The organism is Pseudarthrobacter sp. LT1 (genome assembly GCF_035621795.1).
Taxonomy (GTDB): Bacteria; Actinomycetota; Actinomycetes; order Actinomycetales; family Micrococcaceae; genus Arthrobacter.
In genome coordinates, this window is the sequence record NZ_CP141830.1 from 3,581,525 (window position 1) to 4,495,512 (window position 913,988).

The window sequence follows — 913,988 nt, forward strand, 5'->3', positions numbered from 1 at the left end:
GACAACCTCAGCAATTCCCAGGTGGAGTCGCTGCTGCGCGTCCAGAAACTCTCCGGACGCAGCCTGGCGTTCCACGAGGCCGACATCACGGACCCCGCGGCGCTGGACCAGGTGTTCGCGGCCGCCGGGGTGGAGGCGGTGATCCACTTCGCGGGCTTGAAAGCCGTGGGCGAATCGGTGTCCCAGCCCCTGCGCTACTACCGCAACAACGTCACGGGGACGCTGAACCTGCTGGAGGCCATGGACGCCCACGATGTGCGGACCCTCGTTTTCAGCTCCTCCGCCACCGTGTACGGGAGCAACCCGCAGATGCCGCTCAAGGAGGACAGCAGCCTGGGGGCCACCAACCCCTACGGCCGGACCAAGCAGCAGATCGAAGAGATCCTCACGGACGTGCAGGCCTCCGACGGCCGGTGGCGGCTGGCCCTCCTGCGCTACTTCAACCCGGTGGGCGCCCACCCGTCCGGCCAGATCGGCGAGGATCCGCAGGGGCCCCCGAACAACCTCTTCCCGTACGTCACCCAGGTGGCGGTGGGCCGCAGGGACATGCTGAACGTCTTCGGCGGCGACTACCCAACATCCGACGGCACCGGGGTCCGCGACTACATCCACGTGATGGACCTCGCCGCCGGCCACCTGGCGGCACTGGACTACCTTGCCGCCCACGAGGGGGTCCACACCTGGAACCTGGGCAGCGGCAGCGGCCACTCCGTCCTGGAAATCATCCGCGCCTTCGAAAAGGCGGCGCAGACTGCAGTCCCCTACAGCCTGGCGGAGCGGCGCCCGGGAGACGCCCCGGTCAGCCTGGCGGATCCGACGGCGGCCTTCCGCGACCTGGGGTGGAAGGCGGCGGAAACGCTGGAGAACATGTGCGCCGATGCCTGGCGTTGGCAGCAGAACAACCCGAACGGTTACCGCATGGAGGCCGCAGCCAGTTGAAAGCCGGCTGTCGCGGCGTGGCTGTGGCCGGCGGTCAGGATGCGGGGAAGTAGTTGCGTCCCAGGGTCAGCCACCCGGGCAGCGTCTGGTCCTGGGCGGCGTTGGCAAAGCGCAGCGGGACACCATTGGCCAGCGGGTTCACCGGCCGCAGCACCAGCGTGTAGTAGCCGGCGGCGAGGCCGCTGGTGCTGAGGGGCGTGGCCAGGGTGGGTGCCATGCCGGGTTTGATCGTGGTCAGCTTCCAGGAGGTGGTCCAGGTCCTGGCGATCTTCCCGTCGCCGCCCACGGCAGCCACCTGCACCGGCCAGTCGTAGTAGAACGGCGCCGCCCCGGTGTTGCGGATGGTGACGCTGAGGTCGCTCTGTCCCTTCACGGTTCCGGGCGCCAGGGAAAAGCCGGTGGCTTGGAACCGGTAGCCCAGCGATTGGGACGCTGCGGCAGCAGTGCTTTGGGCAGTCCCTGCGTACGTTGGGCTGAAGGCGTACTGGTTGAGCAGCCACGAAGCGTGGGTGGCTGCCACGCTCCCCGGGAAGTCCTTCTGGGCCGGATCGGCCACCCAGGGGCAGGGGACGGCGTCGAAAAGGCAGGGCTGCAGCTCGGGGCGGAGTTCGCCGCCCACCGGCTGGGTGAGCCACTTGCTGGTTGCGCCGGCCTGCTGCAGTTTGTCCACGAAACTCCAGCCGCTCCCGGGCAGGGTTTCGGCGGCGAACGAGTCGTCGTGGTAGCCCACATTAAGGCTGCTGTTGGCGGTGGTGGGGTACCGCACCTGGAGCTTGGTCCTGGTGAAGGCGGCTGTGTAGGCCTGCAGGACAAGTTGTTGCTCCGTGGCCGAGGCCGACCAGTTTTCCGGCGAGGCCCACCCGTCGTGGGGGTAGGTATGCCATTCGCCCCAGAAGCCCAGCAGGCCCGCCTGGATGAAGCCGATGCGCCGGTCGCCGTCGTACCGTGAGCCAAAGGCCGCGATGAAGCTGTCCAGCGCCTGGGCCATGCGCGGGTCGTTGTAGTCGGGGGAAACGCTGATGCCCTGGTTGCCGTAGTCGGTGTAGGAGTGGGTGGCCAGGCCGGCGTCCAACAGGTATTTGGGAACGCCGGTTGGCTTGCCGGGGTAGTCGAGGTAGAACCTGAAGACGGCCTGGTGTCCGCGGGCGGCAATGGCGTTCAGCTGGGATTCCAGGGCGGACCAGTCGTAGGTGCCGGGCCCCGTGACCACGGCGTTCACCGGTATGTAAAACCATTCCATGGAATAGGGCAGGGAACCGTACTTCCCGGCGTATGGGACAAAGCCCTGCAGCGGGTTGCTGGCCGGCGCCGGACCGGCCGCCAGGGAAACCCACTCCCCCGGCTTGATGTCTGCAGCCGTCGCCCTGGGTACCGTGCCGGCGGAAGGGATGGTGAGGGATAGCAGCCCCGCCAACAAGGACAATGCCGCGGCAGCGTTGGCTATCCCTTTTGTCTTTCCGCGCGGGCGGACAATATTCGGAAACAGAACAGCACCCAGCCTGTGCAACGCTTTCACTGAAGCTTCTTCCTAAAGGCGGTGCCAGGCACCTGCGAGACCAAGAATTACACGAAAGTCGCCCAGTGCGACGGCGCTAATTCAAACTGAAAACGCAGGGCTCCACAAGTGGCCATTGGGTTTCCATCATTTCGCAACACGCCCCGGTCCCAATAAGATGTGCCTTCCGGCCCACCGATGGATCCTTCCTGGCTGGGCCATGGCCCGTGTATTCAATCGGTCCGTGGTCCAGCAGCAGTACTGATGCAGGGACGCTGCCCGGACCTGTAGGCAGAGGCTATGACCGGTTCGAGTTCGTCCATCACCGTATGGTTCCCGGGGAGCACCACATGGGCCAGAAATTCGGATTCGAGTGTTGCAACACCGGCTGCCGCCGCTGCGAGTTTGGCATCTGTCGACAGGGCGAAGGCGTGCCAGAATCGACGGGCATCGAGTTCGAGCACTTTTGCGGTAACTTCCCTGCCGGGTACGTCGGACAGTCCACCCGGAACCGTAGGGCTTCCCTCGTTCTGCGGCAAAGAGAGGACGATCCGAAATTGCCTTCCGCAGGCTCTGAACGAGATGGCATTGAGATGGCCACGTTGGCTGAAAAGCACGTCGGTTGCCCCAAAGTCCAGAAGCGAGCGTTCGATGTGTTCCCGGGAAGCTCCAACACTGAAGGAATCACCGCGTGTGTAAAAACTCCGGGAATCGTAGGTTGCCATACTCCAACTATGCCCCGCCTCGCCCCCTTTCCGGCAAAGGGGGCGCATCTGGGACGCGCACTGAACCAGCGGGCAAGGGATCACGCTTCAGGTTTTCGTGTGTCCCCTGTTAAGGTAGGGGCATTCTTGGATGACTCGTAGTATCTGCCGCCCGTTCTCCAGGGGCCCGGGATTTAGGGCTGTACAGAGTCGAAGAACCGGTAGGTCGGCGGTGCCGGGGACGGTTCTTCCTGGTGTGTTTTGGACCGGATGAACTCGATGTTTTCCTGTGACAGGACAGTCTCGCCGTGATTATCAGAATCAGCGTCCTCTCCGGATTCGGCATTTATTTCCGCCGAAATGGTGCGGGGCAGAATTACACAGCCAGGATTGTCGATGAGCCACTGCTTGCTGGCCGGGGACAGCCGGTGCCAGTACTTCTCAAGGTGCATGGAAGTCATTTGTTTCCTTTGCGGGTTTGGGTACGGCTGGTTACGGGTGTTAGTCGAAGTGGATTTCGGCCGCGGATTGACGGATAGCTTCGAGTCGTTGTTCCTCAAGCATCCCCAAGGCATCCAGTTCTTCAGACCTGTGGGCGCGCTCAGCTTCGGCCTGCACGGAAATGTCCCTCAGAATCATGCCGATAAGGTGGGCAAGCCCTGACTTGAGGTCCTGCAGATTGGTGTTGGTGATCAGGAGGCGGCGGTCAGAGACCCGCAGTTCGACGTCGCTGTATCCTTCCTCCGCCAAGCGCCGGGTGACGCTCTTGGCATGCAGCAAATCGAGTTCCCGGGGCTGGGGCCTGCGGGAGAACACGGCCGGGACGGTGTAACGAGAGGCGCCCGTGGCCGTACCGAGGTCGTGAGGCAGGGCGGAGGCCAGGACGCCGCTGAGCGCAAGGCGCCCCTCGACGTGGACAGGCTGTTCTTGGGTGGTGGTCATGGCACTGCGCCAACGTTTCTTGAAGATGCACTGTCAGAACCGCAGAGACGGGCGGATCGACTGTGACTGGGGTCAAGGGACCCGAAACCGGGCCCCTTATAAGGGGAGGGCATCGGCCGGAGGGGCCGGCCTGCGGAGCAGAACGGCCAGGGCCGCCCTCGTTGTCCCAACTGATCACCACGTGTTCATTGCCGTGACGGGATGCCACAGTCGCCGATGTGCCGGCGGCGGACGCGGAGTTGGTTTCATTGCTCAGGAAACCGGATGTCCAGTCACAGCGTCCCGATACCCTGACTGTACGCCCTCGTGGGCCACGACCGGTGAAAACCCACCAATTAGTTCTGTACGCTTCCAAACCCCGGCCTGCCCCTGGCTACGTCCCATTCCCACAATCCACAGACACAGCAAGGGTGCCCAGGGTCAGATAACAGCCAGGGCGCCCTTCGCGCTCTCCACCAGCACATGCGTGGCGGCTGGAAGATGAACGACTTCGCCGTCGATCTGGCAAGGAACAGCATCCCGCGTTGTGAAGGAATAGCTGCTGACGCTGGGCTGGTGCCCTAGTCCCAGCGTCACAGCCCGCAGGGTCATCAGCGCCATCTTCCAACGCCCGGCATGCGGGAGCGTCACGACCTCGAACAGGCCATCGTCGGGGCTGCCCATCTCGCTGACCGTCCCGTACTTGGCCATACGCGAAATGTTGGCGAGGATCAGGCTGTCGAAGCGCGCGGTGGCCCCGTCTGCACGGACGAGTTCAAAGGGCCTCAACGGAGAGAGTGTGCGGGCGACGGACAGGAGTTCGAGGATTTTCCCCTTGCCGCCCCTCTCGATGCCGATCGCCATCAACGGTGTGAGCCCGAAACCTACATACGAGTGGGCGTACTGAATCCGCTCGCGGTGTTTCCCGCCGTACGTGATGCGCAACAGGTCGATGTGGCGGACCCGGCCTTCGCGGACGGCCTCCGGCAACGGCGGCGCGGGCATGCTGCGGTGATGGTCATTGGCGTTGCCTGCCGCAACAACAGTGCACACCGCCCTGCTGCCGGGAACGTCCATTACCCCGTTGACCACCTCGTGGTATCCGCCATCACCACTGACGGAAACAATGAGAGGGGTTCCCTTCGCCGCCACGGAGCGTGCAAGATCACGGGCGTGCCCGGCAAACTCCGTTGGCAGCAACTCAATCGGCAGCTCCGGCAATCCGGCAGTCAGACCCTGTTGTAATTCGTCGATCCTGGCAACCATGCCGGGCTTACCCGGATTGAAGACCAGGACTACCCGATCAAAACGGTCCACAGGCGCCTGCGCACTCGACATAGCCGCCCTTCCAAACCGCTGGCACCCAGATTCTGCTCCGGCAGTGGAGTGCCAGTGGGAAACTGTCCGGCCCCTTAGTACTGGCCCCGCTCGGGAGCGTTGTCAGTGCCGCGCGGGGTTGGCCTTGGGGTGGTGGTCTCAGGGCCATGCACTCTCGTCCGTCGTTCCTGCAAGAGTCTAACGGCGTGAGGCCGGGCGCGGGTAGCCGCCAGGGAATCAGCAAGTCGCATGGCGTTCAATAAGAGCATTCTGTTGGACGGCGGAACACTGCCCGCCTCACTGGTGCAGATAACGAGCGCCGCGGTGACTTCCGCGATCAGGTCTGTGTCACGGCTGCGCCGGTACTCCTGTGCGAGGTTCCCTGTGTGCTCAAGTTCCCCGGAGACGAACACCGCGACCTCGGTTCTGCGCGACATGTCGAGTTTCATCAGCACCGATGAGACCATGTTTTTCACGGTCTTTTCGGCCAAAAACATTTCCTGGCCGATCTGGCCGTTGGTCAACCCCCGGGCAACCCCCCCGCCACCTTCATCTCCTGTTCTGAAAGCATTCCCAACCGGCCGTCGGGCCCGTTCGTTCCGTCAGCCTGGATCGGAGCCAGGATGCCGGTCTGGAAACGACGGCTGTAGGCTGTGTACCCCTGGATGGCCCGCCGGATCAGCCTGAGCTGCTCCTCATTGTCATCCTGTTGTGACAGACACCCCCACGCGCCGGCCAGGATAGCCCCAATAAGCACCGCCTCGTCAGTTTCACCCGTCATCAGCACACACCGAATGGTTCCATCAGCCGCCACGAGAGATTGGCAAAGCCCGGCACCGGAACCATCGGGAAGATCATCGTCGATGATGGCCAGATCCGGGCGTACCGCAGGGATCCGGCGCGCCGCCTGGCGGACAGACCCCGACTCACCGGCAACGCTGAACCCGTTAACCTCCAGCAACCTCCGCAAACCCCGTCGGACGAGCTCTTCGCCAGTCACGACATACACGCGCCCACAGGAAGCCGCTGAACCGGGCTTTTGGCCAGTGGCCATATTCGTCCGTTCATTCGCCCTTCGAAACCCCAAAGGCGCTTGTTAGTCTCCTGCTGCCACTCTGGCCCACCACGAAAAGGAGAACAGTCACCTGCCGCACAGGTATCTGTTGGAAAAGCGAACGAACTTGCCGACTCATTTACAGGCTAGCCCTATAAGCAGAGTCCCAGCACCCCGTCCGGAACGTTATTTAGTTCTCCTGGTCCATGGGTGCCGCCAGTCGGTAGCCAAATCCGTGAACCGTCTCGATCCAGCGAGGCTTTGCTGCACTATCGCCCAGTTTCCTCCGCAAATTGGCGATGTGCACCTGGATCACCTGTTCATCCGGCGCACGGTCCAGGGCGTCGTCCGCGCTTTGCCCCCCACGCATCGACTGGGCAAGGTCTTCCTTGCTCAGAACCACCCGTCCGTTGATGAGGACGGTGTACAGCAGCTCAAACTCGGAGGCGGTAAGTCCGCGGACTTCCACCCCGTCCACACTGACCGTCCTGGTGGAGACATGCAGGTGCAGGCCGTTGTGGGCCAGGGACTCAGGGCCGTCCAGAACATCAGTTGGCGCGTCCGGGGCCTTTGGGGGTGCCGGCTGCAGGGACGAGGCCGTCAGGTGTGGAGTGTCGGTGCGGAGCCGGGGCCGGCGCAGCAGTGCCTCCACCCGGTACCTCAGCTCGCGGGCGCGGAAGGGTTTGGTGAGGTAGTCATCGGCGCCTGCCTCCAGGGCCAGAATGGTGTCCAGTTCCTGGCTGCTCGCGGTCAGGATCAGCACGTAGGCATTGCTGAAGGTCCGGATGCGCCGGGTCACTTCGAATCCGTCGATGTCCGGCAGTCCGAGATCAACCACCACCACTTCGGGGCTGTGTTTATTCACGGCGTCAACCCCGGCCTGCCCATGGTCGAATGCATGGATGCCGAATCCTGCCTCACGCAGGATCCCGGACACCACAACACTGATGTCCGGATCGTCCTCGACAACCACTACCGTCCCGCGCTCCAACAATTCCCCCGATCAAATCCTTGGCCAAACCCGGCTGATTTCCGCAGACAACAAATTCCAAAACTTAATGTGCCCGCGTCCAAGGTCTTTTTGGCCCTTTTATACGGTAGTAGGCATTCGAAGCCGTTCATGTGGCGGATGGGTCCAAAGTTATGCAACTCACGCAATTCGCCATTTCCGCCCATCCCCTCTCCTGCACTGGCGCGCGCCGGACCTCCATCGAATTGCAGACTAGGGGCATTTGCCGGGGACGGCCCCCGTAGTGGCTACCTGTCTTCCGGGAGGGGACTACTTGCCCCCGCGCGCACTCGCACCACGAAGCCGCAGGTCAACCGGCAGTTTACCAATGGTAAGCAGGGTTACTACTCAAGGAAAGTAGATGACGGGGAGGACGGGGAAGATGGCGCCTACCTGCCCTGGCCCCATCCCGACAGGGCCCTCCGCGCCCACGTTCCGGTTGCTGGGTAATTGCTGGGAGCCGTTGCAGGAGGGGGTAAGGAATGGCCAATTTGAATACTTGTGCATTTTGAGAATTGCCGTGGTTCAATGGCCACAGTGTCCCACGACACAATGAGGCCCAACGAGCACCAGGAGGACAGACAGTATGGCTGGAATCAACGCGAAGTTCGACAAGGAATATCTCGACAAGGGCATTGATGATCTGGCCAAGGCGCCGGTCGAGGCCCTGAAGGGTCTGTCCGAGAGCGACGCACAGAAGCTCAAGGAGGCCCTGAATATCAAGACCGTCAAGGATCTGGGCACCAACAAGTTCTTCATCTGGGCGCACTCGGTCGCCAAGCTCGCGGAGTAGCGCACCCCCTCGCAGTTCGAAGCAAAGCCCCTGGCCTCCACCAGGGGCTTTGCTGTTTCACCCCCCAGCCGGCGTTCCGACCTCCTCCACATCCCGAAGTTGATTACCTGCCCATGGGGGTGGTTCCTTACAGTGGAGGGTGGCAACTGTAAAGGGAAGGGTGGCGACTGGCATGAGCGCTCCGTTCCGCGTCCCCCGGGCCATAGCCTTCACCGCCTCCATGCTGATCCTTGCCGCAGGGGCTCACGTTATTGCAGGGGGCCTGTTGCCGCAGCCGGCCATCGTCGCAGGAATCGTGGCGCTGGTCCTGGCGCCGGTTACGATCCTGTCAAAGACCAAGATCAGCATGCCCGCGATGATCGGCCTCCTGGGCTCCAGCCAACTGGTCCTGCACTGGGCTTTCGACGCGTTCTCGGTGTCCGCATCGTTCACTCCCACCGCCGGCGGCCACATCCATGACGCCTCAGCGGTGTCCCCTGCGGCCGCGGCCCTGATGCCGGAACATGCCGCCGTACCAGGTGCCCTGATGCTGGCCCTGCACGTCGCGGCAACCCTGGCCACGGCGTTGGTCCTGGCCAAGGGCGAAGCAGCCGCCTGGGCCTTGGCCGCCTGGCTGCGGCCACTTGTCCGGATCCTGTCCGCCGCCGCCATTCCTGAATGGCCGCACCTTCCCGCGCCGGCCGCCGTCGTTATTCCTTTCCGGTGGCGGAACCTGCGCCTGCCTGCGCTGCGCGGGCCGCCGGCCTTCCACGCCGCGATCTAAAGCGGCTCCCGACTTTCCGCGCCGTCCCCACCTGCCCCCTGGCAGGCGTGGGCGGGCCGCGTTGTCCCTGTATTTCTGCGCCGCCGCCGTACGCGGTCCTTTTTGGCGCACCCCTTGGAAGGCTTGCTTTGAACACCTCATTCCGCCGTACCCTCAAGACCCTCACCGCCGCCGCTGCCGCCGCGGGAATCATCGCCGCAGGCGCCAGCGCCGCGTCCGCCCACGTGAGCGTTGACCCGGACGACACCGCCGCGAACGGCTACTCCCACCTGACGTTCAACGTCCCCAACGAGTCCCCCACCGCGAAGACCACCAAGCTCGAGGTCACGCTGCCCACCGATACGCCGTTCACCTCCGTCTCCGTCAAGCCTGTGGAAGGCTGGACCGCGCAGGTTGTCACGGGCGACCTGCCCAAGCCGGTCACGGTGGCCGGTGCCACTGTCACCAAGGCGCCGGTCTCGGTGGTCTGGACCGCGGACGAAGCCCACCAGCTGGGCCAGAACCAGTACCAGTCCTTCTCGTTGTCGGTGGGCCGGTTGCCCGCCGAGGGCACCAAGGTCACCCTGAAGGCGGCCCAGAGCTACACCGACGGCAGCGTGGTGAAGTGGGACGAAGAGAGCGCTGAAGGGCAGCCGGAACCCAAGCATCCGGCCCCGTCCTTTGTGACAACGGCCGACGACGACGCTGCCGCCGGCACTGCGTCGGCGGCGCCCAGCTCCGAGGCAGTGACCCGGACGGCCCAGGATTCAAGTGATGCCACGTCCGCGTGGGGGGTGGTCCTGGGTGCGGCAGGCTTGGTGCTCGGCGCAACAGCACTGGGGCTGGTCCTGGCCGGCCGCCGTACCCGCGCCGCCGGCAAGTAGATTGGGGAACATTGTGAAGACGACGCCTACCCACACTCCGGCGGCCTGGCTGGCCAGGATGCTGCTGCCGTTGGCCACCGCCACGTTCCTGCTGGTTTCTTCAGCACCGGCCCAGGCGCACGACGCCCTCGAATCCAGTAACCCGGCCAACGGGTCCACCGTCAGCGCGATGCCGGCGAAGATCGAACTGACCTTCGACCACACCCCCATCGCCATCAACTCAATCGTGCGCGTGGAGGATGCCAGCGGTACCGACCAGGCGGACGGGCCGGTGCAGATCGTGGACAACCAGGTCAGCCAGGCGGTCAAGCCAGGCGCTCCACAGGGAAAGTACAAGGTGGTGTGGCGGGTGGTGTCCTCGGATGGCCACCCCATCGAGGGGACTTTCACCTTCACCGCCGGCGGCCCGAATGCGGCGCCGGCGGCGGCACCGACGGCCAACGCCACGGCCGCCGACACGGGGCTTCCCGCGCAACTGGTTGTAGTGGGGGTAGTCGCCGCCGTCCTGGTCTTCGGCCTGGTTGTGGCCGGGATCCTGATCCGGCGCAAGCTGCGGAATCCGGCAGACGAGGGCTGAGCTTGCCCGGCGCCGCCTGGACGCCTTGAACCACGCTCCGGACCAACATATGCTGTGGGTCAACCTATGTTCCCCTGCATGGAAAACTGCCGGGGTTCGGCCATTCACAAGGAGTTGGACTCACGTATGGGTACGCAAGGTGCGCCTGGACACGATGAAGCGTTGGAACGGACCCTCACCGCGTCCAGGGCCCTGCTTGGACTGGTCGCCCGCTCCCTGGCAGGAGTAGCGGACGCCGTCACGCTTCCACAGTTCCGTGTCCTGGTGCTGCTGGCTTCCAGGGGGCCCGCCCGCATGGGTGATCTGGCACAGCTCCTCGGTGTCCACCAGTCAAGCTTCAGCAGGACCGCGGACAGGCTGGAAACGGCGGGGCTGCTGGTGCGGGAACAGAGCCCCGGCAGCCGGCGTGAAGTCATGGTCTCCGCCACCGCACAGGGGCTACGGATCGTGGAGGACGTGACACAGGCCCGGCGCCGGGAGATCGCCCAGGTGCTTACCGGCCTGTCGCCGGAGGAACAGGCAAAGGTTGCCGCCGGTTTTGAACTGTTCGCCCTGGCCGCCGGGGAGCCGTCCGCCGCCGAGAGCCTTTTGCTGGGAATCTAGGCCCAGTACAGGTTCCCGGCGGCCCGCATAGGAAGAGGCACGCCATGTGGGAGGAACTGACACTCACGCCGCAGCAGGCCCTCGAAGTGGTGCTGTCCACTGTCGGGATGTACCTTGCGCTGGTGGTCCTGGTCCGCATGCTGGGGCAGCGGGTGCTGGCACGCGTGGCAAGTTCAGACCTCGCCACCATCGTGGCGCTGGGCGCCGTCATTGGCCGGGCGGCCCTTGGCTACACACCTACGCTTGGGGCCGGCCTCCTGGCCCTGCTGAGCCTCTTCGGGATGCAGGCCGTCACGGGACACCTGAAACTATGGCGGGTGGCTGAGCGCTTTCTGCTAAACCGCCCGGTACTGCTCATGTCGGGCGGCACCATCATCCACCAAAACCTGCACAAGGTGCACCTGACCGAAGCTGACCTCTGGCCCACTCTCCGCCTGGCGGGAGTAAGGAACCTGGACGAGGTGGCCTGCGTTGTCCTCGAAACCACCGGGGAAATCAGCGTACTCAGGCTGGGCGTGGACCTTGACCCGCGCATCCTGGCTGACGTTCCCTGGACGGACAGCCAGCCAATTCCGAAAGGGCCACAGAAACGAGCCCGCGGGACGGAGCACGCAGGGCCTTCTGCGACGATGGTGGCCAGGGCCGGCCACGGGGGCGTCCACCACTTGTTCTCCGTTCACCACCGGCACGTATCCGCCCGCGTGCGGCGCGGCTACTACATCGCAGCCGGGGCGCTGGTCCTGGCGGGCGCGGCGTTCTTCGCCCTCACCCTGTGGGGTGTCCTCCACAGTGATGGGCTGAGTGCCTTGGACCAACCCGTCCGGCAGTGGCTTCTTTCGCACCGGTCGGATGTGCTGACCGCGGCCATGAGGCCGGTGGCGCGGGTGTTTGGGCCGGTGGCCATGCCCATCATTGTCCTGGTGGTCGCCGTCGCCTGGACCTTCGCGGAAAGGCATGCGTGGCGGCCCCTGCTTTTCGTCGGAGCAATGGTGGCCGGCGTCATCATTTCACAGATCATCCTGCCCATGGTCCACCGGTCCCGGCCGCCCGTGGATGCCATGCTCCTGGAACCCGACCCCAGCTTCTCGTTTCCCTCGGGCCATGTATTGGGCGCATGCGACTTCCTGCTGGTCCTGGCATACCTCGTCACATCACGGCGCCAGGACAAGCGCCTTGCGGGGGCCCTGTGGTCCGTGGCCGCGGTGCTCGGCATCGGGCTGGTGACCTTGAGCCGACTGTACCTGGGGTATCACTGGCTGACCGATGCGTTTGCCTCCATGTTCCTGTCCCTGGCGATTATTGGCGCGGTCATCGCGTTGGACACCTGGCGCACTGTCCGGGTTGCCGGGGAAGCACGTTCATCCCCCGGTTCCGCTGCCGGCACCGATTCGGAGTCTTCCCCTGGCAGGAGAAGGCACGAGCCTATTCGGCTTTTTCATCGAAGCTGAAGCCACAGGGTGCCGCCTGGACTGATCCGGTCACCGCTTGGTGACAGACTTCGATCTGGGACAGAACCTGGTCAACCCTTGCGTGCCTGGACCTCGGCGGCGCAGGCTTCCGCGTTGTCGAGCAGACGCCGCCGATCCGAAACCGCGTAGTTGGCCGTGGCTATTGCGCTGCGCATGCGGTCCAGGTGGTCCATTACCAGGTCCCGGTAGCGGCCCGTCCGGTCACAGAACGCGACCTCCCGCAGGAGGTCCAGCAAACGCCCTGCCACGTCCGGATCCCCGGCGCCGTAGTACCTGGCCTGGTTTACGGCCAGGTCCATCAGTGCCGGCAGCCCGGGGAGCGACAGCACAACCCGTACCCGGCCGTCGTCATCGCGGACCTGCTCCGGCCCGGGGTTCCGGTCCACGAGCCGGCACAGCAGGGCCGAGAGGTGGCCAAGGACGTGGACCGCCGTGGTGGGATCGTTGATTCCTGGTGACAAGGCACGCACGGCCACATCCACAAGCTGGCGGAACCCGTACCCGGCGTCCTGGACACTTGTGCGTTCAAAACCTGTGGCGACTGCCGCATTGATCTCGCGGCACAGCTCTTCCCGGGCGTCCGGGCCATGGCCGGCTCCCATTTCCAGCGGCCAGGCCGTGGCGAAAGGAACCCCTTCCACCAGGGAGCTCCCTGGATCCCGGTCAATCCGGACCACGGCTCCGAAGTTCACTGCGGCCGCCAGGAGCCGGTCCTTGTCCAGTGAGGTGAGGAACCCGGAGGATACTGCCGGTATGAGGAAACTGCCCGGCTGCGGGGCGGGCACGGCGTCTGCAACCCGCCGGTTCTTCGGGAACACGCGGTCGATGGTGTCCCGGGTTTCCCGGTCCACCCGGCGCATTATCGTCTCCACCCGTATCTCCCGGGCAAGGTGCGCCAGGAACAGCACCAGGCCCACCACGCTGGCAATGGCAAGCACAAATGCCACCGTCACCGAAATTTCGGGGACAAAGGCCGTGCTTCCGCTGACCTCGTCACGGACGCTGCGAAGGACCGCCAGGGCGAACGCGAAGGCCGCCAGGAACAGCGCCAAGGTGGCGTGGACAAAGCGGTCAGCGGTAAAAGTCCTTAAGAGGCGGGGCGAAAACTGGCTGCTGGCCAGTTGCAGCGTGACCACCGTCAGGGAGAAGGTTAGGGACGTCACTGTGATCAGGGACCCCGCGATAGCCTGCAGGACCGCCCGCGCCGCTTCCGTTCCCCCGCTGAACAGCACAACCCTGGCGCTGTCCGGCAGCTGTCCGTCGATGCCCGCATCCAGGGCCGGCAATGCAACCCCGAGTGCCACTGCGGCGGCCACCGCCAACACCGGCAAGGGCCACAACTGTGTCCGCAGCGCATCCAGCCAATGGGCCGCGCGTCCTTTCAACAAGAGCCTGAATTCAACAGCGCCGCCTGGACCATGGACTTACTTCTCCCCCGCCTGTTGCCGGACTGGGGTTTCAGTGCCGGGCAGGTACTTGCCGGCGCCGCTCGATGCCCCTCAGAGTTATTCAGCCTAGTGGCAATAACTCATCCGGGCCCGGGCCTCGCGACAGCTGTTGCCCAGTCGTGATGACGCTCCGGCAATCTTGACAGCCTTGTTACGGCCGGAGCATCAAAACGGACCTACGGTTTAAAAGAAGTTGAAAGAAGCGTCGTTTACCCGGGTACGCGCCACAAAGCAGATTGCCCGGACATTAACCAGGCACTGCGGCGCACGCACCAGAACGTATAGGACCAGCCAACGGCCGGCCCCGGATCCCTCTTTTCCATGCCCGGATCCCAGCTCTCGAAGCTCTGGTCATCCGACGGACCTGCGCCTTCCCGCGCACCAAGCGGCAGGGCCTGCCAATCTCCGCGAAAATTGTCCAGGAAGGAATCCTCCATGTCATCCAGCCGAATCATCCGTTTCCTGCTCTGCCTCCTTTTGGCGTTTGGCACTGCTTTAGGCGTCAGCGGGTGCTACAACTCCGGAGTGCAGAACTATAAGTCCGTTGCCCCTGGCGCCAACCTCGATCTGGCGGGACTCGAACTCCGGAGCATTTCCGTGGTCGCCGCCGCCAAGGAGCAGCCGGGCCGCCTCCTGGGCATGATCTTCAACCCTACGAGTGAAGACATCCGCCTGGTCATCAGGGACCGGGACAACCGTATGGACTTGATAGTCCCGGCCAACGGACAGATCGGCTTCGACACGTCCGAACACATCCTCCAGAGCACCGAAAACCCGCCGGGCGCACGCACAGACCTAACCCTCCAAGCCAAGGGCAAGAGCGAAGTCATGGATGTTCCGGTGCTTGATGGCACCTTGGCCCAGTACGCGCCCTATGTGCCCAAGTAGCCGCGTGCCGACGTAGCCCCTTAGCCCGGCACCCGATTCCGCCCAGGCGTCGAAATCCGAATCAGCTCGGGCAGCACCCCAGCCCCGCGTAGCGGGCCTTGAAGGTCGACCCAAAAGGCCTGCCGGCCGCACGCTTCGCCTCATCGGACCCGGAGGTCGGTTCTATGACGGTGGTCATCGTAAGCCCCTTTGGCTGGGGGAAACGGTCACCGCCGGCATTGTTTCCGGCCTCCACCGCAACATGCCGCCGTCCAAGGAATCACCCCTCGAAGCCTGGCTCGGTCAAACACGCAGCCCTCGGTATTGTCCCGACTGACATCACACCCCAACTTGCCCAACGGTTCTCACTGCCCACCACGGCAGGAGCCCTGGAAATCAGCGTGTCACAGGGCAGCCCGGCTGAACAGGCAGGCATGAAGGCGGGCGACATCAGCACGCCGTTCGCCCGTATAAAAGTCGGAAACGTCACGGATCTGCTCGCGGGCCTCAGAACGCAGGATCCGGGCCGGCCGGTGGCTGTCAACGTGCAGCGGGGCACGGGGCAACAGACCCTTCATGTTCCCCTTGTCAGCCTCGCCGGCAAGCCCTGACTGAATCACGTGCGGTAGCGGTCAGCCCTCGCACTCGGTGCAGTACAGGTGGCCGTCCTTTTCCTTGGCGATCTGGGAACGGTGCCGGACCAGGAAGCAGGAGTGGCACGTGAACTCATCCTCGGCGGCGGGCACCACCACTACCGTGAGTTCCTCGGCAACGATTTCGCCGCCGGGGACGCCAAGCGCGTCGGCATCATCGGGGGCATCCAACTCCCGGACCACGCTGCGTGCATCCGGGGCGTTGGCGGATTTGAGGTCCTCGAGCGAACGGTCCTGTGTTTCCTTGACGTCGGTCCGCAGTTCGTCGTAATCAGCAGCCATGGTTATCCTCGTTTCCTTTGCAGTTCCGTGTGCAACGAACCCACCGCCGTTGTTGTTCCCGCCGGCGCCGGCCAGCTACCGCAGCATGGATGCCGGCGGCGCGGGAATGGACGTTCCCCGGTACCCGGCGGCGGCAGCGTCCATGAGGTGGCCCCACTGGGTGCCTGCGATGTCTGACCCGTTCACGCCGGCATAGTACTTCCCGTTGATCCTGATGTCCTGGTTGGCCCACTGGGGCCCGAAGCCTTTGTAGCTCCCGAACCACGAGGCGGTGGCGATTCCCGTGGTGGCCCCCACGGTCCAGGTCTGGGTGTTGCCGTCCGTGGTTCCGGTCTTGGCGAAAATGTCATGGTCCCGGTTGACGGGGATCTTGTAGCCGGAGCCCTTGACCAGGACGCGTTTGAGGGCGTAGGCCACCCCGGCGGCCACCTTCGGATCAATGGACTGGGTGCAGTTGCCTGAAGGAACAGGGTAGTCGTGGCCCTGGGCGTCCTTGACGGATTCCAGCGCGACCGGATCGCAGTGGACTCCGCCTGCCGCGAAGGTTGCATAGGCGTTGGCCATGTCCAGCGGCGCCACGTCCTGGGTGCCGATGAGGCTCGCAATGCTGGACAGGTCGTAGGGCTGGTTCGTGTGGCCATTCTTGACGCCCGCCGCCGTCGCCATCTTCTGGATGTTGCAGAAGTTCAGCCGCGTGGCGGTCTGGAAGGTGATGGTGTTGATCGACTGGTAGAGGCCCTGCAGGACGCTCATCCGGTAGTAGTGGTACGGATCGTCGTTGGGCAGCGGGGCTTGCCCAAGCGCTGGGTCATAGGAGCCGGAGGTGGTGCCGCAGCTGTTCCTCCACGGGAAGCCTGCCTTGTAGACGCGGACCGACCCGTCCAGGACCGTGGCCATGGACCGGCCGGACCGGAGCCATTCGGCGAAGACGAACGGCTTCATGGTGGAACCGATCTGGAAGCCGCCCGCACCGTCCAGGGGGTCGCCGTTGGCGTCCTTCTCGGGCAGGGACAGGTTGCCGGTGTAGTTCCCCGGCGCTGCCGCCGGGTTGTAGTTGGTGTTTTGCGCCATGGCCAGCACCTTTCCGGTTCCGGGCTGGACGCTGACCAGGGCCGAGCCGCGCTGCAGCGGGTCGGTTGCCGGCAGGGCGGCGTTGACCTCCTTCTGGGCGACCTGCTGGAGGCCGGGGTCCAGGGTGGTGCGGATGGTGAGGCCGCCCTGGTCCAAGAGCTTTTGCCGGGCATCCTCGTCCGGGCCGAAGGCGGGGCTGTTGAGGATCAGCCGCTTGATGTAGTCGCAGAAGTAGGGGGCGGAGGCCGCGGCCGCGCAGCCCTGGACGCTGAGGTGGACATCCAGATTTAGGGGTGCGGCCACGGCCTGGTCATGCTGGGCGGCGGTGATGCGCCCCTGTTCGAGCATCTTGTCCAGGACCACGTTCCTGCGCGCCCCCACGTGGTCGGGATGGGTAAGGGGGTCGTAGTAGACCGGGCTGTTGACGACCGCGGCCAGGGCCGCCGACTGCGGCAGGGTCAGCTTGGCGGCCGGGATACCGAAGTACTCCTGGGCCGCGGTCTGGATGCCGTAGGCGCCGTTGCCGAAATAGACGATGTTGAGGTAGCCGGCAAGGATCTGGTCCTTGGAGTACTTCTTCTCCAGGGCGATGGCCAGCTTCATCTCGCGGAGCTTGTCGCCGATGGTTTTCGACGCCCCTGTGGTCACCTCGTCCGCGTTGCCGTTGGCGACCAGTGATTCGATGATGATGTTGTTGACGTACTGCTGGGTGATGGTTGACGCACCCTGGCGGCCGCCCTGGACCGTCACGGCAAGGGCCCGGAGGATGCCGGTGGGATCAATGCCCCCATGCTCGTAGAACCGGGCATCCTCGATGGAAATGATGGCGTCCCGCATGAACGGTGACATCTTATCCAGGCTGACGGGGACGCGGTTCTGTGAATAGAACGTGGCGATGACGGACCCGTCCTTCGCCAGCACCCTCGAATTCCGTGCCGGCGGATTCAGTTCCAGCTCGGCCGGGAGCTGGTCGAAGAAGCTGATGGAGCGGCCCGCAACCGTTGCCCCCACCGCGGTGGCGGGAACGAAAAGACCCGCCGCCAGGATGCCGCAGGCTACGCAGACCGTGATGAAGGCCAGCAGTTTCGCTACCAGCGCCTTTTTCACGTGCATGCACATGTTTCCTTTGCTCGTTGGCTGCGCAAACGGAATCACACAAGTGGTTCGCGCGTGCTCCAGTGAGCCTGCCCGGGCTTCTTGCCAGCGCAGCGTCCCCCTGCTTACATGTAGTAGTGCATATGTTATTTGCCAGCATACGTCCAGTCCCCCACCCCGATGCAAATGGCAGCAGCTCAGCGCAGGCACCGGAATGAAGGCCATCGTGGTCGGTGCCGGCATCGCCGGACTCGTCGCGGCCCGCCAACTGGGCTTGGCCGGCTGGGACGTTGAGGTGCTGGAAAAGTCCCAGGCGCCGCGGCCCGACGGCTACATGATGGACTTCTTCGGCCCCGGGGTGGAGGCGTCGGAGCGGATCGGCCTGTACCCCCGGCTGGCAGAGGCGGCCTACCACATCCAGTCCGCCGACTACGTGGACACCGAAGGCCGCACCACCTGCAGCATCGACTACCTCCGGTTCTCCAAGCTGGCCGGCGGGAAAGTCCTGAGCCTGCTGCGCCCGGACATCGAGGCAGCGGCCCTGGCGGCGCTGGCTGACGTCCCGGCCGGCAGGGTGCGGGTGCGTTACGGGGCACGGGTGGTCAAGGCGCGCACAGACGGCGATGGCGTACACGTCCTCGTCGAAGATGGCCTCCGGCAGGAGACGGGCGCCGATGTGCTGATCGGTGCAGACGGCATCCACTCAGGGGTGCGCGCCGGCGTCTTCGGCCCCGAAAGGGACTACCTCCGGCCCCTGGGCATGCGGGCCGCGGCGTTCATCGTCACCGAGCCGGCCCTGAATGCGCGCTTCCGGGGCCGGTTCATCCTCACCGACACGCTCAACCGCATGGCCGGGCTGTACGGCATCCGGCAGGACGAGGTGGCCGCCTTCCTGGTCTACCGGGACGCCGTGTCACCGGGGAAAGAGGCAGCAACCGCCCGCCAGCGGCTCCGCAGCGAGTTCGCCGGCCTGGGCGATGCGGTGGAGAGGCTCCTTGACCTGTGCCCCGGGCACCCCTATGACGACACCGTGGCGCAGGTGGTCATGCCCCGCTGGCACACGGAGCGCACAGTCCTGGTGGGTGACGCCTGCGGCGCCGTGTCGCTGCTGGCCGGCCAGGGCGGCTCGCTGGCCATCGCCGGGGCCGCGCTGCTCGGTGACATCCTGGGACCGGTGACCCGGACCAGGGGCATCGGCGGGGCGCTGGCGCGGTTCGAGCAGCAGTGGCGCCCCGTGGTGGAGGTGGCGCAAAAGTCGGGACGGCGGACCGCAGCGACGTTCCTTCCCAGGAACAACACCCAGCGCCTGCTGCGCAGGTGGGTCATCCGCGCAACCCGCCTGCCCGGCGTCGATCAGTTGGTTGCACACCAAATCCTGCGCAGCATCGCCAAGTAGGGCGCGCCCAAGGGCGGTCAGCCCGTGCCGGACGTGGGCTGGGGCGTCGCGCCGGCGCCGGGGTCCACGGTGGGTTCCGTTGTGGGGTGATCAACGGACGACGTCGGCTGCCCGCCTTCCCCATTCTGCCCGGCCGGCGCCGTGGCCACCCCAGTCGCGGCAGGGTCCGGAGCGAAAGTTTCTGCCGGCGCCCCTGCCGGAGCGGACTGGCCGCCCGAGGCAGCCGAGGAGCTGGGGGTGGGTCCGCCACTGGGGCCCGCCGTCGCAGGAGACGTTGCCCCGGAAGAACCCCCGGCAACCGATGACCCCTTGACGATGGCCGTGATCTGTTCCTTGTATCCGTTGAGTGTGGTCTGGATGTCGGAGAGCGGCACGTCCTGGAGGTGGCGGCCGTACTCGGCGATTTGCGCCCACAGCGCCTCGAGCTGCTGTTTACTGTCCCCGTCCAGCGGCCCGTCGAGCGTCAGCACCAGCTGGCTGGCCAGGGCGTACGCGAGGCAGTCCAGGCAGTTGTAGTTGGCCGCCTGGGAGAGGTTCTCGGGGACAATCACGTCCGTCTGGCCCACCACCAGCACCACCTGGAACCCCACAGCCACCGCCCCGCAGCCCGAACAGTTGGCGAAGGCATAGGCCTCATTGGTGGTGGTGACGGGCTGTCCATCCTCGGCCCACACCAGGGCGAAGGCCACGCTGTACTGGACGGAACCGTCGGTGGTGTTCACGGCGAGCGCCTGGTTTCCGTCTCCCTCGGGAGCAGCCGGCCGGTCGAACGGGAACACCCAGGAGGGCGCCGGAGCGGAGGAACCGCCGGCTGACGGCGTCCCGGACGGAGCCGCATCCGCCGGCACCAGCACCATGCTCAGCTGGGGGTTGTCCCGGGTCGGTTTGGCCGTGCCGGCAGGCCACAGCGCAACGGTCCGTCCGGACGCTCCCTGTCGCAGCGCCCCGCCGTCGCGTGCCGGAAGGATCGCCCGGGTGGCGTCACTGAGCGTCCCGCGTTCGTAGGCCTGCACCGGGCGGTACGTCCCGCCGTCGGGCCACCACGCCCAGGCGAGTCCCGCCAGCAGGACCCCAACGGCGCCCATGGCCACGATCCGCTGGGCAACCTTGCCGCGGGTCTTCTGCCACAAGCCGGTGACTAGCTGCCGCAGGAGCCGCACCACGATGTACACCACGCCCAGTACGGGCACAGCGACCACGATGATGGCCAGCGCGCGCACCGTCACGCCCAGGACGTCGCCCGCAGACAGGCTCGCAGCCAGCGCCTCCTGCTGTTTGCCCACGCTGGCCCACCCTGTGGCCAGCAGCCGCGGCAGGGACAGGACCATCATCACCATGCTGAACAGCAGCACCGGCACCGTGACCAGGACCCAGATGGTGACCACGGCCCGGGCCCACGGTTTCAACGCCTTGCTTTCCGGGTTTCCCCACCGCCACGGAAGGATCCCCAGAAGGGTCGGCTTGATCCGCTGGAACAGGTCAGGCACCCCGGTGGCGTCGGCCAGGATGTGGTAGCCGTCGTATTTCACCAGCGGGATCAGTTGCCGGACCATCTGCAGGATCTGCGTGACCACTACAAGCAGGAGCGCGTCGAAGCCGGTGGCCCACCACAGGCCCATGATGGCCACGGCCACGATGGCGTTGAAGTACAGTCCGCCCAGGTCGGTGCGGATCCTGCCGCCGCGGCCCAGCCGGTAGGAGTCCGTGACGTCCGTGAAGAACGCGGGCCACAGCAGGTACAGCCCGGCGCCCATGGCCCCGGGGGTGGCCCCGCCCTTGCGGGTGGCGGCGGCATGGCCGAATTCGTGGAACCCTGCGGAGAGGATGGTGACCGCGAGAATCAGCAGCAGGAGGGCAGGCTGCTCGAAGGCCTCATGCGTGGCCGAGCCCAGGCCCTTGACCATGAGCACCCACCAGCATGCGGCAAGGAACGCGGCCGTCACGGCCACCACGATCAGCGGGTGGAACAGCACGGCGAACGGTGCCGTGATCCTGCGCGTGCGGTCGGGATCGGAAACGACGTAGCGGAACCGCAGGCCCAGCAGAGGGTTCGCCTTCTTGACCTCCGGCTGGCTGCCGTCGGCACGCCGGAGCAACCCCATCGGCAGCAGCTGGGAGTCCATCAACGTACGGACGTTGTCCGCGCTGACCAGCCGCCCGGAGCCCTCGCTGACATGCCGGGCGATGGCCTCCAGGTCCCGCGTGCCGTCGGCGCCCTCCAGCACCAGGTACAGAAGCCGGGTCAGCTGCAGGGTCTGGCCGTCGGCACGGCGCACCAGGGCCGGCGGCTCCCGGTAGCCGGAACCCTCCGCCGTGCCGAGCAGCTGCACACCGTCGGCCAAGGCAGGAAGGTGGGCGGCCGCCGTCGTGATGGCCTGGCCCGGCGGCTCCTGGGCAGGGGCAGCGGGTGACGACGGCGGGCCCGCCTGGGGAGGCGTCCCGCCGTGGGTGTGGGTCATCTGCGCTTACTGCTGCAGGTCGGACTGCTGGCCGGCAGCAGCGTTGGCCTCGCCGTCGATGTGCTGCGAGATGGTGGCGCTCTGGTCCGAGATGGCGTACGCCTGGCTGTCGATGGAGCCGATGTTGGCGGCCACGGCCGCGTCGATGGGGGCCGCAACGTTGGCGTTTGCCGCAACGGCACCATTGATGGGAGCGGCGATGGCGGCGTCGGCGTCAAGGTTGACGTCAACGTTGAGCAGGTTGCCGTTCAGCGCGCCCGCTGTATCGGTCAGCCCACCGGTGCTGGTGGGTTCGGAGGCGGTTCCCGTGGAATCCGTGGTTCCGCCGTCGGTGGTGCCGGTGTCAGCGCTGCCGTCGCCCTGGCCGATCACGCTGTCCTGGGTGGAATCAGCGCTCGCGTCGGCCGTGATGCCCTGGTCAATCGCTGCGTCCTGGCTGGACAAAGCCTGCGCGTCGGAACCGTAGGACAGGATGTTGGCTGAAGCGGCGGCATCGATGGGCGCGGCCACGTTGGCGTTGGCGGCCACAGCCAGGTCGATCGGGGCCGCAGCGTTGATGCCCAGGTCCAGGTCAGCGTTCAAGTCCAGGACGGAAGCGACTTCCTTGTCCGGCAAGGCTGTGGCCTGCTCGGACATCAGTTCTTCATCAGTCAGGGGACGCATTTCGTTGTCCATTATGTGAGACCTCCGGTGCCGCGCGGGTGCTCTGCCCCCAGCGGGCAGCCCGCGCCCCACAATGGTAAGCATGATTAGTAGTTTTGCGAAGATCATTCGGGGCAGCGCAGGCGGGCGTTAAGGTTTGTGGCATAAGTTGAGCCCATGCACCTCTTCATCCTGGCCGCCTCCGCCTCCACGGTCCATCCAGTAACCGGCCTGCTGCCTGGATGGATGGATCCGAACGAGTTCCTCCGGGACCCGGCCCTGGCCCCGTGGCTGGTCCTGATCGTTTGCGCGTTCCTTTTCGTGGAGACGGGCCTGCTGGTGGGGTTCTTCCTGCCCGGGGACTCCCTGTTGTTCATGTCCGGTCTGCTGGCGGCAACGGGAACCATCCAGGTCCCCGTCGCGGTTTTGGCGGGCTCCGCATTTCTTGCCGCGCTCGGCGGGGACCAAACCGGGTACTTCATCGGCAGGAAGGCGGGGCCGGCTGTCTTCAACCGGCCCGGGTCCAGGCTCCTGCGCGGCGAATACGCTGACAAGGCCCACAACTTCTTCCTCAAATACGGGCGCCGGTCCGTGGTCCTGGCCCGCTTCGTGCCGATTGTGCGGACCTTCCTTCCCGTTACTGCAGGCGTGGGAAAGATGAGCTACCGGGCCTTCCTTGCGTACAACGCCGTGGGCGCCCTGCTGTGGGGCGTCGGCGTCACCCTCCTGGGTTTCTGGCTTGGCCGGTACGACTGGATCGGGGCCAACATCGACCTGATATTCGTCGGGATCGTCCTGGCCTCCTTCATCCCGGTGGGCATCGAGCTGCTCAAAAACCGGCGGCGGAAACGCAGCCAGTAATTCGGAACCGCGGCAGGGTGATCATCCGGGGCGCGGGGTGGGTAAGGTCTGATCATGATCCAGGCCGCGGCCGTGTCCGCACTGACGTCCTACCATTGGCTGGGGATTCCCATCGCCGCCGCCGGGGCCGTCCTGCTTGCACTGGGTACCCTGTTCCAGCACCGCGCCGTGGGAGACCAGCCGGCGGCATCCGGGCGTGCGGCGGGCAGCATGGGCGGCGGACGCCTCCAGGCACTGGTCCGAAAACCCGCATGGCTGGCCGGGACGGCGATGCTGGGCGCCGCGATCCTGCTCCAGCTCACCAGCCTCCGGTTCTCGCCCCTGATCGTGGTGCAGCCCATCGGTGCCGTGGCCCTGGTGGTGACCACGCTGGCCACCGCCCGGATGACCCGCAGGTCCCCCGGGCGCCGGGCGCTCACCGCCGTCGCCCTCTGCGTTGGCGGGGTGGGGATCTTCGTTGCCGTGGCGGCGCTGTCCGCTGAGGACGTGGAGATCAGCGACCGGCACCTGGTGACCATCCTGATCGTCCTCGCCGTGGTCCTGGTGTGCGTCGCCGTGGCCTATCTCTTGTGGCGCCACAGCTCGCACGCGGTGGTTTTCACCGCTGGCGCCGGCATCCTGTTCGGTTTCGTCGCGGCACTGGCCAAGACCGTGATCGCCCGGCTGTTCCAGGGCGACTTCGAATGGCTGTCCCTGACCTGCCTGGCGGGGCTGGTGATTGCCGGGCTGGCCGGCAGCTTCCTGGTCCAGAACGCCCACACCCGGGGATCGCCCGAGCTCGTGGTTGCCGGGCTGACCGTCATCGACCCGCTCGTCGCCGTCGCCATCGGCATCACCATCCTGGGTGAAGCGGACGCAGCACCGCCGCTGGCCATTGTCCTGTTCCTCCTGTCGGGGGCCATCGCCGTCGCCGGAGTCCTGCTGCTGGCCACTGTCAAGAAACCGGCCGCGGTGGAGTCCGGGCACACTCCAGGCTGATTCCGGCGGCGCTGGCAAGCAGGCCGGAGCCCAGGACCTATTCGTGCCCGCGGACGTACTCTTCGGGGCTGACGTCCTGGGCCTGAATCCCGTCCGCATGTTGTGACTCGAAAATACTGAAGGCGAGGCCAAGGCGGTGCCGCAGCTCCAAGGATGCGTGCTGCCGAAAATCGGTCAAACCTTCACGCTCCTCCTCTGCCATGTGGTCGCCGTTGGCTTCATTGGCCTTCGCCACCGCCGCCCACCACTCCGGTGTACCCGTCGGGTGCTTGGAAACGTCAGCGATGGCGTCCCGGATTTCGTTGTGGTCGTGGATGGCATCGGTGGTTTCGTCCTCGGCGGAGTCTTTTCCGCCGGCACCCTTCCCCAGTTCCAGCAGCTCCGGGTAAAAAAGTTCCTCTTCTGCCTTGGCATGGACTTCCAGCAGGATGCGCATCCGCTTCCACACCGCGTCCAGGCTGGATGTTTCGCTGGCATGCATTTCATCGAGCAGGGCGAACAGGCGCCGCTGCTCGTGGTGGTCGTTCAAAATCACTTCAACGATGTCCATGGGGGTCCTCTCGGCGGGCTGGTAGCTACGCAGTAATCCTTACCCTCACCAGTCCTTCTTCCACCAGCGCACCCTGCAAGGGACGGATTCCCAGCGCATTCCCAGCCAGCAACTACGGATGCGGGCCGCCCGGTGGGTACGTCTTCGCTAAGACGCTGACAAGAACCACGCAGGGAGGACGAGACATGGAAGCACTGCCCCTGGCAGTCCTGCTCCTGATTTTCGCCGGTGCCGCGGCGGTGATCTGGGTGGCCGGCATCCAGCTGTCGAAACAGACGGACGTCCTTGATGACCGGCTCCACCTTGGTTCGGCGCTGGGCGGCCTGATCCTGCTGGCCATCGCCACCAACCTGCCGGAGATCGCCATCACCGTCAGCGCAGCCCTGTCCAACAACATCGGAGTGGCGGTGGGAAACATCCTGGGCGGCATCGCCATCCAGACTGTGGTGCTGGTGATCCTGGACGTTTTTGGCACCAAAGGCACCGATCCCCTCAGTTACAAGGCAGCATCCCTGACCCTGGTGATCGAAGCCGTCACGGTCATCGCGGTGCTGGGAGTGGTGATCGCCGGCAGCCAAATGCCGGGCTCGCTGGTGGCGTTGCACCTGACCCCTGCCGCGGTGCTGATCGCCGTGATCTGGGTCCTGGGGCTGGTCCTGGTCCAGCGCTCCCAAAAGGGGCTGCCCTGGCACCAGCAGGGCGACGCCCCCGGCGGGCAGGACCAGCCCAAAGGCCACTCCAAGAAGAAGGCCGCAGATAAGAACCGGCACATCAGCACGGCTAAGTCAGCCCTGATCTTCACCGTGGCGGCCCTGGCAACCCTGGGCGCCGGCGTCGTCCTGGAGCGCAGCGGTGACGCCATCGCCGGGCATATCGGCCTGTCCGGCGTCCTGTTCGGCGCCACTTTCCTGGCGCTGGCCACCTCCCTGCCCGAGATCTCCACCGGCCTGGCGTCCGTGAAGCAGGGCGACTTCAAGCTGGCCTTCAGCGACATTTTCGGCGGCAACGCGTTCCTCCCGGTCCTGTTCCTGGTGGCGGTCCTGATCACCGGCAAACCTGTCCTGCCCCAGGCCCAGGCGACGGACATCTACCTCACCGCCCTGGCGATCCTGCTGACCCTGACCTACCTGCTGGGCCTGCTGTTCCGTCCGAAAAAGAAGCACCTGGGCATGGGCATGGACTCACTGGTGGTCCTGGTCCTGTACCTCGTGGGAGTCGCCGGACTGTTCGCCGTCGCCACCATGTCCTGACCGCCGCAGGCCCGCCCCGTCAGGACGATTGCGACGCCGCCGCGGACGGATCCAGGTCGGCTAGCGTGAGCGGGTGGGCAGGTTGGTCCGGGAACGGGAAGGTGCAGGTCACCGCCAGGTCCGGACCAACGTGCACCAGCTCCCCCGGAGCCAGGGGACGCCAACCGGGATTGTGGTCCATGGGTTCGGTGGCAAAGAGCACTGAAGGTGAATTGGACAGTTCGGTGCTTCGCGAGTGGATCCGGTGGCTCCGGGCATCCAGCGGTGCCGCCGGGGCCGGCTCCGCCGACGGGTCGCGTTCCAGGATGAACAGCGGGTGGGTTGCCGGGTAGCGGAGCGCCCAGAGATCGGTGGCCGTGGTGACGATCAGGTTCAGGGCCAGGACGGGAAGCTCCGCGGCGATCCACCCCACAGCGCGCGCAATGCCTTCCGCCAAGTCCCCGCCGGCCCGGCGGCTCTCCTCCGTGATCAGGGCGAAGAGCCGTTCGCTGTCGGTCTGGCCCTGCACCAGCCCCGCCACCCCCAAATCAGCCAACCGGGCGTCGAGCCGGTCCAGCCCGTGGAAGGCGCCATTGTGGGCGAACAGCCGCCCGTCCTGCTCGAACGGGTGCGTGTTCACCAGGGTATGCGCGCCCGTGCTGGCGTACCGGACGTGGGCCAGGAAGGTGGTGCTCACCAACTGCCGGGCCTCCCGGGCAAAGGCGTGGTCCTCCCATGCGGCGAGCGGCCGTTTGCTGACCCGCGCGCCGCCGTCGGCCTCAAACGTGCCGATCCCCGCGCCGTCGGGCTCCCTCCTGCTCTGCTCGGACAGACTGTCCGGGGCGTCCAGCAGCCAGAAGGTAGCGCGGACGGGCCGGGACCCTGCGTGCAGCCCGAACAACCGGCACATGGCCGCTCCTCACAAGCTAGTGGTGGAATGCTTCCTTCTGCTGCTCCGTGGGCATGGGCGCCGTCAGCGCATCCAGGTAGGCCACTTCCTTCTGGAGGTCGTCCAGGAAGCTGGCTGCAAGGTCGCGGGTGAAGCCGTTGCGGACCACGATCCGCTGCACCGTGATGCTGCTGAGCCCGTCCGGCAGCGGGTAGGCCGGGACCAGCCAGCCGTTCATGCGCAGGCGCTCAGAGAGGTGGTGCAGGTTCCAGTTGCGGGTGTGGCCGTCGGTGAGCTGCCAGGCGAAGACGGGGATGTCGGACCCGTCGCTCCAGAGGGTGAAGGCGTCCATGGTGCCGATCTCGTGGGACAGGTACCGGGCCACGTCGCGGCAGCTGGCCTGCACGGACCGGTAGCCGGCAAAGCCCAGCCGGAGGAAAAGGTAGTACTGCAGCAGCACCTGGGCGCCGGGCCGGGAGAAGTTCAGGGCGAAGGTGGGCATGTCGCCGCCCAGGTAGCTGACGTGGAACACCAGGTCTTCGGGGAGCGCCTGTTCGTCCCGCCACACGATCCAGCCGAGGCCCGGGTACACCAGCCCGTACTTGTGGCCGGAGGTGTTGATGGAGGCAACCCTGGGGAGCCGGAAGTCCCACACCAGTTCCGGCTGCAGGAACGGCGCCACCATGGCCCCCGATGCGCCGTCCACATGGATGGGGATGTCCAGGCCGGTGCTGGCCTGGATGGCGTCGAGCGCGGCGGAGATCCGTTCCACGGGTTCGTAGGCGCCGGTGTAGGTGACACCCATGATGGCCACCACGCCGATGGTGTTTTCGTCGACGTACCGTTCCAGGTGGTGGCCGTCCAGCGTGGGGTGGTCGGCGGACACGGGCACGTAGCGGGCTTCGACCTCGAAGTAGTTGCAGAATTTCTCCCAGCACACCTGCACGGCGGAGCTGAGGACGATGTTGGGTGAGTCGGTGCGCTGTTTGGCGGCACGACGGCGGTGTTGCCACCGGCGTTTGAGCGCCAGGCCACCGAGCATGCACGCCTCGGAGGAACCCACTGTTGAGGTGCCGATGGCGGCGGCCGGGTCCGGGGCGTTCCACAGGTCCGCGAGCATCCGCCAGCAGCGGGTTTCGATCAGCGCCGTCTGCGGGTATTCGTCCTTGTCGATCATGTTCTTGTCGAACGTTTCCGCGTAGAGCTGGGAGGCTTCCCGCTCCATCCAGGTGCCCACGAACGTGGCCAGGTTCAGGCGGGAGTTGCCGTCCAGCATCACCTCGTCGTGGACCACCTGGTACGCGGTCCCCGGCAGCGACTCCCCGTCCGGAATGGTGAAGCGCGGGAAGATGGTGGACTCCCCCGGCCGGCTGAAAAGGGGGTTCAGCTCAACGCTCGCCCCGGGCTCATGCCGTGCGCTCCGGTGTGACCTGGCCATGTCTGCTTCCTTTGCCCGTCGTCGTCGCAGGCTTGCGCCTGCCGTTGCAGATCCGCTGTTCCCAGCACTCCGTATTATTCATGCACCCGGGGAGAACGGCAGCAGGCACGGCGGTGATATCCATCCTGAATGCACCGTTCTGGGTTTGAAATCTTTTGCTTGTTTTTCCCACCCAAATGGGCTTGATAGCATCACTAGGCTCCAGTATCACAATTTTCCGCGAAAGTAGACCCATGCCGCGACTCCCGCAGTCCACGTCGGCCGTGCTGAACCCAGCCCGGCCGAGGCTTCTCCTCCTCGACTGCCTGCGTCTTACGGCGGCCATGGGTGTGGTTCTCTATCACTACACAGCTTTCTCCGGGTCGGAATTCTGGGGTGTTCCTGCCAAGGAAGTCTTTCCGCGCCTGTCAGGGATCACTGCTTATGGCGCGTTGGGGGTCCAGCTATTCTTCATCATCAGTGGATTCGTGATCCTCATGTCTGCTTACGGGCGGTCAGTGGGGCAATTCGCTGCTTCCCGCATCTCCAGGCTCTTCCCGGCCTATTGGACTGCCGTGATCTTGGCGGCAGTTCTGCTTCTCGTAATCAGCCCCGGAAATCTGAATACAGTGTCTTGGGCTGATGCCGCGCTCAACCTCACCATGCTGCAGCAGGCCGTCAATGTCCCGTCCTTGGACGGGGTTTATTGGACCCTCTGGGTCGAGTTGCTGTTCTACGTGACCATTGCGCTCTTTCTCTGGCGCGGAATGACGGAGCGGAAACTGCTCGCATTCATTTTTCTCTGGCCACTACTTGGGATGCTCTCCATACAAGCGGACGCCGAAATGGTTCAGGCACTCCTCATACCGGTTTATTCACCGCTTTTTGCCGTCGGCATGGGTATCTACCTGATCCATGCTTATGGGCATAACCTGGTTCGTTGGCTGGCCGTCGCCGTCAACGTCCTCCTCTCCTGCCACCAGACATCGGTGGGTTTCCTCCCTGCCATGTCTCACAGCACAGGCCAGGACCTTTCGCTTGGTGTGATGTGGCTGGCGATCCTGGCCTTCGTCGCTATTGTGGCTCTGATCACTACCACCCCGCTGCGCCACCGCGGTTGGAAATGGATGAGCGTGGCCGGAGCTCTGACGTACCCCTTGTACCTGGTCCACGAGATGTGGGGCTGGTGGATCATTAGGACCGTGCATAGCGCCGTCGGGCCTTGGCCTTCCGTTGCCCTCGCCGCGGCCTTCGCCGTCACGCTGGCGTGGCTAATCCATAGACTGATCGAGCGGCGCTTCGCGTCACCGTTCAAGAAGGCCCTCAGCCGGGGACTTTCACCGTCGCCAGCTCATCCCGATCGATCCCTGAGCGACGCAAACGCAACGTCTGTCATGAGCTCTTCCTTAAGCTAAAGGCCATGAACCATCGCGCTGCGTTTCCCTTGGCGGTTGATGCGAGCTCCACGGAAGAGACCGGCGACTGACCGGTCCGGCGGAAAGTAAAACGTGCCGCCGCCTCAACTTGGGGGGTTATGAGGCAGCGGCACTGCATCCACGGTACTCCCGGGCACACCCGATCAGCCGGGATCCGGCCGTCACGGCCGAAACCTTGACGAATTTTTTACGCCGGGGTTCCACGTCCGGCACTCCGCACTATTAGCGCGCTGGGACGGGCGGCAGCATGCACAGCGCCTGCACATGGCCGCCCTAAACCGGTGACAGGCAGGGCCCCGAGGCTTGGTGTATTCCCTCCAGCGGGAGGGCCAACACCAAAGGAGCCCCCATGAAGAACAGCCTGAAGTCAACGCTGGCCGGCCTGGCCCTCGCAGCAGCGATCGGCGGCGGCGCCCTGGCAACCACGGCCTTGCCGGCGAATGCCGCCGCCACCGACTCCAGCCAGGCGGGCTCGAGCCAGTCCACCTCGCAGGCCCAGCCGCGCGATAAGTCGAAGGGCGGGCACCAGGCCAACGGGATCACGGAGACGCTGCTGACCGGCGACACGGCAACGAAGGTCACCGACGCCGCGCTGGCCGCCAACCCCGGCGCCACCATCCAGCGGGTGGAGAACGACGCCGAAGGTGCCGTGTACGAGGCCCACATCATCACGGCGGACGGCACGCGCGCCACCGTCTACCTGGACGCCTCCTTCACCGTGACCTCCACGGAAACCGGGGGCCCTGGCGGTGGCATGAAGGGCTGATCCCTCCTGCCGGCACAGTCCCGCCAACAGCGCGCCTGGTGATCCCCGGGCGCGCTGCCGCGTCTGCCCGCTGGGCTCGCTATACGCGTGCGGAGCGCCGGATGATAATGATCCGGACGGCAACTCCCGCGATAACCATGAAGACTCCCACGGCCATGAGGGTCCAGACGGGGACGGAATCGGCGTCGATGTTCTTGTAGCAGACGGCCGCCGCCCCGATGCCGGCCTTCTGCAGGCCTATCAGTTCAGCCGCATGGCTCTCCCGCAGCAGCGGGCTGCCGCAGAGGGGGCCCGATGGCTGGAGTCCGATGACGAAACCGAGGATGTACACGTCCAATCCGGCAGCAACAATCCACATCCACATCCGCCGCCGCCACAGCCCTTGGTTCCCGGCGGCAGCCGGCTTCGCGGGAGAATCGTGCATTGCCATGGTTCGAGCATAATCGGCCCTTCAGACGGGCGGGTAAGGGCCGGGTGAAAGTCAGGGCCTGCATTCAGCTTTTCCCCAGCCTGCGCTCTTACAGTGAACCCGTGCCGGTCCATGCAGTCGGGCCTAGGCGCACGCGCAATTTGTGGAAGGACACACCGTGGTGAAGCCATCAATCCCGTCAATGAAGACCCGCATCGGAGTCGGAGCGGCAGCTCTCCTGGCCGCCGGCGCCATGGCCGCGGCGGGAGTGGGTGCCGCGTCCGCATCACCCAGCACAACAACGCCGGTCTCAACCGCTTCCCCCTCCCCTGCTGCTACCAGCGGGGCAAAGGCGGAAAGGGGCGCCGGAGGACTTCAGGCGTTCCTTAGCCTGAACGCGGACAGCCCGCAGGCAGCCGGGGACCGCGCGGCGAAGGCAGCCGCAGCCCTGGTCAACCACCCGCAGCTGTTCGCCAAGCTGCCCGCCGCCCTGCAGGCGGACGTGACTGCGCTCAAGGACGCCGCCCCGGCGGACCGGGTGAAGGACGCCTACAAGATCAAGACCACCGCCCTCTCCGGCGGGTACGGCGCCGAGATCCAGAAGCGTGCCGAGTCGCTCGAGAAGACTGCCACCGGCCTGGCTGGCCTGTGCCAGGAGCTGCGGACCGCGTTCAGCTCGGACAACCCGGGTGCCGGGCTGCGGCAGGTGGCCGACCAGCTCATCAACCACCCGAAGCTGTTCGCCAAGCTCCCCGCGAATCTTCAGGCTGACCTGACCGCACTTAAGAATGCCGCCCCGGCCGACCTGGATTCCCAGGCGAACAAGATCAAGGACACCGCGCTGAACGGCGGCTACGGTGCCAAGGTGCAGAAGATGGCAGAAGCACTGCAGAAGAAGGCTGCGACGCCCAACACGTAGGGAGGCGGCGCAAGGAAAGTACGACGGCGGGTCCCCGGCTGAGGCCGGGGACCACCACAAGTCGTCGCATCACTGCGGGGCAGCGGGAACCGTCCAGTCGTAGTCGCACGGACGGAGATCACGGTCGTCGGGTTCAAGCCCGACCACCCTGAAAGTTCCTGCCTCTGATTCCACCACGCCGTCTATCAGGCGCATGCCGGACCACACGCCGATCCGGCACTGCCCGGGGTGCCGACGGGCATGGTCCACCTCATTGCGGGTCAGGATGACTGAACGGCCTGCACTTTGGGTGCCCTGCGCGGATTCGCCCTCCCAAGCGGCAGTGAACGCGCAAAACCAAACTGGATATAGTTTCTGCTCGTAATTGAGGAGGTTTCAGGATTCGAGAGTGGAATTCCCAGGGGCAGGGCAAAGCGTTGTTTTTGGCCGTGCCTGCCATAGCTCTCCAACTTCTCCGGTTTTGCGCAAGTCGGTTGCGAGAAAATAAGCGGCCCTTATAGTTGAGCACCCCACGTGCCGCTGGCATCCGGCTTGCGACGAGCAAGTAGGCGGCCGCTGAGATCCCGGAGCTCCAGACTTAGTGCCTAGTCCGGGGCGTCGTTGACCGCCAGTCCGTCAATGTCTCGATAGCGGGGAACGTTGAGCCCTTGGGGAAAGTGCTCCCGCCGATATTGCCAGCTCTCCAAACAGGCTCGAGAACAAAATACGGGAGGGGGGGTACGCCTGAGCGCTACTCCGCAAAATCGGCACTGGGGGCCAAGCCCCACCATTCGAATCAGGGTCCGCAACATTCATGCAGGCTATTTGCCCCCTCGGAAACTTTGATCCGTAGGAAGTACTTGTCTTTGCTGACCCCTAGTACTTGCCACCAGCATGAAGGGGCCGAGGCATCAGCCCCCGTTGTCCCACCCGCCGCGATCGGTCAGCGCGTCCAACGCTACCGGTACCCGTCCACAATTGCTGCGGCGATTTCCTTGTACGCACGCCGCGTGTCGGGCTTTAACACGTCGAGGGTCACCAGATCGCCGTCGGCAACGCCACGGTCATGTGGTACTGCGATGAGTTCACGGCAGATTCCCGCCAAGTGCTCCTCGATGGCGTCCTTATCTACTCGAGAGGACACCTCGTCCTTGTCTGTGATCACCACAATCGCGTTGCGGGCTAGGTCCTCATACCCGTGGCTTGCCAGCCAGTGCAGGGTACTGCGCGCCCGTTTTGCGCCCGACACCGCGTAGCCGGCGGCTATCACCAAGTTGTCGGCCGACTGCAGGATCCCTCTCATTGCGTTGTGGGTCACGCCTGTGCCGCAGTCTGTCAGCGCCACCGAGTAATAGCTGGAAATGAGTTTGCGGATCCGCAGGTACTCCTCCGCCGTCAGGGAGTCCGAGACCTCCGGGTCCTGCTCCCCTGCTATGAGGTGCAACCGGCCGGCGTGATGCATGTACCGAGCCAATGCCGTCAGGGAATCGATGGACTCAATATTCTCCAGCAGGTCCGTAATAGTCCGCGGGCTGGCCTGCTGGTAGATGCCCTCGCCCAGGGCACGCTCCACCAGGTCTCCGGAATCAGGATTAGCGTCAATGGCGCAAGGAGCATCACCCCGGTATTCGGCAAGGGTCAAGCCCACGCCCACTGTGGTGGAGGTCTTGCCGATCCCGCCCTTGAGGCTGAGTATCGCGGTGTTGTAGCTGCCTTGGAGTTGGCGCGAGATCCGGCGGCCCAACTCATCCTCCTGACGCTGTTTGGGGCCCGGCCCAAGGTTCCAGGCGCCACCGGTCAGGTTGTAAAGGGCGCCACGTATGCCGCCTTTGGGGCGCGGCTTCTGCTCCTTGACGAACAGGCCGGGCGAGCTGATGAAGTCCGGCATGGGGCTATCAGCGATCGCGTCCGCCGCAGTTGGCCGGCTGCGGCGGAAGGCAGGTGCGTCGGACAGCGGCGAAGCGGCTTCTGTAGCAATCTCACCCGAGCGGTCAGTGGGAACCGCCGCGGGCACGGATGCAATAGGGGCGGGTGCAGCGACTGGAGGACTAGCAGCCCCGTGTGCGGACGGCGGGGGCGATGGTGAACGGGACGGCCTAACAGCGTCAGCTGCGGCAGCCGCTTCCGCCCAAGAGGAGCGACGCGTCGCCAGCTTCCCGGCTTCGTTCGAACTGGACATATCGGGGGTAATGTCTGGCATGGTTCCTGTCCAAGCATCCGTAGCTGAGCTGTCAGCACGACGAACGTCGCGGCGTCGGCGCAGCTGCGGCTGCCTTGCATCCTCTGCTTGGGCGCCTGCATTTTGATCCGCCGGATGTGGCATGTCTGTTCCCCCCGGACGTTTCGGCAAACGGTTCTGCGGCACTGGTTCAATAAGCAAGTCTACGGGTTCAGCACTAACCTGGCCGCGTCTTTGCACGTCAGTGGTGGATGAGTGCCGCAGAAACCACGCCTGCTGTGAGTATCAGGAGAAGTGCAAGGATGGAGTAGCCTACCCACTTGGGGCGACCTTTGTGGGGGTTGATATCGACGTACGGCATAGTCAGCGTTTGGTACCTCTGGGTGTGGGGCGCACGGGGATACGAAGTGCGCGGCGTTTGAGCCTCAGGATCTGGTAGAGAACGACAAAGGGGACGAGCCAGGTAGCCAACAGTGCGCATAGCGCTAGGGCGTAGTCAGAAAAGGCCACAATAATCTCCATCGGTCATAAGCTTGCTTACTGCTCATGACCTAAGCACGAGCCAATCAATTTGACAAGTCATGTCAAGTATTTGCCGCGTAGTGAAGATCTGCGGTACCGGAATTTTCATCCCTCCGGGACTTACTCGTGTCCAAGAGGGCGTATAGCGAACGCCTGCACTTAGAGCGCTTCCTGTGGGTTCCATTTGGTCTCCTGAAGCCGCTTGATGAACCACCGCGATTGCTCAGGGCCGTAGGGCAAGACAGGTATTGCCTTTGTAGCGTCGTTGGGGGTATCGCGGATGGACTGGAGGGCCTGGCGGACGGCTGTCGTCATTGTGGTGGCCATGGTCTTGACGAACTGATCGCTGCACGGCGTTCCGTGACCGGGGATAAGGAACTCGTAGCGGTGGCGCAGCGCGGAAATGTGCCTGAGAACGTCAGCCCATTCCTCAGGGTAGGCGTCTTCGAAGGAGGGGTGCGCGCCCTGCTCCACGAGGTCGCCGACGTATAGAGTGGTTGGAGTGCCAACCAGAAGGTCACCGTCGGTGTGGCCGCGGCCGAGATAAAACAGTGTTGCTGTCAAGTTGCCAAGGTCAACCAAGACAGGCTGGTCCCTCACGATGGCGTTCGGCACCACGAGTTCAACGTTCTCCCCTTCACCGGCGGACATCTCCGGTTCAAGTGTTCCCACATGCCGCCGCTGGAGGTCCCCGCGCTGATCAATAGCTATGGCGCATTTTTGGTGGGCCCAAAATTCAGTGACGCCCGCGTCGGCAAAAACAGCGTTGCCGAAAAAGTGGTCGTAGTGCGCGTGGGTGTTGGCAACCACGAGCGGCAGGTCAGTCTTTGTTCTAACCGCATCAAGGATCTCGCGTCCTTGACGGGGACCACATCCGGTGTCAATGATCATGGCGCGCTCAGAGCCGACGATAAGACCCGTGTTAAGAAGGGATCCCTCAGTGACCAGCACATAGTTGTCTGTGCCGACTTCGAGCCATTCCAACATTGTTTCTCCGTATCTTTCCGACGAGCAGATTGTTCGTAATGGCCCCGATTCTACTCACGAAGCCGCTGCTTCCGGGATCGGAGGTTCTTGAGCGGATGACGCGGAGAGGCCTAAACGGACTCCTGAGTCGCGCCGAAGCAGTTGCCGTGCCGCGATAGCCACAGTCGGCGATTGGTTGTCCTGCGGTGTGCCGGTTATTCGACGGTGACGCTCTTGGCGAGGTTGCGGGGCTGGTCCACGTCGTAGCCCTTGGCTGCGGCGAGTTCCGCGGCGAAGATCTGCAGCGGAACGGTGGTCAGCAGGGGCATCAGCAGGGTGGGGGTCTCGGGGACGTAGAAGACGAACTCGGCGTAGGCCTTCACGGCTTCGTCGCCTTCCTCGGCGATGACCAGGGTGCGGGCGCCGCGGGCACGGACTTCCTGGATGTTGGAGACCACCTTGGCGTGCAGCGAGTCACGCCCGCGCGGGGACGGGACCACCACGAACACGGGCTGGCCTTCATCGATCAGGGCGATGGGGCCGTGCTTGAGCTCACCGGCGGCGAAGCCTTCGGCGTGGATGTACGCGATTTCCTTGAGCTTCAAAGCGCCCTCGAGGGCCACTGGGTAGCCCACGTGCCGGCCCAGGAACAGCACGGACTTCTCGTTGGCCATGGACCGGGCCAGCTCGCGCAGCGGGCCGGCGTTGTCCAGGATGGTCTGGATCTTCGCGGGGATCTTGTTCAGGTCCGCCAGGACGTCCTTGATCTGGCCCGAGAAGATGTTCCCGCGCAGCTGCGCCAGGTACAGGCCCAGCAGGTACGCGGCGGTGATCTGGGCCAGGAACGCCTTGGTCGAGGCCACCGCGATCTCCGGACCGGCGTGCGTGTAAAGCACGGCATCGGATTCACGCGGGATGGTGGAGCCGTTGGTGTTACAGATCGAGATGGTCTTCGCACCCTGCTCCCGGGCGTACCGGACAGCCATCAGCGTGTCCATGGTCTCCCCGGACTGGGAGATGGAGACCACCAGGGTCTTCTCGTCCAGGATCGGGTCCCGGTAACGGAACTCGTGCGCGAGCTCCACCTCGGTGGGGATCCGGCACCAGTTCTCGATCGCGTACTTCGCCACCATGCCCGCATACGCGGCGGTACCGCAGGCCAGCACGATGATCTTGTTGACCTGCTTCAAAAGCTCCGGGTCGATCCGCAGCTCATCCAGGGTCAGCTTGCCGTCCAGATCCGACCGGCCCAGCAGGGTCTGGGCGACGGCGTCGGGCTGGTCATGGATTTCCTTCTCCATGAACGAGGAGAACCCACCCTTTTCGGCCGAAGCCGGGTCCCAGTCCACGTGGTATTCCTTGCCCTGGGCCGGGTTGCCGAAGAAATCGGTGATCGTGACGGTGTCGGCGGTGATCGTGACGATCTGGTCCTGGCCCAGCTCCACCGCGCGGCGGGTGTAATCGATGAACCCGGACACATCCGAACCCAGGAAGTTCTCCCCCTCGCCCAGGCCCACCACCAGCGGTGAGTTACGGCGGGCGGCCACGACGACGTCGGGCTGGTCCGCGTGCACGGCCAGCAGCGTGAAAGCACCCTCAAGGCGCTGGCACGCCAGCTCCATGGCCCGGGTCAGGCCACCGTTGGCGGTGTCCCCGCCCAGCTGGTTGCGCAGGATGTCGGCCAGCAGCGCGGCAGCGACCTCCGTGTCCGTCTCGGACAGGAACGTCACACCCTTCTCCAGCAGCTCGAGCTTGAGCTCGGCGAAGTTTTCAATGATGCCGTTGTGGATCACGGCGAGCTTGCCGCCATCAGCCAGGTGCGGGTGCGCGTTGCGGTCCGTCGGACCACCGTGCGTCGCCCACCGCGTGTGGCCAATACCGGTCAGGGTCTCCGGCAACGGCCGGGCCTCCAGCTCACCAATCAGGTTGCTCAGCTTCCCGGACTTCTTCCGCGACTCGATAACCCCCTGGGACACCACAGCCACACCGGCAGAGTCATAACCGCGGTACTCCAGGCGCCGCAGCCCCTCCAGGACAACATCCAACGCACTGTGACCATTAATTGCACCGTCAACCGAACGGCCTACGTAACCCACGATTCCACACATAAAGGCCCCCAATCGGTTCTGTGCGTTCACATTTCTGCTCAGAATGGACTGGCAAGCTTGAGAGCGAACGTCTAACTTTGTAGTTTGGCTTCCTGGCAAGACTCACGGAATGCCTCTATACGAAGGGTGTTCGCCTGACACGTCGGGCAAAGACCTACAAATTGGTGGGGACAGTCCAAAGGAATGTCGCCTTCCCCCCAGGGCAGCAAAACTCTCACAGGGCCATTTATACCACCCAGACGAGGGAGGCAGTGTTCCGAAGCGTGTCACAGTTCCAGAAGTTGCATGCTTGGGCAACAAACCGCACCCTTGCCGCATTCGAGGGGCGTCTTCGAGTGACTAAAATCTGGCAGCGACACCCTTTGACCACCTTAGATGACAGCGTCCTTGGCACCTCAGTTGGAAGGGCTTTACTGGCGGCGGAGCGAACTGATCAACGCTGTTTTATTATGTTGGGACGAGCAGTATCCAGACACTTGGAACCACTTGTGAAGTTGGGAGGCGCCCAGGGCCGGTACCATATACAGCCCCGTCCGGCGAACTAGATTCCACGAAAAGGGTATACCCCTCTAAGCTGAAGTCCATGAAGGTATTGGTCACCGGCGGCGCCGGATATATCGGGTCCCACACCACGCTTTGTCTATTGGAAGAAGGACACGAGGTAGTTGTCTTCGATAATCTTGTGAATTCCAGTCTCGAATCTATGCGGCGTGTGCAGGATCTAGCAGGCAGGACCGTCGAATTTGTTGAAGGGGATTTGCTGGATGCCTCTGCAGTTGCATCAGTCTTTTCGGGTGCCTCCTTTGACGCGGTAATTCATTTTGCCGGGCTGAAAGCAGTGGGAGAATCTGTAGCAGACCCTCTAAGGTACTACCGAACGAATGTCGTCGGCACACTCAACCTTTTGGACGGTATGAACGCCGCGGGCGTGAGGCGGCTGGTTTTCAGCTCATCGGCAACCGTATACGGAGCTTCAGAAGATGTACCTTTGCCTGAAAGTTTGCCGCTAAACGCCACCAATCCGTATGGGCGAACGAAAGAGCAAATTGAAGATATTCTGACAGACATTAGTTCTGCCGATGAGCGCTGGAGTATAGGTTTACTCAGGTACTTTAACCCTGCAGGAGCTCACTCGTCCGGCCGCATAGGCGAAGATCCGCGAGGAATACCCAATAACCTCGTGCCATTCGTGGCCCAAGTTGCCGTAGGCCGCCACAAAGCCGTGATGGTGTTCGGCAATGACTACCCCACTCCTGACGGAACCGGAATCAGAGATTACATCCACGTCATGGACTTGGCAGAAGGACACCTCGCCGCTCTTCACTTCCTCAAGGATCGAACAGGTGCGTTTCAGTGGAATCTGGGAACTGGGCAAGGGTCTTCTGTGTTGGAAGTCATTGAAGCTTTCAGCACCGTAGCCGGCAAAAAAATCCCATACGAGTTTGCACCCCGCAGAAAAGGGGACGCTGCCCTTAGCTACGCTGATGCTTCTTCCGCCCGAAATCAACTACGGTGGACCGCAAAGCGGGATCTCGCTCGCATGTGCGCGGACCATTGGAATTGGCAGCGATCTAATCCGCGCGGATATGATTCTTCCCTATAACTGCGATCGGTATAGTTTGAAACGTTCCCCACCCAAGACTTTCCCCATAAGCGGCTATGGTCGAGCATGGAAAGAGTCGCTCAAGCAATATTTGATATCTGAAGTACCGATCGGTAAACCGCATCAATCGCCGGCAACCATTTTTCCTCACTATATTTTGAATCGTAGATTGAACGGCAATGTGAGCGAAGAGTTGGGAACAAATCGCCTGCAACCCTCACCAGGTCTTCCATATCTTCGCTCCCCCCCACGAGCCCGGTTCCCTCGGCCCTAACCAAGGTCGAAACAACGTTCGGCGCCCAAGTCAGAATGGGGGTTCCTGCAGACAATGCCTCTGGATAAATAAGAGGAAATCCCTCGAAACACCTAGACGGAAATACAACGCCGGTTGCATCTCTCATCAGGGCCATGAGACGTGTCCTATCTACAGGGCCCAAAATACTCACGTTTTCGTTGGCCAACGCTCTAACTTGCGGTTCAAGCTCGCCGGACCCTACCAGTACAAGTTTTGACTCAGCGGGCCAGCGGCGCAACAGCTCGAGAATCCCCTTCTCCTCTGAAAGGCGGCCGGCGTAAAGCCAAAAACGACCTTCCCCGGCTCCTACTCCGCTATCTAGGCTTTTCGGAAGAAAATTGGGTATCGTGTGCATCTTGCCCCATGGCAAACCTGATTGAGCATACATAGCGCGCATCTGATCGGATAGCACAATAACCGCGTCCGAGTGGCGTAACCCCGCATCTGCTCCAAATCGCTGACCAATCGCCACTGGAACAGTCTGGGCACGGCCTCTGTAGCAGCCATGCATTAGAGCAGGAACGCTGGATCCCCCGTCCGAACAATCAGTACAGACTCGCCCATCCCTGTAGAACGTCCCGGCGGCACATAACGGTCGATAATTGTGGATTGACGTCACAACTGGCACCGGCGAGGACTGAATCCAAGACTTCCCGTAGTTAGGAAAGAGATTGTGGATATGAATGAGGTCGGGTTCAAACTCGCGCATATCTGGCTTCGGTCCGCGTCCCGTGGCTACCGTGAGAGCGGCCTCGAGGGGGTAGAGTCTGCTTAGTTCGCGTTCATCTGTGCGCTGGCCAAATACCTCGACTATGTAACCAGCACGGCGCATGGCCTCCGCCTGCTGCATGACAGCTGAGTTCTCTCCGCTTGGGTTCCGGGATGAGTAAAAGCTGTGCACCAGGGCAATTCGAAGTGGCGGGCGCATGGGGCGTTCATGTTCGGGATTATTCATACTGTAAGTCTATCCGCGCCCATGGAACCGCGTGTTTCTGCCCTGGACTAGAAGTCCCAAATGATGATCCGCAGGCCATAAGTGGTCGAATAGCGGAAAGCGTATGACAGGTCTACCAAACCATGAGTATTGATACAAAGATAGCGGTCATGGTCGCCTGTCAACGACCGAAGTCGAGCCCGGATTTATTCAGGTTACAGCATCGAGACAACAGCGCCTCCGGACGCATCTTCTAAGCCCGGGGCAATCGAATACACTACTGGCAGCCACGGCCCTTCAGGTTTTATTTATGTAGACATAGATACAAAAGGGACGTGCGGTCTATGGTCGATAGGTATAAGCCACGCGACTCATCGAACTCTTTTGGATAGCGATAGGGCTCTCTTTTGCGCATCCACCCGCGTCTAACTCGAATCGCGTTGAGGAATCCCTTCCTTTTGGCTCGATTAGAGTCACCACCGAACTAGCAACAAATCTCTTTCAAAAATTTGGTCTAATTAAAGCATGTGTCAAACTGAGGGCACACTCAATTAGTGGCAATGGCCGATACAGATGCTTTCTCAACGCAGACCAATTTCGTGTTCCATGCCATACATCTGGGCTAGAACGGATTGGGTAGACGAGCTCCTTTGCCAGCCGTGGGCAGCACCGGCAGAGTCTGACCTCCATCACTTCTTCCGTGCAGAAGCCTGAGTACGCAATAAGGGGTCGTAGATGTTCGGGAGTCGGACCACAGGCGTGGGTGGCTTGGCCGTTGCCTGCACGTGAGGCTGGTTACTCGCCGCAGCCACAAGAACTGTAACCACTACCAGTAGCGCACCGTTGAGGGACGCTGTAGATATGTTGAGCGGTGTTTCGACGGCGAACCGAGCGATAAACACAGCCAACACAGCCAACAAACCCGCCCGGGTGGGGTTTTTCACCTGCATTGCCGAGCGCGTCAGCACAACCAGAAATACCATAAGCACCACGAGCCCGAGAGCACCGCGCTCCACTAGCGTTTGAACGAACTGATTGTGTGCGTTTGAGGAACTAATCAGGTCGCCCAACCCGAGTACTTTGGACCGGTATTCGAGGTCGAAAGAACGTGGGCCCGTCCCAAAGACTGGGCTATGTCGGACGGCTTCAAGGGCATTAGTCCAAATGGTGGTACGCCCATTCAGCGTTGAGATGTCGCCTCCAGCGCTCCAATGCGAAATAGCGTCAAATACGTTCTCAAGGAGCGTCGATGCGGCCAGAAGCAAAAGCATAATGACTGGCACGGCAATGGTGACCCACCGCACCCCCGTTCGGAAACCCAGGTAGACGAGCACCCCAACAAGGGCGCTTAGCCACGCACCGCGCGACTGTGTAGCAAGCAAAGCGATAATCGCTGCCAACAAGTGCCATACCTTAGGACGTTTCAGAGCTTCGACGCGGATGAGTTCGACGATCACGGCAAGAGCAGCGACGGTCCCCATGCCGTTAGGATGTGTAGTGACGCCGGCGAGCTGCGATAGGCCGAACCAGGTCCGGCCCTGTCCGTCCCAAAAAGCAAGGTGGGGGGCGGCGACTGCAAGGAATAAACTCAGCCAGACGTATACGCGCAACGTTACCCTGGTCAGACGCAAGGCATGCGAGAGCGAAACGCTCGTGGCAGTCAGGATACTCGTCACAGCTAAAGCCGCGTAGAACAGGTCAATGCTCACTCGTTGGTCATTGACCAACGACGATACCCATCCTGCCCCTGCATACGCCACCATTCCTAATGCCGGGGCGGGAAAGATTAAGCCTCTATCTATCTGCGTCAGGACAAGTAGCGCGGCACAGGCCAAAAATATATAACCAACGCCATGGATGATCAGGGACACGGCAGGGCCTTGCGGCGCCTCGCTGAACTCGCTGAACCCGTCGCCTGTACCGCTGCGCGGCGACAGCAGAGTAACAGCAATGGGCGACAGCGTGGCAACCAGGAACAGACCCGAGGCAACCCATTTACGCCGCTGGTGCGGCTTGACCGCTCCGAACCTCAGCCCATAGAAACCCACCACGAGAATGGCGAGCACGCCGCCCGCTGCAATCAAGATTTCAGTCATTCCCAGCCTTCCCCAGATCACATAATCTTACCCGCTGACAAAAGCCAGCATGTTTGCCAGCCCCTCGCTGCTGGAGGCTGGCATGTAGGTGCCCCCCGTAGATCTCTTACTGCGGTGCAGCCAGACTCGAGTAATCCACACTCCAGATAAGTAGTCCCTTCGCAGTAAACCGGGTAACTTACACGGTGGTTGTTCGATTTCTGGCGCCATAGCTTCTGCATATGGGAAAAGACATCGGCGATTGTGAAGAACCCGGCGCTGGCCATGATTACAGCGTCAAGCGGCGAGGACTTCTACGATTTGGGACGCTCGTGACCGCCCTTTCTGGCGCTTCCGTGATATCGGTCGTGGCTGCCAACAGCGCTCAAGCCACAAGTGATCCGGCCGCTACCAGCTCCTATATTCCAGCGTCCGAAAAGGGCGCGCCCTTGGGCGTTGCGACGCTGGACGAAAACGCTAAGATCCCGATCGCACAACTTCCTGATCTCACAGCAACTGTGGCAACCGCGGGTATCAACAGAACAGGCGTTGAACTGCGTATTACGGATCTGAATAGGTTCAGGCTAGGCCCTACCACTCCGACCACATGGACGACCCCTGATGGGACGGGAGTTGCCGTGCATCCTTCCGTTCGGTTTTTTCCCAATGGTTTTAACGGTTACCAGTGGTGGGCAGCGTCCACCCCGTATTTCAACTCCAACAACCAAGTGGAAAACCCGTGCATATATGTCTCTGAGGACGGGACTAACTGGGTTACCCCGCCAGGCGTGGCTAACCCCCTGGTACAGACACCACCCAATGGGTATAACTCGGACACTCATCTGATCCAGTCCCCAGACGGGAAGCTTTTGCTTTTCTACCGCGACTACTCATCTACCGGGACGGCAGCGGAAAAAATTGCCTTGATGGAATCCGTAGACGGCATTACATGGACCACGCCAAAGGAAGTTATGGGCTATCCTGACAGCGTTAAGCGCATTATGTCTCCGGCTGTCTGGTGGGACGGTTCCAATAAAAACTGGGTGATGGTGGGAGTAGAAATTCTCAACCAACCTCGTATTATCCAGCGTTTCACGGCATCCAGTCCATACGGCCCATGGACCTACGACCGGGACGTGACATTCGACCTTGCGTGGGGTTCCGGTAGGTCACCATGGCATATTGACGCCATGATGATTGGCACACAGGTGCTAATGGTTATCCAGGATGCAACGCTGAACAGCGGGGGCGGCGACGTGTACCTCGCCTTGTCGGAGGACGGTGGTAAAACTTTCAAGCGTGCGACCAACGCGATAGCAACCCAGAACCGCTACCGCTCATGCGTCCTGCCCAAACTTACTGAAGCCGGACTAGCGCTGGATCTTTGGCTCGGCACTGTTGGAGGGACCTGGACAATCAATCGCGGAACAGCCACGGTGGTTCCTACCGTCGCCGCCGCGACGCAGTCTGTTACAACCCAGTCCCTAGCTGGCGTTGGACCCACAACATTCCCACCACAGCCTGTGGTGACGCCACTAACAACTTTCCAAAACGGAAACGGTTGGGGCGTTGCGTCGACGGCAGGCGGGACCAACTTCGCAGCTGATACTGCGGACTTCCTGATTGGCACGCAGTCAGTTAGAGCCGTAACCAGTGGTAGCGGAGGCACGGTTGAAGTAATATCACCCACCTTGCCGCAACTGAACCTAACCGGCAAGGGCCTCGCCTTCCAATTAAAAGTCGATAACCCGGACAGGCTTGCTAATATCATCCTCTACTGGGGACAAAACAATTACGCATCCTTCAACACGTCGATTCAAGCGCAATCACAGGGCGATGGCGTGTCTGCAGTCCTATTACCCAACGACTGGACTTGGTTCTATGTGCCGGCAAATGACATATCTAACGCAACTGGGACAGTGAATCTGTCTGCAATTACCAACGTAAAAATCAGGGTCACGGATAAGAACTCAGGACCACTTACTGTCAACGTCCAGCAGATCGGTACGTACACGCCGAAGAACGCATACCCCTCCGGCGTCATCTCCGTAACCTGCGATGACTCTTTACTCAGCCAGTACACCTATCTGCCCCAAATTCTTGGGAAATACGGTGCAGCAGCCACGATGCTACTCATCACTGATCAAATGCCAGGTTCGCCGGTCTTCGGTTCCAACCCGGCAACCTATGTGCAGGGTTTCAGCGTTGACCAAGCCCACGAACTAGAAGACAAGCAAGGGTACGAGATGGGCGGCCACGCCTATCTCACTGCCAATCACAACCGAGGGATGGCAAACCTCACTGCCCAAGAGTTGGCCGATGAACTGGGCGGCCTAAAATCCTGGCTGCGAACTGAAGGTTTTAAGGGCGCGGATTACTTCGCCTGGCCCATTGGATCTAACAACGTCGCTGCAACAAAGATATGTCGGAAGTTCTTCTCCTGGGCACGTCATACCGGCGGGTTCTATGCTCCAGCCCAGTTCCCAACACAGCCTATGCGGCATCAGGCGGTAACGGTGACTTCCGATATTCCTGTGGCTACGTTTCAGGGCTACATCGACTTCGCTAAGGCCCACGGCCGCCACTTGACACTCATGGTGCACCAAATCGTGGTTTCCGGTGCTTCCGGCCCAACTAATGTCAACAAGGCAGACCTAGCGGCAATTCTGGATTATGCGAACTCAGTGGGTATGCCCATACGAACAATCGGGCAGGTCATGCGCGGCGAGTGACACTGGATGTCGGCCCTTGGTCCGGTTCTGCAGTTCGGAGGCTTAGTCATGAACCTACTCGAAAGCGAATCCAGCCCTGTCCCCCCGTAGCGAATTCAGCCCCGTCCTACCGTCGCATTGAACCAGGAAGAATCTACATGTGCGAGATCCACGGGAATAAAACATCAAATCAACAATCAGCAGGCGCGCCTTGCCTCTTGTCAACCACCACTGCGCCAGATACCTGATAACGGTGAGAACGCGCTTGCTCCGGCTGCAAACTGAACCCTCAACAACTGTGACAGGCTATGTCTTGACGGCAGAAATGCTGGCAAGATGAAGGGCGGCTGGCGGTAAACGAACCACACGAACTGTTGTCGCCCGATTGGGCAAGATATAGCTCGCATTTCACCAGATTGCGCCGTGGGCAGCCTGATCCCTCACTCCTGAATTGATAGCGGAACGTCTCATCTGGCTCATCTTGCTTCTTGAAGCTTCTCCTCAAGTACCGTTTGATGTACGCTCCAGCCGGTTCCGGCCAGAACGACCATATGACCGGAACCCGCCGGGAAGAGGCGACCCCTGCATAAATAGCGCCGGAGCCTATACTTGCCGCACAGTTATGCGACTTGTCAGAGCTTGATGCTGTTTTTCGACGTCGCACCTCTAGTATCAAAGAACAAGGAGCTATTTTCGGCCAGGGCGTCGATATCGTACACACGGTGCTTCTGCAGTAAGACAACCGCGTGAGATTCTGCGATTGAGCGGTCCAAATCATCTACCCGCTCAGTGACTAAACCGTCTCGGGACCACTGGTCCACATAGGGGTCATGAAATTCCACGATTGAGCCCTTATCCCGCAGCATCTGGTCGACGGCAACCGCAGGCGACTCGCGTTGGTCAGAGATATCAGCCTTGTAAGTGACTCCCAGAAGCAGTATCCGAGTCCCTTTCAGAGGGAGTCCTTTGTCATTGAGCGCGTCAGCAAGGCGGCTAACTATGTAACGCGGCATTGAATTATTGATCTCTTGCGCGAGCTCAACGAAACGGAATGGATACCCAAGGCTACGCTCCACCTCGTAGCTCAAATACTTGGGATCGATAGGTATGCAATGACCACCGACGCCCGGCCCAGGAAAGAACGCCTGAAAACCGAAGGGCTTTGTCTTGGCAGCTCGGATCACTTCCCACAAGTCGATATCAAGTTCGTGACAGAACTTTGCCATCTCATTAACCAGAGCAATATTGACATGCCGATAGGTATTTTCTAGTAGCTTGGCAGTCTCAGCCTCCTTGGCGCTCCTAACGGGGACGACACACTCAACGACGCTATCGTAGAAATCCACAGCACGTCGTGTCGATTCAGGAGATACGCCGCCGACCACCTTAGGCGTGTTTCGCAAATTGTAAGTCTCGTTACCTGGATCGATTCTCTCAGGGGAGAATGCAAGGAAGAAGTCTTTGTCCAGTTCATGACCGAAGGACTCCAGGAGCGGCATAACTAAGTTGTCCGTGGTCCCAGGATAGGTTGTGGATTCCAGCACAACCAATGCCCCCGAACTCAAGAACCGTCCCACTGACTTTACTGCACCCTCTACAGCCTTGAGGTCCGGTCCACCGCCCTCTCCTAGTGGAGTTGGGACGCAAATGACGATCACGTCGGCACCAGCAATAACAGACTCACTTGACGAGGCGAAGTAGCCCGAAGCGATCATGGAAGAAATAGCGCTATCCGATAGATCGTCAACATGCGAACGACCGCGATTCAAGTCTTCCACAATAGCGTTATTGAGATCGAGACCGACTGTCACGAAACCGGCCTTAGCCAACTCCTGGGCAAGCGGTAAGCCCACATATCCTTGACCAATTACTACTACTTTGCGTGCCACTTATTACCTATCACTTTCTGTAAGATTTCTAGAGAACAACCTATCCTGCCGGCTTTGAGAAGAGTGCTCTTGCGTACCCCCTGAGCCGCCCTCGGGCCACCTCGAGTTGAACCTTCGATTTCGGGCTTTTTATAAAGCAGTGGCCAATGCTGGCCGCAATCAATGACAGCGCAACTCTCGTCGTTGAAAGCGCTAGACGTATTTCCGAACCACCAGTGCTACGGACAACGCGGACCCATGTTTCACCGCTAGTCTCGGCGCGCCGACTCAGCCATTCGACCGACATCCGATCCGGGGTTACGTACTCCACCGCACTGGCAGCGGCGACATGGCGGATGATGAAGCCGGCGGCGGTAACGCGCGACGTGATCAAAGTATCTTCCCCGGGCCCATGAAGGAAGTCACTTGGAACGCGGCAGAGACCCGACTGTAGAACTTTCTCCGGTACAAGAATGTTGCCGAATCCGGCGTACTGCTGAATCGCGCCATCAGGAAGTTGACGACGTCCCCACATTCCAGCGTCAAGTGCCCATGCGGGCACTTCGTCCGGAAGGACCGGCACTACTGGTCCGACAAGAACTTCATTCGGAGACTGCATGTGTTTTGATAACATCTCAGCAAGCCAGTTGGGTGCGGGTTCCTGGTCATCGTCAAAAAGCACTAGTACCTCGCCTTCAACGACCACGTCAAAGATTGCGTTACGCGCATTACCCACGCCAGGCGCGGGCTCCGTCACATACTCCAGTTGCCCCCGGTTGAACGCCCCCGAGTACTGTGCCACCGCTGCCTCTGCTGACTTGGAGCTGTCGTTGTCAACCACGACAATTCGAACGTGCCAGTCGTCCATGGCGAGGACTTGTGGCCTCAGAAGCTGCAATAACCTTACGAGCTTGTCAGATCGTTTATAAGTGCATATTCCAATTACGACGCGACGACATCCCCTGGAAACGTCGTTCATAAACGCTTCCATCCGTCCATCATGAGCCGGCTAGAGTCGTTTTTTTCACCGGCAAACCATTTTGCGGGCCCGACCACATTGACATTTCTCCGAGAGGCGAGGTAGGCCGCCCACCAGCTGAAGGAACTATTCGACATGACGAGGGCCGCCGAGGACGCGAGTCCTAGGAAGTCGTCGCGGAACCCACCCGGGGGTGCAAGCCGAACATCGCTCCCAATGAGGTGCTTGGACGCCCACTGCCTGTCGTCCGTGTAGACCACGAAATCGTCAAAGCCCTGCTCTCGCATGCGGTCCATAGCGAGCTCATAGTAATGCAAGGGTTGGGCACCCATTACAGCTGCCGCGCCAGCGTCTGAAACATAGTCACCTCTTCTGACATGGACAGCGCAGTGCGACTGCATCGGGATATCGTTCCAACCCACCCACTCGGCAAGTCTGCCGTGGATCTCGTCGGAAGTCTCCTCGAAATAGTCGTGCGACTGCCAGTAACCCCAGTGAAGAGCTAAACTGCCGCCAGTGTCGCACAAACGCGGCGGCCGTGATTCGTCCTCGACCACAGTGGTAACCCAGGGTAAGGCCTTCCAGAAAGTTGAAGTAGATCCCACTGATCGCCATAGCTTATTCGGCAGCTTACAGGTCTCTTTACGATCGATCAGGCCGTCGAGAGCAAATCCTCTCCCAAGTTGACCGCCCGTGTCGTAAATTACACGATCACCGTGAGCCTTCAGCCCTAAGCCGTATGCCCAGCAAAAAAGCTGATTCCCGAAGCCGCCGCGCAGGGGAACAATCGAGCTGCGTTTGAACATTTCTGCGCTGCCTAACTTTCTGACTTCTTCTGCGGGAGATATTTTGAACACGCCACTAGTGCTATGCCAAAAGCAATGCTCACGAAGTTTATTGGACTCATACCGATGCGGGATAGGATCGCCAAGACGACGGCCACCACGACCACCACCAACAGACCGCGAGTCCGGACAGCGATGCCCGCCCGCTTTACGATGACCATGGTGAAAATAGCGGAAAATATATTGCCAGCCAAGAGTCCGCTTACCAAACCTATCGGCCCCCAGTTATATCCTGCAAAGATCGAGGTTACGAGCTGAATTGCAACCGTGACTACACCATTGACCAGCCAAGACCCCCTCAGTCCTTGGGGCAATAAACAAGATCCGAGAGTCCAGGCATAAGCACGGGTCACCTCTCCCGCGAGGGCTAAAGTGACCAGCGGCAGTGCCGCTTTCACCAAATCGGGGCTATAAAAAATGACAATGAGCAACGGTGCTGTACCGGAAAGCACAGCTAACATTCCCCCGATAAATGGAACGAGTCGCACGGTGAGCTCATCCAACTTCTCCGCAAGGTGTACACGATCGGTGATCTTTGCAGTTTCAATTAGAGATGACGTCGCGAGTGCGCTTAGTAACATCCCTACAAGCTGAGTGACCAAGAGCACTACGGGCTGGTACGCCGCCAAGGCTTCGAGACCGAAGCGTTGAACAACCACACTGCGGCCGGCAAGTTCGGCAGCAGCGGCGAAGATCCCCAGAAGTGCCGACGACCATGCAAGAGAAAGCACCTCTCGTAGACTTTCCCGGGGTAACCGAGGGCGCTCCCTAAAAGAAAGCCGCGCCTCTGAGCAAACGGCAGAGATAACGATGGCTTGTGCCGCCGGGGCAACAAGGAAACTAAGGCTGGCCCAAAACTCATCGTGCAACAGGAGCAGCCCTGCCACTGAGAGTCCTCCGACTAGCGCGGACATAATGGCAGCGGCCACCAATCGCGATCGATTTGAGCGCACCTGTGCTATTGCCAGGGATATTTGTCCGAAAACTGCTGGAGGGATACCTGCAGCAGCTGCAATTACAAGAGGGTAGTACCGCTCCGATCCTAGGACGAGCGAGGCAATGGGTGCACTGAAGATAGCAACCACGAAGCCGAAGAACACTGCAGCTCCAGTTGGGACCAGCAGCAACCAATTCTGAGCCGCCTGGAGCCGCCCCTCGGGAATGTTTCTTCTTGCCAGAATCACCCTGGTTGCGGTAACAATCCCCGCTGCGCCCAATGAAATGAGCACGGTCTGCACTTGGGATAGCTGCCCCACGAAGGCAACACCATGCGCCCCAAATACAAGGCTTGCAAGTTTGGTGCGCACGATTCCAGGTAGCATAAAGCCCACGGAGACAAAAGCCAGAGCAACGGTGCCGCCGAAGACCTTTACACTAATGCTCTTGCTGACCTGTCGTTTATCTTCGTCAATTTTCAATGGTTCACATATCCCCGTAAAGCGCCAACAACGAACTTGAGTCGCTGCCGGACAAATCCCCTGAGCGGTTCGGCCAACCAAGTAAATCGGTGTCCAGTCATCGATTTACCGCCTGAGCTGGCGAGAACTTGGCGGCGCCAAAAGGCTGAACGTACAAGATAACTGAGGCCGTCAATTTGGGACCTTCGATATTCACTCACGCTAGCACTGCTATTGCGTATTTCGACATCCGGAAAGGACCGCTTTATACGCAGCAACAGATCAAGGTCCTCACCCACCGGATACCTGTGATTGTATCCGCCCACGGAACGCATCAGTGCAGTCGGAAGGACCATAGTAGGATGCGCCAAGGGCATGCGGCCTTGCGAAAGCAACTTTGCGGTTTGGTCAGCGTGAGTTGGCCAATATCCTCCTTGGTATGAACCTCTTACGGGATCCGTCCACTCGACCTGCCCACCTGCAATTGACCGATCTTTGTCCCGCATAAGAGGAACAGTGAGAGTCAATCGATGCGGACGCGAAATGTCGTCAGCATCTTGAATGGCTACCAGATCCGTCCGAACGTGGGCAAGGGCGGCATTCCGCGAAAGCGACCGCCCTAACTGCTTTTCATTGACGAGTAGAAAAACACCGGGGTACTCAGAGACAATACAGCGCGTGGAATCCGTAGAGGCATCATCAACAACAATTAGTTGCACTTCGCCATCGTAATCTTGGGCGAGAATAGAGTCAATAGAAGCCTTGATTGTTGAGGCCGCATCACGTGCCGCCATGATAAATGTTACCGACGGACTAGGCAATTATCATCAACTCCCCCGGGCCGATTATTCACAAAAGATTGAAAAGACTGTTCCTGCCGCTCGCTAAACTGGAGAAATACTAACTTGCTAGAAAAAGCGTAGCGGCGCGCTGTAAGGTCTTTCAAGCTCTTCGCCCTCCCGCGCTAAGGAATTCACGTATTCCACCTAAAAAGTTGTCAGCCATGTGTTCAATGGAATAACCACGACTAGCAGCGATGCACGAATCCCTCATGGCTTCCAGTCGAGCGCGGTCATTCATTACCGATATGACTGCAGTTGCATAAGCAGCGGTGTTGCAGGCCGATACTTCTACAGTCTTCCCAGGATCGAGGTAGGCAAACTCGGGGCCATGGCGGTTATCATCAGTTGTTACTATTGGCACTCCGGCAATCAGTGAGTCTACGGCGACGAGCCCTATACTTCCGGGTATGGTAAGAATTGCAGCAGAACTAAGTATTAGAGCTTTTTCTTCGCCTGTAACGGCGCCCGCATAGAGAAGCCAGGGATACCGCGCTGCGGCTTCTTGCACGGCAGTCTTGGAAGAGCCGTCCCCTGCAATTATGAGCTTGAACTCGGGAACGTGCTTCACAATCTCGGCCCCCGCTTCGATTAGCATGTTAATTCTCTTGCCTGCGTCAAGGCCGCCAACATACACAGCTGTCTTGTCCCCAAGCGAATGAAGCCGGCGGTATGCAGCTCGTTTGGAGCCATTGACCGCTTCCAAGTCCTTCAGCAACTGAGTGGTGTCTGTAGAATTCTTTAGCTCCGTTGCCCTTTTCGCATCGACTCCCTGTCGGAGAACGGACCTAATCCCCTCGGACGTGTATGCAAAAAACCAGTCAGATTCGCGCGTGAGGATCCTGCGAAGGAATTCATCCAGACTCCCAACGCTTCCGGCGTAGTCCCCGCCGTGCCCCCAAAGCGCGATGTTCGTCCTACGCAGCCGCTTTGGAACTAGGAGGCGGTAGATGTCCAGATTTCGCCTTGCCTGTTCCAGGACGACTAGGTCGGCATGGCGAGCAATTCTTGGCCACAGCCTCAGAGCGACTCTTCTGCCAAAGGCTTTCAGCTCCTTTTGCTTGACCGGAACCACGAAGGGAGGTTGCACAGAATCCTTGCGATGAGCCATATTGCCGGAAGGTTCACCCGCCGCAACGACGATGTCGATGCCAACGCTGTGAGCCTTTGCGATCAGTTCTTCAAAGAATTTGACGCGATAGCTCGGAATATAGGCCTGCAGAATAACGATTAGCGGACGCTTGACTTTCACAAAATTGACCAATTGTGATTTAACCCTTGAATGGAGACCAACGAACCTTGACCAGCCATGAGTCAGATTCCTCTTCGTACGGCCGAGTAGAGAAAAACAAAATTCCCAATAAGGTACCTGCGCCATAACCGCTTTGGCTCTGATGCAAGACGAAAGATCCACTCCACGCCGATCTTGCTCATCCACTCCGGAGCACACTTCTTTGTACCCGCCGCGAAGTCAAAAGCCGCCCCCACAGCCACGGCAACGAAACCACCATCGACAGCGAGACGTCGAGCCTCGAAATCTTGTTTAGGCGTACCAAGACCCACCCAAACGATGTCAGGCTCCGCGGCAGATATAGCTTTATCTTGTTGATCGTATTCGGCCTTTGAAAGGGTCCGGAACGGAGGACTCATGAAGCCTACGATCTCAACGCCTGGATATCTAGCTTCGAGTGAGGCCCTAAGGAGTTCAAGGGTTCGAGGCGTAGAGCCAAGAAGGTAGTGCCGTAAGTTGTGTTGCCTCCCCTCATCCATGACCCGTTCGAACAAACTTGGGCCCCGAACCTGATACAAGGGGCGCGTGGTCAGCTTGGACAGCACCGAAATCGGTTTACCGTCCGGGAAGTTGCAGGAAGCCGCAAGAATACATTCTCGGAATGAGGCGTCTGTCTCTGCCAGAGCCACGCTGTAGGCGTTCAGCAGGTGTATGTCTGCCCCGCCAACACGCATCAGCGAGCGGGAACATAACCATTGGGTCGCTTCGCTAAGACTTGCAGTGGCGAATGGAATACCTGCAAGTTCTCGGTCCGACAGGGGTGCTATCATGCGCGTCCGATTCTGTGAGAGGGGCCAATCCGGGTGATGTAAACGGGACTCCGGAAAAGCATGCAGCCCCCTTCCCCCCGCGGCCAGATCGTACATTACCAGCGAATACCGCTTCCGTTGTCATGGTCCAGGTGAACACGACAGTCAGCCCGCAGGCTCCGTTTCTGGTGTGCCTTTGATCAGATTTCGCATCTTGAAAAATGTGTGTGTGACCGGCGAAAGAGTCTGATTACCTAGTTTCATTGCCGTGGAGCTCACCGGCTATAGTCTGTACTGGCTAGCAGCGGAACGGCTGCCTGGCGGTTACGCCGGCAGCACAACATAACGCGATCTAAGACTTTCATTTTCAGCAGGGGGCACTGCGTTGACAAAGCGCGCATTCATCACTGGCATCACCGGGCAAGACGGTTCGTATCTCGCGGAACTTCTACTGAGAAAAGGCTATGAGGTTCACGGCCTTATCAGACGAGCGTCGACGTTCAACACAACTCGGGTCGACCATCTTTACGTCGATCCTCACGAGTCAAATGCAAAACTCTTCCTCCACTATGGCGACCTGAGCGACGGGGCACGCCTCGTGACTCTCATGGCCCAAATCAACCCAGACGAGGTCTACAACCTTGCCGCACAATCCCACGTACGGGTGTCTTTTGAAGAACCTGAGCACACCGGCGACACGACTGGCATGGGATCGATCCGACTTCTTGAAGCTGTTCGCATGGCTGGGATAGACACACGGTTCTATCAAGCTTCATCGTCAGAAATGTTCGGCGCCACTCCTCCGCCTCAGGACGAGGACACTCCCTTTTACCCTCGTTCACCGTACGGTGCTGCAAAGGTGTACAGCTACTGGGTAACCAAGAACTACCGTGAGGCCTACGGGATGTTCGCTGTTAATGGAATTCTCTTCAATCACGAATCTCCTCGACGAGGTGAGACGTTCGTAACACGCAAGATCACCCGCGCTGTTGCGGCGATTGCGGCTGGTAAACAGGACTTCCTGTATATGGGGAATCTCGATGCCATTCGCGACTGGGGCTATGCTGCCGAGTATGTCGAGGGTATGTGGCGGATGCTGCAAACTGATGAGCCGGACGATTACGTACTTGCCACCGGTGTCGGATACTCGGTACGCGACTTCCTGGAGGTCTCGTTCGACCATGTGGGCCTTAATTGGGAAAATTACGTGAAGTTCGATGAACGATACCTTCGGCCCACAGAAGTTGACGCGCTGATTGGCGACGCATCAAAAGCCCACGCGAAACTGGGATGGAAGGCCACGGTGGAAACGCCCGAGCTCGCCCGAATCATGGTTGAAGCTGACGTGGAAGCCCTAAAACACTCAGGTAACCCCTGGATCGACACGGTTCGACTGGCAAGCTGGGGAGCCTAGTATGTCAGTGCGGAACCCGAGCGCTGTTGGCGCTGGCGATGATGTCGCCTTCTCGCCACTACCGCTAAATCCAACAACTCGAATCTACATCGCTGGTCACAGAGGGCTTGTAGGCTCGGCAATATTACGTGCGCTGGAAAAAAGGAATTTCACTAACATTATTAGTGCCACTTCCAGCGAGTTGGACTTGAGGAACCGAACCGCTGTATTTGATTTTTTTGAGCAAACAAGGCCCGAATATGTAGTTCTTGCCGCCGCCAAAGTAGGTGGAATTCTGGCAAATAATACGTATCCCGCTGATTTCTTATCTCAAAATCTTCAAATCCAGCTGAACGTAATGGATGCTGCCCTTAACAGCCAAGTCGATCGACTCCTCTTCCTAGGGTCTTCATGCATTTACCCAAAGTTTGCTGCCCAACCCATCAAAGAGGCTGAACTGCTGACGGGACATCTTGAGCCGACCAATGACGCCTATGCGATTGCGAAGATCGCAGGAATCATGCAAGTCCAAGCAATTCGACGACAGCACGGGCTGCCATGGATATCGGCAATGCCCACAAACTTGTACGGACCCAACGACAACTTCTCTGCCGCCGGTTCACATGTCCTCCCGGCAATGATTCGCCGATACGAGGAAGCACGCCTCAATGGCTCTACTGTCGTAACGAACTGGGGAACCGGGGCCCCAAGGCGCGAGTTCCTCCATGTCGATGACATGGCAGAGGCTTGCATTCATCTCCTGGAGACCTATGACGGCCCCGATCAGGTCAACGTAGGCACCGGGATTGACGTGAGCATTAAGGAGCTCGCTTCTCTAATCGCTGATGCCGTTGGCTACCGGGGTGCCATGGAATGGGATGAGACAAAACCAGATGGCACTCCACAGAAACTATTGGACGTTTCGAAGCTAGCGGGCACCGGGTGGACCGCACAAATTCCGCTAGAGGATGGGGTTGCCGACACCGTAGAGTGGTTCCGTGACCACATCAGTGTTGCGAGGCGCTAGTCTCTTACCCTGCGGTACTCCTGATCTCTCATGTTGAGTAACGCAAGCAGGCACTGTCCGTTTGTCATATTTCGCTTGGATGTATGTCATCAAACAAGGTTTGCTCCTACTCAATGTGCCAAGCATTCATACCCACGTTCCGTGTTGCAGGAAGACAGTGAGAGAGTTTCACTTCGATTGGGAACGCTTTCAGAAAGGTCTATATTTTGGAGCTAAGCGATTATCTGCGCATGGCACGACGGAGCTGGATCACTATCGTCGCGTGCACGATCCTCGGCTTACTCGTTGCTGCGGCCATCTCTCTCTCGATTAAGCCGTCCTACACGGCTCAAACCCGGTTATTCGTGGCTATACAAGGCTCCGGTTCTGTGTCAGAACTCCAACAGGGAAATACGTTCAGCCAGGCGCGTGTTCAGTCATACGCTGAGACTGCGACGACTCCGGCGGTGCTCCAGCCGGCCATAGACAGCTTGGGACTTCAGCTGACCCCCGCGCAATTAGCGGACAAAATCACGGCGAAGACTGACGCGAATACCGTTCTCATCTCCATAGAGGCCGTCGACCCCTCGCCCGTGCAGGCAGCAGCTATTGCCCAGGCGGTCGGTAACAGCCTCATTGCTGTGGTCGAGAACCTGGAAAGCCCCACCCCAGGAGGAAGATCACCGGTAAAACTGTCTGTGGTCACACCTGCAACGGCACCCTCGTCTCCCTCCGGACCCAACACTCGGGTCAACTTGGCCCTTGGGTTGCTTGGTGGATTTGCCCTAGGACTTGCTCTGACCGTCCTCCGGACAACTTTGGATACGAAGGTCCGGGGAGAGTCGGATGTAACTCGACTTTTGAGTGCACCAATACTCGGAGGCATTGTGTTCGATGCTGAGGCTACAAAGAAACCATTACTCACTCAAGCTCGCGCTCAGAGTCCGCGCGCGGAATCTTTCAGACAGATCCGTACAAATCTGCAATTCGCTCACGTAAGCCACGCGTCGAAAGCCGTACTCGTGACCTCCTCGCTCCCAGGTGAAGGGAAGACCACGACCGCAACAAACCTAGCTATTTCCCTCGCTCAAGCGGGTCAGACTGTAGTCCTAGTCGATGCAGACCTTCGTCGCCCCCGCGTCGACGATTACTTGGGCCTTGAGAGGAACGCTGGTCTGACTACGGCACTCGTGGGCAGCGCGGATGTCAACGACCTGCTACAGCACTGGGGTGAAGACGATCTCTATGTATTGACCTCAGGCGTTATTCCTCCCAACCCCAGCGAGCTCTTGGGCTCGGCTGCAATGAAAGATCTCATCACACGGTTGGAACAGGCTTTTGACGCTGTCATTATCGACGCCCCACCGCTACTTCCCGTGACCGACGCAGCGGTTCTAGCCCAACAGGTCGGAGGAGTAGTCCTGGTTGTCGGTTCAAGCAGGGTCAAATCCCCCGATCTAGCAAAGTCCGTGGCTGCCTTGGACATGGTCGAGGCCGATCTCCTCGGAGTTGTTGTGAACCTCTTGCCGGCCAAAGGACCCGATGCTTACTCCTACACCTATTACAGCAACGAGAGCATCCCGAAACGACCGGCAAAGACGTTCTCAAGTGTGAGCAGATCCGTTGACCTCTAAGAAGATTTGCGCAGCAGCTCACGTCGAAGTCGAGCATCTCCGCCGTGGGCAGCATTAGCCGCGTTCACTCATGCCCCGGTTGCTGCTCAATGCCGGCGCTGCATTAGAGGTTGCTGTCAAACACACCTATCCGATTTCTGGAAACTGCAGTCCTCTTTCCGATTGTCTCTATTGCGCCGGTTAGGCTTGGAATATATATCTCTGGACATGAAAGGCAATCAAATTGGGGGTAACCGATGATTGGCGCGCCCGGACCTCTCTCATTTTGAGGTTATCTGACGCTCTTGTGATTGTTTGGGCAGTCATAGGAGCTTATGTTGTGAGGTTCGGCTTGGAACCGGACTTTACAATGATGGGCAGCGAGGCAGCATACGGAATCCTATCTCTAGTTCTCATTCTCGCATGGTGGATCATGCTCGGCGCTTGGAACAGCCGTCAAAGCCAGATCCTTGGTTCCGGCGCGGAGGAATACAAACGCGTCGTGGCAGCCTCTCTTTGGCTTTTCGGCCTGTTAGCGATATTTTCCTATGTCTTGCGTATTGATACGGCTCGAGGATTTGTCGGTTTTGCCCTGCCAGTGGGGCTTCTGGGTCTATTGCTTTCCAGGTGGTTATTTCGTCAACACCTCAACCTCCGGCGCCTCGTTGGTAAAAGTATGTCAAGACTTCTGATAATTGGTGGACCTAGCGCTGTGGCTCATTTGGCGAGCTCCTTGGAGCGTTCAAAAGGCTCCGGCTATCTCCCTGTGGCGGCATATACGCCAGGCCTGCACCCCCTGAGCACCAGTGAACCCGACTCCGGGCTTCCAATACTTGGAAATGACCCGACTTCGGCCTCCATTCTGAACGCCATAGATGAATGCCAAGCGGATGCTGTTGCAGTTTCCGCCGGAGTCCAGCTGCATCCGCAAACACTGAGACATCTCGGTTGGGAGCTGGCGTCTCGAAACCTCGGACTCATCATGGCGCCTGCCTTGACCGATGTGGCCGGGCCAAGAATCCACACGCAGCAAATCGCCGGACTTCCACTTATTCATGTAACGACACCAGCCCTCGAAGGTGGGCAGGGTGTAGCCAAACGTCTATTTGATGTCTTGGCGTCGAGTCTCTTGATAATCATGCTGTCACCACTTTTGGTCCTCATCGCCGTAATCGTCCGCCTCGGCAGCCCCGGACCGATCTTCTTCAAGCAAGAAAGAGTGGGTCTAGGCGGACTTCCTTTCCGCATGATCAAGTTCCGGTCAATGGTTGTCGACGCCGAGGCTTACCTCGACGAACTGAAGCACCAGAATGAAGGGAATGGGGTACTTTTCAAGATCAGGGATGATCCCCGAGTAACGCGCGTCGGACGAATACTGCGCAAGTACAGCCTCGACGAGCTGCCTCAGCTTTTCAATGTGCTCGCTGGATCGATGAGCCTCGTTGGACCCCGTCCTCCTTTACCGCAAGAGGTCGAGGCGTATGAGCATGACGTACGACGCAGGTTACTGGTAAAGCCCGGCCTTACAGGCTTGTGGCAGGTTAGCGGTAGATCTACCCTCTCTTGGCAGGACTCGGTGCGCCTCGATCTCTACTATGTCGAGAACTGGTCACTCGCTGGGGACCTAATCATAATTCTCCGGACCGTCAGGGCCGTTCTCCGTGGGACGGGTGCGTATTGACGGCTGCCGTGACTAATAAGTCTTCCTGAAAGGACGCTGCTCGTATGCCCAATTCCAACAAGGACGCGCGACGCGACCGCCCTCTTCCCTCGGCAAAAAAGTCCCTGCTATTCCGACGGACAATATTGTGGTCAATCCCTGCAGTTGTGCTAGTGATTGCCGCATCCTTGTGGCTCGGGGCCAAAGCACTGACGCTTAGCGAAAACCTATCGACAGCTTCGGCACTTGCCCCCAAGCTGAAGGGCGCCATTCTCGCTAACGATCAGCGCACTGCTGCCGCTACTGTTGGAGATATCGGTGCTCGCACACATGCTGCCCGGGAAGTAGCGGATGACCCCCTTTGGGTAATGGCGACCGCGCTTCCTTGGGTAGGGCCAAATCTTCGTGCTGCCAGCGAGGCCGCCACATCTGCGGACGATGTTGTTCGCTTGGGTGCCGCTCCCATGGTCGATGTTTTGCAAACGCTGGATTGGAGCGCGCTGGCTCCTAATAAGAACGGTGTAGACCTAGTCCCGTTGGCTGACGCCAACCCGAAGATAGCAGCAGCCGCCGAAGCAGTCCGGCAGTCGGCTGACCGCATTGATGGTATAGACGTAGACAAGCTCCTACCCGAGATCAAGAAGCCCTTAGAAGAGGCTCGGACAGAACTAAGGTCTCTCCGACGTGTTGTCGGGGTCGCGGCAGATGCAGCAGCGCTCGCTCCCGACATGATGGGGGCGCAAGCACCACGCAACTACCTGCTAATTATTCAGAACAACGCGGAAGCCAGAGCCTCAGGGGGTATCCCGGGCGCACTTGCCGTCTTGACGCTCGACAAAGGTCGGCTGACGCTCGGTTCACAAAGCAGCGCTGGCGAACTTGGAATAATGTCTCCTCCTTTTCCCGTTGATGCACAGCAGCAGCACATATATTCCACCCGGTTGGGAAAATACATGCAGGACGTAAATCTGACTCCTGATTTCCCCACCGCGGCCGCGACCGCCCAGGCAATGTGGGAGAAGAAAACCGCTCTTCATGTGAATGGTGTGATCTCTATCGATCCGGTGGTACTGAGCTACATCCTTCAAACCACGGGACCGGTGGCAATCAAGGGCCCGGAACTGGATGCTGTCCGAGCTGCCGGCCTGCCTACCGAACTAGACGGCAGCAATGTCGTTTCGACTCTACTTTCTGAGGTCTACGCGAAAATTCCTCAGCCGCAGATGCAGGATTCCTATTTTGCCGGTGTAGCCAAGGAGGTCTTTGCTGCCCTTTCCGATGGAAAGGGCGAAGCGAAGGGACTGATCACAGGAATCACGCGAGGGGCCGAAGAAGGCCGGGTACTGCTCTGGTCTGATGAGCACGCAGAGCAGGAAGTGATTACACGATATTCGATCAGTGGTTCGGTCGCCGGCCCTAGTATTTCCCCTGCTCAATTTGGCGTGTACTTCAATGACGGCACAGGTGCCAAAATGGACTACTACATCAAGCACACTGTCCAGCTAGTGAAAGAATGCCCGCTGAACGGCTACGAACAAACGACCGTGCGAATCACCAGCACGAACACTGCGCCTCCGGAGGCCGGCAAGGCTCTGCCCTCCTACGTCACAGGCGGGGGGGCATACGGCGTTCCCCCTGGTTCCGTCCAAACAAACGTCATCGCCTACGGGCCAGTTCAGGCAAATGTCGAATCTGCAAAGCTAGATGGTCAGCGAACGGAATTTGCGCCCTACATCCACGCAGGTCGCCCCGTCGGCGTCCTCGGGCAACGACTTGCACCAGGCGAAAGCAAGACCATCGAATTCACATTCGACAAAATCGTTCAGCACACAGAACCTAACTTGTTTGTAACCCCCTCCGTGCAGTCGGTCAAGGACGTGACACTGCCCACCGAAAACGCAACTTGCGGGTAGACCGGTAGCCCGGTGCATTAACACTATGTAAACCGATTGGATTGCGATTGCTCACAACCAACGGCAGATGGTAGCGTCTCTTTCGGGATATCTATCCGTAGTTCTGCACAGGGTCTCGTGCAGAGGGGACAATTCCTCACATCGGGTATCAGAAACTAAAACGTCTCCGGGGGGACACACATGAAAAAAACAGTCGCTGCACTCGCACTTGCAGGATCCATAGCACTTATCGGTACCGCGCCCGCGATGGCGGCAACCTACCCGGCACTCCCGCCGCAGGCAGCTGTTTCCGACGGTACCGTCGGGCCGGGTGAAACCTTTATCTTCCGTGGCCAGGGCTTCCTTGCTGGCGAATCACTGACCATCCGGGTCACGCCTGGCCAAGCACCCGCTTCCAATGGGGCCAACATCGCGGGTAGCCGCTCGGTAGCAGGACGTATCAACGTTGTGGCTGAGGCTCAGACCCTAAAGGCGACTGCTGATGCGCAGGGAACGGTATCGCTGCCGATCGCCATCAATGAACCTGGCACTTACAGCGTGACCGCGACTGGAGACACGTCCGGTGTAACGGTTGGTCCTGTCGTGGTCAAGGTCACGCCAGCAGCGCTCGTGGCCAACGGTAATTCCGCGCTTTCTAACAGCGGCTCCAATCTGGCGAACACTGGCGCCGACTCCGGCCTGATCCTCTGGAGCGTCGTCGGCGTTGGCGCGCTGGCAGCAGGTGCAACCTCGGTAATGGTAGTTCGCCGCCGTGCCAAGGCAGAGGCAGCTGCATAACCGCAACATCATATAGCTACTCAAAATGGGTGCTTTTCCGTGAACGGAAAAGCACCCATTTTTTGTGGTATCTATAGGAGCTATGGGGAGACATTGGCGCAAGACACCACGAAAGTTCGACTTGGCGTTTCCATTGCCTCAGCAGCCACAGGCGCTCCGCTACGTCCTTCTCCTGCTGCTTACCGGGTCCGCCACGGTTACCGCCTTTCTCGCCCTCCTACGGACCGTCTAAGGGTGTTCTTGAGGTATCCGCGAAGCCAGCGCGTCAGCCAGATTACTCTCGCAGCCATCATGGTACCGCTTGCTTTCATTGCCTTTTGGCCGACACCTGTCGATCAGCCCGTATCAGGGCAGGTCTCGCAATTACTGAATTTTCTCCGGGACCACGGCATCCCGAGATGGGTTGACTATGACTTCCTGGAAGCCTTAGCGAACGTGGCTCTGTTCCTCCCCATCGGATTCACGGCCGCGCTTGCCTTTCCGGAAAAACGCTGGTGGCAATCAGGCGCTCTCGGGCTGGCAATTTCTGGCTGTATCGAGTTAGGACAGCTGCTTTTTCTGAGGGACCGCTTTGCGAGCCCGTCAGATGTTGTGACAAACACGTCAGGTGCCATCATCGGAGCCTTACTAAGCGCCCTGGCGCTGAAAAAGAGGGGAGGCCCGCTGCCCTACAGGCGCAGACCTCCCCGAAGGCGTTAGCGCCGTAAATTAGCCAACGAAGCTCTTCATCCAAGTCTTGAGGTCCTCGCCGAACTCCACGCGCTCTGAAGCAAGGGTAATCACGGCCTTAAGGTAACTCAGCTTGTCGCCAGTGTCGTAGCGGCGGCCCTTGAACACCACGCCGTACACGCCGGAGCCTTCGCCCTCGCTTGCGGCCAGCGTCTGCAGGGCGTCGGTCAGCTGAATCTCGTTGCCGCGGCCTGGCGCCGTGTTTTCCAAGACACCGAACACGTTGTGGTGCAGCACGTAGCGGCCGATAACAGCGAGGTTGGACGGTGCGTCAGCGACAGCAGGCTTCTCTACAAGGCTGTTGACGCGGACATAGTCCTCGCCTTCAACTACCGAAATATCAGCGCAGCCGTAGGCACTGATCTGCGACGGATCGACCTCGATCAGGGCGATCACAGACCCCCCGGTCTTCTGTTGCACCGCCATCATCGTGCTGAGCAGGTCCTCGGCCTCGTCGATGAGGTCGTCACCCAGGAGCACGGCAAAAGGTTCGTCGCCCACGTGCTGCTGTGCACACAGCACCGCGTGGCCGAGGCCCTTGGCTTCGCCCTGGCGGACATAGTGGATGGGACCCAGATTGGAGGCGTACTCCACCAGGCCGAGCTTGTCTTTATCACCCTTGGCTTCCAGGGCAGCTTCCAAGCCCGGTTCGCGGTCGAAGTGGTCCTCGAGCGCGCGCTTGTTGCGGCCAGTAATCATCAGCAAGTCCGTGAGACCTGCGTCAATCGCTTCCTCCACCACGTACTGGATGGCCGGACGGTCAACCACCGGCAACATTTCCTTCGGCATCGCCTTGGTGGCGGGCAGGAAGCGTGTTCCCAATCCGGCAGCAGGAATGACGGCTTTGGTAATAGCTTTCCCCGTAGTCATAGCTGAACCTTAACAAATTTGGCGGGTTAAACGGCAATTGAAAGCAAAGTCATCTAAGGCCACGAAGGTTGCGCACGAGTCGCGGAAATCCCCGTAGAAAGCGCTTCCACCGGTCACTATGAAGCCTCAGCCTTCCTGTCAAGGACATGTCCGCGTAGATGTTGCCGCTCAAAAAGACCTCTGAACGGGGAAAGAGCGCTCGCCAGAGCAATCGGGCCTTGTCTCGCCAAGGAGCCTGCATGATGGCTATGAACCGTGCACTCCCTGGTTCCTGGGCCCTACCTCGATTGCGCCACTCCAGGGACGGGTCTGGCCACTCTGGCGGAATGTGCTCAGAGAGGAGATCTTCCAGAAAAGGGCGCACAGCAGCGAGGGATCCTGTTGCCATGGCAATTTTCAAGACGGCATCGGCGTACAAGTGCCGGCTCGTGAATCTACTCAAGAACTCAAGCTCCTGCCGACAAGTGGGGTGTCGCGGGGTTCGCAAAGCATGCAACGCTACGACCAGTATTCCGAGCGGTATTGAGGGGACCCGTACCTCCTGCCCAGCGATTTTTATATCCACAGTGTTCGCCCACATCGTCTCAAAGGAGCGTGCCGCCGGTCTATCCATCCCGGGAAAGCGAAAGTGGACGTCTATGCAACAAGGCCAACGAGGATGGCCAATAGTCACGGAGTGTTTGGGGAAGCTCCCGCTCTCAGGTTCGGACGGCCGTTGTTGCCAACCCCTGCCCTCAAGGGCAAGCAGGATGAGTTCGACGTCTGAAGGTGCCACAAAGACATCAACGTCCCCAGAAATCCTCGGTTCACGCAGCCCTTGCAGCACACTCACCGGCCCCTTGATGAAGAAGGCCCGAATACCCAAAGCGTCCACCACGCGCTGGACCATTGCATGGCCGAGGAGCACAGCCTCTGGAAGACTGAGCATCGTTTCATTGGAGTCTTCCGCCATAGCCTCTGCCTAGACCCTAGTCCTGCGGCCACCTGGCAATGGTTCGAGGGCACCGCCAGAAGCTTTTGGTGCCTCGAGGCGATTAAATCTTGTCGCTGAACCGGGTTCAAGCGTGGACGTATAGGTTCCGTAGTAGGAGTAGGCGTCAGTGCCCTTGATGGGAACGTAGTTGAGAACCGCTCCCAGGACCCGACCCTTGACCTTGTCAAGGTTACCCAAGGACTGGTCCAGCTGCTCCTGGGTGGTCCTGCCGGTTCGAATCACGAGGATGGCACCGTCTGCTGCCCGGGAAAGGACGGCAGCATCCGTAACGGGAAGAAGCGGCGGCGCGTCGATCAGGACCACAGCATCCTTGGCCAAGGCATCGAGCATATTCTTCATAGCCCGGGAGCCGAGCAGCTCGCTGGGGTTTGGTGGGATGCGCCCAGATCCCAGGACTGAAAGGTTAGGCAGCGCGCCCCAGGGCTGGAGGACATCAGCAAGCTCGGCGGCCCCAGTAAGCACGTCGGTGACTCCTGCTCCAGGAACAAGGTTGAAGACGTCCACCAGCGTGGGCCGGCGGAGGTCGCCGTCGACCACCACCACGTTTTCACCCGCTGCCGCCATGGTGACTGCCAGGTTGGCCGTGACAGTGGATTTTCCCTCTGCCTGCAGTGAGCTGGTGACGACGATGATCCGCGGCGGCTGGTCCACGTCAAGGAAGCTGAGGTTGGTGCGCAGCTCGCGGAGAGCTTCAGCCATGGCACCGCCGGCATCATGAAGTTGTGCTGCCGTCCCAGCGTCCACAATGGTGCTCCTACCATCCAACCGGTGGTCCACTGGCAAGGTGCCAATCACGGGAACGCCGAACCTTCGCTCGATGTCCGCAGCCTTCCGGATCCGCCGGTCCAAGTGCCGCCGGACCAATGCATAAGCCACACCCAAGGCCAGCCCGACAAGGGCGCCGAGCGCCAGATTGAGCTTGGTGTTGGGCGATGTGGGGGTGGTGGGTAGGACGGCCTTACCCAGGGGGAGGACACGGACAGCCGTTGCTGCACTCTCTGAGGCCCCGGCCTGAGAGAGTGCAGCAACACCTGACGCTGGCTCTGTGGGAGGCGCCGTCTCGATCGCCTCCACCTGGGCGGAGAGGCCGTTGACCCAGGCATCGGCCACCCGCTGGGCAGTTGCAGGATCCTTGGATTGTGCGGTCACCCTGATCTCGGCCGTGTCAACAGGCACCTTGACGCTGATGCTGCCCAGCAGGGCATCGGCAGTCGTCTTCAGGTCCAGGGCTTGAATGACCCGGTCCGCGACAAGCCGGGATTTGGCCACCGACTCATAGTTCTTGACTTTGGCCTTAGCCAGGCTGTCACCGGCCAGGGCCAGGCTCACGTTGTCCGACCCCGGCGTGACAACAATTCCGCTGGAATCGGAGGAGTAGATCTTGGGCTGGAGAACAGTCCATCCGGCGGCCGCCAGGGTGGCCAGCAGGGTGAAGGCGACAATGGCCTTCCAGTAGACCCGGAGGACGTTCAAATAGTCGGCGAGATCCAGGCCCGGAGATGTCTCCGCAGGGGCTGCTGTTGTGCTCAAAGTGCTTCCTTAGACTCAAGTTCTTTCGGGCGGTATGCGGGCCGTTCAGTTGCGGCCGCGGACCAAAATCGACTTTGCGAGGAGCTGCTCCACCGCTCCGGCGACGGCGACGCGGTAACCATCGGGTTGGCCGTGCATCCTACCGACGTGTTTCGTGATCTGCTGCAAATTTGCCGGGCCAGCGCAGGCTTCCCAGATCGCTGGGCCAATGCCGCTCAGGCGCACAACTTCGTCGTCCAACATGGCCAGCAGGTCATCCCCGATGGCCACCGCGTCCCTTAGGGCCCTGCGCTGGACACTGCCGGCTGGAAGGTGCCCTGGTTGAACAGCTTCTCTTACGGCCGGTTCCCACTCTGTCCCTGACGCCGGCTGCAGCCGGAACAAGGGCGCCAGGGCCGCAGGAAGATCGGCGGCCTCCGAATAGGTCACCTGCCACACTCCCCCAACACTTTCGATAAGGCGGCAGAGCGACTGCAGCGGATCCACGACTTCTGCCTGCGAGGACGAGTCTGCGATAAGTGCGAGCACGGCATCGGCCAGCGGTACCTTTTCCAGTACGGGAGCGGTTGCACGTTTCGTCTGGACCCGGTTCAGGAGCACGATGGACTGGATGAAGGGCATAGCCGGGGCGGGCTGAAGTCCGAACTCGTCCGGCCCGACCTGGCGCTTGGGTGAGCCCGCACCCTGCTTTACAGACAGCGGCTTGGGGTAGGGAATCACGGAGCCATCCCAAGCTATGGCGACAGTCTCGTCCGTGACGTAGCCATAGCTTCTGGCGAGCACGGAGGCTGCGGTGGTTTTTCCCGTTCCCGACTTGGCCACCAGCGCCACCGTCGCCCCCGTAGCGGGATCCGCCACCCCGCAGGCGTGGAGCATGGTTAGTTCACCGGCATTGGCCAGGATGGCGGCAACCGTTAGACGGGACGTCAGGGTCTCAGCCAATTCCTCGAACGAGGCTGCCGCAAGCTGGAACCTGCCGTCATCGTGATTAGTGGACGTGCAAGTGACCGACACGGTGAACGGCTCGGCTGACGTGGGTTCGGCCGGCGCCGGCGGCAGAAGCGGCTCGTGGTCGCTGATACAGCGCGCCCAGGCGGAGCTCGTGGCGACCCTCTGCTGCCATGTGACCGCACGGCCCCAGCGGACCACGTAGCGTTGCCCGAGAACATCCAGGCACAGCAGATCACTGCCTCTGGCCAGTTCCTCAAGCAGACGCTGCTGCCACGCCGACCCTGCCATCCCCTCAAGCCCCGTGGACGTCATCCGTTAAAGCCCAGCGCCGGGGTATGCCTCAATCAGGCGCTGCGCTTCGAGGCTGGCCAGGAAGTCTTCCACCTGGGCCTGCATCTGTCCTGACTGATCCTCGAAAGTGGCCTCAAGCTCGGCCAAAATGTCCTGTTCGCTCCGCTGACCGTCGATCAGGTCCCAGATAACCGCAGCAGGCCCCTCCAAAACCACGGGCTGGGTTGCATCAAGGTGCAGCAGGGCGACGCGCGCCCGGGGCTCTGTACAGACTTCTGCGACCAATCCGCCGCGTTTCCAGACCATATTTAGAACTGGATGGTCGGGTTGGGACTGGCGGTGGGCGTCAAGGAGAGTGAACCGCCAGCGTTCGCCGTCAAAACTACCGAGGTAGTCATGACGAAGGAATACGTGACGGCGCTCGGCTTCGGATTCACAGTTTCGTAGTTGTAGAGAATTGTGAAATTTTGAGTCTGCCCGGCAGCAATCGTCCCGGTGTACGAAAAGGACGTTGTAGACGCGTGCTGAGTGAAGGAAACGGCCGCCGAAGTAGTGGCCGGGGACAGCGATTCAACACCGATCCCGACGAGCACGGTACCCACCGGGGTTAATTTGATGGTGACGCTGACAGTGCCGGTAAAAGACGACGTCCCAGTGTTTTTGAGGCTAATAGTTGCGGGAGCGGTCCCCCCATATTTGGTGCCGCCGCCGCCAATCTTGGAGTACTGCGGGGCGGCGCCGTTCACCAAAGCAGCAGTTGCACTGATGGGCGGTGGTGACGCAGCAGCAGCAGGAGCCGCAATGGCGGTGGCGATAACCGGCAGCGACCAGGCCACACCTGCGACGACGCGACGGCGACTAAAGCCGCCTTCTTCTTCTACATCAACCCCAGCGTTTGAAACTTCAGACAATTGTGCCCCCAGAATAGGTTTCCAGCTGCGGCTGCCTTTTGAGACCGGCAGCGCGCTATGGCCGGTGTTGCCCGGCTTCGCCTACTCTCGCGAACACAAATAAAGATTTCTGCAAACGCGTTGCAATTTTTTGTCAAGAATCCTTCAAGGAATCTTGAACTAGCCCTCTACCGGGAGGAACCGGTGAACTTCGGCTCGCGCTTCTCCTGGAACGCCCGGAAACCTTCCGCGTAGTCCTCGGTCTTGCAGAGGCGGGCCTGTTCCTCGTTTTCCTCCTGCATGGCCTGCCACAGGCCCAGGCGCTGGTCACGGATGTGCGCCACCAACTCCTTTGAGGCAACGAAAGCGCCCGTGGCACCGGCAGCCACCCGCGAGACAATCTCCCGCGTCGAGTCCAGCAAAGAATCAGCAGGCATCGCCCGGCTGAACATCCCCTGGGCCACCGCCTCCGCTCCCGAGATCAGGTCCGCGGTGTAGATCAGGTCCAGCGTCCGGTGCATGCCCAGCCGCTCCGTGAAGTACCAGTGCCCGCCCGAGTCCAGCGTGGCCCCCAGCTTGGCGAACGGCGAGCCGAACTTGGCGTTCTCCGCCACGTACACCACGTCCGTGGCCAGCAGCAGCCCCAGCCCCACCCCCAGGCACGCACCCTGTGCCGCCGCGAACGTCGGCGCCGGGAACGCCGCCATCTTCTTCAGCAAAGGTTCCACCAGCCCGCCCAGGTACGCCGCTGCGTCGTCATTCTCCGGGGTGACCCCCGCAATGTCCCGACCCGCGCAGAAGGCCCGGCCCTCTCCCCTCAGCAGCAGCGCCCGCACCTCACCGCGCGAGGCGGCGGCAGCAGCGTCGTCGTACGCCTGTGCTAAATCCCGCAGCGCCTGCTCATCCAGGGAGTTCAGCTTGTGCGGCGCGTCCAGGACGACCTCGGCGATGCCGTTGCTGATGGAAAGCGAAATCATGGGGCTCCTTCTAGTGAACACGGTTTAGACGTCGAAGTCGACCGTGACTTCCTTGCTGGTGGGGTGGCTCTGGCAGGTCAGGACGTAGCCCTTGTCCAGCTCATCCTGCTCCAGCGCGTAGTTCTCGTCCATGGTCACGCTGCCGGTGACCACCTTGGCCCGGCAGGTGCCGCACACTCCCCCGGCGCACGCGAACGGCACGTCCGGGCGCACCCGCAGCGCGGCGTTCAGGATCGACTCGCGGGCGTGGGTGGGGCTGGCCACCTCGCCCTGCAGGCCGTCCAGCTTGAACGTGATCTTGTACGTCTCCTTGGACTCGTCCACCACCACGGGACGGCCGGCCTGACCCTCCGGGCGGTCCGGCTTGCCCGACGTGAACAGCTCGAACCGGACATTCTCCGGCTTCACCCCGCGCTCAGCCAGGGTGTCCCGGCACAGCTGCACCAGCTCGAACGGCCCGCACAGGAACCACTCGTCCACATCGTCAGCGTGCAGGGCGGTGCCCAGCAGCTGCTGGAGCTTCTCGGCGTCGATCCGGCCGGACAGCAGCGGCGCGATCCGCTGCTCGCGGGAGAGCACGTGGTGGATGGCCAGCCGCTGCGGGTACTTGTCCTTCAGGTCCGCCAGTTCCTCCAGGAACATCACGTCCATGGCGGCCTTGTTGGCGTAAATCAGGTCGAACCGGGTGTCCGGGTTGGCGGCCAGCAGGGTCCGGGCGATGGCGATCACCGGGGTGATGCCGGATCCCGCCGCGATGGCCACGAAGTTCCCGGCCTCCCCCGCCAGGTCCTCCGGGTGGTTCATGGAGTTCATGACGTTCTGGTCCACGGCCACACCGTCGCGGCCGTGCTTGGACACGAACGCACCCATGGGGCTCATCACGTCCAGGGTGTCCCCCGCCTTCAACTCGGCGTTGGCCCACGTGGAGAACAGCCCGCCCAGGTCCTTCTTGATGGCCACGCGGATCTCGCTGGTGCCGTCCGCGAAGCTGCGCGGCTCGGCGCAGATGGAGTAGCTGCGGCGGATCTCCTTCGGCTCGCCGCCCTCATCCGGCAGCGTGGTGCGCAGGGCCACGTACTGCCCGGGCAGGTAGTCGAACTTGCCGGCGAGTTCGGCCGGCACATGGAAGCTGACCTCAATGGCATCGTCGGTGAGCCGGCGCACCTCCTTCACCTCAAGGGTGTGGAAGGACGGACGACGGCGGCCGGTCACCTCAGCCTCTTCGGCGGCGGTCTGGCGGACAACAGGCATGGGGGCTTCCTTACAGGACTTTGAAGTAGTCGAACGGTTCCTTGCAGTCCTGGCACACATACAGCGCCTTGCAGGACGTGGAACCGAAGCGGGTGAGTTCCTTGGTGTTGAGGCTGTTGCACTGCGGGCACTTCACGGCCAGGCTCAGCCGGATGGGGCCGGAGTGGCCGCCGGCCCGGGAGTTGCCGCTGGGCGGGGCGATGCCGTACTCCTGCAGCTTCTGCTTGCCGGCCTCGGTCATCCAGTCCGTGGTCCACGCCGGGGCCAGGACCAGGTCCACGTGCACATCCTCGTAGCCTTCCTTCTTAAAGGCGGTGTAGAGATCGTCACGGATGGCGTCCATGGCCGGGCAGCCCGAGTACGTGGGGGTGATGGTAACGGTGACCTCGCTGCCCGCCACGTCCACCTTCCGCAGGATGCCCAGGTCCGCGATGCTCAGCACCGGGATCTCCGGGTCCACCACGGTGGCGGCGATGTCCCAGGCCTTCTGCTCCGGGGTGCGGGTCCGGGATTCGAAATCCGAGATGTACATGGCAGTCACCAGCTGGCCCCAGGATACTCACGGGCCAGCACCTGCATCTCCGCGAGGATGTAGCCCAGGTGCTCCGAGTGCTTGCCGTACCGGCCGCCGCCCGGGGCTGCGGGCACGTCCGGGACCTCCAGCTCAGCTTCGGCCAGGACATCCGCCACCAGGCGGTCAAAGTCTTCCCGCAGACTGGAAGGCGCGACGGCGGCACCCGCCTCAGCGAGGCGCTGCGTCAGGTCATCGTCCTGGAAAAGTTCGTTGACGTACGGCCACATGGTCCGCAGGCCGTGGATCATCCGCTGGCGGGATTCGTCCGTGCCGCCGGCGAGGCGCAAGACCCACTGGGTGCTGTGGTCGCGGTGGTAGTCCACTTCCTTCACGGCCTTCGCTGCGATGGCGGCCAGGGTGGCGTCCGTGGACTCGGTGAGGCGGCGGTAGAGCTCGTACTGGTAGTAGCTCACCACGAACTGGCGGGCGATGGTGGCCGCGAAGTCCCCGTTGGGCTGCTCGAACAGCTGGACACTGCGGAACTCGTGCTCGCGGCGGAAGTAGGCCAGGTCATCCTCGGACTTGGCCGTGCCATCCTCGGTGGGCATGCCGGCGCCGGCGTAGGTGAGGAAGCTGCGGGCGTGGCCCAGCTGGTCCAGGGCGATGTTGCCCAGGGCGATGTCCTCCTCCAGCTCGGGTGCACGGGAGATCCAGTGGCCCAGGCGCTGTGCAAGGATCAGGGCGTCATCGCCCAGGCGGAGGGCGTACTCCGCGACGTCTTCGCTGGGCTTGGCGAGGCCGGTCTTGACCTCGAGCGCGATGTCCTCCGGGCGGAGGGCGTTGCCGGGGGTGATCCGGGTGGCGGAGGCGTTGCTGTCTCCGCCGGCCACGCCGGTGGAGATGTCGCCGTGGCCCGTGGTGGGCGCGTCGGGGGAGCTCACAGGTGCTTCACCCCTTCGCTCTTGGTGTAGTACGTGGCGTGCCGGTAGTCCTTGCCCTGGGGGGACTCGAAGAAGGAGCCCTTGGAGTCGGGGTCGCTGGCGGCGATGGCGTCCGCCGGGACCACCCAGATGGAGACGCCCTCGTTGCGGCGGGTGTAGAGGTCCCGTGCATTCCGGAGGGCCATGGCGGCGTCCGGGGCGTGCAGGGAGCCGGCGTGAACGTGGCTCAGGCCGCGGCTGGACCGGACGAAGACCTCCCAGAGGCCCCACGTGGAGCGGTCGTGGTGGTCCGGTGCCGGGCTGGCCTTGGGGGCTTCGCGGTTGATCTCGGTGGCCGAGCTGGCCGGGGTTTCCGGGTTGCCGTGCGGGCTCATGCTGCGTATTCCTTCGTCTTCTTTGACTGTTTTGCTGCGTAGGCGGCTGCTGCCTCGCGGACCCAGGCGCCGTCGTCGTGCGCTGCCCGCCGGCGCTCAAGGCGCTGGGCGTTGCAGGGACCGCGGCCGGCCAGGACTTCGTGGAACTCGTCCCAGTCCAGGGGCCCGTGCTCCCACTTCCTGGTGTCCTCGTTGAAGCGGATCTGGTCATCGGGGAGGGTGAGGCCCAGGACCTTGACCTGCTCCACCATCATGCCCACGAACCGGCTGCGGAGCTCGTCATTGCTGAACCGCTTGATGTTCCAGGCCATGGACTGCTTGGAGTTGGGGGAATCGTCATCCGGCGGCCCGAACATCATCAGGGCCGGGGCGTACCAGCGGTTCACCGCGTCCTGGGCCATCTGCTTCTGCTCGGGGGTGCCGTTGGAAAGTTCCAGGAGGATCTCGAAGCCCTGGCGCTGGTGGAAGGACTCTTCCTTGCAGACGCGCACCATGGCGCGGCCGTAGGGGCCGTACGAGGCGCGGCACAGCGGGACCTGGTTGCAGATGGCTGCGCCGTCCACCAGCCAGCCGATGGCGCCCATGTCAGCCCAGGTGCGGGCCGGGTAGTTGAAGATGCTGGAGTAGCGGGCCTTGCCGGCGATGAGGTCGTCCATCATCTTGTCCCGGGACTGGCCCAGGGTTTCGGCTGCTGAGTAGAGGTAGAGACCGTGGCCGGCCTCGTCCTGGACCTTGGCCATGAGGATGGCCTTGCGCTTCAGGCTGGGGGCGCGGGAGATCCAGTTGGCCTCGGGCTGCATGCCGATGATCTCGGAGTGCGCGTGCTGGGAGACCTGGCGCAGGAGCGTCTTGCGGTACGCCGCCGGCATCCAGTCGCGGGGCTCGATGCGCGAGTCCTCGGCGATGATCCGGTCGAAGTGGGCCTTGCCTGCGGCGTCCTCTTCCGGGGTTAGCTCAGCCGGCACTGACTGCAAGTTCTGCGCTGCCATGGTTGCTCCTATGCAAAGACCTGTCGGGCGTCTCGGAATTATTTACCGACCGTTCGTTCAGGATATGCGGGAGCGTGCGGAGGCGTCAAGCGTGGCGCCCCCATTTTCTACGCCCCATCACTTCCTGCCCCTTTCTCCCAACGCCCCATCACGTTGCGCACGAAAGGCGCGGACCGACGTCGTACGTTCCCCCACTTCACCCGCAGCCCCCTGCACTGTCGACGCGGATACTCGCCCGCGCCGGCAAATATCGGGTGCGCAAATGAGTCTGCGCAGCGGAAAGATGCTGTGCCTTCGGGGAGTCAGTTTCCCAGGAAGGATGAGCCGGGCCGGGCCCTCAAGCGCCAGACTGCGCGAAAGCCCGGAGCTCCGGGATTATTTCTTCCAGGCCCGCCCCGGGGTCTTGGACAACGTGGCGGCCACAGCCAGGGCACCGGCCACCTGCGCCACACCAAGCACCCGGGTCAGGCCCGGGCGTTCCTTGAACCAGCGCATCAGCGGAGCCCAGGGACCGAACTCCCACCGTGCGCAATGCTCTACCGGGTACAGGGCGGTCAGCACGCCGTCCCCGATCTCCGCCATGACCAGCGACTCCACGACCCGAACGTCCATCAGAATTCCTCCCGAGCCTGGTCCGACCCCGACTGATCGGGCCCTTGGAAACAGTGTGCGGCGGGCAGCCACGGCAGCTTAGGGCTGAAAGCCCCGAATCGGATCAGCCTCGCCGCACTTTCGACGCGGATACTCACCACCGAGGCGGGTATTCCCCTGCGCGGCCCACATATGCGGGGCGAAAAGGAATCTGCGCAGCGGAAATGAGTTTGCGCGTCGCCGGCTCGCACCACGCCCCCACACGTCGGCACACCGCGCGCGAAAGGCGCGGACCGCCGTCGTACGCCCCTGCCCACAGCCAGGAACCCGCACTTCTTAAGGCTTTCTTAAAACCCACCGGGGAGAGTGGAAGTACGGGCCGGACAGCGCCCCACGCCACGCCTCCCCAAGGAAGAAATGCACCGATCAGCCCACGATGACCGCCCGAACCAGTACACCGCGCCCACGGCACCCCCGGCCGTCGGCACCCAGTTCAGGGCACTCCCCCAGCCCCGGCACTGGCTGCCGGTGGGCGTACTGCTGTGCGCCGCCGTCGTGGCGCTGGGCCTTGCCGTGCAACTGGTCCCCGGCGACACAACCGCAGAACTGGGCGTTGACCAAAACCTCAGCCTGCACCACGTTGCCGTGCTGACCGCGGTGGCGATGGGGATCAACCTGCTGTTCGGCCCGGTGGCGGGCCTGCTCCTGATAGCGGCCGCAGCCCTGGCCATCTGGCTGTTCCGGCGCGACCTGGTGACCGCCGTCGCGTTCGGGCTCACCGCGTGCTCGGGCTGGGTGGCGAGCGAGGCCTTCAAGCTCCTGTTCGCCCGGCAGCGGCCCAACCCGGCGCTGCTGTTCGACCCGTTGGCACCGGAAACGGGATCCAACAGCTTCCCCAGCGGGCACGTCAGCTTTGCGGTGGCGCTGGCCTTCGCCCTGTACTTCCTGGCCCGCAGGACCCGGTGGGCAAAGCCGGTTGCCGTGGCCGGGGCCGCCGTGGCGCTGATCGTCGCCTGGTCCAGGCTGTACGTGGGGGTGCATTACCCCACCGACGTCGCGGCCTCCTTCTTCGCCGCGGGCGCCGCCGCCGTCCTGCTCGCCGGGCTCTGGAACCGCTTTGCCCCCGCCCTGCTGGAACGCGTTCCCGCCAGGATCCTCCACCCCTCCCGCCGGGCGTAAGGAGCAATCATGCACAGCCTCCTGACATCCCTGGCAGCGGCTCCGGGCCCGCCGTCGCTGCTTGACCCCGCCGGCCTGCTGGAGGGCTTTGGCCCGGCCGCGCTGGGTGTCATCGCCGCGATGGTGTTCATCGAGTCGGGCGTCCTGTTCCCCTTCCTGCCCGGCGACTCCCTCCTCTTCACCGCCGGACTCCTGCACCAGCAGCTGAACCTGGCACTCCCCTTGCTGATCGGCGTGATCACCGCGGCCGCGATCGGCGGCGACCAGGTGGGGTACCTGCTGGGGCGCAAATTTGGCCGCCGCTGGTTCAAGGACGATGCCCGCATCCTCAAAACCTCCCACCTGACTGTCACAGAAGAGTTCTTCCGCCGCCATGGAGGCGCCGCCGTCATCCTGGCCCGTTTTGTGCCCATGGTGCGGACCTTCGCGCCGGTCACCGCCGGCATTGCCCGCTACGAATACAAGGCGTTCACCGTCTGGAACATGGTGGGTGCCCTGGCCTGGGCGACGTCCGTGACGCTCCTGGGCACGTGGCTGGGACACTACGAAATCATCGCCAAGAACATTGACGTCATCGCCGTGGTGATGGTCCTGGTCTCCGTGGTGCCGTGGATCGTGGAGTATCTGAAGCGCCGGCGGAAGAAGCGGCTGGCCGCCGCGGAACAGCCCGTTGACGAAGGTGTTGAGGCGGCTGCGGAAGAATAGGCGGCATGACAACTGGTGAGGGGCTGGCCCTGCTGCTGGTGGAGGACGATCCCGTCCTGGGTCCGCTGATTGCCGAGCTGCTGGAGCCGGACTTCACCGTCCGGCTCGCGGCGAACGGCCAGGAGGGCCTGCATCTGGGGCTGACGCAGCCGTGGGACGCGATGGTGATCGACCGCGGCCTGCCCGTCATGGACGGGATCAGCCTCATCACCGCCCTGCGGGCCAAGGGCATCGGCACACCCATCCTGATCCTCACCGCACTGGGCGACACCGACGAAAAAGTCCGCGGCCTGGACGCCGGCGCCAACGACTACCTGACAAAACCGTTCGACGGCGGCGAGCTGGCTGCACGCCTGCGCGCACTTACGCGCAGCTACGGTCCGCCCGCGGGACATGGCCCGGCCGCCGGGCAGGTGAGCCTCGGCACCTGGGAATTCCACCCGGCGTCGCGCGCTGTCCGTTCCCTGTACGGCGACACCGTCTCGCTGACCGCAAAGGAAGCCGAGGTGCTGGCCGCGCTGGCGGCCGAGCCGGACCGGGTGTTCACCCGGGACGAACTGCTCGCCGCACACTTCCACGGGACAGACCAGCCCGGTGTGATCGATACCTACGTCCACCACCTGCGCCGCAAGATCGACAGGACCGTGATCCGCACCGTCCACGGCGTCGGCTACCAGATCGGCAACCCCTCATGACTACTTCCGGCACTTCCGGGCCGGGCACCCCGCCTGCTGCCGCCGGCGACCCGGACCGGGACATCCTGCGCCGCGCGTCGCTGAAGGTGGCACTGCGGATCAGCGCCGGGGTTGCCGCGCTGGTGCTCATCCTCCTGGCCGCCGCCACCGCGTTCCTGATGTACAAGCTGGCCCATCCGGTCCTGCCCGCTTCTGAACCCGGGAAACCGTACACCTACCTCGATTCCAGGGACCTGATCGAGGGGATGATCCTTGCCGGCCTTGGAGGCGTGGTGCTGGCCGGTGTGGTGGGGTGGCTCAGTGCGCGCAGCGCCATCCGGCCGCTGGGGGAAGCGCTGGCCCGGCAGCGGCGGTTCGTCCAGGACGCCAGCCACGAACTGCGGACCCCCCTGGCCATCCTTGACACCCGCATCCAGCTGGCCCAGCGCAAAGCCGAACCCGGATCCGAACCGGCGCAGGCCCTGGCGAAGATCCGGGAGGATGCGTCCACGCTGACCGGGATCGTGAACGAGCTGCTCCTGGCGGCGACCGCGGCAGCGCCCGTTCCGGACATGGAGCCGGTGGACGTCGCCCTGGCTGCCGGGTCCGTGGCCGGCAGCCTTCAGGATCTTGCCCGCCAACAGGGCGTCCGGATAACGTTCGACGGCGGCGGGCCGGCTTTGGTGCGGATCGACCCCAGTTCGTTCCGGCGGGCCGTGCTGGCCCTGGCGGACAACGCGCTGGGGCACACGCCAGCGGGCGGAAGCATCACCATCTCCGCCGCGGTTGAGGGTTCCCGTGCGCTGGTCCGGGTTTCCGACACCGGATCCGGGATCAGCGGCGTGGACCCGGACCGGATCTTCGACCGCTTTGTCCGCGCCGGCCGGACCGGCGACGGGCAGGGCCGGCGGAGCTTCGGGATCGGTCTGGCCCTGGTCCGCGAAATTGCCTCCGCGGCAGGCGGCACCGTGAAGGTGGTCCGCACCGGGCCGGACGGAACCACCATGCAGCTGACGCTTCCCCTGGCCCGGGACTGAGCGTCTCCATGCGGCGGCCTGACCCGCTTTTCCGCCATCCTGGCGCGAAAACCCTTGACTCGGCACGCTTGACCCGAGAAGCTGAGCTGCCCCCCTGGCCCGGCACTGAATGGAGCACTGCGATGACGAAGACCCAGGAAACAGGCACCGTGTCCACCGTGCCGTCGCCCGACGGCACCTCCCTCAGCGTCGAGCGGATGGGTACCGGACCCAGCCTGGTCCTGGTGGACGGCGCCTTCTGCGGCCGGAACTTCGGGCCCTCACGTGCGCTGGCGAATGCACTGAAGGATTCCTTCACCGTCTACTTTTACGACCGGCGGGGACGCGGGGACAGCGGCGAGACCATGCCCTACGCCGTCGAACGCGAGATCGAGGACCTCCAGGCGGTACTGGCCGAGGCAGGCGGCAACCCCTACGTGTACGGGATTTCCTCAGGCGCTGCCCTGGCCCTCGAAGCGGCAGCAGCGGGAGTCCCGATGCGCGGGCTGGCCACCTACGAGGCGCCCTACACCGGCGTGCAGGGGCCGGACGGGTCGCCCGGGAGCCACCGCGAGCACCTGGAGGCGCTGCTCAGGGACGGCAAACGCGGCAGCGCCGTGTCCTACTTCCTGGTCAAAATGGTCGGCGCACCGGCCTTCCTCCCCTACGTCCTGCGCCTCATGCCCGGAGTGTGGAAGAAACAGACAGCGGCCGCGAATACCCTGCCCTACGAAACACGGGTGACCAACAACTTCACGGCGCCGGTGGAGAGGCTCCGCACCATAACCGTGCCCACCCTGGTCATGGTGGGCGGGAAGGCCGCCGGCCCCATGGCCCAGGGGCAGAAGACCATCGCCGGCGCCATCCCCGGCAGCGAACACCGCGTCCTCGAGGGCCAAACCCACCAGGTCTCCGCTGCTGCCATCGCCACCCAGCTCAAGGGTTTCTTCGACGGCGGCAAGTAGCCCGCTGGGGCTGTATTGGCTGTGGCGCGGCGGGAACCAACGCCCCATCACTTCCCAAACCTGCGGGCCGGCGTCGTGCGCTGTCGGCCAAAGGCGAGGGCCGGCGTCGTGAACTGCTGTGGACTTCCGACGCGGACCTTCCCGGTGACTCCGGTGTGCACTGACGACGCGCAAATCCGCTGACGACGCGGGCGCACGCCCCGGAATCACGCAGAAATCTGCCTACCGCCGTGGGAGGCCACGGGGCTAGCCTGAACCATGGCCACCGAAGGGCCCGGTCCCGGCCTGCAGCTGCAGGCGGGGCTGCAACCCGAGCTGCGCGCGCTGCCCGGCCTGCTGAGGGCCCTGGGCATGCTGACCATGACGCACGCGGAAGTGCAGCTCGCCACCGAACGGGCCCTTGCCGACAACCCTGTCCTGGAGCGCGCCGAGGGCCATCCGTGCCCCGGGTGCGGCCGGCATGTGGCGTCCGGAACCTGCTTCCGCTGCCGGAGCCAGTCGGATGCTTCGCAGTTTCGCGACGGCCCCGAGCCGGCCGTCAATCCGTTCGCCTCGCTGGAAGCAGACGCAGGCGTTGAAGTCCGGCCGGACTGCCGGCACGCACTGGAACTCGTGCTGGCGCACCTGACCTCCCGCGGACTCCTGGACTGCGAACCGGAGCAGATCGCCCGGCAGCACGGCCTGCGCCCCGACCAGGTGCACGAGGCCCTCCGTGCCGTCCGGGCCGTGGGCCCAGCAGGCATCGCGTCCACCAGCGTGGTGGAACTCCTCGCCATCCAGGCGGAGGCGCTGGTGGATGCCGGCGAGGCTCCGGACTGGCTCCCCCACCTGGTCCGCGCGCACCTGGCGGACCTCGCCGCGGGAAGCACCGCCGTCGTCGTCCGTGCCCTGGGGCTTTCCGAGGAGCAGGTCCTTGCCGGACTGGCCATGGTCAGGGAGCGGCTGCGGCCCTTTGTGGCAGTGGACACCGGCACCGCTGCAGCCGGCGTTCCTACGGCGGACGTCTTCCTGTACCGCCGACCGGACGGGTCCCTGGAAGTGGAGGTTCCCGCGAGCGCCTGGTTTGGCCTCCAGGTAGCGGACCTCTCCGCCGGCCTCCCCGCGGCGTCCGGGGCGAAGCAATGGCTGACGGACCACGAAATCGCTGCCAGGCGCCTCCTATACCAGATCGACCGACGCGCCGGCGCCCTCCTCCGCATCACCGAATGCGCCGTCGCGCACCAGAAGGACTTCCTGGACCACGGCGACGCCGGACGCCACCATCCCCTGACGCGGACCGCCGTCGCCCAGGAAATCGGGCTGCATCCCTCCACGGTGAGCAGGGCCGTGAGCGGCAAGCGGCTGCGGCTGCCCTCCGGAACCGTCACCGACCTGGCATGCCTCTTCGGCAAGGGCCTGGCCGCACGGGCCGCGCTGCAGGAGTACATGACGACGGCGGCGGGCGGCGCTGCCTCCGACGAACAGCTCCGCGCCGAACTGGCCCGCAGCGGGTTCGTCATTGCCCGCCGGACCGTGAACAAGTACCGGCGCTCGCTCCAGCTGGACCCGTAGGCAGGCACCACCCGCAGGCACCGCAGGCAACGGCGAATCCTTTTTCGCGCCGGCGAAATCCGGTTCGGGCCAGGGCTGCCGGCCGCCGCCGTTTCTCCCCCGCTTCCGCCCGTGCCTGAGCCCGCCGGGGTTGGCACGAATTGTGCAGTAAGTGGGTATGCGGTGTTCCGCGGTGGTGCCTCCCAAGGCACCTGCAACTCCGGAAAGGAAATACTCATGCACGACATCGATAGGGCACTGTTCGAAGGCCAGGACGAGGGCACCTGGGGCGAGGTGATGGATGAGGGCCCCGGCTACTCCTACGAGGACGAACAGTCACCCTTCCAGGGCGAAGACGCCAGCGAAGCCGGGGGGCTCTGGGGCGAGACCGACAGCCAGGAAACCGACGAGCTTGCCCTCGCCGCCGAACTGCTCGAAGTCACCGACGAGGACGAGCTTGACCAGTTCCTGGGCGACCTGGCACGGAAGGCAGTCTCGGCCGCCAAGGACTTCGCCGGGAGCGCGGCAGGACAGGCCGTGGGCAAGGTCCTCAAGTCCGCCGCCCGGAAGGCCCTCCCGCAGCTGGGCCAGGCCGTAGGCAACTACTTCGTTCCGGGTGCGGGCGGGCAGGCCGGACGCCAGGTGGGCAAGTGGCTCGGCAGCAAGTTCGAATCCGGACTCCAGCTGGAAGGCCTGTCGCCGGAGGACCGCGACCTGGAAACCGCCCGCGCCTTTGTCCGGTTCGCCACCTCCACCGCCCAGCGCGCCGCGGCCACGCCCAGGAGCGTCCCCGCTGCCCAGGCAGCACAGCAGGCGGCCACCGCCGCAGCCCGGCAGCACCTCCCCGGCCTGCTCGGCCGTCCCGGCCAGAACGGCTCCGGCCAGTCCGGCCGGCCCGCTGCCAGCGGCCGCTGGATCCGCCGCGGCCGCAACATCGTGATCCTCAACGCACGCTAACCCATCCGGCACCACCAACCCGAAGGACATTTGCCATGAGCACCAACTACTACGAGACCGAGTCCGCTGCGCCCTGGGCGCAGGAGGACGAAGACGAAGGAAACTTCAGCGGCTACGAGGGCGGATCCGACCGAGAGGAAAACCTCGAAACCGAGCTGGCCATGGAACTCCTCAGCATCAACTCCGAGGAAGAACTGGACCAGTTCCTGGGCAGCCTGGCCCGCAGCGTGGTGAAGAACGCCTCCCGGTTCATCAAGTCGCCCATCGGCAAGGCCCTGGGCGGCGCCCTCAAATCCGTTGCCAAGACGGCGCTGCCCATTGTGGGAGGTGCCATCGGCTCCTTCGTGGCTCCCGGCGTCGGGACCGCCATTGGCAGCAAGCTTGGCTCCATGGCAGGCGGCCTGCTCGAGGCCGAGGAAGCCGAAGCCATGGACGAATCAGAGGCCGAGGAAGAGGCCGCCCGCCGCTACGTCCGGTTCGCCCGGGCCGCCTACCGCAACGCCGCACGGACCCCCGTGTCCGTCCCGCCCAACGCTGCCGCCCGCGCCGCGGCCACCGCCGCCGCCCGCCGTTACGCCCCGTCCCTGCTCCGCGCCCGCCAGGCAGCCCGGCGCGGGACCCGCAACTACCGCGGCGGCGGCACCCGGATCTACAACACCCAGTACTCCGGTGCCGTGTGGGGCGCCCCGGACGAAGGCTGGGACAGCCAGCAGGACGGCAACGGCAACGGCAATTCCGGGAGCGGCGCCGACGAAGGCCGCTGGATCCGCCGCGACGGCCGCGTCATCCTCCTGGGGATATAACCTGCCGGCGGCTGACGGCAGGCGATCGGGATGGAAACGAACACCATCAGCACCGCGCTCATCGAGAGCGAGGCGGACGGCCTGGTGTCCCGGCTGGACCAGATCAAGCCGTTCGTCATGCAGGAAACCATGGTCCTGGCCGCCGCACTGCCCCGGGACGCCCAGCTGCTGATCGAACGCTTCCTCCACGCCGGACGCCACGAGCTGCGGGTCCAGGTTGCCGAGTTCCTTGACTGGCTGCACGGCGACGGCAGGACCGCCAGTCCCGCCGAACAACAGCGCCGGTTCGTCCTGATCCGCCTCCAGTTCAATGTGGTGCTGGCCCAGTTCGACCTGTTCACCGAGGTGGTCACCCAGCGCAGCGAGCACTCCACGGGGGTCTGGCTGTCCGGGCTGGACATCCTGGCCCAGGACGCCTTGCGGTTGGAAGGAAACCACGACGACGGCGACGCCCGGCTGGTGGTCTACCTCGCCAGGGGTGCGGGTGCTGCCATCCGGCGGGCCAAGACCCGGCTGCCCGGCGGCAAACCGAACCCCGTGGGGATCATCCGGCTGCCCCGGGAGCGGATGGTGGGCAGCGGAATCGCCTCCTCCCTGGCCCACGAGGTGGGACACCAGGGAGCGGCGCAGCTGGACCTGGTGGCGTCCCTCCGCGCGGAACTCGACCGGCGTGCACAGCAGGACCCGGACGGCGGCTGGGGCGTGTGGTCCCTGTGGATCAGCGAGATCGTGGCGGACATGTGGTCCGTTGCCACCGTGGGCATCACCTCCACCGTGGGCCTGCTCGCGGTGGTCAGCCTCCCCCGCTACTTCGTCTTCCGGCCCGGCGGCACCGATCCCCACCCGATGCCCTACCTCCGGGTGCTGATCTCCGCGGCGCTGGGCGACGCGCTCTACCCGCACCCCCAGTGGCGGGGCCTGGCATCCGTGTGGCGGGCCATGTACCCGCCTACCGGGCTGCCGGCGGAACACCTCGCCTGGATCGGCAAGTGCGAGGCCCACATCGGCGACCTGGTCTCCCTGCTCATGAACCACCCCGTCCCGGCGGCAGGCGGCCGGAAACTGGGCACCATCTGGCCCACCCGCGAGCGGCGGCCCGAGCGGCTGCTCCGCCTGCACCAGGCCTGGGGCGGCGACTTCGGCGTCATGGCCCGGCAACGGCCCGCACTGGTGTTCGCGGTCCTGGGCCAGGCCAAAGCCGCCGGCCGCATCACCGCCGAGGAGGAAAGCTCGCAGCTGTCCTCGCTGCTCACCGCATGGGCGGTCCGCAGCAGCCTGGACGACATGGGAGCCCCCGCACCCCTGAGCGGCAGCCCGGCACAACACCTCACCACACCAGCACTAACAACAAGGAGATAGCCATGGATTTCAATCGACGGCCGGTTGCACCGGTGTATGCCGGACAGGATGTGGGAATCCGTTTCCAGCTGGAAAGCTCGGACCCCCTGGGCGACTACAACTTCCAGGTCCTGGACGAACGGGGCAGGAGCATCCCCATCGGCGGGAACAAGGGCGGCATTTTCACCAAGACCATGAGCCGGGGCAAAGCGCTGGAACTGAAGGTACGGCTCCCCGACCCGCTGGAATACCGGGTGCGGTTCCGCCCCAACATGCGCGGCATCGTGGGGAACTGGACCATCATCGACCGGATCGACGTCCAGGCACCCGACTCCGAACCGGTCATCAAGGTGGCCCTGGAGCCCAACGCTGCCCCCAACAGCGGACACGCCCAGCTATGGGACTTCATCTCCGGGGTGGCCGGGAACCTGACGTACACCAATTTTGCTGCCTTCGCGAAGACCAAGGCCAAGACGTTCGGCTCGCTCCCGCCCTTCAGCGGCCTCACGTACCAGAACCTGCACGCGCTGTCCGTGGAATTCATCTCGAAGGGCGCCCTGGGGAACAAGTTCGATCCGCTCCGCAAGAAGGGGTCCGGCTGGGGGCCCGCCAACCACAGCGCCCAGGCGATCCCCCTGTCCTACGTCAGTGACCAGGACAACGACCTCGCCCGGCCCTTCCCGGACGGCATCCCGAACGGCCAGTACCCGCTGGAACAGGTGCCGTTCGTCGAACTGATTTACGTCTACTGGCTGGAGGAAGGCATGCTCTTCCAGTCCCTGAACAGGATCCTGGCCCGCTTCCAGAACCGGCGGTCACAGCCGGACGGGGACCCGCTCTCGCGGCTCGCCGTCAGCCCGCTGCTGCCGCTGCGCGGACTCCTGTGGGGACTGGCCGAGGCCGAGAAGGACCGGCTCTCGCTGCGCCGCCGCGCCGCAGAGTACGAGTACCAGTACGGCCTGCAGCTGATCGGCCGCGCGATTCCCCCGGCGGAGCTGCTGGTGGAGCGGCGGACCCAGTTCCTGGATGCGTTCCACAGCCTGCTCAATGCCTGCCACCGTTACTACAAGGAGTTCAGCGACAAGACCGTGGACGCGGACGCGTTCCCGCTGCTGAGCAACCTGCAGGAACTGCACCTGGTGCTGGCCGCCGGCGCGAACAACCAGTTCGTAGACGTCTCGCTGTCCGCCCGGATCGAGACCCTGGACGTGCAGTGGATGCTGGCCCAGCCGGAAATGCGCGAGTTCCTGGGCGGCCGCACCATGGTCCCCTACCAGGAAGAGTGGATGGGCCGGGTGGACACCATGAAGCTGATGCAGGAATGGTCCGACGCCAGCGTGACCCACTTTTACGACCTGGCCGTCCACGGGGAGCAGCTGCTGCTGTCCGTACGGCATGGCCGGTGGAACGAGTCCGGCATGACCAGCGATGACGCCAAGAACTGGGCCCTCAAATGGAAGCCGTCCGTGCAGCGTTACATCCACGCCTACCGGGCTGTCACCGGGGTGGACCTCAGCGAGCGCGTGGACACCACCATGCCGTCCGCACTGCTGCAGCGCCGGCTGGCCCGGAAGCTGGTCCGGTACTAGGACATGGCCAGGTCAGGAAAGGGCTAGGTACAGGAGATGGCCAGGTCAGCGGGCGGGACGGATTTCACGTCCGCCCTGTTCCTGGGCCAGCACCACCCCAGCGCCGCGCTGGCCCCGTGGGCGGAGTTCACCACCGGGGTGCCCGCCCCGCTGCGGGAGCTTCCGGCGGCCGCGGAGCTGGCATCCCTGGTTGCCGCGCAGCAGCATGCCGACGGCAGCCTGGTGGCAAGGTCTGCGCTGCACGGAATGATGGATGTACTGCAGTCACTCCCCCGCCCCGGGGATGTGCTCCTGGTGGATGAGGACGCCTACCCGCTGGCCCAGTGGGCGTGCCGGGCATCCCTCCCCCGGGGTGTGCGGGTGGTGACGTACCCACACTTCCGGCCAGCCGCCGTCGTACCTCCCAACAGGTCGGTGCCTCCCAACAGGACGGTACCTTCCGCCAGGACGGTACCTTCCGCCAGGACGTGGGTGGTGACCGACGGCTGGTGCCAGGGATGCGGGCGCCCCGCACCCCTGGCTGAGCTGCAGGCCATCGCCGCGAAGACCGGCGGCCAGGTGATCGTTGATGACTCCCTGGCGTTCGGTGTCCTGGGCCGGACATCCGGTCCCGGCGGCTTCGGTGACGGTACCGGCACGGCACGCTGGCTGGGCTTGTCCCACGACCGGCTGCTGTGGCTCGGTTCGCTGGCCAAGGCCTACGGCACACCCGTCACGGTGATCACGGGTGACAGCACCACGGTGGGGGTGGTTGCCCGCAACGGCGGGAACCGGATGCACAGCAGCCCGCCGTCGGCGGCAGACCTTGCCGCCGGGCTCGGGGCCCTCCGCAGCGGCGGCCTCCCCCGGTTGCGGCGGCGGCTGTGGCGGCTGACCCTCTGGCTGCGGACGGCGTTCGCTGATCTTGGCCTTCCGCCGATGGGGCTTCCCTTTCCAATTGTCGGAACCCGGCTGGGTTCACTGCCGCTGGCACGCCGGTGGCGGACCGCGCTCGCTGCCCGGGGCGTGCAGGCGCTGGTGCAGCTGCCCCGCTGCCGGCCCGGCGCCGTGTTGTCCGCCGTGGTGCGGGCGGACCACAGCCAGGCCGACCTGGACCGGCTGGTGCGGGGACTGGCCGCGGTGACGCGGGACAGGCGGGCGGCCTGATGATCGTGGATTCGCACGTCCATGTGGGGACCGCCGGCGTCCCGCTGGGCCCGGCCGGCCCCGCCGCATCCTTTGCACTGTGGCGGAAGCGGGCGGCCGCCGTCGGAATTTTCCGTGGGGTGCTGATGGCCGCGCCGGGTGGCACCTACGCGGCCGCCAACCGGGCCGTGGCCCAGCTTGCCCTGAGGGAGCCCGGCGGGTGGCTTTGGTATGTGTTCGTAAACTCCGTGGCCGACCGCGGGCGGGTGGGCGCCATGGTGACGGCCGCCCACGCATGCGGCGCCTGCGGGATCAAGGTGCACTGGTCCGACGGACCCGCAACGGATGAGGTGGCGCTGGCCGCGGAACGCCATCAGATGCCGGTGCTTTTTGACCCGGGCGGGGACGTGCAGCTGGTCTGCCACCTGGCCGGGCGGCATCCGGGGGTTGCCTGGATAGTTCCGCATTTGTCGTCCTTCAACGACGACTGGCGCGCCCAGAAACGGCTGACCGATGCGCTGGTCCAGCTGCCCAACATCTTCACGGACAGCTCAGGAGTGCGGTACTTCGACCTGCTGGAGGAGGCCGTGGCCCGGGCCGGATCGCGGAAGGTGCTGTTCGGCAGCGACGGGCCGTACCTGCACCCCGCGCCCGAGCTCGCCAAAATATTCGCGCTGGAGCTGCCGTCGGCTGACCGCGACCTCATCCTGGGCGGCAACGTCCTGAGGCTGACGGGACCGGCCCGGAGCGGGCGCTGCTGCACCGATGCAGGACAGGACAGGAGGAAGAAGGCATGGCTGTAAATGTGCCGGCCGCGGGTCCGGAGCCGATCAGGGCGCCGGGGATGGCCGAGATAAAACCGGACAACGGGCCGGCGATCAGGGGCGGCCTCAACCAGCTGCGCGCCTACCTCCGGCAGAGCGAGGCCGCCCGCCGGGCGGGGCCTGGCAGCAGGACGGCACGGCCCGCATGGATGGCGGGCAACGAGCCCCGGCGGGAATCCGTGTGGTTGATTACCTACCGGCCCTGGCCGCCCGGGCCATCGCCCAGCCAGGTGCGCATCTTCGCCCACGAAATCGCCGGGGACCGGCTGGTGGCCAGGACCAGCAGGGATGACCGGCTGCCGGCCACGAAGGACCTGGTGAAGTCCCGCCGCGAACTGCCGCCCGTCCAGCTGGCAAAATTCATTCCGTTTCCGTCACCGGACAAGCAGCCGGACATGTTCGGGCTCGCCGTGGAGGACCTGGTCCGCCAGCAGTTCGGCAGGATCTATAAACGTGCCAACTACCGGGGCCGGCTCCCCGGACGGAAGGGGCCGGACGTGCTCTGGCGGGAGCTTGGGGACCTGTTCCGGGAACTCGCCGAGGAGACCGGCGACGGGTACTGGCACGAGGTGGCGGAGGAGCTGGACCGCGGGGCCTAGCCGGAGCTAGGCACCGCCGGTGTCCGTCCTGCGGGCCTGCCGCTGCTGGACGGCACGGTCCGTGAGCCCCAGCATGGTGGCGGCCGAATGGACGTTCCCGCCGCTCCGCTCAACCGCCACAGCCACGGCCGCCTCCGCCGCGCGTTCCTTGATGTCCCGCAGCCCAAGGCCGGCGTCAACTGCCCAGGCCACCGCCCTGGCGAGCGGATCGACGGCGAGCGGATCGACGGCGCCGGCCGGGCCGCCGTCGTACGCGTTCTGGCCCTGATCCGCTCCCAGGTGCCCTGCCTGCGGCCTGTCCTCGCGGGGAAGGTCGCCCGGGGTGATGGCCCCCGGGCCGACGTGCCGCGCCGCGATGCGGAAGGCCAGCTGCCGGAGGTCGCGCAGGTTGCCCGGGTAGCTGCGGCGGAGCAGGACATCCTGGACCGCCGGATCCACGTCCGGGTCGGTCCGGGCGCCGGTGGCCTCGCGGCAAAAGCGGGCGAAGAGGCAGAGGATGTCCTCCAGCCGGTCCCGCAGCGGCGGCATGGTGACCACCGAGGCCGCTATGCGGTGGTAGAGGTCGGTGCGGAAACTACCGGCGGACACTTCACGGGCGAGGTCGCGGTTGGTGGCGCAGATCAGCCGGAACTTGCTGTGCAGCCACCTGTCGCCGCCCACGCGTTTGTAGGTGCCTTCCTGCACCACGCGGAGCAGCTCGGGCTGGAGTTCCAGGGGGAGTTCGCCTACCTCGTCGAGGAACAGGGAGCCCTGGTCGGCACCGGAGCAGGCGCCGGTCCGCACGCTCACCGCGCCCGTGAAGGCACCGCGTTCGTGGCCGAACAATTCGCTGCCCATCAGCGTGGGGACGATGGTGGTGCAGTCCACCACCACCAGGTTGCCCCGCTGGCTGCTGACCGCGTGGGCCACCCGGGCCGCCAGCTCCTTGCCGGTCCCCGTCTCCCCCTGTATCAGGATCGGTGCGTTCCCGAACTTCGCGGCCACCACCAGGTCCCGGAGCGCGGACCGCAGCGCCGGGCTTTGCCCCGCCAGCTTGTCCCGGACGGCAACAGAGTCGATCACCGTTTCCACGTCCTCGATCCGCTGCAGCCACGCCGCCACCGGCTCCACCTGGCCGTGCCAGGCCATGCATTCCGCCGCACCCGCCTCAAGCACCGGCCAGGGTTTCAGCCTTCCGTCCGGCGGCCCGAAAACCAGCACCCTGCACCTGCCGTATTCCGCCATCCCCAGGGCCGAGACCAGGTCCTGCGACTGCGCCGCGGCAAAGATGATGCCTGCGGTGGCGGCAGTTTCTGGAGCATCCGCCAGCTGGAGGGGGACGTGTGCGGCACGGAGGGTTTCGATGGCCTCACTGGCCCAGGCCTGCCGGCCACTGAGGTCCATTACCCACGGCATAGAGCCCCTCGCAGATCCGCTGCCGGCACTTCGCCTGCGCAACGAAGCTGACCATGCCCGGCGTTACAGCCCCGTTACTGCTGCTGCCAGGGCCCCTGCGCCAGAGGATCTTGCGCCAATCTTTCAGGAAAAACCGCGGGTTGCTGATGGTTTTTCGCGCATGATCAGGGTCAACGGATGAGGAGTCAGATAACACCATGACCGACCACAGCGTCCCTGACGGGCCCGGGGTCCCCCGCAGCGGCGGCACCTTGGTGATCCGCACGTGGACCGAGCCCGACGGCGAACACGGCTTCCGCGCGCGGGTCACCTACAGCGTGGGGCCTGCTGGGCACGGCAGCCTCGCCACGGTGGACCGGGAGGAAGTCCTCCACGCTGTCCGTCAGTGGCTGGCTGCCCAGGACGGATGAATACCCCGGCGGTGAATAGCCCAGCTGCACGGCGTCGATGAGTTTGGTGAGCGCTTCGGACGGCATGACGCCCATGTCCCTGCGCAGGGCTGCTGCGTAGTTCCCGTAGGCGTGCAGTGCGGAAACGGTGTTCCCCATTTCCAGTTCTGCGGTGACCAGCGCCCGCACTGCGCTCTCGTAAAGGGGCTCAATTTCCAGGGCAGCGTCCGCCGCTTCCGCAGCGCCCCCGCAGTCCCCCGCCTGCAGCAATGAACGTGCCAGGAGTGTCAGGGCGCGCAGCCGGTCCTGGTGCAGCCGGCTTTGCTCGAACAGCACCCAGTCCTCGTACCAGCCGGGCAGCAGCTCGGCGTCCCGCAGGTCCAGCAGGGCCTTGGTGGCTGCCCCGTCCCCTGCCGGGCTGTCCTGGAGACGGGCCCGCACCCGGTACAGATCCACCTGCACCGACGGATCCAGGGCCAGCACCGGTCCGTCCTTCGCCAGCATCCCGGGTACCTGGCGCGTGACCAGGTGCACGCTGACCCTGAGGCTCTCCAAGGCCCGGGACTCGGGGCAGTCCGGCCAGAGGAGCCCGGCAACGTAGTTCCGCACCCTGGGGCCGCGGATGGCAAGCGCGGCGATCAGGCGCTGCTGGCGGACCGCAACGTGGACAATTTCTCCGTCGCGGCGCAGTTGCCAACACCGGAGCAGATCCAATTCCATATGTCCACAGCCACCACCGCCCACGGGACACCTCAGCCGGGTTGAAGTACCTGAACTACGTAAAAATGAGGATCCTCAGCTTGAAAATGAATGTCAATGTAGCGGGGCCCCTAATCGGGTTGGGAGGGCGCGCTCTCGAAAGCTGCCAAGGGATGCGAAAGGCGCGGGCCGCCGTCGCACTTTCCTGCTGGGGTGCCCGCGCCTGACCCCTGTACCTACGCAGCCCGCCTCTTCGGCACGGTGTGCGTCTTCGGCACGGCCTCAGCCTCAGTGGCCGGAGGCGTTTCGCCGCCGGCGCGGCCCGGAGGCGTGGATTCCTGCAGCCGGGCCCGGGCATCGAGGACGTCGCCGATGAACCAGTCGTAGATCAACACGCCGATCACACCACCGACCACCGGGCCCACGATGGGAACCCAGAAGTACCAGCTGAAGGCGCCGTCCACTGTGCCAGGCAGCGCCGTTTGGCCCCATCCGGCCAGCCATGCGAAGAGCCGCGGTCCGAAGTCGCGGGCAGGGTTGATGGCGTAGCCGGCGTTGGCGCCGAGGGAGATGCCGATGGCGGCGACCGCGAGCCCGATCATGAACGGGCCCAGGTTCGCCTGGACGGCGGTGTTGCGCATGTCGATGATGGCCACGACGAAGATGACCAGGAACGCCGTGCCGACGATTTGGTCGATCAGCGGGCCCGTGGGGTTGCCGTTGAAGTAGGGCGCCGGGAACGTGGCGAAGATGGAGTAGCTGGCCAGCCCCTTCGCGTCGCCGCGGCCGGTGCCGACGGCCTTGTTGTAGGCGTCGATGGCGTTGTAGTACAGCAGATAGACCATCGCGGCGCCGGCGAAGGCGCCCACCACTTGGGCCACGATGTACGGCCCCACCTTGCGCCAGGGGAACTTGCGGCGGACGGCGAACGCAATGGTCACGGCCGGGTTGATGTGGGCGCCACTGACGCCGCCGGCCACGTAGACGGCCAGCGCCACGGCCAGGGCCCATCCCCAGGCAATGAGCAGCCAGTCGCCCGCGGCCATGAAGATGGTGGTTGACGTGGCGGCGCGGCCGGATCCGGGCAACGCGGCGACCGCCATGGCCACCACGCCGTCGCCGAACGAGATCAGCACAAAGGTGCCCAGGAACTCCGCGAGGAGCTCGCCCCAGGTTCCACCCAGTTGTTTGAGTCCGCTGCCATTGCGGACGGCATGTCGTAGCGGACTGATATCACTCATCGCGCGTACCTTCTTTGCGATTTTGGTTTTGTCCTTGGCTTCATCCGGACGGATTGACAATCCGGGTACTTTTATGCTACGCCGAAAGTGTCCCTAGGCAACAGTCTGAAGAAACGGAAGCCCCCGCAGGCGCAGGACCGCACCCTGGAGACGTGGAGTTCGTTCGAAAGGCAAGATCATGAACGACAACGGCAGCACCGACAAAACCCTGGTCCCGGACGAGACACCCGGGGAGCGCGACCTGCGCGGACGGTACGTCGAAGGCAACTTTGGCAAAGCCGGTGCCCAACGCGGCCGCCATGCTGAAGACGAAGAGGGCCAGTACATCGAAGGGGACTACGGTCCGGCAGGCAGCGAAGGCGGGCTGCCCGAACCGCTGGGCGACAGGACCGTGGGAGCCGGGCGCTACGTCAAGGCCGACTACGGCCAGGCCGGTCCGGTCCCCGGCCGGACCGCCGCTTCGGAAACCGGCCGGTACCCGGAAGGGACTACGGCAAGGGCGGCACCGTGGATCCCACGCGCAAGCCGGGCGCCCCTGACGCGCAGGCGGAACCGTAGCACCTGACGCTGGGCCACGGCCTGCCCGCCTGCACAAGGCGGGCAGGCCGCTTTGGTGTGGGCCGGCGTCGTGCCTTGCTGCCCTGATCTCGTCAGCCTGCACTCCATTACGTCCATTTGAGTTAGGTTAGCCTCACCTTCTACAGTGCTCCGGTGACGTTAGAGACAAAGCTTGCCGGAGTCCCCTTCGCGGCCAGCCTGGCAAGATTCGGGGAGCGCGCCGCCATCATCACCGGCACCGAGGCGTTGAGCTACCGGGAACTGGCCCGCCGTGTGGAGGAAGTGGCCGCATCCTTCGGGCACGGCCGGCGGCTCGTCGCGCTGGAGGCCGACAACACGCTGCCGGCCTTGGTTGCCTACCTGGCCGCGCTGTCGTCCGGAAATCCCCTGCTGGTCCTGCCGAACCACCCCGCAGCCGCGGAAACGCTCATGGATGCCTATGATCCGGACGTCGTGGTCCGCACGGGAGACGGCCAGGCAGTACTGGACGCGCGCCGGGACGAAACGCGCCACGAACTGCACCCCGACCTCGCGCTGCTGTTCAACACCTCCGGGTCCACCGGTTCACCGAAGCTGGTCCGCCTGTCCGCCGACGGCATCCAGGCCAATGCCGCCGCGATCGCGGAGTACCTGCAACTGCGCCCCACTGACAAGGCCGCCACCACGCTCCCCCTCTCCTACTGCTACGGGATGAGCGTGGTGAACAGCCACCTCCTGGCGGGGGCGTCACTGGCCCTGACCGATCTCTCCGTGGTGGACCCCTGCTTCTGGGACCTGGTCCGGGCGGAGAGTGTCACGTCCTTCGCCGCGGTGCCCTACACCTTCGATCTCCTGGACCGCGTGGGCTTCAAGGACATGGACGTGCCCAGCCTGCGCTACATCACCCAGGCCGGCGGACGGCTGGCCCCGGAGCGGGTGCGTTCCTACGCGGAGCTGGGCCGGCAGCAGGGGTGGGACCTCTACGTGATGTACGGGCAGACGGAGGCCACCGCGCGCATGGCCTACCTGCCGCCGGACCAGGCATTCGATAACCCCCAGGCCATCGGCGTGCCGGTGCCGGGCGGCTCCTTCCGGCTGGAGCCCGTTCCCGGACTGGACGCCTCCGAACTCGTCTACAGCGGCCCGAACGTCATGCTGGGGTACGCCGAACGGCCGCAGGACCTCAGCCTGGGCCGCGTTGTTGACGAGCTCCACACCGGCGACCTTGCCCGGCGCGGCCCGGACGGCCTCTACGAGATTGTGGGCCGGCGAAGCCGCTTCGTGAAGATCGTGGGACTCCGGGTGGATCTGGGGCAGGTGGAGCGGCTGCTGGCTGACCTCGGCGTCAACGCAGCCGCCGCAGGGTCCGACGACGCCGTGGTGGCTGCCGTCGAAGGCGACCACCACCCGGGCCTCATTGCCAAAACCCTGGCGCAGGACCTTGGCCTGCCGCGCACCGCCGTCGAACTTCACCGCGTGGAGGCCATTCCCCGCCTGGGCAACGGCAAACCGGACTACCCTGCGATCGCCGCACTCGCCGGTGCAGGGGCCGCGGCCGGTGAAGGCGGAGGGGACGACGACGGCCCGACGGCCCCGGACGCGGGCTCCATGGACGTTGGACGCATCTTCGCCGAGGTGCTTGAAGTGGACAGCGTGTCCGGCACGGACACGTTTGTGTCCCTGGGCGGCGATTCGCTGTCCTACGTGGCGGCGTCCATCCGGCTGGAGGATGCCCTCGGGTACCTCCCCGAAGGCTGGCACCTGATGCCGGTCTGCGAACTGTCGTCCGCGCAGCACGGAGTGCCTAATGCCGCTGCGTCTCCCGGGGGCCGCACCGGAACCAAGAGAACCCGCCGGCGGCTTTTCGCGCCCACGGAAACCGGGATCGTGCTGCGCGCGGTGGCGATCGTTGCCATCGTTTCAACGCACATCGGGTTCTTCCACTGGCAAGGCACCGCGCACGTGCTCATGGCTGTGGCCGGCTACAACTTTGCGCGCTTCCAGCTGTCCGGCAGCCGCAGGGAACGGTTCCGGCGGCACCTGCGGAGCATCGCGCGGATTGTGGTGCCCAGCGTGGCGGTGATCGGGCTCGCGTTCGCCGTCACGGACAAGTACGCGTGGCACAACGTGTTCCTGCTCAATACGCTCCTGGGGCCTCCGGGGTGGAGCGACTACTCCCGCTTCTGGTTCGTGGAAATCCTGGTCCACGTCCTGATCGGGCTGGCTTTCCTGCTCGCGGTCCCGGCGGTTGACCGCGTGGTGCGGCGATGGCCGTGGGCGTTCGGCGTGGCCCTGGTTGTTGTGGACATGCCGCTGCTCTTCGGTCTTGTTGACAGCCGCTACCCGGGCCAAGGGCCGGTCCTGTGGCTGTTTGGCCTTGGCTGGGCGGCCGCCGCCTCCCGCACGGTGTGGCAGAGGTCGGCCGTGGCGGCGCTCGCCTTCCTGACCGTTCCCGCGTCCTTCGACAATCCGTACCGCAGCGCCACCATCCTGGCGGGCTGCCTGCTTCTGCTCTGGCTGCCTGCCCTTCGGGTGCCGCGCGGGCTGCACCGGATCACGGCGCTGCTGGCCAGTACGTCGCTGTACATTTACGTCACCCACTGGCTGGTGTACCCGCTGTTTGAGTCCGTGGACGTTGAGGAGCCACTTGCCAAGGGGATTGCCGTGCTGGCGTCGGTGGTGTGCGGGATCCTCTACTGGGCGGTGGCCACTAGGGCAATGGCTGCGGTGGAGCGGCATCTAAAGGGCCGGCGTGCGTTGCGGCCCCGTATTGCCCTGGGCCGTGAAGCACCAGCAGAGTAGTAAGCATGGATGACGTCATCGGCACCATCGAGCTCTCCGGGGAACTGCTGCACCTCAAGTGGGGGCACGGGGACGTGGTCACCGAACGCGACGCGGTGGCGCTGATGAAGCGCGCGCGGGAACTCAGCGGCGGCCGCACCCTGCCGCTGCTGGTCGAGATGACGGGTGTGGCGTGGATTGACCAGGGCGCCCTGAAAGCTTTCGCCGGCACTTGGCCCCTGACGCGCGCTGCCGTGGTGGGCACCTCCCCCGTGGACCAGACCATCGCCGACTTCTACACCGGGCGGCACAAACCAGTGCACCCCACCCGGTTCTTCACGTCCATGGACGAGGCAATGGCGTGGCTCGCTGAGGATTCGGTTATGCCATAGCGCACGCGACGCGCGACTTCATTTCCGATGCGGAGCTTCCTTTGCGCAACCCATATGTCGGGCGCGCTGTGGAATATGCGCGTCGAAACTGATGCAGCGCGTCGCCAGGTCTTCTCCACATAGCGGCACAGGCCCCTCCTGCCCGGGGACGCACGCCGGCAACGTGGATACATGACCGAACTTCCACCGCTCTTGTTGTCCCGCGACCGCGTGCTGCACGGACTGCTTCCGAATGAAGTCGCCAAACGTGTGAGGGCAGGTGCGTTGGTTCGCGTTCGACACGGCGTTTATGTCGACGGACCGACGTGGAAAGCCCTGAAGCCCTGGGAGCAATACCGGGTCCGCGTCCAGGGGGCCGGGGAAACCTTTGAGAAACCCACAATCTTCGCCCGGCAGTCCTCCGCCAGCGTGTGGGGAATCCCGTTCATCGGGCGCCACCCGGTCCGGGCACTCACATTGAAGAACGACGGCGGGAGGTCCCGCGCCGGAGTCAGCCGGCACTTTGCTGCCCGGGCCGGATTGAAGGTGGTACGGGTGGATGGGCTCCTCGTTACCGATCGCGTCCGGACCGTCTTGGACCTGGCGGCGTTCAGCCCGTTCATCGAGGCAATAGTGCCGCTGGACCACGTCCTGCGGCCGGACCCGAACCGGCGACTGCCCGCCCTCACCAAAGCCGAGCTTGAGGCCGGAATCGGTGACATCTACTCGGCTGCTGCTGCACGGCGGATCCGGGCCGCAATCGCCTTCGCCGACCCCGGTTCGGGTTCAGCCGGGGAATCCTGGAGCCGGGCGCTGATCCATGTGGCCGGGTTCGAACCTCCAATTCTCCAGCAGCGGTTTTCCGATGCGGCGGGATTGGTGGGGTACACCGACTTCTATTGGAAAGAGCCCAAGGTTGTAGGCGAATTCGATGGCGAGGAAAAGTACATGAAAGCTGAATTCTTAAAAAGCCGCACCGCTTCCCAGGCCGTTGTGGCGGAAAAGCAGCGTGAGAACCGCATCCGCGCCCTGGGAATCAACGTGGTGCGGTGGGACTGGGCCGACCTGAAGGCGGGCAGGCTGGAAGGCAGGCTCGCAGCGGCTGGCGTGGCCCGCCGTCGTACGCGCTCTGCCGTAATCGACGCGCAAAGTCGTCCATGACACGCATATTCCTTTTCGCGCCCGGAATATGGGGTGCGCCAAGGAACATGCGTGTCGAAAAGGAATATGCGCAGCGGGGTCGCGGCTCAGGTGCTCTCCTCCACCGGCACCACTGAGGTACTGCGCTGGGTCGCCACCCAGCTGGCCAGGACCTTCAGTGCGTCCTCGGAGGGCGTGCCGGGCTCGGCCGTGTAGATGTTGATCCGCAGGCCCGGGTCCGCGGGAAGCTCCATCGCCTCATAGGTCAGGTCCAGGTCCCCCACCACCGAGTGGTGCAGCCGTTTGCGGCCGGTGCGGTGGTACTTCACGTCGTGCCGGGCCCAGCGGACGCGGAACTCCTCGCTGCGGGTTGAAAGCTCGCCGATCAGGTCGGACAGGTCCTTGTCGAACGGGTTCCTGCCAGCCGTGGAGCGCAGCACGGCCACGATGTCGTCAGCGGCGCGCTCCCAGTCCACGAAGAACTCCCGTGCCTTCGGATTCAGGAAGGTGAACCGGGCGCTGTTGGGCGGGGTGCCGGCGTCGGTCATCATCTCCAGGTACAGGGCCCGGCCCAGCTCATTGGAGGCCAGGACATCGCCGCGGTCGTTGCGGACCCAGGCGGGCGCCGTCGTAATCGCATCGATGACCCGCTGCACGCTGGGCCGCACCGTCTGGGGACTCCGCTTCCGCCGCACCCGCGGGGCCGCCGTGGACGCGCGGGCCAGGTCGAAAAGGTGGGCGGTCTCGGCGTCGTCCAACTGGAGGGCGCGGGCCAGTGCCTCCAGGACGCTGTCCGAGGCGCCGGAAAGGTTCCCCCGCTCCAGCCGGATGTAGTAGTCGATGCTCATCCCGGCGAGCATGGCCACTTCCTCGCGCCGGAGCCCCGCAACGCGCCGGTTGCCGCCGTACGCGGGCAGCCCGGCATCCTCGGGCGTGAGCCGGGCACGGCGGGAGGTCAGGAACTTCCGCACGTCATCGCTGTTGGTCATGGCCTCCACGCTACGCCGATGCCGGGCAGCGAAGGAGGGACTGGCAAGCCCTCCCACAAACCTCCACACCCGCATAGCGTGAAGGGCATGGTTATGGAACTCACGCTCAACAACGGAATCACAATGCCCGCGCTCGGCCTGGGCGTCTTCCAAAGTCCCCCGGAAGAGACGACGGCGGCCGTCCAGTCAGCGCTCGAGGTGGGCTACCGGCACATCGACACCGCCGCCGCGTACGGCAACGAGCGCGAGGTGGGCGAAGGCATCCGCCGCTCTGGTCTGGACCGCGCCGACGTGTTCATCGAGACGAAGGTGTGGGTCAGCGACTACGGCTACGACGAGGCACTGCATGCGTGGGACAAGGCGGCCGGCAAGCTGGGCGTGGACCAGCTGGACCTGTTCATCCTGCACCAGCCCGCACCGGACCGGTTCGACAAGACCATCGCCGCGTACAAGGCCCTGGAAACCCTGCTGGCGGACGGCCGGGTGCGGGCCATTGGCGTCAGCAACTTTATGCCGCACCACCTGCAGCAGCTCCTCGAGGAAACCGATGTGGTCCCGGCCGTGAACCAGATCGAACTGCACCCGTATTTCGCGCAGCCGGCCGTACAGGCGGCGGATGCGGAACACGGCATCCTGACCCAGGCGTGGTCACCCATCGGCGGCATCACGTTCTACCCCGGCTGGGGCGAGAACCGGAAGAACGTCATGCGGGACCCGGCGATTGCCGCCGTTGCAAAGGCCCACGGCAAGACCCCCGCCCAGGTGATGCTGCGCTGGCACCTGCAGCAGGGCCGCTCGGCCATTCCCAAGTCCACCAACCCGGCGCGCATCGCGGAGAACTTCGACGTGTTCGGCTTCGAGCTCACTGCTGCTGAGCTGGCCGCCATCGACGCGCTGGACACCGGCGTCCGCAGCGGCCCCGACCCGGACGTGGCACGCCCCGAGCGATTCGCCATGGTCATCCCGGAAGCCTAAGGAGAAGAAATGGAATACCGCCCGCTTGGCCGCACCGGTGTGCAGGTCAGCCCCCTCTGCCTCGGCGCGATGATGTTCGGCCCCTGGGGCAATGACGACCGCGCCGACGCCACCCGCATCATCCACCGCGCCCTGGACGCCGGCATCAACTTCATCGACACCGCGGACGTCTACTCCGGCGGCGCCTCGGAGGAGATCGTCGGAGCCGCAATTGCAGGAAAACGCGACGACGTCTTCCTGGCCACCAAATTCTTCATGCCCATGGATGAAAAAGACCCCAACCAGCGCGGCGGCTCCCGCCGCTGGATCATGCGCGCGGTGGAGAACTCGCTGCGGCGGCTGAACACCGACCACATCGACCTCTACCAGGTGCACCGCCCCAGCCCGGACACTGACGTGGAGGAGACCCTGGGCGCCCTCACCGACCTGGTCCGGCAGGGCAAGGTCCGCTACATCGGTTCGTCGTCCTACTCCGGCTCGCAGATCGTGGAGGCGCAGTGGGCGTCCCGCGAGCGCAACCTGGAGCGATTCGTCACGGAGCAGCCGCCGTACTCCATCCTGGCCCGCGGCATCGAAGAGGACGTCCTGCCCACTGTGCAGCGCCACGGGATGGGCACGCTCACCTACAGCCCGCTGGCCGGCGGCTGGCTTTCCGGCCGGTGGCGGAAGGACTCGCCGTCCCGGCCCACCTCCAGCCGCCGCCCCAGCGCCCGGTTCGACATGAGCCAGCCGGCCAACCAGCGCAAGCTGGACATCGTGGAGGAGCTCGCCCAGGTGGCCGAATGGGCAGGCGTGACGATGATCGAGCTGGCCATCGCGTTCGTGATCAACCACCCGGGCGTCACCTCCGCCATCGTGGGACCGCGCACCATGGAGCAGCTGGAGTCCTACCTCCCGGCCGCGGACACCAAACTGGCCCCCGAGGTGCTGGACCGCATCGACGAACTGGTGGCCCCCGGCGTCACCGTCAACCCCGACGACAACAGCTACGGCACCCATGAACTGACCGCACAGGCACGACGCCGGCAGCGGCCTTAAGTGCCGCTTCCCGCCTTACTACCCACTCCCCTATGAAAGGAAAACCCATGGCAACGTGGCTCATCACAGGCTGCTCCACCGGACTTGGCCGGGCACTCGCGGAAACCGTGCTCGCGTCCGGGCACAACGCCGTCGTCACCGCCCGGAAGGTGGAAACGCTGCAGGACATCACGGCCGGCTTCCCGGACACCGCGCTGGCCCTCCCCCTGGACGTCACCGACAAGGCGCAGATCAGCGCGGCCGTGAAGGCAGCCGGGGAGAAGTTCGGCAGCATCGATGTGCTGGTGAACAACGCCGGCTACGGCTACCGCGCCGCCGTGGAGGAAGCGGACGACGCCGACATCCGCCGCCTGTTCGACACCAACTTCTTCGGCGCCGTGGACATGATCAAGGCAGTGGTCCCCGGCATGCGGGCCAACAAGTCCGGGACCATCCTGAACATCTCCTCCATCGGCGCCCGGATCACCCCGGCCGGCTCCGGCTACTACGCGGCCACCAAGGCAGCGCTGGAAGGCATGTCCGGGTCGCTGCGCAACGAGCTGAAGCCGCTGGGCATCAACGTCACGGCCATAGAGCCCGGAGGCTTCCGGACGGATTTCGCGGGCCGCTCGCTGACACAGTCCGCGACGGCAATCGAAGACTATGCGGACACGGCCGGCAAGCGCCGCAAGGAACACGACACCGCGCACGGCAACCAGCCCGGGGACCCGGACAAGGCAGCCAAGGCGATCCTCGCCGTCGTCGATTCCCCCAACCCGCCGGGCCTGCTGGTCCTGGGCACGGACGCCTTCGGTGCATTCGGCAAGGTGGCCGAGGCCCAGCGCGCCGAGCTGGACCAGTGGCAGGAGCTGAGCACCAGCACCGACATCGATTAGGCGCAAGGTCGGGTGGGGACCTCGGACTCTACCCCTGTCCCCGCAGGCTAACGAGAATCGGAGCACACCTGAGGGAAAGGGCTCCCGTGATGATGTGGGGTTATGGGCAGGGTCCGGGATGGTGGATCTGGGCGGTTCTCCTGCTCCTGGGCATCGCACTGCTGGTCTGGCTGGCGGTGCGGGCGTTTGGCGGCGGAATCGGTGGCAGCGGCACTGGCGCACGCCGGAGCCAGGCCGGGCCACCCGGCACACTGTCCTCCACTGCGCGCCAAATCCTGGATGAACGCTTTGCGCGGGGCGAACTCACCGCCGACCAGTACCGGGAACAGCTCAGGGTGCTTGGCGAGGGCAGGTAGTGCGCCCCATCAGCCGGCGGCAGGCGCTGCTCCTGGGTGGTCTGGGAACTGCGGCGGCCGCGGCCGGCGGCACGGGCCTGGTTTGGTCACTGTCCTCCCGGCCCGGCCCAACCACTGGAAGCAGCCTGGGCCAGCCGCAGGAACTGCGCAGCGACGCCGGTAAGCTCCAGGTCCGGCTCGAAGCCGCAGCCGCCCAGGTCCAGCTGGGCGGCCGGCAGGCCACGGCGCTCGGCTACAACGGCAGCGTCCCCGGGCCAACGTTGCGGGTCCGCGCCGGGGACGTCCTGAAGATCACGCTCGCCAACAGCCTCTCCCAGCCCACCAACCTGCACGTGCACGGCCTCCACGTCTCCCCGGAAAACAACGGGGACAACGTGTTCATCGCCGTCGGTCCGGGCAGTTCCTTTGACTACGAATACCAGCTGCCGGGAAACCACCCGCCCGGCGTGTACTGGTACCACCCGCACCACCACGGCATGGTGGCGGACCAAATTTTCGCCGGGCTGTTCGGCGCGATCATCGTGGAGGACCCGGACCCCATCCAGGCCAGCGCGGAGCGTTTACTCGTGGTCTCAGACACCACGCTGGACCCGGCGGGGAAGATTAGCGCCGTCTCCTCGATGGACCGGATGACGGGCAGGGAAGGGGACCTGCTCCTGGTCAACGGCCAAGGCAACCCCCTGATCAGCGCGGTCCCGGCGCAGCGGGAAAGGTGGAGGATCGTCAACGCCTGCGTGGCCCGCTACCTGCGGCTGCGGCTGGACGGGCAGAAACTGGAACTGCTGGGCCGGGATTCGGGCCGCTTCGAGAAACCGCAGGAGGTGGAGGAGCTGCTGCTCACCCCCGGGAACCGGGCGGACCTCCTGGTCACCACGGCCGCGGGCGAATCAGTGCTGCGCACGTTCCGGTACAACCGAGGAAGCATGGCCGGGATGATGGGGGCCGGCCCTGCCCCGGGCGGTGCCACCGATGGAACCGAGGGCGCCGTGCTGGCCACCTTCCGGGTCACAGGGGAATCCGCCGCTCCCCCGCCCGCCGTCCCCGCGCAGCCTGCCCACGCCGACCTCCGGCAGTCCACCGTGGCGGCCCGCCGGCAGATCATCCTGTCCACCGGCATGGGCATGGGCGGAGGTGGCATGATGCGTTTCACCATCAACGGCAGGGAATTCGACGCGGGCAGGACGGACACGACGGCGGCGGCGGGCACCGTCGAGGAATGGACCCTGGTCAACACCAGCCCCATGGACCACCCGTTCCACCTGCATGTCTGGCCGATGCAGGTGCTGGGGGACAACGCCCCGGCAGGCTCCTCCCCCGATTGGCGCGACGTGGTGAACATCCCGGCGAACGGACAGGTCAAGGTCCGGATCGCTTTTGCCGACTTCCGCGGGCGCTCGGCGTACCACTGCCACATCCTGGACCACGAGGACCTGGGCATGATGGGCGCCATCGAAGTGCGCTGAGGACGCCCGGCCGGCCAGGGTACGGCGAAGGCGCCAAAATCGAGTAGCCACTACTCATGACAGGGCGCACGCCCGGTGCGAGAGTGGATTCCTAACGTTCCACCACTGCGCAAGAGGAACCAGCATGGCAGCCAAACGACGCCGCCCGGCCGGCAAGGGCGCCGGCGCTATCGGGTGCACCCCCTTCTTCGTCCTCATCGTTGTAGCCCTGATCATCCAGTACTGGTGGGTCCTGCTGATTGCTGCAGGTGTGGTTGGGCTGACTGTGGCGCTGGTCCGCTCGACAAGTGGACCGGCCCGGCCGGCCAAGTTGCCCCCATCCAGTCCGCAACCCGTGGCTGCCCCGCCCCGCGTGGTCCCCAGCGGCGAGGATCTCACGGCCCAACTGCGGGCCCACAAACGGATAAGCCGCGTGCGGGACATGCAGGAATGGGACTACGAGTGGATCCGGTTGGCCCACCCGGGGAAGAGCCTCCGCGACGTCAACGACATCGCGAACGCCCATTTCGCCCGCGGCCGCTCCATCGGCGTCAACTGGGGTGACCCGTCCTCTTCCTAACGTCCAGGTCGCTGGTCCGCGCCGCCGTCGAGCGTTCCTGGAAGCGTGGTCAGGCTCAACTGGGCACGGTGGTGGCGGTAGTGCTTGGGCGCCCACTCCAGGATGTCCCGGCGGCTCATCCACGGAAGGAAGTAGGGATCCCAGCGCACGGGCATGGTCATGCCGCGGTCCAGGGCCTTGCTGCCCGCGCGGCTGTACCAGTGGACGATGATCCCGGTGGTCCGGTCCATCATCCGGGCCATGGCCTGCGGCGCCAGGACCTGCCCTGCTGCTGCGCTTCCGGCCCAGTTCACCCAGTTGTATGGACCGGAACAGGAGTCCAGTAGCCGGCTCCAGCGGCGGGAGGCCCCGGGAGGCAGGTGCGAGAACAGCCCCAGGAGGGGGATCCCTGCAAGGGCGATGTTCTGTCCCAGAGCCATGTGGAACAGCAGTTGCCGGTTGGTCCATCGCGTTCCGTGGGAGGACAGGTCCAGCTCATCCGCCGAGGCGCCCAGGACGATGCTCCGGAAGTCGGCCGCGATCCACAGCAGTTCCTGCCGCACCGGATCCTCGTCAGGCATGATGGCGCTCCCGCTAGACAGCCGCTCCGGACCTGCCGTGCTGCAGCCCGGTAGCGAACCCGATCGTCACCGGTACCGGCGCCGGGGCGGAGCAGCAGCCCTCCGCGGCAGCTTCTCCGGCGTCGTCCGGGATGGACGTGGAACACACGCCGGTTTCCGGAAGTTCAAGTTCGACGGCGTCCGCGGCCTCAGTGTCCCCGGCCAGGGCGGCGGCGATGGAGCGGACTTGCTCGTACCCTGTGGCCATGAGGAACGTGGGTGCGCGGCCGTAGGACTTCATGCCCGCCAGGTAGAAGTCCTTTTCCGGCTGCTCGAGGATCCGGGCGCCGTGGGCAGGAACGGTCCCGCAGCTGTGGAAGTCCGGGTCGATGAGCGGGCCAAGGGCCTTGGGGGCCTCGACGGCGGGGTCCAGGTCCAGCCGCAGCTCGGACAGCATGGCCAGGTCCGGGCGGAAACCCGTGGCGGGAATGACCCGGTCCACCGGTACGGACCGGCCGTCCGCCGCGTGGACGGTCACCGCGTCACCCTGCACGTCGATGAAAGCAGTATGGAAGTTGGTCAGGAGCTGGACGGCCCCGGTGTCGACGGCGGTGCGGAGCCGGGCACCGAGCTGGCCGCGGGCGGGCAGCTGGTCGGCGTCGCCGCCGCCGTAGGCCCGGGCCGGGGTGGCGGCGCGGATGGCCCACAGGACCTCGGTGCCGGGGTTGGCGCGGGCCACGCGGGCCAGGTCCAGCACCATGTTGGCGGCCGAATGCCCGGAGCCGATGACCAGCGTGCGGCGGCCGGCGAAACCACCAGCGGAAACGTCCGGCAGGGGGCCTGTGACCAGCCCGGCTGCACGCGCCTCGGCCTCACCCGGAACGGCAAGCCCGGACGAACCCAGCGGCGCCGGGCTGCTCCAGGTACCGGACGTATCGATTACGGCGCGGGCCAGCACCTCGGTGACCTGGCCGCCGTCGTGCCCTATGCGCAGGAGGAACGGGGCACTGTCCCGGCCCTGGCTGCGGCCCTTGTCCATACCCTGCCGGGTGACCGCCACAACCCGGGACCCGGTCCGGATCCGGTCCTTGAGCTCCGGCGTCGCGGCCAGCGGCTCAAGGTATTCGGAGACGATCTGCGCCCCGTACGGCAGCGCGGTGGGACGTGGAGCTTCCCAGCCGTGGCGCTCCAGCAGCCGCACCGAGGCGGGGTCCAGGTTGTACTTCCAGGTGGAGAACACGCGGACGTGCCCCCATTGCCGGATGGCGGCTCCAACAGTGGGGCCGGCCTCGAAGACTAGCGGTTCCAGCCCGCGTTCCAGCAGGTTCGCGGCGGCGGCCAGGCCCACGGGTCCGGCGCCGATCACGGCTACGGGCAGGGACTCCTTGGATGTCATGGCGTCAACCTTTCAGGCGGAAGCGGGGATAAGGGAGGCGATCAGGGCTTCGACGCGGCCCTTGATCTCATCGCGGATGGGCCGGACCGAGTCCACGCCCTTGCCGGCGGGGTCCTCCAGGACCCAGTCCTCGTAGCGCTTGCCCGGGAAGTAGGGGCACTCGTCGCCGCAGCCCATGGTGATCACTACGTCGGATTCCTTCACGGCCTCGGTGGTGAGGACCTTGGGGATCTCGGCAGACATGTCGATGCCCACCTCGGCCATCGCCTCGACGGCGGCCGGGTTGACCTTCTCCGCCGGCTGCGATCCGGCCGAGCGGACCTCGATGGCCCCCTTGGAGAGGGTGGTGAGGAAGGCGGCGGCCATCTGGGACCGGCCGGCGTTGTGGACGCAGACGAACAGGACGGAGGGCTTGTGGCTCATGAGAGCACCTTTCGGTCAGCCGTGACGACGGCGGGGGTTGCGGGGGGTGGGTAAAGGAACCGGACCAGGACGTATCCGGCGGCGCCGCCCACCAGCTGGGCGAGGATGAAGGCAGGGGCCGACGACGGTGCGATGCCGGCGAAGGTGTCCGTGACCGTCCGGGCGATGGTCACCGCGGGGTTGGCGAAGCTGGTGGAGCTGGTGAACCAGTACGCGGCCGTGATGTAGCCGCCCACGGCGAACGCCACCCTGTCCACCCGGCCGGAGCGGACGCTGCCGAAGATGACCACCAGCAGCCCTACGGTGGCGATGACCTCCCCCAGCCAGAGCGCGGGTCCGGTGCGGACGTGCGCGGACAATGTGACCGCGTCCAGCCCGAACATGAGGTTCGCCGCCACGGTGCCGGCCAGGCCGCCCAGAATTTGCGCGGCCACTAAAGCCGCGGCGGTCCCGGTATCAATCAGGCCCAGGGCCCGTTCCACCAGGGTCACCACGGGATTGAACGACGCCGAGACGGGCTGGAGTGCCACGATCAGGGCCACCAGCGCGGCACCCGTGGCGAGGCTGTTCTGCAGCAGCTGCAGCCCGGCGTCGTCCGGTGAAAGCCGCGAGGCCATGACGCCCGAGCCCACCACCGCCATGACCAGGAACGCGGTGCCCACGAACTCCGCGGCAGCTTTGCGGCCCAGGACGTTCACGCTGCCTGCCCGCCAATCAGGGCGGCCAGGTTCTGCAACGCTTCGGTCCGGGCGCGGTAGTAGACCCAGACGCCGCGCTTCTCCCGGTCCAGCAGCCCGGCCTCGTGCAGGATCTTCAGGTGGTGGCTGATGGTGGGCTGGGACAGCTCGAAGGCATCGTTGAGGTCGCAGACGCAGGCCTCCCCGCCCTCATGCGAGGCGACCAGGGACATCAGCCGCAGCCGGACAGGATCGGCCAGCGCCTTCAGCAGCGGGACGACTCCTTCCGCCTCAGGCTCGGACAACGGCTCCCGTGCCAGCGGGGAACAGCACGCCACGGCTTCCACAGGGGTCAGCTTCAAAGACATAGACACACGTAAATATTTACATTCATCTATGTCTTTGGCAATCCCCATATTTTCCCGCTGATTACGCTCCTCCCTTGCGGTACACGGAGAAGGGGCAAATAGGATGGCCCGTAGATTTACCGGCCGGAGATGAAGGGCGCCACCATGATCGAGATCCTGAACCCCGCTGAAGTGGCCCGCGCCCGGGAGACCGGCGCCCTGGTGGCGGACATCCTGCAGGCCATGAAGAGCCGCGCCACGGTGGGCACCAACCTCCTGGACATCGACCAGTGGACCAAGGAGATGATCACCGAGGCCGGGGCCGAGTCCTGCTACGTGGACTACGCCCCGTCGTTTGGCCGGGGCCCGTTCGGGCACTACATCTGCACCGGCGTCAACGATGCCGTGCTGCACGGACTCCCCCATAACTACGACCTGGCCGACGGCGACCTGCTGACCCTGGACCTCGCCGTCGTCAGGAACGGGATGGCCGCTGACGCCGCCATCAGCTTCATCGTGGGCGAATCCCGGCCGGCGGAGAGCGTGGCCATGATCGAGGCCACCGAGCGGGCGCTGGCCGCCGGAATCGCCGCCGCCGGGCCGGCCGCCAAGATCGGCGACATCTCCTACGCCATCGGCCGGGTCCTCAGCGATGCGGGATATCCGGTCAATACCCAGTTCGGCGGCCACGGGATCGGCTCCACCATGCACCAGGACCCGCACGTCCCCAACACGGGGCGGCCCGGCCGCGGCTTCAAGCTGCGGCCCGGGCTGCTGCTGGCCCTGGAGCCGTGGATCATGGCGGACACGGCGGAGCTGGTAACGGACGACGACGGCTGGACCCTCAGGAGCGCCACCGGCTGCCGGACGGCGCACACCGAGCACACCATAGCCATCACCGAGGACGGCGCCGAGATCCTGACCCTGCCCTCGCGGTAGGAGCTATTCCGTCCCCACCACGCCGCTGCGGCGCTCCAGCAGCAGCGTGTCCTGCCAGTGCCCGGCCTTGGGGCCATGGCTGATCTGCGCAATCCGCTCCCGGGTCCCCACCACCCGGAAGCCCAGCTTTTGGTGCAGCGCCAGGCTGGCGGCGTTCTCGGGAAAGATGCTGGACTGGATGGTCCAGATGCCCGCAGCCTCCGTGGAGTCGATCAGGGCGGCCAGCAGGAGCCGGCCCACGCCCCGGCCCTGGGCCTGCGGGTCAACATAAATGGAGTGCTCCACCAGGCCCCGGTACACCTCGCGTGAGGAAACCCGGGACACGGCGGCCCAGCCCAGGACCCGCCCCGCATCCCCGGCGACGATCCGGTGCTCAGGCAACCGCACGCCGTCGAACGCTTCCCAGGTAGGCGGCTCGCTCTCGAAGGTGGCCTCCCCCGTGGCGATGCCGGCGGCGTAAATTGCGTGGACGGCGTCCCAGTCATCGGGGCACATGGGGCGGATGGTTACGGGGCTGTCCATGGGTCCCATTATGGTGTGGCGCCCGCGGGCCGCCGCCGAGGCAGGCGGCGGCGTAAAAAATTCGTCAATAAAACAGCCCGGCCACCCCGATTCCGCCCCTGCGGTCCTTTGATGGAGGCATGAAGCCAGGGAGGGCAGATGCGGTGGGATGAAGAAGCCGCGGACCGCGGCAGGGTCAAGTTCGCCGCGTCCGCCGACGCCGTGGAGGGCTACGGCGGACGCGGGCTGAACGGCCGAGCCCTTCATCCTGTGGCCGGCTACACCTTCCCGGACCAGGACGGGGACCCGTGGTGGGTCATCTTCCAGCCCTGGCCCTCAGCCGGCCCGCATCCGCACCGGGTTCCCGGCGACATCCTGGCCTGCAACGATTCCTACGGGGACATGGTGCACGTTGTGGTGCTCGCCGCGGGCGTATGGGAGGACGACGCCGAGGCAGCCTTCAGCGCGAACGCCCCTTCCAGCCTGGCTGACGCCGCCCGGGTTGCGGCCGCGGTGGAGCCGATCAGCCCACGTGGACCCAGGGCCGCTGGGTGACGTCCGGAACGGCCTCGCGCAGCACCTCACGGGTCACCGGCGCGATCTCACCCTCGCCCAGGAACAGGAACCGGACCAGGTTGGTGATGGGGTTGCCCTCCGTCCAGCGGAAGTAGATGTGCGGCATCAGCCCGGTGACATCCCTGATGTGCAGCAGCACGGAGGCGATGGTGTTCGGTACCACCGGGCCGTGGACTTCCAGGATGTGGTACCCGTGCCGGTTCACGCCGCGGACGTGCAGCTCGGTCTCGAAATCCGAGGAGTCGTCCACGATGACCTCCAGGAACAGGGCGTCCCCTGCCAGCGGGAGGTGGCTGACCTCGATGGCCGACTCGAGTTTGTCCCGGTAGGCCTCCGCGGACATCCGCAGCGGCTCGTGGGCGATGATGGCGATGGGCCCGTCCAGGGCGCTGGACATGAACTCCAGGGCCTGCTGGTCCAGATGCACCCGGGTTGCGTGCAGCTCGAAGGAACGGCGGACCCGGGACAGCAGCGAGATGACGATGATGCCGAGGATGAAGATGGCGGCGATCCGGATGCCCTCAGGCCGTTCGAAGATGTTGGCCACCGTGGTGTACGCGAACACGACCGAAATGACGCCGAAGCCCACCGTAAGGTTCCGCTGCCTGCGCCGGCGCGCCGACAGCGTGACGGCCACCGCGGCGGAGGTCATCAGCACCAGGACGCCGGTGGCGTACGCGCCGCCCTGGGCGTCGACGTCGGCGTTGAAGATGAAGGTGATCAGGAAGCCGATCAGGGTGAAGACGAGGACCAGGGGCCGCACAGCCTTGGCCCAGGCCGGAGCCATGCCGTAGCGCGGGAGGTACCGCGGCACCAGGTTCAGCAGCCCTGCCATGGCCGAAGCGCCGGCGAACCAGAGGATGCCGATGGTGCTGATGTCATAGACGCTGCCGAAGCCCACACCGAGGTATTCGTGCGCCAGGAAGGCCAGGGCACGGCCGTTGGCCTGGCCGCCGGGCTGGAATTCCTGTTCCGGGATCAGGACCACGGTGATGAAGCTGGTGGTCAACAGGAAAACGCTCATGATCACAGCGGCGGTGGTGAGCATGCGCCGGGCACCCCGGATGCGGCCTGCAGGGTTCTCCTCCGTGTCATCCGCAGCGCCCCGCACCTGCGGCATCACGGCCACGCCGGTTTCGAAGCCTGAGAGGCCCAGGGCCAGCTTGGGGAACACCAGCAGCGCGATGGCCACGGCCATTACCGGGTTTCCGTGCGACACCCACAGGTTGGTCCACCAGTCCCCCATGGCGGCCGGGTGCGTAAGCACCTGCGCCAGGGTGGCGACCACCACCACGGCGTTCAGGCCCAGGTAGAGGACCACCAGGACGACGGCGACGCCGATGGCTTCCTTGAATCCCCGCAGGAACACCGCTGCCAGCAGGGCCAGGAGGAAGAGCGTGACGGGGACGTTCTGGTTCTGGAGCCAGCCCGGCGCCACCGGATTACCCAGCAGGTGCGCGGTGGCGTCGGCGGCCGAGAGGGTCATGGTGATCATGAAGTCAGTGGCGGCGAACCCCAGGAGGACCAGCACCAGGAGCTTGCCGCCCCACCGGGGCAGCAGCCGCTCGAGCATGGCGATGGAGCCTTCACCGCGGGGGCTTTCACCGGCGACCCTGCGGTAGACCGGCAGGGCGCCCAGCAGGGTCACGGCCACCAGCACCAGGGTGGCCAGCGGGGAGATGACCCCTGCGGCCAGCGCGGCGATGGCCGGCTGGTAGCCCAGGGTGGAAAAGTAGTCCACGCCCGTCAGGCACATGACCTGCCACCACGAATGCTTCTTCTCGTGCTGCGTCGGCACGCCGCCGGGCCCGGGGTGGGCGCCCTTGCTGTCCTGCAGCCCGAACAGCAGCCAGTCCTGGAGCGCCTTCCTGCCGTGGGCGTGGGGCGCGGACGGATCCGCCGGGGGCCTGCTCAACGTGGTCATGTCTGCCTTTCCGCGCTGCCCTTTGCATCGCGACCCTTGCGAAGCTAGCACCGGCCAAAAGGGCGGGAGCGCCGAAAAGGCATTTCTTAATGATTCCTTGACGCGTGATTTACGACGCAGTGCGGTCAGTAAGCTGGCGGCATGCCCACCTTCGCCGCACCGCTGCCTACCCTGGTGGCCATTGCCATCCTGGCGGCACTCACGGTGGGCATCCTCTGGGGCGCGCGGACGCCGTCGTACCTCTCCCCCGCCCTGGCCATCCTCCGCGGCGCGGCCCAACTGGCGGTCATCAGCCTGGTGCTGGGCGGCGTCATCACCAACCCGGTGTGGGTGGGGGCGGCCCTGCTGGTGATGTTCACGGTGGCGTCCGTGACGGCGACGCGGCGGCTCACGTGGTCCTGGCGCCGCCTTGCGCTGGTGGCGGCAACCATGGCCGCCGGGATCCTGGTGACGGTGGCCATCGTCTTCGGAACGGGCGCCATCGAGTTCTCCCCGCGGTACGCGCTGGCGGTGGGCGGGATCGTGATCGGCAACTCCATGACCATCGCCACCCTGGCCGGCCGCCGCTTCTTCGAGGCAGTGGTGGAGCAGTGGGACCAGGTGGAGGGCTGGCTGGCGCTGGGTGCCACGCCGCGGCAGGCCACCCTCCTCCAGGCCCGGCATGCGGTCCATTCGGCGTTGATCCCGTCCACGGACCAGACCAAGACGACCGGCCTGGTCACGCTGCCGGGAGCGTTCGTGGGCGCCATCTTCGGCGGCGCCTCACCCCTGGAGGCGGGCCGGTTCCAGGTGGTGGTGCTGGCCTCGATCATGGCTGCCGGGTCCATCACCGCGGTGGCGCTGGTACGTTCGCTGGGCAACGTGAAAGTACGGCCCGCGGCGCCCTAGCAGACGGGCGCCGCGGAACTGCTGCGTCAGCCCTGCTTGACCAGGGCCGCTTCCAGGCTGATCTTCACCTTGTCGCTGACCAGCAGGCCGCCGGCCTCCAGTGCCGCGTTCCAGGTGAGCCCGAATTCCTTGCGGCTGATCTCGGTCTCGGCGGAGAATCCGGCCCGCGTGGCGCCGAACGGGTCAACGGCAACGCCGGTGAACTCGACTTCCAGCTCGATGGGCCGGGTGACGCCCTTGATGGTGAGGTCCCCGGTCAGGGTGTATTCCTCGCCGTCCCCTTCGATGGAGGTGCCGCGGAAGGTCATCTCGGGGTACTTCCCGACGTCGAAGAAATCTTCACCGCGTACGTGGGCGTCGCGGTTGGCGTCGCCGGAGTTGAAGCTGGCGGTGGATACCGTGGCGTGCACCGAGGAGTCCGCCAGGGACTGGCCCACCCGTGCCTCGGCCTGGGCTTCGGTGAAGCGGCCCCGGACCTTGCTGATCCCGGCATGGCGGACGCTGAAGCCGATCTCGCTGTGGGACATGTCCAGGGTCCAGGTTCCAGGCGTAAGTTCCTTGGGAAGGGTCATGGCAGTTCTCCTTACTCGTAGGGCCGCAGGCTCAGCCGCCCGCTACAGGCGCAAGACTGCGGATGCCCCTAAATATTCCCCCTGAAACCCACAGGAAGGACAGGGCCGTATGAACCGGAAGGGAACTTCCGGCGTATACATAAGCGTGGCTCTACGATTACTGACCGCCCTGGCGCTGTTCATTGATGCCGGCGTCCATCTTTTCCTGGCCCCGGGCTACCAGGACGCGCAACCGGGCACTGTCAGCCAAGGCACCCTGTTCCTGCTCGAAGCCGCCGCGGCGCTGGTGGCCGGCGTCTATGTCCTGGTCCGCGGCAGCAGGGCTGCCTACGCTGTGGCCCTGGTGGTTGCCCTCAGCGCGTTCGCCGCCGTCGTGCTGTACAGGTACGTGGACATCCCGGCCATCGGACCGATCCCGGCCATGTACGACCCCGTCTGGTTTTTCTCGAAGACCCTCAGCGCTGTTGCCGAGGGAGCCGGCGCGGTGCTGGCCTTCGCCGGCCTGGTCCGTGGCGGCCGCAGGAGAACGTCCGACGACGGCGCCAGGCTTCGGGCCCGGCGCCGCCGCCCGTGACCATCACCCCCGCCGTTGTTAGCATGCAAGGGGAGGTGGCACATGGGCGCGGCTGAACGGGCAGTGCCGGATGCGTTCGGCGCCGTTTCCATTTATGTGCTGTCGGCCCTCTGGCTGACGTCTCTGTCCCCGTCCATGCCGGTCCTCCAGCTGGCCGGGCTGTGCGCGGGCGCCCTGGTGGCCGTGGCCGCCGCCGGCTCCGTCCTGCGCCGGATCCCCCGGTTCTCCACGCCGGCAGACCGGGTCACCCTGCTGCGGGCCATCCTCGTGGCCCTGTCCGCGGTGCTGGCCGTTCCGCAATTGTTCACCGGCCGCCACACGGACCTGCTCCTCCCCATCCTGGGCGGCGCCGCGTTCCTCCTGGACGGGCTGGACGGTGTGGTGGCGCGGCGCACCGGAACCTCGTCACCGGCCGGGGCGCGGTTCGATTCCGCCACCGACGCCGCCCTGGTGCTTGTACTGTCCGTCGCTGCCGCTCCCGTGGCCGGCCCCTGGACCCTGGGCATCGGGGCCATGTACTACGCGTTCGTGGCCGCGGGGCGCATCCGGCCGCACCTTCGCGTGGCGCTGCCGCCCAGAGCAGCCCGCAAAGCCATCGGCGCGTTCCAGCCGTTCGCGCTGCTGTTCGCACTCCTCCCCGGGGTCCCCGCGGCTGCCGCGGCGTCAGTCCCTTCACTGGCCCTGGCCCTGCTCGCGTTGTCCTTTACGCGCGATGTGGTCCAGCTGGAGCAGCTGCACCGCGCCGGGCTCCAGGAAGTTCCAGCCGCGGTTGCCTAGTTGGTTTGGGTACGCTGCCGCCCGGTCCCGTTACAGCAGCCCCGCAACGGCGAAGCCTCCGGCAGCAGCGGCCACGGCGGCCGCTGCGGTGCCCACGGCATTGAGGAGGGCCAGGCCAGTGCGGCCGGACTGGACCAGGCGGACGGTTTCGAAGCTCGCGGTGCTGAAGGTGGTGTAGCCGCCCAGGAATCCGGTGCCGGCAATGGCCTGCAGCTCCGGGGGCGCCGCATGCACAATCACGGCACCCGCCACCAGGCCCAGCAGGAACGATCCTGTGACGTTGATGGCGATGGTGCCTACCGGCAGGGCGCTCCTGATGTTGGCGCGCACCAGGCCGTCGACCACGAAGCGGGTGGCAGCTCCGAGGCCGCCGGCGAGTCCCAGCAGGATGATGGTCAGGGGGCTCACCGGGTTCCCTCCTTCTGGGGGCCGGCTGTGCCCGGCGGGGAGCTGGTCCGGGCATGCTGGGCTGCTGCCAGCCGGATGCCGGCCACGGTGGCCACGGCTCCGACCAGCACGGAGGCTGCCACGTAGATGAAGGCGTCGGCGCTGCGGCCGGCACTGAACAGGGTGGTGGTTTCCACGGCCAGGGTGCTGTAGGTGGTGAAGGCGCCCAGGAACCCGGTGCCCACCAGCAGCCGGACCAGCCGCAGCCGCCCCGCGTCAGGGCCCCGGCGGACCAGGGCCTCAAGCAGGGCACCCAGCAGGAACGCCCCCGCCAGGTTGATGACCAGGGTGGGGACCGGCCAGCCGCCCGGCGCGGGCAGGACGCTGCCCAGCCCATAACGGGCCAGGGCGCCGAAGGTGCCGCCCACGATGACCACCAGGACGAATCCCGGGTGCAGGTGGACCGGCCGGTGGAGGCGTGCCTCGCCCAGCGTCCCTTGGTCTGTGTCGCCGGCCGCCGTGGTCCTGGGGACGGGCTGCTCCATCAGTGGTCCGCTTTCGGCTGGTGCCTGGGGTGCGGGGCCAGCGGGACCACCAGGACGGGCCGGTGCTGGCGGTGGGTGAGATGGACTGCCACGGATCCCACGAGCAGTTCCTCCAGCCGCGCCCCGAGTCCGCGTTCCCGGGTGCCCACCACAATGACCGACGCGTCAGTGGTTTCCGCCAGCCGTCCCAGCGCCCTGGCAGGGTCCCCGGCCAGCGTCACGAAGGACCAGTCGATCCCGGTCCCGTCCAGGGCTTCGCGGAGATGGCCGGCGATGGAGGCGCTGATGCCTTCAATGTCGTCGTCAACCCCGTCGGGGTCGATGGGGCGGGCTTCCATCCTGCCGTCGGGCTCTTCAGCCAGGTAGGTGGTGACGTCCACGTAGGCGCAGACCAGCTTCACGCCCAGGCTGTATGCCAGCTCGGCGGCACGGTGGGCGACGGCCAAGGGCTGGCCCGGCACCACTCCCATGAGTACCGGCCCGCTGATTTTCCGCGGCGCATAGGGAACGCCGCCGGTGGAGGGGGCTGGTCTCTCGGGCTCAGTCATGTGCTCTCCTGTTCGGCGGGGCAGGAAGACTGAACCGGGTGCGGGCACGGGTCACCTGCCTTCGTGTCAAAGGCAGGAACCATCAGCCATGTGGCGGTTCGAAGACCGCGCACCTGCGCAGGCCTTCCGGCGGGATCCATCACCGTGAACAGAGACTACAGGTATTCCCGCAGCATCCGCCACCACGGCTGCGGCCCGGGCACCAGCCTAGGAGGCGAGGGCCGGGGGCAGCTCAGTCAGTGCCGCGACGACGATGTCAGGGGCCCGGAAATACGAGGGGTAGCGGGCGCCGGTCCTGTTGATCCAGGCGGTCCGCAGGCCGGCCCTGGCTGCCCCGTGGATGTCCCAGGGGTGCACGGCAACCAGCAGCATGCCGGACGGATCCGCTCCGGCCGAGGCGCCCGCATACAGGTACGCGGCCTTGGCCGGCTTCCAGGCAGGGGCATCCTCCACCGAGAGGAGCAGCTCGAATTTGTCCCGGATGCCGCCGGCTGCCAGCAGCCTGTCCGTATTGGCGGCCGCGCCGTTGGTCAGGGTGGCCAGCCGGTGCCCGGCAGCTGCCAAGGTGCGGACCCCGCCAGGGACATCCGCGTGAAGGGAAAGGTTCTGCATGGCTGCCATGACGCGTTCGACGGCGGTATCCAGGTTCCCGGAGACCCCTTCGGCTTCCAGCAGGGCGCGGAGGGCATCCTTGCCGATGGCGGCGAAGGCCTCGTTGTCACCGCTGGCGGTAAGGGCGAAGCCGTCCCGCAGGAGCGTGGCGAACCAAAGTTTTGCCAGCCCGCGGGGCGCGCCGATCTGCGCAAACACTTCGCCGAGCGGCGCCATGTCCGAGAGCGTTTCGTTGACGTCAAAGACGATGAGCAGTGGTTCTGCCATGGTCTCCCCTTCTCATTCCAGCCGGCCGGTCAGGCCCCGCCGGCGGCTGCAGGCACGGCCAGGCTAGTCAGCAGTAGACCACACGGGAACTGCGGGGACTACCCTTCCGTTTGGCCCAGGCTGGCGAGGGCCTTACGCAGGCGCGTGCCGGCGTCGTCCGCCACTTCCTTGACGGAAGGGGCGCTGCTGAGCTGAACCATGGTCTGCGGATCGATGGCTTCCACCGTGGTGGAGTCCGCGGCGCTGTTCCGGCGCACCACCACGTTGCAGGGCAACAAGGCACCCATTTCGGGTTCGGCAGCCAGGGCGCGGCTGGCAAGGGCGGGGTTGCAGGCACCCAGGATGACGTAATCCCCGACGGCGTCCGCGGCCTCGGCGCCAAGCTTGGCTTCGAAGGTGGACCGGACGTTGATTTCGGTCAGGATCCCGAATCCCTGCGCGGCGAGGGCTTCGCGGGTGCGCTCCAGCGCCTCCGCCCAGGGAAGGGAAACAGTGGTGGCCAGGGTGTAGGTCATGATGCTCCTTGAAGTTACCGGGCGGTGCGGGTGTAGGGGGTGCTGAGGCTCAGGGCGCGCTGCGGCCCGCCGGTCAGGCGAGGGAGAGGAAGAGCTTCTCCAGGTCCTTCCGGTCCATGGTTTCGTCCTTCTGAACGATGCACTGCTCAAGCCCGGTGGCGATGATGGCGAAGCCGGCACGGTCAAGGGCCTTGGACACGGCCGCCAGTTGGGTGACGACGTCCTTGCAGTCCCGGCCCTCCTCAAGCATCCGGGTCACAGCGGCGAGCTGGCCCTGCGCGCGCTTAAGGCGGTTGATCACGGGCGTGAGTTCGGTTGGGTTCAGTTCCATAAAGGGGTCTCCATCGATGGTGGGCTTGCCCTCAACTATATACCCCCACGGGTGTTTTGACTACCCCCTGGGGTATCTGTAATACTCGGTGGGGTATCCACCCGACCCCTTCCGAGAGGCCACCCATGGCATCCCCTTCCAAAGCAACAGCCGTTAGCGCACTCGCCCCTGAGGCCCTCCAGTCCTGGATCAAGGAACACCAGGATCTCGTGGTGATCGACGTGCGCTCTGCCGCTGAATTCGAAACCATGCACATCCGCGGCTCCTACAACGTGCCGCTTCCGCTGCTCTCCGAGCACACCGACGAGCTCGCCGCCCGCCTGGGCTCCCGCGTTGTCCTGGTCTGCCAGTCCGGCGTCCGCGCCGAACAAGCCCGCCAGCGCATGGCCACTGTTGGACTTGATACCGCCTACGTGCTCACCGGCGGGGTTCCCGGCTTCGCCGCCGCCGGCGGCGACGTGGTCAAGGGCAAGGACCGCTGGGACCTGGAACGCCAGGTCCGCCTGGCCGCAGGCTCCCTGGTGATGCTGGGCCTGGCCGGGGGCAAGTTCGTCTCCCCCAAGGTCCGCATGCTGGCCGGCGCCATCGGCACCGGGCTGACGTTCTCGGCCGCGACCAACACCTGCGCCATGGGCAAGGCCCTGTCTGCCATGCCGTGGAACAAGGCCGCCAAGGAGCCCACCCGCGAAAGCGCCATCCTGCAGCTTCCCGTGCAGCAGGCTGAAGAGGGCGCGGCAGCATGATCCCGGCCCTGGGTCTGGGGCTCGTCGTCGGCGTCGTACTGGGCGTAGTGGGCGGCGGCGGGTCCATCATCGCTGTTCCCGCCCTGGTGTACGGCGTGGGCATGAACCCCGCCCAGGCCATTCCCACCTCACTGCTGGTGGTGGGAATCTCATCGCTGGCAGCGCTGCTCCCCAGGTTGCGGGAAGGCCTGAACTGGCCCGTGATCGCCCTGGTGGGGGGTGCCGGCATCCCGGCAGCCTGGGCCGGTGCGGCCGTGGGCAAACTGTTGGACCCGAACATCCTGATGCTGGCCTTCGCCGTGATTATGGTGGCCGCGGGCATCCGGATGCTCAGCAAGCCCCGTGAAAGCGAGGGGTCCTGCAGCACCGGGCCGAACCGGGCATTCCGGTCCTGCGCCCCCAAGGCCGTGGGAGTGGGCCTGCTGGTCGGGTTCCTCACTGGCCTGCTGGGCGTGGGCGGCGGCTTCCTCATCACCCCCGCGCTGACCGTCTTCCTGGGCCTGCGCATGAAGCAGGCCGTGGGGACGTCCCTGGCCATCATCGTGGTCAACTCGGCTGCCGGGTCCAGCGCCCACGCCGCCGGCTACACCATCGACTGGGCCACCACCCTGGCGTTCGCCATCCCGGCGATCGTGGGATCGGTGGTTGCCGCCCGGTTTGCCCGGCGCCTGCACGACAAACACATCCGCATCTCGTTCGCGGTACTCATCTTCGCCGTCGCGGCGTGGGTCACCGCCGGCACGGTCACCGCCTGACCCATCCATAGAGGAGAACACCATGGGACTGATCGATTCCCTCAAGAAGGCTTTCAGCAAGCCCTACAAAACGATTTCCGTGGCCCAGGCAAAGGAACTCCTGGGTTCCGGGGCCATACTCATCGACGTCAGGTCGGCCCAGGAATGGCGGACCGGCCGGGCGGCGCAGGCCAAGCACGTTCCCCTGGACCGGCTGCAGGCCAGCACTGCAGGCATCCAGAAGACCCGTCCGGTGATCTCCGTCTGCGCCTCCGGCGTCCGCTCCGCCTCCGCAGCCCGGCTCCTCGCCGCCAAGGGGTACGACGCCTATTCGGTGCGGGGCGGCATGGCCGCCTGGCGCCAGGCCGGCGAACCCGTCCGCTAGCAACACCACCACCAGCTCCAGCCACAAACCACTTCGAAGGAGAACCACCATGGCTGAAATCACCATCACCGAAGCCGAACAGCGCCGCTCCACCGCCCGGATCCTCGACGTCCGCGAGGACTTCGAAGTCGCCGAGGGCATGATCCCCGGCGCCCTGCACATCCCCATGGGCCAGCTGCAGGCCCGCCTGGGCGAGCTTGACCCGGCCGTGCCCGTCATCGCCGTATGCCGCAGCGGCAACCGCAGCGCCGCCGTCGCCGATGCCCTCAACGGCGTTGGCTACAAAGCGGACACCATGGCCGGCGGCATGACCGCCTGGACCCGCGCCGGACTCCCCACCACCTAGGTCCTGCCCCCGCGGCACGGAACAACCACAAACTTCGCCCGAAAGGACACGACAGATCATGGCAACCATCGACATCACCCAGCAATCCTTCGCCCAGACCCTGGAGGACAACGGCATCGTCTTCGTTGACTTCTGGGCAGCCTGGTGCGGTCCCTGCCGCATGTTCGCCCCCACCTACGGCGCCGCCGCCGAACGCCACCCGGACATCACGTTCGCCAAGGTGGACACCGAAGCCGAACAGGCACTCGCCGCGGCCGCAAACATCACCTCCATCCCCACCCTGATGGCGTTCAAGGACAAGACCCTGGTCTTCTCCCAGCCTGGCGCCCTCAACGCCACGGGACTGGAGGAAGTCATCCAGGCCGTGAAGAACCTGGACATGGACAAGCTCCGCGCCGAGGCCGGACACCAGCACGCCTGACCCCACACCAGCCACAAACCGCGCAGCAACAGGCCTCCTCCACCTGCTGCAAAGGCTATTCCGCAGAGAAACGCATAGGCCGCAGTGCACTTGCGGGATACCCCCGGGGGTATCTATACTGGACTCAGAAAAACTTCCCAATCCCCTTTCAATGAAGGAGAGCACCAGATGCTTATCGAGCGCATTTACGACGAAGACCTCGCACAAGCCAGCTACGTCATCGGCTGCCAGGCCAAGGGCGAAGCGATCGTGGTGGACGGCCGCCGCGACATCGCCGTGTACCAGGAGCTCGCCGCCAGGAACGGCATGAAGATCGTGGCCGTCACCGAGACCCACATCCATGCCGACTACCTCTCCGGCACCCGCGATCTTGCCGCCGCCACCGGCGCCAAGATCTACGTTTCCGGCGAGGGCGGACCGGACTGGCAGTACCAGTTCGAGGGCGAGCGGCTCTACGACGGCGACACCATCACCCTGGGCAACATCAACATCAAGGCAGTCCACACTCCCGGGCACACCCCGGAGCACCTGTCCTTCCTGGTCACCGACGGCGCGTTCAGCGACAAGCCCGGCTACCTGCTCTCCGGTGACTTCGTGTTCTCCGGCGACCTGGGCCGGCCGGACCTGCTGGACGAGGCAGCCGGCGGCGTGGACACCCGTTTCGAGGGCGCCAAGCAGCTCTTCGCCAGCCTCCGCGACAAGTTCCTCACCCTGCCCGACTACGTCCAGGTCCACCCAGCCCACGGCGCCGGCAGCGCCTGCGGCAAGGCCCTGGGTGCCATCCCGTCCTCCACGGTGGGCTACGAACGCCTCTACGCCTGGTGGGGCCCTTACCTGGCCGCCAACGACGAGCAGGGCTTCATCGACGAACTCCTCGATGGCCAGCCCGACGCCCACGCCTACTTCGGCCGCATGAAGCGCGAGAACCGTGAAGGCCCGGCCGTCATGGGCGAGCGTGCCCCGCTGCAGGAGCTGGACACCGCCGTCGTGGCCCAGGGCCTGGCGGAGGACACCCTGACGTTCATCGACACCCGCTCCAACGGCGAAGTCCACCAGGGCACCGTGGTCCGGTCCCTGAACGTTCCGGCCGGCAAGTCCGTGGCCAGCTACGGCGCCTGGGTGGTCAACCCGGAAACGGACAAGAATCCGCTGGTGCTCCTGGCCAAGGACCAGGAGCAGGCCCAGGACATGTGGGACCACCTGGTCCGCGTGGGCATCGACAACGTGGCCGGCTACCTGACCGGCATCGAGGGGCTGCCCACCTTCACCCCCAAGCTGATCCAGCCTGAGGAACTCGACGGGTTCGACGCCGCCATGGTCCTGGACGTCCGCAACAAGACCGAGCACAAGGCCGGGCACGTCCCGGGTTCGTACCAGCTCAGCGGTGGCCGCGTCATGTGGCACCTGGACGAGCTGCCCATCGGTGGAACCATCGTGTCCTACTGCCAGTCCGGCGTTCGGAACTCCGTAGCCGCCAGCGCCCTGCGCCGTGCCGGGTACGACGTCGTCGAACTCGACGGCAGCTACGCCGCGTGGAACGCCTGGCGGAACAGCGTCCCCGCGGTCTAACCGGACCTGCCACCCCAAGACCGCCCGGGCAGGACCCCCCTCCTGCCCGGGCTACCGGCCCGGGCGTGCCCCCACACGCCCGGGCCATCTTTATGTCCCCCTATCCACGGTCAGGAACGGAGCCACCAATGCCGGGCAGAACACTTCCCCATGCCGCCGGTCCAGCCGGTCCCATGCTGGGCCTGCGGCAGAACCTGGCGCAGTTCATGCTGCTGGTTGCCGTCAATGCACTCGTGGGCGGCACCCTGGGCCAGGAACGCACCGTCCTGCCCCTGCTGGCCACCCGGGAATTCCACCTGGACCTGTACACCGGCGCGCTGACGTACATCCTGGCCTTTGGCCTGTCCAAGGCCGTGATGAATTACTTCGCCGGCACACTCTCAGACCGGTATGGCCGGAAACCGGTCCTCGTTGCAGGATGGCTGGCCGCGGTTCCGGTCCCGCTCATGCTCATCTTCGGCCCGTCCTGGGGTTGGATCGTCGCTGCCAACGTGCTGCTGGGCGTCAGCCAGGGCCTCACCTGGTCCACCGCCGTCATCATGAAAATGGACCTGGTGGGCTCCAGGCAGCGGGGGCTGGCCATGGGCTTCAACGAGGCCGCGGGCTATCTGGGCGTGGCCGTTACCGCGCTGGCCACCGGCTACCTGGCAACGTCCTTCGGACTCCGGCCCGCCCCTTTCCTGCTCGGAGCCGCCTACATCGCCCTCGGCCTGGGACTGACGGTCCTCGCCGTCCGGGAAACCCACCAGCACGCCAAAACGGAGGCCACCCAGCACGCCGCCGCCTCCAGCAGTGCACATGCCGGCCTCACCACCGGCCAGGTATTCACCCTCACCAGTTTCAAGGACCACTCCCTCTCGGCAGCCAGCCAGGCGGGCCTGGTCAACAACCTCAACGACGGCCTTGCCTGGGGCCTCTTTCCCGTCCTGTTCGCCGGCGCCGGGCTGAGCCTTGGCCAGATCGGCATCCTGGCCGCCGCCTACCCCGCGGCCTGGGGTGCTGCCCAGCTGGTCACCGGTGCCGCCTCCGACCGCTGGGGCCGCAAATGGTTCATCACGGCCGGCATGCTGGTCCAGGCCGTGGCGCTGGGCGTCACCGCCACCGCCCACAGCTTCGGGCCCTGGCTCGCCGCCGTCGTGCTGGGCCTCGGCACCGCCCTGGTTTACCCCACCCTGCTGGCCGCCATCGGCGACGTCGCTCACCCGGCCTGGCGGGCACGCTCCGTTGGCGTGTACCGGTTGTGGCGCGACGGCGGATTCGCCGTGGGTGCCCTCCTCTCCGGTGTCCTGGCCGACCTGTACGGCATCCCCGCCGCCGTTGCCGCCGTCGCGGTCCTCACCGCGGCTTCCGGTGCCGTAGTAGCGGTCCGGATGCGCGGCAACGACCACGCGGCGGGATAACGCACGTCAGCCGGCCGGGGCCACGAACTGCCGGATCTCCGCCGCCATCCGTGCGGACTGCGTCCAGTGCAGGTAGTGGCCGCCCTCAAGCGGCAGGACCCGGTGCCTCGTGACGTTCTTGAGAAGGTCCTCCGCGGCGGCGGCTTTCGTGGCTGCCCGGCCGTCCTTTTCGTCCGCGATGAACGCCAGGACGGGCAGGTCCGCGGGATAGGCCACTCCGCGGAGGGCTGCCGCGTTGTTGGCGATGCGGGCTGTTTCATCGGCCACCGCGGCATTGCCCACATTCCAGAGCATCATGGTGCGCATCCGCTTCAGGTCTTCGTCCGAATAGGCGTTGCCGTCCGGATCGAAGACGCCCGGAGCCACTGCGGCCACGTCCCGGATCAGCCCGGTGGCGGCCACCAGCCTCACCAGGTTGATGCCGGCCTGCGGTTCCTCCACCGGGTGGTCCCCCGGTTTGGGAATGGTTGCGTCGATGCCCACCACCGCTGAAACTTCCGGGCGGTACCGGTTGGCGTAGTCCAGCAGGTAGAACCCGGCGATGGAGTGGCCGGCCAGGATGTAGGGCTGCCGGACCTGGAGCTTTGACAGGACCTCGTGGAGTTCGTTGCTGATGTGCTCGTTGGTGCGGGCGCTGGCCTCCATGTCGCTGTAGCCATAGCCGAACCCCTCCACCACGATCACGTCGAAGTCGCTGAGTTCGCGGATCAGCGGGGCGAAGTCCAGGCCGGGTGCGGCGGTTCCCAGTCCGCTGAGCAGGATGATCGGCGGACCCTGGTTCGCGTTACCGTTCCGGACCACGTTCAGCGAGCCCCCTGTCACCGCGACCCGCTCTCCGTAAGCCGGGGTGGTGGCCTTCTCCTGCGCCTCCAGGGCCGCGTTGGCCACCGCCGAGGCCAGGACCAGCCCCAGGACAACCAGCGCCGCGATCCCCAGCCGGCGGAGCCAGCGCCGCTTCCGCCGCGGTGTCATCCGTGCCCGGCCACGTACGTGACCAGCCCGTCCACGGTGGCCACGGCCGGGTAGTCCGCCTCAGGGATGTCCACCCCCGTGGATTCCGCGATGACCTCCACCAGGCGGAGGAAGTCCAGCGAGTCCAGTTCCAGGTCCTGGCGCAGGCGGGCGCCGCCGTTTAGGTCGCCAGGCTCGACGTCGGGCGCTACTTTGCCCAGCGCTGCCTCCACTGCCTGGCGCGCGTCCTGTTCGTTCACGGCTCCTCCTCGCTCGTATTTTCTGCGGACCCGGGTTTCACAGTTCGCCGGGCTTTTGCAGCAGTTCGTCGATGCGGGCCAGGAAACGCCCGCCGCGCAGCCCGTCGCTCACCCGGTGGTCCGCGGACAGCGTGGCGATGGCCGCGTGCCGGATGCCAAGCATCCCGTTGTGCGCCCAGGGCTGCTCCAAAACCTTGCCGAAGCCCACCATGGCCACCTGTGGCGGGTAGATCACCCCGTACACGCTTTCGACGCCGAGATCGCCCAGATTGGTCACGGTGAGGGTGGGGTCGGCCATCTCCGCGCGCTGCAGCCGGCCCGCCCTGGCCCGGCCCACCAGGTCGCGCAGCTGGTCCATGAGCTCATCGAGCGTCAGGGTGTCGGCGTCGTGCAGGGCCGGGGCCACCAGGCCGCCGTGCCGCAATGCCACCGCCACGCCCAGATGCACCGCGGCGCTGGGCTGGAAGGCGCCCTTGGTGAAGAACCCGTTCATGTCCGGTACCTCCTTGGCCGCGAGCGCGGTGGCCTTCAGCAGCAGGGCGGATGGCACCAGCCGGGACGAGACCGGCCGCTGCTGGTTGGCGCCCTGCATCCACGCCATCGCCGCCGCCAGGTCCAGGGTGGTGGACAGGTAGTAGTGCGGGATCTCCTTCTTGGACCGGGACATCAGCGAGCCGATTGCCTGCCGCAGGGTTTCCGCCTTGCTGCCGGTGTCCTTCCTGCCGCGCCGTGGCGCTTCCTCCGCGGCTTTGTGCGGCGGTTCGGCAACTGGAGCTTCCGACGGCGGTGCTTCCGCCGGTTCCTCCGCCGCACGTTCGCCGGGTGCCCGCTCGCTGGGCGCTTCTTCCTTGGGCGCCCGTTCCCGGGGAGGCACTGCGGCGAGCACGTCTTCCTCCGTCACGGCACCGCCGGGACCGGTGCCCGCGATGGCCTGCAGGTCGACGCCCAGCTCCGCGGCCAGCCGGCGGGCCAGCGGCGAGGACCGCACCCGGTGGGCTGCGCTTTCCACCGGCACGTCCCTCTCCGCGGCCGGAGCAGCCCTGGCGGAGGTGCCGGACGCAGCGGCGGCCCGTTCGACGTCGGCCCGGGTCACTTCGCCGCCGGGACCGCTCCCGCTGATGCGTCCGACGTCGACCCCCAGGGTGTGCGCCAGGTGCCGCACCGGTGGCGGGGCCTTGGTGCCCGGCTCCGGCTCCGGTGGCGGGATTTTCGCCGGCGGCGGGATTTCGGCCGGGGTGGCGGTGATCCTGGCGATGGGGGTGCCCACGTCCACGGTGTCGCCAATGTCCACCAGGAACTCGGCCACCACGCCTTCCTGGAACGACTCGATGTCCATCACGGTCTTGTCCGTGTCCACGGCCGCCACGAGGTCGCCCTTGTGGACGTAGTCCCCGGGTTTGACCAGCCACTCCACCACCTTGCCGTGCTCCATGTCCGCGCCCAGGGACGGCATCCGGAACTCATCCACCGGCGCCCACGGCCCTTCGTGCGGCGGCCATGACCCGCTCCACCGACGGCAGCGCCGCCTGCTCCAGGTGCTTGGCGTAGGGGACGGGGACCTCCAGGCTGCACACCCGCTCCACGGGGGCGTCCAGGTCGAAGAAGGCCTGTTCACAGATCCGGGCCGCGATCTCGGCAGAGATGCTGCCGCTGCGCCAGCCCTCGTCCACCACCACGGCCCGGTGCGTCCTGGCCACGCTGTCCATGATGGTGCGGGCGTCCAGCGGCCGCAGGGTGCGCAGGTCGATGACGTCGGCGTCGATGCCCTCCCCGTCCAGCTGCTCCGCGGCCTCCAGCACCAGGGGCAGGGTGCCGCCGTAGGTGATGAGCGTAATGGCGTCCCCTTCGCGCAGGAGCGTTGCCTTGTCGATGTCCACGGCGCCGGCATCGTCGTCGAGCTCCCCCGCGACGTTGTACAGCGAGCCGTGCTCGAAGATCAGCACCGGGTCCGGGTCCTGCAGCGCGGTCCACAGCATCCCGCGGGCGTCCGCCAGCGTGGCCGGGGCCAGGATGCGCAGCCCCGGGATGTGCGCGTACCAGCCTTCCAGGCTGTGCGAGTGCTGCGCCCCCAGCTGGCGGCCGGCGCCGGTGGTCATCCGGATGACGATGGGCACGTTGAACTGGCCACCTGACATGTGCAGGAGCGTGGCGGCGTTGTTGATGATCTGGTCCAGCGCCAGCAGGCTGAAGTTGACGGTCATGATTTCGACGACGGGCCGCATCCCGCCCAGCGCCGCGCCGATCCCCGCGCCCACGAACCCGGACTCGGAGAGGGGCGTGTCGCGGATCCGGTCAGGCCCGAATTCCTCCAGCAGGCCCAGGCTCACGGCGAAGCTGCCGCCGTACCGGCCCACGTCCTCACCCATGAGGAACACCCGCTCGTCGCGCTTCATGGCATCGCGGAGGGCCGCGCGCATGGCTTCCCGGTACGTGGTTTTCATCCTGCAGCCCCGCCTTTCCCTGCTGTCGTGCCCCGTTCCTCCGGACCCCCGCCGCCGGCGCTGCCGTCGTCCGGCCGGTCGCTGTAGACGAACCGGCTGAGCTCGGACACCGGCTCCGGCGTCCCGTTTTCGGCAAACCCGACGGCGGTGCTGATCTCAGCGTCCACGTCCGCCTGCAGCGCGGCCCAGTCCTTCTCCGGCAGCTGGCCCGCCGCCTGCATGGCGGCCCGCAACAGGCTGATGGGGTCCCGTTCCATCCACCGGGTCACCTCGGATTTCTCCCGGTACAGCTCGGGATCGAACATGGAGTGGGCGCGGAACCGGTACGTGCGGAGCTCCAGGAAGTGCGGGCCGCCGCCGGACCGCACGGCGTCCACGGCGCGCCGGGCGGCCTCCTCAACGGCGAGCACGTCCATGCCGTCCACCGCCCACGCCGAGATCTCGTAGCCGGCCGCCTTGAGCGCGATGTCCGTCTGGGATTCGGAGCGGCCCAGCGCGGTGCCCATGGCGTAGAGGTTGTTTTCGCAGCAGAACAGCACCGGCAGCTGCCACAGCGCGGCCAGGTTCATGCTTTCGTGGAATTCGCCTTCGGCCACAGCGCCTTCGCCGAAGAAGCAGACGGTCACCCGTTGGCGCCCGGCCATCCGGTCCGCGAGGGCCAGCCCGACGGCGAGTGGCAGCCCGCCGGCCACGATGGCGTTTCCGCCGTAGAAGCGGGTGGCGGCGTCAAAGAGGTGCATGGAGCCGCCCCGGCCCCGGCAGCAGCCCTCCGCGTGGCCGTACATTTCGGCGAGGATGGCCCCGGCGGAGACGCCGCGCAGCAAGGCGTGCCCGTGTTCGCGGTAGGTGGCCACCACGGCGTCCTCCGGCTCCAGGGCTTCCATCACCCCTGCCGCCACGGCCTCCTCGCCGATGTAGACGTGCAGGAAGCCGCGGATCTTGGCGGCACTGTAGAGCTCGATGCATTTCTCCTCGAGCCTGCGCACCCGCAGCATTTGCCGCAGCAGGTGCACGGCGTGCTCCGCGTCCGGGATGCCCTGGCTCCTCAGCGTGGTCATGGCTGGTCCTTCAGCGGCACGGCAGGCCCTGCCGGGGACTCAAGCGTTGAGGTATCGCCTTCCGGCAGCCCCAGCTCGCGGGACTTCAGGAGCCGGCGCAGGATCTTGCCGCTGCGCGTCTTGGGCAGGGTGGTGGTGAAGTCCAGCAGCCTGGGGGCAACGGCGGCGCCCAGCCGTTTCCGCGCGAAGCCGATGATGTCCAGCTGGAGCTCCTCCGTGGGCTCGTTGCCGGGTTTGAGTTCCACGAAGGCCTTGACCACCTCGCCGGCCACAGGGTCCGGGACGCCGATCACGCCGGCCTCGGCCACGGCCGGGTGCTCCATGAGACAGCTTTCCACCTCAAAGGGGCCGATCAGGTGGCCGGATGACTTGATCACGTCGTCGCCGCGGCCCACGAACCAGAAGTAGCCGTCGCCGTCGCGCTTTGCCAGGTCGCCCGTGAGGTACCAGCCGCCGGCGAAACACCGCCGGTAGCGCTCCTCCTCATTGAGGTAGCCGCGGAACATGGACGGCCACCCGGGGCGCAGCGCCAGCTCGCCCATGGTGTCCGGCCCGGTGACCAGGACTGCCTGGCCGTCTTTGACGATGGGTTTGCCGTCGGCGTCGCGGGCCACCAGGGCCGCGTCGATGCCGGGCAGCGGCCGGCCCATGGAGCCGGGCCGGATGTCCATGGCCGGATAGTTGGCGATCATGATCCCGCCGGTTTCGGTCTGCCACCAGTTGTCGTGCACGGGCAGGCCCAGGACGTCCTGGCCCCACACCACGGCCTCCGGGTTCAGCGGCTCCCCCACGCTGGCGATGAAGCGCAGCGCGGACAGGTCATGGCCCGCAGCGCGCCCGGCGCCGGCCTTCATGAGCATCCGCAGCGCCGTGGGCGCGGTGTACCAGACGGTGACGTGCTGCTCCGCGAGGATCCGGTACCAGCGGTCGGCGTCCAGTTCCTCCTCGTCCACGATGGCGGTGACCCCGTGCACCAGCGGGGCGATGATGCCATAGGACGTGCCGGTCACCCAGCCCGGATCGGCGGTGCACCAGTAGATGTCGTCCGGGTGCAGGTCCAGCGCGAAGCGGCCGGTGGCGTAATGCGCGGCGACGGCGTCGTGGACATGGATGGCGCCCTTGGGCGTGCCGGTGGTGCCGCTGGTGAAGTGCAGCAGGGCCATGTCCTCGGGCTGGGTGTCAGCGATCTCCCCGATGGGGTCAACCTGGGCCAGGAGTGCGGCCAGGTCCAGGGTTTCCGGTTCGGGACTGCCGTCGGCGTCCACCAGCAGGACGTGGCGGAGGCCGGGCAGGGAGTCCCGGACCGGCGCCACCTTCCTGCGGTACAGCGCCCTGGTGGTCAGCAGTACCCGGCCGGCTCCGAGGTGCAGCCGCTGCCGCACCGGCTCGGGACCGAAGGCTGAGAAGAGCGGGCAGAAGACGCTGCCGTTCTTGAAGGTGCCCAGCACGGCGGTGTACAGCGCGGGGCTGCGGCCCAGGAGCGAAAAGACCCGTTCGCCGCGCCCCACCCCCAGGCTCTGCAGCACGGCCGCGAACCTGCCGGACCCGTCCGCAAGGCCGCCGTAGGTCAGGGAGCGGGTGCCGCCGTCGGCCATCACGAACCTCAGCGCCTCCTTGCCGCCGCGCCCTTCCGCCACGTGCCGGTCCACGGCCTCGTAGGCGATGTTCAGGCCCCGGCCTCCGGGCAGCCCGGCCAGCGCCTGCCGTGCCTGGTCCCAGCTGAAGTCCCGCCGGGCGGCATCGTAATCCAGCAGGTTGGGCTGGACCGGGAAGGCGCCCACGTCCTTGGTGATGGCAGGCCAGCGCGTGGAACCCCCAACTCCGGCGGTCATGGTGCTCCTCTGGTCCATCATGTTCCTTTGATTGGGGGCTAGAACCCCGTGGGCTCGGTCTCAAACTCGGGTTCGCCGGGCTGGTATTCATGGTGCAGCGGCCGCAGCGCCTCGGTCCGCGGATGCCAGAACAGGGCGTCGTAGCGGTCCCCCATCCGGGTGGGCACGTAGTTGCCCCTCTCCCGGTGCGGGTTGTACACCACCCCGATGGCCCGGTGTCCGCGCCAGGACTTGAGCCACGGGCCCGTCCGGTCCGCCCCGAACACCAGCACGGAGGGGTCCCCCAGCGCCTCGTTGAGGAGGTCCTCATGGCTGCCGTGCACCGCCGCCGGAACCTTCATGACCCATTCCGGGGAGCCCCATGATTCGGCCGCCGTGACGGACCCGGCGAAGGACGCGAACCCGGCCAGCACCACTTCGCCGGGATGGCGCTGGCGGACCAACTGCCCGATGTTGACCATCCCGTCGTGGGCCATGTCCGTGGCACGGGCATCGCCCACATGCGTGTTGTGGGCCCACACCAGCCCCTTGGAGCCGGGCCCGTGGTGGCGGGAGATGCGGTCGATGGTGTCGCTCATGTGGTGGTCACGGATGTTCCAGGACTGCTGGTCGCCGCGGACCATGGTCCGGTAGTAGCGTTCGGCGTTGGTGGCCACAATGGCGTTCTGCACGGCATCAAAAGCCGCCGGATCGTCCTGCATCCGGCCCAGCGCCTGCCGCCGGACGGCCGCGAGCAGGGCCACCACGTCCGCTTCGCAGGACTGCGGGACCAGGCGGCTGCTCAGCGCATACCGCTGCGGATCCTCGCGGAACGGGATGAAGCAGTGCCAGGCATGCAGTGCCGCCGGGAGGGCCTCACTGGCGTTGGCCTCCAGCCAGGCGAAGATTTCCCGCAGCGAGTCCCACAGTGAGTAGACGTCCAGGCCGTAGAAGCCCGTCCGCTGGTGCTCCGGAAGGCGCAGGTTCCATGCGCGCAGCCAGGTGAGGAATTCCGCCACCTCGTGGTTGGCCCACATCCACGTGGGCCACCGCTCAAAGCCGGCCAGCAGCCGGCGGGCGTCCATGTCCTGCCCGGCCTCGCCCCGGACCCAGCGGTTGATGCGCCAGCAGTCGGGCCAGTCGCCCTCCACGCCGATCCAGGTGAAGCCGTATTCCTCGATCAGGCGGCGGCTGAGCAGCGCCCGCCAATGGTAGTACTCCTGGGTGCCGTGGGATGCCTCGCCCAGGCACACGAAGCGGGCCGGTGCGGCGAGGCGGACCAGCGGTTCGAGGTCGTCGGCCGTGGCCAGGGGGTGGGCCAGGCTGCGGATCTGGGCGGCTTCCGCGGCACGTTCCGCCCCCCGTTCCTCCCAGCGGCCGGTGCCGGTGTTGCCGGCCGAAGTGTTCATTCCCTGGCCTCCGGCGCGTGCCGCCCCACCGGGGAGGGCAGGAGGTAGTGCCGGAACCAGTCCGCGGCAAGGGTGGCCGCCATGGCAAGGGTGCCGGGTTCCTCGAAGAGGTGCGTGGCTCCCGGGACGATCTCCAGCCGGGTGGGCGCCTGCATGCGCGCCATGGCCTGCCGGTTAAGGGCCAGCACCTGGGTGTCGGCACCACCAACAATCAGGAGGGTGGGGGCTTTTACGGCAGCGAGGCGGGGACCGGCCAGGTCCGGCCTGCCGCCGCGGGAGACGACGGCGGCAACCTGGGCGCCGGGTTCGGCCGCCGCCCACAGTGCAGCGGCCGCGCCGGTGCTGGCCCCGAAGTAGCCGATCCGCCCGGCGGAGCCATCGTGCCGCGCCTCCAGCCAGTGGGTGGCGGAGGAAAGGCGGCGGGCCAGCAGGCCGATATCGAACACGTTGGCCCGGTTGACCTCCTCCTCGGGCGTGAGCAGGTCAAGGAGCAGCGTGCCCAGGCCGGCACCGTGCAGCACCGAGGCGACGAAGCGGTTGCGGGGGCTGTGCCTGCTGCTGCCGCTGCCGTGGGCAAAGAGGACCGTGCCGTCGCACCGCGCCGGCAGGTAGAGGCTGCCGCGCAGGACCGCCTTTCCATCGGGAATTTCGACGTCGTCCTCCAGGCTGCCGTCTCCCCGGTACCCGTCGTTGTGGTGCGCCGGGGCGGCAGCGGCGTCCAGCAGCTGCACCACCTCGCTGTCCTCGGTGGGTGAGAAGTCCCGGTAGTAGTAGCCCACGGCCTGGAAGTCCTGGGGCGAAAGGAGGCAGACGACGTCGTCCGGTTCCTTGAGCTCCACAATGGCGCGGGCGGGGGCAACGGGAACGGCAAGGATGACCCTGGCAGCGCCGAGATGGCGGGCCACCTGGCAGGCCGCGCGGGCGGTGGATCCGGTGGCAATGCCGTCGTCGACAATGACCACCGTGCGCCCGGTCAGGTCGATCCGCCGGCGCCCCTGCCGGAACCTGGCCACCCTGCTTTCCAGCAAGGCGCGTTCCTGCCGCTCCACCTGCTGCAGGTCTTCCTGGGAGACCCGGGCCATCGAGATGGTGCGCGGGTCAAGGACGCGGACGTTGCCCTCCCCGATCGCCCCCATGGCCACCTCGGGCTGGAACGGAACCCCCAGTTTCCGCACCACGATCACGTCCAGCGGCGCTTCGAGGGCTTTGGCTACCTCGAACGCCACGGGGACGCCGCCCCGTGGCAGGCCCAGCACCACGACATCCTGGCCGCGCAGGCCGGCCAACCGCTTGCCCAGCCGCCGCCCGGCGTCGGACCTGTCATGAAACGAAGCCATCGCCGTCACCCGTTGTGTGTGATGTCTTCCCCGGGCAGCGCTGCCACCGCGGGGTTCCAGGTCATCCGGAGGACGAAGTGGGCATCGGAACTGCTCTTGGCAATCACCGCCCCTGCGTCCCCCGCGAGCTTCACGCCGAACTCGATCTGGATCTGTTCGGGGGTGAGTTCCGCCATGGCCTCCAGTGCTGCGCGGGCAGCGGGGCGGACGCTGGCAAGTGCATCTTCCAGGCGCCTGCCCGTGTCCAGGATCCCCTGTTCGTTGCGCGCGGGATGATCCACGCCGTAGCTGTTGTCCGCAGCCTCAACGAGCACGGTTCCGGATCCCACTTCGTAGCGCAGCACTTCGGTCATGGCGGATTCCTCCTGCTAATGCGAGACGCGGTAGGTGTGGCGGAGGTCGGTGCTGGGCTTAATGGCCACTGCTGTTACCACCAGTGCCACCGCCCCTGCGATCCATGACGTCCAGGCTGCGCCCGTTGCGCCCGTGTATGTCCCAAGCCATGGCGAGAGGACCAGTCCTGCGGCGAGGATGGCCTGCACGTATTCCATGGCCGGAGTTCCCGGCATGGCCAGGTTGATGATGCCGCTGACCACCAGGAGCCCGCCGAAGACGAGCATCAGGGTGGTGGACATGTTTTGCTGCCGCGTGAACAGGACCGCCACCGCGGTGAAGAGTCCGGCGGCGACCGCTACATAGTCCTGCCACCGATACCACTTTTTCACTGAACTTTCCTTTCTGATGTGGGCAGGACGCGTTGTGCGTTTCCAGCCCGCGGGCCTCAGCTTCCCGCGATTTAAGTCAACGCCTGCCGGTCATCCCCTTGTAGGGCAGAAAGACCTAGGGCGGCCCCGCACCTGCCGTCACCCCGATTCCCTGCCAACTCACAGCAATTGCCCCTGCAAAACGCGGTTACGGTGTGCAAGAGTGGCGGCAGCGCTGGGGCGCAGGTGAAGAACAGACCGCGGAGGCCGCCCGTGAACCGAAGATCAGTCCGTCCCTCCGCTGCCATGCGGCTTCCTTCCCCCGCGCTGGCGCCCGTGCTGGCGCTGCTCCTGACCGCGCTGGTGGCGTGCCAGGCGCCGACGCCCGCACCGGCGCCGCAGACTGCCACACCGTCCGGCGATGCCATCCCGTCATCGAGCGCGCCGGCAACACCCACGGCAGGCGCAAAACCCACGGCAGGCACAAGCTCCACGGCGAAGCCGGGGGACGCGGGAAAACCGGCCGGAACACCGCAGCACATCTTCGTGATCAACCTGGAGAACAAGGGGTACAGCAGTGTTTGGGGTGACAATTCCCCCGCTCCGTACCTCTCCGGAACCCTCCGGAAGAAGGGCGTGCTGCTGAAGAACTACTACGGGATCGCCCACAACTCGCTGCCCAACTACCTGGCCCAAGTCTCCGGCCAGCGGCCCAACGACAGCACGGAACTGGACTGCCACACGTACACCGAGTTCAACGCCACGGGCACTGATCCGGACGGAACGCTGCAGGGCGATGGCTGCGTTTACCCGGAGGACACCCAAACCGTGGCCGGGCAGCTGGCGGCGCAGGGCAAGACGTGGAAGGGCTACATGGAGGATATGCAGCAGCCGTGCGAGCACCCGGTCCTGGGTGAGGCGGACAACCACATCAGGGCCACGCCGGAGGAGCAGTACTCCACGCACCACAACCCCTTCATGTACTTCCGCTCCATCACGTCGTCCCCGGACTGCGCCCGTAACGTGGTCAACTTCTCCGCGCTCAAGGACGACCTGAAATCCGTGGACACCACCCCCAACCTGGCCTACATCACGCCCAACCTGTGCCATGACGGGCATGACGGCACGTGCGCCGACGGCTCTGACGGCGGCCTGGGGACAGCGGACGACTGGCTCAAGAAGCAGGTGCCGGCCATCCTGTCGTCACCGGCGTACAAGCAGGACGGCATGCTGGTGATCACCTTCGACGAGGCCGAGGGCGACACAACCGGCCCCTCCGAGGGCGACCCTGGAGTCCCGGCCGGGGGGACGGCCGGAGGAAGGGTGGGTGCCCTGGTTCTTTCCCCGTTCGCGGTTTCGGGCACTTCCTCGGACCGGCCCTACAACCACTACAGCCTGCTGGCCACCATCGAGGACCTCTTCCACCTCCCGCGCCTGGGGCTGGCCGGTGATCCCGGCGTCAGGACGTTCGGGGACGACGTCTACCGGAAGGAATCCTAAGGTGGCGCTTTCAGGAAACGGACGACGCCGGGCCGTGCTGGCAGGTGCCGCGGCGGCGGCTTTGGTGATCCTCGCCGTCGTCCTTTCCCTGGCGTTACGCGGCGGCCGACCTGCCGCAGACCCGCCGGCGTCGAACGCGCCCGCAACAGCAGCGCCCGCTGCCGCCGACCCTGCCACGGCGGCCGCCGCCGGCCCCGCAGCAGCTGCCGCCAACCCCAACGGGATCGGCAAGATCAAGCACGTGGTGATCATCACCCAGGAAAACAGATCCTTTGACAGCTACTTCGGGACGTACCCCGGGGTCGACGGGATTCCCATGAAGGACGGCAAGCCCACGGTGTGCGTTCCGGACCCTGCCGAGGGTGGCTGCGTCAGGCCCTTCTACAACTCGGCGGACAGCAACGCCGGCGGCCCGCACAGCCATGCCGATGCCACCGCTGACATCAACGGCGGGGCCATGGACGGGTTTGTGGCGCAGGCGGAGAAAGGGCTGTCAGGTTGCGGCGCCACCAGCACCAAATGCCAGTACAGCACCACCATGCCCACCGATGTGATGGGCTACCACGACGGGCGGGACCTGCCCAACTACTGGGCCTATGCGCAGAACTTCACCCTCCAGGACCATCTGTTCGCCTCCGCCGCCTCCTGGAGCCTGCCGGCGCACCTGTACCTGGTCTCGGAATGGTCGGCCAAATGCACCAAGGCCGGGGACCCGTCGTCGTGCGTGAACGCCCTGCAGGACCCGGACCCCGAACCGGAGCCGCAGATCATCAAGGACACGCTGATCGGCAAGTGCCAGGCCGGGATGGACCTGGACCCCTGCCGGGAGGCGCTGGAAGCTGCGGGCATCGACCCGGGCCTCGCCGCCCAGATTGACCAGCTCATCGGCACCAGCTGCAAGCCCACCGATTCGTACGCCATCTGCCAGGCGGCGGTGGATGCCGCCCCCGTGTCCGACGACCTGAAGAAGAAGCTCACCGAGGCCGCCAAGAAACTGGAACTGCCGGACTACGCCTGGACCGACCTGACGTTCCTGCTGCACAAGCACAAAATCCGGTGGGCCTACTACGTGTTCAACGGCACCGAACCGGACTGCCGCAATGACGCCGCCACCTGCGATCCGGTGAAGCAGGACGCCAAGACCCCCGGACTGTGGAATCCGCTGCTGTACTTCGACACGGTCAAGGAGGACGGCGAGCAGGGCAACATCAAGCCGCTGAGCGGTTTCTATGACGCCGCCAAAAACGGGACCCTGCCGGCGGTCACCTGGGTGGCGCCGACGGACAAAGTCAGCGAACACGCGCCCGCGAAGATCAGCACCGGGCAGGCCTACGTGGCCGGGCTCATCAACGCCGTGATGAGCGGGCCGGACTGGGACAGCACCGCCATTTTCCTCAGCTGGGACGACTGGGGCGGCTTCTATGACCACGAAAACCCGCCGGTGGTGGACAACAACGGCTACGGGCTGCGCGTCCCGGGCCTGGTGATCAGCCCCTACGCGAAGAAGGGGTTCATCGACCACCAGGTCATCAGCCAGGACGCCTACTTCAAGTTCATCGAGGACGATTTCCTGGGCGGCGAGCGCATCGACCCCGCCACTGACGGCAGGCCCGACGCCCGCCCTGATGTCCGCGAGAACAACCCGCAGCTGGGCGACCTGGCACAGTCCTTCGACTTCACCCAGGCACCGCTGCCGCCGCTCATCCTGCCCAACGCCACCACCTACTGACACCGGGCCCTCCGCCCGGACGCGTCCAGGTCAGGTGGCAGCCCCCTCTGCAGGATTTGCCGTGCGCGGCGCAGTGTCGGATTGCGGCGCCACGTCAGGTTGCCTCGTTTCCTCCGGCACTGCTTCAGCCAGGAGCACGGCCGGAGGCTCTGCCGGAACGGCAGCGGCCGCTGTGCCGGCGGGGGCGGGCTTGATGTTCTGGTTGACATGGAAGAAGTTGTCGGGGTCGTACTTTGCCTTGAGGTCTGCAAGCCGCGCGTAGTTCGACCCGAGGGTGTCCTCGATCCTGGCCTGGTCATCTGCGTCCTGGAAGTTAAGGTAGCCACCGGGCTCCGAGAATTCGTGGAGCGCGGTCCAGTACTCCCGGACCCACGCGATGTTCCTGTCGTTCTCGGACGGATCGGGCCACTGCGCCGCGATAACAGGCGCAAAGTCCACGTTACGGTAGGCGAAGGCGGTGGCCTCGGGAGCTACGCGCCCCACGGCGCCGTCGATCGGATAGAAGTGGTTGGCGGAGTGGACGCTGGGAATGCCCGGAGCGTATGCGACGGCGGTGCGGAGCGCATCATCGCTGAGGGTGCGGAGGAAATCGGCCTTCCAGTAGCCCTGCAGCCCCGGGATGCCGCTCAGGCCGTCGAACATGATGTTCAGTGCCGGGTACGGCATCGGGGCAAAGAAGCTGCCCAGCACCTGCCCGGCGTCAAGCATTGCCTGCCAGTGCGCGGGGCCGGCGTCAAGGTCACCGGTCCACATTCCCGCGATCACGGCCACGGGCTTCCCATGCCATTCCTCGGGAAGGAACGGAACCGGAGGACCTTGGTGGAATCCCAGGAAGGCCCCCATTTCTTCGGGTTCGGCAGCAATCCACTCGCGGTAGGCCGCACCAACTTCGGCTCCGGTCGCGGCATCGAAGAACATGATCCCCACATGGACCATGTCCACGGGGTGCACGCGGAATTCCATCGACGTGACCACTCCGAAGTTGCCGCTGCCCCCGCGGAGCGCCCAGAACAGGTCGACGTTTTCGGCTTCGCTGGCAGTGACAAAGGTCCCGTCAGCGAGGACGACATCGGCAGCAACGAGGTTGTCGCAGGACAACCCGTACTTGCGGGACAGGTACCCGATACCGCCGCCGAGGGTCAGGCCGGCGACGCCGGTTGAGCCGATGATGCCCCCTGTGCTTGCCAGCCCGAATGCATGCGTGGCGTGGTTGTAGTCTGCCCATGTTGCGCCGGGCTCCACCCTGGCCAGCCTTGCCGCAGGATCCACGCGCACTCCCCGGCGGGCCGAGAAGTCAAGGACCAGGCCGCCGTCGACCGTTCCAAATCCTGGCGCGCTGTGCCCGCCGCCGCGCACGGCAACTTCAATCCCCAGGCCCCGGGCGAAGCGTACGGCCGCCAGGACGTCCGCGACCTGCGACACCCGGAGGACCGCTGCGGGACGACGGTCGATCATCCCGTTGTACACAAGGCGCGCGGCCTCGTACTCGGCGTCGCCTTCTTCGATAACCTGCCCGCGGACCTGTTCGCGGAGCACGTCGAAACGATCGCTACCCATCACAACTCCATTTTTTGCGTCGGAGACCAAGGGCAGCCGGCTCCATCCGAGGCCCAGCGGGCGCCGGCATGATGATTCTTTCGGTATACGCCCGGGCCTGAAGAGGGTCAAGAGCGCTCCGGCGCACCCGGCTGCGGAGACGGCCGGGGCGCTATGGGGTGGCGAGCGTGCAGTCCGCCGCGTCCTCCACCACCCGCTCCAGGTCCCCGGTGCGGTGCAGCACCTCCATCTGCCGCACGGCGCCGGTGCCGTCGGCCAGCAGCCTGTCCACCAGCTCCTCCACCCGCTTCAGGTCACCCATGTCCTCCAGCGCGCCCCGGACGTGGTGCAGCAGTGAATTCACGACGGCGAGCGCGGGCGCGGGGCGGTGCGTTTGGGGATCCAGCAGCTCACCCCGCAGGCCCCACCGGCTCGCCTTCCAGCCCGCCAGCCTGAGCAGCGCCGACGGGACGGACACGGGGTCGATCCCCTCCCGCCATTCCCTGGCAGCGGTTTCCACCAGTCCCCGGGCGATTCCCGCCAGCAGCACCGTGTTTTCCGGCCGCAGGCATACGTCTGCCACACGGATCTCCACCGTGGGATAGTGCCGGGAGAGCCGGGCATCGAAGTAGACCATGCCCTCGTCCATGGCCACGCCGGTGCTCACCATGTCATGCACCAGCTGGTGGTAGGAGTCCGGGGTGCCCAGGAGTTCCAGCGGTCCGGCGGACGGCCAGCGGTTCCAGACCTGGGAGCGGTAGCTGGCGTAGCCGCTGTCCTGGCCGTGCCAGAACGGGGAATTGGCGCTCAGCGCGACGAGCACCGGCAGCCAGTTCCGCATCCGGTCCAGCACGGCCACGGCCTCCTCCGGCGACTCCACCGAGACGTGGATGTGGCAGCCGCACGTGAGCTGTTCCCTGGCGGTCAGCCCGTACTCCTCCATCATGGCCCGGAACCTGCGCAGCTGCACCGGATGGGGATCGGCAGGAAGCGGGGAGGTTCCCAGCGCGGCCACCCTGACGCCCACGTCCTCGGCCGCCTGGTGGGCAATGGCGCGACCGGCCACGATGTCCTGCTCGAGTTTTGCCAAGGTGGCGTGCGGCGGGCTGACCACCTCGATCATTTCCTGCTGGAACTCGGCCGTCAGGACTGGCCCGGACGCGGCCTCCAGCGGACGGACGTAAAGGTCAAGGAGGGCGCCTGCCATCGGGACTGCTTCCCCGGTTCCGGGGTCCACCAGGAGCAACTCCTCTTCGATGCCGAACGTCCGCCTGCCTGCGCCCGCGCCGCCGGTGCCGTCATTGCCGTAGGTGTCCATCGTCGTCGTCCCCTATCCCCTGCACCGTTGCAAGTTCCTTCCAGAAGCACCCCAGCGTGACCGCACGGTCCACCTGGACGTCCATGCCCTTCACACCCCGTCGGAAGAAGATAATAATAAGCACCCTTATCAATGGGTGGGAAGGGGTGCCGCCCGACGCGCCTCCGCTGTACTTCAGACCTACCCGCAGGTAAATTTGTACTGTGACGGGCGCCATACCCGTCCTCCCGGGCCCTTCTGCAAAGGCCCAGCGGGAGCAGCTGCTGTAGCCCAACGGCAGCGCCTTATGCAAGAGCGAAAGAGCCAAGCATGTCGGCCTCGCATTTCCAGCAATTCCTTGATGAAGCAACCACGCCCGATCCCTCCGGTGATTCCCCCCTTGGCCCCGATTGCCTTTACGGCCTTTATGTCAGCTGGGCGGCGCTGCACGGCCTGAGCCCCAAGCCGGACCAGGCCTTCCGCGCCGGGATGCTGCGCTGCGGCGTGGACGTCCGGAACTCCCGGCTCAGGATGACCGGCCCTGCGGCGGCCGACTACATCCTCAGCAGCTACCCGGCCGTCGCGTGATGGGCGGGTACTCCGGAAGCCGGCGCAAGGACGTGTGCGACGCGCTGGTCCACGACGGTCACTACGTCCACTGTGGGCAGGTGATGACGGCCAGCGGAGCCGAAATGCGCAGCATCCACGGCACCTACGGACAGGTCCCGGAAGTCCTGGGCGTCTACCTGGCCACCAGGGTGCTGCGCTGCGCCTGCGGCTTCCAGATCGAGATCCCGGACCAGGAAAGCCCCGTCCCGGACTGATGGCCTCCCCGACTGGCCGGCCTTGGCCGGGTCAGGGCGATCTCCGCAGTGCCCGGACAAAGGGCGCTTTGCCCAGGGGTGTGCGTTCGAGCCGGTCCACCGCCTGCACATCCACGGAAAGGCCGGCCACGCCTGCTGCCTCCAGTGCTGCCGCCACTTCCGTGCGCACTCCCTCAAGGGAGGCTCCGGGGACCAGGCCTGTGACCAGGACGCGCAGTCCGTAGGCTTCCTGGAGCACCTGCCATCCAGAGGCTGCCACGTCGTCGAGCACCAGGTGGAAGACGTTGGGGTGGATACTGACGATGCCTTTCCTGCCCGCGAGCTGGAGGACGTCCTCGAGGCGTCCTTCAACGTCCTCGAGCAGCTGGAAGGACCGGCCGCAGGGGCAGCCGCGCCCGTCCAGCCTGATGGTGTCCGACATTTCGTAGCGGATCAGCGGCAACGTGCGGGAGAACAGCACGGTCACCAGCAGCTTCGCCCCGGTGGTTCCCGGCGGAACCAGGTTGCCTGCGGGGTCCACCGGTTCCACGATGACCAGGTCCTCGTACACATGCCGGTTCCGGTAGGCGCAGGGGGAAGCGATCCCGGCTGTTTCAGTGGCGGCATAGACGTCGAACGGGGCGGTTCCCCAGGCCGCCTGCATCTCGGCCGCAGCCTGGGCGGTAAGCACTTCGGAAGCAGACATGATGCCTTGGGGTGCAATATGCAGCCGCCCCTCCCGCTGCTCGGCCGCCAGCGGCCCCAAGGCTGAGGCGTATCCCACCAGCACCCTGGGCTGGAACCGGTTGAGCGCTGCCACCGTCTCCTCCATGGGTGCTGTGACGTCCAGGCGGAGCGTGGGGACCAGCCGGGACCGGACAGAGGCACCCACGACGGCGGACTGGTGGCTGGGCGCCCGGGAGCTCACCAGCGCCGTCTTCAGTGGGCGGCGCGGGTTGGGTGCGATTCCGGCCCAGTCGTTGGCCCGGGCGTAGGATGCCAGGACCGAGGCCCACTCGGAGCGGTTCCAGGCAAATATCCCCCGCCCGCCAGTGGTCCCGGCCGTCGCGGCAACCCACCATCGCCCCCTGAACGGCCGGCCGGGATCACCACCGATTGCCGTGAGGGCACGCAGGTGGTCTTCAAGAGCGGCGCGGCTCAGGTCCGGCGTGGTTATCGCTTCATCAAAGTGCTCCATAAGGTCCGCTTTGGTGACGGACGGCAATTCCTGCAACGGTGCGTCGTGCAGACCGGCGTGCCGGTGCCGGTAGAACTCCGAGCCGGCATAGGTTGCCGCGCGCAGCCGGTGCAGCGCCTGTTCCTGGTGGGCGGCGATCCGGGCTGGATCCCACCCGTCCCTGCGGCGCCATGCCGCCCGAAGGGACAGCACCTGCGAGAGGAGACGGACGTTCATGGCAGGCTGCCGCATCGAAGCACGGCCGGCCCGGCGTTGCATTCGCCCTCGTCTAACTCCCCGTGGCCCGTGTCGTGGTCCCAATACATCATGGCACTGCCCCTTCCGGCCTTGAAGTCGCAACACTCCCAGTGTTGATCTTCCGCGGCCCGCCCCAGCAGCGTCAGGGTCATAGGTCCCCGCGCATCGGCGGGCCCGGGACGCACCTCCGACGTGCCTCTTCAAGCCTTTCGGGTAAGGGGATGCAAACCTTCGTGGCGCAGGGCGCGTGGCAGTGTTTTACTGCCAGCATGTCTGAAACCCTCAAGCTCAACCGCAATGAGCCCCACGACAGCAGCGTGGCCGCACGCCTGAACTGGCTGCGGGCCGGTGTACTGGGCGCGAACGACGGCATCGTCTCCGTCGCGGCAACCGTGGTGGGCGTCGCGGGCGTGACCAACGACCTGGCGCCCATCCTGGTGGCGGGCACCGCCGCTGTAGTGGGCGGTGCCGTGTCCATGGCCCTGGGCGAATACGTTTCCGTGAGCAGCCAGAGTGACAGCCAGCGTGCGCTGATTGAGAAGGAGCGCCAGGAGCTCCGGGACGATCCGGAAGGCGAACTGGACGAACTTGCCCACATCTACCAGGCGAAGGGCCTCAGCGAAGCCACCGCACGAACTGTTGCCGAAGAGTTGACGGCAAAGGACGCACTGAAGGCGCACCTGTCCGCCGAGCTGAACATCGACGAAGAAGAAGTGGTCAGCCCCTGGCACGCCGCCTTCGCCTCTGCGATCGCATTCACGGTCGGCGCCATCCTGCCCATGCTGGCCATCATTTTCCCGCCGGAGGAAGCCCGGATCCCAGTCACATTTGTTGCGGTCATCCTGGCGTTGGCCCTCACCGGGACCGTCAGCGCCAAGATCGGCGGAAGCTCCAAGCGCAAGGCCACCATCAGGCTGGTGGTGGGCGGGGCATTGGCGATGGCGTTCACCTTCGCGGTGGGCAGCCTGCTGGGCACCACCGGCATCGCCTAGCAGCCCGTCACTCCGCCTGTCCCACTGTCAGTCCGTACGGCCGCAAAACCCCTTCACATCAGCAACCTCCGCGCGTAGGGTGAACCACACAGCCGCTGGTCCTTCCGGGCCCGCGGTGGGCTCATGCAGTTGGGCTTCGGGAGCATGCCGGAGGGACCACAGGTGGGTAAGAGACCATTGAAGAACCGCGTGCGGCGCTTCGCGGCACTGGCCGCGGGCCTGATGGCCCTGCCCGCGCTGACCTCCTGCTCCGACCTGGTGTCCCGTGGCTTCCTTCCCGGTGCCCGTGACACCACCAACAACACCGAGCTGATCACGGACCTGTGGGTCAACTCCTGGATCGCTGCACTGGTGGTTGGCATCATCACCTGGGGGCTGATGATCTGGGTCATCGTGGCTTACCGGCGCAGGAAGAACACCGTGGGATTTCCGCCGCAACTGAGCTACAACCTCCCCCTGGAAGTCTTCTACCTGGCCATCCCGCTGATCGTCATCGGGGTCCTGTTCGTCTTCACGGACCGGGAGCAGCGGGCCATCGACGAGCGCTACCCCAACCCGGACGTTGTGATCGACGTCTTCGGCAAACAGTGGTCCTGGGATTTCAACTACGTCAAGGAGCAGGTCCACGAGGACGCCGGACAGCAGGCCCACCTGACCGGTGACTATGGCGCGCCGGACCGGCTGCCCACGCTCTACCTTCCCGTCGGCAAGAAAGTGGAGCTGCATCTCCAGTCCCGCGACGTGCAGCATTCGTTCTGGGTGGTGGATTTCCTGCAGAAGCGCGACCTCTACCCGGGCCACGAACAGTACAACCCGTACATCAGCATCACCCCCAACCGCATCGGCGAATACATGGGCAAGTGCGCCGAACTATGCGGCGAGTACCACTCCGAGATGCTTTTCAAGGTCCGGGTGGTCAGCCAGCAGGACTATGACAGCCACATCGCCGACCTGAAGGCGAAGGGAAACACCGGCAACCTGGGCACGGACTTCGACAGGGCGCCGATATCAGCCCCTGCACCGCAGGCCATGGAACCAGCACAGTAAAGGACGGCACTGTAATGACCACCACAGGCCAGAGAATGGGCGGAACTGCGGCCACGGCTGCGCCGGCAGTGGTCCGGCGCCCCAAGGGCGCTCTTGTGGTCAACTGGATCACCTCCACTGACCACAAGACCATCGGCTACATGTACCTGATCTCGTCCTTCGTGTTCTTCTGCGCGGGCGGGGTCATGGCGCTGCTCATCCGCGCGGAACTGTTCGAGCCCGGCATGCAGATCCTGCAGACCAAGGAGCAGTACAACCAACTGTTCACCATGCACGGCACCATCATGCTGCTGATGTTCGCCACCCCGCTGTTCGCCGGCTTCGCCAACGTGATCATGCCGCTGCAGATCGGCGCGCCCGACGTGGCGTTCCCCCGCCTGAACGCGCTGGCGTTCTGGTTCTTCCTCTTCGGCTCCACCATCGCCGTGTCCGGCTTCATCACCCCGCAGGGCGCTGCATCCTTCGGCTGGTTCGCCTACGCACCCTTGTCCAACACCACCTTCACCCCGGGCATCGGCGGTGACCTGTGGGTCTTCGGCCTGGCGCTGTCAGGGTTCGGCACCATCCTGGGCTCGGTCAATTTCATCACCACCATCATCTGCATGCGCGCCCCCGGCCTCACCATGTGGCGGATGCCGATCTTCACCTGGAACACGCTGGTCACGGCCATCCTGGTGCTGATGGCGTTCCCGCCGCTGGCCGCCGCCCTGTTCGCCCTCGGCGCGGACCGCAAGTTCGGTGCGCACATCTTCGATCCCTCCAACGGCGGCGCCATCCTTTGGCAGCACCTGTTCTGGTTCTTCGGCCATCCGGAGGTGTACATCATCGCGCTGCCGTTCTTCGGCATCGTCTCCGAGATCTTCCCGGTGTTCAGCCGCAAGCCCCTGTTCGGCTACAAAGGCATCGTGTACGCCACCATCGCCATCGCGGCCCTCTCGGTGACGGTATGGGCCCACCACATGTATGTAACGGGCGCGGTGTTCCTGCCGTTCTTCGCGTTCATGACCATGCTCATCGCGGTGCCCACCGGCGTGAAGTTCTTCAACTGGATCGGCACCATGTGGGGCGGCTCCCTGACCTTCGAGACGCCCATGCTGTGGAGCATGGGGTTCCTGGCCACGTTCCTCTTCGGCGGCCTCACGGGCATCATCCTGGCCTCGCCGCCCATGGACTTCCACGTCTCGGATACTTACTTCGTGGTGGCGCACTTCCACTATGTGGTGTTCGGCACCGTGGTGTTCGCCATGTTCGCCGGGTTCTATTTCTGGTGGCCCAAGTTCACCGGCACCATGCTCAACGAGCGCCTGGGCAAGATCCACTTCTGGATGCTGTTCCTGGGCTTCCACGCCACGTTCCTGATCCAGCACTGGCTGGGCGTCCTGGGCATGCCGCGGCGGTACGCGGACTACATGCCGGAGGACAACTTCACCTTCATGAACCAGTTCTCCACCATTGGCTCCTACCTGCTGGGCGCGTCCCTGATCCCGTTCTTCTGGAACGTCTTCATCACCTGGCGGGCCGGGAAGAAGGTCACTGTGGACGATCCCTGGGGCTTTGGCGCATCCCTTGAGTGGGCCACGTCCTGCCCGCCGCCACGGCACAACTTCACCTCCCTGCCCCGCATCCGGTCCGAGCGCCCCGCTCTGGATCTGCACCATCCCGAGCTGAGCATCCGGCTCCATCCCTCCGAGGACGCACCAGGGGAAAGCATCCTGGGGGCGGCGGACATCGGGGAACGCGACGTCCACGACCCCAACCCGAACAAGTAGCGGGCCTGGCTGTCGAGGCACCCCCCTTCGCGGCCAGTCCCCCTATCCGGCGTCCCGCATCCCAAGCCGCCCACGTACCCTTGACCTCGTTCCCCGCGGATGGAAGCCTGTGAAGATCGCGGTGGGCCTCAAGCAACGGGGTTTGTTCCTCCCAGGGGCATTCCCACTGTCGGCCAAGCACAGAGGCGGCACGAATGCGCGCAATGGTGTACCGCGGCCCTTACAAGATCCGGGTCGAAGAAAAAGACATTCCCAAGATCGAGCACCCCAATGACGCGATCATCCGGGTGACCACCGGGGCTATCTGCGGCTCCGACCTTCACCTCTACCACGGCATGATGCCGGACACGCGGGTGGGCAGCACGTTCGGCCATGAATTCGTGGGGGTGGTGCACCAGGTGGGCTCCTCGGTGCAGAACCTGATCCCCGGTGACCGCGTCATGGTGCCGTTCAACGTCTACTGCGGCTCCTGCTGGTTCTGTTCCCGCGGCCTCTACTCGAACTGCCACAACGTCAACCCCAATGCGACGGCCGTGGGCGGCATCTACGGCTACTCCCACACCTGCGGAGGGTACGACGGCGGCCAGGCAGAGTTCGTGCGGGTACCGTTCGCAGACGTGGGGCCCGGCAGGATCCCGGACTGGATGGATGAGGAGGACGCCGTGCTGCTCACCGACGCCCTTCCCACCGGCTACTTCGGGGCGCAGCTGGGCGACATCGTGGAAGGCGACACCGTGGTGGTGTTTGGCGCGGGACCCGTGGGGCTGTTCGCGGCCAAGTCCGCCTGGCTGATGGGCGCCGGCCGCGTCATCGTCATCGACCACCTGGACTACCGCCTGGAGAAGGCCCGGGACTTCGCCCACGCCGAGACGTTCAACTTTGCAGAGTACGACGACATCGTGGTGCACCTGAAGAAGGAAACCGACTACCTGGGCGCCGACGTCGTGATTGATGCCGTGGGGGCCGAGGCGGACGGAAACTTCCTGCAGCACGTCACGGCATCAAAGCTGAAGCTGCAGGGCGGCTCGCCGGTGGCGTTGAACTGGGCCATCGACTCGGTCCGGAAAGGCGGAACAGTCTCCGTGGTGGGCGCCTACGGACCCATCTTCAGCGCCGTGAAATTCGGGGACGCCGTGAACAAGGGCCTGACGCTGCGGATGAACCAGTGCCCGGTGAAACGGCAGTGGCCGCGACTGTTCGAGCACATCCGGAACGGATACCTGAAGCCCAGCGACCTGGTGACGCACCGGATCCCGCTGGAGCACATAGCCGAGGGGTACCACCTCTTCTCGGCCAAGCTGGACAACATCGTCAAGCCGCTCATCATCTCCGCCACAGCCTAAAGGGAGTGCACCATGACTGAACCGACAACCCCATACATGGCCGGCAGGTCCGCCACCCCCGAGGCCTCGGTGGCGCTGCGCGCCCGCATCCCGGGCTGGGGCGTTGATCTGGACCCAAAGGACCGGCCGTCGTTCCCCCGGGAACAGCCGGGCATCGCGACCGGAGCGCACTGGAAATTCCCGGACCGGCAGCCTGAGGACCAACCGCGTGAACGGTCCATCGAGCACGCCATGCTGACACCCGCTTTTGGCACGTCGGTCCCCCTCAAGGGGGCCTCCGGCGCCATCCGGCGGTACGCCTACGGGAGGTACAGCGAAGGCCGGGCGGCGCACTGGCTGTTGCTGATCGCCGCGGACCGCGTGGACGCCTGGGAAAACCACCTGGCGTCCTTCGCCTCGCTGCGCCCTGACAACCCTGTGACCGAAACGGGGATCGGCAGCGAGTTCTCCGGCCACGGGTTGGCGTCCCGGGCCGGACAACGGGTGGATGCGAACCACTCCTGGATGGACCCGGTGATCGTTGCCGGGCCGTGGGTACTGGCCGGGCTGGCCGGTGCCGCAGTGCTGCGGGCCGTCCGCCGCGGCCACTAACAAGAGCCCATAATTACGTCACGTCGTGGTTTCGTAATTGATGTGAACCTCGTCACTTAAAGCGCTTTCCGGCTTGGTGCTTAGGTTTGCCTACCCTACAGTTTCCTGACATAGGCAACATTCGTGTTGCCTAATAGGACTTAGGTTCAAGCAGACTTTTTTCCCCACCGAAAGCAGCCTCAATGAAGATCCGCAACAGCGCGCTGGCCGGCATCGCACTCGCCGCCACAGCAGCTCTCGGCCTGACCGCCTGCGGCGGCGGCACTCCTGCCGGCGGCACCTCGTCGTCCGCCTCCAACGGCGCCGCCTCCGGCGGGATCACGGTGTACAACGCCCAGCACGAAAGCCTCACCAAGGAATGGGTGGACGCCTTCACGGCGGAAACCGGCATCAAGGTGACCATGCGCCAGGGCTCGGACACTGAGCTCTCCAACCAGATCATCCAGGAAGGCCAGGCCTCCCCTGCGGACGTGTTCCTCACGGAAAACTCCCCCGCGATGACGCAGGTTGAGAACGCCGGCCTGTTCGCGGACGTCAACAAGGACACCCTGGCCCAGGTTCCCGCCGAGTTCGCACCGTCCACCGGCAAGTGGACGGGCATCGCCGCCCGCTCCACCGTCCTGGTGTACAACAAGACCAAGCTCACCGAGGACCAGCTCCCCAAGTCCATGCTTGACCTGGCCAAGCCTGAATGGAAGGGCAAGTGGGCCGCATCCCCCACGGGCGCAGACTTCCAGGCCATCGTTTCAGCGCTGCTGGAACTGAAGGGCGAGTCCGCCACCGAGGAGTGGCTGAAGGGCATGAAGGAAAACTCCAAGGCCTACAAGGGCAACAGCACGGCCATGAAGGCCGTCAACGCCGGTGAAGTGGACGCCGCCCTGATCTACCACTACTACTACTACGGCGACCAGGCCAAGACAGGCGAGAACTCCAACAACGTCACCCCGTACTACTTCAAGAACCAGGACCCCGGCGCGTTCCTGTCCGTCTCCGGCGGCGGCGTGCTCAAGTCCTCCAAGAACGCTGCCGCTGCGCAGGAGTTCCTGAAGTTCATCACGGGCAAGAAGGGCCAGGAAGTCCTCAAGAACGGTACGTCCTTCGAGTACGCCATCGGCTCCGACGTCCCCGCCAACGACAAGCTGGTTCCGATCAAGGACCTGCAGGCTCCCAAGGTTGACGCCGCCAAGCTTAACTCCGAAAAGGTCACCGATCTGATGACCCAGGCCGGACTACTCTAATTCCGTGACCTCCGATCTATCGGCTCCCCCCAGGGCGGGCACGACGACGGCGGGCCGGGGCAGCAGCCCCCGCCCGCCTTTCGGCGTTTCCGCGGTGTCCGTCCTGGCGGTGCTGATCGCCCTCTTCTCCCTCGTCCCGCTGGGGTACGTGGCCTACATGACGGTGGCAACCGGGTGGGATACCGCCGTCGGCCTCATCCTGCGGCCCCGCGTGGGGGAACTGCTGCTGAATACCCTGCTCCTGATGGCCGCCACCATCCCGCTATGCCTGCTGCTTGGCGTGGCGGGAGCCTGGCTGGTGGAACGGACCAGGCTGCGCGGCCACCGGGTGTGGGCCGTGCTGCTGGCCGCCCCGCTGGCCGTCCCGGCGTTCGTCAATAGCTATGCCTGGGTCTCGGCCATCCCGTCGCTGGGCGGGCTGGGGTCGGGGATCCTGATCTCCACGCTGTCCTATTTCCCGCTGGTGTACATCCCGGCCGCAGCCACTTTGAGCCGGCTGGACCCCGCCATTGAGCAGTCCGCCGCAGCGCTGGGGCTCGGTGCCTGGCGGACCTTCTTCCGGGTGGTCCTTCCCCAGCTCAGGATTGCGCTGACCGGCGGGGCGCTGCTGGTGGGGCTGCACCTGCTGGCCGAATACGGCGCGTTCGCCATGATCCGGTTCGATACCTTCACCACCGCGATCATGACCCAGTACCAGTCCACCTTCAACGGCGCGGCGGGAAACATGCTGGCCAGCGTCCTGGTGTTCTTCTGCCTGCTCCTGCTGCTCGCGGAAGTCCGCAGCCGCGGCTCCGCGCGCTACGCCCGGATCGGCTCAGGCGTTCAGGCCAAGGCACTGCGCCTGCCCCTGCACGCGTACCAGATCCCCGCCCAGATCTTCCTGCTGGCGCTGACCGCCCTGGCCTTCGGCCTCCCGCTGTACTTCGTGCTGCGCTGGATCCTGGCCGGCGGGGCGGACGTCTGGACAGCATCCGAATTCCTCCCGGCGCTCGTCACCACGTTCAGCTACGGGCTCGCCGGCGCCGCTGCCACCACCGTGGTGGCCTTCCCCATGGCCTACCTCGCCGTGCGCCACCCCGGCTGGTTCAGCAAGTCCCTGGAACTGTCCAACTACGTCACCAGCTCCATGCCCGGCATTGTGGTGGCGCTGGCGTTCGTTACCGTCAGCATCCGCATGGTGCCCGGGATGTACCAGACCGCGGGGCTGCTGGTTGCGGCGTACGTGCTCCTGTTCCTCCCCCGGGCCCTGGTGAACCTGCGGGCCGGACTCGCACAGGCCCCCAAGGAACTGGACGAGGCCGCCCAGGCGCTCGGAAAGCCGCCGCTGCTGGCCTTCATCCGCGTGACCCTGCGGCTCACTGCCCCTGCAGCAGCCGGCGGGGCAGCCCTGGTGTTCCTGGCCATCGCCAACGAGCTCACCGCCACCTTGCTCCTGTCCCCCAACGGCACCAGGACACTGGCCACCGAGTTCTGGAGCAAGAGCAGCGAGATCGACTACGCCGGCGCCGCGCCCTACGCGCTGCTGATGATCGTGCTTTCCGCCCCCATGACCTACCTCCTCTTCCAACAGTCCAAGAAAGTAGCCGGACAGTGACAGCACCCTCAACCCGCAGGCTGCCCGAGCCTCGGGTGGCACCCTCCGTGGCCGCAACCACCAACAGCCACCTGCAGATCACGGACGTCACCAAGAACTTCGGATCACAGGCGGTCCTGAGGGGCGTCAACCTGTCGGTGGCCAAGGGCGGAACCACCGCCATCGTGGGCCCCTCCGGTTCGGGCAAGACCACCCTCCTGCGCCTGATCGCCGGGTTCGAACACCCGGACACCGGGACCATTTCGCTCAACGGCACCACCGTGGCCGGTGACGGTGCCTGGCTTCCGGCGCACAAGCGGCAGATCGGGTACGTGGCCCAGGACGGCGCCCTGTTCCCGCACCTTACCGTGGGCCAGAACGTTGCCTTCGGCCTCAACGCAGCCAGGCTCGAGGGCGGCCGCCGCGCCGTCACCGCCCGCGTGGCGGAGCTGCTGGAAATGGTGTCGCTGGATGCTTCCATGGCCAAGCGCCGGCCGCACCAGCTCTCCGGCGGCCAGCAGCAGCGGGTTGCCCTGGCCCGGGCGCTGGCCCGTGAACCGGAGCTGATGCTCCTTGACGAGCCGTTCTCCGCCCTGGACGCGGGGCTGCGCGTGGCCACCCGCCGCGCCGTGGCCAAGGTCCTGGCCGAGGCCGGCGTCACCACCATCCTGGTCACCCACGACCAGGCCGAGGCACTCTCCTTCGCGGACCAGGTGGCCGTGATGCGCGGCGGCAAGCTGGCCCAGATCGGCAATCCCTTTGTGGTGTACACCCGCCCTGCGGACCGGGCCACCGCCGAGTTCCTGGGCGACGCTGTCATCCTGGACGCGTGGCTGGAAGGAACGCTGGCTACCTGCTCGCTGGGCGCGATCCCCGTGCGCCGGCCCCCGGCCCAAGGACGCGTGCAGCTGATGCTGCGGCCCGAGCAGATCCGCATCGCCGAGGACGGCCCCATCCGCGGCGTGGTGGTGGACACGGACTACTTCGGCCCCGAAACCACCGTGCGGCTGAAGCTGAACGTGCCAAAGGAAGTGGCGGAGCACGCCGACCACCGCTACCCGGGCGGCGGCGAAGTGATCACCATCCGGCACTGGAACGCCTCGATCGCCCGTCCGGGCATGGAGCTGTGCCTGCGGGTGGTGGGCGAAGCCGTCGCGTTCCCCATGGACGAGTAGTCCTCCCGAGCCACACGTGTCACAGAAAAAACACCGGGCGGAAACACTGCGGCAACCTGTCCACGGCAAGCTGGGCTTACGGGGATACAACAGCAGGAGGCAGCCCATTATGGAGGCACAAGGACTTGGCACCGCCCAGCTCCGCATCGGGGACCAGATCGAGGCGTGGCACCGGGGCAGGCTTTTCCACAAAGGCCGGGTGACCGGCGTCGTCCCGGCCCTGGAACTCTTCTGGATCCTGGACGCCCGGACCGGCACGCGCAAGCTGCTGGACCCGGAGGCCCTGGAGATCCGCCACGTGGACCCTCCGGTCACGCTGGAGGTTTCAGCCAAACCCCAGCCTCCGGCCAAGCCCCTCGCCACCGCCTAGCGCGGGAGCGTCAGGTGCGCTCCTGGTAGACGTCCGGGACGCCGTCGTGGTCAGAGTCCACCTGCTCCAACTCTTCAGCGATCCGGTACTGGCGGTTGCGGGTGCGCAGGACAGCCGTTGCCAGCAGCGCGGCGATCAGTGAGGCGGCCAGGATACCCACCTTGGCATGGTCGTCGTGGAGGCTGCCGTGGCCGAAGCTGAGCTCTGCCACCAGCAGGGAGACGGTGAATCCGATCCCGGCCAGCAGCGCAACGCCGAACACGTCGATCCACTTGAAGGAGCTGTCCAGGCTTGCCCTGGTGGCTTTGGTCAGGATCCAGGTGGTGCCCATGATGCCGATCGGCTTGCCCAGGACCAGGCCCAGGATGATGCCCAGCGCCACGGGATCGGACAGTGCTGACCCCAGGCCCTCCCAGCCGCCCACGGCCACGCCGGCGGAAAAGAACGCGAAGATGGGAACGGCCACGCCGGCGGAGATGGGCCGGAACCGGTGCTCGAAAATCTCGGCAAGCCCGGGGCCGGCTTCGGGGCCGCCGGAGGCCTGCGACCGGATCACGGGAACGGCGAAGCCCAGGAGTACGCCGGCAACGGTGGCGTGGATGCCCGACGCGTGCACCAGGGCCCAGGTCACGCCACCCAGCGGCAGCAGGATCAGCCAGGCAGCGGCTGCGTGGCGGCCGAAGAACCGGCGGTACTTCTGGGCCAGGAAGGCGTAGATGGCCAGCGGGATGAGCGCCAGGAGCAGCGGGGTGGCCTGGATATCGCTGGAGTAGAAGAACGCGATGATGGTGATGGCGATGAGGTCATCCACTACGGCCAGCGTCAGCAGGAAGATCCGCAGGGCGCTGGGCAGGTGCGAGCCGATGATGGCCAGGACGGCAACGGCAAAAGCAATGTCCGTTGCCGTGGGAATGGCCCAGCCGCGGAGCGTTTCCGGACTGGAAAGATTGACGACGGCGTAGATCGCCGCCGGGACGGCCACGCCTCCCACGGCGGCCGCCACCGGAACTATCGACTTGCTGATTTGGCGCAGGTCACCGGCCACGAATTCGCGCTTGAGCTCCAACCCCACCAGGAAGAAGAAGATGGCCAAGAGGCCGTCCGCCGCCCACGCCCCGAGGCTCAGTTCCAGGTGCCATGGTGCGTAGCCCACTTTCAAGTCCCGGAGGGCAAAGTAGCTGTCCGACGCCGGGGAGTTGGCCCAGATGAGCGCAATAACGGCAGCAGCCACCAGGAGGGCGCCGCCCACCGTCTCCTTGCGGAGGATCTCACCGATCCGCAGTGCTTCGGCGTAACTGCCGCGGGAAAAGACGGTGGAGCCAAAGAACGTCTTCCGGCGCGGGGTGGGCGGGGTCGTGTTCATGCGGGCGTCCTTAAATCCGGGTTCGACAAATCCATGCCGACCAGACTTCCCGGCGCACCTTTCGTCCATTCTACGGGGCGTGGCAGCTGGCCCCTAAATAGCGACTCCGGCAGAAATATCAGGTTTTTGTGGGGCAGTTCACAGAAAGACCCATCCTCGAACACCTGTGGCACCGAACCATTAATGTCCCTCATCCGGGGCAAACCGTCACACGCATGAGGAGAATGCTTTCCGATGAACAAGACACTTCGATTCCTCGCAGTTCCCACCCTGGCCCTGGGCGCCCTTGCCCTCGCCGGTGGCCCCGCCTCCGCAGCTGACCACACCTACCAGTCCACCTTGTCCCAGATCAACGGCAGCTCGGCCTCAGGCACCATCACCGTGGATGTCACCGGCAACCAGGCCCACGCCGTCCTTAAGGTCTCCGGGCTGGCCCCGACCTTCAACAACGCCCCTTACCCGCACGTGCAGCACATCCACGGCGGCGCCCAGGGTACGTGCCCTGCACCGTCGGCCGACAAGGACGGCGACGGGGTCGTCTCCACCACCGAAGGCGCGCCGGGCTACGGCGGGATCGTGACCACCCTCTCCACCAGCGGCGACACCAGCCCCGCCGCGGGCCTTGACCTAAAGCTCGCCGGCCAGGGAGCCAGCTACACCGTTGACCGCACGTTCGACCTCAACGCCGAGACCAAGGCCGCGCTGGAAGCCGGCACCGCGGTGGTGGTTGTCCACGGGCTGGATCCCGCCACCCTCAGCCCCGCCGGGCAGGCCGCCAAGTCCGACCTCGTTCCGAGCCTCCCACTCGCCGCCACCTCTCCCGCCCTGTGCGGCACCCTGAAGGCCGGCCAGATGAAGATGCCGGCGGGCGGCGCCGATACGGGTGTAGCCCAGCAGGCGGGCGGCGTTGATGCCGGCACCCTCGCCCTGGGCGGCGGCCTGGTCCTGGCAGCGGCTGCCGGCGGGGCCTACGTAGTCCGCCGCCGCGGTTCCGGTTCAGCAGCCTAAGTCCGGCCGGCTGGACCACGCTGTGTTCTTCCTGAATTCCGGCAGCCGCGGGAGCCTCCGGGCTCCCGCGGCTGCCGGGCTTCTCTTCCTGCTCACCTTGGCAGGCTGCGGCACCGTGCCCGGAACGTCCGACGCCGGCCCTGCCCCTTCGGCGCCCACCCCGCCCTCCAGCGTCACGGCTCCGTCCGTGTCCGGCGCTTCGCCGCCGTCGTCTGCACCCGGCGGCCCGCCGGGAGAGGCCGCACCTGCCGCCGTCGGACATTCCCTGCCGCGGTCCGAACCCGTGGTCCTGGACATTCCGTCGATTGGCCTCCGCACCGATTTGCTCAGCCTGGGCCTGCGCACAAACGGGTCTCTGGAGGTACCGGAGGACACTGGCAATGGTGCCCCCGCCGGCTGGTACAACGGCTCGCCAACTCCGGGAGAGGGCGGCCCGTCGGTGATTCTCGGTCACGTCAATGCCCTGGGCGGCCACAAGGGTGTCTTCGCCGACCTCCGCAAACTCGCGCCGGGATCCGACGTCAATGTCGCGCGGGCCGATGGCAGTACGGCCACCTTCACAGTGGAACGCGGCGCCCTCTACAGCAAGGACAGTTTCCCCACGGTAGAGGTTTATGGAAATACGGCAGGCCCGGAACTGAGGCTCATCACGTGCGACGGCTATGACCCCGCCACCGGCCTCTTCGATGACAACTACGTTATTTTCGCCAAGCTCAAAGCCTGAACGGACAGCTCACAACCGGCCGCCACAACAGGACGGCAAGGATGGATAAGTCATGAAGAACCGCATTCCCCTGCTGGTGCCACTGGCGCTGTCCCTGCTGCTTTCGGGTTGTGCCGCAGCGGCGGGATCAACAGAGCCGTCGGCGCCGGCTGAGTCTCCTGCCTCAGCGGGACCGGCCTCGGGCGGGCATGCCGGCCACCACGGCAGCGCCACTGCCTCCCCTCCAGCAAGCACCGCAGGTCCCAGCGAAGCCGCCAAGATGGTGTGTGGCGACCAGCCGATGGACAGGCTCACCACCATCCTGTCGCTTAGCCAGAATCCGCATACCGTCAGCAGCTGGGCCAACAGCACCTTCACGTGCACCTATCACCTGCCTGAGGGCGCCCTGACAATTTCGGTGCAGGAAGCTCCTGACCAGGCGAAGGCACGGACATATTTTGATGCCATGCAGGCACTCGCCACTGATGCCACCCCCATTGAGGGGCTGGCCAACCTGGGTTTCCCCGCTTATGAGACCGCAGGATCCGCGGTCTTCCAAAAGGACAATTTTGTGCTGCAGGTGGACGCGTCCGCGCTTCCGGCCGCAGTGGGCCCACATGCCATTAGCCCCAACGAGTTGGCCTATCAGCTGTCCACCACCATCCTGGCGTGTTGGGTGGAGCACCACTAACCGGCCCGGCGGCCTCCGGCATGGGCCGGCCGGCTGTGCAGCTGGATGGCCCGCACGGCACGGTCCAGGTAGGTACGCGCCTCCGGGGAATTGGCAAGCTTCACCAGTTCCGCCGCCACCACCACCAGTTTGACGTTCCGGTGGCTGCTGGTGCTCACCAGCATCTGGAACGCGTCATCGGAGCCAAGCTTCAGCTGGCCCATAAGGATCCCCCGGGCCTGGTCAATCACTGTGCGGGTTGCCGTGGCGCCCGCCACCGCCTCCTTCGCTGTTTCTTCGGTTTCGCGCTGCAGCGTCCGGCTGAGGTCCACCGTCACGCCTTCGAGCGCCACCACCGTCCCGTCCGGGCCGAGGAAAGCCTCACCGGAGGTCAGCACGCGACGGGTCCTGCCGTGCGCGTCGACCAGCCGGTGGTACATGCAGAAGAACCCGCCGGTGGTGGACACCTGCGTCACAATTTCCTCGCACCGCCCCCGGTCATCGGGATGCTTATGGGCGAAGAGCAGTTCCATCGTGGGCACGACCTCGCCACGGCGGTAACCGTGCAGCCGGTACATCCCGTCCGACCAGTGGAAGGTTGGGCCTGCCGGTCCGATGTCCACCCTGAAGGTGCCGGCGTCACTTTCGCTGTCCCCGAGGGCACTCGAATACGTGTACAGGTCACTGAGCTCCGTCACAGGTCCACCTCCCGCGGATACGCCAACCCCCAGCGGGCCGGCTCTGTCCTCGCTCCTTCCAGTATGGTCGCCCGCGACAACAGAAGGTAGTGCGGGAGGTCCTATGGAAGTCCCGGTGAAAATACGCTATGGCGCTTGACTCGCATACCCCAGGGGGGTATATTGGCGGTGTTGTCAGTGAAGTGGTATGTGCCGGCCGGTGCCTGCACCGGCCTTTCACAGCCGTTCAACCCCAGCGCCCCTTGATTCCCTCAACGGATTGGAACTGACATGAACACCGGGAACCGTCCCCAGCTCCCCCTCGCATCCTCCGGCTGCAGCTGCTGCGCCCCCGCCGGCGCTGCGCAGCCGTCCAGCACCCTGCCCGCATCTGCCGCGAATGACTCCCCGGCCGGCGTCGTCAATGCCCCCGCCGATTCGTCCGCCCAACGGAACTACGCGGTGGCGGGCATGACCTGCGGGCACTGCGTCCGGTCCGTCGAAACCGCAGTGTCTGCCCTTCCGGGCGTGACCTCGGCCTCGGTGGACCTGGTGCCCGGCGGCAGCTCGCGGCTGGCCGTCACCGGCTCGGCGCATGCCGCCGACATCCGGCAGGCCGTAACTGACGCCGGTTACACCCTGGCCTGAGACAGCCCGCGCTTTGGGCGCGGCCCCTACATTTTCCGCAGCCCGGGTATTGACGGGCAGCGACTGCCTCCGAAGGAGGAGTAATGCACGACCATCACGACATGCATAATGAGGGCGTTCCGGACGACCACCAGCCGCCCAGCGGCACGCTTACCGAGCCGCCGGCCCACGGTGCCGCATATCCACAACACGCCGGACACGCAGAGCACGGCATCCACGGCGACGACGACCACACCGTCTACACCCACGGCCAGCACGCCGGGCACAGCACTGCCATGTTCAAGAACAGGTTCTGGCTGACCCTGGCCTTGGCCGTTCCGGTGGTCTACTTCAGCCCCATGATGGGCCACCTCCTGGGCTACATGCCGCCGGAGTTCACCGGTTCCGCCTGGATTCCGCCTGTCCTGGGCACCGTCATCTTCTTCTACGGCGGCCAGCCGTTCCTCAAGGGCGGCCTGCAGGAGCTGAAAGACCGCACGCCGGGAATGATGCTGCTGATCGCCATGGCCATCACCGTGGCGTTCGCCGCGTCCTGGGTCACCAGCCTGGGGATCGGCGGCTTCGACCTGGACTTCTGGTGGGAGCTGGCGCTGCTGGTGGCCATCATGCTGCTGGGCCACTGGATTGAGATGCGTGCGCTCGGGACCGCGCAGGGTGCGCTCGATGCCCTGGCCGCGCTGCTGCCGGACGAGGCTGAACGCATCACGGACAACGGCACCGAAACCGTTCCCGTGTCTGAACTCAGCCCCGGGGACCTGGTCCTGGTCCGCCCCGGCGCCCGCATGCCGGCCGACGGCAGCGTGGTGGAGGGGCAGGCCGAATTCGACGAGTCCATGATCACCGGCGAATCCAAGACCGTGGCCCGCGGCGCAGGGGACACGGTGGTGGCAGGAACGGTGGCCACGGACAGCAGCGTCCGCGTCCGGGTCACCGCCGTTGGGGACCAGACCGCACTGGCCGGGATCCAGCGCCTGGTGGAGGAAGCACAGGCTTCGTCCTCACGCGCCCAGGCCCTGGCAGACCGCGCCGCCGCCTTCCTCTTCTACTTTGCCGCCGGCGCCGGCGTCCTGACCTTCATCGCCTGGACGCTGCTGGGAAGCGTCCCCGACGCCGTCACCCGCACCGTCACCGTGCTGGTGATCGCCTGCCCGCACGCCCTTGGGCTGGCCATCCCACTGGTGATCGCCATTTCCACGGAACAGGCCGCCCGTGCCGGGGTGCTGATCAAGAACCGGATGGCCCTGGAGCGCATGCGCACCATCGACGTGGTCCTGTTCGACAAGACCGGCACGCTGACCACCGGCGAACCGGAACTGAAGGACGTTGCCGTAGCTGACGGAGCGGACGCCGACGCCGTACTCGCACTCGCCGCCGCGGTGGAGTCCGACAGCGAGCACCCTGTCGCCAGGGCCATCGTGCGGGCCGCCAGGGCACGGAACCTGGCACTGCCTGAAGCCACCGGCTTCGCGTCGCTGACGGGCCGCGGCGTGCGGGCCAGCGTGGACGGCCGTACGGTGCACGTGGGCGGGCCGGCGCTCCTGCGCGAACTCGGCGTCGTCGAACCCGACGCGCTGGCGCGCAGCACCCGGGCATGGATGGACCGCGGCGCCGCCGTGCTGCACGTGGTCGACGGCGGCACTGTCCTGGGTGCCGTGAGCATGGAGGATGCGGTGCGGCCGGAGTCACGGCAGGCCGTCTCGGCCCTGCAGCGGCGCGGCATCAAGGTGGCCATGGTCACCGGGGACGCGCACCAGGTGGCGCAGGCCGTGGCCGCGGACCTGGACATCGATGAGGTGTTCGCCGAGGTCCTGCCCGCCGACAAGGACAAGAAGGTGGCGGAGCTGCAGTCCCGCGGGCTGAAGGTGGCCATGGTGGGCGACGGCGTCAACGACTCCCCTGCCCTGGCAAGGGCCGAGGTGGGCATCGCCATCGGCGCCGGAACCGACGTCGCGGTGGAATCCGCCGGTGTGGTGCTGGCCGGAAACGATCCGCGTGCCGTCCTGTCCATGCTGGACCTGTCCCGCGCCAGCTACCGGAAGATGTGGCAGAACCTGGTGTGGGCCACCGGCTACAACGTCCTGTCCGTGCCACTGGCCGCCGGCGTGCTTGCCTTCGCCGGGGTGGTCCTCTCCCCCGCGGCCGGTGCGGTGCTGATGTCCGCCTCCACCGTGGTGGTGGCCCTGAACGCCCAGCTGCTCCGCCGCCTGAAACTGAACCCGTCCGAGGCACGTTGAGCACTGCAGACCGATTGGAAGGAGGGACCGCCATGACCACCCGAGCCGTGGCGTCCCTCCTCCGCCGAGCCTGGCTGTTCGCCGCCGCCCTTGCCGTCATCGCAGGGCTGCTGGGCATGCACGTGCTGACTTCCGGGCACGCCTCGCACGGGGCAGTATCGCAGGGCGAAAGGGCCCCGGGCCCGATGCCGCATTCGGCAGCTGCCGGGCATACCGTCGTCGCGCATTCTGCCGGTCCTGATCATGCCGGCCACACGCCGGCCGCCTCCGCCGCGGACATGCAGGAGCTTGCCTCTTCGGCCTGCGGTGGTTCCTGCCCGGGGGCACAGGAATCGGGGGCGCCCTGCGTCCCATCGGCGCCCAGCGGCCCTGTCACCCTTTCCCCGCCACAGGCAACCCTGGCCGTCCTGCCGCTGCTGCCGTCAGCCAGCAGGCCCGGCGCGGCTTACGACTACCTGCCGCCCAGCCCCACGCCCTGCGACCTGTCCATCAGCCGGACGTAAAGCGGACTGCGCCTCCCATCACGGCCCAGTTCCACTACATCCCTGAAGGACAACCATGAACACCACTTTCAAGACCCTTTCCATTGCTGCTGCCCTGGCAGCTTCTCTCGGCCTCGCCGGGTGCGCCGCCAACGCCGGCTCCGGCAGCAGCATGCCCATGGACCACGGCAGCTCCGGCGCCATGTCCAGCAGCATGCCCAGCGCCGGCAACCTGCCCAGCGCAGGTGACGACCATAACCAGGCGGACATCATGTTTGCCCAGATGATGATCCCCCACCACTCGCAGGCGGTGGAGATGAGCGACATCGTCCTGGCCAAGTCCGATGTGCCGGCGGAGGTGACCGCGCTGGCCACCAGGATCAAGGGGGCACAGGCACCGGAGATCAAGCAGATGACCGGCTGGCTGTCGGGCTGGGGCGCGCCCACCGCCATGAGTGACCACTCCGGTCACGGCATGACCGGGATGGTGGACGATGCCGGCATCGACAAGCTCAAGTCAGCCAGCGGGACCGAGGCCGCGAAGCTGTTCCTGGAGCAGATGATCGGCCACCACGAGGGCGCCATCAACATGGCACAGCAGGAGATCAGTGCCGGCAAGTCCCCGGAAGCGGTGAAGCTGGGCCATGGCATCGTGGACGCCCAGCAGGCGGAGATCACCCAGATGAAGCAGCTGCTGGCTGCGCTGTAGCCGCACGTCCGCGGACCAGCGGATATGGACGGCGCGGCGGCGGTCCCCGGGAGACCGCCGCCGCGCCGTTGCGTGTTAAGTTGAAAGGCACGGGCCCGAGCGGGTCCGGCACCAGCTGGGAAAAGAGAACATCTCCTTGGACACTTCCGCGCCAGTACGAATCCTGACTGTCTGTACCGGGAACATCTGCCGGTCGCCCGTGGCCGAGAGGCTGCTGCAGGCGGGGCTGGACCAGGTGGTACCGGGTGGTTTCCAGGTGGCCAGTGCAGGAACCCGGGCGCTGGTGGGCGAGCCCATGCAGCCCATTTCGGCGGACATCGTGCGGACCTTTGGCGGGGACCCGGAAGGGTTCGCGGCGCGGCAGCTCACGCCGAAGATCCTGCGTGGCGTGGACCTGGTGCTCACCATGACCTCAGGGCACCGCGGAGAGGTCCTCCAGCTGGACGCTTCCCTGCTTAAGCGGACGTTCACCATCCGCGAGTTTGCCCGCATGGTCGACGTCCTCGACCAGCGGGCGGCTGCCGGGGACAGCCAGCGGGCGGCTGCTGCAGGCAGCCAGCCCGCCGCCGTCGTATCCTCCGCCGACGCGTCTTCCCGGGACGCCGCGTCCGGCACGCAAGGGTCCGACGCCGATGGTGGGCTCGCTGCCAACGCCGCCTTGTGGCGGGGGTTGCCGGCGCGGGCCGCCGGGGTGCGTCACCTCTCGCTCCCGGCGGACGCGTCGGATAACGACATCGTGGACCCGTACCGCCGTGCGCCGGAGGTCTACCGGGAGATGGAAGACCAGCTGGCCCCCGCGATCATCTCCATCCTGCGCCACGCCCGCCTCAACTTCCCGGCCGGCGGGCAATAATCCCTGCAGCGGAAGGGCCTTACCGCAACTCCATGGCGACCAGGGGAGGCCTTTCCCAGGTGACAGTTTGGATACTCCTGTAGCCAATTGGGGCCTGGGGGACGGACACTGATCCCACCAGTCACAATGAGGTGGAGGCGTCATGAGCATCCCAGGCGGTTCTGATCCATCCGGGCCCGGCGGCGCCGGAAACCCCAACCCCCGGCAGCCGGGCCCAGCCGGTACCCACCGTCCTGCCTGGATCGTTGCCCTTGGCCGGCGCCGCTGGATCGCAGCCCTGCTGGCGCTGGTGCTGGTGGTGGCCGCCGGCATCGCGGTCTTCAGCCTGAACCGGGCCGGCCAGGAAGCGCAGCCTGCAGCCACCCAGACCCAGTCGCCCAGCGCGACCCCCACGCCGACGCCGACTCCCACGGCGTCCGAAACTCCCCCGCCGGCGCCTGCTCCACCGCCGCCACCTGCGCCGATCCCGGACCTGCCCGCGGCCCCAATGAACATCCTGGTCATCGGCAGCGACACCCGCGATGTCCCGGCCCGCGAGGCCGCAGCCCATACGGCAGCCACCGGTGAACCCCAGGACCAGCGGGCGGACACGCTCATGGTGGTCCACGTTCCTGCCGACCGGCGGAGCCTCTACCTCATCTCCATCAACCGCGACAACTGGGTGGACATCCCCGGGTTCGGCAGCGCCAAGATCAACGCCGCGCTGCAGTACGGCGGCATTGACATGCAGACGGCCACGGTCCAGCAGCTGCTGGGAATCACCATCGACCACACGCTGATGCTCGATTTTGGCGGGTTCAAGATCCTGGTGGACGGTCTGGGCGGGATCGACGTCAATGTCCCGATCGCCTTCCAGTCCACCATCGACACCCAGCATGTCTTCAGCGCCGGCGTGAACCACCTCGATGGCCAGGCTGCGCTGGAGTTCTCCCGCGAGCGCCATGCCTTCACAGACGGCGACTTCCAGCGTGTCCGTGACCAGCAGATCATGCTCCGCGCCATCCTGGGCCGCCTCACCGCGGGCGGTGCCCTCAATGACGTGAATGCGGTGCGGTCGCTGGTCGATTTTGCCTCCTGCTGCCTCACGGTGGACAGGGGCTTCGATCCCATTCAGGCCGCAATGCTGGCCTACAGCCTGCGGAACCTCGATGTGAACGCCATCGGCACCATGACGCTTCCGACGACGGGCTCCGGCTTCGTGGCCGGGCAGTCCGTGCTGTTCCCGGACTACGGGGGCATCGCGGCGGTGGGCGCGGCCCTGCGGGAGGGCCGGATCGCGGACTTCGCGAAGCCGTAGCCGGGCGGGGCGCCCATATAAGATTTCGCGGCGCAAATTGCTTTCCGCGGCCCACATGTCAGGGGCCGCAGGGAACGTGCGGGGCGCGGGTATATTTGCGCGTCGTACACCCCGGGTTCACCCGGCCGCCGGAATTTGTGTGCCGGCCCGGGAAAGCCTGAGGACATGACTGAGTCCTCCCAGGCAGGGGTTTCCCGCCGCACCATCGTCAAGAGTTCCTTCCTCGCCGCCGCGCTGGCATCCGTGCCTGCCGCCAACGCTTCGGCAGCGACCCAATCTCCCGCCGGCGTCGCGCTGGTCCGCAACCGGCTTACCCTGCCCAGCGGCATCGCCACCGGCGACGTCACCTCCGATTCCGCCGTCCTCTGGTCCCGTGCCTCGGGCGCCGGGCGGATGACGGCGGTCCTCCGGGCAGTGGACGACGCCGGCCAGGTCCTGCGCGGTCGCGGCGCCTTTGAGCGGGTCCTCCGCGGGCCCCGGGCCACGCAGGCCTCCGACTTCACCGCCAAGATCCACGCCGGGAACCTGCCCTCCAACACCCGCTTCGCGCTGGAAATCGGCTTCGAGGACGACGGCGGCGTGGCCGGCGAGACGGTCAGCGGCAGCTTCCGCACGGCACCTGACGCCGGGACAGTCAACGGCAGGGGCCGCACCGGCGGGACGAGCAACGGAGGCGAGGTCCCGGCGTCGTTCGCGCAAAGCTTTGTGTGGACCGGTGACACCGCCGGCCAGGGGTGGGGCATCAACGAGGAGATTGGCGGCATGCGCGGCTACCGGGCCATGCACCAGACGCGCCCGGACTTCTTCATCCACTCCGGCGACACCATCTACGCCGACGGCCCCATCGCCGAAACCGTGGTGGAAAAGGACGGGCAGGTGTGGCGGAACCTGGTCACGGAAGAGGTGTCCAAGGTTGCCGAGACGCTCACCGAGTTCCGCGGCCGGCACCGCTACAACTCCCTGGACGCCAACATGCGGGCCCTGTTCGCGGACGTGCCGGTGATCGCGCAGTGGGATGACCACGAGACGCACAACAACTGGTACCCCGGCCAGATCCTGGATGACTCCCGCTACACGGTGCGGGACGTTAACACCCTCGCCGCCCGCGGCCGGCAGGCCTGGCAGGAGAACATGCCCATCGCGGACAGTTCGGCCATTTGGCGTCCGGGAACATTCGACGACGCCGGCACGTACCAGCCGGCCCGCATCTTCCGGAAGATCTCCCGCGGCCCGCAGCTGGACATCTTCTGCCTGGACATGCGCACATACAAGTCCCCCAACACCGACGGCAAAGAACCCTACGCCACCGCCATCCTGGGCCAGGAGCAGGTGGACTGGCTGGTCAGCGAGGTCAGCAAGTCCAAGGCCACCTGGAAGGTGATCGCCAACGACCTCCCGCTGGGCGTCGTGGTGCCGGACGGCCCGGTGAACGAGGAGAGCCTGTCCAACCGCGACGCCGGCGCCCCCTTGGGCCGTGAGCTGGAGCTCGCCGGGGTGCTGAGTGCCTTCAAGCGCAACGGCGTGAAGAACACGGTGTGGCTCACTGCTGACGTGCACTACTGCGCCGCCCACCACTACTCCCCCGAACGGGCTGCCTTCACGGACTTCGACCCGTTCTGGGAGTTCGTGGCCGGTCCCATCGCGGCGGGATCGTTCGGCCCCAATGCGATGGACGGCACGTTCGGCCCCGAGGTGGTGTTCTCCAAGACCGGGCGCTTCGCCGGCGAGTCCCCCCGCGACGGCGGGAACCAGTTCTTCGGGCACGTCCAGCTGGGTGAGGACAACAGCTTCACGGTGAGCCTCCGCAACGCCAACGGCGGCACGGTGTTCACCAAGGTCCTGACGCCCGAGCACTGACTTCGGTTCCATCCCCTGCTGTTGCGATGGCGGCGGCGGCCCGCGCACCCACGGTGCCCTGCCGCCGTCGTCCGTTATTTTCTGCCGCCCCCTGGGTACGCCGTTGGTAGTGTTCCTGCATTCGGCACGGCATGTGGCGGTGTTATTTGCTCGGCGAGGACGGGGTGGTTTTGTGAACGGCGGATCTTCGAACGACGACGGCCTGACGGAGGCGGTCCAGGAGGCCGGGGCGGTGGAGCTGCTGCTGATCCGGCATGGCGAGAGCGAAGGCAACGTTGCGGCCACCGAGGCGCGTGAGGCCGGCGTGGAGGTCATCCAGGTTCCCGCCCGGGACGCGGACGTGGACCTCTCCGGAACGGGCAGGGACCAGGCCAAGGCGCTGGGCACCGCGCTGGCGCGGATTGCCGGGGAGTTCCGCCCGGACGCAGTGGTTTCCTCCCCCTATGCGCGCGCCCGGCAGACGGCTGAGATTGCGGTGGAAACCGCCGGCTGGCCGCTGGAGGTGCGCATTGATGAGCGGCTCCGCGACCGCGAGCTCGGCATCCTGGACCGGCTCACCCGGCTGGGCGTCGAGAACCGCTACCCCGAGGAATCCGAGCGCCGGGAATGGCTGGGCAAGCTGTACTACCGGCCGCCGGGAGGGGAATCCTGGGCCGACGTGGCGCTGCGGCTGCGGTCGGTGCTGGCGGAACTGAATAACCTGGGCACCGGCCACCGGGTGATGCTGGTGTGCCACGACGCCGTGATCATGCTGTTCCGGTACGTGCTCGAAGGACTCAGCGAAGAGGAACTCCTGGACCTCGCGGCCACAGAAGCCATCCTTAACGCCTCGATCACCCGGTTCGTCCGGCCCTCCGGAGTGGGGCCGTGGACGCTGGAAAGCTTCAATGTGGCCGACCACCTGGCGGAGCAGGGCGTCGCTGTCACCGAGCACGCGGGAGACACCAGTGTCCGGCCGCGGTGACCCCTCCGGCGCCACCCTGGTAGCGCCGTCACTCCTGCGCGAATGGCCGCTGCCGGCGCCGGGCGCGGACAAGTATTCACGCGGGTCGGTGCTGGTGGTGGGCGGGGCCCGGGCCACTCCCGGCGCTGCACTGCTGGCCGGGGTTTCGGCCCTGCGCGCGGGGGCCGGGAAGCTCACACTGGCGGTGGCGGAATCGGTGGCCGTGCAGCTGGGGGTTGCTTTGCCGGAGTGCGGCGCCATTGGCCTGCCGGAAACCCCGGGGGGATCCGTCAAGCCGGAGCTGGCGCCAATAGCCTCCTACCTGGACCGGGCGGATGCCGTGCTGGTGGGGCCCGGACTGGATGATCCGGACCTGGCCGGCGAACTGCTCGAGGCGCTGCTGGAACACGAGGCAAGCCGTGACGGCAGCTCCGATCCTGACGGCACTGAAGGACCCGCCGTCGTCCTCGATGCCTACGCACTGGCCGCCCTGGTGCAGCTCAAGGACCAGCTGGACCCCTGGCGCGGCCGGCTGATCCTTACCCCGAACCCCACGGAAGCGGGGATCCTGCTGGGACGGGATGTGGAGGACCTCGAAAAAGACCTCCCGGAGATCTCCGCGAAGTTCGGCGCCGTGGTCAGCTGCCAGGGGCTCATCACCCAGCCGCCCGGGCTGGAGCCGGACGAGCCCGAACTGTGGAAAATCACCACGGGGTACGGCGGCCTGGGCACCTCCGGCAGCGGCGACGTCCTGGCCGGAGCGATTGCCGGGCTCCGGGCCCGCGGAACCACCGGCGCCCAGGCGGCCTGCTGGGGCACCCACCTGCACGCGGCGGCGGCTGACCGGCTGGCGAGCAGGCTGGGGCCGCTGGGATTCCTGGCCCGCGAACTCGCCGATGAACTGCCCGCCCTGATGCTGGAACTCAGCGTCTGACGCAAGGCCCCGGCGGCGGGACCCGGACGCGTGGATGGCCCCCGGCCGAAGCCGGGGGCCACCGTGGCGGGAGGTTAAGGCCTACGCTGCCGATGCGCTGTCTGGCGCTGTGGCGTGCACAGAATGGCGATTCGCCCCGAAAAGGCAGCCAACAGATGTGCCCGTCTCCCGGTCCTGTGTGAAACTAAGCGGCGATTTCCTGCTTTGCCCCCTTCGTTTCGATCTCGATCTTGCGCGGCTTGGCCTTTTCGGCGACCGGAATGCGCAGCGTCAGGACTCCTGCGTCGTAGCTGGCCTTGACATGTTCGGTGTCCAGGGTGTCGCCAAGGATCAGCTGGCGGCTGAAGACGCCGCGCGGCCGTTCAGAGGCGATCAGTTCGGTGTCCTTGCCCGCCGGGTCCGGGCGTTCGGCCCGCACCGTCAGGACATTCCGTTCAACGTCCAGGTCCACCGAGTCCACCGAAACGCCGGGCAAATCGAAGGCCACGACGAATTCCTGGTCCTCACGCCATGCATCCATCGGCATCGCCGCCGGGCGTGCAGCCGTGCCGAGGACCTGCTGGGCCAGCCTGTCCAGCTCGCGGAACGGATCGGTTCGCATCAACATGGCTCTCCCTCCTCGTAAGAGATGGTCCAACACAGTTTCCGTATCAGCCGATCTGTAGTGGCTGATATAGATTTTTTAGCACTGCAGCAGCAAGTCTGCAAGGGTTTGCGGCAGCGGATTCCGGTGGATTTCCTGCCCCTGCCCGGGCACGGAAAAAGGGCCTTCCACCTGCGCATGCGCAGCCGGCAGAAGGCCCCTTTTAAAGTTCGCGGTCAGTCCCTGGTGGGGTCCGGACGGAGCGGAGCAGGGCCCGGATCCGGGACGGGCAACGGGCCCGGGGGCGCCGGCGCGGGGAACGGATTCGGGGACGGCGGGCCGGGCGGCCGCGGCTGGGTGGGGTCCGGGGACGTGGGCTCCGGGCCGGGGTCCGGTGGAAACGGCTCAGGTTCGTGCACTGGCGGGATGGTCATCCAGACCAGACTACGCTTGCCGTCCGCCCGCAACCACCCTCCCTCCCCCCCGGGTTGCTCCATCAGGTTTGGTCCCTAAACGCCGGTTTTAGGAGCCATAAGTGATGGAGCATTCCGACGGCGGGACGATACCAAGGTGGGCCGCGCTCAGTCGGGTGCGGCACCGACCAGCCGAAGCCAGGCACGCAGCTGGACCGGGTCCGCCTCGCCGCAGCGGAAGCCCACGTACCCGTCGGGGCGGACCGCAACCACACCCTGCCCGGGGTGGCTGGTGAGCCGGTGGACGTGGAGCCGCGGGCCCTGCCCCTCTGCCGGCAGGAGGGTGCGGAGGGCAGCCGAAGCGACCGGTTCGGCGTCGCGCTCCAGTAAAAGGTGGATACCCGGCACGGAGGTCAGTTCGTGAAGGCGGACCAGCCGGCCGTCGACCGAAACCGACGCATCCGGCAACCGTGCTCCCGGCCTCGGCCACGCTTTGGCCGGAGGCGTGCCGTCACGGGAAATGACGCTGTTCCGGTAGTGCACGAACGGCTGAGCCAGCAGCCTGATGCCCTTGGACGTGAGCCACCGCTGCCGGAGCAACATCGGCAGGGCCGGAGCAAGGAGGGGAAGGACGTTCCGGGCAAGGCGGGCGGCGGGATGCGGTGAGGCTTCTCCAAAAAAGATGACATGCGTCAGTGCCAGCACCCGCCGGGCGGCAAGCCGCCGCTCCTGCCCATAGGTTTCCAGCAGTTCCGGGAGCGGCCTGCCTGCCGTCGAGGCGAAACCGAGCTTCCAGCCCAGATTAAGGGCGTCGAGGATGCCGTTGTTCATGCCCTGGCCGCCTGCCGGGGAATGGGCGTGCGCGGCATCACCGGCCAGGAAGATGGGACCGTTGCCGAACGTACTGGCAATCCGGTGCTGCAGCGGGATTTGCGCCGACCAGCGGACCTCACGGACTGCGGCGCCGAGCCCCGACTCCCGGACCAGGCGCGCCACGTCCTCCGCCGGGACGGGCGGGCCCAGCTGGCCGAAGCGCGCATCGGGTGGGGGCACTGCCGGGCGGGTGGCCAGCATCCGCCAGGTGGCCCCCTCACCCAGGGCGAAGAGGAAGACCAGCCCCGCCTGCCCCACGGCGACGTGCAGCAGCCCGGAGTCCAGGGAACCATCCAGTTCCAGGTCGGCCATCACCGCTTCCACCCCGTACGTGCCGCCGCGCCACTGTGCGCCGAGGAGGCCCCTGACCGTACTCGACTGCCCGTCGCAGCCCGCGAGAAACCGGCTGCGGTGCACTCCGCGGCCGCCGTGAACGTCCTGCAGATCGGCGTGTACGGGTCCTTCCGGAAGCACCGGCACTCCGCCGCTTTCCGCTGTGAGGCCGTGGACGAGTCCGCGGAATTCGACGCCCCAGTCCACAGGCACGCCCCTGGCGTGGAGGGCCTTCCAGAGAACGTCCTCGACGTCGGCCTGGCGGACCAGGGTCAGGTGCGGGAAGGCGGTGTCCGGGAGGTCGGCGTGGCCGAGCCGTGCCTCGACTGTACGGCGGCCCAGGTAAATGCGTGCTTCGGGGGTGGTGTCCGCGCGGTTCAGCAGTTCCTCGGTCACCCCGAGCGGGCGCAGGCCCTCAAGGGCCCGGGCATGCAGCATCATGGCCCGGGACGGGCGGACCCGGTGTTCGCGCCGGTCCACCACCCGGACGGTGGCGCCGTGCGCATGGGCCTGAAGGGCCGTGGCGAGCCCCGCGGGCCCCGCGCCCACCACTAGAACGTCGGTGTCCGCCGTCGGACTTTTCCAGCCCGCCATGCCCGCGCCCTCATCATTCCTGCCCGTCATGCCTCGGCAAGGAGCCGCCACCAGGCGTGGTCGGACGACGATGCCGCCAGCATCCGGGCGGGGTCAGCGAGCACCTCGTCCCGGCGCAGCCCGGGAAGGACCTTGTAGCTGATGGAGCCGGGAACACTGACCAGTTCCAGGATCCGCCAGAGGGCCGCAGCATACTTGCGGGCCTGCTCGGCGCCGTCCCACTCGTACAGCCCGCGGTAGGCGCCGAATGTGTCGTGGGCGCACCAGAGCTTGGAGACAAAGCCCGGGAACCCCACGAACAACGGTGTATTCAGCAGGCTTTCCACCTCGAAAAGGCGGTGCGCCCGGCCCCGCACCCACCTGAGCGTGAACGCCACCACCAGCACGCAGGGCTCGCTGGGCTGGCGGTCGACGGCGGTCTCCCGGTAGACGCGCGATGTGCTTCCGTCCGCGAAGCGCAACACCTGGCCCACATGGTCCTTGGGAAGATGCACCCGCCGCCGGGCGAGCATAATGCATGACGTTCCCACACCGCGGGCAACCGCAACCCATGCGGTGGGCCGGGGAGCAGGTCCGGTTTCGGGGGTCATCGTGTTCTCCTCTCCCTGCGCACCTCAGCGCCCTTCCAGCCTGCCCGGCACTGCTGAGGGGTCCCAGAGTCTTTCGCCCTCCTTTCCGCTCGCCGCCTCTCCCCCGTCAGCGAACGTCCTGCCGACTTGCCGGAGGGGTCTATATATTGAATCCATGACCTCCACTTCCCTGCAGGATTCCACCGGTACTGCGATCCCGGCGCCCCCGGTTGCCAAGAAGATCCCCACCGAGCGCACCCACCACGGGGAGACGTTCGTGGACAACTACGAGTGGCTGCGGGACAAGGAGTCGCCGGAGGTGGTGGAGCACCTCCGGGCCGAAAACACCTACCAGGAAGCCGTCACGGCGCACCAGGAACCGCTCCGCGAGGCGATCTTCCAGGAGATCAAGGGCCGCACCCAGGAAACCGACCTTTCCGTCCCGCACCGCAAGGACGGCTGGTGGTACTTCAGCCGCTCCGCGGAGGGCAAGGAATACGGCATCCACTGCCGGGTGAAGGCACAGGACACCGGGGACAAGGTGGCCGACTGGACTCCGCCGGCAGTGGAGGCGGGGGTAGGGATTCCCGGCGAAGAGATCCTCCTCGATGGGAACGTGGAGGCCGAGGGCAAGCCGTTCTTCTCGGTGGGCGGCACCGCCGTCACCGTTGACGGAAACCTGTACGCCTACGCGGTGGACAACGCCGGCGACGAACGGTTCACGCTGCGGATCAAGGACCTGCGCACCGGCGAACTCCTGCCGGATGTCATCGAGAACATCTTCTACGGGGTTGCCTTCTCCCCGGACGGCACCCGCCTGTTTTACACCGTGGTGGACGAGTCCTGGCGCCCCTACCAGGTGAAGGCGCACGTCCTGGGCACCCCGGTGTCCGAGGACGTGGTGGTGTACCAGGAGGACGACGCCGCCATGTGGCTGGGCTTCGAGCTGTCCGCGGACCGGCGCTACCTGGTGCTGGGGATCGGATGCTCGGAGTACAGCGAAACCAGGCTGCTGCGTTTCGACGACCCCACCGCCACCGTCACCACCGTGATTTCCCGCAACGAGCGCGTCCTGTACGAGGCCGAGCCTTTCCTGCTCGACGGGCAGGAACGGATCCTGCTCACGCACAACCGCGGCGCCATCAACTCCATGGTCTCCCTGGCCGACCCGGCCGAGCTGGAAAAGCCGCTGGCCGAACAGGCCTGGCAGACCGTCGTCGGGCATTCCGACGACGTCCGCGTCAACGGCGCGGGCGTCACCGCCACGCACCTGATCGTGTCCATCCGCAAGGACACCATCGAACGCGTCCAGGTGATGGGGCTGACCGGACTGGGCACGGCCGCCCAGCAGGACCCCGTGGAACCGGCCTTCGACGAGGAGTTGTACACCGCCGGCGTGGGCGGCTCAGACTACGAGGCGCCCGTGATCCGGCTGGGCTACACGTCCTACTTCACGCCGTCGCGCATCTACGACTTCGTGCTGCCCACCCCGGAGCAGCCCGCCGGCGAGCTGCTGCTCCGCAAGGAAAGCCCGGTGCTGGGCGGCTACGACGGCAGCGACTATGTGGCAACGCGTGAGTGGGCGACGGCGGGGGACGGCACGCGCATCCCGCTGTCCGTCCTGCGGCACAAGTCCGTCAAGCAGGATTCGACGGCGGCGGGCTTGGTGTACGGGTACGGCTCCTACGAGATGAGCATGGATCCCGGCTTCGGCATCGCACGGCTGTCACTGCTGGACCGCGGCGTGGTGTTCGTGATCGCCCACATCCGCGGCGGCGGGGAACTGGGCCGGCACTGGTACGAGGACGGGAAGAAACTCACCAAGAAGAACACCTTCACCGACTTCGTGGACGCCACCGACTGGCTGGCAAACTCCGGCTGGGTGGACCCTGCCCGGATCGCGGCACTCGGCGGCTCGGCGGGCGGCCTGCTGATGGGCGCCGTCGCCAACATGGCACCTGAGAAGTATGCGGCCATCGTGGCGCAGGTGCCGTTCGTGGATCCGCTCACCAGCATCCTGGATCCAGACCTGCCGCTGTCCGCGCTGGAGTGGGAGGAATGGGGCAACCCCATTACGGATCCGCAAGCCTATGCCTACATGAAGTCCTACTCGCCCTACGAGAACGTGCGGGAGGTGGCCTATCCCAGGATCGCCGCGGTGACGTCCTTCAACGACACCCGCGTCCTTTACGTGGAGCCGGCCAAATGGGTGCAGGAGCTGCGGAACAAGACCACGGGGTCCGAGCCGGTTGTCATGAAGATCGAGATGGACGGCGGCCACGGCGGTGCGTCCGGCCGGTACGTGCAGTGGCGTGAACGTGCCTGGGACTACGCGTTCATCGCCGATGCCCTGGGCGCCACCGACCTCCTTCCCGGCGCCGGCCCCAGGTAGGCCCGGGCTGCGCCAGGCGGAGGCTTCCAGCCGCCGTCGAACGTTGACCGCTGCCGGGTGATCAGGGCTGCGGGTGTTCGGCCATCCATTCCGCCAGGGTTTCGAGGTTGGCCCGGACAGTCCGGCCTTGGGCCCTCTCCACCAGCGGGTCGGCCAGCTTGCCGAAGATGCCCCCGAGGCCGGACGCAGCATCGATCCGCTGGGTGACGCGCGTCCCGCCGTCGGCAGGCTCCAGGGTGAACGTCACGGTGAAGTCCAGCTTCCCTTCCACCGATTTGGACACCATGCGCCGGGGCGGATCAAACTCCTTGACCTCGACGGTCCAGTCGAAGTGCCGCCCCATGACTTTGCTGGTTCCGCGGCCGTGGGTGCCCATTCCCACGGGCCCTTCGCCGACCCGTTCCGACGAGGTCACCGAGGAATCGTAGACAGCGACATTGTCGAAGTTCGACAGGAAATCGAAGACCTCCTGCGGTGGCCGGGCAATGACGACGCTTTCTTCTACAACAGGCACAGCATTCTCCTTTGAGGGCACCTGATGCCGGCCGGGCGCGGCCGGCAGGGACAGCATGGCCCTGGACGCGGCCGGTGTCAATGTCCGCCATCCCGTGCTGCAGGCAGCCGGGCCCAGGGTTCAGACACGTAGCTGCCAAAACAACGTAATCATGCTTACGATTGGCTCCGGGGACGCCCGCCCGGGCGGCAGCCGGGCCGCAGAGCGGCACAGACCCACCGCATCACCCAGCCAAGGAGTGCAGATGTCGCTGAGCAAGGGAACGCACGTGGAGTGGAACACTTCACAGGGCAAGACGCACGGCAAAATTGTCGAAAAGAAAACCAGCGACTTCGAGCTCGACGGCAACACGCACCGCGCCAGCGAGGATGAGCCGCAGTACGTAGTCGAATCGGACAAGACGGGCGCCCGGGCAGCGCACAAGGCATCTGCGCTGACCGAGAAGAAGTAGTCCCGTGGCTGACCAGCACGAGGTAGTGATCATTGGCGGCGGCAACGCCGGCATTTCCCTGGCGGCCCGCCTGCAGCGCTACGGCGTCAAGGACGTGGCCGTGATCGAACCCCGGGACCACCACCTCTACCAGCCGCTGTTCTCGCACATCGCCGGCGGCCGGGCGCGGGCCCAGGAGGCCATCCGGCCGCAGCAATCCGTCATCCCCCAGGGCGTCACCTGGATCCGGGATGCCGCCGTGGGGGTAGACGCGCGGGCCAACACCGTCAGCCTGGAATCAGGCGCCCTGGTGGCTTACGGGCAACTGGTGGTGTGCCCGGGGCTGCAGTACGACTGGGACGCGGTGCCGGGACTGGCCGAGGCCGTGCATTCACCGTACGGCGCATCCCATTACGAGTTCGATCTGGCCCCCAAAGCCTGGACGCTGCTCAGCGCCATGACCTCCGGGACGGCTGTCTTCACCATGCCGGCCGGACCCATCAAATGCGGCGGCGCCGCCCAGAAACCCATGTACCTGGCCTGCGACTACTGGCGGGAACAGGGGGTCCTGGACAAGATCAGGGTGGTGATGGTGCAGCCCTATCCCACCGTGTTCGGGGTGCCGGAGGTGGACCGGGAACTGGACCGCAAGATCGCCGAGTACGGAATCGAACTGCGAACCAACAGTGAGCTGGTGGCGGTAAGCCCTGCCGGCCGCCGCGCCACCATCCGGGACCATGCCGCGCACACCACGGAGGACCTGACGTACGACGTCCTCAACGCCGTCCCGCCGCAGTCGGCCCCGGGCTGGCTCAAGGCCACGGACCTGCCGGCTCCCGGGGACGCGGGCGGCTTCGTGGAGGTGGACCGGCAGACGCTGCGGCACCTCCGGTACCCCAATGTGTGGTCCCTGGGCGACGCCGCGGGTACCACCAATTCCAAGTCCGGCGGGGCGCTGCGCAAGCAGACCAAGGTGGTGGCGAAGAACCTGGTGGCGGCCCGCAAGGGCAAACCGCTGCGTGCCAAGTACAACGGTTATTCGGTATGCCCGTTCACGGTGTCGCGGGACACCGTGGTGTTCGCCGAATTCGATGACCGCTACCGGCCCATGCCCACCATCCCGCGCGTGCCCACCTGGAACGAAAGCAGGCTGTCCTGGGTGGTGGACCGGGACCTGTTCCCGAAGATCTACTGGAACCTGATCCTCAAGGGCCGCGCGTAGGGGCTAGCTGCGGGAACCGGTCCGCCACTCGTCGGCAAGGATGGCGTAGACCAGCTCGGTGGCCCACTGTCCCTTGTAGTGCCATTTGTCGATGTGCCGCGCCTCCAGCCGCATGCCCAGCCTGTCGCACAGCGACGCGGACGCGCCGTTGAGCTCGTCGAGCCGGGCCTCGATCCGGTGCAGGCCCAGTTCCTCGAAGCCCAGCCGCAGCACGGCGTTGGCCGCCTCGGTGCCGTAGCCCCTGCCGCGCGCCGCCGGGGCAAGCGTCCATCCCACCTCGCCCTGTCCACGTCCCGGGAGCCATTTGAGCACCACCTCGCCCAGCAGGCCCGGCTCGTCAGCTGCCTGGATGGCGAGGGCCACCCAGTCGCCTTCCTTTTCGAAGGCAAAGTTGGCGTACCGGCCCACCCGCTCCATCGATTGGGTGTATGTTTTGGCCGGGCCGGGCAGGAACCGGGCGGTCTCCGGCAGCGAGTGGTAGGCATGGAAGGCGTCCAGGTCGCCGCCATCGAACCGGCGCAGGACCAGGCGCCCGGTGCGGATCGGCAGGGAAATCGCGGGCATGGGCGTCAGCGGCTGGAAGAGACGACGGCGGCAGTGGCCTCCGCGATGGCGCGCTCCTCGTCAGTGGGAACCACCAGGACGGGAATGGCGGAGGACGGCGTGGAAATGACGCGCGGTTCCTTTGAACGCTGGGCGTTCAGGCCGCCGTCGAGCTCTATACCCAGGGCGCCCAGGTGGTCAGCCACGAGCGCGCGGAACTGCTGGGAGTTCTCGCCGATTCCGGCGGTGAACACCAGCGCCTTGGCCCCGCCGACGGCCACGTGGTAGCCGCCGATGTACTTGGCCAGCCGGTAGGACGCGACAGCGAGCGCCATCGAGGCGCGTTCATCGCCGGCCTCCGAGGCCTCCACCACGGAGCGCATGTCGTTGTTCCCGGCCAGGCCCTTCAGCCCCGATTCCCGGTTCAGCATGGTGTCGATGTCCTCCGGCGTCCACCCTGCCCGGCCCAGGAACACCAGGATGGAGGGGTCCAGGTCGCCGGAGCGGGTGCCCATCACCAGGCCCTCGAGCGGGGTGAAGCCCATGGAGGTGTCCACGGAGTGTCCGCCGCGGATGGCGGTGACGGAGGCGCCGTTGCCCAGGTGGGCGATGACGGCGTCGAACTCTTCGATGGGGAGGTCCAGCAGCGCCGCTGACCGTCGCGCCACGTACTCGTGCGAGGTGCCGTGGAAACCGTACCGGCGGATGCCGTGGTTGGTGTAGAGCTCGTCCGGAACGGCGTAGCGCCAGGCGTGCTCGGGCAGGGTGCGGTGGAAGGCGGTGTCGAAGACGGCCACCTGCGGCATCTTGGGCCACTTTTTGGTGATGGCGCGGATGCCCAGGACGTTGGCGGGGTTGTGCAGCGGCGCCAGGGGGTTGAGCCGTTCAATGGCGCGGGTGATTTCGTTGTCCACCAGCACGGGCTCGGAAAAGCGTTCTCCGCCGTGGACCACCCGGTGCCCCACCGCGCCGAGCTCCAGGTCGCCCAGTTCCTGGTGGATGGCCGCATCAACCTGCTCCAGGGCCTCGGCATGGTCCCGCGGGCCTTCGATCTGGCCGTCGCCGCCCCCGCCGTTGCCCATGCCGATCTTCTCGATCAGTCCCTCGGTGAGCACCGTCCCGGCGGCCACGTCCCGGACCTGGTACTTCAGCGACGACGAACCGGAGTTGATGACGAGCACGAGCATGCGGGGCCTCCTCAGCCTGGCGTCTGCAGTTCAACCCCCACTATAGGTGGCCTGGCTAACGGCCAGTCAGCAGCAGCGTGTTGCCGTCCTCGGTGACAGGTACGCCATTGGAATCCATACCACCCACGCGCAGCGCGACGGCAAGCCCCATGGAACAGCGTGAAATCCTCGTCTTCACCATCTCCGGCGGGAAGATCAGGGAAGCCTTGGAACTTGCTGAGGACAGCACTGAGCTGGCGCACTTTTGGTCCTGACCTGCGGTGCTGATAACGCTTTCGTCACAGGGTTTGGGGCGGCTTGCCAAAAATATCATCAGCATGCTTACTATAGATGCAGTCGATCGGAAACGGCTGCGAACGGAAATCGAGAAGGGTGCGCTCAGCGAACGGGGCGCACCTTTTTCGTGACTGTGGGGTTCCTTGCGGAGAGGCGCAGCCTGTGCATAGAGTCGGCAAACAAGGCTGGACCACGCCGAGAGGACAATTCCATGACGAACGAGCCCAATTCGATCGACGAGAACGACCCCACCAACACGGGATCCAGCAGCACCGCCCCGCTCGACGCGCAACCCGACTCGGGCAGCAAGAATGATCCCACGGGCGTGGAGGGCGCCAACCCGGCCCTGGACGATACCGGCCACCTCAAGGCCGGCGAAACCGGGGAAGCCCCTGAGGCTCCCGAAGACCGGGAAGGACTGGACCTCACGCCGCAGGGCCTTTCGGACGAGCCTGCCAAGCAGGAAGACCCGGACAGCCTGGCCAAGCCGGACAACAGCTGACAGAGAGCCACACGCAAAAGGACGACGCCGGCACCCACCAGGGTGCCGGCGTCGTCCTTTGCCACTAACGGGCCAGGCGGGCGCCCTGCCCCTGCCCCAGCTCCTGACCCTGGCGCGCCAGGTAGTCGAAAAGCTGGCGGAGGCCGAACGTCCAGGCTGGGAGTTCCTCGCACGGACCCACCCGGTTGACCAGGGCACCGAGGTGGCGGCTGCGGATGGTGACGGTGTCGCCGTGCTTGTGTGTGAATCCCTGGCCCGGTTCGTCCCGGTCCTGCGTGGGCGCAAAGAGGGTCCCCGTGAACAGCGCGAAGCCGTCCGGATAATGGTGGTGCTTTCCGTAGGTGGCGGCCACGAGTTCCTCGAAGGGCCTGCTGATCCGGGACACACTGTTCCGGCCCTCCAGCAGGTAGCCGTCCGCACCGTCCACGCGGAGCAGGATCTCCTCATCTCGCAGCGTGTCCAGGGTGAAGGTACCGTCGAACAGCCTGATGAACGGCCCCAGCGCGCTGGAGGCGTTGTTGTCCTTGGCCTTGCCCAGCAGCAGGGCGCTCCTGCCTTCCACGTCGCGCAGGTTGACGTCGTTGCCCAGCGTCGCGCCCATCACGCGGCCGCCGGACGTGGCGATCAGCACCAGCTCCGGCTCCGGGTTGTTCCAGGACGAAAAGGCAGGAATGCCGATGTCCGCGCCCAGGCCCACCGATGACAGGACGGGCGCTTTGGTGAAGACCTCCGGGTCCGGCCCGATCCCCACCTCCAGGTACTGCGACCACAGCCCTTCGGCGATGAGGACCCGCTTGGCTTCGGCCGCCTCCGCCGATCCGGGCCTCAGGTCGGCGAGGCTTCCGCCCAGGGCACGGCCCACCAGTTCCCGTACTTCCGCAGCCCGTGCGGCGTCGCCCCCGCAGCGCTCCTCGATGACCCGTTCGATCATGCTGTCCACAAACGTGACGCCGCAGGCCTTGATGACCTGGAGGTCAATGGGTGCCAGGAGCCTGGTTTCGGTGGCGTCCACCGTCCTGCCGTCCCCGGCCAGGGAGGCATTGACGACGTCGGCCGTCGCCCAGCGGGGCTCGGCCAGGTCGGGATCCAGCAGGGCCGCGCGGACGGCTGCGGGCGGGTCCGGCAGTTCCAGCAAGCCGGAGACCGTGGCGGCCAGGCGGTGCAGGTCGAAGATGGTGCCCCCGCTGACGGCCACCACGCGCGGGCCGCCCATTTCACCATCCCAGACCCGGCCAATGAGCAGCGCGTCGTCGGCATCCTCGGGAAGGACAGAACGTACAGCCCCGGGCGTCGTACTCACTGCTGCACCCCCGTCCCGGCCCCGTCACGGGAAGCGTCCGACTCAGGGTGCCGCCAGACGCCGTCGACCCTTTGCGAGACCCGCCACGGATTGCTGTCCTGCAGGGGTTCGGGCAGCCGCGTTGCGGGGAACGACTGGTATGCCACCGGGCGGAGGAAGCGCCGGATGGCCGCCGTCCCCACGGACGTGGTGTTCGAGGTGGTGGCCGGGTAGGGGCCGCCGTGGTGCTGGGCGTAACTGACCGTTACACCGGTGGGCCAGCCGTTCCAGAGCACCCGCCCGCTGATGTCCGCCAGCCGGGCAGCGAGTTCGGAGACGTCGTCGTCCTCCTCTGCCTGCAGCGTAGTGGTCAGCTGCCCTTCGAGCAGCGCCGCCAGCTCCGGCAGCTCCGCCTGGTCCTGGTACTCCACCACCAGGCTGGCGGGGCCGAACATTTCCTGCCGCAGCAGGCCGGGGTTCTTTCGGACCTCCTCCGCCCTGGTGCGCAGGACGGTGGGCGCGGGTTCGTCCGCAAAGTCCCCTTCCAGCAGGAGTTCCACTCCCCCGCTGTCCCGGAGCGTGGTGACGGCGTCGGTGTAGCCGGCATGCAGGCGATCGCTGAGGAGCCGGGCGGGAGCGAACCCTGCCAGCGCATCAAGCAGCTGGCTGCGGAGTACCTCCGTGTCCCCAGCGGGGACGAACAGCAGCCCCGGCTTGGTGCAGAACTGGCCCATGCCCAGGGTGAAGGAACCGGCATAGCCCTTGATGATCTCTGCCTGCCGGGCTGACCACGCGCCGGGCGCCACGAAGACGGCGTTGATGCCGCCCAGTTCGCCGAAGAAGGGGATGGGTTCGGGGCGTGCCGCAATCCGGGTGAGCAGGGCACGGCCGCCGGCAGTAGAGCCGGTGAAGCCGATGGCCTTGACCAGGGGATGGTCAACAAGGGCCTCCCCCGCCTGGCGGCCGGTCACCATTGAGAAGAGGCCGTGCGGCGCTCCGGCGTCCTCCAGGGCATCGATTACTACCTGTGCGGTGCGGGCGGCAAGTTCGCGGTGGGCGTCATGGGCCTTGTGCACCACGGAGCAGCCCGCCGCCAGGGCCGAGGCACTGTCACCGCCCATCACGCTGAACGCAAAGGGGAAATTGGAGGCACCAAAAACCCCCACGACGCCGAGGGGCACGTTGTACCGCCGGAGGTCCGGCCGCGGCCCCATGCCCCAGGCCGGGTCGTCGTGGTCGATGGTGGCGTCGAAGTGCTCGCCGCGGCGGATCTCGTCCGCGAACAGCCGCAGCTGGAAGACGGTGCGCTTGAGCTCCCCCTCCAGTCGCGGGGTACCCAAGTGGGTTTCACGGACGGCCGTTTCCACCAGCCCGGATGCGTCCTGCTCCAGGCCGGCGGCGATGGCTTCGAGCCAGCCGGCCCGGGTGTTGGGGTCTACGATCCGGCCCTTTTCAAAGGCGGACGCTGCGGCCTGGACGGCGGCGTTTACTCCTGCGGTCATCGGCCGGCTCCGGCAGGGGCCAGGGCTGCGCCGGTGACGGCGGCGCGGTTGCCCACTTCCTGCCATCCGGCGCCGTTGGGGAATTCCCACCGGGTGCGGGAGGCACTGAGCATCTCAGCGCCGGTGCCGGGTAGTTCCGGTGCAGCATAACGGCCGTTCGTGATCCTGACCGGCTCGGCGAAGTGCTCGTGCAGGTGGTCAACGAACTCGACCATGCGGTTTTCCTGGCTGCGGCCCACCACGGCGTAGTCGAAGAAGGAGAAGTGCTGGACCAGCTCGCACAGCCCCACGCCGCCGGCGTGCGGGCAGACGGGCACCCCGAATTTGGCTGCCAGCAGCAGGATGGCGATGTTCTCATTGACGCCGGCCACCCGGGTTGAATCGAGTTGCAGCACGTCGATGGCGCCGGCCTGGAGCAGCTGCTTGAAGACGATGCGGCTCTGCACTGCTTCACCGGTGGCCACCCGGACCGGGGCAACGCCCCTGCGGATTTCGGCGTGGCCCAGGACGTCGTCGGTGCTGGTGGGTTCCTCGATCCAGTAGGGGCTGAATTCTGACAGCTGGTTGACCCACCCGATCGCCTCGGACACCTCCCACCGCTGGTTGGCATCAATGGCAATGGGGAGGTCGCCCACGGCCTCGCGGGCCAGGGCCATGCGCCGGCGGTCGTCGTTGATGTCCCCGCCCACCTTGAGCTTGATCATGGAGAACCCGTCGGCCGCGGCCTCCTTGCTGAGCCGGACCAGTTTCTCGTCGCTGTAGCCCAGCCACCCCGGGGAGGTGGTGTAGGCGGGGAAGCCGTCAGCCTTGAGTTCGGCGATGCGTTGCTCCTTGCCGTCCTGGCCGGCACGGAGGATCTCAAGTGCCTCCTCCGGGCTGAGGGCATCGCGGATATGGGTGAAGTCCACCACGCTGACCAGTTCCTCGGGTGTCATCTCGCTGAGGAGGAGCCAGAGGGGCTTGTTTTCCCGGCGGGCACGGATGTCCCACAGTGCGCTGACCAGGGCGCCGCAGGCCATTTGCGTCACGCCTTTTTCGGGGCCCAGCCAGCGGAGCTGGGAGTCGTGGATGAGGAGCCTGGAGGCCGCGCCCAGGTCACCGATGAGTTCGTCGATGTCGCGGCCCAACAGCAGGCGGGCATAGGCGTCGATGGCTGCAGTGAGGATTTCGTTGCCGCGGCCGCAGCTGAAAATGAAGCCGTGGCCCTCGTCGCCCGCATCTGTGCGGATGACCACATAGGCGGCCGAGTAATCAGGGTCTACGTTGACCGCGTCTGAACCGTCGAGCTCAAGGGACGTGGGGAAGCGGACGTCCTGGGTGTTGATGGACGTGATGGAAGGCATGGATCTCAACTTTCGGAGCGGAACTGGAGAAGGGAAAGATTCGATTCCTATACGAATTTCTAAAATCATATAGGAGACGTGACGTACGTCAACCCATGACCGGCCAGCATGCCCCACCAAACGCAGCAGCCCCGGCCGTCCAGGGCCGGGGCTGTTCGTCGAGAGCTAGGTGATGATGTGCTTGCGCGGCGGTCCACTGTCCTCCAGCGGGGCAAGTTCCACCTCAAAGGCCTGCGCAAAGCGGTCAAACGAATTACGGATATGCGTCGTCATGGCCGCCTCCGCCCCCTCCGGATCACAGGCCTCGATAGCCTCCCTGACCGCAGTATGCTCAGCCACCGTAATGGCCCCGTCCACATCCGCCGGGTAGAGCCGGAAGGTGTGCAGGTGGCAGTGGGTCTGGGCAAAGGCATGCCGGACCACGGGGTTTCCCGAGGCGGCAAGGATGGTGTCATGGAAACGGGTGTCATGGGCCACCAGATCCTGCCGCAGGTCCTTGCTCCGCTTCATGGCGCTCCGGAAGCTGCCCAGTTCCTTCTCCAGCGCGCCGGCCGGATTGGCGAGGCGGTCAACAGCGGCCGCGCGGGCCGCCCAGGGTTCCACGAGGAGCCGGAATTCAAACAGCGAGCGCAGTTCCGGCAGGTCCAGCAGCGGGGTGGTGCTGTATCCCCGGCCGGGGTTGTAGACCACCAGGTTGTCGCCTTCGAGCCGTTGAAGGACCTCGCGGACGGGCGTCTGCGACACTCCGAGGCTGCGGGCGACCGCGTCAATGTTGATCCGGGTGCCGGGCGCTATCTCGCCCTCCAGGATTGAGGCACGCATCGACGAATAGACATCGGGCACGGCGGCCTTGCCGCGGGAGGTTTCGGATGGTTGACGTGGGGGCACGCGGTTACCTCTTGCACTGGGTTGGACTTGCTGCGGAGCTTGGACATGGCCTTTTCAGCCGGGAGTCGCTTGGGGGAATCATAAGCCACACCCCGCCACAGCCCTCATGGAAGGGCTTTTTTGGAGAGGCACTTGATCCCGATCACATTATCTATATGATTAACCCAATTCCTATATGATTTGGCGCTGACACCTTCCGCGTCTTCCCCTCCCGCCCGTGCGCCCCGCACCCGAAGCCATGTATATGTCGAAGGAGACCGCATGACTACGCTCGGAAGTAAGACCTCCATTGCCAATTCATCCCCCCAGCCCCGCCTCATGACCCGCAAGCGCTGGGTGATCATCTGGCTTGCCTTCATCGGCCTCAGCATCAACTACCTTGATCGGTCCAGCCTCAGCGTCGCCCTGCCCTTCATGGGCAAGGACTTTGAACTCAGCGCAACCCAGCAGGGGCTCATTTTTGCCGCCTTCTTCTGGGCCTACGACTTCTTCCAACTCGCTGCCGGCTGGTACGTGGACAAGGTAGGCCCCCGCCGTTCGTTCTCCCTGGCCGCCATCTGGTGGTCCGTCTTCACCATGGTGACGGCGGCAGCCTCCAGCTTCTGGTCCCTGTTCGCCGCCCGCTTCCTCCTGGGCGTCGGCGAAAGCCCTGCCCCCAGCACCGCCGCCAAGGTGGTGGCCACCTGGTTCCCCGTCCGGGAACGCGCCTTCGCCACCAGCATCTGGGACTCCGGCTCCCGCGTCGGAGCGGTGATCGCGCTGCCCATCGTCACCCTGGTGGTCGCCTTCACCTCCTGGCACGCCGTCTTCATCATCATCGGTGTCCTTGGAATCATCTGGGCCGCCGTCTGGTGGAAGTACTACCGCAACCCGGAGGAGCACGCCGGCGCGAACGCCGCAGAAGTCAGCTACATCCAGGAGGGCGGCGCCCGCGGCGCGGCAAGCGATGACGAAGGCGCAGCCAAACTCCCCTGGCGTTCCCTCTTCAAGTACCGCACCATCCTCAGCATGATGTTCGGCTTCTTCTGCCTGAACAGCGCCATCTACTTCTTCATCACGTTCTTCCCCAGCTACCTGGTCAAGGAACGGGGCTTCGACCTCCTGAAGCTCGGCTTCTTCGGCGCCATCCCCGGCATCTGCGCCGTCCTGTTCGGCTGGCTCGGCGGCTACCTGGCCGACCGCGCCGTCCGCGCAGGATCCCCGGTCAGCAAAGTCCGCAAGACGGCCATCGCCGGCGGCCTGGCCGGCGGCTCGGTCATCATGTTCGCCGCACTGGTTCCGGAAGCCTGGATGGCCCTGGCTCTGCTGTCCGTCGCCTACTCCAGCCTCACCGTGGCCGCCACGGGCATCTGGTCGCTGCCGGCCGACGTCGCCCCGAGCTCACGCCACGTGGGCTCCATCGGCGGCCTGCAGAACTTTGCCTCCAACCTGGCCGGCATCTTCACGCCCATCCTGATCGGCGTCCTGGTGGACCAGACCGGATCCTTCGTGGCGCCGCTCGCCGTCATCGGCGCGATCTCGCTCATCGGAGCGGCCAACTACCTGTTCGTCATCGGCAAGATCGAGCCGCTGAAGGTCAAGGCAGCCGCCTAGACCCTTCAGCACCCAGACAAAAAGTACGACGCCGGCACTTTGCATAGTGCCGGCGTCGTACTTTTCTGCATGGTCCCCTACGAGGCCGGTGCCTGCGCCGGGACCTTCGCCTGCGATGGAGGCTCTGTTTGCGCTGGTGTCTGCGCCTGGGTCGCCGTAATGGCCACCGTGTTCACAATGTCCTCCACGGTGCAGCCGCGGGAAAGGTCATTGACCGGCTTCCGCAACCCCTGCAGGACCGGTCCCACCGCCACCGCCCCGGAGCTCTGCTGCACTGCCTTGTAGGTGTTGTTGCCCGTATTCAGGTCCGGGAAGATGAACACCGTGGCCTGCCCGGCCACGGAGGAACCGGGCATCTTGGATGCGGCGATCGAGGCATCCACGGCGGCGTCGTACTGGATGGGGCCTTCCACGGCGAGGTCCGGGCGGCGCTCGCGGACCAGTTCGGTGGCCTGCCGCACCTCGTCCACCGCCTCGCCCGCGCCGGAGCCGCCCGTGGAGTAGGACAGCATGGCCACCCGCGGTTCCACCCCGAACTGCGCGGCGGTCTCGGCCGAGGCCAGGGCGATATCTGCCAGCTGCTCCACATTGGGATCCGGGTTCACCGCGCAGTCGCCGTACACGAGCACCCGGTCCGGCATCAGCATCAGGAACACCGAGGACACGATCTTCACGCCCTCGCGGGTCTTCACGAACTCCAGCGCCGGCCGGATGGTGTGCGCGGTGGTGTGGGCGGCACCGGACACCATCCCGTCCACCACACCCAGCTGGACCATCATGGTGCCGAAGTAGCTCACGTCCTGCATGATCTCCAGGGCCTTGGGCAGGTCCACGCCCTTGTGTGCCCTCAGCTCCGCGTACTTCTCGGCGAACTTCAGCCGCAGGTCCGAGGTGGCGGGGTCGATGACATTAATGCCGGACAGGTCGATGCCGTTGGCCGCGGCCAGCTCCCGGACGTCGGACTCCGGGCCCAGGAGCGTCAGGTCGCAGACGTCGCGGCGGTGCAGGATCTCGGCGGCCCGCAGGATCCTCACGTCGGTCCCCTCGGGGAGCACCACGTGGCGGCGCTGCGCCCGGGCCCGCTCGATCAGGTCGTGGAGGAACCGCAGCGGCGTCATCCGTTCCGCCCGCGGCAAATGCAGCCGCTCCACCAGCTCGGCCTCGTCCACCCGGCGGGACCAGAGGCCCAGCGCGGAGGCCACCTTGCGCCGGTGCCCCGACCAGATTTCGCTGCGCACCTCGGACACCCGGCGGGCCGTCTGGTACGTGTCCTCGTCCGCGGCAAAGACGGGGAACGGCGCCTGCGCCAGGAGCGGGTAGATGTTGGCATCCGGGGCCAGGCCACCGGTGAGGATGAGCGCCGACGCCACCGGAAATTCGGGCGAGAAGGACGAGGCCAGGCAGGCCACCATCACGTCGGCCCGGTCCCCCGGCACGATCACCAGGGCGCCCTCGTCCAGCACGTTCAGGAAATTGCCCACGTTCATCGCGGCAACCTTGATGTCCCTGACGTCACGTTCCATGTCCGGGGTTCCCGCGATCTGGCGGACGCCCAGCGCCGCAGCCACTTCCCCGGTGGTGGGGCGGGCGATCTCCTCCAGCTCCGGCAGGATGTACACCGGGCGGCCGGAAGCGCCAGGCTTCAGGGCAGCTGCGATGGCGTCCAGGTCGCCGGCGCTGGCCCTGTTGACCATGATGGCAAGCAGCGCACACCGTTCGGCGGCGAGCTCCTTGCGGGCAACTTCGACGGCGGCAGCGGTCTCCGGGACGGTGCGCCCCTTGGCGCCCACCACGGCCACCACGGGCGTGGCGAGGTTGTTGGCCAGCCGGGCGTTCAGGTCGAACTCGACGGCGGAATCCTGGCCCACCAGGTCAGTGCCCTCCACGATCACCACGTCGCAATGGCGCGCGATGTCGGCAAAAATCTCCACGCACCGGGCATCAATTTCCGCCCGGTTTCCCTCCGCGAGCAGGGTGCGGACCTCGTCGTAGGTCAGGCCGCCGCGGCAGCGCTCGTCATCCAGGGCGAACCGGGCCTTCATCAGCGCCACCATCGGGTCGTCGGCTGCCGAGGGGCCATGGACCACCGGCTTGAAGAAGCCGATCCTGTCCGCGTGCCGGTGCAGGGTGTCCGCCAGGCCGAGTGCCACAAGGGACTTGCCCGAGCCGGGGGTGGTTGCGCTGACGTAGATGCCTTTGGCCATGGTCCGCCCTTTGCTGTTCTTGCTGGTGCCGGTCCCCCCATCCTTGCACTTCGCGGCCGCGCGCGGGGCGCCTGACCCAGCGTCGACTGCTCCGTAACTGCCGTTTTCGGCGCTGAAAACGGCAGTTACGCAGCAATCGGTGACGGGGCGCCCAGCCGCGCAAGGTGTGTCCCGGCGTCGTGCCTTATCCCGCCTCCCCTTGACACCGGACCCCCTCATGGGATTACCTAATGAACATTCGGTAAATAAAGCTGGAGGCAATGACGCATGGCTGAAACTGCACTTTCCGGGGCCACCCACCCCATCCTGGAAAACGACTACGCCTCCGAATGGATGGGAATTGAGGTCCTGGCCCTCAGCGACGGCCACGCCACCATCCGGATGACGCTCCGGCAGGAAATGCTCAACGGCTTCGGCATGGCCCACGGCGGAATGATCTTCGCCTTCGGCGACACCGCCTTCGCCCTGGCGTGCAACCCCATCCACCCTGCACCCGGCGAGGAAGGCACCATCACCGTCGCTTCCGGCGTCGACATCAACTTCCTCAAGCCCGCCTTCCGGGGCCAGGTGCTCACCGCAGTGGCCGACCGCCGCTCCAGCGCCGGCCGCAGCGGACTCTACGACATCCAGATCTTCGCCGCCGACGCCGCTGCGCCGGCTGCCGAAGGCCAGCCCAGTTCCAGCACCCCGGGCGAGCTCATCGCCGAGTTCCGCGGACGCAGCCGCACCATCCCCAAGAAGTAGGAAAATCATGACCCTGCATGCCCCCGAAACCCCCGCCGCTGCCGGCATCGACCCTGGCCTGGACCGCGAGGAGACCATCTCCCGCGACGAGCTCGAAGCCCTCCAGCTCAGCCGGCTGCAACACACCGTTGCCTACGCCTACGAGCGGGTCCCGCTGTACAAGCGCAAGTTCGACGAGGCCGGCATCCACCCCACCGACCTGCGCGAACTCGAGGACCTGGGCAACTTCCCCTTCACCACCAAGGAGGACCTGCGCCAGGAGTACCCGTTCGGCATGTTCGCGGTGCCGCAAAGAGAAGTGGCCCGGATCCACGCCAGCTCCGGCACCACTGGCCGGCCCACCGTCGTCGGCTACACCAAGCAGGACCTGGCCGACTGGGCCAAGCTGGTGGCCCGCAGCTTCCGCGCCTCCGGCATCCGCCCCGGCATGAAGGTCCACAACGCCTACGGCTACGGCCTGTTCACCGGCGGCCTGGGCGCGCACGCCGGCGCCGAGGCCCTGGGCTGCACCGTGATCCCCATGTCCGGCGGCCAGACCGAACGCCAGATCCAGCTGATCCAGGACTTCAAGCCGGACGCCATCCTCGCCACGCCCACCTACCTGCTCACCATCGCCGACGCCATGGCGCACATGGGCATCGACCCCGCCTCCACCTCGCTGAAGTTCGCCGTGCTGGGCGCCGAGCCGTGGACCCAGGAGATGCGGCACGAGCTCGAGGTCATGATGAACATCAAAGCGTGCGACATCTACGGCCTGTCCGAGGTCATGGGCCCGGGCGTCGCCGGCGAGGCCGTGGAGACCCAGGACGGCAGCCACATCTGGGAGGACCACTTCCGCCCCGAAATCATCGACGCCTTCAACCCGGCCCCGGGCAAGGAGAACGTCCTGCGCGACGGCGAACACGGCGAGCTGGTCTTCACGTCCCTGACCAAGGAAGCGCTGCCGATCATCCGCTACCGCACCAAGGACCTCACCCGCCTGCTGCCCGGCAGCGCCCGCCCGGCGCACCGCCGGATGGGGCGCATCACCGGCCGCAGCGACGACATGATCATCCTGCGCGGCGTGAACCTGTTCCCGTCCCAGATCGAGGAAATCGCCCTCCGCATCCCCGAGCTGAGCCCGCACTTCCAGCTCGAACTGACCCGGCCGGAAGGCCAGCGGATGGACCAGCTGACCGTCCGGATCGAGCGCCGGGACGCGGTCACCGTTGAGCAGAGCACGACGGCGGCACGCACCTTGAAGGAGCAGATCAAGATCCATGTGGGTTCTTCGTGCACCGTGAACGTGGTGGAGCCGGGCTCGCTGGAGCGGTCCAACGGCAAACTGCGCCGCATCTACGACATGCGGCCGAAGGCGTAACGGAAGATGCTGCCGGGCACAGCCGATGCCGGCCGGGTTGCTGCCCGGCCGGCGCCGGCTCCCGGACCGACCGACCGTTCGTGAGAAACTAGCCACTATGCCCAGCACCACCGAAACATCCAGCCCCACCGGCCCAGCAAACGGAACAGCAAAGCGCGGCCGCCCCGGCTACGACCAGCAGTCCGTGCTGCGCATCGCCGTCGACGTCTTCAACCGCCATGGCTACGACGCCACCTCGATGGGGATCCTGGCGGACAACCTGGGCATCTCCAAATCCGCCATCTACCACCACGTGCCGTCCAAGGGCGACCTCCTCAAACTTGCCCTTGACCACGCCCTGGGCGGCCTCGAGGCCATCCTTGAACGGCCGGAGGCCACTTCCGGGGCTGCCGATGCCCGGCTGGAGTTCGTGCTCCGGCAGACGGTGGCCGTGCTGGTGGACCGTCTGCCGTTCGTCACCCTGCTGCTGCGGCTGCGGGGCAACACGGAAATTGAGCGGGATGCGCTGGAACGCCGCCGGACCTTCGACCACAAGGTGGCTGTGCTGATTTCGGCTGCCCGCGACGAGGGCTCGCTCCGCCAGGACATCGATCCCCGAACCGTCAGCCGCCTCCTGTTCGGCATGATCAACTCGATCGTGGAGTGGTACAAGCCGGGCGGCTCCCTCTCCCCGCAGCGGCTTGCCGACGACGTCATCACCATGGCGTTCGACGGCCTCCATGCGGACGTGTAGGCCGCGCATCCACTGGTCCACGGGCAACTAATAAGCGTGCTTGGTATTTAGCGGGCTCCCCGGCTACGGTGGTAGAAAGCCATCGTCCGCAGGGAGGTCCTGAATGAGCCAGGCCAATGATCCACGGCGTTCATGCCGGCCCCGGACAGTACTCGCGGGCGGACTCCTGACCGCAGCCCTGGCACTTAGCGGCTGCACCGGTTCGCCTGCTCCCCCGGCCCCTGGCACCTCCTCCCCAGGCCAGGCATCGCCGTCGGCCCCGGCCTCAGGGGCTTCCGCTTCGGCAGCGCCAACCACCGGCGCAGGCCCGAACTCCGGAACCGCGGCCGGCAACCTGCCGCAGCTCGTGGAAAACCTCTCCCCATCCGTGGTCACCATCTTCACCCAGGGCGGCCTGGGCAGCGGCGTGGTCTACTCCGCCGACGGACTGATCCTCACCAACGACCATGTGATCCGGGGCGCAACCACCGTGGAGGTCGGATTTGCCGACGGGCAGCGCGTCGAAGGGACAGTCAAGGCAAGCGACGCCGTGACGGACCTGGCCCTGGTGCAGGCCAAGCGCACCGGCCTGCCGAAACCCACGTACCAGAGCACCTTGCCCAAGGTAGGCGAAGGCGCACTGGTCCTGGGTTCACCGCTCGGATTCGAGAACACGGCCACCGCAGGCATCATTTCCGGGCTTCACCGCTCCATTCCAGGGTCCGCATCCAACAGCCTCTCCCTGGTGGACCTCATCCAGACAGATGCACCTATCAGCCCCGGCAACTCCGGCGGTGCCGTGATCAACATGCGCGGCGAGGTAATCGGCATCAGCGAGGCGTACATCCCGCCGTCAACCGGTGCGGTCTCCCTTGGTTTCGCCATCCCGGCCGCCACGGCAGTGGACGTGGCGGAGGAGCTGCTGGCCAGCGGCACCGCCAAGCACGCCTACCTGGGCCTTACCCCGGGCGAACTGACCGCCCAGATCGCCGCCCAGCTGGGCATCCAGGGAGGATCCGGAGTAGTGGTCCTCGCCGCGGACACGGACGGCCCGGCAGGGAAGGCAGGAATCCGCCCCGGGGACGTCCTGCAGTCCATGGAGGGCGTTGAGCTCACCACGCCCGAAAAGCTCCTGGCGGAATTGCGCAAGCGCAACCCCGGCGACACCGTAGGCTTCAAGGTCAAGCGGGGGGACCAAAGCCTGGACATCAAGGTGGACCTCACCGACCGTCCCGCCACTACAACCACCCGATAGGAAGGAAGAAACATGAGCCACCCCAAGGAAGAACCTGACGCAGGATTCATCGTCCCGGACCCGTCCAAGCTCCGTGAGGACATTCCCGGCGACGCCGGCGACGAGGCCAACGTGATCCGCTTCAGCGAGGAGCAGGCCCTGATCGAGGAACAGTCGCACGGCATCCGCCCCGACACCTACAGCGTTCCGGCAGGCGGCCCGACCATGGACGAGGCCCGCGGAAACATGGACCTCTCGGACCGCAGCGAAGAAGGCCGCGGCACCGGACGCGAGGATGACAGCAGCGACGACGGCCTGCACGGCGGTGCCGAAAGCTGACGCCGGCACAACACTGAAGCAGCAGGGGCACCCCCTCCGGGGTGCCCCTGCTGCTTTGTTTAACGGCGGAGCCGCGTTTGTCGGCAGGCCTAGACCTCGTACTCGAGCTTGCCGCCCAGGTTTTGGTGGACGCACAGGATGTTGTGCTCGGTGTCCATGAACCACGCGCACTTTTCCGAGCCGGTAGTGCAGATATGGTTCTCCGTCTTGAGGTTGGGCAGGTCGTAGTCCTGGAAAACGACTCCCCTTGCCTCCATGTCACGGACGGTTGCCTCGATATCGGCGACCTCAAAGCTCAGCGCGGTATGGTAGGAGTGCCTGCCGTCCGAGACCGGCATCAGCTGCAGCAGCGGGCCGCCGTCGGCGCCGAGCAGTTCGCTTCCGTCCTCCGTTTTTCCACGGTGCGGGAGTCCCAGCTTTTCCGTGTAAAAACTGCGGGCGCGGGCTGCATCATCAACCGGCAGGATGGTTGTGGCTGCGTTCATTCTCAGGGTCATTGGGCCACCTCCTACGGGCAGAATCTTACGCCCGGCAGGCCCAAAAAGGACCGCCCCCAAACGCCCCATCACTTCCCGCCCACCACACCCAAACGCCCCATCACTTTCCTGAAAGAAGTGATGGGGCGTTTGGGAAAACCGGCAGTAAGTGATGGGGCGTTGGGTTACTTTTCGACCAGGGTGAGGACGTCGTAGGTGGCCACGATCTCGTCGTTCTGGTTGGTGAGCACAGCGTCCCAGGCCACCTCACCGTATTCGTCGGTTTCACGTGGGGTGATCTTCTTGGCGGTGAGGGTCACCCGGATGGAATCGCCGGCGGCCACGGGGGTGAGGAAGCGTGCGTTCTCCAGGCCGTAGTTGGCCAGGACTGGGCCCGGCGCAGGCTCCACGAAGAGTCCGGCAGCCCAGCTCAGCAGCAGGTAGCCGTGCGCCACGATGCCCGGGAAGAACGGGTTGGCTTCCGCCGCTTCCTGGTTGGTGTGGGCGTAGAACGTGTCCCCGGTGGAGTGGGCGAACGCGCTGATGTCCTCCAGTGTGACCTGCCGCAGGTCCGAGCGGACGGCGTCGCCGATCCGCAGGGTGGACAGGTTCTTCCGGAACGGATGCGCGCCCTCGGTCTCCACCGTGAAGTTGCGGTCAGCCCCGGTGTGCCACACGCCGGTAACCGCGGTCAGCATGTTGGGCGAGCCCTGGATGGCGGTCCGCTGCATGTGGTGCAGCACGGACCGGATGCCGCCCAGTTCCTCGCCGCCGCCCGCGCGTCCCGGACCGCCGTGGACCAGGTGGGGAACGGGTGAGCCGTGGCCGGTGGAGGACCGGGCGTCCTCGCGGTTCAGCATCAGGACGCGGCCATGGTGGGCCGCGATGCCGGTGACCAGCTCGCGGGCCGCCTCGGGATCGTTGGTGCACACGGAGGCCACCAGCGAGCCGCCGCCGCGGGCGGCGAGGCGTACGGCGTCCGCCAGGTCCTTGTAGCCGATGACGGAGGATACCGGCCCGAAGGCTTCGAGCGAGTGGATGGCTTCAGCTTCGGGGTTGTCCCAGTTCAGGACCACGGGAGCCATGAAGGCCCCACCGTCCACTACCCCGGTGGTTCCGTCGGCGGAGGTGACCGACGGCGAATCGAGCGTTCCGTACGCAAGCTCGCCGCCGGCGCCGAGCATTGACTGCACGGCAGCGCGGACGTCCTCCAGCTGCTCCACCGACGCAAGGGCGCCCATGGTGACGCCTTCCCCGCGGGGGTCACCCAGGACCACGCGCTCGGCGATCCGCTTGCCAATGGCTGCCGACACGGCGGGCACCAGCTCCTGCGGCACGATGGCCCGGCGGATGGCGGTGCATTTCTGGCCGGCCTTGACGGTCATCTCGGTGACCACGGACTTGACGAAAGCATCGAATTCCGGGGTGCCCTCTACGGCATCCGGACCAAGGATGGCGGCATTCAGGGAGTCCGTCTCGGACGTGAACCGGACGCCGCCCTCCACCACATTCGGGTGGGCCTTCAGGGACCTGGCGGTGGAGGCGGACCCGGTGAACGCCACCAGGTCGCGGTAGTCCAGCACGTCCAGCAGCCCGCGGACCGAGCCGGAGATGAGCTGCAGCGACCCCTTGGGCAGGATGTTCGATTCCACGATGGCCTTGACCACTGCGGCCGCAACATAGCCCGTGGGAGTGGCCGGCTTGACGATGGTGGGGACGCCGGCCAGGAAGGCGGGAGCGAACTTCTCGAGCATCCCCCAGACCGGGAAGTTGAAGGCGTTGATCTGCACGGCGACGCCGGGGATGCGGGTGTAGATGTGTTCGCCGGCGAAGGATCCGTCCTTGGACAGCACCTCCATGGGACCGTCCACCACCACCTGGGAGTTGGGCAGCTCACGCCGGCCCTTGGAACCGAAGGTGAAGAGGACGCCGATGCCGCCGTCGATGTCCACCATGGAATCGATCTTGGTGGCGCCGGTCTGGTAGGAGAAGCCATAGAAGTGGTCGCGGCGGGCGTTGAGGTACTGCGCCAGCTCCTTGAGCTTGAGGGCGCGCTGGTGGAAGGTCAGCTGGCCCAGCCCGGCCTGGCCGGTGGTGCGGCCGTACTCCACGACGGCGGCGAGGTCCAGCCCCTCCGTGCTCACCTTGGCCAGGACCTCCCCGGTGCTCGCATCCCTGACGGGGACCGCGGAAGCCGAGGAACCGGCGTCGGGCGTCCACCATGCGTCCATGACGAAGCTGGGCACTGTCTCCACGGTGTCGACCGTGGCCTGGGGAGCTGTGGCTGTGGTGGTCATCGTTGACGGTCCTTCCAACAAGGGGGCAGGCAAACAGGCCGGCCATTACTGACCGTCCGTTCGGTAATATATTCACCATACATGAAGTGCCGTGCTGCACACTAGAAGGCCAGGACCGAATTGGCCACCCAAAGGAGAACGCATGAACGCCCCGTCACCCCAGGATGCTTCCGACAGCCAGCACCAGCTCTGGAAAATCACCCTCGGCGAGCTGGACGAGAAAATGGGCGTGAAAATCCTGGAGGAGTCCGTGGAGCGCGTGGTGGCCACCATGCCCGTGGAAGGCAACCGGCAGTCGTTCGGGCTGCTGCACGGCGGCGCCTCGCTGGCCGTGGGCGAGGCGGTAGGGTCCTGGGCGGCCGTCATCCACGCGAGCACCATGGGCAAGACGGCGGTAGGCGTTGACGTTTCCGCCACGCACCACCGTTCCGCACGCGAGGGCCAGGTGACCATTACCGCTACGCCCATCCACCTGGGCGGGACGCTGACCACGCACGAGGTGCTCATCACCAATGAAGCCGGCCAGCGGCTGTGCACCCTGCGCATCACCAACCTCCTGATGAAGCGAAAAAACTGAAGAAATTTCGCGGGCAGTGCATCCATGGGCGGCGTTCGGAAGGTAATAAGCGTGTCAGCATCACCAGCCCGGCTACCGGGCATCCCCCAAGGAGTTCGAAATGCGCAAAATAACCTATGCCGCTGGAGCACTTTCCCTTGCTGCTTCACTGGCCTTCGCCGCTCCCGCCCAGGCCGGCAACTGGCACCACGATGACGACCCCGCCCTACTGTCCGTCCTGCACGGGGTACCCGGCCTGACCGTGGATGTCTGGGTGAACGGCGAGCTCACCCTTGATGACTTCACGCCCGGCACCCTGGCCGGACCGCTGGAACTGGCCGCCGGCGATTACCAGATCGCCATCACCGCTTCGGACGCCACCAGCGCCGAAAACCCGGTGATCGGCCCGGTCGATGTGCAGCTCGACGAGGGCCGCAATTACACGGCAGTGGCGCACCTTGACGCCGGCGGAGCCCCCACGGCGACCCTGTTCACCAACGACACCAAGGCCCCCGGCAATGACACGAAGGGCAAGCTGACAGTCCGGCACGTGGCCGCAGCGCCCGCGGTGGACGTGCTGGCCGGCGGAACGGCCGTGATTGAAGGCCTCAGCAACCCTGATGAGGCGACCCTGAAGCTGAAGGCCGGCACGGTTTCGGCCTCGGTGGCAGCGGCAGGGACCACCGACCCCGTGATCGGTCCAGCCGACATCACCGTCGAAGCCGGCAAGAACACCATCGTCTACGCCTGGGGAAGCCTGGCGGACGGCACGCTGGACGTTGCGGTCCAGGTGGTTGACGGCAAGGAGAGGTGCGGCGGACGCCACTGAGGCTAACGCAACCGGGAGGCGCTAAGCGCCGTTCCCCCGGGATCGCTACGGACCGGACTCTGTATGTGTGGGCCGGTCCGTAGCGGCTACCGCGAAGGCCGCCGGTTCCGCCGGCGTACAAGCACCGTCAGCAGAATCCCGACGGCGAGGACGCCCGCGGCAGCAGCCGCTGCGGGGATGAGTCCGGCTGATCCCGTGTAGGCCAGCCCGCCGCCGGCGCGATCACCGTTTCCGCCCGTGTTGGCAAGGTTCGCAGGAGCGCTGGGAGCCGGGCTGGATGCCGGCGGACGTACGACGGCGGGAGTCGCCGAAGGCGGGGCAGGCGACGGGTCCGCGGGGGCCGGGACGGTCGCGGCCGGGGTGATCGGCGCAGGAGTGGCCGGGGCGGCGTTGCCAGGTGCCGCGCTTACCGGTGGCTCAGTCGGTGCGGGGCTTGCCGGTGGCTCAGTCGGTGCCGGGCTTGCCGGCGGGGCGGGCGATGCCGCTCCGGCGGACGCAAACTCAAAGCTGTTGGCACCCGACCGGCTGTACCCGTTCACGGTTTCTGCCGTGAAGCGCAGCGTGCCCGTACCCTGCGGAGCCGTGAAACTCCATGTCCCGTCGTTGTGCACGGGCACCTCTAACGGATCCTTTCCTTGGAACGTGACCCGGACCGTGGATCCGGCGACCGCAGATGCAGGAGCCGCGGGAACCTGGCCGCTGATCACCTGCCCCGGCTGGTAGGCCTTCCCGGTTGCGGGGGCTGTGACGGCAGGCTTGTTGAGGAACAGTTCCAGTTGGTAGCCGGGCAGCACGGCAAGGGCATCCTCCAGGGTGGCTGCAATGGCCCGTGTCTGGACGCCGTTCTGGCTTTCGGCGCCGGTGTGCGTACCCACGGCAAAGTTTCCGCTGATCCACGGGCCGCCGGAGTCGCCGCCCGCCGACGTGACCGTCGATGAATCAAAGGCGCGGACCGGCCGGAGGTCGTTGTCGTAGTTGGGCGGAACACTCTTTTCGCCCGGCATCATCCAGATGCCCACCGCATCGACCGTGCCGCATTTCCAGCCGGACGTCCGTCCCGACCTGCAGACGTCCTGGCCCTGGAAGGGCGCTACGGTTCCCACGATCCTGACAGGATCCGGCGTCCTGGAGGTGCCCCAGGTACTGGTGGCAGGCTTAGGGTTCACTGAAGGCGCGATGTCCTGGATGACGGCAATGTCAGTCCCTGCTACGGATCCGTCCGCCGCTGCCGAGTTCCCGGGGCCGCCGAACTGGCTGAACCCGAAGCTGCCCAGGGGTGACAGCGGAGGCAACGGCTGAGGCGTCAGGGCGCCGGGTCCGCTTGCGGGCGCCCACCCGGGAGGTTCCACTGACGCCTGCCGTGCCAATCCATCCCTGGCACAGTGCCCGGCGGTGAGGACGAGCGGCAGCCCGGCCGGACTGAACGCGCTGAAACCGGCTGAACAGATGGCCGTGCTGTCCACGTAATATCCCTGCCCGCCGAGGAGGTCCCCCTCGGTCTTGAGGGAAGCACCCTGCTCCAGTTTCACGTTGGCGTACCGCGCAATGAACTGTGCCGGCGTCATTTTGCCGGTTCCCGACGGTTGGCCGCCGGCAGGAACCGGGTCCGGCTGGTTCCCCTGGGTCCCGGATTCTGCGGTGTTGACGGCCCCGGTCCTGATGACGAAATGACCGTCCGTGTAGGTAACCGCCTGGAGGCCTTGGGTGCCAACGTCACGGACATAGTCCTTGTACAGCTGGTCGAGGTCTGCTGCGACGAGCCCGTTCGCCGGCGGAGGTGTTTCCTGCACCGCCGGGGAGGCAGTGGGGGCAGCCGGCGTGGGCGGGATTGTGACCGTCGGGGGAACCAGCACAAAGGCGGCTGGGCCGGAGCGGTTCAATTCATCCACCGCGGCCCGAAGCTCCGGACCGTCGCCTTCCACCCTGATGGTGCCGGCTTTCAGGCTGATGCCAACGAAGCCAGGCAAGGCCCGAAGGGTGGGCGCGGCGCCGGCGGCCCGCCGGCCGAGCTCACCGGCAGCATTGAATTCGGCCACGCCGATGCCAAGATCCCGGTGGAGCGCTTCAGCAAGGCCTGTCTCGGAGGGCCCAGCCGCGTTGACGGGAGCAGCCGGGGCGCCGGAAACCGCCTCATCGCCAGTACCCGTACCGGCGGTGCCGGAACCCTTGGGCGCAGGCGCCACCGTGGGGCTGCTTAAGGTGGCTGGGGCCGGAACAGCCACTGCGGGGGCGGCAGCCAGCCCGAACGACAGCACCACTCCGGCTATGGCTCCTGTGGCGGAGATTCTCTTCATGGGGGTTCGCCGTTCCACTCATCCACGCCTGGGTGCAGGCGCCCTGCGACTGCGGCCGCCGAGGTAAGTATCAGCAGCCACATCAGTAACTTAAGTCACAAGGGTATCTTTCGGGATGCCAAGGCGGAAACAGAATCCAACTCCGCCTCCCGCAACCCGTGGGCCAGGAGATAGTCGCGGGTTCGAAGGTCACGGACAAATAAAACCACCGCGAGCCCGCGCCGCTCCAGCAGGGGCTCGAGCTCCGGCCCGGTCAGGTACCGCTCCCGGCTGTGGGGCGGACCGTGGGTGCGGTACCGCTCGTTGATCCCGCGGGCCGCCCGCCGGTAGCCCTCGGCAATGGCCTCGTCGGAGTCACCCGCCAGGTCCTGGACCATGGCCGCGATCAAACCGCTCCGGTCACGGCCGGCGGCGCAGTGCAGCACCACATCCCCTTTGGGCGCGGCGAGGGCAATGGCCCGGAAGACGCCCACCAGTTTTTCCGGGAAAAGGCGCGCGTTCTCGAGGTAGTGGGCGGGATCGTTCAGGTAGGGGCCGGTGACGGCGGTAAACCGCGGATCCTCCGGTTCCTCCGTGGGTGCCTGCACCACGTCGATGCCCGCCCAGGCCGCGGCCGGCACATCGGGGTCACTGCTCCGGCGCCGCGCCTCAACTGCGTTGCGAAGATCGACTACGGTGCGGACGCCGTCGTCGAACGCCTCTTTCCACCCTGCTGCGGTCAGCCACTCGCGGCGCCCCATCCGGTAAATGCCGCCGGAAACGCGCCATGCGTTTACAGCGCCATCCCAGTCCACGGACGTGCCCTTCTTGCTCATCCGCACAGCTAACCACACGCCCCTGAATGCCGCACTGCACAGCAGCGAACATTTGATCAGGGCACAAAGGCCTGCTGACCTGAGCGCAGGGTGGCAATACTGTGGCACCTACGTACCTGCTCGCGGTGTCCAATGAGGTAATTGTTCAAAGAGGTAATTGTTCAAAGGGGAAATTCATGGCAAGTCCAGCACTACAGCGGCGCCGTCCGGCTTTCGCAGCCGCCCTCGCAACCCTGGCAATCACCGCCGGCATGGCCGCGGCCCCGGCCCAGGCCGTGGACAAAATCAAATACATAGCCCTCGGAGATTCCTATGCCGCCGGACAAGGGGCCGGCCCCTATCTGGACACCTGCTATCGCAGCGACAACGCCTATTCCGAGCTTGCAGACGTGGACAAAACCGTCCAGCTGGTGGTCAACGCTGCGTGCAGCGGGAAGACCACCTGGGATGTGGTGAACACCCAGCTTCGCCAGCTGAACAAGAGCACGGAACTGGTGACCATCACCGCGGGCGGTAACAACATCGGCTTCGGGGACATCATCAACTATTGCGGAGTCGTCCTGGCGCAACTCCCACCGGCTTCTGAATGTGGCAGTGCCCTCGGCCGAGCGCAAATACAGCTTCAGAGTGGCCAGCTAAAAAGTGACCTGCTTGCGATGATCCAGAGCGTGCGGGCCGCAGCGCCAAACGCCAAGATTGTGGTGACCGGCTATCCCTACCTCCTGGACCCAATCCCGGCAGGGATGACCGACCCGGCCGCGCAGTTCATCTACACGGCCACCGACTTGGCGAACCGGCTGGACGAGACGATCGACGCCGCGGCGAAGGATGCCGATGGCGCCGCTGCCGGGGACCCTAAAGTGCAATACGTCGATGTGCGGGCCGCCTTCCTCGGCCACGGCGCTTTGTCGCCAGACCCGTGGATCAACCTTGGCCCCGCGCCCGATGGCTTCCACCCGAACGCCGCGGGCTACCAGGCCTACTTCGCTGCGCTGAGCAGTTCGGGCGTCTACTCCGCTCCCTGAGCAGCACGGTCAGCGCCCAGGGTGCGCTCCGCACCTTGGGCGCGGCGGGCCAGCCGGTATTCCAGCCCGGCACGGACGGCCGGCCATTCATGCTGCAGGATGGAGAACACCACCGTGTCCCGGAGGTTTCCATCGCTGGTCCGTGAATGGCTGCGGAGCACGCCGTCCTGCTTGGCGCCCAACCGTGCTATGGCTTCCCGCGACTGGTGGTTCAGCCAGTGCGTGCGGAACTCCACGGCGGGACAGCCCAGCACCTCGAAGGCATGCCGGAGCAGCAGGAGCTTGGAGTCGGGGTTGGTCCCTGTCCCCTGCACCGAGGCCGCATTCCAGGTGGAACCGATTTCCACGCGGGGCGTGATGGCGTCGATGTTCATGTACGTGGTCATGCCGATGATGCGGCCCGGGCCACCTGTGCGTGGATCAATCAGCCGGGTGGTGAAGGGCAGCATGGATCCCTGTTCCTGCAGGGCGAGGCGGCGCCTGATCTCCGCGGCCATGGCGTCCGGCGCGGGCACCGAGGTGTACCAGAGCTTCCAGAGTTCGCCGTCCCTGGCCGCGGCCAGCAGCCCGTCGTGGTGTTCTTCCGCGAGCGGCTCCAGGATTACACGGCGGCCGGTCAGGGTAAGGGGTTCAAGGAAAGTCACTGCACCAGCCTAGGCCCGCCGGCCGCGCGGGTTACGCTGGGGCAAGCACCAGGACGTCGAGCGAGGGAGTTATTGTGTCAGGAACCAACCCGGATCCCGAGGACGACAAGATCACCGGACTGGAGCCTGGCGGCGGGGTTCCACCGGGCGAAACCCCGCCGGGGGAAGCCTCCACCGCCGGTCCGCAGGGCCACGAGGAGCACGGCACCAGGAGGGGCACCCAGTTCCTGTGGATCGGCATCATCGGCGTGGTGGTCCTGCTGTGCCTGTTGTACTTCATCGGCTACATCGTCGGCTTCTTCGACTAGGCCCGCTTCCGGCCGGCGGGCAGCCTAGCTGGGCCAGTCGAAGAATCCCTTGCCGGTTTTGCGTCCGAGTTCCCCCCGGGCCACCTTGTCCCTGAGGATCTGCGGGGGCGCGAACCGCTCGCCAAGGGTGGAGTGGAGGTACTCGGCGATTCCCAGGCGGACGTCGAGGCCCACGATGTCCGTGGTTTTGAGCGGCCCGGTGGGGTGTTTGTAGCCCAGTACCATCGCGTTGTCGATGTCCCCGGCGGAGGCGACGCCTTCCTCGACCATCCGCATGGCCTCCAGCGCGATGGCCACGCCCAGGCGTGAGGACGCGAAACCCGGGGCATCATTGACGACGACGGCGGTCTTGCCGAGTGCCTCCACCCAGGTTTTCGCCGCGGCAGCAAGTTCGGGAGACGTGCGCTCCCCCAGCACCACCTCGATGAGCGTGGATGCCGGCACAGGGTTGAAGAAGTGCAGGCCCAGGAAGTTCTCCGGCCGCTTTAGTTCGCGGGCCAGGCCGTTGACGGACAGCGATGACGTGTTGGACGCCATGAAGGCCTCCTCTGCAAGCCGTTCCTCAATGCCCCGCAACGCGGTGACTTTCAGGTCCCAGTCTTCGGGGACTGCTTCCACCACCAGCTGGCGGTCCTTGAACGCGTCGTAGTCGGTGCTGACGGTCAGCCGGGTCACCAGTTCTTCGAAGTTGGCATCCACGGCCCCGCGTTCAATGCTTTTCAAGGCTGCGGATTCCACCCGTTCCTGGGCAGCTTCGGCGGAGACGTCGTCGCGTTCCACCACCAGCACGTTGGCGCCCTTGATCAGGAAGGCGTGCGCGATGCCGGCGCCCATGCGGCCGCCGCCCAGCACGCCCACGTAAGGGGGAAGGCCGGGGGCTACTGATGAATTACTCATGGTCTACTTTCCGTCGGCGGGGTGGGCGGAGGCGGCGTTTGCCTTCTTCGCTGCATTGCGGTCCAAAAAGGCCTGCATCCGGTCGAATTTGGCCTGCGATTCGAAGAGGATGCCCTGGGCCAGCTGGTCGATCAGCGGGTGCGCTTCCGCGGGGGCGTGGAATACGGATTTGGTGATGCGGACGGCCAATGGGTCCTGCCGCCCGATCCTGTTGGCCAGGCTGTGGGCAGCGTCCAGGAGTTCTGCCGGATCGTGGATTTCCGTGATGAGGTTGGCCGCTTTGGCTTCATCGGCGCCAAGGACCAGCCCGGCCAGCAGGATCTGCTTGGCCAGCGGCTCGCCGACGAGTTCCCTGAGCCGCCAGCTTGCACCGGCCGCCGCCAGGATTCCCAGCCCTGTTTCCGGGTTGCCGATCCGTACGTTGGGGGTGCCGATGCGGAAGTCCGCGGCGTAGGCGAGTTCCGCGCCGCCGCCCAGGCAGTAGCCGTCCAGGGCGGCGATGACCGGCATGGGCAGCCTGGCGATCCGGACGAAGATGGTGGAGTTGATGCCCTGCAGGGCGTCATCGCGCCGGCGTTCGCGCAGCTGGGCAATATCGGCACCGGAGGCGAAGACCCCGTCCACGCCGGCGATGATCAGTACCTTGGGGTTCTGTTCCAGGGCTGCGCAGACAGTGTGGAGTTCATCCACCATCTGCTGGTCGATCGCATTCTTCACCTGGGGCCGGTTGAGCAGCACCACCACCCGGTCCTCGCGCTCCTCCACCAGGAGCGCGGAGAAGCTTTCCGCCGCGAGGTCCACCGCGGACGTCATCAGATTTTCTCCAGCAGCATCGCGGTGCCCTGGCCGACGCCAACGCACATGGTGGCCAGGCCGAATTTTGCGTCTTCGCGTTCCATGCGTCCCAGCAGGGTGATGGCGAGCCGTGACCCGCTGGAACCGAGCGGGTGCCCCAGGGCGATGGCGCCGCCGTCGCGGTTCACGATCTCCGGTTCCAGTCCGAGCCGGCGGATGCAGGCCAGGGACTGCGTGGCAAAGGCTTCATTAAGCTCGACGGCGGACAGGTCGCCAACGCTCAGGCCGCTCCGCTTGAGCACCTTCTGGGTGGCGGGGACCGGGCCGATGCCCATGATTTCGGGCTCGCAGCCGGCAGAAGCGCCGTCGATGATGCGGGCACGGGGGATCAGTCCCAGCCGCTCAATGGCTGCTTCCGACGCGACGATAATGGCGGAGGCGCCGTCGTTCAGGGATGACGAGTTCCCGGCCGTCACCACGGACCCGCCGTGCGCCACGGGCTTGAGCCTGGCGAGAACGTCCATGCTGGTACCGGCGCGCGGGCCCTCGTCGGTGTCCACCACGGTCTCTGACTTGCGGGTCTTGACTGTGACGGGCACGATTTCGTCCTTGAACCGGCCGGCCTCGATGGCGTCCAGGGCGAGCTGGTGGGAACGGACGGCGAATGCATCAGCGTCTTGACGGGAGATGCCGTCCACCCGGGCCACTTCCTCCGCCGTTTCCGGCATGGAGTAGGTCATCTTGCCGTCCCGGGACAGGCCGCCGTGCTGGAAGTGGGGATTGGTGAAACGCCAGCCAATGGAGGTGTCGAAGATCTGGCCGGGCTTGGCGAACGCGCTGGTTGGCTTTTCCTGGACCCAGGGGGCGCGGCTCATGGACTCCACGCCGCCGGCGATGACGATGTCCGCGGCTCCGGCCTTGATCATGTGGCTGGCCTGGATGATGGCGCTGAGGCCGGAAGCGCAGAGCCGGTTCACCGTGATTCCCGGAATATGCAGCGGCAGCCCGGCCAGCAGGGTGGCCATCCGGGCCACGTTCCGGTTTTCCTCCCCCGCGCCGTTCGCGTTGCCCAGGATGACTTCGTCGATGCTCTCGGGATCCAGGCCTGCGCGTGCCACGGCTTCGCGGACCACCAGGGCCGCAAGATCATCCGGCCGGACGGAGGACAGGGCGCCCCCGTACCTGCCTACGGGCGTTCGGACCCCGCCAACAAGGAAAGCCTGTGGACCTGCGGTTGCAGCCATGGAAACACCCTTCACGCGATAAACAGCACTGTCATCGGCGGCCGGCGCAGCAGAATCCTCCACTTACCGACCGTTCGTTCTGTAAATGGTACACGGGCGGCCCCGGCCGCGCATCCGGTTACAGGACCCGCACCCCCAGGTGTGCGGCGATCAGCGGCGCCAGGAGGCCCAACTGATACTCATCGATCACAAGCCCGGACATGCTGCCAAGGCCGCTGATCCTGCGGAAGTCCGTGCCCCTGAGGTCGAAGTCCTTCAGCCTGGCGCCCGTCAGATCCAGTGATCCAACGGTGCAGTTTTCCAGCCGCACGCGGGTTGCGCCGGCACCGCCCAGGTCCAGTTCGTTGATGATGCAGCCGCTGATAAGCACGTCCGCGAGTTTGGCGCCGCGGAGGTTGAGGTAGTCCAGCTTGCCGCCGTCGATCCGGACGGACTGCCAGCCGCTTTCATACAATTCGGCGGAGCCCAGGCGCGGGTTGTGAAGCTCCACGTCCCGCCAGGTACTGCGGGCACCCTGGAAGACCGGCGCGTAGGCCTCCGCCAGGATGCAGTCGCGGAACGAGGTGCCGCGGAGCTGCGCCTCGTTGAAAGATGGAGCATCGAACCGGCACTCGGCAAATACGGCTTCACCCAGGTCAAGGCCATCCAGGGCGGCGCGGTTTAACCGCAGGTTTTCGTACCGGTCCCCGCGGCGGAACACCGGCTCCGGCAGTTCTTCAAGATCCTGCAGTTCCACCGCGGAAAGCCGGGGCGGGGCCACCTTGGCCCCCGCCGTGCCACGTCCTTTATCCATAGGCCGAGCCTAACGCTGGGCAGCCGGCAGGCAGCAACTGCAGCCCGGTACTTGAAATAGTAAGCAAGCTTTGTTTATGGTGAAAGGGCACGGTTGATCGACGGAAACGAAAGGAGGCCGGAACCATGGGCCTCGGAGACAAGATCAGTAACGCGGCAGAGGACCTTGGCGGCAAGGCCAAGGAAGCTGCAGGCAACGCGACCGACAACGACCGCCTGAAGGCAGAAGGCCAGGCCGATCAGGTCAAGGCAGACGCCAAGAAGGTGGGCGAAAGCGTGAAGGACGAGTTCAAGCGCAGCTAGTCCTTGCTGGTGCAGCCGCAGCGAACGGCGTGCTGCAACAGCCCAAAACGGCGGCGGATCCAATGGATCGGCCGCCGTTTCGCTGTCCACCCACCATCGAATGCTGAGTATATGCCGTTTTGAAGCCTCAAAACGGCAGTTACTCAGCAATCGATGGGATTACCAGCCGCTGCGGGTTGGCGTGTGCCCCTTTCGGGAATCTTCGGGCATGGTCATCTCGGCCCGGACACCCAGCAGCCGGACAGCGTTGCCGGGTTCGATCTTTGAGACCAGGCCAAGCACCTCTGCCAGGACCACGGCGGGATCGGACGTCTCGGGGATTTTCCGCGCGTAAGTCCTGGTGGTGAACGGGGCGTAGCGGACCTTCAACGTCAGGCCGACCACCGGCCTGCCTTCACCGGTGACATCGTCCATGACGTGCGCGGCCAGCTCCCGGACGGCGTCCTCAATCTGTGCCCGGTCGGTCAGGTCCCGCTGGAAAGTGGTCTCACGGCTGTGCCCGCGCGCCACCCACGGGGTGTCATCGACGGTCCGGGAACCGTCGCCCCGCCCCAGTTGCGCGTACCAGGGCCCCATTTTCGGACCGAATTCGGGAACCAGGTCATCGGGGTTCGCCGCTGCCAGTTCGGCAACGGTCGTGATCCCCAGGGTGGCGAGCCGGCGGGACACCGCCTTTCCCACGCCCCACAGGTCGATGGTGGGCCGCTCCCCCATGACCTCAAGCCAATTCCCTTGCGTGAGGCGGAAAACGCCCGCGGGTTTGCCGAACGTCGTCGCGACCTTGGCCCGGACCAGGGTGTCCCCGACGCCGACGCTGCAGTGCAGCTGGGTTTCCGCCAGGACTGCCTCCTGCAGCCGGCGGGCGAAGGCTTCGGGATCGGCCGTCTCAAGGCCGACGAATGCCTCGTCCCAGCCGAGCACCTGGACGGTGGTTCCGGGCTGGGCGCGCAGGACCGCCATCACCTTTTCGGATGCTTCAAGGTATGCCTCGTGGTCCACCGGCAGGATGACCGCATCGGGCACTTTCCGCGCGGCGATCCGCAGCGGCATTCCGGACCCCACGCCGTAGGCCCGTGCTTCGTAGGACGCCGTGGACACCACTGCCCGCTCCGTGGGGTCGCCGCGGCCGCCCACGATGACCGGCCTGCCTGCAAGTTCGGGACGGCGCAGTACCTCGACGGCGGCGATGAATTGGTCCAGGTCCACATGCAGCACCCACTGTTCGCTCACAAGCCCCAGTCTGCCCCGGCCATGCAGCGCGCACCACCCCGCCTCCCGCGGGCGAATACCGCGGGCGCGAAACGCGCGACATCCCATAGGCTCCCGGTTAGCCTTGGCCCATGACGAACGTTGATCTCAGCGCTGCGGGCACGGCTGCCGGCGGATCCCCTTCCCTGCACGGTTACCTTGCCGTACCTGTTGGACAGGGGCCGTTTCCCGGCGTCGTGATGATCCATGAAGCGTTCGGCCTGGACGACCAGACCCGGCGGCACGCGGACCGGCTGGCCCGGGCCGGTTACCTCACTCTGGCCGTGGACCTGTACAGCGACGGCGGCCCGCGGCGTTGCCTGGTGGGAACCATGCGGGCCATGGCGGCCCGCACGGGGCGTCCCTTCACCGACATCGCCACGGCCCGTACCTGGCTCGCGGAGTCTGAACTGTGCAACGGCAAAACCGGGGTGATCGGCTTCTGTATGGGCGGCGGGTTCGCGCTGCTGGTGGCGCGGGACGGGTTCGACGCCGCTTCCGTCAACTACGGCCGACTCCCGGGCAAGCAGCAGGAACTGGAAGACGCACTGCGCGGCTCCTGCCCCATCGTGGCCAACTACGGTGGCGCGGACAGGTCCCTGAAGGGGGCCGCGTCGCGGCTCGAATCAGCACTGGACCACTTGGGCATCGAGCACAGCGTCAAAGAATTTCCCGGTGCCGGCCACTCCTTCCTCAATGATAAAGAAATGGGGCCGGTTCTCCTCAGGCCGCTGATGCGGGTCATGGGCGTGGGGCCGGACCCGGACTCCGCCCCCGAGGCCTGGCAGCGCATCCAGGACCACTTCGCCAGGTACCTGAAGGACTAAACAGCAGCTGATGGGCTGGGCCTGTCCCGGCACCCCGTGAAAACGCCGACGGCGGGCCACCCACTGAAGGGGCGGCCCGCCGTCGAACGTTGTCCGGAAAGCGCTAGCTGAAGAGCTCGCTCTTGGGCTGGTTGTTCTTGACCTTCTGCCAGCCAAGCCACAGGACCACGGCAAAGAACGGGATGGTGGCCAGCGTCCACAGGCCCAGGTAGAACACTTCGCCGTCCTTGCTGGTCATGGTGTCAAAACCGATGAGCACGGTGATGGCGAGCAGGGCGATGAGGCCGGCCCAGCTGGTCCAGGGTGAGCCCGGCATGGGCAGGCTGGAGACGTTGCCCTTCTTCTTCCGCAGCGCGATCTGGCTGGCGAAGATGGAGCCCCATGTGAAGATCACGCCAATGGAGGCGGTGTTCAGTGCGAGGTCGAAGGCGTGTGAGCCGCCCAGCCAGATGTTGAGGAGGATGCCCACCAAGTAGACGGCGCCGATGGCGAGGATCGCCGCGTAAGGCACGTGGCGGGTGGACATGCGGGTCAGCCACTGCGGCGCGTGGCCGTTGTTGGCCATGGTGCGGAAGATTCGGCCAATCGAGTAGAGGCCCGAATTGCAGGAGGACAAAGCGGCGGTGATCACGATCATGTTCATGACGTCGCCCATCCAGCCCAGGCCCATCTGGCCGAAGACCGTGACGAACGGGGAGGTGCCGGCTTTGTACTGGTCCGAGGGCAGCAGCATGGCGAGCAGGGTCACGGAGCCAACGTAGAACACGACGATACGGACCACGACGGCGCGGATCGCCTTGGGAACTTCGCGTTCCGGGTTCTGCATCTCGCCGGCGGTGATGCCCACCAGTTCGATGGCGTTGTAGGCGAAGATCACGGCGTTCAGCACCAGGATCATGACCAGGGCGCCCTTGGGGAACATGCCGCCGTCGGCCGCGAAGAGGTTGTTGACCGATGCGTGGCCGTCGCCCACCTTGGCGTTGGTGACCACCATGAAGGTGCCCACGGCCAGGAAGATGACGATGGCGGAGACCTTCAGGACGGAAGCCCAGAATTCGAATTCACCGAATGCCTTGACGCTGAACAGGTTCACGGCCACCAGGAGCACCAGGGCTGCGATGGCGGACAGTTCCACGGGGACGTTGGGGAAGAAGAACTGGAAGTACAGGCCGATCGCGATGAGCTCCGCGATGCCGGTCATGGCCCAGTTGATGAAGTACATCCACCCGGAGAGGAAAGCGCCCTTCTTGCCGAACATCTCGCCGGCGTAGCTGACGAACGAGCCGGAGGTCTGGCGGTACATGATGAGCTCGCCCAGGGCCCGCATGAGCAGGTAGGCGATGACGCCGGCGATGGCGTAGGAGAAGATCAGGGCGGGACCGGTGGAGGCGAGGCGGCCGCCGGCACCCATGAAGAGGCCGACGCCGATGGCGCCGCCCATGGCGATCATGGTGACGTGGCGTCGGCCCAGCGTCTTTTTGTAGCCCTCGGCGCTGAGGGAAGGGTCGACGGCGGAGGATGGCGCCGTGCTGTTCTTTAGGTCTGTGGGGGTACTTTGAGGCACAACTGTTCCTTGTGGGTTGGGGGTTGGCCGCATCCGGTCTTCGTATGATCAAGCTCACAAAATTCGGCCTTTAGGCCTGAGGACCAACAGATGTGAGGGTGGATCGGTCGAACTGCCGAAGCTTCACGCGACCTGTACATCTTACAAGACCGTCCGGAGTGGTACGTGACGCGCACTACACCCCGCCGCCCGGCGATAGGCTGGGACCATGGCAACAGCCCACCGCTTACCGCCCGCTCCGCAGCCCCAGCTCTACCGTTTCTCCCCCCTGGACCTGGCGACGCTGTGCCTCTACGTTGCCATTGCGGGGTTCTTCGCGGTGGCCGGAAATGTGCTGGCCCCGCTGCTCCGGCTGGTGGCCCCGTCCCCCGCAGCAGCCTCCTATGCCGTGAACCTGCTGTTCTATGCCTCGGTGGGAATACTCGCCCTCCTGGCCGCCCGCCGGGTGGTGGCGCGGGATCTCAAAGTGCTGGCGACCCGGCCCTGGTTCACCCTGCTGATGGTGCCGGCAGCCGTGATCGCGATGATGATCCTGACCGCCGTCGTGGTGGCCGCGAACGGGCAGGTTGAAACCTCCGCCAACCAGGCCGGACTGCAGGCGCTGATGCAGCAGGTCCCGGCGTGGCTCATGGTGCCTTTGCTGGTGGTGGTGGGTCCGTTCGTGGAGGAGTACATCTTCCGCCACCTGCTCATCGGCAAGATGTCCAGGCGCGTGAACGTCTGGATCTGCTGCGCCCTGTCCGTGGTGCTGTTCGCCGCGCTGCACATCGTGGGGCAGGAGGCGCTGACCCTGACTGCCCTGCTCCCCTACCTGGCCATGGGTGCCACCCTGGTGTCCGTCTACATGTGGACCGGGAAGAACCTCATGTTTTCCTACTTCGTGCACGCCGCCAAGAACCTGCTGGCCGTGATCCTTGTTTACGCCATCCCGCCGGAACTGTTTGACCAGATGCAGAACGTCCAGGCCTAGGCGCGCGCACAGGACCTTCCGCAACGCCCCGGCCGCCCTTACCGTGGACGGATGGGACTGAACATCCAGATTGTTGTCGATTCCGCCCGCCCGCATGAGCTTGCCGATTGGTGGGCCGAAACCCTCCAGTGGGCGGTCGAACCCCAGGACGCCGGGTTCATCCGCTCCATGATCGAGCAGGGCTATGCCACCGAAAACCAGTCCATGACCCACCGCGGCAACCTGGTGTGGAAGGACGGCGCCGCCATCCGCCCGCCGGAGGAGATTGGCTCGCCGGATCCCGAACGGCGCATCCTGTTCCAGACGGCGCCCGAGGGAAAAACGGTGAAGAACCGGGTGCACTGGGACGTCCGGCTGGACGGCAGGGACAAGGATGAGGTGCGGCGCGAACTAGAGGCACGCGGGGCTTCCTTCCTCTGGTCCGCTCGGCAGGGACCGCATTCCTGGCACACCATGGCGGACCCCGAGGGCAACGAGTTCTGCATCAGCTAAGCACGATTACTAGACTTGGACGGTGAGCAACCAGATCCCCGCCCCGGTGTCCGACGTCTTCGATCCCACGCGCTGGCGGGTGGTCTCCGGCTTCGAGGACTTCCAGGACATGACCTACCACCGGCAGGTGGAGCGGGATTCCAGTGGCGTGTGGGTACGTGACCTGCCCACGGTCCGGATCGCGTTCAACCGCCCGGAGGTCCGCAACGCGTTCCGGCCCGGCACCGTGGACGAGCTCTACCGCGCCATGGACCACGCCCGGATGACGCCAGACGTCGCCACCGTCCTGCTGACCGGCAACGGTCCCTCCCCCAAGGACGGCGGTCACTCTTTCTGCTCCGGCGGCGACCAGCGGATCCGGGGACGGGACGGTTACCGGTACGCCGACGGCGAGACCCAGGAAACCATCGACCCCGCCCGGGCCGGCAGGCTGCACATCCTGGAAGTCCAGCGCCTCATGCGCACCATGCCCAAGGTGGTCATCGCCGTCGTCAACGGCTGGGCGGCCGGCGGCGGACACTCGCTGCACGTGGTCTCAGACCTCACCATCGCGTCCCGGCAGCACGGAAAGTTCAAGCAGACGGACGCCACGGTGGGAAGCTTCGACGCCGGCTACGGCTCGGCGCTCCTGGCCCGGCAGGTGGGCCAAAAGACCGCCCGCGAGATTTTCTTCCTGGCCCGCGAATATTCCGCAGAAGACATGGTTCGCATGGGCGCGGTCAACGAGGCCGTGGACCACGAACGCCTGGAGGAGGTGGCGCTCAAGTACGCCGCCGACATCGCCCGGCAGTCCCCGCAGGCCATCCGCATGCTGAAGTTCGCGTTCAACCTGGCCGACGACGGCCTGGCCGGCCAGCAGGTGTTCGCCGGTGAAGCCACCCGGCTGGCCTACATGACGGATGAGGCTGTGGAGGGCAAGGAGGCCTTCCTGCAAAAACGCGACCCCGACTGGTCACGCTTCCCGCACTACTTCTAAGGCAGGACGGCAATGAACAGCGAAGCCTCACCCAGCACTGCCCACGGCGGCCCGCTCAACATCGAACCGGCCCTGAAGGCCCTTGCGGCCGCCCTCCACGGCGAGGGTCCCGCCGTCGAACTGTCCGTTGGACCGGACGGCGGACTGGTGGTGGGCCACGTGGAGACCCCCGGCTGCGACGACGCCGTGGCCGTGGTCCGCACCTCCGGTTCCACTGGCACGCCCAAGGCGACCCTGCTGACCGTGGAGTCCCTGGCGGCGTCCTCGATGGCCACCGCACTGCGGCTCAAGGGCGAGGGCCAGTGGCTGCTGGCGCTGCCCGTGCAGTTCGTGGCCGGCATCCAGGTGCTGGTGCGGTCCCTCTTTGCCGGCACCCGGCCGTGGGTCATGGACATGTCCGGCGGCTTCACCCCGGAGGCCTTCACGTCGGCCGCGCTGGAACTCACGGACAAGATCCGCTTCACTTCCCTGGTTCCCACGCAGCTCCAGCGGCTCCTGGACGATCCTTCGCCGGACACGCTCGCCGTGCTCCGCCGTTTCAACGCCATCCTGCTGGGCGGCGCCCCTGCGTCCCCGGCCCTGCTGGATGCCGCCCGCGACGCAGGAGTACGGGTGGTCACCACGTACGGTTCCGCGGAAACCTCCGGCGGCTGCGTGTACGACGGCTACCCCCTGGAGGGCGTCTCGGTCCGGGTGGGGGAGGACGGCCGGATCCTGCTGGGCGGGGACACCGTGGCTGCCGGGTACATCGAGGCCCCGGATGAGGAAACCGGAACATTCTTCGAGGAGGACGGGGTTCGCTGGTACCGCACCAGCGACCTCGGCACGATTGACGACGACGGCCGGCTCACCGTGCTGGGCCGGGCGGACGACGTCATCATCACCGGCGGCGTCAAGGTCTCGGCCGGCCACGTGCAGGAGCAGCTGGAAAAGTCCGACGCCGTCGCAGCGGCTTTCGTGGCCGGCGTCCCTTCCGCGGAATGGGGCCAGGCCGTGGCGGCCTACGTGGCGCTGGCACCTGAAGGTGCCGCCGGCAACAGTACGGCCGTTGAAGGCGGGCCCGGGCAGGAAGCCGGTGACCCCGGCGTCGTGCTTCAACAGCACTGGCAGCGGCAATTGGGCGTGCTGGCACCCAAAACGGTCCTCACCGCACCTGCCCTGCGGATGCTGCCCAACGGAAAACCGGACCGGCTCGCCATGGCCGCCGAACTCAGCACCCGGCACGGGGGAAAGTAGAGTGGACCTGCACCACCGCGGCCGGTGCACACGTTCCATCCAGCCGTCTTACCGAAACAACACGAGGTACTAACCGTGGCAACAGCCGCCCAATGGATCCAAGGCGCCCGACTCCGGACGCTGCCGGCAGCGATCGCGCCGGTGCTGATCGGCACTGCCGCCGCCTACGAAATGGACTCGTTCCTCCTGCCCAATGCGATCCTCGCGGCGCTGGTGGCGCTCCTGCTCCAGGTGGGCGTGAACTTCGCCAACGACTACTCGGACGGCATCCGCGGGACGGACGATGACCGGGTGGGTCCGCTGCGGCTGGTGGGCTCCGGTGCCGCCAAGCCAGAACACGTCAAATGGGCGGCGTTCGGCGCCTTCGCCCTGGCCATGGTGTTCGGCCTGGTCCTGGTGGTCCTCACCCAGGCATGGTGGCTGATCCTGGTGGGCCTGGGCTGCGTCATGGCCGCGTGGGGTTATACCGGCGGCAAGAACCCCTACGGCTACATGGGCCTGGGCGACCTGTTCGTGTTCGTCTTCTTCGGCCTGGTGGCCACCCTGGGCACCACCTACACGCAGGCCGGACACATCAGCCTGTCCTCTGTCATCGGCGCCATCGGCACCGGGCTGATCGCCACCGCGCTGCTCATGGCCAACAACGTCCGGGATATTCCCACCGACATGCAGGCCGGCAAGAAAACCCTGGCCGTGCGGCTTGGTGACAAGCATGCGCGCGAAAGCTACGTCCTGATGCTTGCCGTGGCCATCCTGCTGGTGGTGATCCTGGCGCCGGGACGGCCGTGGATCCTGATCGTGCTGCTGCTCATTCCGGCCTGCCTGATGCCGGCCTGGCTGATGATCAACGGCCGCAAGCGCAAGAGCCTGATCCCGGTCCTGAAGCAGACCGGCCTGATCAACCTCGGCTACAGCGTGCTGTTCTCACTGGGGCTGGTCCTCAGCCACGGGTTCTAGCTCTTCTTGCCGCTGCCCTTGGCGTTGTTGATGGTGATGTCCGGGTTGGCGTCCAGCAGGGCGTCCTCGGCGTTGGCGTCCTGGACCTCACCGGCCGAACGCATCGGCTTGGCCTTCCCGGAGAAGCGGTGCTGCAGGGCTGCCGAAGCGGCGTCGCGTTGCTTCTGGAAGAACAGGTAGCTGATGGCAAACGCAATGAGTGCGGCGCAGATAACCGCCATCAGCGCCCCGACCTGCAGGAGCGCGAACAGGACAAACAGGGGCACGAAGATTGCCAGGCGGATCAGGGAATATTTCAAAAAGGCCACTATTCAAGTTTAGCCGCCCCGGCCAGCGGCCCCTGCGCGTCCTGACGATAGACTTAATGGCATGCTCTTCCGTGTGGCTTTGGCCGTCGCAGTCCTCGTCATCTTTGTGTATGGCCTGGTGGACGTGATCCGCACTGAAGGCCGCCTGACCCGGGGCATTTCGAAACCCGCGTGGATCATCGTGCAGATCGTCCTCCCCGTCCTCGGCGCCGTCCTGTGGCTGCTGATCGGCCGGCCGCGCGGCACTGCGCAGCCGCGGCCCAGCTACCCGCACCCCACCGCCCCGGATGACGACCCGGACTTCCTCCGCAACCTGGAGGCGCGCCGCCGCAGCCAGGCCGAGGCCGAGCGGCTCAAGAAGCTGCGTGACGAGCTGGAGTCCAAGGCCAAGGAGGACGGCGGGAAGCACCCGCGCGGCACGGACGAACACGATACAGACGGACTGAAATAAGGCCCATGGCGTCCCCGTCCGGAGGAGAAGAGCGGCGGCTGTCCGCTCCCCCACCGAGGCCCGGCCTGTCCTACTCAGCGCCACCGCCCATCCCAGTCACTCCCCCTGCGCCGCGGACCGTCCGCACTGCCCGCTCGCTGTGGCTGTTCAGCTTCGCCGCCGGGCTGGCAGTCCTGCTGGGCTCCTTCGTGGCCCGTGACTCCAATCTGCAGCGGCTTCGCGGGGTGGTGGCGGACATGGCCTCGGGAAGCGATGCGGGATCGGTGGGAACCGCAGCGAACATCGTGTTCTGGGGCAGCATCGGCGCCCTGCTCCTGGTCACCGTGCTGGAGGCCGCTGTACTGGCCGCAGTCATGGGCCGCCGGACCTGGGGCCGCTGGGCCCTGGTGCTGCTGCTGGCCGGCCATCTGCCCATCATGGTCCTTGCGTCCGCGTTCCTGGTCCCCAGTGGCGCCGCGGGCAGTTACGTGGTGATGCTGTGGGGCGCCGAACTTCTCCTGGCCTTCGCCGGGCTGGTGCTCCTGTTCCTGCCGCCCGCGGGAGCCTGGCTGAAGCGTCAGCGTCCGCGGATCTGAGCCGCGCGCGTCCTGACCTTGCCGGCCGCACTATGCCGATTGCGGCTGCCGCGTCCTGCCCGTGCAATCGGCCAGCACGCCCTCGCAGCTGCGGATCACCACCCGGCAGGCTTCCACGGCTGACCGTGCAGTCAGCGGGCTTTCAGCGACCCCGCGCCAGCGGCCCAGCACCTGGCGGGCCTGGGCCGCCAGCACCTCGGGAGCCGAACCGGCCGCCACCCCCAGCCGCTGGGATGCCGTGGCGCCCTGGCCGCCGATGAGCCGTTCAGCTTCGGCCGCCAGTTCCGGGGTCAGTTCCACCCCCGTGGTCCGCAACGCCGCCAGCAGCCGGAGCTCACGGAATTCGTGCGCGCCGGCCTGCAGCCGCTCCAGGGATGCCGCCACCTGCTCCGTTCCCGGCCGGGGCCGGCTGGCCAGGAGGTCTTCCACCGCGGCCAGCGCGGTCCTGGCCTTCAGCGCCCCGGCCCTCGCCTGGAACTGGCGGTCCAGCAGCTCCAGCAGTGGGTCCAGGCCGCTGCGCCGGGCGAGTTCATGGGCCAGGGCTGTGGGCTCCCCGAATCCGTTGCGGACCAGGACCATGGCGAGCCGGATGCCGAAGAGCCCGTAGCGCTCCAGCAGTGATGCCCGGGCCTCTTCCGTCAGTCCCTCCGGTTCGGCGGAGCGGCGGAACCTGTCGGCCGACAGCAGCATCCGTTCGCGTGCGGCGCGGTCCAGGGTGGCAAGCAGCTGGAGGGCCTCGAAGTCCGCCTGGCGCAGGGTGCGGGCGCTTTGGGCCAGGAGCCCTGCCACCGGAACAACGCCCAGCGCCAGCTTCCGAAGGTTGGGGTCCCGGCTGTACCGTTCCGCGATGGTGCCGGCGGACAGCAGGGAATCGATGCGGCCGGCTCCCACCTCGTCGGCCCGGGACAGCACGGCGATGGCGTTGACGGTGCCCGAGCGTCCCGCCCCGATGTCACGGAAGGACTCCAGGAACCGGATATCGGATTCGTGCAGGTGCCGCATCAGGTAGATCACGGCATCAGCCTCCGACGGCGTATCCTCCGGGGTCAGGAACCGGAGGGACCGTGCCGACACATCTTGGGAAAGGGAAGCGATGCCGGGGGTGTCGATCAGCGTCATGGCCTTCAGCGCCGGCGACGGCCATTCGACGTCGAGGCGCTCCACGTCCTCCGCCCGCACGCCGTCCAGGACGAAGACCAGGCGCCCGTCCACGCGCTTCAGCGGGAGGTTCCGGGGCACGCCGTCCGTGGGGTGGACGGTAATGCGGGGTGTGCGTCCGTGCCGGTACCAGGTCACAATCCGGGTGCATTCGCCGGTGTCCGTGGGCGCGATCTCCTCGCCGATGATGGCGTTCAGGAGGGTGGATTTCCCTGCTTTCACCATGCCGGCAACGGCAATCCTCAGGGGCTCGGCCAACCGCTGCGCGTAGCCCTGCAGCGCCTGGACGGCATCCGGGTCATCCGCATAGGCCTCCAGCGCTTCGCGGATCAGTGCCGCGGCTCCGGCTGTGGTGGACGCCGTCATTCCACCCCTGCCGCGGTACGGGTCCCGGCCGCGGCAACCTCCGCTGCCACCGCTTCCGCCGCGCGGTGCAGCGCGTCCACCCGCTTGAGCTCGGCCCTGATGTCCCGGATGCGGCCTTCCTTCTCCTGGGCATACGAGTTGGCTGCCTCTTGGGCTGCTGCCACCGAGTCCGACAACGACCGGTGGTATTCATCGGCGATATCGGTGAAGTGGTCCCTGATGGTCCGCTGAACCAGGCGCAGCCTGTCCTTCAGCTGCTTGCCCACCTGGAAGGTGACATCGTCCAGCTGGCGCCTGACCAGCGCTTTCGCTTCGCCCTGGCGGCGCTTCAGCCGTGTTTCCTTGTCCTCCCGGTAGGCCTTGCGTCCCAGCAGCAGCCCTGCACCCACGGAGAGCGGATTGATCAGGGCCATCCCGAAAATCCCCGTCAGGAGTCCAAACATCAGGACGCCGCCATAGGATCCCCGCATGCCGATGAGGACTTTTTGGATCGGGTTCACGCGGCCGGGATCCAGCCCGGGCATCTGGTCCACCGGGTCCAGGGCGTCCCCGGAGTCGGACACGTGCAGGACGGGCAGTGACACCTCCTCTGCGGCGAAGTGCTCAGCCACCTGCGCGGCCAGCCATTGCGACCGCTCGCTGGTCCAGACAAAGGTGTCCGAGACCGCCGCGGCGACACACTCTTCGAGCCACGCGGAAAATTGCGTCCAGACAGGACCGGGATCGCCCTGGTCGATGGCGTTCTCGGCTTCCCGTTGAATTCGGCGCAGGCGGTCGCGGAGGTCGTATTCCATGTCGGCGATGAGATCGTTGATGCCGTCGCTAAGCGTCAGCTGCCAGCGCGCGGACCGCTTTCGCAGCTCGTCCGCCTCCGTTTTGGCCTGCTCCAGGGCTGCGAGCATCTGCGGCGTGCCGTCGGGGTTTTCCAACGCGTCCAGCTCGGACTGCAGGGACAGGCGCAGGTTTTCGGTGACGGAGAGGAGGTCCTGGCTGACGGAGCGACGCTGGATGCGCTGCGCCTTGCCCACGATGTCGTTTCGCAGGTGTGACACCAGGGCTGGGAAGCCGGATTCGGCGTTCAGCTCGGCGTCCTGGAGGCGTGAGGCCTCGAGGCGGAGGTCTGCGGACAACGGGAACAACGGGATGTCCGGTGCCACCTGGTCCAGGTGGTTCCTGTCCAGCTCTTCAACCCGGCGCCAGTCCGGGTACAGGTCCGTCTTGGAGAGGACGGCGGCAACGCTGGGGGTAATCCGCATGGCCTGGCGCAGGAACCGCAGTTCCGGTTCCGTGTATTCCTGGGAGGCATCCGAGACCAGCAGCATGGCGTCCGCGGTGGGAAGGGCGGTGAGGGTGGTCAGCGTGTGGGTGGAGCCCATGCCGCCCACCCCCGGGGAGTCGATGATGGTCAGTCCCCCGGTGAGGACGCGGCGGGGCAGGCAAACTTCCGCGGCCGCGAGCTTCCGGCTGTTTCCAGGGTTGCCCTGCTCGGAGACGAGTGCCGGCAGCTCTGACAGCTCGATGGGCCGGCGCTCGATGCTGCCGTCCCCGCCGTCGCCCGCAGAGTCGGCCGCCTGGTTGCCGGACTGGTTGTCCGCCGTGGGGACCAGGACGGCCGCCGAGGCCGGTTCGCCGTAGCGGACGATGGTGGGCAGCGAGGTGGCAATATCGTCATCCACCGGGCATACCGGGGCGTTCACCAGGGCGTTGATGAGCTTGCTCTTCCCCTGTTTGAACTCCCCCACCACAATGACCCTGATGCTGGGGTCCTGCAGCCGGACCATGGCCTGGCCCAGCCTCCTGCGCAGGTCCTCGCGGTCCCCGGCACCCACCAGCTGCAGGCCCTGCTCCACGAGCTTGGCCAGCTGTCCGGCCGTCATGGGCCCCGCCGGCCGTGCCGGTCCTGCATCTGCCACAGCCTGTCCCCCTGCCCCAGTGCCAAAAAGATCTGTTCCCGTGAGGCGGATCCGGGTGGTTCGCCTCACGGGAATAGCGTGTTACAGCACGGTGGAGTCGTCAACCACCGAATCGTCGATGGTGGTGTGGTTGTCCAGGTCAACATCCGTGTGCGTGGAGTTGTCCTCCGTGAAATCGAGCTGGTTGTCCGCCACCACCAGGTTGTCTTCAACGATGCTGGTGGCTGGGTTTTCCTGGAACGAGTCGTCCACGTGGACATCCACCGCGGCAGTGGTGGAGCTGTCCTGGTTGAAGGAATCCTCAACCAGGGTGGAGCTGTCCTGGTTGTAGGAGTCGTCAACCGCCACGGAGTTGTGGGTGGAGTTGTCGGAATTGTCGTTGAATGAGTCCCGGACCTCCACGTCCACGTCGGTGCTGGTGGAATGGTCCGAGTAATCCGCGTGGTGGGAATTGTCGGAGTTGTCGTTAAAGGAATCGTCCACGTCCAGGCCGAGATCGGTGTTGAAGGAGTCGGAGATGTCCGTCTGCTCGTTGCCGATGCTGACGTCACTGCCGGCATGGATGGAGTTGTCCGTGGAGTTATCGGTCGAATGGTCGGTGTTGTAGGAGTCCCTGACGTTGTTGGAGTCCCGGACGGCGGCGTCGTCACCTGCGGCCACGGCCTGGTCGCCGGAGGCCACCACGGCATCGTTGTCGAACCACTGCTCCACGTCCCCGTGCGCCCAGATGTTTTGGTTGACGGACTGGTCGGTAATGGTGACGCGGTCATCCAGCATGGTGGTGTTGGTGGTGTAGGAGAAGTGGTTCACCACGTGGTGGAGCTGCTGGACCGCATGGGCGTGGTCGTCCTGGTCGTAGCCGGCGCCCCCCTGCCCGGCAACGGCCCCTCCGCCATGGAGGGCGGAGGGGCCCGCGCCGTGACCGCCCAGCGTCCCTGTCTGTCCGGCCCACACACTGTTGCCGCCGGTTGTGTGCTCCCGGGCGAAGGAGGTGGCATTGACGGTGATGGGAGCGTAGTCGAGGACCACCGGCATGGCGGCGTCAACGTCAGCCGAGCACACGTTGGCCAGGCCGTGTTCCTGCAGTGCCCGCTCGGGGTCATCCAGGAACTCCTGAATCGCCTCCCGGTTGCCGAAGAGCTGCATCAGGAACTGAACAAGGTCGTTTGCGAGTGTTGGCATATGCGTGGTCCTCACATCTTCGTGGAGTTGTGGATCATCCGGTGTACGTATCCGGTTGCTTCAAACCTAAATTCGCCGCCGGGGACGGTGCATCGGGCGCTTTCCCCCTACCCCCGGACGCTGTTCCGGGGCACTGGCACCCCCGTGTCTAGGGGGATTAGGGGTTATTCCTGCTGCGGATTCAGCGGCTGGGAATGTTCCACGCCAAGGGCCAGGCGCAGACGGGCCAGCAGGTCGGAACGGTTTTCCGCTCCCAGCCGGCGCCGGATCCTGGCAATGTGGTGCTCGGCGGTCCTGGGCGAAATGTAGATTGCTTCGCCGATCTCCCGGTAGGTCTTGCCCTCAAGCACCAGCCTGGCCACTTCCTTTTCGCGCTCGCTCAAGCCGGAGGCGTCGGGCTGCCCCGCCTTGCCGGCGTCAGTACCGGTTCCTGCCTGTACCTCCGCCGCCCCTGATGCTCCGGCGGCAGGACTGCCTTGGGGGTGTAGGTCCCGTGCACAGGAGAGCAGGCGCATCATGTCCCGGCGCTCGTCGGCCCGGGCGGCGGCGTGCCCGGCCAGCCGTGCACCCTCCCAGGGCATTCCCACCGCACCCAGGAGCCGGGCAGCACTCTCCACATCGGCGGTTCGGAACCGGCCGGCGAGCACCGAGACCCAGGCTTTGCCCGCCGTGGCGAGCACTGCGGCAAGCTGGCTGTGGGTGGAGGCCCGCGCCAGCGCCGTTGCGTGGGGAGCAAGATCGGCAGGGCTTTCATTCAGCAGCGCAGCCTGGACGGCCGACCAGTGCAGGGGAACGGACCACAGCGCAGGACCACCCAGGCGGCCCAGCAGCTTCCAGGCGTCCTCCAGGTATTGCGCCACCCGGCGCGTCTCGCGCAGCCGGGCCGCGGCGATCAGCAGTTCGCCCCACGGCAGCAGGTTGTAGAGGTCCACCGAGGTGTGGAGCATGGCTTCGCGTGCCCGTTCCCATGCCCGGAGCAGCTCCGGTACGTCGCCGTTCCGGCGTGCAAGCCCCACCTCCAGGGCAGCGCACATGAACTCGTCGCGCGGGACCAGAGGCCAATGGTTGGCTTTGGCCGCTTCCGTGGCTGCCAGGCGGGCGTCCTCGAGTTTGTCCTGCATCATCGCCGCCCAGGCCTGGAGCAGCAGGAGCCTTGGCTGGGCGGCATTGCCTCCCTGTCCGGCTGCGGCTGCCGCCTTGCAGACCGTCTCCGCCAGGTGCGGCTCACCGCTGTGCAGGGCCAGCAGGGCTGCCAGCGCGGCCGGTGTTTCCGGCAGCGGAAGGGCCGTGCCCGCGGAGTTCAGCATGTCCGAGGCATGGATCAGGATGGAGATGCCCTGTTGCGGCTTGTCCCCCAGGGAGGCCAGGATTCCCTGGCCGGTCTGGACCAGGGCGGCCGCAAGCAGCGTTGGGGAGGCCGCCGGAGCATCGGGCCGGAAGAAGGCCTCCGCGGCCGCCCGGTCACCGGCGCCGATCATGGCTACCGCGGCGAGGGGCGCGGAGGGGCCCACCCGTCCGGGACCAAGCCAGCTGTACACGTCGGCTCCCCGGGCCAGCATTCCCCGCTGCGCCCAGACGGAGGCGGCGACATCGGCTCCGCGGCGTACGTCCGGCGGGTCCGGGCTGACCAGGAGCGCGTCGATGATGCGGGCCGCGGCGTCCAGTTCCCCGTCACCGGCTGCGGCCTGGGCGCGCCTGGCTGCGGTGGCCAGCGGGTCGGCGCCGGCCAGGAGCGCTTCCTCGTAGAGTTGGGACGCCAGCCTGGGGTCGTTCTCCAGCACGGCGTTCGCAGCCTGCTCCAGTTCCGCGGCCACCCGTGGATCGGCAAGGCCTCCCCTGGCCAGCTCGCGGGCGAGGTTCCCCAGCGGCTGTCCTGCGGAGGCGAAGACCGTCACGAGCTCACGCTGGAGCGCGTGCACCTTGGCCGTGGGGGTGGCGGTCAGCAGGGCGTGTTGGGCTGTGCCCACCACCGTTCCGTCCGGCCGCAGCAGGCCTGCGGCTTCGGCACGGTCCACCAGGGCATCAAGGTCCTCCACCGTTCCGCTGACGAACTTGTTCTGGAGGTCCGCCGGAAGCGGTCCCGGCAGGGCGAAGCCCACCGAAAGTGCCAGCAGCAGCTCCCGGACGGCAGCGTTTGCACCCTTCAACTGCTTGGCCATCAGCTCCGCGGCGTGGGGCGGATGGCCCTGGTGGTCGGGTGCGGTGAGCAGGGGTACGGGCCGTTCCGCCCGCTGGATGTGTCCGTCCATGTCAGGCCCCCGGAGAGGTGGTCGTGGCCGTTGCGACGGCGGTGTCCGTTGGAGTCACGGTGGACTCCTCCGGCGTGGGTGAAGGTGCAACGGTGGGGGTGGGGGTTAGGTCGGTCGTGGGGGACACGAGCGGGGCACCCGTGGGGGCCGGAGCCGCCATGGTGGTGGGCAGGATGGTGGGGGTCGCTCCCCCGGTGGTGGGGGAAGACGTCCCGGGGTCAGCGGGAGCGGTTCCGGAGCCAAGCGTCGGGTCAATCGTCGTGCCGGGCGACGACGTGCCCGGCGGCGTGGGTGTTGGCGGGGCAGTGGTCGTTGGCGGGGCAGTGGTCGTTGGTGGGGCGGTTGTTGGGGCCGGGGTGCCGGTGGGGGCAGGCCCGGTGGGGACCGGCTGCGTGGTGGCCGTTGGCGTTGCGGGGCCCAGGGTGGCTGAATCGGGAACGATGGCTGTCCCCGGCGTGTTGCCCCCCGTTACTGAGGGCGGATTCGCTGCAGGGGCTTCGCCGGCGGCTACAGGGGCACCCGCAGTGGGGCCGCCGGCCGGGGATTGGCTGCCGGTGGGTGAGGCGGACGCATCGAGTCCGGGCTGCTGGGCGTTTGGCTTCTTGGCGCTGGCCTCGACGCCCGCGAGGGGCTGGGGCGCCGCAACGGCTGCTGCTCCCCCTCCACCTGGTGCTTCCGCCCCGCCGGCGCCTGCGGATCCGCCGCCGGTGCTCGCTCCGGCCTGCGGCACGAACATGGCTGTCAGGCTTCCGAAACCGTCGGGACTCTGGGCGGCAGTGGCGGTGAGGACCGTCAGGAGGGCTGCGGCAGCGGCAACAGCCGTGACGCGGACCGTGGGTTTCGGGGCGTGTGCTCCCCTTTCCCCCCGCCGTGCCGTCTGGACGGTGCCGTGCCCCGCGCCGGCTCCAGCCGTCGTCGTATATTTGCGTGACCAGCTGGGCAGGCCTGGTCCGGAGGGTGCGGGTGGCACCGCGGAGGGCACGACGGCGGGCGGTGCCCCAGCGGCGGACGTTTCAATTCCTGCCGCTTCAGTTTCGAGCGCTGCCGTTTCTGCGTGGGCTGCAGCGTGGGCGAGGAGCGCGGCCACGGCCGCGCCGAGGCAAATGGAGGACTTGGGATCCGCGTCCACGGCAATGGGCCGGTCCAGCTCTTCCGACACCACCTGCGCTACCAGGGGGATCCGGGACGAGCCGCCGATCAGCAGCACCGCGGACAGGTCTGCCGGTTCCAGGTGGAGCTGGGCCAGGGAGCGCTCCAGCGCGTCCACCGTCTCCCGCACGGGCTCTTCAATCAGGGCCTCGAACTCGGAGCGGACCAGGCGGATTTGCTGCTGGACACCGGGCAGGAGCACGGGAATGCTCGCCTCACTGTCCGAGGACAGGGCTTCCTTGGCCTCCACGCATTCGCGCCGGAGGCGGGCCAGCGCCCCGATGGCCGCGGGGTCGGTGGGGTCGAGGTCTGCCAGGGCGCTGCCGGCGTGCCCGGCAACATAGCTGAACACAGCTGCGTCGAAGTCGGCCCCGCCCAGGTCTTCGATGCCCTCCGGACGGCCCAGCAGTTCGAAGCGGCTGCTGCCGGACTTCCGCAGGACCGCGGTATCAAAGGTGCCGCCGCCGAGGTCGTACACCGCGATGGTGCTGCCCTCCTCCACCCGCACCTGCGAGGCGTAGTGCAGTGCCGCGGCTTCGGGTTCGGGAAGGAGGGTGACGTTTTCCAAACCGTGGGCGGCGAGGGCGGCGCGGATGACGGACAGGCGGTGGATGCCCCACGCAGCGGGGTGGGTGAGGTAGACGGCAGACGGCGGGCCCCCCTCGCGTTCGGCCGCGCGGTCTGCCACCCAACGGGCCATGGTGGCGAAGACGTCCTCCGGCTGCAGCGCCAGGGTGCCCAGGATGATGGGAACGTCGTCGCCGATGCGGCGTTTGAATTCCCGCACCACGCGTTCCGGCGAGTCCAGACCGCGGCGTTCCGCGACCTCGCCCACCAGGACAGTGCCTTCCTCCGGGAAGTACACCACGGAGGGAACCGATGCTCCACGCGCGCCCAAAGGCAGGCACTCAGGCACAGCGGAGGGACCATGGTGAAAACGAACAACGGCGGCTGCCGTGAAACTGGTCCCGACGTCTACGGCGAGAGCGTAGCTCATGGTTACCTCGGAAGGCTGGCGGTCCACATGCAAGCTTCATCACAGTGAACGTCACCAACGTAGCATTTCCGACGGACCATCGGACAGCCCTGTTGCTACATCGAATGGTTATTCAGCGGCCAGTTGCCGCGTTGCGGGTGGATTCCCCGCCCAAGACCCGAACGGACCCTTTCTAGAGGCCGGAGTAGGAGTGGAGCCCGTTGAAGAACTGGTTCACGATGGTGAAGTTGAAGATCACGCACAGGTAGCCCACGATCGACAGCCACGCGGCGCGTGTCCCGGTCCAGCCGCGGGTGGCACGGGCGTGCAGGTATCCGGCGTAGACAACCCAGATCACGAACGTCCACACCTCTTTGGTGTCCCAGCCCCAGAACCGGCCCCATGCTTTTTCCGCCCAGATGGCACCGAACATGAGGGTGAAGGTCCAGCCGATGAAGGCGATGGCGTTGATCCGGTAGGAGAGGTTCTCCAGGCTCAGCGCGGAGGGCACCAGGCGCATGAAACCGAGCTTGTCGGCGCCGCCGGCTGCAACGGTCTTCTGCCGGTGGGACTGCACCAGCTGCAGGGCGGACATCGCGAACGTCAGGGTGAACAGGGCCGAGGAAAGCACGGCAATGGATACGTGGATGACCAGCCAGTAGCTCTGGAGGGCGGGGACCAGGTGGCCCACGGGGGTCCAGAAGGCCACGGAGGCAGCCACCAGCATGATGATTACCAGGCCCACCACGAAGGTGCCCAGGAAGCGCAGGTCGCGCCGGATCAGGGAGAGCAGGAAGACGGCCGCCACCAGGAACGCGCCGGTGGTGAGGAACTCGTACATGTTGCCCCACGGCACGCGGCCCGCGCCCAAGGCTCTGGTGACCACGCCAGCGCCGTGGATGAGGACGGCGAGGGTGGTCAGGGCCACGGCGACCCGCGCCGGAACCCGGCGCTCCGTGGCGTACTTCATGTCGCCGTCGGCCGTGACGACACCGCCGGCCCCTGCGCCGCCGGCCTTGGCAGCGGACGACGACGGACGCTCGGCCCGGTCAGCGGGCCCGTCCAGGCGCGCCCCTGCGGAGGCGGCGCCGACACCGGCCGCAACCGGAACCTTGGTGGCAGCCCCGGCCTGCGCGGCCTTGAGGTCAACTGCGCGCAGGGCCTTGCTGCTCTTGGCCAGGTCCCAGGCGAAGGCAATGAAGGCCACTGTGTAGGTGCCCGCCGCCAGCAGCATGAAGAGTTCGCTGTACTGGCCCATGGTTTCGTTGATTCCAAATGGCATTACTGGTCCTTTTCGGGCCCTGTGGGGCCTGCTGGGGTGGTGACGGAGCCTTCGGCCTTTTCGGCGGAGCCTGCGACATTATCGCCTGTCCGGCTGGGAGTTTGCTGGGACGGGGCAGTATTTTCGGGGGCAGCAGCTTCAGGCGCAGCCTCGTCGGGCAGCTGCCACTCGGCGGCGAACAGTTTCCGCAGCGCGGCCGCCTCACCCGCCAGCCGGTGGTCCTCGCCGCGGGCGAGCAGCCCGTATTCCACCATGGTGCGGCCGTCGTCAGCGGTGCCGGTGCGTACCCAGACGCGCCGGCGGTTGACGTAGAGCGAAAGGATCAGGCCGGCCACGGCCAGCAAGGCGAAGATCAGGGCGTACAGCTGCCCGGGGTTGTGGTGGATGTCCACGCCGATGTACCGCTTCACGCCGTCGAAGCTGATGCTGCCCTTGCCGTCCGGCAGGGTGTAGGTGGAGCCGGGTGCCAGCGTGATGCCCCCGGCCGCCAGGTTCCTGGCGTTGAGCGGGGTCAGGTTCTTGACGTCCAGTTCGAAGACGTTCTGCGGAGCACCCTTGTTCAGGCCCAGGTCGCCGTAGTAGGAGTTCAGGGTCAGCTGCGGGTTGAACAGCTCAGGGTCGGCGCTGAACGAGACGTTCTTGTCCGTCACAAACGCGGTGGGGAGGAAGAAGCCCACGAAGCCCAGCTGGTCCGGCTGGGCGTCGGGGACCTTGATCACCACGGAGGAGTAGTAGTTCTCGCCCTGCAGCTTGGCCACCACCGGGCCCTGCATGGCCACGTTGCCCGCCCCGTCCCGGATTGTCACCACCGGCGCGTAGCCGTTGCCGGTGAGGTAGATGCTGGTGCCGCCCAGGCTCACGGGGTCGTTGACCTTCAGGATCTCCTGCTTGGGCGGAGCGTCCGGGTTTTCCTTGGTGGTCACAGTGGCGGCGAAATCGATGGGCTGGCCGAACTTGCCCCGGGATTCGCGGTCGAAGGTGATGTTGAACTTGTCCAGCTGGAGCGAGTACGGCTGGAGCTGGCTGGACTGGAAGTTGGTGCCCGGGTTGAACTGGTCATAGCCCACCAGGGTGTTCACAAATGTGTCGCCTTCCACCAGGATGCGCTGGCCGCTGTATCCGAACAGGCCACCGGCAGCCACGGACACCAGCACGCCGATAAGCGACGTGTGGAAGACCAGGTTGCCCACTTCCTTCATGAAGCCGCGTTCGGCACCCAGGGACGGAAGGGCGCCGTCGGCATCCCTGACCTCCACCCGGTAGCCGCGCTTCCGCAGCAGTCCGGCCGCACCGTTGATGGCGTCCGACGCCGGGACGGCGCCACTGGCGGGGATCACCAGGGTGCCGTATTCGGGCAGCCGGGACAGACGCTGCGGGGTCCGTGGCGGCTGTGAGCGCATGGCCTTGTAATGGGCGATGGCGCGCGGCACCACGCAACCGATCAGGGAGATGAACAGCAGAAGGTAGATCGCCGAGAACCACGCCGAGGAGTAGACGTCGTAGAGCTGCAGGGAGTCCAGCAGCTTGCCGTAGTCCGGGTGGTCCTTGATGTACTGGGTCACCACGGCCGGGTTGGCGGGCCGCTGCGGGAACAGTGATCCGGGGACGGCGGCGACGGCGAGGAGCAGCAGCAGGAACAGCGCGGTGCGCATGCTGGTCAGCTGGGTCCAGGCCCACCGGAGCATGCCCTTGGGGCCCAGGGCCGGGAGGGCGGCCTGCGCCTTCGCCTCTGCGACAGGGGCGGATTGCTTCTTCTTTACGTTCACACGCTCGCTCATCAGATCGGCAACTTCACATCGGTTTGGAACCAGTACTGCAGCCCGGTCACCCAGGCACCCCACACGCCGGTGGCCATCAGCAGCCCGAGCACCACCAGGATCCCGCCGCCGGTCCGCTGGATGGCCAGGCGGTGTTTGCGGAAGAACGCCATGACGCCCATGCCCCGGCGCAGGGCCAGCGCGATCAGCAGGAACGGGATGCCCAGTCCCAGGCTGTACACAAAGGCAAGGAAGGCGCCCTTGGCGGCCGAGGATCCGCCGGAAAGGCTTAACAGCTGCACGGCGGAGTACGTGGGGCCGATGCACGGGGCCCAGCCCAGGCCGAAGGTCAGGCCCAGCAGGGGCGCTCCCCAGAGCCCGGCGGGCGGCTTGGCATGGATCTTCGCGTCGCGCTGCAGCCAGCTGAAGCCGCCCATGAAGACGACGCCCATGATGATGACCAGGATCCCCAGGAGCTGGGTGATCCAGGCGTTCTGGCTGCCCGTGATCAGGGTACCCAGCTGGCCGAACGCGCCGCCCAGCAGGACGAAGATCACGGAAAAGCCCAGGACGAACAGCCCGATGCCTGCCAGCATCCGGCCGCGTTTCTGCTTTTGCAGGTCCACGCCGCTCAGGCCGGTGACATATCCCAGGTAACCGGGCACCAGGGGAAGGACACAGGGGGAAAGGAAGGACACCAGTCCGGCGAGCAGGGCCACCGGAATGGCCAGTAGGAGGGAGCCACTGAGGATGGCTTCGGCGAAGGGGCTGTTCACGGTCCCGGCCTGTCCCTATTCCGCCACGGCGGCGGTGATGAGGGCTTTCAGGGTGCCCTCCTCGATTTCGCCGAGGACGCGGGAGGCCACCCGCCCCTGCTTGTCCAGCACCAGGGTGGTGGGCACGGCACCGGGCGGCACCAGGCCGGACACGGACAGCAGGACGCCGCCGTCCTTGTCGTCGAAGCTGGGGTAGGTCAGGTTGAAGGTTTTCTCGAAAGCCTCTGCCGTGGGCTTCTCGTCCCGGAGGTTGACGCCGAAGAACTGCACGCCCTGGTCCTTGAACTCCTGGTGCAGTTCCTCAAGGAGCGGCGCTTCCACGCGGCAGGGGGCGCAGGCGGCAAACCAGAAGTTCAGGACGCTGACCTTGCCCTGGAAGTCGGCCGGGGTGACGGCGGCGCCGCTGAAGAGCGCACCCTGGATCTGTACGGCTTCCTTGCGGTCCCCGGCGGCGAACTCGGTCACGGAGCCGTCGCCGGCAACGTAGTTCTTGTTGTCTCCCGCCTTGGCCTGCTTGGCCAGCGCATCCTCCTGGGCACAACCGGAGAGGCCAAGGGTCAGCGCGGTCAAGGCCATGCCGCCTGCTGCAAGCATGCTGCGGCGCGAGGGAAGGTTGTTGTTGCTCACTGCTAGGCTCCAGGGGTGCTGGCGGCACCGGGAAGAAGGGACGCCGCAGGTTCGCTGTACTCGACCCGCACCAGCGAGCCGTCGTCGTCGAACACCAGGGACGTGACGGATGTCAGGGTGCACTCGCGCTTGCGCGGGTCATGCCACAGCGGCCGGCCCTCCGCGCTCAGCCGTGCCGCCCAGATGGGCAGCTGGTGGCTGACCAGGATGGCCTCGGGGCCTGCGGCGCCGAAGTCGCCGGCAGCCAGTTCGATGGCCTTCAGCCGGGCGTCCTGGACGGCCGCCGCCACCCTCGCGGCCTGCTGCTTGTACGGCTCGCCCCATGACGGGCGCAGCGGGTTGACCAAGCGGGGCCAGTGCCGCGGCCGGCGAAGTTCGGCTTTGGTGACCTTCATGCCCTCGAAGTAGTTTTCCGCTTCGATGATGCGCCCGTCGGTGTGGATCTGCAGGTGCAGCGCTTCCGACGTCGGCCGCGCGGTTTCCTGCGCACGGTCCAGCGGCGAGGCGGCCAGGTAGGTGATCCGGGCGCCGCGCTCGGCGCGCTCGCGGAAGTGTTCGGCAAGCATCCGGGCCATCTCCTGCCCCAGTTCGGAGAGGTGGAATTCCGGGAGCCGTCCGTAGAGAACGCCGTCAGGATTGTGGACCTCGCCGTGGCGGAGCAGATGGACAGTGGCTTGGGGCATGTTTACCAGTTTCTCAAAGATGGCGTGCGATCCGAAATCTTCCGGCCGCGCTTTCTACAAAGAGTAGAACTCAAGTTTCTGAAGAAATGTTCCGAAACCGGGAACAAAAGATGCAAACGCATGTTTATACTGGATGCAGCAAGTTAGTTGAGACTTCAACCGATGAAGTTTCAACCTCACGACCACAGCAGCATTCACCCCAAGGAGCAACATCATGGCACTTCCCGCAGACGTCACCACCGGCACCTGGACCCTGGACAACTCCCACAGCGAGATCGGCTTCACCGTCCGCCACGCGGGCATCAGCAAGGTCCGCGGCCAGTTCAAGGAAGCCGAGGCCACCCTCGACCTCGCCGAAAACGTGGCCGACTCCAAGGTCAACGCCACCATCAAGACCGCCAGCTTTGACTCCGGTGACGTCAACCGCGACGGCCACGTCCGCGGCGAAGACTTCTTCGACGTCGAGAAGTTCCCGGAAATCTCCTTCGTTTCCAACGCGATCGTCCCCAAGGGCGACGCCTACGAGCTCCAGGGCGACCTCACCATCAAGGGCGTCACCCGTCCCGTGGCCCTCGAGACCGAGCTCCACGGTGTGGCCGTCGATCCGTTCGGCAACACCCGCGCCGGCCTCACCGCCGAGACCACCATCAGCCGCAAGGACTTCGGCCTGACCTGGAACGCCGTCCTCGAGGCCGGCGGCGTGCTGGTCAGCGACAAGGTTGCCATCAACCTGGAACTGGCCTTCATCGCCCCCGCAGCATAAGTTTCGCGTTTCACGGCACCCCGGTACCAGGCCATCCCGGCCCGGCGCCGGGGTGCCGTATTTAACAACGGCCCTTGCCCACGGGTTCACCCGCCGGCCGCGGGCGTGGATCCCACCTGAATCACCCACAACGCCACCCGCCGGGGGTACGGTGGACTTAAGCCACGCTGGGGGGAAGGCTGAGGACCGATTCCCGGCAGCCTACCTGGATCCCGACCTGCAGAAGGAACGCCATGAGTACTCCTCCCGTCCCGCCTCCCGCGCCCCAAGACCCCCACTCCGGCAATGGCCAGCCAGGGAACGGCCAGTCCGGCAGCCAGCAGCCCGGACCGCAGCAGCCCCGCTACGGCCAGAACGCTCCGCAGTATGGCCAGAACGCTCCCCAGTACGGGCAGAACCAGCCCCAGTACGGTTCCCAGCCGCCGGCAGCGCCGCAGTACGGGCAGAACGCGCCGCAGTACGGTTCCCCGTACGGGCAGAATGCTCCGCAGTCCCCGGGCTACGGCCAGAATGCACCCCAGTACGGCCAGTCGCCGTATGGCCAGTCCCCTTACGGCCAGTATCCCTCTGAGCAGCCGCAGCCGGCCGGAAGCAACGGCATCCCCCAGCTGGTGAACATCGCGTTCTGGCTGCTGATCGCGGCCACCGCGATCTATGTCATCTCCATCCTCATCAACCTCACCCAGCTGGACGCCCCGCAGTTCCGGCAGGAGTTTGAACAGCAGGTCCGGGCCAGCGGGGCGGGCATCACCTACGACGACATCAAGCCCTTCATCGCCGGCTCCCTGGTGGTCTTCGGCATCATCGGTGCCGCCCTCTACCTGCTGGTGGCCTTCTTCATCCGCAAGGGCAAGAACTGGGCACGCATCCTCGGAACCGTGTTCGCAGCGCTGTCCGTCCTTGGCCTGTTCGGAATCCCCTCCCTCGCAACGATCGGGACCGTCCTGGGAATCGCCGCCATCGTCCTGCTCTACCTCCCTGCCGCTGCCCCCTACTTCCGGAAGCAGCAGCCCTTCGCCAACCCGTATTCGGGCGGCTTCGGCAACCCTTACGGGCGCTGACCTCCAACACAGAACGCAGCGGCGGCCCGGGATGTCCAGCATCCCGGGCCGCCGCCTTTAAACCGTGCCCCTAGGCTGTCTGCCCCGGCGCCTGCGCCCGCTGGGCGTGGTAGGCCAGGATTTGCAGCTCCGTGGCCATGTCCACCTTGCGGAGGTTGACCCCTTCCGGAACCTGGAGCATCACCGGTGCGAAGCTGAGCACGCTGTGCACGCCCGCCGCAACGACCCGGTCGCAGATGCCCTGCGCCACCGCCGCAGGAAGCGCCAGTACCACCATGTTGGCCCCGGTGCGGTGTAGGACGGTCTCAAGGTCCGCCACGTCGCTGACCCGCAGCCATCCCACCTCGTTGCCCACCACCATCTGGTCCGCGTCGAAGATGGCCACCACATCGAAGCCTCGCGATTCGAAGCCGCCGTAGCGCGCCAGCGCCTTGCCCAGGTTTCCGGCTCCGACGATCGCAACTTTCCAGTCATGCGTCAGCCCCAGTGCCGCGGCAATGTGGCGGCTGAGGTACTGGACCTCGTACCCCACTCCCCTGGTGCCGTAGGACCCCACGTGGGACAGGTCCTTGCGCAGCGTTGAGGAACTGACGCCGGAGGCTTCCGCCAAAGAGTCGGAGGAGACGCGCTCAACACCCTCGGCCAGCAGGGTGTTCAGGGCCCGGAGGTACAGGGTCAACCGCGCCACGGCAGCAGGGGGAATCTGCTTTGCCGGTGCACCCGCGGCATCAGGGATGCCCGGGACAGGCTGGGACGTTGAATCCAAGGACGTCACTCGCATCCCCCTAATTGGCCATGGCGCGCTGCAGGACGCGTTCCAGCCGGGCTTCGTCGATCTTCCAGAAGTCGCGCTGCACCCCGTCAACCAGGACCACGGGGATCTCTTCGGCGTAACGCTCCCGCAGTTCGGGCTGGTTGTCCACCAGCTCTTCGCTCCAGCTGAGGCCCAACGAGGCAGTGACCCGGCCGACGGCGTCGCGCGCCTCCTCGCAAAGGTGGCAGTCAGCTTTGGTGACCAGGACGACGCGGGGGGTAGCCATGGCTTAACGGTATCGCCGTTCGCGCCGTGCGGGTGACGCCGACGTCGCCCAGCGAGTGGATTGACTAGACTCAAGTCCATGCCCCAGGAGAAATACGTCGCCGTCGTCACGCGGCCGGTTGCTGCGCCGCAGCCCGGTGAAGCGGCGTTTTTCGATGTGGACAATACCCTGATGCGCGGGGCCAGCCTCTTCCACGTTGCGCGGAAGATGCACCAGCGCGGCGCGTTCACCCTTGTGCAGGCGGCCGGATTCGCGTGGAAGCAGTTCAAGTTCGTGGCGCGCGGTGAGAATATCGACGACGTCCATGCGGTACGTGATTCGGCCCTGACGCTCGCCGCCGGCATCACGGTTGACGACATCAAGGCCCTCGGCGAAGAAGTCTACGACGAGATGATCGCGTCCCGGATCTGGCCGGGCGCCAAGGCCTTGGCGGAACAGCACCTCCGGGTGGGCCGGCGCGTCTGGCTGGTGACGGCAACCCCTATTGAAGTGGCAACAGTCATCTCCACCCGCCTGGGGCTGACCGGAGCGCTCGGGACAGTGGGTGAGGTGTCGGACGGGATGTACACCGGCCGCCTGGTGGGGGACATCCTGCACGGCTCGGCCAAAGCCGTAGCGGTCCAGGGCATCGCGGACCAGGAGGGCCTGGACCTCAAGCGCTGCTGGGCGTACAGCGACTCCTACAACGACGTGCCGCTGCTGTCACTGGTGGGACACCCCGTGGCCATCAACCCGGACGCCAAGCTCCGCCGGCACGCCCGTGACCGGAACTGGCCCGTTTATGATTTCCGCGCGGGCCGCCGCGCCGCCACCCTGGGCCTGAAGGCGGCAACCTTCGGCGGCGCTGTCTACGGCCTCTGGAAGGGCTTCGCCCGCATCCGCGGCCCCCGGGCATAACCCACCCCACCGCAGGCAGGCAAAAGCCTCCAGCCACTAACCTGAGACAAAAAAATGCCCGCCGCCTTGGAAGGCGGCGGGCATTTCCACGCTGTTCGAAGTATCTCTACTTCTTGTTGCGGCGCTGGTGACGGGTCTTGCGAAGCAACTTGCGGTGCTTCTTCTTGGCCATACGCTTGCGACGCTTCTTGATAACTGAACCCACGAAAGTTCCTTACAAACTAGATGCAGTACCTGCCTGATGGGGAATGTCCGCGGACAAAGCTACGAACTGAACAACTGACAGATTCTTACAATGACGTAAAACGTTCCTTAACAGGGTACCGCTTATCGGGAGCGGCTCAGGACAGGCCCCTTAGGCGGTCTCGGTGTGGCCGTCCACAACAGCACCCTTGAGGTACTGTTCGACGGCGTTTTCGGGGACCCGGTAGGAGCGGCCGAAGCGCACCGCGGGCATTTCGCCGGAGTGAACCAGGCGGTAAACAGTCATTTTGGAGACGCGCATGACCTCAGCTACTTCAGCCACGGTCAGGAACTTCGCGTTGGAGAAGTTCTGTTCTGCCGACATTTCCCTATTTTCCTTTGCTGACGGATGGACAACAGTGACCCCAGGTACGTGCCAATGCGGTGTTCCGATGCTGAGCCATCCACCAACCACCTTAAATAGATACTGTAGATGTTCATGTGGCAGATGTGAAAGTAGTGGCCTCCCCTATTTCACCCCTAATTCTGCTGCCGCCGCTTCCGCCCTGATGCCGCCAGTTGCTCCAGGACAGAAGCGGAGACATCCCAGTCCATGCAGGCGTCGGTGACGCTCTGGCCGTAGACCAGTTCCGCCCGTCCCGCGGCGTACTCATCAACGTCAAGGTTCTGGGCGCCGCCCACCAGGAAGCTTTCCAGCATCACACCGGCCACGGCCCGGGCCGCCGCGCCGCCTTCCTCAAGCTGGGCACCGATTTCCAGCGCCACCTCAGCCTGCCGGTGATGGCTCTTGCCACTGTTGGCGTGGCTCGCGTCAACGATCAGGCGGGGGTTGAGCCCCTTGCCCGCCAGTTCGGTGGAGGCGCGTTCAACGTCGGCCGCTGAGTAGTTGGGTCCCTTCCGGCCGCCCCGGAGGATCACGTGGGTGTCGGGGTTTCCGGCCGTTGCCACCAGCGCGGCCCGGCCTTCGCCGTCGATCCCCAGGAAGGCCTGGGCTGCCGCGGCGGCACCGCAGGCATCGATGGCAACCTGCAGGCCGCCGTCGGTCCCGTTCTTGAAGCCAATGGGCATGGAGAGCCCGGAAGCCAGCTGGCGGTGGATCTGGCTCTCGGTGGTGCGGGCACCGATGGCTCCCCAGGAGATCAGGTCCGCCATGTACTGGGGGCTGATCGGCTCCAGGAATTCAGTGGCGGTGGGCAGGCCCAGCGCGGTGACCTGCTGCAGGAACTGCCTTGCGGTGCGCAGGCCGGTGACCATGTCGTGGCTGCCGTCCAGCCGGGGATCGTTGATCAGGCCCTTCCAGCCCACCGTGGTGCGCGGCTTCTCGAAGTAGGTCCGCATGACGATCAGCAGGTCTTCCTTGTGCTTCTCGGCCTGGCTGACCAGCCGGCGGGCGTACTCCAGCCCTGCCTTGGGGTCGTGGATGGAGCAGGGTCCCACGATGACCAGCAGGCGGTCGTCCACCCCGTCCATGATGGCGCGCACCTCGTCGCGTCCGCGTTCGACGACGGCGGCCTCCCGGTCGCCGAGCGGCAGTTTGGTGAGAAGCGCCGAAGGTGCCGGCAGCGCAGTGAATTCGCTGACGCGCAGGTTGGATGTGGACTTGGTGGCGGGGGCGGCTGCTGTTGCGGTGCTCATGTTCAGGGTCCTGTTCCAGATGGGAAGCGGGCCCGGATTTCAGAACCCGCCGGAGAAACGGCGAAGGGCAGAGAATGATCTCTGCCCTGTTGGCTCTGAAGGAAGTTGGATGCGTGTCAGTTAGACGCGGGCCCCTCCAGAGCCAACGAAAAATACGCATACCAACGGTTAGTCATGGAAGAGACCATAAACCCGGCATATGGCGGCCGCAAAATCGGTTGCGTCACATTCCGTCCCAGGCCTGTTCGCGGCTCCGAACGCACAAGGCAAGGATCCGCGAACAACCCTGGGTTTGCCGCCGCCTACCCCAGGAGCTTGCGCAGGAACTGCAGCTGGCGGATCCAGTGGTGTTCCTGGCCGCCCTCATGGTTGTTGAACCGGTACACCTCAATGTCCTTCACGGCACCGGTGGCCGATGAGGCGTCGGTGCCAGTCGCGTAGGCGTTGTAGCTGGCGAACACCGTGGACGGCGGGCAGATGTCGTCCATTTGCGCAGCCGAGTACAGCGCCGGCACCGTGGCCCAGCGGGCCAGGTTGACGCCGTCGAAATAGTTCAGGACGCCAAGTGCGGCGTCGTAGCGGTCCCGGTGCCGCGCCAGGAACTGGGCGATCTCCGGGTAGGGCCCGCGCGGAGTGATGTCGATGGCGCGGGGAAAGTCCTGCAGGAAGGGGACGTCGGGCAGCGCGGCGATGACGCCGTCGAGCCGTCCCGCAGTGAGCCCCGCCGTGGCCACCACCAGGCCGCCGCCCTGGCTGACACCGGCCAGCACCACTTTGGCAGGATCGACGGCGGGGTGGGCCTGCGCGGCCTCCACCGCGCGGAAGGCGTCCACATAGACGCGGCGGTAGTAGTAGTCCTCCCGGCTGGTGATGCCCCTGGTCATGAGGCCTGCGTTCGCCACATCCCCGGCGGACGGGTGGGGATCCGCGGTGTCCCCCAGCGTGCCGCCGTACCCCTGGCCCCGGGTGTCCATGATGAAGTGTGCGTACCCGGCCTGCGCCCACCGGGTGTCCTGGTTGGCCAGGCCGCGGCCGCCGGAATAGCCAATGTAGTTCACCACCACCGGCAGCCGGACGCCTGCCTCCCGGTTGGCGGGAAGGTGCAGCCAACCTTTGACGGGCGCGCCGCCAAAGCCGGAGAAGGTGACGTCGAAGGTATCGATCACCGTGAGGTAGTTATCCACCGGTTCGAAGGTCGCGTCGAGTGGAAAGGTCCGCGCTTCGTCCAGGGTGGCGTCCCAGAAGGCAGCCAGGTCCCCGGGCGGTGTGACATCGGAGGTGTAGCTGCGGAGCGCGGCCAGGGGCAGGTCGAAGAGGGGCATCGTTGTCCTGTTCTGTGTCGGTTGGTCCGCAGGCCCGCGGTGGAGTTCTCTATTTCTACTGCATGGATCGGTGGCGCACGCTGATGAGTGGTTCAAAGCGCCGAAGGCTCGTGCCGGCGGCGATGATTCCGCGCAGGTGCGGCAGCCCGCCTGCTGCGGCCCCGGCAGCACGGGCCTGGACCAGGACGTTGCCCAGGGCGGTGGCTTCGACGGGACCGGCGACGACGGGGCGCCCGGTGGCAGTGGCGGTGAGCTGGCACAGCAGGGTGTTCTGCGAGCCGCCGCCCACCACGTGCACCACGTCCACTTCACGGTTGGCGAGGCGTTCCGCTGCGGTGATGGTCCTGGCGTATCCGGCGGCGAGGCTGTCCATGATGCAGCGGGTGATGGCCGCGGGATCATTTGGCAGCACGTCACCGGTGCGCCGTGCCGCCGCCCGGATCCGCTCCGGCATATTGCCCGGGGCAATGAAGAAGGGATCATCCGCGTTGACCTGGGGACCGCCGGCAGGCAATGCCGCGGCGGCGGCGAGCAGGGAGGCCAGGTCGGGCTGGTAGCCTTCACCGGCCCAGGTGCGCTGGCATTCGCTCAGCAGCCACAGGCCGCCCACGTTCCGCAGGTAGCGGATGGTGCCGTCCACGCCGCGTTCATTCGTGAAGTTCGCTTCCCGGCTGGCCTGGGTCAGGACGGGGTGCTTCAATTCCAGCCCCACGAGGGACCACGTGCCGGAGGAGATGTAGGCAAAAGCGCCATCCCGGGCAGGAACGGCCACGACGGCGGAGGCAGTGTCGTGCGAGCCCACCGCCACCACTGTGGTTTCACGGGGCAGGCCCACGGCCGCGGCTATGTCCGGCAGGAGGTTTCCGTAGGTTTCCCCGGGCTGGATCAGCGGCGGGAACAGGTCCTTCCGCAGTCCCAGTGCGGTGAAGAATTCGGTGGCCCATTCCCCGGCCACGGCGTCGAAAAGGCCCGTGGTGGAGGCGTTGGTCGCCTCGGTGCGCCGCACACCGGTCAGCAGGAACGCGATCAGGTCCGGGATCAGGAGGGCCTGCAGCCCGGCCAGGTTCTTCTCGGTGGCCAGTTGGTAGATCGTGTTGAACTGCAGGAACTGCAGCCCCGTGGTTTGGTACAGCCGCGCCGGGTCCAGCTTGGCGTGGACGGGCGCGACGGCGGTCCTGCTGCGGTCGTCGCGGTAGCTGTACGGCTGCGCCACGAGTTTGCCCGCGCTGTCCACCAGCCCGTAGTCCACCGCCCAGGTGTCGATGCCAATGCTGCCGATCTTTTCGCCACGGGCTGCCGCCGCCGCAGCGGCCGCCCGCAGTCCCGCGAGCACCTCCGCGAACAAGGCGTCGAAGTCCCAGCGGAGGCCGCCGTCGCGCTCCACCACGCCGTTGGGGAAGCGGTGGACGGTCTCCAGCTGCACCCCGTTCCGGGACACGCGGCCCAGGATCACCCGGCCGGATGAGGCGCCGATGTCGACGGCGGCAAACACGCCGCGGGCAGGAATCGTGCTCACCGCAGGAAGGCTGCGGCCACTCCGGCGTCCACGGGGATGTGCAGGCCGGTGGTGTGGGACAGTTCGTTGCTGGTGAGCACGGCGGCTGCGTTGGCCACGTGTTCGGGCAGGACCTCGCGCTTGAGCAGGGTGCGCTGGGCGTAGTACTCGCCCAGCTTTTCCTCGTCCACGCCGTAGACCGCGGCGCGCTTGGCGCCCCAGCCGCCGGCGAAGATTCCGGAGCCGCGGACCACGCCGTCGGGGTTGATGCCGTTGACCCGGATGCCGTGCTCGCCCAGTTCGGCCGCGAGCAGGCGCACCTGGTGGGCCTGGTCTGCTTTGGTGGCGGAGTAGGCGATGTTGTTCGGGCCGGCGAACACGGAGTTCTTGGAGGAGATGTAGATGATGTCCCCGCCCATGCCCTGGGCGATCATGACTTTCGCCGCGGTCTTGGCCACCAGGAACGAGCCCTTGGCCATGACGTTGTGCTGCAGGTCCCAGTCCTTTTCGGTGGTTTCCAGCAGCGGCTTGGAGATGGACAGGCCGGCGTTGTTGACCACCAGGTCCACCCCGCCGAAGGCCAGGACCGCGGCGTCGATCGCGGCGGAAACCTGGGCTTCGTCCGTCACGTCGGCCTGGACACCAATCGCGACGTCGGCACCGCCAAGTTCCTCGGCGACCTTTTGTGCGTTCTCAAGGTTGAGGTCGGCAATGACGACACACGCGCCGTCGGACGCCAACCGGGTGGCGATGGCCTTGCCGATGCCCGACGCTGCACCGGTGACCAGCGCGATGCGGGTGGCGTGGGACTTGGGCTTGGGCATCCGGGCCAGCTTGGCTTCCTCCAGCGCCCAGTACTCGATGCGGAACTTCTCGGATTCCTCGATCGGGGCGTAGGTGGAGACGGCCTCGGCGCCGCGCATCACGTTGATGGCGTTGAGATAGAACTCGCCAGCCACGCGGGCGGTCTGCTTGTTGGCGCCGAAGGAGAACATGCCCACGCCTGGCACCAGCACGATGGCCGGGTCCGCGCCGCGCAGGGCCGGGCTGTTTTCGTCCGCGTGCCGGTCGTAGTACGCCTGGTAGTCCTCGCGGTAGGCAGTGTGGAGTTCTGTGAGCCGTGAGATCGAGTCCTCGATGGAGGCGTCCGCGGGCAGGTCCAGGATCAGCGGCTTGACCTTGGTGCGCAGGAAGTGGTCCGGGCAGGAGGTCCCCAGGCCGCCCAGCCGTGGGTGCTCCGCGGACTCCAGGAAGTCAAGGACGACGGCGTCATCGCTGAAGTGCCCCAGCTGCGGCTTGTCCGTGGAGGCCAGGCCGCGGATCACGGGTGCCAGGGCTGCGGCCTTGGCTTTCCTCTCTGCCTCGGGCAGGGCGCCGTAGCCGGGCAGCTTGGGCCCGAAGGGCTCGGCCTTGCCGTTGTCCCGGATGTACTTCTCGGCCTGCTCAATGATCCACAGCGAGTTCTGCTCGGCTTCTTCGCTGGTGGCGCCCCAGGCGGTGATGCCGTGGCCGCCCAGGATGGTCCCGATGGCCTGGGGGTTGGCGTCCTTGATCGCGGCGATGTCCAGGCCCAGCTGGAACCCGGGCCGGCGCCAAGGCACCCACACCACCTTGTTGCCGAAAATCTTGGTGGTCAGCGCCTCGCCGTCCACGGCCGTGGCAATGGCGATGCCGGAGTCCGGGTGCAGGTGGTCCACGTGGGCGGCGTCCACGAGGCCGTGCATGGCGGTATCGATCGATGGGGCGGCTCCGCCTTTGCCGTGCAGGCAGTAATCGAACGCGGCCACCATCTCGTCCTCGCGCTCCACGCCCGGGTAGACATTCTTCAGAGCGGTCAGCCGGTCCAGCCGCAGCACCGCAAGGTTCCCGGCCTTCAGGGTGCCCAGGTCACCGCCGGATCCCTTGACCCAGATCAGCTGGACGTCCTCGCCGGTGACGGGGTCCTTGTCGGTGCCCTTGGCGGAGGTGTTGCCGCCGGCGAAGTTGGTGTTCCGCTTGTCCGCGCCAAGGCGGTTGGAACGGTCAATCAGGTCTTCAACAGTCTTGTTCGTCATAGCTGAATCAGGCGCCCCATCCGGCTTGCTGGCCGCCCACGCGGTCCTCGTTGATCTGTTTCTGGTAACCGCTGGCCTTGAAGGCGGCCATCGGGTCTGCGGGCAGGCCGCGGGATTCACGCCACTCGGCCAGGATCGGCCGGACGTCGGTGTAGAAGGCATCGTTGAAGATGCCGTTGGCGGCCAGGACATCCCCGGCGCGCTGTGCTTCGGCCAAGGCTGCGGTGTCCACCAGCAGGGCACGGGCCGTCATTTCCTGCACGTTCAGCACCGAACGGATCTGGCCGGGGATCTTCTCTTCCAGGTTGTGGCACTGGTCCAGCATCAGCGCCACGCCGGAGTCCTTGCCGTATCCTCCGCCCCGGATCACTTCGTGCATGATGCGGAACAGCTGGAACGGGTCGGCGGCACCCACGATCAGGTCGTCGTCGGCGTAGAAGCGGGAGTTGAAGTCGAAGGAACCCAGCTTGCCCAGGCGCAGCAGCTGCATCACGATGAACTCGATGTTGGTGCCCGGGGCGTGGTGGCCGGTGTCCAGGCAAACGAACGCCTTCTCCCCCAGGGCCAGCGTCTGGGCATAGGAGCTACCCCAGTCCGGCACGTCCGTGTGGTAGAACGCCGGCTCAAAGAACTTGTACTCCAGCACCAGGCGCTGCCCATCTCCCAGGGCCGCATAGATCTCCTGCAGCGACTCGGCCAGCCGGTCCTGGCGGCCGCGCATGTCATCCTGGCCCGGGTAGTTGGTGCCGTCCGCCAGCCAGATCTTGAGGTCCTGCGAACCCGTGGCGTGCATGATGTCGATGCACTCGAGATGGTGGTCGATGGCCCGGCGCCGGACGGCCGGGTTGGAAGAGGTGAGGGACCCGAACTTGTACTCGTCGTCCTGGAAGGTGTTCGAGTTGATGGTGCCCAGCCCCACGCCCAGGCCGGCCGCATACTCCTTCAGGGCCGAGTAGTCGTCCACCTTGTCCCACGGGATGTGCAGTGCCACGGTGGGGGCCAGGCCGGTCAACTCGTGGACCTTGGCGGCGTCCGCCAGCTTCTCCTGGACCGTGCGCGGCGTGCCGGGCGTGCCGAACACCTTGAACCGCGTACCCGAATTTCCATAGGCCCACGAAGGGACCTCGATGGCAAGCTCCCCGAGCCTGCCCAGCGCCGTTGCTACGTCATTCATGATGGTTCTTTCCGGTGTTGAGCGTCTGTCTGATGCGTTTGGTTGGTGCCCCGCTGCTGGAGCCTGCGTGCCGGCAGTTGCCTGCTGTTCCGGTGCCCCGGTAGTCCTGCGTCCGGTCCTGCCCGTCAGCCTGCGGGGTGCTGTGCCGCCAGCTGGCTGTCCAGGTTGAAGACTTCCTCCAGCACCTGGAACCCTTCGTCGGGAGCTTGGCCGGAGTCCTCGAAAAGGGTTGCCATCTCAGCCTGCCAGCGGGCGTTCACGTCCGTCAGGGCCATGCGGGCACGGACGGCGTCAAAGTCGTCGCACTCCACGTACCCCACCAGGAGCCCGTCCCCACCCAGGAACAGGGAGTAGTTGTGCCAGCCTGCCTCCTTGAGGGCGTCAAGCATTTCCGGCCACACTGCGGCGTGCCGGCGCCGGTATTCATCGATCAGCGCCGGCTGGACCGAGGAACGGAAACACACCCTCATGCGGACACCCCTCAAACTTCATAAACTTTTGAATCGTTTCATTGGTACGATTCAAAGTACTCTTGGATTTGAGCAGGTGTCAAGCAATGGCAGAAACTTTTGATTTCCCGCGCGGTAGCTCCCGCAGTGGGAATGTCGGCACGGAGAATCGATGAACCGCACAGCCAGTATCAAGGACGTGGCCACCCACGCGGGCGTGGCCGTGGGGACGGTGTCCAATGTCCTCAACTATCCCGACCGGGTGTCCGACCGGACGAAGGAACGGGTCCTGCGCTCCATCGACGAACTGGGGTTTGTCCGCAACGATGCCGCCCGCCAACTCCGTGTTGGCCACAGCCGCACGATCGGACTCATTGTCCTGGACGTCGGCAACCCCTTCTTCACCTCGGTGGTCCGCGCGGCGGAGGACGCCGCGGCGCTGCAGGGAAGCGCCGTCCTGCTGGGCGACAGCGGCCACAACGCCGGCCGGGAGGCGAACTACATTGACCTCTTCCAGGAGCAGCGCGTGCAGGGCCTGCTCATCTCCCCTGTGGGTGATGTAACGGAAAGGCTGGACCTCCTCCGCGAGCGCGGCGTGCCAACGGTCCTGGTGGACCGGCTGGCTGACGAGTCCAAGTTCAGCTCGGTTGCCGTGGATGACGACGCCGGCGGGTACTTGGCTGCCCGGCACCTGCTGGACACCGGCCGCCGTCGGCTGGCTTTTGTTGGCGGTCCCACGTCCATCCGGCAGGTCGCGGACCGGCTCCAGGGAGCCCAGCGGGCCGTGAAGGAGGAGCCGGACGCCAGCCTCGAGGTGCTGGATGCGGAAGGGCAGACCGTCCTGGCTGGGCGCAGCGTGGGCGACATGCTGGTGGAGCGTGGGCGGGCTGAACTGCCCGAGGGGATTTTCTGCGCCAACGACCTCCTGGCCCTGGGCGTCATGCAGTCGCTCACCATGACGCACACGTTCCGGATCCCCGAGGACGTGGCGTTGATTGGCTATGACGACATCGACTTTGCCGTCTCCGCGGTGGTTCCCCTGTCCTCCATCCGCCAGCCCACCCAGCTGCTGGGCCGGACGGCCATCGAACTGCTGTCCGAAGAGGTGGAGTCCCAGAATCCCGTCCACCGGTCTGTGGTGTTCACGCCGGAGCTGGTGGTCCGGCAGAGCACGGCCGCGCCGGGCGCCGGCTGATCAGCCGGGCGCTCTACTTTCCCGTCTGCTGCAGCCACTTCATGGATTCGTCCCGGGACGTGAAGAAGCGGGTGGGGCAGGGCGGATTGTGGACGCCGAGGAAGAAGTTGGCGATGATCCGGTCCACAGGGCTCGACCCAAGCAGGGCAATGCGGTTGGCGGCGCACGGGATGGAGAACACTGAGCGCGCCTGGATGCTGACGTTTTCCGTGGTGGCCATGTCCACCAGCATCGGATAGTTGCCGTCCCCTGCTATGCGGTTCACCGCAGCCATCGCCGCCTGTGCGTCCTCGACTTCTATCCGGACTTTGGGCTCCCACATGAGGTGGATGACGCCGTCAGCGCTCAGTTCCACGGTTCCCTTGCCGCCGTCGACCATTACGGGCTCCATACCCCGCCTCCCTCCAGTGGGCAGTTCCTCAACCCCTCTATCTTGCACCAGCACCGGAGCGCCCAGCCGCCGGCCGGCCGCTCTCCCACCTCACGTGCTGCCCACGGCCAGCTTGACTCATCAGCATACTTACTAATACGTTGGTCGATGTGCCCGTGGCCTGGATCACGTTCCTACGCCGCGCGTCGCGGCCCGCGAGGGCTGCATCTGAAATGCACTGCATTTGAAATAAACAGTTCCGCCGGGGTTCTCCATGGGGGCGGAATCCCGGGGGATTCATTGCGCCGCAACCCGGCGCTGAAAGGATTTACCGAAAATGCGAACCAAGGTCTCAGCCTCAGTCACCGCCATCGCCCTCTCCGGCGCCATGCTCTTCGGCATGGCAGGCCCGGCGACGGCAGCAGCACCCGCGGCTCCTTCTGCCGCGTCCCAGTCATCACAAGCAGCCAACGTCACTGGAAGCATCAACCAGACCATTGACGGTGTGGGTACCTTCGTCGGCTCGTTTACGCCGTCCAATTTCAGCGTCCAGGACGGCCGGCTGACCGTCACCGGCTTGGTGCAGGGCACCCTCACCGATCTTGCCGGCGTGGCCACTCCGGTAAGCCAGACCGTGACCACCACGGCTGCTGCGGCCCCCACCACCAACGCCGCGACGGCCGCAGGAGGCGGTTGCGACATCGTGAACCTGGTCCTCGGGCCGCTGCACCTGGACGTCCTGGGGCTCAATGTCGACCTGAACCAGGTTGTCCTGGACATTGTTGCGCAGTCGGGGGCGGGCAAACTCGTCGGCAACCTTCTGTGCGCGGTCACCGGGCTCCTTGACGGCGGCAATGGCCTCAGCGGCCTGGCGAACCTGCTCAACCGGCTGCTGGGACTCTAGTTTTACGGTAGTTCAACAAGCGGCTATTGCAGCGACACGATGGGCGGCCCTCCGGGGCCGCCCATCTTCTCTTTGGTGCTACAGCTTTGTGACCACGAGGTTGCGGTAGGCTGCCCGGAACGGGGCCATCTGCCGGAAACCAATCCGGCCGCCGCCGAGCACCTTCGACGACGGATCCTGCCATTCGAAGAGCAGCAGCCCGTTGATGGAAAACGCTGCCAGGGGCCCGTCCTTCACCAGTTCCAGGCGGTTGAAGTCCGTGGCGTCCTCCGCGGGCGGCAACGGGTCCGCGCCCTGCGCCACCAGTTCGAAACCCGCGCTCTTGCGCAGGTTGCAGGTGCGGAACGCCCGCTCAGACGGGTATTTGTGCCGGAAATAGGAGACGTGCAGGGCGTCAATGTCGCCCGAATGGTACTGCGGGTAGTGGCCCGTCCTGGGCGCGAGGGCCGGACTGAAGAGGTCCTGCCCGCGGCGTCCGGTGGCCGCGAAGAACAGCATGGCCAGGCCTGGCTCGGCCAGCGGCCGGAACTCCCAGCTGATGCGGATGCCGTCCGGAAATTCCACCGGGCACCACAACGTCCAGTGCGCGTGGTCGCCGAACTCCTGGTCGTCCAGCGCGCCGGACAGCTCCAGGGCACCCTCGTGGCTGTCGTGGCGCAACGGTCCTTCCGCTACCCATCCAGTCACATCCCCGGGCCCAGCCAGCGGGTTGCTGTAGAGGACCCGCTCCTTAACCGCTGCGGCCCCCATTAGGCGCGTCCCGCCGTCGTCCTCATTGCCTTGGTACTGGCCGGCTCCGCGATGCCAGCCGGCCCGTACCCCTGCCCGCGCAGCTGCCGGGCCACCTCCCCGGCCACCAGCGAAGCACCGTGCCGGGAGAAATGCGTATTGTCGGCCAGGCCACCGGGCCAATGCGCGTGCTCGCCCGGCGCAAAGTGGCAGAAGAGCTCCCTGGATCCTTCCCGGCCCAGCCGGAGATAAAGGTGCCGGGTCCACGCGTTGAGGTCCACCACGGGGACCCCGAGCTCCTGGCCCAGTTCACGGACCACCTCCGGATAGTCCTCCAGGCTCTCTGCAGGGACGTCCGACGACGGTCCCTCGCCCGGGTGCCCGCCGCCCAGGAAGTGCCGGCGCTCCACGGAGGTGCACAGCACCGCCGCCGCGCCCCGGGCGCCCACCTCCCCCACCATGGTTCGCAGGTTGGCCGCGTAACCGGTGCGGGCGGCCAGGTGCGGCTTCTTCTGGTCGTTGTGGCCGAACTGGATGAGCACGGCGTCGCCCGGGCCTGCTGCGGTGAGCAGCTCCGCCCAGAGCCCCTCCGTGCGGAACGATTCGGTGTCGGCGCCGCCCTTGGCGAAGTTGTGTACCGTTCCCCACGTGAAGGTGAGGGGTGCCAGCTGCGCTCCCCAACCGCTCATGGGGAACTCGTGCGTGGGACAGTTGGCAACGGTGGAGTCTCCGGCCAGCAGGATTTTCATAGTGGTTCTTTTCCTTTGATGCCCGCGGGCAGGGTCATCCTTTGACGGAGCCGATGAGCATGCCCTTGGCGAAGTGCTTCTGCAGGAACGGGTAGAAGATGAGGATGGGCAGGGTGGCCACCACGATCACCGCGAACTTGATCCCCTGTTCCGGCGGGATGTAGTTGGGGTCAACGTTGCCCGTGCCCAGCAGGTCCGAGGCCGCTGTGACCTGGCGCAGGTACATCTGGAGGGTCCACTTGGAGTTGTCGCTCAGGTAGAGCAGGGGCGACATGAAGTCGTTCCAGATTCCCACGGCGTAGAACAGCGCGAAAGTGGCCAGGACCGGCTTGGACAGGGGCAGCAGGATCCGCCACAGGATCCCGATCTCGGTGGCGCCGTCCATCTTGGCCGATTCCTCCAGTTCGGCAGGGAGTTCCTGGAAGAAGTTCTTGATGATGATCAGGCTGAACGGGTTGATGGCCGCGGGCAGGATCAGGGCCCAGTAGGAGTTGAGCAGGCCCAGGTCCTTGACCAGCAGGAAGGTGGGGATCATGCCGCCGGAGAAGACCATGGCAAAGACCACCAGGGACAGGATGGCGTTCCTGCCCCGCAGGGTTTTCTTGGCCAGCGGGTAGGCCATGGTCACGGTGAAGGCCAACTGGACCAGCGTGCCCACCGCGGTGACCAGGATGGTGGTCACCAGGGCGCGCACGAACGCCGGGGTGGCGAAGATGTATTCGTAGGAGCCCAGGGTGAACTGTTCGGGCCAGACGAAGAATGCCCGGCGCGTGATTTCTGCTTCGGTGGCAAACGATCCGGCGAAGACGTACACGAAGGGCAACAGGGTGATGAGGCCGATCAGGGACAGGAAGACGTAGTTGGCGGCGTCAAAGATCCGGCCGCTGCGGGTGTTGTGGATTTTCATGGCTAGAACAGTCCGCTCTGGTTGAATCGCTTGGCCAGCCAGTTGGTGCCGAAGATCAGCACAATGCCCACCAGGGATTTGAACAGGCCCACGGCGGTGGAGTAGCTGTAGGCGCCCTGGGTGATGCCCACGAAGTAGACGTACGTGTCAAAGACGTCCGCCACCTCACGGTTGAGCGCGTTGGTCATCAGGTAGATCTGTTCGAACCCGGTGTTGAGCATCTGCCCGATGGCCAGGATCAGCATCACGATGATCGTGGAACGGATCGCCGGAAGCGTGATGTGCCAGACGCGCCGGAACCGGCCGGCGCCGTCGATGATCGCGGCCTCGTACTGGTCCTGGTCCACGGTTGAAAGGGCGGCCAGGAAGATGATGGTGCCCCACCCGGTGTTCTTCCAGATCTCCTGCAGCACGATCAATGGCCGGAACCAGGCAGGATCTGACAGGAAGTCGATGTGCGTGCCCATGGCGTTGTTCAGGAACTGGAACAGCGGCCCGATATCCAGGGCAAACAGCAGGAAGCTCAGCGACGCCACGATGGTCCAGGACAGGAAGTGCGGGATGTACACCAGCGTCTGGACCGTGCGCTTGAGGATGGACAGCCGGACCTCGTTCAGCAGCAGCGCCAGGATGATGGTCAGCGGGAAGGCCACCCCGAGGTTCAGGAAGGCAAGGATCAGGGTGTTGCCCAGCAGCCGGGGGAAGTCCGGGTTGGCGAAGAAGTCTTCAAAGTTGCGGAACCCCACCCAGGGGCTGCCGTTCACGCCCAGGAACGGCACGTAGTCCTTGAAGGCGATGGTGACCCCGTACATGGGGGCGTAGCGGAACACCGCGAAGTACACCACGCCGGGCAGCAGCAACAGGTACAGCCATTTGTAGTGGGCGAAATGGACGGAGAACCTGCCCCCGTTCCGGGGAGCGGGCGCGGTCCTGCGCGTCCGCTCCCCGGCGAGGGTGTCGATGACAGGGGCTGCCATTTACTTGTTGTCCTGCCAGAGCTTGTTGATTTCTTCCTTGACCTTGTTGCCGCCGCTGGTGTCCCACAGCTTGATGGCATCCTTGAGGCCCTGTTCGTCGATCTGTCCGGCCAGGTACTTGATCCGCGCGTCGGCCACGATGTTGTCCAACTGGGCACCCTTGGCCACGTAGGTGGCTGAAACGTAGGGCGCTGCCGGGTTGTAGATGGCGCTCTTGAGGTCTTCGGCCATGACGTCGGTGCGCTTGTCGAAGACCTGCTGTTCGTAGTCGGAGGCCTGCTTCACGGGGTAGAACTGGTTGCCGGCAGCGTTCATGCCCAGCTGGGCGTAGCTCTTGATGTCGGTGGTGACGGCCTTGCCCTCCGGCGTCTCCGGCTTGATGGTGGCCGCCTTGCCGGCCTCCACCGTGAAGTTCACGCCCTCGATGCCGTTGTTCAGCAGGACCGCAACATCCTTGCCGTTCATGGTGTTGAGGAAGGCCAGGACCTTGTCCAGTTCAGCCTCGCTCTTGACGCTGGCCTTGGGGATGGCAAGGAAGCCTGAGTAGCCGTCGGTGGGGTGGGCGCGCAGTTTGCCGTCCGGGCCTTCGAGGTTGCCCACGAAGCCCACCTTGTTCTGGAAGTTGGCGGGGTCTGCCTGCTTGAAAAGGTTGATGAGCACGCTCACGCGGGAATCGACGTCGACGATGATGCCGCCCTTGCCATTGAAGAACGGCTCGTTCCACTTCGTGCTGTCAAAGGTGGCGAAGTCCGGGTTGATGAGTTTTTCGTCAACCATCTTCTTGATGAACCGGTCTGCCTCGAGGAACTCGTCGGTCTCGAAGCTGGGAATGAGCTTCCCGTCCCGCTCCGTCCAGCGGTTCCCGGCGCCGTACCATTCCTCGATCAGGTCGTAAGGGCTGTTCGTGCCCAGCGCACCCCACTTGGGGATGGTGATGCCGTAGGTGTCATTGACGCCGTTGCCGTCCGGATCCTGCTCGGTGAAGGCCTTTGCCACCTTGTACAGGTCCTCCGTGGTCTTAGGCGGCTGCAGGCCCAGCTTGTCCAGCCAGTCCTGCCGGAACATGACAGCCGCGCGCATCGGGGAGCGGCCGCGGAAAACGCCGTAAACCTTGCCGTTGACGCTGGCGTTCTTCTGGATATCCGGAAAGGTGGTCTTGAGGTTGGGGTACTTGTCCAGTTTGTCGGTGAGGTCCCAGAACGCGCCCGCCTGGGCGTTCTTGACGAAGCCGGGTGTTTTGCCCTGGATCACCATGACCTGCGGGATGTCGGATCCCGCCAGCGTGATGTTGGTCTTGTCCTCGTAGGAGGCGTTCGGCGCCCAGTTGATCTTGACCTGCTTGCCCGTGAGCTCCTCCAGCTTCTTCTGGACTGCACCGTCCGCTGCGGGCGGCTGGGCCTCCAGGAACGGGGCCATGATGGACACCGACGTGAGGTCCGCTGCCGGGGCGTCCCCGCCACTGCAGGCCGTGAGGGACAGCGCCGTGGCAGTTACGACGGCGGCGGCCAGGGAGAGTTTGCGATGGATCATATTTCGTCCTTTTCCACTTCTTTGAGGTTTGTTGGGCTGGCTGGCCCACGGTTTTGATACGTTTCATTCCTACGCCGGCACAAGGTTGCACCCACCGGAAGCAACCAGGGCGGCGAAGGATGTCAGGCGGCGGGAGCCCCTTGGAGGGCGGTGCGCGCGGCAGGCTCCCCCGCCGCGGCCACCGACTCGTCATTGGCCGCGAAGAAGCGGTCACACAACCAGCCGGTGAGGTAGAGCCAGGCCCCGATGCTGAAGAATGGAACCAGGCCCGGAAGGCAACTGCTGGCATAAAGTACCGCGGCGGAGACAAAGAGCAGGATGACCGTTCCCGCCAGGTGCCGCACAGCGAACCGGGATGACATCAGCAGGTACTGGGGCAAGGTCAGCTCGTACCGGGCATACATCGGGAACACGTAGCAAACGGCCCCCGCCAGGAAGATTGCGGCAACAAGGATGCCGCCGGCCATGAACTGCGCCAGGACTCCCCTGCCTCCGGAAAAATAGTTCCAGTTCAGGACAAGGGCCGCCGCAATGGCCATGACCGGGAAAGCCAGGGCGTTGGCCCGGACAAAGTTGCGGAAGTATGCGGAGGCAAACTCCCGCAGCAGCGGAACAGCATTGCCTGCAGCCCGCTTGCGCACCGCAATCTGTGCCGCGGCGGTGGCCGGGCCCGCACCAAAGATGCCAAAACCCAGCAGGGTAAAGGCAATCCACAGCAGGTTCAGGCCGGCAATCCATACGAGCGTGTCAAAAAATGAGTAGGCGCGCGCACTGAAGGTCCCGGACAGCATGGCACGGCTCCCTTCTGTTCTCCATCGTTGCAGAGGCGAAGCGGAAAGTGTCCCGCATCACGCTGGTAATCGGTTTCTCGAAAATGTAGACCCGCTGCCCGTCCTCGGTCAAGCGGAAATTTGAATCGTTACATTGCTGGACTGCGGCCGCCTCTTTGCCGCACACTAAAAGCTGGAAAGCGCTTGCTGCCTCGACGCTCGCGCTCATGATGCAGGTGCCCGCAAGGCAGGTGCCAGTGGCCAGAACGGAGATCCATGAAAACGGCAACGGAAGCCGCCGGCAGCGCCGCCGCAGCTTCAGCAACAGCCCCGGCACGGGTTGCACTGGTGGGAGTGCACGGCTTCGGCACCCACCATCTGCGGAACCTCCAGCGCCTGCAGGCGGCAGGCAGTGTCAGCCTGGTCGCCGTGGCGGACCCGCAGCCGCCGGCACCCGGCACCCTCCCGCCGTCGGCCGCCGTCTACCCGGGGCTCGGGGAGCTCCTCACCGCTACCCGGGACCTGGACCTGGTCATCGTGGCCACCCCCATCCAGACGCATGCCCCGCTGGCCTTGGCCGCCCTGGCCACTGACGCTGAGCTGTACCTTGAAAAGCCACCTGTCGCCTCCCTGGCCGACTTCAACCGGATGCGCACGGCAGCCGCCGGGTCAGGCCGCGGGGTGCAGATCGGCTTCCAGAGCCTCGGCTCGCACGCGCTTGGAGCCATCGAAGAACTGCTCGCCGCCGGGACCATCGGAACACTGGAGGGCATCTCCGCCACCGGCCGGTGGGTCCGGGACAGGGCCTACTACACGCGCTCCCGCTGGGCAGGAAAACGCAGCATTAACGGCGTGGATGTGGTGGATGGCGTGGCCACCAACCCGTTGGCGCACGCGGTGGCAACCGCCCTCCGGATTGCCGGGGCGCGCACCACAGCAGACCTCGCGTCCGTGGAAACCGAGCTGTACCGGGCCAATGACATCGAGTCCGATGACACCTCCGTGATCCGGATCCGCACCGCAGCGGGCCTGCCCATCACCTGCGCCCTGACCATCTGTGCCCCGGAATCCGTTGAACCGTACGTCACCCTGCAGGGTTCGGCCGGCACGGCTGTGTTCCACTACACCGAGGACCGCCTGACGGTGGAGTCGGCGGCCGGCCGCACGGAGGAAACCTTCGCCCGGGACGACCTGACGGAGAATCTCCTGGCCCACCGCGGCCACGGCGTTCCGCTTACCAGCAGCCTGGCGGACAGCGGAGCCTTCATGCTGGTGCTGGAAGCCATCCGGACCGCACCGCCGCCCGCCCCCATCGATCCCGCCTGCGTCCACTGGGAAGGCGAAGGAGACGCTGCGCATGCCGTGGTGGTGGGCATCGAGGAAGCCCTGGAGCGCGCGGGCCGGCAGCATGCCACGTTCAGCGAGATTGGGCTCCCCTGGGCTGTGGCCGCGCCGGTGGTCTTCGACATCCCTGCGTCCTGATGCGCTTCAGGACCCGGCGGCGCAGCCAGCCGCCGGGTCTTTCACTCCCGCGCAGCAACCCTCCGGCGCCGTCCATGGCGCCACAGGAGCAGGCCCACCACGGCCGCGGAGAGCATGCCCAGTCCACCGGTGGCCACCAGCCCGGTCCGGACGCCGAATTGTTCGGTCAACCAGCCCGCCAGGAGGCCGCCGCAGGCGTGGCCGCCCAGCAGGAGCGGAAGGTACAGGGCCATCACCCGGCCGCGGATGGCAGGCCCGGCCTCGAGCTGGACGGCCGTGGCTGCGCTGGTGAGGAACAGCAACGTCATGATGCCCACCACCGCCAGCATCGCCACAAACAACGCCAGGGTGGGCATCAGGGCGGCCACCAGCTGGGACAGGCCAAAAAGGCCCGCGGCGGCCACAATGCCCCTGCGCCCCATGGTCCCCAGCCGGGCTGCCAGGAGGGCACCGGCCAGGGCGCCGCCGGCGCTGACCATGTTGAAGAGGCCAAAGCCCTCCACGCCGTTGTGCCACACTTCCTGGGCGAAGGCCGCGAGGACCACCGGCCCGTTCATGCCGAAGGCGCCCAGCAGGCCGGCCAGCAGGATGAGGAGCAGCAGGCGCGGGCGTTCACGGACGTAGCGGAAGCCGGCAAGCACCTGCCCGCGGCCCCGCTCGGCGGGTGTACCGGGATGCAGTTCGTGCGGCCGGATGCCGGCGATCAGGACCAGCACCACCAATCCAATCAGTGCGTTTGAGGCGAAGGCGGCGGCCGGCCCTGCCTGTGCGATCAGCACGCCGCCCGCCGCGGGGCCGGCCATGGCACCCAGCTGGGCGAGGGCGTTATTCAGTCCGATGGCGGGACGCAGGGCGGCGTCGCCCACCACTTCATTGACGAAGACCTGGCGGGTGGGCTGGTCCACCGCCGCGGTGATGCCCAGCGCCATGCAGCTGGCGTAAACAACCCAGACAGTAATGGTGCCGCTTGCAGCCCAGGCCGCCAGTCCAAGGCCGAGCAGCACAATGACGGACTGGCACACCATCATGATCCTGCGCTTGGGGAAGATATCCACCACCAGTCCGGCAAGCGGCCCCACCACGAGCATGGGCAGGAACTGAAGGGCGACGGCGGCCCCCACCGCGGCCGGGCTCCCCGTCAGTTGCAGCACCAGCCAGTCCTGCGCCAGCCGCTGCATCCAGACGCCAAGGCTGCCGGCGAGCTGCATGCCCAGAAAGAGCCGGTAGTTGTGCTGCTTAAGGGGGTGGTACCAGCGCGGCTGGCTGATATTCGGGCGTGCAGACGGTGCGGGACGGGTGCGGCGGGACGGCACGGTCAGCGTCGGGCGCGGCTGGAGCGCAGTTTCACTGCGGCGGCGGCAAGGATCAGGCTACCGGGGACCACGACGAAGAGCGCGGCGAGCATCCAGACAAACACCACGGCGCAGAACAGGGCGGCCGCCAGCAGCAGCGATCCCGTCCAATCACGCAGGGAGATGTCCTTACCCACCTGGAAGGCCTGGTGCCAGGTGTCCTTGCCCGTGGCACCTGAAGCCGTGGCGTCGGACCAGGCTGATGCGCTGCGCAGCAGCAGGACGGCGCCGCAGCCGGCGAGTATCAGCGTGGCCGGCAGGACCACTTCGCGGCCCGGCAGCTGCCCCACCCATGCGAGCAGGAGGTTGAGGACAATCACGACGCCGGCTCCCGCCGTCGTGATTCCCAGCTTCCAGCTGCCCGGCAGGGCAGCCCTGAACAGGCCCCACAACCCCCTGACGGAATCGTCCCTGCCATTGAGGTGCCGTTCAAGGTGGGCGGTCCCGGCCGCGTAGGCGGCGGGGATGGTAGCCAGCGGTATGGACAGCACCAGCACCAGCACCCCCGTCAGGAGGGTTTCGGAGAACAGGGCGAACCGGTTCACCGGGATTGGTTCGTGGCCTGGGGCGGATGTGGTGCTGTCCATGACGCTCATCTTCCTTTTCCTAGCCCTTCAGTCCCTGGGTGGAGACGCCTTCGACGATGTAGCGCTGGAAGATCAGGAAGAAGATCAGCACGGGCAGGAGGGCCAGGACGGACATGGCGATCATCGCGCCGTAGTCGGAGGACTGGGTCTGGTCCACGAACAGCCGCAGGGCCAGCGGCAGCGGGTACTTGTCCGGGGTGTTCAGGTACAGCAGCGGGCCCAGGAAATCGTTCCAGCTCCAGATGAAGGAGAAGATGGAGGTGGAGATGAGGGCCGGCTTCATCAGCGGCAGCATGATGGATCCGAAAATCCGGGCGTGCCCCGCACCGTCGATCCTCGCGGCTTCATCCAGTTCCGCGGGCAGGCCGCGCATGAACTGGACCATCAGGAAGACGAAGAACGCGTCCCCGGCCAGGAACTTGCCGACCAGCAGCGGGACGTAGGTATCCACCAGGCCCAGCTGCTGGAAGATGATGTACTGCGGGATGATCACCACGTGGAAGGGCAGCAGCAGGGTGGCGATCATCATGCCAAAGAACAGGCTGCGGCCGGGAAAGTTGATCCGGGCGAACGCGTACGCCGACACGCTCGCGGACAGGATGGTCCCGACGACGGCACCGAGGGCCAGGATCAGCGAGTTGGTAAAGAACTGCAGGGTGGAGACCCCGCCGATCCCCTCCATGGCGGTCACGAAGTTATCGAAGCTGAAGTTGTTTGACCACAGCGACGTGTTCTGGCCGCCGATCTCCGAGTTGGGTTTGAAGGAGGAGGCGATCATCCACAGGCCGGGATAGAGCACGATGGCAGTGAGGATAAGGGCCACCAGGTGGAAGATGGCGCTCTTGGCCCGTTTAGCCCCCATCGACTCGGATTTCGGATTGTAGGCCGGGGCGGCGGCGTCCGGTGTGGACTGTGTTGGCGTTGCCGTGGTTGTCATTTTGAATCACCGCTGTAGTGGACCCAGGACTTGGACGTGCGGAAGAAGATCAGCGTGATGATGCCCACCGCGATCACCAGCAGCCACGCCATGGCCGAGGCGTAGCCCATCCGGAAATCGCTGAAGCCCCGCAGGTACAGGTAGAGGGTGTAGAAGAGGGTGGATCCGGCGGGGCCGCCGTCACCGTTGGAAATGATGTAGGCCGACGCGAAGATCTGGAATGCGTGGATGGTTTCCATGAGGAGGTTGAAGAAGATCACCGGGGAGAGCATGGGCCAGGTGATGTTGAAGAACTTGCGCACCGGGCCGGCACCGTCCATCGACGCTGCCTCGTAGAGCTCACCGGGGATCTGCTTGAGGCCGGCCAGGAAGATCACCATCGGGGCGCCGAACTGCCACACGGTCAGGAGAATGAACATCGGCATGGTCATCGAGGGGTTGCCCACCCAGCCGCCCAGGTTGATCCCGAAGAAGGACAGGCCCTGGTCCACCGGGCCGGAATCGCCGAACATGGCCTTCCAGACGATGGCGATGGAGACGGACGCACCGATCAGGGACGGGGCGTAGAAGGCAGAGCGGTAGAAGCCCTGGCCGCGGCGCTTGCTGTTCAGCAGCATGGCCACCGCCAGTGCCGCCGCGAGCTTCAAGGGGGTACCGAACACCACGTAGCCCACGGTCACGCCCACGGACTGCAGGAAGCGTTCGTCCTGGAACAGGGTGGTGTAGTTGTCCAGTCCGATCCACTTGGGCGCCTCGAACAGGTTGTAATTGGTGAAGGACAGGTACAGCGAGGAAATCATCGGCCCCACCGTGAGGGCAATGAATCCCAGCAACCAGGGCAGCAGGAAGGTATAGCCGGCGCGGGCGTCCGAGCCCCGCTGCCGCGATTTGCGCGGCAGCGGGGAGCCGGACGACGCCGGGCGCCTGCTCAGGGTTGGGGTTTGAGTCACGAGATCATTCCGTCAGTCGTAAAACCTGGGTGGGAGGGCATGGCGCCGGATCAGGCGTTCTGCTTGATGAGGTCTTCGGCTTCCTTGAACCAAGCGTCGACGGCTCCGTCAACCGTGACCTTGCCGTAGTTGAGGTCGGAGGCGATCCGGCCGAACGACGCTTCCAGCGTGCCGAAGCCAACGATCGGCGGCTCCGGAGCGTCCTTGAGGTACTGCGCAATTGATTTCTCGTAGTCCACCACGAGCTTGTCGGCGCCTTCGAACGTGGTGCCGTCCCGCTGGGTCTTGGAAGCCGGAACGCCGCGGGAGGTCTTGAAGATCTGGCCTACTTCGGGGTCGTTGACCATGAAATCGATGAAGCGGGCGGCGGCGTCCTTGAACTTGGTCTTGGCACTGGCCACCATCAGCATGGAGGGCTTCAGGAACAGGCCCAGGTTGTTCGGGTCGTCCGACGGCACCGGAACAAGCTTGAGTGATTTGGCCCCGCTGTCGGCCAGGTAGCCCGCCATGAAATTGTCCCAGGTAACCTCAGAGGCTGTGACGTTCGAACCGAAAGGCGACTTGGGCTTGAGCTGGGTTACCCTGTCTTCCGGGACGAGGGCCTGCGTGCCGCGAAGCTCCGAGTTGAGGTTCCACCAGGTCTTCAGGTCGTCCTTGCTGAAACCAAGCTTCCCATCGCTGTTGAAGGCCTGGATGTTCTTCTGGCGGAGCCAGATGTTGAACTGCCACCACACGCCCGTGAAATCCGTGGAGCCGAACAGGGTCCCGTTGCCCTTGTCCCCGACTTCCTTCAGGAATGCCTGGTATTCCGACCAGGTCCAGCTGCCGTCCGGCTCGGCGATACCCAGGGATGCCAGCTTGGCGGGGTCGTAGTAGACCGCGAAGGCGTTGGTGCTGGTGGGGATGCCGTAAGTCTTGCCCTTGATCTGGCCCGAAGGCAGGAGCGACTTTTCGAAGGCGTCAGTGTTGATCTTGACCGTGCCCAGGTCCAGGAGCTGGTTGCGCTGGCCGTAGTCCCGCAGGTAGGACAGGTCCCACTGCATGACGTCGGGAAGACCGCCGCCGGCGGCCTCGGTGGCGCGCTTCTGCCAGTAGCCGGCGAAGTCCGTGAAGTTGCCGTTGACCTTGATGTCCGGGTTCTTCGACTCGAAGAGGGCAATGGCCTTGCGGGTGCGCTCGGCGCGGTCGTCGTTGCCCCACCAGGTGTAGTTGATGGTGACGGGTTTGTCGGCCGATCCGGTCTGTCCGGAAGAGCTGGATCCATTCCCACAGGCCGACAGGGCTGCGGCAGATGCGGTGCCGATGGCCACGGTTGTGAGGAAATGCCTTCTGTTGATCACGGGAGCCTCCTTGCTCGATGTGTGTTGCCCTTCCGCTCTGCCTACAACGTGAGTAGTGAGCTGGCTTACACGGCTTCTGAAACGATACAATATCGGCATTCCCAGAATTGGGCAAGCGTTTTCCAAACGGCTGGCCAATGCCCCCGTTCCGCCTTGCGAGCAGACAAAGGAGTCACATGACACAGCAGGAAACCAGCTCCCCTTCGAGCGTTTGGAACAGGGTTGAGGGCCTGGCCTTCGGTGGTGATTACAACCCTGAGCAGTGGCCGGTGTGCGTCCGGCTGGAAGATCTGGACCTGATGCGGGAAGCGGGCGTGAACTTCCTCAGCGTGGGGATTTTCTCCTGGGCGCTGCTGGAACCCTCCGAGGGACGGTATGACTTCGGGTGGCTGGACGAAGTGATGGACAACCTCGCAGGGATCGGCGTGAAGGTGGCCCTGGCCACCGCCACCGCTGCTCCCCCCGCCTGGATGGTCCGCAAGCACCCGGAGATCCTGCCCGTCACGGCTGACGGGACCGTGCTGGGACCGGGCTCGCGGCGGCACTACACGCCGTCGTCGTCCGTGTACCGCCGCTACGCCGCGGGCATCACGCGCGTTTTGGCCGAACGGTACAAGGACCACCCCGCGCTGGCCCTGTGGCACGTGGACAACGAACTGGGCTGCCACGTCTCGGAGTTCTACGGGGAGGAGGACGCCGCCGCCTTCCGTGCCTGGCTGGAGCGCCGGTACGGGAGTATCGATGCGCTCAACGCCTCCTGGGGCACGGCGTTCTGGTCCCAGAACTACGGTTCGTTCGCTGACATCCTGCCGCCCTCGGTGGCGCCGTCCACGCTGAATCCGGGCCAGCAGCTGGACTTCCAGCGCTTCAATTCCTGGGCGCTGATGGACTATTACCGGGAACTCGTGGCGGTGCTGCGGGAAGTGACCCCGGACATTCCCTGCACCACCAACCTAATGGCCTCCAGCGCCACCAAGTCCATGGACTACTTCGACTGGGCCAAGGACCTCGACGTCATCGCCAATGACCACTACCTGGTGGCGGCGGACCCCGAACGGCACGTGGAACTCGCGTTCAGCGCGGACCTTACCCGCGGCATTGCGGGCGGCGACTCGTGGATCCTGATGGAACATTCGACGTCGGCCGTGAACTGGCAGCCCCGCAACCAGCCCAAGATGCCCGGTGAGATGCTGCGCAACTCCCTGGCGCACGTGGCCCGCGGGGCCGACGCCGTGATGTTCTTCCAGTGGCGCCAGAGCTTCGCGGGCTCGGAGAAGTTCCACTCCGCCATGGTGCCGCACGGCGGACGGGACACCCGCGTGTGGCGCGAGGTGGTGGACCTCGGCGCCGCGCTGAAGCGGCTGGAGCCCGTGCGCGGTTCGCGGGTGCAGGCCCGAGCCGCCATTGTTTTCGACTACGAGGCGTGGTGGGCCAGCGAGATCGATTCGAAGCCCAGTATCGACGTGAAGTACCTGGACCTGCTGCGGGCGTTCCACCGCGCCCTGTTCCTCCGCGGGATCTCCGTGGACATGGTGCACCCGTCTGCTTCACTGGATGGGTATGACCTGGTGCTGGTGTGCACCATGTACGCGGTTTCGGATGGGAACGCCGCCAACATCGCTGCTGCCGCCGCTGCCGGTGCCACGGTGCTGGTGAGCTACTTCAGCGGGATCGTGGACATGCAGGACCACGTGCGGCTGGGCGGTTATCCCGGAGCGTTCCGCCACCTTTTGGGGGTGCGCGTGGAGGAGTTCCACCCCCTGCTTGCCGGGTCGCAGCTGAAGCTCAGTGACGGGACGGTCTCCTCGGTGTGGAGCGAGCATGTCCATCTGGCCGGCGCGGAGGCGGTGCAGACCTTTACCGGGTACCCGCTGGAAGGCGTCCCTTCCCTCACCCGCCGGGCCGTGGGTTCCGGGGCAGCCTGGTATCTGGCCACCTTCCCCGACCCCGATGGCATCGAGGCCGTCCTCGACCGGCTGCTCGCCGAGTCAGGGGTTACGCCGGCTGCCGACGCCGATCCCGGGGTGGAGCTGGTCCGCCGGATGTCCGCCGACGGACAAAGCTTCCTGTTCGCCATCAACCACACGCGTTCGGCTGCCTCGGTTTCCGCCACGGGCACCAATCTGCTGACGGGTGAGTCGTTTGTGGGCACAGTGCCGGCAGGCGGCGTGGCGGTGGTTGCCGAGGGCTAGATACGCACGTTCCGGAACGTTCGACGGCGGCACCCTCCCTTGGGTGCCGCCGCCTCCGTTTCGGGGGCGGGCCCAGGGCGGCCAGTGGTGACGTTTTCCACATAGCGGTTTTGGGCGGCCTGAATTGTCGGAGGGTGCTGGAAGACTCTGGCTATGGATGCGGTTGTGGGGGCGGCAACAGTAATGGAGGCGGAGCCTCGGGTGCCTTCCATCACTGATGTCCTGAGGCTCTTGGAGTCTGTTCCCATGGCGGGCGATGACGCCGGGAAGATCGATCAGATCCGTGGGTTGGAGGACCTGAAGTCGCTGGCGGGTTCCCGGCAGGCTGATACTGCTGTTGCGTTTGATTTATCCCAGCGGCGGGAGCAGGCCGATGCCGGGGTCCCGGCCGACGGGCAGGGCGCCGGGGTCGCGGCGCAGATCGCGTTGGCCCGGCGTGAATCACCGGCCCGGGGTTCCCGGCTGCTGGGCCTGGCCAAGGCCCTGACCGGCATGCCGCACACGTTCGAGGCGTTCCGTGCCGGTTTGTTGAATGAGTGGCGGGCCACGCTGATCGTAAAGGACACCATCTGCCTGTCGGCCCAGGACCGGGCCGCGGTGGATGAAGAACTCGCCGCCGACACCGGAGCCCTGGACGGCCTGGGAGACAAGGCCATTACCGCCGCGGTCCGCGCCGCCGCGTACCGGCGGGACCCCGCCTCGGTCGCGAAGCGCGCCAGCCGGGCCGTGGCCGGGCGGTGCGTGAGCCTGCGCCCGGCCCCGGACACCATGACCTACCTGACCGCGCTGCTCCCCGCCGCCCAGGGCGTCGCCGCCTACGCCGCATTATGCCGGGACGCCGACACCGCCCGAAGCGGCGGTGATGAGCGGTCGTGGGGGCAGGTCATGGCGGACACCCTCGTCGAACGCGTCACCGGCACCCCCGGCGGGATCAGCGGGGTTCAGATCCAGCTCGTCATGACCGACCGCACCCTCCTCCACGCCGACACCGAACCCGCACGGCTGCCCGGCTACGGCACCGTCCCCGCCGAACAGGCACGAAACATCGCCCTCACCGCTCCCGGTGACAACGACCTCAACCTCTGGGTGCGCCGGCTCTACACCGCCCCCGGCGCCGGTGAGCTGGTGGCGATGGACTCCACAGCCCGGCTCTTCCCGGCAGCGCTGAAACGCTTCCTTCAAATCCGGGACGACACCTGCCGGACCCCCTACTGCGACGCCCCCATCAGGCACCACGACCATGTCACCGCCTGGCACCACCGCGGACCCACCACCACCGGAAACGGCCAAGGCCTCTGCGAAGCCTGCAACCACACCAAAGAAACCCCAGGATGGGCCGCACAAACCATCCCCGGCCCACGCCACACCGTGGCAACCACCACCCCAACCGGCCACACCTACCACTCCACAGCACCACCACTGCCCGGAACCCCGCCTCTGGCGTGGGACAGGGACAGAAACAACACGTCGAGGAAAGACAGCAGGCAACTGCGTCGTACTCCCTTACGGGGAAGGCCAATCGGAGGTTCCGCACGGCCACCGGATGGGCCCCGCGACCAACCGTCCAAGTGTTGGGCCGTATCATCCAGTCCGGCATGACCTGACGGCGAACTCCCTGATGCGATGGCCCGACAAGCAGGCCTGTGGACCGCAGGGCAGGGTGGCAGATACTGGACCGGTGATTCGAGCAGCAACTACAGCAGACCTGGGGCGCATCCAAGAGATCGAGATTGCGGCCGCTGAACTCTTCCGCACCATAGGCATGGATGCGGTCGCGGACGACCTGCCACCCACCGCGGAACAATTGAACGCCTATTTTGCTGCCGGGACCGCCTGGGTGGCAACCGACCCGGCAGTCAAAGCGATCGGATACATCCTCATCGATGGACATGCCGATTGGGCTCACATCGAACAGGTTACGGTCCATCCCCAACATTCACGGCGCGGCGTCGGTGCTGCCCTGATCGACCACGTGGAGGATTGGGCCCGGGACCACGGCCATTTTTGGCTGTCCCTGACGACCTTCAGCGATGTGCCCTGGAACGGCCCCTATTACGAACGCCTCGGGTTCAGCCACCTGCCGGAATCCGAGTGGTCAGTACAACTCCGCGGCATTGTCGAACGCGAAGCGGACCGGGCGTTGGCTGCGTGGCCCCGCACGGTGATGACGCGCAGGATCCCTGCTGGACCAGTCGCTTAACATGACCATCCGCTTAAACAGCCCTGCCCCGGAAGGAACCGTTGGTTGCTTTCCGGGGCAGGGCTGCCACCCGCCGTCGGACAATCCGGATGGGGAGGCGTCCATCCAGACGGTCCGGAGCCGTGTGGCGGGGTGAGGACTAGCTGCTGATGGCGGACTTCATCTCATCTGTCGCCTTCTTGCCGGCATCCTCCGGGGACAGCCGCTCGAAGAGGACTTCGGAGGTGTAGCGCTTGATGATTTCCTGGATGGCGCCCGCACCCTTCGGCGGGGGCGCCGGAGCCTCGCCGAGTTCGTCCTTGATCTGGTCGATGAAGTTGACCACCTTGACGTCGGCCGGGGTCAGTTTCGGCTGGATGGCTGCCCGGACCTCGGAGTTGGGGTAGACGCCGCGGTCTGCAAGCAGGGCTTCGCCGGCCTTGACGTTATTGGTGAGGAAGTTGATGAACTTGGCGGTTTCCTGCGGGTGCTTGGTGCGCGATGATGCTGACCAGAACTGTGAGGCCTTGTACCAAAGCTCGGTATCCGCGGACGATCCGGTCTTGGTGGGGAACCGCAGGATCTTCAAGTCCCCGCCGCTCGCCTTTTCCAGGGCCGGGGCCTGGTTGGACCACCAGAAGGCCATGCCGTTCTTGCCTGTTGCCAGTCCGCTCTGGTCAAGCGGGGCAGCCTCGGCCTCCACCACCTCGGATGCGGACGGCACTGCCTTGTCCCTGCTGAGCTTCTTCAGGAAGGCCCACCACTCGGCGATGTCACCGGGCTCGAAGCCCAGCTTGCCGTCGGACGTATACAGCGACTTGCCGTCCTGCCGGAGCCAGACTCCCAGGGAAGCCTCGTCCGTTCCGTAGGCCGCCGCGCCATAAGTACCCTTCGGCGACTTTGCAGTGATCTCGGCTGCGATGCGGCCAAAGTCCTCCCAAGTCCACTTGGTGTCGTCCGGAAGCGGCACTCCGGCAGCCTGGAAGACGGCGGGATTGGCAAGGATGGTGGCAGCATTGATGCCGGCAGCGATGCCGGTCAGCCCCTTTTCGCCCTTGCCTGCGTTCAGTGCTGCCTCATCCAGCTTGGACGTGTCGATGTCGTACTTGGACAGGTCCAGAAGGGCACCCCGGCTTGAGTACTCCGTAATGTACTTTTCGTCCATCTGGATAATGTCGGGGGCATCATTGGCCGCCACCTGCGTGGCCAGTTTGTCCCAGTAGCCGCTCCAGTCCCCAAACTCCGGCTTGATCTTGATCTTGGGGTTTTCGGCCTCGAACTGCTTGATTGCTTCCTGCGTCAACTGCGCGCGCTTATCGCCGCCCCACCACGAGAAGCGGAGCTCTACGGTGCCGTCCGCACTCTGCGGGGCGGCTCCTCCACCGCAGGCACTGAGGGCCATAACGGCGGCGACGGCGGCGGCAATCGCGCCGGCCTTGCGGGCTCGGACGCCGCGGGTTCGGACGCTGCTGCGTTGAGAGTTAGGGCCTGAAGTTGGTGCCCCTGCTGTCTGCTTGGCAGCAGATGCAGGACGGGGAAAAAGCGGCACTGTGTACTCCGATCTTCGTTGATCCAGGTGCGGGTGATGGGTCTCAGCTGTGTGGTTGAGGAGGGGAACTCGGCGGCGGGACAGAGGCCTACCGGCTGTGCGCAACTCCCTGAAAGCGCTTTCTGCTACAGATACTATAAGTTCGCTACTTGTAATACAAGATGTTTCGTTGCTGAGGCCGGGAATGTTGCGGCCAATGGCAAACGGCCCGCCACCAGGGCGGGCCGTTCGGACCGGCATTGTCTCTGAGGGTTACTTGATGCCCGTGGTGGCGATGCCCTTGATGAGGAACCGCTGACCAAAGAGGAAGACCAGGAAGACCGGCAGCAGCGACACAATGGACATGGCGAACAGGGAACCCCAGCTCGTGGCCGACTGGGAATCCACGAAAGCCCGGAGGGCCACCGGAACGGTGAACATGTCCGGATCCGTGAGGTAGATCAGGGCACCAAAGAAGTCGTTCCACGTCCAGATGAAGGTGAAGATGGTGGTGGTGGCCAGCGCCGGCACCATCAGCGGCAGGATGACCCGCAGGAAGATGCGCGGATGGCCGGCACCGTCGATTCGTGCAGCTTCATCGAGTTCACGCGGAATACCGCGGATGAACTGGACCATGAGGAAGACGAAGAACGCGTCCGTGGCCAGCAGTTTGGGCACCAGCAGGGGCCAGAAGGTGTTCACCCAGCCGATCTGCGAGAACAGGATGTACTGCGGGACGATCACCACGTGGAACGGCAGCATGATGGTGAGAAGCATGATGCCAAAGAACAGTTTCTTCCCCGTGAACTGGAGCCGGGCAAAGGCGTAGGCGGCCATGGAGCAGGAAACGAGGTTTCCCAGGATGGAGCCGATCACCACGATGGCCGAGTTCAGCATGTAGTGGCCAAAGGGGTGGGTCAGGGCTGACCAGCCGGACGTGTAGTTGCTCATTTCCAGGCTGTTGAGCCAGAGGCCCGGCTCCCGGAAGATCATCTCGTTCGGCCGCAGCGACGACACCACCATCCACAGGAGTGGATAGATCATCAGCGCGCCGGCCAGGATCAGGATGCCGTGCTTCATGAGGGATTTGCCCCGCTGGGCCCGGCTGAAGGCCAGGGTTCCCCGGGACTCGCGGGCCCGCGGCTTGCGGTTGTTAGGCTTGCCGGCGCCGGCGGTCTTCTTGTCCGCGGCGGGCAGCGTCTCCAGGTTAGTCGTCATAGAAAACCCAATACTTAGAAGCGATGAAGTTGATGGCGGTAAAGACGCCGATGATGAGCAGCAGCACCCACGCCATGGCGGACGCGTAGCCCATGTCGAACTGGCCGAAGCCCTTTTGGTACAGGTACAGGGTGAAGAACATGGTGGAGTCTGAGGGCCCGCCGTTGCCGCCGGAGACGATGAACGCCTGGGTGAAGGACTGGAAGGAACCGATGATCTGCAGCACCAGGTTGAAGAAGATGATCGGGCTCAGCATCGGCATGGTGATCCGCCAGAACTGCTGGAGCGTGCTGGCGCCGTCCACCTTGGCGGCTTCGTAGTACATGGCGGGGATCTGCCGCAGGCCCGCCAGGAAGATAATCATGGGTGCACCAAACGTCCAGACGTGCAGCAGGATGATCGATCCCAAAGCGGTGCTGGGATCCGAGATCCAGCCCGGCCCCTGGATCCCGAACATGGCCAGGACCTGGTTGACCAGGCCCGTGGTGCCAAAGATCTGCTTCCACAGGATGGCCACGGCAACGGATCCGCCCAGGAGGGATGGCAAGTAGAACACCGAACGGTAGAACGGGAGGCCGCGGAGGCCCTTGTCCAGCACGAGGGCAATGAGCAGTGCAACGGCGAGCTGCAGGGGGACGCCGACGAAGACATAGGTGAAGGTGACCCGCAGCGAGTTGTGCAGCCGTGCGTCGCTGAGCATCCGGGTGAAGTTGTCCAGCCCAGTCCATTCCGGCGGCTGGAGCAGGTTGTAGTCGGTGAAGGACAGGTAGAGCGACATCAGCATCGGGCCGATGGTGATGGCCACCAGGCCCACCAGCCATGGCAGCAGGAAGATGTAGGCGGCCTTGTTGTCCCGCCTGTTGGCCTTCTTCTCCTCGGCGGTGGCTTTGCCCTTACGCCGGGTAAAGGAGCTGAGCTCGCTGATGGCGCTCACAGGAGCTGCTCCGTCGGGGACGCCGGGAACACTGCGTACGGCACCAGGGCCGGACGCAGCGTCCTGGGGATGTGTTTTGCGGCCATGTGGTCTCCTTTGGTCATCGTGGCCTCCACGTTGCGGTCATCGCCAGGCGATGGGAGTGCGGCACCTCCGGCACGGTCGGCTGCTGCCGCAAAAGGCTGCAGGATTCCGGCGCCGCGGGTGCCTTCGAAAATGCGGCTCCGTACCAAAGTAAACGCTTTCTTGACTCCTGCATAGCCCTTTGTTAGTTTTTCAGAAACCGTTTTCTGCTGGATGCGTCACTCCACCCTAAATGAGAAGCCGAGGGGCACAACAATGAAGTTTGGTCTCAGAAAATCCGCCATGGGAGTCACCGGCGCCATTGCCGCCCTTGCCATTGCCCTGACCGGCTGCGGCAACAGTCCCCAGGCCGGAAAGGTGGGGACGGCGGAAGATCCCGTCACCATCCGGTTCGCCTGGTGGGGAAATGACTCCAGGGCTAAAACCACCATGGAGGTCATCAAAGCCTTCGAAGCCGCCAACCCCACCATCAAGGTCCAGGGCGAAAACACGGAATACAGCTCCTATTGGGACAAAATGGCGACACAGATCGCAGGTGGAACTACGCCGGATGTCATCGCCATGAGCGGCGCTTATCCCAGCGAATACGCCAGCCGCGGCGTCCTGCTGGACCTGGACAAGGTCAAAGGCCAGATCGATACGTCGAAGTTCGCGGAAGGCACCGTGGACCTGGGCAAGATCGATGGCAGGCAGTACACCATCACGGCAGGCGTCAATTCCATGTCAATGGTCCTGGACCCCAAGGTGTTTGAAGCGGCAGGTGTCCCCATGCCCGATGACGAGAAGTGGACCTGGGACGACTACGCAAGGATCGCCGCCGGGATCACCCGGAAATCGCCCGCCGGCACCTTTGGCACCACCCCCATGGCGAACGACTCTTTCCTTGCGGTCTGGGCCCGCCAAAACGGCGAGGACCTCTACACCGACGATGGGAAGAAAATGGGCATCAGCGAGGACACTCTTGCCCGCTGGTTCGAGCTCAACAAGAAGCTGATGGATACCGGCGGCGCCCCTTCCCCATCACAGACGGTGGAGGACGGGTCCGCGCAGCCGGAGATGACCCTGATGGGACAGGGAAAGCAGGGCATGAAAATCTCCTGGAGCAACCAGATGACGTCCTACTCCGGCGCGCCCCTGGTCATGGCAAAGCTGCCGGGCGAGAGCAGCAGGCCGGGTGCCTGGCTCCGCTCCTCCATGGAGTACGCCATCTCGTCCAAGTCGTCGCAGCCCAAGGAAGCCGCCCTCTTCATCAACTACCTGGTCAACAACATGGACGCAGCGTCCAAGATCAAAAGCGACCGCGGCATGCCGGCCAACACCGAACTCAAGGCCGGCATCACTCCCCTGCTGAAGGAAACCCAGCAAAAGGAAGCCGCCTACCTGGACCGCATTGCCGCCCTTAAAGTCCAGGCCCCCAAGCCGTTCCCGGCGGGATCATCGGCAACCATGGAAGTTTTGAACCGTTACAACACGGATGTACTCTTCGGGAAGATCTCTCCGCGCGACGCGGCCAAGGGCATGATCTCCGAGGTAAACCAGAACCTCGCCTGACCGTAACGCCCACGGCGGCAGCAGGCAGGACCATTACCGAAAGGAGCCGGGCCACATGACTCCAGCACGGCCCAGCGCCATCGCCGGCTACGACGACTGGCCGGCCTACGTGAGAAGCAACCCCCGCCACCAGGCCTCAACCGCCGCGGCGCAGGAGCTTTCGGACGCGCTGGGCGTACCCGGTGCGGGTGCACTGCCGGAGGTCAGGGTGCATTGGGAGGAAACGTACGACGGCGCCACCACCTCCCAGCTCAGCTGGCAGTTGGGTTTCGGGCCGCGGACTACGGGCTGGCTGGTGCGGCCGGCTGGACGTCCCGGTCCCCTGCCGGGCGTCCTGGCACTGCACTGCCATGGCGGCAACAAGTTCGGCGGCGCGGACCGGCTGGTGGACCTCCCGGAAAGCCACCCGTCTGCGGCCGCAGCCCGTGCCGGGCTTTATGACGGGCGCGCCCTGGCCACGGACATCGCCCGCCGCGGTTTCGCTGTGCTGGCCCACGACTCCTTCGCCTGGGGCAGCCGCAGGTTTGACCTCTCAACGCCGCCGTGGCGCACCGCCTCCGCAGCGGCGGCGAGGCACGCGCAGTGGCGGGAGGACGGCGTCGTACCCACTGACGCGGACCAATACAATGCCGCCGCCGGCTTCCATGAGGACACCGTGGCCAAGGCCGCAGGCCTGCTGGGCACCAGCCTGGCCGGCATGGTGGCGTACGACGACCTCGCCGCCATGGAGGTCCTGGCAGCCCTGCCCGGGGTCGACCCGGAGAACCTGGGCTGCATCGGGTTCTCCGGCGGAGCTGGCAGGTCGCTGGCCCTGGCAGCCCTCAGTCCCCGTATCCGGGCCGCAGTGGTGACCTGCATGATGACCACCTTCGAGTCCCTCTTCCCCGCCTACCTGGACGCACACTCCTGGCTGCTGCAGACTCCGGGTCTGTGGAAGCTTGGTGACTGGCCGGAACTCACCGGCAGATCACCGGCCGCCCGGTTCCTGGTGCAATACGCCCTGGCGGATGAACTCTTCCCGGAGGACGGGATGCGCCAGGCGCACCACCTGCTGGAATCCCTGCACGCCGGTACAGACAAGTACACGGGCACCCTCTGGCCCGGAGGGCATGTCTTCACCGGGCCCATGCAGGACGAAGCACTCGATTTCCTGGCCCACACCCTGGCCGTCCGGCCCGTCCACAACCCATCCCAAGGACCCTCATGACCACACAGCACTCCGCCGCCGCGGACCAGCCGCACCAGCAGGCCGCTTCCACAGCCGTCCCGCGGGTGGCCCTGGTGGGCGTGCACGGCTTCGGCGAGCGCCACCTTGCCAACCTGTCCCGGCTCGAACAGGCCGGCGCCCTGGAACTGGTGGCCGTCGCCGATCCCAACCCGCCGCAGGCGGGCACCCTGGCCGCCCCGGTGGCTGTGTTCCCCGACCTGGATGGACTGCTTGCCGCAGAGCCGGGTGTCGACGTCGTCATCATTGCCACGCCCATCCAGACCCACGCCCCGCTGGCTTGTGCCGCGCTGGAAGCCGGGATGGACGTCTACATCGAGAAGCCGCCGGTGGCGTCCCTGGCACAGTTTGAAGAGGTCCTTGCCGTCGCCGGGGAGAATGGGCGGCTGGTCCAGGTGGGCTTCCAGAGCCTGGGGTCCCACGCGTTGCCTGCCATCACGGAGATGGTGGCTGCCGGGGATATCGGCACCGTCCTGGGCATCAGCGCCACCGGCCAGTGGCTGCGGACCAAGGCCTATTTCAAGCGCTCGCGCTGGGCCGGGAAGCGCAGCCTGGACGGCACCGATGTGGTGGACGGTGTGGCAACCAATGCGCTGGCCCACGCCGTTGCCACTGCACTCCATGTCGCCGGCGCCCACACCCTTGCAGATGTGGCCTCCGTGGAAACAGACCTGTACCGGGCCCACGGGACCGAAAGCGACGACACGTCCGTACTCCGCATCCGCACGGCCAACGGAACCACGGTGCTGTGCGCCCTCACCCTCTGCGCCCCCGAACAGCAGGACCCCACCGTGACCGTCCACGGAACCCTGGGCGACATCACGCTTTCCTACACAAAAGACGAGGTGGTCATCACCGCCGCCGATGGCGAACGCCGCGAAACCTATGGCCGCACCGACCTCCTGGAGAACCTGCTGGACGCCCGCGCCACCGGGGCGCCGCTCCTGTCCGCGCTGCAGGACACCGGCGCCTTCACCGCCGTCCTCGAAGCCATCCGCACCTCCCCCGCGCCGGCCCCGATCGACGCCGCATCCGTGGTCTGGGAAGGCGCGGGCGACGACGCCCATCCGGTGGTCCGGGGCGTCAGCGACCTCCTCGGACGGGCCGTCAAAGCGCAGGCAACATTCGCCGAGCTCGGTGTCCCATGGGCGCGGCCCATTCCGCCCGTCCGCGCGCTGACCGTGGACGGACGGCCGGTGGCGGACTACCAGGACGGCAGCCATATCCGCGCGGTCTCCTCCCCGCGGCCCTACCTGCACCCCGTCAGGACCCTGGGCGGCACCGTGGTGACGGACCACCAGCCGCTGGACCACGTATGGCATCTTGGTGCCGGCGTGGCCCTGCAGGACGTGGACGGCGTCAACTTCTGGGGCGGCCGCACCTATACCCGGGAGGCCGGAGCGTACGTCTGGCGCCCGGACCACGGCACCATCAGCGCCACAGCCGTACAGCAAACCGATGCCGCCAACGGGCACGGGGGCACGCTCCAGGAAACCCTGAGCTGGAACGGGCCGGACGGCACCCCCATCCTCCTGGAGGAACGCTCCTGGGCGTGGTCCGGCGTCGCGCCCTCCATCTGGCGGCTTTCCCTTGACTTGGCGCTGTCCCCTGCCGGCAATATGCCTGTCAGCCTGGGCAGCCCGGGCTCCAATGGCCGCTTTGAAGGCGGCTACGGCGGCTTCTTCTGGCGCCTGCCGGCCTGCGACGCCGCCACTGTCTGGACGCCCGGCGGCAGCGGCGAGGCGGAAACGCATGGCAGCGTCTCGCGCTGGCTTGCGTGGTCGGGAGCGTTCGACGGCGGCCCGGCCACCCTGGTGTTCGTGGCCCCGGAAGGCTGCACGGATCCGTGGTTCGTCCGCGTGGAAGGCTACCCGGGCGTAGGCCAGTCACTGGCATGGGACGCGCCCGTTATCGCCCGGCCGGGCAATTCCGTGCGGCGGAGCGTCACCGTTTTTGTGGCCGACGGCAACCTGGCCACAGCCGACATCGAAGCACTGATCAACCAGCAGGGGGACCCGTCATGACCCAGACAACAACCGCAACCGCTCCCCCGCAGGGGGCACGGCTGGCTCCCGGATCACCTGCGGACCGGGCCATCAAGCGCCAACGGGTCCTGGACATCCTCGCTGCTGCCGGGCGCGATTCGCTGCTCCTCACCACCAATACCGCGTTGACCTGGTACCTGGACGGCAGCCGGGTCCACATCAGCCTGGCGGGCGATCCCATCGCCGCCCTGCTGGTGGACCGGGACGGCGACCACCTGGTGACGTTCAACAACGAGGCCGGCAGGATCGCCGCCGAGGAACTGCCTTCCGGGGTCAACCTCCACACCGTCCCTTGGTACGGGAACCTGCACCAGGCCGCCGCCGCGGTTGGCACCGGTTCCCAGCCACCCCTGCCGGAAGCGGAGGTGGCCGCTGAGCTGCGCGCCGCCCGCCAGCAGCTCCTGCCCGCGGAAAGTGCGCGGTACTCGCTGCTTGGCGCCGAGCTGGCCGGCATCATGACGGACGTCCTGTCCGCCGCCCGTCCGGACACCACCGAATTCGGCCTGGTCTCGGCGCTGGCCGCCCGCGTGGTGGCAGCCGGCGCCGAGCCGCTGGTGCTCCTGTGCAACGGCAGTTCCCGCAGTGACTTCCGGCATCCGCTGCCGACGCACTCGCCCCTCGGCCGGCGCGCCATGGCCGTGGTGTGTGCCCGCCGGGACGGCCTGGTTGCCAACATCACCCGCTGGGTAAGGTTCGACGCCGGCACCCCGGAAGAGCGAGACGCCGAGGCCCGCATCACCGCAGTGGAAGCGGACATTTTTGATGCCACGGTTCCGGGGGCGCGGCTGGACAGGATCTTTGGAGAGATCCAGGCCGCCTACGTGCGGCACGGTTTCGGGGCGGACCAGTGGGAGCAGCACCACCAGGGTGGTCCTGCCGGTTATGCGGGACGCGATCCCCGCGTCACCCCAGCTGTCTCCGACACCGTGGTGCTGGACCAGGCCTTCACCTGGAACCCGTCCGGGCCCGGCGTCAAGATCGAGGACACCGTGCAGCTCACGGAGTCCGGGCTTCGCGTCCTCACCGTGGACCCACGCTGGCCGGCAGCCACGGTGAACGGCTTGGACCGGCCGTTGACGCTGCAGCTGTAGGCAGGCCGCCAGGCGCACAGAGAAACCCCGGGACCGAGGTCCCGGGGTTTTCCGTTGGTGTTGGGCTTGACGGGTGCTTGGGGCTAGGGAAGCTGCAGTTCGCCGTCCACGCGGCGCGGGATGCGCAGCGGGTTCCCCTCATGCAGGGCCGGGTGCAGCACTTCTTCCGGGGCGTCCTGGTAGGCCACAGGGCGCTGGAACCTGCGGACCGCCGTGGCACCCACGGACGTGAACAGCGAGGTGGTGGCCGGGTATGGTCCGCCGTGCTGCTGGGCCCAGTTGACGGCGACCCCGGTGGGCCAGCCTTCGAACAGGACACGTCCGGCGAGTCCGGAGAGCTGCTCCACCAGGGCAGCGATGTCCTCGCCCCGTTCACTGTGGAGGGTGGCCGTCAGGCTGCCCGGGACCTTCGCCAGGACGGCGGACAGTTCCTCCTGGTCCGCGTACTCGATGAGGATGGTGGTGGGTCCGAAGCATTCTTCCAGCAGCTGGTCCGGACGTTCCAGGACCCTGGCAGCATTGGTGGCAAAGACCACCGGCGCGGCGCCGTTTGCGGCCGCGTCCTGGTCGACGCTGCCGCTGACCACGTCCACGCCCTCCACCGATGCGAAGCTGCGCAGCCCCTCGGGGTAGGCTTCCGCGATCCTGCTGGTCAGCATGCCGTGCGCCGGTTTGTCCTTGGCGGCCTCCGCCACTTGTGCCGCGAACCCCGTCCCGGCGGGTATGAACACGAGGCCGGGCTTGGTGCAGAACTGGCCCGCTCCGAGGGTGAAGGAGCCGGCCAGCCCCGCGGCAAGTTCCGCGGAGCGCGCCTGAAGTGCCGCCGCCGTGATGACCACGGGGTTCAGGCTGCCCAGCTCGCCGTAGAACGGGATGGGGTCCGGGCGTGAGGTGGCAAGGTCGAACAGGGCACGGCCGCCGGGAATGGACCCGGTGAAGCCCACGGCCTTGATGGCAGGGTCCTGAACCAGGGCGCTGCCCACCTCGCGGCCGCTGACCAGCGCGAACAGGCCCTCGGGTGCGCCCGCGCCGCGCAGGGCCCCGGCCACGATTTCAGCGGTGCGCTCCGACAGGCGCAGGTGGCCGGAGTGCGCCTTGACGATCACGGAGCAGCCGACGGCGAGGGCTGAGGCGGTGTCTCCGCCGGCCACGGAGAAGGCGAACGGGAAGTTTGATGCAGAGAAGACGGCAACCGGGCCGATGGGCTTGAGGATCCGGCGGAGGTCCGGCTTTGGCGGGGTGGCTGACGGATCCGCGTGGTCGATGATGGCCTCCAGGTAGGAGCCCTCGGTAATCACGCGGGCGAACAGGCGCAGCTGCCCCGTGGTCCGGGCCACCTCCCCCGTGAGGCGCGGCGCCCCCAGGCTGGTCTCGGCGTCAGCGATGTCCACCAGCTCGGCGGCGTTGGCATCCAGGGCGTCCGCTACCGCCTTCAGCCAGCCGGCGCGTTCGGCGTCGGTCGCCGCGGCGGAGGTCCTGGCGGCTTCCGTGGCGGCAGCGGTGAGCTCGGACAGGGAAAGGGTTGCAGTTGTCACGTCAGGTACCTGTTCGTCGTCGTACGGAAAATAGTGGTTACAGAGCGTCCCGGAAGCGGAGCCCCAGCCCCTGCCGGTCCACCGTCGCCAGCCTGCTGTTGGTGAACCGGACCGGTGACGGGCCAGCCAGGAGGCCAAGCTGCTCGAAGGATGCCTCCTCGACGTCCTCCACCATGGTGGGCTCCGCCAGGGTCAGGGCCAGCTGCCCGGACAGTTCCGGCAGCAGGTGCGGCATGACCTTGATGCTGTGGGTCCGTGCCAGCTCCACGATCCGCCGGAACGGGGTGATGCCACCCACCCTGATGATGTTGGGCTGGATAATGTCCACCGCCTCGGCCTCAATGAAATCGCGGAACCGGTAAATGGTGTGCAGGTTTTCGCCCAAGGCTATGGGCACCGGCGAGTGTTTCCGCAGCCTCCGGTAGGCCCAGAGGTCGTCCGCGCGGAGGGGTTCCTCCAGCCAGTCCAGCCCGTACCCGGCGAGGACCTCCAGGGCGCGGAGGGTGGTGGGCAGGTCCCACCTCTGGTTCGCATCTATCATGAGCCGGCGGTCAGGGCCCAGCACGGTGCGGACGGCGGCGACCCGTTCTGCGTCCTCGCGGAGGTCCGGCTTGCCCACCTTGATTTTCACGGCGCGGTGGCCTGCGGCGACCCAGCGTTCGGTCTGCGCCACGAGCTCCTCCAGGGTGTAGTGCAGGTTCACCCCGGAGCCGTACACCTCCACCGAGTCCTGCCGCTGGCCGATGAAGCCGGTCACCGAGGTGCCGGCACTGCGGGCCTGCACATCCCAGAGGGCAAGATCCACGCCCGCCATGGCGATCGTGGTGAGACCGCCCCCGCCGGCCTCGTGCAGCCGCTTCCACAACGCGTCCCACACCGTCTCCGGATTCGCCGGAAGGCCGGTGACAAAGGGGGCGATGTCGCAGTCCAGCAGCGCCTTGACCGCCTGGGGGCCGATGGTAGGTGTCCAGGAGAAGCCAAAGCCCGTGCCGCCGTCGTCCGTGTAAAGCTCGGTGGCGATCACGTGGTTTTCCGGCGCCTCGACGCCCCAGCTGCGGCGCAGCGGAACGGTGAGGAGCCGGGTGGTCAGCCCGGTGATGCGGGGAACGGTGCGGACGGTTTCCGCCGCCGGGGCGCTCATCAGCGGCCGGCCAGCTCGTGGCCCCTGGCGAGGATAGCTTTCAGTTCAACCAGTTGCTCCTCGCTGGGATCCACCAGCGGCGGCCGGACGGATCCAACCGGCAGTCCGGCCAGGCGCAGGCCGGCCTTGATCAGGGAAACGCCGAACCCGGGGGTCTGGTCGCGGAGGCGTACGAGGGGTGCGTAAAAGCCCTCGAGCAGGGCGTTGCGGCGGTCCTCGTCCCCGGATACGTAGGCGTCGTAGTAGGCCTTGGCGATTTCCGGGGCCATGGCGAACGCTGCCGAGGAGTAGAGCGGGATGCCCAGTCCCTGGTAGGCGCCCTGCGTCAGCTCGGCGGTGAGCAGGCCGTTGAAGAACGCGAAGTCTTCCCGACCGGAGGCCCTTACCGCGGAGACGATCTCCTGGGCCAGACCCACATCGCCCAGGCCGTCCTTGAAGCCGATGACCTTCGGATTGGCAGCGAGCTTGGCCATGGATGCGGCCGTGAATTTGGCGTTGCCGCGGTGGTAGACGATGACCGGGAGGCTGCTGGCATTGGCCACGGCCTCGATGTAGGCCACCAGCCCGTCAGTGGGTCCGGTCACCAGGTACGGCGGGAGTACCAGGAGGGCGTCCGCGCCGGCCTCCTCGGCGGCGCGGGCAGCGGCGAGCGCGTGGCCCAAGGGTCCGCCGGCACCGGCCACTACGGGAACTTTTCCGGCGACAACCTCCACGGCGGCCGCCACCACGGTGCGGAGCTCTTCGATGCTGAGGGCATGGAATTCGCCAGTTCCGCAGGCGGGGAACACGCCGCCGGGGCCGAAGGGCAGCCGGGAGCCGATGTGTTCCTTGAGCAGTTCCACGTCAACGGCGCCTTCGGCCGTGAACGGGGTGACAGGGAAGAACAGTACGCCGTCGAATTTCATGGTGTCTCCTTGCCTCCGCCGCCGGCGGTAACCAGGGCAGTGGCCTCGTCGTTGAGGGTGGACTTCAGTTCGGTGCGCCAGCTGCGCCTGGGTTGCCAGCCCAGCAGTTCCTGGGCCTTGGCTATGGAAAAAGCGGGGCTGGTGCCGGTCAGGCCGGAGCTCAACGCCTCACTTCCCGGGAGGAAGGTGGGCATCAGCTCCGCGAGCGGCGCCGTTGCGAGCGCGTCGGCTGCCCCCACGAAGAAGGTTTCCCCGTTGGGAATGTCTTCCATCTTCTGCAGCAGCACGTCCAGGAAGTCCGCCACGTCCCGCGCATCCACATAGTTGAACAGGGCCGGCGCGGAGAGGGCGGGGTCGGCGAGGCGTTCGGCCAGGGTGTGCCCCTGCTGCGTCGGGGCCCCTTCCCATTCTTCCGGCGAGATCACAAAGCAGGGCCGGAACGCTGCATAGCGGATCTTCTCCCCCTGGGCGGCGGCGAACATCTGCACGGTTTGTTCGGCAATGTGCTTGGACAGCGCGTAGGCGTTCCAGGGCTTTGGCGGCGTGCGCTCGTCCAGCGGGAGTGACGGCGGCAGCCAACCGGCCGGGCAGCCGTAACCAAGGACGGTGGGGCTGCTGGCGGTAACCACCTTGGGGACGCCCAGCTCCGTCGCCGCACTGATGACGGCGAAGGCGAGCCGGGTGTTGGTGGCGAAGATGACGTCCTCGGGCGCACTGAACGGTACGGCGATCGCCGCAAGGTGGATGACGGCGTCGGGCGTTGAGGCCCCTATCAGCCGCAACGCCTCACCCGGGGCAAGCAGGTCGGCGGTTTCCTGCACGACGCCGGACGGCAGCAATTCCGCGGGCACGGCCTCGCGGTCCACTGAGATGACGTGATGGCCGGCGGCCAGCCCGGCCACCACGCTGCGGCCCAGGCGGCCGGAACCGCCGGTGACTAAAATCCTCATGGTCTTTCCCTTACTTGCCGCGGCGGAGGTCGACGCCGAGGTCCAGGTCCTCGACCGGGACGGGCAGGGACGTTTCAAGCGAGCGGTTGCCGGCGATCCCCACCGACACCGAACGCAGCCCGTCCAGGTAGCCGGACGGACGGCCCAGGGGGTCCTCGCCCGGTCCGTTGAAGAGATCCGACAGGAGCAGCTCGTCACCGCCGCCATGGCCGCCCTCACCGTTGATGATCGGGACCTCGTAAGCGGCCTCCCAGTGGCGCTGGACCACCAGGCGCTCGCCGTTGCGGCGGACGGCGTCCTCTTCCTCAACCGGGGTTGCGGACGGGTCCACCACGGTTTTCTTGTCCGTGCTGTGCAGGACGGCGGCACGTTCCACCACTTCAAGTTCTGCGCGGCCTTCGGTGCCGTTGACCGCCACCCGGTAGCCTTCCCACGGGCTGTGGGCATTCAGTGAGTAGCTCAGGCGCGGTCCGCCCTGGTATTCCACCACCAGGGCCAGGTTGTCCTCGATGGTGATGCCGCCGGTGAAGACATCCTGGTCGCGGCGGTAGCCGTCGTAGTGTTCGTTATCCAGGAACAGGGCCTTGAGCCGCTCGTCCTCCCTCAGGTCAAGCGCGAAGGGGTCCTTGGCGCCGGCGGGGGCATCGGCGTCGGGCGTTCCACGTTCCGGGCGTGGGCCAAGGCCGCGCTCGGCGGCGTTCTTGTCGCCGTAAAACTTAAGGCCGCCGGAGGCGAAGACCCGCTCGGGCACGTCGTCGATCCACCAGTTGACCAGGTCGAAGTGGTGGGACGCCTTGTGGATGAGGAGGCCGCCGGAGTTCTTCTTTTCGCGGTGCCAGCGGCGGAAGTAGTCCGCGCCGTGCACGGTGTCCAGGACCCAGCTGAAGTCGATGGAGGTGACCTTGCCGATCACGCCGCTCTGGATGATTTCCTTGAGCGCGCTGTTGCGTGGCGAGTAGCGGTAGTTGAAGGTGACCACCACGTTGCGGCCGGTCTCGTGGACGGCCTGGACGATGCGGCGGCAGCTTTCGGCGTCGATGGTCAGGGGCTTTTCGACGACGACGTCCGCGCCGGCCCGGAGCCCCTCCACGATGTAGTCGGCGTGCGTGTAGTCCGGCGTGGTGACGATGATGCGGTCGATGTTGTTCGCCTGGACGAAACCGGTGAGCTGGGCGGGATCGAACGACGCCACTGGCCCGGGGGCGCCCAGTTCCTGGATGAGCTTCTGGTAGAACTCCACGCGTCCCGGGTTCACGTCCGAGAAGGCCACCAGCTCAGCGGTGTCAGCGTGCTTGCCGTAGATGGCACGGATGTACATCTCGGAACGGCCGCCGGTGCCGATCAGGGCAATCCGGGCTTTCCCGCCTTTCCGGGGGGCGGTGCCTGCAGCGGTAGCGGTCTCAGCGCCGGCGGCACTGCCGGCCTCTGAAGCAGCGGCGGCCGGCGTGGTCTCGGCTGTGTTGACCATTGGGGTCCCTTTCGAAAAAGCTCATGTCCCGCGGTGGGGCGGCGGTGTTCCGGCGGCGGTACTGTGCTGCACCGTGGCGGAGGGCTGAGAAAGCGTTTTCTCATTGCTCCATTAGAGTTTTATCAACCTGTCGGCAGATCCGTCAACCAGTCCCAAAAAAGGAAGAAAGCGGTTTCCAGGCCTGCCGCCTGCGGCTCCGGCGCCTCCGCCGGGAAAACGGTCGGGAAAAGGATAGAAATCGGTTTCCCACTCCCGTATATGCTGTCTTTCAAAGCACCTGCCATGAAGGCCGGGCCCATCGGACGCCAAGCGTTCCCGGGGGCGCCGGCCGACGGCGCAAATGAAGGGTTCCCTATGGCCAGGAAATCGGCAAGCGGCCGGATCGGCATCGCGGATGTCGCCGTCAAGGCGGGGGTTTCCCATGCCACCGTTTCGCGTGTCATGAACGGCAACTTCACCGTGGACCCGGACATCGCGGCCAGGGTCCGGGCGGCAGCCGCAGAGCTGAAGTACCAGCCCAACCCGGTGGGCCGCAGCCTGGCACTGGGCAAGACGGACACCATCGGCATCGTGGTCCCCGACCTGGCCAACCCCACCTTCCAGGCGATCCTCCGCGGCCTGAGCCGGGCCGCGGCGCAGGACGGCTACCGGGTCCTCATTGCGGACTCATTCGAAGTGTCCAGCGAGGAATCCATCCTGGCGGGTGAAGCGCGGCGGCGCTGCGACGGACTGGTCCTCTGCGCCCCGCGCATGACTGACGCGGAACTCGAAGAGATTGCACCCTCGCTCCACCCGCTGGTGCTGATCAACCGCACCACCACGGCACCGGACGTCCCCAGCCTGGTGGTGGACTACGGCCAGGGCGTCCAGGACATCGCCGAACACCTGGTGGAACTCGGCCACACCCGTCTGGCCTTCCTGGCCGGGCCGCCCCGCAGCGCCTCCAATGAGATGCGGCTCAAAGGCCTGGAGAAATTCAAGGCAGCCCATCCCGAAGTGGACGTCACCATGCTGGAGGGCGGATCGGACTTCGACACCGGGCATGGGGCCGTGGATGCCGTGCTGGCCAGCGGGGCCACCGGAATCCTGGCGTTTAATGACCTGGTGGCCATGGGCCTGATGAGCGGCCTCCATGAGCGGGGCCTGGACGTCCCCGGCGATATTTCGGTGACGGGCTTCGATGACATCCCCTTTGCCAGATATACGACGCCGGCACTGACCACCGGCGCCGTCCCCATCACCGAGCTGGGCGAGCAGGCATGGCACCAGCTCCGGGCGCTGATCCGCAAGGAAGGGAACGACACCCCCGGCGGCCGCTACCAGCCGCGCCTGGAAGTCCGGGCCAGCACGGGCCTGGCAAAGGCGCCGCGCAGCACGGTCCACGGCTGATACCTAGGCAGGCGGCGGCTTCAGGAGCACATCGATGAACTCGCGCAGCCCGTCGGCCACATCCACATTCTTGTCGTAGAGCCACTGCAGCTGCAGGCCGTCGGAGACTGCCACCACCAGCTTGGCCAGGTCGCCGGCGGGCAGGTCCGAGCGCGCCTGCCCGGCAGACTGGCGGCGTTCAATGTCTGCCGCCAGCACGTCAACCACCTCGGCGTAGCGCTCCTTGAAGTAGGCATGCGAATCGTGCCCGGGGTCATTGGCGGTGGCTGATGCCACGGCATACAGGGTGGTAAGCCCGGGCTCACGGCGGTTCCGCTCCGCGGAGCGCACCATCAGCGCCAGCCCCGCCTCCTCGGCATCCATTGCCGCGAGGCTACGGCGGTCCCGCTCGGCCAGGACCGCCGTCAGCAGTTCCTGCTTGCCGCGGAAATAGTGGAAGAGGGTCGCTTCCCTGACCCCCACCAGCTCTGCCACGCGCTTCAGGGCGGTTCCTTCAAAACCTTCAGTAGCAAAAACGTCCGTGGCCGTCTGGATGATCTGTTCGCGGCGTTCCGCTCCCTTGGCGTACTGGCCGCGCGGCTTTGATGAAGGCATCAGGCCAGTGTATTTCACCAACTTTCCAGAAAATCTAGTCAGACTCGGTTTTTATCGCTACGATCATTCCCACGGCCCAACGGAGGGTCGCTTTTTGTCAGGAGGCACCGTGGCCATCAAGACCATCACCGAGGATTCCGCAGGACTGCCTGCCGGCGGAACCTCATCCAGCACCGTTACAACCGCTCCTGCTGGAGCGCCGACCCGCACACCCCGCGCCTACGTCATCGGCATGCCGATCGCCAGCGCCGGGCTTTGGATGGCCGTCCTGGCCCCGGCCCTGGTGGTGCTGGCCATCAAAGTTTCAGAAATCACCACGCCGGAAACGCGTGCAGGTGCGCTCAGCCTGGTGGCCGGCGTCGGAGCCCTCATTGCGCTCCTGGCCAACCCCTTCTTCGGCCGGTTGAGTGACCGCACAACGTCCCGCTTCGGCATGCGCAAGCCATGGATCGTGGGCGGCTCCCTGATCGGCCTGGCATCCCTGGTCCTGCTGGGGTCCGCCACCAACGTCACCGGCGTCATGGTTGCCTGGGTCATCGCGCAGCTCAGCTTCAACGCAGCGCTGGCGGCCCTGGTGGCCACCCTTCCGGACCAGACGGCACCCGCCGAGCGCGGCCGCCTCTCAGGACTGATCGGGATGACCCTGCCGGTGGGCCTGGTCGCCGCCGCGTACTTCGCCCAACTGTTCGACAACGCCTTCCAGATGGCGGTAGTCCCCGGCGTGGTAGGGACCGCCGTGACCCTCGCCTTCGCCTTCACCTTCAAGGACCGCGTGCTGACGGAGAAGCCCGCCCCGCTCAACCTGAAGGAAATTGCCGGTTCCTTCTACTTCAACCCGCGCACCTACCCCGGCCTCGGTTGGGCCTGGTTCACCAAGTTCCTGGTGTACGTCGGCTACTGCGCCGGGCTGCTGTACCTGCCGTACTTTTTCGCCGACCACCTCCACGTTGCAGAAACCGCAGTTCCAGGGCTCGTTTTCCAGGCGACCCTGGTCAGTTCCGCGGGCACCGTGGTCACCAGCCTCGCCGGCGGTTGGATCAGCGACCGGATCGGCAAGCGCAAGGCCATGGTCATCGCCTCCGCCATCATCATGATGGCCGGCCTGATTGTCATCGCCACCAGCAGCACCACGGACCAGGTCCTGGTGGGACAGGCCCTGGCCGGCCTGGGCCTTGGCTGCTTCGGAGCGGTCGATGTGGCCCTCATCGCGGACCTCCTGCCCGGGAGCCAAAGCGAGAACGCCAAGACCTTCGGCGTCTTCAACATCGCCCAGGCCCTGCCCCAGTCCCTGGTACCCGCCATCGCCTTCCCCGTCATCACCCTTGGCGGCTACCCCGCCCTCTTCATCGGCGGAGCCGTCGTCGGCATCATCGGCGCCGTCCTCGTCACCCGCATCAAAGGAGTCAAGTAAATGAATCCCACACTCTCCCCCGCCGTCACGGCTCCCGCCGCCGATTCGCCGGATGCAGAAGCACGCATCCTTGAACTGGCCGAAAGCCTCTCCCTCGAAGAACAGATCCAGCTGCTGACCGGCGCTGATGTCTGGGCAACACACGCCCTGCCCTCCATCGGCCTGTCCCGTGTTGTCATGTCCGACGGCCCCTCCGGCGTCCGGGGTGAGGACTTCGACGAGCGCCACGACTCTGTTTCCCTGCCGTCGTCGTCCGCACTGTCCGCAACCTGGAGCGTGGAAACAGCGCGCCGCTATGGCCAGGTCCTGGGCCAGGAGGCCCGCCGCAAGGGCGTCCACGCAGTCCTGGGCCCCACCATTAACCTGCACCGTTCGCCGTTGGGCGGCCGGCACTTTGAATGCATGAGCGAGGACCCGCGCCTGACCGCCACGATGGCGGCCGGGTACGTTGCCGGCGTCCAGTCCATGGGCGTAGGGGCAACACCCAAGCACTACATTGCCAATGAGGCTGAAACCGAGCGTTTCACGTCCAATTCTGTGGTGGACGAGCGCCCCCTGCGCGAGCTCTACCTTGCAGCCTTCGAGGACGCCATCACCGAGGCGCGCGCCTGGCTGGTGATGAGCTCCTACAACTCCATTAATGGCACCACGGCCAGCGAAAACGAGCTCCTGAAGACGCCGCTGTCCACCGAATGGGGCTTTGACGGCGTCGTCGTCTCCGACTGGACCGGCGTCCGCTCGGTGGAAGCCGCCAACGCCAACCAGGACCTGGAGATGCCGGGACCGGCAGGCCACTGGGGCCCCAAGCTGCTGGCGGCCGTGAATGACGGCCGCGTGAGCAGGTCCGCCATCCTTGAAAAGGTGGTCCGCATCCTGCGGCTCGCCGCCCGCGTCGGGTCGCTTGACGGAGTCTCCCCCGCCGCCACGGAACAGCCGGCACCCTTGAATGCCGCCGCCGTCGCCCGCGAAGTGGCAGTGCGTGGTGCTGTCCTGGTGCGCAACAGGGACGGCCTGCTGCCGCTGGATCCGCAGGCACTGGCAAGCGTCGCCATCAGTGGCCACAACGCGGAGGAGGCCCGCACCCAGGGCGGCGGCAGCGCCACCGTCATGCCCAAGCAGAACATCTCACCGCTTGAGGGCCTGCGTGCGGCGCTTCCGGAAGGTGTCCGCGTCAGTTATGCGCGCGGCGCCAAGGTGGCGGAGGGCCTGCAGGCTTTCCCCCGCACCTCGCTGCATAATCCGGTGTCCGGTGTGCCCGGCCTGCGGGTGACCTTCCTGGCCGGCGACGGGTCCGTCATCTCGGGGGAGGACCGGCTGGCGTCGCACCTGATCTGGTTTGGCATCGGCATCCCCGAGGGCGCAGCGGCCATCCGGATGGAAACGGAGTGGACCGCGCCGTCGGCCGGCATCCACCACCTGGGCATCGGCACCGTGGGCCGGGTCCGGCTGTCCCTGAATGGTGACGAGGTGTTCAATGGCGGGCTTGAGGACGACACCGACGTGCTCGGCGCGGCCCTGTTCGACCCGCCCAAGACCGTCCACCCCATCACCACCGCCGCCGGGGACACGGTCCGCGTCGAGGCCGTGTACGACCTCCCCGCGGACCAGGCCATCCCCTTCACGGCCATCCTCCTGGGCGAGGAAACGGTGGTGGATGACCCGCAGGCAGAGATCGACGCCGCAGTCGAGGCCGCCCGGACCGCCGATGTGGCGGTGGTGGTGGTGGGAACCAGCGCGGCCATCGAATCCGAGGGCTTTGACCGCAAGGACCTGGACCTTCCGGGCCGGCAGAACCAGCTGGTGGAAGCGGTGGCGGCGGTGAACCCGCGCACCGTGGTGGTGGTGAACTCCGGCTCACCCGTCCTCATGCCCTGGCTGGACAAGGTGGGCGCCGTCCTGCTGGGCTGGTTTGGCGGCCAGGAATTCGGCCGTGCCATCGCCGACATCCTGCTGGGTGCAGAAGAACCGGGCGGCCGCCTTCCCACCACCTGGCCTGCAGCCCTGGCTGACGTCCCGGTCCTGGACACCACCCCGGTGGACGGCAAGGTGGTGTACTCCGAGGGCATTCACATCGGCTACCGTGCGTGGCTCAGGCAACAGGCTGCCGGGGGTGCCGCACCGGCTCTTCCCTTCGGCTACGGCCTGGGCTACACCACGTTCGAGCTCGGCGCCCCGCATGCACGGGAGTCGGTCCCGGCCGGCTCCGACGTCGTCGTCCACGTTCCGGTCCGCAACACCGGCAGCCGGTCCGGCCGTGAAGTAGTGCAGGTGTACCTGGACCGGACCGAATCCGCTGTGGAACGGCCCGTCCGCTGGCTGGCGGGCTACGCGGGCACGCACCTGGCGCCCGGCGGCACCGAGAGCGTCGAGGTCCGGATTCCGGCCCGCTCCTTCGCGCATTACGACGGCGGCTGGCAGTTTGAGCGCGGCACCTTCCGGATCCTCGTGGGCCGTCACGCGGAGGACGACTTCCAGGAACTGGAAATCGAGGTCCGCTAGCCCACTGCGCCGGGCTGGGCGGGGTTATCCCTGCCCAGCCCGGCTTCTTTGTAGAACCCTTTGATATGGCCTGCCACCAGCTCCGCCGCCCGGCCGCCGTCGCCGTTCCTGACCGCAGCCAGGATGGCGTGGTGCTCGGCATGCAGGCGCGAGGCAGTTGCCTTCCAGTCCGGCAGGTTCCCCGTCAGTTCCGCGGCGTACCCCTGGATGGATTCGCGGAGCGAGCCCATCATGGCGCTGACCACTGCATTGCCTGCGGCGTTGGCCAGGGCCAGATGGAACTGGACATCGAGGGCCAGGAATTCCCCCACGGGCAGGCCTTCCGGAGCATCCATCGCCGCCAGGAGCGTGGCCGCATCGTCAAGCTGCGGCGCGTCCCGGCGGGCCCTCGCAGCGGCCCAGGACTCCAGCAGGACCCGCGTTTCCACAATGTCCGCCACGGGCAGGTGCTGGGTGGCCACGTGCAGCCGAAGGGCTGAGCCGAGGGCGGCGGTGGGATCCGAAATCACCACTGTCCCGGCATCCGGGCCGGAGCCAACGCCGGACCGCACCACGCCCATGGCTTCAAGAATCCGGATGGCCTCGCGCACGGAGGTCCGGGAGACCTGGAGCTGTTCTGCCAGCGCGCGCTCCGCCGGGAGCCTACCGCCTACGGCCAGGTCGCCGGCTGACAGACGATCCTCGATCCAGTGCAGAACCAGCTGGTGGGTGCGCATAGCAAAATAGTAGTTGATGTGGTTGGACCACATCACCTAGAGTGTGGCTGGACCATAGGAGGAGCCATGACCCACACCATCCAGCCCAACAACCCGGAGGCTACCCCGGCTCCGGACGCCACGGACGTCCCCGCAGCCCCGGCACCTGCCAAGGCTCCGTCGTCGGCCGCCCTTCCCGCAGCATTGAAGCGCCGCATTCCCAAATACTCTGACCTTGCTCCGCTGATGCAGTTCAAGAAACCGGAGTTCAGCAGGGAGGCCCGGCTCAAGCGGGCCAGCACCATTTGGGAACTCCGCGACATCGCCAAACGCCGCACCCCGAAGGCGCCCTTCGACTACACGGACGGCGCCGCCGAAGAGGAAATCACCCTCCGGCGCGCCCGCCAGGCTTTCCTGGACATCGAGTTCCGTCCGGGCATCCTGCGGAACGTTTCCAGCATCGACCTCAGCACCGGGATCCTCGGCAAGCCGTCGCGGCTGCCGGTCGGCATCGCCCCCACCGGCTTCACCCGGATGATGCAGTCCGAGGGCGAGTACGCCGGCTCCCAGGCCGCGGAAGCCGCCGGCATCCCCTACACGCTGTCCACCATGGGCACCGCCTCCATCGAGGACGTGGCCGCCGCCGCCCCGAACGGGCGCAACTGGTTCCAGCTGTACCTGTGGACGGACCGGGACCGCTCCCTGGAACTGATCGAACGCGCCGCCAGGGCAGGCAACGACACCCTCATGGTCACGGTTGACACCGCCGTGGCCGGCGCCCGGCTCCGGGACGTCCGCAACGGCATGACCATCCCGCCGGCGCTGACGCTCAAGACCGTCCTGGATGCCTCCTACCGGCCGGCCTGGTGGTTCAACTTCCTCACCCATGAGCCGCTGACGTTCGCCTCGCTCTCCCGCTACACCGGCACCGTGGCGGATCTGATCAACTCAATGTTCGATCCCACCCTGACGTTCGGGGACCTGGATTGGCTGCGGGAAACCTGGAAGGGCAAGCTGGTGGTCAAGGGCATCCAGACCGTGGAGGACGCCCGCCGCGTGGTGGACCACGGCGCAGACGGCGTGGTCCTGTCCAACCACGGCGGCCGCCAGCTGGACCGGGCCCCTATCCCGTTCCACCTGCTCCCCGAGGTCAAGCAGGCCTTCGCCGCTGACAACAGCAAGGCCGCCATCATGCTGGACACCGGGATCATGAGCGGCGCGGACATCGTGGCGGCGCTGGCCCTGGGCGCCGACTTCACGCTGATCGGCCGCGCCTACCTTTACGGACTGATGGCCGGAGGCCGCGCAGGCGTGGACCGGACCCTGCAGATCCTGGAAAAGGACATGGCCCGGACCATGGCCCTGCTGGGAGTCAGCAGGGTTTCCGAGCTGACCCCGGACCACGTGCGGCTGCTGGCCAAATAGGTCCTGCCTCTTCCGGCCGAACCCTACTTCTTGCGTCCGAACTTGGGCAGGTTGGGGAGGCTCGCCAGCAGGTCGGCCGCCTTGGTGGCGGCCCGGCCAACGGTGCGTCCGATCTGCTGCGGAACGGTATCGTCGCTCAGCGGGGCGGCCGTCCCGCCGGGAATCACGACGGCGGGGCTCAGCTCGGCGCCTTCCCGCACCAGCAGGGGCGCCGGGACCTCTTCCCGGGGTTCCTGCGACGCCGCCGGTTGCACCGTCCTCGGGGCCGGCGGCAGCGAAGCGGCCGCAGCGGCAACCCCCTCCTGCAGGTGGGCGGGGACCTCCGGGGCGGTCGCTGCCTGGGCCGGTGCTGACTGAGCTGCTGCTGACTGGGCCGCTGCTGACTGATCCGCGCCGGCAGGTGCGGCGGCGGCATTGCCGCCGGTGCCGACGTCGAACGTTTCCAGCCAGCTGGCGATGCCTTCCAGCGGGCCCCGGTTCAAGGCGTAGTAGCGCTTCTGGCCCTGCGCCCGCATGCTGACCAGCTGCGCTTCACGGAGGACTTTCAGGTGCTTGGAAATGGTGGGCTGGCTCGCCGCCAGTTCCTCCACCAGTTCCCCCACGGCTTTGTCTCCTGCCCGAAGGGCCACCAGGATGTCCCGCCGGGTGGATTCCGCTATGACGGCAAATACGTCGTCTGTCACCATGCCTCCCACCCTAGCGACATATACGTCTAAAGGCATCAACTATTTCGGCGGCGCGAAGTTCCGGCTAACTAGTCGAACCAGGGATCCAGCCCGTGCAGCGGGAATACTGCCTTGCGGGTGGCCATGACGGTGCGGTCCACGGCGTCATTGGGGTCGAAGCCCACTTCCCAGGAGCGCCACCAGAGCTCCACGTCGTCCCCCATGAGGGCGGGCGCCTCCCTGCCGAACTTCTCCATTACGTACTGCCGCCAGTCCGCCGGCACGGGTGTCCGCAGCGGTACCGGGCGTCCCGCGGCGATGGCCACCAAGTGGCTCCAGGCCCGTGGCACCACATCCAGCACGTTGTAGCCTCCGCCGCCGGTGGCGATCCAGCGGCCGCCGCAATACCTTTCGGCAAGGTGCCCGACGGCGTTCGCTGCCTCGCGCTGTCCGTCCACGCTGAGGTTGAGGTGCGTGAGGGGGTCGCTGCGGTGCGAGTCACAGCCGTGCTGGCTCACGATCACCCCGGGTTCGAAGGCACCCACCAGTTGCGGCACCACGGCGTAGAAGGCGCGCAGCCAGCCGGCGTCGGAAGTGCCCGCAGGCAGGGCGACGTTCACGGCCGTCCCCTCCGCCGCGGGGCCACCCACCTCGTTGGCGAAGCCCGTGCCGGGAAAGAGAGTCAGCCCCGTCTCGTGCAGCGAGAGCGTGAGGACCCGGGGATCGTCCCAGAAGATGTTCTGCGTGCCGTCGCCGTGGTGCGCGTCGACGTCGATATAGGCCACCTTGCCCACGCCGCCGTCGAGCAGTTTCTGCACGGCAAGGGCGGCGTCGTTGTAGATGCAGAATCCGCTGGCGCGTTCCCGGACGGCGTGGTGCATGCCGCCGCCGAAGTTCACCGCGTGGACGGCCGAACCATCCAGCACGCGCTGGGCCGCCAGCAGCGAGCCGCCGGCCAGGCGCGCCGCGGCCTCGTGCATGCCCGCGAAGGCCGGATCATCCTCGGTTCCCAGCCCGCGCGACTCGTCCGGCCGGGAAGGGTCCGCACTGACCCGGCGGACTGCCGCAACATAATCAGCAGAGTGGACGGACTCCAGTTCCGCGTCCGACGCGACCTCCGGGGCCGCCAGGTCAACGTGGTCCAGGTCGAAGAGCCCCAGGCTGCGGGACAGGCGCGCGGTCAGGTCCATACGCTCCGGCGCCATGGGGTGGCCCGGCCCAAAGTTGTAAGCTGTCATGTCAGGACTCCACGCCACCATCGTTGGCGGCGCGGGCTGGCTGAGTCCGGGCAGGTATGTCATCAATCACAGGCTACCCGAGCCCACGCTGCCGCCGGCCCGGCCATGACGCGGGCTTTAGTGGTTTACTACTGAAGGAAGCCGTTTCAACCGAGGAAAACCCACACATGACGCAAAGCCAGTCGAGGCCCCGGACTCCGGCCCCCTGGCACCCCCCGGCGCAGGAGCGGGAGGGCCTCTGGATCTTCACGCGGCTGCGCGACTTCATCGACGACATCGCCAACACCTCCCCCGCACGGCTGGCGCTGACCGCGTTCGCCGCCGTGTGCACGGTATTCACCTTCCTGCTGTCCCTGCCCGTATCGTCGGCTAACGGAACACCCACCCCCGTCCACCAGGCCCTGTTCACGGCTGTCTCCGCGGTGTGCGTCACGGGACTCACGGTGGTTTCGACGGCGGTCCACTGGTCCTTCTTTGGCCAGTTGGTGATCCTGGTGGGCATCTTCATCGGCGGTTTGGGCACGTTGACGCTGGCGTCGCTGCTGGCGCTCATGGTGAGCAAGCGGCTGGGTGTCCGGGGCAAGATCATTGCTGCGGAGTCCATGAACAACGCCGGCCGCCTGGGCGAAGTGGGCACGCTGCTGCGGATCGTCATCACCACTTCCGTGGTCATCGAGGGCATCCTGGCGCTCGCCCTGGTCCCGCGGTTCCTCACCCTGGGCGAACCGTTCTGGCAGTCTGTCTGGCACGGCGTCTTCTATTCCATTTCGTCGTTCAACAACGCTGGCTTCACGCCGCACTCGGACGGCATCGTGCCCTACGAGACGGACCTGTGGATTCTGATCCCACTCATGGTGGGGGTCTTCCTGGGCAGCCTGGGGTTCCCGGTGGTGATGGTCCTGCAGCAGAACGGCCTGAACTGGAAGAAATGGAACCTCCACACCAAGCTCACTATCCAGGTGTCGCTCATCCTGCTCGCCGCGGGCACGTTCCTGTGGGCCCTGATGGAGTGGGACAACGCCCGGACAATCGGGCCGATGGCCATCGGCGACAAGATCACCCATTCCCTTTTTGCCTCGGTCATGACGCGTTCAGGTGGATTCAACCTGGTGGACCAGAATCACATGGAATCCACCACCAAGCTGCTGACTGACGCGCTGATGTTCGCAGGTGGTGGGTCGGCGTCGACGGCGGGCGGCATCAAGGTGACCACCATCGCCGTGATGTTCCTGGCCATCGTTGCCGAAGCCCGCGGCGACGCCGACGTGAAGGTGTACGGCCGGACCATCCCGCAGGGCACCATGCGGGTGGCCATCTCCGTGATCGTTGCCGGCGCCACGCTTGTTTCCGTCTCCGCATTCCTGCTCCTGCAGTTCAGCGGCGCATCACTGGACCGGGTACTGTTTGAGACGATTTCGGCCTTCGCCACCGTGGGCCTGAGCACCGGCCTCAGCGCGGAGGTGCCACCCGAGGGCGTCTACGTACTGACAGCCCTCATGTTCGCCGGCCGTGTGGGCACCGTGACCCTCGCCGCTGCACTGGCCCTGCGCCAGCGCAGCCAGCTGTACCACTACCCCGAAGAGAGGCCGATCATTGGCTAGTTCCACAGATGCCCCCCGGCGCCCCGCCCACAATGCTCCGGTACTGGTGATCGGGCTGGGCCGCTTCGGATCATCCACCGCCGAGCAGCTGGTCAAGCAGGGCCGGGAAGTACTCGCCATTGAACGGGACCGGAACCTGGTGCAGAAATGGGCGCCCCTCCTGACCCACGTCGTGGAGGCCGACGCCACCAATATTGACGCACTCCGCCAGCTGGGTGCCCAGGAGTTCAGCTCCGCCGTCGTGGGCGTGGGCACCTCCATTGAGTCCTCGGTACTGATCACCGTGAACCTGGTGGACCTGGGCATCGAGCACCTCTGGGTCAAGGCCATCACCCCGTCGCACGGCAAGATCCTGACCCGTATCGGTGCGAACCACGTCATCTACCCCGAGGCCGACGCCGGTGTCCGCGCCGCACACCTGGTCTCCGGGCGCATGCTGGACTTCATCGAGTTCGACGACGACTTTGCCATCGTGAAGATGTACCCGCCGCGCGAAACCGTGGGCTTCACCCTGGACGAGTCAAAGGTCCGCTCCAAGTACGGCGTGACCATCGTGGGCGTGAAGTCCCCGGGTGAGGACTTTACCTACGCCCGGCCCGAGACCAAGGTGTCATCCCGGGACATGCTCATAGTCTCCGGCCACGTGGACCTGCTGGAGAGGTTCGCGGCCCGGCCGTAGCCGGAGCCACGCCCGCGGGGCGACGCCTCGCAGGCCCCTGCCCGGCCCTGCGAGGGCAGAATGCGGCGCGGATCAGCCGAGCTGCCTGGTGATCTCCGCTGCCCGGTCAGCGGCCGCGCGGGCGCCGGCGGCGATGATGGCGGGGATGCCCTGTTCGTCAAAGGTGGCAATGGCGCGTTCGGTGGTGCCGTTGGGGCTGGTGACGGCCTTGCGCAGGGCTGCGGGATCTGCCCCGGGCTCGGCCAGCATGAGGCCGGCGCCGGCCACGGTTTCGCGCGCCAGCAGCAGGGACAGCTCCCGGTCCAGGCCCAGCTCTTCCCCTGCCGATGCCATGGCCTCGGCAAGGTAGAACGCGTAGGCGGGGCCGGAGCCGCTGATGGCCGAGAGCGCATCCACCTTCTCCTCGGGGACCTCAACCACAGTTCCTGCGCCCTGCAGCATGTCTTTGACCATCTGGAGCTGCTTCGGGGTGCAGTGCGTGCCGGGCGAGACCGAGACGACGCCTCGGCCCAGCTTTGCGGGGGTGTTGGGCATGGTCCGGATTACCGGCTGCCCCGCGGGGAGTGCAGCCTCCAGCTGGGCGATGGATACGGCCGCAGCCACACTGACCACCACGGTGTCGGGCGAAAGGGCCGGGCTGATTTCCCTTGCCAGGTCCGCGATGCCCACCGGCTTGACGCCGAGGATGACCACGGCGGATCCCTTGGCGGCCTGCCTGTTGTTGTCAGGCTCTTCCTCGCCGGCGATGGCGGTGATCCCGTGGTACCGCTCGGCCAGTTCCGCGGCGCGCCCAGCGCGGCGGACGGTGGCCACCACATCCCCCGGGTCCTTCCCGGCCTCCAGCAGGCCGCCAAGAATGGCTTCGTTCATGGATCCACAGCCAAGGAATGCGATTCGGTTGCTCATGCCTCCATCATTGCAGTTGGGAGGCATTCACAGGCAACTCCCATCTTCAGCGCAGGCAGCACACAACTTCGGGTCCTAACGTGGTTATTACCTCATTGAGGGTGCGAGTGATGCGGCAGGCATGGGGATGCCTGCCAAGGGCACCGGTGGCACGGCAGCAGGTTTTCCCCCATTTTCCTGTTGCCGGCCCCGGTGCTTCCGCATTTAAAGAACCCGCTGCGAAGCAGGCAAGGCGCCTGTTGCTAGACCGCTGCGTCCACCGGCCTGGAGGCCGCAACATGGGGCGCTGGTTCCAGGGGCCCGGCAAAGACCAGCTGGTCCAGGCGCCGAAGGATGAGACCTTCACGGAGCGCCCAGGGGCATATGCGAAGCTTCTTGAACTTGAACATCTCCAGGGCTGCCTCGGCCACCAAAGCGCCGGCAAGGAGCTGATGGGCGCGCGCCTCGGAGACACCGGGAAGGTGCAGCCTGTCCTCCGAACTCATGGCCGAGATCCGCTGGGTCCAAATGCCCAGGTCCGAGGCGTGCAGCTCCCTCTTGACGTACGGCCCTTCCGCGCTGGGGGCAGCACCGGCGATGCGGGCCAGGGAGCGGAAGGTCTTGGAGGTTCCGGCCACCACGTTTGCCCGGCCCAGGCCGTCGAAATAGCGGACGGCAGGTTTGAGCGTGGCCCTGATGTACCGCCGCAGTTCCTTGACGCTTTTGGCTGACGGCGGATCCTCGGCGAGCCAGTCCCTGGTGAGCCGGCTGGCGCCCAGGGGCACCGAGGTGGCTACTTCCGGAAGTTCATCCTGGCCGAAGGCCATTTCAAAGGAGCCACCGCCGATGTCCAGGTTCAGGATGGGACCCGCTCCCCATCCATGCCAGCGCCGTACAGCGAAGAAGGTCATGGACGCCTCTTCGCTGCCGGTGAGTTCCTGGAGGGTCACTGTGGTTTCGTGCTTGACCCGGGCCAGGACGGCTGGGCCGTTGGTGGCCTCGCGGATGGCCGAGGTACAGAACGCCAGCAGGTCCTCGGCCTTGTGTCGCGCCGCGAACTCCCAGGCTTCCAGAACAAACTCGGTCAGCTCGTGCTGGCCCTCGTCGCTGATGCTGCCATCCGGTTCAAGGTACTGCACCAGGGACAGCGGCCGCTTATGGGACGCGAACGGGACCGGCTGCGCGCCCGGGTGGGCATCCACCAGGAGCAGATGGACAGTATTGGAACCAATGTCGAGGACGCCTAGACGCATGGGGACATTATTGCTCGTCGGCGCGCTTGAAGTCGCGCCTGATGTTGGCAACGCCCTCGGGATTGATCTCGAAACCGTAGGCTGCACTGGGGTTGATCACCATGCCCAGCTCATCGCCGATGTTGGCGATGATGGCAGCGCCCTGCGTGCCCAGCACGTTGGGCGCGGCTTCCAGGTACTGCTGGTCCACCCTGCTGGGGTGTGAAAAGACGGCAAGGACGGGGTCGCCGTCGGCGTTGGCAAGGACCAGGGGCTCCACCTGGGAGTCGATGCCCTCAACCGTGTCCGAGCTGATGATGTAGACCTCGCTGTTGAGGAAGGACAGGATGACGTCCACCGGGTCGGCGTCAGGCTGCCCGCCGGTGGCGAGCTTCTCCTCGAGGTCGTTGAGCGGCTGGAGATCCGTGTGCGCGGGCTGTTCAGTCATTCCCCTAGCCGATCACGATACGGTGGCCGGCGCAAACGCGCCGGCCAACGCCTACTTCTTGGCCGTTGCCTTCTTCTTGGCGGGCGCCTTGCGGGTGGCGGTCCGCTTGACCGGGCCCTTGGCGCGCTTCTCCGCCAGCAACTCCACGGCCTGTTCCCGGGTGAGTTCCTCCAGCGAGGTGGCACGGGGAACCGTGATGTTGGTGATGCCGTCCGTGATGTAGGGCCCGAACCGGCCCTCCTTCACCACGATGTTCTTCTCGGATACCGGGTCCGGTCCGAACTCCGCCAGCGGGGGCACCGCGGCACGGGCGCCGCGCTGCTTGGGCTGCGAGTAGATCTCCAGGGCCTGCTCCAGGGTGATGGTGAAGATTTCTTCTTCGGAACCGATGGAGCGGGAGTCAGTCCCCTTCTTCAGGTAGGGCCCGAACCGGCCGTTCTGCACCGTGATGAGGTTGCCTTCGGCGTCCTCCCCCAGTGCCCGGGGCAGGCTCATGAGCTGGAGTGCCTCGTCCAGGGTGACGGACTCAACGGTCATCGACTTGAAGAGCGATCCCGTGCGCGGCTTTGCCTTGACGGGCTTCTTCGGCGGCTTGGGCTTGCCGTTCTTGTAGTACTCCACCGGCTGGTTGGCCAGTTCCTCGTCGGTCATCTCAGGAATGATCTCGGTGACGTAGGCGCCGTAACGGCCGTTCTTGGCCACCACGGTGTGTCCCGTGTGCGGATCGGTGCCGAGCACGCGTTCCTCCGGGGCCGCCGTCTCCATCAGTTCGATGGCCTTGGCCGCGGTCAGCTCATCGGGAGCCAGGTCCTCGGGCACGTTGGCGCGCGCCGATTCCACGATCTCGCCCGTCTTCGGGTCCACCACGGCGGCGGAGCTTTCCAGGTAGGGGCCGAACTTGCCCACCCGGAGCGTGATCTCGTCGGTGATCGGGATCGAGTTGATTTCCCGGGCATCGATCTCGCCCAGGTTGTTGACGATGCTCAGCAGGCCCGGATCGGAATCCTCGCCGAAGTAGAAGTGCCGCAGCCACGAGGCACCGGCTTCCTGGCCGTTGGCGATCTTGTCCAGGTCGCCTTCCATGTCGGCGGTGAACTCGTAGTCCACGTAGTCGGAGAAATGCTGCTCCAGGAGCCGGATGACGGAGAAGGCGATCCAGCTGGGCACGAGGGCCGAGCCCTGCTTCCGGACGTAGCCGCGGTCCTGGATGGTGGAGATGGTGGAGGCGTAGGTGGACGGACGGCCGATGCCCTTCTTCTCCAGCTCCGCGGTCAGCGAGGCTTCCGTGTAGCGCGGCGGCGGGGAGGTCTCGTGGCCCACAGCCTGGATGTCCGCAGCCGTCAGGGAGTCATCCTTGGCCACATTGGGCAGCCGGCGTGCTTCGTCGGAGTCGTCGTCGCCGCGGGTCTCGTCCTTGCCTTCCTCGTAGGCGGCAAGGAAGCCGGGGAAGGTGATCACGGTGCCGGAGGCGGAGAACTCGGCGTCGCGCCCGTCACTGGACTCCGCACCCAGGCGGATAGTGGCCGTTGACCCCTTGGCGTCGCCCATCTGGGAGGCGACCGTGCGCTTCCAGATGAGCTCGTACAGGCGGAACTCGTCCCCGGAGAGCTGCTTGGCGACCTGGGCAGGCGTGCGGAAGGAGTCACCGGCGGGGCGGATGGCCTCGTGTGCTTCCTGGGCGTTGGCGGCCTTGTTGGAGTAGACGCGCGGCGACTGCGGAATGTATTCGGGGCCGTACAGTTCGGAGGCCTGGCGGCGGGCTGCCGTGATGGCCTCATCGCTCAACGCGGAGGAGTCCGTACGCATATAGGTGATGTAGCCGTTTTCGTACAGCCGCTGGGCGATCTGCATGGTGCTCTTGGAGGAGAAGCGCAGCTTGCGGCCGGCCTCCTGCTGCAGCGTGGAGGTGGTGAACGGCGCGGCGGGACGGCGGGTGTACGGCTTGGTGTCCACCGAGCGGACGCGGAAGTCAGCGTTCTGCAGGCCGGCCGCCAGGGACGTTGCCAGTTCCTCGTTGAGGTGGGCAACGTTCCGGGACGTGAGCTCGCCGTTGTCGTTGAAGTCGCGGCCCGTGGCTACCTTGGCACCGTCAACGGCGGCCAGCTTGGCCTTGAACGAGCCCGATTCGGCGCCGAACTGGCCGGTCAGGTCCCAGTATGAGGCAGCCTTGAAGGCCATGCGTTCGCGTTCGCGGTCCACCACCATGCGGGTGACCACGGACTGCACGCGTCCGGCGGACAGGCCGCGGGCTACCTTGCGCCACAGCACGGGTGAGATTTCGTAGCCGTAGAGGCGGTCCAGGACGCGGCGGGTTTCCTGGGCGTCCACCAGGTCCTGGTCCACGTCGCGCAGGTTGCCCATGGCGCGCTGGATGGCTTCCTTGGTGATTTCGCCGAACGTCATCCGGTACACCGGGACCTTGGGCTTGAGTACTTCCAGCAGGTGCCACGCGATGGCCTCGCCCTCGCGGTCCCCATCGGTTGCGAGATAGAGTTCGTCGGCGTCCTTCAGCGCGGCTTTGAGCTCGGTGACCTTTTTCTTCTTGTCCGGAGACACCACGTAGTAGGGCTTGAAGTCGTGTTCAATGTCGACGGCGAACTTGCCGACGGAGGTTTTCTTCAGCTCGGCAGGGAGTTCGGACGGCTGCGGCAGGTCCCGGATGTGACCAATGGAGGCCTCTACGATGAAGCCCTCGCCGAGGTACTTGGCGATGGTCTTGCTCTTGGCCGGAGACTCCACAATCACGAGTTTCTTGCCGGTTTTGGCCTTGCTTGGCACGGTGCTCCTACAGAAAAAGGTTGCTGGGGCAGATGAGCCCATGTTCGCCTAGTTCACCATATTTTGGGGAATCGTGCGCATTCATGTGGAAAAGACGGGGCTCTGTTGAGGGCTTGAGGGGGCTTACTCGACGGCGGGATTTCCGGCCGGGACCAGGAAGCCGTCACGGACCAGGTTGGCCACGTCGGCGAGCAGCGCACCCTGGAAAGTCCCGGCGTCGAACCCCTCCCCGCCGCCGAGGAGGGCCTCCAAAGCCCCGGCGATCTGCCCGGCGGTGAGGTCGCCGTCGCACGCGGACACGAAGCCGGCCAGCTCCGTGCTCATCAAATTGGTACGGCGCAGCCCGGCACCCTGCCGGAGCAGGATCACGCCGGGGTGTTCGGCGCCCGGGCGCTGGTGGCGCTCCTCGGTGACGTCCTCCGCCACGAGCAGGTGCGTGGCCGCAAGGTCATGCCCAGCAAGCCAATCGGCGCGTTCGACGGCGGCACCCAGGTGGGGGCCGATGGGCTGCTCGATGGGGTACGTGATTTCCTCGAAGCGGCTGATGGCGGCAGCGCGGCCGTCAGCGGGACGGCGCAGCCAGACCATGCCGAAGCCGATGCCGGCCACATCCCGCGACCCGAAATCGGCGAGGTACTGGGCATACGCCTCCCGGTAGTGCTGCCGGTCCCGGGACTCCGAGGCGTCACGAAGCCAGGTTTCGGCGTATTGTTCCGGGCTGACCTCTTCACGCTGAATGAACCAGGCGTCCGTGCCCTGCCGCACCCAGGACTTTGGCCGCTCATCCCAGCTGCTGCCGGCGGCGACCTCCCAGTTGCCCAGCATCTGGGCCCAACCGCCGGGGGCCAAAACGCCGGGCAGGCCTGCCACCAGGGACGCCACGATCCCGTCGCCCGGGAGGCCGCCGTCGCGGTAGGTGAACTGGTCCGCCGCGTCCTCGCCGGGACTGCGCGGGGTGATGACGAACGGCGGGTTGGACACCACCAGGCCGAACTCTTCCCCGGCCACCGGCTCCAGGAGCGACCCCAGACGGAGGCTGACCCGGTCTTCGAGGCGGTCCGGGTCGACGGACAGCGCCTCCGCATTGAGCAGGATGTTGAACCGCGCGTAGGCCAGCGCACGTTCGGAGATGTCGGTGGCGGTCACGTGCTGGCAGTGGTGCAGCAGGTGGAAGGCCTGGATGCCGCACCCTGTCCCCAGGTCCAGCGCGCGCTCGGTGTGGCGGCGGATGGTGGTTTGCACCAGGGTGGTGGATGCCTGCCCGATGCCCAGGACGTGGTCGTGCCGCAGCATGCCCGCCTGCTGGTGGGCGGCGAGGTCGCTGGCCACCCACAGCTCCGCGCCGCCGCTGCCATCCTCATTCTTGTCCCAGCCGTACGGCCGCAGGTCAGCCTTCGCCGTAAGGAGCCCGGAGCCGGGAACGGGCTGCACCAGCCCCAGTTCAAGGAGTCCGTCGGCGCCGGTGCCGGGCAGTGCGGCGTCGAGGGTTTGGCGTTCCTGCGGCTCGGCGAGCAGCCACAAGCGGACGACGGCGGCGAGCGGCGCCGTGGCGCTGTCGGCCCGCACAGCATGCTCGACGGCGAGCAGCGCGGGGATGATCTGGTCCCGGTTCAGTGCGGCCGAGGCCGCCGGGCCCAGCAGCCGCGCCACGCCGTCAAGCGTGTAGTCCAGCCCGCGCAGGTCCGCGGCGAGGGTTGAAAGCAGGGCGGGGACATCGCTGCGGGGAGCGTCGGGGGTATTTCCGGCGGTGAACTCATAAGGGGATCCAGGCATCGCTCAAGTTTAGTCCGGTGTGGCTGCGGGGTACGGTGGTCACATGCCTTCCCGCCTTCCCCTCCTTCCGCGCGCCCGCACGGCAGCCGCTGTGGTCCGCCGTTCGCTGCCGGGGACGGTAGTGGCCGCGGCTCTCTGCCTGGCCGTGGCGGGGTGTTCACCTGTGAACTCAGTGGAGAACGCGGATGTTCCCAAGTGGCGGGCCACCGCCCTGCCCTCGAAGCCGGCGGGTGTTGTGCTCCAGGATTCGGGGAAGATCCTCAACCGGGACCGCATTGTGCAGGAGGCCGCCAGGGTGCCGGCCGGCAGCTATGTGCTCACGGCGGTGTGCGAAGGGACCGGCAAGGCCTTCTTCGCCGTTTCCCTGGACGGCAAAGCCATTACGGAAGCAGGAGCAGCCTGCAACGGCCGGCAGGAAACCACCAAAATCACGCTGCCCGCCACCGGGCGGGTCGAAATCAGCAGCTCCAGCGTGGACGCACCGCTGCTCTACGCCTACCAGCTGGCGCCGGCGAAATAAGCCCTCTTCCGGCTCTGGCCCGCCGCCCGCCACGGGCTTAGAGTCTGACTATGCCCAGCGTGCGGGGAATCTCCGCGCCCCCTGCCAAAGGGACAGCACGGGCGCCCCTGGCACCGAAGCCGGGAGCCGCCGTCGCCCTTGGACTGGTGCTTGCGGCAGGTGCACTGGCTGGCTGTGAATATACGTACGACGACGGCAGGGCCGGCAGCGCGCAGGGCACCGCGACCGTTGCGCCGGCGCCGGCATTTACCCGCGATCCGCTGCAACAGGATCCGGTGAGCGAGGCTGAGCTGGGTGACTGGGTGTCCCGGGCCCTTCCGGGCACCACCGGCCCCGTGGTCCAGGCCGACGCCGGGCTTCTGGCTGCCGGGGAGGACCGGCTGGTTTCGTCGCCGGTGCTGGACACCGGGACCTATATCTTGTCCATCGCCTGCCGCAGCCAGCGCCGGGTGACCTTCACGGTCCGCACCGAGACCCTCACCCTGGTGGACCTGGCCCTCCGGTGCGGCATCAACCGCGAGAACGTCATCTACATGTCAACGGACAGCGTCCTCACGGTCCGGGTGGAGGCCAGGACCGCGGCGAACTACGCGTTCCGGGTGCACAGGCTCTAAACCAGGATGACGGGCGGGCATCACTCTCCTCTGCCTGGTTGCCTTGCGATGGGCTCAGGCCGCCGCGCAGCCTTCCGGGCAGCGGAGCGTCTCCGGACTGGCGGCGCAATCGGCGCAGTACAACGTGAGGGTGCGGCAGCTCGGGTTGGAGCAGTTCTCGAATTTACTGGTGGGCGCCGAGCAGCGGGCGCACTGGCCGATGGTCTTGGCGTCCTCGCTGAACTCCAGGTGCATGCGCTTGTCAAAGACGTACAGCGATCCCTCCCAGAGCCCCTGGTCCTTGAAGGCTTCGCCGTACCGGACGATCCCGCCGTCGAGCTGGTACACCTCCTTGAAGCCACGGTTCACCATCAGGCTGGAGAGCACCTCGCAGCGGATGCCTCCGGTGCAGTAGGTCACCACCGGCTTGTCCTTCAAAGAGTCGTACTTGCCGGACTCCAGCTCCTTGATGAAGTCATGGGTCGTGGCGACATCCGGCACCACCGCGTCCTTGAACCGGCCAATCTGCGCTTCGAAGGCGTTCCGGCCGTCGAAGAAAACCACGTCCCCGCCCTCCTGCTTCCTGGCCTCCACGAGCTCATGGAGCTCCTCCGGCTTGAGGTGCTTCCCGCCGCCAACCACACCACCGGCGTCAACCTTGAGTTCTCCGGGCGCGCCGAAGGAAACAATCTCGTCCCGGACCTTCACGCTGAGCCGCGGGAAGTCCTCCGCGCCGCCGTCGGACCACTTGACGTCAATTCCCCGGAACCCGGAGTACTCGCGGGTGGTCTTAACGTACTGTTTGACGGCGCCGATTTCCCCGCCCACCGTGGCATTGATCCCGTCCTTGGAAATGAGGATGCGGCCGGTCAGTCCCAGCTTTTCGCACAGGGCACGCTGCCAGAGGCGGACGGCGTCCGGGTCAGCAATGGGGGTAAAGCCGTAAAAGAGCACAATCTTGTTCAAAGCCACGTATTTAAGGGTACCGGCTGCTTTAAGGGCAGCGGATGCGGCAGCCCGGCCCCGGTCCAGAGCGGCAGGCACGGGTCCGCACGGCAGGCCAGGGCGGGGCGTATCACAATTGCATAAGCACTTCCGCACCCCCTGTTGCTTGCGATCGGGCTGGAATAGTGTTCTTGCCATGAGCCCGGAAACCCTGGTTGAAGACATCACTGGCCTGCTCGAAGTGTGGGTTGCCGGCTGGGCCGGATGTCGCGGCTACCGGACCTCCACGGAGGGCCGTTTTCCCGCTGCTCTCCGCTCTGACACCAGCGGCGAGTGGGAAGTTTTCGCATCCGAACCCACCGATGACGAGTTCGCCGCCCTCGCGGCCAGGACTGCGGAATCCCCGGCGCGGGTACTGACCATTCTCACCAACGACCCCTCACGGTACGCCGCCCTGGCAGCCCGTCAGGGGCTGAACGTCACGTCTGATTCGCAGACGATGATGATTGTGGACATGGAGACGCAGGACGCAGAGGACCCTTGGCTGTCCGACGACGAGCTGAGCCTGTCCACATACGAGCAGGACGGCGTGCACTATGCGGAGGTCCGCTCCGGAGACGCCCTCGCGGCCAGTGGCAGGGTGTTCGTGGTGGGTGATACCGCAGTGTTCGACAAGATCATCACCGAGCCACCGTTCCAGCGCAGGGGCCTGGGCAGTTTCATCATGCGTGCGCTGGCGGCCCAGGCCTTCGGGCACGATGTCCGCGCCGGTTTGCTGCTGGCTTCCCTGGACGGGCAGAAGCTCTACTCCCATCTTGGCTGGACCACGGTAGCCCGGGTCCTGATGCTCTCGGCGTCCCATGACGGGGCGGACCTCTCCCTGAGCTGAACGAATCCCAGCTGGGCCTGCCGTTTGTTTTCCCCGTGGCGAACCTCGGGCGGGCGGCACAGTTACGGGTGGAAGAATGGTGGGGTGAACCCCCATGACTCCCTGATTCCTTTGCTGGGCCGCGGCCCGGAGCCGGAACAGCTGCGTCATGTCCGCACCATACCGGCGCGGGAGGCAGTCCACGCGCCCTGGCCTGAATGGGTTCACCCGGACATTGCGGCGGCGTACGGGATGCTGGGCATCCGCGAGCCGTACCGGCACCAGGTTGACGCGGCCGATGCAGCGCACTCGGGCCAGCACGTTGTGGTGGCCACCGGCACTGCGTCCGGAAAGTCCCTGGCGTACCAGTTGCCGGCGCTGGATGCGATCCACCGGTCCGAGCTCCGCGTGCTCGCGGACCCGGGCAAGATTCACGACGACGGCGCCGTCAGCCTTTACCTCTCCCCCACCAAGGCGTTGGCGGCGGACCAGCTGAACGCCATCCGCGCCCTGAAGCTGCCCACGGTGCGGGCGGAAACCTACGACGGCGATACCGACCCCTCCGCCCGCCGGTGGATCAGGGACCATGCCAACTTCATCCTGGCCAATCCCGATATGCTGCACTTTGGCATCCTTCCCAACCACGCGTGGTGGGCCGGTTTCTTCCGCCGGCTTCGCTACGTCATCGTGGACGAAGCGCACAGCTACCGGGGCGTATTTGGATCACACGTGGCCAACTTGATGCGGCGGCTGCGCCGGATCTGCGCCTATTACGGTGCGGGAACCGCGTTCCCCGAGCCCGTGTTCATAGCTGCCTCCGCCACCGCGTCCGAGCCCGATGTCTCGTTCTCCCGCCTCATCGGGGCGCCCGTCAAGGCGGTGTCCCGCGACTGCTCGCCGCACGGGGCCACCACCGTGGCACTGTGGGAACCGGCGCTGACCGAGGTCAGGGGCGAGAACGGCGCGAAGGAGCGGCGGACCGCTGTGGCCGAAACCTCCGACCTGCTGGCCAACCTGGTATCCGCCCGGGTCCGCACCATCGCCTTCATCAAATCCCGCCGCGGCGCCGAGACCATCTCCGCAATTACCAAGCGGCTCCTCGATGAGGTGGATCCCAGCCTCCCGCAGCGGGTTGCCGCCTACCGCTCGGGGTACCTGCCCGAGGAACGCCGGGCGGTGGAGAAAGCCCTGCGTTCGGGCCAGCTGCTGGGTGTTTCCAGCACGTCGGCGTTGGAACTCGGGATCGACATCTCGGGCCTGGATGCCGTGCTGGTGGCAGGCTGGCCCGGCACGCGGGCATCGTTGTTCCAGCAGATCGGCAGGGCCGGCCGCGCGGGCCAGGATGCCATCGCGGCATTTGTGGCCAGCGATGACCCGCTGGACACTTTCCTGGTAAACCATCCCGAGGCCATCTTCGACGTGTCGGTGGAAGCGACGGTCTTCGACCCTTCCAACCCCTACGTTCTGGGACCGCACCTGTGTGCGGCAGCCGCTGAGCTTCCCCTGGGGCCGGCCGAGCTGGACCTCTTTGGGCCCACCGCCGAAATGCTCCTGGACCGGCTGGTTGCCCAGGGCTACCTCCGGCGGCGGCCCGCGGGCTGGTTCTGGACCCACTCGCAGAGCGCGGCGGCGATGGTCAACCTGCGGGCAGACGGTGGGGGCCCGGTCAGCATCGTCGACGCGGAGACAGGTTCCCTCCTGGGGACCATGGACTCGCCGCAGACGCACTACCAGGCACACACCGGAGCCGTATATGTCCACCAGGGTGACACCTATGTGGTGGAGGACCTGAATGAAGACGACCACTGCGTCATGGTCCGCCGGGCCAACCCCGACTACTACACGACAGCACGCGACGTAACCCAGATCGAGGTCCTGGATACCCTGCGGACCATGCAGTGGGGTGACGTTACCGTCCACTTCGGTGACGTGAAGGTCACCACCCAGGTTGTCTCCTTCCAGCGCAAGGCCCTGATCTCCAATGAGGTCCTGGGCGAGGAGCCGCTGGAACTCGGTGCGCGGGAGCTCTTCACCAAGGCGGTGTGGTTCGTGGTGGACAACCGTTCGTTGACCGGGGCCGGCCTCATCGAAGCGCAGTTCCCGGGCGCCCTGCATGCCGCGGAGCACGCCGCGATAGGACTTCTGCCGCTGGTGGCTTCCAGCGACCGGTGGGACATCGGCGGGGTCTCCACTGCCCTGCATGCCGATACCGGGGTGCCCACCATTTTCGTGTACGACGGGCACCCCGGCGGAGCCGGCTTTGCCGAACGCGGATTCGACAAAGCCATGGTCTGGCTGGCAGCGACCCGCGATGCCATCAAGGCCTGCGAATGCGATGCCGGGTGCCCGTCCTGCGTGCAGTCCCCCAAATGCGGGAATAAGAACAACCCGCTGGACAAGGGCGCCGCCGTAACCCTCCTGGACGTGCTGCTCAAGGACGCCACGGAAGCCACGCCGGTGGATCTGGAAGCCAGGAGCTGATACCCCGCGCGGAGCCGTGCCCTTCGATGGCCCCTCTCCCCCGATGCCCTGGCCCTACGGTGGAGGACCTGCCCGGGCGCGTCCCGTCGCGGCACCCAGCAGTGCGCGCTCACCGAGCTCAGTGCGCACCTCAATCGTCTGTCCCGGGCCCGCTGAGCAGCTAAGGACCGTGGCCGCATGCCGCGCCGCCACTTCAGCGGCCACCGCGCAGGGCTCCCCCGTGGTGATGCCGCGGAGGGCATCCGCCGCGGCGAGAGCTGCCAGGTCCGCTGCTGCCGCCGCCCTGCTCGCGAGCACTGCTGACTGGGCCAGCAGCAGCATGACGGCCATGGCCGTCATGACCGCCAGCGCCAGCCCCGCGGCAAGGACCGTTCCCGACCCGCGTTCGCGGCCATCTGCGGCGCCTTGTGGACTCTGACCGGGACCAGGATTACGCCGCCCTCCCCGGGCGTGCCAGCGCCCGGCGGCAGCATGACCGGACCCAGCACCCGAACGGCCGCTCCCAATCGTTGAGTGCCAGCGTCTTGTGGGGTGCCGGCGCCCCGCGGCAGCACGCCCGGGCCCAGCACCGGGATGGCCGCTCCCAATTGTGGGGTGCCAGCGCCCGTGATCACCCATCACCTGACGCCCCCGGCATCGCCCGATCCGTCGCCGCTGCCGGCGCCGGATCCCGCAGTCTCGCTGCGCGTTGAGGCGCGGGCGGTGAGAGTCCAGGGGATGGAGCTGCCCAGGGGTCCGGGCACCCGGTCAGTGACCGTGACCCTGAACCAGCCGCCGTCGACGGTAACGGACGCGGACGCCGACGTGCCGGCGAGCATCCTGACGGTCCGTTCCACGGCTGCGGGGTCATCGCCCCTGGCCAGGGCCCTGGCGCCAGCCCGGGCTCCCTCTTCAATACGCAGCTGCGTCATGCCGGCGGCGGCTCCGGCGAGCAACATGGCCAGCAGTGCCAGCACGGCCGGCAATGCCACGGCGAACTCTGCCGTTACGGTGCCACGGGCATCCGCAGTCTTGCCCGCCGGTTCCGGGTGACCGTAGCTGGAGGCCACACCGCCGGTCACCGATTCAAGAGGTTTCCAGAACGTCAGCAGTCCTGCCGGACGCGTCACGGCAGCGCCAGGGCGGTGCGGATGAGGTTTAGCAGGAAACCACGCACTTCGTCGCTGCGGAGGATGAACACGAGCAGGCCGGCAAAACCCACCGCGGCCAGGGTGGCAATGGCGTATTCGGCCGTTGCCATGCCGGCTTCCGACCCCAGCAAACCTACGCTGCGCCGGGTCCTGGGGGTGCGGACCGCAGCCGGATACAGCTCCACCACGTTGCCGGGCGGCGGGAAGGATGCCCATGGAAAGGACGCACCTGAGGCCGGTGTCTGCGGAACGAATGCGCGGTTGACTGGTGTGTTCGCGGCGACGGCAGGGGATGTGTACTGCGTCCCGCCCGCGTTGCCACGGCTGCCGGCTGGGCCAATGGCCATCGGCCGGGGCGCGGTGACCATCTGCCTGGAAGCGGCTGCTATCTGCCTGGAAGCAGCGGGCGCGGACATCCCGGCGGAGTAATTGCGGCGGTAGTGGTTGGTGGACATCTGGTTTCCTTTCCATGGGTGCCGGTGGTTTCTCCGGCTGTCTTGACTCTTCCCGGCGGAGTTGTTGCCGGTAAGGGAGGGTGTGGGCTAAGTGGAAAAGCTGCGCCGCTCCAGGGCTGTGGAGGAGGGGACGGACGGCGCGGCCCGCAGAGCGCGACGGGCTGGCAACCGGGAGCCGGAAACGCCGGGACAAGCTGGCAACCGGGAGCCGGAAACGCCGGGCCAAGCTGACAACCGGGAGCGCCGGGGCGCCGGGACAAGCTGGCCGCCGGATTGCTAGGAACCGGATGGCACCAGGGCCAACAGCACCGGGACGACGCCAAGGCAGATGAAGGCCGGGAGTGAGCACAGGCCCAGTGGAACCACAAGCTTCACGCCGAGCGAAGCGGCCCGCTTCTCCGCAGCCCGAAACCGCTCCCGGCGGAGCCTTGCAGCCTGGGCGTACAGGATCGCTGATGACGGCGCGCCTGTGAGTGCGGCGAAACCCAGCGCGTCCCGCAGCTCCAGGACTTCGGGCAGCCGTATACCGGAGCTCCGCCATGCTGTTTCCCAGTCGGCGCCGATGGCCAGCGCCGAGACCACGGGCCGCAGGGAGTCCCGGTACTGTGGCGCAGCCGAAGCAGCCACCAGGTCAAGCGCCCGGCCAATGCCGGCGCCGGCATCCAGCATGGCCCCCACCAGTTCCAGCATCATCGCCGGATCCTTCAGCCCGCTGCCGGAACTCGCTGACGCCCCTTTGGTGGCTGCCGTCGGTTGTGCCCCTGCAGCGGGAGCCAGCAGGTGGCGCAGCCGTTGGCGCGGCCTGGCGTGGCTGGAACAGGCAAGCCAGGCGCTGGCCGCGAGCAGCAGGAACAATGTCAGGCCGGGAGCCAAACCCTGGGTCATGGCACTCATGCCCCTGCCGCCGCCGAAACCAGCCGGGCAGACCATGCCCTTCCCGTCACAGTGAGGACCACCCCGCCGAACAAGGCGGCCAGTCCCAGGGGTGTTCCCAAGAGGGTAGCGAGGGGATCCACGCCGAGGGCGGCACCGAGTCCAAGACCCATCAAGGGAAGCCAGGTGAGGAGCCGGACGGTGGCTTTGGGGCCTGCGAGAGCCGTCTGCCGGGCCGCGTCTGCGTCATCCTCCGCTTCCAGCTGGGCCGCGAACCGGGTCAGTACGTCGGCGAGCGGACACCCGCTGGCTTCCGCAATGTCAAAGCAGGCGGCCAGCTCCAGCCAGGTCCTGGCCTCCCTGTCCCGGGGCTGGAACGCTGTGGAAACCGCGCGCCGGATGGATTCCGAAACGGGAGCTCCGGTCGCGGCGGCGGCACGCGCGGATGACAGGACTGCAGCTGACCCCTCTGACAGCATCGCCCCGGACACGGGTGCACGCTCTTGAAACCGCCCGTTTCCGCCATCCCCGTAAACCGTCCACAGCTCGTCCCACAACCGCCCCGGAGTCCGTCCGCCCCGAAGCAGTGCCGCAAGTTGCTGCACCACCAGGGTCAGGCCCGGTCCCCGCGTCAGTGCCGCGCTCCTGCCGGCCGCCTTGCCCCACGGCAGTACCAGGCCTCGCCTGACACCCGGCGCGTTCTTCCTCTTGCCGGTTGCCGTGCGCAGCCGGGAAGCGGCGTCCAGGGGCGGTTTGAGGAGCAGCAGCATGGCGCTGCATAGAAGCACGGTGAAAATGACCGTCACAGGGTTGCCCCGGGATCCATCCCCAACCGGGCCGCGAGCGCCGGCCACGCCGGACCCGGGACACCTTGCTCCTCAATGGCCGGCACCACGGTCAACCCTGCGGGACCATCGGCGATGAGTCCAACGCACAGGACTTCCCGGCCCTTCGGGGTCCTGCCGACATGGATGACAACGTCGAGGGCGCTGGCGGCCTGAAGCCGCACGGCCTCCGGGCCGAGCCCGGCGAGCGCGCCGAGGGCATTGAGCCTGGCCGGGACCGCGGCTGCCGTGTTCGCGTGGATGGTTCCACCACCGCCGCTGTGCCCGGTATTCATCGCGGTCAGGAGCTCACGGACTTCAGCACCCCGGCACTCCCCCACCACCAGCCTGTCCGGCCGCATGCGCAGCGCCTGGCGGACCAGCTCCCCCAAGTCCACGGCGCCGCCACCTTCAAGGTTCCCGTGGCGTGATTCGAGGGCCACCACATGGGGGTGGACGGGGTTGAGTTCGGCTGCATCCTCGATCAGGACCAGCCGCTCTTCCGCGGAACAAAGGCCCAGCAGGGTGGACAGCAGCGTTGTCTTCCCGGAACCCGTGGCACCGCTGACCAGGAAACTCAACCTCCTGTCCACTATCCTCTCCAGCACCGTTTGCACCCGATGGTCGAACATGCCGCCCGTGCGCAGCTCCGCCATGCTGAAGACCCTCTCCCTGCGGATCCGGACGCTCAGCAGCGTCCCGGACGTGGAAACCGGCGGCAACACGGCATGGACACGGTAGCCGCCGGCTAGCCTGACATCGACACAGGGTGACCCGTCGTCCAGGCGCCGCCCGCCTGCGGCCACCAGCCGGCAGGCCAGCGCGCGCAGTTGGGCCTCGCCATCAAGCACGACGGGTACGCGCTCGATGCCCCGGCCACGGTCCACCCACACGGAATCGGGGGCGTTGACGAAAATGTCTGTGACGGCAGGATCCCTGGTGAGCTCCTGCAGCGGTCCCAGTCCATTGAGTTCGGCACTGATCCGTTCCACCGCGGCAAGCGCCCCGGCGGTGCCCAACAGCTTGCCCGTGGCCTGTACGGCTGCAGCGACGCGGGAAGGTGTTACCGCTCCAGCCTCGGCCATCATCGACTCACGGACGGATTCCAGCAGCCCGGAATCAACGGTCCGGCCAGTACCGGCGGCCTCACTGGCCCGCGCCCGGCGGACGGCCTGGCCAGCTTCGAGGATCCGGGCACTGCGCCGTGCACCCAAGCCCCCGGACCCTGCTGTGCTGGCCGTATCCGGAGCTGGAGGCGGAGCAGCGGGTGTACCGGACGGCCGCCTCATGCGATATCCCCCGCTTGCAGGTCCTCTCCAAGCCAATCGAGCACCGTGGCGCCGAAATGCCGGATGGTCCGCCGCTTCCCAAAGTCCAGCAGGCGGCCCGCTTCCATGGCCACCGGGACGGCCCGCAGTTCGGGGATGCGGCCCTGCACGGGCAGCCCTACGGCGTCAGCGATCAGGGAACTGTCCAGCGCAGCACCTGGCCGGCCCCGCACCAGCAAGGCAGCCTCCACGGGCGGAAGTTCCTGCAGCAGGCGCACCGCCGCGACCGCTGCTTTCAGCTGCGCCGGCACCACCACCATGATCCGGTCACAGTCCCAGGCCACAGTGTGCAGGGGCTCCGCACCCCTTCCCACATCCACAATGACAAGCTCAAAACCACGGCGGGCAGCATCGAGCACACCCGTTGCAGCGGCAGCAGGGACAGGGACCGGCTGCTCCCGGATAGCAGGCCAGGACAGGAAGGAAAAACCTCCGGCCACGGGCAGGGAGTCGGAGAGCTGCAGGGGATCAATGCTGCCCCTTGCCTCCGCGAGATCCGGCCAGCGCAGTCCGGGGTTGTCCTCGGCAGCGAGCGCCAGCTCCAGGCCACCACCCCAAGGGTCCCCGTCAACCAGCAGGACGCGTGCCCCCAGCCCTGCCGCCGCCTGGGCTATCCATATGGCGGCGGTGGTTGCACCCGCCCCGCCGCAACCGCCCGTGATGCCAAGGACCAGGCCGCCGGGGCCTGGCGAGCGTGACCGGCTCAGATGGTCCGCCAGCCAGGCAGCGGCATCGGGCAGCACGGCAACGCGTTCGGCGCCCAGGGCGGCTGCGAGGTGCCAGAGGCTGTCCCCTTCGCCGTCGAGGCCCACCATGACGGCAGGGGTGCGCCGCCGCGGTGGCAGCTCCCGCACATCGCTGCCCACCAGGACGGCCGATGCGGCGTCCCAGTACCGTCCGCCCTCCACTGCATCCGGAACGACGCGCAGCTGGGCTCCGGCGGCTGCCACGATGCGCTCCACTTCGGCGCGCAGGACCCCCGAGGAGGTAACCAGCAGCACCCCGCCCGAACCGTCCGGCGCTGAACTGTCCGGCACTGAACCGCCAGCCGGTAAACCGTCCGGCAGCCAGGCGCCGCCGGACGCCGGGTTGTCCGGCAACGCAGCACGGGAGGGTGACCTCCGGTCTGGTGGCCGCCGGAAGGAATCCGTGGCCTGCCCCGGCGCGGGGTGCGGTGCATTCAGCTGGTGCCTGCTCATGGGGCCACTCTGCTGCGGCAGCAAGACACAAATAAGGGGGCACTTTCCCTATGTGGACAAACAGGCCGCAGGTGGACAACCAGGCCCCATGTGCACAACCAGACCACCACCCCCGACAGGGCACAATGGGAACATGTACCTGCTGCTTGCCGCCCACCCCCGCGGTGCTGCACTGCAGGAACTGACACAGGCAGGCGACCCCCAACCGGCCAACCCCGGGCCCCGGCTGGTGGCACCCGGCGAGCTTGCCGCCGTCGTCGGTGAACTGGAAGCCCGGCGCCCCGGAGGGCAGCCGCCCCGGTGGATCTGGCACCGGACGCAGGACTGGTACCCTGGGCTGCTCGCCTCCGGTGTGGAGGTGGAGCGATGCTACGACGTCACTCTCTGCGGCAACATCCTGGCCTTTTCGCAGTTCAGCGCCCATACCGACTACGCCAGGAATACCGACAGGGTCCCGGTGGAGGATCCCATGCTTCCGCCGAAGGCTCTGCTGCCGCCCCGTCCCCCGGCAGACCAGGGAGCACTGTTCGACGATCTGGGTGCCGGACCGGCCCCGGGGTGGGGCCTTGAGGACCTCCGCGCCGAGTACGCCGCCCAGCAGGCCGCCCTGGCCGGCGTGGAGATGGAGGAAAACCGCCGGCACCGCCTCCAGCTGCTGCTCGCGGCGGAGTCGGCAGCCGCCATGGTGGCTGCCGAGATGCAGCACGCGGGCGTTCCGTGGCGGGAGGACCTGCACGAACAAATCCTGGTTGACCACCTGGGGCCCCGCCCTCCCGCCGGACAGCGTCCGCAAAAACTCGAGGCCCTTGCTGCGGAACTGCGCACCCTGCTCAACTCCCCAGGGCTAAACCCGGACTCGCCGCAGGACCTGATGCGGGCCCTGCACCGCAACGGCATCGAGGTGAAGAGCACCCGGAAGTGGGAGCTCAGGGAGTCCAGCCATCCCGTCATCGAGCCGCTGCTGGAATACAAGAAGCTCTCCCGCCTCCACACCGCCAACGGCTGGTCATGGCTCGACGCCTGGGTGGACGGTGGCAGGTTCCGCCCCGAGTATGTGGTGGGTGGAGTGGTTTCCGGGCGCTGGGCGTCCCGGGGCGGTGGCGCACTGCAGATCCCGCGCCAGGTCCGCGGAGCGGTGCATGCAGACCCGGGCCACAAACTGATCGTGGCCGATGCCTCGCAGCTGGAACCGCGTGTCCTGGTGGCCCTCGCACAGGACTCCTCCATGGCTGAGGCCGCCCGGGACCAGGACCTGTATGCGGGCATCGCCGCCAGGGGTTTCGGCGGGGACCGGGCCAAAGCGAAGATGGCGTTGCTGGGCGCGATGTACGGCGCCACCTCCGGCGAAGCAGGGAGACTGATGCCGCAGTTGGCGCGTACCTATCCGCGCGCCGTCGACTTTGTGGAGCGTGCGGCGCGGGCGGGTGAAGCCGGCGGTACGGTGACCACCCGGCTGGGCCGCAGCAGCCCGCCGCCCTCGGAGCGGTGGTTCCTGAGCCAGCGTTCCACCACCGCCGAAGAGCAGCGGCGGGCAGAGTCCATAGCCCGGTCCCGGGGGCGTTTCACCCGGAACTTCGTGGTCCAGGGCTCCGCGGCGGACTGGGCGGCATGCTGGCTCGCGGAATTACGACGGCGGCTGCGCACCCTGCGGACAGCGGGCACCGGAGGCAGCGGCGGCGCGGTCCGGGCCGAGTTGGTCTTCTTCCTGCACGATGAGGTGATGGTGCATGCGCCCGCGGACGGGGTTGACGCCTGCATCGCCGCCATCGAGGAATCGGCCTTGGCGGCAAAGGAGCTGTTGTTCGGGCGGATCCCGGTGGAGTTCCCGGTCAGCCTCGCCGTTGTCGACTCCTACAACCTCGCCAAATAGCGGTGCTGGCGGGCGCCGGATAACTGCCCTTGAGATGCAAGGTAACCTACCCGGCAGTAGCTCGACGGGTACGGTGGCGGAGGTTACAGTCGGAGGCGGTGACTGAAACAGACCGGTCCAAACGCTGATGCAACGACGCATACCAGGGAGGTCCCCGTCCATGGCGGGAAGATTTGAAATACACCGCACAGGCGACGAGTCATACCGGCTGCGGCTCACCGACTCCGAGGGCAACACCGTTGCGGTTTCGCCAACCTTCAAGTCCCTGACCATGCTCCGTGACGGCATCAAGGCCATGCGCGAGAACGCGGCCACCGGCATCGTGGTGGATTTGCGCCAGCAGGCCTGAAGCCTAGACCCCGATCGGATGCAGCCGGTTCCGGTCCCACGGAACCGACCAGCCGAGCTGGTCGAAGAGGCCACTGAGCACAATGCCGGTGAAGCCCCACACCACCACGCCGTTCACCGTGAACGCGGGGCTGTCGAAGGTCCGCCCTGCCCGATGGACGGTGGCCATCACCCGGTTGTCCGGGTCGAGCAGGTCCCGCACCGGGACGCGGAACACTTGGGCGGATTCACCATAGTCCACCACCCGGACCGGTGAGGGTGCCTGCCACCACCCGAGCACCGGCGTCACCAGGAAGTTGCTGTGCGCCAACCCCAGCTCCTGGAGCGTGCCCAGCACTTCCACGCCGCTGGAATCCAGTCCGGTTTCCTCTTCGGCTTCCCGGAGCGCGGCCGCCACCGGGGTTTCGTCCCTGTCGATGCCGCCGCCGGGAAAGGCCACCTGGCCCGGATGGGAGCCCAGGGTGTGGGCGCGTTCCAGGAGCAGGACGTCGAGGTCGGCCGGCGCAAGTGGCTTGCCGGACGCGGCCGGGACGTCGTCAAGGACGCCAAAGAGCATCAGCACTGCGGCCCTGCGGGCGCGTGCCGCATCGACGGTCAGGGCGGCCCAGCGCGGATCAGGAGGGCCGGCCGTTCCGGATTTGGCCCGCCGGACCAGCCCGGCGAGGTCTTCGCGTGCGCTCACGGGGTCCTCTTCTGGGAAGCCATCCGGATCTCTGCGGCCCGGTGCTGTTCTGCCAGGTACTGCTCCAGCAATGCCTCGCTGCCGGGGGCAAGTTCGTATTTTAGGAGCTTGGCCGCCTTGACGGGGTCGGTCTCGCCCAGCCCGTAGCTGGGGCACCAGTTGGCCACCGGACAGGCGCCGCAGGCGGGTTTCCTGGCGTGGCAGACCCGGCGGCCATGGAAGATCACCCGGTGGGACAGCATGGTCCAGTCCCTGCGCTCGAACAGCTCCGCCACGTCCTGCTCAATCTGGACGGGATCCTCTGACTGCGTCCAGCCGAACCGCTTGGCCAGCCGGGTGAAGTGCGTGTCAACGGAGATGCCCGGAACGCCGAAAGCGTTGGCGAGCACCACGTTGGCTGTTTTGCGGCCCACGCCGGGCAACGTGACCAGTTCCTCCATCCGGCCCGGAACCTCGCCATCAAAGTCGTCCACGAGGCGGGTGCACAGGGCGAGGACGTTCTTCGACTTGGCGCGGAAGAACCCGGTGGGCTTGAGGATGGCCTCGAGCTCCGTGGGGTCCGCCTCGGCCAGGGCCCGGGCATTGGGCCACCGCGCGAACAGCACTTTGGTGACCTGGTTGACCGTCACGTCGGTGGTCTGGGCGGACAGGACGGTGGCCACGAGCAGTTCGAACGGGTTGCGGAAATCCAGTTCCGCATGGGCGTACGGGTACTTCTCGGCCAGGGCCTTGTGGATGCGCCGCGCCCTCCGCTTCAACGCCAGGACGGATTCGGACGAGACCACGGGCATCCCTGCGGCCTGGCCGGTCTTGGTGCGGGCCCCGGCCACCGGCGTCAGCCGCGCTCGATGTTGCTGAGGTCGCGCAGCACGCCCAGCCGTCCATCGGTGTGCTGGACCAGGAATTCGTGGCCGCGGTCCTCAAGTGCCAGCACCCATCCGCCGGGTTCGATCACGAACGCGGGGGCACCGGTGCGGGGGTCGAAGGCGGTGCGGTGCTGGGCAACGGCAAACCAAAAGGCCTCGTGGATCGGCTGCCCGTCCATCTCGTCGTGGCGGCTTGCCGGGTCCACCGTTGCCCCGATGGGCTGGTCGGCGCGGACCTGCTGGTGAACGGCGGTGGCAGCCGGCGGCTCCCACGCCGCCTGGGGGGCGTGAGCTGCGGGGACATCCCCGTACTGGGTCTCCTCCGCAACGGGAGCAGAGGCAGGGCGGACGACGTCGGCTGCCTGGGTGGGCGGGCCGGCGTCGACGGCGGCGGGGGTACGGTCGGAAGCTTCGGGCGCGGTCGACACGGGCGCGGACGCCGCCGGCCCGGCAGCACCGGTCCCGGCACCGGCAGCTGCGGCACCCGCGGATCCTTGGGTGTCGCCGGATCCTGCGGTGGCGGCTCCTGGGGTGGCGGCTGCCGCACTGCCGGTTCCTGCAGTCGCAGCTGCCGGGCTTGCGGCCCCTGCGTTCGAAACGCCTGCGTTCGAAGCCCCTGCAGGGGCAACGGGTACAGCAGCGGTAGCGGGCGGCTGCGCGGAACGGACTGGCTCAGGGCTGTGGCCGGCAGATCCCGGCTGGACGGCGGAGGAGCCGGCACCGGCACCCCCGAAGATGCCGGCGCCCTTGAAGCCGCCCTTTGACTGGTTGGCGCTGCTCTCCGGTTTGGGCGCTTTAGGGGCCCGCGGCTTCCGGGCCGGGACCGCGGCTTCGCGGGCCACGACATGCGCCGGCATCTCGGGCCGGTCCTTGAAGTCACCGGACAGATAGGGCAGGAAACGGCCCAGCACCGTGGCAGCGAACAGGACCAGCGAGCCGATCAGGCCCACCAGCAGTGTGGTCCCGTATCCGGAGGCCACTGACAGGAAGAAAAAGGCGACGGCAAAGGAAGCCACCACTGAGGCGAACTGGTCGATTGAGAGCGAGCCCACCCGGATCCGGGTGGCAGGGGCCAGCCGGCGGGCGGCGAACAAGGCACTGGCGATCAGCGGCAGGATGATTCCCAGTCCCAGGAAGAACAGGTTGTTCAGGTTCCACAGGTTGTACCGGGCACCGAAAAGGGGAAGCAGGGACGCGACGAACAGAATCAACGTACCGGCGAAAACGGCCAGGTCCCGCACAGTGAACGGACCGAGGACCGCATGGTTGGCGTTGGGGTCGATCTTTCCGGAGGCAGCATTACGCCCTGCAGCCTGTCCCTTCGCGGTGTCGCCGGCGGCCGTCGGGTGCCCTGGTCCCACAGCGGCGGATCCTGAGCCTCCGGACCCCGCCTCGGTGTCCGGGGCCGTTCGCTGGCCGAAGCTCTGCTGGTTCATTCTGCTCTCCTTAGCGTGGCGGCACCGGGCCCGGTCCGGACCCGAAAACCGTGCCGTCTTGACATGCGGACCGCGCCCGTCCAGGCACTGTTTGCACCTGGCCGGAGCGGTCCAAAATGAAGTCACAATTCCATCTCAGCCTAGTCAACAGCCTGGCTGATCACTAGCTGGAGCAAGCCTCCGTGGCCCTGGGAGGAGTAATGAAGACACCATTCACCGCTTAAAAAATGCCGCTCATGGTCGCACGTGTGACGGGGAGCACAGAGGATGCGCGGCAAGCATTAGGCTAGGTTGCGGAACAGCTCTTTGCGGTACGCCCGCCCGGCTGGAGCCCAATGCCGTGCCAAACGGAGGGCCCTGCGGTGCGGGTGTCCCGCGCGGCAAAGATCGATGAATGATGAGGTTCACATGTCCCAGGACACTCCCAGCTCCACGGCCACCGTTCCCTCCGCTTCCGCCCAGCCGGCAGGTCAGCAAGGCCACCAGGGCGATGCCTTTGCGAACCTGCTGCATGAGACCCGGGCCTTCCCGCCTTCCCCGGAATTTGCGGCCGACGCCGTTGTCACCGCCGCCGAGTACGGGGAAGCGGATGCCGACCGGCCGGCGTTCTGGGCCAAGAAGGCCCGGGAACTGCTGACCTGGAGCAAGGACTTCACCCAGGCGCTGGACTGGTCCAATCCGCCCTTCGCCAAGTGGTTTGTGGGCGGTGAACTCAACGCCGCCTATAACGCCCTGGACCGGCACGTCGAGGCCGGCAACGGGGACCGCGTTGCCATCTACTTTGAGGGCGAGCCGGGTGACACCCGCACCTACACGTACGCGCAACTGACCGAAGAAGTGAAAAAGGCGGCCAATGCCTTCGAGTCCCTGGGTGTGGCCAAGGGTGACCGGGTGGCGGTGTACCTGCCCATGATCCCTGAAGCCGTCATCACCATGCTGGCCTGTGCGCGGATCGGGGCCATCCACTCCGTGGTGTTCGGCGGCTTCTCCGCCGAAGCCCTGCGTTCCCGCATCGATGATGCGGAGGCCAAGCTGGTGGTCACCGCCGACGGCACCTACCGCCGCGGCAAGCCAAGCCCCCTGAAGCCGGCCGTCGACGACGCGCTGGCGCACAAGGGAGATGGAGACGGCCACACCGTGCAGAACGTGGTGGTGGTCAAGCGCAACGGCCAGGACGTGGACTGGCAGGAAGGCCGAGACCACTGGTGGGCGGACACGGTGGAAGCCGCTTCCGCCGAGCACACCGCCGTGGGCCACGATTCGGAACACCCGCTGTACATCCTCTACACCTCGGGCACCACCGGAAAGCCGAAAGGCATCCTGCACACCACCGGCGGCTACCTCACCCAGACGGCCTACACGCACAAGGCGGTCTTCGACCTCCATCCCGAAACGGACGTCTACTGGTGCACGGCCGACGTCGGCTGGGTCACCGGACACTCCTACGTCGCCTACGCGCCGCTCATCAACGGCGCCACCCAGGTGATGTACGAAGGCACCCCGGACTCCCCGCACCAGGGCCGCTGGTGGGAGATCGTGGAAAAGTACAAGGTCTCCATCCTCTACACCGCGCCCACCGCCATCCGGACCTTCATGAAGTGGGGTTCGGAGATCCCGGCGAAGTACGACCTCTCGTCGCTCCGCGTCCTGGGCTCAGTCGGTGAACCCATCAACCCCGAAGCCTGGATGTGGTACCGCAAGGTCATCGGCGGCGACAAGGCACCCGTCGTCGATACCTGGTGGCAGACCGAGACCGGCGCGCAGATGATCGCCCCGCTCCCCGGAGTCACGGCCACCAAGCCCGGCTCGGCGCAGGTCCCGCTGCCCGGGATCGCCGTGGACGTCGTCGACGAAATGGGCCAGTCCGTCCCGAACGGGCACGGTGGCTTCCTGGTCATCCGGGAGCCCTGGCCGTCCATGCTGCGCGGTATCTGGGGAGATCCGGAGCGCTTCAAGGACACCTACTGGTCCCGGTTCGAGAACATGTACTTCGCAGGCGACGGTGCCAAGAGGGACGAAGACGGCGACATTTGGCTGCTGGGCCGGGTGGATGACGTCATGAACGTCTCGGGGCACCGGCTCTCCACCACCGAGATCGAGTCCGCCCTGGTGAGCCATCCGGCCGTGGCGGAGGCCGCCGTCGTGGGTGCCACGGACGAAACCACCGGCCAGGCCGTGGTGGCGTTCGTCATCCTGCGCGGCGACGCCGCGAACAACGGTGACGCCACTGTCCAGGAACTGCGCAACCACGTGGGCAAGGAAATCGGGCCCATCGCCAAGCCCAAGAACATCCTGGTGGTGCCCGAACTGCCCAAGACCCGTTCCGGCAAGATCATGCGCCGGCTCCTCAAGGACGTGGCCGAGGGCCGCGATCCGGGCGACGCCACCACGCTCTCGGACCCCACCATCATGCAGCAGATCGCAGCGTCCCTGCGGAAGTAGGCATGGTTTGACGACGGCGCCGCCCGGCCTGGGTGGCGCCGTCGCCGTATGCTGGGAGCAAACCCCGCAACCCTCGATGAAGGAATCCGCTCACATGCTTGCAGCTGCCCGCCACCAGGCCATTGTGGATGCTGTCCAGCGGGAGCGGGTGGTGCGGGTTTCGGACCTGGCCGCGCAGCTGGGTGTGTCGCTGATGACGGTGCGGCGGGACATTGAGCAGCTTGAAGAGGGCGGGAAACTGGAGCGCATCCACGGCGGGGCGAAACTTCCCGGGGATGCCAGTGCCCATGAGCCCGGTTTCGAGCTGAAATCCACACAGCTGACGGCGGAGAAGCGTGCCATTGCCGTGGCCGCTGCGGGGTTGGTGCAGGAAGGCATGGCGGTCGGCTTGAGCGCAGGCACCACCACGTGGGCGCTGGCCCGGGAATTAACCGGCGGCCCGCGCATCACCGTGGTGACCAATTCGATGCGGATTGCCGATCTCTTCCACCCCGGCGGGTCCACCGTGATCCTGATAGGCGGCGAACGCACGCCGTCGGACGCCCTGGTTGGCCCGATCGCCACCGGAGCCCTCAAGCAACTACATCTGGACGTCCTGTTCCTGGGCGTCCACGGAATGGATGCAGACGCCGGGTTCACCACTCCAAACCTGCTCGAAGCCGAGACGGACCGTGCGTTCGTGGCAGCCGCGCGGAAGACCGTGGTCCTTGCCGACCACACCAAGTGGGGCATGTTGGGCATCAGCTCCATCGCAGCACTCGATGACGTGGATGAGGTCATCAGTGATGCCGGGCTCAGCGCCGAGGCCCAGCGCGTCCTTGGCGAACGGACCAAGCTGCGCGTAGTGCACGTGTAAGCGCGGTCAGGCTGACCCGCGCCACATGATGGTGGTCTCGAGGACCCGCGGCGTACCCGGAAGCCCCTGAAGCTGCGCCAGGACGAGTTCAGCGGCGGTGCTCCCCAAAAGGTCAGCCGGCTGGCGGACGGTGGATAGCTGGGGCCTGCAGCGAAGGGCCCAGCTGCTGTCGTCGAAACCCACAATTCCCACATCCTCCGGGACCCGACGGCCGGCCTCCTGCAATGCCGTCATGGCCCCGGCCGCCACAGCATCCGAGGCCGCGAAAACTCCGTCCAGGTGGGGAGCGCGCCGGAGCAGTTCCTGCATTCCCTCCAGCCCGGCAGCGTAGGTGTACAAGGGGTACTCCACCACCAGGTTCGGGTCAAAGCGGTCGCCCATCGCGGCCCGGAAGCCGGCAAGCCGGTCCTTTCCCGAGTCGCGATCCAGGGCACTGGCGATCATGCCTACCTGTTCCCGCCCTGTTTCCAGCAGTCTCTTGGTGATGCTGCGGGCGGCCTCAACATTGTCAATGGCGGCGTACGGCAGCGCGGGGGTCCCTTCCGGGTGGCCTACAAAGGCCGCGGGCAAGCCAATGTCCGCTATGGCTGCCGCGATGGGGTCGGAGGCGCGCGCTGAGATGATGACGGCGCCGTCAACCAGGCCGCCCCGGAGGTAGTCCGCCACCCTGCGGCTGTCGCGGTCCGAATCAATGATCAGCGAAACCAGTTGGTAGTCAGCCTTCGACAGCACCTCGTTGGCGCCCAGCAGGATGGAGCCAATATTGGGGTCTTCGAACAACAGCGAGTGGGGTTCGTGAATGATCAGCCCGATGGCCCGGGATTCCTGGGTGACCAGGTTGCGGGCAGCGTTGTTACGGACGTATCCCACCCGGGCGATGGCTTCTTCCACGGCTTGTTTGGCCTCGTCGGAGACGTATTTTTCCCCGTTCATGACGCGTGAAACGGTCCCCCTGGAAAGCCCGGCAGCGTCCGCGACATCGTTGATGGTGGCGCGGCGGGCACGGGTGCGTGTCAGCGACATATTTGTACTGTAGCGGAGTCTGGACGGGGTACGTCTTCCCGCAGGCATTGACACGGCCCTCACCGCCACCGTACTCTGTGAACGTTCCCAGATGATCTGCATCACCATCTCGACGCGTCTCTGGGAACGTTCACAGAGATCGTTGAGACAACAGCGTCCAAGAGTAGGGGCTTCCCCGTCTTGCACGTTGCCGCAAGCCGAAGGAGCAGGGTTGAGCCCCACCAAAACGTCAGTTGCCGAGCTTTCCGGGAACGGACAGCTCGTTTACGGCTGCGACTACAACCCGGAGCAGTGGGATCCCGCCGTCTGGCAGGAAGACGTCCGGCTCATGAAAGAGGCGGGGGTCAATCTCGTCGCGGTCAACATTTTTGGCTGGGCCGAACTGGAGTCCTCCCCGGGGACCTACTCCTTTGAACGTCTTGACCAGGTGTTGGATTTGCTGCACGCCAACGGTATCGGGGCAAACCTCGGCACCGGGACCTCATCCACCCCTGCATGGCTGACAACCCTGCATCCGGAAATCCTCCCGGAGTCCGCAGCAGGGGTCCGGGCATGGCCGGGCGGCCGTCAGGCATGGTGCCCGAGTTCCCCGCGCTACCGGGAGTATGCCCTTCGGCTGGTGGACGAAGTAGCACGACGGTACGGCACGCACCCTGGAGTGCGGCTGTGGCATGTTTCAAACGAGCTGGGATGCCACAACGCCCTCTGCTACTGCGATGTCTCCGCCGCCGCTTTCCGCACCTGGCTTGCCGCGCGTTACGGCACCCTGGAGGCACTCAACAGCGCCTGGGGCACCACGTTCTGGTCCCAGCGCTACTCGGCCTGGGAGCAAATCCTGCCCCCGCGAATCACGGTGTCCACCAACAACCCCACCCAGCTGCTCGACTTCCACCGCTTCAGCTCCGACGAACTGCTTGGCTACTACCGGGCGGAGGCGGACGTGCTGAGGAAGAACAGCAGCATCCCGGTCTCCACCAACTTCATGGTTGCCGCGCACATCCGCAACCAGGACTACTGGGCGTGGGCGCCCCACATGGACATCATCGCCAACGACCATTACCTCGACCACCGGCTCGAGGACCCCACGGTGGAGCTCGCCTTCGCCGCAGACGCCACCCGCGGACTTGCCCAGGGCCAGCCCTGGCTGTTGATGGAACATTCAACCTCTGCTGTGAACTGGCAGCCCCGCAACATCGCCAAGGCCCCCGGCCAAATGCTCCGCAACTCGCTCACCCACCTGGCGCGCGGAGCGGACGGACTCTGCTTCTTCCAATGGCGGGCCTCCGTCCAGGGCAGCGAGAAATTCCATTCGGCCATGCTCCCCCACGCCGGAACAGACTCGCGGGTCTGGCGGGAAGTCAAAGAGCTCGGCCACATCCTCGAAAGGCTCGCCGGGGTGGCCGGCACCACGGTGAAGGCCGAAGCTGCAATGGTGTTCAGCTGGGAAGCGTGGTGGGCCTACGACCAGGAGTCGCACCCTTCTTCGGACGTACGCTACCTGGACCAGGTGCACTCCCTCTACAAAGCGCTCTGGGAAAACGGCATCACGGTGGACATCGTGGCCCCCGGCTCCGATCTCTCAGGCTACAAGCTGGCACTGGTTCCCGGGCTCTACCTCGTCCGGGAACAGGAATCGGCGGCCCTGGCAGACTTCGTCAACAACGGAGGCCACGCTGTGGTCACCTACTTCAGCGGCATTGTCGACGAAAACGACACAGTACTGACGGGCGGCTACCCGGGCGCGTTCCGGGACCTCCTCGGCGTCCGCTCGGAGGAATTCCTGCCCATGCCGCCCGGACAGCTCCTGCCGCTGGATACCGGAGCCACGGCCGCCCTGTGGGCCGAGGCCCTGCGCCTGGAGGGCGCGGAAGCAAAAGCATCCTTCACCGAGGGCCACCTCGCCGGCACCCCGGCAGTGACCCGCAACCGGTACGGCGCCGGGAACGCCTGGTACATCGGCACAGTGCTCGACTCCCAAGCCCTCCGCGAGGTTGTGGCCGGAGCCGCCGCCGAAGCCGGTGTCGCTGTGCAGGCAACCGCGGCAGGCCTGGAAGTCATTGCCAGGTCAGACGCGGAACACACGTACACCTTCCTTATCAACCACTCGGACGATGAGCACAAATACCCTGCACACGGATACGAACTGATCGCGGGGGAAGAAGTCTCCACCGCCGTCGTCATTCCTGCCGGCACCGTACGCGTCGTCCGCAGCAACAGCTCAGCACCCCCAACCACTGGCCGCATCACCGGCCTTAAGGATGATGAAAGTGACTAGACACCAAACTGCTCCGGCAATGGCCGCGGGGGCACCGCCAGCCCGGAAACCCAGGACATCGGCCGCCCAGCGCCGCGCCGTCCTCCTGTTCGTTGCGCCGTTCGGCCTGCTCTTCCTGGCCTTCTATGCGGTGCCGATCGTCTTCGCCGTGGTGCAATCCCTCCTCACAGTGGAACGCAAGGGCACCTTCGGTCCTCCCCAACAGGTCTTCGGCGGACTCGTCCAATACCAGCAGGTGTTCCAGAACACTGAATTCTGGGAATCCGTGGGCCGCGTCCTGCTCTTCGGAGTGGTCCAGGTGCCCATCATGCTGGGTCTTGCCCTCCTGTTTGCCTTGCTGCTCGATTCACCCCTGCTGAAGGGCAAGAAGTTCTTCCGGCTGGCGTTTTTCGCCCCCTACGCAGTACCGGGCGTTATCGCCGCGATCATGTGGGGCTTCCTCTACTCGCCCTCGCTTTCCCCCTTTGGCGCCGTTACGTCACAGGTGAACTTCCTCTCGGCAGACCTGGTCCTCTGGGCCATCGCAAACATCGTGACCTGGGTCTACGTCGGCTACAACATGCTGATCATCTACTCGTCGCTGCTGGCCATCCCCACGGAGATCTACGAGGCAGCAAAACTGGACGGCGCAAGCAACCTGCAGATCGCCTGGCGGATCAAGATACCGCTCGTGGTCCCGGCCATCATCCTTACCGGAGTGTTTTCCATCATCGGAACCCTCCAGCTCCTTGCCGAGCCGCAGACCCTTCGCAGCTTCAGTTCCGCCATCAGCAGCACGTTCACTCCGAACCTCGCCGTCTACACAACAGCGTCGGTGCCGAACTACAGCCTGGCAGCAGCGTTCTCCGTGGTGCTGGCGCTGGCCACATTCGTTCTTTCCTTCGTCTTCCTCAAGGCGACCCAGCGGAAGGTTTCCCAGTGAGCGCAGCAACAGCCGTGACCACAACCAAGAAGACGGCCCCCGTATCCGGCAGCCCCCGGGGCCCACGGCACAGCATCATGTCCCGCGGTGCGGCGATGCTCATCATGGGTGTCTTCACGCTCTACTTCCTGACCCCCATCTGGTGGCTGCTGGTCTCCTCTTCGAAAACGGGAGGTGACATCACCGGAACGGCGCCGCTCTGGTTCACCGCGGACTCCATCTCCACGTTCTTTGCCAACCTTGGCAACCTCTTCACCTACAGCGACGGGGTCTTTGGCCGGTGGCTTTTGAACAGTGCGCTCTACGCCGGCCTCGGCGCCCTGCTGGGTACCGTCATCGCCGCCATGTGCGGCTATGCCTTGGCCAAGTACGAATTCCGCGGCCGGGAAGCCATCTTCAATGTCGTACTCAGCGGCGTGCTGGTTCCCGCCACAGCCCTGGCCCTCCCCCTGTTCCTGATCTTCAGCCAGGTGAAACTGACCAACACCCTCTGGGCCGTCTTCCTGCCCAGCCTCGTCAGCCCGTTCGGCGTCTATCTCGCGCGGATCTATGCCGCTGCCAGTGTTCCCACGGAACTGCTGGAGGCTGCACGCCTCGACGGTTCCTCGGAAGCCAGGACGTTCTTTACCGTGTCCACCCGCCTGATGGCGCCCGCCCTGGTCACCATCTTCCTGTTCCAGTTCGTCGCCATCTGGAACAACTTCTTCCTGCCCCTGATCATGCTGCGGGACCAGGCCCTGTTCCCGGTCACGCTGGGACTCTACGCATGGAACAGCCAAATCAGCCAGATTCCGGAGCTGCGGGTCCTGGTCATCGTCGGCGCCCTGGTGTCGATCCTTCCGCTCATCGCGACGTTCCTGGCGCTGCAGCGCTTCTGGAGCAGCGGCCTGGGCGCCGGAAGCGTCAAATAACCCCTGTAGATTCCCCCCCACTACACGTCCCGCGGCGCCCCGCCCCGGTACACCCCACCCCACTAATAAGGAATAGAAATGCGCGTGCGTTACGGAAAAGCCACTGCCGCCTTTGCCATAGTCTCGGCGCTGTCCCTTGCGGGCTGCTCCAGCGGCGGAAGCACCTCCGCGTCCCAGGACACGTCCTGCAAGCCCTCCTCCGGACCGGTCGAACTGTCATTCACCACCTGGGTACCCGGCATGGACAAGGTGGTGGACCTCTGGAACAAGGACCACCCGGACATCAAGGTAAAGGTCCAGACAGGCCCCAACGGCAACTCGGGCACATACCAGAACTTCTTCAACCAACTGCAGGCCGGCAACGCCCCGGACCTGGGCCAGATCGAATACGATGCGCTGCCCAACTTCCGGGTCCAGGACGGGCTGGAGAACATCGCGGCCTGTGAGGGAGTCGCAGGCGCAAAGGACAAGTTCGTCGACTGGACCTGGGGCCAGGTCACGTTCGGGGAGGACAAGGCCGTCTACGCGATCCCGCAGGACAGCGGTCCGATGGCGATGTTCTACCGGGCCGACCTCTTCAAGGAGGCGGGCATCAAGGTCCCCACCACATGGGACGAATACGCTGCAGCAGCTGAGCAGATCAAGGCCCGCGGCTCCTACATCACCAACTTCCCCCGCAGCGACGTCAACTGGTTCGCCGGCAATGTGTGGCAGGCAGGCGGGCAGTGGTTCTCCAACGCCAACGACAAGTGGGAGGTCAACCTGACCGGCAAGGAGTCCGAGAAGGTGGCCAACTACTGGCAGAAGCTCCTGGAGAAGGGCGAAGTATCCACCCTGCCCTCCTTCTCCGACGAGTGGAATGCCTCCTTCAACAAGGGCCAGCAGTGGACCTGGGTTTCTGCCGTATGGGGTGCCTCAACCCTGCAGAGCGGAGCGCCGGATACGGCCGGGAAGTGGGCGGTTGCCCCCATGCCGCAGTGGGAAGCCGGCGGAAAGGCCGCAGGCAACTGGGGAGGTTCCTCCACCGCAGTCCTGAAGGGCTCAAAGCACCCCTATGAAGCCTCCAAGTTCGCCCTGTGGTTGAACACCGATCCTGAAGCGCTGGCGCTGGCCAATAAGCTCGGCGGCCTCTACCCCGCCGCGAAGTCTGCCAAGGAACTCGGCGCCTTCTCCGGCGGCGTGGACTACTTCGGCGGCCAGAAGATCTACGACGTCTTCGCCGAAGCGTCCTCCAACGTGAACCCCAACTTCACCTGGGGGCCCACCATGACCAAGACGTACACTGACGTTTCCGACGGTTTCGGCAAGGCAACGGGCGGCAACGGTACCCTTCTGGATGCCCTCAAGAACGGTCAGGCGAAAACCATCGAAGCCCTGAAGTCGCAGTCCATCCCCGTCAAGGAGTAACTGCAAGGCTCTCCATGAGGGAAGATTCCCTCACAGTAAAGGTCACCATCCCCGCCGCCGGCGGGGATGGTGGCCTTGTTCCGGTAAACCGCCGGCACATTCGACATCCCAGTAGGAGAAGTGATGGACCCCCTGTACCTCCGTTCCGCCGGCACCAGCCTGCTGGTCAGCTTCGACAGCGGGGAGGCCGAGGTCATCCACTGGGGCGCCGACCTGGGAGCACACGTGCCGGACCTCGGCATCCTGGGCGCTCCCGTGGGGCATTCCTCCATTGACGCCCACGTCCCCGCCGGCCTCCTCCCCTCGGCCGCTTCCGCCTGGCGGGGCCGGCCGGCCCTGCGCGGCCATCGGATCACCGCCGACGCCGCCGGCTTCGATTTCTCGTCCCGCCTCCGCGTTACGTCCGTGAACACTGAGGGTGCCGCCGCCACCATCGTCCAGGCCGACGCCGACGCCGGGCTCAGCGTCTCGTCCTCCCTTAAGCTTCACGACGGCGGCCTGCTGGAACTGCGCCACACCGTCACCAATGATGGAACCACCCCGTTCCAGGTGGACGAGCTGGCCACCGTCCTCCCGGTGGCACCGGACGCCGTCGAGCTCCTGGACCTGACCGGGCGCTGGTGCCGGGAACGCCACCCGCAGCGGCACCGGATCCAGCAAGGCACCTGGGTCCGGACCGGCCGGCACGGCCGCACCGGCCACGATTCCTCCCTGCTGTTCGCCGCCGGCACCCAGGGCTTCGGCAACCGGCATGGCAAAGTCTGGGCGACGCACCTGGCCTGGAGCGGCAACCACGAACAGTTCGCGGACACCATCGGCGACGGCCGGACCATGATCGGCGGCTCGGAACTGCTGGGCCCGTCGGAAGCCACCCTGGAACCGGGTGGCAGCTACACCACCCCGGCACTGTTCGCCGCCTACTCGGACCGCGGCCTGGACGGCATCACCGAAGCCTTCTACAGCTGGTTCCGTTCCCGTCCCCACCACGTGCTGCCCGCAGCGTCCACCGGCCTGCCCGCAGGCAAACCGCGCCCCGTGGTGCTCAACACGTGGGAGGCGGTGTACTTTGACCACAACCTGGACACGCTGATTGAACTGGCGGAGTCCGCGGCCGACCTCGGCGTGGAGCGTTTCGTGCTTGATGACGGCTGGTTCCGTGGCCGCCGTGACGACCACGCCGGCCTGGGAGACTGGTATGTCGACGGGACCGTCTGGCCGGACGGGCTGGCCCCGCTGATCAACGCGGTCACCTCGCGCGGCATGGAGTTCGGGCTGTGGGTCGAGCCGGAAATGGTGAACCTGGACTCGGACGTCGCCAGGGCGCACCCGGACTGGATCGTGGGCCCCTCCGCCGCCGCGCACAGGGACGGCGGCCGGCTGCCCCTGGAGTGGCGCAACCAGCACGTCATCGACCTGGTGAACCCGGAGGCGTGGCAGTACGTCTTCGACCGGATCGATGCGCTCCTGGCCGGGAACAACATCAGCTACCTGAAGTGGGACCAGAACCGTGACCTGGCCGAACACGGCCACGCCGGCCGGCCGTCGGTCCACGCACAGACCCTGGCCGCGTACCGGTTGTTTGACGAACTCCGGAAGGCCCACCCCGGCGTCGAAATTGAGAGCTGCTCGTCCGGCGGCGGACGTGTCGACCTGGGCATCCTGGAGCGGACGGACCGCGTCTGGGCTTCCGACTGCAACGACGCGCTGGAGCGGCAGACCATCCAGCGCTGGACCGGCGCGGTGGTTCCGCCCGAACTGGTGGGCAGCCACATCGGCCCCACCACCTCGCACACCACGGCCCGCACCCACGACCTGTCCTTCCGGGCCATCACGGCACTGTTCGGACATTTCGGCATGGAATGGGACATCCGGGGCGTCCAGGGCAAGGATCGCGAAGAGCTGCGGCGCATCGTGGGGCTGTACAAGGAGCACCGGGACCTGATCCACAGCGGCCGCCGGGTCCACGCCGACCTCTCCGACGACTCATTGCTCCTGCACGGCGTGGCAGCCGGCCCTGCCGGGGACAGCATTGAAGTGCAGAAAGGAACGACGGCGGCGCTGTTCGCCCTGGTCAGCACGCGCACCTCGGCCGCCGAGGCCCCCGGCAGGATCGGCATCCCGGGGCTCGACGCCGGCCGCAGCTACCGGGTGGAAGTGCTCTTCCCCACCCAGGATGACGCCGACTACGCCCACACGTACACGCAGGCGGAGCCGCCCGCCTGGGTGGCCGGCGGCGCAGAAGCCAGCGGCAGGTTCCTGGCAGAAGTGGGGCTGCCCATGCCCATCCTCAACCCGGAGCACGCAGTACTGCTGAAGGTCACAGCGCTCCAGCCGGTTCCCGGCGCGCATTCTTCGTAAGAATGCGCGGCGGGGAGGGCCAACCGATAGATTTGCAGTCATGACTGAAGCCTCCTCCACTGTCGAAGCCGGCCGCGGCACCATCCTCGTCCTCAATGGCCCCAACCTGAACATGCTGGGTACGCGGGAGCCGGAAAAGTACGGCACCTCCACCCTTGCCGACGTCGAACAGCTGGCTGCGGCCGCCGGGAAGAACCACGGATTCGCCGTGGAGTGCGTCCAGTCCAACCATGAAGGCGTCCTGCTGGACGCCATCCACGCAGCCCGGGGCGCCGCCGTGGGAATCGTCCTCAACGCGGGCGCCTTCACGCACACCTCCGTGGCACTTCGGGACGCCCTGGCAGCCGTGCAGCTTCCCGCCGTCGAGGTTCACATCACCAACGTGCACCAGCGGGAGGAATTCCGGCACCACTCCTACCTGTCGCCGGTCTGCGCGGCAGTAATCGTGGGCGCTGGAGTGTTCGGCTACAAGCTCGCCATCGACTACCTGGCCGAGGTCCTGTAGCCGGAGCGACGCGGTGCCCTCACGTCTGGATGCAGTGCCCTATTTTTGGATGCACTGCCCGGAGGAGACGGGCGAGGACAGCGACGTCGCCTGCTCCGCGACGGGGTCCAGGTCATTCATGGTGATGGCGAACCCCACCTCGGCGTCCGAGGTTGCCTTGGCGAAGATTACGCCTGCCACCTGGCCGTCGGTGGTGAGCAGCGGGCCGCCGGAATTGCCCGGCTGGACGTCCCCGGCAAGGCGGTAGATGTCCTCCGGCGCGGGATTGTTGCCGTAGATGTCCGGGACCAGGACGGTGGCGATGTCCTGGACGGTGGCGGGCTTGGACTGGAACGGGCCGCCGTGCGGGTACCCGGCGAACGCAGCCTGGCTGCCCCCGGGCAGGTCGCGGCTCAGTTGCAGCGGCTGGGACGGCAGGTTGTCCACGGCCAGGACTGCAAGGTCGCGGCGGGTATCGAAGTAGACCACCCGTCCGGGCATAGCGCCGCCGTCGGGCATTTCCACCACCGGCTGCGACACACCCGCAACCACGTGCGCGTTGGTTACCACGCGGTCTTCCGAGACTACGAAGCCACTGCCGGTCTGGTTCTGGCCGCATTCATAGGCCGTGCCCGCGATCCTCAGGACGGACTGGGCAGCCCTGTTGAGTGCAGGTGTATTGGTGCTGGTGTTGGGCACCTGGACGGCCTGGCCCTGGTCCAGCCCTTCGAGCAGCGTGGGGATGCCGTTGCCGATCACCGTGGACCGCAGCTCCGCCATGGTGGCCTTGACCGGGGTAGGTGTCAGCCCGTCGATGAAGCGGATCACCTTGGATTCAGCCAGCTGCTGGGACACCACGGGCACGCCGAGGGAGCTGACGCTGAATGCCAGCATGGACATCACCAGGGCGGAGACCACAAGGTTCAGCGCCCCGCCTACCAGCCGGTCCACCGCCCGGAGCGGCCTGATCCGCACCACGCCGCGGAGTTGGCGCCCCACCATGGTTCCCAGGCCGTGCCCCAGTGCCATCAGGACGACGGCGGCAGCGATGATGGCGGTGAGCCTCCACCCGGGGTCCTCAACGAAGGTGCTGACCAGCGGGACGGCAAAGAAAGCGGCGATGGCACCGGCGGCAAAGCCTGCGAGGCCACCGACAGTGACCAGGAAACCATTGCGGAGGCCGTAGACCAGGTATGACAGCAACGCCAGGATCAGGACAACGTCCAGGACAGTCAGGCCGACCACAAAGGCTCCTTATTTACAGTTGAACCCCCATTCTAGTGGCGGACGCTGACAATCTTCTGTGGGGTGCAGCGGCCTCCGGCGGACCGTCAGCGGGCTGCCTGCGGGCGTTTCCCATGCCAAGTTCGTCACAGAACCTTGAAAATTCTGAAACAATGGCAAAAGCGCCCACAGCCGATACTTTTACTCAGGAGATTTCATGGACATCGAGGTACTGCGCCGAGCACCCCTTTTCGCCACGCTCGACGACGACGCATTCCGGCTGCTGACGGACGAACTCACCGAGGTGGACCTTTCCCGCGGCGCATCAGTGTTCCGTGAAGGTGACCAGGGTGACCAGCTGTACTTCATCGTCTCCGGCAAGGTGAAGCTCGGCCGCACGTCCCCGGACGGCCGCGAGTCGCTCCTGGCCATCCTCGGCCCCGGCGAGCTCTTCGGCGAGATGGCGCTGTTTGATCCCAGCCCCCGCACCGCCACAGCCACCGCGGTGTCCGAAACCCGGCTGGCCGGGCTCAAGAACGAGAGCCTGAACGCCCTGCTGCGCACCCGCCCCGAGGTCTCGGCCCAGCTGCTGCAGGCCCTGGCCCGCCGCCTGCGCCGCACCAACGACTCCCTCTCGGACCTCGTCTTCTCGGACGTCCCGGGCCGCGTGGCCAAGGCCCTGCTGGACCTTGCCGACCGCTTTGGCCGTCCGGCCACCGACGGCGTCCTGGTGGCGCACGAGCTCACGCAGGAAGAACTGGCACAGCTGGTGGGTGCCTCCCGCGAAACCGTCAACAAGGCCCTGGCCGAGTTCGTCCAGCGTGGCTGGCTCCGGCTCGAGGCCCGCGCCGTGGTGATCCTGGACATGCAGCGACTCCGCCAGCGCTCCCGCTAGGACCATACAGAAAAGGCCGCCCCACGGGGCGGCCTTTTTTGTTGCGCGGATGCGGGAGTCAGTTCTTCACCACGTCCAGTTCGACGACGGCCCACGACAACGCAGGAAGGCTGAGCCGCAGCTCAGAGCCGTTTGCCTTGGCACCCTCCAGCGACTTCAGGCCCACGCGGTCCTGGTTATCCTGGTTGTTGATGGTGAAGCGGTCGCCGCCGTCAGGGATTTCCAGTACTTCCGCCCTGACCACCCGCTGTGCGTCGAAGCCCCGCAGGCTGACCTCCACGTCCGCCGCCTCCTCGAGCCCGCGGTTGGCGAGGAATAAGGCCACCCGGCCCGTCTCCTCATTCCAGGTGGCGCTGACATCGACCAGGTCCGTATCGCCAAACCGGGTATTGGTGTACTTGTCGGAGTCGACGGACAACCGCAGGATCTGGCCCTTCGCCAGTTCCGCCATCCTGGAGAACGGGTGGAAGATTGTTTGCCGCCAGGCCGGACCGTTCTCCTCGCTGAAGATGGGGGCGATGACGTTGACCAGCTGCGCCTGGTTGGCGATCTTGACCCGGTCGCCGTGCCGGAGAAGGGAGTTGAGCAACGTTCCGACGACGACCGCGTCCGTCACGTTGTACTTGTCCTCGATGACCCGCGGGTGTTCACGCCAGCCGGCCTTGGTCACGTTGTGCGGCTGGTCCTCCGTGTCCAGGCCCCGCTGGTACCAGACGTTCCATTCGTCGAAGGACAGGTTGATGTGCTTCTTGTGCTTGCCCTTGGCCCGGACCGCGTCGGCGGTGGCAATGACCGATTCGATGAAGTAGTCGGTGTCGACGGCGCTGGCCAGGAAGCTGCCGACGTCCCCGTCATGCTCCTGGTAGTAGGCGTGCAGTGAAACATAGTCGACTTCGTCGTAGGCGTGGGTCAGGACGGTCTGCTCCCAGGCTCCGAACGTGGGCATCCGTGAGTTGGAGCTTCCGCAGGCCACCAGTTCGATGTCCGGGTCGACGAACCGCATGGCCTTGGCCGCCTCCTGGGCAAGCCGGCCGTACTCTTCGGCCGTCTTGTGGCCGATCTGCCAGGGGCCGTCCATTTCATTGCCCAGGCACCAGAGCTTGATGTTGAAGGGGTCCTTGTGGCCGTTTTTGGCGCGCAGGTCCGAAAGGCGGGTGCCGCCCGGGTGGTTGGCGTATTCGACGATGGCGCGGGCGGCGTCCACTCCCCGGGTGCCCAGGTTGATGGCTTCCATAATTTCGGTACCGGCCTGGCGGGACCAGTCCACGAACTCGTGAAGGCCGAAGGCGTTGGTTTCCAGGGTGTGCCAGGCCCCGTCAAGCCTGCGCGGCCGGTCTTCGCGGGGGCCAATTCCGTCTTCCCAGTCATAGCCGGAGACGAAATTGCCGCCGGGATAGCGGACCACGGTGGCGCCGAGCTCCTTGACGAGCTTGAGGACGTCCTGGCGGAAGCCGTTTTCGTCGGCCTCCGGGTGGCCCGGTTCGTAGATGCCGGTGTAGACGCAGCGGCCCATGTGCTCCACGAAGGAGCCAAAAAGGCGCCGGGGCACTTCGCCGATGGTGAAGTCGCGGTCGAGGGTGATTCTGGCGCGGGACATAAGAATGATCTCCTTGGTTGAACTTCGGGCAGGTGGTGGAAAGCGAAGGTGGGCGTCAGGTGCCGGCGAGTCCCGTCGTCGCAACGCCCTTGATGATCTGGCGCTGGAAGAACAGGAAAAGCAGGATCAGGGGCAGGGCCGCGAGCAACGCGGACGCCATGTTCTGGGCGTACTGGATGCCGTAGGCGCTTTTGATGGTCTGCAGCCCCACGGGGAGGGTCAGGACGGACCCGTCGTTGGTGGCGATGAACGGCCAGAGGAAGTTGTTCCAGGCGCCGATGAACACGAAGATTGCCACGGCCGCGAGGATGGGGCGGGACAGCGGAAGGATGACCTGGAGGAAGATCCGCATCCGGCTGGCGCCGTCCATGACCGCGGCTTCTTCGAGTTCCCGCGGGATCTGGTCGAAGAACTTCTTGAGCACGAACACCATGGCGGGGTGGATGACCTGCGGCAGGATGATGGCCCAGGAGGTATCGATCATGTGCAGTGCCACCATTTGGTAGAACAGCGGAATGATCAGGACCGGCGGTGGAACGATGATGGACGCGATGATCACGGTCATCAGGACCTTCTTGCCCCGGAAGTCGATGCGGGACAGCGCGTAGGCCACCAGCGCTGAGATGACCAGCGTGATCACTGTGATGGCTGCCGAGGTGTACAGGGAGTTCCAGGTCCAGAGCGGGATGTTGCCGTCCTGGAACACCTTGACGAACGCATCGGCGGTGAAGCCCGACGGCGGGATCCAGCTGATCTTCGGAGCGGCGGCATCAGTTTCGCTCTTGAAAGCGGTGACGGTTGCCCAGGCGAAGGGCACCATCCAGAGGACGGCCAGCAGGGCGGCGACTGCCAGGACCGCAACGCGGCCGGGGCTCATCCTGCGGCCGTTCCTGCCGCCGGCGGACGGCGTGGCCGTGGAGGGAACAGGGCGGGCGAGGGTTTCAGTTGCCATGGCTATGCACTCCTGCGGCGGGTGATGAGGAACTGGATGACCGAAACCGCCACGATCAGTCCGAAGAAGATGTAGGAGATGGCTGCCGAGTAGCCCAGGCGGTATCCGGTGAAGCCGGTTTCGAAGATGTACTGCACCACAGGCCGGGTGGCGCCGCCGGGGCCGCCGGCTGTCATTTGGTAGACCTGGTCGAAAATCTTCAGCGACGCTAGGATCTGGAGGAGCACGATCATCACAGTGGTGGGGGCCAGCTGCGGCAGGGTGATGGAGAAGAACTGACGCCAGGCACCGGCGCCGTCCAGCGACGCAGCCTCATAATGCTGGGCGGGGATGTTCTGCATCGCCGCCAGGTACAGGAGGAAGTTGAAGCCCACCGTCCACCACAGTGTGGCGATGACGATCGCCCACATCGCGACGCCGGGGTCGTTCAGCCACGCAACTTTCGGCAGCCCTATTTTGGCCAGCGAGTCGTTGATCAGGCCCAGCTGGGGGTTGTACATCCAGGTGAAGAACAGGGAGACGACAGTGGAGGCCAGCAGGTACGGGGCAAAGTAGGAAAGCCGCCACAGCCATTGAGCGGGCAGTCCGACATTGACCAAGGCGGCCATGACCAAGGCAACGACCACCAGCGGGACAGTGCTGATGACCGTGAAGTAGAGGGTGTTGCCCAGCGAATGCCACATGTCGGAGTCGGCGAGGGCTTCGCTGTAGTTCGCCAGCCCAATCAGGCTGTCGTTGGCGCCGGTAAGGGACTTGCCGGTCAGGCTCATGTAAAGCCCGTAAAGGAGGGGCCAGACGAGGAAGACCAGGAAGAATGCCAGGAACGGGGCGGCAAAGGCCCAGCCGTTGAGGTTGTCCCGGCTTCCCTGGGAACGGGACCCGGCGGTCCTGGACCCAGCCTGCCTGGACATTCTTTGGCGGGACAGCCCGGGCAGCGGGCCCGCCGCCCCGTCGTTGTTGTGTGATGTTGCTACGGAACTCATTTGGACTCCTGTGTCGCTTGGCGGTTCAAACCGGGTTGGGACGGGAAAGCAGGGTGTTGGTGCGCCGCACGAAGGCATCCCAGCCATCAGTTGCCTTGTCGCGGCCGAGGAGCACGTTCTGCACGGTCTCCGCAAAGTACGTTTGCCAGTCGGAGCCCGATCCGCTGAACCAGGCCTCCGGGTCGTAGGCGATGATGTCTGCAGCGTTGGCGTAGTGGATCTGGGGCGTGAGTTCGCGGTAGGCCTGGGACTGCACCACCGGCTGGTAGGCGGGGATATGTCCTGCCTCGGCCCAGGACAGCGAGCCTTTGAGGATGTCGCTGACGAATTTGTAGACGTCGCGGCGCTTGGCGTCATCGACGTTCAGCTGCCGGGGAAGCACGAAGGAATGCGAGTCAGCGTAGGCGGCCGGCGTTCCGAACAGCGTGGGGATGGTGGCGGCGTCAACGGGCAGGTTTGCCTTCTTGAAGGTGGGAAGCTCCCAGACGCCGCTGAAGAGCATGCCTGATCCTCCCCGGGCGAATTCCGCGATACCGGTGCTGATGTCGCCGCTTTGCGCCGCGATGGTGTCATCGAACAGTGAGGTCATGAACTCGAGGGACTCAACGGCGGCCTCGTTGTCGGCCACCATTGGTTTGCCGGGGGTCAGTTCCATGCCTGCCCCGTGCTGCCGGTAGAGGGTGTAGAAAAGGCGCCACATCTGTGACCCGCTGCCGAGGTACCCGAAGGACAGACCGTGCGCCTGGGTCACTTTCTGCATTTCCCGCGCGATGCTGATGAATTCCTGCGGGGACTTCGCTTCCTGCAACTGCCCGTTGCTGCCAAGCAGTCCTGCCTTTCCCGCCACGTCACGGTTGTAGAACATGACAAAGGGGTGCGAATCCAGGGCGATGGAGAAGACTTTGCCGTTGTTTTGGCTCTTGTCCCAGATCCTGGGCGCGAAGCTCTGGCTGGTGACCCCGAACTCTGACAACAGGTCCAGGTCCCACGGGTCGATCAGGCCTCCGGGCGCATAGCCGGGAACGCGGCTGGCATGCATGATGGCCAGCTGCGGGGGACGGCCACCGGCAGATGCCATGGCCAGCTTGGTGTAGTACGGCGGCCCCCAGGCAAGGACGGTCGGGTGCACCTTGAACTCGGGGTTGGCGTCATTCACCTTGCTGATCATGTTCTGCATCTTGATGCCGTCACCACCGGAAAGGAGATGCCAGAACTGGATATCCCTGGGGGCCGCCGCGGAGGCATTTCCGCCGCACCCGGACAGGGCAGCCGCGGCGAACACGCTTCCCAACGCTGCGGTTCCGGACAACAGCCGGCGCCTGGACAGCTGCCTGTCGTCGAAAAAATCAAACTGCTTCACCCGTCACTCCTTTGGATGGGTCCGCTGAAAGTCATTCCGTTGCCACAACCGTTGCTGCCGGACGTACCTCATCGCAGTCCCGCAGCCCCGGTGTGATGCACGCCTCACATTACATCGATGTAATGTGTCCTGCAATGAAAATTGTTAGCGTTCGCAAAAGTAATCCTGCGGTCTCGTTTCCAAGCCAAGACGGGGCCGGCGCTACGGGCGGGGCCTAGGAGGAGGTGCTTTCCCGCTCCACGACTTCGTAATCGACGGCTACTACCCGCTGCGGGCCCTCGCGGTCCCGCATGCGTTCGGTGAGGAGCCGCAGGGCCTCACTGGCCACCCGGCGCTTGTCGAAAGAAACAGTTGTCAGTGCCGGCACCGCGTACTTCGCATCCGCGATGTCGTCGAAACCGGCAACGGCTACATCGTCGGGAACCCGGAGGCCGCGCTTCCACAGCACGCTCAGGGCACCGATCGCCATGGAATCGGTGAAGCAGAAAAGCGCCTCTGGCACCGGATGCGCGTCAAGGTACGCGGAAAGAGCATGGGCTGCCATGTCCGGGCTCCACTTTTCGCAGGGGATGATCAACGAATCATCCCAGGGAATGCCCAGTTCACCCAGTGCGGCCTGGTACCCACGGGTGCGGAGGACGGCGGCCGCGGAGCCCCTGTCTCCGGCGGCGCCCAGAACCGCAATGCGCCGCCTCCCCGTCCTGCCGAGCGCCAGTGTCATGTCACGGGCGGCGGCGACGCTGTCCACCCACACCCGGTCGGCCAGCTTCTGGGACACTTCCCCAAGCAGGACCACTGGCGGCAGGGCAACGCCCACTTTGACGGCACTCTCGTCCAGCACCACCGGGTTGAGGATGAGCCCGTCTATCAGGTTGGACCGCGCGCGGGACATCAACTCGTACTCGCGGGTGGGATCGGACCCTGTCTCCTCGATCTGCACGCTCCAGCCCTGTTCATGGGCTACTTCCACTACGCTGTGCGCAATTTCAGCGGAGTACGGGGTGCCCAGGTCAGGCAATGCCAGGGCAATGACGCCAGACCTGCCGTTGCGCAATCCCCGGGCTGAGAGGTTCGGGACGTAATCCAGTTCCGCCATTGCCTGCTCCACCTTGAACCTGGTGGGGCCGCTGACCGGAACAATTCCGTTCATGACGTTCGAAACCGTCTTTGGCGAAACCCCCGCGAGGCGCGCGACGTCCTTGACCGTTGCGCGCAAACGCGCCCCCTTGCTCCCGGTGTGGCTGTGGTGACGAGTTTATACTCCGGCCCGGCAAAGCATCAGCGCTCGCGCTGGTGGTCTCCCGCCACGGTCTTGGCTGCCTCGACTTCGAGCATGAGCCTGCCGTCCTCTTCAACCAGGGACGGCTGGTACACGTGCGGCTTGCGCTTGTAGCTCAGATACGCGATGCAGCCGTTGGCCGTCGCCATCTTCTCGAGCATGATTTCGGAACCCGGGACAAGCAGTTCGCCCAGCGGACGGCCCACGGTGTTCTCCTGGCCGGCCTCGTCACCGAGCTTGCTGGTGTTGCGCTCCTGGACCACCTCCGCGGCGTTGACCCACCTGCCCCACACGCCTTTGCCCTCAAGCAGCGAGGGTTCCTGGCCAAGCGGCTGGGTGGCGGCGAAGTAGCGGGTGTCGAACCTGCGGTGTGCAAAGTCGGGGCTGCGCCAGTTGACCAGTGACTTGAGCAGGTCGGTGCGCAGGGAGAGCCCGCGCTTTCCCAGCACCTGGGCCAGGGTCTTCTCCTGGTCCGCAACCGCGACGCGCGCACGCATCCATTCGGAGGTTGACGTCGCTTCGACTGTATTGGACATGTCCGGACCCGCCAGCAGGATGCCGGTTTCCTCGAAGAGCTCCCGGATGGCGCCCACCACGTGGCGCCGCGCCAGCCCGACGTCGTCCGTTCCCATTTGCTCAGCCCAATGCTGCGGCGACGGGCCCAGCCAACCCATGGGCTCGTCGTCGGACGGGTCAAGGGACCCGCCGGGGAAGGCGAGGACCCCCAGCGGCGAGGAGCCTGGCCGGTAACCCAACCACGTCTCCAGGCCGGTGGGGGAATCACGCAGGAGGACTACGGATGATGCGTAACGGGCGGCCCTGGGGGTCCGCTCGCCGTGTTCGAGCCAGCTTTGTGCTGCCCCTTCAAGATCCTGGGGCAGTGCAAAAAGGCGTCGTGCGAGGTGCGGCAAGGGAAGTGTCCGGTCTTAGCTGAATTCGGCGATCAGCTCGACCTCTACGGGAGAGTCGAGCGGAAGAACGGCAACGCCGACGGCGGAACGTGCGTGCTGCCCGGCGTCGCCAAGGACGCGGCCCAGCAGTTCCGAGGCGCCGTTGACGACCGCGGGCTGGCCCGTGAACGTCGGGTCCGAGGCGACGAATCCCACAACTTTAACGATGCGGGTGATGCGGTCAAGGTCCCCGATGACGCTCTTGACGGCGGCCAGTGCGTTGACCGCGCAGACAGCCGCGTAGCGCTGGGCGTCCTCCGGGGAAACGGTGGGCTCCTCGGCGAACCCTTCCGTACCGGCGGACACCTTGCCCGTAGCTTCGAGTTTGCCGTTAATAAACGGCAGCTGGCCCGAGGTGTAGACGTGGCTGCCGGAGACGACGGCGGGAACGTAGGAGGCCACCGGCGCGGCAACCTCGGGAAGGGTGAGGCCAAGTTCAGCGAGGCGCTGCTCGACGGCGGATACCGGCGCCGTTGCGGCGCTGGACTGGGCTTCTGCGGGGGTGCTCATGCTACTGCTTCTCCCTCTTGAGGTAGGCGACAAGGCCGTTGCCGTCAGGTCCGGGGACTACCTGGACGAGCTCCCAGCCGTCCTCTCCCCACTGGTCCAGGATCTGCTTTGTGGCGTGGATGATGAGCGGAATCGTCGCGTACTCCCATTTGGTCATGAGAGAAAGCGTAGCCCTTGCCGGTAAAGTGGAAAACATGGCGACTCGCAACAACCCCTTATTCGACACTGCCACCACACTGGGTAAGATCCTTCTTTTCCTTGGTGTGAGCGCGATTTGCGGTGTCCTCGTGGCGGGCCTGCTGGTCCCTGCCGCCGCCGTCTCCGGCAGCGCGGCAAGCGGTTCCATCGATTTCTTCGATTCCCTTCCGGCGGAACTGAAGGTTGATCCGCCGAGCCAGACCACCAGGATCCTGGCTGCCGACGGCAGCGAGATCGCCAGCGTGTACACGGAGAACCGCACCAAGGTTCCGCTGGACCAGATTTCACCGAACATGAAGAACGCCATCATCGCGGTGGAGGACAGCAGGTTCTACGAGCACGGCGGTGTGGACACCACCGGCATCCTCCGCGCGCTGGTCGCCACCGCCCGCGGCAACAAGCAGGGTGCGTCCACCATCACGCAGCAGTACGTCAACAACGTCCTCAACGCCAACCTCGCAGCCGCCGGCGAAGAGGACCAGATCAAGCTCAATGGCGTCAACAAGGGCGTGGGCGACAAGCTCCGCGAAATGAAGCTCTCCATCGCGCTGGAGAAGGAGTTCACCAAGGACCAGATCCTTGAGGGCTACCTGAACATCGTGTTCTTCAACCGTGACGCCTACGGCATTGAAGCGGCGTCCCACTACTTCTTCAGCACCACCGCCAAGGATCTGACCCTGCCGCAGGCAGCGCTCCTGGCAGGCCTGGTGAACAGCCCCTCCGCCTTCGATCCCATCACCAACCCGGAGAAGTCCAAGCAGCGGCGTGACCTGGTGCTGGGTCTGATGAAGGACCAGAACAAGATCACCGCGGAGGAATACCAGGCCGCCGTGGCCACGCCGGTGGAGCCCAAGGTGACCCAGCCGAAGCAGGGCTGCGCATACGCCGCTTCCGCCCCGTACTTCTGCGACTACATCCTGCACCTGCTGGAGAACAACCCGGCTTACGGAGCGGACGTCAAGGAACGCCAGCGCCTCATCTACGGCGGCGGCCTGACCATCACCACCACCCTTGACCCCAACGCCCAGGCCACGGCCCAGGAGCAGGTCAACGCCGCCACCGGGGCCAATCCCGATAAGTGGGGCTCCTCGATGGTGTCCGTGCAGCCGGGTACCGGCAAGATCGTCTCAATGGCCCAGAACACCACGTTCCTGCCCGGCCAGGGCTTTGATTCCCAGTTGAACTTCAATGTGGACAAGCTGGACAAGGACGGCAACGACCTCAACGGTGTTGGCGGCTTCCAGCCCGGATCCACCATGAAGCCCTTTACCTTCGCTGAGTGGCTCAATGAGGGGAAGACCATGAACACGGTGGTCAACGCAGCCCAGCGCGTGTATCCGCTCAACTACCCGTGGAAGAACACCTGCGGCAAGGTCAACGGCGCGTACAACACGGCGCAGAAGTCCTTGGGCGCAGCGGACGACCTCCAGAACGCTGAGCCGCAGTGGTACCGCCCGCTCACCGTCCTTGAGGGCCTCTACAACTCCATCAACACCGTGACGTTCGCGTCGGCGGCCCAGCTGGACTTCTGCGGCATCCAGAAGATCGTCGACGCCGTGGGCCTGCACAGCGGACTGCCCTCGGCAGACGGCAGCGAGCCGCACCCCAAGGTGGACATGATGACGCTGGGCAACCTGCTCGGTTCCACCCAGACATCACCGCTCACCATGGCCAGCGCGTTCGCGACCTTCGCGAATGACGGCAAGTACTGCGAACCCATCGCCATCACCTCGGTTGTGGACGCCACCGGCAAGCAGCTCCCGGCGCAGTCCAGCAGCTGCCGCGATGCCATCAAGCCCGAGGTCGCCCGCGGCGTGAACTACGCGCTGCAGGAAGTCATGAACCGGGGCTCTGGCGCACTGATCCAGCCGCGGCTTTCCACCAAGACCAGCTTCCCCATCGGCGCCAAGACCGGTACGTCCAACAACAACGGTTCCACCTGGGTTGTTGGCCACACCACCGGCCTGGCCACCGCCGCCTGGTTCGGTGACCCCCTGGGCGGACAGAGCCGCGCGGGACAGAACATCACCGTCAACGGGAAGTTCTACCAGGGCATCGACGGTTACATGATCGCCGGGCCGATGTTCTCCAACTTCATGACCAAGATCGCTCCGGCCTACGGGACCAACCCGTTCCCCGCGCCTCCCAGCAACATGATCAATGGCACCACCGCCAACACGACGCCTGGACGGACCACTCCCCAGGCAACCCAGGCTCCTGTCCCCGCCCCGCAGGCGACGCAGGCGCCGGCCACCCAGGCGCCGGCACCGGCGCCCGCCCCCACCAGCAATGGGAACGGCAACGGCAAGGGAAACGGCTAGACACGCATGAATATCGATAGCCTGGCAAGCCGCGCCCGTTCAATGGGGCGCGGCTTTGCCGTCACTGCCGGAGCCGGGGCCGCGGCCGGAATGGCCGCTTTCGGGTATGGCCTGTGGGAGAAGAACCAATTCGTCCTCCGCGAGGAAACCCTGGCCATCCTCCCGCCCGGCAGGGCCCCTTTCCGGATCCTGCACCTGAGCGACATCCACTTCGTGCCCGGACAGAAGAAGAAGGCTGACTGGCTTGGGTCACTTGCCGACCTCCGGCCGGACCTTGTGGTGAATACAGGCGACAACCTCAGCCACGTCAAAGCAGTGGACCCGCTGCTGGATGCCCTGAAGCCGCTGCTGCGGTTCCCCGGCGTCTTCGTCCCGGGTTCCAACGACTACTTCGCACCCAGCCCGAAGAATCCCGCGTCCTACTTGCTGGGACCGTCCAAGGTGAAGCCCAAACCTGTTGCCCTTGACTGGCCGCGCCTGCGTTCAGGGTTTGGCATGAGCGGCTGGGTGGACCTGACCAACCGTCACCAGTCGGTTGTCCTCAACGGCATGCGCTTCGATTTCTCCGGCGTCGATGATCCGCACCTGAAGCGGGAACGGTATGCCGGCTGGCCCCGGGGAACGGTCAACCAGGATTCGAATGACCACCTCCGGATTGCCGTCATCCATGCGCCGTACCAGCGGGTGCTGGACCACTTTACGGAGGACGGCGCGGACCTGCTGCTGGCCGGCCATACGCACGGCGGCCAGCTGTGCCTCCCCGGTTACGGCGCCATCATCGCCAACTGCGACATTCCGACCTGGCGGGCCAAGGGCCTCAACGACTGGTCAAGCAACGGAAGCACGACGCCGGTCAACGTCTCCGGCGGGATCGGCACCTCGCGTTTCGCCCCCGTCAGGATCGCCTGCAAGCCGGAGGCTGTCCTGCTGACCTTGACCTCCCCCAGCTGAGCGTCGCATTACAGGGTGCAATAACTGGGGAAGCAGTCAAAGGGCCGCGGCATCCCTGTGAATCGTCTCACTCAATGGCTTAGGGTTGTTGCTAGAGGAAACTACATTCGTTTTAGAGCTTGAGAAGCGGGCATGGCCAAGCAGACTCCCTTTTTCCGATCCATCAGCCGTCTTTATCCGCACGTCCGGCCCATTATCCCCCGGCTTTTGCTCGGCCTTCTCTGCGCACTTCTGGCCAGTGTGGTGGCATTGACCATCCCCCAGGTGCTGCGGGTCCTGGTCAACACTGCCCTGCAGCCCGGGGGTTCGACGGAGGCGGTCTGGACCTCTGCAGGCGTCATCCTGGTACTGGGAGTCGCCGAAGCGGGACTGGTGGCCCTGCGCCGGCAGTTCGTGATCAACCCTGCCACCACCGTGGAAACGCGGATGCGGGTGTCGCTCTATGACCATCTCCAGGAACTGACCGTCTCCTTCCACGACCGGTGGGGCTCCGGGCAGCTGCTGTCCCGTGCCATGACCGACCTGAACTTCCTCCGGCGGTGGATGGCCTTCGGCGCCATCATGCTGGTGGTCACCACCCTGACCGTGGTCATCGGCATCGTGGCCATGTTCGCGATGAGCTGGCAGCTGGCCCTGATCTTCCTTGCCGCCGCCGTTCCCATCATCATCAACAGCTTCCGGTTCCGTACCCGGTTCAGCAAGGTGGCCAGGCGCAGCCAGGACCAGGCCGGCGACCTTGCCACCACGGTGGAGGAATCCGTCCACGGCATCCGCGTGCTCAAGGCGTTTGGGCGGAGCCGGGAAGCCCTGGAGAATTTCAACGAGCAGGCTGAGGAACTGCGCCAGACGGAGATTGAGAAGGCACGCCACCAGGCAACGTTCACCCTGGTGGTCACCCTGCTTCCCGAGCTGGCGCTGGGTGCCGGCCTGGTGGTGGGTGTCATGCTGTGCGCGAGCGGCGAATTGAGCATCGGCGCCCTGGTGGCGTTCTTCGCCACTGCGGCAGTCATCGCCTCCCCCGTGGAGTTCTCCGGCATGCTGCTGGCCATGGCACTTACCGCCAAGACCGCCGTCGACCGCCACTACGAAGTGATGGACACCCGGAACACCATCAGCAGCCCCGCGGAGCCGCGGCGGCCAGGCGAACTGGCCGGTGCGCTCCACTTCACCAACGCCACCTTCGCCTTCGAGGATGCCCCGGACAAGCCGATCCTCAAGGACATCAACCTCGACGTCAGGCCCGGGGAAACCATGGCCCTGGTTGGCATCACGGGCAGCGGAAAAAGTGCGCTGATCCAGCTGGTGCCGCGCCTTTACGACGTCACCAGCGGGGCCATCAGCATCGACGGCGTGGACATCAGGGACTTCGAGGTGGAGGAACTGCGCAGGATTGTGGGCGTGGCCTTCGAGGACACCACGCTCTTCTCCAATTCGGTGCGGGACAACGTCCTGCTCGGCGCGCCCGTCCGCTCCGAGGAGGTCCTGGACGAGGCCCTCGACGTGGCGCAGGCCCACTTCGCCTACTCCCTGCCCCAGGGCGTGGACACCCTGATCGGCGAGGAGGGCCTGAGCCTGTCCGGCGGCCAGCGGCAGCGCATCGCCCTGGCCCGCGCCATCGCCGCCCGTCCGCGCGTCCTGGTCCTGGACGATCCCCTGTCCGCCCTTGATGTCCACACCGAGGAACTGGTGGAAGCACGCCTCCGGGAGGTCCTGAAGGACACCACCACCCTCATCGTGGCCCACCGGCCGTCCACGGTAGCCCTCGCTGACCGTGTGGCGCTGCTGGAAAACGGGCGCATTGCCGCCGTGGGAACGCACACCGAACTGCTGGCCCGCAACCAGCACTACCGCTACGTCATCGCCAGCCTGGACCGGGAGCCGCGGGACCTGGACACCGAACTGTCGGCACTTGAGGACCAGGCTGAGGAAGTGACCCGATGACTACCGCATCGTTCGGCACAGCCAACGAAGACAACGCCCACCTCACCAAGGCGGAGAGCCGGGCAGTACGACGCCGGTCGCTCGCTTTGCTGGGGTCGCTGATCCGTCCCGTGCGGGTGCGGTTCTGGCTGACCATCGCCATGGTGGTGCTCTCCCAGGCCGCCCGGGTGGCGGGGCCCGCCCTGATCGCCTTCGGCATCGACCACGCCCTCCCCGCCCTCCAGGCCGGCAACAACCTCCCGCTGGTGTTCACCGGAGTCGCCTACCTGCTGGCAGCGGTTGCGACGGCGGGACTCACCGCCCTGTACGTCACCTCCACCGCGCGGCTCAGCCAGGCCATGCTGCTGGACCTCCGGGTCCGCGTGTTCCGGCAGACCCAGCGGCTCAGCCTGGAGTTCCACGAAAAGTACACCTCAGGCCGCATCATCGCGCGGCAGACCTCTGACCTTGAGGCGCTGCGGGAGCTCCTTGACTCGGGCGTCAGCTCGCTGGCCTCCGGAATGTTGTTCATGGCCTTCACCGCTGCCACCATCTTTGCCCTGGACTGGCGGAGCGGGCTGCTGGTGCTGGCCGCCGGTGTGCCCATGTTCTTCCTGTCGCGCTGGTACCAGAAGCACTCGCAGATCGCCTTCCGGGAATCACGCGTGGTCTCTGCCCGGCTGATTGTGCATTTCGTGGAAACCATGACCGGCATCCGCGCCGTGAAGGCTTTCCGCAAGGAGAGGGAAAACTCGGAGCGCTACGGGAAACTGGCTGAGGACTACCGGCTGGTGACCGTCCGCTCCATCAACCTCAACGGCATCTTCCAGCCCGGCCTGGTGCTGATCGGCAACGTCTGCGTCGCCGTCGTCCTGCTCTTCGGCGGGTTCCGCGTGCTGGGCGGCGACCTTGCCGTGGGCGTGCTCCTGGCCCTCATTCTGTCCACCAAACGGTTCTTCCAGCCCGTGGACCAGATGGCCATGTTCTACAACTCGTTCCAGAGCGCGCAGGCAGCCCTGGAGAAGGTTTCCGGACTCCTCGAGGAGGTGCCAACGGTGCGGCCGCCAAAGAACCCGATCGCACTGCCCAGCGCCACGGGGCGCATCGACTTCAACGACGTTGAGTTCCGCTATGGCGACGGCCCCGTGGTGGTGCCCACCCTGGACCTGCACATTCCCGCCGGGCAGACCGTGGCCCTGGTGGGCCAGACGGGTGCCGGGAAATCGACCCTCGCCAAACTCATCGCCCGGTTTTATGACGTCACCTCCGGCACGCTCACCCTGGATGGTGTGGATCTCCGGGACCTGGCCACTTCCGACCTCCGCCGGAACATCGTCATGGTCACCCAGGAAGCGTTCCTCTTCAGCGGCTCCGTGGCGGACAACATCGCCCTGGGCAGGCCGGAGGCGTCACGCGCTGAAATCGAAGAGGCTGCCAAGGCAGTGGGAGCACACGAGTTCATCCTGGAACTTCCCGAGGGCTACGACACGGACGTCAACAAGCGCGGCGGCAGGGTCTCCTCCGGCCAGCGCCAGCTGATCAGCTTTGCCAGGGCCTTCCTGGCCCGGCCGGCGGTGCTGATCCTGGATGAAGCCACCTCCTCGCTGGACATCCCGTCCGAACGCCTGGTGCAGGCCGGGCTGGCCAGGCTGCTGGCCGGAACGGAAGCAGCGCGGAGGACCGCGCTCATCATCGCCCACCGGCTTTCCACGGTGGAGACGGCGGACCGTGTCCTGGTGGTCCACGACGGTCGGATCGTGGAGGACGGCACCCCTGAAGAACTCATCGGCGGGGGTGGCCGGTTCGCTGACCTGCACGGGGCATGGAAGGGTTCGTTGGTTTAAGGTTCCCGAAGGTTCCCGGCGTCCGGATTTCGCATCGGGACCCTGGATCGGCTATCCTTGTAAAGTTGCTTTTGCAGCGGATCGGGATGTAGCGCAGCTTGGTAGCGCGCTTCGTTCGGGACGAAGAGGTCGCAGGTTCAAATCCTGTCATCCCGACCATAACGAAAAGAGGGTCTCCTTACGGAGGCCCTCTTTTTTGTATCTCGATGTGGTTACGGCAAATCCCCACATGTGACACCCATCAGTTAAAAGGAACAGCCCCGGAGCTGTTGCTCCGGGGCTGCCTTCGCCTCCTGTTGTGAGGAAGCCTTTTTACATCGGGTCGGGCCAGATTCCCGTGTACGTGGTGTACGTGGTGTCCGTCGTTGACGTTGCCTTCTTACCCTTGACCGGCTTGGACATCGGGTCAGGCCAGATACCGGTGGCTACGGACGTTCCCGAGTTGTCTGCTACCGAGCCTACGGACAGGACGGCGGGCGCGGCAGCGGAGAATGCCAAAGCACCCGCCATTACAGCTGCCGCTGCAATCTTCTTCAACATGTTGGTTCCTCAATACGAGTCGGATTCGTTACAAAGCCAGCACTGTCCTTGTTGACACACATTGTAAAATATTTTCCACAGGGGCTGTCAAGCATTTGCCGCCCCAGCTGTCCAGAAGGAGGAAACGCGTGGGCAACGGATTCGGAGAAAAGCTCCGGGCGGAGCGCCTTGAGCGTGGACTGACTCAGGCCGAACTGGGCAAGGACCTGTATTCACCCAGCTACATCTCGCTCCTCGAAACCGGCCGTCGCGAGCCGACCGCGGAGGTCATAGAGGAACTCGCCAGACGGCTGGAACTCGCGCCGAAAGCGTTGGAGGAATGGAGTCAGCCAATCTCGGTCACTGACGCCGAGTACGTTCTCGCCGGGCTGTATGCGCGACAAGCGTGGGATCTCCGGGATTATTCACTCGCGGCAAGCCATGCCGCCACCGCAGCGCGGATAGCACTTGACGGCAAGAACACCAGCGCCTGGTGGAACATGACCTACATGCAGGCTGAATGCTTGCTCAAGAGTGACCAATTTGATGAGTGTCAACAGATTGTCGAACGGCTTGTAAACCATCCTATGGCAAGAGAGTCAGCCGGGCTGGGCGTTCGGGCCCGCCAAATGTTGGCCACCATCTATCACAGGAAAGGCCAGCTCTCCGTTGCCGCGGACCACGCGCTGACGGCAGTCAAATTGGCCGAGACCCTGCCCAAGGGTTCCATCATCATTATTGGTGCTTATCGGGCTTTGATCGCAGCCCTGGCTGAAAGCGGGAGGCTGGACGAAGCGTGGCAGTACTGCCAGATCATGAGCTCCCAGGTAGATGAGAATTCAATGTCCCAGCTGGCTGGCGAGGTGGCCTGGGTTATCGGCAACGTCGCTTTCATTCGGCATGACTACACAGAAGGGGTCAAGCACCACGAACGCGCCGCGAAGCTCCTGTCCCCAGCCAATGACATCGAGCTGTGGGCCCGCTTCAACAAGGCTTCGGCCACTGTCCGATTGTCCGCGGGAATCGTGGAGCCTGAAACGTTGTCGGCGATTGAGCGCGCTGAACTGGCCTTTTCCATCGTGAGCGGTACAAAAGGTGATGAACTGGAAGTCGCGTTCATTCGTGCCCGCTGGCTATATCTGACGGGGGACATTGTCGCCGCGGTCGAAAAACTGCGTGAAATTCATGCAGGACGCGAAGCCCTCGCCAAGCACACTTCCGGAGAGGTTTCCCTTCTCCTCGGAAAGTCGCTCAAAGCATCCGGAGAACTCGATGAGGCACTCGTGCATCTGGAAGAAGCCCGGAAGGCCTTCGCTACAGCCGGCGCACAGGACCGGGTGCAGCAGGCGCTGGACGCCATCCTTGAAATCAAACTGGCGCAGAAACGCGCGGCGGCGGCTTCCAAAGCCAGCTGACCACGGGGCCCGCTAACCAGAAAGCCAGTTAACCGAAAAGCCAGGCCAGCCCGCGGACGGCGGGCTCACCTGGCTTTTGGTTGCGTCCTAGGAAAAGGTCTTACCGGTGATCTTCTCGTACGCCTCGACGTACCGGCTGCGGGTTCGGTCCACCACGTCTGCCGGAAGTGCCGGCGGCGGGGTGTCGGATGACTTGTCCCAGCCGGATTCGGCCGAGGTCAGCCAGTCACGCACGTACTGCTTGTCGTAGGACGGCTGGGCCTGTCCCGGCTTGTAGGTGGCTGCGTCCCAGAAGCGCGAGGAATCGGGGGTCAGCACCTCGTCGCCAAGGGTGATCGAGCCAGAGACGGCGTCGTACCCGAATTCAACCTTGGTGTCCGCCAGGATGATGCCGCGCTCCCGGGCGATCTTTTCCGCCGTCGTGTAGATCTTCAGGGTCAGCTCGCTGAGGCGGCCGGCGATGTCGTCCCCCACCAGGGCCACCACGGCGTCGTAGGTAATGTTCTCGTCGTGCTCGCCGATCAGGGCCTTGGCGGACGGGGTGAAGATCGCGTGCTCCAGCCGGGATCCGTCCACCAGCCCCTCCGGCAGCGGAATGTTGCACACCGTTCCGGACGCCTTGTATTCCACCAGCCCGGAACCGGTGAGGTAGCCGCGGGCAATGCACTCCACCGGGAACATGTCCAGCTTTTTGCAGATCATGGCCCGGCCTTCAACCTCGGCGGGAACACCGTCCTCAACGGTGGAGCCGAGCACGTGGTGTTCAACACCAAGCTGGTCGAACCACCACAGGCTCAGCTGGGTGAGGATGCGCCCCTTGTCAGGGATTTCGCTGGACAGCACGTGGTCGTAGGCGCTGATGCGGTCGCTGGCCACCACCAGCACGCAGTCCTGCCCGAACCGCTGAAGGACGGCTTCGTCGGCGGGCTCGTAGAGGTCGCGGACCTTGCCGGAATATATGTGCTTCCAGCCGGGCAGGTCCAGGGTGTCGGTGGCGTAGCCGCGGTTCTCGGGAGTAGTCATGTCAGGCCTTTGCTTTCACGATGGGCATCGAGCCCGTGGCGCCGAAGGGCACCTTGATTTCGCCGCGGGCGGCCTTGCCGGCAATGTCGCTGCGGAACTGGGAGCCTTCCAGCTGAACCAGCTCCACGCCGTCGTACGCCCGTTCGCGCGCCTCCACCAGGTCGCTGCCCAGGGCGACGACCGCCAGGACGCGGCCACCGGCGGAAACAACCTTGCCGTCCGCGTCCAGGGCGGTTCCGGCGTGGATGACGTGCACGCCGTCCAGGGCCTCCACTTTCTTGAGCCCGCGGATGCGGTCGCCCGTGCGGGGCTTGTCCGGGTAGTTCTCGGAGGCAATGACGACGGCGACGCCGGTTTCCTTGGCCCACCGCAGCTCTTCTGCCTTGTCCAGTTCGCCCTTGGCCGCCGCCATCAGCAGCGCACCGAGGGGGGTCTTGAGCCGGGCGAGGACTGCCTGCGTCTCGGGGTCGCCGAAGCGGACGTTGAATTCGATGACCCGGGTACCACGCGAGGTGAGGGCCAGGCCGACGAACAGGACGCCAACGAAGGGGGTTCCGCGGCGGGCCATTTCATTGACCGTGGGCTGGGCTACCCTTTCGAGGACTTCCTGCACCAGGCCCTCGGGCGCCCAATCGAGCGGGGTGTAGGCACCCATGCCGCCGGTGTTGGGCCCTTCATCGTTGTCGAAGATGCGCTTGAAATCCTGGGCGGGCGAGAGCGCCACGGTGTTCTGGCCGTCGCAGAGGACAAAGAGGGAAACCTCGGGGCCGTCCAGGAATTCCTCGATGACCACCGAGCCGCCGGCGTCAAAGCAGGACTGTGCGTGGGCCAGGGCTTCGTCCCGGTTCCTGGTGACCACTACGCCCTTGCCGGCAGCCAGGCCGTCGTCCTTCACCACATACGGGGCACCAAAGGTGTCCAGGGCGGACGCTGCTTCCTCGGCGTTTGTGGCCACGAGGGCCATGGCAGTGGGGACGCCGGCCTCCGCCATGACCTCTTTGGCGAAAGCTTTGGAGGCCTCCAGTTGGGCAGCAGCCTTGCTGGGTCCAAAGACGGGGATACCGGCTTCACGAACGGCGTCGGAGACACCCGCCGCCAGTGGAGCCTCCGGTCCCACCACCACCAGGTCCACGGCCAGCCGGGTGGCCAGTTCCGCAACCGCATCCGGATCATTGCCGTTGATGTTGTATGTGGGGACCAGCTTGCTGATCCCGGCATTGCCGGGCGCCGCGTGGACTTCGGACACGTTGGGGTCGGCAAGCAGGGAGCGGACAATGGCGTGTTCGCGGCCTCCGGGGCCAATGACGAGTACCTTCACAGTGTCCAAGGGTACTTTGTGCACCCTTTCCGCTCCTAAGCTGTGTCCTTCCCCGCCCGGTCAATCCGTGCCGCCCGCCGCTCCGAACCATATTCATGACAAAGCTTCGAAACCGGATTACGGGCCCCGCCCCCATGGCCGCACTAGCAGGCGTGGTGGCGGCCGCCGTCGTACTTGCCGTTGCGGAGCTGATTGGCGCATTCTTCACCGCCCGGGCAACGCCCCTGTTTGCCTTGGGCTCGACGTTCATCGACTTCACCCCGCCGTGGATGAAGGACTTTGCGATCGCCACCTTTGGTACGAATGACAAGGCCGCCCTGTTCGTGGGCATGGGCCTGACCATCGCTGTGCTGGCCTGCATCCTGGGCGTGGTGGCCTACCGGAAGTGGGGCCTGGGAGTCCTGGGGGTCCTGTTCATGGGGGCCGTGATCGTGGCCTGCGTGGTGACCCGCTCCGGCGTCAGCGGCGCGGACGCCATCCCGTCTATCCTGGGAACAGTTGCCGGCCTGGCGGTCCTGCGCCGGCTCATGGTGCCGCTGTGGGGGCTGAAGACGTGGCCTGAAGCGCCGGCGGACCAGGCGGACGACGACGACGCCACCCAGCAGGGTGCCGGCACCAACCGTCGGCGCTTCTTTGCTGCTGCCGGGGTTACCGCGGTGGCCGCCGGCATCGCCGCCACAGGCGGGCGGCTCCTGGGCGCGGCCCGCAGTAATGTCACCAAGGCGCGCGATGCACTCACGCTGCCGGCGCCGGCAAAGGCGGCGTCCCCCGTGCCGGCCGGCGTCCAGTCCCCGGTACAGGGCGTCACGCCGTGGCTGACACCCAACAATGACTTTTACCGCATCGATACTGCCCTGAGCGTCCCGGAAATCAACATTGATGACTGGCAGTTGCGCGTGCACGGCCTCGTGGAGCAGGAGGTCACGCTGACCTTTCAGGACCTGCTGGACGCGCAGCTGATCGAATCCCATGTGACCCTCACCTGCGTGTCCAACCCGGTGGGCGGCAACCTTGCCGGCAACGCCAAATGGTTGGGCCTTCCCATCCGCGAGGTCCTTGCCCGCGCCAAGCCAAAGGACGGTGCCGACATGGTGCTGTCAAAGTCCATCGACGGTTTCAGCGCCTCCACCCCCTTGGAGGTCCTGCAGGATGACAGGGACGCCATGCTGGCTATCGGCATGAACGGCGAACCGCTGCCGCTGGAGCACGGCTACCCGGTGCGGATGGTGGTTCCAGGGCTCTACGGCTTCGTCTCCGCCACCAAGTGGGTGGTGGACCTGGAGGTCACCCGTTTCGCGGACAACAAGGCCTACTGGACCGAGCGTGGCTGGTCAGAGCGGGGTCCCATCAAGACCATGGCCCGCGTGGACGTGCCCAAGTCCTTCGCGAAAGTGCCTGCCGGGAAGGTCGCCGTGGGTGGTACCGCCTGGGCCCAGACGCGGGGCATCGCGAAGGTGGAAATCCAGATCGACAACGGCGACTGGGCGGAGGCCACGCTTTCCACCGAGGCCTCCACCGTCACCTGGCGCCAGTGGTCCTACGAGTGGGATGCCACGCCGGGCCCGCACTACATCAAGGTCCGCGCCACCGACGGCACCGGTGAGGTCCAGACTGACAAGCGTGCCGATCCGGTTCCCGACGGCGCCTCAGGCTGGCAGTCGGTAATGGTCACTGTTCAGTAGAAGGTGACTGTTCAGTAGAAGGTCACGGTTCAGTAGATGGCCACTCCCAAGTAGATGACCACGGTTCAGTAGGGGCTGGCCCATAGACTGGCCGTATGCCGCACAATCCGCACGCAACCTTTACCGTGGACTCCGCCGTCGAACTGGCTGTGATTGAACGCAGCGGCTTTGTGGAGTCGCGGCACATCGGTTCCGCCGTCCTCCTGTCCGCCGACGGCGCGGTGGTGACCGAGCTGGGAGACATCACTACGCCCATCTACGCCCGGTCCGCGCTGAAACCGTTCCAGGCACTGGCGTCCATGCAGTCCGGCGTTCCGCTGCGTGGCGCCCAGGTTGCCATCGCGTGCGGAAGCCACACAGGGTCCCTGGACCACATGGACGTGGTGGCGGGAATGCTCAAGGCGGCCGGCGTCCGCGAAGACCAGCTGCAATGCCCTGAAGCGTGGCCGCAGGACGAAACGGCCCGGAACTGGCTGGTCCGCTCCGAGAAGGGGAAGTCGCGGCTGGCCTACAACTGTTCGGGAAAGCACGCCGCTTTCCTCTGGGCCTGCACCGAGAACGGGTGGGACACGCACAGCTACCTGGAGCCCAACCACCCGCTGCAGCAGCGGGTTCGCAGCGTCATCGAGGAATACACCGGCGGGAAGATCGCCCATCTGGGGATTGATGGCTGCGGTGCCCCCGTGGCGGCGGTTTCCCTCAAGGGCCTGGCCCAGGCGTACTCACAGCTGGCCAAGGCCCCGGGCGACCAGAGCTTCAGCGCCAGGGCCGCCACCATCGCAACCTCGATGCTCGATTACCCGTGGGCCGTTCAGGGCCGCGGCGAAGCCAACACCGTGGTGATGGACGAGCTGGAGGTCATCGCCAAGATCGGGGCCGAGGGTGTCCTTGCCATGGCCACGCCCCAGGGGGTCTCAGTCGCCGTGAAAATCCTGGACGGGAACATCCGGGCGACGTCGCTGGTGGCCCTGACCTTGCTTGCCGCTGCCGGGGCCGTGGAGATCCCGGGGGTTGCCAGCGCCTTGGAGAAGGTGGTGGAACCCGTACTGGGCGGCGGCCGGCCGGTCGGCAAAATCCGGTTGGGGCCGGCGGTTTCGGCCCTCCTGGACTGACACCCTTCTCCACCCGACGCGAAAGGAAGACTGAGAGCATGGCCGTAGCCCGCCGTCGTATTGACGTCCAGGAAGGCAAGGCAGCGCTGAAGGCATGGCTGGAAGGTGCGCAGCCGCCGTCGGGCGCTCCCCTGCCGCGGACCGTCCTGGCCACTGCCGTGCGGTACTCCCTGGAGGAGCTGACGGCGCGGGCTCCGGGCAACTCGGTCGAAGTGCGGGTGCCGCCGTTTGGCGTCACCCAGTGCGTGGAGGGCCCGCGGCACACGCGCGGCACCCCGCCCAACGTCATTGAGTGCGACGCCGCCACCTGGCTTGCCATGGTTACCGGCAGGATGGCATGGGCGGACGCCGTCGCTGCCCACAAGGTGGCGGCGTCCGGACTGCGAGCGGACCTCTCGGCCCTGCTCCCCCTCTAACCTGCCGCCGCCCGCGGGGTGGCTACCCGCGTCCGATGAAGGGCATGCCCGCGGCGGTGACCACGACCGAGCCCACGCTGGCCGAGGCCGGCATGTTGGCCATCATCAGCACCGCGCGCGCTGCGTCCGCCACCGGGAACATCGGTTCCACCTTGCGGCTGCCGTCCGCCTGCAGCGCCCCGGAGCCGACGCCGATGGTGTCCATGATCTCCGTGGCCGTGTTGCCGATATCGATCTGTCCGCACGTGATGCCGTAGCCGCGGCCGTCCAGATCAATGCTCTTGGTCAGCCCGGTCATGGCGTGCTTGGTGACGGTGTACGCCACGGTCCGGGGCCGGGGCGAATGGGCCGAGATGGACCCGTTGTTGATGATCCGCCCGCCCTGCGGCTCCTGGGCCTTCATGGCCCTGACTGCGGCCGCCGCACACAGCATGGATCCGGTGAGGTTCACGGCCAGCGTTGTGTTCCAGTCCTCCAGGCTGATTTCGTCCACACTGGCCGCCGGACCAAAGACACCGGCGTTGTTGAACAGCACGTCCACCCGCCCCCACTGTTGCCGGGCCGCCTCGAAAAGCCGTTCGACGTCGTCGGGCCGGGTGACGTCGCAGGGCACCACGAGCGCGTCCGGGCTGCCGTCCGCGGTTTCCTTCAGCTGCGCCTCCCGGCGGCCGGCAAGTGCCACGCGGTAGCCGTCCGCCAGCATCTGCCGGGCGACCTCCCGGCCGATGCCGGATCCGGCCCCGGTGACGACGGCTACTTTTCTGCTTTGCTCAGGGGTACTCACGATGCTCTCCTCGTTCGGGCAGTCATAATTGCATCGTACGTCCACCTCTTCCTAATCTCGAATAGCAAAAGTGTTTTCTCACCATACGAAAACACTGCCTAATGCTTTCAAAGACGAAAAGAGGCTGCCGTGGCTGCAGGAGAAGATACCTCCCATATCCTCAGCGGGTTGACTAACCAGCTGCCTGATCGTGATCCGGAAGAGACTGCCGAGTGGGTTGAGTCCCTGGACGCGTTGATCAGGGAACAGGGCACCGAGCGTGCCCAATACATCATGCGGAGCCTGCTGCAGCGCGCCGGCGCGCAGAGCGTGGGGGTGCCGATGGTGACCACCACCGATTACGTGAACACGATCCCGGTGGACCAGGAAGCTGCGTTCCCGGGCAACGAGGAGTTCGAGCGCCGGTACCGGGCGTACATGCGGTGGAACGCCGCGGTCATGGTGCACCGGGCGCAGCGGCCCGATATCGGGGTCGGCGGGCACATCTCCACCTACGCCGGGGCCGCGACCCTGTACGAGGTCGGCTTCAACCACTTCTTCCGCGGCAAGGACCACCCCGGCGGCGGGGACCAGGTCTTCTTCCAGGGCCACGCCTCCCCCGGCATGTACGCCCGGGCATTCATGGAAGGACGCCTGTCCGAGGAGGACCTGGACGGGTTCCGGCAGGAAAAGTCCCGCGAGGGCCACGCCCTGTCCTCCTACCCGCACCCGCGCCTGATGCCGCACTTCTGGGAATTCCCCACGGTGTCCATGGGCATCGGGCCGATGAACGCGATCTATCAGGCCCAGAACAACCGCTACCTGCACAACCGGGGCCTGAAGGACACCTCGGACCAGCAGGTCTGGGCGTTCCTGGGCGACGGTGAAATGGACGAGCCCGAGTCCCGGGGCCTGCTGCAGCTGGCAGCGAACGAGAACCTGGACAACCTGAACTTCGTGATCAACTGCAACCTCCAGCGCCTGGACGGCCCGGTACGCGGCAACGGCAAGATCATGCAGGAACTCGAAGCGTTCTTCCGCGGCGCGGGCTGGAACGTGATCAAGGTCGTCTGGGGCCGGGAGTGGGATGACCTGCTCACCCGCGACACCGACGGGTCCCTGGTGAAGATCATGAACGAAACCGTCGACGGGGACTACCAGACCTACAAGGCCGAGTCCGGCGGGTTCGTCCGTGAACACTTCTTCGGCAAGACCCCGCAGACCAAGGACCTCGTCGCGGACCTCACCGATGACCAGATCTGGAACCTCAAGCGCGGCGGCCACGACTACCGCAAGGTCTACGCCGCATACAGGGCCGCGACCGAATTCAAGGGCAAACCCACCGTCATCCTCGCCCACACCGTCAAGGGCTACGGCCTCGGCCCCAGGTTTGAAGGCAGGAATGCCACGCACCAAATGAAGAAACTGACGGTTGAGGATCTCAAGGACTTCAGGGATTACCTGCGCATTCCCATTTCGGATGAACAACTCGACGCCGACCCGTACCGTCCTCCCTATTACCACCCGGGTTTTGATGCGCCCGAGATTGCCTACCTCCTTGACCGGCGAAGGGCGCTGGGCGGTTCTGTTCCCGAACGCCGCGGCGAACACCAGGCAGTTGACCTTCCCGACGCTAAGTCCTACGAGGTGGCCAAGCGCGGTTCAGGCAAACAGATGGCCGCGACCACCATGTCTTTCGTGCGCCTGCTCAAGGATTTGCTGCGCGACAAGAAGTTCGGGAACCGGATTGTGCCCATCGTGCCGGATGAGTCGCGCACCTTCGGCATGGATGCGTTCTTCCCGACCGCCAAGATCTACAGCCCGGCCGGGCAGAACTATCTGTCGGTGGACCGGGACCTCGTCCTGGCCTACAAGGAATCCCCCGCCGGGCAGCTGATCCACCCCGGCATCAACGAAGCCGGCGCCGTGGCAGCCTTCACCGCCGCCGGAACCTCCTACGCCACCCACGGCGTACCCCTGGTCCCGGTCTACGTGTTCTACTCCATGTTCGGCTTCCAGCGCACCGGCGACGCCTTCTGGGCCGCCGGCGACCAGATGACCCGCGGCTTCATCATCGGCGCCACCGCAGGACGAACCACCCTCACCGGCGAAGGCCTCCAGCACGCCGACGGACACTCCCCCCTGCTCGCCTCCACCAACCCCGCCGTCCTCACCTACGACCCCGCCTACGGCTACGAAATCGGACACATCGTCCGCTCCGGCCTGGAACGGATGTACGGGGAAGAGTCCGGGGGACACAGGGGCGACAAGAACGTCATGTACTACCTCACCGTGTACAACGAACCGATCGTTCAGCCGGCCGAGCCTGAGGACCTCGACGTGCAGGGTGTGCTGGGCGGCATCTACCGGGTGTCGGCGTCGAGTATGGAAGGACCGAAGGCGCAGATCCTTGCCTCCGGCGTCTCCGTGCCCTGGGCCATCGAGGCCCAGCGCGTGCTGGCCGATGACTGGAACGTCTCTGCCGACGTCTGGTCCGTGACCTCCTGGAACGAACTGCGCCGCGACGGCCTCGCCGCCGAAGAGGAAGCCTTCCTCAACCCCGGCCAGCCCGCCCGCGTCCCATTCGTCACCCAGCAACTCGAAGGCGCCACTGGCCCCATCGTCGCCGTCTCGGACTATATGAAAGCCGTCCCGGACCAGATCCGGCAATTCGTCCCCAACGAATACGCCACCCTCGGCGCCGACGGCTTCGGCTTCTCCGACACCCGCGCAGCAGCCCGCCGCTTCTTCAAAAACGACACCCACTCCATCGTGGTGAAAGTCCTGCAGATGCTCGCGGCGAGGGGCGAAGTGGAGGCGGACGCGCCGTCGTACGCAATGGACCGCTACAAGCTGCTGGATGTCAATGCCGGCACCACCGGTGGGGCGGGAGGCGACGCCTGAGCATTGCTCCCATAGGGTGCAGCTATGGGTGACAGTGACGGGACCGGTTCAGCGGGGATGAGGACTACCGGGGTGGTGCTGGCCGCAGGTGCAGGCACACGCCTGGGTTTGGGCCCAAAGGCCTTGCTTCCGTACCGGGGGCGGCCGCTGGTGGAGGCTATTGCCGGAGCACTGCTCGCCGGCGGCTGCCGGGAGGTGGTGGTGGTCCTCGGTGCAGGCGCGGCCCAGGTTGAAGCTGCCGCCAGGCTGGACGGCTGCCGCGTGCTGACCAACCCTGAATGGGCGTCAGGAATGGGCAGTTCCTTCCTGCTCGGCAATCAGGCCGCGGACCCGACAGACCACCTCCTGATCGCGTTGGTGGACCAGCCGGGCCTGACGCCGGAATCCGTGCACCGCCTGTTGTCCTCCCACCGCCCTGGGCGGGTCACCGCGGCCGCGTACCGCCGTCGTGATTCCAACGACGGCGGTCAGGCGGCACTCCGCCGCGGGCACCCCCTGCTCATCGACACCTCCCTCCGCGAAGCTGTTTGCGCAACGGTGACGGGTGACGCCGGGGCCCGCGGCTTCCTGCGCAGCCACCCGGACCTTGTGGACGAGGTGGATTGCAGCGATCAGTCCACCGGAGAGGACGTGGATACGCCGGACCAGCTCGGCCTTCTCCAGTAGCACCGAAGCTGGTCAGGCGTGAGTGCGCAGGAACCGGTCAAGGGCATCCTCCCAAGGAGAGGTGCCATGCCGAACGAGGTCAATGCTGCCCGGTCACTTTCCGGCCGGCCACTTTCGGTCCGGCCAGCGTGGTGGTTCCCAGTCCTGGTGTTCGCTCGGGTAGTGGCGGCCGGTGGGTGAGGTCCAGCCGGGTGGTTCGTTCTTGGTGGCGGGTGTGGGTTTCCAGGCCGTGGTGTGGCGGAGTTTGTGGTGTTTCGGGCAGGGCTGTCCCAGGTTGCTGATTCCGGTGGTGCCGCCCTTGGCCCAGGCGAGGATGTGGTCGGCATCGTTGTCCAAGGAATTGTTGCTGCACCCCGGGAACGGGCACTTCCCGTCCCGCATCCGCAACCACGCCCGCATGGCCCCGGTGACCCGGTAGCTTGTCCGGCCGATTTCCAATGGTGCCCCGTCCCGCGGGTCCACCAGCACCCGGTAGAACGACCCCGCACCGGAGGCGACGAGTGCCCGGGCCATTGACGGTGGGATGGGGCCGTACCCGTCCAGCATCGCCGGCTCGTCGGTCAGGCCCATCAGGGAGAACACCGGGACGGTGACCAGCACCTGCGCCCGGATCGGCGCCTGCACACGGTCCCGGGCGGCACCCGCACCGTCGCTGGAGCTGCCGCTCGCACCCGTACCCTCGGTGAAGCTGCCGCTGCAGCTGACACTGCCACGGGTGTCGCTGTGGTTCGGTGTGCCGTTGGTGAGGATCGCGTTGGCGAAGGTGTCCGCCCGGAGCTGGGTCATGGTGCGGCCTTCATCGGGTCCCTGCAGGGCCCGGGCGGACGCGGTGAGCCGGTTCCACCCGGCCTGGGCCTGGTCCGCGGGCAGGTACGCGGACAGCCAGGCCATCCCGTCCTGGTCCGGCCGGAACTCCACCCGCCGGTCCGCGACCCCTTTGGCGTGGCGTTGTTCGATGCACCCGGCCTGGTGGCGTTCCCGCCAGGTGCGGGCCTTGGCCTTGAACCGGTGCGCCGGAAGCTCACCCACCGGGCACCCCCGCGCCGGGTCCGGTGCGTCCGGGTCCAGGAAATGGGCTTCCAACGCCGCCGCCCCAACAGCATCCAGACACGCTGTCTCGTCCGCCATCACCACCGCGTGGCTCCAGGAGATCACCCCGGCCTGCAAAGCCTCCAACGTCCGCGGCAACGTCGCCGTGACAGCGTGCGAGGTGGCCAGGAACGAACCCGCCGCCCGCGGCCCCAAGGCCAGCACACAGCCGATTTCCGCCGCGGCCGCCATCTCTTGCGCCTGCACCGGCACGTCCGGCCCGGCAACGGCACAGGCGGTGGCCGCGTACTTCACCGCGGCCCTGGCCTTCAGCGCAGCGATCCCGGCCTCCACCTCCCGGGACCCGGCCAGAATGTCCAGGCAACCATCCGCCAAACCAGACAACGGGTCCGCCGCAGAAAACGGCACCGCACCGGCCCCATCAAGCTCTGCATTCAGCACAGCAAGGGCAGCACGGATCTCCCCAAAAGCCCTCACCACCGCTGCCTTCCCCATAAACCCATCATGGCAAGGGGGTCTGACAATCAGGATCCATAAGGGGAATTCAGCTCAGGCCGGCATCCCATGCTCCAGCAACTGCTCCAGCCCCTGTTTGAAGCCGGACCTGCCGCCGTGGGCGGGGTGCCGGATCTTCGGTACGTCAAGGCCGCTGCGTTGCAGGCTGTGCTGGGCCACATTGCCCACCGCCACGATGGTACTGATGCCGAACAGTTCCGAAAGCTCCTGCCAAAAAGGCGTGCCGAGCTTGGTCTCGGAGGGCCTGGGCGTGCGGTTGGACAAGGGCTTGCCTGGCTGATGCGTGTGCCAGGGAAAGGCACTCCACAGCAGCGGAAGGAAATCCACTTCTTCCAGGACTTGCCAGAGCACGGTAGCGGTGGGCTCCGCGGCAACCCCCGCGGCTTCGGGCGGCAGCACGTAACCCTTGCCGGGACCGAAAAGCCCGAAGCTGTTGGCGGGCCCTCCGAGGATGACCCTGTTGGTGAAGGGCACTCCGGTGATACGCATGCCCCTGAAGCCCGGCGCCTCGCCCACCAGCAGTACTTTGGGCCGGCGGTCCAGCATCTCCTGCAGGTAGATCTCCAGGTTACGGCGGCGGAGCGCATTCTCCGGAACGGCGTGGTTGAAGAAATTGTTGGCCGCAGCACCCGTGTCAACGACTGCAAGCTGCTCAACGAATGCCGCGATGGCAGGAGCACTCATTCGCCCGGTTCTTCCAGGCGTGCGGCCAGGCGTTCGCACGCAGCCTGGTCAGCTCTCGCGAGGCGCGCCTTCTTAAGGTTCTCGCGCAGGATCCAGCGCACGTCCTTGTCTTGGCTCACGGCCCATTTCTCCAGGTACCCGAATCCCTTGTCCGGAGCGGCCGCGACGGCCACGCTCCAGCAGTATCCGAGCCCCTGGCGCAGCACGCGGAATTCCTCAGTTCGCCGCAAGGCGGGATCGGTTCCTGCAATGGCGGCGGTGATCTTGTCCAGGACGTCCACTGCCCTTCCTGCATCCTCGGGGGTGCGCAGCAGGCGGGGTTCGCAGATTCCGGCAGCCACGGCGCGCTGCATCAGGGGACCATCGCCGAGCCACTCCACAGCCAGGGTCCACAATGCCGGCATGTCCGCATCACCGAGCCTCTGCAGTGCCATCGCAACCCCCTCGCGGACCCGCCAGCGTTGGTCCCCTGCAAGGCCCCGTAATGTCTCCGCCGCACCCTGCCGGCCCTCAACAAGCAATCGGCCAAGGCCCACGGCACCGCACATGGCCCGGTATTCGTCCGGACTCTCCACACAGACCTCTATCAAACCGGGGTCCGCCACATCGGCAAAAGCCTCTGCCAGCTCAATGTTGCCGCGGGGACCGGGCAGTCCTGACTCAGCATCGAGATAGGCCAGCCATTGCCCGGCGGGGAGGGATGCCAGCACCGCCCTGTAATCAGACCGTTTGGTCACCGCCACACCTCCATGCCGCAGACTCGTGCTGCCCTTAGGGCTCTCCTACCAGCGCGGGTGGATGGCCTCGCGGAAGTAGTGGTCGTAGATCCAGCGGACGCCGTCGTCGAACTCTTTGCCGATGCTGACGGCAGCCGCGGCGGCGTTGGCACGGGCCTGTTCCACGTTGCGGGCGCCGGGAATCACGGTGCTGACCCCGTCCTGCGCCGCGATCCAGGCGATGGCGGCCTGGGCGGTGGTGGCGCCCTCCGGCACCAGCTGCTCGAACTCCTTCACAGCTTTCAGGCCCAGCTCGTAGTCCACGCCGGAGAAGGTTTCCCCGACGTCGAAGGCGTCGCCCTTGCGGTTGTAGTTCCGGTGGTCGTTCTCCGCGAACGTGGTGTCCTTGGAGTACTTGCCGGACAGCAGGCCCGATGCCAATGGAACGCGGGCAATGATGCCGACGCCTGCGGCTTTGGCGGCCGGCAGGACTTCGTCCAGGGGCTTGAGCCGGAAGGCGTTCAGGATGATCTGGACGGAAGCGGTTCCCTCGTGGCGGATCGCTTCCAGGGCTTCGTCCGTCCGTTCCACGGACACGCCGTAGTTGCGGATGGCGCCCTCGGACACCAGGGTGTCCAGCGCGTCGTAAACCTCGTTGTTGCTGTAAACGGGCGTGGGCGGGCAGTGCAGCTGAACCAGGTCCAGCGTGTCCGTTCCCAGGTTCTTCCTCGAACGGTCCACCCACTGGCGGAAGTTGGCCAGCGTGTAGTTTTCCGGCCGCTGTTCCATCCGGCGGCCCATCTTGGTGGCCACGGTGACCCCGAGGCCGGGGTTGTCCGCCAGGAACTTCCCGATGGCCTGCTCACTGCGTCCGTCACCGTAGACGTCCGCGGTGTCAAAGAAGGTGACTCCCGCTTCCACGGAAGCCGCGAGGATCGCCTGTGCCTGCGCCGGGTCCACGTTGCCCCAGTCCGCGCCGAGCTGCCACGTGCCGAGCCCCACAATGGACACATTCCGTCCGGTCTTGCCTAAAATCCGCTGTTCCATCCCCCGACTATATGCAACGATGCAACCCGGGGTCAGATCCGCCCCGCCCGGGCCCCACCCCGGGAGCCGTACGTGGCCCCCCGGCGTGGTCTATGCAGGAACCTGCTCCAGCCCGGCCACCAGCCCCGCTTCCTTCAGCCCCAGGTAGATCCGGTCCCGGGCAATGGGCAGGGACGCGAAGCGCACCCCGGTGGCATTGCGGATGGCGTTGGCGAGCGCCGGAGCCACGGGATTGAACGGGCTTTCGCTCATGGATTTCGCCCCCAGCGGCCCCATCCTGTCGTTCGTGTCCGCGAAGTACACCTCGCTGCGCGGCACGTCCGCGAACGTAGGGATGTGGTACTGCCGCAGGATGTCCGTGGTGACCTTTCCGGCGTTGTCCACCACCACTTCTTCATACAGCGTGGCACCCAGGGCCTGGGCGATTCCGCCCTCGATCTGGCCGCGGCACTGCCGCGGGTTGACCACCACGCCGGCGTCCGCTGCCTGCACGCTTTGCAGGATCTTCAGCTCGCCGGTGCCCCGGTTCACGGCCACCCGGAAGCCGTGCACGTTGAACGCGACGGAGCGCGGTGTACCGCCCCAGCGCCCCTCGGCGGCAAGTTCGACGCCGGCATCCGCGGCAGCCTGCGCCAGTTCAGCCAGTGCCACGGGGGTTCCGTCGACCACCACGGCGTCACCGTCGAGAACGCAGGCGGATGCCTGGGTCTGCCGGATCCCGGCGGCAAAGGCGCGGATCCGGACAGCCAGCTCTTCCGCGGCTGCCAGGGTCGCCTTGCCGGCCACCACGGTACCGGCGGAGCCGAACGCACCGGTATCGTGCTCCACCAGGTCGGTGTCGGACTGCCGCACCACCACCCTGGATGCCTCGGTGGACAGCGCAGTGGCTGCCAGCTGGGCGTGCACGGTGGTGGTGCCGTTGCCGAACTCGGCGGTCCCGACGTCGGCCTGGTACGTCCCGTCCGGCAGGAGCCGGACGTGGGAGTGGGCAAAGTGGCCGCGCGGCGGGACGGTATCGATCATGGACAGGGCGGCGCCTTCACCCACCATCCAGTCGGGGCCAAGATCGTCCAGGCCTGCGTCCCGGTACCGGGCCTTGCCGCGGTCCAGGGCATCCCTGACCAGGTCCAGGCACTGGTCCAGGCCGTAGCTGCCGTAGTGGACGTCCTCCTCCGGATCCGGCTGGGTGGACAGCATGTGGTCGCCCTCGCGGACCATGTTGCGCCGGCGGAACTCCAGCGGGTCCATGCCGATCCCGGCGGCGAGCTCGTCCATGGCGGACTCGATGGCGAAGATCATCTGGCTCAGCCCGTACCCGCGGAACGCACCGGACGGCACGGTGTTGGTGTAGACCGAATGCGCGTCCACTTTCTTGTTGGCGCAGTTGTACACGGCCAGGGATTCGCCGCAGCCGTGGAACATGACGCCGGGCCCGTGGTTGCCGTAGGCGCCGGTGTTGGTCACGACGTCCAGTTCGAGCGCGGTCAGCCGCCCTTCCCTGCCGGCCCCCGCCTTCAGCTTGATGGTGAACGGGTGCCGGGTGGTGGTGGCGGTGAACTGTTCGGTGCGGGTCAGTTCCAGCTGGACCGGCCGCTGCAGCTTCAGGGCCGCGAGCGCCACGAGGTCCTCGGTAAGGACTTCCTGCTTGCCGCCAAATCCACCGCCGACACGGCCGGCCACCACATGCACTTTGTCTTCCGGCAAACCGAATACCCGGCACAGGGTCCGGCGGACCAGGAAGGGGACCTGGCTGGAGGTGCGGACCTGCAGCCGCCCTTCGGCGTCCACCGAAGCGATGGCAGCGTGCGTTTCCAGTGCCACGTGCTGCACCCGCTGGGTTTGGTAGGTCTGTTCGTGGATAAAGTCGGCGGCGGCGAAGCCGTCAGCCACGCTCCCCAGCTCCGAGTGCAGTTCCGCCACTACGTTGCCGTCCGGCCGCGAGATGCGGGAGCGGGCGGCATCCTTGTCCCCGTGGACCAGCGGCGCGCCGGGACGCAGGGCCTCCTGCGGCGAGAAGACGGCGGGCAGTTGCTGGTATTCCACCTGGAGGGCCCGGACCCCGGCTTCTGCCGCCGCGACCGATTCGGCGACGACGGCGGCCACCCGCTGGCCAATGAAGCGCACCACGTCATCGAGCACCCGCGTATCGTCCGGGTCGTCGGTGAAGAGCTCGTGCTGGGCCGTGGAGAACAGCTGCTCCGGCGCGTCCTCATGGGTAAAGACCGCCACCACCCCCGGAATCTTCAGGGCAGCATCGGTATCAATGGACACCACCCGGGCGTGCGCGTGCGGCGAGCGCAGGATTTTAAGGTGCAGCAGTGCCCGCTGCTGGTCACCCGGGAGATCCAGGGTGTAACGGGCGGCGCCGGTGACCACTGCCCTGCTGGCAGGCGCCGGAACGTCGTCGCCCAAACGGCCCGGCTCCGGGTCAGGCTGCCCCTCCCCCGCGATGCCGGACCCCGGCCCCTGGGGATCGGGGTGGCCCGGGTTGCCGCAGACCGCATCGGCGATGGCGCGGTAGCCGGTGCAGCGGCAGAGGTTGCCCTTCAGGTTGCGGGGCAGGTTCTCCCGTTGGTCGTCGTCGAACGTGGCGGCCGTCATCACCATGCCCGCCGTGCAGAAGCCGCACTGGAAGCCCTGGCGTTCCATGAACTGCTGCTGCACCGGGTGCAGCTCCCCCTCGGGACCGCCGGCGGCGGCTGCCAGCCCCTCGATGGTGGTGACCGCGTGGCCCTCGGCGCGGACGGCGGGATAGATGCAGCTGTGGACCGGCGTCCCGTCCACGTGCACGGTGCAGGCACCGCAGTCTCCGCCGTCGCATCCCTTCTTCACACCCGTGTTGCCCTGCTCGCGCAGGAACGTCCGCAGGCATTGCCCTGGGCGCGGGTCCGCGCCGGCGGGGGTTCCGTTGATCTCGATGGCCATGCTCAGGCCCCTTTCGGCAGTGTGGTGGTCCCGGCCGGAATGTCGCCGGCCCGGGGCGGCCAGAAGTCGCCGGAGACAGGAACATCGTGGGCACCGGCCGGCGCCGCCAGCTCGGCCCGGATTTCCTCGGCCAGCCGGGAGGTCATGTCCCGGCGCCATGCAGGCAGGCCGTGGATGTCATCGTGGTAGAGCCCGGCAGGAATGTGGTCATCCAGCGCGGCGGCCAGCCTCTCTGCGTCCGGGAGCGTGTCGAAGCCCAGTTGCACCGGCCGCTTGGTGGCGGCGGTGACCGTCAGGGTTAGGGAGGCGTCGCCGTCGAGCCGCCCGATGAGCAGCACCCCGGACCGGCCCAGGTTGCTCAGGGAGAGGCGCCGGAAGGCTACGCGGGCGGAAAGGGCCGACGCCGGCAGGTGGACGCTGCGGAGCAGCTCACCCGGTGCCAGGCAGTTTTTCGCATCCCCGGTGACGAACTCCGCCACGGGGACGGTACGGCTGGAACCGCCGGGAGCGAGGATGGTGGCCATGCCGTCCAGCCCGGCGCACAGCGAAATGATGGGACCGGCGGGCAGCGAGGTGCAGAGGTTGCCGCCCACCGTGGACATGTTCCAGACCTTGAAGGACGCCACGAAGGAATCGCAGCATGCGCGGACCAGGTCCAGCCCGGGCCACTTGAGTCCGGCCACCTCCGGCGCCCCGGGCAGGCCGTACAGCTGCGCGATGGTGCAGGTGGCTGCCAGCTCAATCCCCTCGCCGGTGACGGTGATGGGCGTCCAGCCGGCCTCGCCCAGGTCCAGCAGCCGCTTGAGCGGCTGCGGGCCAAACGCGTAGCTGCCGTAGGAGAAAAGGACCGTGCCGCCGGCAAGCCAGGCGTCGCCGTCGCGCCATTGTGCGGGGTCGGTGGTGCGGACCACCGCCTCGATGGTGTTCATGTCCATGCGATCTCCTGTGCATTAAGGTCTGTGGGCGCCGTGGCAGCCGGGTGGTGGTGGATGGTGCCGGAGGTTTCCCGCAGCGGCAGGCAGCTGGCGGCGCGGGTGCGGGCTGCGATCAGTTCCGCGGTGACGGATACAGCCACCTCGGCCGGCGTGACCGCACCGAGGTCAAGGCCGATGGGCGAATGCAGCTGGGCGATCCGCTCCGGCGCGACGCCCGCGTTGAGGAGCTGGTCAACCCGTTGAAGGTGGCTCCGCCGGGACCCCATGGCGCCCACGTAGGCAAGGTCCAGGGCCAACGCTGTTTCCAGCAGGGGGATGTCGAACTTGGGGTCGTGGGTGAGGACGGCGGCGACGGTGCGGCTGTCCGTCCGGCCCGCCGCGGCTTCCGCTGCCAGGTAGCGGTGCGGCCAGTCAGTGACCACCTGGTCGGCGGCCGCGAACCGGGGCTGGGATGCGAAGGCCGGGCGGGCATCAACGAGGGTCACGTGATAGCCCAGCAGCTTGGCGGCGGGAACCAGTGCGGCACCGAAGTCGTTGGCGCCGAATACCAGCATCCGCGGCGGGGCCAGCCGGGACTCCACCAGGATGGCCGGCTCCGCGGCAGGTTGCGCGTCGCCGGACTTGGCCGGAGCGCATTCGCCCGGTTCCGGGGGCCGGACCAGCCCGGCACCGCCGCTGCGCACCAGGGATTCCACCTGCAGTGCCGGTTCCCCGTGCAGCAGCGCTGCCAGCTCCGAAGAAGCAGCCAGGCGGAATGCGCCTGGATCGGAAAGGACGACGGCGGCACCTCCTGGAGTACCGAGCAGCCGTACCAGCGCCACGGGGTGGGCCGGGCCGAGGCCGGCGAGCTGCAACAGGACGGCCCGAAGCGGGTGCAGGGTTTCGCCAGGCACAGCGGCGGGCACGGGCTGGATCTGGATGACCAGTTCGCCCCCGCAGGTGAGTCCGGCCGCGAAGGCATCTGCGGAACTGAAACCAAAGGTCCCGTGGCGCGGGACGGCGTCGTCCATTGCCTCCCGGGCGAGCGCCACCACGGCGCCTTCGACGCAGCCGCCGGAGAGGCTGCCCAGCACGTCACCGGAACCGGCGACCAGCATGGACGTTCCCACGGGCCGCGGCACAGACCCGGAGGCCGCCACGACGGTGGCCACGGCGAACTCCCGGGCTGCGAGCCGGGGCACCCAGGGGCCGAGCGAAGGGATCAGGTCAAGCATGGCGTCGCTCCTTCTTCCGCAGCGGTGGTGTCAATTGTCGGTCCTTCCGGGGGCCGGGCCAAGGGTTGGCACGGCCCCCGGAAGGAAAGGGCACTACTTAGCCGCCCAGCAGGGCGTTGATCGGCCCGCGGGCGAAGTACACCAGGAACCCGGCGCTCACCACCCACATCAGCGGATGGATCTTCTTGGTCTTGCCGGACGCCGCCCCGATCACGGCCCAGCTCACGAAGCCCACACCGATGCCGTTGGCGATCGAGTAGCTCAGCGGCATGGTCACGATGGTGAGGAAAGCCGGCAGGGCCACGGTGAACTTGGTGAACTTGATCTCCCGGATCTGCGCCATCATCATGGCGCCCACCACCACCAGGGCGGCGGCGGCCACCTCGAGCGGCACCACGCTGGTGAGCGGGGTGAGGAACATCGAGCCGAGGAACAGGACGCCGGTGACCACCGAGGCCAGGCCGGTGCGGGCACCTTCGCCGATGCCGGCTGCCGAGTCGATGTAGACGGTGTTGGAGGAACCGGAGGTGGCCCCGCCCGCCACGGCGCCGAAGCCTTCCACGATGAAGGCGGACTTCAGCCGCGGGAAGGTGCCGTCCTTGTGGGCGACGCCGGCGCTCTTGGCAAGGCCGGTCATGGTGCCCATGGCGTCGAAGAAGTTGGTGAACACGAGCGTGAACACCAGCATGGTGGCTGCGAGTCCGCCGATCCTGGCGAATGAGCCGAAGAGGTCGAAGTGGCCCACCAGGCCAAGGTCCGGGGCGGACACCAGCTGGCCGGACAGGACCGGGGTGTTCAGGTGCCAGCCGCCGGGGTTTGTGGCGCTGGCAGGGCCCAGTTTCATGACTGCTTCCACGACGGCGGCCAGCACGGTGGTGCCGACGATCCCGATCAGGAGTCCGCCCTGGACCTTGCGTGCCACGAGGATGCCCATGGCAAGGAGTCCCACGACGAACACGAGCGTGGGCACGGAGGTGATGGAGCCGCCGTCGCCCAGTTGGACGGGCGGGCCGCCCGTGGTGGGCCGGACGAAGCCGGAGTCCACGAAGCCGATGAAGGCGATGAACAGGCCGATGCCGACGGTGATGGCGGCCTTCAGTTCCTTGGGCACGGCCCGGAAGATGGCGGTCCGGGCGCCGGTGACGCCGAAGAGGACGATCAGGATGCCGTTGATCACCACCAGGCCCATGGCCTCGGGCCAGGTGACTTCCTGGATCACGGAGACGGCCAGGAAGGAGTTGATGCCCAGTCCGGCGGCAAGCCCGAACGGCAGGTTGGCAATGAGGCCGAAGAGGATGGTCATGACGCCGGCGGTGAGGCCGGTGACGGCGCCTACCTGCGCCGCGGAGAGCCAGCCGCCGGCGACGTCGGTGGGGGCGTTGTCCGCGCTGAACCCGCCCAGGATGAGGGGGTTGAGGATGACGATGTACGCCATGGTGAAGAAGGTGACCAGGCCGCCACGGAATTCGCGGGCAAGGGTGGAGCCGCGCTGCGTGATGTGGAAGAACCGGTCAAGGAGGGAGTCCGGCGCCGGCGGGGTGCTTCCCAGCCGCGTCCGCCCGGATGCATTTTGCGTTTCGCGTGCCGCTGCGGGCTCTGCGCTGTTGCTCCCGTTGGGGAGCAGCGCAGCCTGCTTTTCAGCGGAATTGTCCAGGATTGTCATGTCAGCCACCCGGCCCTAGTAGTCAATCCTGGTTTCGAGCGTGTTCCAGGTGTTGAACGGCTCCAGCGGGGCCGGGGCCTGGGGATCGCCCAGCTCCAGCTTGGAAACCGGCATCAGGGAATCCCTGTCCTGGTTGTCGAAGTATTCGTAGAACAGTGCGTCGTCGAAGCCGACCGAGGCGGCGTCGTGGCGGTCCGCCGCGTAGACAACGCGGCTGACCCGTGCCCAGAGTGCGGAGGCCAGGCACATGGGGCACGGCTCGCAGCTGGTGTAGAGGGTGGCGCCGCTGAGGTCGAAGGTCCCCAGCTCGCGGCAGGCGGTCCGGATGGCGGTGACTTCAGCGTGGGCGGTGGGATCGTTGTCCGCAGTGACGCGGTTGACGCCGTCGAACGTCTTGCCGTCCGCCGTGACGATCATGGCGCCGAACGGGCCTCCGCTGTTGAGGACGTTGGCCGTTGCCAGCCGGATGGAGCGGGCCAAAAACTGTTCGGCCGTGACGGTGGTACTCATGATGCGACTTCCTTTTGCCGGGAAGCCTGTTGCCGCGCAGGACCAGTAGAACCAGGTGCGAACGGTTACCAGGCTTCAGCATGTGCTGTGAAGGTTAAGTTGCGCCTGGTAGATAGCTTCCCGGGTTCGGGCGCCCGCCTTTGGCAGAATCGAGATTAGCACCGCTTTGTGGGCTACGCCATAGTTTTCTGGAAATTTAATTTCGCGATGTGAAATCTATGTTTCGCGCTCTTCACGGCCCAACCCGGTCCCCGGTCACAAAGAGTGGCATTGACGCAGGCAGGGCCGTTTCCCTACTCTGGTCGCACCCGCGCCGCCTGGCGGCGCGGGAACCTGGATCAGCAGACAGGGCCTCACTGAGCTGGATTTACTGCACCGCATTCGCTCAGACAAGGACAGCCCATGACCACTTCCTCCCCTGCCCCCACCAACCGGCTCTGGATCAGGAATCCGCTGGCCGCGTTTACCGCCAACTCCCTCGACGCCTCCGGCGGCGTGGTGGTCAGCGGCGGTGTCATCACAGAGGTCCTGGCCGCCGGGCAGCAGCCGTCCGCACCCTGCACCGAAACGTTCGACGCCGGCAGCCACGTGCTGCTCCCGGGCCTGATCAACACCCACCACCACTTCTACCAAACCCTGACCCGCGCCTGGGGTCCGGTGGCAAATGCCCCTCTGTTTCCCTGGCTGAAGAATCTCTATCCCGTGTGGGCGCGGCTCACCGCCAAGGACCTGGAGCTGGCCGCAACGGTCGCCCTGGCCGAGCTGTTGCTTTCGGGCTGCACCACTGCCGCGGACCACCACTACCTCTTCCCGGCAGGGCTCGAGGATGCCATTGACATCGAGGTGGAAGCAGTGCGCCGGCTGGGCATGCGGGCCACACTGACCCGCGGCTCCATGACCCTTGGAACGGACGACGGCGGCCTGCCGCCACAGTCCACCGTCCAGGCTCCGGAGGTGGTGCTGGCAGACAGCGAGCGCCTGGTTTCCACGTACCACGAGCGCGGCGACGACGCCGTAATCCAGGTCGCCCTGGCCCCGTGCTCCCCGTTCTCAGTGACGAAGGAAATCATGGCCGAAAGCGCTGCCCTGGCTGCACGGCTGGACGTCCGGCTGCACACGCACCTGGCAGAGACCCTTGACGAGGAGGACTTCTGCCGGGAAATGTTCGGGTTGCGGACGGTGGACTACCTGGACAGCGTGGGCTGGCTGACGGACCGCACCTGGCTGGGGCACGGCATCCACTTCAGCGACTCCGAGATAACGCGGCTCGGTGCAGCCGGAACCGCTGTGGCCCACTGCCCCACCTCCAACATGAGGCTTGCCTCCGGAACAGCCCGGGTCCTGGAGCTGGAGGACGCCGGGGTGCCGGTGGGGCTCGGCGTGGACGGTTCGGCGTCGAACGATGCCTCCAACATGATCCTGGAAGCACGGCAGGCGCTCTACCTGCAGCGGCTGCGCTACGGGGCCGACGTTCTGGTGGAGCGGGCGCTGGGCTGGGCCACCCGCGGCTCGGCTGCCGTGCTGGGCCGGCGGGGACTGGGCCAGCTGGCCCCCGGGATGCAGGCCGACCTGGCGCTGTTCACGCTGGATGACCTGCGCTTCTCCGGCAGCCACGACCCCATCGCCGCCCTCCTTCTCTGCGCCGCCGACAGGGCCGACCGGGTGATGGTTGGCGGGAAGTGGCGGGTGGTGGACGGCCAGATCCCGGGACTGGACATCGCGGGGCTCATCGCGGAGCACTCAGCTGCGGCACACCGCCTGGTCAACGGGGGCCGGTGAACGGCTGACAGCGGTCCGGGCCGCTGCTACCGTGGCGGCATGACCCCGTCAAAGACGCCGCCCGAGGTTCTCGACATCGATGGAATCGAAGTCCGCATCTCCAGTCCGGACAAGGTGGTATTCCCGGAGCCGGGGCTGACCAAGCTCGACCTGGTGCGCTATTACCTTGCGGTGGCGGATGGCGCACTGCGGGGCGCGGGCGGCCGGCCCATGGTGCTCAAGAGGTTCCCGAAAGGCATTGACGCCGAGCCGTTCTTCCAAAAACGCGTGCCGGAAAACCACCCGCCCTTTATCGATACCGCCACCCTGCATTACGCGTCCGGGACCTCGGCCGAGGAAGCCGTGATCAGGGATGCCGCGGGCCTGGCGTGGGTCATCAATCTTGGCTGCCTGGACCTGAACCCGCATCCCGTGCGGGCAGGGGACCTGGAACACCCGGACGAACTGCGGGTGGACCTTGACCCCATGCCGGGCGTGGACTGGTCGCAGATCGTGGATACGGCGTACGTGGCACAGGAGGTGCTGGATGACGTGGGCCTGGTGGGATGGCCCAAGACCAGCGGGTCGCGGGGACTTCACATCCTGGTCCGCATTGCCCCGCAGTGGTCCTACTCCGATGTCCGGTTGGCTGCCGAAACCCTGGCACGGGAAGTGGAGAACCGGGCTCCCGGCCTTGCCACGGCACGATGGTGGAAGGAGGAGCGCGGCGAGAGCGTCTTCGTGGACTTTAACCAGAATGCCAAGGACCGTACGGTCGCATCCGCCTACTCAGTCAGGCCACTGCCGGATGCCCGCGTTTCAGCGCCGCTCACGTGGGAGGAGATGCGCACGGCCCGGCCTGGACAATTCACTGTTCCCACGATGCTGAAGCGGTACGCAGAGACCGGCGACCCGCACTCCGGCATTGACGGGGCGGCCGGATCGTTGGACGGATTGCTGGCCCTGGCGAAGGAACTGGGTCCGGCGGAGAAGGCTCCGCGCAGCGGCAACGGGTCCGGCCGCCGCCAGTCGCTGATGCCGCTCATCGAAGTGGCCCGGACCAGGACCAAGCCGGAAGCGCTGGCTGCGCTCGACGAATGGAAGTCCCGGCACGCCGCCGTCGTCAAATCCCTGCAGCCTGCCGACATCCTGGTCGACGGGATGCGCGGGTCCAGCTCGCTCTGGTACCGGGTGCGGGTGAACCTGCAGCACGTTCCCGACGGCGAACGGCCGGCACAGGAGGAGCTCATCGCGGACTACGACCCCTGGGCCGGCAAGCAGTGGCCGGGGCGGCCCGGCACCTGAGGAACGAGCACGCGGGGAACCGGCAACCGGGGTACTGGCAGCCGGCGGGCAGGTTCCGGGCTACTGCCAGGCCCGCACCCAGTCCACCTTGACGGCTCCGGTTTTGCCCAGGACCAGTTTGTCTGGGTTGATGCCGACATTCAGGAGGAGGTAGTGCGGGGCATTGCCGTCGTTGGTGGGATAGGAAAACTCAAGCTTCCCGTCGAAGTAGACGTCATTGACGCCAGCCTTCCGGTGCACCCCGTAGGTGTGGTAGCCGCCCGCCCAGCATCCAATGAACCATTTTGCGGGATCCCTGTCCGCAGAGTGATAGACCGTGGTCATCGTCCCGGCGAGGGGTTCTGCAATGTCGATCTCGCCGGTTGCGGGGAACTTCTGGCCGGTGGTCCACCAGGCCGGCCAGTTGTAGATACCGCCTGAGCAGGTTCCCGGGAAGTAGATCCGGGCCTCAACGTAGCCGGTGGTGTACTGGAACCCCACATGGCCAGGAACGCCGTCTTTGGGATTGGTGGACAGCAGTGCGCCCGATTCCGCGTCGGAGAGCTGCAGTACCGCGTTTCCGTTCTCCACTTTGACATTGCTGGAACAGGTCTTGACCCCGTTCTTGGTCGATCCAGGGTGGCAGTCACGGAACCAATAGGGAGTCCAAAGACCGGTGTTGAGGGTGTCGAATTCCTCATCGAGCACCATCTTCCACGCTCCCGGAGGGCCAAGCGGACCGCCCTCCTTGCTGGCCACGACGGGGGTGCCCTTGACCAGGGACTCACTTACCGGGCCATCGGCAGGGGCTTCCTCGGCTTTGCCGGGTTCTGCCACGCCTGGTTGCTCCGCTGCCGGCGGCTGGGCAGCGGATGCATCAGTCCCGCCTGGAGGGGCCGGCTGTTTCGCACCGGCGCCACCGGTGGAATCTGAAAGCGCCGGCCCGGGGTCCGCACCGGGGTCCGTACCGGATACCGACGCCTCCTGTCCGGGCGGTGAGGCCTCAGGTTGCCCCGACTGCAGCCGGATGGCACTGCCCGAGAGCCCTGCAACGACCAGCACACAGCACAGGACCTGCAGCAAGCGGGCTGTGGCTTGTGGCATCGCTGTCCTTCCCTCGCACGTAATGGCGATGGCCAGACCAAGGACGAAGCCTCCAAGCCCACGGTCGGCTGTCTATCGTGCAAGGCTAGAAGAGTTTCCCACGCCAGTCCCGAGTAGCGGCTACTCAGCTTTGGTGGCGGCTTTTACGCGCTTTCACTGCCGGGGTACGCAGCGACTGGATCCACCGGGACAAGCGCCCGCTGGAGTGGAGGCGCTCCTCCGGCACGTACAGATCAGGATCAATTCCTCCGCCGAGGGGGAGGTAGAACTCCTGCGCACCGGCCCCTGCGGACGGTGCTGCCGGAACAGGATGGTTGTCTTGCTGGTACATCGGAACCTCCTCTTTTCATATTATGGAAAGCAATTTCTGCTATGTGAAAAGAGTATGCGGGCGCTGGTAGACGGTCAAGAGGTCCGCCCCACACCCACAGCGCCCGGACGGTCACAAACGGAATTTTGAATCTGTGATGTACACCACCGGATTGCGGGGGTACGCTGGTATGCAACTCGTGGCGCAGGTCACGTAACCTGGGAGCAGCAGGCAGGGTCGTAATGAGCTGGCATCAACGGATGCCGGCTCTTTTTTGTTGGGTCGGCTCCATCGGAAACGCGCATGAAACGCGCGCTTAATTTCAGTGATGGAACCTAGGTTCCACTTACCGGAAGTTGGGAAAAGACCATGAGCAGCAAGATCATCCTCGGCAGCAACCAGTTCGGCAAGGCCGAGGTACGGGTTGTCAAGATTACCCGGGACAGCGACCGCCACCAGATCGAAGACCTCAATGTCACCTCGCAGTTGCGCGGCGACTTTGAGGCTGCGCACCTCGAAGGCGACAACGGGCACGTCGTGCCCACCGATACCCAGAAGAACACTGTCTATGCCTTCGCACGGGAAGGCATCGGTTCTCCTGAAGCCTTCCTGCTTCGCCTCGGCGAGCACTTTACGTCAAACTTCAGCTGGGTCGACGGCGGACGCTGGGCCGCCGAGTCCTATGCCTGGGACCGGATCCAGGCCCACGGCAGCGAGCATGACCACTCCTTCGTGCGCAACGGCCAGGAAGTCCGGACCGCCGTCCTGGTCCGCGACGGTGACGCCGAACACCTGATCTCGGGCCTGAAGGACCTCACGGTCCTGAAGTCCACCCAGTCCGGCTTTGTCGGGTACCCCAAGGACAAGTACACCACCCTGGCGGAAACCACCGACCGCATCCTGGCAACTGATGTCTCCGCACGCTGGCGCTTCAAGGCCGGCACGGACTTCTCAGGCTTCGATTTCAACAAAAACTACGACGACGTCAAGAGCCTCCTGCTGGAAGGCTTCACCGAGAAGTACTCCCACGCCCTGCAGCAGACCCTGTTCGACATGGGCACCAAGGTCCTGGAGGCACACCCGGAGATCGACGAGATCAAGTTCTCCATGCCCAACAAGCACCACTTCCTGGTGGACCTCTCGCCATTCGGCCTCGACAACCCCAACGAGGTATTCTTCGCAGCCGACCGCCCCTACGGCCTGATCGAGGCGACGGTCCTGCGCGAGGATGCCGTCCCGGCCGAAAATGCCTGGACCGGTATCGCCGGCTTCTGCTAAACGCCCCCGGCCAGACGGGCTCAACCACCGGTGGTTGAGCCCGTCGAAACCACTCCAGTACCACCCACAGCCTTACCTGTTAGCCAGACAACGTTAGCCAGACGAGGACGTCTGCCATGAACCAGAAAGTCTGCCATGAACATCAAGAACCCCCTCAAAGCCGGCGCTAAGCAACGCAGCAAGCGCACGACTCTCAGCCGCCCCGAAGATGAGCGGCTCTCAATCGGAAGCAGTTTTGCCTATGGCTTCCAGCACGTCCTGACCATGTACGGCGGCATCATTGCCGTACCGCTCATCGTCGGGCAGGCCGCAGGCCTCTCATCTGCCGACATCGGTGTCCTCATTGCCGCGGCCCTCTTCATGGGTGGACTTGCCACCCTCCTGCAGACCATCGGCATTCCGTTCTTTGGCTCTCAGCTGCCCTTGGTACAGGGTGTGTCCTTTGCCAGCGTGGCCACCATGGTGGCAATCGTCAGCGGCGGTGGAGGCCTGCCGTCAGTCTTTGGTGCGGTGATGGTCTCGGCCGCCATCGGCCTGATTATCGCCCCTGTCTTCTCCAAGATCGTCAGGTTCTTCCCACCGGTGGTTACCGGTACCGTCATCACCACCATCGGCCTGACCTTGATGCCGGTCGCGGCAAACTGGGCCATGGGCGGTAACAAGAAGGCTGAGGACTACGGGAGCGTAGCCAACATCGGTCTCGCCGCAGTTACCCTCGCACTGGTGCTGCTGCTAAGCAAGGTTGGCAGCGCCACAATCTCCCGGCTTTCCATCCTCCTGGCCATGATTGTCGGGACGGGGATCGCCGTGGTTACCGGGATGGCCGACTTCTCGAAGGTGGGCAACGGCCCGATCGTTGCGTTCCCCACCCCCTTCCACCTCGGTGCCCCCACATTTGAGATCGCCGCCATCATTTCCATGCTGATTGTGGTTCTGGTGATCCTCACCGAAACCATGGCGGACATCCTGGCCGTAGGCGAAATCGTCGGCACCCGCACTGATTCCAAGCGGATCGCAGCCGGCCTGCGTGCAGATATGGGCTCGAGCCTCATCGCACCGATCTTTGGTTCCTTCACCCAGAGTGCATTTGCCCAGAACGTGGGCCTGGTGGCAGTCACCAAGATCAAGAGCCGTTACGTCGTGGCGGCCGGTGGCGTGATCCTGGTCCTGCTGGGCCTGCTGCCGGTCATGGGCCGCGTCGTCGCAGCAGTCCCCACGGCGGTTCTCGGCGGTGCCGGCATCGTGCTGTTCGGTACCGTTGCCGCCAGCGGCATCCGGACCTTGGCCAAGGTCGAGTACAAGAACAACATGAATCTCATCATCGTGGCCGCGTCCATCGGTTTCGGCATGATTCCGATCGCAGCGCCCACCTTCTACGACAAGTTTCCGTCCTGGTTCAGCACCATCTTCCACTCCGGGATCAGCTCAGCCGCAGTCATGGCCATCCTGCTGAACCTCCTGTTCAACCACCTCAAGGCCGGGAACTCGGAGTACCAGTCCGTCTTTGCTGCGGGCACCGGCAGGGTCATCCGGGAAGAGGACCTGACGTGCCTTGAGCACGGCGACCGTTTCGAAAACGGCAAGCTCATCGACTGCGATGGCAAGGAAGTGCCCATCCAGTCAGCCGAGAAGGCGTCAGAACACTGACGCACCGGAACGGACGACGGCGGCCCGCACTCTTCTCGAAAGGTGCGGGCCGCCGTCGTGGTTACTTTTGTATGTGGCGCCTCAGGTGCGGTTGAGCTCGCGGGAGATGGCCTCGGCCGCTTCCCGGAGGATGGGCACGGCCTTGTCCGCGAAGTCCTCGTCCACCCGGGATACAGGGCCGGAGACCGAGATCGCGGTGGGCGTGGGGGCATTCGGGACCGCCATGGCGAAGCAACGGACGCCGAGCTCCTGCTCCTCCTCGTCAATGGAGTAGCCACGCTCGCGGATGAGCTTGAGATCGGCCAGGAGCTCTTCAATGTCGCCGATGCTCTTGGCGGTGGGGGTGGGCATGCCGGCGCGGGCAACAATGCCCCGCACGGTGTCGTCGTCGAGCTGGGCCAGGATGGCCTTGCCCACGCCGGTGGCGTGGGTGTGGGCGCGCCGGCCCACCTCGGTGAACATGCGCATGGAGTGCAGCGAAGGCACCTGCGCCACGTAGATGACCATGTCCGAATCCAGCACGGCCATATTGGAGGTCTCCCCCAGCCGGTCCACCAGGATCTTCAGCTGGGGCTGCGCCAGGGCACCGAGCTGCTTGTTGGCACCCTCGCCCAAACGGATGAGGCGGGGGCCCAGCGCGTAGCGCCGGTTGGGCAGCTGGCGGATGTAGCCCAGCGACACCAGGGTGCGGAGCAGGCGGTGGATAGTGGGCAGCGGCAGGTCGGTGGAAGACGAGAGCTCACTGAGGGTGACGTCGCCGCCGGCATCAGTGATGAGCTCCAGCAGTTCGAAGACGCGCTCTACCGACTGCACCCCACCGGACGCTTTTTCTGCCATTCCGTTGTCTCCTGTAACTCGGAATCCGACAACTCTTATCCGCATCGTGAAAAGAGTTGCTTAGAACACCCAAGATACAGCACGGCCGCCCCCGCGGCGATGCGGGCGGACAGTCGCATTCGAAGGGGTTGTATTTCCATAAAGTAGATAATAATATCCATAATACGAAAACATTCGGATTAGAGCAGAAGCCGGCCCAGGCCCAATCAGGAGGACATTCAATGGCGAACCCCAGCCCCGGAAATTCGATCACCCTGCGCGTGGAAGCACCCTCAAGCTTCAGCGCCACCAGCGAGCTCGCAGCCGCCGTCGGAGCTGCCGGCGCCGCAATCACCGCACTGGACGTCTCCGAGTCCCACCACGAGACCCTGGTGGTTGACGTCACCTGCAACACCACCGACGACGCCCACGCCGCCCGCGTCAAGGACGCCCTCAATGCGCTCGACGGCGTCACGGTCCAGCACGTCTCGGACCGCACCTTCCTGATGCACCTGGGCGGCAAGCTCGAGGTGGTCCCCAAGGTCCCCCTGCGCAACCGGGACGATCTCTCCCGCGCCTACACTCCCGGCGTCGCCCGCGTCTGCCTGGCCATCGCCGAGGACCCCGCCGCCGCCCGCAACCTGACCGTCAAGCGCAACACCGTGGCCGTGGTCACCGACGGATCGGCGGTGCTGGGCCTGGGCAACATCGGTCCCGCCGCGGCCCTTCCGGTCATGGAGGGCAAGGCCGCCCTGTTCAAGCAGTTCGCCAACGTCGACGCGTGGCCCGTGTGCCTTGATACCCAGGACACGGAGGAAATCATCCGCACCGTCAAGCTCCTGGCACCGGTCTTCGGGGGCGTGAACCTGGAGGACATCGCTGCGCCCCGCTGCTTCGAGATCGAAGCCCGCCTGCGCGAGGAACTGGACATTCCGGTCTTCCACGACGACCAGCACGGCACGGCAATCGTGACCCTCGCTGCCCTGGTCAATGCCCTGCGCGTGGTGGACAAGAAGATCGCGGACGTGAAGATCGTAGTTTCCGGGGTCGGCGCTGCCGGCTCCGCCATCATCCAGCTGCTGAAGGCCCAGGGCGCCCGGCACATTGTGGCAGCGGGCCGCTCCGGCGCCATCCACAAGGGTGAGGCGTACAACGATCCGCACCGCACCTGGATCGCGGAAAACACCAACCAGGAAGGCTTCTCCGGCAGCCTGCACGAGGCCCTGGTGGGCGCTGATGTCTTCATCGGCGTCTCCGCCCCGAACATCCTGGAAGAGGAGCACATCGCCTCCATGGCGAAGGACGCCATCGTCTTCGCCATGGCCAACCCCACCCCCGAGGTGGATCCGGCCGTCGCATCCCGGCACGCCGCAGTGGTGGCCACCGGCCGCAGCGACTTCCCCAACCAGATCAACAACGTCCTGGCCTTCCCCGGCCTCTTCCGCGGGCTCCTCGACGTGGGAGCAAGCGACATCACCCCGGACATGCTGGTGGCCGCGGCGGAAGCAATCGCCAACCGGGTGAATGATAATGAGCTCAATGCGAGCTACATCATCCCCAGCATCTTCGATCCGCACGTGACCGCCGATGTCGCGGCAGCCGTCGCCGCCGCGGCACACGCCTCAAACGTGGCAACGGCTGCCGCACCGGCCGATTCCGCCGCGGAGCCAGCACTGGCCTCCGCCTGACCGCCCGACTTCCAGCCAAAGGAAAGGACCAGAAATGGCCATCACCGTCACAGATCCCCGGCCGATCAACCGCGCAGAGGAGATCCTCACGCCCAAGGCACTGGCCTTCGTGGAGGAGCTCCACAACCGGTTCGCCGGCACCCGCAACGAGCTCCTGGCGGCCCGCGCCGTCAAGCGGCAGCGGGTGGCGGAAACGGGCAAGCTCGACTTCCTGCCGGAGACCAAGGACGTGCGCGACGGCGACTGGAAGGTTGCGCCCGCACCGGCAGCTTTGCAGGACCGCCGGGTGGAGATGACCGGACCCGCCTCGCCGGCGAAGATGGCCATCAATGCCCTGAACTCCGGCGCGAAGGTGTGGCTGGCGGACCTCGAGGACGCCAGCACACCCACCTGGGCCAACGTCATCGACGCCATCCTGAACCTCCGCGATGCTGCCCAGGGCACGCTCAGCTACACCTCGGAAGAAGGCAAGGAGTACCGGCTCCGCACCGACGCGCCGCTCGCCGTCGTGGTGGCCCGCCCCCGCGGCTGGCACATGCAGGAGAAGCACCTGCTGGTCAACGGCGAGCCCGCGGTTGGTGCGCTGGTGGACTTCGGGCTGCACTTCTTCCACATCGCCAAACAGCTGGTCCTCAACGGACAGGGCCCGTACTACTACCTGCCCAAGATGGAAAGCCACCTCGAAGCGCGGCTGTGGAACGACGTGTTCGTCTTCGCCCAGGACTTCCTGGGCCTGAACCAGGGCACCATCCGCGCCACGGTGCTGATCGAGACCATCCCGGCCGCGTTCGAGATGGACGAGATCCTGTATGAACTGCGGGACCACGCCTCCGGCCTCAATGCCGGACGCTGGGACTACCTGTTCAGCATCATCAAGTACTTCCGTGACGCCGGTGAGGAATTCGTCCTGCCGGACCGCGCGTCTGTGGCGATGACCGCCCCGTTCATGCGCGCCTACACCGAACTCCTGGTCAAGACCTGCCACCGGCGCGGCGCCTTCGCCATGGGCGGCATGGCCGCGGTCATCCCCAACCGGCGCCACCCAGAAGTCACCGAGGCCGCCTTCGAGAAGGTCCGCGCGGACAAGACCCGCGAGGCAAATGACGGCTTTGACGGCTCCTGGGTTGCCCACCCGGACCTGGTGCCCACGTGCCGGGAAGTCTTCGACTCCGTGCTCGGCGACAAGCCCAACCAGGTGGACAAGCAGCGGCCGGAGGTTTCGGTTACCGCGGAGCAACTGCTGGACGTCCAGTCCGCCGGCGGCCAGGTCACCGAAGCCGGCCTGCGCCTGAACCTCTACGTTGCCGTTGCCTACACGGCCGTCTGGCTGTCCGGGAATGGCGCCGTGGCCATCCACAACCTGATGGAGGACGCCGCCACGGCCGAGATTTCCCGCTCGCAGGTGTGGCAGCAAATCCGGAACAAGTCCATCCTTGCGGACACGGGGAACACCGTGACCAGAGAACTGGTGGAGCGGATCCTCGGCGAGGAAACGGAGCGGCTCCGCACCGAATTCGGTGACGAGGCATTCCGCCGCTACTACCAGCCGGCCGGCGAGCTCATCGCTGACATCTGCCTGTCGGACGATTACACCGACTTCCTCACCACGCCTGCGTACGAACTGGTGGGCTGAGATGGCAGCACCCAAGTCCTCGCTCTCCGCGGGGGACCTCGCGCACATTGACGGGCAGCTTGCTGCCACCGACCGGCTGCTGGAACAGAACTACCCGGGCGACGACGGCACCCGCCAGCCCGTGCACACGGTGTACGTGCCCGCGGACCGTTTCACACCGTCGCTCGCGGCCGACTGGGGCGCCCAGGCAATCGCGACGGCGGAAGCCCACGGCGGCTTCGGGAAGCTGGGCCGGCTGCTGGGCCAGGACGCCGGGCTCGCCGAAGCGGTGGCGGACCGCGTCCAGGCCAAGCTCCAGACCGAGCCGATCGAGGACCTTCGCCTCGACTTCGAGGACGGCTTCGGGGACAGGGGCGACGACGCCGAGGACGCCGCCGCCGTTGCCGCGGCGTCCGCCGTGGCGCAGGCCGTGGCGGCGGGGTCCGCTCCCCCGTTCATCGGCATCCGGTTCAAGTGCTTCGAGGCTCCCACCCGGGCCCGTGGCCTGCGGACGCTTGACCTGTTCGTGTCCGGCCTGGCAGCGGCCGGCGAACTGCCGGACGGCCTGGTCCTCACGCTGCCCAAGGTCACCACAGTGGCCCAGGTCCAGGCCATGGACTATGCGGTGTCCCGGCTCGAGGACGTCCACGGCCTGCCGACCGGGCGGCTCCGCTTCGAGGTGCAGGTGGAAACACCGCAGCTGATCCTCGGTCCGGAAGGAACGTCTCCGGTAGCGCAGCTGCCGCATGCCGTGCCCGGGCGGATCAGCGGGTTGCACTACGGCACCTACGACTACTCGGCATCACTCCAGATCTCCGCCGAGTACCAGTCCATGGAGCACCCGGTAGCGGACTTCGCCAAGGAGGTCATGCAGCTCGCCGTGGCAGGCACTGGCATCCGGCTCTCCGACGGGTCCACCAACATCATCCCGGTGGGCGACAACGTGGAGAACGCCTGGCAGCTGCACGGCCGGCTGGTCCGGCGGTCGCTGGAACGGGGCTACTACCAGGGCTGGGACCTGCACCCGGCCCAGCTGCCCAGCCGCTTCGCCGCCACCTATGCCTTCTACCGCGAAGGCCTGCCGGCTGCGGCCGCCCGCCTGCGGAACTATGTGGAGCGGACCGAAGGCGGCGTCATGGACGAACCCGCCACCGCCCGGGCCCTGGCCGCATTCGTCCTGCGCGGCGTCCAGTGCGGGGCAGTGGGTGCGGAGGAAGTCCAGGCACTTGCCGGCGTCGGGCTTCCCCGGCTCACCGCCCTGGCCCATCCGCGGCTGGCCACCACTTCCAACTCGTAAGCAAAGGATCCCATTCATGGGCAAGTACTACTCCCCCAGCGGCGGACTCCCGCCGCAGACCCACCTGACCACCGAGCGCGCCATCGTCACCGAGGCCTACACGGTGATCCCGAAGGGCGTGATGACGGACATCGTCACGTCCAACCTGCCAGGCTTTTCGAACACCCGGTCCTGGATCATCGCCCGCCCCATCTCCGGCTTCGCCACCACCTTCTCCCAGCTGATCGTTGAGATCGGCCCGGGCGGCGGGGCTCCCAAGGCCGAATTCGAGGCCGGAGTGGAGGGCGTCATTTTCGTGACGCGGGGCAAGGTCAACCTCACCCTGGACGGCGAACTGCACCCGCTGGAGGAGGGCGGCTACGCCTACCTGGCCGCGGGTTCGGAATGGGGCCTGGAAAACGTCTCTGACGAGGTCGTGTCCTTCCACTGGATCCGCAAGGCCTACGAGCGCCTTGAAGGGTACGAGGCCAAGTCCTTCGTCACCAACGAAAAGGACGTGGAGCCCACGTCCATGCCGGACACCAATGACGTCTGGAAGACCACGCGGTTCACGGACTCGAACGACCTCGCCCATGACATGCAGGTGAACATCGTGACGTTCCAGCCCGGCGGCGTGATCCCGTTCCCGGAAACCCACGTGATGGAACACGGCCTGTACGTCCTGGAGGGCAAGGCCATGTACCTGCTGAACAACGACTGGGTGGAGGTGGAGGCGGGCGACTTCATGTGGCTGCGCGCCTTCTGCCCGCAGGCCTGCTACGCCGGCGGCCCCGGTGAGTTCCGCTACCTGCTGTACAAGGACATGAACCGCCAGGTGAAGCTGACCTAGGAGCTTCACCCTTCGGGCAAAAGCAGAGGCCGTGATGGTACCCATCACGGCCTCTGCTTTAACTGCTGTTGGTCAGGCGCCCGGGTTGAGGACCACCTTGATGCAGCCGTCTTCCTTCTTCTGGAACTTCTCGTAGAGGGCAGGCGCACCGTCCAGGCCCGAGCGGTGGGTGACCAGGTCCATCACGCCCAGCGGGTCGGCGTCGTCCTCCACCAAGGGAAGCAGCTGGTCGGTCCAGTGCCGTACGTTGCATTGACCCATGCGCAGCTGAAGCTGCTTGTCGAACATGGTCAGCAGCGGCATGGGGCTGGCCTGGCCGCCGTAGACACCGCTCAGCGACAGGGTGCCGCCGCGGCGTACCGCATCAATGGCGGTATGCAGCACCGCGAGCCGGTCCACACCCGCAGTCTCCATCGCCTTTTGCGCCAGCTTGTCCGGCAGGAGCCCCAGCGCCTGGTGCGCAAACCCTGCCACCGGCGAACCGTGCGCTTCCATTCCGACGGCGTCAACTATGCCGTTCGGACCCCTCCCATCGGTCATCTCCCGCAGTTCGTCGGCGACGCCCTTGGCGTAATCGAGGGTTTCGACTCCATGCCGGGCGGCCATCTCGCGCCGTTCCGGAACGGGATCGACGCCGATGACCCGGTAACCACGGTGCGCTCCGATCCGTGCCGCGAACTGGCCCACCGGACCGAGCCCGAAAACCGTCAGGACGCCGCCGGGTTCAACATTGGCGTACTCCACCCCCTGCCAGGCGGTGGGGAGGATGTCCGAGAGGAACAGGTAGCGTTCATCGGGAAGCTCGCTGCCCACCTTGATGGGGCCATAGTCGGCGTGCGGGACGCGCAGGTATTCGGCCTGGCCGCCGGGGACCGACCCATACAGCTCTGAGAAGCCGAACAGGGCTGCGCCGGAGCCCTTCTCTTTCACCTGCGTGGTTTCACACTGCGACTGCAGGCCCTGGCGGCACATGAAGCAGGAGCCGCAGGAAATATTGAACGGAACCACCACGCGGTCGCCCTTGCGGAGGTTGGTAACGCCACTGCCTACTTCCTCCACGATGCCCATCGGCTCGTGGCCAATGACGTCGCCTTTGTGCATGTAGGGGCCCAGGACCTCGTAGAGGTGCAGGTCGGAACCGCAGATCGCGGTGGAGGTGATACGGACGATCGCGTCCGTGGGCTCCTGGATGACGGGATCGGGCACTTCTTCAACGCTTACCGACCGCTTTCCTTGCCACGTCAGTGCTTTCACAGTCTCCCTTTCGTCTTCTTTGCCCCGGGGGTTCTCCCGGGGCGGGGCAGGGCACCCGCGGGCACCCTTTCTTCGACGCTATCTGTTTTGGGCGAAAAAAGTAAGCATGCTGATCAAAAGCTTGTGGGCGCCGTCGACTGCTCATAGCGTAGGGAGAGACAAACGGAAGACCACGCGAAAGAGGAACGCCATGTCGCTGTACCAGCCGGAACCGGTCGAGATCTCCACCCGCATGCGTCCGGGTGAATGGACGGAAGAAAGCCTGGCGGAACTGGTCAGCACCTACCGGACGCGCGTCCGGGAAATGGGGGCGCCGGCCACAGAGGTGGCCACGGACATCGAGCGGGACGACGACGGCTCGGTGAAGGTGGTGGTGTCGTGGACAAAGCCTGCCATCGCCGGCGACGAGGATTCCGTGCCGGGTGGCCAGCCACTGTAACCTGGGCGGCTTCCTAGCGGTGCGGCTGCAACGCAAGCAGCCGGCCGATGGCGCTTGAGCCCAGGTTCTGCAGCAGGTGGCGCGGCCCGTCATAGACCTCAACGGCGCCCGCTTCCCGGAGTTGTGCCGCATGGATTCCACCACAGGTAAGCCCGATGGCGGGAATGCCCAGCGCGCCCGCTGCCTTCATGTCCCATACAGCGTCACCGACGTAAACAGCGTTGGCAGCCTCGACGCCCACGGCTCCCAGGGCGGCTTCCAGGATGTCCGGCGCAGGCTTGCTCTCCTTCGCGTCATTGGCGCTGGTGGCGGCGTCAATGAAGGCGTCTGCCTCCAGCACGGAGCGCATAACCTGCAGGTCCCGTTCCCGCGCCGAGGAAGCCAGGGCCACGGCCACGCCTCCGGCATGGCACTGGCCCAGCAGGTCCTTGGCGCCATCAAAGGCGCGGAGGGAGGGCCAGTGCGAGGCATACAGTGCGCCATGGCTGGCCATGATGTCCTCATCCTCGTCCTGGTTCCGGCCGTCGGGGAGGAGGGTGTCCACTAGCCGGGCGCCGCCCATGCCCACGAGCTGGTGGATGGCCGCCATGGGGACGTCGTGGCCATACTGGCGGAAGGCACCCCACCAGGCGATGGTATGGATGTACGACGAGTCGATCAGCGTTCCGTCGACGTCAAACAGGACCCCCCGGCGGGGGGTGCCAGGGGGTGTGGTGGATTCGGCCATCAGCTCACCGCTGCCCGTCGGGCGCCGGGGGCCTTTTTCAGTTTGGCCGCTTCCTCCTTGGGAGAACTGACGGGCCGGACGCGTTCACGGATAACGGACCCGGCGCCGTCCAGGCTCTTGTCCCGGATCAGGCCCGTACCGGCAATTTCCCGGGCCATCGCAACGCCTGCCACAGCGGCCCGCTTGGTGGGGAAGGTAACCGAGATGGCCATCAGGTTCCCGCTTCCGTCCATCATCCTGATCCGGTAACCGCCGTCAGGGGCATCCACGAGTTCAAAAAATCCGGCCATAACTATCACTCCTCCGTCAATCACGGCACTGTGCTTGGGAGCACTCCATGAGGTGTTAGTAAGTATACTTATCTATCCTGCGAAGGAGAAGTTCCAGCCCCGTCCGCGCCGCCTCAGCGCGTATCCGCCTGTGCAGACGGAAGGGGGGTGTCACTGCGCCGAACCGTATCCTGATGAAGCTCCAGGGCGCTAGTCACAAGGGCGAAGTGGCTGAATGCCTGCGGTGTGTTGCCCAGTTGGCGCCCGGCTTTCACCGCCCATTCCTCGCTCAGCAGCCCCACGTCGTTGCGCAGTTCCAGCAGGCGTTCGAAGAGTTCGCGCGATTCCTCATGGCGCCCGGCTCCCAGGAGCGCCTCCACCATCCAGAATGAGCACGCCAGGAAGACGCCCTCGTCGCCCGGCAGGCCGTCGTCGCTCTCTTCCGGCTTGTATCGCAGCACAAAACCGTCCTGGGTCAGCTCCCGCCGAATGGCGTCGATGGTTCCTATGACCTTGGGGTCGTCGTTCGGCAGGAAACCCACCCTGGGAATCAGCAGCAGGCTGGCATCGAGCTCCGGCCGGCCGTAGGACTGCACAAAAGTATTGCGCCTGGCATCGAAACCGTTGGCCATGATGTCCCCGCGGATCTGCTCCCGCAGCGCCTCCCAGCGCTCCACCGGCCCCGGCAGCCCGGACTCCCGCACGCCCTTCACCATCCGGTCCGCGGCCACCCACGCCATCACCTTGGAGTGGGTGAAATGCCGGCGCGGCCCGCGCATCTCCCAGAGCCCGTTGTCCGGCTGGTCCCAGATGGTTTCCAGGTGCTCCATCAGGGCAATCTGCACGTCCCAGGCCTCATCAGTGTGCTTCAGCAGCGAGTTCCGGGTCAGCGCGAGGCAGTCAAGGACCTCGCCCCACACGTCCAGCTGGAACTGCTCCGCCGCCGCGTTTCCGATCCGGACGGGCGCCGAGTTCTCGTAGCCCTTCAGCCAGGGCAGCTCCATCTCGGGCAGCCGCCGCTCGCCATGGATTCCGTACATGATCTGCAGGTCGGCGGGGTCGCCGGCCACGGCCCGGAGCAGCCAGTCCCGCCAGGCGGCCGCCTCGGCGGTGTATCCGGCGGCCAGCAGGGCCTGCAAGGTCATGGCGGCATCCCGCAGCCAGCAGTAGCGGTAATCCCAGTTCCGCTGGCCGCCCGGCTGCTCCGGAAGGGATGTGGTGACGGCGGCGACGATTCCCCCGGTGGGGGCATAGGTGAGCGCCTTGAGCGTCACCAGGGAGCGGACCACCGCGTCCTGGTACTTCCCCTTGACGGTGCACTGCGAGGACCAGCCCCGCCAGAATGCGTAGGTGCTCTCAAGGACGTCCTCGGCATCAACGCTGACCGGCCGTCCCACGTGGCTTGGTGCCCAGGTCAGCACGAACGGCACCTTCTCGCCGGCGCTCACGGTGAAATCGCTGACGGTGTGCATGTTCTCGCCGTGCAGGGGCGCAGGGGTGACCAGGTAGACGGCGTCCGGGCCGGCAATGGCGTGCAGCCCGCGCTTGTCCTTGCGGACCCACGGCACGATGTGGCCGTAGTCGAACCTCAGGACCAACTCCCCGCGCATCTTGACGGTGCCGCTGATGCCCTCCACGATGCGGACAATGTCAGCAACCGAATCCCTGGGCGGCATGAAGTCCGTGACCCGCACCGTTCCGTCCGGCGTCTCCCACTCCGTATCCAGCACCAGGCTGCCGTCGCGGTAGCTCCGCCGGGTGCACGCTCCGCCGCCCTCCGGCGCCAGCAGCCAGCGACCCGAGTCAGGGGTATCCAGCAGCGCGTTGAAGCACGCCGGGGAATCGAACCGCGGGAGGCAGAGCCAGTCAATCGAGCCTTCCTTGCTGACCAGCGCCCCTGTTTGAAGGTCGCCAACTACCGCATAGTCTTCGATTCGCGCCATAACATTACCCTGCCACACAGGGCTCCGAAGGGAAGGGCAATGTGCAGGTGTAGCCTGAGGCAAATGGCAATCCATATCGGCACCTCCGGCTGGAGCTACGACCACTGGGAAAACGTCCTGTACCCGCCCGGGTTGCCCGTCCGGGACAGGCTCCAGTGCTACGTCGCCAGGTTCAGCACGGTTGAACTGAACGCCAGCTTCTACCGGTGGCCCCGGGACACCACCTTCGCAGGCTGGAACAGGCGCCTCCCGCCCGGATTCAGCATGTCCGTCAAGGCACCCCGCGGGCTGACCCATGCACGCAAGCTCTATTCACCGGAAGTGTGGATTGAACGCATCACCAGGTGCTGGCATGAGCTGGGGGACAAACGGGCCGTGCTCCTGGTCCAGCTGCCGCCGCAGCTGGAGCGCGACGACGCCCGGCTGGACTATTTCCTGGCTGCCCTCCCCTCCTGGGTCAGGGTGGCCGTGGAGTTCAGGCACCCCAGTTGGGACTGCCCCGAAGTGTTCACCCTGCTGGAGCGGCACCAGGCGGCCTACTGCATCATGAGCGGCGCCAACCTCCCGTGCATCCTGCGGACCACGGCGCCGTTCGCCTACGTCCGGCTTCACGGTCCGGACCACGAACACCTGTATGGCGGCTCCTACTCGGACGCAGACATGCACTGGTGGGCAGACCGCATCCGCGAGTGGGACGGCGCGGGCATCGACGTGTACGCCTACTTCAACAACGACGGCGGCGGGAACGCTGTGCGGAACGCCGAGACCCTGCGGGCTTTCCTGGGCGTCAGCTGATGCCTGCTGCCGCCCTGTGGCAGAGTTAGGGCATGGACATGGCTCCGCAGAACCCAGCCCAGGACGCGGCACACGCACCGCGGCAGAACAAAAAAGGCCAGTACGCGCTGTCGGGAAACCAGTTCTTCCGGCTGGCGCACCGGCTCTCTGATGCGGTCAACGATGTCCGGATCACCCTCGCCAAACGGTGGGACTTCGTGCCGCAGACCATCGCCTACCAGGGCTACGGTTCCACCACCCGGGTACGGGTACTGGGGCGCGTGCTGCTGACCCAGAAGCCGCTGCCGGGGAGCAAAGCCGAGCACGAAGCGAAAAACGGGAACCAGAACATCCGGGGCTGGCGCGCCTTCACGGGGGTGCCGCTGCAGTTTACCGACGTCGAAATCACCATCGGTGACGTCGTCACCCACGTTACGGCGGACCGGGGCGGACTCATCGACACCGAGGTGGATGTCCAGCTGTCTCCTGGCTGGCACACGGCAGTCCTGCGCGCGGAGGGAACCGAGCCGGCGGAAGCACTGATCCAGGTCATCGCGCCCGGCGTGCAATTCGGCATCGTCTCCGACATCGACGACACCGTCATGGTGACCGCCCTGCCGCGGCCGTTCCTGGCACTGTGGAACACCTTCGTGCTCAGCGAACGGGCGCGCATGGCCACGCCGGGAATGGCCGTGCTGCTGGACCGGCTGACCATTGAGCACCCTGAAGCTCCTGTCATCTACCTGTCCACCGGCCCCTGGAACGCCGCCCCTACGCTGGGGCGCTTCCTGACCCGCAACATGTACCCCAAGGGCGCGCTGCTGTTGACGGACTGGGGCCTTACCCAGGACCGCTGGTTCCGCAGCGGCCAGGACCACAAGCACCGCAACCTGGAGCGGCTCGCCGAGGAATTCCCGGACATGCGGTGGCTCCTGATCGGCGACAACGGCCAGCATGATGAGGCCATCTACTCCGCCTTCGCCGCGGGGAACCCGGAAAAGGTTGCGGCCATCGCCATCCGGCAGCTGTCCGTCAGCGAATCGGTCTTCGCCGGCGGCCACTCCGAGGACGGCGACCACACCACCTCCCGGGTGCCGTGGATCTACTCCCCGGACGGCGCCGGCATCGCCAAGCAGCTCGCCTTGCTGGACCTGCTCCGGGGCTGACCATTCCGGTGCCGGCCCCGTTGCGTCCTACGCGCCGGCACCCAGGGGTGCGCCGTCGTCGGGCGCTTCATTGCCCAACAGCTCCCCGCTGTCGAGCAAATCCCCGCTGTCCAGCAAATCCCCATTGTCCAGCGAATCCCCATTGTCCAGCGAATCCCCGCGGCCCAGCAGATCCGGAACCACTGCCTGGGCGATCGTGGCGTCGGCAGCGGCAGCCAGGTCACGTTCCTCGATGAGCTCCTGGTACCAGAAGTAGGATGCCTTGGGCGTGCGGTCCAGTGTTTCGAAGTCCACGTGCAGCAGGCCAAAGGGCTGCTTGTAGCCGGCGGACCACTCGAAGTTGTCCAGGAAGGACCACACGTAGTAGCCACGCAGGTCAACGGACTCCGCCACTCCGCCGGGCGCCGTGGCGCGCAGTGCGGTTTCAAGGTGGTCGGAGATGTACTTCAGCCGCCGCTCATCCGGGATGAACCGGGTGTTGGTGGACTTGTCCCGGACGATGATGTCCTCGAAGCTGGCACCGCCTTCGGTGATGATCACGGGAGGCAGGTTGGGGTACCGCTCGGCCATCTCCTTCAGTGCCACGGCCATGTACTCCGGCTTGACCGGCCACCCGTAGGCGGTGATGTCCGCTTCCGGCCAGGCTTCCACGTGGAATGGCGTTGCGCCGCTGCCCGTGGCGTTGAGGTCGCTGCCCATGGCTTCCGCCATGCTTGACGGGACCGTGCCGCCGCCGGGTCCCGCCGCCACCTTGGTGGGCATGTAGTAGTTAAGCCCGTAGAAGTCCAGGGGTTGGGAAATGATCTCCATGTCATCTTCGGGGTGGTCGAAGGAGCTGAAGAACTTCGCGGCGCGGATCAGGTCGGGGTATTTGCCCGTCAGGACCGGGTCCGCGTAGAGCCGGTTCTGGCCCAGGTCCATGGCCCCGGCGCTGATCTTGTCCAGCGGGTTGATCGAGTTCGGCACCATGGGCGAGTAGACGTTGGTCATCCCGATTTCGCCAGGCACCTTGGCAGCGCGCAGGGCCTGGACGGCGAGCCCGTGGCCCAGCAGCTGGTGGTGGACGGTGGGGAAGGCGCCCAGGGCAAGCTCCTTGCCGGGTGAGTGCAGGCCGAATGCGTAGCCATTCGCGCTCACGGTTGCCGGTTCGTTGATGGTGACCCAGCGGGCCACCCGGTCCCCGAACGCCTCAGCCACGATGGCTGCGTACTCCCCCAGCCGGTAGGCGGTGTCCCGGTTCATCCAGCCGCCTGCTTCATCCAGTTCCAGGGGCGTGTCCCAGTGGTAGATGGTGGCCATGGGCGAGATCCCGTTGGCCAGGAGCTCATCGAGGAGCCGGTCATAAAACGCCAGCCCTGCCCGGTTGGCAGGGCCGGTCCCGCCGGGCTGGATGCGCGGCCAGGAGAAGGAGAACCGGTAGGAATCGACACCCAACTGCTTCAGAAGGGCCACGTCCTGCGGCATCCGGTGGTAATGGTCCGTGGCCACCACGGGGCTGTGGTCCTCCACGATGGCGCCGGGCCTGGCCGCGAACCTGTCCCAGCCCGAGGGCCCGCGGCCATCCTCTTCCAGCGCCCCTTCAATCTGGAATGCTGCGGTTGCGACGCCAAGGGTGAACCCCGGGGGGATGAGTGCTGCGAGGTCCTTGGCGGTGATGTGCATTGGGGTCCAGCCTTTTGGTCACGGTGGTTTGGGTACGTCCCAGAATGTCACAGCGGAGGACGACTGACGAGCAGCAACTCCGCGCGGGCACCGGCGGCTACTGTGAGCCGAAAAGGAACTCCTTGGCGTGCGCCACGGCCTTGCGGAAGGCGTCATTGCGCAGGGTCACCAGGTGCTCCGAATCGCCGTCCGACGGTTCCAGGTAGCCGGTGTACCCGGGCCGCAGGACCCAGATGTCCCCGGCCGGGGGCAGGTAGAACACGCCGAATGAACGCTGCTGCCTCTCGTCGGCCGTCCAGACCGGGACCACCGCCAAGGCTGCCCCGGTGGCCGGATTGATCCACTGCGCGCGCGGCAGCGGCTGTTCGTGCGCCTCGGGGTCAAGGAAGGGCGCGGTCCCCGGACCCCAGCGCTGCTCAAAGCGCTCATGGAATGCGGGAATGAGGTGTGAATCGTAGCGCCGCCAGTCGCTCATGCAGCTTTCCGCCTCCTTGGATAAATGGCACTGCGTTGGTTGGTTTCCTGGTTCAGGGCCGGATTCAGGACCTGGCCCGCTTTCAGGCTCAGGGCCCGCTTTCAGGCCCAGGGCCCGCTTTCCCACCGCACCGGCGTGACACGGATGGCAGGCCCGGACGGGCCGCCGGTGCTGCGGACTTTCCGGACCGGGACGACGGTGGGCGCCCCTGCCGCCAGCCGCCGGTCGTAATCGGCCCGGCGTCCGGGGTCACGCAGCACGTTGAACGCCTGCATGATCCCCAGGAGCTCGTCACGCTGCCCGGGGGTGCCCGCCACCGCCGGCTGGCTCCCCCTTGCCTGGTTGTTCCCGTCCGCCTGCGCGCCGTCCATGTCCGGATGGTGGCTGCGCATGAGGGCCCGGTACGCATGGGAGATTTCCTGCCGGGTGGCATCCCGGCCCACGCCGAGGATGGTGTAGTAATCGGGAATGTCGTTCATGCCGGCCTCCTTCTCCGCCGGTGCCCCTGCCGGGCCGGCAGGGGCACGCGAAGGAACACCCTACGTGTTGATCTGCTGCATCCCGCCCTGCCCGGTCTGGATTTCGATCCTGCGCGGCTTGGCCCGTTCAGCAACCGGTATCCGCAGGGTCAGGACGCCCTGGTCGTAGCTGGCCTTGATCTTGTCGGTGTCCAGGGTGTCGCCCAGGATCAGTTGGCGGCTGAACACGCCGCGGGGGCGCTCAGAGGCCACCAGCTCCACATTGGGCTGCGTGGGGTCCTGGCGCTCGGCCCGCACCGTCAGGACGTTCCGCTCGACGTTCAGGTCCAGCGAATCCACCTTCACGCCGGGAAGGTCGAACGCCACCACGAATTCGCCGTCCTCCTGCCAGGCATCCATGGGCATGGCTGCCGGACGGGCGGCGGTCCCAAAGACCTGCTGCGTGAGCCGGTCCAGCTCACGGAACGGGTCAGTACGCATCAACATCATTTCCCACTCCTTCGGCTTCCAAGTGTTGATCCGCGTCTGCTCCACCATCACCGAATCTATGGTGGTGGATATAGATTTTTTATAGCACTCGTGGGAAACTGAAGCAAGACACGGGCCGCAGCGATTTTTGGGAGTACACATGGCAGAACCTGACGCGGGACGGCATGCGCGCTCCGCCGGCTCACGGGCGCTGTACGCCATCTCGGTGGCCGCAGAGCTCACGGGAACCGGGCAGCAGAACATCAGGCTGTACGAAACCAAGGGGCTGCTGACCCCGTCGAGGACGGCAGGCGGCACCCGGCAGTACAGCGATGACGACATCGCCGTACTGCAGCGGATCGGCGAGCTCCTCGAGGAGGGGCTGAACCTGGCAGGCGTTGCCAAGGTCCTGGAGCTGGAGGCGGCGAACGTGAAACTGCACAGGGCCCTGAAGCGCGCCAAATCGCGGCCGCAGTGAAGCAGCCTGCGTGAATGGACCGGGTGACGCAACCGGAATCAAGCAGGTGCAGTGAATCAGCCGCAATGAATTAGCCTGCCGGGGAGGGCGTTACTCCCGGGCGGAATCTTCCTTCGACAGCTCTCCCGTGACCGGCTCCCCCGGGATTCGCGCAGTCCGCCAGGTGTCCAGCGCGATGACTCCGCCCAGGATGAGCAACGACAGTGAAAACGATGCAAGGGTGTCGGTGGGCCAGTGGTAGCCCAGATAGAGGCGGCTGGCGATGGCGAGGATGATTCCGATCCCGGCCCCGATGAAACCGAAGACCGCTGACCGCGGGTTCCGGCGTCGGGAGAAGATCAGGTAGGCGCCCACCAACAGGAAGTCGCAGGCTCCCAGGACGTGCCCGGACGGGTAGGAGAAGGTCTGGTCCGCACCGAACAGCATTTGGTCCACGGGAGGCCGCGAGCGCTGGACGATGTGCAGGATGATCTGGGAGATGATCACGCCGGTCAGCATCGCGGACGCCAGCAGGATGGGGCGCCAGGCGTGTTTGGCCGCGAAGCCCCAGACGAGGATCACCACCAGCACGATGATGGGCAGGGCGATGGGGCCGAAGAACACGGCCAGGAAGATCATGAAGGCGGTAAGTGCCGCTGAGCGGGTTGTCAGCAGCCAGTCGTGCACCGGCTGGTCTGCAACGGTAAGGCCGCCGGCCTGCACCACGCTGACCAGCGTGGCGATAAAGAGTGCCAGCCCCACCACGGCCAGGATGACCGATGCACGGTAAAGGCGCCGCCGGTCGGCAGGGTCGATGTAGCGCTCCTCCACCACGAACTTCTCATGGAAGGTGTGCCACCTGCCGGAGTTTCTCTCGGTGACTGCGGAACCTGCTGATTTCTGTGCCAATGTGCTGCCCGTCCCTGCGCCCTGTTGAATGCACGCCATACACGCGTGTTGTTGAATGCCTAGGCTGAAGATTATCCCCATGAAAGGCCATCCACTCCATCACCGGGTCGCTGGCCATGGCGCCGGCCCCGGCCAGGAAGGGCACCAGGGCGGCGGCCATGGCTGGCGGCAGGCCGACCCGGGCGACTAATACGACCCGGTGGTGAACTGCCAGCTCCGGCTGGCCAGCGTGTTGCCGGCGAGGTCGCGGATACCGGAGGCCCCTCCAACCAGGGTCACCGTATACCGGGCCTTGGCGGCCAGGGGTTCCTGGGGATCGAGAATCCACTGGTTGGTGGTGCCGTTGCGGTAGACGGAGGCTGCCACCAAGGCGCCGGTTGAAGCGTTCTTCAGCGTGAAGGTGGTGGTGCCGGTGCCCTGGACGGCTTCGCTGAAGGTGGCGCTGACGTTGCTGTTCCTGCGGACCAGGAGCGCGTTGCTGCCCGGGGTGTAGCTGGTGAGGGTGGGCGCCGGGCCGGTAGTGAAACTCCAGCTGGTGGTGGCCAGTGGTGTGCCTGCGGCGTCCCGGATGGCAGAGGTTCCGCCGGCCAGGGTGGCCGTGTAGGTGGTGTCCGCGGCGAGATTTGCGGCCGGGTCAAGGGTGGCGGTCCTGGTGGTTGCGTTGTATGTGACGGTGGCGGCGATGCTGGCCCCTGCGGCGTTTTTGAGCACGAAGGTCGTGGCGGACACGCCCTGGACGGCGGCGCTGAACGTGGCCGCCACATTCGTGCCCGCGGCCACAGCAGTGGCCTTGGCGGCCGGCGAAACCGAGGTGATGGTCGGGGCAGGAGCCGTGGCAGGAGCCGCGGCGTCCGCGCCCGTAAACAGCAGGCGGTTCGGGGTCCCCGCGGTGGCACCGGTGACCACGCCGGCCGTGGCATTGGCTGCCAGTGCCGCGGCTACGTCGGCCGGTGCCAGGGCAGGGTTCTGCGAGAGCAGCAGGGCTGCGGCGCCGGCGGTATGCGGAGCCGCCATGGACGTTCCGGACATGGAGGCCGTGGCCGTGGTGGAGGTGTAGTAGTCGGAGGTGATGCCGACGCCGGGAGCATACAGGTCGACGCAGGACCCAAAGTTGGAGAACGATGCCTGCTTGTCGGTGGAATCGCTGGCCGCCACGGTGACGGCCCCGGGGACGCGGGCAGGTGAGCCTGTGCAGGCGTCCACAGCGGAGTTGCCTGCGGCCACCACAGTAGTGACGCCGTCAGCCAGGACGGCCTGGACGGCGTTGTCCACCGTGCTGCTGGCCGCTCCGCCGAGGCTGAGGTTGGCCACGGCCGGTGTTCCGGCGGCATGGTTTGCGGCGATCCAGTCCAGGCCGGCCACCACGTCCGAGTTGTAGCCCGACCCGCTGCAGTCCAGCACCCTGACCGGCACCAGGGTGGCGCTCTTGGCGACGCCGTACATGGACCCGGCCACAGTTCCGGCCACGTGGGTGCCGTGGCCGTTGCAGTCTGTGGTGCCGTTGCCGTCCGCCACGGCGGTCCAGCCCGCCGCCACGCGGCCGCCAAAGTCGGTGTGCGAGGCCAGGATGCCGGTGTCCACCACGTAGGCCGTCACACCGGCGCCGGACCCGGTCCACGAGTAGCTGCCGGAGAGCGGCAGTGCCCGCTGGTCGGCACGGTCCAGGCCCCAGGGGGCCGGCTGCTCGGTTCCGGAAAGCTTGACGGGGGCGTCCGGTTCCACGGACAGCACCTTCCCCGACCTGGCAAGGGCTGCTGCCTGGGCGGGAGTTGCGGTGACAACGGCACCATGGATTGCGTGCTCAAAAGTGCGGCCGACGGCGAGGCCCTGGCCGCGCAGTCCGGCCGCCTCGGCGGTGACGTCTGCAGAGGGGGCGTACTGGACGATGTAGCGGCCGGTTGCGGCGGCGGCGGGCTGGACAGCGACAGCAGCCGCGACAGGAGCAGCGGCAGCGGGAAGGGCCGCCGTGGAAAGGGCGGCGGTGGAAAGCAGCGCCGTGAGGGCAGGCAGCACGAAGAGGGGGCTACGAATTTTGGGGTCCTTGTGGTGGCGGAGCGGGCCCGCCCCGGGTCGCGGAATCTGCCCGGGAACAGGTAAAGGATGGCTGTACCAAAAGGATAGGAGCCGGAAGCGCACGGCTTCCGGCTCCCTGGATGATCCTGTGCCAACCTTTGGCGTTTCCTGCGGACCTGTTACTGCAGGCCCGGCTTTAGCCTTGGCCTCCTCCAGCGCCGGAGCCGGCTGCTGCATGGTTCCGCCAGCTGTGCTCGGGCTCGAAGCCCAGCAGCCGCCGCGCCTTGTCGATGGAAAGCATCGTTTCGTGCTCGCCCAGTTCCTTGGTGACCTTGACGCCCGGGAACACCTCAGCTGCGAGACCGGCGCTTGACCGGCTCATGACGGTATCGGCATTGGCGATGATGAAGGCCTCGAATCCTGGCTTGGCGTTCTCCAGCGCCCGCGCCACGGCCTGGGCGCCGTCCCTGCCGTCGATGTAGCCCCACAGGTTCCACTTCCGCAGCGTCGCGTCCCCATCGAAGGAGGGGAACTTTTCGTAGTCGGCCTCGTCCATCACGTTGGAGAACCGCAGGCCCGTGATGCTCAACTCCGGGTCCCACCGCGTCATCTCCACGGCCATCTGCTCCTCCAGCGTCTTCACCAGGGAGTAGGTGCTTTCCGGCCGCGGCGGGTATTCCTCGTCCACCGGGATGTAGGGCGGGTCGACGTCGAACGGCAGCCCCAGCACGGTCTCGCTGGACGCGTACACCACCTTCTTGATGCCGGCGCGCCGCGCGGCCTGGAAGACGTTGTAAGTGGACAGCATGTTGTTCTCGAACGTGGCCGCGTCCGGAAGGATGCCCGGGGCGGGAATGGCTCCCAGGTGCACCACGGCGTCGAACCCGTCATGCCGGTCATCAACCCCCAGCAGCGCGTCCACTACCTGCCCGTAGTTGCGCAGGTCCACCACCAGGAGCCCCGGGCTGCGCTCGCCTGCGCGGTCCAGGGTGAGGACCTGGTGGCCGTCGTCGGTGAGCCGGCGCACCACGTGCCGCCCCAGTTTTCCGTTTCCGCCTGTAACGGCAATTCTCATCAGTGTTTCCTTCTGTTGGAGTGCGTTCACCGTGCGGTGTTCGGTCAGGACGGGTGCCGCGGGGCTGCGAGGAACTGTTCGACGGCGGCGATTGCCACTGCGGTGATCCCGCCTTGGTCGCCGCTGCCGTTAACGGACACCAGGATGCCCCGGCCCGCGTACACCGAGACTACTTCATGGGTCTGCCGGTGGTAGAGGTCCAGCCGGCGCCGGAAGACATCGATGGTGTCATCCGTGCGGCCCTGTTCGGCAGCGCGGCGCTGCATCCGTTCCTCCAGTTCGGCGTCCGGCGCCTGCAGTTCGATGACGGCGTCCAGCGCATGGCCCTGGGCCGCGAGCATGGCATCCAGTTCCGTTGCCTGCGGAGCCGTGCGGGGGTAGCCGTCCAGCAGGAACCCGCGTCTCGCATCGCCTTCAAGGAGCCGGTCTTTGACCAGTGCGTTGGTGAGGTGGTCCGGTACGAAGTGGCCGCCGTCCAGGTACTGCGCAGCCTGGTTCCCCAGGTCTGTCTTCCGGCTGACGTTGCTCCGGAAAATGTCGCCGGTGGATACTGCAGGGACCTGGAAGTGGCGTGCCAGTTGTTCGGCCTGGGTCCCCTTGCCGGAGCCCGGTGGGCCGATGATGAGAAGCCTGGTCACGTTCCTGTCCTTCCGCGGCGGGACCACAGTCAACGGGCCGGCAGAGGCAGCACCGGCTCCCGCTTCATTGTGCCGGTTGGTCCTTGCCCGGCGCCAGCAAGCGCTGTTGCGGCCCGGAGCATATGGGCTTCGCCCCGCCCGGGATGTATATACTCTGGTTATCGGTTTAGCAGCAGGCCGTTGGAAAGTTCGTCGATCCAGCGACCATCACCGGCTCCCCTCCCCGTTGCGGGGTGCTTGTGTGTTGCAGGCTCGTTTTGACCTGAACGAATGGCACCAGAAAACCGTGGCCGGCGAGTCAACAGCAAAAACCGATACATCCATCACCGAGCACCTGCATGAATTGGTCCTCAACAGCTCCGATGTTGAGGACTTCCTCAATGAACTGGCACAGGTGTCCGCGCGCAACCTCTCGGAGCCAGGCGATGAGATGCTATGCGCCATCACCCTGCTCCGGCAGCGGAAAACCGCCACCGTAGCCAGCAGCAGCCAGCAAGCAAAGTCCATCGGACGTCTTGAGCACAGCTTCACCGAGACCCCCAGCCTCACGGCATTCACCGTCCAGGAGACTGTCCACGCTCCGGACCTCGAAGGGGACAGCCGCTGGCCGGAATACTCCACGGCAGTTGTGGCACAGGGAGTCAGGTCGGTTGCGGCTCTTCCCTTCCGGCTTGAAGGCGAAACCAAGGCAGCGCTGCTGCTGTACTCCGGCCGCGCCCACCGCTTCGAAGGCCGCGTGCTCGAATTCGCCGAAGATTTCGTCAGCCAAACCTCGCTGGCACTCCGCCTTGCAGTGCGTTTTGCGCATTACAGCGAAACGGCGGCGAACCTCCGTGCCACGTTGGAGTCCCGAACGGTCATCGATATGGCGGTGGGCATCATCATGGCCCAGAACAGGTGCAGCCAGGAGGATGCTTTTGCGATCCTGAAGACCGCGTCGAGCACCCGCAACACCAAGCTGCACGAGGTGGCTGCCGCCGTGGTGAACGCCCTGGGCCAGGGACCTGCCCGTACGCATTACGACGGCTAGGGCGGCGGTCTGCCCCAACGCGTTCCGCCACCAGTAGACTGGTGCCAACTTTTCGCCGGGGGGCTCAAATGGAACAGCAGCGTGTTTGCCTTGTCGTGGAGGATGACGACGACATCCGGGGCCTGATCTCAGTGGTCCTGTCCCGCGCGGGGTTCAAGGTCACCGCGGTGGGAACAGGGGCGGAGGCCATCGCCGCAGCGGCTGATCCCGCCATCGCCCTGGTCACCCTGGACCTTGGGCTTCCCGATATGGACGGGCACGTGGTGGCCCGCGCCATCCGCGCCCTCACCACCGCGCCCTTGCTCTTCCTGACAGCCCGCTCGGAAGAAGACGACGTGCTGGCCGGCATGGCGTCAGGGGCTGCGGGCTACCTCACCAAACCTTTCCATCCGAACGAACTGAAGGCCCTTGCCGGGCAGTTGTGCCCGGCGGCGGCTCCAGCACAGGAGCCACAGGTACCGGGCAAATCCCACTGCTGATCTGTCCGCCGGGAAGTGAGCCGCAACTCCCGGCAGCGTGGGCTCGTCCGACGACGGCCCGTGCCGCCGTCGGACGCGCACTTGTGCTACTTCGAAAGGAAGTTCAGCAGGGCCTCGTTGACCTCTGCGGCGTGCGTCCACAGCAGGCCGTGCGGGGCACCCTCGATCTCCACGTACTCGGCGCTGGGCAACGCTTTGGCGAACAGGCGGCCGGTGGAGTCGATGGGCAGGATGTTGTCCGCGGTGCCGTGCACGATCAGGGCCGGGACATCGATCCTGGGGATGTCCTGGCGGAAGTCCGTGAGCCAGGTGGGCTGGGCGGCAACGGAGGCCGTTGCACCGGACCCGGTGGCAAGGTTCCAGCCCGCATTCATGACTTCCTGGCTCAGGCGGGGTGTGCCCAGGAAGGTGTCGGAGTTGTAGAAATTCTTGAAGAATTCGGTGAAGAAGGCGTAGCGGTCGGCCGTGACTGCTTCCAGGAGGCCGTCGAACACCTCCTGGGGGACGCCGTCGGGATTGTCGTCGGTCTTGAGCAGGTAGGGCTCCAGGGATCCGAGGAACGCTGCCCGGGACACGCGTGCGGAGCCGTAGGTGCCCAGGTAGCGGCCGACTTCGCCGGTGCCCATGGAGAAGCCCACCAGCACCACGTCGTTCAGGTCCAGGGTGGTCAGCAGGGTGTTGAGGTCCGCCGCGAAGGTGTCGTAGTCGTAGCCCTCGGCGGGCTTGCTGGATTTGCCGAAACCGCGGCGGTCATAGGTGATGACCCGGTAGCCGGCACCCAGCAGGGCAGCGGTCTGCTTTTCCCAGGATGACCCGTCCAGGGGGTAGCCATGGATCAGCACCACGGGCTGTCCCGAGCCGTGGTCCTCGTAGTAGAGCTCGATATCAGTGCTGTTCTCAGTACCAACGGTGATTAAAGCCATCGGGGATGAATTCCTTTCGAGACTGACCAGGCGGCAGGCAGAGTGCCGTGCCGCGCATCTCCCACTCTAGGGCGGCAGGCTCCGGCCGAGGAGTGTTTTGCGGCGACGGGGGACGTGCCGAGTGCGTTGCGACGGCAGCTGTGGCAATATATGCGCATGAATGCAGATAAGAATGCTTGCTCGCTGGGCGCGGACAGCCAATACGTGGAGTTGGCGGTGGAGGTCTTCGCCATGCTGGCCGACGCCACCAGGGTGCGGATTATTTTGGCGCTCCGGGACGGCGAGATGGCGGTGGGCGCCCTGGCGGACGTTGTGGGCAAGTCACCCGCCGCCGTGTCCCAGCACCTGGCGAAAATGCGCCTGGCCCGGATGGTGTCCACGCGGCAGGACGGGACGCGTGTGCTCTACCGGCTGGAAAACGAGCATGCACGGCAGCTGGTGGCGGATGCGATTTTCCAGGCCGAACACGCCCTTGGCGGAGAGCCCGCACACCACCGCATCACCAACCATTCTGCGCAAAGGAGTGCCTCATGAGCGGGCCGCACCAAGAGTCAACGCATACTCACAGCCACGCCCATGCGGAGGGGCACGGCGGGCACGACCACGGTCATGAGCACCACCACGACCACTCGCACGACCACGGTCATGAGCAGCACCACGACCACGACCACGGCGGGCACGGCCACCATCACCACTCCGGTTTCAAGGGCTGGCTGTTCGAACTGTTCGTTCCGCACACGCACGATGCCGCCGATTCCATTGACGACGCCATGGAGGCCAGCAGCGAGGGCATCCGCGCGCTGAAGATCAGCATGTTCGTCCTGCTGGCCACTACCATTCTGCAGTTCCTGGTGGTCCTGTTCAGCAGCTCGGTGGCGCTCCTGGCGGACACCATCCACAACTTTTCCGACGCCCTGACCGCGGTACCCCTGTGGGTTGCCTTCATCCTGGGGCGCAGGGCCGCCAACCGCCGGTACACCTACGGCTACGGCAGGGCGGAGGACCTGGCAGGCCTGTTCATCGTGGCCGTGGTGGCCCTTTCCGCCGTCGTTGCCGGCTGGCAGTCAGTGGACCGGCTGATCCATCCCCAGCCGCTGCAGAACCTGGGCTGGGTGATGGCCGCAGGCCTGATCGGCTTTGCAGGAAACGAAGCCGTGGCGATCTACCGCATCCGGGTGGGCCGCAGGATCGGTTCCGCCGCGCTGGTGGCGGACGGTGTGCACGCCCGGACGGACGGTTTCACCTCGCTGGCCGTGGTGATCGGCGCCGTCGGCGTCATGCTCGGTTTTCCGCTGGCGGACCCGATCGTTGGGCTGATCATCTCCGCAGCCATCATGGTGCTGCTGTGGGGCACCGTTCGGAGTATCGGACGGCGGCTTATGGATGGCATCGAACCGGAGCTGGTGTCGCGTGCCCAGTCCGCGCTGGAGGGGACGCCGGGCGTCCTCGGCGTCCAGCACCTGCAGCTGCGGTGGTCGGGCCACCGGCTGCAGGGCTCGGCACGCATAGAACTGGCAGACACGGAGTTATCGCAGGCTGAGGAGGTCCTTGACCGCGCCGACCACCGGCTTCGGCAGGCACTGCCCAAGCTGGACCACATGCTGCTGGCCCCCGCCACCGCCGCCCGCCGCTGAAAGGCCTTAACGCAGAAGTGACCCGGCCGAGGCCGGGTCACTTCTGCATTGTGGGAATTCCGGGCCTAGGCCCGGGCAGCCTTTCCAGGCAGGGCCAGCTTGAAGACCTTGGCCCACGAGGAACCTACCTGCTTCAGCAGCGGCCCCGTGGTGTACTTCAGGCCGTAGCGCTGGCAGATCTCGCGGACCCTGGGTGCCACCTCTGCGTACCGGTTGGAGGGCAGGTCCGGGAAGAGGTGGTGCTCAATCTGGTGGGAGAGGTTGCCGGTCATCAAGTGCATGAACTTGGAGCCTGAGATGTTGGCGGACCCGATCATCTGGCGCACGTACCAGTCGCCGCGGGTCTCGCCGTCCACCATTTCCTCCGTGAAGGTGTCCGTTCCTTCGGGGAAATGGCCGCAGAAGATGACCGCGTGGGCCCAGACGTTGCGGATGGCGTTTGCTGCGATGGTGCCGAACAGGGCCTGCTTGGCGGAGCCGGTCAGCATGGCCAGGGCGGGGGTGGCGGCGTAGTCCTTGGTGAACTGGGTGACAACCTTCTTGCCCAGGGCCTTGAGGTCCTTGAGCAGGGCCTCCTTGGACTTGGTGCCTTCCTTGTACTCGGTCAGCTCGAGGTCGTAGATTGCAATGCCCCATTCGAAGACCGGAGCCAGGATGGCGTTGAACAGCGGGTTGGCCAGGTTGATGGGCTTCCACGGCTGGTTTTCGTCCATCCGGAGGAGGTTGTATCCGACGTCGTTGTCCTTGCCGACAACATTGGTCCAGCGGTGGTGCAGGTCGTTGTGCGTGTGCTGCCAGGACCGCGACGGGGTGACAAAGTCCCATTCCCACGTGGTGGAGTGGATATCCGGATCGCGCATCCAGTCCCACTGGCCGTGCAGGATGTTGTGGCCCAGTTCCATGTTTTCCAGGATCTTGGCCAGGCTCAGCAGCGTAGTGCCCGTGACCCAGGCGGCTTTGTTCTTTCCCACCAGCAGGGCCGCGCGGCCGGAAAGTTCCAGGCCGCGCTGGATCTTGATCATGCGGCGGATGTAGGCGGCGTCTTCCGCGCCGCGCTTGCCCAGGATCTCATCACGGATGGCGTCGAGCTCGCGGCCCAGCTCCGCTACCTGCTCGTCGCTGAGGTGCGCGGCGGCCGGCGGCCGGACGGTGGGGCTGCCCGATTCGGCGAGCTTCCCGGGGCGCGTTCTCGAGCTTCCCGCGGGGGTGACCTTGGTAGGTGTGATTACAGACATTCCGTGGTGCTCCTCAGATTTCGAGGTTGACGGGTCCGGCGGCTGCCGAGACACACGTTTGGATCAGTTGGCCGGGTTCGCCATGGATTTCCCCGGTACGCAGGTCCCGGACCTGCCCTGCGAGCAGCGGTGTGAGGCAGCTGTGGCAGATGCCCATGCGGCAGCCGCTCGGCATCAGCACCCCGGCGTCCTCGCCAACGTCCAGGATGGGGGTGTCGCCGTCGGCCTGCACCTCGCGGTCGGAGGCTTCGAAGGTGACCAGGCCGCCGTCGTGCCCTACGCCGGCGTTGAAGGTGGTGTTGAAGCGCTCAATCATCAGGTTGCCGGGGTCGCCGGCCACGGCGACGTCGGATCCGGGACCCTTGGCGGTCAGTGCCCGCTTCCAGAGTGCCTCGGCGTCGTCCAGGAAACTGTCCGGACCGCAGGCGTAGGCTGCCCGTTCCTTCCAGTCGGGGCAGATCGCGTCCAGTTCCTTGGTGCTGGAGAAGTCCAGACGGCCCTGCTCGCCGGTGTACCAGTGCGCCAGCCGGAAGTTGGGGAATTGGTCCGCAAGCTCGGCCAGTTCCTCGCGGAACAGGCTGTCACCCGGGGTGCGGGCCGAGTGGACCAGGACGACGTCGGCATCCGGGCGGCGGGGAACGAGGGTACGGATCATGGACATCACCGGGGTGATGCCGCTGCCCGCGGTGATCATGAGCAGGGGACGCGGGTGTTCAGGGAGCACAAAATCGCCCTGGGGCGGGGCCAGGAACAGCACGTCCCCGGGCTTCGTGGTGCGCACCAGCGTGCCGGACACGGCACCGACATCGGTGACGGTGATGGCCGGGTCCTTGCCGGCGGGAGCGCTGAGGGAGTAGGAGCGCCAGTGGCGGACGCCGTCGAGTTCGACGCCGATGCGGGCCCACTGGCCTGCCAGGTGCGCCTTCCAGCCACGGCCGGGGCGGAAGAAGATCGTGGCCGACTGGGCGGTCTCCTGGACCACCCGGGTGACCACGCCGCGCAACTGCCGGGCCGAGTAGACAGGGTTGAACAGCGCCAGGATATCTTCGGGCGCCAAAGGGGTAGTGAGCACTGAGGCCGCCTGGGCCAGCTGTCGTAGCCGGATCATACGGGTAAGCCTAGAGCGGTGCGAGCCATATTTCTCTCTCTCCGTCATATGACCGTTCCGCAGTCACACGCTAGTTGGTGGGCGCGAAGCCTCCACGCCGCACTCTTAAGAGTAACGGTTGGGTCTCACAAAAGGTTCCCAGCGTCCTTCCGGCTCCATCCCAGGGCAGGGGCCACGTATTTTGCGATGGTGCCCAGGAGCTTGGCGTTGAAGTCCACGCCCAGCTGGTTGGGGACGGTCAGCAGCAGGGTATCCGCTGCCTGCACCGCGGTATCGGCGGCGAGCTGCTCCGCCAGGAGGTCCGGCGCTCCCACGTAGCTCTTGCCGAAACGGGACGTGAGGCCGTCGATGACTCCTACCTGGTCGCGGCCGTCCCGGAGCGCACTTCCGGCGAAGTAGTAGTTGTCCTCCTCATCCACGATGGGAAGGACGCTGCGGCTGACCGAAACCCTTGGCTGATGGGGGTGGCCTGCGGCCGCCCATGCGTCCCTGAACAGTTGGATCTGCTCGGCCTGGAGTTCATGGAACGGTACCCCGGTGTCCTCCGTGAGCAGGGTGGAGCTCATCAGGTTCATTCCGAGTTCCGCGGCCCATATGGCGGTCTTCCGGCTGCCGGCACCCCACCAGATCCGTTCCGCCAGCCCCGGGGACTGGGGCTGGACCGGGAGGAGGCCCGTGGCGCCGCCCGCATAGCGGGGATCGGCCTGGGCCACCCCGGCGCCCGTAATGGCTTTGCGGAAGGCGTCGGTGTGGCGGCGCGCCATGTCGGCATCGGTCTCCCCCGGCTGCGGCCGGTAGCCGAACGCGGACGCGCCCTGCAGGGCGGGCTCGGGTGAACCACGGCTGATGCCAAGCTGCAGCCTGCCACCGCTGATCAGGTCTGCCGCGGCCGCTTCCTCTGCCATGTACAGCGGGTTTTCATAGCGCATGTCGATGACGCCGGTGCCAATCTCGATACGGCTGGTGCGGGCCGCGATGGCTGACAGGAGGGGGAAGGGCGATGCCTGCTGCCGGGCGAAGTGGTGGACACGGAAGAACGCCCCGTCCACTCCGAGTTCTTCGGCGGCGACCGCCAGTTCGATGCCCTGGAGAAGGGCGTCCGCCGCCGTCCTGGTCCGGGAACCCTGGCCGGGACCCCAGTGGCCGAATGAAAGGAATCCGATGCGCTCCATACCTCCCCCAACTGTGCTGGCGGCAGCTGCATTCCCGGCTGGGATGATGGCTGGGTGGGTACTCCGGGTGAAGCTGTCGCTGTTTTCAAGACCATCGTGCTGTTCGTACTGGCCGCTGCCGCTGAAATCGGGGGCGCCTGGCTGGTGTGGCAGGCCGTGCGCGAGGGCAGGGACTGGTGGTGGGCGGGGCTCGGCGTGATCGCGCTGGGCGTCTATGGCTTCGTGGCCACGCTCCAGCCCGACGCCCATTTCGGGCGGATCCTGGCGGCCTACGGCGGAGTGTTCGTTGCCGGCTCGCTGGCGTGGGGCATGGCATTTGACGGCTTCCGCCCGGACCGGTGGGACGTCGCCGGATCCCTGGTCTGCCTGTTGGGCGTCGGCGTGATCATGTTTGCACCCCGCAGCGGCGGTTAAAGCAGCGGTTACGTGGCTAAAATCTAGCCACGACGAAAGGCGGGTCCTGTGGAGCGGGTGGACTACTGCGTTATTGGCGGCGGCATCGTGGGCCTTGCAACGGCCTACCAGCTGCTGCAGAGGCAACCGGGAGCCTCCCTGGTCCTGCTCGAGGCCGCGGGGTCCCTGGCTTCGCACCAGACCGGGCACAACAGCGGCGTCATCCACTCCGGGATCTACTACGCCCCGGACAGCCTCAAAGCCCGGTTCAGCAAGGCCGGAGCGCAACAAACCAAGGAGTTCTGCCGGGAGCACGGGATCAGGTTCGCCGAGCCGGGGAAGCTGCTGGTGGCTACCTCGGCCGTGGAACTGGGCCGGCTGGACCGCCTGGAGGAACGCGCGGCCGTCCATGGGCTGGACTGCGAGCGCCTCGACCAGGCGGAACTCAACCGGCGCGAGCCCAATGTTTCAGGCCTGGGCGCGCTGTTCATTCCGAGCACCGGCATCGTGGACTACGGGGAAGTGGCGCGGAAGCTGGCCGACCTCATCTCCGATGCCGGGGGGCGGGTCATCACCGGAGCCACCGTGGGCTCGATCGTGGAGCATTCTGACCGCGTGGAGGTTGCCACGGGCCAGGCCGTCTACTCGTGCCGGCGCCTGGTGGCATGTGCTGGCCTGCAGTCGGACCGCGTGGCGGAAATGGCCGGCATGAAGATCGACGTCCAGATCATTCCTTTCCGCGGGGAGTACTTCGAGCTCCCGGAATCCAAGTGGGACTATGTGACCCACCTGATCTACCCCGTACCGGATCCGGAACTGCCCTTCCTGGGGGTGCACCTCACTCCCACCATCAACGGCAGCATCACCGTGGGACCCAATGCGGTCCTGGGCCTGGCCCGGGAGGGCTACCCCAAATACTCCGTGGACCTCAAGGACGTGGGCCGCTACCTGCGCTTTCCCGGGCTGTGGCACGTGGCAAGGTCCAATGCCCGCACCGCAGTGCGCGAAGTCCGGAACTCGCTGTTCAAGGGCAGCTACCTCCAGGAATGCCGCAAATACGCCCCCGGCCTGTCCAAGGCGGACCTGCTGCCGTACGAGGCAGGCATCCGGGCCCAGGCTGTGCGCCGGGACGGAACGCTCCTGCACGATTTCCTGCTGGCGGAGACGGACAGGATGATCCATGTCTTGAACGCCCCCTCCCCGGCCGCAACTGCTGCCCTGCCCATCGGGGAACACCTGGCCGGCAAAGCCGTGCTGCACCCCGCGTCCTGACCGGCAGGCAGGCAGGCACCGGCCACGGCTAAACTGGCCCGGTGATCAACAGTGAGCAGCCGCCCCGGCCAACGGTCCCGCCGTCGCGCGGGAGGATGGCGGAACGACTGCTGCCTGGCGGAGAGGAACCGGACCCGCGCTTCACGCTTGCGAACGAACGCACCTTCCTGGCCTGGATCCGGACGTCGCTTGCGCTGCTGGCAGGTGGCATTGCCATCGAGGCGTTCACTTCAGGCCTCTTCATTGAGCCTGTCCGGAAAGGCCTGGCCGTCCTGCTGCTTCTGCTGGGCATGATGCTCAGTGGCGGGGCCGCCGTACGGTGGCTTCGGGTGGAGCGCAGCATGCGCAACAAGGCGCCGTTACCGCTGCCGCTCTTTGTGCCCCTGTTGGCCGGGGCAGGCGCGCTGGCTGCCGCCGTCGTACTGGTCTTCATTCTCTGGCGCTGATTCGATGGCACCCAGCGGCCCCAGCCCCCACGGCGATCCCGGCCTCCAGCCGGAGCGGACGGCCCTCGCCTGGGGCCGGACCATGCTGGCGCTCGTGACGGCGAGCGCCTTCTTCCTGCGCTGGCTTCCCACCTATGGGCCACCGATCCTGATGCTGCCGGTGGTTTCCGGCGGCGCAGCCCTGGCCATCTACCTCACGCAGCGCCGCCGCTACCAGGCGAGGTCGCACGGGCTGGCAGGCGAAAGCATCGAAGCCGACCTGCCAGCTGTGCTCTGGACCGCCTTTGCCGGGCTCGCCCTGGGGTGCCTGGGCATTGTGGTGGTGCTGGTCAGCTAGAACGGCCCCTGTCAGCTAGAACATGGGCAGGACGAAGCCGGCCAGCAGGGCCACGACGCCGATCGCCGTCAGGCACCGGCCCAGGACCGAGGCCGTCCTCCCGGGCTCCTCCGGCCTGGTGGTCTGCCACTGCGTTGGACGCTTGGGGTGGTAATAGATGGGCAGTGTGTCTCCCGCCGCCATGTCCTTGATGTCGTACGGGGACATCGGGGCGTTGTGCACCTGGTGCTTCCGGTCAAACCAGCGGAAGCCAACACCGGTGGAATCCGAGTACACCACGGCCTCGGCCACGTCCCACGGGTGCACGAAGCGGCGGAGGAACCCGGTGTAGAAGAGCAGTCCCAGCCCGGCGGGCAGGCACAACCAGGTGAGCACTTCCAGGATGGGACCTGCCATATCGAGCGCAGTGGGCATGAAGTTGATGGTACAGCTCAGGGGCTGGCTCCTTCAGCACCTGATACGTACGCTGAAGGAGACCGGACCGGAGTAAGGGGAAGCCATGAATGATCAGGACATTTTGACGCACATCCAGGCCCTCGTGGAAGAGGAGCACTCACTGCGTGAGGGCTCAGGGGACGGGCAGGCCCCGGACCAGGCACGGCTCAAGTACGTGGAAGAAAGCCTGGACCAGTGCTGGGACCTGCTGCGCCAACGGCGGGCCAAGAAGGATTCGGGCGAGAACCCGAACGACGCCGAAGCCCGCCCCATCAGCGAGGTGGAGGGCTACCGGCAGTAACCCCGCCGCATCCCACCATCCCGGGTGTCCGGGCCGGCGTGGCCCGGGCACCTGTTTCCGCCACCAACAGATTGAGCTCTTCCATGCGTATTGCAGTAGCGCAGATCATCAGCAGTGCCGACACCGCCGCCAACCTGGAACTCATCTGGGACTATGCCGCCCAGGCCAGGAACGCCGGAGCGCAGCTGGTGGTCTTTCCCGAGGCGTCCATGCGCGCCTTCGGCCATTCCCTGAAGGACATTGCCGAGCCCGTTGACGGCCCGTGGGCCAGCGAAGTCCGCAGGATGGCGAAGGAGCTGGACCTCACGATCGTGGCCGGCATGTTCACTCCGGGAAAGGACGGCCGGGTCCGCAACACGCTGCTGGTCACCGGGCCCGGAGTGGAGGCGTCCTACGACAAAGTCCACCTTTTTGACGCCTTCGGTTTCACGGAGTCCAAGACAGTGGACGCCGGGGAAGCGCCGGTGACGTTCGAGCTGGACGGGACGGTGTTCGGTCTGGCGACCTGCTACGACGTCCGCTTCCCGGGCCTCTTCACCGCCAATGCCAACGCGGGTGCCCAAGTAAATATCGTGTGTGCGTCCTGGGGTGCCGGTGAGGGCAAGGCGGAGCAGTGGGACCTGCTGGTGCGGGCCCGGGCGCTGGACAGCACCACTTTTGTGGTCGCCTGCGGCCAGGGCGACCCCGAAACAGTGGGCGCCGGCCGGGCGGGCACGGCACCCACCGGCATCGGGCACAGCGCCGTGATCACCCCCCTGGGCAAGGCGGTGGTGGCATTGGGCGGTAAGCCGGAACTTGCCGTCGTCGACATTGATCCCTCAACGGTGGATGACGTCCGGACCAAGCTGCCCGTCCTGGCCAACGCCCGCACATTCTGATCGCGTGAGGCGCCGTTCATGGCTTCGAAACAGACGGCAAAAGAGAGGACGACGCCGGGTCTCACCTGGGGCGTGCCGCCTGCGCCCGTGATGGCAGGCATCCGGCGGGGCCGGGGCGTACGGAGGCCGGCGGCGGAACAGACGCCGTTTACATGCCCGAAACATAGCCGATACGTGAACTTCACGCACGGGCTATTTGTGTAACGTGGCCGCAACTTTAAGCGGCATTGGCTGAAACACACACCGCCAAAAATGGATCCCGGGGGAAATGCCACGGGGCCAATCGGGCCCCTGCACCACGTTCACGTTGCGAAGGGACCCACCGGTGGAAATCACTGCCCAACACGTCTGGCTGATGATCTCGGCAGCCATGGTCCTGCTGATGACCCCGGGGCTTGGCCTCTTCTACGGCGGCATGACCCGCGCCAAGGCCGCCCTCAACATGATCATGATGAGCTTTATCTCGGCGGGGATTGTTGGCGTGGTCTGGGTCCTGTGGGGCTACTCAATGACCACCGGCGACGGCGTCCTGGGCCTCTTCGGCAATCCCTTCACCAGCTTCGGCCTGCAGAACCTCATGGGTTCACCGGACCTCCTCAAGGCCGGGTACAGCGCGACGTTCGCCATCATCACGGTTGCCCTGATCAGCGGCGCCATCGCCGACCGCGCCAAGTTCGGGGCCTGGGCCCTGTTCGTGCCGGTGTGGATTACGGTGATCTACTGCCCGCTCGCCTACATGATCTGGGGTGGCGGGCTGATGAGCGCAGGGGGCGCCGTCACGCAAATCTTCGGCCAGGTCATCGATTTTGCCGGCGGTGCCGTGGTGGAAATCAGTTCGGGAACGGCCGCCCTGGTGCTGGCCGTGATTGTTGGCCAGCGGCACGGGTTCGCGAAGGACCCCAACCACCGCCCCCACAACCTGCCTTTCATCATGCTGGGTGCCGCGATTCTGTGGTTCGGCTGGTTTGGCTTCAACGGCGGGGCCGCCACCAGCGTCGAACAGGCCGGCCTCATTTGGATCAACACCCTGGTGGCACCCGCGGCCGCCATGCTCAGCTGGCTGGTCACGGAGAAGGTCCGCCACGGACACCCCACATCCCTGGGCGCAGCCTCCGGCGTGGTTGCCGGCCTGGTAGCCATCACCCCTTCATGCGCCAACATCAGCCCGGTGGCCGCTATCGGCCTGGGCCTGGTGGCCGGCGCGGCCTGCTGCGTATTCGTGGACCTCAAATACCGCTTTGGCCTCGACGACTCCCTGGACGTTGTGGGTGTCCACCTGGGTGCCGGCCTCATCGGCACCCTGTCCCTTGGCTTCATCGCCCTTCCCGTGAACGGCCAGGGCGGCGGCCTCTTCTACGGCGGCGGAGTCCAGCAGCTCATTGCCCAGACAGCCGCCGTCGTCATCACCCTGCTGTTGTCCGGTGTTGGCACCGCGGTCATTGCCCGGACCATCAACAAGACGGTGGGCTTCCGGGTCAGCCACGAGGCCGAGACCGCCGGCGTGGACCTGGCCGAGCACGCCGAGACTGCCTACGCATTCGGTGAGATCGGAGCAGGATTCAATCCCCTGCGCCACGCCGCGGCCCACATCCCGACCGCACCTGCCCCGGCTGAACGGCATGCCAAGGAAGACTCCTTCGCGTAGGTTTCCGTTCTAGTCCGCAAGGATCTTGTAGAGCGCCCGGCGCAATTCGTCCATCTTTTCGACGGCGGCAGCCCGCTGTTCCCCGGTCACTCCGGCGCGGAACTGGTGGATGGCACCCATGAGCTTGGCGATGCTCTGATGGAAGTCCCTGTCCGCACTGTCCGGTTCAGCGTTCCATGCGTTATCCATTTCCTCAGCGTGTTCCGCCACGTAGGCCCTCCCTGCATCGGTGAGGGCAAACTCAGTCCCGCGGCCTTCACTGAGCGCCTCAATCAAGCCCTCGTCCACCAGCTGCTGGAGCGTGGGATAGATGGATCCCGGGCTGGGCCGCCACACGCCGCCGGTCTTGGCGGCAATGGTCTTGATCAGTCCGTAACCATTGGACGGCGTCTCTGCCAGGAGTGACAGGATGGCCGCGCGCACGTCGCCACGACTGGCCCTCCGTCCGCCGCGGCCGAAGCCGGGGCCGAACCCGGGACCAAAACCCGGCCCGAATCCGGGGCCAAAACCGGGGCCAAACCCCGGCCCAAAGCCTGGACCGCGGTGCCCATGGGGCCCGCGATGGCCCCTCCCCCGCTCGAAGCGGCCCTTGCCGAACTCCGGGCCCGGATGTTTCTCGTCGAATATGCCTTTCATGGTGGCATCGTCCTTTCATATTGACCTGTTCGCTGTCACTTCAGCGATAGTTAACGATATGTCGTTAACTATCGCTGGTCAACAGTTGGATGTGACCAAATCCTGATCCTTCCGCCTCTGGTTCGCCCTTCCCCGTGAGCGTATTCTGTTCCCACTTCCGAGGACGAGGGCTGAAAAATGGTGAAGAGGCGGAAGCGCGGGCGCAGTTTTGGCGCGGCCCTGGGAAGGATCCTGGGGTTCATTGCAGCGAGCGTCATGTGTGGCGTACTGGTGGCCAGCCTCGTGGTCCCGGCGGTGGCAGCAGCGGGGATGGGGGTCAGTTCCTCCATTGGTTTCTTCGAAAGCCTGCCGGCAGAGCTGACGGTGCAGCCGCCGTCGCAGGCCACCAAAGTCCTGAGCTCAGACGGGCAGTCGATTGCAACCTTTTATGCGGAGAACCGTGTGCGGGTGCCGCTGGACCAGATGTCGCCCTTCATCAAGGACGGCATTATCGCCATCGAGGACAGCAGGTTCTACGAGCACGCGGGCGTGGACCCGCAGGGGATACTGCGGGCGGTGGTGTCCAACCTGACCAAAGGCGGCGAGCAGGGCGCATCGACCATCACGCAGCAGTACGTCACCAACGTCCTGAACGAGGCGCAGCTTTCGCAGGACAGGCCGGACGCGGTGGTGCTGAACGGGCAGAAGAACCTGGGCGACAAACTGCGCGAAATGAAGCTGGCCGTCACGTTGGAGAAGAAGTACACCAAGGACCAAATCCTTGAGGGGTACCTCAATATCGTGTTCTTCAGCAGCAACGCGTACGGGATTGAAGCGGCGGCACGCTACTTCTTCAGCACCACCGCGAAGGACCTTACCCTCCCCCAGGCCGCCTTGCTGGCCGGGGTGGTCAACAGCCCCACCCTCTACAACCCGGCCACCAATCCTGATAAGTCGATCGTGCGCAGGAACCAGGTCCTGTCCGAGATGCTGCGCCTGCGCAAGATCACGCAGGCCCGATACGATGCCGCCGTGGCCACCCCGATCCAGCTGAAGATCACGCCGCAGCAGCAGGGGTGCGCCAACGCTGCCATGGCGCCGTACTTCTGCGACTACATCTCCCATTTGATCCTGAACAATCCCGCCTACGGGCCCACCGAGGCTGACCGCGAACGGAGGCTTTACCGCGGCGGCCTCACCATCACCACCACCCTGGACAGCAGGCTCCAGGCAGCCGCCCAGGCCCAGGTGGATGGAACCGCGGGCGCAAATCCGGACCGGTGGGCGGCCTCGCTGCTGACCCTGCAGCCAGGCAGCGGCAAGATCCTGGCCATGGCCCAAAACACGGTCTTCCTCCCGCAACCAGGCAAGTTCGACACCAACCTGAACTTCAACGTGGATGCCAAGGACGCCCAGGGCAACGACCTGAACGGCGCCGGCGGGTTCCAGCCCGGTTCCACCATGAAGCCCTTTACCTTTGCGGAGTGGCTGAACGAGGGAAAGTCGCTCACCGCCGAAGTGGACGCCTCACGCCGTGTCTATCCGCTGGGGTTCCCGTGGAAGGACAGCTGCGGGAAGGTGCTGGGAGCGTACAGCACGGCGCAGGCCAACCCTGCCCTCGGCGCTGCCGATGACCTGCAGAATGCGGAGGACGGCTTCTACCGCCCGATGCCCGTGAATTACGGCCTGTACAACTCGATCAACACGGCCACTTTCGCTTCGGCATCCCAGCTCGACTTTTGCGGCATCCAGAAGATGGTGGACGCCGTAGGGCTGCACAGCGGCTTGGACAGCACCCCGGTCAACATGCATCAGCTGGGCAACCTCCTCGGCGGCACCGGCGTGGCGCCCCTCACCCTGGCAAACGCATTTGCCACCTTCGCCACGGAGGGCCGCTACTGTGCTCCCATCGCCCTGGTTGATGTCACTGATGCCGCCGGGGCAAAACTGCCCGCCCAGGCCCCGGACTGCCACGACGCCGTCAAACCCGACGTGGCCCGAGGCGTCAACTCGGTACTGCAGGACGTGCTGAAGAAGGGTTCCGGCGTCTGGATCAACCCGAAGGTGCAGGACAAAGTTCCTACCGCCGCCAAGACCGGAACCTCGAACAACAACGGGTCCACCTGGGTGGTTGGCTACACCACCGGCCTGGTCACGGCGTCCTTCTTCGGCGATGCCCTGGAAGGCCAAAAGCGGGCAGGGCAGAACGTTACCATCAACGGCACGTTCTACCCCCGCCTTGACGGGTACATGATTGCCGGGCCGCAGTGGGCCAACTACATGCTTAAGGTGGCACCGCTCTACCCCGCGGGTCCGTTCGCGCCGCCTCCCGCTTCGATGATTGGACCCAATCCCAACTACAAGCCGTAGCCCGGGGATGGTCATCAACGCAGCCCGGTAAGGACCGCACCGCTCTGGCACGATGGGAACGTGCGGGCCCTTGAGACTGAGCGGCTCATCCTGCGCCCCTGGGAGCCGGCCAGGCGGTTCTCAACTACGCGTTTGAAAGCGGCCTGCCGGAGGTGGTGGCAGTGACCCACCCGGCCAACGCCGCGTCGCAGCGGGTGTCCAGAAGGATTGGCCTTGCCCACCGGGGCCAGACCGGCAAGTACTACAACGCCTTGTGCGAGCTGTTCGGGAGCGCAATCCCTTCCGCCTAGCCCGTACCCTTCCAGAGGCGTTTCCACCAGGACCGCTCCAGTTCGGGCTCAGCAGGAGCCTCCACCGCGCGCGCGGTCCGGCGGCTGCGCCAGCGCTCCACTTCCTCCTCCACGTCACGGGTCCTGGTGACCACCGGCGGCCCGCCCTGGAGCTGGCGGCGCGCGTCGATCACGCGCCGGTTGAAATCCTGCAGGATCTCCCGGACCTGCTGCTCGGTGTACTGGACGTCCAGCCTGGTGTCGAGTTCGGCGTCCTCAGTTCGGAGCAGGATGGCCGCCGGACCCAGGCCGCTGATGTTCTCCCGCTGGATCAGCCCCTTCACCCACCAGTCGGGATCGTACGATTCGCCCAGGCCGGGGATCGGCTTGCCCGCGTACTTCAGGTTGTCGAACTTCCCTTGCGCCATGGCGTCGCGGACCAGGTACTCGGCACGGGCGGCATCACTGACTTTCCTGCGCTTCTCCCGCTCCTGTGCGTCGAGGGCATCCAGCGCGGCTTCCTCCTCGGCGCTGATGCCGGCGCCACGGTATGACCGGACTTCGGCCGCACGCTCGAGGCGCTTGCGGAAATCCCCTGCCCCGCCGCTCATTGCCGCCACCGCCTTTCCTTGCCTGGCCCCCATCTTCCAGTATTCAGCGGTGGGCTTGTGCGTTCAACGCCCAAGGTGGACGGACGACGGCGGCGCGTCCCGCCGTCGTCCGCCCACGTGGCGCTGTGGCAAAGGGTGGTTGGTGCGCTGTCAGGCGTTGGCGTGCTCGGCGAGGATGCCGTCCATCTGGCCGACCGCTTCCTTGAGGCCTTCCTCCATGCCCATCTGGATCATCTGCTCGAGTTGTTCCTCGGACTCGAAGGTGGACAGCATGGTCATCCGGGTCCGCTCCCCCAGCGGCTCCAGGGTCACCGTGGCGTGGCTGATGCCGAACTCCCCGGTGGGGTTGCCGTCGCTGTCCGCGAACCCGTCGTCGAACTGCAGCTCCCGCGGGGACGCGATGCTGGTGAACTCCCACCAGCCGTGCGCCTTGTCCCCGTCAGGTCCTGTCATGTAGTAGCTGGCCCGGCCGCCCGGAACGAAGTCGTGCTTGTAGAAAGTGGCGGGATAGGTGGGCGGTCCCCACCAGCGCTCCAGCCGGCGCGGGTCTTCGAAGAGCTGCCAGACGCGCTCCACGCCGGCGTCGAGCTCGGCGACCAGGGTGAGGCTGAGGGCCTCTGGGTTCTTATCCGTACTGATGACTGTCATGGCAATGCCTTCCTAACCTTCAGCGAGAATGTCGGCCATCCGGGCGGCCCGCTGCCGCCAGATCTGTTCATAGTCGTCGAGCAGCCGCCGGGCGTTTTGCAGTCCTTCGTGGTTGCCCCGCACGATCTGCTCCCTTCCACGCTTTTCCTTGGTGACCAGTGAAGCGCGTTCCAACACCGCCACATGTTTTTGGACGGCGGCGAAACTCATGGCGTACAGGGCGGCCAGGCCGGACACGGAGTACTCGCCCACGGTGACCCGGCGGACGATGTCCCGCCGGGTGGAGTCGGCGAATGCCTGGAAGAGGCGGTCCAGTTCGGTCTCGCGCAGCTTTTCTACAACCATTTGGTTGTACGTTAGTCCCGCAGTGACTGCAGGTCAAGGATTTTTTCCTGTCTCCGGCAGCCCGGCGGCGCCTGCCGGTACCTTAAAGCCCATGAGTATTTTCCTTGCCGGGGCCGGCCCGGATCCGCTGGGTTTTCCGGACGTCTTTGACCGGTTTGCGGAGGACATCCGGCGGCATGCCGCGCCGGGCCGGACTGCCCGGATCGCCGTTGCCGTGCATCATCATGGCGGAAGCCTGCAGGAGCTGGTGGAAATCTGCGCAGGGCCCCTCCGGCCCAGGCTTGACTGTGAGGTGGTGCCGGTGCCGCTGGCAGAAGGCAGGACAGCGGATCCCGCTGATTTCAGCGGTGTGGACGGCGTGGTGGTGGGCGGCGGATTGACGCCGGCGTACTGGAAGGGCCTCCGCCCCGCGGGCACCGCGATTTCCGGGCTGGTTGCCGGCGGCGCCCCCTATCTGGGGTTCTCCGCCGGAGCCATGGTGGCACCAGGCCCCGCGCTGATTGGCGGCTGCCGGATCAACGGGGTGGACGTGTGCGGGGAGGAGTGCTCGGAGGGCCTGGATGCAGTCGACGTCCGGGAGGGCCTGGGGCTGGTCCCGTTCACGGTGGACGTCCACGCCGCCCAGGCCGGGACACTGAGCCGCGCGCTGGGCGCCGTGGCGGCAGGCCTGGTGGAATGGGCGGTTGCCATCGACGAGGGCACGGCAGTGGTGCTGGAATCAGTCGGAGACCGGGACTACAAGGTCATTGGCAGCGGCAACTGCTGGGACATCCGCGGAGCAGCCGGCGAGGCGAGAGTGTCCGTGCGGACCGCCGGTTGACCGGACGGGGACCGCTGGTGGACTGCAGGGAGCCGGGGCGCCGGCCTAGGCGTCGAAGTGGGTCTGGATGCTGCTTCCGGACAGCTGTTCAATCAGTTCCTTGGCCACGTCCCGCAGCTTCCGGTTGCGGTTGCTGGAGACCTTGGTGAGGATCTCCACCGCCTCTTCCTGGGAACACCGGTTCTGCGCCATGATGACGCCGCAGGCCAGGTTGATGGCGGTCCTGCTCTCCAGGGCAGCTTCGAGGTCATCCGCCCGGTTCTGCGCAGTGTGGATGCGGACTGAAAGATGCAAGGTGTTGTGGGCAGCGGCGGCGAAACCCGCCGCCTTGTCGTAAACGTCAGCCGTGAACACGCCCGGCCTGGAGGCGAAGAAGTTCAGGGCAGCACTGGCCTCGCTGCTGATTTCCAGTGGCACACCCAGGCTGCTCTGCACGCCCCGGCGCGCCAGTTCCTGGTTGTATTTTGTCCAGCGGGGGTCCCGTGCGACGTCGTCGATCAACACAGGCGCCATCTCCCGCAACGCACGGATACAGGGACCGTCCCCCAGCGCCTGCTCAATGACGTCAAGTTCCAGCGCCCGGGCACTGCTGCCCGCCGCAGTGGTGGGCCGCCGCCGGAGCTTCAGGGTCACCGCGCACTCAATGTCGTCACCGGCAGCTGCGGATACTGCCGCTGCCGCCATTCCCGAGAGACCCGACAGGAACTCCACGGCATTTTCAGCCCCCACCAGGACCTCTTGGAGGTGTTGGACAGTCACATCGTCGGCAGGATTCAGCATGGGGTTCATCTTACGGTCGCCGGGTACCCGCAGGGCAGCGGAGCGGGCATTTACGGGGGCCTAAGCTGAAGTCTCAGGGATCCGCCTGGACTTACCCGCGGTCCGCTGCTGGACGACGACACCCGGCCCGCAGGCGGCCGGGCCGCGCGAATGCAACCGGCCGCCATACCAGAAACACCTCCAAGGGCGTAGTGTCAAACGTAGGAGATTTCGGGATGGCTACAGGATCCGGAGGTTGAATGCACGGGCCGAACGCGCCAAGAGCGGGCGGCCGCCAGCCAGGAAAAGAAATTCTGCCGCAACTATGGATCGAGGCCCGATGGCCGGGAACAATGCGCTGACCACCGCCGGGCCCATGGGACCGCAAGGATGAACGCCGACTGGACCGGGGACCCCGACCAACTACTGGAAGCCGACGAGCAGCGAAGGGACGTTGCCCGGCGTTTCCGCGAGACGCAGATACCGATGCTGAAACTGTGGACGTACTACTACGGCCTCGGCGGCGACGCTGACGAAATGTCATTCGACGCCTACCTCAACGAAGCGCTCCACCTTCCGGCCTCCCAGGTGGGGTTGATCGCCACGGCCATGAGGGAACTGACCGCGGGTGAGGACCAATGACCGGCAGCGAGGAGCAGCCGTTCCGGGAATCCGAGGGATGGCCGCTGGAGGCAGCAGAGCTGTCGCTGCAGCAACTCGTGCTGGAAAGCCCGGACATCAAGGCCTTCCTCACCGAACTGGCGATGCTTGCCAGTACCCGGTTGTCCGTCCCCGGGAACACGATCCACAGCGGCGTCACGGTGCTGCGGCACAAGCGGCCCCAGGCTGTGGCAGCAAGCGACCCTGCGGCATGGGCCCTTGACGAGCTGCAGAACGGATTCGGCCAGGGCCCGTGCCTTACCGCGCTCCGGCAGGGATCCACCCTCCTTGTGCCAGACCTGGCCGGCGAAGACCGCTGGCGCCCCTATGTCAGGACGGCTGCAGAGCACGGCGTGTCCTCGATCCTTGCCGTCCCGCTGGACTTGGCGGGGGAAGCAGAAGCGGTACTGAATCTCTACTCGGGCCGCAGCAACGGGTTCTCCGGGGAGGACGTCGCCACCGTGGAATCGTTCACGGCCCAAGCCGCCAGTTCACTGCGGTTGATCCTGCGGATCTCGCAGCTCCGGGAAGCCAGGAATGACCTCACCGCCGCAATGCAGTCACGCACCGTGATCGACATGGCGGTGGGTGCGACCATGGCCCAAAACCGCTGCGACCGGGATACCGCCTTCAGCATCCTCTCGCACGCCTCAAGCACCAGGAACGTCAAGCTGAGGGAAGTGGCAGCCACCGTCATCACCTCAATCTCCGGAGAACAGAGGATCACCGCCCACTTCGACGAGTAGCTGTAACCCGGATCACACGTGATGAGATTCACTCGCAACAAATGCGTGATTTGGTTGAGTGCGCCCATCCGCCATGGGCACTATGGATAGGCAGGGCCGGAAACATCCGCCCTTGACATCCTGGTGACGCAACGAGGCCCACCGGTGAGCACAGGCCACCGACCCTCCGAGCGCGGACAGGCCATTGCCGGGGACAAAGCCGGCTTGACACAGGAAAGTACTGAACAATGACGTTTAACACTGCCGAATCCGTGACGCTGAAGATCTGGGACCGGACCTCCCTCCACGAGACCCTCGATTCCGCGGTCTCCGACCTCTCCGCGCGCCACAACACCACCACCTGCCGCATCGCCGTCACCTGCAGCGGGCCCAACACCTTCACCTTGAGCGTGCGCGGGAACGAGCCGGCGCTGGCCCTCTAAGCGGCCCACCCGCATAGGGCGTTGACGACGGCGGGCCCCACCCGCCGTCGTCAACGTCCTTTTCCGTCCACGAAACGGGTGACACGACCGCAGATATTTCGGGCGTGAACTGTCCACCCGGACCGGCGTAGCATTCGTCAGGTACACCCAAACGACGGGAAGGGCACATGGCTACCCACCAGAAGGGCACCAAATTCAGGTTCGAGTCGCTGGCACTGCCCGTCATCCAGGCACCCATGGCCGGGGGACCCTCCACCCCACGGCTGGCAGCGGCCGTCAGCGGGGCCGGCGGACTGGGCTTCGTCGCTGCAGGCTACAAGACCGCCGCAACCATGCGCGCCGAGATCGAGGCCGTCAGGGGACAAACGGACAAGCCGTTCGGCGTGAACCTCTTCGTACCCCAGGCGTCCGTCATCAGCCAAGCGTCCCTGCAGCAATACGTAGACTCGCTGGCCCCGGACGCCGAGCGCTTCGGCGTGAGCCTCGGCGCGCCGCGGCATGACGATGACGACTGGGACCAAAAGCTCGAGGCCTTGCTGGACCTGGCACCGGACGTCGTTTCATTCACCTTCGACATCCCGGAAACCAGCGTGGTGGAAGCACTGCAGCACCGCGGAATATACGTCATCGCCACAGTCACGGACCGCGAAGAAGCCCTGCGGGCGCTGGCGGCAGGCGCCGATGCGCTGTGCGTCCAGGGCCCGGAAGCCGGAGGCCACCGCGGAACGTTCAAGCCGGATATGCCTGCTCCCCTGGTGCCCCTCCACGGGATCCTGGGCGCGCTGTCTGATCTGGAGGTGCCCCTTATCGCGGCGGGTGGCATTGCCTCGTCGGAGCACACCCGGGCTGCGCTCGCCGTCGGAGCCGTTGCGGTCCAGGCCGGCACCGCATTCCTCCGCGCTGATGAAGCGGGAACCAAGCCCGCGCACCGGGCTGCCTTGTCGTCGCCGGACCATTTCACCACCACCGCCCTCACCCGTGCCTTCTCCGGCCGCAACGCGCGCGGCCTCTACAACGAGTTCATGCGCCGCCATGACGGCCACGCCCCGTACGGCTACCCGGAGATCCACCACCTCACCACTCCCCTGCGTGCCGCAGCCGCCGCAGCAGGGGAGCCGGAGTGGCTGAACCTGTGGGCCGGCATCAACTACCGGGACACGAAGGAAGGCCCGGCCGTTTCCATCCTGGCGGCCCTTCGTCCGTAAGGCCTGTACCGCCGTCGTCCCCTACCTTAAAGCCCGACGGCGGGCCAGCCCCTTCTGGGAGCCGGCCCGCCGCGCGCGCCGTAAAAGCGGGGGTAGTGCTTTAGAAGGTGGCGGTGTCGATCACGAAGCGGTACCGGACATCCGATGCCAGCACGCGCTCGTAGGCGTCGTTGATCTTCCCAGCCGGGATGACCTCGATCTCGGCGCCCAGGCCGTGCTCGGCGCAGAAGTTGAGCATCTCCTGGGTCTCGCGGATGCCGCCGATCATGGAACCGGCGAAGGAACGGCGTCCGCCGATCAGCGCGAAGGCGTTGACGGGAAGCGGTTCCGCGGGGGCACCCACGTTGACCAGGGCGCCGTCGAGCTTCAGCAGGCCCAGGTAGGAGCTGATGTCGATCGAGGCGCTGACCGTGTTGATGATCAGGTCGAAGGAGCCGGCGAGTTCAGAGAAGGTGTTCTCGTCGCTCGTGGCGAAGTAGTGGTCGGCGCCAAGCTTCAGGCCGTCCTCCTGCTTCTTCAACGACTGCGACAGGACAGTCACCTCGGCACCCATGGCGTGGGCGAGCTTGACGGCCATGTGGCCCAGGCCGCCGAGACCGACGACGGCAACGTTCTTGCCGGGGCCGGCACCCCAGTGCCGCAGCGGTGAGTAGGTGGTGATGCCGGCGCACAGCAGCGGTGCGGCGACGTCGAGGTCGATGCCCTCGGGGATGGTGACGACGAAGTCTTCAGTGACCACAACGTGGGTGGAGTAGCCACCCTGCGTAATGGTGCCGTCGCGGTCAACGGCGCCATAGGTGCCGGTGTTGCCCTTGAGGCAGTACTGCTCCTCGCCCTTCTGGCAGTTGACGCATTCCCGGCAGGAGTTGACCATGCAGCCAACACCAACGCGGTCGCCCACTTTGTGCTTGGTCACCTCGGCCCCCACCTCGGTGACGATGCCGGCAATCTCGTGGCCGGGCACCAGCGGGTACTGCTGCGGGCCCCAGTCACCGCGGACGGTGTGGATGTCCGAGTGGCAGATGCCGGCGAACTTAATGTCGATCAGGACGTCATGAGGGCCCACTTCGCGGCGCTCAATGGTGGTAGCCACCAGGTCCTCCGTGGCGGACGGGGATGCATAAGCCTTGACGGTAGTCATGGTTCTCCTGTGATCTGTTGGGGGGACATATAAATGCTACCGGGGTTGTTCGGAGCAAACCCGGGAAAAGGTGGCACCAAGGTGGCCCTGTTGTGACTGGTCTTGAGAGTCCTACCCTTGGGCCCTTGGGGAAAAGGATGCGCTAGGGGCGCAGGAGCACCTTGATGGCGCGGCGTTCGTCCATGGCCTTGTACGCGTCCGCGGCCTGCTCGAGCGGGAGTTCCAGGTCAAACACTTTTCCAGGATTGATCGTGCCGCTGAGGATCAGGTCGATCAGCTCCGGCAGGTATTGCCGGACCGGAGCCGGGCCGCCGTGCAGGTGCACATGCGAATAGAACAGGTCCCGCCCTGGCAACGCCACATCGTGGGAGACTCCCACAAAGCCCACATGGCCGCCCGCCCTGGTGGCGTGGATGGCCTGCAGCATCGATTCCTGCGTGCCCACGGCTTCCAGGACGGAATGTGCACCGAGGCCACCGGTGAGTTCCTTGATCTTCTTCACGCCCTCGTCCCCGCGCTCCTCCACGATGTCCGTGGCGCCAAACTCGCGTGCCAGCGCCTGCCGGTCCCCGTGCCGGGACATGGCGATGATCCGTTCAGCACCCATCTGCTGCGCTGCGAGGACCCCCAAAAGTCCCACGGCGCCGTCGCCCACTACTGCCACGGTCTTCCCCGGACCCACCTCGGCGGCCTTGGCGGCGAACCATCCTGTCCCCAGGACGTCGGAGGCCGCAAGCAGCGACGGAACCTTGCCGGCGTCGGGCATGCCGGGCGTGGCCACCAGGGTGCCGTCCGCCAGCGGAACGCGCATGTATTCTGCCTGTGCACCGCCCACGCCCTGGCGGTGGACACACGCGCTCTGGTAGCCGGAGCGGCAGATTTTGCAGGTGTTGTCGGAGGCAAAGAATGACCCGACGACGAACTGGCCCGGCCGGACATTCCTGACCCCCGCACCGACCTCCTCGACGATTCCCACGTACTCGTGGCCCATCGGCGCGGGCTTGGAGATTTTGTCGGCGCCGCGGTAGGGCCACAGGTCCGACCCGCAGACGCAGGCGGCAACGAGTTTGATGACCGCATCCGTGGGCTGCCGGACGGCTGGTTTGTCGCGATCCTCGACCCGGACGTCTCCGGGCGCGTGCATGATGGTTGCGCGCATGCTGGGTCCTCCACATGGTGAAACGGCTGAAAGGGACATTCCCATCAAACCCGGCCCAGGCATCGTTGGCGAGGGCCCTGCTGTAACTGGTTCCGGCAGAACCTCCTTAGGGTCCTGCCATCCGTCGTAACGTGTTCCCTATGGATAACCGAGCCGAGGTACGGCAGTTCCTGTCTTCACGCCGTGGGCGGATTACCCCCGAGCAGGCGGGCATCGAACCCTATGGCGGCCGCCGCCGCGTACCGGGGCTCCGGCGGGAGGAAGTGGCGCGGCTGGCCGGCGTCAGCGTGGACTACTACACGCGGCTGGAACGGGGAAACCTGCACGGTGTTTCTGACAGCGTCCTGGATGCCATCGCCGGTGCCTTGGAACTGGACCGCGCCGAACATGACCACCTCTATGACCTGGCCCGGGCAGCCAACACCTCGGGCCGCAAGCGGGCTGCGGGCGCCGGCGGCTCCGCCCCGTCCAAGGTCCGGCCGGAGCTGCAGTACCTGCTGGACGCCATCACGGAGGCGCCGGCCTTCATCGGCAACAACCGCCTGGACATCGTGGCCGCCAACACCCTGGGCTATGCCCTGTATTCGGACATGTACCGCACTCCGTCACGGCCGGCCAACCACTCCCGGTTCATCTTCCTGGACCCCCGCGCCCACAACTTCTACACGGACTGGGAACGGGCGGCCAACACCAACGTGGCCATCCTGCGGCGGGAGGCCGGCCGCAATCCCCATGACAAGGGCATCGCCGAGCTGATCGGGGAACTGTCCATGCGCAGCGACGAATTCCGCACGCTGTGGGCAGCCCACAACGTCCGCCGCCACTACGCCGGCACCAAGTTCTTCCAGCATCCCGTGGTGGGACTCCTCGAGCTGAACTACCAGGTGCTGGGCCTGGAAGAGGACCCGGGGCATACCCTCACCGTCTATCCCGCCACCCCCGGCAGCCCGTCCGCGGAAGCCCTCAAGCTCCTGGCCTCCTGGGCCGTCACCGAGAACATCGTGGAAACGGCGCAGGCGACGGTGGGCGGCTAGGAACAACGCCGGCTATTGAACGTTCGACGGCGGCCCGGGCGGCGCAGCGTCCGCCCGCCGCCGGCCTGCGAGTTCGCCGAAGCGTTCGACGGCGTCCTGGGCAGTGCGGTACAGGGCCGGGTCGGACCAGGGTGCCCGCGCCCAGGCGTTCACGGCGGCGAGGGCCTCGGCCAGCAGCTGGGCGGGATGTTCCCTTGGGAATCCTTGCGCCAGGATGGACCTCCGGTCTGCTTCCAAGGTGTCCGCCATGGTCCGCGTGCTGACCCGCTGCCAAACATCAGGGATGGCGTCGACGTCGAGCAGCCGCTCACGGAGCGGCCAGTTACCGATGAAACGGGCCACCCAGGCCTGGTGCCGCTGCTTATAGTCCTTGATGAACTTCCGCCTCTTCCACTTCGGGTAGGCGCCCAGCACGACGAGGCACGGGACGAGGACTGCCAGCGCTGTCAACACCCAGCCGGCTTGTCCGGCGTCCCCGTCCTGGACCGCATCCTTGTAGAGTCCCAGCATCACTCCCGCAGTGATGCACCCCAGGATCCAAGTGGCGTGCAGGACAATGGTCCGGCGTTCCTGTTTCCTGGAAGGCTGGAGTGACGGCGCCGGCTCCGCGGCAACGGCAGACTCAGCCTCGGTCAGGCCGGCGTTCAGGAGTCTGCTGGTACCTGCACCCGGCATTCCTGATTTATCCGGCACGTCCACATAGACAGGCGGAAGGCCCGTCCGATCCTGCGCAACCTGATTGGCAAGCTCACCCATGTTCCCCCATCAACCCACTCATGACCCGCCTTCAGAGTCTACGGTTAGGCGGGCTCCGGGCGGGTAGTCCTTAGACTGGCCAATAAACGTTGAATGCAGGACTATACGAAGGAGCGAACGAATGGCGAATGTAGTTGTAGTAGGTGTGGATGCCAGCCCGTCCGCACGGAAGGCCGCAGAAGTGGCGCTGGACCTGGCGGAGTCACTGGGAGCGTCCCTCCATGTAGTGACCGCCTTTGAGATCGAGAACGCCGAAACCTTTGGGGTGGGCTCGGACAAGGTACGGATCTCCAACGCGGACAGCTCGGAGATGGTGGCAAAGTCCTTGGGCGCATCGCGGCCGGGAGTGGAGATCACCCACTTCGCCGCCCGCGGCAAGCCGGCTGATTCGCTGATCAAGGAAGCCATCCGCCTGGACGCCCGGGTGATCGTGGTGGGCAACCGCAGGATGCGCGGCATCGGCCGGCTCCTGGGCAGCGTTGCCAACAGCGTGGCGCACAACGCCCCGTGCGACGTCTACATCGCGAACACCTACGAGGACTAAGCTGCCACGAAAGAAGGTGGGCGGACGACGGCGGGACCTCCCGCCGTCGTCCGCCCACCGTCGTTAGGGGTGCTCAGGCCCCGTATTCCTCATCGGTGACGTGCTGGAGCCAGGTGACCACCTGCCCGTTTTCGTCCGCTTCCTGCATGGCGACGTGGGCCATGAACCGCTCCGGTGTTGCCCCGTGCCAGTGCTCCTCCCCCGGCTCGATGTAGACCACGTCGCCGGGACGGATTTCCTGGACCTGCCCGCCGCGCCGCGCCACCAGTCCAATGCCGTCCGTGACGTACAGGGTCTGGCCCTTGGGATGGTGGTGCCAGGCGGTGCGGGCACCGGGGGCGAAGCGGACGTGGGCGCACCCGACCGCCGACTGTTCATCGGGGTTGCGGATGCCGTCAATCTGCACGGTGCCGGTGAACCATTCCTTCGGTCCGGCTCCTGTCTGGCCGCCGCTCTTGGTGTACTTCATGTTCTCCTCCTGTTATTTCGGCTAATTGGAAAATCTGTTGGTCGGTCAGGCGGTCCGGCTTGTGATCCGTGCCGTCACGAACGCCAGGACCGACGAGACCGCGAGGACAGCGGCGGCCACCATGAAGGCGCCGCCGTGGCCGGCTGAGTCGAACAGGACGCCGCCCAGCGTTGATCCGACAGCGATCGAGGTCTGGACGACGGCCACCATCAGGCCCCCACCTCCCTCGGCGTCGTGGGGCATGGCCTCTGCGATCCAGCTCCACCAGCCCACCGGGGCGGCCGTGGACAGCAGCCCCCAAACACCCAGGAGGACCATCACGACGGCGAGCCAGCCGCCGGTGGGGACCAGGGCGGCGGCGATGACCGCCATAAGCGCCGGGATGGTGACCAGCGTCCGGTACAGGCCCTTCCCCAGGAACCGGCCAATCAGCATGGTGCCCGCAAACCCTGCCACACCCATCACCAGCAATACGAGCGACACCGTGGCCACCTCCACGCCGGTCACCCGCTCCAGGAACGGACGGACGTAAGTGAACAGGACGAACTGGCCCATGAAGAAGGTGCCGCAGGCGGCCATCCCCCAGGCGACAGCCGGGCTCTTGAATGCGGCGAAAATTCCGAGGACGTTTCCGGACGCCCGCTTTTCCACTGGCATGGAAGGAAGGCTGATCCACTGCCAGACCAGGGCGAGCAACGCCACCGGAACCAGGCAGAAGAACGCTCCACGCCACCCGATGAATGAGCCCAGGTAGCTGCCCAGCGGCGCAGCCAGCACGGTGGCCAGGGCGTTGCCGCCATTAAAGACCGCCAGGGCGCGCGGCACCTGGTGGGCCGGCACCAGCCGCATGGCGGTGGCCGCGGACATGGACCAGAAACCGCCGATGACCACGCCAATGAGGGCACGGCCGACCATGAAGAGCAGGTATCCCGGGGCCATCGCGACCAGGGCACCGGAAACAGCCATCACCGTGGTCAGGCCCAGCAGCAGGGTCTTGCGGTTCATGCTGCCGGCCAGCGTGGACACCGACAGGCTGGTGGCGACGGCGAAAAGGCCGGAGATCGCGATGCCCTGCCCCACCATCCCCTCGGAAACCCGGAGTTCGGCGGCCATCGGGGTGAGCAGGCTGACCGGCATGAATTCGGAGGCGATCAGGGCGAAGACGCACAGGGACATCGCGAAGACGCCTCCCCAGTGCGCGTGGTGCTGCACGCCGGGTTTTTGGGGCGCACGGGTGCTGGTGACAGTTGTTTCGGGGGCCATGCCTTCCATCAAACCGTGCTCACCGAGCCCTGGCGAGGGCCCTGCTGAAACCGGTTTTGGCAGACCCCCTTTAGGGCAAGACTGCCGTGGAACTACGCAGTGGTTCCTTGCCGCTGCATAGTTTGCGGGCTCTTCCGCAGGTCTTTTTCAAGTTCTGCCAGGCAGTAGTCCTTGAACCAGTGCCTGATGCGCACCGGCAGCATGGGGTAGGCCACCGCAAGGATGCGCCATGTCAGGTCGAAGCGTCGCTGGTGGCGGTCGCTCCACACGAGGCCGAAGTCCTTCCGCAACTGCTCCGGGAGGAGCCCGGCGGTGAGGAACCTCGCAGAAGGCATGATGGCGCGGTACCAGAGTGCGGTGTGCTTGGGGAACAGCAGGCCGCGCCCCACGCGCACGCCTTCTTCCTCGGCACGGAGGGTGGAAAGCTGCTCATCCCAGTAGCGGCTGAACGCCGCCCGGTCCTTCGGCCACATGTCCGGTGGAAGCTGCAGGGCGGTGCCGATCCGTGCGTAGTCCCGGTACAGTGCGTCGGCCGCCTCGTCACCGAGCGGGCCGCGGATCTTCTCGACGATGGTCAGCGCCGTGTCATAGAGCGTTGCTGCCACCCAGAGCTGCAGCGCCGGATCGAAGGCGTTGTAACCGGCGGACGGTTCGCCCGCCGTGCGGCGTACCGGAACGTGCGCGCGGTTCACCCGGCGCCGGACTTCCTTGACCTGCTCCTCAGTTCCGTACACGATGCCGTAGACGTACGTGAGAGTGCCCTTGAGGCGGTTTACCGGGCGTTGGGTGAACGTGCTGTGCGCCGCCACGCCGCGGCCGATCGCAGGGTTGGCAAGCTGCAGCAGAATGGCCCGTCCTGCCCCGGCGAGCAGGATGCCTTCAGCCCGGAAATCGGCCTCTCCCTGCACCATGTGAACAGGGTACCCGAGCGGCCGAACCACAGGACGGGCCCTTTGGCCCGTTGTGCCCGGGCGGAGGAGTGCCGCAGGACCTGTCCTGCCTCCTCCCCCGCCCGGGTGTGGGCGTTAGCGCTCCAGGAGGGACACGTCCCGGACGGCACCCTTGTCCGCGGAGGTGGCCATGGCGGCGTAGGCGCGCAGGGCAGCGGACACCTGGCGGTCCCGGTCCTTGGGCTTGTACCCGCCGTTGACCAGCAGTTTCTCGCGGCGCTCGGCGAGGATCTCGTCGGAAACTTCCAACTCCATGGAGCGCTGCGAGATGTTGATGCTGATGACGTCACCGTCCTCCACCAGGGCGATCGCACCACCTGACGCAGCCTCTGGGGAGATGTGGCCGATCGACAGGCCGGAGGTACCGCCGGAGAAGCGGCCGTCCGTGATGAGCGCGCACTTCTTGCCCAGGCCGCGGCCCTTGAGGAAGGACGTGGGGTAGAGCATCTCCTGCATGCCCGGACCGCCCTTGGGGCCTTCGTAGCGGATCACCACCACGTCACCCTCCTTGACCTGCTTGTTCAGGATCTTCTCCACGGCTTCGTCCTGGGATTCGCACACCACAGCCGGGCCGGAGAAGGTCCAGATGGATTCGTCCACGCCGGCGGTCTTCACCACGGCGCCGTCCACGGCAATGTTGCCGCGCAGCACGGCCAGGCCGCCGTCCTTGGAGTAGGCGTGCTCCACGGAGCGGATGCAGCCCTCTGCGGCGTCGGTGTCCAGGGAGGTCCATTCGTTCGACTGCGAGAACGCGGTGGAAGAGCGGACGCCGCCGGGGGCCGCGTGCCACAGGGCTTTGGCTTCCTCGGTGGCCTTGCCGCCGCGGATGTCCCAGTCGTCCAGCCAGCCGTCCAGGTCGGCGGAGTGCACGGAGTGGACGTCCTTGTGCAGCAGACCGCCGCGGTTCAGCTCGCCCAGCAGGGCGGGGATGCCGCCGGCGCGGTGCACGTCCTCCATGTAGTAGGTCTTGTCCTTGGCAACGTTCGGGGCCACCTTGGCCAGGCAGGGCACCTGGCGTGATTTGGCGTCCATCTCTGCCAGGCCGTAGTCCACGCCCGCCTCCTGGGCAGCGGCGAGCAGGTGCAGGATGGTGTTGGTGGAGCCGCCCATGGAGATGTCCAGGGCCATGGCGTTGTCGAAGGCCTTGGCGGTGGCGATGGAGCGCGGCAGCACGGAGTCGTCGTCGCCGTCGTAATAGCGCTTCACCAGCTCGACGACGGTGGCGCCCGCTTTCTCGTACAGCGCCTTGCGTGCGGTGTGGGTGGCCAGTACGGAGCCGTTGCCCGGCAGGGAAAGGCCGATGGCCTCGGTGAGGCAGTTCATGGAATTGGCGGTGAACATGCCGGAGCAGGAGCCGCAGGTGGGGCAGGCGTTCTCTTCGATGAGGTTGATGTCCGCGTCGGAGATGGACTCGTCCACGGCGTCGGCGATCGCGTTGACCAGGTCCAGGGAGCGCACGGAGCCGTCGGTCAGGGTCACGCGGCCGGCCTCCATGGGGCCGCCGGAGACAAAGACTACGGGGATGTTCAGGCGCAGCGCCGCCATGAGCATGCCCGGGGTGATCTTGTCGCAGTTGGAAATGCACACCAGAGCGTCGGCGCAGTGGGCGTTGACCATGTACTCCACGGAGTCAGCGATCAGGTCGCGGGACGGCAGCGAGTAGAGCATGCCGGAGTGGCCCATGGCGATGCCGTCATCCACGGCGATGGTGTTGAACTCGCGCGGCACGGCGCCGGCGGCGAGGATCGCGTCGGAGACGATCCGGCCCACGGGGGCAAGGTGGGTGTGGCCGGGGACGAATTCGGTGAAGGAGTTGGCCACGGCAATGATCGGCTTGCCGATGTCTGAATTGGCGACGCCGGAGGCGCGCAGCAGTGCGCGGGCGCCGGCCATGTTGCGGCCATGGGTGACTGTTTTAGAGCGGAGTGCAGGCATACTTACCATCCTCTTGCCTGGGCGACGCGGACGGAAGACAGCGCTGCTACTAGTAGTGGGAGTACCAGAGTAATAGTATTTCCCGGTGAGTGATCCCGGGCGCCGAAAAGAACTTGGCCTGTTCCTGAGGGCCCGCCGCGACCAGGCGCTGCGGGCCGACTACGGCCTGCCGCCCGTCGGCCGCACCCGTGAACGGGGGCTCCGCCGCGAGGAGGTGGCGTTCCTTTCCGGCGTCAGCGTCACCTGGTACACGTGGCTGGAGCAGGGCCGGGATATCAGCCCGTCCCGGCAGGTCCTCGAGGCCATCAGCCGCGCACTGCATCTCTCCAGCACCGGCCTGGGCTACGTTCTGTCACTGGGCGGATACGCCTCCGCAGCTCCCGCCGGGCCGGCAGCCGATACCGCCCCGCCCCACATCCAGCGCCTGCTGGATGCCCTGGACCCCAACCCGTCCTTCGCCCTGTTCCCGGACTGGGGCGTGGCCGGGTGGAACAAGGCCTACGCGGCGCTGTATCCCAATATCGCCACCGTGCCGGCGGCAGACCGGAACCTGCTGTGGTTGGTGTTCACCGACCCCTACGTCCGGAACCTGCTTCCGGACTGGGACACCACCAGCAAGCGCTTCCTTGCAGAGTTCCGGGCCGAAACCGGGCAGCGGCTGGGCGATCCGGACATTCAGTACCAGGTGGAGCGGCTCAAGGAAGCGAGCCCGGAGTTCCGGCAGGGCTGGGACCTGTACGACATCCTGGGTTTCGAGTCCCGCGAGCGCCTTTTCCACCATCCCGCCGTCGGGGTGCTCCAGCTGGAACACCACCAGGTGTCCCCGTCGGACCGCCCGGACCTGCACATCGTGGTGTACACACCGGCCCCGGGGAGCGACGCCGCAGCGCAGATGAAGTCCCTGCTGTCCGTGGCTGGCTAGGCTTCGTCCGCACCGAGGTAGGCGAGCGCGGCCGCCGCCTGGGCCCGGGTGGCCATGCGGAGGGTAGGGTCAACGGCGGGCAGGAACGACGGCGAGTGGTTGGCAGGGATATCGGCGTCCACCGTGCCATTCGCCACGGCCCGCCGGTAGGTTTCCGGGGGCACGGACCCGACGATCCAGTAGACGTACGGGATGCCGAATGCGTCAGGGATGCGGCTGAAGTCCTCTGACGCCGTCTGCGGGGCGGTGCGGTAGACAGCGTCCGCTCCGAAGGTCCTGGTGAAGGCTGCAGTGACCCGGGCGTTGGCCTCCGCATCGTTGCTGGTCAGCGGGTACTGGTCGTAATACTCGAACTCCGGTTCCTGCGGCGAACCGGCGGCTGCGCACTCGCCCCGTACTATCCGCTCGATGGCGGCCATCATGGCGGCCCGGACGGCAAGGTCGTATGTGCGGAGGTTGAGCAGCAGCTCCGCCCGGTCCGGGATGATGTTGGCCGTGGCTCCGGCGCTCACCGAGCCAACAGTCAGCACTGCGAACTCCCCCGGAATCGTTTCGCGGGACACCACAGTCTGCAGGCGGAGGACGATCGAGGCGGCCAGCACCACCGGATCCACGGACTTGTGCGGCATGGAGCCGTGGGCGCCGCGGCCGTGGACGGTAATCCGTACAGAGTCGCCGGCCGAGAGCACCGGACCCGGCGTGGTGCCGATAGTTCCCGCCTCGGTGGGCATGACGTGCTGGGCCAGTGCGACGTCCGGCCGCGGGATTCCGCCGGCCAGGCCGTCGTCGAGCATTGCCTGCGAGCCTGCCGCCGTCTCCTCTGCCGGCTGGAACAGGGCGGTGTAGGTTCCCCGCCAGGCATCCCGGTAATCTGCCAGGTACTTCGCCGCGCCGAGCAGGGCCACCACGTGCATGTCGTGCGCGCACGCGTGCATCACCCCTGGGACGGCGGAGGAGTAGCTTGCCCCGGTTGCCTCGGTGACCGGGAGGGCGTCCATGTCGGCCCGGGCCAGGACGCCCGGGCCGGGTCCGTTGGCAAGGACGCCCACCACACCGGTGCCGCCAAAATGCCGCACATCGAAACCCCAACCCGCCAGCTTCGCCGCAACGGCTTCCGAGGTCTGGTGTTCGGCGAGGCCGAGTTCCGGATTCCGGTGGAGCTGTTCGTAGAGCGGAACCTGCCAGTCGAGCTCCTGCTCGATTCCGTCCGTTGCGTTGTTCATAAGTCCCATCGAAGCTCCTCCCGGCCGGTGGCGCCGGCCTTTCCGGCCACCATAGGCGGCACCGCGGATGGTGTCCATGGGCAACCAAAAGCGGCCGGCGGCGGGAAATCCCGCCGCCGGCCGCTAATTGCCCACGGACGCTAGGCCAGCACCCCCTGCCGCACGACGGCCGGCTTGAACTGTGCACCCGCGCCCGGGAATACCGGCACCTCGATCCGCGCGTGGGTGTGGACCTCGGTGACCGTGGCCTGGGTGTGCCGGGCAATGTTCTCCATGGTGGTCACCCACATGCCGTCCATTGCCTTCACCCGCTCCATCAGCTGCTCCAGCGCTACAGCCTTGGACGGCCGGCCGGAAATGAACGGGTGGTTGGTGAGGACGAAGCAGCTGCCCTGGGAGTGGTGGGCCTGGGCTTCGAGGGTCCACATTTCCAGGACCTTGGCCGGGCTCTCGATCACGCCGCTGCCTGTAACGCCGGGGTAGAAGGCGTACTGCTCCCAATCGTCAAGGGTCCAGTCCACGGGAATCTCCACGATGTCCCGGGGATCGTCCGCGGCGACAGCGAAGCGGTAGGGTGCGTCGCCGTCGAGCAGGCTCGAATCGTAGAGGAACCCGCGGTCCGCCAGGAGGCCCGGCGAGTGCCAGTTGAGCTCCCACCACGGAGCCCGGTACCCCACGGGCCGGACACCTGCGACTTTGGCCAGTGCCTCCAGGCCACGGTCGATGTAGCTGGCCTCGGTGGCGGCGTCGATGCCCTGCATGGGTTCGTGCAGGTAGCCGTGGTGGGCCACCTCGTGGCCGCCGTCCACGATCTGCCGGACCACGTCGGGGTAGGACTCGGCGGTGAAGCCGGGGATGAAGAAGGTGGCCTGGATGTCCTGGCGGGCCAGGATGGCCAGGAGCCGCGGGACCGCGATCTTGGGACCATAGGACTGGTGGCTCATCAACGACATGCGCCGGGTGCCGGCGGGATCGTGGGCGATGGTGCAGGACTCGGCGTCCACGTCGAAGGTGAAGGACGCTGCGGCCTTGAAGCCCTCGGGCCAGGTGATGGGGTGCAGGGCGTCCGAGATGGCGGGCTTGTTCACGGGAAATCCTTTCGGCGGGCGCTGGGCGCCCGCCAGGTTCTTCGGGGTGGTGAGCTTAGAGGGCGGGAAGAGCGGGCGTGCTCTCCGGGCTCCCTGCTTCCGGAGCGGTCGCGCCAGGGGTGGCGTCCACCTTCTGCGTGGTGCGCGGCTCAAGTGCGAGGTAGCGGATGTGCTGCCGCGGGCCGAGGATGGCGTACACCCCGGCGCTGGTCAGGCCGCCGGCCAGCCAGGACAGGTCCCAGCCGCCCAGGGCCACGGCGATGGGGCCCTGCATGATGGGGATCAGGCCGTACATGAACAGCCACGTAGCGAAGATCCCAGCCACGAGGGAGATGACCCCGGCAAAGTTGACCACCGGCAGCCGCTTGGTGCCCACGCCGTCGAACAGACGGTCGGTGCCGCCCGGCCAGCGCTTCTCCAGCCAGAAGTAGTGCACCAGCATGATGCCGCCCCAGGCGGCCACCCATGCCACCAGGCCGATCAGCCAGGCGTCGAGTACCGCTGCGAAGTCCTCCTGGAAGATGAAGAAGACGACGGCGCCGAGCGAGAAGACGCCCACGAACAGGTTGAGTTTGCGGCGGCTGATGGAGATGTCCAGGGCCTGGGTGGCCACGGAGAAGGTGTAGATGTTCAGGATGTTGGTGGCGATGGGGCCGTGGAGCACCATGAGCAGTACGGGCAGCGCCATGGCGCCGAAGTTCATGACAATCAGCTTGCCGGGATCGATCTCGCCGCTGTTGGTGGCCAGGCTGGCGCCCAGGACGCCGAGCCACACCACGGGGATGAACTGGCCCAGTACCGAAGCGAGGTAGACCTTCTTCTTGGGGACGCTGGTGCTGACGAACCGGGAGTAGTCCGCGGCGTAGGTGAACCAGGTGATGCCCCAGCCAATGCCGATGGCGGTCATCACGGCGCTCATGGCCGCGATGCGCTCGGAACCTTCCAGGACGGCGCCGGCAGGACCGGCGTAGCTCCAGTTGATGTCCATGCCGAACCATGCCACCGCGGACATGACGGCCAGGATGAGGATGGTGGGCGGTACGGTCCATTTTTCGAAGGCGGCGATGGCCTTGTAGCCGAACCAGGCAATGGCAACCTGGAGGGCCATGATGAAGGTCGCAACGCCGATCTTCCAGGCGTAGTTGGGGGCTTCCGGGTCAACCCAGCCAAGGGTCCCGAAGAGCGCCATGACCAGGTCCAGGATGATCCAGGTGTTCACCGCGCACCAGCCGATGACCAGCAGGGCCTGGATGGCGGCCGGCAGGTAGTTGCCGCGCCGTCCGAATGCCGCCCGGGCCAGGACCATGCCGGTGGCTCCGGTCTTCTGGCCCAGGAGGACGAAGCAGCCAAAGAGCAGCATGCCGATCAGGTTGCCCAGCACCAGGACGGTTATGGTGTCCGCGAGTCCGAGTCCCAGCTGGATACCGAGTGCCCCCAGCACCCAGTTGATGGGTGCCAGGTTGGCGCCCGCCCAGATCCAGAACTGGCCGGATACCTTGCGTGTGCGTGCTGATTCGGGGATGGGCTGCAGCCAGGCTTCATGGTCCACGGCGCTGTGGTCCTGTGTGGCCTGGTCAGGTTGGCCGTGCGTGGCTGTTGAAAGCTTTTCTTGCATGGGGGCCTCCGTGAGGTGGATAAGTACAAACAAGGCTATGTGGCCCTCATCACAAGCAACAAGATACAATCTGTCGAACAAATCCTTCTTCTACGTTACGGACTGTCGTGTCAGTGTTTCTCGGCGAAATACTCGCCCACCCCGCCCTTGCCGCCGCAGATCCCGTGGTCCACCCGGAAGGGGCTATGGCAGACGCCCAGCCGGTCCGTTGGGTCCACTCCAGCGAGGTGCTGGACATCGCTCCCCTGCTCCGAGGCGGGGAACTGCTGCTCTGCGGTGGGATCACGCTGGCCACCGCCACCCCGGCCAAACGCGGGGACTACGTCCGTGAGCTGGCGCAGCGCGGCGTGGCTGCCCTGGCCATCGAGACGGGCGGTGCACTGCCGGAAATCCCTGCAGACATGCTTCAGAAGGCTGAGGAATACGGCCTTCCCGTGGTGGAACTGCGCAAGGTGGTGCCGTTCGTCGGCGTCATGCAGGCCATCAACTCCATGCTTGTCAGCGAATCGGTGGGGCACCTGCAGCAGGCGGATGCCGCCACGCGCGCCATGGCTGCCGAGCTGGCCCATGGCGCTTCACTGGACAAGATCCTGGGCGTGCTGGCAGGCATCACCGCCTCAGCCGTAAAGCTCACCTCCCCGTGGGGAGTAACCATGGGCAGCGCAGCGCCGGAGGGCTGGAGTAACGGGGTAGACGCGGAAGCGGGAGAAGGAACAGCTGACGACGACGGCACCGGGCCAGGTGGGCACGGCGGCTTTTACCCGGTGGCCGGCGGAACGGTCATCACCGTGGACATCCCCGTGCGCGGGGTCCTCATGGGACGGCTCGAAGTGCACGTGCCGGATGTCGCGGACACGGCGCTGGCCCAGGTGGCCGGGGAGCGCGCCGTGGACATCCTGGGCCTGGCGCTGCTGCAGCACACGCCTCCGGGACTGCATGCCCTGGCCGGTGCTGAACTGATGCGCGCCGTGCTGAATTCCGCACCGGAGTGGCGTCTCGAGCAGCTGGCCCCCGGCGCCGGCTTCCCCACGGACTCCCCTGCCGTGGTGGCCGCCATCCACGCGGCTGCACCGCAGGAGCTGCGTGGTGCCATCGAGAACTTCCTCAGCTCACAGCGGGTCCCCTGCGCCGCCTACCTTGACGACACGGAGCTGGTGGTGATGATCGGCCTGCCGTGCACCGAGACTGCCGGGGAGCGGCGACTGCTCCTGGAGTCCCTGCAGGGACTGGAAGGGGATCACGACGCCGTGATCGCCGTGGGGCCGCTGGCAGAGGGGGTGGCGGAGGCAGCCTGGTCACTGGCGGAGGCCCGCCGCGCCCTGGAGGTGCGGCAGATCCGCCGGCGGAATGCGTCGGCGCGCAGGCGGTATCCGTCCCGGGGCCTGGTTGTGGTTGATGCCCAGGACACTGCCGTGGAAAGCCTCGCGCTGACCTGCCTGGATGCCTCGTCCCGGGAAGCGTTCGTGAGCCGGCAGTTGCGGGCAGTCCTGGAGCATGATGCACAGCGGCAGTCCCAGCTGCTGGAGACCCTGCAGGTGTGGCTGGACTCCGGCTGCAACACAGCCCAGTCGGCACGCGAACTGCACCTGGAGCGGCAGTCGATGCATCACCGGCTGCAACGGATATTTGAACTCTGCGGAGGGGATCCGCGGGGAACGGGGCGGCTCGCAGCGCTGCACCTGGCGGCGAGGATGGCCGGGCTGCCCTGATCTCCTGCGGGCTTCCGCTTCCGGGCGTATGCTTGCCGGGCATTGCCTTGTGGCCGGGCCCCCCAGGTCCGGGCCACTCGGATGGAAAGGGCTTGGTGGATGGCAAAGCGGACTACTTCCTCAGTGGGTGCGCCGTGCTGGGTCGACACCTGGCAACCGGACCCCCAGGGGGCCAAAGAGTTCTATGGCGGACTGTTCGGCTGGACGTTCGACGAGGCGTTGCCGATGCCGGGGTTGGAGGGTGGGTACTGGCTGGCACGCCTTGACGGCCGCTCTGTGGGCGGCGTGGGGCAGGCCCCGCCGGGGTCGCCCGCGGGTTGGCTGACCCATGTCCGTGTGCGTGATATCGGGCAGGCCTCAGCTCTCGCTGAGCAGGCGGGAGGCCGGCAGCTCGGGACCATCGATGCCCGGGCCCATTCGCAACTGGTTGCCGATTCCTCCGGCGTGCTGTTCTGCCTGCGGCAGGCGGGCGTCAACGACGGCGTTGAGCTGGCAGACCAGCCCAATAGCTGGGCCATGAGTTCGCTGCACACCCCGGAGCTTGGAAAGGCCCAGGAGTTTTACAAGGCAATGTTCAACTGGGAGCTGAAGTCACCGCCGGACGCGCCCTTTTCACTGTGGCTTCTCGAAGACCAGCTGGTGGCCGTCGCCACCGCCACCGACGGCGTGGCTGTTCCTCCACATTGGAGTGTGAACTTCGGGGTCACCAATGCAGACAGGACCGCTGACCGGGCCGTTGCCCTGGGCGGCGGCATTGTCATGGCGCCGATGGATACGCCGGGGTTCCGGAGCGCCGTGATCAGCGACCCCTGGGGCGGTGTGGTCGCCGTCAGCGCGGTCGGGACTCAGACCGGCACCCCGGCGGCACTGCCCTGACCTGGCAGCGTCAGATTCCCGTGCGGCCACCCAGCCGGCCGGTCACTTTGGCGGCGGCGGCCATGCAGGCCTCCCCCAGACTCTCGAACTGTTCCTTGGACACCCTGAACCGCGGAGCCGGAATCAGGACGGCCGCCACAACGTCGCCGCGGTGGTCGCGGACGGGCGCGGCCACGCCCACCTCGTCCATGGACGATTCGCCGTAGTTCCCCGCCCATCCCCGCTGCGCAACATCCTGGAGCCTTGCTTCGTAGGCCGCCAGTCCGTCGTCGTCCAGTCCCGGGAAGGTGATGGTTCCGCTGCGCAACAGTTCACGCACCCGCTCGGCCGGCAGCGTGGACAGGAACACCTGGACCGAGGCACTCATTGCATCCCGGTAGCGGGCGCCCAGGGGCGTGGTGTGCTTGATCTGGTGGTGGCTGGCGATTTGCTCCACGCAGATGGCCTCGTCACCGTTCCACAGCATGAGGGCACTGGTTTCGCCGGTCTGTTCGGTCAGCTGCCGAAGGACGGGGTAGGCAACGCGGCGTTCCTCCATCTCGGCCAGCAGCGGTCCGGCGACGGCGATGAGCCCCAGGCCCAGCCGGAACCGCTTGGTTTCCGGGTCGCGTTCCACCAGGTTTTCCTGCTCGAAGGTGGCCAGGATCCGGGACACGCTGCTTTTGTGCATGCCCACGCGGTTGGCGATTTCCGTGACGCCCAGCAGGGGTTCGTCCGCTGTGAAGGTCCGCAGGACGGCGATGGCATTGACGACGACGGAGGCTCCTTTGGCGTCCGTCCCGCCGTTGGTGCCGGCTCCGTTGCCAGTGCTGTCAGAAGTTATTGCAGGAGTCATGGTGGACACCATCTTTCCCTATCGTCTGCGATAGACGCCGAAGGCGGCGCCGTGGGTTCACGGCGCCGCCTCGGCAGTTCAGTTACCTATGCCCCGACGATGTTGTGTTCCGGGCCGAACGGGAACTTGGTGATGTTCTCCACCGAGTTGTCCTCGCCGATCACCAGGATGTCGTGCTCGCGGTAGCCGCCGGCGCCCGGCAGGCCGTCCGCCACCGTGATCATCGGCTCCATGGAAACCACCATGCCCGGTTCCAGGACGGTGTCGATGTCCTCGCGCAGCTCCAGCCCGGCTTCGCGGCCGTAGTAGTGGCTCAGGACGCCGAAGGAGTGGCCGTAGCCGAAGGTGCGGTTGGCCAGCAGGCCGTGGCTGATGTAGATCTCGTTGAGCTCTGCGGCGATGTCCTTGCAGACGGCGCCGGGCTTGATCAGTTCCAGGCCGCGCTCGTGCACCTCGACGTTGATGTTCCACAGCTCCAGCGAGCGCTCGTCCGGCTGGCCCAGGAAGAGGGTCCGCTCCAGGGCGGTGTAGTAGCCGGAGGTCATGGGGAAGCAGTTGAGCGAGAGGATGTCGCCCTGCTGCAGCTTGCGGGTGGTGGCCCAGTTGTGGGCGCCGTCGGTGTTGATGCCGGACTGGAACCACACCCAGGTGTCGCGGACCTCGCGGTCCGGGAAGGTCCTGGCAATCTCGTGCACCATGGCCTCGGTGCCGATGAGGGCCACCTCGTACTCGGAGATTCCTTCGCGGATGGCGTTGCGGATGGCCTCGCCGCCCAGGTCGCCGATGCGGGCGCCATGCTTGATGACTTCGATTTCCTCGGCGGACTTGATCATGCGCTGGCGCATGGCGTCCTGGGAGACGTCCAGGAGCTGGGCGCCCGGGAAGGCGGCGGCGATCTTTTCGCGGGTCAGGCCCGGGAGGAAGTCGTCCTCGACTCCCAGCCGGCTGGCCTTGACGCCGCGCTGGCGCAGGGCTTCCTGGAGGCCGAAGTAGAAGTTGTCGCGGCGCCAGTCGGTGTAGACGATGTTCTCGCCGTAGGAGGTGCGCCACGGCATGCCGGCGTCGATGTTGGCGGTGACGGTGACGGAGTCGTCTGAGGTGACCACCAGGGCGTAGTTGCGGCCGAACGTGGTGTACAGGAAGTCGGAGTAGTACTTGATGCCGTGGTAGCTGGTGAGGATGACCGCGTCCAGCTCCTTGGCGGCCATGATCTTGCGGAGGCCGCCAAGGCGGCGCTCGAACTCCGCGTCGGAGAACGTGAGCTTGCCCTTGGTGCCGTTGTGCAGGACCTTGAGGCGCTCGAGTTCGGCGATGGAGGAGGCGTTGTCGGCAGTGATAGTCACGGGTGGTGCCTTTCTAGTGGGTGCCAGCTGCTGTTGGTGCAGTTGGTGTTGTTTGCGTAGTGAGGTTGGTCTGTGTACCCGGAAGGGTTAGGGGCCGTCTGGTTGGTCAGAGGTGTTTGAGGGGCTTGCGCGAGGTTTCGGCGGCGAACAGCACGGCCATGAGGGACACGGCGGATGCGGCCACGAGGTACCAGCCCGGCGCCAGCTTGCTCTGGGTCATGCCGATCAACAGGGTGGCCATGAAGGGCGCGGTGCCGCCGAACAGCGCGTTGGAGAGGTTGAAGCTGACGGCGAAGCCGCTGTACCGGACTTTGGTGGGGAACAGTTCGGCCAGGAAGCTGGGCAGCGTTCCGTCATTCAGGGTGAGCATGCCGCCCAGCAGGATCTGGACCAGGACGATCACCAGGAAGTTGCCCGTGTCCAGCAGCATGAAAGCGGGAACGGTCAGCAGCATGAACAGCACGGACGCGGTGATCAGCATGCGCTTGCGGCCGAACCGGTCCGAGGCGAGGCCGGTCAGGAAGATGAAGCCGATGTAGCTGGCCAGGGCAATGGTGGTGGCCAGGAACGACTCAGTGGGACCGAAGCCCAGTTCCTCGGACAGGTAGGTGGGCATGTAGCTGAGGATGACGTAGAAACCGACGGCGTTGAGCAGCACGGCACCGCAGGCGATCAGCAGCTGTTTGCGATAGGTCCGGAACATGTCCAGCGCAGGGGCTTTGGGAGCGGATTCCTCCTGGTCGGCCAGGGCCCGGAAGGCAGGCGTTTCCTCGAGCTTGGTGCGGATGTAGCGGCCGATCAGGCCCATGGGGGCGGCCAGCAGGAACGGCAGCCGCCATCCCCACTCGTGCAGTTGGTCAGTGCTGAGTACCGAGCTGAGGAGCGCCGCGATCAGTGAGCCCAGGAGCAGGCCGGCGGCGGTACTGGCGGGCACGACGGCGGCATAAAGTCCGCGGCGGTTGGCCGGCGCGTATTCCACCAGGAAGGCTGATGCTCCGGCGTATTCACCGGCCGCCGAGAAGCCCTGGACCACGCGGACCAGGAGCAGCAGGAGCGGGGCCAGCATGCCGATGGTTCCGTAGCCGGGGATGAGGGCGATGCAGAAGGTGGAGACGGACATGATGACGATTGAGAGGGACAGTGCCTTGCGCCTGCCCAGCTTGTCGCCGATATGCCCCCAGAAGAAGCCGCCCAGGGGACGGACGAAGAAGGAGATCGCGAAGACGGCGAAGGTAGCCAGCAGCGCGGTCTGCCGGTCTGCTTCAGGGAAGAACACCGACGAGATGACGGCCGCGAGGTAGCCGTATACGGCGTAGTCGAACCACTCGACAAAGTTGCCGATGAAGCTCGCGGTGACCACCCGGCGTCGAACGTCCCTGCTGGCAACGGCGTTGTCCGTGCCGCCACCGGCCCGGGCGGGACCGTTGGCGTCAGCGGCAACCATCCCTGCCTCGGGTGAGTTTTGTTGGGTGCTCATGAAACCACCAATGAAAGTTGGAGTTGCATTACTTGCAACATGGTTGTTTCAAGATAGGCCGTGACGCGCAACACAGTCAAGAGTTTTCAGAAGCATTAATGAAGCATTAATAGAGAGAGTCTTCCGCTGTCCCTGACCTAACCCAAGTGACTGGAACACTCGCAGTTGCCTCGATTACGTTGCACGACAAACAACATAGTTGCCCCAAAAGGGCATCTGCCTGTGGTCCTTGAGTAAGCTGCACCCACTGTCTCCGTGGCATTTTGCCCAGGCACGGCAAAGACGGGCCAAAAGACACGCGTGGATCGCATCCCCCTGCCCCATACTGGCGCCATGGACGAGACTGCCGCCAGGGAGCGCACTGCGCGAAGACCGGACCGGATCCTGCTCGCGCTGGTGGGGGTGGTGGTTCTGCTGGTGGTGGTTGCCCTCGCAGTGGTCTTCACCCGCGGCGAGCCGGCTCCCCTCGATGAGGCGAGCCCGGCCGGGGTGGTCCAGCGGTACAGCAAGGCAGTGATCGACGGCGACAACACCACTGCCCAGTCGTACCTCACCGAGGGTGCCAAGAGCCGTTGCCGGGGCGCCTACGCCAGCGAGCCGGCACCCGCCCGGGTTGTCTTGGTTTCGACGACGGAACGCACCGATTCAGCCACGGTGAAAGTTTCGATTGTCCGGTCATCCCAAGGTGGACCGTTCGGCCCGTCGGAGTACGAAATGGAGGACGCCTTCTCGCTCCTGAAGGTGAACGGCAAATGGCTGATCGACCAGCCGCCTTACCCACTGGTGGACTGCACCGTTGTGCCGGTGAAGCCATGACGGCGCCGGCAGCAACCACGGCCCCTGCCCCGGCGGGCGGGCTGGCAACCCTGCGCCGGCTGATCCTGTACGTCCTGCTGTTTGCCCTGGTGGTGATCTCGGCCTCAGGGCTCCAGGGACTGCTGGAGCGGCTTTTCCGGACGGCATCCACCCTGGTCTCCGGCGATGTGGCCGGCCTGGCGCTGTCCCTGGCCTTCACCCTGATCGGCGGCCCGCTGGCGCTGCTGCTGTGGTGGTTCGTGTGGAGACGCCTTGATGACGAGTCGGAACGCCGGGCGCCCGGGTGGGGCCTCTACCTGACCGGGATGTACGCGGTTTCGCTGATCATCGCCACCACCTCACTGTTGAATTTGGCCACCTCCTTCATTGATACGCAGGAAAGCCAATGGCCGTCCCCGCTGGCCAACGGGATGGTGTGGTCGGCTATTTGGTGGTGGGCGCAGGCGCCGCCATTGCCGCGCTGGGCACCCTCCTGGACGTGGCGATCCGCGGTTTCACGGCAGCGGCCGCCTTTGAGCCATGGTGGTTCCCTGTCCTGCGGTCCCTGGTATGGGCTGCCGGTGGGGCTGCGGTCTGGTGGTGGCACTGGTTCCGGGACGGCGGCCGGCGTTTCCAGACAGGGCTGGTGGACGTCACCATCATCGCCGTGGGCATCTTCGTCGCCGGCATCACCGCCCTGGGCGGGCTGGGGGTCATCCTGTTTGTCCTCCTGCGGCTGGCGTTCGACCGGAGCGACCCCACGAACGACCTGCTCGAGCCCCTCGCCCCGGCCATCGCGGCCGCTGTCATCGGGGCCCTGGTCTGGCGCTACCACCGCACCACGTCCGTCACCCGTTCCACGAGGACCCGCCGCGCCAGCCTCCTGGTGACGTCCGCTGCAGCCCTCGCCGCGGCAGCCTCCGGCGTCGGCGTTGTCGTCAACGCACTGCTGGCCGCCGCCGTCTCACCCTTGGCCGGCGGCGCCACACGCACGCTGCTTCTTGGCGGCATCAGTTCGCTGGTGGTGGGGGCACCGGTCTGGTGGCTGGCCTGGAAGCCGAGGCACCAGCCGCGCACCGCTGAGGACATTCCGCCCGGCCGGCGCGTCTACCTGGTGGCATTTTTCGGCGTCAGTGCCGTGGTGGCCCTCATTACGCTGCTGGTCATCGGCTACCGGCTCTTTGAATTCCTGCTCGGCGACGTCACGGGCGGAAGCCTCCTGGACCGGGTCCGCGCACCCCTCGGCCTCCTCGTGGCGGCGGGCCTCGTTGCGGGCTACCACTTCGCGCTGTGGCGGCATGACCGGGCACTGCTTGCCGCCGCGGCACCCGCGCACAAGCGCCTCGTCGAGCGGGTCACCCTGGTCAGCGGATATCCATCAGGTTCCGTGGGTCCTGAGGCGTTGGCCCGCGGCATCGCTGACGCCACCGGCGCCAAGGTGACCACCTGGCTGCGGGCGGACGACGGCGGCCCCGGACTTCCGCCGTCGCCTGAGCCTTCGCCCGGGGTCGGGGATGTCATCCGGCAGGTGACGGCGGCACTGGAAGGCGCCACAACGCAGCAGATCCTGGTCATTGCAGGCCCGGGGAACCGGTTGGAGGTCATGCCGCTGGTCGGCGTTGGTGGCGCTGCCGTCCCTGGAGGCGCTGCCGCTGGCCGGGTCCTACGGCCCTAGCTGGTGCCGGACGCCGGAGCCTAGCGTGGAGGCAAAGGAGGCCGGCGATGGCTGTTCGTGGACCCGTGAAGCATGGTGTTGCCACCTCGGGAAGAAACAGCAGGCGCCGACTCGGATGCCTGGCGGCCGTCCTCCTCGCCTTGGCCGCGTGCTCACCCGGCGGCACACCGCCGGCAAACAGCCCATCCGGCAGTTCGGCGCCTCCCGCCCCAGCTTCCCCTTCCATCCCGGGGTCGGCAGTGTCACCGTCCAAGCCGTTCTCGGACGCGGAACTTGCAGCCATCATCAACGGCGTGGGCCAGACCCGCAAACTGCCATTTCCCGCGGCCCAGGATTCAACGCGCCTGCGCAGCGGTGCCGCCAGCGGCTCCTTCCCTCAGACCGACACGGAAACCACGCCCGCCGACTGCATCGCCTTCGTCCCCCAGGACCCGTTTACCCGATGGGCGGACAAGGACATCAATTTTGCCGAGGGCGCCATGCCGCCGGCCGGCGGGCAGTCCGGTCCCACCAGCACCATCATGATCGTGCTGCGGAGCGCGGACCAGGACGCCATCGCCAGGGCCGATTTCGGTTATGCCGATGACCTCCCGTCGCGCTGCAGCCAGTTCGATCTGGCCTACACCGAGTCGGGCCGGACCTCCACCTACGCTGTCCAGTTGCTGGCCGCTCCCCCAATCGCCGACAAGCAGTATGCGGTCACGCAGGTCACCAAGCCGAAGGGCCCGGGAGACTTCACCTCAGTGGGGTTGCGCGTCCTGCACGGCACCCTGTCCCTCACGCTCAACCTCGCTGTGGCAAACCTCAACTCGGAGGCCGACGCCAAGCCCGCCCTTGAGACCATGTCGGAACTGGCGAAAGAGCTCATCAGCCAGTCGGGTAAAGCCTCCGCACCAACGGCGGCAACAGCTCCAAACTCAATGACGCCTGAACAGATGGTGGCGCTTTTCAAGGGCATGACCGGCCCCGGCGGGGAGCCGGTAAACCTGCCGCAGGCGACAGTACTCGGCCAGTCTCCCGGCTTCACCCCCAGCGCCACGTTGCCGGCGTCCGGCTCCCCATGCACCTTTGACGAAGAGTCTTACGCCGCATCCTTGTCTGGTTCCGTCTACGGCCAGGGGCAGATCCAGGGGGCCACCAAGAGCGGATACGCAGACTTCACCGCCGTCAACATGCCTTCCACCATGGGCCCGCCGTTCCCGCTCGACTCGCGGGCGGAGCAGCTTCGCGGGTGCACCACCGTGCAGGAAGTCCTGTCCGAGGGAAGCAGCCGGCCGTGGTCTTCGGTTTCCGCTCCCGCAATCGACGTTATGGCTGATGCACGTTACGCCGTCACCTACCAACTCAGCGACGGCACCGGTGAATGGCACGGCCGGAGCGGAGCACGCAAGGGGACACTGTCCGTCGAGGCAAGCTGCGTGGCGGCCTCTGAACCGGAAGTCCGGGCAAAGACAGAGGCCCTGGCCGTATTTTTTACCTCTGTTTTTACCCGGGCCGGACTATGACCGGCGTGCACTGCTACACCGGAAGAGAGGGCTTGCTCAAGATTTGCGCAGTTTATCCGGCTGGTGGATTAACCCTCTTCCCTTGGCATTCGGTGGTGCCTAGTGTGGGCACACACGCTTGCAAGGGGGATAAGTGAAAAGCTCAGTCGAAGGCCTTCAGGACGCCACGGACCAGGATGCGCAGCAGGTCGCCGTGGCGGATTCGCTGGACGTACAGCAGAAGCTGGCGGAATGGACGTCCGACTGTCTCCTGACGTTGCGCATCCCCGTCAGGTTCACACGGGCAGACTGGCCCTAGCTTCGCTTGCCGGACCGACGGGACGGGCCACCTGGACCACCGGTATGACTCGTCAGAGCCATGCGCCCAACACGGCCAGCGCACTGGTCCAGGTCGTTACCCGCCGTTTCAGGCCCGCCCGGCGGATGTTCAGCTGGACGCGTCCCGCTCGATTTCCTCGGCGAGGTCATCCACTTCTTCGGGGCGCGCCTCAATGCCCGCTTCCTCGAACCGTTCTTCAAGGACGTGGGCTACGTCGTCCTGGACCTGGCCCAGCTGGATGTCGTGGCGGACATCCTCGGCGATGCTCTCAGGCGTCTCGAGGTGTCCGCTTTCGGCCACAATCCCGTCGTTGCCGTCAAAGGGATCGTTGGCACCGCCCGCTCCGGAATCAGTCATACTCCATCGTTACCCTTCTCCTTCCGGCAGTAAACGTCCGGAAGGATCCAGGGAAGGGACGACGACGGATGGGCCCCCTGTCGTCCGCCCCCCCTGAGGCGTCAGGCTGCTTCGGCGAGAAGCCTGTCAATGCGGGTCAGCAGCCCCGGCCAGCCGTTGCCCATGCCTTCGATCGCGTGGCGGCCCATGGGGGTGTCGAGCTGGAAACCGGCGTGTTCGAAGTGGAGGACGGTGCCGTCCTCGACCGGCTCCAGGCGCCAAGTGATGGTGGTGTCCAGCTGGCCTTCGGAGAAGAGGAAGCTGATCGACTTTCCGGGATCCACGACAAGGACCTCGCACTGCTGCTGGCCCCAGGCGTCCATGTCCATGGTGAAGCGGTGGCCCACAACGGGTGCGATGCCGCCAGGCGCCCACCAGCGGGCCAGCAGTTCCGGCGTGGTCAGCGCCGCCCACACGGCCGCGGCGGGGTGCGGGTAGCGGCGTTCCAGCCTGATCGCATTTTCGGTCATGTCGGTTTCTCCTCGTCCAGAAGGTCTGCCAGCGCATCCAGCCGCTGGTTCCAGTAGTGCTCGAAGTGCTTCACCCAGCCGCCAACCTCGGCGAGGCGCGCCGGCTGGAGGTGGTACACCCTGTTCCGCCCCTGCCGCTCCTCCCGCACCAGCCCCGCCTCCCGGAGCACGGCCAGGTGCTCGGACGCGGCGGGGCGGCTGAGGTCCAGCAGGCCGGTGAGTTCACCGGCCGCCCTGGGACCTTGGCGCAGCTCGTCCAGGATTACCCGCCGCGCCGGGTTGGATACGGCGGCGAAGACATCGGGAAGCACGCCTACAGTATACGTCGGAAATATCCGACGCATTTCCAAATGGGCAGAAGACGGCCATGTTCCCCGCATCACACCAGGGCTACGCTGGGCCGAAACAGGCGTACGCTGTAATTGCATGCAAATGCATGAACTTAAGCAACGGACCGAAGGAGAATGACCCATGAAGGCATGGCAGTTCACCGGCACCAACAACCCGCTCACCCTCAACGAAGTGGCTGAACCCAGTGCCGGTCCGGGCCAGGTAGTGGTCAGCGTCAAGGCCGCCGGGGTGTGCCACTCGGACGTGACCGCCCTCGACGACGCCGGATGGATGCCGCTGTTCCCGGAACTCCCCCGCACCATGGGCCACGAGAATGCCGGCGTCATCACCGAGGTTGGCCCCGGCATGGAGCACTGGAAGGTTGGCGACCGGGTTGGCCTCTCCCCCGTCCTGAAGGACGGCGACGCGTTGGGTTACGGCAAGTGGGACGGCGGTTTCGGCCCCAAACTGCTCGCCACCGACGACAACCTGGTGAAGCTGCCCGATGAGGTCTCCTTCGAGCTGGGTGCGATGGCCACCGACGCCGGACTTACCGCCTACCACGCCATCATGGCCGTGGGCGGGGCCAAGGCGGGCATGAAGGTTGGCGTGATTGGCCTGGGTGGACTGGGCTACATCGGCGCCCGCGTCGCAGCGCTCTCAGGTGCAGAAGTCTATGGCGCCGAGGTGAACCCCGAGACGCAGAAGCTCGCGGACGAGATCGGCCTGGCCGGAGTGGCTGACTCCATCACCGAATTCAAGGACAAGAACCTGGACCTGATCGTTGATTACGCCGGGTTCGGCACCACCACCTCCGCGGCACTTGAGACCCTCGCCGAGTTCGGCACATTGGTCCAGGTGGGCATGGGACGCCTCGAGGCGACCATCAACACCTACCCGCTGATCATCAACCAGCTGTCCATCAAGGGATCCAAGTCGGGCACCAAGGAGGACCTCGAGAACCTCTATGCCCTCATGAAGACCGGCGAACTGAACCCGCCGATGAACCTCATCAAGCAGGCGGATATCCCCGGCGCCATCGACAAGCTGCGCAAGGGCGGAGTGGTGGGCCGTTTCATCGCGGTTTACGAGGACTAAATCAGCCACGCACTTTCCTGAGCGGACGACGGCGCACACGTCCCGCCGTCGTCCGCTTGCCTTTTTAACGGCTGCTGCGGCGCGCTCACGGTTCATCCACTAGGCTCGCTCTTGGTCCGTGTGGGCCTTGACCCGGCTGCGCCGGACTTATTGGGGGGCATATCCATGGTGGGAACTGGCAGTACATCAAAGACGCCGTCCAAGCGCAGGGCCTGGCCGCATGCCGCGGCGATTGTCCTGCTGCTGGGCGGGTTGGCGGGATGTTCCTACTCCGATCACGCGGCAGAGCCGGCGGCCGCCGTCCAGTCCACACCCGCCCCCACTGCGTCCTCCGCCGCGAAGCCTGCGCTGAGTGGAGAAACCGTGCGGGACTCGTTTGGCAACGTGGACTTCTACACGACGGCGGCGGGCGACACGCTCGAAGCAGTAGCGAAGGCACACAAGCTTTCCGAGGCGAAGGTCGCTGGGTTCAACGGACTCCAGCCCGGAACACCCCTCACTCCCGGCACACGGCTCCGGCTGATTCCGGCCGGTCCCGTGCCGGGCGCCAAGGGCGCTGCCACGGTGGACGCAAACGGCATTCCAACGGGTTACACCATAGAGCCCGAAGACAGCCTGGCCGGCATCACCTACCGGTTCAACCTGACCGAGGCGCAGTTGGCGGAAGCGAACAAGGTCCCGTTCACCTACGAAAAGGGGAACGTCTTCTTCATCCAGGCAGGAAAGGTCATCCAGCTGCAGAAGAAGCCGGTGGACAGCCGCTCCGGGTCCGGCACAGAGGTCAACAATTCGTTCGGCCAGACGGTCTTCTACACCACGGTGGACGGCGACTCGTTCGACAGCCTCGGCTACAAGTTCCGGTCCACCACGGCACAGATCCTGCTGTACAACCCTTCCTTGGCGGCAGACCAGCCCCTTCCTGCCGGCACGAAGGTTCGCCTGATTCCGGGCGCACTGAAAATTGAGGGCGCACAGGGAACGTTCACCGCAGACGCCAACGGGATTCCGCTGACCTACACCACGGCGCCCGGGGACAGCGAACGGCAGGTTTCGTTCCGCTTCGGAGTGACTGACCTGCGCGCAGCCAATCGCCCCAGCAAGGGCACAGGCGGGGCGTGGTACGAATTCACCGACCTGCCGGCCGGTGAACTGGCACCCGGGCAGACCATCAGTGTGGCGCTGGACAAGCCCATCAATAATCCCGAACGCTAACGTCAGCACTCAGCGACCCGGCCCATTCACTGCGGGCAGAGACCTGGGGTGCCCTACTCTGGAGTAACCCTAGAGAGGACCCGACATTGGCGTGTGACGTCTGCACCACATCTTCACGGCTGGACTTTGACTTCAGCATGGCCTTCCAGCCGATCTATGACGCCGGGGCTGAACGGGTGTGGGGCTATGAGGCCTTGGTCAGGGGCTTGTCCGGCGAGGGTGCCTATGAGGTCCTGGGAAAGGTGCTACCGGAGCAGCGGTACCGCTTCGACCAGGACTGCCGGGTTAAGGCCATCGAGCTGGCATCACGGCTGTTCCCGGCGGATGAGGAGCTGATGCTGTCCATCAACTTCATGCCCAATGCGGTCTATGAGCCGGCAGCCTGCCTCCGCGCCACCCTCCTTGCCGCGAGGCGCTGCGGCTTCCCGACATCCTCGATCATGTTCGAGTTCACGGAGAACGAAGAAGTCACCGACACCGCCCACCTGACCAGCATCATCACTGAGTACCGTAAACAGGGCTTCACCACAGCCATCGACGATTTCGGTGCCGGCCATGCGGGGCTGGGTCTGTTGGTGGACTTCCAGCCGGACTTGCTGAAGATCGACATGAAGCTGATCCGTGGCATTGACACCAGCCATGCACGGCAGGCAGTGGTGGCCGGCATCGGCGGCATCGCAAAGGAGCTGGGGATCACGGTGCTTGCGGAGGGCGTGGAAACCGAGGAAGAGTTCCGGGTCCTGAAAGCCGGCGGAGTCCGCTTGTTCCAGGGCTACTGGTTCGCCAAACCGGAATTCGAGGCCCTGCCGGGAATCCGGGCGCTGGTCATCCCCGCCGCCTAGCCCCGATCCCTCACTCCTGGGCGGATCTTCCCTTGCGGCCCAGCCTGTACCCCGCCCAGAACGCGAGCACCAGCAGCCCGGCCACCATGATTCCCAAGCCGATCTGCGTGCCTTGCGTGACGAAGGCGGCCCCGTTGGCAACGAACGGCTTATTGCTGAGCGGCGCGTAGGCGAACCAGCCAGTGAAATCGCGGTTCAGGTAGGCGATCAGGACGCCCGCCAGCACTGCCGCAATCCCCAGCAAAGGCACCGCGGCGGCAGGAACTTTGGTGTGTTTTGACGGCCGATGTTCTTCAGGTGTGTTGTCTTCCCCCATGCCCGCGAGTCTAGCCGCGCCCCGCGTCGCGGTACCTACCGGGCCCGGCATATCGGGTCTAGGCTGGCCGGATGTTGACTATCGGAACCATTGTCCTCGGCGTCAACGACGTCGCCGCCGCCACCAAGTTCTGGAACGAGGCCATCGGCTATGTCCCGCGGGAGGCCGGCGACGAGACGTGGGTGACCCTTGTGCCGTCGTCGGGCCCCGGCGCGGAACTGTCCCTCATGCTCAGCGAAACCCCGGTCCAGGACCACCCGCGGATCCACCTGGACCTGTATGCGGACGACCAGTCCGCGGAGGTGGAGCGCCTGGTCTCGCTCGGCGCCCGGCGCGTGGACTGGGACTCGTATCCGGACGACCCCGACTTCGTGGTCCTGGAGGATCCGGACGGGAACCGGTTCTGCGTCATCGACAAGAGTCAAGGCTAGGGCCCGCCCCCGGCATCCCGGGAACAAGCCCGCAGCGCGGCCCGTTGGCATCCGTACACGTACCGCAGCACGATGCGGTGGAAGCGACGGAAGGGATCTCATGGTCAGGGCTGTCTGGAACGGAAAAGTCATCGCCGAATCCGCGGACACGGTGGTGGTGGAGGGGAACCACTATTTCCCGCGCGACGCCGTCAATGCCGAGTATTTGCGGGATAGCGACAAGAACACCTTCTGCCCGTGGAAGGGCACGGCCAGCTACCACACGCTGGACGTTGACGGCGAGCTGAACGAGGCCGCGGCCTGGTACTACCCGGAGCCCAAGCCGCGCGCGAAGCATATTGAGGATCGGGTCGCGTTCTGGCGCGGCGTCACCATCGAGGCCTGAGAGGCCGAATGACGCGGACGACGGCGGATACGGGTCCGCCGCCGTCCGCTCCCCCCCACAATGTGGCCCGGCACGCGCCATTGAGCGCCGGGCCGGCTAAGCGGCGAGCGGCAGGTCGAACAGCTGCTCAGCAAGCCTGATGAGGTGGCGGGGAGCGTCACACTCTCCGTCCAACGGGCCGCGGCCCAGGAACAGGGCCGTCCCCTGGATGGTTCCGTCGAGATCGATTCCGGCCTCGCGGATGAGCACCTCAGCGCGGGGATTCGTGGCCAGCGTATGGGTGGGGCTGTCCAGATAGACGCGCCAATCCATGCCGGCGATGAGGCCGATGCCGCCGGAGGCGATCTTCTGGAAGGCCGTCTCATCGAGGTCGATTGGCCTGAGGTGCACTGGCTGGGTGAGGCGGGTGGGGACGACTAAAGCATTGTGGGAGGTCATCACGGTGGTGTCCTTCGGCTGATCGCCCGGCGTTGGGCGCTGTGGAGCTTGCCGGGTTGGCGCGGGCGGCCGCGGGCCAGGAGTCCCGTGCGGCCGCCCGCTGGCATGGTCAGCGCTGGTTTTTGCGCGGTTTTACAAAATTCAGTTCGTTATTTTCATTTTTCGCTCTTTTGTCGGCCCGTTTTTCCAGGATGGACTTGCCGGCTTTTTTCGCGGCGCCGCTTTTGGGGGATTTTCCGGACATCGGAATCACGCCTTTCTTTGCTTTGCGTTACCCGATACCATACCTACTTTTATTTTTTTAGCCAGTCCTGCGGAGGCACATAAGGACCCGTTCCGACGCCGCCCAGTTTCCGGTATGCAGGATGGGGTGAGAGCCGGGTGGGTTTTTTCAAAATTTGCTGCACCGTGAGGATTTGCGTTTCTTTTGCTTTGCCTCAAGAAAGCAGCCGGAAGCTCTGCCCGCACCACGAAAACAAGCTCAAATTCGCTTAATTCATTGCCGCCAGAATTCTGTGAGCATCGCGGCGCGGGTTTTTCCTTCGTTGTATCCGGACTGGGCTGCTGCGGGACGGAGTGACAAATCCATGGCGTTGGCGCCGAACATCTGCCCGGCCCCGCTGTCCGGGAAGATGACTTCGACCCTGCTGCCGCCTGCCCGCAGCTCTTCCACCTGCGCCGCCAGCTGCATGCCCCATTCGAGTGGCATCCGCGTTCTGCCACCGAAAGGCGACAGAACCAGGACGCCCCCACACCCGGCCGCCAGGTCGGCGTTCTCGTTGCGCCGGTAACCGCCGTCGATATAGCTCCTGTCCCCAATCCGGTACGCCGAGCCGCTGGAGCAACTGGCGGCGACGGCGTCAACCAAATCGATGCCGCTGTTGCGGTCGAACACTGCCGGTTCCCCGGTAGCCGCATCGACGGCCGTGATCAGCAGTTCATGCTCTGGCCATTCCTTCCTGGGCAGCCGAGCCGCGACCGTTGCCCGCCACCGCTCCGAGGCGTCGTAGTCCGCCGCCAGGTCGAGTGCCGCTGCGCCCATCCGGCGGCGCATGTCCGGCGCATTCACGGAGGCGGCGATGATCCTGCCGGTCCGCTCCAGGTGGTCGGGCACCGGACTGCCGGAGGTTCCCGCGGGACGCGTCCGCTGCGGAAGCGGAGCGCCAAGGACGGCGGCATAGAGTTCGGCGGGCCCGGCGCCCGCAATCTGCGAGGCTGCCGTGGACCCCGCCGATGTTCCGATGACCCGGTCGGCGCCGGTCACGTCCAGCCCTGCGTCTGCCAGCCCGGCGAGGACGCCGATCAGCCAGGCGTTGCCGGTGGAGCCACCGCCACCAAGGACCAAGGCGCGTTTGCATCTTCCCGCCGGAGCGGCATGCGGGGCGGAAGAAGGTGTTGTGTTCACGGGAGTCGCCTTTCGCGAATGTGCCTGTGCGGCGCTCCCGGTGGCGGCTGGTTCAGCCGCTGATCGTCGACTGCGGGGGAGCACCCATTACGGATACAGCATTCATGGGTCTCACCTCCCGGAGCCGGGTCACGATCAGGGGAATCTTGGCACACGGCCGCTGATGTCCGCAACGGGTAAATTTGAAGCGATGATTTCGATTGACCGGGACAGCCCCACGCGCGATGACGTCCACCTGCTCCTGACCGAACACCTGGCGGATATGTTCGCCACCTCGCCCGCCGAAAGCGTGCACGCCCTGGACCATTCCGCCCTGTCCGCCCCGTCCATCACGTTCTGGACGGCCCGCGAGGACGGCAACCTTTTGGGGTGCGGCGCACTTAAGCTGCTGGACTCCCCCGCCGGCCCGGGGAGGCATGGCGAGATCAAGTCCATGCGCACCACAGCAACCGCCCGGGGCCGGGGCGTGGCCACCCTCATGCTCGGGCACATACTTGATGACGCCCGTACGCGGAACCTTGAGCGCGTCTACCTGGAGACCGGAACCGAGGACTACTTTGCCCCCGCGCGGCGGCTATACGCCCGCAACGGGTTCACGGAGTGCCCGCCGTTTGCCGACTACGTGCTGGACCCCAACAGCGTGTTCATGGAACTCCGCCTGTAGCTCCCACACAAGGAAAAGCGGACGACGGCGGGTGGGCTCCCGCCGTCGTCCGCTCCTGTTTGTTCGTCAAGAACCCTGCCCCTGTCCTAGACCTCGCCGCGCCAGCCGCCGGTTTCGCTGCCGCGCGATTCGACGAAGTCCTTGAACTTCCGCATGTCGGCCTTGACCTGCATGTTGTCGATCTTCAGTGCTGCGCCAGCCTTTTCAGTTGCAGTTTCCGGCGCCCATTCGAAATGGACTTTGACCTTGGTGTGGGTGGCATCCAGGGGCGTGAACCTGATGATGCCCGCGTGCGACTTGCCGTCGGTGCTGCGCCAGGCGATCCGGTCATCAGGCGCCTGGTCAACGATTTCCGTGTCGAATTCCCTTTGGACGCCGCCTACTTTGGTAACCCAGTGATTGGTGGTGTCGGTCAGTTGGGTCACCGACTCGACGCCGGACATGAACTGCGGAAAGGATTCGAACTGGGTCCACTGGTTGTACGCGGTCCGCACCGGAACAGCGACTTCCACCGTCTCTTCAACCTCTTCAACGTGTGCCATCTGCTTCCTCCTCATGATGGACGGCCGCAATGGCGGACTGGCAGCATGGGCCAGCCTGCCAGTCGGGCAGCCGCCACCTTTGCACGATAAATCCGGCAACTACCCGTGTCCAGACCCTAAAACGAAAGCGGACGACGACGGGTGGGCGCCCGCCGTCGTCCAGGACGTTCGGCTCTAGGGCCATGCCCCGCGGCTTGAAAGACTGGCCTAACCGCCTGCCCGAAGAACGCAAGGAACAGGATCATGGCCAGTCATATCCGCCCCGCCACGCAGCCTCTTCGGCCGTGAAGTTTCTCGATAACCCGCCGCGGTTCCTGTTTTTCACCGGCAAGGGCGGGGTGGGCAAGACCTCGGTGGCCTGTGCCGCTTCACTCTCCCTGGCCAGGGAGGGCCGGAAGGTACTGCTGGTCAGCACGGACCCCGCCTCGAATATCGGCCAGGTCTTCGGCCTGGCCATTGGAAATACCATCACCGCCATTCCTCAAGTGCCCGGCCTCTCTGCACTGGAGATTGACCCGGAACAGGCGGCCGACGCATACCGGGAGCGGATCCTTGCCCCTGTCCGGGGAGTCCTGCCCGGGCAGGAACTGGCCGGTATCACGGAGAGCCTGTCCGGTTCCTGCACCACAGAGGTGGCGTCCTTCGATGAGTTCACCAGCCTGCTTGGAGACGACGCCTCGTTTGCGCAGTACCACCACATCGTCTTTGATACCGCGCCTACCGGCCACACCATCAGACTGCTGCAGCTTCCCGGGTCATGGACCGATTCCTCGCTACCGGCGCGGGCGAACCGTCCTGCCTGGGACCTCTGTCTGGACTGGACAAGCACAAAGAGGTGTATGCAAAGGCGGTCCAGGCGCTCACGGATCCCCTGCGCACCCGGCTTGTCCTGGTGACCCGTGCGCAGGCGTCGTCCCTGAAGGAGGTTGAACGGACTTACCTCGAGCTCCACCGGATCGGAATCAGCGGAGGATACTTGGTGGTTAACGGCGTCTTTCCCCTGGCCGGCGGCGAGGAGGAACTTGCGCAAGCCGTCCGTGCCCGGGAAGCAGCGGCCCTGGCGGCGATTCCCGAGTCAATCGCCGCTCTCCCCCGCGACGTTCTCGACCTCAAACGCGTAAATATGGTGGGTATTACAGCGCTCGAATCCCTGTTCAGCACCGCTGACGGTGCTGGGGAGGACCCGGCGTCAATCCCGGAGATCGAGGATGCTCCGCTAGCTGCCTTGGTGGACGGCATCGAGCGCGACGGCCACGGGCTGGTGATGTGCATGGGCAAAGGCGGCGTGGGAAAGACCACGGTTGCCGCCGCCATCGCGGTCTCCCTGGCCAAAAGGGGACATGCCGTCCACCTCACCACCACCGATCCGGCAGCACACCTTGCCGAGACACTCCATGGGCCTGTTGCAGGGCTGAAGGTGTCCCGGATCGACCCCGCAGCGGCCATCGAGGAGTACCGCGCCCACGTGATGGATACCAAGGGGCGCAGCCTGGATGCTGAAGGACGCGCAGCCTTGGCCGAGGATTTGATGTCTCCCTGCACGGATGAGGTGGCGGTGTTCCGGCAGTTTTCCCGGGTGGTCCAGGAGTCCCGCCGGAACTTCGTGGTGATGGACACCGCTCCCACTGGACACACACTGCTGCTCCTGGATGCCACAGGCTCGTACCATCGGGAGATCTCCCGCCAGGTGGGGAACTCGATGGGGTTCGTGACCCCGCTCATGCGCCTGCAGGACCCGGCGATGACGAAGGTCATCCTGGTCACCCTGGCTGAAACAACGCCGGTGCTGGAGGCCAAGGAACTAAAAGACGATCTGGAACGGGCCGGGATCGAGCCGTGGGCCTGGGTCATCAACAACTCGATCGCCGCTGCCCACCCTCACACCCCACTGCTTCAGGCCCGCGCCGCACACGAGATCGAACAGATCGCCAAGGTGCGGTCCATGACGGACAGGGTTGCCCTGATTCCCCTGTTGCCGGAAGAGCCCGTGGGGGAAGCGAGATTGACCACGCTGACCGCGTTCACCAGCCAGCGGGTGTAAGGAAAGCCAGAAAGCGGACGACGGCGGGTGGGCGCCCGCCGTCGTCCGCTTCTTTTGGCTGCTACTGGCTGAAGGGGACCTTTTCCCAGTTCAGCACGTCGGCGCCTTTGGCACTGTTGCCGGCCACCGTGAAGCGGACGTAGTCCACGGCGTTGTTGGCGCCGTCCACGGTGATGCGTTGGAGGTTGTCCGCGGCGGGTGCGCCGTAAATGTCCAGCCAGGGCGAGCCCGCGGCGAGGGGCTGGTTTTCGGCGAAGACGTGGCTGTCACCGTTGATGAGGTAGACCGGGGCGTCGAAGTTGTTGGTTTCTTTGATAATCGCCTGCACACTCTTCCGGAAGCCGGAGACGGTGTCAGGGTTGGCGGTGGCGTCGGCCAGGAGTGACGGATCGAACATGTCCGCCTGCTGCATGAGCACCACGGCGCGGTCGTTGCTGCGCCTGGCGTCGGCGAAGGTCTGGTGGATCTGGGCGATGACCGCGTCCGTGCGGTGTTCCACCTCGGCGAGCTGCTCGGGCGTGGCGGCCGTCTTGCCCAGCCCGGTCCACGGCAGGAGGGAGTTGTTGCTGCCTTGGACGTTCAGCACGGAGAAGGCCACCCGGTTCTTCTCGAAGCGGACGTCTTCCGGGAGGCCCAGGTTCTCCTGCGACTTCACCGGCATGGTGGCGCCCAGGGTCTTGCCGGGCTGGTTGAAGAACACCTCCCGGATCTTGTCCAGGCGCTCCAGCGGGTTGTAGGCGCCATTGTTGGTCCGGTGGCAGTCCACCCACTCGTTGTCGCCGGGCGTGTAGACCAGAGGATGGGTGAAGGTGTCGAACTGGGCGCGGATGGAGGAGAAGTACTCGTCCGAGCAAACGGAGGAACCGTTCTTGATATCGCCCACGTGTGCTACAAACGTCAGGTCCTTGTCCGCATTCAGGTCCTGGATCCTGGATGGGAACTTGGCGATCTCCGCTGCCCCGTAGGGAATGTCGCCGATGGCGGCGAAGGTGAACACCTGGTTGTCGTTGCTGGTGCTGTCCGCTTGTGCTGTTTGGGCGAAAGTGGGTTGCGACGCAAGGAGGCCGAGCGCCAGGGCGAGCGCCGCCGTCGTGGTTTTCACGATCTTAGAGGACATGGGATTGCTCCTGGTTCTGCTGGTTGCCTAGGCTGCGCGGGCGGTGAGGAACTGCTGGAGGCCGGCGAGGTCGTCGGTATTGATGTGGTCCACGCCTGCATTGGCAAGCTCGGTCCAGACGGCATCGCGGGCGGCACCGGGCTGGTCCGGGGTGGCCCAGAAGCGGACGCGGTAACCGTTAGCGTGTGCGGTGGCCACGAAGGCGCGCAGCTTGGCGCGCTCGGCCTCCGGCATGGGGCCGACGCCCTGCCAGGTGAAGAGCTTGGACCAGTTGTCGCTGACCAGCGGCATCAGGGCGGCGGGCAAGCCGGATGTGAGGTCGGTGGAGCGGCCGTCGTAGAAGCTGAAGCGCTTGTCCTGGGCCTGCATGGTGGCCAGCGGTCGGTTGCCGCTGATGACGGCGGTGACCGGGCCGGTCTTGACGTTGCCGTTGGTGTAGCGGCTCATGATGTCGCGGTGTTCGGCCAGTTCCTGCTCCAGGGCGGCGTAGGTGGCCTCGCCCTCGCTCTTGATGTCGATCAGGAGTTGCAGGCTGCCATCCCACGTGGGGTAGACGCTGTGGCCGGGCTCGCTGCGGACCAGGTCCTGGAGTGGGTCGAGGTAGAGGCTCTCGAGCGTGACTCCCTGTTTGGCGTCAGCGAGGTCGTGGGCCACGCGCAGCTCACCGTCGACCAGCCACACGTCCGCCTCGACGCTGGTGAAACCGTGCTCCAGTGCGTCGAACAGAGGGCGGTCATGCTCGTAGTCGTTGTGGGCGTGCGTCCCGGCAAGGGGCTGGCCGACGACGGGCGCTGGATTGTGTGCCTCCGCCCCGGCCTGGGCGGGGGCTACGGCTGTCCCGGCCAGGGAGGCAAGGATGGCGACGGCGGCGAGGGTGCTTTTCACGAACACGGGAGTACTCCTGGTACCTCGGGGATGTCCGCCCGGTGATGGGGTGTTCCGGGCGTGGGGTGCGTGAAAAGACTGCTGTGCTTGGCGAAACGGTTCAGGGCGTCTTGGTTGCATCATGATGAACGGCCGGGAACATCAATGTCGAGGAGGGCATGAGTTTCCCAGCTGTGATGGAGGTGGCAGGTGTGTCCTCCGGGCAGCCAACTAACCGTTCGCTAGGAGACCGCGAGATAATCCACAACCAATACTTCCAGCACGCTGGCCTCTTCCGGAAGCCAGCCCGGCGGCCAGAGTGTCGGTGCCCGGTCCGGCTGCTCGGCGTTGTACTGACGGCCACTTGGAGAAGTCCAGCCCGGCGGCTCATTCCTGGAAGCCGGCCCCGGACTCCAGCCGGTTCGATGCTTGAGCCGGTGATGCTTTGGGCACAACTGTCCCAGGTTGCTGATTCCGGTGGTGCCTCCGCGCTCCCAGGCCCTGAGATGGTCCGCCTCATTGTCTTGGCTGTGGTTGCTGCAGCCGGGGAAGGTGCATTTTCCATCCCGCATCCTCAGCCACCGCTTGAGCGACTCGGTGAGCCGGTAGTTGGTGCGGCCAAGTTCAAGCGGAGCTCCGTCGCGGGGGTCCACCAAAATCCGGTAGAACGAGTTGGCCCCTTCCGCGACCAGTTTGCGCGCCATCGATGCCGGGATGGGTCCGTAGTTGTCGAGTTCGGCGGGTTCGTCCGTGGCACCGAGGAGGGAAAAGACCGGCACTGTGACCAGCACATCAGCCTTGAGGGATGACCCAGGCCCGGCGAGGTCCCCGGTGTCACCGAGCAGCAATTTTGCGGCCACGTCTGCCCTGAGCTGGGTAAGGGTTCTCGGCTCGTCCGGTCCCTGCAACCCACGGGCCAGGGCAGACGTCCTGTTCCAGGCGGCACAGGCCTTGTCCGCAGCCATGTACAGCGAAACCCAGGCCATACCGTCCCGGTCCGGCGAGTACTCCATCCGCCGATCCGCAACGGACTTCACATGCCTGATCGTCAGGGACTCGGGGTGATGGCGTTCCCGCCAGGCGCGCACTTTCCGACGGAAACGGCCCGGGACGAGCTCTCCGGCAGATGCACCCCGGGCCGCGTTAGGCGCCTCCGGGTCCAGGAAGTGGGCTTCCAAGTCAGTTGCTGCTGCAGCGTCCAGGCTGCTGGTTTCGTCGACCATGATCTGGGCATGCCGCCAGGAGACGGCGCCAGCCTCCATGGCGTTGAGCGTCGCCGGAAGAGAGGCGGTGAGCGCATGGGCGTCCTGCAACAGCGCGGATGCGGCTCCTTCGCCGATGGTGAGCGTGCAGGCGACTTCGGCGACGACACTCATGTCCCGCGCCGATGATTCAGAGGCGCTTTCCGCCGGCGCTTCCATGGCGGCTGCGGCCTCCGAATACTCTGCGAGCAGCCGCACTTTCACGGCTGCAGTAGCAGCTTCGATTCGGGCCACGATGCCCAAGCCGTCCAGGCAGGACCCGGCAAGTTCCCGAAGCGGATCAAGACTGTCGACGCCGTGAGCATTATCCGCGGCTTCCGAAGAACCGCTCAGGGCTCCTGTTAGTTCGTCCACCAGCCCGGTCAGGGATGCGACGGCACCGGCGAGTCCGGCCGCGCCCTTCGCATCCATAACCGTTCCGGTTTCCATAACCAAAGACTGTCACTCGGGTCTGACATTTTGAGTCCGTCGCCGCAACCCCTCCGCATCGGCCATTGGCCGCCGCTTCTGCGGACCGAGGCCATCGCATCTTCGTTCCTGCTGTCCACGGGGGCAGCGGAGTTCTCGCAGACTTCCGGCACTGGCACTGAATTAGTAGCAGGCGGTCTGTTGGGCGGCCTGCGGCGAACCGGGCGACGGCGGGCGGTTCCCGCCGTCGAGAGGGCCCAAAGTACGTGTGAACGGTGTGGCACACGTCGGCACCGGCGGCGCCATACCGTTACTCCTGGCGGAACGCCGAGATGCCGGTGATCCGCTGGCCCAGGATAAGGGTGTGGACCTCATCAGTACCTTCATACGTGCGCACTGATTCAAGGTTGTTCGCGTGCCGCAGGGGCGAGTAGTCCAGGGTGATGCCGTTACCGCCAAGGATGGTGCGCGCTTCCCGGCAGATGGCGATGGCCTCGCGGACGTTGTTCAGCTTGCCCACGGAGATCTGCACAGGCTCCAGCGTCCCGGCGTCCTTCAGCCGACCGGTATGAAGTGCCAGCAAGGTCCCCTTTTGAATTTCCAGCAGCATATTCACCAGCTTTTCCTGCGTGAGCTGGTACCCGGCCAGGGGCGTGCCGAACTGGAGCCGGTCCCCGGCATAGGCGAGCGCTGCTTCGTAGGAGTCCCGGGCCGCGCCCATGGCGCCCCAGATGATCCCGTAGCGGGCTTCATTAAGGCACGAGAACGGGCCGCTAAGCCCGCGGGCGCCGGGCAGGAGTGCAGTGGACGGCAGCCGTACTTCATCGAGGCTGATGTCACATTGGATTGAGGCGCGCATGGAAAGCTTCGAGTCGATGGGCGTTGCGGTGAAGCCTGGGGTGTCCGTCGGGACGATGAACCCGCGGATGCCCTCGGCGGTGTTCGCCCAGATGACCGCAATCTGGGCCACTGAGGCAAGGCCGATCCAACGTTTCGCCCCGTTGATGACCCAGCCGCCGTCCCCGTCGGGTGCGGCAAAAGTCGCCATGCTGGATGGGTCGGAGCCTGCCGTCGGCTCGGTAAGCCCGAAGCAGCCGATCTTCTCACCCCGCGCCATCGCCGGCAGGTGCTCGTTCCGTTGCTCCTCGGACCCCCACTTGTGGATGGCACTCATGGCCAGGGAGCCCTGGACGCTAACGAAGGTCCGAAGCCCTGAGTCGCCGGCTTCCAGCTCCATGGCGGCGATTCCGTACTCGACGGCGCTGCGGCCTGGGCATCCGTAGCCCTTCAGGTGCATCCCGAGGACCCCCAACTTCCCAAGCTCGGGAACAATCTCGAGCGGGAAACGGGCATCCTCGTACCAGCCGGCAATGTTGGGCCGGATCCGTTCATCCACAAAGTCACGGACCGTGCTGCGCAGCTCCAGTTCCCTGGGCGTCAGGAGGCTGTCGAGGTTGAGCACGTCGTCGAAGACCAGGGCGGGTGCGGGTGCGGTTACGGTCACGGTGGTTCTCCTGGCGGGTCAAGGGGCGGGTCGATGTCCGTGCGGGCGTGATTTGCACCACCCGGTGACCTGAACCACTGTGCCAGTCCGATTGCCGTCAGATCCAATACCTAATAAGGATTCCGCTTATGCCCCATCGGCATAAATAGACAGCTCAGTCCGGTGACGGAAGGACCTCTTCCGAGAGCCGGAGTACCTCGCGCAGCGCGGGGCTGGCATTGTCCTTCCGCCAGACCAGCCGCAGCTGGATGACGTCAGCCGGGTCGTCGAGGGGAAGAAACACGACACCCGGGTGGCTGAAGTTCTCGGGCACGGAGGACACTGTCAGGGCTACACCGATTTCGGCTGCCACGAGCGCCATCAGCGTCTGCGAATCCGGCGCCACTTGGGCGATTTCCACGACATACCCCGCGGCACTGGAAAGCCTCCGAAGGTGGTCGTGGAGGATCGCGCCCGGATGCTCCGGCAACGTAACGAAAGGCTGCTCCGCAAGGTCTGCCATGCAGAGCGAAGCCTGTCCGCTCAAGGGGTGGCTTTCATACAGGGCCACCACGAGCCGTTCGTTGGCCACGATCCGCGAGTCGAGGACAGCGGGAATGAAATTCCAACGGCCCAGGCCCACTTCCATGGCCCCGCTCATCACCTTGTCCATGGCCGGTAGCGCGAAGTTGGAGCTGGACAGCTCAAAGTCGATTCCGGGGTGTACTTCCCGGACACGCTTGGCGAGCCTGCCGACCATCACATGCGAGGAGACCCCGGCAAAGGCGACCCGAACCCGCCCGGTTTCGCCCCGGCCCACCGAAGCGACCGCCAGGCGGCCCCGCCGGCAACCTTCGAGTATGTCGCGAGCCGGGCCGACAAGCGCCTGGCCCTCGGCAGTCAACTGCACAGTCCGCGTGCTGCGGATAAACAGGGGCGCCTTCAGTTCATGCTCAAGCCGCTGGATGGATCGGCTCAATGGCGGCTGGGCCATATGGAGCCGACGCGCCGCCCTGCCGAAATGTAGTTCCTCGGCCACGGCGAGGAAGGCCCGGATCTGATGTATTTCCACTCCCGCGCTCAGCTCCTGCCCAGGTAAACGTCATTGTCCATACGCCCAAGATACCCAAATGAGTTCGCCCACATTAGTGACAGCCAGGTATCAGTCCAGCACCAAATACGTATTGGACGTGAATCAGTCCACTTGCAAGGGTTAGTGATGCAGACCACATTGCGGAGGATTTAGATGACACACCCGATCGACGAATCGGTCTCCAGAAGCCAGGACCATTCCGCTGGAGGCGACGATAAGCATGACTTTGATGCCTTGGGCCGGGCAAGCGCAGGGCCCCTCGCAGGCGTTGTGGTCGCAGATTTCAGCAGAGTGCTGGCTGGCCCGTACGCCACCATGCTCCTAGCTGACATGGGCGCCACAGTGATCAAGGTGGAGGGACCAGAAGGAGACGACACCCGTACGTATATGCCCCCGGTCCGGGATGGCGAGGCCACATTCTTCCTCGCGGTTAACCGCAACAAACACTCCATTGCCCTGGACCTGAAGGATCCGGAGGACCTCGACGTAGCGCGTTCACTGATCAGCACCGCCGACGTCATGATCGAGAATTTCAAGCCCGGCAACATGGCGCGGCTGGGCTTGGATTATGCCGCTGCGGCCGAATTGAACCCGGACATTATCTACGCTTCCATTACTGGATTCGGCACCGGAGCCGGCGCACATATTCCGGGATATGACCTGTTGGTGCAGGCTGCCTCGGGAATGATGAGCCTGACCGGGGACCAGGACACCCAACCGTACCGGGCAGGCGTCGCCCTGTTCGATGTCATCACAGGCCTGCACGCTGCCATCGGCATCCTGGGGGCGCTGCACCATAAGGACCGGACCGGCGAGGGTCAGCTGGTGGAGCTGAATCTGCTGACCTCGGCCCTGTCCGGCATGGTGAACCAGTCTGCGGCCTACGTAACGGGCGGTGTGGTACCCACCAGGATGGGCAACGAACACCCCAGCATGTATCCATATGCCCCAATGCAGACCGGGGACGGCACCATCATCATCGCGACGGGAAATGACGCCCAGTTCGTCCGGCTCTGCGGGGCTCTGGGGATTCCCGGAGTCGCCCGGGATCCGAAATTCGCCACGACACTGCAGCGCAACGCCAACCGCAACGAACTGCGGGGCATCCTCCACGCCCAGTTGGCCGCCCAATCAGCCGACGAATGGTTCCGTGAGCTCTCCTCGGCAGGGCTGCCCTGCGCTCCCATCCAGGATGTCCGCGGCGGTGTCGAGCTGGCCGAACAGCTGGGGCTCAACCCGGTAGTGATGGCGGGCGAAGGGCCACGGAAGATACCCACCGTGCGCCACCCCGTCGAATATTCCCTTACGCCGGTGGACTATTCACTTGCGCCGCCCGGATTGAACGAAAGCTCCGGGCTGGTGCGGGACTGGCTGCTGCACCGGAAAGCACTGGTCCATGCCTGAAACCTACCGGACCCGCGTCTCCCCAAGGTGGTCCGACCAGGACCTCAACGGGCATGTCAACCACGCCGCCGTCGTCACGCTCCTGGAGGAGTCAAGAATCAAATGGCGGTCTTCAATGCCGGGTATACGTCAAGGTGACGCGACCCCCACGGTGGTAGCCAGCCTCGAAGTGAACTATCGGCGGCCCGTCCACCACGGCGAAGACCTGGAGGTTGAACTGACCGTGACCAGGATCGGCACGAGTTCATTCAGCCTGGAATTCAGGGGTAGCCAGCGCGGGGCAGTCGCCGTAGACGGCCGGACCGTGCTGGTTTCAGTCAATCCGGGCACCGGCAAGTCCCGGCACTTGGCGAAACACGAGCGCCACTGGCTCGCCCTTTTCCAGCCTTCACAAGGAAACACGGACCCGCAGCGTAAGCAGGTTCCCGATCACACACCATTGGAGCTCACTCGATGACACCGGAAACCGCCGGGAACGGCGCCGATTTTTACCTCATGGACGATTTCCTCAGCGCTGAGGACCGGGCGCTCCGGCTCAAAGTCCGCGCCTTCGTGGACAAAGACCTGCTGCCCGTCATCAATGGCTACTGGGAACGCGCCGAGTTTCCTTTCGAACTTGTTCCCAAGCTTGCCGGGCTCGGAATTGTCGGAACAACCATTCAGGGTTACGGATGTCCTGCGCTAAGCCGGCTTGCCGCCGGGATTGTTGCCGCGGAAATCTCCCGCGGCGATGGTTCCGTCAATACTTTCCTCGGCGTCCAGTCAGGACTGGCGATGGGAACCATCAACATGCTCGGCAGCGAGGAGCAAAAGCAACGCTGGCTCCCTGAAATGGCTGCCCTGGCCAAGATCGGCGCCTTCGCCCTGACCGAGCCCGAGCACGGATCCGATTCGGTGGCACTCGAAACCAGCGCGCGCCGGGACGGGGACAGCTACATCATCAATGGACGCAAGCGCTGGATCGGCAACGCCAGCATGGCCGACGTCGTCATCATCTTCGCCCGCGACGAGGCGGACGCCAAGGTCAAGGCCTTCGTGATGGAGCGTAACGAAGACGGCAGCTTTCCGGACGGCTACTCCGCCGAAGTCATCACCGGCAAGATCGGCAAGCGGGCGATCCTCCAGCCGGACATCACCCTCGAAAACCTGCGGGTCCCGGCCGCCAACCGGCTCACGGAATGCCACTCATTCAAGGACGTCACCCGTGTGCTCACCTCCACGCGCAGCGGCGCGTCCTGGGAGTCCTACGGCCATGCAATGGCCGCATACGAGATCGCCTTGGACTACGCGAAGACCCGGCAGCAGTTCGGCAAACCGATCGGCAGTTTCCAGCTGGTGCAGAACAAGCTGGCCAACATGCTCGCCGAACTGACGGCGATGCAGCTGATGTGCTTCCGGCTGGCCGTGCTCGCCGAGGACGGCCGAATGACCGGGCCCATGGCCTCGCTGGCCAAGATGCAGACTGCCCGGAAAGCACGCTGGATCTGTTCCGAAGCGCGGGACATGCTCGGCGGCAACGGTGTGCTGCTGGAGAACCACGTGGCCAGGCACATGACCGACATGGAGGTCGTCTCCACTTACGAGGGCACGGACTCCATCCAGTCACTTCTCGTTGGCCGGGAGATCACCGGCCTCTCCGCCTTCAGTTAGCGCCCCGCCGGGCTGCCCCGGCTTCCACAGGCACGAAACCAACAGATCCACACATGCAAAGGAAAAGTCATGAGCAATTTCACCAACCGGGTGGCCGTGGTCACCGGCGGGGCGCAAGGAATAGGCGCGGCCACCGCGCTGAAACTCGCCACCGGGGGTGCCACCGTCGTCGTCCTTGACCTCAACGAGGGCGGTGCCAAGGCCACCGCGCAGCGGATCTCGGACCACCCGGACGTCTTGGCAGCCGGCGGAAAGGCCGTTGCCGCCTGCTGCGATGTCACGGATGAGGCAGCCGTGGACGGCGTATTCGGTGACATTCACCGGGAGTTCGGCCGCCTCGACATCCTGGTAAACAATGCCGGCATCACCCGTGACAACATGTTTTTCAAGATGGAGCGGCCGGACTGGGATTCGGTCCTGGCCACCAATCTCACGAGTGCCTACCTCTGCACGCGCGCTGCCCAGCGCTACATGGTTCCGGCCAAGTACGGCAAGATCGTCTCGCTCAGCAGCCGCAGCGCGCTGGGCAACCGCGGGCAAGCCAACTACGCAGCCGCAAAGGCAGGCATCCAAGGCCTGACGGCGACGCTTGCCATCGAACTCGGCCCGTTCAACATCACGGTCAATGCCGTGGCACCGGGTTACATCGCCACTTCGATGACCGCCGCAACGGCCCAGCGTGTTGGCGCCAGCCCGGCCGAGCACCAGCAGGCGGTGGCGGAACGCACCCCGTTGGGACGTGTAGGCCAGCCCGAGGAAGTAGCCGCGGCCGTCGCGTTCTTCGCCGGCGACGACTCCTCTTACATCTCGGGACAAACCCTTTACATCAATGGCGGAGCCCGCTGATGCCCGAGGCATTCCTCGTCGGGGGCGTCCGCACCCCGGTGGGTCGACACGGCGGCGTGCTGGCCACCGCCCGCCCCGACGACTTGGCCGCGCTGGTGCTGGAGGCCGCAGTGGACCGGGTCGGTGTCGATCCTGCCACCATCGACGAGGTGATCCTGGGCTGTGTGAACCAGGCCGGGGAGGACAACCGTAACGTTGCCCGGATGGCCTCGCTGCTGGCCGGGTTCCCGCACGCCATTCCGGCGGTGACGGTCAACCGGCTTTGCGCCTCCGGCCTAACCGCCATCAGCATGGCGGCGCAGTCGATACGCAACGGTGACGCCGACCTTGTGGTCGCGGGCGGTGTGGAGTCGATGACCCGCGCGCCCTGGGTGATGGCCAAGCCGGACAAGCCATACGCCAAACCGGGTGAACTCGCGGACACCTCAATCGGTGCGCGGTTCGTCAACCCGCGGATGGAGCCGGGGGCGCTGTTTTCCATGCCGGAGACGGCAGAAGAGGTAGCCAAGCGGGAAAACATCTCCCGTGCCGACGCGGACAGCTTTGCACTGCGCTCGCACCATCTGGCTGTGGCGGCGATCGACGCCGGCCGCTTCAGTGATGAGATAGTCCCGGTTCCGGTCAAAGACAGACGGGGGGAAGTCTCGCTGGTGGACACAGATGAGGGACCCAGGCGCGGCTCAACCGCCGACGCTTTGGCCGCCCTCCGGCCGATCGTGGCGCCCGGAGGGGTGGTCACCGCCGGCAATTCCAGTTCCCTTAACGACGGCGCATCTGCCGTAGTGGTGGCCAGCGGCGAAGCCGTGGAACGCTACGGGCTCACCCCACGGGCCCGCATCGTCGCCAGCCAGGCGGCCGGTGTAGCGCCGCAGGTAATGGGCATCGGCCCGGTGCCTGCTACACAAAAGGCACTGGCCAAGGCCAACTGGGACCTGGACGGCGTGGGGGCCGTCGAACTCAACGAGGCGTTCGCTGCGCAGGCGCTGGCCTGCATGCGGCTGCTCGGAATGGATGCGGGAACCGTCAACAACGACGGCGGTGCGATTGCTTTGGGCCACCCCCTGGGCTCCTCCGGAGCACGGATCGTCGTCACGCTGCTGGGCCGGATGGAACGCGAAAACGCCGACCGCGGCCTGGCCACCATGTGCGTGGGCCTGGGCCAAGGCGTCGCCATGCTGCTGGAGAGGGTTTAAATGAAACTGTTCAAGGACGCTGCCGAGCTGGCCAGCATGGTTGGTCAGGAAATCGGGGTGAGCGGGTGGCATACCCTGGACCAATCCCAGATCCAGGCGTTCGCCGACGCTACCCTGGACCAACAGTGGATACACACGGACCCGGAGCGGGCAGCAGGCGGACCCTTCGGTGCCACGGTTGCCCATGGATACCTCAGCTTGTCGCTGCTGCCATACCTGGCCGGTCAGGTGTACCGGGTCGACGGGGCCGCAATGATCATCAACTATGGGCTGAACAAGGTCCGGTTCCCTGCGCCCGCCAGGGTCAACTCGCGCATCAGGGACCGGCTGACACTGGCCTCGGTGAGCGAGACAGCCAATGGGCGGCAGCTGCAGTTCCATCACCTGATCGAACTGGAAGGCTCGCAAAAGCCTGCCTGCATAGCGGAGACTGTCTCCCTGCTCCCGAGCTGAGCTGCTCCTGAAGACCTTGCACCACCATCCGAACAACGACGTTACGGCCGAGCCTGCCTGCAGGCTCTTTCCGAGGGAGAAACCCCATGAGCACAGAAAACTCAAACCTGAAATACGTCGACGCTGACCTCCAGGGGCCGGCGTCGGAACTGAAGGTGTCGCCTGCTGAACTGCGCCGCACCTCCGTGTCGTCCTTCCTTGGTTCCGCTTTGGAATACATGGACTTCACGCTTTATACCCTGGCGGCGGCGCTCGTTTTCGGGCCGCTGTTCTTCCCCAACACAGACCCGGCCATGGCATTGCTCGCCAGCTTTGCCGCGTTTGGTTCCGGATTCCTCGTCCGGCCCCTTGGCGGGGTCTATTTCGGCTACCTTGGGGATAAATACGGGCGGAAATCCGTCCTGGTCATAACCGTGGGAATGATGGGGATCGCCACTCTGGGAATGGGTCTTTTGCCCACGTTTGCCCAGATCGGGGTCATGGCCCCCATCCTCCTGGTGCTCCTGCGGCTTATCCAGGGCTTCGGCGCCGGCGCCGAGCTGTCCGGGGCCTCGCTGCTGCTGGTGGAATCCGCCCCGTCGAATAAGCGCGGCTTTTACGGCGCCGTGGTGGCACTGGGAACGGCAACGGGTGTGCTGTTGGCCAGCGGACTGTGGCTGCTGCTCTCGCAAATGCCCAAAGACGAGTTCCTCGCCTGGGGGTGGCGTCTTCCCTTCCTACTGAGCGTCGGTACCACCCTTGTGGCCCTGTATTTGCGGCGCAGTGTGAGCGAATCACCGGTCTTCGAGGCGGTGAAGGCGCGGCGGGCAGCGGCGCGCCTGGAGGCCAAGCAACAAAGCGTCTGGCGTGACGTTGCCGATTCCAAGAAGGCCTTCCTCGTCTCACTGGGCATCAAACTCGGCGAAAACGGCTCCGTGTACCTCGTCAAGGGATTCCTTATCGGATGGACGGTGTCTGTGGTGAAGATGGATCCCAATCTGGTCACTACGGGCGTGACGCTCGGCTCCGTTTTGGGCGTGCTCACGGTCCTGCTGACCGGTAAGCTCACTGACCGGTTCGGCCGACGCAAAGTTTGGCTCTGGCTCTCCGGGTTCCAGTTCGCCTTCACCATTCCCGCGATGCTGATGATCGAAACACGGAACCCCGTATTGGTGGCCCTGGTCTTCGTTGTCTATGTAGGCGGTCCGCTGCCGAACCTGTATGGCGTGGAGTCCACTTGGCTGGTGGAGATGTTCGGCTCCAAACGCCGCTTCTCCTTTATGACGACGGTCAAGGAAATCGGCGCGGTCCTGTCCGGCGGTCTCGGCCCCATCATTGCAGCCAGCGTCGTTGCTATGACCGGGCCGGGCTGGATCCCAGTTGCCGGAATCCTCATGGCCTACGCGGCGATCGGCCTTGCGGCCGGGTTCTTCGCGCCGGAGACCAAGGGCCGGGACCTCAATGCGGAGGCAGACGCGTTCTAAGTCCACAAAAGCGGGCGACGGCGGGAGCAATGCCCTGCGTGGCGGCGAGCGGACGACGGCGGGTGGGCACCCGCCGTCGTCCGCTTTGGTTGAAGAGGCCGGACGTTCAAATCCCCGGTTGGTCGCGGCGGGCTGGCGGGTGCACATGACGGTTCCGAGCGACCAATGCGCGTAAATGTCGCCCTTGGAGGTCGTCCCTGAATTCATCGCTGATGTTGGGCTCAAGAAGGGCGAGAAGATTGACTATGCAATCGTCAAGGACGGCGAAGTCCAAATTCTGATCGAGTGCAAGAAGTCGACCGAACCCGTGAAGATCGAGCATGCCTCGCAGCTCTTCCGGTACTTCGCGGTTACCAACGCTCGTATAGTTATCTTGACCAACGGCGAGGTCTATCAGTTCTTCACTGACTTGGATGCATCCAACCGCATGGATGCGAAGCCCTTCCTCGTGCTCGATTTGAACGACATCGACCAGTCCCTGATTCCCGAGCTCCAGAAACTCTCAAAAGACGTCTTCGACCTGGACTCAATCATCAGCGCAGCCGGCGAATTGAAATACATTGGCGAACTGAAACGAACTCCGCCGCACAGTTCAAGGATCCAGAGGATGAATGGGTAAAGTTCCTGACGGCACGGGTCTACTCGGGACCCTATACACAAAGGGTCCGAGAGCAGTTCACCACGTTGGTTGGAAAAGCCACCAAACAATTCCTCAATGACCAGGTCAACGAACGGCTGAAAAAAGCCCTTGGAAACCCCGGATTCCCGCAGACTGATGAAGCGGCAGTACCTGCTGCTGTCACGAGCGCTCCGGTTGCAGAGGCGGACCTCGCCGAGGCTGATGGTTTGGAGACGACTCTTGAGGAGATTGAGGGCTACCAGATCGTACGCGCTATTGTCTGCAGCGAGGTGAAGCCAGTTCGGGTCGCTCAGCGGGACGCGAAGTCCTACTTTGCGGTTCTTCTGGACGATAACAACCGGAAGCCCATAGCCCGTCTTCACTTCAACCGGACCCAGAAGTACATCGGCATCTTCAATGACAGCAAAGAAGAAACCCGGGTCCCCATTAATTCCCTCGAGGAAATCTATGAGCACACCGAAGCACTTCGAGCGACCGTCAAGAACTACCTGTGACCGCGGCGAGGCTGCCAAGGCCCTTGCCATTAGTGGTGGGTGAGAGATACCGGGATTTTGGGGTTCAGGCCAGTCGCTCCTGAGACACCCCGTAAATGATTGCACTGAAGCGGACCTTCAAATATGAATTCGCACCATCGGCAATGAATCCCGCCCCAAGCGCCCGGGATGAGTCTTTCGGCTCTACCAGCAACTTTGCTGCTCAAAGTAAATTTCGGCAGATGGTCCAGGACTCTGGCCACCTCAGAATTCCGAATTGAAAGCAGGAAGCAATGATGATTTCGGCTAGGACCCTCCTCCGCGCGGCCGCTGCCCTTGGTATCACTGGAGCCCTTGCGTTAATCGCAACACCGGTCATGGCAGCCAGCGGAGGTGCCTCCGGCGGGGGCGCGCAGGTGGTAAACGAATCAGGCTGCCAGACCACATCAGATGGGACCCAATGCTCAAAAACCCATAGCGTTGTCAAGGCCGTGACCACTCCAAGCGGAGTTGAAAACAGCGTGGACATTGGCCGTGTCTACTCCACGACCTCACACCCGGACGGCACCACCGATTGGTATGCAAATACTTACAGGGACCATTCCATGACACGAGGAGGCGAATTGCAGGAAAGAAGCACCCACGTAGACTTTTCAGCAGCCAACTGCACTTACTTGGCCGACATTCACTACGCGAACGGCGCGTACCAGTTCCACAGAATCAACCTTGACTGCCCGCACTGACCCGGACCTCTTAACGGGCTCTTTAGACCTCCGCGACAGGAGCCGCGAACTGCGCCTCGTACAGCCGCGCGTAGGCCCCGCCCGCAGCCAGCAGTGAAGCGTGCGTCCCCTGCTCCACGATCTGCCCAGCCTCCATCACCAGGATGAGATCGGCGTCGCGGATCGTGGAGAGGCGGTGCGCGATCACAAAGGACGTCCGGTCCGACCGCAGCGCGCTCATGGCCTTCTGCACCAGCACCTCCGTCCGGGTATCCACCGAAGATGTCGCCTCATCGAGAATCAGGACAGACGGCTGCGCCAGGAACGCCCGGGCAATCGTCAGCAACTGTTTCTCGCCGGCGGACACGTTGGACCCTTCGTCGTCCAGCACGGTGTCGTATCCCTCGGGCAGGGACTTCACAAAGCGATCAACATAGGTCGCCCGGGCAGCTTCCAACACGTCTGAAGAGGAAGCAGCAGGGCGCCCGTACGCAATGTTGTCGCGGATGGTCCCGCCGAACAGCCACGTATCCTGCAGCACCATCCCCATCCGCGAGCGCAGGTCGTGCCGGCTCATGGTGGTGATGTCCACACCATCCAGAGTGATCCGCCCGCCGTCCAGCTCGTAGAACCGCATCATCAGGTTCACCAAGGTGGTCTTGCCCGCACCCGTTGGCCCCACAATCGCCACAGTCTGCCCCGGCTCGGCCACCAAAGACAGCCCGCTAATCAGCGGCTTGTCCGGCGAATACGAGAAGGACACATCCTCAAACACCAGCCGCCCCCGGGCAGCACCGTCAGGGCTCTGCAGCGAAGCCCCAACAGGATCCGGCGACTGCTCCTCCGTGTCCAACAGCTCGAACACCCGCTCGGCAGAGGCCACCCCGGACTGCAGCAGGTTCGCCATGGACCCCAGCTGCGCCAGCGGCTGGGTGAACTGCCGCGAATACTGGATGAACGCCTGCACATCGCCCAGCTGCATCGCCCCGGACGCCACCTGCAGGCCACCCACCACCGCGATGCCCACGTACACCAGGTTCCCGATGAACGTCATGGCCGGCATGATCAGCCCGGAAATGAACTGCGCCCCAAAGCTCGCCTCATACAGCTCTGCGTTCTTTTGCCGGAACCGCTCCCCCACCTCGCGCTGCCGGCCGAACACTTTCACCAGTGCATGCCCGGTGTAGGTCTCCTCGATCTGCCCGTTCAGCTCGCCGGTGTTCTTCCACTGCTGCACGAACAGCTTCTGCGAGCGCTTGGCGATCAGCGTGGTGATCCCCAGCGTCAGCGGAATGGTCACCAAAGCGATCAGCGCCAGTGTGGGCGAAAGAATGAACATCATCACCAGCACACCCAGCACCGTCAGGACGGACGTCACCGCCTGGCTGATGGACTGCTGCAGGCTCTGCGAAATATTGTCCACATCGTTGGTCACGCGGCTGAGCAGCTCGCCGCGCTGGATCGAATCGAAATACCGCAGCGGCAGCCGGTTGATCTTCGCCTCAATCTGTTCGCGCAGCCCGTACACAGTCCGCTGCACCACGCCGTTCAGCACATACGCCTGCCCCCACATGAAGGCCGAGCCCAGCACGTACAGCACCAGCGCCCACGTCAGCACACTGGCCAGCGCGCCGAAGTCGATCCCCGCGCCCGGCGTCAGCGTCATGGCGCTGAGCATGTCCGCCTTCTGGTTCTCCCCCGACGCCCGCAGCATCGCAATCAACTGCGCCTGCGTCATCCCCGGCGGCAGCTGCTTGGACACCACACCGGAAAAAATCAGGTTGGTGCCCTCGCCCAGCAGCCGCGGCCCAATCACCTGCAGCACCACGCCCGCCACAGCCATGGCCAGCACCAGCATCAGCCAGAACCGCTCCGGCCGCAGCGTGCCCAGCAGGCGCTTGGCAGAGCCACTGAAGTTCATTGCCTTCTCCGCCGGGACATTCATCCCGGCGAACGGTCCGCCGTGCCCGGGGCCGCCGCGCGGCCTGGGAATGCGTACGACGTCGGCCTGGCCGCTTCCGGAGGCGGGCGCACCTTTGGTGCCGCGTGCGGGAGTGGGCCCGTGGCTCATACCGTCTCCTCCGCTGCCAGCTGGGACGACACAATCTCACGGTACGTCTCTGATGTCTCCAGCAACTCGTGGTGCGTGCCCTGCGCCACGATCCTGCCGTCGTCGAGCACCAGGATCTCATCCGCGTCGACAATGCTGGACACGCGCTGGGCGATGATCACCATGGTGGCACCGGCGATGTTCCGCTTGAGTGCCTGGCGCAGCCGCGCATCAGTGCCGGTGTCCAGGGAGGAGAACGAATCGTCAAAAATGTAGAGTTCGGGCCGCTTCACCAAAGCCCGGGCAATGGCCAGCCGCTGCCGCTGCCCGCCGGAGACATTGGTGCCGCCCTGGGAGATGGGCGCATCCAGCCCTTCCTCCATCTGCTCCACAAAGTCCCGGGCCTGGGCGATTTCCAGCGCGGTCCACAGCTCCTCCTCGGTGGCATCCGGGTTGCCGTACAGCAGGTTGCTGCGAACAGTGCCGGAAAACAGGTAGGGCCGCTGCGGCACCAGGCCGATGTGCCCCCAGAGCAGGTCCGGATCCAGGTCGCGGATGTCCACGCCGTCCATCAGCACCGCCCCCGAGGTGACGTCGAAGAGCCGCGGCATCAGGTTCACCAGGGTGGTCTTGCCCGAGCCGGTGCTGCCGATGATCGCCGTGGTCTGCCCCGCGCGGGCGGTGAAGCTGATCCCGGACAGGACGGGCTGGTCGGCACCCGGGTAGGCGAATCCGACGTCGCGCATTTCCAGCTCACCGCGGCGAACCGCGCTGGTGACCGGCTGCTCCGGCGGCAGGACGCTGGAACGGGTGCCCAGCACCTCGCCGATCCGGTCCGCGGACACCGACGCCCGAGGAATCATCACCGCCATGAACGTGGCCATCATGACGGACATCAGGATCTGCATCAGGTAGCTGAGGAACGCGATCAGGGTTCCCACCTGCATGGACCCGTCCTCGATCCGGAACGCCCCGAACCAGATCACCGCCACGCTGGAGACGTTCAGGACCAGCATGACCGTGGGGAACATGAGGGCCATCAGCCGGCCGGCGCGGAGGGCAACATCGGTGACGTCGGTGTTGGCGCCCGCGAACCGTTCCGTCTCCATGTCTTCCCGGACGAACGCCCGCACCACCCGGATGCCGGTGAGCTGCTCGCGGAGCACCCGGTTGACGGTGTCGATCCGGGCCTGCATCTTGCGGAACAGCGGCACCATCCGCGTGACAATCAGGCCGACGGCGATCAGCAGCACCGGGACGCACACGGCAATGAGCCAGGACAGTTGGGCGTCCTGCCGGATGGCCATGATCACCCCGCCGATGCTGAGCATGGGCGCTGCCACCATGAGCGTGGCGGACATGAGCACCAACTGCTGGACCTGCTGGACGTCATTGGTGGAGCGGGTGATCAGGCTGGGGGCGCCGAAGCGGGTGACCTCCTGCTCGGAGAACTGCCCCACCCGCTCGAAGATGGCCCCCCGCAGGTCCCGGCCCAGCCCCATCGCGGCCTTGGCGCCGAAGTACACCGCCACCACGGCGCACGCGATCTGCGCCAGGGTGATGAGCAGCATGATGCTGCCGGTGGACATGATGTAGCCGGTATCGCCCCGGGCCACGCCCTGGTCAATGATGTCCGCGTTCAGCGTGGGCAGGTACAGCGACGCGATGGACTGTGCCAGCTGGAAAACCACGACGGCGACCAGCAGCGGCCGGTGCGGCCGGAGGTATTCAACGAGCAACTTCCAGAGCATGCGCAAAAGCCCTCATCTGACGGAATGTCCACAAACGTGGTGCGAAGGTCAGTGTACGTCCGGGAAGAGTCGATGATCCTTACAGATGGCTGGGAAAAACGGCAGGTTCTCCCTCGGCGTATTCGGGGGACGCGCCGGGGATCCAGCGGAGCCGTTGGGTACATGAGTGTGAGAGAATTGGATGGGCGTCAAGAACGCGCCACCCCACCGAAGGATGGAAGAAACAACGATGTTTGCCGGCACACGGAACCCCTCCCAGCACACTGCCAGGTTCGGAATCGCCTTTATCGGCGTCCTGCTCATCGCAGTCAACCTTCGGGTGTCCTTTGTCAGCGTCGGACCGGTCCTGGTCAACATCAGCAGCGACCTGGGGTTGTCCAGTGCCGCAGCGGGATTCCTCACCGGCCTCCCGCTCATCGCTTTCGCGGTCTTTTCGCCCCTGGCGCCCGGCTTCGCGGCCCGGCTGGGCCTGGACCGGGCACTCTGGACGTCATTGCTGATCCTCGCCTCCGGCATCGTGCTTCGCTCCCTGCCCGTGCCTGGATTCATCTGGGCCGGGACGGTATTGATCGGCGTGGCCATAGCGTTCCTCAACGTCCTGGTCCCTTCCCTCGTCAAGCGGGACTTTCCGTTGCGGGTCAGCCAGGTCACCGGCAGCTATACCGCGGCCCAGGCCGCGTTCGCAGCGGTGGGGGCCGCCGTCGTCGTTCCCGTGGCCCAAACCTCGCCGGCAGGATGGCGGCTCGCCCTCGGCGCCTGGGTGGGGCTGGCCCTCGTCGCCATGGCCGTGCTGCTGCCTTGGCTGCGCCGCCACGGGACAAGCGCCGTGCACGCCGCAAAGCAGGAACCGGCACACCGGTCGCCCTGGGGCTCGGCCCTGGGCTGGCAGGTGACGGCGTTCATGGGGCTGCAGTCGATCGCCTTCTACGTCCTGATGGCCTGGCTGCCCACCATTGAGCAAAGCCGCGGGATCCCCGCCACCACTGCCGGCGTGCACTTGTCCGTTTTCCTGCTGATCAGCGTGTTCGCCAGCCTGGGGGCGGGCGCGGTCCTGCACCGGGGACCGGACCAACGGCTGGTGTCCTTCGCCAGCGGGGCGTTGGTGTTCGTAACCTTCCTGGGCCTTGCACTCGCGCCGGACCTCATCCTCCTGTGGGTCCTGCTGGGCGCCGTCGGTTGCGGAAGCCTCATTGTCATTGCCCTGTCGCTGTTCAGCCTCCGGACCGTGAACCACCCGCAGGCAGCATCCTTATCCGGCATGGCACAGTCCGTGGGCTACGGGCTGGCCGCGGTGGGCCCGGTGGCCTTCGGTGCACTCCGGGATGCCAGCGGGGACTGGACGCTTCCGCTGCTCGGCACCGCCGGTGCCATGGCTATCCTGGCACTGACCGGGTTGTTCGCCGGCCGTGACCGTGTGATCAGGGAACCAGGCGGTCGGCACGGTAACGGTCAAACAGCGAGGTAAATGCATCCAGCGTCCGCCGGTATCCCGTAAAGCCGGCATCCCGGCTCTTCCCCATGTCCGTCACCACCTCGATGCCGCGGCCCAGGTCGCCGTCCGTATGCCACCAGCTCGCCACCCGGCCCAGGTCCGGTTCGCTGAGGTTGTGTTCCGCGGCGATCCGCCGCCACTGGTCTTCCCTGCCCGCCATGGAGTGCTCGAGGGGACGGGGCTCCCCCTGGTATCCCTCCCACTCCACGCCGAAGTAGGCTGCGAGTTTCGGCCACATCCAGCGCCAGCGGAACACGTCGCCGTTGACGATGTTGAAGGCCTCGTCAGCAGCCCCGGGGGTGGTTGAAGCCCAGAGCATGTGCTCGGCAAGCAGTCCGGCATCCGTCATGTCCGTGAGCCCGTTCCACTGCGTTTCCGACCCCGGGAAGACGAACGGCTGCCCGCTGTCCCGGCACAGGGTGGCTTGCGCGGCGAGCGTGAGTCCCATGTTCATGGCGTTGCCCACCGCATGCCCAATGACGGTGTGGGCGCGGTGCACGGACCAGGTGAACCCCTGCCGGGCCGCGGCCGCCCAGAGCTCGTCCTCCTGGGCGTAATAGAAGTTCGGCACTGGAAGGCGCGGTTCCTCCTCATGGAAGGGGGTGTCCGGCATTTCTCCGGCGGCGTATGCCTCGAACGGTCCCAGGTAATGCTTGAGTCCGGTCATCAGGGCAACGTGGGCCACGTCCTTGCCCTGCAGTGCTGAGAGGAGATCACGAACCATGCCCGCGTTGACGGCGATGTTCTCTTCCTCGGTAGCACGGCGCGACCATGCGGTGAAGAAGACATGCGAGGGGTTCTCCGGACCCAGCACAGCGGCAAGGGATCCAGCCGAGGTCAGGTCCGCGGAGAGCCACCTGACGCCGGGGCGTCCGGGACCGGGCCGGCGGGACAAGGCAAGGACTGCCCAGCCTTCGCCCACCAGGGTATCCACCAGGGCGGACCCTGCGATGCCGGTGGCCCCTACCACCAGCGCTGTCCGTCCGTTGCCCGCTGCTGTTCCTGATGCTGTTCCTGATCCGGTGGTCATAGTGCTCCTCTTGGTAGGTGCTTGGTTGCATCCGCGCCTCAGCGCGGCCTCACGCGTGGGCGGAGGCCCGCGCGCTGCGTTACGCCGGGACAGTGGGCCACCCTGGACCCTCTGGCAACAAGTCGGAGCGTCAGTCAGATATTCCAGCGCCGGCAAGTGGCGGACAGGAGGTGCCGGACAAATTGCGAGGGACGGGGCAATGACAGGCCGGGTTTCACCCATGGCGTAGGAGGGTCTTCTGCTGTCACCTGTCCATGTTCAAATAGGAGGGTTGCACCGGCTGCCCGAGTCCAACCGCGGCCTCGGCCCAACGGAAGGAATAAGCACATGACCGATCCCCAAGACCATCCCCCGGTCCCCACTCCCGGGAGCGCACAGGGCCTGGACCAGAAGGTTGAGGGCGGGTGCCCGGTGGCCCATGGCAGTGCCACCGCCCAGGGCAGTGAAAGCGAAAACCCGGCGATCGATTCGCCGACCCCCAAGGGACACCGGCCACGGACCAACCAGGACTGGTGGCCCAACCAGCTGGACCTCTCCGTGCTGCACACGCACGGCCAGGCGAGCAACCCGCTTGGCCCGTCCTTCAGCTACCGCGAGGAATTCCAGAAGCTCGACGTCGAAGCCCTCAAGCAGGACATCAGCCAGGTCCTGACCACTTCCCAGGACTGGTGGCCGGCGGACTTCGGCCACTACGGCGGACTGATGATCCGCCTGAGCTGGCACGCTGCCGGAACCTACCGCGTCCACGACGGCCGCGGCGGAGCTGGCGACGGCAGCCAGCGGTTCGCCCCGCTGAACAGCTGGCCGGACAACGCCAACCTGGACAAGGCCCGCCGTCTGCTGTGGCCCGTCAAGCAGAAGTACGGCCAGAAGCTCTCCTGGGCCGACCTCCTGGTCCTCGCCGGCAACGTAGCCCTCGAATCCATGGGCTTCAAGACCTTCGGCTTCGCCTTTGGCCGCGAGGACGTCTGGGAGCCTGAACAGATCTTCTGGGGCCCGGAGGACGCCTGGCTCGGAGATGAGCGGTACACCGGTGAAGGCACCATGGCGGACAACGTCGGTTCCACCGAAATGGGCCTCATCTATGTCAACCCCGAAGGCCCCATGGGCAACCCGGATCCCGTGGCTGCTGCCGCGTTCATCCGTGAGACGTTCAAGCGCATGGCGATGAACGACGAAGAGACCTTCGCGCTGATCGCCGGCGGCCACACGTTCGGCAAGACCCACGGTGCCGGTCCCGCAGACGCACACGTGGGCCCCGAACCGGAGGGTGCAGACCTCGAGACGCAGGGCCTGGGCTGGCTCAGCACCTACGGCAGCGGCAAGGGCGGCGACACCATCACCTCCGGCCTGGAGGTCACGTGGACGGACAAGCCCACGCAGTGGAGCAACCGCTTCCTGGAAATCCTCTTCGAATACGAATGGGAACTGGTCAAGAGCCCCGGCGGCGCCCACCAGTGGGTTGCCAAGGACGCTCCCGAGATCATCCCGGACGCGCACGACCCCAACAAGAAGCACCGGCCCACCATGCTGACCACGGACCTGTCGCTGCGCTTCGACCCGGAGTACGAGAAGATCGGCCGGCGTTTCCTGGAGAACCCGGACCAGTTCGCCCTGGCCTTCGCCAAGGCCTGGTACAAGCTGCTGCACCGCGACATGGGACCGGTGGGCCCGCACATGCTGGGGCCCTGGGTTCCGGAGGCTCAGCTGTGGCAGGATCCTGTTCCCGCCGTCGACCATGAACTGATCGGCGAGCAGGACATCGCCCAACTCAAGGCCAAGCTCCTCGACTCCGGCCTGACCATCCCGCAACTGGCGGGCACGGCCTGGGCGTCGGCTGCAACGTACCGCAAGACGGACCGGCGCGGTGGGGCCAACGGCGCCCGGATCCGGCTGGAGCCGCAGCGCGGCTGGGAAGCCCACGAACCGGAGCAGCTCGATACCGTGCTTCCCGTCCTTGAGCGCGTGCAGGAGGAGTTCAACTCGGCACAGTCCGGCGGCAAGAAGGTCTCGCTCGCGGACCTGATCGTCCTGGGAGGTGCCGCCGCGGTGGAAAAGGCAGCAGCCGACGCCGGGTTCCCCGTCACGGTGCCGTTCCGTCCGGGCCGCACGGATGCCACGCAGGAGCAGACCGACGTCGAATCCTTCCAGTACCTGGAACCGCGGGCCGACGGCTTCCGCAACTACCTGCGCCCCGGTGCGAAGGTCCAGCCGGAGACCCTCCTGCTGGACAAGGCGTACATGCTGGACCTTTCCGCCCCGGAGATGACGGCACTGGTGGGCGGCATGCGTGCCCTCGGCACCAATGTGGGCGGCTCCAGCCACGGTGTACTGACGGACAAGCCGCAGGTCCTGACGAACGACTTCTTCGTCAACCTGCTCTCGCCCGGCACCAAATGGAAGGCCTCCGAGTCCGAGGAGAACTCGTACGAGATCACCGACGTCACAACCGGCGAACTCAAGTGGACGGCTACTCCGGTGGACCTGGTCTTCGGCTCCAACTCCCAGCTGCGGGCACTGGCCGAGGTCTACGCCAGCGATGACGCCAAGGAGAAGTTCGTGAACGACTTCGTGGCCGCCTGGGCAAAGGTCATGGAACTGGATCGCTTCGATCTGAACTAGCCGGAATAACCCAGTCTCCGGGCCGGCTGCATTCCGCAGCCGGCCCGGAGCTGTTTGGCGCTTCTTATTGGTCAGCCGGGAAGCTGATGACCGCTGTGCTCCCGCCGCCGGGTGACTCTTTCAGGCTCAATTCGCCGCCGTGCGCCTCGGCAATGCGGCGGCAGATGGCCAGCCCAAGGCCGGAACCGTGCCCGTCCCTCTGCCGGTGCAGCCGGACCAGTGGTTCCAGCACGCGCTGCCGGTCCGCCGGCGCAATGCCCTTGCCGTTGTCCGCCACCAGCACAGTGATGCCGTGGTAATTCGAAATGCCGCTGATCCGCACGTTGAGGTCCCGGTCCGGGCTCCGGTAGTTCATGGCATTGGCCACCAGGTTCTGCAGCAGGGTTCGCAACTGCCCCGGGTCCACGTGGAGCTTCATCTCCTCGCTGTCCAGGACGGCTCCGGGCCCGAAGGACAGGCCCAAATCCCTCGCCACCTCGGCCGCCACTTCCTGGAGGGATACGCGCTGCCGCTGGAGGACTCCGCCCATCCGTGAGTAGGTCAGGACGTCCTCGAGCATGGCCAGCATGCGGTGGCCACTGGCGCCGATGATCTGCAGGTACTCGGCCGCCGGGTGGTCCCCGTCCACTTCATCGTCTGCCAACTCCACGTAGCCCAGCATGGTGGTGAGTGGTCCGCGCAGGTCATGGCTGACGCGTCCGGCAAACTCCGCCAGCTTCGCATTGCTTTCACGCACCTCGTCGAGGGCACTGTTCAGCTGCAGCGTGCGCCGCTGGAGCTCGAGCAGCTGCACTGCCTGGCGGGCCAGGATCTCCAGCATGTCCAGCTGGTCCTTTTCGGGTGTGCCCGCTGAATTGGAAAAGACGCACAGGGACCCCAGCACGAACCCCGACGACGTCTCGAGCGGAACCGAAGCATAGAACCGGACGGCGGCGATTTCCCCTGTCACAAACGGATTCGATGCGAGACGGGGGTCCAGGGATGCGTCCGGGACAACCGTTGTCTTCCCCGAGAGGAAGACTTGTGCGCACATGGAGTCCTCCCGGGCGCAGACGGCGGCCTCAAAGCCGACGGCGGCCACCTGCTGTTGCTCATCGGAAGTGACAACGTTGATCACGCCGTAGGGGACGCCGCAGAGCTTTGCGGCCAACTGAACAAGGTTCTGGAGGGGTTCCATTGAAAGCGCCTCATCAACGCTCCGCTGCCGTCCCCCGCTGTTGGCGAAGGTGAACCCATACTCCTGCAGTAATTCGTCCCGTCCGAGTGGATCGCCGAGCGCTGCTGTCATCGAGTGCGTGCCAACCATGAACGTCCCTTCCCAGACCGCAAAGGGGTCCCCGGGGAGATAGTACAGGCCACCACCTGTGTCCCGGGAATACGTTTCCCCGCTCCTCTGCCGCGCGCCGGGATCCCGAGGCATCGCTCCGGCAGGCGGCATAGGATCCAGGTATGGCCCAACTCATCGTCCCGGACCCAGCCCTCCACTCTTCCTGGCTGGAGGGAACTGCGGAGTTCCAAGGTGCCCACCTGGACGGCGCAGGCGCGGAGGGCTGGTCCCTGGCCGATCTCCGGGACTCCGCCGTCTTTGGCCGCTTCGTCGATGTCCTCATCAAAGATGCGCTGCCGGACACGGTGCGGAAGCCAGGCTACGTGCCCTGCACCTATCTGTGGATTGCCGACGGCGGCACGTTCCTTGGGTCCCTGGCCATCAGGCACGGGTTGAACGACTACCTCCTCAACGAAGGTGGGCATATCGGCTACAGCGTCCGGCCCTCCGCCAGGCGCCGCGGCCATGCCGCGAAAGCACTTGCCGATGCGCTGCCCCTGGCACGGGCGCTGGGAATCGCGCGGGTTCTCCTGACGTGCGACGAGGACAACGCCGGCTCGCGTGCAACCATCGAGAAGAACGGCGGCCAATACGAGGACACGCGCAACGGCAAGCGCCGCTACTGGATCGACACCGAATAGCCGGCGAACGCGTGCCAGACTTGGCGGGTGATCACAGAACACGCGCTGCTTCCGGTCATTCCCGGCCGGGAAGAGGACTTCGAGGCAGCTTTCGCCCAGGCCCGGCACATTATCGCTTCAATGCGTGGCTTCGTCGCCATGTCCCTGTCGCGCTCGATCGAATCCCCCCACACGTACCTGCTGCTCGTTGAATGGGAGTCGCTGGAGGACCATACAGTGGGTTTCAGGGGATCCCTTGGGTACCAGCAGTGGCGTTCTTTGCTGCACCGCTTCTATGAGCCGTTTCCGGTGGTGGAGCACTTCGAAACCGTTAGCGCCACGCCGTAAGCCGCCGCGCGGACGTTGGGGGGAAGCCCCCGCGCGAGTCTCGCTCCAGCGCAGGGGCTTCCAGTGCTTCCTGCCGGGGAACTGGCGTTGGAAACAGTTATAAATTACCGGCCGGTAGCTTGCGGGAATCACAGATTGCAGCGGCTTTGGCCAATCTTGATGGAACTTTGAGGGTGGCCTGGGCCACTTTAGTCAGCCGGCCCCTTTAGTCTGCCGGGCCCGCCGAGGCGTCGGGGTCCTCCTCCGGCTCAAAAGTGTTGGGCTCGGCCCCATCGGAGATCCCGACGCCGTCTTTCCCGCCGGGGATCCCGCCGTCGGGGTTTCCTTTCCTGGCCGCCGTGTCCTCCTGCGGTTCGTCCTCAGGCAGTGAATCAGGTGAATTGATGGACATCGCTCCTCCTTCTGTGGCTGGGCCTCAACGCTAACAGCCGGTGCCGGAAAAGGCTCCGGAACAACTCGAGGTTTTCTGCCCCTCCCCCAAAAAACCGCCGACTGCTAGCTGCCGGATGCGGCTGCCCGCTGCTGCCTCAGGATGTAGCGCTGGAGCTTTCCCGACGGCGTCTTGGGCAGGTCCGCAACGAAGTGGATGCGGCGCGGATAGGCGTGGGCGGCGAACTGCGTCTTGACCATGGTCTGCAGTTCAACCACCAGGGCATCACTGGCGGCGGCGCCGTCCGCCAGGACAACATAGGCCTCCAGGACTTCACCGCGCAGTTCGTCGGGAGCGCCCACCACGGCACTTTCCAGGACCGCCGGATGGGTGGACAGGACGCTTTCCACGTCGAACGGGCCAATCCGGTATCCGGCCATGATGATCACGTCATCATCGCGGGAGGAGAAGAAGTAGTAGCCGTCCGCGTCCACCATGCCCGCGTCCCCGGTCAAGTACCACTTGCCGTCCGCACTGAACCTTTCGGCGCTCTTCTCCGGGGCATCCTGGTAGCCCTTGAACCACATCATGGGGCTCCCGGCCACGTTGACGGCTACTCGGCCCAGTTCACCCGGCGCAGCCGGTTCGTCAGCGTTGTCCTTGAGGACCGCGCAGCTCCACCCCGGCAGGGGCCGGCCCATGGAACCCGGCCTCAGTTCCGTCCTCACGTCGTCATGCCAGGCGTTGATGATCATCATTCCGTGTTCGGTCTGCCCGTAGTGGTCCCGCACCGGAACGCCCAGCACCTCCCGCGCCCAGCTGATCACCTCAGGGGTCAGCGGTTCTCCGGCGGATGAAGCGCGCCGAAGCTGGAAAGGACCCGTTCCGGCGTCGGCTTTCGCGCGCATGGTGCGGTAGACGGTGGGCGCTGCGGCGAAGTTGGTGACGGAAAATGCCTCCAGAACCCTAAAGCTGAGTTCCGGCGAGAACCCGGGGCGCAGCAGGATGTTTCGCCGTCCCGCCGCCATGGGACCGAGGATCCCGTAGTACAGGCCGTACGCCCAGCCGGGGTCTGCGGCATTCCAGAAGACATCCCCTTCATCGACGTCCAGGCCCAGTTCGACGTACTGGCGGAACGCTGCCAACGCCCGGACCGGCACCGGCACGCCCTTGGGGGCGCCCGTGGTGCCGGACGTAAAGATCAGTACCAGGGCACCGTCACCTCCCACAGCTTCGGCGGCGATACCCGGCCGCTGCCTGGCCAGGAGCGGCGTGAGCGCCAGGTCCGGCTGGGAGGCTTCTTCACCGGCAACCACCACGGCGGCGGCCGTTTCCTGGAGCTTCGTCCGCTGGTCGGGGTCGGTGATCACCACCTTCGCACGGGAAGCGGTAAGGCGAAGTTCAATGGCAGGCCACGCAAAGGCCGTGAACAGTGGCACATGGACGGCCCCGCGCCGCCAAATGGCCAGGAGCATGACCACCAGGTCTGCCGACTTTCCCATCAGGGTGGCCACCGCGTCCCCGGGGCCGACCCCCAGTTCTGCCAGGGCGGCGGCTCCCCGTTCCGAGCGCTCCCGAAGCCCGCCGTAGGTGATGTCCTCCGAGGAAAGATCAGCTGCCACCACTGTGAAGGCAACAGCGTTGGGATCGTGGCTGTCGCACAGGAGCTCGGCCGCGCAGGCGTCCGGCGCACCGTAGGTGGCGAGAAGGGCATCGACGGCTGGAACCGGACGGGACATTCATTCTCCTTTGAACAACAGCACTTTGAAACACCGGCATTTGTCACACCTGGAATCAACCTACTGCACTGAGATGGCCGTCACATGCCGCGCCCTGCTGTCATGCGACGACAGGTCACCCCTGGGCGCCGGGCGGCCGGATGATCCGCCGCTGCGTCGCAGCAGCGATTGCGGCCGTGCGGTTGTCCACGCCGAGCTTGCCGTAGATGTGCACCAGGTGGGTCTTTACCGTCGCCTCCGAAATGAAGACCTGCCTGGCAATGGCGCGGTTGGACAGGCCCGTGGCCAGCAGTTCCAGCAGCTGCACTTCCCGCGGGGTCAGCCTGCAGCACCGCCTGGCGCAGCTGTTCCGGCGGGGCGTCCTTCAGCATGTAGCCGCTGGCCCCTGCCTCCACGGCGGCGAGGATGTCCGCATCGGTGTCATAGGTGGTGAGGATGAGCACCGGCGGCGGAGCGTCGAGCTTACGGATCTCGGCCGTGGCCGTGACGCCGTCCATGCCTTCCCCCATCTGCAGGTCCATGAGGACCACATCCGGCGCCTCGTCCAGGGCGGTCAACCGGGCCAGTTCTTTCAGAGCTGCCCTGCCGTCAGGGGCCTCCGCGGCGATCGAAATGCCTTCAAAGGCGGTGAGCATGGCACGCAGCCCGGCGCGGACCACGGGGTGGTCGTCCACCAGCAATACCCGTATGTCGCTCACGGTTCCTCCACCGAGAGCCTGATGGCCACCACTGTGCCCTCGCCCGGCGCCGACTCCACCGCCAGCGTGCCGTTCAAGGAGGCGACGCGTTCCCGCAGCGAGCGCAGGCCGAAACCGCTGCCGTCCGCTGCGCCCGCGGCACTTTCCGGAGCGGACGGGTCAAAGCCCGTGCCGTCGTCGTACACGTCCATGGTCACTTCACTGCCCAGGAAGGCAAGGCTGACGACGGCGGTGCTTGCCCGGGCGTGTTCGCGGACGTTGGCGAGACTCGCCTGCGCAGCCCGCAGCAGGGCAACGCGGACGGGCTGGGGCAGTTCCTGTGGCTCGCCGTCCACCTCCAGCCGGCAGCGCAGCGGCACCCCTGCGGCGTCGGCGTCTGTCCCGGCCCTGTCGCACAGCCGTCCCAGGGCCTCCACCAGGGTGGTGCCCTCCAGTTGCGGTGAGGAAAGGCCGCGGACAAAACTGCGGGCCTCGGCCAGGTTGTCCGCCGCGGTCTGCTGCACCAGCGCCAGCCGGCCTGAAGCCGTGGCGGCATCACCGTCGGCGAGCGACTGGCCGGCGGCCCGCCCCAGCAGCACGATGCTGGACAGGCCCTGCGCCAGTGTGTCGTGGATTTCCCGGGCCAGCCGCTCGCGCTCCGCCAGCACGCCCGCCTGGTGCTGGGACCGCGCCAGCTCCTCCCGCGTCCGCCGCAGCTCGTCCGCCGCGCGCCGTTGGTTTTCCGCCTCGCGGTACAGGGCCGCGTAGGCCAGGCCGGTGATGACGGAAAAGATCGCGCCCAGGACGGGCCCGACGACGGCCGCGGCGTGCGGGACAGGAGCACCGCTGGCGGCCCATTGGGAAGCGATGACCGCGACTGTCATCAGCGCGATGGTCAGGAGCGCGGCACGCCGTGGCAGCAAATGAAGGTGCAGGAAAAAGATGGGGAACGCCAGCCAGGCGAAATCGGCGCTGCCGGCGAGCAGGAAGACCCACAGTGCCGTGACCAGGCCCAGCCAGAGCAAACCGTAGCGGCGCGGATCCACCCCGGTCCGCCCCTCGGCATGGCGCTTCTCCAGGACCGTGCCGGCCAGGTAAACAGCAGCAAGGACGACGGCGGCGCCGGCGCACACCCAGCGCAGGGTACCTCCCGCTATCAGCATCCGGACCAGGCCGACGGCCAGCAGCAGCGCGAAGCCGGTGTGCAGCGTGACCCGCAGGATGCGGAGGATAGCTGCGGATGATGCGTTTTCCAGGGCGTTCAGCGGCCCCCGCGCGGAAACACCTGCGGCCTTCTCCGGTGGTTGCGGCAGGGGCGTGGCAGGCATTTCATCAGCTTATGCCGGGGACTGCGGGGAGGGGATCAACCGAAAGGTTGACTCCGGGCTCAACCGTTCCATGCCCGTGGCTCAACCATCCCCGCGATGTCCGTGGAGGCGCCGGCCGGGAAGGTGGAACTACAGAACAATCCATCCCTGCTGAGAGAAGAAACAACGTGTTCCTGGCAATCCGCGATATCCGCTTCGCCAAAGGCCGGTTCGCCATGATGGGCGGCGTCGTAGCCCTGATCACCCTGCTGCTGGTCATGCTGTCCGGCCTGACGGCGGGCCTTGCCGAGCAATCCACGTCCGCCATCGCCAGGCTCGGGGCAGCTGCGGCTACGCCGGTGGACACCATCGTCTTCGGCGCCCCCGGCTCCGGTTCCCCCAAGGCGTCCTTCACCGAAAGCTCGGTGACCGCCGCCCAGGTGGACAACTGGAAGGCCCGGCCCGGGGTCCGGTCCGCCGAACCGCTGGGCATCACCCAGACGCGGGCGCAGACGGCTGATGGTTCGGGGACGGCGAACGTGGCCGTCTTCGGCGTATCGCCGGGCAGCCCTCTGCCACCTGTGGAGGTGTCCGCCGGCACGGCCGCGGTGGGTGCCTCGGTGGCGGAGGCCTTGTCGGTGGGCCAGGGCGACAAGCTGTCTTTGGGCGGCGTGGAACTTTCGGTCGCGGCCGTGGTGCCGGACCAGTGGTACGCGCACACCAGCGTAGTGTGGACCGCGCTGCCCGCATGGGCCAAGGCGGCACACGTGTCCGACGGCGGACAGTTGGCTACCGTCGTGGCCGTCACTTACGCGGACGGGGCCACAGTGGATGAGGCCGCAGCGAACGCTGCAGCGCATACCGTCAGCGCGTCCCGCACCGGATCCTTCCAGGCACTGGGCTCCTTCAAAAGCGAAAACGGGTCGCTGACCCTGATGCAGGCGTTCCTGTACGGAATTTCGGCGCTGGTGATCGTGGCCTTCCTGAGCGTCTGGACCATCCAGCGCACCCGGGACATCGCCGTTCTCAAGGCCATGGGCGCGCCCAGCACCTACATCCTGCGCGACGCCATGACCCAGGCCGCCATTGTGCTGCTGGCGGGCGCCGGAGCGGGCGGGGCCGTGGGTGTTGCCGCCGGAGCATTCGCGGCCCAGGCGGCCCCCTTCCAGCTGAACCTGGGCACCACGGTGATTCCCGTCGTCGGGATCGTTGCCCTGGGCCTGGCCGGTGCCGCGCTGGCTGTCCGCCGCGTCACCAAGGTCGATGCGCTCCTGGCGCTCGGCGGCAACTAACCCCTCTTCCCTCCCCCGAAAGGAACGCTCCATGTCTTTTTCAGCAGCAACCGCTCCCCTGAGCCTGGTCAATGTCACCCTCGAATACCCGGACGGCGGCGGGACCACCACCGCCCTGGACCAGGTCAGCCTCACCGCCTGCGCGGGTCAGCTGGTCTCCCTCGTGGGCCCCTCAGGATCCGGTAAATCCAGCCTCCTGGCCACCGCCGCCACCCTGGTCCAGCCGACCCGCGGGCAGGTCATCATTGACGGCACCGATACGGCGGGACTCAAGGACAAGGAGCTCACCGCACTGCGGCGCGAAAAAGTGGGCATTATCTTCCAACAGCCCAACCTGCTGCCGTCACTCACCGCCCTTGAGCAGCTCGTCATCAGCGACCACCTTCGTGGCGGGAACGCCAAAGCGGCCCGGGTCAAGGCAGCCGAACTGCTGGACGTCGTCGGACTCGCCGCGGCCGCCGGCAAGCTGCCGCACCAGCTCTCCGGCGGTCAGCGCCAGCGCGTCAACATCGCCCGGGCGCTCATGGGGAGTCCCAAGGTACTGCTGGTGGATGAGCCGACGGCGGCGCTGGACCACGAACGGAGCGCGGCCATTGTGGGGCTGCTGCGGCAGGTGACCACGGAGTTTGGCGTGGCCACGGTGATGGTCACCCATGACACCGAGTTCGTGCCCCTGACGGACGCGGTGGCCACCATGCGGGACGGCAGGCTCACGGCGCCGGTCAGTGCCCTCAGCCCAAGTGGTGCACCGTAAACGCTGTCAGGAACCCCACGGACGCTGTCAGCCCGGTGAGGTTGTGGTGCTCCTCGAAGGCTTCCGGGATCATGGTGTCCGCCAGCATGGCCAGGATGCCGCCGGCCGCAACGGACGTAATGAACGCGACCAGCTCGTCCGGCGCATCCTCCAGGGCCACGTACCCCAGCAGCGCGGCCACCCCGCTCAGGATCGCGATTCCACCCCACAGTCCGAACACGTAGCCCCTGCTCCGGCCGGCCTTCTTCATGCCGGCTGTCCCGGAAAGCCCTTCGGGCACGTTGGAGATGAAGACGGCCGCCAGCATGGCAGGACTCACCGCTCCCCCGGCCAGCAGGCCGACGCCAAGGACCACGGATTCCGGTACGCCGTCCAGCAGCGCCCCGACGGCGATTGCCGTGCCGCTGCCGGGATCGTCTTTTTCGGAGGGCTGCTGGTCTCCGGACCGCTTGCGGTGCTTGGCGCCGGCCTTGGCCAGGAGCATATTGGCGCCGACGTACACCACAGCGCCGGCCAGGAAGCCTGCCACCGTGGGCCACAAGCCGCCACCTTTGACGGCCTCGTCCACCAACTCGAACGCCAGGGCAGAGATCAGCACGCCCGCACCGAACGACATGATGGTCGAGACCACCTTGGACGGTATGGACCACCGCCAGGACACGGCTGCTCCCAGGACCAGCGCCGCACCGGCACCGGTACCCCATACAAGTGACATCAACCAAGTAGGCATACGTGTTCTGTCCCCAGCTGCGCAGAACTGAAACACGGGGCCATCAAAGAAGTCCCGTTCGGTGGCCGGCGGGCCCTACCCGGCCCGTGAGGCGCCGCGCGCAGAATTGATGGGATCTTGAGCCAAACCTTACGATCCCCATACCTTGCGGGTCCACGCTGGAGAGATCAGACCAACCAGCTTGCGGGGAGCAGGAAGTCATGGGAAGCAGAACAGCGTTGGACAGCGACGTCACAACCGTGGGCGGCGTGCTGACAGACCGGCAGCCGCTGGATTTCCACACGTTGGGCCTCGCCGGCTGCATCGACCGGCTCACGGCGCCCATGCGGCAGCGCGGGACCGTCGTCCACTGGGATACCCCGCACTGGGGCATCGAGATCCCGGCGGACTCCGCGTCCCTCCTGTACCAGTCCGCCCGCGAGGCACTCAGCAACGCCTTCAAGTACTCCGCTGCGCACACGCTCACCATCCAGCTGGCAGCCGTTGACCACGGCATCCGCCTGGTGGTGGCCGACGACGGCACGGGCTTTGACAGCGACCTCGCCACCTGCGGGCGGCACCACGGCTATGGATTGCGGCTCATGGCGGTCGCCGTGCAGGAAGCGGGTGGGGCCGTGGATATCAGTGCCACCCCGGGGATGGGTACCAGCGTGACGGTGACGCTGCCGCTGGACTGACCCGCAGCCCCGGATCGCAGGCGCCGGACATGCCTGCCCATAGACTCGGATGCCCGCCGTTGCTGGGACGGCGGGCAGCCGTATGCCTGACGGAAAGCTCCCTGGTGGAGAACGGAACTAACGGGGAAGCTTGGCCGCATCCGGTTCCAGGTCGCCGATGTGTCCCGGGGCGTTCGCAGCCAGGACCCTCGCCACGAAGGCCGCATACTCGTCCATGTAGTGCCCCAGGAACTTGGCGGTGGACGCATCCTCGACCTCACCGTCGTCCCCAAAAGCTTCTGCCTTGTAGCTGATGTAGGCCTCCGGCGCATTCAGCTGCGGGGCATCGAGGAAGCTCAGGACGCTGCGCATGGAGGACTGCATCACCGCCGTGCCGATGCTGCCCGGCGAGGCGCCGATGATGCCGGTGGGCTTGCGGGCAAAAGAGATGGTTCCCCACGGGCGGGAGCCCCAGTCGATGGCGTTCTTCAGGGCGCCGGGGATGGAGCGGTTGTATTCGGGAGATACGAATAGGATCCCGTCGGCGGCCTCGGTGGCTTCCTTGAGGGCACGGCCCCCGGGCGGGAAGTCGGCGTCATAGTCGTAGCTGTACAGCGGGAGGTCCTTGATGGGAATCTGGGCGTCCAGCACACAAGCACGGCTGCGGCCAGAGGTGTGGATGCTCCTTGACAGGGCGGGTAGCGGGGCGCTGAATGAGGGGTACCGCAGAACACCGGCCCCGTCCCGGGACATGACAGGAGCAGCCATGACTGAGAATGCAGCAATGGGCGACGACAACCGGGTCCACAACCAGGCACCTGCCGAAGGCGACCCGGACGCAGACCCGCAGGACCTGCGCATGCATTCGCAGGACCCTGCCGAAGGAGCGGACGACGCCGGCGACGCCGCCGATAAGTAGCCCCTTCGCCGGCGGTACGTCCCACACCACACCTTCCACCTCACCCGGCAGGCTGTCCTGCCCCGCAGCAGGCCCTTGCCCGGAGGGCACTGGTCTACTACGTTGTAACTATAGTGAGAAAGCGCTTTCCCGTGGATGCGGGAGTCCTGCGCGCGGCAACCAGCGGAATTGGATGACATGGCGGACAGCACCCTCATCAGGTGGATCGACGGACAAGCTCCTGCGGAAATCAGCGGCGGAAGCACGTGGGGCATGCCGTTCCCACGCGGCACAGTGCCTGGGGTGGAAGCCCTGGCAGTTGCGGACGCCACCGGCGCCCGCGTCCCCAGCCAGGCGTGGCCACTGGCCACCTGGCCGGACGGATCCCTGAAGTGGGCCGGCGTCGCGCTCCCGGCGACCTGCTCGCCGTCGGACACCTACCACGTGACGGCCGACGCCGGCACAGCCACCCGGGCCGGCCGGCCGTCGTCGGGCATCGCCTCAGTCGTGGTCACCGAAAGCGCGGACGCCATCACCGTGGATACCGGCGTCCTGCAGATGGTCATCAACTGCGGCGGTTCAACCCTGTTCAGCAGCCTTTCCCGGGACGGCAGGACCGTTGCCCGGGACGCCCGGCTGGTCAGCCTGCTGCAGGATGGCATCCCCGAAGGGTCAGGGACGGCCAGGCGGGAGGCCTTTACCGGCGAGGTCACGGCCGTCGCCCTCGAACAAAACGGCCCGGTCCGGGCGGTGGTGCGGCTGGAAGGCCGGCACCGCCAGGATGGTCCCGGCAACGGGCGCTCCTGGCTGCCCTTTGTGGTGCGCTTCTACTTCCACGCCAACGCCCGCAGCGTGCGGATGGTGCACTCCTTCATCTGGGACGGCGACCCGGAGCGGGACTTCCTGGCCGGACTCGGCGTACGGTTCACCGTGCCACTGGAGGCCGAACTGCACAACCGGCACATCCGCATTGCAGGAGCCGACGGCGGTTTCCTCGCCGAGGCAGTCCGCGGCCTGACCGGGCTCCGCCGGGACCCGGGCGCGGAGGTGCGGGAGGCGCAGATCGCCGGACGCGCCACTCCCCCGGAACAGACCTGGAACCCGGAGGTCTCCGGCCGGCTGCACCTGATCCCCACATGGGGCGACTACACGCTCAGCCAGCTCAGCGCGGACGGTTTCGAACTGCGCAAGCGCACGGCTGCGGGCCACGGCTGGGTGGGCATCTCCGGCGGAACCCGTGCCGCCGGTTTCTGCTCGGTGAGCGACAGCCGCGGCGGCCTGGGAATCGGCATCAAGGACTTCTGGCAATCCCATCCGGGGCAGCTGGACATCCGCGGCGCGGCGGGCAGCGAAGCCGCCCTGACGGCCTGGCTGTACTCCCCCGAAGCGCAGCCCATGGATCTGCGGTTCTACCACGACGGCCTGGGGCAGGACACGTTCGAGGAACAGCTCGAAGGCTTGGAAATCACGTACGAGGACTACGAACCGGGGTTCGGCAACCCCACGGGCATTGCCCGCACCCACGAACTGACCCTGTTCGCCTACGAGGCCACCCCGCCAACCGAAAGCCTGGCCGCCGACGCCGCCGCTGCCTCCACGCCCGCCCTGCTCCAGGCCACTCCGGAGTACCTGCATTCCGCGGGCGTGTTCGGCGACTGGGCCCCAGTGGAGCGGAGCACGCCGGAACGGGCACGGCTGGAAGACCGGCTGGACTTCCTCTTCGATTTCTATGCCGGCCAGGTGGAGCAGCGGCGCTGGTACGGCTTCTGGAACTACGGCGACGTCATGCACACGTACGATTTCGACCGGCATGTGTGGCGCTATGACGTTGGCGGTTACGCGTGGGACAACTCGGAGCTCTCCCCGGACCTCTGGCTCTGGTACTCCTACCTGCGCTCCGGCAGGGCGGACATCTTCCGGTTCGCCGAGGCCATGACCCGGCATACCGGCGAGGTGGACGTCTACCACCTGGGGCCATGGAAGGGCCTGGGATCGCGGCACAACGTCCAGCACTGGGGCTGCAGCGCCAAACAGCTGCGGATCAGCACCCCCGCCTACCGCCGCTTCTACTACTACCTGACGGCGGACGAGCGCACCGGCGACCTCCTGGCCGAACTGGTGGACAGCGACCAAAACTTCCTGGGCCTGGACCCCGTCCGCAAAGTCCGCCCGGACGCCGCCACCTACCGGCCCAACCGGGGCGCCCTGGGCGTGGGTCTCGGGACAGACTGGGGCTCGCTCGCGGCAACCTGGCTCACCGACTGGGAAAGGACGGGCAACCCGCGCTCCCGCGACCGGCTGCTGGGCACCATGGCTGACATCGGCGCGCTCAAGTACGGCTTCCTCACCGGCGAGGCGCTGTATGACCTGGACAAGGGACGGTTCGACACCGGCCGGGAGCAGATCTCTGTGTCGCACCTCAGCGCGGTGTTCGGGCTGGTGGAGATCTGCAGTGAGCTGGTGGACCTGGCACCGGACCCGCAGTTCGAGCGGGCCTGGCTGCAGTACTGCCGGCTGTTCCTGGCCACGAAGGAGGAGCAGGTGGAGGCGGTAGGACAGGCGCTGGAGGGCATCCACCTGACCCAGGCGCACAGCCGCCTGACGGCCTACGCGGCGGCAAGGTTGCAGGATCGTGACCTGGCAGCCCGGGCCTGGGAGAGTTTTGCCGAGGGCGGGGAACACCTGAACCATGGATCAGCGTTCTCGCTGCGGCGGATCGCGCCCCCGTTCGTGCTGCAGCCGGTGGATGAGGCGCCCACCGTCTCCACCAATGACACCGCGCAGTTTGGGCTTGCCGTCATCCAGAACCTTGCGTTGGTGGGCCAGTACCTGGACTGACGCAACCTGCCCGGCCAAAACCGCGGCGGCGGCACCCGGCCCGGTGCCGCCGTCGTCCGCTTATCCCTTCCAGGCAACGCTTAGGTAACGCCCGGAATTGCACCATTGCGGGAGGCAGGAGAAGTTACGCAGTCGACGCCTGACATCTGTTTACACCCCCTTTAAGGCGGTCATAGGGTGCTCACCTAAACAAGGTTGAAAGCAGCCTTGGGAAGGGAAAGAGCACCATGAAAAGCAAGATTGCGGTCATGGCCCTGGCTGCCCTGAGCTTGATTCTGGCCTTAGTCGCCGGGGCCCCTGCATCAGCCCATGCCGCCGACAAGCCACTGATCGGCCTGACCTTTGACGACGGGCCATCCGCCGAGCGCACCGCTTTTGTCCTCGACGTCCTCAAGGAAAAGAACGTCAAGGCAACGTTCTTCATCCAGGGCTCACACGCCGAGCAGTACCCTGACCTCGTCCGCCGGATCAAAGCCGAGGGGCACGTTATCGGCAACCACTCCTGGGACCACGCCAACTTCCCCGACCTCACCCAGGCGAACCAGAAGCAGGAAGTTGACCGCACCAACGCCACCCTCAAGGCCATCACCGGCACCACACCCGTGCTGATGCGCTTCCCGTTCGGCAACAGCACCCCCTACGCGCTCAAATACATCAGGAGCATCGGCATGAGCGGCGGCATCCAGTGGCACTGGGCGGTCGGCGAGCCCGGCGACTACGAGTGCCCCGGTGCAGCTGGAGTCGAGAAGTACGTGCTGGATGAGGTCACCTCGGGTGCAATCATCCTGCTCCACGACGGCAACGACGTCCTGTCCTGCCCCGCCTCCCAATGGGACTACCTGTCCAAGACCATCGACGCCATCCGGGCCAAGGGCTACGACTTCGGCGTGGTGGCTCCTTCCACCAAACCAAGCGCACTCAACGAGGGCTCCTACGGCGTCGTGGTGGCGCCCTGAGTAAGCCTGCCTTTCGGAGGTTTCGCGTTTTTGTCGCCCACCGCTCTGGAATCCGAAGCAGTCAGTAGGTATGTTGGTAAGCATGCTGATGATTTTTCCCTGGTCGTCAGTCCCCGGTAACAAAGCGAAGGAGACGTTATGAGCACGAAGGTGGAAAAACGCATTCTGGTGAACGTACCGGTGAGCACCGCTTACAACCAGTGGACCCAGTTCGAGGAGTTCCCGCACTTCATGGGCGGCGTCAAGAGCGTCACGCAGCTCAGTGACGACCGACTGGAATGGGTGGCCGAGATCGGCGGCGTCCGCAGGCAATGGGAAGCCAAAATCCTGGAGCAGGTCCCGGACCGGCGCGTTGCCTGGGCCGCCACCGAAGGTGCCACGAACGCCGGCGCCGTGGACTTCGAGGACGTCGGAGGCGGCCAGACCTCCCTCCGGCTGACCCTCGAATATGAACCCGAAGGCCTGGTCGAGAAGGTGGGCGACAAACTGAACGTCGTTGACCGGCAGGCGGAATCGGACCTGCAGAAGTTCAAGGAATTCATCGAGGATGAAGGCTACGCCAGCGGCGCCTGGCGCGGATCGGTGAACGCCGGCTCCGCGGTTGGCACCCCCGGCGTTGAACATGCGAGCGCGTCCCGTGGCGATTCCGGCAAAGCCGGCGTTTCCGGCAAGGTTGCCGCCGGCGTCGGCATTGCAGCGGCTGCCGGCGCAGCAGCGGCGATGGCAGCCAGCGGCAACAAGGACAAGACGGAGACCCGCGATGTGACGGTCACCGAGACCACTCCTGTGGTTCCGGCAGAACCGGTTGTTCCCGCGGAGCCCCTGACCACCGGCTCCACCACAGGCTCGGCGGACGCAGGCGTCGGGGTTCCGGCAGCCGGCACGACGGCGGCGGCGGGCTCCACCGGTTCAGTCGCCGACCTGGGCGATGACAGGATCGGGCACGCCTTCGACCAGACCAACGGCCTGGTGGACACCACCGGGGAGTCCGACGAGACGCTCGAAGGCGAGAACCTCAGCGCCGGCGAACGGCGCGGGGACGACCGCGGCACCGAGGGCGGCCTTCCGCCGGTGGGTGGCAACCTCGGCGGCCACTGACCCGCACTGACCCACAAGCAAGCGCCGCCCGCCTTCCCCCAAGGCGGGCGGCGCTTTCGCGTCTCCGGCCGGCCTACTTGGCCGTTCCGGCGTAGTAGACGGCCGGCATGGCCGGTGCCTGCATACCCTCGCCGATGAAGAAGCTGGGGTGCGGCGGCTGGTTGTAGCCCACCGCTTCACGGGCCACGCCGGTCCGGTACATCGGGTCGTGCATCAGGGTGCGCAGACGGACCTCCGTGGGTGAGGCGGTGGTGTAGATCCGCAGCTCAGTGCTGTCGGCGGAGGGGAACACGAGTTCCTCGCGCCAGTCGCCCAGCAGGTCCGCCTGCAGGGACGGGTTGCCCTTGGTGTGGTTGTTGGTCCGCGCGCCGGAAGCGGTCAGGAGCCGGTCGCTGGTTTCGGTTCCCCAGTTCCACTTGGAGATGGTGGGCACTCCCATACCGGCCACGGCGTCGAAGTCATGGTCCACGATCTCCCGCAGCAGGTCGCCGTCCCACCAAGCCATGAAGTTGGCTGCAGGGATCTTGTCCGAGATCCGCTCACCCTTGGCGGACATCAGGAACCCCACCGGGGAGTTCCACGCGGCATCGCCGCCTACAGCCCAGCTTTCAGAGCCCGGAAAACGGGGGTCGATGTCGCCCGTGGCGCCGCGGCCTGTGTCCTTGACGGCGGGGATGCTCCACAGCACTTCGCCGGTGGCGGCATCGCGGAACGTGGCGCCGCGGTTGCCGCTCTGGCTCATGCTTTCGTGCACTGCGAAGGTCTCGAGCCCCGGCCGGGAGGGATCAAGATCGCCCGTGTGGATGGCGTCGCCGTGGCCCAGCCCGGTGTTGTACAGCGGAGTGCCGTCGTCGTCGATCGCCATGGAGCCAAAAACAAACTCGTCCTTGCCGTCCTGGTCCACATCCGCCACGGAGAGGTTGTGGTTGCCCTGGCCCTTGTACTCGGCTCCAGCCACATCGGAATCGAACTTCCAGCGCTTCACCAGCTTGCCGTTCACAAGATCGTAGGTGACCAGCACAGTGCGGGTGTAGTAGCCGCGGCTGAACATCATGGACGGGTGTTCACCGTCCAGATACGCCACTCCAGCGAGGAACCTGTCCACGCGGTTGCCGTAATTGTCGCCCCACGCGGATACAGCGCCGCGCGGCGGATCGTAGGGAACGGTGTCCATGATGGTGCCGCTGGCGCCGTTGAACACCGTGAGGAATTCCGGCCCGGACAGGACATAGCCGGCACTGGTCCTGTAATCCGCCGCAGCATCACCAATGACGGTTCCCGCCGCATCGGTGGTTCCGTCCGCGGTCTTGAACGCCACCTCGGCCTTGCCGTCACCGTCAAAGTCATAGGCCAGCATCTGCGTATAGTGGGCGCCCGCCCGGATGTTGCGGCCCAGGTCGATGCGCCACAGCCTGGTGCCGTCCATCCTGTAGGCGTCCACGTAGACGTTCCCGGTGTAGCCGGACTTGGAGTTGTCCTGTGCGTTGGACGGGTTCCACAGCTGGATGATCTCGTACGCGCCGTCACCGTCAAGGTCGGCAACGCTGGAATCGTTGGCGCTGTAGGTGTACGGCTTTCCATCCTTGCTTACGCCGTCGGCGGGCTTGTCCAGCTTGATGGGGAGGTAATTCTGTGCCAGCGGACTGAACCCGGCACTGAGCTTGTCCTGCCCGTTGCCGTTGCCCACGGTCTTGATCACGTACCTGGAGTCCGCCGTTCCCGCCGGGTCAAGGTATGTGGTGGTGTCCCGGATGGGCTCGGGGGTAATGAGGACGCCGTCGCGGATGACCTGGAAGCCAACGCTGTCCTGGTCCAGGCCCAGCATCCGCCAGCCCAAGCTGACGCCCTGGTCCGTCAGGACGGCAACCGGGGCGCGGTCCAGGTTTTCCACCTGGCGCGCGAGGCCTGAGTGTGCGCGGGGAGCCGGAGCGGCAGGGCCTCCCGGGCCCGGGTCAGCGGCAGCAAACGGGACGCCGGCCAAGGCCATCACTGCCGCAGCGAGCGTGGCCGCCGCGGCAGCGGGCACAGGCTTCCGCGCCCTGCCCGCCGGGGATTTCGGGGAACACATTGAGGGGTTTGCCAAAAGAACATCTCCTTTGATGCGGCGGCAGGTGAGGCTGCCACAGACGCATTTGGAACGTTTCATTCAAAGCAACTCCTATCCCCGGGAGTGATTGCGGGGAGGAGAGGACGACGAGGAAAACGCTTTCTGCCCTTTAGGTTTATCAGCGCTTTACAAGAACGGTCAAGGCCTTGACCGGTAGTAATTGGGAGAAAATGTTCTCCTGCGTTCGCCTGTCCGGCACCACCGCCCGCCCTCCCTGGCAGTGGGCGGACCTCGCAAGGGCTGCTGGCTATTTGTGTGCGGCCGCCTGCAGCAGGGGCACTGTGCGGGTGGGCATCACTTCCACCAGGGACATGGCGGTGCTGGTGCGGACGACGCCGTCGATCGCCAGCATCGCGTTGGTGATCCGGTGCAGGTCGGCCGGGTCCCTCGCGGCCACCTTGGCCAGAAGGTCGGCATCGCCGGTGGTGGCATGCATTTCAATGATCTCCGGAATGGTCTGCAGCGCTGCCACGGCAATGTCGCTGGAGGACTGGCTGATGGAAATCGAGATGAAGGCGATCAACGGCAGGCCAAGCGCCCCGGTCCGCACCCGCTGGCTGAAGGGTGCCAGACTGCCGTCATTGGCGAGGCGGCGGAGCCGGGCATGCACCGTATTGCGGGCCACGCCCAGCGTCCGGGAGAGGGACAGGACAGTAGCCTGCGGGTCACGGTCAAGTGTGAGGAGGATCTCTGCGTCAAGGGCGTCAATAAGATGCATAGTGAGCATTTTTGCCACTGCTGGAGACAACATCTGCTGGATGTGTCCTGCTCAATCCTCCCCTGTTGCGCAGACGTCCTGAATTCACCGATCATGCTGTCCATGACCAGCACGCTTCCAGAAGCCGCCGCCCCAGAGGTCCGCGCCGCCGTCGCCCAGCTTCCCGCCTACGTGGCCGGCAAGAGCGCCCAGTCTGCCCTGACCGCGGCTCTTGCCTCGAACGAAAGCCACTTCACTCCCCTGCCGTCCGTCGTCGGCGCGATTGCCGCCGAGGCCGGCAGGATCCACCGGTACCCGAGCATGGGGGCGGTGGAAGCACGGGAGGCCATTGCCGCGCACTTCGGTGTCAGCGCTGATGAGGTTGCCGCCGGACCGGGAAGCTCCGGTGTGCTGCAGCAGATTATCTCCGCCGTCTGCTCGCACGGCGACGAGGTGGTGTACGCCTGGCGGTCCTTCGAGGCCTATCCCATCCTGGTGGCGGTGGCCGGCGCCGTTTCGGTCCCCGTGCCGCTGCTGGCAGATGAGCACCACGATCTCACGGCCATGGCTGCGGCCATTACGGAGCGCACCCGGCTGGTGATCCTGTGCTCGCCGAACAACCCCACCGGGGTGTCCATCAGCGCGGAGGCGCTGGAGGAGTTCCTCCAGTCCGTCCCCCCGCGGGTACTGGTAGTGCTGGACGAGGCGTATGTTGAGTTCCAGCGCGGCCCGGGCGTCGACTCCCTGCATTTCTACCGCCGCTACCCCAACCTCTGCATCCTGCGGACCTTCTCCAAGGCGTACGGGCTGGCTGGGCTGAGGATCGGCTACGCCATTGCCCGGCCGGAGATCGCCGAAGGCCTTCGGCGCACGGCCGTTCCTTTTGGCGTCAACAGGATGGCGCAGGCCGCCGCGGTCGCTTCGCTTGCTGCAGGGGACGAGATCCTTGAGCGCACCGAGGCGGTGGCGCAGGAACGGACCCGCGTGATCGGAGCACTTCGGGGCCTGGGCTGGGACGTCCCGGACAGCCAGGCGAACTTCTACTGGGTGCGGGCTTCGGACGACCTGCGCGTGCAACTCCTTGACGCGCTGGCCCAGGCCGACATCCTGGCACGCGGCTACGCGGTTGACGGCGTGCGCATCACCCTGGCCGATGCCGCCACCAATGACCGCGTGCTGGCTGTCCTGGCAGACCGCGGTCGGTTTGCAGCGCAGTGAGCACGTCCATAGAGGTCCATGCTGACGCAACCACTACTGCCCCGGCCACGCTCCTGGAAGAGCCGACGGCGGGACGTCCTGCGCCGCCGTCGGCCGTCCGCCATTCCGTGGTTGAGGACGTCCTGGGCATCCTGACCGGCACCTTTGCGGCGTCACTGGGCCTGTTCCTCCTCAAGTCCAGCGGCGCCGTCACCGGCGGCACCGCAGGCCTGGCGCTGTTGCTCAGCTACTCCGTTGCACTGCCGTTTGGTGTCATCTTCTTCACCGTGAACCTGCCGTTCTTCGCGCTGGCGGTCTGGAAGAAGGGGTGGAATTTCACCCTCCGCACCGGGGCGGCCATCGCCCTCGTTTCCGTGATGGCAAGCCTGCACCCTGCCGCGCTGGGGTCACTGAACCTCGACCCGGTGTACGGCGTGGTAGGCGGAAACCTGCTGGCCGGCGTCGGCCTCCTGATCCTGTTCCGGCACCAGTCCAGCCTGGGCGGCTTCAATATCCTTGCCCTGCTGCTGCAGGAGAAGCTGAACTGGCGCGCCGGATATGTGCAGATGGTGCTGGACGTTGCCATCGTGCTGGCATCGCTGGTCCTGGTGCCGCCGCTGCTGGTGGTGCTGTCCGCTGCCGGCGCCACGCTGCTGAACCTCATCCTTGCCCTGAACCACCGCCCGGGCCGCTACCTGGGTAAGTAGGTAGCCGGAACCCCGCCCTTTTATTCCCGGGAACCGGCTGAAATATCTGCAGGGGGACCGCTGTTGCCGCCACTATGACAACAATCGGAATCATTGGTGCAGGACATATTGGCAGCCAGGTCGCACGGAAGGCCGTGGAACTGGGCTACGACGTGGTCATCAGCAACTCGCGCGGGCCGGAGACGCTCCATGACCTGGTGGCTGAGCTTGGCCCGAAGGCCCGGGCTGCCACGGCAGCCGAAGCGGCAGCCGCGGGCGACTTCGCAGTGGTGACCGTCCCGCTGAAAAACTACAAGGACGTCCCGGTGGAGCCGCTGGCCGGCAAGGTTGTGATCGACACGAACAACTACTACTGGGAGCGGGACGGCAGGATCCCCGCCCTGGACAACGGCGAGGCCACCACCTCCGGGCTGCTGCAGGAGCACCTGCCGCAGTCCAAGGTGGCCAAGGGCTTCAACCACATCATGGCCGCGGACATCACCACCGACGGATCACCCGCCGGCACCGCCGACCGGCGCGCCCTGGCCACCGCCAGCGACTATCCGGAAGCAGCCGAGCTGGTGACCCGCCTCTACGACGAATTCGGTTTCGACACCGTCAATGTCGGCCCGCTCTCGGAGAGCTGGCGTGTGGAGCGGGACCGTCCGGCTTACGTGAAGCGGCAGACCGCCGCCCAGCTGAAGGACAACCTGGCCAAGGCTCCGCGCACCATCTGATCCGTCTTTCCGGATCCCCCAGGCGATTCCGGATCCCCCAGGCCAAACTGGCCGGCAGTTCATGCTGCCGGCCAGTTTCTTTTAACGGCACTACTTCCGGGCCGGAACCAGCACAACTTCGAACGGGCTGGGCGGCTGGTTGAACTGCGCATTCACGGCGGCCAGCGTATTTCCGAACAGGGCCACGGTGGTGGGGACATTGAACGAGTCGCTCTTGATCGTGCCTTCCACAACGCCGGAGGACAGGTCCCCGGCCAGATCAATGCGGGCTATCTGGTTCAGCTGGTTCTGGACCGCCCACAAGGTGCCGCCACGCACCAGGATGCCGTCCACGAAGGGGACGCTGACGCCCTCAATGGCTGCGCTCTCCCCCGTTTCAGGGTTGACCGTGTACACCGCGCCGTCGGCTGTATGCGCCACCAGCAGGACGTTGCCGTCGTCAGCCGAGGCAATGCCGTTGAGGTTGAAGTCCGGTGTGAGGTCCGCGGCCGGGCCGCTCAGCTTCAGGGTCTTCACCGTGCCCAGTTCACCGTCTTCTCCCACCGGCAGGAAGTAGAGTTCCGCCGCGGCCGAATTGGTAAACCAGGCGCCCCCGCTGGTCAGGGTGACGTCGTTGATGAATCCCTTGGCCAGGTCAAAATCGGCCACGGGTTCGCCGGTGTCGGTGTTGTAGACGAAAGCCTTGCCGGTGGTGGCGCCAGCCACGAACAACAGGTTGTGGCAGGAATCGGCCTTCATTCCGGCGGCTGCGCGCCCCGCGGGGGCGTGGATGAAACGCGTGGCGGTGCTTTGGCGGAGGTTCCCGCGGAAGATATCACCGGTGGTGAGTTCCCCTGCGTAGAAAGTCCTCCCCTCCCCCGCCGCGATGCCCTCCGCGGAGGTGGCGCCGTCGAGCACTATCTCCCCTGATCGGGGCGCGGCCGACGCCGGAACGGCTGTGGGGAGGAGCAGTGAAAGCAGGGCGACAAGTCCTGCGGCGGCACGGCGGCGTGCTGTTCGGCGCATGCTGGTTCCTTAGTCTGGTTTGATGCGCGCGGGGCCCATCTGCGGAAGCTCCGCACGATTGGTACTGCCAGTTTAAGCGCCCGTATTGGGCTTGCGAAGGCATGGGGGTACCCAATCTGCTTACAATCGAAACCTCTGACCACTACCGAGGGACCCATGAAGAAATTCGCCACAGCCCTGTTTGCCGCCGGCCTCGTTGCTTCCGCTACGGCCTGCACCGCCACACACCAACTGACCACCGCTGAGACCTGCGAGCGGATCCAGGCCGTTGTGTCGAACCCCGCCAACAACGCCGGCAAGACGGGCATGAACAACCTCGCCAACCAGATCCGTCCCATCCACGCCGTGGCTTCGGACGACCTCAAGCCTGCCCTGGCCTCGATCCTCGCGTACACGGACGAACAGGCCAAGGAGAACCCGGACAAGGACAAGCTTGCCGATTTGCAGTCCGGCTACCAGGAGGCCGGCAGCACCTACAGCAAGTTCTGCGGCCAGGCCGGCGGCCAGTAGTCAGCTGATCCAGCCCGGGCGTCCCGTTCGCCCGGGCTGGATCAAAGCGTGGCCGGATCCGTGTTGGCACCGCAGAGGATGACGGCAACGCGCTCGTTCGTCCCCGGCACATACGCACCGGAGGTCAACGCGGCGTAAGCCGCTGCAGCGCCGTGTTCCACCACGATCCGGTAGTCGTTCCAGAGTGCCGAGCGTACGGCAATGATGTCCGCGTCGCTGACAAGGACGCTTTCGACGCCGCAGCGGACCGCCACTGAGAAGCCGATCTCGCCTATGCGGCGGGCACCCAGGGAGTCGGCCGCGACACCCGATACGGCGACGTCCACCGGCCCACCAGAGGCCAGGGCGACGTGCAGGGTTGGCGCTGTTTCCGGTTCCACGGCCACCACTTTCGCGGCGCCCTCGACGGCGGCGGCTACCCCCGCCATCAGCCCGCCGCCGCCCACTGCCACCAGGACGGTGTCCACGTCCGGCAGCTGCTCCAGCAGCTCCGAGCCCACTGTTCCGGCACCGGCAACGATTTCGGGCTGGTCATAGGCGTGGCAGTACACCGCGCCGGTTTCCTCGGCGTGGGCCACGGCGGCCTGGTAGGCGGCCGCGTACTCCGCACCGCCCTGCACCACGGTGGCGCCGATGGCCTTCAGTTTGGCGACCTTGACGGCGGGCGCGGCTTCCGGGACAAAGACGGCGGCCGGAACCCCCAGCTGCTTCGCGGCATAGGCATTGGCCAGCCCCGCGTTTCCGCCTGAGGCCACCACGACGCCGACGCCGCCCCTAAGTTCCCCGCGCTCCTTGGCGGCCAGGATGCGGTTGAGCGCGCCGCGGGCCTTGAATGTGCCCGTGTGCTGCATGAACTCGCATTTGAACCAGACCCGGCCGTCGGACAGGCCCAGGTCCGCCTCCATCACCGGCGTTCTGCGGATAAGGCCGGCCGTCCGGCGCGCGGCCTGGTCAATGTCGGTGCGGGAGATCATGCCTAGACTTCGTCGTCCCAGGTACCCGGCTCCCCCAGCGCCTCTTCCGGCTTGCTTTCCTCCGGTTTGTTGTCGCCGGCCGCGTCCCCGCCCCCAACATACGACGCCGGAACGGTTCCGGCGGCGTGGACCTGCTGTTCCTCACGGATGTTCGCCGCGCCCGGCTGTTCGGGGTGCTGCCCGGACTGGGGTGCCTTCTTAGCGGCTTCCCTGGCTTCGTCCGGATCGCCCGGGCCCCGGAGGTCTGCGGTGTTCTGGGGATCGTCGCTGGAAACGGTCATGGTCCTGCCTTTCACCTGGGAACTGCCTGTTCTGCAGTTGCCTGTTGTGGAACTGCCTGCCCGGCCGGGGAGACCCCTTCCGGGCCTCCAGCCTACGGTCTCGAGGCAGCCGACGGCGCCTTCCGGCGCGCAATTCCCAGGAGCCCGGCGCGCGATTCCCGGCAGCGTCGAATGGAATGTCATGATGCTTTCCATGGGCAAGCCGCACCCCGCGTGCTTGCCCCCGTGACCGGTGGCATGTTCAACCAGGCAGCCGCCACGAGACCGGAGCCTGCCATGACCGCTATCCAGATCATCCCGCTGGTGATCCTCGTGGCGATGTTCGTCATCGCCACCAAATGGCCGCTGAACATCGGGGTGATGGGGCTGGTGGCCTCCTTCGGCGTCGGCTATTTCATGCTGGGGATGTCGGACCGGGAGATCCTGGCGGAGTTTCCCGCCAGCATCGTCTTGACCATCATTGGCGTCACCTACTTCTTCAGCATGGCCCAGCGGAACGGCACCATCGACATCATCGTCAAGGGCTGCGTGCGGATGGTCCGGGGAAAGACCCTGCTGCTGCCGTGGGTGTTCTTCCTGATCGCCGCCGCGCTGACCTCGCTCGGCACCTTCTCCCCCGCCGCCATCGCGCTGCTCGCTCCAGCAGCGCTCGGATTCGCCTACGAATCGAGGATCCACCCCGTACTCATGGGCGCGTTCATCATCAACGGCGCCCACGCCGGCGGCTTCTCCCCGCTGTCCGTTGCCGGTGTGCTGGTGCATGACATCGCCCTGAAGAACCATTTCCCAATCGCCCAGGGCGGCCTGTTCACTGCCAGCTTCGCCGTGAACCTGATCCTCTCAGTGCTCACCATTGTCCTGTTCGCCCTGATCGGCAGGCTGCGTGACGGCACCGCGGGTCAGCACGCGGACATCGACACCTCCGCCACCGGACGCCCGCACGGACAGCAGGTCCTGACCCTGGTCCTGATCGCCGTGATGCTGGCAGCCACCCTCGGTTTCCACCTGCCCATCGGCTTTGTGGCCCTCTCCGCAGGCCTGCTCCTGGCATTCATCAACATCAAGGAGCACAAGACCTTCATCGGCGGCATTTCCTGGTCCACGGTCCTGCTGGTTGCCGGGATGATCACGTACGTCTCCCTGCTGGAGCACGTAGGGGTCATCGACACCCTTGCCGAGCAGGCCCTGGCCCTGGGTACGCCGCTGCTGATCGCGCTGGTCCTGTGTTATGTGATCGGTGTCGGCTCGGCCTTCGCTTCCTCCACCGCCCTGCTCACCGCGTTCATACCCCTGGCCGGACCCCTCCTGGCCACGAGCTCGCTCAGCGCCTCCGGAACTGTTGCCGCGCTGGCCATCGCAGCCACCGTCGTCGACGTCTCCCCCTTCTCCACTGACGGCGCACTGGTGGTGGCCAATGCCCGGGATCACGACCGGCAACGGGTCTACAAGCAGCTGACGTTCTATGCGGGCGGCGTGGTGCTGGTGGCGCCTGCCCTGGCCTGGGCGCTGCTGGTACCCACCAACATCATGTAGGTCCTGGTTCCATCCCGACCCTCCGGGCCAGCGGGCCGGGCTCGACCCGGTCCAGACCCTCTGAAGGGCCGTCATGCAGTTTCGCATCGTCCCTGCCTGTGAACTCCAGCTCATCCGGGACATTGCGCCCGCTCCCGCCGTTAAAGGATCGGCGGAGGAGGCCGGATGATCATTGTGCTGACAGGCATCGACGGATCGGGAAAGTCGACGGCGGCCCGCGCCCTGGTTTCGATGGTGCGGGCCCGCGGTGGACGGGCCTTGCTGGTGAGCAACCATGCGGGCCGGCGGGTCATGTCCCTGGCCGCGGCCAGGCTGGGAGTGCGGCTGCCGGACAGGGTGGCAGACCGAATCGAAACCCTTCTCCGGGTGGGCAACGTGCTGGTATCGCACCTGCGCGCCAGCCGCTTCGACGGCCTGGTGGTCATGGACCGCCACCTTCACTGCCAGCTGGCACTGCGGCACGCAAAAGGGCTGTCCCGGGGACGATTCCTCCCCTGGCTGTTGGCCCGGCTGCCGCAACCGGACGCCGTCTTCCATCTGGACATCGACCACGCCGAAGCGCACCGCCGCATCATTGCCCGCGGGAGGGATTCGGAGAGCCTCGCTGACCTTGCCGCCTTCCACCACGGGTACCGGGAACTGCCGGAGTACACGGGCTTTTTGCGGATAGACGCCTCCGCACCGGCCGACGAGGTCGCGGCGGAGCTGAATTCCCGGCTGGAGTTCGCGTAGACCTGAGGGCCACGCAGGACACGACGCGCAGACCGGCTCGGGCACGCAGGGAGCGGGCCCACGAAGCTGTGGCCCGGCACAGATGCGGGCCAGGACTTTGCAGTCCTGGCCCGCCTCCACGCTGCGGAGTTGCGGCTACCGCGAGGCAGTCGGGGAGGCCGACGACGAGGCGCCGCTGCCCGAGGACATCGTCGCCGAAGAGGTGGACGAGGCAGTCGACGAAGCCGAGCCACTCGGCGAGGACGTGCCCATTGAACCCGACGAACTGGTGGAGGACGGGCTGGAAGTTGCGCCCCCGCCGTCGGCCTTCTTCAACACGTCATTGATGAGGCCCTCAAGTTCCTTCTGGTCCTTGTCACCCAGGTCGGTGCCGCTCTTCGTGGCAACCACCAGCAGGCGCCCCTGCGCGGCGGAAACCTGCATCAGCTTCTGCTGGTTGTCACCGCTGCGGGTGCTGACGGTGGCGAAGGTCTTGTCCGCGTCGGTGTCCGCCTTCAGTTCCTTGCTGGACACGTCGTATTTCTGGCCCAGCGCGGAGACCGAGAACTTGGCGCACTGGTCCATCTTGCCGCTGATGTCGTTCAGTGTCTTTACGGCATCCGGGCCGTCGCTGCCGGACTGGGCCGACAGGCTGCGGGGCTGGTTACCGTCGGATAGCGCCACGGCAACGTCACCGTTTTCCACCTTGTCCAGCAGGCCCGCCGTGGCAATGTCCTTGCAGTCCTTGGGATCGACGGTTGCCGTGCTCATGAGCAGGTTGGCGATGTTTCCGCCCTGGTCAACCTGTTCCTTGGAGTACAGCTTGAGCTCGTTGCCGTCGGCGTCCTTCATCCCCGAGATGAGGTCGCGGAGCTGATCCTCCGAGTACACCTTGGCGTCAGCAGTCTGGCTGGCGGACGCCGACGCCGTCGCCGAACCCGACGGGCTGGCAGTACCACTGCCCCCTCCCGAACAGCCGGCCAACGCCAGCATCGCCGCAGCCATGACTCCAAGCGCAGAAACTTTTCGCATCAGGTTCACCCTCCGAAATAGACAGCATGCTTAGCACTTTCACTGTAAAGGTTCCCACTGGCACGGTGAAATAACGGCACGGGGAAGTTTGCCTGATAGCGCCGCGTGCAGGATTTGTGCCGAATGCCCGCGGGCCCGTTGTGGAATAATCCGTGGCGGGAGGCGAGTGGACCGTGAACAGTGAGCTCATCCTCCGCGGGCACATTGTTTCAGCGAGCCTGGATGTGCCGGACGGTGTTGTAGCGGTCGACGGCGGCGTGGTCACCTTCGCTGGGGCGGCGTCGGAATTTTCCGGGGTTCTTCCGGATCGGGCCGCGGCCCCGGGGTTTCTCCTGCCCGGCCTGGTCGACCTGCACTGTCACGGCGCACACGGCTCTGACTTCTCGGAAGGCAACCTTGACGGAGCCCGTCACGCCGCCCGCTACCTTCACAGCCGCGGCACCACTACTCTTCTGGCCAGCATCGTCACTGGGCGGCCCGGACACCTTGTCCGCAACCTTGCCGTTCTTCGGGGGCTGGCTGGTGAGGGGCTTATTGCCGGTTCGCATCTCGAGGGTCCATTCCTCTCAACGGAGCAGTGCGGTGCCCATGACACTGCGCTGCTGTTGGATCCCGATCCGGGTCTGGTGTCCGGATTCCTTGGTGCTGCCGGGGAATCAATGGTCTCCATGACCCTGGCGGCCGAGCTTTCCGGAGCGTTCGAACTTGTGGATCTCCTCGCGGCGCGCGGCATCATCCCGTCCTTGGGACACACGGCTGCGGATCATCCGACGGCGGCGGCTTTCCTTAAGGGCGCAGCGGGCGGTTTGGCCGCTGCCGGGCATTCCACGGGACGGCGGCGGCCGACGGTCACCCACCTGTTCAACGCCATGCCTCCACTGCACCATCGCTCCCCCGGACCAGTCGCGGCGGCCCTCAGCGCGGCACGGGCGGGAGAAGCCGTGGTGGAGCTGATAGCCGACGGAGTGCACCTGGCGCCTGAAACGGTGAAGCTGGTCTTCGATCTCGTAGGTGCGGCCAATATCGCCCTCGTTACCGACTCGATGGCTGCAACCGGCCTGGATGACGGCCGGTACCGGCTGGGCTCCCTTTCCGTCACGGTGGACCAAGGCGTGGCGCGGGTGGACGACACTGGTGCCATTGCGGGTGGTACCAGCACGCTGCTGGAGGTCGTCCGGACTACTGTGGCAGCGGGTGTTTCCCTGCGCGACGCCGTAACCTCGGCGTCAGCTGTTCCCGCGTCCGTGCTGGGGCTTTCGTCGCTGGCCGGGGACCTGCATCCCGGCATGCTGGCGGACGTCGTGGTGCTTGACCAGGATTTGAAGCTGGCCCGCGTGCTGCGCAAAGGCGCGTGGGTAACCCCCTCGGGCTAACCGCTAACGCCTGGTGTGCCGGCCTGGCTTCGGGTGCCCTTTGAATGTCGGACCCCCGTTGGATGATGTTCGTATGGGAATCGACGGTGGTGCTGGGGTGGCGTTGGAGGGTGTCCGTGCCTCTGTTGCTGCCCTGGACGCCCTGGAGAAAGAGGACGCTTTCCTGGCTTCCGGGGCTCATACTTGTGCCGGTGTGGATGCGTTGCAGCGGCGGTATGGGATCCGGCTGGAACGCCTGGAGCTTTTCGCTCGGCTGGAGGCGCAGCTCGGTGCGGTGAAGGCACGGGACGCCGTTGAGGCAGTGGAGTTCCAGCAGGCGATGACGCCGCCGGGCGCCTCGATCGAGGACCGCACGTACGCGGACATGTCGGTGGTGGAGGAGATCGCGGGAGTCCTGACCATCAGCTCCGCGGCGGCAGGGGCGTTGGTGGAGCAGTCACGGCGGATCTGTTCCCTGCCGTTGGCTTTCGAAGCCCTGGCCTCGGGCGTGATGTCGTGGCAGCACGCCCGCATCATTGCCGACGAAACCGAAGGCCTCACCTCCGAGGGTGCGCTGAAGCTGGTGGCGCACTTCTTCGACCCGGCTGCGCCGAACCCCGCCCGCGGCGCGGCCCCCGGAGAGCTCGTTCCGTCCCGGTTCCGGGCCAAGGTCCGTGGGTGGCGGGAACGCCACCATCCGGAATCGATCGAGAAACGCCATGTAAAGGGTGCGGCGGACCGGCGGATGGAATACACCCCGGACAAGGACGGCATGGCCTGGGTCTCCCTCTACCTCCCTGGCGATACCGCCTGCGCCATCTGGAACCGGACCACCGCGACCGCCCGCGGCCTGCAGGGACCGGACGAAGAGCGCACCCTCACCCAACTCCGCCCCGACATCGCCGCCTCCCTGCTCCTCGGCGCCGGGCATACCACACAGACCGGGAAACCCGCAAAGGTCGGACAGGTCCTGCGCCGCGGGCCGACGTCCTGGTCACCGTGCCGGTGCTCTCCCTCCTCGGCCAGACCGATGAACCCGCAGTGTTGGATGGTTTCGGGCCGATCCCGGCATCCGTGGCACGCAGGCTCGTCGCGGACGGGGCGGGCTCCTTCTACCGGGTCCTCGTCGACCCCCGCAACGGGGCAGCACTGGAAATCGGCCGCACACGTTACCGGCTCACCGAAACCATCAAACGCTGGATCAGGATGCGCGATGCCAAGTGCACCTTCCCCGGCTGCAACAACCGCACCCCCGACAACGACACCGACCACCTCACCGCCTGGCAACACGGCGGCACCACCAACGTCAGCAACCTGGCCCAACTCTGCCCCAAACACCACCGACTCAAGCACCACAGCCAATGGACACCCCACCCCGCAACCGAGAACCAGCCGCCCGGCTGGACCTCACCAACAGGCAGGCACTACAACGCCGAACACCAGGACGCAGAACCAACCCACTGGCCACCGGAAAGCTGGCCGGGATGGCCACAGTCGCCTATGCCAATGGAGCGAAGCCTCCTGGAGGAAGCCCTGCTGGAGAGCCTGGCCGTGTAGGAACTCTGCAGGAACTGCAGTGCGCCTTGCCGTGTAGGAACTGCAGGGTGGGAACTCTGCAGTTCCCGCATAGTAAGAACTGCAAGACGGGGCTGCAGGGCAGGAACAGGGTTAGAAACCGTAGAGCGCCTGATGCTTCCCCGCGGCCCATCCCGGACAGCCCACGGGCCGGCTACGCAGCCTCGGGGGATCCCGCAGCGCGGCCGCGAAGCTTCATCCGTTGCGTGCGCTCCTTCATTGTGAGAGCCCGCAGCCGCGGAACGGCCCCAAGAGCAAGTGGCTGCCCATGGCCCGGTGCCAGCAACCGGGGGCCCAGTCCTGCGAGGCGTGTGATGGAGTCCATGGACTGTTCCCAGTTCCACGTGGTGTACCTGGGTGGCCCGGACAGGTCCGGGGCGCCTGACAGGATGCCGCGGATGGAATTCAAACCCACCGTCACCACCGCATCCCCGGTAATCAGAACCCCATCGCCCGCGCGCCAATAGGCAACATGTCCGGGGGTGTGGCCGGGTGTGGGAATCGCCGCCCACCCGGGCAGCCCTGGTATTCCTCCATCGCGGGGCAGGCTTTGGGCCACGTCGGTAATATCACCGGACGCCTCGATCCTGCGGCGGGCGCGGGCGGGCAAGGACCACAGGAGCGGGGCGATGATCCAGCGGTCCAGCGGCATTGAAAACTCGGGGATGTATTTTCCGGCAGCCATGGGCAGCTCTGCTTGGTGGACGTACACCGGCACATCCCACCTCCGGGCCAGGGCACCGGCAGCGCCGGAGTGGTCCGGATGGATGTGCGTCAACAGGATGGCATCAGGCGTTTTGCCATTCCCCAACTCTTGCTCCACAGCGCGCCGGACCGGCTCGGCGCTCCCGGCCCAGCCACAGTCCACCATCGCCCAGGTGGTACCCGAGCGCACGAGGTAGAGGTTTGCGGCCATCGGACCTGCACCGGAGGTCATCAACAGCACGCCGGAAGCAATCTCCCGCGGTTCGGTAATGCGCGTCATCGGTCCTTCACACCACCGGGTGGCGAATCAGCGTGCGCAGCTTGTCAGGTGCGCTCCGGCGGGGGTCGCCAAGGTAGATTTCGTGGTGCCTGCCGCGGACCTTCAGCCCGGCCTCCACCACCGCCGCGTCGAGGAGGGCGATTGTGGCACCTTCGTCAGCGTAAGGACCGACATGGAGCGTTTGGGCGCAGCGGCCCTCTTTCCAGCGCTCGAACTGGAGCAGGTCAAGTGCCGGAAGTTCCTTGGCCCGGGACTCCTTTCTGGCCCGCTCCAGCAGGGCTTTGTCGATTGGTTCGGGCTGAACCATCATGGCCTGCCATCGCCATGATTCCCGGTCGACTCCCGAGAGGCCGCCGAAGCCTGCTGTTACGGCCTCGTCGGGGTCAACGTGCCCAGCCTCGTCGAACCACCACAGTGCTTCCAGGGGCATTACTTTCGTAATCAAACCAACCTGCTTCTTGAGCCCGAAGTGCGCGGCGTAGCTGACCGTAAAGAGCGCCTGAACTGCCTCCGCGAATGCAGGCCCGTCTGGGTCCCCCTTGCCCCGGACCATGGCGAAGAGCAGCGGAGGAACGTCGATGAAATCGACGAATCCCTTCCGCCCTTTGTAGAGGACCGCGATGTCCTCGCGAAGATCGCTCACCGCGCCTGGACTCACCTCGCCTGGATTCCCCTTGACCTCGCCATGCACCCAGTTTTTCGCCGCCCCTGCCAACCCAAAAGGGCCGAACGGCCCTTCTAGCCATCAGCCCCCGGCAGGCGCACCTCCACGAGTTCACCGGTCACCCGCGTTTCGAAAAGTGGCTGCCGCGAAGTTGCCGGGCCGGCTTTCACTTCACCGGTGCGCAGTGAGAACGTGCTCCGGTGCCAGGGGCAGACGACGCACGGGTCGCCGTCGTTGTCCTTGATCTTGCCTTCGTGAAGCGGACCGGAGAGGTGGCTGCAGACGTCGGAGAGTACGTTAACCGTCCCGCCCTCACGGTGCACCAGCAAGGGGATGCCGGCCACTTCGCGCTTGTGCAGCCCGCCCTCGGGAAGGTCCGCCAACGGTGCCAGCGAATGCCAGCCGGACGGGAAGCGGTGCGGGATTTCCTCGCTGTGGTTCACGCCCGCAGCCTGGCGGTACGAAAGGTGGCCGCCCAGGAAGCCGCCGGCGCTGACGGTGGCCAGCCCAAGATACGCAAGCACCTTGCCGCTTCCCTGGCTGCCAGTTGACCTCTGCACCAGTGACGCGATGTAGAGGCCCGTGGCGGTGACGTTGGCCGCGGCGTGCACCAGGCCCACCCTCTGCTGCTGCGGATGCAGCTGGGACCAATCGGTGAACCCGGCCAGCGCAGACGGAATCACGCTGGCAGTACCCACACCAATAAGCAGCCGGGCAGCTTTTTCTCCGCCCGGGACCGCATCGAGTACTCCTGCGGAGAGCCAGGCACCGATGGGCACCTGGACAGCAAGGGGATGCACCGGGTGGCCGATGGGAACGCCGTGGAGGACATCACGGGCCCAGCGCGGTTTGATGACCTTCAGGACGGCTTTCCGGACGCTCTTGGCCAGTGGGTCAAGCCACTCGGCATCCTCGAAACGAGTGACAAGCTCAAGTGCGGGCAACGGTTTCATGTGTCCTCCCTTACCCCGATTACCGCAATCCACTCACTGCTAATTACCTGTCCTGGGAGGAGGTATTTCGCTTTGGCCGCAGCTCAGCGGAGGGGCGACCCCAGCACCGTGAACCGGTGGCCTCCCATTTCACCGGACAGCAGCGGCATCGCCTCGGCAATCGCGGCCCGCGTGCTGTCCAACTGCAGTGATGCCTGGTGCGCCTCGGCAGATTCCCACAGTTCCGAGACGAACACCGTGTCCGGCATGTCGGCATTGATTCCCACCTCATACAGCAGGCACCCGGATTCCTTCATCCCGGGTTTCGGCCGGAGCAGGATGGCTACCAGGGCCTCGCGCCGGCCGGGCTTGGTTCCCAACATTCCCACATTCGCAAAGGTCATAGGGACAGTCTGCAGCCTGCGGCGGACGCCGGAAAGGGGCTCAAACGGCCGGCACCGGCACAAGCGGCGCCCAGCTCCAATGGGAGGGCGGAACTCTTGAAGGAAACCCGTCAAGCAGGGTGCGGTTGCCCCTAGCGCAGTCAAACAAAGCGGAGGATATTTTAAAAACCGGGTTCAGCAAACATAAGGATCCGGAGTCGAAGCCACCCGCACTGCGGGGCGCGCTGTTTGAAACGGGACGGGCAGGCTCCTGCCACCAATTATTGAAATGTGCTCAATTCCGGCGGCTTAAGGCTGCCCGCAAAGGTGAATCGCATCCTTTGAGGAGCAACAAGATATGTCCAACACTCGAATTAAGAGGCCAACCCGGGCAAGGTTGGCCATGGTTCCGGTCCTCTCACTGGGTCTGTTCGGAGGCTTCCTCGCGCTGGCCGCACCCGCCAACGCGGAAACAAGCCGCAACGGCTGTACCGTCGACCCGAAGGATCCCAAGGATCTCCGAGGCAACAAGGTCGATTTCAGGATCAAAGTGGACTGCAACGGCGAAAAGACCGTCGAGATCCGCCAGCTGCGCTACGAAGACGACCCCGGTCCGCGCAGCAGCGACGACTTCCTCGGCCGCTCAGTATTCACCGAGCAGTTTGATCGCCACGACGGTGCAAGGACCATTTCCAGCATTGACCGTGTGCCCAACCTCGACCGCAGGGGCGAAGAAGAGGTCTACCAGCTGGTCTCATTCCGCGTGCAGAACCACGGCGGACACTGGTCCGACTGGACCCCATGGGAGAAGAGCGCCGTAGTGGAAGTTCACCGCGACGGGAAGTAGAACTCTTCCCCTCAGCGAGGAGCCAGGGGCAGTGCCCCTGGCTCCTTCCCGTTATAGCTCGTCGGTTTCAGTCTGCAGCGCCCAGGCTTCCGGCATGGACGACGGCGCCACTCGCCGTCGTATCTTCCTTCAGCATCCAGCCCACCCGCTTGACCGTCCGCAGCATCACCGCACTCTCCACAATGTCGATGCCGGGCACCTTCTGCTGCAGCGCCAATTCAGCCGACATGACGTCCGCCAGCGTGTGCAGCCACATGATGATCACGAAGTTGGTGGGTCCGGTGGTGGAGGCGCTCAGCCGCACGTTGCTGATGGTGCGGATCTCCGCCGCGGCTGCCTCGTGCTGGCCGGCCGGTACATTCACGAACCACTGGCAGGTCACCGGGAACGATGAGTAGCGCTGCGCGATTTCGCAGCGGAACGACAGGATGCCGCTGGCCAGAACACGGTTCAGCTGGCGCTGCACGGTGGCGGGATGGCGGCCAAGGGCACGGGCAATCTGGGCAGCTGTGGCACGGCCATCCCGGGCCAGGAACGGCAGCAGGTCAAGGTGGCTTTGCGGAAGCTGCCCGGCCACCTGCGCCGGCTCCGGGCTTGCCTGCGGTGCGAGGGTCCGCAGGGTGGCCAGCTGGGAACGGCTCAGGACATTCAACCGCCAATCGTCGCCGCTGCTGTGCAGCCGGGTGCACAGGGCCACCTGGTACTTGGTCAGGCCGTCGATGGTTTTCAGGTGCGAAACCACCCGGTCACTGAATTCCTCCAGCGAGCGGGTGATCACAGTCAGCATCAGGTCGCGGTTGCTGGCCGCCTCCTCCACCGTAACGATCTCCGGTACAGCGGCCAGCTGCGCCGTGACGCTGTCCCTCCGGTTCATTTCGCAGTCAACGGCCACATACGCCAGGAGCATCTGCTTGGGGTCACCCGCCAGGTGCGCCGTCACCCACGCAGCGCCCTGTGAGGCCAGCCTGTCCCAGCGGGCCGCGAGGGTAGTTGCATGGACGTCCAGCACCTTGGCGGCGTCAGCCCAGCCAAGCCTCGGCGCAGCCTGCAGCACCTGGATCAGGGCAAGGTCATCCTCGCTGAGCTCCACCCACGCCTCCTTTGCCTTGCATGAATCCTGACATCATCACGCACTTCCAGAATAATTCGAGTGCTTTTCAAGAATGTGAACCACGCCACTTCAGAATAGTTCCCAAGCCCCGATACCCATTGCCAAGGAGTAACACGTGACCATAACCGCCGACGCCAAGGACCTGCAGGATGACCTGGTCCGCCTGCGCCATGACCTGCACCGGCAGCCGGAAATCGGGCTCCACCTTCCGCGTACCCAGGAGAAGGTTTTGGAGGCGCTGGACGGTCTCCCCTTCGAGATCACCCTTGGCAAAGAGACGACGTCCGTCACCGCCGTCCTGCGTGGTGCCAATCCTGGTCCCGCGGTGCAGCGTCCCGCGGTCCTCCTCCGCGCAGACATGGACGGGCTGCCCGTCCAGGAAAAGACCGGAGTCGACTTCACGTCGCAGGCCGACGGCGCCATGCACGCCTGCGGCCACGACCTGCACACCTCCATGCTCGCCGGAGCCGCCACCCTCCTGGCCGAGAAGCGGCACCAACTCCAGGGCGACGTCGTCCTCATGTTCCAGCCTGGCGAGGAAGGCTGTGACGGTGCCAGCTATATGCTCCGGGAGGGCGTGTTGGACGCTGCCGGCCCCCGCGTCCAGGCCGCCTACGGCATGCATGTGTTTTCCTCACTGGAGCCGCACGGCACCTTTTGCACCAAGCCCGGCGTCATGCTCAGCGCGTCGGACGGCCTGGAAGTAACGGTGCTCGGCGCCGGCGGCCATGGTTCGGCACCGCACTCCGCGAAGGATCCGGTCACAGTGGCCGCAGAAATGGTGACAGCCCTGCAGGTCATGGTCACCCGCCAGTTCAACATGTTCGATCCCGTAGTCCTGTCCGTGGGTGTGCTGCATGCCGGGACCAAGCGGAACATCATTCCGGAGTCGGCCCGCATCGAGGCAACCATCCGGACGTTTTCCGAAGCGTCGCGCCTGAAGATGATGGACGCCGTGCCCCGCCTGCTCAAGGGGATCGCCGCCGCACACGGGGTGGAGGTCGCCGTCGACTACCTGCAGGAATACCCGCTCACCATCACCAACGAAGACGAAACACACACCGCCGAAAAAGTGATCACCGAGCTTTTCGGCGAGCGCCGCCTCTCGCGCTGGGCCACCCCGCTCAGCGGCTCGGAGGACTTCTCCCGCGTGCTGGCCGAGGTACCCGGCACGTTTGTGGGCCTCAGCGCCGTGTCCCCCGGGGGCGACCCCGATGCATCGCCGTTCAACCACTCCCCGTATGCCACGTTCGATGACGCCGTGCTGGCGGACGGGGCCGCACTCTACGCGGAACTCGCCATCTCGCGGTTGGCCACGCTGTCGCGGACCGCCTAAGTTCCCCATCCCGTCACCGGCAGCAGCGCCGCTGCCCTTTCCCGCAGACCAACCGACCAGGAAGAAGACCATGTCCGTTGCAGTAACCAAGCCCCAGACTGGACGCATGTCCACCGCAAAGACCATCATCGGCACCGGCATCGGCAACGCCGTTGAGTGGTACGACTGGGCCATCTACGCCACCTTCACCCCGTTCATTGCCAGCCAGCTGTTCAGCAAGGCGGACCCGGCGTCCGCGGTGTTGTCCACCCTGGCGATCTTTGCGGTCGGCTTCGTGGCCCGGCCTTTCGGCGGCTTCCTCTTCGGCTGGATCGGCGACCGGGTGGGCCGGAAGACCTCGATGACCTTCGCCGTCGGCCTCGCCTCGCTGGGCAGCCTGCTGATCGGCATCGCCCCCACGTTCGCCAGCGTCGGGGCTTTCGCCTCGCTCATGCTGCTGGTGGCCCGCCTGGTGCAGGGCCTGGCACACGGCGGCGAGCTGCCGTCGTCGCAGACGTACCTGTCCGAGATGGCACCCAAGGAACACCGCGGCTTCTGGGCCACCCTCATCTACACCTCAGGGACTGTGGGCATCCTCTTCGGAACACTGCTAGGCGCCGTCCTGAACATGGCGTTGAGCACCGAGGCGATGAATGCCTGGGGCTGGCGCATCCCCTTCCTGATCGGTGCCGCCATGGGCCTGTACGCGTTGATCATGCGGTCGCGCCTGCACGAGACCGAGGCATTCCAGGACGAGGCCGTCACCACCAAGCGCGCTCCCATCTGGCCGCAGATTGTCCGCTACCGCAAGCAGGCCATGCAGGTCATCGGACTGACCGTGGGCCTCACGGTGATCTACTACATCTGGGGCGTCGTGGCGCCAAGTTACGCCACCACCGCGCTGAAGATCGACCGTGGCGAGGCACTGTGGGCCGGCGTGATTGCCAACATCGTCTTCATCGCCGCACTGCCGGTATGGGGAAAGCTGTCCGACCGTATCGGCCGCAAGAAGGTCCTGTGGGCCGGCGCGATCGGCTCCGCGGTGCTGCACTTCCCCATGACCTGGCTGCTGAAAGACTCCGCCTGGCAGCTGGCCGTGAGCATGTCCGTGATGCTGGTCTTCGTGGCCGCGAGCGCCGCCATTGTTCCGGCCGTGTACGCCGAGCTGTTCCCCACCTCCATCCGCACCGTGGGCGTCGGCGTCCCCTACTCCATCTGCGTGGCTGTGTTCGGCGGCACCGCACCGTACCTGCAGCAGTGGCTGGGTTCCTCGCTCGGGGCGCCGCAGGTGTTCAACATCTACGCAGTGCTGCTCCTCGTGGTCAGCGCAGCCTTCGTGTTCACGATTCCCGAAACCAAGGGCAAGGACCTGACCCACTAGCCCTCCGGCAACACAAGGAAGGTCCCTGGCACACCGAGCCGTGCCGGGACCTTCCTGTGGTGCGTTAATGGGCGCCGGTCTTCAGTGCCTCACGCACGGCCGCTTCGGCGCCCGCTTTTCAGGGCTCACCGTGACCGGGCAGGAGCGTGGTGGCTCCTGTGGCGGCGACGGCGGCCAGCGATGCCAGCGCCTGCCCGGTGTCCTTGGTGGCCGCGGACGCGACGATCTGCGGCCCAGCCTTCCCCGTGTAGGGGTCCAGAGTCACCAGGGCATCTCCGGTCAGGAGGACACCGCGGTCCGGCAGGTGCAGGATGCAGTGCCCGTCGGTGTGGCCCGGAGTATGTACGACGTCGGGACGGCCCGTTAGCGCGTCCGCCACTCCAGTGCCCAGCGGCTGAGTGTCGGAGACACCTTTGACGGCCAGGGCACCCGCCGCCGCCATGCTGCCGAGGCGCGGCAGGGACCTGGGGTGGGTGAAGGGATAGAGGAAGCGGTTGCGCTGCGGCTTGTAGCGGTAGGGGTGGGCCGCGAGACGTGCGTCCCCCGCATGGACCAGCACGGGAATTCCCCACTGCCGGTGGGCACGGAGCGCGAAGCCGACGTGGTCAAAGTGGCCGTGGGTGAGGACCAGCGCTTTGACATCCTGGGGCCGCCGGTTCCGCTCCTCCAGGAGCTGCGTCAGCATCGGCCACATGCTCGGCAGGCCCGCGTCCACCAGGGTCACGCCGTGGTCGTCCTCAACCACGTAGCAGTTGACGTTGGCGTGGGTTATCAGGTGGACGCCGTCTGCGACGTTGGGGACGATCATGCCGGAACTCCGTTCGCGTGGGCAAAGAACTTTCGTTGCTGCACGAAAGGTGCTGCACCAAAGGAAAGTACCCAGCAATCCCGGACCTAAAGCTTCGACCGGCGATGCCCCTTAGGCAGCACGCGGCAACACCAGGAGGTAGCCGGCGGCCAGGCCGCTGCTCCAGCGCCGCGGCTCCCGCACCACGAACTGCGTGGCCAACTGCTCCGGCGTGAGCAGGGCATTGGGTGCCGGCGACGGGCCCCACTGGCCACTGCCGTAGGGGTAGAGCGGATCGAGGACGCGGATTCCGGTCACTGAAAAATCGGGGAACTGGCGTGGATCGCCCACCGATTCGAATCCGCTCATCACCCAGGCGTGGCGGCCGCTCCACATCACCAGGCCCACCGGCCTGCCCGTCTCCGTGATGGCACGCGCCGCCGTCCGCACCGCTTCCTCATAGCCGGGGATGCTCACCACGGCGTAGGGTCCCATTCCCGCCTCCGTCAGCACCTGCGCCCACCCGAAGGGGTTGGCGCCGTTGAACGAATCGGAGGAACGCGCCCTCGCCATCTCCCACAGTTCATTCTGCTGCGCGCGGTCAGCCCAGGTACCGCCCCCGGTGTCGTCAATCAGGTTGTGCGCCATCTGGATACTCGCGGCCACGCACCAGTCGAAGGTGTACTGCGGAACGAAGTCCCCCTCCCGGTACAGGTTGAGGGCAAAGGGCTCGGGCACCGGGGCGGGAGCGGGAGTACTGGCGGGAGCGGCCGCCGGGATCGGCGCCTGCGGAGGAGCGGGGGCGACGTCGGCCGCATCCGGCGCGGAGCTTGCCGAACCGGCCGCCGCGGTGGCCACCGTGGCGGTCGCCCCTGGCGAGGTGGCCGCGGATCGAGGCACGCCCTGCCCAGAGCCCATCCCGGACGTGCAGCCGGCAAGGAAGGCCATCACGGCAATGAGCCAGGCCAGAAGCCGGAGGCGGGCAGCGGTCATGATCGCTCCAGTCCATTTCACGTTGAGCGGGCGTACCTGCTACCAGTCTCCCGCCCGCGCCTCCCCTTGACTACCCCACCCCACCTTCCCTACACTTTTCATAAAGCAGAATCTAAATTCCACAAAGCGGAAACGGTGAAGATGCCGGCAGCAAGGGAAGATAGATCAAAGCCCCTCCTCGGAAGGACCTACGATGACGTACACAGTGAACTGCTCCATCCTCCTCACGGAGCTTCCCCTGCTCGAGCGCCCCGCCGCCGCCAAGGCAGCAGGCTTCGACGCCGTTGAGTTCTGGTGGCCCTTCGAAACCTCGGTCCCGGCGGACAGCGAGATCACCAGGTTCGAGAACGCCATCACGGACGCCGGGGTGCAGCTCACGGGGCTGAACTTCAACGCCGGCAACATGCCCGGGGGGGACCGCGGCCTGGTGTCCTGGAAGGGACGCTGCTCCGAGTTCAAGGACAACATCGACGTTGTTGCCGGCATCGGCGGGCGTCTGGGCTGCAAGGCCTTCAACGCCCTCTACGGCAACCGGCAGGACGAATTCACCCCCGAAGAGCAGGACGAGCTGGCCGTCAAGAACCTGGCGGCAGCAGCTGAAGGCGTTGCCCGCATCGGCGGCACCGTCCTCCTCGAACCGGTCAGCGGTGCACCCAAATACCCGCTCCTCACCGCCGACGACGCACTCAACGTCATCGCGCGCGTCAAGGAGGAAGCCGGCGTCGGGAACATCAAGCTCCTCGCCGACTTCTACCACCTGGCGGTCAACGGCGACGACGTCCAGGCAGTCATCGAGAACCACGCCAGGGACTTCGGCCACATCCAGATCGCCGACAACCCCGGCCGCGGCGCCCCCGGCACCGGCACCCTTCCGCTCGGCGAATGGATCGCCCGCAGCCGCGAACTCGGTTACGAGGGCTACATCGGCCTCGAATACAAGGAACCGAAGGAAACGGCCTTCAGCTGGGCCATCCGCGAGCACGCCAGCAACTGATTCCCACCGATTTACACAGACTTTCCAGAAAGAGAACCATCATGAGCAACGTTGCAGTCATCGGACTCGGAATCATGGGCCTGCCCATGGCCATCAACCTGGTCAAGGCCGGCCACGCCGTCACCGGCTTCAACCGCAGCCAGGACAAGATCGACAAGCTGGTCTCCGAAGGCGGCAAGGGCGCCTCGAGCATCGCTGACGCTGTTAAAGAGGCCGACGTCGTCATCACCATGGTGCCGGACTCCCCCGATGTCGAGGGTGTTGTCAGCGGCAAGGACGGCGTCTTCGCCAACGCCAGGCAGGGCGCCCTGTGGATCGACGCCTCCAGCATCCGCCCCGACGTCGCCAAGCGCCTGTCCGACGAAGCCCGCGAAGCCGGCATCCGCCCCCTCGACGCCCCGGTCTCCGGCGGCGAACAGGGCGCCATCGACGCCGTCCTGTCCATCATGGTGGGCGGCGACAAGGCAGACTTCGACGACGCGCAGGACGTCCTGAACGCCGTCGGCAAGACCATCGTTCACGTGGGGCCCTCCGGCTCCGGCCAAACCGTCAAAGCGGCCAACCAGCTGATCGTTGCCGTCAACATTGAAGTCCTCGGCGAAGCCATTGCGTTCCTTGAGGCCTACGGCGTGGACACCGACGCCGCCCTCAAGGTCCTCGGCGGCGGCCTGGCCGGCTCCAAGGTCCTGGACCAGAAGGGCCAGAAGATGCTGGACCGCAACTTCGACCCCGGCTTCCGCCTGGCCCTGCACCACAAGGACCTGGGCATCGTCACCGCCGCCGCCCGCGAAGCCAACGTCGCCATCCCGCTCGGTGCCGTGGCCGCCCAGCTCGTCGCCGCCACCGTCAACCAGGGTGACGGGGCACTGGACCACTCCGGACTCTTCAAGCAGGTCCTGCAACTCAGCGGCAGGAAGTAAGCACCCGCGCCAAAGGCGCCGAGGAAACACCAGCAGGGAACCCGCCGTCGTACACGAAAACGACGGCGGTTCCTCCACCACACCCAAAAACAGACTTTCAAGCTTTCAAGGAGCACCCCATGAGCAAGATGCGTACCGTTGATGCAGCGGTGGCCATCCTGGAAAAGGAAGGCGCCATCGAGGCGTTCGGCCTGCCAGGCGCCGCCATCAACCCCTTCTATTCCGCAATGCGCGCCCACGGCGGCATCCGGCACACGCTGGCACGCCACGTTGAGGGCGCCAGCCACATGGCCGACGGTTTCTCACGCGCCAAGGACGGCAACATCGGCATCTGCATCGGCACCTCCGGCCCTGCCGGCACCGACATGATCACCGGCCTCTACGCAGCCTGGGCAGACTCCATCCCCATGCTCTGCATCACCGGCCAGGCCCCGGTGGCCAAGCTGCACAAGGAAGACTTCCAGGCCGTGGACATCGAGTCCATCGCCAAGCCCGTCACCAAGATGGCTATGACCATCCTGGAGCCCGGCCAGGTTCCCGGTGCCTTCCAGAAGGCCTTCCAGCTGATGCGCTCCGGCCGCCCCGGTCCGGTGCTGCTGGACCTGCCCATCGACGTGCAGATGGCGGAAATCGAATTCGACATCGACACCTACGAGCCCCTCCCCGTTGAGAAGCCCAAAGCCTCCCGCAAGCAGCTGGAAAAAGCCCTGGACATGCTGCTCGCCGCCAAGCACCCGCTGATCGTGGCCGGCGGCGGCATCATCAACGCCGGCGCCTCCGCGGAACTGGTGGAACTGGCCGAGACCCTGAACGTTCCGGTCATCCCCACTCTGATGGGCTGGGGCACCATCCCGGACGACCACCAGCTCATGGCCGGCATGGTGGGCCTGCAGACCTCCCACCGTTACGGCAACGAGAACTACCTGCAGAGCGACTTCGTGATCGGCATCGGCAACCGCTGGGCCAACCGCCACACCGGCGGCCTGGAAACCTACACCGCCGGCCGGAAATTCGTGCACATCGACATCGAGCCCACGCAGATCGGCCGCGTGTTCTCGCCGGACCTGGGCATCGCGTCCGACGCCGGCGCGGCGCTGGCAGGGCTCGTTGAGCTCGCCAAGGAGCGCAAGGCGGCCGGGTCCCTGCCGGACTACAGCGCCTGGGTTGCCGAATGCCAGGACCGCAAAGCCTCCCTGCACCGCAAGACGCACTTCGAGAACATCCCCATCAAGCCGCAGCGCGTGTACGAGGAGATGAACAAGTCCTTCGGCCGCGACACCACCTACGTGTCCACCATCGGCCTGTCCCAGATTGCCGGCGCCCAGATGCTGCACGTCTTCGGCCCGCGCAAGTGGATCAACGCCGGCCAGGCCGGCCCCCTGGGCTGGACTGCCCCGGCAGCCCTCGGCGTCGCCCGTTCCAACCCGGACCAGACCGTGGTGGCCCTCTCCGGCGACTACGACTTCCAATTCATGATCGAGGAACTGGCCGTGGGCGCACAGTTCAACCTGCCGTACATCCACGTGGTGGTGAACAACTCCTACCTGGGCCTGATCCGCCAGTCCCAGCGCGGGTTCAACATGGAACAGAACGTGTCCCTGGCGTTCGAGAACATCAACAGCTCGCACCGGTCCGAGGACACCCGCGGCTACGGCGTGGACCACCTGAAGGTGGCCGAGGGCCTGGGCTGCAAGGCCGTCCGCGTGGAGGACCCCAGCGATCTCGCCGCCGCATTCGACAAGGCCAAGGCCCTCATGGGCGAGTTCCAGGTTCCCGTGGTGGTGGAAGTGATCCTGGAAAAGGTCACCAACATCTCCATGGGTGTGGAAATCAACGCCGTGAACGAGTTCGAGGAACTGGCGGAATCCGCCGCCGACGCTCCCACCGCCATCCTGGCACTGCAGGCCTAACCATGCGCATCGTGATCGCCCCGGACAAGTTCAAGGGATCGCTGTCAGCCCCGGAGGTGTGCAGCCATCTGGAAAAGGGCCTGCAGCGCGGGGCCGGCGGCAACCTTGACGTGGTCCGGATTCCGGTGGCCGACGGCGGCGAGGGCACCCTCGATGCCGCCGTCGGCTCCGGTTTCACCCGCCGCACGGCAACGGTCGCCGGGCCAACCGGACAGCCAGTGGAAGCGGACTTCGCGGTCCGCGGGCACGAGGCCGTCATCGAAATGGCGACGGCGTCCGGGCTGGCCCTGGTGCCAAGCGTCCGGAATGGCGGCCGCCCGGACTCAACGTCTGCCGCCACGGCCAGCAGCCTGGGCACGGGCCAGCTCATCCGGGCTGCGCTGGACGCCGGTTGCCGGCGGATCATGCTGGGCGTGGGCGGCAGTGCCAATACCGACGGCGGCGCAGGGCTCCTGCAGGGGCTCGGCGCCAGGTTCCTGGACAACAGGAACAACGAACTTCCCCCGGGCGGGGCTGCGCTGGCCAACCTGCACAGCATCGACTTCACCGATTTCGAGCCCCGCCTGGTGGACACCCGCTTTGTGCTGGCATCCGACGTGGACAACCCGCTGCTCGGCGCCCAGGGCGCCGCGGCGGTGTTTGGTCCGCAAAAGGGCGCCGCACCACAAGACGTCGGCATGCTCGACGCCGCCCTGGCCAGGTTTGTCGAAGTCCTGGCCAGGGAAATCGGATTCCGCGCCGTCAAGGCTGCCGAGGCTCCCGGAGCCGGAGCAGCCGGCGGCGTGGGCTACGCCGCCATCGCCGTCCTGGCTGCAACACGGCGGCCAGGCATCGACGTCGTCCTGGAATTCACCGGGCTGGCGGACCGCCTGGCGGGCGCCGACCTGGTGATCACCGGCGAAGGCAGCCTGGACGAACAAAGCCTGCTGGGCAAGACACCCATGGGCGTTGCCCGCGCCGCGGCGGCGCAGGGGGTTCCGGTCATCGCCGTCTGCGGCCGGACCACCCTGGACCAGGACCAGGCAGCGGCTGCCGGGTTCGAGGATGTCTACGCTTTGACGGCGCTCGAAACCGATGTAAACAGGTGCATAGCAGAGGCAGGACCGCTGCTGGAGCAGCTGGGCACCCAGATCAGTGCGGGGTTGGCGGCCGACAGGACCGCCGCCGCAAGTACCAAGGAGGACCTCCGTGTCTGAAGAACGTTTTGACCTCGTCATCCGGGGCCGGCGCATCCTGACCACCGCAGGCATCGCCCCGCGTGAGGTGGGCGTGCGCAACGGGAAGATCGTGGCCATTGAGCCGCTGGGCAACGGCCTGGCGGGCACTGAGGTCATCGAACTGGCCGACGACGAAACCCTGCTGCCCGGCCTGGTGGACACCCACGTCCACGTCAACGAGCCCGGCCGCACCGAATGGGAAGGCTTCGCCTCCGCCACCCGCGCAGCTGCGGCCGGCGGCGTGACCACCATCATCGACATGCCGCTGAACTCCGTCCCGCCCACCACCACCGTGGAAAACCTCAAGCTCAAGCGCGAGGTGGCCGAGGACCAGGCCTTCATCGACGTCGGGTTCTGGGGCGGCGCCATCCCGGGCAACAAGGCGGACCTCCGTCCCCTGCATGACGAAGGCGTTTTCGGTTTCAAGTGCTTCCTCCTGCACTCCGGCGTGGACGAGTTCCCGCACCTGGACGCGGACGAGATGGAAGATGACATGGCCGAGCTGAAGTCCTTCGACTCGCTCATGATCGTCCATGCCGAGGACTCGCACGCCATCGACCGTGCACCCCACCCCGGCGGCGACCACTACGAGACCTTCCTGGCCTCCCGCCCCCGTGGCGCCGAGAACAAGGCCATCGCCGAGGTCATCGAACGCGCCCGCTGGACCGGGGCCCGTGCACACATCCTGCACCTGTCGTCGTCGGACGCCCTGCCCATGATTGCCAGCGCAAAGCGCGACGGCGTCAAGCTCACCGTGGAGACGTGCCCCCACTATCTGACGCTGATGGCGGAGGAAATCCCGGACGGTGCCACCGCCTACAAGTGCTGCCCGCCCATCCGGGAAGCCTCCAACCGCGAGCTGCTGTGGCAGGGCCTGCAGGACGGCACCATCGACTGCATCGTCTCGGACCACTCCCCGTCCACCCTGGACCTCAAGGACCTGGAGAACGGCGACTTCGCCGTGGCCTGGGGCGGCGTCTCATCCCTGCAGCTGGGACTGTCCCTGATCTGGAGCGAGGCCCGGCACCGCGGCATCCCGCTGGAACAGGTGGTGTCCTGGATGGCGGAGAAGCCTGCCAGCCTGGCCCGGCTCACCAACAAGGGCCAGCTCGCTTTGGGCTACGACGCCGACTTCGCCGTGTTCGCCCCGGACGAGGCGTTCGTGGTGGACGTGTCCAAGCTCAAGCACAAGAACCCCATCACGCCATACGACGGCAAGGCCCTGTCCGGCGTGGTCCGCAAGACCTTCCTCCGCGGCGCCGTAGTGGACGGCCAGACCCCCACGGGCAAGCTGATCCGCCGCGGCGGCGTATAAGGGCCCGCCATGGCAGTGGAAGCCCACCATCCGCGGACGGCGGTCCCGCATCCGCTTCCGCACGGCGTTCCGCACGGGGTTCCGCCCAGGCGCGCCACCGCCCACGGACTGGCCGTCTGGGTGGTCCCGGCCGAAGGGACCAGCCCGGATATCCTGCGCCACGCCGCCCAAATGGTCCTTGCCAGGGCCCTCGAAACTGCTCCGGAGGCGGAAGTCCATTGGCCTGCCGCCGGAGCCCCCACGTCCGGGGTCTCCGCCAATGCGGAAGGAGCCGCAGCCGACTCCTCTCGCGTTCCTTCCACGGCGGAGAACCCCGGCGCAACCGCGGCCGACGGCGGCACCCGCCTGCCGCCGTCGGCCGGCCCCGTGAGCAGGGTCGCCGTGGACCTCGCCGCCGACTCCGTCCTGCTGGACGGGAGGCCGGTGGCGTTGACCGGCGTCGAATACAAGGTGCTGCGCTACCTGGTGACGCACCTGTCCCGCACGGTAGGCCGCGAAGAACTGCAGGAGTTCCTGGAATCGCTGGATTTTCCCGGCGCCACCGCACGTTCCATCGATGTCTACGTGGGCAGGATCCGCAAGAAGCTGGGCAATGCCCGCCATGCCGTGGCCACTGTCCGCGGCGGCGGCTACCAGTTTGTGCCGGGCCCGCACGCAGCCGTTCGGGGTCCGGCGGAATACTGCATATGACGCGCTGGTTTGTATCAGTAAGCGGTGACCCGCTTCACTTGATGTTTGGCCATCACTGACCGAGTCTTACAAAGGAACGCCATGAGCCCCACCCTGACCACCAAGCTTCAGCCCGGCACCCCGGCTCCTGATTTCACCCTCCGGGACGCCCAGGGCCGCGAGACCTCTCTGGCCGAATACCGTGGAAAGAACGTCATTGTCTACTTCTACCCGAAGGCCGCAACCCCCGGTTGCACCACCGAGGCCTGCGACTTCCGCGACAGCCTGGCCTCCCTGCAGGGCAAGGGCTATGAGGTAGTGGGCATCTCCCCCGACGCCCAGGAAGCCCTGTCCGGCTTCAGCGGCGACTTCTCCCTCACCTTCCCCCTCCTCTCCGACCCCGACCACGCCGTTGCTCTGGCCTACGGCGCCTGGGGCGAAAAGCTGGTCCACGGCGAAATCCACGAAGGCATCGTCCGCTCCACGGTTGTGGTGGACCCTGAAGGAAACGTCACCCTGGCCCAGTACCAGGTACAGGCCGACGGCCACGTCGCCCGCCTCAAGGAAGCCCTGGGACTCTAAGAACCCATCACTTCCTGGAGCATTTCCGCGGACGCCCCGGCACCTGGTGCCGGGGCGTCCGGTGTTTAATGCGCAGTTTCTGCCGCCACCTGCGCATAGGACGCCGACACCCGGCGGTAGACCGGGGTCAGGAAGGCCAGCAGTGCCGCCACGATCATGATGATCCCGGCCACCAGGAACACCAAGGCGATGCCGCGCGAGGTGCCCTCACCCAGCAGCGGTGCCAGGAACGCGGCGCCGTCCGCGGACCGCGCATACGGGATGATCCAGAACTGGGCGATGGGCGCGACGAGGAACGCCGTGACGGGGGCCGCGGCGGACTCAAAGGCCATGGCGAACCCGAAGACACGCCCCTGCCGTTCCAGCGGCACCACCCGTTGGATCACGGTTTGTTCTGCCGCCTCCACGAACGGGACCAGCACCAGGTACAGCCAGATCCCCAGGATGTAGAGCCACGCCCACTCCCGCAGCGTGAAGACCGCGCCGAGTACGCCCATGGCCGCCACTGCGATCAGGAGGGTGCGCAAGGGGTTGGCGCCAAGCCCGAACTTACCGATCACGGCACCGCCAAGGATGAATCCCGTGGAACCAACCGCAAAGACCGCACCCCACATCTCCACCGAAAACATTTCCAGCCCGTACGGGTCCATCAGCGCCATGTAGACACCGCCGATGAAGTTGTTGAACGTTGAAAACAGGATCAGCGCGAACAGGCCCGATATCGCCAGCACTGCCGTAAACGAGCCCCGAAGGTCGAATCCACCGTGGGCGTCCGATGCCGCCGCACGCAGCTCCTCGGGCATCCGGAGGGTCAGCAGGTGTGCCGCAGCCAACGCCGTGAGCACCAGCGCGACGGCGATGGTCCAGCCCATGCCCAGCAACCCGATGGACAGCCCGGACAGCAGGGAGGTGACGATGAACATCAGGCCCTGCACCATCCCCACCAGCCCGTTGGCATTCGCCCGCCGTTCCGGTTCGATGAGGATGGTCACTGTGGTGGATAGGGCGATGTTCCGCAGGTTCTCCACCACGGCGCCGACCAGGATGATCAGGGTGAAAATCCAGAACCATGGCTGCCCCAGGTCCAGCAGGGACGGGGCAGGCGTGAGCAGGAACATCACCCCTGACAGCACGAACATCACCAGGGTGAATCCGGCGGCGAAGCGCATCACTGCGAGCTTGCGGTAACGGTCCACGAACGTGCCGAAGCTGATGCTGGACAGCGCAATCAACAGCATGTAAGCGCCACCCACCACGCCCGTGGCGATCACGTTTCGCGTCTCCAGGTACAGCCAGAACGTCAGGGCGAACCACAGGTAGCTGGTGGTGATGTTGGCCAGTGCCGTGTTGACCAGGATTTCGGCGAAGGTGCGGGAGCGCTCAGCCGGCGTTCGCAGGGAGGCGGCAAGGGTATCCGGATCCGCGGCAGCACTGCCCGGTTCCTGCTGGGTCATGCGTCCCAGTGTAGTGAGGGGCACCAGGAGCCAACAGGGTGGAAACTGGGCTGATGGGGTGACAATCAGTTCCGCGGGATGAGGAAGGGATGGTCATGGACAGCGAAACGGACAAGGAAATACCTGCAGCCGGGACGGACCCCCGCCTGGCGCTGCTGCTGGCCTCGATCTTTGAGGCAGGCGATGACGCAACAGTGGAGCTCACCGTGGTGGTTGATGGAGCCGTGATCTCCGGATCGGTTGTGTCGGAGCACGCGTGGACGCAGCGGCAAAATGACCAGGTCCGGATCGGGAGCTGGGCCATCGCCGGAGTTCTCGACGCCTATGGGTCCCCAGCGGGCGAGGCCGGCACGGAAGCCCAGCCGGGGTACCTCCACTTCCTGGCACCGGTGCTGCTCTCAGGGGGAAACAGGGTTCCGCTGCAGGCCACCCGGGTTGACCTGCGCAGGGTCGCCGCCTGGAGCATTGGCCGGATTCCCGGCGACTAGGATCGCACCATGGCCATTGAGGTGCGCCCGGCAACCAGCTTCGAGGACGTCAAAATACTCGTAGGGCCCAAACGGCCCGACGCCACCGTCTGTTGGTGCCTGAGCTACCGGATTCCCTCGAAGCAGAACGTGTCATTGCGGGGCGAAGAGCGCGCGGAGCTGGTCAGGCAGCTGGTGGCGCAGGATCCGCCGCCAGGCGTGGTGGCGTACGACGGCGGCGAACCGGTCGGGTGGGCAGCGGTGCACCCGCGTGCGGACACCAGTTTCGCCCGGAACCGCAGAATCCCGCACGTGGATGACCGGGACGCCTGGTCTGTCTGGTGCTTGCGCGTCCGTCCCGGCCACCGGGGCAGGGGAATCTCGCACCATCTGCTGGCCGGCGCCGTCGCCCTGGCCCGCGATTATGGGGCTCCCGTGGTGGAGGGCTATCCCGTGGACAACGGCGGCCACAAGGTGGACCTCACCATGGCTTATGTGGGAACCCGCAGGCTGTTCGAGGATGCAGGCTTCACCAAGGCGGCAGACACAACCTCGGTGCTCAACGGCTTTCCCCGGGTGCTGATGCGTCTGGAGCTCATAACCAGCCGCTCCTAGTCGGCTACCTCCTGCGCCATGAACTTCTCCCGGTTCCGGGCAGGGCCCGTCGACTGTCCCTCTTCGAACGAGCATTTCACCAGTGCATGCTGCATTGGAGCGCCCCGCTCCTCGAGTTGGTCAATGAGCGTTTCCACTCCCATCCTGCCAAGCTCGGTACTGGGCAGGCTCATCACGGTAAGCCGCGGGTCCGTCGTCTCGGCAACGGCGGGCGACGCCCCGATCAACAGAACCGATACATCCGCGGGTACCTCGAGATCTTGCTTCAACAGCCCGTTGATCAGGCCGAAGGAAGCGTTGTCGTTCATCAAGATGATCGCCGTTGTATCCGGTGCGGCGGCAAGCAGGCGTTCAACGACGGCCTGGCCTGAAATTGGCGAGTTCTCGCAAGACAGATGAGCGGATCGGTGTCCGCGCCGCTGCATTTCCGCAGCGAAGGTTTCCCTGGTCCGGACCAGGGGCCCGTAACCGGTGAGGGCATACTCAACGTCGGCGCTGTCCACGAGGCAAAAGGAGCGGTGGCCCAGCCCCTCCAAGTATGAAACCGCGTCGACCACGGCGTTTTCGAAGTCGACGTCCACGTACGGCACGCTCTCGGGGTTCCGGACGCGCCCAATCAGGGCAAACGGCATGGTGGAACTTTGAAGGCACTCCACCCGGGGATCGTCCAACTGCACCTCCATGAGCAGGACACCGTCTATGAACCCGCTTGAGATGAGCTCCTCTATCTGCTCCGCCTCGTTGCTGATGGGCCACAGGACCAGGTTGTAGCCAAGCTCGCGAGCCCTTTGCGTCGCGCTGGTGAAGAACTTGACCGCAGTCTCCGTGAGTCGCCGCTGCAGCGCCGGGTACAGCAACGCGATAATTCGAGTCCGTTTGCTGGCCAGGGCGCGGCCCAGGGCGTTGCGGCGGTAGTCGAGTTGGCGCATGGCATCCTCGACGCGGGCCTTGGTGGCAGGCGTCACCGGCTTGCTGCCATTGATGACGAAGGACACAGTGGCGACGGAGACGTTCGCCAGCCTCGCAACGTCTCTCATTGTTGGCACTGGTGCCCCTCCTCTGGTTGTCCGGCGGGCCTTAGCCCCCTTTAGTAAACCGGTTAAATTTTTCCTTGACAAGGTTTCTTTCGGGCATGCAGAGTGGTTCCCAACAAACCCCTTCACCTTTAGGGAATAGAAACGACAGCAGTGGTTAAGCGGTTAAACGCGGATACCGGCATTCCAGGCAGCAACGGTCCACCCTTGGCCCCTGCTTGTTTGGGCACGTACCAAAAACCCATTCCCCCAGGACGGCTGCGTGAAAAGTTAGGCCGTCTTCAGTGGCACCACCTAAGCAAAGGAGCTTTTGACTATGAAACCCAAAGGGAGAATTAAGGCAGCTTTGGCGATGGCAGCGGTCCTGCCATTGACGTTCACCGCCTGTTCGGGCGGGACATCGAACGCCGGGCAGGACGTCAAAACGCTCACAGTGCTGGACAGTTACAACAACGAACCGGACAAGAGCATCCTCCAGGACTCCATCGACAAGTGCGCGGCCCAAGTTGGGGTGACGATCGAACGCACCACCGTGCCGGGCAAGGACAGAATGCAGACTGTGCTTCAGCGCTCGTCCTCAAAGACGCTGCCCGACGTGCTGATGCTCGACAACCCGGAAGTGAAGGACGTCGCAGCAACAGGTGCTCTCGCACCTTTGGGGGACTTCAATGTGGATACCTCACCTTTCGCCGGTAACAGCCTGGATGCCGTCACCCAGGACGGACAGGTTTACGGCCTGCCCCTGCCAGCCGACACGTTGGGGCTCTTTTACAACAAAGAGGTCCTCGCAGCGGCAGGCGTGCAGCCGCCCAAAACGTGGGACGAGCTGAAGGCGGCCGCTGCCAAACTGACCACGGGCGACCGGTACGGACTGGCGCTTTCCGCAGCAGCGACCTACGAAGGGTCGTGGCAGTTCCTGCCCTTCATGTGGACGAATGGCGGAGACGAGACAAAGCTGGACTCGCCTGAGGTGAAGGAAGCCCTTCAGCTCTACGTCGATCTTGTCAACAGCGGCTCTGTATCCAAGAGCATCGTCAACTGGACCCAGGCTGACGTAAAGGACCAGTTTGTGGCGGGCAAGGCGGCCATGATGATCAACGGGCCGTGGCAGATCCCCGCACTTGCCAAAGCACCCCAGGTGCAGTGGGACTCCGTCCAGATCCCGATAAACAAGCCGGGCCAGACACCCACCGCCCCGTTGGGCGGCATGGTGTGGACAGTGCCCAGGACCGGAGACGAAGCCAAGGAGAAAAAGGCAGCCGAGTTCGTGGCATGCACCGGCAGCGAAGACAGCCAGATGTCGCTGGGCAAGGCACGCAATACGGTACCCGTGCGCGCCGGCCTGCAAGAAAAATACATCCAGGAAGTTCCGGCCATGAAGTCCTTTACCGAGCAGGTTGAAAATGCCAGGGCTCGGACCGGCAAGCTCGGCGCGGAATGGCCGAAAGCGGCCACCACCATCTACACCGCGGTTCAACTTGCGCTGACAGGCGGCGCGTCTGTCGATGAAGCGTTCGCGCGGGCAGCAGCGGGCTAAGCCGTGACCGCGTGCTGGCCGGGTTGTTTTCGATCGCTGAACCGGAAGGTCCGGTAAATTACATGCCAACCATTGAGCGTTCGCCGCTACAGGCACCAGAAGTATCCCGCGTCCGGAACAAGAAGGCTGGCCGGAGGCGATTCTCAGGGGAGAACATGGCCAAGGTTCTCTTCGTGGTTCCGGCCGGGGTATACCTGGGGCTGTTCTTTGGCTACCCGGTGCTGAAGAACATCAGCATGAGCTTTCAGGCCTACACAACCAAGACCTTCTTCACGGGGGTTGCTCCCTGGGTGGGCCTGGACAACTACATCACGGTCTTTCAAAGCAACCTGTTCGCGCCCGCACTGATTAATACCGCGGTGTTCACGGTGGGATCGATTGCCGGCCAGTTCGTCATCGGCCTGGCATTGGCCTCGTTCTTCAGGCGCCGCTTCCGCCTCAGCAACTTCCTGCGGTCGATGCTTCTCCTGCCATGGCTGCTGCCGCTCATCGTGGGCAGCGCCACCTGGCGTTCGATCCTCGACCAGGACAGCGGGATCCTCAACCGGTTCCTCGAGGCAACAGGCCTGATCCATGATCCAATCCCCTGGCTCACGAGTCCGTCCGTCGCCCTGTCGGCAGTGGTCCTTGTCAATATCTGGGTCGGGATCCCCTTCAACGTCACCATCTTGTACGGCGGCCTGCAGGACATTCCGGAGGAGTTATACGAGGCAGCGGCGCTTGACGGCGCCACCGGATGGAAAGCGTTCCGGCACATCACCTGGCCGAACCTGAGGCCTGTGGTCAGCGTCGTTCTTGTCCTGGGTGTGGTGTACACACTCAAGGTTCTGGACATCATTCTGGGCCTTACCAACGGCGGACCCGCGAACGCTACCCAAACGCTGGCCGTCCGCTCCTACCAAACGTCCTTCGTCGACTTCCAATTCGGTGTTGGGGCCGCCTACAGCAACATTCTCATTCTCATTTCCCTGCTGTTCGCAATCATCTACCTACGCGCTAATCGGCGAGCAGTTGACGAATAAGGGGTACCAGTGACAATCACAGCACCAACCGAGCTTCGCTCTTCTGCACGGGGGACTTCGCCGGCCCCGGCCCGGGCCGCGAGCCAGGGCCTCTTCACGGGACTGGGGATCGTGTTCCTGGCCATCATGCTGTTCCCGGTCTACTGGATGATCAATGCCTCACTCCAGCCGTCCGGCAACACGCTCACGGCTGATCTCCTTCCGTTGAATCCCAGCTTTGCCGGCTACGAAACGGCGATATCCCAGCAGGGCAAGAACCTGCTGACCAGCCTCATCGTTTCTGCGGGAACAGTGCTCTTCAGCCTGGCTGTCGCAGCACCCGCCGCCTACGCCTTGGCACAGTTCCGATTCAAATGGATCAACATCGCACTCCTGGCCATCCTGGTCTCCCAGATGATCCCGGGGATCGTGATAGCCAACGCGCTGTACACCGCGTATAACGACCTGAAAATGCTCAACACCGTTCCCGGGCTGATCCTCGCAGACTCAACACACGCCATCCCCTTCGCCATCCTCATTCTGCGCGCTTTCATGATCGGCATTCCCCCTTCCCTGGTGGAGGCAGCACGGGTGGACGGCGCCGGGCTGGTAAGGGCATTCGTTTCCATCGTCCTTCCCATCAGCCGCAACTCTCTCATTACGGCGGGGCTGTTCTCTTTCCTCTTCTCCTGGAGCGATTTCCTGTTCGCCCTCACGCTCACCACCAAGCCCGATGTCCGCCCCGTAACCCTTGGCATCTACCAGTACCTGGGCTCGGAGGTATCAAACTGGAGCGCCGTTATGGCCACCGCCGTACTCTCCTCGCTGCCCGCCATCGTCTTGCTCTTGATCGCCCAGAAGTACATAGCCGCCGGGGCAACGGGCGGCGCCGTCAAGTGAGGGCCCGGCCCTCCACCCTTACTTCCTCAACAACCCTCTTGCCACTTTCCCTTTCAACGTGCACAACAGTTAGGAATGCCATGTCGGAGATCGAATCCACAGCAGGACCAGTCAGGGTCCTTGTCTGGGGGGAAAACCGCCACGAACAGCTGCAGCCGGAGGTAGCCAAGATCTACCCCGAAGGCATGCACAACACCATTCGCCAGGGAATCGAAGAAAACCTGGGCCACACCGCCAAGGTGACCACCGCGACCCTCGACGACCCGGAGCATGGATTGACAGAAGAAGTCCTCTCAGCAACAGATGTCCTGGTGTGGTGGGGCCACGCGGCGCACGCTGAAGTTGCGGACGAAGTGGTGGACCGCGTCCATTCGCACGTCCTGGCCGGCATGGGCCTCATTGTTCTGCACTCAGGGCACTGGTCGAAGATTTTTGGAAAGCTCATGGGCACCAGCTGCACGCTTCGCTGGCGCTCCGAGCGGGACCGCGAAATCGTTTGGACGGTGGATCCAACTCACCCCATCGCCCAAGGCGTCGCCCACCCGTTCATCATTCCGGAGCAGGAAATGTACGGTGAGTTCTTTGACATCCCGGCCCCTGACGAGCTGATCTTCCTGAGCTCCTTCTCGGGAGGTGAGGTGTTCCGCAGCGGCTGCACCTTCAAACGCGGATACGGGAAGATCTTCTTCTTCAGCCCCGGAGACCAGGACTACCCGGTCTACCACCACAAGGACGTCCGCCGCGTCATCGCCAACGGTGTCGGGTGGGCAAGGACTGTCCGGCCGGAACGGACCAGCCCCGTCCTCCTGCGCTACGAAACGGAAGACTTCTACAACGGGCACGGCTACAAGGGAGCGATGCAGAATTGAGCTCCTTCGCAACACTCAACGATGACAACTCCCCTGTCCGCGTGGTACTCATCGGTGCCGGGCTTATGGGCAGGAAGTGGATCTCCGTCCTGACCGCATCCCCTGACGTCCAGCTGGTGGGCTTGGTCGACATCAACCTGGCAGGGGCAAGGGAAGCATTGCGGGAAGCAGGTCTTGAAGGCGTGGCGACGGGGACAAGCCTGACGGAGGTGGCAGCAGCGACGTCCGCGCACGCTGTCGTGAATGCCACCGTGCCCGTGGCCCACCACGCTACCAACGTCGAGGCCCTGTTGGCCGGCCTGCCGGTTCTATGCGAAAAGCCCCTCGCCCCAACCGTCAGCCAAGGGCTTTCCCTGGCAGCCACGGCAGAGGTAAGCGGGCAGCTACTCATGATCAGCCAGTCCCGGCGCTACTACCGGAACCTCGCACACCTCAGGCAGCAGCTTCCATTGCTCGGCGATATCGGGATCGTAACGACCGAGTTCTTCAAGGCACCCCATTTCGGGGGTTTCCGGGAAGAAATGGACCACGTGCTGCTCGTCGATATGGCCATCCATGCCTTCGACGTTGCCCGTTATTTGCTGGACCAGGAACCCACGTCGGTCTACTGCGAGGAGTACAACCCGAGCTGGAGCTGGTATGCCGGGGACGCGGCAACCACGGCCCTGTTCGAATTCAGCGGCGGCGCGCGCTACATGTTCACGGGAAGCTGGTGCAGCCCGGGCCTGGAGACATCATGGAACGGCAACTGGCGAATCAGCGGTGCGCGCGGCACCGCAAGCTGGGATGGTGAGGGGCCGGCCCTTCTGGAGCTTCCAAGTCAGCTCCAGCCGGCTGACACGGCCGGGGTGCCGGGGGATCGCCAGGATGCCGAGGAGATTGCCGGTTCGCTGGCAGGATTCGTCAGCGCCCTCCGGACAGGCGTTACCCCTGCCAGCGAGGTGCATTCGAACGTGCTCAGCCTGTGCATGGTGGAAGCCGCAGTACTCTCCGCCGAGAAGAAGGAGCGCATCGACATCGAGCACGTCCTGGCCTCGGCTTACGAGAATGCCCTCAACGAGGAGACCATGCCGGCCGTGAAAGAAGCACTGCACGCCTGGAATTCCATATCTGGGTTGCTTCCCAACCCCGCTGGCAAAACGTCCCTGACAGCAGCCACCGGCAGCGGCAGACACTAGCAGGGCTGCGATTGCGGGCTGCCCCAATGCCTTGACCTCGCCTCGGGGCAGTCCCGCAAGAAAGCCTTGGGCTACTTCCGGCGCCAGTACTTGCCCCAGTCGACTTCCATGGCCCACAACGCAAGCAGCAGCGCGTCCATGGTCATGAGTCCCGCCATCAGGTACGACCAGCCCAGCAACAAACTCACAGCAATCTCCTGACTATCCCCCAGCCAATCGATTGCTGCTAAGTGTGGCACCTACAGGGCCGCTACGGAATGCCCTCCGCCCACAGTCTTTAAAAGGGCCTCAAGCCTGTGGTGCGCCTCGGTCTCCAGCTTGAGCCGGTGGGTGAGCCTTTCCACCTGGCGGGACATGTCCTCCCCCACCTGCAGCCGGTCCCCCGGCCAACTGGATACTTCCCGTGATTCGGCGAGCGCATGCTCAAGTTCCCGGGCAGCGGCCCGCACTTTCCGGGAGTGGAAGAGGACGCGCAGCAGCGCCCTGGCTTTGTCCATCCCGCTCTTTTTGACGTATTCCATTGGCTTCCCCGCCTTCCGCAAGCCGTACAGCCCCCGCGCGGATCGTCGTCCCACCCTGCTGCCTGGAAAGCTGCTGCCGTTCTTCGAGTGTGACCGGCGTTCCTCAACGTCCCGGCAAGCAGGCACCAAGATTTCCGCAAGATCTGCTGGGTGCGGATCAATGCATCCGGACCTGTCAGCGACGCCACCGGAACCTGTGAAGCCTGAGACATGCCCTGTGCGCCTTAATACGGTAGAAGTAGAGCTATGGTCTCTCCCTCCGAATCCCGCCGTGCGGTTGTCATCGAAGATGACCCGGACATCCGCGGACTGCTGGTCCGTGTCCTGGTCAAGCAGGGCTTCGACGTCACCCAGGCGGGAGCCGGCCTGCCGGGTGTGGAGGAGGTCCGCCGCCGCAAGCCGGACCTGGTGACGCTGGACCTCAATCTCCCGGATCTCGACGGACTCGAGGTCTGCAAGCTGTTAAGGGAGTTCTCGGACGCCTTCATCGTGATGCTCACCGCGCGGGCAGACGAACTGGACAAGCTGACGGGCCTGGACAACGGCGCCGACGAATACATCAGCAAGCCGTTCAGCCCCCGCGAGCTGCAGTCCCGGATCAATGCGCTGTTCCGCCGCCGGCCCTCCGCCGCCGCTGAATCCGCTGCCCGGGGCGAGCTGGAACGCGCCACCGAGGTGCAGCAAAGCCTCCTCCCCAAGGAGGACATCCGGGTGGACGGCTACGACGTGGCAGGCCTCTTCCGGCCCTCCCGCAGCGTGGGCGGCGACTTCTATGACTGGTACCAGACCCCTGGCGGGCTCCACCTGACCTTCGCCGACGCCATGGGCAAGGGCATGGGCGCGGCACTGATCGCAGCCACCGTCCGTGCCGTCATGCGCTCCACCGGCCTGCGCCAGGACCTCGACGCCGGGTTCGCCTCAGCCAGCAAGGCGATCGCTGCGGACCTGGACTCCTCCAACTCCTTCGTCACCCTGTTCCACGCCCGGCTGGACGCAGCGTCCGGCAAGGTCAGCTATGTCGACGCCGGACACGGCCTTGCGCTGCACGTCCAGCCCGTGGGCCCCGCGGACCGCCTCCCCTCGGGCGGGCCACCGGTGGGCGCCTGGCCGGGGACCCAGTGGCCGAAGGCAGAGCTGGAACTGGCCGAGGGCGATTCCCTGGTGGTGGTCAGCGACGGAGTCCTGGACGTCTTTGAATCGGTGGAGGACTTCACCGACGCCGTGCAGCAGGCTACGCAGGCGGCAGCCTCGGCGCAGGAAGCGACCAACTCCATCCTGGCCCTCGCCCCCGCAGAGACCGCCGAGGACGACGTCACGGTGGTCGTGGTCCGCCGGCTTCCCGAGGAGATGGCCGCGTGACCCGCTTCTGGACCCGCGTGGTGGTGGTACTCACTGTCCTGACCGGCCTGAACTACATCGCCTGGCGCTGGGCGGCGTCCCTCAACTGGGATGCCTGGTGGATCGCCCTCCCCCTGGTGGTGGCTGAAACCTACAGCCTCATCGACGTCATGCTCTTCGGCATGACGGTGTGGAAGCTGAAGATCCGCAAGGGTGCGCCGCAGCCGCCGCACGACGCCACGGTGGACGTCTTCATCACCACTTACAACGAGGACCTGGACATGGTCCTCACCACGGCGCTGGCGGCCCAGAAGATCCGGCACCCGCACAGCACCTGGATCCTGGACGACGGCGCACGGCCGGAACTCAAGGCGCTGTGCGAACAGCACGGCCTGGGCTACGTCACCCGGAGCGAGGACTGGACCAAGGACCTTCCCCGACACGCGAAGGCGGGCAACCTCAACAACGCCCTCATGGTCACCCACGGCGAGTTCCTGCTGATCCTGGACGCGGACCAGATCCCCGAGCCGGACATCCTGGAAAAGACCCTGGGCTACTTCAACAACCGCCGCGTGGCCCTGGTCCAGACACCCCAGTACTTCAGCAACGTTCCTGACAGCGACCCGCTGGGCAGCCAGGCACCGCTGTTCTACGGCCCCATCCAGCAGGGCAAGGACGGCTGGAACGCCGCCTTCTTCTGTGGCTCCAACGCCATCCTGCGCCGGGAGGCCCTGATGCAGCTGGGCCTGGTGGGCTACGTCAAGGAGACCGAAAAGAGCATCCGCCGTGCGCTGGCCGCCTCCCGGGCAGCCATCAAGCAGGCCCGGAAGTCGGCGGACGTGGAGTCACCCCTGGTGGCGGAGGTCCTGGACGAGGTGGAGGCCGCCACCCGCGAAGCCCAGGAGGAAGTGGACGCCGGCCGGCCCCTCAGCGAGGTCACCTACCGGGTCCGCCGCCGCGTGGACGCCGCGGTCCAGACCCTGGTCCAGGCCGACGTCGCAGCCCTGCAGGCGGACCTTGAGGAAATCGCCGCCATGGAACTGGCGCACGTGGGCGAGTCTGGCGTCCCGGTAGTGGCGGACGACGCAGTCCAGCGCATGGCCGCCCGTGACTGGTCGCCCCTGGGTGCCCTGGAATCCGTCCAGGCCGTGCTGGATGCGCTGACCGTGGAACGCAGCAACGAAGCCCAGCCCGTCATGCCCCTGGCCACCATCTCCGTCACCGAGGATATGGCCACCGCCATGCGCATGCACGCCATGGGCTGGGAAAGCGTCTACCACCACGAGATCCTGGCGTACGGCCTGGCGCCTGAGGACATAGCCACCATGCTGACCCAGCGCCTCCGCTGGGCGCAGGGCACCATCCAGGTGCTGCTCCGCGAGAACCCCCTGGTGCAGAAGGGCCTCAAGCTCGGCCAGCGGCTGATGTATTTCGCCACCATGTGGACGTACCTCAGCGGCTTCGCAGCGGTCATCTACTTCGCGGCGCCCATCATTTACCTGCTGCTGGGCATCCTGCCGGTCAGCAGCCTCAGCTGGGACTTCTTCATCCGGTTCATTCCGTTCATGGTGGTCAACCAGCTGCTATTCGCAGTGGCCGGACGTGGCATCCCCACGTGGCGCGGGCAGCAGTACAGCCTTGCGCTGTTCCCCACCTGGATCAAGGCATGCACGACGGCGGCCCGCAACGTCTGGTTCGGCCGGCCCCTTGGGTTTGCCGTCACCCCCAAGGCACGCCAAAGCGGCGGACCCAGCTGGAGCCTCATCCGGCCCCAGATCGTGGTGTCCATCCTGCTGGCGCTGGCCGCCGTCGTCGGAATTGCCCGTCTGGTAACCGGCCTGGCGGAACCGCTGGGCACCCTGGTCAACGTCGTCTGGGTGGTCTTTGACCTGGTGGTCATGAGCATCCTGGTCCGCGCCGTCCTCTACAAGGGGTACGAACCGGCCGCAGAACCTGCAAACAGAGAGGAATCCTGATGGAGTTCAGTTATGAGGTCAAAGACTCGTACGCGGAGGTTAAGGCGGACGGGCGGCTGAACATGGTCTCCGCGCCCAAGCTGCGCGAGTTCGTGACGGACGTGATCGCGGGTGGGTCCAACCGGATCGTGGTCAACCTGGAAAACACCGCGTTCATGGACTCCTCGGGCCTCGGCGCGCTGATCGGTTGCCTGAAGGCTGCCCGGCAGGCCGGCGGGGACCTGCGGATCGCTGCCGTGCAGCCGCAGGTGAACATGGTCCTAAAGCTGACCAGCATGGACAAGGTCCTCACCGCCTACCCCACGGCCCAGGAGGCGTTCAGCAATGACTGAGGTCCTGGCTTCGCGCAGCTTCCGGGGACCCGCTGCCGAGGACGCCATCGAGGCGGTCCACAACGACCTCGACAGCCTTTGGCTCGACGTTCCGTTCGTCAATGACATGGACCAGATGACGTTCACGACGGCGGTCATCGAGTCCGCGTCCAACATCGTCCAGCACGCCCAGCCCGCCGGGGACCGGGAGGTGGAACTGGGTGTGGAGACCACCGTGCAGCCGGCAATGCTGCAGGCACGGGTCAGCGCCTACCATGCAAAGCCGCCGTTCGGCCCCATGGAGCCGGCCGTCCCGGGCGAGGACGCAGAGTCCGGCCGCGGCCTGGCACTGATCGAGGCACTGGTGACCACGGTGACCTTCGAACGCCAGGACGGCACCAACACCTGGGTCCTGTCACGGACGTCATCACAGGACTAGGGCTCCCAACGGCTTGACAGTGCACCGCACCTGCTCTTGAATATTACGTATGCTGAAATAACAGTTCCATGATGCGGAAGCCTTGCTCGAGGGTAGGCGCCGGACTATCCGGCATCCGCATAGCCGTCACCATGGATGCCAGCATGACCCCAAGGATTGCGACCAGCATGAAGCTTGCCGAATTCAACAGCGCGGATGCCGCCGCCGCCCAAGCCATCCTCCGGCCCTGCATCGACGTCAGCCGCTGGGTGGAGGCGGTGGCCGGAGCCCGGCCCTACGCGGACCGCGACGAGCTCCTGGCGTTTGCCGCCGAGGCCGCCAGCCCCTTCACCCCGGCCGAGGTGGAAGCCGCCATGGCCCACCACCCCAGGATCGGGGAACGCCCGACGGCGGCCAGCACCGAGGCGTCCATGTCCCGTTCCGAGCAGGCCGGGGTGGACCCGGCGGATACTGCTGTCGCCGACTCCCTGGCACGCGGGAACCGGGAATACGAGGAGAAGTTCGGCCGCGTCTTCCTGATCCGGGCGGCCGGACGCAGCGCGCAGGACATCCTGGCAGCGCTGGACCAGCGGCTCACCAACTCTCCCGAAGAAGAAGACAGCATCGTGGCCCAGCAGTTGCGCGAAATCGCCGTACTGCGGCTCGAAGGAGTGATCAGCGAATGAGTGTTTCCCATGTGACCACCCACATCCTTGACACCGGCGCCGGGCGCCCGGCGGCGGGTGTCGCCGTCGTCCTTTCGAAGAACGACGCCGGCACCTGGCGTGAGCTGGCGACCTCCAGCACCGACGCTGATGGCCGGGCCAAGGACTTGGGGCCGGAGCAGCTGGAACCCGGCCACTACAAATTGAACTTCGCCACGGGCGCCTACTACGCGGACTTGCAGACGCGGACGTTCTTCCCGGAAGTGGACCTGGTCTTCGAAGTCACCGGCCCCGAGCACTACCACGTGCCCCTGCTCCTGAGCCCGTTCGCGTACTCCACCTACCGCGGCAGCTAGCGGGCCCGCAAGGGCTTCCGCGGCCCGGCTGGCCTGCCGCAATGTCACGGCCGTCACATTAACCGGCATAGGATCAGGAAGTATGGCTTCGAATAAGGAAACTGAATCCGATACCGATGCGGAAGGCGGACAGTCCGGCGGCGTGCAGTCCGTGGAGCGGGCCCTGACCGTCCTGGAGATCCTGGCACGGGAGGGACATGCGGGCGTGAGCGAAATAGCCGAGGAAATGGGGATCCACAAGTCCACCGTGTCCCGGCTGATGGGCTCGCTGGTCACCCGTGAGATGGTCCATCAAAACAGTGAACGCGGCAAGTACCAGCTCGGTTTCGGGATCCTTCGCCTGGCCAGCTCCATTCCGGGCCGCCTGAGCCTGGTCCGCGAGGCAAGGCCAGTCCTGGAGAGCCTGGCGGAAGAGTTCAAGGAAACCGTCAACCTGGCTGTCCTGCGCTCCAACTACGCCGTGAACGTGGACCAGGCGATGGGCCCCTCCACCCTGGCCACCTACGACTGGGTGGGAAGCCTGACCCCGCTGCACGCCACCTCCAGCGGCAAGGTCCTCCTGGCGGCGCTGGAGGCGGACGACCGGGACCGAATCCTGAAGGAGACGGGCCTGACTGCCCGCACCGCCCGCACCATTACCTCCCGCAAGGAGCTGGACGCACAGCTGCTTGAGGTAGTGGCCAAGGGGTACGCAGTGGTGCGGGAGGAGTTCGAGATCGGCCTGAATGCCGTGGCAGTGCCCGTCTACAACCACCAAGGCGTCGTGATCGGGGCCCTCAGCATTTCCGGGCCGGCATTCCGGTTCGACCCGGAGAAGATCCCGGGCCTGCTGGAAACCCTCAAGGACGCAGGACTCAAAGTCAGCGCCAACATGGGTTACACACGGCACTGAAAGCCCCAGAGTCAACACGTCAATGACCCCGGATCCGTTGGGACCTGGGGTCATTGCCCTTTTAACGGCGACGCGCCCCTCTTCTTAACGGCGGCCGGCCCCTCTCCGCCCGCCTGAAGAATCCCGTTTCGCCGCGCCTGGTGCCCTTGACTTTGAAAGTGACGTACAGCACTCTTGTTGCTTAGCGCGAACTCTGTTGATCTTTGCGGAACACCTCCCCCATGGGGCTTAAGGCCCTGACCCCGCTGGCGACCGGCCAGGCGGCAATCCCTCCGCGGATTGCGCTGCCCACAGCCAGCACTAAACGCAAGCCCATGGACTAGCCAAAGGACCCGCTTTCATGGCCATTAACAGTGACCTGAGCTCCGCCAAGCCAAAAGTGCCGCCTTCAGCGGACATTCCCCCCGAGCCGCTGGATACCTATCAAGAGGAAGCGGCAACAGCCCTTCCCACAGTCAACGAACATGAGCAGATCCTGGAGGAACTGCGGCAGAGCAACAGGGAACAGGCCGTCTCCCAGCGCCGCAACCGAAAGCTGACGCTGGACAAGGCGACGTTCGGCATCACCGGCGCCATCGCACTGGCGTTCGTGGCATGGGGATTCCTCGACAAGGACGGCCTGGCCACCACTTCCAAGGACGCCCTCGACTGGGTCATGGAGTACACGGGCTGGCTCTTCATGGTCCTCGCCTCCCTGTTCGTCGTCTTCGTCCTCTGGCTGGCCCTGGGCAAGTTCGGCAATATTCCGCTGGGCAAGGACGGCGAGAAACCCGAGTTCCGCACGGTGTCATGGATCGCCATGATGTTCGCCGCCGGAATGGGCATCGGCCTGATGTTCTATGGGGTGGCCGAGCCGCTGTACCACTTCGTCTCTCCCCCGCCCGGAACCGTTGACGGCCGGACCCCCGCAGCCATCCAGACGGCCATGGCCACCTCGATCTTCCACTGGACCCTGCACCCGTGGGCCATGTACGCCGTGGTGGGCATTGCCATGGCCTACGGCACCTACCGGCTGGGCCGCAGGCAACTGATTTCCGCCGCCTTCACCTCCCTGTTCGGCATCAGGACCGTAGAGGGGCCGGTGGGCAAGGTCATCAACATCCTGGCCATCTTCGCCACCCTGTTCGGCACCGCCGCATCACTGGGCCTCGGCGCCCTGCAGATCGGCAGCGGCTTCACCTCCAACGGCTGGACAGGCGAGATCGGAACACCTGTGCTCGTGGGCATCGTGGCGATCCTGACAGCGTGCTTCATCGCGTCCGCCGTGTCCGGCATCAGCCGCGGAATACAGTGGCTGTCCAACGTCAACATGGTCCTTGCGGTGGTCCTCGCCCTCATCGTGTTCGTGGCGGGCCCCACTCTTTTCATCCTTAACCTCATTCCCTCGGCGGTCGGCGACTACTTGCGCGATCTGGCCGAAATGTCCTCCCGTACTGAGGCCGTAGGCGACGAGGCACTCCGGACCTGGATGTCCGGCTGGACCATCTTCTACTGGGCCTGGTGGATTTCCTGGACGCCGTTCGTTGGCATGTTCATCGCCCGGATCAGCCGGGGCCGGACCATCCGGCAGTTCGTCACCGGCGTACTGCTGGTCCCCAGCATTGTCAGTGTCATCTGGTTCGGCATCTTCGGCGGCACCGCCTTCCATATCCAGCAGGAAGCGGACAAAGCCGGCACGCCTGGCCTGATGACCGTCACTGACGGCAAAGCAACCATCGATTTTGACGGCGCCCTGTTCAACCTTGTGAAGAACCTCCCCCTGCCCCCGTGGATGATTGCGGCCGTGATCGTCCTGGCCATGGTCCTGGTGGCAATCTTCTTCATCACCGGCGCCGACTCCGCCTCCCTGATCATGGCGTCGCTGAGCTCCAACGGCAGTTCCGACCCCAAGCGTGCGCTGGTAATTTTCTGGGGTGCCCTCACCGGTGCCGTGGCCGCCGTCATGCTGTTGGCGGGCGGTGACCAGCCCTCCGAAGCGTTGTCAGGCCTGCAGCGGATCACCATCGTCGCGGCCTTGCCCTTCGTCATCGTCATGCTGTTGCTCTGTTTCGCCATCACCAAGGACCTGCGCAGGGACCCCCTCTCCCTGCGCCGCCGGCTGGCGGACTCCGTGGTGGAACGGGCTATCCGGACCGGCGTCGAGCAGCACCGCGGTGTCCAGTTTGAGCTTGTGACCAAGCATGAATGTGCCGAAGGATGCGCCCAAGGCACAAACTGCACCGGCACGGGTCCGGACGTGGAAGAGCCGGAGCCGGAAAAGGCAGCCATGCGGTAAGCAGTGTGGAACGGATGGAGCCCCGGCGCGGGAAGCGCCGGGGCTCCATGGTTATTGCCTGCGTTGAGAGCTCCAGCTCCCAGCGCCGGGGGGCTAAACCCAGATTTGGTAGCCGGATGACTTATCGAAGATGCGCCGGGTGCTGATGCCCTCGGCGGCTATCCAGAGCACTGAGCCGTCCTCCGAGGCCTGGTCCACCACCCCGCTGGCCACGTGCTCCCCATGCAGCCACACTTCTACGCTGCGGCCGGCCAGGCGCGCCCAGTCGGCCCGGAGGCCGAGAACCTTTTTCGACGCGCCGCCGCCCTGGCCATCTTGTTCGCGGTTAAGGTCGGTGGCATCACGGGGGGCTTCAAGGGTTGCTTGGGAATTCACTGGTTACTCCGATCGCCGGCGCCGTCGCCGCTCGAATCCATCGCTGATATTTGATTGATATATCAATCTGGATCCAGTGTATGGTCCACGTCACACTCCGTGTCAACAGGCGCCCGGGGGCGCAAGGCACTAGGCCTTGAAAAGCGCCTCCCGAACCGCACTTTCGAATCCGCTCACGTGGACGCGGGCAAGCTCCGCAGCCCGCTCCTCATCCCCGTCGATGACGGCGCGGAGCAGATCAAGGTGTTCACGAACGTGGTGGGACAGGTCCGGAAGCCGGTCGATGACCATGCACCAGATGCGCGTTGCCAGGTTGTCATAGCGGATCAGGATGTCTTCCAGGTGCGGGTTGGCGGCGGCGGCGTAAATGCCCTGGTGCACCCGGGCATCCAGCTGCAGCGTCTCGGTCACCGTCGCCGAGGACACATCGAACGCCTCAACCTTTTCGAGCGTGGCACGCAGCTCGTCCCGGACCGCGGGGGAAGCCACCCGTGCGGCACGGGCCGCCGCGAGGGGCTCGAGCTGGGCGCGGATCTCCGAAATGAAGGAAAGGTCGGTCACGTCCACCCTGGTAGCAAAGGTGCCCCGGCGCGGGTAGGTCTTCACCAACCGGTCCAGCTCCAGCCGCTTCAGGGCTTCGCGCACCGGAGTCCGGCCCACACCCAGATTCTTGGCCAAGAGCTCGTCATTCAGCAGCTCTCCGGGTTTGATTTCAAGGGTCAGCAACCAGTCGCGGATGCTTTCGTAGGCAACGTCAGCCAGGGACTTCTTCCCCACGATGTCCGCCACCGCTAAAGCTTCGAATGCCATGCTGAGCCCCTTCTTCCCAACCAGAAAAACTATTGACCTCGCCTGTGGACCAGTATACGCTGGCACCCAATCTAATATATCAGTTTGTCGCTTTTGAATATATCTAGAAGGAGCAGGGTATGACCCTCATCGAAGCAGTCCCCGCAACCACCACCCTGCCGGCGCTCAAGGAAGAGCAACCGCAGAAGTTCGTCCTGACCCTGTCCTGCAAGGAGCAGGCAGGAATTGTGCAGGCCGTCACCACGTTCCTGTTCGAGCGCGGCTTCAATATCGACGAGCACCAGCAGTTCGACGACAGCCTGCGCGAGACACTCCACCTGCGCACCGCGTTCTCCGGCTCCCCCAACTACACGCCTGCCATGCTCGAGGAAGAGTTCGCGGGCATCGCCAGCCGGTTCGACATGAAGTTCAGCTTCCACGACCAGACCCCCAAGCGCGTCCTGGTCATGGTGTCCAAGTTCGGCCACTGCCTGAACGACCTCATCTTCCGGTGGCGCGGCGGCAGCCTGGGCGGCGAACTGGTGGCAGTCGTTTCCAACCACGAGACCCACCGTGCGATGGCGGAAGCCGCCGGGCTCCCCTTCATCTACGTCCCCGTCACCCCGGACACCAAGGCCGATGCGGAGCGCCGGCTGCTGGAACTGGTGGATGAGTACGAGGCCGACCTCGTGGTTCTGGCCCGCTACATGCAGGTGCTCTCGGACGACCTTTGCCGGGCACTGGAAGGACGGGCCATCAACATCCACCACTCCTTCCTTCCCGGGTTCAAAGGCGCCCGCCCCTACCACCAGGCCTACGACCGCGGCGTCAAGCTGGTGGGCGCCACCGCCCACTACGTCACGGCAGACCTGGACGAGGGCCCGATCATCGAGCAGGAAGTCATCCGCGTGGACCACACCTATGGCCCGGCGCAACTGTCCACCGTGGGCCAGGACGCCGAGGCGCTGGCCCTCTCCCGCGCCGTCCGCTGGCACTGCCAGCACAGGGTGCTGAAGGACCAGACCAGCACCGTGGTGTTCCGGTAAGCACCCCTCGTCCGCAGACATAACCCGCAAAGCAGCAGGAGAGACCCCCTTGGAATCGTCACCACGCATTGTCATTATCGGAGCCGGCATCGTCGGCACCAACCTCGCGGATGAACTCGTCACCCGGGGCTGGAACAACATCACCGTCCTGGACCAGGGACCCCTCAACATGCCCGGCGGCTCCACCTCGCACGCCCCGGGACTGGTCTTCCAGACCAACCCCTCCAAGTCCATGGCCCTGTTCGCCAAGTACACCGTGGAGAAACTGCTGTCCCTGGCCGAGGACGGCACCAGCTGCTTCAACCAGGTGGGCGGCCTGGAAGTGGCCACCACCGAAACCCGCCTCGCGGACCTGAAGCGCAAACTCGGCTACGCCCAGGCGTGGGGCATCGAGGGCTCCATCCTCACCCCGGCTGAGTGCAAGGAGCTCTACCCGCTCATCAATGACGAGGACATCCTCGGCGGCCTCCACGTTCCCAGCGACGGCCTCGCTTTGGCCGCCCGCGCCGTACAGCTCCTGATCAAGCGCACCGAGGCCGCCGGCGTAAAGTACATCGGCAACACCGAAGTCACCGGTATCGAACAGTTCGGCCGCCGGGTCACCGGCGTCCAGACGCCCGACGGCGTGATCCCGGCAGACATCGTCGTCTCCTGCGCCGGATTCTGGGGCGCCAAGGTCGGCGAGCTGATCGGCATGTCCGTGCCGCTGCTGCCGCTGGCGCACCAGTACGTCAAAACCACCCCGGTCCCGGCGCAGCAGGGCAAGAACGAACTGCCCAACGGCGCTTCGCTGCCCATCCTCCGGCACCAGGACCAGGACCTCTACTACCGCGAGCACGGCGACCGCTACGGCATTGGCTCCTACGCCCACAAGCCCATGCCCGTGGACCTGGACGAACTCGGCAGCTTCAAGCCGAACGAGATCAGCGAGCACAACATGCCGTCCCGGCTGGACTTCACCCTCGAGGACTTCCTCCCCGCCTGGGAGGCCACCAAGCAGATCCTGCCGGCCCTGCGCGAAAGCGAGATCGAGGACGGCTTCAACGGCATCTTCTCCTTCACCCCCGACGGCGGCTCGCTGGTGGGAGAGTCCAAGGAACTCGATGGCTTCTTCGTCGCCGAAGCCGTCTGGGTCACCCACTCGGCGGGCATCGCCCGCGCCGTCGCCGAACTCCTGGTGGACGGCAAGTCCAGCATCGACCTGGGCGACTGCGACATCCACCGCTTCGAGGACGTCCAGCTGACCCCCGAGTACGTCAGCGAAACCTCGCAGCAGAACTTCGTGGAGATTTACGACGTCCTGCACCCGCTCCAGCCCAAGCTCTCCCCCCGCAACCTGCGCGTGTCCCCCTTCCATGCCCGGCACAGGGAACTCGGCGGCTACTTCCTCGAAGGCGCCGGCTGGGAACGGCCCTACTGGTTCGAGGCCAACGCCGACCTGCTCAAGGAAATGCCTGCCGAATGGCAGCCGCCGGCCCGCGACGCCTGGTCAGGCATGTTCAGCTCCCCCATCGCCGCCGCCGAGGCGTGGAAGACCCGTACCGCCGTCGCCATGTACGACATGACGCCCCTGAAGCGCCTCGAAATCTCCGGACCCGGCGCCCTGAAGCTGCTGCAGGAACTGACCACCGCGGAAATGAACAAGAAGCCCGGAGCCGTCACCTACACGCTCCTGCTGGACGAGCAGGGCGGGGTCCGAAGCGACATCACCGTCGCCCGACTGGACGAGCAGACCTTCCAGCTCGGTGCCAACGGCAACATCGACACCGCCTACTTTGATCGGGCAGCCCGGCACCAGACAGCGAGCGGCAGCGCCGAAGACTGGGTCCAGGTCCGCGACACGACCGGTGGCACCTGCTGCATCGGCCTCTGGGGCCCGCTGGCCCGGGAGGTTGTCGGCGCGGTCAGCAGCGATGACTTCTCCAACGACGGCCTGAAGTACTTCCGGTCCAAGAATGTCGTCATCGGTGGCGTCCCCGTTACTGCCATGCGCCTGTCCTACGTCGGTGAGCTGGGCTGGGAACTGTACACCAGCGCTGACAACGGCCAGCGCCTCTGGGATGCGCTCTGGAAGGCCGGCCGGCCGTTCGGCGTCATCGCCGCCGGGCGTGCCGCGTTCAGCTCCCTCCGCTTGGAAAAGGGCTACCGCTCCTGGGGCACGGACATGACCACCGAGCACGACCCTTTCGAGGCCGGCCTCGGCTTCGCAGTGAAGATGGCCAAGGAGAACTTCGTCGGAAAGGCGGCGCTGGAAGGCCGCACCGAGGAGAACTCCGCGCGGCGCCTGCGCTGCCTCACGGTCGACGACGGCCGCAGCCTGGTGCTGGGCAAGGAGCCTGTGTTCTACAAGGACCAGGCGGTTGGCTACGTCACCAGCGCCGCCTACGGCTACACAGTTAAAAAACCGATCGCCTACTCCTACCTGCCCGCAGAAGTCTCCATCGGCGACTCCGTGGAGATTGAGTACTTTGGACGCCGGATCGTCGCCACGGTCACCCAGGACCCGCTGTACGACCCCACCATGACCCGGCTCCGCGGCTAGCACCATGATCAGTTCAGAGTCAGTCAGCAGCTACCTCACCCGGCTGGCCGCAAAGCAGCCCACACCAGGCGGTGGCGCTGCAGCGGCCCTGCACGCCGCCCAGGGTGCAGCCCTGGTGGCCATGGTGGCGCGCTACACCACCGGCGCCAAATACGGACAGCATGCACCGCTGGTCCAGCGCATCACGCAGGCCGCCGACGGCCTTGTCACCGAAGCACTGAGCTTGGCTGAAGCAGATGAAGAGGCCTTCCAGGCAGTCATCGACTCCTACAAGCTCCCGTCCGGCACTGATGACCTCAAGGCCGCCCGGGCGGCCGGGATCCAGTCCGCGCTCATCCAGGCGGCACAGACGCCTGCCCGGCTCATCAAGCTGTCGGGCGCAATCGTGGACCTTGCCACCGAACTGTTCGACGTCGCCAACACCAACGTCATCAGTGACGTTGCGGCGGCCGCTGACGCCGCCCGCGCAGCTGCCACCACGGCGCGCGTCAACATCGACATCAACGTCGTGGCGGTCAAAGATACGGAGGCACGCGCACTGCTTGCCCAACAGACAGACGGCATTGAAGAGAAAGTGGTCCTGGCGGCAGATGCCCTCTCGGCCCGCGTGAGGGAAAGGATCCTGGGTTGAGCACCGCAGTACTTTCCGGAAAGCCCTTGGCCGGTTTGATCCAGCAGGAGGTCCAGGACCAGGTCCGCTCGCTTGAACGGGACGGCGTCCGCCCGGTCGTGGCGGTGGTCATGGCGACCGCAGATGAGTCAACGCGCTGGTACGTCCGTTCCATCAAGCGGGCAGCTGAGCGCGCCGGAGTCGGCTGCCGGATCATCGACCTTGGCCATGACGCAACGGAACCGGCACTGGCCAGGGTCCTGCAGGACCTGAGCGCCGAACCGTCCGTGAACGGCATCATCCTGCAAACCCCGCTGCCGGCGGGGGTCCGGACCGACAACCTGGTGGGCCTGATCGCCCCGGAAAAGGACATTGACGGCGCCAATCCGCTGAGCCTGGGACGGCTGGCCGTCGGTCAGCCGGCCTTCGCTCCCGCCACCGCCCGCTCCGTCGTCGAAATCCTGGAACACTACCGGGTTCCCGTAGCGGGCAAGTCCGTGGTGGTGGTGGGCCGGTCCGCCGTTGTGGGCAAGCCACTGTCCCTCCTCCTGCTGGCACGCGATGCCGCGGTGACGGTCTGCCATTCCAGATCGGGCCCGCTGGAGCGCTACACGAGGGATGCCGACGTCGTGGTGGTCGCAGCCGGGCGCGCCGGGCTGCTGACCGGCAGCCACGTCTCCTCCCGGACCGTCGTGGTCGACGTCGGCACGAACGTCCTTGCCGATGGCTCGCTGGTGGGTGATGTGGACGAAGCCAGCGTCACCGGGACCGCAGCGGGGCTCACCCCCGTTCCCGGCGGCGTCGGCTCCGTGACCACCGCGCTGCTGCTCCTGCACACCGTCGAGGCCGCACGCCGGCAATCGTCCTCCCTGCCGCTGCCTGCCGAAGCCGTGGAGGCCCAGGCCCTGGAAGCGGCGGGCTAGGAAAGGCACAGCGTCAGCAACGGGTGTCCCGTTTTTCGTAAAAGGTGCTTCGGTGGGCCTAAGACCTGGGGAGGTATTCCTCATCGAAGCACCGTTTTCGGAAAACGGGGCCCCGCAGCCGGCATTTGCCGCTGAATCAGCAAGGAGGAGGCCCGGATGCCTGCCAATGGACCGACAGCCACCGTTATTAGGAGTACCGCCGGGACGGGTCCCGCGCCGGGCCCCGCCCCGGAAAGGGGATGCATACCGTGGTCCGAAGCGCGCCATGTCGCCTTCGGCTCAGCCAATCCGCTCCCGCCCGTGGCCGTCCCCCTCACTGAAGCCATTGGGCGGACCCTGAGCCGGGACGTCACCGCACTCCAGGACCTGCCGCACTATGCCTCGTCCGCGATGGACGGCTGGGCCGTGAACGGGCCCGGTCCGTGGCTGCTGGGCGGGTCCGGCCAGCACGGATCCCTGCCCCGTGAAGGCAACAGATTTTTACCCGCAAACAGTGCCGCCGTGATTGCCACCGGCGGCCTCGTACCGCACGGTGCCGATGCCGTCCTGCGGAAGGAAAGCGGCCTGGCCGCACGGGACACCAACGGCAACCACATCCTGACACTCCGCCCCGAGGCAAAGGCCGGCGAGCCGCGCAGCGGCCAGCACATCCGTCCCGCTGGGCAGGAAGCCCGGTCAGGGGACGTACTCTTACCTGCCGGCACTGTCCTTAATCCCGCGCACGTGGCCCTGGCTGCGGCGGCAGGGCACGACGCCGTGCAGATCCGCGCCCGGCCCGCTGTCGCCGTCGTACTCACCGGGGCTGAAGTGGTGACGCAGGGTGTCCCCGCTCCCGGGCAGGTCCGGGACACCTTTGGCCCGCAACTGGGAAGCGTGGTGTCCCTCCTCGGCGGTGTTGCCGGCACCCCGCAGAGGATCGGTGACTCCTTTGGCAGCTGGCTGGATGCCCTGGACAGCCCCGTCCTGCCCGCCGGCGGCACAGATGTCATCATCACCACCGGCGGCACCGGTAAGTCCGGGACAGACCATTTCCGTGCCGCCATCCATGCCCTGGGCGGACAGCTGCTGGGGGACGGCATCGCGATGCGTCCCGGCCATCCGGCCGTGCTCGCCAGGCTTCCCGACGGGCGGTTCGTGATCGGCCTTCCGGGCAATCCCCTGGCAGCCGTGATGGCCCTGCTCACTGTCGGCGCACCCCTGATCGCCTCGCTTGGGGGCGCGCAACTGCCGCCGCTGCAGCTTGTAATGTCCGGCTGCGACCTCGAGGGCGATCCAGGAATGACACGGCTCCTCCCTTGCCGGTTCCTGTCCGGCCTTGCGTTCCCGGTCGGGCACACCGGCCCTGGCATGATGCGCGGGCTTGCCTGGGCCGACGCGGTCATGGCCGTTCCTCCCCAGGGCGCTGACTCGGGGGGACCCGTACCCGTGCTCCCGCTTACGTGGGCAGCACAACCAAGAACCTCAAGGACACCCGGGGCGGAGGCCGCCATCCCAGCCTGACGCAATGGTTTGCCCTGGTTACCCCCTCACCAGCCGCTGGGTACAACAAACCGGGGCGGTCTCCCTATCCCCATGGGCAGGGCTTTCGGCATGCCCCTGAACACTTAGCAGAAGGGCTTACATACTGCGCCTCTCAAGGGTCACACTCTTGACATTGAGTGTGAGCTAGCGCACGATTTTGTTGCATAAAGCGAACGTTGTTGATCATCACGGAACGCAACTCGCCCGGATGTGCTCCTCCAGTCCCCCGGCTCCACCCGTGATGGCCTTGGGAAACAGACGAACGAATTTCACGATGGCCGATCCGAAAGGGGCCTGGCCCCCCGCATCGGCCGCACAACGTTGTCAGCATCCTTGCGGCAGCGCCAGATCACCAAAGGAAACTGTCTATGACTATCAAAGGTGGCAGCACCATCGATCAAAGCAGCGCGGAGCGCCGGAGCCTGGGGGCGGCGCCGAAATCAGTCTGTGCGTTCAGGAAACGGCGCTCCGGTGCCGTCAGCGGTTTGCGCTGAAGCCCGAAGGGAACGAATTTCAATGATCAATCCGACCAGGACGACGACCCCCGTCGACACCTCCACATCAACAGAGACCAGCTCCAAGTTCAAACGCCGCTTCATGGTGCGGCTTGTCGCGGTCTTCATCGGCGGGATGTTCCTCGACGGTTACATCCTCGGAATCATCGGCCCCGTCACCGGACCCATGCGGTCAGATCTCCAGCTCGACGCACTGTCGCTGGGCATGATCGCTGCAGGCCCCCTGGCGGGTATCTTCATCGGCTCCCCGCTGGCCGGCTGGGCTACTGACAAGTTCGGACGCAAGCCCATGTTCCTCGTGGACATGGGCCTGTTCCTGGTCGCCTCAGCTGCCCAGTTCTTCGTAACCTCCGGAGACGGCGCCGTAATCCAGCTGGCCATCATCCGATTCCTGATGGGCGTTGCGATCGGCGGCGAGTACTCAATCGGGGGGCCACTGCTGTCAGAGTTTTCCCCTCCCAAGCTCCGCGGACGGTTGCTCGGGCTGACCCTGATCGCCTGGTACGTCGGTTTCATGATGGCATTCATCATTGGCACGCTCCTGCACGACGCCGGCACCCCGTGGCGCCTTGTCATCGGCACGAGCACGGTACTGGCATTCGTTCTGTTCCTCGCCCGCATAGGCCTCCCCGAATCGCCGAGCTGGCTCATTACCAAGGGACGGCGTGAGGAAGCACTTGCGATCGCACGCAAGTACGTCGAATCGCCACAGATGCACGACAGCATCACCGAGGAGATCGATCTCAGGATGCTCCAGGAGGCCCAAGCCGCGCAGGGCAGGACCAAAATCAAAAACGCCTCCTTCGGAATGTTGTTCTCGAAGGAGCACTGGCGCACCACCCTCTTCACCGCGGGTTTTTGGTTCTGCGCGGTCACTCCGTACTTCGCGATCGCGACCTTCGCCGACGACGTGCTCAGCCAGTTCGGCTTCGGCGGCGGCTGGGCCGGTGGAGTCGGCCTGTCCGCACTTGCGGCCGCGGGTGTTGTCACCACCGTGCTTCTGATTGACAAGCTGGGCCGCCGAATCCTCACCGTGCCCGGACAGTGGCTCTGCGCAGGCATCCTGCTGGTCATCGGCGTGTGGGCGGACGCACCAGCGATCCTCGTGCTCGCCCTGTTCCTCGCGTTCTCCTTCTTCAATGCCGGCTACACCACATTGACCCAGGTCTATCCGGCCGAGGTATTCCCCGCCCCCCTGCGCGGCATCGGCATGGGCTTCGCCGCGGCTTTCAGCCGCATCGGAGCCGCACTCGGCACCTTCGCCCTGCCGTGGGCAATCAGCAACATCGGCTTGGGCCCAAGCATGGTCGTGGCCGCCATCGTTGCATTGCTCGGCGCGGTCCTTTCGCAATGGCTCGCGCCTGAGACGAAGGGGCGCACCCTCGCCGAGATCTCAGCAGACGTTTCCCACTGACGCCGGGACCGGACGGCCTCGCGCCGCCGGATAACCAGAGCTGCACCAAAGAGGCCTTCGCCGCACCAGCGGCGGGGGCCTCTTTGCTGCCTTTCGACTCTGCGCTGCCGTCCCCCGCAACAAAGCAGGAAACCCTTGACATCATGTGTGAGCTGCGACACCCTGTTGCATATAGTGATGCACGTTGCTCATGGCGAAGCAAACTCCATCACCCGGTCAGGCGGATTCCAGCACCAACCAGGAGAACCCAACATTATGAGCGCATCACCCCGTGTCGTCATCATCGGAGCCGGCATCGTCGGCACCAACCTCGCCGACGAGCTGGCAAGCCGCGGCTGGAGCGACATCACCGTCGTCGAGCAGGGTCCGCTGGAGCTCGCAGGCGGCTCCACGTCGCACGCCCCGGGTCTCGTGTTCCAAAACAATCCGTCCAGGACCATGACGGAATTCGCCACGTACACCGTCAACAAGCTCCTCGCCCTGGGCAAGGACGGGGAGTCCTGCTTCAACCAGGTGGGCGGCCTGGAACTGGCCACCACCCCCGAACGACTGGCCGATCTCCACCGCAAGATGGGCGTGATGACCTCCTGGGGGGTCGAAAGCCGGATCGTCGATGCCGACGAATGCGAAAAGATCTACCCGCTGCTGAACACCGGCAAGCTCACCGGCGGCCGCGAAGTCCTGGGCGGCCTGCTCATCCCCACCGACGGCCTCGCCCTGGCCGCCCGTGCGGTGCAGCTGCTGATCGAGCGCACGCGCGAACAGGGCGTCACCTACCGCGGCTCCACCACCGTCACCGGCATCGCCCGGGAGGGCGGCAAGGTCACCGGCGTCGAAACCTCCTCCGGTGTGATCCCTGCCGACATCGTGGTGTCCTGCGCAGGGTTCTGGGGACGTGAACTCGGCCGGATGGTGGGCCTGGAGGTGCCGCTGCTGCCGCTGGCCCACCAGTACGCCGTCACCACCCCCGTTGCCGAACTCGAGAACGTCAACGAACTTCCCAACGGCGCCAGCAAGCCCATCCTGCGCTACCAGGACAAGGACCTGTACTACCGCGAATGGGGCGACCGCATCGGCATCGGCAGCTACGCCCACCGCCCGATGCCCGTGGACATGTCCGCACTCCCGAAGGTCTCAGCCGAGGACATGTCCCACCACCGGATGCCCTCCCGCCTGGACTTCACCCTCGAAGACTTCGTTCCCGCATGGGAGGACAGCCAGGACCTGCTGCCCGCGCTGCGCAGCACCGAAATCCAGGACGGTTTCAACGGCATCTTCTCCTTCACCCCGGACGGCGGCCCGCTCATGGGCGAAGCACCGGACCTGGAGGGCTTCTTCGTGGCCGAGGCCGTCTGGGTCACGCACTCGGCCGGCGTTGCCAAGGCCATGGCAGAGCTGATCATCGACGGCCAGCCGCAGACCGACCTGCACGGCTGCGAATTGACCCGTTTCGAGAAGGTGCAGACCTCTGACGCGTACGTCAGCGAGACCTCACAGCAGAACTTCGTGGAAATCTACGATGTCATGCACCCGCTGCAGCCCCGCGAATCACCGCGGGACCTGCGCGTCAGCCCGTTCAACGTCCGCCAGAAGGAACTCGGGGCTTTCTTCCTGGAGTCCGCCGCCTGGGAGCGCCCGCACTGGTTTGAAGCCAACCGCGGGCTCCTTGAGGAGCTTCCGGCCGAGTGGCAGGCCCCGGAGCGGGACGAATGGTCCGCCATGTTCCACTCCCCCATCTCCGCCGCCGAAGCGTGGAAGACGCGCACCGCCGTCGGACTTTTCGACATGACGCCGCTGAAGCGGCTCTCCGTGGTGGGCCCGGGCGCGCAGGCGCTGCTGCACCGGCTCAGCACGGGCAACATCGCCAAGAAGCCAGGTGCCGTGACGTACTGCCTGCTGCTGGCGGACGACGGCGGCATCCGCAGCGACGTGACCGTGGCCAGGCTCGCTGAGGAAGAGTTCCAGCTGGGCGTTAACAGCAACGTGGACTTGGATTACCTCCGGGTGGAGGCCCGCCGGCAGTCAGCGGCCAATCCCTCGCAGTGGGCGCACGTCACTGACATCACCGGCAGCACCTGCTGCATCGGTCTGTGGGGCCCGCTGGCACGCGAGGTCATCGGCAAGGTCAGCACGGACGACCTCACCAACGACGGCCTGAAGTACTTCCGGACCAAGGAGATTTCGGTGGGCGGCATCCCTGTCACCGCGATGCGGCTCTCCTACGTAGGCGAACTCGGCTGGGAGCTCTACACCACCGCCGAGTACGGGCTGAAGCTGTGGGACCTGCTGTTCGAGGCCGGCCGGGAGCACGGCATCATCGCTGCCGGTCGCGGCGCCTTCAACAGCATGCGCCTGGAGAAGGGCTATCGGCTGTGGGGCACGGACATGACGTCCGAGCACCACCCGTACCAGGCCGGCCTGGGCTTCTCCGTGGCCAAGGACAAGACCGGGTTCGTGGGTGCCGAGGCGCTGGCGGTCCGCAAGGAACAACCGGCAGCCAAGACGCTGCGCTGCCTGACGGTCGACGACGGCACGTCAGTGGTGCTGGGCAAGGAACCGGTGTACGTGGCAGGGGAAGCCGTTGGGTACGTCACCAGTGCCGCGTACGGCTACACCGTCCGCAAGCCCATCGCCTACGCCTGGCTGCCCTCCTCCGTGACCGAAGGCGACTCCGTGGAGATCGAGTACTTCGGCAGGCGTGTGGCGGCCACGGTCACAGCCGAGCCCCTCTTCGATCCGGCCATGGAGCGGCTCCGCGGCTGATCTGTCCCGGCGGTTGAGCCGTCGAAATCTGTGGTTGGGCCCGCTTGAGACCGGCAGGCCCAACCATCTTTTTTGTGCCCGCTGGATGGTGCCATCCGCCCTGGGTCAAGGCCGTAGAATCACCTCGACAACCAAAAATTGGGGGATTGATGGTGTTCGGCAACAAGCAAACGAGCGGGATACGCGGGAAAGCGATGGCGGCCCACGACAGGGAGTGCCCACACGACATTCTCGCCTCCCTGCCGTGAATCAGCGGCCTGCCCGCCGCGCCTGGACGTTCGCCGCCGTCTGCGTCATGGTGGCCTCACTGACGCTCCTGATATTCGGCCCGGCCCGCGGGCCGATGATCCAGCTGCTGCCCTGGTATGTGGCGGCGTACCTGCTGATCGGGGCGTGCATCTTCGGCCCGCCCCGGAACGTGGTGGACCTCCGGCAGATTGCGGCGTTCCTGCTGCCCGGGGCCCTGCTGGTGCCCCTGGCACTGCTGAACGCCGGCGTCTGGGCAGGCGGCTGGCTGCTCGGGCTCCCCGCGTGGGGACTGCTGCTGAGCCGGTGGACGCCGGCCAACGCGCTCCGGGCCCTCGATGTGCTGATGTTCCTCGGCCTGCTGGTGCTGGGCATGCTGATCTTCACCTTCAACGTCATCTACCCGGTCTTCAGCCTCGGCTTGTTCCTCCTCCCGGTCATCCCCCTGGTCCGGCTGGCCTACCCTGAGTACCGGGCAAGGCCGCTGTAGGCGGCCATTGAGGTCCTTTTGGCCGTGGCCGCCGTCGTCATCGCTTTTGTCCTTCCCACCCCCGAAGGATCCTGGGCCTCACCGTGGACGTATGCGGGCGGGGCGGCGACGGCAGGACTCATGATCGCGTATTCGGCCCGGGGCCACCCCGCCGTTCACGGCCGGTGCGGCTCAATGACGGAGCCATCGTTTAGCGACCGCACCAGGCTCCTATGAATGTCGTACCCCCTTGTCATGATGGGTTTATGGGGAAGGCAGCGGTGGTGAGGGCTTTTGGGGAGATCCGTGCTGCCCTTGCCGTGCTGACTGCAGAGGTTGGTGCCGTGGTTGATGGGGCCGGTGCAGTGCCTTTTTCTGCGGCTGACCCTCTTGCTGGTTTGGCGGAGGGTTGCCTGGACATTCTGGCCGGGTCCCGGGAGGTGGAGGCCGGGATTGCTGCGGTGAAGGCCAGGGCCGCTGTGAAGTACGCGGAGAGCGCCGCGGCTGTTGCGGGCCCGGATGTTCCGGTGCAGGCACAGGAGATGGCGGTCGCGGCGGAGATCGGGTGTGTGCTGGCTCTGGGTCCGCGGGCGGCGGGTTCGTTCCTGGCCACCTCGCACGCTGTCACGGCGACGTTGCCGCGGACGTTGGAGGCTTTGCAGGCCGGGGTGATCTCCTGGCAGCACGCGGTGGTGATGGCGGACGAGACAGCGTGTCTGGATGCTGTTGGGGCGGCGGCGTTGGAAGCCCATTTCCTGGACCCGGACGCACCGGACCCGGCACGGGGGTGCCCGGTGGGGCAGCTTCCGGCGCACCGGTTCAAAGCCAAGGCCCGCACCTGGCAGGAACGCCACCAGGCCGGGTCCATCGAACAACGCCACGCCAAAGGGGTCGCGGACCGGCGGGTGGAGTTCCGGCCGGACCAGGACGGGATGGCCTGGCTCTCCGCGTACCTGCCCGCGGACCAGGCCCTGGCCGGGTGGAACCGGCTCACGGCGACCGCCCGTGGCATGCAGGGACCGGATGAAGGCCGCACCATGACCCAGCTGCGTGCGGACACCTTCGCCGACGCGATCCTTACCAACGGCACACCAAACGACAGCGACACCCCCGGCAGTGACAGCACCAGCGGCAGCTTTACCGAGGGTGTGAGTGCCGTGGGGGACCGGGTGCAGGCGCCGATCCGGGCGCAGGTGCTGGTCACGGTCCCGGTGTTCTCCCTGCTGGGCCTGACCGACGAGCCGGCGATGCTGGACGGGTACGGTCCCATCCCCCCGTCAATGGCCCGGGCACTCGTCGCCTCCGGTGCGGCGTCGTTCTACCGGGTGCTGGTGGACCCGAGGGACGGGGCACCGCTGGAAATCGGCCGGACAAGCTACCGAGTCACCGGCGCCATGCGGGCCTGGTTGAGGATGCGCGATGGGAAGTGTCCGTTCCCGGGGTGCAGCAACAACTCCCTGGACAACGACGCCGACCACATCCTCGCCTGGCACAAGGGCGGCACCACCGGAATCAGCAACCTGGGACAGCCCTGCCCCAAACACCACAAACTCCGCCACACCACCGGCTGGAAACCCACACCCGCCACGAAAATCGAACCACCCGGCTGGACCTCACCCACCGGCCGCCACTACCAAAGCGAACACCAGGACTGGGAACCACCACGCTGGCCGAATCTCCACAACCGCGTCCAGGCGCAGGAGGAAGGCAGTCCGCTTGGCGCTGTTCCGGATCTCGTGCACTTCCAGCTATCCCCGGCAGAAGATTGGCTGGACCGGGTCCTGCACCCCCCATCCGCCTGAGACGGCGAGGTCAGTGCGGCCCTGTCCAGGCCTTGCATGGTGTCTGGTGCCGGTGCTTGGCTGATGAAGAGGTATCCAAAGACATTCCAGACGACGAGCACCTGCTGGGAGGATGTGGCGCCGGGGTCTGAGGCGACACCGCAGGACACCCAGGATGACCAGTTCACGCCAGGCCAGACGAATGCCGGGCAGCAGGTAGCCGGGCTTGCCTCAGCGAGCGGCTATCGCAAGGACCTGGACCAGGAAGCGGGTCCCCGATGGAAACCACCCGGTGTAAAAGCCTGGTTGGGGGCAACAACGACGGCGACACCCGGCACCTGCCGGACTTGCCGCCGTCGTTATTTCGAGCTCTGGCGCAGCCAACCCACCGCGGTGGGGCTAAGCGTGTGTTCCGGCCAGCGCCCCCGCGGACTCTTCAGCCACGCCCACCCCGCCCTTGTGGGGTTCGAAGCGGACGAACATGGCCTTGAAGCCCGGGGTGTTGGATACGCGGGCGACGTTTTCCTTGTGGACCAGGGCGTTGGCCTCGGGGAAGTAGGCGGCGGCGCAGCCCCTGGCCGTGGGGTAGGCCACCAGGCGGAACTTGTCCGCGCGGCGGTCGACGCCCTGGAAGGTGCTGACCACGTCCACGAGGTCCCAGTCCTGGAAACCGGCTTCGGCGAGGTCATCCGGGTGGATCAGGATCACGCGGCGGCCGCCGGAGATGCCGCGGTAGCGGTCGTCCAGGCCGTAGAACGTGGTGTTGTACTGGTCGTGGCTGCGGATGGTCTGGAGAACCAGGTGCCCCGGCGGCGGGGTGAGGTATTCCAGCGGGCTGACGGTGAACCGGCCCCGGCCGATGTCGGTGGCGAAGGAGCGCGTGTCGCGCGGCGGGTTGGGCAGCACGAACCCGTTCTTCGTCCGCACCCGGGCGTTGAAGTCCTCGAACCCCGGCAGGACGCGGGCGATGTGGTCGCGGATCACGTCGTAATCCTCGGCCATGCCCCGCCAGTCCACCGAGTGGTCCGGGCCGAACGTCGCCTCCGCCATCCGGGCCACGATCACGGGCTCGGCGAGCAGGTGCTCGGAGACCGGGGTCAGCCGCCCCTGGGTGGAGTGGACCACGGACATGGAGTCTTCCACGGACAAGAACTGGGCGCCCTTGGGATGCTTGTCGTCCTTGTCCGTGCGGCCCAGCGTGGGCAGGATCAGCGAGGTGCGGCCGTGCACGATGTGCGAGCGGTTGGGCTTGGTGGAAATGTGCACGGTCAGCCCGATCCGCTGCATCCCCGCCTCCAACGCTTCCGTGTCCGAGCACGCCAGCGAGAAATTGCCGCCCATGGACACGAACACGTCCACCTCGTCGCGTTCGAAGGCCTCCATTGATTCCACGGCGTCGTAGCCATGGTGCCGCGGGGACGTGATCCCGAACTCGGCGTCGATGGCAGAGAGAAGTTTTTCGCTGGGCTTTTCCCAGATTCCCATGGTCCGGTCGCCCTGGACGTTGGAGTGCCCGCGGACGGGGCAGGCGCCGGCACCGGGTTTGCCGAAGTTGCCTTGGAGCAGCAGGACGTTGACCATCTCTTTGATGGTGTCCACCGAGTGCGGCTGCTGCGTCACGCCCAGCGCCCAGCAGAAGATCGAGGCCTTGGACGCCACCAGCATCCCTGCCACCTTCTCGATCTGTGCGCGGGACAGGCCCGTTGCCTTCTCGGTCTCCTCCCAGTCGAGGGTGCGGCGGGCGTCGCGGTAGGCGTCGAACCCGTCCGTCTGCGCGGCAATGAAGGAATGGTCGACGACGGTTCCCGGGTTTTGTTCCTCAGCCGCCAGGAGCAGGTGGCCCAGCGCCTGGAACAGCGCCAGGTCGCCGCCCACCTTGATCTGCAGGTATTCGTCGGCGAGCGGGGTGCCGCCGCCCACCACGCCCGAGATGGTCTGCGGGTCGCGGAAGTTGAACAGTCCGGCCTCGGGCAGCGGGTTCACGGCCACCACCTTCCCGCCCTTGTCCTTGCACTCCTTCAGTGCAGAGAGCATGCGCGGGTGGTTGGTGCCAGGGTTTTGACCGACGACAAAGATCAGTTCGGAGTCGTGGATGTCGTCGAGGGACACGGTGCCCTTGCCGATGCCGATGGTCGGGTTCAGCGCCGATCCGGAGGACTCGTGGCACATGTTGGAGCAGTCCGGCAGGTTGTTGGTGCCCAGTGACCGTGCGAACAGCTGGTACAGGAACGCGGTCTCGTTCGCGGTGCGCCCGGAGGTGTAGAAGACGCTGCGGTCCGGGGTGGTCGCCCGGAGGTGCTCCCCGATCAGCTCGAACGCATCGGCCCAGGAGATCGGTGAATAGTGCGTGTCACCCTGGCGGATTACCATCGGTTCACTGAGCCGGCCCTGGTTCCCCAGCCAGTACTCGGTCTTCCCTGAGAGTTCGGCAATGGAGTGCTTGGCCCAGAACTCCGCGCCCACGGTCCGCACGGTGTTCTCCTCGGCCACGGCCTTGGCACCGTTTTCGCAGAACTCGGCAGTCTTGCGCTTCTTGTCCGACTCCGGCCACGCGCAGCCCGGGCAGTCGAACCCGCCGCGCTGGTTCAGCCGGAGCAGGGAATGTGCCGTCCGGGTCACGCCTGCCTGCGCCACCGCCCGCTCCAGGGCCACTATGACGGCCTTGACGCCGGCGGCCTCGGTCTTGGGCTTGTGGACTTCGAGGTTGTCCTCATTGATGTCCGCGACGGGGGCAGGCTGCTTGCCGAACTTCATTGTCCCAACTTCCTCGCCGGCACCGGGGAACTCCCGGGTCGGCTCTCTTGTTCATTTGCAGTGGAGGCGCGCCGGAATCCCGGCGCGCCTCCAGGGCACTCGTTGCTGATTTCCGCTACTGGGAAACCTTCGCCAGCGTTTCCTGCTCCGCGGCGATGGTGGTGTTGTCGCCGTGGCCGGTGCGGACCACGGTCTGAGCCGGGAGCGTCAGCAGGCGTTCGCGGATGGACTTCAGGATGGTGGGGTAGTCGCTGTAGGACCGGCCAGTGGCACCCGGACCGCCGTTGAACAGCGTGTCCCCGGTGAACACGGTCCCTTCGCTTTCGAGGTAGAAGCAGGTGGACCCCGGGGAATGGCCGGGCGTGTGGATCGCCTTCAACGTTGCCCCGCCCACCTCGAACACGTCCCCGTCGGAGTGGTAGCGGTCCGGCTTAGCGTCAGGGTAGACCTGCTCCCACAGCACCAGGTCCTCCTGGTTCAGGAGGATCGGTGCTCCCAACGCGTCTGCAACCTCCCGGGCGGCACCAATGTGGTCGTTGTGCGCGTGGGTCAGCAGGATGGCCTTGACCTTGCGGCTGCGGACCTGGTTGATGATCGCGGCGGCGTCGTGGGGAGCGTCGATGATGACGCATTCCTCGTCGTTGCCCACGATCCAGACGTTATTGTCCACATCCCAGGTGCCGCCGTCGAGCGAGAACGTGCCCGAGGTGACCAGGTTCTCAATGGTGACGGCCATCAGATCTGCACCGGGCTGACTTCAACTACGGAACGCAGGACCTTGCCTTCGTGCATTTTGCCGAAGGCTTCCTCCACCTGGTCGATGGTGATGCGTTCGGAGACGAACGCGTCCAGGTCCAGGTTGCCCTGCTTGTAGTGCGAGACGAGCATGGGGAAGTCCCGGGAGGGCAGGCAGTCGCCGTACCAGGAGGACTTCAGCGATCCGCCGCGGCCAAACACGTCCAGCAGCGGCAGTTCCAGCGTCATCTCCGGCGTCGGCACACCCACCAGAACCACGCGGCCGGCAAGATCGCGCGCGTAGAACGCCTGCTTGTACGTTTCCGGACGGCCGACGGCGTCAATCACCACATCCGCCCCGTGGCCCCCGGTCAGGGCACGGATGGCCTCCACCGCATCCTCCTGCTTGGAGTTCACGCCATGGGTGGCGCCGAGGGACTTGGCCATCCCGATCTTGTTGTCGTCGATGTCAACGGCGATGATCGTCGTCGCACCCGCCAACTTCGCGCCGGCGATCGCGGCGATGCCCACGCCGCCGCAGCCGATCACTGCCACGGACTCGCCGCGCTTGACCTCGCCGGTGTTGATCGCGGCACCGATGCCGGCCATGATGCCGCAGCCCAGCAGGCCCACCGCCGCGGCGTCGACGTCGGGGTCCACCTTGGTGCACTGCCCCGCGGCCACCAGCGTCTTTTCAGCGAAGGCACCGATGCCCAGGGCGGGAGAGAGGACCGTGCCGTCCTCAAGGGTCATTTTCTGGGTGGCGTTGTGGGTGTTGAAGCAGTACTGCGGCTGGCCCTTGGCGCACGCCCGGCACTCGCCGCACACGGCGCGCCAGTTCAGGATGACCCGGTCCCCGGGGGCCACGGACGTCACGTCCGGACCAACTGCAGAGACAACGCCGGTGGCCTCATGGCCCAGCAGGTACGGGAAATCATCGCCGATGCCGCCCTGCTTGTAGTGCAGGTCCGTGTGGCAGACACCGCAGGTCAAGATGTCCACCAGGGCCTCCCCCGGGCCCGGATCCGGCACCAGGATGGTCTCCAGCGACACCGGGGCGTTCTTCTCCCGGACAACGACGGCTTGAACTTTATGGACCATGGTTCTTGTGTTCCTTTCCTGGATCCGGCCGGATCCGGTGAGTCGGCACCAAGTGCCAATCTAGCCGACATGCCACCTCCGGGGACCATGTCTTTGCCGTAAAGCTGCGCGTCGAATTGCGCATGACACAACACGGCGCACATCGTGCCCACAGCAAAATATGACAGTGGCCACACTTTGTGTCAATAGATATATCAGTTACAGCCTGGTTGGCTATCAGCTGGCATCCCTTGGTAAGTCGCGCGTCTCCGCTCCGGGACGGCGGCGGACCCGTTACACCCACTGTTTAGTCCGGCAGTAGGCTGGATGCCATGGCTTTTCACGAAACCCCTGCCGAGCGGCGCGAAGTAACCGTCCGCCGCGCACCCAAGTACGTTCCCTTTTTGATTGTGGGTGCACTGGCAGGCATTATCGCCGCCGCAGTGGTGGCTTACGCGCTGCCTGGCGACGCCACCTTCGACCCCGGCGCCGTCTTCGGATTCTTCATGGTGATGTTCGCGGCCGGCGGCGCTCTCCTTGGCGCCCTGCTGGCGCTTGTCCTGGACCGCCGCAGCGTGAAGCGGCAGGAACGGGCCGTCGTCGAGGCCGTCCCGGACTCGGAACCTGACACCGATCCCCAAGGCTAGCCGGGTCACAAACTGAAGCGGGGGAAAGTCATACTCCATAACGTGCGATAATCGATCAGTGGCACGCGGCGATGGCAAACTTTCCCATGATCTTCTTCCCGGCGAAAAAGGACCCCAGGATGCCTGTGGCGTCTTTGGTGTTTGGGCGCCCGGTGAAGAAGTAGCAAAACTTACCTATTACGGGCTGTATGCACTGCAGCACCGCGGTCAGGAGTCGGCTGGTATAGCCACCAGCGACGGTAAGCGGATCAACGTCTACAAGGACATGGGCCTCGTATCCCAGGTCTTCGACGAGACCACGCTGAACACCCTGACTGGGCATCTGGCCGTGGGCCATTGCCGCTACTCCACCACCGGCGCCAGCCACTGGGCCAACGCGCAGCCCACCCTGGGCGCTACCTCCACCGGCACGGTTGCCCTGGCGCACAACGGCAACCTGACGAACACCGCCGAACTCAACGCCATGATCACGGAGCGCAACGGCGGGCAGCTCACCGGCGAGATGAAGCAGGGCAACACCTCGGACACCGCGCTGGTCACCGCCCTGCTGGAAGGCGAGCCGGGCAAGAGCCTGGAAGAGACCGCCACCGAGCTTCTCCCCAAGATCAAGGGCGGCTTCTGCTTCGTCTTCATGGACGAAGGAACGCTCTACGCAGCCCGCGACACCTTCGGCATCCGCCCGCTGGTCCTGGGCCGCCTGGAACGCGGCTGGGTTGTCGCCTCCGAACAGTCCGCACTGGCCACCGTGGGTGCCAGCTTCATCCGCGAGATCGAGCCCGGCGAGTTCATCGCCATTGACGAAGAAGGCGTGCGGTCCAAGAAGTTCGCAGAGCCGACGCCGGCCGGTTGCGTTTTCGAGTACGTCTACCTCGCCCGTCCGGACGCCGCGATCGCCGGCCGTTCCGTCTACGAGTCCCGCGTTGAAATGGGCCGCCAGCTGGCCCGCGAAAACACCCACGAAGCGGACATCGTCATCCCCGTCCCGGAGTCGGGCACCCCTGCAGCCGTGGGTTACGCCGAGGAATCCGGAATTCCGTTCGCGCACGGCTTCGTCAAGAACTCCTACGTGGGCCGTACCTTCATCCAGCCCTCGCAGACCCTCCGCCAGCTGGGCATCCGGCTCAAGCTGAACGCCCTTGAGTCCGTGATCCGCGGCAAGCGCGTCGTGGTGGTGGACGACTCGATCGTCCGCGGCAACACCCAGCGGGCCATCGTCCGGATGCTCCGGGAGGCCGGCGCCGCCGCCGTGCACGTCAAGATCTCCTCCCCGCCCGTGCAGTGGCCCTGCTTCTACGGCATCGACTTCGCCTCCCGCGCCGAGCTGATCGCCAACGGCGCCACCATCGAAGAGATCTCCCAGGCCATCGGCGCCGATTCGCTGGCCTACATCTCCGAGGACGGCATGATCGGCGCCACCCGGCAGCCGCGCGAACGCCTCTGCACCGCCTGCTTCACTGGCAAGTACCCCATCAAGCTTCCGGACGCGGACAAACTGGGCAAGAACCTCCTGGAGCGCACCGACCTGGGCGGCCTCAAGCCCTCCCCCGCGGCCCTTCCCGGCGAAACGGCCGCCCTGGCCGTCGACGCCACCGAGGACCCGGCGGAAAAGGCCGGCGCCACGGGCTGCGATCCCGGCCCCGACTCCGAATTCGAGAACCTGCTGACCGAAGCCGACCTCGTGCCCGACGTACACGCCGCCACCAGCGCCGACAAGAAGGACTCCGTATGACCTCCGCCAGCCCCGCCGCAGACAACGCCGGCATCACCTACGCGTCCGCGGGCGTGGACGTCGAAGCCGGGGACCGCGCCGTCGAGCTCATGAAGGATGCCGTGAAGGCAACCCACAACTCCTCGGTGATCGGCGGGGTGGGCGGCTTCGCCGGCCTCTACGATGTCTCCAAACTGCTGACCTACAAGAAGCCGCTGCTGGCCACCTCCACGGACGGCGTCGGCACCAAGGTAGCCATCGCCCAGGCCATGGACATCCACGACACCATCGGGTTCGACCTGGTGGGCATGGTGGTGGACGACATCGTGGTGGTGGGTGCCGAACCCCTGTACATGACCGATTACATCGCCTGCGGCAAAGTGGTCCCCGAGCGCATCGCCGGCATCGTCCGTGGCATCGCGGCAGCCTGCTCCGTGGCCGGCACCGCCCTGGTGGGCGGCGAGACCGCCGAACACCCCGGCCTGCTGGGTGAACACGAATACGACGTCGCCGGTGCAGCCACCGGCGTCGTGGAAGCCGATGCACTGCTGGGGCCGGACCGCGTCCGCGCCGGCGACGTCGTGATCGGCATGGCCTCCTCCGGCCTCCACTCCAACGGCTACTCCCTGGTCCGCCGCGTCATCAACCACGCCGGCTGGGCCCTGGACCGCCAGGTCTCCGAACTGGGCCGCACCCTGGGCGAGGAACTCCTGGAACCCACGCGCGTCTACGCCGCCGACTGCCTGGACCTGGCCCGCGCCTTCCCGGTCAGCGCCGGCGCGGCCGTCCACGGTTTCAGCCACGTCACCGGCGGTGGCCTTGCTGCCAACCTGGCCCGCGTCCTGCCGCAGGGCCTGGTGGCCACGGTTGACCGTGCCACGTGGGAACTGCCCGCCATCTTCAAACTGGTGTCCGAACTGGGCAACGTTCCGCTGGCCGACCTGGAACGCACGCTGAACCTTGGCGTGGGCATGGTGGCCATCGTGTCCCCCGAAGCCGCGGATGCCGCCGTCGCACGCCTGAACGAACGGGGCCTGCCGTCCTGGATCATGGGCACGGTCACCGAGGACTCAGACTCCATCCTCAAGTCCGGACCTGACTACGTCCAGGGCGCCAAGGGCGTGGACGGCGGCGCTGTCCGCCTGGTGAACGCCTACGCCTAAAGCCTTTTTTGAGTGCTCCCCACCACCGGCGGGGAGCACTCGGCGTTTAAGCGGGGGTTTGGATCAGGTTGAGGACGCCGCCCTGCGGGTCCCTGATGGTGGCCAGTGATCCGTCGGCGGGACGCTCGTCCGGCTCTACGAGGACCTGGCCCCCTGCTGCCTGGGCGGCTGCTGCCGCCACGGCAACGTCTGCCGTGCCGTAGTAGATCTGCCAGCCCGCTTCGCCGCCCTCATCGGCAGGAATGACCCCGGCCACCTCGTTGCCGTCGATGAGCAGCGTGCTGTAACTGCCGCCGTCGTCCTGGGGGTATTCGGTGACCTCATGCCCGAAAAGCTGCTGGAAGAAACCGACGGCGGCCTGGGGCTCGGGCGTGAAGAGTTCGGCCCAGGCCAGCGCGCCCGGCTCGTTGAAAAGTTGGCTGCCGTAGTGGCTTCCTGCCTGCCAGATTCCTGTGGTTCCGCCACCGGGAGGAGCGAGGAAGCCCAGAACACCGGTATCGCCTACCGCCTCCGGCCCGAATTCGGCCGCCCCTCCTGCGTGGGCCGCCTCCTCCAGTACGTCCGCAGCGTCTGCGGCGGCGAAGTAGACGTTCCACTTTGCGGAGGTGCCGGCCTTCAGCTGCAGGGGGCTTTGCGGTGCAATGGTGGCCACCAACCGCCCACGGACAAAGGCCTGCGCGTAGCTGCGGCCGTCCGGGGTGGGAAAGTCCTGGAAAGTCCAGCCAAAGAGCCTGCCGTAGAAGTCCTTGGCGGCCGCAACATCGGGGGTCTGCAGATCTGCCCAGCAGGGCTCGCCGTGACGGTATCCCTCAACTAATGCCATGCAGGCAAGGCTACACGGACCCCTTGAGCGGCAAAGGGGCAAGAGGCACAATAACATCCACACGACTGGGCTCAGGGATCAGCGGCATCATCGGCAGAACGTCAATCCGGAACGGGAGAACACATGGCCGGCATCGTAGACATTGATGGACACCCGACCTGGTTGGAGGACCGCGGCGGCAATGGCGCTCCACTGCTCCTGCTGCACGGCGGCCTCAGCAACAGTGATGCCCTTCTTGGCACTATTGGCACCGGACTCGCGGAACACTACCGTCTCATCGCATTCGACCGCCGCGGCCATGGATACACCGCCGACACCGATGCCGACTTCCATTACAGCGATATGGCGCGGGAGGCAGTCAGCGTCCTCGAGAGGGTGGCCGCCGGCCCCGCCCACCTCGTCGGCTGGAGCGACGGCGGCATCATCGCCCTCCTCGTGGCACTGGCGCGGCCGGACCTGGTGGCAAAAATGGTCATCATCGGCACCAACTACCACGTGGACGGCATCCATCGAGTGGACATGGACCCGGACTCGCCAGTGTTACAGGAGCTCGCCGGGGCCTACGCCGAGCGTTCTCCTGACGGACCCGGGCATTTTGAGGCGGTGGCCCGGAAAGGGATGCAACTGATCAGCACCGAGCCTTCGCTCACTACGTCCCAGGTCTCGCGGATACAGCAGCAAGTACTGGTGGCAGTGGGGGACGACGACATTGTGACCCTGCCTCATACCGTCTCCTTGTATGAGGCATTGCCCAATGGGCAGCTGGCGGTGATTCCCGGGGCGTCCCACGGCCTGCCGTTTGAGCAGCCCGCAATACTCACCAGCCTTATGCTTCCGTTCCTGGCGGCCGATGGGCCTCCCATGACCCTCATGCCCGTCAGGCGCCGCGCACGTTAGCCGGGAACGGCAAAAGGTCCGTTGGGGGCACACCGGAAACAGGTGTGGTCCCAACGGACCTTTTTGACTGCGGTCAGCACCGATAGCGCTGCAGAAAAAGCAGCGAGGCGAAGATTATTGAGACTGGCGTGCAAACTGCCTAAAGGGGCAGTGGCTGCCGGCGACAACTAGCCGATGCGACGGTTGTCTACCTCGTCGTCATCGTCATCCAAATCATCCGCGTACTTATCCACATAAGCCGAATAGTCCGGTTCAACCGGCTCATTCGAGTAACGGCTCGTCGAACGACTGCCCGGACCCGTCAGCTCACGCTGAAGTGCCGAGTAGTCAGTGTTCGGGGAGTAGTACTTAATGTCCCGAGCCTGCTTGGTAGCTTTTGCCTTTTGACGGCCGCGCCCCATGGCGTGACCCCCTTTTGTACTTGGACCGGAGGTAGTCACCTTGGCGATCGGTGAGGCCCCGGAATGTTTGGTCAATTTGTCGTACACCTAGATTACATGCTTTCGGCGGGCCCTGCTTGCCGCCTCATGGCCCGGGCGCCCGCGTGGGGTACCATCACGCACCTGCGCCCGCGGGATTCCGGGATTTTTCTTCGGTAGAGTCACTTAAGAACTGCCGATTTTGTGTGGCCTTTGGCGAGCCGCGGTACCAAACCCAGGAGGATGCGCACCCGTGAACCACCAGGACATCCCGCCGAAACCAGCCTTGCCACCCCGGACCGGGAGCCTGCCAACAGTCCAGGGCGGGGACGCCGGTTCAGCACCCGCTCCGGAGTCTGTGACCTGGTCCCAGCCGCGGCAGGATCCCGGGCCCGAAAAGCGGGCCAACAGGAGGCCGGCGTTCTGGAAAGCGTTCCTCATCGTCGTCATCCTCGCCGTTGCCGGCTCGCTGGTGTGGCTCGCCGTGTGGCTGAACTCTGCTCCCGGCACCGACACAGCGAAAAGTGCAGCGCCGGGCGTGCTGCAGACCGCTGTGACCCCGCCGGCCACTCCCCAGCCGCTGCCCCGGGACGGCGTTGCGCCGGCAGACTACGCGGTAGGTGACTGCTTCAAGGACTTCGATCCCCAGGCCTTGGCGTCCACGGTGGTGCCATGCGACACGGGCCATTCCGCACAGCTGGTGGCCACCCTCCACTACCCGGACAGCGCCAAGTATCCGGGGGCAGACCCGCTCAAGGCCAAGGCCCTGGAAGTGTGCCAGGCAGCAAAACTCGGCCCGGCGGCCAAGCAGTTCCAGCTGAACTACCAGCGCAGCTATCCCAGCAACACCAGCTGGGAGTCCGGGGACCGCAGGGTGGACTGCTACGTCACTGCCGACGGCGGCAACGTGATCAACGCGAGCGTGCTGCCCTGACGGCTAAACCGCCAGGGCAGCACTCCCATATCCAATCGGCCGGCTAGTCCTTCCGCCGCACTGAGAGGCCGGAGCTCGGGGCACCCGTCAGCGCGTCGACGTTGCCCTCGGTGAGTTCGCCCAGGTCAGCGGCGGTATCAACCACCACGGTGTCGCCGTCGCTGATCCCACCGGCAAGGATGGCCTTGGCCAGCCGGTCGCCGATCTCACGCTGCACCAGGCGCCGCAGCGGCCGGGCGCCGTAGGCGGGGTCGTAGCCGGACAATGCCAGCCATGCCTTGGCGCCGTCGGTGACTTCCAGGGTGAGGCGCCGTTCGCGCAGCCGCCGCCCCAGCTCCTCCACGTGCAGCTCCACGATGTGGGCCAGCTCGTCCACCGTGAGGGCGTCGAACAGCACCACTTCGTCGAGCCGGTTGAGGAATTCCGGCTTGAAGGACGCGTTCACCGTGGCCATGACCGCGTTGCGCTTGGCCGTGGCGTCCAGGGACTGGTCCACCAGGAACTGGCTGCCCAGGTTGGAGGTCAGCACCAGGATCACGTTGCGGAAGTCCACGGTGCGGCCCTGCCCGTCGGTGAGGCGGCCGTCGTCGAGCACCTGCAGGAGGATGTCGAACACCTCCGGGTGCGCCTTCTCCACCTCGTCCAGCAGCACCACGGAGTACGGACGGCGGCGGACGGCCTCGGTCAGCTGGCCGCCTTCCTCGTAGCCCACGTATCCCGGAGGGGCCCCCACCAGGCGGGCGACGCTGTGCTTCTCGCCGTACTCGGACATGTCGATACGCACCATGGCGCGTTCGTCGTCGAACAGGAAGTCCGCCAGCGCCTTGGCCAGCTCGGTCTTGCCGACGCCCGTGGGGCCCAGGAACAAGAAGGAGCCGGTGGGGCGGTTGGGGTCGCTGATGCCGGCCCGCGCGCGTCGGACGGCGTCGGACACTGCGGTCACGGCCTTGGACTGGCCGATCAGGCGCCGGCCCAGCTCCTCTTCCATGTGGAGGAGCTTCTGGCTTTCACCCTGCAGCATGCGGCCGGCCGGGATACCAGTCCAGGCGGAGATGACCTCGGCGATATCCTCCGCGGTGACTTCCTCCGCCACCATCTGCGCGGACTTGTCCGTCACGGCGGCCTCGGCTTCGGCAGCGGCGTTCACCTCGCGCTCAAGGGCCGGGATTTCCCCGTAGAGGATCCGGGACGCAGCCTCCAGGTCGCCCTCGCGCTGGGCCTTGTCAGCGGCGGAGCGCAGTTCGTCCAGCTTGGCCTTCAGGTCACCCACCCGGTTAAGGCCGGCCTTCTCCGCTTCCCAGCGGGCGTTCAGGGCCGAGAGCTCCTCTTCCTTGTCCGCCTTGTCGGCGCGAAGTGCCGCGAGCCGCTCCACGGATGCGGGATCCGATTCTCCGGACAGTGCCAGTTCCTCCATGGTGAGGCGGTCCACCTGGCGCCGCAGCTGGTCGATCTCCTCCGGAGCGGAGTCGATTTCCATGCGGAGGCGTGACGCGGCCTCGTCCACGAGGTCGATGGCCTTGTCCGGCAGTTGACGGCCCGAGATGTAGCGGTTGGACAGGGTGGCGGCGGCCACCAGGGCGGAGTCGGCGATGGATACCTTGTGGTGTGCTTCGTACCGTTCCTTCAGGCCGCGAAGGATGCCGATGGTGTCCTCCACGCTGGGCTCGCCCACGTACACCTGCTGGAAGCGGCGTTCCAGGGCCGCGTCCTTCTCGATGTTTTCGCGGTACTCATCCAGGGTGGTGGCACCGATCAGGCGGAGCTCACCGCGGGCCAGCATGGGCTTGAGCATGTTGCCGGCGTCCATGGAGGAATCACCGGTGGCCCCGGCACCCACCACGGTGTGGATCTCGTCGATAAACGTGACCACCTGCCCCTCGGAGCCCTTGATCTCCTCAAGGACCGCCTTCAGCCGCTCCTCGAACTCGCCGCGGTACTTGGCGCCGGCCACCATCGACCCAAGGTCCAGGGAGATGAGCGTCTTGCCGCGCAGGCTTTCGGGGACGTCGCCGGCCACCATCCGCTGGGCCAGGCCCTCGACGACGGCGGTCTTGCCCACGCCCGGTTCGCCGATCAGCACCGGATTGTTCTTGGTGCGCCGGGACAGCACCTGCACCACGCGGCGGATCTCGGAGTCGCGCCCGATCACAGGGTCCAGTTTGCCGGCGCGGGCCATGGCAGTAAGGTCCGTGCCGTACTTCTCCAGGGCCTGGAAGGTGTTTTCGGGGTCGGGGCTGTCCACCTTGCGGTCGCCGCGAACGCCGGGGAGGGCCGCGAGCAGCGCCTCCCGTGAGGCACCGGCTTCACGCAGCAGGCGTGCAGCAGCATCATTGCCGGCGGAGAGGCCCACCAGGAGCACCTCGGTGGAAACGAAGGAATCGCCCAGCCGGTCCGCTTCCTCCTTGGCGTGCTGGATAGCCTGCAGGGCCGGGCGGGACAGCTGCGCCTGCTGGCTGGAGCCGCCGGAGGTGGCGGGCAGGGCCTTGATGGCGCTGCTGGCCTGGACGCTGACGGCGTCCGGGTCCGTGCCGGTGGCGCGGAGGAGCGCAACGGCGACGCCCTCACGCTGGTCCATCAGCGCTTTGAGGAGGTGGGCCGGCTCAACCTGCGGGTTGCCGGCCGTCGAGGCGTTCATTGCCGCCGCGGAAAGAGCCTCCTGGCTCTTGGTGGTGAATTTGACGTCCAAAGAGAGCTCCTTTCGGGGGCTTGTTGACTAAGTTGAGTGTACTACGCTCAACTTTGCACGGCGAGGTTCCCCTGCCATGTTTGCCCACGGCGAAACGGCTGTCCAGAGCCGGAAGTCCTTCCGGCCCACCGGCCGGTCCGCACCGGCCGGTCCTGGCGCTATGTGCCGTACACCGACACGGCGGCGGCCTTGACTACGAAGTGCACCGTCATCCCGGGAGCAAGGCCCAGGTCCGCAGAGGCAGCCGGCGTGATGTCGGCGGCCAGGCTGCCGGCGCGGACGCGGATCTGGTCTCCATGGGGCTCGAGGTCGGTGATGGTCACGGCAAAAGAGTTCCGCGGGCTTCCGTGGGCGTCGTCGAGGAACACGGACACGGCCGACGGCGGGAACACGGCCACGCCCGGACCGCCCGGCCCGGGCAGCCGGCCGGGTTCCCCGGAGTCGTCCAGTTCTTCGTCGCGCCCCGCGATCCGCAGGCCCTGGCTGGTGCGCACGCCAGCGCCGTCGAGGGCGCCGGGGATGAAGTTCAGTCCGGCAAGTCCGGCAGCAAAGGAGCTGCGCGGTCGTTCCAGCACGGCACGCGTGGGCCCCTCCTCTGCAACCTTCCCGTCTTCCAGGATGACCACGCGGTCCGCGAGCACCAGCGCATCCAGGACATCGTGCGTGACGATGATGGCTTGCCGCCCCGCAAGGACCCGTTTGAAGAGGCGACGCAGCAGCGGTGCGGAATGGATATCCAGGGCGGCCAGCGGTTCATCCAGCAGCAGGAGTGCGGGGTCGGCGGCGAGCGCGCGGGCCACGGCAACACGCTGGGCCTGGCCGCCGGAGAGTTCGGCGGGACGGCGCCCGGCGAGATGCTCCGCTTCCACATCCGCCAGCCAGCGCAGGGCACGCGCCTTCGCATCCCGCTGGGGGACGCCGGCGCTGCGCGGCCCGAACGAGACGTTGTCCACCGCGCTCAGGTGGGGAAAGAGCAGGGGTTCCTGGGCGAGCAGGGCGGTGCCGCGGTGATGGGGAGGCAGCCAGACGGGCTTTCCGCCGTCGAGGTCAAAGAGCGTCCTGCCGTTGAGTTCGGCCCGGCCGCTGTCCGGCCGCAGCAGGCCCGCGATGCTGGCCAGCAGGGTCGATTTGCCGGCGCCGTTGGGGCCCATGACGGCCACCGTTTCGCCCGGCCGGACGGCAAGGTCCACGTCGAAACCCCGCCCGGCCACGGCTGCGTGGAAGGACAGCGTCACCGGACGCCCCCTCCGGCCGGTGCGGCCGCCGTCGTCCGTTGTCCTGCTCCGGCACGTGCCGCTGCCGGCTGCCGGTACGCGAGCGCCACCACCGCGACGGCGACGGCCACCAGCACCAGGGACAGCGCGACGGCGGCGTCCGGGTCCGTTTCCCGCTGCAGGTAGATCTCCAGCGGCAGGGTCCGGGTGACCCCCTGGAGGCTGCCCGCGAAGGTCAGCGTGGCGCCGAACTCGCCCAGGCTGCGGGCGAAGGACAGGACCGCGCCGGAGGCCAGTCCTGGCAGGACCAGCGGGAGCGTGACGCGCCGGAAGACGGTGCCCGGGCGCGCGCCCAGCGTTGCGGCCACGGCCTCGTAGCGGGAGCCGGAGGTGCGAAGCGCCCCTTCCAGGCTGACTACCAGGAAAGGGAGCGCCACGAAGGTCTGTGCCAGGACCACCGCCGTCGTGGAGAAGGCGATGCGCAGCCCGAGCACCTCCAGGGTATGCCCCAGCAGCCCTTGGCGGCCGAACGTGTAGAGCAGGGCGATCCCGCCCACCACCGGGGGAAGCACCAGGGGCAGGAGCACCAGGGAGCGCAGCAGCCCCTGCAGCCGGAAGGAGTCCCTGGCGAGGACCAGGGCCAGGGGGACCCCCAGCAGGATGCACAGGAGGGTGCTCGCCGCCGAGGTCCGCAGGCTCAGCCCCAGCGCCGTCAGGGACGGCTCCGACGTCACCAGCGGGATGAACTGCGCCCAGTCAATGCGCAGCACCATCGCCAGCAGGGGAAGCACGACGACGACGGCCGCCAGGACTGCGAGCGCACGGACCCACGCGGGGATGCCGGAGTAGGCGGCGGCCTGGGTGCGCGGCCGCGCCCGGGGCGGCCTCCCTGGCGGCTGTATCACTTGCTGCCCGGGCTGGGATTGGCCGGGCAGGAACTGCCCGGGTCGGAATTGCCCGGGCCCGAGCCGCCCGGACCGAACCCCGCCGCGGCGAGGACCTTCTGGCCCTCGGGACCGGTGACCAGGTCCACGAACGCCTGGGCGGTGGCCCTGTTCCGGCCGTTGGCGACGCCCGCAATCGGGTAGGTGTTGACTGCACTCCCCGCCTCCGGGAACTGGACGCCCGCCACTTTGGTCCCGGCAGCCTTGATGTCCGTGCCGTAGACCAGCCCCGCATCCGCCTCCCCGGAGGTGACCTTGCCCAGGACGTCAGTGACAGCGTTTTCCTCGCTAACCGGGCTCAGCGCGACCCGCGCCGCTTCCGCCACTTTGGCTGTGGCAGCACCGCACGGGACCTGGCGGGCGCAGGTCACCAGCTTGATGCCCGGCCGGGCCAGGTCCTGCAGGGATGCGACTTTCGCCGGGTTGCCCGGCGGCACGGCGATGGCCAGGGTGTTGGTGGCGAAGTCCTCCGGCGTGCCGTCGGTGAGGCCGGCGCCCTGCACCTTTTGCATGTTGGCCGTGTCCGCGGAGGCGAAGACGTCAACGGGCGCGCCCTGGTTGATCTGGCTGGCAAGGTCCGAGGACCCGGCGAAGCTCAAGGTGACCGTGGTGCCCGGATGTTCCGCTTCGAAAGTGTGCGCCAGTTCGGTGAAGGTCTGTTTGAGTGAGGCGGCCGCGAAAATCGTGATGGCGCCTGCCGGTTTAGTGCCGGAACCGGTGGCGGTGCCGGAACGTGTTCCCGCGTCCGGGCTGCCCGCCGGGGCGCAGCCGGACAGGACGACCGGCAGCAGCACAGCCAGTGCGGGGACGGCGGCCCGGAGGGTGGAAGCCGCGGACCGGACGGGTCGCCGACTCATGCGGTGGCCCGGCCCTTCGGCGACTCGATGATGACGGTCGTTGCCTTGACCACGGCGGTGGCCACGGCACCAGGCTCCAGCCCCAGCTCACGCACGGCTTCGCTGCTCATCAGCGAGACCACCCGGAAGGGCCCGCATTGCAGTTCCACCTGCGCCATGACCTTGTCCGTGATGACATTGGTAACCAGGCCCACGAACCGGTTCCGCGCCGAACTGCTGCCGCTCTTCGGGTCATCGGGGAGCTGGGCGAGCTTCTGCGCGTGCGTTGCCAGTTCCAGCCCGTCCACCGCCAGGCGGCCGGAGGGGTCCCGGAGCGCGGTGAGGGTTCCCTGCTCCGTCCACCGGCGGACGGTATCGTCGCTTACCCCCAGGAAACGGGCGGCCTCTGAAACGCGGATAAGTGCCATTCGGCGATTCTAGTCCGCACATGAGGGGTGAGGGCACGTTTTAAGACGCAGCAGCGGTCATGAACGTGCCACGCGGCTGAACGGCGTCCGCCGGAAGGGCAGCACTAGACTCCTTCCATGGCCATCTACATCGACCCGCCGCTGTGGCCTGCACACGGAACACACTTTTCGCACCTGGTCTCGGACGCGTCCCTGGACGAGCTGCACGCCTTCGCTGCCGCCGCGGGGATTCCGGAGCGGGCGTTCGACGGCGACCACTACGACGTGCCGGAACGCCGCTTTGATGACCTGGTGGCGGCTGGCGCGGTGTCGGTAGAGGGCCGGGTGCTGGTCCGCAGGCTCATTGCCAGCGGACTGCGGATCCCGGCACGCCGGCGGAACAAGTCATTGAAGGTCCCCCTCCTGAACCGCTGGGAAGCCATCATGCCGGGCCACGACGCCCTGTTCCTGGACCTGCTGGACCGGTGGAGCGAACCGCACCGCCACTACCACGGCTGCACCCACCTGCTGTCCGTGCTGGAGGCGCTGGACCTGCTCACCGAACCGGCTGAAGCACCGCGGACCGTGCTGCTGGCTGCCTGGTTCCACGACGCCGTGTACCGCGGCGCAGCGGGCATGGATGAGGAGGAGTCGGCACGGCTGGCAGAGGAACGGCTTGCCGACGCCTGCCTTCCGGAGGCAGAGGTGGCTGAAGTGGCACGCCTGGTCCGGCTGACCTCGGACCACCGGCCGGAACCGGGTGACGACGACGGCGCCCTCCTTTGCGACGCCGACCTCTCAATTCTCGGCGGCGAACCGGAGGAGTACGCCCGCTATGTTGCTGCCGTGCGGAAAGACTACGCGCACATCGGCGACGCCGACTTCGCAGCCGGCAGGGCCGCCGTCGTCCGCCACCTGCTGGAACTGGACCCGCTCTTCCGCCACCAGCGGGCCAAAGAACTGTGGCAGGACGCCGCGCACCGCAACCTGAACGGCGAATTGAAGTGAACGCGCCCGGCAGCAGCGAACGGCACACGTACTCCGCCAACGCGGCGCACCGGCAGCTGCCCTTCACGGTCCGGCTGGACTGGGGTCTGGATGGGGCCAGGACGGTGGTCTCCGGGGCCGACATAGCCGTGGTGGTGGACGTCCTGTCCTTCGGCACCTGCGTCAGCGTGGCATTGGACCGGGGCGCCGACGTCTTCCCCTACCGCTGGCGGGACACCACTGCAGAGGACTTCGCCGCCCACCACCAGGCCCAGCTGGCAGGCCCCCGGAACGGCGGCGGACTGAGCCTGTCCCCCGCCAGCCTCCGCGCGGCCGCCTCGCTGGAGCGGGTGGTCCTGCCCTCCCCCAACGGTTCTGAACTCTGCCATGCCCTGGCGGCGGAGGTGCCACTGGTGGCCGCAGTATGCCTCCGGAACGCCGCGGCCACGGCAGACTGGGTGGCCGCCAACCTTCCCGGCGATGCAGTGGTGGCGGTGATCGCCGCGGGCGAACGCTGGCCGGACGGCACCCTCCGCCCTGCCGTGGAGGACCAGATCGGAGCCGGAGCTTTCATCGCAGGGCTGGTGGCCTCCGGCAAGGGCGGCTATGAGGCCGGGGACGGCAGGCACGGCTATGCTCCGGAGGCAGTGGCGGCCATGGCTGTCTTTGAAGCGGCCGAGCCGCGCCTGCGCGAAACGCTCCAGCAGTGCGCCAGCGGCCGGGAACTGTCCGGAGCCGGCTACGCGGAGGACGTGGACATCGCCGCTGAGCTGGACGACAGCGACTCGGCAGCCATCCTGCGGGACGGGGCGTTCCGCCCGCTGTGACGGGACGGCACCTTTGAAGGGAAGCCACCGCCCGGCAGTAAGCGGCGGTCCTGCGGGATGGGAGTCCTGCCTGGCGGTACTTCCTACCTGACGCGGTACGTCCTGCCTAGCGGTAGGTCCTGAGGGGATAGGTGCTCGCAAAAGGCGTGGTGCTGGGCACGATCTGCTTCCCCAGCGGCATCAGGGACACCGGAATGAGCTTGAGGTTAGCGATGGCCAGCGGGATGCCAACGATGGTCACAGCCATGGCGAACGCGGTCACCACATGTCCAATGGCAATCCAGATCCCGGCCACCAGCAGCCAGATCACGTTGCCCAGCAGCGGGAAGACACCTGTGCCGCCAGGCTTGTCTACCACCATCCGGCCAAACGGCCACAGCGTGTAGGCAGCGATCCGGAATGAGGCAATGCCCCACGGGATGGTGACGATCAGCAGGCAGCAGACCACACCCGCCAGGAAGTAGCCCAGGGCCAGCCAGAAGCCGCCAAAAACCAGCCAGATGATGTTCAAAAGTGTCTTCATGCACCCATTGTGCCCTTGACCCCCTGACAAAAAGGCCTTCGGCCCAAAAGATCGGGGACATCCCTGATCCTCCCCTGACCCTGACCCGCCCGGGCCACCAGAGGCTCGGGCGGCTAAACCGTGGCAGCCGCTTTCGCAGCCTGGACGAACGCCCGGACCTTGGCCAGGTCCTTCACGCCGCGGGTCGCTTCAACGCCGGAGGAAACGTCCACGCCCCAGGCGTGCGCGGCGGCTGCTGCCTGGCCCACGTTCGCCGCCTCAAGGCCGCCCGCGAGCAGCCAGTTCCGTCCCTGAAGCACGGGCAGGGCCGCCACGGAGGCGTAGTCCCAGGACTCACCGGAGCCCGGCACGGCGGCATCGATCAGGAGCAGGTCCTCACCCCAGTCTTCGAACTCGTCCTCGCCGGCACCCATGGTGATGGCCCTGACCAGCTTCATGCCGGCGTCGTGCACTGTTGCCACGTCTGCGCGTGACCGGCCGCCATGCAACTGGATCCATTCCAGCCCCGCGGCCCGGGCGATGGCAATGGCATCGGCGGTGGGCTCGTCGCGGAAGACTCCGATCGGGGTGACGCTCTCCGGAACCCCGGCCAGCAGGGAGGCTGCCTGCGACGGCGAGACAACGCGGGGGCTGGCGGTGAGGACAAACCCCACGGCATCTGCGCCGGCGTCCACTGCTTCGCGGACAGATTCGGGCGTGCTGAGACCACACACTTTGACGAACATTCCCGGGCTCCTTCAGGCTGTTTTCGTGTTGACCCCCCGGAGGAGATTAGCAGGGACCGGACACAACTGCGATGAGCGGCCCTGGCGGGGAACTAGGCTGGGCTGATGCAGATCATCCGCTTCGCTGACCTCAAGGCCGAACCATGGCGCAACGGCGGCGGGGTGACCAGGGAAATTGCCCGCCAGGCTTCACCCGACGGCGGGTGGGACTGGCGGTTGAGTATCGCGGACGTGGCCAAGGCAGGCGACTTTTCGCCTTTTCCGGGCATGGAGCGCGTCCTGACGGTCATCGAGGGCGAACTGCTGCTCCTCACCGTGGACGGCGCGGAGCAGCCCCTGGAGAAGTACCGTCCGTTCCGGTTCGACGGCGGCGCCGCCACCGGGGCCAAGCTGCCCACGGGTGACATCCGCGACCTCAACGTCATCACCCGGACCGGGGCGTTCAAGGGCTTTACCTCCATCATTGAGCTGTCCAAAAAGCGCGCCCACCCCGTGTTCGAGGGGCAGTTGGGGGTTCTGCTGCAGGGACAGGCGAAGGTCAGCGAAAGCGCTGGGGAACCACTGGAGCTTGGTCGATACGACACCGTCGTGGGGTCGGACAGCGATTCCCCGGAAATCCTGGGCCGCGGCTTCCTGGCCGTGGTGTCCATCGACCCGAACGGCCCCACGGCCTGACTCCCGGCGCAGCTGGTGGGATTGGGCACCAACGGTGGAACCCGCCGTCGTGCCTTGCTACCTTGGAATTCAAGGCTCCGCACCGGAGCCTCCGGACGACGGTTCAGTACCCGGCACGCGACAAGACTGGCCAAAGGAACTGTCATGTCGTGGATAATCCTCATCATTTCCGGGGCGCTGGAGGCCGTCTGGGCCGCCGCCCTGCACCGCGCTTCCCAGGTTTCCGGAACCCGGCGGGTTGCCCCCACCGCCCTGTTCCTGGTGGCCGTGGCCGCCAGCACCGGCGGGCTTGCCGTGGCCATGCAATCCATCCCCACAGGAACGGCCTACGCCGTGTGGGTGGGCGTGGGCGTGGTCCTGACATCCGCCTACGCGATGGCCAGCAAGGTTGAACGGCCGACGGCGGCGCGCCTGCTGCTGCTCTCCGGAATCGCCGCGTGCGTGGTCGGCCTCAAGGTGGTGGCGTGATGTTGAAACGCAGCCTTCCGTGGCTGGTGCTGCTGGCCTCCGCCGTCCTGGAGGCGGTCTGGGCCACCGCGCTCGGCCTGTCCGACGGGTTCACCCGGCCCGTGCCCACCATCGTCTTCGCCGTCACCGCAACGCTCAGCATGCTGGGCCTCGGCATGGCCATCCGGAACATCCCGCTGGGCACCGCCTACGCCATCTGGGTGGGCATCGGCGCCGCGCTGACGGTGGGCTGGGCGATGGCCACCGGCGTGGAGCCCTTCAGCGTGGTGAAGCTGCTGTTCATTGCGGGGATCGTGGGCTGCGCCGCTGGTCTGAAAGTGTTGCCAGCCCAAAAAGATGCGCCGCGGGTGCGCAGCGGTGACTAGGCTTTTGCCATGCACTCCCCCGAGATCGCCATGGCCGTGGATACGCTGCGGCGCCGGCTGCTGCCCGGAACGCGCACCATCCTGGGCATAGCCGGGGCGCCGGGGTCCGGCAAGTCCACCTTTGCCGCCTGGCTGCAGGAACAGTTCAGCCCCGGAACCTCGGTAGTGGTGCCGATGGACGGCTTTCACCTGGGCAACGCGATCATCGAAGGGACCCCGCTCCGGCAGCGCAAGGGAGCCATTGATACATTCGACGCCGGCGGCTACCTTTCGCTGCTGCGCCGCCTGGCGCAGCGGGACGAGGCAGTGGTGTACGCACCAGAGTTCCGCCGCACCCTGGACGAGCCGGTGGCCGCCTCCATCGCCGTCCCGGCCGAAGTCCCGCTGGTGATCACGGAGGGCAACTACCTGCTGGCGGACCAGGAGCCGTGGAAGGAGGTGCGGGCGCAGCTGGACGAAGTGTGGTTCCTCGAAACGCCGCCCCCGCTCCGGCTGCAGCGGCTGGTGGACCGGCACATCTCGTTCGGCATGGAACGTCACGCAGCGGTTGCCTGGGCCACCGGGCCCGATGAAGCCAATGCCCGGCTGATCCAGGCCACCCGCCCGGCGGCTGACCGTGTCCTCCCTTGGCTGTAATTTTCAAAAGCAGGAAACGAACAGGAGAACCATGGCAAACGCACCCACTGAACACGGCACCCCTGAAGCCGCGGGAACTGTCCAGCTCGGCGACGGACTGACCGTCAGCCGCCTGGGCTTCGGCGGCATGGCCCTCACGCCGGTCTACGGCGAGGTGGACCCTGCTGAGGCACTGCAGACCCTGCACCACGCCGTCGACGCCGGGGTCAGCTTCATCGACACCGCTGACATCTACGGCGGCGGCAGCAACGAGGAGCTCATTTCACAGCTGCTCAAGGACCGCCGGCACGAAGTGCAGCTGGCCACCAAGTTTGCGCTGGTGGGAACCCCCACTGACGGCTACACGGATATCCGCGGCGACGCCCGGTATGTGCGCGAGGCCGTGGACCGGAGCCTGCAGCGGCTGGGAACCGACGTCATCGACCTCTATTACATGCACCGCCGCGATGTCCGCGTCCCCATCGAGGAAACCGTTGGCGCCATGGCCGAGCTGGTCAACCAGGGAAAGGTCAAGCACCTGGGCCTCTCCGAAGTGACGGCACAGGAACTGCAGGACGCGTCGGCGGTCCACCCGATCGCGGCGGTCCAAAGCGAATGGTCCATCTGGAGCCGGGACGTGGAACGCAACGTGGTTCCGGCCGCCGCCGGCCTGGGCGTCGGCTTCGTCCCGTACTCCCCGCTGGGCCGCGGCTTCCTCACCGGAACCGTGGACACGTCAAGCCTGGGCGCCAAGGACTTCCGGCGGAACATCCCCCGTTTCGCTCCGGACGCCGCAGGCGCCAACCAGGCCGTGGTGGACGCCGTCCGGTCCGTGGCCGACCAGCTCAACGCCACGCCGGCGCAAGTAGCCCTGGCTTGGCTGTTGGCCCAGGGCAAGCGGCTCGGCCTGCCGGTCGTTCCCATCCCCGGCACCCGCAAGGCCGCCCGGATCGACGAAAACCTCGGCGCACTTGCCCTGGAGCTCACCCCGGCGCACCTGGAGGCGCTGGACGCAGCGTCTGACGCCGTCGTCGGCTCCCGTTCCGCGGACCCCACGTGGGTGTCCGAAGGGCGGGAATAGGGCGCGTTTCCCAAAGCCATCACACTGTACCTTTTGACCGATACCCCAAGGAGACCCATGACTGCCATCGTCCACTTTGAAGTCCAAATCGATCCCGCCCGCCGGGAGGACGCCGCCAAGTACCTCTCCGAAACCCTGGCCGCCACCCGGGCGTGGCCCGGCAACCAGGGGATCGAGGCTCTCGTTGACGACGCGGACCCGTGCCACATCCTGGTGGTGGAAACCTGGGCCACCACGCAGGACCACGACGACTACGCCGCCTGGCGGAACACGCCGGAAGGCAAGAGCGAGCTGCACGAGATCCTGGCCGGCCCGCCGTCCAAGCAGGTCTACTCCACCACTATGCATCTTGACCTGCAGCCGTCCGCGGGCTGACGAACATGGACTCACTTCGATATGACCTGCCGGCCCTGACCATCCGCAGCATCTCCGTCAGCGGGATGGACAACAACGTGTACCTGCTGACCGCCAAGGAGAGCGGCGCGCAGGTGCTGATTGATGCCGCTGACGACCTCCCGGCCATCCGGCAACTGCTGGCGGACGGGGCTGCGGACACCTCTGCAGCTCCGCGGCTTGCCCTGGTGGCCACCACGCACCAGCATTGGGACCATGTGCGGGCCCTGAAGGAACTGGTGGAAGCCACGGGGACGCGTACGGCAGCAGGGGCGGACGACGCCGATGCGCTGCCAATTGCCGCCGACCGGCGGCTCGGGCACGGGGACACGGTGGCCGTGGATGGCTTCGAGCTCACCGCGGTGCACCTGCGCGGCCATACGCCCGGCTCCATCGCCTTTGTCTATGAGGACCCGGAAGGTCCGGCCCACATCTTCTCCGGCGACTCGCTGTTCCCGGGCGGTGTGGGCAACACGGAGAAGGACCCAGAACGGTTCAACCAGCTCCTGTCCGACGTCACGGAACGGCTGTTCGGCGCCTACCCGGACACCGCCGTCGTCCATCCCGGGCACGGCAAGCCAACCACGCTGGTTGCCGAGCGGCCGCACCTCGATGAGTGGCGCGCCCGCGGCTGGTAAATCCCCTTAAATGGCTGAGCGGGCCCACCTAAAAGGCGGGCCCGCTCAAAAGGCACTTCTAGCGGCCGCGGCGCTCGTTCGACGCAGGGGCGGACGCGCGGCGGGGGCCGCTGCGGGCGGGACGGCCCGAGCCGCCGTTGCCTGAACTGCCGCTGCCGGAACCGTAGGAGCCTCCCGAGGTTCCGCCGGTGTTGGAGGACCAGACTGCCTTGCTTCCACCGGTTGCGCCGGAGCGCTGGCCGGAGGCACCCGCTGCGGCGCGCTGGCCGGTTGCGGGGCGTCCGCTGCGCTGGCCACCGCCCGAGGCAGGGCGTCCGCCGGTGGGGCGTCCGGTGCCGCCACGGGGAGCGTCACTGCGGGTGATCCGCGAATCGCTGCGGCCCTCGGCTGCACGCCCGTCCGATCCGCGGCCGGCCGATGAGCGGCCACCTGCTGCGGGAACGTCGTTGCGGTGGGTCGAAGCGGTGCCGCGGCCGCGGGCGTTGCGGCGGGCAGCGGCTGCTGCCACTGCGCGGTCCTCGTTCTGCTCGGCATTGCGGTCGAACGCGGCACGGGCTTCCGTGCGGCCCTCGAAGGCGACAGCCCGGCGCTCGGCGCGGGTGGCGTCGCTGCGGGCGGGTTCGGCCGAAACCTTGCCGCGTCCACCACGTCCGCCACGCCCACCGGTGGTGGGAGCAGCCTGGCGGCGTGCACGCTTGCGCTCCGCGTTGGCGCCGGTGGAGGTGCCGCCGCCCTGCCTGGGTGCCTTGGCTGCCAGCAGCGCGGCACGGGTGCGGGGGTCGACCTTCTCCGCAAGGTCGCCAACCAGTTCAGCCACGATGGGTGAGCTGGCCGTGACGCGCTCAAAGCTGACGTCCACGCCGGCGGCCTTCATCAGCTTCTTCACGTCGGCCTGCTGCTCGGGCAGGGTCAACGTGACCACGGTGCCGTCGGAACCGGCACGCGCGGTACGGCCTGAACGGTGCAGGTACGCCTTGTGCTCGGTGGGCGGGTCCACGTGGATGACCAGTTCGACGTCGTCGACGTGCACACCGCGGGCGGCGACGTCGGTGGCCACCAGGACGCGGACGTCACCGTTGGAGAACTCGGCCAGGTTGCGGTCACGCGCATTCTGGGAGAGGTTGCCGTGCAGGTCCACGGCGGGGATCCCGGCGTCGGTCAGGGTCTTGGCCAGCTTGCGGGCGTGGTGCTTGGTCCGCATGAACAGGACGCGGCGGCCGGCGCCGGAGGCGAGCTCCACGATCAGCTGCTTCTTGACGGTCTGGTCGTTGACCACCAGCACGTGGTGCTCCATGGTGGTCACCGCTGCCTGCGGATCGTCCACGGAGTGGGTGAGCGGGTTGGACAGGTAGCGCTGGACGATCTTGTCCACGCCGTTGTCCAGGGTGGCGGAGAAGAGCAGGCGCTGGCCCTGGCTGGGGGTCATGTCCATGAGCTTTTTGACCACCGGCAGGAAGCCGAGGTCGGCCATGTGGTCGGCCTCGTCCAGGACGGTGATCTCCACCGCTTCAAGGGTAAGGATGCGCTGGCGGATCAGGTCCTCCAGGCGGCCGGGGCAGGCGATGACGATGTCGACGCCGGCGCGCAGCGCCTTTTCCTGCCGGGCCTGGGAGATGCCGCCGTAGATCACGGTGGTGTTCAGGCCGGCGGCCTTGGCCAGCGGCTCGATGGTGGCGTTGATCTGGGTTGCCAGTTCACGGGTGGGTGCCAGGACCAGGCCCATGGGGCGTCCGGGCTTGCGGAAGTACTTGGCTTCCCGCTCAGCGAGTCTTGCTACAAGCGGGATAGCGAAAGCAATGGTTTTACCGGATCCGGTCCGGCCCCGGCCCAGGACGTCACGGCCGGACAGCGTGTCCGGAAGGGTCTTCACCTGAATGGGGAACGGTTCAACGATTCCCTGGGCGGTAAGGGTGTCTGCAAGGGCCTTGGGAGTACCGAGGGCAGCAAAAGTAGTCATGTAGTTTTTTACGGTCTTTCTGGCGGTATCCAGGCGGATATCGGCCCCCGATGCCGGTTGGACCAGGGGTTTCGCCGAAGAAAAGTCAGGTGATCAACCGGGCGCTGTAAATAAGGACAGCCGGCCGGGACCAAATGGAACGCGTTCATCGACGCAGGATGTGCCTCTCACATGAAGAAAGCCCACTCCCTGGAAAGGAACCTCCAGATCCGGAGCAGGCGGCATCACTGCACATCAAGTTCCCCCAGTCTATCATCCCCGCGCCGGGAACCCGTCGTCGGCGTTGCCTTCGGGGGCATGGCGGGGCAGTGTTGAGGCATGAGCGAGCACCAGGACACCCAGCACGAAGGGCACGCGCACGACGGCGGCACGTCGCCGGAAGGGGGCGGCGGCGGCAGTGACGCGGCTTCCGCCTGGGACGAGCGGTACCGCAGCAAAGCAAGGCTGTGGAGCGGCAAGCCGAACCCGCAGCTGGTCCGGGAGGCCGGTGGCCTGCGGCCCGGGAAGGCGCTGGAACTGGGATGCGGCGAGGGCGCCGACGCCATCTGGCTGGCTCAGCAAGGCTGGTCCGTGACCGCGGTCGACGTCTCCGCCGTTGCCCTGGAACGGGCCCGCTCCCACGAACTGGCCGAACTGGCGCGGGAAAGCGTGCACGCCTCGAACGGCAATATGGAAAGCCGGATCACATGGCAGCTGGCGGACCTGACGCAGTGGCAGCCGGAAGATTCCTATGACCTGGTGACGTCGCAGTTCCTGCATTCCCAGGAGCTGGACTGGCGGATCCCGCTGCGCACCGCGGCCTCGGCCGTCAAACCGGGCGGAACGCTGCTGGTGGTGGGCCACCACCCGGACCGGCTGCCGCCGTGGGGTCCGGGGCACCACCATGAAGGCATGTTCTACACCGGGAACCAGCTGGTGCGGGAACTGGGACTGGATCAGCCCGGATGGCAGCTGGAGGTCCTCACCAGCCGGGAGCGCCCAGTGACCGGGCCGGAAGGGCAGGAGGCCACCATCGCCGACGTCATCGTGCGCGCCACCCGCCTTTCCTAGCCGCCCACGCGCCCCCCGGCGGTGACGCGCGGTGCCACCAGGACCGCGGCGACCCCGATGGCGGCGGTGAAGGCGAAGACCCCTGCGAAGGACTGGACCGGCGTCGTGAATGCCGCGAACACAATCCCGGTGGTGGCCAGGGACAGCGCGCCGCCCAGGGAGTCTGAGATGGACATCGCGGAGCTGTTGAAGCCTTCGTTCTCCTTAGTGGACAGGGCCAGGGTCATCACGCTCAGGCGGGGGTAGAGCAGGCCCATGCCACCCCCTGCCAGCACCCAGCCCGCGATGGCGGTGGCGGGCGGCCAGTGCAGCGCGGTGGTGGCCAGGGCCAGAGTTATTGCGGCCAGGACCATGAGCGAACCGGACTGGACGGCGCGGCGGTGCGGCAGCCGTGTGCCCATCCGGCCCTGCACAGCGGCGGCCCCCGCCCATGCCAGCGCGCCGCCGGTGAGGGTCAGGCCGGCCAGTGTGGGCGGGAACGAATACTGGTCGATCAGGAGATACGGAAGGTAGACCTCGGCGCCGAAGAACGAGGCCGATGCAAGCCCCCGGGCAAGGATGACGCTGGGCAGGCCGCGGCGGGCGGCGAGGGTGCCGGAGGGCACCAAAGGGCGCACAGCCACCAGGGCAAGGACGACGGCGGCGAGCGCCAGGAGTGCCGTGGCTGCCGGGAAGCCGGGGATGCTGGCGTCCGCGGAGAGATTGAGCCCCAGCACGGCGAGCGCGGCCAGTGCCGCCCATCCCAGCCGGCCCAGGGCCCACGGCTGTGCGGTTTCGTCGGGTTGGCCCGTCCCGGCCGGCCGCCCCTCCGCGTCGGGTCCGTCCAGTCCGCGCAGCACGGGCACGATCATCGCGAGCGCCGGAATGACCAGGCCCACCACCCCCAGGAACACCCAGTGCCAGCTGAAGACCTGCGCCACCACACCTGCGGCGAAGGGTCCCACCAGGGACGGGACCACCCAGGCGGCCGAAAACGCAGCGAAGATCCGAGGGTGGAGGGGGCCCGGGAAGAACCGCGCCACCAGCACGTACAGCGCGACCGTGAGGGCGCCGCCGCCCAGCCCCTGCACCAGTCGCCCCACCACGAGCATGGGCATGGACGCCGAGCTGCCCGCGATGAGCAGGCCCAGCACGAACAGCGCCACCGAGGCATACAGCGGCGCGGCCGGCCCTCGGCGGTCTGACCAGTTTCCGGCTCCCACCATGCCGATCACGCCCGTGGCCATGGGCCCCGCAAAGGCCAGCGCGTAGAGGCTTCCGCCGTTCAACTCCCGGCTGACCAGGGGCATGATGGTGGTCACGGCAAGGGATTCGAAGGCGGCCAGGAACACCAGGGCGCAGGTTCCCACGGTCACCCAAAGGTATGGTGGCCGGAAGATCCCGGCGGCGTCGCGGGTTCCCGGGAGCGTGGAGTCCTGCACAGCGGTTCCTACTCCACGAACCGGTTCCGGCCGGACCGGTAGCCAAAGACCGCCGCGAGCAGGCCCACCACCATGAACAGGACCCCGGCGGGAACGAAGGACCCCGTTGCCTGGTGGAGCTGGCCCACCATGAGGGTGCCCGTGGAGCCAACTCCGTAGCCCACACCCTGCATCATGCCGGAGAGGTGGGCGGCGGTGTGCCCGTCACGGGTGCGGAGCATGATCAGGGTCAATGCGGCGGCGGTGAGGCTTCCCTGCCCCAGTCCCAGCAGGCCGGCCCACACCCAGATGAGGTTGAGCGGGCCGAGGATGCTCAGCACGAATCCCCCGCCGGTCATCAGTGCCACCACCGTGTTGATGGCGCGCTGGTCGCGGAACCTCGCAGCAAGGGCCGGCGCGAACAGGGAGCCCAGCATCTGCAGCACGATACACACGGCAACGATCAGCCCTGCGGTGGCCCCGTCCACGCCCCTTTCGCGGAGGATCGGCGCCAGCCAGGCGAAGCCACTGAAGGACATCATGGCCTGCAGCACCATGAAAATAGTGACCTGCCAGGCGACCGGTGAGCGCCACACATTCACGCCGTCCTTGACGGCCTGGTGCCGGACACTTCCCTGCCGCACGGCAACGGGAAGGAACAACAAGAGGACGACGGCGGCGGGCAGCGCCCAGACCCACAGCGCCTTGGTCCACTCCCCCGTCGCCGTGTAGACCGGGTAGGTGAAGCCGGCCCCGAGGGCGGCTGATGCGCAGATCGCGGTGGTGTAGAGGCCGCCCATGAGCCCCAGCCGGTGCGGGAAGTCGCGCTTCACCAGCCCGGGGAGGAGCACGTTGCACAGGGCGATTGCCGCCCCGCAGGCTGCCGTTCCAACGAGGAGGGCCGGCAGGTGGCCCGAACCGCCGGCGGCTGCCCCGGTGTCCACCGGCCGCAGCAGCAGTCCAGCGGTCAGCAGTGCCATGGCGCCCAGCAGCACACGCTCCGCGCCGAACCGCCGGGCCAGGACCGGGGCGACGGGTGCGAACACGCCCAGCAGTGTCACGGGAACCGTGGTCAGCACCACCACGGACCAGCCGGGCAGCCCGGCCTGCGATGTCACTTCCGGCAGGACGGCGGAGAGGCTGGAAAAGACGCTGCGCAGGTTCAGGCCGATCAGGACCAGGCACACACCCAGATATGCCAGGGCGCGCCGGCTGCCCACGCGGGTGGGTTCCGCAGGCGGCAGCTCATCAATTTCTGCATCCACCAGGGTGCTGAGGTCCACCAGGCTGCTGCCCGTCCTGGTCCGGCCATGGGCTTCCCCGGAGTCAGCCCTTCGCTGCTGCATCCCCGGTTCGGCATTCGTTGCGTCGGTCATCCGCCCATTCTTGCAGGCGGGCACCGGCGTGGAGTTTTCCACATACGGACGTGCGCACCTTCCGGCGCTCCAGGCAGATTCGTAGGTTGTTACCAGCCGCGGCCACGCACCTGGCCGCACCTAGCAACGGGAGCACCATGGAAACGACACCGCAGCCGGGATCACCCCCCGCCCCGCCCGAGAGCCGGACGCTGAAGGGTGGACCACTGGAGGGCACGGAGTTGGAGGGCACAGCGTCGGAAAGTGCAGGGCTGGAGGGCACGGAGTTGGAGGGCACAGCGTCGGAAAGCGCAAGGCTGGAGGGCGCATCGCCGGAGAACGCACCGGCGGACGGGACGGGGCCGCCTCCCTTCCACGGCGGCCCTGGTCAGCCGCCGGGAGCGCCCGGTCATAAAGCGACGAACAGCCTGGTCCTGGCGATCCTTGCCCCGGTCAGCATGCACCTGACGGGACCGTTCGCCGGGCTGGCCATGCTCCTGACCTATTCGGACAACGGCTACTCCCGCACTCCCTGGGTAGCTCCCTTCGTGCTGTTCAGCCTGCCTCTCCTCTTCGCCTTCCTCGGTCTCCGGCTGGCACTCCCGGCACTGAAACAGTTGCCACGGGGATCAGGAAGCCGGTCCGTGGCGGCAGTTGCCCTCTGCATCTGCGGCGTGGTCTTCGCCCTGGCACTCGGTCCCGCACTCGACCTCATAGGCGTGTTCTGAGCATCGGAGTGCTCCGGGCACAGGCGTATTCAGGGCGTTCCGATCGTCCATCGTCGCCGCGGCGCTATTCTGGAAGGGATGAGCGAATCCCCTGAAAACCCCCAGCAGCCGCATGTCCCCAGGCCCGTGACGCCCGGCACCCAGGCCTCCTTCGGCACGTACGGCGGCCGCCCCGTCAGTTTCGTGCGCCGCGGCACCAGGCTTCAGGGGCGCCGGCAGGCCGCCTGGGCCGAGCACGCCGAGCGGTGGGCAGTCAACGTGCCACGGCATGTAGCCAACACTTCGGTCCACCCCGACTACACCTTTGACGCAGCCACAGAATTCGGCCGTGAAGCCCCGCTCATCGTCGAGATCGGATCCGGACTCGGCGACGCCATCTGCCATGCGGCGGAACAGAACCCGGACACCAATTTCCTGGCCGTGGAGGTCTACACGCCGGGGCTGGCCAACACGATTATCAAGATCAACAGCAGGGGCTTGAACAACGTCCGCGTGGTGGAAGCAAACGCACCCGAGGTCCTGGCCACCATGCTGCCCGAAGGCTCGGTCAGCGAACTGTGGGTCTTCTTCCCGGACCCCTGGCACAAGTCGCGGCACCATAAGCGCCGCCTCATCCAGCCCGAGTTCGCCGGGCTTGCGGCACGGGCGCTGAAGCCGGGAGGCCTGTTCCGGATCGCCACCGACTGGTCAAACTACGCTGTCCACGTCCGGGACGTCATGGCGGGTTCGGGAGACTTCGAAAACCTGCACACCGGCGAGCGCCGCGGCCCCGAAAGCCCCCTGACGCAGGTGTGGCAGTCCGGCGTCGAATCGGTGGTGGGCGGGGCGCCGGTACGTGAGGGGCGCGCCCCGGTCAGCACGGAACACACCGGGCCCAACGAGGGCGTGGACGAAACAGGCGGCTGGGCTCCCCGCTTCGAGGGCAGGATCCGGACCAGCTTCGAGGCAAAGGCCCACGAGGCCGGGCGGCTGATCTTCGATCTCTGCTACCGGCGCCGCTGAGGCCCGGGGACGCCCCTAGCCGACGTTGATGGCGGCCACGATCTCCTTGAGCATGGCCAGGCGCGGTTCCGCTTCCGGGTTCAGGTAGGGCCAGACGACCACGACACCGATGAACCGGCCGCTTTCCCACACGCCCACTGTGGCCGCCACCTTGGCGGGGCCGCCGTCGTCGTCATATCCCACCACCACGGCGTAGGCCGCCTTGCCGGGCAGGTTCAACTCGCCCTCCGCCAGGAGGGTGCCGCCGCGGTCCTCAAGGTAGAAGTCAGCCATCAGGTGCGCCCAGCCGTTGGCCTGCGGCGCATCCTGCACGGAGGTGTCATCCTTGATGACGGTGACCAGGACGCCGCCCAGCAGGCCGTACTGTTCGCTGTTGGGCCCGGCCGTGGAATCCTCCAGGACCTGGGTGTGCTCGGGAAAATCTGCGGTGAAGCCCAGCGGGGATTCGATGTGCACTGACATTGGTTTCAGAGCCTCTCGAGCTTGGTGTCGTTGGGGACTTTATAGTACGTGGACACATTGGTGGTGGCCTGGTTCTCGGTCTTGACGTCCACTTCACCCACCTTGACGTCGAACCCGGCCTCGTTGGTGGCCGTCACGACGGAGTTCACCTGCACGGTGGCGGAGCCGGCCTCGTACAGCCGGGCGGCATCTCGGGCGGCACCCGCATCATTCCCCAGGGCCACGTTGCGCAGGTAGCTGTCGATGACCGGGCGGTTCTCGGGCGAGTAATCGACATCGATCCTGACGCTGCCCTGGGTACCGGCCGTCACGGTGGAATCGAACTTCGCAGCCTCGGTCTTCACACCGGACGTGACGCCCTGGGCCACGGTCCCGTCCATGGAGACGGACACGGAATCGATGTTGTTGTCCTTGTCCATGTTGACCTGCAGGCCGCCCTTGCCGGAGGCCTCGAAGACCCGGCCGTCCAGCTTGAGCTGGCCCTGGGCGGAAACCTCCCCGCTGGCTGTGGAAGTACCGTCCGTCAGGTTCCGCTCATACGCAAGATCGAGCTTCGCCCCGCCGGACGCCGTGCCGGACTCGCCGCTGGCATCGAGCGAGAACGTGCCCTTGGCCTTGTCCGTCTGTCCGGTGGAGCCGTTGTCCTTCGCCGCATCATTGATGGTGTCCAGAATGTATCCGGGCGGGTTGCCGGCCACATCCTTGATTTCACCGATGCTGTCCGGCGGAAGGTCGCGGTACATCTGCCCGCGGGCAGCCATGGCTTCCTCCACGCTGCCGAACGTGTACTCGCGGGACACCTCGCCGGTGAGCGTCGCCCCCGCCGTGCCGCTGGCGTCGTTGACGCCCAGGCCCATGTTTCCGTACACCTTCATGGTGGCGGAGCCGTCGGCGTTCTCCACCACTTCGGTCCCCACCTCGGCGCCGCCGTGGACCCAGGCAACCCGGGCTTCGATGGAGGCCTTGCCCGTTTCCGTGTAGACCGGGATGTCTGCTTTGGCCAGGTCCTGCAGGTGCTGTTTTGCCAGCTCCTGCGCGGACGCCGGAATGCCGCCATCCATGCGCATGAGGTCCTCGGCGAACGGGCCATCGCTGCCCTCGCCCTGGATCAGGTACGCCCGGTCGGCATCGGACAGGCCGGCCCACCACTTCGCCTGCTCTTCCGGGCTGGCGTTGAGCATCCGGTCCAGTCCCGTTTCGAGCTCCCGGCGGTGTTCGGCAGCCGCCCTGGCTTCTTCGGCCCTTTCCTTGAACCACTCCTTCGCCTGGGCGGCCATCGAGGTGAGCCGGTCCCAGGTGCTGCTGCCGGAGCCGCCGGTTCCGGCCGTTGACGCTTTTTCCTGCTCGTCGGCATGCTTCATCAGGATTTTCGAGTTTTCCCGCAGGCTTGCCACCACTTTGTCGAGGCTGGGACGGTGGCTGGCACTCCACTCCTGGCGGAACCGTTCACCGTCCCGGCCCTTCCACGGCGCGGACTGGATCTGGCTGTGCAGGGACCCTGCGCGGCTGCTCAACAGTGATGCTGCCTGGTCCGCGGCCTTGGCCAGCGCCCGCAACTGGCTGATGTCTGCGCCGTAAAAAGTCATGGTTTCCCCCGGAAAAGAGTGCGGTACGTGTCGATCGCTGGTCCTTATGGTTGCACAGGTGCCGGAACCGGGCGATGGGGATCCCTCCCCATCGCCCGGGCGTGCCCGCCCGACTGTTCCGCGCCCCGGCGGCGTGGGACGATTGGCCTTGTAAGAAGGGCACGCACACCGGCGCACAACCGCGCCTGTCCAAAGGAAAGACGATCAAAGAAGAACTGAAGCAGGTCGTTGACAAGGCCGAGGACGTCACCAATTCGCGGGTCCTCGAGTTCCTGGCCCGGACCGGGTTCGCGGCCAGCGGCATCCTGCACCTGCTGGTGGGTGCCATCGCCATCCGCCTGTCCATGGGCGGCACCGGGCACGCCGATTTCAGCGGCGCCGTGGCTGAGCTCGCCACCATGCCTGTGGGGCCGTTCCTGCTGTGGGGAAGCTTTGCCGCCTGCGCAGCCTTGTCACTCTGGCAGGCCGGTGACGCGATCTTCGACTTCAACCACCAGGCCACCAAGAAAAAGGTCAAGAACAAAGCCAAGGCCGCGCTGCAGGCAATCGTGTATGCGGTGCTGGCGCTGACTCTCTGGCATTTCGCCACGGGTACAGGCACCGGCGATGACAACCGCAAGGCCACCAGCGACTTCACCATTTCCATGATGGCTGCCCCCGGCGGCGTGGCACTGCTGGTGGTGATCGGCGTGGCAGTCGCTGTTACGGGGGTGGCCTACGGTATGCGGGGCCCCAAGAGAAGCTTCGAGAAGCAGCTGCGGATGCCTGCCGCCGGCGCGGCCCGGACCGCTGTGCTGTCCCTGGGCATTGCCGGCTACCTGGCCAAGGGTCTGGTACTGCTGCTGACGGGGCTGCTCATCGTCATCGCCACCATCAAGGAACACCCGGAGGACTCCACCGGCCTGGACGGCGGCCTGCGTGCACTCCGCGACCAGCCCATGGGCCCCTATCTCCTGGCCGCGGTGGGAGCCGGGCTGGTCTGCTACGGCGCGTATATGATCATGCGCGCCCGGCTGGCGAAAATGACCAAGTAACACCCTGCGGCGTGGTTAGGTTGGGGCATGCCCCAGGTACGCGCTGAACGCCTTATCCGTATCGATCCGGAGACTGCGTTCGCCCTCTCCCAGACCACGGGAGACTTCCGGCTCAAGTGGGACCCCTTTATTTCCGCCCAGGGCTTCCTTGACGGGGCGCGTGCGGCGGGAAAGGGCGTCCGCACCCGGACCAGGTCCCGGCTGGGCCTGGTGATGGTGAGCCAGTACGTCTCCTACGCACCGCCACGGAACGTCGGAATGACCATGGTGGCCGGGCCGTGGTTCTTCACGAACTTTGGCGGTGGCTGGCGGTTCACGGCGGACGACGGCGGCACCCGGGCGGTCTGGAAATACACCTTCTCATGCCGTCCGGCTTTGCTCCGGCCCCTCATGGAAGGGATCGGCAGCCGGCTGCTGGGCTACGAGATCGAACGCCGGATCGAGGCCTTCGCCCGCGCCTGCGAGGACCCCGCCCTGGTGGCGGAATTCCGGGCACTGGGGAATGCCGGTGAAGCAGCCAACCAGGCCAGGAACCCGCAGCCCTAGGGAACGGTGATGACCGCCACGGCCCGCTGGGCGCCGTCGCGCAGTTCAACGCTCGAGATGCTGCCCAGCTGGATGGGCGTCGCCCCGGTGACCTTGACCTTTCCGCTGGGGGTTGCAGTCCAGGCGCAGGCCCGGTCCTCCGTGCCTGCCCGGTCCCGCACCCACAGCGAGAGGGTCCCTTCCGCCGGCAGGCTGCTGCCGCTGACCGCAAGTTCGGTCCCCCAAGTCTTCCGGGCCATGTCGATGTTCACCTGGAGCCCTCCGCCGGACGCCACGGAATAGGTGGCATCCGGCTGCGGCGGCCTGACGAGCAGGGGCCCCACGGCCAGGCCCACAGCCAGGCACGCGGCGGCAACAGCCCCGGCCAAAGCCGCCCACCGCCGTCGTAAGGTCCGACGGCGGTGCGCCAGTTCGTTGAACAGGCGCGCCGGGGTGTTGGCATCAGTTCCCTCGCTGCCGCCGGGCACGGCGCTGCTGCCTGGAATGCCGCTGAGCGCCACTGCGTCAGGAACGGGAAGGGAATCAAGGAGCATGGGCACTTTCTCCAGTACCGCCAGTTCCTTGCGGCAGGCGGCGCAGTCCTGGAGATGCGCCTCGAACAGGGTGAGGTCGGCGGGGTCAAGGCCGCCCAGAACGTAGGCGCCCAGCAGGTGGTGCGGGTTGGTGTTCACCGTTCCACCCCCATTTCGTCCAGGATGGTGCGCAGGGCCCGGAGGGCGTAATAGGCGCGGGACTTGACGGTGCCGCTGGGGATGTTGAGCTGGACCGCGGCCTCGTTGACGGTGAACCTGCGGTAATGAAGGGCCACCAGGACGTCCCGGTGTTCCTTGCTCAGCCGCAGCAGCGCTTCCTCCATCAGGACCCGGTTGAGCAGCTCGTCAACGCGGCCCATCACCTCGGCGGGGTCGGTAAGGCTGCTTTCCAGCGCCTCGTGCGGACGGCGCTGGCTCCGGCGGTAGTTGTCGATCATGATGTTCCTGGCTGTGCGGTACAAGTAACTGCGGAAGCTGCCGTTGATTTCCGGGGCATGCTGCCAGACGCGGAGCACGGTTTCCTGGACCACGTCCTCCGCGAGCTGCGGATCCCGGGTGGCGCTGAGCACGAACCGGCGCAGGGCGCTGCCGTGTTCACGGTAGATGGCCTCCACCACGTTGTCGTCGAGCGGCATCCCGCTCCTCCCGTCACTGCCCGTTCCCGCCACTGTCCCGTCCAGACACTGCCCCGCCCAGATCACTGCCCTGCGCACATCGATGCCCTGGGCACATCAATGCCCGCGGGGAACGCCACGGCATCTGCGCTCCCGGCTGTTACCACGACAGGGAACAGGAATCGGTTCAATCGGACAGCGCCACAGCGTACCTGTGAACCATTCTTTACCCGGAGGCGTCGTAGGGGTTAGCGCCCCATGATCCAGAAACGGGCGCCCGGCCGAAGAGGCACCAGCCAAGAAAGCACACAGCCAAGGAGCACACCATGAAACAGCATCTCGGGGCAGGCCTTGCCATCCTGGCCCTGGCGGCAGCCCTCACCGGTTGCGGCAGCAACGCCGGCACCACCCCGGCGGCCACGGCCCCGGCCACCACCGGCGCGTCCTCCTCCAGTGCCTCCTCCACGGCACCGTCGGGCTCTGCACAGTCATCGAAGGCAAGTGCCGCCGTCGAGCTTAAGACAGCTTCCTCTCCGGACGGCAGCATCGTCGTGGACGCGAAGGGCATGAGCCTCTACTTCTTCACCAAGGACACCAAGGACTCCGGCAGCAGCGCCTGCACCGGTTCCTGCCTGGTCCAGTGGCCGCCGCTGACCACCACGTCGGGATCCCCCACCGCAGAGGGCGTGACCGGGAAGCTGGGCACCATCACCACGCCTGACGGCAAGAAACAGGTGACCTTGAACGGCATGCCTCTTTACTACTTCGCAAAGGACACTAAGCCGGGCGACGTCCTGGGCCAGGGCGTGGGCGGAGTCTGGTACCTGTCCGACCCGTCGGGCGCCATGGTCAAGGCAGCGCCGGCCCAGGGCTACTAGGCAAAGCTCCGCGATCCGGGAGAGCTGCAGGACCTGCCCTACTTCAGGGGAACGTCCGGGGTTTTGCCCGGGAGCGGGATCTCGGTAGGCAACGGAACGGGCAGCTTGGGGCCCTGTTCCAGGCCCTTCCTGACGTCCCCCGACACGTCGGTGGGCAGTGCAGGCTCCGCGGGAACCTGGGCAGGCTTCTGCGTAGCCGTCCCGTGAGTGGGGGTGTTTCCCTGCCGTGCCGGAACGCCCGACGGCGCCGCGGCGGCAGGTGCAGAGGCGGGCGCGGGTGCCGGTGGGACGGCATCCGCGCTGCTGGTTGCCGACGGCCGGGGTCCCGCCGGACCGGGTACCGGAGCCGGTTTGGTGTCGTTGCCGGCAGGTGCCGCCGCGGAACCAGTCACGAACGAGGTGACGGCATGGTTCAGCTGGGAGATGGAGTCGCGGAAGCCCTGGTCGGAGGCGGCAGCCACTGCACCGCCGGCAGCGAGCGAGGCAGCCACCGAGAGTGTAGTGAGCGTGATGCGGCGCTTGGCCCTGCGGCGGGCTGCGAGTTCATCAGCCGGTTTCAGTGGGTTGGGTTGAGCTGTGTTGAGTCGAGCTGTGTTGGGTTGAGCTGCCCCGGCGTCCGCGGCGGCCCCGGCGGTGGGAAGCACGGTGGTGGCAGCAGGCCCACCAACGGGCAGCACGGTGGTGGCGGCAGCTGACGTGCCTGCCATCAGCGCTGCGATTTCGGCGGAGGGTGCCGGGGCCTCTGCCGCCAGGGCACGCAGGTTGAGCAGGGCGTCACGGAGCTGGCCGTCGTCGTCCATGCCTGCCTCCAGCAAAAGCTGGTCGACAGCCCCCTGGTTGCGGGATCCTGCGGTGTCACTCATGATGTGCCTGGTTTCTCTTGAGCGTTTGTGCCTTGAGGTTTTGCAGTGCCCGGCGCTGGAGCTGCTTGATGGCTCCGGCGCTCTTGCCCATGATGGCGGCCACTTGGTCGATGGACAGGTCCGCCACGACGCGAAGGGCCAGGACCTCCTGATGTTCTTCGCTGAGCCCTTCCAGCATGGCTTCGGCGCCGGCCGTCAGTTCCACGGCGTGGTCCTCCGCGGACGGCGTGGTCCGGCCGTCATGCTGGGGGTCGTACGGTGTGAGCTGCGGCCTGCGCTCCACCCGCCGGTAGTGGTCCACCATGCGCGCGTGGGCAATTGAGAAGATCAGCGATTTGGCGCCCTGCAGGCCACCCGTGAGCGTGCCGATCCTGGAGTGGAAGGCCAGAAAGACGTCCTGGGTAACGGCCTCGGGGTCATCGAGTCCGCGCGCCTTGAGGTACCCGTGGACCGGGCCCGCGAAGGTTCGATAGGCAGCAGCGAACAACACGGCCGGATCAGTTCCGGCTGCGTTGTCGAATATGTCGATCTCTTCTTGGGCCAAAGTGTCCAGCACCAGCGGCTCCTCCATCCCGGGGCCCGGGCTTGCGCCTGGTCCCGGTTTCCGGTTCGGACTGCCAGTTCCCGTGGTATTCCGGCTGCCTTTTTGCGGGTTTGCCAGGGGGCTCTTCCAAAGGTGCGCGCCCCCGCCCGGCTGCCCGGACTGCGGCCGCAACCGCAGTCCAGACTAGCCAATGAGCCTTAGCGGGCCGAAACCGACGGCGTGTGGATGGTGTTGCCACCCACGGCGGGAACGGCAGGAACAGCAGGAACGGTGTTGGCGCCGTCGACGCCCGGGACGGCCGGAACGGCGGGCACTGCTGGAGCAGCGGGGAGCTCGGGCTTCGCGGCCTCAACGGACACGGAACCCTTGGTTCCGGCACTGGCCTTGGCTGCGGCGTCGGCCTTGGCCACGACGTCGGTGCAGTAGCTCTTGATGTTCGCCTCACCCTGTGCCGCGATGGACAGCGAGGAGAACGCCTTGGAGGAAGCGTCCAGGCCGCCGTGGGTGAAGGCGGTGCACAGGCCCAGGGCGGCGGGACCGGCAGCGTCAACGGCGGTGTTGGCCGTGGCGGACCCGGTGGCGTTGGCACCGGCCTTTTCGTCAGATGCCTCAGCGGACGCGGAAGCCTTGGCTGTGGCCTCTGCGGTGGCGTCGGCGCTCTTCAGGGCGTCGGTGACTGCAGCGGTGGCGGAGGGGGCAGGGGTGGCCTGCGCGTCAGCCGCTGCTTCGGCGGCGAGCTTGGGGGCGGGTGCACCGAAAAGTTCGTGGGCGGTCTGCTGGGCCTGGGCGGGAAGGACACCGGAGACGGCGGCGGCACCGGTTCCTCCTACTGCCAGGGTTCCGGCGGCCAGGACTCCGGCGGCGACTTTGCTGGTGGCGAGAACGGTGAACACAGACATTTACTTCTCCAAAACCTAGACAACACATCGGACTGGGCCCGCCGGGCGGACCCATCACTGACTACATCGCCTGCGGTTGCGGAAAGGTTACGGGTGTTTGGAAATTTCTTTTTCTGCCTTCAAATCGCTGGAAGCGTTCCGGATCGCCGGTCCGCTCCGGCTGTTTCACGGCGCTCCGGCGATCCGCAGAGCTGAGGCACCGGCTGCTTTACGTTCGGCCAAGTCAGGAACCATGGCAGCGAGCCGCTGGATGTAGGGGCCCACTTCCTCGTCGTCCAGCACCAGCAGGTCCGGCTGGCCACGCAGCCACCGGGCATTGAGGGCTGTGATGTTCTCGTGCTCCAGCAGTTCCTCGAACTCGCCGTCAAGCTCCCCGACCCGGAGGAGGGCGCCGGCACTGGACCCGCTGTCACCGGCACCGCCGGCCAGGTAGGACGCTTCGGTTCCGGCGGTCAGCACGCCGTAGGCCTCCGCGGCCCGGTTAAACAGGTCCAGGTGCGCGGTGGCCCCCATCCCTGCCATGCCTTCGCGGACCAGCGGGTCGGTGGCGATCCGGCCGCCCGCCATGACGGCGTACTGCGCGAAGCCGCCCTCCAGCGCCTGCGACAGGTAGAAGTCCACCAGGCAGCTTCGGACGGCCACCGGAGACATGTCTTCCAGCCGCAGCGTGGCCCTGCGCATCGCATCGATGATGGCCGCGTTGGCCTCCACCACCTCCTCATCCCTGCCTCCGATACTGCTGCTGGTCAGGACGACGGGCTGGGGCGTGATGGTCATGGCAATCCTTGCTCGGCGGGGGCGGTGCTCCGGACGCTTTCACGCTACGACGGCCGGTTCACGCCAGCATCGGGAAGGAAATGAACGTCGAGCGAAGTTTTCGGGACCACCAGGGCAGGCAGCCGGCGGCATGGGGGTGCCGCCCGTCGAACTAAGATGGATCAGATAACCACCCACCGGACCCGGCTCCGCCGTGGCCTGCCGAAAGTAGCGCTCACCATGCCATCCCAACCGGACGAAAGTGCGGACCTGGCAATACAGACACCCGCCATCAACGACCGCTCGCTGGCGGCCGGGCTGGCGTATGCCATGGCAAGCAGGGTCTCCGGCATATCGTTCGACGGCGGCACGGGGCTCATGCTGGGAAAGGTCCGGGGCGGCGCGGAAGTTCCCTACTCCACCACGGCCAAGCTGGTCCGGAAGGCCGGCGGCTGGAGCTGCACCGTGGGCGTCTGCAGCTGCCCCGTCCGCAAGGACTGCAAGCACGTCGCGGCCCTGCTGTTCGCGGCCGAGGACAACCCCTCCATCCGGATGCAGCTGCTGGCACCGTCCACCTCCACGCAGGTATCCCGTGCACCGTCCGCGGCCCTCCCGGACTGGGAGCAGGCCCTCAGTCCGCTGATCTCCCAGCCCGGTTCCGCCCCCTCCACCAGCGGGGTTCCCCTGGCCCTGCAGTTCGAGGTGGAGGAACCACCGCCGCACTTTTCCTACACAGGCCGCCGGGACCCGGTTCGCGGCGTCCGGCAGCTCAAGGTCCGCCCCGTCATCATGGGCGCCAAGGGCAAGTGGATCCGCGGTGACGTTTCCTGGAACACCCTGAGTTACCTGAACTTCCGGCGCGAATCGAACCAGGCGCACGTGGAATGGCTGCAGGAGTTCCTGGCCGGCCATTCCTCCTCCGCCAGCCGGATGCACAACTCCGCCGGCCTGTGGCTGGGCCTGAACTCCTACGCCGGCAAGAACCTGTGGAGCCTGCTGTCCGATGCCCGGAAGATCGGGCTCGCCCTGGTCCACTCGCGCGGCACCGAGCCGGTACGGGTGGCCGAGTCCCCTGCCGCCGTCGGACTTTCCCTCAGCCGGTACGGCACCCCCGTGGCTGAGCCGTCCAGCGTGAAAGGCGGCGCCGCCGGCCCCGGCGCCAATGCAGAGGCGTCCGACGGCGGCCTGGAGCTTTCGCCCACCATCACCGTTGACGGGGCCGAGGTTGATCCGGCGGCGGTGGGCACCATCGGCAGGCCCGCGCACGGCCTCTTCTTCACGGCCGGGGAAGCCGCCCTGCCCGGCGTCCCCGACCCAGACGGCATCATTACGCTGGCGCCGCTGGAAAACGGGCTGAGCGAGGAGCTGCTGGCGTTCGTCACCGCGGGAAGCATGCTGCACATCCCGGCCCGGGACGAGTCGCGGTTCCTGACGGGCTTCTACCCCAAGCTCAAGCAGACCGCCCGGGTGACAACCCGCGATGAGTCCGTGGAACTGCCCGAACTGGCCGTCCCCACCCTCTCTCTGCTGGCCAACTACGGCGCGGACCATCGGGTGCGGCTGCACTGGGAGTGGCACTACAAAACCGGCAAGCTGGTCACCGCGCAGCCACTGTGGCGCCACCCCGGCGACCACGGCTACCGCGACGACACCGCCGAGGCCCGCATCCTGGAAGGGATCGGCCACCCCTGGGATGTGGTGGCCGCCCTGGGCGAATCGGCGACGGGCGGCTGGGGCACTCCCCGGCTGGCGGCGTCCGCCGAGCTGACCGGCCTGGACACGCTGGCCTTCACCGAGGACGTGCTGCCGCGGCTGCGGGAAGCCCTGGACGTGGACGTGGAGACAGTGGGCGACATCGCCGACTACCGCGAGGCCGAGGAAGCGCCGGTGGTGTCGATCTCCACCAAGGCCACCGAACAGCGTGACTGGTTCGACCTGGGCATCCAGATATCACTGGAGGGCCAGCCCGTGTCCTTCGCCGCTGTCTTCTCGGCCCTCGCCGCCGGCCAGACCAAGATGCTGCTGCCCAGCGGCGCCTACTTCTCCCTGGACCTGCCGGAGCTGCACCAGCTGCGGGCTTTGATCGAGGAAGCCAGGTCGCTGCAGGACAACAAGGACGCGCCGCTGCAGATCAGCAGGTTCCAGGCCGGGCTGTGGGATGAACTGGCGCAGCTGGGGATCGTTGACGAACAGGCCGCCGCCTGGCGGTCCGCGGTGGGCGGACTCCTGGAGGGCGGCACGGACGGGCTGCCGCTGCCGTCGTCCCTGAACGCCGAGCTGCGACCGTACCAGCTGGAGGGCTATAACTGGCTCAGCTTCCTGTACAAGCACGGACTGGGCGGCATCCTGGCCGACGACATGGGCCTGGGCAAGACCGTGCAGGCGCTGGCCCTGATGTGCGCGGCGAAGGAGCTGGCCGTCGCGGCTGCTGCGTCCCTGGAGACGCCCGACGCCGGTGCCGCCGCGGACCCTGGAAACCGGCCCGCCGCCGTCGCACCCTTCCTGGTGGTGGCCCCCACCAGCGTGGTGGGCAACTGGGCCCTCGAAGCCGCCCGCTTTGCCCCCGGGCTGACCGTGCGGACGGTCGGCGAGACCTTCGCCAAGAGCGGCCAGGGCGTGGCGGAGGCCCTGGGCGGGGCAGATATCGTGATCACGTCCTACGCCCTGTTCCGGATTGACTATGACGCCTACGCCTCGCGTACCTGGAACGGGCTGGTGCTGGACGAGGCGCAGTTCGTGAAGAACCACCAGTCCAAGGCCTACCAGTGCGCGCGCAAGCTGCCGGCCGCGTTCAAGCTTGCCATCACGGGCACGCCGCTGGAGAACAACCTGATGGAGTTCTGGGCGCTGACGTCCATCGTGGCGCCGGGCCTGTTCTCCAGCCCCAAGCGCTTCGCCGAGTACTACCAGAAGCCGGTGGAGAAGAACGGCGACAAGGGGCAACTGGAGAAGCTCCGGCGCCGGGTCCGGCCGCTGATGATGCGCCGCACCAAGGACCAGGTGATCAAGGACCTGCCGCCCAAACAGGAACAGATCCTGGAAGTGGTGCTGAATCCGCGGCACCAGAAGGTTTACCAGACGCACCTGCAGCGCGAACGGCAGAAGATCCTCGGGCTGATCGAGGACGTCAACAAGAACCGGTTCACCATTTTCCAGTCGCTGACCCTGCTGCGGCAGCTCAGCCTGGACGTGTCGCTGGTGGACCCTTCCCTGTCCGCGGTGCGGTCCTCCAAGCTGGATGTGCTGTTCGAGCAGCTCGAAGACCTGGTGGCCGAGGGGCACCGGGCACTGATCTTCAGCCAGTTCACCGGCTTCCTGGGCAAGGTGCGGGAGCGGCTGGACGAGGAAGAGATCGAGTACTGCTACCTCGACGGCGGCACCAGGAACCGCGCCGACGTGGTCAGCGAGTTCAAGAACGGCAGCGCGCCCGTGTTCCTGATTTCGCTCAAGGCCGGCGGGTTCGGCCTGAACCTCACCGAGGCCGACTACGTCTTCCTGCTCGATCCATGGTGGAACCCGGCGTCCGAAGCCCAGGCCGTGGACCGGACCCACCGCATTGGGCAGGCCCGGAACGTGATGGTGTACCGGCTCGTGGCCAAGGACACCATCGAGGAGAAGGTCATGGCGCTGAAGACCCGGAAGTCGCAGCTGTTCGCTGACGTCATGGAAGGCGACGCCCTGGCCGGCGGAGCCATCACGGCGGAAGACCTGGCGGGGCTGTTCAAGGAGTAGGGCCCTCCGCCGGGGCTCAACGTCTAAGCTGGTGCCCAACGCGAAACTACAACGTTGGAGAAACATTGCTGCACCAGCTGCCCGTCACGGAAAATCCTGCAGCACCGCCCCTGGTGCCGCGGCGCCCGGACGCATTCGCCACCCCGTACCGGGACCCCGTGTGGGACGGCCCCACCGACCCCATCCTGGTGGCTGACCACCTCACAGGCGGCTGGGTGCTCTTCTACACCCAGCGCCGCGCCACCCTTCCGGGGCTGACGGGGGTGGAATGGGTGCACGGGACCGGCATCGGCGTCGCCAAATCGTCCGACGGCAGCACCACCTGGCGCTACCACGGCACCGCGAACGGACTCGTCCCGCCCGGAACGGAACTTCCGGCAACCCTCTGGGCGCCCGACGTCGTCCGTATTGGCGACCGATGGATCATGTACGTGACCGTCCTGGGCGGCAGGCGCACGGACTGGACCGGGACGGCGGAAATCGTCCAGTTCGCCAGCACGGATTTGGAGAAGTGGGAGTACCTGGGCCGGATCGACCTGGACTCCCCCCGGGTCATCGACGCCGCAGTAGCCCGGTGCGGTGACGGCCGGTACCGCCTCTGGTACAAGGACGAGGCCCGCGGCTCCAACACCTGCAGCGCGGTCAGCGACACTCCGGAGGACCCGTCGTCGTGGAAGCCCGAAGGTGTGGCAATCCCCGGGCGCCCGCACGAGGGACCCAAGGTCTTCCGGCTGGGCGGCAGCTACTGGATGATCGTGGACGAGTGGCGGGGCCAGGCGGTCTACCGTTCCGAAGACGCAACGGGCCGTTGGGTCCGGCAGGAGCACCGTGGCGGCCTGATCCTCACGGCACCGGAATCGGTGGACGGAAGGCCCGTCGTCGGACGCCACGCGGACGTGGTGCCCCTGACGGAACGGGCGCCCGGCGAAATGTCCGACGGCGACGCGAGGCGTGCGCTGCTGGTCTACTTCACGCACCCGTACTGGGACGGCGAGGACATCGACACGATGGCACCGGACCCGCGCACCCGCCTCAGCCACGTCCGGGCGGCAGTACTGGAAGTGCGGGACGGCGTCCTGGTGTGCGTGGAACACTGACCACAGAAGCTGCCGGCACGGCGAAGGGCCAAACCCTGGAACTATAAGCCGGCGGCTGCCGGCACCGGTCCAAGGTTTGGCCCTGACTCGTGCATTCGGGGCGGGCCCAGCGTGAGCTGGGGCCGCCGGAAGGGGACCTGCCGAAGCTAGACCCGCTGCGGCGACCCCAGCTCCACCGGATCCTCATCCATAAGGTAGGCCAGCTCCGAGTGGGCCGCGAGGTCGATGCCGCGCAGTTCGTCCTCGGGCTTGATGCGCAGGCCGCCCATGGTCTTGTCCAGGATCTTCGCCAGGATCCAGGTGACGCCGAAGGAGTAGGCCAGCACCGTGACGGTGGCGAGGGCCTGGATGCCCAGCTGCTCGAAGCCGCCGCCGTAGAACAGTCCGCTGACGCCGTTCGGGGCCTTGTCCGTGGCAAAGAGTCCGATCAGCAGCGTGCCCAGGATGCCGCCCACCAGGTGGACGCCGACGACGTCGAGGGAATCGTCGAAGCCCAGGCGGAACTTCCATTCGATGGCCAGCGAGCAGACAGCCCCGGCGATCGCGCCGATGGCCAGCGCGCCGAGCGGGCTGACTGCGCCACAGGCGGGAGTGATGGCTACCAGCGCCGCGATGAGGCCTGACGCGGCCCCCATGCTGGTGGCCGCACCGTGCCGGACCCGCTCAACAAGGGCCCAGGCAAGCAGCCCGGCGGAGGCAGCCACGGCGGTGTTCAGGAACACCACCGACGCCGACTGGCCGGCAGCCAGTGCGGAGCCGGCGTTGAAGCCGAACCAGCCAACCCACAGCAGGCCCGCACCCACCAGCACCAGTGGCCGGCTGTGCGGCTTGGCGTGTTCCACCTTGGGCCAGCCGGAGCTCTTGCCCAGGACCAGTGCCAGTGCCAGTGCTGCGGCGCCGGCGTTCATGTGGACGGCAGTGCCGCCGGCGAAGTCGATGGCCTTAATGCCGTTGGCGATCCAGCCGCCGACGGTGCTGCCGTCCGCCGAGTCGAACGCGAACACCCAGTGCGCGATGGGGAAGTAGACCACCGTGGCCCAGATGCCGGCGAACAGCATCCAGGCGCCAAACTTCATCCGGCCTGCGGCGGCACCGGCAACGAGTGCGGTGGTGACGCAGGCGAAGAACAGCTGGAACGCTGCGAACAGGATGACCGGAATGGACGCGGAATCGTCCTTGGCCAGCAGCTGCCCCATGCCCGGAAACTCGGTGACGTCACCGATGAGCCCCAGTCCGCCCACGGAGTTTCCGAAGGCCATCGAGTAACCGAACAGTGCCCAGAGCACGGCCACCAGGCTGGCGCCGCCGAAGCACATCATCATCATGTTCAGGATCCGGCGGGACCCCACCATGCCCCCGTAAAACAGGGCCAGGGCGGGAATCATCATGCATACCAGCGCCGAGCTGGCCAAAATCCAAGCGACATTTCCCGAGTCCATGGGAAACCCCTTTCAAGATGCGAAAAGAACGGTACGTTGCCGTCAGAGCCGTTCGCCAAGTGGGACGCGGGTGGAGAAACCGCGGCCTGCGGAGGGGCGGCTTTTGCCGTCTGATACCAATGTATGGCGGCTATTTTTGGGTAGGTTTCGGGTGTGTTAAATGGTGGTTTCAGCCAATTGCACGCGAGTTTCACAGGTCCCGTTGAGCGCAGGGCGTCACGCTGGGCACGCTTTTGGCCAGGGCACGACGCCGGCGCCCCGGGTTTCCAGGGTGCGCGGCACCTGGGTGCGCCGAAAGCGTGCCGTGCGTGACGCCCCGTCGAACAGTGCAGGCATGCACCTCCAGGACCAGGCAGTGCAGGGCTAGGCTGGAAAGCGTCCGGGCAGCCAGCCACGCCGAAGGAGCCAGCCCTTGAACAGCCAGCAATCCCCTCCTGTACCGCCGAGTGACCTGCGGGTGGGGGTGGTGGGCATCGGCTGGGCCGGCCAGCAGCACCTCAAGGCCTACTCAGCGCTGGACGGAGTAAGCATCGTCTCGGTGGCAGGGATGGAGCAGGACCTCCGGGACTCCCTGCAGGCCGAATACGCCATTCCGAACGCCTTCGCCGACTGGCAGGACATGCTGGACCACGGCGGCCTGGACGCAGTCAGCGTGGCAGTACCGACCTTCCTGCACGCCCCGATCTCCATCGCGGCCCTGGAACGGGGTATCCATGTGCTGAGCGAGAAGCCCATCGCCCGCAACGCCGCGGAAGGCCGGGCCATGGTGGACGCCGCCCGGAAGGCCGGACGCGTCCTGGACGTCGCCTTCAACCACCGCCGGCGCGGCGACATCAAGGCGCTCAAGGAGGTCATCGACCACGGCGGCCTGGGTCGGCCCTACTACGCGAAGGCGTCATGGCTGCGGCGCGCCGGCATTCCCACGCTGGGCAGCTGGTTCACCAACCCGGAGCTCGCCGGCGGGGGGCCGCTGGCGGACATCGGCGTCCATGTGCTCGACTTCGCCCTCTACCTCCTCGGCGAGCCCAAGGTGGTGGCGGTCTCCGCAGCCACCCACGCCGAACTGGGGCCGCAGGGGCGGGGCGGCGGCAGCCGGTTCTCCGCCCACGCCACCAGCCACGCCTTCGAAGTGGAGGACTTCGCGACGGCATTCCTCCGGCTGGACGGCGGCGCAACCCTGCTGGTCGAGGCGAGCTGGGCGGCCTACCGGGAAACCGATGACCAGCTGGACTTCACGGTGTACGGGACCGACGGCGGCGCCGAGCTCAGGGTGCACGGGGCACCGTTCCCGCCGGTGGGCCGGCTGCGGGTGTTCACGGACAAGGACGGCGGCTCCGCGGACTACCTGCCCCCGGTCCTGCCGGGCCGCGCGCACGATGCAGTGGTGGAGGATTTCGTCACCGCCGTGCGCGGCGGCGCCCAGGTCTGGGCCAACCATGACGGATCCCTGGCACTGTACCGCGCCCAGGTCATCGACGCGTGCTACCAGTCCGCCCGCGAGCAGAGGGAGGTTCGGCTCTGATGGACGGCAACCTGCGGATCCTGGTGTGGAACGAAGGCGTCCACGAAGCCAACAACGAGCCGTCCCACATCGGGGAAATGTACCCGGACGGCATCCATGGCGCCATCGCCACGGGCCTGCGCTCCCACCTTCCGGACGCGGACATCACGACGGCGGTCCTGGCCACGGATCCCGAACACGGCCTTGCCGAGGAGGTGCTCGCGGAGACGAACGTCCTGTTGTGGTGGGGCCACATCGCGCACGCCGAGGTGGGGGACGCCGTCGTCGAACGCGTCCACCGGCATGTGCTGGGCGGCATGGGGCTGATCGTGCTCCACTCGGGGCACTTCGCGAAGATCTTCACCAAACTGCTCGGCACCAGCTGCTCCCTGGCCTGGCGGAACGACGGCGGCCGCGAGCTGGTGTGGACCGTCAAGCCCTCCCATCCCATCGCGGACGGCGTGGAGAGCCCCATTGTCATTCCGGAGCAGGAGATGTACGGCGAATTGTTCGACATCCCGGACCCGGACGACCTGATCTTCATCAGCTCCTTTGCCGGCGGCGAGGTGTTCCGCTCCGGCGTGACCTTCACCCGCGGCAAGGGCCGCATCTTCTACTTCAGCCCCGGCGACCAGGAGTACCCGGTGTACCACCATCCGCAGGTCCAGCGGGTCCTGGCCAACGGGGTGAAGTGGGCCGCGCAGCCCGGCCTGGACCGTTCGGCCCCAAGCGTCAGCAACCCCGGCCGGGAGTGGTTCGAGGCAGAAAAGCGTCATTGACATCAGGTACGCATAAGAGCAGATTGGGATCGTCGCACACGAGGTCAGGCAGGTTCTGGACGGGGCACATCCCGCCCTGCCGGGCCCTATTTCCCGGTGCTCCCGGCGCCGGACGAACTCAATAACCACTCCTTACCAAGGAGCCAGAAATGCCCGCAGTAACGGTGAAGGACCTGGAGTCCAAATCCTTTGACCAACCCGATGAAAAGCGCCGTCCGCCCAAGACCCAAGTAGACGTGGTGAACATTGGTGGCGCCACCTTGGGCCGGTTCACGTTTGAGCCCGGCTGGCGCTGGTCAGAAACCGTCAAGACAGTTGTCCATACGGACAGCTGCCAGAACAATCACCTTGGTTTTTGCACCTCCGGCACCCTGACCGTCCAGCTGGACAACGGAACCGGCATGACCATCCAGGCCGGCGACGCGTACTCCATCCCGGCAGGCCACGACGCCTGGGTGGAGGGCGATGAGACGTTTGTTGGCTACGAGGTCATGAGCGCGGCAGAGTACGCCAAGCCTGCCTGACCCTTAGGTTCCACCCCTATCGCCAGGAAAGGGAGGTCCGGCAGGGCCTCCCTTTCCTGCTGCCGCGGCCCTACCGTGGAGGGTACGCAACGATCGGAGAGCAATGAAAGTCACCGTCATCGGCGGCAGCGGCCACATCGGTTCGTTCCTGGTCCCCCGGCTGGTCCAGGCCGGCCACGAGGTCACCAACATCAGCCGCGGCACCAGCAAGCCCTACACGGACCCGCCTGCCTGGCAGCAGGTTCAGCATGTCACCGCAGACCGGCAGGCGGAGGACCAGGACGGAACCTTCCCTGACCGGGTGGCTGCCCTCAAGCCGGACGTCGTGGTGGACCTGGTCTGCTTCACCCTCGAATCGGCGGCAGCGTTGGTGCAGCGGCTGCGGGGCGAAGTGGGGCACCTGCTGCATTGCGGCTCCGTCTGGCGGTACGGGCAGAGCCTGAAGCTGCCCATCAGGGAGGGATCGGATTCAGCCGCACCTCCCTTTGGCGAGTACGGCATCCAGAAAAACAGGATTGCCCTGATGCTGCAGGAGGAAACCGCCAGCGGCGGGCTGGCCACCACCTCCCTGCATCCCGGCCACATTGTGGGACCGGGCTGGCAGCCCGTTGGTCCGCTGGGAAACCTCGATCCCACCGTCTGGCAGACGATCTCCGCAGGGCAGCCCCTCCGGATTCCCGGCAGCGGCTCGGAGCTGATGCACCATGTGCACGCCGATGACGTCGCCCAGGCCTTCGAGAAGGCCATTGCCCGGCGGGAGGCGGCCACCGGTGAGGACTTCAACGTCGTTGCCCCCACGGCGCTCACGGTCCGCGGTTACGCGGACATCGCCGCCGCCTGGTTCGGGCACGCTGCGGTACTGGAGACGGTTCCCTGGGACCGCTTCCGGGAGAACACCTCCCGCGAGCACGCAGATGCGAGCTGGAACCACCTTTACCGCAGCCAGTGCTTCAGCATCGAAAAAGCGGCCTCCATGCTTGGCTACGCGCCGCGGTACGAACCGGAGGAGGCCATCTTCGAATCCATCCAGTGGCTTGTTGACCACGAACAGCTGCACGTCGCCCGCCCGCTCGGCGTCGCGGCCGGCTGAGCCCCGAAGGCCTACCGGTGCAACCGCCGCAGCCGGGCCACCAGGGTTGCGGCGAGCAGCGCCGTCCCCAGTTCCAGGGCGACAACCAGCAGCAGCTGCGTGCTGCCCGAATCAACAACAGCGGACGACGACGGCTGGCCGCCATGGGCGTGCCCGGCACCCCCGGCGGCCAGCAGCAGGACGGCGTGCAGGGCGGCCATCACCACGGCAGCAGCGGTGACCTGCTGCAGTGCGGCCACCCGGCTCTGCCGCCAGATGTGGACCGTGCAGGGAACGCAGACGGCGGCGAGCGCCAGCATGAGGACGCTCAGCCACGCGCCGTGGCGTCCCGACGCCGCCAGCCACACGTGGGCAAGGCAGGAACCGGCGGTGGCCACCGCTACGACGCGGGGATGCAGGACGGGACCGTTGGCACGCACCCGTCCCGCCGCCGTCGTACTCCCTGCCGTGGCGGGGGCGAGGCTAGTGGCAGCCACCGCTGCCGCCCTCGCTGTGGCAGGAGGATTCCTGCTTGTTGGGGTTGGCGGGAACGTCCAGGACCGGGCTGCGGTCGAAGAAGCCCTCCGGCCGCAGCTTGAAGCCGACGGTGTCCACGGGCATGATGGGCCAGTCCTCCACCCGGGGGAAGTGGGTCAGGCCGAAGGTGTGCCAGACGACGATGTCCTGGCCATCGATGTCCCGGTCCTGTGCGACGTAGGCGGGCAGGCCCGCTCCGCCGGCGTGCTGGTTCACGAAGTCGCCCGTGGGGTACTTCTCGTCCTCGGCGTACCGGGTGACCCACAGGTCCTTGGTGGCAAAGGCGGCGCGGCGGGCGATGGAGGAGTCCGGGTCTGCCAGCAGCGTGGGCTGGTTGTGGGAGTGCAGTTTGTAGCCCACGGGCTCCCCCAGCCGGTTGCGGGATTCCGGGTTGGAGATGATCCAGGTCCGGCCGGCCCGGGCGTCGGCTTCCCGGACGCCTTCGGATTCACGCGCCAGGACGGTGCGCTTCCGGGAGAAGGCGTTGCCGCGTTCGTTGCCCGGCCCCATGGCCTGGCGGATGACATCCTCCTCCTCCACCCGGTTGGTGAACCCGTCGATGGCCATGTCCAGCCGGGCACTGAAGAGGTGCTGGTGGAAGGGTGCACCCAGGCCGGGCGCCAGCTGGGAGATGTTGTCCGAGCCGCCTTCCGGGAACGCCGAGGTAAACACGATGCCGGTGGCTTTGGCCTCGAATTCGATGGTGCCGTCCAGGTAGAGGTACCAGTAGAAGCCGTAGTCGTAGTTGCCGATCGTGGTGAAGAAGGAGATCACCAGGCGGCGGTTGCGGCGGGTGTAGGTGACGCCGCTCCAGAGGTCGGAGTGCTTGGAGAGGATGCTCCAGTCCTCCTCGTGCATGCAGATGCCGTTGCGGATTTCCCGCGGGTTGCCGAACGCGTCGCTGATGACCGGGCTGAGGTAGGTGATCTCGCCCAGGCAGTCGCAGCCAAGTTCCAGCGAGTTGGCGTACTGGCCCACCAGGTATTCGCCGGTGTCAAAGTAGTTCTGCCAGGACCGGATGGGTGAGGGATCCCCGTACGGCACCACCATTTCGGCAATGGACGCCCGGTTGATGATCTGCCGCTTCCGGCCCCCGTCCTGGAAGGCCAGGTTGTGCAGGACCACCCCTTCCCGGACATCGAAGCCGACGTCCACGCTCCACTTTTCCCATTCCACGTGGTTGCCGCCGGTGACGGTGAAGCTGGGCCCTTCCGGCTGGGTGATGCTGATGGGCTTCTGGGTGTCGCGGACAGGCCCGGTCAGTTCCGGATCGGTGTAGTTGCCATGCTCAGCCGGGATGGGGATCACGCCGAGGTCGAAGACCTGGGTGACTTCCTTGCTGACCACGTCCACGTAGGCCACCAGTCCGTCCACCGGGTGCGCCCAGGCGCTGTCCCCGGGGAATTCCTGCACGAACGCCAGGCCGCGGAGGATGCGGCGGCCCTTCTCCTCGCCGTATTCGAAAACACCGGCAGACAGCGGGGCAACGCGGACCTTTTCGACCTCGAGGCCCCTGTCGGCGAGCGCATTCAGCCAGCGGTCATCGGTGGCCAGCAGGGATTCCACCACTTCGAATTCCTCCTCCAGGACCGGCAGTTCGCCGGTTACCGCGGTGTCGAGTTCGACGGCGGAGAGCACCTTTTGCTGGGTAATGGAGACCACGACGTCACGCGGCGCAGCCCCCGAGACGTCGTGGATGAAGACCCGGAATCGGCGGTCCACAGCCTGTGGTTGCACTCCCCGGGCCGGATCCAGCAGGCCGAGGTAGGCGATGCGGTGCCGGGCGTCCAGGTGGCCTTCAGACTGCAGGATGGCGCGGACGTCCAGGATTTCCTCCGCCGTTGCCAGGTGGAAGGCCGACGCGGTTTCAGTTGGTGCAAGAGTCATGGGAAGAGCCTTTGTCCGGGCCGTCGCCGGCCACTGGTTTATTTTCTATAGTTGTAGAGAATAAACGTCCGTAACATGGCTCACAAGAGTCTGAGCGAAATATTTCCGGGGAGTGGCCGCGGTGCCGAAGATAGTTGACCATGATGAGCGCCGCCTGGAACTCGTGGATGCCACCTGGCGGATCATTGCCCGTCAGGGCCTTGAGGGCGCCACCATGCGGGAGATCGCCACGGAGGCAGGCTTCGCCAACGGCGCCATGAAACCCTACTTCCCCACCAAGGACACCCTGCTCGAATTCGCCTTCAGCCATGTGTTCAACAGGACCAACCTGCGCATCGCGGAGGTCACGGCCGGGCGGACGGGCCTGGACGCGCTGCGGGCCTTTTGCCTCGAGGTCCTCCCCCTCGATGACGAGCGCGTCAACGAGGCACGAATCGTGGTCCCGTTCTGGCAAAGGGCCATCAACGACCCCCGGAAGGCGGCGATCCACCAGCAGTCGATGAATGAATGGCTGGTGGCGATCCGCCGTTTCCTGGCAGAGGCGAGGGGCAGCGGCGACGTCCGTGCCGCCGTCGACGATCCCATCCTTGCCGGGCAGCTGCTGAACATGCTGCTGGGGGCCCAGATCGAGGCAGCCCTGGCGCCCGCCGGCCAAACAGACTTTGGCCACGCGGCCCAACTCGAGGGGTACCTTTCCCTCCTGGGCAAAATTCCCGGCCGGAAATGAGCGCCAAACTCGAAAGTATGCTTACTATTGAGGGGTCAGGTTCTGGCGAATGCCGGAGCGAGCACGAACTGTAAGGAGCATCTCCATGGGTTTGGATGACAAGATCGGCAATGCTGCAGAGAAGCTCGGCGGCAAGGGCAAGGAAGCTGCCGGAAACGCCACGGGCGACGAAAGCCTGAAGGCTGAAGGCCAGACGGACCAGGCAAAGTCGGACCTCAAGCAGGCCGGCGAGCACGTCAAGGATGCCTTCAAGAAGGACTAGACAACGCTCGCATAATGGGTGCAACTCCAGCCGGAGTTGCACCCATTGGCGTTTTCAGGGCATGTCCCGCATGTCCCGCAGTTCCTGCAGCAGCTTCAACTGTTCGGCGTTGATGTTCATGAGCATCTCAATCTGCGCCGCGGCCCGGACGTCAGTTTCGTAATCATGCTGCGCCATGGCCGAGGCAATGGCATCCTGGCGCTTGGCTGCAATGAGCAGGATGGCGCCCTGCAGGCCGGCCAGCATGGACAGGAAAAGGTTCAGCAGAATGTAGGGGTAGGGGTCCCATGCGCTGTTGGCGAGGACGTAGGAATTCACCAGGGCCCACAGTCCCATGAAACCCAAGAACATCCCCACGAAAGGCCAGCTGCCCATGCCGTTTCGAAGGGCGTCGGCGGCTTTGTCGCCCGTACTGAGGCCCTCTTTGTGCCGCCGGTGCCAGTTAACTCTTATCTCAGCCATGGGCCCAGAATAGGCCCGCTTAGTGGATCAGCCCCGAAACCAGGTTGATGGTGGTGGCGAGGACGATGGCACCGAGCAGATAGGACAGCAGCGCCTGGCGCAGGACGGTGGAACGGATGGCAGTGGTCTTCAGGTCGGTGTCCGATACCTGGAACGTCATGCCCACAGTGAAGGCCAGGTAGGCGAAATCCGAATACCGGGGCTGGCTCCCTTCGTTGAAATCCACACCCGTGCCGTCGCGGTAGTAGATCGCTGCGTAGCGGAGGGTGAACAGGGTGTGGACCAGGAACCATGAGAGGGCAATGCTGCCCAGCGCCATGGCCACCGTTGCGTCCTTGGCGCCACCCTGCTCGCTGGAGGCATCAAGCAAAATCAGGGCGACCCCGGCAAAGCTGGCCACGGTGGCGCCCAGGACCAGCGTGTCCGAGAAGATCCGGCCGGGATCCTCCCTCCGCGCATGCGCAGCGGTGGCTGCAGGACCCAGGCGTCCGATGACGCTCCAGACCCAGATGAGGTAGGTGGCCGATGCAGCGGCCCAGCCGAGTGCCGGGGCATACGTCCAGGTGCCAAAGGTGCCAACCGCCAGCGCCGCGACAAGGCCGACGGCAAGCATCACCAGCAAGCGGAGCCGGGAATGGTGGGCGCGGGAGTTGAAGTTCCGGTGGTGGTCGCCGGGAGCCGTCATGGACTTCATGGCCCGATCATGGCACGCGAGGCTGGGCTGCGGCTGGAAAGACAATTCGCCTTATTTTCGCCAACCGTTGAAAAAAGATTGGCGTGCCGCTAACCTGAATGGACTGTGTCGCAGGACACAACCCGGGGGGAACGTGAAGTGGCCATCCGTCGCGAGGAACATCATGCCAGCAGCTGCAGCAAGCGGGGCAACAGCCCTGACCCCACGCCAGGACCTCAGCTCCAGCGTTGCCACATCGTTTGACCACTGGAAACACCTGGTGGCCGAATCCTTCGTGCCCCTCACCGCTCGGACGGCGGACGTGGAGGGTTTCCAGGGCCGGATGCGTTCCCGGGTACTGGACCGGATGTCCATCGTGGAAGTGACCGCCACCTCCCACGAGGTCCACCGCACCCCCGCGCTGATCGCCCAGGCCCATGAGCGCTATTTCAAGCTGAATCTGCAGCTGGAAGGCACGGGCCTGCTGATCCAGGACAACCGCGAAGCCGTCCTCCAGCCCGGCGACCTGGCAATCTACGACACCAACCGGCCCTACACCCTTGCCTTCGAGGACAGCACCAGGATCATGGTCCTGATGTTCCCCTGCGACGCCCTCTCCCTGCCGGTGGACTACGTGGGGCAGCTCGCCGCGGTGCGCATGGGCAGCGGGGGCCTCAGCGGAATCGTGGGCCAGTTCATTCGCGAACTGTCTGCGAACCTGGACGTCCTGAACGGCCCCAGCGGCTCGCGGCTCGCCACCAACGCCCTGGACCTGGTGTCCACCATGCTGCACGCGGAAATGGACATCACGCCGGACCGCATGAAGCCGCAGGCACTGCTGGCGGTCTCGGTCCGCGAGTACATCGAGGCGAACCTGGCCGACCCCCTGCTGTCACCGGCAAGCATCGCCGCCGCGCACTTCATCTCCACCCGGCACCTGCACAACGTCTTCCACGAGTCGGGGACCACCGTTGCCAGCTGGATCCGGACACAGCGGCTCGAAGGTGCACGCCGTGACCTCCGCGACCCGCTGCACGCCGGGCAATCCGTCGGCACGGTGGCTGCCCGCTGGGGGTTCCTGGATGCCGCCCATTTCAGCCGCACGTTCCGGGATGCTTTTGGCGTCTCACCCACCGAATGGCGCCGGGGCTGATTCAGGCCCTGGTTCCCGCCCCAGGCACCCCTACTTGAAGCAGGCTCCGTTTCCTATATCAACCCCTGCGCCAGCATGGCGTCGGCGACCTTGACGAACCCGCCGATGTTGGCGCCGAGCACGTAGTTGCCGGGTTCGCCGTACTCCTCGGCGGTGGCGGCGCAACGGTCGTGGATGCCCACCATGATCTCGGTCAGCCGCTCTTCGGTGTGCTCGAAGGACCACGAATCACGGCTTGCGTTCTGCTGCATTTCCAGGGCCGAGGTTGCCACGCCACCGGCGTTGGCAGCCTTGCCGGGCCCGAACAGGACGCCCGCCTCCTGGAACACCGCAACAGCGTCACGCGTGGAGGGCATGTTGGCACCTTCGCCGACGGCAACCAGGCCGTTGCGCACCAGGCGGGCGGCAGCAGCGCCGTCGAGCTCGTTCTGCGTGGCGCAGGGAAGTGCCACTGTGGCGTCGACGTCCCACACCGAGCCGCCGTCCACGTAGGTAACGCCGCCCCGGCGTTCGGCGTAATCCTTCAGGCGGCCGCGCTGCACTTCCTTCACCTCGCGGAGGAGCGCGACGTCGATGCCTGCCTCGTCCACCACGTAGCCTGACGAGTCGGAGCAGGCCACCACTGCGGCACCGAGGGACTGGGCTTTGGCGACGGCGTTGATGGCCACGTTGCCGGAGCCGGACACCACCACGCGCTGGCCGTCAAAGGACGTGCCGCGGGTCCTCAGCATTTCCTGGGTGAAGATGACGGTGCCGAAGCCGGTGGCCTCCGGCCGGACCAGGGAGCCGCCCCAGGAGATGCCCTTGCCGGTGAGCACGCCCGACTCGTAGCGGTTGGTGATGCGCTTGTACTGGCCGAAAAGATAGCCGATCTCGCGGCCGCCCACGCCAATTTCGCCGGCCGGGACGTCCGTGTATTCGCCGATGTGGCGGTATAGCTCGGTCATGAAGGACTGGCAGAACCGCATCACTTCTGCGTCGCTGCGGCCGCGGGGATCGAAGTCGGAGCCGCCCTTGCCGCCGCCGATGGGCATGCCGGTCAGGGCATTCTTGAAGATCTGCTCGAAGCCGAGGAATTTGACGATGCCCAGGTAGACGGACGGGTGGAAGCGCAGTCCGCCCTTGTACGGGCCAAGCGCAGAGTTGAACTCCACCCGGAAGCCGCGGTTGATCTGGACGCGTCCGGAGTCATCGGTCCACGGCACGCGGAAGATGATCTGGCGTTCGGGCTCGCAAAGGCGTTCCAGGATGGCAGCCTCGAGGAATTCCGGGTGCCTGTCGTGGACCGGGCCAAGGCTTTCGAAGACCTCCACCACTGCCTGGTGGAACTCCGCTTCACCAGGATTCCGCATGAGGACGGTGTCCTTGATGGCTTCGAGCCGTGCGTCCATGAACTGTTCCTTACCCCTGAGCCCAAACGAGGGACAGCGCAAAAGCAACGTCGCCCCATAGGTTTACTCTTCAACTTATCGGATTACGACCGGAGACCAGTAGGCCGGGCAGTCCGAATCAGCTAATCTCCGTAATGTGACACAAATATTCCATATTGTGAGAGAGAAGTTGCATCCATCCTGCACAGGGGAGCTGCGCTGATGCCCTTCATTTGCCTTCTCCTCTCCGGGGCCGCGCTGCTGGTCAACGGGCTCGCGACGCTGGGGCGTCTCCCCCGCCGCGACTCCGCCACCTTCAGCCTGCTGCTCGGCGGCACCCAGCTGGTACTCGGCGTCGTCCATCTTTCCACTGGCAGTACCGGCGCTGAACACCTTCTGACGGCCGCCGGAATGTTCCTGTTCGGGCTGACGTACGCCTATGCCGGGCTGGACGTCCTGTTGGCCCTGGGTTCGAAGGGCCTGGGCTGGTTCTGCGGCATGGTGGCGTTCTTCGGCCTGCTGCTGGCGGGCGCGTGGCTCGGTACGGATCCGCTGCTCGCGGTGCTCTGGGTGGGCTGGTCGGTGCTGTGGGGGCTGTTGTTCGCCTCGGCTGCATTCGGCGCCGCGCGGCTGGACCTGTTCACCGGCTGGGCGCTGGTGCTCGCCAGCCAGGTTACTGCCACTGTTCCCGCGTTCCTGGGCCTGTCCGGCGTGTGGCCCCGCAGCGACTGGGCGGCCTGGCTCGCAGCAGCCTTCCTGGCCGGGCTTTTCGTTGCAGCACGCGTTCTGGCCCGGCGCGGACATTGCGGTCGGCGCCGGGCCAGTAAGGGAGAAGCCGTCAGCGTCAGGTAAGTGCGTGGCCCAGGCTGGCCGCATGGTGGCGGCGCTCGATGGCGGATTCCACCAGCACCCCGGCCAGGAAGACCACGGGCACCGCGGCGAGCAGGGCGATTGCTGTTTCGGCGCTGCCGCCGATGAGGGCCGTGAAATTGCTGACCACCAGGAACAGGACCCAGGCGAGCAGCGCCGTTGCCAGGACGGGGGCGATCCGGGTCTGCCACAGCTGTGCCCCCGCGCGTTCGCGGCGGAAGAAGCTGACCACCGCCACCGAGCACAGCATATAGAGCACCAGCAGCGCCGCCACGGCCAGGCCGCTGAACCAGGAAAAGAGGGTCAGGACCGGGTCCAGGGCAAGGATCGCGAAGGGAAGCACCAGGACGACGGCGGCTGCGGTCTGGATCCAGGCGGCGACGGCAGGGGCGCGGTGCCGGTTGGTCCGGGCCAGCACGGCGGGCATGGAACCACGCAGGGCCAGGGAGTGCAGGTAGCGGTTGATGCCGTTGTGGAAGGCGATGATGCCGGCGAGCAGTGAGGTGACCAGCAGGATGCCTGCCACCACGCCCGCCCACGGCCCGAACAGCTCCACCAGGGGCCCGAGCACGAAGGACGTGGCATCGCCGGATTCGAGTGCTGCCCCGGCCGCGTCCATGACCTGGGACGGGCCGTAGTAGCTGACCAGCATCCAGGAAATGAAGGAGAAGAAGACGGAAATGACACCCACGGACAGGTAGGTGGCCCGGGCGACAGTCCTGTGCGGGTCCTTGGCCTCGGCCGAATAGATGGCCGTGGACTCGAAGCCGAACATGGAAGCCACGGCGAACATGATGGCTACGCCCGGCGCTCCGGCCCCGATGGCCTCGGGCGAGAAGGACGCGGCCACGCTGATGCCTTCCGGGCCACCGCCGCGGAGCAGGACGGTGAAGCCGAACAGCAGCAGGATGGCCACCTCGAGTCCCACCAGCAGGGCCAGCACGCGGGCACCGAGTTCGATGTTCAGGGAGCCGAGCACCTGGACGCCGGCCATGGTGGCCAGGGCGAGCAGCCACCACGGAACATCCAGTCCGATGGACGCCAGCAGCCCGGAGAACGCCGCACCATAGAGCCCGTACATGGCGGCCTGGACGGTGTTGTAGGCCAGGAGGGCCAGCCAGGCCGCGCCGGCACCGGTCTTCCTGCCGAACGCTGCGGTGACGTAGGCGTAGAAGGCGCCGTTGGTCTGGATTCTGCGGCTCATCGCCACGAATCCCACGGCGAAGATCACGATGACGATGCCCACGATCAGGTAGGCGCCGGGCGCGCCGGCACCGTTGCCGAGCGCTGCGGCAAGCGGTGAGGCGCCCACGATCCCCGTGAGGGGCGCCTGTGCCGACAAGACGAAGAAGAGGATGCCCAGGACGCCGATGCTGCCGGCACGCAGTGCCGTTGAATGCTCCTTGGCCGGAGCGTCAGTGGTCCGGGGTTCGGAATTCGAAATACTCATTTGATCCTTCTTAACGGTCATGAGTTCGGGAAAATTGCTGTGGAATCCAGCTTGGCAGCGGGGCGCCGAAGCCCTTTGTCCACCAGCGACGAGTTGTTGTTTGTCAGCGCAGTGCAGGATTTTGCGGCACTGGTTCCTGGGCGGCCGGACGGGCAGAGCGGGGGCCGGGCCGCGACGCTGCGGCCAGCGCCGCTTCCATGCCGCTCTCAATGGCGCCGTCGATGAAGCCGCCCCAGCCGTTGGCAATGTCTGACCCGGCAAAAAACACATTGCCGTGCCCGGACTGCATCGCGGCGAGGTGGTTGCCGAGGAAACCCGTCCGGTGCATCGGCCAGGTCTCCCCCGCCAGCGGGTCCGCCACCCAGTCGTGGGTTGCAACGTCCAGCACGTCGACGCCGGGCACCAGCCGGGTCAGCTGATCCTGGACTGCCGCTGCGTCTGACGCGTCAATTTTTGTTGCATCGGGGCCGAAGCCGACGACGATTGTGTCGCCGTCGAGCATGTACTCAGCCTGGAAGAAGTTCAGGGGCCAGTCCGCTTGTCCCAGCGCCACGAAGGGGGCATGTTCTCCCCGCATCCGGATCCACACCTTGACGCCCCTGGACACCTGCCCCAACCGCGCGCCTTCGTCTTTGGCCGGCGGCAGCGGCGGCTGGAAGTCGATGGTTCCCAGGACGGGAAGGGGGACCGTGACAATGGCGGCCCTGGCGCTGATGGTCCGGCCGTCCGCGCTCCGCAGGGTGACACTCCCGCCGTCGTCCGTCATGCCCTCCACGGCGAAACCAAAGTCGACGGCGGCACGGGAGTCCTCAAGGATGGCCTCGGCCAGAGCGGCGGTTCCGCCCTGGATCTTGTACGTGGCGCAGGCTTCGAAGTTGACGGCCCAGTCACCGTTGGTCAAGGCCACCCAACGGAGGGCCTGGGTCAGTGCCGCGTCCTCCACGGGGCCGTTGAAGTTCAGGGTCCAGAAGGATTCGAGGATGTCCCGGGCGTTGCCGGCGGGAAACTGCTCCCGGATCCGGTCCTGCACCGAGATGTGGTCGATGTCCTTGAAGGCATCCGTGGCCAGCGGCCTGAACGGTTCAGGGAAGTAGGTCCGGGACTCCTTGGTGAATTCGCCGTTGTGGCGGCCTATCAGGTCAAGCAAGGTACCGGGGGCACCTTCCCGGCGCCCGCCGTCGGCCCACCAGAAAGCCCGCTGGGGCTCAGGGCTGGCGACGGTTCCGATGCCGTACCGCTTCAACTCCGCCCAAATGTACGGCTGGGTCCAGTGGACCCACGTGCCGCCGATTTCCAGGTCGCGGCCCAGCCGGTGGTCCAGCCAGGTCCGGCCGCCGATGCGGTCCCGCGCTTCGACGATCCGCACCTTCAGGCCCTGACGGGTGAGTTCGCGGGCGGCGGTGAGGCCGGCAAACCCGGCACCCACGATGACAACGTCCAGGTCCTGCTCCATGGCGCTGTTGTGCTGTGCCATCCCGGACCCCTATGAGTAGACGAAGAATTCGACGGTGGGGGCCAGCACAGCCCACCTCGTGCGGGCGCCCTTATTGAAGGAGGCGGCGCCACCGGCGGTGAGGTCATAGGTGCCGCCGCCCTCCACCTCGATCCGGAGGTGGCCGTCGATGATGTGGATGGCCTCGTCGGCTTCCATGACGAGATTGAAGGGTTCGGGGGCTTCTGCGGGATTGACGTGCCAGTAGCCGCAGGCCAGCCCAGGCCTGTCGCCTTCGCCGAAGCGGCGGACCCACTGCACCTGGCCGAGCTCGAAGGGCTCATTCCTGCCGGGGTCAAGGGAAGCGGACGTGGTGAAGGAAGGGGTGGTGGTCATGGGTACTCCAGAGGGGAAGGGGCGGCGGGGAACGGTCTCGCCGCGGGAGATGTGTGGAATGGCGGCGGGCCCTGTGACGGGCATCACCACATGGAAGCAATCTAAGCAATTGCTTAGTTTTAAGTCAAGGGCTGCTTTTTGTCCGGCGGCGGCTGGCTAGAATCGGGCTATGACCGCTTCCCCTGACCGTCCCGCCGCGCCCAGATATGGCAAGGGCCGCGAAGCCCTGCTTCGGGCCGCGGTGGATGTGGTGGCGCAGAAGGGCCTGCGCGGACTCACATACCGTGCGGTGTCGGAGGCGGCGGGCGTCAACAACAGCCTGGTCGCCCACCATTTCGGGACCCGGGACGCCCTGATCGAGGCAGCGCTCCTGTGGTCATCGGAGCAGTCCATCGGCGCGTCACGGCTGCGGGAAGCAGCCGAAAACGGCGGGACTTTCACGGAGGCGCTGCTGGAACTGCTGCTTGAAGATCCGGAGCTGCAGGTGTTCCAGTACGAGATGATCCTCGAGGCCCGGCGCCGCCCGGAGCTGGCGGGGCCGGTAGCCAGGCTGTACGAGAGCTACGTTGGCGCGCTGTCGGAGGGGCTTGAGGCTTTCGGCGTCCAGGGTGACGTCCACGTGGTGGCCCGCTCACTGTTCGCCGCGCTGGATGGACTGGTGCTGCAGTACCTCGCGGGCGTGGGGCGGGAGGAGATCGCTGCCGCCCTGGAGGAAGTGCACCAGGCGGTTCTCCTGCGGCGGGGAGCACAGAGCGGCTAGAACCCTCCGGGCAAACGAAAGCGCGGCCAGCTGCCCGGAAGGCAGCCAGCCGCGCTGACAGTGTTTAGTTGAGAACCGCTAGCGGAGCACCACAGTGCGGTTGCCCTGCAGGATGACGCGGCCTTCGCAGTGCCACTTCACGGCGTTGGAGAGGGCCTTGCATTCCGTGTCGCGGCCGGCGGCCACCAGGTCCTCGGGCCCGTACGTGTGGTCCACGTCCACCACCTGCTGGGAGATGATGGGTCCCTCATCCAGCTCGGCGTTGACGTAGTGCGCGGTAGCGCCCACAGTCTTGACGCCGCGGGCATAGGCCTGGTGGTACGGCTTGGCACCCTTGAAGCTGGGCAGGAACGAGTGGTGGATGTTGATGGCCCGGCCGTCCAGCTGGCGGGTCAGGTCGTCGCTGAGCACCTGCATGTAGCGGGCCAGCACCACGAGTTCGACGTCGAGCCCGTCCACCAGTTCCATCAGCGCAGCTTCCGCTGAGGGCTTGGTCTCCGCCGTGACCGGGATGTGGTGGAAGGGGATGCCGTGCCACTCCACCAGCGCCTGGTGGTCCCGGTGGTTGGACACCACGGCCACCACGTCCACGGGCAATTCGCCGATGCGGGCGCGGAAGAGCAGGTCGTTGAGGCAGTGCCCGAACTTGGACACCATGATCAGCACCTTGCGCTTTGACCCGTGGCGTTCCAGCTGCCAGCGCATGCCGAACTTTTCGGCCACCGGGGCGAACGAAGACCGCAAAACGTCCAGCGTGGACTCATCGCCTTCGGAGACGAAGTGCACGCGCATGAAGAAGTGGCCTTCGGAGCGCTCACCGAACTGCTTGTTGTCGATGATGTCGCAGCCGTGCTCCAGCAGGAACCCGGAGACGGCGTGCACAATGCCAGGCCCCTCGGGGCAGTCCAGGGTCAGGACGTGTTCCACGGTGGTGGGCGCTTTTGATGTGGGGATATGGGTTTCAGTAACAGTCATGGCTCAGCACTCGATCACATTCACGGCGAGGCCTCCTCGGGAGGTTTCCTTGTACTTGGTTTTCATGTCGGCTCCGGTGTCACGCATGGTCTTGATCGCCTTGTCCAGCGAGACCTTGTGGCTGCCGTCCCCGTGCAGGGCCAGCCGGGCCGCGTTGATCGCCTTCACGCTGGCGATCGCATTCCGCTCGATGCAGGGGATCTGCACCAGGCCGCCCACGGGGTCGCAGGTCAGGCCCAGGTTGTGCTCGATGCCCACCTCGGCGGCGTTCTCCACCTGCGCGGGGGTTCCACCGAGCACTTCGCAGAGCCCGGCCGCAGCCATCGAGCAGGCGGAGCCCACCTCGCCCTGGCAGCCCACTTCGGCGCCGGAGATGGAGGCGTTGGTTTTGAACAGGATTCCGACGGCGGCCGCCGCCAGCAGGAAGCGGACCACACCGTCGTCGTCGGCTCCCGGAACAAACTTCACGTAGTAGTGCAGGACGGCCGGCACGATGCCCGCGGCCCCGTTGGTGGGGGCGGTGACGATCCGCCCGCCGGCGGCGTTCTCCTCGTTCACGGCCAGCGCGAAGAGGTTCACCCATTCCATCGCCAGCAGCGGATCCGCCGGCGCCTGGACGGGCGACGGCGACGCTGCCGCGGCTTCGGCGGTGGCCGCCGAGGCCGTCAGGGTGCGGAACAGGGCGGGCGCCCGGCGGGTGACGTTCAGGCCTCCGGGCAGGATGCCTTCGGCGTTGCAGCCGTTCTCCACGCATTCGCGCATGACGGCCCACAGCCCCAGCAGCTGCTCGCGGAGTTCCGCTTCGCTGCGCCAGGTGAGTTCGTTGGCCAGCATGACGTCGGAGATGGACATGCCTTCGCGGCTGCAGATCTGCAGGAGTTCGTCCGCCGTGGAGAACGGGTAGGGCAGCACGGTGTCATCCGGCACCACTTTGTCCCCGCCCTCGGCGTCGCCGTCCACCACGAAGCCGCCGCCGATCGAGTAGAAGCTCCGCTCGCTCAGGACGGCACCTGTGTGGTCCAGCGCGCGGAAGGTCATGCCGTTCGGATGCGCCGGGAGGGACTTGCGCCGGTGGAGCACCACGTCCTCTTCCCAGTTGAAGTCCACCCGGTGCGCCCCCGCGATGTGGAGTTCGGCGTCCAGCGCGGCGGCTGCCACCTGGTCGTCGGCGGTGAAGGTATCCACGGTTTCCGGGTCCAGGCCCTTCAGCCCCAGGACCACTGCCTTGTCCGAGCCGTGCCCGCGGCCGGTGGCGCCGAGGGAGCCAAACAGTTCGGTCTGCACCCGGGCGGTGGCGGCCAGCTGGCCGTCGCCCTTCAGCCCGTCGGCGAACAGCTTGGCCGCCCGCATCGGGCCCACCGTGTGTGACGACGAGGGCCCGATGCCGACGGAAAAGAGGTCAAGGACGCTGAGCGCCATCAGGGGACCTCTGGCGAGGCGTACTCCCGCATGGCGTCCAGCAGCCACCGGCCCAGGAACTCGGCGAAGGAAGCGCGGGGGAAGATCCGGAAGGACTCGTCACCGGTCTTCCACAGGACGGCAGGGATGTTCGCGATTTCCGTGGAGAAGGCGGTGCCGGCCTTGAAGACCCGCGGGTGCAGGTCCAGCGAGCAGCCCTTTTCCAGGACGGCGCGCGCCCGGGGGCCCGTCAGTTCGAACGTGGTCCGGTTGGCGGACAGGTCCACCACCTGGCCCGCGTCACCGCCCAGCGCGTCCCGGAGCGCGGGGATGAGGTCCCCGCCCAGGGATTCGTGCGCCTCGGTAGGTGCAACCACCAGGAACTCGGCGGGGCCGAGCCACAGGACGGACACGTCGCCGCTGCCTGCCACGGCGCCTGAGCCGGCGGGGAGTCCGCCGGTGACACCGGCCAGGCGCTCCGCCGCGGCGGATCCTGCGAGGGCCCGGAGGCCCACCATGGTCAGGAAGGGCACCTCGGCGATTTCAACGGTGCCTGCCAGGGAGCCGGCCGCGAATTCTTCCGCCAGCTGACGCGCCGGGCTGACGCGGGCGGCGAGGTTCTTCTCGGCGTTGGTCTTAGCGGAGGTCGGGGATGCTGCTGTTTCAGCCATCTTTACGGGTCCCTTCAGAGTCAAAAAGCACTGTTTCTGCGACAACCACGTCCACCAGCTGGTCGCCGGCGGCTGCCACCAGCGTTTCGCCGATGCGGTTGCGTCCGTTCTTGATCAGGGCCAGGCCGAACGACCTGCCCAGCGCTGCGCTGTGGTAGCTGGAGGTGACGAACCCTTCCATCGGCACGGGGCCGTAGGCGGGGTTGGTCGAGCGTCCCTTTTCCACCAACTGGGTGCCTTCGGGCAGCCGCAGCGTGCCGTCCACGGGGAGGACGCTGACCAGGTGCTTGCGGTCCTCACGCTGGGCGTCCGACCGGGTGTAGGAGCGCTTGCCGATGAAGTCCTTGGCCTTGGAGACGATCCATTCCATGCCGGCGTCCTGTGGGGTGACGGTGCCGTCGGTGTCCTGCCCGACGATCGGGTAGCCCTTTTCGGCGCGCAGCACGTGCATGGTTTCGGTGCCGTAGGGGGTGATGTTGAACTCGGCCCCGGCGGCAGCAACGGATTCCCACGTGTTCAGCCCGTACCAGGCCGGCACATTGATCTCGTAGGCGAGTTCACCGGAGAACGAAATCCTGCAGATCCGGGCGCGTACGCCGGAGGCGAGGGTGGTTTCGCGGAAGGTCATGAACGGGAAGGCCTCCGCGTCCAGGCCGCCGTTGGCAGCCAGTTCGGGTGCCACCTTGGCGATGACCTCACGGGACTTGGGTCCGACGACGGCGATGGTGCTCCACTGTTCCGTCACGGAGGTGCACTGCACGTCCAGTTCCGGCCACTCGGTCTGCAGCCATTCCTCCAGCCAGTCCAGCACCTTGGCGGCACCGCCGGTGGTGGTGGTCATGAAGTAGGTCTCGTCGTCGACGCGGAGGGTCACGCCGTCGTCGAAGATCATTCCGTCCGGGGTGCACATGACGCCGTAGCGTGCCGAACCCGGGGCGAGCTTCTTGAACGCGTTGGTGTACATCCGGTTCAGGAACTCCCCCGCGTCCTTGCCGCGGATTTCGATCTTGCCCAGCGTGGTGGCGTCCATGAAGCCCACGGATTCGCGGACGGCGGCGCATTCGCGCAGCACGGCAGCATCCATGTCCTCCCCGGCCTGCGGGTAGTACCAGGGCCGCTTCCACTGTCCAACGTCCTCGAACAGCGCGCCCTTGGCCACGTGCCAGGGGTGGATCGATGTGACGCGGGCGGGGTCGAACAGTTCCCCGCGCTGGCGTCCGGCCAGTGCCGCGAAGGCCACCGGGGTGAAGGGGGCGCGGTAGGTGGTGGTGCCGATGTCGCCGATGCCGCGGGAGGCTTCGCCGGCGGTGCGCAGGGCCGCGGCGATGACGCCGATGGCGTTGACGCCGGAGGTCTTGCCCTGGTCGTTGGCGGTGCTGATGGAGGTGTACCGCTTGATATGTTCCACGGAGCGCATGCCGGCTCCGGTGGAGCGGAGGACGTCCGCCACGGACTGGTCGCGCTGGAAGTCCACGAAGTGGTGGTGCCAGTCGTCCGGGGTGCCGTTCTCGCCCGGCACCAGCCACAGCTGGCGGGTGGGGGCGGAGGCCTTCGGGTCGCCGAACGCGGAGGGTTCGACGGCGGATTCGAAGCCTGCGGCGATGGCCGCCTTCGCGCCGGCGGAGATGCCCTCCGCGACGCAGTCTTCGGTGGCGAAGGAGCCGCGGCCGGCGCCAATGGTCTGCTGGGCGGGGACCTCGGTGCTGGGCACGAAGGCTGCCAGCTCCTCGTCCCAGCGCAGCTTGCCCTGGCGCTGGGAGTGCAGGTGGACCAGCGGGCTCCAGCCGCCGGACACAGCCAGCAGGTCAGCTGCGATCTGCTCGACGCCGGAGGTGAGTTCGCCGTCGTCGTTTATGCTGCGGACGGTCACGCCGTCCAAGCGGCCGTCGGCGCCGGCGGAGGTGTTGGCCACCGCGCTGCCGATCAGCACCCGGATCCCGGATTCGACGGCGGCAGTCGCCGCTGCGGTCAGGGCCGGACGGGCGTCCACCACGGCGGCGACCTTGACGCCGGCGGCGGCGAGGTCGGCCGCGACGGCGTAGGCGCTGTCATTGGTGGTGCTGATGACCACCCGCTTGCCGGCGGCCACGCCGTAGCGGTTCAGGTAGCTGCGCACGGCGGAGGCGAGCATGATGCCGGGGCGGTCGTTGTTCTCGAACACCAGGGGGCGTTCATGGGCGCCCGGGGCGACGACCACCTGGCTGGCACGGATGTGCCAAATCCGCTGGCGGGAGACACCGGGGGCGGCGGGGCTCGTGAGGTGGTCGGTGCGGTTCTGGACGGCGATGACGTAGTTCGCGTCGTAGGCGCCGAACGCGGTGGTGCGGTTCAAGACCGTGGACTCGGCGCCGGATACCAGCTCGGCTTCGACGTCGGCCACCCATTCCAGGGCGGGCTTTCCTTCGATGGTCTCGGCAAGGCCCGGAGCCGTGGAACCGGAGAGCAGCGAGCCGCCGAGTTCGGGCTGGTCATCGAGCAGCATGACCCTGGCGCCGGTGCGGACAGCCTCGCGGGCTGCGGCGAGCCCGGCGGGGCCGCCGCCGATGACCAGGACGTCGGTGTGGACGTACTTCTTGTCGTACTCGGCGCGGTCGTCCTCCGGGTCCAGCTTGCCCAGGCCGTTGAGCAGGGTGGCCTGGAGTCCGTCCACCAGGGAAACGGTGGTGGCGGGGAGCATGGATTCGGCCACGTGGCCGGGGAAGCGGGCTTCCACGCGGACCAGGGCGTTGGCCTCCTCCACCCCGGCGGACATGATGCCGCGGGGACGGTCCTCGTAGAGGGAGTTACCGGCGGCGATGCGGCCGTTGGCCAGCAGCGCCGAGGCCAGGGTGTCACCCGGGTGGCCGGTGAACTCCTCGCCGTCCACGGTGAAGCGCCAGGAGATGGTGCGGTCGATGCGGCCGCCGGTAGCCAGGCGGGCGTTCTGGGAAGTCACTTGGTCGCTCCTTCCGGGGCGGTGGTGCTGAGGATGCTCGTGGTGGAGGTGCTGGGTGCGGCACTTCCCGTGGTGGTGCTGTCAGGGCCGGTGCTGGCGGTCCCGGTTTCGGGTGCGCCGTCCGGGGAGCGGTCGGGCCGCTTCGCCCCCATCGGGTAGACAGCCTTGATGTCGTAGCTCACGGTGTCGCGGAGCATGTTGAACCACTGGCGGCAGCCGGTGCTGTGGACCCAGCGCTCGGCGAAGATGCCTTTGGGGTTCTCGCGGTAGAAGAGGTAGCGGGACCACTCCGTGTCGCTCAGCTCGTTGGGGTTCTCGGGGTACGGGACGTGGGCCTGTCCCCCGTAGTGGAATTCGGTTTCGTCCCGCGGGCCGCAGTTGGGGCATGGGATCAGCAGCATGTGCGTTAGTCCTTTTCTGGTGGCGGCGGCTAGTGGGCCACGGCGGCGGCGCCGTGTTCGTCGATGAGGGCGCCGGTTTCGAAGCGTTCCAGCGAGAACGGCGCGTTCAGCTTGTGCGGGGCGCCGGTGGCGATGGTGTGCGCGAAGGTCATGCCTGCGGCGGGGGTGCCCTTGAATCCGCCGGTTCCCCAGCCGCAGTTCACGAACATGTTCTCCACCGGAGTGGTGCCCACGATCGGCGAGGCGTCCAGGGTCGTGTCCACGATGCCGCCCCAGGTCCGGAGCACGTGGGCCCTGGCGAAGATGGGGAAGAGTTCGACGGCGGCCGCCATCTGCTGCTCGATCACGTGGAAGGAGCCGCGCTGGCCGTAGCCGTTGTAGGAGTCCACGCCGGCGCCCATGACCAGTTCGCCCTTGTGCGCCTGGGAGACGTAGACGTGCACGTGGTTGGACATGACCACCGTGGGGTGGACGGGCTCGTGCAGTTCGGAGACCAGGGCCTGCAGCGGGTGGGACTGGATGGGGAGCTGGAAGCCCGCCATTTCAGCCAGGACCGAGCTGTGGCCTGCGGCGCAGAGGCCCACCTTTTCGGTGTTGATGGTGCCGCGGTTGGTCTTGACGCCCACCACGCGGTCGCCGTCCTTGAGGAAGCCGGTCACCTCGCAGTTCTGGATGATGTCCACGCCCATTTCGTCGCACTTGCGGGCGAAGGCCCACGCCACGTGGTCGTGCTTGGCGATGCCGGCGCGGGGCTGGTAGGTGGCGCCCATCACGGGGTAGCGGATGTTGTCGCGGATGTTCAGGATGGGGCAGAGTTCCTTGACCTGCTGCGGGTCAAGCCATTCGGCGTCCACGCCGTTGAGCTTGTTGGCACCCACGCGGCGCATGCTTTCGCGCACGTCGCCCAGGGTGTGGGCCAGGTTCATCACGCCGCGCTGGCTGAACAGGAAGTCGTACTCGAGTTCCTCGGGCAGGATTTCCCAGAGCTTGAGGGCGTGCTCGTAGATGGCCGCGCTCTCATCCCAGAGGTAGTTGGAGCGGATGATGGTGGTGTTGCGGGCCATGTTGCCACCGGCGAGCCAGCCCTTTTCCAGGACGGCGATGTTGGTCATCCCGTGGTTCTTGGCCAGGAAGTAGGCGGTGGCCAGGCCGTGCCCGCCGCCGCCGACGATCACGGCGTCGTAGGAGGACTTGGGTTCCGGGTTCCGCCAGAGGAAGTCCGGGTGCTCCGGAAGGTGCTGGGTGCTCACTGGGCGGCTCCAATCAGGTCTGCCTCGATGCCGGCCAGGTTGGCGTCGGCGGAAAGGTGCGGGTAGAGGGGGAACTTGCCGGCCAGGGCCGTTACGCGTTCCCGGAGTTCGACGGCGGTGTCCCCGGGGAGGGTGCCCGTGCCGGCGGAGGCAATCAGCGCTGTCGCGATGATGTCCGCAACCTCGGTGAACTCGGCGGCGCCAAAGCCGCGGGCGGCCAGGGCGGGGGTGCCGATCCGGAGGCCGGAGGAGACCATCGGCGGGCGGGGGTCGAAGGGGACGGCGTTGCGGTTGACCGTGATGCCGATCTGGTGGAGCGCGTCCTCACCCTGCTGGCCGTCGAGTTCGGAGTTGCGGAGGTCAACCAGGACCAGGTGGACGTCGGTGCCGCCGTTGACCACGGAAATGCCCGCGGCTGCGACGTCGTCCTTGAGGAGGCGCTCGGCCAGCAGCTTGGCGCCCTGCAGCACCCGCTCCTGGCGTTCCTTGAATTCGGGGGCGGCAGCGAGCTTGAATGCCACGGCCTTTGCTGCCACAACGTGCTCCAGCGGACCACCCTGCTGGCCCGGGAACACCGCGCTGTTGATCTTCTTGGCGTATTCCTCCTTGGCCAGGATGACGCCGCCGCGCGGACCGCCCAGGGTCTTGTGGGTGGTGGTGGTGACCACGTCCGCGTACGGGACGGGGTTGGGGTGCAGGCCGGCGGCGACGAGTCCGGCGAAGTGCGCCATGTCCACCATGAGGTAGGCACCCACGAGGTCGGCGATGCGGCGGAATTCGGCGAAGTCCAGCTGGCGGGAGTAGGCGGACCAGCCGGCCACGATCAGCTTGGGCTTGTGCTCCAGGGCCAGGGCTTCCACCTCGGCCATATCGATCCGGAGGTCTTCCTCGCGGACGTGGTAGGGAACCACGTTGTAGAGCTTGCCGGAGAAGTTGATCTTCATGCCGTGCGTGAGGTGTCCGCCGTGCGCCAGGGAGAGCCCCAGGATGGTGTCGCCCGGGTTCAGCAGGGCGAACATGGCGGCGGCATTGGCCTGGGCGCCTGAGTGCGGCTGCACGTTGGCGAACTCGGCGCCGAAGAGTGCCTTCACGCGGTCGATGGCCAGCTGCTCGATGACGTCCACGTGCTCGCAGCCACCGTAGTAGCGCTTGCCCGGGTATCCCTCGGCGTACTTGTTGGTGAGCACCGAGCCCTGGGCCTCCATGACGGAGGTCGGAGCGAAATTCTCCGACGCAATCATTTCCAGGGTGGACTGCTGGCGGTGCAGTTCCTGTGCCACAGCGGCGGCGACGTCGGCGTCGACCGTGGCAAGCGAGGCGTTCAGTACGTCCTGCATTGTTCTCCTTATGAACCCTTGGAAGTTACTGACCTATAACTGATCTGTAACTGATATATTAGAACTGTCGTAATAGTATGTTCCAGATCACTTGGACGTCAATAGCACTCCTGGGAAGGCTCGAAATGAGCGTCACATTAGAGAACCACCTGGCCGGCGACGGGGACCTCTCACTCTCCGAACAGGCCTACCGGCACCTGCGGGACCGGCTCATCATGCTGGACATCCGGCCGGGCGAGGCGATCAACGACGGCAAGCTGGCCGCCGAGCTCGGGATCGGCCGGACGCCGGTCCGGGAAGCCCTCAAGCGGCTGGAAAGTGACCACCTGGTGGTGTCCTATCCCCGGCGCGGAACCTTCGCCACCATCGTCGACATCACTGAACTGGCAGACGTCTCAGAGCTGCGCGAATCCCTGGAACCCTTGGCCGCACGCCGCGCCGCCAAGCTGGCAACGCCCGCGCTGCGGGCGGAAATCCGGGAGACCGCGGCAGCGATTTCCACCATGGGCGATGACGATGATCCCTACGACCTCATGCGGTACGACATCAAGGTCCACCGGCTGATCTACCGGGCCGCAGCCAACGCGCACCTCGAGGACGTCCTGATCCGCTACGACAACCTGGCCACGCGCATCTGGTGCATGGTGCTGGAAAAGGTACCGTCCGTTGCATCCCACATTGCCGAGCACGTTGAACTGCTGGAGGCAGTGGCCGACGGCGACGCGGACCGGGCCGGCAAGCTCGCCCTGGAGCACGTCACCAGTTTCGAGCAGGCCATCCGGAACGTGCTCTAGCCGTCGTGTCCAGGAGCGGCTAGCGCAGCCGGGCCCGCACCTCCTGCGCGAATTCCAGCGTGGTGGCCGAACCGCCCAGGTCCGGTGTGGCGATGCCGCCTGCCAGCGCTGATTCGAAAGCACCGGTAAGGGACTGGGCGGCCGCCGCCTCGCCCAAATGGTCCAGCATCATGGCCGCAGCCCAGAGGGCGCCGACGGGGTTGGCGATGCCCTTGCCGGCGATGTCCGGGGCGGAACCGTGGACGGGCTCGAACATCGACGGGTGCCGGCGCTCGGGGTTCAGGTTTGCACTCGGGGCGATGCCGATGGAACCGGCCACTCCGGCCACGAGGTCGGACAGGATATCTCCGAACAGGTTGGATGCGACGATGGTCCGGACGCTGGTGGGCTTCATGACCAGCCGGGCCGCGAGCGCATCGATGAGCACCTTGTCCACCGTGACGCCGGGGAACTGTTCCACCGTCCGGGCCACCACTTCGTCCCAGAACGGCATGGTGTGGATGATGCCGTTGGATTTGGTGGCAGAGACCAGGATGCCGCCGCGTTTCGTTGCGGCCTCTGCCGCGTAGCGGGCCACCCTGCTGATGCCGGCTTTGGTGAAGACGCTCTCCTGGACGGCGAATTCAGCGTCCGTCCCCGCACCGAAGCGGCCGCCGATCTGCGAGTACTCGCCTTCAACGTTTTCCCGGACCACCACGATGTCCAGGTCCTCGAGGCCCGGCATCGCTCCCTTGACCCCGGGCAGCAGCTTCATGGGGCGAAGGTTGACGTACTGGTCGAACTCCCGGCGGATGGGAATCAGCAGTCCCCACAACGTCACGTCGTCGGGGACGTCGGGGGTGCCCACCGCTCCCAAGTAGATCCCGTCGCCGCTGGCGAGCTGCTCGATGCCGTCAACGGGCATCATCCGGCCGGTTTTGACGTAGAGGTCGCTGTTCCAGTCACGGACACGCCAGTTGACGGCGAAGCCATGCAGCCCGGCCACAGCATCCACGCACCCCATGGCCACCTCGGTGACGTCCACGCCGATGCCATCACCGGGAATCGAATCGATGGTGTAGGTACGGGTCATGGCTGTCCAATCATTCGTTGGTTGGTGCGGTGCGTAAAGCTTAAAGATAGTGGTTGGGTTCCGGGAGGAACCGTACCCGACCATCGGCCTCCCCGCTCCGGGGAAGCAACGGGTGCGCCGCCGTCGAACGCCCCGGGCATGTGACGTGGAATACTTCCGTACAAGCGCGCCGGACGTTCCGGCGGGATGTTCTGAAGGGGCAGGTGGCCATGCAGGAATTCGTCAACGAGGACGAAGAGGCCCGGCGGCATGTCCTGGCCGTGCTGGCGGCTGAGCGCAGCCGGGGGCTGCGCCCCGACCCTGATTTCGACCGGCGCCTCGACGGGCACTTTCCCACCCTCCGCAGCCTCTTCCATTCCCTTTACGGTGACCGGACGGACTGGCTGGAGCAGCTCTCCGCGCTGGTGGTGCAGAGCGCGGCTTCCTGGCAGGAACGCCCGCAGGAGCTGAAGGCCCTGAACGCCGAACGGGAGGCGGAGCCGGACTGGTTCCAGTCCAACCGGATGCTGGGCGGCGTCTGCTATGTGGACCGCTACGCCGAAAGCCTCGAAGGGGTCCGCGCCCGCATCCCGTACTTCAAGGAACTGGGCCTCACCTACCTGCACCTCATGCCGCTGTTCCTGGCGCCGGAACCACACTCAGATGGCGGGTATGCGGTCTCAAGCTACCGTCAGGTCAACGCACAGCTGGGCACCATGGAGCAACTGCGCTCCCTGGCAGCGGAACTGAGGGACAACGGCATCAGCCTGGTGGTGGACTTCATCTTCAACCACACCTCGGACGAGCACGAGTGGGCGCGGAAGGCAGCCGCCGGGGACCCGGACTACAGCGACTACTACTGGATCTTCCCGGACCGGACGCTGCCGGACGCCTTCGAGGCGGACGTGCGGGAGATCTTCCCCGAGAACCATCCCGGGTCCTTCATCCAGATGGCGGACGGCCGGTGGGTCTGGGCCACGTTCCACACCTACCAATGGGACCTGAACTACTCCAATCCCGAGGTCTTCCGGGCCATGGCGGGCGAAATGCTGTTCCTGGCCAACCAGGGGGTGGACATCCTGCGCATGGACGCGGTGGCGTTCATCTGGAAGCAGTTGGGCACCCCCTGCGAGAACCTGCCGCAGGCGCACACACTGCTCCGGGCGTTCAACGCGGTGTGCCGGCTGGCGGCGCCGGCGCTGCTGTTCAAATCCGAGGCCATCGTGCACCCGGACGAGGTAGCGCTCTATATCGACCGCAGGGAATGCCAGCTTTCCTACAACCCGCTGCAGATGGCACTCATCTGGGAATCCCTGGCCACCAGGGATGTCTCGCTCCTGGCCCAGGCACTGCACCGGCGGCACAACATCCCGGACGGCACGGCGTGGGTGAACTACGTCCGCAGCCATGACGATATCGGCTGGACCTTCGCCGACGAGGACGCCGCCGAACTGGGCATCAACGGCTTTGACCACCGCCGTTTCCTGAACTCCTTCTACGTCAACCGTTTCCCGGGCAGCTTTGCCCGCGGCGTCCCGTTCCAGGACAACCCCAAGACCGGGGACTGCAGGATTTCAGGAACGACGGCGTCCCTGTGCGGCATGGAGGTGGACCCGACTGAGGCGGTGGAACGGATCCTCCTGGCCCATTCGGTGCCGTTCAGCACCGGCGGCGTCCCGCTGCTGTACCTGGGCGACGAGGTGGGGCAGGTCAACGACTATGGGTACGCGTCCGAGCCCGGCCACGAGGAGGACAGCCGCTGGGTGCACCGGCCGCATTTCCCCGCGGAGCAGTACGCCCGCCGCCTGGACCCGGCCACGCCGGAAGGAGCCGTGTACGCCGGGCTGAAGCGGATGATTGAGGTCCGGACCAGCACCCCCGAACTGGCGGGGACCACGCTGATCGATTTCGGCACCAACAACCGCGCAGTGCTCGGCTACCAGCGGCCGGGCTCGACGGAGGACGATCCCACCATCCTGGCCCTGGCAAACTTCAGCGACTCCGCCAAGACCCTCCCGGCGGAAACGTTCGGCGGATTCTCCCCTGCCGCCGTCGACCTTCTCTCCGAAGCAGCCATGCAGCTGGACGACGGCGTCACCCTCCTCCCCCGGCAATACCTCTGGCTGCGCGTCACGCCGCAGTAACCGGGGCCTGAGATTGGGACCTGGCACCGGGGCGTGAAACCATACGGATCATGGCCTCCAAGATTGCGTACCAGGGTGAGCCCGGCGCCAACTCCAATATCGCGTGTCAGCAGATGTTCCCGGACATGGAAAGCGTGCCGTGCGCCAGTTTCGAGGATGCCTTTGAGCTGGTGACCAGCGGCGAGGCGGAGCTGGCCATGATCCCCATCGAAAACTCGATCGCCGGCCGGGTGGCGGACATCCACATCCTGCTGCCGCAGTCCAACCTGCAGATCGTGGGCGAGTACTTCCTGCCCATCCATTTCGACCTGCTGGGCATCCCGGGCAGCACCATTGAAGGCGCCACGGAGGTCCACAGCCACATCCACGCGCTGGGCCAGTGCCGGAAGCTGATCCGCGAGCACGGCCTCAAGCCCGTCATCGCCGGCGACACCGCAGGCTCGGCCAGGGAGGTGGCGGAATGGAACGATCCCCGCAAGCTCTCCCTCGCTCCCCCGCTGGCCGCCGACATCTACGGCCTGAAGGTCCTGGCCTCCCGGGTGGAGGACGACCCTTCCAACACCACCCGCTTCGTGGTCCTGGCGCGCGAAAAGGCACTGCCGGCCCGGGACGAACTTCCCGGACCGGCAGTCACCAGCTTTGTGTTCCGCGTGCGCAACGTCCCGTCCGCCCTGTACAAGGCACTGGGCGGCTTCGCCACCAACGGCGTGAACATGACCCGGCTGGAAAGCTACATGGTGGGCAACGAGTTCGCCGCCACCATGTTCATGGCTGACGTCGAAGGCCACCCCGAGGACCTGCCGCTGAAGCTGGCCCTCGAGGAACTGGACTTCTTCACCACCGAGGTGCGGATCCTCGGCGTGTACGCCGCGGCCGACTACCGGCTCGCCGCCGCCACGGCCTGACGCGGTGCCGCGGGGGCGGCCTTCAGCAGCGGCGTGAAGAACGCGCCCAGCTCCGCGGTTGCCGTCAGCGGCAGGACATTGGCCACGTACTGGTCCGGGCGGACCACCACCACCACGCCGCTGCGGTCCAGGCCGCGGAGGTCGAAAATGTCCGCCTTGGGATCCATGGCGTACACCTTCTCGTAGTCGGTCAGCTTGAACGGGCCCACCAGCGGCTTGAAGACGGCGGGAACCGCATTGATGTCGACGGCGGTGTGCGGCTGCTGGTAGATGACCTTCAGGTCGAACCACGCGTCCGGGTCGGCGCCGGCAGGGGTGGCGGCCAGCGGGGACTCCGGCGAGTTCGCGAACCACTCGGCGAGCATGTCCGTTGCCGAGTTGGTGCCCGGCAGGGCGGAGTCGGCGAAGACGTAGATCCGCCAGCGGCCGTCGGCGGTGGCGTGGTGGCCAAGATGGAGGGGGTTGGTGTCCCCCACCCGGACCACGGGTGCGGACTTGAAGCGCTTGCCCACCGGGAACCCGGTGGCCAGGTCCTGGTGGTCGGTGCTGCCAACGATCAGGGACGGCGTGTACTGCGTCATGAAGCCGGCAGGGAATTCGGCGGTCTGCACGTAGAAGTCTTCAAGGTCGGAGGGGTGTTCGAACTCCTCCGGCTTCTTGGCCATCATGGTGGACCATTCCTTGTCGAAGTCGATGAGGTTCTTCGCCACTACCTGGCGCTCCTCGGAGTAGGTGCTCAGCAGGCTCTCCGGGCTGCGGCCCTCCAGGACATGCCCCAGCTTCCAGGCGATGTTGAACCCGTCCTGCATGGAGACGTTCATGCCCTGGCCGGCCTTGGCGCTGTGGGTGTGGCAGGCGTCTCCGGTGATGAACACCCGCGGGGTGCGGGTGCCGCGCTCGGCCGGCAGGACGTCGTCGAACCTGTCCGTGAGCCGGTGGCCCACCTCGTAGACGCTGTGCCACGCGACGTTCCGGACGTCCAGCGTGTAGGGGTGCAGGATCGCGTTGGCCTTGGCGATGATCTCCTCGATGGTGGTGTTGCGGACCGAGTGCTGGCTGGTCGGGTCCACTTCGCCCAGGTCCACGTACATGCGGAACAGGTGGCCGCCTTCGCGCGGGATCAGCAGGATGCTGCCCTCGGCGCCCTGGATGGCGCACTTGGTCCGGATGTCCGGGAAGTCGGTGACGGCCAGCGTGTCCATGACGCCCCAGGCGTGGTTGGCCTGGTCGCCGGCAAGGGTGCAGCCGATGGCCTGGCGCACCTTGCTGCGCGCACCATCCGCGCCCACCACATACTTGGCGCGGACAATCCGCTCCTGGCCTTCGTTGGGTCCGGCGGTGTGGCGGAGGGTCACGGTGACGGGGTAGTCGCCCTGACCGGTCACCGTCAGGCCCTCGAAGTCGTAGCCGTAGTCAGGCTTGAGGCGTGTGGGCGAGTTCGCGGCAAATTCCGCGAAGTAGTCCAGCACGCGGGCCTGGTTGACGATCAGGTGCGGGAACTCGCTGATGCCCATCTCGTCATCCACGGCCCGGGCAGTCCGGATGATGTTCGCGTGGTTGGCCGGATCCGGCTTCCAGAATGCCATTTCGGTGATGCGGTACGCCTCGGCGATGATCCGCTCCGCGAAACCGAAAGCCTGGAACGTCTCCACGCTGCGCGCCTGGATGCCGTCGGCCTGCCCGATGGCGAGCCTGCCGGGGCGGCGTTCGATGATGCGGGTGGTCACGTTGGGGAACATGGACAGCTGGGCCGCGGCGAGCATGCCGGCAGGGCCGGTGCCCACGATGAGGACGTCCACTTCGTCGGGAAGTTCCTCGGGGCGGTTAAGGCCGACGCCGGCTGCCGGCTGGACACGCGGGTCACCGGATACGTATCCGTGGTGGTGGAACTGCACGGGCTTTCCTCACTTCGTTGTGGATGACTATCGGGGCTAAGGCGTGTTCTATATCAGAACACACGATTCGATAATCGAAACTGTAAATCTGGCTTCCACTGTACGCCCGATGTGATCCGGGCGACAAGTGCCCTCGGCCCGCTCGTCAAAAGCCCGGAAAACCAGGGGTTGACGGACCGCGCCGGATGGGTGATAGTGATCGTATACGATTTCGTACCTGATGAGGAGAAGGCTTTGGAGCAGGTCAACGGCGACACCCTGGCGGCAGCACGCAAAGTGATCGCAGTGCACATCAACTACCCCAGCCGGGCCGCCCAGCGGGGCCGCACCCCGGCGCAGCCGTCCTACTTCCTCAAGCCTTCCAGCTCGCTGGCACTGGGCGGAAGCCCCGTTGAGCGGCCCGCCGGCTGCGAACTGCTCGGTTACGAGGGTGAGATCGCCCTGGTGATCGGCAAGGCCGCCCGCCGTGTTTCGATTGAGGACGCCTGGAACCACGTCGCGGCCGTCACCGCCAGCAACGACCTCGGCGTGTACGACCTCCGCTACGCGGACAAGGGCTCCAACCTCCGGTCCAAGGGCGGCGACGGGTTCACCCCCGTGGGCCCGGCACTGATCCCGGCAGACGCCGTCGACCCCGCCAAGCTGCGCATCCGCACCTGGCACAACGGGGACCTGGTCCAGGACGACACCACCGGGGACCTGCTCTTCCCGTTCGCCCGGCTCGTCGCGGACCTGTCCCAGCTGCTCACGCTCGAGGAAGGTGACATCATCCTTACCGGCACCCCGGCCGGCGCCTCGGTCGCCAAGCCGGGCGACGTGCTGGAAGTGGAAGTGGGGACGATCGACGGCGGCCTGTCCACCGGCCGGCTGGTCACCACCGTTGAGGAAGGCACGACGGCGTTCGCGGACTTTGGTGCCCGGCCCAAGGTCGATGACCTGCAGCGGGAGGAAGCCTACGGTTCCCGTGAAGCCGCAGGGCTTCCCGCCGTCGGGCCTGTCCTGACCCCGGAGCTGAAAGCCAAGCTGGAGTCCGTCGCCACCGCCACCCTGTCCTCCCAGATGCGCAAGCGGGGCCTTAACAACGTCAGCATCGACGGACTGCAGGCCACCCGCCCGGACCGCCGCGTGGTGGGCCTGGCCCGCACTCTCCGCTACGTCCCCAACCGCGAGGACCTGTTCAAGACCCACGGCGGCGGCTTCAACGCCCAGAAGAAGGCCATCGACTCCGTGAACGAAGGCGAAATCCTGGTCATGGAAGCCCGCGGTGAAAAGGGAACCGGCACTGTGGGCGACATCCTGGCCCTCCGTGCCCAGGTCCGCGGTGCCGCGGCCATCATCACCGACGGCGGCGTCCGCGACTACTCCGCCGTGGCGGACCTGGAGATGCCCACCTACTTCGCCAATCCGCATCCGGCCGTGCTGGGCCGCCGCCACATCCCGTGGGACACGGACATCACCATCGCGTGCGGCGGAGCCACCGTCCAGCCCGGCGACATCATCGTGGCCGATTCCGACGGCATCCTGGTGATCCCCCCGGCCATCGCCGACGAACTGGTGGAGGACTGCATCCAGCAGGAGAAGGAAGAAACCTTCATCTTTGAGATGGTCAAGCAGGGCAACAGCGTGGACGGCCTCTACCCCATGAACTCCGAATGGCAGGCAAAGTACAACGAATGGGCAGGCACCAATGAGTGAGGCCACCATGGTTGCCGGCAGCAAGTCCGAGCAGGCCTACCAGGCCGTCAAGGCCAGGATCGTGGAAGGCACCTACACCCCCGGCTACCGGCTGGTCCTGGGCTCCATCGCCAAGGACCTGGGGTTCAGCGTGGTCCCCGTCCGCGAAGCCATCCGCCGGCTGGAAGCCGAAGGCCTGGTGACGTTCGAACGCAACGTGGGAGCCACCGTGGCCGGCATTGATCCCACCGAATACCTCTACACCATGCAGACCCTCAGCATCGTGGAAGGCGCCGCCACAGCGCTGTCTGCCCCGCTGATCGATCCCGCAGCCGTGGCCAGGGCCCGCGCCGTGAACGAAGAGATGCGCGAGTGCCTGAACCACTTCGACCCCGTCCGGTTCACGAAGCTCAACCAGGACTTCCACAGCGTCCTGTTCGAGCACTGCCCCAACCCGCACATCCTGGACCTGGTGCACCGCGGCTGGAACCGGCTCGCAGCCATCCGGTCCTCCACGTTCCGCTTCGTCCCGGGCCGCGCCCGCGAGTCCGTGGATGAACACGAAAACCTGCTGAAGCTCATCGAAACCGGAGCCGACACAGAGCAGATCGAAAAAGCCGCCAGGCTCCACCGCTCGGCAACCCTTGACGCATATCTCGCCCAAGCAAAGCACCAGTAAGGACTTCAACGATGACGACCTCAGTAGAAACTTCCAAGCACTACGTCCCTGAGGACCTGCCCACGCACATCCAGCACTACATCAACGGCCAATTCGTTGACTCCGTGGGCGGCAAGACCTTCGATGTCCTGGACCCGGTGTCCAACCGGAACTACGCCACCGCCGCGGCCGGCCAAAAGGAAGACATCGACCTCGCCGTCGCCGCAGCCCGCGAAGCGTTCGTGAATGGTCCTTGGCCGAAGATGAAGCCCCGCGAGCGGGCCCGGATCCTGAACAAGATCGCTGACGCCGTCGAAGCCCAGGAAGCGCGCCTCGCCGAACTGGAAACCTTCGACACCGGCCTGCCCATCACCCAGGCCAAGGGCCAGGCCCTCCGCGCCGCCGAGAACTTCCGCTTCTTCGCTGACCTGATCGTGGCCCAGTTTGATGACGCCATGAAGGTCCCGGGCTCGCAGATCAACTATGTGAACCGCAAACCGATCGGCGTCGCGGGCCTCATCACCCCGTGGAACACCCCGTTCATGCTCGAGTCCTGGAAGCTGGCCCCCGCGCTGGCCACCGGCAACACCGTGGTCCTCAAGCCGGCCGAGTTCACGCCGCTCTCCGCGTCGCTGTGGGCCACCATCTTCAAGGATGCCGGCCTTCCCGACGGCGTCTTCAACCTGGTCAACGGCCTGGGCGAGGAAGCCGGCGACGCGCTGGTGAAGCACCCGGACGTCCCGCTGATCTCCTTCACCGGCGAAACCACCACCGGCCAGACGATCTTCCGGAACGCCGCCGCCAACCTCAAGGGCCTCTCCATGGAGCTTGGTGGCAAGTCCCCCTGCGTCGTTTTCGCCGACGCCGACCTGGACGCCGCCATCGATTCCGCCCTGTTCGGCGTCTTCTCCCTCAACGGCGAACGCTGCACCGCCGGCTCCCGCATCCTGGTTGAGCGCGCCATCTATGACGATTTCTGCGAGAAGTACGCCGCCCGCGCAAAGAACATCGTGGTGGGCGATCCGCACAACCCCAAGACCCAGGTGGGCGCCCTGGTCCACCCCGAGCACTACGAAAAGGTGGCCTCCTACGTGGAGATCGGCAAGTCCGAAGGCCGGCTCCTGGCCGGCGGCGGCCGCCCCGACCACCTGCCCGAAGGCAACTACATCGCACCCACGGTGTTTGCCGACGTCGCGCCTGACGCCCGGATCTTCCAGGAGGAAATCTTCGGACCCGTCGTGGCCATCACGCCGTTCGAGAACGACGACGAAGCCCTCGCCCTGGCCAACAACACCAAGTACGGCCTGGCCGCCTACATCTGGACCCAGAACCTCACCCGGGCCCACAACTTCTCACAGAACGTCGAAGCCGGCATGGTGTGGCTGAACAGCCACAACGTCCGGGACCTGCGCACCCCGTTCGGCGGCGTCAAGGCCTCCGGGCTGGGCCACGAGGGCGGCTACCGCTCCATCGACTTCTACACCGACCAGCAGGCCGTGCACATCACGCTCGGTACCGTCCACACCCCCAAATTCGGCGCCTAAGCGCTCCCACCCACCTTTCAAAGAAGAGAGAATCCAATGACCAACTTCGTCCCCACCCCCACCGTCCCGGCACCGGACATCGTCCGCTGCGCCTACATGGAAATCGTGGTCACGGACCTCGCCAGGTCCCGTGAGTTCTACGTGGACGTCCTGGGCCTGCACGTCACCGAGGAAGATGAGAACAACATCTACCTGCGCTCCCTGGAGGAGTTCATCCACCACAACCTGGTGCTGCGCAAGGGTCCCATCGCCGCCGTCGCGGCCTTCGCCTACCGCGTGAAGTCCCCCGCCGAGGTGGACGCCGCCGAGGCCTACTACAAGGAGCTCGGCTGCCGGGTGGAGCGCCGCAAGGAAGGCTTCACCAAGGGCATCGGCGACTCCGTCCGCGTGGAGGACCCGCTGGGCTTCCCCTACGAGTTCTTCTACGAGGTGGAGCACGTGGAGCGCCTCACCCAGCGCTACGACCTCTACTCCGCCGGTGAACTGGTCCGTTTGGACCACTTCAACCAGGTGACCCCGGACGTCCCCAAGGGCCGCAAGTACCTGGAGGACCTTGGCTTCCGCGTCTCCGAGGACATCAAGGATTCCGACGGCGTCACGTACGCCGCGTGGATGCACCGCAAGCAGACCGTGCACGACACCGCCCTCACCGGCGGCAACGGCCCGCGCATGCACCACGTCGCGTTCGCCACCCACGAGAAGCACAACATCATCCAGATCTGCGACAAGATGGGCGCCCTGCGCATCAGCGACCGGATCGAACGCGGCCCCGGCCGGCACGGCGTCTCCAACGCCTTCTACCTCTACATCCTGGACCCGGACGGCCACCGCATCGAGATCTACACCCAGGACTACTACACCGGCGACCCGGACAACCCCACCATCACCTGGGACGTCCACGACAACCAGCGCCGCGACTGGTGGGGCAACCCCGTGGTCCCGTCCTGGTACACCGAGGCTTCCCTGGTCCTGGACCTGGACGGCAACCCGCAGCCGGTCATCGTCCGCGAGGAAAAGTCCGAGATGGCCGTGACCGTGGGCGCCGACGGCTTCTCCTACACCCGCAAGCCGGAGGGTGAAGCTGCCGAGGGCTTCAAGCTGGGAGTCCAGGTCTAACCATGCTCGAGCCGACGACGATTGAGGCCATCGCGGACGAACTGGTGCAAGCCGGCCGGACCCGCACCCCTGTCCCCCGCCTGACCGCCCGCTACCCCGAGATGACGGTGGAGGACTCCTACGCGGTGCAGCAGCTGTGGCGCCGCCGGAACGAGGACGCAGGCCGGACCCTGGTGGGGCGCAAGATCGGCCTCACGTCCAAGGCCATGCAGGCCGCCACCGGCATCACCGAACCGGACTACGGCGCCATCTTCGACGACATGGTGCTGGAAACCGGCTGCTCCGTGGAGTGGGACCGGTACACGCATCCGCGGGTGGAGGTGGAACTGGCGTTCGTCCTGAAAGACGGGCTGAAGGGCCCGGGCGTCACCATCTTCGATGTCCTGAAGGCCACCGACTACGTGGTTCCGGCCCTCGAAATCCTGGACTCCAGGATCGAGATGGAGGGCCGGACCATCGTGGACACCATCTCGGACAACGCCGCGATGGGTGCCATGGTGATCGGCGGCAACCCGGTCAAGCCGGACGCGGTGGACCTCCGCTGGGTCTCCGCCATCCTCTACAAGAACCAGACCGTGGAGGAAACCGGTGTGGCCGCCGGAGTCCTGGACCACCCTGCCAACGGGGTCCACTGGCTGGCCAACAAGATCGCCGCCCATGGTGACTCTTTGAAGGCTGGGGATATCATCCTGGCGGGGTCCTTCACCCGTCCCCTGTGGGTCTACAAGGGCGACACCGTGCACGCTGACTACGGCCCCCTGGGAGTTGTGACATGCCGTTTCGAGTAGAGGACACTTTCCGCTCCGCCTTGGCTGAAGCGGGCCGTCCGCTCGCCGGGATGTGGGTCTGCTCCGGCAGCCCGCTGATCGCCGAGCTCTGCGCCGGCGCCGGCCTGGACTGGCTCCTGGTGGACGCCGAGCACAGCCCCAACGGACTCGAATCCATCCTCGCCCAGCTGCAGGCCGTCCACGGCTACCCGGTCCACACCCTGGTCCGGCCGCCGGTCAACGACACCGTGGTGATCAAGCAGTACCTGGACCTTGGTGTGCAGAACCTGCTGATCCCCATGGTCAACTCCATGGCCGAGGCTGAAGCCGCGGTGGCCGCGACCCGCTACCCGCCGCAGGGTGTCCGCGGAGTGGGCTCCGCACTGGCCCGCGCCGCCCGCTGGAACCGGGTACCCGATTACCTGGCCCGGGCCAACGAGACCATCAGCGTCACGGTCCAGATTGAATCCACCGCCGCCGTGGCAGCGGTGGAGGACATCCTGAAGGTGGACGGGGTGGACGCCGTCTTTATTGGGCCGTCCGACCTCGCCGCCTCCATGGGCCTGCTGGGACAGCAGGAACACCCCGAGGTGCGCGCCGCCGTCGAACACTGCCTGTCAGCTGCCGCAGCGGCCGGGAAGCCCGCCGGTGTGAACGCCTTCAACCCGGACACGGCCCAGCATTACCTCACGAACGGCGCCGGCTTCATCCTGGTGGGCGCCGACGTCGCCATACTGGCCCGCGGCTCCGAAGCCCTCGCCGCAAAGTACATACCGCACCCGGGGGCTGGCCCTGACGAAACCCGTCCCAGCTACTGACCCTCCCTTCCTAAGGACTTCCCATGACAGTTACTGCTGCGCTGCCCCCTGCCCTCACACCGGAGCGCGAAGCCGCGCTCCTTGCTTCCGTGCCCACAGGTCTTTTGATTAACGGTGAGTGGGTGGAGGCGTCCGACGACGGCACGTTCGATGTGCACGACCCCGCCACCGGGAAGGTCCTCGCCACCCTCGCCTCCGCCACGAGCGCCGACGCGATCGCTGCGCTGGACGCGGCCGACGCCGCCCAGGCCTCCTGGGCACGGACCGCGCCACGGGTACGGGCCGAGATCCTCCGGAAGGCGTTCGACCTCGTGACGGAGCGGGCGGAGGACTTCGCGCTGCTGATGACCCTGGAAATGGGCAAGCCACTGGCCGAGGCCCGCGGCGAAGTAACCTACGGGGCGGAGTTCCTGCGCTGGTTCTCCGAGGAAACCGTCCGCGACTACGGCCGCTACCTCACCACGCCCGAAGGCAAAAACAAGATCCTGGTCCAGCACAAACCCGTCGGGCCCTGCCTGCTCATCACGCCCTGGAACTTCCCGCTGGCGATGGCCACCCGCAAGGTCGCCCCCGCCGTCGCTGCCGGCTGCACCATGGTCCTCAAGCCCGCCAAGCTCACGCCGTTGACGGCGCAGTACTTCGCGCAGACCATGCTCAACGCCGGCCTGCCCGCGGGCGTGCTGAACGTCGTCGCCTCGTCCTCGGCCTCGGGGATTTCCGGGCCGCTGCTGAAGGACTCCCGGCTGCGGAAGGTCTCGTTCACCGGGTCCACCCCGGTCGGCAAGCGCCTGATGGCCGACGCCGCGCAGAACGTCCTGCGCACCTCGATGGAGCTGGGCGGGAACGCTCCGTTCATCGTGTTCGAGGACGCGGACCTGGACGCCGCGGTTGAAGGGGCGATGGCGGCGAAGATGCGGAACATGGGCGAGGCCTGCACCGCGGCCAACCGCTTCCTCGTCCACGAAGCCGTGGCGCAGGAATTTACCCGGAAGTTCGCCGCCGCCATGGCAGCCCTGACCACCGGCCGCGGCACCGACCCGGACAGTAAAGTCGGGCCGCTGATCGACGCCGGCGCCCGCGACGACGTCCACACCCTCGTCACCGACGCCGTCCAGTCCGGGGCCGTAGCCGTCACCGGCGGCGCCCCCGTGGACGGGCCCGGCTACTTCTACCAGCCCACCGTCCTGGCCGACGTGCCCAACGATGCAGCCATCCTGGGCCAGGAAATCTTCGGGCCCGTCGCCCCCGTCACCACCTTCAGCAGCGAGCAGCAAGCCATCGAACTGGCCAACAACACCGAGTACGGTCTCGCGTCCTACCTCTACAGCCGGGACTTCAACCGACTCCTGCGGGTGGCGGAGCAGATCGAATTCGGGATGGTCGGGTTCAACGCCGGCGTCATTTCCAACGCCGCAGCACCCTTCGGCGGCGTCAAACAATCAGGCCTCGGACGTGAGGGCGGCTCCGAAGGCCTCGCCGAATACACCACCACCCAGTACATCGGCATCGCCGACCCCCGCGCGGCCCAATAAGACCGCCCAAACTGGCCCAGTTATCACTGCGGGACTCCGGAAACCCGGGGTCCCGCAGTCGTTAATCGCCCAAAAGTGGGCCAGTGTGACACACACCCGCCGGCGTTCGCTCCAGCACAACAGTCCTGCGCACAAAGACAAGAGCCTGGAACGGGGTGCAACCCACACTGGGAGTAACCCGCTACGCCGACCGGCTGGCGTCCTTGCCTACTCGAAGTGGAGTATCCCGTGGAAACCTATGATGCGCTTCTCGCGTCCATCGCCCCCGCCACCGGCACCGGCCGGACCATCCTTGACCCTGCCACCGGTGAAGCCGTGGGCGAAGCCCCCATCCACGGCCTCGACTACCTGGAAAACGCCGTCTCCGCCGCCGTCGCAGCCCAGCCGGCATGGGCCGCCCTGGGCCACGACGCAAGGTCCGCCGCGCTCCTCAAAGCAGCCGACGCCGTCGAACGCTCCGCCGAGGAACTCGCCCAACTGCTCTCCCGCGAGCAGGGCAAACCCCTCAACGGCCCCAACGCCCGCTTCGAAGTCGGCGCCTGCGTCGCGTGGCTCCGCGCCACCGCCGGCCTGCCGCTGGAACCGGAAACCATCGTGGACGACGGCGAGACCCGTGCCGAGCTGCACTACCGGCCCATCGGCGTCGTCGGCGCGATCGGCCCCTGGAACTGGCCCATGATGATCGCCGTCTGGCAGCTCGCCCCGGCCCTGCGCATGGGCAACGCCGTGGTGGTCAAGCCCTCGGGCAACACGCCGCTGTCCGTCCTGGCCCTGGTCAAGGTCCTCAACGAGGAACTCCCTGACGGCATCCTCTCGGTGGTTTCCTGCGGCCGCGAAGTGGGCGCCCGGCTCACCGACCACCCCGCCATCGGCAAGATCATGTTCACCGGTTCCACCGCCGGCGGCCGCGCCATCATCAAGTCCTCCGCGGACACCGTCAAGCGGCTCACCCTGGAACTGGGCGGCAACGACGCCGGCATCGTCCTGCCCGACGCCGACCCCAAAGCCATCGCCCAGGACATCTTCTGGGGCGCGTTCCTGAACACCGGCCAGACCTGCGCCGCGCTCAAGCGCCTCTACGTCCACGACAGCATCTACGACGCCGTCTGCGAGGAACTTGTGGCGGTTGCGAAGGCGATGCCCATGGGCAACGGCCTGGACGAGAACAACGTCCTGGGCCCGCTGCAGAACAAGGCCCAGTACGACGTCGTGGCGAACCTCGTGGAGGCAGCGAAGGCTTCCGGAGCACGCGTCCTGCTGGGCGGCGACCCGGATACCAGCCAGCCCGGCTACTTCTACCCCACCACCCTGGTAGCCGACATCGACAACGACAACCCGCTGGTGGCCGAGGAACAGTTCGGCCCGGCCCTGCCGATCATCCGCTACAGCACCATCGACGAAGCAGTGGAGAAGGCGAACGGACTCGACGTCGGACTGGGCGCCTCCGTGTGGTCCCCGGACCTGAAGGCCGCCCGCGACGTCGCAGCCCGGATCCAGGCCGGCACGGTGTGGATCAACCGGCACGGCGCCGTTGATCCGCGCATCCCCTTCGGCGGCGCGAAGCAGTCCGGTTACGGCGTGGAGTTCGGCGTCGAAGGCCTCAAAGCGCTCGGCGTCCCCCAGGTCATCAACGGCTGATCGGGACTTCAACGGCGGGGTCCTGCATGCAACCCGCATGCAGGACCCCGCTGTACTGTTGGCCGGTGTTGCTAGCCCATGGCCGGTGCGGCGGACGTCCGGCCGGCGAACTGCCGGCGGGCCCAGCGGGCGAGCTTCTTGCCCTTGCCCTTCCACCAGTTGTCCTCGTCCTTGTTGTAGTGGAAGCGGAAGACGATGGCCACCAGCACGAACATGCCCATCACCACGTCAACCCAGGACGACATCACCAGGGCGATGAAGACGGTCAAGGCGTTGGCCATGACCGACGGAATGGCCAAGGTCCGGAACACGGTGCTGGCCACGAAGCGCCGGTGCGACCTCGGGACGGACAACTCGCGGACCATGTCGAAGCAGACGCAGACCACCACGATGGTCTGGCCGATGGCCAGCAGGACCTGTCCTGGCACGGAGCCGCTGAAGGCAGCCACGGCTTCCATTCCCGGGCTCACGGCCGGGCCTTGCTGCTAAGAGCTTTGCTGAGAACTTTAAACACGGAAAACCCCCAGAACTTGCGGAACCATCGCCGCTGATCCGGCGATGGTTCCATTCAAGTTTCAGGGGGCTTTTCCGTCACGAGTAGTGGGTACTCTAATTTCGCGGAACGCCGGAATGCGGTACCTGCCGGCCTGGGTCCTACTGGCTTGGTTCTACTGCCCGATGGCCCGCGGCCGCCATACCACCATGGCCTGGGACCTCGGCCGGGGCCGCTGCCCACGCGCCAGGCTCACCACGTCACCGGCGGCGCCGGCAGCAAAGATCCGGGAGTCCACCGCCCGCGGACGGCGGCCCAGTTCCTCGGTGAGTTCCGAGATCCGGCTTTGGAGCGCGGCCACCTGGTTTTCGAGTTCCAGGATGCGCTTGATCCCCTCCAGCGACACACCCTCGTGGGACAGCCGCTGCACTTCGCGCAGCATGTTCACGTCACGCTGCGAGTAGCGCCGGGACTTGCCCGGGGCACGGCTGGGCTTCACGATGCCGAGCCGGTCGTACTGCCGCAGGGTCTGCGGGTGCATGTCCGCCAGCTCGGCAGCCACGGAGATCACGAAGATCGGCTGGTCAGCACTGATGTCCACGGCTCACCTCCGCTCCTAGAGCCGGGCCTTGGCTGCCAGGCCCTCACGGACATCCGCCGACGACGTGGCTTCGGCGAATGCCTTGACCGCAGCTTCGGCATCCTTGTTGAGATTCTTGGGAACCGCGACGTCGATGGTCACCAGGAGGTCGCCCGTGGCCTTGGACGTCTTCACGCCTTTGCCCTTGACCCGCAGGGTACGGCCCGACGGCGTGCCCGCCGGGACGCGCACCTTCACCTTTTCGCCGTCGATGGTGGGAACCTCGATGTCCGCTCCCAAAGCAGCCTCCGGAAAGGTGACGGGTACGTGGATGCGGAGGTTGTCGCCGTCGCGCGTGTAGAAGGCGTGCGGTTGGACGGAAACGGACACCACCAGATCGCCGTTGCCGGCGGCACCGGGCTGGCCCTTGCCGCGCACACGGACCTTCTGGCCGTCCTTGATGCCGGCCGGAACGCGGACGTCGATGACCTCGCCACTGGGCTCGCGCAGGCCGATGGTGGTCCCGCGGATGGACCCGGCGAAGGAAATGCTGGTGGTCGCGGTACGGTCGGCACCCTTCTGCGGGGTGCGCTGGAAACCGGGTGCGCCGCCGAAGCCGCCGAAGAGGTCTGCGAACTCGGGCGGGATCCCGCCGCCGGCGGGGTTGAACCCTCCGGCGTGACGCCCGGTGTTGCCGGTGAACAGGCCGCCGAACATGTCCTCGAAACCGCCGTTCGTGGCGCCGGCGCCGCCGGGAGCAAAACGTGCACCGCTGCCCATGGCCCGGATCGCGTCATACTGCTGGCGCTCATCGGGATCCGAAAGCACCGAATAGGCCTCGGAGATGTCCTTGAACTTCTTCTCGGAAGCAGCATTCCCCGCGTTCGTATCAGGGTGGTGCTGCCGCGCAAGCTTCCGGTAGGCCTTCTTGATATCGGCTTCGGAAGCGTCCTTGGCAACACCAAGGATCTTGTAAAAGTCCTTGTCCACCCAATCCTGGCTAGCCAATGGCGTTTCCTTTCAAAAGTTATGGGTCGGTGGTTGAGCCAGCCGGAACCGGCCGGCTCAACCACCGAAGGTAATGCTACGCAGGGACCGCGACGATGACCTGGGCTGCGCGGAGGACGCGTTCTCCTGATTTGTAGCCTGAGCGGAGGACCTGGCTGACAGTGTCAACCTCAATGTCCTCGCCGGGTTGCTGGATCAGGGCCTCGTGGATCGTGGGATCGAACTCCACACCGGTCTCGTTGATGCGGACCAGGCCGTAGGTCTTCAGCGCGTTCTCCAGTTTCGTGGCGATCGCGGCGAAGGGACCGTCGGTCAGGTCACCGTGCTGCCGGGCGGCATCGACGTCGTCCAGGACCGGGAGCAGGGAGTTCAGGACGCCGATGACGGCCATTTCCCCTGCCACGGCGCGGTCGCGTTCAACCCGCTTGCGGTAGTTGACGTACTCAGCCTGGAGGCGGAGCAGGTCATTGCGCAGTTCGGCTGCCTCGGCGTTGCCGGTGGACCCTGCCGGAGCCCCCTGGGCCACGGATTCCTCGGCCGGCACGTCCACGCCGTTGAGAATCTCCTCGGCCTGGGCCAGCGCGTCGCCGTCGGAATCCGCTGCTCCGGCCTGGGCCCCGGCCCCGGGGGCGGACTGGCCGCCCTCGGGGTGCCGGGCCTGCCCGGTCACCGGGTCAACCTTGCGGTGGTCCCGGATGACCGGCTCCTGGCCGTTGCCCTGCGTGTTCTGCTGGCCGGCGGATGCGTTGTGCTCTTCCTCGTTACCGTGGTGCGGCATGGTTTACTTCTTCGCTTCGTCTTCGTCGATGATCTCGGCGTCGACGATGTCTTCGTCGGAGGAACCTGCCGAAGCTCCGGCGGCACCCTCAGCGCCGGGAGCGGCTGCACCGTCCGGGGAACCGGCCTGGGAGTAGATGGCCTCGCCGAGCTTGGTCTGGGAAGCCTGCAGCTTCTCGAACGCGGTCTTCACGGCGGCATCGTCGGTGCCTTCGAGGGCCTTCTTGAGGGCGTCGACGTCGGCCTGGACCTCGGTCTTGACCTCTTCGGGCAGCTTGTCCGCGTTGTCGGCGATCAGCTTGTCCACGGAGTAGGCCAGCTGCTCGGCCGTGTTGCGGGTGTCGGTCGCCTCGCGGCGGGCCTTGTCCTCGGCTGCGTGCTCTTCGGCGTCACGGACCATGCGGTCGATGTCTTCCTTGGAGAGGCTGGAGCCACCGGTGATGGTCATGGACTGTTCCTTGCCGGTGCCCTTGTCCTTTGCGGAGACGTGGACGATGCCGTTGGCGTCGATGTCGAACGTGACCTCAACCTGGGGAACGCCGCGCGGTGCGGGAGCGATGCCGGTCAGCTCGAACGTGCCCAGCGGTTTGTTGTCCCGGGTGAACTCGCGCTCGCCCTGGAAGACCTGGATGGCCACGGACGGCTGGTTATCGTCGGCCGTGGTGAAGGTCTCGGACCGCTTGGTGGGGATGGCGGTGTTGCGCTCGATCAGGTGCGTCATCACGCCACCCTTGGTCTCGATGCCGAGGGACAGCGGGGTGACGTCGATCAGGAGGACGTCCTTGCGCTCACCCTTCAGCACACCGGCCTGCAGGGCTGCACCGACTGCCACGACCTCGTCCGGGTTGACGCCCTTATTGGGTTCCTTGCCGCCGGCCAGTTCCTTCACCAGCTCGGACACGGCGGGCATACGGGTTGAACCGCCCACCAGCACGATGTGGTTGATGTCGGAAAGCTTGATGCCGGCTTCCTTGATGACGTCGTGGAACGGCTTCTTGGTGCGCTCCAGCAGGTCCTTGGTGAGGTCCTGGAACTTGGCGCGGGTCAGCTGCTCGTCCAGGTGGACCGGGCCGTCGGGGGTGACGGACAGGTACTGGAGGGAGACGTTGGTGCTGGACGAGGAGGAGAGTTCCTTCTTGGCCTGCTCGGCTGCTTCGCGGAGGCGCTGCAGGGCGATCTTGTCCTTGGAGAGGTCGATGCCCTTTACCTTGAGCTGGTTCAGCAGGTAGTCGACAACCCGCTGGTCCCAGTCGTCGCCGCCGAGCCGGTTGTCACCGGCGGTGGCGCGCACCTGGATGGTGGAGAAGTTGTCTTCGTCCTTGCCGACTTCCAGCAGGGAGACGTCGAAGGTACCGCCGCCGAGGTCGAAGACCAGGATGAGTTCATCTTCCTTGCCCTTGTCCAGGCCGTAGGCGAGTGCTGCGGCGGTGGGCTCGTTGACGATGCGCAGGACGTTCAGGCCTGCGATCTCGCCGGCTTCCTTGGTGGCCTGGCGCTCGGCGTCGTTGAAGTAGGCCGGGACGGTGATGACGGCGTCGGTGACCTTTTCACCCAGGTAGGACTCGGCGTCGTTCTTCAGCTTCATGAGGATACGCGCGGAGATTTCCTGCGGGGTGTACTTCTTGGAGTCGATGTCCACCTTCCAGTCGGTGCCCATGTGGCGCTTGACCGAAGCGATGGTGCGCTCGATGTTGTTGACGGCCTGGCGCTTGGCGATCTCGCCAACCAGGACCTCGCCGGACTTGGAGAATGCAACGACCGACGGCGTGGTGCGGCCACCCTCGGCGTTGGCAATAACGGTGGGCTCGCCACCTTCGAGAACGGAGACGACGGAGTTGGTGGTTCCGAGGTCGATACCTACTGCACGTGACATGTGTTGCTTCCTTCTTTCCTTGGAAACTGGTTGGCGCCCTAAGCGTTGAGCGTTCTGCACTCAACTCTACTCAGCCGCCAAAGGATGTCAACACAAGTTGAGTGAACTACGCTCACCTTTGCTCAGGGCGTACAACAGCGCACGACGGCGGCACGCGCCGGCAGGGCGGAGGCGTCAGTCCGCGCCGGGCGCGTCCAGGACCGCGGCGAGCAATCCGGGGAACCGGGCATCAAGGTCCTCGGCGCGCAGGGTCAGCCTGCGGCCGCGCCCGTTGGCCTCGTTCCGGATGATGCCTGCCTCGCGGAGCACCTTCATCAGGTGGGACTTGGTGGACTTGGGCATCTCCGGATCGCCGAGGGTGCATTCGGCCATGTCGAGGGGGCCGGCACGGAGCTGGCGTGCGATTTCCAGCCGGTCGGGATCGCTCAGGGCGAAGAGCACACTGGGCAAGTGGAGGTCCGCGCGTTCGGGATGGGTGAGGTTCGCCGAGGTAGCCACGGTTCGACTTTAGTTGAACCTTCGCGGACATGCCAGTAGTCTGAGGTTTCGATTATTTTCGAACCAACCACACCCCCAATGCAGAAGGCGGCATGTTGTGACGCACCCACCCGCAGTCCGGCCCAGAGAGTCGCACCGGCGGCTGGGTTTCGTCCTCATTGCCGCCGCCACGGCAGCCATGATGGCCGGAGCCAGCGCGCCGTCCCCGTTCTACCCCACCCTGCAGGAGCAGCTGCACCTGCTGCCGGTGGCCACCACCGGGATCTTCGCCGTCTACGCCGTGGCCCTCCTGGCGGCCCTGCTGGTCTTCGGTTCCATCTCCGACCACCTCGGCCGCCGCCCGGTCATCAGCGCGGCATTCCTCCTGCTCGCCGGCAGCGTCGTGACCTTCCTGGCAGCCGATTCGCTGGCGATGCTGCTGGCGGCCCGCGTCCTCCAGGGGGTGGCCAGCGGCATCCTCCTCACCACGCTCTCCGCGGCCATCGCCGATCTGGAACCGGAGGATGACCCGGGCTCCAGCGCCGCCTGGAACACGGTGGCACCCTTGGGCGGCCTGGCCCTGGGCGCGCTGGCATCGGGCCTGCTGCTGGACCTCCTCGCGGAGCCCCGCGTGCTGGTGTTCGTCTCGCTCTCGGTCCTGTACGTGGCGTTCGCCGCACTGGTGTGGGCCTGCCCGGAAACCTCACCCCGCACGGCCGGGGCCGCGGCTTCACTCAAGCCGCACCTGACCCTGCCGCCGGCCGCACGCCGCGCATTCCTCACCGGCGCCCCGGCCGTTTTTGCCGGCTGGGCCACGGGCGGGCTGTACCTCTCCCTTGGCGCCGCGATCGTGCACACCACTTTCGGCATCCGGGAGCATCTGTGGCAGGGCATGGTGATCACCATCCTGGCGGGGACAGGAGCCGCGTCGGCGGCCTTCCTGCACCGCTTTGGAGCCCGCACCATCACCATTTTCGGCACCACGGCGCTGGCCGTGGGGACCGCACTGTCGCTGCTGGCCCTCGGCCTGGATTCGTTTGGCCTGTTCCTGGCCGCTGTGGTGGTGGCAGGCGCCGGTTTCGGCACTGCCTTCATGGGCGTCATCCGGTCCATCAGCCCGCTGGTGGAGGATCATGAACGCGCCGGGACTTTTGCCTCGCTCTTCGTCGTGGCCTACACGGCCTTCGGCGTTCCGGCAGTGCTGGCAGGCCTGCTTGCCCCCATCCTGTCCCTCCCGGTCACCACCTACGCCTATGGCAGCCTGGTGACGGTCCTGGCTGCGGTGGCAGCCATCAGCCGCGCCCGCAGCAAGGACGCCCAACCCACCAACGAGGACGGCCTGGTAGCGGCGGACGCCGTCGGGTAAGGGGACCCTTGCGGGTGCCTACCGGCTGGAGTCGGGGCGCCCATGGAGCGGTCCGCGCTCCTCATCGGTCGCCTGGACCTGGCCGTCGGTGAGGCCCTCGCGGACGGCACGCTCCGTCCGGGCGCCTCCGGTGGTGCCGGCGTCGCCGTAGTCGCCTTCCTCGTATTCGCCATCCGAAACGTCACGGTCGGGCTCGTTGAGGGTGCCGGCGTCGCCATAGTCCCCGTCCACGTACTGGCCGCCTTCCCCCTCCAGACCGGGTGCACTGCCGCCCTTGCGGGGCTCCTCGGCTGCAACTTCAGGATTCTCAGTCATGGTGCATCTCTCCTTTGAGGCTCCGCGTCCGTCCGGGCGCACTGGCAGTCTATCGACGGGGCGGGCGCACCAACAGGCCTTGAACCGCCCCCGTCAGGAGGGCTGCACCGGCAGCCCCGCGGTCCCTGCCAGGACGGCGAGGTGATGGTCGAAGAGTTCATGCGGTGCCCGGAAGGTGTCCGGCCCGTACTGGTTGAACACTTCGAAGCTGACGGCACCAAACAGGGAGCTCCACACCAAAACGCCCCGCGCCACCAGCTCGTCCGGAATGGCCAGCCCGAATTCCCGGCGGATGGCCTCCAGGTCGGCGGCCAGGGTAGGCGGAAGCTGCGGGAATGGTCCCGCAACCGCCAACTGCCCCGCCCGGGAGGCGGCGTCCAGGATGCCGATGAGGCTGACGATGACGCGCGTGCCGGGGGCCGTCGTGCGCTCGGCCGGGGCGTTGTAGCCGGGAACCGGGCTGCCGAACAAGAGCGCATAGCTGGCAGGCTCGCGCAGCGCCCACGTCCTGACGGCTCCACCCAGGGCCAGGAACCGGCCAAGATGATCGCCCTCCGGCGCCGCCGCAACGGCCGCGTCCACCTCATCCCCCAGTTCGCCGAAGGCATCGATAAGCAGCAGCGTAAGCAGTTCGTCCCGGCTCTCCACGTAGCGGTAAACGGCGGAGGACACCACTCCCAGATCCCTTGCCACGGCCCGCAGGGAGAGGGCCGCCGCACCGTCGGTGGCCAGGTGCTGCCTGCCCAGCCGGACAATGTCCGCCACGGTCTGCGACCGCGCGCGCTGCCGGGGCGTCAGGGGCCGGGGCTGGTGGGCGGTTGTTCCGCGGGCATCATCCATGACTTCAGCATGCCACAAGCGAGAGCGCGGGGAGCTAAAGAGAGCACTGCTCTTGACTTTGCGATCCTGGACGCGCATTCTTGTCTTCGAGAGCACTGCTCTCATTTACTGAAAGGGAGACAGAAGTGCCTGACGTATGTGCTGTGACCGGGGCGGGACCCGTGGGCTGGACGGTAGCGGAACAATTGGCGGACCGGGGACGGCAGGTGCGCGTCCTGACCCGGTCGGGCAGCGGACCGGACCACCCGCTCATCGAGCGCATCAGCGGGGATGCCAAGGACCCGGCGGTTCTGCGCACTGCCTTTGCCGGCGCCAAAGCCGTCTTCCATTGCATCCACGGATCGGCGTACACGGCGGCGGCGTGGCGGGCGGAGCTGCCTGCCGCCGAGCAGGCAGTGCTCAGCGCCGCGCAGGAGGTGGGCGCCGTCGTCGTCTTCCCTGAAAGCCTCTACTCCTACAGCGAGCCGGACCGCGTGATCACCGAGGCCGGCCCGCGTCGGGCCACCGGGGGCAAGCGCGGTGTGCGGACGGACCTGCTGCAGGCCCGCGAGGCCTCAGCCACGCCCACGGTAAGCGTGGTGGCCGGCGACTTCTTTGGGCCGCGCGTCCGGATGGCGCACGCCGGCGAGCGCATGGTGGCGCCGGTCCTTGCAGGAAAGAACGTCAGCGTGATCGGAAGCGCCAGCCAGCCGCACTCGTTCACCTACGTACCCGACCTGGCCGGTGCCATGATCGCGGCCGCTGACCAACCGTCCGCCTGGAACGCCGTGTGGCATGCCCCGACGGGGCCGGCGCGCACGCAGAAGGAACTTGCTGCGGCCTTCGCTGCGGCGGCGGGACGGCCCGCCCCGAAGGTGCGCGTCCTTCCCGGCTGGACACTCCGGGCGGCGGCGCTCGTTTCAGCCGGCGCCCGCGAGCTGGCGGAGATGCTGTACCAGTTTGAGCGGCCCTTCGTCATGGACTCCGCAGCTTCCGAGGCCGCGCTTGGAGTCAGCCACACGCCGCTGGAAACGGCTGCTGCCGCCACCGTGGAATGGTGGCGGCAGCAGCGTTAATCCGGGCGGAGCGCAGGGGCTAGCGGGTGGGAACCTCTTCCCGGGGCTCGACGCCGGGCTCCCGCGGCTGCACGGCGTCCCGGCCATCGGTCCGCCCCAGCTTGCTGGGCCACCAGATCTTCGGCCCGATGTCGTAGGCCAGGGCCGGCACCAGCAGCGAGCGCACCAGCACGGTATCGAGCAGGACGCCGAATGCCACGATGAAGGCCAGCTGCACCAGGAACATGATGGGGATGACGCCAAGGGCGGCGAACGTCGCGGCCAGCACCACGCCGGCCGAGGTAATGACGCCGCCGGTCACCACCAGGCCGCGCAGGATGCCGGGCCGGGTGCCGTGCTTGAGCGATTCCTCGCGGACGCGGCTCATCAGGAAGATGTTGTAGTCCACGCCCAGGGCCACCAGGAAGACGAAGCCGAACAGCGGAACGGTGGCGTCGGCTCCCGGGAAACCGAAGAGGTTGTTGAACACGAAGGCCGACACTCCCAGCGCGGCCGCGTAGGACACCACCACGGAGAGCACCAGCAGGACCGGGGCCACAATGGAGCGCAGCAGCAGCATCAGGATGAAGAGGATCACCACCAGGACCACCGGGATGATGACCACCAGGTCATGCTGGGCGGTGGTGCTGGTGTCCAGCGCCGTGGCTGTCACGCCACCCACCAGGGCGCCGGGATCAACGGCCTTCACCTCGGTGCGCAGGGCCTTGATGGTCTCCTCCGCCTCCAGCGAGTCCGCGGCGTTCTTCAGCGTGGCGTTGATGAGGACCTTCCCGTCCCGGACGTCCGGTGCGGTGGGAGCGCCCGGGGCTCCGGTGACGGGCACGCTGCCGCGGCCCAGCAGGTAAGCCTCGCCCACGCCGTCGTCGGCTTTCACCTTGTCCAGCACCTCCGCGGCTTTGCCCTGGTCGGCAACCACGACGGCGGGGCTGCCGCTGCCGGCGTCGAAGTGGCGCGCCAACGCGTCCTGGCCGTCCACAGCGTTGGACGCGGTGAGGATGACGTCCGTCTGCGGCACGCCGTTGGCTTTCAGCTGGAACAGTCCGCCCGCGGCCACGAGGAGCAGGAGGACCGAGGCGACCCAGACGGTCCTGGGTCGCCGCGAAACGAGCGACCCGGTGGCCCGCCACAGGCCCTTCTGGCCCTCCAGTCCGGTGACCAGTTCGGGTTCACGCTGGTCTGCGGGGAGGAGCTTGGGGCGGAACGGCCAGAACGCGGCGCGGCCGAGCAGTGCCATCAGGGCGGGCAGCAGGGTCAGTGCGGCGAACAGAGCGCAGAGGATGCCTGCGGCGGCCACCGGGCCCAGGGCCTTGTTGGAGTTCAGGTCGGAGAAGAGCAGGCACAGGAGCGCGATGATTACGGTGGCGCCGGAAGCCAGGATGGGCTCGAAGGACGCCTTCCAGGCGGTCAGGACGGCGGCCGTGCGGTTGGTGGTGTGGGTAAGGGCCTCGCGGAAGCGGGCCACGAAGAGCAGGGCGTAGTCGGTGGCGGCACCGATCACCAGGATGGAGAGGATGCCCTGGCTTTGTCCGTTGAGCTGGATCCAGCCCGCCCTCGCCATGCCGAAGACCAGCAGGATGGCCGCACACAGGGCAAACACGGATGTCAGCAGAACCATGATGGGCAGCAGCAGGGACCGGTAGACGATCAGGAGGATCACAAACACGGCGGAGAGGGCCACGAGCAGGAGAATGCCGTCAATGCCGCCGAAGGCCGCCGTCAGGTCTGCCGCGAGGCCGGCCGGACCGGTCACGAAGGTCCGGGCACCGTCCGGCGCCGCCTCTTCCACCGTACTGCGGAGTTCCTTGACGGCATCCTTGATTTCGTCCGAGGACCCAATGGGAACCACGAACTGGACGGCCTTGGCATCCTTGGACGGAATTGGGCCAATGACAGTGCTGCCCAGCTTGAGGTTCTCCAGGCCGGTCTTCAGGGTGGCCAGCTCCCCGAGCTGCTGGGGCGTGAAGGCCCCGTCCTGCTCGATGACGATGATGCCGGGAACCTCATCGGAGTCGCGGAACTTCGCCTGCCAGTCCTGCGCCTCCGTGGCCTCGGCGCTGGCGGGCAGGAAGGATGCCTGGTCGTTGGAGGAGACCTCCTCCAGGCGGCCGAAGGTGGGTCCGCCGACCCCGGCCAGTCCCAGCCACGTCAGCACCAGGACAACGGGGACCAGCCAGCGCAGCCAGAACGGAACGCGTTCCCTGCCAACTTTTGTGCGTTTCATGATGCCTTCCATGGTGAGCGTGGGGAGTAGTATTTGTTCCAGCATAGATTATCTCCATAACAGAGATAAGTGCCAGTCAAGCTTTTTTGGTGATTGGCCCCCACTTTGCAGCGGCGGCAGCCGTCGATGCCCGCCGCTGGAGTAATATCCGTCAGGACGCCGGCGCAGGAAATGGGCCGGGAGCAAAGACAAGGGAGGTGGAGATGGCAGAAACAGACGCCCCCCAGCCATCCCCCTTCGAACAGGCGGGCCCGCAGTTCGGCCACCCGCTGCTCCGGATCCTGCAGGAGTTCACCATCGAGGCGAACCGGTACGTGGATGCCGCCGGGGACCGCAAGGACATGCACCGTACGGACATGAACGCACTCGCCGTGATCATGCGCCACACCGCCAGGGGCAACGTGGTCACGCCCGGGCTGCTGCGGAAGGAACTCAACCTGAGCTCCCCCGCCACCACGGCACTGATCGACCGGCTGGACAACTCCGGGCACGTGGTCAGGGAGCGGCACAGCACGGACCGGCGGCAGGTCCAGCTGAAGATGACCCCCAAGGCCTTCCAGGAGGGCGGCGCCATCTTCGCCCCGCTGGCGCAGCGCATGGGCAGTGCCATGGCCGGGTTTACTGAAGAGGAACTGGATACCGTCACCCGCTTCATGACGGCGATGATCGATGCCACCGTGGCGGCAAGGACAGAATCCGGGTAGCCTCCGCTCCCAAGGGGTAGCGTTTGGTTATGAGCGACCAGCAGCCTGAAGACGACGTCTACACGCATGGCCACCACGAGTCCGTAGTCCGCGCCCACGCCGCCAGGACTGCCGAAAATTCGGCCGCGTTCGTCCTCCCCCACCTCACACCGGGATCCACCCTGCTCGACGTCGGGTGTGGGCCGGGCACCATCACCTGCGACTTCGCAGCCCTGGTCAACCCCGGCAAAGTCACCGGCCTGGACCGTTCGCCGGACATCGTGGCACAGGCCCAGGCCCTCGCCGTCGAGCGGGAAGTGCCCAACATCGAATTTGTGGCAGGCAACATCTACGACGTGGACTTCGCCGACGAAACGTTCGACGTCGTCCACGCCCACCAGGTGCTCCAGCACCTCACAGACCCCGTCGAGGCATTGCGCGAGATGCGCCGCGTCGCCAAACCCGGCGGCATCGTGGCCGTCCGGGACGCAGACTTCCACGGCATGAGCTGGTACCCGGAGATCCCGGAACTGGACGAGTGGATGGACCTTTACCAGCGGATTGCCCGGCGCAATGGAGCAGAGCCCGACGCCGGGCGGCGGCTGGTCAGCTGGGCCCAGTCTGCGGGATTCACCGACGTCGCCCCCACCAGCAGCAACTGGCTTTACGCCACGGCGCAGCAGCGCCGCTGGCAGGCACGCGTCTGGGGTGAGCGGGTGCTCCATTCCGCCTTCGCCGAGCAGGCGCTGGAGTACGGATTCGCCAACGCGGCCGACCTCGCCCGGATCTCAGCGGGCTGGCACCGCTGGGGCTCCACGGACGACGGCTGGTTCCTGATCCCGAACGGTGAGGTCATCGCGCGGGCCTAGGTTGCATTGCCCCAGCCCTGGCCCGCCGGCCCCTGCGGCTGACGGAAAGACAGGCCTTTGCCCCCGTAAGATTGTGTAGTGCAATTTTCCCTGTGGCTGGCCCTTGCGGGTGCCGGCGCCCTGATCAGCTTCACCCCGGGCGCCGGGGCCATCAACACCATGAGCAACTCGCTGAATGCGGGGTTCCGCCGGTCCATTTGGGGAATTCTGGGCCAGCAGGCGGCGCTGGTCGTGCATGTCCTGATTGTCGCCCTCGGCGTTGGCGTGCTGGTGGCCAGCTCTCCCCTTGCCTTCAACGTGATCCGCTACGCGGGCGCGGCCTACCTGGTGTACCTGGGCATCCGCCAGTTCCTCAGCAAGCCCACGATGGCACAGGAGCAGGCCGCTGCCCTCCGGAACGAACCCGCCTGGTCCATCTTCAGGCGCGGCTTTTGGGTCAACCTGCTGAACCCGAAGGCCATCGTGTTCTTCCTGGCCTTCACCCCCCAGTTCATCCGGCCGGAACAGCCTTTGTTCACCCAGTACGCGGTGCTGACGGCCACCATTGTGGTCATCGATATTTTGGTGATGTGGTTCTTCTTTGCCGCCGCCGCCAGGTCATTCCAGCGCTTCACCAGCACGGAACGGGGCCAGCTGGTCCTCAGCAGGGTGTTCGGCGCCCTGTTCGTGGGGGTGGGCATCCTGCTGGCCCTGATCCACTGACGGGACTGGTTCGCGACGGCGCTTTACGCCAATGTGTAGGTACCCTTTTCACGCCCAGTAATGCTTCTTTACAAGCCCGTAAATCTTTGTGAACAGGCGGCTAGCCAAAGGTGATGGGAAGCGCGCATGCTTAGTTCCATGACCTCAACGTCGAGCGCATACCGCGTCATCACTGTCTGCACGGGTAACATCTGCCGGTCCCCCATGGCCGAGCTCATGCTCCAGGCAGCGCTCGAACGCGAGGGCCTGGAGGGGCTGGTGGAGGTGGATTCCGCAGGCACCACCGGATACGAGGCCGGCCGGCCCATCGATCCCCGCGCCGCACGCCGCCTCGCAGTGACGCAACTGGCATCGGAACGCCACGTGGCCCGGGAGTGGGCGCCGGAGTGGTTCCGCGAGCGCGACCTGATCCTGGCCCTGGACATTGACCACTACGCCTGGCTCAGCGAAGCCGCACCGGACCAGGAGTCCGTGGACAAGATCCGGATGCTCCGCAGCTTCGATCCCGCCATGGCCGGGAGGGACCGGCTGGAGCAGGGCATCGAGGACCCCTGGTACGGCGGGCATGCGGATTTCGACGCCGTCTGGCACCAGATCCACACGGCGCTGCCGGGCCTGGTCCGGCACATCAAGGCAGCGGTCCTGCAGAACACGCAGCTTCAGCCGCACTAGCAGCTTCCAGGCGCAATAACGGCGCAGGAAAACATGGTGCAATCCGGCAGCGCCTGGAGTATTTTGTGCTGCATGCACGCCGCACCCAGCACCGGCAGGTACACACGGCTCCTTGGCACCCTTGAGGAAGCAAAACCCCTGGACGTTGCCGTCAGGGCCGCAGAACCGCTGGCGTCCCGCCTCATGGCGCAGCCCAACATCGCCCGCCTGGTCCGCGGCGACACCACGGGGATTCCGCTGCACACCATCCTTACCGACGCCCCCTTTGGCGCCTGGTGGTCGGCGGTGTTCCTGGATTTCTTTGATGACCAGGCGTCCCGCCGCTCCGCCCAGCGGCTGGTGGCCCTCGGCGTCATCACCGCCGTTCCCACCGCCCTGTCCGGCTGGGCAACCTGGTCCGGCAAGGACCGCGCCCTGAAGCGCGTCGGGATTGTGCACGCCGCCGCCAACGCGGCAGCCACCCTGGTGTTCGTCGCCTCCTGGCGGGCCCGGTCCCGCGGCAACCACCGGCGGGGTGTGCGGCTGGCGCGGACGGGGGCCGTCCTGCTGCTGGTGAGCGGGTTCCTGGGCGGCCACCTCAGCAGCGGCCGTCACGCCTCACGGCAGCGCGTCATTCATGGATGAAAGCGGCCAACGGAAAACGGTACGCTCTAGTCCATGAGCCCAGCCCCCGTCATCATCGCCGTCGACGGGCGCTCCGGCGCAGGGAAGACCACCCTCGCCGTCGAACTCGCGGCCCGGCTCCGCGCCCATCACAAGGTGTCCCTGTTCCACCTTGAGGACATCTACCCGGGGTGGGATGGGCTGGCGGCAGGCGTGGAACGCTATGTCAGCACGGTCCTCGCGCCGCTGAGCCGTGGCGAGGCCGCCACCTGGACCAGCTGGGACTGGGAGAACCATTACGACGGCGACTCCCGGGTCACGCTGCCCGCGGAGATCGTCATCGTGGAGGGAGTGGGGGCCGCCGCGGAGGCTGCCCGGCCCATGCTTGGCGCCGTCATCTGGGCCGAGTCTCCGGACGACGTCCGCCGGACCCGGGCTTTGGGCCGCGACGGTGAAACCTACGAGCCGTACTGGGACCAGTGGGCCGCCCAGGAAGAAGAGTGGCTGGGCCGGGACGACGTCCCCGCCCACGCAGACCTTCGCGTCCAGAACCTCGCTGACGGGTCAGCTCCGGCGGACCTCCTGAAGCTCCTCCCCTGCCTGCCGGCCCTGGCGCCTGCCTTGGCCCCGGAACTGTCCACACGCCGCGGCCTGCGGCTCCATGCCGAGCGACTTGACGCCCTCCCGGACGCACCGGCACTGTTCCAGTCGCTGTACGGACGGTCGGCCAATGCCGTTTGGCTGGATTCCTCCAACGCTGACACCGCCCTGGGCGGCACCGGACAGGCCGGCCGTGGAGAAAACAGCGAAGACCCGGCGGCCCGGACTGCTGCGGAGCGCAGCAGGTTCAGCATCATGGCGGACGACGCCGGCACCTTCGGACAGTTCGTGAAGCACCGTTCGGGGGTGAGCCTGATCAGCACGGGCTCCTCCACTGCCAAGGTCCCCGGCCCCTTCTTCCGTTGGCTGGACACCGTCTGGGGCCGCCGGGCCGTACGCACCCCGGACGGCTATCCCTGTGATTTCACCCTGGGCTGGCTCGGCTGCCTGGGTTACGAGCTGAAGCGCGAAACGGGCGGGAGCGACCTGTCCGCGCCCACCCCGGACGCTGCCCTGATCTTCGCCGGCCGGGCCGTGGTCCTGGACCATGCCGAAGGCGCCGCCTGGCTCCTGGCTCTGGAGGCCCCCGACTCCGTGGAGTGGCTGGCGCAGGCCAGGGCAGCAGTGGAAGCCGCCAACAGCGGGGCACGGCCGCCGTCGGATGGCCCGGCAGCGCAAGCCGGCGGCAGCACCGGCGTCGCGCCTTCCACAGCCCCGTCCTTCCGCAGCCGGGACACGGGTGCGCGGTACCGGGAGAAGATCACCGCCGCCCAGCACCAAATCACCCAGGGAAACACGTATGAGGTTTGCCTGACCACCACGCTCGAAGCCAGCGTGCAGGCAACGTCGGTGGATCCATGGACCACCTACCTGGCGCTGCGCCGGAGGAACCCGGCCCCGTTTGCCAGCTACCTCCGGCTGGGAAACCTTGCCGTGGCCAGCACCTCGCCCGAGCGGTTCCTGAAGATCGCGTCCGACGGCGGCATGCGCGCCGAACCGATCAAGGGAACCCGGCGCCGTGCTGCTGACGCTCAGGAGGACAAGCGGTTGCGCGAGGACCTGGCCACGTCCCTGAAGGACAGGGCCGAGAACATCATGATCGTGGACCTGCTGCGCAACGACCTCAGCCATTTCGCGGAGCCCGGTTCCGTGACGGTCAGCCGGCTCTGCGCGATCGAGAGCTATGCCACCGTCCACCAGATGGTCAGCACCATTGACGCCCGACTCCTCCCGGGCGCACCGCGGGCCGAGGCAGTCGCTGCGTGCTTCCCGGCAGGCTCCATGACCGGCGCCCCCAAGATCAGCACCATGGCCATCCTGGACCAGCTGGAGGCAGGGCCGCGCGGGCTGTACTCGGGGGCCATCGGCTACTTCTCACTCAACGCGGCGGCCGACCTCGCCGTCGCCATCAGGACATTGGTGATCAGCACCGCCGGCGACGGAACGGCTGAACTCTCGCTCGGCGTCGGCGGTGCCATCACCTCGGACTCCGTTCCGGACGACGAATACGACGAAATCCGGACCAAGGCCTACGGGGTCCTCTCCACCTTGGGCGCCGCTTTCCCCGACGACTGACGCATCGGCTCGTTGGGGCATCCACTCCGCGGACGCCCGTTTAGGAAGACGCCCCCGGGGGTACGCCCCTGACCTAGCTGAACCGCCCAAGCCAGGCGGCGGACCCATCCCTGGGTGCTTCAACACAAGTTAGGTATGCCGCGTGACGGAACCGTCCCCTCCCCAGAACAGCAAGGCACCGCGCAGCGTCAAGTACGTTCTCATGCTTGGCGCCCTGGCCGCGCTCCCCGCCCTCACCACGGACATGTACCTGCCCTCGCTGCCCGCCGTCGAGGCCGACCTCCACACCACCCAGACCGCTGTCCAGCTGACGTTGTCCGGAACCCTGGTGGGCGGCGGAATCGGCCAGCTGGTGATCGGTCCGTTCTCGGACCGGTTCGGCCGGCGGCTTCCGCTGCTCATCGGCATCTCGCTGCACGTAGCCATCTCGCTGCTGTGTTCCCTGACGCCGAACATCGAAACGCTGACAGGGCTGCGCGTGCTGCAGGGCTTCTTCAACGCCGCCGCTGCCGTGGTGGCACTCGCGGTGATCCGCGACCGCTTCGTCGGCTCCGACGCCGCCCGGCTGCTGTCGCGGCTGATGCTGGTCATCGGTGTGGCTCCGCTCCTGGCCCCCACCGTGGGCCAGGCCATCGCCGGGCTCTGGAACTGGCGCGCTGTCTTCTATGCACTGGCGCTCATCGGGGTGGTCCTGGTGGCAATTGTCTGGAAGTTCATGCCGGAAACGCTGCCCGGGGACAGCCGCAGCCCGGGCCACCCGCGGCACGTGGCGGCCGCCTACTGGGTGCTGCTGCGGGACAGGCACTTCATGGCGCTGGCCGTCATCCCCGGACTGGGGCTGGCCCTGATCATGAGTTACGTGGTGGGTTCGCCCTTCGTCTTCCAAAACGAGTACGGCCTCACCGCCCAGCAGTTCGCCCTCGTGTTCGCCCTGAACGGCGCCGCGCTTGTCCTTTCGGCCCAGCTCAACGCCGCCCTGGTCCGGAAGTTCCCGCCCGTCCGCCTCCTGCGCACCGCCCTCCTGGTCCAGTTGAGCCTGGCCCTGGTGCTGCTCGGCGTGGTGGCCACGGGTGCCGGCGGCGCGGTGGGCCTGGTGGCCGGCCTGTGGCTGGTCCTGTCAGCCCAGGGCATGATCCCGGCCAACGCCTCAGTGCTCGCGCTGCACAACTACGGCCACATGGCGGGAACGGCGGCGGCTGTCATCGGAGCCCTGCAGTCCGGGGTCGCCGGACTGGTGAGCCCCCTGGTTGGACTCCTGGGCGGGAATTCCCTGTCGATGGTCAGCGTCATGATTGGCAGCTGCACCGTGGCGGTGCTCGTGCTGGCCCTGGGAACCCCTGCCTACCGCAAGGGCGGCTGGCCTGAGCACGCCGGGCACGACGACGGGCAGCGGGTCAGTGCGGACTGACTGATTCGCTGGGCCAGCGAAGTGCGGAGCCCGCCGCTGTTGGCAGGGTTACTGAACAGTGGCCGTCAGCCGGGCAACGTTGTCCACGTACCGGGCAGCGAGCGGCCGGTTGAGCCAGTCCGCCAGCTTGAGCTCATGGGAGATGTCCCGGTAGGTATCCTCCACCGCCCGCATCTTGTTCACGATGTCCTCACCCAGCAGCATCACTGACACCTCCAGGTTCAGAGAGAAGGACCGCATGTCCATGTTGCTGGACCCCAGGACGGCTACCTCATCGTCGATGGTGAAGTGCTTGGCGTGGAGCACGAACGGGGCCTTGTACAGGTAGATCCGGACCCCGGCTTCCAGGAGCGCCTCATAGTAGGACCGCTGGGCATGGTGGACCAGGAACTGGTCCCCCTTCTCCGAGACGAACAGTTCCACGTCCACGCCTCGCTGGGCCGCCGTGGTGATGGCGTAGAGCAGTGAATCGTCCGGCACAAAGTAGGGGCTGCAAATGGAGATGCGGTGTTGGGCCGAATAGATGAGTGTGTTGAAGAGCCGGAGGTTGTTCTCCGTGATGAAGCCGGGGCCGCTGGGCACCACCTGGGCCGTGACGTGGCCGGGTTCGGGGTTCGACGGGAGCTGCAGCTGGTGCTCCAGGGATTCGTCGGTCTCGGTCAGCCAGTCGGTGGCGAAGACGACGTTCAGGGTGGTCACGATGGGGCCGCGCAGGCACGCCATCAGTTCCACCCATTCGCGGCCTGCCTTGCGGTGCCGCGGGTTGTTGTAGGAGGGTTCGATCAGGTTCTGCGAGCCCGTGAAGGCGACTTCGCCGTCCACCACCAGGATTTTGCGGTGGTTGCGCAGGTCCGGGCGGCGCCACTGGCCGTGGATGGGCAGCAGCGGCAGCATGCGCTTCCACTGGATCTTGCCAGCGCGGAGACGGTTGAGCAGCTTCCTGTACCCCTTGATGCGCAGCGTTCCGATGTGGTCGAACAGGAGCCGCACCTCCACTCCCCGTTCGGCGGCCTCTTCCATGGCGGTGAGCAGGTCGTTGGTGACGTGGTCCGAACTCATGATGTAGAACTCGGCGTTGACGAACTTTTTCGCCTTCCGCACGGCCTTGGTCATTTCCAGGATGGAATCCGGATAGCCAGGGATCAGGTCAACAGAGTTTCCGTCCACCATGGGCAGCGAGCCCAGGGTGCGGTTGAGCTCAGCGGCGGACTTCACCCACTCAGGGCCGGGGTAGTCACTTTCCACATCCGAGAGTGCGGTGATGCCCGCCTGGACGCGCTCGTTGACCAGCTGCTGCTGTGCCCGCCGGCGGCTGGACAAGCGGAAATTGCCGAACAGCAGGAACAGGACGATGCCCACGAACGGAATGAAGAAGATACCCAGCAGCCAGGCCATGGCGGTGGTGGGGCGCCGGTTGCCGGGGATGATGCCCAGCGCAAGGATCCTGATGGCCAGGTCGGCGAAGCCCAGGAGCACCACCACCCATGTGGGCGCGGTGCCGGCAAGCGAAAAAGGCCACAACACGTCTAAAACCCCCGGGGAGATTGGGCTCCGGAGGACGGCTTCCGGCCGGTGCACTCTGCCCAGCTTATCCGCGGTCCAGCACTAAGCTGGTGCCATGACCTCTCCAGCACCCGTGGTTCTCGCCTTCCTCGATCCTGCTTTCCCCGACGGCAGGGTGGCCGATGCCGCCAAACCCCAGTTGCTGGTCACGGATCTGGGGGTCACGCGGGGCGACGGCGTCTTCGAAACCATGCTGGCCGTGGGTGGAACGGTACGGAAGATGCAGGCGCACCTGGACCGGCTTGCGGGCTCCGCCGCGGCGCTGGACCTGGCCATCCCGGACCAGGACGCGTGGCGGCGCGTTATTGCCGCTGCGGTGGACCGGTTCCGGTCCGAGAACCCGCCGGCTGACCCGGCCGCCGATGAACTGGTGGTCAAACTGGTGGTCACCCGCGGCGTTGAAGGCGAGGCGCCCACGGCCTGGGTGCAGGCGGCGCCGGCCGGGGCTGCCGGCCGCAGGCAGCGTGAAACGGGCATCGACGTCATCCTCCTTGACCGGGGTTACGACAGTGACGTGGCCGAACGGGCACCCTGGCTGCTCCTCGGCGCCAAGACCCTTTCCTACGCCGTCAACATGGCAGCGTTGCGCCATGCCCACAAACAAGGCGCCGACGACGTCATCTTCCTGTCCTCCGACGGCCGCGTGCTGGAGGGCCCCACGTCCACGGTGCTGCTTGCGCATGTGGAGCAGTCCGACGACGGCACAACAGTGAAGCGCCTCATCACTCCCCAGCTGGACAGCGGCATCCTGGCCGGGACCTCCCAGGGTGCCCTCTTCGCAGCCGCCAAGGCGGCGGGCTGGGAACTGGGCTATGGTCCGCTGGAGCCCAGGGACCTCATGGACGCGGATGCGGTCTGGCTGATCTCCAGTGTCCGCCTGCTGGCGCCCGTGAACCGGATCGACGGCAAGGAAATCGGCACCCCGTCGGTCCAGAAGGAACTGACCGCCGAGTTGAGCGGACTTTTCGCCGGCATCCACTAGGCCGCAACAAGCGGCGCAATCCCTTTTCCCACTCCCGCATCACCCGTAAGGTGTGGACCATGGACTCGCGAAACCTGCCGATTGAAAACCTGTCCTTCGACGACTGCTGGGAACTCCTCGACAATGACGCGGTGGGCAGGCTGGCCATCGTGGTGGACGAACATCCCGAGATCTTCCCCGTGAACTACGCTGTGCACCTGCGCAGCATCGTCTTCCGCACCGCACCCGGTTCAAAGCTTTGGGGCGCCCGGATGGAACGGCCGGCAGCACTGGAGATAGACGGCTACGACCCCGCCTCGGAACAAGCCTGGAGCGTAGTGGTGCGCGGCGAAACGGAGATCATCGAGGACCAGGGAGTGAAGGATGCAGTGGATGCACTCGGCCTGGAACCGTGGCAGCCGGGCGAAAAAGCCCACTACGTCCGGCTGAACGCCAAAGCCCTGACCGGACGCCGGTTCCGCGTAAACCGGCCGGACATCTGGAACACCCGCCTGCAGGACCGGCGCCGGGCATCCTTCGAATAGCGCCACCCGGGTAATCCGGCCTCCACAAGGCCACGGAGCGTCAGGCGGCGGGCCCTGCAGCCTGCCGTGACATCTGTGCTTCCAGCCCGGACAGCAGGATGCCAAGTCCCTGGTCAAGCTCCGCCTCGCCGTCGTACTCAGACAGGGCGGGAGCAAGGGCACGCAGCCTGGGGAACTCCTTGGCCGGCAGGCGGTGGAGCCCCAGGCGCAACAGCGCCTCGTTCTCTTCCGGATCCACGACATACTCCTGCAGTTCGTTCAGGATGTGCCCGTAGAGGAAGCCGTAGTAGGCGCGGTAGACGTGGAGCGCATCGGCCGGCGAGAATCCCGCCGCGCCCAGCAGGGACAGGATCTGTTCCAGGGGCCGCAGCGTGCCCAGGGGGCGCAGGCCCAGAGGCGTGGAAAGGGGCCGCGTCACCAACAGGGGAACCACATTGGGATGCTGCAGGGCAAGCGTCCGCAGGTTGTGGGCGATGCTCCGCAGCTGCGCTTTCCAGTCCGGGTCCTCCGGATGAATCGGAAGCTGGTTGAGCACCAGCTCAGAAACCCCGTCCAGCAGCGCGGCGCGGTTCTCGGCGTAGCGGTACAGGCTCATCGGGTCCCGGCCAAGCTCCTGCCCCAGGCGGCGCATGGTCAGTGCATCCAGTCCTTCGGCATCAACCAGTTCCAAGGCCTTGGCCAGCACAATGTCCCTGCTCAGCCTCGTTTTGGCCTGCCCTGGCTGGGAACTGTTGGCAGAAGTCATCAATAAGTCCTCACTGGCGGCCCTCGTCCCGAAGTAACTGGGACGGTTGCCTCATATCTGGTCTACAGGTAAAGTCTACATCGTAGACAAGATGAACTCTTCAGCTTTTCGGGACCTCTCAGGAAAGCGACTACATAATCCTTTGCCACCTTGTGCAGGGCATCGAGGTTCGCCGCTGGAGCCTACCGGCGGCACCACGGCACCGAGCGAAGGGACGCCTCATGGCCAATTCGCAGTTTGATCTTTTCCTCCACGAAGCCACCTACGCAGACCACGCCTCCGACACCAACCTGGACCGCGACCGCCTCTACGGGCTGTACACCAGCTGGTGCTTCGTTAACGAACAGCCCACCGGCACCGAGTCCAGTTTCTGGGCTGCCATGAAACACAAAGTCTCGGCCCGCCACAACGGCCTGCGCATGAGAGGGCCTGCTGCTGCGGACTACATCCTCAGCAGCTACCCGCGACTCGTCTAGGCTGTTTACGGGCTTCCAAACGGACCCCAGGACAACCAGCGGCGAACGATGACATGCTGCGGCACTTTTGTGCCGCAGCATTTCATGTCCGGACGCCCCCACCGGCAACCGGAGTCCGCGCCTGGGAGATCCCTAGGTGGGGATGATCCGGAAAAGGAACCTGGTGCGGACCATCACCCACAACAGGCCCAGGACCACGGCGTAGGCAGCGGTGTTGAGGAAAATGCTCTGCTGCTGGAGCGCCGGGATGTTTGTGACGACGGCGATCAGCACCACATGCATGATGAACACATAGAGCGTGGCGCGGCCCAGCGGAATCAGGAACCAGCCCAGGGCCCGCTCCACCGGTTTCCAGTAAGCGCTGAGGAACGCATAGGCGGCCACCACCAGGACCAGGACGTTGAACAGGCGGCCGGGCGCCACGTAGGTCCGGCCGAAGAGTGCGTCATACATGGTCCGGTAGGAGGCGTCCGGCATGAGCGCCAGGCGGACGTCGTAGTTGTTGGCCAGATACGGATTGCCCCAGGACAGGAAGGCCAGCGCAAACGCTGCCACAGTGCAGGCCGCCACCACCCAGGTATGGGCCGACAACCAGGCAACGATGCTGCGGCGGTAGTAGCCAACCACCAGCCCGAGCACAAAAAGCACCTGCCAGACCAGCAGGGGGAACGAGTCCTCAAACTGGGAGGGCAGGATCCTGAACCGGGTCACGGCGCCCACGGCGTACACGGCGAGCGTCGCCAGCAAGACCCAGACGGCCTTGCCGCGGTTCAGCGCCGCAAGGATCAGCGGGCTGGCCAGCAGGAGCACCACGTACAGGCCCATGACGTTGAACTGCCAGGGACCGAACTGCAGCAGCACGATGGCCGGCAGCACCTGCGGCGGCACGGGGAACTGGAACAGCGATGACATGCCGGCATAGAGGTCGTAGGTCCGGCCGGCACCACCGTGTCCCGCCCCGCCGGTCCCCTGGTCCACGAACGTGGTCAGGGCCTCGGTGTGGAAGAACGGGAGCAGGGAAAGAAGGAAGACGCCGATCAGCACGGCCAGCGCAGTCACGTACAGCTTCCCGGCACGGCGGGATGTCAGGTCCACCACCCGGCCGAAGTCCTGCTTGGCTTTGGGCCCGTACACCATGCCGACCACCAGGCCGGAGAACAGCACGAAGAGCTCCGCGCCTGACACGAAGCCCACCGCCTCCTGGGTGAGCAGCTGGAACAGTGAGGCCATGCCCAGGTGATTGACCACCACAAAGACAATGGCCAGTCCGCGCAGCAGGTCCACCCGCGAATCCCTGGTGGAAGGGTCCTGGTAGCTCCAGGACGTGGCGGTGTTGATCCGGCGGGGAACCTGCCACAGGGCCACCAGGAGGATGATCATGGCGGCACCAACGGTCCAGGGGGCGGCGCCGGAAAGCGTGTTGGCCCGCACGAAGGTGCCTGTGGACGCCACATCCGTGACAGGTCCGGTGACCATCGGCGATGCCTTCAGCCTGTCCAGGGCGGCCTTGGCAATATCCGGGCTTCCCGTGAGCAGCCAGCTGATGCTTGCCACGCCGGTATCCCGCGTGCTGGTCCGTTCGTCCCACACCACGGCGGCCGTCCCGGCGAAAGCGGGTGACGTGGCAGTGGCCACCACCTGGTCCCACCAGCCCGTCTTGATGTCCGCCTCGGGTGCCCCACCGGACGCAGGGCTGTAGAAGGCCGAGGTCTGGAGGAGGAATGGCTTTTTGCGTCCCTCGGCGTAGGTGCCGTAGAAGTTTTCGCTGCCGGATGCCGTCAGCATCTCCTGGAGTTCACCGGGACGCGGCGTGGTGTTGACGGCGGCCCCGCCGGAAGTGTCGTCGTGATAGGCGGTCAGGCCCACCCAGTCCACGGCGTCATCGCCGGGGTAATAGGGAGCATAGGCGCTGTCGCTTCCGTTCCAGGCCCCGTCCCCATTCGTATCCAGGAGGGAGAACCCCTCGCTTCCCGGCTCCGGGGCATTCCGGTTCCGTTCAAAGGGGTAGTCCTTGCCCAGGTAGGGCGCCCACACCATGGCGGCCCGGCCGCCGTCGTACTTCTTGAAGGCTGCCGCCACGGCCTGGAAGGCCTGCCGGTACGTGGCCGGCTGCTGGCCCCATGCCACCCAGCCGGTATTCATATCGGGGGCGAACCGGACCAGCAGTTGGCCTTTGAACCCCGACGCCAGGTCGCGCACTTGTGCTGCGAACGCTTCCGCCTCGGCCGTGCCGAGCTGGTCCAGGGGCACCGACGGCTTCACCGTGAGCAGGGCGTGGGCGCCTTTGGCAGCAGTCTGCTGCAGGAAGCCGTCCATGTCGTTCCGCTCCGATTCGCGGTAGGGAATGGTGATGTCATGGCCGAAGACGGCAGGGCTGGCGCCCAGCCGGTCACTGAAGCCCGCAGCCGTATCCTCACCCCACTCGAGGACCGCCCCCAGCCAGGGCTTGCCCTTGTCCGGTGCAGCAGGCGCGGCGTGCGCCGGTCCGGCCGGGACCACCAGGGCCAGGAGGGCGATGATGGCCGCGGCGAAAAAGGCTGCGATGGAACGCGGACGGTTCCGCCGGATGGCGGCGTGGTGGTGCGATACGTGTGCCCGCATGCTGACAAGGACCCCCCGGTACTCATTGCTCTGGATACGGGGCGGCGCCCCCCGGTAAGAACTTTATCGGCCCGCGGGCATTACCCGTGCCGTGTCGCGGACGGCTCAATTACGGAACATGACGACGGCGGCGATGCGGCGGGGCGCGGCAGGTGTTACGTTTTTGGGGAGTAATGAGTACCGGTGCAAAGCCCTGACTTGCCGGTCGGCAACCCTCCCTTTCGCGGCGGGGTGCCTCAGGTGAATACTCGGCATATCGACCGATTCGAGCTGCAAGCGTGAAAGAAGGAGATCCGTCGTGTCCGACGCACCCGCCCCTGACGAAAAACTGTCCTACCGCCTGATTACCGGCGCGGACAACCGTGAATTCTGTGAGCGGATCTCCGCTGCACTCGCCGACGGCTATGTCCTGCACGGCAGCCCGGCGGCAACCTTCAACGGCACCACCGTCATCGTTGCGCAGGCAATCGTCCTTCCGGCCGCCATCGCCTCAGCTGATGCCGCCGTGGCGACCGCCGTGGACCAGCATGATGCCGAATTTGAGGGCGAGTTCGACGGCGAGGGTCACGCATGAGCTACGCCGGAGACCTGACGCCGCAGGAAGCCTGGGCCAAGCTGGAGCAGGGCGCCATCCTGGTGGACGTCCGCACCGAGGGCGAATGGGCCCACATCGGCATCCCGGACACCAAAGCCACGGACAACGATCCCCTGTTCATCCAGTGGACCTTTCCCGGCGGTATCCCCAACCCCGACTTCGTCAAGGACCTGCAGGAGCAGGCGCCGGAGGATCCCCACGCGGAACTGCTGTTCCTGTGCCGTTCCGGCCAGCGGTCCATCGCGGCCGCAACTGCCGCCACCCAGGCCGGCTTCACCGCGTACAGCGTGCTGGAGGGCTTCGAAGGCGAGCCCGACCGCTACGGCGAGCGGACCGTCAATGGCTGGAAGAACCGCGGCCTCCCCACCAACCTCGGAAAGAACTAAGTGGCCTTCAACCCAGACGCCCCCGGCTGGAACCCCGACACCCAGGCAGTCCGCGGAGGCCTGGACCGCTCCAACTTCCAGGAAACATCCGAGGCCATCTTCCTGAACTCCGGGTTCGTCTACGAATCAGCCGCGGCAGCTGAACGCGCCTTCACCGGCGAGGACGAGCGCTTTGTCTACTCCCGCTACGGCAACCCGTCCGTGGCCACCTTCCAGGAACGGCTCAGGCTGCTGGAAGGCGCCGAAGCATGCTTCGCGACGGCGTCGGGCATGTCCGCCGTGTTCACCGCGCTGGGTGCCCTGCTGGCTGCCGGTGACCGGGTGGTGGCCGCCCGGTCACTGTTCGGTTCGTGCTTTGTGATCCTGAATGAGATCCTGCCCCGTTGGGGCGTGGAAACGGTCTTCGTGGACGGGCCGGACCTGGACCAGTGGCGCGAAGCCCTGTCCAAGCCCACCACCGCCGTCTTCTTCGAGTCCCCGTCGAACCCCATGCAGGAGATCGTGGACATCGCAGCCGTCAGTGAACTGGCGCATGCGGCCGGGGCCACCGTGGTGGCGGACAACGTCTTTGCCACTCCCCTGCTGCAGCGCTGCGGGGACCTCGGCGCCGACGTGATCGTCTACTCCGGCACCAAGCACATCGACGGGCAGGGCAGGGTGATGGGTGGTGCCATCCTGGGCACCAAGGAATTCATCGACGGACCGGTGAAGCAGCTGATGCGGCACACCGGCCCCGCGCTTTCCGCTTTCAACGCCTGGGTTCTGACCAAGGGCCTGGAGACCATGGGCCTGCGCGTCAACCACTCCTCGGCGACCGCCCTTCGGCTGGCAGAATGGCTGGAGGAACAGCCGGCGGTGGGCTGGGTGAAGTACCCGCTCCTGAAGTCGCACCCGCAGTACGGGCTGGCGGCAAAGCAGATGAGTGCCGGTGGCACGGTCCTTACCTTCGAGCTCGCTCCTTCCGGCGGACGCACGGGCAAGGAAGCGGCGTTTGCGCTGCTGGACGGGCTGCGGATCATCGATATCTCCAACAACCTCGGTGATGCAAAGTCCCTGATCACGCACCCCGCCACCACTACCCACCGGGCGATGGGCCCGGAGGGGCGGGCCGCCATCGGCCTGAGTGACGGCGTGGTCCGGCTCTCGGTGGGGCTCGAGGACCCGGAGGACCTCCTCCGCGACCTGGAGCAGGCGCTGAAGCAGATCTAGCGGCGGCTGGTCCTGCCTGAGTTTCCAGCAGTATGTGGACCCTCTGGCCGGGGGAAATGCGGTATCAAAGTTCAGCTTCGAAGGCGTACGACGGCGTCACGCGCCGGAGTGTGTCACGGTCGCCCCACAGTTGCATGGGTTCCTTGCACCTGAAGTTCCCGAGCCGGCCGCAGGAGGCTCATGCCACCCAAAAAGTAATCCGTGGCGGCCAAATACGATGTCAGTGCCTCGTTGGATGATGTCGGTATGGGAATCAGCGGTGGTGTCGGGGTGGTGCTGGCGTCAATCGATGCCTCTGTTGCCGCCCTCGATTCGCTGAACAGTGAGGACTCTTTCCTTGCTGCCGGGGCCGGTGCTTGTGCCGGTGTGGATGTGTTGCAGCGGCGGTATGAGATCCGTCTGGAACGACTGGAGCTTTTGGCTCGGCTGGAGGCGCAGCTCGCTGCGGTGAAGGCACGGGACGTCGCTGAGGGAGTGGAGTTCCAGCAAGCCGTGACCCCGCCGGACGCCTCCGTGCAGGACCGCACGTACGCGGACATGTCGGTGGTCGAGGAGATCTCCGGAGTCCTGACCATCAGCTCCGGCGCAGCAGGGGCATTGGTGGAGCAGTCACGGCGGATCTGCTCCCTGCCGCCCGTCATGAACGCCTTGGCCGCGGGCGCGATGTCGTGGCAGCACGCCCGCATCATTGCTGACGAAACCGAAGGCCTCACCTCCGGGGGCGCGGCGTCCCTGGTGACGCACTTCTTCGACCCGGCTGCGCCGAACCCGGCCCGGGGTGCCGCCCCCGGCGAACTCGTCCCGTCACGGTTCCGGGCCAAGGTCCGCGGGTGGCGGGAACGCCACCATCCGGAATCGATCGAGAAGCGCCATGCAAAGGGTGTGGCGGATCGGCGGATGGAATACACCCCCGACCGGGATGGCATGGCCTGGATCTCCCTCTACATGCCCGGGGACACCGCGCGCACCATCTGGAACCGGACCACCGCCACCGCCCGCGGACTCCAAGGCCCCGACGAAGAGCCCTCACCCAGCTCCGCCCCGACATCGCAGCATCCCTGCTGCTGGGGGCTGGAACTGCCACTGAACTCAGCGAAGTCCCTACCCCGCGGGCCGACGTCCTGGTCACCGTGCCCGTGTTCGCCCTCCTCGGAGTGACCGACGAACCCGCCGTACTGGACGGCTTCGGACCAATCCCGGCGTCCATGGCCCGCAAACTCGTCGCCGGTGGGGCGGACTCCTTCTACCGGGTCCTCGTCGACCCCCGCGACGGGGCACCACTGGAAATCGGCCGCAAAAACTACCGGCTCACCGCAGCCATCAAACGCTGGATCAGGATGCGCGACACCAAATGCACCTTCCCCGGCTGCACCAACCGCACCCCCGACAACGACACCGACCACCTGCAAGCGTGGGAACACAGCGGCACCACTGGAACCAGTAACTTGGCACAGCTCTGCCCTAAGCACCACCGGCTCAAACACCACAGCAGATGGACACCGGACCGGGCCAACAAGAATGAACCACCCGGCTGGACCTCACCCACGGGACGGCACTACAACGCCGAACACCAGGACTCAGAACCAACCCACTGGCCCCCGGGCATCCTGCCGGCACAACGAAGCCCGCTGGAACAGGTCCTTCTACAGCGCCTCACTACCTAGCACCCGCTTCGCTGCGGCGTCTCTACGCCTGCCGTCTACAAGTCTGCGCGCCTGGCGGCTCTTGCCCCGTCAGGCCTGCCGCACGCGCAGCAGCTCAGGCGTGGCCTCAACGTCCGCAAGGTCCAGGGCATCACGCATGGTCAGGTGGACGGCCTGCCGTACCACGGCGCCGAACCCCATATCCTCCGGCGGCTGGCCCGCCATGGCCTTGTCGCGGGCGCGGCGCTGTTCAGCGGACCCTGTCCCGCGGGCGATGATGTCCTCCACCCCCTGGCGGGCCAATGCGAGCTCGCCCTGTTCGTCAAGGACGGGGGCCAGGTAATCCACCAGGGAACGCACCACATCCGCAGCCGGCGCGGGCCGGAAGTTGCCAAAGTCCAGCAGTTCGCCGCTCAACCCGGCACTGCTGGCCTGCCAGGACGCCATGCGCAGCAGGACAGTGGGGACCGGCGCAGGGTCCACATCGTCCCGCCACTCCCGGCTGGCGGATTCCACGAGTGCCCGGACCAGCACGGCGATGAGTGCGGCGTCCCCGGCACGGAGGCATACGTCCGCAACCCGCACCTCCACCGTGGGGTGGTTGCGGGAGAGCCGGGCGTCGAAATAGAGCATGCCCTCGTCGAGCATGACGCCGCTGTCCAGCAGCCGGGTTACCACCCGGCGGTAGGCAGGGTACGTTCCGTAGATGCCGGCCGGGCCGGCTGTAGGCCAGCGGTTCCAGGCCTGGGTCCGGTAGCTTTCGAAGCCGGTGGGGACGCCGTTCCAGAACGGCGAGTTCGCGCTCAGCGCCGTGAGTACCGCCAGTTTGTCGCGGATACGGTCAAGGACCGCCACCCCTTCCTCCGGCGATTCGATGAAGGTGTGGACGTGGAAACCGCAGGTGAGCTGTTCCTGGGCAGTGAGGCCAAAGCGCTCCAGCATCCTGGCATAGCGCGGGTCAGGCGTGGTGTGGCTGGGCGATGCCACCGGTGAGGTGGCCAGCGCCGCCACCCTGGCACCGTGCTTCCGGGCTGCCTGGTCGGCCAGCGCCCGGCCCGCACGGATCTGTTCCAGCAGGCCGCCGTACTCCCGGCACGGCCGGGTCTGCGTCTCGATCTGCTCAAGCTTGAGCTCGGCACTCAAGCCCATCTCGTCGTCGTAATCCGCCTGGTTGCCGGCATGGCGGCCATCCAGGCCGACGGGAAGGTCGTCTGCTGCCACGCGGTGGCTGGCGAGGAGGGCGTCGGCGAGGGCAAGCGGCTCCCCGGACTCCGGATCAACGATCAGGAGTTCTTCCTCTACGCCGAATGTACGCATACGAATATTCTGCGACAGCAGACGGGCATTGGAACCGTGGCCCGCCGTTCATGACGAAGCGTGAATGGGTCAGTCCTGGAAGTACTCCACCTTGGCGCCGATGGTGTTCAGCCGCTCCGCCAGGTCCTCGTAACCACGCTCGATCACATAGATGTTCCGCAGCTCGGACACACCCCGCGCTGCGAGCATGGCCAGCAGGAGGCAGGCGGCAGGCCGGAGCGCGGGCGGGCAGCCCACCTCCGCGGCACGCCACTTGGTGGGCCCGTTGACGTAGATCCGGTGCGGGTCCAGCAGCTGCACCTGCGCGCCGAGCCGGTTCAGCTCCGTCAGGTAGATGGCGCGGTTCTCGTACACCCAGTCGTGGATCATGGTCTGGCCGTGGGCATTCGCAGCGATGACGGCGAAGAACGGCAGGTTGTCGATGTTCAGCCCGGGGAACGGCATGGGATGGATCTTGTCCTCGGGGGCGCGCAGCTCGGACGGCTTGGTGGTCACGTCCACCAGGCGGGTGCGGCCGTTGCGCGCCATGTACTCGCCCGAAACCTCCAGCTTCTGTCCCATCTGGCCCAGCGTGGCCAGTTCGATCTCCATGAATTCGATGGGCACCCGCCGCACGGTGACCTCGGAGTTGGTCACGATGCCGGCCGTGATGAGGCTCATGGCCTCGATGGGGTCCTCGGAGGGGAAGTATTCAATCTCGGCGTCAATTTCCGGCTGCCCGGTGATCTTCAACGTGGTGGTGCCCACGCCCTCAATGGTGACGCCCAGCATCTGCAGGTAGAAGCACAGGTCCTGCACCATGTAGTTGGGGCTGGCGTTGCGGATCACGGTCGTTCCGGCGCGGTGCGCGGCGGCCATGATCGCATTTTCGGTGACGGTGTCCCCGCGTTCGGTGAGGACGAAGGAGCGGTCCCGGGTATCGGCAGGCGGCGCCTGCACGGTGTAGAACCCTGCCGTGGCCTCCACTGACAGGTCGAACTCGCGCAGTGCCTGCATGTGCGGCTCCACGGTCCGGGTGCCCAGGTCGCAGCCGCCGGCGTAGGGAAGCCGGTACTCCCGGGACTCATCCAGCAGGGGGCCCAGCAGCATGATGACGCTGCGGGTCCGGCGTGCCGCGTCCACGTCCATGGCATCCAGGTCCAGGACGGCAGGGCGGCGCAGGCGGAGATCCGTGTCATTGAGCCAGGTGCACTCGACGCCAATGCTGGTCAGCACCTCGACGATGCGGTTGACTTCCTCGATCCGGGCCAGGCGGCGCAGCACGGTGGTGCCCCTGTTGATCAGGCTGGCGCACAGCAGGGCCACGCCGGCGTTTTTGCTGCTGTTGACGTCGACGGCCCCTGACAGGGTGCGGCCGCCTTCCACCCGCAGGTGCGTCATCTGCGGCTTGGCCACGTTCACGATGCTGCGGTCAAAGATGTTTTCCAGCCGCTGGATCATTTTCAGGCTCAAGTTCTGCTTGCCCTGTTCCATCCGGGCCACGGCGCTCTGGCTGGTGCCGAGTTCGGCGGCCAGTTGCCCCTGGGTCCACCCCTTCTCGCTCCGGGCGTCCCTCAGCATGGCGGCAACGTGTTCAGCGGTTTCCTGGGTCATACGGCGAATATATCATAAATGAGTTATCCGGGATCCACCGCAGCTACCTACCGACCCGGAAGGGGATCCCAGGAGGGCGGTACCCATTCGGTGCGATAGGGAGCCCTGCCTGGCCCCCGACCGCATGGCTTAACTCCCCAGCCACACCATATTCCAGGTACCGGCGGTAACAGCTGCGCAAAGTGCGAGCCCGGCCACCAGGACGCCGCCTGCCACCACCCAAAGGTCCAGCGGGCTGAAGGTGGACACCCGGGCCCAGGTCCGCGGGCCGCCGCCAAAACCCCTCGCCTCCATGGTCACCGCGAGCCTCGATGCACGGCGGATGGCCTGGACCAGCAGCCCGAAACTTTGCCCCAGCGTGGCCTTCACCCGCTGGCCCAGGCTGCCGCGGGCACCCACGCCGCGGGCACGCCGCGCCATCCCGATGGTCTGCCATTCCTCGGCCATGAGCCCCACCAAACGCATCGCTGCGAGGGTTCCCAGGACGAACCGGTGCGGCAGGCGTGCCTTCTGCGCGAGCGCGTCGGCGAGGTCGGTCGGATCGGTGCAGCTCATCAGGAGCACTGCCGGGAGGGCGATCGCAAAACCGCGCAACAGGAATCCGATGCCCAGCTGGAGGGACCCCTCGCTCATGGTCCAGATGCCGGCGTCGAGCAGGATCCTGCCGCTGTCCGGTGCCAGGATGGAGGTGCTCCAGCCTCCCACGGCAGCGGCGAGGATCAGCGGCCAGCCGCGCTGCCACAGCAGGGACAAGGTGAGTCCGGCCAGGGGAAACAGCAGAAGTTCGAACACCAGGGCAACGGACGCCGACACCCAGTCGATGGACAGCGCCAGGACGGCCGTGATGAGCAGGACCGCCGCGAACTTGCTCAAAGGGTTCGCGCGGGCAAGGAGGGCGTGGTTGCCGCTCAAGGTGAGTTGCTGCCTCATGGCGCCACCACTTCGGCCGCGGCCATCCGCAGTTCCGCACCACCAAGCGCCTCCATGAATTCGGCATCATGGGTCACGGCAACCACCGCGGTGCCGGCATCAAGGAGCTCGGACAGGAACGATGCCAATTCGGCCCAGGTATTGGCATCCTGGCCGAACGTGGGCTCGTCCAGGATCAGTACCTGGGGGCTGGCGGCCAGGACGGTGGCAACGGACAAGCGCCGCTTCTCACCGCCGGAGAGCGTGTAGGGGTTGGCATCCACCAGCTGGGTAAGCCGCAGCCGCTCCAGCAGTTCCTCAACCCGGTCCTCGCCGTGCCCCAGGTGCCGGGGCCCGAAGAGCAGCTCGTCGAGCACTTTTCCGGTGACGAACTGGTGCTCCGGCTCCTGGAATACGGTGCCCACCCGCGAAATCAGCTGCTCGGCCTTCCACTTGTAGGGATCGATGCCGGCACCGCGGCTGAGGTCCAGCGTCGCGGACACTTTTCCGGACACCGGCTCCAGCAGCCCGGCGAGGGTCAGCGCGAACGTGGACTTGCCGGCACCGTTGGCGCCGGTGATGGCAAGGGCCTGCCCGGCGCGGACCTGCGCGGCCACGCCTTCCTGGACCGGGACAGGCAGGATCTTCCGGAAGCCTTTGCGGCGGGGGCGTTCGCGGGAGACGCCCAGCTGCTCTGCGGCCAGCAGGAGGCTGCCTGCGCCGGGAGCCGGGACGGCGGCGCGGGCACGTGTGGCCGGCACGTACCCGGGTACCCAGACGCCCGCTGCGGCGAGCATGCTCCGCGCCTCCGTAAGTACTCGGTCCGGCGGCCCGTCCAGGAGCACTGCAGGATCGGCGGCGGAGCCCGGCTGCAGGACCACGATCCGGTCCACCAGGTCCTTCCAGACGGACACCCGGTGCTCCACCACCACCAGCGTCGCCCCGGTTTTGTCCAGGGAGCGGGCCACGGCGTCGCGGACCTCCAGCACGCCGTCCGGGTCCAGGTTGGCGGTGGGCTCGTCCAGCAGGATCAGTCCGGGACGCATCGCCAGGATGCCCGCCAGCGCCAGGCGCTGCTTTTGGCCGCCGGACAGGGCCGACGTCGGGTGGTCCAGCGGGAGGTGGGCGAGCCCGACGTCGGCAAGTGCCTCGTGAACGCGCGGCCAGATGGCGTCGCGGGGCACCGCAAGGTTTTCGGCGCCGAAGGCGACGTCGTCCCCCACCCGCGACAGGACCACCTGGGTCTCCGGGTCCTGCTGCATGAGACCGGCACGGCCGCGCCGTGCCCGGGGCGGGGCTCCGTCCACCAGCAGCGAACCGGACTCGTCGGCGTCGCCTGCCTCGCCGTCGTCGTTGATGTCTCCCAGGACGCCGGCCAGGGCGTGCAGCAGGGTGGACTTCCCGGCGCCGGAAGGCCCCAGCAGGAGCACCCGCTCCCCGGGGGCGATGTCCAGGTCAAGGCCGTGGACGGCGGGCTTGGCCCTTCCGGCGTGCCGCCAGCCCCAGCCGCGGGCGGCGATGGCGGCAGGCCGGACCGTGCCGGAGGCGTCCTGGGAGGATGCCATCAGGAGAAGACGGGCTCCGTGGCAGCCTTGCGGGACGCGAAGGAGCCCAGCACGCCGGTGCGGGCCAGGCCGCGGGTGGCAAGCCAGGACAAAGCGCCAGCCAGGATGGCCCCGGAAAGGGTGGTCAGCACGATGTAGGCGAGCTTGTCCGCGCCGGAGTAGGCAATGTTCCAGCCCCACGGCGCAAACGAGTCATTCAGTCCGCAGAAGAACCCTGCCGCGGCGCCGGCCAGCAGCGATACGGGCAGGTTGAACTTGCGGTAGACGAAGATCGCGAAAATGATTTCCGCGCCCAGGCCCTGGATGAAACCCGAGAAGAGGACCGAGGCGCCGTACTGGGAACCCATCAGCAGTTCGCCGGTTGCGGCTACAGTCTCGCAGAACAGGGCGGCTCCGGGCTTGCGGATGATGAGCATGCCCAGCACCCCGGGAATCATCCAGCCGCCGGCGAGCAGTCCGGTCAGGGGCGGGTAGGCGGCGTTCATGGGGGCGGACAGTGCGGCGGCACCCTGGTCCCATGCCCAGAAGATGACGCCGCCCGCGATGGCCACCAGCGCGGCGACGACGATGTCCACGACGCGCCAGGACTTACTGGTGGTCTTCTTGATTGCTGCAGTGCTCATGTGATCCTCCTGGGAAACAGGAGGGGAAAGTGGACCCGGGTGCAGGCCTGTGGCCGTGCATCCGCGACACTTTGAGAACTCGACTCCCTTGCGCCGGTACTAACCGGATCAGGTTCGAGGGTCTGCGGCTGTCCGCACTCTCAGCGCCCACCTGCGGTGCCCGGCCTGTGCCAGGATGCCCGACGGCGGCGCTCCCCTGTCGTTTTTAGTGTTGCTTGTGGTTGGGTAACGCTGTCTATTTTGCCCAGTTGGGCGTGGTCAAGTTTACACCTGGCAGGAGTAGATTGAGGGCCATGACCGCCAATCCACCGGATGTAACCGGGTTCGATCCTGATTCCAGCGACGCCCAGCCGGAGGGCTCACTGGAGGCGCAGATTGCCCGCATCGAGGCAGAGGTCCGTGAGCTCCAGTTCCCCGGCTTCTCGCTGGATGATTCGTTGAACCTGGGCCTGCTCCTCGTTGAACTGGGCAAGGAGCGGTCATTGCCCATCGCCATCGACATCGCCAAGGGTGACCAGGTGCTGTTCCATGTCGCACTTCCGGGCGCCACGCCCGACAACGGCCACTGGATCCGGGCCAAGCAGCGCACTGCCCTGCGGTACGAGGTGCCCTCCCTCCTGGTGGGACTGCGCGGCCGGCTGGGCGGCGGCCGGATCGAGGACAACGCCTGGTTCGACCAGTCCCGCTATGCGGCACACGGGGGCGCGTTTCCGATCCAGGTCACGGGCGTTGGTGTGGTGGCTTCCGTGGCGGTGTCCGGCTTGCCGCAGCTTCAGGACCACGAACTGGCGGTGGAGGCACTGCGCGACATCCTGGGTTCGGCTCTGGACGAGTAGCGCCGGCTGACCCGGCGCAGCGGGACACGCACCGGTACTTGCCAAGCGGCCCCGGGCTGCTTAGCTTTTATTAGTAATCATGCTTACTATGTTGTCCCCCGGGGTACGACCACCACAGGGAATGGGAGCACCATCGGCGGCCGTTCCCCGAACCGGCGCGGCAACCAAGGAGCACCGTGAGAATCCCGGACACCAGAGGTCCCATCAGCAGCGCCCTCTTTGCGGCCCTGTCCAAGGCCCCTGATGCTGCCACTCCGGAGCTGGACGGGCTGTACCGGCTGGTGGCGGCGCAGGTGGCGGGTACCGGTGACATCATTGCCGACGAAGACATCCAGCTGTCACTCTTTTGCCTGTACGAACTGCACTACTCGGGCCTGGACGGGGTCAGCGACGCTTGGGAGTGGGAACCGGCCCTGATCAGGGTCCGGCGACTGATCGAAGAACCCTTTGAAGCCGCCCTTCGCGCCGCCGCACGCCAAACCGCCGGTAATGTCGAACTGCCCGCCGGGATTGCCATGACCAGCGATGCCGTGGCCGACGTCCTTTTCGGCCTCGCCGCTATGGACACCGGCCCGAGCGTTTCCCGCTTCGTGGCACGGAAGGCAAGCCTGGAGCAGCTCAAAGAGTTCCTGATCCACAAATCCGTGTACCAGTTGAAGGAAGCGGATCCGCACACCTGGGCCATTCCGCGGCTATCCGGCCGGGCCAAGGCTGCCCTCGTGGAAATCCAGGCCGACGAATACGGCGGCGGCAGGCCGGAGCGGATGCACAGTGCGCTGTTTGCCCGGACCATGCGCGGGCTGGGCCTGGACGACAGGTACGGCGCCTACATCGATACCATCCCCGCCGTCTCCCTCGCGTCCGTGAACCTCATGTCGCTGTGCGGCCTGAACCGGCGGCTGCGCGGGGCCATCACCGGCCACCTGGCCATGTACGAAATGACCTCTTCCCAGCCCAACCGTTTCTACGGCAACGGATTCCGCCGGCATGGTTTCGCCGCAGACGTCACCCACTATTTCGATGAGCACGTGGAAGCCGACGCGGTGCATGAACAGATTGCCGGGCGGGACCTTGCCGGCGGCCTGGTTGAGGCTGAGCCTGGCCTCCTTGAGGACGTCCTGTTCGGTGCCACGGCCGTTATGGCCATCGACAGCCGCGTCTCCGGCCACTTGATGTCCTCCTGGGAAGCCGGGCAAACCTCGCTTCGGGCGGCCGTGCCGGCGGCAGCGTGACAGGCTGGTCCCCCGCGGAGGCGTCCCCGGGTTTTGTGGCACACGACGCGGAATACGTCCTTCCCCTGCGCTGGACCGGGGACTCGGGCCTCGCCGAGTTGTCGGGTTACCTTCACCGCTTGGTGGGCTGGATGCCCGTCATAGTAGTGGACGGGTCCGAGGAAAACCTCTTCGACCGCCACCGTGCCGCGTTTCCCGGCGGGGTCCGCCACATCCGCCCGGACCTGGCCGGCCGCACCGGCACCGGCAACGGCAAGGTGGCAGGGGTGATGACCGGTGCCAGCACCTCACGTGCGGAGTTCCTCGTCATCGCCGACGACGACGTCCGCTACACGCGCGAGTCCCTCGCCGCCGTCGTGCACTATCTCAAGTCCGCGGACGTGGTGCGGCCGCAAAACTACTTCGCTCCCCTTCCCTGGCACGCCCGCTGGGATACGGCCAGGACGCTGCTCAACCGCGCCTGGTCTGCCGACTACCCGGGGACGCTCGGGGTACGCCGGAGCGCCCTACTGGCCACCGGGGGCTACGCAGGCGTGCTGTTTGAAAACCTGGAGCTCATCCGGACCATCAAGGCGGCCGGCGGAAGCGAGCGGATCCTTCCGGACCTGTTCGTGGCACGCCGGCCGCCAACTGCCCGGCACTTCCTGCGCCAGCGTGTGCGGCAGGCCTACGACGACTTGGCCCAGCCGCGGCGGCTGGCCGCGGAGCTTGCCCTGCTGCCTGCAGCCGCCGGCGCCGCCCTCCTCCCTGCAAGGGCACGGCGGGCGGCCATCGCGTTGCTCGCCGGAGCAGCTGTGGCCTGCGCAGAAATCGGACGACGACGGCACAACGGGAGCGCCGTCTTTCCCGCCTCGGCAGCATGGTTTGCGCCCTTCTGGGCAGCTGAGCGGGCGGTCTGCGTGTGGCTTGCGCTTGCTTTCAGGTGGAGCGGCGGCATGCCGTATGCAGGCAGAAAGCTCAGGACCGCGGCGCACTCCGAGGCAAAGCTCCTGCTGCTCCACGGCGGCAAGCTCCCACACAACCCAGCAGGCCAGGAAGCCAGAAAGCCGGAAACGACGATGAATGCGGTGCAGGCATGAACCCCGAACAGCATGGAACACCAACAGACGCGGACCAGGAATCCGCCGCCAGCTCGATCGTGGTGTGCCCCGATGGTCCCCTCATTGTCAGGGGTGAGTTCGAAATCGTTACCCCTTCCGGCGACGCCGTGCCCAGGGAGCGGAGGACCGTCGCCTTGTGCCGGTGCGGGGCCTCCGCCATCAAGCCCTATTGCGACGGCACGCACAAGATGATCAAGTTCCGCTCCGAACCCCCGGCCGGGAAGCCCCCTGCCTGATCCCCAAAGCCGGCCGCCGGCCACGCCCTGCCCGGACCAGCCCGGGTGTGAGGCTAGGCTGGGGGCAGTCCGTTTTCCGCCCGCAAGGAGTACCAGCAATGAACCTTCTCATCAAACTGCTCGGGACCGCCGTGAGCCTCGGCGCAGGCCTGGCCGGCACCAAGCTGGTTAACACCATCTGGGAAAAGACCACGGGGCAGAAAGCACCCACCGGCAAGAACGAGGACGTCCCCACCAGCCTCCGCTCTGCTTTGACCTTCGCGCTGATCTCAGCGTCTGTGAGTGCCATCATCCAGGTCCTGGCAAACCGCGGCACCCAGCGCGCCATCACCCGGTTCGCCAAGAGCCAGGACATCGTCTAGCTGCCCCGGGCGCCGCTTAGCGCTGCCGGCCGTCGTCGGGACTGTCTTTCAGGGCAGTCTCGGCGGCGGCTTTTTGCACCACGGCTTCCAGCTCGTCGGCTGTGAGCAGCTCCCGGTGCAGGTGCTTGGTGCGGTAGCCGGCCCGGCCCACCATGTGGGCGGACACGGGCACCGTGAGCAGCTGGAAGATCCACGCCACCACCAGGACCGGCCACACCCACCAGGTCCGCATCTGCAGCCCGATGGCGGCCAGCAGCAGGAACAGGCCCAGGACCTGGGGTTTGGTGGCGGCATGCATCCGGCTCAGCAGGTCCGGGAAGCGCAGCAGGCCAATCGCCGCGCCCAGGGACATGAGCGCCCCCACCACCATGAACACGGCGGAGACAGTGTCGATCCAGGCGTCCGGCCCGGAGAAGTCAGGATTCATTGGGCTTCACCCTCCGGTCCGCCACGAACCGGGCCACCGTCACGGACCCGATGAACCCGATGATGGAGATGGCCACCACCAGCATCAGGTTGTTCAGGTGCCGGTTGACGGCCATGTCGATGCACAGCGCCCCGCCCAGGATGGCGAGCAGCACGTCGGTGGCCAGCACCCGGTCCAGCAGCGAGGGGCCACGGGCAATCCGGATGATGGCGCCGGCCGCTGCCAGCGAGAAAATGACGGCTGTAACGGCAAGGACAACGTTCATCATGTGGTGGCCTCCATTTGCACTTCTTCGAGTTCCTCGCGGCTGCCCATGATGCGGATCAGGCCGGCTTCAATGGAGCGGACTTCGTTCCGCAGGCCCTCCACGTCCTGTTTGGAGGTGATGTTGAGGGCGTGCAGGTACAGGGTGGACGTGGAGCGGTCCACCTCCACCACCAGCGAGCCCGGGATCAGGGAGATCACATGTCCGGTGGCGGTGACAATCAGGTCCTGGCGGCTCCTCAGCTTCACTGCGACGACGGCGTTGGTCACCTTGGGTCCACGGGCCGTCGCCAGGTACAGCACCTGGGCGCTGGCCACCACCACTTTGCCCACGAAGGCCAGCGCGAAGGGCACGGCGTAAAGGATGTTGAAACGGCCGCTGAGTTCCACCGGCGGCAGGTAGAAGAGCCGGGCCACGCCCACGGCCAGGAGGGCACCGAACAACAGGTTGCCGGGGCTGAAATCCTGCCACAGGGCACCCCAGATGATCACCAGCCAGACCAGCAGGGGCAATTCCTGGCGCAGCGAAATGCGCTTGCGGCTCATCGCCCTCCTCCCCCGGCAGTTGCGCCCGGGACCGGCGTACCGTCGCCCAGCACCGCCTCGATGTACGGCGACCGGTCCAGCATGTCCCGGGCGGCCCGGTCCGACAGGCCGAACAGCGGTCCGGCAAAGACGGTCAGGGCAACGCCGAGCACCACCAGGCCCGCTGTCGGGCCCACCATGGTGCGCGGCAGGAGCGTCACGGTGTTGTTGACCTTGGCGCCTGGACCGGAAACCCTGGCCGCAGGAGGGGCAAGGAGCACCGGGTCCGGGTGCTCGGCGTCGGTGGGGCGGCGCCAGAAGGCGCGGTTCCATACCCTGGCGATGGCCAGCAGGGTCAGGAGGCTGGTCACCACCCCGCCAATCACCAGCGCGTAGGCCAGTGGTGTGCCCAGCTGGACGCCGGCCTGCAGCAGCCCCACCTTGCCAAGGAACCCGGAGAACGGCGGGATGCCGGCGAGGTTCATGCCGGGAATGAAGAACAGCAGGGCCAGCATGGGCGAGAGCTTTGCGAGGCCGCCCAGCCGGTCCACGGACGAGCTGCCGCCGCGGCGCTCGATCAGGCCGGTCACCATGAAGAGGCTGGTCTGGATGGTGATGTGGTGCGCCACGTAGAAGACCGCCGCTGCCAGTCCCACCGCGGAGGACATGGCCAGCCCGAACACCATGTAGCCGATGTGGCTGACCAGGGTGAACGAGAGGAGCCTCTTGATGTCGCTTTGGGCCAGGGCACCCAGGATGCCCACCACCATGGTCAGCAGCGCCACCACCATCAGGGGCGTGTTCAACGTGTCGCCGGGGAACAGCAGCGTCTCGGTCCGGACCATCGCGTAGACGCCCACCTTGGTCAGCAGGCCGGCGAACACGGCGGTGACCGGCGCGGGCGCCGTGGGGTAGGAGTCGGGGAGCCAGAAGGACAGGGGGAAAACGGCGGCCTTGATGCCGAAGGCCACCAGGAGCATCACATGCAGCAGGGTTTTGGTGCCCTGGTCCAGTTCGCCCAGCTTGATGGCCAGGTCCGCCATGTTCACCGTTCCGGTGGCTCCGTAGACCATGGCGATGGCAATCAGGAACAGCACGGAGGACACCACGGACACCACCACGTAGGTGACGCCGGCGCGGATGCGCGGCCCGGTGCCGCCCAGGGTCATCAACACGTAGCTTGCGGTCAGCAGGATCTCGAAGCCGACGTAGAGGTTGAACAGGTCACCGGACAGGAACGCGTTGGACACCCCTGCCACCAGGATCAGGTACGTGGGGTGGAAGATCGAGACCGGTGCGTCGTGGTCGCCGTCTGCCATGCCCTGCCCTGTGGCGTAGACCAGCACGGCCAGGCTCACGGCGGAGGACACCACCAGCATCAGGGAGGAAAACTGGTCCACCACCATGACGATGCCAAACGGAGGGATCCAGCCTCCGATGGTCACCGCGGCGGTGCCGCCGTTCCACGCGGAGGCCAGCAGGAGGCATTCGAGCGCCAGGGTCAGCGACAGCAGGCCGATGCTCACCGCGCGCTGCGCCCTGGAGTGCCGGATCAGCAGGAAGGTCAGGGCGGCGCCCAGGATGGGAAGTACGACGGCGAGCGGGGCAAAGCTTGCGATGTTCACTTTCCGCCTCCTTCCGGGCTGGGGTCAACGTTGAGTGAGCCGGGCTTTTCCTCCGCGGCAGCGTGTTCTGCGGGCATTTCCCGGCCGCCGGCCACCAGCGTGGCCACCGGCTGGTCCGTTTCCTGGCCGGCGTCCGCTCCGGAGGGTCCGTGGTCTGACACGTTCCGGCCGTCGGAACCGAGCATGGTGAGCGGGAATTCGGACGTTTCCGCCGGGACTTCGGCGTCGTCCTCCGCATCGAAGCTGGGGGTCTCCGCCACCCTGAGGTCCTCCACGTCATCCTGGATGTCGTCCTGGCGTGCCAGCACCCACGTGCGGTAGATGATGCCCAGCATGAATGCCGTGACGGCGAAGGAAATCACGATCGACGTCAGGATCAGGGCCTGCGGCAGTGGATCGTTGTAGTCCTGGGCGGGTGTGTCCTTGGTGAACAGCGGCGCCAGCCCTGCATATCCCCCGGTGGCCAGGATCAGCAGGTTGGTGGCGTTGGCCAGCAGCATCAGCCCCAGCAGCACCCGCGTCAGGCTGCGTTCCAGGATCAGGTAGATGCCGCAGGCGTACAGCGCTCCCATGACAATCAGCAGGGTCAGGTTGACGCTCATGCGCGGCCCTTTGCGGTGGTCTCTGCAGGAACCCCGTCCGGTTCCTGGTCCAGGCGGGGTCCTTGGTCTTCCCCGGCCCGGTCCGGCTTCCGGCCCTGGCCGTGGTCCGGTTCCTGCTCCTGGCCCGGTTCCTGGTCCTCGCTGCCGGGCGCGGACTGGTCCTCCAGGTGTTCATCGATCTCGGCTCCAAGGCTGCGCAGCACGTCCAGCACCAGGCCCACCACCACGATGTAGACACCGATATCGAAGATGGTGGAGGTGACGAACTTGATGTCCCCAAACACCGGCAGCCACACCTGGATGATGGCGGACTGGAAGACCTGGCCGCCCAGCAGCAGGGGCATCACTCCGGAGGCGGCCGCCAGGGCCAGGCCAATGCCCAGCAGCGCGCCGGCACTCAGGGGCGCCGCCTCCCGCAGCTCGAACCGGCCACCCGCCAGGTAGCGGATGGTCAGGGCCAGTCCCGCGGTGAGGCCGCCGGCGAATCCTCCGCCCGGCAGGTTGTGGCCGGCCAGCAACAGGTACAGCGAGAAGATGATCATGGAGTGGAAGATCAGCCGGGCGACCACCTCGAAGATGATGGAGCGGCGCTCCGGAGCCAAGGTCCGCCCTGCCACGATCCAGGGGTCCCGGGTGGAGGCTGCGAACTTCCGGCTGATGGCCAGCGCCGCCGCGTCCCGGGAGCCTGGGTCAACACCGGGGTGGCGTCCCACCGTGCCTGCTGCAACGGTGGCGGACGCCTGCAGCCTGTCGCCCCGGCCGCGGACGAAGATCAGGCTTGCCACGCCGGTGGCGGCCAGCGCCAGGACGCTGATCTCGCCGAACGTGTCCCAGGCGCGGATGTCCACCAGGGTCACGTTGACCACGTTCAGGCCGCCGCCGCCTTCATAGGCGAGCTGCGGAAACTGCAGGGACACGGGGATGGCGGTCCGGGCGCCCATGGCGAAAATCGCGGCGAACACCATGGTCACGCCGAAGCCCAAGCCGATGATCACCCGCAGGACCCGGTATTTTCCGCCGGTGCGGTCCCGCAGTTCGGGCGCCAGCCTGCGCATGGCCAGGACAAAGGCCACCAGGATGATGGTTTCCACCAGCATCTGGGTCAGGGCCAGATCCGGGGCACCCTGCAGGGCGAATACCAGCGCGATGCCGTACCCGGTGACGGACACCATGAGCACGGCAAGGAAACGTTTGTTGGCCTTGACGGCAGCCAGGGCGCCGATGACGATGCCCACCCCGGCCACCAGCTGCAGCGGCGAATTGGGGTCCACAAGGTAGATGTCCTGCGGCAGGGCGTTGCCGCCAAGCAGGATCGCGGCCAGCGGCAGGACGAACGCCACGCTCAGGATGACCGCGAGGTAGAAGTACAGTGAACCGCGCTGGGTCCGGCCGGTAATCCAGACGGCCGCGTCGTCCAGCGCGCCGATGGTCAGCTGGTAGGCGCGGTCGGCGTCCACCCAGGCCGGGACCAGGGACTGGGCCCGGGCCACTGCGTTGCGGCCAAAGTACATGGCAAGGCCCAGGGCGAAGGTGACGGCCGTCAGCCCCAGTGCGGGGGTGACGCCATGCCACAGCGCAAGGTGGCCCGCCTGCGCTGCCGCAGTGCCGGCGTCGGGCGCTGTGGAAGCGAACAGCGCGGCGTACGGCTGGATCCAGGCGTCCACCGGAACCGGCCAAAGCCCATAGGCGATGGTCAGGAGGCTGAGGACCGCGGGGGCGGCCAGGAAGGAAGGCCTGATGGCCTTGAACGGGGTGGGGTCCACGCCGGGCTTGACCGCGAATGCGCCCCACATGAAGCGGGCACTGTAGGCGAAAGTGAGGATCGAGCCCACCACTGTTCCCACCAGGACCAGCACGCCCCACGGCCCGGCGTGCGGGCCCGTGGCGTGGTGCACGAATGCCTCCAGCACCGATTCCTTGGCCACAAAGCCTGCCAGCAGCGGAACGCCCGCCATGGACGCAGCCCCGATGCCGGCCACAATGCCAAGGGCCCGGGAAGAGCGGAAGACGCCGGACAGTTTACGCACGTCGCGGGTCCCGGACTGGTGGTCGATGATGCCCACCACCAGGAACAGCGTGGCCTTGAACAGGCCGTGTGCCAGCAGCATGGCCAGGCCCGCCAGCGCGGCGTCGGGCGTTCCCAGGCCCACCACCATGGTCAGGAAGCCCAGCTGGCTGACGGTGCCGTAGGCCAGGATCAGCTTGATGTCGGTTTGCCGCAGCGCCCGGTAGCCGCCCACCAGCATGGTGGCCAGGCCCAGCCCCAGGACCACGGGCTGCCAGAACGCCGTCTCCGAGAATCCGGGGGAAAGCCGCGCCACCAGGTAGATGCCTGCCTTCACCATCGCCGCCGCGTGCAGGTAGGCGCTGACGGGGGTGGGGGCCGCCATGGCGCCGGGGAGCCAGAAGTGGAAGGGGACCAGCGCTGATTTGGTGATGGCACCGACCAGGATGAGGACGACGGCGGCGCTTACCATGGTGCCCGCCGTCCCGCCGGCCAGCGCCGGGGCCTGCTCCAGGATGGCGGAGATGCTGTAGGTGCCGGCGGCATTGCCCAGCATGATCAGGCCCACCAGCATGGCAAGGCCGCCGGCGGTGGTGACCATCAACGCCTGAAGGGCGGAGCGGCGGGCCGCAAGCCGGGTCCGGGCAAAGCCGATCAGCAGGTAGGACAGGATGGTGGTCAGTTCCCAGAAGATGAACAGCAGCAGGAGGTCATCCGCGGTGACCAGGCCGAACATGGCACCGGCGAACGCCAGCAGCTGGGCACCAAAGGCGCCCAGGTCCTGGTCCTTCCGCTTGAAGTAGCGCGCGCAGTAGACCAGCACCAGCGAACCCACGCCGAGCACCAGCAGGGACATCACCCAGGCCAGGGCGTCCATACGGAACGCCAGCGCCAGGTGGAGGCTGGGGACCCATTCAAAGACCTCAGTGACGGCACCCGGTCCGGAGTAGATGGGATTGTGCTGGAACATCAGCCAGCCAAAGGAAACCGCCGGGACTGCAGCCAACGCGTAGAAGGCGTTGCGGCCCCAGACCCTGAAGAGGAAGGGCGCGAGGACAGCCACCGAAAAGTGCACGGCAAGGGCTGTGATCACTGTATTCTCCGCAACGTCAGGGATTCGATTGTCAAAAGTTGGAGCAGGCGGCAAAAAGTAAGGTTCGGGAGGGTTCAGTTTACCAAGGCCGGTCCGGTAACCTTGGCGGTTTTGCATACACCTGAAGCCTGAATCCCCGGCGACAAGGGCCCTCGCTCCCGTGGGTGTTCGCCACGGGCGGATACGATGCATCCTATGAACAGCGCCAGCGCTCCCGGGGCGATGCAGCCCGCCTCGGATCTTGTTGCCGGAACCGGGTCCTCCACCAAGGGACAGGTCCTGGCCTGGGCCTCCTGGGACTGGGGCTCTGCGGCCTTCAACGCCGTCATGACCACGTTCGTCTTCACCGTCTACCTCACCTCCAACGCCTTCGGCGGCGAGGACAGTGCCTCCGCAGTGCTGGGCGGCGCCTTGGCAGTAGCCGGGTTCGCCATCGCGCTGCTGGCACCGGTCACCGGCCAGCGCTCCGACGCAGGGGGGCGGCGCAAGCTGTGGCTCGGAGTCAACTCGGCCGCCGTCGCCATCCTCACTGCCCTGTGCTTTTTCGTATTCCCGCACCCGGAATTCCTGCTCCTCGGCGTGTCCCTGATCGCGCTGGGCAACGTCTTCTTCGAATTCGCCGGCGTCAACTACAACGCCATGCTCGCGCAGGTGTCCACCCCACGGAACATCGGAAAGGTCAGCGGTTTCGGCTGGGGCGCCGGCTACCTGGGCGGCATCGTGGCACTCCTGATCGTCCTGCAACTGTTCGTCCAGCCGGCCTTCGAATGGTTCGGCGCCTCCACGCAGGACAGCCTCAACATCAGGCTGGTGGCCATTTTCTCCGCCCTGTGGTTCTTCGTCTTCGCGCTCCCCGTCCTGTTCGCCGTCCCTGAACTGCCCAGCTCCGGGCAGGCCGCGCGGCTGGGGTTCCTGGCCAGCTACGGACTGCTGTTCCGGCGGATCAAGGCCATCTACGCCACCAGCCCGCATACCATCTACTTCCTCCTGGCCAGCGCCGTGTTCCGGGACGGCCTCGCCGCCGTCTTCACGTTCGGCGGCATCATCGCTGCCGGCACCTTCGGCTTTGCCCTCTCCCAGGTCATCTTCTTCGCCATCTTCGGGAACGTCGTGGCAGCTGTCGGTGCGATGATCGGCGGGTTCCTGGACGACAAGGTGGGGCCCAAGGCCGTCATCACCGGCTCCCTGGTGGGCCTCCTGGTTGCCGGGAGCGCAATCCTGGTCCTGGGAAACGGCAACTATTCCGTCTTCGGCATGGAGTGGGCGGGCAGCACCACGTTCTGGGTCTTCGGGCTTTTCCTCTGCCTGTTCGTCGGCCCTGCCCAGTCCTCCTCCCGCGCCTACCTTGCCCGCCTCGCACCGCACGGCGAATCCGGTGAGCTGTTCGGCCTCTACGCCACCACCGGCCGGGCCGTCAGCTTCCTGGCGCCTGCTCTCTTCACGCTTTGCATCACCGTGGCAACCCCACTGGTGCCCGCCGGGCAGGCACAGCGGTGGGGCATCCTGGGCATCATGGTGGTCCTGCTCGCAGGGCTCCTGGTGCTGCTGCCCGTGAAGGCGCCGGAACGGGCCCCGATTGCCGTGGTCCCCGCCAACTGAAACCACCTTCCTGCCCTGTTCCAGGCCCCGGCGGGATGTTGCCAGGCAGACTAGGCTGGAGTCATGAACGTGGACGAAACGAACCTCCCCGGACTGGGCCGCCGGAAGGATTTCATGACCGCCTCCGGACGCCGCATCGGCGTCGTGGAGCTCCGGGAAGGCCAGACGGAACTCATCGTTTCCACCTGGGACGACCCCGACACCTGCCAGGCTTCGATTCCGCTCACCAGCGATGAAGCAGCCACCCTGGGCAACCTCCTGGGCGGCATGCACCTGGCCATGAAGCTCGCAGAGGAGCACAAGGACGTCCCGGGCATCGTCACCCGGCAGTTCTCCATTGCAGCGGACTCACCGTTCCAGAACCAGCCCATGGGGAAGGCGTCCATCCGCACCCGGTGCGGCGTGTCGATCGTGGCCATCATGCGCGAGGGCGAGGTGCTGCCTTCGCCGGGACCCGACGTCGTCCTCCACCCCGGCGACCTGCTGGTGGCAGTGGGCACCCAGGAAGGCCTCGACTCAGCGGCCGACATCCTGCGCCACGGCTAGTTCCCATGGACCCGTTGGCCCAGACCCTCGTTGAACTGGGGGCCGTTGTGTTCTGCCTCGGCCTCCTGGCCAGGCTGGCCGGACGGATCGGCATGTCCCCCATCCCCTTCTACCTGCTCGGAGGGCTGGCTTTCGGGGCCGGCGGCATCATCAAGCTTGAAGGCATGCACGAGTTCGCACATCTCTCCGGGGAGATCGGCGTCATCCTCCTGCTGCTTATGCTCGGGCTGGAATATACGGCCGCAGAGCTCTTCACCGGCCTGCGCCGATCCTGGCAGGCAGGCGTCCTCGACCTCGTCCTGAACTTCCTGCCCGGCGCCGCGCTTGCCCTGCTCCTGGGGTGGGGCGGGGTGGGGGCCATGGTCATGGGCGGCGTCACCTACATATCCTCGTCAGGCATCGCCGCCAAGGTCATCACGGACCTTGGCCGGCTGGGCAACCGGGAAACCCCCGTGGTGCTGTCCATCCTGGTGTTCGAGGACCTGGCCATGGCCGTGTACCTGCCCATCCTCACGGCCACGCTCGCGGGCGTCAGTTTCCTCGGCGGCCTCACCACGGTGGGGATCGCCCTGGCCGTGGTCAGCATGGTCCTCATGGTCGCCCTGCGGCACGGGCACCATGTTTCCAAGGCGGTGCACAGCGAGAACTCCGAGGTCTTCCTGCTGAATGTCCTCGGGGCAGCCCTGCTGGTGGCGGGCGCAGCGTCCGCCATGCAGGTTTCCGCCGCGGTTGGTGCCTTCATGCTGGGGATCGCCATCTCAGGTTCCACCGCCCACAACGCCACCCGCATCCTCGAACCGCTGCGGGACTTGTTCGCAGCCATCTTCTTCGTGGCGTTCGGGCTCAACACGGACCCCTCATCCATCCCGCCGGTCCTGGGCTGGGCCCTCGTCCTGGCCGTGGCCACCGCGGCAACCAAGATGCTGACCGGAATCTGGGCGGCCAAGCAGGCCGGGATTGCCCGGCCCGGGCGCTTCCGCGCCGGCGCCGCCCTGGTGGCCCGCGGCGAATTCTCCATCGTGATCGCGGGCCTGGCTGTCGCTTCGGGAGCGGTCCCGCATCAGCTCGCGGCCCTCGCCACCGCCTACGTGCTGCTGATGGCGGTCATGGGGCCGCTGGCCGCACGCTACGTGGAACCGCTGGCCAAGCCGTTTATCCGGAGGCCGGCGGTCGCACCACAGCTCTAGCGCTGCTCCGGCCCGGCTGGAGGCCGGCGGCCGGCTACAGGCGCTGCTAGATACTGGTGCGGTGGAAATTCAGGTGGCTGCGGCTGGCGGTGGGACCGCGCTGGCCCTGGTACCGGTTGCCGTACTCCCCCTGGCCGTAAGGGAACTCCGCGGCCGAGCTCAGTCGGAAGAAGCAGAGCTGGCCGATCTTCATACCCGGCCACAGCTTGATGGGCAGGGTGGCCATGTTGGACAGCTCAAGGGTGACGTGCCCGGAAAAGCCGGGGTCGATGAAGCCTGCCGTGGAGTGCGTCAGCAGGCCAAGCCGGCCCAGGGATGACTTGCCTTCCAGCCGGGCCGCAATGTCATCGGGCAGCGTGACGGTCTCGTAAGTCGACCCCAGGACGAACTCACCCGGGTGCAGGATAAAGGCCTCGTCCTGCTCCACTTCCACCAGCCGGGTCAGCTCGGGCTGCTCCTGGGCGGGATCGATGTGCGCGTACTTGTGGTTGTCGAACAACCGGAAGAATTTGTCGATCCGGACATCCACGGACGACGGCTGGACCATCGCCGGATCGAACGGTTCCAGCACGATCCGCTGGGAATCAATTTCGGCACGAATGTCGCGGTCAGAGATCAGCACCGTCCCAAATTACCGTATCGGTTATCCACACCTGCACTTTCCCGTTGTTGCTGTGGCCTCGTGGGGCTAATGTTGCGAATGAAAGCCGCCGGAATGGTCTCCCGGATGGCATAACAGAGCTGGGGATGTTGTGAATAAATTAGTGGCACCGTCTTTTCTTGGCGTGCTCTGTGCGTTGGCGCTGGTCTCTTCGTCCGCGTCCGCACCTCCTGCGCCGTTGTCCCCCAACCAGGCGGGAGCAGCGAGCATCTCGCTGGCAGCGCCCCTGGTGCGCGGCGCGGGTATAACGGGTAAGGACGACGGTTCCGCCGGACGCCTCACTCCTGCCGTTGACCCGGACATCCACGTTGCGTCGCCCGTGGAGGCCACCCCCGCGCCCGCCACCACGTCCGCGCCCGCGGCAGCTCCTTCCACGGCGGCGGTCCAACCCGCAACGGAAACGGCACCACCGCCCGCTCCGGCTTCACCATCCACCGAAGCCGCACCCCAGACCGTTTCCATCCCTCCGCTCTGGGCACCGGACCAGGAACTGGCATCGCCGTCCACCCAGCCCGCGGCTCCCGACCCTGCCGCCGCGCGTACTTCCACCCAGGCCCTGGTCCCGGACAGCAATTCCGCCGCCATCCTTACCCTCTTCACCAAGATCAACGAGTACCGCGTGGCCAACGGCCTGAACAAGGTGAAGTACCACCCCACCGTGGCCGGGTTGTCGCAGGAATGGTCGGACAACATTGCCACCCGTGAGGTGATCGAGCACCGGGCCAGTTTCTGGACCGACCCCCGCGCGATGAGCCCCAACAACGGCGCCGGTGAGATTATCGCAATCCGCACCGACCGGGACGCAGCCCAGCTCGTGGAATGGTGGAAGGGATCACCCGGCCACAACGCCATGCTCCTGGACCCGCGCTTCAACGTGATGGGCGCTGGCGTCTCCTACACCAACTCCACCTACCAGATCTGGGGTGTGGTGAACTTCTTTGGTTACACCACGCTGCCGGCGGGCACCCTCGATTCACCGGGCGGCGCGTCATCGGGCGGCGCGCTCCCGCCACCGCCGCCAAGCCTGTGCGATGCACCCGTCAAGCACATGCCGCCCACCCTCAACCTCGCCGCTGCCGCAATCACCGGTCCGGCCGACCTCGTGTCCGTGGACTCCGCGGGACAGCTGCTCGACCGCGCCTCCACCGGGCCCCGCACCTACGCCGCGGCCAGGGTAATCGGCGCAGGCTTTAGCGGAGCCAAGGAAGTCTTCGTCACCGACTGGGACCGCGACGGCGCTTACGACGTCCTGACCCAGTGGGCCAGTGGCAACCTCACCCTGCACCGGGGCATCGCCAGTGGCGGGTTCCAGGCGCCCATCACCCTCGGCGTGGGCGGATGGGATACCTTGACCCTGGCGGTGGGAGGCTGGTGCGTCCACAACCGGATGCCGCAGATCCTGGCCCTGGACGGCGCTGGAAACCTGTACCTTTACGGCAACAAGGGCACCGGTGATATTGCTGAGCGCGTCACGGTTGCCACGGGTGTCTACGCATCCCGGCTGTCCATGGTGGACTACGACGGTGACGGCTTCCAGGACATCCTGGGCCTCAGGGCCGACGGCACCGTGCAGCTCTACCGCGGGCTGGGCAGCACCGCGCTCCGCGCAGAAACGCGGGCCACCGTCGCCACCGGCTGGACGGACGTCACGGGAATCCGGGCGCTGCGGAACGTCACCGGACTGAACTCCAGGGGTGTTGCGCTCCGCCGGGCCAACGACACCGTGCAGTACTGGGACCTGGGCTCCGGAAGCCTCGCGTCGCCGTCGTACATTGCCGGACCATGGACCGGGCAGCGGCTGGCACAGTGATCCCGGATTGAGTCAGAGGGCCGGCTGGAGCTCCAGCACGTTCTTCAGCCGGTCCAGCTGGGCCACGTCGGAACTGACCCGGCGCTGGAGCATCCCGTTAAAGAAGGTCCACCGGCTGAGGAACCCGAACCGTCCCTCGCGTTTGGCTTCCATGGCAAACCGGACCCTGGTGCCGGCGTCTTCGCTGCTGAGGTAGTAGCCGCCCCAGCGGGTGGCAGGGCCGGAAACCACGTGGAACTGGATTTCGGCTCCGGGCCGCACATTGGTGATCTCCAGGTCCGCGGGGATGCTCAGCCCGGAGCGTCCGGCGACCATCTTCCGGTACACCGCGCCCTTGGCTTCGGCGGGGCCCTGCACGAGCTTCACGCTGCGGACGTCGCTGCGCCAGGCGGGAAGATTGGTGGCATCAACGAGGTACTGGTACACGGCCATGGAGTCGCGTTCTATGAGGACCTCGTGCTCTGCGATTGCCATGAAGAAATTCCTGTGGTTGACGTCGGCTGCCGCAATAGCTGCCTCCCCCAAAGCGGCCGCTACCCGGATCAGGTTAGCCACCGCCCAGCACCCAGACCTAGCCGGCACCGCCGACGTTATTGAAGAGTTACTGGATGACGTCCAGGGTTGCAGGACACGGCAGCGGCCGCCGGTCCGGGTTGGCGGGAAGCCCGCAGATCTGCGCTAAGCTAAGTTCTGCCCCGCGCGAGCGCCGGCACTGCGGCTGTAGCTCAATGGTAGAGCGCTAGCTTCCCAAGCTTGATACGCGGGTTCGATTCCCGTCAGCCGCTCTTTCCGCTCCTCCAGCTGCACACGCCCGGAGGCATCCCCAAGGTGTATGGTCTGCAGTAAGGAACCTTTTGCGGTTCCGCTACAGGAGCAATCATGGCTGATAAGTCACCGCGTCAAACGGCATCAAAAAAGTCCGGAAAGTCCATCAAGGAAAAGCGCGCCGACAAGAGGGCCGCATCCGCCCCTGCCGGCTCCTTGGACGTCACGCCCACCAAAGCGGCGAAGAAGAAGTAAACCAGCACCAGGAACCTGCTGGGCCCAAGTACAAGACCCCGTCATCGAGACCGATGGCGGGGTCTTGTTTCGCGCCTGGGAGGAGCCCAGCGGGCACGCTCCCTAGGCTCCTGCCTGCCGGTTGACGATTCTCAACGGCAGGCGGTCCTTCATGTCCATCCTGACCGTCAGGCCACCCTTCCGCGCCAGGATGGCGGCTACGGTCAGGGCGGCCAGTGCAGGGACACCGCCGGATACCAGCAGGGCCACATGCGGATCGGCGTGTTCGGCAATCCACCCCAGCATGGGCCCGCCCAGCGCCTGGCCGCCGATGAGCACCATGATGTACAGGCTCATCACCCGCCCGCGGATCCCCATGTTGGAGCTGACCTGCACCAGCTGGTTGGAGCCGGTGAGGAACATGAGGCACCAGAAGCCGGACAGCACCATGACCACCCCAAACCAGACCATGGAGGGTGCGAGGACGGCCAGGCAGAGCATCAGGCCATACATTCCGGCGCAGAACACCACTGACCGCAGGCGCAGTTGCCGGCGGCGGGTGGAGGCCACGGCGCCGGACAGCGCGCCGAGTGCCACCAGCGCGTTGAGGAGCCCGTAGCCGCCGGCGCCTATCTTGAATACGTGGTCCGCGAAGGCAGCAAGGAGCACCGGCAGGCTCATGGCAAAAACAGAGATGAAGCCGGCCATCAGCCACGGCCAATAGATGGTGGGCTTGCTCAAGGCATAGCGGAGCCCCTCCCGGAGCATTCCCTTGGTCTTGGGGGTGGGAGCGTTGACGTACAGCTGGTCCTTCCGGAGGATCAGCAGCATCACCACCGTGGAGCAGCAGGCAACGGCGTTGGCCGCGAAAGCCCAGCCGGCACCGACCGCCGTCAGGAGCAGGCCGGCAATGGCGGGACCGATCAGGCCGCCCAACTGGAACGTCGTGGAGTTCACGCTGATGGCGTTCCGCAGGTACCGGGGACCAACCAGCTCGTTGACGAACACCTGGCGCGCGGGCTGGTCAAGGACCGTCACCAGGCCCAGGACCAGGGCGATGGCGTAGACGTGCCACACCATGATGACGCCGGTGAGGGCAAGCGTGGCCAGCGTTGCAGCCAGCACGGCAGCCATGCTTTGGCACAGGATGAGGATCTTCCGCTTGGCGAACCTGTCGGCGATCATGTCGCCCCAGGGACCCAGCAGCAGGGACGGCAGGAACTGCAGTGCCACGGTCACGCCGACAGCCGTCACGGAACCGGAGAGCTGCAGCACCAGCCAGTCCTGCGCAATCCGCTGCATCCAGATGGCGATGACGGCGATGAAGTGTCCGGCGGCGAAGATCCGGAAGTTGGGCACCTTCAGCGAGATGAAGGTGTGCTTCCAGGGAAGCCGCTCCGCCACGACGGGGAGCGGCTGGGTCTGGTTGTCGGGCGGCGCTGAACCGGCCGCATCGATGACTGGCTGGGAGACGGAAGCCGACGAAGGCGGAGGCGGTGCCACAGGAGTGTCCTCAAAATTGCGGGCGGTCTGGGATGTCCTTAACGCTAGGCTGGCCGAGGCGATTATGGAGGGGTATGGTCCCTATAACTCGTATTGCAAAACGCAATAGACAACCCAGCCGGAAGGACACCGGGGACCGTTATGTTCGAACCAGCACAGTTGCGCTCCTTCCTGGCGGTAGCGGACACCCTGAGCTTCACCAAGGCTGCTGAACGCCTGGGCCTGGCCCAGCCCACCATCAGCCAGCACATCCGCAAACTTGAAGCAGCCGCCAAGCGCACCCTGATCACCAGAGACACCCGCGACGTCAGGCTCACGGACAACGGCGATGCGATGGCCGGTTTCGCCCGGAACATCCTGTCCGCGCACGACGCCGCCGCCCGCTATTTCTCGGGGTCGGCCATGCGCGGCCGGCTGCGGTTCGGAACCGCTGACGACCTCGCGATCACCGGGCTGCCCCGGATCCTGCGCGAGTTCCGGCAGATCTACCCGCAGATCAACCTCGAACTCACAGTGGGCCAAAGCGACCAGCTGTACCGAAAGCTCAACGCCGGCCAACTGGACCTCGTCTTCGTGAAGTGGGTGGCCGGGGCCAAAGACGGCACCGTGGTCCAGCACGATTCGTTTTCCTGGGTGGGCCTGGAACAAACGGTGATGGAACCGGGAACTCCCGTGCCCCTGATCGCCTATCCCGCCCCCAGCCTCAGCCGAAAATTGGCCATCGATGCACTGGAGGCCAACGGCAGGACGTGGCGGATCACGTGCACCACCCGGCAGATCAGCGGGGTCCTGGCAGCGGTCAGGGCGGGCATCGGCGTGGCCGTCATGCCCACGTCGCTGGTGCCCGAAGACCTGAAGATCATTACCCGGCGCTTCGATCTTCCCGCCGTGGGGGACGTTGACTTCACCCTGATCCGCAATCCGCTGGCCAATGCTGAGGTGATCGACGCCCTGACCCAGTCGATTGTCGGCAGGACCATTAACCGCCAAACTTAACTCTCCCGCGGCTCAATTTCCAGCATTTAGGGGAGTTAGGGGGCCCGTGTCCATTGATAGGGGAAGTGGCATCACCTATGCTGGTTTTCCAAGGTCAAGCAGCAGGCCAGTTCACCGAAACAAGCGCGTATCCGCATGCCGGAAACCATCGCTTGGGACAGGCAGCCAATGACGACAGCCAGGAACATCCACCCAGGATCTGCGCACGCACGGCCGTACTCCACCGTACGGCCGTCCACCCGCCAGAGCACGCTCGGAACCGGACACGCCTCCGTAGATTCCGGATACGTGGGGAAACCCACCTGCGACAAATGCCGTACGGACGAGTTCGTCTACCTCGAGTCGTACATTCCGCCCACCTACCGGCGTGACGGAACAGTGGCCACCCTTGGCGAGGTGGCCTACACCTGCACACGCTGCGAGGATTTCTCAGCCCACAGCGTCCCTGCCACCTGGACGCCGCCCGGCTGGTACCTGGGCTAGCGGACATACAAAAGGTCCGGCGGTTGGGCTTGTGGAAGCAAGCTCAACCGCCGGACCTTTTTGTGCCCGCAGGCGCTAGATCAGCGCGTCCGACAGATGGTTCGGGGTACCGAACCGGTGGGCGGTGATGCTGACGGCCTGCTCATGCAGGAACGGCAGCAGCTCGACGCGGCCGGCCTCCGTGACGGGGTGGGCGTAGATGGCCAGGTCGGGCCTGCCGCCGGTGGCTTCGGCCAGAGCGGAGGCATTGTCCCCGATCAGGCGGATGCGGGCGCCTGAAAGCTTGCCCGCGGCGGCGAGGTGTCCGGCGGAAGCCAGCCAGCCGGCGTCGGACTCCACCGTCACGTCGATGTCCAGTGCGGTGAGCACGGAGCGCAGCTGGGCGGGAAGTTCGACGGCGGTGGACACCGTGACGGCCGACCCCGCCAGCACTCCAGCCGCCACAGTCCGGACGAGGTGCGCCAGCGGCGCGCCTTCGGAGAGGCGGATGGTGACCGGCAGGCTGCGGTAGCGGAAGATGTTGCGCTCCGCGCCCAGCCCGGAGACGTCCTTGGCGGTGCCGAACTCGTCAGCCCACGCCTCGGCATCGGATGCCAGGGCCCGCTGGACGGACTCAAGGCCTGCCGGCTCCAGGGCGGGACCTGCCGCGTTGAGGATGCGGCGGACGGCCGCGTTGGCTACCGGAGCCTTGGCGGATGCCTCCGCGGGGAGCCAGTCGCCCAGGCCGGCCAGGTAGTTGGGGCCACCGGCCTTGGTGCCGGCGCCGACGGCCGACTTCTTCCAGCCGCCGAATGGCTGGCGCTGGACGATGGCACCGGTGATGCCGCGGTTGATGTAGAGGTTGCCGGCCTGGATGGTGTCCAGCCAAATGCCCAGTTCCTCGGAGTTGAGGGAGTGCAGGCCTGCTGTGAGGCCGTATTCGATCTGGTTCTGGATGGCGATGGCCTCTTCCAGGGTGTCAGCGGTCATCACTCCCAGGACCGGGCCGAAGAATTCGGTCAGGTGGAAGTAGGAGCCGCGCTTGACGCCGTAGCGCACGCCGGGGCTCCACAGCCGGCCGGTACCGTCCAGCTTCGCCGGTTCCACAGCCCAGCTCTCACCCTCGCCCAGCGTGGTGAGGGCGTTGAGGAGCTTGCCGTTGGCGGGTTCGATGATGGGGCCCATCTGGCTGGTGGGATCCTGCGGGTAACCCACCTTCAGGGAGGTGACGGCGTCGATCAGCTGGTTGTGGAACCGCTTGGACGTGGCCACGGAGCCCACCAGGATCACCAGCGAGGCAGCGGAGCATTTCTGGCCGGCGTGCCCGAACGCGGAGTAGGCCACGTCCTTGGCTGCGAGGTCCAGGTCGGCGCTGGGGGTGACGATGATGGCGTTCTTGCCGCTGGTTTCGGCCAGCAGCGGCAGGTCCTTGCGGAAGGACCGGAACAACTCCGCAGTTTCGTAGCCGCCGGTGAGGATCACTCGGTCCACTGCAGGGTGGCTGATGAGCTGCGTGCCGAGCTCCCGCTCCCCCAGCTGGACCATGGTCAGCACGCCCTTGGGCACGCCGGCCTCCCACAGGGCCTCCACCATGACGGCGCCGCTGCGGGCGGCCTGCTTGGCGGGCTTGATGACGACGGCGGAGCCGGCGGCGAGAGCCGCAAGGGTGGACCCTGCCGGGATGGCGACGGGGAAGTTCCAGGGCGGCGTGACAACGGTGAGCTTGGCTGGGACGAACGTGGCGCCGTCGACCGTGTCCAGCTTCCGCGCGGACTCGGCGTAGTAGTGGGCGAAGTCCACGGCCTCGCTGACCTCGGGGTCGCCCTGGTCGATGGTCTTGCCGGTCTCGCTGGCCATGACCTCCAGGAGGTCGGCCCGGCGGGCTTCCAGGATCTCACCGGCGCGGTGCAGGATTTCTGCGCGCTCGTTGCCGGAGAGCCCGCCCCAGGCCTTGCCCTTCTCCACGGCGTTGGCAATGGCCGAGTTCAGCGTTTCCTCGTCATTGATGAACGCGGCCTTGACGGAGGCGTTGCCCAGCGTGGAGGACGGGACGCGGCCAAGGATGGCCCGGCCCCAGATGCGGTTGGCCGGCAGCGCGGGGTCGGTGTCCGGGGTGTTGCGGAAACCGGTGTGCGGCATCACCGCGGGGGGAAGGCTGCGGTCCTGCCGGCGGTTGGGCAGCGGAACGGTGTTGTCCAGGGCCTCCAGCGAGGAGAGGAAGCGCTGCTTCTCGCGCTCGAACAGGCCTTCGTTCTCGCTGAGCTCGAAGACCGCTGACATGAAGTTTTCCTGGCTGGCGCCCTCTTCCAGGCGGCGGATCAGGTAGGCGATGGCGACGTCGAACTCGGACGGGTGCACCACCGGGGTGTAAAGCAGCAGCGAGCCGACGTCCTTCTTGACGGCCTCGGCCTGGCCCTGCGCCATGCCCAGCAGCATCTCGAATTCGATGCCGGACTCCACACCGCGCTGCTTGGCCAGGAGCCAGGCGAAGGCGATGTCGAACAGGTTGTGGCCTGCGACGCCGATGCGGATGTTCTTGATGCGTTCGGGGTGCAGCGCGTAGTTGATGACGCTCTTGTAGCTGGTGTCGGAGTCCTGCTTGGAACCCCAGGTGGCCAGCGGCCAGTCGTGCAGCGAAGCTTCCACCTGTTCCATGGGCAGGTTGGCGCCCTTGACCACGCGGACCTTGATGCCGGCGCCGCCGTTGGCGCGGCGTTCGACAGCCCAGTCCTGCAGCCGGATCATGGCGGACAGGGCGTCCGGGAGGTAGGCCTGGAGCACGATGCCGGCCTCAAGGTTCTTGAACTCGGGCTTGTCCAGGATCCGGGTGAACACCGCGATGGTCATGTCCAGGTCCTTGTATTCCTCCATGTCCAGGTTGATGAACTTGGCCTTGGGGAAGGAGGCGGCCCGCTGGAAGAGCGGCGTGAGCTTTTCGACGACGTGTTCCACGGCTTCGTCGAAGGCCCAGGCGGAGTGCGGGGCCACGGTGGAGGAGACCTTGATGGAGACGTAGTCGACGTCGGGGCGGGCCAGCAGCGTGTGCGTGCCTTCGAGGCGGCGGGATGCCTCGTGCTCGCCGAGGACTGCCTCGCCCAGGAGGTTGACGTTGAGCTTGATGCCGTCCTTCTTGATCTTGGCGATGGCCGGGCCCAGCTTGGCGTCGGTGGCATCAACGATCAGGTGGCCCACCATTTCGCGCAGGACCTTGCGGGCCACGGGGATGACCACCTGCGGCAGGACGGGGGCCATGGTGCCGCCCAGTGCCACGGCGCTGCGCATGTACCAGGGCAGGAAGGCGGGAACCTTGGGGGCCAGTTTCGCGAGGTTGCGGGCGGCGACGTTGAGGTCCTCGGGACGGACCACGCCGTCCACGAAGCCCACGGTGAAGTCCAGGCCGGTGGGGTCCTTCAGGACGCCGGCCAGCTGCTCGGCGGAAGCGTCCACCGGAACCTTGGCGGCCTCGGTGAGCCAGCGCCGGACCAGGGCGACCGCTTCATTGGCGAGGGCCTTTGCCTGGGGGACGTCGACGTCGACGGTCTGCGGGGTGGCCGCCTTGGCGACTGCCGGTTCCATTGCAACGTGGGTCATTGTTTTTCCCGATCTTTCTGGTGTTCTGGGAGGTCTTTCCACCAGTATGAGCTTCAACTCACATAAGATAAAGCGATCTTTTCCAACCATTACAGGTTAGGAAAACCAATGTTTTATTCACCTCCCAACGCCCCATCACCTGATGCCCAAAACCGCCAACGGCGCATCACATTCCGTGGAAAGCACGAACCCTCCCCCACGGAATGTGGGGGAGGGTTCGGCTGGACGCCGCAGTATCTGATGGGGCGTTGGGGGAAAGCGCGCAGAAGGTGATGGCGCGTCCGGGGAGAGGTCAGGAAAGCGGGCGGTGCAGCTCTGCGAGTTCCTCGTGGCGGGGGCTGTTGGGGTTCATCAGCGAGTGCTTGCGGCCGTAGCCGAAGTAGATGACCAAACCGATGATCAGCCAGACGACGAACCGCAGCCAGGTTTCCCAGTGCAGCTGCAGCATCAGGAAGGCGGAGGCCAGGACACCGAACGCCGGAATGACGGGCATCAGGGGGAGGCGGAACGTACGGGGAGCATCAGGCCGCTTGTAACGGAAGATGATCACGGACAGGCACACGACGACGAACGCGGCCAGGATGCCGATGTTGGTGAGGTCCGCGACTGCCTTGATGGGGAAGACGCCCGCCAGGAAGGCGGAGGCGATGCCGCCGATCCAGGTGACGCGCTGCGGGGTGCCGTGCCGGTCGGTCTTGGCAAACCAGCCGGGGAGCAGGCCGTCGCGGCTCATGGAGAACCAGACGCGTGTGACGCCGAGCAGGAAGGTGAGCATCACGGTGAGGATGGACAGGACCGCGAACACCGAAATGATGGTGGCGATGACGGGCAGGCCTACCGAGGTGAAGGCGGAGGCGAACCCGGCCTTGGGGTCGATGTCCTTGTAGTTCTGCATGCCGGTGAGGACCAGGGTGGCGGCAACATAGAGGAGCATGGCGATGATGAGCGAGAGCACGATGGCCTTGGGCATGTGCTTCTTGCCGTCCTTGGCTTCCTCGGCTGCGGTACTCATGGCGTCGTAGCCGAACACGGCGAAGAAGACGGTGGCGGAGCCTGCCACCACGGGACCGAACCCGCTCGGCATGAACGGGTTGTAGTTGTTGGTGTCGATGTAGAAGACGCCGAGCCCGATGATGAACAGGATCAGGATGACCTTGATGGCCACGGCGATTAGTTCGAACCGGCCGAACGCCTTGGTGCCACGGGAGAGGATCCAGGTGACCAGGAGGCACACGAGGATGGCCGGGATATTGACGATCCCGCCCTTGCCTTCGTCAAAGGTGGAGGTCATCCAGGTCGGCAGGTGGATGCCGATGCCGGCCAGGAAGGCGTCCAGGTAACCGGAGATGCCGATGGCCACCACGGCGACGATGGCGATGTATTCCAGCAGCAGGTCCCAGCCGATGAACCAGCCGATCACCTCGCCGAGGGCCACGTAGCCGTAGGTGTAGGCGGAGCCCGCGCGCGGGATCATGCCGGCGAACTCCGCGTAGGAGAGGGCGGCGGCCGCGGAGGCGAGGCCTGCAATCAGGAAGGAAATCAGCACCGCGGGCCCCACCCCGGGTGTGCCTTCACTGCCGGCGGCCACCAGCCCCGCGAGGGAGAAGATGCCGACGCCGATAATCCCGCCAACGCCAATGGCGGTGAGCTGCCACAGCCCGAGGGACTTGAACAGTCCGCTGTGCTTGCTCTCTTCTTCGATGTCATCGATGGGCTTTCGCCGCATGATCGATTGGCTCAAATCTTTGCTGCTCATCAGGAACTCCTGGTTGGGGTGCGACCCCGCCGCGGCACGCCAAGAAACCTGGCTGTGACGGGGGTAACTCGGTTTCAACAGTATGCGTGCGCAATTGCGTTAGATAAAGTGGCTACTTCTAACCTATATTCGTTAGTTTCAGTTAGGAATCCATCATGCTTGATGTGCGCAGGCTGCGGCTGCTCCGCGAATTAAGCATCCGTGGGACGCTGGCGGAGGTGGCCGAGGCGCTTCAGTACAGCCCGTCGTCGGTATCGCAGCAGCTGGCCCTCCTGGAGAAGGAAGTGGGCGTCGAGCTGCTCCGGAAGACGGGCCGGCGGGTGCAGCTGACGCCCCAGGCGGAAGTGCTGGTGGCACACACCGCGCAGCTGCTGGAAACCATGGAGCAGGCAGAAGCGGACCTGGCTGCGTCCCTGACCACGGTCACGGGGACGGTGCGGATCGCGGTGTTCCAGTCTGCGGCGCTCGCCCTGATGCCGGACACCCTGACGCGCATGGCCGCGACGTACCCCGAGGTGCGGATCGAGATGATCCAGCGTGAGCCCGAGACGGCGCTGCATGAAACGTGGGCGCGGGACTTCGACCTGGTGATTGCCGAGCAGTATCCGGGACACGCGGCGCCGCGCTACCCCGAGCTGGACAAGGTGAAGCTGACCACCGACGCCATCCGGCTGGCCGTTCCGCCCGCGTCCGGCGGCGGCCCCGCGATCCGTTCCCTGGAGGACACGGCAGACCTGGCCTGGGTCATGGAACCGCGCGGCGCCGCATCGCGGCACTGGGCAGAACAGGCGTGCCGCAGCGCAGGATTCGAGCCCGATGTCCGTTTTGAAACCGCCGACCTGCAGGCCCAGGCCCGCCTGATCGAGTCCGGCAATGCCGTGGCCCTGATGCCGGACCTGGTGTGGACGGGCCGCGGCACCACCGCGCAGCTCCTGGAGCTGCCGGGCAAGCCGCACCGCACCATTTTCACCTCGGTGCGCCGCTCCAGCACCCAGCGCCCGGCCATCCTGGCAGCCAGGGAAACCCTGGCTGCGGCCGCGGCGGCGGTGGCAACGGACGACGCCGGGTGACCGGCCGCCGTCGTCCGCGTCCTTCCGTGCGCAGCCAGGCCGCCCGTGGCTGCGCAGGTGCGTCCCCTGAGCCTTGAGCACCCGTGTCACCGCGCGGGCCCGTATGTTTCGTGCGTCACTGCGGGTAAAGAGCCGCAGGACTAGACTGGACCCGTTATGAATCGAACAATGTTCAAGTCAAAAATCCACCGGGCCACCGTCACGCACGCCGACCTGCACTACGTCGGCTCGGTCACCGTTGACCTCGACCTGCTCGAAGCCGCCGACATCCTGCCCGGCGAGCTGGTGTCCATTGTGGACGTCACCAACGGCGCGCGGCTTGAAACCTACACGATCGCCGGCGAGCGTGGTTCCGGCGTCATCGGCATCAACGGTGCAGCGGCGCACCTCATGCACGAGAACGACATCGTCATCCTCATTACCTACGCGGAAATGACCACCGAAGAGGCCGGGGCCTACGAGCCCAAGGTGGTCCACGTGGACCGGGACAACCGGATCATCCAGCTGGGCAACGACCCCGCCGAAGGCCTCACCCCCGGCATGATGCGCCCCCCTTTCGCGCTTAACAACGCCACCCTGTAACCGGAGCGTGCGACCCGGTCCCTGCCTCCGCCGTGCCCGAACGGCTGATCCTTGCTAGGGGTACTGGCAGGGTTCTTCGTGGTCTGGTGCATCATCCTGGTGGGGTGGTTCGTGGGCCGGCAGCGGATCCTCGGCGATAACGCCCGCCCCGTCCTGAGCGGCCTGACGTTCTTCGTGGCCAGCCCGGCGCTCCTTTTCGAAACCCTGAGCAAAGCCCGCCTGCAGGAAGTCTTCGCCGAGCCGCTGCTGGTCACGGCGGTGGCGGCGATTACCACTGCCGCCATCTTCTTCGCTCTGGCCAGGTTCTGGCTGAAGCGGGCCCTCCCGGAATCCCTGATGTCCGCCATGTCCGCGTCCCTTGCGAACTCGGCGAACCTGGGTATTCCCATCGCGGTATATGTCCTGGGCGATGCCAGCTACGTGGCGCCGCTGCTGATCTTCCAGCTGGCCTTCTTCACCCCGATGTTCCTGATGATCCTGGACTCGAGCACCAGCACGCACCGGACCACGGTCCTGGGATTCTTCCTGATGATCCTGCGCAATCCCATGATCGTAGGCTCCGGCCTGGGGCTGCTGGTGGCAGGCACCGGTTTCCAGGTTCCGGCGCTGGTCATGGAGCCGATCCACCTGATCGGCGGGGCCGCGATCCCCGCCATGCTGATCGCGTTCGGGATGAGCCTGAACGGCACCCGGCCCCTGCAGGCCTCGTCCGGACGCCGGGTGGACACCCTGCTGGCGAGCGGCTTCAAGCTCGCTGTCCAGCCGGCCCTGGCTTATGTTTTTGCCCGCTTCGCGCTTGGCATGGACGGCCATGCGCTGTTTGCGGTGGTGGTGACGTCCTCCCTGCCCACCGCGCAGAATGTGTTTGTGGCCGCCAGCCGTTACCAAACCGGGCTTACCGTCGCCAAGGACACCGTGCTGATCACCACCGTGGTGGCAGTGCCCGCCATGATCGGTGTCGCGCTGCTGCTGGCGTGAGCACTGGCCACGAGTCGTAACTGCAGCTTGGAGGGCTGATGAATACTGTGCTGGACACCGTAGTGATCGGTGGTGGCGCCATGGGCTCGGCCGCCGCGTGGGCACTGTCCCGCCGCGGCCGGCAGGTGACGCTCGTGGAGCAGTTCGGCCCCGGGCACAAGATCGGCGCGTCCCACGGCGCCACCCGGAACCTCAACCCGGGCTACCACCAGCCGGACTACGTGGCCATGCTGGCCGAGGGGCTGGCCCTGTGGGACGAGCTGGAGCAGGACAGCGGCGTGCAGCTGCTGGCGCGCACCGGCGTCGTCACCCATGGTCCTGGCGGCGACCTCCCGAAAGTCGCCGCAGCCCTCACCGAAGCCGGAATCAGCGCCGAATTCCTGTCCCCCGGTGAGGCCGGCGAACGCTGGCGCGGCATCCGGTTCGACCAGCAGGTCCTGCATATGCCCGACGGCGGCCAGCTCAACCCCGAGGCGGCGTTGCCCGCCTTCCAGCGGCTGGCCTCAACCCGCGGCGCCGAGATCAGGCACCACACCAAGGTGGTGGACTTCGAGGTATTCGACGACGGCGTGCGGCTGGCGCTCGAATCGGCTGCGGGCACGGAGGTGGTTACCGCAGCCCAGGCCGTGGTGACGGCCGGCGGCTGGACGGAGAAGCTGCTGGCCCGTGTTGCGGGCACGGGCGCCGCAGCGTTGCGGATCCCGAAGCTCAGGGTGACCCAGGAGCAGCCGGCGCATTTCCGCGTGGCGGACCCCGGCGCGGTGTGGCCCGGCTTCAACCACTACCCGGGCCCGGATTACCAGGGCTGGTACTCCCCCGTGTACGGAATGCAGACCCCCGGCGAAGGCATCAAGGCCGGCTGGCACGGGGTGGGGCCGGTGGTGGACCCGGACAAGCGGGATTTCCAGCCGGAACCGAAGCAGCTCGCCGCCCTGCAGGACTACGCACGGCAGTGGTTGCCCGGCGTTGACCCTGATTCGTTCACGGCCATCAGCTGCACGTACACCACCACCCCGGACGAGGACTTTGTCCTGGACAGGATAGGGCCGGTGGTGATCGGCGCGGGCTTCTCCGGGCACGGCTTCAAGTTCACCCCGGTGGTGGGGCGGATCCTGGCCGACCTTGCGACCGGGACCCGGGACGCGCCGTCGATCTTCCGCGCGTCCCGCTAGGGGCCTCGACCTAGAGAAAGAGAACCAGCGATGACAATCCCAGAAGAAGTCGACACTCCAGAGATCCTGGTCGACCGGGATGTGCTCCAGCGGAACATCGACCGCATGGCCGCTGCCGTCCACGCGAAAGGTTTGAACCTCCGACCCCACGTGAAAACCCACAAGGTGCCCGAAATCGCGCAACTGCAGCTGGCGGCCGGTGCAGTCGGCATCACTGTAGCGACCCTCGGGGAGGCTGAAGTCTTTGCAGGACACGGAGCTGCCGACATCTTCATCGCTTACCCCATTTGGGTCGGTCCTCGTCAAGCCGAACGCCTGCGCCGACTTGCTGCCACCACAAAGATCTCAGTAGGACTCGATTCACGGGAGGCCGCCCAAGCAATGGGAGCGTCCTTGAATGACGCAGCCGGCGACTTTGACGTGCTGCTGGAAATCGACAGTGGCCATCACCGAAGCGGAATCGCCCCAGGTGCGGTCGTTGACGTGGCCCACGCCGCGGCACGCGCCGGGCTGAGGGTCAAAGGCGTCTTCACCTTCCCGGGCCACAGCTACGCCCCCGGGATGCCCCTGAAAGCAACCGAAGACGAACGGTTGGCCCTCAGACAGGCCTCGGACCTGCTCACACAGGCAGGATTTGAAATCCTGCATCGCAGCGGCGGTTCAACTCCCACAGCCACTCTCACCGGTGATTCCGTAGCCACCGAGGTCCGGCCTGGAGTTTATGTCTTCAATGACGCCCAGCAACTGGAACTGGAACGATGCGCCCCTGAAGACATCGCGCTGACCGTCGCCGCAACAGTGGTAAGCCGGCATGAGGGCGACGACGTCATACCGCGAAGGATCGTCCTGGACTCGGGCAGCAAAATTCTGGGCGGCGACCGACCTGCGTGGGCCACCGGCTTTGGACGGCTGCTCGACTATCCCGAAGCACGCATCACCGCGCTCTCGGAACATCACGCGACCGTGGTCTGGCCAGCAGATGCAGAGCTCCCGCCTCTCGGAGAGCGGTTACGGGTAATACCGAACCACGTATGCGTGGCCGTGAATCTCGTTGACGAGATCACTGTCGTCGCCAGCGGCAAAATTGTGGACCGCTGGCGCGTAGCCGCACGCGGAAAAAACAAATAGCGGGGAAGTAAACACACATTCGCCCTTAGGGCTTGTCTGCAGGAACATCTCCGCCGGCGGCAGCCGGGCTGGAGCTGCCGTCCGCCTGGGTGGGCACGGGCTCCGCATCGGAATTGCCGCTGTCTTCGGCCTTCACCGCGGGCATCGCCAGCACCGCTGCCACCGTGAGCAGGCCGGCCACGAGCGCGGCCAGGAACACGGCACCGGACGCGCTGATCACTGTGGCGGGATCGGCGTCGCCGCCGCTGCTGCCGCCGTAGATGGAGTTGGCCACGGCACCGAACACGGCCACGCCCAGGGCGCTGCCGATGGACCGGGCGAACATGTTGGTGCTGGTCACCACGCCGCGTTCCTGCCAGGGAACGCTGGACTGGGCAGAAATCAGGGTGGGGGTGGCCAGCAGGCCCAGGCCAAGCCCGACGACGAAGCAGCTGATGGCGATCAGGGCCACGTTGGGCGAGGAAGCAGTCAGTGACAGGATCAGCAGGCCCGCCACGGCGATGGCAATGCCGATCAGGGCGGTGGACTTGAACCCGATCCGCAGGTAGAACTTCCCGGCCTGCGAGGCGCTGAGCGGCCAGCCGAGGGTGAGGGCTGCGAGCGCCAGGCCGGCGACCAGCGGCGAGGAGGACAGCGCGCCTTCCAGGAAGGTGGGAACGTAGGAGGTGAGCCCGATCATCATCGCGCCGACGCCGAAGGACACCAGCGCGGTGGTGGCCAGCAGGCGGCGGGACACCACCCAGGACGGGAGGATGGGCTCCGCTGCCCGCCGCTCCACCAGCAGGAACGCAACGAGCAGCACGGCCCCGACAGCAAAGACGCCAATGCTGATGGGCGAGTTCCATGCCCACGCCTGGCCACCCTGAAGGGCACCAAGGATGAGCAGGCCCAGCGATCCGGCCAGGAGGACGGCGCCGGCGTAGTCCACCTTGTGCGTGGCCCGTTCCACGTTTTCGTGGAGGGTGCGGATCAGCATCCAGCCGGCCAGCAGGCAGAGCGGCACGTTAACCAGGAAGATGCCGCGCCAGATGCCGAGGGCGGAGAAGATGCCGCCCAGGCTGGGGCCCACCACGGAGGAGATGGCCCAGACGCTGGCCAGGTAGCCCTGGACCTTGGCACGCTCCTGCAGGGTGTAGATGTCGCCGGCGATGGTGACGGCGACCGGCAGTACCGCGCCGGCGCCGAGCCCCTGCAGGGCCCGGAAGGCGATCAGAGAGGGCATGCTCCAGGCGACGCCGCAGAGCACCGATCCGAGGAGGAACAGGCCAATCCCGATCAGGATGATGGGCTTGCGCCCTGCCATGTCGGAGAGTTTGCCGTAGATGGGCACCGACACTGCCTGCGCCAGCAGGTAGGCGGAGAAGAGCCAGGGGAAGGATGAGAAACCGCCCACGTCACGGACGATCGACGGCACCGCCGTGGCCACGATGGTGGAATCGATGGCCACAAGTCCCGTGGACAGCATCAGGGCAATGAGGATGGGCCCGCGTTCGGACCGGAACCCTACGCCGTCTTTTACGTCCGCCATGTCAGACCCGCACCAGCCCGGCGGCCTCCGCCAGCAGTTCGATGGACCGCAGCCGGTCCCGGGTGCCGGGGCTCTGGTGCGCCACGATGAGTTCGTCAGCGTCGGCGTGCTGGCCGAAGCTGTCCAGGTAGTCAAGGACGACGTCGGGTGTCCCCACGGCGGAGTACGTCATCATTTGTGCCATGTGCCGTCCTTGCGGCGAGTCCAGGATCATGTCCGCCTCATCGTCGGAGAATTCGCGGGTGCCGCCGCCGAAGAACAGGGAGACGCGGGCACGCTTGGTGGCCTGGAACATGGCCTGGGCTTCGGACGCAGAGTCGGCGGCGATCACGTTGACGCCCGCAATCACGTGCGGGGCCTCCAGCTGGGCGGACGGCTTGAACTCGCTCCGGTAGATGGCCACCGCGTCCTGCAGGGCAGCCGGGGCGAAGTGCGAGGCGAAGGCATACGGAAGGCCAAGCTGGGCGGCCAGGCGGGCGCCGAACAGGGACGAGCCCAGGATGTACAGCGGAACGTTGGTGCCCTTGCCGGGAGTGGCCTCCACGCCCTGGATGCGGGTGGGTCCGGTGAGGTATCCCTGCAGTTCCAGGACGTCCTGCGGAAAGCTGTCCGCGGACATCGGGTCGCGGCGCAGCGCCCGCATGGTGTTCTGGTCGCTGCCCGGGGCACGGCCAAGGCCCAGGTCGATCCGGCCCGGGTGAAGGGTTTCCAGGGTGCCGAACTGTTCGGCGATGGTCAGCGGGGAGTGGTTGGGCAGCATGATGCCGCCGGCGCCCAGCCGGATGCTTTCGGTGTGCGCGGCCACATGGGCGATCAGCACGCTGGTGGCGGAGGAGGCAATGGAGGACATGTTGTGGTGCTCGGCGTACCAGACGCGCCGGTAGCCCAGCTTCTCGGCGCTTTGCGCCATGGCCACGCTGCCCGCCAGGCTCTCCGCCGCCGTCTGGCCTTTGCCGATGGTTGCCAGGTCAAGGATGGAGAGGGGAAGAGTCACGTCAGGTGCGGCCTTTCAGGAACGTTTCGTAAGAGTCGCCGGCCGGATCGCGGCGGGCACTTGATGCATAACCACGGCGGGGCCGGGGTTATTTCGTGTTTTCCGGAATACTCAGCACACTGATGAGGTTGCCGCCCCTATGAGCCATGATTCAACGAACCAGCTGGAACTGTCCGCGACGATCGACCTCAAGGATCTGGGAACCGTGCACCGGCTCGGCTTCGGTGCCATGCGCATCGTGGGTGACGGCGTCTGGGGCGAGCCCGCAGACCGCCAGGCCGCCGTGGCTGTGCTGCGCCGCGCCGTCGAACTCGGTGTGGACTTCATCGACACCGCCGATTCCTACGGACCCAACATCAGCGAAGAAATCATCGCCGAGGCCCTGCACCCGTACAAGGAGGGGCTGAAGATCGCCACCAAGGTGGGCTTCACCCGGACCGGGCCCAACAAGTGGATTCCCGTTGGCCGTCCCGAATACCTGCGCCAGCAGACCGAGCTGAGCCTGCGCAAGCTGAAGGTGGACACCCTGGACCTGCTGCAGCTGCACCGGATCGATCCCAAGGTGGACGCCGAGGAGCAGTTCGGCGTGCTGCGCGAACTCCAGGACGAAGGAAAGGTCCGCGCCCTGGGCCTGTCCCAGGTCAGCGTCGAGGAGCTGGAGGCGGCTGGGAAGCACTTTACGGTGTCCACGGTCCAGAACCGCTACAACCTGACCGACCGCAGCTCCGAGGACGTGCTCCGCTACTCCGAGGAGAACGGCATCGGCTTCATCCCCTGGGCACCGATTTCCGCCGGCGAACTCGCCCAGCCGGGCGGCCCGCTGGATGAGGCGGCCAAGCGCCTGGGCGCCACCACCTCCCAGGTGGCCCTGGCCTGGCTGCTGCGCCGCTCCCCCGTGATGATGCCGATCCCCGGCACGGGCTCGGTGCAGCACCTCGAAGAGAACATGGCCGCCGCCGGCATCACGCTCGACGACGCCACGTACGCTGAGCTTGAAGCAGCAGGCAAGTAGCAAGCGGCTTCCAGCCACTCACGTCAGCTAAGACAGGAGAAACACCATGGCAAACATTTTGATGGTCGTATCGGCCGCAGATTCCCTCACCATGAAGGACGGCAGCGAACACCCCACCGGCTACTGGGCAGAGGAACTGGTGGTGTCACACCAGACCCTTACCGACGCCGGCAACACGGTCCACATCGCCACCCCCGGCGGCAGGAAGCCCACCGTGGACCAGGTAAGCCTGGCTCCCGAGTCGGCCGGCGGCGAGGAACGCGCCCAGGGCTTCCGGGACTACATCGCGAAGATCGACGGCGAGCTGGCGCACCCGCTGGTCCTCGCCGACGTCGACATTGCCGGCTATGACGCCGTGGTGATGCCGGGCGGCCACGGCCCCATGGCAGACCTGTACAAGGACGCCGATCTGGGCCGCCTGCTGGTGGCGGCGAACAAGGACGGCAAGATCATTGCACCGTTCTGCCACGGTCCCGCGGGGCTGCTGAGCGCAACGGACGACGACGGCGGGTTCACTTTCAAGGGCCGCCGCCTGACGGTCTTCACCAACGAGGAAGAACTCGGCGGCGGAACCGGGGAGAACACCCCCTGGCTGGTGGAGGACGCGCTCAAGGAGAAGGGTGCCGTCGTCGAAAACGGCGCGGCCTGGTCCTCCAACGTGGTGCGCGACGGAAACCTCATCACCGGGCAGAACCCGCAGTCCAGCGAGGACGTGGCAAAGGAAGTCCTCGCGGCGCTGTCGTAATCAGCCGGCGCTGACCGTCACGACGTAAAAGAGGGGACCAGCTCATTGAGCTGGTCCCCTCCTTGCGGCGCACGTCGTTGGGCGCCGGCCTTCATGCCTCCCGGATCAGACGGCGCAGCCCCCGTTCGCGATGGTGGAATCGATCGCCGCCATCTGCTTCTGGATGTCAGCCAGTTGCGTTTGAAGACTGGATACCAGGAGCTTTTGCACCTTGATCGGATCCGCGTAGTTCCCCTTCTTGGCCTGCAGATCCGCCAGTTTGGTCTGCGCGGCCACGATCTGAGGATCGAGGGCTGTTAGCTGTGCCTGCAGATCCGCCAGCTTAGCCTCCGTGGCGCTGATCTCGCCGTTGAGCTGGTTCAGCAGGGTAAGCAGTGGCTTCACTTGAGTCTGTAAGTCCAGGATGTTGCCTTCCGCGGCGCCGATCTCGGTATTGAGCGACGAAATCCGCGCCACCAGGTCGTCGCCGATCTGGTTGAGCGAAGCGATTTCCGCCGTCTTGGTGCCAACCGCGGTGTTCGCGGCGTCCAGGGTTGCCTGCAGGCCGTTGAGCTGGTCTTGCAAGGTGGAGATCTCCGACTGCTTGTCCTCCACCGCGCCGTTGGCTGCAGCGAGCGCTCCCTGCGCCCCGGCCAGAGTGGTGTTCTTCGCGTCGAGAACTGCCTGCTGGTCCGCGATGTCCTGTTCGGCCTGCGCGACGTGTTCGGTCAGGGTGGGCAAGGCCTCTTCGAGGTTTGCGACCACTTGCTGCTGGGCCATCACTGCGCCGACTGCGTCCTTTGCTGCCTGCTCCAAACCCGGGAGTTGCCCCTCCAGGGTGGCGAGCTCCGTCTGCTTGGAGGTCACGGCCGTATTGGCTTGGTTCAGGGCGTCCTGGAGCGCTGGCACCTGTTCCTTGAGGGACGCAATATCGTTCTGTTTTGCGGTCACCGCAGCATTGGCGGCGTCGAGGGCTGCCTGCAGGGGCGCTGCCTGCTGCTGCAGTGTGCTGCTTTCCTGCTGCTTGGCCAGAAGCTGGGAGTTCAGGCTGTCCACCTGCTTTTGCAGGGTTGCCAGATCACCCTGGAGGCCGGAGATGGTGGCGCTCTTATTGGCGATCTGGCTGTTCACGCCATTCAACTGGTCCTGGAGGATGTCACGCTGGGCGATGAGGTCGCGCTTCTTCTGCGAGTTGCCCTTGATCGCATCGATCTGACTGTTGAGGTCTGCAATTTGCGCAGTCAAAGCGTCCTTCTGCGCGGTCAATGCTGCAAGGTCGTTCTGGGCCTGCGTCAACTGGGCCTGCTTGGCTGAAATCTGGCCGTTCACCGTGGCGATCTGGGCCTGGAAGCTGGTGATGTCGGCGTTCACGGCCGCAATCTTGGCGGTGTTGTCGCTGACAGCCTTTGCTGCGGCCGCCGCGTTGGTCTGGAGGGTTTGCAGGTCCGTCTGGGCTTTGGCGATCTCGGCGTTCTTGGCATCGAGGGCCGCCTTGGCAGCGGTGGCCGTGGACTGCAGGGTACCGAGCTCGGCCTGTGCCGTGGCGATCTGGTCCTTCTTGCCGGTGACGGCAGCGTTGGCGGCTGTAGCGGTTTCCTGCAGCGCGGCCAGTGCCGCCTTCGCAGTATCCACTTTGTCCTGCTGGGCCTGCAGCTCTGCTGCCGCGGTGTCTCCGGCTGCCACCAGCGCGTTCAGCTGGGTTTCGGCGTCGGCGACAGCCTGCTGCGCGGCGTCCACGGCAGCGGCGGCCTGCTGCGCCTGCGCGGCCAGGGCTGTCAACTGATCCTGGGCCTGCTGGATCTGGGTCTCCTTGGTGGCCAGGTCGGAGGCTGCCTGGTCCGCGGCCTGCTGCAGCGCGGAGAGCTCCGTCCGGGCGGCTGCGATCGCCTGGCTGTTGGCCACCAGTTCTGCGCCCAGCTGGTCGGCCTGTGCTTGGAGGTCCGCGGAGGCGGCCTCTGCAGTTGCCAGTTCCTCCTGCAGCGGAGCCAGCTGGCTCTCCACGTCTGCCTTCTTTCCCTGAAGGTCGGTGATGGCCGTTTTCGCTGCCGCTACCTGCAAGGTGAGGCTTTCCTGCTGAGCGGTCACCCTGTCCAGTTCTGCCTGCGCTGCCGTTTCCTGGCTGTCCAGCTGCGTCTCCTGGGCAGCGAGGTCAGCCAGCGCTTTCTCCGCGTCAGCTTTCTGCGCCGCCAAGGCATCCGCCTGGGCCTGCAGTTTGGCCTTGTCGGCCTGCAAGGCAGCGATCGCGTCGGCGTTCTTCTTGGCGGCGGCTTTCAAAAGGTTTTCCTGCACAGCGCCACGGTGCGCCAGCTGGTTGACCACTCCGTTGCACATGCCGGTGGTGGAGGTTGTAGCGGCAACGGCCGGCTGGACCAGCACCATGCTGGTGGTGAGCAGCCCGGGCAGGACAACGGCGGCGGCCAGGCGGCGGGAAAGGGGGGACTTGGACGGGGAAGTGCGCATGCGAGCTCCTGATAAGACCATTGCGGCGGCCCACTCTGGCCGCCTCATGGCCCAACCGTAGAGTCCGGCACGGGCGGAGAACACGCGTAATCACCACTTGTCTTTTTCGCGCGAGTACTCGCTTTCTGCTGGATGCGTGACAGGCGCGTATCCGGCGGGGTTGCGGCCGGCGAATATGACCGCCGCGGTCCTCCGGTTAACTGCGGTTACTCCCTGTATCCCCGGGTTTCGTGGCCTTTGATTCCGCCTCCGGGGCTGCCGGATAGTTGCTGCAACGCGCACAGTACGCTGCATCTTCCGCTCCCTTTCCAAGGAGGAACCATGGCCATCAACACCAAGCCGGCCGCCGTCGTGGCCCTGACCGTCTCAGCGCTGCTGGGACTGGCTGCCTGCTCCGATCCCGGCGCTTCGGCAGCGACAGCACCGTCGTCGTCCGCCGCCAACTCCGCAGGCAAGACCTTCAACTTGTCCCCGGAACAGGACCGCTTCAACGTCGCGGCCGACCCCGCCGCGGCTGCACTGGTGCCGGAGGCCATCAAGGCCGACGGGAAGCTCACCGTGGTGACCACAGGCGGGGCGGCGCCGCTCAGCCTGTTCGCCACGGACAACAAGACCCTGATCGGCAGTGAAGTGGACATCGCCTACGCCGTGGGCGAGGCGCTGGGGCTCAACGTGGAGGTCCTGCCCGTGGCGTGGGCGGACTGGCCGCTGGGCATCGAATCGTCCAAGTACGAGGCCGTGCTCTCCAACGTCACCGTCACCGAGGCGCGCAAGGAAAAGTTCGACTTCGCCACCTACCGCAACGACCTCCTGGGCTTCTACGCCAAGAGTGATTCGGGCATCGGCGAGATCAAGGAAGCCAAGGACGTGGCAGGCAAGAGGATCATCGTGGGCTCCGGCACCAACCAGGAAGCCATCCTGGTGCGGTGGGACGAGGAGAACAAGAAGAACGGCCTGGCGCCGGTCCAGTTCCAGTATTACGACGACGACTCGGCCTCGAGCCTTGCACTTCAGTCAGGCCGGGCGGACCTGACGTTCGGACCCAACGCCGCCGCCGCGTACAAGGCAGCACAGGACGGGAAGACGAAGCAGGTGGGCACGCTGAACGGCGGCTGGCCGCTGACCGCGCAGATCGCGTTTACCACCAAGAAGGGCAACGGGCTGGCGGTCGCCGCGCAGGCTGCGCTGAACCACCTGATTGACGACGGTACCTACGCCAGGATCCTGGACCGCTGGGGCCTCTCCTCCGAGGCCATCCAGAAGTCCGAACTGAACCCGGCGGGCCTGCCGAAGAAGTAGGCGTCCCGCCGACGAAGGAATCCCCGCCGGGCCCGCCAGCAATTCGCTGGTGCCCGGCGGGGATTCTTCTTTGGCTTTACCAGGCCGGCAGCACGGGCACCGGGCCCGCCGCCTCAATATCTTCGGCGTGGCCGCGTGCCAGCCATTTCAGGAGGCCCTCCCGGTCCGACTCAACCCGCAGGCCGCCGTCACCGATGACCCACTTGTCGCGTTCCTCGGTAACCAGCGTCATCCCGGGCGCCCCCTTGGCACGCATGGCGCGAACCACGGCTTCGATGGCGTTCAACAGCGAATCGGGGTCGGCCTCCTCGATGGTCCAGGCGGTGTCCAGGTCATGGTGGTGCACCACCACCTCGGCAATCCGCAGCGCCACAATGGAGGTTGCCGGCAGCTCCCGGCCACCCACCTTTACTTCCGGCGCCGCAAGCGCCCCGGTCAACCGCCGGGCTTCATCGGCGAAAGCGGTGGCCGAGTCCCGCACTTCAGCCAGGAGCTCCTCCCGCGGCAGGGCCGCCAGTGCGGCAATGGCCCGCGATCGCGCTTCAGGGGACGCGTACAGCTGGCGTTCCTCCCCGGACGTGGCCCAGTCGATCAGCCCAACCAGGGCCCGTCCGCTGGATGCGACGTGCGCGATGACGTGGGCACGGGTCCACCCTTCACACAGCGACGGAGCCGCCATCTCTTCATCGGACAAGGAGGAGACCGTGGCAAGGAACATGTCCGTCTCCCGGCCCAGGCGGGACAGGTCTGAGTGCAGCCGTGCTGGATTGATCATTCCGCCAGCCTAACCGCGTCGCCGTGACCCCGGCCATGGTTACGGGCCGCCTGGTTCATACCGGCCGCGTATGGACTGATACCGACCCTCCCGCCGCCGCCGGGATGCCCCTGCTGCCGGGTGCATTTGGCCTGTTCCCGCTGGATCCATCGCAAAAACAGTCCCTTTGATATGCGGAAACGGCACAATCCATCCCCGGCGGGAAACCGGGCATTCCCCTCATATGCCGTGCGTCACATTGCCTGTCAGGCTGGGTTGCCGAGGCCCGGCGCGGATCCATCCGAATCCCCCGACGCCTGCCCACCCGCCCCCTGAAAGGACATGCGCCATGACGCTGCCGCACCCCCAATCCACGATCTCCGGAAACCCGGGAAAGGAGACCCGGACAGCCAACTGGGTGGCTTTCGTCATCTGCGCTGCCCTCCTGTTTGATGGCTACGACCTGGTGGTCTACGGCACCGTCCTTCCGGGCCTGCTCGCGGACGCGGGCCAGATCGGTCATTTTGATGCTGCCACCGCCGGGCTCCTGGGATCCTGGGCCCTGATCGGCGTGCTGGTGGGGTCGCTGGCATGCGGGGCGGTCGGTGACTTCTTCGGCCGCCGCCGGCTGATGCTCGCTGGCATCGCCTGGTTCTCCCTGGGCATGTTCGCCACTGCCCTGGCCACGGACGTCACCGCCTTCGGCGCCCTCCGGTTTGCCACCGGGCTGGGCCTGGGCGTCGTCATCGCGAGCGCCGGCGCCACGATGGCCGAGTTCGCGCCCGCGGGCCGCCGGCAGTTCTACAACGCGATCGTGTACTCCGGGGTCCCCGCGGGCGGCGTGCTGGCGTCCGTCCTGGGCATCGCCTTCCTGGACAGCATCGGCTGGCGCGGTCTCTTCATCATTGGATCCCTGCCCCTCCTGGTCATCCTGCCCATTGCCTGGCGGAAGCTTCCGGAATCCCCGCGGTGGCTGCTGGCCCGGGGCCGGGAAGAGGAAGCGCTGGCCGCCGCATGGCGCACCGGCGTGCCGCTCGCCGAAGAGCAGGTGATCCGGGAGGCCGGCACCGCACCACGGAAGTCAGGGTTCGCCGCCGTCTTTTCCCGCCAGTTCGCCGTGGCATCCATCCTGCTGGGCCTGATGTCCTTCTGCGGGCTCCTGCTGACCTATGGGCTCAACACCTGGCTTCCAAAGATCATGGAGGGCTACGGCTACGGCCGGACCTACGCTCTGTTCTTCCCGCTGGCCCTGAACCTCGGCGCCGTGGTGGGCGGACTGGTCGCTTCCCGGATGGCCGACCGGAACGGACCACAGCGGGTTATCGCTGCCACGTTTGCCCTCGCCACCATTTCCCTGGGATTGATGACGTTCAGCTTTCCCCTGCCGCTGCTCTTCACCTTCATCGCCACCGCAGGGGTGGGAACCCTGGGCACCCAGGTGCTGGTCTACGGTTTTCAGTCCAACTACTTCACCACCAATGCCCGGGCCGCCGGCGTCGCCTGGTGCGCCAGCGTGGGCCGGCTGGGCGGGGTCCTGGGCCCGATCATCGGCGGCTGGCTGGCAGCGGCGGGGATCGGCGGGGCAACAGCCTTCTACATTTACGGGGCGGTGGCCCTGCTCGGCGGCGCCGTCACCGTCCTGGTACCGCGCCAGCACAAGGTGGAGGAAGCCTTGCCCGTAGTTGAAGAGAAGCAAGATTACGTCGAAAAAGTATCTAAGTAAGGCTCTTTATGGTTACTCTATGAATCAATGAGGCCACGCGCGCCTCCCCCGACCCGTTGGAAAGGTGGCACCGGATGGAAATCCGCCAGCTGAACTACTTCATCGCGGTCGCAGAGGAACGGCACTTCGGCAGGGCGGCCAAGCGCCTGCACATGGCCCAGCCGCCCCTGTCCCAGCAGATCCGCCAGCTGGAAGACCAGCTGGGCGTCCAGCTCCTCAACCGCACCACCCGGCGGGTGGACCTGACGGCCGCGGGCCAGCTCCTGCTGGACCGCGGCCGCCAGATCGTCAACGACGTCGAGACGCTCCGGGCGGATGTCTACCAGGTGGGCAAGGGCGCCACCGGCGTCCTTCGGGTGGGGTTCTCCGGGTCGGCTACCTACGGAGTCATGCCACGGATCGCACGGCTCACCAAGCAGGTCCTTCCCGGCCTGTCGCTGGCGCTGAACGGAGAGATGCTGACGCCGTCGATGGAAGCGGGACTGCGGAACGGGACCCTGGACGCGGCGCTGCTGCGTCCCCCCGTTGCGTCCGAGGAGATCGACTACCGCGTGGTCACCCAGGAGCCACTCGTCGTCGCGCTTCCCTCCTTCAGCGCCCTGGCGATGGACCGGCCCGTGGCCATGCATGAACTGCAGGACCAGGACTTCATCGCCTACGCTCCGGAGTCCGTGCTGAACCGCATTACTTCGGACCTCTGCCGCCAGGCAGGCTTCCAGCCGCGGATTACGCAAGTGGTTGGTGAGACCTCCACAATGCTGGCGTTCGTAGCCGCGGGCGGCGGGATCGCCGTCATGCCGTCCAGCGTTCGTGCCTTCCAGCTCGAAGGCGTCGCGTACCGGGAGATCGACAATGCTCCGCCGGTGGAACTGGCCGTCGCCTGGCTGCGCGGCCACCGGTCCGCCCTCCTGCAAAACTTCCTGGACGTTGTGGCCACGGCAACCGCTGACGCCTCCGCCCCTGCCGGCACCCCCGCTCCCCACCCGGCTCCTGCTGATGAAAGGCACCTCCCATCATGAAGATCGCAGCCATCGAGGCGATCCCCTACTCGATCCCGTACCGCCACCCGCTCCATTTCGCCTCCGGCTCCGTGCACGAGGCCGACCATGTCCTGGTCCGCGTCCACACAGATGACGGCGTGGTGGGGACCGCAGACACCCCTCCCCGCCCGTACACCTACGGTGAGACGCAGAAGTCCATCGTCGCGGTGATGCAGGATGTCTTCGCCCCGCAGTTGGTGGGCATTGACGTCTTTGACCGGGAAAAGATCCAGGCCGTCCTGGCCAGGACCATCCACAACCAGACGGCCAAGGGCGCGGTGGACATCGCCGTGTGGGACGTCATCGGCAAGACCTTGGGGCAGCCCGTGACCAAGCTGCTGGGCGGCTACACCGACTCGCTGCGCGTCTCCCACATGCTTGGCTTCAAACCCGCCGAGGAACTCCTGGCGCTGGCCCTGGAGTTCCGGGAAACGTACGGCATCAACACTTTCAAGCTGAAGACAGGCCGCCGTCCGCTGAACCTGGACATCGAGGCCGCCAGGGTGCTGCGGGAAGGCCTGGGCGAGGACGCCGAGCTGTACATGGACGCCAACCGCGGCTGGACAGCCAACGAGGCCGCCGAGGTGCTGCGCCGCACCGCCAACCTCGGCCTGCAGTTCCTTGAGGAGCCGGACGATGCCCGCGAAGTCCTGGGCCGCCGCCGCCTGGTCACCAACTCCCCCATCCCCATTGCCGCGGACGAATCCGCCGCCAACCTGGGGGAGGCTGCCCGCGAGATCCTCACCGGCGGGGCCAACCTCCTGTCCGTCAAGACCGCCCGGTCCGGCTTCACCGAAGCCGCCAAGATCGTTGGCATGGCCGAGGGCATGGGCATCGACGTCTACATCGGCAACCAGATCGACACGCAGGTGGGCACGGTGGCCTCGGTGGTGTTCGGCGCAGCCTTCGCCCACACCGCCAAGCGCGCGGCGGAGCTGTCCAACTACCTCGACATGACCGATGACCTGCTGGCCCGGCCGCTGGCGATCACCGGCGGCCGGATCCGCGTTCCTGAAGGTGCCGGTGCGGGCACTGACGTGGATGACGACAAGCTCGCCCACTACCGCACAGACTGACACCCACCCCTAGCACCGAGAGGTCATCAATGAAGTACCTGGTCCATATGGACGTCAACCTGCCCGCCGGCATGCCTCCCGAAGAAGCCGCCGCAATCAAGGCCACGGAGAAGGCATACTCCCAGGAACTGCAGCGCTCAGGGAAGTGGCCCGAGATCTGGCGCGTGGTGGGCGAATACGCCAACTACTCGATCTTCGACGTCGAATCGAACGACGAGCTCCACGGGATCCTGCAGGGCCTTCCCCTGTTCCCGTATATGGACATCACTGTGGTTCCGCTGGCCAAGCACCCCTCGGACGTCAAGTAGCCACCGGTTAGTGCTGCGGCGTTCCGGGTCAGTCCTTGGCCCGGAACGCGGCCGCGAGTTCGCTGCGTGACCGGATTCCCATCTTCCGGTACAGCCGCGTCAGGTGGTACTGCACCGTCTTTTCGGCCAGGAACAGGGCCCGGGCCGCCTCCTTGTTGGTTGCCCCGGCAGCCACCAGCTCGGCCACGGCCTGTTCCTGGGCCGTGAGCTGTTGATGGTGGCCGCCCACCGAAGAAAGCACCGGGTCCGCCGGGTCCGGCAGGTTCCCCACGTCCAGGCCCGTGGCTTTCAGCTCACGGTCGCACCGTTCCACGTACGTTGCTGCGCCGAGGGTGTCATACAGGTCCCGGGCCGCCCGCAGCACTGAGGACGCCAGGCGGCGCTTTCCGGCCCGGCGCATGCTTTGCCCGAAGGCGAAACTGATCCGTGCCCGCAGATAGGGGCGGTTGAGTCCGCGAAGGTGTCCCAGCGCCGCCTCGAAGTACTCCCTTGCCGTGTCCGGGTCCCCCTGCGCGGCCAGCAGCCGGCCCCGTGCCCACGCCACGCGGGCCAGGTCAGAGGGGACTTCCCGCTCGCGGTGCACTCCCTCGAACGCGGTAAGGAACGTCTCTGCGGCGTCGAGTTTGTCGGTCATGACCAGCGCGTTGACGTAGGTGTCCTGCCAGGGCCAGAAGGACACCCGTTGATCGGTCCAGGGGTCCAGTTCGGCCAGCGGCTGCAGGGCAGCCAGGGCGCTTTCGTAGTCCGCCCGTGCCTCGTGGAAGCGGGCGCGGGCCAGGCTGGCCGGGACCTGCATGGCCCGGTAGGTTCCCGGCTGCACCGCGGCCTGTGACACGTAGTAGCGTGCCCGGTCCCAGTCGCCCCGCATGGACCACAGCTCGGCGGCCGTCCAGTACAGCAGCGGCCGGATCAGCGGCATCCGCGAGGTCTCCAGCCGGACGCTTGCCCGGGAGATGGTGGCGGCGGCCGCGTCCCAGTTGCCCAGCACAAGGTGGGTGCGGGCCAGCCAGGCCTCGGCCCACAGGGAGATCCGCAGCGATCCCCCGCGGTACTCGGTAGGGGCGGCCGACTCGAAATTCACCAGCGCGGACTCGGCGTTGTCCAGGCGCAGGGCCAGCCAGCCGGCGCCCATCTGCACCCGCTGCTTCTGGGCATTCTCGGCCGCCTGGGCAGAGGCCCGCTGGTAGGAGGCCTCAGCGTCCGCTATCCGGCCCTGGGCATAGAGGCCCAGTCCGTAGATGGCCTCCGACTCGATGTGCGCCGGAGTTCCGGGCTCCGTGAGAGCCATGGCGCGTTCGGCCCAGCCGGTAATCATCGGACCGTCCCAGGAGGCCACCCCGTGGAGGACGAACCGTTGGGCCACCTGTGCTGCCGCGGCGGGTTCATGCTGCGGATTGCTGGTGCGCCAGGCCATCTCCAGCTGGCTTTGGGCGCTGTCATTCTGGCCGGACACGGTGGACAGGTACCCCAGCACCGAGGAGCGCAGGGGCGACGGCGGCAGGGCATCCACTGCCCCGGCCCAGGCCTGCGCCTGGGCCACGTTGCCGGAACCCACCAAGGCGTCGACGGCTTTCAGGAGCCGGAGGTTCCGGGCGCGGATATCGGGGGACAGCCGCGAGGCGGAGAACAGCGCAGTGGAGGCATCCTGCCATGCGCCGACCGTCGCCTGCCGCCGCGCGAATTCTTCCAGTTCCGCGGCGAGGGTTTCGTCTGCGGCCGGGGTGGCCGCAACGCGGTGGCCCAGCTGTTCGCCCTCGGACTGGACAACCTCGGCCGCCTTCCGGTGCAGGGCAATGCGCCGGCTGGGGACGATTTGTTCGTAGACGGCTTCCGCGGTGCCGGGTTCGAGGAAGGCGACGGCGGAGCGGGACTGGTCCACGGACAGTCCCAGCAGCCCCGCACGGTGCCCCTCATCGAGTGCTGGCATGACGGATTCCAGGCCGCCCACCCTGGCCACCTCGGCCAGGCCCGCGCCGGGGCCGAGCACCGCTGCGGCTTCCGCGGCGGCGACCAGGGCGGAGGACGCTGCGGCCAGGACGCTGCGGACCCTGGCGCGCACCCGGGAGGTGGGCGGCAGGGAAGGGAACCACGACTGCCAGGTTTCCGGGGGCAGCTCACGGAGCAGCTCCACGATGGACTGGGCAATCCCGCCGGTGTGCGTCACCAGGCCATGGGCCGCCGTCGCGCTGAGGTCCAGGCCGAACAGGCTACGGGCCACGTCCTGGACCTGCTGCGGCGAGAGGGGTTCCAGCGGGATGCGGGCCACCTGGTGGCCGGTAAGGAAGTCGAGCACGCCGGCGGGGACGCGGGGCGCGTCAACAGGGTTGAGGGTCAGCAGGAACAGGACCCGCTTGTCGTGCAGCCTGCGCATGACAAAGGTGAGGATGCGCAGGCTCTCCTCGTCGAGCTTGTGGACGTCGTCGACGGCGACCACCACGCTGCCGTGCGTCTGCAGGCCTTCAAGATGGGTGCTGAGCGTGGAGGCGTAGTTGACCACCTGGTCAGGGGTCAGGGAGGCGACGGGCCCCGGCGCCAGGGCCGGGCCGCCGTCGTAATCCTTCGCCGTCCGGAGCGGCAGGGTCCGCATGAGCTGGGAGTAGCCTGCCAGGGCGAACTGCGCCTCCCAGTCGTCCCCCATGGCGGACAGCACGCGGACGCCGCGGGCGGCCGTGCGGCAGTGGTCGAGGAAGAGTTCCAGGAGCGCGGTTTTGCCGGAGCCCGAGGGCCCGGACAGGACAACGGTTCCCACCTTGCCTTTGCGGACAGTTCGGAGGATTTCCAGCAGCTGCTCGAACGCCGCGGCCCGGCCCGCCAGCGGGAAGTCCTCCGCCATCTCGCCCTGGGTGGAGCCCGCTGTCATGGCCGCAATCCTACCGGAGCGGCCCGGGCGCCCCTGGTGCCGCGCGTCCAGCACCGGCCCCTACCCCAGGTCGCCGCCGGCCACCGGGAGGATACTGCCGGTCAGGTAGGACGCCTCGTCCGAGGCAAGGAACACGATGGGCGCCGCCTGCTCGTCGAGGGTGCCGTAGCGCTTCATGAATGAGGAGTCCACCGTCTGGTCAACGATGGTCTGGTACCAGTCCTTCTCGGTGGCGGATTCGGCGTCCGGCCCGCGCTTGACCTTCCGCGGCGGGGCTTCCGTGCCACCCGGGGCGGTGGCCACCACGCGGATGCCGTGCCCGGCCACCTCCATGGCCAGCGACTGGGTCAGGGCGTTCACGCCACCTTTCGCCGCAGCGTAGGGCACCCGGTGCATTCCGCGGGTGGCCACCGAGGAGACATTCACGATTGTGCCGGAGCCCTGCTCCATCATTGCCGGCAGGACTGCCCGGCAGGTCCACAGCGTGGGAAAGAGCGAGCGGCGGATCTCCTTCTCGATCTTCTCCTCGTCGTACTCCTGGTAGGGGCGGGCCCAGATGGTGCCGCCCACGTTGTTGACCAGGACGTCCACGCGGCCGTGGGCTGCGAGCGCGGCCCTGATGGCCTGGGTGGCGCCGGCGAAGGTCTCCAGGTCTGCGGTGACAGCCGTGGCCGAGCCCCCGGAACCCGACGCCCTGGCGGCCTCGCCGATGCCGCGGGCAACGTCGTGGACCAGGTCCGCGCGGTCCACCAGGACCACGGCGCCGCCTTCGGCGCCGATACGTTCGGCCACCTTCTGGCCGATCCCCTGGGCTGCACCGGTGACGACGGCGACCTTGCCGCCGAACCGGCCAGGGGTCACGTATTGCCCGGCGTACGGCGCAGCCATCACCGGGCGGCCTTGGCGTCGATGGCCCCGGCCATGGTGTCCTTCGCGTCCTGGGCATGGGCGGTGATGACGGCGCGCAGGTGGTCCTTGTCGCCGCGTTCGAAGGCATTCACGATCTCAAGGTGGTCCTGGGTGACGCGTTCGAAGATCGGCGTGCCGGCCTCGAAGGCCGCGGCCATCTGGGCGTGGACGTCCAGGCGCCGGTAGGACTCCAGGAGCATCGGGTTGTCGCAGACCATGAAGAGGTACTCGTGGAATTCCTCGTTGGTGCGCGCGAACTCCTCGGGGTCGGTGATGTTCCCGCCCTGCACCGAGCCGGTGGTGGCTTCCGCGAGCCGGCGGAACTGGCGCAGCTGCTGCTCGCTGAGCCTTCCCAGCAGCAGTTCGCTGACCGCAAGCTCCAGGCCCATGCGGGCGTCCAGCTGGGCGAAGCTGTCCTCCTTGCGGAAATCCAGCCGGCCGGTCTCCAGCGAGGAGACGGCCTCGCCGCGGCTCATGGTGTCGCCTTCGGCCTGGATCTTCCCGGCCGGTGCCGGGGCGCCGGTTTCGGCGTCGCCCCCGGTGGTCTCCTTCGGTGCGAAACGTTCGAAGTAGAAGTTGGCGGGCTTGATGCCTTCGGTGTCCAGCCACTTGGAGACGGCGTTGACCATGGGCGGCGGGCCGCAGAGGTAGATGTCCACGTCGCCGTCGTTGAGGTGCTTCGGTTCGATGATCTGGGTGACGTAGCCGGTGTGCGGGGCGGAGGTGCCGGGCTCGGAGGCGATGTAGTCCCAGGTGAAGCCGGGCAGTTTCGCCTCGTAGGCGCGGAGCCAGTCCAGGCCCACGATGTCCGCCTCGCGGGTGAGCCCGTAGATGAGGTGGACCGGGGTTGACGGCGGGTTTTCGGAAAGCTTCTCCAGGATGGAGAGGAGCGGGGCCAGCCCGGTGCCGCCGGCCAGGAGCAGCAGGGGCCGCTTCGGTTCGCGCAGGAAGAAGGATCCGTAGGGGCCGGTGAATTCGATGGCGTCGCCTACGGCGGCGCGGTCGCGCAGGTACTCGGACATGGCGCCCTGCGGGGTCACGCGGACCATGAAGGACGCATCGTCCACCTCAGGGCCGCTGCTGAAGGAGTAGGAGCGCTCGGCGTCGGTGCCGGGAACCTTGAGGTTGACGTACTGCCCGGGGAGGAAGGCGAGCGCGTCGCGGTTGTCCACCTCAAGGGTGAAGGAGACCGTGGTGTCCGTGTGCCGGTTGAGCTCCTTGATGGTGGAGCTGAAGGTGGCGGCCGCCGTCTTGGCCGACTCGGACGTGGCCGGGATCTGGATGGCCAGGTCGGACTCTGGGACGGCCTGGCACGTCAGCAGGTAGCCCTTTTCGAGCTCCTCCTCGGTCATGGCGTCGTCGATGAAGTCGCCCGGGTCGAAGGAGCCTGAATCGCAGAACGCCTTGCAGGTGCCGCACGCGCCGTCGCGGCAGTCCGAGGGAATGTTGATCCGCGCCTTGTAGGCCGCGTCCATGACGGTCTCATAGTCGCCGACCTTGATGACTTTGGTGACGCCGTCTTCGAAGCTGAGGGCTACTTTGTGGCCCATGGGGTCCTCCTGACTGGGCGGGCGCGTCGTCGCGTCCGGGGAAAAGTTGGGGCGTGCCCGGCGGGCACGGAATGGGACCTGCCGTGCGGCGCCCGTACGTACCGGGCGCCGGCTGGGGCAGGTCAGATCATGTAGACGTCCACCACGTGGTGGATGTAGTCGTTCTTCAGGACCACTTTCTTCTTCAGGATCACCGGCTGCGGGCCGGAAAGGTCCACCGTGTAGTAGCTGGTGCCGAAGTACGTGTCCGTCGTGTTGTAGCGGAAGTACAGGGTGAACCAGTTGAAGCGCACCTCCACCGTGCCGGCGTCGTTCGCCACAACCTCCACGTCCGTGATGTTGTGGCCGGTGCGCGGCTCCGGGAGGGAGGTGGCCGATGACCTGTCGGTCTTGATCCGGAACACCCGGTCCTCGATGCCGCCGCGGTTGTCGTAGTAGATCAGGGAGATCTCGTTCTGGGGGTCCTGCGTCAGCTGGTCGTCCACGTCCCAGGCCGGCATCCAGAATTCGGAGTCCGGGTGGTAGCACTCCAGCCATTCGTCGAACTGGCGGTCATCCAGCAGGCGGGCTTCCCGGTAGAGGAACGCCCGGACGGTTTCGAGGGTTGCGATTTCCTCCGCGGTCTTCAGGACCGGGGCGGTGTGGGTCAGGTTGGTCATGGGTTCTGCGCTCTCTGTGGTTCCGGCGGGCTCTCTCAGGCGGTGACGGGAACGGATTCCAGGGCGGAACGCTCCTCTTCCTCCGCCAGCGCCCGGTCCATGACTTCCTTCCAGTACCCGTGCTGGATGGGGTAGAGCCCTTCGTCTTCGGTGCGCACGCCGGAGGCGATCACCCGGTTCATGCCCAGGGCCTGCGCCTGCTCGTCCGGGCCGGCGATCTCGTGGGTGGAGCCGCGGGTCATGTCGTTCCACGGTGCGCTGGTGGCCCAGTAGGTCTTGTTGCAGGAGCGGAATTCCTCCAGGTCGTCCGGGGTGGCCATGCCCGTGGCGTTGAAGAAGTCCTCGTACTGGCGGATGCGCTTTGAACGGTTCTCCTGGGACTCGCCCTTGGGGGCGATGCAGTAGATGGTCACCTCGGTCTGGTCCGCGGAGATCGGCCGGAAGTGGCGGATCTGCGAGGAGAACTGGTCCATGATGTAGACGTTCGGGTACAGGCAGAGGTTGCGGGAGATGTTGATCATGAAGTTGGCCATCTCCTCGCCGTACTTGGCCACAAGCTCGTCGCGGCGGTCCCAGAGCGGGCGGTCCTGGGGGTTGGTCCATTCCTGCCACAGCAGCAGGTGGCCGTGGTCGTAGGAGTAGAAGCCGCCCTTGACCTTGCCCCATTTGCCGGCGTCCATGGCCTTGGTCTTGTTGGCGGAGTCTCCGGCGCTGCGGCGGGCCGTGGTGGCTGCGTAGTTCCAGTGCACGGCGGTGACGTGGTAGCCGTCGGCGCCGTTCTCGGCCTGGACCTTCCAGTTGCCGTCATAGGTGTAGGTGGAGGAGCCGCGCAGCACTTCCAGGCCTTCGGGTGACTGGTCGACGATGGAGTCGATGACCTTGGTGGCGTCCCCGAGGTGTTCCTCGAGCGGGAGCACGTCGGCCTTCAGCGAGCCGAACAGGAAGCCGCGGTAGGACTCGAAGCGGGCCACCTTGGTGAGGTCGTGCGAGCCTTCCTTGTTGAAGGTCTCGGGGTAGCCGGCGTTCCGGGAGTCCTTGACCTTCAGCAGCTCGCCGGAGTTTTTGAAGGTCCAGCCGTGGAACGGGCAGGTGAAGGTGGTGCGGTTGTCCGTCTTGCGGCGGCACAGCATGGCGCCGCGGTGCGAACAGGCGTTGACCAGGCAGTTCAGCTGCCCGTCCTTGTCCCGGGTGATCATCACGGGGGTGCGGCCGATATAGGTGGTGAAGTAGTCGCCCACGTTGGTGATCTGCGACTCGTGGGCGAGGTAGACCCAGTTGCCTTCGAAGATGTGCTTCATCTCGAGTTCGAAGATCTCCTGGTCGGTGAAGATCTCGCGCTTGGCCCGGATGACGCCGTTCTCTCGGTCGTCGATCACGGCGTCGGCAAGGACCTCGCGGGCATGGATCAGGTTCTCGGTCATGGCGTGCTCCTTCATTGGAGATTGCTGGACGGATGGGCGGAGGTCCACTCGGGAAGAGGCTTCGGCGGCGGACGTTGTCCAGCAATTCTTGCCGCTCGTGATTGGCCTCACATCAGGCAAATACCTAGGTTCCACCAAGGGTGTCTTTATGTACCGATAATGACTCAAAAGACGCCTAGTTGATATTTGTAGCGTCCTTATCTCCGGGCCTACGCTTGAGACCAAGATCACGCGGTGCCGAGCAGGGCAGGTGGAACGGCCCGCCCCGCAGGCCGCGTGGGGAGCAGGAGCCCTTCCTGTCCCATTCAATGAAGAAGGTGGACATCGTCATGACCCAAACCCCAACGGACAGCCGCACGGAAAACGAAGGCACCGCCGTCGAAGCAGGCTCCAAGGCAACCGAACGGTTCGCCGCGTCAGGCAAGCTCTCCCGGGTGGATGTATCCAAGGAACGGGTGAGCCTGCTGGCCGGCGCACTGATCAAGGCCGCCAACGACATCGTCGTCGAGCACCAGGTCACCTACGAGGAATACAACGCCCTCAAAGCCTGGCTGATCAAGGTGGGCACGGACGGTGAATGGCCGCTGTTCCTCGACGTCTGGCTGGAACACACCGTTGAGGACGTGAACTCCCAGGACCGTCCCGGCACCGTCGGCACCATCGAGGGTCCCTACTACGTTCCCGGCTCCCCGGAACTCCAGACGCCCGCCACCGTGGAAATGCGCGACGACGAAGAGGGCACCCCGCTGCGGTTCACCGGCCAGTTCACCGACACCGACGGCAACCCCATCCAGGGTGCGCAGGTGGAGATCTGGCACGCGGACGCCGCCGGCTTCTACTCCCAGTACGCCCCGGGCATGCCCGAGTGGCTCTTCCGGGCCACCGTCAAGGCTTCCGACGACGGCCGGTTCGAGATCAACACCATGCGTCCGGCGCCCTACCAGATCCCTACGGACGGCGCCTGCGGACAGCTGATCAACGCCGCGGGCTGGCACGCCTGGCGTCCCGCGCACATCCACATCAAGGTGTCCGCGCCGGGCTACGAGCCGGTCACGCAGCAGCTGTACTTCCCCGGCGACCCCCACAACGCGGACGACATCGCCTCGGCGGTGAAGCCTGAACTGATGCTGGACCCCCGCCCCCGTACCGACGGCAAGGGCGAGGAAGTAGTTTATGACTACGTCCTGGCAAAGCAGGGCCAGAAGAAGTAGCACGCAAACTGGGAGACACCCCCGCACGGAGGCGCTCCGGAGCTGATGCTTCGGAGCGCTTCCGGTTTTTCGCGCCAGCCAGGAGTTCCGATGAGCCATCCCCGCCCCGACCCGGCCGCCACATCCGTCGGGTCAGCCCCGCCGGCGCCGGCGCCGGAACCCCTGCTGGAACGCCCGGGAATCCGGCCCGCGGGCCCCCGGCGGATTCTTCGCGACCTGGGACTGTCCTATGTCTCCAACGGGGCCATCGGGCTCATCTTCGCGGCGTCCGGACCCATCGCCGTCACCCTGGCCGTGGGGACGGCCGGCGGCCTGACCCAGGGCCAGCTGTCGTCCTGGGTTTTTGGCATTCTCTTTTCCGGCGGGGCGGCCACGCTGCTGATGTCGCTCATTTATCGGCAGCCCCTGGGCTTCGCCTGGTCCATCCCCGGCACGGTGCTCCTGGGACCGTCCCTTCAGCACCTGGCCTTCCCTGAAGTCGTCGGGGCCTTCTTCACCTCGGGCGTGCTGATCCTCGCGCTGGGCGCCACCGGGGTGGTGCGTAAAGCCATGGCACTGGTGCCGATGCCGCTGGTGATGGCCATGGTGGCCGCGGTGTTCCTGAAGTTCGGCACAGACATCGTTGCCTCCACCCAGGACAACCCGGCCGTGGCTGCTCCGATGGTGGCCGCGTTCCTGGTCCTCACCGCAGTTCCCAGGCTTGGCAGGTTCCTGCCGCCGGTCCTGGGCACCCTGGTGGCAGGCTGCATCGCTGTGGCGGCCAGCGGGCAGTTCAGGCTGTCCCCCGGCGGGCAGCTCCTGGCCACCCCGGTGTTCACCGCCCCTGAATTCACGTGGGCTGCCCAGCTGGAACTGGTGGTTCCCCTGGCCCTCACCGTGCTGTTTGTCCAAAACGGCCAGGGCATCGCCGTCCTCCGCGCCGCCGGGCACCGTCCGCCCGTGAACGCCTTCGCCATTGCCTCCGGCGCCTTTTCAGTGCTGAATGCCGGCTTTGGCGCCGTTTCGGCCTGCGTCACAGGCCCCACCAACGCCCTGCTGACCTCGTCCGGGAAGAGGGAGCGCCAGTACACGGCTGCCGTGGCGTACGGCCTGCTGGCCCTGGTGTTCGCAGCGTTTGCCCCCACCCTGACCCGGCTGATGCTGGCCGCCCCCAAGGAGTTCGTCCTGGCACTGGGCGGCATCGCGATGCTGCGGGCCCTTCAGCAGGCCTTCGTCACGGCCTTTGCCACCAGCTTCACCCTGGGTTCGCTGGTGACGTTCGTGGTGACCATTTCCGGCATGAACCTCTTCAACATCCACGCAGCATTCTGGGGCCTGGTGATTGGCTACGGGGTGTCCCGCCTGCTGGAGCGCGCGGACCACGCCCAGCCGTGAGCCGGGCCGGGCATGTTACGGCGGCCGGCAGGGCTTCTTCTGCGTCAGCGCGGGTCCGGTTCCAGCGCCCAGGCCAGCCGGTGCAGGAAAGTCGCGGTCCTGCTCCGGAACGCCAGCCACGCGGCCCGCTTCCACCCGGGCTTCACGCTGAGTAGCGGCGCGTGGGGCTGCGCGCTTTCGCCCGCGCGGACGGCGCCGGCAAACAAGAGGGCAATGAGGCTTGCGCTTTCCATCGTTCTCCAAGCTGTACTGGTCAATCCCGGTGTACAACCACCGTGCCCTGCGGAAGAAGGCTTCAAACATCATCAGCGGCCCCATCGGGTTGCGGGGAGGGCGTAGCGGTACCGCGTTATGCACGTGCAGTGTTAGGCAATAGTCTGGCCAGATGGGGACCAGTGCCGTGACTTCCGGCGAACAAGTGGACAGGCAGACCCGCATCCTCGAAGCGGCAATGGACCTGCTGTCCCGCCACGGGATTTCGGGCGTGAGCATGCGCGCCGTGGCGCGGGAGGCCGGGGTGGCGCTGGGCCTGGTCAACTACTACTACGACGACAAGACCACCCTGATCCGCGCTGCCCTGCGCCGCGTCGATGAGCATGACCTTTTACTCGTCGCCCCGGACCCGTCCGTGGCAGCCGATGAACAGCTGCGCCGCGCGCTCCGGCGCGTTGCCGGCGCTGACCTGCTGACCACGCGCTACCTGTCGCTGCGCCTGCACCTGTGGGCCCTGGCCCAGGCGGACGAGGACTACGCACAGATCAACGCCGCCGCCTTCGACCGGTACATCGACGGGCTCGCGGCGCTGGTGTCCAGCGCCAGGCCCGGACTGTCCTGGGAGGCGTGCAGGGAGCGCGCCTCGGACATCGTGGTCATCCAGAATGGCGTGTGGCTGACCGCGTTGCTCGGGGTGGACCCGGCCTCCATCCAGCGGAGCATTGCGCGCACGGAGCAGATCGCGCTCGCCCCGGTCCCGGACGACAACGGCGACGCCCAGGGCCCCTCACAGCCCTGAAACACCCGGTCCAGGGGCAACAGTAGCCGTGCCATGAGCATTGAACAAGTGTTCAAGAAAAGTATTGAACACTTGTTCAACGTGCATTACTGTCCTTCCTATGACTTACGCCACACCGGCCCAGGAAGCCGCCCCCAGCACTGAAACCAAGCCCGCCTCCTCCCTGTTCATCAACGGCAGGTGGGAGCCGGCGGCGTCCGGCGCGGTGCGCGAAATCCGCAACCCCGCAGACGGGGAGCTGGTGGCCACCGTGTCCGAGGCAGGCCGGGAAGATACCGAACGTGCCATCGCGGCGGCCCGTGCCGCCTTCGATTCCGGCGCCTGGTCCAGCGTCCCGGCACCGGAGCGTGGCGCCTTCCTCCTTAAGGTCGCCGCCGGACTGCGGGAGCGCCGGGAAAAGTTTGCCCGCGCGGAATCGCTGGACACCGGCAAGCGGATGGTGGAAAGCCGCATCGACATGGACGACATCGCCGCCTGCTTCGAGTACTTTGGCAGGCTCGCCGGGCAGCAGGCGGGCCGGGTGGTGGACGCCGGGGACGCCGACGTGGTCAGCAGGATCGTCTACGAACCCGTGGGCGTCTGCGGGCTCATTACGCCGTGGAACTATCCCCTGCTCCAGGCGGCGTGGAAGATCGCCCCCGCGCTGGCCGCCGGCTGCACCTTCGTCCTCAAGCCCTCCGAGCTGACCCCGTCCACCAGCATCCTGGCCATGCAGCTGCTGCAGGACCTCGGCCTCCCGGACGGCGTGGCCAACCTCGTCACCGGTGCCGGCGCCCAGGCTGGCGCCCCGCTCTCGGAACACCCCGACGTCGATCTTGTCTCCTTCACCGGCGGCCTGGAAACCGGCAAGCGCATCGCCGCTTCCGCTGCGGCCACCGTCAAGAAGGTGGCGCTGGAGCTCGGCGGCAAGAACCCCAACGTGGTGTTCGCCGACGCGGACTTCGACGCCGCCGTGGACAACGCCCTGAACGGCGCGTTCGTCCATTCCGGCCAGGTCTGCTCCGCCGGCGCCCGGCTGGTGGTGGAGGAATCCATCGCCGAACGCTTCGTGGATGAACTGGTCCGCCGCGCGAAGGACATCCGGGTCGGCGGCCCCTTCGACGAGGACGCCGAGACCGGCCCGCTGATCTCCGCCGCCCACCGGGACAAGGTCCATGCCTACGTCCAGCGCGGCATTCAGGAGGGCGCGCGGCTCCGCACCGGCGGCGCCGCACCGCAGGACGGAAAGTACGACGCCGGCTTCTACTACCAGCCCACCATCCTGGACCGCGTCCAACGGGGGATGTCCGTGGTCACCGACGAGGCGTTCGGCCCGGTGGTGACGGTGGAAACCTTCCGCACCGAGGACGAGGCCGTGGCCACCGCGAACGACACCGTCTACGGCCTGGCCGGCGCGGTGTGGACCCAGGACGCCGGCAAGGCGCAGCGGGTGGCGTCCCGGCTGCGGCACGGCACCATCTGGATCAACGACTACCACCCTTACCTCCCCCAGGCCGAGTGGGGCGGCTTCGGCCAGTCCGGCGTCGGCCGCGAGCTGGGCCCCACCGGCCTGGCCGAGTACCAGGAAGCCAAGCACATCTACCAGAACACCAGCCCCCAGGTCACCGGCTGGTTTGCTGACCACGGCAAGGAGAACTAGATGCACTACGACAACATCGAGGACGTGACCGAACGCGGGTTCGACTACGTCGTCATCGGCGGCGGGTCCGCGGGGGCGGCAGTGGCCGCACGACTGAGCGAGGATCCGGACGTCACCGTGGCCCTCGTCGAGGCGGGCCCGGACGACCGCAATATCCCCGAGATCCTGCAGCTGGACCGCTGGATGGAACTGCTGGAATCCGGTTACGACTGGGACTACCCCATCGAACCGCAGGAGAACGGCAACTCCTTCATGCGCCACGCCCGCGCCAAGGTGATGGGCGGCTGCTCCAGCCACAACTCCTGCATCGCCTTCTGGGCACCCCGCGAGGACCTGGACGAATGGGAATCCAAGTACGGCGCCACCGGCTGGAACGCCGATGCCGCCTGGCCGCTGTACAAGCGGCTGGAAACCAACCAGGACGCCGGCCCCGACGCACCCCACCACGGCGACTCCGGCCCCGTGCACCTGATGAACGTGCCCCCGGCGGACCCTGCCGGCGTCGCCCTTTTGGACGCCTGTGAACAGGCGGGCATCCCCCGCACGAAGTTCAACACCGGCACCACCGTGGTCAACGGCGCCAATTTCTTCCAGATCAACCGCCGGGCGGACGGTACCCGCTCCTCCAGCTCGGTGTCCTACATCCACCCCATCGTGGACCGCCCCAACTTCACCCTGCTGACCGGCCTGCGCGCCCGCCAGCTGGTGATTGACGCGGACAAGCGCTGCACCGGCGTGGACGTGGTGGACGGGGCGTTCGGCCGGACGCACCGGCTCACCGCGCACCGGGAAGTCATTGTGTCCACCGGAGCCATCGACTCCCCCAAGCTGCTCATGCTCTCCGGCATCGGCCCGGCGGCACACCTGGCCCAGCACGGCATCGAGGTGCTGGTGGACTCCCCCGGCGTGGGTGAGAACCTGCAGGACCACCCGGAAGGCGTGGTGCAGTTCGAGGCCAAGCAGCCCATGGTGCAGACCTCCACCCAGTGGTGGGAGATCGGCATCTTCACCCCCACCGAGGACGGCCTGGACCGCCCCGACCTGATGATGCACTACGGGTCGGTGCCATTCGACATGAACACGCTGCGCCACGGCTACCCCACCACGGAAAACGGCTTCAGCCTCACCCCCAACGTCACCCACGCCCGGTCCCGCGGGACGGTGAAGCTGCGCAGCCGCGATTTCCGCGACAAGCCCATGGTGGACCCCCGCTACTTCACGGACCCGGACGGCCACGACATGCGCGTCATGGTGGCCGGCATCCGCAAGGCCCGCGAGATCGCCGCCCAGCCCGCCATGGCCAAATGGACCGGCCGGGAACTCTCGCCCGGGATCGGGGCGCAGACCGACGAGGAACTGCAGGACTACATCCGCAAGACCCACAACACCGTCTACCACCCGGTGGGCACCGTCCGCCTGGGCCCGGCCGACGACGACATGTCGCCGCTCGATCCAGAGCTGCGGGTCAAGGGCGTCACCGGCCTCCGTGTGGCCGATGCGTCCGTCATGCCGGAGCACGTCACCGTCAACCCCAACATCACCGTCATGATGATCGGCGAGCGCTGTGCCGATCTCATCAAGGCGGACTATGCCGGCGCCGACGCCCTGGAAGAGAAGGAGCTCACCACGTCCCTCGCCTGAGCGGCGGGTCATCAAGGGGGCCGCATTCCCCAACAATGGCGGCCCCCGCAGAACGTTATCTCGCCGCACCCCAGGGCGGCCGGTCCCATCGTGCTTTTCTGATCTAGGAGTCCATATTGGAACCCAGCAAGAGTATTGATTCAAGCGGCATGGATGAATTTGGCTACACCCAGACCCTCGACCGGAGCATCGGCAAGTTCGCCAGCTTCGCCGCCGGTGTCAGCTATATCTCCATCCTCACCGGTGTCTTCCAACTGTTCTACTTCGGCTTTTCCATGGCCGGCCCGGCGTACGCCTGGTCCTGGCCCATTGTGTTCGTCGGCCAGCTGATGGTGGCCCTCTGTTTCGCCGAGCTGGCCGGCCGCTACCCCGTTGCGGGCTCGGTCTACAACTGGGCAAAGCGGCTGTCCTCCGGGACCTCGTCCTGGCTGGCCGGCTGGCTGCTGCTGCTGTCCTCCATCATGGCGCTGGGCTCGGTGGCACTGGCCCTGCAGATCACCCTCCCCCAGCTCTGGGAGGGCTTCCAGTTCGTCGGTGACGGCACCGGCCCCTACGACTTCGCGATGAACGGCGTGGTGCTGGCCACCATCATGATCACCATCTCCACCCTCATCAACGCGTTCGGCGTGAAGCTGATGACCCGGATCAACAGCATCGGCGTCTTCGTGGAGCTGATCGCCGCCGTGCTGCTGATCCTGGCACTGGGCTGGCACGTGGTGCGCGGGCCGGAGGTCTTCTTCCAGACCAATGGCTTCGGTGAAGGCAACGACCTGGGCTTCTTCGGCGTCTTCCTGATCGGTGCCATGGCCTCCGGGTATGTCATGTACGGCTTCGACACCGCCAGCTCGCTGGGCGAGGAAACCAAGGACCCCAAGAAGACTGCTCCCAAGGCCATCCTGCGCGCCGTCACGGCGTCGTTCGTGCTGGGCGGGGGAATCCTGCTGTTCGGCATCCTGGCCGCACCGGACCTCACGGACCCGCAGATCGGCTCCCCCGACGGCGGCCTGCAGCACATCGTGCTCTCCGTCCTGGGCGGTCCGTTCGGCAAGGCCTTCCTGGCCTGCATCGTGGTGGCCGTGGTGGTCTGCACCCTGGCCGTCCACGCCGCCGCCATCCGCATGATGTTCGCCATGGCCCGCGACAACAACCTCCCCTTCAGCCGGCAGCTCAGCAAAGTGGATCCGGTCCGCCGGACCCCGACGGTGGCGGCCATCGTCATCGGCGTCATCGCCGTCATCCCGCTGCTGGTCAACGTGATGCAGCCGGCCATCTTCACCATCCTGTCCAGCATCAGCATCGTGCTGATCTACCTGTCCTACCTCCTGGTCACGGTCCCCCTGCTCCGCAAGCGGTTACAGAAGAAGTGGCCGCTCGTCGCAGACGGATCCGAGCCCGGGTTCACCATGGGCAAGTGGGGCCTTCCGGTGAACATCCTCGCCGTCCTGTGGGGCGCCGCGATGACGGTGAACCTGGTCTGGCCCCGCCCGGAAATCTACAACTCGGTGCCGCCGTTCGAGTGGTACCTGCAGTGGGGCGGGGTGTTCTTCGTGGCCGCCGTGGTGATTGGCGGGGCCATGCTCTACCGCCTGAAGATCCGCCATCAGACCGGGGTGCTGGCCGAGCACGCCGCGGCAGTCGCCGCCCACCCGTCGTCCAACGACCCCAGGTTCGATCCCGCGGAGGACGCGGTGCCGGCCAACGCGGCGATGGCAACCGAGGGCTAGCAACACCACAGCAGAAGGGGCCGACGGCGGCACTCACGTGAGTGCCGCCGTCGGCCCTTTTGCGTTGGTTGGGACGGCGGGCGGCGAGGGCCCGCGTCACACAACGGAACGGCCATCCGCTCCGGAGCGCCAACGCCCTACCCTTGACAGGTGACATTGACTAAACTCCGCACCGCGTCCGCGGGCTCCCTCGCCGCCGCAGGCCTCCTGCTTACCCTCGCCGCCTGTTCCACGCCGGCCTCCACCCAGCCAAGCTCCTCGGCCCCCGCCTCATCTGCAGCTGCTTCGTCGAGCGCTGCTTCAACCACCGCCGGCCCCTGCGCGGGCGTGAAGGTCATCGTCGATTCGGGCGCCCTGAAGCAGTCCGCCGCCGACACCTCCGCCTGCGTGTCTGTGGATGGCCCCACCGTGGCCGCCAAGGTCCTCGAACAGGCCAAGATCAAGACCGAGGGCACCGCCAAGTACCCCACGAGCTTCGCGTGCCGCGTCAACGGAGTGCCCGCCGCGGACTTCGACATCAAGCACAAGGGTGGCACCACCCGTGAAGCGTGCGATGACAAAAACACTGTCTCGTATTGGGCGCTCTGGGTGAAGCCCGCGGCCGGCACGTGGGCTTACGCACAGGAAGGCTTGGACAGCCTGAAGCTCAACCCCGGCGAGAGCCTTGAACTGCTCTACACGGTGGACAACGAACCGGCAGCACCCGCGTCATGACCTTCCGGCCCGCGCCGTTGCGCGCAGCGGCGGTTCTCGCTGCTGTGTTCATCGCGGCGCGGGTCGCCTACCGGGCCCTTTTCAACGGGGCCGCCACCGGTACCCCGGTCCTGCTGGACCTTCCGCCGCTGAGGCTCCCCGCCCCGTACGCCCACGTGGTGTTCCTGGGTCCGATCACGGCCCCGGGGCTTTGGGCGGCGGTGCTGTCAGCGCTGCCCATCGCCGCAACGATCCTCGGCTTCGGCCTGCTCAACGCCTGGGTGGATGTGTCCCGTGGCTTCGTCCGCCTGGCCCGCGGCGGCCCCCTGCAGGGCGTGGCCCGCATGCTGGTGGTGGCTTGGGCGGCCCTCCCGGCGCTGGCCGACGCCGTGGCCTCGGTGCGCCTCGCCTTCCGGCTCCGCGGCGAACGCTTCGGCCCCCGCGCCCTCGTGCCCGTCCTCGAACGCACCCTTGAGCATGCCGGCCGCATTGCCGCGGCCCTAGAGCTGCGCGGCTTCGGCAGCCGGGCATCCCGCCAAGGACATCACGACGACGGCGGCCCGCTTCTGGTGCGCGACGCACAGTTCCGCATCGCTGACACGCGCATGAGGGTTGACTCCTTTGCACCGCCGGCTGGGTCCGTCGCGGTGATCACCGGGCCCACAGGCTCCGGCAAGTCCACCATTCTGCGCGGCCTCGCGGGCCTCCTTTCGCACGTGGACGGTGGCGCGCTGTCCGGCACGGTGCAGATAGCCGGGACGGACCGCGCCAGCGCTCCCCCGCGTGATACCGCGGGGTTGATGGGCGTCGTCCTGCAGAATCCGCGCGCCGCGTTTGCCACCACACGCGTCCGGGACGACATTGCCCTGGCCCTCGAACTCCGTGGCGTGCCCTCCGCCGCCGCGAAGGCCCGGGTACGGGAGGTGGCGCACCGGATCGGGGTCTCCGCGCTGCTGGACCGGGACGTCAGCACCCTCTCGGCCGGTGAGGCAACGCTCGTGGCCATCGCCGCCGCCGTCGTGGACCAGCCCCGGCTGCTGCTGGTGGACGAGCCCCTGGCCGACCTCGACGGCACGGCACGCAGCCGCGTCATCGCCGTCCTCGACGCCCTGGCCCGCGAACACGGTGTATGCGTCATCGTGGCCGAACACCGGGCGGCGGCGCTGGTTCCGGTGGCTGACTCCTGGTGGACCATCGAGGGCGGCGTACTTGTCCCGGGCACCGCAGCCTCCCCCTCGGCTCCGGCCGTTGTCTTGCCGGCGGCCGGTCCGGATCACGGCCATGCCCCCGTGTTGACGGCGACCCACCTCGAGGTACACCGGAAAGGCGCGACGCTGGTCCGCGACGCCTCGCTCGCCCTGCACCGCGGCGAGATCGTGGCGCTGGTTGGGCCCAACGGGGCCGGGAAGTCGTCCCTCCTGGTGGCGCTGGCCCTGGGTGAGGGTACGGGGACAACGTCCGACGGGGGCCGGGTCGCCCTGGTGCCGGACGCGTCGGACGACCTCTTCACCAGGGACACGGTCACGGGCGAGCTGCGGTCGGCGGAGCGGCGGCTGGCGCGCCGGAAGAACGGCACGGCGGTTGCTGCCGGGACCGCGACGGCCCGCCTTACCCGGCTGCGGGGAGGCGTCCATATTCCCATCGGGAACGGGCATCCGCGGGACCTCTCCGCCGGCGAGCGCAGGATCCTGGCCATCGCCCTGCAGACCATGGATGACCCGGATGTACTGCTCATCGACGAACCCACGCGCGGGCTCGATCCTGCCGCACGGACTGCTGTGGCGGCGGCCCTGCGTACCGCTGCCGAGGACGGTGCCGCGGTCCTGATCGCCACGCACGACCTCGACTTCGCCCACGGCCTGGGCGCCCGGATCCTCCCGATGCGCGATGGGGTGGCACCATCCCTGGAAACTGTCGCTGAACCTGAACCGTATGTCCCTGCACCGCGCGTCCAAACATCCGTGCCCGCTCTTACCGGCGCGCAGGCGGTTGCGTCCACCGCTGAACCGGCAGACGTACCGGGCGCCAGGAGGCCCCACCAGGTCCGGATGCCGCGGGGCGCCGAGCTTGCTGTCCTGGCTCTCGCCAATCTGGCTGCCTTGGCGGCGTTCTGCTGGCCGCTGCTGGCCGCGGCACTCCCCCAGGACGCTGCCGCCTCCACCCCCTACATTGCCCTGGCCATCGCACCCGTGGCAGCCGTCGCCGTCGTGCTTTCCCTGGACGGATCCGTCCGCTCCGCACACACGGTGGCGCTGCTCGGGGTGCTCACTGCCGTCGGTTCCGCCGTGCGGGTGGCGAGCACCGGCGTCGGCGGCGTGGAAGCGGTGTTTATCCTGCTGATCCTGGCGGGCCGGGCGTTCGGCGCCCGGTTCGGGCTGCTGCTCGGGGCCGCCACGATTGCCGTCTCCAGCGCACTGTGGGGCGGGATCGGGCCGTGGACGCCGTTCCAGGTCTTCGCCTGCGCGTGGGTGGGCGCCGGGGCCGGCCTGCTCCCCCGCCGGGTGCGCGGCAGGGCCGAACTGTGGATGCTGGCGGCCTACGGGGTGGTGTCGTCGTACGTGTTCGGGCTGCTGCTGAACCTGTGGTTCTGGCCGTTCGCGGTGGGCGGCGGCACCGGTATCTCCTACGTTCCGGGCGCGCCGCTGGGCACCAACCTCAGCAGCTTCCTGCTGTATTCGCTGTTGACGTCGACGGCTGGCTGGGACACCCTGCGCGCCGTCACCACGGTGATCGGCATCGCCGTGGTGGGCCGTGCGGTGCTCGCGTCGCTGCGGCGGGTGAAGCCGGTGTCCGGGGTTACGGGCCCCGGCGGACAGGGCTCACAGGCGGCCGACGACCAGGGCGGCTCCGCTCACACCCCAGCCGCGCACTCCAAGAAGCGGCGCCAGCTCACACCTTGAAGTACTTGGCCTCCGGGTGGTGGAAAACGAACGCGTCGGTGGACTGCTCGGGGTGCAGCATGAGCTCGTCGCTCAGGATGACGCCCATGCGCTCGGGCTTCAGCAGCTCGGTGACCTTGCGGCGGTCCTCCATGTCCGGGCAGGCCGGGTAGCCCAGCGAGAACCGGGCGCCGCGGTAGTCCAGCTTGAAGTACCCCGCCGTCTCCTTCGGCTCCTCGGCGCCGAATCCGAGCTCCTTCCGGATGCGGGCGTGCCAGAACTCGGCCAGCGCCTCGGTGAGCTGCATGACCAGGCCGTTGAGCTCGTAGTAGTCGCGGTACTGGTTGGCCGCGAACATCTTGGACGTGAACTCTTCGATCTTGGAGCCGGCAGTGACCAGCTGCACGGGCAGCACGTCGATCTGGCCAGACTCGCGGGACTTCACGAAGTCTGCCAGGCACAGGTGCCGGTCGCGGCGCTGGCGCGGGAAGTCGAACCGCAGGCGGTCGGTGCCGATGGGTCCGCCTGAACCACCGTCCGGGGCGAGCAGGCCTGCCTGGCCTAAGACGCCGTCGGGATCCTCGCCGTGGTGCAGGACCACCACCTGTTCGCCCTCGGAGACCACGGGGAAGTAGCCGTAGGCCACGGAGGCGTCCAGCATGCCTTCACCGAGGATGCGGTCCAGCCAGTAGCGCAGGCGCGGGCGGCCTTCGCGTTCCACGAGTTCCTCGTAGGAGGCGCCGTCCTCGCCGCGGCCGGGCTTGAGGCCCCACTGGCCCATGAAGGTGGCGCGCTCATCGAGGAACGCGGAGTAGTCGTGGAGCGAGACGCCGCGGACGATGCGGGTACCCCAGAACGGCGGCACGGGCACGGGGTTGTCGCTGGCGACGTCGGAGCGGCCGGGCATGGCTTCGGGCTCGGTGATGGTGAACTTCGCCCCGCCCTTGTGGATGCGCTTCTTCAACGGCGGCAGGCCGACGTCGTCCGGTGATTCGCCTCGGGCCACGCGCACCAGGGGTTCCATGAGGGAGAGGCCCTCGAAGGCGTCCTTGGCGTAGCGGACCACGCCGTCGAACTGCTCGGCCAGGTCCTGCTCCACGTAGGCGCGGGTGAGGGCGGCGCCGCCCAGGATGACCGGCCACTTCTTGGCGAGACCGCGGGACTGCAGCTCCGCGAGGTTCTCCTTCATCACCACGGTTGACTTCACCAGCAGCCCGGACATGCCGATAACGTCGGCGTTATGCTCCTCGGCGGCGGCGATGATCTCGGCGATGCCCTGCTTGATGCCGATGTTGATGACCTTGTAGCCGTTGTTGGTGAGGATGATGTCCACCAGGTTCTTGCCGATGTCGTGCACGTCGCCGCGCACGGTGGCGATCACCATGGTGCCCTTGCCGGAGGAGTCCGACTTCTCCATGTGCGGTTCCAGCAGTGCCACGGCGTTCTTCATGACTTCGGCAGACTGCAGCACGAACGGCAGCTGCATTTCGCCGGCGCCGAAGCGTTCGCCCACCACCTTCATGCCCTCGAGCAGGTGGTCGTTGATGATGCCGAGCGGGGTCATGCCTTCGCTGCGGGCCAGGTCCAGGTCCTCCTCGAGGCCCTTGCCTTCGCCGTCGATGATGCGGCGTTCCAGGCGGGCGCCCGTGGGCAGCGCGGCGAGTTCGGCGGCGCGCTGGTCCTTGAGCGCTGCGGTGTCGACGCCGGCGAACATGTCGAGCATGCGGGCCAGAGGGTCGTAGGTGGTGTTGCCGTCGGCGTCGTATTCGCGGCGGTCCCAGACCAGGTCCAGGGCCACCTTGCGCTGCTCCTCCGGGAGGGAGGCGAGCGGGACGATCTTGGCGGCGTCGATGATGCCGCTGGTCAGGCCGGCCTGGACGGCTTCGTGCAGGAACACGGAGTTCAGGACGATGCGCGCGGCCGGGTTCAGGCCGAAGGAGACGTTGGAGACGCCGAGGGTGGTGTTGATGCCCGGGTACTTCGTGGTGATCTGGCGGATGGCTTCGATGGTTTCGATGCCGTCGCGGCGGGTTTCCTCCTGGCCGGTGGCGACGGGGAAGGTGAGGCAGTCGACGATGATGTCCTCGACGCGCATGCCCCATTCGCCCACCAGGGAGTCGACGAGGCGGGAGGCGATGGCCACCTTGCCCTCGGTAGTGCGGGCCTGGCCTTCCTCGTTGATGGTCAGGGCGATGACGGCGGTGCCGTGTTCCTTGACCAGCGGCATGATGCGGGCGAAGCGGCTATTGGGGCCGTCGCCGTCCTCGTAGTTGACCGAGTTGACCACGGGGCGGCCGCCGATGAGTTCCAGGCCGGCCTTGAGGACGGGAGGTTCGGTGGAGTCGATGACGAGCGGGAGGGTGGAGGCGGACGCGAACCGGGAGACGATCTCCTTCACGTCCGCCACGCCGTCGCGGCCCACGTAGTCCACGCAGACGTCCAGCAGGTGGGCGCCGACGCGGATCTGTTCGCGGGCGATGTCCACGCAGTCGTCCCAGCGTTCATCGAGCATGGCCTGGCGGAAGGCCTTGGAGCCGTTGGCGTTGGTGCGCTCACCGATGGCCAGGTAGGCAGACTCCTGGTGGAAGTTCACGTGCTGGTAAAGGGAGGCGACGCCGGCCTCACGTTCCGTGGGGATTCTCGCCGGCGCGTTGTTTGGCTTTGTCTCCACGGCTTTGGTGCGGAATGGCGCAAGACGTTCGACGACGGCGGCCATGTGTTCCGGCGTCGTACCGCAGCAGCCGCCCACCAGGCCCAGGCCGAATTCACGCACGAACTGTTCGTGCGCGGTGGCGAGCTCGGCGGGTGAGAGCGGGTAGTGCGCGCCGTTGGCGCCGAGGACGGGCAGGCCGGCGTTGGGCATGCAGGCGATGGCGACGGAGGACTGCTTGGAGAGGTGGCGGAGGTGTTCGCTCATCTCGTCCGGGCCAGTGGCGCAGTTCAGGCCGATGGCGTCGACGCCGAGCGGTTCAAGGGCGGTGAGCGCGGCACCGATTTCGGAGCCCATGAGCATGGTTCCGGTGGTCTCGACCGTCACCTCGACGAAGATGGGGAGGCGGACGCCCTTGGCGACGATGGCCTGCTTGCAGCCGTTGACGGCGGCCTTGGTCTGCAGGAGGTCCTGGCTGGTTTCGATGAGGAACGCGTCCGCGCCGCCGTCGATGAGGCCCTCGGCCTGCAGCGCGAAGGTTTGCTTGAGGTGGTCGTAGCTGGTGTGGCCGAGGCTGGGAAGCTTGGTGCCGGGGCCCATGGAGCCGAGGACCCAGCGCATGCGGCCGTCTGTTTCTTCCGCAGCTTCGGCGCGTTCGCGGGCGATTTTGGCGCCCTTGAGGGCGAGTTCCTCGATGCGGTCGTCGATGCCGTAGTCGGAGAGGTTGGACCAGTTGGCGCCGAAGGTGTTGGTTTCCACGGCGTCGATGCCGGTGGCGAAGTAGGCGTCGTGGATGTCCGCGATGACGTCCGGGCGCGTGTCGTTGAGGATCTCGTTGCAGCCCTCGAGGTTTTGGAAGTCCGCGTCCAGCTGCAGGTCGCGCCCCTGCAGCATGGTGCCCATGGCGCCGTCGGCGATGACCACCCGGTGGTTCACAGCGTCCAGGAGTTCCTGGGAACGGGCGGGACGGGGGACGGACTCGATGTCCAGTGCGAAACGAGGCATTTAAACAGGTTACGGTCGGGGGCGCCTGCGTTGCGCTGTGTGTCCGGATGCTACGGCGAGGGTGGGGGCGCCGCAGATTCCGCGTCCTCAATTCAAAAACCCTCTCTCACCAAGTTTTGACCACGTTCGCTCCAGTAGTTTTCGCAGTCGACTTCTGACCCAACGATGCAAGGAAAATCGGGCCTTTTGGCAGGGTTCCTCGCTTGGCCGTCGGCGCTGGCAAAAGGGTCGTTTTTGATCATCACCATTTCCCCAGGCGCTGCGTCGCCAGGAAAAAGCTGAGCCAGCGGCTGCACTAATATCGCGATATGGCTACTAAGACAATGTGGAAGTCCGACGGTGATGTGTGGGTCTTCGAGGAGGGCGAGCTCGCGAAGGTAACGCTGCGAGGCGAGAACCGCCAGAAAACTGCTGATTTCCGAGTCCTCAGGGTGATCAACGGGGCGCTGGTAGAGACCGACCTGAAGGGTCTTTCGAGGTACGGCTGGAAGGGACCCTTCGTGAGTTGGTCGGGAACTTACGAGCTTGAGGTAGAGGTCGAGGTCGAGGAAAGCGAGAGCGACGGAGACACGGCCAGCTCCGGCGAAGGCGAGGAAACATCAGCAGACGGTCCGGCGGAGCCTCATTCAGGCGCCAAATAACGCCGCGAAAAGGCGGCCATTTATCGCCGAAAGTTACAATTTTCGGAGGCATGCCGAGGTTTGGGTCAGGAACGGTCGTTATTGACGGCATTACCGAACGCTCCGGCCGCCTGCAGGTTGAACCGCTTTCGCCACTCCCACGGGGCAATGCGCGGAGAGAGTTTTTCTGCGTATAACATTCAGTCACATGGCCTACAACGCACACGTCCTCAAAGTCCTTATTGCCTCTCCGACTGATACCGGAGAAGCCCGAGATGCGGTCGAAGAGGTGCTCCACAAGTGGAATAGTCGACGGTCTGAGCGGGAACGTGTCATGATTCTTCCCCGTAGATGGGAGAACGATTCGGTGCCCAAGACGGGCGGCGACGGCCAACAGATGATCAACGATCAGCTTGTTGATTCCTGCGATATTGTGATCGGAATCTTTAATACGAAACTTGGCGGACCTACTCCGCGAGCAATATCAGGAACTGTCGAAGAAATAGAGGCTGTTGATAAAGCGGGTAAACCTGTGCATGTCTTCTTCAGCAATGAACTCGTCCCCCGCGGTGCAGAAGAAACTTCGATTGAGCTTAATAAATACCGTAAGCAATTCGAGAAAAAGGGACTTTATTTCGCCTACGACAACTTGCAAGACCTCACCAGGAAGGTCGATGAGGCGATCGAACACGATATAACGGCTCTGAACCTGTCCGTCGAGGCTGACAGCGCGCGACCGACACCCACTGGAGCCAAACCTCAGGCGAGTCACCAGGAGACTCGTTATGCCAAGAAGATTCGGGTCCAGAACTTGGGCGATACCGCCGCAGAATCATTTACTCTGAAATTAACAGGGCAAGGTGGTAAGGCACCTATGGTCACTAACCCTCACATACTCCCTACTATCACTCCACTCGGAGAGTTCGTTTGGGACTTGAACTGGTCTAGTGCACAGACCGGAAACGTTCTTGCAGAAATGGAATGGGAAGAAGACGGCCAGCCGAAAGAATTGAAGCAGTCAATAGCACTTCCCTTCAACTAGGTGACGGCACCGAGGCAAGACTGAACTGTTGCATCAGCATCAGTGTCCATGAAACCGAAAAGGCCGGCACACTGTGCCGGCCTTTTCATTTTTCCCTCTGCAAAGGAAATCTTTGGTTCAGCGGAGCTGAAGTGTTTGTGATGCTGCCGCGAGCTGGGTACCGCGTTGTTCATGGTCGCGCGGCTGGATGGTGGCACCCTGGAACATCGCGGTGACTGGCGGTCCGTCGCGGGCGAGTGGCTGCTGTGGTTCGCCCTGGCGGCGGACCGCCCGACCTACGGGAGGTTCCCGGTCCGCCGCTGGTGGTTTGTGCCTTGCCGGGCGGGTTGGTTACCGCCCGGCAAGGGTCTTCTACGCGGCTTCGGTGCTGGTTTCCTTGCCGCTGTCGATGATGATCTGCTCGGCCTCGGATGCGGTGTAGCTTCTCCGGACTACTGGCGCTCATCAATTGATACTCAAGGGGCGGGGCAACAGCCTAAATGTGCCTGATAGGTCACCCACAAGTTCGATGGGGTCAGGACAAGTCCGAGGAGGGTCGATTGCCGATGAGTACATGCCCCTTTTGAGGGCTACGTCGCTGAAGTCGTTGACGTAAGAGTCTCAGGATGCCCCTACCTCTGCGCCTAATTGCCTTGGCAACCAGGAGCAGTGAACCGGCGCCGAGCACAACGAAGAACAAACCCATCACGTACCAAGTGAGCGACGCAGGAACCTCGGCGAGCTGGAAGACGCTCGGAAACTGCAATAGGGCGAGCCCGAAGGCTAGACACGTGATGGAGTAGACAGTTCCCTCAATCCAGTTCCTGACTTTTCTGTTCTGGGCTGTAGACAACAGCAAGTACTGCCGAGTTGCTTCATTGCCGGAACGCAGCAAGTCATTTCGGAGATAGCGAGCGTGTGCGCTACCAGCGTCCCCTGGCCCGAGTTCCCCAACGGCCTTCGCTAGAGCGTAGGCCTCCGTTGCGATTGTGTGTGCCCGTCTTCGCCCACTCGACTCCCGAATCTTCAGGAACAAAGTCACTAGGGACACCGCGGGCGCGACGACGGCAGCAGCGATAGTCAGGGCATTCCTCCCAAGTTCGTTCCAGTCCATGATTTTTCCTGCCTTATCCACGTCAAAGCCACTAACTAATGTTGCGACGCGTTGTGTTTTGAAGTCGGGTTGGGACAAGCGTAGGACAGGGAGCGCCTAGGACCCGCTAAAGCTGGGGCAAAAGGGTCGCTACTGATCGAGAAGCTACCCAAGAGCGCGGTGGGCGTGGGGCCCGGCCGATACACTGCCTTCGGTGACCGCCCCTTCCCGGTGGGTCAATTTACTCAGTGCTATAGAAGGTGCAGATGCGCGACACTATTCAACAGTTCATGTGGGGTTTCCAGCCGCACTTCAGGTCTTCGCTCACTTTTCTCGCGAAGCACGCCCTTTCCTCAATAGGCGTAGAAGTGGCGCCCGAAGCTTACTTGGTTGGTTTCCGTGAAGCCGGAAACGGGCCCTGGCCGATTTGTGTCGAGCCAGAAACGGGACCGTACTCTCCCGACCTGCTGGGGGACGTGCTGCAGAATGCGGACCAACTGTACGAGGTGCATCCAGATCGCAACGTTCTGCACACACATCCTGACGTCCACGAGCGCTTCGTGCGCGGCCTTGTCGAATCATGCCGGATGAAAGCACTCAGCTCGGCCCTGGGCAATTCTGATACCGAATCTGAAAGAACGTTCTTTGTTGGGTACCCCGGGCACGTTGGTGACTACCGCGTCTATCCTGTCATCAGCGTCCTCAGAAGTCGCTGGGGCCTTTACCCACAACTGGACAAAGAGCAAAGCTTCTCCCGAATATCAACGCGACCTTCACTTCAGTCGGCTGTCCTGTGGGAGATTTTGGATCTGGCCACAAGTGCCTTGGGCCGGGCGCAGCCACCGCAAAGTCTCGGCCGTGCCGGGGATAATTCAGCTGATGTTGTACGGCATGCTGCGCACGATTTCGTAAATCGGCTGGTTACGGTGCACGGGGATTGGATGGGCGGTGGGTTTCCCGAGGCCATGGAGGCGGTTGCCGCGCAACCTTATGAAGGAAGGACGGGTATAGGCACCATCGTTCTCGCCAAGGAGGGACATCCCCAGGTCATCACCGACATCCGCTTTTCTAATCCAATAGTGCTTAGAGAGACCCGCTCTTTCCGCAAGGCACTTGAGATGACCGGAGTGAATCTTCATCTCCTCAGCGACGGCATCAAAGCGTATGGCCTCGGCCGCGTATCAGATGGATACAAAAAGGAGGCCGAGAACCTCTATTCCGTCAAAGTCGTTGGCCGTGGTTCATGGGAGCTTTCCCACGTTGACTCACACCTTCTCCGGCTTGACTATGGAATGGCGAAACTTCCTCAGGAGAGAATCTCGGAGGAGAAGTTTTTCGACACCGTCGAACGGGTTTTCCATGAAGACGGCGACGCTCGAGCATTGTGGGAGCTCACCCTTGCTGCCGCCGAGCAGCAACACGGAACCATGCTGGTCATCCATCGTGAGGCTGAGCTGGAAGCAAAGAGGCTAGCACCACAGGCTCTTGCCATAGAACCACGCCCCCTAGAATCAGAGGCCCTAGCTTCGCTAACCGCGATTGACGGCGCCATCCTTGTCGCTCCAAATGGACACTGTCACGCAGTTGGTGTCATCCTAGACGGCACTGCGGTGACCGGCACCGGCGATGCTGCGCGAGGCGCTCGTTACAATTCGGCCGTACGCTATCACCATGCAATGCCAGAGGGCTCATGCATCATCGTCATAGTCAGTGAGGATGGAATGATCAACCTCCTCCCTAGCCTGGCGCGCAGAGTTAAACTCTCGGCAGTCGAACACGCAGTTCGCAGTTTAGAAGAGGCTTCAGAGGGAGATGTCGAGTTCGAAAAGGCCAGTCGGCACGACAGGCATGTAGCCGCATTGGCCTTTTACTTATCCGGCGAACAATGCAATCGCGTCAATGCAGCCCGTGAACGAATTGAGGAAGCCCGTGAACGCTCGGGAAGTGCGATCACCAGAGTCGGATACGACCTCGTGAAGCCTAACCCCAAGATGAATGACTCATACTTCCTGCCTGAGGAATAGCGACGTGCTAGAAATCAGGCAGCACTTCCGGACGCGCCTGACGTCCTAAACGTCATCTCCTGCAGGGAAGATGAACAACAGAGAAGGACGACACAACCCCTGCAGAAGGAGGCGCGCTCTACATCTGTTCAGGAAGGGGAAGGCTCATCAACTGTGCCTTTTGTTCATCTGATTCCTTCTCAGTAACCAGGTCAATCAGATAGATATAAGCGGCACGGGCCACCCGAAGCGATTCGTGGCAGGCATCAATCAACTCCATAAAGTCGACTGTGCTATGCGTATCCTCGGTGACGCCCGTAGCCTCCCCATGAGTCAAGTGAACCAAACGATGAGTGCCGGCATTCCGAAGCAATTGCGCAGCCGGGTATAGTCCTTCCGGACAAATGTCGAAAGAAAGCTCAGCCAGCGCGATCGCTGCACCATAACCATCCACGGGAAGCGGGAGCTTCTTCCTAATGGCACCAGAGCCGTTGTCGAACCAATAGTTGCGGAAGGTGATGTCCCCAGGACGCAGACCCGTTTGAAAGTGCTCATTCGCTGCGACCGCTATTTTGTCCAAAAGGTCGAGGCTAGCTCGCTGAGCAAGTATCAGCATCGCCGGGGGCTCTCCATACAAGGAGTGATCAAGGGTATCCGCATACCAACCGGTGTCCTCTCGATGTTGCTGATACAGCGAATCCAACAGCATCATTTCCCCGTTGAAAGCAAGTCGGCGCACTGTAAGGAACTCTGCTTTGAGCACGTTCATGGAGGAAAAGATGGGTGGAGGATCCGGCTCCCCGAGACGGACGGTGACGCCGTCAAGGCCAGCACTGTCCCACCTAGGCTCGTCTGAGCCCAGTCCTTCAACAGCCAAAGTCAGCGCCAGCCTGTGCTGTTTGATCCACCTTTGGTAGTCGTTTAGTTTGTCGCCTTCGTGGCTGATATGCCCAGGGCTGTCGGTGAGCTCTAGAGTGTCCCACCGCTGCGCCGTGTCCTCTCCAGCAATTGCCGCTGTGTGCCTCCGCAACTCCTTCGCCTTCTTTAGGTAGAAGTCATAGACCGCGGCGTAATGGCCTAAGAGTCCGTGCCCACGATTGATGCGACGACGCAGAAGCTCTGCCGCGTTTCCCGCCGCATTGCCGTTGTTTGGATCCGCCTCCAAAGCGTCCGTATAGCACTGATATGCCTCAACCCAACGCCCGGATTCGTCCAGGGAGTTACCCAGGTTACATAAGGCTGTCGAACGGGCCGTCCCGTTCAGATCCGAGCTGTTCGCAGCACGGACATTTAAAACGCGCGTGCGACGGACAATTTCGCGCTCCTTCAATCGGAAAGGAGTTCGTTTCCCTGCCTTAGTTTCAGGTTTTGCGCGGTGCTCGGTCCAAGCCAGATAGTGAATCGATGTCAGTGCATTTGCGAGGTTGTAGGCTGCCGAAGCTTTGGATCCTTCATCCACGTTCTCCCCGTCAAGTACGTCCTGGGCCCATGCGATTCCACGATTTATTTCATCCACGTCGGATGCATCACTTGCGACATCTATCTGCAGCGACGACAGGTGCAGGAGCATCCTCATGCATCTTCTGGCATCCGCGCTTCCGGAAAGAATCAGTTCCTCTAGGCCGGTGTGGATGGCGTCGAGTTTCTGCATTGCCACCCTTGGCTGCCACATCCATCTTGAGCACTCGCTGATATCGCGTGCCAATTGCTCGAATTTCTGGCGCCCTTCGCGACTCTCCATGCCGACTCCCCCTGTTGAACCTGATGACCCAACGACGTGGTTGGGCCAGATGACTAAACAGTATCGGCGCCTACCGTCAGTTTTAGCTGTATTGACCGTTCGCGGACCTCGCACCTCACAATGAGGGGACAACCGGCATTCCAAGCGATACTTGTCTGACCATCTGGCTTATTTTTTCCTGCGCTGCTTCGAGGCTGATCTCTATACCTTCGAGTTCGCCCAGCCAGCCGCGATCTTCGGCTTCTATCTTCCGTATCCGAAGGGCTTCTATAAGTTCTTCGAGCCGGGCTCGTTGTGTTGGATCGGGGCGCAGCATGGGGCATCTGATGCAGGCATGTTCGTGTATGCAAGGAGTCCCATAGGCCCGTCCGCAACTGCCGAGTTCAACCTTTCGCTTTTTGAAGTGCTCGTGAAACTCGCTGATTTCGGCGTCTGTAGGTTCGATGTAATCATCGGCAGGCCGCATCGCCGTGCGCCTGTCGAGGAAACTGCGGAAGTGCCCGAGCCCAGAAATCCTGCAGATACCGCTCCACACTGGGAACTCGCGCTTCGTCAGCGTCTAACACTTCCCAGTACGGCGAAACTGGCAAGGCTTTAACGCTGCCAACGGACCGAAGGCCAACAACAATGCCGTGATTCTGAATACCCATACTGCAGCCTCCATTGGCTCAGTCGTCCGAGCTATCAACCCTCAGGGTCTGACAGGTCCTTACTTCACGTGATTCATGCTGCTGCAGAGCAGTGACATCTCCTTGGCCCGGGAGGCAGCCGTCGTTCCCGTCAGTGATCGTTTGCCTACGCGAGGGAGGTGACGCTGCGTTAGTCCGGTCAACATATCCCCACGTGACCAGCCGGTTGAGGTAGTCACGGTGGCTTTGGTGCGGTGACCGCCATGTGTCCTTGGCGATGGTCTTTTCGTACCCTGCGCAGATCAAGGCGATCATGGAGAACTCGGGCCGGGCGGTAGTGTTGGCGACGTGGTCGCGGAGGGGGTTCCAGCCCCAGCGTCCTGCCTTGTCTTCAGTTTTGGCTCCGATCATGTCGGCGGCGACTTCGCCCTGGTAGCCGCTGGCGGTTTCGGGGTGGTGGGTGATGGCGTGGACCGTGAAGTAGTGCGAGCCCTTGGGTGCCTGCTTCCGAGCCAGCAGGTTCTTCACGAACTCCCGGCGCACGACACCAGCTTCTCTGCACTTTGCAACCGGCATGGATTCGGCTCAGGCGCAGCGACATATCACTTTCTGCAGCCATCAAACGGGTCTTGAGAACGGGGCTTTCTGGTCGTGTGACTGCTTGCCTCGAGCCGGGTCGGTCAAGGGCAGTCGCACGCGAAATTGTCCTGTGGAGCCTGACCATACCCCTGACTCTTTGTTGTCGGGGGCATGGTCAGGCCTTGTGGTTCCGGCGGTTAGGAGTTTCTTACCGCAGCTGCAAATTCTGCGGTTGTCCCGGTGAATTTCACCCCACCAGGAGCGAATGGGGTGACCTTGTCGTTGGCAACCTCAAATCTTCCCGACGGTCCTCCAATCACGTAAAAGAGGCCGGGTTCGGGTTGCTTCAGGAACAAGACGGCTTGTTCTGAAACCTTGAACAGCGGGTCATCATCGGTTTGGTGAAGGACGCCATCCACGAGTCCGCCAGTCTGGCGTACGGTCAGTTTCGCTCCAACAGCCACAATATTTCCCGGGTCGTGGACCACCTGTTCAACGGTAAATTCGAAATCAGTAACCGGAATGGTCTTGATGCTTGACTGTCCGATGACGCGCGTAAAGCTGCCCCGGACCGCGACCGCACTATGCGCCTTGAGATCGCCCAGGTTGTTGTAGGCCTCAGCCCAGCTGGCGTCCATTCCGACCGTTTGGGCAGATGTAGTCGCACTTGTGTTTCCCGGTGTGCTCGAACAGCCGACCAGGCCTGAGACAGCAGCGATAGCGACCATTGCTGATGCCGTCCCGGTCACCAGCATCCTCATGGAGTGAGTCTTCATAATTTTCATCATCCTCTTGGGTCGATCGTGTTAGTACAGGGCAACGGAGCCGTTGTTGTCATCCGCGGTGGGCATGTAAATCCCGCAGGAATTACGCGTGGGTGTGTTGGGAGTCATCAAAACGCCGCCATTAGTGTGAGCAAGTCCGATTGCATGCCCCAACTCGTGCGCGGCGACTCCCTGAATGGTGGCTGCCGAATACCCCGACGTGTAGTAATAGTTCAAATAGGCATTGGCATAGCTGAAACAGTTCCCGGTTGAACACCCGTGCCAGGCGTAATAGGTAATACCGTCCCAGCCGACGGTAGAGCTGTAAGCGTCGTCGACAGTCAGCGCACCACTACCCGCGTTCAGATAGAGGTTGTCCGGGCTGGCATTCCACGCCCAGCGCCCGTTGTCCCAGCCGGTGATATTAATGCCGTACATGTTCGGCTGATACTGCACGCTGATGTAGGCGCAGCACCCGCTGATGGGCGTGTTCTCCCATCGGACCCCTTCAAGTGAGTAGGCCTGAGCCGGACTCATTCCCAGTACTGATACCAGAAATATCGCCAATCCGGCTGCCATCCCTCTTAGGCCCAAAATACGCTTGTTTCTGATTGCCACGTGCATAATTCCTTCCTCAAATGAAGACGGGTGCAGTGGGTGCCTCACTTCTGGCAGGCAGGCAAATATGGCCCAACAAATGGAATTTAGGTGGAATTGAATCCAACAAGTTCCGCAATCAGCAGACATCAATAAGTTCTGGATACCCCATAAGTTCGAGGTCGATGAGTGCATGGACCAGCTTCGTCTCGAAGGCTGGATCTCGGCGTAGTAGCTCTGGCCATCCCCCTGAAGCAGAGGATTCTTGCGAATTACACGCGTTTATCCGGCATCGTTGCCTGAAATGTTCTCCCCCAATTTCCCCCCGGATACCTCTGTATGAGATATGGGGTGAGAATATTCCACTGGATGCCGCGGCACAATAGCTTTAAAAATATTCAGTCGAATCTTTACATGACTGCAGTTCGTGAGTGAACGCCTCGATCCCTGACACCTCTAGCCTGGAGAGCATCCAGAGGTTCACTGGGCTCGCCGGCGGTTGCCCGAACCAGCTTGCCGAGTGTTGAACCCGTATATGGGTCTGTGCCGAGTATCGGAGATTTTTGGGCCAGCTCCGCCCCCTGGCGCGGCGAATTAGCTACTTCTCAGATCGGATTGTTGGGATACCTAGCATCGTCTGCCCGAACCCACCGAGTCTTTGAGCGTCGGCGCGTTTCTGTTTGAGGAACTGCATGGTTAGCTCGATGCCTTCTATCTCCCCCAGCCAGCCTTTCGCGTGGGCCAGCTCGCGGCGCGCTATGAGATCGATGTGGATCTCGTCGAGCCGGGAGACCATGTCAGGCTTCACGTGGAGCATGGGGCATCGGATGCAGGCGTGCTCGTGTTCGCACGGGGTGGCGTAGGGTCGTGCGCAGTCCCCGAGCTCCACTTTGCGTTTGTCGAAGTGTTCTTCGAACTCAGCCCATTCGGTCCTGCTTGGAGCCTTGTATTCCCGTGCTGGACGGGCGGCGCGCCGCTCGGCGAGGTGTTTTTGGTAGTGCCTAACGACGTCTTCCCGGAAGACCGTGACGTAACCGTGGGTTGTTTGAATATCGAGGTGTCCCAGAAGTGCGGCGCCGATGTGGATGGGTAGGCCGTTATTGACCAGGTCAGAGGCCAGAAGACGGCGGAAATCGTGCGGTGTGAACCGGCAACCGCCCAGCTCGGGATGGTCGAGGGCGACGGCGTCGCTGAGTTTGGCCAGTTCATCTCGGAGCGTTCCCGCGTTGATTACCTCGGTGCGTTGTCCGATCGTGCGTTGGAAGAGGAACGGCAGCGGCTCGCTGGTGACTCTTTCCGATGGGTTGAACCGGGTCGCCAGTGGCACGTTCTCCCTGTTCCTGGTCAGGCGCCGGATGATGGTGGCGATAACGTGGAAAAGGTCGGGGCTCATGGGGATGACTCGTTCCCGATCATTTTTTGAGGGAGCGACGACCAGGAGTGCGACGATTTCGCCGTTCGGCCGGATGTATTGACGGATGCTCAGCTGCGATAGTTCCAGCAGTTCGTCGCACCGGAGGCCGGTATGCCTCAAGGTCTCAACAGCCGCCCACTGCCAAAACACGCCATCCTCGGTGAACGTCACATTGATCTTGCGGTTGGTGGACAGGTCGAGCACGCGGACGTTCGATACTCCATGGAAGCGGCGGTGCCTGGCGTCGCCCTCGGTGTAGGCGTTGATACTGTTTGCCGCCGACGGTAATGATCTCGTCTTTGCGGGTTTCGCCGGCGACTTTCAGAAGTTCCTGGAAGTGATCTTTGCGTTCTGTGGCGGCGGCGATGAATGCCGGGAGTACTGGCTGGAGGAGGCGGATCCTAGCGTCCATGCGTTCTTTTGCGCGGCGGGCGGCTTTGCCCAGCGTCCGGGTCTCTCTGCCAGCGATCGGGCACGGCGCTACCCATCGGGCCCAGCGTTCTGGTTCTTCGGCCGCCCAGCCCTGCAGGTCGAGATAGAAGGCCCTGATATTCGTCATGACGGCTTCGAGCTGAAGGCGTGGCTTTCCATCGCGGCGGACAGCGACAACCGCCCGCCAGCTTTCGTAGTTCTCTTGTGAGATGACGAAGGTCGCTTGGCCGGGGTTGATCTTTTGGAGGCCGTTCCAGAACTTCCCGCAAATGTCTTCTGAAAGGTCCCGTAAGGTGGCGTAGTCGATGTCGTGGCTGCGCCGGGTCAGGTAGGCAACGAAGACGTCGCGGATGTCCGGATTAGTGACGCTGTGCTTGTCGACCAACTCAGCCGGCGTCTGGGCCGGGGATCGCATCGCCGCGCGGAGAGTTGGCGGGACCTGGGCGGGAAAGTGCCCGGATTCGGACATCACCCGCCAGGCAAGGTAACCGACGTGAGTTTCATACCCGCCGCCCCAGCCGCCCTCGCGCGTGGCGATGGCGTAGTGCAGCAATGCTTCTGCGCTCAGGTCAGCGAACCGGATTCCCTGGGTCGTCAGTGCTGATGCCACATCCATCCGGGCGCAGCGTTTGAAGTGATCAGATGTGTCCTGCTGTTCAACCAGGGCAAGGAAGCGGTCCAGATCAGGATCGTTTTGTGCTTGCTCAAAATGCTCGTGGTAGCGGTAGAACGAGTTGATTTTGAAGGCTTCCAGTGAAGGGCGAACGACACGCAGACAGCACAGCAGCATCAGAGAATGCCCCAGCTCGCCGTCAAGACGGAAGTTTCCCGTGGTCAGCTCGCGTATTTTGCGGTGACCATCATTGAACCCCGACGAGATCCATTTCTCCTGCCAGGTCCGCCCGGAGTGCCTCACGAGATAAGACAGCAGCCATTTCAGCCCGTGGTGGCGCAATGATTCACGTGGCTGCGTGCGGGGCCATATTGTGTCGGTCAAGGCGATGATGCTCTCGGGGCTTGCCGTGTCCAGATCACCGCGCGGCCATGGCGGAGTTGCCGGTCTCGGCGCCGGAGCAGCGATGATGACGGTTTGGTTCCGGGTTCTGCCGGGAACAGCTGCGTTTATCGGCCGCTGTTGTGGTCGTTTAAGGGCCTTAGGCACCGAACACCACTGAGAAGTCGTCGGGGTCGTAGCCTGGGGTCAGCGTTGGTTGGGGCCGTGGGGATGCAATGTGCTCTTGTACTTTTTGGAAGACCTCATCGACCCGAGGCCGCAGATAGGGAGCCATCGAGGAGACTTGTCGGTGCCGGCTCACGGCCATGATTTCAGGCAAGGTCAGACTCGGGTCCGAGACCATGCGGTTGATAGTCGTGTGCCTGAAGTCATGCAGTGACCAGTCCGTGCCCAGCACTGCATTCACCCGTTGCAGCATTCGTCGAGCAGCGTGATACGTCAACGGCCGTGGTCTGCCATGAAGCGCCCGCCAGATCAATTCATCCGGCCTGGCAGCTCCGTGCTCATGGAAATACAAGGTCAGATACTGCAGCGATTCCGGTGAGACAGGCACCGGTTCCATCACACGGGATCCTTTTGATACGACCCACACCCGCTGCCCGGCCCAATCGACCTGATCGCCGTGGACGCCGAGCAGCTCACTCGCACGGGCCCCGGAGGACACATACATACTCACTAGGGCACGATCACGATTGGTCCGCAAAGCCTCCATCAAATCGTCGAAAAGATCATCCGGGATGGAACGGGGCAGCCATTCGGACTTCTTCTGCCGCAAAGGAGCCCGACTTGCCCGTGGCGCTGGTTCGATCCGGCCTCGATGGACGAGGCGCCGCCGCCCCGCAGCCTCGGGGACCGGGTTTATCAATGGTCCACGGCCGAAGCGTGCGTGGTAGGAGTAAAAGGACGAAATCACCGACAGGGCGTGATTGATCGTTGCCGGTGCATAGCCCCCGGCCAAGGGACGCTTACCCGTGCGCGAATTCCTGCCCCGGTTACCGATCCCCCGCCGCTGAGGATTCACCGCGGACCGCATCCACCCCACGAGGACCTCGACGTCCGCACGAGTTGCCTGCTCCCACCCACAGCCGAGCAGACCAAGAACGCGCCACCACCTGAGCAAGTCATTGCCGTAAGAGCGGACGGTCAAAGGGCTCATATCGCTCAGAACGAGATCACGAAGGAACAACGAAAAATCCTCGATCTCTTGCCCCTTGTCGTCAATGACGACATAGGGCAAGAGGCCCTCCGTTCTTGGGACCACTACGCCTATCGCCATAAGGCCAATCTGTCCCTCGAGCAGTTTGAGCCGCACTTCGTCCACGAGAACCACCTCTCCGGAGAACCCTGATCCAGACTCTACGACGAAGTTCAGTTAACAGGACGGATTCCATCGCCTTGTTGTTGGCGATCAGGGTCTTCCGCTCGGCTTTCTGTTCCTCGGTCATGGGGCCGGACTGTGCCTGTCGGCCGCCGTCGTAGCGTTCGTGGCGCGGGGTGAAGCCGAGTTCTTTCCACCCGTTGATGACTGGTCTGGCGGAGTGGTGGCCTTACCAATTGCGCTGGATGACGTAGGCGTTGGCCTCGTCCTCGGTCGCAGGTTCACCGTTGGCCCGGTTCGCGGCCGAGACGTACAGGGCGTCTTCATCGGCGTAGCGGCCCGCGTCCTCCACGATGGTCTTGCCCTAGCCTTCGAGTTCGGCGATCAGCGCGGCATGTCGGGTTCGTCGGCGAGGACTGATTCAAGTTCCTCGGTCGCGTCGGGGTCGTCTTCAATTATCTGGACAACCGGGAAATTCCAAGGATCTGATTATGACAAGGCATTCGTGTCCGCTCACTCACGGTGCGCGTCATCGGCGCAGATCACTGGTTGAAAGGCAGGGTCATCCAGCACGAGCCGATCCTTCAGGGTCTGGTCCTGGATTTCCGGGACAGCTCAGAGGGCTGAAAATGGAACTCTTGAGATGAAAATAAATTAGTTTTTACGAAACGCCCCGCAGGCCATTATTCAGTGCTATTTTTCAATCAGCCTTTCATGGGGGGAGGCGGTCAACGAAGATCGTTGAGGGGGACGAATCGTGACAAAAACTAGACATATTAGTGCTGCCTTCATTGCCTTGGGAGTAGCGCTGACAGCACTTCAACCAGCAGCTGCAACAGCATCAACTGAACCAGCTAAGCCCGCCACGGTAGACACAGGCGAACTCTCCATATCGCTGCAGGAAGCTATCCGGGACAGGAATCAGCAGATGGTTGCTGACGGAACCGTGACATCCGGATCGGCACAGATGCAGCGGTTCAGTATCAGAGCTAAAGGAAAAGTCTCTGCTGAATACGAGGAGCTCAGGGCCCGGAAAAAGCGCCTGGCTAACTACGGGCAGGCCTATTCCAACATAAAGACGACTTTCGAATCACAAACATTCGAAGTCCTGGGAGACACCGCGACAGCAGACGTCACCGAAAAAACTGAGATGACCTATACAACGGGCGGACCTCCACAGACCTACATTTACGAGCAGGTTGTTGAGTTCACCAAGGCCGATAACGGGTGGGTCATTGACAATATCAAACCTAAGTCACCTAACGGGACCCCGCCATCAACGGTTGTGAGCGCAGAACAACTCGCATACGCCAAGAATCCTCCTGGTTCACAAGCTGCTCTGAAGATCGGCACAGGCCGAGTGGCAACCCCAGCGAAGGCTGTCGCGCCAAATGATCATGTTCCGGAGACCAAGCCAGCCGTTGGCCCCAAGACAGGCGCCACAACACCTTCTTTGATGGCGGGTTACGACTACACCGCGATGGTCAACTATGCCCGATCTTGGGCTCTGGGCCGGAATGGGGCTTACAGGCAATTCGGCAACGACTGCCAGAACTTCGTTTCCCAGTCGCTAAAGGCAGGGGGCTGGCAGGACCAGGGGGGCTGGTACCAATATGACAGTAGCTGGTGGTACGACTGGGCAAACCAGACCTACTCGTGGACAGGGGCACAGAACTTTCATAATTTCGCTGTCGGACAAGGCCGCGTGACATACCTCAGCTATCTAAACGACCTTGGTCCCGCCGACGTGCTGCAAGTGCACTGGCCCGAAGGAACCCCCGACGTTGACCATTCCATGTTCGTTACTTACTCACCATGGAGCGCTGGCACACGCGATATTCGGGTGAGCTACCATACCAACGACGTGCTCGACAGAAGCGTGTGGGATCTCTATGCATCGTTCCCATACGCAACCTGGTATGGCCTCCGGACTTAGAGAATTGGTGCAAACATGCGAACGTCAAGATCGATCGCCCTCTCAGCCGCCGTAGCAGTACTCGTTACGCTCAGCGGCTGCGACAAGACTTTCGACCCGGACATGGGACAGCGGAATTCAACTGCCGAGAAAGTTATCGACGCAGCGAAGGAAGGCGACCGGCAAAAGCTACTCGATCTCGCTCTGCTAGAAATGCAGGGGCGAGAAGCAGGAGCTGATGCTCTCATTGCCGACGCCAAGAAGCTCGATCCAGCAACTTCAAAAGTTGAGTACCAAGAGCATCACGGCGCACCTGACAACTACATCGTCACAGCTACGGATAGCCAGGGACATGAAGTTTCATTTGAACTCGACTGGAGCGAAGCCAGGTGGCAGGTGGCACTAGGAACAGCTGGGCCTGCTAAGTCCCCAGCCGCTTCAACCTCACCGTAGGCCAGCTCGTCACCAAAGCCCGTAGCCGACGTTGGCCCCGCTATCCAAGGCCGCAGCACGCTTTCACCCACAGACAATGCGCGCAGGCTGCCAAGCCCTGCGCGCATTGTCGTGGTCACTCCATTTCGCCTCCACCAACTGTGAATGGCACTCTCGATACCACTCGACGTCAGGCCAAATCCTGGAGTAGAGCTCGAATCCTTTCCTGGGCGGCCCTATGGCGTTCGACTTCTCGAGGCCAGCCGCGGACCTCAGCATCCGCAATGAGTTCTTCCTGTCGTTCAAGCCGCGCCCGTAGCCTGGGTGCGTATTCGGTGGTGGTGAGAAATTTTGGGCAGGTGAGCATCAATTCGCATTCGCATGGCCCTTCTGCTGGCAGTCGCAGGCAGTGGCCGAGCTCGAGTTCGGTTTTGAGGAAGTTAGTTTGAAGCCAATGAATGGATTCGTCGTCAAGCTTTCCAGTCATCAGAGCTTCCGCCGCTGGGCCAGCAATCCGGTTACCTGACGCCAATGCTTCCTCATACTGGCGACGCACTATGGGGTCGGAGATCCGGCTGTAGATCATCGACATCGAGGCGCTCTTGTGGCCCAGGATCGTCATGATGGTTTGAATCCGCGCTCCTCCCTCGGCGAGCTGCGTGCCGAGGGTGTGGCGAAGCCTGTGTGCGCTAACGGTCCTGGTTCCCTTGGAATCGACGAGGCCGGCAGCTGTGCACGCCTTCTCGAAGGCGTCATCGAAGAGGGTCGCCGATGACAGGAGTTTGCCCTTGCGGACGAAGATGTAGTTCTCCAGCCGGCCCGTGGTGGCATCACGCCGCGCCACTGCCTTCATCGCCTTGGCCTGATTGATTGCCTCCTGCAGCGAAAGGGCCGCGTCAGGGTGCAGCGGGATGAGGCGTTCAGAGTGACCTTTCCCGACCGGAATCCGCAGTCTCGGGTGGCCGCTGGCATAGGCGTCAAGGCAGTCCCACGTAAGCCGCCGGATTTCGTCCCGTCGTGCACCGGACCACCTCAGCAGCAGCAACGCTGTCCGCTGCAACGGGTCGGTAAGTCCTTCTATCGCGGCCATCAAGGAGTCGAGCTCGTGCCGGGGCAGGTAACGGGGAACCGTCTCCAGTCGGCGAGGCGCGTCCCGGGTAGTGAGCAGCGGTCCACCTGGAACATCGTCCCAGCCCCACATGCTCGTATCGCGACAGAACGCCCCGATGGCATTGATCTCATGCTTGCGGGTGGTCACCTGCAGCGGTTGCCCTGTGGTCTGACTCGTGTAGGTGGGTAACCAGCGGAGGTATTCCTCAACCAAGGTCCGATCCAGCTGGGCCAGGGATATGACTTCTGGGTGTTCCCGTCCGAGCCAGTTCACGAAACGCCGCAAGCCCTCCCTGGCGATCCGGACCGTCTGAGGGCGGTCCAACTGGGCCTCAAGACGGGTGGAAAGATAGCGCTCAACGACTGCCCGTATCCGGGGTGGGCAGGGTTCCGGGAGCAAGTTTTCCTCCCACCCCTTTCTGCGTCTCGTGCCAGAAGTCGGCGGGCTGGTGACCTGCCCGATGTTGAACAGCAGGACGTGCAGACAGTGGACTTTCGCCAAATGGGCTTTGGTGAAGCGTTCCCCGGCGTTCTCACCCGTCATTTGCCAAGGGGACTTCTGATAGAGAGCTGCCCGGAGCTGGGCGAAGTCCTCCCGCTGACCAAAGGCCCGTATCTGCTCTGCCATAGCAAATAAGTCCCCGGCAGTGATTGCCGTGATGTCGGGGTCACCACGATGAAGCAGGAGACGACCGATTGCCCAGGTGAGGTTCGAACGCGCAGATTCTGGGATGTATCCCAACTCATCCAGCTTCGTTACGTGGGACTCAAAGAGATCCAAGTCCACTCCGAGCCCCTTTCCGCCCGCTTGAACGCTGAAAAGTCGGGCGTACTTACGGACAAAAAGGAACTCATACCCCAGCCCAACGCCGCGCACGAGGGCCAGATAGACCAAATACCCACTGGCATCGAATGTAGCCGTGCGCCCATTTGCGCGAAGGGGTCCACCGGTAAAGCCGGCACGAACAAGAAGAGGCGCCTGGAACCATTCCTCCAGATCAGGCCACGCCTGAACAAATCGACGATAGGACGCCATCCGCTCGTAGCGGGCGGCGTAGTGCGGGATAAACGCCTTGACCCACGCACTGTACTCCGCCTCCGTAGCATGGCGGCGTGCAGTAGGAGCGGTTATCCGTGCCGTTACGCTTGCAGTGTTCATTGGAGGGCACCCAAGGCGGCGCGATACTCATCGCGGACCTGAGAATCCGACACCCTGGTGTAAATCCTGGTCGACTCCGGCGAAGCGTGGCCCAGACGTTGTTGGAGTGCCAACTCCCGCATGCCCGCTTCCCACATCAGGGTCGCGTGTGTATGACGCAAGGCATGCGGGGTCTTCTCAGGTGCCCGCAATCCGAGCATGCTCAGCCGGCGAGCGAACATCCGCACCAACGCGTCGTACGAAAGCGGCTCACACGATCGGGCACCGCGGCCGCCGACCGGGAAGAGAAAGGGGCTCTTTGACTGGGACGGGCGTTCGCGCATGACATACCGGTTCACGGCGTCCAGGGTTCGGGGGTTCCAAGACATCAACGACGCGTTCCTGGCGGGATTTCCCCCTCGCGCCACGTGGATGGTCATCGCGTTTGCGGATGGTGACGCGCCGACGTCCGTACGAGACGTCCTCAAGGTGCAGGCTTAACACCTCCCCTGGGCGCAGTCCCCCGTCAAGCATCAGCAGGACCATGGCCAGATCCCGCAGGCAGGTCATGCTGTTCAGCAGGGCCTCGACTTCCCGTATTGCCAAGGGGCGGGGCAGTCTAAGCGGCAGCTTGACCCTGATCTGTCGCCTCATCGGCTGCTGCCTGCTTGCACCGCCAGTGAAGGGACGGTGCCGCTCTCTCACCATGGCCCATGCCCGGTCAGGTTGCCGTCGCATGGGATTTTCGGCGTCGAACATCTCGGCGACAATGGCCCACTCGTAAAAACTTGATACGGCAGCCAGCACACGGGCAACAGTGGCCGGAGCCAGTAGCCGGCCCTCGGGGCCAGTCATGGCAAGACCAAGCCGCTGAGCTGGCCTCCGGCTTGGACGCCGCCTAAGCCAGCCCAGGAACTGCAAAGCTACAGCGGGACGGAAATCTTCCCAGTCCGTGTCGGTTTCCTCGAGGAATTCAAACAGGTTCTTTAGGTCGAAACCGTATGCAGCGGCAGTGTTCGGGCTGCCTCCGGAGTCCAGGATGTGTTGCAGGAACCTGCAGACAGGGACCACCGCTGCCCCGTCAGGATCCAGAAGCATCACGGCGGAAACCGTCCCGGATGACTTGGTCGTTACAACCCGCATCTGCGTCACCTTTCCAGTGCAACACCCCTCAGCCCACTCGACTGAGAGGCGCGCAGTGTCCACATAAGAAAGAATTCGGCCAGAATCAGGGCTTCTTCGATGGTGCAACTCCTGCCCAGGGCGGCGTCCCCGGCGGTGGTGGACTTGGCCTTCAGGGCGTCCTCGACGGTGATCTTAGTCCGCCCGGTTTTCTTGGCGATCTGCGCCGCTGACACGCCGATCAGGGAGAGCTGGTGGTAGGCCTCGGCTTCGTCTGCCTCGGTCAACGCGGAGCGTTGGATGTTCTCGACCACCCGCGCGAGCATGCATTCTACTTCCTAGGGGCTTCGGTTCTCTTGTCGCGGATGCTTCTCCACCTCGCTTTAGCAGCCGCCTTCACCGACGCATCGCGATCTTCGTTTACTCGATCTTCCCGTTCAGGTTGCCCCGCCTTTGCACTGCAAGAAACAGCTTCCTGTGCGGGCTTGTCGATCACCCTGGATGCCTACGACGCCGCGCTGCCATTTCTTGGAGCCCAGCCCAAGGCCGGCCCCAGCTTCCCTGCTATATCGGTCAAGATCTGAACGTACTCCTCGTGGTCGAAGCTGAAGGGCAGCGCGAAGGCAACCTCATCCACCTCCTGGAACCCTGCGTGTGCATACAGCTGCTCAGCAATTTCCTCGCTGGTGCCGATGAGATCAGCCGCGAACATCATGCCCCTCGGCCCCTGCGGAGCGGCAGTCCGCGGAGTCCGTTCGTCCACATACCGTTGGTACTTCTCCCTCTGGGCCGGCGATGCCGAATCAGTCGGAATCACCACCAGCCCCTGCGACACCCGCGCCCCAGCATGTCCCGAAGCCAAAGCGGCTTCACGAAAAGCCCGGATCTGCGACTGCTGCACCAAGGCGAAGTCCGGTTCCTGGTCCTTGTCCGGAAAAATCACGCTGCTGGACAGCAGGTTGAACCCATTGGAACCGGCCCATACCGCTGACTTCGTGCTGCCGGCCCCGTACCAAAGGCGGTCCCGCAGCCCGGGAGAGTGAGGCTCCACACGGTTGGAGAACTCCTCCACCACGCCCTGCTTGCCGGAGAACTCCCGCACCGGCTCCCCCGCAACCAGCCGCGCGAACCGCTCCACCCGGGCGTAGCTGAAGTCCTCCACCTCCGCAGTGTCCGGGTACAGCTCATGCTTCACCGTGTCGTACTGCATCGGCTCGCCCACGCTCACGCCGGGATTGATGCGCCCGCCGGCGAGCAAATCCACGGTGGCCAGGTCCTCGGCCAGGCGCAGCGGGTTCTCCCAGCCCAGCGGCGTCACGGCAGTTCCCAGCTCAATCCGCGAGGTCCGCTGACTGGCGGCGGCCATCACCGCCACAGGAGAAGAGATCCCGAACTGCAGGTGCCGGTGGCGGAGCCAGGCACTGTCGAACCCCAGCCGCTCCCCCAGCTCAATGATCTGCAGCGTCGATTCATGCCCCGCGGCTGGATCAAGAGGATCGAACAGCCCAATGGTGAGGAAGCCAAGCTTGCGCAAAGGACGGTCGGGGTGCGGCATGGCTTCCTCCAGGATCCGGGGACGTGGTTTGGTGTTCAGACTAGGCGCTCAGGCAGAGCATGAACCAACATGTCCCACGGCCCGGCGCCGCATGTAAAGACAACCTTGACGGCGCCGTCCACCAAGGCGTTAGGCTCACCACGAGCCAGCGACGGCGCAGGCACGGGAGGAACACATGTCACTGCAGGAAATCGAGTTCACGTCCGCCAACGGCCGCGACACCATCCAGGCCTGGGTCTACGAACCCATCGGGCAGCCCAAGGCCATTGTGCAGCTGATCCACGGGCTCGGCGAGCACTCCCGCCGCTACCTCCACCTCATTTCCACCCTGGTGGACGCCGGGTTCATCGTGGTGGCGGGCGACCACTCCGGCCACGGGCGCACGGCAATGCAGCAGGGCACCTGGGGCGACGCCGGCGAGGACGCCGCCAGCGTGGTGGTCGCGGACGAGGTCACCCTCCAGGCCAAGGCCAGGGAGGCGCTCCCCCCGCTTCCCTACGTGGTGTTCGGCCACAGCTGGGGCTCCATGATCGCCCGCGGCATGGCCGTGGACCCGCGCACACAGCTGTCCGGCCTGGTCCTCTGCGGCATCGCCGCCCAGATGCGCGGCATCGAGAAAATGGTCGACCGGCCCGAACTGGAGCGGCTTGCCTCCGGCGAGCGCGGTGCCGAGCCCGCTCCCCAGGAACTGGTGGGCCAGCTCTTCGACGGCTTCCTGGGCCGTTTCGGCGAAGGCGCGGGCCCCACGGCCTGGGTCGCGCTGGATGCGGACGTCGTCGCCGACCACGGCAGGGACCCCTTCAACAACTTCGGCGCACCGCTGAGCGCCCGTTTCCTGCAGGGCTTCGTGGACCTCTACGACCAAGTCACCTCCGACGACTGGTACAAACAGCTCCCCGCCGAACTCCCCGTCCTCATCCTCGCCGGTGACCAGGACCCCGTGACCAACTACGGCGAAGGCGCCTACCATGTGGCCAACCGCCTGGCTGATTCGGGCCACGCCGACGTCCGCACCCGCGTCTTCCCCGGCGTCCGGCACGAGGTGCACAACGAACCCACCACCCGAGCCGAAACCGAACGCGAGACGGTCGAATTCATCCAGCGCGTCACGCAGCCACAGGAGTTCCGCGAACCGTCAGCTGCACAATGAATCAGGCCGCCCGACTCACGGAGGAGCCCTTGGTACGGTTCCGGTCCAGGATCAGCGCGAGGGCGATCCCGAACATCCAGACGTCCTTCGCCAGCACGGTGCCTTGCTGGCTGGGCCTGATCCCGTCCTCCAGGGTCATCTCCGGAATTCTTCGGTACATGGTCAGAAGCGATCCGGAGAAGAGGCCAAGGCCCAGCCCCGCCAGCCGGCTCGGCACGAACGGTGCCAGGAGTGCCGCGCCCAAGGTCATCTCGGCGTAGCTGAGCAGCTTTCCAAACGTTTCCGGCTCCATCCGGGCCACCTGCGGGTACACCTTGGCTCCCATGCCCTGCATACGGGCTGCGCTGTCCTTGTCCAGGTTCCGCTTGCTGTAGCCGGCGTTCAATATGAAGGCTCCGGTGGCCAGGCGGAGCGGAATGTGGCTCAGTTTCATCATTGTTCCCTTCACAACGTGCGTGGGGTGATGCGTGAGAGCATAGTTCGCCCGGCTATGCACCGCCAGAGCCGGGAGGGTGTTGATCGTTTCGTCCTAGATGGTCACGTTGAGCCCGGCGGTATAGCCGGCAGCCGCTGACCCGGTCATCGTTGCCAGCTGGTAGATGCCGCCGTCGTTCCCGAACACGTTGTCCGACTTGAGCGTGGTGCGGGTCATGTTCGTGACGCTGCGCTCGTACCCGGGGGTGGCGTACACGTCGTCGCAGGCCGCCTGCGGCAGCGCGATCTGGGAGACGGCCAATACCTGCCCGGCAGCGGTGGCATTGTTCATGGACTCGAACACCTCGAAGTGGATGTGCGGCCAGCGCCCGGAGTAGGCGGCCGGGAAGATCGACGTGAACGTGACCTGCCCGTTGGCGTCGGCTTCCTGCACGCCGCGCAGGTAGTTTTCGTTCTTCAGGCTCGAGTCGTACATCGAGTATTTTCCGTCCCGGTCGCAGTGCCAGGCGTACACCGCGGCGCCGGCCATCGGGGTGCAGCCGTTGGCGTTGTCCAGGAGGGTCAGGGTGAAGGTCAGCGGAACGCCCTCCGCCTTTGCGGAGGCAGTCCCGAAGCTTGAGGTGATGTCCTTCCGCACCACCCCGGAGGCTTCCAGGACATTCGGCCCGTTGGAGCCGTCCCCCGGATAGGGGCCGGCGGTTTCCTGCGGAATTTCCACGCCGCACTCAGCGATGGCCCGGGTCAGCGTGGGGGTGGCGGTGACGGCGTCCGTGGCCGTGGCAGATGCCGAGGAGGTGGCGGCCGTCGCCGTGCTTGCTGCCGGCGAGGCAGAGCCCGTGGTTGCGGCGGGTGTGCAGGCGGCGAGCGCGGCCACCGCACCGCCTGCACCGAGGAACAGCCCCAGCGACCTGCGGCTCACCAGGGTGTTCAGGTCGAACTCCAGCCCCCGGTCGTGGTCGGGGTGCGGCTGGTCAGAATCGGGCTGGCGGGGTGTGCGTGAAGTGGTCATGATGCAAGGAAACCGCACGGGGCTATGCCCTGGGCCGGTTGCTGCTGTGCCGTAGCTGTGCGTCCGGACGGGCGCTTCCCCATAGGAAGCCAGCCCCGGCGGAACGTACGACGGCGGCACCCGGCCGCCGCCGTCGTCGTCCGTTCCAGCGAAGCGGGCCCGGCGTCCCAGGCGACGGAAAAGCGAGGCGGGGCAGGCCCATTGGAGCCTGCCCCGCCTCTTTGCACCGGCTGATGCCCTGCGCCCGACTTTCGGGTTTCCTGTTGCGATGGAGTATGCAGGAACATCTGCCGGCGGGCTTGTAAAGGAACGCCTCCCGGCCGTCAGCGGCCTAGAGGGTCCTGGGATCTTCGGCGTACATCTTCAGCCTGATGTCCAAGGCGTCCGACATGTGGCGGGCGGCGATCTCCCCCGCCCGTTTGGAGTCGCCGTCCCCGATGGCGGCCAGCAGCTCGGCGTAGTCCGCCAGCACCACCGGCCACCGCCCCGGGTAGGTCAGGGTGGTGAGGGTGTACCGGCGCACCTGCTGGTCAAGGCGTTCCAGCAGTCCGATCAGCGACGGGCTGTGGGTGGCGTGCCACAGCTGGGCATGGAAGGCGCGGTTGGTTTCCGCGAGCGCCCGGCCATCATTGGGATCCAGCTGCTGCATCTGCGCCAGCAGCCCCGTGAGCAGCTGGCGGTCCAGGGCGGTTGCCTTGACGGCAGCCTTGGCCGCGGCGGCCTGCTCCAGGATGATCCTCGACTCGTAGATGTCGATGATCTCCTCGGCTGAGTGCGTACGGACCACCACCGCCTTGCCGCGCCGTTCCACCAGCCCGTCCTGTTCCAGCCGCTGCAGCGCCTCCCGCACCGGTGTCCGGGATGCCCCGTACCGCTCGGTGAGCTTCGCCTCCGTGAGCGGCTCGTCAGGCGCAAAGACACTCGCGAGAACATCCTCGCGGAGCCGCTGATGGATGGGACTGGCCACTTTTTCCTCTTTTCCGTTGCTGGTGGGGGCTGCTGTCTTGCCTAGGCGATGGAGCCGGCACGGCGGCCGAAGACGGCGCCCGCCGCGAGCCCGGAGCCGCCGGGGTAGTTTCCGCTGAACAAACCACCCAATGCTTCGCCGCAGGCATACAGCCCTTCGAGCGGCTCCGCGTCTTCCGTGAGCACGCGGCCCCACGTGTCCGTCTTGAGGCCGCCGAACGTGAAGGTGATGCCGCAGGTCACCGGGAAAGCGTAGAACGGGCCGGTGGCGATGCTGCGGGCCCAGTTGCTCTTCGGCGGCTGGGTGTCGGCCCGGCGTCCGTCCTTGACGTTGGGGTCGAAGGGCGAGCTGCCGGTGATCGAAGCATTGAAGTTGTGCACCGTCTCCTCCAAACCCTCGGGGCTGATACCGGCCTTTTGGGCCAGCTCGGCGAGGGTTGGAGCGGTGACCACCGAGACGCCCGGCATGTCGTACTCCTCGGCCCGCAGCATGGGACGGGAGGAGGCGTCAAAGATCTGGAAGGCAGCCGAGCCCGGCTGGGCAAGGATGTCCCGGCCGTACTTCGCGTAGGTGTAGTTGCGGTAGTCGGCGCCCTCGTCCACGAACCGCTTGCCCTCGCTGTTCACCACGATGCCCAGCGGGTACCCGCCGCGGGTGAGCTGGTTGGTGAGCTCCAGGTTGCTCTCGTTCCCCGGATGCCAGGCGTCCCAGGCCACGCTGTGGCAGGTGGACCAGTCGCCGCCCCTGGCCGCCCCGGCGTCGAGGGCAGCGAGGATCATCTCCCCCGTGTTGCCCGGCGTGCCGCGTACCTTCGCGTTCTGCCAGCCCTCACCCAGGTGCTGGCGGCGCAGTTCAGGTGAGGCTTCAAAACCTCCCGAGGCGAGGATGACCGACTCGGCCCGGAGCTCACCTTCCCCGGTGGACGTGCGGTACCGGACGCCTCGCACGCGGCCGTCCTCCTGGATGAGGCCGGTGGCTGCGCAGTCGTAGATGACCTTCACGCCCATGCGCTCCGCAGCGGCGCGGTGGTCGGCCATGAGTCCCTTGCCGCCGCCCACGTTGCCCACGTGCAGTCCGCCCCAGAACAGATACCCGCCGTCCTCGGTCCGGTAGGCCTGGCGCTCATACATCAGGCGGTATTTGAGCCCCATGCCCTGAAGCCAGCGCAGGGTCGGGTTGCTTTCGCTGACCAGGACCGCGGACAGTTCGGGGTCGTTGCGCCCTTCAGAGACCTTGGACAGATCGGCAAGGTATTCGGCGGCGGTGTAGGGGGGGACTTCGCTGGCGGCGTGCCGCTCATCAGGTTCCACGAATTCGATCAGCTCCTGGAGCCCGTCATGGGAGATGCGCGTGGCACCGGCGGTGTAGAAGCTGTTGCCGCCCGATGCGGCTTCCCGTGCCTTTTCCAGCAGGACAACTTTGCGTCCACGCTCGGCGGCTGCAAGTGCTGCCGCAAATCCGGCGTTGCCGCCGCCCACTACCAAAACGTCGCTCTTGATCATCATCAATCTCCTCAGCTCCATCGCTGTACACGATTGTATACATAGGTATGCAGTCGCATGCAATAGCGTCTTGGCGCAGGCTTTACGGGTTCAGCGGAAGAGGTTTAGTGCCGGATTGTGTGGCTATCCCAGGCGCGGGCTGCTGATTTCCTGGGCGTCGATGTACATCTGGATGCGGATATTCTTTGCCTCGTCCATGTGGGCGCTGGCGATGCGGCCGGCCTCCTCCGCGTTCCGTGCTCGGATGGCCACCAGCAGCTCCTCGTGCTCCTTCAGTACGCGGTCCCAGCGCTCCTTGGTGGAGAGCGTGGTGCCGGGGTAGCGGATGAAGTGGACCAGGATCCGGTCGAGCAGGTCAAGGAGGGCGGCGCTGTGGCTGGCGGCCCAGATGCGCTCATGGAAGGTGCGGTTGGCAGCGGCCAGTTCAGCGGGAGTGGCAGCATCAAAATCGAGGGTGACCATGGCCTGGTGCGCGCGGTCGATCAGCATCAGATCCATGTCCGTGTGCCGGAGAGCAGCAGTTTTTGCGGCCGCCTCCTCCAGGAAGGTCCGCACCTCATAGAGGTCCAGCATCTCCTCCGGGCGGTACTCCCGCACCTGCATGCGTGAACCGTAGCGCTCCACGAGCCCCTCGGTTTCAAGGCGCCGCAAGGCTTCCCTGATGGGCGTCCGCGAGACGTTGTACTTCTTGGCCAGGGCGCTTTCGACGAGCTGGGCACGGGGAGGCAGCTCCTGCGAGATGATGGCGTTCCTGATCATCAGGTAGGGGCTTGTCTCTGGTTGCGACGCCACGGGCGGCCTCCGGTCTTCATGGAAACAAGCGGCAGGGCGCGCCGGCGCCATACCTTTAGCCGCAATTCTAACGCACTGCATACCGTTTCGCCGCGCTGTGAACACCGTGCCGATTTTTCGCACACCCTCCGAAGCAGGCGCGGGCCCAAACGCCCTTACCGGTATTCACATTCCAAGGACTGTTGCTTAAGTCATACTAACGGTATACCGTTTGTGACCAACGCCATACAGCAGGCCAAATACCGGATTCCGGTTGGCTCAGCTTTGAACATTTACCCGGCGACTGCACACGGCAGCGCGGGGTATTCCAGGAGAACCAATGACGCTTCTATTCAGGGAAGAGCCGCAGGCCGGCACCCTCCCGGTCACCCCGGTACCGGCCACCCTCGTCCGTGGCGGCACCAGCAAGTGCTGGATATTCCGGGACGAGGACCTTCCGGCTGATGCCCTGGAGACGGACCGCCTCCTCATCCGCACCTTCGGCTCGCCGGACCTCCGCCAGATCGACGGAGTAGGCGGCGCCTCGTCCACCACCAGCAAGGCGATCACTGTGGCCGGCACCGATCCGGACGGAACGGTCCGCTACCGGTTCGCCCAGGTGGCCATCGACAAGCCGGCAGTGGAGTGGGCCAGCAACTGCGGCAACTGCGCAACAGCGCTGGGCCTGTACGCGCTCCATGCCGGGCTCGTCGCACCGACCGGCGAAGTCACCCGGGTCCCCATCCTGAACACCGTGACCGGCCTGCGCCTGGTCTGCGAGATCCCCACACCGGGGGCACAGGTACCCGCCTACGGCGGCCGGCGCCTCGATGGCCAGCACTACCCCGGCGTCCCCATCGACGTCATCTTCCAAAAAGCCTCCTGGTCCAGCTACGGAACACAGTTCCCCACGGGCAACGCCACGGATGACATCGAGGTCGACGGGAAGCGGTACCAGGCGACACTGATCGACGCCGGCGCCCCGGCTGCGCTCTTCGACGCCCAGGATCTGGGGCTGGACGCAACCGGCAGCGAGGAAGCCTTGGAGGCGCTGGTCCGGCTTGCACCGCAGCTGCGCGCAGCGGCTGCCCGCAGGATGGGCCTGCCGCAGGACCTCACATCCATTCCGAAGGTAGGCATCGTGGGACCTCCGCCCGCAGGCGCAACCGGCGTTTCGGCCCGGATGATCTCGATGACCGCACTGCACCCCGCCATCGGCCTCACCAGCGCGGTCGCCGTCGCGGCCGCCTCGGGCACACCAGGCAGCGTGGTGCAGCGCAGCGTGGTTCCGGCGGCGGAGGCCGGACTCTTTATCCACTTACTGAAAGGCACGACGGCGCTGGCACTGGATGCAGCCGATCCCGCTGAAGTCTCCTTTCAACGCTCGGCCCGCGTCATCAGCGAAAGCACCATCCTGGTGCCCAGTGACTGAAGAAACCCCTACCGGAAAAACCCAGCCAAGGAATCAGCCATGAAAATCAGCATTCAAAACCTGCAGCTGAAGTACGGAAGCTTCACTGCCATCGAAAACCTCAACCTCGACATCGAAGACGGCGAGGCCCTCGTCCTCCTGGGCCAGTCCGGTTGCGGCAAGACCAGCACGATGCGCTGCATCGCCGGCTTGGAGGAGCCCACCTCGGGGCGGATCATCATCGACGACGTTGTGGTCTTCGACTCCGAAAAGGGCATCAACCTGCCCCCGAACAAGCGCAACGTCGGCATGGTGTTCCAGTCCTACGCGGTATGGCCGCACATGACGGTGGCCCAGAACGTTGCCTACTCCCTCAAGCAGAAGAAGCTTTCCAAGAACGAAATCGACGAGCGGGTCATGGAGGCCCTCACGCTGGTGGGCCTGGAGCCCTACGCCGACCGCGGCGCCAGCCTGCTCAGCGGTGGCCAGATGCAGCGCGTCGCCCTGGCGCGCAGCCTGGTCATGCGGCCCAGCGTGCTCATGCTCGACGAACCGCTCTCCAACCTTGATGCCCGCCTTCGTGACCGGCTCCGGGTTGAACTGCGTGAAATCCAGCTCCAGCTGGGGCTCACCTGTGTGTACGTCACCCACGACCAGCACGAAGCCTTCGCCCTGGCAGACCGCATCGCCCTGCTCCAGGGCGGCCGGATTGTGCAGATGGGCGCCCCGCAGCACATGTACGAGGCACCCGCCAGCGCTTCAATCGCCCACTTCCTCGGTGTTTCCAACATCATGGACTGCACCCCGGAGGGCACGGCCACCGGGTCCACCACCGCACGCATCACCAACAGCGGGCTCACCATCCAGTCGGCGCAGCAGGCCAGCGACGCCGGCACATCCCCCAAGGTCTGCATTCGGGCCGAGGACCTGCAGATCACCGCCATGCCCACCGAACACCCCAACTCATGGCCCGGAACGGTACGCGTGGCGGGCTTCCAGGGCAACGACATCCGGTACGCGATCCAGCTGGAATCCGGACCCGAACTGGACGCCCTGGGCGGACTGCGCCGCGGCGAACAGCACAAAGTGGGAGACCGCGTGTGGGTGACCGTCAACCCCCGCGAAGTCCAGATCCTGCCGGCTGAGGTCCTCGCATGAGCCTCAAGACCACCGAAGCGGCCACCCGCGCCGACGCCCGCCTCGCACCAAAGCCGGCGCCCCGGGACTACCGCGCTGCCCGGACCCTCTCGGGCCTCCGGAAGAACACACCGGGCCTCATTGTCCTGGTCATCCTCGGCGTCCTCATCGTCCTTCCGCTTGCCCTGGTCCTGCTCGCCGCGTTCTCGGACAGCGTTCCCCGGCCGGGCAGCATCTCCCTGGGCGGCCTGACGCTGTCCAACCTGGCGCTGCTGGCCACCCCGGAAGCACTCGGCGCGTTGGTCAACTCGCTCATGGTCGGTGCCGGCTCGGCGCTCATCGCCCTGCTGATCGGCGCCTTCCTGGCCTTCGTCTGCGCCCGCTCCGATGCGCCGTGGCGGAAGTTCATCTTCTTCATCGGCATGGCGCCGATGTTCATCCCCGCCCTGGTGGGCGCCCTGGCGTGGTCGCTGCTGTGCTCGCCCAGCGCCGGCTACATCAACATCTTCCTCCGCGACCTGGGCATTGATGCCGCCATCAACATCTACAGCCTGCCGGGCCTGGTGTTCGTGCTGGGAATCTTCTACGCCCCGTACGCCTTCCTGCTGCTGCACAGCTCGCTGTCCATGATGAACGCCGACCTCGAAGAGGCTGCCACCGTCCACGGGGCTCCGCTGCGCACCATGCTGCGGACCGTCACCCTCCCCCTGGCCCTGCCGGCCATCCTGGGCTCCGCCGTCCTGGTCTTCGCGCTGACGATGGAAAACTTCCCCGTGGCCCAGGTCATCGGCAACCCCGCCGGCGTGGACACGCTGCCCACCTATATCTACCGCCTCATGAGCGCCACGCCCGCCAAGAGCAACCAGGCGGCCAGCGTCGCCGTGATCCTGACAGTTGCGCTGATGGCCGTGACCCTGATCCAGCAGCGCATCATCAACAAGCGCAAATTCACCACCATGACCGGCAAGGGCAACCGTCCCCGGCAGGTACCGCTGCGCAAGATGCGCTGGCCCTTCACGATCATCGCACTGGCCTACTTCGCGGTCTCCGTCGTACTGCCCATGCTCGCCCTGCTCGCCGCGTCCATGCAGGCCACCCCGTTCGTGTCCTCGATGTCGCAGCTGCTCGAAGCCAATTCACTCAGCTTCGCCAAGCTGATCGACGTCCTCGGATCCAACGACTTCCAGCTGGCCCTCAAGAACAGCGTCCTGGTGGCCCTGATCGCAGCCTTCGCCGGCACCACCCTCAGCTTCATCGCCTCCTACATCCGGTACCGCACCAAGTCCAAGGTGGGGCGCCTGATTGAACTGGTCGCCATGACCCCCCTGGCCGTCCCCGCCATCGTCATGGGCATCGGACTGCTCTGGACCTGGCTGCTGCTGCCGCTGCCCATCTACGGCACCCTGGCGATCCTCGCCGTCGCCTGCGTTGCAGTGTTCATGCCCCAGGGCTACCGCGGCGTCTCCGCGTCCATGCTCCAGATGGACCAGGACCTCGAGGACAGCGCGGTGATGCTCGGCGCCGGGCGGACCCGGTCCGTCCTGGATGTCACCCTGCCCCTGATGCGCGTGGGCATCATGTCCTCGTTCCTGCTGTTCCTCATGCTCTCCATGCGTGAGCTCAGCGCCTCCATCTTCCTCTTCACCTCGAACACCCGGATCCTGTCCATCCTCGTGTTCGACAACTTCGACAACGGCCAGAGCCAGGCGGCTGCAGCCGTCAGCGTCCTGTACTGCCTCGTCATCGGAATCCTCGCCGTCATCGCCCAAAAAGTCGGCGGCGAACGCAAGACCAAGAACTGACCTCACACCCACCTTTGAAAGGGACACCCACAATGAAGTTAGCGTCCAAACTCCCCGCCCTCACCGCCGCCGGAGTGCTGCTCGCCCTCAGCCTCACCGGCTGTGGAAGCGCCGCCCAGAGTGCCGGCGTGGTCACTGCCAGTGCGGCTGTGAAGACCGACGACGGGCTGGTCATCAACGGCGAGTCCATCGCAGACAAGGCCACCTACGAGAAGGCCAAGACGCAGACCCTGTCCCTCTACTCGGGCTACACCGACTCGTCCGAAAGCGCGCTGGTGGACGCCTTCACCAAGGACACCGGCATCAAGGTCAACGTTGTCCGCCTCACCCCGAACAAGCTCTCCGAACGCGTACTGTCCGAACAGGGCGCCGGAAAACTCAGCGCCGACGTCATCCGCACGTCCGACTACCGGATCGCCAAGTCCATGGAGGACGCCAAGGTCTGGAAGGCCTATGACGTCCCCGGCGCCTCGGCCCTCAAGGACGTTTCCGTCGACGGCGGCCAGTTCACCCGCATGTTCAACTCCGTGTACACCCTGGGCTACAACACCCAGCTGGTGAAGGAAGCCGATGCCCCCAAGTCCTGGGCGGATGCCGTCGGCGGCAAGTGGCAGGGCAAGCTGGGCATCGTCCAGGGCGGCTCGGGCGGCAGCACCGCGGCGCTGAACAGGTTCATGGAAACCAAGATGGGCGGCGACTACTTCGCCAAGTACGCTGCGCAGAAGCCCAAGATCTACGATTCCCTGGGTGCTGAAGCCACCGCACTGGCCCGCGGCGAGGTGGCCGTGGGAACGGTCACCATCAGCGGCACCAACATCTCGGCTGTCCAGGACAAGGCCCCGGTCAAGTTCATCGTCCCCGAGGAAGGCCTGGTCTCCTACGACTACTACCTGGGCATGACGGGCACCGCCACGAACGTGGAAGCCGCGAAGGTCTTCATGAACTACAACCTTTCCAAGCAGGGCCAGCAGGTCTTCGCGCAAATCGGTGAATACCCGGTCCGCACCGACGTGGCACCGCCCACCATCATGGGCGTGACCCTCCCCGCCGTCGACTCCGGCAAGGTTTTCCGCATGCAGAACACCGACGCCGTGACCTACGGCAAGGACGACCTCGCCAAGTGGAACCAGGTGTTCGGCTACACCAAGTAACCCCCAAATCCCATGCCTGGGGACCCGGCCTCCGCCGGGTCCCCAGGCTTTTTGGTTTTACCCGCCACCAGGAGGCCCCGTGACCGCCGCCCCAGAACTTCCGCTGCCCCGGAACACCTCGTCCCTGCTGGTCCTCCAGGACGGCAGGACCGTCGTCGAACTTGGCGACACCACCCGCGCCAGCTACGTCGCCTCTGTCCGCAAAAGCCTGCTCTCGGTCCTGTTCGGAATCCAGGTGGACGCCGGCACGGTCAACCTCGACGCCACCCTCGATGAGCTCGGTGTTGATGATGTGGGCGGCCTGCTCCCCCTCGAGAAAACGGCGCGGCTCCGCGACCTCCTGACCTCGCGGTCGGGGGTCTACCACCCGCCCTCCAGCCCGGGCAGTGACGAGGATGCCTTCCCTCCCCGCGGCACCAAAGCACCGGGGCAGTACTTCGTCTACAACAACTGGGACTTCAACGCCGCCGGCGCGATCTTCGAGAAGGCCGGCGGCCTGACGGTCTTCGACGCGTTCGAGAAGTACCTGGCCGGTCCGCTGGGATTCGAGGACTACGACCCCACCCGCCAGCGCATGCTCGGGAACGCTCGAAAGTCCGCCTTCCCGGCCTACCACTTCTTCCTCTCCGCCCGGGACCTGGCCAAGATCGGGCTGCTCATGGCGAGCGGCGGGCAGTGGGAGGGCCGGCAGCATGTCCCCCGGGAGTGGGTCAGGGACAGCGTGGCCACCCATGTCAGGCGCGCAGACATGGCGCCGGCCACCGGCTTTGGCACCTGCGACTACGGCTACCTGTGGTGGCTGCCCCGGGAACCCGGCCCGCAGTGGGAGGGGGCGTTCCTGGCTGCGGGAAACTACGGCCAGTTCCTGCTGGTCCTGCCGGCAATCCGCAGCGTCATTGTGCACCGGCGCTTCGTCAGCGACAGCTTCGCCATCGCCCGGAACACCCGCAACGCGGCCGCATCCCCGGCTCCCGTGACCCACGCCGAGTTCATGGACCTTGCCCGCGCGCTGGTTGCCGGCCCCCTTGCCAGATAGGCGCCAGGAAAGGTAAGTGCACGACGGCGGCACCCTCCTGTGTCAGGAAGCCGCGCCCTTGGCGATGGACCGGAAGACCTTGGTGGCCTGCTGCGCGGCGGGGCTGAGCCTCCGGTTTTCCAGATGGGCCAGGAGGATGCGGCGCTTCGGGGACCCGGCGAGCGGGACCGCTACAACGTCGGGACGCAGGGCCGTCAGCGCCAGCCTCGGTGCCAGGGCGATCCCGATGCCGGCCGCCACCATGCCCTGTGTCTCCTGGTAATCGTTGGCGGCAAACGCGATCCGCGGTTCGAACCCGGCATCGCGGCATACCCGGCTGAGGACGTCGGCCACGGGGTGCTCGTCGCGCACCACCCATTCCTGGTCGCTCAATGCGCCAATGCGGACCGAACCCAGTTTCGCAATCGGGTGCTCCCGCGGTACCAGCAGCACGGTGGGATCGTTCGTCAGCCTGACCAGGGTCAGGTCAGGGTCCTCGATCTGCTGCCAGGGATAGTCCCACAGGAGCGTCAGTTCGATTTCCCGCCGCCGCAGGCGCTCCAGCAGGCCGTCCCGGCGGGCGCTGACCACCGTCACGGCCACCTCCGGGTGGCGGGCGCGGAACGCCAGCACTACGTCCGGCATCAGGGAGGCCCCGCCGGTGGGAAAGGTTCCAAGCCGGAGCTGGCCGCGCCGAAGGCCCGCGAACTCCCCCATTTCGGCGCGGGCAGCTTCCACGGTCCTGTCGATGTCGTCCGCGTAGTGCAGCAGGGCGTGCCCCGCCTCGGTCAGGACCACACCCCGGGGATGGCGCTCGATGAGGACCACGCCCATCTCCTGCTCGAGTTTCGCGATCTGCTGCGAGACCGCCGAGGTGGTGAAGGAAAGGGCGGCCGCAGCGGAGGTCAGGGAACCGGAGCGGCCCACCTCGCGAAGCACATGAAGCCGGTGGAGATCGAGGATTGCCATGTACTGAGTTTAGCAAAAGTAGATAGTCGTCCATTTATTTGCGATTGTGCTGAAGGCTCGCATCCCGGATCGTAGAAGTACAAGGTGCTGTGAAGTAGAGCACCTGCAAGTTACGAGGGAGAAATACAGTGGGACTCAAAGGACATTGGTACCGGGGCGGCACCAGCAAGTGCTGGCTCTTCGATGCCAGGGACGTGGCCCTCCACGCCCCCACCCGCGAGGAAATCCCCGCACTGCTGTCAGCCGCTTTCGGCGCAGCGGATGCGCGGCAGCTGGACGGCGTCGGCGGCGGAACCTCCACCACGTCAAAGGCCGCAGTCATCTGGGCAACCCCGGGTGCCGAGGCAGACCTCGACTACCTTTTCGCCCAGGTGGGAATCGGTGACCCCACCGTTGAGCTCGGTTCCAACTGCGGCAACTGCGCCACGGCCATTGCCCTGTTCGCAGTCCAGACGGGCATTGTTCCCGCCCGGGACGGCATGACCAAGGTCCGCATGCGCCACGTCACGTCCGGCGCGGTGCTCAGCGGATCGGTTCCCACTCCCGGCGGCCAGATTCCCAGGTCCGGCCTGGCCCGGGTTCCGGGCAGCAGCGCCGCCGGTGTTCCCGTCAGCCTCTCGTTCCACGGCCCCTGGGGCCAGAACACCGGTGCACTCCTGCCGACCGGCAACACGGTGGACCAGCTCCAGGTCAACGGCCGGACCCTGGCCGCAACGATGGTGGACGCCGGCGCCCCTGCCGTGCTCCTCGCAGCCGACCAGGCCGGCGTCGATCTTTCCTCGATGACGGACAGCCTCACCGCCCAGCTGCCGGACCTTATCGGGGCACGTGCATCGGCCGGCCTCATCATGGGGCTCCGGAAGCCTGAGGATCCGCCGCAGAACGCTGTCCCGAAAGTCGGGGTTGTGGCACCTGCCGGCGACTACATCGCCGCGGACGGAACAACCATCACCGCCGGCAGCCACGACGTGCGGGTGCGGATGCTGTCCATGCTCGCACCCCACCCGGCCATCGGCCTGACCTCAGCCGTGGCAGTTGCCCTGGCATCCTCGCTGCAGTCATCGGTCGTAGCCACCGCAGCGGGCCAATCACCCTCCACCGGCACCGGAACCCCCCGCTTGCTGCGGGTCGGGACGCCCGCCGGCGTAATCACCGCCGAAATCATCACCGATGACACCGGCGCCGTCAGCGAAGTGGCCCTCCACCGGGCAGCCCGCCACATCGCCACCGCAGACATCGACGTGGCCCCCGCCGCCGAACTGTCCGCCTAAACCCCCATCTCTTTGCCCCATCATTAAGGGGCCGCACCAACCAGGAAGTTGTTCAATGAAGATCAAATCCATCCTCGGACACCTGTATGTCCAGGTACTCATCGGAGTCGCTCTCGGCGTCGTTGTAGGCGCACTCTGGCCGGACCTCGGTTCGTCCCTGAAGCCCATCGGCGACGGATTCGTGAAACTCGTGAAGTTCATGATCGCCCCCATCGTGTTCTGCACCATCGTCGGAGGCATCACCTCGCTGCGGGACACCAAGAAGGTGGGCCCCACCCTGATCCGTTCGCTTGGCCTCTTCTACGCGCTGACGGCACTCGCCCTGGCCCTGGGCCTGGCCGCGGTGACGCTGTTCCAGCCCGGCGCCGGGATGCACATCGATCCCACGCACCTGGACTCCTCGGTGGCGCAGAAGTACACCACGCAACTGCCCAGCAGCAACCCCGTGGACTTCATCCTCAGCATCATCCCCACCACCTTCGTTGGCGCCTTCGCCGACGGTGAAGTCCTGCCCGTGCTGGTCATTGCCCTGCTGTGCGGCTTCGCCTTCAGCAAGCTCGGCGCACCGGGCCAGCTGGCCCTGAACGTGGTCAACAGCTTCAACAAGCTGCTCTTCATCATGTTCGGCTACATCATGAAGGTAGCCCCCCTCGGAGCCTTCGGGGCCATGGCCTTCACCGTGGGCAAGTACGGCGCCCACTCCATCGGCAACCTCGGCATGCTGATCCTTGCCTTCTACGCCGCCTGCATCGTCTTCGTGGTGGTTGGCCTGGGCGTCCTGGCCAAGGTGACCGGCTTCAGCCTGTGGCAGATCCTGCGCTACTTCAAGGACGAATTCCTGATCGTCCTGGCCACGTCCTCCAGCGAACCGGTCCTGCCGCGCCTGCTGTCCAAGCTCGAGCGGATCGGCTGCGACCGCAGCGTTGTGGGCCTCGTGGTCCCCACCGGCTACTCCTTCAACCTGACCGGAACGGCCATCTACCTCACCCTGGCCTCCATGTTCATCGCCCAGGCCTGCGACATCCACCTCAGCTGGGGCCAGATCCTGCTGATGCTCGGCATGATGCTGCTGACCTCCAAGGGCGCAGCCGGCGTCACCGGCAGTGGTTTCGTGGCCCTGGTGGCGACCCTGACGGTCATGCCCACCCTGCCGGTGGCCGGCGTGGCCCTCATCGTTGGCATCGACCGCTTCATGAGCGAGGCCCGCGCCCTCACCAGCACGGTCTGCAACATCGTCTCCTGCGTGGCCATCGCCAAGTGGCAGGGTGAGCTGGACATGGGCAAGCTCCGCTCCGAGCTCCAGGCGGGTTTCGTGCCCACCGAGGCGGAAAAGATCCAGCTGGCCGAACCGGCCCTGGCCCACTAACCGGCCGGCAGGCCACCACCCCCAGTGTTTGCCCGGGATCCCAGCAGGGGTCCCGGGCAAACCCTTGCAAGGGGTACTACTTCACAATCCCCACGGAAAGGACCCGGAATGAGTGAGCGCCAAACGGAACAGGACACAGCGGAAGACTGTGACGCCGGCACGTGCTTCTACTGCCAAAGCCCGGAAACCGACTAGCGGCCCAGCCGTCGGCCGGCGGTGTGCGGCAACGGGCCCTAAACCCACTGTTCCCACACCGTCAGCTGCAGGCTGACGGTCCCGGACGAGCCAGCCACAACAGCACTAGCCCCCGCGGAAGGGCCGACGGCGGCACACGCCTCGCCGCCGTCGTCGTCCCTTCCAGCGAAACCAGCCTTCCCAGCAAGACCGCCCCTACCGGCAAAACCAGCCCGGCGCATCAGGCGCGGGCCGCCGCGACAGCCCCGTCAGCGGAACGCACCGGCGTCTCCAACCCCAGGTGCTCGCGGAGGGTGCGGCCCCGGTACTCCGTGGGGTACACGCCGCGTTCCTGCAGCTCCGGCACCAGGTGGTTCACGATGTCATCCAGCCCGCTGGGGACCAGCCACGGCGAAATGTTGAACCCGTCCACAGCCCCCACCCGCGCGTACTCGGCCAGCTGGTCCGCCACCGCCGTGTAGGAGCCGGTGAAGGTGGAATCGATCCGCGCCGTCTTCGAGGTGACGAACTGCCGGATGGACAGCCCCTTGTCCTTGGCCTCGGCCCGCCACTGGTCCGCCAGCTGCCGGGCCTTGGCACCGTGGAAACCGCTGCCGCGGGTCTCGGACGTTTCCTCCACCACCGGATCGATCTCCGGCAGCGGCCCGTCAGGATCGTAGGCCGAGAGTTCGCGTCCCCAGAACTGCTCCAGGTAGGCGATGGCCTGCTGCGGGCCGATCTGCAGGCTCCGCACCCACTCCTTCTTTTCCGCCGCCTCGGCAGCGGTCGGCGCCAGGATGAACTCGCTGGCCGGCATGATCTGGACGGCATTGGCCCCGCGGCCGGCGGCCAGGGACCGCTCCACCAGGTCCTTGCGGAACTCCACGGCGTCGTCGAACGTGGGGTGGGCGGAGAAGATCACGTCGGCCTGCCGGGCGGCGAAATTGCGGCCCTCGGGCGAGTCGCCGGCTTGGAACAGCACCGGCCGGTACTGGGCGCTGCCCGGCAGCCGCGGCGTCACGTCAACCGTGTAGTGCTGGCCCTCATGGAGCACCCGGCGGGCGGGACCGTCCGGCGTTTCCCACGAATCCCAGATCCGCTTGGCCGTTTCCACGAACGCCTCTGCGTGCTTGTACCGGTCCGCGTGGTCCAGGTAGCCGCCGCGGCGGAAGTTCGCCCCGGTCCAGGCGTTGTCCGTGGTCACGATGTTCCACGCCGCACGGCCGCCGGAGACCAGGTCCAGCGAGGCCAGCCGGTGGGCCAGGTCCGCGGGATCGTTGTACGTGGTGTTCTGGGTGGCCACCAGGCCGATGTTCTTTGTGACGGATGCCAGGGCGGCCAGCATGGTCTGCGCGTCGGGGCGGCCCACCACGTCCAGCGCGTGCGGGCGTCCCAGGTGTTCCCGCAGGCGCAGCCCCTCGCCCAGGAAGAACGCGGCGAAGAGTCCCCGTTCGGCGGTTTGGGCGATGCGGCGGAAGGATTCGAAGTCTGTCTGCGATCCGGACTCGGGGGCCTTCCAGATGGTGCCGGAGTTGACGCCCTGGAAAAAGACGCCGAACTGGATCTCGCCGGACGGAACGAACACCTCGGATTTAGCACGGGTGTGCTGTGTCATTGGATTTTCCCCTTACTTTCCGGTGCCAGCAGGCGCAGCGGCGGCGGTTGCGTAGCGGCTGGCCGGACGGTCCAGGCCCAGCACGTCGCGGAAGGTGCCGTCCTGCACCAGCGGGCGGAGTGCCCCGCGCCGGCGCAGTTCCGGCAGCACCAGCCGGCCCAGTTCCTCCAGGTCGACAAAGAGCGACGCCGGGTGCAGCCGCACGCCGTCGGCCTCCTTTAAAAGGTCGGCCAGGAAGTCGGTGAGGCCGGCTGCAGAACCTGCAAAAGCCGCCCGGCCGCCGTCGAACGATGCACCGCTCGCAGCCGCGGCCTGCCCGCGGGCGTCCAGCACGAGGTCGAGCTCGGCAACCACCGCAACGCCGGCTCCCACGCGGGCCCGCACATCACGGACCTCGGCAGCAAGCAGTTCCGGCGTTGGAGCGGACACCAGCACGGTGTCCAGGGCCTCCACCGGAACCCCGCCAATCAGGGAAGCAGGGGCCAGCACGGGCAGCTGCCCCTGCAGCGGCCGTGGAATGATGGAAGGCCCCTTGACGGAGTAGCCGGCGCCGGCAAAGCCGGCGGGCGTCTCGAAGTCCACATAATGCAGCTTGTCCACGTCGATGTACCGGCCGGTGGCAACATCGCGGATCACGGCGTCGTCCTCCCAGGAATCCCAGAGCCGCCGGGACACCTCGATGGACGCCGCGGCCTCCTGGCCCAGCGCTGCCCCAGTGACAACAGAACGTCCGACGGCGGCGGCAGCCTCGGGTGCCTCACCGGCGGTGACGATCCACCCGGCGCGGCCGCCGGAGACGTAGTCCAGGCTGGCCAGCTGGGTGGAGACGTGGAACGGCTCCGTATATACGGTGTCCACCTCGGGCACCAGCGCGATGGTCCGGGAAACCGGCCCTGCGAACGCGGCCCGCTGCAAAGCGTTCGCACGGCCGGGAGCGGGCGCGTCGGTGAAGGTAGCAGCATGGAAGCCCGCGGACTCGGCTGCCAGCACGGCTCGGGTGAGGTCCGCACCGTCCCAGCCGGCGCCGTCGAGCTCGATGGCCAGAAAGCCCGGGTTTTCAAAGGTACTCATTTCTGATCCTTCCCGGTCGGAGCGGCCGTGGCGGTTGCCGGCGTTGCCGCGAAGTTTTCCGCTGTGATGGTCTTGGATTCCGGCAAGGCTTCCTCGGACAGGCCCCAGCGTTCCAGCACCTTCCCGTAGGAGCCGTCCTGGATGACCTCGTTCAGGGCCTCGGAAATCACCGGCGCCAGCCCGTTGCCGCGCAGCGTGGTGGCGGCCACCAGGGTCTCGGACGGCCAGCCGGCGTTGACCTTGCCCACCACCTTCAGGTCGTCACGGGTGTTCTCCCGGTACACGGTGGACGGGTACGGGGCGATGTTCAGGTCCGTGCGGCCGGAGGACAGCGCCAGGATGGTGTCGGCGTCGGACGAGTAGTACTGCAGCGTGGCCGGCGCCTTGCCCTTGGCCTCCAGCTCCTTGTTCCAGGCCAGCAGGATCTTCTCCTGGTTGGTGCCCGAGCCCACGGAGATCTTCAGGCCGGAAATGTCGTCAGCGCCCTTGATGTCATAGGTGGAGGACTTCTTCGCTTCGAACCCCATGTACGCGGCCCGGTAGCTGGCGAAGTCGAACAGCTTCACCCGGTCCTTGTTCACGCCCACGTTGGAGAACACGGCCTCGAAGTCGCCGGACTGGGTCTTCAGCGGCCAGTTCTCCCAGGACGTGACCTGGACATCCAGCTGCAGGCCCAGCTTGTCCGCCACCAGCTGGGCGATGTCCAGCTCCGAGCCGATCGGCGTCTTGTCGTCCGTGGCGTGGAAGGACAGCGGGATGGACCCGGCGGTGGTGGCCACGGACAGCTTGCCGTCCTTGCCGATCAGTTCCGGGACCTTGGCGGCGAGCGCGGGGTCCTTCTCCGCTCGGATCCGCTGCTGGTCCGGCGAGGTGTTGTACACGACGCCGTTACGGGCCGCCGTCGTCTGCGCCCCTCCGCTGGGGTTGCCCGCAGCGGAGGCGCCGGGGTCCGCGCAGCCGGCGAGCGCGGCTGAGCCAAGGAGTGCGGTGCCAAGGAGGACGACGGCGGGACGCGCCGCGGGTGCGCGGCGGCGGCCGCTGGTGGGGAAAGCCATGGGAGTTCCTTAGATGTTGAAGGCCGGTTCGAGCACCTTGGAGAAGAAGCTCCGGGTGCGCGGTTCCTGGGGGTTGCTGAAGATGTCCTGCGGGGTGCCCTGTTCCACGATCTGGCCCTGGTCCATGAACACCACGGTGTCCGCCACGTCGCGGGCAAAGCCCATCTCGTGGGTGACGATGATCAGGGTGGTGCCGGACTTGGCGAGCTCGCGGATGACGTCCAGAACCTCGTTGACCAGCTCCGGGTCAAGGGCGGAGGTGGGCTCGTCGAACAGCAGGATCTTGGGGTCCAGGGCCAGCGCCCGGGCAATCGCCACGCGCTGCTGCTGGCCGCCGGAGAGCTGGCGCGGGTAGGCGTCAGCCCGGTCCTTGAGGCCCACCCGGTCCAGCAGTTCCAGGCCGCGGCTGCGGGCTTCCGCTTTGGAGCGCCGTGCCTTGCCGGGCTGGTGCGCGACGACGGGCGCTTCCGCCACGTTCTCCAGCGCGGTCAGATGCGGGAACAGGTTGAAGTTCTGGAACACCATGCCGATTTCGGTGCGCTGTTTCAGGATCTCCTTTTCGCGCAGTTCGTGCAGCCGGTCGCCCCGGACCTCATAGCCCACCAACTGCCCGTCGATGGTGATGTGGCCGCCGTCCACCTTTTCCAGGTGGTTGATGGTGCGCAGCAGGGTGGACTTGCCGGACCCGGAGGGGCCCACGATCACGGCCACTCCCCCGGGTTCCACCGTGAGGCTGACGCCTTTGAGGACTTCGGTGGTTCCGAAGGATTTGCGGACGCCGGTGATCTCCACCAGGCCGCGGGTGGCGGCGGGGGCGGTAAGGGTCTCAGTCATCAGAAGTTCCTCCGGGTGGGGACGGCCGCGTGGGTGGCGAAGAATTTGCGGGCCTTCTGCAGGGGCGTCAGCGGCAGGTTCCGCACCGCGCCCTTGGAGTAGTGCCGTTCGATGTAGTACTGGAAAACGCTCAGCACGGAGGTGATCACGATGTACCAGAGGGTAGCCACCAGCAGCAGCGGCAGGACCTGCTGCGTGCGGTTGTAGATCACCTGCACCGTGTAGAACAGCTCGGAGTAGGCCAGGACGTAGACGATCGAGGTGCCCTTGACCAGGCCGATGATCTCGTTGAACGCGGTGGGCAGGATGGCGCGCATGGCCTGCGGCAGGACGATCCGGGTGGAGCGGCGCCAGGCCGGGATGCCCAGGGCGGCCGCGGCTTCCAGCTGGCCCTGGTCCACGGAGAGGATGCCGCCGCGGATGATCTCCGCCGAGTACGCCGCCTGGTTCAGGGTCAGCCCCAGCACTGCTGCCGCGAACTGGCTGATCAGTGTGGTGGTCTGGACCTCGAAGAAGCGGACATCGGTGAACGGGATTCCCAGGCTGATCTTCTCGTACAGGTAGCCCAGGTTGTACCAAAGGAGCATCTGCACCAGCAGCGGCGTGGACCGGAAGATCCAGGAGAACGTCCAGGACACGGAGACCAGCAGCGGCGACGCGGAGAGCCGCATCAGGGCCAGGATGAAGCCGAGCACGAACCCCAGGATGCCGGAAATGGCGGTGAGCTTGAGGGTTTCCACCAGCCCGGTGACCACGGACTGGGCGGTGAACCACTGCGCCACCACGCCCCACTCCCAGCGCGGGTTGGTGGCCAGGGACCAGGCCACGGCCAGGACGCCGAGCGCGACGACGGCGGTCCCCACCCAGCGCCACGGATGCTTTGCTGCCACTACCCGGTAGGACGAGTAGTCCGGAGCCTGCCGGGCGGCCGCCCCGTCTTCTGGCCGCCCGGTTTTCGGTGGCGTTTCCGCCGGCGGTGCCGGCTGCGGCTGTTGTGACTGCGCCACCGTCGTTGCTGCTGAACTCATGTGCCACCTCGCTTCTCGTCGTGGGATCCGGTTGGGCTGTTGCCCCGGGTGGGACCGTGCGGCCCCTTGCTGGCTGCAAATCTAGGACCGGCCGGAACTGGCCAGCAAGGCGCCAGGTTGCAATAGTTCACGGGGCTTCGTACGGCGTCATGAGTCGGTTTTTTGCGTCCGGTAACGCGCCGTGACGCGGAGTTAACGGCCGTGACCAGGCGCTCGACCGCCGTCGCCACGGCTGCCTAGCATGGGCACTCAATCCAGCCCCCGCCGTCAGGAGCACCCATGCCAGCCACCATCCCGGCCATCGTCTTCATTGGCGGCGGACCGCGCACGGCCGGTGTGCTGGAACGGATCGCGGCCAACCGGCCTGACGTCTTCGCGGGCCCGCTGCAGATCCATGTGGTGGAACCGCACCTCCCGGGCTCGGGCCGCATCTGGCGGTACGACCAGGACCCCGGCCTCCTGCTGAACTCCATGGCGGCGGACATCACCATGTTCACGGACGCGTCCGTAAACTGCGCCGGCCCGGCGGCACCGGGGCCGGGCCTAGGCGAATGGGCCGCCGGCGTCCTGGATAACACCATCATCGACGTGCCGGACTTCCCGCAGCAGCTGTGGGACCAGCTCCGCGCGCTGACCGGCACCACCTTCCCCACCCGCCAGCTGCAGAGCCAGTACCTGGAGTGGTTCTTCCGCCGGGCTGCCAGATCGCTGGGCCGCAGCGTGACGGTCCACCGGACCACCGCCCTCGGCATTACCGCTGTGGACGGCGGCCATGAGGTAGAGCTGGCCAATGGCCGGACCCTGCACGCGGACATCGTCGTCACCGCGCTGGGGCACACGGACTCCCGCCCTGACGCCGTCTCCGCCGGGTTCTCGGACTTCGCCGCCCGGCACGGCGGCTACCACGCGGCACCCGGCTACACCACCGACGTCGACTACTCCCCGATCGCCCCCGGACAGGACGTGATCGTCGCCGGGATGGGCCTGGCGTTCGTTGACCTGCTGGTCCTCCTCATGGAGGAGCGCGGCGGCAGGTTCGAGGAAACGCACGACGGCGGGCTGCGCTACCTTCCGTCCGGACGGGAACCACGGCTGTGGGCAGGGTCGCGCCGCGGCGTGCCGTACCACTCCAAGATTTCCACCTCCCTGCGCGGCCAGGCTCCGGGGCCGCTGCGGTTCTTCACCGCGGATGCCGTCCAGGAGTTGCTGCAGCAGCACGGCGAGCTGGACTTCCGGCAGCACCTCTGGCCGCTCATCGCCAAGGAAGCCGGATACTACTACTACCGGGAACTCCTGACCGGCAGCCCGGAGCGCGCGGCCATGGAATGGGAAGTCTTTGCCGCCCGTTACGCAGAGGTGGACTGGTACAGCGGCAAGCGCGTGGACCTCGTAGCGGCTGCCGTGCCGGACCGGGGCCTGCACCTGGACCTGGAACGGCTGGACCGGCCCTTCAATGGTGTCCACTTTGCCGGGCACCGGGAGCTGCAGGACGCGGTGGCCCGATACATCGAGACCGATCTCTCTTTGCGCGACAGCCCGGACCATCCGGAAACCCTGGCCCTGTTCCTGGCCCTCCTGCACGTATACATGGAGGTGGGGCGCGTGGTTCCCGCGGAGCGCCTCAACGCGAAGTCCCAGCAGGTCATTCACGGCTGGTGGCATGGCTTCTTCAGCTTCGTGGACTCCGGTCCGCCGCCGCACCGCCTCCGCCAGATGCTGGCGCTGCACCGGGCCGGTCTGCTGCAGTTCCTCGGCCCCGGCCTGGAGGTATCCACCGACGACACCAGCGGCACCTTCCGCGCCACGTCCCCGCAGTCCGGTGTTTCGGTTTCCGCCACCGCGCTGATCGAGGCGCGGCTGCCGTCCACGTCGGTGGCCCGCTCCCTCAACCCGGTGCTTTCTTCGCTGTATGACGGCGGGCTGGGCAGCGAGCAGCAACTGCTGACCTCTGACGGCATCCATTCCACCGGGAAGCTGCTGGTCTCCTCCGGGCACCACCTGGTGGACGCGGAAGGCCGCGCCCACGCCACCCTCTTCGGCGTCGGGCCCGGAACATCCGGCTGGGGTGCCGGCGCCTTTGCCAGGCCCAACACCAACGCGGCGCCCTTCCGGGAAAATGACGCCCTGGCCCGGAGCATCCTCGGTGTTGCCCGGGACATCGCCGCCCAGGACCCACCTGCCAATGTGGCCACCGCGCAGGACAAAACAACTCCAGAACCAGCCGCCATCGGAAAGGGCCAGCACCATGACCGCAGAACCCGGGCTCAAGCCCCGCCCCCTCGATCCCGCCAGGCTCTCGGTCCTCAGCCTGCCCATGGATGATCCCCGGGTCCGGCCGCTCCTGGACGAGCTCGCCGTCGAATATGACACCCGCTACGGAGACCTGTTTGGGCGCACCGCTGCCGCGGACGAGCTGAACCGCTACCCCGCGGCGGAATTCGAGGAGCCGCACGGCGCGCTCCTGGTGGTCCAGGAGGACGGCGAGTCGATCGCCGGGGGTGCGTTCCGCCGCTATGACGAAACCACCGCGGAACTAAAGCGGATCTGGACACACTCGGCCCATCGCCGTCGTGGCCTGGGACGCCTGGTGCTGGCCGAACTCGAAGCCCTCGCCGCAGCCCGCGGCTACACCCGGCTGTACCTGACCACGGGGCCACGGCAGCCGGAAGCCAAGCACCTGTACCTCACCACGGGATACCAGGCGCAGTTCGACCTGGACGCAGACCCGGAAACCATCGGCCCGCTGGCGTTCACCAAGGACCTCACCCCTGACCACGGGAACCCACGGCAGGACTGACCCGCCAGGATGCCGCCCCAGGAGGGTCAGCCGCCGCTAAGCTAGCGCCATGGCCACCAAAACCACAGCAGAGAAGCTTGCCACCATCCAGCAGGGCTACACGCTGGAAGGCGCCACCATCGAACTGGGAGCCGCCATCATCGACGGCGAGCTCCACAAGGACGCGCCGGTGCGGCTGCCGCTGGCCATGATGAACCGGCACGGGCTGGTGGCCGGCGCCACCGGTACAGGCAAGACCGTCACGCTGCACATGATGGCCGAGCAGCTGTCCACGGCAGGTGTGCCCGTGTTCCTGGCCGACATCAAAGGTGACCTTTCCGGCCTGGCGACGGCCGCCGTCGGCAGCGACAAACTCAGGGCCCGCGCGGACAGCGTCGGCCAGGCGTGGCAGGGGAAGACGTTCCCGGTGGAATTCCTCGCGCTGGGCGGCGACGGCAACGGCGTCCCGGTCCGCGCCACCGTGACCTCGTTCGGGCCCATCCTGCTCTCCCGGATCATGGAACTGAATGACACCCAGGAGTCCAGTCTTCAGCTGGTGTTCTACTTTGCGGACAAGAACGGCCTGGAGCTGATCGACCTCAAGGACCTCCGGGCCGTCATCCAGTTCCTCACCTCGGACGAGGGCAAGGACAAGCTTGAGGAACTCGGTGGGCTGTCCAAGGCGACCGCCGGCGTGATCCTGCGGGAGATCGTGAACCTGGAAGCGCAGGGGCTGGAGAAGTTCTTCGGCGAACCGGAGTTCGACACCGCGGAACTGCTGCGCACCGCCCCCGACGGCCGCGGCGTGGTTACCTGCCTGGAACTGCCCACCCTGCAGACCAAGCCCATGCTGTTCTCCACCTTCCTGATGTGGCTGCTGGCAGACCTGTTCGAGGACCTGCCCGAGGCCGGCGACCTGGACAAGCCCAAGCTGGTGTTCTTCCTCGACGAGGCCCACCTGCTGTTCAACGGCGCCTCCAAGGCTTTCCTGGACGCCATCACCACCACCGTCCGGCTGATCCGGTCCAAGGGCGTGGGCATCTTCTTCGTCACCCAGACTCCCAAGGATGTTCCCGCCGACGTCCTGGGGCAGCTGGCCAACCGGGTCCAGCACGCCCTGCGCGCCTTCACCCCCGAGGACGCCAAGGCCCTCAAGGCCACGGTGTCCACCTTCCCCCTCAGCGACTACGACCTGGAAGAGACGCTGACCTCGGCGGGCATCGGCGAGGCCGTCATCACCGTCATGAACGAAAAGGGCGCACCCACTCCGGTGGCGCTCACCCGGCTGCGGGCCCCGGAATCCGTCATGGGCCCCAGCGAGGACGCCCTGGTCCGCAGCACGGTGGCGGGTTCGGCGCTGCTGGGCAAGTACGGAACTGCGGTGGACAACCCCTCCGCCTACGAAAAACTCAATGGCAAGGCCGCGGCGCCCACAGGACCGGCGGCATCTGCACCTCCTGCCGGCGTGCCTGGCACCGGGGCACCTTCCGCCGGTACTTCGGGTACTCCCGGCGCGTACGACGTTGACGCCGAGGCGCGCCGGATCGAGGAGGAGATCCTGGGCAGGCCCAGCAGCAGGCCCGCGCAGGCACCCGAACCCCAATACCCTGAGCCCCAATACGACGAACCGCGGGCATCCGAGTCCAAGCCGCGGGCCAAGGCGCCCCGGACGCGCCAGTCCCAGCCCCGCCAGCCGGAGCCGCAGCCGCAGCCGCAGCCGCAGCCGGGCGGCATGATGGGTGATCTTGGCGGAGTTCTCGGCGGCGCCCTGGGCGGCGGACTGAAGAGCATGGCGCGGTCCATGGGGACGCAGCTGGGCCGCGAACTGCTCCGCGGAGTGTTCGGAACCTCGTCCCGGCGCCGCCGCCGCTGACCCTGCCACTGGTGTCCCGGGCCGCAGCCAAAGGCTCCTGTTGAGGCTGTCCCCGCGTGCCGCCGTCGGGCGTTACGTAGGTGGTGTCCGCCGGATTAGGGGGACACCAACTTTAGAGTGCGTCCGCACTGACGTTACTGTGTAGAACGTGCAGATGAGTCAAGCGTTGGTGAGGATCGCGGCCGGATGGCTGCTGGGCCTCATGCTTGCCGTCGCCGCAGCCATTGTGGCCATCAACGTGGTGAACAATACCGTGGCCAGTCCGCAGCAGCCGGTCAGGGAGTACCTGGACGCGCTCAGGAGCGGGGACGGCGGGCGTGCACTGGGGATCCTGCGGGCCGCAGTTCCGCCCAGCAACGCCGCCATGCTGGACGGCAGCGGGTTGCAGACCGCTGCGTCCCGCGTCACCAATGTCTCCATCGGGGACCCGCAGGAACGCCCGGGGAACCAGGTCATGGTGCCCATGGAATACACCATCGACGGCAGCCGGCTGCACACCGAATTCCTGCTGCAGAAGACCGGTACCGAGTGGCTGTTCTTCAACACATGGGCATTCGTCCCGTCACGGCTGCCCACCGTTGATATCACCGTGGTCAACGGCAACGAGGCAGTGGTGAACGGCGTTCCCGTGAACATGCCCAACGGCCGCAATTCCTTCGCCGTGTTCTACCCCGGCGAGTACGAGGCCTCCCTGGATGGGCAGTACTTCTCTGCTCCCGCCACGCGTGCCACGGTCACCGCCAAGGACGCCCCGGTGGCACCGCTGAACCTGCTGACCCAGGCCACGGACAAGCTGAAGAACGATGTGGCCGCCAAGGTCAGGGAATTCCTGGACGGCTGCGCGGCCGAGGCCGTGAAGGAACAGAAGCTCCAGCCGGACTGCCCCTTCTATTACGCCAGCAACAACCGGGTCCAGGACGGCAGTATCCGCTGGACCGTCACCGAATATCCGGGGGTATCGGTGGAGCCGTTCGACGGCCGGTGGGTGGTGTCGCCGCTGGACGGCAAGGCCAAGGTTGAAGCGCTCCAGCAGAACGCCTTCACCGGGGCCTGGTACCCGCTGGACGCCGAGGTGGACTTCAGCTTCACCACCCGTCTGGACGTATCCGGTGACGCGGTCAAGGTCACCCCGCAGCTGAGCTTCTAGCCGTCGGGGTCTGCCGTGCGCGTCACGCAGGGCAGGCTTTCAGCAGAGTATGGTGCCACGGCCCTCGATTTCGCGGGTTCCGGCCGCTTCCGGCTGTCCGAAAGCGTGCTCCGCGTGACGTCACCGTTGGACTACCGTCGCCCCCTGAGAACGGCAAGTACCTGCTGCACCATCTCCTGGGGCCGGTACACCACGTCCGTGTAGTAATACCGCAGGGCCGTCTAGCCCTGGATGGCCGACTCGTTGTTCCGGCGGTGATCCTTCTGGACCTGTTTCCACTCGGCGTGATGCCGTCCATCCAGTTCCACCACCAGCCAGCCGTCCAGCAGCAGATCGACATACCCAACCCTTTCCAGGTACACCTGCGCCTGCACGGAGATTCCGGCCTGCCGGAAGTACGTCCGGGCCAGCGTCTCCAGAAGCGAGTCCGCCCCGCTGTCCACCCAGTCGAGGACAGCTCTGGCCTTCCCGTTCCGCTTTCCAGGCAACCGCTGGCGCAGGAAGTCAACTGTCATCTCCCCGCGAGAAACCGCGCATTCCACCATGACCAAGGACTCCGCGAAGGACAGGCAACGCAGGGCGTGTATCAGGACATCGGCGAGGGCTGCCACCGGCAGAACCCGGGAGGGCGGCAGGAGCAGCCCGGCGTGGTGGACTGCATCACTGCTCACTGCCTCTTGACGGCGGTGATGAACGTGGCGGCGTCCGTCGGAGGGCAGGGACCACAGATCGTAGGCAGCCGCAGCGCTTGAACAGGTCAGCAACTCGCGGTTCCGCAGCACGGCAACCAGGTCCGGAGGCGCCGTCGGGAGCGCGTAAAGCCCCCGGTCGGGCTGCAGCACTCCTGCCCGCATTGCCCGCCGAAGGGCGGCGTCATCCACACCCAGCCGGGCAAGGGCAGGTCTCCGCGCCGCTCCGCCGCAAACTTCCAGGGCTTTGAGGACATCCATGCGGCAATGCTGGCCACTCCGGCGCCCCCGCTGACAGCATGTGCATGCGGCATGTGGATATCGAGGGCGCCGAGGTCGTCACTAAGAGCACGCTTTTAGGTCCTCCAGAGCAAGACATCCCCGGATTTCCGGGATTGCCGGCAGGCCACAAACGCAAAAGGCTGCTTCCCGTGACGCGAAGCCACGGGAAGCAGCCCTTTTTTGGCAGGACCTTCGCCGGGTCAGTCCATCCCGCGGAGGTCCAGGACCAGTTCGGTGTCGCCGTCGGCCTGCAGGACCACGGGGATGCCCCAGTCCTGCTGGTAGAGGTGGCAGGCGGCGTGGTCCGGGATCTCGCCGTCCTCGGTCTCGGGGCCGTCGCAGGCCGCGGCGCGGGCGGTAATGTGCAGCACGCCCTCGGGAACGTCCGCAGACAGCTCCAGGGTGCGGAGGAGGCCCACCGAGGTGCCGCCGCCGGCCACCAGCAGCTCGGGCGGCGTGGAGGAGATCTTCAGCTGCGTGGGATCGCCCCAGCGGTCATCGAGCTTCTGCCCGGTGGGAGCCGTGAAGCGCACGGTCAGGTCCAGCGTGCCGGGCGCCACGGGGCTCTTGGGCCGCTGGGTCTGGGACGCACCCTCATCCACCTGTTGCGCTTCCTTGGGGATGGGCACGTACACCAGCTGGTGCTTGTTGGCCTCGACCACCACCAGGAGGGGCTCGGAACCGGCGGACTGGGTGTGGTCCACAATCACGTCGGACGGCTCGGCAAGCCCACGGGCCAGCGTGGACACGGTACCGGTCGCGGGGTCGTAGCGGCGTACGGCTCCGTTGTAGGTGTCAGCGATCGCCACGGAGCCGTCGGGCAGGACGGTCACACCAAGCGGGTGCTGAAGGCGGGCTTCGGCGGCGGGTCCGTCGCGGAAGCCGAAGTCGAACAGGCCCTTGCCCACGGCGGACTCCACGGTGATGGAGGCATCGTCGGCAATGACCAGCTTGCGGAGCGCCGAGGTCTCGGAATCCGCCACCCAGATGTTGCCGTCCGCATCCTCGGCCAGGCCGGAGGACTGGGCGAACCAGGACTCGTGGGCGGGACCGTCGAGGAGCCCTTCCAAGCCGTTGCCGGCGATGATCGACACGGCGCCGGTGACGGGGTCGAAGCTGAAGATCTGGTGCGTGCCGGCCATGGCCACCACCACCGCGTTGAGCTTGCGCGACCATACAACATCCCACGGCGAGCTCAGCGCAACATCCAGCGGGTCAGTGCCCAGCGAGCCACTGAAGCCGGCGCCTTCCTCGTCCACACGCGCCGGGCCGGTTTCCAGCAGGCGCTGGATGCCGTTGCCCGCCAGGGTGGAGGCCTTGCCGTCCGTGAGCGACAGTCCACGCAGGCGGTGGTTGACCGAGTCGGCAATCACGACGTCGTAGCCCGCCTTGGCTGCCACGTCTTCCGGGAGCAGGACCAGGCCCTGGGGCTCGTTGAACTGGGCGCTGGCGGTGTCCCCCGCGGCGGGTCCGTCAGCGTAGCCCTTGGTGCCCGAGCCGAAGGTGGCCAGGACGGTTTCGAAGTCGGTGCCGAGTTCCACCAGGCGGTGGTGGCCGGTGTCGGTGACCAGCCAGGAACCCTTCTCCGCAGCAACGGAAGCCGCTGCACTTGCGGGCGTGCCGCCGTCGGCCGTTCCAGCCGTGGACCCGCGTCCTGGCGGCAGGAAGAGTGCCTTGCCGGGGAAACGCAGCGTGCCGGACGTTGCCTCGGGTGCCACGTAGGGGCCGGAGCCGCGGTGCAGGGTGCCCTTGGCCTCGTGCTCGGCGATCAGTTCGGGGATCAGCACCGCGAGCCCGTCCGCGTGGCCTTCGCCGGAAAGGTGCGCCACGATGTAGCCCTCAGGGTCGATGACCACCAGGGTGGGCCAGGCACGGGCGGTGTACGCCTTCCAGGTGTCCAGCTCGGGGTCGTCCAGGACAGGGTGGTGGATCTCGTAGCGCTCCACGGCTGCCGCCAGCGCCACCGGGTCCGCCTCGTGTTCAAACTTGGGCGAGTGGACTCCCACGGTGACCAGCACGTCCGAGTACTGCTGCTCGAGCGGCCGCAGCTCATCGAGGACGTGCAGGCAGTTGATGCAGCAGAAGGTCCAGAAATCGAGGAGCACGATCTTGCCGCGCAGGGCTTCGAGGTCCAGGGACTTGCCACCGGTGTTCAGCCAGTTGCGGCCCACCAGTTCGGAGGCCCGGACCCGGGCATGGGTGCGTACGGTTTCGCTCATCAGCGTCCTTCCAGCTTGTTGCGTTCAGCCAGCTTGGCGTCGCGTTCGGCCAATTTGGCAAACATATCGTTGTAAGCGGTCAGATCGGCGTCGTTATTCCTGTCCGCCGCGCGGTCCACCCGTTTGGTCTCCCGCTGGTCCGACCTGGACCACATGACGGCGACGCCGATCGCCACCAGGAGCGTGGGCACCTCGCCGATGCCCCAGGCCACCGCGCCACCGGCCTGCTGGTCCAAAAGGGCCGACGGCCCCCAGGTACGGCCCAGGTTGCCGAAGTAGTCCGCTGCCATCAGGCCTGTGCCGCCCATGATGGACACACCGAAGAAGGCATGGAAGCCCATGGTGGCCAGGAGGAGCAGCAGCCGCATGGGGTACGGGGCCCGGCGCGGCAGCGGGTCCGTGCCGATCATGCTCAGCACGAAGATGTATCCGGTGAGCAGGAAGTGCAGGTTCATCAGTTCGTGGCCCACGTGCTCGCGCATGGCGAAGCCGAACAGGTCCGAGTAGTAGAACAGGATGATGGAGCCGGCAAAGTTGGCAGCCGCGAACAGCGGGTGGGTGACCAGCTGCGAGAACTTCGAGTGCACGAAGACCAGGATCCACTCGCGGGAGCCGCGGGAGCCGTCGCCGCGGGCGGGCAGGGCACGCAGGGCCAGGGTCACCGGCGCGCCCAGCACCAGGAAGATCGGGGCCACCATGGTCAGCGCCATATGGTCCACCATGTGGGCGGAGAACAGGATGCGGCCATAGACCGACGGCGGCCCGGACGTGATGTACGTCAGCACCACCAGGCCGATGACCCAGTTCACGGACCGGAACCACTGCCAGGAGTCTCCGCGCAGGCGGACCTTGGCAACGCCCAGGAAGTAGGTGACCAGGCCGAAGAGGGCCACGCCCACCCAGATCCAGTCCAGGCGCCACTCGGTGAGCCAGCGTTCGGGGGTGAGCTCAGGCGGCAGCTCGTAACCGCTGAGGATGAAGGCCGGTGAGGCGTTGGGCGCCAGTTCCGTCGGCTGCGGCGGGGCTGAACGGCCCAGGGCCACGGCGATGCCGGACGTGGCGCCCATGATCAGCAGCTCCGCCAGGACCAATTGCCACAGCACCCGCCGTGAAGACATGGTGGCCCCCTTGCGGCCCAGCTGCGGGATGACCCACTGCCGGTGCATGAAGCCGATGCCGCCGAGGACCACTGCCGCTGCCGTCTTGGCCAGGATCAGCTGCCCGTAGGCGGAGCCGAAGAGATCCGACCAGCTGGTGACGCGGATGCTGGCGTTGATGATTCCGGAGGCGAAGACCAGGATAAAAGCGAAGCCGGCCAGGGTGGAGAAGCGGCGCAGCGTGGGCTCGGTGATGTCTGTTGTTGCCCCCGGCTTGCTGCCTGTCAGGATCCCGGACAGCAGGGCCAGGATGATGATGCCGCCCACCCAGGTGCTGACCCCCACCAGGTGCAGGCCGAGGGAGTTGATGGCGCCCTCATGGTCCGACGAGCTGGAGGAGTGGCCGATCAGGGCCGTTGGCACCAGGCCGATGAGGGCCAGGATGAGGGTCAGGGCCAGGCCGCCGAGGGACCGGACGCCGAACAGGGCGGTTGTCACCACTGCGGCAATGATGGTGACGGCGAGCCAGGCCCGGCCCGTATCGATGTCCGTCATGAAATAGACCAGGGCCTGCGTAAAGGCGGGGTCGCCGGACAGCCCCTGACCGGCCACGTCGGCGTAGGTGAGCACCAGGACCGCGATGGCGGACAAGGTCCACACTGCGCCCGCAGCGGCAGCCACAGCCAGCGCGCGGGTGAACGCCGGATGTTCGGGCGCCCCGCTGCCGGCGGGAGTCTGCCGGTCCCGGCCACGTGCGTTTAGGTTCTTAAGGTTCTTCGGGAGGATGCCGACGGCGAAGATCAGGCCGCCGACAACAGTCGCCAGGGACACGTTGTGGATGGCCTTGCTGATGGGCAGCCCCCAGCGGACCAGGGCTCCCGGGTCGGCGACGCTGCGGGCCGCTGCTGCACCGGAGAAGATCAGTGCTGCTGCGAGGCCCAGGAAGAGCGCTGCCAGGCCTGCCAGCTGCCAGGGCACCGGGATCCCCCGGTTTCCGGCGTCCCGGACCGCAGCTCCCTTGCCAGGACTGGTCTGGGGCGGGGTGGAACGTGGTTTTGCGGCAGAAGACACCATTCCATTGTCCGCTACGCCTGCCCGGGCAGCGAATCCGGGTTAAACGCCAAGGAGCGGCAACCCGTGGGGTTGCCGCTCCTGTTCCAGCCGGCTGCATACCGGCCGGGAATAAGCTCTACTTCTTGGAGACTGCAGCCTTCAGCTTGGAGCCGGCGGTCAGCTTGACGCTGTGGCCTGCTGCAATCTGGATGGTTTCGCCGGTCTGCGGGTTGCGGCCGGTGCGGGCTGCACGGTCGGTGCGCTCGACGGCGAGCCAGCCCGGGATGGTGATCTTCTCGCCGGCGGCGACAGAAGTCTCGAAAACCTCGAACAGTGCGTCGAGGACGGAGTTGACGGCAGCCTGGCTGGTGCCGGCCTTGCCAGCTACCTCTGCAACAAGTTCACTACGGTTCTTAGCCATTGATGTCCTCCTGGACGGTTCTGATTCTGGAGCCTGCACACGGCATGCGCGCAGGCCACTGTTCGAAAACTTACCAGCTTGGGCGGTTCCGGGCCGCAAATTCCGCGTGTTTCCGCCATTTTTTGAGGTTAATCACCGAATCTTTGGGCCTTTTCACCCTCCTCAACCCATCACGGACATGCCGCAGCACCGCGGGCCACGCTTGGCTGACAGGTGCGTACGACGGCGGCCGGCACGTCCCAGCCACCGCCCGCCAGGGTGAATGGCCCGAAGGCCCGCGGCGTGCGGTGTTTTGTTTGTTAAATGTGGGAGGCCCCAACCGTGTGTGGTTGGGGCCTCGACCATGAATGATGTTCCGGCGGTGACCTACTCTCCCACACCCTCCCGGGTGCAGTACCATCGGCGCTGTGGGTCTTAGCTTCCGGGTTCGGAATGGGACCGGGCGTTTCCCCCACGCTATGACCGCCGTAACCCTTCTACCCGTCACCAACCCGTGTGGGGGGTGGTGTGGGAAATCTGTGGTTACAACTCGCTGTCCAGGGACAGCGTTGTGGTGTTGTATGTAGTTGTGTTGGTTCCTACCGTGCCCGTGTTGGGGGGTTGTTGGTTGGGAACCACATAGTGGACGCAAGCAGAATTTTGTATGTATCTGTGTGGTGTAAGTTATTGGCCTATTAGTACCGGTCAGCTTCACGAGTCGTTAGTCCTCGCTTCCACATCCGGCCTATCAACCCAGTGGTCTGGCTGGGGGCCTCTCACACAATAATGTGTATGGAAATCTCATCTTGAAGCGAGCTTCCCGCTTAGATGCTTTCAGCGGTTATCCCATCCGAACGTAGCTAATCAGCGGTGCACTTGGCAGTACAACTGACACACCAGAGGTTCGTCCGTCCCGGTCCTCTCGTACTAAGGACAGCCCTTCTCAAATTTCCTGCGCGCGCAGCGGATAGGGACCGAACTGTCTCACGACGTTCTAAACCCAGCTCGCGTACCGCTTTAATGGGCGAACAGCCCAACCCTTGGGACCTACTCCAGCCCCAGGATGCGACGAGCCGACATCGAGGTGCCAAACCATGCCGTCGATATGGACTCTTGGGCAAGATCAGCCTGTTATCCCCGAGGTACCTTTTATCCGTTGAGCGACGGCCATTCCACAATGTACCGCCGGATCACTAGTCCCGACTTTCGTCCCTGCTCGAGATGTCTCTCTCACAGTCAAGCTCCCTTGTGCACTTACACTCGACACCTGATTGCCAACCAGGCTGAGGGAACCTTTGGGCGCCTCCGTTACTTTTTAGGAGGCAACCGCCCCAGTTAAACTACCCATCAGGCACTGTCCCTGACCCGGATTACGGGCCGAAGTTAGATGTCCAAAGTGACCAGAGTGGTATTTCAACGATGACTCCACCCGAACTGGCGTCCGGGCTTCAACGTCTCCCACCTATCCTACACAAGCCACTCCGAACACCAATACCAAACTATAGTAAAGGTCTCGGGGTCTTTCCGTCCTGCTGCGCGTAACGAGCATCTTTACTCGTACTGCAATTTCGCCGAGTTTATGGTTGAGACAGCGGGGAAGTCGTTACTCCATTCGTGCAGGTCGGAACTTACCCGACAAGGAATTTCGCTACCTTAGGATGGTTATAGTTACCACCGCCGTTTACTGGGGCTTAAATTCTCAGCTTCGCCGTGAGGCTAACCGGTCCTCTTAACCTTCCAGCACCGGGCAGGAGTCAGTCCGTATACATCGTCTTGCGACTTCGCACGGACCTGTGTTTTTAGTAAACAGTCGCTTCCCCCTGGTCTCTGCGGCCCCGATCCCCTCCCGGACGCGAAGTCCGATCAAGGTTGGGGCCCCCCTTCTCCCGAAGTTACGGGGGCATTTTGCCGAGTTCCTTAACCATAATTCTCTCGATCGCCTTAGTATTCTCTACCTGATCACCTGTGTCGGTTTGGGGTACGGGCGGCTAAAACCTCGCGTCGATGCTTTTCTCGGCAGCATAGGATCACCAAATCCCCCAAACGGGGGTCCCATCAGATCTCAGGCCATATGAGTGGCGGATTTGCCTACCACTCGCCCTACATCCTTAGACCGGGACAACCATCGCCCGGCTCGGCTACCTTCCTGCGTCACACCTGTTAATACGCTTGCCTCCCAGGATCAGGTCCCGCGCTCCACCAAAACCCTTCACCCACAAGGGGTGTCGGGCAGGTCTCGGGCGGTTAGTATCCCCTGTTCAACATGGACGGTTTTTCGCCGGTACGGGAATATCAACCCGTTGTCCATCGACTACGCCTGTCGGCCTCGCCTTAGGTCCCGACTTACCCAGGGCAGATTAGCTTGACCCTGGAACCCTTGATCATTCGGCGGACGGGTTTCTCACCCGTCTTTCGCTACTCATGCCTGCATTCTCACTCGTGTAGGCTCCACCGCTGGTTTACACCGCGACTTCACCGCCCACACGACGCTCCCCTACCCATCCAGACGCCTGAACCACAAGGGCTTAGCTAAATATCTGAATGCCACAACTTCGGCGGTGTACTTGAGCCCCGCTACATTGTCGGCGCGGAATCACTTGACCAGTGAGCTATTACGCACTCTTTTAAGGGTGGCTGCTTCTAAGCCAACCTCCTGGTTGTCTGGGCAACTCCACATCCTTTCCCACTTAGCACACGCTTAGGGGCCTTAGTTGGTGGTCTGGGCTGTTTCCCTCTCGACTATGAAGCTTATCCCCCACAGTCTCACTGCTGCGCTCTCACTTACCGGCATTCGGAGTTTGGCTGACGTCAGTAACCTTGTAGGGCCCATTAGCCATCCAGTAGCTCTACCTCCAGCAAGAAACACGCAACGCTGCACCTAAATGCATTTCGGGGAGAACCAGCTATCACGAAGTTTGATTGGCCTTTCACCCCTACCCACAGCTCATCCCCTCCATTTTCAACTGAAGTGGGTTCGGTCCTCCACGACGTCTTACCGTCGCTTCAACCTGGCCATGGGTAGATCACTTCGCTTCGGGTCTAGATCACGCCACTCACACGCCCTATTCAGACTCGCTTTCGCTACGGCTGCCCCACACGGGTTAACCTCGCGACGTAACACTAACTCGCAGGCTCATTCTTCAAAAGGCACGCCGTCACCAGAATCAGACTGGCTCCGACGGATTGTAAGCACACGGTTTCAGGTACTGTTTCACTCCCTCCCGGGGTACTTTTCACCTTTCCCTCACGGTACTGGTCCGCTATCGGTCATTAGGGAGTATTTAGGCTTATCAGGTGGTCCTGACAGATTCGCACGGGATTTCTCGGGCCCCGTACTACTTGGGATACTCTCACAGGCGGTACAAACACATTACGGTTACGGGACTAACACCCTCTCTGGCCGGCCTTTCAAAACCGTTCACCTATGCGCGCACATCACACCCCACCAGCCCGGCAGAACTGGTATGGAAAGTCCCACAACCCCGACCATGCAACGCCCGCCGGCTATCACACATGGAACGGTTTAGCCTGATCCGCGTTCGCTCGCCACTACTAACGGAATCACTATTGTTTTCTCTTCCTGCGGGTACTGAGATGTTTCACTTCCCCGCGTTCCCCCCACGCACCCTATGTGTTCAGGTACGGGTCACCAAGTCACTCGCGCGCTTGGCGGGGTTTCCCCATTCGGACACCCCGGGATCACAGTCCGGTTATCGACTCCCCAGGCTTATCGCAGATTCCTACGTCCTTCTTCGGCTCCTAATGCCAAGGCATCCACCGTGTGCTCTTAAAAACTTGACCACAAAGATCAAAAACAAGCTCACTCGAGAGAACCATGAAAACTGTCCCGCGCACCCAAAGGCACACGAACCAGATCCAGGTTCATTTATCTTGGAAATTGCTTCTTATACAAGATGCTCGCGTCCACTATGTAGTTCTCAAACAACAACCCCACACCACACACCCCACACACACGTGCGTGGACCGTCATGGCAGGGAAACCAGAAACAAACACTCCCACCAGAACACCACCCACACCCCGAAAGGCGAAGACAGCGAACCCGTGGTCCTGTTGCCTCAGGACCCAACAGTGTGCCAAACACGAAAACCACCACATCACCACGCCCACCGTTCCAGAACCACCACCAGGTGGGATTCGTACTAGAGAAGGACACGACAACACAACGGCCGCTATTTGTTGATATTCCACCCATGAGCACCCGCCGCAGGACAATCGCCTGCGCAACGGGCTTGCTTCCTGACAACCCCCACACCCGGACATACATCCAGGACAGGTGTTGTAGGCGCTCCTTAGAAAGGAGGTGATCCAGCCGCACCTTCCGGTACGGCTACCTTGTTACGACTTAGTCCCAATCGCCAGTCCCACCTTCGACAGCTCCCTCCCACAAGGGGTTAGGCCACCGGCTTCGGGTGTTACCAACTTTCGTGACTTGACGGGCGGTGTGTACAAGGCCCGGGAACGTATTCACCGCAGCGTTGCTGATCTGCGATTACTAGCGACTCCGACTTCATGGGGTCGAGTTGCAGACCCCAATCCGAACTGAGACCGGCTTTTTGGGATTAGCTCCACCTCACAGTATCGCAACCCTTTGTACCGGCCATTGTAGCATGCGTGAAGCCCAAGACATAAGGGGCATGATGATTTGACGTCGTCCCCACCTTCCTCCGAGTTGACCCCGGCAGTCTCCTATGAGTCCCCACCATCACGTGCTGGCAACATAGAACGAGGGTTGCGCTCGTTGCGGGACTTAACCCAACATCTCACGACACGAGCTGACGACAACCATGCACCACCTGTAAACCGACCACAAGTGGGGGACCTGTTTCCAGGTCTTTCCGGTTCATGTCAAGCCTTGGTAAGGTTCTTCGCGTTGCATCGAATTAATCCGCATGCTCCGCCGCTTGTGCGGGCCCCCGTCAATTCCTTTGAGTTTTAGCCTTGCGGCCGTACTCCCCAGGCGGGGCACTTAATGCGTTAGCTACGGCGCGGAAAACGTGGAATGTCCCCCACACCTAGTGCCCAACGTTTACGGCATGGACTACCAGGGTATCTAATCCTGTTCGCTCCCCATGCTTTCGCTCCTCAGCGTCAGTTAATGCCCAGAGACCTGCCTTCGCCATCGGTGTTCCTCCTGATATCTGCGCATTTCACCGCTACACCAGGAATTCCAGTCTCCCCTACATCACTCTAGTCTGCCCGTACCCACCGCAGATCCGGAGTTGAGCCCCGGACTTTCACGGCAGACGCGACAAACCGCCTACGAGCTCTTTACGCCCAATAATTCCGGATAACGCTTGCGCCCTACGTATTACCGCGGCTGCTGGCACGTAGTTAGCCGGCGCTTCTTCTGCAGGTACCGTCACTTTCGCTTCTTCCCTACTGAAAGAGGTTTACAACCCGAAGGCCGTCATCCCTCACGCGGCGTCGCTGCATCAGGCTTGCGCCCATTGTGCAATATTCCCCACTGCTGCCTCCCGTAGGAGTCTGGGCCGTGTCTCAGTCCCAGTGTGGCCGGTCACCCTCTCAGGCCGGCTACCCGTCGTCGCCTTGGTAGGCCATTACCCCACCAACAAGCTGATAGGCCGCGAGTCCATCCAAAACCACAAAAGCTTTCCACCAACCACCATGCGATGATCAGTCATATCCGGTATTAGACCCAGTTTCCCAGGCTTATCCCAGAGTCAAGGGCAGGTTACTCACGTGTTACTCACCCGTTCGCCACTAATCCACCAGCAAGCTGGCATCATCGTTCGACTTGCATGTGTTAAGCACGCCGCCAGCGTTCATCCTGAGCCAGGATCAAACTCTCCGTTGAAGTAAAACAGACACAACCAAAACCACCGGAAATAACGGCGACAAAGGCTGCACAAAATTTGAAACCAGCTAAAAACACCAAACCACACCACAGGGGCGGCACGATTCGGCAAATTCAACCAATTACATACATAATCGGTATCAACAAACTTGGCACACTATTGAGTTCTCAAACAACAGACACACCCGGCACCACCCAAACCAACGTTCAGGATCGCTCCGGAGCAACTTTCCAAACTTACCCGATCCCACAATCCGAGTCAAATCCATCTTCCAGGACCCACACCGAATCGAAGACCGCCCCCACCCAGCAACAGCACGCATAAAAGCGAACCATTTTCCAGGCCGTTCAAAAAAGGGGGGTTGGCCGCTATTTTTCCGCTTCAGCGGCGGCGACTCAGAAAACAATACCCGCACACAACCCCCACCGCAAATCGGGCTAAACCGGGCCGCACGGGCCACCCTAAACCCCGGAATGACGCGGTTTTTCGCTGCCCAGGCAGGGGCTTTCGCCCCTCTTGCGTCAGTTGGCCGCCTTTATGGAGTGGCTCACATCTGCTGCACGCCGTTCCCCGTTACCCGGAGGACCAGCTCGAAGTCCGCCGCCCGCGGCTTCAACCGGTATGGCTCCAGAACGCCGGGCCCGCACGCTGCTGTCCCCACACCCCTCATGGCATGGTCAAGGTGGATGTAGGTGCGCCCGTCCGGAATGAGATCCGGCCTGTGGGTTGCTGCTGCCAGGGCCTGCATGCTGTACGGCCGGACTGTCAGCGCAAAGGACGCGCCGGAAACGTGCAGCTTCCTGCCACCCGTGCTCACTACCGCGGACTGCACGCCGGACCGGGCCCCCGACTCCTGGGGGCGGACGTACTCCACGTCCAGGTCGGCGAGGGGCAGCTCGAACCATCCTGTCCGGGTGCCTTGCCCGGTGTCCGGGTAACTCTGGTGCGGGCCCTGGCCGAACCAGCCCACGGTGGTTGTGCCGGCACCCAGCACAAGTTCCAGCCCGAGCCTCGCCCACTCCACCTCAAAGCCGGCGTTGAGCCACTCCCCTACCGGAGTGACATGGGTCCGCAAGGCCAGGGAGCCGGCGCTGCTGGTCCACTCATAGTCGACCAACACCCCGAACTGTTTGTCCGCCGCTCCCATGCGCGTGCTGACGCGAAGGTGCTCGCCGCCGTCGGGCGTTGTTTCGGCGCCGATGCCCAGCAGGCGGGTGTGCAGCCGGTCGAGTCCCGCCTCCTTCCACTGGATGGCAAGGGGCCGCTCGTCCGTGCTTCCCCACTCCCGGCCGAGGTCGTTGTCCGTGGGTGCCCACCACAGGACCAGGCCCAGTTTTTCCACGGGCAGGCCACCGATGCAGGTGGGCATGCCGGTGGCCCGGTCGAATACGGCAGGGCCCAGCCGGAGTTCCTGGTCGGTAACGTCAACCGGTTCTTCGGCCGGCGGCATGGCGGGTGGCGGCACCGCCCGGACTGCCTGCCCCCACGCCACCTCATGGCCGGCAGAACCCCAGGCAGTGTCCGCGGCGAGTACGGCGCTGACCGTGAGTACGGCCGGCTGGCTCTCCGGCAGGCCCGCCACATACCGGGCCACCTCCGCCGGCAGCTCCACAACAGCCCGGGACTGCGGTGCGAGCGGCGGCACTGCCACCGTTCCCTCCAGCTGCGTGCCGCCGTCGGCCTCCACCTTGTACTGGAACCGGAAGGCGGATGTGTCCGCGAAGTCCTGCCCGTTCCGCACGGTGAAGCCGGCCCAGGTGCCAGCCACCCCGATGTGCAGCGGCTCAATCACCTTCTTGAAATCCAGCAGGCCGGGACGTGGGTTGCGGTCGGCGTCCACCAGCCCGTCCGTGACGAAGTTCCCGTCATGGATCTCCTCACCGAAGTCCCCGCCATAAGCGAAGTGGTGGCCGCCGCCAGGGGAGGGGACGGTGATCCCGTGCTCAAGCCATTCCCAGACGAAGCCGCCCATAAGCCGGGGATACCGCTCGAACAGCTCCTGGTACTCGCTCATGCCGCCGGGGCCGTTGCCCATGGCGTGCACGTACTCGCACAGCATGAACGGCATGGCGCGGCGACGCGCATCGAGTGCGGCATCCTCCAGGGGCGGCTCGATGCCCTGCCCGATGAGCTCCGTCTCGGCTTGGCTGGCATACATCCGTGAGTAGACGTCCACGAAGGGCGACGACCAGTCGCCCTCGTAGTGGATGGGACGGGACGGGTCACGGTCCTTGGTCCATCGCGACATGGCCGCCAGGTTCCTGCCGGTGCCCGCCTCATTGCCCAGCGACCACATGATCACGGAAGGATGGTTTTTATCGCGCTCCACCGTCCGCTGCATCCGGTCCAGCAGCGCGGCTTCCCACTGCGGATCATCGCTGGGGTTGTGTGCCCAGCCGGCGCTGTGGAAGCCATGCGTTTCGAGATCGCATTCAAGAACCACATAGAACCCCAGCCGGTCCGCCAGCGCAAGGAACTCGGGGTGCGGCGGGTAATGCGAGGTCCTGATGGCGTTGATATTGTGCTGCTTCATCAACCGCAGCTCGGCCTCCACCACATCCCGCGGCACAACGCGGCCAAACCGGGGGTGGTGCTCGTGGCGGTTTACGCCGCGGAGCAGGATCCGCCGGCCGTTCACCTTGAACTGGGCGTCCTCGATGATGATGCTCCGGAAGCCCACCTGCAGCGAGACTGTCTCGCCGGGGCTGCTGACAGTGGCGTCGTAGAGGCGTGGGGTTTCAGCAGACCAGGGTTCCACGCCGGGAACTTGCTGCTCCACCCCGGCGGCCAGTTCGAGGCCAAGTTCCGGAACGCGGACGACGGCGTCAATCGCCTGCCCCGAGCGGGTCACGTCAACGCGGAGCGAGCCGGCGCCCGTTCCCGGGTCGTAGCCCGCGTGGACAAATACATCGTCGATGCCGTGCTCCGGCCGGCCTTGCAGCGTCACGTCCCGGAAGATGCCCGGGAGCCACCACATGTCCTGGTCCTCCACGTAGCTCGAGGCGGAGAACTGGGCCACCCGGACCGCCAGGATGTTGGTTCCTTCGACCAGGACGCCGGAGACATCGAATTCGTGGGCCAGCCTGCTCCCGCGGGTAGTCCCCAGTTCCACCCCGTTCAGCCACACGGTCCCGGCAGAATCGATGCCATCGAACCGGAGCACGGCGTGCGGGAGGAACTCCGGGCCTGCCTCAAAGGCCACCAGGTGGTCGCCGATGGGATTGGCATCCGGCACGTGCGGGGGTTCCACCGGGAAGGGGAACTGGACGTTGGTATAGGCCGGGGAGCCGTGGCCGTGCATGTTCCAGCTCGAGGGGACGGGAAGGGCAGTGAAGCCGGACAGCCCGGTGCCGCGCTGCCACCCGTCGTTGGGTGCCGTCCGGATTCCGGGGCTCAGCCGGAACTTCCATTCCCCATTGAGTGAGAGCCTGGGTGCGTCGGATTCGAGGTACGCCCGTGCTGGAAGGCTTCCCCGCCCCGGTGCCGCAGAGGCCAATTCCCCGGCCTCCGCGGCACCAAGATCCAGGGAGCGGGAGGGGGCCGCGGCGGCGGAGCCGTTACCGGCAGTTTCGGCTTGGTTGTGCAATGGAATGTGTCTTCCTTGGCGGGGAGGAGTACGGTACGTGAACGTTCACGGTGCTGCAGAAGAAGCCTAGCCTGTCCATTTCCATTTGAGTAGGGCTCAGGCGGACTGCCGGAGGACAAGCTGATGCCGGAGGGTCAGGAAGGCCTCGGCGCTGCGGTCCTTGATTGTGCCGGAAATCAAGCCGTCCACGAGTCCGACGGCGGCGCGGCCCACCGCGCGAAGGTCAAGCGAGAGGGTGGTCAGCTCGGGGGTGAGCAGCTCACCGAGCGGTATCCCGTCCATTCCGATGACCGGACAATCGTTCGGGGCAGCCCTGCCAGCTTCCTGGAGCGCCTTCAGTGCGCCTGCTGCCATCAGGTCGTTGAAGGCGAGAATGCCGTCGACCCGGCTGCCGCCCGTTGGGAGGAGGGCGATGGCCGATTTGGCAGCGGCCGCGGACGGCTCCGCCGGCAGGCGGGTGAGGTGCACGCCTGCCTGTTCGGCCTCGGCCGCTGCTGCCGTACTCCGGCTGCTGGCGTTATTGCCTTGGTCAGAGTCAAGGAAGATGATGTTCCGGCAACCACGGGACGACAGGTGTGTCAGGGCGAGCCGGGCAGCGTGACGGTAGTCGAAGGAGATTCCTCCGGCAGTGTCCGTGCCCGGGTAGTCGATGGCGACGACGGGGCGCCGGCCCATCAGCGCCTGCGCTTCGTCAGGGTGCGGCGCAAGGTAGCCGATCAGCGCGTCCACTTGGGGCGCAAGCCGGGCAGCGGCAGTTACGGCGCTGCCGGTGCCATGGCCGTAGTCGTCCATCACCACGTTCCAGCCGCGCTCGGTGGCGGCTTCAACCACGCTGGAGGCAAAGGCCGGAAAATAGGGGTTTGTCAGGTCCGGGATGGCGAGTCCTATCGAAGTCCGGGCGCCCTGCACCAGGCCCTTCGCAAAGCGGCTGGGGACGTACCCCATTTCCGCTGCGAGTCCCTTGACCCGTTCCCTGGTTTCCTGGCTGATGCCGGCCATGTCATTCATGGCGCGGGTCACGGTCTGGCGTGATACACCGGCTGCAGCTGCCACATCCAGGATGGTGGCCCGCTTGCCCCTGGGTCCTGGGATCTGGAGGGTCATAGACGGTAAGTCTAGGCGGCTGGGCCAGATGCGCCATCAAATATGGCTGCTAACCGGGGGTTTTGGGGACCATACCTGATGGAGCAAGTCAGGGGTTGTTTTGTTTGTTAAATGTGGGAGGCCCCAACCGTGTGTGGTTGGGGCCTCGACCATGAATGATGTTCCGGCGGTGACCTACTCTCCCACACCCTCCCGGGTGCAGTACCATCGGCGCTGTGGGTCTTAGCTTCCGGGTTCGGAATGGGACCGGGCGTTTCCCCCACGCTATGACCGCCGTAACCCTTCTACCCGTCACCAACCCGCTTGGGGGTGGTGTGGGAAATCTGTGGTTACAACATGTGGTGTTGTATGTAGTTGTGTTGGTTACCTACCAGTACCGCCCGTGTTGGGGGGTTGTTGGTTGGGAACCACATAGTGGACGCAAGCAGAATTTTGTATGTATCTGTGTGGTGTAAGTTATTGGCCTATTAGTACCGGTCAGCTTCACGAGTCGTTAGTCCTCGCTTCCACATCCGGCCTATCAACCCAGTGGTCTGGCTGGGGGCCTCTCACACATAATGTGTATGGAAATCTCATCTTGAAGCGAGCTTCCCGCTTAGATGCTTTCAGCGGTTATCCCATCCGAACGTAGCTAATCAGCGGTGCACTTGGCAGTACAACTGACACACCAGAGGTTCGTCCGTCCCGGTCCTCTCGTACTAAGGACAGCCCTTCTCAAATTTCCTGCGCGCGCAGCGGATAGGGACCGAACTGTCTCACGACGTTCTAAACCCAGCTCGCGTACCGCTTTAATGGGCGAACAGCCCAACCCTTGGGACCTACTCCAGCCCCAGGATGCGACGAGCCGACATCGAGGTGCCAAACCATGCCGTCGATATGGACTCTTGGGCAAGATCAGCCTGTTATCCCCGAGGTACCTTTTATCCGTTGAGCGACGGCCATTCCACAATGTACCGCCGGATCACTAGTCCCGACTTTCGTCCCTGCTCGAGATGTCTCTCTCACAGTCAAGCTCCCTTGTGCACTTACACTCGACACCTGATTGCCAACCAGGCTGAGGGAACCTTTGGGCGCCTCCGTTACTTTTTAGGAGGCAACCGCCCCAGTTAAACTACCCATCAGGCACTGTCCCTGACCCGGATTACGGGCCGAAGTTAGATGTCCAAAGTGACCAGAGTGGTATTTCAACGATGACTCCACCCGAACTGGCGTCCGGGCTTCAACGTCTCCCACCTATCCTACACAAGCCACTCCGAACACCAATACCAAACTATAGTAAAGGTCTCGGGGTCTTTCCGTCCTGCTGCGCGTAACGAGCATCTTTACTCGTACTGCAATTTCGCCGAGTTTATGGTTGAGACAGCGGGGAAGTCGTTACTCCATTCGTGCAGGTCGGAACTTACCCGACAAGGAATTTCGCTACCTTAGGATGGTTATAGTTACCACCGCCGTTTACTGGGGCTTAAATTCTCAGCTTCGCCGTGAGGCTAACCGGTCCTCTTAACCTTCCAGCACCGGGCAGGAGTCAGTCCGTATACATCGTCTTGCGACTTCGCACGGACCTGTGTTTTTAGTAAACAGTCGCTTCCCCCTGGTCTCTGCGGCCCCGATCCCCTCCCGGACGCGAAGTCCGATCAAGGTTGGGGCCCCCCTTCTCCCGAAGTTACGGGGGCATTTTGCCGAGTTCCTTAACCATAATTCTCTCGATCGCCTTAGTATTCTCTACCTGATCACCTGTGTCGGTTTGGGGTACGGGCGGCTAAAACCTCGCGTCGATGCTTTTCTCGGCAGCATAGGATCACCAAATCCCCCAAACGGGGGTCCCATCAGATCTCAGGCCATATGAGTGGCGGATTTGCCTACCACTCGCCCTACATCCTTAGACCGGGACAACCATCGCCCGGCTCGGCTACCTTCCTGCGTCACACCTGTTAATACGCTTGCCTCCCAGGATCAGGTCCCGCGCTCCACCAAAACCCTTCACCCACAAGGGGTGTCGGGCAGGTCTCGGGCGGTTAGTATCCCCTGTTCAACATGGACGGTTTTTCGCCGGTACGGGAATATCAACCCGTTGTCCATCGACTACGCCTGTCGGCCTCGCCTTAGGTCCCGACTTACCCAGGGCAGATTAGCTTGACCCTGGAACCCTTGATCATTCGGCGGACGGGTTTCTCACCCGTCTTTCGCTACTCATGCCTGCATTCTCACTCGTGTAGGCTCCACCGCTGGTTTACACCGCGACTTCACCGCCCACACGACGCTCCCCTACCCATCCAGACGCCTGAACCACAAGGGCTTAGCTAATATCTGAATGCCACAACTTCGGCGGTGTACTTGAGCCCCGCTACATTGTCGGCGCGGAATCACTTGACCAGTGAGCTATTACGCACTCTTTTAAGGGTGGCTGCTTCTAAGCCAACCTCCTGGTTGTCTGGGCAACTCCACATCCTTTCCCACTTAGCACACGCTTAGGGGCCTTAGTTGGTGGTCTGGGCTGTTTCCCTCTCGACTATGAAGCTTATCCCCCACAGTCTCACTGCTGCGCTCTCACTTACCGGCATTCGGAGTTTGGCTGACGTCAGTAACCTTGTAGGGCCCATTAGCCATCCAGTAGCTCTACCTCCAGCAAGAAACACGCAACGCTGCACCTAAATGCATTTCGGGGAGAACCAGCTATCACGAAGTTTGATTGGCCTTTCACCCCTACCCACAGCTCATCCCCTCCATTTTCAACTGAAGTGGGTTCGGTCCTCCACGACGTCTTACCGTCGCTTCAACCTGGCCATGGGTAGATCACTTCGCTTCGGGTCTAGATCACGCCACTCACACGCCCTATTCAGACTCGCTTTCGCTACGGCTGCCCCACACGGGTTAACCTCGCGACGTAACACTAACTCGCAGGCTCATTCTTCAAAAGGCACGCCGTCACCAGAATCAGACTGGCTCCGACGGATTGTAAGCACACGGTTTCAGGTACTGTTTCACTCCCTCCCGGGGTACTTTTCACCTTTCCCTCACGGTACTGGTCCGCTATCGGTCATTAGGGAGTATTTAGGCTTATCAGGTGGTCCTGACAGATTCGCACGGGATTTCTCGGGCCCCGTACTACTTGGGATACTCTCACAGGCGGTACAAACACATTACGGTTACGGGACTAACACCCTCTCTGGCCGGCCTTTCAAAACCGTTCACCTATGCGCGCACATCACACCCCACCAGCCCGGCAGAACTGGTATGGAAAGTCCCACAACCCCGACCATGCAACGCCCGCCGGCTATCACACATGGAACGGTTTAGCCTGATCCGCGTTCGCTCGCCACTACTAACGGAATCACTATTGTTTTCTCTTCCTGCGGGTACTGAGATGTTTCACTTCCCCGCGTTCCCCCCACGCACCCTATGTGTTCAGGTACGGGTCACCAAGTCACTCGCGCGCTTGGCGGGGTTTCCCCATTCGGACACCCTGGGATCACAGTCCGGTTATCGACTCCCCAGGCTTATCGCAGATTCCTACGTCCTTCTTCGGCTCCTAATGCCAAGGCATCCACCGTGTGCTCTTAAAAACTTGACCACAAAGATCAAAAACAAGCTCACTCGAGAGAACCATGAAAACTGTCCCGCGCACCCAAAGGCACACGAACCAGATCCAGGTTCATTTATCTTGGAAATTGCTTCTTATACAAGATGCTCGCGTCCACTATGTAGTTCTCAAACAACAACCCCACACCACACACCCACACACACGTGCGTGGACCGTCATGGCAGGGAAACCAGAAACAAACACTCCCACCAGAACACCACCCACACCCCGAAAGGCGAAGACAGCGAACCCGTGGTCCTGTTGCCTCAGGACCCAACAGTGTGCCAAACACGAAAACCACCACATCACCACGCCCACCGTTCCAGAACCACCACCAGGTGGGATTCGTACTAGAGAAGGACACGACAACACAACGGCCGCTATTTGTTGATATTCCACCCATGAGCACCCGCCGCAGGACAATCGCCTGCGCAACGGGCTTGCTTCCTGACAACCCCCACACCCGGACATACATCCAGGACAGGTGTTGTAGGCGCTCCTTAGAAAGGAGGTGATCCAGCCGCACCTTCCGGTACGGCTACCTTGTTACGACTTAGTCCCAATCGCCAGTCCCACCTTCGACAGCTCCCTCCCACAAGGGGTTAGGCCACCGGCTTCGGGTGTTACCAACTTTCGTGACTTGACGGGCGGTGTGTACAAGGCCCGGGAACGTATTCACCGCAGCGTTGCTGATCTGCGATTACTAGCGACTCCGACTTCATGGGGTCGAGTTGCAGACCCCAATCCGAACTGAGACCGGCTTTTTGGGATTAGCTCCACCTCACAGTATCGCAACCCTTTGTACCGGCCATTGTAGCATGCGTGAAGCCCAAGACATAAGGGGCATGATGATTTGACGTCGTCCCCACCTTCCTCCGAGTTGACCCCGGCAGTCTCCTATGAGTCCCCACCATCACGTGCTGGCAACATAGAACGAGGGTTGCGCTCGTTGCGGGACTTAACCCAACATCTCACGACACGAGCTGACGACAACCATGCACCACCTGTAAACCGACCACAAGTGGGGGACCTGTTTCCAGGTCTTTCCGGTTCATGTCAAGCCTTGGTAAGGTTCTTCGCGTTGCATCGAATTAATCCGCATGCTCCGCCGCTTGTGCGGGCCCCCGTCAATTCCTTTGAGTTTTAGCCTTGCGGCCGTACTCCCCAGGCGGGGCACTTAATGCGTTAGCTACGGCGCGGAAAACGTGGAATGTCCCCCACACCTAGTGCCCAACGTTTACGGCATGGACTACCAGGGTATCTAATCCTGTTCGCTCCCCATGCTTTCGCTCCTCAGCGTCAGTTAATGCCCAGAGACCTGCCTTCGCCATCGGTGTTCCTCCTGATATCTGCGCATTTCACCGCTACACCAGGAATTCCAGTCTCCCCTACATCACTCTAGTCTGCCCGTACCCACCGCAGATCCGGAGTTGAGCCCCGGACTTTCACGGCAGACGCGACAAACCGCCTACGAGCTCTTTACGCCCAATAATTCCGGATAACGCTTGCGCCCTACGTATTACCGCGGCTGCTGGCACGTAGTTAGCCGGCGCTTCTTCTGCAGGTACCGTCACTTTCGCTTCTTCCCTACTGAAAGAGGTTTACAACCCGAAGGCCGTCATCCCTCACGCGGCGTCGCTGCATCAGGCTTGCGCCCATTGTGCAATATTCCCCACTGCTGCCTCCCGTAGGAGTCTGGGCCGTGTCTCAGTCCCAGTGTGGCCGGTCACCCTCTCAGGCCGGCTACCCGTCGTCGCCTTGGTAGGCCATTACCCCACCAACAAGCTGATAGGCCGCGAGTCCATCCAAAACCACAAAAGCTTTCCACCAACCACCATGCGATGATCAGTCATATCCGGTATTAGACCCAGTTTCCCAGGCTTATCCCAGAGTCAAGGGCAGGTTACTCACGTGTTACTCACCCGTTCGCCACTAATCCACCAGCAAGCTGGCATCATCGTTCGACTTGCATGTGTTAAGCACGCCGCCAGCGTTCATCCTGAGCCAGGATCAAACTCTCCGTTGAAAACAAACAGACACAACCAAAACCACCGGAAATAACGGCGACAAAGGCTGCACAAAATTTGAAACCAGCTAAAAACACCAAACCACACCACAGGGGCGGCACGATTCGGCAAATTCAACCAATTACATACATAATCGGTATCAACAAACTTGGCACACTATTGAGTTCTCAAACAACAGACACACCCGGCACCACCCAAACCAACGTTCAGGATCGCTCCGGAGCAACTTTTCAAACTTACCCGATCCCCGCCTCCGAAGCAAATCCATCTCTCAGGATTCACATCGAATTGAAGACCGTCCCATACCAATTTCCAGCGCCCTAAAGAGCAACCAGATTTTGGCTTTGATTTGGGGGTTTTGGCCACCCGGTGAACAGTTCTTCACTGTCTCCCCCGCGGCGACTTAGAAAACAATACACGCACTCCGGGCCCACCGCAAACCGGGTCTCCGGGGGCCGGAAATCCGCGGTTTTGCGCGGCGAAACCCGGGATGGAGCACCCAAGCGGCCTGCCGGCGTCGTAATTCCGGCGTGTGGGCTGCCGCACAGCCCGCCGACCCGGCGCCCACCTGCCACGGCTTAACGCAGAAGGGCCGGCAACCAAATGGTTGCCGGCCCTTCTCAAGCAGCTGGAATCAGCGGTGCTGGATTACCAGGAAGACTTGGTGATGCCCGGGAGCTCACCGCGGTGAGCCATGTCGCGGAAACGGACACGGGAGATGCCGAACTTCTGGAAGGTGCCACGGGGGCGGCCGTCGATGATGTCGCGGTTGCGCAGACGGATCGGGGACGCGTTGCGGGGCAGCTTCTGCAGGCCCAGGCGGGCTGCTTCGCGTGCTTCGTCGGTTGCGTTTTCGTCAACCAGGGTCTTCTTCAGTTCGAGGCGCTTTGCAGCGTAACGCTCAACGATGACCTTGCGCTGCTCGTTGCGAGCAATCTTGGACTTCTTAGCCATGTTTAGCGCTCCTCTCGGAATTCGACGTGCTGGCGGATCTTGGGGTCGTACTTCTTCAGGACCATGCGGTCCGGGTCGTTACGACGGTTCTTGCGGGTTACGTAGGTGTAACCCGTGCCCGCGGTCGACTTGAGCTTGATGATCGGACGTACGTCCTTGTCCTTAGCCACTAGAGCTTCACCCCACGAGCCAGAATGTCGGCGACGACTGCGTCGATACCGCGCACGTCGATGGTCTTGATGCCACGTGCAGAAACCTGCAGCGTGACGTTACGGCGCAGGGACGGAACCCAGTAGCGCTTCTTCTGGATGTTCGGATCGAACCGACGCTTGTTGCGGCGGTGCGAGTGCGAAATGCTGTGCCCAAAGCCCGGCTCGGCCCCGGTCACTTGGCAGTGTGCTGCCATGACTTCTCCTCAAGAATTGAAAGTAATGATCCGCATATCTGCTGCTGGACCATGCTGCCAAGTGCGACCCACAGAATGTACGGGCAACGGTTAGTTACGCAACTTGAGCCCCTAACTACCGGCCACCCTGGAGAAAATTACCGGGCAACCGGAGCAATTGCGCACGCTCCGCGCACTTAGCGCCTACCAAGTCTACGAGTTGACGCAATTAAAGACCAATCGGGTGTATAAGGGCTTGCCCCTGCTGAAAGGTCACAGCCGCCGCTGGTCCCTTTTCACAGCAGGGACATAGCTTCCCCACGCATGTTTGATTCATGAACACGCAGCTCCTGCCGGCGTCCCCGGCCGCAAGCAGCTCCGGCCGCCCGGAGCTTTCACCACCGAAGATACCCGCCCGCGGCTGGTTTGCCCGCCAGTACCGCCAGCGCATGCTGCGGACGGACCTGCTGACCGTCATTGCCTGGGCATCCGTTGCCGCGGCAATCTCCCTGTGGCTGGCCGACGGCGGGGCCACCAACATCACTTCGCCCGCCGCCCTGTTCACGGCTGCGGGGATCGTGGCCGGGCTGGCGGGCATGGACCTGGTCCTGCTCATGCTGCTCCTGGCCGCAAGGATCCCGTTCATCGACCGCACCATCGGCCATGACCGGGCCCTGGAATTTCACGGCAAACTGGGAAAGCCGTCCCTCTACCTCCTGTTGGCGCACGGCCTCCTGCTCGCCGTCGGATACGGCATGGCCGAGGGACTGGACCCGGTCAGCGAGTCCATCAACCTGTGGGTGCAGGTGCCCGATATGTGGCTGGCGTTCGTCTCCATGGCGCTGTTCATCGCCGTCGTCGTGACCTCCCTGGTGGCTGTGCGCCGGCGCTTCCCCTATGAGTTCTGGTATGTGGTCCACCTGCTGACCTACGCGGCGGTGGCAACGTCAATCCCGCACCAGTTCAGCGTGGGCGGCCTCTTCGCCGCCGGCACCTGGCAGCGGTGGTATTGGCTCGCCATCTGCATCTACACCGGCTCGGCGCTGGTGTACTTCCGCATCCTTGAGCCTGTGCTGGCCACCGTTCGCCACCAACTGACGGTGGCCCGTGTGGAAGCCGTGGCTCCGGGCGTGGTGAACATCGTTATGCGGGGCCGGAAGCTGGACCAGCTTGCAGGAACGGGCGGACGCTTCTTCATCTGGCGCTTCCTGGCTCCGGGCATGTGGTGGCACCCCCACCCGTTCAGCCTGTCCGCGGAGCCCGTGGTCAACGGCCGGGACGGCCAGGGGACGCTGCGGGTTACTGTCCGGAACCTTGGCGACGGTTCCGCCCGGCTGCTCCGGCTGCGGAAGGGCACCAAGGTGGCCCTGGAGGGCCCCTACGGAATGCTCAGCACGGCAGCCCGGACGAAGAACAAGGTGGTGATGATCGGCGCCGGCATCGGCATCACTCCCCTGCGCGCGCTGCTGGAGACCACCCCATTCGCTCCTGGCGAGGCCACGGTCCTCCTCCGCGGCCACACCGACAAGGAGCTTTACCTGGGCAACGAAATCCTTGACCTCTGCCAGGCGCGCGGGGTCCGGCTCTTCCACCTCACCGGGCCGCGGGGCCACGGCCAGTCCACCTGGCTTCCCGAGGAGTCGGTGCGCAACGGCTACAGCCTTACCTCCTATGTGCCGGACATCAGGGATGCGGACGTCTACGTCTGCGGCCCGGCGGCGTGGGCGGCCAACGTCATTGCGGATGCCGGGAAGGCCGGCGTCCCCGAGGAACAGATCCATCACGAAAGGTTTGACTGGTGAAAATTCGCGGAACAGTCGCAGCAGCTTTGGCCTCCGCCGGGATCCTCCTGGCGGGCTGGCAGACAGGCACGCAGGCGGGCGGCATCAGCACCGTGGCATCAAGTACGACGGCGACAGGCACCACGGGTGCCACCGGCACGGGGTCGGCGGGGACAGGTTCGTCAGGGCCGTCGGGGTCCTCCAGCTCGTCGGGGACCACAGGTTCCTCCGGGTCCTCCGGGTCCGCAAGCTCCGGATCCTCCAGTTCGTCCAGTTCCTCCGCCTCCGGCACCTACAAAGGAAACACCGTCCAGACCCGGTTTGGCCCTGTGCAGGTCCAGATCACGGTGGCGAACGGGAAGATCACCGATGTCACGGCGCTGCAGCTGACCAACACGGACGGCGAATCCATCCAGATCAGCAACCGCGCGGCACCCCTGCTCCGCAGCAAGGTCCTGGCGGCACAATCTGCCAATGTCCAGACCGTCAGCGGCGCCACCATCACCAGCGACGCCTACCTCACCTCTCTCCAGGCAGCCATCGATGCAGCAAACCTCTAACCCCATGCCGGCACCCGCCGGCACGGCTGGCATCACTCTAAAGGCCCGCACCTTTGAATGCATGGGAACGGTCATCGGCCTGACGATGCCGGTGGGCTCCCCCGCGGAAGGGCAGCCGGGGCTCGACGTGCTCGCTGCCGCCACCGCCGTCGTCGAACGCCTGTTCCGGGACCTGGATGACACGTTTAGCCTGTACCGTCCCGAGTCGGAAGCCAGCCGGCTGGCGCGCGGTGAACTGAAGCTGCCCCACGCGTCAGCACAGATGCGGGAGCGTTACACCGAAGCCCATGAGTGGCGCCTGCGCACGGAAGGGGCCTTCACCCCTGAAAGGCCGGACGGGGTGCTGGATCTGTCCGGAATCATCAAGGGCCATGCCATCCGCGAGGCCGGGACGTCGCTCCTTGCCCTGGGCCGCCGGGACTGGTGCCTGAACGCCGGCGGCGACGTCCTGGTCAGCGGCTCGCCGCACCCCGGCAGCGCCGAGCCCTGGAAAGCCGGCGTGGTGGACCCTGCCGACCGCCAGACCCTCATCACCGGATATCCGCTGGGCGGCAACAGCCGGCATAGCGCGATGGCCACCTCCGGCTCCGCTGAACGCGGCGAGCACATCTGGCGGGTGGCGGGCGGGGCGCGTGACGCCGGGTTTGTCCAGGTCACCGTTGCCGCCGAGGATATTGTCACCGCCGACGTCCTGGCCACCGCCATCGTTGCCGGCGGGACACGGATGCTGGACCATGCCGCGGACAACTGGGACGTTGCCGTACTGGCCATCCGCGCGGACGGCTCAATGCTGGCGACTCCGGCGTTCCAGCCAGGGTCGGAAAGGCGCAGCCAGGACCCGCGCTAACGGGACCCGCGCTACAGCCGCGTGAGCTGGGGGTACTTGGCCTGCAGGTTGTCCCCCGAGGATTTGCCGGTGACGCGGCGGACCACCCACGGCGCCGCGTACTCGCGGAACCACTGGGCGTTGGCACGGATGGCGTCGGCCCCGCTCAGTTCCGGGACCGGAGTCATGGGCGGGACATCAATGGAGTGGTCATACTTGAGGACCTCAAGCACGCGCTTGGCCATGTTCGCGTGGCCGGCGGCGGACATGTGCATCCGGTCGTGGGCCCACATGCCCCAGTCGTAGTACTCGCTGAAGCGCCAGTAGTCCACCAGCAGGGCGCCGTGGTCCCCGGCGATCCCGCGGACCAGTTCGTTGTAGATGGCAGTGCGGCCGCGCATGGTGCCGAACACCTTCGAGCCCCGGGCGTCGAAACCCGTGAACATCATCACGGTGGCACCGGTGGCAGCGAGCTTCCCCACGGCGTCGTTGTATTCCACGAGGAGGTCATCGATGTCCACGCGCGGGCGGAGAATGTCATTGGCACCGGCGTAGATGGTCACCAGGGTGGGGTTGAGCTCGACGGCGGCGTCCACCTGCTCAGCCAGGATCTGGCGGAGCTTCCTGCCACGGATGGCAAGGTTGGCGTAGCCGAAGTCCGGGTCCGCGGCGCAGAGCTGTTCCGCCACACGGTCGGCCCACCCGCGGACACCGTTGGGACGTGACGGGTCGTCGTCACCGACGCCTTCGGTGAAAGAGTCGCCAAGTGCCACAAACCGGGAAGTGAAATCCATGCGGTTAGTTTGCCACCCGTTGCCGGAAGCAACCAATCACCCGGGATGCTCCGCAGGTCAGCCCTGGGTTTCGCGCAGGATCCAGTGGTCCGAGTCCAGGCGTCCCACCACTTTTTCACCGATCCGCGCCAAGTCCAGCACGTCCTGTTCAGTCAGGGCATCGAGGAACAGGCCACGAACGTCCTCAACATGCGCCGGGGCCAGGCCCACGATGGTGGCCATGCCTTCCTCGGTGAGGTGCGCGGTGGTCACCCTCGCGTCGTGGGGGTGCGGGCGGCGTTCCACCCAGCCGCGCTTCTGCAGTTTGGTCACCACGTGTGAGAGGCGGGAAAGGGAGGCACTGGTGCGGGCTGCGAGCTCGCTCATGGGCAGGAACCGGTCCTCGGCTTCGGACAGCATGGCCAGGACCGTGTAATCGAACAGGGACAGTTTTCCCGCAGCGTGCAGCTTGGTGTCCAGGGCGGCAGGCAGCAGCGTATTGATGCTTACCAGTGCCAGCCAGGCGCGGCGTTCGTCAGCGTTGAGCCAGCGGGGTTCGGTCATGTTCCCTATTCTACGATTGATCCTTCAAGTAGCTGGTGCGCCGCCGGTAGGCTTGCCCCATGTATGTTGTCTCCCTCACCTACCGCGTGCCCCAGGAGATCGTCGACTTCCACAACGACGCCCACATTGCCTGGCTGCAGAAGGCGTTCGACGACGGCGTGTTCATCGCCGCCGGACGCAAGATTCCGCGCACCGGCGGGTTGCTGCTGTCGCAGGCCGAACGGGAAACCCTGGATGCGAGCCTGGCGCAGGATCCGTTCTATACCAATGGGGTTGCCGACTTCGAAGTCATGGAGTTCCATGCAGGACGGGTGGCCCCGGGCTACGAAATCCTGTTGGACACCCCTCCCCAGCCCGCGCCCTAGGGCGTGCCGGCGCCGTAAGGTGTGCTGCCGCCGTCGTACGTTCCCGCGGCGAGCTTCTTCAACCCGCCCTTCCGCGGGACTTTGACCGGCTGGGGCCAGCGCGGGGTGAGGGTGTCCCCCAGCGTGACCCCACGGAGCTTGCGGCCGAAGAGCGGCAGGACCCAGTCGTGGACCCAGCGCCGCTGGCGCCGCTCCCACTCGCGCAGACTGGGCCGGGTGGGTGGTTCCCAGTCCTTGGGCTTGATCTTGTGCGGCACGCCCAGCTGGTCCAGCACCTGTCCTGAAAGGTATTTGTGCCCGGCTTTGGACATGTGGAGCCGGTCCGAGTCCCACATCCGCCGGTCGTGGAAGGCGTCCAGGGACCAGTAGTCCACCAGCACTGCACCGTATTTATCCGTGATGTCCCGGACCCGCTGGTTGTAATAGGTGTTCCGCTTCTTCAGCGGCTCCAGCAACGCGGACACCTTGACGTCGAAACCCGTGAAGAGGACCAGCGTGGCCCCGGTGCCGGCCAGCCGGGCCACCAGCTGTTCGTAGTCCGCCATGAGCGCCGGCATGTCGGTCTTCAGGTCCAGGATGTCGTTGCCGCCGGCGTAGAGCGTGACAAGCGTTGGCCGCATCCGCAGCGCCGGTTCCAGCTGCTCGTCGACGATGTGCCGCAGCCGCTTGCTCCTGATGGCCAGGTTGGCGTATTTCCACCCTGGCTGCGCTTTGGCGAGTTTCTCGGCCACCCGGTCGGCCCATCCCCGCACCCCGTTGGGCAGCCGCTCATCCCGGTCCCCCACCCCTTCGGTAAAGGAATCCCCCAGGGCAACAAACACCCGCCGCCCGGAGTCAGGAAGCAAGGGATCAGAGGGCACAGGCACGAAAGTATCGGAAGGAAAAGAAGCAGGTACGACGCCGGGATGAACAGTAAGTGATGGGGCGTTCCAGAAATACCGGCAGGATCTGATGACGCGTTTGCAGGGAAAACGCCAAAACTGAGCACGCGTCCGGGGCGGGAGGGACATCCGGCAGCGTGCGTCTAAGCGAGGAACGAGCGAGCACGCAGAGGATGTGCCTCCCGCCCCGGTGGGGCCGGGGCTACCCTTCGGCTTTGCCCTGCCGCCAGTACCCCATGAACGCCACCTGTTTCCGGTCGATCCCCACGTCGCGGACAAGGTACCGCCGCAGTTCCTTGATGACCCCTGCTTCGCCCGCCATCCAGGCGTAGAAGGGCAGGGCACCGGCGGCCAGGTGCGGGTTCCTGGAGCCGCTGATGACGGAGGATTCCAGGCGCGCGGGGGTCTCCCACAGGATGTCTTCATCCACGTTGACGTCATCGGGCTCCGGCCCGGCGCCGCCGTCGTCCGCCGTGATGCCCACCCAGCCAGGCACGGGGACGGCTTTGCGCACGGCTTCCTGCAGCAGCTGCCCGTGCGGCCGGGACCGTCCGATGGCGGCGCCGCGGGCCAGCCAGGTGATTTCGATGTCCGCCGGGGAGCTGAGTTCCAGGAAGTCGCCGGCCTGCGCAACTTCCAGGAAGGCGTGGCCACTCATGTACGACGGGAGGGTTTCCAGGATCGCGGAGATGGCGGGGACGGCGGTTTCGTCGCCGGCGAGCAGGACGCGCTGGGCCATGCCGGGGCGCCACTCGATGCCGGAATAGGTTTCGGCGGTGACGCAGTGCGCGGCGCGGTTGTTCGGGCCGATGATGGTGAGCGGGTCGCCGGGTTTGGCCTTGGATGCCCAGTCCGCGGCCGGCCCGGCGTGTCCGTGGTCGTCGGCGTGCATCACGAAGTCGACGTCGATCTCGGGGTACACCGCATCCAGCCGCGACTCCCGGACCGTATAGGTGCGCATGGAGCCGCGCACGGCCGGGTCCATGGCCAGCCAGTCCCGGTACCAGCCGGCGTCGCCCGTGTCGAAGGCGGGGACCGGCAGCGGCGCGCCGTCCGGGGCCCGTGACGGGATGACCAGCTTGACCCGGAGGTCCAGGGTGTGGCCGTGGACGCCGAAGTCTCGCAGGGAGTAGCCGCCGAAAGTGATTCTGCGGAACGTGGGGCTCAGCTGCTGGACAGCGGAGACGGCCACCTCGAAGGCAAGGCTCATTGGCTGGGTGGCGGCGCTTTGCCGGATCTTCATGAAACGAGCTCCAGTTCGGTGGTTGTGGCGTGGTGGCGGCCGATGGGAAGGATCAGCGGGGTACCGGAGACAGGATCCGGGATGACCCGGCTCTCCAGGCCGAAGACGTCTTTGACCAGGTCCTCCGTCACCACGTCCCCCGGGGAGCCCAGGGCCGCAACAGCGCCGTCCTTCATGGCAATGACGTGGTCCGCGTAGCGTGCGGCCAGGTTGAGGTCGTGCAGGACGATGGCCACGGTGGTGCCCCGCGTGCGGTTCAGGTCCGTCACCAGGTCCAGGACCTCCACCTGGTGGGCCAGGTCCAGGTAGGTGGTGGGTTCGTCCAGCAGCAGGACGTCCGTCTCCTGGGTGAGGGCCATGGCGATCCAGGCCCGCTGCCGCTGCCCGCCGGACAGTTCGTCCACGTCCCGCCCGGCGAGCTCCAGCGTTCCGGTGGCTTCCAGCGCGCGCTGCACCGCGGCGTCGTCCCCTTCACTCCAGCTGCGGAAGAAGCCCTGGTGCGGGTAGCGTCCCCGCCCCACCAGGTCGCGGACGGTGATGCCGTCCGGGGCGCTGGGGTGCTGGGGAAGCAGGCCCAGGGTGCGGGCCAGTTCGCGTGCCGGACGGGAATGGATGTCCTTGCCGTCCAGGGTCACGGCGCCACCGGCGGGTTTCAGGAGCCGGGACAGGCCGCGCAGCAGGGTTGACTTTCCGCAGGCGTTGGCGCCCACGATCATGGTCACCCTGCCTTCGGGGATCCGGACGCTGAGCCCGTCCACCACGCAGCGCTGGTGGTAGGCGAGGGTCAGGTCCTTGGCTTGGAGAACTGCCACGTCAGGCATCCTTTCGGTTGGCCGTGACCAGGAGCCACAGCAGGAACGGTGCGCCGAGCGCGCCGGTGACCACGCCCACCGGCAGCACGGTGCTGCCCAGGAGCAAGGGGGCCAGGTTGGCTGCGAAGTAGTCGGCCGCCAGGACAATCAGGGCGCCCACCATGGCCGACGCCGGCAGGCTGGCTTTGCCGGTGAAGCGGTGTGCGATGGGACCGGCCAGGAAGGCGACGAACGAGACCGGTCCGGCAGCCGCCGTCGCCACTGCTGCCAGCGATACCGCGACGACCACCAGTGCCCGGCGCGCGGTGTTGACCCGGACACCCAGGCCGGCGGCTGCGTCATCCCCCAGTTCCAGGATGCGCAGCGGCCCGGCGATAAGCCCGGTGGCGGGAACCAGGGCGGCGAGCGCGAGGAAGAGGATGCCGGCGCGGTCCCAGTTGGCGGAGTTCAGGGATCCGTTCAGCCAGACCAGGGCGTCGGCCGCCGTGCGGATGTCGGCCCGGGTCATCAGGAAGCTGACCACGGCCTGGAGGGCTGCCGCGGTCCCCACACCGGCCAGGACCAGCCTGTTTCCGGCAGCGGTTCCCCTGCCGGTTCGGCGGGCGCCGCGGGAGATCGCGTAAATCAGGGCTGCCACCGCCAGGGCACCCGCCAGCGCGGCCCCGGACACCGCGGCACCGGATGCGCCGAAAACAACGATCGCAACAACCGCGGCCGCGCTGGCCCCGGAACTGATGCCGATGACGTCCGGACTGGCGAGGGGGTTCCGCAGCATGGTCTGGAACAGGGCGCCGGCCAGGCCGAACGCGATCCCGATCAGGAGTCCGATGACCGCACGGGGAAGCTTGTTCTCCATCACGATGAAGCTGGCGCCGGGAATCTTCACACCGCCGGTGAGGTGGTTGAAGACGATGGTGAAAAAATCCGGGATGGTCACCGTGTAGCTGCCCAGAAGGACGGACGCAAAGAACAGGAGCACGACGGCGGCAGCCAGCACCGCGGTCCGGTGCAGTCGCCCCCGTCCCCCGCGTTGCTCCATCGCTTTTGGTCCTTTAGGACCGGTTTTGGCAGCCATATCTGATAGCGCAACGCCGGTCACAGGCCTGCCCCTTTCCCGCGGCGGACCAACCACACGAACACGGGGGCGCCGATCAGGGCGGTCATGATGCCCGCCGGGATTTCACCGGGAAGCAGCACCACCCGGCCAACGATGTCCGCGCCCAGCAGCAGCGCCGGGGCGGCCACCAGGGACAACGGCAGGATCCAGCGGTAGTCCGGGCCGGTGAGGAAGCGGACAGCGTGCGGCACCACCAGGCCAACGAAGCCGATGGGCCCCGCCAGCGCGGTGGCCGTGCCGCACAGCAGGACCACCCCCAGGGCCACCACAGCGCGGGACAGGCCCACCCGTTGGCCCAGTCCGCGGGCAACGTCGTCCCCCAGGGCAAGGCTGTTGAGGGTCCGCCCGGCCAGCAGCACGACCAGCGCACCGGCCGCCAGGAACGGCAAACCCGGTAGGATCACCGGCCAGTCGCGGCCTGCGATGCCGCCCACCTGCCAGAAGCGGAACCGGTCAAGGGTGTCCTGGCTGGAAACCAGGATGACATTCATGAGCGATGCCAGCCCGGCACTCAAGGCGGCTCCCGCCAGCGCGAGCTTCACCGGCGTGGCGCCCTCCCGGCCCAGCGAGGCGATGAGGTACACCACGACGGCCGCCGCGGCGGCCCCCGTGAACGCGAACCAGATGTAGCCGGAGAAGGTGGTCACGCCGAAGACGTAAATGCCCGTAACCACCGCCAGGGCAGCTCCGGCGTTGACTCCGATGATGCCGGGATCGGCCAGGGGATTACGGGCAACACCCTGCATCGCGGCACCGGCAAGGCCCAGCGCACCGCCGGCCAGCAGGCCCAGGACGGTCCGCGGGATGCGGGCCTGCACCACGGCGTGGTCCCCGTTTGCGGGATCGAACGCTGTGAGCGCCTGCCACACAGTGCCGAGGGGAACATCACGGGCGCCCACGGCCAGCGATGTGCCGGCCAGGAGCACCAGCACGACGACGGCGGCCAGCAGCCAGGCGGGCCGCCTTCTACCCCGAGCAACACCGCGGAGGGTGCCGGGGACTGCCATGGCCTGCACCTGGGTGCCGTTGCCCGCTGCCGGACGCGCCGTCGTCGTACTCATCAAAGGGTGCCTACTTCACTGCATCCGCTGCTTTAGCCAGCTGCGGCAGGAACGTGTCCACGGACCAGGGCAGGCTCAGCGGCGACGATGCCGAGATGGAAAGGGTCAGGGTGTTGTCCGAATCGGCCACCAGGGCACCATTCTTGATGGCCGGGATCTGGCCGAGCAGCGGGTCCGCCTTGATGGCGTCGGTGGTGGAGGCATCGGGAACCCAGGTGACGAAGATGTCCGACTGCAGTTCATTGGCCTTCTCGGCGGACCACGGAATGTAGAACTCCTTGGAGCCCTTGGAGTTGTCCGCCACTACCGGGGCCAGGGTCATACCGATTTCGCTGAGGAAGCGGGGGCGGTTGTCGTTGGCGGTGTAGACGTTCACGCCGTCGCCCTTGGCGGGCTCCAGGTTGCCGTAAATGAAGCTCTTGCCTTGGATCTGCGGGTACTGGGCCACCTTGTCCTTGACCATCGACTCGGTGTCGGAAACCAGTTTGGTGGCTTCGGCCTCCTTGCCCAGGGCCTTGCCGATGATGGTGGTCGAGTCCTGCCAGGACGTTCCATAGGCCACCTCGGGGTGGGCCACGACGGGGGCGATTTCGCTGAGTTTCTTGTAGTCCTCTTCCGTGAGGCCGGAATAGGCAGCAAGGATCACGTCCGGGTTGAGCTTGGCGATCTCCGTGAAGTTGACGCCGTCCGCCTCGGAGTACTGCACCGGGGCCTTTTCGGAACCGAAGCCGGCGCCCAGCTTTTCAAGCGCGGCATCCTTCCAGGGGGTGGAGCCCTTGTCATTGCCGCCCCACTCGTTCCTGGGGACGCCAACCGGAACCACGCCCAGCGCGATGGCGACGTCGTCGTTTACCCAGGAGACGGTGGCAACCCGGGCGGGCTGCTTCTCGATGGTGGTACTGCCGTACACGTGCTCGATGGTGACGGGGAACGCGGTGCTGCTGCTGGAGCTGCCGGTATCCGCAACGGTGGTGGCAGGACCTGTGCTGCACGCAGACAGCGTGAGGGCCGCCGCGGCCAGCACTGTGGCGGCCTTAGCGGCCGAGGAAAACAGCGTGCGGCGGGTGGTCGCTGTGCCGGGAAAGAGGGGGAACGTCACGGGGCTCCTTGAATCGGGCTGATCAAAACTTAAGTAAGGCTAACCTATGTAAATCAGCATTACGCAACACTTTTATCACCTAATCCATCAACGTGACGAAACCCACATCCTGCGGTTGGCTGCTTGGACAGGACCCGCATCCTTTGGCAGGATGGCCCTTGCTGGTCCGGCTCCAGAGACTCCGGACGGCTGAACACGAAAAGGACAACGGGAACAATGCGCACGCAGAGGGCCAACTGGGCCGCCGCTGCCGTGGAGAGCGGGGTGGCCGCTCTGGCCTGCACCGCGGAGACTGACTGACTCCCCCGTTACCCCTCGGCCCGGCTCCGGGCCGCCCACCCTTCACGAAAGTTTCAGCCATGCAATCGGTCACGTCCCAGCAAATCCGCTCATCCTTCATCAATGCCAGCCGCTCGGAAGCCGCAAAGCTGACCCTGCCCAAAAACTTCGACTCCCTCGACTGGGACAGCCTGGAGTTCCTCGGCTGGCGGGATGAGAAGATGCCGCTGCGCGGCTACCTCGTGGTCCCGGGACAAAAGGGCCTCACCGGGATCATGCTCCGGGCACCCGAGGGAGGGGCCAAAAAGAACCGGTCGGTGCTGTGTGAGCTCTGCCGGGATGTGTTGTCCAAGGAGGACGTGTTGTTGTGGGTCGCCAAGCGGGCAGGCCAGTCCGGGCGGAACGGCAATACCGTCGGCACCCTGATCTGCGCCGACTTCGTGTGCTGCGGCAACGTCCGCAGGGAGCCGCCCGTCAATGAGATCAATCCCGATCCCGCCGCCGTGGTGGAACGCCAGATCAAGGGCCTGCAGGACCGCACGGCGCAGTTCCTTGCGCGCGTTCAGGCCAAGTAGAACGTCAGGAGAATCAGGCGGGGGAAGCTCCGTTCACGGCCGTGAACGGGACTTCCCCCGCCTGCCGGTCAGCGGTAGGAGAAGCTCATCAGCACCGCCTTCAGCGTCTGGCCTTCGGCGCCCCAGTACCAGGCCTTCGCCGCGTCATCGTTGACGAACGGCTCTTCGGTGAACAGCACGTCTGCGGCCAGGATGCGGTCGCCAAGCATGATGGGGGCGGCCTGGATCTTGCCGTCAGGTGATACGGGAAGTCCCGCAGTGAGCCCCATGCGGTACTGGACCGCTCCGTTGACATGATCAACATAGAACGACGAATGGGGCGTGGGAACGGCCCGGCCCACCAGGCCCGGCACGGGGTCCACCTCCAGGAGAAACCTCGCGGCTGGTCCGGCCCCGGCGTCGCCAACCTGGCTGTAGTAGATGTTGATCTGCTGCTTGCCGGCATCATCCAGCACGGTGGCTGTTTCCACCGAGGGTGATGTGGAAACCTGGTCGTGCTCCACACGCCAGCCTGCCGGGTGGGTGAAGGAAAGCCGGCCATCGGGGAAGGTGAAAGTCACTGGCGCCGCTGGTGACTGGATTGCCGGCGGGGGCGTTGCCGTTGCGGTTGCTGTAGCCGGACCGGCGGAATTAGACGCCACGCCGCCACTGGTCGAGCAGCCAGCAACGCAAAGCACGGCTGCGGTGAGGAGAAGTACGGCGCGCTGCGGGAGGCGCATGGGAATGCCTTTCAAGAGGACGCCATTGTTCTCTCGTGGAACAGCGCGGACCCAGCATCCCGCAGTACCTATGGGATTTATTCAGGCGAGGTGTGGTTGGTTATCCCAGAGTGGCACAACGAAAACACCGGCCACCACTGCCCGGACAATAAATCCACCAATTTGTTATTCAGCGGATATTCCGCGGTGTCCGGTTACCGCAGGACGATATCCACCGGGTTCGCCTCCGACCGCCAGGCCCCCTCGTCGCCGGCCCGGGGACGGATCACCGGCGCGGTGAGGACACCGGAGCGGTTGGTGCGCCGGTCCCGGAGGATTTCGGTGACGGAGCCCAGGTGCCGGGACAGGTCGATCACGTTTTCCGGCGCGGCCAGCAGCAGCTGGAAACCGAATTCGTGCAGTGCCTTGATCCCGGCGCCGGCGAACTCCTCGGACGCGAGCACAAAGGCCTCGTCCATCATCACGGTGCCGTAGGTGGTGAAGCCCTGCTGGGCGATGCCCAGCTGGTAGCTCAGGGCCGCGGCCATGATGAAGGCGGTGAACCGTTGCCGCTCGCCGCCGGACATGGAGCCGGTGTCGGCGTGCATGAATACCTCGGTCTTCTTGCCGCCACGCGGACCGGTGACTTCCCGGTGCTCCTTGCACTGGATGAACAGGTGCCCGCGCACGTCCAGCACCTCGGCCCGCCATCTTCGGTCCTCGGGCGCCTGGGAGCCAAGCCGCTTCACCAGCGTCTCCAGGGATTTGTAGCGGGCGGTGAGCTCGCCGTCGTCGTCCCCCTCAGCGCCGGATCCCTCCGCCCGGGCGGCCTCCGTTTTGGCCGGCCGGCTGTGCCGGGCCTTCAGCGCGTTCTGGATGGCGTCCTTGAACTGCTTGGCCGTGGGCGGCAGTGTCTGTTTGATGTCCAGCTCCAGGTAGCTGCCTTCGTGGAAGTTCACCTGCGACAGGATGCCGTTCAGGGGCAGTATGCGGCTGGTGATGGAGCGGCGTTCCTCGTCCAGCAGGTGCAGCAGGGTGCTGAAGGACTCGTGCGTGCGCTGGTTGAAGAACTGGCGGAACTCCGCCTCCTGCGCGGGCAGGCCGTCGTTCACGATCGCGTGGTAGCGCGCCTCGAACTCGCTCGCCGCGCCGATGCTGGTGCCGTGGTCAGCAGAGATGGCGCTGCCCCACTCACGCACGAAGCCTTCGAAAATTCGGGTAAGCCGCTCCGCCGTCGACTGCCCCCGCGACTCCGCGGTGTGCAGTTCACCCAGCAGCGCGGTCCGCACCCGGTTGGCCAGGTTGTCCAGCTCGTGCATTTCCGTGATCTCGCCGAAGTCGGCGAAGTAGGGTTCCAGGGCTTTAACGGTGGCGTCCGACGGCGGCGCCTCGGCCAGGCGGTCACGCGCGGCTTCCAGCAGGCTGTCGGCAGCCGTCAGCTGGCGGTCGAGTGCCTTGTATTCGCTTTGCAGGACCGCTGCGGACTCGGTACTGGACTGGTGCTTGTGCCGGACTTCCTCGATGGTGGCGCGGAGCGGTTCCAGGTCCGCCTGTGCCGCCAGGGCATCCTTGAGCCGCTGCTCGATCCGCGCCAGCTCATCGGCGGCCACCGCGGCAGACACCTGTTCCCAGGGACGGTCGTCTTCCGCGATCCGGCGCAGTGCGTCAAGCTGCCGGCTCATGCCCTGGTGCGAATCCTCCCGGCTCTGCGCCAGTTCGGCGGCCTTGGCCACGTCCTGCCGGAGGTCCTCCACCTGCCCGGCCACGAGCTCCAGCTTGGCCGCATTGTCAAAGCCCACGACGTAATCCTGGCGGCTGGTGAACCGGTCATCCTTCTCCACCGTGTGCCGGTTGCGCTTGACCACGCCGCCCAGGCTGAGGCCCTTGTCCAGGGCGGCCAGTTCGTCCGGATCCTCCACGCAGGGGTAGGCGAAGTCCAGGGCGATCCGCTCGCGGACCCACTCGCCGGCCTCAGCAGCCGCACCCGAGGCGAGGATGTCCAGCTTGGTGAGCAGGTCGCCGTCGCGCGCGTCCTCCACGGCGAGCGCACCGCCGGCCAGCGGCTTGGAGACATCCACTGCCCGCAGCGCGCCGCGGACGTTGTGGTCATTGAGGTAGCGGGTCACGGCGCCGAAGTGCTCGCCGGGAACCAGCAGGGTGGTGGCGAGGTTGCGGAGCGCACGTTCGGCAGCGGGGCGCCACCGTTCCTCCCCGTCGGCGAGGTCCATGAGCTCACCGGCGAAGGGCATGCGGTCCTCGGGGATGCCGGTTGCGGCGGCAATGGCGGCGCGGTTTTCGATGCTCGACGGCGGCAGCAGGGATTTGCGCGTCTTCAGCGAGATGAGTTCCTGCTCAGCCGCGGCCAGTTCGCGTTTCCGGGTGGCGTGCGCGTCGAACGCCTCGAACCGCAGCTCCTGCAGGGCCTGCGAATCATCCTTCAGCTCGGCGGACCGGACCGCCGCCTGCTCGTGTGCCTGCTCCCAGCCGGCGGCGCTCCACTCGAGCTGCAGGCCGGCGTCGGCCAGTGCCTGCTGGGCCGCCTCCTCCACCTGTTGCCTGAGTTTCAGGCCAACCCGGGCGTTCTCCAGCGACTGCTCGATGGCCGAGATCGCGTTGCCGCCCTGGTTGTTGTAGTCGGTTTCCAGCTGCCGCAGCTCCTTGGCCAGGCCGTCCCGGACCGCACGCTCGGCGCCGAGTTCCTTGGCCTTTGCCTGCGCCAGCTCGCGGAAACGGACCAGGGTCTTCTGGTGGACCGTGACGGCCAGCTGCTGCCGGTACGCCTCGAACTCCCCGCCCACCAGCTCACGGAGCCGGTTCGCGTCCAGCAGCGACTGCGCGTATTCCCGGTTCAGTCCCGGGACCGGAGCCAGCTGGTCCCGCTGCTGCCGGACGTCCTCGAGCCGCTGGCGGATCGACATCAGGTTGCTGAACTCCTCCACCACATCGTCAGCGGCGGCCAGCGTTGCCGGCGCGTCGAGGACCTGGTCGCGGAAGAAGGTGTTGACGCTGCCGCCGAGGCCCTTGCCGGCCTGGATGACGCGCAGCAGGGGCAGCGCCTGGTCCGAGCTGATCCCCAGCAGGCGCCGGAACCGCTCCGCGAACGCCTTGTGCACGTCGAACACCTGGGCGTGCGGGAAGAGCGCCTCCAGCGCGCCCTTGGTGAAGCGCTTGTCCGCGATGCCCTCCACCGCCTCAAGGTCCAGGGGCACGTTGTCGATCAGGTAGAACCGGCCGACGCTGGACTCGGTGCCGTTCTTGGGCAGGTCGAACAGCGCCGAGACCGTCACCCGCGTGCCGGCGGCGTTATCGAACGTCAGGGCGACGGCGGACCAGGTGGCACCCGGGCGCTGGAACGCGCTCGCCGAGCCCTCGCCCACGGCCTTGTCCCCCACCTTGCCGCGCATGTACGTGAAAGTGGTCCGCTTGTCCTCCACGGCACCCGAACGCTGCGCGGCGGCTTCGTTGGACCGTGGCCGGGCATCGAACACCCGCAGCATCGCATCGAAGAGCGTGGACTTGCCCACGCCGGAGTTGCCCGTCAGCAGGGTGCCGTTCCGGTCCACGTGCATCGTGTGCGCGCCGTGGAACGTCCCCCAGTTGACCACCTGCACCAAGGCAAGCCGCATCTGTCCCGGGTTGGTCACGTCCCCCAAGGGAAGCATGCTCGCGATTGTCACTGTCCTGCCTCCTTAGCTGTGGTTGGGAACGACGACAGCGCTGCTGCCCCCGCCCCTTCGCCGGGCAGCATTGGTCCCGCGGACCATGCGCCCCGCTCCGACAGGCCCGATGCCACTCCCGGGGCGGCAGCGCCGTCGTCGTCATTCTCGTCCCCACCCTGGGCGTCAAACTCCAACAGTGCTTCCGTGCCTGTGGGGTCCGCCGAGGCTGCTACCAGGGCCTCGATGTGGGCCGGGATGTCGCCGATGTTTTCGAACGGGAGGGCCAGGGGCAAGGCGTTGGAGATGGTGTAGACGTCATCCAGTCCGGTGGGGAGCAGGAGCTGGCGGGCCAGGAGCTTGGTGATGGCGCGGGTGACCACGTCGGAGTCGCGGAGGGCGTCCTGCTGGCCGGCGGGCTGGTAGTGCGCCACCAGGTCCGTGATTTCCTCGCGGGTGATGGTGGGGTCCGTCTGGGCCGTGACGTGCCGGTCCAGCAGCAGGCGCAGCCGGAGCAGCACGATGGTTTCCACCCGGCTGAGGGCGCGCTGCTGGCGCAGGATGCTGGACCGGGTGCTGCCGCCGATCACCTCCGGATCCACGGGGCGCAGGACGGCGATTTTCCGCTCATGGTCCAGCTGCAGGGTCAGGAACAGCTCGGAAAGGCGGCTGCGCAGGATCACCTGGTTGTCCAGCAGCACTGTCCAGAGCTTTTCGTCCCGGCCGCCGTCAATGTAGGGGCCCTTGAGGAGCTTCACCAGGGCCTGCCGCACCTTCATCGACAGGACTCCGGTGTCGCCGGGGAACAAGGCGGCTCCGTCGACGAAGGTGTCGCGGGGTGAAACAGGTCCGGGGTACCCAGCGCCCGGTGCCGTCCTGGTTTCAACCTGCTCAACCAACGACTCATCCAGGTGTTCTCCAGCCGGGGTTTCCGCGGACTCAACTACCGGCGTCGTGCTTTCCTCAGTCATCTGAATCCTTTGCGAGCGTGACCACCGGCAGGTAGGCCCTGCGGGTGGAGCCGTCTATCTGTTCGAAGTCCAGGCCATCCCAGGCGCGGCGGTCGAAGTCCGCCCCTGCGTGCAGGGCTTCCGAGAGGAGGGCGCGGATGGTGTTGATGTGCTGCTCTTCGGGCGGCAGCTGGTGCCAGGCATCGGCAAGGGTTGCAGCTCCTGCCATGGCCGCCCGGACTACCGCCGGTTTGGCCTTGCCGGTCCGCGGCGAGCGCACTCGGTCCGAGTCCGTGAAGGCGATGGGATCGGCCAGGCGGGGCGGTGCCGCGAACTCGTCGGGATCGAAAAGCTTCACCATGGACAGGGACTCGAAGCCGGCGTTGTAAAGGACCGGCCCGGGTACCAGGCCGGGGCGTTCCCGCTCGTACGGGAGGGAACGGATGGCCTGCTCCGCTTCCCGCAGGACCTGCCGCAGCCGGACCGACTGGCGGAAGTCGTCGCTCTGGACGTAGGTGTTGAGGCTTTCGCTGAGCTTGCCGTAGATGCGCTGGATCTGGCTGTGCTGCTGGCGGAGCTCGGCCACCAGGTTCTTCAACGTTTCCCGGTCGTCGGGCGAGAGGTCGTCGGCGAACTGGCGGCTCAGCACCTCGCCGATGGCCGACCGGAACCTCAGCTGCTGCTGCGGATCCTCCAGGAATGCCGTGAAGGACCGGAACGTCCTGCCCTCGGGACTTTGCCGAAGCCGCTTGTCGGCCTCCAGGACCTGCGCCATGGTGGCGCCCTTGGTCAGGGACTCCTCGATGATCTGGTTGCGGAGGCCGCCCACCAATTCCTCGATGCGGTCACGCATCTTCTTGTAGTCCGCGGGCAGGCTGGCCGCCAGGTCCAGGATGTTTCCGGCGGCCTCCACCGCTTCATCGTCATCCAGCAGGCCGTCGAACTCTCCGGTACTGATGTCCTGGATGAGCTGCTGCCGCTCTTCGATTTCCTCTTCGAGGGCCTCAAGCCGGGCGCTCTGGTCCGGGTTCGTTTCGTTGGCGAGCTTCTCCACGTCGCCCAGCAGGGTGCCCAGGCGGGAGCCGTTCAGGGTGGAACGTTCGCTGGAGAGGCTGTCCAGGAAGGCGAGCACGCGCGCTGCCGGCTCGGTTGCCTCATAAACGATCTGGCCTGACTGGTTGCGGCGGGTCAGGAACTGCCGCCGGGTCCATTCGTCGCCGAAAGCCTTTCCGTTGGCCCCTCCCCCCAGCCCGGGATCCTGGCGGCGGAGCTCCTCAAGGAAGGAGTCGACGTCGGCATGGAATTCCTCGAGCGGAACCTGCGGCCGGGTGCGGGTGAAGGAAGCCTGGAGCACCGCAATCACCCACGGCGCCGAACGGGTCAGGGCCCAGGCAGGCCCCTTGGTGAGGAGTTCGAGGTCCCGGAGCCGGGCGCTGATGGCGTCAGCGGATGACCTGGCGGAGCGGGGCACACACTCTCCTTGGGCTGGTGGGCGGGGGCTGGGCAGGGGGTGCCCGAAGTGGACGGACCGGAAAACTGCCAACTACAAGGTTAACGCAGGCCGCCGCGACCGCTTCGTGACCTACCTGCGGGTAGTGTTTCAATCCCGTATCAACAGTCACATCAGCCCCATCCAGCACTGGCTGGGGAGGCATCCGTCCCCCTACGCTTCTGCTACTGGTCTTCGCCACCGCAGTCTTATGCACAGCAACGTCGCAGCAGGGGGATTCATGCAGTTCGATCTAAGCTCAGTGGAAACGTCAACTTTGGTCTTCATTGGGACACTGGTATTTGGTGCATTATTGGCCGCCTTCGTCCTCACGGCCGGGCTGGTTGCCCTGGTAGTGCTGGGGGCAGGGAAGCTCACCTGGATGGTGGTGGCCAATACCCTGATGGCGGTGGTCCACGGAATCAACTCCGCCTGGGACAGGCTGGTCCACCGCGCCTCGGCCGTCGAGCTTCCCGGCGATTTCCAGCCCCAGCCATCCCCTAGCACCGGAACCTACCCGCGGGTAATCTTGAGGGACAGCTGAAGGGTTCTCCAACCCGGCGGATCCATGGCTACACCGGCCAATCCGGCCAAGGAGATAACCCATGACCTCCGCAACTGACAGCCAGGCCAAAGACGCCCCGGCTGAAGAAACCCCCGTCCCCGCCGGAAACATCGGCGCCGGTGCTACCGCCGAAGATGCCCGGGCCGTCGCCGAGGCCGCCCGGGAAACAGGCTGGGACCGCCCCAGCTTCGCCAAGGGCCTCTATCTGGGCAATTTCGACCTGGACCTGGTCCACCCGTGGCCCGCCGCGGACCCCGCCTCCGTGGACCGGGGCGAGGCGTTCATGTCCCGCCTCACCGAGTTCGCAAAAACCATGTCCGGCCGCGTCATCGAACGGGATGCGAAGATTCCGGACGAGTACATCAAGGGCCTGGCGGACCTGGGTGTCTTCGGGATGAAGATCCCGGAGGAGTACGGGGGGCTGGGCCTCTCCCTGGTGTACTACGGCCGGGCCCTCGCCCTGCTGGGCAGCGTGCACCCCAGCCTTGGTGCCCTCATCTCCGCCCACCAGTCCATCGGCGTGCCGGAGCCCGTCAAAGTCTTCGGCACGCCCGAACAGAAGCGCGAGTACCTGCCGCGGTGTGCCGCAGGCTCCGTCACGGCCTTCCTCCTCACCGAACCGGACGTGGGGAGCGACCCTGCCCGCCTGGGCAGCACCGCAACGCCAACGGACGACGGCGACGCGTACCTTTTGGACGGCGTGAAACTTTGGACCACCAACGGCGTAATCGCCGAACTGGTGGTGGTCATGGCGGTGGTCCCGGCGCATACCGATCCCGACGGCACCAGGCACAAGGGCGGTATCAGCGCCTTCGTGGTGGAGATGGATGCTCCCGGCATCACGGTGGAGAACCGCAACGCGTTCATGGGCCTGCGGGGCATCGAGAACGGCGTGACCCGCTTCCACCAGGTCCGGGTGCCCGCCGCCAACCGGCTGGGCCGCGAGGGCCAGGGCCTGAAGATCGCGCTCACCACGCTCAACACCGGCCGCCTTGCGCTGCCCGCGCTGTGCGTGGCGTCCGGGCGATGGAGCCTGAAAATCGCCCGGGAATGGTCCAATGCGCGCACCCAGTGGGGCAGGCCCGTGGGCGAACACGAGGCCGTGGGCAAGAAGATTGCCTTCATCGCGGCCTCGGCCTTTGCCCTGGACGCCGTATTTGAACTGTCCGCCGAACTTGCCGATGCCGGGCAGAAGGACGTCCGCATCGAAGCGGCGCTCGCAAAGCTTTGGGCCACGGAGATCAGCTGCCGGATCGCCGACGAGCTGGTCCAGATCCGGGGCGGGCGGGGATTCGAAACGGCCGAGTCACTGGCCGCCCGCGGGGAACGTGCAGTGCCGGCGGAGCAACAGCTGCGGGACCTCCGCATCAACAGGATCTTCGAAGGTTCCTCCGAAATCATGCGGCTGCTGATTGCACGGGAAGCCGTGGACGCGCACCTTGCCGCCGCGGGCGATCTTGCCTCCCTGGATGCGAGCCTGGCCGACAAGGCAAAGGCCGCCGTCGGCGCTTCCGGCTTCTACGCCAAGTGGCTGCCCAAGCTGGTGGCGGGGGCCGGCATGGACCCCCGCTCGTATGGTGAGTTCGGCAGGCTGGCCAGGCACCTTCGCTTCGTTGAACGCTCGTCGCGGCGGCTGGCGCGGCAAACCTTCTACGGCATGGGCCGGTGGCAGGCCAAGCTCGAACGCAAGCAGGCGTTCCTGGGCCGCGTCGTGGACATCGGCGCGGAACTGTTTGCCATGACAGCGTGCTGCTCCCGGGCCGAGATGCTCCTCAAGACCTCCCCTGACAAGGCCGCCGGCGCCTATGAGCTCGCCGACGCTTATTGCGAGCAGGCGAGGGTGCGCGTGGACGAATACTTCGACCAGCTGTGGCGCAACACGGACGACGCCGACCAAACACTGACGCGCAAGGTCCTCGCCGGCGATTATGAATGGCTGGAAGTGGGGGTCCTGGACCAGTCCGAAGGCACCGGTCCCTGGATCGCAGATGCTTCCCCGGGACCTTCCGCCAAAGAGGACCTTCACCGGAAGTACCGGTAAAACCGCAGGTCACAAAATAGTAAGCACGCTTGCTATCACCCGGGGCGGGTGGTTGAGTTGAGCCATGAGCAGCTCAACGGACCCAGAGAACCTGCCTCCCCGCCGTGCCCGGGAGGATGAAACCACCCGGGGCGGAAGCCACCGGGAAGCAGCCGCGGATGATGCCGCCACGCGCTCGATGGACCAGGCACCAGTTCGCCCAAGGGACCGCGACCGGGACGTGGACCGGGACTACGTGGCGCCGACGGCGGAGCGGACGTATGAACCCGCCCCGACTACGGCGACACCTGTGGTGGCGCCCGTGGCGGACCCAACGCTGGCCAACCGGGAAACCGCCGTGGCGCGCCAGAAGGAGAGGTTCGGGGGCATCAAGGTTGGCTCTGCCTTCTTTGGCTGGCTGACCGCCACCGGCATGGCCGTCCTGCTGACCGCACTGGTGGCAGCAGCCGGGACCGCCGTGGGCCTTGCCAACAACACGGACGTCAACCAGGCCGTGAACCAGGCGGCGCAGAACAGCGGCACCGTTGGACTGGTGGGAATCATTGTCCTGCTGGTGATCCTGTTCCTCTCCTATTACTGCGGCGGCTACGTGGCAGGCCGGATGGCGCGCTTCAACGGCGCCAAGCAGGGGCTCATGGTGTGGGTGTGGGCGTTGATCGCGGCCATCGTGGTGGCCGTCCTGGGACTCGTGGCGGGGCAGCAGTTCAACGTCCTGGCCAACCTGAACAGCTTTCCGCGCATCCCGATCAATGAGGGACAGCTCACCACTACCAGCATCATCGCCGCAGTCGTCGTTGCCGTGGTGGCCCTCGTGGGTGCGGTGCTGGGTGGCCTGGCGGGCATGCGGTTCCACCGGAAGGTTGACCGTGCCGGGTTCACCCCGGACAGCGAGTTTTACGACGACGAGGAGTAGTCAGGCGAGGATGTCGCCGTCCACGTAGAGCCAGCGTCCGCCCTCCCGGACGAACCGGCTGTTCTCATGAAGGACGCCGCGCTCCTTGCCGTGCCGGTAGAACGCCTTGAATTCCACGGTCCCTTCCGTGTCGAAGGGGCCGCCGTTGCCGGTGGCTACGATGTCCAGGCGGCGCCATTCCATGGCAGGGTCCAGGTCCAGGGCTGCCGGCGCGGTGGACGGATGGTGCGTTCGCAGCAGGTAGGCCTCGTCCAGAAGGGCAAAGGCGCTGTACCGGGACCGCATCAGCTGTTCCGCCGTTGCGGCCTCCGCCCGGCCGGAATGGAACCGGCCACAGCACGCCGCGTAGGGATCTCCGGACAGACATATGCAGTTTGCGGAATCTATTGATGCGGTCACCCGGTGATGCTGTCATATCGGGTAACAGCTTCGCTACAACCTGGCACCGGGCCCTGCCCACCCGGGCATGGCCGGACAAAAATCCGTATGGTGGAGAAGGAGCTTTGCGCCCGGCCCTGTGCGCCGGACGCGGGCCCAGGATGTTGGCCAGAGAGGAGAAGACGTGGAGAACCCGGACACCCTCGTCCTCAACCTGACCTTCCTGGCCACGATGGGCGTGGCTCTCCTGATGTTCCTGGTCCTCTTCCTGCTCGGGGTTATTACCCTGGTCCTCGCGGGTTTGGGGCGCCTCACGGCCGTCGTGCTGATGACCCTGCTCGGGCGGGCGCCAGGCAAACGGGATTCCGCCGGCTTCGCCGGCACACCCGCCCAGCAGGTCCGCCCCCGGATGACGTTCCGGGAACGTGCCGCCGCGCTGAAGCCGGGCCGCCTGAAAGACTCGCTGCGCACCGCCGTCGTACGCCACCCGAAACTTGCCGCAGCCCGCCCTGAACCGCAGGTCCTCGCCGAAGACTGGGCCTCCGCTGTGGCGGAGGCTGACAAGCGCGCCCAGGCCAGGGCGCGCGCGGCTGCGCCGGAAATCAAACTGTCCGTGCGGGATCTTCCGGATCCGGCCGTGCCTGCGGACAAGGTCTCCGAGGTAGCACCGCTGGTGGAATCCGCCCTGCACAACCACCGGCCGCCGCACGAGATGCCGCGGTCCTTCAAGAAGCCCCAGCCGCTGCATCCGATGCCGCCGCTGGACACCGGGTCCCTCGTTTCCCTGGCCGGCCCGCAGCAGGTGCTCAAGGAGCAGGCCAAGGAGAATGGCTAAGCCCTTACCTCGGGCAACCATGTGGGTTAGCGTGAACACATGGAATTCAGATACCTCGGAAACAGCGGCTTCAAAGTCTCGGAAATTACGTTCGGCAACTGGCTGACCCACGGCTCCCAGGTGGAAAACGACGTCGCAACCCAGTGCGTGCGCGCGGCCCTCGATGCCGGCATCAGCACCTTCGACACGGCGGACGTCTACGCCAACACGGCCGCGGAAACCGTCCTGGGCCAGGCCCTGAAGGATGAGCGCCGCGAGTCCCTGGAAATATTCACCAAGGTTTTTGGCCCCACCGGCCCCAAGGGCAAGAACGATCTTGGCCTGTCCCGCAAGCACATCATGGAATCCATCAACGGTTCGCTGCGCCGGCTGCAGACCGACTACGTGGACCTCTACCAGGCCCACCGCTACGACTTCGAAACACCGCTGGAAGAAACCATGCAGGCGTTCGCGGACATCGTCCGGCAGGGCAAGGCGCTGTACATCGGCGTGAGTGAATGGACCGCGGAACAGCTCCGCGAGGGCCACAGGCTGTCCAGGGAACTGGGCTTCCAGCTCATCTCCAACCAGCCGCAGTACTCCATGCTCTGGCGCGTGATCGAGGCCGAGGTGGTCCCGGCGTCGGAAGAGCTGGGCGTGTCCCAGATTGTCTGGTCGCCCATGGCCCAGGGTGTCCTCAGCGGCAAGTATTTGCCCGGCCAGCCCGCCCCCGAAGGCAGCCGCGCCACGGATGAAAAGGGCGGCGCCAAAATGATCCAGCGGTGGATGCGCGACGACGTCCTGGCAGCCGTGCAGGAACTGAAGCCGATTGCCCAGGAAGCCGGGCTCACCATGCCGCAGCTCGCTGTGGCATGGGTGCTGCAGAACCCCAACGTGGCGTCCGCCATCGTGGGCGCCTCCCGTCCCGAGCAGATTGCCGACAGCGTGGGCGCGGCCGGCGTGAAGCTGGAGGCGGAGGTCCTCAAGCGGATCGACGACGCCGTCGGTGGCCTCGCCGAACGCGACCCCGCACAGACCAAGTCGCCGGCCACCCGGGAAGCCTAAGTGGCGTCCCCGACGGAACTGCCGGACCTGCCGGACCTCGCTGTCACCGGATCCACCGGAGGCCTGGGCGGAATGGTGGCACGGCAACTTGCCGCGTCCGGTTTCGCCCAGCGCCTGCTGGTGCGCGACGCCGCACGGGCCCCGCAGCTGGATGATGCGCATCCGGTGGTGTGTTCCTACGGGGACGGCGCCGCCTCCCGCCAGGCGCTGGACGGCGCGAAAGTCCTGTTCATGGTGTCCGCCGCCGAGGCCGAAGACCGGCTGCAGCAGCACTACGCATTCGTGGACGCTGCTGCGGCTGCCGAGGTGGAGCACGTGGTGTACACCTCCTTCTACGGGGCGGCACCGGATGCCACCTTCACCCTGGCCAGGGACCACTACGCCACGGAGGAGCGGATCAAGGCGTCCGGGATGGCGTACACCTTCCTGCGCGACAACTTTTACCTCGACTTCCTGCCGTTGATGACCGGCGACGACGGCGTGATCCGGGGTCCTGCCGGGGATGGCGTTTTCTCCGGGGTAGCCCGGGAGGACGTTGCCCGCAGCGCCCACGCCGTGCTGCGGGATCCTGCCATCCACAAGGGCAAGACCTACCACCTGACCGGCCCGGAGGAACTGAGCATGGCGCAGGCCGCCGAGGTGCTGAGCGCCGGCACGGGGCGGACGGTGCGCTACCAGCCGGAGACGGTGGAGGAAGCCTACGCGTCCCGGGCTTCCTACGGCGCCCCGCAGTGGCAGCTGGACGCGTGGGTCAGCACCTATACGGCGATGGCGGCGGGCGAGATGGCAGGGCTTTCGCCGGATGTGCATGGACTGACCGGGCAGGACCCCATCAGCCTGGCCGAGTTCCTGACCCGGCCGGTGCTGTAGCCCGGTTAATTTCATTGACGGGCGGGTTGGCCCGGCGTAGACCTGTGGCGGGGGGCCTTTAGTCCGCCGAGCAGAATCGCACCGCCATGAATCCCAGCAACCAACAGTCCACCCGGCAGGAGCCGGCACACGCTCCGGCGCCGGCTGCAGAGCCTTCCTCCGGCCCGCTCACCCAGGAGGAACTGCAGCTCGCCGCCCGCAACCATTCCATGCCGCTGGAGGCACTGCGCCGCGAGGTCACGCCGCCCGGACTCCATTACGTCCTCACGCACTTCGACATTCCCGACCTGGACGTTTCCTCCTGGCACCTGCGGATCGGCGGTGCGGTGGAACGTGCCCTTGAGCTGAGCATGGCCGCGCTTCGCCGCGACCCGGCCATCACTGTGCCCGTCACCCTTGAGTGCGCGGGCAATGGCAGGTCGCTCCTGGAGCCGCGGCCCCTCAGCCAACCCTGGGTCCTGGAGGCGGTGGGGACCGCACAGTGGACCGGTGTGCCGCTTGCCTATCTCCTGGGCAAGGCCGGTGTGCTGCCGGACGCGGCGGAGGTGGTGTTCACCGGGGCCGATGCCGGGGTGCAGGGCGGCGTCCCCCAGCGCTACGCACGCAGCCTGCCGATTCGCGAGGCCCTGCGTCCCGACGTCGTCCTTGCCTACAAAATGAACGGAGCCGTTCTGCCGCCGCAGCATGGTTACCCGCTGCGGCTGGTGGTCCCGGGCTGGTACGGGATGGCCAGCGTCAAGTGGCTGGAGTCCATCGAGGTGGCCAGGGCGCCGTTCACCGGGTTCCAGCAACAGGTTGCCTACCGCTACCAGAGCTCCGCGGACGACGGCGGGAGCCCGGTTTCGCGGATCAGGGTGCGTTCGTTGATGGTCCCGCCCGGTGTCCCGGACTTCTTCACCCGGCGGCGTTTCCTCCGTGCGGGCCCGGTGATGCTGGAGGGCCGGGCATGGTCCGGGGAAGGTGCCGTGACCGCTGTCGAGGTGGGGATTGACGGCACCTGGTTGCCAGCCCACCTGGATAAGCCTGCAGGTGGTTTCGCGTGGCGGAGGTGGAGCCTGCCCTGGGTCGCGGACCCGGGCGAACACGTCCTGGCCTGCCGCGCCACGGACATTACCGGTGCCACCCAGCCGCTGGAGCAGAACTGGAACTACCAGGGAATGGGCAACAACGTGGTGCAGCGGGTCAACGTGACGGTGGAATGAAGGCGGTCTTCACAACATGCTTGCCGGCAGCATGACGAGCACCACCAGGGCCAGGATGGACAACCCGACAACAGCGGGGCCGGCCACAAGCATCCACGAAGTGGCCGGGTACCCGCGGTAACCCCTGCCGCGCAATGTACTCATCCAAAGCGCCCCGTAGATGATGCTGGCAATCACGTAGGGAAGGCCCAGAGCGGGAAGTGCCAACCCAATCCAGACGATCCCCTGCAGGAAGGCCACAGTGCTGTCATGGTACAGATCGCCTCCGACCCTCGATGTGGCCATCGTCAGCAGAAGCAACAGGAGCAGGAGCAGGATGCCGGCCAGGACCAGCAGGGTTGTGCGGAAGGCCCGGGCCCAGCCCGGCAATGGCGGCTTCTGCATGGAGCCTTGCCGGGAAAGGACATAGTCGTGCTGGTACGGGCTGTGGGGCTCCACGGTGCTCTCTTCCTGGCGGGTCTTCACAGTTTTGCATGAAGAGCGGCATGGGGTGACGCCTGCGGGGCTATACTCGGTGCCAATCATGACCAGCCTCCCATCCGCTCCCGCCAGTGTCCGAATCGATGCGTGGCTGTGGGCCGTCCGCGCCTACAAGACCCGGTCTGCCGCCACTGCAGCCTGCCGCGCAGGGCATGTCCGGCTGAACGGCAACCCCTCCAAGGCTTCGGCAACGCTGGTGACCGGTGATACCGTCACGGTCCGCATGCCAGGGTACGAGCGCATCCTTGAGGTGCGGCGGCTCATTGCCAAACGCGTGGGGGCCGAGGCTGCGTCGCACTGCTTCACCGACCACACTCCCCCGCGGCCCGTCCTTCCGGCGCTTGGGTTGCCGCAGCGCGACCGGGGCGCCGGACGGCCCACCAAGAAGGACCGCCGCGAGATGGAGCGGTTGCGGGGCCCTGCCTAGCGGACGTGCTGCCGCGTCAGGCACCCGCCTTGGTGCGTGCCTGCACCAGGTTGGCGAACGGCAACCGGCCATATTCCTCCACGAAGGCAGCGTGGTAACCCGCTTCCGTGCTGCTCAGCTGGCCGGCCGGAAGTTCCTTCCACGCAACGGCCAGTGATCCCGCGTCGGCGAGCTGCCAGATAAGCCGCCCGTCCCAGTGGCCGGGCGGCTTTCCTTGCCCAAAGTCAACGAACTCCTGGATCTGGCGCCTAAGCCCCCGGTTACCCTTGCTTCCGGGTCCGGCCTTTCCCACGTAGAGAACGACCGCGGCGTCCACCCATTCGGTGGCCAACACGGCTTCGGGGAGGGAAGGGTCCTTCTTCTTGAAGACTCCGGCGGTGCTTTTCGTGAGAAAGCGCGCCTGGAAATCTTCCGGCGCAATGACGGCGAAGAGGCCTGTGCCCTGCGGAATCCTCATGGTTTCGAGGTTTCGGATAGGCCGGAATCCGGCGAAGCCTTCGACCTTCAGGCCCTTCCTGGTGAACTGCATAATTCATTGAACAGTATGGCCCGGGCCGTTGCTGCGTTTGCGTTTTCCACATAGGGACTTTGGGTGGCCGGGATTGTCACACCCCGGTGGAAGACTTTGGTCATGGAAGCGGTTTTGGAATCGGCGTCAGTACAGCAGGGGGTGCGGTGCGCCGAACCTTCCGCTGTTGGTGCCACGCCATACCCGCCCGCCGCACCTTCCATAGGGGATGTCCTGATCCTGCTCGCGCGCGTTCCGGTCCCTGCGGATGGTGCGGAAATGATCGATCAGATCCGTGGGTTGGAGGACCTGAAGTCGCTGGCGGGTGCCCGGCAGGCTGATACCGCTGTTGCGTTTGATTTATCCCAGCGGCGGGAGCAGGCAGTTGCCGGGGTCCCAGCCGACGGGCAGGGCGCCGGGGTCGCGGCGCAGATCGCGTTGGCCCGGCGTGAACCACCGGCGAGGGGTTCCCGGCTGCTGGGCCTGGCCAAGGCCCTGACCGGCATGCCGCACACGTTCGAGGCGTTCCGGGCCGGCCTCTTGAATGAGTGGCGGGCCACCCTGATCGTGAAGGACACCATCTGCCTGTCGGCCCAAGACCGGGCCGCGGTGGATGAAGAACTCGCCGCCGACACCGGAGCCCTGGACGGCCTGGGAGACAAGGCCATTACCGCCGCGGTCCGCGCCGCCGCGTACCGGCGGGACCCCGCCTCGGTCGCGAAGCGCGCCAGCCGGGCCGTGGCCGGGCGGTGCGTGAGCCTGCGCCCGGCCCCGGACACCATGACCTACCTGACCGCGCTGCTCCCCGCCGCCCAGGGCGTCGCCGCCTACGCCGCATTATGCCGGGACGCCGACACCGCCCGAAGCGGCGGTGATGACCGGTCCCGGGGACAGGTCATGGCGGACACCCTCGTCGAACGCGTCACCGGCACCCCCGGCGGAATCAGCGGGGTTCAGATCCAGCTCGTCATGACCGACCGCACCCTCCTCCACGCCGACACCGAACCCGCACGGCTGCCCGGCTACGGCACCATCCCCGCCGAACAGGCACGAAACATCGCCCTCACAGCTCCCGGTGACAACGACCTCAACCTCTGGGTCCGACGGCTCCACACCGCCCCCGGCACCGGTGAGCTGGTGGCGATGGACTCCACAGCCCGGCTCTTCCCGGCAGCACTGAAACGCTTCCTTCAAATCCGGGACAACACCTGCCGGACCCCCTACTGCGACGCCCCCATCAGGCACCACGACCATGTCACCGCCTGGCACCACCGCGGACCCACCACCGCCGGAAACGGCCAAGGCCTCTGCGAAGCCTGCAACCACACCAAAGAAACCCCAGGATGGGCCGCACAAACCATCCCCGGCCCACGCCACACCGTGGCAACCACCACCCCAACCGGCCACACCTACCACTCCACAGCACCACCGCTCCCCGGCACCCCACCTGCAGGAAGCGCACGGTCATGCAGCTCTCAGGAACGGCGGCTAGCCTTGGCGCGTGCCACCCCTTGAGATCCTTGTTTCTTCCTGGCAGTTCGACTGGGCCGCCGCGGCTTTCGCCGCCGTGGCCGGCGTTCTGTACGGGTGGGGAATGCGGTCAGCCGCGCGCCGGGGCCGGAGCTGGCAGGTTTGGCGGGCGGTGGCGTTTTACGTCCTGGGCCTGGGCTCATTCATTGTCCTCACCTGTGGATTCACCGGGGTTTACGGGGGGCAGCAACGGTGGGCCTTCACCATCAAAATATCCTTGCTGCTCTTTGTCGTCCCGCTGCTGATCGGCCTGGGCAAACCCCTAACCCTGGCGCGGGCAGCACTGCCGCCCAAGGGCACAGCAGGCTTGGACAAGGTCCTGTCCAGCAGGGCCGTACGGTTCGTCAGCAATTCATTTGGCGCACCCCTGCTGGGCCTGGCCCTCTTCTCCACGTTCCTCACGCCGGCCTTCTTCACGCTGCGGACCGACCCCCTGGCAGGCGCCCTCCTCATGGTTGGCGTACCGCTGCTGGGCATGCTGATGGCACTGCCGATCATCGAAGAGTCCGACTTCCAGCGCTCCAGCGCCTACCTGACCCTTGAATTCATGTTCGTGTTCATCGAGTTGCTGATCGACGCGGTCCCCGGCATCCTGCTGAGCCTCAACGGCCAGGTGCTCGATCACGTGATGTCCGTTCCCAATCCTCAATGGTGGTTCCGGGACGCTCTCCAGGACCAGCAGTTCGCGGGAAATTTACTGTGGTTCATCTGCGAGGTACTGGACCTGCCGTTGATCATCCTCATGTTCATCCGCTTCTCACGCAGCGACAAGAGGGAAGCAGGCGCCTTCGACGAACTCACCGACGAGCAGTTCGACGAACTTCAAAACCAACACCTGCGTGGGCGGCAGTAACCAGCCCACGCCCGCTGCCCGGCCCCGGAAAGGGAAGTGCGAAATTCGGTGTGCCCACCCTTTCCCGGGGAAGCGTAGAGTGACATAGGACGCCTGATTCTGGACGCCTCGCTGCCAAGGGAGAAATCGTGACGATTGATTGGGACGAAAAAAAGGCCCTGCTACAGGAACCGAATATCGCGAAGGTAACCCAACTTTGCGATGAGCTGATGGAAAAAAAGCCTGGTTCCACTGTCCCCTATATCGACCCCGTCCACGACGAGGACGAATGCAGGATCATCAGCCTCCAGGCCAGCCCCGGCAAAGGGACCGAGTCCGGATTTGTCTCCCACAACAACGACGACGAAGCTGCCCGTCGCGCCACGCAGATCTATGAGCTGGCCGAGCTGGACCCCCGCTACGTCATGCCCTGGAATGCATACCCCTGGGTGCGTGAGAGCGTCAGCCCCTCTGCGCTGAGTGTCCAGGAAAAGACCGATGGGCTCCGCCCGTTCCGCCAGTTCCTGAAGATCAATTCCCGTGTTTCGGCCATCATCGCGCACGGCACGGACGCGTCCACGTTCCTGACGCTCTTTGAGAAGACCTATCACTCATCGCTGAAGAACAGCGGCATCAAAATCTACAAGGCCTCCGCCCTCGGCGGCAGGGCCTTTGCTGTTTCCGAGGCCAAGCAGGAAGAGCTTCTCGCCAAGAGCGTCGAAATCTACCGTGATGCGATGCAGCGGGCGGGCATCCAGCACCTGTAGCGCGCTCTGCCGCTCAAAAAAACTGCGCGTTCCTTGAGCCTCTCTTGATGAGTCCTTGCTTCTCCATCTCCAGCATTAGTGGAGTAAACACTCAGGATTCTCCGAGGTAGAGCATTCGATCGGCCTCGTTTCCTGAAACTGGGGGAACTTGGCATGAAGAAACTGATAATTGCATCGCTGGCGGCCACTGGCCTGGTCGCAGGATCATTCGCTGCGGGTGCAGCTGCCAACGCTGGTACCGGCACCGTGGTGCGCGTGGTCGACGGGGATACGGTGGTGGTTTCCATCAACAATGGCGATCACACCATTCGGTTGCTGAATATTGACACCCCTGAAACCAAGGATCCAAACCAACCCGTCGAATGCCTCGGACCGGAGGCCTCAAAGTACCTTGAGGGCCTGCTCCCGAAGGGAACCCAGGTCAGACTCGAGTTCGACGCCGAGCGCCACGACAAGTACGGCAGGACTCTCGCAGGAGTCTTCACAGCCGACGGGTCCCTGGTCAATGCCAAAATTGCGCAGCAGGGACTGGGGATCCCGGTCGAGTACGGCGGCAACAGAAAATTCCTCCCGCCTGTAACAGCCGCATACGAAGAGGCCAGAGCGGCTAAGGCCGGGCTCTTCTCCGAGAGCATTGGCTGTACCCTTCCGGCTCAGTTGGCTGACACAACGAAGGGGCTGGAAACCGCCACCGCGGCTTCACCAGCAACAACATCTGCCGCGGCGGGTACGGCCGCAGGCGTACTCGCAGCCAAGGTGGCCACGGCGAAGGCACTGCGAAAGGTCCTCAACGGGGACAAAGCAACGGAGCGCGCCCTTCTGTGGGCAGGGCTTTCAACTGCCGTGTTGGCCAAGCACGTATCAAATCTGGATAAGAAAATTACCGCCGCAGAAACGAAGGCGGAAGATACGAAGGCCCTGAAAGCCACCTTGGCCGCGGAAGAGAAGAAAGCCGAGGAGGAGCGTGTGGCGGCTGAAACCAGGGCCGCTGCCGAACGCAAAGCAGCAGAGGAACGGGCTGCGGCAGAGAAGAAGGCAGCAGACGAGGCTGCTGCGGCCGCGGCTGCAGCAAAAGCTGAAGCCGATGAAGCAGCCCGGAAAGCGGCAGCTGAGGCAGAACGTCTACGCAATCTGCCCGTGCCAGCACCAAACCCGGCACCATACGTTGCGCCAGCCCCGCAAACGTACGTTCCGCCTGCACCCTCCACCAAGTACACCGGGCCGCGCTGCTACGCGCCCGGCGGCAAAACGTGGAGGCCCTGCTGACCATGGCGGACCGCTTCGGTGAGAACCGAGAGCCGGACTGTCAGGGATTTTTCAGAAGCACGTGGGCATACTCGTAGGTACCCTGACCGGCGAAAGAACCAGGCTGAACCTTGACGTCCCACACCAACCGTTCCCCCGAGGCGGCATCCCCAGCAGAGGCTGCGGCCGTACGTATGGCGGCCCTCCCCCAGCTCCGGCACTGGATTGCCGTGCCGGTCACGGCGGCTGTCCTGATCGTGGCTGCCGGCCTGGCGCTGCGGTTTATTCCCGCGCTGACATCCGCAGATATGTCCGTGGATGCCGAGCTGAGCCATGATCACACGGCGCCGCTGACGGGTGTGGCCATGTTCATCAATGTGGTGTTCAGCCCGGCAGGCGGCGTGCTGATGATCGCCGCCCTGTGCCTGTACCTGCTGCTGGTACGCCGCAGCCCCGTGAATGCGGTGGCCACGGGCTTAGTGGCGGCCGGCGGCTGGGTCAGCAGCGAACTGTTCAAAGTACTCGTGGCCAGGCACCGGCCGGACTCCACCGCCCTGTTCAACCCGCTGATCCCCGAACCGGGAACGGACAGCTTCCCGAGCGGACATGTGGCACTGGCCTCCGCGCTGGCCATCGCCGTCTTCCTGCTGGCCCGCGGCACCAAGTGGCAGCGGCCCGCGGCCATACTCGGGATCGTCGTGGCGGTTGCCGTCGCATTCTCCCGCGTCTACCTCGGCGTGCACTATCCAACTGATGTCACGGCGTCCTTCCTCACCGCAGCAACCGGTGCGGCGTTCCTGACGGGCTTGTGGAACCGGTTCGGCCTGGCGCTGCTGGCCCGCATACCCTTCCTGGCGAAGCTCGGCCCCGTCCCGGCGCCCCGAGCCTGATCCACTGCCATGACGGGCTTCATTGACGGACTCCTGAACGTCAGCCCGCTCGTGGCGTACATCGCCGTCTTTTGCCTGGTGTTCGCGGAGGACGCCTTGTTCGTAGGCTTCGTCATCCCCGGCGAAACCGCTGCCGTCCTCGGCGGAGTGGTGGCCAGCCGGGGCGAAGTGCAGCTGGGCACCATGATGGCCTTGGTGGTGGCCGCGGCCGTCATTGGCGACAGCGTGGGATACGAGGTGGGCAAGCACCTGGGCGCCCGGCTCATGAAGACAAGGCTGCTGGCCCGCCACTCCGGCAGGCTGGAAAACGCGCAGGACTTCCTCCGGCGCAGAGGCGGGTCCGCCGTGTTCCTGGGCCGCTTCACCGCCTTCTTCCGCGCCGTCATGCCCGCCCTGGCCGGCACGTCCCGGATGCCCTACGGCCGCTTCATCGCCTACAACGCTGCGGGCGGCGTGGCCTGGGGCGTCGGCTTCGTCCTGCTGGGCTTCCTCGCAGGCAACTCCTACGAGACCGTGGCCCAGGCAGTGGGCCGGGACCTCGCCGTCGTGATCGCCTTAGTGGCAGTGGCGGCACTCATCGCCTGGCATGTCCGTTCACGACGGCGGCAGCAACGGCGGCGCACGGCCAACCAGCGGCAGGACAATGCCCCGAATTCATAGGAGGGTTTGACAGCAACTGTGACCAGTGCCATATTTAAGGCGTGAACCTGTCAGACAGCCGGACAGCAGGACAGCCTGCATCGTTCCGTCCCCTTGCCCGGCTGAGCGCTGCCGAGGCGGTGTTCAACGCCATCCGCCAGGACATCGAATCGGGCAGCATCCCGGTGGGGAGCAAACTCAGCTCGGAGGCCACCCTTTCGCAGCAGTACGGAGTAAGCCGCTCGGTGATCCGGGAAGCCCTCCGCTCCTGCACCGCCCTGGGCCTGACGGTAACCCGGACCGGCAAGGGCACCTTTGTCATTGCCAGCAAGGTGGCCAACGACCTCACCTTGGGCCAGTACTCCGCCCGTGACCTTACCGAAGCCCGCCCCCACATCGAAATTCCCGCCGCCGGACTTGCCGCAGAGCGTCGAACGGAGGAGGAACTGGACACCCTCCGCCACATCATGGGTGCCATGGCCACCGAAACGGATCCCGAATCCTGGGTAGCCATGGACTCCACCTTCCACGCCACCATCGCCCGTGCCAGCGGCAACAAAGTGTTCGCAAGCGTCGTGGCTGACATTCGGGACGCGCTGGCGCATCAATCCGAGACGCTGAACATGGTGGCGGACCGCCAGCATGCCTCCGATATTGAACACCAGCAGATCCTTGCCGCCATCGAGACCGGTTCCGCGGAGGAGGCCCGCGCTGCCATGGCCCACCACCTGGAAGCCGTGGGCGTGGCCCTGGACTCCATCCTCAACAGCTAACAAGATCCAACCAACCTTTCAAGGACCCCATGCCATCCCCCGTGTTTTCTGCTGCCCACACTGCTGCCCCGGCGGGGTTGTCCCTGCCGCAGCACACCCCACTGGTCGCCGCCATCCGTGACGGCCTCGTGGAGAGTGTCCACTACGGCTCCGCGCTTGCGCTCGCGGCTGACGGCTCAGTGGCGGCATCGGCAGGGGACCACCTGGCACCGTTCTACCCCCGGTCAGCGCTCAAGCCCCTCCAGGCAGTGGCCATGGTCCGCGCCGGCCTTGAACTTCCCGCCGACCTCCTGGCACTGGCCGCGGCAAGCCATTCAGGTGCGGCAGCGCACCGCGACGGCGCGCTGCGCATCCTCGAACTGCACGGGCTCGCCCCCACGGACTTGGAGAACAGCACCGATCTGCCCTACGGCACGACCGAGCGGGAAGACTGGCTCCGCACCGGCGGCAGCGCTACCCAAGTCACCCAGAACTGCTCCGGAAAGCACGCCGCCATGGTGGCCACCTGCGTGATCAACGGGTGGCCCGTCCAGGGTTACCTCGATCCCTCCCACCCGCTGCAGCAGCTGGCGGCCCGGACCGTCACCGACCTCACCGGCGAGGAGCCGGCCGCCGTCAGCACGGACGGCTGCGGCACTCCCTTGTTCGCCCTCACGCTGCGCGGCATGGCCCGCGCCTTCGGCCGGATCGCCCAGGCCGCCGCGGACGACGACGGCAGCCCCGAAGCCGCCGTCGGCCTCGCCATGCAGCAGCACCCCGGGATGGTGGCGGGCGACGGCCGGGACGTCACCGGGCTGATGCGTCTGCTGCCCGGTGCCGTGGCCAAGGACGGCTTTGAAGGCGTGCAGCTGGTAGGCCTGCCCGACGGCAGCGCCGTGGCCGTCAAGATTTCCGACGGCGGCGACCGCGCCCGGATGCCCGCCACCGTCCGCCTGCTCGAGGCGCTGGGCGTGGATACGGAGCCGCTCGCCGGCATCGCCACGGCCCCGGTGCTGGGCGGCGGCCACGAGGTGGGCCGGCTGCTGGCCACCGACTTCCTGAATCACCTGTCCGCACCCGTCAACGAAGCCCTGTAAGGACACCATGACAACCATCGAAACCGCCGCACCCGCACAGGTCCGGTCCGAGCACGACCTCCTCGGGGACCGGGACGTGCCAGTGCACGCCTACTGGGGCGTTCACACGCTCCGCGCCGTGGAGAACTTTCCCATCACCGGCCAGAAGCTGTCCTCCAACATGCCCCTGGTCCGCGGGCTTGCCGCCGTGAAACTGGCCGCCGCCCGCACCAACCGCGAGCTTGGCCTGCTGGACGCCGAACGCGCCGACGCCATCGAGCAGGCATGCCAGGACGTCATGGCCGGCCGCCTGGCCGACCAGTTCGTGGTGGACGTCGTCCAAGGCGGTGCCGGGACGTCGTCGAACATGAACGCCAACGAGGTCATCGCCAACCGGGCGCTGGAAATCCTGGGACACCCCAAGGGCGACTACGCGCGGCTGCACCCCAACGACCACGTCAACCTCAGCCAGTCCACCAACGACGTGTACCCCACGGCCGTGAAGCTCGGCACCATCTTCGCCGCCCGGGAACTGCTGGCAGCACTCGAAGAACTCGAGGACGCCTGCGCTGCCAAGGCCCTGGAATTCCGCACCGTGGTGAAGATGGGCCGCACCCAGCTCCAGGACGCCGTGCCCATGACCCTCGGCCAAGAGTTCGGCAGCTACGCCGTGACCATCGGCGAAGACCGGCTGCGCCTGGCGGAGGCCGAGCTGCTGATCCACGAGATCAATCTCGGCGCCACCGCCATCGGCACGGGCCTGAACGCCCCTGCCGGCTACGCCGCAACAGCCTGCCGGCACTTGGCGGAGATTACCGGGCTGCCGCTGGTGACCGCCGTGGACCTCATTGAAGCCACCCAGGACGTGGGCGCCTTCGTGCACCTGTCCGGCGTGCTCAAGCGCGTGGCCGTCAAGCTGTCCAAGATCTGCAACGACCTGCGCCTGCTCTCCTCCGGCCCGCGTGCCGGCTTCGGCGAAATCAACCTGCCGGCCGTGCAGTCCGGGTCCTCCATCATGCCCGGCAAGATCAACCCGGTCATCCCGGAGGTGGTCTCCCAGGTGGCCTACGAGGTGATCGGCAACGACGTCACCATCACCATGGCCGCCGAGGCCGGACAGCTGCAGCTCAACGCCTTCGAACCGATCATTGTCCACAGCCTCCACAAGAGCATTTCCCACCTCGAGGCAGCCTGCCGCACCCTTACGGCGCGCTGCATCCGTGGAATCACCGCCAACACCGACCACCTGCGCCGCACCGTGGAGCAGTCCATCGGCCTGGTCACCGCATTGAATCCCCACCTCGGTTACGCCACTGCCACCGCCATCGCGCAGGAAGCACTTGCCACCGGCAAGGGCGTGGCCGAGCTCGTCCTCGAACACGGACTTCTCACCGACGCCCAGCTCCAGGAACTCCTGAGCCCCGAACGCCTGGCCAACCTCAGCAAGTAGTCCCCACCTCCCCCAAAGGACACCCCCATGACAAATACTCCCCTTCCAGACCACTTGATTGATGGTGGTCACGCGCATGCGTCCGAGACCTCCCTGCACGCGGAGGACAAGGGTTACCACAAGAACCTCAAGCCGCGGCAGATCCAGATGATCGCGATCGGCGGTGCGATCGGTACCGGCCTGTTCCTGGGCGCCGGCGGCCGGTTGAACGCGGCCGGACCGTCCCTGGTTATCGCGTACGCGGTGTGCGGGTTCTTCGCGTTCCTGATCCTGCGCGCCTTGGGCGAACTGGTCCTGCACCGGCCTTCCTCGGGTTCGTTCGTTTCCTACGCCCGTGAGTTCTTCGGCGAAAAGGCCGCGTTCGTCTCCGGCTGGTTCTACTGGATCAACTGGGCCACCACCACCATCGTGGACATCACCGCCGCCGCCCTCTACATGCACTTCTTCGGCAACTACATCCCCTGGATGGCCGACGTCCCGCAGTGGGCCTGGGCACTGACCGCCCTCGTCGTCGTCCTGGCCCTGAACCTGGTCTCCGTGAAGGTCTTCGGCGAAATGGAATTCTGGTTCGCCCTGATCAAGGTCGCCGCCCTCGTCGCGTTCCTCATCATCGGCACCTACTTCGTCATCTTCGGCACCCCCGTGGACGGCCAGCAGGTCGGCATCAGCCTCCTGTCCGATAACGGCGGGATCTTCCCCAACGGCCTGCTGCCCATGATCATCCTCATGCAGGGCGTCCTGTTCGCCTACGCCTCCATCGAACTGGTCGGCACCGCCGCCGGCGAAACCGAAAACCCCGAAAAGATCATGCCCAAGGCCATCAACTCCGTGGTCTTCCGCATCGCCGTGTTCTACGTCGGCTCCGTGATCCTGCTGGCCCTGCTGCTGCCCTTCACCTCCTACCAGAAGGGCGTCAGCCCCTTCGTGACGTTCTTCGGCTCCATCGGCGTCCAGGGCGTGGACGTGATCATGAACCTCGTCGTCCTCACCGCCGCCCTGTCCTCGCTGAACGCAGGGCTCTACTCCACCGGCCGGATCCTGCGCTCCATGTCCGTGAACGGTTCGGCCCCTAAGTTCGCTTCCCGCATGAACAAAGCAGGCGTCCCCTACGGCGGCATCGCCATCACCGCCGTCGTCTCCCTCCTCGGTGTCCCGCTGAACTACCTCGTCCCGGCCGACGCCTTCGAGATCGTGCTGAACATCGCCTCCGTGGGCATCATCATGACCTGGGCCACCATCGTGCTCTGCCAGATCCAGCTCAAGCGCTGGGCCGACAAGGGCTGGGTCGAACGCCCCTCCTTCCGAATGTTCGGCGCCCCCTACACCGGCTACCTGTCGCTGGTCTTCCTCGTCGGCGTCCTCATCATGGTCTTCATCGACTCACCCCTGACCATGCTCGTCACCGCCATCGCGTCTGTACTCATGGTCATCGGCTGGTACGCCTGCCGCCACCGCATCCGCCAAATCGCCGAAACCCGCGAAGGCTTCACCGGGACGTCCCCGGTAGTCGCCAACGCGGCGGCTGACACCTTCAAGAAGTAACTGCCTTAAACGTCCGACGGCGGCACCTGGGTTCTGGAATTCCGGAACCCAAGTGCCGCCGTCGGGGTTTAAAGGTGCCTCAGCCCGTCACTTGGACGGCTTGACCACCATGGCCGATCCGCCGCCGCGCCTGACCGGCTCGGCTGCGGCCAGGGTCCGTCCGTCGTCGAGGAACTCGATGGCGGTGGCGGCCCCGATCTCCGAGGCGGACGTGAAGGAGTCACCCGACGGCGTCAGGATGTGGCCGAACCGGGATGTCAGGGCCGGCCCGTACTTGTCGATGAACGCCGGCTCTGCGGTCACCTTCTCGGTGTTCCGCTGGGAAGCCCGGGGGGCCGCAATGGCATCCGGGATGCTCATGCCCAGGTCAATGCGGTTGACGATCGTCTGCAGGACGGTGGTGATGATGGTGGAGCCGCCCGGGGAGCCCAGTGCCAGGAACGGCTTGCCGTCCTCCAGCAGGATGGTGGGCGACATGGACGACCGCGGCCGCTTGCCCGGCTCAATCCGGTTGGGGTCCTCGGCGCTGTAAACCGTGGAGAAATCGGTGAGCTCGTTGTTGAGCAGGAACCCGCGGCCGGGTACAACCATGCCGGAGCCACCGGTCTGTTCGATGGTCAGCGTGTACTCCACCACGTTGCCCCACTTGTCCGAAACGGTCATGTTGGTGGTGGAGATGTTCTCCGTGTCCTTCTCATCGGCGAGCGCCGCCGGTTCCGCCGGGCACGTTCCGTCGTAGGAGGTGACGTTGCCGGGCTTCACGGGTTTGGGTGCCGCGTGGTTGGGGTCGAGCTCGCAGGCGCGTTCCTTGCCGAAGACGGGATCGGTCAGCGCTTCGGTGGGCACGTCCACGAAGGCGGGGTCACCCACGTATTTTCCCCTGTCCGCGAAGGCCAGGGCGCTGGCCTCCAGGTAGTGGTGCAGCACGGCCGGCTGGTCATTCTTCAGTGCCGGCAGGTCGAACACGTCCAGGATGTTCAGCGACTCCCCCACGGTTGTGCCGCCGCTGCTTGAAGGTGCCATGCCGTAAACGTCATAGCCGCGGTAGTTCACGTGCGTGGGGTCCTGGTCCAGGGCCTCGTAGCCGGCCAGGTCATCGGTGGTCATGGAACCCACCGGGACGGGGAGCTTGGTGTCCGGGGACTTGGGCGGGTTCTGGACCGTCTTGGCGATCTCCTCGGCGAGCGGGCCGGTGTAGAACGCGCTCATGCCCTTGCGGGCCAGCAGGCGGTAGGTGTCCGCGAGGTCGTGGTTCTGGAAGACCGAGCCGACTTCGGGCAGCTTGCCGCCCTGCAGGTACAGGTCCTTGGTGGAGGTGAAGGCCTCGAACCTCGCCTGGTTGTCTGCGGTTTGGCTGCGGAACGTCTCATCCACCACGAACCCGCGGTCTGCCACCTTGATGGCAGGTTTCAGTGCATCCCCCAGGCTGATGCTGCCCCAGCGTTCCAGTGCCCGCTCCCAGGTGGCAGGCGTCCCGGGAACGCCCACGGAGACACCACTGGTGACGAGCTCCGGGGTGAACCGGTACGGCTTGCCGGTAGCGGGATCGATGAAGGCATCCTGCTTGATTCCTGCCGGCGCCGTTTCCCGGCCGTCGATGGTGCTGACCTTCCCGGACTTGGCGTCGTAGTAGACGAAATAGCCGCCGCCGCCGATCCCGGCGCTGTACGGCTCGGTAACTCCAAGGGTGGCTGCCGCGGCAACGGCCGCATCCACCGCGTTCCCGCCCTTGCGGAGGACCTCGATGGCTGCCGCTGATGCTTCCGGGTCCACCGTACTGACCGCGCCGCCGTAGCCGGTGGCCGTGGGGTCCTTGTCTGTCTGCCGGGGATCGGCCGAAGCGGGGCTGATGGCCCCCGTGGTGACGCTCATTGCCAGCGCGGCAGTAACAGCTGCGAGCCGGCGTCCGAGATGTGGCATGGTGGCTCCTAAAGGGATATTGAGTGATGTGGGCCACGCTACTCTTCGGGTAAGACACACTCAACGACTCCGGAAGGAAGGGCACCATGCCAGGATCCAAACTCGCCGTGGTGGGCGCCGGCAGCGTCGGCACCTCGCTGGCATACGCGGCACTGATCCGTGGTTCGGCCAGCAGCATCGCCTTGTTCGATGTCAACGCGCCCAAGGCGGAGGCGGAAGCCCTGGACCTTGCCCATGGCAGCCAGTTCGCTGCGGCGTCGGCCACGGTTTCCGGCGGCGGGGATATCGCCGTCACGGAAGGCGCCGACGTCGTGGTCATCACGGCCGGTGCCAAGCAGAACCCGGGCCAGAGCCGGCTGGACCTGGCCGGCACCAATGTGCGGATCCTTGAACAGCTGATGCCGCCGCTGCTTGAGCGGGCACCGGACGCCGTCTACGTGCTCGTGACCAACCCGTGCGACGTCCTGACGGTGGCGGCCCAGCGGATTTCCGGGCTGCCCCCGGAACGGATCTTCTCCTCCGGCACCGTGCTGGATACGTCCCGGCTGCGCTGGCTGCTCGCCCGCCGGGCAGGTGTTTCCGTCTCCAGCGTCCATGCCAGCATGGTGGGCGAGCACGGCGACACCGAATTCCCGCTCTGGTCCGGCGCCACCATTGGCCCGGTGCCCATCCGCGAGTGGACAGAAGGCGGCGAGCGGATCTTCACGCCCGAATACCTCGCCGACACTGCCACGGAAGTGGTGCAGGCCGCCTACAAGGTCATCGCCGGCAAGGGGGCCACGAACTACGCCATCGGCCTGTCCGGCGCCCGCATCGTGGAGGCGCTCCTGCGCGACGACAATGCCGTCCTGCCGGTTTCCACGGTCCTGTCGGGGCTGCACGGGATCTCCGGGGTGGCCCTGTCCCTGCCCAGCGTGGTGGGCCGCGGCGGCGTGCACCGCGTCCTGGAAACGCCCATGGACGACGGCGAGCTGGCGGCACTGCGGCGCTCCGCGGACACCCTGCGCCACACCATGGACGCGCTGGGCCTCTGAAAGGGCGTCATGCAACGCCGCCGCAACCCTCCCGGGCGGCGGGTTCGCATAAGCTCACTTCCAGGTGCCAAACGCTGACCCGAACACGGCTGGCTCAACGACGAACCAACAGGAGTAAACCCATGACCAACTGGCGGATCAGGGATTTCCATTCGGCTGACCTGGACGGCATCCTGCACCTGTGGGAGACGCTGAAGGCCCACAACGTCGAGCCCGTCTATGCCCTGTCCGAGGTCCTCGCGTCCTGCGAGAAGGACCACGCCGTGGTCGCCGTGCAGGGCGAACAGGTGGTGGGCGCCGCCGTCGGACGTGCCGCCCACGACCAGGGCTGGATCGTGTTCCTGGCCACCCTGCCCGAGTACCGCGGCCGCGGCATCGGCACGTCACTGTTGGCCGCCGTCGAAAACCGCATGGCCCCGCACGGCCTGAACAAGCTCTCGGCGCTGATGCCGGAATCCGAAACCCGGGTGGAGGCGTTCCTGGGCCGCGGCTTCGCGCTCAAGAAGAACCTCCGCTACTTCGAACGCACCATCCCGGTCCAGCGCCAGGAGCTGGGCGCCCTTGGCCAGCTCGGCGGCCGCGTCCTGGCGCGTGATCTCTGGGAAAACGTGGCCGGCATGCGCAAGGAAAAGGAACTGCTCGAACGCCGCCTGGTGCTTCCGCTCGCCGAGGCGGACCTGGCTGATGAATTCGGCGTGGTGCCGCCGCGCGCCGTCGTCCTCTTCGGTCCGCCCGGGACCGGCAAGACCACCTTCGCCAAGGCAATCGCCTCCCGGCTCGAATGGCCATTCGTGGAAGTGTTCCCCTCCCGGCTGGCCGGCGATCCCCAGGGACTGGCCGGCGCGCTCCGCGAAACTTTCCTGGAGATCGCCGAGCTGGAGCACGCCGTGGTGTTCATCGACGAGGTGGAGGAGATCGCCTCCCAGCGGGCCGGGGACCCGCCGTCGCCGCTGCAGGGCGTGACCAACGAGCTGCTGAAGATCATCCCCGCATTCCGCGAACAGCCCGGCAGGCTCCTGGTCTGCGCCACCAACTTCATCCGCGCCCTGGACTCCGCCTTCCTGCGCCACGGCCGGTTCGACTACGTCATTCCCATCGGGCTGCCGGACCGGCAGGCACGCGAGGCCATGTGGCAGCGCTTCATTCCCGCCGCCGTCGTGGACGCTGTAGATGTGGAGCTCCTGGTGGAACGCACGGAGGGCTTTTCGCCGGCAGACATTGAGTATGCCGCCCGCAGCGCCTCCCAGCGGGCGCTGGAGAAAGCAGTGTACGACGACGGCGGGCTGGCCTCGGGGGGCGATGTTTCGGTCCGGGAGGCAGTCCGGAAGGGCCCCTCCACCCAGGACTACCTCGATGCCATTGGTGATACCCGGACTACCGTGAGCGCCGAAGTGCAGGCTGATTTCCTCGAGGACATCGAGGCGCTGGGGCGGGTCTAGCCGCCGGTTGTCCGGGCCGCCGCGCCGGGACTTTTGCCCCTTTGCCCGGTCCTGTCAGGACGCCAGAGTGGTGGGTATGGCAAAGATTCTGATCCCCTATGGGACCACCGAGGGCCAGACGGCCCGGATCGCCGAGTACATCTCCGATGTGCTGCAGGCCCGCGGCCATGAGGCCGGGACGCTGGACCTCAAGCATGCCGCCCACGACCTCCCTGGCGGCTATGACGGCGTCATCGTGGGTGCTTCCATCCACGCCGGAAAGCACGAGGGATTCGTGGCGGATTTCGTCCGCAGGAACCGGGATGCCCTGGAGCAGGTGCCGGCCGCCCTGTTTTCCGTCAGCCTCTCCGCGCATGGGGACCCGGAAGAGGCGGAGAGACGCGTTGCTGAGTTCGAGGACAGTACCGGCTGGCACCCCGCCAAGGTGGCGTTGTTTGGCGGGGCCCTCCTCTACACCCAGTACGGGTTCCTCAAACGGATGATGATGAAGAATATCGTCAGCGGCCAGGGCAGCACCGATACGGATACCGGCCGCGACTACATCTACACCGAGTGGGACGGCGTGCGGCGGTTCGCGGAGGAATTCGTGGCCCCCTTCGAGCAGAAGGCGCCGGAGTAGGCGCGGCCGCCTTACCGCTTGCCGTACTTCCGGTGGACGGCCTGCTTGCTGACGCCCAGGCAGAGGGCGATCGCTTCCCAGGACAATCCGGCCTGGCGCGCACTGCGGACCAGGGCCGATTCGGCCCGGCTCACTTCCCTCTGCAACTCCGCGACAGCATGCAGCGCCTCGGCCGGCCCTTTGCCGTCCATCGATCCAACCAGCGTCTTCATCCGGTCCACCTCCATGGCGTCAACATTAGTTGACGCAGCGGGGGGCGTCAACGTTTGTTGACGTCCAGGGGCTCCCAGACCCACGGCTCCCGGGGCAGGGCGGCGGGGCAGAATGCGGGCAGCGCCTGCTCCAGCGTCCCGCCCGGCAGCCCAACGGAGGCAAGCAGCCTGTCCCGGACCTCCTCCACCCCCACCCCGGAGTGAGCCAGGTCCGCAAGCGTGACCGCACCGTCGCGCTTGGCCAGCCGCGCGCCGTCTTGATTTACCACCAGGGGAACATGGGCATATTCCGGTATGGGAATGTTTAAAAGCGAGGCGAGATAGGCCTGCCGCGGCGTGGACGGGAGCAGGTCATCACCGCGAACCACCTGGTCGATGCCCTGCTCGGCATCATCCACCACCACGGCGAGGTTGTAGGCCGTGACGCCATCGTTGCGCCGCAGCACAAAGTCGTCCACCAGGCCGGTGAACCGGCCATGGAGGACGTCGGTCACGGTGAACTCGGCGACCTCGGCCCGCAGCCTGAGGGCTGAGGGCCGGATGGAGCGCTTGAACTCCAGCTCAGCGCGGTCCAGGTTGCGGCAGGTCCCGGGGTAGGCGCCCTGCGGGGCATGCGGTGCCGACGCAGCCTCCTGGATCTCGCGGCGCGTGCAGAAACAGTCATAGGTCAGGCCCGCGTCCTGGAGGCGGGCGATCGCTTCAGCGTAGAGGGGGGCGCGCGCCGTCTGCCTTACGGCGTCACCGTCCCAGGTGACGCCGATGGCGGCCAGGTCCCGCAACTGCTCCGCTTCCGCGCCCGTGCGGGCACGGTCCAGGTCCTCCACCCGCAGCAGGAAGGCGCGGCCTGTGGAGCGGGCGAAGAGCCAGGCGAGAATGGCGGTGCGCAGGTTCCCGACATGCAGTTCACCGGAGGGGCTGGGGGCGAAACGGCCGGCACGGGTCATGACACCAACCCTAGACCGAATAACACAAGAGCCCCTCAGCTACCGATGACTGCGGAAGTCCGACGTCGGTAGCTCAGGGGCTCTTGCCGTGTTTGCAGAGTGAGCATGGTGTGAACAAGTCTCATCCAGCGGCGGCCTCCTTGCGGGAAGCGGTGTCCAGGGCGCCGGGTGGTGTGCCGGGAAACCTGTAAGCCTGCGGGTTCCAGCGGTAGCTTTTGCCCTTGTTGCCACTATTTGAGCAGACCTCATACAGTTGGAACAACAAGCAGGACTTGGATTAGTCATTCTGATCAAATCCTGACGATGAAGCAGGCAGGAAGTGGTCAGATTGCAGGAACTGGACGCCACGGACAAGCGCATCCTGAACGCCTTGGACGAAGACCCGCGCGTCCCGATCATGGTGCTGGCACAGAAGCTGGGCCTGGCCCGGGGAACCGTGCAGTCGCGGCTGGAACGGATGTCGGCATCGGGGGCACTGCGCCCCAACAGCAGCCGCGTACTCCCGTCGGCCCTCGGCAGGGGTGTGGCCGCGGCCGTGAGCGCAGAACTGGACCAGAGCCACCTGAACGAGGCCATCGCCGCGCTGCGCAGGATCCCCGAAGTTCTCGAGTGCCACGCGCCGGCCGGTGATACCGACCTCCTCATCCGCGTGGTGGCCAAAAGCCCTGACGACCTCTACCGGGTCTCCGAAGAAATCCGGCTCTGCCCCGGCATTGTCCGGACGTCCACCAGCATGTTCCTGCGCGAGGTCATCCCGTACCGCACCACCGGCCTGCTCGAAGGATAGCCCTCCCCATCGCCGGGTCCGGCACGCGCCGCTAGGCTGGCATCCAGGAATTCACCGGGGGGACAACCATGGCGTGGGACTTTTGCGGCACAGACGTCGAAGCTGCGGGCATCCAGTGAGGCGCCTTTCGGCCGCCGCACTCCTGGCCAGCGTGCTCCTGTTGTCCGGCTGCGCGTTCATGCCGGCCCGGGAAAAAGCGCCCATCGTGGCTGACGGCAATTCACAATTCACCAAGGACGGCATCAACGCGATTAAGAGCAGCGGGAAGGTGGCCTTCGACTTCACCCGCCTGCCACTGGACCTGTCCGCCCTCGGGCTTCCCTCAGGATCCGACGGAGCCCTGGTGGCAGCGGATTCCGGCAAGCTGATCGATGTCAGCATGACCACGCCCCGCGGCGTGGTCGACATGCGGACCGACACCATCCGCATCCGTCCCGGCGCGGACAACACGGTGGACCACATCGACATTTTCATCAACTACCCGGACGCACAGGACGCCAACGCCGAAATCAGGCGGGCTGCGGATGAACTCGGGTTCGTCATTCTCCAGGACGCCGAACCTATCGGCACCGACTTCAAAGACGGTTCCGGCAAAAAGCAGTGGAATCCCGGAATGGGCAACAAGACGGGAACAGTATTTTCCGCCGAAATCCTCTCCAACCACGACACCGGCCGGATGACATTCATCTACTCCGTGCACCTCGCCGGAAAGTACGACACCCCTGAGGCCCAGGCCGGAATCGCTGCCACTGGTAAACCTTAGGCGGCTGCTACACCGGCGGCCCCGCGTTGGACTTCAGGTTCTTCATGACCAGCGTTGAGGTCAGCCGCTCCACCCCGGGCAGGGATGTGAGCTCGGTGTCATAGAAGCGCTGGTAGGCCGGCAGGTCCGCCGCGATGATCTTCAGCAGGTAGTCCGGTGACCCGAACAGCCGCTGCGCCTCAATGATGTTGGGATTCTCCGCCACCCGGTTCTCAAAGATCTCCATCGTGGACCTGTCCACCTGGCGGAGCGTGACAAACACGATCGCCTCGAATCCCAGGCCCACGGCCGCGGGGTCAATGTCCGCCTTGTACCCGCGGATGACTCCGGACTGCTCGAGGTCCCGGAGCCGGCGGTGGCACGGGGCCACCGTGAGGCCCACCTTCGCAGCGAGGGCGGTGGCAGTCATCCGGCCGTCCTCCTGGAGGTGGCGCAAGATATTTCTGTCAATTCGATCCAACACGCAATAAATATACTGCCGTTGCCGCAGGGCGGGCGAAAACCGGACAGCACTTTTGGCCCGATTCTCCCTATGGTTGCTCCTGAGAGCCCTTAGACAGGAGAAACGCATGAACCCGCAGCTGTTCCTGGCCTTTTTGGTGGTGGCCGCCGCCTTGGCCTGCACCCCGGGCGTGGACTGGGCCTACACCATTGCGGCCGGTCTCCGGCAGCGCAGTTTTGTCCCCGCGGTCGCAGGGCTCTGCGGCGGGTACGTCCTCCACACGGCCCTGCTGGTGGCAGGCCTGGCTGCGGTGCTGGCCGGAATGCCCGGAGTGCTGGGCTGGATCACCCTGGCGGGCGCCGGCTACCTGCTGTGGCTCGGGGTGGGAACCCTCCGGTCATGGCGCGGCGCCAGCTTCAGTGCGGATGCCGCCGTCGGTCCCGGAACACAGCTGCGCACCTTCCTGCAGGGCATGGGCACCAGCGGCATCAATCCCAAGGGCCTGCTCTTCTACGTGGCCCTCATTCCGCAGTTCGTCAGCGCCGACGCGTCACTGCCTGTGCCGGTGCAGTCGGGCCTCCTGGGCATGACCTTCGTGGGGCTGGCGGGCCTGGTTTATACGGTGGTGGCCCTGTTGTCGCGCACGCTGCTGCAGAGCAGGCCCGGCGCAGCGCGGGCGGTGACCCTGGCCAGCGGGATCATCATGGTGGTCCTGGGGACTGTGCTGCTCGGCGAGCAACTGCTGCCGTTCCTGGCCAACCGCTCATAGGCCAACGGGTCCTAATCCCCGCTGAGTTCCTTCCAGTCCTGCTCCCAGATCCGGCGCATTTCCTCATCCTTGCGGATGGGCGCCGGAGCCTCCAGCTCCCGCTGGGGTTCAGGGTCCCCGCGCCGGCGTCCCCAGTCGCGCGGATTCAGCGAGCGGCGGCTCGATTCCAGGACCAGCAGCGCCCGGTCCGTCAGTGCGTCATTGCGCAGCGCAAGGTGCGTCTTGCGGCGGCGCAGGACCTCGGCGATCGCCTGGTGGGCAGCGTCCAGCCGGCCTTCCCTGCGCAGGGCGCGGGCACGGACCAGCAGCAGGGCAGCGGAGAGGTCGTCCGCGTTCAGCAGCCCCTCCGTCCAGTCGATGACCGTGCGGCTTCGGCCCAGGCTGAGGGCAAGGGAGCAGCGTGCCAGGGCCATGGGAAGCGACGGCGGCAGCCCGGTCAGCGCGTCGAGCGCAGCCTCGGTGCGGCCGGTCTCGCGCAACGAGTGGGCCAGGGCCAGGAACACCGATTCCTCGCTGAACAGGACGGGGATCTCCACCCGCTCAGCCAGCTCGATCCGGGTGACGATCCTGGTGAGGTAGGTGGAGGAGTACCTGTTGGCTTCATCGTCGTTCCTGGTGGTGAGCCCCCGCTGGAGGAGCTCGGAAGCGCGCAGATAGCCGCCGTGCTTGTACACCAGCAGCCCGGCCATCAGGTAGCAGAGCCCGGCCCATCCGGGGTAGGCGCGGGCCAGGGTGATCAGGCGTTCCGGCTCGCGGCTGGTGAAGACGGCTTCGTGGACCGCTTTGGCAGGCTTGGGCAGCAGCCGCTTGAGCCGGGGCACCTCGCCGTCGATGGACAGCAATGCGGGATTGCGTCCGCCCAGGACGCCGGTCAGCAGGCCACCCACTCCCCCGGCAAGGTCATGGACAGGAGTGCGCAGCTGTGCCTGTCCGAAAGGCGTGAGGTCGCGGCTGTCCCAGTAAATCGGTGCGGTCTCCCCGGCGCTCATCCTTAAATGCTAACCGGCAGCTGTTGGCTGCTCGATGCGCTGCATCGCTGAGCACAGACATGGTGAAGGCCTTGTCCCGAACATCATTTTCAGGAAAGGTAGTAAGCACCCTTAGTAAATAAATCCCGTTGAGGAGAATGCCATGCAAATCGACAAGAACCAGATCCTTGAACTCCTGCGGTCCCAGGGAGACCAGGGCAAAGCCTCACAGGCAGAGTCGGAACTGCCGGAACAGGTGGACACCGAGCAGCATGCCGGGCTGCTGGCCAAACTCGGCATCAACCCGGCCGAACTGCTCTCCAGGCTTCCCGGCGGACTCGGCGACAAACTTCCCGGCGGCCTGGGCGACAAGCTCGGAGGTCTGGGACTCTAGAATCAGCCGTTCGCGGCGGCGATCCACACACCGATCACCCAGGTGCTGGCCGCAAGGCACGCGAGCCCGAATTCAGCGAGCATACCCACGCCGGTGGCCCTCAGGGCGGCCCAGCTGGACCTCGCCGCCGTCGTAAAGTTGCGCGTGCGAAGGAACTCGCTGGCCAGCAGGCCGGCAGCAAAGCCCACGAAGAGCCCCACCACGGGGATGATGAACATCCCCACGACGCCCGCCACCAATGCCACCACGATGCTGCGGCTGGGAATGGCGTGCTGTTTGAGTTTCCTGCCGGTCAGGACGGCACCTGCCGTCATTCCCGCGGCGACAAAGATCATGGCCACCGCGAACACCACCCACCCCGCCGTCCCGGCACCGCCCCAGATGGCCCACGCCAGCAGGCTGACACCGATCAGCACGCTCCCGGGCAGGACGGGAATGATCGTGCCGGCTACCCCCACCAGGATCGCCAGGCCGCACAGGATGGTCACCACGGTCTCGGAGCTCATGATGCCCAGTCTAGGTGGCCTGGTTCAGCGCCTTAACGCCCGACGGCGGTGCCTCCTTCCGGGAAGGAGGCACCGCCGTCGTTGTTCCGGGGGAAAGGAGTCCTACTCCGCTTCCACCGCTGCGGCGACGGCGGCGGTGACCGCCGGGGCCACGCGCGGGTCCAGCGGGCTGGGGACGATGTAATCCGCCGACAGGTCCTCGGCGGCAAGCTCGGCTATGGCACGTGCCGCGGCCAGCTTCATAGCCGGCGTGATGCGGCGGGCCCCTGCGTCAAGGGCACCGCGGAAGATGCCCGGGAACGCCAGGACGTTGTTGATCTGGTTGGGGAAGTCGCTGCGGCCCGTGGCCACGACGGCGGCGTACTTCACGGCAACCTCGGGCAGGACTTCGGGGTCCGGGTTGGAGAGGGCGAAGACGATGGCGTCCTGGTTCATGGAGGCCAGGTGTGCCTCGTCCAGCTTGGAGGAGGAGACGCCGATGAACACGTCGGCTCCAGCGAGGGCTTCAGCAGGGCCGCCGGTGATGCCGCGGGGGTTGCTGCGGCCGGCGATGTCCGCCTTCTTGCTCCCGGGGCTGGCGGCAAGGTCCTCCCGGCCGCTGTTGATGACGCCCCGGGAATCGAGCAGGACCACATCGGTGATGCCGGCTGCGAGGAGGATTTCGGCGACGGCGATTCCTGCCGCGCCGGCGCCGGACACCACGACCTTCAGCCCTTCCAGGCCGCGGCCGGTCACCTTGGCAGCGTTGGTGAGCGCGGCAAGGGCAACTACGGCGGTGCCGTGCTGGTCATCGTGCATGACCGGGCAGTCCAGGGCTTCGATGAGTTTTTCCTCGAGCTCGAAGCAGCGCGGCGCCGAGATATCTTCAAGGTTTACGGCGCCGAAGCTGGGGCGCAGGCGGACCAGGGTTTCCACGATCTCGTCCACGTCGGTGGTGTTGAGGACCAGCGGGATGGAGTCAAGGTCGCCAAAGGTCTTGAACAGGGCGGACTTGCCTTCCATGACGGGCAGCGAGGCGCTGGCACCGATGTTGCCCAGGCCCAGGACGGCCGTGCCGTCGCTGACAACGACCACCAGGCGCTCGGCCCAGGTCAGCGTGCGTGCGAGTTCGGGCTTGGCGTGGATGGCGCGGCTGACCTCGGCGACACCCGGGGTGTAGGCGATGGACAGGTCCCGCTTGTTGGACAGCGGAACAGTGCTGGTGACGGACAGCTTGCCGCCCTGGTGGGCGCTGAAGATCTCGTCTTCGGTCAGGGCAGTCGCTGCTGAGTTGTCGGTGGCGGTGATTGCGTCAATGGACACGTCGTTGTCTCCTGGTGCTTGCCGTGGGCGCACGGCACATGGGACTGGAGCCCGGCAGCGGGCCCAGCATGGAAAAGTAGTGCGACAGGAAACCCAGGGGTGGCGGGTCCGTGGGAACGCCGGGGATGTTTCCGCCCTGCCGCTCCTGTGCCTCCATGGTAGGCAGCCCCGGACTGCCCGGGTGGTACCTCTTGACAACGACGGCGCGCGATAAAACGCTTTACCAGCCATTTATGTGGTCCGCATCACGCCATTAAGGCGGATTTAATCCAGCTTTGGTCTAGACCAGTTACGCCGATCGACTCACTGTTAACCCGGCCTCGTCTCCCGGAGACAACCGTCCGCAGGCCTTTTTGAGGTCTTCCTCGGCTTCGAAGAGCGAAAGCCGGCGGTTCCGTACGGACTGGACCAGACCAGTGACCGTCAGGAGGAGGACCCTTGCTCCCACGGCATCACCGCAGGCGCCCGCTACGAGCTTTTCGCTGAGTGCATCGATCTCGCGCAGGAGTTCCGTGGTGTCCTTGTCCGGCAGGTACACGCCCCGGCTAAGGCATTGCTCCACCGCCGGCTGCATGACGCGCATGTGGAAAATTTCCATCAGCAGGCCGGAAAGTGCGCGACCCCGGAAGCGGGCGGACGAGCCGCGGGAGCCTGCCTGCAGTTCGTCCAGCTGCTGCCGGTACAGCGCCAGCATCAGATGGGTGGGGGACGGAAAGTAGCGGTAGAGCGTGCCCAGCGGTACGTCTGCTTTTTCTGCGACCTGGGAGAGTTCCACGGCATCAAGCCCCGTGCGGGCAAACCCGGCGGCGGTATCAAGGATCCGTGCGTAGCGGATGCGCTGGCGTGGAGCGGAAGGCCTGGCGGCCATGGGCGGATGGTCTGAAAAAGTCTCGGGCATCAGCATTCCGGGGTTGTGTCGTAGGGACTGCGGCCAGGAGCGCCCCCACTTCCGTACCGCCCTGCAGCCCGGTTCAACTATACGGCACAGGCACGTGCCCTAATTAGTCAGCGGCCTTATCTTCAGGCCCCCAAGGGGTCAGTCGACGCCCCTGATCTTCACCACGAAGACGGCGCCCAGGAGGCCAATTGCAGCGGCGGTGAGGAACAGTGTCCGGTAGCCGCCCCAGTAGTTCACGGCCAGCAGCGCCAAAGCCGGGGCAACCACCTGCGGCAGCGAGTTGGCGACGTTGATGACGCCCATGTCCTTGCCCCGGCTGACGGCGAAGGGCAGGACCTGGGTCAGCAGCGCAAAGTCCACGGCCAGGTAGGCGCCGAACCCGATGCCCAGGACCGCGGCACCGGCCAGCGCACCGGGCCAGACAGGAAAGAACGCCATGATGGCACCGGCCATGGCGATGGTGGCGGAGGACCCGATGACAAAGGGCTTCCGCCGCCCCACCCTGTCACTCCAAGGCCCCGCGACGACGGCAGTGATCATCACCATCACGGCATAGATGCCGGTCAGGACCAGCACCCCCGTTGCGGGATCCCCGTGGTGGATAACGTCGCGCAGGAAGAAGAGGAGGTAGACGATGGTCAGCTGGTTGCCCACATTGACCAGGAAACGGGTCAGCCAGGCCCAGGCGAAGTCGGGGTAGCGCCGGGGGCTGATCCAGAAGCCCTTGAGGAAAACGCGGGGCCGGAAGGACTCCAGCTCGGACTTCGGCAACGCCGGGTCGTTCCGGTGGAACAGGTACGGCAGCACGGAGAACAGCAGCGCACCTGCGCAGAGCCAGTAGCCCACCATGAAGTTCCCGGAGACCACGGCGCCAAATACCGCCCCCGTGAGGATGCCGAGGGTCTGGCCCATTGCCGCGAGTCCGCCCACTCCCCCGCGCTGGACCACCGGCACCCGGTCCGGGACTGCGGCGGTGATGGCGGCGTAGGCGGCGTTTGCGCCCAGCTGCACCAGGCACCAGAAGAGAACCATGAGCGCCACCGCACCCGAGAAGGACATGGCCAGCAGCGCCGCGGTGGCAAGCACTGCCCCGGCCAGCACCCACGGCGCGCGCCGCCCGAACCGTGACGTGGTCCGGTCCGACAGCGCACCGAACAGGGGGTTGGCCACCAGCGACACCGCCGCGCCGCAGGCCGTGACCAGGGACAGGATGGCTTCCTTGGCGGGTGCATCGATGCTGATGGCCTGCTGGCCGATGAAGACGTTGATGGGGCCGAAGAAAGCGGCATTAATCCCCACGTTTACCAGCACCAGCCCGGTCACCCAGCGGGCAGTGACCCGCTCAACCGGTTCGGCGAGCGCCGCGGCCGGGGCGTGGCCGGCGAAGGTACCATCCGGCGCGGGCGTATTGGACACACTCATTGGTTTGGCTCCCCCTGGTACGGCCGGTTGGCGGTGGGATCAGACTATCGTGGGCGGTAACGCGCCGCCCTGCGCCAGGCGCCGGATGTGCATAATCCATCACTACGCGAGGAGAGCCACGTGACCACACCAGCAGGAAACGGATCCGCACCGGCCATGAACACTGCCGATCTCTATGATGAGCGCGGCGACGCACTGGCATCGGTGTCCCTGCAGTTCCAGTCCCTGGGTGGCCGGTCCCATTTCAGCGGTCCGGTCAGGACCATCCGCTGTTTCCAGGACAACGCCCTGGTGAAGTCCACGCTCGGCTCGCCGGGGAACGGTGCCGTCCTGGTGGTGGACGGCGGTGGCTCGCTGGGCACTGCCCTGATGGGGGACATGATCGCCGAAAGCGCCGTCGCCAACGGCTGGGCCGGCGTCGTCATCAATGGCGCCATCCGCGACCGGCTGGCAATCGCTGAACTGGACCTCGGCGTCAAGGCCCTCGGGAGCAACCCCAGGAAGAGCCGGAAGGCCGGAGCCGGCGAGGTCGACGTGGACGTGGTGATCGACGGCGTGACGTTCCGCCCCGGAGCCACCGTCTGGTGCGACCCCGACGGCATCCTCGTGGAACCGTAAGGGCGGACGGGCAAAAGCTTCAGCAACAAAATACGCACGGCGGGGAATAGAAAGAACCAGTAAGATAGTTACTGAAAGCAACTATCGCTGCTTATATCCTTTTTCTTCCCTTGGAGCACCCATGTCCAAAGCCACTGCCGCGCCAGGCGCCGGCGAAACCCTGACGCGACGCCAGATCGTCACAGTAATGGTGGGCCTGATGCTGGGCATGTTCCTGGCATCCCTTGACCAGACCATCGTCTCCACGTCCATCTACACCATCGCCAACGACCTGGACGGACTCTCCCTGCAGGCGTGGGCCACCACCGCCTACCTGATCACGTCCACGGTCAGCACCCCGCTCTACGGCAAGCTGAGCGACATCTTCGGGCGCCGCCCGCTGTACCTGACCGCCATCGCCGCCTTCCTGGTGGGCTCGCTTTACGCCGGGTCCGTGCACTCGATGACCGAACTGGCCATTGCCCGCGGCATCCAGGGCCTGGGTGCCGGCGGCCTGCTGGCCCTGGCACTGACCATCATCGGCGACATCGTCTCGCTCAAGGACCGTGCCAAGTTCCAGGGCTACTTCATGTCCGTGTTCGGAATCTCCTCGGTCCTGGGGCCGGTGGTGGGCGGCGCGTTCGCCGGTTCCGCCAACATCCTGGGATTCGACGGCTGGCGCTGGGTGTTCTTCATCAACATTCCCATCGGCCTCGCCGCCCTGACGGTGGTGTTCCTGTTCCTGCACCTGCCCGCAAAGCACCTCAAGCAGAAGATCGATTACTGGGGCGCGGCAGCGATCACCGTAGCCATCGTTCCCCTCCTCCTGGTGGCCGAACAGGGCCGCACCTGGGGCTGGACCTCGCTGAACTCCTTCCTCTGCTACGGCCTGGGCGTGGTGGGCATTGCCTGGTTCCTGCTGGCGGAAAAACGCGCCGGCGACTACGCCCTCATCCCGCTGCGGCTCTTCCACAACGTCACGTTCGGCCTGTCCTCGCTGCTGAACTTCATCATCGGCATCGGCATGTTCGGCGCCATCGCCATGCTCCCGATGTACCTCCAGCTCGTGAAGGGCCTCACCCCCACCGAAGCCGGCCTGATGATGATCACCTTCACGGTGGGCATCCTGTTCGGATCCATCACGGCCGGCCGCACCATCTCCGCCTCGGGCACGTTCCGCATCTTTCCCATCATGGGTACCGGAATCCTGACGGCGGCGGCCCTGGTGATGGGCTTCTCGCTGGGAGTAGACACGGACCTGTGGGTGCCGGGCCTGATTGCGGTGTTCTTCGGAGTGGGCCTGGGCTTCTGCATGCAGCCGCTCACGCTGGCCATGCAGACCTCGGTACCGCCGCGGGACATGGGCGTGGGGACCTCCTCGGCAGCGTTCTTCCGCTCCATGGGCGGTGCCGTAGGAACCGCCGTCTTCATCTCCATGCTGTTCAGCCTGGCTGCCAGCCGGATCGCCGACAGCATGAAGGCCGCCGCCACGGACCCCGCCTACCTGGCCGTGCTCAAGGACCCCGCCGTCGCGTCGGACCCGGCCAACGCCAAGCTGTACGACTTCTTCAAGAACGGTGCGTCCAACGACTCCCTGAACGACACCAGCTGGCTGCACACCGCCAACAGCACCCTGACCAGGCCCATCACCGAAGGCTTCGCCACGTCCATTGACACGGTGATGCTGACGGCGGCAGCCCTGACGGGCCTGGCCTTCCTCATCAGCTTCGCCCTCCCCCGGAAGAAGCTGACCGACCAGAAGGAATCCCCGCAGGACAGGGACAGCATGGAGATTCCGGCGCACTAGCCGGGTGCCCCAGCCCGGGAGCGCACTGAACGGACGACGACGGCGGCACGGCCCGCCGTCGTCGTCCGGCGTTTAAGGGGACAGTCGCTTAAGGGGACAGGGGCGCCAAGTGGAACCTAGGGCGGTGACGTGCCACACTGTTTAGCGCGTGTGCGCCGGCCCCTTTGGCCGGTACCGCAGCCGACGACGTCCGCACCGCATCCATAAAACCCCAAACCCAGGGAGAACCATGCCCACTGCACAGGAGCAGACCACCACCGGGATTCCGCGGCGGGTGATCTGGCTGGCGCTCGCGGGGGCGGTGGGCGGATTCCTCTTCGGCTTTGACTCGTCCGTGGTCAACGGGGCCGTGGATGCCCTGAAGGAAGAATTCGCGCTCTCCGAGGCCGTGACAGGCTTCGCCGTGGCCATTGCCCTCCTGGGCTGCGCGGCCGGCGCCTTCCTGGCCGGCAAGGTGGCGGACCGGCACGGCCGCATCCCCGCCATGAAACTGGGCGCGCTGCTGTTCCTGGTCAGCGCCCTGGGCACCGGGTTCGCTTTCGGCGTCTGGGACCTGGTGTTCTGGCGCCTGGTGGGCGGGCTGGGCATCGGCCTGGCATCGGTCATCGCTCCGGCCTACATCTCCGAGATTTCGCCGCGGCAGGTGCGCGGCCGCCTGGCCTCGCTGCAGCAGCTGGCCATCACCACCGGTATCTTCGCCGCCCTGCTGTCCGACGCGCTCCTGGCCACCACTGCCGGCGGCGCGGACCAGCGCTTCTGGCTGGGCATTGAGGCATGGCGTTGGATGTTCCTCGCTGCCGCCGTCCCGGCCGTGGTCTACGGCTGGATTGCCTTCACCCTGCCCGAGTCCCCGCGGTTCCTCGTGTTCAAGGGCAAGGAGGACGAGGCCCGGAAGGTCTTCGCCTCGATCGCCCCCGCCGAGGACACCGACCGGCACATCCGCGAGATCCAGGAAGCCATCGAGGAAGACAAGGTGGCCGGCCAGAAGGGCTCGCTGCGCGGCAAGACCCTGGGCCTGCAGGCAGTGGTCTGGGTGGGCATCGTCCTGTCCGTGCTGCAGCAGTTTGTGGGGATCAACGTGATCTTCTACTACTCCACCACGCTGTGGAAGGCTGTGGGCTTCCAGGAGAAGGACTCCCTGGCCATCTCGGTGGCAACCTCCATCACCAACATCCTGGTTACCCTGGTGGCCATTGCCCTGGTGGACCGCGTGGGACGGCGGCCCATCCTGCTCGCCGGCTCCGTGGGAATGGCCGTGTCCCTGGGCGCCATGGCCCTGGCGTTCTCCTCGGCCATCGGCTCCGGCGAGAACATCACCCTCCCGGGTGCGTGGGGTCCGGTGGCCCTGGTTGCCGCCAACGTGTTCGTGGTCAGCTTTGGCGCCTCCTGGGGACCCCTGGTGTGGGTGCTCCTGGGCGAGATCTTCCCGTCCAGGATCCGCGCCCGGGCCCTGGGCCTCGCAGCTGCCGCGCAGTGGGTGGCCAACTTCGTGATCACCCTCAGCTTCCCGGTCATGGCGTCCGCGTCCCTGCCGCTGACCTATGCCATGTACGCCCTGTTCGCTGCCGCGTCCTTCTTCTTCGTCATGTTCAAGGTGCCGGAGACCAACGGCATGTCCCTGGAGCAGGCCGAGACGCTGTTCGTGCCGAAGGGTTCAGCGAAAGCCAAGTAACGCCCCATCACATCCCGCGGCCTTTCCGGCGACGCCCCATCAGCTTTCGCCGGACAACAGCAAACCCTCCATCACATTGCGTGGTGGAGGGTTTGCTGTTTACTGCCTAAAAGTGCGGCGGTTACACGACGTGCGGTTCGTGCGAGGACAGGTAGGCCCGGCCGCCGAACGCGATCAGGATGGCAATCACCATGGCCACGGCGCCGGCGAAGAACGGAACCTGCGGGCCGAAGTGCTCGCCGAGCTGGGCTGCCGCGAACGGGGCCAGCGCGCCACCCATCCAGCGGACGAAGTTGTAGCCGGAGGATGCCACGGGCCGGGGCGAATCGGAGACGCCCATGGCCAGTTCGGTGTAGATGGTGTTGTTGACGCCCAGGAGTGCACCGGCAACGATCACCAGCACGACGACGGCAGGAACCGAGTGCCCGGCCGCCAGTCCCAGGCCGGCCAGGTCCAGCATGAGCAGGAACAGCGTGCCCGTCAGGACCTTCACGGCGCCGAAGCGGGCCTGCAGCGGCGGAGCCACGAAGACGGAGAAGACCGCCACGGCTACGCCCCAGCCGAAGAAGACTCCGCCGATGCCGTACGCGTCCATGCCCAGGATGAACGGGGTGAAAGCCAGGATGGTGAAGAAGCCGTAGTTGTAGAACAGGCCGCTCGCCGCCGTCGTCCGCAGTCCCTTGTGTCCCAGCGCCAGGAGGGGGTCCCGCAGCCGCACCTTGCGTTCGGGCAGCGGGGTCGTGGGCAGCAGGGCGATCAGGGCGATGAAGGCGGCGGCCATCAGGACGGCGGTGCCGAAGAACGGTGCGCGCCACTGCCAGCCGCCCAGGAGGGCGCCAAGGAGCGGCCCGAGCGAAATGCCCAGGCCCAGGGCGGCCTCGTAGAGGATGATGGCGGTTCCGGCGCCGCCGCTGGCCACGCCTACGATCACGGCGAGGGCGGTGGCCACGAAGAGGGCGTTGCCCAGCCCCCAGCCGGCGCGGAAGCCCACCAGCTCACCGACGCTGCCGGACAGGCCCGACAGCGAAGAGAAGACGACGATGACGGCCAGGCCGATCAGCAGGGTCTTCTTGCCGCCGATCCGGGAGGAGACAAAACCCGTGATCAGCATGGCCAGCGCGGTGACCAGGAAGTAGCTGGTGAAGAGCAGGGATACCTCGCTGGGGCTGGCGTCCAGGTTGGTGGCGATGGCCGGGAGGATGGGGTCCACCAGCCCGATGCCCATGAAGGCGAACACTGCGGCGAGGGCGGTGGCCCAGACCGCCTTGGGCTGCTTCAGGAATGAGGCCTTTTCGGCCTGCAGGGTTGATTCTGGTGCCGGCAGGGTTTCTGCGAGCTGGCCGTCCATGGAGGGTACTCCTAAGTTCGTGGCTGATTCGGGGTGGGTGGCTGGTTCAGTTCTGGAGGGATGCATTGATCTTGTCGATGACCGGCAGGGCCTCCGACAGGGCTTTGCGGTCCTGGTCGGTGAGGGTGCTGAGGATGTCGGCCATCACCTGGTTGCGGCGCTTGTTGGCGGCGTCGACGGCGGCACGGCCTTCGGGGGTGAGGATCACCCGGACGGCACGGGAGTCTGCCGGATCCGGCTCGCGGCGGGCCAGGCCGGCGCGTTCAAGTTTGATGATCTGCTCGGTGGCGCTGGGCACGCGGACCCCGAGGTTCCGGGCGATTTCACCGACCCGCTGGCCTTCACCGAGCAGCATCTTGAGCGTGCTGAGCTGGGCGGCGCTGAGTTCACCGTCCGCGTCGAGGCGCCGGACCAGGTAGACGCTGTGGCGGAGGGCTTCGCGGAACCCGCTGGCTAGTTCCTGGAGCTGGGGATCATTGGTATTCATTGTTAGGTACCCTAACATTTAGGGTACCTAACGGTCAAGGCCTAGAGGGCCAGCTTCATGCCGACGTGGCTGGCCTCGAAGCCCAGCTGTTGGTAGAACCGCTGGGCTGCCGTGCGGCTTTGATGGGTGGTCAGCTGCATCAGGGTGCAGCCGCGCCTGCGGGACTCCCCGACCGCCCAGCCCACCATCAGCTTCCCGAGCCCCTGGCTGCGGAGGGACGCGTCCACCCGGACGCCCTCGAGCTGCGAGCGCCAGGCACCCTTCCGGGAGATGCCGGGCAGGAAACTCAGCTGGAAGGTGGCAACTGCCGCGCCTGCGGCTTCGCCGTGCGGCACCAGTTCGCCCACCACCAGCAGATGGTTCCGGTCTGCCGCTATCGCGTCGAAGGCATGCTCGTACGGTTCCATGTCCTGCGCGGTTTCCCGCCCGGCGCCGAGGGCATCGTCGGCCAGCAGCCGCACCATGGCGGGGAGGTCGGCCGGGGTGGCGTGGCGGAGGCGGAACGTGCCGCCGTCGACGTCGGCAGTGAACAGGGCAGGAACGGCATCTTGGGCAGGGATCACCTGCCCAGCTTTGCACAGACAAACCGCGACGCCGGCACCCGCGTGGGTGCCGGCGTCGCGGTTTGTCGAGTACGTCGGTTAGTCCGGAAGGCGGTCCGGTCAGGCGGGGGTGCCGGCCAGCTCCGCCTGCCGCTCCTCCACCAGGGTGGCAACGGCATTGAACAGCGGATGGTCTTTCTCGAGCCCGGTGATCTTCGCCGTGGCATCGGCCGGGCTGGCCGAGCCCAGGATGCCTGCCAGCTCGGTGGCCTCGGCATCGCCGGGATCCGTGAACCGCAGGGCGGCGGCAATGGCGCCGAGGAGGGCCTCCGGCACCACGCCGCGTTCCGCCAGCTCCGCCGCCGGGCCGATGAAACGTTCGTGCCGGCTCAGCTTCCGCAGCGGCGCACGGCCCACCCGGGTCACGGTGTCCGGGAGGTACGGGTTGGAGAACCGGACCAGGATTTTCTGGACGTAGGCCTCCTGTTCGTCGTTGCTGAATCCGTGCTTGGCCACCAGGAGCTGCTTGGTTTCCTCGAGCACCGCACGCACGTCTTCGGCCACATCCTGGTCCGCCATGGCGTCCGAGATCTTCTCCACGCCCGCTTCGAAGCCGAGGTACGCGGCAGAGGCATGCCCGGTGTTCACGGTGAACAGCTTCCGCTCAATGTAGGGCGAGAGGTCATCCACGAAGGTGGCTCCCGGAATCACCGGAACGGAATCGCCGAAGGCGGTGCGGTCGATGACCCACTCGTAGAAGGTTTCCACCGTCACGTCCAGGCCCTGCCCGGCCTCCTGGTTGGGCACGATCCGGTCCACGGCGGTGTTGGCGAAGACTGCCTTGCCGTCGAGCACTGCGGCGGTGACACCAGGCTGGGAGGCCACCTCTTTGGCCAGGATGTCCGTGGCGTTGATGGCGTTCTCGCAGGCCATCACCTGTAGGGGCGCAAGCCCCGGTTCCCTGGCAACGATGCCCTTGGCGATCACGGGCGCCACGAACTTCAGGATGTGCGGGCCAACCGCCGTGGTGACGATGTCCGCCGTCGCGATTTCGTGGACCAGCTCCGCTTCCTGGGCGTTGGAGTTCAGCGCCCGGAAGTTGTCCACGGTGCGCACGGCGGGGTTCTCCCCCACCTCGTGCACCGCATAGCTGTCCGCCTGCGAGAGCCGGGTGATGAGTTCCTCAGCCACGTCCGCGAACACCACCTCGTAGCCTGCGTCATGCAGGAGCAGGCCCACGAAGCCGCGGCCGATGTTGCCGGCACCGAAATGTACAGCCTTCACTATGCGTTGACCTTTCCGAAGAGCTCCAGGACTTCGTCCTCGGACGTGGCAGCCTCCAGCCGGGCCACCTGCTCCTTGTTGGTGAACACCTTGGCGATGGAGGACAGGATGTGCAGGTGCTCGTTGTTGATGCCTGCCACGCCCACCACGAACTTCACTTCCTTGCCGTTCCAGTCGATGCCCTCCGGGTAGCGGATGACAGAAACCGCGGACTTGCGGATGTGGTCCTTGGCGGCGTTGGTGCCGTGCGGGATGGCCAGGAAGCTGCCCATGTAGGTGGACACGGATTCCTCGCGCTCGTGCATGGCGGTGATGTAACCCTCATCCACGGCGCCCCGCGCCAGCAGGAGCCGGCCGGCCTCGTCGATGGCGGCATCGCGGGTGGTGGCCGAACCGGTGAGCACCACGCTCTCGCGGGCCAGGATCTCGGAGGTTCCGTTGGCGGCGGCTGTTCCGCCTGCCGTCGCCGCACCTGCAGCTGTTCCCGCGGCAGCGGGCGTTGCGTCCACGGGGGCGTCCGCGGCGTGGGCACCGTGGGTGGTGCCGGCGTCGGCCGTTCCACCCTCAGTGTTGCTGTCCCGGACCAGCTCGACGATCTCGTCATAGCGCGGGCTGCTCATGAAGTTGTCCACGGAGTAGTGGACGGCGCTGGACGTGGCCGGCTTGGCGCGTTCCGTGAGGTCCTGGTGGGTGACCACGACGTCGTAGGTGTCCGTGAGGTTGGCGATGGAGGCATTGGTGACCTTGACGTCCGGGAAGCCGGCAGCCTTGATCTTGTTCCGCAGCACCGAGGCGCCCATGGCGCTGGAGCCCATGCCGGCGTCGCACGCGAACACCACGTTCCGCACGGGGCCGGCAAGGACGCCCACGCCGCCGCGTCCCGCGGCAGCGGCACCGGCACCGGCACCGGTGAGGGTGGAGGCGACGGAGCTCTTCTTGCCCTTCATGGCCTCCATGCGGGCGGTGGCGTCACCCAGGTCGGCCTCATCGCTGTGCTTCGTGGTGCGGAGGATGACCGAGGACACCAGGAAGGAAACCGTCGCGGCGAGCACCACGGAGAGGATCACCCCGAAGTAGCTGTCGCGGGAGGTTTGCGCCAGGACGGCGAAGATGGAGCCAGGCGCGGCGGGTGCCACCAGGCCGGAGTTGGTGATGGCCAGGGTGGCGATGCCGGTCATGCCGCCGGCGATGGTACCCAGGATCAGCAGCGGGCGCATCAGGACGTACGGGAAGTAGATCTCGTGGATGCCGCCGAGGAACTGGATGAGGGCTGCACCGGGAGCCGATGCCTTGGCGGCGCCGCGGCCGAAGAACGTGTACGCAAGCAGGAGGCCCAGGCCGGGACCGGGGTTGGCTTCCAGCAGGAACAGGATGGACTTGCCCTGCTCCAGGGACTGCTGCACGCCCAGCGGGGTGAGGACGCCATGGTTGATGGCGTTGTTCAGGAACAGGACCTTGGCGGGTTCGATGAAGATGCTGGTCAGCGGCAGGAGGCCGTTCTGCACCAGGAACTGGACGAAGTTGCCGGCGGCCGTGCTGAAGGCGGTGACCAGCGGGGAGATGCCGTAGAAGCCCAGCAGGGCCAGGAGCGCGCCCCAAATGCCGGCGGAGAAGTTGTTCACCAGCATTTCGAAGCCGGGGCGGATCTTGCCGTCCCAGATGGAGTCGATCTTCTTCATGGTCCAGCCGCCCAGGGGGCCCATGATCATGGCGCCGATGAACATGGGGATGCCGGCGCCCACGATCACGCCCATGGTGCCGATGGCTCCCACCACGCCGCCGCGGACGTCGTAGACCATCTTGCCGCCGGTGTAGCCGATCAGCAGCGGCAGGAGGTAGGTGATCATGGGGCCTACCAGGCCGATGTTCGGCTTCCCGCCGGTTTCACCGAAACCACCGAGCTGCGGAACGGGCAGCCACCCCTTCTCGATGAAGAGGGCGGTGATGATGCCCCAGGCGATGAACGCGCCGATGTTGGGCATGATCATGCCGGACAGGAATGTCCCGAACTTTTGGACGTGCACGCGCGCGCTGGTGCGGGGTTTTGCAACTGTCTCTGTTGCCATGTGATTTCCTAACCGTCATTCCTGCTGCTCCGCAGGATTGGTCCGATGATTACGACGACGTACTGCTGGGTAATGCGGGGTTGTGGGGCTATCCGGCCGGGCTGGTGGAGATCCGGTGGAGCCATTCGAGGAAAAGCTTGAGTTCCGAGCTGGAAAGCTGGTCAGAGTGCGAGGCCTGAAGTGCGGCGTTCAGGGCGATCGCTGCCACCACCACCGAGGACTTCCCGGTGCCGCCCGGGGCCGGGCCGCTGGCGGGCTCGGCAGACACCGCGAAAATCATGGCGTCCCGGGTCATGGTGGACAGTTCGAGGTTGCGTTCGGTGGCGGGCTCCGCGATCAGCATGAGCGTCACGCCCACGTTGGCCGCCAGGATGGACCTGGCCGCTTCCCTGGGCTGGACGTTCAGCTGGCCCGCCGCCGCTGCTTTATTCAGCATCTCTTCCATCAGCGCCTCGGCATCCGCCACGATGGCAGGCCGGCTTTCCGGACGGATGTTGCCGAACATCACCAGGTACAGCTCGGGCTGGTTCAGGCCGAACTGGACGTGGTTGTCCCACATTCTCCGGATGTCCTCAAGGGGCTGTCCGGAGGGGGCGAAATCCCTTTCGCCCGCGACATATTCCTCAAACCCTGCGGCGACGACGGCGTCGAACAGACCTTCCTTGTCACCGAAGTGGTGGTAGAGGGTGGGAGCCGAAACCCCTGCCAGCTGGGTGATCTGGCGGGTGGAGACCGGAGCTCCGGCCGAATTTGCCAGCAGTTCCGCGGCAGCACGGAGCAGCCGCATTTTGGGGGGAAGCTGGCCATCCAAACTCATAACCGCTACCCTAGCACCTATAGCGTTGCTATATGAACTGAATCACATACAATATTTTCAGGCACGTTTCCCGCCCCTGGACGTAGCAGTCCTCCGGCGGACCCGGCACGGCGCCGGAGAACTTGGCGGGCCTGTCTACCGGCAGAGAATGAGGACCTTCAGTGCAGAACTTCCCAGGAGTAGGCGTCAGCCCAGGCCGCGTCATCGGCACCATCCGGCAGATGCCCAAACCCATCAGTGAGCCTCCCGCCGGTGAACAGCTGGCTCCGGACACCACTGCCGAGGAAGCCACCGCAGCGCTGAAGGCAGCTTCCCAGGCGGTGCACGACGAGCTGAAGGAGCGCGCCGCGCACGCCATCGGCGACGGCAAGGCTGTCCTGGAGGCCACTGCACTGATGGCCAAGGACACCATGCTGATCAAGGGGGCGGCCAAGCTGGTGGCCCGGGGTGTTTCTGCCGAACGCGCCATCTGGGAATCCGGCTCCTCTGTGTCCGAGATGCTGCACAACCTGGGCGGCTACATGGCAGAACGCGCCACCGATGTCCTGGACGTCCGTGCCCGGATTGTCGCCGCGCTGCGGGGCGTGCCCGCGCCCGGCATCCCCGCCTCCAACACCCCGTTCGTGCTGGTGGCAGAGGACCTTGCCCCCGCGGACACGGCAACCCTTGACCCGAACAAGGTCCTGGCGCTGGTCACCGCAGGCGGCGGCCCCCAGTCCCACACTGCCATCATCGCCCGCTCCCTCGGCCTGCCCGCCGTGGTTGCCGCGGTGGGCGTCGACGAACTGCCGGACGGCACCGAGGTGTACGTGGACGGCGCCGGCGGCAGCATCACCGCTGAACCTGACGAGACCCTCCGTGCAACGGCGGAAGCGTGGGCAGCCACGGCGTCGCTGCTGGCTGAGTTCACCGGCACGGGCACGACGGCGGATGGCCACCAGGTGCCGCTGCTCGCCAACGTGGGTGGCGGCAAGGACGCCGAAGCCGCCGCCAAGCTCGGAGCCCAGGGCGTAGGCCTCTTCCGCACCGAGTTCTGCTTCCTGGAACGGGACACCGAACCTTCCGTTGAGGAGCAGGCGGCTGCCTACAAGAGCGTCTTCGATGCCTTCCCCGGCAAGAAGGTGGTGCTGCGCACGCTCGATGCGGGCGCGGACAAGCCCCTGCCCTTCCTGACCGATTCCACGGAGCCCAACCCGGCCCTTGGTGTCCGCGGCTACCGCACCGACTTCACCACCCCCGGCGTCCTGGACCGGCAGCTCGAGGCCATCGCCCTGGCCCAGCAGCAGTCCCAGGCTGACGTCTGGGTAATGGCACCCATGATCTCCACCGCGGAGGAAGCCTCGCGCTTCGCTTCGATGTGCGCGGACGCCGGCATCAAAACCCCCGGCGTCATGGTGGAGGTTCCTTCCGCGGCCCTGACCGCCGAGGCCATCCTGCGCGAAGTCAGCTTCGCCAGCCTTGGCACCAACGACCTCACGCAGTACGCCATGGCTGCCGACCGCCAACTCGGCCCACTGGCCAACCTGAACACCCCGTGGCAGCCCGCGGTCCTGCGCCTCGTTGGACTGACCGTCGAAGGGTCCCGCGCGGAGGGCCACGACAAGCCCGTGGGCGTCTGTGGTGAGGCTGCCGCCGATCCCGCCCTCGCCGTCGTCCTCACCGGCCTTGGCGTCAGCACCCTGTCCATGACGGCGCGGTCCCTTGCCGCGGTGGCAGCGGTCCTGAAGACCGTAACCCTGTCCGAAGCCCAGGAGCTGGCCAAGCTGGCCCTGTCCGCGCCGAGCGCCACCGAAGCCCGCGCCTGGGTGCGGGAAAAGCTCCCGGTCCTGGAGGAACTGGGGCTCTGACGCCTGCGGGCACGCCGGCCACACCCGGGATAGGCTACGTCCATGGCACTGATAGCCCCCCGCGTCACGGCGGGCCTGCCCGCCGGCGAGGCCCGCAGCCTGACGCGCGCCCTCGAGGACAGCAATGACATCACCGTGTTCGTGGACGGGACGGTCCACCGGCTGCCCGGACAGGCGAGGGACGCCGTCGTGGATCTCCTCGCCAGGCTGGGACGCGGCGAAACGGTGACCGTGAGCAGCGTGGAGGAGATGCTGACCACCTCGCAGGCGGCCGAACTGGCCGGGATTTCGCACACCTACCTCCGCAACATGACGGACCGCGGCGAGATCCCGGTGGAGTACCGCGGATCGCACCGCCGGATCCGGACTGCCGACATCATGACGTGGCTGGAGAAGCAGAAGCTTGCGGAGCAAAAGCGCAAGCACGAAAAGGACGCCGGCGGGCACGCCGGCACGGCCGGGTAGTGCGGCCCCGCATGGCGTGGCCGCGGCTACGGAAAGACGTTGCGCTTCGCTCCGCCGACGTGGAAGCAAACGGTTTACGTGGCCGCATCTTCTGGGCTGACGGGACGCCCCCTCCCCGGCCGGACGCTGCCGGAGCCCCCGCAGGGCCCGCCTATGTCCTCATTCACGGCATCGGCGTCTCCCACCGCTACCTTCGGCGCCTCCACGGCGAACTCGCCGCCGTTGCCCCAACTTATTCGCTGGACCTGCCGGGCTTCGCCGGGACGCCCAGGCCGGAGCGGCAGCTGTCCGTTGCCGACCATGGCGCCTTCATCGCCCAGGCCCTGAAAGCAAGCGGCATTGGTTCCTACATCCTGGTGGGACATTCCATGGGCGTGCAGTTCGCCATCGAAGCCGCCCTCTACGCCCCGGGGCAGGCACACCGGTTGGTACTCATGGGGCCGGTGGTGGACTCCCGGTACCGAAGCGTGCGGCGGCAGGGGCTGGCGCTTTTCCTGGACGCCCTCCTCCGCGAAAACGCGTCCTCCAACTGGCTCGTCTTCTCGGACTACTTCCGCTGCGGGCCGCGTTGGTACTTCACCGAGCTCCCCGTGATGATGGCCTACCCCACGGAACGGCGGCTGGCCGGCATCAATGTGCCCGTCCTGGTGCTGCGCGGTAACCACGACCAGGTGGCAGGCGCCGACTGGTCGCTCCGGCTTTCCGAGGTGGTGCCGGAGGGAAGCTTCGTGGAGATTCCCCGGGCGGGCCACGTGGTCCAGCACGTGCGCCCGCGGCAGGTGGCGGCGGCCATCAAATCCTGGGCCGCGCCGCCCACCGCCGCATCTTGAGGGCGGCGTGCAGTTCCAGCCGGGGCATTCCCTTCAGCGGATCCACCCCCAGCAGCTGCCGGATCCGCCCCAGCCTGTTGTAGATGCTGCTGCGGTGCAGGTGGAGCTTGGCCGCTACATCCTGGACTGAGCCGTCATTGTCGTAGAGCAGCTCCAGGACGGGAATGAGCTCGCCGTTGCGGTCGTGGTCCTCGAGCATCCGGAAGTACACCGAGCCCGAGTCGGCCCAGGCACCTACCCCTCCCCCGGCGGACGCGAGCAGCTGGTACACGCCGGTGGCCCTGCAGTCCACCAGCTCGCCCAATTGGGGATCCACCGCGGCGGCCTGGGCCGCCATCCGTGACTGCCGGTATGCCTCGGAGAGCTGGCGCGTCTTGGCGAAGCCTTCGCTGATGCCCAGGATGATCCGGTGCACCGGGCGGCCGGAGCGCTTGGCCAACTCCAGCTGGTAGTGCACCAGGACCTGGGCATGGTTGGCCCGGCCGGTCGATTCGCGGAACAGCACCACCGAATGCGTCTCCGTGCCGGCACTGAAGAGGGCGGCATCCACCCCAACCGTGGCCTGGAGCGCGGTGGACCGGTGGATCAGGGTGGAAGCGATGGGGTCCGGGCCGCTGGCCCAGCCGTCCGCGTCCAGCACCGTGACCATCTGCCAGGGACCCCTGCCCTGGACTTCCTTCCACCCGGCCACAGCTGCCACGGCATTGGGTTCTCCGGCACACGCGGCCAGGAATTCCCGCTCACGGCCCCGCCGGAATTCCGATTCGGCCGTGTTCGAGTCGAGCAGGAGCCCGGACAGCAGCTCAAGCTCGTGGTTGACGCCCGGCAGTTGGGTGAGGATCGCCGTCGGGCTTTCCTCCGCTGAATCCTGCTGCACCCAGAGGTAACCCACCCGGAAACCGCGGACCATCAGCGGGACGCACACCCGGCCCAGCATGCCCAGGTCCGGGTTGGCCGGGACCACCACGGGCCGCACTGCGGTGGCGATCCCATGGGAGAGCTGCCACGCGCTCACGTCCGCCGGAACCTTCTTGCTCAGCAGGAAGTTCACCCGCACGCGGTCGGCATGGGATTGGTTGGAGCTGTAGGCAAGCAGCAGTCCGTCCAGGTCCTCAAGGGACAGGCCACGGCCCAGCTTCTGCGCCACCTGTTCGACGAGCTGTTCCACACCCTGCTGCTGCATGGGCCAACAGTACTGCCCCGGCGGCCCCGCGGACGAACGGACACGAGGCGACACCTGACGCTTCAGGGCTCGACATATGTCGACTTGGAACAGCCAAAATCCGCGGAATGGCACGGTTTTGGCCCACCGGCCCTTGCCGCTTCATGTCGTCTGGCTCACAGCGGGATTTATCGTTGAAACACGAAAATCCTTCCGCCTTTTCGGCCTACCGGCCCCAAAAACTGGAGCAGACGATGATCATCGGCGTCCCCAAAGAAATCAAGAACAACGAATTCCGCGTGGCCATCACCGCGGCAGGCGTCCACGAGTTCCTTACCCACGGACACACCGTGCTGGTGGAGCGCGGGGCCGGCCTGGGCTCGGGCATCACCGACGAGGAATACTCGATCGCCGGCGCCGAGATCGTCAACGAGGCCGATGACGTCTGGGCCCGCGCGGACATGGTGATGAAGGTCAAGGAACCCATCAAGGCCGAATACCACCGCTTCCGCAAGGGCCTGATCCTCTTCACCTACCTGCACCTGGCCGCCGAGCCGGAGCTCACCACGGAGCTCATCAACTCCGGCGTCACCGCCATCGCCTACGAAACCGTCCAGGAGGGCCGGGCCCTGCCCCTGCTGGCACCGATGTCCGAAGTTGCCGGCCGCCTGTCCGTCCAGGTCGGCGCCACCTCCCTGATGGCGCCCGCCGGCGGCAAGGGCGTCCTGATGGGCGGCGTGCCCGGCGTCCGCCCCGCAAAGGTCGTTGTCCTGGGCGCCGGCGTGGCCGGCACCAACGCCGCCGCCATGGCCCTGGGCCTGGGTGCCGACGTCACCATCCTGGACATCAACATCAACCGCCTGCGCGAACTGGACGCCCAGTACCAGGGCCGGTTGAAGACCGTTGCCTCCAACACGTACGAAATCGAAAAGTCAGTGGTGGACGCCGACCTGGTGATCGGTTCTGTCCTCATCCCCGGCGCCAAGGCCCCCAAGCTGGTCACCAACGACCTCGTGGCCCGGATGAAGCCCGGCTCCGTCCTGGTGGACATCGCCGTGGACCAGGGCGGCTGCTTCGAGGACACCCACCCCACCACGCACCAGGAACCCACGTACAAGGTGCACAACACCATCTTCTACTGCGTGGCCAACATGCCCGGAGCCGTACCCAACACCTCCACGTACGCGCTGACCAACGTCACCCTGCGCTACGCGGTGTCCCTGGCAAACCTGGGCGTCAAGGCCGCCTTCGACCGCGACCCGGCCCTGGCTGCCGGCCTCAACATCGCTGCGGGCCACGTGGCACACCACTCCGTGTCCGAGGCCCACAACCTGCCCCTCGTGGCTGACTGGCACGAGCTCGTCTCGGCCTAAGCCCCCCTTCATCGATTGCTCCGTAATCGTCCTTTTGAACCCTCAGAACGGCGCTTACGGAGCAATCGATGAGTCATTTAACCCAGCTCCCTTGCCCTTTCTATGATTTTGAGGACCTCGACGGCGTCCTCCGGGTTCACGGGGAGGGGCAGGGATGACTGTGCGCCGCCGTCGAGGATCTTGCCTGCCAGCAGGCGGTAGAACTCCGGGTAGTTCCCGCGTTCGGTGGGCAGGCGGTCCAGATGGCCGTCGCGGCCCAGGAGCCCGGCCCATTCGGGTGCCTCCACACCGTAGTCCCCGTCCAGGGGGCTGCCACCTGCCACAATGTAGGGCTCCTGCGGGTCCACGCCGTTCTTGGTGAAGCCGCCGATCGATCCCAGCACGCGGAAGCGTGGCCCCTGCTGGGCGCACAGCACATTCATGGCCAGGTGGCTGATCACTCCCGACTGGTGCCGCAGGACCAGGAAGACGTCGTCGTCAGCCCGCTCGTCGGACCGCCGAGCCTGCAATTCCGCGTGGAGGACGGTGGCCGGGCCGAACAGCTGCAGGGCCTGGTCGATCAGGTGGCTGCCCAGGTCGAACAGGACCCCTCCGCCGTCGGCAGCGGTGGAACGCGCCTTCCAGGCTTTGGCGATGGCAGGGGACCACCGCTCGAACCGCGACTCGAACCGGGTCACTTTGCCCAGGGCCTGGGCCGCCAGCAGCTTCCGGAGGGTCAGGAAGTCCCCGTCCCACCGGCGGTTCTGGAACACGGTCAGCACCCGGCCCAGTTGACCCGCCAACGCAATGAGTTCCTGTCCCTGCGCGCTGGTGACCGCGAACGGCTTGTCCACCACCACGTCCAGCCCCGCCTCCAACGCAGCCTTTGCCAGCGGGTAGTGGGTCATGGGCGGCGTCGCCAGGACCACGAGGTCAAGGTCCGCTGCCCGCCTGACGACGTCGGCGCCGTCGCGCACCACCTCCACGCCCGGAAGCCGGGACGAGGCACTTGCCTGCCGCCCGGCGTCGGACGTTGCAATGACGTCCAGCGAGTAGCTGGTGTTGGCTGCCAGCAGCGGTGCGTGGAAGACGCTGCCGGCAAGCCCGTAGCCGACGACGGCGGTGCGGATGGTGCGGGGGTCGCCTTCAGTTCCGGTCATGGAAGCAACGCTACCCCCGGTCCCGCGTGGTTAAAACGCCTGATTAAAAGAAGCCGGCACCCCTGGAAGACCTGGGGTGCCGGCTTTTCGATCGGGCTGCGGGTGGTTACTTCTTAACCCAGCCGATGGTGGTCCAGTCCGGGACCTGCGAGGTGCTCTGGAAGAGCGACGGGCCGTAGTTGGCCAGTCCGGTGCGGACGAAGGAGATCTGCGGGCCGTTGAAGACCACGCCCATGGAGTAGTACTTGGCCATGTGCTCCTTCTCCACGTCCATCGCTGCCTTGTTGCGGGCTGCGTTGTCCTCGATGGAGGCGAGGTCGGCGATCTTCTTATCCAGCTCGGCGTCGCCCAGCTTGTTCTCATTGACCTTGGAGTCGTAGTACTGCTTCACGGCGTCGGTGGCATCCGGGCCCACGGTGTAACCGGAGATGCTCAGGTCGAACTCGCGGCTGCCCAGCACCTTGCCGAAGTCGGCGGAGGCGCGCTGGTCGATGCCCACATCCATGCCGCCGGCCTGGAGCTGCTTCTGCAGGGTCTGTGCCACGGCCAGGGTGGTGGGGTCGTCGCCGAAGTTGCTGATCTTGAAGGCGGCGGGCTTGCCGTCTTTCTCCATGATCCCGTTGGCGTTGGCCTTGTAGCCGGCGTCGGTGAGGACCTTCTTGGCCGCATCGGCTCCGGTTTCCTTGACCGGGTAGTTGTCCTGGTAGTACTCGGAGAACGGCAGCAGCATCATGGAACCGCTGCTGGGCTCTTCCCAGTTCAGCCCGTTGAAGCGGACCTTGCGGAGGGCTTCGCGGTCCACGGCGGCGAAGATGGCCTTGCGGACGTTGACGTCGGTGATGCGCTGGGCGTTCAGGTTCAGGCCACCGGCGAAGAGGCGCTGGCCACGGCGGATGTCCGAATCCTTCGTGCCGTCCAGCTGCTTGTACAGCGAGATGGTGTTGGCGGACATGGCGTCGATTTCACCGTTCTTGAAGGCGGCGATCTGCGCGCTGGTTTCCAGCTGGCGGAACGTTACGTTGGCCAGGACCGGCTTCTGGCCCCACCACTTGTCGTTCGGAACCATGGTTACCGTCTTGGCGGCGGTGTCGTACTGGTCCAGCTTGAAGGGGCCTGCCATCCACTCCGCGTGCATGTTGCCGTTGAAGCCCTCGTTGAAGATCTCGGGGGTGTTGACGGCGGGGTGGATGAGTCCGAAGAAGAGCGAATCCACGGGGAAGACCGGGCGGCTGGTCTTGACGATGACTTCCTTGTCGCTGCTGCCGGCCTCGACGGAGTCAACGAACTCATAGGCGCCCGAGCTGACGATGTCGTAGCCGGCGTCGGGGCTCTTGAGGATGTTCCAGGTGTTCTTGAAGGCCTTGACGTCGATGGGAGTGCCGTCGTTGTACGTGGCCTTGGGGTTCACCTTGATGGTGATGGTCTGCTTGCCGTCCTTGACCTCGCTGTCCACTGACTCGCAGAAGTCGGGGTTGGGCGTGACCTTGCCCTTGAAGTCCACCTTCCAGCAGCCGCCGATGCCGCCGCTGTTCATGGCGACCGGGTTCATGGGGATCTGCAGGGCGGAGTTGTCCGCGCTGTTGCCGTTGTTGGAGAACCCGTTGAAGTCCGGGCCGATGTTGCCCAGCGGAAGGGTGACCTTGCCGCCCTGCTGGAGGTCGGCTGCCGGCTTCTCGTTGATGCTGATCAGCTTGGACAGGTCGCTTCCGGATTCCTGTCCTTTGGCTGTTTCGGGGCCGCTGGCACCGCCACCGCCGCAGGCCGTCAGCGCCAGGGCCGCAGCAACGGCTGCAGCTCCGCCGATCCTGTTCAGTTTCCTCATGGTTTTCCCTTCATTGGTGCGAGTGGTGGTGCTTTGGGGTCGAAAAATCTCAGGGCGCATGGTTGTCTACCGGTTCGTGGACCACCAGCATGTCCTCATCCAGCTCCCCGTCCGGGAAGAAGCAGGCGAACTGCTGGTCAGTGGCGGAGGACGCCGTTTCCAGGGGCGGCTCAAGGGTGAGGCACTTCTCCTGCTTGGCCGGCGGGAGTGCGGCGAAGACGGGACAGCGGGTGGCAAAATTGCAGCCCTTCGGTGCCTGCAGCGGCGAGGGCAGGTCGCCCTGGAGGATGATGCGTTCGCGGGTGCGTTCCAGCTGGGGGTCCGGCACCGGGATCGCGGAGAGGAGGGCGCGGGTGTAGGGGTGGCGGGGGTTGTCGAACACCCGTTCCACGGCGCCAATCTCCACGATCTTTCCCAGGTACATGACAGCCACGCGGTTGGAGATGTGACGGACCACGGAGAGATCGTGCGCCACGAGCAGGTAGCTCAGGCCCAGTTCGGCGCGCAGGTGGTCCAGCAGGTTGATGACACCGGCCTGGACGGAGACGTCGAGGGCCGAGACGGGCTCGTCCAGGACCACCAGCTTGGGGTTCACCGCCAGTGCGCGGGCTATCCCGATCCGCTGGCGCTGGCCGCCGGAGAACTGGTTGGGGAAGCGGTTGACGTGGTCCGGCTGCAGGCCCACGAGCTTCACCAGCTCCATGATCCGCTTCCTGATCGCAGCCCGGTCCATCCCCGCGTTCTGCAGGGGCTCGGCAAGGACTTCGTACACCGTGAACCGCGGATCCAGTGCGCCCGTGGGGTCCTGGAACACCATCTGGAGTTCGCGCCGCATTTTGGCTTTGGTCCTGGCATCGGCTGCCTGCTTGTTGCTCAGGCCACCAATCACCACCTCACCGTCCTGGTCCGGATGGAACTCCATGATCTCCAGGAGCGTGGTGGTCTTTCCCGAACCCGATTCGCCCACGATGGAAAAGCATTCGCCTTCACGGATATCGAAACTCAGGCCGTCCACGGCCTTAACAGTGCCGATCCTTCGCTTGATCAGGGCGCCCCTGGTCAGCGGGAAGTGCTTCCGCACGTCCGTGAGCTGCAGGACGGTGGACCGCTCCTCCCTGGGAATGGCATCGAAGCGGGACACCGGCACGGGCGGGGCGGCGAATACGTCGTGCACATCCACGGTTCCGCCGAGTGAGCCGGACTTGATGCAGGCCGCGCGGTGTTGGGCGCCGTCGTCAACGGGTGCCAGTGCGGGCTCGCCATCCAGGCAGGCCTCCGAGGCCAGGGGGCAGCGCGGAGCGAACGAGCAGCCGGTGGGGGCGTGCAGCAGGTTGGGCGGCATGCCCTCGATGGGAACGAGCGAGGCTTTCTCTGCCACATCCACGCGGGGAACGGCGCCCAGCAGGCCCATGGTGTAGGGCATCCGCGGGTTGTAGTAGATGTCATCCACGACACCGGTTTCCACCGGCCTGCCTGCGTACATGACCATGATGTCGTCTGCCATCCCGGCCACCACGCCAAGATCGTGCGTGATCATGACGACGGCGGCTCCGGTCTCCTCCTGCGCCGTGTGGAGCACCTCCAGGACCTGGGCCTGGATGGTGACGTCCAGGGCCGTGGTGGGCTCATCAGCAATCAGGACGCGGGGGTTATTGGCTATGGCGATGGCGATCATCACGCGCTGGCGCATGCCGCCGGAAAATTCGTGCGGGAAGGCCTTGAGCCTGTCCTTGGGGCTGGGAATCCCCACCATGGCCAGAAGTTCGACGGCGCGGGCTTCCTTGGCGGTCCGGCTCATGGTGGGGTGGTGGATAGTGAGCGCTTCGATGATCTGGGTGCCCACGGTGAACACCGGGGTGAGGGATGACAGCGGGTCCTGGAAGACCATGGCGAGGTCGTTACCGCGGTACTTGCACATGTCCTTGTCGCTGAGCCCCAGCAACTCCCGGCCCTTGAGCCGGACGGAGCCGGAGACCTGGGCCGTGGGCGGGAGCAGCCCCATGATGGCCAGGGAAGTCACGGACTTGCCGGACCCCGATTCGCCGACGATCCCGAGCGTCTTGCCCGGCATCAGGTCGAAGTCGACGCCACGGACGGCATGCACGGTACCGTTCTCCGTGTTGAAGCGGACGTTCAGGTCGCGGACGGACAGGACGGCGTCGCCGGGGGCCTGCAGCCCTGCCACGTGCAGGCGCTCCACGGTTGGACGTGATGAATCCGTGGCTCCGGTGGTGGTTTCGCTGCTCATGCCGCCTTCTTTTCCGCGGTGATCTTCCGGGTTTTGGCTTTCTTTGCTTTGCCGCTGGACGTGGAGCTGGGGTCAAAGGCGTCGCGCAGGCCATCGTTCATCATGGCCAGGGAGCCGGTCAGCAGGAACATCACGGTGAGCGGCACCCAGAACATCCAGGGGAAAGTCTGCACCTGGGAGGTGGCCTGGCCGATCAGCACGCCCAGGCTCACGTCCGGGACCTTGATGCCGATGCCGATGAAGGAGAAGGCGACCTCGGCCAGGATGGCTGCGGTGACGCCGCGGGTGATGTCCAGGATCAGCAGCGAGCCGATGTTCGGCACCAGGTGCCGCCAGACGATCCGGCGCGGCGGGACACCCATGTACTGGGCCGCCTTGACGAAGTCACGCTGCATCAGCGACATGGACATGGAGCGGATCAGGCGGGCGGTGCCCATCCAGCTGAACACCAACAGGACGATGATGAGCAGAAGCCACGAGGGAAGGTCACGTTTCAGGCCGGCACCGCCGCCGCTGGTGGCCACAGCAACCACCAGGAGCGCCGGCATCATGATCAGCGCTTCGAGGATGAACAGCATGACCTTGTCCACCTTGCCGCCGAAGTAGGCCATGGTGCAGCCGTAGACCGCGGCGATCAGGACCGACACCAGGCCCACCACGAGGCCGATCAGGATGGAGATCCTGGTGCCCTCCACGGTCATGGCGTACAGGTCGATCCCTGCCTGCGACGTCCCGAGGTAGTGGTCGGCCGACGGGGGCATGCCGATGTTGAAGGGGTCGATGGTTTCCTTGTCCCACTGGGTGAAGAAACCGCCGATGAACGAGAAAACGGTCAGGGCCAGGAAGATGGCCAAGCCGGCCACTGCGGTCTTGTTGCGCAGGAAGCGGCGGAAGATGATGGTGGTTTTGCCAATGACGACGTCGGCGCTTTCCAGGTGCGCATCCTGCGCCACTGCTGCCGGGTCAACGGCGTTCAGGTTGGTCATGGCTACTGCACCCGCACTCTCGGGTCGACAAGCGTGGTGGCGAAGTCCGCGAGGATGGCGCCCAGGGCGAAGATCACGGAGCCGTATGCCAGGGTGGCCGTGGCCGCGTTGACGTCCTGCAGCGAGATGGCGTCGATGCTCCAGGACCCCACGCCTGGCCAGGCGAAGATCTTTTCGGCGAAGAAGCCGCCGGCGAAGATGGCCGGGATGGTGAAGGCGATGCTCTGGGCCACCGGAATGAACGAAACGCGCAGTGCGTGCCGGGCAATGGCCTGGTTGCGGGTCAGCCCCTTGGCGCGTGCAGTGCGGACAAAGTCGGCGTTCACGTTGTCCAGCAGGTATTGCCGCTGGGCAATCTGGTACGCGCCCCACCCCACAAGGGTGATTGCCACCGTGGGGACTGCATAGTGGGCCAGCATGTCCACGAACTGGGCCCAGCCCGGCGCGATGCCGGGGGTGGAGATGCCGGTGACGAAGAAGATCCGGTCGCCCACGGATTCGTTGATGTTGATGGCGCCCAGCTGCACCAGGAAGTAGGCGATGGGTGCCGGCACGATGTAGGCGAGGTAGCTGTAGGACGTGATGACCCGGTCCTGGAACTTGTACTGGCGTGCCGCCGAATAGACGCCGAGCGCGACGCCGATGACCAGGGTCAGGATGATGGACGCCAGGAAGAGCCGGGTGGAAATCCAGACCCGGTCCCCGAACTCGGCGTTGATGTAGGCGCCGTTGGGGCTGCGGCCCCAGTCCCAGCGGGTGACGATTCCGGTGAGCCAGTCAAAGTAGCGCTCCCACGGGCTGAGGTCCGGGTCCAGGCCCTTCAGCCGCATGGAATTGGCCACCTGCTCCGGGGTGGGCCGGGGGATCCGTTCCTGCTCGAGCAGCGCCGGCTTGAGCGAGCTGACGGCCAGGAAGTAGCCGGCGGACGTGGTGAGGAAGATCATCACCACGTAGGTGATGCCGCGCTTGGCGAGGTACTTGAGCATGGGCGCTGCTGGATCCTTCCGTCTTCCCCGGACAAGCACGGGTTGTGCCGCCTCACCGGGTCCTGCACCAGCGGGTAGCTGGCCTCCCGCAGCCCTTAGGGCAGGTCCTGGTGGACTATGTCGCGGGTCACATTCCAGAGGAAACTATCACAAGCCCCAACCCGAAAAGTGCCGGAATCCCCGGAAATTGGACGCGCCGTATCAGATCGTTATGAATAGTTCTGTGAAGCCCGCGTGACTGGACGCAGGAGCACTCCATCACGTAACCTTCGCGCCCGTGACAACCCGTGTCACAAGGTCACGCCAGGATGTTGCCAGCCGTTCGCGCGTGACGCCATGTTCACGGATAAGGTGCAGGAGCCGCTCGGGGTCGAGGGTGGCGTTGAGGGATCCGGCCATCAGCCAGGGTTCCGGGGAGTCGATTCCACCTTCGCGCAGCAGCATCTCCACATGCCGGTCCCAGAGGGCGGCGGCGGGTACTTCGAACTTTCCCCTGGAAGCATTTCCGGCAGCAAGCACCAGGTCCCCATATTCCACCACGTAGGCGATCCGCTCGGTTCCGAAGGCGATCAGCCGGGCGAGCGGCGGAGCACCGGGCCCCAGCGGCGGCGGTCCGAACAGGAACCGGGCTTGAAACGCGGCCTCGGAGTCGTTCAGTAAGGAGAGCATCAACCCGGCCCGGCTGCCAAAGCGGCGGAAGACGGTGCCCTTGCCCACGCCGGCCTGCTCGGCCAGGCGGTCCATGGTGAGCGCGGCGGCTCCGCCCTGCTCGATCAGTTCCCGGGCAGCCAGCAGGAGGCGCTCCCGGTTCCGGGCAGCATCGCTGCGTTCCGCGGCCGTTGCCGGGGCCATACCCGGCCGCACTGGGATGGAACTCACACAGACAGTGTAAGCATGGGGAATACAACCGGACTACGGTCCGTTTAGTCTGGTGAAGGCTCCGCGAGCCTGAAGTTTGACCGATAGCGGCCCCCGCCGCTCCCCTAGCCAGGAGTTCCCATGACCAAGAGCACCGTACTTACCCTTGTCGGCAGCCTCCGCGCCGAGTCCACCAACCAGAAGCTGGCCGAAGCCATCCAGCTCAACGCCCCGGAGCAGGTGGACGTGGTGATCCACGAGAGCCTGGGCAACATCCCGTTCTACAACGAGGACATCGACGTCGAGGGCCAGGTCCCTGCCGCCGCCGCAGCCCTGCGCGCCGCAGCCGAAGAAGCCGACACCGTCCTGCTGGTCACCCCCGAGCACAACGGCACGGTTCCCGCCGCCCTGAAGAACGCCATTGACTGGCTGTCCCGCCCCTTCGGCGCCGGCGCCCTGGCAGGCAAGCCCACCGCCGTCGTGGGCACCGCGTTTGGCCAGTACGGCGGCGTCTGGGCCCAGGATGAGGCCCGCAAGGCCGCCGGCATTGCAGGGGCCCGGATCCTGGAGGACGTCAAGCTCGCCGTCCCGGGTTCCATGGTGCGCTTCGCCGAAGTCCACCCCAAGGACGACGCCGAGGTTGTAGAGCAGATCAAGGGCATCTTCGACACCCTTGCCGCAGCAGCTCCCGCCGCCTAGTCCCCCGCGGCGCAGCGCCCGGCACGCCTCCCGCGTGCCGGGCGCTGCTGCATCCGGCGTTGCGGGGTTGCCGTGACCAACTCTTGTCCCAACCGGTACCGTGCGGACATCTCCGCCGGCAGGCGCCGCCGTAGCGTTAATCCCCTGGACCTACCGGATCGGATTGCGGTGCCGCATGGCAAAAAGATGGAGCGGGGACGGGCGTGGGCGCGGTGCCCTGGCTGCGGTGGCCGGCTGCCTGGCGCTTCTGCTCTCCGGCTGCACGGCCATCGGGGGCAGCGCCGGATCCAGCGAGGCCCCGCTGGCCCTCCTTCCCGCCACGGTGCCGGCTACCCCTTCCACCGGTACGGCCGGAGCAACAGGGGAAAGACCGGACAGTCCGCCCGCCCCTCCGGACCCCGGTGCCAATGCCGGGCCAACGGCTCCCCCGGTGACGGCATATTTCGTGATGGTGGACGACGGCGGCAGGCACGGCGTCCGCTTCGGCTGCAATGACAGCCTGGTTGGCTCCGGCCAGCCGGGAGGCACCGGGGACGCCCGGCTCAAGGCGGCAATCGGCGCCCTGCTGGGTGGCGGCCGCCCGCCCGTGAACGCCTACAACGCGCTGGGCTCTTCCCGGCTGACGTTCCTCTCCGGGAGCTTCGACGGAACCACTGTCAGGGTCTACCTTTCGGGAACGCTGAACCAGGGCGGAACATGCGACCTTCCCAGGATCGAGGCCCAGCTCACCCAGACCGCCCTCGAAGCCGTGGGTGCCGTCAGGGCCGACATCTACATCAATGGGGAAACGCTGGCGGACTATCTGAGCCTGGATTAGCGCTTCGCAAGCCGCGCATCCCCTTGAAACATATGTTGCCTTGGAAGCAACAACGGGCTGTATCCTGACTTTGTGACCCACGAAACACTTGACGCCTCCGCCGGAACGCTGCCCGCCGAAGCCATCGATGCGATCGAGCGCGCGGCCACGTCCGCCCACCGCCACGAGGGACTGTTTTCCGAGCGGGCGGCCAACATCCGCCAGTCGGCCGTCCGGGATGTTTTCGACATCTCGATGCGCCCCGGACTGGTTTCCCTGGCGGGGGGAAGCCCGTACCTGCAGTCACTTCCCCTGGACCGCCTCGCAGCGACGGCGGCGAAAATCATTGCCGACGACGGACTCACGGCCCTTCAATATGGCGCCGGGCAGGGAACCGCGGAGCTCCGGGCGCAGATCTGCGAGGTCATGGCCGCCGAGGGAATCCTGGATGCCCTGCCGCAGAACGTGGTGATCACCGCCGGCTCACAGTCGGCCCAGGACGTGGCCACCAAGCTCTTCTGCAATCCGGGAGACGTGGTCCTGGTGGAGGATCCCACCTACGTCGGCGCACTGAACACCTTTGAGGCCTACCAGGTGCGGGTGGAGACCGTGGAGATGGACCAGTACGGCCTGGTCCCGGAGCTTCTGGAGGCGCGGATCGCGGCGCTGCAGCTCGCGGGCAAGAGCATCAAGTTCCTCTACACCATCCCCAACTTCAACAATCCCTCAGGGATCACGCTGGCCCGGGAACGGCGCCAGCAGGTGGTCGATATATGCCGCAGGGCGAATATTCTGGTTCTTGAGGACAACCCCTACGGACTGCTGCGCTTTGAAGGTGAACCCTTGCCTCCCCTGCGCGCAGCCAACCCGGACGACGTCATCTACCTCGGTTCCTTTTCCAAGATCTTCGCCCCCGGCCTCCGCATCGGCTGGGCCCTGGTGCCTGAGCACCTGCAGCGCCGGTACTACCTCGCCGCGGAATCGGTGACGCTCTGCCCGCCGGCCCTGAACCAGATGCTGGTGTCCGCCTACCTGCGCGACTACGACTGGAAAGGCCAGATCGAAACCTACCGCGGGCTGTATGCCGAACGCTGCCGCGCCATGCTGGCAGCGCTCAAGGAGTACATGCCGGCGGGGACCACCTGGACCAGCCCGCAGGGGGGCTTCTTCGTCTGGGTGACCCTGCCCGAAGGTGTTGACACCTACCCGCTGCTGCACAAGGCGATCGATGCCGGCGTCGTGTTTATCCCCGGCGCCGCCTTCACGCCGTCGGACGAGCCGTCCAACAAGCTGCGGCTCGCGTTCAGCGCCGTTCCCTCCGACGCTATCGCCGAGGGGGTGCGCCGATTGGCGCCGGTGCTGCAGGAAGCCATGGCGGCGCTGTAGCGTAAGCCACACGAACGCCGAAAACCGAGCAAAGGAGCATGCATATGGGTGGAATCATCGTTGTAGGGGTTGACGGCAGCGAGACCGCGAAGAGGGCGGCGGAGTCGGCCCGGAACCTGGCTGCAGGACTGGGCGCTTCACTGCACGTCGTGTCAGCCTTCGACAGCGACCGGACCGAGGTCTTCGGCAGCGGCAGCGACCGGTGGATCGTGTCCGACGCCGACGCCGCAGAGCAGGTGGCACGGACCGTGGCTGAGTCGCTGGGCCGCGACGTCCCGGTTACGTATTCGGCAGCCCGCGGACGGCCCGCAGACGCCCTCATCAAGGAAGCCGTCCGCATGGATGCCCGCGTGATCGTCGTGGGAAACCGGCGCATGCACGGCATCGGCCGGGTCCTTGGCAGCGTGGCCAACAGCGTGGCCCACAACGCCCCGTGCGACGTGTACATCGCCAACACCTACGACGCCGACTAACGCGCGGAAGCCCTCCTGGGGTAACGCAGGACACCCCCCGTGGTGGCGGATATCGCTGCGGGGGGTGTCCGTTCTCACCGCCATATCACCGTTTCAGCTGCTGGCGCAACGATAAAATTGAATGGGCCCCCAAAGGCGTGGACACTGCCGAATCCACCTCCAGCGAAGGGCTCCCCTTGATCACCTTGCAGCGCCGCCAGCTTGTTGGCCACGACATCCTCCTGGCCCGCCACGGCAACCACATCAGCTCCATGCGGGTGGACCGCAGCAATGACCGGGTGGTTGCGCTCCTTGATGACGGCAGCCTGGACAGCGCACCGAACCTCATAACCCCCGGGCTCCAGCTTCCGCAGACCGTGCGCAGCGTCCTGCGCGAGGACTGGAAGCTCCTGAGCGCCTGGGCCGGCATGGCCGCGCTCATGGGCGGCCTGATGACCGCAGCCGCTGTTGTGCTGGGAACCACCGCGGATCCGGCCATGCTCGAGGCTTTCACGGCATACGCCGCCTACTAGGCCCGTTTCGGCGCGTGGACGTTCAGGCCACCAGCCAGCCCTGCAGCAGCCACCAGATCCCGGCCATCACCAGGCCGCCGAAGAGCGATCCGGCCACCACCTGGGCCAGGGAGTGGGCCCGCAGCACCACCCGTGACCAGCTGACTGCCGGGATCAGGAGCAGCAGCGGTGCCCACGCGGCGCCGAGCATCAGCACGGATACGACGGCGGCGCAGGACACGGCAGCGGCGTGGCCGCTCATCTTCCAGAACGGACTGACCACAGCCAGTACCGCCACGCCCCCCACCACCGCCAGGACCATCGCAAAGACGCTCTCCGGCGCATCCACGGCGCCCAGTACAAGCAGCCCCACAGCGATGCAGCCCAGCGCCATCAGCAGCACGGGTGCACGCTGCTTCCGGTCGCTTACATGGTGGTCCGTGACCTTGCCCAGCCTGACCAGGACCAGCAGCACCATCAGCGGAAGCACGCACACGAAGAGGGCCGCCAGCGCGCCGTAGCCGATGGTTTCCGGGAAACCCGGCTGGGCCAGCGGGCTGATCAGCAGCTGCAGGGAAACCACCACGGGAGGCTGGAAGACCTCCGTCAGCCACCTGGCTGTGCGGTTCCTGGCCCGGATTACGTCGTTGTTTACTGCCACGTCCTGACCCGGCGCCCTAGTCCAGGAGGAGCGCGGGCTCCTCCAGGATGGCTGCGACGTCGGCCATGAAACGGGCGGACAGGTCACCATCCACCACGCGGTGGTCGAAGGATCCCCCGAGCGTGGTGATCCAGCGGGGAATCACCTCTCCGTCCAGGACCCAGGGCTTCTGCTTGATGGTTCCGAAGGCAACGATGGCCACCTCGCCCGGATTGATGATCGGCGTACCGGTGTCGATGCCCAGGGCGCCGATGTTGGTGATGGTCAGTGTCCCGCCCTGCATCTGCGCCGGCTGCGTCTTCCCGGCCCTGGCCGTGGTGGCCAGGTCGTTCAGCGCCAGGGCCAGCTCCTTCAAGGACAGGTCCTGCGCGTTCTTGATGTTGGGCACCATGAGGCCGCGCGGAGTGGCCGCGGCAATGCCCAGGTTCATGAAGTGCTTGACCTGGATCTCGGCGCTGCCGTCCTCGTTGTCCACCCAGGCTGCGTTCACGCTGGGGTTCCTCGCGGCGGCCCAGATGACGGCCTTGGCCAGGATGAGCAGCGGCGAGACCTTGATGCCCTCGAAGTCCCGGGAGGCCTTGAGCCGCTTGACGAATTCCATGGTGCGGCTGGCGTCGACGTCCACGAAGATGCTCACATGCGGTGCTGCGAACGCCGATTCCACCATGGCCTTTGCCGTGGCCTTGCGGACGCCCTTGACCGGAATGCTTTCCACGCGCTGGTCCTGCGGCTTCCCGGCCTTGCCCCAGAAACCGTCCGCCTTGTCCAGTTCGGCGTCGCGCTGCGCCTGGTAGCTCACCAGGTCCTCGCGCGTCACCTCGCCGCGGGAACCGGTGGCCACGACGTCAGCGAGGTCGATGCCCAGGTCGCGGGCAATCTTGCGGACCGGGGGCTTGGCCAGCACCCGGTTGACCAGGCCCGTGATGGTGCCGCCAAGGGTTGGGCGGGCGTCGACGGCGGCAGGTTCGGCGGCGGAAACTTCGGCGGGCGTGCGGGGCTGGACAGGTTCAACTTCGGGGGCGTTGAAGGTCACGGCAGCAGCCGGTGCAGTCTTCCGGGGACGCCGCTTGACGGCGTCGGCCTTGGGTCCTGAACCCACCAGGGGAGCGGCGGACGGGTTTCCTTCACTCCCGGTCTCCCCCGCATCCGCTGACAGCTTGCCGTAGAGCGGCTGGGCAGGAAATTCAGCGGGAGTACCGGCGGCGGGGACGGCCTGGGGCGCGCGGACATCGGCGGGAGTGGGGTCGCCGGAAACTTCGTCGCTGACGCTGATGATGGCGGTCCCGACGTCGACAGTCACCCCTTCCTCCACCAGCAGTTCGGTGACTGTTCCGGCAAAGGGGGACGGCAGCTCCACGATCGACTTTGCGGTTTCGATCTCGCAGATGACGTCATTGACGGCGACGGTATCGCCGGGCTTGACCTTCCAGGAGACGACTTCCGCCTCGGTGAGGCCCTCGCCGACGTCGGGCAGGTTGAACTTGTTCAGGGTCATGGTGTCCTCAGTAGGAGAGGGCGCGGTCCAGCGCCTCCAGGATGCGGTCGATGTCCGGAAGGTAGTCTTCCTCCACCTTGGCAACGGGGTAGGGCATGTGGAACCCGCCGACGCGGATCACGGGCGCCTCAAGGGAGTGGAACGCCCGCTCGCTGATCCGGGCTGCGATCTCGCCGCCGATGCCGCCGAACGTGGGAGCCTCGTGCGTGACGATCAGCCGCCCGGTCTTTTGGACGGAGGCGGTGACGGTGTCGAAATCGATCGGGGAGATTGACCGGAGGTCGATGACCTCGACGCTCCTGCCGTCCTCCTCCGCTGCGTTCGCGGCTGCCAGCGCCACGGGCACCAAGGGGCCGTAGGCCACCACGGTGGCGTCGGTGCCCTCGCGAAGGACGTGGGCCTTGAACGGATCCTCCGACGGCCCGGGTGCCTCGACATCAACGTCGCCTTTGAGCCAGTAGCGGCGCTTGGGTTCGAAAACGATGACGGGGTCCTGGCATTCCACGGCCTGCTGGATCATCCAGTAGGCGTCATGCGGGTTGGACGGGGTGATGATGCGCAGGCCCGCCGTGTGGGCGAACAGTGCCTCCGGGGATTCGGAATGGTGTTCAATGGAGCCGATGCCCCCGCCATACGGAATCCGGATGACCACGGGCACGCTGAGGTTGCCGTTGCTGCGCGAATGGATTTTGGCGAGCTGGGTGGTGATCTGGTTGAAGCCGGGGAAGACGAAGCCGTCGAACTGGATCTCGCAGACCGGGCTGTATCCCCGGAGAGCCAGGCCGATGGCGGTGCCGATGATCCCGGACTCGGCCAGCGGCGTGTCCACCACGCGGTCCGGGCCAAACTCGCCGATCAGCCCGTCCGTGACCCGGTAGACGCCGCCCAGCGGCCCGATGTCCTCGCCCATCAGCAGCGATTTGGGGTGTGCGGCCAAAGTGGCGCGAAGGCCTTCGTTGATGGCCTTCGCGATGGTCATGGTGGTCATCAGTGGCCTGCCTTTGCTGCCTGCCCGGCGGACTCTTCCTCGCCGGCGAATCCTGCGCTGTATTCCTCGAACCACGCCAGTTCCTCGGCGACCAGCGGGTGCGCCTCCCTGTAGACGTTGGCGAAGGCCTGCCGGATATCCGGGTTTTCAAGGTCGTGGGCGGTACGCCGGACGTACGCGGCCAGTTCGTCGCCGTCGGCCTTGACCTTGGCGAAGTAGGCGTCGTCTGCAAGGCCCTCGGCACGCAGGTACTTCTCCAGGCGCGCCAGCGGGTCCTTGGCGCGCCATGCGTCTTCCTCCGCCGACTGCCGGTACTTGGTGGGATCGTCCGCCGTGGTATGCGCCCCGACCCTGTAGGTGAAGGCTTCGATGAGGACCGGCCCCTTGCCCTGGCGGGCGTGCTCCAGCGCCCACCCGGTGACGGCGTGCACGGCGATCACGTCATTTCCGTCGACCCGGATGCCGGGGAACCCGTAGCCCTTGGCCCGGTTGGACAGCGGAACCCGGGTCTGGACGTTGGTGGGCACGGAGATGGCCCAGTGGTTGTTCTGGCAGAAGAACACCACGGGGGCTTTGTAGGAGGAGGCGAACACCATTGACTCATGGACGTCGCCTTCCGAGCTGGCGCCATCGCCGAAGTACGCGATGACGGCCGCATCCGGCTCCCTGCCTGCCGGGTTCGATGCGGCGGCGAGCTTCTGGTCGCGCTGGATCCCCATCGCGTAGCCCACGGCGTGGAGGGTCTGTGCAGCCAGGACCAGCGTGTACAGGTGGAAGTTGGTGTCCTTGGGGTTCCAGCCGCCGTTGGAAACACCGCGGAACTGGCGCAGGAGTTCGGCCAGGTCCACGTTGCGCGTAAGGGCCACGCCGTGCTCGCGGTAGGTGGGGAAGATGTAGTCCTGCGGCTGGCTGGCCCTGCCCGATCCGATCTGTGCTGCCTCCTGGCCCGTCAGCGGGACCCAGAGCGCCAGTTGGCCCTGGCGCTGGAGGGCGGTCGCTTCGACGTCGAACCGGCGGATCGCGGCCATGTCCGCGTACAGGCCGCGGAGATCCTCAGGGGTGAGTTTGTCCGCGTAGTCGCTGAAGACCGGATCGGTGCCCAGTTTCCCGTCGGGACCGAGCAGCTGCACCATCTGGGCCGCGGGCTCGCCCATCACGGCTTCAGCATCGGCTTCCCGCTGGTCGTCTACCGCTGTTCCGTCGAACTCGGTGGAAGGCAGATGAGTGCCCATACCGTCTCCTTGCTTGCCGCATCCGGATGCAATGCAATGTCGCTGGGATATATGCCGCACGGGGAATACATTCCCGGCACGGCATATACATTGGCTTACTGATCCTAACTTTATCTTCGGTAAGTAGCGGGAGGGCTACTTGTTAAGTGCTAGGAAGTTGCGGGTGCCTTTGTATAGTCGGCACACAACTGGAGGAATCGGGTGTTCGCCTCGGGTTCTCCGATACTGACCCTCACGCCCTCTCCGGCGAATGCCCGGACGGACAGGGCGCGTGTCCCTGCCATCTCTGCGAAAGCGGTACTTTGGGCGCCAAGCGCGAGCCAGACGAAGTTTCCCTGGGCATCCGGGACCGCCCAGCCGAGGTCCCGGAGACCCTCGGTGACCCGGGTCCGCTCATCCACGAGTTTTTGTACCCTTTCCACAACCTGGGCATGGTTCTCGAGGGAAACGATTGCTGCCTTTTCAGCTATCTGGGAGACCGCAAAGGGTGTTGCGGCGACCCTTAAGTACTGGGTCAGTCCGGGGTTGGAGACGCTGTAGCCAACGCGTAGCCCGGCCAGGCCGTGCGCTTTGGAGAAAGTACGGAGCACCACCACGTTGGGATATTTCCGGTAAAGGTCGATCCCGTCCACGGCGTCCTCCGCCCTGACAAACTCCTGGTAGGCCTCATCGATGACCACCACAACGTCTGCCGGGATGGAGCGGATAAACGCTTCGGTTTCGGCTGCAGTAAGAGCCGGGCCGGTGGGGTTATTGGGCGTGCACAGCAGGATGACTTTGGTGCGGGCACTCACCGCGGCCGCCATGGCCTCCAGGTCATGCCGTCCCTCGGCGGTCACCGGGATGCGTACGCTCTCCGCCCCTGCCAGGCCCACGCTGATGGGGTACGCCTCAAAGGACCGCCACGCATAGATGACCTCGTCCGCTTTACCGTCCTCGTTCTGCCCGGCAAAAGCAGCCAGGATCTGGTTCAGGGCGCCCAGGCTTCCCGCTCCTGTGACGATGTCATCCGCCGGTACGCCCAGGAAATCCGCGAGCGCCGTGCGAAGCTTACTGCTCAGCGGGTCCGGGTACCGGTTGAAGTCCGTCTGGCCGGCGATGGCCTCGAGGACGGCCGGGATGGGCGGCAGCGGGTTTTCGTTGGAGGACAGCTTGTAGCTGGCAAGACCGCTGACGGCGGCCGGCGGTTTTCCTGCCGCGTAGCGCGGCAGCCGGTCCAGCACCGGGCGCGGTGCGATGCCGCCCGCCCTGGTATCAGATGAAGTCATGGCTCCTAGCCTACGTCCAACGTCCCGGGGGAATCCGGGGAGCCAGCCCCGAAAAATCGGGGCACGCCGCCGTCCTCCCCCGAGGAGCGGTATGGAAGCATGGTGCCATGGGTTCATTCATCCTTCGGGTCACCGTCAATGCCGCAGCCCTGTGGGTGGCCAGCTGGCTGCTGCCGGGAATGGACATCTCCAGCACAGCGGCATCTGATGCCGTAGCCAGGACCGGCATTTCACAGGACACCGGGACGATCGGCATTGTCCTGGCCTACCTGTTCATCGGCCTTATCTTCGGCGTGGTCAACGCCTTCGTGCGGCCGCTGGTGCGGCTCCTCGCGCTTCCGATCACCATCCTGACGCTTGGCTTGTTCGCCATCGTCATCAATGCCGCCATGCTGTACCTGACGGCCTGGATCAGCAGTTACACGCCGGTGCACCTCACGATCGATTCCTTCTTCTGGACTGCGCTGCTGGCCGCGGTCATCATCTCCCTGGTGTCCCTGGTGGCGGGTTTGCTGCCGGGCGGCAGGCGCTGACCCGGCAGATCGCCCCTCTTTCGAAGCCCCCGGGAAGCCTGCCCTACCAAGTAGGAGGACGGCGGCGAACAGGTACCCATTAGGTACGGCTCCCCGGAACAGCAGGAAAAACTCCAGTACCTGCCACCCATGACCCCCACGGGACCAGCCGCTTAGGCTTCAAACCGGGCCCAAAGAGGCCCGTTGCTGTCAGTTCCGGAAAACGGGGGCGCACAATGAAGCCCATAAGGTTGGTGCTCGCGGCCTGCCTGCTTATGACATGGCAGGCCGGCCCCGCCCATGCAGAATCAGACCCCGCCCTGCAGGGCGGGGTCCCTTTGGGCAATGACATCTCCTGGCCGCAGTGCGGCGCTGATCTTCCGGCGCCCCCGGCATTCGCGATAGTGGGCGTGAACGGCGGCCGCCCGGACACTGTCAACCCGTGCCTGGATGCCCAGCTGGCGTGGGCGGACCAGAGCGCGGAGTCGGCCGGAGGAACGCCGGCGGCGGTGTATGTGAACACCGCCGCTACCGGGCCCGCGGAGTGGTTGTGGTGGCCGGCGGACAACACCTACGGGGGCGGCGCGGTCAGCAACCCGTATGGATTGTGTGACGGCACCGCGTCCCCGGCCTGCGCTTACGTTCACGGCTACGCCATGGCTGCCACTGATGCCGCAATCCTGAAGGGAGTGGACGGCGGCGGGGCACGCCGGCTGTGGTGGCTGGACGTTGAAACCGGAAACAACTGGTTATGGGACAAGGCAGCAAATGCAGCTGAGCTGGAAGGCATGACCGCCTACCTGCAGGGGACCGGGGCGGAAGTGGGCATCTATTCCACTTCCTACCAGTTCGGCGAAATTGTGGGCGGGGTAAGTCCTGGCAGCAACCTGTACGCCCTCCGGAACTGGTTGGCCGGCCCCGACTCGGCCTGGTCCGCAAAAGAGTATTGCGCGTCCGACCCCCTGACACCAGGCGGGACCGTCACCACAACCCAGTTCACCGAGAACAACCTGGACTACAACTACCGGTGCCCGGCCGCCGCTCCGCCACCCACTCCGACGCCCGTTCCAGTGACTCCTCCGCAGCCTGCCCCGCAGCCCTCCCCACCTGCCCCGCAACCCGAACAGCCCAGGTCCACCCGGTACGTGGAACTGCACGCCGCACAGATTGCGTGAGGGCGGCGATAGCCAGGGACAAACAAGACTTACCGGGCACCCGGCTGCGGCCGCCCGGAAAAAGGATCCCTGCGGTCCATCGGTGGAGCGGGCGGCGGGGGCTTCGACAAGGAGAAACGGGTGGCAGTGGCAGCCCCGCCGGCGCCCAGGACCCCGCCCAGTACAGCGGTGGACTGGACCAACGACGGATCCTTGCTGGCGCCCACAAGCTCTGCCGCCTCCTCGTAGCCGGTCAGGCGGTGCCCGGGTCCCAGGCCGGCGTCTTCTCCGCCGCGCACGTACAGGTCATTGGTCACGGTCACGGTGACCTGGTTCCGGGCGTCCCGGTTCGGCAGCCCATCAGTGCCCGGCACCCAGTCCGTGCGGTGTTCCAGGTGAAGAGTGCTGACCTCCGGCGCGGGCGTGATGCGGGCAACGGGAGATCCGGCCGTTAGGACGTACTTCAGGCGGTACTCCCTGAGGACGCCCTCATCCGCCGCCAGGTTCATGGCATGGATGCCGCCCTGGCTGTATCCCACCGCCACCACCTCAGCTCCCGGTTCCGCACCGGCGGCCCGAAGTGCCTGGAGGACAGCGGCATTCACCTGCTCCGAATTGCTGCCCATCCCGTCGACGATGCCGGAAAGATCGAAAGGATTGGTGCCGTGGTCGGCGTCGTTCATCTGTGTCCCGGGAACCACCACGACGTAGGCCTTTCCGCCGCCGGTATCCACCTCGATAACTTCGATGTAGCCGCTGCCGCGCTCCTCGATCAGCCTGACCCGCTCAAGCAGCCCGGCGGGCGTGGCGTCGAGGTCGATGCGCAGGCGCTCCTCCTGCCTGACTGTTACAGGGCCCGGGCGCAGCGACGGGACGAGCCAGCCAACCGCCGGTTTGATCCCGGGAAGGACCGTAACGGCATTCGCCAGCACTGATTCAGTGGCATCACCGTTCAGGAAGCCTGTGCGCCAGAAATCAACGTGCTTCTGCAGTTCCACGTCCGGTTCCGACAGACCCAGCATCCACTGCATGTGGGCAGTGGATTCGGCCATTTCGTAATCCCACCTGCAGCTGCGCACCTGTCCACTGATCCGCTGCAGTTCCAGGCGGACTTTCTGGACCGCATCCCGCGCCTCCCCCACCGCGATGAGCGCCGCGGAGCCTGTGGCGCGGGGTTGGTCCTGGTAGGGACAAAGCTCCTGCCAGGCCCCAAAAAGCTCCGCCTCAACGGCGGTGAGCCCCCTGGCGAGCCCATCCAGCTTCACGGCTCCCGCCTCCAGTTCCTCCAGCTGCACCGTGATGCCACCCACGCCTCCGGATATTGTCAGGATTCCGTCCGGAGGAGGCGGCGAAACATGAAGGGGGCCGCCTGATCCGGAGGGAGTTGCGTCCGCCATCAGAACCCTCCGTCAGCTGGACAATCGGCTGTCAACGCTGCACGGGCATGGACGGCCACTGCGGCAGAAGCCTCCCGGATCCGGTCCAGGGCCCGCCGTACTGCCACCGCCTGCAGGCTCACGGAATCGCGGTATGCCTGTCCGGCCGGCGACTGCCAGTCCTCCAGCTGGATCTGGTGAAATCCCGCCAGCACCTCTTCAGTCCGGTCCGATGACCGGGCCACCTTCCTGCCCACCTCCTGGACTGCGAGGCTGATGCCCGGCCCGCGACCCCATATCCCGTCCATCAAACCGTCCCCCCGTCCCAGCTTCCTGCCCGGCGCCCGTCCCGGCCTCCCCGGCCGGACAACCGCCCCAACCGTGCCGCTCCCAACGCTAGGCACGCGCCGCTGCCCACGTAAGCGCCGCCGTCGGCTATGTGGACAAGTAACGTGGACGATCCGCTTAAGGCGGTGCCGGACTTCATGAAAGAATCAGCACATGCCTGAAACTGCCGCCACAGCTGATACCCGTACGCCCTCAGGACGCCTGGCCCTCGCCGCGTCATCGGAAAAAATCGCTCTTGGACCCCTGGACGGCCGTTACCAGTCCGCCGTCGCGCCCCTCGTGGACTACCTGTCCGAGGCCGCCCTGAACCGGGACCGCGTGGCCGTGGAAGTTGAGTGGCTTATCCACCTGACCAGCAACAACGTCCTTCCCGGCGCCGGACCCCTGAGCGCCGAACAGCAGGACCGGCTCCGCGCCATCGTCACCGAATTCGATGCAGCGTCGGTGCAGGAGCTCGCCGACATCGAAGCCGTGACCGTGCACGACGTGAAGGCTGTGGAGTACTACATCGGCCGCCGCCTCCCCGCAATCCGCATTGAAAACCTGACCGCCATGGTCCACTTCGGCTGCACCTCCGAGGACATCAACAACCTCTCCTACGCTTTGGGCGTCAAGGGCGCTGTGGAGGACGTGTGGCTCCCGGCAGCCCGGGCCCTGGTGGCCCAGATCAGCAGGATGGCGGAGGACAACCGGGCGGTTCCCATGCTGTCCCGCACCCATGGCCAGCCGGCCACCCCCACCACGCTGGGCAAGGAACTGGCCGTCATCGCGCACCGCCTGACCCGTCAGCTGGACCGGATCGCGAAGACCGAATACCTGGGCAAGATCAACGGTGCCACCGGCACCTACGCCGCCCATGTGGCCTCCGTCCCGGGCGCCGACTGGCAGCAGGTCTCCAAGTCGTTCGTCGAAGGCCTGGGCCTCACCTGGAACCCGCTCACCACGCAGATCGAAAGCCACGACTGGCAGGCCGAGCTCTACGCCGACGTGGCCCGCTTCAACCGCATCCTGCACAACGTCTGCACCGACGTCTGGAGCTACATCTCCATTGGCTACTTCGCGCAGATCCCGGTGGCCGGGGCAACCGGCTCGTCCACCATGCCGCACAAGGTCAACCCCATCCGCTTCGAGAACGCCGAGGCCAACCTGGAGATCTCCAACGGCCTGCTGGACACCCTGGCCGCCACGTTGGTGACCTCGCGCTGGCAGCGCGACCTCACCGACTCCTCCAGCCAGCGCAACATTGGCGTCGCATTCGGGCACTCCCTCCTGGCCATCTCCAACGTGGCCAAGGGCCTGGAGCGCCTGGATGTTGCCGAGGACGTCCTGGCAGCGGACCTGGACACCAACTGGGAGGTCCTGGGCGAGGCAATCCAGATGGTGATGCGGGCCGAGGCAATCGCCGGCGTCGAAGGCATGGAAAACCCCTACGAGCGCCTCAAGGACCTCACCCGCGGCCAGCGCGTGGATGCCGCCCGCATGCAGGAATTCGTGCAGGGCCTGGGCCTTTCCCCGGAGGCCGAGGCACGCCTCCTGGCCCTCACCCCCGGCCGTTACACCGGCATCGCGGACCAGCTGGTGGACCACCTGAAGTAGGCACTGCGCCGGCAGGCCTGTTGGCAGGGCAGGAAGCACGACGGCGGCGCCGGGCTCACGTGGGCCCGGCGCCTTCGTTTTGGAGCGGCACCGTGACGGACAGTTCCGCTGTGCGCCCGCAACCAGCGAGGGGTGGGAAACTGGGAACATGAAGTTGCTCCTGATCCGCCACGGCGAAACCCCCGGCAACGTACTGGGCCAGTTGGACACCGACCATCCCGGCCCCGGGTTGACCGAACTTGGCGAACGGCAGGCAGAAGCCATGGCGCGGGCGCTTGCCAACGAACGCATCGAGGCGCTGTACGCGTCCACGTTGATCAGGACCCAGATAACGGCCGCACCGTTGGCACGGCTGCACACCCTTGACGTTGAGGTGCTCGAGGGGCTGCATGAAATCGAGGCCGGATCACTGGAGAAGCTCACAGACCACGAATCCCATAAGCGCTACATGGGCACCGTGATCTCCTGGGCTGCCGGCGACCTGGACCGGCGCATGCCCGCGGGGCCCGACGGCCACGCCTTCTTTGACAGGTTCGATGCTGCCATCGCACTGGTGGCCGGGCGGGCGGAACGGCAGCAGCACGGCACCGTTGCAGTGGTCAGCCACGGCGCCGCCATCCGTACTTGGGCGGGGCTGCGGGCCGAGGGTGCAGACCACGAGTTCGCTGCACGCCATGTCCTGGCCAACACCGGAATCGTGGCGCTCGAGGGCAGCTTGACGACCGGCTGGACCCTGATCCACTGGGACGGAAGCCCGGTGGGCGGCCTTGCCCTGGCAGACCCGACCGCGGAGGACCCGACAGGTCGGGACGTAGCCGCCCCCTAGGCCTGCTGCCGGTGGCGCCGGGAGGGAAGTGCCCGCTGCGCGGGACACGGACGGGCGACGATCCCGCCGGGCCTGCTCCCGCGGGCCCCTTGAAAGCCTTCACTGCGGGACGGTACCCCGGGTATCAGCCGCGCTGCCATCGCTGCGGCAGCTGCCGCCGTCGGCCGTTCCCGGGGATCCATGGCCGTAACGGACCGCAGCAGGGGAACCCAGGCGCCAAGGTGGCCGGGGATGTCCGGGGACCGCAGGGTGCGGGCCACGAGGGATTCGATGGCGGTGCCGGGAAACGCTTTGGTGCCCGTGAGGAGCTCCAGCAGGACCAGCCCCATGGCGTACACATCCCAGGACGGCGCCGCTGTCCCGCCGGATGCCTGCTCGGGGCTCATATAGTGCACTGTGCCGGACGAGATTCCTGGCTCGGGCGCCGAGCCGGTTGCGGTGGCAATCCCAAAATCGATGATCCGGACCGGACTTCTCCGCAGGCCGCTCAGCATCAGGTTTGCGGGCTTGATGTCACGGTGCACCAGCCCGTTGGAGTGAAGGTACGCGAGCGCACCGAACAGGCCGCGGGCCCAGAGGGCCACATCAGCGGGGGTGGGACTTTCCAGCCGTATGGTTTCGGCCAGGGTCGCCCCCAGGGCCAGCTCCTCCACAAGATAGGGCCGTCCCGCATGGCTCCCGCCGCCGCCCACCACGCCCTGGCCCAGCAGCTTCACGATGGATGGGTGGGTGAGGCCGGCAAGGACGGAAGCTTCGTTCCGGATCCGCTGGTGCTGCTTCCGGCCGCTGGCTGCCGCGATCTTCACGGCCACCTCCGGACCGCCCTCCAGGTCCACCGCCCGAAAGACTTCGGCAGCTGCTCCCCTGCCGAGGCGCTCCCTCAGCTGGTAGCGGCCTGCCAGCGGCGCAGCGGCATTCAGCGACGAATGCGTGGGCGCCGGCACTGCCGTCCCCGCGGCACTCATGCGGGAAAGGCTGCGGTATGGTGTGCGCCGCTGGAATCAGTCGTCCATGCATCGAGCTGGAACCCGCAGGCGCAACGCCACACAGGCGGAAGTTCGGTGCTTCCGGCATCGGTCGGGGCAAAGGTGTAGCTGGCGCGCTCCCACCCGAGCGCCGGCGTCACCAGCTGCATCGGTGAACCGCAATGGACAGCGGCCTTTCCCTGCGGCGCTGTGGTGCCGTCCAGGGTGGATCGCGTCAGGTCCAGGTGCCCATCCGGGATGGTCGCACCCATGCGGGGCTCACGCGGTGAAACTTCGGTGAAAGAAACCAACACACTCACGACTCCGTTGTGAAGCAACTTCAGGAACAATCGTAAGCTTACATATAACTAGCCGAACTAGCTAGTCAGGCTAGTGAACTTTTAATTCCGCGCCTTCGCCCGCCTGGAGCGATTCGGTCATGCGCTGGAGGAAGTCGACCACAGTCCGGGCCTCCTCTGCGGTCAGGCCTTCAGCAACCACCATCATCCGGCGATGCATGGCACCGAGGGTCTCCCGGACCTCCTTGTCCGACTCCCCGGTGGGGACCACCACCACGGAGCGGCGGTCGGAGGGGTGCGCCTCCCGGCGGACATGCCCGCTGGCTACGAGGCGGTCAATCAGCGAGGTGGTGGAAGCGCTAGTAATATTGAGGAACCGGCTGAGATCCTTGGGGACAACCTGCTTGCCAGACGCCTGGACCCTCAGCAGGTACCGCAGGGCAAGGATGTCCGTCTCGCCCATGCCCATGGAATCCCTGGTGCTGCGGCGGATTTCGGTCTCGGCCGCCCGGTAGTCCCGGAGCGCCTTCAGTACCGCCGCACTGTAGTCCAGTTGCCCGTCGGGTCCGTACCAGTAGCCGGATCCCTCGTTGCCCATAGAAGCCATGGCATCATTTTAGACCAACTGGTAACTAGACCGCCAAGTAACTTCCTTTCCCGGCCGCCGGAGGCGTTATCCCGGTGCTAACCGCCAGGAAACACCTGCGTAACTCCCCGCGCCTAGCCTTATCAGGCATACCCCTCCGGCGAATCGAGGAAGATATGCAGACCAACCCCAGGCTCAACATCCGGCAGGTCTCCTGGTCCAATCCCGTTGGCGCGGACCTTCGCCGCGCGCAGCAGGCCGAACTCGACGCCCGCTTTGGCCGGCCCGACCACGAGCCCGGGCCGCCGCCGTCGGGCGCAGACTGCGCTGTCTTCCTGGTGGCCTACGACAAAGGATCGGGGCAACCGGTGGGCTGCGGTGGGCTCCGGCTCCTGGATGGAACAACCGCCGAAATCAAGCGGCTCTACGTGCTGCCCTACACCCGGGGCTCCGGCGTCGCCAGCTCCATCCTCGCGGCACTGGAAGCCGAAGCGTTCAGCCAGGGCATCACCAGGATCAAGGCCGAAGCCGGATCGGCGCAGCCTGACGGCCGGAACTTCTACGAGAATTCCGGATTCGAATCCATCCCGAACTTCGGGCCCTACATCGGCGTGGAGCACTCGCACTGCTACGCCAAGCGCATCAACGCCCACAGCGCCGCCCAGACCGCCATGGCCTAGCACCAGCTCCGTCACACTCGGATCGCGGGCAGCAGCTTGGGTAACCTCGGCCTATGGAAACAGCAGACATCACCTTCCGGACCCGCAAATGGGTCCGGCCTGAGGACCTCAACGCCAACGGGACCCTCTTTGGCGGCAGCCTGCTGAAATGGATTGACGAAGAAGCCGCCATCTACGCCATCCTCCAGCTGGGAAACGGCCGCGCAGTCACCAAGTACATTTCGGAGATCAACTTCGTCAGCTCCGCGGTCCAGGGCGACCTGATCGAAATGGGACTGACAGCCACGCGGTTTGGCCGGACCTCGCTGACGATGCGTGCCGAGGTCCGCAACATGATCACCCGGCAAAGCATCCTCACCATCGAGGAGATCGTTTTCGTGAACCTGAACCAGGACGGGAAGCCCGAGCCGCACGGCTACACGGAAATCACCTACGACAGGGACAGGATCCCCACCCACCACCTCAGCGGGACCGCCGTCAAGGACTGACGCCGCCCACGACAAAGGTTTTCCCCGGGTTTACGCCGAGGGCCCCAGCCGTTTCACCAACTGGTCCAAAGTGAGCAGCCGGGCTGTTTATCGAATCGATAGCTATAACAGCCCGTTTTTCGTCATGCCCGGCTATAGGCTGTGCGGACATGCTCCGATTCCAGTCCAGAAATGAGTCCTGATCGTGCGTACATTGAAGACTTTGGTTGCCGCCGCCGTTGCCGCCACCCTGCTCGCCGGCTGCGGCGGGGCTTCCACCCCGCCGGCTTCGACCGGTGAGGCCTCCGGCGCTCCGGCAGGAGCCTCCGGGGACACCCTGGTGATCTACACCAACTCCAACGGCGAAGGCCGGGGCGACTGGTTGGCCGCCAAGGCGGCCGAGGCCGGATTCAAGATCGAAATCGTGGGGGCCGGGGGCGCCGATGCCACCAACAAGCTCATTGCGGAGAAGAACAACCCCATCGCCGACGTCGCCTTCGGCCTGAACAACATGTACTTCTCGCAGGTCAAGAACGAAGGCGCGCTGGAGGCCTACCAGCCCGCATGGGCCGGCGATGTGGACAAGGGCCTGGGCGACGGCGAGACCTACTGGCCCCTGGTGAAGCAGGCGATCCTCCTGGGCTACAACTCGGACAAGATCAGCAAGGACGCCGCACCAAAGGACTGGACGGACTTGTGGACCAAGGATGAGTTCAAGAGCCGCTACGAGCGGGTCACCGGCCTGGGCACGGCCACGGCGCAGCTGGTTTTCGCCGGCATCCTCTCCCGGTACCGGGACGACTCCGGGGATCTGGGGATCTCCGACGACGGATGGAAGCAGGTTGAGCAGTACTTCAAGAACGGCAGCCCCGCAGTGGCCAAAACCGACCTGTTTGCCCGCATCGCCTCCGGCGAAGTGGACATGGGCCAGATGCCGTCCTCGATCATTGCCGACCGCGAAAAGTCCTTCAAAGTGAACGTGGACACGGTCATCCCTTCTGTGGGGGTCCCCCTTGCCGTGGAGCAGATCGCCCTGGTGAAGGGAACCAAGAAGAAGGAGCAGGCGCAGAAGTTCATCGACTGGTTCGGCAGCGCAGACGTCCAGGGTGAATTCGCGCAGAAGTTCAACTCCATGCCGGTCAACAAGGCTGCCCAGGCAAAGGCCAATCCCGAGGTGGTGGACTTCTTTGCCGGCCTTAAGCAGCAGGACATCGACTGGGACTTCGTCCAGAAGAACATGGGCGCCTGGGTGGAGAAGATCGAACTCGAGTACATGACGTAACCCCGCACTGCCAGCCGCCGTTCCCGCGTTCCATTAGACAGGGTTGCCATGATCCGCTTGGAAGACATTGAAGTTACCTTTGGCGGTTTCACCGCCATCCCGCATCTGGACCTGCATGTCCAACCGGGCGAATTCTTCACCCTGCTGGGGCCCTCCGGCTGTGGAAAGACGACGGCGCTGCGCACCCTGGCCGGCTTCATCCAGCCGGCCAGGGGTACCGTCCGGGTGGACGGGAAGGACGTGACCCGCCTTCCAAGCGACAAGCGGCAGGTGGGCATGGTGTTCCAGAACTATGCGCTGTTCCCGAGCATGAGCGTATGGGAGAACATCGCCTTCGGGCTCCGGGTCCGGAAGGAAAAACCTGCCGACAGCGACCGCCTGGTGCGGGACATTGCACGGCGCGTGGAACTCAGCGACGAGCAGCTGGCGAAGAACGTGGCCGAGCTGTCCGGCGGCCAGCAGCAGCGCGTGGCTGTTGCCCGCGCCCTGGTGCTGCGGCCCAAGATCCTGCTGCTGGACGAGCCACTGTCCAACCTCGACGCCAAGCTCCGGCACCAGCTGCGCCAGCAGCTCAAGGACCTGCAGAGCGAATTCGGCATCACCACCGTGTACGTCACCCACGACCAGGACGAGGCCCTTGCCATGAGTGACCGGGTGGCGGTCTTCAACAAGGGGGTGGTGGAACAGGTTGGGACGCCCCAGGAAATCTACGACCATGCCGCTACGGAGTTCGTCTGCAACTTCATTGGTGACAGCTCAGCCCTGACGCCGGACTTCGTGGCGGAGGTCAACCGGCTCTCCGGTGCCGGCCTCAGCACGGATGCCAAGTCCTACCTGCGCGTGGAAAAGGCCTCCCTGGACCGGCCCGCGGACGGGGGCACCGCCGTCGGGCTTGCCGCCACCGTGGTCTCCCGGACCTACCACGGCCTGCACAGCCGGTATGTGGTCCGCAGCCATGGCGCGGACATCCGCCTCCTGGTCCGGGAAGACGGCGCCGCACACCCTGAGGCCGGCACGGCTACAACGGTCTACGTCCAGCCCGGGCACATCCTCCAGTACCATCCGGGAACAGGCGCCGCCCTTGCACAGGACCAGGCGGTCGCCCTGCCATGAGCAGCACCAACGCGGTGCGCAGCATGGCCCGCTCCCCTTTCGTCCTGGTGGTGGGGGTCATCCTCACCTGGTTCATAACCGCGTTCCTGGTGTGGCCCAACGTGAACATCCTGATGGCCACGTTCTTCCCCGACGGCAGCTTTTCGGGGCGCGCCGCGGAGAAGCTGTTCTCCTCCCAGCGGGCCATGAAGGCACTGGGCAACAGCTTCCTGCTGGCCGTGGCGCTGTCCGTCACCGTCAACCTGGTGGGCGTCTTCATCGTCCTGGTGACGCAATACTTCAGGATCCGCGGCTCGAGGATCCTGTTCCTGGGCTACGCCTCCACCTTCATTTACGGCGGCATCGTGCTGGCGGCGGGGTACAAATTCATCTACGGGGACAAAGGCATCGTCACGTCGCTGCTGGTCCGGGTTTTCCCCGGAATGGATCCCGGCTGGTTTTCCGGGTTCTTTGCCGTGCTGGCGGTCATGACCTTTGCCACCACCACCAACCACATGCTGTTCGTTGCCAATGCCCTCAAAGGCATCGACTACCAGACCATCGAGGCCGCGCGGAACCTTGGCGCCTCCACATGGACCATCCTGCGGCGCATCGTCCTGCCGATGCTCAAGCCCACGCTGTTCGCCGTCACCATCCTGTCCTTCCTCACCGGCCTGGGCGCCCTGAGCGCCCCGCAGGTGCTGGGCGGCCGTGATTTCCAGACCATCACACCGATGATCCTGACGTTCACCAACAGCCCCACCTCGCGTGACCTGGCGGCGCTGCTGGCCGTGATCCTTGGCCTGGCCACCATGGTGATGCTCGCCGTGATGTCCCGGCTGGAGAAGGGCGGCACCTACTTTTCGGTGTCAAAGGTGTCTTCCGAGCTGCAGAAGCAGGACATTGCCAACCCCGTGGCCAACGTGGCCGTGCACGCCGCGGCCTATCTCCTCTTTGCCGTCTACACGCTTCCCGTGGTGCTGATCGTGCTTTATTCGTTTGCCGACGGCGCGGCCATCCAGACCGGACAGCTCTCGTTTTCCAACCTGACGCTGGACAACTACGTCCGCGTCCTCACCCAACAGTCCGGGCTGCGGCCGTTCATCGTCAGTGTGGTGTACAGCGCACTGGCGGCGGTCATCGCCGTGGGCGGCCTGCTCTTCGTGGCGCGGCTGCTGCAGAAGTACAAAAACTGGGTGGCCTCAGCCTTCGAGTACCTGCTGCACATCCCGTGGATCCTGCCCTCCGCGCTGCTGGCACTGGGACTGATCGTCAGCTACGACCACCCCAATCCCCTGGTGGGCGGCGCCGTCCTCACCGGAACAACGGTGATCCTGCTCATCGCCTTCGTCACGGTAAAGATCCCGTTCACGCTCCGGATGCTCAAGGCGTCCTTTGCCGCCGTCAACTCTTCCCTGGAAGAGGCCGCCGCCATCATGGGCGCCAAGACGCTGTATGTCTTCCGGCGCATCCTCCTGCCGCTGGTACTCCCGGCGGCAGCAGCCATCACGGCCCTGAACTTCAACAGCCTGCTGGACGACTACGACACGGCGATCTTCCTGGCCCATCCGCTGGTGCAACCGCTGGGCCTGGTGATCAAAGCCAACACCGACGGGGCCGAAGGCACCGAGGGGATCGCGAACACCTTCGTCTACACGGTGCTCCTCATGGTCATCACCGGGGTGACGATGTATCTCGTGTACGGCAGGTCCGGGCGGCGGAAGAACAGGAAGCAACTGCCCGCAGCTCCGGCCGGCCCGCAGGTCTCCGGCGCCGGACTTCCCGGCGCCCAGGCGCCGGGTGAGGACGACGCCACGCGCCCGGCAGCTGCCGTCCGCTGACTATCTCTCCGAACCGCTCCCGACGGCGGTCCGTGCGTTCCGCCGTCGGGCCAGGTTGAGCATGCGGTCACGCAGCGGCTGGGCACGGTCTGCCAGGGCGACTCGTCCGAGTGCCGAGGAGGCCACGCTCACGGCGCGGGTGCGGAGCCTCCGCTGCCGGTTGTAGGCACTCAGCGCCTGGTCCTGGTCCTGGCCGTCAGGCGCGTTGTTGAGGAGGTCGGCCAGTGTCACGGCGTCCACCAGCGATTCGCAGGCGCCGCGGCCAAGGGTGGGCATCATGGCGTGCGCGGCATCGCCGATGAGCACCATCCGGCCGCTGACGTAGGAGCGCAGATGCGGCACTGTCCACAGGCGCTGGACGAGGCATTCCTCCGGCGTGGCTGTGGCGAGGGCGCGACGGATAGCAGGTGCGTGGTCCGCAAAGCGCTCCCGGGCCTGTTCCAGGGCTGACGGAACATCAATTCCGTAGGGGCCCAGTCCTGACCGGTAACTGGCGTACCAGAAGGACCCGCCCCGGGCGGCGGCCATGCCGAACAGGTCGCCGCGGCCCCAGTACTCGCCCACCTCGTCCGGAGCGACCGGCGTCGGGAGGGTTCCCCGGAGGGCAAGGTAAGGCGTCAGGCGGGCCTCGGTGGCGCTGCCCCATCCCGCACGGCGAACCATGCTGTGGACGCCGTCGGCGCCCACGACGAGGCTGCCGTCCGCGGGGACTGACTGCACGGTGTCGGTGATCCGGCGAACGGCGGCGGGCACGGCGCCATCCAACAGCCGGACCAGGTCGATCCGGGAAATGCCGAACATCTCCCCGGCATCGACGGTGATCCACGGTTCACCCTGGGCGTTCCGGACCGATCCGCTCCCCAGCACCGGGCTCACGGCCCGCGCCTGGTCCAGTATTCCCAGCCGGGCCAGGGCGCGTTGGGCGTTGGGCCACATGCCGAGGGCGTTGCCGACGGTGGGCAGTTCCGGCCGTTTCTCGTGCACCGTCACGCGGAAGCGATTGGGGTCCAACGCCGCAGCAAGGGCCAGCCCGGCAATGCCGCCGCCAACAATCGTGATCGTTTCCATGCGCCTCATTTTACTACTTTTGTAGTGAACCGGAAGGGGCCCGATTACACTGAACGCATGCCGGACCGACGTACCCAGTTGCTCGATGCCGCCTTGGCCGTGGTGGCGGACAAGGGCATGAAGGGGCTCACCCACCGGGCCGTGGACACCGCCGCAGGCCTCTCGGAAGGCACCACGTCCAACTACTACCGGAACCGCGCAGCCCTGGTTGACGCCGCCCTGGACCGGCTTCTGGAACTGGACGCCGCCCTCCTCCGGGAACGGGGGCCTGCCGGTCCGCCCAAGGACGTGGGTGAACTGGCAGGCCAGCTCGCCTCCATGGTGGTGATGCTTGCCGGCCGGCACGCCGGCCTGACCCGGGCCCGGCTGGCACTTTCCCTGGACAAGCCGGACTCCGTGACGGCCGGCCACTTCCAGCTGGTGGGAGGCCTGGAACAGGCCCTTGCCGGGCTGGGAGTGCCGGACGCGCGGGCGCGGGCACGGGATGTGGCGGACTACGGCGACGGGGTACTGCTGCACCTGCTCACCGTGCGCCGGGATGAAGACCCCGACCCCAAGGCCATCGCGGCGGCCGTCCGGCGGCTGGTGGGCAATTGAGCCTCACCCAGCCGGCCGGCGTCGTCCTTCTCCAAATGCCCTAGGAGGAGGCGGGCCAGCCCGTGTAGGCCTCAGCCAGGTAGGCCCTGCCATGGCGGGAGGAGACCACGGAGTTCAGTTCGCCGAGCTGGCGGGCGCGGGAGAAGTCGTCCGCGTCGGCCGGGGTGTGCAGCATGGTGGTCATCCAGTAGGAGAACTGCTGGGCCTTCCACACCCTGTCCAGGGCGCGGTCGCTGTACGTGTCCAGGAGCCGGTCCGAGCCGGAGTTGTAGTGGCTGTCCAGCCCCTCGAAGAGGAACTTGACGTCGTTGATGGCCAGGTTGAGGCCCTTGGCACCGGTGGGCGGCACGGTGTGGGCGGCGTCGCCGGCCAGGAACAGGTTGCCGTGGCGCATCGGGGTGTGCACGAAGCTGCGGAACGGCAGGACCATCTTTTCCAGGACCGGACCCTCTTTAAGCTCGAAGCCGTTGCCGTTGACGCGGCTGCGGAATTCGGCCCAGATCCGGTCGTCATCCCATTCCGCCACGTTCTCCTTGGGGTCGCACTGGAAGTACATCCGCTGCACGGTTTCCGTACGCTGGCTGATCAGGGCGAAGCCGTTGGCCGAGTTGGCGTAGATGAGTTCGTCGGAGCTGCGCGGTGCCTCGGCCAGGATGCCAAACCAGGCGAAGGGGTACTCATGGAAGTACCACTTGCGGTGGGCCTCGGGGATCTGGAACCGGCAGTGGCTGCGCGAGCCGTCGGCGCCGACCAGGAAGTCGGCCTGGATCTCGAACTCGACGCCGTCGGCATCGGTGAACCAAACCTTCGGCTTGCCCTCTAGGTCGTGGACGGTGGTGTCGGTGACGCTGTAGCGGACATCGCCGCCGTCGTCCTTCCTGCGCGCGGCGAGGTCCAGGAAGACGTCCGTTTGCGGGTACAGCCACACGGATTCGCCCACGAGGTCCTTGAAGTCGATGCGGTGGCTCTCGTTGTTGAAGCGCAGCTCGATGCCGTCATGCCGGTCGCCGTCGCGCAGCACCCGGTCCGAGACGCCGCTGTCCACCAGCAGGTTGACGGTTCCGTGCTCCAGGATGCCGGCGCGCACGGTGTGGGAGATTTCCTCGTGGCTGCGGATCTCGACCACCGTGGATTCGATGCCTGCCTTGGCCAGCAGATGGGAGAGCATCAGCCCTGCCGGACCGCCTCCCATGATGGCTACCTGGGTGGTGATGATTTTTCGTGCCATGGCTTTGTCTCGCTTCGTTGCGGGGGCCCGGGAAAGGGCCGGAATGGTTGCCTGGGTTCAGTGTGCGCCAGGACGGGTGACCGGCGTTACAGGCATTCCGTTGAACGGATCCGGGCAGGGGTTTGGAGGTGACCGGGTCAGGCTTCCGCCAGGCCCCGGGCAATGCCGCGGGCGGCTGTCTGCAGCGCCGGAACCAGCGCCTGCAGCCGCATTTCGCGCAGCGGAACCACGACGCCGATAGACGCCACCGCGCGCTGGCGGCGGGTAAGGACGGGCACGGCTATGCCCCAGGTGTCCGGATCCACCACGCCCTTCAGCTGCGCGAAGCCCTGGTGCGACGTATCAGCGAGCAGGGCGCGCACGTCATCGGCAGTCAGCTTTCCGTACGGGTCGTGGAACTGGCCGAGGTACTCATGCTGCAGGGCCTTGTCCTGGTGGGCCATGAGCGCCAGCCCGGCGGACGAGATATGGATGGGCATCCGGCCTGCCACCTGGGCGCGGTTGGCCACCGAGCCGCGCCGGGAGAGCCGCTCCACGAAGAGCGCCTCCCAGCCGTCCAGTACCGCCAGGTTCACATTTTGGTTCAGGACCTGCTGGATGTCCTCCATGAAGGGCATGGCCGCCTGGCGCAGCGCCAGCGCCGGGGCGGCACGGTTCACCAGCTCCCAGAGCCGGAGGCCGGGGCGGACCATGCCGCCGGGGGCAGTCTCCAGCAGGC

837 protein-coding genes, 2 tRNA genes, 6 rRNA genes, 7 pseudogenes and 4 riboswitches (2 of these 856 running past the window's edge) are annotated in these 913,988 nt (G+C 66.0%); of the genes and pseudogenes, 422 read left to right on the top strand and 430 right to left on the bottom strand.

Features of this window, described 5'->3' with window-relative positions; all coding sequences use genetic code 11:
- Positions 1–939 carry the 3' portion of a UDP-glucose 4-epimerase GalE gene (galE, locus tag VIK36_RS16825; protein ID WP_255175638.1) on the top strand. Its footprint begins 90 nt before the window's first position, so 939 of the gene's 1,029 nt are visible here — the last part of the coding sequence; its start codon lies beyond the left edge, outside the window; the stop codon is at positions 937–939.
- 34 nt (positions 940–973) lie between these two features.
- Here galE (VIK36_RS16825) and VIK36_RS16830 read toward each other — a convergent pair whose 3' ends face one another.
- The 8 genes from VIK36_RS16830 to VIK36_RS16865 form a co-directional block, all read right to left on the bottom strand.
- Complete coding sequence (locus VIK36_RS16830) at positions 974–2,353, bottom strand: DUF4832 domain-containing protein (protein WP_324642828.1); 1,380 nt, start codon at positions 2,351–2,353, stop codon at positions 974–976.
- A gap of 314 nt (positions 2,354–2,667) precedes the next feature.
- Positions 2,668–3,159, bottom strand: a complete 492-nt coding sequence (locus VIK36_RS16835) for a hypothetical protein (RefSeq protein WP_324642829.1) — start codon at positions 3,157–3,159, stop codon at positions 2,668–2,670.
- Between the two features lie 173 nt (positions 3,160–3,332).
- Positions 3,333–3,599 (bottom strand): hypothetical protein, encoded by a 267-nt coding sequence (locus VIK36_RS16840; protein WP_255173031.1) that lies wholly within the window; start codon positions 3,597–3,599, stop codon positions 3,333–3,335.
- 40 nt (positions 3,600–3,639) lie between these two features.
- Positions 3,640–4,080, bottom strand: a complete 441-nt coding sequence (locus VIK36_RS16845; protein WP_255173032.1) for a hypothetical protein — start codon at positions 4,078–4,080, stop codon at positions 3,640–3,642.
- A gap of 420 nt (positions 4,081–4,500) precedes the next feature.
- Positions 4,501–5,397, bottom strand: a complete 897-nt coding sequence (locus tag VIK36_RS16850; protein WP_324642830.1) for a diacylglycerol/lipid kinase family protein — start codon at positions 5,395–5,397, stop codon at positions 4,501–4,503.
- 74 nt (positions 5,398–5,471) lie between these two features.
- Positions 5,472–5,900 carry a LuxR C-terminal-related transcriptional regulator gene (locus tag VIK36_RS16855; RefSeq protein WP_324642831.1) on the bottom strand — a complete coding sequence of 143 codons (429 nt, stop codon included), beginning with the start codon at positions 5,898–5,900 and terminating at the stop codon, positions 5,472–5,474.
- On the bottom strand, positions 5,897–6,385 hold the full coding sequence (locus VIK36_RS16860; protein WP_324642832.1) for a response regulator: 489 nt from the start codon (positions 6,383–6,385) through the stop codon (positions 5,897–5,899). The genes VIK36_RS16855 and VIK36_RS16860 overlap by 4 nt, the downstream gene beginning before the upstream one ends.
- Positions 6,386–6,620: 235 nt before the next feature.
- Entirely contained in the window at positions 6,621–7,424 is an 804-nt protein-coding gene (locus VIK36_RS16865; protein WP_324642834.1) for a response regulator transcription factor, read from the bottom strand.
- Positions 7,425–8,025: 601 nt separating this feature from the next.
- Here VIK36_RS16865 and VIK36_RS16870 point away from each other — a divergent pair.
- The 6 genes from VIK36_RS16870 (at position 8,026) to VIK36_RS16895 (ending at position 12,486) form a co-directional block, all read left to right on the top strand.
- Positions 8,026–8,232, top strand: a complete 207-nt coding sequence (locus VIK36_RS16870; RefSeq protein ID WP_159631017.1) for a hypothetical protein — start codon at positions 8,026–8,028, stop codon at positions 8,230–8,232.
- Positions 8,233–8,404: 172 nt separating this feature from the next.
- Positions 8,405–8,995, top strand: a complete 591-nt coding sequence (locus VIK36_RS16875) for a hypothetical protein (protein WP_324642835.1) — start codon at positions 8,405–8,407, stop codon at positions 8,993–8,995.
- A 128-nt stretch (positions 8,996–9,123) separates the two neighbouring features.
- Positions 9,124–9,858, top strand: coding sequence for a YcnI family protein (locus VIK36_RS16880; protein ID WP_324642836.1), 735 nt, complete (start codon positions 9,124–9,126; stop codon positions 9,856–9,858).
- 13 nt (positions 9,859–9,871) lie between these two features.
- Complete coding sequence (locus tag VIK36_RS16885) at positions 9,872–10,435, top strand: copper resistance CopC family protein (protein ID WP_255173038.1); 564 nt, start codon at positions 9,872–9,874, stop codon at positions 10,433–10,435.
- Between the two features lie 126 nt (positions 10,436–10,561).
- Positions 10,562–11,038 carry a MarR family winged helix-turn-helix transcriptional regulator gene (locus VIK36_RS16890; protein WP_255173039.1) on the top strand — a complete coding sequence of 159 codons (477 nt, stop codon included), beginning with the start codon at positions 10,562–10,564 and terminating at the stop codon, positions 11,036–11,038.
- A 44-nt stretch (positions 11,039–11,082) separates the two neighbouring features.
- A complete protein-coding gene (locus tag VIK36_RS16895) occupies positions 11,083–12,486 on the top strand; it encodes a phosphatase PAP2 family protein (protein WP_324642837.1) in 1,404 nt (467 codons plus the stop codon).
- A 71-nt stretch (positions 12,487–12,557) separates the two neighbouring features.
- Here the strand turns inward: VIK36_RS16895 and VIK36_RS16900 are convergent, their stop codons facing one another.
- Positions 12,558–13,895 (bottom strand): DUF2254 domain-containing protein, encoded by a 1,338-nt coding sequence (locus VIK36_RS16900; RefSeq protein WP_324642839.1) that lies wholly within the window; start codon positions 13,893–13,895, stop codon positions 12,558–12,560.
- A gap of 495 nt (positions 13,896–14,390) precedes the next feature.
- Here VIK36_RS16900 and VIK36_RS16905 point away from each other — a divergent pair, with 495 nt between their 5' ends.
- Both VIK36_RS16905 and VIK36_RS16910 read left to right on the top strand, forming a co-directional pair.
- Complete coding sequence (locus tag VIK36_RS16905) at positions 14,391–14,843, top strand: hypothetical protein (RefSeq protein ID WP_324642840.1); 453 nt, start codon at positions 14,391–14,393, stop codon at positions 14,841–14,843.
- 164 nt (positions 14,844–15,007) lie between these two features.
- Positions 15,008–15,433: a PDZ domain-containing protein gene (locus tag VIK36_RS16910; protein ID WP_255173044.1), complete on the top strand. Its 426-nt coding sequence runs from the start codon at positions 15,008–15,010 to the stop codon at positions 15,431–15,433.
- 21 nt (positions 15,434–15,454) lie between these two features.
- On the opposite strand, the gene VIK36_RS16915 is transcribed toward VIK36_RS16910, so the two are convergent.
- Positions 15,455–15,757, bottom strand: a complete 303-nt coding sequence (locus VIK36_RS16915) for a DUF4193 domain-containing protein (protein WP_255173045.1) — start codon at positions 15,755–15,757, stop codon at positions 15,455–15,457.
- A gap of 75 nt (positions 15,758–15,832) precedes the next feature.
- Positions 15,833–17,941 carry a transglycosylase domain-containing protein gene (locus VIK36_RS16920; RefSeq protein WP_324642842.1) on the bottom strand — a complete coding sequence of 703 codons (2,109 nt, stop codon included), beginning with the start codon at positions 17,939–17,941 and terminating at the stop codon, positions 15,833–15,835.
- 196 nt (positions 17,942–18,137) lie between these two features.
- On the opposite strand from VIK36_RS16920, the gene VIK36_RS16925 reads away from it, so the two are divergent.
- The gene (locus VIK36_RS16925) at positions 18,138–19,319 is read left to right on the top strand and encodes an FAD-dependent monooxygenase (protein ID WP_324642844.1); all 1,182 of its coding nucleotides are present in this window, start codon (positions 18,138–18,140) and stop codon (positions 19,317–19,319) included.
- Between the two features lie 17 nt (positions 19,320–19,336).
- Here the strand turns inward: VIK36_RS16925 and VIK36_RS16930 are convergent, their stop codons facing one another.
- Positions 19,337–21,778, bottom strand: a complete 2,442-nt coding sequence (locus VIK36_RS16930) for a hypothetical protein (RefSeq protein WP_324642845.1) — start codon at positions 21,776–21,778, stop codon at positions 19,337–19,339.
- 6 nt (positions 21,779–21,784) lie between these two features.
- Positions 21,785–22,441, bottom strand: a complete 657-nt coding sequence (locus tag VIK36_RS16935) for a peptidoglycan-binding protein (protein ID WP_324642846.1) — start codon at positions 22,439–22,441, stop codon at positions 21,785–21,787.
- 156 nt (positions 22,442–22,597) lie between these two features.
- Here VIK36_RS16935 and VIK36_RS16940 point away from each other — a divergent pair, with 156 nt between their 5' ends.
- The gene (locus tag VIK36_RS16940) at positions 22,598–23,281 is read left to right on the top strand and encodes a VTT domain-containing protein (protein WP_324642847.1); all 684 of its coding nucleotides are present in this window, start codon (positions 22,598–22,600) and stop codon (positions 23,279–23,281) included.
- A 54-nt stretch (positions 23,282–23,335) separates the two neighbouring features.
- Positions 23,336–24,259 carry a DMT family transporter gene (locus VIK36_RS16945; protein ID WP_324642848.1) on the top strand — a complete coding sequence of 308 codons (924 nt, stop codon included), beginning with the start codon at positions 23,336–23,338 and terminating at the stop codon, positions 24,257–24,259.
- A gap of 37 nt (positions 24,260–24,296) precedes the next feature.
- On the opposite strand, the gene VIK36_RS16950 is transcribed toward VIK36_RS16945, so the two are convergent.
- Entirely contained in the window at positions 24,297–24,809 is a 513-nt protein-coding gene (locus VIK36_RS16950; RefSeq protein ID WP_324642849.1) for a hemerythrin domain-containing protein, read from the bottom strand.
- Between the two features lie 185 nt (positions 24,810–24,994).
- Between VIK36_RS16950 and VIK36_RS16955 the strand changes: the two genes are divergently transcribed.
- Positions 24,995–26,059: a sodium:calcium antiporter gene (locus VIK36_RS16955; protein WP_324642850.1), complete on the top strand. Its 1,065-nt coding sequence runs from the start codon at positions 24,995–24,997 to the stop codon at positions 26,057–26,059.
- Between the two features lie 19 nt (positions 26,060–26,078).
- On the opposite strand, the gene VIK36_RS16960 is transcribed toward VIK36_RS16955, so the two are convergent.
- Positions 26,079–26,948 (bottom strand): class II glutamine amidotransferase, encoded by an 870-nt coding sequence (locus VIK36_RS16960; RefSeq protein WP_324642851.1) that lies wholly within the window; start codon positions 26,946–26,948, stop codon positions 26,079–26,081.
- 16 nt (positions 26,949–26,964) lie between these two features.
- On the bottom strand, positions 26,965–28,365 hold the full coding sequence (locus VIK36_RS16965; RefSeq protein WP_324642852.1) for a glutamate decarboxylase: 1,401 nt from the start codon (positions 28,363–28,365) through the stop codon (positions 26,965–26,967).
- Between the two features lie 233 nt (positions 28,366–28,598).
- Between VIK36_RS16965 and VIK36_RS16970 the strand changes: the two genes are divergently transcribed.
- Positions 28,599–29,759: an acyltransferase gene (locus VIK36_RS16970; protein WP_324642853.1), complete on the top strand. Its 1,161-nt coding sequence runs from the start codon at positions 28,599–28,601 to the stop codon at positions 29,757–29,759.
- 370 nt (positions 29,760–30,129) lie between these two features.
- On the top strand, positions 30,130–30,546 hold the full coding sequence (locus tag VIK36_RS16975; RefSeq protein ID WP_324642855.1) for a hypothetical protein: 417 nt from the start codon (positions 30,130–30,132) through the stop codon (positions 30,544–30,546).
- Between the two features lie 79 nt (positions 30,547–30,625).
- Here the strand turns inward: VIK36_RS16975 and VIK36_RS16980 are convergent, their stop codons facing one another.
- On the bottom strand, positions 30,626–30,976 hold the full coding sequence (locus VIK36_RS16980) for a hypothetical protein (RefSeq protein ID WP_324642856.1): 351 nt from the start codon (positions 30,974–30,976) through the stop codon (positions 30,626–30,628).
- Positions 30,977–31,133: 157 nt separating this feature from the next.
- Here VIK36_RS16980 and VIK36_RS16985 point away from each other — a divergent pair, with 157 nt between their 5' ends.
- Positions 31,134–31,874 (top strand): hypothetical protein, encoded by a 741-nt coding sequence (locus VIK36_RS16985; RefSeq protein WP_324642857.1) that lies wholly within the window; start codon positions 31,134–31,136, stop codon positions 31,872–31,874.
- A 937-nt stretch (positions 31,875–32,811) separates the two neighbouring features.
- Here VIK36_RS16985 and VIK36_RS16990 read toward each other — a convergent pair.
- The 3 genes from VIK36_RS16990 to glmS all read right to left on the bottom strand — a co-directional run bounded on the left by VIK36_RS16990 (position 32,812) and on the right by glmS (position 37,628).
- A complete protein-coding gene (locus VIK36_RS16990; protein ID WP_420716220.1) occupies positions 32,812–34,176 on the bottom strand; it encodes a MinD/ParA family ATP-binding protein in 1,365 nt (454 codons plus the stop codon).
- Positions 34,177–34,713: 537 nt separating this feature from the next.
- Complete coding sequence (locus VIK36_RS16995; protein ID WP_255173061.1) at positions 34,714–35,541, bottom strand: MBL fold metallo-hydrolase; 828 nt, start codon at positions 35,539–35,541, stop codon at positions 34,714–34,716.
- Positions 35,542–35,735: 194 nt separating this feature from the next.
- On the bottom strand, positions 35,736–37,628 hold the full coding sequence (gene glmS / locus VIK36_RS17000; protein WP_324642858.1) for a glutamine--fructose-6-phosphate transaminase (isomerizing): 1,893 nt from the start codon (positions 37,626–37,628) through the stop codon (positions 35,736–35,738).
- 583 nt (positions 37,629–38,211) lie between these two features.
- On the opposite strand from glmS, the gene galE (VIK36_RS17005) reads away from it, so the two are divergent.
- The gene (gene galE / locus VIK36_RS17005) at positions 38,212–39,231 is read left to right on the top strand and encodes a UDP-glucose 4-epimerase GalE (protein ID WP_324642859.1); all 1,020 of its coding nucleotides are present in this window, start codon (positions 38,212–38,214) and stop codon (positions 39,229–39,231) included.
- Between the two features lie 80 nt (positions 39,232–39,311).
- Here the strand turns inward: galE (VIK36_RS17005) and VIK36_RS17010 are convergent, their stop codons facing one another.
- Both VIK36_RS17010 and VIK36_RS17015 read right to left on the bottom strand, forming a co-directional pair.
- Positions 39,312–40,481: a glycosyltransferase family 4 protein gene (locus VIK36_RS17010; RefSeq protein WP_324642860.1), complete on the bottom strand. Its 1,170-nt coding sequence runs from the start codon at positions 40,479–40,481 to the stop codon at positions 39,312–39,314.
- 668 nt (positions 40,482–41,149) lie between these two features.
- A complete protein-coding gene (locus VIK36_RS17015) occupies positions 41,150–42,556 on the bottom strand; it encodes an O-antigen ligase family protein (RefSeq protein WP_324642861.1) in 1,407 nt (468 codons plus the stop codon).
- 221 nt (positions 42,557–42,777) lie between these two features.
- On the opposite strand from VIK36_RS17015, the gene VIK36_RS17020 reads away from it, so the two are divergent.
- Positions 42,778–45,267, top strand: coding sequence for a polysaccharide deacetylase family protein (locus VIK36_RS17020; RefSeq protein WP_324642862.1), 2,490 nt, complete (start codon positions 42,778–42,780; stop codon positions 45,265–45,267).
- 611 nt (positions 45,268–45,878) lie between these two features.
- Here the strand turns inward: VIK36_RS17020 and VIK36_RS17025 are convergent.
- From VIK36_RS17025 to VIK36_RS17055, 7 genes are all read right to left on the bottom strand, one after another.
- On the bottom strand, positions 45,879–47,135 hold the full coding sequence (locus VIK36_RS17025) for a nucleotide sugar dehydrogenase (protein WP_255173066.1): 1,257 nt from the start codon (positions 47,133–47,135) through the stop codon (positions 45,879–45,881).
- A 40-nt stretch (positions 47,136–47,175) separates the two neighbouring features.
- On the bottom strand, positions 47,176–48,105 hold the full coding sequence (locus tag VIK36_RS17030; RefSeq protein WP_324642863.1) for a glycosyltransferase: 930 nt from the start codon (positions 48,103–48,105) through the stop codon (positions 47,176–47,178).
- Positions 48,090–48,950 (bottom strand): alpha-1,2-fucosyltransferase, encoded by an 861-nt coding sequence (locus VIK36_RS17035; RefSeq protein WP_324642864.1) that lies wholly within the window; start codon positions 48,948–48,950, stop codon positions 48,090–48,092. Before VIK36_RS17035 ends, VIK36_RS17030 begins: the two co-directional genes overlap by 16 nt.
- On the bottom strand, positions 48,911–50,356 hold the full coding sequence (locus VIK36_RS17040; RefSeq protein ID WP_324642866.1) for a hypothetical protein: 1,446 nt from the start codon (positions 50,354–50,356) through the stop codon (positions 48,911–48,913). The genes VIK36_RS17035 and VIK36_RS17040 overlap by 40 nt, the downstream gene beginning before the upstream one ends.
- Positions 50,353–51,156, bottom strand: coding sequence for a glycosyltransferase family 2 protein (locus VIK36_RS17045; protein WP_324642867.1), 804 nt, complete (start codon positions 51,154–51,156; stop codon positions 50,353–50,355). Before VIK36_RS17045 ends, VIK36_RS17040 begins: the two co-directional genes overlap by 4 nt.
- Before the next feature lie 121 nt (positions 51,157–51,277).
- Positions 51,278–52,438 (bottom strand): glycosyltransferase family 4 protein, encoded by a 1,161-nt coding sequence (locus VIK36_RS17050; protein ID WP_255173071.1) that lies wholly within the window; start codon positions 52,436–52,438, stop codon positions 51,278–51,280.
- Positions 52,439–52,488: 50 nt separating this feature from the next.
- Positions 52,489–53,235 (bottom strand): WecB/TagA/CpsF family glycosyltransferase, encoded by a 747-nt coding sequence (locus VIK36_RS17055; protein ID WP_255173072.1) that lies wholly within the window; start codon positions 53,233–53,235, stop codon positions 52,489–52,491.
- Between the two features lie 364 nt (positions 53,236–53,599).
- Between VIK36_RS17055 and gmd the strand changes: the two genes are divergently transcribed.
- From gmd to VIK36_RS17090, 7 genes are all read left to right on the top strand, one after another.
- Complete coding sequence (gene gmd, locus VIK36_RS17060; RefSeq protein ID WP_255173073.1) at positions 53,600–54,628, top strand: GDP-mannose 4,6-dehydratase; 1,029 nt, start codon at positions 53,600–53,602, stop codon at positions 54,626–54,628.
- A gap of 1 nt (position 54,629) precedes the next feature.
- Entirely contained in the window at positions 54,630–55,634 is a 1,005-nt protein-coding gene (locus VIK36_RS17065; RefSeq protein WP_255173074.1) for a GDP-L-fucose synthase family protein, read from the top strand.
- 206 nt (positions 55,635–55,840) lie between these two features.
- Positions 55,841–57,247 (top strand): polysaccharide biosynthesis tyrosine autokinase, encoded by a 1,407-nt coding sequence (locus VIK36_RS17070; RefSeq protein WP_324642869.1) that lies wholly within the window; start codon positions 55,841–55,843, stop codon positions 57,245–57,247.
- Positions 57,248–57,470: 223 nt separating this feature from the next.
- Positions 57,471–58,907, top strand: coding sequence for a sugar transferase (locus tag VIK36_RS17075; RefSeq protein WP_420716221.1), 1,437 nt, complete (start codon positions 57,471–57,473; stop codon positions 58,905–58,907).
- 152 nt (positions 58,908–59,059) lie between these two features.
- Positions 59,060–60,799 (top strand): DUF4012 domain-containing protein, encoded by a 1,740-nt coding sequence (locus VIK36_RS17080; RefSeq protein ID WP_255173076.1) that lies wholly within the window; start codon positions 59,060–59,062, stop codon positions 60,797–60,799.
- A gap of 180 nt (positions 60,800–60,979) precedes the next feature.
- Positions 60,980–61,576: an LPXTG cell wall anchor domain-containing protein gene (locus VIK36_RS17085; RefSeq protein WP_255173077.1), complete on the top strand. Its 597-nt coding sequence runs from the start codon at positions 60,980–60,982 to the stop codon at positions 61,574–61,576.
- A 291-nt stretch (positions 61,577–61,867) separates the two neighbouring features.
- Positions 61,868–62,275: a VanZ family protein gene (locus VIK36_RS17090; protein WP_255173078.1), complete on the top strand. Its 408-nt coding sequence runs from the start codon at positions 61,868–61,870 to the stop codon at positions 62,273–62,275.
- 9 nt (positions 62,276–62,284) lie between these two features.
- Here the strand turns inward: VIK36_RS17090 and galU are convergent, their stop codons facing one another.
- The 13 genes from galU to VIK36_RS17155 form a co-directional block, all read right to left on the bottom strand.
- Complete coding sequence (gene galU, locus VIK36_RS17095; RefSeq protein WP_255173079.1) at positions 62,285–63,175, bottom strand: UTP--glucose-1-phosphate uridylyltransferase GalU; 891 nt, start codon at positions 63,173–63,175, stop codon at positions 62,285–62,287.
- Between the two features lie 49 nt (positions 63,176–63,224).
- Positions 63,225–64,127 (bottom strand): nucleotidyltransferase family protein, encoded by a 903-nt coding sequence (locus tag VIK36_RS17100; protein WP_324642870.1) that lies wholly within the window; start codon positions 64,125–64,127, stop codon positions 63,225–63,227.
- Between the two features lie 9 nt (positions 64,128–64,136).
- The gene (locus tag VIK36_RS17105; protein ID WP_324642871.1) at positions 64,137–65,699 is read right to left on the bottom strand and encodes a polysaccharide biosynthesis tyrosine autokinase; all 1,563 of its coding nucleotides are present in this window, start codon (positions 65,697–65,699) and stop codon (positions 64,137–64,139) included.
- A 45-nt stretch (positions 65,700–65,744) separates the two neighbouring features.
- Positions 65,745–66,962 (bottom strand): hypothetical protein, encoded by a 1,218-nt coding sequence (locus tag VIK36_RS17110; protein WP_324642872.1) that lies wholly within the window; start codon positions 66,960–66,962, stop codon positions 65,745–65,747.
- 3 nt (positions 66,963–66,965) lie between these two features.
- Positions 66,966–67,247 carry a PqqD family protein gene (locus tag VIK36_RS17115; protein ID WP_324642873.1) on the bottom strand — a complete coding sequence of 94 codons (282 nt, stop codon included), beginning with the start codon at positions 67,245–67,247 and terminating at the stop codon, positions 66,966–66,968.
- Between the two features lie 2 nt (positions 67,248–67,249).
- Positions 67,250–67,852 (bottom strand): hypothetical protein, encoded by a 603-nt coding sequence (locus VIK36_RS17120; RefSeq protein ID WP_324642874.1) that lies wholly within the window; start codon positions 67,850–67,852, stop codon positions 67,250–67,252.
- 167 nt (positions 67,853–68,019) lie between these two features.
- Entirely contained in the window at positions 68,020–68,808 is a 789-nt protein-coding gene (locus VIK36_RS17125) for an enoyl-CoA hydratase/isomerase family protein (RefSeq protein ID WP_324642875.1), read from the bottom strand.
- A 24-nt stretch (positions 68,809–68,832) separates the two neighbouring features.
- On the bottom strand, positions 68,833–70,059 hold the full coding sequence (gene paaE / locus VIK36_RS17130; protein ID WP_324642876.1) for a 1,2-phenylacetyl-CoA epoxidase subunit PaaE: 1,227 nt from the start codon (positions 70,057–70,059) through the stop codon (positions 68,833–68,835).
- A gap of 10 nt (positions 70,060–70,069) precedes the next feature.
- Positions 70,070–70,591 (bottom strand): 1,2-phenylacetyl-CoA epoxidase subunit PaaD, encoded by a 522-nt coding sequence (gene paaD / locus VIK36_RS17135; protein ID WP_324645305.1) that lies wholly within the window; start codon positions 70,589–70,591, stop codon positions 70,070–70,072.
- A 5-nt stretch (positions 70,592–70,596) separates the two neighbouring features.
- Positions 70,597–71,514: a 1,2-phenylacetyl-CoA epoxidase subunit PaaC gene (gene paaC, locus VIK36_RS17140; RefSeq protein ID WP_324642877.1), complete on the bottom strand. Its 918-nt coding sequence runs from the start codon at positions 71,512–71,514 to the stop codon at positions 70,597–70,599.
- On the bottom strand, positions 71,511–71,888 hold the full coding sequence (gene paaB / locus VIK36_RS17145) for a 1,2-phenylacetyl-CoA epoxidase subunit PaaB (protein ID WP_255173088.1): 378 nt from the start codon (positions 71,886–71,888) through the stop codon (positions 71,511–71,513). The genes paaC and paaB overlap by 4 nt, the downstream gene beginning before the upstream one ends.
- Positions 71,885–72,877, bottom strand: coding sequence for a 1,2-phenylacetyl-CoA epoxidase subunit PaaA (gene paaA, locus VIK36_RS17150; RefSeq protein ID WP_324642878.1), 993 nt, complete (start codon positions 72,875–72,877; stop codon positions 71,885–71,887). Before paaA ends, paaB begins: the two co-directional genes overlap by 4 nt.
- Positions 72,878–73,252: 375 nt before the next feature.
- On the bottom strand, positions 73,253–73,489 hold the full coding sequence (locus VIK36_RS17155) for a hypothetical protein (protein WP_324642880.1): 237 nt from the start codon (positions 73,487–73,489) through the stop codon (positions 73,253–73,255).
- A gap of 396 nt (positions 73,490–73,885) precedes the next feature.
- Between VIK36_RS17155 and VIK36_RS17160 the strand changes: the two genes are divergently transcribed.
- The 13 genes from VIK36_RS17160 to VIK36_RS17220 all read left to right on the top strand — a co-directional run bounded on the left by VIK36_RS17160 (position 73,886) and on the right by VIK36_RS17220 (position 86,772).
- Entirely contained in the window at positions 73,886–74,647 is a 762-nt protein-coding gene (locus VIK36_RS17160) for a phosphatase PAP2 family protein (RefSeq protein ID WP_324642881.1), read from the top strand.
- 9 nt (positions 74,648–74,656) lie between these two features.
- Complete coding sequence (locus VIK36_RS17165; protein ID WP_324642882.1) at positions 74,657–75,352, top strand: DedA family protein; 696 nt, start codon at positions 74,657–74,659, stop codon at positions 75,350–75,352.
- Positions 75,353–75,357: 5 nt separating this feature from the next.
- Entirely contained in the window at positions 75,358–76,047 is a 690-nt protein-coding gene (locus VIK36_RS17170) for a response regulator transcription factor (RefSeq protein WP_324642883.1), read from the top strand.
- Complete coding sequence (locus VIK36_RS17175) at positions 76,044–77,063, top strand: HAMP domain-containing sensor histidine kinase (protein ID WP_324642884.1); 1,020 nt, start codon at positions 76,044–76,046, stop codon at positions 77,061–77,063. Before VIK36_RS17170 ends, VIK36_RS17175 begins: the two co-directional genes overlap by 4 nt.
- A gap of 122 nt (positions 77,064–77,185) precedes the next feature.
- A complete protein-coding gene (locus tag VIK36_RS17180) occupies positions 77,186–78,007 on the top strand; it encodes an alpha/beta hydrolase (RefSeq protein WP_324642885.1) in 822 nt (273 codons plus the stop codon).
- 258 nt (positions 78,008–78,265) lie between these two features.
- On the top strand, positions 78,266–79,558 hold the full coding sequence (locus tag VIK36_RS17185; RefSeq protein ID WP_324642886.1) for a hypothetical protein: 1,293 nt from the start codon (positions 78,266–78,268) through the stop codon (positions 79,556–79,558).
- Between the two features lie 216 nt (positions 79,559–79,774).
- Positions 79,775–80,494, top strand: coding sequence for a hypothetical protein (locus VIK36_RS17190; protein WP_324642887.1), 720 nt, complete (start codon positions 79,775–79,777; stop codon positions 80,492–80,494).
- 35 nt (positions 80,495–80,529) lie between these two features.
- The gene (locus VIK36_RS17195; protein ID WP_324642888.1) at positions 80,530–81,297 is read left to right on the top strand and encodes a hypothetical protein; all 768 of its coding nucleotides are present in this window, start codon (positions 80,530–80,532) and stop codon (positions 81,295–81,297) included.
- Between the two features lie 30 nt (positions 81,298–81,327).
- Complete coding sequence (locus tag VIK36_RS17200; RefSeq protein WP_324642889.1) at positions 81,328–82,656, top strand: hypothetical protein; 1,329 nt, start codon at positions 81,328–81,330, stop codon at positions 82,654–82,656.
- Positions 82,657–82,658: 2 nt separating this feature from the next.
- A complete protein-coding gene (locus VIK36_RS17205; RefSeq protein WP_324642890.1) occupies positions 82,659–84,224 on the top strand; it encodes a hypothetical protein in 1,566 nt (521 codons plus the stop codon).
- Between the two features lie 36 nt (positions 84,225–84,260).
- Positions 84,261–85,370 carry a hypothetical protein gene (locus VIK36_RS17210; protein ID WP_324642891.1) on the top strand — a complete coding sequence of 370 codons (1,110 nt, stop codon included), beginning with the start codon at positions 84,261–84,263 and terminating at the stop codon, positions 85,368–85,370.
- A complete protein-coding gene (locus VIK36_RS17215) occupies positions 85,370–86,152 on the top strand; it encodes an amidohydrolase family protein (protein WP_324642892.1) in 783 nt (260 codons plus the stop codon). The genes VIK36_RS17210 and VIK36_RS17215 overlap by 1 nt, the downstream gene beginning before the upstream one ends.
- Complete coding sequence (locus tag VIK36_RS17220; protein WP_275179841.1) at positions 86,143–86,772, top strand: hypothetical protein; 630 nt, start codon at positions 86,143–86,145, stop codon at positions 86,770–86,772. Before VIK36_RS17215 ends, VIK36_RS17220 begins: the two co-directional genes overlap by 10 nt.
- Before the next feature lie 6 nt (positions 86,773–86,778).
- Here VIK36_RS17220 and VIK36_RS17225 read toward each other — a convergent pair whose 3' ends face one another.
- From VIK36_RS17225 to VIK36_RS17235, 3 genes are all read right to left on the bottom strand, one after another.
- Positions 86,779–88,167: a sigma-54-dependent transcriptional regulator gene (locus tag VIK36_RS17225; RefSeq protein WP_324642893.1), complete on the bottom strand. Its 1,389-nt coding sequence runs from the start codon at positions 88,165–88,167 to the stop codon at positions 86,779–86,781.
- Positions 88,168–88,352: 185 nt separating this feature from the next.
- On the bottom strand, positions 88,353–89,276 hold the full coding sequence (locus VIK36_RS17230) for an AfsR/SARP family transcriptional regulator (RefSeq protein ID WP_324642894.1): 924 nt from the start codon (positions 89,274–89,276) through the stop codon (positions 88,353–88,355).
- A 215-nt stretch (positions 89,277–89,491) separates the two neighbouring features.
- Positions 89,492–90,496 carry an MIP/aquaporin family protein gene (locus tag VIK36_RS17235; protein WP_324642895.1) on the bottom strand — a complete coding sequence of 335 codons (1,005 nt, stop codon included), beginning with the start codon at positions 90,494–90,496 and terminating at the stop codon, positions 89,492–89,494.
- A 178-nt stretch (positions 90,497–90,674) separates the two neighbouring features.
- Here VIK36_RS17235 and VIK36_RS17240 point away from each other — a divergent pair, with 178 nt between their 5' ends.
- The 4 genes from VIK36_RS17240 (at position 90,675) to VIK36_RS17255 (ending at position 95,346) form a co-directional block, all read left to right on the top strand.
- Positions 90,675–91,061 carry a hypothetical protein gene (locus VIK36_RS17240; RefSeq protein ID WP_324642896.1) on the top strand — a complete coding sequence of 129 codons (387 nt, stop codon included), beginning with the start codon at positions 90,675–90,677 and terminating at the stop codon, positions 91,059–91,061.
- 146 nt (positions 91,062–91,207) lie between these two features.
- Positions 91,208–93,835, top strand: coding sequence for an AMP-binding protein (locus VIK36_RS17245; RefSeq protein WP_324642897.1), 2,628 nt, complete (start codon positions 91,208–91,210; stop codon positions 93,833–93,835).
- 5 nt (positions 93,836–93,840) lie between these two features.
- Complete coding sequence (locus VIK36_RS17250) at positions 93,841–94,206, top strand: STAS/SEC14 domain-containing protein (RefSeq protein WP_324642898.1); 366 nt, start codon at positions 93,841–93,843, stop codon at positions 94,204–94,206.
- Between the two features lie 171 nt (positions 94,207–94,377).
- Positions 94,378–95,346: a hypothetical protein gene (locus VIK36_RS17255; protein ID WP_255173096.1), complete on the top strand. Its 969-nt coding sequence runs from the start codon at positions 94,378–94,380 to the stop codon at positions 95,344–95,346.
- 86 nt (positions 95,347–95,432) lie between these two features.
- On the opposite strand, the gene VIK36_RS17260 is transcribed toward VIK36_RS17255, so the two are convergent.
- On the bottom strand, positions 95,433–96,314 hold the full coding sequence (locus tag VIK36_RS17260) for a helix-turn-helix transcriptional regulator (RefSeq protein ID WP_255173097.1): 882 nt from the start codon (positions 96,312–96,314) through the stop codon (positions 95,433–95,435).
- Between the two features lie 93 nt (positions 96,315–96,407).
- Between VIK36_RS17260 and VIK36_RS17265 the strand changes: the two genes are divergently transcribed.
- From VIK36_RS17265 to VIK36_RS17290, 6 genes are all read left to right on the top strand, one after another.
- A complete protein-coding gene (locus VIK36_RS17265) occupies positions 96,408–97,289 on the top strand; it encodes an aldo/keto reductase (RefSeq protein ID WP_255175642.1) in 882 nt (293 codons plus the stop codon).
- A 9-nt stretch (positions 97,290–97,298) separates the two neighbouring features.
- Positions 97,299–98,327 (top strand): aldo/keto reductase, encoded by a 1,029-nt coding sequence (locus VIK36_RS17270; RefSeq protein ID WP_324642899.1) that lies wholly within the window; start codon positions 97,299–97,301, stop codon positions 98,325–98,327.
- Positions 98,328–98,374: 47 nt separating this feature from the next.
- Entirely contained in the window at positions 98,375–99,202 is an 828-nt protein-coding gene (locus VIK36_RS17275; RefSeq protein ID WP_324642900.1) for an oxidoreductase, read from the top strand.
- An 89-nt stretch (positions 99,203–99,291) separates the two neighbouring features.
- Positions 99,292–99,558 carry an SHOCT domain-containing protein gene (locus VIK36_RS17280; RefSeq protein WP_324642901.1) on the top strand — a complete coding sequence of 89 codons (267 nt, stop codon included), beginning with the start codon at positions 99,292–99,294 and terminating at the stop codon, positions 99,556–99,558.
- Complete coding sequence (locus tag VIK36_RS17285) at positions 99,558–101,021, top strand: multicopper oxidase family protein (RefSeq protein ID WP_324642902.1); 1,464 nt, start codon at positions 99,558–99,560, stop codon at positions 101,019–101,021. The genes VIK36_RS17280 and VIK36_RS17285 overlap by 1 nt, the downstream gene beginning before the upstream one ends.
- 124 nt (positions 101,022–101,145) lie before the next feature.
- Positions 101,146–101,580, top strand: a complete 435-nt coding sequence (locus tag VIK36_RS17290) for a hypothetical protein (RefSeq protein WP_324642903.1) — start codon at positions 101,146–101,148, stop codon at positions 101,578–101,580.
- Here VIK36_RS17290 and VIK36_RS17295 read toward each other — a convergent pair.
- Genes VIK36_RS17295 through VIK36_RS17315 form a run of 5 tightly spaced genes read right to left on the bottom strand, consistent with a single transcriptional unit; the run spans position 101,577 to position 104,983 of the window.
- Positions 101,577–102,140 carry a DinB family protein gene (locus VIK36_RS17295; protein ID WP_324642904.1) on the bottom strand — a complete coding sequence of 188 codons (564 nt, stop codon included), beginning with the start codon at positions 102,138–102,140 and terminating at the stop codon, positions 101,577–101,579. The genes VIK36_RS17290 and VIK36_RS17295 overlap by 4 nt on opposite strands.
- A gap of 13 nt (positions 102,141–102,153) precedes the next feature.
- Positions 102,154–103,515, bottom strand: a complete 1,362-nt coding sequence (locus tag VIK36_RS17300) for an FAD-dependent oxidoreductase (RefSeq protein ID WP_324642905.1) — start codon at positions 103,513–103,515, stop codon at positions 102,154–102,156.
- A 12-nt stretch (positions 103,516–103,527) separates the two neighbouring features.
- Positions 103,528–103,938, bottom strand: coding sequence for an arsenate reductase ArsC (locus VIK36_RS17305; RefSeq protein ID WP_324642906.1), 411 nt, complete (start codon positions 103,936–103,938; stop codon positions 103,528–103,530).
- A complete protein-coding gene (locus VIK36_RS17310; RefSeq protein ID WP_324642907.1) occupies positions 103,935–104,636 on the bottom strand; it encodes an aquaporin in 702 nt (233 codons plus the stop codon). The genes VIK36_RS17305 and VIK36_RS17310 overlap by 4 nt, the downstream gene beginning before the upstream one ends.
- Positions 104,633–104,983 (bottom strand): metalloregulator ArsR/SmtB family transcription factor, encoded by a 351-nt coding sequence (locus VIK36_RS17315; protein ID WP_324642908.1) that lies wholly within the window; start codon positions 104,981–104,983, stop codon positions 104,633–104,635. The genes VIK36_RS17310 and VIK36_RS17315 overlap by 4 nt, the downstream gene beginning before the upstream one ends.
- 144 nt (positions 104,984–105,127) lie before the next feature.
- On the opposite strand from VIK36_RS17315, the gene map reads away from it, so the two are divergent.
- Positions 105,128–105,901, top strand: a complete 774-nt coding sequence (map, locus tag VIK36_RS17320) for a type I methionyl aminopeptidase (RefSeq protein ID WP_324642909.1) — start codon at positions 105,128–105,130, stop codon at positions 105,899–105,901.
- 3 nt (positions 105,902–105,904) lie between these two features.
- Here the strand turns inward: map and VIK36_RS17325 are convergent, their stop codons facing one another.
- A complete protein-coding gene (locus VIK36_RS17325) occupies positions 105,905–106,423 on the bottom strand; it encodes a GNAT family N-acetyltransferase (protein WP_324642910.1) in 519 nt (172 codons plus the stop codon).
- A gap of 138 nt (positions 106,424–106,561) precedes the next feature.
- Here VIK36_RS17325 and VIK36_RS17330 point away from each other — a divergent pair, with 138 nt between their 5' ends.
- Positions 106,562–106,957 carry a hypothetical protein gene (locus VIK36_RS17330; protein ID WP_324642911.1) on the top strand — a complete coding sequence of 132 codons (396 nt, stop codon included), beginning with the start codon at positions 106,562–106,564 and terminating at the stop codon, positions 106,955–106,957.
- On the opposite strand, the gene VIK36_RS17335 is transcribed toward VIK36_RS17330, so the two are convergent.
- The gene (locus VIK36_RS17335; protein ID WP_324642912.1) at positions 106,926–108,902 is read right to left on the bottom strand and encodes an amino acid transporter; all 1,977 of its coding nucleotides are present in this window, start codon (positions 108,900–108,902) and stop codon (positions 106,926–106,928) included. The two genes, VIK36_RS17330 and VIK36_RS17335, sit on opposite strands and share 32 nt — an antisense overlap.
- Before the next feature lie 141 nt (positions 108,903–109,043).
- Between VIK36_RS17335 and VIK36_RS17340 the strand changes: the two genes are divergently transcribed.
- On the top strand, positions 109,044–109,790 hold the full coding sequence (locus tag VIK36_RS17340; protein ID WP_324642913.1) for an ABC transporter permease: 747 nt from the start codon (positions 109,044–109,046) through the stop codon (positions 109,788–109,790).
- A gap of 26 nt (positions 109,791–109,816) precedes the next feature.
- On the opposite strand, the gene VIK36_RS17345 is transcribed toward VIK36_RS17340, so the two are convergent.
- On the bottom strand, positions 109,817–110,362 hold the full coding sequence (locus tag VIK36_RS17345) for a YceI family protein (RefSeq protein WP_275179867.1): 546 nt from the start codon (positions 110,360–110,362) through the stop codon (positions 109,817–109,819).
- A gap of 145 nt (positions 110,363–110,507) precedes the next feature.
- Here VIK36_RS17345 and VIK36_RS17350 point away from each other — a divergent pair, with 145 nt between their 5' ends.
- Both VIK36_RS17350 and VIK36_RS17355 read left to right on the top strand, forming a co-directional pair.
- Positions 110,508–110,936: a hypothetical protein gene (locus VIK36_RS17350; RefSeq protein ID WP_324642914.1), complete on the top strand. Its 429-nt coding sequence runs from the start codon at positions 110,508–110,510 to the stop codon at positions 110,934–110,936.
- Positions 110,937–110,978: 42 nt separating this feature from the next.
- Positions 110,979–111,713, top strand: a complete 735-nt coding sequence (locus tag VIK36_RS17355) for a CDP-alcohol phosphatidyltransferase family protein (protein ID WP_324642915.1) — start codon at positions 110,979–110,981, stop codon at positions 111,711–111,713.
- Between the two features lie 30 nt (positions 111,714–111,743).
- Here VIK36_RS17355 and crcB read toward each other — a convergent pair whose 3' ends face one another.
- From crcB to VIK36_RS17385, 6 genes are all read right to left on the bottom strand, one after another.
- Entirely contained in the window at positions 111,744–112,121 is a 378-nt protein-coding gene (gene crcB / locus VIK36_RS17360) for a fluoride efflux transporter CrcB (RefSeq protein WP_324642917.1), read from the bottom strand.
- Positions 112,118–112,645, bottom strand: a complete 528-nt coding sequence (locus tag VIK36_RS17365) for a CrcB family protein (RefSeq protein ID WP_324642919.1) — start codon at positions 112,643–112,645, stop codon at positions 112,118–112,120. Before VIK36_RS17365 ends, crcB begins: the two co-directional genes overlap by 4 nt.
- Positions 112,645–113,193, bottom strand: a complete 549-nt coding sequence (locus VIK36_RS17370) for a universal stress protein (RefSeq protein WP_324642920.1) — start codon at positions 113,191–113,193, stop codon at positions 112,645–112,647. The genes VIK36_RS17365 and VIK36_RS17370 overlap by 1 nt, the downstream gene beginning before the upstream one ends.
- Positions 113,194–113,259: 66 nt before the next feature.
- Positions 113,260–113,346, bottom strand: a riboswitch (Fluoride riboswitch).
- Positions 113,347–113,400: 54 nt separating this feature from the next.
- Positions 113,401–114,072, bottom strand: a complete 672-nt coding sequence (locus VIK36_RS17375; RefSeq protein WP_324642921.1) for a haloacid dehalogenase type II — start codon at positions 114,070–114,072, stop codon at positions 113,401–113,403.
- Between the two features lie 98 nt (positions 114,073–114,170).
- The gene (locus VIK36_RS17380; protein WP_255173112.1) at positions 114,171–114,587 is read right to left on the bottom strand and encodes a DUF302 domain-containing protein; all 417 of its coding nucleotides are present in this window, start codon (positions 114,585–114,587) and stop codon (positions 114,171–114,173) included.
- Positions 114,588–114,660: 73 nt separating this feature from the next.
- On the bottom strand, positions 114,661–114,918 hold the full coding sequence (locus VIK36_RS17385) for a metal-sensitive transcriptional regulator (RefSeq protein WP_043452296.1): 258 nt from the start codon (positions 114,916–114,918) through the stop codon (positions 114,661–114,663).
- 125 nt (positions 114,919–115,043) lie between these two features.
- On the opposite strand from VIK36_RS17385, the gene VIK36_RS17390 reads away from it, so the two are divergent.
- The 7 genes from VIK36_RS17390 (at position 115,044) to VIK36_RS17420 (ending at position 120,516) form a co-directional block, all read left to right on the top strand.
- The gene (locus tag VIK36_RS17390) at positions 115,044–115,661 is read left to right on the top strand and encodes a rhodanese-like domain-containing protein (protein WP_324642923.1); all 618 of its coding nucleotides are present in this window, start codon (positions 115,044–115,046) and stop codon (positions 115,659–115,661) included.
- Entirely contained in the window at positions 115,658–116,416 is a 759-nt protein-coding gene (locus VIK36_RS17395) for a sulfite exporter TauE/SafE family protein (RefSeq protein ID WP_324642924.1), read from the top strand. The genes VIK36_RS17390 and VIK36_RS17395 overlap by 4 nt, the downstream gene beginning before the upstream one ends.
- 22 nt (positions 116,417–116,438) lie before the next feature.
- A complete protein-coding gene (locus VIK36_RS17400; protein ID WP_255173115.1) occupies positions 116,439–116,780 on the top strand; it encodes a rhodanese-like domain-containing protein in 342 nt (113 codons plus the stop codon).
- A 49-nt stretch (positions 116,781–116,829) separates the two neighbouring features.
- The gene (locus VIK36_RS17405) at positions 116,830–117,126 is read left to right on the top strand and encodes a rhodanese-like domain-containing protein (protein WP_142117518.1); all 297 of its coding nucleotides are present in this window, start codon (positions 116,830–116,832) and stop codon (positions 117,124–117,126) included.
- Between the two features lie 58 nt (positions 117,127–117,184).
- Positions 117,185–117,547 (top strand): thioredoxin, encoded by a 363-nt coding sequence (gene trxA / locus VIK36_RS17410; protein ID WP_255173116.1) that lies wholly within the window; start codon positions 117,185–117,187, stop codon positions 117,545–117,547.
- Between the two features lie 168 nt (positions 117,548–117,715).
- On the top strand, positions 117,716–119,116 hold the full coding sequence (locus tag VIK36_RS17415; protein WP_324642926.1) for an MBL fold metallo-hydrolase: 1,401 nt from the start codon (positions 117,716–117,718) through the stop codon (positions 119,114–119,116).
- Positions 119,117–119,244: 128 nt separating this feature from the next.
- On the top strand, positions 119,245–120,516 hold the full coding sequence (locus VIK36_RS17420; RefSeq protein WP_324642927.1) for an MFS transporter: 1,272 nt from the start codon (positions 119,245–119,247) through the stop codon (positions 120,514–120,516).
- Between the two features lie 6 nt (positions 120,517–120,522).
- Here the strand turns inward: VIK36_RS17420 and VIK36_RS17425 are convergent, their stop codons facing one another.
- From VIK36_RS17425 to VIK36_RS17470, 10 genes are read right to left on the bottom strand one after another with little or no spacing between them, the layout of a single operon-like run.
- Positions 120,523–121,488, bottom strand: a complete 966-nt coding sequence (locus tag VIK36_RS17425; protein WP_324642929.1) for an alpha/beta hydrolase — start codon at positions 121,486–121,488, stop codon at positions 120,523–120,525.
- Entirely contained in the window at positions 121,485–121,727 is a 243-nt protein-coding gene (locus VIK36_RS17430; RefSeq protein WP_324642931.1) for an acyl carrier protein, read from the bottom strand. The genes VIK36_RS17425 and VIK36_RS17430 overlap by 4 nt, the downstream gene beginning before the upstream one ends.
- Positions 121,728–121,764: 37 nt before the next feature.
- Complete coding sequence (locus VIK36_RS17435) at positions 121,765–123,195, bottom strand: dihydrolipoamide acetyltransferase family protein (RefSeq protein WP_324642932.1); 1,431 nt, start codon at positions 123,193–123,195, stop codon at positions 121,765–121,767.
- Positions 123,188–124,168, bottom strand: a complete 981-nt coding sequence (locus VIK36_RS17440) for an alpha-ketoacid dehydrogenase subunit beta (RefSeq protein ID WP_324642933.1) — start codon at positions 124,166–124,168, stop codon at positions 123,188–123,190. Before VIK36_RS17440 ends, VIK36_RS17435 begins: the two co-directional genes overlap by 8 nt.
- Positions 124,165–125,226, bottom strand: coding sequence for a pyruvate dehydrogenase (acetyl-transferring) E1 component subunit alpha (gene pdhA, locus VIK36_RS17445; protein WP_324642935.1), 1,062 nt, complete (start codon positions 125,224–125,226; stop codon positions 124,165–124,167). The genes VIK36_RS17440 and pdhA (VIK36_RS17445) overlap by 4 nt, the downstream gene beginning before the upstream one ends.
- A complete protein-coding gene (gene acsA / locus VIK36_RS17450) occupies positions 125,223–127,058 on the bottom strand; it encodes an acetate--CoA ligase (RefSeq protein WP_324642937.1) in 1,836 nt (611 codons plus the stop codon). Before acsA ends, pdhA (VIK36_RS17445) begins: the two co-directional genes overlap by 4 nt.
- Positions 127,059–127,096: 38 nt before the next feature.
- Complete coding sequence (locus VIK36_RS17455; RefSeq protein ID WP_324642939.1) at positions 127,097–128,446, bottom strand: erythromycin esterase family protein; 1,350 nt, start codon at positions 128,444–128,446, stop codon at positions 127,097–127,099.
- A complete protein-coding gene (locus VIK36_RS17460; RefSeq protein ID WP_255173127.1) occupies positions 128,443–129,783 on the bottom strand; it encodes a phosphoribosyltransferase family protein in 1,341 nt (446 codons plus the stop codon). Before VIK36_RS17460 ends, VIK36_RS17455 begins: the two co-directional genes overlap by 4 nt.
- 5 nt (positions 129,784–129,788) lie before the next feature.
- Complete coding sequence (locus VIK36_RS17465; RefSeq protein WP_255173128.1) at positions 129,789–130,136, bottom strand: CU044_2847 family protein; 348 nt, start codon at positions 130,134–130,136, stop codon at positions 129,789–129,791.
- 15 nt (positions 130,137–130,151) lie between these two features.
- Positions 130,152–130,508 (bottom strand): SPW repeat domain-containing protein, encoded by a 357-nt coding sequence (locus VIK36_RS17470; RefSeq protein ID WP_255173129.1) that lies wholly within the window; start codon positions 130,506–130,508, stop codon positions 130,152–130,154.
- A gap of 252 nt (positions 130,509–130,760) precedes the next feature.
- Between VIK36_RS17470 and VIK36_RS17475 the strand changes: the two genes are divergently transcribed.
- Both VIK36_RS17475 and VIK36_RS17480 read left to right on the top strand, forming a co-directional pair.
- Positions 130,761–131,987, top strand: coding sequence for an alkaline phosphatase family protein (locus VIK36_RS17475; protein WP_324642940.1), 1,227 nt, complete (start codon positions 130,761–130,763; stop codon positions 131,985–131,987).
- 1 nt (position 131,988) lies between these two features.
- On the top strand, positions 131,989–133,716 hold the full coding sequence (locus VIK36_RS17480) for an alkaline phosphatase family protein (protein ID WP_324642942.1): 1,728 nt from the start codon (positions 131,989–131,991) through the stop codon (positions 133,714–133,716).
- A 30-nt stretch (positions 133,717–133,746) separates the two neighbouring features.
- On the opposite strand, the gene VIK36_RS17485 is transcribed toward VIK36_RS17480, so the two are convergent.
- Together VIK36_RS17485 and VIK36_RS17490 are read right to left on the bottom strand one after the other, a co-directional pair.
- Positions 133,747–135,273, bottom strand: coding sequence for an FAD-dependent oxidoreductase (locus VIK36_RS17485; protein ID WP_324642943.1), 1,527 nt, complete (start codon positions 135,271–135,273; stop codon positions 133,747–133,749).
- Positions 135,274–135,424: 151 nt separating this feature from the next.
- Positions 135,425–136,570, bottom strand: a complete 1,146-nt coding sequence (locus VIK36_RS17490; protein WP_324642944.1) for a glutamate--cysteine ligase — start codon at positions 136,568–136,570, stop codon at positions 135,425–135,427.
- Between the two features lie 309 nt (positions 136,571–136,879).
- Here VIK36_RS17490 and VIK36_RS17495 point away from each other — a divergent pair, with 309 nt between their 5' ends.
- Positions 136,880–137,137: a hypothetical protein gene (locus VIK36_RS17495; protein WP_224026932.1), complete on the top strand. Its 258-nt coding sequence runs from the start codon at positions 136,880–136,882 to the stop codon at positions 137,135–137,137.
- The gene (locus VIK36_RS17500) at positions 137,137–137,373 is read left to right on the top strand and encodes a hypothetical protein (protein ID WP_324642945.1); all 237 of its coding nucleotides are present in this window, start codon (positions 137,137–137,139) and stop codon (positions 137,371–137,373) included. Before VIK36_RS17495 ends, VIK36_RS17500 begins: the two co-directional genes overlap by 1 nt.
- A 31-nt stretch (positions 137,374–137,404) precedes the next feature.
- Here the strand turns inward: VIK36_RS17500 and VIK36_RS17505 are convergent, their stop codons facing one another.
- Entirely contained in the window at positions 137,405–138,766 is a 1,362-nt protein-coding gene (locus VIK36_RS17505; protein WP_324642946.1) for a phenylacetate--CoA ligase family protein, read from the bottom strand.
- Positions 138,767–139,056: 290 nt separating this feature from the next.
- Between VIK36_RS17505 and VIK36_RS17510 the strand changes: the two genes are divergently transcribed.
- From VIK36_RS17510 to VIK36_RS17550, 9 genes are all read left to right on the top strand, one after another.
- Positions 139,057–139,779 carry a VIT1/CCC1 transporter family protein gene (locus VIK36_RS17510; protein WP_255173135.1) on the top strand — a complete coding sequence of 241 codons (723 nt, stop codon included), beginning with the start codon at positions 139,057–139,059 and terminating at the stop codon, positions 139,777–139,779.
- Positions 139,780–139,923: 144 nt separating this feature from the next.
- Positions 139,924–140,826, top strand: a complete 903-nt coding sequence (locus tag VIK36_RS17515; RefSeq protein WP_420716222.1) for a cytochrome c oxidase subunit II — start codon at positions 139,924–139,926, stop codon at positions 140,824–140,826.
- A 35-nt stretch (positions 140,827–140,861) separates the two neighbouring features.
- Positions 140,862–142,595, top strand: a complete 1,734-nt coding sequence (gene ctaD / locus VIK36_RS17520; RefSeq protein WP_255175647.1) for a cytochrome c oxidase subunit I — start codon at positions 140,862–140,864, stop codon at positions 142,593–142,595.
- A 194-nt stretch (positions 142,596–142,789) separates the two neighbouring features.
- On the top strand, positions 142,790–143,938 hold the full coding sequence (locus VIK36_RS17525) for a zinc-dependent alcohol dehydrogenase (RefSeq protein ID WP_324642947.1): 1,149 nt from the start codon (positions 142,790–142,792) through the stop codon (positions 143,936–143,938).
- Between the two features lie 12 nt (positions 143,939–143,950).
- The gene (locus VIK36_RS17530) at positions 143,951–144,529 is read left to right on the top strand and encodes a hypothetical protein (protein WP_324642949.1); all 579 of its coding nucleotides are present in this window, start codon (positions 143,951–143,953) and stop codon (positions 144,527–144,529) included.
- Between the two features lie 182 nt (positions 144,530–144,711).
- Positions 144,712–145,767: an iron ABC transporter substrate-binding protein gene (locus VIK36_RS17535; protein ID WP_324642950.1), complete on the top strand. Its 1,056-nt coding sequence runs from the start codon at positions 144,712–144,714 to the stop codon at positions 145,765–145,767.
- A 4-nt stretch (positions 145,768–145,771) separates the two neighbouring features.
- Positions 145,772–147,361 carry an iron ABC transporter permease gene (locus VIK36_RS17540; RefSeq protein WP_324642952.1) on the top strand — a complete coding sequence of 530 codons (1,590 nt, stop codon included), beginning with the start codon at positions 145,772–145,774 and terminating at the stop codon, positions 147,359–147,361.
- Entirely contained in the window at positions 147,358–148,515 is a 1,158-nt protein-coding gene (locus VIK36_RS17545) for an ABC transporter ATP-binding protein (protein WP_255173140.1), read from the top strand. The genes VIK36_RS17540 and VIK36_RS17545 overlap by 4 nt, the downstream gene beginning before the upstream one ends.
- 109 nt (positions 148,516–148,624) lie before the next feature.
- On the top strand, positions 148,625–148,885 hold the full coding sequence (locus VIK36_RS17550; RefSeq protein WP_324642953.1) for a hypothetical protein: 261 nt from the start codon (positions 148,625–148,627) through the stop codon (positions 148,883–148,885).
- 10 nt (positions 148,886–148,895) lie between these two features.
- Here VIK36_RS17550 and nhaA read toward each other — a convergent pair whose 3' ends face one another.
- On the bottom strand, positions 148,896–150,248 hold the full coding sequence (gene nhaA / locus VIK36_RS17555) for a Na+/H+ antiporter NhaA (protein WP_324642954.1): 1,353 nt from the start codon (positions 150,246–150,248) through the stop codon (positions 148,896–148,898).
- Positions 150,249–150,482: 234 nt separating this feature from the next.
- On the opposite strand from nhaA, the gene VIK36_RS17560 reads away from it, so the two are divergent.
- From VIK36_RS17560 to VIK36_RS17570, 3 genes are read left to right on the top strand one after another with little or no spacing between them, the layout of a single operon-like run.
- Positions 150,483–151,256 carry a hypothetical protein gene (locus VIK36_RS17560; RefSeq protein ID WP_324642956.1) on the top strand — a complete coding sequence of 258 codons (774 nt, stop codon included), beginning with the start codon at positions 150,483–150,485 and terminating at the stop codon, positions 151,254–151,256.
- Positions 151,257–151,278: 22 nt separating this feature from the next.
- Positions 151,279–151,980: a class F sortase gene (locus tag VIK36_RS17565; RefSeq protein WP_324642957.1), complete on the top strand. Its 702-nt coding sequence runs from the start codon at positions 151,279–151,281 to the stop codon at positions 151,978–151,980.
- 52 nt (positions 151,981–152,032) lie between these two features.
- A complete protein-coding gene (locus VIK36_RS17570; protein WP_324642958.1) occupies positions 152,033–152,650 on the top strand; it encodes a hypothetical protein in 618 nt (205 codons plus the stop codon).
- On the opposite strand, the gene VIK36_RS17575 is transcribed toward VIK36_RS17570, so the two are convergent.
- On the bottom strand, positions 152,647–153,327 hold the full coding sequence (locus VIK36_RS17575) for a PAS and ANTAR domain-containing protein (RefSeq protein WP_324642959.1): 681 nt from the start codon (positions 153,325–153,327) through the stop codon (positions 152,647–152,649). The two genes, VIK36_RS17570 and VIK36_RS17575, sit on opposite strands and share 4 nt — an antisense overlap.
- Before the next feature lie 270 nt (positions 153,328–153,597).
- Here VIK36_RS17575 and VIK36_RS17580 point away from each other — a divergent pair, with 270 nt between their 5' ends.
- The 9 genes from VIK36_RS17580 (at position 153,598) to VIK36_RS17620 (ending at position 163,263) form a co-directional block, all read left to right on the top strand.
- Entirely contained in the window at positions 153,598–153,954 is a 357-nt protein-coding gene (locus VIK36_RS17580; RefSeq protein WP_255173147.1) for a heavy-metal-associated domain-containing protein, read from the top strand.
- An 83-nt stretch (positions 153,955–154,037) separates the two neighbouring features.
- Positions 154,038–156,188 carry a heavy metal translocating P-type ATPase gene (locus tag VIK36_RS17585; RefSeq protein ID WP_324642961.1) on the top strand — a complete coding sequence of 717 codons (2,151 nt, stop codon included), beginning with the start codon at positions 154,038–154,040 and terminating at the stop codon, positions 156,186–156,188.
- A 32-nt stretch (positions 156,189–156,220) separates the two neighbouring features.
- Positions 156,221–156,691 carry a hypothetical protein gene (locus VIK36_RS17590; protein ID WP_324642962.1) on the top strand — a complete coding sequence of 157 codons (471 nt, stop codon included), beginning with the start codon at positions 156,221–156,223 and terminating at the stop codon, positions 156,689–156,691.
- A 55-nt stretch (positions 156,692–156,746) separates the two neighbouring features.
- A complete protein-coding gene (locus VIK36_RS17595; RefSeq protein WP_324642963.1) occupies positions 156,747–157,379 on the top strand; it encodes a DUF305 domain-containing protein in 633 nt (210 codons plus the stop codon).
- A gap of 136 nt (positions 157,380–157,515) precedes the next feature.
- Positions 157,516–158,232, top strand: coding sequence for a low molecular weight phosphatase family protein (locus VIK36_RS17600; RefSeq protein ID WP_255173151.1), 717 nt, complete (start codon positions 157,516–157,518; stop codon positions 158,230–158,232).
- Between the two features lie 142 nt (positions 158,233–158,374).
- Entirely contained in the window at positions 158,375–159,529 is a 1,155-nt protein-coding gene (locus VIK36_RS17605; protein WP_324642964.1) for an LCP family protein, read from the top strand.
- A 165-nt stretch (positions 159,530–159,694) separates the two neighbouring features.
- Positions 159,695–161,386, top strand: a complete 1,692-nt coding sequence (locus tag VIK36_RS17610; protein WP_324642965.1) for an alkaline phosphatase D family protein — start codon at positions 159,695–159,697, stop codon at positions 161,384–161,386.
- A gap of 172 nt (positions 161,387–161,558) precedes the next feature.
- Positions 161,559–162,350 carry a histidine phosphatase family protein gene (locus VIK36_RS17615; RefSeq protein WP_324642966.1) on the top strand — a complete coding sequence of 264 codons (792 nt, stop codon included), beginning with the start codon at positions 161,559–161,561 and terminating at the stop codon, positions 162,348–162,350.
- Positions 162,334–163,263 carry an NAD(P)H-hydrate dehydratase gene (locus VIK36_RS17620; protein WP_324642968.1) on the top strand — a complete coding sequence of 310 codons (930 nt, stop codon included), beginning with the start codon at positions 162,334–162,336 and terminating at the stop codon, positions 163,261–163,263. Before VIK36_RS17615 ends, VIK36_RS17620 begins: the two co-directional genes overlap by 17 nt.
- A gap of 184 nt (positions 163,264–163,447) precedes the next feature.
- Here the strand turns inward: VIK36_RS17620 and VIK36_RS17625 are convergent, their stop codons facing one another.
- The 3 genes from VIK36_RS17625 to VIK36_RS17635 all read right to left on the bottom strand — a co-directional run bounded on the left by VIK36_RS17625 (position 163,448) and on the right by VIK36_RS17635 (position 166,649).
- Positions 163,448–163,870 (bottom strand): Hsp20/alpha crystallin family protein, encoded by a 423-nt coding sequence (locus VIK36_RS17625; RefSeq protein ID WP_324642970.1) that lies wholly within the window; start codon positions 163,868–163,870, stop codon positions 163,448–163,450.
- Between the two features lie 557 nt (positions 163,871–164,427).
- Positions 164,428–166,059, bottom strand: coding sequence for an FAD-dependent monooxygenase (locus VIK36_RS17630; RefSeq protein WP_324642972.1), 1,632 nt, complete (start codon positions 166,057–166,059; stop codon positions 164,428–164,430).
- Positions 166,060–166,085: 26 nt separating this feature from the next.
- Positions 166,086–166,649 (bottom strand): hypothetical protein, encoded by a 564-nt coding sequence (locus VIK36_RS17635; protein ID WP_324642973.1) that lies wholly within the window; start codon positions 166,647–166,649, stop codon positions 166,086–166,088.
- A gap of 154 nt (positions 166,650–166,803) precedes the next feature.
- On the opposite strand from VIK36_RS17635, the gene VIK36_RS17640 reads away from it, so the two are divergent.
- Positions 166,804–169,020, top strand: a complete 2,217-nt coding sequence (locus tag VIK36_RS17640) for a S9 family peptidase (RefSeq protein ID WP_324642974.1) — start codon at positions 166,804–166,806, stop codon at positions 169,018–169,020.
- 61 nt (positions 169,021–169,081) lie between these two features.
- Here the strand turns inward: VIK36_RS17640 and VIK36_RS17645 are convergent, their stop codons facing one another.
- Positions 169,082–169,534 carry an SRPBCC family protein gene (locus tag VIK36_RS17645; protein WP_324642976.1) on the bottom strand — a complete coding sequence of 151 codons (453 nt, stop codon included), beginning with the start codon at positions 169,532–169,534 and terminating at the stop codon, positions 169,082–169,084.
- A gap of 244 nt (positions 169,535–169,778) precedes the next feature.
- Between VIK36_RS17645 and VIK36_RS17650 the strand changes: the two genes are divergently transcribed.
- Both VIK36_RS17650 and VIK36_RS17655 read left to right on the top strand, forming a co-directional pair.
- On the top strand, positions 169,779–169,985 hold the full coding sequence (locus tag VIK36_RS17650; protein WP_056392720.1) for a DUF2945 domain-containing protein: 207 nt from the start codon (positions 169,779–169,781) through the stop codon (positions 169,983–169,985).
- A 4-nt stretch (positions 169,986–169,989) separates the two neighbouring features.
- Complete coding sequence (locus VIK36_RS17655) at positions 169,990–171,186, top strand: NAD(P)/FAD-dependent oxidoreductase (protein WP_255173159.1); 1,197 nt, start codon at positions 169,990–169,992, stop codon at positions 171,184–171,186.
- A gap of 3 nt (positions 171,187–171,189) precedes the next feature.
- Here VIK36_RS17655 and VIK36_RS17660 read toward each other — a convergent pair whose 3' ends face one another.
- The 3 genes from VIK36_RS17660 to VIK36_RS17670 are packed head-to-tail and all read right to left on the bottom strand — an operon-like array spanning position 171,190 to position 173,235.
- On the bottom strand, positions 171,190–171,750 hold the full coding sequence (locus VIK36_RS17660; protein ID WP_324642978.1) for a GNAT family protein: 561 nt from the start codon (positions 171,748–171,750) through the stop codon (positions 171,190–171,192).
- A gap of 5 nt (positions 171,751–171,755) precedes the next feature.
- Positions 171,756–172,916, bottom strand: a complete 1,161-nt coding sequence (locus VIK36_RS17665) for an acetate kinase (protein ID WP_324642979.1) — start codon at positions 172,914–172,916, stop codon at positions 171,756–171,758.
- Between the two features lie 55 nt (positions 172,917–172,971).
- The gene (locus tag VIK36_RS17670; RefSeq protein WP_324642981.1) at positions 172,972–173,235 is read right to left on the bottom strand and encodes a hypothetical protein; all 264 of its coding nucleotides are present in this window, start codon (positions 173,233–173,235) and stop codon (positions 172,972–172,974) included.
- Positions 173,236–173,403: 168 nt separating this feature from the next.
- On the opposite strand from VIK36_RS17670, the gene VIK36_RS17675 reads away from it, so the two are divergent.
- On the top strand, positions 173,404–173,694 hold the full coding sequence (locus tag VIK36_RS17675) for a hypothetical protein (protein WP_324642982.1): 291 nt from the start codon (positions 173,404–173,406) through the stop codon (positions 173,692–173,694).
- Between the two features lie 64 nt (positions 173,695–173,758).
- On the opposite strand, the gene VIK36_RS17680 is transcribed toward VIK36_RS17675, so the two are convergent.
- The 4 genes from VIK36_RS17680 to VIK36_RS17695 form a co-directional block, all read right to left on the bottom strand.
- Complete coding sequence (locus tag VIK36_RS17680) at positions 173,759–174,994, bottom strand: fumarylacetoacetate hydrolase family protein (protein WP_324642983.1); 1,236 nt, start codon at positions 174,992–174,994, stop codon at positions 173,759–173,761.
- Positions 174,991–176,475: an aldehyde dehydrogenase (NADP(+)) gene (locus VIK36_RS17685; protein ID WP_324642984.1), complete on the bottom strand. Its 1,485-nt coding sequence runs from the start codon at positions 176,473–176,475 to the stop codon at positions 174,991–174,993. Before VIK36_RS17685 ends, VIK36_RS17680 begins: the two co-directional genes overlap by 4 nt.
- On the bottom strand, positions 176,472–177,818 hold the full coding sequence (locus VIK36_RS17690; protein WP_324642985.1) for an L-fuconate dehydratase: 1,347 nt from the start codon (positions 177,816–177,818) through the stop codon (positions 176,472–176,474). The genes VIK36_RS17685 and VIK36_RS17690 overlap by 4 nt, the downstream gene beginning before the upstream one ends.
- Positions 177,819–177,983: 165 nt before the next feature.
- Complete coding sequence (locus VIK36_RS17695; RefSeq protein WP_255173166.1) at positions 177,984–178,706, bottom strand: GntR family transcriptional regulator; 723 nt, start codon at positions 178,704–178,706, stop codon at positions 177,984–177,986.
- A 261-nt stretch (positions 178,707–178,967) separates the two neighbouring features.
- Between VIK36_RS17695 and VIK36_RS17700 the strand changes: the two genes are divergently transcribed.
- A complete protein-coding gene (locus VIK36_RS17700; protein ID WP_324642987.1) occupies positions 178,968–180,299 on the top strand; it encodes an MFS transporter in 1,332 nt (443 codons plus the stop codon).
- Between the two features lie 77 nt (positions 180,300–180,376).
- Here the strand turns inward: VIK36_RS17700 and pta are convergent, their stop codons facing one another.
- Positions 180,377–182,503: a phosphate acetyltransferase gene (gene pta, locus VIK36_RS17705; RefSeq protein ID WP_324642988.1), complete on the bottom strand. Its 2,127-nt coding sequence runs from the start codon at positions 182,501–182,503 to the stop codon at positions 180,377–180,379.
- Between the two features lie 267 nt (positions 182,504–182,770).
- Between pta and VIK36_RS17710 the strand changes: the two genes are divergently transcribed.
- From VIK36_RS17710 to VIK36_RS17730, 5 genes are all read left to right on the top strand, one after another.
- A complete protein-coding gene (locus tag VIK36_RS17710) occupies positions 182,771–183,247 on the top strand; it encodes a hotdog fold thioesterase (protein WP_255173169.1) in 477 nt (158 codons plus the stop codon).
- A 7-nt stretch (positions 183,248–183,254) separates the two neighbouring features.
- Entirely contained in the window at positions 183,255–184,607 is a 1,353-nt protein-coding gene (gene paaK, locus VIK36_RS17715; RefSeq protein ID WP_324642989.1) for a phenylacetate--CoA ligase PaaK, read from the top strand.
- Positions 184,608–184,704: 97 nt separating this feature from the next.
- A complete protein-coding gene (locus tag VIK36_RS17720) occupies positions 184,705–185,340 on the top strand; it encodes a TetR/AcrR family transcriptional regulator (protein ID WP_255173171.1) in 636 nt (211 codons plus the stop codon).
- Between the two features lie 103 nt (positions 185,341–185,443).
- A complete protein-coding gene (locus VIK36_RS17725) occupies positions 185,444–186,574 on the top strand; it encodes a S1C family serine protease (RefSeq protein ID WP_324642990.1) in 1,131 nt (376 codons plus the stop codon).
- Positions 186,575–186,586: 12 nt separating this feature from the next.
- On the top strand, positions 186,587–186,892 hold the full coding sequence (locus VIK36_RS17730; protein WP_255173173.1) for a hypothetical protein: 306 nt from the start codon (positions 186,587–186,589) through the stop codon (positions 186,890–186,892).
- A gap of 89 nt (positions 186,893–186,981) precedes the next feature.
- Here the strand turns inward: VIK36_RS17730 and VIK36_RS17735 are convergent, their stop codons facing one another.
- Both VIK36_RS17735 and paaZ read right to left on the bottom strand, forming a co-directional pair.
- Positions 186,982–187,389: a VOC family protein gene (locus tag VIK36_RS17735; protein WP_324642991.1), complete on the bottom strand. Its 408-nt coding sequence runs from the start codon at positions 187,387–187,389 to the stop codon at positions 186,982–186,984.
- 164 nt (positions 187,390–187,553) lie between these two features.
- On the bottom strand, positions 187,554–189,665 hold the full coding sequence (paaZ, locus tag VIK36_RS17740; RefSeq protein WP_324642992.1) for a phenylacetic acid degradation bifunctional protein PaaZ: 2,112 nt from the start codon (positions 189,663–189,665) through the stop codon (positions 187,554–187,556).
- Between the two features lie 142 nt (positions 189,666–189,807).
- Between paaZ and VIK36_RS17745 the strand changes: the two genes are divergently transcribed.
- Entirely contained in the window at positions 189,808–190,242 is a 435-nt protein-coding gene (locus VIK36_RS17745; RefSeq protein ID WP_255173176.1) for a PaaI family thioesterase, read from the top strand.
- Positions 190,243–190,342: 100 nt separating this feature from the next.
- Complete coding sequence (locus tag VIK36_RS17750; protein WP_324642993.1) at positions 190,343–191,050, top strand: DUF4397 domain-containing protein; 708 nt, start codon at positions 190,343–190,345, stop codon at positions 191,048–191,050.
- Between the two features lie 86 nt (positions 191,051–191,136).
- On the opposite strand, the gene VIK36_RS17755 is transcribed toward VIK36_RS17750, so the two are convergent.
- Positions 191,137–193,344: a S1 family peptidase gene (locus tag VIK36_RS17755; protein WP_324642994.1), complete on the bottom strand. Its 2,208-nt coding sequence runs from the start codon at positions 193,342–193,344 to the stop codon at positions 191,137–191,139.
- A 95-nt stretch (positions 193,345–193,439) separates the two neighbouring features.
- Positions 193,440–194,159, bottom strand: a complete 720-nt coding sequence (locus VIK36_RS17760) for a tyrosine-protein phosphatase (RefSeq protein WP_324642996.1) — start codon at positions 194,157–194,159, stop codon at positions 193,440–193,442.
- Positions 194,160–194,335: 176 nt separating this feature from the next.
- Here VIK36_RS17760 and VIK36_RS17765 point away from each other — a divergent pair, with 176 nt between their 5' ends.
- Positions 194,336–195,184, top strand: coding sequence for an SGNH/GDSL hydrolase family protein (locus VIK36_RS17765; protein WP_324642999.1), 849 nt, complete (start codon positions 194,336–194,338; stop codon positions 195,182–195,184).
- Here VIK36_RS17765 and VIK36_RS17770 read toward each other — a convergent pair.
- Complete coding sequence (locus tag VIK36_RS17770; RefSeq protein WP_324643001.1) at positions 195,169–195,828, bottom strand: GNAT family protein; 660 nt, start codon at positions 195,826–195,828, stop codon at positions 195,169–195,171. The two genes, VIK36_RS17765 and VIK36_RS17770, sit on opposite strands and share 16 nt — an antisense overlap.
- Before the next feature lie 74 nt (positions 195,829–195,902).
- On the opposite strand from VIK36_RS17770, the gene VIK36_RS17775 reads away from it, so the two are divergent.
- Entirely contained in the window at positions 195,903–196,136 is a 234-nt protein-coding gene (locus VIK36_RS17775; RefSeq protein WP_324643002.1) for a DUF6480 family protein, read from the top strand.
- Positions 196,137–196,160: 24 nt separating this feature from the next.
- On the opposite strand, the gene VIK36_RS17780 is transcribed toward VIK36_RS17775, so the two are convergent.
- The 4 genes from VIK36_RS17780 to VIK36_RS17795 all read right to left on the bottom strand — a co-directional run bounded on the left by VIK36_RS17780 (position 196,161) and on the right by VIK36_RS17795 (position 199,865).
- A complete protein-coding gene (locus tag VIK36_RS17780; protein WP_324643004.1) occupies positions 196,161–197,033 on the bottom strand; it encodes a 3-hydroxyacyl-CoA dehydrogenase family protein in 873 nt (290 codons plus the stop codon).
- A 3-nt stretch (positions 197,034–197,036) separates the two neighbouring features.
- Positions 197,037–197,846 carry an enoyl-CoA hydratase/isomerase family protein gene (locus tag VIK36_RS17785; protein ID WP_255173183.1) on the bottom strand — a complete coding sequence of 270 codons (810 nt, stop codon included), beginning with the start codon at positions 197,844–197,846 and terminating at the stop codon, positions 197,037–197,039.
- Complete coding sequence (locus VIK36_RS17790) at positions 197,846–199,072, bottom strand: thiolase family protein (RefSeq protein ID WP_324643006.1); 1,227 nt, start codon at positions 199,070–199,072, stop codon at positions 197,846–197,848. The genes VIK36_RS17785 and VIK36_RS17790 overlap by 1 nt, the downstream gene beginning before the upstream one ends.
- Positions 199,073–199,190: 118 nt before the next feature.
- Entirely contained in the window at positions 199,191–199,865 is a 675-nt protein-coding gene (locus VIK36_RS17795; protein ID WP_324643007.1) for a pentapeptide repeat-containing protein, read from the bottom strand.
- A 125-nt stretch (positions 199,866–199,990) separates the two neighbouring features.
- Here VIK36_RS17795 and VIK36_RS17800 point away from each other — a divergent pair, with 125 nt between their 5' ends.
- Positions 199,991–200,167: a CsbD family protein gene (locus VIK36_RS17800; RefSeq protein ID WP_255173186.1), complete on the top strand. Its 177-nt coding sequence runs from the start codon at positions 199,991–199,993 to the stop codon at positions 200,165–200,167.
- Between the two features lie 159 nt (positions 200,168–200,326).
- Here the strand turns inward: VIK36_RS17800 and VIK36_RS17805 are convergent, their stop codons facing one another.
- The gene (locus VIK36_RS17805) at positions 200,327–201,382 is read right to left on the bottom strand and encodes a DNA polymerase IV (protein WP_324645306.1); all 1,056 of its coding nucleotides are present in this window, start codon (positions 201,380–201,382) and stop codon (positions 200,327–200,329) included.
- A gap of 125 nt (positions 201,383–201,507) precedes the next feature.
- On the opposite strand from VIK36_RS17805, the gene VIK36_RS17810 reads away from it, so the two are divergent.
- Entirely contained in the window at positions 201,508–202,242 is a 735-nt protein-coding gene (locus VIK36_RS17810) for a dienelactone hydrolase family protein (protein ID WP_324643008.1), read from the top strand.
- A 103-nt stretch (positions 202,243–202,345) separates the two neighbouring features.
- Here the strand turns inward: VIK36_RS17810 and VIK36_RS17815 are convergent, their stop codons facing one another.
- Positions 202,346–203,806 carry an amino acid permease gene (locus VIK36_RS17815; protein ID WP_255173188.1) on the bottom strand — a complete coding sequence of 487 codons (1,461 nt, stop codon included), beginning with the start codon at positions 203,804–203,806 and terminating at the stop codon, positions 202,346–202,348.
- Between the two features lie 208 nt (positions 203,807–204,014).
- Here VIK36_RS17815 and VIK36_RS17820 point away from each other — a divergent pair, with 208 nt between their 5' ends.
- The 5 genes from VIK36_RS17820 (at position 204,015) to VIK36_RS17840 (ending at position 208,437) form a co-directional block, all read left to right on the top strand.
- A complete protein-coding gene (locus VIK36_RS17820; RefSeq protein ID WP_255173189.1) occupies positions 204,015–204,776 on the top strand; it encodes a CPBP family intramembrane glutamic endopeptidase in 762 nt (253 codons plus the stop codon).
- 51 nt (positions 204,777–204,827) lie between these two features.
- Positions 204,828–205,268, top strand: a complete 441-nt coding sequence (locus tag VIK36_RS17825; RefSeq protein WP_324643011.1) for a VOC family protein — start codon at positions 204,828–204,830, stop codon at positions 205,266–205,268.
- 22 nt (positions 205,269–205,290) lie between these two features.
- Positions 205,291–206,244 (top strand): 1,4-dihydroxy-2-naphthoyl-CoA synthase, encoded by a 954-nt coding sequence (locus VIK36_RS17830; RefSeq protein WP_324643012.1) that lies wholly within the window; start codon positions 205,291–205,293, stop codon positions 206,242–206,244.
- A gap of 12 nt (positions 206,245–206,256) precedes the next feature.
- Positions 206,257–207,480: an AMP-binding protein gene (locus VIK36_RS17835; protein ID WP_324643013.1), complete on the top strand. Its 1,224-nt coding sequence runs from the start codon at positions 206,257–206,259 to the stop codon at positions 207,478–207,480.
- A 75-nt stretch (positions 207,481–207,555) separates the two neighbouring features.
- The gene (locus VIK36_RS17840) at positions 207,556–208,437 is read left to right on the top strand and encodes a 1,4-dihydroxy-2-naphthoate polyprenyltransferase (RefSeq protein WP_255173193.1); all 882 of its coding nucleotides are present in this window, start codon (positions 207,556–207,558) and stop codon (positions 208,435–208,437) included.
- Here the strand turns inward: VIK36_RS17840 and VIK36_RS17845 are convergent.
- Positions 208,434–208,745, bottom strand: a complete 312-nt coding sequence (locus VIK36_RS17845) for a DUF4229 domain-containing protein (RefSeq protein WP_224026972.1) — start codon at positions 208,743–208,745, stop codon at positions 208,434–208,436. The two genes, VIK36_RS17840 and VIK36_RS17845, sit on opposite strands and share 4 nt — an antisense overlap.
- A gap of 61 nt (positions 208,746–208,806) precedes the next feature.
- Here VIK36_RS17845 and VIK36_RS17850 point away from each other — a divergent pair, with 61 nt between their 5' ends.
- Together VIK36_RS17850 and VIK36_RS17855 are read left to right on the top strand one after the other, a co-directional pair.
- Positions 208,807–209,196: a PLD nuclease N-terminal domain-containing protein gene (locus tag VIK36_RS17850; protein WP_324643014.1), complete on the top strand. Its 390-nt coding sequence runs from the start codon at positions 208,807–208,809 to the stop codon at positions 209,194–209,196.
- 5 nt (positions 209,197–209,201) lie between these two features.
- On the top strand, positions 209,202–209,771 hold the full coding sequence (locus tag VIK36_RS17855; protein WP_324643015.1) for a hypothetical protein: 570 nt from the start codon (positions 209,202–209,204) through the stop codon (positions 209,769–209,771).
- A 30-nt stretch (positions 209,772–209,801) separates the two neighbouring features.
- On the opposite strand, the gene VIK36_RS17860 is transcribed toward VIK36_RS17855, so the two are convergent.
- The 10 genes from VIK36_RS17860 to VIK36_RS17905 all read right to left on the bottom strand — a co-directional run bounded on the left by VIK36_RS17860 (position 209,802) and on the right by VIK36_RS17905 (position 223,889).
- Entirely contained in the window at positions 209,802–211,295 is a 1,494-nt protein-coding gene (locus VIK36_RS17860) for a dynamin family protein (RefSeq protein ID WP_324643017.1), read from the bottom strand.
- On the bottom strand, positions 211,292–213,172 hold the full coding sequence (locus VIK36_RS17865; RefSeq protein WP_324645307.1) for a dynamin family protein: 1,881 nt from the start codon (positions 213,170–213,172) through the stop codon (positions 211,292–211,294). The genes VIK36_RS17860 and VIK36_RS17865 overlap by 4 nt, the downstream gene beginning before the upstream one ends.
- Positions 213,173–213,289: 117 nt before the next feature.
- A complete protein-coding gene (locus VIK36_RS17870; protein WP_324643018.1) occupies positions 213,290–214,390 on the bottom strand; it encodes an IniB N-terminal domain-containing protein in 1,101 nt (366 codons plus the stop codon).
- A 164-nt stretch (positions 214,391–214,554) separates the two neighbouring features.
- Complete coding sequence (locus VIK36_RS17875) at positions 214,555–216,639, bottom strand: LuxR C-terminal-related transcriptional regulator (RefSeq protein ID WP_324643019.1); 2,085 nt, start codon at positions 216,637–216,639, stop codon at positions 214,555–214,557.
- Position 216,640: 1 nt separating this feature from the next.
- Positions 216,641–218,785, bottom strand: coding sequence for an Hsp70 family protein (locus VIK36_RS17880; RefSeq protein ID WP_324643020.1), 2,145 nt, complete (start codon positions 218,783–218,785; stop codon positions 216,641–216,643).
- Positions 218,786–218,957: 172 nt separating this feature from the next.
- Positions 218,958–220,046 (bottom strand): c-type cytochrome biogenesis protein CcsB, encoded by a 1,089-nt coding sequence (gene ccsB / locus VIK36_RS17885; protein WP_255173198.1) that lies wholly within the window; start codon positions 220,044–220,046, stop codon positions 218,958–218,960.
- Positions 220,046–221,824, bottom strand: a complete 1,779-nt coding sequence (gene resB / locus VIK36_RS17890) for a cytochrome c biogenesis protein ResB (RefSeq protein WP_255173199.1) — start codon at positions 221,822–221,824, stop codon at positions 220,046–220,048. Before resB ends, ccsB begins: the two co-directional genes overlap by 1 nt.
- A complete protein-coding gene (locus VIK36_RS17895; protein WP_324643022.1) occupies positions 221,824–222,579 on the bottom strand; it encodes a cytochrome c biogenesis CcdA family protein in 756 nt (251 codons plus the stop codon). The genes resB and VIK36_RS17895 overlap by 1 nt, the downstream gene beginning before the upstream one ends.
- A 15-nt stretch (positions 222,580–222,594) precedes the next feature.
- Positions 222,595–223,173 (bottom strand): TlpA disulfide reductase family protein, encoded by a 579-nt coding sequence (locus VIK36_RS17900; RefSeq protein WP_324645308.1) that lies wholly within the window; start codon positions 223,171–223,173, stop codon positions 222,595–222,597.
- A 35-nt stretch (positions 223,174–223,208) separates the two neighbouring features.
- Positions 223,209–223,889, bottom strand: a complete 681-nt coding sequence (locus VIK36_RS17905; protein WP_255173200.1) for a histidine phosphatase family protein — start codon at positions 223,887–223,889, stop codon at positions 223,209–223,211.
- 214 nt (positions 223,890–224,103) lie between these two features.
- Between VIK36_RS17905 and VIK36_RS17910 the strand changes: the two genes are divergently transcribed.
- Both VIK36_RS17910 and VIK36_RS17915 read left to right on the top strand, forming a co-directional pair.
- Positions 224,104–224,652, top strand: coding sequence for a YceI family protein (locus tag VIK36_RS17910; RefSeq protein WP_175319142.1), 549 nt, complete (start codon positions 224,104–224,106; stop codon positions 224,650–224,652).
- A 233-nt stretch (positions 224,653–224,885) separates the two neighbouring features.
- Complete coding sequence (locus tag VIK36_RS17915) at positions 224,886–225,713, top strand: hypothetical protein (RefSeq protein WP_255173202.1); 828 nt, start codon at positions 224,886–224,888, stop codon at positions 225,711–225,713.
- A 70-nt stretch (positions 225,714–225,783) separates the two neighbouring features.
- Here the strand turns inward: VIK36_RS17915 and VIK36_RS17920 are convergent, their stop codons facing one another.
- Both VIK36_RS17920 and VIK36_RS17925 read right to left on the bottom strand, forming a co-directional pair.
- The gene (locus VIK36_RS17920) at positions 225,784–226,488 is read right to left on the bottom strand and encodes a redox-sensing transcriptional repressor Rex (RefSeq protein ID WP_159630830.1); all 705 of its coding nucleotides are present in this window, start codon (positions 226,486–226,488) and stop codon (positions 225,784–225,786) included.
- A gap of 10 nt (positions 226,489–226,498) precedes the next feature.
- Positions 226,499–226,753, bottom strand: coding sequence for a glutaredoxin family protein (locus tag VIK36_RS17925; protein ID WP_255173203.1), 255 nt, complete (start codon positions 226,751–226,753; stop codon positions 226,499–226,501).
- Positions 226,754–226,831: 78 nt separating this feature from the next.
- On the opposite strand from VIK36_RS17925, the gene VIK36_RS17930 reads away from it, so the two are divergent.
- A complete protein-coding gene (locus VIK36_RS17930; protein ID WP_255173204.1) occupies positions 226,832–227,650 on the top strand; it encodes an HAD family hydrolase in 819 nt (272 codons plus the stop codon).
- 106 nt (positions 227,651–227,756) lie between these two features.
- On the opposite strand, the gene VIK36_RS17935 is transcribed toward VIK36_RS17930, so the two are convergent.
- The 8 genes from VIK36_RS17935 to VIK36_RS17970 all read right to left on the bottom strand — a co-directional run bounded on the left by VIK36_RS17935 (position 227,757) and on the right by VIK36_RS17970 (position 236,004).
- Positions 227,757–227,855, bottom strand: a complete 99-nt coding sequence (locus VIK36_RS17935; RefSeq protein WP_003792170.1) for a 30S ribosomal protein bS22 — start codon at positions 227,853–227,855, stop codon at positions 227,757–227,759.
- A gap of 150 nt (positions 227,856–228,005) precedes the next feature.
- The gene (locus VIK36_RS17940; protein WP_043452394.1) at positions 228,006–228,218 is read right to left on the bottom strand and encodes a helix-turn-helix domain-containing protein; all 213 of its coding nucleotides are present in this window, start codon (positions 228,216–228,218) and stop codon (positions 228,006–228,008) included.
- A 155-nt stretch (positions 228,219–228,373) separates the two neighbouring features.
- Positions 228,374–229,489, bottom strand: coding sequence for a 3-deoxy-7-phosphoheptulonate synthase (locus VIK36_RS17945; protein ID WP_255173205.1), 1,116 nt, complete (start codon positions 229,487–229,489; stop codon positions 228,374–228,376).
- Between the two features lie 302 nt (positions 229,490–229,791).
- Positions 229,792–230,811 (bottom strand): acetylxylan esterase, encoded by a 1,020-nt coding sequence (locus VIK36_RS17950; protein WP_324643034.1) that lies wholly within the window; start codon positions 230,809–230,811, stop codon positions 229,792–229,794.
- A 55-nt stretch (positions 230,812–230,866) separates the two neighbouring features.
- Positions 230,867–232,327 (bottom strand): rhamnulokinase family protein, encoded by a 1,461-nt coding sequence (locus tag VIK36_RS17955; RefSeq protein WP_324643036.1) that lies wholly within the window; start codon positions 232,325–232,327, stop codon positions 230,867–230,869.
- Positions 232,324–234,360, bottom strand: a complete 2,037-nt coding sequence (locus tag VIK36_RS17960) for a bifunctional aldolase/short-chain dehydrogenase (protein WP_324643037.1) — start codon at positions 234,358–234,360, stop codon at positions 232,324–232,326. The genes VIK36_RS17955 and VIK36_RS17960 overlap by 4 nt, the downstream gene beginning before the upstream one ends.
- A 7-nt stretch (positions 234,361–234,367) precedes the next feature.
- Positions 234,368–235,534: an L-rhamnose isomerase gene (rhaI, locus tag VIK36_RS17965; RefSeq protein WP_324643038.1), complete on the bottom strand. Its 1,167-nt coding sequence runs from the start codon at positions 235,532–235,534 to the stop codon at positions 234,368–234,370.
- Positions 235,535–235,659: 125 nt separating this feature from the next.
- The gene (locus VIK36_RS17970) at positions 235,660–236,004 is read right to left on the bottom strand and encodes an L-rhamnose mutarotase (protein WP_324643039.1); all 345 of its coding nucleotides are present in this window, start codon (positions 236,002–236,004) and stop codon (positions 235,660–235,662) included.
- Between the two features lie 151 nt (positions 236,005–236,155).
- Between VIK36_RS17970 and VIK36_RS17975 the strand changes: the two genes are divergently transcribed.
- A complete protein-coding gene (locus VIK36_RS17975) occupies positions 236,156–237,178 on the top strand; it encodes a LacI family DNA-binding transcriptional regulator (protein WP_324643040.1) in 1,023 nt (340 codons plus the stop codon).
- Between the two features lie 13 nt (positions 237,179–237,191).
- On the opposite strand, the gene VIK36_RS17980 is transcribed toward VIK36_RS17975, so the two are convergent.
- Positions 237,192–237,569 carry an STAS/SEC14 domain-containing protein gene (locus VIK36_RS17980; RefSeq protein WP_159630810.1) on the bottom strand — a complete coding sequence of 126 codons (378 nt, stop codon included), beginning with the start codon at positions 237,567–237,569 and terminating at the stop codon, positions 237,192–237,194.
- Between the two features lie 316 nt (positions 237,570–237,885).
- On the opposite strand from VIK36_RS17980, the gene VIK36_RS17985 reads away from it, so the two are divergent.
- Positions 237,886–238,452, top strand: coding sequence for an ABC transporter substrate-binding protein (locus VIK36_RS17985; RefSeq protein ID WP_324643042.1), 567 nt, complete (start codon positions 237,886–237,888; stop codon positions 238,450–238,452).
- 78 nt (positions 238,453–238,530) lie between these two features.
- Here the strand turns inward: VIK36_RS17985 and VIK36_RS17990 are convergent, their stop codons facing one another.
- The 6 genes from VIK36_RS17990 to VIK36_RS18015 form a co-directional block, all read right to left on the bottom strand.
- Complete coding sequence (locus VIK36_RS17990) at positions 238,531–239,202, bottom strand: DUF1961 family protein (protein ID WP_324643044.1); 672 nt, start codon at positions 239,200–239,202, stop codon at positions 238,531–238,533.
- Entirely contained in the window at positions 239,202–239,930 is a 729-nt protein-coding gene (locus VIK36_RS17995; RefSeq protein ID WP_324643045.1) for a rhamnogalacturonan acetylesterase, read from the bottom strand. The genes VIK36_RS17990 and VIK36_RS17995 overlap by 1 nt, the downstream gene beginning before the upstream one ends.
- 34 nt (positions 239,931–239,964) lie before the next feature.
- Positions 239,965–240,837, bottom strand: a complete 873-nt coding sequence (locus VIK36_RS18000) for a carbohydrate ABC transporter permease (protein ID WP_324643047.1) — start codon at positions 240,835–240,837, stop codon at positions 239,965–239,967.
- 2 nt (positions 240,838–240,839) lie between these two features.
- Positions 240,840–241,814 carry an ABC transporter permease gene (locus VIK36_RS18005; RefSeq protein WP_324643049.1) on the bottom strand — a complete coding sequence of 325 codons (975 nt, stop codon included), beginning with the start codon at positions 241,812–241,814 and terminating at the stop codon, positions 240,840–240,842.
- Complete coding sequence (locus VIK36_RS18010) at positions 241,815–243,344, bottom strand: extracellular solute-binding protein (RefSeq protein ID WP_324643050.1); 1,530 nt, start codon at positions 243,342–243,344, stop codon at positions 241,815–241,817.
- Positions 243,345–243,466: 122 nt separating this feature from the next.
- A complete protein-coding gene (locus VIK36_RS18015) occupies positions 243,467–244,135 on the bottom strand; it encodes a YesL family protein (protein WP_324643051.1) in 669 nt (222 codons plus the stop codon).
- A 255-nt stretch (positions 244,136–244,390) separates the two neighbouring features.
- Here VIK36_RS18015 and VIK36_RS18020 point away from each other — a divergent pair, with 255 nt between their 5' ends.
- Positions 244,391–245,596, top strand: a complete 1,206-nt coding sequence (locus tag VIK36_RS18020; protein ID WP_324643052.1) for a Gfo/Idh/MocA family protein — start codon at positions 244,391–244,393, stop codon at positions 245,594–245,596.
- 41 nt (positions 245,597–245,637) lie between these two features.
- Here VIK36_RS18020 and VIK36_RS18025 read toward each other — a convergent pair whose 3' ends face one another.
- The 5 genes from VIK36_RS18025 to VIK36_RS18045 are packed head-to-tail and all read right to left on the bottom strand — an operon-like array spanning position 245,638 to position 250,762.
- A complete protein-coding gene (locus VIK36_RS18025) occupies positions 245,638–246,909 on the bottom strand; it encodes an MFS transporter (protein ID WP_324643053.1) in 1,272 nt (423 codons plus the stop codon).
- 2 nt (positions 246,910–246,911) lie between these two features.
- Entirely contained in the window at positions 246,912–247,544 is a 633-nt protein-coding gene (locus VIK36_RS18030; protein WP_324643054.1) for a Poxvirus protein I5, read from the bottom strand.
- A gap of 10 nt (positions 247,545–247,554) precedes the next feature.
- Positions 247,555–248,472, bottom strand: coding sequence for a carbohydrate ABC transporter permease (locus VIK36_RS18035; protein WP_324643055.1), 918 nt, complete (start codon positions 248,470–248,472; stop codon positions 247,555–247,557).
- Positions 248,469–249,422, bottom strand: a complete 954-nt coding sequence (locus VIK36_RS18040) for a sugar ABC transporter permease (protein WP_324643056.1) — start codon at positions 249,420–249,422, stop codon at positions 248,469–248,471. Before VIK36_RS18040 ends, VIK36_RS18035 begins: the two co-directional genes overlap by 4 nt.
- Before the next feature lie 50 nt (positions 249,423–249,472).
- Positions 249,473–250,762 carry an ABC transporter substrate-binding protein gene (locus tag VIK36_RS18045; protein WP_324643057.1) on the bottom strand — a complete coding sequence of 430 codons (1,290 nt, stop codon included), beginning with the start codon at positions 250,760–250,762 and terminating at the stop codon, positions 249,473–249,475.
- A 176-nt stretch (positions 250,763–250,938) separates the two neighbouring features.
- Between VIK36_RS18045 and VIK36_RS18050 the strand changes: the two genes are divergently transcribed.
- The 3 genes from VIK36_RS18050 (at position 250,939) to VIK36_RS18060 (ending at position 255,154) form a co-directional block, all read left to right on the top strand.
- Positions 250,939–252,954: a beta-galactosidase gene (locus tag VIK36_RS18050; RefSeq protein WP_324643058.1), complete on the top strand. Its 2,016-nt coding sequence runs from the start codon at positions 250,939–250,941 to the stop codon at positions 252,952–252,954.
- A 246-nt stretch (positions 252,955–253,200) separates the two neighbouring features.
- Positions 253,201–254,553 carry an HNH endonuclease gene (locus VIK36_RS18055; protein WP_324645309.1) on the top strand — a complete coding sequence of 451 codons (1,353 nt, stop codon included), beginning with the start codon at positions 253,201–253,203 and terminating at the stop codon, positions 254,551–254,553.
- Between the two features lie 79 nt (positions 254,554–254,632).
- The gene (locus tag VIK36_RS18060; protein ID WP_324643060.1) at positions 254,633–255,154 is read left to right on the top strand and encodes a GNAT family N-acetyltransferase; all 522 of its coding nucleotides are present in this window, start codon (positions 254,633–254,635) and stop codon (positions 255,152–255,154) included.
- A 139-nt stretch (positions 255,155–255,293) separates the two neighbouring features.
- Here VIK36_RS18060 and VIK36_RS18065 read toward each other — a convergent pair whose 3' ends face one another.
- From VIK36_RS18065 to VIK36_RS18075, 3 genes are all read right to left on the bottom strand, one after another.
- The gene (locus VIK36_RS18065; RefSeq protein WP_420716223.1) at positions 255,294–256,682 is read right to left on the bottom strand and encodes an ABC transporter substrate-binding protein; all 1,389 of its coding nucleotides are present in this window, start codon (positions 256,680–256,682) and stop codon (positions 255,294–255,296) included.
- 252 nt (positions 256,683–256,934) lie between these two features.
- Complete coding sequence (locus tag VIK36_RS18070; protein WP_324643062.1) at positions 256,935–257,879, bottom strand: carbohydrate ABC transporter permease; 945 nt, start codon at positions 257,877–257,879, stop codon at positions 256,935–256,937.
- Positions 257,869–258,813 carry a carbohydrate ABC transporter permease gene (locus VIK36_RS18075; protein WP_255173223.1) on the bottom strand — a complete coding sequence of 315 codons (945 nt, stop codon included), beginning with the start codon at positions 258,811–258,813 and terminating at the stop codon, positions 257,869–257,871. Before VIK36_RS18075 ends, VIK36_RS18070 begins: the two co-directional genes overlap by 11 nt.
- Positions 258,814–259,179: 366 nt before the next feature.
- Here VIK36_RS18075 and VIK36_RS18080 point away from each other — a divergent pair, with 366 nt between their 5' ends.
- Genes VIK36_RS18080 through VIK36_RS18095 form a run of 4 tightly spaced genes read left to right on the top strand, consistent with a single transcriptional unit; the run spans position 259,180 to position 264,809 of the window.
- Entirely contained in the window at positions 259,180–260,448 is a 1,269-nt protein-coding gene (locus VIK36_RS18080; protein WP_324643063.1) for a sugar ABC transporter substrate-binding protein, read from the top strand.
- Between the two features lie 55 nt (positions 260,449–260,503).
- Complete coding sequence (locus VIK36_RS18085) at positions 260,504–261,655, top strand: acetylesterase (protein WP_324643064.1); 1,152 nt, start codon at positions 260,504–260,506, stop codon at positions 261,653–261,655.
- Positions 261,652–263,697, top strand: a complete 2,046-nt coding sequence (locus VIK36_RS18090; protein ID WP_324643066.1) for a DUF6807 family protein — start codon at positions 261,652–261,654, stop codon at positions 263,695–263,697. The genes VIK36_RS18085 and VIK36_RS18090 overlap by 4 nt, the downstream gene beginning before the upstream one ends.
- Positions 263,694–264,809, top strand: coding sequence for a M24 family metallopeptidase (locus tag VIK36_RS18095; RefSeq protein ID WP_324643067.1), 1,116 nt, complete (start codon positions 263,694–263,696; stop codon positions 264,807–264,809). The genes VIK36_RS18090 and VIK36_RS18095 overlap by 4 nt, the downstream gene beginning before the upstream one ends.
- Before the next feature lie 83 nt (positions 264,810–264,892).
- Here the strand turns inward: VIK36_RS18095 and VIK36_RS18100 are convergent, their stop codons facing one another.
- From VIK36_RS18100 to VIK36_RS18120, 5 genes are read right to left on the bottom strand one after another with little or no spacing between them, the layout of a single operon-like run.
- Entirely contained in the window at positions 264,893–266,344 is a 1,452-nt protein-coding gene (locus tag VIK36_RS18100) for an aldehyde dehydrogenase (NADP(+)) (RefSeq protein ID WP_324643068.1), read from the bottom strand.
- Between the two features lie 37 nt (positions 266,345–266,381).
- Positions 266,382–267,485: a mandelate racemase/muconate lactonizing enzyme family protein gene (locus VIK36_RS18105; RefSeq protein WP_255173228.1), complete on the bottom strand. Its 1,104-nt coding sequence runs from the start codon at positions 267,483–267,485 to the stop codon at positions 266,382–266,384.
- Positions 267,485–268,390: a 5-dehydro-4-deoxyglucarate dehydratase gene (locus VIK36_RS18110; RefSeq protein ID WP_324643070.1), complete on the bottom strand. Its 906-nt coding sequence runs from the start codon at positions 268,388–268,390 to the stop codon at positions 267,485–267,487. The genes VIK36_RS18105 and VIK36_RS18110 overlap by 1 nt, the downstream gene beginning before the upstream one ends.
- Positions 268,387–269,340, bottom strand: coding sequence for an NAD(P)-dependent oxidoreductase (locus tag VIK36_RS18115; RefSeq protein WP_324643071.1), 954 nt, complete (start codon positions 269,338–269,340; stop codon positions 268,387–268,389). Before VIK36_RS18115 ends, VIK36_RS18110 begins: the two co-directional genes overlap by 4 nt.
- Before the next feature lie 10 nt (positions 269,341–269,350).
- Positions 269,351–270,808, bottom strand: coding sequence for a Gfo/Idh/MocA family oxidoreductase (locus tag VIK36_RS18120; protein ID WP_324643072.1), 1,458 nt, complete (start codon positions 270,806–270,808; stop codon positions 269,351–269,353).
- Positions 270,809–271,162: 354 nt separating this feature from the next.
- On the opposite strand from VIK36_RS18120, the gene VIK36_RS18125 reads away from it, so the two are divergent.
- The gene (locus tag VIK36_RS18125; protein ID WP_324643073.1) at positions 271,163–272,197 is read left to right on the top strand and encodes a LacI family DNA-binding transcriptional regulator; all 1,035 of its coding nucleotides are present in this window, start codon (positions 271,163–271,165) and stop codon (positions 272,195–272,197) included.
- A gap of 3 nt (positions 272,198–272,200) precedes the next feature.
- Here VIK36_RS18125 and VIK36_RS18130 read toward each other — a convergent pair whose 3' ends face one another.
- The gene (locus VIK36_RS18130; protein WP_255173233.1) at positions 272,201–272,791 is read right to left on the bottom strand and encodes a TetR/AcrR family transcriptional regulator; all 591 of its coding nucleotides are present in this window, start codon (positions 272,789–272,791) and stop codon (positions 272,201–272,203) included.
- A gap of 109 nt (positions 272,792–272,900) precedes the next feature.
- Here VIK36_RS18130 and VIK36_RS18135 point away from each other — a divergent pair, with 109 nt between their 5' ends.
- On the top strand, positions 272,901–274,202 hold the full coding sequence (locus VIK36_RS18135; protein WP_324643074.1) for an MFS transporter: 1,302 nt from the start codon (positions 272,901–272,903) through the stop codon (positions 274,200–274,202).
- Positions 274,203–276,701, top strand: coding sequence for a beta-glucosidase family protein (locus tag VIK36_RS18140; protein ID WP_324643075.1), 2,499 nt, complete (start codon positions 274,203–274,205; stop codon positions 276,699–276,701). It begins immediately after the preceding gene.
- Here VIK36_RS18140 and VIK36_RS18145 read toward each other — a convergent pair.
- Entirely contained in the window at positions 276,698–277,417 is a 720-nt protein-coding gene (locus VIK36_RS18145) for a FadR/GntR family transcriptional regulator (protein WP_255173236.1), read from the bottom strand. The genes VIK36_RS18140 and VIK36_RS18145 overlap by 4 nt on opposite strands.
- Positions 277,418–277,483: 66 nt before the next feature.
- Between VIK36_RS18145 and VIK36_RS18150 the strand changes: the two genes are divergently transcribed.
- Positions 277,484–278,821 carry an alpha-hydroxy acid oxidase gene (locus VIK36_RS18150; protein ID WP_324643077.1) on the top strand — a complete coding sequence of 446 codons (1,338 nt, stop codon included), beginning with the start codon at positions 277,484–277,486 and terminating at the stop codon, positions 278,819–278,821.
- 23 nt (positions 278,822–278,844) lie between these two features.
- Here the strand turns inward: VIK36_RS18150 and VIK36_RS18155 are convergent, their stop codons facing one another.
- Positions 278,845–279,507 (bottom strand): metalloregulator ArsR/SmtB family transcription factor, encoded by a 663-nt coding sequence (locus VIK36_RS18155; RefSeq protein WP_324643079.1) that lies wholly within the window; start codon positions 279,505–279,507, stop codon positions 278,845–278,847.
- Between the two features lie 68 nt (positions 279,508–279,575).
- Positions 279,576–280,787: an acetoin utilization protein AcuC gene (locus tag VIK36_RS18160; protein ID WP_324643080.1), complete on the bottom strand. Its 1,212-nt coding sequence runs from the start codon at positions 280,785–280,787 to the stop codon at positions 279,576–279,578.
- Between the two features lie 104 nt (positions 280,788–280,891).
- Here VIK36_RS18160 and VIK36_RS18165 point away from each other — a divergent pair, with 104 nt between their 5' ends.
- Entirely contained in the window at positions 280,892–282,325 is a 1,434-nt protein-coding gene (locus tag VIK36_RS18165; protein ID WP_324643081.1) for a TrkH family potassium uptake protein, read from the top strand.
- Positions 282,318–283,004 (top strand): potassium channel family protein, encoded by a 687-nt coding sequence (locus tag VIK36_RS18170; protein WP_026265713.1) that lies wholly within the window; start codon positions 282,318–282,320, stop codon positions 283,002–283,004. Before VIK36_RS18165 ends, VIK36_RS18170 begins: the two co-directional genes overlap by 8 nt.
- Positions 283,005–283,076: 72 nt before the next feature.
- Here the strand turns inward: VIK36_RS18170 and proC are convergent, their stop codons facing one another.
- From proC to VIK36_RS18195, 5 genes are all read right to left on the bottom strand, one after another.
- Positions 283,077–283,910, bottom strand: a complete 834-nt coding sequence (proC, locus tag VIK36_RS18175; RefSeq protein WP_324643082.1) for a pyrroline-5-carboxylate reductase — start codon at positions 283,908–283,910, stop codon at positions 283,077–283,079.
- Positions 283,911–284,152: 242 nt separating this feature from the next.
- Entirely contained in the window at positions 284,153–285,142 is a 990-nt protein-coding gene (locus VIK36_RS18180; protein WP_324643083.1) for a Ppx/GppA phosphatase family protein, read from the bottom strand.
- 7 nt (positions 285,143–285,149) lie between these two features.
- The gene (locus tag VIK36_RS18185) at positions 285,150–285,569 is read right to left on the bottom strand and encodes an SseB family protein (protein ID WP_324643084.1); all 420 of its coding nucleotides are present in this window, start codon (positions 285,567–285,569) and stop codon (positions 285,150–285,152) included.
- 51 nt (positions 285,570–285,620) lie between these two features.
- Positions 285,621–288,347 carry a type I DNA topoisomerase gene (topA, locus tag VIK36_RS18190; RefSeq protein WP_255173243.1) on the bottom strand — a complete coding sequence of 909 codons (2,727 nt, stop codon included), beginning with the start codon at positions 288,345–288,347 and terminating at the stop codon, positions 285,621–285,623.
- A gap of 123 nt (positions 288,348–288,470) precedes the next feature.
- Positions 288,471–290,120, bottom strand: a complete 1,650-nt coding sequence (locus VIK36_RS18195) for a DUF7059 domain-containing protein (RefSeq protein ID WP_324643085.1) — start codon at positions 290,118–290,120, stop codon at positions 288,471–288,473.
- Between the two features lie 43 nt (positions 290,121–290,163).
- On the opposite strand from VIK36_RS18195, the gene VIK36_RS18200 reads away from it, so the two are divergent.
- Together VIK36_RS18200 and VIK36_RS18205 are read left to right on the top strand one after the other, a co-directional pair.
- The gene (locus tag VIK36_RS18200; RefSeq protein ID WP_324643086.1) at positions 290,164–290,640 is read left to right on the top strand and encodes a hypothetical protein; all 477 of its coding nucleotides are present in this window, start codon (positions 290,164–290,166) and stop codon (positions 290,638–290,640) included.
- 50 nt (positions 290,641–290,690) lie between these two features.
- Positions 290,691–291,254 carry a hypothetical protein gene (locus tag VIK36_RS18205; protein ID WP_324643087.1) on the top strand — a complete coding sequence of 188 codons (564 nt, stop codon included), beginning with the start codon at positions 290,691–290,693 and terminating at the stop codon, positions 291,252–291,254.
- 54 nt (positions 291,255–291,308) lie between these two features.
- Here the strand turns inward: VIK36_RS18205 and VIK36_RS18210 are convergent, their stop codons facing one another.
- Complete coding sequence (locus VIK36_RS18210) at positions 291,309–292,205, bottom strand: rhodanese-related sulfurtransferase (RefSeq protein WP_255173246.1); 897 nt, start codon at positions 292,203–292,205, stop codon at positions 291,309–291,311.
- 169 nt (positions 292,206–292,374) lie between these two features.
- Here VIK36_RS18210 and VIK36_RS18215 point away from each other — a divergent pair, with 169 nt between their 5' ends.
- Together VIK36_RS18215 and VIK36_RS18220 are read left to right on the top strand one after the other, a co-directional pair.
- On the top strand, positions 292,375–293,067 hold the full coding sequence (locus VIK36_RS18215) for a GNAT family N-acetyltransferase (RefSeq protein ID WP_324643089.1): 693 nt from the start codon (positions 292,375–292,377) through the stop codon (positions 293,065–293,067).
- Positions 293,068–293,151: 84 nt separating this feature from the next.
- Complete coding sequence (locus VIK36_RS18220; protein WP_324643090.1) at positions 293,152–295,527, top strand: DEAD/DEAH box helicase; 2,376 nt, start codon at positions 293,152–293,154, stop codon at positions 295,525–295,527.
- A gap of 54 nt (positions 295,528–295,581) precedes the next feature.
- Here VIK36_RS18220 and VIK36_RS18225 read toward each other — a convergent pair whose 3' ends face one another.
- The 7 genes from VIK36_RS18225 to ssd form a co-directional block, all read right to left on the bottom strand.
- Positions 295,582–296,145, bottom strand: a complete 564-nt coding sequence (locus VIK36_RS18225) for an Rv3654c family TadE-like protein (protein ID WP_324643091.1) — start codon at positions 296,143–296,145, stop codon at positions 295,582–295,584.
- Complete coding sequence (locus VIK36_RS18230) at positions 296,145–296,636, bottom strand: TadE family type IV pilus minor pilin (RefSeq protein ID WP_255173250.1); 492 nt, start codon at positions 296,634–296,636, stop codon at positions 296,145–296,147. The genes VIK36_RS18225 and VIK36_RS18230 overlap by 1 nt, the downstream gene beginning before the upstream one ends.
- A complete protein-coding gene (locus VIK36_RS18235) occupies positions 296,633–297,112 on the bottom strand; it encodes a DUF4244 domain-containing protein (RefSeq protein ID WP_324643092.1) in 480 nt (159 codons plus the stop codon). Before VIK36_RS18235 ends, VIK36_RS18230 begins: the two co-directional genes overlap by 4 nt.
- A gap of 276 nt (positions 297,113–297,388) precedes the next feature.
- Positions 297,389–297,997, bottom strand: a complete 609-nt coding sequence (locus tag VIK36_RS18240; RefSeq protein ID WP_324645310.1) for a type II secretion system F family protein — start codon at positions 297,995–297,997, stop codon at positions 297,389–297,391.
- A 5-nt stretch (positions 297,998–298,002) separates the two neighbouring features.
- The gene (locus VIK36_RS18245) at positions 298,003–298,791 is read right to left on the bottom strand and encodes a hypothetical protein (RefSeq protein ID WP_324643093.1); all 789 of its coding nucleotides are present in this window, start codon (positions 298,789–298,791) and stop codon (positions 298,003–298,005) included.
- Positions 298,788–300,098: a TadA family conjugal transfer-associated ATPase gene (locus VIK36_RS18250; RefSeq protein ID WP_420716224.1), complete on the bottom strand. Its 1,311-nt coding sequence runs from the start codon at positions 300,096–300,098 to the stop codon at positions 298,788–298,790. Before VIK36_RS18250 ends, VIK36_RS18245 begins: the two co-directional genes overlap by 4 nt.
- Positions 300,095–301,135: a septum site-determining protein Ssd gene (gene ssd, locus VIK36_RS18255; RefSeq protein ID WP_324645311.1), complete on the bottom strand. Its 1,041-nt coding sequence runs from the start codon at positions 301,133–301,135 to the stop codon at positions 300,095–300,097. The genes VIK36_RS18250 and ssd overlap by 4 nt, the downstream gene beginning before the upstream one ends.
- Positions 301,136–301,469: 334 nt before the next feature.
- Between ssd and VIK36_RS18260 the strand changes: the two genes are divergently transcribed.
- Together VIK36_RS18260 and VIK36_RS18265 are read left to right on the top strand one after the other, a co-directional pair.
- Positions 301,470–303,206: a bifunctional 3'-5' exonuclease/DNA polymerase gene (locus VIK36_RS18260; protein WP_324643096.1), complete on the top strand. Its 1,737-nt coding sequence runs from the start codon at positions 301,470–301,472 to the stop codon at positions 303,204–303,206.
- A gap of 160 nt (positions 303,207–303,366) precedes the next feature.
- A complete protein-coding gene (locus VIK36_RS18265) occupies positions 303,367–303,555 on the top strand; it encodes a YegP family protein (protein WP_159630724.1) in 189 nt (62 codons plus the stop codon).
- 3 nt (positions 303,556–303,558) lie between these two features.
- Here the strand turns inward: VIK36_RS18265 and VIK36_RS18270 are convergent, their stop codons facing one another.
- From VIK36_RS18270 to VIK36_RS18280, 3 genes are read right to left on the bottom strand one after another with little or no spacing between them, the layout of a single operon-like run.
- Complete coding sequence (locus VIK36_RS18270) at positions 303,559–304,236, bottom strand: NUDIX hydrolase (protein WP_255173255.1); 678 nt, start codon at positions 304,234–304,236, stop codon at positions 303,559–303,561.
- A complete protein-coding gene (gene nth, locus VIK36_RS18275; RefSeq protein WP_324645312.1) occupies positions 304,233–305,027 on the bottom strand; it encodes an endonuclease III in 795 nt (264 codons plus the stop codon). The genes VIK36_RS18270 and nth overlap by 4 nt, the downstream gene beginning before the upstream one ends.
- A gap of 44 nt (positions 305,028–305,071) precedes the next feature.
- Positions 305,072–306,538 carry a hypothetical protein gene (locus tag VIK36_RS18280; protein WP_324643098.1) on the bottom strand — a complete coding sequence of 489 codons (1,467 nt, stop codon included), beginning with the start codon at positions 306,536–306,538 and terminating at the stop codon, positions 305,072–305,074.
- A gap of 408 nt (positions 306,539–306,946) precedes the next feature.
- On the opposite strand from VIK36_RS18280, the gene acs reads away from it, so the two are divergent.
- Positions 306,947–308,980 (top strand): acetate--CoA ligase, encoded by a 2,034-nt coding sequence (gene acs, locus VIK36_RS18285; protein WP_324645313.1) that lies wholly within the window; start codon positions 306,947–306,949, stop codon positions 308,978–308,980.
- A gap of 94 nt (positions 308,981–309,074) precedes the next feature.
- The gene (locus VIK36_RS18290) at positions 309,075–309,836 is read left to right on the top strand and encodes a DeoR/GlpR family DNA-binding transcription regulator (protein WP_324643099.1); all 762 of its coding nucleotides are present in this window, start codon (positions 309,075–309,077) and stop codon (positions 309,834–309,836) included.
- A 6-nt stretch (positions 309,837–309,842) separates the two neighbouring features.
- Here the strand turns inward: VIK36_RS18290 and VIK36_RS18295 are convergent, their stop codons facing one another.
- Positions 309,843–310,859: a LacI family DNA-binding transcriptional regulator gene (locus tag VIK36_RS18295; RefSeq protein WP_159630714.1), complete on the bottom strand. Its 1,017-nt coding sequence runs from the start codon at positions 310,857–310,859 to the stop codon at positions 309,843–309,845.
- A 211-nt stretch (positions 310,860–311,070) separates the two neighbouring features.
- On the opposite strand from VIK36_RS18295, the gene VIK36_RS18300 reads away from it, so the two are divergent.
- From VIK36_RS18300 to aroQ, 6 genes are all read left to right on the top strand, one after another.
- Positions 311,071–313,134 carry a beta-galactosidase gene (locus VIK36_RS18300; RefSeq protein WP_324643101.1) on the top strand — a complete coding sequence of 688 codons (2,064 nt, stop codon included), beginning with the start codon at positions 311,071–311,073 and terminating at the stop codon, positions 313,132–313,134.
- Complete coding sequence (locus VIK36_RS18305; RefSeq protein ID WP_159630710.1) at positions 313,121–314,056, top strand: carbohydrate ABC transporter permease; 936 nt, start codon at positions 313,121–313,123, stop codon at positions 314,054–314,056. Before VIK36_RS18300 ends, VIK36_RS18305 begins: the two co-directional genes overlap by 14 nt.
- A 77-nt stretch (positions 314,057–314,133) precedes the next feature.
- Positions 314,134–314,967 carry a carbohydrate ABC transporter permease gene (locus tag VIK36_RS18310; protein WP_255175659.1) on the top strand — a complete coding sequence of 278 codons (834 nt, stop codon included), beginning with the start codon at positions 314,134–314,136 and terminating at the stop codon, positions 314,965–314,967.
- A gap of 78 nt (positions 314,968–315,045) precedes the next feature.
- Positions 315,046–316,374 carry an ABC transporter substrate-binding protein gene (locus VIK36_RS18315; protein WP_255173260.1) on the top strand — a complete coding sequence of 443 codons (1,329 nt, stop codon included), beginning with the start codon at positions 315,046–315,048 and terminating at the stop codon, positions 316,372–316,374.
- 123 nt (positions 316,375–316,497) lie between these two features.
- The gene (locus VIK36_RS18320; protein WP_324643102.1) at positions 316,498–318,732 is read left to right on the top strand and encodes an alpha-galactosidase; all 2,235 of its coding nucleotides are present in this window, start codon (positions 316,498–316,500) and stop codon (positions 318,730–318,732) included.
- Positions 318,733–318,772: 40 nt separating this feature from the next.
- Positions 318,773–319,237 (top strand): type II 3-dehydroquinate dehydratase, encoded by a 465-nt coding sequence (aroQ, locus tag VIK36_RS18325; protein ID WP_324643103.1) that lies wholly within the window; start codon positions 318,773–318,775, stop codon positions 319,235–319,237.
- A gap of 39 nt (positions 319,238–319,276) precedes the next feature.
- Here aroQ and VIK36_RS18330 read toward each other — a convergent pair whose 3' ends face one another.
- Positions 319,277–320,461, bottom strand: a complete 1,185-nt coding sequence (locus VIK36_RS18330; RefSeq protein ID WP_324643104.1) for a MarP family serine protease — start codon at positions 320,459–320,461, stop codon at positions 319,277–319,279.
- Between the two features lie 196 nt (positions 320,462–320,657).
- Between VIK36_RS18330 and VIK36_RS18335 the strand changes: the two genes are divergently transcribed.
- Positions 320,658–321,335, top strand: coding sequence for a Crp/Fnr family transcriptional regulator (locus VIK36_RS18335; RefSeq protein WP_011775987.1), 678 nt, complete (start codon positions 320,658–320,660; stop codon positions 321,333–321,335).
- A gap of 58 nt (positions 321,336–321,393) precedes the next feature.
- On the opposite strand, the gene VIK36_RS18340 is transcribed toward VIK36_RS18335, so the two are convergent.
- The 8 genes from VIK36_RS18340 to VIK36_RS18375 all read right to left on the bottom strand — a co-directional run bounded on the left by VIK36_RS18340 (position 321,394) and on the right by VIK36_RS18375 (position 329,123).
- Positions 321,394–322,932, bottom strand: a complete 1,539-nt coding sequence (locus tag VIK36_RS18340; RefSeq protein WP_324643107.1) for an alpha-N-arabinofuranosidase — start codon at positions 322,930–322,932, stop codon at positions 321,394–321,396.
- A gap of 55 nt (positions 322,933–322,987) precedes the next feature.
- Positions 322,988–323,884, bottom strand: a complete 897-nt coding sequence (locus VIK36_RS18345; protein WP_224027033.1) for a carbohydrate ABC transporter permease — start codon at positions 323,882–323,884, stop codon at positions 322,988–322,990.
- Positions 323,885–323,886: 2 nt separating this feature from the next.
- Positions 323,887–324,795, bottom strand: a complete 909-nt coding sequence (locus tag VIK36_RS18350; protein WP_159635166.1) for a carbohydrate ABC transporter permease — start codon at positions 324,793–324,795, stop codon at positions 323,887–323,889.
- 97 nt (positions 324,796–324,892) lie between these two features.
- Positions 324,893–326,227, bottom strand: coding sequence for an extracellular solute-binding protein (locus VIK36_RS18355; protein WP_324643108.1), 1,335 nt, complete (start codon positions 326,225–326,227; stop codon positions 324,893–324,895).
- Positions 326,228–326,441: 214 nt separating this feature from the next.
- The gene (locus VIK36_RS18360) at positions 326,442–327,443 is read right to left on the bottom strand and encodes a LacI family DNA-binding transcriptional regulator (RefSeq protein ID WP_324643110.1); all 1,002 of its coding nucleotides are present in this window, start codon (positions 327,441–327,443) and stop codon (positions 326,442–326,444) included.
- Between the two features lie 62 nt (positions 327,444–327,505).
- On the bottom strand, positions 327,506–328,417 hold the full coding sequence (locus tag VIK36_RS18365; RefSeq protein ID WP_324643111.1) for an NUDIX hydrolase: 912 nt from the start codon (positions 328,415–328,417) through the stop codon (positions 327,506–327,508).
- Between the two features lie 15 nt (positions 328,418–328,432).
- Complete coding sequence (locus tag VIK36_RS18370) at positions 328,433–328,966, bottom strand: RidA family protein (RefSeq protein ID WP_255173267.1); 534 nt, start codon at positions 328,964–328,966, stop codon at positions 328,433–328,435.
- Position 328,967: 1 nt separating this feature from the next.
- Positions 328,968–329,123 (bottom strand): DUF4177 domain-containing protein, encoded by a 156-nt coding sequence (locus VIK36_RS18375; RefSeq protein WP_009359196.1) that lies wholly within the window; start codon positions 329,121–329,123, stop codon positions 328,968–328,970.
- A 37-nt stretch (positions 329,124–329,160) separates the two neighbouring features.
- Between VIK36_RS18375 and VIK36_RS18380 the strand changes: the two genes are divergently transcribed.
- The 5 genes from VIK36_RS18380 to VIK36_RS18400 all read left to right on the top strand — a co-directional run bounded on the left by VIK36_RS18380 (position 329,161) and on the right by VIK36_RS18400 (position 336,359).
- The gene (locus VIK36_RS18380) at positions 329,161–331,485 is read left to right on the top strand and encodes a transglycosylase domain-containing protein (protein WP_324643115.1); all 2,325 of its coding nucleotides are present in this window, start codon (positions 329,161–329,163) and stop codon (positions 331,483–331,485) included.
- Between the two features lie 6 nt (positions 331,486–331,491).
- Positions 331,492–332,436 carry a metallophosphoesterase gene (locus VIK36_RS18385; protein WP_324643116.1) on the top strand — a complete coding sequence of 315 codons (945 nt, stop codon included), beginning with the start codon at positions 331,492–331,494 and terminating at the stop codon, positions 332,434–332,436.
- Between the two features lie 132 nt (positions 332,437–332,568).
- Positions 332,569–334,377, top strand: a complete 1,809-nt coding sequence (locus VIK36_RS18390; protein WP_324643118.1) for an ABC transporter ATP-binding protein — start codon at positions 332,569–332,571, stop codon at positions 334,375–334,377.
- The gene (locus tag VIK36_RS18395) at positions 334,374–336,200 is read left to right on the top strand and encodes an ABC transporter ATP-binding protein (protein ID WP_324643119.1); all 1,827 of its coding nucleotides are present in this window, start codon (positions 334,374–334,376) and stop codon (positions 336,198–336,200) included. Before VIK36_RS18390 ends, VIK36_RS18395 begins: the two co-directional genes overlap by 4 nt.
- A gap of 82 nt (positions 336,201–336,282) precedes the next feature.
- Positions 336,283–336,359: transfer RNA gene (locus tag VIK36_RS18400), tRNA-Pro, on the top strand.
- Positions 336,360–336,512: 153 nt separating this feature from the next.
- On the opposite strand, the gene VIK36_RS18405 is transcribed toward VIK36_RS18400, so the two are convergent.
- The gene (locus VIK36_RS18405; RefSeq protein WP_324643120.1) at positions 336,513–336,740 is read right to left on the bottom strand and encodes a hypothetical protein; all 228 of its coding nucleotides are present in this window, start codon (positions 336,738–336,740) and stop codon (positions 336,513–336,515) included.
- Positions 336,741–336,868: 128 nt separating this feature from the next.
- Here VIK36_RS18405 and VIK36_RS18410 point away from each other — a divergent pair, with 128 nt between their 5' ends.
- Entirely contained in the window at positions 336,869–338,134 is a 1,266-nt protein-coding gene (locus VIK36_RS18410; protein WP_324643121.1) for a helix-turn-helix transcriptional regulator, read from the top strand.
- An 87-nt stretch (positions 338,135–338,221) separates the two neighbouring features.
- Here the strand turns inward: VIK36_RS18410 and VIK36_RS18415 are convergent, their stop codons facing one another.
- Positions 338,222–339,157: a phosphoribosylaminoimidazolesuccinocarboxamide synthase gene (locus VIK36_RS18415; protein WP_224027039.1), complete on the bottom strand. Its 936-nt coding sequence runs from the start codon at positions 339,155–339,157 to the stop codon at positions 338,222–338,224.
- Between the two features lies 1 nt (position 339,158).
- Positions 339,159–340,475, bottom strand: a complete 1,317-nt coding sequence (gene purD, locus VIK36_RS18420) for a phosphoribosylamine--glycine ligase (protein ID WP_324645314.1) — start codon at positions 340,473–340,475, stop codon at positions 339,159–339,161.
- A 95-nt stretch (positions 340,476–340,570) separates the two neighbouring features.
- Here purD and VIK36_RS18425 point away from each other — a divergent pair, with 95 nt between their 5' ends.
- From VIK36_RS18425 to VIK36_RS18435, 3 genes are all read left to right on the top strand, one after another.
- Positions 340,571–342,157, top strand: a complete 1,587-nt coding sequence (locus VIK36_RS18425) for a molybdopterin-dependent oxidoreductase (RefSeq protein WP_324643122.1) — start codon at positions 340,571–340,573, stop codon at positions 342,155–342,157.
- A 95-nt stretch (positions 342,158–342,252) separates the two neighbouring features.
- Positions 342,253–343,269, top strand: coding sequence for an asparaginase (locus VIK36_RS18430; RefSeq protein ID WP_324643124.1), 1,017 nt, complete (start codon positions 342,253–342,255; stop codon positions 343,267–343,269).
- Positions 343,270–343,307: 38 nt separating this feature from the next.
- Positions 343,308–343,685 carry a sterol carrier family protein gene (locus tag VIK36_RS18435; protein WP_255173275.1) on the top strand — a complete coding sequence of 126 codons (378 nt, stop codon included), beginning with the start codon at positions 343,308–343,310 and terminating at the stop codon, positions 343,683–343,685.
- A 22-nt stretch (positions 343,686–343,707) separates the two neighbouring features.
- Here the strand turns inward: VIK36_RS18435 and VIK36_RS18440 are convergent, their stop codons facing one another.
- Positions 343,708–344,469, bottom strand: coding sequence for an SDR family oxidoreductase (locus VIK36_RS18440; protein ID WP_324643126.1), 762 nt, complete (start codon positions 344,467–344,469; stop codon positions 343,708–343,710).
- 129 nt (positions 344,470–344,598) lie between these two features.
- Here VIK36_RS18440 and aceE point away from each other — a divergent pair, with 129 nt between their 5' ends.
- Together aceE and nboR are read left to right on the top strand one after the other, a co-directional pair.
- On the top strand, positions 344,599–347,352 hold the full coding sequence (gene aceE / locus VIK36_RS18445; RefSeq protein ID WP_324643128.1) for a pyruvate dehydrogenase (acetyl-transferring), homodimeric type: 2,754 nt from the start codon (positions 344,599–344,601) through the stop codon (positions 347,350–347,352).
- A 24-nt stretch (positions 347,353–347,376) separates the two neighbouring features.
- Positions 347,377–348,018 (top strand): nicotine blue oxidoreductase, encoded by a 642-nt coding sequence (gene nboR / locus VIK36_RS18450; RefSeq protein ID WP_324643129.1) that lies wholly within the window; start codon positions 347,377–347,379, stop codon positions 348,016–348,018.
- Positions 348,019–348,111: 93 nt separating this feature from the next.
- Here nboR and VIK36_RS18455 read toward each other — a convergent pair whose 3' ends face one another.
- From VIK36_RS18455 to VIK36_RS18495, 9 genes are all read right to left on the bottom strand, one after another.
- A complete protein-coding gene (locus VIK36_RS18455) occupies positions 348,112–349,563 on the bottom strand; it encodes an HNH endonuclease signature motif containing protein (protein ID WP_324643130.1) in 1,452 nt (483 codons plus the stop codon).
- 54 nt (positions 349,564–349,617) lie between these two features.
- Positions 349,618–350,268, bottom strand: a complete 651-nt coding sequence (locus VIK36_RS18460) for a uracil-DNA glycosylase (protein WP_324643132.1) — start codon at positions 350,266–350,268, stop codon at positions 349,618–349,620.
- Complete coding sequence (locus VIK36_RS18465; RefSeq protein ID WP_324643133.1) at positions 350,265–351,005, bottom strand: HEAT repeat domain-containing protein; 741 nt, start codon at positions 351,003–351,005, stop codon at positions 350,265–350,267. The genes VIK36_RS18460 and VIK36_RS18465 overlap by 4 nt, the downstream gene beginning before the upstream one ends.
- A 45-nt stretch (positions 351,006–351,050) precedes the next feature.
- Positions 351,051–352,031: an aldo/keto reductase gene (locus tag VIK36_RS18470; protein ID WP_255173282.1), complete on the bottom strand. Its 981-nt coding sequence runs from the start codon at positions 352,029–352,031 to the stop codon at positions 351,051–351,053.
- A gap of 90 nt (positions 352,032–352,121) precedes the next feature.
- Entirely contained in the window at positions 352,122–354,956 is a 2,835-nt protein-coding gene (locus VIK36_RS18475) for a molybdopterin-dependent oxidoreductase (RefSeq protein WP_324643135.1), read from the bottom strand.
- Positions 354,957–354,958: 2 nt separating this feature from the next.
- A complete protein-coding gene (locus VIK36_RS18480; RefSeq protein ID WP_324643137.1) occupies positions 354,959–355,891 on the bottom strand; it encodes an FAD binding domain-containing protein in 933 nt (310 codons plus the stop codon).
- On the bottom strand, positions 355,882–357,105 hold the full coding sequence (locus VIK36_RS18485) for an XdhC family protein (protein WP_324643138.1): 1,224 nt from the start codon (positions 357,103–357,105) through the stop codon (positions 355,882–355,884). The genes VIK36_RS18480 and VIK36_RS18485 overlap by 10 nt, the downstream gene beginning before the upstream one ends.
- Before the next feature lie 97 nt (positions 357,106–357,202).
- On the bottom strand, positions 357,203–358,768 hold the full coding sequence (locus tag VIK36_RS18490; protein WP_324645315.1) for an NCS2 family permease: 1,566 nt from the start codon (positions 358,766–358,768) through the stop codon (positions 357,203–357,205).
- 15 nt (positions 358,769–358,783) lie between these two features.
- On the bottom strand, positions 358,784–359,278 hold the full coding sequence (locus tag VIK36_RS18495) for a nucleoside deaminase (protein WP_324643139.1): 495 nt from the start codon (positions 359,276–359,278) through the stop codon (positions 358,784–358,786).
- Positions 359,279–359,680: 402 nt separating this feature from the next.
- On the opposite strand from VIK36_RS18495, the gene VIK36_RS18500 reads away from it, so the two are divergent.
- Positions 359,681–361,057, top strand: coding sequence for an 8-oxoguanine deaminase (locus VIK36_RS18500; RefSeq protein ID WP_324643140.1), 1,377 nt, complete (start codon positions 359,681–359,683; stop codon positions 361,055–361,057).
- Between the two features lie 39 nt (positions 361,058–361,096).
- Positions 361,097–362,341 (top strand): non-homologous end-joining DNA ligase, encoded by a 1,245-nt coding sequence (gene ligD / locus VIK36_RS18505; RefSeq protein ID WP_324643141.1) that lies wholly within the window; start codon positions 361,097–361,099, stop codon positions 362,339–362,341.
- A gap of 60 nt (positions 362,342–362,401) precedes the next feature.
- Here the strand turns inward: ligD and VIK36_RS18510 are convergent, their stop codons facing one another.
- A complete protein-coding gene (locus VIK36_RS18510) occupies positions 362,402–363,424 on the bottom strand; it encodes a family 16 glycosylhydrolase (protein ID WP_324643142.1) in 1,023 nt (340 codons plus the stop codon).
- 679 nt (positions 363,425–364,103) lie between these two features.
- Here VIK36_RS18510 and pucL point away from each other — a divergent pair.
- Both pucL and VIK36_RS18520 read left to right on the top strand, forming a co-directional pair.
- Complete coding sequence (gene pucL / locus VIK36_RS18515; protein WP_324643143.1) at positions 364,104–365,012, top strand: factor-independent urate hydroxylase; 909 nt, start codon at positions 364,104–364,106, stop codon at positions 365,010–365,012.
- 135 nt (positions 365,013–365,147) lie between these two features.
- Complete coding sequence (locus VIK36_RS18520; protein WP_324643144.1) at positions 365,148–366,659, top strand: nucleobase:cation symporter-2 family protein; 1,512 nt, start codon at positions 365,148–365,150, stop codon at positions 366,657–366,659.
- A gap of 81 nt (positions 366,660–366,740) precedes the next feature.
- Here the strand turns inward: VIK36_RS18520 and VIK36_RS18525 are convergent, their stop codons facing one another.
- The gene (locus VIK36_RS18525) at positions 366,741–367,496 is read right to left on the bottom strand and encodes an IclR family transcriptional regulator (RefSeq protein WP_255173293.1); all 756 of its coding nucleotides are present in this window, start codon (positions 367,494–367,496) and stop codon (positions 366,741–366,743) included.
- Positions 367,497–367,717: 221 nt separating this feature from the next.
- Between VIK36_RS18525 and VIK36_RS18530 the strand changes: the two genes are divergently transcribed.
- The 4 genes from VIK36_RS18530 to VIK36_RS18545 are packed head-to-tail and all read left to right on the top strand — an operon-like array spanning position 367,718 to position 372,901.
- Positions 367,718–369,163, top strand: a complete 1,446-nt coding sequence (locus VIK36_RS18530) for an NAD-dependent malic enzyme (protein WP_324643145.1) — start codon at positions 367,718–367,720, stop codon at positions 369,161–369,163.
- A 34-nt stretch (positions 369,164–369,197) separates the two neighbouring features.
- A complete protein-coding gene (gene aceB / locus VIK36_RS18535) occupies positions 369,198–370,796 on the top strand; it encodes a malate synthase A (protein ID WP_324643146.1) in 1,599 nt (532 codons plus the stop codon).
- 1 nt (position 370,797) lies between these two features.
- Positions 370,798–372,072, top strand: coding sequence for a DUF6986 family protein (locus VIK36_RS18540; RefSeq protein WP_324643147.1), 1,275 nt, complete (start codon positions 370,798–370,800; stop codon positions 372,070–372,072).
- A 16-nt stretch (positions 372,073–372,088) separates the two neighbouring features.
- Positions 372,089–372,901 (top strand): bifunctional allantoicase/(S)-ureidoglycine aminohydrolase, encoded by an 813-nt coding sequence (locus VIK36_RS18545; protein WP_159630628.1) that lies wholly within the window; start codon positions 372,089–372,091, stop codon positions 372,899–372,901.
- A gap of 72 nt (positions 372,902–372,973) precedes the next feature.
- Here VIK36_RS18545 and VIK36_RS18550 read toward each other — a convergent pair whose 3' ends face one another.
- Positions 372,974–374,155 (bottom strand): zinc-dependent alcohol dehydrogenase, encoded by a 1,182-nt coding sequence (locus VIK36_RS18550; protein ID WP_255173297.1) that lies wholly within the window; start codon positions 374,153–374,155, stop codon positions 372,974–372,976.
- Between the two features lie 190 nt (positions 374,156–374,345).
- Between VIK36_RS18550 and VIK36_RS18555 the strand changes: the two genes are divergently transcribed.
- A complete protein-coding gene (locus tag VIK36_RS18555) occupies positions 374,346–374,594 on the top strand; it encodes a hypothetical protein (RefSeq protein WP_324643148.1) in 249 nt (82 codons plus the stop codon).
- Between the two features lie 13 nt (positions 374,595–374,607).
- Here VIK36_RS18555 and VIK36_RS18560 read toward each other — a convergent pair whose 3' ends face one another.
- The 3 genes from VIK36_RS18560 to VIK36_RS18570 form a co-directional block, all read right to left on the bottom strand.
- Positions 374,608–375,321, bottom strand: coding sequence for an HAD family hydrolase (locus VIK36_RS18560; RefSeq protein WP_324643149.1), 714 nt, complete (start codon positions 375,319–375,321; stop codon positions 374,608–374,610).
- Positions 375,321–375,611, bottom strand: coding sequence for a hypothetical protein (locus VIK36_RS18565; protein WP_324643150.1), 291 nt, complete (start codon positions 375,609–375,611; stop codon positions 375,321–375,323). The genes VIK36_RS18560 and VIK36_RS18565 overlap by 1 nt, the downstream gene beginning before the upstream one ends.
- 113 nt (positions 375,612–375,724) lie before the next feature.
- Positions 375,725–377,533, bottom strand: coding sequence for a glycoside hydrolase family 15 protein (locus VIK36_RS18570; RefSeq protein WP_324643151.1), 1,809 nt, complete (start codon positions 377,531–377,533; stop codon positions 375,725–375,727).
- A gap of 63 nt (positions 377,534–377,596) precedes the next feature.
- On the opposite strand from VIK36_RS18570, the gene VIK36_RS18575 reads away from it, so the two are divergent.
- Both VIK36_RS18575 and VIK36_RS18580 read left to right on the top strand, forming a co-directional pair.
- Positions 377,597–378,328, top strand: a complete 732-nt coding sequence (locus tag VIK36_RS18575; RefSeq protein ID WP_324643152.1) for a DUF72 domain-containing protein — start codon at positions 377,597–377,599, stop codon at positions 378,326–378,328.
- Positions 378,329–378,360: 32 nt separating this feature from the next.
- A complete protein-coding gene (locus VIK36_RS18580) occupies positions 378,361–379,473 on the top strand; it encodes an App1 family protein (RefSeq protein WP_324643153.1) in 1,113 nt (370 codons plus the stop codon).
- A 27-nt stretch (positions 379,474–379,500) separates the two neighbouring features.
- On the opposite strand, the gene VIK36_RS18585 is transcribed toward VIK36_RS18580, so the two are convergent.
- From VIK36_RS18585 to VIK36_RS18600, 4 genes are all read right to left on the bottom strand, one after another.
- Positions 379,501–381,135, bottom strand: coding sequence for a glycoside hydrolase family 1 protein (locus VIK36_RS18585; RefSeq protein WP_324643154.1), 1,635 nt, complete (start codon positions 381,133–381,135; stop codon positions 379,501–379,503).
- A 97-nt stretch (positions 381,136–381,232) separates the two neighbouring features.
- Positions 381,233–381,610, bottom strand: a complete 378-nt coding sequence (locus VIK36_RS18590; protein WP_224027071.1) for a hypothetical protein — start codon at positions 381,608–381,610, stop codon at positions 381,233–381,235.
- 101 nt (positions 381,611–381,711) lie between these two features.
- Complete coding sequence (locus tag VIK36_RS18595; RefSeq protein WP_324643156.1) at positions 381,712–382,089, bottom strand: J domain-containing protein; 378 nt, start codon at positions 382,087–382,089, stop codon at positions 381,712–381,714.
- Positions 382,090–382,149: 60 nt separating this feature from the next.
- On the bottom strand, positions 382,150–382,575 hold the full coding sequence (locus VIK36_RS18600; RefSeq protein ID WP_255175662.1) for an Hsp20/alpha crystallin family protein: 426 nt from the start codon (positions 382,573–382,575) through the stop codon (positions 382,150–382,152).
- Between the two features lie 142 nt (positions 382,576–382,717).
- Here VIK36_RS18600 and VIK36_RS18605 point away from each other — a divergent pair, with 142 nt between their 5' ends.
- Entirely contained in the window at positions 382,718–383,035 is a 318-nt protein-coding gene (locus VIK36_RS18605; protein ID WP_324643157.1) for a MerR family transcriptional regulator, read from the top strand.
- A 90-nt stretch (positions 383,036–383,125) separates the two neighbouring features.
- Here the strand turns inward: VIK36_RS18605 and VIK36_RS18610 are convergent, their stop codons facing one another.
- The 4 genes from VIK36_RS18610 to VIK36_RS18625 form a co-directional block, all read right to left on the bottom strand.
- Complete coding sequence (locus VIK36_RS18610) at positions 383,126–383,923, bottom strand: phosphatase PAP2 family protein (RefSeq protein ID WP_255173307.1); 798 nt, start codon at positions 383,921–383,923, stop codon at positions 383,126–383,128.
- Positions 383,924–384,109: 186 nt separating this feature from the next.
- Positions 384,110–385,936 carry a S8 family serine peptidase gene (locus tag VIK36_RS18615; RefSeq protein WP_324643158.1) on the bottom strand — a complete coding sequence of 609 codons (1,827 nt, stop codon included), beginning with the start codon at positions 385,934–385,936 and terminating at the stop codon, positions 384,110–384,112.
- Between the two features lie 196 nt (positions 385,937–386,132).
- Entirely contained in the window at positions 386,133–387,011 is an 879-nt protein-coding gene (locus VIK36_RS18620) for an NAD(P)-dependent oxidoreductase (RefSeq protein ID WP_324643159.1), read from the bottom strand.
- Between the two features lie 44 nt (positions 387,012–387,055).
- Positions 387,056–387,649: an adenylate kinase gene (locus VIK36_RS18625; RefSeq protein WP_324643160.1), complete on the bottom strand. Its 594-nt coding sequence runs from the start codon at positions 387,647–387,649 to the stop codon at positions 387,056–387,058.
- A gap of 286 nt (positions 387,650–387,935) precedes the next feature.
- Between VIK36_RS18625 and VIK36_RS18630 the strand changes: the two genes are divergently transcribed.
- On the top strand, positions 387,936–388,679 hold the full coding sequence (locus VIK36_RS18630; protein WP_324645316.1) for a GAF and ANTAR domain-containing protein: 744 nt from the start codon (positions 387,936–387,938) through the stop codon (positions 388,677–388,679).
- Positions 388,680–388,747: 68 nt separating this feature from the next.
- A complete protein-coding gene (locus VIK36_RS18635; protein WP_324643161.1) occupies positions 388,748–389,158 on the top strand; it encodes a response regulator transcription factor in 411 nt (136 codons plus the stop codon).
- An 86-nt stretch (positions 389,159–389,244) separates the two neighbouring features.
- Here VIK36_RS18635 and VIK36_RS18640 read toward each other — a convergent pair whose 3' ends face one another.
- The gene (locus VIK36_RS18640) at positions 389,245–390,081 is read right to left on the bottom strand and encodes an alpha/beta hydrolase (RefSeq protein WP_324643162.1); all 837 of its coding nucleotides are present in this window, start codon (positions 390,079–390,081) and stop codon (positions 389,245–389,247) included.
- Between the two features lie 156 nt (positions 390,082–390,237).
- On the opposite strand from VIK36_RS18640, the gene VIK36_RS18645 reads away from it, so the two are divergent.
- Positions 390,238–390,615: an ArsR/SmtB family transcription factor gene (locus tag VIK36_RS18645; RefSeq protein WP_224027077.1), complete on the top strand. Its 378-nt coding sequence runs from the start codon at positions 390,238–390,240 to the stop codon at positions 390,613–390,615.
- Complete coding sequence (locus tag VIK36_RS18650; RefSeq protein ID WP_324643163.1) at positions 390,612–391,715, top strand: cation diffusion facilitator family transporter; 1,104 nt, start codon at positions 390,612–390,614, stop codon at positions 391,713–391,715. Before VIK36_RS18645 ends, VIK36_RS18650 begins: the two co-directional genes overlap by 4 nt.
- Positions 391,716–391,780: 65 nt before the next feature.
- On the opposite strand, the gene VIK36_RS18655 is transcribed toward VIK36_RS18650, so the two are convergent.
- From VIK36_RS18655 to VIK36_RS18665, 3 genes are all read right to left on the bottom strand, one after another.
- Positions 391,781–392,950 (bottom strand): fatty acid desaturase family protein, encoded by a 1,170-nt coding sequence (locus tag VIK36_RS18655; RefSeq protein WP_255173314.1) that lies wholly within the window; start codon positions 392,948–392,950, stop codon positions 391,781–391,783.
- Positions 392,951–392,963: 13 nt separating this feature from the next.
- Positions 392,964–394,058: a ferredoxin reductase gene (locus tag VIK36_RS18660; protein ID WP_324643164.1), complete on the bottom strand. Its 1,095-nt coding sequence runs from the start codon at positions 394,056–394,058 to the stop codon at positions 392,964–392,966.
- Positions 394,059–394,183: 125 nt separating this feature from the next.
- A complete protein-coding gene (locus VIK36_RS18665; RefSeq protein ID WP_324643166.1) occupies positions 394,184–395,230 on the bottom strand; it encodes an LLM class flavin-dependent oxidoreductase in 1,047 nt (348 codons plus the stop codon).
- A gap of 54 nt (positions 395,231–395,284) precedes the next feature.
- On the opposite strand from VIK36_RS18665, the gene VIK36_RS18670 reads away from it, so the two are divergent.
- The 4 genes from VIK36_RS18670 (at position 395,285) to VIK36_RS18685 (ending at position 397,678) form a co-directional block, all read left to right on the top strand.
- Positions 395,285–395,644, top strand: coding sequence for a YnfA family protein (locus tag VIK36_RS18670; protein ID WP_255173317.1), 360 nt, complete (start codon positions 395,285–395,287; stop codon positions 395,642–395,644).
- Between the two features lie 48 nt (positions 395,645–395,692).
- Entirely contained in the window at positions 395,693–396,895 is a 1,203-nt protein-coding gene (gene lhgO / locus VIK36_RS18675) for an L-2-hydroxyglutarate oxidase (protein WP_324643168.1), read from the top strand.
- A 95-nt stretch (positions 396,896–396,990) separates the two neighbouring features.
- Positions 396,991–397,341, top strand: coding sequence for a YidH family protein (locus VIK36_RS18680; RefSeq protein ID WP_255175664.1), 351 nt, complete (start codon positions 396,991–396,993; stop codon positions 397,339–397,341).
- Between the two features lie 4 nt (positions 397,342–397,345).
- Positions 397,346–397,678 (top strand): DUF202 domain-containing protein, encoded by a 333-nt coding sequence (locus VIK36_RS18685; protein WP_255173319.1) that lies wholly within the window; start codon positions 397,346–397,348, stop codon positions 397,676–397,678.
- A gap of 15 nt (positions 397,679–397,693) precedes the next feature.
- Here the strand turns inward: VIK36_RS18685 and VIK36_RS18690 are convergent, their stop codons facing one another.
- Positions 397,694–398,092, bottom strand: coding sequence for a hypothetical protein (locus VIK36_RS18690; protein WP_324643170.1), 399 nt, complete (start codon positions 398,090–398,092; stop codon positions 397,694–397,696).
- An 85-nt stretch (positions 398,093–398,177) separates the two neighbouring features.
- Between VIK36_RS18690 and VIK36_RS18695 the strand changes: the two genes are divergently transcribed.
- From VIK36_RS18695 to VIK36_RS18705, 3 genes are all read left to right on the top strand, one after another.
- Positions 398,178–398,414 carry a DUF2630 family protein gene (locus VIK36_RS18695; protein ID WP_141945842.1) on the top strand — a complete coding sequence of 79 codons (237 nt, stop codon included), beginning with the start codon at positions 398,178–398,180 and terminating at the stop codon, positions 398,412–398,414.
- An 83-nt stretch (positions 398,415–398,497) separates the two neighbouring features.
- Positions 398,498–399,292 (top strand): carbon-nitrogen hydrolase family protein, encoded by a 795-nt coding sequence (locus tag VIK36_RS18700; protein WP_324643172.1) that lies wholly within the window; start codon positions 398,498–398,500, stop codon positions 399,290–399,292.
- Between the two features lie 325 nt (positions 399,293–399,617).
- The gene (locus tag VIK36_RS18705) at positions 399,618–400,937 is read left to right on the top strand and encodes an ammonium transporter (protein WP_324643173.1); all 1,320 of its coding nucleotides are present in this window, start codon (positions 399,618–399,620) and stop codon (positions 400,935–400,937) included.
- A gap of 9 nt (positions 400,938–400,946) precedes the next feature.
- Here VIK36_RS18705 and VIK36_RS18710 read toward each other — a convergent pair whose 3' ends face one another.
- Positions 400,947–401,573: a PadR family transcriptional regulator gene (locus VIK36_RS18710; protein WP_255173322.1), complete on the bottom strand. Its 627-nt coding sequence runs from the start codon at positions 401,571–401,573 to the stop codon at positions 400,947–400,949.
- A gap of 177 nt (positions 401,574–401,750) precedes the next feature.
- Here VIK36_RS18710 and VIK36_RS18715 point away from each other — a divergent pair, with 177 nt between their 5' ends.
- Together VIK36_RS18715 and VIK36_RS18720 are read left to right on the top strand one after the other, a co-directional pair.
- Entirely contained in the window at positions 401,751–403,922 is a 2,172-nt protein-coding gene (locus VIK36_RS18715; RefSeq protein ID WP_255173323.1) for a transglycosylase domain-containing protein, read from the top strand.
- A gap of 98 nt (positions 403,923–404,020) precedes the next feature.
- Positions 404,021–404,212, top strand: coding sequence for a GNAT family N-acetyltransferase (locus VIK36_RS18720; RefSeq protein WP_324645317.1), 192 nt, complete (start codon positions 404,021–404,023; stop codon positions 404,210–404,212).
- Here the strand turns inward: VIK36_RS18720 and VIK36_RS18725 are convergent.
- The 3 genes from VIK36_RS18725 to VIK36_RS18735 form a co-directional block, all read right to left on the bottom strand.
- Positions 404,209–404,802 (bottom strand): DUF1992 domain-containing protein, encoded by a 594-nt coding sequence (locus VIK36_RS18725; protein WP_255175666.1) that lies wholly within the window; start codon positions 404,800–404,802, stop codon positions 404,209–404,211. The genes VIK36_RS18720 and VIK36_RS18725 overlap by 4 nt on opposite strands.
- 150 nt (positions 404,803–404,952) lie before the next feature.
- Positions 404,953–405,450: an SRPBCC domain-containing protein gene (locus tag VIK36_RS18730; RefSeq protein ID WP_324643174.1), complete on the bottom strand. Its 498-nt coding sequence runs from the start codon at positions 405,448–405,450 to the stop codon at positions 404,953–404,955.
- 12 nt (positions 405,451–405,462) lie between these two features.
- The gene (locus VIK36_RS18735) at positions 405,463–405,795 is read right to left on the bottom strand and encodes an ArsR/SmtB family transcription factor (RefSeq protein WP_255173325.1); all 333 of its coding nucleotides are present in this window, start codon (positions 405,793–405,795) and stop codon (positions 405,463–405,465) included.
- 91 nt (positions 405,796–405,886) lie between these two features.
- On the opposite strand from VIK36_RS18735, the gene VIK36_RS18740 reads away from it, so the two are divergent.
- The gene (locus VIK36_RS18740) at positions 405,887–406,615 is read left to right on the top strand and encodes a Type 1 glutamine amidotransferase-like domain-containing protein (protein WP_324643175.1); all 729 of its coding nucleotides are present in this window, start codon (positions 405,887–405,889) and stop codon (positions 406,613–406,615) included.
- Positions 406,616–406,660: 45 nt separating this feature from the next.
- Here VIK36_RS18740 and VIK36_RS18745 read toward each other — a convergent pair whose 3' ends face one another.
- Entirely contained in the window at positions 406,661–407,395 is a 735-nt protein-coding gene (locus VIK36_RS18745) for a GAF and ANTAR domain-containing protein (RefSeq protein WP_255173327.1), read from the bottom strand.
- Positions 407,396–407,764: 369 nt separating this feature from the next.
- Here VIK36_RS18745 and VIK36_RS18750 point away from each other — a divergent pair, with 369 nt between their 5' ends.
- The 4 genes from VIK36_RS18750 to VIK36_RS18765 all read left to right on the top strand — a co-directional run bounded on the left by VIK36_RS18750 (position 407,765) and on the right by VIK36_RS18765 (position 410,407).
- On the top strand, positions 407,765–408,016 hold the full coding sequence (locus VIK36_RS18750) for a hypothetical protein (RefSeq protein ID WP_324643176.1): 252 nt from the start codon (positions 407,765–407,767) through the stop codon (positions 408,014–408,016).
- A complete protein-coding gene (locus VIK36_RS18755) occupies positions 408,013–408,780 on the top strand; it encodes a GAF and ANTAR domain-containing protein (RefSeq protein ID WP_324643178.1) in 768 nt (255 codons plus the stop codon). Before VIK36_RS18750 ends, VIK36_RS18755 begins: the two co-directional genes overlap by 4 nt.
- 227 nt (positions 408,781–409,007) lie before the next feature.
- A complete protein-coding gene (locus VIK36_RS18760) occupies positions 409,008–409,202 on the top strand; it encodes a hypothetical protein (protein ID WP_159630557.1) in 195 nt (64 codons plus the stop codon).
- A gap of 167 nt (positions 409,203–409,369) precedes the next feature.
- Complete coding sequence (locus VIK36_RS18765) at positions 409,370–410,407, top strand: nitronate monooxygenase (RefSeq protein ID WP_324643180.1); 1,038 nt, start codon at positions 409,370–409,372, stop codon at positions 410,405–410,407.
- Positions 410,408–410,507: 100 nt separating this feature from the next.
- Here the strand turns inward: VIK36_RS18765 and VIK36_RS18770 are convergent, their stop codons facing one another.
- Entirely contained in the window at positions 410,508–411,548 is a 1,041-nt protein-coding gene (locus VIK36_RS18770) for an NAD(P)-dependent alcohol dehydrogenase (protein WP_255173331.1), read from the bottom strand.
- Positions 411,549–411,690: 142 nt separating this feature from the next.
- Positions 411,691–412,707, bottom strand: coding sequence for a zinc-dependent alcohol dehydrogenase family protein (locus tag VIK36_RS18775; protein ID WP_324643182.1), 1,017 nt, complete (start codon positions 412,705–412,707; stop codon positions 411,691–411,693).
- Between the two features lie 140 nt (positions 412,708–412,847).
- Here VIK36_RS18775 and VIK36_RS18780 point away from each other — a divergent pair, with 140 nt between their 5' ends.
- The gene (locus VIK36_RS18780) at positions 412,848–413,741 is read left to right on the top strand and encodes a helix-turn-helix transcriptional regulator (RefSeq protein ID WP_324643183.1); all 894 of its coding nucleotides are present in this window, start codon (positions 412,848–412,850) and stop codon (positions 413,739–413,741) included.
- 12 nt (positions 413,742–413,753) lie between these two features.
- Here VIK36_RS18780 and VIK36_RS18785 read toward each other — a convergent pair whose 3' ends face one another.
- Positions 413,754–414,416, bottom strand: a complete 663-nt coding sequence (locus VIK36_RS18785) for a hypothetical protein (protein WP_324643184.1) — start codon at positions 414,414–414,416, stop codon at positions 413,754–413,756.
- 202 nt (positions 414,417–414,618) lie between these two features.
- Here VIK36_RS18785 and VIK36_RS18790 point away from each other — a divergent pair, with 202 nt between their 5' ends.
- Positions 414,619–415,041, top strand: coding sequence for a universal stress protein (locus tag VIK36_RS18790; protein WP_324643185.1), 423 nt, complete (start codon positions 414,619–414,621; stop codon positions 415,039–415,041).
- A 73-nt stretch (positions 415,042–415,114) separates the two neighbouring features.
- Here VIK36_RS18790 and VIK36_RS18795 read toward each other — a convergent pair whose 3' ends face one another.
- The 4 genes from VIK36_RS18795 to ilvD all read right to left on the bottom strand — a co-directional run bounded on the left by VIK36_RS18795 (position 415,115) and on the right by ilvD (position 419,658).
- Positions 415,115–415,510, bottom strand: coding sequence for a cupin domain-containing protein (locus VIK36_RS18795; RefSeq protein WP_255173336.1), 396 nt, complete (start codon positions 415,508–415,510; stop codon positions 415,115–415,117).
- A 45-nt stretch (positions 415,511–415,555) separates the two neighbouring features.
- Positions 415,556–416,773: an MFS transporter gene (locus VIK36_RS18800; protein WP_324643187.1), complete on the bottom strand. Its 1,218-nt coding sequence runs from the start codon at positions 416,771–416,773 to the stop codon at positions 415,556–415,558.
- A 92-nt stretch (positions 416,774–416,865) separates the two neighbouring features.
- The gene (locus VIK36_RS18805; protein WP_324643188.1) at positions 416,866–417,684 is read right to left on the bottom strand and encodes an oxygenase MpaB family protein; all 819 of its coding nucleotides are present in this window, start codon (positions 417,682–417,684) and stop codon (positions 416,866–416,868) included.
- Positions 417,685–417,798: 114 nt separating this feature from the next.
- Positions 417,799–419,658, bottom strand: coding sequence for a dihydroxy-acid dehydratase (gene ilvD / locus VIK36_RS18810; protein ID WP_324643189.1), 1,860 nt, complete (start codon positions 419,656–419,658; stop codon positions 417,799–417,801).
- Between the two features lie 85 nt (positions 419,659–419,743).
- On the opposite strand from ilvD, the gene VIK36_RS18815 reads away from it, so the two are divergent.
- Positions 419,744–420,580, top strand: a complete 837-nt coding sequence (locus tag VIK36_RS18815; RefSeq protein ID WP_255173340.1) for a helix-turn-helix transcriptional regulator — start codon at positions 419,744–419,746, stop codon at positions 420,578–420,580.
- On the opposite strand, the gene VIK36_RS18820 is transcribed toward VIK36_RS18815, so the two are convergent.
- The 3 genes from VIK36_RS18820 to VIK36_RS18830 all read right to left on the bottom strand — a co-directional run bounded on the left by VIK36_RS18820 (position 420,577) and on the right by VIK36_RS18830 (position 424,506).
- Positions 420,577–421,812 (bottom strand): amidohydrolase, encoded by a 1,236-nt coding sequence (locus VIK36_RS18820; RefSeq protein WP_324643191.1) that lies wholly within the window; start codon positions 421,810–421,812, stop codon positions 420,577–420,579. The two genes, VIK36_RS18815 and VIK36_RS18820, sit on opposite strands and share 4 nt — an antisense overlap.
- 131 nt (positions 421,813–421,943) lie before the next feature.
- The gene (locus VIK36_RS18825) at positions 421,944–422,891 is read right to left on the bottom strand and encodes a polysaccharide deacetylase (RefSeq protein WP_324643192.1); all 948 of its coding nucleotides are present in this window, start codon (positions 422,889–422,891) and stop codon (positions 421,944–421,946) included.
- Between the two features lie 55 nt (positions 422,892–422,946).
- On the bottom strand, positions 422,947–424,506 hold the full coding sequence (locus VIK36_RS18830; protein ID WP_255173343.1) for a purine-cytosine permease family protein: 1,560 nt from the start codon (positions 424,504–424,506) through the stop codon (positions 422,947–422,949).
- Between the two features lie 107 nt (positions 424,507–424,613).
- Here VIK36_RS18830 and VIK36_RS18835 point away from each other — a divergent pair, with 107 nt between their 5' ends.
- Positions 424,614–426,215 (top strand): PucR family transcriptional regulator, encoded by a 1,602-nt coding sequence (locus VIK36_RS18835; protein ID WP_324643193.1) that lies wholly within the window; start codon positions 424,614–424,616, stop codon positions 426,213–426,215.
- Between the two features lie 99 nt (positions 426,216–426,314).
- Positions 426,315–427,091, top strand: coding sequence for a VOC family protein (locus VIK36_RS18840; RefSeq protein WP_324643194.1), 777 nt, complete (start codon positions 426,315–426,317; stop codon positions 427,089–427,091).
- A gap of 10 nt (positions 427,092–427,101) precedes the next feature.
- Here VIK36_RS18840 and VIK36_RS18845 read toward each other — a convergent pair whose 3' ends face one another.
- From VIK36_RS18845 to VIK36_RS18855, 3 genes are all read right to left on the bottom strand, one after another.
- Complete coding sequence (locus VIK36_RS18845; RefSeq protein ID WP_255173346.1) at positions 427,102–427,938, bottom strand: IclR family transcriptional regulator; 837 nt, start codon at positions 427,936–427,938, stop codon at positions 427,102–427,104.
- Between the two features lie 74 nt (positions 427,939–428,012).
- Positions 428,013–429,269, bottom strand: a complete 1,257-nt coding sequence (locus tag VIK36_RS18850; RefSeq protein WP_324643195.1) for an aminopeptidase P family protein — start codon at positions 429,267–429,269, stop codon at positions 428,013–428,015.
- Between the two features lie 106 nt (positions 429,270–429,375).
- Positions 429,376–430,746: an MFS transporter gene (locus tag VIK36_RS18855; protein WP_324643197.1), complete on the bottom strand. Its 1,371-nt coding sequence runs from the start codon at positions 430,744–430,746 to the stop codon at positions 429,376–429,378.
- Between the two features lie 333 nt (positions 430,747–431,079).
- Between VIK36_RS18855 and VIK36_RS18860 the strand changes: the two genes are divergently transcribed.
- From VIK36_RS18860 to VIK36_RS18880, 5 genes and pseudogenes are all read left to right on the top strand, one after another.
- A complete protein-coding gene (locus VIK36_RS18860) occupies positions 431,080–431,562 on the top strand; it encodes a hypothetical protein (RefSeq protein WP_255173349.1) in 483 nt (160 codons plus the stop codon).
- Positions 431,559–431,933, top strand: a pseudogene (locus tag VIK36_RS18865) (DUF5671 domain-containing protein); the annotation flags it as partial. The gene VIK36_RS18860 and the pseudogene VIK36_RS18865, both read left to right, overlap by 4 nt.
- A 14-nt stretch (positions 431,934–431,947) precedes the next feature.
- Positions 431,948–433,216 (top strand): DUF5671 domain-containing protein, encoded by a 1,269-nt coding sequence (locus VIK36_RS18870; protein ID WP_324643199.1) that lies wholly within the window; start codon positions 431,948–431,950, stop codon positions 433,214–433,216.
- 239 nt (positions 433,217–433,455) lie between these two features.
- A complete protein-coding gene (locus VIK36_RS18875; RefSeq protein ID WP_324643200.1) occupies positions 433,456–434,721 on the top strand; it encodes a hypothetical protein in 1,266 nt (421 codons plus the stop codon).
- A gap of 133 nt (positions 434,722–434,854) precedes the next feature.
- A complete protein-coding gene (locus VIK36_RS18880) occupies positions 434,855–435,019 on the top strand; it encodes a hypothetical protein (RefSeq protein WP_324643201.1) in 165 nt (54 codons plus the stop codon).
- A gap of 129 nt (positions 435,020–435,148) precedes the next feature.
- Here the strand turns inward: VIK36_RS18880 and VIK36_RS18885 are convergent, their stop codons facing one another.
- From VIK36_RS18885 to VIK36_RS18895, 3 genes are all read right to left on the bottom strand, one after another.
- Positions 435,149–435,397 carry a hypothetical protein gene (locus VIK36_RS18885; protein ID WP_255173352.1) on the bottom strand — a complete coding sequence of 83 codons (249 nt, stop codon included), beginning with the start codon at positions 435,395–435,397 and terminating at the stop codon, positions 435,149–435,151.
- A 101-nt stretch (positions 435,398–435,498) separates the two neighbouring features.
- Positions 435,499–435,906 (bottom strand): SRPBCC domain-containing protein, encoded by a 408-nt coding sequence (locus VIK36_RS18890; protein WP_324643202.1) that lies wholly within the window; start codon positions 435,904–435,906, stop codon positions 435,499–435,501.
- Entirely contained in the window at positions 435,903–436,217 is a 315-nt protein-coding gene (locus VIK36_RS18895; protein ID WP_255173354.1) for an ArsR/SmtB family transcription factor, read from the bottom strand. Before VIK36_RS18895 ends, VIK36_RS18890 begins: the two co-directional genes overlap by 4 nt.
- Positions 436,218–436,377: 160 nt before the next feature.
- On the opposite strand from VIK36_RS18895, the gene VIK36_RS18900 reads away from it, so the two are divergent.
- The 3 genes from VIK36_RS18900 (at position 436,378) to VIK36_RS18910 (ending at position 439,388) form a co-directional block, all read left to right on the top strand.
- Positions 436,378–437,334 (top strand): zinc-binding dehydrogenase, encoded by a 957-nt coding sequence (locus VIK36_RS18900; RefSeq protein WP_324643203.1) that lies wholly within the window; start codon positions 436,378–436,380, stop codon positions 437,332–437,334.
- Positions 437,335–437,499: 165 nt separating this feature from the next.
- A complete protein-coding gene (locus VIK36_RS18905; protein ID WP_324643204.1) occupies positions 437,500–438,546 on the top strand; it encodes a LysM peptidoglycan-binding domain-containing protein in 1,047 nt (348 codons plus the stop codon).
- Positions 438,547–438,683: 137 nt separating this feature from the next.
- Entirely contained in the window at positions 438,684–439,388 is a 705-nt protein-coding gene (locus VIK36_RS18910) for an EAL domain-containing protein (protein ID WP_324643205.1), read from the top strand.
- Between the two features lie 10 nt (positions 439,389–439,398).
- On the opposite strand, the gene VIK36_RS18915 is transcribed toward VIK36_RS18910, so the two are convergent.
- Positions 439,399–439,704 carry a hypothetical protein gene (locus VIK36_RS18915; RefSeq protein ID WP_255173358.1) on the bottom strand — a complete coding sequence of 102 codons (306 nt, stop codon included), beginning with the start codon at positions 439,702–439,704 and terminating at the stop codon, positions 439,399–439,401.
- A 71-nt stretch (positions 439,705–439,775) separates the two neighbouring features.
- Between VIK36_RS18915 and VIK36_RS18920 the strand changes: the two genes are divergently transcribed.
- Entirely contained in the window at positions 439,776–440,135 is a 360-nt protein-coding gene (locus VIK36_RS18920) for a VOC family protein (RefSeq protein WP_255173359.1), read from the top strand.
- 100 nt (positions 440,136–440,235) lie between these two features.
- Positions 440,236–440,520, top strand: a complete 285-nt coding sequence (locus VIK36_RS18925) for a DUF427 domain-containing protein (RefSeq protein WP_255173360.1) — start codon at positions 440,236–440,238, stop codon at positions 440,518–440,520.
- A 96-nt stretch (positions 440,521–440,616) separates the two neighbouring features.
- On the opposite strand, the gene VIK36_RS18930 is transcribed toward VIK36_RS18925, so the two are convergent.
- The 3 genes from VIK36_RS18930 to VIK36_RS18940 form a co-directional block, all read right to left on the bottom strand.
- Positions 440,617–440,958 (bottom strand): hypothetical protein, encoded by a 342-nt coding sequence (locus tag VIK36_RS18930; protein WP_255173361.1) that lies wholly within the window; start codon positions 440,956–440,958, stop codon positions 440,617–440,619.
- Positions 440,959–441,067: 109 nt separating this feature from the next.
- A complete protein-coding gene (locus VIK36_RS18935; protein WP_255175721.1) occupies positions 441,068–441,211 on the bottom strand; it encodes a hypothetical protein in 144 nt (47 codons plus the stop codon).
- A 243-nt stretch (positions 441,212–441,454) separates the two neighbouring features.
- Entirely contained in the window at positions 441,455–442,363 is a 909-nt protein-coding gene (locus VIK36_RS18940; RefSeq protein WP_324643206.1) for a patatin-like phospholipase family protein, read from the bottom strand.
- Between the two features lie 190 nt (positions 442,364–442,553).
- On the opposite strand from VIK36_RS18940, the gene VIK36_RS18945 reads away from it, so the two are divergent.
- Complete coding sequence (locus tag VIK36_RS18945; RefSeq protein WP_255173363.1) at positions 442,554–443,027, top strand: GNAT family N-acetyltransferase; 474 nt, start codon at positions 442,554–442,556, stop codon at positions 443,025–443,027.
- A gap of 86 nt (positions 443,028–443,113) precedes the next feature.
- Here the strand turns inward: VIK36_RS18945 and VIK36_RS18950 are convergent, their stop codons facing one another.
- Entirely contained in the window at positions 443,114–443,569 is a 456-nt protein-coding gene (locus tag VIK36_RS18950; RefSeq protein WP_255173364.1) for an SRPBCC family protein, read from the bottom strand.
- A 284-nt stretch (positions 443,570–443,853) separates the two neighbouring features.
- Here VIK36_RS18950 and arsA point away from each other — a divergent pair.
- Positions 443,854–445,610: pseudogene (gene arsA, locus VIK36_RS18960) on the top strand (arsenical pump-driving ATPase).
- Positions 445,611–445,671: 61 nt separating this feature from the next.
- On the opposite strand, the gene VIK36_RS18965 reads toward arsA, so the two are convergent.
- The 5 genes from VIK36_RS18965 to VIK36_RS18985 form a co-directional block, all read right to left on the bottom strand.
- On the bottom strand, positions 445,672–446,727 hold the full coding sequence (locus VIK36_RS18965; RefSeq protein ID WP_324643210.1) for a hypothetical protein: 1,056 nt from the start codon (positions 446,725–446,727) through the stop codon (positions 445,672–445,674).
- 27 nt (positions 446,728–446,754) lie between these two features.
- Positions 446,755–447,618: a phosphatidylinositol-specific phospholipase C/glycerophosphodiester phosphodiesterase family protein gene (locus VIK36_RS18970; protein ID WP_324643211.1), complete on the bottom strand. Its 864-nt coding sequence runs from the start codon at positions 447,616–447,618 to the stop codon at positions 446,755–446,757.
- Positions 447,619–447,833: 215 nt separating this feature from the next.
- Positions 447,834–449,282 carry an HNH endonuclease signature motif containing protein gene (locus VIK36_RS18975; protein ID WP_324643212.1) on the bottom strand — a complete coding sequence of 483 codons (1,449 nt, stop codon included), beginning with the start codon at positions 449,280–449,282 and terminating at the stop codon, positions 447,834–447,836.
- 289 nt (positions 449,283–449,571) lie between these two features.
- Positions 449,572–450,765 (bottom strand): acyl-CoA dehydrogenase family protein, encoded by a 1,194-nt coding sequence (locus VIK36_RS18980; RefSeq protein WP_255173369.1) that lies wholly within the window; start codon positions 450,763–450,765, stop codon positions 449,572–449,574.
- Between the two features lie 154 nt (positions 450,766–450,919).
- Positions 450,920–451,816, bottom strand: a complete 897-nt coding sequence (locus VIK36_RS18985) for a LysR substrate-binding domain-containing protein (protein ID WP_255173370.1) — start codon at positions 451,814–451,816, stop codon at positions 450,920–450,922.
- A gap of 174 nt (positions 451,817–451,990) precedes the next feature.
- Here VIK36_RS18985 and VIK36_RS18990 point away from each other — a divergent pair, with 174 nt between their 5' ends.
- From VIK36_RS18990 to VIK36_RS19025, 8 genes and pseudogenes are all read left to right on the top strand, one after another.
- Entirely contained in the window at positions 451,991–453,241 is a 1,251-nt protein-coding gene (locus tag VIK36_RS18990; RefSeq protein WP_324643213.1) for a CoA transferase, read from the top strand.
- Entirely contained in the window at positions 453,234–453,698 is a 465-nt protein-coding gene (locus tag VIK36_RS18995) for an acyl-CoA thioesterase (RefSeq protein ID WP_255173372.1), read from the top strand. The genes VIK36_RS18990 and VIK36_RS18995 overlap by 8 nt, the downstream gene beginning before the upstream one ends.
- Positions 453,695–454,891, top strand: coding sequence for an acyl-CoA dehydrogenase family protein (locus tag VIK36_RS19000; protein ID WP_255173373.1), 1,197 nt, complete (start codon positions 453,695–453,697; stop codon positions 454,889–454,891). Before VIK36_RS18995 ends, VIK36_RS19000 begins: the two co-directional genes overlap by 4 nt.
- Before the next feature lie 69 nt (positions 454,892–454,960).
- Entirely contained in the window at positions 454,961–455,737 is a 777-nt protein-coding gene (gene fabG, locus VIK36_RS19005) for a 3-oxoacyl-ACP reductase FabG (RefSeq protein WP_324643214.1), read from the top strand.
- Positions 455,737–456,930: a thiolase family protein gene (locus tag VIK36_RS19010; RefSeq protein ID WP_255173375.1), complete on the top strand. Its 1,194-nt coding sequence runs from the start codon at positions 455,737–455,739 to the stop codon at positions 456,928–456,930. The genes fabG and VIK36_RS19010 overlap by 1 nt, the downstream gene beginning before the upstream one ends.
- Complete coding sequence (locus VIK36_RS19015) at positions 456,931–457,383, top strand: MaoC family dehydratase (RefSeq protein WP_255173376.1); 453 nt, start codon at positions 456,931–456,933, stop codon at positions 457,381–457,383.
- Between the two features lie 86 nt (positions 457,384–457,469).
- On the top strand, positions 457,470–458,846 hold the full coding sequence (locus VIK36_RS19020) for an MFS transporter (RefSeq protein ID WP_255173377.1): 1,377 nt from the start codon (positions 457,470–457,472) through the stop codon (positions 458,844–458,846).
- 178 nt (positions 458,847–459,024) lie between these two features.
- Positions 459,025–459,980 (top strand): annotated as a pseudogene (locus tag VIK36_RS19025) (type I restriction endonuclease); the annotation flags it as partial.
- 744 nt (positions 459,981–460,724) lie between these two features.
- Here the strand turns inward: VIK36_RS19025 and VIK36_RS19030 are convergent.
- Positions 460,725–462,752 (bottom strand): ABC transporter ATP-binding protein, encoded by a 2,028-nt coding sequence (locus VIK36_RS19030; RefSeq protein WP_324643215.1) that lies wholly within the window; start codon positions 462,750–462,752, stop codon positions 460,725–460,727.
- Positions 462,749–464,482 (bottom strand): ABC transporter ATP-binding protein, encoded by a 1,734-nt coding sequence (locus VIK36_RS19035; protein WP_255173379.1) that lies wholly within the window; start codon positions 464,480–464,482, stop codon positions 462,749–462,751. Before VIK36_RS19035 ends, VIK36_RS19030 begins: the two co-directional genes overlap by 4 nt.
- Before the next feature lie 229 nt (positions 464,483–464,711).
- Between VIK36_RS19035 and VIK36_RS19040 the strand changes: the two genes are divergently transcribed.
- Positions 464,712–465,947: an MFS transporter gene (locus tag VIK36_RS19040; protein ID WP_324643216.1), complete on the top strand. Its 1,236-nt coding sequence runs from the start codon at positions 464,712–464,714 to the stop codon at positions 465,945–465,947.
- Here VIK36_RS19040 and VIK36_RS19045 read toward each other — a convergent pair.
- Complete coding sequence (locus VIK36_RS19045; protein ID WP_255173381.1) at positions 465,901–467,004, bottom strand: SDR family oxidoreductase; 1,104 nt, start codon at positions 467,002–467,004, stop codon at positions 465,901–465,903. The two genes, VIK36_RS19040 and VIK36_RS19045, sit on opposite strands and share 47 nt — an antisense overlap.
- Positions 467,005–467,331: 327 nt before the next feature.
- Here VIK36_RS19045 and katG point away from each other — a divergent pair, with 327 nt between their 5' ends.
- A complete protein-coding gene (katG, locus tag VIK36_RS19050; RefSeq protein ID WP_324643217.1) occupies positions 467,332–469,626 on the top strand; it encodes a catalase/peroxidase HPI in 2,295 nt (764 codons plus the stop codon).
- 64 nt (positions 469,627–469,690) lie between these two features.
- On the opposite strand, the gene VIK36_RS19055 is transcribed toward katG, so the two are convergent.
- Positions 469,691–470,932: a GAF domain-containing sensor histidine kinase gene (locus VIK36_RS19055; protein ID WP_324643219.1), complete on the bottom strand. Its 1,242-nt coding sequence runs from the start codon at positions 470,930–470,932 to the stop codon at positions 469,691–469,693.
- A 143-nt stretch (positions 470,933–471,075) separates the two neighbouring features.
- Between VIK36_RS19055 and VIK36_RS19060 the strand changes: the two genes are divergently transcribed.
- Both VIK36_RS19060 and VIK36_RS19065 read left to right on the top strand, forming a co-directional pair.
- Positions 471,076–471,594 carry a GNAT family N-acetyltransferase gene (locus VIK36_RS19060; protein ID WP_324643220.1) on the top strand — a complete coding sequence of 173 codons (519 nt, stop codon included), beginning with the start codon at positions 471,076–471,078 and terminating at the stop codon, positions 471,592–471,594.
- 27 nt (positions 471,595–471,621) lie between these two features.
- Positions 471,622–471,921 carry an antibiotic biosynthesis monooxygenase gene (locus VIK36_RS19065; RefSeq protein ID WP_324643222.1) on the top strand — a complete coding sequence of 100 codons (300 nt, stop codon included), beginning with the start codon at positions 471,622–471,624 and terminating at the stop codon, positions 471,919–471,921.
- Positions 471,922–472,126: 205 nt separating this feature from the next.
- On the opposite strand, the gene VIK36_RS19070 is transcribed toward VIK36_RS19065, so the two are convergent.
- The 4 genes and pseudogenes from VIK36_RS19070 to VIK36_RS19085 all read right to left on the bottom strand — a co-directional run bounded on the left by VIK36_RS19070 (position 472,127) and on the right by VIK36_RS19085 (position 476,035).
- Positions 472,127–472,312: a hypothetical protein gene (locus tag VIK36_RS19070; RefSeq protein WP_141159249.1), complete on the bottom strand. Its 186-nt coding sequence runs from the start codon at positions 472,310–472,312 to the stop codon at positions 472,127–472,129.
- Positions 472,313–472,416: 104 nt separating this feature from the next.
- Positions 472,417–474,030 carry an AMP-binding protein gene (locus tag VIK36_RS19075; RefSeq protein WP_324643223.1) on the bottom strand — a complete coding sequence of 538 codons (1,614 nt, stop codon included), beginning with the start codon at positions 474,028–474,030 and terminating at the stop codon, positions 472,417–472,419.
- Between the two features lie 115 nt (positions 474,031–474,145).
- Positions 474,146–474,728, bottom strand: a pseudogene (locus VIK36_RS19080) (response regulator).
- A complete protein-coding gene (locus tag VIK36_RS19085) occupies positions 474,725–476,035 on the bottom strand; it encodes a sensor histidine kinase (RefSeq protein WP_324643225.1) in 1,311 nt (436 codons plus the stop codon). The pseudogene VIK36_RS19080 and the gene VIK36_RS19085 overlap by 4 nt, the downstream one beginning before the upstream one ends.
- Before the next feature lie 167 nt (positions 476,036–476,202).
- Here VIK36_RS19085 and VIK36_RS19090 point away from each other — a divergent pair, with 167 nt between their 5' ends.
- Positions 476,203–477,306 (top strand): ABC transporter permease, encoded by a 1,104-nt coding sequence (locus VIK36_RS19090; RefSeq protein ID WP_324643226.1) that lies wholly within the window; start codon positions 476,203–476,205, stop codon positions 477,304–477,306.
- 31 nt (positions 477,307–477,337) lie between these two features.
- A complete protein-coding gene (locus VIK36_RS19095) occupies positions 477,338–478,060 on the top strand; it encodes an ABC transporter ATP-binding protein (protein ID WP_255173389.1) in 723 nt (240 codons plus the stop codon).
- Here VIK36_RS19095 and VIK36_RS19100 read toward each other — a convergent pair.
- Entirely contained in the window at positions 478,038–478,790 is a 753-nt protein-coding gene (locus VIK36_RS19100; protein WP_159630406.1) for a ZIP family metal transporter, read from the bottom strand. The genes VIK36_RS19095 and VIK36_RS19100 overlap by 23 nt on opposite strands.
- A gap of 200 nt (positions 478,791–478,990) precedes the next feature.
- On the opposite strand from VIK36_RS19100, the gene VIK36_RS19105 reads away from it, so the two are divergent.
- Positions 478,991–479,467 (top strand): sensor histidine kinase, encoded by a 477-nt coding sequence (locus VIK36_RS19105; RefSeq protein WP_255173390.1) that lies wholly within the window; start codon positions 478,991–478,993, stop codon positions 479,465–479,467.
- Positions 479,468–479,584: 117 nt separating this feature from the next.
- Here the strand turns inward: VIK36_RS19105 and VIK36_RS19110 are convergent, their stop codons facing one another.
- Entirely contained in the window at positions 479,585–480,214 is a 630-nt protein-coding gene (locus VIK36_RS19110) for an NADPH-dependent FMN reductase (RefSeq protein ID WP_324643227.1), read from the bottom strand.
- On the opposite strand from VIK36_RS19110, the gene VIK36_RS19115 reads away from it, so the two are divergent.
- From VIK36_RS19115 to VIK36_RS19130, 4 genes are all read left to right on the top strand, one after another.
- Positions 480,213–480,365: a hypothetical protein gene (locus VIK36_RS19115; protein ID WP_255173392.1), complete on the top strand. Its 153-nt coding sequence runs from the start codon at positions 480,213–480,215 to the stop codon at positions 480,363–480,365. The genes VIK36_RS19110 and VIK36_RS19115 overlap by 2 nt on opposite strands.
- Before the next feature lie 177 nt (positions 480,366–480,542).
- Complete coding sequence (locus tag VIK36_RS19120; protein WP_324643229.1) at positions 480,543–483,182, top strand: Tat pathway signal sequence domain protein; 2,640 nt, start codon at positions 480,543–480,545, stop codon at positions 483,180–483,182.
- Positions 483,183–483,409: 227 nt separating this feature from the next.
- Positions 483,410–484,138 (top strand): polysaccharide deacetylase family protein, encoded by a 729-nt coding sequence (locus VIK36_RS19125; protein ID WP_324643230.1) that lies wholly within the window; start codon positions 483,410–483,412, stop codon positions 484,136–484,138.
- Positions 484,139–484,276: 138 nt separating this feature from the next.
- Entirely contained in the window at positions 484,277–485,236 is a 960-nt protein-coding gene (locus VIK36_RS19130) for an SRPBCC family protein (protein ID WP_324643231.1), read from the top strand.
- Between the two features lie 73 nt (positions 485,237–485,309).
- Here the strand turns inward: VIK36_RS19130 and VIK36_RS19135 are convergent, their stop codons facing one another.
- Together VIK36_RS19135 and VIK36_RS19140 are read right to left on the bottom strand one after the other, a co-directional pair.
- Positions 485,310–487,304, bottom strand: coding sequence for a rhamnogalacturonan lyase (locus VIK36_RS19135; RefSeq protein WP_324645318.1), 1,995 nt, complete (start codon positions 487,302–487,304; stop codon positions 485,310–485,312).
- Between the two features lie 286 nt (positions 487,305–487,590).
- Positions 487,591–488,070, bottom strand: coding sequence for an Lrp/AsnC family transcriptional regulator (locus VIK36_RS19140; protein ID WP_255173396.1), 480 nt, complete (start codon positions 488,068–488,070; stop codon positions 487,591–487,593).
- A gap of 84 nt (positions 488,071–488,154) precedes the next feature.
- On the opposite strand from VIK36_RS19140, the gene hisC reads away from it, so the two are divergent.
- From hisC to VIK36_RS19155, 3 genes are all read left to right on the top strand, one after another.
- On the top strand, positions 488,155–489,258 hold the full coding sequence (hisC, locus tag VIK36_RS19145; protein WP_324643232.1) for a histidinol-phosphate transaminase: 1,104 nt from the start codon (positions 488,155–488,157) through the stop codon (positions 489,256–489,258).
- On the top strand, positions 489,255–489,944 hold the full coding sequence (locus VIK36_RS19150) for a YitT family protein (RefSeq protein WP_420716225.1): 690 nt from the start codon (positions 489,255–489,257) through the stop codon (positions 489,942–489,944). The genes hisC and VIK36_RS19150 overlap by 4 nt, the downstream gene beginning before the upstream one ends.
- Before the next feature lie 74 nt (positions 489,945–490,018).
- Entirely contained in the window at positions 490,019–490,660 is a 642-nt protein-coding gene (locus tag VIK36_RS19155; RefSeq protein ID WP_324643233.1) for an NADPH-dependent F420 reductase, read from the top strand.
- 90 nt (positions 490,661–490,750) lie between these two features.
- Here VIK36_RS19155 and VIK36_RS19160 read toward each other — a convergent pair whose 3' ends face one another.
- The gene (locus VIK36_RS19160) at positions 490,751–491,665 is read right to left on the bottom strand and encodes a hypothetical protein (protein ID WP_324643234.1); all 915 of its coding nucleotides are present in this window, start codon (positions 491,663–491,665) and stop codon (positions 490,751–490,753) included.
- Positions 491,666–491,821: 156 nt separating this feature from the next.
- On the opposite strand from VIK36_RS19160, the gene VIK36_RS19165 reads away from it, so the two are divergent.
- The gene (locus VIK36_RS19165) at positions 491,822–492,175 is read left to right on the top strand and encodes a hypothetical protein (RefSeq protein WP_324643235.1); all 354 of its coding nucleotides are present in this window, start codon (positions 491,822–491,824) and stop codon (positions 492,173–492,175) included.
- Between the two features lie 41 nt (positions 492,176–492,216).
- On the opposite strand, the gene VIK36_RS19170 is transcribed toward VIK36_RS19165, so the two are convergent.
- Together VIK36_RS19170 and VIK36_RS19175 are read right to left on the bottom strand one after the other, a co-directional pair.
- Positions 492,217–493,149: a threonine/serine dehydratase gene (locus tag VIK36_RS19170; RefSeq protein ID WP_324643237.1), complete on the bottom strand. Its 933-nt coding sequence runs from the start codon at positions 493,147–493,149 to the stop codon at positions 492,217–492,219.
- A gap of 2 nt (positions 493,150–493,151) precedes the next feature.
- Positions 493,152–493,430 carry a hypothetical protein gene (locus VIK36_RS19175; RefSeq protein ID WP_324643238.1) on the bottom strand — a complete coding sequence of 93 codons (279 nt, stop codon included), beginning with the start codon at positions 493,428–493,430 and terminating at the stop codon, positions 493,152–493,154.
- 276 nt (positions 493,431–493,706) lie between these two features.
- Here VIK36_RS19175 and VIK36_RS19180 point away from each other — a divergent pair, with 276 nt between their 5' ends.
- Both VIK36_RS19180 and VIK36_RS19185 read left to right on the top strand, forming a co-directional pair.
- On the top strand, positions 493,707–494,963 hold the full coding sequence (locus VIK36_RS19180; protein ID WP_255173403.1) for an SLC13 family permease: 1,257 nt from the start codon (positions 493,707–493,709) through the stop codon (positions 494,961–494,963).
- 165 nt (positions 494,964–495,128) lie between these two features.
- Positions 495,129–495,695, top strand: a complete 567-nt coding sequence (locus VIK36_RS19185) for an AAA family ATPase (RefSeq protein ID WP_255173404.1) — start codon at positions 495,129–495,131, stop codon at positions 495,693–495,695.
- A 135-nt stretch (positions 495,696–495,830) separates the two neighbouring features.
- On the opposite strand, the gene VIK36_RS19190 is transcribed toward VIK36_RS19185, so the two are convergent.
- Entirely contained in the window at positions 495,831–496,706 is an 876-nt protein-coding gene (locus VIK36_RS19190; RefSeq protein ID WP_324643239.1) for a hypothetical protein, read from the bottom strand.
- A 173-nt stretch (positions 496,707–496,879) separates the two neighbouring features.
- Here VIK36_RS19190 and VIK36_RS19195 point away from each other — a divergent pair, with 173 nt between their 5' ends.
- Positions 496,880–498,079, top strand: a complete 1,200-nt coding sequence (locus VIK36_RS19195) for an N-acetylglucosamine-6-phosphate deacetylase (protein ID WP_324643240.1) — start codon at positions 496,880–496,882, stop codon at positions 498,077–498,079.
- A 177-nt stretch (positions 498,080–498,256) separates the two neighbouring features.
- Here VIK36_RS19195 and VIK36_RS22125 read toward each other — a convergent pair whose 3' ends face one another.
- Positions 498,257–498,832 (bottom strand): hypothetical protein, encoded by a 576-nt coding sequence (locus tag VIK36_RS22125; protein WP_420716226.1) that lies wholly within the window; start codon positions 498,830–498,832, stop codon positions 498,257–498,259.
- A 225-nt stretch (positions 498,833–499,057) separates the two neighbouring features.
- Between VIK36_RS22125 and VIK36_RS19205 the strand changes: the two genes are divergently transcribed.
- A complete protein-coding gene (locus VIK36_RS19205) occupies positions 499,058–499,615 on the top strand; it encodes an HNH endonuclease signature motif containing protein (protein ID WP_324645353.1) in 558 nt (185 codons plus the stop codon).
- A 172-nt stretch (positions 499,616–499,787) separates the two neighbouring features.
- Here the strand turns inward: VIK36_RS19205 and VIK36_RS19210 are convergent, their stop codons facing one another.
- The 4 genes from VIK36_RS19210 to VIK36_RS19225 form a co-directional block, all read right to left on the bottom strand.
- Positions 499,788–500,618, bottom strand: coding sequence for an MBL fold metallo-hydrolase (locus VIK36_RS19210; RefSeq protein ID WP_324643241.1), 831 nt, complete (start codon positions 500,616–500,618; stop codon positions 499,788–499,790).
- Positions 500,619–500,625: 7 nt separating this feature from the next.
- Positions 500,626–501,261 (bottom strand): GyrI-like domain-containing protein, encoded by a 636-nt coding sequence (locus VIK36_RS19215; protein ID WP_324643242.1) that lies wholly within the window; start codon positions 501,259–501,261, stop codon positions 500,626–500,628.
- A gap of 95 nt (positions 501,262–501,356) precedes the next feature.
- Positions 501,357–502,235 carry a Rieske 2Fe-2S domain-containing protein gene (locus tag VIK36_RS19220; RefSeq protein WP_255173410.1) on the bottom strand — a complete coding sequence of 293 codons (879 nt, stop codon included), beginning with the start codon at positions 502,233–502,235 and terminating at the stop codon, positions 501,357–501,359.
- A gap of 83 nt (positions 502,236–502,318) precedes the next feature.
- Positions 502,319–502,618, bottom strand: coding sequence for a putative quinol monooxygenase (locus VIK36_RS19225; protein WP_255173411.1), 300 nt, complete (start codon positions 502,616–502,618; stop codon positions 502,319–502,321).
- A gap of 382 nt (positions 502,619–503,000) precedes the next feature.
- On the opposite strand from VIK36_RS19225, the gene VIK36_RS19230 reads away from it, so the two are divergent.
- The gene (locus VIK36_RS19230) at positions 503,001–503,444 is read left to right on the top strand and encodes a hypothetical protein (protein WP_255173412.1); all 444 of its coding nucleotides are present in this window, start codon (positions 503,001–503,003) and stop codon (positions 503,442–503,444) included.
- A gap of 67 nt (positions 503,445–503,511) precedes the next feature.
- Here VIK36_RS19230 and VIK36_RS19235 read toward each other — a convergent pair whose 3' ends face one another.
- Positions 503,512–504,534, bottom strand: coding sequence for an Lrp/AsnC family transcriptional regulator (locus VIK36_RS19235; protein WP_324643244.1), 1,023 nt, complete (start codon positions 504,532–504,534; stop codon positions 503,512–503,514).
- A 136-nt stretch (positions 504,535–504,670) separates the two neighbouring features.
- Between VIK36_RS19235 and VIK36_RS19240 the strand changes: the two genes are divergently transcribed.
- Positions 504,671–505,891, top strand: coding sequence for a M20 family metallopeptidase (locus tag VIK36_RS19240; protein WP_324643245.1), 1,221 nt, complete (start codon positions 504,671–504,673; stop codon positions 505,889–505,891).
- 106 nt (positions 505,892–505,997) lie between these two features.
- Complete coding sequence (locus VIK36_RS19245; protein ID WP_420716227.1) at positions 505,998–507,251, top strand: MFS transporter; 1,254 nt, start codon at positions 505,998–506,000, stop codon at positions 507,249–507,251.
- A 118-nt stretch (positions 507,252–507,369) separates the two neighbouring features.
- Here the strand turns inward: VIK36_RS19245 and VIK36_RS19250 are convergent, their stop codons facing one another.
- Positions 507,370–508,059, bottom strand: coding sequence for an MBL fold metallo-hydrolase (locus VIK36_RS19250; RefSeq protein ID WP_324643247.1), 690 nt, complete (start codon positions 508,057–508,059; stop codon positions 507,370–507,372).
- A 111-nt stretch (positions 508,060–508,170) separates the two neighbouring features.
- The gene (locus VIK36_RS19255) at positions 508,171–509,031 is read right to left on the bottom strand and encodes a hypothetical protein (protein ID WP_255173417.1); all 861 of its coding nucleotides are present in this window, start codon (positions 509,029–509,031) and stop codon (positions 508,171–508,173) included.
- A 193-nt stretch (positions 509,032–509,224) separates the two neighbouring features.
- Here VIK36_RS19255 and VIK36_RS19260 point away from each other — a divergent pair, with 193 nt between their 5' ends.
- The 7 genes from VIK36_RS19260 (at position 509,225) to bcp (ending at position 516,638) form a co-directional block, all read left to right on the top strand.
- Positions 509,225–510,025 carry a hydroxypyruvate isomerase family protein gene (locus tag VIK36_RS19260; protein ID WP_255173418.1) on the top strand — a complete coding sequence of 267 codons (801 nt, stop codon included), beginning with the start codon at positions 509,225–509,227 and terminating at the stop codon, positions 510,023–510,025.
- A gap of 41 nt (positions 510,026–510,066) precedes the next feature.
- The gene (locus VIK36_RS19265; protein WP_324643248.1) at positions 510,067–510,945 is read left to right on the top strand and encodes a 2-hydroxy-3-oxopropionate reductase; all 879 of its coding nucleotides are present in this window, start codon (positions 510,067–510,069) and stop codon (positions 510,943–510,945) included.
- A gap of 119 nt (positions 510,946–511,064) precedes the next feature.
- On the top strand, positions 511,065–512,855 hold the full coding sequence (gcl, locus tag VIK36_RS19270; protein ID WP_324643249.1) for a glyoxylate carboligase: 1,791 nt from the start codon (positions 511,065–511,067) through the stop codon (positions 512,853–512,855).
- A 2-nt stretch (positions 512,856–512,857) separates the two neighbouring features.
- Positions 512,858–514,051, top strand: coding sequence for a glycerate kinase (locus tag VIK36_RS19275; protein ID WP_324643250.1), 1,194 nt, complete (start codon positions 512,858–512,860; stop codon positions 514,049–514,051).
- Positions 514,044–515,387: an allantoinase AllB gene (gene allB, locus VIK36_RS19280; protein ID WP_324643251.1), complete on the top strand. Its 1,344-nt coding sequence runs from the start codon at positions 514,044–514,046 to the stop codon at positions 515,385–515,387. The genes VIK36_RS19275 and allB overlap by 8 nt, the downstream gene beginning before the upstream one ends.
- A gap of 9 nt (positions 515,388–515,396) precedes the next feature.
- The gene (locus tag VIK36_RS19285) at positions 515,397–516,077 is read left to right on the top strand and encodes a winged helix-turn-helix domain-containing protein (RefSeq protein WP_324643252.1); all 681 of its coding nucleotides are present in this window, start codon (positions 515,397–515,399) and stop codon (positions 516,075–516,077) included.
- An 81-nt stretch (positions 516,078–516,158) separates the two neighbouring features.
- Entirely contained in the window at positions 516,159–516,638 is a 480-nt protein-coding gene (gene bcp, locus VIK36_RS19290; RefSeq protein ID WP_255173424.1) for a thioredoxin-dependent thiol peroxidase, read from the top strand.
- Positions 516,639–516,703: 65 nt separating this feature from the next.
- Here the strand turns inward: bcp and VIK36_RS19295 are convergent, their stop codons facing one another.
- Complete coding sequence (locus VIK36_RS19295) at positions 516,704–518,092, bottom strand: MFS transporter (protein ID WP_324643253.1); 1,389 nt, start codon at positions 518,090–518,092, stop codon at positions 516,704–516,706.
- A gap of 95 nt (positions 518,093–518,187) precedes the next feature.
- Here VIK36_RS19295 and VIK36_RS19300 point away from each other — a divergent pair, with 95 nt between their 5' ends.
- The gene (locus tag VIK36_RS19300) at positions 518,188–518,580 is read left to right on the top strand and encodes a hypothetical protein (RefSeq protein ID WP_324643255.1); all 393 of its coding nucleotides are present in this window, start codon (positions 518,188–518,190) and stop codon (positions 518,578–518,580) included.
- A gap of 9 nt (positions 518,581–518,589) precedes the next feature.
- Positions 518,590–519,174 carry a GNAT family N-acetyltransferase gene (locus VIK36_RS19305; RefSeq protein ID WP_324643256.1) on the top strand — a complete coding sequence of 195 codons (585 nt, stop codon included), beginning with the start codon at positions 518,590–518,592 and terminating at the stop codon, positions 519,172–519,174.
- On the opposite strand, the gene VIK36_RS19310 is transcribed toward VIK36_RS19305, so the two are convergent.
- A complete protein-coding gene (locus tag VIK36_RS19310; protein ID WP_324645319.1) occupies positions 519,171–520,211 on the bottom strand; it encodes a LacI family DNA-binding transcriptional regulator in 1,041 nt (346 codons plus the stop codon). The genes VIK36_RS19305 and VIK36_RS19310 overlap by 4 nt on opposite strands.
- A gap of 313 nt (positions 520,212–520,524) precedes the next feature.
- On the opposite strand from VIK36_RS19310, the gene VIK36_RS19315 reads away from it, so the two are divergent.
- From VIK36_RS19315 to VIK36_RS19335, 5 genes are all read left to right on the top strand, one after another.
- Positions 520,525–521,745, top strand: a complete 1,221-nt coding sequence (locus VIK36_RS19315; RefSeq protein WP_324643257.1) for a sugar ABC transporter substrate-binding protein — start codon at positions 520,525–520,527, stop codon at positions 521,743–521,745.
- Between the two features lie 155 nt (positions 521,746–521,900).
- Positions 521,901–522,767, top strand: coding sequence for a sugar ABC transporter permease (locus VIK36_RS19320; protein WP_324643259.1), 867 nt, complete (start codon positions 521,901–521,903; stop codon positions 522,765–522,767).
- Positions 522,768–522,776: 9 nt separating this feature from the next.
- Positions 522,777–523,646 (top strand): carbohydrate ABC transporter permease, encoded by an 870-nt coding sequence (locus VIK36_RS19325; protein WP_420716228.1) that lies wholly within the window; start codon positions 522,777–522,779, stop codon positions 523,644–523,646.
- Positions 523,647–523,726: 80 nt separating this feature from the next.
- A complete protein-coding gene (locus VIK36_RS19330) occupies positions 523,727–524,515 on the top strand; it encodes a ThuA domain-containing protein (RefSeq protein WP_324643260.1) in 789 nt (262 codons plus the stop codon).
- Positions 524,512–525,693 carry a Gfo/Idh/MocA family oxidoreductase gene (locus VIK36_RS19335; RefSeq protein ID WP_324643262.1) on the top strand — a complete coding sequence of 394 codons (1,182 nt, stop codon included), beginning with the start codon at positions 524,512–524,514 and terminating at the stop codon, positions 525,691–525,693. Before VIK36_RS19330 ends, VIK36_RS19335 begins: the two co-directional genes overlap by 4 nt.
- Positions 525,694–525,932: 239 nt before the next feature.
- Here the strand turns inward: VIK36_RS19335 and VIK36_RS19340 are convergent, their stop codons facing one another.
- The gene (locus VIK36_RS19340) at positions 525,933–526,214 is read right to left on the bottom strand and encodes a hypothetical protein (RefSeq protein ID WP_324643263.1); all 282 of its coding nucleotides are present in this window, start codon (positions 526,212–526,214) and stop codon (positions 525,933–525,935) included.
- Between the two features lie 246 nt (positions 526,215–526,460).
- Here VIK36_RS19340 and VIK36_RS19345 point away from each other — a divergent pair, with 246 nt between their 5' ends.
- The 8 genes from VIK36_RS19345 (at position 526,461) to VIK36_RS19380 (ending at position 534,445) form a co-directional block, all read left to right on the top strand.
- Entirely contained in the window at positions 526,461–527,573 is a 1,113-nt protein-coding gene (locus tag VIK36_RS19345) for a PP2C family protein-serine/threonine phosphatase (RefSeq protein WP_324643264.1), read from the top strand.
- Positions 527,570–529,528, top strand: coding sequence for a glycosyltransferase family 2 protein (locus VIK36_RS19350; RefSeq protein WP_324643265.1), 1,959 nt, complete (start codon positions 527,570–527,572; stop codon positions 529,526–529,528). Before VIK36_RS19345 ends, VIK36_RS19350 begins: the two co-directional genes overlap by 4 nt.
- The gene (locus VIK36_RS19355; protein ID WP_255173429.1) at positions 529,528–529,860 is read left to right on the top strand and encodes an STAS domain-containing protein; all 333 of its coding nucleotides are present in this window, start codon (positions 529,528–529,530) and stop codon (positions 529,858–529,860) included. Before VIK36_RS19350 ends, VIK36_RS19355 begins: the two co-directional genes overlap by 1 nt.
- The gene (locus VIK36_RS19360; protein WP_224023244.1) at positions 529,853–530,278 is read left to right on the top strand and encodes an ATP-binding protein; all 426 of its coding nucleotides are present in this window, start codon (positions 529,853–529,855) and stop codon (positions 530,276–530,278) included. Before VIK36_RS19355 ends, VIK36_RS19360 begins: the two co-directional genes overlap by 8 nt.
- 167 nt (positions 530,279–530,445) lie before the next feature.
- On the top strand, positions 530,446–530,943 hold the full coding sequence (gene uraD / locus VIK36_RS19365; RefSeq protein WP_324643267.1) for a 2-oxo-4-hydroxy-4-carboxy-5-ureidoimidazoline decarboxylase: 498 nt from the start codon (positions 530,446–530,448) through the stop codon (positions 530,941–530,943).
- The gene (uraH, locus tag VIK36_RS19370; protein ID WP_324643268.1) at positions 530,940–531,278 is read left to right on the top strand and encodes a hydroxyisourate hydrolase; all 339 of its coding nucleotides are present in this window, start codon (positions 530,940–530,942) and stop codon (positions 531,276–531,278) included. Before uraD ends, uraH begins: the two co-directional genes overlap by 4 nt.
- Before the next feature lie 82 nt (positions 531,279–531,360).
- Complete coding sequence (locus VIK36_RS19375; RefSeq protein WP_224023249.1) at positions 531,361–532,170, top strand: IclR family transcriptional regulator; 810 nt, start codon at positions 531,361–531,363, stop codon at positions 532,168–532,170.
- 340 nt (positions 532,171–532,510) lie between these two features.
- Complete coding sequence (locus VIK36_RS19380; protein ID WP_324643270.1) at positions 532,511–534,445, top strand: BCCT family transporter; 1,935 nt, start codon at positions 532,511–532,513, stop codon at positions 534,443–534,445.
- A gap of 93 nt (positions 534,446–534,538) precedes the next feature.
- On the opposite strand, the gene VIK36_RS19385 is transcribed toward VIK36_RS19380, so the two are convergent.
- Positions 534,539–534,820, bottom strand: coding sequence for a hypothetical protein (locus VIK36_RS19385; protein WP_324643271.1), 282 nt, complete (start codon positions 534,818–534,820; stop codon positions 534,539–534,541).
- Positions 534,821–534,949: 129 nt separating this feature from the next.
- Positions 534,950–535,630: a GntR family transcriptional regulator gene (locus tag VIK36_RS19390; RefSeq protein ID WP_255173435.1), complete on the bottom strand. Its 681-nt coding sequence runs from the start codon at positions 535,628–535,630 to the stop codon at positions 534,950–534,952.
- Positions 535,631–535,749: 119 nt separating this feature from the next.
- Between VIK36_RS19390 and purU (VIK36_RS19395) the strand changes: the two genes are divergently transcribed.
- The 9 genes from purU (VIK36_RS19395) (at position 535,750) to VIK36_RS19435 (ending at position 549,460) form a co-directional block, all read left to right on the top strand.
- Positions 535,750–536,655: a formyltetrahydrofolate deformylase gene (gene purU, locus VIK36_RS19395; protein ID WP_255173436.1), complete on the top strand. Its 906-nt coding sequence runs from the start codon at positions 535,750–535,752 to the stop codon at positions 536,653–536,655.
- 49 nt (positions 536,656–536,704) lie between these two features.
- Positions 536,705–539,197, top strand: a complete 2,493-nt coding sequence (locus VIK36_RS19400) for a GcvT family protein (RefSeq protein WP_255173437.1) — start codon at positions 536,705–536,707, stop codon at positions 539,195–539,197.
- A gap of 4 nt (positions 539,198–539,201) precedes the next feature.
- Complete coding sequence (locus VIK36_RS19405) at positions 539,202–539,828, top strand: cyclodeaminase/cyclohydrolase family protein (RefSeq protein ID WP_324643272.1); 627 nt, start codon at positions 539,202–539,204, stop codon at positions 539,826–539,828.
- Positions 539,825–540,730, top strand: coding sequence for a bifunctional 5,10-methylenetetrahydrofolate dehydrogenase/5,10-methenyltetrahydrofolate cyclohydrolase (locus VIK36_RS19410; protein WP_255173439.1), 906 nt, complete (start codon positions 539,825–539,827; stop codon positions 540,728–540,730). Before VIK36_RS19405 ends, VIK36_RS19410 begins: the two co-directional genes overlap by 4 nt.
- 156 nt (positions 540,731–540,886) lie before the next feature.
- A complete protein-coding gene (locus VIK36_RS19415; protein WP_324643273.1) occupies positions 540,887–542,230 on the top strand; it encodes a molybdopterin molybdotransferase MoeA in 1,344 nt (447 codons plus the stop codon).
- Positions 542,231–542,767: 537 nt separating this feature from the next.
- Positions 542,768–544,180 carry an MFS transporter gene (locus VIK36_RS19420; RefSeq protein WP_255173441.1) on the top strand — a complete coding sequence of 471 codons (1,413 nt, stop codon included), beginning with the start codon at positions 542,768–542,770 and terminating at the stop codon, positions 544,178–544,180.
- Positions 544,181–544,435: 255 nt separating this feature from the next.
- Entirely contained in the window at positions 544,436–546,943 is a 2,508-nt protein-coding gene (locus VIK36_RS19425; RefSeq protein ID WP_324643274.1) for an FAD-dependent oxidoreductase, read from the top strand.
- Positions 546,944–547,187: 244 nt separating this feature from the next.
- Positions 547,188–547,679 (top strand): hypothetical protein, encoded by a 492-nt coding sequence (locus VIK36_RS19430; RefSeq protein WP_255173443.1) that lies wholly within the window; start codon positions 547,188–547,190, stop codon positions 547,677–547,679.
- A gap of 245 nt (positions 547,680–547,924) precedes the next feature.
- A complete protein-coding gene (locus VIK36_RS19435) occupies positions 547,925–549,460 on the top strand; it encodes an HNH endonuclease signature motif containing protein (protein WP_255173444.1) in 1,536 nt (511 codons plus the stop codon).
- Between the two features lie 378 nt (positions 549,461–549,838).
- Here the strand turns inward: VIK36_RS19435 and VIK36_RS19440 are convergent, their stop codons facing one another.
- From VIK36_RS19440 to VIK36_RS19450, 3 genes are all read right to left on the bottom strand, one after another.
- Positions 549,839–552,193 (bottom strand): FdhF/YdeP family oxidoreductase, encoded by a 2,355-nt coding sequence (locus VIK36_RS19440; protein WP_255173445.1) that lies wholly within the window; start codon positions 552,191–552,193, stop codon positions 549,839–549,841.
- Positions 552,194–552,308: 115 nt separating this feature from the next.
- Positions 552,309–552,929: an MBL fold metallo-hydrolase gene (locus VIK36_RS19445; protein ID WP_255173446.1), complete on the bottom strand. Its 621-nt coding sequence runs from the start codon at positions 552,927–552,929 to the stop codon at positions 552,309–552,311.
- Positions 552,929–554,029: an S-(hydroxymethyl)mycothiol dehydrogenase gene (locus VIK36_RS19450; protein ID WP_324643275.1), complete on the bottom strand. Its 1,101-nt coding sequence runs from the start codon at positions 554,027–554,029 to the stop codon at positions 552,929–552,931. The genes VIK36_RS19445 and VIK36_RS19450 overlap by 1 nt, the downstream gene beginning before the upstream one ends.
- A gap of 311 nt (positions 554,030–554,340) precedes the next feature.
- On the opposite strand from VIK36_RS19450, the gene VIK36_RS19455 reads away from it, so the two are divergent.
- The 3 genes from VIK36_RS19455 to purM are packed head-to-tail and all read left to right on the top strand — an operon-like array spanning position 554,341 to position 557,526.
- Positions 554,341–554,655, top strand: a complete 315-nt coding sequence (locus tag VIK36_RS19455) for a hypothetical protein (protein WP_324643276.1) — start codon at positions 554,341–554,343, stop codon at positions 554,653–554,655.
- A 58-nt stretch (positions 554,656–554,713) separates the two neighbouring features.
- A complete protein-coding gene (purF, locus tag VIK36_RS19460; protein WP_255173449.1) occupies positions 554,714–556,384 on the top strand; it encodes an amidophosphoribosyltransferase in 1,671 nt (556 codons plus the stop codon).
- On the top strand, positions 556,381–557,526 hold the full coding sequence (gene purM, locus VIK36_RS19465; protein WP_255173450.1) for a phosphoribosylformylglycinamidine cyclo-ligase: 1,146 nt from the start codon (positions 556,381–556,383) through the stop codon (positions 557,524–557,526). Before purF ends, purM begins: the two co-directional genes overlap by 4 nt.
- A 46-nt stretch (positions 557,527–557,572) precedes the next feature.
- Here purM and VIK36_RS19470 read toward each other — a convergent pair whose 3' ends face one another.
- A complete protein-coding gene (locus VIK36_RS19470; RefSeq protein ID WP_324643277.1) occupies positions 557,573–558,349 on the bottom strand; it encodes a VOC family protein in 777 nt (258 codons plus the stop codon).
- Positions 558,350–558,472: 123 nt separating this feature from the next.
- Here VIK36_RS19470 and VIK36_RS19475 point away from each other — a divergent pair, with 123 nt between their 5' ends.
- Positions 558,473–559,246 carry an alpha/beta fold hydrolase gene (locus tag VIK36_RS19475; RefSeq protein ID WP_255173452.1) on the top strand — a complete coding sequence of 258 codons (774 nt, stop codon included), beginning with the start codon at positions 558,473–558,475 and terminating at the stop codon, positions 559,244–559,246.
- Between the two features lie 167 nt (positions 559,247–559,413).
- On the opposite strand, the gene VIK36_RS19480 is transcribed toward VIK36_RS19475, so the two are convergent.
- On the bottom strand, positions 559,414–559,647 hold the full coding sequence (locus VIK36_RS19480; protein ID WP_159635036.1) for a DUF3073 domain-containing protein: 234 nt from the start codon (positions 559,645–559,647) through the stop codon (positions 559,414–559,416).
- A 271-nt stretch (positions 559,648–559,918) separates the two neighbouring features.
- Here VIK36_RS19480 and VIK36_RS19485 point away from each other — a divergent pair, with 271 nt between their 5' ends.
- Complete coding sequence (locus VIK36_RS19485) at positions 559,919–560,599, top strand: septum formation family protein (RefSeq protein ID WP_324643278.1); 681 nt, start codon at positions 559,919–559,921, stop codon at positions 560,597–560,599.
- 43 nt (positions 560,600–560,642) lie between these two features.
- Here the strand turns inward: VIK36_RS19485 and clpB are convergent, their stop codons facing one another.
- The 5 genes from clpB to VIK36_RS19510 all read right to left on the bottom strand — a co-directional run bounded on the left by clpB (position 560,643) and on the right by VIK36_RS19510 (position 566,707).
- Complete coding sequence (gene clpB, locus VIK36_RS19490) at positions 560,643–563,285, bottom strand: ATP-dependent chaperone ClpB (protein WP_324643280.1); 2,643 nt, start codon at positions 563,283–563,285, stop codon at positions 560,643–560,645.
- A 158-nt stretch (positions 563,286–563,443) separates the two neighbouring features.
- The gene (locus tag VIK36_RS19495; protein WP_255173454.1) at positions 563,444–564,520 is read right to left on the bottom strand and encodes a sulfate/molybdate ABC transporter ATP-binding protein; all 1,077 of its coding nucleotides are present in this window, start codon (positions 564,518–564,520) and stop codon (positions 563,444–563,446) included.
- Complete coding sequence (locus tag VIK36_RS19500) at positions 564,517–565,404, bottom strand: ABC transporter permease (protein ID WP_255173455.1); 888 nt, start codon at positions 565,402–565,404, stop codon at positions 564,517–564,519. Before VIK36_RS19500 ends, VIK36_RS19495 begins: the two co-directional genes overlap by 4 nt.
- Positions 565,401–566,300, bottom strand: coding sequence for a molybdate ABC transporter substrate-binding protein (gene modA, locus VIK36_RS19505; protein WP_324643281.1), 900 nt, complete (start codon positions 566,298–566,300; stop codon positions 565,401–565,403). Before modA ends, VIK36_RS19500 begins: the two co-directional genes overlap by 4 nt.
- Positions 566,297–566,707 (bottom strand): TOBE domain-containing protein, encoded by a 411-nt coding sequence (locus VIK36_RS19510; RefSeq protein WP_255173457.1) that lies wholly within the window; start codon positions 566,705–566,707, stop codon positions 566,297–566,299. Before VIK36_RS19510 ends, modA begins: the two co-directional genes overlap by 4 nt.
- 117 nt (positions 566,708–566,824) lie before the next feature.
- On the opposite strand from VIK36_RS19510, the gene VIK36_RS19515 reads away from it, so the two are divergent.
- Positions 566,825–567,694: a DUF4031 domain-containing protein gene (locus VIK36_RS19515; RefSeq protein WP_255173458.1), complete on the top strand. Its 870-nt coding sequence runs from the start codon at positions 566,825–566,827 to the stop codon at positions 567,692–567,694.
- A complete protein-coding gene (locus VIK36_RS19520; protein ID WP_324643282.1) occupies positions 567,691–568,500 on the top strand; it encodes a 2-phosphosulfolactate phosphatase in 810 nt (269 codons plus the stop codon). The genes VIK36_RS19515 and VIK36_RS19520 overlap by 4 nt, the downstream gene beginning before the upstream one ends.
- Before the next feature lie 106 nt (positions 568,501–568,606).
- Here the strand turns inward: VIK36_RS19520 and VIK36_RS19525 are convergent, their stop codons facing one another.
- Both VIK36_RS19525 and VIK36_RS19530 read right to left on the bottom strand, forming a co-directional pair.
- Positions 568,607–569,023: a YccF domain-containing protein gene (locus VIK36_RS19525; RefSeq protein WP_255173460.1), complete on the bottom strand. Its 417-nt coding sequence runs from the start codon at positions 569,021–569,023 to the stop codon at positions 568,607–568,609.
- 113 nt (positions 569,024–569,136) lie between these two features.
- Entirely contained in the window at positions 569,137–569,748 is a 612-nt protein-coding gene (locus VIK36_RS19530) for a phosphoribosylanthranilate isomerase (RefSeq protein WP_324643283.1), read from the bottom strand.
- Between the two features lie 105 nt (positions 569,749–569,853).
- On the opposite strand from VIK36_RS19530, the gene VIK36_RS19535 reads away from it, so the two are divergent.
- The 7 genes from VIK36_RS19535 to VIK36_RS19565 all read left to right on the top strand — a co-directional run bounded on the left by VIK36_RS19535 (position 569,854) and on the right by VIK36_RS19565 (position 573,983).
- Positions 569,854–570,423, top strand: a complete 570-nt coding sequence (locus tag VIK36_RS19535; protein ID WP_324643284.1) for a HutD family protein — start codon at positions 569,854–569,856, stop codon at positions 570,421–570,423.
- Positions 570,424–570,492: 69 nt separating this feature from the next.
- Positions 570,493–570,558, top strand: a riboswitch (guanidine-III (ykkC-III) riboswitch).
- Between the two features lie 9 nt (positions 570,559–570,567).
- Positions 570,568–570,891, top strand: coding sequence for a DMT family transporter (locus VIK36_RS19540; RefSeq protein WP_255173463.1), 324 nt, complete (start codon positions 570,568–570,570; stop codon positions 570,889–570,891).
- Complete coding sequence (locus VIK36_RS19545) at positions 570,891–571,256, top strand: DMT family transporter (protein WP_255175670.1); 366 nt, start codon at positions 570,891–570,893, stop codon at positions 571,254–571,256. Before VIK36_RS19540 ends, VIK36_RS19545 begins: the two co-directional genes overlap by 1 nt.
- Before the next feature lie 9 nt (positions 571,257–571,265).
- Positions 571,266–571,892 (top strand): nucleoside/nucleotide kinase family protein, encoded by a 627-nt coding sequence (locus VIK36_RS19550; RefSeq protein WP_324643285.1) that lies wholly within the window; start codon positions 571,266–571,268, stop codon positions 571,890–571,892.
- Positions 571,893–571,923: 31 nt separating this feature from the next.
- Entirely contained in the window at positions 571,924–572,952 is a 1,029-nt protein-coding gene (locus VIK36_RS19555) for an aldo/keto reductase (protein ID WP_324643286.1), read from the top strand.
- A 57-nt stretch (positions 572,953–573,009) separates the two neighbouring features.
- Positions 573,010–573,327 carry an antibiotic biosynthesis monooxygenase family protein gene (locus tag VIK36_RS19560; protein WP_324643287.1) on the top strand — a complete coding sequence of 106 codons (318 nt, stop codon included), beginning with the start codon at positions 573,010–573,012 and terminating at the stop codon, positions 573,325–573,327.
- Positions 573,328–573,332: 5 nt separating this feature from the next.
- A complete protein-coding gene (locus VIK36_RS19565; protein WP_324643288.1) occupies positions 573,333–573,983 on the top strand; it encodes an MBL fold metallo-hydrolase in 651 nt (216 codons plus the stop codon).
- Between the two features lie 58 nt (positions 573,984–574,041).
- On the opposite strand, the gene VIK36_RS19570 is transcribed toward VIK36_RS19565, so the two are convergent.
- Positions 574,042–575,940, bottom strand: a complete 1,899-nt coding sequence (locus tag VIK36_RS19570) for a DEAD/DEAH box helicase (RefSeq protein WP_324643289.1) — start codon at positions 575,938–575,940, stop codon at positions 574,042–574,044.
- 318 nt (positions 575,941–576,258) lie between these two features.
- On the opposite strand from VIK36_RS19570, the gene VIK36_RS19575 reads away from it, so the two are divergent.
- Complete coding sequence (locus VIK36_RS19575) at positions 576,259–576,990, top strand: class I SAM-dependent methyltransferase (protein ID WP_324643290.1); 732 nt, start codon at positions 576,259–576,261, stop codon at positions 576,988–576,990.
- On the opposite strand, the gene VIK36_RS19580 is transcribed toward VIK36_RS19575, so the two are convergent.
- On the bottom strand, positions 576,987–578,411 hold the full coding sequence (locus VIK36_RS19580) for an MFS transporter (RefSeq protein ID WP_324643291.1): 1,425 nt from the start codon (positions 578,409–578,411) through the stop codon (positions 576,987–576,989). The genes VIK36_RS19575 and VIK36_RS19580 overlap by 4 nt on opposite strands.
- Before the next feature lie 8 nt (positions 578,412–578,419).
- Entirely contained in the window at positions 578,420–579,766 is a 1,347-nt protein-coding gene (locus VIK36_RS19585; RefSeq protein WP_324643292.1) for an MFS transporter, read from the bottom strand.
- 137 nt (positions 579,767–579,903) lie between these two features.
- Between VIK36_RS19585 and VIK36_RS19590 the strand changes: the two genes are divergently transcribed.
- Positions 579,904–580,473, top strand: a complete 570-nt coding sequence (locus VIK36_RS19590; RefSeq protein WP_324643293.1) for a hypothetical protein — start codon at positions 579,904–579,906, stop codon at positions 580,471–580,473.
- 78 nt (positions 580,474–580,551) lie between these two features.
- Positions 580,552–581,475 (top strand): tRNA (guanosine(46)-N7)-methyltransferase TrmB, encoded by a 924-nt coding sequence (trmB, locus tag VIK36_RS19595; protein WP_255173473.1) that lies wholly within the window; start codon positions 580,552–580,554, stop codon positions 581,473–581,475.
- Positions 581,476–581,490: 15 nt separating this feature from the next.
- Here the strand turns inward: trmB and VIK36_RS19600 are convergent, their stop codons facing one another.
- Positions 581,491–581,937 (bottom strand): hypothetical protein, encoded by a 447-nt coding sequence (locus tag VIK36_RS19600; protein ID WP_255173474.1) that lies wholly within the window; start codon positions 581,935–581,937, stop codon positions 581,491–581,493.
- 5 nt (positions 581,938–581,942) lie between these two features.
- Complete coding sequence (locus VIK36_RS19605; protein WP_324643294.1) at positions 581,943–583,523, bottom strand: hypothetical protein; 1,581 nt, start codon at positions 583,521–583,523, stop codon at positions 581,943–581,945.
- Between the two features lie 215 nt (positions 583,524–583,738).
- Between VIK36_RS19605 and VIK36_RS19610 the strand changes: the two genes are divergently transcribed.
- Entirely contained in the window at positions 583,739–584,557 is an 819-nt protein-coding gene (locus VIK36_RS19610) for a DUF1206 domain-containing protein (RefSeq protein WP_324645321.1), read from the top strand.
- Positions 584,558–584,584: 27 nt separating this feature from the next.
- On the top strand, positions 584,585–585,103 hold the full coding sequence (locus tag VIK36_RS19615) for an SRPBCC family protein (protein ID WP_324643295.1): 519 nt from the start codon (positions 584,585–584,587) through the stop codon (positions 585,101–585,103).
- Here VIK36_RS19615 and VIK36_RS19620 read toward each other — a convergent pair.
- Positions 585,100–585,774, bottom strand: a complete 675-nt coding sequence (locus tag VIK36_RS19620; protein WP_324643297.1) for a zf-HC2 domain-containing protein — start codon at positions 585,772–585,774, stop codon at positions 585,100–585,102. The genes VIK36_RS19615 and VIK36_RS19620 overlap by 4 nt on opposite strands.
- The gene (locus tag VIK36_RS19625) at positions 585,771–586,271 is read right to left on the bottom strand and encodes a sigma-70 family RNA polymerase sigma factor (RefSeq protein WP_255173478.1); all 501 of its coding nucleotides are present in this window, start codon (positions 586,269–586,271) and stop codon (positions 585,771–585,773) included. Before VIK36_RS19625 ends, VIK36_RS19620 begins: the two co-directional genes overlap by 4 nt.
- A gap of 305 nt (positions 586,272–586,576) precedes the next feature.
- Here VIK36_RS19625 and VIK36_RS19630 point away from each other — a divergent pair, with 305 nt between their 5' ends.
- Positions 586,577–587,128, top strand: a complete 552-nt coding sequence (locus VIK36_RS19630; RefSeq protein ID WP_324643299.1) for a hypothetical protein — start codon at positions 586,577–586,579, stop codon at positions 587,126–587,128.
- A 38-nt stretch (positions 587,129–587,166) separates the two neighbouring features.
- Here the strand turns inward: VIK36_RS19630 and VIK36_RS19635 are convergent, their stop codons facing one another.
- The 4 genes from VIK36_RS19635 to VIK36_RS19650 form a co-directional block, all read right to left on the bottom strand.
- Positions 587,167–587,991: a hypothetical protein gene (locus VIK36_RS19635; RefSeq protein WP_324643300.1), complete on the bottom strand. Its 825-nt coding sequence runs from the start codon at positions 587,989–587,991 to the stop codon at positions 587,167–587,169.
- Positions 587,984–588,562, bottom strand: a complete 579-nt coding sequence (locus VIK36_RS19640) for an RNA polymerase sigma factor (RefSeq protein WP_255173481.1) — start codon at positions 588,560–588,562, stop codon at positions 587,984–587,986. The genes VIK36_RS19635 and VIK36_RS19640 overlap by 8 nt, the downstream gene beginning before the upstream one ends.
- 170 nt (positions 588,563–588,732) lie before the next feature.
- Complete coding sequence (locus tag VIK36_RS19645; RefSeq protein WP_324643301.1) at positions 588,733–589,434, bottom strand: protein tyrosine phosphatase; 702 nt, start codon at positions 589,432–589,434, stop codon at positions 588,733–588,735.
- A gap of 165 nt (positions 589,435–589,599) precedes the next feature.
- Positions 589,600–590,211, bottom strand: coding sequence for a DMP19 family protein (locus tag VIK36_RS19650; RefSeq protein WP_255173483.1), 612 nt, complete (start codon positions 590,209–590,211; stop codon positions 589,600–589,602).
- A 219-nt stretch (positions 590,212–590,430) separates the two neighbouring features.
- On the opposite strand from VIK36_RS19650, the gene VIK36_RS19655 reads away from it, so the two are divergent.
- Together VIK36_RS19655 and VIK36_RS19660 are read left to right on the top strand one after the other, a co-directional pair.
- A complete protein-coding gene (locus tag VIK36_RS19655; protein ID WP_324643302.1) occupies positions 590,431–593,922 on the top strand; it encodes a DEAD/DEAH box helicase in 3,492 nt (1,163 codons plus the stop codon).
- Between the two features lie 65 nt (positions 593,923–593,987).
- Positions 593,988–595,019: a family 43 glycosylhydrolase gene (locus VIK36_RS19660; RefSeq protein WP_324643303.1), complete on the top strand. Its 1,032-nt coding sequence runs from the start codon at positions 593,988–593,990 to the stop codon at positions 595,017–595,019.
- Positions 595,020–595,165: 146 nt separating this feature from the next.
- On the opposite strand, the gene VIK36_RS19665 is transcribed toward VIK36_RS19660, so the two are convergent.
- The gene (locus tag VIK36_RS19665; RefSeq protein ID WP_324643304.1) at positions 595,166–596,458 is read right to left on the bottom strand and encodes an ammonium transporter; all 1,293 of its coding nucleotides are present in this window, start codon (positions 596,456–596,458) and stop codon (positions 595,166–595,168) included.
- A 412-nt stretch (positions 596,459–596,870) separates the two neighbouring features.
- On the opposite strand from VIK36_RS19665, the gene VIK36_RS19670 reads away from it, so the two are divergent.
- From VIK36_RS19670 to VIK36_RS19685, 4 genes are all read left to right on the top strand, one after another.
- Positions 596,871–597,980 carry a Gfo/Idh/MocA family oxidoreductase gene (locus VIK36_RS19670; protein WP_324643305.1) on the top strand — a complete coding sequence of 370 codons (1,110 nt, stop codon included), beginning with the start codon at positions 596,871–596,873 and terminating at the stop codon, positions 597,978–597,980.
- Positions 597,980–598,738 (top strand): ThuA domain-containing protein, encoded by a 759-nt coding sequence (locus VIK36_RS19675; protein WP_324643307.1) that lies wholly within the window; start codon positions 597,980–597,982, stop codon positions 598,736–598,738. The genes VIK36_RS19670 and VIK36_RS19675 overlap by 1 nt, the downstream gene beginning before the upstream one ends.
- 149 nt (positions 598,739–598,887) lie before the next feature.
- On the top strand, positions 598,888–599,262 hold the full coding sequence (locus VIK36_RS19680) for a cupin domain-containing protein (protein ID WP_255173488.1): 375 nt from the start codon (positions 598,888–598,890) through the stop codon (positions 599,260–599,262).
- Positions 599,263–599,365: 103 nt separating this feature from the next.
- Entirely contained in the window at positions 599,366–600,352 is a 987-nt protein-coding gene (locus VIK36_RS19685) for an NAD(P)-dependent oxidoreductase (RefSeq protein WP_324643309.1), read from the top strand.
- A gap of 11 nt (positions 600,353–600,363) precedes the next feature.
- Here the strand turns inward: VIK36_RS19685 and VIK36_RS19690 are convergent, their stop codons facing one another.
- Together VIK36_RS19690 and VIK36_RS19695 are read right to left on the bottom strand one after the other, a co-directional pair.
- The gene (locus VIK36_RS19690; protein ID WP_324643310.1) at positions 600,364–600,828 is read right to left on the bottom strand and encodes a hypothetical protein; all 465 of its coding nucleotides are present in this window, start codon (positions 600,826–600,828) and stop codon (positions 600,364–600,366) included.
- Positions 600,815–602,755 carry a primary-amine oxidase gene (locus tag VIK36_RS19695; protein WP_324643311.1) on the bottom strand — a complete coding sequence of 647 codons (1,941 nt, stop codon included), beginning with the start codon at positions 602,753–602,755 and terminating at the stop codon, positions 600,815–600,817. Before VIK36_RS19695 ends, VIK36_RS19690 begins: the two co-directional genes overlap by 14 nt.
- A 121-nt stretch (positions 602,756–602,876) precedes the next feature.
- Between VIK36_RS19695 and VIK36_RS19700 the strand changes: the two genes are divergently transcribed.
- Positions 602,877–603,482, top strand: a complete 606-nt coding sequence (locus tag VIK36_RS19700; protein WP_324643313.1) for a TetR/AcrR family transcriptional regulator — start codon at positions 602,877–602,879, stop codon at positions 603,480–603,482.
- Between the two features lie 85 nt (positions 603,483–603,567).
- Entirely contained in the window at positions 603,568–603,744 is a 177-nt protein-coding gene (locus tag VIK36_RS19705; RefSeq protein WP_018770044.1) for a CsbD family protein, read from the top strand.
- A gap of 54 nt (positions 603,745–603,798) precedes the next feature.
- Here the strand turns inward: VIK36_RS19705 and VIK36_RS19710 are convergent, their stop codons facing one another.
- Together VIK36_RS19710 and VIK36_RS19715 are read right to left on the bottom strand one after the other, a co-directional pair.
- Positions 603,799–604,206, bottom strand: a complete 408-nt coding sequence (locus tag VIK36_RS19710) for a DUF1003 domain-containing protein (RefSeq protein ID WP_324643316.1) — start codon at positions 604,204–604,206, stop codon at positions 603,799–603,801.
- 19 nt (positions 604,207–604,225) lie between these two features.
- Complete coding sequence (locus tag VIK36_RS19715) at positions 604,226–604,900, bottom strand: DUF1345 domain-containing protein (RefSeq protein ID WP_255173495.1); 675 nt, start codon at positions 604,898–604,900, stop codon at positions 604,226–604,228.
- Positions 604,901–605,063: 163 nt separating this feature from the next.
- On the opposite strand from VIK36_RS19715, the gene VIK36_RS19720 reads away from it, so the two are divergent.
- The gene (locus VIK36_RS19720; RefSeq protein WP_255173496.1) at positions 605,064–606,032 is read left to right on the top strand and encodes a helix-turn-helix domain-containing protein; all 969 of its coding nucleotides are present in this window, start codon (positions 605,064–605,066) and stop codon (positions 606,030–606,032) included.
- Positions 606,033–606,085: 53 nt separating this feature from the next.
- On the opposite strand, the gene gdhA is transcribed toward VIK36_RS19720, so the two are convergent.
- Entirely contained in the window at positions 606,086–607,423 is a 1,338-nt protein-coding gene (gene gdhA, locus VIK36_RS19725) for an NADP-specific glutamate dehydrogenase (RefSeq protein ID WP_324643319.1), read from the bottom strand.
- 201 nt (positions 607,424–607,624) lie between these two features.
- Here gdhA and VIK36_RS19730 point away from each other — a divergent pair, with 201 nt between their 5' ends.
- Entirely contained in the window at positions 607,625–608,254 is a 630-nt protein-coding gene (locus VIK36_RS19730; RefSeq protein ID WP_324643320.1) for an AmiS/UreI family transporter, read from the top strand.
- Here VIK36_RS19730 and VIK36_RS19735 read toward each other — a convergent pair.
- From VIK36_RS19735 to VIK36_RS19745, 3 genes are all read right to left on the bottom strand, one after another.
- Complete coding sequence (locus tag VIK36_RS19735; RefSeq protein WP_324643321.1) at positions 608,247–609,722, bottom strand: APC family permease; 1,476 nt, start codon at positions 609,720–609,722, stop codon at positions 608,247–608,249. The genes VIK36_RS19730 and VIK36_RS19735 overlap by 8 nt on opposite strands.
- 103 nt (positions 609,723–609,825) lie before the next feature.
- On the bottom strand, positions 609,826–611,196 hold the full coding sequence (locus VIK36_RS19740; RefSeq protein WP_324643322.1) for an NAD(P)/FAD-dependent oxidoreductase: 1,371 nt from the start codon (positions 611,194–611,196) through the stop codon (positions 609,826–609,828).
- A gap of 9 nt (positions 611,197–611,205) precedes the next feature.
- Positions 611,206–611,550, bottom strand: coding sequence for a cupin domain-containing protein (locus VIK36_RS19745; RefSeq protein WP_324643323.1), 345 nt, complete (start codon positions 611,548–611,550; stop codon positions 611,206–611,208).
- A 169-nt stretch (positions 611,551–611,719) separates the two neighbouring features.
- Between VIK36_RS19745 and VIK36_RS19750 the strand changes: the two genes are divergently transcribed.
- Complete coding sequence (locus tag VIK36_RS19750) at positions 611,720–612,310, top strand: TetR/AcrR family transcriptional regulator (protein WP_324643324.1); 591 nt, start codon at positions 611,720–611,722, stop codon at positions 612,308–612,310.
- A 78-nt stretch (positions 612,311–612,388) separates the two neighbouring features.
- Here the strand turns inward: VIK36_RS19750 and purU (VIK36_RS19755) are convergent, their stop codons facing one another.
- From purU (VIK36_RS19755) to glyA, 7 genes are read right to left on the bottom strand one after another with little or no spacing between them, the layout of a single operon-like run.
- Entirely contained in the window at positions 612,389–613,285 is an 897-nt protein-coding gene (gene purU, locus VIK36_RS19755; RefSeq protein ID WP_324643325.1) for a formyltetrahydrofolate deformylase, read from the bottom strand.
- A 3-nt stretch (positions 613,286–613,288) separates the two neighbouring features.
- Positions 613,289–614,704, bottom strand: coding sequence for an L-serine ammonia-lyase (locus VIK36_RS19760; protein ID WP_255173504.1), 1,416 nt, complete (start codon positions 614,702–614,704; stop codon positions 613,289–613,291).
- Positions 614,704–615,354, bottom strand: coding sequence for a sarcosine oxidase subunit gamma (locus VIK36_RS19765; RefSeq protein ID WP_324643327.1), 651 nt, complete (start codon positions 615,352–615,354; stop codon positions 614,704–614,706). Before VIK36_RS19765 ends, VIK36_RS19760 begins: the two co-directional genes overlap by 1 nt.
- Positions 615,347–618,289 carry a 2Fe-2S iron-sulfur cluster-binding protein gene (locus VIK36_RS19770; protein ID WP_324643328.1) on the bottom strand — a complete coding sequence of 981 codons (2,943 nt, stop codon included), beginning with the start codon at positions 618,287–618,289 and terminating at the stop codon, positions 615,347–615,349. The genes VIK36_RS19765 and VIK36_RS19770 overlap by 8 nt, the downstream gene beginning before the upstream one ends.
- Positions 618,286–618,690 carry a sarcosine oxidase subunit delta gene (locus VIK36_RS19775; RefSeq protein WP_142070553.1) on the bottom strand — a complete coding sequence of 135 codons (405 nt, stop codon included), beginning with the start codon at positions 618,688–618,690 and terminating at the stop codon, positions 618,286–618,288. Before VIK36_RS19775 ends, VIK36_RS19770 begins: the two co-directional genes overlap by 4 nt.
- Positions 618,691–618,719: 29 nt before the next feature.
- Positions 618,720–619,940 (bottom strand): sarcosine oxidase subunit beta family protein, encoded by a 1,221-nt coding sequence (locus VIK36_RS19780; protein WP_255173507.1) that lies wholly within the window; start codon positions 619,938–619,940, stop codon positions 618,720–618,722.
- A complete protein-coding gene (glyA, locus tag VIK36_RS19785) occupies positions 619,937–621,277 on the bottom strand; it encodes a serine hydroxymethyltransferase (protein WP_324643329.1) in 1,341 nt (446 codons plus the stop codon). The genes VIK36_RS19780 and glyA overlap by 4 nt, the downstream gene beginning before the upstream one ends.
- A 125-nt stretch (positions 621,278–621,402) precedes the next feature.
- Between glyA and VIK36_RS19790 the strand changes: the two genes are divergently transcribed.
- Positions 621,403–622,071: a GntR family transcriptional regulator gene (locus VIK36_RS19790; RefSeq protein ID WP_159630237.1), complete on the top strand. Its 669-nt coding sequence runs from the start codon at positions 621,403–621,405 to the stop codon at positions 622,069–622,071.
- Positions 622,072–622,090: 19 nt separating this feature from the next.
- Here VIK36_RS19790 and VIK36_RS19795 read toward each other — a convergent pair whose 3' ends face one another.
- Positions 622,091–623,143, bottom strand: a complete 1,053-nt coding sequence (locus tag VIK36_RS19795; RefSeq protein WP_324643330.1) for a tartrate dehydrogenase — start codon at positions 623,141–623,143, stop codon at positions 622,091–622,093.
- Between the two features lie 209 nt (positions 623,144–623,352).
- Here VIK36_RS19795 and VIK36_RS19800 point away from each other — a divergent pair, with 209 nt between their 5' ends.
- Positions 623,353–625,266: an amylosucrase gene (locus VIK36_RS19800; protein WP_324643331.1), complete on the top strand. Its 1,914-nt coding sequence runs from the start codon at positions 623,353–623,355 to the stop codon at positions 625,264–625,266.
- Positions 625,267–625,316: 50 nt separating this feature from the next.
- The gene (locus tag VIK36_RS19805) at positions 625,317–626,171 is read left to right on the top strand and encodes a prephenate dehydratase (RefSeq protein WP_255173511.1); all 855 of its coding nucleotides are present in this window, start codon (positions 625,317–625,319) and stop codon (positions 626,169–626,171) included.
- Here VIK36_RS19805 and VIK36_RS19810 read toward each other — a convergent pair.
- Positions 626,144–628,066 (bottom strand): FAD-binding monooxygenase, encoded by a 1,923-nt coding sequence (locus VIK36_RS19810; RefSeq protein ID WP_324643332.1) that lies wholly within the window; start codon positions 628,064–628,066, stop codon positions 626,144–626,146. The genes VIK36_RS19805 and VIK36_RS19810 overlap by 28 nt on opposite strands.
- Before the next feature lie 234 nt (positions 628,067–628,300).
- On the opposite strand from VIK36_RS19810, the gene VIK36_RS19815 reads away from it, so the two are divergent.
- The 8 genes from VIK36_RS19815 to VIK36_RS19850 all read left to right on the top strand — a co-directional run bounded on the left by VIK36_RS19815 (position 628,301) and on the right by VIK36_RS19850 (position 637,813).
- On the top strand, positions 628,301–629,761 hold the full coding sequence (locus tag VIK36_RS19815) for a fumarylacetoacetate hydrolase family protein (protein ID WP_324645322.1): 1,461 nt from the start codon (positions 628,301–628,303) through the stop codon (positions 629,759–629,761).
- The gene (locus VIK36_RS19820) at positions 629,754–630,419 is read left to right on the top strand and encodes a GntR family transcriptional regulator (protein WP_324643334.1); all 666 of its coding nucleotides are present in this window, start codon (positions 629,754–629,756) and stop codon (positions 630,417–630,419) included. The genes VIK36_RS19815 and VIK36_RS19820 overlap by 8 nt, the downstream gene beginning before the upstream one ends.
- An 11-nt stretch (positions 630,420–630,430) precedes the next feature.
- On the top strand, positions 630,431–631,942 hold the full coding sequence (gene hpaE / locus VIK36_RS19825; protein WP_324643335.1) for a 5-carboxymethyl-2-hydroxymuconate semialdehyde dehydrogenase: 1,512 nt from the start codon (positions 630,431–630,433) through the stop codon (positions 631,940–631,942).
- A gap of 36 nt (positions 631,943–631,978) precedes the next feature.
- Positions 631,979–633,058, top strand: coding sequence for a 3,4-dihydroxyphenylacetate 2,3-dioxygenase (hpaD, locus tag VIK36_RS19830; protein WP_324643336.1), 1,080 nt, complete (start codon positions 631,979–631,981; stop codon positions 633,056–633,058).
- Between the two features lie 2 nt (positions 633,059–633,060).
- Positions 633,061–633,846, top strand: coding sequence for a 2-oxo-hept-4-ene-1,7-dioate hydratase (hpaH, locus tag VIK36_RS19835; RefSeq protein ID WP_255173516.1), 786 nt, complete (start codon positions 633,061–633,063; stop codon positions 633,844–633,846).
- Positions 633,831–634,643 (top strand): HpcH/HpaI aldolase/citrate lyase family protein, encoded by an 813-nt coding sequence (locus tag VIK36_RS19840; protein ID WP_324643337.1) that lies wholly within the window; start codon positions 633,831–633,833, stop codon positions 634,641–634,643. The genes hpaH and VIK36_RS19840 overlap by 16 nt, the downstream gene beginning before the upstream one ends.
- 23 nt (positions 634,644–634,666) lie before the next feature.
- A complete protein-coding gene (locus VIK36_RS19845) occupies positions 634,667–636,175 on the top strand; it encodes an NAD-dependent succinate-semialdehyde dehydrogenase (protein ID WP_324643338.1) in 1,509 nt (502 codons plus the stop codon).
- Positions 636,176–636,403: 228 nt separating this feature from the next.
- Positions 636,404–637,813, top strand: coding sequence for an aldehyde dehydrogenase family protein (locus tag VIK36_RS19850; RefSeq protein ID WP_324643339.1), 1,410 nt, complete (start codon positions 636,404–636,406; stop codon positions 637,811–637,813).
- Positions 637,814–637,884: 71 nt separating this feature from the next.
- Here VIK36_RS19850 and VIK36_RS19855 read toward each other — a convergent pair whose 3' ends face one another.
- From VIK36_RS19855 to VIK36_RS19880, 6 genes are all read right to left on the bottom strand, one after another.
- Positions 637,885–638,271 (bottom strand): hypothetical protein, encoded by a 387-nt coding sequence (locus tag VIK36_RS19855; protein WP_255175673.1) that lies wholly within the window; start codon positions 638,269–638,271, stop codon positions 637,885–637,887.
- Between the two features lie 210 nt (positions 638,272–638,481).
- Positions 638,482–638,907: a heat shock protein transcriptional repressor HspR gene (locus VIK36_RS19860; protein ID WP_141159097.1), complete on the bottom strand. Its 426-nt coding sequence runs from the start codon at positions 638,905–638,907 to the stop codon at positions 638,482–638,484.
- A gap of 15 nt (positions 638,908–638,922) precedes the next feature.
- Positions 638,923–639,894, bottom strand: a complete 972-nt coding sequence (locus tag VIK36_RS19865; protein WP_255173520.1) for a DnaJ C-terminal domain-containing protein — start codon at positions 639,892–639,894, stop codon at positions 638,923–638,925.
- Positions 639,895–639,970: 76 nt separating this feature from the next.
- Positions 639,971–640,672, bottom strand: coding sequence for a nucleotide exchange factor GrpE (locus tag VIK36_RS19870; protein ID WP_324643340.1), 702 nt, complete (start codon positions 640,670–640,672; stop codon positions 639,971–639,973).
- A 3-nt stretch (positions 640,673–640,675) separates the two neighbouring features.
- Positions 640,676–642,544 (bottom strand): molecular chaperone DnaK, encoded by a 1,869-nt coding sequence (gene dnaK / locus VIK36_RS19875; RefSeq protein WP_324643341.1) that lies wholly within the window; start codon positions 642,542–642,544, stop codon positions 640,676–640,678.
- 174 nt (positions 642,545–642,718) lie between these two features.
- Positions 642,719–643,042, bottom strand: a complete 324-nt coding sequence (locus VIK36_RS19880; protein ID WP_324643342.1) for a transcriptional regulator — start codon at positions 643,040–643,042, stop codon at positions 642,719–642,721.
- Positions 643,043–643,139: 97 nt separating this feature from the next.
- On the opposite strand from VIK36_RS19880, the gene VIK36_RS19885 reads away from it, so the two are divergent.
- Complete coding sequence (locus tag VIK36_RS19885; protein ID WP_324643343.1) at positions 643,140–644,387, top strand: MFS transporter; 1,248 nt, start codon at positions 643,140–643,142, stop codon at positions 644,385–644,387.
- 18 nt (positions 644,388–644,405) lie between these two features.
- On the opposite strand, the gene VIK36_RS19890 is transcribed toward VIK36_RS19885, so the two are convergent.
- Entirely contained in the window at positions 644,406–644,702 is a 297-nt protein-coding gene (locus VIK36_RS19890) for a hypothetical protein (RefSeq protein ID WP_255173524.1), read from the bottom strand.
- Between the two features lie 93 nt (positions 644,703–644,795).
- The gene (locus VIK36_RS19895; protein ID WP_324643344.1) at positions 644,796–645,542 is read right to left on the bottom strand and encodes a TetR/AcrR family transcriptional regulator; all 747 of its coding nucleotides are present in this window, start codon (positions 645,540–645,542) and stop codon (positions 644,796–644,798) included.
- A gap of 125 nt (positions 645,543–645,667) precedes the next feature.
- On the opposite strand from VIK36_RS19895, the gene VIK36_RS19900 reads away from it, so the two are divergent.
- A complete protein-coding gene (locus VIK36_RS19900) occupies positions 645,668–646,597 on the top strand; it encodes an NAD-dependent epimerase/dehydratase family protein (protein ID WP_324643345.1) in 930 nt (309 codons plus the stop codon).
- A 19-nt stretch (positions 646,598–646,616) separates the two neighbouring features.
- On the opposite strand, the gene VIK36_RS19905 is transcribed toward VIK36_RS19900, so the two are convergent.
- Complete coding sequence (locus tag VIK36_RS19905) at positions 646,617–648,818, bottom strand: MMPL family transporter (RefSeq protein ID WP_324643346.1); 2,202 nt, start codon at positions 648,816–648,818, stop codon at positions 646,617–646,619.
- Positions 648,819–649,021: 203 nt separating this feature from the next.
- Between VIK36_RS19905 and VIK36_RS19910 the strand changes: the two genes are divergently transcribed.
- The 7 genes from VIK36_RS19910 (at position 649,022) to VIK36_RS19940 (ending at position 655,930) form a co-directional block, all read left to right on the top strand.
- On the top strand, positions 649,022–649,522 hold the full coding sequence (locus VIK36_RS19910; RefSeq protein WP_255173527.1) for a MarR family winged helix-turn-helix transcriptional regulator: 501 nt from the start codon (positions 649,022–649,024) through the stop codon (positions 649,520–649,522).
- Between the two features lie 29 nt (positions 649,523–649,551).
- The gene (locus VIK36_RS19915) at positions 649,552–650,370 is read left to right on the top strand and encodes a methyltransferase domain-containing protein (RefSeq protein ID WP_255173528.1); all 819 of its coding nucleotides are present in this window, start codon (positions 649,552–649,554) and stop codon (positions 650,368–650,370) included.
- Between the two features lie 78 nt (positions 650,371–650,448).
- Positions 650,449–651,072, top strand: coding sequence for a LysE family transporter (locus VIK36_RS19920; protein ID WP_255173529.1), 624 nt, complete (start codon positions 650,449–650,451; stop codon positions 651,070–651,072).
- Positions 651,073–651,210: 138 nt separating this feature from the next.
- Positions 651,211–651,744, top strand: a complete 534-nt coding sequence (locus tag VIK36_RS19925) for a low molecular weight protein-tyrosine-phosphatase (RefSeq protein WP_324643347.1) — start codon at positions 651,211–651,213, stop codon at positions 651,742–651,744.
- Between the two features lie 72 nt (positions 651,745–651,816).
- Complete coding sequence (locus tag VIK36_RS19930) at positions 651,817–652,368, top strand: DUF2231 domain-containing protein (RefSeq protein WP_324643349.1); 552 nt, start codon at positions 651,817–651,819, stop codon at positions 652,366–652,368.
- A gap of 33 nt (positions 652,369–652,401) precedes the next feature.
- Entirely contained in the window at positions 652,402–654,522 is a 2,121-nt protein-coding gene (pabB, locus tag VIK36_RS19935; RefSeq protein WP_324643350.1) for an aminodeoxychorismate synthase component I, read from the top strand.
- A gap of 142 nt (positions 654,523–654,664) precedes the next feature.
- Positions 654,665–655,930 carry a multidrug effflux MFS transporter gene (locus tag VIK36_RS19940; RefSeq protein ID WP_324643351.1) on the top strand — a complete coding sequence of 422 codons (1,266 nt, stop codon included), beginning with the start codon at positions 654,665–654,667 and terminating at the stop codon, positions 655,928–655,930.
- 48 nt (positions 655,931–655,978) lie between these two features.
- Here the strand turns inward: VIK36_RS19940 and cls are convergent, their stop codons facing one another.
- Positions 655,979–657,454: a cardiolipin synthase gene (gene cls / locus VIK36_RS19945; protein ID WP_420716229.1), complete on the bottom strand. Its 1,476-nt coding sequence runs from the start codon at positions 657,452–657,454 to the stop codon at positions 655,979–655,981.
- A 94-nt stretch (positions 657,455–657,548) separates the two neighbouring features.
- Here cls and VIK36_RS19950 point away from each other — a divergent pair, with 94 nt between their 5' ends.
- Positions 657,549–658,475 carry an aminodeoxychorismate lyase gene (locus VIK36_RS19950; RefSeq protein ID WP_324643352.1) on the top strand — a complete coding sequence of 309 codons (927 nt, stop codon included), beginning with the start codon at positions 657,549–657,551 and terminating at the stop codon, positions 658,473–658,475.
- Positions 658,476–658,534: 59 nt separating this feature from the next.
- Positions 658,535–658,999 (top strand): pyridoxamine 5'-phosphate oxidase family protein, encoded by a 465-nt coding sequence (locus VIK36_RS19955; RefSeq protein ID WP_159630188.1) that lies wholly within the window; start codon positions 658,535–658,537, stop codon positions 658,997–658,999.
- Between the two features lie 40 nt (positions 659,000–659,039).
- Here VIK36_RS19955 and VIK36_RS19960 read toward each other — a convergent pair whose 3' ends face one another.
- A complete protein-coding gene (locus VIK36_RS19960) occupies positions 659,040–659,744 on the bottom strand; it encodes a TetR/AcrR family transcriptional regulator C-terminal domain-containing protein (RefSeq protein ID WP_324643353.1) in 705 nt (234 codons plus the stop codon).
- A 221-nt stretch (positions 659,745–659,965) separates the two neighbouring features.
- On the opposite strand from VIK36_RS19960, the gene VIK36_RS19965 reads away from it, so the two are divergent.
- The gene (locus VIK36_RS19965) at positions 659,966–660,220 is read left to right on the top strand and encodes a hypothetical protein (RefSeq protein WP_324643354.1); all 255 of its coding nucleotides are present in this window, start codon (positions 659,966–659,968) and stop codon (positions 660,218–660,220) included.
- 132 nt (positions 660,221–660,352) lie between these two features.
- Here the strand turns inward: VIK36_RS19965 and opgC are convergent, their stop codons facing one another.
- Positions 660,353–662,821 carry an OpgC domain-containing protein gene (gene opgC, locus VIK36_RS19970; protein WP_324643355.1) on the bottom strand — a complete coding sequence of 823 codons (2,469 nt, stop codon included), beginning with the start codon at positions 662,819–662,821 and terminating at the stop codon, positions 660,353–660,355.
- Positions 662,822–662,990: 169 nt separating this feature from the next.
- A riboswitch (SAM riboswitch) is annotated at positions 662,991–663,106 on the top strand.
- A 13-nt stretch (positions 663,107–663,119) separates the two neighbouring features.
- Between opgC and VIK36_RS19975 the strand changes: the two genes are divergently transcribed.
- The 4 genes and pseudogenes from VIK36_RS19975 to VIK36_RS19990 all read left to right on the top strand — a co-directional run bounded on the left by VIK36_RS19975 (position 663,120) and on the right by VIK36_RS19990 (position 666,675).
- On the top strand, positions 663,120–663,395 hold the full coding sequence (locus tag VIK36_RS19975; protein WP_324643356.1) for a DUF1737 domain-containing protein: 276 nt from the start codon (positions 663,120–663,122) through the stop codon (positions 663,393–663,395).
- Positions 663,392–663,802, top strand: coding sequence for a rhodanese-like domain-containing protein (locus tag VIK36_RS19980; RefSeq protein ID WP_224023473.1), 411 nt, complete (start codon positions 663,392–663,394; stop codon positions 663,800–663,802). The genes VIK36_RS19975 and VIK36_RS19980 overlap by 4 nt, the downstream gene beginning before the upstream one ends.
- Complete coding sequence (locus VIK36_RS19985; protein ID WP_255173539.1) at positions 663,803–665,011, top strand: O-succinylhomoserine sulfhydrylase; 1,209 nt, start codon at positions 663,803–663,805, stop codon at positions 665,009–665,011.
- Positions 665,012–665,257: 246 nt separating this feature from the next.
- Positions 665,258–666,675, top strand: a pseudogene (locus VIK36_RS19990) (DUF222 domain-containing protein).
- A 69-nt stretch (positions 666,676–666,744) separates the two neighbouring features.
- Here the strand turns inward: VIK36_RS19990 and VIK36_RS19995 are convergent.
- The 5 genes from VIK36_RS19995 to VIK36_RS20015 form a co-directional block, all read right to left on the bottom strand.
- Positions 666,745–667,971: a glutamate--cysteine ligase gene (locus tag VIK36_RS19995; protein ID WP_255173541.1), complete on the bottom strand. Its 1,227-nt coding sequence runs from the start codon at positions 667,969–667,971 to the stop codon at positions 666,745–666,747.
- Positions 667,972–668,040: 69 nt separating this feature from the next.
- The gene (locus tag VIK36_RS20000) at positions 668,041–669,564 is read right to left on the bottom strand and encodes a UDP-N-acetylglucosamine 1-carboxyvinyltransferase (protein ID WP_255173542.1); all 1,524 of its coding nucleotides are present in this window, start codon (positions 669,562–669,564) and stop codon (positions 668,041–668,043) included.
- 129 nt (positions 669,565–669,693) lie between these two features.
- Entirely contained in the window at positions 669,694–670,494 is an 801-nt protein-coding gene (locus VIK36_RS20005; RefSeq protein ID WP_324643357.1) for an energy-coupling factor transporter transmembrane component T, read from the bottom strand.
- A complete protein-coding gene (locus VIK36_RS20010) occupies positions 670,491–672,038 on the bottom strand; it encodes an ABC transporter ATP-binding protein (protein WP_324643359.1) in 1,548 nt (515 codons plus the stop codon). The genes VIK36_RS20005 and VIK36_RS20010 overlap by 4 nt, the downstream gene beginning before the upstream one ends.
- Complete coding sequence (locus tag VIK36_RS20015; protein WP_324643360.1) at positions 672,038–672,661, bottom strand: ECF transporter S component; 624 nt, start codon at positions 672,659–672,661, stop codon at positions 672,038–672,040. Before VIK36_RS20015 ends, VIK36_RS20010 begins: the two co-directional genes overlap by 1 nt.
- Before the next feature lie 67 nt (positions 672,662–672,728).
- Positions 672,729–672,869: riboswitch (TPP riboswitch) on the bottom strand.
- An 85-nt stretch (positions 672,870–672,954) separates the two neighbouring features.
- Between VIK36_RS20015 and VIK36_RS20020 the strand changes: the two genes are divergently transcribed.
- The 5 genes from VIK36_RS20020 (at position 672,955) to VIK36_RS20040 (ending at position 676,427) form a co-directional block, all read left to right on the top strand.
- Positions 672,955–673,497, top strand: a complete 543-nt coding sequence (locus VIK36_RS20020; protein WP_255173546.1) for a heme-degrading domain-containing protein — start codon at positions 672,955–672,957, stop codon at positions 673,495–673,497.
- Between the two features lie 176 nt (positions 673,498–673,673).
- Positions 673,674–674,729 carry an iron-containing redox enzyme family protein gene (locus tag VIK36_RS20025; RefSeq protein WP_255173547.1) on the top strand — a complete coding sequence of 352 codons (1,056 nt, stop codon included), beginning with the start codon at positions 673,674–673,676 and terminating at the stop codon, positions 674,727–674,729.
- 35 nt (positions 674,730–674,764) lie between these two features.
- Positions 674,765–675,808, top strand: coding sequence for a glycosyltransferase family 2 protein (locus VIK36_RS20030; RefSeq protein ID WP_324643361.1), 1,044 nt, complete (start codon positions 674,765–674,767; stop codon positions 675,806–675,808).
- A complete protein-coding gene (locus tag VIK36_RS20035) occupies positions 675,805–676,065 on the top strand; it encodes a CDGSH iron-sulfur domain-containing protein (RefSeq protein WP_324643363.1) in 261 nt (86 codons plus the stop codon). Before VIK36_RS20030 ends, VIK36_RS20035 begins: the two co-directional genes overlap by 4 nt.
- A gap of 98 nt (positions 676,066–676,163) precedes the next feature.
- On the top strand, positions 676,164–676,427 hold the full coding sequence (locus tag VIK36_RS20040; RefSeq protein ID WP_255173550.1) for a DUF4235 domain-containing protein: 264 nt from the start codon (positions 676,164–676,166) through the stop codon (positions 676,425–676,427).
- Positions 676,428–676,443: 16 nt separating this feature from the next.
- Here VIK36_RS20040 and mnhG read toward each other — a convergent pair whose 3' ends face one another.
- Genes mnhG through VIK36_RS20070 form a run of 6 tightly spaced genes read right to left on the bottom strand, consistent with a single transcriptional unit; the run spans position 676,444 to position 682,968 of the window.
- The gene (gene mnhG, locus VIK36_RS20045; RefSeq protein WP_255173551.1) at positions 676,444–676,854 is read right to left on the bottom strand and encodes a monovalent cation/H(+) antiporter subunit G; all 411 of its coding nucleotides are present in this window, start codon (positions 676,852–676,854) and stop codon (positions 676,444–676,446) included.
- Positions 676,844–677,122: a monovalent cation/H+ antiporter complex subunit F gene (locus tag VIK36_RS20050; RefSeq protein WP_255173552.1), complete on the bottom strand. Its 279-nt coding sequence runs from the start codon at positions 677,120–677,122 to the stop codon at positions 676,844–676,846. The genes mnhG and VIK36_RS20050 overlap by 11 nt, the downstream gene beginning before the upstream one ends.
- Positions 677,119–677,664: a Na+/H+ antiporter subunit E gene (locus VIK36_RS20055; RefSeq protein ID WP_324643364.1), complete on the bottom strand. Its 546-nt coding sequence runs from the start codon at positions 677,662–677,664 to the stop codon at positions 677,119–677,121. Before VIK36_RS20055 ends, VIK36_RS20050 begins: the two co-directional genes overlap by 4 nt.
- Positions 677,661–679,268 (bottom strand): Na+/H+ antiporter subunit D, encoded by a 1,608-nt coding sequence (locus VIK36_RS20060; protein ID WP_324643365.1) that lies wholly within the window; start codon positions 679,266–679,268, stop codon positions 677,661–677,663. Before VIK36_RS20060 ends, VIK36_RS20055 begins: the two co-directional genes overlap by 4 nt.
- Positions 679,265–679,870 carry a Na(+)/H(+) antiporter subunit C gene (locus VIK36_RS20065; protein ID WP_324643366.1) on the bottom strand — a complete coding sequence of 202 codons (606 nt, stop codon included), beginning with the start codon at positions 679,868–679,870 and terminating at the stop codon, positions 679,265–679,267. Before VIK36_RS20065 ends, VIK36_RS20060 begins: the two co-directional genes overlap by 4 nt.
- Entirely contained in the window at positions 679,867–682,968 is a 3,102-nt protein-coding gene (locus VIK36_RS20070) for a Na+/H+ antiporter subunit A (protein ID WP_324643367.1), read from the bottom strand. Before VIK36_RS20070 ends, VIK36_RS20065 begins: the two co-directional genes overlap by 4 nt.
- A 195-nt stretch (positions 682,969–683,163) precedes the next feature.
- Between VIK36_RS20070 and VIK36_RS20075 the strand changes: the two genes are divergently transcribed.
- From VIK36_RS20075 to VIK36_RS20085, 3 genes are all read left to right on the top strand, one after another.
- The gene (locus VIK36_RS20075; RefSeq protein WP_324643368.1) at positions 683,164–684,567 is read left to right on the top strand and encodes an MFS transporter; all 1,404 of its coding nucleotides are present in this window, start codon (positions 683,164–683,166) and stop codon (positions 684,565–684,567) included.
- Positions 684,568–684,630: 63 nt separating this feature from the next.
- Positions 684,631–685,113: a cation:proton antiporter regulatory subunit gene (locus VIK36_RS20080; protein ID WP_159630146.1), complete on the top strand. Its 483-nt coding sequence runs from the start codon at positions 684,631–684,633 to the stop codon at positions 685,111–685,113.
- Positions 685,114–685,118: 5 nt separating this feature from the next.
- A complete protein-coding gene (locus VIK36_RS20085; RefSeq protein WP_255173558.1) occupies positions 685,119–686,300 on the top strand; it encodes a cation:proton antiporter in 1,182 nt (393 codons plus the stop codon).
- 46 nt (positions 686,301–686,346) lie between these two features.
- Here VIK36_RS20085 and dcd read toward each other — a convergent pair whose 3' ends face one another.
- Positions 686,347–686,922 (bottom strand): dCTP deaminase, encoded by a 576-nt coding sequence (gene dcd, locus VIK36_RS20090; protein WP_159630142.1) that lies wholly within the window; start codon positions 686,920–686,922, stop codon positions 686,347–686,349.
- Positions 686,923–687,064: 142 nt separating this feature from the next.
- On the opposite strand from dcd, the gene VIK36_RS20095 reads away from it, so the two are divergent.
- Positions 687,065–688,771, top strand: a complete 1,707-nt coding sequence (locus VIK36_RS20095; RefSeq protein WP_324643370.1) for a CAP domain-containing protein — start codon at positions 687,065–687,067, stop codon at positions 688,769–688,771.
- A 12-nt stretch (positions 688,772–688,783) separates the two neighbouring features.
- Here VIK36_RS20095 and VIK36_RS20100 read toward each other — a convergent pair whose 3' ends face one another.
- Positions 688,784–689,245, bottom strand: a complete 462-nt coding sequence (locus VIK36_RS20100; protein WP_324643371.1) for an SRPBCC family protein — start codon at positions 689,243–689,245, stop codon at positions 688,784–688,786.
- Between the two features lie 240 nt (positions 689,246–689,485).
- Here VIK36_RS20100 and VIK36_RS20105 point away from each other — a divergent pair.
- A tRNA-Gly gene (locus tag VIK36_RS20105) sits at positions 689,486–689,556 on the top strand.
- Positions 689,557–689,650: 94 nt separating this feature from the next.
- Positions 689,651–689,791, top strand: coding sequence for a hypothetical protein (locus VIK36_RS20110; protein ID WP_201302376.1), 141 nt, complete (start codon positions 689,651–689,653; stop codon positions 689,789–689,791).
- Between the two features lie 102 nt (positions 689,792–689,893).
- Here VIK36_RS20110 and VIK36_RS20115 read toward each other — a convergent pair whose 3' ends face one another.
- Positions 689,894–691,273 (bottom strand): MFS transporter, encoded by a 1,380-nt coding sequence (locus VIK36_RS20115; RefSeq protein ID WP_324643374.1) that lies wholly within the window; start codon positions 691,271–691,273, stop codon positions 689,894–689,896.
- 141 nt (positions 691,274–691,414) lie between these two features.
- Between VIK36_RS20115 and VIK36_RS20120 the strand changes: the two genes are divergently transcribed.
- Positions 691,415–692,269: a LysR substrate-binding domain-containing protein gene (locus tag VIK36_RS20120; protein ID WP_255173562.1), complete on the top strand. Its 855-nt coding sequence runs from the start codon at positions 691,415–691,417 to the stop codon at positions 692,267–692,269.
- A 288-nt stretch (positions 692,270–692,557) separates the two neighbouring features.
- Positions 692,558–692,752, top strand: coding sequence for a hypothetical protein (locus VIK36_RS20125; protein WP_255173563.1), 195 nt, complete (start codon positions 692,558–692,560; stop codon positions 692,750–692,752).
- 75 nt (positions 692,753–692,827) lie between these two features.
- Here VIK36_RS20125 and VIK36_RS20130 read toward each other — a convergent pair whose 3' ends face one another.
- Together VIK36_RS20130 and VIK36_RS20135 are read right to left on the bottom strand one after the other, a co-directional pair.
- Entirely contained in the window at positions 692,828–696,322 is a 3,495-nt protein-coding gene (locus tag VIK36_RS20130) for a bifunctional proline dehydrogenase/L-glutamate gamma-semialdehyde dehydrogenase (protein WP_324643375.1), read from the bottom strand.
- 292 nt (positions 696,323–696,614) lie between these two features.
- Positions 696,615–698,078, bottom strand: coding sequence for an amino acid permease (locus VIK36_RS20135; protein WP_324643376.1), 1,464 nt, complete (start codon positions 698,076–698,078; stop codon positions 696,615–696,617).
- Between the two features lie 155 nt (positions 698,079–698,233).
- Here VIK36_RS20135 and VIK36_RS20140 point away from each other — a divergent pair, with 155 nt between their 5' ends.
- The 5 genes from VIK36_RS20140 to VIK36_RS20160 all read left to right on the top strand — a co-directional run bounded on the left by VIK36_RS20140 (position 698,234) and on the right by VIK36_RS20160 (position 703,008).
- A complete protein-coding gene (locus tag VIK36_RS20140) occupies positions 698,234–699,148 on the top strand; it encodes a LysR substrate-binding domain-containing protein (RefSeq protein WP_255173566.1) in 915 nt (304 codons plus the stop codon).
- A gap of 156 nt (positions 699,149–699,304) precedes the next feature.
- The gene (gene panD / locus VIK36_RS20145) at positions 699,305–699,730 is read left to right on the top strand and encodes an aspartate 1-decarboxylase (RefSeq protein ID WP_324643377.1); all 426 of its coding nucleotides are present in this window, start codon (positions 699,305–699,307) and stop codon (positions 699,728–699,730) included.
- 51 nt (positions 699,731–699,781) lie between these two features.
- A complete protein-coding gene (locus VIK36_RS20150) occupies positions 699,782–700,708 on the top strand; it encodes an AEC family transporter (protein ID WP_324643378.1) in 927 nt (308 codons plus the stop codon).
- Between the two features lie 38 nt (positions 700,709–700,746).
- Positions 700,747–701,880, top strand: coding sequence for an FAD-dependent oxidoreductase (locus tag VIK36_RS20155; protein ID WP_324643379.1), 1,134 nt, complete (start codon positions 700,747–700,749; stop codon positions 701,878–701,880).
- 30 nt (positions 701,881–701,910) lie between these two features.
- Positions 701,911–703,008: a D-TA family PLP-dependent enzyme gene (locus VIK36_RS20160; protein WP_324643380.1), complete on the top strand. Its 1,098-nt coding sequence runs from the start codon at positions 701,911–701,913 to the stop codon at positions 703,006–703,008.
- A gap of 25 nt (positions 703,009–703,033) precedes the next feature.
- Here VIK36_RS20160 and VIK36_RS20165 read toward each other — a convergent pair whose 3' ends face one another.
- On the bottom strand, positions 703,034–704,536 hold the full coding sequence (locus VIK36_RS20165; protein ID WP_324643381.1) for an MFS transporter: 1,503 nt from the start codon (positions 704,534–704,536) through the stop codon (positions 703,034–703,036).
- A 1-nt stretch (position 704,537) separates the two neighbouring features.
- Positions 704,538–705,530, bottom strand: coding sequence for an LLM class flavin-dependent oxidoreductase (locus VIK36_RS20170; RefSeq protein WP_255173572.1), 993 nt, complete (start codon positions 705,528–705,530; stop codon positions 704,538–704,540).
- A 139-nt stretch (positions 705,531–705,669) separates the two neighbouring features.
- Here VIK36_RS20170 and VIK36_RS20175 point away from each other — a divergent pair, with 139 nt between their 5' ends.
- Together VIK36_RS20175 and VIK36_RS20180 are read left to right on the top strand one after the other, a co-directional pair.
- The gene (locus tag VIK36_RS20175; RefSeq protein ID WP_255173573.1) at positions 705,670–706,542 is read left to right on the top strand and encodes an aldo/keto reductase; all 873 of its coding nucleotides are present in this window, start codon (positions 705,670–705,672) and stop codon (positions 706,540–706,542) included.
- A gap of 46 nt (positions 706,543–706,588) precedes the next feature.
- Complete coding sequence (locus VIK36_RS20180) at positions 706,589–707,287, top strand: type 1 glutamine amidotransferase domain-containing protein (RefSeq protein ID WP_307491955.1); 699 nt, start codon at positions 706,589–706,591, stop codon at positions 707,285–707,287.
- Positions 707,288–707,392: 105 nt separating this feature from the next.
- On the opposite strand, the gene VIK36_RS20185 is transcribed toward VIK36_RS20180, so the two are convergent.
- Complete coding sequence (locus VIK36_RS20185) at positions 707,393–709,726, bottom strand: chromosome segregation ATPase (protein ID WP_324643386.1); 2,334 nt, start codon at positions 709,724–709,726, stop codon at positions 707,393–707,395.
- 321 nt (positions 709,727–710,047) lie between these two features.
- Here VIK36_RS20185 and VIK36_RS20190 point away from each other — a divergent pair, with 321 nt between their 5' ends.
- Positions 710,048–711,025 (top strand): ABC transporter substrate-binding protein, encoded by a 978-nt coding sequence (locus tag VIK36_RS20190; RefSeq protein WP_324643387.1) that lies wholly within the window; start codon positions 710,048–710,050, stop codon positions 711,023–711,025.
- 76 nt (positions 711,026–711,101) lie between these two features.
- Here the strand turns inward: VIK36_RS20190 and VIK36_RS20195 are convergent, their stop codons facing one another.
- The gene (locus VIK36_RS20195) at positions 711,102–711,800 is read right to left on the bottom strand and encodes a maleylpyruvate isomerase family mycothiol-dependent enzyme (protein WP_324643388.1); all 699 of its coding nucleotides are present in this window, start codon (positions 711,798–711,800) and stop codon (positions 711,102–711,104) included.
- Positions 711,801–712,128: 328 nt separating this feature from the next.
- Here VIK36_RS20195 and VIK36_RS20200 point away from each other — a divergent pair, with 328 nt between their 5' ends.
- The 4 genes from VIK36_RS20200 (at position 712,129) to catC (ending at position 715,926) form a co-directional block, all read left to right on the top strand.
- Entirely contained in the window at positions 712,129–713,502 is a 1,374-nt protein-coding gene (locus tag VIK36_RS20200; RefSeq protein ID WP_324643389.1) for an aromatic acid/H+ symport family MFS transporter, read from the top strand.
- Between the two features lie 74 nt (positions 713,503–713,576).
- Positions 713,577–714,521, top strand: a complete 945-nt coding sequence (locus VIK36_RS20205; protein WP_255173578.1) for a LysR substrate-binding domain-containing protein — start codon at positions 713,577–713,579, stop codon at positions 714,519–714,521.
- On the top strand, positions 714,518–715,618 hold the full coding sequence (locus VIK36_RS20210) for a mandelate racemase/muconate lactonizing enzyme family protein (protein ID WP_255173579.1): 1,101 nt from the start codon (positions 714,518–714,520) through the stop codon (positions 715,616–715,618). Before VIK36_RS20205 ends, VIK36_RS20210 begins: the two co-directional genes overlap by 4 nt.
- Positions 715,619–715,647: 29 nt before the next feature.
- Positions 715,648–715,926: a muconolactone Delta-isomerase gene (gene catC / locus VIK36_RS20215; RefSeq protein WP_324643390.1), complete on the top strand. Its 279-nt coding sequence runs from the start codon at positions 715,648–715,650 to the stop codon at positions 715,924–715,926.
- A gap of 28 nt (positions 715,927–715,954) precedes the next feature.
- Here the strand turns inward: catC and VIK36_RS20220 are convergent, their stop codons facing one another.
- From VIK36_RS20220 to benA, 5 genes are all read right to left on the bottom strand, one after another.
- Positions 715,955–718,786, bottom strand: a complete 2,832-nt coding sequence (locus VIK36_RS20220; RefSeq protein ID WP_324643391.1) for an AAA family ATPase — start codon at positions 718,784–718,786, stop codon at positions 715,955–715,957.
- 60 nt (positions 718,787–718,846) lie between these two features.
- The gene (locus VIK36_RS20225; protein ID WP_324643392.1) at positions 718,847–719,674 is read right to left on the bottom strand and encodes a 1,6-dihydroxycyclohexa-2,4-diene-1-carboxylate dehydrogenase; all 828 of its coding nucleotides are present in this window, start codon (positions 719,672–719,674) and stop codon (positions 718,847–718,849) included.
- Positions 719,674–721,245 (bottom strand): benzoate 1,2-dioxygenase electron transfer component BenC, encoded by a 1,572-nt coding sequence (gene benC, locus VIK36_RS20230; protein WP_324643393.1) that lies wholly within the window; start codon positions 721,243–721,245, stop codon positions 719,674–719,676. Before benC ends, VIK36_RS20225 begins: the two co-directional genes overlap by 1 nt.
- Positions 721,246–721,367: 122 nt before the next feature.
- Positions 721,368–721,904, bottom strand: coding sequence for a benzoate 1,2-dioxygenase small subunit (benB, locus tag VIK36_RS20235; protein WP_324643395.1), 537 nt, complete (start codon positions 721,902–721,904; stop codon positions 721,368–721,370).
- Between the two features lie 35 nt (positions 721,905–721,939).
- Positions 721,940–723,325 (bottom strand): benzoate 1,2-dioxygenase large subunit, encoded by a 1,386-nt coding sequence (gene benA / locus VIK36_RS20240; RefSeq protein ID WP_224023544.1) that lies wholly within the window; start codon positions 723,323–723,325, stop codon positions 721,940–721,942.
- A gap of 329 nt (positions 723,326–723,654) precedes the next feature.
- On the opposite strand from benA, the gene catA reads away from it, so the two are divergent.
- Together catA and VIK36_RS20250 are read left to right on the top strand one after the other, a co-directional pair.
- On the top strand, positions 723,655–724,536 hold the full coding sequence (catA, locus tag VIK36_RS20245; protein WP_224023546.1) for a catechol 1,2-dioxygenase: 882 nt from the start codon (positions 723,655–723,657) through the stop codon (positions 724,534–724,536).
- Between the two features lie 90 nt (positions 724,537–724,626).
- Positions 724,627–725,910, top strand: a complete 1,284-nt coding sequence (locus tag VIK36_RS20250; protein ID WP_275180542.1) for a benzoate/H(+) symporter BenE family transporter — start codon at positions 724,627–724,629, stop codon at positions 725,908–725,910.
- A 44-nt stretch (positions 725,911–725,954) separates the two neighbouring features.
- Here the strand turns inward: VIK36_RS20250 and VIK36_RS20255 are convergent, their stop codons facing one another.
- The gene (locus VIK36_RS20255) at positions 725,955–726,143 is read right to left on the bottom strand and encodes a hypothetical protein (RefSeq protein ID WP_255173588.1); all 189 of its coding nucleotides are present in this window, start codon (positions 726,141–726,143) and stop codon (positions 725,955–725,957) included.
- A gap of 152 nt (positions 726,144–726,295) precedes the next feature.
- Between VIK36_RS20255 and VIK36_RS20260 the strand changes: the two genes are divergently transcribed.
- The 6 genes from VIK36_RS20260 (at position 726,296) to VIK36_RS20285 (ending at position 735,519) form a co-directional block, all read left to right on the top strand.
- Positions 726,296–726,922 (top strand): TetR/AcrR family transcriptional regulator, encoded by a 627-nt coding sequence (locus VIK36_RS20260; RefSeq protein ID WP_255173589.1) that lies wholly within the window; start codon positions 726,296–726,298, stop codon positions 726,920–726,922.
- Positions 726,923–727,022: 100 nt separating this feature from the next.
- A complete protein-coding gene (locus tag VIK36_RS20265) occupies positions 727,023–728,561 on the top strand; it encodes an aldehyde dehydrogenase family protein (RefSeq protein ID WP_324643399.1) in 1,539 nt (512 codons plus the stop codon).
- Positions 728,562–730,202: a GMC family oxidoreductase gene (locus VIK36_RS20270; protein WP_324643400.1), complete on the top strand. Its 1,641-nt coding sequence runs from the start codon at positions 728,562–728,564 to the stop codon at positions 730,200–730,202.
- A 149-nt stretch (positions 730,203–730,351) separates the two neighbouring features.
- The gene (locus VIK36_RS20275) at positions 730,352–731,926 is read left to right on the top strand and encodes an APC family permease (protein ID WP_324645324.1); all 1,575 of its coding nucleotides are present in this window, start codon (positions 730,352–730,354) and stop codon (positions 731,924–731,926) included.
- A gap of 150 nt (positions 731,927–732,076) precedes the next feature.
- Positions 732,077–732,640, top strand: a complete 564-nt coding sequence (locus VIK36_RS20280; RefSeq protein ID WP_255173593.1) for a hypothetical protein — start codon at positions 732,077–732,079, stop codon at positions 732,638–732,640.
- Entirely contained in the window at positions 732,637–735,519 is a 2,883-nt protein-coding gene (locus VIK36_RS20285) for an ATP-binding cassette domain-containing protein (RefSeq protein WP_324643402.1), read from the top strand. Before VIK36_RS20280 ends, VIK36_RS20285 begins: the two co-directional genes overlap by 4 nt.
- On the opposite strand, the gene metH is transcribed toward VIK36_RS20285, so the two are convergent.
- Positions 735,509–739,153, bottom strand: coding sequence for a methionine synthase (metH, locus tag VIK36_RS20290; RefSeq protein ID WP_255173595.1), 3,645 nt, complete (start codon positions 739,151–739,153; stop codon positions 735,509–735,511). The two genes, VIK36_RS20285 and metH, sit on opposite strands and share 11 nt — an antisense overlap.
- Positions 739,154–739,461: 308 nt before the next feature.
- Between metH and VIK36_RS20295 the strand changes: the two genes are divergently transcribed.
- The 3 genes from VIK36_RS20295 (at position 739,462) to VIK36_RS20305 (ending at position 743,911) form a co-directional block, all read left to right on the top strand.
- Positions 739,462–739,794 (top strand): hypothetical protein, encoded by a 333-nt coding sequence (locus VIK36_RS20295; RefSeq protein ID WP_255173596.1) that lies wholly within the window; start codon positions 739,462–739,464, stop codon positions 739,792–739,794.
- A 187-nt stretch (positions 739,795–739,981) separates the two neighbouring features.
- Positions 739,982–740,815, top strand: a complete 834-nt coding sequence (locus VIK36_RS20300) for a hypothetical protein (protein ID WP_324643403.1) — start codon at positions 739,982–739,984, stop codon at positions 740,813–740,815.
- A 1,338-nt stretch (positions 740,816–742,153) separates the two neighbouring features.
- Positions 742,154–743,911 (top strand): diadenylate cyclase, encoded by a 1,758-nt coding sequence (locus VIK36_RS20305; protein WP_324643404.1) that lies wholly within the window; start codon positions 742,154–742,156, stop codon positions 743,909–743,911.
- A 118-nt stretch (positions 743,912–744,029) separates the two neighbouring features.
- Here the strand turns inward: VIK36_RS20305 and VIK36_RS20310 are convergent, their stop codons facing one another.
- Positions 744,030–745,631, bottom strand: a complete 1,602-nt coding sequence (locus tag VIK36_RS20310; RefSeq protein WP_324643405.1) for an LA2681 family HEPN domain-containing protein — start codon at positions 745,629–745,631, stop codon at positions 744,030–744,032.
- A gap of 151 nt (positions 745,632–745,782) precedes the next feature.
- Between VIK36_RS20310 and VIK36_RS20315 the strand changes: the two genes are divergently transcribed.
- The gene (locus VIK36_RS20315) at positions 745,783–746,229 is read left to right on the top strand and encodes a hypothetical protein (RefSeq protein ID WP_324643406.1); all 447 of its coding nucleotides are present in this window, start codon (positions 745,783–745,785) and stop codon (positions 746,227–746,229) included.
- Between the two features lie 235 nt (positions 746,230–746,464).
- On the opposite strand, the pseudogene VIK36_RS20320 reads toward VIK36_RS20315, so the two are convergent.
- From VIK36_RS20320 to VIK36_RS20350, 7 genes and pseudogenes are all read right to left on the bottom strand, one after another.
- A pseudogene (locus tag VIK36_RS20320) lies at positions 746,465–746,812 on the bottom strand (chromosome partitioning protein ParB); the annotation flags it as partial.
- Positions 746,813–747,036: 224 nt separating this feature from the next.
- The gene (locus VIK36_RS20325; RefSeq protein ID WP_324643407.1) at positions 747,037–747,600 is read right to left on the bottom strand and encodes a hypothetical protein; all 564 of its coding nucleotides are present in this window, start codon (positions 747,598–747,600) and stop codon (positions 747,037–747,039) included.
- 45 nt (positions 747,601–747,645) lie between these two features.
- The gene (locus VIK36_RS20330) at positions 747,646–748,221 is read right to left on the bottom strand and encodes a matrixin family metalloprotease (protein WP_324643408.1); all 576 of its coding nucleotides are present in this window, start codon (positions 748,219–748,221) and stop codon (positions 747,646–747,648) included.
- Positions 748,222–748,798: 577 nt separating this feature from the next.
- Positions 748,799–749,785: a site-specific integrase gene (locus VIK36_RS20335; protein ID WP_324643410.1), complete on the bottom strand. Its 987-nt coding sequence runs from the start codon at positions 749,783–749,785 to the stop codon at positions 748,799–748,801.
- Complete coding sequence (locus tag VIK36_RS20340; RefSeq protein ID WP_324643412.1) at positions 749,739–751,043, bottom strand: hypothetical protein; 1,305 nt, start codon at positions 751,041–751,043, stop codon at positions 749,739–749,741. Before VIK36_RS20340 ends, VIK36_RS20335 begins: the two co-directional genes overlap by 47 nt.
- A 157-nt stretch (positions 751,044–751,200) precedes the next feature.
- Complete coding sequence (locus VIK36_RS20345) at positions 751,201–752,382, bottom strand: tyrosine-type recombinase/integrase (RefSeq protein ID WP_324643413.1); 1,182 nt, start codon at positions 752,380–752,382, stop codon at positions 751,201–751,203.
- Positions 752,383–752,608: 226 nt separating this feature from the next.
- A complete protein-coding gene (locus VIK36_RS20350; RefSeq protein ID WP_324643415.1) occupies positions 752,609–752,731 on the bottom strand; it encodes a hypothetical protein in 123 nt (40 codons plus the stop codon).
- Between the two features lie 405 nt (positions 752,732–753,136).
- Here VIK36_RS20350 and VIK36_RS20355 point away from each other — a divergent pair, with 405 nt between their 5' ends.
- Positions 753,137–754,315: an amidase domain-containing protein gene (locus VIK36_RS20355; protein ID WP_324643416.1), complete on the top strand. Its 1,179-nt coding sequence runs from the start codon at positions 753,137–753,139 to the stop codon at positions 754,313–754,315.
- Between the two features lie 15 nt (positions 754,316–754,330).
- On the top strand, positions 754,331–754,747 hold the full coding sequence (locus VIK36_RS20360; RefSeq protein ID WP_324643417.1) for a hypothetical protein: 417 nt from the start codon (positions 754,331–754,333) through the stop codon (positions 754,745–754,747).
- A gap of 169 nt (positions 754,748–754,916) precedes the next feature.
- Here the strand turns inward: VIK36_RS20360 and VIK36_RS20365 are convergent, their stop codons facing one another.
- From VIK36_RS20365 to VIK36_RS20375, 5 genes and pseudogenes are all read right to left on the bottom strand, one after another.
- Positions 754,917–756,995: a tyrosine-type recombinase/integrase gene (locus tag VIK36_RS20365; RefSeq protein WP_324643418.1), complete on the bottom strand. Its 2,079-nt coding sequence runs from the start codon at positions 756,993–756,995 to the stop codon at positions 754,917–754,919.
- The gene (locus VIK36_RS22130; protein ID WP_420716230.1) at positions 756,992–757,363 is read right to left on the bottom strand and encodes a tyrosine-type recombinase/integrase; all 372 of its coding nucleotides are present in this window, start codon (positions 757,361–757,363) and stop codon (positions 756,992–756,994) included. The genes VIK36_RS20365 and VIK36_RS22130 overlap by 4 nt, the downstream gene beginning before the upstream one ends.
- Positions 757,245–758,117: a tyrosine-type recombinase/integrase gene (locus VIK36_RS22135; RefSeq protein WP_420716277.1), complete on the bottom strand. Its 873-nt coding sequence runs from the start codon at positions 758,115–758,117 to the stop codon at positions 757,245–757,247. Before VIK36_RS22135 ends, VIK36_RS22130 begins: the two co-directional genes overlap by 119 nt.
- Positions 758,118–758,188: 71 nt before the next feature.
- Positions 758,189–758,413, bottom strand: a pseudogene (locus tag VIK36_RS20370) (chromosome partitioning protein ParB); the annotation flags it as partial.
- A 188-nt stretch (positions 758,414–758,601) separates the two neighbouring features.
- On the bottom strand, positions 758,602–759,651 hold the full coding sequence (locus VIK36_RS20375) for an LLM class flavin-dependent oxidoreductase (RefSeq protein WP_324643419.1): 1,050 nt from the start codon (positions 759,649–759,651) through the stop codon (positions 758,602–758,604).
- 175 nt (positions 759,652–759,826) lie between these two features.
- On the opposite strand from VIK36_RS20375, the gene VIK36_RS20380 reads away from it, so the two are divergent.
- Complete coding sequence (locus VIK36_RS20380) at positions 759,827–760,801, top strand: alpha/beta fold hydrolase (protein ID WP_324643420.1); 975 nt, start codon at positions 759,827–759,829, stop codon at positions 760,799–760,801.
- Between the two features lies 1 nt (position 760,802).
- On the opposite strand, the gene VIK36_RS20385 is transcribed toward VIK36_RS20380, so the two are convergent.
- The 5 genes from VIK36_RS20385 to VIK36_RS20405 form a co-directional block, all read right to left on the bottom strand.
- On the bottom strand, positions 760,803–761,237 hold the full coding sequence (locus VIK36_RS20385; RefSeq protein ID WP_308209020.1) for a hypothetical protein: 435 nt from the start codon (positions 761,235–761,237) through the stop codon (positions 760,803–760,805).
- A gap of 93 nt (positions 761,238–761,330) precedes the next feature.
- Entirely contained in the window at positions 761,331–762,245 is a 915-nt protein-coding gene (locus VIK36_RS20390; RefSeq protein WP_324643421.1) for an intradiol ring-cleavage dioxygenase, read from the bottom strand.
- A gap of 331 nt (positions 762,246–762,576) precedes the next feature.
- Entirely contained in the window at positions 762,577–763,212 is a 636-nt protein-coding gene (locus VIK36_RS20395) for a GntR family transcriptional regulator (RefSeq protein WP_324643423.1), read from the bottom strand.
- Between the two features lie 41 nt (positions 763,213–763,253).
- The gene (tcuA, locus tag VIK36_RS20400) at positions 763,254–764,717 is read right to left on the bottom strand and encodes an FAD-dependent tricarballylate dehydrogenase TcuA (RefSeq protein WP_324643424.1); all 1,464 of its coding nucleotides are present in this window, start codon (positions 764,715–764,717) and stop codon (positions 763,254–763,256) included.
- A 120-nt stretch (positions 764,718–764,837) separates the two neighbouring features.
- Entirely contained in the window at positions 764,838–765,506 is a 669-nt protein-coding gene (locus tag VIK36_RS20405; RefSeq protein ID WP_224023586.1) for a GntR family transcriptional regulator, read from the bottom strand.
- Between the two features lie 319 nt (positions 765,507–765,825).
- On the opposite strand from VIK36_RS20405, the gene VIK36_RS20410 reads away from it, so the two are divergent.
- The 5 genes from VIK36_RS20410 to VIK36_RS20430 all read left to right on the top strand — a co-directional run bounded on the left by VIK36_RS20410 (position 765,826) and on the right by VIK36_RS20430 (position 772,022).
- A complete protein-coding gene (locus VIK36_RS20410) occupies positions 765,826–766,917 on the top strand; it encodes a PrpF domain-containing protein (RefSeq protein WP_324643426.1) in 1,092 nt (363 codons plus the stop codon).
- Positions 766,918–766,956: 39 nt separating this feature from the next.
- On the top strand, positions 766,957–768,054 hold the full coding sequence (locus VIK36_RS20415; RefSeq protein WP_324643427.1) for an ABC transporter ATP-binding protein: 1,098 nt from the start codon (positions 766,957–766,959) through the stop codon (positions 768,052–768,054).
- The gene (locus VIK36_RS20420) at positions 768,051–769,835 is read left to right on the top strand and encodes an iron ABC transporter permease (protein WP_324643428.1); all 1,785 of its coding nucleotides are present in this window, start codon (positions 768,051–768,053) and stop codon (positions 769,833–769,835) included. The genes VIK36_RS20415 and VIK36_RS20420 overlap by 4 nt, the downstream gene beginning before the upstream one ends.
- Positions 769,836–769,867: 32 nt before the next feature.
- Positions 769,868–770,986, top strand: coding sequence for an ABC transporter substrate-binding protein (locus VIK36_RS20425; RefSeq protein ID WP_324643429.1), 1,119 nt, complete (start codon positions 769,868–769,870; stop codon positions 770,984–770,986).
- Between the two features lie 79 nt (positions 770,987–771,065).
- On the top strand, positions 771,066–772,022 hold the full coding sequence (locus VIK36_RS20430; protein WP_324643430.1) for a serine hydrolase: 957 nt from the start codon (positions 771,066–771,068) through the stop codon (positions 772,020–772,022).
- A gap of 42 nt (positions 772,023–772,064) precedes the next feature.
- Here the strand turns inward: VIK36_RS20430 and VIK36_RS20435 are convergent, their stop codons facing one another.
- Positions 772,065–772,970, bottom strand: coding sequence for a LysR family transcriptional regulator (locus tag VIK36_RS20435; protein ID WP_255173616.1), 906 nt, complete (start codon positions 772,968–772,970; stop codon positions 772,065–772,067).
- Positions 772,971–773,098: 128 nt separating this feature from the next.
- Here VIK36_RS20435 and VIK36_RS20440 point away from each other — a divergent pair, with 128 nt between their 5' ends.
- On the top strand, positions 773,099–774,241 hold the full coding sequence (locus VIK36_RS20440) for a PrpF domain-containing protein (RefSeq protein ID WP_324643432.1): 1,143 nt from the start codon (positions 773,099–773,101) through the stop codon (positions 774,239–774,241).
- Between the two features lie 55 nt (positions 774,242–774,296).
- Positions 774,297–775,607 carry a C4-dicarboxylate transporter DctA gene (gene dctA, locus VIK36_RS20445; RefSeq protein ID WP_324643433.1) on the top strand — a complete coding sequence of 437 codons (1,311 nt, stop codon included), beginning with the start codon at positions 774,297–774,299 and terminating at the stop codon, positions 775,605–775,607.
- Positions 775,608–776,022: 415 nt separating this feature from the next.
- On the opposite strand, the gene VIK36_RS20450 is transcribed toward dctA, so the two are convergent.
- From VIK36_RS20450 to VIK36_RS20470, 5 genes are read right to left on the bottom strand one after another with little or no spacing between them, the layout of a single operon-like run.
- Complete coding sequence (locus VIK36_RS20450) at positions 776,023–777,396, bottom strand: NtaA/DmoA family FMN-dependent monooxygenase (RefSeq protein WP_324643434.1); 1,374 nt, start codon at positions 777,394–777,396, stop codon at positions 776,023–776,025.
- Between the two features lie 12 nt (positions 777,397–777,408).
- Positions 777,409–778,467 (bottom strand): LLM class flavin-dependent oxidoreductase, encoded by a 1,059-nt coding sequence (locus VIK36_RS20455; RefSeq protein WP_324643435.1) that lies wholly within the window; start codon positions 778,465–778,467, stop codon positions 777,409–777,411.
- The gene (locus VIK36_RS20460; protein WP_255173621.1) at positions 778,464–779,522 is read right to left on the bottom strand and encodes a transporter substrate-binding domain-containing protein; all 1,059 of its coding nucleotides are present in this window, start codon (positions 779,520–779,522) and stop codon (positions 778,464–778,466) included. Before VIK36_RS20460 ends, VIK36_RS20455 begins: the two co-directional genes overlap by 4 nt.
- Before the next feature lie 9 nt (positions 779,523–779,531).
- Positions 779,532–780,356: an amino acid ABC transporter ATP-binding protein gene (locus VIK36_RS20465; protein ID WP_324643436.1), complete on the bottom strand. Its 825-nt coding sequence runs from the start codon at positions 780,354–780,356 to the stop codon at positions 779,532–779,534.
- The gene (locus VIK36_RS20470; protein WP_324643438.1) at positions 780,356–781,384 is read right to left on the bottom strand and encodes an amino acid ABC transporter permease; all 1,029 of its coding nucleotides are present in this window, start codon (positions 781,382–781,384) and stop codon (positions 780,356–780,358) included. The genes VIK36_RS20465 and VIK36_RS20470 overlap by 1 nt, the downstream gene beginning before the upstream one ends.
- Positions 781,385–781,663: 279 nt before the next feature.
- On the opposite strand from VIK36_RS20470, the gene VIK36_RS20475 reads away from it, so the two are divergent.
- From VIK36_RS20475 to VIK36_RS20490, 4 genes are all read left to right on the top strand, one after another.
- Positions 781,664–783,706 (top strand): FAD/NAD(P)-binding protein, encoded by a 2,043-nt coding sequence (locus VIK36_RS20475; RefSeq protein WP_324643439.1) that lies wholly within the window; start codon positions 781,664–781,666, stop codon positions 783,704–783,706.
- Complete coding sequence (locus tag VIK36_RS20480; RefSeq protein ID WP_324643440.1) at positions 783,630–784,181, top strand: GNAT family N-acetyltransferase; 552 nt, start codon at positions 783,630–783,632, stop codon at positions 784,179–784,181. Before VIK36_RS20475 ends, VIK36_RS20480 begins: the two co-directional genes overlap by 77 nt.
- Positions 784,182–784,230: 49 nt before the next feature.
- Positions 784,231–786,033: a helicase HerA-like domain-containing protein gene (locus VIK36_RS20485; RefSeq protein WP_324643441.1), complete on the top strand. Its 1,803-nt coding sequence runs from the start codon at positions 784,231–784,233 to the stop codon at positions 786,031–786,033.
- A 154-nt stretch (positions 786,034–786,187) separates the two neighbouring features.
- The gene (locus tag VIK36_RS20490; RefSeq protein ID WP_255173626.1) at positions 786,188–787,180 is read left to right on the top strand and encodes a hypothetical protein; all 993 of its coding nucleotides are present in this window, start codon (positions 786,188–786,190) and stop codon (positions 787,178–787,180) included.
- Between the two features lie 221 nt (positions 787,181–787,401).
- Here VIK36_RS20490 and VIK36_RS20495 read toward each other — a convergent pair whose 3' ends face one another.
- The 15 genes from VIK36_RS20495 to rpmB form a co-directional block, all read right to left on the bottom strand.
- Positions 787,402–788,130, bottom strand: coding sequence for a hypothetical protein (locus VIK36_RS20495; RefSeq protein ID WP_324643443.1), 729 nt, complete (start codon positions 788,128–788,130; stop codon positions 787,402–787,404).
- A gap of 221 nt (positions 788,131–788,351) precedes the next feature.
- Positions 788,352–790,370, bottom strand: a complete 2,019-nt coding sequence (locus tag VIK36_RS20500; RefSeq protein ID WP_324643444.1) for an NHL domain-containing thioredoxin family protein — start codon at positions 790,368–790,370, stop codon at positions 788,352–788,354.
- Entirely contained in the window at positions 790,370–792,541 is a 2,172-nt protein-coding gene (locus tag VIK36_RS20505; RefSeq protein ID WP_324643445.1) for a cytochrome c oxidase assembly protein, read from the bottom strand. The genes VIK36_RS20500 and VIK36_RS20505 overlap by 1 nt, the downstream gene beginning before the upstream one ends.
- A gap of 115 nt (positions 792,542–792,656) precedes the next feature.
- Complete coding sequence (locus VIK36_RS20510) at positions 792,657–792,941, bottom strand: HU family DNA-binding protein (protein WP_011693739.1); 285 nt, start codon at positions 792,939–792,941, stop codon at positions 792,657–792,659.
- A 353-nt stretch (positions 792,942–793,294) separates the two neighbouring features.
- Positions 793,295–793,411 (bottom strand): 5S ribosomal RNA (gene rrf, locus VIK36_RS20515).
- Positions 793,412–793,594: 183 nt separating this feature from the next.
- Positions 793,595–796,721, bottom strand: a 23S ribosomal RNA gene (locus VIK36_RS20520).
- Positions 796,722–797,235: 514 nt separating this feature from the next.
- Positions 797,236–798,757: ribosomal RNA gene (locus tag VIK36_RS20525) — 16S ribosomal RNA — on the bottom strand.
- The 16S, 23S and 5S rRNA genes sit together here, the layout of an rRNA operon.
- A 548-nt stretch (positions 798,758–799,305) precedes the next feature.
- Positions 799,306–802,344: a glycoside hydrolase family 2 TIM barrel-domain containing protein gene (locus tag VIK36_RS20530; RefSeq protein ID WP_324643447.1), complete on the bottom strand. Its 3,039-nt coding sequence runs from the start codon at positions 802,342–802,344 to the stop codon at positions 799,306–799,308.
- 96 nt (positions 802,345–802,440) lie between these two features.
- Positions 802,441–803,448: a LacI family DNA-binding transcriptional regulator gene (locus VIK36_RS20535; protein ID WP_324643449.1), complete on the bottom strand. Its 1,008-nt coding sequence runs from the start codon at positions 803,446–803,448 to the stop codon at positions 802,441–802,443.
- A 161-nt stretch (positions 803,449–803,609) separates the two neighbouring features.
- Positions 803,610–803,726, bottom strand: a 5S ribosomal RNA gene (gene rrf, locus VIK36_RS20540).
- A 168-nt stretch (positions 803,727–803,894) separates the two neighbouring features.
- Positions 803,895–807,019: ribosomal RNA gene (locus tag VIK36_RS20545) — 23S ribosomal RNA — on the bottom strand.
- A 513-nt stretch (positions 807,020–807,532) separates the two neighbouring features.
- Positions 807,533–809,054 (bottom strand): 16S ribosomal RNA (locus tag VIK36_RS20550).
- 649 nt (positions 809,055–809,703) lie between these two features.
- Positions 809,704–810,009 (bottom strand): 30S ribosomal protein S14, encoded by a 306-nt coding sequence (rpsN, locus tag VIK36_RS20555; protein WP_015938870.1) that lies wholly within the window; start codon positions 810,007–810,009, stop codon positions 809,704–809,706.
- A 2-nt stretch (positions 810,010–810,011) separates the two neighbouring features.
- The gene (gene rpmG, locus VIK36_RS20560) at positions 810,012–810,179 is read right to left on the bottom strand and encodes a 50S ribosomal protein L33 (protein ID WP_013602737.1); all 168 of its coding nucleotides are present in this window, start codon (positions 810,177–810,179) and stop codon (positions 810,012–810,014) included.
- Positions 810,179–810,415, bottom strand: a complete 237-nt coding sequence (gene rpmB, locus VIK36_RS20565; RefSeq protein ID WP_018763944.1) for a 50S ribosomal protein L28 — start codon at positions 810,413–810,415, stop codon at positions 810,179–810,181. Before rpmB ends, rpmG begins: the two co-directional genes overlap by 1 nt.
- A 314-nt stretch (positions 810,416–810,729) precedes the next feature.
- Between rpmB and VIK36_RS20570 the strand changes: the two genes are divergently transcribed.
- The 3 genes from VIK36_RS20570 (at position 810,730) to VIK36_RS20580 (ending at position 813,582) form a co-directional block, all read left to right on the top strand.
- Complete coding sequence (locus tag VIK36_RS20570; RefSeq protein ID WP_324643452.1) at positions 810,730–812,196, top strand: ferredoxin reductase family protein; 1,467 nt, start codon at positions 810,730–810,732, stop codon at positions 812,194–812,196.
- Complete coding sequence (locus VIK36_RS20575) at positions 812,193–812,735, top strand: FMN-binding protein (protein WP_324643453.1); 543 nt, start codon at positions 812,193–812,195, stop codon at positions 812,733–812,735. Before VIK36_RS20570 ends, VIK36_RS20575 begins: the two co-directional genes overlap by 4 nt.
- A gap of 61 nt (positions 812,736–812,796) precedes the next feature.
- Positions 812,797–813,582 carry an FAD:protein FMN transferase gene (locus VIK36_RS20580; protein WP_324643454.1) on the top strand — a complete coding sequence of 262 codons (786 nt, stop codon included), beginning with the start codon at positions 812,797–812,799 and terminating at the stop codon, positions 813,580–813,582.
- A gap of 11 nt (positions 813,583–813,593) precedes the next feature.
- Here the strand turns inward: VIK36_RS20580 and VIK36_RS20585 are convergent, their stop codons facing one another.
- The gene (locus VIK36_RS20585; protein WP_324643456.1) at positions 813,594–814,355 is read right to left on the bottom strand and encodes an SGNH/GDSL hydrolase family protein; all 762 of its coding nucleotides are present in this window, start codon (positions 814,353–814,355) and stop codon (positions 813,594–813,596) included.
- Between the two features lie 57 nt (positions 814,356–814,412).
- A complete protein-coding gene (locus VIK36_RS20590; RefSeq protein WP_255173637.1) occupies positions 814,413–814,898 on the bottom strand; it encodes a MarR family winged helix-turn-helix transcriptional regulator in 486 nt (161 codons plus the stop codon).
- A 59-nt stretch (positions 814,899–814,957) separates the two neighbouring features.
- Between VIK36_RS20590 and VIK36_RS20595 the strand changes: the two genes are divergently transcribed.
- A complete protein-coding gene (locus VIK36_RS20595; protein WP_159629763.1) occupies positions 814,958–815,263 on the top strand; it encodes a YciI family protein in 306 nt (101 codons plus the stop codon).
- On the opposite strand, the gene VIK36_RS20600 is transcribed toward VIK36_RS20595, so the two are convergent.
- The 6 genes from VIK36_RS20600 to VIK36_RS20625 form a co-directional block, all read right to left on the bottom strand.
- Positions 815,260–816,123, bottom strand: a complete 864-nt coding sequence (locus VIK36_RS20600; RefSeq protein WP_324643458.1) for an SGNH/GDSL hydrolase family protein — start codon at positions 816,121–816,123, stop codon at positions 815,260–815,262. The genes VIK36_RS20595 and VIK36_RS20600 overlap by 4 nt on opposite strands.
- Before the next feature lie 223 nt (positions 816,124–816,346).
- Complete coding sequence (locus tag VIK36_RS20605) at positions 816,347–817,387, bottom strand: siderophore-interacting protein (protein WP_324643459.1); 1,041 nt, start codon at positions 817,385–817,387, stop codon at positions 816,347–816,349.
- Positions 817,384–818,199, bottom strand: coding sequence for an ABC transporter ATP-binding protein (locus VIK36_RS20610; protein ID WP_324643461.1), 816 nt, complete (start codon positions 818,197–818,199; stop codon positions 817,384–817,386). Before VIK36_RS20610 ends, VIK36_RS20605 begins: the two co-directional genes overlap by 4 nt.
- A gap of 1 nt (position 818,200) precedes the next feature.
- Positions 818,201–819,238: a FecCD family ABC transporter permease gene (locus tag VIK36_RS20615; protein ID WP_324643462.1), complete on the bottom strand. Its 1,038-nt coding sequence runs from the start codon at positions 819,236–819,238 to the stop codon at positions 818,201–818,203.
- Between the two features lie 56 nt (positions 819,239–819,294).
- Positions 819,295–820,323 (bottom strand): FecCD family ABC transporter permease, encoded by a 1,029-nt coding sequence (locus tag VIK36_RS20620; RefSeq protein ID WP_420716278.1) that lies wholly within the window; start codon positions 820,321–820,323, stop codon positions 819,295–819,297.
- A 64-nt stretch (positions 820,324–820,387) separates the two neighbouring features.
- A complete protein-coding gene (locus VIK36_RS20625) occupies positions 820,388–821,476 on the bottom strand; it encodes an iron-siderophore ABC transporter substrate-binding protein (protein ID WP_324643465.1) in 1,089 nt (362 codons plus the stop codon).
- 359 nt (positions 821,477–821,835) lie between these two features.
- Here VIK36_RS20625 and VIK36_RS20630 point away from each other — a divergent pair, with 359 nt between their 5' ends.
- Entirely contained in the window at positions 821,836–822,330 is a 495-nt protein-coding gene (locus VIK36_RS20630) for an FBP domain-containing protein (RefSeq protein WP_324643466.1), read from the top strand.
- 68 nt (positions 822,331–822,398) lie between these two features.
- Here VIK36_RS20630 and VIK36_RS20635 read toward each other — a convergent pair whose 3' ends face one another.
- From VIK36_RS20635 to VIK36_RS20650, 4 genes are all read right to left on the bottom strand, one after another.
- On the bottom strand, positions 822,399–822,890 hold the full coding sequence (locus tag VIK36_RS20635) for a hypothetical protein (RefSeq protein ID WP_324643467.1): 492 nt from the start codon (positions 822,888–822,890) through the stop codon (positions 822,399–822,401).
- A 353-nt stretch (positions 822,891–823,243) separates the two neighbouring features.
- On the bottom strand, positions 823,244–826,705 hold the full coding sequence (locus VIK36_RS20640) for an ATP-binding protein (protein WP_324643469.1): 3,462 nt from the start codon (positions 826,703–826,705) through the stop codon (positions 823,244–823,246).
- On the bottom strand, positions 826,702–827,655 hold the full coding sequence (locus tag VIK36_RS20645) for a DUF4194 domain-containing protein (RefSeq protein ID WP_255173645.1): 954 nt from the start codon (positions 827,653–827,655) through the stop codon (positions 826,702–826,704). Before VIK36_RS20645 ends, VIK36_RS20640 begins: the two co-directional genes overlap by 4 nt.
- On the bottom strand, positions 827,648–829,105 hold the full coding sequence (locus VIK36_RS20650; protein WP_255173646.1) for a DUF3375 family protein: 1,458 nt from the start codon (positions 829,103–829,105) through the stop codon (positions 827,648–827,650). The genes VIK36_RS20645 and VIK36_RS20650 overlap by 8 nt, the downstream gene beginning before the upstream one ends.
- Before the next feature lie 259 nt (positions 829,106–829,364).
- Here VIK36_RS20650 and VIK36_RS20655 point away from each other — a divergent pair, with 259 nt between their 5' ends.
- From VIK36_RS20655 to VIK36_RS20665, 3 genes are all read left to right on the top strand, one after another.
- Complete coding sequence (locus VIK36_RS20655; protein WP_255173647.1) at positions 829,365–829,667, top strand: hypothetical protein; 303 nt, start codon at positions 829,365–829,367, stop codon at positions 829,665–829,667.
- Between the two features lie 61 nt (positions 829,668–829,728).
- Positions 829,729–831,729, top strand: coding sequence for an acyl-CoA dehydrogenase family protein (locus VIK36_RS20660; protein ID WP_324643472.1), 2,001 nt, complete (start codon positions 829,729–829,731; stop codon positions 831,727–831,729).
- Positions 831,730–831,793: 64 nt separating this feature from the next.
- Positions 831,794–832,642 carry a TIGR04086 family membrane protein gene (locus tag VIK36_RS20665; RefSeq protein WP_324643474.1) on the top strand — a complete coding sequence of 283 codons (849 nt, stop codon included), beginning with the start codon at positions 831,794–831,796 and terminating at the stop codon, positions 832,640–832,642.
- On the opposite strand, the gene VIK36_RS20670 is transcribed toward VIK36_RS20665, so the two are convergent.
- A complete protein-coding gene (locus tag VIK36_RS20670) occupies positions 832,643–833,041 on the bottom strand; it encodes a YchJ family protein (protein ID WP_324643476.1) in 399 nt (132 codons plus the stop codon).
- 163 nt (positions 833,042–833,204) lie between these two features.
- On the opposite strand from VIK36_RS20670, the gene VIK36_RS20675 reads away from it, so the two are divergent.
- The 4 genes from VIK36_RS20675 (at position 833,205) to VIK36_RS20690 (ending at position 836,971) form a co-directional block, all read left to right on the top strand.
- Positions 833,205–833,855 (top strand): hypothetical protein, encoded by a 651-nt coding sequence (locus VIK36_RS20675; RefSeq protein WP_324643477.1) that lies wholly within the window; start codon positions 833,205–833,207, stop codon positions 833,853–833,855.
- 39 nt (positions 833,856–833,894) lie between these two features.
- Positions 833,895–834,899 carry an aldo/keto reductase family protein gene (locus VIK36_RS20680; RefSeq protein WP_255173651.1) on the top strand — a complete coding sequence of 335 codons (1,005 nt, stop codon included), beginning with the start codon at positions 833,895–833,897 and terminating at the stop codon, positions 834,897–834,899.
- Complete coding sequence (locus VIK36_RS20685) at positions 834,900–835,769, top strand: NmrA family NAD(P)-binding protein (RefSeq protein ID WP_255173652.1); 870 nt, start codon at positions 834,900–834,902, stop codon at positions 835,767–835,769.
- A gap of 86 nt (positions 835,770–835,855) precedes the next feature.
- Positions 835,856–836,971, top strand: coding sequence for a sulfite oxidase (locus VIK36_RS20690; protein WP_324643478.1), 1,116 nt, complete (start codon positions 835,856–835,858; stop codon positions 836,969–836,971).
- A gap of 9 nt (positions 836,972–836,980) precedes the next feature.
- Here VIK36_RS20690 and VIK36_RS20695 read toward each other — a convergent pair whose 3' ends face one another.
- Positions 836,981–837,436 (bottom strand): hypothetical protein, encoded by a 456-nt coding sequence (locus VIK36_RS20695; RefSeq protein WP_324643479.1) that lies wholly within the window; start codon positions 837,434–837,436, stop codon positions 836,981–836,983.
- Positions 837,437–837,494: 58 nt separating this feature from the next.
- Between VIK36_RS20695 and VIK36_RS20700 the strand changes: the two genes are divergently transcribed.
- Positions 837,495–837,878 (top strand): RNA-binding S4 domain-containing protein, encoded by a 384-nt coding sequence (locus VIK36_RS20700; RefSeq protein WP_142070227.1) that lies wholly within the window; start codon positions 837,495–837,497, stop codon positions 837,876–837,878.
- A 16-nt stretch (positions 837,879–837,894) separates the two neighbouring features.
- Here the strand turns inward: VIK36_RS20700 and VIK36_RS20705 are convergent, their stop codons facing one another.
- The gene (locus VIK36_RS20705; RefSeq protein ID WP_324643481.1) at positions 837,895–838,407 is read right to left on the bottom strand and encodes a hypothetical protein; all 513 of its coding nucleotides are present in this window, start codon (positions 838,405–838,407) and stop codon (positions 837,895–837,897) included.
- 258 nt (positions 838,408–838,665) lie between these two features.
- Here VIK36_RS20705 and VIK36_RS20710 point away from each other — a divergent pair, with 258 nt between their 5' ends.
- From VIK36_RS20710 to VIK36_RS20755, 10 genes are all read left to right on the top strand, one after another.
- On the top strand, positions 838,666–839,901 hold the full coding sequence (locus VIK36_RS20710; protein ID WP_420716231.1) for an HNH endonuclease: 1,236 nt from the start codon (positions 838,666–838,668) through the stop codon (positions 839,899–839,901).
- Positions 839,888–840,769 (top strand): cytochrome c oxidase assembly protein, encoded by an 882-nt coding sequence (locus VIK36_RS20715; protein WP_324643482.1) that lies wholly within the window; start codon positions 839,888–839,890, stop codon positions 840,767–840,769. Before VIK36_RS20710 ends, VIK36_RS20715 begins: the two co-directional genes overlap by 14 nt.
- Before the next feature lie 209 nt (positions 840,770–840,978).
- Positions 840,979–841,515, top strand: coding sequence for a uracil-DNA glycosylase (locus VIK36_RS20720; RefSeq protein ID WP_324643483.1), 537 nt, complete (start codon positions 840,979–840,981; stop codon positions 841,513–841,515).
- A gap of 153 nt (positions 841,516–841,668) precedes the next feature.
- Entirely contained in the window at positions 841,669–842,781 is a 1,113-nt protein-coding gene (locus tag VIK36_RS20725) for a thermonuclease family protein (RefSeq protein ID WP_324643485.1), read from the top strand.
- Between the two features lie 110 nt (positions 842,782–842,891).
- Complete coding sequence (locus tag VIK36_RS20730; protein WP_324643486.1) at positions 842,892–843,650, top strand: phosphatase PAP2 family protein; 759 nt, start codon at positions 842,892–842,894, stop codon at positions 843,648–843,650.
- 9 nt (positions 843,651–843,659) lie between these two features.
- Positions 843,660–844,310 carry a DedA family protein gene (locus VIK36_RS20735; RefSeq protein ID WP_324643487.1) on the top strand — a complete coding sequence of 217 codons (651 nt, stop codon included), beginning with the start codon at positions 843,660–843,662 and terminating at the stop codon, positions 844,308–844,310.
- Positions 844,311–844,351: 41 nt separating this feature from the next.
- Complete coding sequence (locus tag VIK36_RS20740) at positions 844,352–845,062, top strand: FadR/GntR family transcriptional regulator (protein ID WP_324643488.1); 711 nt, start codon at positions 844,352–844,354, stop codon at positions 845,060–845,062.
- A gap of 29 nt (positions 845,063–845,091) precedes the next feature.
- On the top strand, positions 845,092–846,138 hold the full coding sequence (locus VIK36_RS20745; protein ID WP_324643489.1) for an asparaginase: 1,047 nt from the start codon (positions 845,092–845,094) through the stop codon (positions 846,136–846,138).
- Between the two features lie 7 nt (positions 846,139–846,145).
- Entirely contained in the window at positions 846,146–847,567 is a 1,422-nt protein-coding gene (locus VIK36_RS20750; RefSeq protein WP_324643490.1) for an aspartate ammonia-lyase, read from the top strand.
- A 27-nt stretch (positions 847,568–847,594) separates the two neighbouring features.
- On the top strand, positions 847,595–849,109 hold the full coding sequence (locus tag VIK36_RS20755; RefSeq protein WP_324643492.1) for an amino acid permease: 1,515 nt from the start codon (positions 847,595–847,597) through the stop codon (positions 849,107–849,109).
- 87 nt (positions 849,110–849,196) lie between these two features.
- Here the strand turns inward: VIK36_RS20755 and ggt are convergent, their stop codons facing one another.
- Positions 849,197–851,029 (bottom strand): gamma-glutamyltransferase, encoded by a 1,833-nt coding sequence (gene ggt / locus VIK36_RS20760; RefSeq protein ID WP_324643493.1) that lies wholly within the window; start codon positions 851,027–851,029, stop codon positions 849,197–849,199.
- Between the two features lie 86 nt (positions 851,030–851,115).
- On the opposite strand from ggt, the gene VIK36_RS20765 reads away from it, so the two are divergent.
- The 3 genes from VIK36_RS20765 to VIK36_RS20775 all read left to right on the top strand — a co-directional run bounded on the left by VIK36_RS20765 (position 851,116) and on the right by VIK36_RS20775 (position 854,121).
- Positions 851,116–852,063, top strand: coding sequence for an L-lactate dehydrogenase (locus VIK36_RS20765; RefSeq protein ID WP_324643495.1), 948 nt, complete (start codon positions 851,116–851,118; stop codon positions 852,061–852,063).
- Positions 852,064–852,185: 122 nt separating this feature from the next.
- Positions 852,186–853,502, top strand: coding sequence for an ATP-binding protein (locus VIK36_RS20770; protein WP_324643496.1), 1,317 nt, complete (start codon positions 852,186–852,188; stop codon positions 853,500–853,502).
- Between the two features lie 76 nt (positions 853,503–853,578).
- Positions 853,579–854,121, top strand: coding sequence for a flavodoxin domain-containing protein (locus VIK36_RS20775; RefSeq protein ID WP_255173666.1), 543 nt, complete (start codon positions 853,579–853,581; stop codon positions 854,119–854,121).
- 11 nt (positions 854,122–854,132) lie between these two features.
- Here VIK36_RS20775 and VIK36_RS20780 read toward each other — a convergent pair whose 3' ends face one another.
- Together VIK36_RS20780 and gluQRS are read right to left on the bottom strand one after the other, a co-directional pair.
- Positions 854,133–854,348 (bottom strand): AsnC family protein, encoded by a 216-nt coding sequence (locus VIK36_RS20780; protein ID WP_255173667.1) that lies wholly within the window; start codon positions 854,346–854,348, stop codon positions 854,133–854,135.
- 32 nt (positions 854,349–854,380) lie between these two features.
- Positions 854,381–855,277 carry a tRNA glutamyl-Q(34) synthetase GluQRS gene (gene gluQRS, locus VIK36_RS20785; RefSeq protein ID WP_324643497.1) on the bottom strand — a complete coding sequence of 299 codons (897 nt, stop codon included), beginning with the start codon at positions 855,275–855,277 and terminating at the stop codon, positions 854,381–854,383.
- Positions 855,278–855,605: 328 nt separating this feature from the next.
- Here gluQRS and VIK36_RS20790 point away from each other — a divergent pair, with 328 nt between their 5' ends.
- Both VIK36_RS20790 and VIK36_RS20795 read left to right on the top strand, forming a co-directional pair.
- Complete coding sequence (locus tag VIK36_RS20790) at positions 855,606–856,064, top strand: Lrp/AsnC family transcriptional regulator (RefSeq protein WP_324645326.1); 459 nt, start codon at positions 855,606–855,608, stop codon at positions 856,062–856,064.
- Between the two features lie 115 nt (positions 856,065–856,179).
- A complete protein-coding gene (locus tag VIK36_RS20795; protein WP_324643498.1) occupies positions 856,180–856,827 on the top strand; it encodes a hypothetical protein in 648 nt (215 codons plus the stop codon).
- Between the two features lie 7 nt (positions 856,828–856,834).
- Here VIK36_RS20795 and VIK36_RS20800 read toward each other — a convergent pair whose 3' ends face one another.
- Complete coding sequence (locus VIK36_RS20800; protein ID WP_324643499.1) at positions 856,835–857,290, bottom strand: Lrp/AsnC family transcriptional regulator; 456 nt, start codon at positions 857,288–857,290, stop codon at positions 856,835–856,837.
- Positions 857,291–857,396: 106 nt separating this feature from the next.
- On the opposite strand from VIK36_RS20800, the gene VIK36_RS20805 reads away from it, so the two are divergent.
- Positions 857,397–858,038 carry a LysE family translocator gene (locus tag VIK36_RS20805; RefSeq protein ID WP_324643500.1) on the top strand — a complete coding sequence of 214 codons (642 nt, stop codon included), beginning with the start codon at positions 857,397–857,399 and terminating at the stop codon, positions 858,036–858,038.
- An 11-nt stretch (positions 858,039–858,049) separates the two neighbouring features.
- On the opposite strand, the gene VIK36_RS20810 is transcribed toward VIK36_RS20805, so the two are convergent.
- Entirely contained in the window at positions 858,050–859,027 is a 978-nt protein-coding gene (locus VIK36_RS20810) for a hypothetical protein (protein ID WP_324643502.1), read from the bottom strand.
- A 142-nt stretch (positions 859,028–859,169) separates the two neighbouring features.
- Here VIK36_RS20810 and VIK36_RS20815 point away from each other — a divergent pair, with 142 nt between their 5' ends.
- Positions 859,170–859,400, top strand: coding sequence for a hypothetical protein (locus VIK36_RS20815; protein WP_324643503.1), 231 nt, complete (start codon positions 859,170–859,172; stop codon positions 859,398–859,400).
- A 2-nt stretch (positions 859,401–859,402) separates the two neighbouring features.
- Here VIK36_RS20815 and VIK36_RS20820 read toward each other — a convergent pair whose 3' ends face one another.
- From VIK36_RS20820 to VIK36_RS20835, 4 genes are all read right to left on the bottom strand, one after another.
- Positions 859,403–859,906, bottom strand: a complete 504-nt coding sequence (locus VIK36_RS20820; protein ID WP_324643504.1) for a DUF456 domain-containing protein — start codon at positions 859,904–859,906, stop codon at positions 859,403–859,405.
- A 102-nt stretch (positions 859,907–860,008) separates the two neighbouring features.
- Complete coding sequence (locus VIK36_RS20825) at positions 860,009–861,208, bottom strand: NADP-dependent malic enzyme (protein ID WP_324643505.1); 1,200 nt, start codon at positions 861,206–861,208, stop codon at positions 860,009–860,011.
- A 289-nt stretch (positions 861,209–861,497) separates the two neighbouring features.
- A complete protein-coding gene (locus tag VIK36_RS20830) occupies positions 861,498–862,106 on the bottom strand; it encodes a TetR/AcrR family transcriptional regulator (RefSeq protein WP_324643506.1) in 609 nt (202 codons plus the stop codon).
- 138 nt (positions 862,107–862,244) lie between these two features.
- Entirely contained in the window at positions 862,245–863,528 is a 1,284-nt protein-coding gene (locus tag VIK36_RS20835) for an MFS transporter (RefSeq protein WP_324643507.1), read from the bottom strand.
- Between the two features lie 156 nt (positions 863,529–863,684).
- Here VIK36_RS20835 and rraA point away from each other — a divergent pair, with 156 nt between their 5' ends.
- The 3 genes from rraA to VIK36_RS20850 all read left to right on the top strand — a co-directional run bounded on the left by rraA (position 863,685) and on the right by VIK36_RS20850 (position 867,604).
- Positions 863,685–864,146: a ribonuclease E activity regulator RraA gene (rraA, locus tag VIK36_RS20840; RefSeq protein WP_324645327.1), complete on the top strand. Its 462-nt coding sequence runs from the start codon at positions 863,685–863,687 to the stop codon at positions 864,144–864,146.
- A 121-nt stretch (positions 864,147–864,267) separates the two neighbouring features.
- Complete coding sequence (locus VIK36_RS20845) at positions 864,268–865,932, top strand: MDR family MFS transporter (RefSeq protein ID WP_324643508.1); 1,665 nt, start codon at positions 864,268–864,270, stop codon at positions 865,930–865,932.
- A 229-nt stretch (positions 865,933–866,161) separates the two neighbouring features.
- Positions 866,162–867,604 carry a sugar porter family MFS transporter gene (locus VIK36_RS20850; RefSeq protein WP_324643509.1) on the top strand — a complete coding sequence of 481 codons (1,443 nt, stop codon included), beginning with the start codon at positions 866,162–866,164 and terminating at the stop codon, positions 867,602–867,604.
- A 121-nt stretch (positions 867,605–867,725) separates the two neighbouring features.
- Here the strand turns inward: VIK36_RS20850 and VIK36_RS20855 are convergent, their stop codons facing one another.
- From VIK36_RS20855 to VIK36_RS20880, 6 genes are all read right to left on the bottom strand, one after another.
- Complete coding sequence (locus VIK36_RS20855) at positions 867,726–868,952, bottom strand: MFS transporter (RefSeq protein ID WP_324643510.1); 1,227 nt, start codon at positions 868,950–868,952, stop codon at positions 867,726–867,728.
- A 46-nt stretch (positions 868,953–868,998) separates the two neighbouring features.
- Positions 868,999–869,439 (bottom strand): MarR family winged helix-turn-helix transcriptional regulator, encoded by a 441-nt coding sequence (locus tag VIK36_RS20860; protein WP_255173681.1) that lies wholly within the window; start codon positions 869,437–869,439, stop codon positions 868,999–869,001.
- Between the two features lie 41 nt (positions 869,440–869,480).
- Complete coding sequence (locus VIK36_RS20865; protein ID WP_324645328.1) at positions 869,481–869,972, bottom strand: GNAT family N-acetyltransferase; 492 nt, start codon at positions 869,970–869,972, stop codon at positions 869,481–869,483.
- A gap of 129 nt (positions 869,973–870,101) precedes the next feature.
- On the bottom strand, positions 870,102–871,265 hold the full coding sequence (locus VIK36_RS20870) for a mannitol-1-phosphate 5-dehydrogenase (protein ID WP_255173682.1): 1,164 nt from the start codon (positions 871,263–871,265) through the stop codon (positions 870,102–870,104).
- A complete protein-coding gene (locus VIK36_RS20875; RefSeq protein WP_324643512.1) occupies positions 871,265–873,331 on the bottom strand; it encodes a PTS mannitol transporter subunit IICBA in 2,067 nt (688 codons plus the stop codon). The genes VIK36_RS20870 and VIK36_RS20875 overlap by 1 nt, the downstream gene beginning before the upstream one ends.
- Before the next feature lie 88 nt (positions 873,332–873,419).
- The gene (locus tag VIK36_RS20880; protein ID WP_159629673.1) at positions 873,420–874,148 is read right to left on the bottom strand and encodes a TetR/AcrR family transcriptional regulator; all 729 of its coding nucleotides are present in this window, start codon (positions 874,146–874,148) and stop codon (positions 873,420–873,422) included.
- Between the two features lie 161 nt (positions 874,149–874,309).
- Between VIK36_RS20880 and ptsP the strand changes: the two genes are divergently transcribed.
- Genes ptsP through VIK36_RS20895 form a run of 3 tightly spaced genes read left to right on the top strand, consistent with a single transcriptional unit; the run spans position 874,310 to position 877,290 of the window.
- The gene (gene ptsP, locus VIK36_RS20885; RefSeq protein ID WP_255173684.1) at positions 874,310–875,995 is read left to right on the top strand and encodes a phosphoenolpyruvate--protein phosphotransferase; all 1,686 of its coding nucleotides are present in this window, start codon (positions 874,310–874,312) and stop codon (positions 875,993–875,995) included.
- A 42-nt stretch (positions 875,996–876,037) separates the two neighbouring features.
- A complete protein-coding gene (locus VIK36_RS20890; protein ID WP_255173685.1) occupies positions 876,038–876,460 on the top strand; it encodes a helix-turn-helix domain-containing protein in 423 nt (140 codons plus the stop codon).
- Between the two features lie 11 nt (positions 876,461–876,471).
- On the top strand, positions 876,472–877,290 hold the full coding sequence (locus tag VIK36_RS20895; protein WP_324643513.1) for an alpha/beta hydrolase: 819 nt from the start codon (positions 876,472–876,474) through the stop codon (positions 877,288–877,290).
- Here the strand turns inward: VIK36_RS20895 and VIK36_RS20900 are convergent.
- Positions 877,253–878,473: a PucR family transcriptional regulator gene (locus tag VIK36_RS20900; RefSeq protein WP_420716232.1), complete on the bottom strand. Its 1,221-nt coding sequence runs from the start codon at positions 878,471–878,473 to the stop codon at positions 877,253–877,255. The two genes, VIK36_RS20895 and VIK36_RS20900, sit on opposite strands and share 38 nt — an antisense overlap.
- A 233-nt stretch (positions 878,474–878,706) precedes the next feature.
- Here VIK36_RS20900 and ald point away from each other — a divergent pair, with 233 nt between their 5' ends.
- Positions 878,707–879,825 (top strand): alanine dehydrogenase, encoded by a 1,119-nt coding sequence (gene ald / locus VIK36_RS20905; RefSeq protein ID WP_255175685.1) that lies wholly within the window; start codon positions 878,707–878,709, stop codon positions 879,823–879,825.
- Positions 879,826–879,902: 77 nt separating this feature from the next.
- Here ald and VIK36_RS20910 read toward each other — a convergent pair whose 3' ends face one another.
- The 6 genes from VIK36_RS20910 to VIK36_RS20935 all read right to left on the bottom strand — a co-directional run bounded on the left by VIK36_RS20910 (position 879,903) and on the right by VIK36_RS20935 (position 887,885).
- Complete coding sequence (locus VIK36_RS20910) at positions 879,903–880,964, bottom strand: Gfo/Idh/MocA family oxidoreductase (protein ID WP_324643514.1); 1,062 nt, start codon at positions 880,962–880,964, stop codon at positions 879,903–879,905.
- A 106-nt stretch (positions 880,965–881,070) separates the two neighbouring features.
- Positions 881,071–882,786: an ABC transporter family substrate-binding protein gene (locus VIK36_RS20915; protein WP_324643516.1), complete on the bottom strand. Its 1,716-nt coding sequence runs from the start codon at positions 882,784–882,786 to the stop codon at positions 881,071–881,073.
- Positions 882,787–882,835: 49 nt separating this feature from the next.
- Positions 882,836–885,034, bottom strand: a complete 2,199-nt coding sequence (locus VIK36_RS20920; RefSeq protein ID WP_324643517.1) for an ABC transporter ATP-binding protein — start codon at positions 885,032–885,034, stop codon at positions 882,836–882,838.
- Positions 885,031–886,020: an ABC transporter permease gene (locus tag VIK36_RS20925; protein ID WP_224023737.1), complete on the bottom strand. Its 990-nt coding sequence runs from the start codon at positions 886,018–886,020 to the stop codon at positions 885,031–885,033. The genes VIK36_RS20920 and VIK36_RS20925 overlap by 4 nt, the downstream gene beginning before the upstream one ends.
- A gap of 2 nt (positions 886,021–886,022) precedes the next feature.
- Positions 886,023–887,006, bottom strand: a complete 984-nt coding sequence (locus VIK36_RS20930) for an ABC transporter permease (protein ID WP_324643518.1) — start codon at positions 887,004–887,006, stop codon at positions 886,023–886,025.
- Between the two features lie 258 nt (positions 887,007–887,264).
- Positions 887,265–887,885 (bottom strand): TetR/AcrR family transcriptional regulator, encoded by a 621-nt coding sequence (locus tag VIK36_RS20935; RefSeq protein ID WP_420716233.1) that lies wholly within the window; start codon positions 887,883–887,885, stop codon positions 887,265–887,267.
- A 120-nt stretch (positions 887,886–888,005) separates the two neighbouring features.
- On the opposite strand from VIK36_RS20935, the gene VIK36_RS20940 reads away from it, so the two are divergent.
- From VIK36_RS20940 to VIK36_RS20960, 5 genes are all read left to right on the top strand, one after another.
- Entirely contained in the window at positions 888,006–888,563 is a 558-nt protein-coding gene (locus VIK36_RS20940; RefSeq protein WP_159629654.1) for an NAD(P)H-dependent oxidoreductase, read from the top strand.
- A 175-nt stretch (positions 888,564–888,738) separates the two neighbouring features.
- Entirely contained in the window at positions 888,739–889,380 is a 642-nt protein-coding gene (locus VIK36_RS20945) for a GerMN domain-containing protein (protein ID WP_255173692.1), read from the top strand.
- A gap of 72 nt (positions 889,381–889,452) precedes the next feature.
- Positions 889,453–890,745, top strand: a complete 1,293-nt coding sequence (locus VIK36_RS20950; RefSeq protein WP_255173693.1) for a PLP-dependent aminotransferase family protein — start codon at positions 889,453–889,455, stop codon at positions 890,743–890,745.
- A 44-nt stretch (positions 890,746–890,789) separates the two neighbouring features.
- Positions 890,790–891,218 carry a universal stress protein gene (locus tag VIK36_RS20955; protein WP_159629650.1) on the top strand — a complete coding sequence of 143 codons (429 nt, stop codon included), beginning with the start codon at positions 890,790–890,792 and terminating at the stop codon, positions 891,216–891,218.
- A gap of 176 nt (positions 891,219–891,394) precedes the next feature.
- Positions 891,395–891,730, top strand: coding sequence for a hypothetical protein (locus VIK36_RS20960; RefSeq protein ID WP_159629648.1), 336 nt, complete (start codon positions 891,395–891,397; stop codon positions 891,728–891,730).
- A 22-nt stretch (positions 891,731–891,752) separates the two neighbouring features.
- Here VIK36_RS20960 and VIK36_RS20965 read toward each other — a convergent pair whose 3' ends face one another.
- From VIK36_RS20965 to VIK36_RS20985, 5 genes are all read right to left on the bottom strand, one after another.
- Positions 891,753–892,370: a phosphatase PAP2 family protein gene (locus VIK36_RS20965; protein WP_255173694.1), complete on the bottom strand. Its 618-nt coding sequence runs from the start codon at positions 892,368–892,370 to the stop codon at positions 891,753–891,755.
- Positions 892,371–892,386: 16 nt separating this feature from the next.
- Positions 892,387–893,865, bottom strand: a complete 1,479-nt coding sequence (locus VIK36_RS20970; protein WP_324643519.1) for a dihydrolipoamide acetyltransferase family protein — start codon at positions 893,863–893,865, stop codon at positions 892,387–892,389.
- Positions 893,866–893,872: 7 nt separating this feature from the next.
- The gene (locus VIK36_RS20975; RefSeq protein WP_255173696.1) at positions 893,873–894,853 is read right to left on the bottom strand and encodes an alpha-ketoacid dehydrogenase subunit beta; all 981 of its coding nucleotides are present in this window, start codon (positions 894,851–894,853) and stop codon (positions 893,873–893,875) included.
- Positions 894,853–896,085, bottom strand: a complete 1,233-nt coding sequence (gene pdhA, locus VIK36_RS20980) for a pyruvate dehydrogenase (acetyl-transferring) E1 component subunit alpha (protein WP_255173697.1) — start codon at positions 896,083–896,085, stop codon at positions 894,853–894,855. Before pdhA (VIK36_RS20980) ends, VIK36_RS20975 begins: the two co-directional genes overlap by 1 nt.
- Positions 896,086–896,234: 149 nt before the next feature.
- Entirely contained in the window at positions 896,235–897,353 is a 1,119-nt protein-coding gene (locus VIK36_RS20985) for a histidinol-phosphate transaminase (RefSeq protein ID WP_255173698.1), read from the bottom strand.
- Between the two features lie 107 nt (positions 897,354–897,460).
- On the opposite strand from VIK36_RS20985, the gene VIK36_RS20990 reads away from it, so the two are divergent.
- Together VIK36_RS20990 and VIK36_RS20995 are read left to right on the top strand one after the other, a co-directional pair.
- The gene (locus VIK36_RS20990) at positions 897,461–897,886 is read left to right on the top strand and encodes a phage holin family protein (protein ID WP_255173699.1); all 426 of its coding nucleotides are present in this window, start codon (positions 897,461–897,463) and stop codon (positions 897,884–897,886) included.
- 254 nt (positions 897,887–898,140) lie between these two features.
- The gene (locus VIK36_RS20995; RefSeq protein WP_324643520.1) at positions 898,141–899,040 is read left to right on the top strand and encodes a hypothetical protein; all 900 of its coding nucleotides are present in this window, start codon (positions 898,141–898,143) and stop codon (positions 899,038–899,040) included.
- Positions 899,041–899,069: 29 nt separating this feature from the next.
- On the opposite strand, the gene VIK36_RS21000 is transcribed toward VIK36_RS20995, so the two are convergent.
- Positions 899,070–900,329, bottom strand: a complete 1,260-nt coding sequence (locus VIK36_RS21000) for a hypothetical protein (RefSeq protein WP_255173701.1) — start codon at positions 900,327–900,329, stop codon at positions 899,070–899,072.
- An 86-nt stretch (positions 900,330–900,415) separates the two neighbouring features.
- Positions 900,416–900,703 carry a hypothetical protein gene (locus tag VIK36_RS21005; RefSeq protein WP_324643521.1) on the bottom strand — a complete coding sequence of 96 codons (288 nt, stop codon included), beginning with the start codon at positions 900,701–900,703 and terminating at the stop codon, positions 900,416–900,418.
- Between the two features lie 193 nt (positions 900,704–900,896).
- On the opposite strand from VIK36_RS21005, the gene purB reads away from it, so the two are divergent.
- The gene (gene purB / locus VIK36_RS21010) at positions 900,897–902,339 is read left to right on the top strand and encodes an adenylosuccinate lyase (protein ID WP_324643522.1); all 1,443 of its coding nucleotides are present in this window, start codon (positions 900,897–900,899) and stop codon (positions 902,337–902,339) included.
- Between the two features lie 148 nt (positions 902,340–902,487).
- Positions 902,488–903,165 carry a histidine phosphatase family protein gene (locus VIK36_RS21015; protein ID WP_255173704.1) on the top strand — a complete coding sequence of 226 codons (678 nt, stop codon included), beginning with the start codon at positions 902,488–902,490 and terminating at the stop codon, positions 903,163–903,165.
- Here the strand turns inward: VIK36_RS21015 and VIK36_RS21020 are convergent.
- The 3 genes from VIK36_RS21020 to VIK36_RS21030 all read right to left on the bottom strand — a co-directional run bounded on the left by VIK36_RS21020 (position 903,162) and on the right by VIK36_RS21030 (position 905,036).
- Positions 903,162–904,130: a serine/threonine-protein kinase gene (locus tag VIK36_RS21020; RefSeq protein ID WP_255173705.1), complete on the bottom strand. Its 969-nt coding sequence runs from the start codon at positions 904,128–904,130 to the stop codon at positions 903,162–903,164. The two genes, VIK36_RS21015 and VIK36_RS21020, sit on opposite strands and share 4 nt — an antisense overlap.
- Complete coding sequence (locus VIK36_RS21025) at positions 904,127–904,444, bottom strand: hypothetical protein (RefSeq protein ID WP_255173706.1); 318 nt, start codon at positions 904,442–904,444, stop codon at positions 904,127–904,129. Before VIK36_RS21025 ends, VIK36_RS21020 begins: the two co-directional genes overlap by 4 nt.
- 76 nt (positions 904,445–904,520) lie before the next feature.
- A complete protein-coding gene (locus tag VIK36_RS21030) occupies positions 904,521–905,036 on the bottom strand; it encodes a MarR family winged helix-turn-helix transcriptional regulator (RefSeq protein WP_255173707.1) in 516 nt (171 codons plus the stop codon).
- Between the two features lie 155 nt (positions 905,037–905,191).
- Here VIK36_RS21030 and VIK36_RS21035 point away from each other — a divergent pair, with 155 nt between their 5' ends.
- The 5 genes from VIK36_RS21035 to VIK36_RS21055 all read left to right on the top strand — a co-directional run bounded on the left by VIK36_RS21035 (position 905,192) and on the right by VIK36_RS21055 (position 910,377).
- On the top strand, positions 905,192–905,695 hold the full coding sequence (locus tag VIK36_RS21035; RefSeq protein ID WP_255173708.1) for a GNAT family N-acetyltransferase: 504 nt from the start codon (positions 905,192–905,194) through the stop codon (positions 905,693–905,695).
- A 53-nt stretch (positions 905,696–905,748) separates the two neighbouring features.
- Complete coding sequence (locus VIK36_RS21040; protein WP_255173709.1) at positions 905,749–906,183, top strand: acyl-CoA thioesterase; 435 nt, start codon at positions 905,749–905,751, stop codon at positions 906,181–906,183.
- Positions 906,184–906,367: 184 nt separating this feature from the next.
- Positions 906,368–907,444, top strand: coding sequence for an extracellular solute-binding protein (locus tag VIK36_RS21045; RefSeq protein ID WP_324643524.1), 1,077 nt, complete (start codon positions 906,368–906,370; stop codon positions 907,442–907,444).
- 48 nt (positions 907,445–907,492) lie between these two features.
- Positions 907,493–908,557 carry an ABC transporter ATP-binding protein gene (locus tag VIK36_RS21050; RefSeq protein ID WP_324643525.1) on the top strand — a complete coding sequence of 355 codons (1,065 nt, stop codon included), beginning with the start codon at positions 907,493–907,495 and terminating at the stop codon, positions 908,555–908,557.
- Positions 908,554–910,377: an iron ABC transporter permease gene (locus VIK36_RS21055; RefSeq protein WP_324643526.1), complete on the top strand. Its 1,824-nt coding sequence runs from the start codon at positions 908,554–908,556 to the stop codon at positions 910,375–910,377. The genes VIK36_RS21050 and VIK36_RS21055 overlap by 4 nt, the downstream gene beginning before the upstream one ends.
- Here VIK36_RS21055 and VIK36_RS21060 read toward each other — a convergent pair whose 3' ends face one another.
- A complete protein-coding gene (locus VIK36_RS21060) occupies positions 910,378–911,445 on the bottom strand; it encodes an FAD-dependent monooxygenase (protein WP_255173713.1) in 1,068 nt (355 codons plus the stop codon). It abuts the gene before it with no gap.
- A gap of 57 nt (positions 911,446–911,502) precedes the next feature.
- On the opposite strand from VIK36_RS21060, the gene VIK36_RS21065 reads away from it, so the two are divergent.
- Entirely contained in the window at positions 911,503–912,042 is a 540-nt protein-coding gene (locus VIK36_RS21065) for a TetR/AcrR family transcriptional regulator (RefSeq protein ID WP_255173714.1), read from the top strand.
- A gap of 40 nt (positions 912,043–912,082) precedes the next feature.
- On the opposite strand, the gene VIK36_RS21070 is transcribed toward VIK36_RS21065, so the two are convergent.
- Together VIK36_RS21070 and VIK36_RS21075 are read right to left on the bottom strand one after the other, a co-directional pair.
- Positions 912,083–913,270 carry a 4-hydroxybenzoate 3-monooxygenase gene (locus tag VIK36_RS21070; RefSeq protein WP_324643527.1) on the bottom strand — a complete coding sequence of 396 codons (1,188 nt, stop codon included), beginning with the start codon at positions 913,268–913,270 and terminating at the stop codon, positions 912,083–912,085.
- Positions 913,271–913,407: 137 nt separating this feature from the next.
- Positions 913,408–913,988: the 3' portion of an IclR family transcriptional regulator gene (locus VIK36_RS21075; protein WP_255173716.1), read on the bottom strand. 163 nt of this gene lie beyond the right edge of the window; the window shows 581 of its 744 coding nt (coding positions 164–744); its start codon lies off the right edge, out of view — the gene reads right to left on this strand; it ends in the stop codon at positions 913,408–913,410.

Coding starts and splice junctions, on each gene's coding strand:
- VIK36_RS18385 (WP_324643116.1), top strand. CDS start 331,492: ATGAATATCGATAGCCTGGCAAGCCGCGCCCGTTCAATGGGGCGCGGC.
- VIK36_RS20605 (WP_324643459.1), bottom strand. CDS start 817,387: ATGAAGATCCGGCAAAGCGCCGCCACCCAGCCAATGAGCCTTGCCTTC.
- VIK36_RS19730 (WP_324643320.1), top strand. CDS start 607,625: ATGCCCTTCATTTGCCTTCTCCTCTCCGGGGCCGCGCTGCTGGTCAAC.
- VIK36_RS17985 (WP_324643042.1), top strand. CDS start 237,886: ATGCGAACCAAGGTCTCAGCCTCAGTCACCGCCATCGCCCTCTCCGGC.
- VIK36_RS16930 (WP_324642845.1), bottom strand. CDS start 21,778: ATGACCCACACCCACGGCGGGACGCCTCCCCAGGCGGGCCCGCCGTCG.
- VIK36_RS16945 (WP_324642848.1), top strand. CDS start 23,336: ATGATCCAGGCCGCGGCCGTGTCCGCACTGACGTCCTACCATTGGCTG.
- VIK36_RS20175 (WP_255173573.1), top strand. CDS start 705,670: ATGAGCCATGATTCAACGAACCAGCTGGAACTGTCCGCGACGATCGAC.
- gcl (WP_324643249.1), top strand. CDS start 511,065: ATGAGCAAGATGCGTACCGTTGATGCAGCGGTGGCCATCCTGGAAAAG.
- VIK36_RS19135 (WP_324645318.1), bottom strand. CDS start 487,304: ATGTGTTCCCCGAAATCCCCGGCGGGCAGGGCGCGGAAGCCTGTGCCC.
- VIK36_RS17700 (WP_324642987.1), top strand. CDS start 178,968: ATGACTACGCTCGGAAGTAAGACCTCCATTGCCAATTCATCCCCCCAG.
- VIK36_RS19705 (WP_018770044.1), top strand. CDS start 603,568: ATGGGTTTGGATGACAAGATCGGCAATGCTGCAGAGAAGCTCGGCGGC.
- VIK36_RS17235 (WP_324642895.1), bottom strand. CDS start 90,496: ATGAGTGATATCAGTCCGCTACGACATGCCGTCCGCAATGGCAGCGGA.
- VIK36_RS20945 (WP_255173692.1), top strand. CDS start 888,739: ATGGCAAAAAGATGGAGCGGGGACGGGCGTGGGCGCGGTGCCCTGGCT.
- VIK36_RS16910 (WP_255173044.1), top strand. CDS start 15,008: ATGACGGTGGTCATCGTAAGCCCCTTTGGCTGGGGGAAACGGTCACCG.
- VIK36_RS18715 (WP_255173323.1), top strand. CDS start 401,751: ATGGTGAAGAGGCGGAAGCGCGGGCGCAGTTTTGGCGCGGCCCTGGGA.
- VIK36_RS19965 (WP_324643354.1), top strand. CDS start 659,966: ATGGCCAATTCGCAGTTTGATCTTTTCCTCCACGAAGCCACCTACGCA.
- VIK36_RS19330 (WP_324643260.1), top strand. CDS start 523,727: ATGTCGGAGATCGAATCCACAGCAGGACCAGTCAGGGTCCTTGTCTGG.
- VIK36_RS20855 (WP_324643510.1), bottom strand. CDS start 868,952: ATGGACGGCCAGCTCGCAGAAACCCTGCCGGCACCAGAATCAACCCTG.
- VIK36_RS17485 (WP_324642943.1), bottom strand. CDS start 135,273: ATGGGTAGCGATCGTTTCGACGTGCTCCGCGAACAGGTCCGCGGGCAG.
- VIK36_RS17665 (WP_324642979.1), bottom strand. CDS start 172,916: ATGCTCGTGCTCGTCATCAACTCCGGTTCGTCGTCGCTGAAGTACCAG.
- VIK36_RS17940 (WP_043452394.1), bottom strand. CDS start 228,218: ATGTCGGCAGAACAGAACTTCTCCAACGCGAAGTTCCTGACCGTGGCT.
- VIK36_RS18200 (WP_324643086.1), top strand. CDS start 290,164: ATGCCTTCCCGCCTTCCCCTCCTTCCGCGCGCCCGCACGGCAGCCGCT.
- VIK36_RS18250 (WP_420716224.1), bottom strand. CDS start 300,098: ATGAGGCGGCCGTCCGGTACACCCGCTGCTCCGCCTCCAGCTCCGGAT.
- catC (WP_324643390.1), top strand. CDS start 715,648: ATGAAGTACCTGGTCCATATGGACGTCAACCTGCCCGCCGGCATGCCT.
- VIK36_RS17730 (WP_255173173.1), top strand. CDS start 186,587: ATGAGCCACCCCAAGGAAGAACCTGACGCAGGATTCATCGTCCCGGAC.
- VIK36_RS20860 (WP_255173681.1), bottom strand. CDS start 869,439: ATGAATACCAATGATCCCCAGCTCCAGGAACTAGCCAGCGGGTTCCGC.
- purU (WP_255173436.1), top strand. CDS start 535,750: ATGACCCTCATCGAAGCAGTCCCCGCAACCACCACCCTGCCGGCGCTC.
- VIK36_RS20450 (WP_324643434.1), bottom strand. CDS start 777,396: ATGACACAGCACACCCGTGCTAAATCCGAGGTGTTCGTTCCGTCCGGC.
- VIK36_RS19800 (WP_324643331.1), top strand. CDS start 623,353: ATGCAGGAATTCGTCAACGAGGACGAAGAGGCCCGGCGGCATGTCCTG.
- VIK36_RS16915 (WP_255173045.1), bottom strand. CDS start 15,757: ATGGCTGCTGATTACGACGAACTGCGGACCGACGTCAAGGAAACACAG.
- VIK36_RS19315 (WP_324643257.1), top strand. CDS start 520,525: ATGAAACCCAAAGGGAGAATTAAGGCAGCTTTGGCGATGGCAGCGGTC.
- VIK36_RS17735 (WP_324642991.1), bottom strand. CDS start 187,389: ATGACCCTGAGAATGAACGCAGCCACAACCATCCTGCCGGTTGATGAT.
- VIK36_RS17220 (WP_275179841.1), top strand. CDS start 86,143: ATGGCTGTAAATGTGCCGGCCGCGGGTCCGGAGCCGATCAGGGCGCCG.
- VIK36_RS20620 (WP_420716278.1), bottom strand. CDS start 820,323: ATGGCAGTCCCCGGCACCCTCCGCGGTGTTGCTCGGGGTAGAAGGCGG.
- VIK36_RS17015 (WP_324642861.1), bottom strand. CDS start 42,556: ATGACTGAAATCTTGATTGCAGCGGGCGGCGTGCTCGCCATTCTCGTG.
- VIK36_RS18010 (WP_324643050.1), bottom strand. CDS start 243,344: ATGATCCATCGCAAACTCTCCCTGGCCGCCGCCGTCGTAACTGCCACG.
- VIK36_RS19980 (WP_224023473.1), top strand. CDS start 663,392: ATGAGCTACGCCGGAGACCTGACGCCGCAGGAAGCCTGGGCCAAGCTG.
- VIK36_RS19255 (WP_255173417.1), bottom strand. CDS start 509,031: ATGACCGCTGCCCGCCTCCGGCTTCTGGCCTGGCTCATTGCCGTGATG.
- VIK36_RS20805 (WP_324643500.1), top strand. CDS start 857,397: ATGAACCCGCAGCTGTTCCTGGCCTTTTTGGTGGTGGCCGCCGCCTTG.
- VIK36_RS17970 (WP_324643039.1), bottom strand. CDS start 236,004: ATGAGGGTGTGTTTCCGTTCCTCGGTCCAGCCGGCGCTGATCGATGAA.
- VIK36_RS17605 (WP_324642964.1), top strand. CDS start 158,375: ATGAGCATCCCAGGCGGTTCTGATCCATCCGGGCCCGGCGGCGCCGGA.
- ccsB (WP_255173198.1), bottom strand. CDS start 220,046: ATGCCATTTGGAATCAACGAAACCATGGGCCAGTACAGCGAACTCTTC.
- VIK36_RS20190 (WP_324643387.1), top strand. CDS start 710,048: ATGGCCATCAACACCAAGCCGGCCGCCGTCGTGGCCCTGACCGTCTCA.
- VIK36_RS20420 (WP_324643428.1), top strand. CDS start 768,051: ATGAGCCTCAAGACCACCGAAGCGGCCACCCGCGCCGACGCCCGCCTC.
- VIK36_RS19480 (WP_159635036.1), bottom strand. CDS start 559,647: ATGGGGCGCGGCCGTCAAAAGGCAAAAGCTACCAAGCAGGCTCGGGAC.
- VIK36_RS17795 (WP_324643007.1), bottom strand. CDS start 199,865: ATGGATAAAGGACGTGGCACGGCGGGGGCCAAGGTGGCCCCGCCCCGG.
- VIK36_RS18755 (WP_324643178.1), top strand. CDS start 408,013: ATGACCGGCAGCGAGGAGCAGCCGTTCCGGGAATCCGAGGGATGGCCG.
- VIK36_RS17065 (WP_255173074.1), top strand. CDS start 54,630: ATGTCAGTGCGGAACCCGAGCGCTGTTGGCGCTGGCGATGATGTCGCC.
- VIK36_RS17505 (WP_324642946.1), bottom strand. CDS start 138,766: ATGAACGTCCGTCTCCTCTCGCAGGTGCTGTCCCTTCGGGCGGCATGG.
- VIK36_RS20710 (WP_420716231.1), top strand. CDS start 838,666: ATGATCGATCAGATCCGTGGGTTGGAGGACCTGAAGTCGCTGGCGGGT.
- VIK36_RS19310 (WP_324645319.1), bottom strand. CDS start 520,211: ATGAGAGACGTTGCGAGGCTGGCGAACGTCTCCGTCGCCACTGTGTCC.
- VIK36_RS18945 (WP_255173363.1), top strand. CDS start 442,554: ATGATTTCGATTGACCGGGACAGCCCCACGCGCGATGACGTCCACCTG.
- VIK36_RS19515 (WP_255173458.1), top strand. CDS start 566,825: ATGGCCATCTACATCGACCCGCCGCTGTGGCCTGCACACGGAACACAC.
- VIK36_RS20375 (WP_324643419.1), bottom strand. CDS start 759,651: ATGCCGCACCCCGACCGTCCTTTGCGCAAGCTTGGCTTCCTCACCATT.
- VIK36_RS19380 (WP_324643270.1), top strand. CDS start 532,511: ATGGCCATTAACAGTGACCTGAGCTCCGCCAAGCCAAAAGTGCCGCCT.
- VIK36_RS16955 (WP_324642850.1), top strand. CDS start 24,995: ATGGAAGCACTGCCCCTGGCAGTCCTGCTCCTGATTTTCGCCGGTGCC.
- VIK36_RS20585 (WP_324643456.1), bottom strand. CDS start 814,355: ATGGATTTCACTTCCCGGTTTGTGGCACTTGGCGACTCTTTCACCGAA.
- VIK36_RS17195 (WP_324642888.1), top strand. CDS start 80,530: ATGAGCACCAACTACTACGAGACCGAGTCCGCTGCGCCCTGGGCGCAG.
- VIK36_RS17340 (WP_324642913.1), top strand. CDS start 109,044: ATGCCCACCTTCGCCGCACCGCTGCCTACCCTGGTGGCCATTGCCATC.
- VIK36_RS18565 (WP_324643150.1), bottom strand. CDS start 375,611: ATGGCCGGATTTTTTGAACTCGTGGATGCCCCTGACGGCGGTTACCGG.
- VIK36_RS17535 (WP_324642950.1), top strand. CDS start 144,712: ATGAAGATCCGCAACAGCGCGCTGGCCGGCATCGCACTCGCCGCCACA.
- ligD (WP_324643141.1), top strand. CDS start 361,097: ATGACCCCGTCAAAGACGCCGCCCGAGGTTCTCGACATCGATGGAATC.
- VIK36_RS17255 (WP_255173096.1), top strand. CDS start 94,378: ATGACCGAACTTCCACCGCTCTTGTTGTCCCGCGACCGCGTGCTGCAC.
- VIK36_RS20380 (WP_324643420.1), top strand. CDS start 759,827: ATGTCACTGCAGGAAATCGAGTTCACGTCCGCCAACGGCCGCGACACC.
- benB (WP_324643395.1), bottom strand. CDS start 721,904: ATGACCAACCTGACCCACACCGCCCCGGTCCTGAAGACCGCGGAGGAA.
- VIK36_RS19525 (WP_255173460.1), bottom strand. CDS start 569,023: ATGAAGACACTTTTGAACATCATCTGGCTGGTTTTTGGCGGCTTCTGG.
- VIK36_RS17100 (WP_324642870.1), bottom strand. CDS start 64,127: ATGGCGGAAGACTCCAATGAAACGATGCTCAGTCTTCCAGAGGCTGTG.
- mnhG (WP_255173551.1), bottom strand. CDS start 676,854: ATGAATCCTGACTTCTCCGGGCCGGACGCCTGGATCGACACTGTCTCC.
- VIK36_RS18525 (WP_255173293.1), bottom strand. CDS start 367,496: ATGGCAGAAAAAGCGTCCGGTGGGGTGCAGTCGGTAGAGCGCGTCTTC.
- VIK36_RS20285 (WP_324643402.1), top strand. CDS start 732,637: ATGACCTTCCGGCCCGCGCCGTTGCGCGCAGCGGCGGTTCTCGCTGCT.
- VIK36_RS17880 (WP_324643020.1), bottom strand. CDS start 218,785: ATGAGCTACGCTCTCGCCGTAGACGTCGGGACCAGTTTCACGGCAGCC.
- VIK36_RS18180 (WP_324643083.1), bottom strand. CDS start 285,142: ATGCGTCTAGGCGTCCTCGACATTGGTTCCAATACTGTCCATCTGCTC.
- VIK36_RS20110 (WP_201302376.1), top strand. CDS start 689,651: ATGGCTGATAAGTCACCGCGTCAAACGGCATCAAAAAAGTCCGGAAAG.
- VIK36_RS17980 (WP_159630810.1), bottom strand. CDS start 237,569: ATGGAGCCCGTAATGGTCGACGGCGGCAAGGGAACCGTGGAACTGAGC.
- VIK36_RS20690 (WP_324643478.1), top strand. CDS start 835,856: ATGAATCCCAGCAACCAACAGTCCACCCGGCAGGAGCCGGCACACGCT.
- galE (WP_324642859.1), top strand. CDS start 38,212: ATGAAGGTATTGGTCACCGGCGGCGCCGGATATATCGGGTCCCACACC.
- VIK36_RS20850 (WP_324643509.1), top strand. CDS start 866,162: ATGCCCACTGCACAGGAGCAGACCACCACCGGGATTCCGCGGCGGGTG.
- VIK36_RS18370 (WP_255173267.1), bottom strand. CDS start 328,966: ATGAGCACCCCCGCAGAAGCCCAGTCCAGCGCCGCAACGGCGCCGGTA.
- VIK36_RS18870 (WP_324643199.1), top strand. CDS start 431,948: ATGGCCGTCCCCGCTGGCCAACGGGATGGTGTGGTCGGCTATTTGGTG.
- VIK36_RS17230 (WP_324642894.1), bottom strand. CDS start 89,276: ATGGAATTGGATCTGCTCCGGTGTTGGCAACTGCGCCGCGACGGAGAA.
- VIK36_RS20120 (WP_255173562.1), top strand. CDS start 691,415: ATGTTCGAACCAGCACAGTTGCGCTCCTTCCTGGCGGTAGCGGACACC.
- VIK36_RS18165 (WP_324643081.1), top strand. CDS start 280,892: ATGACGCAAAGCCAGTCGAGGCCCCGGACTCCGGCCCCCTGGCACCCC.
- VIK36_RS17385 (WP_043452296.1), bottom strand. CDS start 114,918: ATGGAACTGAACCCAACCGAACTCACGCCCGTGATCAACCGCCTTAAG.
- VIK36_RS18890 (WP_324643202.1), bottom strand. CDS start 435,906: ATGACCGAAAATGCGATCAGGCTGGAACGCCGCTACCCGCACCCCGCC.
- VIK36_RS20000 (WP_255173542.1), bottom strand. CDS start 669,564: ATGACCCAGGAAACCGCTGAACACGTTGCCGCCATGCTGAGGGACGCC.
- VIK36_RS17530 (WP_324642949.1), top strand. CDS start 143,951: ATGACTGAACCGACAACCCCATACATGGCCGGCAGGTCCGCCACCCCC.
- VIK36_RS18560 (WP_324643149.1), bottom strand. CDS start 375,321: ATGGCCGAATCCACCACACCCCCTGGCACCCCCCGCCGGGGGGTCCTG.
- VIK36_RS18215 (WP_324643089.1), top strand. CDS start 292,375: ATGAGCCCGGAAACCCTGGTTGAAGACATCACTGGCCTGCTCGAAGTG.
- paaA (WP_324642878.1), bottom strand. CDS start 72,877: ATGGCAGCGCAGAACTTGCAGTCAGTGCCGGCTGAGCTAACCCCGGAA.
- VIK36_RS19950 (WP_324643352.1), top strand. CDS start 657,549: ATGACCTCTCCAGCACCCGTGGTTCTCGCCTTCCTCGATCCTGCTTTC.
- VIK36_RS18580 (WP_324643153.1), top strand. CDS start 378,361: ATGGACATGGCTCCGCAGAACCCAGCCCAGGACGCGGCACACGCACCG.
- hpaD (WP_324643336.1), top strand. CDS start 631,979: ATGACCAACTTCGTCCCCACCCCCACCGTCCCGGCACCGGACATCGTC.
- pta (WP_324642988.1), bottom strand. CDS start 182,503: ATGGCCAAAGGCATCTACGTCAGCGCAACCACCCCCGGCTCGGGCAAG.
- VIK36_RS18150 (WP_324643077.1), top strand. CDS start 277,484: ATGACCCACACCATCCAGCCCAACAACCCGGAGGCTACCCCGGCTCCG.
- VIK36_RS17910 (WP_175319142.1), top strand. CDS start 224,104: ATGGCACTTCCCGCAGACGTCACCACCGGCACCTGGACCCTGGACAAC.
- VIK36_RS18995 (WP_255173372.1), top strand. CDS start 453,234: ATGCCTGAAACCTACCGGACCCGCGTCTCCCCAAGGTGGTCCGACCAG.
- VIK36_RS21020 (WP_255173705.1), bottom strand. CDS start 904,130: ATGAGTGCCGCGGGGACGGCAGTGCCGGCGCCCACGCATTCGTCGCTG.
- VIK36_RS18665 (WP_324643166.1), bottom strand. CDS start 395,230: ATGGAGCGCATCGGATTCCTTTCATTCGGCCACTGGGGTCCCGGCCAG.
- VIK36_RS16980 (WP_324642856.1), bottom strand. CDS start 30,976: ATGGCAATGCACGATTCTCCCGCGAAGCCGGCTGCCGCCGGGAACCAA.
- VIK36_RS20475 (WP_324643439.1), top strand. CDS start 781,664: ATGCCAGCCACCATCCCGGCCATCGTCTTCATTGGCGGCGGACCGCGC.
- VIK36_RS20910 (WP_324643514.1), bottom strand. CDS start 880,964: ATGACCGGAACTGAAGGCGACCCCCGCACCATCCGCACCGCCGTCGTC.
- VIK36_RS17760 (WP_324642996.1), bottom strand. CDS start 194,159: ATGAGCAAGAAGGGCACGTCCGTGGACTGGGATGGCGCTGTAAACGCA.
- VIK36_RS19180 (WP_255173403.1), top strand. CDS start 493,707: ATGACCGCTATCCAGATCATCCCGCTGGTGATCCTCGTGGCGATGTTC.
- VIK36_RS19010 (WP_255173375.1), top strand. CDS start 455,737: ATGCCCGAGGCATTCCTCGTCGGGGGCGTCCGCACCCCGGTGGGTCGA.
- VIK36_RS17585 (WP_324642961.1), top strand. CDS start 154,038: ATGCACGACCATCACGACATGCATAATGAGGGCGTTCCGGACGACCAC.
- VIK36_RS19680 (WP_255173488.1), top strand. CDS start 598,888: ATGCCCGCAGTAACGGTGAAGGACCTGGAGTCCAAATCCTTTGACCAA.
- VIK36_RS19225 (WP_255173411.1), bottom strand. CDS start 502,618: ATGACCTTTGCGAATGTGGGAATGTTGGGAACCAAGCCCGGCCGGCGC.
- VIK36_RS21070 (WP_324643527.1), bottom strand. CDS start 913,270: ATGGCACGAAAAATCATCACCACCCAGGTAGCCATCATGGGAGGCGGT.
- VIK36_RS20255 (WP_255173588.1), bottom strand. CDS start 726,143: ATGGAAAGCGCAAGCCTCATTGCCCTCTTGTTTGCCGGCGCCGTCCGC.
- VIK36_RS18690 (WP_324643170.1), bottom strand. CDS start 398,092: ATGCCCACTGCGCTCGATATGGCAGGTCCCATCCTGGAAGTGCTCACC.
- VIK36_RS20645 (WP_255173645.1), bottom strand. CDS start 827,655: ATGACTGAGGAAAGCACGACGCCGGTAGTTGAGTCCGCGGAAACCCCG.
- VIK36_RS17165 (WP_324642882.1), top strand. CDS start 74,657: ATGCACAGCCTCCTGACATCCCTGGCAGCGGCTCCGGGCCCGCCGTCG.
- VIK36_RS17380 (WP_255173112.1), bottom strand. CDS start 114,587: ATGACCTACACCCTGGCCACCACTGTTTCCCTTCCCTGGGCGGAGGCG.
- VIK36_RS17835 (WP_324643013.1), top strand. CDS start 206,257: ATGAACAGCGAAGCCTCACCCAGCACTGCCCACGGCGGCCCGCTCAAC.
- VIK36_RS19720 (WP_255173496.1), top strand. CDS start 605,064: ATGCCAGCAGCTGCAGCAAGCGGGGCAACAGCCCTGACCCCACGCCAG.
- VIK36_RS20920 (WP_324643517.1), bottom strand. CDS start 885,034: ATGAGCAGCGAAACCACCACCGGAGCCACGGATTCATCACGTCCAACC.
- VIK36_RS20820 (WP_324643504.1), bottom strand. CDS start 859,906: ATGAGCTCCGAGACCGTGGTGACCATCCTGTGCGGCCTGGCGATCCTG.
- rraA (WP_324645327.1), top strand. CDS start 863,685: ATGAACACTGCCGATCTCTATGATGAGCGCGGCGACGCACTGGCATCG.
- VIK36_RS17115 (WP_324642873.1), bottom strand. CDS start 67,247: ATGGTCTGGAAACGCGGCGGATTGGTCGCAGAAGTCTGTACAGAGCCC.
- glyA (WP_324643329.1), bottom strand. CDS start 621,277: ATGCAGGACGTACTGAACGCCTCGCTTGCCACGGTCGACGCCGACGTC.
- VIK36_RS20305 (WP_324643404.1), top strand. CDS start 742,154: ATGCGCGACACTATTCAACAGTTCATGTGGGGTTTCCAGCCGCACTTC.
- VIK36_RS20570 (WP_324643452.1), top strand. CDS start 810,730: ATGAACACGCAGCTCCTGCCGGCGTCCCCGGCCGCAAGCAGCTCCGGC.
- VIK36_RS18485 (WP_324643138.1), bottom strand. CDS start 357,105: ATGCTTGACCTGATCCCTTCGCTCGGCCCCTGGGTGCCCCGGCTCGCA.
- VIK36_RS20020 (WP_255173546.1), top strand. CDS start 672,955: ATGACCGCCAATCCACCGGATGTAACCGGGTTCGATCCTGATTCCAGC.
- VIK36_RS19130 (WP_324643231.1), top strand. CDS start 484,277: ATGAGCACGAAGGTGGAAAAACGCATTCTGGTGAACGTACCGGTGAGC.
- VIK36_RS20755 (WP_324643492.1), top strand. CDS start 847,595: ATGACAAATACTCCCCTTCCAGACCACTTGATTGATGGTGGTCACGCG.
- VIK36_RS19140 (WP_255173396.1), bottom strand. CDS start 488,070: ATGCTCACTATGCATCTTATTGACGCCCTTGACGCAGAGATCCTCCTC.
- VIK36_RS18310 (WP_255175659.1), top strand. CDS start 314,134: ATGTCCCGCGGTGCGGCGATGCTCATCATGGGTGTCTTCACGCTCTAC.
- VIK36_RS19635 (WP_324643300.1), bottom strand. CDS start 587,991: ATGAGTGACACCGCAGGATCCCGCAACCAGGGGGCTGTCGACCAGCTT.
- VIK36_RS19095 (WP_255173389.1), top strand. CDS start 477,338: ATGTCTTTTTCAGCAGCAACCGCTCCCCTGAGCCTGGTCAATGTCACC.
- VIK36_RS20100 (WP_324643371.1), bottom strand. CDS start 689,245: ATGGCAATCGCAGAGCACGAGGTCCTCATAGAACGCGACTCCATGGCC.
- VIK36_RS20500 (WP_324643444.1), bottom strand. CDS start 790,370: ATGAGCGAAACCGTACGCACCCATGCCCGGGTCCGGGCCTCCGAACTG.
- VIK36_RS18195 (WP_324643085.1), bottom strand. CDS start 290,120: ATGCCTGGATCCCCTTATGAGTTCACCGCCGGAAATACCCCCGACGCT.
- hpaE (WP_324643335.1), top strand. CDS start 630,431: ATGACGACCTCAGTAGAAACTTCCAAGCACTACGTCCCTGAGGACCTG.
- VIK36_RS19960 (WP_324643353.1), bottom strand. CDS start 659,744: ATGACTTCTGCCAACAGTTCCCAGCCAGGGCAGGCCAAAACGAGGCTG.
- VIK36_RS21060 (WP_255173713.1), bottom strand. CDS start 911,445: ATGGAAACGATCACGATTGTTGGCGGCGGCATTGCCGGGCTGGCCCTT.
- VIK36_RS20260 (WP_255173589.1), top strand. CDS start 726,296: ATGGGGACCAGTGCCGTGACTTCCGGCGAACAAGTGGACAGGCAGACC.
- VIK36_RS19925 (WP_324643347.1), top strand. CDS start 651,211: ATGACCTCAACGTCGAGCGCATACCGCGTCATCACTGTCTGCACGGGT.
- VIK36_RS19625 (WP_255173478.1), bottom strand. CDS start 586,271: ATGCCGCTCGACGACAACGTGGTGGAGGCCATCTACCGTGAACACGGC.
- VIK36_RS17595 (WP_324642963.1), top strand. CDS start 156,747: ATGAACACCACTTTCAAGACCCTTTCCATTGCTGCTGCCCTGGCAGCT.
- VIK36_RS20595 (WP_159629763.1), top strand. CDS start 814,958: ATGTATGTTGTCTCCCTCACCTACCGCGTGCCCCAGGAGATCGTCGAC.
- VIK36_RS19020 (WP_255173377.1), top strand. CDS start 457,470: ATGAGCACAGAAAACTCAAACCTGAAATACGTCGACGCTGACCTCCAG.
- VIK36_RS18555 (WP_324643148.1), top strand. CDS start 374,346: ATGTCGCTGTACCAGCCGGAACCGGTCGAGATCTCCACCCGCATGCGT.
- VIK36_RS18575 (WP_324643152.1), top strand. CDS start 377,597: ATGGCAATCCATATCGGCACCTCCGGCTGGAGCTACGACCACTGGGAA.
- VIK36_RS17415 (WP_324642926.1), top strand. CDS start 117,716: ATGCTTATCGAGCGCATTTACGACGAAGACCTCGCACAAGCCAGCTAC.
- VIK36_RS19220 (WP_255173410.1), bottom strand. CDS start 502,235: ATGAAACCGTTGCCCGCACTTGAGCTTGTCACTCGTTTCGAGGATGCC.
- VIK36_RS20225 (WP_324643392.1), bottom strand. CDS start 719,674: ATGGCTGCGCCGTACGCCGGGCAATACGTGACCCCTGGCCGGTTCGGC.
- paaZ (WP_324642992.1), bottom strand. CDS start 189,665: ATGACCACCACAGCCACAGCTCCCCAGGCCACGGTCGACACCGTGGAG.
- VIK36_RS19630 (WP_324643299.1), top strand. CDS start 586,577: ATGAAACAGCATCTCGGGGCAGGCCTTGCCATCCTGGCCCTGGCGGCA.
- VIK36_RS19295 (WP_324643253.1), bottom strand. CDS start 518,092: ATGACCCAGCAGGAACCGGGCAGTGCTGCCGCGGATCCGGATACCCTT.
- VIK36_RS17420 (WP_324642927.1), top strand. CDS start 119,245: ATGCCGGGCAGAACACTTCCCCATGCCGCCGGTCCAGCCGGTCCCATG.
- VIK36_RS20270 (WP_324643400.1), top strand. CDS start 728,562: ATGCACTACGACAACATCGAGGACGTGACCGAACGCGGGTTCGACTAC.
- VIK36_RS20745 (WP_324643489.1), top strand. CDS start 845,092: ATGCCATCCCCCGTGTTTTCTGCTGCCCACACTGCTGCCCCGGCGGGG.
- VIK36_RS17870 (WP_324643018.1), bottom strand. CDS start 214,390: ATGCCAACACTCGCAAACGACCTTGTTCAGTTCCTGATGCAGCTCTTC.
- purM (WP_255173450.1), top strand. CDS start 556,381: ATGACCTCCGCCAGCCCCGCCGCAGACAACGCCGGCATCACCTACGCG.
- VIK36_RS19995 (WP_255173541.1), bottom strand. CDS start 667,971: ATGCGTACATTCGGCGTAGAGGAAGAACTCCTGATCGTTGATCCGGAG.
- VIK36_RS18650 (WP_324643163.1), top strand. CDS start 390,612: ATGAGCGGGCCGCACCAAGAGTCAACGCATACTCACAGCCACGCCCAT.
- VIK36_RS20080 (WP_159630146.1), top strand. CDS start 684,631: ATGAACGTGGACGAAACGAACCTCCCCGGACTGGGCCGCCGGAAGGAT.
- VIK36_RS18695 (WP_141945842.1), top strand. CDS start 398,178: ATGAATGATCAGGACATTTTGACGCACATCCAGGCCCTCGTGGAAGAG.
- VIK36_RS18800 (WP_324643187.1), bottom strand. CDS start 416,773: ATGGCCCCCGAAACAACTGTCACCAGCACCCGTGCGCCCCAAAAACCC.
- VIK36_RS16840 (WP_255173031.1), bottom strand. CDS start 3,599: ATGACTTCCATGCACCTTGAGAAGTACTGGCACCGGCTGTCCCCGGCC.
- VIK36_RS19165 (WP_324643235.1), top strand. CDS start 491,822: ATGAAGAAATTCGCCACAGCCCTGTTTGCCGCCGGCCTCGTTGCTTCC.
- VIK36_RS17215 (WP_324642892.1), top strand. CDS start 85,370: ATGATCGTGGATTCGCACGTCCATGTGGGGACCGCCGGCGTCCCGCTG.
- VIK36_RS17020 (WP_324642862.1), top strand. CDS start 42,778: ATGGGAAAAGACATCGGCGATTGTGAAGAACCCGGCGCTGGCCATGAT.
- VIK36_RS19250 (WP_324643247.1), bottom strand. CDS start 508,059: ATGATCGTCCCCAACGTCGCAGACGGCGTCCACCTGATAACCCACGCC.
- VIK36_RS20140 (WP_255173566.1), top strand. CDS start 698,234: ATGCTTGATGTGCGCAGGCTGCGGCTGCTCCGCGAATTAAGCATCCGT.
- VIK36_RS18340 (WP_324643107.1), bottom strand. CDS start 322,932: ATGTCCCGCGCCAGAATCACCCTCGACCGCGACTTCACCATCGGCGAA.
- VIK36_RS18335 (WP_011775987.1), top strand. CDS start 320,658: ATGGACATCGAGGTACTGCGCCGAGCACCCCTTTTCGCCACGCTCGAC.
- VIK36_RS19075 (WP_324643223.1), bottom strand. CDS start 474,030: ATGTCCCGTCCGGTTCCAGCCGTCGATGCCCTTCTCGCCACCTACGGT.
- VIK36_RS20165 (WP_324643381.1), bottom strand. CDS start 704,536: ATGGCGGACGTAAAAGACGGCGTAGGGTTCCGGTCCGAACGCGGGCCC.
- VIK36_RS18070 (WP_324643062.1), bottom strand. CDS start 257,879: ATGACGACTAACCTGGAGACGCTGCCCGCCGCGGACAAGAAGACCGCC.
- VIK36_RS20205 (WP_255173578.1), top strand. CDS start 713,577: ATGGAAATCCGCCAGCTGAACTACTTCATCGCGGTCGCAGAGGAACGG.
- galU (WP_255173079.1), bottom strand. CDS start 63,175: ATGACTACGGGGAAAGCTATTACCAAAGCCGTCATTCCTGCTGCCGGA.
- VIK36_RS20750 (WP_324643490.1), top strand. CDS start 846,146: ATGACAACCATCGAAACCGCCGCACCCGCACAGGTCCGGTCCGAGCAC.
- VIK36_RS17670 (WP_324642981.1), bottom strand. CDS start 173,235: ATGCTGATGATATTTTTGGCAAGCCGCCCCAAACCCTGTGACGAAAGC.
- VIK36_RS17270 (WP_324642899.1), top strand. CDS start 97,299: ATGGAATACCGCCCGCTTGGCCGCACCGGTGTGCAGGTCAGCCCCCTC.
- VIK36_RS17905 (WP_255173200.1), bottom strand. CDS start 223,889: ATGCCCCAAGCCACTGTCCATCTGCTCCGCCACGGCGAGGTCCACAAT.
- VIK36_RS20775 (WP_255173666.1), top strand. CDS start 853,579: ATGGCAAAGATTCTGATCCCCTATGGGACCACCGAGGGCCAGACGGCC.
- VIK36_RS18005 (WP_324643049.1), bottom strand. CDS start 241,814: ATGGCAGCCCCTGTCATCGACACCCTCGCCGGGGAGCGGACGCGCAGG.
- gluQRS (WP_324643497.1), bottom strand. CDS start 855,277: ATGACCCGTGCCGGCCGTTTCGCCCCCAGCCCCTCCGGTGAACTGCAT.
- VIK36_RS20665 (WP_324643474.1), top strand. CDS start 831,794: ATGAGCAGCTCAACGGACCCAGAGAACCTGCCTCCCCGCCGTGCCCGG.
- VIK36_RS19745 (WP_324643323.1), bottom strand. CDS start 611,550: ATGACCACCACCCCTTCCTTCACCACGTCCGCTTCCCTTGACCCCGGC.
- VIK36_RS19275 (WP_324643250.1), top strand. CDS start 512,858: ATGCGCATCGTGATCGCCCCGGACAAGTTCAAGGGATCGCTGTCAGCC.
- VIK36_RS20155 (WP_324643379.1), top strand. CDS start 700,747: ATGAATACTGTGCTGGACACCGTAGTGATCGGTGGTGGCGCCATGGGC.
- VIK36_RS17355 (WP_324642915.1), top strand. CDS start 110,979: ATGGGCGCGGCTGAACGGGCAGTGCCGGATGCGTTCGGCGCCGTTTCC.
- pabB (WP_324643350.1), top strand. CDS start 652,402: ATGAGCCCAGCCCCCGTCATCATCGCCGTCGACGGGCGCTCCGGCGCA.
- VIK36_RS17190 (WP_324642887.1), top strand. CDS start 79,775: ATGCACGACATCGATAGGGCACTGTTCGAAGGCCAGGACGAGGGCACC.
- VIK36_RS17275 (WP_324642900.1), top strand. CDS start 98,375: ATGGCAACGTGGCTCATCACAGGCTGCTCCACCGGACTTGGCCGGGCA.
- benC (WP_324643393.1), bottom strand. CDS start 721,245: ATGGGCCACAAAGTAGCCCTCAGCTTCGAAGACGGCGTCACCAAAGTC.
- VIK36_RS19155 (WP_324643233.1), top strand. CDS start 490,019: ATGACAACAATCGGAATCATTGGTGCAGGACATATTGGCAGCCAGGTC.
- VIK36_RS20815 (WP_324643503.1), top strand. CDS start 859,170: ATGCAAATCGACAAGAACCAGATCCTTGAACTCCTGCGGTCCCAGGGA.
- VIK36_RS20200 (WP_324643389.1), top strand. CDS start 712,129: ATGACGCTGCCGCACCCCCAATCCACGATCTCCGGAAACCCGGGAAAG.
- VIK36_RS20770 (WP_324643496.1), top strand. CDS start 852,186: ATGACCAACTGGCGGATCAGGGATTTCCATTCGGCTGACCTGGACGGC.
- VIK36_RS19715 (WP_255173495.1), bottom strand. CDS start 604,900: ATGAAGTCCATGACGGCTCCCGGCGACCACCACCGGAACTTCAACTCC.
- VIK36_RS16845 (WP_255173032.1), bottom strand. CDS start 4,080: ATGACCACCACCCAAGAACAGCCTGTCCACGTCGAGGGGCGCCTTGCG.
- VIK36_RS17650 (WP_056392720.1), top strand. CDS start 169,779: ATGTCGCTGAGCAAGGGAACGCACGTGGAGTGGAACACTTCACAGGGC.
- paaD (WP_324645305.1), bottom strand. CDS start 70,591: ATGTACATCTCGGATTTCGAATCCCGGACCCGCACCCCGGAGCAGAAG.
- VIK36_RS17915 (WP_255173202.1), top strand. CDS start 224,886: ATGAGTACTCCTCCCGTCCCGCCTCCCGCGCCCCAAGACCCCCACTCC.
- VIK36_RS18660 (WP_324643164.1), bottom strand. CDS start 394,058: ATGATCCGGCTACGACAGCTGGCCCAGGCGGCCTCAGTGCTCACTACC.
- VIK36_RS17185 (WP_324642886.1), top strand. CDS start 78,266: ATGGCCACCGAAGGGCCCGGTCCCGGCCTGCAGCTGCAGGCGGGGCTG.
- VIK36_RS17345 (WP_275179867.1), bottom strand. CDS start 110,362: ATGACCCTTCCCAAGGAACTTACGCCTGGAACCTGGACCCTGGACATG.
- VIK36_RS20210 (WP_255173579.1), top strand. CDS start 714,518: ATGAAGATCGCAGCCATCGAGGCGATCCCCTACTCGATCCCGTACCGC.
- VIK36_RS19530 (WP_324643283.1), bottom strand. CDS start 569,748: ATGTTCGTCAAAGTGTGTGGTCTCAGCACGCCCGAATCTGTCCGCGAA.
- VIK36_RS18860 (WP_255173349.1), top strand. CDS start 431,080: ATGGACGAGACTGCCGCCAGGGAGCGCACTGCGCGAAGACCGGACCGG.
- VIK36_RS19845 (WP_324643338.1), top strand. CDS start 634,667: ATGACAGTTACTGCTGCGCTGCCCCCTGCCCTCACACCGGAGCGCGAA.
- VIK36_RS20455 (WP_324643435.1), bottom strand. CDS start 778,467: ATGAGTACCTTTGAAAACCCGGGCTTTCTGGCCATCGAGCTCGACGGC.
- VIK36_RS18570 (WP_324643151.1), bottom strand. CDS start 377,533: ATGGCGCGAATCGAAGACTATGCGGTAGTTGGCGACCTTCAAACAGGG.
- VIK36_RS18840 (WP_324643194.1), top strand. CDS start 426,315: ATGGCAAAGCGGACTACTTCCTCAGTGGGTGCGCCGTGCTGGGTCGAC.
- VIK36_RS18120 (WP_324643072.1), bottom strand. CDS start 270,808: ATGGTCAACACAGCCGAGACCACGCCGGCCGCCGCTGCTTCAGAGGCC.
- VIK36_RS18375 (WP_009359196.1), bottom strand. CDS start 329,123: ATGACCAAATGGGAGTACGCGACGATTCCGCTCATCATCCACGCCACA.
- VIK36_RS18115 (WP_324643071.1), bottom strand. CDS start 269,340: ATGAGGATTTTAGTCACCGGCGGTTCCGGCCGCCTGGGCCGCAGCGTG.
- VIK36_RS19085 (WP_324643225.1), bottom strand. CDS start 476,035: ATGCCTGCCACGCCCCTGCCGCAACCACCGGAGAAGGCCGCAGGTGTT.
- dctA (WP_324643433.1), top strand. CDS start 774,297: ATGAAGATCAAATCCATCCTCGGACACCTGTATGTCCAGGTACTCATC.
- VIK36_RS19445 (WP_255173446.1), bottom strand. CDS start 552,929: ATGGCCGTCACCATTGAGAACCTGGTCACCTCGGGCACGTTCTCGCTC.
- VIK36_RS17090 (WP_255173078.1), top strand. CDS start 61,868: ATGGTACCGCTTGCTTTCATTGCCTTTTGGCCGACACCTGTCGATCAG.
- VIK36_RS17305 (WP_324642906.1), bottom strand. CDS start 103,938: ATGAGCCACAAGCCCTCCGTCCTGTTCGTCTGCGTCCACAACGCCGGC.
- VIK36_RS19750 (WP_324643324.1), top strand. CDS start 611,720: ATGACCGCTTCCCCTGACCGTCCCGCCGCGCCCAGATATGGCAAGGGC.
- VIK36_RS19175 (WP_324643238.1), bottom strand. CDS start 493,430: ATGACCGTTTCCAGCGACGATCCCCAGAACACCGCAGACCTCCGGGGC.
- purU (WP_324643325.1), bottom strand. CDS start 613,285: ATGACTGTTACTGAAACCCATATCCCCACATCAAAAGCGCCCACCACC.
- VIK36_RS20975 (WP_255173696.1), bottom strand. CDS start 894,853: ATGACCACCATGACCATCGCGAAGGCCATCAACGAAGGCCTTCGCGCC.
- VIK36_RS17950 (WP_324643034.1), bottom strand. CDS start 230,811: ATGCCCCTCTTCGACCTGCCCCTGGCCGCGCTCCGCAGCTACACCTCC.
- map (WP_324642909.1), top strand. CDS start 105,128: ATGATCGAGATCCTGAACCCCGCTGAAGTGGCCCGCGCCCGGGAGACC.
- VIK36_RS20265 (WP_324643399.1), top strand. CDS start 727,023: ATGACTTACGCCACACCGGCCCAGGAAGCCGCCCCCAGCACTGAAACC.
- VIK36_RS20185 (WP_324643386.1), bottom strand. CDS start 709,726: ATGCGCACTTCCCCGTCCAAGTCCCCCCTTTCCCGCCGCCTGGCCGCC.
- VIK36_RS20985 (WP_255173698.1), bottom strand. CDS start 897,353: ATGACTTCATCTGATACCAGGGCGGGCGGCATCGCACCGCGCCCGGTG.
- hpaH (WP_255173516.1), top strand. CDS start 633,061: ATGCTCGAGCCGACGACGATTGAGGCCATCGCGGACGAACTGGTGCAA.
- ctaD (WP_255175647.1), top strand. CDS start 140,862: ATGGGCGGAACTGCGGCCACGGCTGCGCCGGCAGTGGTCCGGCGCCCC.
- VIK36_RS16835 (WP_324642829.1), bottom strand. CDS start 3,159: ATGGCAACCTACGATTCCCGGAGTTTTTACACACGCGGTGATTCCTTC.
- VIK36_RS19735 (WP_324643321.1), bottom strand. CDS start 609,722: ATGAGTATTTCGAATTCCGAACCCCGGACCACTGACGCTCCGGCCAAG.
- VIK36_RS18585 (WP_324643154.1), bottom strand. CDS start 381,135: ATGCACATCACCGCCAAGGACCTCGCAGCACTCATCCCCCCGGGGTTC.
- VIK36_RS20505 (WP_324643445.1), bottom strand. CDS start 792,541: ATGGTGTCTTCTGCCGCAAAACCACGTTCCACCCCGCCCCAGACCAGT.
- VIK36_RS17900 (WP_324645308.1), bottom strand. CDS start 223,173: ATGCTTGCAGCAGGCGGCATGGCCTTGACCGCGCTGACCCTTGGCCTC.
- VIK36_RS20830 (WP_324643506.1), bottom strand. CDS start 862,106: ATGCCCGAGACTTTTTCAGACCATCCGCCCATGGCCGCCAGGCCTTCC.
- VIK36_RS17580 (WP_255173147.1), top strand. CDS start 153,598: ATGAACACCGGGAACCGTCCCCAGCTCCCCCTCGCATCCTCCGGCTGC.
- VIK36_RS17405 (WP_142117518.1), top strand. CDS start 116,830: ATGGCTGAAATCACCATCACCGAAGCCGAACAGCGCCGCTCCACCGCC.
- VIK36_RS20135 (WP_324643376.1), bottom strand. CDS start 698,078: ATGAGCAGCAAAGATTTGAGCCAATCGATCATGCGGCGAAAGCCCATC.
- VIK36_RS18540 (WP_324643147.1), top strand. CDS start 370,798: ATGGCAGCACCCAAGTCCTCGCTCTCCGCGGGGGACCTCGCGCACATT.
- VIK36_RS16960 (WP_324642851.1), bottom strand. CDS start 26,948: ATGTGCCGGTTGTTCGGGCTGCACGCAGGGTCCCGGCCCGTCCGCGCT.
- VIK36_RS19060 (WP_324643220.1), top strand. CDS start 471,076: ATGGCCCAACTCATCGTCCCGGACCCAGCCCTCCACTCTTCCTGGCTG.
- VIK36_RS19615 (WP_324643295.1), top strand. CDS start 584,585: ATGCCCCAGGTACGCGCTGAACGCCTTATCCGTATCGATCCGGAGACT.
- VIK36_RS17260 (WP_255173097.1), bottom strand. CDS start 96,314: ATGACCAACAGCGATGACGTGCGGAAGTTCCTGACCTCCCGCCGTGCC.
- VIK36_RS18205 (WP_324643087.1), top strand. CDS start 290,691: ATGCCCAGCGTGCGGGGAATCTCCGCGCCCCCTGCCAAAGGGACAGCA.
- VIK36_RS17290 (WP_324642903.1), top strand. CDS start 101,146: ATGGCAGCCAAACGACGCCGCCCGGCCGGCAAGGGCGCCGGCGCTATC.
- VIK36_RS17335 (WP_324642912.1), bottom strand. CDS start 108,902: ATGACCACGTTGAGCAGGCCCCCGGCGGATCCGTCCGCGCCCCACGCC.
- VIK36_RS19605 (WP_324643294.1), bottom strand. CDS start 583,523: ATGACTTTTTACGGCGCAGACATCAGCCAGTTGCGGGCGCTGGCCAAG.
- VIK36_RS19415 (WP_324643273.1), top strand. CDS start 540,887: ATGCCTGCCAATGGACCGACAGCCACCGTTATTAGGAGTACCGCCGGG.
- VIK36_RS19560 (WP_324643287.1), top strand. CDS start 573,010: ATGACTGCCATCGTCCACTTTGAAGTCCAAATCGATCCCGCCCGCCGG.
- VIK36_RS18620 (WP_324643159.1), bottom strand. CDS start 387,011: ATGAGAATTGCCGTTACAGGCGGAAACGGAAAACTGGGGCGGCACGTG.
- VIK36_RS20275 (WP_324645324.1), top strand. CDS start 730,352: ATGGATGAATTTGGCTACACCCAGACCCTCGACCGGAGCATCGGCAAG.
- VIK36_RS20930 (WP_324643518.1), bottom strand. CDS start 887,006: ATGCTCAAGTACCTCGCCAAGCGCGGCATCACCTACGTGGTGATGATC.
- VIK36_RS20490 (WP_255173626.1), top strand. CDS start 786,188: ATGAGTCAAGCGTTGGTGAGGATCGCGGCCGGATGGCTGCTGGGCCTC.
- VIK36_RS19710 (WP_324643316.1), bottom strand. CDS start 604,206: ATGGCTGAGATAAGAGTTAACTGGCACCGGCGGCACAAAGAGGGCCTC.
- VIK36_RS17495 (WP_224026932.1), top strand. CDS start 136,880: ATGTCGGCCTCGCATTTCCAGCAATTCCTTGATGAAGCAACCACGCCC.
- VIK36_RS20365 (WP_324643418.1), bottom strand. CDS start 756,995: ATGAACACTGCAAGCGTAACGGCACGGATAACCGCTCCTACTGCACGC.
- VIK36_RS18990 (WP_324643213.1), top strand. CDS start 451,991: ATGACACACCCGATCGACGAATCGGTCTCCAGAAGCCAGGACCATTCC.
- VIK36_RS19390 (WP_255173435.1), bottom strand. CDS start 535,630: ATGGCATTCGAAGCTTTAGCGGTGGCGGACATCGTGGGGAAGAAGTCC.
- VIK36_RS18975 (WP_324643212.1), bottom strand. CDS start 449,282: ATGGAAACCGGAACGGTTATGGATGCGAAGGGCGCGGCCGGACTCGCC.
- VIK36_RS18430 (WP_324643124.1), top strand. CDS start 342,253: ATGCCGCACAATCCGCACGCAACCTTTACCGTGGACTCCGCCGTCGAA.
- VIK36_RS19285 (WP_324643252.1), top strand. CDS start 515,397: ATGGCAGTGGAAGCCCACCATCCGCGGACGGCGGTCCCGCATCCGCTT.
- VIK36_RS19120 (WP_324643229.1), top strand. CDS start 480,543: ATGGCGGACAGCACCCTCATCAGGTGGATCGACGGACAAGCTCCTGCG.
- pucL (WP_324643143.1), top strand. CDS start 364,104: ATGAGCAGCAAGATCATCCTCGGCAGCAACCAGTTCGGCAAGGCCGAG.
- VIK36_RS20735 (WP_324643487.1), top strand. CDS start 843,660: ATGACGGGCTTCATTGACGGACTCCTGAACGTCAGCCCGCTCGTGGCG.
- paaB (WP_255173088.1), bottom strand. CDS start 71,888: ATGAGCCCGCACGGCAACCCGGAAACCCCGGCCAGCTCGGCCACCGAG.
- VIK36_RS18750 (WP_324643176.1), top strand. CDS start 407,765: ATGAACGCCGACTGGACCGGGGACCCCGACCAACTACTGGAAGCCGAC.
- VIK36_RS17855 (WP_324643015.1), top strand. CDS start 209,202: ATGGCGTCCCCGTCCGGAGGAGAAGAGCGGCGGCTGTCCGCTCCCCCA.
- VIK36_RS17635 (WP_324642973.1), bottom strand. CDS start 166,649: ATGACCCCCGAAACCGGACCTGCTCCCCGGCCCACCGCATGGGTTGCG.
- VIK36_RS19260 (WP_255173418.1), top strand. CDS start 509,225: ATGACGTACACAGTGAACTGCTCCATCCTCCTCACGGAGCTTCCCCTG.
- rpmB (WP_018763944.1), bottom strand. CDS start 810,415: ATGGCAGCACACTGCCAAGTGACCGGGGCCGAGCCGGGCTTTGGGCAC.
- VIK36_RS18805 (WP_324643188.1), bottom strand. CDS start 417,684: ATGGTGCAGGGAGAGGCCGATTTCCGGGCTGAAGGCATCCTGCTCGCC.
- VIK36_RS19545 (WP_255175670.1), top strand. CDS start 570,891: ATGTTGAAACGCAGCCTTCCGTGGCTGGTGCTGCTGGCCTCCGCCGTC.
- VIK36_RS18735 (WP_255173325.1), bottom strand. CDS start 405,795: ATGGTTGTAGAAAAGCTGCGCGAGACCGAACTGGACCGCCTCTTCCAG.
- VIK36_RS19855 (WP_255175673.1), bottom strand. CDS start 638,271: ATGGAAGCCGTGGCTGCCTTCAGCGGCTCCGTGCCAGGACAGGTCCTG.
- VIK36_RS18680 (WP_255175664.1), top strand. CDS start 396,991: ATGGCGGAACGACTGCTGCCTGGCGGAGAGGAACCGGACCCGCGCTTC.
- VIK36_RS20005 (WP_324643357.1), bottom strand. CDS start 670,494: ATGAGGCAGCAACTCACCTTGAGCGGCAACCACGCCCTCCTTGCCCGC.
- VIK36_RS17395 (WP_324642924.1), top strand. CDS start 115,658: ATGATCCCGGCCCTGGGTCTGGGGCTCGTCGTCGGCGTCGTACTGGGC.
- VIK36_RS18905 (WP_324643204.1), top strand. CDS start 437,500: ATGGTGGGAACTGGCAGTACATCAAAGACGCCGTCCAAGCGCAGGGCC.
- VIK36_RS20065 (WP_324643366.1), bottom strand. CDS start 679,870: ATGAGCGTCAACCTGACCCTGCTGATTGTCATGGGAGCGCTGTACGCC.
- VIK36_RS18685 (WP_255173319.1), top strand. CDS start 397,346: ATGGCACCCAGCGGCCCCAGCCCCCACGGCGATCCCGGCCTCCAGCCG.
- VIK36_RS18095 (WP_324643067.1), top strand. CDS start 263,694: ATGACCCAGACAACAACCGCAACCGCTCCCCCGCAGGGGGCACGGCTG.
- VIK36_RS17865 (WP_324645307.1), bottom strand. CDS start 213,172: ATGACGGCCGGACAGCTGGCCAAGCTCGTGGAGCAGGGCCTGCAGCTG.
- VIK36_RS20410 (WP_324643426.1), top strand. CDS start 765,826: ATGACGCTTCTATTCAGGGAAGAGCCGCAGGCCGGCACCCTCCCGGTC.
- VIK36_RS20880 (WP_159629673.1), bottom strand. CDS start 874,148: ATGAGTTTGGATGGCCAGCTTCCCCCCAAAATGCGGCTGCTCCGTGCT.
- VIK36_RS20990 (WP_255173699.1), top strand. CDS start 897,461: ATGGGTTCATTCATCCTTCGGGTCACCGTCAATGCCGCAGCCCTGTGG.
- VIK36_RS20680 (WP_255173651.1), top strand. CDS start 833,895: ATGGAATTCAGATACCTCGGAAACAGCGGCTTCAAAGTCTCGGAAATT.
- VIK36_RS17110 (WP_324642872.1), bottom strand. CDS start 66,962: ATGACGTCCACGGGGCTTGAGGGGATGGCAGGGTCGGCGTGGCAGCAG.
- VIK36_RS18855 (WP_324643197.1), bottom strand. CDS start 430,746: ATGAGCACCCAACAAAACTCACCCGAGGCAGGGATGGTTGCCGCTGAC.
- VIK36_RS18320 (WP_324643102.1), top strand. CDS start 316,498: ATGGACCCCCTGTACCTCCGTTCCGCCGGCACCAGCCTGCTGGTCAGC.
- VIK36_RS21055 (WP_324643526.1), top strand. CDS start 908,554: ATGAGCAGCACCAACGCGGTGCGCAGCATGGCCCGCTCCCCTTTCGTC.
- hisC (WP_324643232.1), top strand. CDS start 488,155: ATGCTGTCCATGACCAGCACGCTTCCAGAAGCCGCCGCCCCAGAGGTC.
- VIK36_RS19190 (WP_324643239.1), bottom strand. CDS start 496,706: ATGCGAAAAGTTTCTGCGCTTGGAGTCATGGCTGCGGCGATGCTGGCG.
- VIK36_RS16975 (WP_324642855.1), top strand. CDS start 30,130: ATGAAGAACAGCCTGAAGTCAACGCTGGCCGGCCTGGCCCTCGCAGCA.
- VIK36_RS19915 (WP_255173528.1), top strand. CDS start 649,552: ATGAGCGACCAGCAGCCTGAAGACGACGTCTACACGCATGGCCACCAC.
- bcp (WP_255173424.1), top strand. CDS start 516,159: ATGAGCCCCACCCTGACCACCAAGCTTCAGCCCGGCACCCCGGCTCCT.
- VIK36_RS18710 (WP_255173322.1), bottom strand. CDS start 401,573: ATGAAAGGCATATTCGACGAGAAACATCCGGGCCCGGAGTTCGGCAAG.
- VIK36_RS18425 (WP_324643122.1), top strand. CDS start 340,571: ATGACAAAGCTTCGAAACCGGATTACGGGCCCCGCCCCCATGGCCGCA.
- VIK36_RS19320 (WP_324643259.1), top strand. CDS start 521,901: ATGGCCAAGGTTCTCTTCGTGGTTCCGGCCGGGGTATACCTGGGGCTG.
- VIK36_RS20955 (WP_159629650.1), top strand. CDS start 890,790: ATGGGTGGAATCATCGTTGTAGGGGTTGACGGCAGCGAGACCGCGAAG.
- modA (WP_324643281.1), bottom strand. CDS start 566,300: ATGAGTCGGCGACCCGTCCGGTCCGCGGCTTCCACCCTCCGGGCCGCC.
- VIK36_RS20655 (WP_255173647.1), top strand. CDS start 829,365: ATGCAGTTCGATCTAAGCTCAGTGGAAACGTCAACTTTGGTCTTCATT.
- VIK36_RS18725 (WP_255175666.1), bottom strand. CDS start 404,802: ATGAGCGGCGGGGCAGGGGATTTCCGCAAGCGCCTCGAGCGTGCGGCC.
- VIK36_RS18590 (WP_224027071.1), bottom strand. CDS start 381,610: ATGAGCGACTGGCGGCGCTACGATTCACACCTCATTCCCGCATTCCAT.
- VIK36_RS18915 (WP_255173358.1), bottom strand. CDS start 439,704: ATGGGGGAAGACAACACACCTGAAGAACATCGGCCGTCAAAACACACC.
- VIK36_RS19360 (WP_224023244.1), top strand. CDS start 529,853: ATGACTGAGGTCCTGGCTTCGCGCAGCTTCCGGGGACCCGCTGCCGAG.
- ggt (WP_324643493.1), bottom strand. CDS start 851,029: ATGCCACATCTCGGACGCCGGCTCGCAGCTGTTACTGCCGCGCTGGCA.
- trxA (WP_255173116.1), top strand. CDS start 117,185: ATGGCAACCATCGACATCACCCAGCAATCCTTCGCCCAGACCCTGGAG.
- VIK36_RS20660 (WP_324643472.1), top strand. CDS start 829,729: ATGACCTCCGCAACTGACAGCCAGGCCAAAGACGCCCCGGCTGAAGAA.
- VIK36_RS16920 (WP_324642842.1), bottom strand. CDS start 17,941: ATGCACGTGAAAAAGGCGCTGGTAGCGAAACTGCTGGCCTTCATCACG.
- VIK36_RS17375 (WP_324642921.1), bottom strand. CDS start 114,072: ATGGCAGAACCACTGCTCATCGTCTTTGACGTCAACGAAACGCTCTCG.
- VIK36_RS17200 (WP_324642889.1), top strand. CDS start 81,328: ATGGAAACGAACACCATCAGCACCGCGCTCATCGAGAGCGAGGCGGAC.
- VIK36_RS17780 (WP_324643004.1), bottom strand. CDS start 197,033: ATGAGTAATTCATCAGTAGCCCCCGGCCTTCCCCCTTACGTGGGCGTG.
- VIK36_RS19420 (WP_255173441.1), top strand. CDS start 542,768: ATGATCAATCCGACCAGGACGACGACCCCCGTCGACACCTCCACATCA.
- VIK36_RS20300 (WP_324643403.1), top strand. CDS start 739,982: ATGGCCTACAACGCACACGTCCTCAAAGTCCTTATTGCCTCTCCGACT.
- VIK36_RS19375 (WP_224023249.1), top strand. CDS start 531,361: ATGGCTTCGAATAAGGAAACTGAATCCGATACCGATGCGGAAGGCGGA.
- VIK36_RS20925 (WP_224023737.1), bottom strand. CDS start 886,020: ATGACCAACCTGAACGCCGTTGACCCGGCAGCAGTGGCGCAGGATGCG.
- VIK36_RS19555 (WP_324643286.1), top strand. CDS start 571,924: ATGGCAAACGCACCCACTGAACACGGCACCCCTGAAGCCGCGGGAACT.
- VIK36_RS17860 (WP_324643017.1), bottom strand. CDS start 211,295: ATGACGGCGTCCACCACAGCCGGAGCCGCGGCACTGATCCGCGAAGCG.
- VIK36_RS17810 (WP_324643008.1), top strand. CDS start 201,508: ATGACGAACGTTGATCTCAGCGCTGCGGGCACGGCTGCCGGCGGATCC.
- VIK36_RS19425 (WP_324643274.1), top strand. CDS start 544,436: ATGAGCGCATCACCCCGTGTCGTCATCATCGGAGCCGGCATCGTCGGC.
- VIK36_RS20015 (WP_324643360.1), bottom strand. CDS start 672,661: ATGAGCACTGCAGCAATCAAGAAGACCACCAGTAAGTCCTGGCGCGTC.
- VIK36_RS17325 (WP_324642910.1), bottom strand. CDS start 106,423: ATGGACAGCCCCGTAACCATCCGCCCCATGTGCCCCGATGACTGGGAC.
- VIK36_RS20035 (WP_324643363.1), top strand. CDS start 675,805: ATGAACCCCGAACAGCATGGAACACCAACAGACGCGGACCAGGAATCC.
- VIK36_RS19455 (WP_324643276.1), top strand. CDS start 554,341: ATGGCTTTTCACGAAACCCCTGCCGAGCGGCGCGAAGTAACCGTCCGC.
- VIK36_RS18105 (WP_255173228.1), bottom strand. CDS start 267,485: ATGAGCGCCCCGGCGGCGGAAACCGTCCGCACCGTTCCCCGCATCACC.
- VIK36_RS20495 (WP_324643443.1), bottom strand. CDS start 788,130: ATGGATGTCCTCAAAGCCCTGGAAGTTTGCGGCGGAGCGGCGCGGAGA.
- nth (WP_324645312.1), bottom strand. CDS start 305,027: ATGCCCGTGGTCTCGTCCGAATCCGTCCTGGCGTTGAAGCGGAGGGCG.
- VIK36_RS18480 (WP_324643137.1), bottom strand. CDS start 355,891: ATGGACATGAACACCATCGAGGCGGTGGTCCGCACCACCGACCCCGCA.
- VIK36_RS18055 (WP_324645309.1), top strand. CDS start 253,201: ATGGCGGGCGATGACGCCGGGAAGATCGATCAGATCCGTGGGTTGGAG.
- VIK36_RS18030 (WP_324643054.1), bottom strand. CDS start 247,544: ATGAGCGTCATGGACAGCACCACATCCGCCCCAGGCCACGAACCAATC.
- VIK36_RS19645 (WP_324643301.1), bottom strand. CDS start 589,434: ATGTCTGTGTTCACCGTTCTCGCCACCAGCAAAGTCGCCGCCGGAGTC.
- VIK36_RS20590 (WP_255173637.1), bottom strand. CDS start 814,898: ATGACCGAACCCCGCTGGCTCAACGCTGACGAACGCCGCGCCTGGCTG.
- VIK36_RS19470 (WP_324643277.1), bottom strand. CDS start 558,349: ATGGCATTAGTTGAGGGATACCGTCACGGCGAGCCCTGCTGGGCAGAT.
- uraD (WP_324643267.1), top strand. CDS start 530,446: ATGAAGCTTGCCGAATTCAACAGCGCGGATGCCGCCGCCGCCCAAGCC.
- metH (WP_255173595.1), bottom strand. CDS start 739,153: ATGCCTCGTTTCGCACTGGACATCGAGTCCGTCCCCCGTCCCGCCCGT.
- VIK36_RS17225 (WP_324642893.1), bottom strand. CDS start 88,167: ATGCCGTGGGTAATGGACCTCAGTGGCCGGCAGGCCTGGGCCAGTGAG.
- VIK36_RS20325 (WP_324643407.1), bottom strand. CDS start 747,600: ATGAGGATGCTGGTGACCGGGACGGCATCAGCAATGGTCGCTATCGCT.
- VIK36_RS19895 (WP_324643344.1), bottom strand. CDS start 645,542: ATGGATGATGCCCGCGGAACAACCGCCCACCAGCCCCGGCCCCTGACG.
- VIK36_RS17750 (WP_324642993.1), top strand. CDS start 190,343: ATGCGCAAAATAACCTATGCCGCTGGAGCACTTTCCCTTGCTGCTTCA.
- VIK36_RS18885 (WP_255173352.1), bottom strand. CDS start 435,397: ATGACTGATTCCGGAGCGGGCGGTGCCAACGATCCCTTTGACGGCAAC.
- VIK36_RS18350 (WP_159635166.1), bottom strand. CDS start 324,795: ATGTCCAGGCAGGCTGGGTCCAGGACCGCCGGGTCCCGTTCCCAGGGA.
- VIK36_RS20465 (WP_324643436.1), bottom strand. CDS start 780,356: ATGACTGAGACCCTTACCGCCCCCGCCGCCACCCGCGGCCTGGTGGAG.
- VIK36_RS17500 (WP_324642945.1), top strand. CDS start 137,137: ATGGGCGGGTACTCCGGAAGCCGGCGCAAGGACGTGTGCGACGCGCTG.
- VIK36_RS19565 (WP_324643288.1), top strand. CDS start 573,333: ATGGACTCACTTCGATATGACCTGCCGGCCCTGACCATCCGCAGCATC.
- VIK36_RS19600 (WP_255173474.1), bottom strand. CDS start 581,937: ATGTCAGTGCACATCGAATCCCCGCTGGGCTTCACCGCAGATTTTCCC.
- VIK36_RS18265 (WP_159630724.1), top strand. CDS start 303,367: ATGGCGGGAAGATTTGAAATACACCGCACAGGCGACGAGTCATACCGG.
- VIK36_RS19440 (WP_255173445.1), bottom strand. CDS start 552,193: ATGAAGTTCGGCAAGCAGCCTGCCCCCGTCGCGGACATCAATGAGGAC.
- VIK36_RS17370 (WP_324642920.1), bottom strand. CDS start 113,193: ATGACTGAGCCCGAGAGACCAGCCCCCTCCACCGGCGGCGTTCCCTAT.
- VIK36_RS17460 (WP_255173127.1), bottom strand. CDS start 129,783: ATGGCTTCGTTTCATGACAGGTCCGACGCCGGGCGGCGGCTGGGCAAG.
- VIK36_RS21040 (WP_255173709.1), top strand. CDS start 905,749: ATGGAAACAGCAGACATCACCTTCCGGACCCGCAAATGGGTCCGGCCT.
- VIK36_RS19550 (WP_324643285.1), top strand. CDS start 571,266: ATGCACTCCCCCGAGATCGCCATGGCCGTGGATACGCTGCGGCGCCGG.
- VIK36_RS19170 (WP_324643237.1), bottom strand. CDS start 493,149: ATGATCTCCCGCACCGACATTGACCAGGCCGCGCGCCGGACGGCCGGC.
- VIK36_RS20510 (WP_011693739.1), bottom strand. CDS start 792,941: ATGGCTAAGAACCGTAGTGAACTTGTTGCAGAGGTAGCTGGCAAGGCC.
- VIK36_RS17295 (WP_324642904.1), bottom strand. CDS start 102,140: ATGCCTGACGAGGATCCGGTGCGGCAGGAACTGCTGTGGATCGCGGCC.
- VIK36_RS20390 (WP_324643421.1), bottom strand. CDS start 762,245: ATGACCACTTCACGCACACCCCGCCAGCCCGATTCTGACCAGCCGCAC.
- VIK36_RS20010 (WP_324643359.1), bottom strand. CDS start 672,038: ATGGCATCCTCCCAGGACGCCTCCGGCACGGTCCGGCCTGCCGCCATC.
- VIK36_RS19110 (WP_324643227.1), bottom strand. CDS start 480,214: ATGGCTGCTCCTGTCATGTCCCGGGACGGGGCCGGTGTTCTGCGGTAC.
- VIK36_RS19775 (WP_142070553.1), bottom strand. CDS start 618,690: ATGCTGCTGATCCCATGCCCCAACTGCGGCCCGCGGGACGAAACCGAA.
- VIK36_RS20835 (WP_324643507.1), bottom strand. CDS start 863,528: ATGAGTGTGTCCAATACGCCCGCGCCGGATGGTACCTTCGCCGGCCAC.
- VIK36_RS17630 (WP_324642972.1), bottom strand. CDS start 166,059: ATGGCGGGCTGGAAAAGTCCGACGGCGGACACCGACGTTCTAGTGGTG.
- VIK36_RS18455 (WP_324643130.1), bottom strand. CDS start 349,563: ATGGGGAAGGCAGCGGTGGTGAGGGCTTTTGGGGAGATCCGTGCTGCC.
- VIK36_RS18910 (WP_324643205.1), top strand. CDS start 438,684: ATGGCCTTCCAGCCGATCTATGACGCCGGGGCTGAACGGGTGTGGGGC.
- VIK36_RS20630 (WP_324643466.1), top strand. CDS start 821,836: ATGCAATCGGTCACGTCCCAGCAAATCCGCTCATCCTTCATCAATGCC.
- VIK36_RS18295 (WP_159630714.1), bottom strand. CDS start 310,859: ATGTCGCTGACACGCACCCGTGCCCGCCGCGCCACCATCAACGATGTC.
- VIK36_RS17125 (WP_324642875.1), bottom strand. CDS start 68,808: ATGATTTCGCTTTCCATCAGCAACGGCATCGCCGAGGTCGTCCTGGAC.
- VIK36_RS20425 (WP_324643429.1), top strand. CDS start 769,868: ATGAAGTTAGCGTCCAAACTCCCCGCCCTCACCGCCGCCGGAGTGCTG.
- VIK36_RS18185 (WP_324643084.1), bottom strand. CDS start 285,569: ATGACTGAACAGCCCGCGCACACGGATCTCCAGCCGCTCAACGACCTC.
- benA (WP_224023544.1), bottom strand. CDS start 723,325: ATGACCGAGAACCTGATCCATGCCCGCGAGGTCCTTGCCGACGCCGTG.
- VIK36_RS19820 (WP_324643334.1), top strand. CDS start 629,754: ATGAGTGAGGCCACCATGGTTGCCGGCAGCAAGTCCGAGCAGGCCTAC.
- VIK36_RS20130 (WP_324643375.1), bottom strand. CDS start 696,322: ATGACCCACGTTGCAATGGAACCGGCAGTCGCCAAGGCGGCCACCCCG.
- VIK36_RS18655 (WP_255173314.1), bottom strand. CDS start 392,950: ATGTCTGTAATCACACCTACCAAGGTCACCCCCGCGGGAAGCTCGAGA.
- VIK36_RS19570 (WP_324643289.1), bottom strand. CDS start 575,940: ATGACTACTTTTGCTGCCCTCGGTACTCCCAAGGCCCTTGCAGACACC.
- VIK36_RS20050 (WP_255173552.1), bottom strand. CDS start 677,122: ATGATGAACGTTGTCCTTGCCGTTACAGCCGTCATTTTCTCGCTGGCA.
- nboR (WP_324643129.1), top strand. CDS start 347,377: ATGGGTGACAGTGACGGGACCGGTTCAGCGGGGATGAGGACTACCGGG.
- VIK36_RS18950 (WP_255173364.1), bottom strand. CDS start 443,569: ATGGCACACGTTGAAGAGGTTGAAGAGACGGTGGAAGTCGCTGTTCCG.
- VIK36_RS18790 (WP_324643185.1), top strand. CDS start 414,619: ATGGCGAATGTAGTTGTAGTAGGTGTGGATGCCAGCCCGTCCGCACGG.
- VIK36_RS18015 (WP_324643051.1), bottom strand. CDS start 244,135: ATGCTGTCCGGGACCTTCAGTGCGCGCGCCTACTCATTTTTTGACACG.
- VIK36_RS18395 (WP_324643119.1), top strand. CDS start 334,374: ATGACTACCGCATCGTTCGGCACAGCCAACGAAGACAACGCCCACCTC.
- VIK36_RS19405 (WP_324643272.1), top strand. CDS start 539,202: ATGATCAGTTCAGAGTCAGTCAGCAGCTACCTCACCCGGCTGGCCGCA.
- VIK36_RS17440 (WP_324642933.1), bottom strand. CDS start 124,168: ATGAAAACCACGTACCGGGAAGCCATGCGCGCGGCCCTCCGCGATGCC.
- VIK36_RS17510 (WP_255173135.1), top strand. CDS start 139,057: ATGTCTGAAACCCTCAAGCTCAACCGCAATGAGCCCCACGACAGCAGC.
- VIK36_RS18020 (WP_324643052.1), top strand. CDS start 244,391: ATGAAAACGGCAACGGAAGCCGCCGGCAGCGCCGCCGCAGCTTCAGCA.
- VIK36_RS17765 (WP_324642999.1), top strand. CDS start 194,336: ATGGCAAGTCCAGCACTACAGCGGCGCCGTCCGGCTTTCGCAGCCGCC.
- VIK36_RS20055 (WP_324643364.1), bottom strand. CDS start 677,664: ATGAGCCGCAAGCGCATTTCGCTGCGCCAGGAATTGCCCCTGCTGGTC.
- paaE (WP_324642876.1), bottom strand. CDS start 70,059: ATGCCTGTTGTCCGCCAGACCGCCGCCGAAGAGGCTGAGGTGACCGGC.
- VIK36_RS20250 (WP_275180542.1), top strand. CDS start 724,627: ATGAGCCATCCCCGCCCCGACCCGGCCGCCACATCCGTCGGGTCAGCC.
- VIK36_RS20075 (WP_324643368.1), top strand. CDS start 683,164: ATGAACAGCGCCAGCGCTCCCGGGGCGATGCAGCCCGCCTCGGATCTT.
- VIK36_RS18460 (WP_324643132.1), bottom strand. CDS start 350,268: ATGAGTGCTCCTGCCATCGCGGCATTCGTTGAGCAGCTTGCAGTCGTT.
- VIK36_RS17800 (WP_255173186.1), top strand. CDS start 199,991: ATGGGCCTCGGAGACAAGATCAGTAACGCGGCAGAGGACCTTGGCGGC.
- VIK36_RS18925 (WP_255173360.1), top strand. CDS start 440,236: ATGGTCAGGGCTGTCTGGAACGGAAAAGTCATCGCCGAATCCGCGGAC.
- VIK36_RS19955 (WP_159630188.1), top strand. CDS start 658,535: ATGGACTCGCGAAACCTGCCGATTGAAAACCTGTCCTTCGACGACTGC.
- VIK36_RS18770 (WP_255173331.1), bottom strand. CDS start 411,548: ATGACTACCGTCAAGGCTTATGCATCCCCGTCCGCCACGGAGGACCTG.
- VIK36_RS17400 (WP_255173115.1), top strand. CDS start 116,439: ATGGGACTGATCGATTCCCTCAAGAAGGCTTTCAGCAAGCCCTACAAA.
- VIK36_RS18240 (WP_324645310.1), bottom strand. CDS start 297,997: ATGACCCAGGGTTTGGCTCCCGGCCTGACATTGTTCCTGCTGCTCGCG.
- VIK36_RS22135 (WP_420716277.1), bottom strand. CDS start 758,117: ATGCGGGTTGTAACGACCAAGTCATCCGGGACGGTTTCCGCCGTGATG.
- VIK36_RS18740 (WP_324643175.1), top strand. CDS start 405,887: ATGAGTATTTTCCTTGCCGGGGCCGGCCCGGATCCGCTGGGTTTTCCG.
- VIK36_RS20720 (WP_324643483.1), top strand. CDS start 840,979: ATGGAAAAAAAGCCTGGTTCCACTGTCCCCTATATCGACCCCGTCCAC.
- VIK36_RS17365 (WP_324642919.1), bottom strand. CDS start 112,645: ATGGAGCAGCCCGTCCCCAGGACCACGGCGGCCGGCGACACAGACCAA.
- VIK36_RS18595 (WP_324643156.1), bottom strand. CDS start 382,089: ATGAACGACATTCCCGATTACTACACCATCCTCGGCGTGGGCCGGGAT.
- VIK36_RS19355 (WP_255173429.1), top strand. CDS start 529,528: ATGGAGTTCAGTTATGAGGTCAAAGACTCGTACGCGGAGGTTAAGGCG.
- VIK36_RS17925 (WP_255173203.1), bottom strand. CDS start 226,753: ATGGCTACCCCCCGCGTCGTCCTGGTCACCAAAGCTGACTGCCACCTT.
- fabG (WP_324643214.1), top strand. CDS start 454,961: ATGAGCAATTTCACCAACCGGGTGGCCGTGGTCACCGGCGGGGCGCAA.
- VIK36_RS19695 (WP_324643311.1), bottom strand. CDS start 602,755: ATGACTCTTGCACCAACTGAAACCGCGTCGGCCTTCCACCTGGCAACG.
- VIK36_RS20580 (WP_324643454.1), top strand. CDS start 812,797: ATGGGAACGGTCATCGGCCTGACGATGCCGGTGGGCTCCCCCGCGGAA.
- VIK36_RS17660 (WP_324642978.1), bottom strand. CDS start 171,750: ATGCCCGCGATTTCCCTGCCGATCCGCACCGGGCGCCTGGTCCTGCGC.
- VIK36_RS17755 (WP_324642994.1), bottom strand. CDS start 193,344: ATGAAGAGAATCTCCGCCACAGGAGCCATAGCCGGAGTGGTGCTGTCG.
- VIK36_RS20845 (WP_324643508.1), top strand. CDS start 864,268: ATGTCCAAAGCCACTGCCGCGCCAGGCGCCGGCGAAACCCTGACGCGA.
- VIK36_RS17675 (WP_324642982.1), top strand. CDS start 173,404: ATGACGAACGAGCCCAATTCGATCGACGAGAACGACCCCACCAACACG.
- VIK36_RS18110 (WP_324643070.1), bottom strand. CDS start 268,390: ATGAAATTCGACGGCGTACTGTTCTTCCCTGTCACCCCGTTCACGGCC.
- VIK36_RS17525 (WP_324642947.1), top strand. CDS start 142,790: ATGCGCGCAATGGTGTACCGCGGCCCTTACAAGATCCGGGTCGAAGAA.
- VIK36_RS17785 (WP_255173183.1), bottom strand. CDS start 197,846: ATGACGTCCGCGGTGGACCTCGCGGCGGAAAGCTTCTCCGCGCTCCTG.
- VIK36_RS19265 (WP_324643248.1), top strand. CDS start 510,067: ATGAGCAACGTTGCAGTCATCGGACTCGGAATCATGGGCCTGCCCATG.
- proC (WP_324643082.1), bottom strand. CDS start 283,910: ATGAGCAACCGAATCGCATTCCTTGGCTGTGGATCCATGAACGAAGCC.
- VIK36_RS19300 (WP_324643255.1), top strand. CDS start 518,188: ATGGACAGCGAAACGGACAAGGAAATACCTGCAGCCGGGACGGACCCC.
- VIK36_RS18820 (WP_324643191.1), bottom strand. CDS start 421,812: ATGGGACTTATGAACAACGCAACGGACGGAATCGAGCAGGAGCTCGAC.
- VIK36_RS20995 (WP_324643520.1), top strand. CDS start 898,141: ATGACATGGCAGGCCGGCCCCGCCCATGCAGAATCAGACCCCGCCCTG.
- VIK36_RS22130 (WP_420716230.1), bottom strand. CDS start 757,363: ATGTCTTGGAACCCCCGAACCCTGGACGCCGTGAACCGGTATGTCATG.
- VIK36_RS18305 (WP_159630710.1), top strand. CDS start 313,121: ATGAAAGTGACTAGACACCAAACTGCTCCGGCAATGGCCGCGGGGGCA.
- VIK36_RS19650 (WP_255173483.1), bottom strand. CDS start 590,211: ATGACCATCACGCCCCAGCCCGTCGTCCTGACCAGCAGCAGTATCGGA.
- VIK36_RS19045 (WP_255173381.1), bottom strand. CDS start 467,004: ATGACCACCGGATCAGGAACAGCATCAGGAACAGCAGCGGGCAACGGA.
- VIK36_RS16970 (WP_324642853.1), top strand. CDS start 28,599: ATGCCGCGACTCCCGCAGTCCACGTCGGCCGTGCTGAACCCAGCCCGG.
- VIK36_RS16875 (WP_324642835.1), top strand. CDS start 8,405: ATGAGCGCTCCGTTCCGCGTCCCCCGGGCCATAGCCTTCACCGCCTCC.
- VIK36_RS21065 (WP_255173714.1), top strand. CDS start 911,503: ATGCCGGACCGACGTACCCAGTTGCTCGATGCCGCCTTGGCCGTGGTG.
- VIK36_RS20940 (WP_159629654.1), top strand. CDS start 888,006: ATGACCAAGAGCACCGTACTTACCCTTGTCGGCAGCCTCCGCGCCGAG.
- VIK36_RS17300 (WP_324642905.1), bottom strand. CDS start 103,515: ATGACATCCAAGGAGTCCCTGCCCGTAGCCGTGATCGGCGCCGGACCC.
- VIK36_RS18090 (WP_324643066.1), top strand. CDS start 261,652: ATGACCACACAGCACTCCGCCGCCGCGGACCAGCCGCACCAGCAGGCC.
- VIK36_RS18405 (WP_324643120.1), bottom strand. CDS start 336,740: ATGTTGAAGAAGATTGCAGCGGCAGCTGTAATGGCGGGTGCTTTGGCA.
- VIK36_RS20085 (WP_255173558.1), top strand. CDS start 685,119: ATGGACCCGTTGGCCCAGACCCTCGTTGAACTGGGGGCCGTTGTGTTC.
- VIK36_RS19905 (WP_324643346.1), bottom strand. CDS start 648,818: ATGAAACGCACAAAAGTTGGCAGGGAACGCGTTCCGTTCTGGCTGCGC.
- VIK36_RS20970 (WP_324643519.1), bottom strand. CDS start 893,865: ATGACCCTGAACAAGTTCAACCTGCCCGACGTCGGCGAGGGCCTCACC.
- VIK36_RS17570 (WP_324642958.1), top strand. CDS start 152,033: ATGAAGAACCGCATTCCCCTGCTGGTGCCACTGGCGCTGTCCCTGCTG.
- VIK36_RS20780 (WP_255173667.1), bottom strand. CDS start 854,348: ATGGAGGTGGACCGGATGAAGACGCTGGTTGGATCGATGGACGGCAAA.
- paaK (WP_324642989.1), top strand. CDS start 183,255: ATGACCCTGCATGCCCCCGAAACCCCCGCCGCTGCCGGCATCGACCCT.
- VIK36_RS20415 (WP_324643427.1), top strand. CDS start 766,957: ATGAAAATCAGCATTCAAAACCTGCAGCTGAAGTACGGAAGCTTCACT.
- VIK36_RS22125 (WP_420716226.1), bottom strand. CDS start 498,832: ATGCCGTCCTTGTCCGGGGTGTATTCCATCCGCCGGTCCGCCGCACCC.
- VIK36_RS18125 (WP_324643073.1), top strand. CDS start 271,163: ATGGCCAGGAAATCGGCAAGCGGCCGGATCGGCATCGCGGATGTCGCC.
- VIK36_RS19890 (WP_255173524.1), bottom strand. CDS start 644,702: ATGACTGAGAATCCTGAAGTTGCAGCCGAGGAGCCCCGCAAGGGCGGC.
- VIK36_RS17160 (WP_324642881.1), top strand. CDS start 73,886: ATGCACCGATCAGCCCACGATGACCGCCCGAACCAGTACACCGCGCCC.
- VIK36_RS19930 (WP_324643349.1), top strand. CDS start 651,817: ATGCACGCCGCACCCAGCACCGGCAGGTACACACGGCTCCTTGGCACC.
- VIK36_RS16905 (WP_324642840.1), top strand. CDS start 14,391: ATGTCATCCAGCCGAATCATCCGTTTCCTGCTCTGCCTCCTTTTGGCG.
- VIK36_RS17490 (WP_324642944.1), bottom strand. CDS start 136,570: ATGGACACCTACGGCAATGACGGCACCGGCGGCGCGGGCGCAGGCAGG.
- acs (WP_324645313.1), top strand. CDS start 306,947: ATGTCCCAGGACACTCCCAGCTCCACGGCCACCGTTCCCTCCGCTTCC.
- VIK36_RS18780 (WP_324643183.1), top strand. CDS start 412,848: ATGGATAACCGAGCCGAGGTACGGCAGTTCCTGTCTTCACGCCGTGGG.
- VIK36_RS19475 (WP_255173452.1), top strand. CDS start 558,473: ATGGCCGGCATCGTAGACATTGATGGACACCCGACCTGGTTGGAGGAC.
- VIK36_RS20435 (WP_255173616.1), bottom strand. CDS start 772,970: ATGGCAATCCTCGATCTCCACCGGCTTCATGTGCTTCGCGAGGTGGGC.
- VIK36_RS18775 (WP_324643182.1), bottom strand. CDS start 412,707: ATGCGCGCAACCATCATGCACGCGCCCGGAGACGTCCGGGTCGAGGAT.
- VIK36_RS17550 (WP_324642953.1), top strand. CDS start 148,625: ATGGAGGCACAAGGACTTGGCACCGCCCAGCTCCGCATCGGGGACCAG.
- VIK36_RS20180 (WP_307491955.1), top strand. CDS start 706,589: ATGGCAAACATTTTGATGGTCGTATCGGCCGCAGATTCCCTCACCATG.
- VIK36_RS16925 (WP_324642844.1), top strand. CDS start 18,138: ATGAAGGCCATCGTGGTCGGTGCCGGCATCGCCGGACTCGTCGCGGCC.
- VIK36_RS17515 (WP_420716222.1), top strand. CDS start 139,924: ATGCCGGAGGGACCACAGGTGGGTAAGAGACCATTGAAGAACCGCGTG.
- VIK36_RS18470 (WP_255173282.1), bottom strand. CDS start 352,031: ATGGAACAGCGGATTTTAGGCAAGACCGGACGGAATGTGTCCATTGTG.
- VIK36_RS20195 (WP_324643388.1), bottom strand. CDS start 711,800: ATGATCAATCCAGCACGGCTGCACTCAGACCTGTCCCGCCTGGGCCGG.
- VIK36_RS17850 (WP_324643014.1), top strand. CDS start 208,807: ATGCTCTTCCGTGTGGCTTTGGCCGTCGCAGTCCTCGTCATCTTTGTG.
- VIK36_RS18605 (WP_324643157.1), top strand. CDS start 382,718: ATGGCAGAACCTGACGCGGGACGGCATGCGCGCTCCGCCGGCTCACGG.
- rhaI (WP_324643038.1), bottom strand. CDS start 235,534: ATGAATGACGTAGCAACGGCGCTGGGCAGGCTCGGGGAGCTTGCCATC.
- VIK36_RS18785 (WP_324643184.1), bottom strand. CDS start 414,416: ATGCCGGGTGCAGGTACCAGCAGACTCCTGAACGCCGGCCTGACCGAG.
- VIK36_RS17625 (WP_324642970.1), bottom strand. CDS start 163,870: ATGTTGATGCGAACCGATCCGTTCCGCGAGCTGGACAGGCTGGCCCAG.
- VIK36_RS17330 (WP_324642911.1), top strand. CDS start 106,562: ATGCGGTGGGATGAAGAAGCCGCGGACCGCGGCAGGGTCAAGTTCGCC.
- VIK36_RS19055 (WP_324643219.1), bottom strand. CDS start 470,932: ATGGTTGGCACGCACTCGATGACAGCAGCGCTCGGCGATCCACTCGGA.
- VIK36_RS18495 (WP_324643139.1), bottom strand. CDS start 359,278: ATGAGTACCACCGTCACGGCCGAACAGTTTTTGGCCCGCTCCATCCGG.
- VIK36_RS17930 (WP_255173204.1), top strand. CDS start 226,832: ATGCCCCAGGAGAAATACGTCGCCGTCGTCACGCGGCCGGTTGCTGCG.
- tcuA (WP_324643424.1), bottom strand. CDS start 764,717: ATGATGATCAAGAGCGACGTTTTGGTAGTGGGCGGCGGCAACGCCGGA.
- VIK36_RS18635 (WP_324643161.1), top strand. CDS start 388,748: ATGGAACAGCAGCGTGTTTGCCTTGTCGTGGAGGATGACGACGACATC.
- VIK36_RS19000 (WP_255173373.1), top strand. CDS start 453,695: ATGACACCGGAAACCGCCGGGAACGGCGCCGATTTTTACCTCATGGAC.
- VIK36_RS18830 (WP_255173343.1), bottom strand. CDS start 424,506: ATGCAAGAAAAGCTTTCAACAGCCACGCACGGCCAACCTGACCAGGCC.
- VIK36_RS17240 (WP_324642896.1), top strand. CDS start 90,675: ATGAACGACAACGGCAGCACCGACAAAACCCTGGTCCCGGACGAGACA.
- VIK36_RS18235 (WP_324643092.1), bottom strand. CDS start 297,112: ATGTCCACCAACCACTACCGCCGCAATTACTCCGCCGGGATGTCCGCG.
- VIK36_RS19910 (WP_255173527.1), top strand. CDS start 649,022: ATGGCAGAAACAGACGCCCCCCAGCCATCCCCCTTCGAACAGGCGGGC.
- VIK36_RS18510 (WP_324643142.1), bottom strand. CDS start 363,424: ATGCCACAAGCCACAGCCCGCTTGCTGCAGGTCCTGTGCTGTGTGCTG.
- VIK36_RS18225 (WP_324643091.1), bottom strand. CDS start 296,145: ATGGGTGATCACGGGCGCTGGCACCCCACAATTGGGAGCGGCCATCCC.
- VIK36_RS16870 (WP_159631017.1), top strand. CDS start 8,026: ATGGCTGGAATCAACGCGAAGTTCGACAAGGAATATCTCGACAAGGGC.
- aceB (WP_324643146.1), top strand. CDS start 369,198: ATGGCCATCACCGTCACAGATCCCCGGCCGATCAACCGCGCAGAGGAG.
- VIK36_RS17975 (WP_324643040.1), top strand. CDS start 236,156: ATGAACCGCACAGCCAGTATCAAGGACGTGGCCACCCACGCGGGCGTG.
- VIK36_RS18900 (WP_324643203.1), top strand. CDS start 436,378: ATGAAGGCATGGCAGTTCACCGGCACCAACAACCCGCTCACCCTCAAC.
- VIK36_RS20295 (WP_255173596.1), top strand. CDS start 739,462: ATGGCTACTAAGACAATGTGGAAGTCCGACGGTGATGTGTGGGTCTTC.
- VIK36_RS17210 (WP_324642891.1), top strand. CDS start 84,261: ATGGCCAGGTCAGCGGGCGGGACGGATTTCACGTCCGCCCTGTTCCTG.
- VIK36_RS20460 (WP_255173621.1), bottom strand. CDS start 779,522: ATGGCTTTCCCCACCAGCGGCCGCCGCCGCGCACCCGCGGCGCGTCCC.
- VIK36_RS18500 (WP_324643140.1), top strand. CDS start 359,681: ATGACCACTTCCTCCCCTGCCCCCACCAACCGGCTCTGGATCAGGAAT.
- VIK36_RS18160 (WP_324643080.1), bottom strand. CDS start 280,787: ATGACATACCTGCCCGGACTCAGCCAGCCCGCGCCGCCAACGATGGTG.
- VIK36_RS17175 (WP_324642884.1), top strand. CDS start 76,044: ATGACTACTTCCGGCACTTCCGGGCCGGGCACCCCGCCTGCTGCCGCC.
- VIK36_RS20480 (WP_324643440.1), top strand. CDS start 783,630: ATGACCGCAGAACCCGGGCTCAAGCCCCGCCCCCTCGATCCCGCCAGG.
- VIK36_RS18260 (WP_324643096.1), top strand. CDS start 301,470: ATGTACCTGCTGCTTGCCGCCCACCCCCGCGGTGCTGCACTGCAGGAA.
- VIK36_RS19450 (WP_324643275.1), bottom strand. CDS start 554,029: ATGGTCCATAAAGTTCAAGCCGTCGTTGTCCGGGAGAAGAACGCCCCG.
- VIK36_RS17590 (WP_324642962.1), top strand. CDS start 156,221: ATGACCACCCGAGCCGTGGCGTCCCTCCTCCGCCGAGCCTGGCTGTTC.
- VIK36_RS21050 (WP_324643525.1), top strand. CDS start 907,493: ATGATCCGCTTGGAAGACATTGAAGTTACCTTTGGCGGTTTCACCGCC.
- VIK36_RS20535 (WP_324643449.1), bottom strand. CDS start 803,448: ATGACCCTCCAGATCCCAGGACCCAGGGGCAAGCGGGCCACCATCCTG.
- VIK36_RS20915 (WP_324643516.1), bottom strand. CDS start 882,786: ATGAGGAAACTGAACAGGATCGGCGGAGCTGCAGCCGTTGCTGCGGCC.
- VIK36_RS21035 (WP_255173708.1), top strand. CDS start 905,192: ATGCAGACCAACCCCAGGCTCAACATCCGGCAGGTCTCCTGGTCCAAT.
- nhaA (WP_324642954.1), bottom strand. CDS start 150,248: ATGAACACGACCCCGCCCACCCCGCGCCGGAAGACGTTCTTTGGCTCC.
- opgC (WP_324643355.1), bottom strand. CDS start 662,821: ATGCGGGCACACGTATCGCACCACCACGCCGCCATCCGGCGGAACCGT.
- VIK36_RS20310 (WP_324643405.1), bottom strand. CDS start 745,631: ATGGAGAGTCGCGAAGGGCGCCAGAAATTCGAGCAATTGGCACGCGAT.
- VIK36_RS19435 (WP_255173444.1), top strand. CDS start 547,925: ATGGGGAAGGCAGCGGTGGTGAGGGCTTTTGGGGAGATCCGTGCTGCC.
- pdhA (WP_324642935.1), bottom strand. CDS start 125,226: ATGACCACGCTGAGGAGCCAGGGCATCCCGGACGCGGAGCACGCCGTG.
- katG (WP_324643217.1), top strand. CDS start 467,332: ATGACCGATCCCCAAGACCATCCCCCGGTCCCCACTCCCGGGAGCGCA.
- VIK36_RS19245 (WP_420716227.1), top strand. CDS start 505,998: ATGTCCACCGCAAAGACCATCATCGGCACCGGCATCGGCAACGCCGTT.
- VIK36_RS18760 (WP_159630557.1), top strand. CDS start 409,008: ATGACGTTTAACACTGCCGAATCCGTGACGCTGAAGATCTGGGACCGG.
- VIK36_RS20705 (WP_324643481.1), bottom strand. CDS start 838,407: ATGCAGTTCACCAGGAAGGGCCTGAAGGTCGAAGGCTTCGCCGGATTC.
- VIK36_RS17720 (WP_255173171.1), top strand. CDS start 184,705: ATGCCCAGCACCACCGAAACATCCAGCCCCACCGGCCCAGCAAACGGA.
- VIK36_RS20615 (WP_324643462.1), bottom strand. CDS start 819,238: ATGGAGCAACGCGGGGGACGGGGGCGACTGCACCGGACCGCGGTGCTG.
- VIK36_RS20160 (WP_324643380.1), top strand. CDS start 701,911: ATGACAATCCCAGAAGAAGTCGACACTCCAGAGATCCTGGTCGACCGG.
- VIK36_RS19805 (WP_255173511.1), top strand. CDS start 625,317: ATGGCCTCCAAGATTGCGTACCAGGGTGAGCCCGGCGCCAACTCCAAT.
- VIK36_RS18545 (WP_159630628.1), top strand. CDS start 372,089: ATGGGCAAGTACTACTCCCCCAGCGGCGGACTCCCGCCGCAGACCCAC.
- VIK36_RS18520 (WP_324643144.1), top strand. CDS start 365,148: ATGAACATCAAGAACCCCCTCAAAGCCGGCGCTAAGCAACGCAGCAAG.
- VIK36_RS17690 (WP_324642985.1), bottom strand. CDS start 177,818: ATGCCTTCCATCACGTCCATCAACACCCAGGACGTCCGCTTCCCCACG.
- VIK36_RS19685 (WP_324643309.1), top strand. CDS start 599,366: ATGAAAGTCACCGTCATCGGCGGCAGCGGCCACATCGGTTCGTTCCTG.
- VIK36_RS18155 (WP_324643079.1), bottom strand. CDS start 279,507: ATGGTGACAGACGACGTATTTGCCGTCATAGCGGAATCCACCCGGCGG.
- VIK36_RS17170 (WP_324642883.1), top strand. CDS start 75,358: ATGACAACTGGTGAGGGGCTGGCCCTGCTGCTGGTGGAGGACGATCCC.
- VIK36_RS19585 (WP_324643292.1), bottom strand. CDS start 579,766: ATGACCGACGCAACGAATGCCGAACCGGGGATGCAGCAGCGAAGGGCT.
- VIK36_RS19230 (WP_255173412.1), top strand. CDS start 503,001: ATGGTTCCGGTCCTCTCACTGGGTCTGTTCGGAGGCTTCCTCGCGCTG.
- VIK36_RS20895 (WP_324643513.1), top strand. CDS start 876,472: ATGGCGTGGCCGCGGCTACGGAAAGACGTTGCGCTTCGCTCCGCCGAC.
- gdhA (WP_324643319.1), bottom strand. CDS start 607,423: ATGGACGCACGGCTCGAAGCCATCAAGGACACCGTCCTCATGCGGAAT.
- VIK36_RS19765 (WP_324643327.1), bottom strand. CDS start 615,354: ATGGCTGAAACAGCAGCATCCCCGACCTCCGCTAAGACCAACGCCGAG.
- VIK36_RS20890 (WP_255173685.1), top strand. CDS start 876,038: ATGGCACTGATAGCCCCCCGCGTCACGGCGGGCCTGCCCGCCGGCGAG.
- VIK36_RS18050 (WP_324643058.1), top strand. CDS start 250,939: ATGACACAGCAGGAAACCAGCTCCCCTTCGAGCGTTTGGAACAGGGTT.
- VIK36_RS19790 (WP_159630237.1), top strand. CDS start 621,403: ATGAGCGTCACATTAGAGAACCACCTGGCCGGCGACGGGGACCTCTCA.
- VIK36_RS18730 (WP_324643174.1), bottom strand. CDS start 405,450: ATGACAGTCATCAGTACGGATAAGAACCCAGAGGCCCTCAGCCTCACC.
- VIK36_RS20765 (WP_324643495.1), top strand. CDS start 851,116: ATGCCAGGATCCAAACTCGCCGTGGTGGGCGCCGGCAGCGTCGGCACC.
- ald (WP_255175685.1), top strand. CDS start 878,707: ATGATCATCGGCGTCCCCAAAGAAATCAAGAACAACGAATTCCGCGTG.
- VIK36_RS17205 (WP_324642890.1), top strand. CDS start 82,659: ATGGATTTCAATCGACGGCCGGTTGCACCGGTGTATGCCGGACAGGAT.
- VIK36_RS16990 (WP_420716220.1), bottom strand. CDS start 34,176: ATGCCACATCCGGCGGATCAAAATGCAGGCGCCCAAGCAGAGGATGCA.
- VIK36_RS20875 (WP_324643512.1), bottom strand. CDS start 873,331: ATGGCAACAGAGACAGTTGCAAAACCCCGCACCAGCGCGCGCGTGCAC.
- VIK36_RS20385 (WP_308209020.1), bottom strand. CDS start 761,237: ATGATGAAACTGAGCCACATTCCGCTCCGCCTGGCCACCGGAGCCTTC.
- VIK36_RS19345 (WP_324643264.1), top strand. CDS start 526,461: ATGGTCTCTCCCTCCGAATCCCGCCGTGCGGTTGTCATCGAAGATGAC.
- VIK36_RS18765 (WP_324643180.1), top strand. CDS start 409,370: ATGGCTACCCACCAGAAGGGCACCAAATTCAGGTTCGAGTCGCTGGCA.
- VIK36_RS19105 (WP_255173390.1), top strand. CDS start 478,991: ATGGGAAGCAGAACAGCGTTGGACAGCGACGTCACAACCGTGGGCGGC.
- VIK36_RS16935 (WP_324642846.1), bottom strand. CDS start 22,441: ATGCGTCCCCTGACTGATGAAGAACTGATGTCCGAGCAGGCCACAGCC.
- VIK36_RS18965 (WP_324643210.1), bottom strand. CDS start 446,727: ATGTCCTCTAAGATCGTGAAAACCACGACGGCGGCGCTCGCCCTGGCG.
- VIK36_RS18380 (WP_324643115.1), top strand. CDS start 329,161: ATGGCGACTCGCAACAACCCCTTATTCGACACTGCCACCACACTGGGT.
- VIK36_RS18290 (WP_324643099.1), top strand. CDS start 309,075: ATGCTTGCAGCTGCCCGCCACCAGGCCATTGTGGATGCTGTCCAGCGG.
- VIK36_RS17710 (WP_255173169.1), top strand. CDS start 182,771: ATGGCTGAAACTGCACTTTCCGGGGCCACCCACCCCATCCTGGAAAAC.
- uraH (WP_324643268.1), top strand. CDS start 530,940: ATGAGTGTTTCCCATGTGACCACCCACATCCTTGACACCGGCGCCGGG.
- VIK36_RS18645 (WP_224027077.1), top strand. CDS start 390,238: ATGAATGCAGATAAGAATGCTTGCTCGCTGGGCGCGGACAGCCAATAC.
- VIK36_RS20900 (WP_420716232.1), bottom strand. CDS start 878,473: ATGCAGCAGCAGGGTGTGGAACAGCTCGTCGAACAGGTGGCGCAGAAG.
- VIK36_RS18415 (WP_224027039.1), bottom strand. CDS start 339,157: ATGACTACTCCCGAGAACCGCGGCTACGCCACCGACACCCTGGACCTG.
- VIK36_RS18530 (WP_324643145.1), top strand. CDS start 367,718: ATGGCGAACCCCAGCCCCGGAAATTCGATCACCCTGCGCGTGGAAGCA.
- VIK36_RS19185 (WP_255173404.1), top strand. CDS start 495,129: ATGATCATTGTGCTGACAGGCATCGACGGATCGGGAAAGTCGACGGCG.
- VIK36_RS17180 (WP_324642885.1), top strand. CDS start 77,186: ATGACGAAGACCCAGGAAACAGGCACCGTGTCCACCGTGCCGTCGCCC.
- VIK36_RS18000 (WP_324643047.1), bottom strand. CDS start 240,837: ATGAAAATCCACAACACCCGCAGCGGCCGGATCTTTGACGCCGCCAAC.
- VIK36_RS18140 (WP_324643075.1), top strand. CDS start 274,203: ATGAATCCCACACTCTCCCCCGCCGTCACGGCTCCCGCCGCCGATTCG.
- VIK36_RS19540 (WP_255173463.1), top strand. CDS start 570,568: ATGTCGTGGATAATCCTCATCATTTCCGGGGCGCTGGAGGCCGTCTGG.
- VIK36_RS21005 (WP_324643521.1), bottom strand. CDS start 900,703: ATGGACGGGATATGGGGTCGCGGGCCGGGCATCAGCCTCGCAGTCCAG.
- VIK36_RS17875 (WP_324643019.1), bottom strand. CDS start 216,639: ATGGACGGACACATCCAGCGGGCGGAACGGCCCGTACCCCTGCTCACC.
- VIK36_RS18600 (WP_255175662.1), bottom strand. CDS start 382,575: ATGTTGATGCGTACTGACCCGTTCCGTGAGCTGGACCGGCTCACGCAG.
- VIK36_RS17790 (WP_324643006.1), bottom strand. CDS start 199,072: ATGGCTGCAACCGCAGGTCCACAGGCTTTCCTTGTTGGCGGGGTCCGA.
- rpsN (WP_015938870.1), bottom strand. CDS start 810,009: ATGGCTAAGAAGTCCAAGATTGCTCGCAACGAGCAGCGCAAGGTCATC.
- VIK36_RS19305 (WP_324643256.1), top strand. CDS start 518,590: ATGGCCATTGAGGTGCGCCCGGCAACCAGCTTCGAGGACGTCAAAATA.
- VIK36_RS18930 (WP_255173361.1), bottom strand. CDS start 440,958: ATGACCTCCCACAATGCTTTAGTCGTCCCCACCCGCCTCACCCAGCCA.
- VIK36_RS19870 (WP_324643340.1), bottom strand. CDS start 640,672: ATGCCGCACCACGGTAACGAGGAAGAGCACAACGCATCCGCCGGCCAG.
- VIK36_RS17250 (WP_324642898.1), top strand. CDS start 93,841: ATGGATGACGTCATCGGCACCATCGAGCTCTCCGGGGAACTGCTGCAC.
- glmS (WP_324642858.1), bottom strand. CDS start 37,628: ATGTGTGGAATCGTGGGTTACGTAGGCCGTTCGGTTGACGGTGCAATT.
- VIK36_RS19125 (WP_324643230.1), top strand. CDS start 483,410: ATGAAAAGCAAGATTGCGGTCATGGCCCTGGCTGCCCTGAGCTTGATT.
- VIK36_RS16995 (WP_255173061.1), bottom strand. CDS start 35,541: ATGTTGGAATGGCTCGAAGTCGGCACAGACAACTATGTGCTGGTCACT.
- VIK36_RS17995 (WP_324643045.1), bottom strand. CDS start 239,930: ATGAAAATCCTGCTGGCCGGAGACTCCACCGTTGCCAACTGTCCCACG.
- VIK36_RS19160 (WP_324643234.1), bottom strand. CDS start 491,665: ATGCGCCGAACAGCACGCCGCCGTGCCGCCGCAGGACTTGTCGCCCTG.
- VIK36_RS17055 (WP_255173072.1), bottom strand. CDS start 53,235: ATGATAGCACCCCTGTCGGACCGAGAACTTGCAGGTATTCCATTCGCC.
- VIK36_RS17685 (WP_324642984.1), bottom strand. CDS start 176,475: ATGACCGCAGGAGTAAACGCCGCCGTCCAGGCCGCAGCGTCCGCCTTT.
- VIK36_RS21030 (WP_255173707.1), bottom strand. CDS start 905,036: ATGGCTTCTATGGGCAACGAGGGATCCGGCTACTGGTACGGACCCGAC.
- VIK36_RS17960 (WP_324643037.1), bottom strand. CDS start 234,360: ATGACGAACAAGACTGTTGAAGACCTGATTGACCGTTCCAACCGCCTT.
- VIK36_RS18130 (WP_255173233.1), bottom strand. CDS start 272,791: ATGCCTTCATCAAAGCCGCGCGGCCAGTACGCCAAGGGAGCGGAACGC.
- VIK36_RS19840 (WP_324643337.1), top strand. CDS start 633,831: ATGCCGTTTCGAGTAGAGGACACTTTCCGCTCCGCCTTGGCTGAAGCG.
- VIK36_RS16895 (WP_324642837.1), top strand. CDS start 11,083: ATGTGGGAGGAACTGACACTCACGCCGCAGCAGGCCCTCGAAGTGGTG.
- VIK36_RS18700 (WP_324643172.1), top strand. CDS start 398,498: ATGCGTATTGCAGTAGCGCAGATCATCAGCAGTGCCGACACCGCCGCC.
- VIK36_RS19655 (WP_324643302.1), top strand. CDS start 590,431: ATGCCATCCCAACCGGACGAAAGTGCGGACCTGGCAATACAGACACCC.
- VIK36_RS18390 (WP_324643118.1), top strand. CDS start 332,569: ATGGCCAAGCAGACTCCCTTTTTCCGATCCATCAGCCGTCTTTATCCG.
- VIK36_RS18435 (WP_255173275.1), top strand. CDS start 343,308: ATGGCCGTAGCCCGCCGTCGTATTGACGTCCAGGAAGGCAAGGCAGCG.
- aroQ (WP_324643103.1), top strand. CDS start 318,773: ATGACTGAAGCCTCCTCCACTGTCGAAGCCGGCCGCGGCACCATCCTC.
- pdhA (WP_255173697.1), bottom strand. CDS start 896,085: ATGGGCACTCATCTGCCTTCCACCGAGTTCGACGGAACAGCGGTAGAC.
- dnaK (WP_324643341.1), bottom strand. CDS start 642,544: ATGTCACGTGCAGTAGGTATCGACCTCGGAACCACCAACTCCGTCGTC.
- VIK36_RS17390 (WP_324642923.1), top strand. CDS start 115,044: ATGGCATCCCCTTCCAAAGCAACAGCCGTTAGCGCACTCGCCCCTGAG.
- VIK36_RS18795 (WP_255173336.1), bottom strand. CDS start 415,510: ATGAAGTACACCAAGAGCGGCGGCCAGACAGGAGCCGGACCGAAGGAA.
- VIK36_RS17280 (WP_324642901.1), top strand. CDS start 99,292: ATGATGTGGGGTTATGGGCAGGGTCCGGGATGGTGGATCTGGGCGGTT.
- VIK36_RS21015 (WP_255173704.1), top strand. CDS start 902,488: ATGAAGTTGCTCCTGATCCGCCACGGCGAAACCCCCGGCAACGTACTG.
- purB (WP_324643522.1), top strand. CDS start 900,897: ATGCCTGAAACTGCCGCCACAGCTGATACCCGTACGCCCTCAGGACGC.
- VIK36_RS19100 (WP_159630406.1), bottom strand. CDS start 478,790: ATGCCTACTTGGTTGATGTCACTTGTATGGGGTACCGGTGCCGGTGCG.
- VIK36_RS20040 (WP_255173550.1), top strand. CDS start 676,164: ATGAACCTTCTCATCAAACTGCTCGGGACCGCCGTGAGCCTCGGCGCA.
- VIK36_RS19070 (WP_141159249.1), bottom strand. CDS start 472,312: ATGTCCATCAATTCACCTGATTCACTGCCTGAGGACGAACCGCAGGAG.
- VIK36_RS19535 (WP_324643284.1), top strand. CDS start 569,854: ATGCAGATCATCCGCTTCGCTGACCTCAAGGCCGAACCATGGCGCAAC.
- VIK36_RS17820 (WP_255173189.1), top strand. CDS start 204,015: ATGGCAACAGCCCACCGCTTACCGCCCGCTCCGCAGCCCCAGCTCTAC.
- VIK36_RS20810 (WP_324643502.1), bottom strand. CDS start 859,027: ATGAGCGCCGGGGAGACCGCACCGATTTACTGGGACAGCCGCGACCTC.
- panD (WP_324643377.1), top strand. CDS start 699,305: ATGAATCGAACAATGTTCAAGTCAAAAATCCACCGGGCCACCGTCACG.
- VIK36_RS17155 (WP_324642880.1), bottom strand. CDS start 73,489: ATGGACGTTCGGGTCGTGGAGTCGCTGGTCATGGCGGAGATCGGGGAC.
- VIK36_RS17990 (WP_324643044.1), bottom strand. CDS start 239,202: ATGGGGGCCGCAGCGGTTAAGGAGCGGGTCCTCTACAGCAACCCGCTG.
- VIK36_RS18315 (WP_255173260.1), top strand. CDS start 315,046: ATGCGCGTGCGTTACGGAAAAGCCACTGCCGCCTTTGCCATAGTCTCG.
- VIK36_RS18085 (WP_324643064.1), top strand. CDS start 260,504: ATGACTCCAGCACGGCCCAGCGCCATCGCCGGCTACGACGACTGGCCG.
- VIK36_RS20725 (WP_324643485.1), top strand. CDS start 841,669: ATGAAGAAACTGATAATTGCATCGCTGGCGGCCACTGGCCTGGTCGCA.
- catA (WP_224023546.1), top strand. CDS start 723,655: ATGACCCAAACCCCAACGGACAGCCGCACGGAAAACGAAGGCACCGCC.
- VIK36_RS19675 (WP_324643307.1), top strand. CDS start 597,980: ATGGACGGCAACCTGCGGATCCTGGTGTGGAACGAAGGCGTCCACGAA.
- VIK36_RS18475 (WP_324643135.1), bottom strand. CDS start 354,956: ATGGCCATCGAGATCAACGGAACCCCCGCCGGCGCGGACCCGCGCCCA.
- VIK36_RS19665 (WP_324643304.1), bottom strand. CDS start 596,458: ATGGACTCGGGAAATGTCGCTTGGATTTTGGCCAGCTCGGCGCTGGTA.
- resB (WP_255173199.1), bottom strand. CDS start 221,824: ATGAGCGAGCGTGTGAACGTAAAGAAGAAGCAATCCGCCCCTGTCGCA.
- VIK36_RS18640 (WP_324643162.1), bottom strand. CDS start 390,081: ATGGCTTTAATCACCGTTGGTACTGAGAACAGCACTGATATCGAGCTC.
- VIK36_RS19640 (WP_255173481.1), bottom strand. CDS start 588,562: ATGGAGGAGCCGCTGGTGCTGGACACTTTGGCCCAAGAAGAGATCGAC.
- VIK36_RS19035 (WP_255173379.1), bottom strand. CDS start 464,482: ATGCTCTGGAAGTTGCTCGTTGAATACCTCCGGCCGCACCGGCCGCTG.
- VIK36_RS17640 (WP_324642974.1), top strand. CDS start 166,804: ATGACCTCCACTTCCCTGCAGGATTCCACCGGTACTGCGATCCCGGCG.
- VIK36_RS19040 (WP_324643216.1), top strand. CDS start 464,712: ATGTTTGCCGGCACACGGAACCCCTCCCAGCACACTGCCAGGTTCGGA.
- VIK36_RS17945 (WP_255173205.1), bottom strand. CDS start 229,489: ATGAGCACCGCAACAGCAGCCGCCCCCGCCACCAAGTCCACATCCAAC.
- VIK36_RS20470 (WP_324643438.1), bottom strand. CDS start 781,384: ATGAGTTCAGCAGCAACGACGGTGGCGCAGTCACAACAGCCGCAGCCG.
- VIK36_RS17085 (WP_255173077.1), top strand. CDS start 60,980: ATGAAAAAAACAGTCGCTGCACTCGCACTTGCAGGATCCATAGCACTT.
- VIK36_RS18035 (WP_324643055.1), bottom strand. CDS start 248,472: ATGACAACCACGGCAACGCCAACACAGTCCACACCGGACGCCGCCGCC.
- trmB (WP_255173473.1), top strand. CDS start 580,552: ATGAGCGAATCCCCTGAAAACCCCCAGCAGCCGCATGTCCCCAGGCCC.
- acsA (WP_324642937.1), bottom strand. CDS start 127,058: ATGACCGCCGGAGTTGGGGGTTCCACGCGCTGGCCTGCCATCACCAAG.
- VIK36_RS19340 (WP_324643263.1), bottom strand. CDS start 526,214: ATGGAATACGTCAAAAAGAGCGGGATGGACAAAGCCAGGGCGCTGCTG.
- VIK36_RS19510 (WP_255173457.1), bottom strand. CDS start 566,707: ATGGCACTTATCCGCGTTTCAGAGGCCGCCCGTTTCCTGGGGGTAAGC.
- VIK36_RS19210 (WP_324643241.1), bottom strand. CDS start 500,618: ATGACGCGCATTACCGAACCGCGGGAGATTGCTTCCGGCGTGCTGTTG.
- VIK36_RS18345 (WP_224027033.1), bottom strand. CDS start 323,884: ATGGCAACTGAAACCCTCGCCCGCCCTGTTCCCTCCACGGCCACGCCG.
- VIK36_RS19115 (WP_255173392.1), top strand. CDS start 480,213: ATGACTGAGAATGCAGCAATGGGCGACGACAACCGGGTCCACAACCAG.
- VIK36_RS17455 (WP_324642939.1), bottom strand. CDS start 128,446: ATGAACACTTCGGCCGGCAACACCGGCACCGGCCGCTGGGAGGAACGG.
- VIK36_RS18845 (WP_255173346.1), bottom strand. CDS start 427,938: ATGGTGTCCACCATGACTCCTGCAATAACTTCTGACAGCACTGGCAAC.
- VIK36_RS17315 (WP_324642908.1), bottom strand. CDS start 104,983: ATGTCTTTGAAGCTGACCCCTGTGGAAGCCGTGGCGTGCTGTTCCCCG.
- VIK36_RS17265 (WP_255175642.1), top strand. CDS start 96,408: ATGGAACTCACGCTCAACAACGGAATCACAATGCCCGCGCTCGGCCTG.
- VIK36_RS17425 (WP_324642929.1), bottom strand. CDS start 121,488: ATGACACCGCGGCGGAAGCGGCGCTGGCTCCGCCGGCTGGGGATCGCG.
- VIK36_RS18490 (WP_324645315.1), bottom strand. CDS start 358,768: ATGACAATCCTGGACAATTCCGCTGAAAAGCAGGCTGCGCTGCTCCCC.
- VIK36_RS16890 (WP_255173039.1), top strand. CDS start 10,562: ATGGGTACGCAAGGTGCGCCTGGACACGATGAAGCGTTGGAACGGACC.
- VIK36_RS18920 (WP_255173359.1), top strand. CDS start 439,776: ATGTTGACTATCGGAACCATTGTCCTCGGCGTCAACGACGTCGCCGCC.
- VIK36_RS17610 (WP_324642965.1), top strand. CDS start 159,695: ATGACTGAGTCCTCCCAGGCAGGGGTTTCCCGCCGCACCATCGTCAAG.
- VIK36_RS17465 (WP_255173128.1), bottom strand. CDS start 130,136: ATGACCGAAGTGCTGCGCTACGAAGTGGGATCCGGAACCGTGCTCGTT.
- VIK36_RS18145 (WP_255173236.1), bottom strand. CDS start 277,417: ATGCGCACCCACCAGCTGGTTCTGCACTGGATCGAGGATCGTCTGTCA.
- VIK36_RS17745 (WP_255173176.1), top strand. CDS start 189,808: ATGAACGCCCCGTCACCCCAGGATGCTTCCGACAGCCAGCACCAGCTC.
- VIK36_RS19575 (WP_324643290.1), top strand. CDS start 576,259: ATGAGCGAGCACCAGGACACCCAGCACGAAGGGCACGCGCACGACGGC.
- VIK36_RS17825 (WP_324643011.1), top strand. CDS start 204,828: ATGGGACTGAACATCCAGATTGTTGTCGATTCCGCCCGCCCGCATGAG.
- VIK36_RS17010 (WP_324642860.1), bottom strand. CDS start 40,481: ATGAATAATCCCGAACATGAACGCCCCATGCGCCCGCCACTTCGAATT.
- VIK36_RS20700 (WP_142070227.1), top strand. CDS start 837,495: ATGACCAGCCTCCCATCCGCTCCCGCCAGTGTCCGAATCGATGCGTGG.
- VIK36_RS19590 (WP_324643293.1), top strand. CDS start 579,904: ATGGAAACGACACCGCAGCCGGGATCACCCCCCGCCCCGCCCGAGAGC.
- ilvD (WP_324643189.1), bottom strand. CDS start 419,658: ATGCCTGCACTCCGCTCTAAAACAGTCACCCATGGCCGCAACATGGCC.
- VIK36_RS20220 (WP_324643391.1), bottom strand. CDS start 718,786: ATGACAGCGGGCTCCACCCAGGGCGAGATGGCGGAGGACTTCCCGCTG.
- VIK36_RS17560 (WP_324642956.1), top strand. CDS start 150,483: ATGAACAAGACACTTCGATTCCTCGCAGTTCCCACCCTGGCCCTGGGC.
- VIK36_RS19760 (WP_255173504.1), bottom strand. CDS start 614,704: ATGGCGCTCAGCGTCCTTGACCTCTTTTCCGTCGGCATCGGGCCCTCG.
- VIK36_RS20485 (WP_324643441.1), top strand. CDS start 784,231: ATGGCCACCAAAACCACAGCAGAGAAGCTTGCCACCATCCAGCAGGGC.
- VIK36_RS18280 (WP_324643098.1), bottom strand. CDS start 306,538: ATGAACCAGCAGAGCTTCGGCCAGCGAACGGCCCCGGACACCGAGGCG.
- VIK36_RS19015 (WP_255173376.1), top strand. CDS start 456,931: ATGAAACTGTTCAAGGACGCTGCCGAGCTGGCCAGCATGGTTGGTCAG.
- VIK36_RS16940 (WP_324642847.1), top strand. CDS start 22,598: ATGCACCTCTTCATCCTGGCCGCCTCCGCCTCCACGGTCCATCCAGTA.
- VIK36_RS19740 (WP_324643322.1), bottom strand. CDS start 611,196: ATGGCACAGCACAACAGCGCCATGGAGCAGGACCTGGACGTTGTCATC.
- VIK36_RS17030 (WP_324642863.1), bottom strand. CDS start 48,105: ATGGAAGCGTTTATGAACGACGTTTCCAGGGGATGTCGTCGCGTCGTA.
- VIK36_RS19795 (WP_324643330.1), bottom strand. CDS start 623,143: ATGACCCGTACCTACACCATCGATTCGATTCCCGGTGATGGCATCGGC.
- VIK36_RS20360 (WP_324643417.1), top strand. CDS start 754,331: ATGCGAACGTCAAGATCGATCGCCCTCTCAGCCGCCGTAGCAGTACTC.
- VIK36_RS16850 (WP_324642830.1), bottom strand. CDS start 5,397: ATGTCGAGTGCGCAGGCGCCTGTGGACCGTTTTGATCGGGTAGTCCTG.
- VIK36_RS16965 (WP_324642852.1), bottom strand. CDS start 28,365: ATGGCCAGGTCACACCGGAGCGCACGGCATGAGCCCGGGGCGAGCGTT.
- VIK36_RS17725 (WP_324642990.1), top strand. CDS start 185,444: ATGAGCCAGGCCAATGATCCACGGCGTTCATGCCGGCCCCGGACAGTA.
- VIK36_RS18080 (WP_324643063.1), top strand. CDS start 259,180: ATGGGAGTCACCGGCGCCATTGCCGCCCTTGCCATTGCCCTGACCGGC.
- VIK36_RS18745 (WP_255173327.1), bottom strand. CDS start 407,395: ATGCTGAATCCTGCCGACGATGTGACTGTCCAACACCTCCAAGAGGTC.
- VIK36_RS16950 (WP_324642849.1), bottom strand. CDS start 24,809: ATGGACATCGTTGAAGTGATTTTGAACGACCACCACGAGCAGCGGCGC.
- VIK36_RS19030 (WP_324643215.1), bottom strand. CDS start 462,752: ATGAGCCACGGGCCCACTCCCGCACGCGGCACCAAAGGTGCGCCCGCC.